857 protein-coding genes, 7 tRNA genes, 1 other RNA gene, 10 pseudogenes and 1 riboswitch (2 of these 876 only partly in view) are annotated in these 918,352 nt (G+C 68.4%); of the genes and pseudogenes, 526 read left to right on the plus strand and 349 right to left on the minus strand.

What is annotated here, in order from left to right:
* Positions 1–140 carry the 5' end (the start) of a 13E12 repeat family protein gene (locus G6N37_RS00785; RefSeq protein ID WP_163684397.1) on the minus strand. The gene continues 1,240 nt to the left of window position 1, outside the view, so the window shows 140 of its 1,380 coding nt (coding positions 1–140); its start codon is at positions 138–140; the stop codon falls past the left edge of the window.
* 154 nt (positions 141–294) lie between these two features.
* On the opposite strand from G6N37_RS00785, the gene G6N37_RS00790 reads away from it, so the two are divergent.
* From G6N37_RS00790 to G6N37_RS00810, 5 genes are all read left to right on the plus strand, one after another.
* Complete coding sequence (locus tag G6N37_RS00790; RefSeq protein ID WP_179961872.1) at positions 295–1,239, plus strand: DUF4129 domain-containing protein; 945 nt, start codon at positions 295–297, stop codon at positions 1,237–1,239.
* On the plus strand, positions 1,236–1,718 hold the full coding sequence (locus G6N37_RS00795) for a hypothetical protein (RefSeq protein WP_163674626.1): 483 nt from the start codon (positions 1,236–1,238) through the stop codon (positions 1,716–1,718). Before G6N37_RS00790 ends, G6N37_RS00795 begins: the two co-directional genes overlap by 4 nt.
* Positions 1,715–2,692, plus strand: coding sequence for an AAA family ATPase (locus G6N37_RS00800; protein ID WP_163674630.1), 978 nt, complete (start codon positions 1,715–1,717; stop codon positions 2,690–2,692). The genes G6N37_RS00795 and G6N37_RS00800 overlap by 4 nt, the downstream gene beginning before the upstream one ends.
* Positions 2,693–2,699: 7 nt before the next feature.
* Entirely contained in the window at positions 2,700–3,965 is a 1,266-nt protein-coding gene (locus G6N37_RS00805; RefSeq protein WP_163674633.1) for a DUF58 domain-containing protein, read from the plus strand.
* Positions 3,966–4,029: 64 nt separating this feature from the next.
* Positions 4,030–4,422, plus strand: a complete 393-nt coding sequence (locus G6N37_RS00810; protein ID WP_179961894.1) for a hypothetical protein — start codon at positions 4,030–4,032, stop codon at positions 4,420–4,422.
* Between the two features lie 2 nt (positions 4,423–4,424).
* Here the strand turns inward: G6N37_RS00810 and nuoN are convergent, their stop codons facing one another.
* The 27 genes from nuoN to G6N37_RS00945 form a co-directional block, all read right to left on the minus strand.
* Positions 4,425–6,014, minus strand: a complete 1,590-nt coding sequence (nuoN, locus tag G6N37_RS00815; protein WP_163674639.1) for an NADH-quinone oxidoreductase subunit NuoN — start codon at positions 6,012–6,014, stop codon at positions 4,425–4,427.
* Positions 6,011–7,615 carry an NADH-quinone oxidoreductase subunit M gene (locus G6N37_RS00820; protein ID WP_163674642.1) on the minus strand — a complete coding sequence of 535 codons (1,605 nt, stop codon included), beginning with the start codon at positions 7,613–7,615 and terminating at the stop codon, positions 6,011–6,013. Before G6N37_RS00820 ends, nuoN begins: the two co-directional genes overlap by 4 nt.
* 11 nt (positions 7,616–7,626) lie before the next feature.
* Positions 7,627–9,513 (minus strand): NADH-quinone oxidoreductase subunit L, encoded by a 1,887-nt coding sequence (gene nuoL / locus G6N37_RS00825; protein ID WP_163674644.1) that lies wholly within the window; start codon positions 9,511–9,513, stop codon positions 7,627–7,629.
* Positions 9,514–9,523: 10 nt separating this feature from the next.
* Positions 9,524–9,823, minus strand: a complete 300-nt coding sequence (gene nuoK / locus G6N37_RS00830; RefSeq protein WP_007168303.1) for an NADH-quinone oxidoreductase subunit NuoK — start codon at positions 9,821–9,823, stop codon at positions 9,524–9,526.
* On the minus strand, positions 9,820–10,611 hold the full coding sequence (locus tag G6N37_RS00835; RefSeq protein WP_163684399.1) for an NADH-quinone oxidoreductase subunit J: 792 nt from the start codon (positions 10,609–10,611) through the stop codon (positions 9,820–9,822). The genes nuoK and G6N37_RS00835 overlap by 4 nt, the downstream gene beginning before the upstream one ends.
* Positions 10,612–10,616: 5 nt before the next feature.
* Positions 10,617–11,162, minus strand: coding sequence for an NADH-quinone oxidoreductase subunit NuoI (gene nuoI / locus G6N37_RS00840; RefSeq protein WP_163674647.1), 546 nt, complete (start codon positions 11,160–11,162; stop codon positions 10,617–10,619).
* Positions 11,155–12,417 (minus strand): NADH-quinone oxidoreductase subunit NuoH, encoded by a 1,263-nt coding sequence (gene nuoH / locus G6N37_RS00845; RefSeq protein ID WP_163684401.1) that lies wholly within the window; start codon positions 12,415–12,417, stop codon positions 11,155–11,157. Before nuoH ends, nuoI begins: the two co-directional genes overlap by 8 nt.
* Positions 12,418–12,425: 8 nt before the next feature.
* On the minus strand, positions 12,426–14,852 hold the full coding sequence (locus G6N37_RS00850; protein WP_163674649.1) for an NADH-quinone oxidoreductase subunit G: 2,427 nt from the start codon (positions 14,850–14,852) through the stop codon (positions 12,426–12,428).
* Entirely contained in the window at positions 14,849–16,180 is a 1,332-nt protein-coding gene (gene nuoF, locus G6N37_RS00855) for an NADH-quinone oxidoreductase subunit NuoF (RefSeq protein WP_163674651.1), read from the minus strand. The genes G6N37_RS00850 and nuoF overlap by 4 nt, the downstream gene beginning before the upstream one ends.
* Positions 16,177–16,935, minus strand: coding sequence for an NADH-quinone oxidoreductase subunit NuoE (gene nuoE / locus G6N37_RS00860; RefSeq protein WP_163674653.1), 759 nt, complete (start codon positions 16,933–16,935; stop codon positions 16,177–16,179). Before nuoE ends, nuoF begins: the two co-directional genes overlap by 4 nt.
* Positions 16,932–18,269: an NADH dehydrogenase (quinone) subunit D gene (gene nuoD, locus G6N37_RS00865; protein ID WP_163674655.1), complete on the minus strand. Its 1,338-nt coding sequence runs from the start codon at positions 18,267–18,269 to the stop codon at positions 16,932–16,934. The genes nuoE and nuoD overlap by 4 nt, the downstream gene beginning before the upstream one ends.
* On the minus strand, positions 18,269–18,994 hold the full coding sequence (locus G6N37_RS00870; RefSeq protein WP_163674657.1) for an NADH-quinone oxidoreductase subunit C: 726 nt from the start codon (positions 18,992–18,994) through the stop codon (positions 18,269–18,271). The genes nuoD and G6N37_RS00870 overlap by 1 nt, the downstream gene beginning before the upstream one ends.
* A complete protein-coding gene (locus tag G6N37_RS00875) occupies positions 18,991–19,545 on the minus strand; it encodes a NuoB/complex I 20 kDa subunit family protein (RefSeq protein ID WP_083173408.1) in 555 nt (184 codons plus the stop codon). Before G6N37_RS00875 ends, G6N37_RS00870 begins: the two co-directional genes overlap by 4 nt.
* Positions 19,546–19,552: 7 nt before the next feature.
* Positions 19,553–19,930 carry an NADH-quinone oxidoreductase subunit A gene (locus G6N37_RS00880; protein ID WP_163674659.1) on the minus strand — a complete coding sequence of 126 codons (378 nt, stop codon included), beginning with the start codon at positions 19,928–19,930 and terminating at the stop codon, positions 19,553–19,555.
* Positions 19,931–20,202: 272 nt separating this feature from the next.
* Entirely contained in the window at positions 20,203–20,616 is a 414-nt protein-coding gene (locus G6N37_RS00885; protein ID WP_083173410.1) for an Rv3143 family two-component system response regulator, read from the minus strand.
* A 30-nt stretch (positions 20,617–20,646) separates the two neighbouring features.
* Positions 20,647–21,183 (minus strand): YceI family protein, encoded by a 537-nt coding sequence (locus G6N37_RS00890; protein ID WP_174813772.1) that lies wholly within the window; start codon positions 21,181–21,183, stop codon positions 20,647–20,649.
* Between the two features lie 33 nt (positions 21,184–21,216).
* Positions 21,217–21,618: a nuclear transport factor 2 family protein gene (locus tag G6N37_RS00895; RefSeq protein ID WP_163674663.1), complete on the minus strand. Its 402-nt coding sequence runs from the start codon at positions 21,616–21,618 to the stop codon at positions 21,217–21,219.
* Positions 21,619–21,628: 10 nt separating this feature from the next.
* Positions 21,629–21,985, minus strand: a complete 357-nt coding sequence (locus G6N37_RS00900) for a DUF6285 domain-containing protein (RefSeq protein ID WP_163674665.1) — start codon at positions 21,983–21,985, stop codon at positions 21,629–21,631.
* Positions 21,982–22,980, minus strand: coding sequence for a phosphotransferase family protein (locus G6N37_RS00905; protein ID WP_163674667.1), 999 nt, complete (start codon positions 22,978–22,980; stop codon positions 21,982–21,984). Before G6N37_RS00905 ends, G6N37_RS00900 begins: the two co-directional genes overlap by 4 nt.
* On the minus strand, positions 22,977–24,212 hold the full coding sequence (locus tag G6N37_RS00910) for an acyl-CoA dehydrogenase family protein (RefSeq protein ID WP_163674669.1): 1,236 nt from the start codon (positions 24,210–24,212) through the stop codon (positions 22,977–22,979). Before G6N37_RS00910 ends, G6N37_RS00905 begins: the two co-directional genes overlap by 4 nt.
* Before the next feature lie 22 nt (positions 24,213–24,234).
* Positions 24,235–24,849 carry a TetR/AcrR family transcriptional regulator gene (locus G6N37_RS00915; protein ID WP_163674671.1) on the minus strand — a complete coding sequence of 205 codons (615 nt, stop codon included), beginning with the start codon at positions 24,847–24,849 and terminating at the stop codon, positions 24,235–24,237.
* Positions 24,849–25,745: a hydroxymethylglutaryl-CoA lyase gene (locus G6N37_RS00920; RefSeq protein WP_163674673.1), complete on the minus strand. Its 897-nt coding sequence runs from the start codon at positions 25,743–25,745 to the stop codon at positions 24,849–24,851. The genes G6N37_RS00915 and G6N37_RS00920 overlap by 1 nt, the downstream gene beginning before the upstream one ends.
* Positions 25,742–26,947, minus strand: coding sequence for a CaiB/BaiF CoA transferase family protein (locus tag G6N37_RS00925; protein WP_163684403.1), 1,206 nt, complete (start codon positions 26,945–26,947; stop codon positions 25,742–25,744). The genes G6N37_RS00920 and G6N37_RS00925 overlap by 4 nt, the downstream gene beginning before the upstream one ends.
* Before the next feature lie 47 nt (positions 26,948–26,994).
* Positions 26,995–28,176 carry an alpha/beta hydrolase family protein gene (locus G6N37_RS00930; protein ID WP_163674675.1) on the minus strand — a complete coding sequence of 394 codons (1,182 nt, stop codon included), beginning with the start codon at positions 28,174–28,176 and terminating at the stop codon, positions 26,995–26,997.
* A gap of 2 nt (positions 28,177–28,178) precedes the next feature.
* Positions 28,179–29,270, minus strand: a complete 1,092-nt coding sequence (locus tag G6N37_RS00935; protein WP_163674677.1) for a homogentisate 1,2-dioxygenase — start codon at positions 29,268–29,270, stop codon at positions 28,179–28,181.
* 176 nt (positions 29,271–29,446) lie between these two features.
* Positions 29,447–30,418 carry an NADPH:quinone oxidoreductase family protein gene (locus G6N37_RS00940; protein ID WP_163674681.1) on the minus strand — a complete coding sequence of 324 codons (972 nt, stop codon included), beginning with the start codon at positions 30,416–30,418 and terminating at the stop codon, positions 29,447–29,449.
* Positions 30,419–30,440: 22 nt separating this feature from the next.
* A complete protein-coding gene (locus G6N37_RS00945) occupies positions 30,441–31,439 on the minus strand; it encodes an acrylyl-CoA reductase family protein (protein ID WP_163674684.1) in 999 nt (332 codons plus the stop codon).
* Positions 31,440–31,461: 22 nt separating this feature from the next.
* Between G6N37_RS00945 and G6N37_RS00950 the strand changes: the two genes are divergently transcribed.
* The gene (locus G6N37_RS00950; RefSeq protein WP_163674689.1) at positions 31,462–32,319 is read left to right on the plus strand and encodes an oxidoreductase; all 858 of its coding nucleotides are present in this window, start codon (positions 31,462–31,464) and stop codon (positions 32,317–32,319) included.
* On the opposite strand, the gene G6N37_RS00955 is transcribed toward G6N37_RS00950, so the two are convergent.
* From G6N37_RS00955 to hisN, 3 genes are all read right to left on the minus strand, one after another.
* Entirely contained in the window at positions 32,312–33,517 is a 1,206-nt protein-coding gene (locus G6N37_RS00955; RefSeq protein WP_163674693.1) for an acyl-CoA dehydrogenase family protein, read from the minus strand. The genes G6N37_RS00950 and G6N37_RS00955 overlap by 8 nt on opposite strands.
* Positions 33,518–33,552: 35 nt before the next feature.
* On the minus strand, positions 33,553–34,962 hold the full coding sequence (locus G6N37_RS00960; protein WP_163674696.1) for an acyl-CoA dehydrogenase family protein: 1,410 nt from the start codon (positions 34,960–34,962) through the stop codon (positions 33,553–33,555).
* A gap of 83 nt (positions 34,963–35,045) precedes the next feature.
* Entirely contained in the window at positions 35,046–35,825 is a 780-nt protein-coding gene (gene hisN, locus G6N37_RS00965) for a histidinol-phosphatase (protein ID WP_163674699.1), read from the minus strand.
* A 271-nt stretch (positions 35,826–36,096) separates the two neighbouring features.
* Here hisN and G6N37_RS00970 point away from each other — a divergent pair, with 271 nt between their 5' ends.
* On the plus strand, positions 36,097–36,858 hold the full coding sequence (locus G6N37_RS00970; protein WP_163674702.1) for a CAP domain-containing protein: 762 nt from the start codon (positions 36,097–36,099) through the stop codon (positions 36,856–36,858).
* A gap of 58 nt (positions 36,859–36,916) precedes the next feature.
* Complete coding sequence (locus G6N37_RS00975) at positions 36,917–37,246, plus strand: hypothetical protein (protein ID WP_163674705.1); 330 nt, start codon at positions 36,917–36,919, stop codon at positions 37,244–37,246.
* A 21-nt stretch (positions 37,247–37,267) separates the two neighbouring features.
* On the opposite strand, the gene G6N37_RS00980 is transcribed toward G6N37_RS00975, so the two are convergent.
* The 3 genes from G6N37_RS00980 to G6N37_RS00990 are packed head-to-tail and all read right to left on the minus strand — an operon-like array spanning position 37,268 to position 41,016.
* A complete protein-coding gene (locus G6N37_RS00980; protein WP_163674708.1) occupies positions 37,268–38,065 on the minus strand; it encodes a slipin family protein in 798 nt (265 codons plus the stop codon).
* Positions 38,062–38,688, minus strand: coding sequence for a hypothetical protein (locus G6N37_RS00985; RefSeq protein ID WP_163674710.1), 627 nt, complete (start codon positions 38,686–38,688; stop codon positions 38,062–38,064). The genes G6N37_RS00980 and G6N37_RS00985 overlap by 4 nt, the downstream gene beginning before the upstream one ends.
* Before the next feature lie 3 nt (positions 38,689–38,691).
* Positions 38,692–41,016: a nitric-oxide reductase large subunit gene (locus G6N37_RS00990; protein WP_163674715.1), complete on the minus strand. Its 2,325-nt coding sequence runs from the start codon at positions 41,014–41,016 to the stop codon at positions 38,692–38,694.
* Positions 41,017–41,335: 319 nt separating this feature from the next.
* Between G6N37_RS00990 and G6N37_RS00995 the strand changes: the two genes are divergently transcribed.
* Positions 41,336–41,752 (plus strand): group III truncated hemoglobin, encoded by a 417-nt coding sequence (locus G6N37_RS00995; RefSeq protein WP_163674718.1) that lies wholly within the window; start codon positions 41,336–41,338, stop codon positions 41,750–41,752.
* Here the strand turns inward: G6N37_RS00995 and G6N37_RS01000 are convergent, their stop codons facing one another.
* The gene (locus G6N37_RS01000; protein WP_163674723.1) at positions 41,753–43,120 is read right to left on the minus strand and encodes an FAD-dependent oxidoreductase; all 1,368 of its coding nucleotides are present in this window, start codon (positions 43,118–43,120) and stop codon (positions 41,753–41,755) included. It abuts the gene before it with no gap.
* Between the two features lie 162 nt (positions 43,121–43,282).
* Here G6N37_RS01000 and prfB point away from each other — a divergent pair, with 162 nt between their 5' ends.
* The 10 genes from prfB (at position 43,283) to G6N37_RS01050 (ending at position 50,840) form a co-directional block, all read left to right on the plus strand.
* A complete protein-coding gene (gene prfB, locus G6N37_RS01005) occupies positions 43,283–44,404 on the plus strand; it encodes a peptide chain release factor 2 (RefSeq protein ID WP_163674726.1) in 1,122 nt (373 codons plus the stop codon).
* Positions 44,394–45,389 (plus strand): mechanosensitive ion channel family protein, encoded by a 996-nt coding sequence (locus tag G6N37_RS01010; protein WP_163674729.1) that lies wholly within the window; start codon positions 44,394–44,396, stop codon positions 45,387–45,389. Before prfB ends, G6N37_RS01010 begins: the two co-directional genes overlap by 11 nt.
* Entirely contained in the window at positions 45,386–45,862 is a 477-nt protein-coding gene (locus G6N37_RS01015; RefSeq protein WP_163674732.1) for a hypothetical protein, read from the plus strand. Before G6N37_RS01010 ends, G6N37_RS01015 begins: the two co-directional genes overlap by 4 nt.
* 43 nt (positions 45,863–45,905) lie before the next feature.
* Positions 45,906–46,595 (plus strand): cell division ATP-binding protein FtsE, encoded by a 690-nt coding sequence (ftsE, locus tag G6N37_RS01020; protein WP_067920955.1) that lies wholly within the window; start codon positions 45,906–45,908, stop codon positions 46,593–46,595.
* The gene (gene ftsX, locus G6N37_RS01025) at positions 46,596–47,489 is read left to right on the plus strand and encodes a permease-like cell division protein FtsX (protein WP_163674734.1); all 894 of its coding nucleotides are present in this window, start codon (positions 46,596–46,598) and stop codon (positions 47,487–47,489) included.
* A 2-nt stretch (positions 47,490–47,491) separates the two neighbouring features.
* A complete protein-coding gene (smpB, locus tag G6N37_RS01030) occupies positions 47,492–48,001 on the plus strand; it encodes an SsrA-binding protein SmpB (protein ID WP_163674749.1) in 510 nt (169 codons plus the stop codon).
* 92 nt (positions 48,002–48,093) lie between these two features.
* Positions 48,094–48,843, plus strand: a complete 750-nt coding sequence (locus tag G6N37_RS01035) for an EamA family transporter (protein WP_174813895.1) — start codon at positions 48,094–48,096, stop codon at positions 48,841–48,843.
* Positions 48,844–48,885: 42 nt separating this feature from the next.
* Positions 48,886–49,731, plus strand: a complete 846-nt coding sequence (locus tag G6N37_RS01040; RefSeq protein ID WP_163674756.1) for a maleylpyruvate isomerase family mycothiol-dependent enzyme — start codon at positions 48,886–48,888, stop codon at positions 49,729–49,731.
* A 90-nt stretch (positions 49,732–49,821) separates the two neighbouring features.
* Positions 49,822–50,189: a transfer-messenger RNA gene (gene ssrA, locus G6N37_RS01045) on the plus strand.
* 357 nt (positions 50,190–50,546) lie between these two features.
* Positions 50,547–50,840: a hypothetical protein gene (locus tag G6N37_RS01050; protein WP_163674758.1), complete on the plus strand. Its 294-nt coding sequence runs from the start codon at positions 50,547–50,549 to the stop codon at positions 50,838–50,840.
* Between the two features lie 66 nt (positions 50,841–50,906).
* Here the strand turns inward: G6N37_RS01050 and G6N37_RS01055 are convergent, their stop codons facing one another.
* From G6N37_RS01055 to G6N37_RS01065, 3 genes are all read right to left on the minus strand, one after another.
* Positions 50,907–51,338 (minus strand): hypothetical protein, encoded by a 432-nt coding sequence (locus G6N37_RS01055; protein WP_163674761.1) that lies wholly within the window; start codon positions 51,336–51,338, stop codon positions 50,907–50,909.
* Between the two features lie 126 nt (positions 51,339–51,464).
* Positions 51,465–52,940 carry a glutamate--cysteine ligase family protein gene (locus G6N37_RS01060; RefSeq protein ID WP_163674766.1) on the minus strand — a complete coding sequence of 492 codons (1,476 nt, stop codon included), beginning with the start codon at positions 52,938–52,940 and terminating at the stop codon, positions 51,465–51,467.
* 139 nt (positions 52,941–53,079) lie between these two features.
* A complete protein-coding gene (locus G6N37_RS01065) occupies positions 53,080–53,829 on the minus strand; it encodes an N-acetylmuramoyl-L-alanine amidase (protein WP_232075223.1) in 750 nt (249 codons plus the stop codon).
* A 104-nt stretch (positions 53,830–53,933) separates the two neighbouring features.
* Here G6N37_RS01065 and G6N37_RS01070 point away from each other — a divergent pair, with 104 nt between their 5' ends.
* On the plus strand, positions 53,934–55,472 hold the full coding sequence (locus G6N37_RS01070) for a serine hydrolase domain-containing protein (protein WP_232075229.1): 1,539 nt from the start codon (positions 53,934–53,936) through the stop codon (positions 55,470–55,472).
* Here the strand turns inward: G6N37_RS01070 and G6N37_RS01075 are convergent.
* Positions 55,469–56,155 (minus strand): M15 family metallopeptidase, encoded by a 687-nt coding sequence (locus G6N37_RS01075; protein WP_163684408.1) that lies wholly within the window; start codon positions 56,153–56,155, stop codon positions 55,469–55,471. The genes G6N37_RS01070 and G6N37_RS01075 overlap by 4 nt on opposite strands.
* A 207-nt stretch (positions 56,156–56,362) precedes the next feature.
* On the opposite strand from G6N37_RS01075, the gene G6N37_RS01080 reads away from it, so the two are divergent.
* Positions 56,363–57,661 carry an MFS transporter gene (locus G6N37_RS01080; protein WP_163674769.1) on the plus strand — a complete coding sequence of 433 codons (1,299 nt, stop codon included), beginning with the start codon at positions 56,363–56,365 and terminating at the stop codon, positions 57,659–57,661.
* A gap of 51 nt (positions 57,662–57,712) precedes the next feature.
* Here G6N37_RS01080 and G6N37_RS01085 read toward each other — a convergent pair whose 3' ends face one another.
* On the minus strand, positions 57,713–58,582 hold the full coding sequence (locus tag G6N37_RS01085; RefSeq protein ID WP_232075230.1) for a universal stress protein: 870 nt from the start codon (positions 58,580–58,582) through the stop codon (positions 57,713–57,715).
* A gap of 252 nt (positions 58,583–58,834) precedes the next feature.
* On the opposite strand from G6N37_RS01085, the gene G6N37_RS01090 reads away from it, so the two are divergent.
* Positions 58,835–59,566 carry a class I SAM-dependent methyltransferase gene (locus tag G6N37_RS01090; protein WP_163674774.1) on the plus strand — a complete coding sequence of 244 codons (732 nt, stop codon included), beginning with the start codon at positions 58,835–58,837 and terminating at the stop codon, positions 59,564–59,566.
* A gap of 9 nt (positions 59,567–59,575) precedes the next feature.
* Here G6N37_RS01090 and G6N37_RS01095 read toward each other — a convergent pair whose 3' ends face one another.
* Positions 59,576–60,775, minus strand: a complete 1,200-nt coding sequence (locus G6N37_RS01095) for a glycosyltransferase (protein ID WP_163674777.1) — start codon at positions 60,773–60,775, stop codon at positions 59,576–59,578.
* A gap of 359 nt (positions 60,776–61,134) precedes the next feature.
* Here G6N37_RS01095 and G6N37_RS01100 point away from each other — a divergent pair, with 359 nt between their 5' ends.
* Complete coding sequence (locus G6N37_RS01100; protein ID WP_163674780.1) at positions 61,135–61,419, plus strand: hypothetical protein; 285 nt, start codon at positions 61,135–61,137, stop codon at positions 61,417–61,419.
* A gap of 28 nt (positions 61,420–61,447) precedes the next feature.
* Here the strand turns inward: G6N37_RS01100 and G6N37_RS01105 are convergent, their stop codons facing one another.
* Both G6N37_RS01105 and G6N37_RS01110 read right to left on the minus strand, forming a co-directional pair.
* Entirely contained in the window at positions 61,448–61,663 is a 216-nt protein-coding gene (locus G6N37_RS01105; RefSeq protein WP_163674783.1) for a hypothetical protein, read from the minus strand.
* Between the two features lie 123 nt (positions 61,664–61,786).
* A complete protein-coding gene (locus G6N37_RS01110; RefSeq protein ID WP_163674786.1) occupies positions 61,787–62,650 on the minus strand; it encodes a phytanoyl-CoA dioxygenase family protein in 864 nt (287 codons plus the stop codon).
* 134 nt (positions 62,651–62,784) lie between these two features.
* On the opposite strand from G6N37_RS01110, the gene G6N37_RS01115 reads away from it, so the two are divergent.
* The 5 genes from G6N37_RS01115 to G6N37_RS01135 are packed head-to-tail and all read left to right on the plus strand — an operon-like array spanning position 62,785 to position 65,231.
* On the plus strand, positions 62,785–63,171 hold the full coding sequence (locus G6N37_RS01115) for a DUF732 domain-containing protein (RefSeq protein WP_232075231.1): 387 nt from the start codon (positions 62,785–62,787) through the stop codon (positions 63,169–63,171).
* A gap of 30 nt (positions 63,172–63,201) precedes the next feature.
* Positions 63,202–63,621, plus strand: a complete 420-nt coding sequence (locus G6N37_RS01120) for a YkvA family protein (protein ID WP_163674788.1) — start codon at positions 63,202–63,204, stop codon at positions 63,619–63,621.
* Positions 63,622–63,651: 30 nt separating this feature from the next.
* Positions 63,652–63,921, plus strand: a complete 270-nt coding sequence (locus G6N37_RS01125; protein WP_163674791.1) for a hypothetical protein — start codon at positions 63,652–63,654, stop codon at positions 63,919–63,921.
* A gap of 57 nt (positions 63,922–63,978) precedes the next feature.
* Positions 63,979–64,392, plus strand: coding sequence for a DUF4267 domain-containing protein (locus tag G6N37_RS01130; RefSeq protein WP_163674795.1), 414 nt, complete (start codon positions 63,979–63,981; stop codon positions 64,390–64,392).
* Between the two features lie 5 nt (positions 64,393–64,397).
* A complete protein-coding gene (locus tag G6N37_RS01135) occupies positions 64,398–65,231 on the plus strand; it encodes an LLM class F420-dependent oxidoreductase (RefSeq protein WP_163674798.1) in 834 nt (277 codons plus the stop codon).
* Here G6N37_RS01135 and G6N37_RS01140 read toward each other — a convergent pair.
* Together G6N37_RS01140 and G6N37_RS01145 are read right to left on the minus strand one after the other, a co-directional pair.
* Positions 65,228–66,673 carry a protein adenylyltransferase SelO gene (locus tag G6N37_RS01140; RefSeq protein ID WP_174813896.1) on the minus strand — a complete coding sequence of 482 codons (1,446 nt, stop codon included), beginning with the start codon at positions 66,671–66,673 and terminating at the stop codon, positions 65,228–65,230. The genes G6N37_RS01135 and G6N37_RS01140 overlap by 4 nt on opposite strands.
* 53 nt (positions 66,674–66,726) lie before the next feature.
* A complete protein-coding gene (locus G6N37_RS01145; RefSeq protein WP_163674805.1) occupies positions 66,727–67,299 on the minus strand; it encodes a hemerythrin domain-containing protein in 573 nt (190 codons plus the stop codon).
* Positions 67,300–67,613: 314 nt separating this feature from the next.
* On the opposite strand from G6N37_RS01145, the gene G6N37_RS01150 reads away from it, so the two are divergent.
* The 3 genes from G6N37_RS01150 (at position 67,614) to G6N37_RS01160 (ending at position 70,368) form a co-directional block, all read left to right on the plus strand.
* Positions 67,614–68,576: a ferritin-like domain-containing protein gene (locus G6N37_RS01150; RefSeq protein WP_163674808.1), complete on the plus strand. Its 963-nt coding sequence runs from the start codon at positions 67,614–67,616 to the stop codon at positions 68,574–68,576.
* Between the two features lie 153 nt (positions 68,577–68,729).
* Positions 68,730–69,650, plus strand: a complete 921-nt coding sequence (locus tag G6N37_RS01155; protein ID WP_163674811.1) for an HpcH/HpaI aldolase/citrate lyase family protein — start codon at positions 68,730–68,732, stop codon at positions 69,648–69,650.
* A gap of 25 nt (positions 69,651–69,675) precedes the next feature.
* Complete coding sequence (locus tag G6N37_RS01160; protein ID WP_174813897.1) at positions 69,676–70,368, plus strand: mycothiol-dependent nitroreductase Rv2466c family protein; 693 nt, start codon at positions 69,676–69,678, stop codon at positions 70,366–70,368.
* Here the strand turns inward: G6N37_RS01160 and G6N37_RS01165 are convergent.
* Complete coding sequence (locus tag G6N37_RS01165; protein WP_163674817.1) at positions 70,365–71,639, minus strand: HNH endonuclease; 1,275 nt, start codon at positions 71,637–71,639, stop codon at positions 70,365–70,367. The two genes, G6N37_RS01160 and G6N37_RS01165, sit on opposite strands and share 4 nt — an antisense overlap.
* Before the next feature lie 48 nt (positions 71,640–71,687).
* On the opposite strand from G6N37_RS01165, the gene G6N37_RS01170 reads away from it, so the two are divergent.
* Genes G6N37_RS01170 through G6N37_RS01180 form a run of 3 tightly spaced genes read left to right on the plus strand, consistent with a single transcriptional unit; the run spans position 71,688 to position 73,553 of the window.
* A complete protein-coding gene (locus G6N37_RS01170) occupies positions 71,688–72,044 on the plus strand; it encodes a DUF488 domain-containing protein (protein ID WP_163674820.1) in 357 nt (118 codons plus the stop codon).
* 20 nt (positions 72,045–72,064) lie between these two features.
* Complete coding sequence (locus G6N37_RS01175) at positions 72,065–72,943, plus strand: LLM class F420-dependent oxidoreductase (RefSeq protein WP_163674822.1); 879 nt, start codon at positions 72,065–72,067, stop codon at positions 72,941–72,943.
* On the plus strand, positions 72,936–73,553 hold the full coding sequence (locus G6N37_RS01180) for a GNAT family N-acetyltransferase (RefSeq protein WP_163674825.1): 618 nt from the start codon (positions 72,936–72,938) through the stop codon (positions 73,551–73,553). The genes G6N37_RS01175 and G6N37_RS01180 overlap by 8 nt, the downstream gene beginning before the upstream one ends.
* A gap of 1 nt (position 73,554) precedes the next feature.
* Here G6N37_RS01180 and crcB (G6N37_RS01185) read toward each other — a convergent pair whose 3' ends face one another.
* Both crcB (G6N37_RS01185) and crcB (G6N37_RS01190) read right to left on the minus strand, forming a co-directional pair.
* A complete protein-coding gene (gene crcB / locus G6N37_RS01185; protein WP_163674828.1) occupies positions 73,555–73,938 on the minus strand; it encodes a fluoride efflux transporter CrcB in 384 nt (127 codons plus the stop codon).
* The gene (gene crcB, locus G6N37_RS01190) at positions 73,935–74,330 is read right to left on the minus strand and encodes a fluoride efflux transporter CrcB (protein WP_163674831.1); all 396 of its coding nucleotides are present in this window, start codon (positions 74,328–74,330) and stop codon (positions 73,935–73,937) included. The genes crcB (G6N37_RS01185) and crcB (G6N37_RS01190) overlap by 4 nt, the downstream gene beginning before the upstream one ends.
* A 138-nt stretch (positions 74,331–74,468) precedes the next feature.
* Between crcB (G6N37_RS01190) and pgm the strand changes: the two genes are divergently transcribed.
* The gene (pgm, locus tag G6N37_RS01195; RefSeq protein ID WP_163674833.1) at positions 74,469–76,106 is read left to right on the plus strand and encodes a phosphoglucomutase (alpha-D-glucose-1,6-bisphosphate-dependent); all 1,638 of its coding nucleotides are present in this window, start codon (positions 74,469–74,471) and stop codon (positions 76,104–76,106) included.
* On the opposite strand, the gene G6N37_RS01200 is transcribed toward pgm, so the two are convergent.
* Positions 76,096–76,293 (minus strand): hypothetical protein, encoded by a 198-nt coding sequence (locus G6N37_RS01200; protein ID WP_163674170.1) that lies wholly within the window; start codon positions 76,291–76,293, stop codon positions 76,096–76,098. The genes pgm and G6N37_RS01200 overlap by 11 nt on opposite strands.
* Here G6N37_RS01200 and G6N37_RS01205 point away from each other — a divergent pair.
* Together G6N37_RS01205 and G6N37_RS01210 are read left to right on the plus strand one after the other, a co-directional pair.
* Positions 76,199–77,368 carry an MFS transporter gene (locus G6N37_RS01205; RefSeq protein WP_163674836.1) on the plus strand — a complete coding sequence of 390 codons (1,170 nt, stop codon included), beginning with the start codon at positions 76,199–76,201 and terminating at the stop codon, positions 77,366–77,368. The genes G6N37_RS01200 and G6N37_RS01205 overlap by 95 nt on opposite strands.
* Positions 77,369–77,421: 53 nt before the next feature.
* Positions 77,422–77,497, plus strand: a tRNA-Ala gene (locus G6N37_RS01210).
* A 3-nt stretch (positions 77,498–77,500) separates the two neighbouring features.
* On the opposite strand, the gene G6N37_RS01215 is transcribed toward G6N37_RS01210, so the two are convergent.
* Complete coding sequence (locus G6N37_RS01215; protein ID WP_163674839.1) at positions 77,501–77,785, minus strand: hypothetical protein; 285 nt, start codon at positions 77,783–77,785, stop codon at positions 77,501–77,503.
* 277 nt (positions 77,786–78,062) lie between these two features.
* Between G6N37_RS01215 and G6N37_RS01220 the strand changes: the two genes are divergently transcribed.
* The 3 genes from G6N37_RS01220 (at position 78,063) to G6N37_RS01230 (ending at position 79,339) form a co-directional block, all read left to right on the plus strand.
* Positions 78,063–78,257 (plus strand): long chain fatty acid-CoA synthetase Faa4p, encoded by a 195-nt coding sequence (locus tag G6N37_RS01220; RefSeq protein WP_163684412.1) that lies wholly within the window; start codon positions 78,063–78,065, stop codon positions 78,255–78,257.
* An 84-nt stretch (positions 78,258–78,341) separates the two neighbouring features.
* Complete coding sequence (locus tag G6N37_RS01225; protein WP_163674841.1) at positions 78,342–78,587, plus strand: hypothetical protein; 246 nt, start codon at positions 78,342–78,344, stop codon at positions 78,585–78,587.
* Positions 78,588–78,598: 11 nt separating this feature from the next.
* A complete protein-coding gene (locus G6N37_RS01230) occupies positions 78,599–79,339 on the plus strand; it encodes an SDR family NAD(P)-dependent oxidoreductase (RefSeq protein WP_163674844.1) in 741 nt (246 codons plus the stop codon).
* Here the strand turns inward: G6N37_RS01230 and G6N37_RS01235 are convergent.
* From G6N37_RS01235 to G6N37_RS01265, 7 genes are all read right to left on the minus strand, one after another.
* Complete coding sequence (locus G6N37_RS01235; protein WP_163674847.1) at positions 79,336–82,176, minus strand: MMPL/RND family transporter; 2,841 nt, start codon at positions 82,174–82,176, stop codon at positions 79,336–79,338. The two genes, G6N37_RS01230 and G6N37_RS01235, sit on opposite strands and share 4 nt — an antisense overlap.
* Positions 82,173–82,571: an MmpS family transport accessory protein gene (locus tag G6N37_RS01240; RefSeq protein WP_163684414.1), complete on the minus strand. Its 399-nt coding sequence runs from the start codon at positions 82,569–82,571 to the stop codon at positions 82,173–82,175. The genes G6N37_RS01235 and G6N37_RS01240 overlap by 4 nt, the downstream gene beginning before the upstream one ends.
* A gap of 217 nt (positions 82,572–82,788) precedes the next feature.
* Positions 82,789–83,223, minus strand: a complete 435-nt coding sequence (locus tag G6N37_RS01245) for a hypothetical protein (RefSeq protein WP_163674850.1) — start codon at positions 83,221–83,223, stop codon at positions 82,789–82,791.
* 151 nt (positions 83,224–83,374) lie between these two features.
* Complete coding sequence (locus tag G6N37_RS01250; protein ID WP_163674853.1) at positions 83,375–84,865, minus strand: hypothetical protein; 1,491 nt, start codon at positions 84,863–84,865, stop codon at positions 83,375–83,377.
* Positions 84,866–85,112: 247 nt separating this feature from the next.
* Positions 85,113–85,718 carry a hypothetical protein gene (locus tag G6N37_RS01255; protein ID WP_163674856.1) on the minus strand — a complete coding sequence of 202 codons (606 nt, stop codon included), beginning with the start codon at positions 85,716–85,718 and terminating at the stop codon, positions 85,113–85,115.
* A gap of 43 nt (positions 85,719–85,761) precedes the next feature.
* Positions 85,762–88,197: a glycogen/starch/alpha-glucan phosphorylase gene (locus tag G6N37_RS01260; protein WP_163684416.1), complete on the minus strand. Its 2,436-nt coding sequence runs from the start codon at positions 88,195–88,197 to the stop codon at positions 85,762–85,764.
* Positions 88,198–88,531: 334 nt separating this feature from the next.
* A complete protein-coding gene (locus tag G6N37_RS01265) occupies positions 88,532–88,855 on the minus strand; it encodes a DMT family transporter (protein WP_163674858.1) in 324 nt (107 codons plus the stop codon).
* 66 nt (positions 88,856–88,921) lie between these two features.
* On the opposite strand from G6N37_RS01265, the gene G6N37_RS01270 reads away from it, so the two are divergent.
* Genes G6N37_RS01270 through G6N37_RS01285 form a run of 4 tightly spaced genes read left to right on the plus strand, consistent with a single transcriptional unit; the run spans position 88,922 to position 92,099 of the window.
* Complete coding sequence (locus G6N37_RS01270; protein ID WP_163674861.1) at positions 88,922–89,845, plus strand: alpha/beta hydrolase; 924 nt, start codon at positions 88,922–88,924, stop codon at positions 89,843–89,845.
* A complete protein-coding gene (locus G6N37_RS01275) occupies positions 89,842–90,270 on the plus strand; it encodes a DoxX family protein (RefSeq protein ID WP_163674863.1) in 429 nt (142 codons plus the stop codon). Before G6N37_RS01270 ends, G6N37_RS01275 begins: the two co-directional genes overlap by 4 nt.
* Positions 90,271–90,326: 56 nt before the next feature.
* Positions 90,327–91,127 carry an SDR family NAD(P)-dependent oxidoreductase gene (locus G6N37_RS01280; RefSeq protein ID WP_163674866.1) on the plus strand — a complete coding sequence of 267 codons (801 nt, stop codon included), beginning with the start codon at positions 90,327–90,329 and terminating at the stop codon, positions 91,125–91,127.
* Positions 91,128–92,099: a phosphotransferase family protein gene (locus tag G6N37_RS01285; RefSeq protein WP_163674869.1), complete on the plus strand. Its 972-nt coding sequence runs from the start codon at positions 91,128–91,130 to the stop codon at positions 92,097–92,099.
* Here the strand turns inward: G6N37_RS01285 and G6N37_RS01290 are convergent, their stop codons facing one another.
* Positions 92,100–92,357, minus strand: a complete 258-nt coding sequence (locus tag G6N37_RS01290; RefSeq protein WP_163674872.1) for a hypothetical protein — start codon at positions 92,355–92,357, stop codon at positions 92,100–92,102.
* Between the two features lie 214 nt (positions 92,358–92,571).
* Between G6N37_RS01290 and G6N37_RS01295 the strand changes: the two genes are divergently transcribed.
* Positions 92,572–93,228, plus strand: a complete 657-nt coding sequence (locus tag G6N37_RS01295) for an MspA family porin (protein WP_163684418.1) — start codon at positions 92,572–92,574, stop codon at positions 93,226–93,228.
* Here the strand turns inward: G6N37_RS01295 and G6N37_RS01300 are convergent.
* From G6N37_RS01300 to adhE, 5 genes are all read right to left on the minus strand, one after another.
* Positions 93,225–94,520, minus strand: a complete 1,296-nt coding sequence (locus G6N37_RS01300) for an acyl-CoA dehydrogenase family protein (protein ID WP_163674874.1) — start codon at positions 94,518–94,520, stop codon at positions 93,225–93,227. The genes G6N37_RS01295 and G6N37_RS01300 overlap by 4 nt on opposite strands.
* A gap of 12 nt (positions 94,521–94,532) precedes the next feature.
* Positions 94,533–95,684: a CaiB/BaiF CoA transferase family protein gene (locus G6N37_RS01305; RefSeq protein WP_163674876.1), complete on the minus strand. Its 1,152-nt coding sequence runs from the start codon at positions 95,682–95,684 to the stop codon at positions 94,533–94,535.
* Positions 95,681–96,457, minus strand: coding sequence for an enoyl-CoA hydratase/isomerase family protein (locus G6N37_RS01310; protein ID WP_163684422.1), 777 nt, complete (start codon positions 96,455–96,457; stop codon positions 95,681–95,683). The genes G6N37_RS01305 and G6N37_RS01310 overlap by 4 nt, the downstream gene beginning before the upstream one ends.
* A gap of 2 nt (positions 96,458–96,459) precedes the next feature.
* Positions 96,460–97,656 (minus strand): acetyl-CoA C-acetyltransferase, encoded by a 1,197-nt coding sequence (locus G6N37_RS01315; protein ID WP_232075232.1) that lies wholly within the window; start codon positions 97,654–97,656, stop codon positions 96,460–96,462.
* A gap of 329 nt (positions 97,657–97,985) precedes the next feature.
* Positions 97,986–100,640 (minus strand): bifunctional acetaldehyde-CoA/alcohol dehydrogenase, encoded by a 2,655-nt coding sequence (adhE, locus tag G6N37_RS01320; protein ID WP_163674880.1) that lies wholly within the window; start codon positions 100,638–100,640, stop codon positions 97,986–97,988.
* Positions 100,641–100,814: 174 nt separating this feature from the next.
* On the opposite strand from adhE, the gene G6N37_RS01325 reads away from it, so the two are divergent.
* Entirely contained in the window at positions 100,815–101,009 is a 195-nt protein-coding gene (locus G6N37_RS01325; RefSeq protein ID WP_083172667.1) for a ferredoxin, read from the plus strand.
* Here G6N37_RS01325 and G6N37_RS01330 read toward each other — a convergent pair.
* The gene (locus G6N37_RS01330) at positions 101,002–101,676 is read right to left on the minus strand and encodes a response regulator transcription factor (protein WP_174813775.1); all 675 of its coding nucleotides are present in this window, start codon (positions 101,674–101,676) and stop codon (positions 101,002–101,004) included. The two genes, G6N37_RS01325 and G6N37_RS01330, sit on opposite strands and share 8 nt — an antisense overlap.
* A 36-nt stretch (positions 101,677–101,712) precedes the next feature.
* Here G6N37_RS01330 and G6N37_RS01335 point away from each other — a divergent pair, with 36 nt between their 5' ends.
* The 4 genes from G6N37_RS01335 (at position 101,713) to G6N37_RS01350 (ending at position 107,224) form a co-directional block, all read left to right on the plus strand.
* A complete protein-coding gene (locus G6N37_RS01335) occupies positions 101,713–103,011 on the plus strand; it encodes a sensor histidine kinase (RefSeq protein ID WP_232075234.1) in 1,299 nt (432 codons plus the stop codon).
* A gap of 137 nt (positions 103,012–103,148) precedes the next feature.
* Positions 103,149–104,423 carry a cytochrome P450 gene (locus G6N37_RS01340; RefSeq protein WP_163674887.1) on the plus strand — a complete coding sequence of 425 codons (1,275 nt, stop codon included), beginning with the start codon at positions 103,149–103,151 and terminating at the stop codon, positions 104,421–104,423.
* 16 nt (positions 104,424–104,439) lie between these two features.
* On the plus strand, positions 104,440–105,546 hold the full coding sequence (locus G6N37_RS01345; RefSeq protein WP_163674890.1) for an NDMA-dependent alcohol dehydrogenase: 1,107 nt from the start codon (positions 104,440–104,442) through the stop codon (positions 105,544–105,546).
* Positions 105,547–105,700: 154 nt separating this feature from the next.
* Positions 105,701–107,224: an aldehyde dehydrogenase family protein gene (locus G6N37_RS01350; RefSeq protein WP_163684427.1), complete on the plus strand. Its 1,524-nt coding sequence runs from the start codon at positions 105,701–105,703 to the stop codon at positions 107,222–107,224.
* A 16-nt stretch (positions 107,225–107,240) separates the two neighbouring features.
* Here the strand turns inward: G6N37_RS01350 and G6N37_RS01355 are convergent, their stop codons facing one another.
* A complete protein-coding gene (locus tag G6N37_RS01355) occupies positions 107,241–108,071 on the minus strand; it encodes an oxidoreductase (protein WP_163674893.1) in 831 nt (276 codons plus the stop codon).
* A 316-nt stretch (positions 108,072–108,387) separates the two neighbouring features.
* Here G6N37_RS01355 and G6N37_RS01360 point away from each other — a divergent pair, with 316 nt between their 5' ends.
* Positions 108,388–108,852 (plus strand): cyclic nucleotide-binding domain-containing protein, encoded by a 465-nt coding sequence (locus G6N37_RS01360; RefSeq protein WP_163674898.1) that lies wholly within the window; start codon positions 108,388–108,390, stop codon positions 108,850–108,852.
* 25 nt (positions 108,853–108,877) lie between these two features.
* Here the strand turns inward: G6N37_RS01360 and G6N37_RS01365 are convergent, their stop codons facing one another.
* A complete protein-coding gene (locus G6N37_RS01365) occupies positions 108,878–109,543 on the minus strand; it encodes a nitroreductase family protein (protein ID WP_163674901.1) in 666 nt (221 codons plus the stop codon).
* A 7-nt stretch (positions 109,544–109,550) separates the two neighbouring features.
* The gene (locus G6N37_RS01370) at positions 109,551–111,080 is read right to left on the minus strand and encodes an Hsp70 family protein (RefSeq protein ID WP_163674904.1); all 1,530 of its coding nucleotides are present in this window, start codon (positions 111,078–111,080) and stop codon (positions 109,551–109,553) included.
* A gap of 185 nt (positions 111,081–111,265) precedes the next feature.
* Here G6N37_RS01370 and G6N37_RS01375 point away from each other — a divergent pair, with 185 nt between their 5' ends.
* The 13 genes from G6N37_RS01375 (at position 111,266) to G6N37_RS01435 (ending at position 123,061) form a co-directional block, all read left to right on the plus strand.
* Positions 111,266–111,661, plus strand: a complete 396-nt coding sequence (locus tag G6N37_RS01375) for a SpoIIAA family protein (protein WP_163674908.1) — start codon at positions 111,266–111,268, stop codon at positions 111,659–111,661.
* A 2-nt stretch (positions 111,662–111,663) separates the two neighbouring features.
* A complete protein-coding gene (locus G6N37_RS01380) occupies positions 111,664–112,155 on the plus strand; it encodes a CAP domain-containing protein (RefSeq protein WP_276066948.1) in 492 nt (163 codons plus the stop codon).
* Positions 112,152–112,514: a DUF732 domain-containing protein gene (locus G6N37_RS01385; protein WP_163674914.1), complete on the plus strand. Its 363-nt coding sequence runs from the start codon at positions 112,152–112,154 to the stop codon at positions 112,512–112,514. The genes G6N37_RS01380 and G6N37_RS01385 overlap by 4 nt, the downstream gene beginning before the upstream one ends.
* A 202-nt stretch (positions 112,515–112,716) precedes the next feature.
* Positions 112,717–113,481 (plus strand): MlaE family ABC transporter permease, encoded by a 765-nt coding sequence (locus G6N37_RS01390; protein ID WP_163674918.1) that lies wholly within the window; start codon positions 112,717–112,719, stop codon positions 113,479–113,481.
* On the plus strand, positions 113,478–114,335 hold the full coding sequence (locus G6N37_RS01395) for an ABC transporter permease (RefSeq protein ID WP_163674921.1): 858 nt from the start codon (positions 113,478–113,480) through the stop codon (positions 114,333–114,335). Before G6N37_RS01390 ends, G6N37_RS01395 begins: the two co-directional genes overlap by 4 nt.
* A 4-nt stretch (positions 114,336–114,339) precedes the next feature.
* Complete coding sequence (locus G6N37_RS01400) at positions 114,340–115,779, plus strand: MCE family protein (RefSeq protein ID WP_163674924.1); 1,440 nt, start codon at positions 114,340–114,342, stop codon at positions 115,777–115,779.
* A gap of 35 nt (positions 115,780–115,814) precedes the next feature.
* Positions 115,815–116,843, plus strand: coding sequence for an MCE family protein (locus tag G6N37_RS01405; protein WP_163674927.1), 1,029 nt, complete (start codon positions 115,815–115,817; stop codon positions 116,841–116,843).
* Positions 116,840–118,156 carry an MCE family protein gene (locus tag G6N37_RS01410; protein WP_163674930.1) on the plus strand — a complete coding sequence of 439 codons (1,317 nt, stop codon included), beginning with the start codon at positions 116,840–116,842 and terminating at the stop codon, positions 118,154–118,156. The genes G6N37_RS01405 and G6N37_RS01410 overlap by 4 nt, the downstream gene beginning before the upstream one ends.
* Positions 118,153–119,439: a virulence factor Mce family protein gene (locus G6N37_RS01415; protein WP_163674933.1), complete on the plus strand. Its 1,287-nt coding sequence runs from the start codon at positions 118,153–118,155 to the stop codon at positions 119,437–119,439. The genes G6N37_RS01410 and G6N37_RS01415 overlap by 4 nt, the downstream gene beginning before the upstream one ends.
* A gap of 47 nt (positions 119,440–119,486) precedes the next feature.
* A complete protein-coding gene (locus tag G6N37_RS01420; protein WP_163684429.1) occupies positions 119,487–120,572 on the plus strand; it encodes a virulence factor Mce family protein in 1,086 nt (361 codons plus the stop codon).
* Between the two features lies 1 nt (position 120,573).
* Entirely contained in the window at positions 120,574–122,013 is a 1,440-nt protein-coding gene (locus G6N37_RS01425) for an MCE family protein (protein ID WP_163674936.1), read from the plus strand.
* Positions 121,983–122,549, plus strand: coding sequence for a mammalian cell entry protein (locus tag G6N37_RS01430; protein ID WP_163674939.1), 567 nt, complete (start codon positions 121,983–121,985; stop codon positions 122,547–122,549). Before G6N37_RS01425 ends, G6N37_RS01430 begins: the two co-directional genes overlap by 31 nt.
* A 29-nt stretch (positions 122,550–122,578) precedes the next feature.
* Positions 122,579–123,061 carry a hypothetical protein gene (locus G6N37_RS01435; RefSeq protein WP_167527416.1) on the plus strand — a complete coding sequence of 161 codons (483 nt, stop codon included), beginning with the start codon at positions 122,579–122,581 and terminating at the stop codon, positions 123,059–123,061.
* 1 nt (position 123,062) lies between these two features.
* Here the strand turns inward: G6N37_RS01435 and G6N37_RS01440 are convergent, their stop codons facing one another.
* The gene (locus tag G6N37_RS01440) at positions 123,063–125,315 is read right to left on the minus strand and encodes a carbon starvation CstA family protein (RefSeq protein WP_163674945.1); all 2,253 of its coding nucleotides are present in this window, start codon (positions 125,313–125,315) and stop codon (positions 123,063–123,065) included.
* Between the two features lie 40 nt (positions 125,316–125,355).
* Positions 125,356–126,885: pseudogene (locus G6N37_RS01445) on the minus strand (ATP-dependent DNA ligase).
* A 122-nt stretch (positions 126,886–127,007) separates the two neighbouring features.
* Here G6N37_RS01445 and G6N37_RS01450 point away from each other — a divergent pair.
* Together G6N37_RS01450 and G6N37_RS01455 are read left to right on the plus strand one after the other, a co-directional pair.
* Positions 127,008–127,766 carry an SDR family NAD(P)-dependent oxidoreductase gene (locus G6N37_RS01450; RefSeq protein ID WP_163674948.1) on the plus strand — a complete coding sequence of 253 codons (759 nt, stop codon included), beginning with the start codon at positions 127,008–127,010 and terminating at the stop codon, positions 127,764–127,766.
* Between the two features lie 107 nt (positions 127,767–127,873).
* A complete protein-coding gene (locus G6N37_RS01455) occupies positions 127,874–130,036 on the plus strand; it encodes an acyl-CoA dehydrogenase (RefSeq protein ID WP_163674951.1) in 2,163 nt (720 codons plus the stop codon).
* A gap of 77 nt (positions 130,037–130,113) precedes the next feature.
* On the opposite strand, the gene G6N37_RS01460 is transcribed toward G6N37_RS01455, so the two are convergent.
* Entirely contained in the window at positions 130,114–130,449 is a 336-nt protein-coding gene (locus tag G6N37_RS01460; RefSeq protein ID WP_163674955.1) for a Zn-ribbon domain-containing OB-fold protein, read from the minus strand.
* A 48-nt stretch (positions 130,450–130,497) separates the two neighbouring features.
* Between G6N37_RS01460 and G6N37_RS01465 the strand changes: the two genes are divergently transcribed.
* From G6N37_RS01465 to G6N37_RS01475, 3 genes are all read left to right on the plus strand, one after another.
* Complete coding sequence (locus G6N37_RS01465) at positions 130,498–131,691, plus strand: thiolase family protein (RefSeq protein WP_163674957.1); 1,194 nt, start codon at positions 130,498–130,500, stop codon at positions 131,689–131,691.
* Positions 131,692–131,724: 33 nt separating this feature from the next.
* Positions 131,725–133,155, plus strand: coding sequence for a FadR/GntR family transcriptional regulator (locus tag G6N37_RS01470; RefSeq protein WP_174813776.1), 1,431 nt, complete (start codon positions 131,725–131,727; stop codon positions 133,153–133,155).
* 107 nt (positions 133,156–133,262) lie between these two features.
* Entirely contained in the window at positions 133,263–134,255 is a 993-nt protein-coding gene (locus G6N37_RS01475; RefSeq protein WP_163674961.1) for a sensor histidine kinase, read from the plus strand.
* 67 nt (positions 134,256–134,322) lie between these two features.
* On the opposite strand, the gene G6N37_RS26100 is transcribed toward G6N37_RS01475, so the two are convergent.
* Positions 134,323–134,499 (minus strand): hypothetical protein, encoded by a 177-nt coding sequence (locus tag G6N37_RS26100; protein ID WP_232075236.1) that lies wholly within the window; start codon positions 134,497–134,499, stop codon positions 134,323–134,325.
* 315 nt (positions 134,500–134,814) lie between these two features.
* Between G6N37_RS26100 and G6N37_RS01480 the strand changes: the two genes are divergently transcribed.
* On the plus strand, positions 134,815–135,342 hold the full coding sequence (locus G6N37_RS01480) for a 2-isopropylmalate synthase (RefSeq protein WP_232075238.1): 528 nt from the start codon (positions 134,815–134,817) through the stop codon (positions 135,340–135,342).
* A 10-nt stretch (positions 135,343–135,352) separates the two neighbouring features.
* Here the strand turns inward: G6N37_RS01480 and G6N37_RS01485 are convergent, their stop codons facing one another.
* The gene (locus G6N37_RS01485) at positions 135,353–136,831 is read right to left on the minus strand and encodes a cytochrome P450 (protein ID WP_163674964.1); all 1,479 of its coding nucleotides are present in this window, start codon (positions 136,829–136,831) and stop codon (positions 135,353–135,355) included.
* Positions 136,832–136,945: 114 nt separating this feature from the next.
* Here G6N37_RS01485 and G6N37_RS01490 point away from each other — a divergent pair, with 114 nt between their 5' ends.
* Positions 136,946–137,581 (plus strand): TetR/AcrR family transcriptional regulator, encoded by a 636-nt coding sequence (locus tag G6N37_RS01490; RefSeq protein ID WP_163674967.1) that lies wholly within the window; start codon positions 136,946–136,948, stop codon positions 137,579–137,581.
* Positions 137,582–137,613: 32 nt separating this feature from the next.
* Complete coding sequence (locus G6N37_RS01495; protein WP_163674970.1) at positions 137,614–138,537, plus strand: SDR family oxidoreductase; 924 nt, start codon at positions 137,614–137,616, stop codon at positions 138,535–138,537.
* On the opposite strand, the gene G6N37_RS01500 is transcribed toward G6N37_RS01495, so the two are convergent.
* Positions 138,472–139,515 carry a DNA polymerase IV gene (locus G6N37_RS01500; RefSeq protein WP_163674973.1) on the minus strand — a complete coding sequence of 348 codons (1,044 nt, stop codon included), beginning with the start codon at positions 139,513–139,515 and terminating at the stop codon, positions 138,472–138,474. The genes G6N37_RS01495 and G6N37_RS01500 overlap by 66 nt on opposite strands.
* 7 nt (positions 139,516–139,522) lie before the next feature.
* Positions 139,523–140,131, minus strand: coding sequence for a TetR/AcrR family transcriptional regulator (locus G6N37_RS01505; RefSeq protein ID WP_163674975.1), 609 nt, complete (start codon positions 140,129–140,131; stop codon positions 139,523–139,525).
* Positions 140,132–140,220: 89 nt separating this feature from the next.
* Between G6N37_RS01505 and G6N37_RS01510 the strand changes: the two genes are divergently transcribed.
* From G6N37_RS01510 to G6N37_RS01535, 6 genes are all read left to right on the plus strand, one after another.
* Entirely contained in the window at positions 140,221–140,778 is a 558-nt protein-coding gene (locus G6N37_RS01510) for an NAD(P)H-dependent oxidoreductase (protein WP_276066509.1), read from the plus strand.
* A gap of 505 nt (positions 140,779–141,283) precedes the next feature.
* Complete coding sequence (nrdH, locus tag G6N37_RS01515; RefSeq protein WP_163674978.1) at positions 141,284–141,523, plus strand: glutaredoxin-like protein NrdH; 240 nt, start codon at positions 141,284–141,286, stop codon at positions 141,521–141,523.
* 98 nt (positions 141,524–141,621) lie between these two features.
* Positions 141,622–142,065 carry a class Ib ribonucleoside-diphosphate reductase assembly flavoprotein NrdI gene (gene nrdI, locus G6N37_RS01520; protein WP_163684437.1) on the plus strand — a complete coding sequence of 148 codons (444 nt, stop codon included), beginning with the start codon at positions 141,622–141,624 and terminating at the stop codon, positions 142,063–142,065.
* Positions 142,035–144,200 (plus strand): class 1b ribonucleoside-diphosphate reductase subunit alpha, encoded by a 2,166-nt coding sequence (gene nrdE, locus G6N37_RS01525; RefSeq protein WP_163674981.1) that lies wholly within the window; start codon positions 142,035–142,037, stop codon positions 144,198–144,200. The genes nrdI and nrdE overlap by 31 nt, the downstream gene beginning before the upstream one ends.
* 143 nt (positions 144,201–144,343) lie before the next feature.
* Positions 144,344–145,078, plus strand: coding sequence for a TetR/AcrR family transcriptional regulator (locus tag G6N37_RS01530; RefSeq protein WP_163674984.1), 735 nt, complete (start codon positions 144,344–144,346; stop codon positions 145,076–145,078).
* 117 nt (positions 145,079–145,195) lie between these two features.
* The gene (locus G6N37_RS01535) at positions 145,196–146,728 is read left to right on the plus strand and encodes a flavin-containing monooxygenase (protein WP_163674987.1); all 1,533 of its coding nucleotides are present in this window, start codon (positions 145,196–145,198) and stop codon (positions 146,726–146,728) included.
* Here the strand turns inward: G6N37_RS01535 and G6N37_RS01540 are convergent.
* Entirely contained in the window at positions 146,690–147,634 is a 945-nt protein-coding gene (locus G6N37_RS01540; protein ID WP_308205488.1) for an SDR family NAD(P)-dependent oxidoreductase, read from the minus strand. The genes G6N37_RS01535 and G6N37_RS01540 overlap by 39 nt on opposite strands.
* A 57-nt stretch (positions 147,635–147,691) precedes the next feature.
* On the opposite strand from G6N37_RS01540, the gene G6N37_RS01545 reads away from it, so the two are divergent.
* Positions 147,692–148,267 carry a TetR/AcrR family transcriptional regulator gene (locus G6N37_RS01545; protein ID WP_163674993.1) on the plus strand — a complete coding sequence of 192 codons (576 nt, stop codon included), beginning with the start codon at positions 147,692–147,694 and terminating at the stop codon, positions 148,265–148,267.
* 6 nt (positions 148,268–148,273) lie between these two features.
* On the opposite strand, the gene G6N37_RS01550 is transcribed toward G6N37_RS01545, so the two are convergent.
* Positions 148,274–148,828 carry a TetR/AcrR family transcriptional regulator gene (locus G6N37_RS01550; RefSeq protein ID WP_163674996.1) on the minus strand — a complete coding sequence of 185 codons (555 nt, stop codon included), beginning with the start codon at positions 148,826–148,828 and terminating at the stop codon, positions 148,274–148,276.
* Positions 148,812–149,258: an SRPBCC family protein gene (locus tag G6N37_RS01555; RefSeq protein WP_163674999.1), complete on the minus strand. Its 447-nt coding sequence runs from the start codon at positions 149,256–149,258 to the stop codon at positions 148,812–148,814. Before G6N37_RS01555 ends, G6N37_RS01550 begins: the two co-directional genes overlap by 17 nt.
* 182 nt (positions 149,259–149,440) lie before the next feature.
* On the opposite strand from G6N37_RS01555, the gene nrdF reads away from it, so the two are divergent.
* Complete coding sequence (nrdF, locus tag G6N37_RS01560) at positions 149,441–150,415, plus strand: class 1b ribonucleoside-diphosphate reductase subunit beta (RefSeq protein WP_174813777.1); 975 nt, start codon at positions 149,441–149,443, stop codon at positions 150,413–150,415.
* Between the two features lie 70 nt (positions 150,416–150,485).
* Here the strand turns inward: nrdF and G6N37_RS01565 are convergent, their stop codons facing one another.
* Positions 150,486–151,055 carry a restriction endonuclease gene (locus G6N37_RS01565; protein WP_232075240.1) on the minus strand — a complete coding sequence of 190 codons (570 nt, stop codon included), beginning with the start codon at positions 151,053–151,055 and terminating at the stop codon, positions 150,486–150,488.
* Between the two features lie 155 nt (positions 151,056–151,210).
* Here G6N37_RS01565 and G6N37_RS01570 point away from each other — a divergent pair, with 155 nt between their 5' ends.
* Positions 151,211–151,648, plus strand: coding sequence for a DUF3349 domain-containing protein (locus tag G6N37_RS01570; RefSeq protein ID WP_174813778.1), 438 nt, complete (start codon positions 151,211–151,213; stop codon positions 151,646–151,648).
* Here G6N37_RS01570 and G6N37_RS01575 read toward each other — a convergent pair.
* Together G6N37_RS01575 and G6N37_RS01580 are read right to left on the minus strand one after the other, a co-directional pair.
* The gene (locus tag G6N37_RS01575) at positions 151,643–152,683 is read right to left on the minus strand and encodes an NAD(P)-dependent alcohol dehydrogenase (RefSeq protein ID WP_163675002.1); all 1,041 of its coding nucleotides are present in this window, start codon (positions 152,681–152,683) and stop codon (positions 151,643–151,645) included. The genes G6N37_RS01570 and G6N37_RS01575 overlap by 6 nt on opposite strands.
* 116 nt (positions 152,684–152,799) lie before the next feature.
* Positions 152,800–153,906, minus strand: a complete 1,107-nt coding sequence (locus G6N37_RS01580) for an iron-siderophore ABC transporter substrate-binding protein (RefSeq protein WP_163675005.1) — start codon at positions 153,904–153,906, stop codon at positions 152,800–152,802.
* A gap of 176 nt (positions 153,907–154,082) precedes the next feature.
* Between G6N37_RS01580 and ctaD the strand changes: the two genes are divergently transcribed.
* The 8 genes from ctaD (at position 154,083) to G6N37_RS01620 (ending at position 162,516) form a co-directional block, all read left to right on the plus strand.
* The gene (gene ctaD / locus G6N37_RS01585; RefSeq protein WP_163675009.1) at positions 154,083–155,828 is read left to right on the plus strand and encodes an aa3-type cytochrome oxidase subunit I; all 1,746 of its coding nucleotides are present in this window, start codon (positions 154,083–154,085) and stop codon (positions 155,826–155,828) included.
* A 24-nt stretch (positions 155,829–155,852) separates the two neighbouring features.
* A complete protein-coding gene (serB, locus tag G6N37_RS01590; RefSeq protein WP_163675013.1) occupies positions 155,853–157,091 on the plus strand; it encodes a phosphoserine phosphatase SerB in 1,239 nt (412 codons plus the stop codon).
* A gap of 57 nt (positions 157,092–157,148) precedes the next feature.
* The gene (locus G6N37_RS01595; protein ID WP_163675016.1) at positions 157,149–157,991 is read left to right on the plus strand and encodes an ABC transporter ATP-binding protein; all 843 of its coding nucleotides are present in this window, start codon (positions 157,149–157,151) and stop codon (positions 157,989–157,991) included.
* Positions 157,988–158,809 (plus strand): NUDIX hydrolase, encoded by an 822-nt coding sequence (locus tag G6N37_RS01600; RefSeq protein WP_163675019.1) that lies wholly within the window; start codon positions 157,988–157,990, stop codon positions 158,807–158,809. Before G6N37_RS01595 ends, G6N37_RS01600 begins: the two co-directional genes overlap by 4 nt.
* Positions 158,806–159,570: an enoyl-CoA hydratase gene (locus G6N37_RS01605; RefSeq protein ID WP_163675040.1), complete on the plus strand. Its 765-nt coding sequence runs from the start codon at positions 158,806–158,808 to the stop codon at positions 159,568–159,570. The genes G6N37_RS01600 and G6N37_RS01605 overlap by 4 nt, the downstream gene beginning before the upstream one ends.
* Positions 159,571–159,580: 10 nt before the next feature.
* Positions 159,581–160,555, plus strand: a complete 975-nt coding sequence (locus tag G6N37_RS01610; RefSeq protein WP_163675057.1) for a class I SAM-dependent methyltransferase — start codon at positions 159,581–159,583, stop codon at positions 160,553–160,555.
* Entirely contained in the window at positions 160,552–161,763 is a 1,212-nt protein-coding gene (locus tag G6N37_RS01615; protein ID WP_232075449.1) for a THUMP-like domain-containing protein, read from the plus strand. The genes G6N37_RS01610 and G6N37_RS01615 overlap by 4 nt, the downstream gene beginning before the upstream one ends.
* Before the next feature lie 69 nt (positions 161,764–161,832).
* Positions 161,833–162,516, plus strand: a complete 684-nt coding sequence (locus G6N37_RS01620) for an esterase (protein WP_163675060.1) — start codon at positions 161,833–161,835, stop codon at positions 162,514–162,516.
* A gap of 58 nt (positions 162,517–162,574) precedes the next feature.
* Here the strand turns inward: G6N37_RS01620 and G6N37_RS01625 are convergent, their stop codons facing one another.
* On the minus strand, positions 162,575–162,964 hold the full coding sequence (locus G6N37_RS01625; RefSeq protein WP_163675063.1) for a DUF6264 family protein: 390 nt from the start codon (positions 162,962–162,964) through the stop codon (positions 162,575–162,577).
* Between the two features lie 18 nt (positions 162,965–162,982).
* The gene (locus G6N37_RS01630; RefSeq protein WP_179961873.1) at positions 162,983–164,260 is read right to left on the minus strand and encodes an outer membrane protein assembly factor BamB family protein; all 1,278 of its coding nucleotides are present in this window, start codon (positions 164,258–164,260) and stop codon (positions 162,983–162,985) included.
* Positions 164,261–164,442: 182 nt separating this feature from the next.
* Between G6N37_RS01630 and G6N37_RS01635 the strand changes: the two genes are divergently transcribed.
* Complete coding sequence (locus tag G6N37_RS01635) at positions 164,443–165,180, plus strand: acyltransferase (RefSeq protein ID WP_163675067.1); 738 nt, start codon at positions 164,443–164,445, stop codon at positions 165,178–165,180.
* Between the two features lie 23 nt (positions 165,181–165,203).
* Here G6N37_RS01635 and G6N37_RS01640 read toward each other — a convergent pair whose 3' ends face one another.
* The 4 genes from G6N37_RS01640 to G6N37_RS01655 all read right to left on the minus strand — a co-directional run bounded on the left by G6N37_RS01640 (position 165,204) and on the right by G6N37_RS01655 (position 169,807).
* Positions 165,204–165,755, minus strand: a complete 552-nt coding sequence (locus G6N37_RS01640) for an anti-apoptotic protein (protein WP_163675070.1) — start codon at positions 165,753–165,755, stop codon at positions 165,204–165,206.
* Positions 165,756–165,887: 132 nt separating this feature from the next.
* Positions 165,888–167,216 (minus strand): cryptochrome/photolyase family protein, encoded by a 1,329-nt coding sequence (locus tag G6N37_RS01645; RefSeq protein WP_163675073.1) that lies wholly within the window; start codon positions 167,214–167,216, stop codon positions 165,888–165,890.
* 15 nt (positions 167,217–167,231) lie between these two features.
* Positions 167,232–167,711 carry a TspO/MBR family protein gene (locus G6N37_RS01650; protein ID WP_163675076.1) on the minus strand — a complete coding sequence of 160 codons (480 nt, stop codon included), beginning with the start codon at positions 167,709–167,711 and terminating at the stop codon, positions 167,232–167,234.
* The gene (locus tag G6N37_RS01655) at positions 167,708–169,807 is read right to left on the minus strand and encodes an MMPL family transporter (RefSeq protein WP_163675079.1); all 2,100 of its coding nucleotides are present in this window, start codon (positions 169,805–169,807) and stop codon (positions 167,708–167,710) included. The genes G6N37_RS01650 and G6N37_RS01655 overlap by 4 nt, the downstream gene beginning before the upstream one ends.
* A gap of 164 nt (positions 169,808–169,971) precedes the next feature.
* Between G6N37_RS01655 and fni the strand changes: the two genes are divergently transcribed.
* Together fni and G6N37_RS01665 are read left to right on the plus strand one after the other, a co-directional pair.
* The gene (gene fni, locus G6N37_RS01660; protein ID WP_163684446.1) at positions 169,972–170,997 is read left to right on the plus strand and encodes a type 2 isopentenyl-diphosphate Delta-isomerase; all 1,026 of its coding nucleotides are present in this window, start codon (positions 169,972–169,974) and stop codon (positions 170,995–170,997) included.
* Positions 170,998–171,008: 11 nt separating this feature from the next.
* Positions 171,009–172,259, plus strand: a complete 1,251-nt coding sequence (locus G6N37_RS01665) for a glycosyltransferase (protein ID WP_163675082.1) — start codon at positions 171,009–171,011, stop codon at positions 172,257–172,259.
* Here G6N37_RS01665 and G6N37_RS01670 read toward each other — a convergent pair.
* The 12 genes from G6N37_RS01670 to G6N37_RS01725 form a co-directional block, all read right to left on the minus strand.
* Positions 172,256–172,840, minus strand: coding sequence for a MarR family winged helix-turn-helix transcriptional regulator (locus G6N37_RS01670; RefSeq protein ID WP_163675085.1), 585 nt, complete (start codon positions 172,838–172,840; stop codon positions 172,256–172,258). The two genes, G6N37_RS01665 and G6N37_RS01670, sit on opposite strands and share 4 nt — an antisense overlap.
* Before the next feature lie 266 nt (positions 172,841–173,106).
* Complete coding sequence (locus G6N37_RS01675; protein WP_163675087.1) at positions 173,107–173,535, minus strand: hypothetical protein; 429 nt, start codon at positions 173,533–173,535, stop codon at positions 173,107–173,109.
* 183 nt (positions 173,536–173,718) lie between these two features.
* Positions 173,719–174,012 (minus strand): LapA family protein, encoded by a 294-nt coding sequence (locus G6N37_RS01680; protein ID WP_163675090.1) that lies wholly within the window; start codon positions 174,010–174,012, stop codon positions 173,719–173,721.
* A gap of 272 nt (positions 174,013–174,284) precedes the next feature.
* Positions 174,285–174,710 carry a DUF2784 domain-containing protein gene (locus G6N37_RS01685; protein ID WP_167527356.1) on the minus strand — a complete coding sequence of 142 codons (426 nt, stop codon included), beginning with the start codon at positions 174,708–174,710 and terminating at the stop codon, positions 174,285–174,287.
* Positions 174,711–174,720: 10 nt separating this feature from the next.
* A complete protein-coding gene (locus G6N37_RS01690) occupies positions 174,721–175,731 on the minus strand; it encodes a DUF5914 domain-containing protein (RefSeq protein ID WP_163675092.1) in 1,011 nt (336 codons plus the stop codon).
* A complete protein-coding gene (locus tag G6N37_RS01695) occupies positions 175,728–177,275 on the minus strand; it encodes an NAD(P)/FAD-dependent oxidoreductase (RefSeq protein ID WP_163675094.1) in 1,548 nt (515 codons plus the stop codon). Before G6N37_RS01695 ends, G6N37_RS01690 begins: the two co-directional genes overlap by 4 nt.
* The gene (locus G6N37_RS01700; protein ID WP_163675096.1) at positions 177,272–177,997 is read right to left on the minus strand and encodes a class I SAM-dependent methyltransferase; all 726 of its coding nucleotides are present in this window, start codon (positions 177,995–177,997) and stop codon (positions 177,272–177,274) included. Before G6N37_RS01700 ends, G6N37_RS01695 begins: the two co-directional genes overlap by 4 nt.
* Positions 177,984–178,295 carry a lycopene cyclase domain-containing protein gene (locus G6N37_RS01705; RefSeq protein ID WP_163675099.1) on the minus strand — a complete coding sequence of 104 codons (312 nt, stop codon included), beginning with the start codon at positions 178,293–178,295 and terminating at the stop codon, positions 177,984–177,986. The genes G6N37_RS01700 and G6N37_RS01705 overlap by 14 nt, the downstream gene beginning before the upstream one ends.
* Complete coding sequence (locus tag G6N37_RS01710; RefSeq protein ID WP_163675102.1) at positions 178,292–178,615, minus strand: lycopene cyclase domain-containing protein; 324 nt, start codon at positions 178,613–178,615, stop codon at positions 178,292–178,294. Before G6N37_RS01710 ends, G6N37_RS01705 begins: the two co-directional genes overlap by 4 nt.
* Positions 178,612–179,568 (minus strand): phytoene/squalene synthase family protein, encoded by a 957-nt coding sequence (locus tag G6N37_RS01715; RefSeq protein WP_163675105.1) that lies wholly within the window; start codon positions 179,566–179,568, stop codon positions 178,612–178,614. Before G6N37_RS01715 ends, G6N37_RS01710 begins: the two co-directional genes overlap by 4 nt.
* Positions 179,565–181,097 carry a phytoene desaturase family protein gene (crtI, locus tag G6N37_RS01720; protein WP_163675108.1) on the minus strand — a complete coding sequence of 511 codons (1,533 nt, stop codon included), beginning with the start codon at positions 181,095–181,097 and terminating at the stop codon, positions 179,565–179,567. Before crtI ends, G6N37_RS01715 begins: the two co-directional genes overlap by 4 nt.
* 27 nt (positions 181,098–181,124) lie before the next feature.
* Positions 181,125–182,246, minus strand: coding sequence for a polyprenyl synthetase family protein (locus G6N37_RS01725; protein WP_163684450.1), 1,122 nt, complete (start codon positions 182,244–182,246; stop codon positions 181,125–181,127).
* 342 nt (positions 182,247–182,588) lie between these two features.
* Here G6N37_RS01725 and G6N37_RS01730 point away from each other — a divergent pair, with 342 nt between their 5' ends.
* The 3 genes from G6N37_RS01730 to G6N37_RS01740 all read left to right on the plus strand — a co-directional run bounded on the left by G6N37_RS01730 (position 182,589) and on the right by G6N37_RS01740 (position 184,732).
* Positions 182,589–183,083, plus strand: a complete 495-nt coding sequence (locus G6N37_RS01730) for a MarR family winged helix-turn-helix transcriptional regulator (RefSeq protein WP_163675113.1) — start codon at positions 182,589–182,591, stop codon at positions 183,081–183,083.
* 143 nt (positions 183,084–183,226) lie between these two features.
* Positions 183,227–183,952: an Rv1815 family serine proteinase gene (locus tag G6N37_RS01735; protein ID WP_163675115.1), complete on the plus strand. Its 726-nt coding sequence runs from the start codon at positions 183,227–183,229 to the stop codon at positions 183,950–183,952.
* A 117-nt stretch (positions 183,953–184,069) separates the two neighbouring features.
* Entirely contained in the window at positions 184,070–184,732 is a 663-nt protein-coding gene (locus G6N37_RS01740) for a phosphodiesterase (protein ID WP_232075241.1), read from the plus strand.
* Positions 184,733–184,756: 24 nt separating this feature from the next.
* On the opposite strand, the gene G6N37_RS01745 is transcribed toward G6N37_RS01740, so the two are convergent.
* From G6N37_RS01745 to G6N37_RS01765, 5 genes are all read right to left on the minus strand, one after another.
* Positions 184,757–185,743 carry an alpha/beta hydrolase gene (locus G6N37_RS01745; protein WP_163675118.1) on the minus strand — a complete coding sequence of 329 codons (987 nt, stop codon included), beginning with the start codon at positions 185,741–185,743 and terminating at the stop codon, positions 184,757–184,759.
* Positions 185,744–185,811: 68 nt separating this feature from the next.
* Positions 185,812–187,167, minus strand: coding sequence for a TIGR01777 family oxidoreductase (locus G6N37_RS01750; protein ID WP_163675121.1), 1,356 nt, complete (start codon positions 187,165–187,167; stop codon positions 185,812–185,814).
* 8 nt (positions 187,168–187,175) lie between these two features.
* Positions 187,176–188,420: a glycosyltransferase family 4 protein gene (locus G6N37_RS01755; protein WP_163675124.1), complete on the minus strand. Its 1,245-nt coding sequence runs from the start codon at positions 188,418–188,420 to the stop codon at positions 187,176–187,178.
* Between the two features lie 94 nt (positions 188,421–188,514).
* The gene (locus G6N37_RS01760; protein WP_163684454.1) at positions 188,515–190,065 is read right to left on the minus strand and encodes a 1,4-alpha-glucan branching protein domain-containing protein; all 1,551 of its coding nucleotides are present in this window, start codon (positions 190,063–190,065) and stop codon (positions 188,515–188,517) included.
* A gap of 26 nt (positions 190,066–190,091) precedes the next feature.
* Positions 190,092–190,901 (minus strand): class I SAM-dependent methyltransferase, encoded by an 810-nt coding sequence (locus tag G6N37_RS01765; RefSeq protein ID WP_163675127.1) that lies wholly within the window; start codon positions 190,899–190,901, stop codon positions 190,092–190,094.
* A gap of 227 nt (positions 190,902–191,128) precedes the next feature.
* Here G6N37_RS01765 and G6N37_RS01770 point away from each other — a divergent pair, with 227 nt between their 5' ends.
* Together G6N37_RS01770 and G6N37_RS01775 are read left to right on the plus strand one after the other, a co-directional pair.
* Positions 191,129–191,920 (plus strand): electron transfer flavoprotein subunit beta/FixA family protein, encoded by a 792-nt coding sequence (locus G6N37_RS01770; protein WP_163675129.1) that lies wholly within the window; start codon positions 191,129–191,131, stop codon positions 191,918–191,920.
* 39 nt (positions 191,921–191,959) lie between these two features.
* Entirely contained in the window at positions 191,960–192,916 is a 957-nt protein-coding gene (locus G6N37_RS01775; RefSeq protein WP_163675132.1) for an electron transfer flavoprotein subunit alpha/FixB family protein, read from the plus strand.
* Positions 192,917–192,986: 70 nt separating this feature from the next.
* Here the strand turns inward: G6N37_RS01775 and G6N37_RS01780 are convergent, their stop codons facing one another.
* On the minus strand, positions 192,987–193,382 hold the full coding sequence (locus tag G6N37_RS01780) for an SRPBCC family protein (RefSeq protein ID WP_232075242.1): 396 nt from the start codon (positions 193,380–193,382) through the stop codon (positions 192,987–192,989).
* 134 nt (positions 193,383–193,516) lie between these two features.
* Here G6N37_RS01780 and G6N37_RS01785 point away from each other — a divergent pair, with 134 nt between their 5' ends.
* From G6N37_RS01785 to mnmA, 4 genes are all read left to right on the plus strand, one after another.
* The gene (locus G6N37_RS01785; RefSeq protein WP_163675136.1) at positions 193,517–194,377 is read left to right on the plus strand and encodes a GNAT family N-acetyltransferase; all 861 of its coding nucleotides are present in this window, start codon (positions 193,517–193,519) and stop codon (positions 194,375–194,377) included.
* Positions 194,374–195,216: a lysophospholipid acyltransferase family protein gene (locus tag G6N37_RS01790; RefSeq protein WP_163675138.1), complete on the plus strand. Its 843-nt coding sequence runs from the start codon at positions 194,374–194,376 to the stop codon at positions 195,214–195,216. The genes G6N37_RS01785 and G6N37_RS01790 overlap by 4 nt, the downstream gene beginning before the upstream one ends.
* Before the next feature lie 152 nt (positions 195,217–195,368).
* Positions 195,369–196,547 carry a cysteine desulfurase family protein gene (locus tag G6N37_RS01795; RefSeq protein WP_163675141.1) on the plus strand — a complete coding sequence of 393 codons (1,179 nt, stop codon included), beginning with the start codon at positions 195,369–195,371 and terminating at the stop codon, positions 196,545–196,547.
* Positions 196,548–197,624, plus strand: coding sequence for a tRNA 2-thiouridine(34) synthase MnmA (gene mnmA, locus G6N37_RS01800; RefSeq protein ID WP_163675144.1), 1,077 nt, complete (start codon positions 196,548–196,550; stop codon positions 197,622–197,624).
* Here mnmA and G6N37_RS01805 read toward each other — a convergent pair.
* Complete coding sequence (locus tag G6N37_RS01805) at positions 197,621–198,256, minus strand: sensor domain-containing protein (RefSeq protein ID WP_174813779.1); 636 nt, start codon at positions 198,254–198,256, stop codon at positions 197,621–197,623. The two genes, mnmA and G6N37_RS01805, sit on opposite strands and share 4 nt — an antisense overlap.
* A 105-nt stretch (positions 198,257–198,361) precedes the next feature.
* Here G6N37_RS01805 and G6N37_RS01810 point away from each other — a divergent pair, with 105 nt between their 5' ends.
* The 6 genes from G6N37_RS01810 to G6N37_RS01835 all read left to right on the plus strand — a co-directional run bounded on the left by G6N37_RS01810 (position 198,362) and on the right by G6N37_RS01835 (position 206,692).
* Positions 198,362–199,387, plus strand: a complete 1,026-nt coding sequence (locus G6N37_RS01810; RefSeq protein ID WP_163675147.1) for a uroporphyrinogen decarboxylase/cobalamine-independent methonine synthase family protein — start codon at positions 198,362–198,364, stop codon at positions 199,385–199,387.
* Between the two features lie 45 nt (positions 199,388–199,432).
* Positions 199,433–200,371, plus strand: coding sequence for a hypothetical protein (locus tag G6N37_RS01815; protein ID WP_232075243.1), 939 nt, complete (start codon positions 199,433–199,435; stop codon positions 200,369–200,371).
* A gap of 70 nt (positions 200,372–200,441) precedes the next feature.
* Positions 200,442–202,523, plus strand: coding sequence for an NAD-dependent DNA ligase LigA (ligA, locus tag G6N37_RS01820; protein ID WP_163675150.1), 2,082 nt, complete (start codon positions 200,442–200,444; stop codon positions 202,521–202,523).
* Between the two features lie 49 nt (positions 202,524–202,572).
* On the plus strand, positions 202,573–203,181 hold the full coding sequence (locus G6N37_RS01825; RefSeq protein WP_163675153.1) for a TetR/AcrR family transcriptional regulator: 609 nt from the start codon (positions 202,573–202,575) through the stop codon (positions 203,179–203,181).
* Between the two features lie 185 nt (positions 203,182–203,366).
* Entirely contained in the window at positions 203,367–203,798 is a 432-nt protein-coding gene (locus G6N37_RS01830) for an MmpS family transport accessory protein (RefSeq protein WP_372514717.1), read from the plus strand.
* Positions 203,795–206,692: an MMPL/RND family transporter gene (locus G6N37_RS01835; protein WP_163675156.1), complete on the plus strand. Its 2,898-nt coding sequence runs from the start codon at positions 203,795–203,797 to the stop codon at positions 206,690–206,692. The genes G6N37_RS01830 and G6N37_RS01835 overlap by 4 nt, the downstream gene beginning before the upstream one ends.
* On the opposite strand, the gene G6N37_RS01840 is transcribed toward G6N37_RS01835, so the two are convergent.
* Positions 206,693–207,349, minus strand: coding sequence for an ACT domain-containing protein (locus G6N37_RS01840; protein WP_163675159.1), 657 nt, complete (start codon positions 207,347–207,349; stop codon positions 206,693–206,695).
* Positions 207,350–207,466: 117 nt separating this feature from the next.
* Here G6N37_RS01840 and gatC point away from each other — a divergent pair, with 117 nt between their 5' ends.
* From gatC to gatB, 5 genes are all read left to right on the plus strand, one after another.
* The gene (gene gatC, locus G6N37_RS01845) at positions 207,467–207,766 is read left to right on the plus strand and encodes an Asp-tRNA(Asn)/Glu-tRNA(Gln) amidotransferase subunit GatC (protein WP_163675162.1); all 300 of its coding nucleotides are present in this window, start codon (positions 207,467–207,469) and stop codon (positions 207,764–207,766) included.
* Positions 207,763–209,244, plus strand: a complete 1,482-nt coding sequence (gatA, locus tag G6N37_RS01850) for an Asp-tRNA(Asn)/Glu-tRNA(Gln) amidotransferase subunit GatA (RefSeq protein WP_163675165.1) — start codon at positions 207,763–207,765, stop codon at positions 209,242–209,244. Before gatC ends, gatA begins: the two co-directional genes overlap by 4 nt.
* Before the next feature lie 45 nt (positions 209,245–209,289).
* Entirely contained in the window at positions 209,290–210,321 is a 1,032-nt protein-coding gene (locus G6N37_RS01855; protein WP_163675168.1) for an ATP-dependent 6-phosphofructokinase, read from the plus strand.
* 497 nt (positions 210,322–210,818) lie between these two features.
* Entirely contained in the window at positions 210,819–211,685 is an 867-nt protein-coding gene (locus tag G6N37_RS01860) for a MinD/ParA family ATP-binding protein (RefSeq protein WP_232075244.1), read from the plus strand.
* 34 nt (positions 211,686–211,719) lie between these two features.
* The gene (gene gatB / locus G6N37_RS01865; protein ID WP_163675175.1) at positions 211,720–213,231 is read left to right on the plus strand and encodes an Asp-tRNA(Asn)/Glu-tRNA(Gln) amidotransferase subunit GatB; all 1,512 of its coding nucleotides are present in this window, start codon (positions 211,720–211,722) and stop codon (positions 213,229–213,231) included.
* A 16-nt stretch (positions 213,232–213,247) separates the two neighbouring features.
* On the opposite strand, the gene G6N37_RS01870 is transcribed toward gatB, so the two are convergent.
* Entirely contained in the window at positions 213,248–214,369 is a 1,122-nt protein-coding gene (locus tag G6N37_RS01870; protein WP_163675178.1) for a PQQ-dependent sugar dehydrogenase, read from the minus strand.
* A 260-nt stretch (positions 214,370–214,629) separates the two neighbouring features.
* Between G6N37_RS01870 and G6N37_RS01875 the strand changes: the two genes are divergently transcribed.
* Positions 214,630–215,490 (plus strand): DoxX family protein, encoded by an 861-nt coding sequence (locus G6N37_RS01875; RefSeq protein ID WP_163675180.1) that lies wholly within the window; start codon positions 214,630–214,632, stop codon positions 215,488–215,490.
* A 3-nt stretch (positions 215,491–215,493) separates the two neighbouring features.
* Here G6N37_RS01875 and G6N37_RS01880 read toward each other — a convergent pair whose 3' ends face one another.
* Complete coding sequence (locus tag G6N37_RS01880) at positions 215,494–215,850, minus strand: PH domain-containing protein (RefSeq protein WP_179961896.1); 357 nt, start codon at positions 215,848–215,850, stop codon at positions 215,494–215,496.
* Between the two features lie 379 nt (positions 215,851–216,229).
* On the opposite strand from G6N37_RS01880, the gene G6N37_RS01885 reads away from it, so the two are divergent.
* Genes G6N37_RS01885 through ilvC form a run of 3 tightly spaced genes read left to right on the plus strand, consistent with a single transcriptional unit; the run spans position 216,230 to position 219,586 of the window.
* Complete coding sequence (locus G6N37_RS01885; protein ID WP_232075451.1) at positions 216,230–218,032, plus strand: acetolactate synthase large subunit; 1,803 nt, start codon at positions 216,230–216,232, stop codon at positions 218,030–218,032.
* Positions 218,032–218,532 (plus strand): acetolactate synthase small subunit, encoded by a 501-nt coding sequence (gene ilvN / locus G6N37_RS01890; protein ID WP_083174060.1) that lies wholly within the window; start codon positions 218,032–218,034, stop codon positions 218,530–218,532. Before G6N37_RS01885 ends, ilvN begins: the two co-directional genes overlap by 1 nt.
* A 52-nt stretch (positions 218,533–218,584) precedes the next feature.
* On the plus strand, positions 218,585–219,586 hold the full coding sequence (gene ilvC, locus G6N37_RS01895) for a ketol-acid reductoisomerase (protein ID WP_163684465.1): 1,002 nt from the start codon (positions 218,585–218,587) through the stop codon (positions 219,584–219,586).
* A gap of 16 nt (positions 219,587–219,602) precedes the next feature.
* Here ilvC and wrbA read toward each other — a convergent pair whose 3' ends face one another.
* Entirely contained in the window at positions 219,603–220,202 is a 600-nt protein-coding gene (wrbA, locus tag G6N37_RS01900; protein WP_163675186.1) for an NAD(P)H:quinone oxidoreductase, read from the minus strand.
* A gap of 109 nt (positions 220,203–220,311) precedes the next feature.
* Here wrbA and serA point away from each other — a divergent pair, with 109 nt between their 5' ends.
* The 3 genes and pseudogenes from serA to G6N37_RS01910 all read left to right on the plus strand — a co-directional run bounded on the left by serA (position 220,312) and on the right by G6N37_RS01910 (position 223,006).
* On the plus strand, positions 220,312–221,898 hold the full coding sequence (gene serA / locus G6N37_RS01905) for a phosphoglycerate dehydrogenase (RefSeq protein ID WP_163675189.1): 1,587 nt from the start codon (positions 220,312–220,314) through the stop codon (positions 221,896–221,898).
* A pseudogene (locus tag G6N37_RS26580) lies at positions 221,895–221,966 on the plus strand (hypothetical protein); the annotation flags it as partial. The gene serA and the pseudogene G6N37_RS26580, both read left to right, overlap by 4 nt.
* Positions 221,967–221,995: 29 nt before the next feature.
* Positions 221,996–223,006: a 3-isopropylmalate dehydrogenase gene (locus tag G6N37_RS01910; protein WP_163675192.1), complete on the plus strand. Its 1,011-nt coding sequence runs from the start codon at positions 221,996–221,998 to the stop codon at positions 223,004–223,006.
* On the opposite strand, the gene G6N37_RS01915 is transcribed toward G6N37_RS01910, so the two are convergent.
* On the minus strand, positions 222,906–224,210 hold the full coding sequence (locus tag G6N37_RS01915; RefSeq protein ID WP_163675196.1) for an MFS transporter: 1,305 nt from the start codon (positions 224,208–224,210) through the stop codon (positions 222,906–222,908). The genes G6N37_RS01910 and G6N37_RS01915 overlap by 101 nt on opposite strands.
* A 150-nt stretch (positions 224,211–224,360) precedes the next feature.
* Between G6N37_RS01915 and G6N37_RS01920 the strand changes: the two genes are divergently transcribed.
* The 4 genes from G6N37_RS01920 (at position 224,361) to G6N37_RS01935 (ending at position 226,989) form a co-directional block, all read left to right on the plus strand.
* Positions 224,361–225,158, plus strand: coding sequence for a fumarylacetoacetate hydrolase family protein (locus tag G6N37_RS01920; RefSeq protein ID WP_163675198.1), 798 nt, complete (start codon positions 224,361–224,363; stop codon positions 225,156–225,158).
* Positions 225,155–226,624 carry a glutamate--tRNA ligase gene (gene gltX / locus G6N37_RS01925; RefSeq protein WP_163675201.1) on the plus strand — a complete coding sequence of 490 codons (1,470 nt, stop codon included), beginning with the start codon at positions 225,155–225,157 and terminating at the stop codon, positions 226,622–226,624. The genes G6N37_RS01920 and gltX overlap by 4 nt, the downstream gene beginning before the upstream one ends.
* A gap of 147 nt (positions 226,625–226,771) precedes the next feature.
* Positions 226,772–226,843 (plus strand) — tRNA-Gln (locus G6N37_RS01930).
* A 73-nt stretch (positions 226,844–226,916) separates the two neighbouring features.
* A tRNA-Glu gene (locus G6N37_RS01935) sits at positions 226,917–226,989 on the plus strand.
* Positions 226,990–226,997: 8 nt separating this feature from the next.
* Here the strand turns inward: G6N37_RS01935 and G6N37_RS01940 are convergent.
* Positions 226,998–227,510, minus strand: coding sequence for a pyridoxamine 5'-phosphate oxidase family protein (locus G6N37_RS01940; RefSeq protein WP_163675204.1), 513 nt, complete (start codon positions 227,508–227,510; stop codon positions 226,998–227,000).
* Between the two features lie 70 nt (positions 227,511–227,580).
* Positions 227,581–228,282: an IclR family transcriptional regulator gene (locus G6N37_RS01945; protein ID WP_163675207.1), complete on the minus strand. Its 702-nt coding sequence runs from the start codon at positions 228,280–228,282 to the stop codon at positions 227,581–227,583.
* Positions 228,283–228,369: 87 nt separating this feature from the next.
* On the opposite strand from G6N37_RS01945, the gene leuC reads away from it, so the two are divergent.
* The 3 genes from leuC (at position 228,370) to G6N37_RS01960 (ending at position 231,278) form a co-directional block, all read left to right on the plus strand.
* Positions 228,370–229,800 (plus strand): 3-isopropylmalate dehydratase large subunit, encoded by a 1,431-nt coding sequence (gene leuC / locus G6N37_RS01950; protein ID WP_163684467.1) that lies wholly within the window; start codon positions 228,370–228,372, stop codon positions 229,798–229,800.
* Between the two features lie 24 nt (positions 229,801–229,824).
* The gene (leuD, locus tag G6N37_RS01955; RefSeq protein ID WP_068059593.1) at positions 229,825–230,421 is read left to right on the plus strand and encodes a 3-isopropylmalate dehydratase small subunit; all 597 of its coding nucleotides are present in this window, start codon (positions 229,825–229,827) and stop codon (positions 230,419–230,421) included.
* Positions 230,422–230,633: 212 nt separating this feature from the next.
* Positions 230,634–231,278 carry an HU family DNA-binding protein gene (locus G6N37_RS01960; protein ID WP_163675209.1) on the plus strand — a complete coding sequence of 215 codons (645 nt, stop codon included), beginning with the start codon at positions 230,634–230,636 and terminating at the stop codon, positions 231,276–231,278.
* A gap of 70 nt (positions 231,279–231,348) precedes the next feature.
* Here the strand turns inward: G6N37_RS01960 and mutT1 are convergent, their stop codons facing one another.
* The 3 genes from mutT1 to cofC all read right to left on the minus strand — a co-directional run bounded on the left by mutT1 (position 231,349) and on the right by cofC (position 235,310).
* The gene (gene mutT1 / locus G6N37_RS01965) at positions 231,349–232,290 is read right to left on the minus strand and encodes an 8-oxo-(d)GTP phosphatase MutT1 (protein ID WP_163675212.1); all 942 of its coding nucleotides are present in this window, start codon (positions 232,288–232,290) and stop codon (positions 231,349–231,351) included.
* 86 nt (positions 232,291–232,376) lie between these two features.
* The gene (locus G6N37_RS01970) at positions 232,377–234,566 is read right to left on the minus strand and encodes an RNA degradosome polyphosphate kinase (RefSeq protein WP_163675215.1); all 2,190 of its coding nucleotides are present in this window, start codon (positions 234,564–234,566) and stop codon (positions 232,377–232,379) included.
* 90 nt (positions 234,567–234,656) lie between these two features.
* Entirely contained in the window at positions 234,657–235,310 is a 654-nt protein-coding gene (cofC, locus tag G6N37_RS01975; protein WP_163675218.1) for a 2-phospho-L-lactate guanylyltransferase, read from the minus strand.
* Between the two features lie 114 nt (positions 235,311–235,424).
* Between cofC and G6N37_RS01980 the strand changes: the two genes are divergently transcribed.
* Both G6N37_RS01980 and G6N37_RS01985 read left to right on the plus strand, forming a co-directional pair.
* The gene (locus tag G6N37_RS01980) at positions 235,425–236,444 is read left to right on the plus strand and encodes an NAD(P)H-dependent glycerol-3-phosphate dehydrogenase (RefSeq protein ID WP_163675219.1); all 1,020 of its coding nucleotides are present in this window, start codon (positions 235,425–235,427) and stop codon (positions 236,442–236,444) included.
* Positions 236,445–236,523: 79 nt separating this feature from the next.
* Entirely contained in the window at positions 236,524–237,636 is a 1,113-nt protein-coding gene (locus tag G6N37_RS01985) for a D-alanine--D-alanine ligase family protein (RefSeq protein ID WP_163675223.1), read from the plus strand.
* On the opposite strand, the gene G6N37_RS01990 is transcribed toward G6N37_RS01985, so the two are convergent.
* Positions 237,633–238,151, minus strand: a complete 519-nt coding sequence (locus tag G6N37_RS01990; protein ID WP_163684469.1) for a DUF3515 domain-containing protein — start codon at positions 238,149–238,151, stop codon at positions 237,633–237,635. The two genes, G6N37_RS01985 and G6N37_RS01990, sit on opposite strands and share 4 nt — an antisense overlap.
* Before the next feature lie 198 nt (positions 238,152–238,349).
* Between G6N37_RS01990 and G6N37_RS01995 the strand changes: the two genes are divergently transcribed.
* The 5 genes from G6N37_RS01995 to G6N37_RS02015 all read left to right on the plus strand — a co-directional run bounded on the left by G6N37_RS01995 (position 238,350) and on the right by G6N37_RS02015 (position 243,158).
* Positions 238,350–239,312 (plus strand): thiamine-phosphate kinase, encoded by a 963-nt coding sequence (locus tag G6N37_RS01995; RefSeq protein WP_163675227.1) that lies wholly within the window; start codon positions 238,350–238,352, stop codon positions 239,310–239,312.
* Between the two features lie 27 nt (positions 239,313–239,339).
* Positions 239,340–240,023, plus strand: a complete 684-nt coding sequence (locus G6N37_RS02000; RefSeq protein ID WP_163675229.1) for a uracil-DNA glycosylase — start codon at positions 239,340–239,342, stop codon at positions 240,021–240,023.
* 5 nt (positions 240,024–240,028) lie between these two features.
* The gene (locus tag G6N37_RS02005) at positions 240,029–240,955 is read left to right on the plus strand and encodes an NADP-dependent oxidoreductase (protein WP_163675231.1); all 927 of its coding nucleotides are present in this window, start codon (positions 240,029–240,031) and stop codon (positions 240,953–240,955) included.
* A 109-nt stretch (positions 240,956–241,064) separates the two neighbouring features.
* On the plus strand, positions 241,065–242,423 hold the full coding sequence (locus G6N37_RS02010; protein ID WP_163675233.1) for an HNH endonuclease signature motif containing protein: 1,359 nt from the start codon (positions 241,065–241,067) through the stop codon (positions 242,421–242,423).
* An 84-nt stretch (positions 242,424–242,507) separates the two neighbouring features.
* The gene (locus tag G6N37_RS02015) at positions 242,508–243,158 is read left to right on the plus strand and encodes a nitroreductase (RefSeq protein WP_163675235.1); all 651 of its coding nucleotides are present in this window, start codon (positions 242,508–242,510) and stop codon (positions 243,156–243,158) included.
* A gap of 2 nt (positions 243,159–243,160) precedes the next feature.
* On the opposite strand, the gene G6N37_RS02020 is transcribed toward G6N37_RS02015, so the two are convergent.
* The 3 genes from G6N37_RS02020 to G6N37_RS02030 form a co-directional block, all read right to left on the minus strand.
* Positions 243,161–243,991, minus strand: coding sequence for an oxidoreductase (locus G6N37_RS02020; protein WP_163675247.1), 831 nt, complete (start codon positions 243,989–243,991; stop codon positions 243,161–243,163).
* Position 243,992: 1 nt separating this feature from the next.
* Positions 243,993–245,237 carry a hypothetical protein gene (locus G6N37_RS02025; protein WP_163675250.1) on the minus strand — a complete coding sequence of 415 codons (1,245 nt, stop codon included), beginning with the start codon at positions 245,235–245,237 and terminating at the stop codon, positions 243,993–243,995.
* A 92-nt stretch (positions 245,238–245,329) separates the two neighbouring features.
* A complete protein-coding gene (locus G6N37_RS02030) occupies positions 245,330–245,773 on the minus strand; it encodes a nuclear transport factor 2 family protein (RefSeq protein WP_163675253.1) in 444 nt (147 codons plus the stop codon).
* Between the two features lie 91 nt (positions 245,774–245,864).
* Here G6N37_RS02030 and G6N37_RS02035 point away from each other — a divergent pair, with 91 nt between their 5' ends.
* Positions 245,865–246,755 (plus strand): SDR family NAD(P)-dependent oxidoreductase, encoded by an 891-nt coding sequence (locus tag G6N37_RS02035; protein ID WP_163675256.1) that lies wholly within the window; start codon positions 245,865–245,867, stop codon positions 246,753–246,755.
* A gap of 2 nt (positions 246,756–246,757) precedes the next feature.
* On the plus strand, positions 246,758–247,579 hold the full coding sequence (locus tag G6N37_RS02040; protein WP_163675259.1) for a mycofactocin-coupled SDR family oxidoreductase: 822 nt from the start codon (positions 246,758–246,760) through the stop codon (positions 247,577–247,579).
* An 18-nt stretch (positions 247,580–247,597) separates the two neighbouring features.
* Here G6N37_RS02040 and rpmB read toward each other — a convergent pair whose 3' ends face one another.
* Positions 247,598–247,792: a 50S ribosomal protein L28 gene (rpmB, locus tag G6N37_RS02045; RefSeq protein ID WP_112710603.1), complete on the minus strand. Its 195-nt coding sequence runs from the start codon at positions 247,790–247,792 to the stop codon at positions 247,598–247,600.
* A gap of 270 nt (positions 247,793–248,062) precedes the next feature.
* Between rpmB and G6N37_RS02050 the strand changes: the two genes are divergently transcribed.
* The 3 genes from G6N37_RS02050 to G6N37_RS02060 are packed head-to-tail and all read left to right on the plus strand — an operon-like array spanning position 248,063 to position 252,686.
* Positions 248,063–249,754 (plus strand): DAK2 domain-containing protein, encoded by a 1,692-nt coding sequence (locus tag G6N37_RS02050; protein WP_163684472.1) that lies wholly within the window; start codon positions 248,063–248,065, stop codon positions 249,752–249,754.
* A 2-nt stretch (positions 249,755–249,756) separates the two neighbouring features.
* Entirely contained in the window at positions 249,757–251,976 is a 2,220-nt protein-coding gene (gene recG / locus G6N37_RS02055; RefSeq protein WP_163675262.1) for an ATP-dependent DNA helicase RecG, read from the plus strand.
* Positions 251,973–252,686 (plus strand): HNH endonuclease family protein, encoded by a 714-nt coding sequence (locus G6N37_RS02060; RefSeq protein ID WP_163675265.1) that lies wholly within the window; start codon positions 251,973–251,975, stop codon positions 252,684–252,686. Before recG ends, G6N37_RS02060 begins: the two co-directional genes overlap by 4 nt.
* Position 252,687: 1 nt before the next feature.
* On the opposite strand, the gene G6N37_RS02065 is transcribed toward G6N37_RS02060, so the two are convergent.
* Positions 252,688–253,533, minus strand: a complete 846-nt coding sequence (locus G6N37_RS02065; protein WP_163684474.1) for an aldo/keto reductase — start codon at positions 253,531–253,533, stop codon at positions 252,688–252,690.
* 6 nt (positions 253,534–253,539) lie between these two features.
* Positions 253,540–253,760 (minus strand): annotated as a pseudogene (locus tag G6N37_RS26585) (hypothetical protein); the annotation flags it as partial.
* 172 nt (positions 253,761–253,932) lie between these two features.
* Here G6N37_RS26585 and G6N37_RS02070 point away from each other — a divergent pair.
* From G6N37_RS02070 to coaD, 5 genes are all read left to right on the plus strand, one after another.
* Complete coding sequence (locus G6N37_RS02070; RefSeq protein WP_163675268.1) at positions 253,933–255,048, plus strand: alpha/beta hydrolase; 1,116 nt, start codon at positions 253,933–253,935, stop codon at positions 255,046–255,048.
* A gap of 76 nt (positions 255,049–255,124) precedes the next feature.
* Positions 255,125–255,889 (plus strand): DsbA family protein, encoded by a 765-nt coding sequence (locus tag G6N37_RS02075; RefSeq protein WP_163675271.1) that lies wholly within the window; start codon positions 255,125–255,127, stop codon positions 255,887–255,889.
* Positions 255,886–256,521: a vitamin K epoxide reductase family protein gene (locus G6N37_RS02080; RefSeq protein WP_372514718.1), complete on the plus strand. Its 636-nt coding sequence runs from the start codon at positions 255,886–255,888 to the stop codon at positions 256,519–256,521. Before G6N37_RS02075 ends, G6N37_RS02080 begins: the two co-directional genes overlap by 4 nt.
* 10 nt (positions 256,522–256,531) lie before the next feature.
* Positions 256,532–257,086: a 16S rRNA (guanine(966)-N(2))-methyltransferase RsmD gene (rsmD, locus tag G6N37_RS02085; protein ID WP_163675274.1), complete on the plus strand. Its 555-nt coding sequence runs from the start codon at positions 256,532–256,534 to the stop codon at positions 257,084–257,086.
* Positions 257,087–257,110: 24 nt separating this feature from the next.
* Complete coding sequence (gene coaD, locus G6N37_RS02090; protein ID WP_083174026.1) at positions 257,111–257,593, plus strand: pantetheine-phosphate adenylyltransferase; 483 nt, start codon at positions 257,111–257,113, stop codon at positions 257,591–257,593.
* A 51-nt stretch (positions 257,594–257,644) separates the two neighbouring features.
* On the opposite strand, the gene G6N37_RS02095 is transcribed toward coaD, so the two are convergent.
* A complete protein-coding gene (locus G6N37_RS02095; protein WP_174813781.1) occupies positions 257,645–258,847 on the minus strand; it encodes a permease in 1,203 nt (400 codons plus the stop codon).
* Between the two features lie 212 nt (positions 258,848–259,059).
* Here G6N37_RS02095 and sepIVA point away from each other — a divergent pair, with 212 nt between their 5' ends.
* From sepIVA to G6N37_RS02130, 7 genes are all read left to right on the plus strand, one after another.
* Complete coding sequence (gene sepIVA, locus G6N37_RS02100) at positions 259,060–259,797, plus strand: cell division protein SepIVA (RefSeq protein WP_163684480.1); 738 nt, start codon at positions 259,060–259,062, stop codon at positions 259,795–259,797.
* 59 nt (positions 259,798–259,856) lie between these two features.
* A complete protein-coding gene (locus G6N37_RS02105) occupies positions 259,857–260,441 on the plus strand; it encodes a YceD family protein (RefSeq protein WP_179961874.1) in 585 nt (194 codons plus the stop codon).
* On the plus strand, positions 260,438–261,151 hold the full coding sequence (gene rnc / locus G6N37_RS02110; RefSeq protein WP_163675277.1) for a ribonuclease III: 714 nt from the start codon (positions 260,438–260,440) through the stop codon (positions 261,149–261,151). The genes G6N37_RS02105 and rnc overlap by 4 nt, the downstream gene beginning before the upstream one ends.
* 55 nt (positions 261,152–261,206) lie before the next feature.
* Positions 261,207–262,076 carry a DNA-formamidopyrimidine glycosylase gene (mutM, locus tag G6N37_RS02115; RefSeq protein WP_163675280.1) on the plus strand — a complete coding sequence of 290 codons (870 nt, stop codon included), beginning with the start codon at positions 261,207–261,209 and terminating at the stop codon, positions 262,074–262,076.
* A 208-nt stretch (positions 262,077–262,284) separates the two neighbouring features.
* A complete protein-coding gene (locus G6N37_RS02120) occupies positions 262,285–262,521 on the plus strand; it encodes a FeoA family protein (RefSeq protein ID WP_163684484.1) in 237 nt (78 codons plus the stop codon).
* Positions 262,518–264,431: a ferrous iron transporter B gene (feoB, locus tag G6N37_RS02125; RefSeq protein WP_163675282.1), complete on the plus strand. Its 1,914-nt coding sequence runs from the start codon at positions 262,518–262,520 to the stop codon at positions 264,429–264,431. The genes G6N37_RS02120 and feoB overlap by 4 nt, the downstream gene beginning before the upstream one ends.
* Positions 264,428–264,991, plus strand: coding sequence for a NifU family protein (locus tag G6N37_RS02130; protein ID WP_163675285.1), 564 nt, complete (start codon positions 264,428–264,430; stop codon positions 264,989–264,991). Before feoB ends, G6N37_RS02130 begins: the two co-directional genes overlap by 4 nt.
* An 8-nt stretch (positions 264,992–264,999) precedes the next feature.
* On the opposite strand, the gene G6N37_RS26105 is transcribed toward G6N37_RS02130, so the two are convergent.
* Positions 265,000–265,284: a hypothetical protein gene (locus tag G6N37_RS26105; RefSeq protein ID WP_232075247.1), complete on the minus strand. Its 285-nt coding sequence runs from the start codon at positions 265,282–265,284 to the stop codon at positions 265,000–265,002.
* Between the two features lie 54 nt (positions 265,285–265,338).
* Between G6N37_RS26105 and G6N37_RS02140 the strand changes: the two genes are divergently transcribed.
* From G6N37_RS02140 to G6N37_RS02170, 7 genes are all read left to right on the plus strand, one after another.
* Positions 265,339–265,752 carry an OsmC family protein gene (locus G6N37_RS02140; protein WP_163675288.1) on the plus strand — a complete coding sequence of 138 codons (414 nt, stop codon included), beginning with the start codon at positions 265,339–265,341 and terminating at the stop codon, positions 265,750–265,752.
* Complete coding sequence (locus G6N37_RS02145; RefSeq protein ID WP_163675291.1) at positions 265,739–266,032, plus strand: acylphosphatase; 294 nt, start codon at positions 265,739–265,741, stop codon at positions 266,030–266,032. Before G6N37_RS02140 ends, G6N37_RS02145 begins: the two co-directional genes overlap by 14 nt.
* Positions 266,033–266,245: 213 nt before the next feature.
* A complete protein-coding gene (smc, locus tag G6N37_RS02150; protein WP_163675294.1) occupies positions 266,246–269,854 on the plus strand; it encodes a chromosome segregation protein SMC in 3,609 nt (1,202 codons plus the stop codon).
* Positions 269,855–269,956: 102 nt separating this feature from the next.
* Positions 269,957–271,261, plus strand: coding sequence for a signal recognition particle-docking protein FtsY (gene ftsY / locus G6N37_RS02155; protein ID WP_163675297.1), 1,305 nt, complete (start codon positions 269,957–269,959; stop codon positions 271,259–271,261).
* Between the two features lie 187 nt (positions 271,262–271,448).
* Entirely contained in the window at positions 271,449–272,840 is a 1,392-nt protein-coding gene (locus tag G6N37_RS02160; RefSeq protein ID WP_163684487.1) for an ammonium transporter, read from the plus strand.
* The gene (locus tag G6N37_RS02165; RefSeq protein ID WP_067748184.1) at positions 272,837–273,175 is read left to right on the plus strand and encodes a P-II family nitrogen regulator; all 339 of its coding nucleotides are present in this window, start codon (positions 272,837–272,839) and stop codon (positions 273,173–273,175) included. The genes G6N37_RS02160 and G6N37_RS02165 overlap by 4 nt, the downstream gene beginning before the upstream one ends.
* A gap of 45 nt (positions 273,176–273,220) precedes the next feature.
* Positions 273,221–275,686, plus strand: a complete 2,466-nt coding sequence (locus tag G6N37_RS02170) for a [protein-PII] uridylyltransferase (protein WP_163675300.1) — start codon at positions 273,221–273,223, stop codon at positions 275,684–275,686.
* Positions 275,687–275,692: 6 nt separating this feature from the next.
* On the opposite strand, the gene G6N37_RS02175 is transcribed toward G6N37_RS02170, so the two are convergent.
* Together G6N37_RS02175 and G6N37_RS02180 are read right to left on the minus strand one after the other, a co-directional pair.
* Positions 275,693–277,426 (minus strand): DEAD/DEAH box helicase, encoded by a 1,734-nt coding sequence (locus tag G6N37_RS02175; RefSeq protein WP_163675303.1) that lies wholly within the window; start codon positions 277,424–277,426, stop codon positions 275,693–275,695.
* Positions 277,427–277,529: 103 nt separating this feature from the next.
* The gene (locus tag G6N37_RS02180) at positions 277,530–278,324 is read right to left on the minus strand and encodes an alpha/beta hydrolase (protein ID WP_163675307.1); all 795 of its coding nucleotides are present in this window, start codon (positions 278,322–278,324) and stop codon (positions 277,530–277,532) included.
* Positions 278,325–278,584: 260 nt separating this feature from the next.
* On the opposite strand from G6N37_RS02180, the gene ffh reads away from it, so the two are divergent.
* The 4 genes from ffh to G6N37_RS02200 all read left to right on the plus strand — a co-directional run bounded on the left by ffh (position 278,585) and on the right by G6N37_RS02200 (position 283,821).
* Positions 278,585–280,150 (plus strand): signal recognition particle protein, encoded by a 1,566-nt coding sequence (ffh, locus tag G6N37_RS02185; protein ID WP_163675309.1) that lies wholly within the window; start codon positions 278,585–278,587, stop codon positions 280,148–280,150.
* A gap of 98 nt (positions 280,151–280,248) precedes the next feature.
* Positions 280,249–281,322 (plus strand): metal-dependent hydrolase family protein, encoded by a 1,074-nt coding sequence (locus G6N37_RS02190; protein WP_163684489.1) that lies wholly within the window; start codon positions 280,249–280,251, stop codon positions 281,320–281,322.
* A gap of 35 nt (positions 281,323–281,357) precedes the next feature.
* Entirely contained in the window at positions 281,358–283,211 is a 1,854-nt protein-coding gene (locus G6N37_RS02195) for an N-acyl-D-amino-acid deacylase family protein (RefSeq protein WP_163684491.1), read from the plus strand.
* A 1-nt stretch (position 283,212) separates the two neighbouring features.
* Positions 283,213–283,821, plus strand: a complete 609-nt coding sequence (locus tag G6N37_RS02200) for a TetR/AcrR family transcriptional regulator (RefSeq protein WP_163675312.1) — start codon at positions 283,213–283,215, stop codon at positions 283,819–283,821.
* Here G6N37_RS02200 and G6N37_RS02205 read toward each other — a convergent pair whose 3' ends face one another.
* The gene (locus G6N37_RS02205; RefSeq protein ID WP_163675315.1) at positions 283,822–284,697 is read right to left on the minus strand and encodes a D-alanyl-D-alanine carboxypeptidase family protein; all 876 of its coding nucleotides are present in this window, start codon (positions 284,695–284,697) and stop codon (positions 283,822–283,824) included.
* Between the two features lie 58 nt (positions 284,698–284,755).
* Between G6N37_RS02205 and G6N37_RS02210 the strand changes: the two genes are divergently transcribed.
* From G6N37_RS02210 to trmD, 5 genes are all read left to right on the plus strand, one after another.
* Positions 284,756–285,175 carry a nuclear transport factor 2 family protein gene (locus G6N37_RS02210; RefSeq protein WP_163675318.1) on the plus strand — a complete coding sequence of 140 codons (420 nt, stop codon included), beginning with the start codon at positions 284,756–284,758 and terminating at the stop codon, positions 285,173–285,175.
* A 293-nt stretch (positions 285,176–285,468) separates the two neighbouring features.
* Positions 285,469–285,999, plus strand: a complete 531-nt coding sequence (gene rpsP / locus G6N37_RS02215) for a 30S ribosomal protein S16 (RefSeq protein ID WP_163675321.1) — start codon at positions 285,469–285,471, stop codon at positions 285,997–285,999.
* A 5-nt stretch (positions 286,000–286,004) separates the two neighbouring features.
* Positions 286,005–286,247, plus strand: a complete 243-nt coding sequence (locus G6N37_RS02220) for an RNA-binding protein (protein WP_036354608.1) — start codon at positions 286,005–286,007, stop codon at positions 286,245–286,247.
* A 17-nt stretch (positions 286,248–286,264) separates the two neighbouring features.
* Positions 286,265–286,786, plus strand: a complete 522-nt coding sequence (rimM, locus tag G6N37_RS02225) for a ribosome maturation factor RimM (protein ID WP_163675324.1) — start codon at positions 286,265–286,267, stop codon at positions 286,784–286,786.
* Positions 286,783–287,481 carry a tRNA (guanosine(37)-N1)-methyltransferase TrmD gene (gene trmD, locus G6N37_RS02230; RefSeq protein WP_163675327.1) on the plus strand — a complete coding sequence of 233 codons (699 nt, stop codon included), beginning with the start codon at positions 286,783–286,785 and terminating at the stop codon, positions 287,479–287,481. Before rimM ends, trmD begins: the two co-directional genes overlap by 4 nt.
* Here the strand turns inward: trmD and G6N37_RS02235 are convergent.
* Positions 287,478–288,446, minus strand: coding sequence for a serine hydrolase (locus tag G6N37_RS02235; RefSeq protein ID WP_163675330.1), 969 nt, complete (start codon positions 288,444–288,446; stop codon positions 287,478–287,480). The genes trmD and G6N37_RS02235 overlap by 4 nt on opposite strands.
* Positions 288,447–288,791: 345 nt before the next feature.
* Here G6N37_RS02235 and rplS point away from each other — a divergent pair, with 345 nt between their 5' ends.
* From rplS to G6N37_RS02255, 4 genes are all read left to right on the plus strand, one after another.
* Positions 288,792–289,133 carry a 50S ribosomal protein L19 gene (gene rplS / locus G6N37_RS02240; protein WP_007775353.1) on the plus strand — a complete coding sequence of 114 codons (342 nt, stop codon included), beginning with the start codon at positions 288,792–288,794 and terminating at the stop codon, positions 289,131–289,133.
* A gap of 69 nt (positions 289,134–289,202) precedes the next feature.
* Complete coding sequence (gene lepB, locus G6N37_RS02245; RefSeq protein WP_163675333.1) at positions 289,203–290,093, plus strand: signal peptidase I; 891 nt, start codon at positions 289,203–289,205, stop codon at positions 290,091–290,093.
* A gap of 2 nt (positions 290,094–290,095) precedes the next feature.
* Entirely contained in the window at positions 290,096–290,890 is a 795-nt protein-coding gene (locus G6N37_RS02250; protein WP_232075249.1) for a ribonuclease HII, read from the plus strand.
* A 4-nt stretch (positions 290,891–290,894) separates the two neighbouring features.
* Positions 290,895–291,200 (plus strand): DUF2469 domain-containing protein, encoded by a 306-nt coding sequence (locus G6N37_RS02255; protein ID WP_007171389.1) that lies wholly within the window; start codon positions 290,895–290,897, stop codon positions 291,198–291,200.
* A 6-nt stretch (positions 291,201–291,206) separates the two neighbouring features.
* Here G6N37_RS02255 and G6N37_RS02260 read toward each other — a convergent pair whose 3' ends face one another.
* Entirely contained in the window at positions 291,207–291,974 is a 768-nt protein-coding gene (locus G6N37_RS02260; protein ID WP_163675336.1) for an ANTAR domain-containing protein, read from the minus strand.
* 268 nt (positions 291,975–292,242) lie between these two features.
* Between G6N37_RS02260 and G6N37_RS02265 the strand changes: the two genes are divergently transcribed.
* The 4 genes from G6N37_RS02265 to G6N37_RS02280 all read left to right on the plus strand — a co-directional run bounded on the left by G6N37_RS02265 (position 292,243) and on the right by G6N37_RS02280 (position 296,136).
* A complete protein-coding gene (locus G6N37_RS02265; protein ID WP_163675339.1) occupies positions 292,243–293,223 on the plus strand; it encodes an SDR family oxidoreductase in 981 nt (326 codons plus the stop codon).
* A 91-nt stretch (positions 293,224–293,314) separates the two neighbouring features.
* Positions 293,315–294,133, plus strand: coding sequence for a formate dehydrogenase accessory sulfurtransferase FdhD (gene fdhD / locus G6N37_RS02270; protein WP_163675342.1), 819 nt, complete (start codon positions 293,315–293,317; stop codon positions 294,131–294,133).
* 114 nt (positions 294,134–294,247) lie between these two features.
* On the plus strand, positions 294,248–294,625 hold the full coding sequence (locus tag G6N37_RS02275; RefSeq protein ID WP_163675345.1) for a YraN family protein: 378 nt from the start codon (positions 294,248–294,250) through the stop codon (positions 294,623–294,625).
* Positions 294,625–296,136 carry a YifB family Mg chelatase-like AAA ATPase gene (locus tag G6N37_RS02280; RefSeq protein WP_163675348.1) on the plus strand — a complete coding sequence of 504 codons (1,512 nt, stop codon included), beginning with the start codon at positions 294,625–294,627 and terminating at the stop codon, positions 296,134–296,136. Before G6N37_RS02275 ends, G6N37_RS02280 begins: the two co-directional genes overlap by 1 nt.
* A 14-nt stretch (positions 296,137–296,150) precedes the next feature.
* Here G6N37_RS02280 and G6N37_RS02285 read toward each other — a convergent pair whose 3' ends face one another.
* Entirely contained in the window at positions 296,151–296,426 is a 276-nt protein-coding gene (locus G6N37_RS02285; RefSeq protein ID WP_163675351.1) for a DUF4190 domain-containing protein, read from the minus strand.
* A 125-nt stretch (positions 296,427–296,551) separates the two neighbouring features.
* On the opposite strand from G6N37_RS02285, the gene dprA reads away from it, so the two are divergent.
* Genes dprA through G6N37_RS02305 form a run of 4 tightly spaced genes read left to right on the plus strand, consistent with a single transcriptional unit; the run spans position 296,552 to position 300,735 of the window.
* Positions 296,552–297,706 (plus strand): DNA-processing protein DprA, encoded by a 1,155-nt coding sequence (dprA, locus tag G6N37_RS02290; RefSeq protein ID WP_163684493.1) that lies wholly within the window; start codon positions 296,552–296,554, stop codon positions 297,704–297,706.
* A gap of 32 nt (positions 297,707–297,738) precedes the next feature.
* Positions 297,739–298,590 carry a siderophore-interacting protein gene (locus G6N37_RS02295; protein ID WP_163675354.1) on the plus strand — a complete coding sequence of 284 codons (852 nt, stop codon included), beginning with the start codon at positions 297,739–297,741 and terminating at the stop codon, positions 298,588–298,590.
* 42 nt (positions 298,591–298,632) lie between these two features.
* Positions 298,633–299,796 carry a lactate 2-monooxygenase gene (locus tag G6N37_RS02300; protein ID WP_163675357.1) on the plus strand — a complete coding sequence of 388 codons (1,164 nt, stop codon included), beginning with the start codon at positions 298,633–298,635 and terminating at the stop codon, positions 299,794–299,796.
* 33 nt (positions 299,797–299,829) lie between these two features.
* Positions 299,830–300,735, plus strand: coding sequence for a tyrosine recombinase XerC (locus G6N37_RS02305; RefSeq protein WP_163675360.1), 906 nt, complete (start codon positions 299,830–299,832; stop codon positions 300,733–300,735).
* A 55-nt stretch (positions 300,736–300,790) separates the two neighbouring features.
* Here G6N37_RS02305 and G6N37_RS02310 read toward each other — a convergent pair.
* Positions 300,791–301,237, minus strand: a pseudogene (locus tag G6N37_RS02310) (M23 family metallopeptidase); the annotation flags it as partial.
* Positions 301,238–301,526: 289 nt separating this feature from the next.
* On the opposite strand from G6N37_RS02310, the gene rpsB reads away from it, so the two are divergent.
* Genes rpsB through G6N37_RS02325 form a run of 3 tightly spaced genes read left to right on the plus strand, consistent with a single transcriptional unit; the run spans position 301,527 to position 304,620 of the window.
* Positions 301,527–302,372 carry a 30S ribosomal protein S2 gene (gene rpsB / locus G6N37_RS02315; RefSeq protein WP_163675365.1) on the plus strand — a complete coding sequence of 282 codons (846 nt, stop codon included), beginning with the start codon at positions 301,527–301,529 and terminating at the stop codon, positions 302,370–302,372.
* Between the two features lies 1 nt (position 302,373).
* Positions 302,374–303,189 carry a translation elongation factor Ts gene (gene tsf, locus G6N37_RS02320; protein ID WP_163675367.1) on the plus strand — a complete coding sequence of 272 codons (816 nt, stop codon included), beginning with the start codon at positions 302,374–302,376 and terminating at the stop codon, positions 303,187–303,189.
* Between the two features lie 33 nt (positions 303,190–303,222).
* Entirely contained in the window at positions 303,223–304,620 is a 1,398-nt protein-coding gene (locus tag G6N37_RS02325) for an amidase (RefSeq protein ID WP_163675370.1), read from the plus strand.
* Positions 304,621–304,625: 5 nt separating this feature from the next.
* Here G6N37_RS02325 and G6N37_RS02330 read toward each other — a convergent pair whose 3' ends face one another.
* Positions 304,626–305,045, minus strand: a complete 420-nt coding sequence (locus tag G6N37_RS02330) for a MarR family winged helix-turn-helix transcriptional regulator (RefSeq protein ID WP_163684498.1) — start codon at positions 305,043–305,045, stop codon at positions 304,626–304,628.
* Positions 305,046–305,158: 113 nt separating this feature from the next.
* On the opposite strand from G6N37_RS02330, the gene G6N37_RS02335 reads away from it, so the two are divergent.
* From G6N37_RS02335 to G6N37_RS02345, 3 genes are all read left to right on the plus strand, one after another.
* Positions 305,159–305,572 (plus strand): ChaB family protein, encoded by a 414-nt coding sequence (locus G6N37_RS02335; protein WP_163675372.1) that lies wholly within the window; start codon positions 305,159–305,161, stop codon positions 305,570–305,572.
* Between the two features lie 286 nt (positions 305,573–305,858).
* Entirely contained in the window at positions 305,859–306,422 is a 564-nt protein-coding gene (locus G6N37_RS02340; protein ID WP_163675374.1) for an MPT63 family protein, read from the plus strand.
* A gap of 103 nt (positions 306,423–306,525) precedes the next feature.
* Positions 306,526–307,461, plus strand: a complete 936-nt coding sequence (locus tag G6N37_RS02345; protein ID WP_163675378.1) for a lysophospholipid acyltransferase family protein — start codon at positions 306,526–306,528, stop codon at positions 307,459–307,461.
* Between the two features lie 62 nt (positions 307,462–307,523).
* Here the strand turns inward: G6N37_RS02345 and G6N37_RS02350 are convergent, their stop codons facing one another.
* Positions 307,524–308,267 carry a winged helix family transcriptional regulator gene (locus tag G6N37_RS02350; protein WP_163675381.1) on the minus strand — a complete coding sequence of 248 codons (744 nt, stop codon included), beginning with the start codon at positions 308,265–308,267 and terminating at the stop codon, positions 307,524–307,526.
* A gap of 230 nt (positions 308,268–308,497) precedes the next feature.
* Positions 308,498–308,734 carry a microaggregate-binding protein 1 gene (gene mbp1 / locus G6N37_RS02355; RefSeq protein ID WP_046186783.1) on the minus strand — a complete coding sequence of 79 codons (237 nt, stop codon included), beginning with the start codon at positions 308,732–308,734 and terminating at the stop codon, positions 308,498–308,500.
* A 341-nt stretch (positions 308,735–309,075) separates the two neighbouring features.
* On the opposite strand from mbp1, the gene pyrH reads away from it, so the two are divergent.
* From pyrH to G6N37_RS02385, 6 genes are all read left to right on the plus strand, one after another.
* Positions 309,076–309,882: a UMP kinase gene (pyrH, locus tag G6N37_RS02360; RefSeq protein WP_163675384.1), complete on the plus strand. Its 807-nt coding sequence runs from the start codon at positions 309,076–309,078 to the stop codon at positions 309,880–309,882.
* Positions 309,883–309,949: 67 nt separating this feature from the next.
* On the plus strand, positions 309,950–310,507 hold the full coding sequence (gene frr, locus G6N37_RS02365; RefSeq protein ID WP_163675387.1) for a ribosome recycling factor: 558 nt from the start codon (positions 309,950–309,952) through the stop codon (positions 310,505–310,507).
* 92 nt (positions 310,508–310,599) lie between these two features.
* Positions 310,600–311,463: a phosphatidate cytidylyltransferase gene (locus G6N37_RS02370; RefSeq protein ID WP_163684499.1), complete on the plus strand. Its 864-nt coding sequence runs from the start codon at positions 310,600–310,602 to the stop codon at positions 311,461–311,463.
* A 22-nt stretch (positions 311,464–311,485) separates the two neighbouring features.
* Positions 311,486–312,580, plus strand: a complete 1,095-nt coding sequence (gene rlmN / locus G6N37_RS02375) for a 23S rRNA (adenine(2503)-C(2))-methyltransferase RlmN (RefSeq protein ID WP_163675390.1) — start codon at positions 311,486–311,488, stop codon at positions 312,578–312,580.
* 179 nt (positions 312,581–312,759) lie between these two features.
* Positions 312,760–313,269: a protein disulfide oxidoreductase gene (locus tag G6N37_RS02380; RefSeq protein ID WP_163675393.1), complete on the plus strand. Its 510-nt coding sequence runs from the start codon at positions 312,760–312,762 to the stop codon at positions 313,267–313,269.
* Positions 313,270–313,273: 4 nt separating this feature from the next.
* Positions 313,274–314,143 (plus strand): cytochrome c biogenesis CcdA family protein, encoded by an 870-nt coding sequence (locus tag G6N37_RS02385; protein ID WP_163675396.1) that lies wholly within the window; start codon positions 313,274–313,276, stop codon positions 314,141–314,143.
* An 18-nt stretch (positions 314,144–314,161) separates the two neighbouring features.
* Here G6N37_RS02385 and G6N37_RS02390 read toward each other — a convergent pair whose 3' ends face one another.
* On the minus strand, positions 314,162–314,416 hold the full coding sequence (locus G6N37_RS02390) for a DUF2631 domain-containing protein (protein WP_179961875.1): 255 nt from the start codon (positions 314,414–314,416) through the stop codon (positions 314,162–314,164).
* Between the two features lie 96 nt (positions 314,417–314,512).
* On the opposite strand from G6N37_RS02390, the gene dxr reads away from it, so the two are divergent.
* The 10 genes from dxr to G6N37_RS02440 all read left to right on the plus strand — a co-directional run bounded on the left by dxr (position 314,513) and on the right by G6N37_RS02440 (position 325,697).
* Positions 314,513–315,709, plus strand: coding sequence for a 1-deoxy-D-xylulose-5-phosphate reductoisomerase (gene dxr, locus G6N37_RS02395; RefSeq protein ID WP_163675401.1), 1,197 nt, complete (start codon positions 314,513–314,515; stop codon positions 315,707–315,709).
* Positions 315,710–315,728: 19 nt separating this feature from the next.
* The gene (locus tag G6N37_RS02400; RefSeq protein ID WP_163675404.1) at positions 315,729–316,943 is read left to right on the plus strand and encodes a M50 family metallopeptidase; all 1,215 of its coding nucleotides are present in this window, start codon (positions 315,729–315,731) and stop codon (positions 316,941–316,943) included.
* A gap of 22 nt (positions 316,944–316,965) precedes the next feature.
* Positions 316,966–318,132: a flavodoxin-dependent (E)-4-hydroxy-3-methylbut-2-enyl-diphosphate synthase gene (gene ispG / locus G6N37_RS02405; protein ID WP_163675406.1), complete on the plus strand. Its 1,167-nt coding sequence runs from the start codon at positions 316,966–316,968 to the stop codon at positions 318,130–318,132.
* 56 nt (positions 318,133–318,188) lie between these two features.
* On the plus strand, positions 318,189–319,043 hold the full coding sequence (locus tag G6N37_RS02410; protein ID WP_163675409.1) for a GNAT family N-acetyltransferase: 855 nt from the start codon (positions 318,189–318,191) through the stop codon (positions 319,041–319,043).
* 94 nt (positions 319,044–319,137) lie between these two features.
* Positions 319,138–320,964, plus strand: coding sequence for a penicillin-binding transpeptidase domain-containing protein (locus G6N37_RS02415; protein WP_163675412.1), 1,827 nt, complete (start codon positions 319,138–319,140; stop codon positions 320,962–320,964).
* Between the two features lie 137 nt (positions 320,965–321,101).
* Positions 321,102–321,686: a DUF1707 SHOCT-like domain-containing protein gene (locus tag G6N37_RS02420; protein ID WP_163675415.1), complete on the plus strand. Its 585-nt coding sequence runs from the start codon at positions 321,102–321,104 to the stop codon at positions 321,684–321,686.
* A 50-nt stretch (positions 321,687–321,736) separates the two neighbouring features.
* Positions 321,737–322,594: a type I methionyl aminopeptidase gene (map, locus tag G6N37_RS02425; protein WP_163675417.1), complete on the plus strand. Its 858-nt coding sequence runs from the start codon at positions 321,737–321,739 to the stop codon at positions 322,592–322,594.
* A gap of 14 nt (positions 322,595–322,608) precedes the next feature.
* The gene (locus tag G6N37_RS02430) at positions 322,609–324,120 is read left to right on the plus strand and encodes a cobyric acid synthase (protein WP_163675420.1); all 1,512 of its coding nucleotides are present in this window, start codon (positions 322,609–322,611) and stop codon (positions 324,118–324,120) included.
* A gap of 130 nt (positions 324,121–324,250) precedes the next feature.
* Positions 324,251–324,802: an alpha/beta hydrolase gene (locus G6N37_RS02435; protein ID WP_163684501.1), complete on the plus strand. Its 552-nt coding sequence runs from the start codon at positions 324,251–324,253 to the stop codon at positions 324,800–324,802.
* A gap of 139 nt (positions 324,803–324,941) precedes the next feature.
* On the plus strand, positions 324,942–325,697 hold the full coding sequence (locus G6N37_RS02440) for a gamma-glutamyl-gamma-aminobutyrate hydrolase family protein (protein WP_232075455.1): 756 nt from the start codon (positions 324,942–324,944) through the stop codon (positions 325,695–325,697).
* On the opposite strand, the gene G6N37_RS02445 is transcribed toward G6N37_RS02440, so the two are convergent.
* The 24 genes and pseudogenes from G6N37_RS02445 to nicT form a co-directional block, all read right to left on the minus strand.
* A complete protein-coding gene (locus G6N37_RS02445; protein ID WP_163675423.1) occupies positions 325,694–326,599 on the minus strand; it encodes a PPE family protein in 906 nt (301 codons plus the stop codon). The genes G6N37_RS02440 and G6N37_RS02445 overlap by 4 nt on opposite strands.
* A gap of 141 nt (positions 326,600–326,740) precedes the next feature.
* A complete protein-coding gene (locus tag G6N37_RS02450; protein ID WP_163675426.1) occupies positions 326,741–327,187 on the minus strand; it encodes a hypothetical protein in 447 nt (148 codons plus the stop codon).
* A 59-nt stretch (positions 327,188–327,246) separates the two neighbouring features.
* Positions 327,247–328,017, minus strand: coding sequence for a PPE family protein (locus G6N37_RS02455; RefSeq protein WP_163675429.1), 771 nt, complete (start codon positions 328,015–328,017; stop codon positions 327,247–327,249).
* 227 nt (positions 328,018–328,244) lie between these two features.
* Positions 328,245–328,634, minus strand: coding sequence for a hypothetical protein (locus G6N37_RS02460; RefSeq protein WP_163675432.1), 390 nt, complete (start codon positions 328,632–328,634; stop codon positions 328,245–328,247).
* Positions 328,635–328,822: 188 nt separating this feature from the next.
* Entirely contained in the window at positions 328,823–329,965 is a 1,143-nt protein-coding gene (locus tag G6N37_RS02465) for an alkaline phosphatase family protein (RefSeq protein WP_163675435.1), read from the minus strand.
* A gap of 20 nt (positions 329,966–329,985) precedes the next feature.
* Complete coding sequence (locus G6N37_RS02470) at positions 329,986–330,729, minus strand: DUF6390 family protein (protein WP_264067238.1); 744 nt, start codon at positions 330,727–330,729, stop codon at positions 329,986–329,988.
* The gene (hypD, locus tag G6N37_RS02475; RefSeq protein ID WP_163675437.1) at positions 330,726–331,856 is read right to left on the minus strand and encodes a hydrogenase formation protein HypD; all 1,131 of its coding nucleotides are present in this window, start codon (positions 331,854–331,856) and stop codon (positions 330,726–330,728) included. Before hypD ends, G6N37_RS02470 begins: the two co-directional genes overlap by 4 nt.
* Positions 331,857–331,871: 15 nt before the next feature.
* Entirely contained in the window at positions 331,872–332,144 is a 273-nt protein-coding gene (locus G6N37_RS02480) for a HypC/HybG/HupF family hydrogenase formation chaperone (RefSeq protein WP_163675440.1), read from the minus strand.
* A 71-nt stretch (positions 332,145–332,215) separates the two neighbouring features.
* Positions 332,216–333,328, minus strand: coding sequence for a hydrogenase expression/formation protein HypE (gene hypE / locus G6N37_RS02485; RefSeq protein WP_163675443.1), 1,113 nt, complete (start codon positions 333,326–333,328; stop codon positions 332,216–332,218).
* Positions 333,329–333,375: 47 nt separating this feature from the next.
* Positions 333,376–334,050 (minus strand): D-sedoheptulose-7-phosphate isomerase, encoded by a 675-nt coding sequence (locus G6N37_RS02490; protein WP_163675446.1) that lies wholly within the window; start codon positions 334,048–334,050, stop codon positions 333,376–333,378.
* Positions 334,047–334,763 (minus strand): HypC/HybG/HupF family hydrogenase formation chaperone, encoded by a 717-nt coding sequence (locus G6N37_RS02495; RefSeq protein WP_163675448.1) that lies wholly within the window; start codon positions 334,761–334,763, stop codon positions 334,047–334,049. Before G6N37_RS02495 ends, G6N37_RS02490 begins: the two co-directional genes overlap by 4 nt.
* A gap of 3 nt (positions 334,764–334,766) precedes the next feature.
* Positions 334,767–337,133 (minus strand): carbamoyltransferase HypF, encoded by a 2,367-nt coding sequence (gene hypF / locus G6N37_RS02500; RefSeq protein WP_163675451.1) that lies wholly within the window; start codon positions 337,131–337,133, stop codon positions 334,767–334,769.
* Position 337,134: 1 nt separating this feature from the next.
* On the minus strand, positions 337,135–337,401 hold the full coding sequence (locus G6N37_RS02505) for a HypC/HybG/HupF family hydrogenase formation chaperone (protein ID WP_163675454.1): 267 nt from the start codon (positions 337,399–337,401) through the stop codon (positions 337,135–337,137).
* Between the two features lies 1 nt (position 337,402).
* Complete coding sequence (locus G6N37_RS02510; RefSeq protein WP_163675457.1) at positions 337,403–337,900, minus strand: hydrogenase maturation protease; 498 nt, start codon at positions 337,898–337,900, stop codon at positions 337,403–337,405.
* A gap of 18 nt (positions 337,901–337,918) precedes the next feature.
* A complete protein-coding gene (locus G6N37_RS26590; protein WP_372514721.1) occupies positions 337,919–338,038 on the minus strand; it encodes a DUF6893 family small protein in 120 nt (39 codons plus the stop codon).
* A 14-nt stretch (positions 338,039–338,052) separates the two neighbouring features.
* Entirely contained in the window at positions 338,053–339,378 is a 1,326-nt protein-coding gene (locus tag G6N37_RS02515) for a hypothetical protein (protein WP_163675462.1), read from the minus strand.
* Positions 339,375–340,025 carry a DUF6084 family protein gene (locus G6N37_RS02520; RefSeq protein ID WP_163675466.1) on the minus strand — a complete coding sequence of 217 codons (651 nt, stop codon included), beginning with the start codon at positions 340,023–340,025 and terminating at the stop codon, positions 339,375–339,377. Before G6N37_RS02520 ends, G6N37_RS02515 begins: the two co-directional genes overlap by 4 nt.
* Positions 340,022–340,648, minus strand: a complete 627-nt coding sequence (locus G6N37_RS02525; protein ID WP_163675470.1) for a DUF5947 family protein — start codon at positions 340,646–340,648, stop codon at positions 340,022–340,024. The genes G6N37_RS02520 and G6N37_RS02525 overlap by 4 nt, the downstream gene beginning before the upstream one ends.
* Positions 340,645–341,541 carry a NifU family protein gene (locus tag G6N37_RS02530; protein ID WP_163675472.1) on the minus strand — a complete coding sequence of 299 codons (897 nt, stop codon included), beginning with the start codon at positions 341,539–341,541 and terminating at the stop codon, positions 340,645–340,647. Before G6N37_RS02530 ends, G6N37_RS02525 begins: the two co-directional genes overlap by 4 nt.
* A 4-nt stretch (positions 341,542–341,545) precedes the next feature.
* Positions 341,546–343,356 (minus strand): annotated as a pseudogene (locus G6N37_RS02535) (nickel-dependent hydrogenase large subunit).
* Positions 343,357–343,436: 80 nt separating this feature from the next.
* Positions 343,437–344,492 carry an NADH-quinone oxidoreductase subunit B family protein gene (locus G6N37_RS02540; RefSeq protein ID WP_163675475.1) on the minus strand — a complete coding sequence of 352 codons (1,056 nt, stop codon included), beginning with the start codon at positions 344,490–344,492 and terminating at the stop codon, positions 343,437–343,439.
* 230 nt (positions 344,493–344,722) lie between these two features.
* Positions 344,723–345,493, minus strand: coding sequence for a hydrogenase nickel incorporation protein HypB (hypB, locus tag G6N37_RS02545; protein ID WP_163675478.1), 771 nt, complete (start codon positions 345,491–345,493; stop codon positions 344,723–344,725).
* 28 nt (positions 345,494–345,521) lie between these two features.
* Positions 345,522–345,857 carry a hydrogenase maturation nickel metallochaperone HypA gene (locus G6N37_RS02550; protein WP_163675481.1) on the minus strand — a complete coding sequence of 112 codons (336 nt, stop codon included), beginning with the start codon at positions 345,855–345,857 and terminating at the stop codon, positions 345,522–345,524.
* An 86-nt stretch (positions 345,858–345,943) separates the two neighbouring features.
* Positions 345,944–347,059, minus strand: a complete 1,116-nt coding sequence (nicT, locus tag G6N37_RS02555; protein WP_163675484.1) for a Nickel transporter NicT — start codon at positions 347,057–347,059, stop codon at positions 345,944–345,946.
* A 167-nt stretch (positions 347,060–347,226) separates the two neighbouring features.
* Here nicT and G6N37_RS02560 point away from each other — a divergent pair, with 167 nt between their 5' ends.
* Positions 347,227–347,715: a Fur family transcriptional regulator gene (locus tag G6N37_RS02560; RefSeq protein WP_163675487.1), complete on the plus strand. Its 489-nt coding sequence runs from the start codon at positions 347,227–347,229 to the stop codon at positions 347,713–347,715.
* A 2-nt stretch (positions 347,716–347,717) separates the two neighbouring features.
* On the opposite strand, the gene mtr is transcribed toward G6N37_RS02560, so the two are convergent.
* Both mtr and G6N37_RS02570 read right to left on the minus strand, forming a co-directional pair.
* On the minus strand, positions 347,718–349,097 hold the full coding sequence (gene mtr, locus G6N37_RS02565; protein WP_163675490.1) for a mycothione reductase: 1,380 nt from the start codon (positions 349,095–349,097) through the stop codon (positions 347,718–347,720).
* A gap of 4 nt (positions 349,098–349,101) precedes the next feature.
* On the minus strand, positions 349,102–350,118 hold the full coding sequence (locus G6N37_RS02570) for an alpha/beta hydrolase (RefSeq protein ID WP_163675493.1): 1,017 nt from the start codon (positions 350,116–350,118) through the stop codon (positions 349,102–349,104).
* A 111-nt stretch (positions 350,119–350,229) separates the two neighbouring features.
* On the opposite strand from G6N37_RS02570, the gene mqo reads away from it, so the two are divergent.
* The 8 genes from mqo (at position 350,230) to G6N37_RS02610 (ending at position 360,808) form a co-directional block, all read left to right on the plus strand.
* Complete coding sequence (gene mqo / locus G6N37_RS02575) at positions 350,230–351,732, plus strand: malate dehydrogenase (quinone) (RefSeq protein ID WP_163675496.1); 1,503 nt, start codon at positions 350,230–350,232, stop codon at positions 351,730–351,732.
* On the plus strand, positions 351,729–352,199 hold the full coding sequence (locus G6N37_RS02580; protein WP_163675499.1) for a GNAT family N-acetyltransferase: 471 nt from the start codon (positions 351,729–351,731) through the stop codon (positions 352,197–352,199). The genes mqo and G6N37_RS02580 overlap by 4 nt, the downstream gene beginning before the upstream one ends.
* Entirely contained in the window at positions 352,196–354,061 is a 1,866-nt protein-coding gene (locus tag G6N37_RS02585; RefSeq protein WP_163675502.1) for a VWA domain-containing protein, read from the plus strand. The genes G6N37_RS02580 and G6N37_RS02585 overlap by 4 nt, the downstream gene beginning before the upstream one ends.
* 15 nt (positions 354,062–354,076) lie before the next feature.
* On the plus strand, positions 354,077–354,691 hold the full coding sequence (cobO, locus tag G6N37_RS02590) for a cob(I)yrinic acid a,c-diamide adenosyltransferase (protein ID WP_163675505.1): 615 nt from the start codon (positions 354,077–354,079) through the stop codon (positions 354,689–354,691).
* Positions 354,688–356,067, plus strand: coding sequence for a cobyrinate a,c-diamide synthase (locus G6N37_RS02595; protein ID WP_163675508.1), 1,380 nt, complete (start codon positions 354,688–354,690; stop codon positions 356,065–356,067). Before cobO ends, G6N37_RS02595 begins: the two co-directional genes overlap by 4 nt.
* 13 nt (positions 356,068–356,080) lie before the next feature.
* Positions 356,081–357,286 carry a uroporphyrinogen-III C-methyltransferase gene (cobA, locus tag G6N37_RS02600; RefSeq protein WP_163675511.1) on the plus strand — a complete coding sequence of 402 codons (1,206 nt, stop codon included), beginning with the start codon at positions 356,081–356,083 and terminating at the stop codon, positions 357,284–357,286.
* 33 nt (positions 357,287–357,319) lie between these two features.
* Positions 357,320–358,912 (plus strand): MFS transporter, encoded by a 1,593-nt coding sequence (locus G6N37_RS02605; protein ID WP_163675514.1) that lies wholly within the window; start codon positions 357,320–357,322, stop codon positions 358,910–358,912.
* A gap of 138 nt (positions 358,913–359,050) precedes the next feature.
* Positions 359,051–360,808: a proline--tRNA ligase gene (locus G6N37_RS02610; RefSeq protein ID WP_163675517.1), complete on the plus strand. Its 1,758-nt coding sequence runs from the start codon at positions 359,051–359,053 to the stop codon at positions 360,806–360,808.
* A gap of 19 nt (positions 360,809–360,827) precedes the next feature.
* On the opposite strand, the gene G6N37_RS02615 is transcribed toward G6N37_RS02610, so the two are convergent.
* Together G6N37_RS02615 and G6N37_RS02620 are read right to left on the minus strand one after the other, a co-directional pair.
* The gene (locus tag G6N37_RS02615) at positions 360,828–361,274 is read right to left on the minus strand and encodes a ferritin-like domain-containing protein (RefSeq protein WP_163675520.1); all 447 of its coding nucleotides are present in this window, start codon (positions 361,272–361,274) and stop codon (positions 360,828–360,830) included.
* The gene (locus tag G6N37_RS02620) at positions 361,271–361,807 is read right to left on the minus strand and encodes a hypothetical protein (RefSeq protein ID WP_163675523.1); all 537 of its coding nucleotides are present in this window, start codon (positions 361,805–361,807) and stop codon (positions 361,271–361,273) included. Before G6N37_RS02620 ends, G6N37_RS02615 begins: the two co-directional genes overlap by 4 nt.
* A 204-nt stretch (positions 361,808–362,011) precedes the next feature.
* On the opposite strand from G6N37_RS02620, the gene rimP reads away from it, so the two are divergent.
* From rimP to G6N37_RS02650, 6 genes are all read left to right on the plus strand, one after another.
* Positions 362,012–362,539 (plus strand): ribosome maturation factor RimP, encoded by a 528-nt coding sequence (gene rimP / locus G6N37_RS02625; protein WP_163675525.1) that lies wholly within the window; start codon positions 362,012–362,014, stop codon positions 362,537–362,539.
* Entirely contained in the window at positions 362,536–363,591 is a 1,056-nt protein-coding gene (gene nusA / locus G6N37_RS02630) for a transcription termination factor NusA (protein ID WP_163675528.1), read from the plus strand. Before rimP ends, nusA begins: the two co-directional genes overlap by 4 nt.
* Positions 363,592–363,789: 198 nt before the next feature.
* A complete protein-coding gene (locus G6N37_RS02635) occupies positions 363,790–364,038 on the plus strand; it encodes a YlxR family protein (RefSeq protein WP_308205489.1) in 249 nt (82 codons plus the stop codon).
* A 64-nt stretch (positions 364,039–364,102) separates the two neighbouring features.
* A complete protein-coding gene (gene infB / locus G6N37_RS02640) occupies positions 364,103–366,877 on the plus strand; it encodes a translation initiation factor IF-2 (protein WP_163675534.1) in 2,775 nt (924 codons plus the stop codon).
* Positions 366,877–367,335 carry a 30S ribosome-binding factor RbfA gene (gene rbfA / locus G6N37_RS02645; protein WP_163675537.1) on the plus strand — a complete coding sequence of 153 codons (459 nt, stop codon included), beginning with the start codon at positions 366,877–366,879 and terminating at the stop codon, positions 367,333–367,335. Before infB ends, rbfA begins: the two co-directional genes overlap by 1 nt.
* Positions 367,310–368,311, plus strand: coding sequence for a DHH family phosphoesterase (locus tag G6N37_RS02650; protein WP_163675540.1), 1,002 nt, complete (start codon positions 367,310–367,312; stop codon positions 368,309–368,311). Before rbfA ends, G6N37_RS02650 begins: the two co-directional genes overlap by 26 nt.
* Here the strand turns inward: G6N37_RS02650 and G6N37_RS02655 are convergent.
* Positions 368,308–368,889 (minus strand): hypothetical protein, encoded by a 582-nt coding sequence (locus G6N37_RS02655; RefSeq protein WP_163675542.1) that lies wholly within the window; start codon positions 368,887–368,889, stop codon positions 368,308–368,310. The two genes, G6N37_RS02650 and G6N37_RS02655, sit on opposite strands and share 4 nt — an antisense overlap.
* Positions 368,890–368,924: 35 nt before the next feature.
* On the minus strand, positions 368,925–369,674 hold the full coding sequence (locus G6N37_RS02660) for an enoyl-CoA hydratase (RefSeq protein ID WP_163675544.1): 750 nt from the start codon (positions 369,672–369,674) through the stop codon (positions 368,925–368,927).
* A 43-nt stretch (positions 369,675–369,717) separates the two neighbouring features.
* Here G6N37_RS02660 and G6N37_RS02665 point away from each other — a divergent pair, with 43 nt between their 5' ends.
* Entirely contained in the window at positions 369,718–369,987 is a 270-nt protein-coding gene (locus G6N37_RS02665; protein ID WP_163675547.1) for a DUF2277 domain-containing protein, read from the plus strand.
* Entirely contained in the window at positions 369,984–370,580 is a 597-nt protein-coding gene (locus G6N37_RS02670; protein WP_163675552.1) for a DUF1802 family protein, read from the plus strand. Before G6N37_RS02665 ends, G6N37_RS02670 begins: the two co-directional genes overlap by 4 nt.
* Here the strand turns inward: G6N37_RS02670 and G6N37_RS02675 are convergent.
* Both G6N37_RS02675 and G6N37_RS02680 read right to left on the minus strand, forming a co-directional pair.
* Positions 370,539–372,269 carry a CocE/NonD family hydrolase gene (locus tag G6N37_RS02675; protein ID WP_163675555.1) on the minus strand — a complete coding sequence of 577 codons (1,731 nt, stop codon included), beginning with the start codon at positions 372,267–372,269 and terminating at the stop codon, positions 370,539–370,541. The genes G6N37_RS02670 and G6N37_RS02675 overlap by 42 nt on opposite strands.
* Before the next feature lie 27 nt (positions 372,270–372,296).
* Positions 372,297–372,881 (minus strand): DUF3558 domain-containing protein, encoded by a 585-nt coding sequence (locus G6N37_RS02680; protein ID WP_163675559.1) that lies wholly within the window; start codon positions 372,879–372,881, stop codon positions 372,297–372,299.
* A gap of 199 nt (positions 372,882–373,080) precedes the next feature.
* Here G6N37_RS02680 and G6N37_RS02685 point away from each other — a divergent pair, with 199 nt between their 5' ends.
* From G6N37_RS02685 to G6N37_RS02705, 5 genes are all read left to right on the plus strand, one after another.
* Positions 373,081–374,007, plus strand: a complete 927-nt coding sequence (locus G6N37_RS02685) for a metallophosphoesterase family protein (RefSeq protein WP_276067001.1) — start codon at positions 373,081–373,083, stop codon at positions 374,005–374,007.
* Entirely contained in the window at positions 374,004–374,684 is a 681-nt protein-coding gene (gene pptT, locus G6N37_RS02690) for a 4'-phosphopantetheinyl transferase PptT (RefSeq protein WP_163675565.1), read from the plus strand. The genes G6N37_RS02685 and pptT overlap by 4 nt, the downstream gene beginning before the upstream one ends.
* Positions 374,681–375,592, plus strand: a complete 912-nt coding sequence (gene truB / locus G6N37_RS02695; RefSeq protein ID WP_163675568.1) for a tRNA pseudouridine(55) synthase TruB — start codon at positions 374,681–374,683, stop codon at positions 375,590–375,592. Before pptT ends, truB begins: the two co-directional genes overlap by 4 nt.
* A 61-nt stretch (positions 375,593–375,653) precedes the next feature.
* Entirely contained in the window at positions 375,654–376,844 is a 1,191-nt protein-coding gene (locus tag G6N37_RS02700; RefSeq protein ID WP_163684506.1) for a lipid-transfer protein, read from the plus strand.
* Between the two features lie 4 nt (positions 376,845–376,848).
* On the plus strand, positions 376,849–378,105 hold the full coding sequence (locus tag G6N37_RS02705) for an acyl-CoA dehydrogenase family protein (protein ID WP_163675571.1): 1,257 nt from the start codon (positions 376,849–376,851) through the stop codon (positions 378,103–378,105).
* On the opposite strand, the gene mntR is transcribed toward G6N37_RS02705, so the two are convergent.
* Complete coding sequence (gene mntR, locus G6N37_RS02710; protein WP_163675574.1) at positions 378,102–378,812, minus strand: manganese-binding transcriptional regulator MntR; 711 nt, start codon at positions 378,810–378,812, stop codon at positions 378,102–378,104. The two genes, G6N37_RS02705 and mntR, sit on opposite strands and share 4 nt — an antisense overlap.
* 101 nt (positions 378,813–378,913) lie before the next feature.
* Between mntR and G6N37_RS02715 the strand changes: the two genes are divergently transcribed.
* Positions 378,914–379,891, plus strand: coding sequence for a bifunctional riboflavin kinase/FAD synthetase (locus G6N37_RS02715; RefSeq protein ID WP_163675577.1), 978 nt, complete (start codon positions 378,914–378,916; stop codon positions 379,889–379,891).
* Positions 379,892–379,900: 9 nt separating this feature from the next.
* Here G6N37_RS02715 and G6N37_RS02720 read toward each other — a convergent pair whose 3' ends face one another.
* Both G6N37_RS02720 and G6N37_RS02725 read right to left on the minus strand, forming a co-directional pair.
* A complete protein-coding gene (locus G6N37_RS02720; RefSeq protein WP_163675580.1) occupies positions 379,901–380,386 on the minus strand; it encodes an SRPBCC family protein in 486 nt (161 codons plus the stop codon).
* Positions 380,387–380,389: 3 nt separating this feature from the next.
* Positions 380,390–380,746 (minus strand): ArsR/SmtB family transcription factor, encoded by a 357-nt coding sequence (locus G6N37_RS02725; protein WP_163675583.1) that lies wholly within the window; start codon positions 380,744–380,746, stop codon positions 380,390–380,392.
* A 172-nt stretch (positions 380,747–380,918) separates the two neighbouring features.
* Here G6N37_RS02725 and rpsO point away from each other — a divergent pair, with 172 nt between their 5' ends.
* The 4 genes from rpsO (at position 380,919) to G6N37_RS02745 (ending at position 386,201) form a co-directional block, all read left to right on the plus strand.
* On the plus strand, positions 380,919–381,188 hold the full coding sequence (rpsO, locus tag G6N37_RS02730; protein ID WP_067199669.1) for a 30S ribosomal protein S15: 270 nt from the start codon (positions 380,919–380,921) through the stop codon (positions 381,186–381,188).
* A gap of 346 nt (positions 381,189–381,534) precedes the next feature.
* Entirely contained in the window at positions 381,535–383,817 is a 2,283-nt protein-coding gene (locus G6N37_RS02735; protein ID WP_163675586.1) for a polyribonucleotide nucleotidyltransferase, read from the plus strand.
* A complete protein-coding gene (locus G6N37_RS02740; protein ID WP_232075252.1) occupies positions 383,804–385,171 on the plus strand; it encodes a M16 family metallopeptidase in 1,368 nt (455 codons plus the stop codon). The genes G6N37_RS02735 and G6N37_RS02740 overlap by 14 nt, the downstream gene beginning before the upstream one ends.
* A gap of 4 nt (positions 385,172–385,175) precedes the next feature.
* Positions 385,176–386,201 carry a nitronate monooxygenase gene (locus G6N37_RS02745; RefSeq protein ID WP_163675589.1) on the plus strand — a complete coding sequence of 342 codons (1,026 nt, stop codon included), beginning with the start codon at positions 385,176–385,178 and terminating at the stop codon, positions 386,199–386,201.
* Here the strand turns inward: G6N37_RS02745 and ald are convergent.
* Positions 386,198–387,313, minus strand: a complete 1,116-nt coding sequence (gene ald, locus G6N37_RS02750; protein ID WP_163675592.1) for an alanine dehydrogenase — start codon at positions 387,311–387,313, stop codon at positions 386,198–386,200. The two genes, G6N37_RS02745 and ald, sit on opposite strands and share 4 nt — an antisense overlap.
* Positions 387,314–387,413: 100 nt before the next feature.
* On the opposite strand from ald, the gene G6N37_RS02755 reads away from it, so the two are divergent.
* Positions 387,414–387,875: an SRPBCC family protein gene (locus G6N37_RS02755; protein WP_163675594.1), complete on the plus strand. Its 462-nt coding sequence runs from the start codon at positions 387,414–387,416 to the stop codon at positions 387,873–387,875.
* A 9-nt stretch (positions 387,876–387,884) separates the two neighbouring features.
* Positions 387,885–389,345 (plus strand): flavin-containing monooxygenase, encoded by a 1,461-nt coding sequence (locus tag G6N37_RS02760; RefSeq protein ID WP_163675596.1) that lies wholly within the window; start codon positions 387,885–387,887, stop codon positions 389,343–389,345.
* On the opposite strand, the gene G6N37_RS02765 is transcribed toward G6N37_RS02760, so the two are convergent.
* Together G6N37_RS02765 and G6N37_RS02770 are read right to left on the minus strand one after the other, a co-directional pair.
* Entirely contained in the window at positions 389,293–389,781 is a 489-nt protein-coding gene (locus tag G6N37_RS02765; RefSeq protein ID WP_163684510.1) for a GNAT family N-acetyltransferase, read from the minus strand. The genes G6N37_RS02760 and G6N37_RS02765 overlap by 53 nt on opposite strands.
* 68 nt (positions 389,782–389,849) lie before the next feature.
* Positions 389,850–390,428: a TetR/AcrR family transcriptional regulator gene (locus tag G6N37_RS02770; protein WP_372514745.1), complete on the minus strand. Its 579-nt coding sequence runs from the start codon at positions 390,426–390,428 to the stop codon at positions 389,850–389,852.
* A gap of 168 nt (positions 390,429–390,596) precedes the next feature.
* On the opposite strand from G6N37_RS02770, the gene G6N37_RS02775 reads away from it, so the two are divergent.
* Together G6N37_RS02775 and G6N37_RS02780 are read left to right on the plus strand one after the other, a co-directional pair.
* On the plus strand, positions 390,597–391,577 hold the full coding sequence (locus G6N37_RS02775; RefSeq protein WP_163675602.1) for a Rieske 2Fe-2S domain-containing protein: 981 nt from the start codon (positions 390,597–390,599) through the stop codon (positions 391,575–391,577).
* 6 nt (positions 391,578–391,583) lie between these two features.
* Complete coding sequence (locus G6N37_RS02780; RefSeq protein ID WP_163675605.1) at positions 391,584–392,663, plus strand: NAD(P)H-dependent amine dehydrogenase family protein; 1,080 nt, start codon at positions 391,584–391,586, stop codon at positions 392,661–392,663.
* Between the two features lies 1 nt (position 392,664).
* Here G6N37_RS02780 and G6N37_RS02785 read toward each other — a convergent pair whose 3' ends face one another.
* Entirely contained in the window at positions 392,665–394,011 is a 1,347-nt protein-coding gene (locus tag G6N37_RS02785) for an HNH endonuclease signature motif containing protein (RefSeq protein ID WP_163675608.1), read from the minus strand.
* 103 nt (positions 394,012–394,114) lie between these two features.
* Between G6N37_RS02785 and dapB the strand changes: the two genes are divergently transcribed.
* From dapB to G6N37_RS02800, 3 genes are read left to right on the plus strand one after another with little or no spacing between them, the layout of a single operon-like run.
* Complete coding sequence (dapB, locus tag G6N37_RS02790; protein WP_163675611.1) at positions 394,115–394,852, plus strand: 4-hydroxy-tetrahydrodipicolinate reductase; 738 nt, start codon at positions 394,115–394,117, stop codon at positions 394,850–394,852.
* Between the two features lie 7 nt (positions 394,853–394,859).
* On the plus strand, positions 394,860–395,315 hold the full coding sequence (locus G6N37_RS02795; protein ID WP_163675614.1) for a hypothetical protein: 456 nt from the start codon (positions 394,860–394,862) through the stop codon (positions 395,313–395,315).
* A complete protein-coding gene (locus G6N37_RS02800) occupies positions 395,312–395,767 on the plus strand; it encodes a flavodoxin family protein (protein WP_163675617.1) in 456 nt (151 codons plus the stop codon). Before G6N37_RS02795 ends, G6N37_RS02800 begins: the two co-directional genes overlap by 4 nt.
* Here the strand turns inward: G6N37_RS02800 and G6N37_RS02805 are convergent.
* The gene (locus tag G6N37_RS02805) at positions 395,764–396,597 is read right to left on the minus strand and encodes a thioesterase family protein (RefSeq protein WP_174813783.1); all 834 of its coding nucleotides are present in this window, start codon (positions 396,595–396,597) and stop codon (positions 395,764–395,766) included. The two genes, G6N37_RS02800 and G6N37_RS02805, sit on opposite strands and share 4 nt — an antisense overlap.
* A gap of 39 nt (positions 396,598–396,636) precedes the next feature.
* Here G6N37_RS02805 and G6N37_RS02810 point away from each other — a divergent pair, with 39 nt between their 5' ends.
* Together G6N37_RS02810 and G6N37_RS02815 are read left to right on the plus strand one after the other, a co-directional pair.
* Positions 396,637–398,172: a class I adenylate-forming enzyme family protein gene (locus tag G6N37_RS02810; RefSeq protein ID WP_174813784.1), complete on the plus strand. Its 1,536-nt coding sequence runs from the start codon at positions 396,637–396,639 to the stop codon at positions 398,170–398,172.
* Positions 398,169–401,408, plus strand: a complete 3,240-nt coding sequence (locus tag G6N37_RS02815; RefSeq protein ID WP_163675622.1) for an acetyl-CoA carboxylase family protein — start codon at positions 398,169–398,171, stop codon at positions 401,406–401,408. The genes G6N37_RS02810 and G6N37_RS02815 overlap by 4 nt, the downstream gene beginning before the upstream one ends.
* 11 nt (positions 401,409–401,419) lie before the next feature.
* Here G6N37_RS02815 and G6N37_RS02820 read toward each other — a convergent pair whose 3' ends face one another.
* Positions 401,420–401,767, minus strand: a complete 348-nt coding sequence (locus G6N37_RS02820; RefSeq protein WP_163675624.1) for a PE-PGRS family protein — start codon at positions 401,765–401,767, stop codon at positions 401,420–401,422.
* A gap of 90 nt (positions 401,768–401,857) precedes the next feature.
* Here G6N37_RS02820 and G6N37_RS02825 point away from each other — a divergent pair, with 90 nt between their 5' ends.
* Genes G6N37_RS02825 through G6N37_RS02835 form a run of 3 tightly spaced genes read left to right on the plus strand, consistent with a single transcriptional unit; the run spans position 401,858 to position 404,918 of the window.
* On the plus strand, positions 401,858–402,634 hold the full coding sequence (locus tag G6N37_RS02825; RefSeq protein WP_163675626.1) for an SDR family oxidoreductase: 777 nt from the start codon (positions 401,858–401,860) through the stop codon (positions 402,632–402,634).
* A 2-nt stretch (positions 402,635–402,636) separates the two neighbouring features.
* Complete coding sequence (locus G6N37_RS02830) at positions 402,637–403,830, plus strand: acyl-CoA dehydrogenase family protein (protein ID WP_163675629.1); 1,194 nt, start codon at positions 402,637–402,639, stop codon at positions 403,828–403,830.
* A complete protein-coding gene (locus tag G6N37_RS02835) occupies positions 403,827–404,918 on the plus strand; it encodes an acyl-CoA dehydrogenase family protein (protein ID WP_163675634.1) in 1,092 nt (363 codons plus the stop codon). The genes G6N37_RS02830 and G6N37_RS02835 overlap by 4 nt, the downstream gene beginning before the upstream one ends.
* Before the next feature lie 63 nt (positions 404,919–404,981).
* Here G6N37_RS02835 and G6N37_RS02840 read toward each other — a convergent pair whose 3' ends face one another.
* The gene (locus tag G6N37_RS02840) at positions 404,982–405,731 is read right to left on the minus strand and encodes a dienelactone hydrolase family protein (protein ID WP_163675637.1); all 750 of its coding nucleotides are present in this window, start codon (positions 405,729–405,731) and stop codon (positions 404,982–404,984) included.
* Between the two features lie 224 nt (positions 405,732–405,955).
* Here G6N37_RS02840 and G6N37_RS02850 point away from each other — a divergent pair, with 224 nt between their 5' ends.
* The 9 genes from G6N37_RS02850 to G6N37_RS02890 all read left to right on the plus strand — a co-directional run bounded on the left by G6N37_RS02850 (position 405,956) and on the right by G6N37_RS02890 (position 415,155).
* Entirely contained in the window at positions 405,956–406,756 is an 801-nt protein-coding gene (locus tag G6N37_RS02850; protein ID WP_163684514.1) for a thymidylate synthase, read from the plus strand.
* On the plus strand, positions 406,753–407,250 hold the full coding sequence (locus G6N37_RS02855) for a dihydrofolate reductase (protein ID WP_163675639.1): 498 nt from the start codon (positions 406,753–406,755) through the stop codon (positions 407,248–407,250). The genes G6N37_RS02850 and G6N37_RS02855 overlap by 4 nt, the downstream gene beginning before the upstream one ends.
* An 85-nt stretch (positions 407,251–407,335) precedes the next feature.
* On the plus strand, positions 407,336–408,037 hold the full coding sequence (locus G6N37_RS02860) for a DivIVA domain-containing protein (protein WP_163675641.1): 702 nt from the start codon (positions 407,336–407,338) through the stop codon (positions 408,035–408,037).
* Between the two features lie 18 nt (positions 408,038–408,055).
* Entirely contained in the window at positions 408,056–409,300 is a 1,245-nt protein-coding gene (locus G6N37_RS02865; protein WP_174813903.1) for a winged helix-turn-helix domain-containing protein, read from the plus strand.
* A complete protein-coding gene (locus G6N37_RS02870) occupies positions 409,300–410,673 on the plus strand; it encodes a class I SAM-dependent DNA methyltransferase (RefSeq protein WP_163675643.1) in 1,374 nt (457 codons plus the stop codon). The genes G6N37_RS02865 and G6N37_RS02870 overlap by 1 nt, the downstream gene beginning before the upstream one ends.
* Positions 410,670–411,731 carry a restriction endonuclease subunit S gene (locus G6N37_RS02875; RefSeq protein ID WP_163675645.1) on the plus strand — a complete coding sequence of 354 codons (1,062 nt, stop codon included), beginning with the start codon at positions 410,670–410,672 and terminating at the stop codon, positions 411,729–411,731. The genes G6N37_RS02870 and G6N37_RS02875 overlap by 4 nt, the downstream gene beginning before the upstream one ends.
* A 10-nt stretch (positions 411,732–411,741) precedes the next feature.
* A complete protein-coding gene (gene thyX / locus G6N37_RS02880) occupies positions 411,742–412,494 on the plus strand; it encodes an FAD-dependent thymidylate synthase (protein ID WP_163675647.1) in 753 nt (250 codons plus the stop codon).
* 62 nt (positions 412,495–412,556) lie between these two features.
* Positions 412,557–413,459 (plus strand): 4-hydroxy-tetrahydrodipicolinate synthase, encoded by a 903-nt coding sequence (gene dapA, locus G6N37_RS02885; RefSeq protein WP_163675648.1) that lies wholly within the window; start codon positions 412,557–412,559, stop codon positions 413,457–413,459.
* A gap of 19 nt (positions 413,460–413,478) precedes the next feature.
* Complete coding sequence (locus G6N37_RS02890) at positions 413,479–415,155, plus strand: ribonuclease J (RefSeq protein WP_163675650.1); 1,677 nt, start codon at positions 413,479–413,481, stop codon at positions 415,153–415,155.
* Between the two features lie 7 nt (positions 415,156–415,162).
* On the opposite strand, the gene G6N37_RS02895 is transcribed toward G6N37_RS02890, so the two are convergent.
* From G6N37_RS02895 to G6N37_RS02905, 3 genes are read right to left on the minus strand one after another with little or no spacing between them, the layout of a single operon-like run.
* Complete coding sequence (locus G6N37_RS02895; RefSeq protein WP_163675654.1) at positions 415,163–416,035, minus strand: SAM-dependent methyltransferase; 873 nt, start codon at positions 416,033–416,035, stop codon at positions 415,163–415,165.
* A gap of 6 nt (positions 416,036–416,041) precedes the next feature.
* On the minus strand, positions 416,042–416,863 hold the full coding sequence (locus G6N37_RS02900) for a mycofactocin-coupled SDR family oxidoreductase (RefSeq protein ID WP_163684519.1): 822 nt from the start codon (positions 416,861–416,863) through the stop codon (positions 416,042–416,044).
* Positions 416,860–417,174 (minus strand): putative quinol monooxygenase, encoded by a 315-nt coding sequence (locus tag G6N37_RS02905; RefSeq protein ID WP_083173903.1) that lies wholly within the window; start codon positions 417,172–417,174, stop codon positions 416,860–416,862. Before G6N37_RS02905 ends, G6N37_RS02900 begins: the two co-directional genes overlap by 4 nt.
* Positions 417,175–417,353: 179 nt before the next feature.
* On the opposite strand from G6N37_RS02905, the gene G6N37_RS02910 reads away from it, so the two are divergent.
* Complete coding sequence (locus G6N37_RS02910; protein WP_163675658.1) at positions 417,354–419,873, plus strand: FtsK/SpoIIIE family DNA translocase; 2,520 nt, start codon at positions 417,354–417,356, stop codon at positions 419,871–419,873.
* Positions 419,874–419,881: 8 nt separating this feature from the next.
* Here the strand turns inward: G6N37_RS02910 and G6N37_RS02915 are convergent, their stop codons facing one another.
* On the minus strand, positions 419,882–420,409 hold the full coding sequence (locus G6N37_RS02915) for an amino-acid N-acetyltransferase (protein ID WP_163675661.1): 528 nt from the start codon (positions 420,407–420,409) through the stop codon (positions 419,882–419,884).
* A gap of 68 nt (positions 420,410–420,477) precedes the next feature.
* Here G6N37_RS02915 and pgsA (G6N37_RS02920) point away from each other — a divergent pair, with 68 nt between their 5' ends.
* The 4 genes from pgsA (G6N37_RS02920) (at position 420,478) to pspM (ending at position 423,276) form a co-directional block, all read left to right on the plus strand.
* Positions 420,478–421,047 (plus strand): CDP-diacylglycerol--glycerol-3-phosphate 3-phosphatidyltransferase, encoded by a 570-nt coding sequence (gene pgsA, locus G6N37_RS02920; protein ID WP_163675664.1) that lies wholly within the window; start codon positions 420,478–420,480, stop codon positions 421,045–421,047.
* Between the two features lie 116 nt (positions 421,048–421,163).
* A complete protein-coding gene (gene clgR / locus G6N37_RS02925; protein ID WP_163675667.1) occupies positions 421,164–421,502 on the plus strand; it encodes a transcriptional regulator ClgR in 339 nt (112 codons plus the stop codon).
* Positions 421,503–421,629: 127 nt separating this feature from the next.
* A complete protein-coding gene (gene pspA, locus G6N37_RS02930) occupies positions 421,630–422,457 on the plus strand; it encodes a phage shock protein PspA (RefSeq protein ID WP_163675670.1) in 828 nt (275 codons plus the stop codon).
* 9 nt (positions 422,458–422,466) lie between these two features.
* Entirely contained in the window at positions 422,467–423,276 is an 810-nt protein-coding gene (gene pspM / locus G6N37_RS02935) for a phage shock envelope stress response protein PspM (RefSeq protein ID WP_163675673.1), read from the plus strand.
* Positions 423,277–423,280: 4 nt separating this feature from the next.
* Here pspM and G6N37_RS02940 read toward each other — a convergent pair whose 3' ends face one another.
* The gene (locus G6N37_RS02940; RefSeq protein ID WP_083173714.1) at positions 423,281–423,712 is read right to left on the minus strand and encodes a limonene-1,2-epoxide hydrolase family protein; all 432 of its coding nucleotides are present in this window, start codon (positions 423,710–423,712) and stop codon (positions 423,281–423,283) included.
* 53 nt (positions 423,713–423,765) lie between these two features.
* Between G6N37_RS02940 and G6N37_RS02945 the strand changes: the two genes are divergently transcribed.
* The 7 genes from G6N37_RS02945 (at position 423,766) to G6N37_RS02975 (ending at position 429,440) form a co-directional block, all read left to right on the plus strand.
* Positions 423,766–424,932, plus strand: coding sequence for a glycosyltransferase (locus G6N37_RS02945; RefSeq protein ID WP_163675676.1), 1,167 nt, complete (start codon positions 423,766–423,768; stop codon positions 424,930–424,932).
* A 32-nt stretch (positions 424,933–424,964) separates the two neighbouring features.
* Positions 424,965–425,228: a hypothetical protein gene (locus G6N37_RS02950; RefSeq protein WP_163675679.1), complete on the plus strand. Its 264-nt coding sequence runs from the start codon at positions 424,965–424,967 to the stop codon at positions 425,226–425,228.
* Positions 425,229–425,271: 43 nt separating this feature from the next.
* Positions 425,272–425,466: a DUF3046 domain-containing protein gene (locus G6N37_RS02955; protein ID WP_163675680.1), complete on the plus strand. Its 195-nt coding sequence runs from the start codon at positions 425,272–425,274 to the stop codon at positions 425,464–425,466.
* Between the two features lie 205 nt (positions 425,467–425,671).
* Positions 425,672–426,724: a recombinase RecA gene (recA, locus tag G6N37_RS02960; protein ID WP_163675684.1), complete on the plus strand. Its 1,053-nt coding sequence runs from the start codon at positions 425,672–425,674 to the stop codon at positions 426,722–426,724.
* Positions 426,690–427,211 (plus strand): recombination regulator RecX, encoded by a 522-nt coding sequence (gene recX / locus G6N37_RS02965; protein WP_163675687.1) that lies wholly within the window; start codon positions 426,690–426,692, stop codon positions 427,209–427,211. The genes recA and recX overlap by 35 nt, the downstream gene beginning before the upstream one ends.
* A 61-nt stretch (positions 427,212–427,272) precedes the next feature.
* Positions 427,273–428,814, plus strand: coding sequence for a tRNA (N6-isopentenyl adenosine(37)-C2)-methylthiotransferase MiaB (miaB, locus tag G6N37_RS02970; RefSeq protein ID WP_163684521.1), 1,542 nt, complete (start codon positions 427,273–427,275; stop codon positions 428,812–428,814).
* The gene (locus G6N37_RS02975) at positions 428,802–429,440 is read left to right on the plus strand and encodes an Rv2732c family membrane protein (RefSeq protein WP_372514725.1); all 639 of its coding nucleotides are present in this window, start codon (positions 428,802–428,804) and stop codon (positions 429,438–429,440) included. Before miaB ends, G6N37_RS02975 begins: the two co-directional genes overlap by 13 nt.
* Here G6N37_RS02975 and G6N37_RS02980 read toward each other — a convergent pair.
* Positions 429,437–430,798: a DUF349 domain-containing protein gene (locus G6N37_RS02980; RefSeq protein ID WP_163675689.1), complete on the minus strand. Its 1,362-nt coding sequence runs from the start codon at positions 430,796–430,798 to the stop codon at positions 429,437–429,439. The genes G6N37_RS02975 and G6N37_RS02980 overlap by 4 nt on opposite strands.
* 399 nt (positions 430,799–431,197) lie before the next feature.
* Here G6N37_RS02980 and G6N37_RS02985 point away from each other — a divergent pair, with 399 nt between their 5' ends.
* From G6N37_RS02985 to G6N37_RS03015, 7 genes are all read left to right on the plus strand, one after another.
* A complete protein-coding gene (locus tag G6N37_RS02985; RefSeq protein ID WP_163675692.1) occupies positions 431,198–432,166 on the plus strand; it encodes a DMT family transporter in 969 nt (322 codons plus the stop codon).
* A gap of 35 nt (positions 432,167–432,201) precedes the next feature.
* The gene (locus G6N37_RS02990; RefSeq protein WP_163675695.1) at positions 432,202–432,891 is read left to right on the plus strand and encodes a class III extradiol ring-cleavage dioxygenase family protein; all 690 of its coding nucleotides are present in this window, start codon (positions 432,202–432,204) and stop codon (positions 432,889–432,891) included.
* A 7-nt stretch (positions 432,892–432,898) separates the two neighbouring features.
* Entirely contained in the window at positions 432,899–433,822 is a 924-nt protein-coding gene (gene miaA / locus G6N37_RS02995; protein ID WP_163684523.1) for a tRNA (adenosine(37)-N6)-dimethylallyltransferase MiaA, read from the plus strand.
* Positions 433,823–433,826: 4 nt separating this feature from the next.
* Positions 433,827–434,699, plus strand: coding sequence for a diaminopimelate epimerase (dapF, locus tag G6N37_RS03000; RefSeq protein ID WP_163675697.1), 873 nt, complete (start codon positions 433,827–433,829; stop codon positions 434,697–434,699).
* A gap of 46 nt (positions 434,700–434,745) precedes the next feature.
* Positions 434,746–436,167, plus strand: a complete 1,422-nt coding sequence (gene hflX / locus G6N37_RS03005) for a GTPase HflX (protein ID WP_163675699.1) — start codon at positions 434,746–434,748, stop codon at positions 436,165–436,167.
* A gap of 93 nt (positions 436,168–436,260) precedes the next feature.
* Positions 436,261–437,421, plus strand: a complete 1,161-nt coding sequence (locus tag G6N37_RS03010; protein ID WP_163675702.1) for an acyl-CoA dehydrogenase family protein — start codon at positions 436,261–436,263, stop codon at positions 437,419–437,421.
* A 574-nt stretch (positions 437,422–437,995) separates the two neighbouring features.
* The gene (locus tag G6N37_RS03015) at positions 437,996–440,245 is read left to right on the plus strand and encodes an LGFP repeat-containing protein (RefSeq protein ID WP_443677492.1); all 2,250 of its coding nucleotides are present in this window, start codon (positions 437,996–437,998) and stop codon (positions 440,243–440,245) included.
* A 24-nt stretch (positions 440,246–440,269) separates the two neighbouring features.
* Here G6N37_RS03015 and lexA read toward each other — a convergent pair whose 3' ends face one another.
* On the minus strand, positions 440,270–440,968 hold the full coding sequence (gene lexA, locus G6N37_RS03020) for a transcriptional repressor LexA (protein ID WP_163675708.1): 699 nt from the start codon (positions 440,966–440,968) through the stop codon (positions 440,270–440,272).
* A 290-nt stretch (positions 440,969–441,258) separates the two neighbouring features.
* Here lexA and G6N37_RS03025 point away from each other — a divergent pair, with 290 nt between their 5' ends.
* The 3 genes from G6N37_RS03025 (at position 441,259) to G6N37_RS03035 (ending at position 442,851) form a co-directional block, all read left to right on the plus strand.
* Entirely contained in the window at positions 441,259–441,753 is a 495-nt protein-coding gene (locus G6N37_RS03025; RefSeq protein ID WP_163675711.1) for a LysM peptidoglycan-binding domain-containing protein, read from the plus strand.
* A 109-nt stretch (positions 441,754–441,862) separates the two neighbouring features.
* Positions 441,863–442,327 carry a transcriptional regulator NrdR gene (gene nrdR, locus G6N37_RS03030; protein WP_046184812.1) on the plus strand — a complete coding sequence of 155 codons (465 nt, stop codon included), beginning with the start codon at positions 441,863–441,865 and terminating at the stop codon, positions 442,325–442,327.
* 38 nt (positions 442,328–442,365) lie between these two features.
* The gene (locus G6N37_RS03035) at positions 442,366–442,851 is read left to right on the plus strand and encodes a peroxynitrite isomerase (RefSeq protein WP_163675713.1); all 486 of its coding nucleotides are present in this window, start codon (positions 442,366–442,368) and stop codon (positions 442,849–442,851) included.
* Positions 442,852–442,879: 28 nt separating this feature from the next.
* Here G6N37_RS03035 and G6N37_RS03040 read toward each other — a convergent pair whose 3' ends face one another.
* The 3 genes from G6N37_RS03040 to G6N37_RS03050 are packed head-to-tail and all read right to left on the minus strand — an operon-like array spanning position 442,880 to position 445,658.
* Positions 442,880–443,566, minus strand: a complete 687-nt coding sequence (locus G6N37_RS03040) for a PhzF family phenazine biosynthesis protein (protein WP_163675718.1) — start codon at positions 443,564–443,566, stop codon at positions 442,880–442,882.
* 46 nt (positions 443,567–443,612) lie between these two features.
* Positions 443,613–444,644 (minus strand): alpha/beta fold hydrolase, encoded by a 1,032-nt coding sequence (locus G6N37_RS03045; RefSeq protein ID WP_163675721.1) that lies wholly within the window; start codon positions 444,642–444,644, stop codon positions 443,613–443,615.
* Positions 444,645–444,689: 45 nt separating this feature from the next.
* Complete coding sequence (locus tag G6N37_RS03050) at positions 444,690–445,658, minus strand: proteasome assembly chaperone family protein (protein WP_163675724.1); 969 nt, start codon at positions 445,656–445,658, stop codon at positions 444,690–444,692.
* 199 nt (positions 445,659–445,857) lie between these two features.
* Here G6N37_RS03050 and G6N37_RS03055 point away from each other — a divergent pair, with 199 nt between their 5' ends.
* On the plus strand, positions 445,858–446,697 hold the full coding sequence (locus G6N37_RS03055; RefSeq protein WP_163675727.1) for a trypsin-like serine peptidase: 840 nt from the start codon (positions 445,858–445,860) through the stop codon (positions 446,695–446,697).
* On the opposite strand, the gene sthA is transcribed toward G6N37_RS03055, so the two are convergent.
* A complete protein-coding gene (sthA, locus tag G6N37_RS03060; RefSeq protein WP_163675730.1) occupies positions 446,694–448,109 on the minus strand; it encodes a Si-specific NAD(P)(+) transhydrogenase in 1,416 nt (471 codons plus the stop codon). The genes G6N37_RS03055 and sthA overlap by 4 nt on opposite strands.
* Before the next feature lie 110 nt (positions 448,110–448,219).
* Here sthA and G6N37_RS03065 point away from each other — a divergent pair, with 110 nt between their 5' ends.
* Positions 448,220–449,278 (plus strand): DUF4192 domain-containing protein, encoded by a 1,059-nt coding sequence (locus G6N37_RS03065; protein ID WP_163675733.1) that lies wholly within the window; start codon positions 448,220–448,222, stop codon positions 449,276–449,278.
* A 15-nt stretch (positions 449,279–449,293) separates the two neighbouring features.
* Here the strand turns inward: G6N37_RS03065 and G6N37_RS03070 are convergent, their stop codons facing one another.
* The 3 genes from G6N37_RS03070 to G6N37_RS03080 form a co-directional block, all read right to left on the minus strand.
* A complete protein-coding gene (locus tag G6N37_RS03070) occupies positions 449,294–449,983 on the minus strand; it encodes a metal-dependent transcriptional regulator (RefSeq protein WP_083173738.1) in 690 nt (229 codons plus the stop codon).
* Between the two features lie 128 nt (positions 449,984–450,111).
* The gene (gene sigB, locus G6N37_RS03075; protein ID WP_007171571.1) at positions 450,112–451,101 is read right to left on the minus strand and encodes a sigma-70 family RNA polymerase sigma factor SigB; all 990 of its coding nucleotides are present in this window, start codon (positions 451,099–451,101) and stop codon (positions 450,112–450,114) included.
* 135 nt (positions 451,102–451,236) lie between these two features.
* Positions 451,237–451,638, minus strand: coding sequence for a DUF3099 domain-containing protein (locus G6N37_RS03080; RefSeq protein WP_163675736.1), 402 nt, complete (start codon positions 451,636–451,638; stop codon positions 451,237–451,239).
* Positions 451,639–451,701: 63 nt separating this feature from the next.
* Between G6N37_RS03080 and G6N37_RS03085 the strand changes: the two genes are divergently transcribed.
* Positions 451,702–451,941 (plus strand): DUF3039 domain-containing protein, encoded by a 240-nt coding sequence (locus G6N37_RS03085; protein ID WP_163675739.1) that lies wholly within the window; start codon positions 451,702–451,704, stop codon positions 451,939–451,941.
* 19 nt (positions 451,942–451,960) lie between these two features.
* Here G6N37_RS03085 and G6N37_RS03090 read toward each other — a convergent pair whose 3' ends face one another.
* Entirely contained in the window at positions 451,961–452,932 is a 972-nt protein-coding gene (locus G6N37_RS03090) for a YihY/virulence factor BrkB family protein (protein ID WP_163675754.1), read from the minus strand.
* Between the two features lie 64 nt (positions 452,933–452,996).
* Positions 452,997–453,182, minus strand: a complete 186-nt coding sequence (locus G6N37_RS03095; RefSeq protein ID WP_083173743.1) for a DUF7455 domain-containing protein — start codon at positions 453,180–453,182, stop codon at positions 452,997–452,999.
* A gap of 136 nt (positions 453,183–453,318) precedes the next feature.
* Between G6N37_RS03095 and G6N37_RS03100 the strand changes: the two genes are divergently transcribed.
* Positions 453,319–453,684: a DUF952 domain-containing protein gene (locus G6N37_RS03100; protein ID WP_163675757.1), complete on the plus strand. Its 366-nt coding sequence runs from the start codon at positions 453,319–453,321 to the stop codon at positions 453,682–453,684.
* Here G6N37_RS03100 and G6N37_RS03105 read toward each other — a convergent pair.
* From G6N37_RS03105 to ppgK, 3 genes are all read right to left on the minus strand, one after another.
* Positions 453,633–454,046 (minus strand): RidA family protein, encoded by a 414-nt coding sequence (locus G6N37_RS03105; RefSeq protein WP_163675760.1) that lies wholly within the window; start codon positions 454,044–454,046, stop codon positions 453,633–453,635. The genes G6N37_RS03100 and G6N37_RS03105 overlap by 52 nt on opposite strands.
* 102 nt (positions 454,047–454,148) lie before the next feature.
* Positions 454,149–455,657, minus strand: coding sequence for an RNA polymerase sigma factor (locus tag G6N37_RS03110; RefSeq protein ID WP_163675765.1), 1,509 nt, complete (start codon positions 455,655–455,657; stop codon positions 454,149–454,151).
* Between the two features lie 175 nt (positions 455,658–455,832).
* Entirely contained in the window at positions 455,833–456,642 is an 810-nt protein-coding gene (ppgK, locus tag G6N37_RS03115; protein WP_163675768.1) for a polyphosphate--glucose phosphotransferase, read from the minus strand.
* 103 nt (positions 456,643–456,745) lie between these two features.
* Between ppgK and G6N37_RS03120 the strand changes: the two genes are divergently transcribed.
* Positions 456,746–457,615 (plus strand): inositol monophosphatase family protein, encoded by an 870-nt coding sequence (locus G6N37_RS03120; RefSeq protein ID WP_163675771.1) that lies wholly within the window; start codon positions 456,746–456,748, stop codon positions 457,613–457,615.
* Positions 457,616–457,622: 7 nt separating this feature from the next.
* On the opposite strand, the gene cei is transcribed toward G6N37_RS03120, so the two are convergent.
* On the minus strand, positions 457,623–458,273 hold the full coding sequence (gene cei / locus G6N37_RS03125; RefSeq protein WP_163675774.1) for an envelope integrity protein Cei: 651 nt from the start codon (positions 458,271–458,273) through the stop codon (positions 457,623–457,625).
* Positions 458,274–458,454: 181 nt separating this feature from the next.
* Here cei and G6N37_RS03130 point away from each other — a divergent pair, with 181 nt between their 5' ends.
* On the plus strand, positions 458,455–458,757 hold the full coding sequence (locus tag G6N37_RS03130; RefSeq protein WP_007171590.1) for a DUF4193 domain-containing protein: 303 nt from the start codon (positions 458,455–458,457) through the stop codon (positions 458,755–458,757).
* 13 nt (positions 458,758–458,770) lie between these two features.
* On the opposite strand, the gene G6N37_RS03135 is transcribed toward G6N37_RS03130, so the two are convergent.
* A complete protein-coding gene (locus G6N37_RS03135) occupies positions 458,771–459,256 on the minus strand; it encodes a DUF3093 domain-containing protein (protein WP_163675776.1) in 486 nt (161 codons plus the stop codon).
* A 25-nt stretch (positions 459,257–459,281) separates the two neighbouring features.
* On the opposite strand from G6N37_RS03135, the gene dut reads away from it, so the two are divergent.
* A complete protein-coding gene (dut, locus tag G6N37_RS03140) occupies positions 459,282–459,746 on the plus strand; it encodes a dUTP diphosphatase (protein ID WP_163675779.1) in 465 nt (154 codons plus the stop codon).
* Positions 459,746–460,486 (plus strand): DUF3710 domain-containing protein, encoded by a 741-nt coding sequence (locus tag G6N37_RS03145; RefSeq protein WP_174813786.1) that lies wholly within the window; start codon positions 459,746–459,748, stop codon positions 460,484–460,486. The genes dut and G6N37_RS03145 overlap by 1 nt, the downstream gene beginning before the upstream one ends.
* A 4-nt stretch (positions 460,487–460,490) precedes the next feature.
* On the opposite strand, the gene G6N37_RS03150 is transcribed toward G6N37_RS03145, so the two are convergent.
* On the minus strand, positions 460,491–461,189 hold the full coding sequence (locus tag G6N37_RS03150; protein WP_163675785.1) for an alpha/beta fold hydrolase: 699 nt from the start codon (positions 461,187–461,189) through the stop codon (positions 460,491–460,493).
* A gap of 137 nt (positions 461,190–461,326) precedes the next feature.
* On the opposite strand from G6N37_RS03150, the gene G6N37_RS03155 reads away from it, so the two are divergent.
* On the plus strand, positions 461,327–461,695 hold the full coding sequence (locus G6N37_RS03155; RefSeq protein WP_163675788.1) for an OB-fold nucleic acid binding domain-containing protein: 369 nt from the start codon (positions 461,327–461,329) through the stop codon (positions 461,693–461,695).
* Positions 461,696–461,784: 89 nt separating this feature from the next.
* A complete protein-coding gene (locus G6N37_RS03160; protein WP_232075459.1) occupies positions 461,785–462,411 on the plus strand; it encodes a DUF3159 domain-containing protein in 627 nt (208 codons plus the stop codon).
* On the opposite strand, the gene G6N37_RS03165 is transcribed toward G6N37_RS03160, so the two are convergent.
* Both G6N37_RS03165 and G6N37_RS03170 read right to left on the minus strand, forming a co-directional pair.
* Positions 462,408–463,085, minus strand: coding sequence for a potassium channel family protein (locus G6N37_RS03165; protein ID WP_163675793.1), 678 nt, complete (start codon positions 463,083–463,085; stop codon positions 462,408–462,410). The two genes, G6N37_RS03160 and G6N37_RS03165, sit on opposite strands and share 4 nt — an antisense overlap.
* 12 nt (positions 463,086–463,097) lie before the next feature.
* Entirely contained in the window at positions 463,098–463,763 is a 666-nt protein-coding gene (locus G6N37_RS03170; RefSeq protein WP_163675795.1) for a potassium channel family protein, read from the minus strand.
* Between the two features lie 134 nt (positions 463,764–463,897).
* On the opposite strand from G6N37_RS03170, the gene G6N37_RS03175 reads away from it, so the two are divergent.
* The 4 genes from G6N37_RS03175 to dxs all read left to right on the plus strand — a co-directional run bounded on the left by G6N37_RS03175 (position 463,898) and on the right by dxs (position 470,739).
* The gene (locus G6N37_RS03175; RefSeq protein WP_163675798.1) at positions 463,898–465,892 is read left to right on the plus strand and encodes an APC family permease; all 1,995 of its coding nucleotides are present in this window, start codon (positions 463,898–463,900) and stop codon (positions 465,890–465,892) included.
* A 32-nt stretch (positions 465,893–465,924) separates the two neighbouring features.
* Positions 465,925–467,115 carry a class I SAM-dependent RNA methyltransferase gene (locus G6N37_RS03180; RefSeq protein WP_163684525.1) on the plus strand — a complete coding sequence of 397 codons (1,191 nt, stop codon included), beginning with the start codon at positions 465,925–465,927 and terminating at the stop codon, positions 467,113–467,115.
* A 192-nt stretch (positions 467,116–467,307) separates the two neighbouring features.
* Positions 467,308–468,771, plus strand: coding sequence for a cation:proton antiporter domain-containing protein (locus G6N37_RS03185; RefSeq protein WP_163675800.1), 1,464 nt, complete (start codon positions 467,308–467,310; stop codon positions 468,769–468,771).
* Positions 468,772–468,825: 54 nt separating this feature from the next.
* On the plus strand, positions 468,826–470,739 hold the full coding sequence (dxs, locus tag G6N37_RS03190; protein ID WP_163675803.1) for a 1-deoxy-D-xylulose-5-phosphate synthase: 1,914 nt from the start codon (positions 468,826–468,828) through the stop codon (positions 470,737–470,739).
* Here dxs and G6N37_RS03195 read toward each other — a convergent pair.
* The 3 genes from G6N37_RS03195 to G6N37_RS03205 all read right to left on the minus strand — a co-directional run bounded on the left by G6N37_RS03195 (position 470,736) and on the right by G6N37_RS03205 (position 473,678).
* Entirely contained in the window at positions 470,736–472,043 is a 1,308-nt protein-coding gene (locus G6N37_RS03195) for an HRDC domain-containing protein (RefSeq protein ID WP_163675806.1), read from the minus strand. The two genes, dxs and G6N37_RS03195, sit on opposite strands and share 4 nt — an antisense overlap.
* A gap of 1 nt (position 472,044) precedes the next feature.
* Positions 472,045–472,680 (minus strand): DUF3000 domain-containing protein, encoded by a 636-nt coding sequence (locus G6N37_RS03200; protein WP_163675809.1) that lies wholly within the window; start codon positions 472,678–472,680, stop codon positions 472,045–472,047.
* 176 nt (positions 472,681–472,856) lie between these two features.
* Positions 472,857–473,678, minus strand: a complete 822-nt coding sequence (locus G6N37_RS03205) for an enoyl-CoA hydratase/isomerase family protein (protein WP_232075257.1) — start codon at positions 473,676–473,678, stop codon at positions 472,857–472,859.
* Positions 473,679–473,725: 47 nt separating this feature from the next.
* Here G6N37_RS03205 and hemE point away from each other — a divergent pair, with 47 nt between their 5' ends.
* Genes hemE through G6N37_RS03225 form a run of 4 tightly spaced genes read left to right on the plus strand, consistent with a single transcriptional unit; the run spans position 473,726 to position 477,574 of the window.
* Positions 473,726–474,775 (plus strand): uroporphyrinogen decarboxylase, encoded by a 1,050-nt coding sequence (hemE, locus tag G6N37_RS03210; RefSeq protein ID WP_163675817.1) that lies wholly within the window; start codon positions 473,726–473,728, stop codon positions 474,773–474,775.
* Positions 474,772–476,127: a protoporphyrinogen oxidase gene (locus G6N37_RS03215; protein ID WP_163675820.1), complete on the plus strand. Its 1,356-nt coding sequence runs from the start codon at positions 474,772–474,774 to the stop codon at positions 476,125–476,127. The genes hemE and G6N37_RS03215 overlap by 4 nt, the downstream gene beginning before the upstream one ends.
* A gap of 5 nt (positions 476,128–476,132) precedes the next feature.
* Entirely contained in the window at positions 476,133–476,828 is a 696-nt protein-coding gene (gene hemQ, locus G6N37_RS03220; RefSeq protein ID WP_163675823.1) for a hydrogen peroxide-dependent heme synthase, read from the plus strand.
* Complete coding sequence (locus G6N37_RS03225) at positions 476,825–477,574, plus strand: class I SAM-dependent methyltransferase (protein WP_163675826.1); 750 nt, start codon at positions 476,825–476,827, stop codon at positions 477,572–477,574. Before hemQ ends, G6N37_RS03225 begins: the two co-directional genes overlap by 4 nt.
* A 61-nt stretch (positions 477,575–477,635) precedes the next feature.
* On the opposite strand, the gene msrB is transcribed toward G6N37_RS03225, so the two are convergent.
* From msrB to G6N37_RS03245, 4 genes are read right to left on the minus strand one after another with little or no spacing between them, the layout of a single operon-like run.
* Positions 477,636–478,046: a peptide-methionine (R)-S-oxide reductase MsrB gene (msrB, locus tag G6N37_RS03230; RefSeq protein ID WP_083173763.1), complete on the minus strand. Its 411-nt coding sequence runs from the start codon at positions 478,044–478,046 to the stop codon at positions 477,636–477,638.
* Positions 478,043–479,353: an arabinofuranan 3-O-arabinosyltransferase gene (aftC, locus tag G6N37_RS03235; protein WP_163675829.1), complete on the minus strand. Its 1,311-nt coding sequence runs from the start codon at positions 479,351–479,353 to the stop codon at positions 478,043–478,045. The genes msrB and aftC overlap by 4 nt, the downstream gene beginning before the upstream one ends.
* A gap of 19 nt (positions 479,354–479,372) precedes the next feature.
* Positions 479,373–480,932 carry an alpha/beta hydrolase gene (locus G6N37_RS03240; RefSeq protein ID WP_163675832.1) on the minus strand — a complete coding sequence of 520 codons (1,560 nt, stop codon included), beginning with the start codon at positions 480,930–480,932 and terminating at the stop codon, positions 479,373–479,375.
* A gap of 14 nt (positions 480,933–480,946) precedes the next feature.
* Positions 480,947–481,708, minus strand: coding sequence for a pyrimidine reductase family protein (locus tag G6N37_RS03245; protein WP_163675835.1), 762 nt, complete (start codon positions 481,706–481,708; stop codon positions 480,947–480,949).
* Between G6N37_RS03245 and zapE the strand changes: the two genes are divergently transcribed.
* Positions 481,707–482,804 (plus strand): cell division protein ZapE, encoded by a 1,098-nt coding sequence (gene zapE, locus G6N37_RS03250; RefSeq protein ID WP_163675838.1) that lies wholly within the window; start codon positions 481,707–481,709, stop codon positions 482,802–482,804. The genes G6N37_RS03245 and zapE overlap by 2 nt on opposite strands.
* Here zapE and G6N37_RS03255 read toward each other — a convergent pair.
* The 3 genes from G6N37_RS03255 to G6N37_RS03265 all read right to left on the minus strand — a co-directional run bounded on the left by G6N37_RS03255 (position 482,782) and on the right by G6N37_RS03265 (position 484,648).
* Complete coding sequence (locus tag G6N37_RS03255) at positions 482,782–483,294, minus strand: GNAT family N-acetyltransferase (RefSeq protein ID WP_163675841.1); 513 nt, start codon at positions 483,292–483,294, stop codon at positions 482,782–482,784. The two genes, zapE and G6N37_RS03255, sit on opposite strands and share 23 nt — an antisense overlap.
* Complete coding sequence (locus tag G6N37_RS03260; protein ID WP_163684526.1) at positions 483,282–483,806, minus strand: hypothetical protein; 525 nt, start codon at positions 483,804–483,806, stop codon at positions 483,282–483,284. The genes G6N37_RS03255 and G6N37_RS03260 overlap by 13 nt, the downstream gene beginning before the upstream one ends.
* Positions 483,807–483,901: 95 nt before the next feature.
* Entirely contained in the window at positions 483,902–484,648 is a 747-nt protein-coding gene (locus G6N37_RS03265; protein ID WP_163675844.1) for a Clp protease N-terminal domain-containing protein, read from the minus strand.
* A gap of 146 nt (positions 484,649–484,794) precedes the next feature.
* Between G6N37_RS03265 and G6N37_RS03270 the strand changes: the two genes are divergently transcribed.
* The 4 genes from G6N37_RS03270 (at position 484,795) to G6N37_RS03285 (ending at position 487,554) form a co-directional block, all read left to right on the plus strand.
* On the plus strand, positions 484,795–485,091 hold the full coding sequence (locus G6N37_RS03270) for a DUF732 domain-containing protein (protein ID WP_232075259.1): 297 nt from the start codon (positions 484,795–484,797) through the stop codon (positions 485,089–485,091).
* Between the two features lie 59 nt (positions 485,092–485,150).
* Positions 485,151–485,468, plus strand: coding sequence for a DUF732 domain-containing protein (locus tag G6N37_RS03275; RefSeq protein ID WP_163675850.1), 318 nt, complete (start codon positions 485,151–485,153; stop codon positions 485,466–485,468).
* 142 nt (positions 485,469–485,610) lie between these two features.
* A complete protein-coding gene (locus G6N37_RS03280) occupies positions 485,611–487,125 on the plus strand; it encodes an alanine/glycine:cation symporter family protein (protein ID WP_232075261.1) in 1,515 nt (504 codons plus the stop codon).
* A gap of 84 nt (positions 487,126–487,209) precedes the next feature.
* Positions 487,210–487,554: a DUF732 domain-containing protein gene (locus G6N37_RS03285; protein ID WP_163675853.1), complete on the plus strand. Its 345-nt coding sequence runs from the start codon at positions 487,210–487,212 to the stop codon at positions 487,552–487,554.
* Between the two features lie 31 nt (positions 487,555–487,585).
* Here G6N37_RS03285 and G6N37_RS03290 read toward each other — a convergent pair whose 3' ends face one another.
* Complete coding sequence (locus G6N37_RS03290) at positions 487,586–488,506, minus strand: cation diffusion facilitator family transporter (RefSeq protein WP_163675855.1); 921 nt, start codon at positions 488,504–488,506, stop codon at positions 487,586–487,588.
* A 363-nt stretch (positions 488,507–488,869) separates the two neighbouring features.
* Here G6N37_RS03290 and G6N37_RS03295 point away from each other — a divergent pair, with 363 nt between their 5' ends.
* Positions 488,870–489,205, plus strand: a complete 336-nt coding sequence (locus tag G6N37_RS03295; RefSeq protein WP_163675858.1) for a DUF732 domain-containing protein — start codon at positions 488,870–488,872, stop codon at positions 489,203–489,205.
* A 7-nt stretch (positions 489,206–489,212) separates the two neighbouring features.
* Here G6N37_RS03295 and G6N37_RS03300 read toward each other — a convergent pair whose 3' ends face one another.
* Entirely contained in the window at positions 489,213–489,425 is a 213-nt protein-coding gene (locus tag G6N37_RS03300; RefSeq protein ID WP_163675862.1) for a hypothetical protein, read from the minus strand.
* A gap of 398 nt (positions 489,426–489,823) precedes the next feature.
* Between G6N37_RS03300 and G6N37_RS26750 the strand changes: the two genes are divergently transcribed.
* The 8 genes from G6N37_RS26750 (at position 489,824) to G6N37_RS03340 (ending at position 493,738) form a co-directional block, all read left to right on the plus strand.
* Positions 489,824–490,390 carry a DUF732 domain-containing protein gene (locus tag G6N37_RS26750; RefSeq protein WP_426627463.1) on the plus strand — a complete coding sequence of 189 codons (567 nt, stop codon included), beginning with the start codon at positions 489,824–489,826 and terminating at the stop codon, positions 490,388–490,390.
* 96 nt (positions 490,391–490,486) lie between these two features.
* The gene (locus tag G6N37_RS03310) at positions 490,487–491,233 is read left to right on the plus strand and encodes a hypothetical protein (RefSeq protein ID WP_163675865.1); all 747 of its coding nucleotides are present in this window, start codon (positions 490,487–490,489) and stop codon (positions 491,231–491,233) included.
* A 29-nt stretch (positions 491,234–491,262) separates the two neighbouring features.
* On the plus strand, positions 491,263–491,493 hold the full coding sequence (locus G6N37_RS03315; RefSeq protein ID WP_083175928.1) for a hypothetical protein: 231 nt from the start codon (positions 491,263–491,265) through the stop codon (positions 491,491–491,493).
* Positions 491,494–491,615: 122 nt separating this feature from the next.
* Complete coding sequence (locus tag G6N37_RS03320) at positions 491,616–491,972, plus strand: hypothetical protein (RefSeq protein ID WP_163675867.1); 357 nt, start codon at positions 491,616–491,618, stop codon at positions 491,970–491,972.
* 133 nt (positions 491,973–492,105) lie between these two features.
* Positions 492,106–492,297, plus strand: coding sequence for a hypothetical protein (locus G6N37_RS03325; RefSeq protein ID WP_163674174.1), 192 nt, complete (start codon positions 492,106–492,108; stop codon positions 492,295–492,297).
* Between the two features lie 75 nt (positions 492,298–492,372).
* Positions 492,373–492,873, plus strand: a complete 501-nt coding sequence (locus G6N37_RS03330) for an Rv2253 family sensor-like surface protein (RefSeq protein WP_163675870.1) — start codon at positions 492,373–492,375, stop codon at positions 492,871–492,873.
* A gap of 68 nt (positions 492,874–492,941) precedes the next feature.
* Entirely contained in the window at positions 492,942–493,232 is a 291-nt protein-coding gene (locus tag G6N37_RS03335) for a hypothetical protein (protein WP_163675875.1), read from the plus strand.
* Between the two features lie 173 nt (positions 493,233–493,405).
* Positions 493,406–493,738: a hypothetical protein gene (locus G6N37_RS03340; RefSeq protein WP_163675878.1), complete on the plus strand. Its 333-nt coding sequence runs from the start codon at positions 493,406–493,408 to the stop codon at positions 493,736–493,738.
* Between the two features lie 238 nt (positions 493,739–493,976).
* Here G6N37_RS03340 and G6N37_RS03345 read toward each other — a convergent pair whose 3' ends face one another.
* The 4 genes from G6N37_RS03345 to G6N37_RS03360 all read right to left on the minus strand — a co-directional run bounded on the left by G6N37_RS03345 (position 493,977) and on the right by G6N37_RS03360 (position 494,456).
* Positions 493,977–494,168, minus strand: a complete 192-nt coding sequence (locus G6N37_RS03345) for a hypothetical protein (RefSeq protein WP_163675881.1) — start codon at positions 494,166–494,168, stop codon at positions 493,977–493,979.
* A 25-nt stretch (positions 494,169–494,193) separates the two neighbouring features.
* A tRNA-Val gene (locus G6N37_RS03350) sits at positions 494,194–494,268 on the minus strand.
* Between the two features lie 13 nt (positions 494,269–494,281).
* Positions 494,282–494,355: transfer RNA gene (locus G6N37_RS03355), tRNA-Cys, on the minus strand.
* A 28-nt stretch (positions 494,356–494,383) separates the two neighbouring features.
* A tRNA-Gly gene (locus G6N37_RS03360) sits at positions 494,384–494,456 on the minus strand.
* Positions 494,457–494,638: 182 nt separating this feature from the next.
* Between G6N37_RS03360 and G6N37_RS03365 the strand changes: the two genes are divergently transcribed.
* The 3 genes from G6N37_RS03365 (at position 494,639) to G6N37_RS03375 (ending at position 496,428) form a co-directional block, all read left to right on the plus strand.
* Positions 494,639–494,710 (plus strand) — tRNA-Val (locus tag G6N37_RS03365).
* Between the two features lie 211 nt (positions 494,711–494,921).
* A complete protein-coding gene (locus G6N37_RS03370; RefSeq protein WP_163675884.1) occupies positions 494,922–495,629 on the plus strand; it encodes a GAF and ANTAR domain-containing protein in 708 nt (235 codons plus the stop codon).
* Between the two features lie 40 nt (positions 495,630–495,669).
* The gene (locus G6N37_RS03375; protein WP_163675887.1) at positions 495,670–496,428 is read left to right on the plus strand and encodes a GAF and ANTAR domain-containing protein; all 759 of its coding nucleotides are present in this window, start codon (positions 495,670–495,672) and stop codon (positions 496,426–496,428) included.
* Between the two features lie 5 nt (positions 496,429–496,433).
* Here the strand turns inward: G6N37_RS03375 and G6N37_RS03380 are convergent, their stop codons facing one another.
* A complete protein-coding gene (locus G6N37_RS03380) occupies positions 496,434–497,237 on the minus strand; it encodes a GAF and ANTAR domain-containing protein (RefSeq protein WP_163675890.1) in 804 nt (267 codons plus the stop codon).
* Positions 497,238–497,283: 46 nt separating this feature from the next.
* A complete protein-coding gene (locus G6N37_RS03385) occupies positions 497,284–498,918 on the minus strand; it encodes a fatty acyl-AMP ligase (protein WP_163675894.1) in 1,635 nt (544 codons plus the stop codon).
* A gap of 887 nt (positions 498,919–499,805) precedes the next feature.
* On the opposite strand from G6N37_RS03385, the gene G6N37_RS03390 reads away from it, so the two are divergent.
* Entirely contained in the window at positions 499,806–501,065 is a 1,260-nt protein-coding gene (locus G6N37_RS03390; RefSeq protein ID WP_163684532.1) for a fatty acid desaturase family protein, read from the plus strand.
* Between the two features lie 438 nt (positions 501,066–501,503).
* Positions 501,504–502,628: a glycosyltransferase gene (locus tag G6N37_RS03395; protein ID WP_232075461.1), complete on the plus strand. Its 1,125-nt coding sequence runs from the start codon at positions 501,504–501,506 to the stop codon at positions 502,626–502,628.
* A gap of 17 nt (positions 502,629–502,645) precedes the next feature.
* Here the strand turns inward: G6N37_RS03395 and G6N37_RS03400 are convergent, their stop codons facing one another.
* From G6N37_RS03400 to G6N37_RS03410, 3 genes are all read right to left on the minus strand, one after another.
* Positions 502,646–503,137 carry a DUF5994 family protein gene (locus tag G6N37_RS03400; protein WP_163675903.1) on the minus strand — a complete coding sequence of 164 codons (492 nt, stop codon included), beginning with the start codon at positions 503,135–503,137 and terminating at the stop codon, positions 502,646–502,648.
* A gap of 217 nt (positions 503,138–503,354) precedes the next feature.
* Positions 503,355–503,822, minus strand: a complete 468-nt coding sequence (locus G6N37_RS03405) for a DUF5994 family protein (protein ID WP_163675905.1) — start codon at positions 503,820–503,822, stop codon at positions 503,355–503,357.
* A gap of 161 nt (positions 503,823–503,983) precedes the next feature.
* Positions 503,984–504,787 (minus strand): transglutaminase-like domain-containing protein, encoded by an 804-nt coding sequence (locus G6N37_RS03410; protein WP_174813787.1) that lies wholly within the window; start codon positions 504,785–504,787, stop codon positions 503,984–503,986.
* Positions 504,788–505,387: 600 nt separating this feature from the next.
* Between G6N37_RS03410 and G6N37_RS03415 the strand changes: the two genes are divergently transcribed.
* From G6N37_RS03415 to G6N37_RS03440, 6 genes are all read left to right on the plus strand, one after another.
* Positions 505,388–505,831, plus strand: a complete 444-nt coding sequence (locus G6N37_RS03415) for a DUF5994 family protein (protein ID WP_276066523.1) — start codon at positions 505,388–505,390, stop codon at positions 505,829–505,831.
* Positions 505,832–506,042: 211 nt separating this feature from the next.
* Positions 506,043–507,551: a wax ester/triacylglycerol synthase domain-containing protein gene (locus tag G6N37_RS03420; protein WP_163675910.1), complete on the plus strand. Its 1,509-nt coding sequence runs from the start codon at positions 506,043–506,045 to the stop codon at positions 507,549–507,551.
* 318 nt (positions 507,552–507,869) lie between these two features.
* Positions 507,870–509,063 carry a GAF domain-containing sensor histidine kinase gene (locus tag G6N37_RS03425; protein ID WP_163675912.1) on the plus strand — a complete coding sequence of 398 codons (1,194 nt, stop codon included), beginning with the start codon at positions 507,870–507,872 and terminating at the stop codon, positions 509,061–509,063.
* 116 nt (positions 509,064–509,179) lie between these two features.
* Positions 509,180–512,449, plus strand: coding sequence for a serine/threonine-protein kinase (locus G6N37_RS03430; RefSeq protein WP_163675915.1), 3,270 nt, complete (start codon positions 509,180–509,182; stop codon positions 512,447–512,449).
* A gap of 25 nt (positions 512,450–512,474) precedes the next feature.
* The gene (locus G6N37_RS03435; protein WP_163675918.1) at positions 512,475–512,768 is read left to right on the plus strand and encodes a hypothetical protein; all 294 of its coding nucleotides are present in this window, start codon (positions 512,475–512,477) and stop codon (positions 512,766–512,768) included.
* A gap of 50 nt (positions 512,769–512,818) precedes the next feature.
* Positions 512,819–513,658, plus strand: a complete 840-nt coding sequence (locus tag G6N37_RS03440) for an enoyl-CoA hydratase/isomerase family protein (RefSeq protein WP_163675921.1) — start codon at positions 512,819–512,821, stop codon at positions 513,656–513,658.
* Here G6N37_RS03440 and G6N37_RS03445 read toward each other — a convergent pair.
* Positions 513,653–514,429 (minus strand): MBL fold metallo-hydrolase, encoded by a 777-nt coding sequence (locus G6N37_RS03445; RefSeq protein ID WP_163675924.1) that lies wholly within the window; start codon positions 514,427–514,429, stop codon positions 513,653–513,655. The genes G6N37_RS03440 and G6N37_RS03445 overlap by 6 nt on opposite strands.
* Before the next feature lie 162 nt (positions 514,430–514,591).
* Between G6N37_RS03445 and G6N37_RS03450 the strand changes: the two genes are divergently transcribed.
* From G6N37_RS03450 to G6N37_RS03480, 7 genes are all read left to right on the plus strand, one after another.
* Complete coding sequence (locus G6N37_RS03450) at positions 514,592–515,779, plus strand: lipid-transfer protein (protein ID WP_163675927.1); 1,188 nt, start codon at positions 514,592–514,594, stop codon at positions 515,777–515,779.
* Between the two features lie 2 nt (positions 515,780–515,781).
* On the plus strand, positions 515,782–516,240 hold the full coding sequence (locus G6N37_RS03455; protein WP_163684538.1) for a MaoC family dehydratase N-terminal domain-containing protein: 459 nt from the start codon (positions 515,782–515,784) through the stop codon (positions 516,238–516,240).
* A complete protein-coding gene (locus G6N37_RS03460) occupies positions 516,237–516,647 on the plus strand; it encodes a MaoC/PaaZ C-terminal domain-containing protein (RefSeq protein ID WP_163675931.1) in 411 nt (136 codons plus the stop codon). The genes G6N37_RS03455 and G6N37_RS03460 overlap by 4 nt, the downstream gene beginning before the upstream one ends.
* Positions 516,648–516,666: 19 nt before the next feature.
* Entirely contained in the window at positions 516,667–517,494 is an 828-nt protein-coding gene (locus G6N37_RS03465) for an SDR family NAD(P)-dependent oxidoreductase (protein ID WP_163675934.1), read from the plus strand.
* A gap of 8 nt (positions 517,495–517,502) precedes the next feature.
* Complete coding sequence (locus G6N37_RS03470; protein ID WP_197745723.1) at positions 517,503–518,651, plus strand: acyl-CoA dehydrogenase family protein; 1,149 nt, start codon at positions 517,503–517,505, stop codon at positions 518,649–518,651.
* A gap of 25 nt (positions 518,652–518,676) precedes the next feature.
* Entirely contained in the window at positions 518,677–520,218 is a 1,542-nt protein-coding gene (locus tag G6N37_RS03475) for an acyl-CoA synthetase (protein ID WP_163675939.1), read from the plus strand.
* Positions 520,219–520,286: 68 nt separating this feature from the next.
* Positions 520,287–521,411, plus strand: coding sequence for a TetR/AcrR family transcriptional regulator (locus tag G6N37_RS03480; protein ID WP_163675942.1), 1,125 nt, complete (start codon positions 520,287–520,289; stop codon positions 521,409–521,411).
* A gap of 7 nt (positions 521,412–521,418) precedes the next feature.
* Here the strand turns inward: G6N37_RS03480 and G6N37_RS03485 are convergent, their stop codons facing one another.
* Together G6N37_RS03485 and G6N37_RS03490 are read right to left on the minus strand one after the other, a co-directional pair.
* Positions 521,419–522,984 carry a long-chain-fatty-acid--CoA ligase gene (locus G6N37_RS03485; RefSeq protein ID WP_163675946.1) on the minus strand — a complete coding sequence of 522 codons (1,566 nt, stop codon included), beginning with the start codon at positions 522,982–522,984 and terminating at the stop codon, positions 521,419–521,421.
* A gap of 34 nt (positions 522,985–523,018) precedes the next feature.
* A complete protein-coding gene (locus G6N37_RS03490; protein ID WP_276066527.1) occupies positions 523,019–523,606 on the minus strand; it encodes a hypothetical protein in 588 nt (195 codons plus the stop codon).
* 180 nt (positions 523,607–523,786) lie between these two features.
* Between G6N37_RS03490 and G6N37_RS03495 the strand changes: the two genes are divergently transcribed.
* The 3 genes from G6N37_RS03495 (at position 523,787) to G6N37_RS03505 (ending at position 526,418) form a co-directional block, all read left to right on the plus strand.
* Positions 523,787–524,617, plus strand: coding sequence for an SDR family NAD(P)-dependent oxidoreductase (locus G6N37_RS03495; RefSeq protein ID WP_163675949.1), 831 nt, complete (start codon positions 523,787–523,789; stop codon positions 524,615–524,617).
* A gap of 17 nt (positions 524,618–524,634) precedes the next feature.
* On the plus strand, positions 524,635–525,567 hold the full coding sequence (locus G6N37_RS03500; RefSeq protein ID WP_163675952.1) for a catalase family peroxidase: 933 nt from the start codon (positions 524,635–524,637) through the stop codon (positions 525,565–525,567).
* A 65-nt stretch (positions 525,568–525,632) separates the two neighbouring features.
* Entirely contained in the window at positions 525,633–526,418 is a 786-nt protein-coding gene (locus G6N37_RS03505; RefSeq protein WP_163675955.1) for a sulfite exporter TauE/SafE family protein, read from the plus strand.
* Positions 526,419–526,443: 25 nt separating this feature from the next.
* On the opposite strand, the pseudogene G6N37_RS03510 reads toward G6N37_RS03505, so the two are convergent.
* Positions 526,444–527,533: pseudogene (locus tag G6N37_RS03510) on the minus strand (glutamate--cysteine ligase).
* A 38-nt stretch (positions 527,534–527,571) separates the two neighbouring features.
* The gene (locus G6N37_RS03515; protein ID WP_163684544.1) at positions 527,572–527,967 is read right to left on the minus strand and encodes an anti-sigma factor antagonist; all 396 of its coding nucleotides are present in this window, start codon (positions 527,965–527,967) and stop codon (positions 527,572–527,574) included.
* Between the two features lie 199 nt (positions 527,968–528,166).
* On the opposite strand from G6N37_RS03515, the gene G6N37_RS03520 reads away from it, so the two are divergent.
* Positions 528,167–528,787: a TetR/AcrR family transcriptional regulator gene (locus G6N37_RS03520; protein WP_163675958.1), complete on the plus strand. Its 621-nt coding sequence runs from the start codon at positions 528,167–528,169 to the stop codon at positions 528,785–528,787.
* Positions 528,788–528,797: 10 nt separating this feature from the next.
* Here G6N37_RS03520 and G6N37_RS03525 read toward each other — a convergent pair whose 3' ends face one another.
* Positions 528,798–529,463: a DedA family protein gene (locus G6N37_RS03525; protein WP_163675962.1), complete on the minus strand. Its 666-nt coding sequence runs from the start codon at positions 529,461–529,463 to the stop codon at positions 528,798–528,800.
* 36 nt (positions 529,464–529,499) lie between these two features.
* Positions 529,500–530,318: an SGNH/GDSL hydrolase family protein gene (locus G6N37_RS03530; RefSeq protein WP_163675965.1), complete on the minus strand. Its 819-nt coding sequence runs from the start codon at positions 530,316–530,318 to the stop codon at positions 529,500–529,502.
* A 63-nt stretch (positions 530,319–530,381) separates the two neighbouring features.
* Here G6N37_RS03530 and G6N37_RS03535 point away from each other — a divergent pair, with 63 nt between their 5' ends.
* Together G6N37_RS03535 and G6N37_RS03540 are read left to right on the plus strand one after the other, a co-directional pair.
* On the plus strand, positions 530,382–532,010 hold the full coding sequence (locus G6N37_RS03535) for an acyl-CoA synthetase (RefSeq protein ID WP_163675970.1): 1,629 nt from the start codon (positions 530,382–530,384) through the stop codon (positions 532,008–532,010).
* Positions 532,011–532,199: 189 nt separating this feature from the next.
* Complete coding sequence (locus tag G6N37_RS03540; RefSeq protein ID WP_163675972.1) at positions 532,200–533,003, plus strand: IclR family transcriptional regulator; 804 nt, start codon at positions 532,200–532,202, stop codon at positions 533,001–533,003.
* On the opposite strand, the gene G6N37_RS03545 is transcribed toward G6N37_RS03540, so the two are convergent.
* Positions 532,991–533,809: a polysaccharide deacetylase family protein gene (locus tag G6N37_RS03545; protein WP_163684559.1), complete on the minus strand. Its 819-nt coding sequence runs from the start codon at positions 533,807–533,809 to the stop codon at positions 532,991–532,993. The genes G6N37_RS03540 and G6N37_RS03545 overlap by 13 nt on opposite strands.
* A 279-nt stretch (positions 533,810–534,088) precedes the next feature.
* On the opposite strand from G6N37_RS03545, the gene G6N37_RS03550 reads away from it, so the two are divergent.
* Positions 534,089–534,406, plus strand: a complete 318-nt coding sequence (locus G6N37_RS03550; protein ID WP_163675975.1) for a YiaA/YiaB family inner membrane protein — start codon at positions 534,089–534,091, stop codon at positions 534,404–534,406.
* A 121-nt stretch (positions 534,407–534,527) separates the two neighbouring features.
* Positions 534,528–535,844 carry an acyltransferase family protein gene (locus G6N37_RS03555; RefSeq protein WP_163675978.1) on the plus strand — a complete coding sequence of 439 codons (1,317 nt, stop codon included), beginning with the start codon at positions 534,528–534,530 and terminating at the stop codon, positions 535,842–535,844.
* A gap of 48 nt (positions 535,845–535,892) precedes the next feature.
* Here the strand turns inward: G6N37_RS03555 and G6N37_RS03560 are convergent, their stop codons facing one another.
* The 7 genes from G6N37_RS03560 to G6N37_RS03590 form a co-directional block, all read right to left on the minus strand.
* Positions 535,893–536,555 carry a response regulator gene (locus tag G6N37_RS03560; RefSeq protein ID WP_163675980.1) on the minus strand — a complete coding sequence of 221 codons (663 nt, stop codon included), beginning with the start codon at positions 536,553–536,555 and terminating at the stop codon, positions 535,893–535,895.
* The gene (gene macS / locus G6N37_RS03565) at positions 536,545–537,705 is read right to left on the minus strand and encodes a MacS family sensor histidine kinase (RefSeq protein ID WP_163675985.1); all 1,161 of its coding nucleotides are present in this window, start codon (positions 537,703–537,705) and stop codon (positions 536,545–536,547) included. The genes G6N37_RS03560 and macS overlap by 11 nt, the downstream gene beginning before the upstream one ends.
* A gap of 70 nt (positions 537,706–537,775) precedes the next feature.
* Positions 537,776–538,498: a class II aldolase/adducin family protein gene (locus tag G6N37_RS03570; protein ID WP_163675988.1), complete on the minus strand. Its 723-nt coding sequence runs from the start codon at positions 538,496–538,498 to the stop codon at positions 537,776–537,778.
* Entirely contained in the window at positions 538,495–539,289 is a 795-nt protein-coding gene (gene hcaB / locus G6N37_RS03575) for a 3-(cis-5,6-dihydroxycyclohexa-1,3-dien-1-yl)propanoate dehydrogenase (RefSeq protein ID WP_163675991.1), read from the minus strand. Before hcaB ends, G6N37_RS03570 begins: the two co-directional genes overlap by 4 nt.
* Positions 539,273–539,515, minus strand: a complete 243-nt coding sequence (locus tag G6N37_RS03580) for a dihydrodiol dehydrogenase (protein WP_163675994.1) — start codon at positions 539,513–539,515, stop codon at positions 539,273–539,275. Before G6N37_RS03580 ends, hcaB begins: the two co-directional genes overlap by 17 nt.
* On the minus strand, positions 539,512–540,051 hold the full coding sequence (locus G6N37_RS03585; protein ID WP_163675997.1) for a 3-phenylpropionate/cinnamic acid dioxygenase subunit beta: 540 nt from the start codon (positions 540,049–540,051) through the stop codon (positions 539,512–539,514). The genes G6N37_RS03580 and G6N37_RS03585 overlap by 4 nt, the downstream gene beginning before the upstream one ends.
* Entirely contained in the window at positions 540,048–541,340 is a 1,293-nt protein-coding gene (locus tag G6N37_RS03590; protein ID WP_163684561.1) for an aromatic ring-hydroxylating dioxygenase subunit alpha, read from the minus strand. The genes G6N37_RS03585 and G6N37_RS03590 overlap by 4 nt, the downstream gene beginning before the upstream one ends.
* Before the next feature lie 377 nt (positions 541,341–541,717).
* Between G6N37_RS03590 and G6N37_RS03595 the strand changes: the two genes are divergently transcribed.
* From G6N37_RS03595 to G6N37_RS03615, 5 genes are read left to right on the plus strand one after another with little or no spacing between them, the layout of a single operon-like run.
* Complete coding sequence (locus G6N37_RS03595) at positions 541,718–542,686, plus strand: Rieske 2Fe-2S domain-containing protein (RefSeq protein ID WP_163676000.1); 969 nt, start codon at positions 541,718–541,720, stop codon at positions 542,684–542,686.
* Positions 542,683–543,168, plus strand: coding sequence for a hemerythrin domain-containing protein (locus G6N37_RS03600; protein WP_163676003.1), 486 nt, complete (start codon positions 542,683–542,685; stop codon positions 543,166–543,168). Before G6N37_RS03595 ends, G6N37_RS03600 begins: the two co-directional genes overlap by 4 nt.
* Before the next feature lie 51 nt (positions 543,169–543,219).
* On the plus strand, positions 543,220–543,975 hold the full coding sequence (gene pcaH, locus G6N37_RS03605; RefSeq protein WP_163676006.1) for a protocatechuate 3,4-dioxygenase subunit beta: 756 nt from the start codon (positions 543,220–543,222) through the stop codon (positions 543,973–543,975).
* Entirely contained in the window at positions 543,968–544,531 is a 564-nt protein-coding gene (pcaG, locus tag G6N37_RS03610) for a protocatechuate 3,4-dioxygenase subunit alpha (RefSeq protein WP_163676008.1), read from the plus strand. Before pcaH ends, pcaG begins: the two co-directional genes overlap by 8 nt.
* Positions 544,528–545,754, plus strand: a complete 1,227-nt coding sequence (locus G6N37_RS03615; protein ID WP_163676011.1) for a lyase family protein — start codon at positions 544,528–544,530, stop codon at positions 545,752–545,754. Before pcaG ends, G6N37_RS03615 begins: the two co-directional genes overlap by 4 nt.
* On the opposite strand, the gene G6N37_RS03620 is transcribed toward G6N37_RS03615, so the two are convergent.
* Positions 545,745–546,392 (minus strand): TetR/AcrR family transcriptional regulator, encoded by a 648-nt coding sequence (locus G6N37_RS03620; protein ID WP_163676016.1) that lies wholly within the window; start codon positions 546,390–546,392, stop codon positions 545,745–545,747. The two genes, G6N37_RS03615 and G6N37_RS03620, sit on opposite strands and share 10 nt — an antisense overlap.
* Before the next feature lie 256 nt (positions 546,393–546,648).
* Here G6N37_RS03620 and G6N37_RS03625 point away from each other — a divergent pair, with 256 nt between their 5' ends.
* On the plus strand, positions 546,649–546,930 hold the full coding sequence (locus G6N37_RS03625) for a DUF1876 domain-containing protein (protein ID WP_163676018.1): 282 nt from the start codon (positions 546,649–546,651) through the stop codon (positions 546,928–546,930).
* Between the two features lie 28 nt (positions 546,931–546,958).
* Positions 546,959–547,762: a ribosome hibernation promotion factor gene (locus tag G6N37_RS03630; protein WP_163676020.1), complete on the plus strand. Its 804-nt coding sequence runs from the start codon at positions 546,959–546,961 to the stop codon at positions 547,760–547,762.
* Positions 547,763–547,848: 86 nt separating this feature from the next.
* Here the strand turns inward: G6N37_RS03630 and G6N37_RS03635 are convergent, their stop codons facing one another.
* Both G6N37_RS03635 and G6N37_RS03640 read right to left on the minus strand, forming a co-directional pair.
* On the minus strand, positions 547,849–549,168 hold the full coding sequence (locus G6N37_RS03635; RefSeq protein WP_163676023.1) for a phosphoribosyltransferase: 1,320 nt from the start codon (positions 549,166–549,168) through the stop codon (positions 547,849–547,851).
* 10 nt (positions 549,169–549,178) lie between these two features.
* A complete protein-coding gene (locus tag G6N37_RS03640) occupies positions 549,179–550,303 on the minus strand; it encodes an Rv2629 family ribosome hibernation factor (RefSeq protein WP_163676026.1) in 1,125 nt (374 codons plus the stop codon).
* A gap of 213 nt (positions 550,304–550,516) precedes the next feature.
* Between G6N37_RS03640 and G6N37_RS03645 the strand changes: the two genes are divergently transcribed.
* The gene (locus G6N37_RS03645; RefSeq protein ID WP_163676029.1) at positions 550,517–551,545 is read left to right on the plus strand and encodes a YncE family protein; all 1,029 of its coding nucleotides are present in this window, start codon (positions 550,517–550,519) and stop codon (positions 551,543–551,545) included.
* Positions 551,546–551,602: 57 nt separating this feature from the next.
* Here the strand turns inward: G6N37_RS03645 and G6N37_RS03650 are convergent, their stop codons facing one another.
* Both G6N37_RS03650 and G6N37_RS03655 read right to left on the minus strand, forming a co-directional pair.
* Positions 551,603–553,441, minus strand: coding sequence for an AMP-dependent synthetase/ligase (locus G6N37_RS03650; protein WP_163676033.1), 1,839 nt, complete (start codon positions 553,439–553,441; stop codon positions 551,603–551,605).
* A 152-nt stretch (positions 553,442–553,593) separates the two neighbouring features.
* Positions 553,594–553,857: a hypothetical protein gene (locus G6N37_RS03655; RefSeq protein ID WP_083173250.1), complete on the minus strand. Its 264-nt coding sequence runs from the start codon at positions 553,855–553,857 to the stop codon at positions 553,594–553,596.
* Positions 553,858–554,186: 329 nt separating this feature from the next.
* On the opposite strand from G6N37_RS03655, the gene G6N37_RS03660 reads away from it, so the two are divergent.
* The 4 genes from G6N37_RS03660 (at position 554,187) to G6N37_RS03675 (ending at position 559,788) form a co-directional block, all read left to right on the plus strand.
* Positions 554,187–555,167 (plus strand): GNAT family N-acetyltransferase, encoded by a 981-nt coding sequence (locus G6N37_RS03660; RefSeq protein ID WP_167527358.1) that lies wholly within the window; start codon positions 554,187–554,189, stop codon positions 555,165–555,167.
* 124 nt (positions 555,168–555,291) lie between these two features.
* Positions 555,292–556,545, plus strand: a complete 1,254-nt coding sequence (locus tag G6N37_RS03665; protein ID WP_232075262.1) for an alpha/beta hydrolase family protein — start codon at positions 555,292–555,294, stop codon at positions 556,543–556,545.
* 15 nt (positions 556,546–556,560) lie between these two features.
* Positions 556,561–557,958, plus strand: coding sequence for a wax ester/triacylglycerol synthase family O-acyltransferase (locus G6N37_RS03670; protein ID WP_163676039.1), 1,398 nt, complete (start codon positions 556,561–556,563; stop codon positions 557,956–557,958).
* A 108-nt stretch (positions 557,959–558,066) separates the two neighbouring features.
* Positions 558,067–559,788, plus strand: coding sequence for an HAD hydrolase family protein (locus G6N37_RS03675; RefSeq protein ID WP_232075263.1), 1,722 nt, complete (start codon positions 558,067–558,069; stop codon positions 559,786–559,788).
* Positions 559,789–559,815: 27 nt separating this feature from the next.
* Here G6N37_RS03675 and G6N37_RS03680 read toward each other — a convergent pair whose 3' ends face one another.
* Entirely contained in the window at positions 559,816–560,031 is a 216-nt protein-coding gene (locus tag G6N37_RS03680) for a hypothetical protein (protein WP_174813904.1), read from the minus strand.
* 196 nt (positions 560,032–560,227) lie between these two features.
* Positions 560,228–560,659 (minus strand): Hsp20/alpha crystallin family protein, encoded by a 432-nt coding sequence (locus G6N37_RS03685; RefSeq protein ID WP_163676047.1) that lies wholly within the window; start codon positions 560,657–560,659, stop codon positions 560,228–560,230.
* A 311-nt stretch (positions 560,660–560,970) separates the two neighbouring features.
* On the opposite strand from G6N37_RS03685, the gene G6N37_RS03690 reads away from it, so the two are divergent.
* Positions 560,971–562,131 (plus strand): site-2 protease family protein, encoded by a 1,161-nt coding sequence (locus G6N37_RS03690; RefSeq protein ID WP_163676061.1) that lies wholly within the window; start codon positions 560,971–560,973, stop codon positions 562,129–562,131.
* A gap of 16 nt (positions 562,132–562,147) precedes the next feature.
* On the opposite strand, the gene G6N37_RS03695 is transcribed toward G6N37_RS03690, so the two are convergent.
* Positions 562,148–562,969 carry a class I SAM-dependent methyltransferase gene (locus G6N37_RS03695; protein WP_163676064.1) on the minus strand — a complete coding sequence of 274 codons (822 nt, stop codon included), beginning with the start codon at positions 562,967–562,969 and terminating at the stop codon, positions 562,148–562,150.
* Between the two features lie 94 nt (positions 562,970–563,063).
* Here G6N37_RS03695 and fdxA point away from each other — a divergent pair, with 94 nt between their 5' ends.
* Genes fdxA through G6N37_RS03720 form a run of 5 tightly spaced genes read left to right on the plus strand, consistent with a single transcriptional unit; the run spans position 563,064 to position 565,851 of the window.
* Positions 563,064–563,420, plus strand: coding sequence for a ferredoxin (gene fdxA / locus G6N37_RS03700; protein ID WP_163676067.1), 357 nt, complete (start codon positions 563,064–563,066; stop codon positions 563,418–563,420).
* A 7-nt stretch (positions 563,421–563,427) separates the two neighbouring features.
* On the plus strand, positions 563,428–564,108 hold the full coding sequence (locus G6N37_RS03705; RefSeq protein ID WP_163676070.1) for a helix-turn-helix transcriptional regulator: 681 nt from the start codon (positions 563,428–563,430) through the stop codon (positions 564,106–564,108).
* Positions 564,105–564,530 (plus strand): hypothetical protein, encoded by a 426-nt coding sequence (locus G6N37_RS03710; protein WP_163676073.1) that lies wholly within the window; start codon positions 564,105–564,107, stop codon positions 564,528–564,530. The genes G6N37_RS03705 and G6N37_RS03710 overlap by 4 nt, the downstream gene beginning before the upstream one ends.
* 31 nt (positions 564,531–564,561) lie before the next feature.
* Positions 564,562–564,906, plus strand: a complete 345-nt coding sequence (locus G6N37_RS03715; protein ID WP_163676076.1) for a cupin domain-containing protein — start codon at positions 564,562–564,564, stop codon at positions 564,904–564,906.
* 3 nt (positions 564,907–564,909) lie between these two features.
* Positions 564,910–565,851: an NAD(P)H-dependent flavin oxidoreductase gene (locus tag G6N37_RS03720; protein ID WP_163676080.1), complete on the plus strand. Its 942-nt coding sequence runs from the start codon at positions 564,910–564,912 to the stop codon at positions 565,849–565,851.
* 127 nt (positions 565,852–565,978) lie between these two features.
* Here G6N37_RS03720 and G6N37_RS03725 read toward each other — a convergent pair whose 3' ends face one another.
* The gene (locus tag G6N37_RS03725; RefSeq protein ID WP_163676083.1) at positions 565,979–566,479 is read right to left on the minus strand and encodes a DUF1990 family protein; all 501 of its coding nucleotides are present in this window, start codon (positions 566,477–566,479) and stop codon (positions 565,979–565,981) included.
* 57 nt (positions 566,480–566,536) lie between these two features.
* Between G6N37_RS03725 and G6N37_RS03730 the strand changes: the two genes are divergently transcribed.
* The 8 genes from G6N37_RS03730 to G6N37_RS03765 all read left to right on the plus strand — a co-directional run bounded on the left by G6N37_RS03730 (position 566,537) and on the right by G6N37_RS03765 (position 574,543).
* Complete coding sequence (locus tag G6N37_RS03730; RefSeq protein ID WP_163676087.1) at positions 566,537–567,421, plus strand: aldo/keto reductase; 885 nt, start codon at positions 566,537–566,539, stop codon at positions 567,419–567,421.
* A 26-nt stretch (positions 567,422–567,447) separates the two neighbouring features.
* Complete coding sequence (locus G6N37_RS03735; RefSeq protein ID WP_174813788.1) at positions 567,448–568,071, plus strand: PaaI family thioesterase; 624 nt, start codon at positions 567,448–567,450, stop codon at positions 568,069–568,071.
* A gap of 116 nt (positions 568,072–568,187) precedes the next feature.
* Positions 568,188–570,242, plus strand: a complete 2,055-nt coding sequence (thrS, locus tag G6N37_RS03740) for a threonine--tRNA ligase (RefSeq protein ID WP_163676091.1) — start codon at positions 568,188–568,190, stop codon at positions 570,240–570,242.
* Positions 570,235–570,810 (plus strand): HIT family protein, encoded by a 576-nt coding sequence (locus G6N37_RS03745; protein WP_163676094.1) that lies wholly within the window; start codon positions 570,235–570,237, stop codon positions 570,808–570,810. The genes thrS and G6N37_RS03745 overlap by 8 nt, the downstream gene beginning before the upstream one ends.
* Before the next feature lie 13 nt (positions 570,811–570,823).
* The gene (gene pgsA, locus G6N37_RS03750) at positions 570,824–571,456 is read left to right on the plus strand and encodes a phosphatidylinositol phosphate synthase (protein WP_163676097.1); all 633 of its coding nucleotides are present in this window, start codon (positions 570,824–570,826) and stop codon (positions 571,454–571,456) included.
* A gap of 8 nt (positions 571,457–571,464) precedes the next feature.
* Positions 571,465–572,394 carry a phosphatidylinositol mannoside acyltransferase gene (locus G6N37_RS03755; protein WP_163684567.1) on the plus strand — a complete coding sequence of 310 codons (930 nt, stop codon included), beginning with the start codon at positions 571,465–571,467 and terminating at the stop codon, positions 572,392–572,394.
* On the plus strand, positions 572,394–573,518 hold the full coding sequence (locus G6N37_RS03760; RefSeq protein WP_163676099.1) for a glycosyltransferase family 4 protein: 1,125 nt from the start codon (positions 572,394–572,396) through the stop codon (positions 573,516–573,518). Before G6N37_RS03755 ends, G6N37_RS03760 begins: the two co-directional genes overlap by 1 nt.
* A complete protein-coding gene (locus tag G6N37_RS03765; protein WP_163676102.1) occupies positions 573,518–574,543 on the plus strand; it encodes an NUDIX hydrolase in 1,026 nt (341 codons plus the stop codon). Before G6N37_RS03760 ends, G6N37_RS03765 begins: the two co-directional genes overlap by 1 nt.
* Here the strand turns inward: G6N37_RS03765 and G6N37_RS03770 are convergent.
* On the minus strand, positions 574,532–575,836 hold the full coding sequence (locus G6N37_RS03770) for a PE family protein (protein WP_163676105.1): 1,305 nt from the start codon (positions 575,834–575,836) through the stop codon (positions 574,532–574,534). The genes G6N37_RS03765 and G6N37_RS03770 overlap by 12 nt on opposite strands.
* Positions 575,837–575,851: 15 nt before the next feature.
* Positions 575,852–576,970 (minus strand): PPE family protein, encoded by a 1,119-nt coding sequence (locus G6N37_RS03775; protein WP_163676108.1) that lies wholly within the window; start codon positions 576,968–576,970, stop codon positions 575,852–575,854.
* 288 nt (positions 576,971–577,258) lie between these two features.
* On the opposite strand from G6N37_RS03775, the gene pdxS reads away from it, so the two are divergent.
* From pdxS to G6N37_RS03795, 4 genes are all read left to right on the plus strand, one after another.
* Entirely contained in the window at positions 577,259–578,107 is an 849-nt protein-coding gene (gene pdxS, locus G6N37_RS03780) for a pyridoxal 5'-phosphate synthase lyase subunit PdxS (RefSeq protein WP_231987378.1), read from the plus strand.
* Positions 578,108–578,121: 14 nt separating this feature from the next.
* Complete coding sequence (gene tesB, locus G6N37_RS03785) at positions 578,122–578,967, plus strand: acyl-CoA thioesterase II (protein WP_083173229.1); 846 nt, start codon at positions 578,122–578,124, stop codon at positions 578,965–578,967.
* A gap of 7 nt (positions 578,968–578,974) precedes the next feature.
* Positions 578,975–579,571 carry a pyridoxal 5'-phosphate synthase glutaminase subunit PdxT gene (gene pdxT / locus G6N37_RS03790; RefSeq protein WP_163676112.1) on the plus strand — a complete coding sequence of 199 codons (597 nt, stop codon included), beginning with the start codon at positions 578,975–578,977 and terminating at the stop codon, positions 579,569–579,571.
* A gap of 214 nt (positions 579,572–579,785) precedes the next feature.
* Positions 579,786–580,541, plus strand: coding sequence for a YebC/PmpR family DNA-binding transcriptional regulator (locus G6N37_RS03795; RefSeq protein ID WP_083173227.1), 756 nt, complete (start codon positions 579,786–579,788; stop codon positions 580,539–580,541).
* Positions 580,542–580,552: 11 nt separating this feature from the next.
* Here G6N37_RS03795 and G6N37_RS03800 read toward each other — a convergent pair whose 3' ends face one another.
* The 5 genes from G6N37_RS03800 to G6N37_RS03820 are packed head-to-tail and all read right to left on the minus strand — an operon-like array spanning position 580,553 to position 584,191.
* Positions 580,553–582,151, minus strand: coding sequence for a polyamine aminopropyltransferase (locus G6N37_RS03800; RefSeq protein WP_163676115.1), 1,599 nt, complete (start codon positions 582,149–582,151; stop codon positions 580,553–580,555).
* A complete protein-coding gene (locus G6N37_RS03805) occupies positions 582,148–582,603 on the minus strand; it encodes a DUF350 domain-containing protein (RefSeq protein WP_163676116.1) in 456 nt (151 codons plus the stop codon). Before G6N37_RS03805 ends, G6N37_RS03800 begins: the two co-directional genes overlap by 4 nt.
* Before the next feature lie 34 nt (positions 582,604–582,637).
* Positions 582,638–583,069 (minus strand): DUF4247 domain-containing protein, encoded by a 432-nt coding sequence (locus tag G6N37_RS03810; protein ID WP_163676120.1) that lies wholly within the window; start codon positions 583,067–583,069, stop codon positions 582,638–582,640.
* Positions 583,066–583,569 (minus strand): DUF2617 family protein, encoded by a 504-nt coding sequence (locus G6N37_RS03815; protein WP_163676123.1) that lies wholly within the window; start codon positions 583,567–583,569, stop codon positions 583,066–583,068. The genes G6N37_RS03810 and G6N37_RS03815 overlap by 4 nt, the downstream gene beginning before the upstream one ends.
* A gap of 10 nt (positions 583,570–583,579) precedes the next feature.
* A complete protein-coding gene (locus tag G6N37_RS03820) occupies positions 583,580–584,191 on the minus strand; it encodes a DUF4178 domain-containing protein (RefSeq protein WP_163676126.1) in 612 nt (203 codons plus the stop codon).
* 180 nt (positions 584,192–584,371) lie between these two features.
* Between G6N37_RS03820 and ruvC the strand changes: the two genes are divergently transcribed.
* The 6 genes from ruvC (at position 584,372) to G6N37_RS03850 (ending at position 588,840) form a co-directional block, all read left to right on the plus strand.
* Positions 584,372–584,926 (plus strand): crossover junction endodeoxyribonuclease RuvC, encoded by a 555-nt coding sequence (ruvC, locus tag G6N37_RS03825; protein WP_163676129.1) that lies wholly within the window; start codon positions 584,372–584,374, stop codon positions 584,924–584,926.
* The gene (gene ruvA, locus G6N37_RS03830; RefSeq protein ID WP_163676132.1) at positions 584,923–585,522 is read left to right on the plus strand and encodes a Holliday junction branch migration protein RuvA; all 600 of its coding nucleotides are present in this window, start codon (positions 584,923–584,925) and stop codon (positions 585,520–585,522) included. The genes ruvC and ruvA overlap by 4 nt, the downstream gene beginning before the upstream one ends.
* Positions 585,519–586,577, plus strand: a complete 1,059-nt coding sequence (gene ruvB / locus G6N37_RS03835) for a Holliday junction branch migration DNA helicase RuvB (protein ID WP_163676135.1) — start codon at positions 585,519–585,521, stop codon at positions 586,575–586,577. The genes ruvA and ruvB overlap by 4 nt, the downstream gene beginning before the upstream one ends.
* A gap of 245 nt (positions 586,578–586,822) precedes the next feature.
* Positions 586,823–587,494, plus strand: a complete 672-nt coding sequence (locus tag G6N37_RS03840) for a hypothetical protein (RefSeq protein WP_163676137.1) — start codon at positions 586,823–586,825, stop codon at positions 587,492–587,494.
* A gap of 156 nt (positions 587,495–587,650) precedes the next feature.
* Entirely contained in the window at positions 587,651–588,034 is a 384-nt protein-coding gene (locus G6N37_RS03845; RefSeq protein ID WP_163676140.1) for a DUF1304 domain-containing protein, read from the plus strand.
* Positions 588,035–588,165: 131 nt separating this feature from the next.
* On the plus strand, positions 588,166–588,840 hold the full coding sequence (locus G6N37_RS03850; RefSeq protein ID WP_163676143.1) for a hypothetical protein: 675 nt from the start codon (positions 588,166–588,168) through the stop codon (positions 588,838–588,840).
* A gap of 64 nt (positions 588,841–588,904) precedes the next feature.
* On the opposite strand, the gene car is transcribed toward G6N37_RS03850, so the two are convergent.
* The gene (gene car / locus G6N37_RS03855) at positions 588,905–592,450 is read right to left on the minus strand and encodes a carboxylic acid reductase (protein ID WP_163676147.1); all 3,546 of its coding nucleotides are present in this window, start codon (positions 592,448–592,450) and stop codon (positions 588,905–588,907) included.
* A 146-nt stretch (positions 592,451–592,596) separates the two neighbouring features.
* Positions 592,597–593,937, minus strand: a complete 1,341-nt coding sequence (gene gabT, locus G6N37_RS03860; protein WP_163676150.1) for a 4-aminobutyrate--2-oxoglutarate transaminase — start codon at positions 593,935–593,937, stop codon at positions 592,597–592,599.
* A 196-nt stretch (positions 593,938–594,133) separates the two neighbouring features.
* On the opposite strand from gabT, the gene yajC reads away from it, so the two are divergent.
* The 6 genes from yajC to G6N37_RS03890 all read left to right on the plus strand — a co-directional run bounded on the left by yajC (position 594,134) and on the right by G6N37_RS03890 (position 602,297).
* Positions 594,134–594,475, plus strand: a complete 342-nt coding sequence (yajC, locus tag G6N37_RS03865) for a preprotein translocase subunit YajC (RefSeq protein ID WP_163676154.1) — start codon at positions 594,134–594,136, stop codon at positions 594,473–594,475.
* Between the two features lie 112 nt (positions 594,476–594,587).
* Positions 594,588–596,390, plus strand: coding sequence for a protein translocase subunit SecD (gene secD, locus G6N37_RS03870; protein ID WP_163676157.1), 1,803 nt, complete (start codon positions 594,588–594,590; stop codon positions 596,388–596,390).
* A 4-nt stretch (positions 596,391–596,394) separates the two neighbouring features.
* Entirely contained in the window at positions 596,395–597,669 is a 1,275-nt protein-coding gene (gene secF / locus G6N37_RS03875; protein ID WP_163676160.1) for a protein translocase subunit SecF, read from the plus strand.
* A gap of 5 nt (positions 597,670–597,674) precedes the next feature.
* Positions 597,675–599,324 carry an ABC transporter substrate-binding protein gene (locus G6N37_RS03880; RefSeq protein ID WP_163676164.1) on the plus strand — a complete coding sequence of 550 codons (1,650 nt, stop codon included), beginning with the start codon at positions 597,675–597,677 and terminating at the stop codon, positions 599,322–599,324.
* Positions 599,306–599,863, plus strand: coding sequence for an adenine phosphoribosyltransferase (locus tag G6N37_RS03885; RefSeq protein WP_163676167.1), 558 nt, complete (start codon positions 599,306–599,308; stop codon positions 599,861–599,863). Before G6N37_RS03880 ends, G6N37_RS03885 begins: the two co-directional genes overlap by 19 nt.
* Before the next feature lie 43 nt (positions 599,864–599,906).
* Positions 599,907–602,297: a RelA/SpoT family protein gene (locus tag G6N37_RS03890; RefSeq protein ID WP_163684569.1), complete on the plus strand. Its 2,391-nt coding sequence runs from the start codon at positions 599,907–599,909 to the stop codon at positions 602,295–602,297.
* A 19-nt stretch (positions 602,298–602,316) separates the two neighbouring features.
* Here G6N37_RS03890 and G6N37_RS03895 read toward each other — a convergent pair whose 3' ends face one another.
* Both G6N37_RS03895 and G6N37_RS03900 read right to left on the minus strand, forming a co-directional pair.
* On the minus strand, positions 602,317–604,029 hold the full coding sequence (locus tag G6N37_RS03895; protein WP_174813905.1) for a protein kinase domain-containing protein: 1,713 nt from the start codon (positions 604,027–604,029) through the stop codon (positions 602,317–602,319).
* A gap of 134 nt (positions 604,030–604,163) precedes the next feature.
* Positions 604,164–605,063: a peptidylprolyl isomerase gene (locus G6N37_RS03900; protein WP_163676173.1), complete on the minus strand. Its 900-nt coding sequence runs from the start codon at positions 605,061–605,063 to the stop codon at positions 604,164–604,166.
* A 117-nt stretch (positions 605,064–605,180) separates the two neighbouring features.
* On the opposite strand from G6N37_RS03900, the gene G6N37_RS03905 reads away from it, so the two are divergent.
* Together G6N37_RS03905 and hisS are read left to right on the plus strand one after the other, a co-directional pair.
* Positions 605,181–605,843: an MBL fold metallo-hydrolase gene (locus G6N37_RS03905; protein WP_163676176.1), complete on the plus strand. Its 663-nt coding sequence runs from the start codon at positions 605,181–605,183 to the stop codon at positions 605,841–605,843.
* Entirely contained in the window at positions 605,840–607,111 is a 1,272-nt protein-coding gene (gene hisS / locus G6N37_RS03910) for a histidine--tRNA ligase (RefSeq protein WP_163676179.1), read from the plus strand. The genes G6N37_RS03905 and hisS overlap by 4 nt, the downstream gene beginning before the upstream one ends.
* A 119-nt stretch (positions 607,112–607,230) precedes the next feature.
* On the opposite strand, the gene G6N37_RS03915 is transcribed toward hisS, so the two are convergent.
* The 3 genes from G6N37_RS03915 to G6N37_RS03925 all read right to left on the minus strand — a co-directional run bounded on the left by G6N37_RS03915 (position 607,231) and on the right by G6N37_RS03925 (position 608,464).
* On the minus strand, positions 607,231–607,530 hold the full coding sequence (locus tag G6N37_RS03915) for a hypothetical protein (protein WP_163676182.1): 300 nt from the start codon (positions 607,528–607,530) through the stop codon (positions 607,231–607,233).
* Between the two features lie 98 nt (positions 607,531–607,628).
* Positions 607,629–607,856, minus strand: coding sequence for a hypothetical protein (locus G6N37_RS03920; RefSeq protein WP_055400916.1), 228 nt, complete (start codon positions 607,854–607,856; stop codon positions 607,629–607,631).
* 122 nt (positions 607,857–607,978) lie between these two features.
* Entirely contained in the window at positions 607,979–608,464 is a 486-nt protein-coding gene (locus G6N37_RS03925) for an SRPBCC family protein (protein ID WP_163676185.1), read from the minus strand.
* Positions 608,465–608,561: 97 nt separating this feature from the next.
* Here G6N37_RS03925 and G6N37_RS03930 point away from each other — a divergent pair, with 97 nt between their 5' ends.
* The gene (locus G6N37_RS03930; protein ID WP_163676187.1) at positions 608,562–609,593 is read left to right on the plus strand and encodes an Rv2578c family radical SAM protein; all 1,032 of its coding nucleotides are present in this window, start codon (positions 608,562–608,564) and stop codon (positions 609,591–609,593) included.
* 1 nt (position 609,594) lies between these two features.
* On the opposite strand, the gene G6N37_RS03935 is transcribed toward G6N37_RS03930, so the two are convergent.
* On the minus strand, positions 609,595–611,193 hold the full coding sequence (locus G6N37_RS03935; RefSeq protein WP_163676190.1) for a purple acid phosphatase family protein: 1,599 nt from the start codon (positions 611,191–611,193) through the stop codon (positions 609,595–609,597).
* 47 nt (positions 611,194–611,240) lie between these two features.
* Positions 611,241–612,086, minus strand: coding sequence for a patatin-like phospholipase family protein (locus G6N37_RS03940; RefSeq protein ID WP_163676193.1), 846 nt, complete (start codon positions 612,084–612,086; stop codon positions 611,241–611,243).
* 62 nt (positions 612,087–612,148) lie between these two features.
* On the opposite strand from G6N37_RS03940, the gene G6N37_RS03945 reads away from it, so the two are divergent.
* A complete protein-coding gene (locus G6N37_RS03945; protein WP_163676196.1) occupies positions 612,149–612,592 on the plus strand; it encodes a hypothetical protein in 444 nt (147 codons plus the stop codon).
* A gap of 51 nt (positions 612,593–612,643) precedes the next feature.
* Here G6N37_RS03945 and G6N37_RS03950 read toward each other — a convergent pair whose 3' ends face one another.
* The 4 genes from G6N37_RS03950 to G6N37_RS03965 form a co-directional block, all read right to left on the minus strand.
* On the minus strand, positions 612,644–614,257 hold the full coding sequence (locus tag G6N37_RS03950; protein WP_232075265.1) for an MFS transporter: 1,614 nt from the start codon (positions 614,255–614,257) through the stop codon (positions 612,644–612,646).
* A gap of 137 nt (positions 614,258–614,394) precedes the next feature.
* Positions 614,395–615,273, minus strand: a complete 879-nt coding sequence (gene ypfJ, locus G6N37_RS03955) for a KPN_02809 family neutral zinc metallopeptidase (protein WP_163676199.1) — start codon at positions 615,271–615,273, stop codon at positions 614,395–614,397.
* 9 nt (positions 615,274–615,282) lie between these two features.
* Entirely contained in the window at positions 615,283–615,786 is a 504-nt protein-coding gene (locus G6N37_RS03960) for an SRPBCC family protein (RefSeq protein WP_163676202.1), read from the minus strand.
* 9 nt (positions 615,787–615,795) lie between these two features.
* Positions 615,796–616,683 carry an oxidoreductase gene (locus G6N37_RS03965; RefSeq protein ID WP_179961897.1) on the minus strand — a complete coding sequence of 296 codons (888 nt, stop codon included), beginning with the start codon at positions 616,681–616,683 and terminating at the stop codon, positions 615,796–615,798.
* Positions 616,684–616,739: 56 nt separating this feature from the next.
* Here G6N37_RS03965 and aspS point away from each other — a divergent pair, with 56 nt between their 5' ends.
* The 3 genes from aspS to G6N37_RS03980 are packed head-to-tail and all read left to right on the plus strand — an operon-like array spanning position 616,740 to position 620,033.
* The gene (aspS, locus tag G6N37_RS03970; RefSeq protein WP_163676204.1) at positions 616,740–618,521 is read left to right on the plus strand and encodes an aspartate--tRNA ligase; all 1,782 of its coding nucleotides are present in this window, start codon (positions 616,740–616,742) and stop codon (positions 618,519–618,521) included.
* Entirely contained in the window at positions 618,518–618,961 is a 444-nt protein-coding gene (locus G6N37_RS03975; RefSeq protein ID WP_163676207.1) for a nitroreductase family deazaflavin-dependent oxidoreductase, read from the plus strand. Before aspS ends, G6N37_RS03975 begins: the two co-directional genes overlap by 4 nt.
* Before the next feature lie 4 nt (positions 618,962–618,965).
* Entirely contained in the window at positions 618,966–620,033 is a 1,068-nt protein-coding gene (locus G6N37_RS03980; protein WP_232075266.1) for an FUSC family protein, read from the plus strand.
* A gap of 9 nt (positions 620,034–620,042) precedes the next feature.
* Here G6N37_RS03980 and G6N37_RS03985 read toward each other — a convergent pair whose 3' ends face one another.
* Positions 620,043–620,432, minus strand: a complete 390-nt coding sequence (locus G6N37_RS03985; RefSeq protein WP_163676210.1) for an MmcQ/YjbR family DNA-binding protein — start codon at positions 620,430–620,432, stop codon at positions 620,043–620,045.
* Between the two features lie 89 nt (positions 620,433–620,521).
* On the opposite strand from G6N37_RS03985, the gene G6N37_RS03990 reads away from it, so the two are divergent.
* The 3 genes from G6N37_RS03990 to G6N37_RS04000 all read left to right on the plus strand — a co-directional run bounded on the left by G6N37_RS03990 (position 620,522) and on the right by G6N37_RS04000 (position 623,999).
* A complete protein-coding gene (locus G6N37_RS03990) occupies positions 620,522–621,463 on the plus strand; it encodes a transglutaminase family protein (protein ID WP_174813789.1) in 942 nt (313 codons plus the stop codon).
* A complete protein-coding gene (locus G6N37_RS03995) occupies positions 621,456–622,511 on the plus strand; it encodes a zinc-binding metallopeptidase family protein (RefSeq protein ID WP_163676215.1) in 1,056 nt (351 codons plus the stop codon). Before G6N37_RS03990 ends, G6N37_RS03995 begins: the two co-directional genes overlap by 8 nt.
* Positions 622,512–622,637: 126 nt before the next feature.
* Entirely contained in the window at positions 622,638–623,999 is a 1,362-nt protein-coding gene (locus tag G6N37_RS04000; protein ID WP_163676217.1) for an HNH endonuclease signature motif containing protein, read from the plus strand.
* Positions 624,000–624,034: 35 nt separating this feature from the next.
* Here G6N37_RS04000 and G6N37_RS04005 read toward each other — a convergent pair whose 3' ends face one another.
* From G6N37_RS04005 to G6N37_RS04015, 3 genes are all read right to left on the minus strand, one after another.
* Entirely contained in the window at positions 624,035–626,713 is a 2,679-nt protein-coding gene (locus tag G6N37_RS04005; protein ID WP_163676220.1) for a circularly permuted type 2 ATP-grasp protein, read from the minus strand.
* A complete protein-coding gene (locus tag G6N37_RS04010) occupies positions 626,713–630,024 on the minus strand; it encodes a transglutaminase family protein (protein ID WP_163676223.1) in 3,312 nt (1,103 codons plus the stop codon). Before G6N37_RS04010 ends, G6N37_RS04005 begins: the two co-directional genes overlap by 1 nt.
* Before the next feature lie 89 nt (positions 630,025–630,113).
* Positions 630,114–631,133, minus strand: a complete 1,020-nt coding sequence (locus G6N37_RS04015; RefSeq protein WP_163676226.1) for a DUF2189 domain-containing protein — start codon at positions 631,131–631,133, stop codon at positions 630,114–630,116.
* Between the two features lie 103 nt (positions 631,134–631,236).
* Here G6N37_RS04015 and G6N37_RS04020 point away from each other — a divergent pair, with 103 nt between their 5' ends.
* Positions 631,237–632,601 carry a replication-associated recombination protein A gene (locus G6N37_RS04020; protein WP_163676229.1) on the plus strand — a complete coding sequence of 455 codons (1,365 nt, stop codon included), beginning with the start codon at positions 631,237–631,239 and terminating at the stop codon, positions 632,599–632,601.
* Entirely contained in the window at positions 632,598–632,933 is a 336-nt protein-coding gene (locus G6N37_RS04025; protein ID WP_163676232.1) for a hypothetical protein, read from the plus strand. The genes G6N37_RS04020 and G6N37_RS04025 overlap by 4 nt, the downstream gene beginning before the upstream one ends.
* A gap of 17 nt (positions 632,934–632,950) precedes the next feature.
* Here the strand turns inward: G6N37_RS04025 and G6N37_RS04030 are convergent, their stop codons facing one another.
* Positions 632,951–633,574: a hypothetical protein gene (locus G6N37_RS04030; RefSeq protein ID WP_163676235.1), complete on the minus strand. Its 624-nt coding sequence runs from the start codon at positions 633,572–633,574 to the stop codon at positions 632,951–632,953.
* A gap of 176 nt (positions 633,575–633,750) precedes the next feature.
* On the opposite strand from G6N37_RS04030, the gene G6N37_RS04035 reads away from it, so the two are divergent.
* The 10 genes from G6N37_RS04035 to aroQ all read left to right on the plus strand — a co-directional run bounded on the left by G6N37_RS04035 (position 633,751) and on the right by aroQ (position 643,280).
* The gene (locus G6N37_RS04035; RefSeq protein ID WP_174813906.1) at positions 633,751–634,140 is read left to right on the plus strand and encodes a secondary thiamine-phosphate synthase enzyme YjbQ; all 390 of its coding nucleotides are present in this window, start codon (positions 633,751–633,753) and stop codon (positions 634,138–634,140) included.
* Between the two features lie 84 nt (positions 634,141–634,224).
* Complete coding sequence (gene alaS, locus G6N37_RS04040; protein ID WP_163676240.1) at positions 634,225–636,930, plus strand: alanine--tRNA ligase; 2,706 nt, start codon at positions 634,225–634,227, stop codon at positions 636,928–636,930.
* Positions 636,931–637,440, plus strand: a complete 510-nt coding sequence (gene ruvX, locus G6N37_RS04045) for a Holliday junction resolvase RuvX (protein WP_163676243.1) — start codon at positions 636,931–636,933, stop codon at positions 637,438–637,440.
* Positions 637,433–638,674, plus strand: coding sequence for an endolytic transglycosylase MltG (mltG, locus tag G6N37_RS04050; protein ID WP_163676246.1), 1,242 nt, complete (start codon positions 637,433–637,435; stop codon positions 638,672–638,674). Before ruvX ends, mltG begins: the two co-directional genes overlap by 8 nt.
* The gene (locus G6N37_RS04055) at positions 638,652–639,491 is read left to right on the plus strand and encodes a shikimate dehydrogenase (RefSeq protein WP_163676249.1); all 840 of its coding nucleotides are present in this window, start codon (positions 638,652–638,654) and stop codon (positions 639,489–639,491) included. Before mltG ends, G6N37_RS04055 begins: the two co-directional genes overlap by 23 nt.
* Positions 639,492–639,502: 11 nt before the next feature.
* Entirely contained in the window at positions 639,503–639,937 is a 435-nt protein-coding gene (locus G6N37_RS04060; protein ID WP_163676253.1) for a prepilin peptidase, read from the plus strand.
* Between the two features lie 55 nt (positions 639,938–639,992).
* On the plus strand, positions 639,993–641,207 hold the full coding sequence (aroC, locus tag G6N37_RS04065) for a chorismate synthase (RefSeq protein ID WP_163676256.1): 1,215 nt from the start codon (positions 639,993–639,995) through the stop codon (positions 641,205–641,207).
* Entirely contained in the window at positions 641,207–641,743 is a 537-nt protein-coding gene (locus tag G6N37_RS04070) for a shikimate kinase (RefSeq protein ID WP_163676259.1), read from the plus strand. Before aroC ends, G6N37_RS04070 begins: the two co-directional genes overlap by 1 nt.
* The gene (gene aroB, locus G6N37_RS04075; protein ID WP_163676262.1) at positions 641,740–642,837 is read left to right on the plus strand and encodes a 3-dehydroquinate synthase; all 1,098 of its coding nucleotides are present in this window, start codon (positions 641,740–641,742) and stop codon (positions 642,835–642,837) included. Before G6N37_RS04070 ends, aroB begins: the two co-directional genes overlap by 4 nt.
* Positions 642,838–642,851: 14 nt before the next feature.
* Positions 642,852–643,280: a type II 3-dehydroquinate dehydratase gene (gene aroQ / locus G6N37_RS04080; RefSeq protein ID WP_174813907.1), complete on the plus strand. Its 429-nt coding sequence runs from the start codon at positions 642,852–642,854 to the stop codon at positions 643,278–643,280.
* 3 nt (positions 643,281–643,283) lie between these two features.
* On the opposite strand, the gene G6N37_RS04085 is transcribed toward aroQ, so the two are convergent.
* Entirely contained in the window at positions 643,284–643,994 is a 711-nt protein-coding gene (locus G6N37_RS04085; RefSeq protein ID WP_167527359.1) for a B-4DMT family transporter, read from the minus strand.
* Positions 643,995–644,027: 33 nt separating this feature from the next.
* Between G6N37_RS04085 and G6N37_RS04090 the strand changes: the two genes are divergently transcribed.
* From G6N37_RS04090 to G6N37_RS04115, 6 genes are all read left to right on the plus strand, one after another.
* The gene (locus tag G6N37_RS04090) at positions 644,028–645,146 is read left to right on the plus strand and encodes a M24 family metallopeptidase (RefSeq protein ID WP_163676267.1); all 1,119 of its coding nucleotides are present in this window, start codon (positions 644,028–644,030) and stop codon (positions 645,144–645,146) included.
* A gap of 50 nt (positions 645,147–645,196) precedes the next feature.
* A complete protein-coding gene (locus tag G6N37_RS04095; protein ID WP_232075267.1) occupies positions 645,197–645,418 on the plus strand; it encodes a hypothetical protein in 222 nt (73 codons plus the stop codon).
* Between the two features lie 125 nt (positions 645,419–645,543).
* Positions 645,544–646,107, plus strand: a complete 564-nt coding sequence (gene efp / locus G6N37_RS04100) for an elongation factor P (protein WP_007171952.1) — start codon at positions 645,544–645,546, stop codon at positions 646,105–646,107.
* Positions 646,104–646,601, plus strand: a complete 498-nt coding sequence (gene nusB, locus G6N37_RS04105; RefSeq protein WP_163676270.1) for a transcription antitermination factor NusB — start codon at positions 646,104–646,106, stop codon at positions 646,599–646,601. The genes efp and nusB overlap by 4 nt, the downstream gene beginning before the upstream one ends.
* Positions 646,598–646,987, plus strand: a complete 390-nt coding sequence (locus G6N37_RS04110) for an antitermination protein NusB (protein WP_163676273.1) — start codon at positions 646,598–646,600, stop codon at positions 646,985–646,987. The genes nusB and G6N37_RS04110 overlap by 4 nt, the downstream gene beginning before the upstream one ends.
* Positions 646,988–647,064: 77 nt before the next feature.
* A complete protein-coding gene (locus G6N37_RS04115) occupies positions 647,065–649,917 on the plus strand; it encodes an aminotransferase class I/II-fold pyridoxal phosphate-dependent enzyme (RefSeq protein WP_163676276.1) in 2,853 nt (950 codons plus the stop codon).
* A 2-nt stretch (positions 649,918–649,919) separates the two neighbouring features.
* Here the strand turns inward: G6N37_RS04115 and G6N37_RS04120 are convergent, their stop codons facing one another.
* Together G6N37_RS04120 and G6N37_RS04125 are read right to left on the minus strand one after the other, a co-directional pair.
* Positions 649,920–650,186, minus strand: coding sequence for a hypothetical protein (locus tag G6N37_RS04120; RefSeq protein ID WP_163676279.1), 267 nt, complete (start codon positions 650,184–650,186; stop codon positions 649,920–649,922).
* A gap of 61 nt (positions 650,187–650,247) precedes the next feature.
* On the minus strand, positions 650,248–651,024 hold the full coding sequence (locus G6N37_RS04125; RefSeq protein WP_163676281.1) for a COG4705 family protein: 777 nt from the start codon (positions 651,022–651,024) through the stop codon (positions 650,248–650,250).
* 287 nt (positions 651,025–651,311) lie between these two features.
* On the opposite strand from G6N37_RS04125, the gene G6N37_RS04130 reads away from it, so the two are divergent.
* Positions 651,312–652,577, plus strand: a complete 1,266-nt coding sequence (locus G6N37_RS04130) for an MFS transporter (protein ID WP_163684582.1) — start codon at positions 651,312–651,314, stop codon at positions 652,575–652,577.
* A 122-nt stretch (positions 652,578–652,699) separates the two neighbouring features.
* Here G6N37_RS04130 and G6N37_RS04135 read toward each other — a convergent pair whose 3' ends face one another.
* The 3 genes from G6N37_RS04135 to G6N37_RS04145 are packed head-to-tail and all read right to left on the minus strand — an operon-like array spanning position 652,700 to position 654,843.
* Complete coding sequence (locus G6N37_RS04135; protein WP_163676284.1) at positions 652,700–653,239, minus strand: GNAT family N-acetyltransferase; 540 nt, start codon at positions 653,237–653,239, stop codon at positions 652,700–652,702.
* 4 nt (positions 653,240–653,243) lie between these two features.
* Complete coding sequence (locus tag G6N37_RS04140) at positions 653,244–654,449, minus strand: serine hydrolase domain-containing protein (protein ID WP_174813790.1); 1,206 nt, start codon at positions 654,447–654,449, stop codon at positions 653,244–653,246.
* Between the two features lie 43 nt (positions 654,450–654,492).
* Positions 654,493–654,843: an STAS domain-containing protein gene (locus tag G6N37_RS04145; protein ID WP_163676287.1), complete on the minus strand. Its 351-nt coding sequence runs from the start codon at positions 654,841–654,843 to the stop codon at positions 654,493–654,495.
* Between the two features lie 174 nt (positions 654,844–655,017).
* Between G6N37_RS04145 and G6N37_RS04150 the strand changes: the two genes are divergently transcribed.
* The 8 genes from G6N37_RS04150 (at position 655,018) to pyrF (ending at position 664,361) form a co-directional block, all read left to right on the plus strand.
* The gene (locus G6N37_RS04150; RefSeq protein WP_163676290.1) at positions 655,018–655,446 is read left to right on the plus strand and encodes a cellulose-binding domain-containing protein; all 429 of its coding nucleotides are present in this window, start codon (positions 655,018–655,020) and stop codon (positions 655,444–655,446) included.
* A 266-nt stretch (positions 655,447–655,712) separates the two neighbouring features.
* Positions 655,713–656,276 carry a bifunctional pyr operon transcriptional regulator/uracil phosphoribosyltransferase PyrR gene (pyrR, locus tag G6N37_RS04155; protein ID WP_163676293.1) on the plus strand — a complete coding sequence of 188 codons (564 nt, stop codon included), beginning with the start codon at positions 655,713–655,715 and terminating at the stop codon, positions 656,274–656,276.
* Positions 656,273–657,232 (plus strand): aspartate carbamoyltransferase catalytic subunit, encoded by a 960-nt coding sequence (locus G6N37_RS04160; RefSeq protein ID WP_163676296.1) that lies wholly within the window; start codon positions 656,273–656,275, stop codon positions 657,230–657,232. Before pyrR ends, G6N37_RS04160 begins: the two co-directional genes overlap by 4 nt.
* Complete coding sequence (locus tag G6N37_RS04165) at positions 657,229–658,533, plus strand: dihydroorotase (RefSeq protein ID WP_163676299.1); 1,305 nt, start codon at positions 657,229–657,231, stop codon at positions 658,531–658,533. Before G6N37_RS04160 ends, G6N37_RS04165 begins: the two co-directional genes overlap by 4 nt.
* A complete protein-coding gene (locus G6N37_RS04170) occupies positions 658,530–659,039 on the plus strand; it encodes a PH-like domain-containing protein (protein WP_163676302.1) in 510 nt (169 codons plus the stop codon). The genes G6N37_RS04165 and G6N37_RS04170 overlap by 4 nt, the downstream gene beginning before the upstream one ends.
* A complete protein-coding gene (gene carA / locus G6N37_RS04175) occupies positions 659,036–660,172 on the plus strand; it encodes a glutamine-hydrolyzing carbamoyl-phosphate synthase small subunit (RefSeq protein WP_163676317.1) in 1,137 nt (378 codons plus the stop codon). Before G6N37_RS04170 ends, carA begins: the two co-directional genes overlap by 4 nt.
* Positions 660,172–663,537, plus strand: a complete 3,366-nt coding sequence (gene carB, locus G6N37_RS04180) for a carbamoyl-phosphate synthase large subunit (RefSeq protein ID WP_163676333.1) — start codon at positions 660,172–660,174, stop codon at positions 663,535–663,537. The genes carA and carB overlap by 1 nt, the downstream gene beginning before the upstream one ends.
* Positions 663,534–664,361, plus strand: a complete 828-nt coding sequence (pyrF, locus tag G6N37_RS04185; RefSeq protein WP_163676336.1) for an orotidine-5'-phosphate decarboxylase — start codon at positions 663,534–663,536, stop codon at positions 664,359–664,361. Before carB ends, pyrF begins: the two co-directional genes overlap by 4 nt.
* 33 nt (positions 664,362–664,394) lie before the next feature.
* Here pyrF and G6N37_RS04190 read toward each other — a convergent pair whose 3' ends face one another.
* Entirely contained in the window at positions 664,395–664,817 is a 423-nt protein-coding gene (locus G6N37_RS04190; protein WP_163676339.1) for a TOBE domain-containing protein, read from the minus strand.
* Positions 664,818–665,284: 467 nt separating this feature from the next.
* On the opposite strand from G6N37_RS04190, the gene mihF reads away from it, so the two are divergent.
* From mihF to metK, 5 genes are all read left to right on the plus strand, one after another.
* On the plus strand, positions 665,285–665,599 hold the full coding sequence (gene mihF / locus G6N37_RS04195) for an integration host factor, actinobacterial type (RefSeq protein ID WP_046185993.1): 315 nt from the start codon (positions 665,285–665,287) through the stop codon (positions 665,597–665,599).
* Between the two features lie 48 nt (positions 665,600–665,647).
* Complete coding sequence (gene gmk, locus G6N37_RS04200; protein ID WP_163676342.1) at positions 665,648–666,307, plus strand: guanylate kinase; 660 nt, start codon at positions 665,648–665,650, stop codon at positions 666,305–666,307.
* Between the two features lie 55 nt (positions 666,308–666,362).
* Positions 666,363–666,689, plus strand: a complete 327-nt coding sequence (gene rpoZ, locus G6N37_RS04205; RefSeq protein WP_083173981.1) for a DNA-directed RNA polymerase subunit omega — start codon at positions 666,363–666,365, stop codon at positions 666,687–666,689.
* 14 nt (positions 666,690–666,703) lie between these two features.
* Entirely contained in the window at positions 666,704–667,951 is a 1,248-nt protein-coding gene (gene coaBC / locus G6N37_RS04210) for a bifunctional phosphopantothenoylcysteine decarboxylase/phosphopantothenate--cysteine ligase CoaBC (RefSeq protein ID WP_163676345.1), read from the plus strand.
* Positions 667,952–668,049: 98 nt separating this feature from the next.
* A complete protein-coding gene (gene metK / locus G6N37_RS04215; RefSeq protein ID WP_163676350.1) occupies positions 668,050–669,261 on the plus strand; it encodes a methionine adenosyltransferase in 1,212 nt (403 codons plus the stop codon).
* Here metK and G6N37_RS04220 read toward each other — a convergent pair.
* Genes G6N37_RS04220 through G6N37_RS04230 form a run of 3 tightly spaced genes read right to left on the minus strand, consistent with a single transcriptional unit; the run spans position 669,258 to position 672,712 of the window.
* Entirely contained in the window at positions 669,258–670,751 is a 1,494-nt protein-coding gene (locus G6N37_RS04220) for a flavin-containing monooxygenase (RefSeq protein ID WP_163676353.1), read from the minus strand. The two genes, metK and G6N37_RS04220, sit on opposite strands and share 4 nt — an antisense overlap.
* A 10-nt stretch (positions 670,752–670,761) precedes the next feature.
* Positions 670,762–671,727: an alpha/beta hydrolase gene (locus G6N37_RS04225; protein ID WP_163676356.1), complete on the minus strand. Its 966-nt coding sequence runs from the start codon at positions 671,725–671,727 to the stop codon at positions 670,762–670,764.
* 22 nt (positions 671,728–671,749) lie between these two features.
* On the minus strand, positions 671,750–672,712 hold the full coding sequence (locus G6N37_RS04230) for an alpha/beta hydrolase (protein WP_163676358.1): 963 nt from the start codon (positions 672,710–672,712) through the stop codon (positions 671,750–671,752).
* Between G6N37_RS04230 and G6N37_RS04235 the strand changes: the two genes are divergently transcribed.
* The 3 genes from G6N37_RS04235 to G6N37_RS04245 all read left to right on the plus strand — a co-directional run bounded on the left by G6N37_RS04235 (position 672,711) and on the right by G6N37_RS04245 (position 676,135).
* Positions 672,711–673,445 carry a lysoplasmalogenase gene (locus G6N37_RS04235; RefSeq protein WP_174813908.1) on the plus strand — a complete coding sequence of 245 codons (735 nt, stop codon included), beginning with the start codon at positions 672,711–672,713 and terminating at the stop codon, positions 673,443–673,445. The two genes, G6N37_RS04230 and G6N37_RS04235, sit on opposite strands and share 2 nt — an antisense overlap.
* A 117-nt stretch (positions 673,446–673,562) precedes the next feature.
* Positions 673,563–675,518: a primosomal protein N' gene (locus G6N37_RS04240; protein WP_163684589.1), complete on the plus strand. Its 1,956-nt coding sequence runs from the start codon at positions 673,563–673,565 to the stop codon at positions 675,516–675,518.
* A gap of 128 nt (positions 675,519–675,646) precedes the next feature.
* Positions 675,647–676,135, plus strand: a complete 489-nt coding sequence (locus G6N37_RS04245) for a MarR family winged helix-turn-helix transcriptional regulator (RefSeq protein WP_163676361.1) — start codon at positions 675,647–675,649, stop codon at positions 676,133–676,135.
* A 4-nt stretch (positions 676,136–676,139) separates the two neighbouring features.
* On the opposite strand, the gene G6N37_RS04250 is transcribed toward G6N37_RS04245, so the two are convergent.
* A complete protein-coding gene (locus G6N37_RS04250) occupies positions 676,140–676,952 on the minus strand; it encodes a class I SAM-dependent methyltransferase (RefSeq protein WP_163676364.1) in 813 nt (270 codons plus the stop codon).
* A gap of 170 nt (positions 676,953–677,122) precedes the next feature.
* Between G6N37_RS04250 and fmt the strand changes: the two genes are divergently transcribed.
* The 4 genes from fmt to ribD all read left to right on the plus strand — a co-directional run bounded on the left by fmt (position 677,123) and on the right by ribD (position 681,290).
* Positions 677,123–678,055, plus strand: coding sequence for a methionyl-tRNA formyltransferase (gene fmt / locus G6N37_RS04255; RefSeq protein WP_163676367.1), 933 nt, complete (start codon positions 677,123–677,125; stop codon positions 678,053–678,055).
* On the plus strand, positions 678,052–679,440 hold the full coding sequence (locus G6N37_RS04260; protein WP_163676370.1) for an RsmB/NOP family class I SAM-dependent RNA methyltransferase: 1,389 nt from the start codon (positions 678,052–678,054) through the stop codon (positions 679,438–679,440). Before fmt ends, G6N37_RS04260 begins: the two co-directional genes overlap by 4 nt.
* Before the next feature lie 141 nt (positions 679,441–679,581).
* A complete protein-coding gene (rpe, locus tag G6N37_RS04265; RefSeq protein WP_372514728.1) occupies positions 679,582–680,271 on the plus strand; it encodes a ribulose-phosphate 3-epimerase in 690 nt (229 codons plus the stop codon).
* Positions 680,268–681,290, plus strand: coding sequence for a bifunctional diaminohydroxyphosphoribosylaminopyrimidine deaminase/5-amino-6-(5-phosphoribosylamino)uracil reductase RibD (gene ribD / locus G6N37_RS04270; protein WP_163676373.1), 1,023 nt, complete (start codon positions 680,268–680,270; stop codon positions 681,288–681,290). Before rpe ends, ribD begins: the two co-directional genes overlap by 4 nt.
* 6 nt (positions 681,291–681,296) lie before the next feature.
* Here ribD and G6N37_RS04275 read toward each other — a convergent pair whose 3' ends face one another.
* Positions 681,297–682,856, minus strand: a complete 1,560-nt coding sequence (locus G6N37_RS04275; protein WP_163676376.1) for an MFS transporter — start codon at positions 682,854–682,856, stop codon at positions 681,297–681,299.
* Complete coding sequence (locus G6N37_RS04280) at positions 682,853–683,560, minus strand: LppX_LprAFG lipoprotein (RefSeq protein WP_163676389.1); 708 nt, start codon at positions 683,558–683,560, stop codon at positions 682,853–682,855. Before G6N37_RS04280 ends, G6N37_RS04275 begins: the two co-directional genes overlap by 4 nt.
* Positions 683,561–683,708: 148 nt before the next feature.
* On the opposite strand from G6N37_RS04280, the gene G6N37_RS04285 reads away from it, so the two are divergent.
* A complete protein-coding gene (locus tag G6N37_RS04285) occupies positions 683,709–684,329 on the plus strand; it encodes a riboflavin synthase (protein ID WP_163676391.1) in 621 nt (206 codons plus the stop codon).
* Between the two features lie 56 nt (positions 684,330–684,385).
* On the opposite strand, the gene G6N37_RS04290 is transcribed toward G6N37_RS04285, so the two are convergent.
* Both G6N37_RS04290 and G6N37_RS04295 read right to left on the minus strand, forming a co-directional pair.
* Complete coding sequence (locus G6N37_RS04290; protein ID WP_163676393.1) at positions 684,386–685,459, minus strand: putative sugar O-methyltransferase; 1,074 nt, start codon at positions 685,457–685,459, stop codon at positions 684,386–684,388.
* Positions 685,460–685,631: 172 nt separating this feature from the next.
* Positions 685,632–685,907 (minus strand): hypothetical protein, encoded by a 276-nt coding sequence (locus G6N37_RS04295; RefSeq protein ID WP_232075269.1) that lies wholly within the window; start codon positions 685,905–685,907, stop codon positions 685,632–685,634.
* A gap of 232 nt (positions 685,908–686,139) precedes the next feature.
* Between G6N37_RS04295 and G6N37_RS04300 the strand changes: the two genes are divergently transcribed.
* The 3 genes from G6N37_RS04300 to G6N37_RS04310 all read left to right on the plus strand — a co-directional run bounded on the left by G6N37_RS04300 (position 686,140) and on the right by G6N37_RS04310 (position 688,419).
* Positions 686,140–687,417 carry a bifunctional 3,4-dihydroxy-2-butanone-4-phosphate synthase/GTP cyclohydrolase II gene (locus G6N37_RS04300; RefSeq protein ID WP_163676395.1) on the plus strand — a complete coding sequence of 426 codons (1,278 nt, stop codon included), beginning with the start codon at positions 686,140–686,142 and terminating at the stop codon, positions 687,415–687,417.
* 61 nt (positions 687,418–687,478) lie between these two features.
* Positions 687,479–687,961, plus strand: coding sequence for a 6,7-dimethyl-8-ribityllumazine synthase (gene ribH / locus G6N37_RS04305; RefSeq protein WP_163676398.1), 483 nt, complete (start codon positions 687,479–687,481; stop codon positions 687,959–687,961).
* Positions 687,958–688,419, plus strand: coding sequence for a PH domain-containing protein (locus G6N37_RS04310; RefSeq protein WP_163676400.1), 462 nt, complete (start codon positions 687,958–687,960; stop codon positions 688,417–688,419). Before ribH ends, G6N37_RS04310 begins: the two co-directional genes overlap by 4 nt.
* Positions 688,420–688,464: 45 nt before the next feature.
* On the opposite strand, the gene G6N37_RS04315 is transcribed toward G6N37_RS04310, so the two are convergent.
* Positions 688,465–688,803 (minus strand): hemophore-related protein, encoded by a 339-nt coding sequence (locus tag G6N37_RS04315; protein ID WP_066945085.1) that lies wholly within the window; start codon positions 688,801–688,803, stop codon positions 688,465–688,467.
* A 261-nt stretch (positions 688,804–689,064) separates the two neighbouring features.
* Here G6N37_RS04315 and uvrC point away from each other — a divergent pair, with 261 nt between their 5' ends.
* The 7 genes from uvrC (at position 689,065) to G6N37_RS04350 (ending at position 698,133) form a co-directional block, all read left to right on the plus strand.
* Positions 689,065–691,020: an excinuclease ABC subunit UvrC gene (uvrC, locus tag G6N37_RS04320; protein WP_163676402.1), complete on the plus strand. Its 1,956-nt coding sequence runs from the start codon at positions 689,065–689,067 to the stop codon at positions 691,018–691,020.
* Positions 691,021–691,046: 26 nt separating this feature from the next.
* Positions 691,047–691,934 (plus strand): RNase adapter RapZ, encoded by an 888-nt coding sequence (rapZ, locus tag G6N37_RS04325; protein WP_174813791.1) that lies wholly within the window; start codon positions 691,047–691,049, stop codon positions 691,932–691,934.
* Positions 691,931–693,007: a uridine diphosphate-N-acetylglucosamine-binding protein YvcK gene (yvcK, locus tag G6N37_RS04330; protein WP_163676406.1), complete on the plus strand. Its 1,077-nt coding sequence runs from the start codon at positions 691,931–691,933 to the stop codon at positions 693,005–693,007. The genes rapZ and yvcK overlap by 4 nt, the downstream gene beginning before the upstream one ends.
* Positions 693,004–693,981, plus strand: a complete 978-nt coding sequence (gene whiA, locus G6N37_RS04335; RefSeq protein WP_102419857.1) for a DNA-binding protein WhiA — start codon at positions 693,004–693,006, stop codon at positions 693,979–693,981. Before yvcK ends, whiA begins: the two co-directional genes overlap by 4 nt.
* 53 nt (positions 693,982–694,034) lie before the next feature.
* Positions 694,035–695,423: a WS/DGAT/MGAT family O-acyltransferase gene (locus G6N37_RS04340; RefSeq protein WP_163676408.1), complete on the plus strand. Its 1,389-nt coding sequence runs from the start codon at positions 694,035–694,037 to the stop codon at positions 695,421–695,423.
* A gap of 241 nt (positions 695,424–695,664) precedes the next feature.
* Positions 695,665–696,849, plus strand: a complete 1,185-nt coding sequence (hsaA, locus tag G6N37_RS04345; RefSeq protein WP_163676410.1) for a 3-hydroxy-9,10-secoandrosta-1,3,5(10)-triene-9,17-dione monooxygenase oxygenase subunit — start codon at positions 695,665–695,667, stop codon at positions 696,847–696,849.
* 33 nt (positions 696,850–696,882) lie between these two features.
* A complete protein-coding gene (locus G6N37_RS04350; protein WP_163676412.1) occupies positions 696,883–698,133 on the plus strand; it encodes a cytochrome P450 in 1,251 nt (416 codons plus the stop codon).
* Positions 698,134–698,140: 7 nt separating this feature from the next.
* Here G6N37_RS04350 and G6N37_RS04355 read toward each other — a convergent pair whose 3' ends face one another.
* The 8 genes from G6N37_RS04355 to G6N37_RS04390 all read right to left on the minus strand — a co-directional run bounded on the left by G6N37_RS04355 (position 698,141) and on the right by G6N37_RS04390 (position 706,995).
* Positions 698,141–699,286, minus strand: coding sequence for a Rieske 2Fe-2S domain-containing protein (locus tag G6N37_RS04355; RefSeq protein ID WP_163676415.1), 1,146 nt, complete (start codon positions 699,284–699,286; stop codon positions 698,141–698,143).
* A gap of 151 nt (positions 699,287–699,437) precedes the next feature.
* Entirely contained in the window at positions 699,438–700,799 is a 1,362-nt protein-coding gene (locus G6N37_RS04360; RefSeq protein ID WP_163676418.1) for an HNH endonuclease signature motif containing protein, read from the minus strand.
* Positions 700,800–700,935: 136 nt separating this feature from the next.
* Positions 700,936–701,163 (minus strand): cytochrome P450, encoded by a 228-nt coding sequence (locus G6N37_RS04365; protein WP_163676420.1) that lies wholly within the window; start codon positions 701,161–701,163, stop codon positions 700,936–700,938.
* A complete protein-coding gene (locus G6N37_RS04370; protein WP_163676423.1) occupies positions 701,160–701,867 on the minus strand; it encodes a TetR/AcrR family transcriptional regulator in 708 nt (235 codons plus the stop codon). The genes G6N37_RS04365 and G6N37_RS04370 overlap by 4 nt, the downstream gene beginning before the upstream one ends.
* The gene (locus G6N37_RS04375) at positions 701,860–703,113 is read right to left on the minus strand and encodes a cytochrome P450 (protein ID WP_163676426.1); all 1,254 of its coding nucleotides are present in this window, start codon (positions 703,111–703,113) and stop codon (positions 701,860–701,862) included. The genes G6N37_RS04370 and G6N37_RS04375 overlap by 8 nt, the downstream gene beginning before the upstream one ends.
* Positions 703,114–703,351: 238 nt before the next feature.
* Positions 703,352–704,626 (minus strand): alpha/beta hydrolase, encoded by a 1,275-nt coding sequence (locus G6N37_RS04380; protein ID WP_163676429.1) that lies wholly within the window; start codon positions 704,624–704,626, stop codon positions 703,352–703,354.
* Positions 704,626–706,194 (minus strand): acyl-CoA ligase FadD12, encoded by a 1,569-nt coding sequence (fadD12, locus tag G6N37_RS04385; protein WP_232075465.1) that lies wholly within the window; start codon positions 706,192–706,194, stop codon positions 704,626–704,628. Before fadD12 ends, G6N37_RS04380 begins: the two co-directional genes overlap by 1 nt.
* A 60-nt stretch (positions 706,195–706,254) precedes the next feature.
* A complete protein-coding gene (locus G6N37_RS04390) occupies positions 706,255–706,995 on the minus strand; it encodes a lysophospholipid acyltransferase family protein (protein WP_232075467.1) in 741 nt (246 codons plus the stop codon).
* Between the two features lie 360 nt (positions 706,996–707,355).
* On the opposite strand from G6N37_RS04390, the gene G6N37_RS04395 reads away from it, so the two are divergent.
* The 9 genes from G6N37_RS04395 (at position 707,356) to G6N37_RS04435 (ending at position 718,205) form a co-directional block, all read left to right on the plus strand.
* On the plus strand, positions 707,356–707,724 hold the full coding sequence (locus G6N37_RS04395; protein WP_232075271.1) for a hypothetical protein: 369 nt from the start codon (positions 707,356–707,358) through the stop codon (positions 707,722–707,724).
* Between the two features lie 154 nt (positions 707,725–707,878).
* Positions 707,879–709,627, plus strand: a complete 1,749-nt coding sequence (locus G6N37_RS04400) for a DUF3556 domain-containing protein (protein ID WP_163676442.1) — start codon at positions 707,879–707,881, stop codon at positions 709,625–709,627.
* Positions 709,624–711,051, plus strand: coding sequence for a phytoene desaturase family protein (locus G6N37_RS04405; RefSeq protein ID WP_163676445.1), 1,428 nt, complete (start codon positions 709,624–709,626; stop codon positions 711,049–711,051). Before G6N37_RS04400 ends, G6N37_RS04405 begins: the two co-directional genes overlap by 4 nt.
* A gap of 116 nt (positions 711,052–711,167) precedes the next feature.
* Positions 711,168–712,187 carry a type I glyceraldehyde-3-phosphate dehydrogenase gene (gene gap, locus G6N37_RS04410; RefSeq protein WP_163676448.1) on the plus strand — a complete coding sequence of 340 codons (1,020 nt, stop codon included), beginning with the start codon at positions 711,168–711,170 and terminating at the stop codon, positions 712,185–712,187.
* Positions 712,188–712,199: 12 nt separating this feature from the next.
* Positions 712,200–713,450 (plus strand): phosphoglycerate kinase, encoded by a 1,251-nt coding sequence (locus tag G6N37_RS04415; protein WP_163676451.1) that lies wholly within the window; start codon positions 712,200–712,202, stop codon positions 713,448–713,450.
* Complete coding sequence (tpiA, locus tag G6N37_RS04420) at positions 713,447–714,232, plus strand: triose-phosphate isomerase (RefSeq protein WP_163676454.1); 786 nt, start codon at positions 713,447–713,449, stop codon at positions 714,230–714,232. The genes G6N37_RS04415 and tpiA overlap by 4 nt, the downstream gene beginning before the upstream one ends.
* A gap of 57 nt (positions 714,233–714,289) precedes the next feature.
* Positions 714,290–714,523: a preprotein translocase subunit SecG gene (gene secG, locus G6N37_RS04425; protein ID WP_163676457.1), complete on the plus strand. Its 234-nt coding sequence runs from the start codon at positions 714,290–714,292 to the stop codon at positions 714,521–714,523.
* Positions 714,524–714,568: 45 nt separating this feature from the next.
* Entirely contained in the window at positions 714,569–717,376 is a 2,808-nt protein-coding gene (gene ppc, locus G6N37_RS04430) for a phosphoenolpyruvate carboxylase (RefSeq protein ID WP_163676460.1), read from the plus strand.
* Positions 717,377–717,392: 16 nt separating this feature from the next.
* The gene (locus G6N37_RS04435) at positions 717,393–718,205 is read left to right on the plus strand and encodes a DUF1206 domain-containing protein (RefSeq protein WP_163676463.1); all 813 of its coding nucleotides are present in this window, start codon (positions 717,393–717,395) and stop codon (positions 718,203–718,205) included.
* A gap of 10 nt (positions 718,206–718,215) precedes the next feature.
* On the opposite strand, the gene G6N37_RS04440 is transcribed toward G6N37_RS04435, so the two are convergent.
* Genes G6N37_RS04440 through tkt form a run of 6 tightly spaced genes read right to left on the minus strand, consistent with a single transcriptional unit; the run spans position 718,216 to position 725,058 of the window.
* Positions 718,216–718,605, minus strand: coding sequence for an ATPase (locus G6N37_RS04440; RefSeq protein WP_163676467.1), 390 nt, complete (start codon positions 718,603–718,605; stop codon positions 718,216–718,218).
* Between the two features lie 27 nt (positions 718,606–718,632).
* On the minus strand, positions 718,633–719,388 hold the full coding sequence (pgl, locus tag G6N37_RS04445) for a 6-phosphogluconolactonase (protein ID WP_163676470.1): 756 nt from the start codon (positions 719,386–719,388) through the stop codon (positions 718,633–718,635).
* Positions 719,385–720,296, minus strand: coding sequence for a glucose-6-phosphate dehydrogenase assembly protein OpcA (gene opcA, locus G6N37_RS04450; protein WP_163676473.1), 912 nt, complete (start codon positions 720,294–720,296; stop codon positions 719,385–719,387). Before opcA ends, pgl begins: the two co-directional genes overlap by 4 nt.
* Positions 720,293–721,837, minus strand: coding sequence for a glucose-6-phosphate dehydrogenase (gene zwf / locus G6N37_RS04455; protein WP_083173789.1), 1,545 nt, complete (start codon positions 721,835–721,837; stop codon positions 720,293–720,295). Before zwf ends, opcA begins: the two co-directional genes overlap by 4 nt.
* Complete coding sequence (gene tal, locus G6N37_RS04460; protein ID WP_163676476.1) at positions 721,834–722,952, minus strand: transaldolase; 1,119 nt, start codon at positions 722,950–722,952, stop codon at positions 721,834–721,836. The genes zwf and tal overlap by 4 nt, the downstream gene beginning before the upstream one ends.
* A gap of 15 nt (positions 722,953–722,967) precedes the next feature.
* The gene (gene tkt, locus G6N37_RS04465) at positions 722,968–725,058 is read right to left on the minus strand and encodes a transketolase (RefSeq protein ID WP_163676479.1); all 2,091 of its coding nucleotides are present in this window, start codon (positions 725,056–725,058) and stop codon (positions 722,968–722,970) included.
* Positions 725,059–725,314: 256 nt separating this feature from the next.
* On the opposite strand from tkt, the gene G6N37_RS04470 reads away from it, so the two are divergent.
* Positions 725,315–726,241 (plus strand): heme o synthase, encoded by a 927-nt coding sequence (locus tag G6N37_RS04470; protein ID WP_163676482.1) that lies wholly within the window; start codon positions 725,315–725,317, stop codon positions 726,239–726,241.
* 27 nt (positions 726,242–726,268) lie between these two features.
* Here G6N37_RS04470 and G6N37_RS04475 read toward each other — a convergent pair whose 3' ends face one another.
* Positions 726,269–727,243 (minus strand): quinone oxidoreductase family protein, encoded by a 975-nt coding sequence (locus G6N37_RS04475; protein ID WP_163676485.1) that lies wholly within the window; start codon positions 727,241–727,243, stop codon positions 726,269–726,271.
* A gap of 19 nt (positions 727,244–727,262) precedes the next feature.
* Here G6N37_RS04475 and G6N37_RS04480 point away from each other — a divergent pair, with 19 nt between their 5' ends.
* Positions 727,263–727,925: a hypothetical protein gene (locus G6N37_RS04480; RefSeq protein ID WP_163676488.1), complete on the plus strand. Its 663-nt coding sequence runs from the start codon at positions 727,263–727,265 to the stop codon at positions 727,923–727,925.
* On the opposite strand, the gene G6N37_RS04485 is transcribed toward G6N37_RS04480, so the two are convergent.
* From G6N37_RS04485 to mptB, 4 genes are all read right to left on the minus strand, one after another.
* Positions 727,875–728,810 (minus strand): COX15/CtaA family protein, encoded by a 936-nt coding sequence (locus G6N37_RS04485; protein ID WP_174813909.1) that lies wholly within the window; start codon positions 728,808–728,810, stop codon positions 727,875–727,877. The genes G6N37_RS04480 and G6N37_RS04485 overlap by 51 nt on opposite strands.
* A gap of 139 nt (positions 728,811–728,949) precedes the next feature.
* On the minus strand, positions 728,950–729,729 hold the full coding sequence (locus G6N37_RS04490) for an ABC transporter permease (protein WP_163676493.1): 780 nt from the start codon (positions 729,727–729,729) through the stop codon (positions 728,950–728,952).
* Positions 729,726–730,661, minus strand: a complete 936-nt coding sequence (locus tag G6N37_RS04495) for an ABC transporter ATP-binding protein (RefSeq protein WP_163676495.1) — start codon at positions 730,659–730,661, stop codon at positions 729,726–729,728. Before G6N37_RS04495 ends, G6N37_RS04490 begins: the two co-directional genes overlap by 4 nt.
* Positions 730,658–732,370 carry a polyprenol phosphomannose-dependent alpha 1,6 mannosyltransferase MptB gene (mptB, locus tag G6N37_RS04500; protein ID WP_163676498.1) on the minus strand — a complete coding sequence of 571 codons (1,713 nt, stop codon included), beginning with the start codon at positions 732,368–732,370 and terminating at the stop codon, positions 730,658–730,660. The genes G6N37_RS04495 and mptB overlap by 4 nt, the downstream gene beginning before the upstream one ends.
* Before the next feature lie 129 nt (positions 732,371–732,499).
* On the opposite strand from mptB, the gene G6N37_RS04505 reads away from it, so the two are divergent.
* Positions 732,500–733,315 (plus strand): HugZ family pyridoxamine 5'-phosphate oxidase, encoded by an 816-nt coding sequence (locus G6N37_RS04505; RefSeq protein ID WP_163676501.1) that lies wholly within the window; start codon positions 732,500–732,502, stop codon positions 733,313–733,315.
* A gap of 82 nt (positions 733,316–733,397) precedes the next feature.
* On the opposite strand, the gene G6N37_RS04510 is transcribed toward G6N37_RS04505, so the two are convergent.
* Positions 733,398–733,688: a hypothetical protein gene (locus G6N37_RS04510; protein WP_163676503.1), complete on the minus strand. Its 291-nt coding sequence runs from the start codon at positions 733,686–733,688 to the stop codon at positions 733,398–733,400.
* Positions 733,689–733,956: 268 nt separating this feature from the next.
* Between G6N37_RS04510 and G6N37_RS04515 the strand changes: the two genes are divergently transcribed.
* From G6N37_RS04515 to G6N37_RS04545, 7 genes are read left to right on the plus strand one after another with little or no spacing between them, the layout of a single operon-like run.
* On the plus strand, positions 733,957–734,745 hold the full coding sequence (locus G6N37_RS04515) for a helix-turn-helix transcriptional regulator (protein ID WP_163676506.1): 789 nt from the start codon (positions 733,957–733,959) through the stop codon (positions 734,743–734,745).
* Positions 734,742–736,202, plus strand: coding sequence for a Fe-S cluster assembly protein SufB (sufB, locus tag G6N37_RS04520; RefSeq protein ID WP_163676510.1), 1,461 nt, complete (start codon positions 734,742–734,744; stop codon positions 736,200–736,202). The genes G6N37_RS04515 and sufB overlap by 4 nt, the downstream gene beginning before the upstream one ends.
* The gene (sufD, locus tag G6N37_RS04525; protein WP_163676513.1) at positions 736,199–737,353 is read left to right on the plus strand and encodes a Fe-S cluster assembly protein SufD; all 1,155 of its coding nucleotides are present in this window, start codon (positions 736,199–736,201) and stop codon (positions 737,351–737,353) included. The genes sufB and sufD overlap by 4 nt, the downstream gene beginning before the upstream one ends.
* Positions 737,350–738,186: a Fe-S cluster assembly ATPase SufC gene (gene sufC, locus G6N37_RS04530; protein WP_163676516.1), complete on the plus strand. Its 837-nt coding sequence runs from the start codon at positions 737,350–737,352 to the stop codon at positions 738,184–738,186. The genes sufD and sufC overlap by 4 nt, the downstream gene beginning before the upstream one ends.
* Before the next feature lie 2 nt (positions 738,187–738,188).
* On the plus strand, positions 738,189–739,436 hold the full coding sequence (locus G6N37_RS04535; RefSeq protein ID WP_163676519.1) for a cysteine desulfurase: 1,248 nt from the start codon (positions 738,189–738,191) through the stop codon (positions 739,434–739,436).
* Complete coding sequence (gene sufU / locus G6N37_RS04540; RefSeq protein WP_163676522.1) at positions 739,433–739,933, plus strand: Fe-S cluster assembly sulfur transfer protein SufU; 501 nt, start codon at positions 739,433–739,435, stop codon at positions 739,931–739,933. Before G6N37_RS04535 ends, sufU begins: the two co-directional genes overlap by 4 nt.
* Positions 739,908–740,255 (plus strand): metal-sulfur cluster assembly factor, encoded by a 348-nt coding sequence (locus tag G6N37_RS04545; RefSeq protein ID WP_163676525.1) that lies wholly within the window; start codon positions 739,908–739,910, stop codon positions 740,253–740,255. Before sufU ends, G6N37_RS04545 begins: the two co-directional genes overlap by 26 nt.
* 14 nt (positions 740,256–740,269) lie before the next feature.
* On the opposite strand, the gene G6N37_RS04550 is transcribed toward G6N37_RS04545, so the two are convergent.
* The 3 genes from G6N37_RS04550 to G6N37_RS04560 all read right to left on the minus strand — a co-directional run bounded on the left by G6N37_RS04550 (position 740,270) and on the right by G6N37_RS04560 (position 743,811).
* Entirely contained in the window at positions 740,270–741,004 is a 735-nt protein-coding gene (locus tag G6N37_RS04550; RefSeq protein ID WP_163676528.1) for a DUF5666 domain-containing protein, read from the minus strand.
* Positions 741,005–741,106: 102 nt separating this feature from the next.
* The gene (locus tag G6N37_RS04555; RefSeq protein WP_174813792.1) at positions 741,107–741,898 is read right to left on the minus strand and encodes a DUF5666 domain-containing protein; all 792 of its coding nucleotides are present in this window, start codon (positions 741,896–741,898) and stop codon (positions 741,107–741,109) included.
* Between the two features lie 86 nt (positions 741,899–741,984).
* A complete protein-coding gene (locus tag G6N37_RS04560; RefSeq protein ID WP_163676531.1) occupies positions 741,985–743,811 on the minus strand; it encodes an acyl-CoA dehydrogenase in 1,827 nt (608 codons plus the stop codon).
* Between the two features lie 203 nt (positions 743,812–744,014).
* Here G6N37_RS04560 and trxA point away from each other — a divergent pair, with 203 nt between their 5' ends.
* The 4 genes and pseudogenes from trxA to G6N37_RS04580 all read left to right on the plus strand — a co-directional run bounded on the left by trxA (position 744,015) and on the right by G6N37_RS04580 (position 747,181).
* Complete coding sequence (trxA, locus tag G6N37_RS04565; RefSeq protein WP_066958286.1) at positions 744,015–744,368, plus strand: thioredoxin; 354 nt, start codon at positions 744,015–744,017, stop codon at positions 744,366–744,368.
* Between the two features lie 27 nt (positions 744,369–744,395).
* Positions 744,396–745,233: pseudogene (locus G6N37_RS04570) on the plus strand (enoyl-CoA hydratase).
* 17 nt (positions 745,234–745,250) lie between these two features.
* Positions 745,251–746,879, plus strand: a complete 1,629-nt coding sequence (locus G6N37_RS04575) for an ABC-F family ATP-binding cassette domain-containing protein (protein ID WP_163676536.1) — start codon at positions 745,251–745,253, stop codon at positions 746,877–746,879.
* A 92-nt stretch (positions 746,880–746,971) separates the two neighbouring features.
* A complete protein-coding gene (locus G6N37_RS04580; RefSeq protein ID WP_163684596.1) occupies positions 746,972–747,181 on the plus strand; it encodes a helix-turn-helix domain-containing protein in 210 nt (69 codons plus the stop codon).
* Here G6N37_RS04580 and G6N37_RS04585 read toward each other — a convergent pair.
* The gene (locus G6N37_RS04585) at positions 747,178–747,783 is read right to left on the minus strand and encodes a TetR/AcrR family transcriptional regulator (RefSeq protein WP_163676539.1); all 606 of its coding nucleotides are present in this window, start codon (positions 747,781–747,783) and stop codon (positions 747,178–747,180) included. The two genes, G6N37_RS04580 and G6N37_RS04585, sit on opposite strands and share 4 nt — an antisense overlap.
* Before the next feature lie 11 nt (positions 747,784–747,794).
* Complete coding sequence (locus G6N37_RS04590; protein ID WP_163676541.1) at positions 747,795–750,614, minus strand: aconitate hydratase; 2,820 nt, start codon at positions 750,612–750,614, stop codon at positions 747,795–747,797.
* A 191-nt stretch (positions 750,615–750,805) separates the two neighbouring features.
* Between G6N37_RS04590 and G6N37_RS04595 the strand changes: the two genes are divergently transcribed.
* The 6 genes from G6N37_RS04595 to G6N37_RS04620 all read left to right on the plus strand — a co-directional run bounded on the left by G6N37_RS04595 (position 750,806) and on the right by G6N37_RS04620 (position 756,999).
* Complete coding sequence (locus tag G6N37_RS04595) at positions 750,806–751,348, plus strand: Rv1476 family membrane protein (RefSeq protein WP_163676544.1); 543 nt, start codon at positions 750,806–750,808, stop codon at positions 751,346–751,348.
* A 241-nt stretch (positions 751,349–751,589) separates the two neighbouring features.
* Positions 751,590–753,026 (plus strand): NlpC/P60 family peptidoglycan endopeptidase RipA, encoded by a 1,437-nt coding sequence (gene ripA / locus G6N37_RS04600; protein WP_163676547.1) that lies wholly within the window; start codon positions 751,590–751,592, stop codon positions 753,024–753,026.
* A gap of 25 nt (positions 753,027–753,051) precedes the next feature.
* On the plus strand, positions 753,052–753,786 hold the full coding sequence (gene ripB, locus G6N37_RS04605; RefSeq protein WP_163684598.1) for an NlpC/P60 family peptidoglycan endopeptidase RipB: 735 nt from the start codon (positions 753,052–753,054) through the stop codon (positions 753,784–753,786).
* Positions 753,787–753,896: 110 nt separating this feature from the next.
* Positions 753,897–755,030: a chaperone MoxR1 gene (gene moxR1, locus G6N37_RS04610; RefSeq protein ID WP_163676550.1), complete on the plus strand. Its 1,134-nt coding sequence runs from the start codon at positions 753,897–753,899 to the stop codon at positions 755,028–755,030.
* 53 nt (positions 755,031–755,083) lie between these two features.
* Complete coding sequence (locus tag G6N37_RS04615) at positions 755,084–755,995, plus strand: DUF58 domain-containing protein (RefSeq protein WP_163676553.1); 912 nt, start codon at positions 755,084–755,086, stop codon at positions 755,993–755,995.
* The gene (locus G6N37_RS04620; protein ID WP_163676555.1) at positions 755,992–756,999 is read left to right on the plus strand and encodes a VWA domain-containing protein; all 1,008 of its coding nucleotides are present in this window, start codon (positions 755,992–755,994) and stop codon (positions 756,997–756,999) included. Before G6N37_RS04615 ends, G6N37_RS04620 begins: the two co-directional genes overlap by 4 nt.
* An 87-nt stretch (positions 757,000–757,086) precedes the next feature.
* On the opposite strand, the gene G6N37_RS04625 is transcribed toward G6N37_RS04620, so the two are convergent.
* The gene (locus G6N37_RS04625; RefSeq protein ID WP_163676558.1) at positions 757,087–757,926 is read right to left on the minus strand and encodes a type IV toxin-antitoxin system AbiEi family antitoxin; all 840 of its coding nucleotides are present in this window, start codon (positions 757,924–757,926) and stop codon (positions 757,087–757,089) included.
* Positions 757,927–758,061: 135 nt separating this feature from the next.
* Between G6N37_RS04625 and fabG1 the strand changes: the two genes are divergently transcribed.
* Genes fabG1 through G6N37_RS04640 form a run of 3 tightly spaced genes read left to right on the plus strand, consistent with a single transcriptional unit; the run spans position 758,062 to position 760,703 of the window.
* The gene (fabG1, locus tag G6N37_RS04630) at positions 758,062–758,829 is read left to right on the plus strand and encodes a 3-oxoacyl-ACP reductase FabG1 (protein ID WP_163676561.1); all 768 of its coding nucleotides are present in this window, start codon (positions 758,062–758,064) and stop codon (positions 758,827–758,829) included.
* A gap of 26 nt (positions 758,830–758,855) precedes the next feature.
* Positions 758,856–759,665: an NADH-dependent enoyl-ACP reductase InhA gene (inhA, locus tag G6N37_RS04635; protein WP_163676564.1), complete on the plus strand. Its 810-nt coding sequence runs from the start codon at positions 758,856–758,858 to the stop codon at positions 759,663–759,665.
* Between the two features lie 6 nt (positions 759,666–759,671).
* Positions 759,672–760,703, plus strand: coding sequence for a ferrochelatase (locus G6N37_RS04640; RefSeq protein ID WP_163676567.1), 1,032 nt, complete (start codon positions 759,672–759,674; stop codon positions 760,701–760,703).
* On the opposite strand, the gene G6N37_RS04645 is transcribed toward G6N37_RS04640, so the two are convergent.
* A complete protein-coding gene (locus G6N37_RS04645; RefSeq protein ID WP_163684600.1) occupies positions 760,690–761,382 on the minus strand; it encodes a rhamnosyl O-methyltransferase in 693 nt (230 codons plus the stop codon). The genes G6N37_RS04640 and G6N37_RS04645 overlap by 14 nt on opposite strands.
* A 139-nt stretch (positions 761,383–761,521) precedes the next feature.
* Here G6N37_RS04645 and G6N37_RS26115 point away from each other — a divergent pair.
* A pseudogene (locus G6N37_RS26115) lies at positions 761,522–761,832 on the plus strand (IS21 family transposase); the annotation flags it as partial.
* A gap of 172 nt (positions 761,833–762,004) precedes the next feature.
* Here G6N37_RS26115 and G6N37_RS04650 read toward each other — a convergent pair.
* Positions 762,005–762,931, minus strand: a complete 927-nt coding sequence (locus G6N37_RS04650; RefSeq protein WP_163676570.1) for a hypothetical protein — start codon at positions 762,929–762,931, stop codon at positions 762,005–762,007.
* Positions 762,932–762,988: 57 nt separating this feature from the next.
* Between G6N37_RS04650 and G6N37_RS04655 the strand changes: the two genes are divergently transcribed.
* The 3 genes from G6N37_RS04655 to G6N37_RS04665 are packed head-to-tail and all read left to right on the plus strand — an operon-like array spanning position 762,989 to position 764,977.
* The gene (locus G6N37_RS04655; RefSeq protein WP_163676574.1) at positions 762,989–763,426 is read left to right on the plus strand and encodes an NfeD family protein; all 438 of its coding nucleotides are present in this window, start codon (positions 762,989–762,991) and stop codon (positions 763,424–763,426) included.
* Positions 763,427–763,462: 36 nt separating this feature from the next.
* Positions 763,463–764,611, plus strand: coding sequence for an SPFH domain-containing protein (locus tag G6N37_RS04660; protein ID WP_163676577.1), 1,149 nt, complete (start codon positions 763,463–763,465; stop codon positions 764,609–764,611).
* A 9-nt stretch (positions 764,612–764,620) separates the two neighbouring features.
* Positions 764,621–764,977: a DoxX family protein gene (locus tag G6N37_RS04665; protein ID WP_163676579.1), complete on the plus strand. Its 357-nt coding sequence runs from the start codon at positions 764,621–764,623 to the stop codon at positions 764,975–764,977.
* On the opposite strand, the gene G6N37_RS04670 is transcribed toward G6N37_RS04665, so the two are convergent.
* The 3 genes from G6N37_RS04670 to G6N37_RS04680 form a co-directional block, all read right to left on the minus strand.
* Positions 764,974–765,390 (minus strand): nitroreductase family deazaflavin-dependent oxidoreductase, encoded by a 417-nt coding sequence (locus G6N37_RS04670; protein WP_163676582.1) that lies wholly within the window; start codon positions 765,388–765,390, stop codon positions 764,974–764,976. The two genes, G6N37_RS04665 and G6N37_RS04670, sit on opposite strands and share 4 nt — an antisense overlap.
* Before the next feature lie 56 nt (positions 765,391–765,446).
* A complete protein-coding gene (locus G6N37_RS04675) occupies positions 765,447–765,719 on the minus strand; it encodes a hypothetical protein (protein WP_163676585.1) in 273 nt (90 codons plus the stop codon).
* Between the two features lie 102 nt (positions 765,720–765,821).
* Positions 765,822–766,172: a hypothetical protein gene (locus G6N37_RS04680; protein WP_163676588.1), complete on the minus strand. Its 351-nt coding sequence runs from the start codon at positions 766,170–766,172 to the stop codon at positions 765,822–765,824.
* A gap of 78 nt (positions 766,173–766,250) precedes the next feature.
* Between G6N37_RS04680 and G6N37_RS04685 the strand changes: the two genes are divergently transcribed.
* The gene (locus G6N37_RS04685; RefSeq protein WP_163676590.1) at positions 766,251–766,970 is read left to right on the plus strand and encodes a response regulator transcription factor; all 720 of its coding nucleotides are present in this window, start codon (positions 766,251–766,253) and stop codon (positions 766,968–766,970) included.
* Positions 766,970–768,486 (plus strand): annotated as a pseudogene (locus tag G6N37_RS04690) (HAMP domain-containing sensor histidine kinase). Before G6N37_RS04685 ends, G6N37_RS04690 begins: the two are co-directional and overlap by 1 nt.
* Before the next feature lie 434 nt (positions 768,487–768,920).
* Here G6N37_RS04690 and G6N37_RS04695 read toward each other — a convergent pair.
* Both G6N37_RS04695 and G6N37_RS04700 read right to left on the minus strand, forming a co-directional pair.
* The gene (locus G6N37_RS04695) at positions 768,921–769,712 is read right to left on the minus strand and encodes a S1 family peptidase (protein ID WP_232075273.1); all 792 of its coding nucleotides are present in this window, start codon (positions 769,710–769,712) and stop codon (positions 768,921–768,923) included.
* Between the two features lie 150 nt (positions 769,713–769,862).
* Positions 769,863–770,630, minus strand: a complete 768-nt coding sequence (locus G6N37_RS04700) for a TVP38/TMEM64 family protein (RefSeq protein ID WP_163676593.1) — start codon at positions 770,628–770,630, stop codon at positions 769,863–769,865.
* A 166-nt stretch (positions 770,631–770,796) separates the two neighbouring features.
* Here G6N37_RS04700 and mutA point away from each other — a divergent pair, with 166 nt between their 5' ends.
* From mutA to G6N37_RS04740, 8 genes are all read left to right on the plus strand, one after another.
* The gene (gene mutA, locus G6N37_RS04705) at positions 770,797–772,674 is read left to right on the plus strand and encodes a methylmalonyl-CoA mutase small subunit (protein ID WP_163676596.1); all 1,878 of its coding nucleotides are present in this window, start codon (positions 770,797–770,799) and stop codon (positions 772,672–772,674) included.
* Positions 772,675–772,679: 5 nt separating this feature from the next.
* Positions 772,680–774,932, plus strand: coding sequence for a methylmalonyl-CoA mutase (gene scpA / locus G6N37_RS04710; protein WP_163676599.1), 2,253 nt, complete (start codon positions 772,680–772,682; stop codon positions 774,930–774,932).
* Positions 774,933–775,922 carry a methylmalonyl Co-A mutase-associated GTPase MeaB gene (gene meaB, locus G6N37_RS04715; protein ID WP_163676603.1) on the plus strand — a complete coding sequence of 330 codons (990 nt, stop codon included), beginning with the start codon at positions 774,933–774,935 and terminating at the stop codon, positions 775,920–775,922.
* A 62-nt stretch (positions 775,923–775,984) separates the two neighbouring features.
* Positions 775,985–777,271 carry an esterase/beta-lactamase LipL gene (gene lipL / locus G6N37_RS04720; protein WP_163676610.1) on the plus strand — a complete coding sequence of 429 codons (1,287 nt, stop codon included), beginning with the start codon at positions 775,985–775,987 and terminating at the stop codon, positions 777,269–777,271.
* 221 nt (positions 777,272–777,492) lie between these two features.
* Positions 777,493–779,232, plus strand: a complete 1,740-nt coding sequence (locus tag G6N37_RS04725; protein WP_163676613.1) for a glycosyltransferase family 2 protein — start codon at positions 777,493–777,495, stop codon at positions 779,230–779,232.
* Between the two features lie 117 nt (positions 779,233–779,349).
* Positions 779,350–780,297, plus strand: coding sequence for an ATP-binding cassette domain-containing protein (locus tag G6N37_RS04730; RefSeq protein ID WP_163676616.1), 948 nt, complete (start codon positions 779,350–779,352; stop codon positions 780,295–780,297).
* Positions 780,294–781,034, plus strand: a complete 741-nt coding sequence (locus G6N37_RS04735; RefSeq protein ID WP_163676619.1) for an ABC transporter permease — start codon at positions 780,294–780,296, stop codon at positions 781,032–781,034. Before G6N37_RS04730 ends, G6N37_RS04735 begins: the two co-directional genes overlap by 4 nt.
* A 3-nt stretch (positions 781,035–781,037) precedes the next feature.
* On the plus strand, positions 781,038–781,826 hold the full coding sequence (locus G6N37_RS04740; RefSeq protein ID WP_163676622.1) for an ABC transporter permease: 789 nt from the start codon (positions 781,038–781,040) through the stop codon (positions 781,824–781,826).
* Here G6N37_RS04740 and G6N37_RS04745 read toward each other — a convergent pair.
* From G6N37_RS04745 to G6N37_RS04755, 3 genes are all read right to left on the minus strand, one after another.
* On the minus strand, positions 781,823–782,650 hold the full coding sequence (locus G6N37_RS04745; RefSeq protein ID WP_163684602.1) for a glycosyltransferase family 2 protein: 828 nt from the start codon (positions 782,648–782,650) through the stop codon (positions 781,823–781,825). The two genes, G6N37_RS04740 and G6N37_RS04745, sit on opposite strands and share 4 nt — an antisense overlap.
* A 97-nt stretch (positions 782,651–782,747) precedes the next feature.
* On the minus strand, positions 782,748–783,479 hold the full coding sequence (locus tag G6N37_RS04750) for an FkbM family methyltransferase (protein ID WP_232075280.1): 732 nt from the start codon (positions 783,477–783,479) through the stop codon (positions 782,748–782,750).
* Positions 783,480–783,845: 366 nt separating this feature from the next.
* Entirely contained in the window at positions 783,846–784,490 is a 645-nt protein-coding gene (locus G6N37_RS04755) for a class I SAM-dependent methyltransferase (RefSeq protein ID WP_163676625.1), read from the minus strand.
* Between the two features lie 383 nt (positions 784,491–784,873).
* On the opposite strand from G6N37_RS04755, the gene G6N37_RS04760 reads away from it, so the two are divergent.
* The 8 genes from G6N37_RS04760 to rffA all read left to right on the plus strand — a co-directional run bounded on the left by G6N37_RS04760 (position 784,874) and on the right by rffA (position 795,605).
* Complete coding sequence (locus G6N37_RS04760; RefSeq protein WP_163676628.1) at positions 784,874–786,388, plus strand: glycosyltransferase family 87 protein; 1,515 nt, start codon at positions 784,874–784,876, stop codon at positions 786,386–786,388.
* A 313-nt stretch (positions 786,389–786,701) separates the two neighbouring features.
* On the plus strand, positions 786,702–788,573 hold the full coding sequence (locus tag G6N37_RS04765) for a hypothetical protein (RefSeq protein WP_163676631.1): 1,872 nt from the start codon (positions 786,702–786,704) through the stop codon (positions 788,571–788,573).
* A 483-nt stretch (positions 788,574–789,056) separates the two neighbouring features.
* The gene (locus G6N37_RS04770; RefSeq protein WP_163676634.1) at positions 789,057–790,430 is read left to right on the plus strand and encodes a hypothetical protein; all 1,374 of its coding nucleotides are present in this window, start codon (positions 789,057–789,059) and stop codon (positions 790,428–790,430) included.
* Positions 790,430–790,927 carry a hypothetical protein gene (locus tag G6N37_RS04775; RefSeq protein WP_163676638.1) on the plus strand — a complete coding sequence of 166 codons (498 nt, stop codon included), beginning with the start codon at positions 790,430–790,432 and terminating at the stop codon, positions 790,925–790,927. The genes G6N37_RS04770 and G6N37_RS04775 overlap by 1 nt, the downstream gene beginning before the upstream one ends.
* A 289-nt stretch (positions 790,928–791,216) precedes the next feature.
* Positions 791,217–792,149 (plus strand): glycosyltransferase family 2 protein, encoded by a 933-nt coding sequence (locus G6N37_RS04780; RefSeq protein ID WP_197745724.1) that lies wholly within the window; start codon positions 791,217–791,219, stop codon positions 792,147–792,149.
* 153 nt (positions 792,150–792,302) lie between these two features.
* Positions 792,303–793,136, plus strand: a complete 834-nt coding sequence (locus tag G6N37_RS04785; protein WP_163676644.1) for an acyltransferase — start codon at positions 792,303–792,305, stop codon at positions 793,134–793,136.
* A gap of 883 nt (positions 793,137–794,019) precedes the next feature.
* Positions 794,020–794,439, plus strand: a complete 420-nt coding sequence (locus tag G6N37_RS04790) for a GtrA family protein (protein WP_163676646.1) — start codon at positions 794,020–794,022, stop codon at positions 794,437–794,439.
* Positions 794,439–795,605: a dTDP-4-amino-4,6-dideoxygalactose transaminase gene (rffA, locus tag G6N37_RS04795; RefSeq protein WP_174813794.1), complete on the plus strand. Its 1,167-nt coding sequence runs from the start codon at positions 794,439–794,441 to the stop codon at positions 795,603–795,605. Before G6N37_RS04790 ends, rffA begins: the two co-directional genes overlap by 1 nt.
* A 26-nt stretch (positions 795,606–795,631) precedes the next feature.
* Here the strand turns inward: rffA and G6N37_RS04800 are convergent, their stop codons facing one another.
* The gene (locus G6N37_RS04800; protein WP_232075282.1) at positions 795,632–796,126 is read right to left on the minus strand and encodes a GtrA family protein; all 495 of its coding nucleotides are present in this window, start codon (positions 796,124–796,126) and stop codon (positions 795,632–795,634) included.
* Positions 796,127–796,744: 618 nt separating this feature from the next.
* Between G6N37_RS04800 and G6N37_RS04805 the strand changes: the two genes are divergently transcribed.
* From G6N37_RS04805 to G6N37_RS04825, 5 genes are read left to right on the plus strand one after another with little or no spacing between them, the layout of a single operon-like run.
* Positions 796,745–797,962 carry a nucleotide sugar dehydrogenase gene (locus tag G6N37_RS04805; protein WP_163676661.1) on the plus strand — a complete coding sequence of 406 codons (1,218 nt, stop codon included), beginning with the start codon at positions 796,745–796,747 and terminating at the stop codon, positions 797,960–797,962.
* Complete coding sequence (locus G6N37_RS04810) at positions 797,959–798,978, plus strand: NAD-dependent epimerase/dehydratase family protein (protein ID WP_163676663.1); 1,020 nt, start codon at positions 797,959–797,961, stop codon at positions 798,976–798,978. Before G6N37_RS04805 ends, G6N37_RS04810 begins: the two co-directional genes overlap by 4 nt.
* The gene (locus G6N37_RS04815) at positions 798,978–799,664 is read left to right on the plus strand and encodes a class I SAM-dependent methyltransferase (protein WP_197745725.1); all 687 of its coding nucleotides are present in this window, start codon (positions 798,978–798,980) and stop codon (positions 799,662–799,664) included. Before G6N37_RS04810 ends, G6N37_RS04815 begins: the two co-directional genes overlap by 1 nt.
* Positions 799,661–800,395 (plus strand): glycosyltransferase, encoded by a 735-nt coding sequence (locus tag G6N37_RS04820; protein WP_163676665.1) that lies wholly within the window; start codon positions 799,661–799,663, stop codon positions 800,393–800,395. The genes G6N37_RS04815 and G6N37_RS04820 overlap by 4 nt, the downstream gene beginning before the upstream one ends.
* A 55-nt stretch (positions 800,396–800,450) precedes the next feature.
* On the plus strand, positions 800,451–802,013 hold the full coding sequence (locus tag G6N37_RS04825) for an ArnT family glycosyltransferase (RefSeq protein ID WP_163676668.1): 1,563 nt from the start codon (positions 800,451–800,453) through the stop codon (positions 802,011–802,013).
* 160 nt (positions 802,014–802,173) lie between these two features.
* On the opposite strand, the gene G6N37_RS04830 is transcribed toward G6N37_RS04825, so the two are convergent.
* On the minus strand, positions 802,174–802,923 hold the full coding sequence (locus G6N37_RS04830) for a class I SAM-dependent methyltransferase (protein WP_163676671.1): 750 nt from the start codon (positions 802,921–802,923) through the stop codon (positions 802,174–802,176).
* Entirely contained in the window at positions 802,920–803,555 is a 636-nt protein-coding gene (locus G6N37_RS04835) for a class I SAM-dependent methyltransferase (protein ID WP_163676674.1), read from the minus strand. The genes G6N37_RS04830 and G6N37_RS04835 overlap by 4 nt, the downstream gene beginning before the upstream one ends.
* On the opposite strand from G6N37_RS04835, the gene G6N37_RS04840 reads away from it, so the two are divergent.
* On the plus strand, positions 803,554–803,853 hold the full coding sequence (locus tag G6N37_RS04840; RefSeq protein WP_163676677.1) for a hypothetical protein: 300 nt from the start codon (positions 803,554–803,556) through the stop codon (positions 803,851–803,853). The two genes, G6N37_RS04835 and G6N37_RS04840, sit on opposite strands and share 2 nt — an antisense overlap.
* Positions 803,853–804,677: a glycosyltransferase family 2 protein gene (locus tag G6N37_RS04845; RefSeq protein WP_163676680.1), complete on the plus strand. Its 825-nt coding sequence runs from the start codon at positions 803,853–803,855 to the stop codon at positions 804,675–804,677. Before G6N37_RS04840 ends, G6N37_RS04845 begins: the two co-directional genes overlap by 1 nt.
* 78 nt (positions 804,678–804,755) lie before the next feature.
* On the opposite strand, the gene G6N37_RS04850 is transcribed toward G6N37_RS04845, so the two are convergent.
* Complete coding sequence (locus G6N37_RS04850; RefSeq protein WP_163676683.1) at positions 804,756–805,673, minus strand: NAD-dependent epimerase/dehydratase family protein; 918 nt, start codon at positions 805,671–805,673, stop codon at positions 804,756–804,758.
* A gap of 3 nt (positions 805,674–805,676) precedes the next feature.
* Complete coding sequence (locus G6N37_RS04855; protein ID WP_232075285.1) at positions 805,677–806,678, minus strand: glycosyltransferase; 1,002 nt, start codon at positions 806,676–806,678, stop codon at positions 805,677–805,679.
* 216 nt (positions 806,679–806,894) lie between these two features.
* On the opposite strand from G6N37_RS04855, the gene G6N37_RS04860 reads away from it, so the two are divergent.
* The 7 genes and pseudogenes from G6N37_RS04860 to G6N37_RS04890 form a co-directional block, all read left to right on the plus strand.
* On the plus strand, positions 806,895–808,211 hold the full coding sequence (locus tag G6N37_RS04860; RefSeq protein WP_163676686.1) for a UDP-glucose dehydrogenase family protein: 1,317 nt from the start codon (positions 806,895–806,897) through the stop codon (positions 808,209–808,211).
* Positions 808,212–808,224: 13 nt separating this feature from the next.
* Positions 808,225–809,169 (plus strand): UDP-glucuronic acid decarboxylase family protein, encoded by a 945-nt coding sequence (locus tag G6N37_RS04865; RefSeq protein WP_197745726.1) that lies wholly within the window; start codon positions 808,225–808,227, stop codon positions 809,167–809,169.
* Between the two features lie 72 nt (positions 809,170–809,241).
* A complete protein-coding gene (locus G6N37_RS04870; protein WP_232075286.1) occupies positions 809,242–810,189 on the plus strand; it encodes a methyltransferase type 11 in 948 nt (315 codons plus the stop codon).
* A 377-nt stretch (positions 810,190–810,566) separates the two neighbouring features.
* Positions 810,567–811,148, plus strand: a complete 582-nt coding sequence (locus G6N37_RS04875) for a class I SAM-dependent methyltransferase (protein WP_232075471.1) — start codon at positions 810,567–810,569, stop codon at positions 811,146–811,148.
* Between the two features lie 269 nt (positions 811,149–811,417).
* On the plus strand, positions 811,418–812,173 hold the full coding sequence (locus G6N37_RS04880) for a class I SAM-dependent methyltransferase (protein ID WP_163676693.1): 756 nt from the start codon (positions 811,418–811,420) through the stop codon (positions 812,171–812,173).
* Between the two features lie 223 nt (positions 812,174–812,396).
* Positions 812,397–813,500 (plus strand): glycosyltransferase family 4 protein, encoded by a 1,104-nt coding sequence (locus G6N37_RS04885; RefSeq protein ID WP_163676696.1) that lies wholly within the window; start codon positions 812,397–812,399, stop codon positions 813,498–813,500.
* A gap of 126 nt (positions 813,501–813,626) precedes the next feature.
* A pseudogene (locus G6N37_RS04890) lies at positions 813,627–814,598 on the plus strand (hypothetical protein); the annotation flags it as partial.
* A 192-nt stretch (positions 814,599–814,790) separates the two neighbouring features.
* Here the strand turns inward: G6N37_RS04890 and G6N37_RS04895 are convergent.
* On the minus strand, positions 814,791–815,795 hold the full coding sequence (locus G6N37_RS04895) for a class I SAM-dependent methyltransferase (protein WP_163676702.1): 1,005 nt from the start codon (positions 815,793–815,795) through the stop codon (positions 814,791–814,793).
* A 472-nt stretch (positions 815,796–816,267) separates the two neighbouring features.
* Between G6N37_RS04895 and G6N37_RS04900 the strand changes: the two genes are divergently transcribed.
* Positions 816,268–817,008, plus strand: coding sequence for a class I SAM-dependent methyltransferase (locus G6N37_RS04900; protein ID WP_232075288.1), 741 nt, complete (start codon positions 816,268–816,270; stop codon positions 817,006–817,008).
* Positions 817,009–817,456: 448 nt separating this feature from the next.
* Entirely contained in the window at positions 817,457–818,218 is a 762-nt protein-coding gene (locus G6N37_RS04905; RefSeq protein WP_163676705.1) for a glycosyltransferase family protein, read from the plus strand.
* A 493-nt stretch (positions 818,219–818,711) separates the two neighbouring features.
* On the opposite strand, the gene G6N37_RS04910 is transcribed toward G6N37_RS04905, so the two are convergent.
* Positions 818,712–819,674 (minus strand): GDP-L-fucose synthase family protein, encoded by a 963-nt coding sequence (locus tag G6N37_RS04910; protein ID WP_163676708.1) that lies wholly within the window; start codon positions 819,672–819,674, stop codon positions 818,712–818,714.
* A 7-nt stretch (positions 819,675–819,681) separates the two neighbouring features.
* Complete coding sequence (gene gmd / locus G6N37_RS04915) at positions 819,682–820,704, minus strand: GDP-mannose 4,6-dehydratase (protein WP_163676711.1); 1,023 nt, start codon at positions 820,702–820,704, stop codon at positions 819,682–819,684.
* Positions 820,705–821,114: 410 nt separating this feature from the next.
* Between gmd and G6N37_RS04920 the strand changes: the two genes are divergently transcribed.
* A complete protein-coding gene (locus tag G6N37_RS04920; protein ID WP_163676715.1) occupies positions 821,115–822,149 on the plus strand; it encodes a sulfotransferase family protein in 1,035 nt (344 codons plus the stop codon).
* A gap of 73 nt (positions 822,150–822,222) precedes the next feature.
* Here G6N37_RS04920 and G6N37_RS04925 read toward each other — a convergent pair whose 3' ends face one another.
* A complete protein-coding gene (locus G6N37_RS04925) occupies positions 822,223–823,506 on the minus strand; it encodes a glycosyltransferase (protein WP_163676719.1) in 1,284 nt (427 codons plus the stop codon).
* Positions 823,507–823,834: 328 nt separating this feature from the next.
* On the opposite strand from G6N37_RS04925, the gene G6N37_RS04930 reads away from it, so the two are divergent.
* Complete coding sequence (locus tag G6N37_RS04930; protein ID WP_163676722.1) at positions 823,835–824,542, plus strand: class I SAM-dependent methyltransferase; 708 nt, start codon at positions 823,835–823,837, stop codon at positions 824,540–824,542.
* Between the two features lie 60 nt (positions 824,543–824,602).
* Positions 824,603–825,610, plus strand: coding sequence for a Gfo/Idh/MocA family protein (locus tag G6N37_RS04935; RefSeq protein ID WP_163684619.1), 1,008 nt, complete (start codon positions 824,603–824,605; stop codon positions 825,608–825,610).
* A 46-nt stretch (positions 825,611–825,656) separates the two neighbouring features.
* Here the strand turns inward: G6N37_RS04935 and G6N37_RS04940 are convergent, their stop codons facing one another.
* Positions 825,657–827,297: a GMC oxidoreductase gene (locus G6N37_RS04940; protein WP_232075290.1), complete on the minus strand. Its 1,641-nt coding sequence runs from the start codon at positions 827,295–827,297 to the stop codon at positions 825,657–825,659.
* Between the two features lie 250 nt (positions 827,298–827,547).
* Between G6N37_RS04940 and G6N37_RS04945 the strand changes: the two genes are divergently transcribed.
* Positions 827,548–828,624, plus strand: coding sequence for an acyltransferase family protein (locus tag G6N37_RS04945; RefSeq protein ID WP_167527361.1), 1,077 nt, complete (start codon positions 827,548–827,550; stop codon positions 828,622–828,624).
* A 159-nt stretch (positions 828,625–828,783) separates the two neighbouring features.
* Here G6N37_RS04945 and G6N37_RS04950 read toward each other — a convergent pair whose 3' ends face one another.
* The 9 genes from G6N37_RS04950 to G6N37_RS04990 all read right to left on the minus strand — a co-directional run bounded on the left by G6N37_RS04950 (position 828,784) and on the right by G6N37_RS04990 (position 842,896).
* Positions 828,784–829,686, minus strand: coding sequence for a class I SAM-dependent methyltransferase (locus tag G6N37_RS04950; RefSeq protein WP_163676725.1), 903 nt, complete (start codon positions 829,684–829,686; stop codon positions 828,784–828,786).
* A gap of 160 nt (positions 829,687–829,846) precedes the next feature.
* Positions 829,847–831,115: a glycosyltransferase gene (locus G6N37_RS04955; RefSeq protein WP_163676729.1), complete on the minus strand. Its 1,269-nt coding sequence runs from the start codon at positions 831,113–831,115 to the stop codon at positions 829,847–829,849.
* 165 nt (positions 831,116–831,280) lie between these two features.
* On the minus strand, positions 831,281–832,114 hold the full coding sequence (locus G6N37_RS04960) for a TylF/MycF/NovP-related O-methyltransferase (protein WP_163676732.1): 834 nt from the start codon (positions 832,112–832,114) through the stop codon (positions 831,281–831,283).
* A gap of 351 nt (positions 832,115–832,465) precedes the next feature.
* On the minus strand, positions 832,466–833,569 hold the full coding sequence (locus G6N37_RS04965) for an NAD-dependent epimerase/dehydratase family protein (protein WP_163684625.1): 1,104 nt from the start codon (positions 833,567–833,569) through the stop codon (positions 832,466–832,468).
* 167 nt (positions 833,570–833,736) lie between these two features.
* Positions 833,737–834,960 (minus strand): methyltransferase domain-containing protein, encoded by a 1,224-nt coding sequence (locus tag G6N37_RS04970; protein WP_197745727.1) that lies wholly within the window; start codon positions 834,958–834,960, stop codon positions 833,737–833,739.
* Between the two features lie 187 nt (positions 834,961–835,147).
* Positions 835,148–836,422: a glycosyltransferase gene (locus G6N37_RS04975; RefSeq protein ID WP_163676735.1), complete on the minus strand. Its 1,275-nt coding sequence runs from the start codon at positions 836,420–836,422 to the stop codon at positions 835,148–835,150.
* 97 nt (positions 836,423–836,519) lie between these two features.
* Entirely contained in the window at positions 836,520–839,432 is a 2,913-nt protein-coding gene (locus G6N37_RS04980) for an MMPL/RND family transporter (RefSeq protein WP_163676738.1), read from the minus strand.
* A gap of 156 nt (positions 839,433–839,588) precedes the next feature.
* Positions 839,589–842,480 carry an MMPL/RND family transporter gene (locus G6N37_RS04985; RefSeq protein ID WP_163676740.1) on the minus strand — a complete coding sequence of 964 codons (2,892 nt, stop codon included), beginning with the start codon at positions 842,478–842,480 and terminating at the stop codon, positions 839,589–839,591.
* Entirely contained in the window at positions 842,477–842,896 is a 420-nt protein-coding gene (locus tag G6N37_RS04990) for an MmpS family protein (protein WP_163684629.1), read from the minus strand. The genes G6N37_RS04985 and G6N37_RS04990 overlap by 4 nt, the downstream gene beginning before the upstream one ends.
* Before the next feature lie 974 nt (positions 842,897–843,870).
* Here G6N37_RS04990 and G6N37_RS04995 point away from each other — a divergent pair.
* From G6N37_RS04995 to G6N37_RS05040, 10 genes are all read left to right on the plus strand, one after another.
* Positions 843,871–844,101, plus strand: coding sequence for an MbtH family protein (locus tag G6N37_RS04995; RefSeq protein ID WP_047323580.1), 231 nt, complete (start codon positions 843,871–843,873; stop codon positions 844,099–844,101).
* 40 nt (positions 844,102–844,141) lie between these two features.
* Entirely contained in the window at positions 844,142–854,386 is a 10,245-nt protein-coding gene (locus tag G6N37_RS05000; protein WP_163676742.1) for an amino acid adenylation domain-containing protein, read from the plus strand.
* On the plus strand, positions 854,383–862,029 hold the full coding sequence (locus tag G6N37_RS05005; RefSeq protein WP_163676744.1) for a non-ribosomal peptide synthetase: 7,647 nt from the start codon (positions 854,383–854,385) through the stop codon (positions 862,027–862,029). The genes G6N37_RS05000 and G6N37_RS05005 overlap by 4 nt, the downstream gene beginning before the upstream one ends.
* A 408-nt stretch (positions 862,030–862,437) precedes the next feature.
* Entirely contained in the window at positions 862,438–887,112 is a 24,675-nt protein-coding gene (locus G6N37_RS05010) for a non-ribosomal peptide synthetase (RefSeq protein WP_163676746.1), read from the plus strand.
* A 130-nt stretch (positions 887,113–887,242) separates the two neighbouring features.
* Complete coding sequence (locus G6N37_RS05015) at positions 887,243–887,824, plus strand: carboxymuconolactone decarboxylase family protein (protein WP_163676748.1); 582 nt, start codon at positions 887,243–887,245, stop codon at positions 887,822–887,824.
* A 32-nt stretch (positions 887,825–887,856) separates the two neighbouring features.
* Positions 887,857–888,978 (plus strand): NAD(P)H-dependent flavin oxidoreductase, encoded by a 1,122-nt coding sequence (locus G6N37_RS05020; RefSeq protein ID WP_163676750.1) that lies wholly within the window; start codon positions 887,857–887,859, stop codon positions 888,976–888,978.
* 209 nt (positions 888,979–889,187) lie between these two features.
* Positions 889,188–889,357, plus strand: a riboswitch (M-box (ykoK) riboswitch).
* Between the two features lie 291 nt (positions 889,358–889,648).
* The gene (locus G6N37_RS05025; RefSeq protein WP_163676752.1) at positions 889,649–889,888 is read left to right on the plus strand and encodes an Rv1535 family protein; all 240 of its coding nucleotides are present in this window, start codon (positions 889,649–889,651) and stop codon (positions 889,886–889,888) included.
* Positions 889,889–890,207: 319 nt separating this feature from the next.
* Positions 890,208–893,333, plus strand: coding sequence for an isoleucine--tRNA ligase (gene ileS, locus G6N37_RS05030; RefSeq protein WP_163676754.1), 3,126 nt, complete (start codon positions 890,208–890,210; stop codon positions 893,331–893,333).
* 126 nt (positions 893,334–893,459) lie between these two features.
* Positions 893,460–894,200 carry a hypothetical protein gene (locus G6N37_RS05035; protein WP_163676756.1) on the plus strand — a complete coding sequence of 247 codons (741 nt, stop codon included), beginning with the start codon at positions 893,460–893,462 and terminating at the stop codon, positions 894,198–894,200.
* Positions 894,201–894,311: 111 nt separating this feature from the next.
* Positions 894,312–895,730 (plus strand): DNA polymerase IV, encoded by a 1,419-nt coding sequence (locus tag G6N37_RS05040; RefSeq protein WP_443677496.1) that lies wholly within the window; start codon positions 894,312–894,314, stop codon positions 895,728–895,730.
* On the opposite strand, the gene G6N37_RS05045 is transcribed toward G6N37_RS05040, so the two are convergent.
* Entirely contained in the window at positions 895,695–896,621 is a 927-nt protein-coding gene (locus tag G6N37_RS05045; protein WP_163676758.1) for an asparaginase, read from the minus strand. The genes G6N37_RS05040 and G6N37_RS05045 overlap by 36 nt on opposite strands.
* 70 nt (positions 896,622–896,691) lie before the next feature.
* On the opposite strand from G6N37_RS05045, the gene lspA reads away from it, so the two are divergent.
* Both lspA and G6N37_RS05055 read left to right on the plus strand, forming a co-directional pair.
* Positions 896,692–897,276: a signal peptidase II gene (gene lspA, locus G6N37_RS05050; RefSeq protein WP_163676760.1), complete on the plus strand. Its 585-nt coding sequence runs from the start codon at positions 896,692–896,694 to the stop codon at positions 897,274–897,276.
* Positions 897,273–898,199, plus strand: a complete 927-nt coding sequence (locus G6N37_RS05055; RefSeq protein ID WP_163676763.1) for an RluA family pseudouridine synthase — start codon at positions 897,273–897,275, stop codon at positions 898,197–898,199. The genes lspA and G6N37_RS05055 overlap by 4 nt, the downstream gene beginning before the upstream one ends.
* Here G6N37_RS05055 and G6N37_RS05060 read toward each other — a convergent pair whose 3' ends face one another.
* Positions 898,200–898,958 (minus strand): class I SAM-dependent methyltransferase, encoded by a 759-nt coding sequence (locus G6N37_RS05060; protein WP_163676765.1) that lies wholly within the window; start codon positions 898,956–898,958, stop codon positions 898,200–898,202. It abuts the gene before it with no gap.
* Between the two features lie 123 nt (positions 898,959–899,081).
* Positions 899,082–899,486, minus strand: a complete 405-nt coding sequence (locus G6N37_RS05065; protein WP_163676769.1) for a group I truncated hemoglobin — start codon at positions 899,484–899,486, stop codon at positions 899,082–899,084.
* A gap of 285 nt (positions 899,487–899,771) precedes the next feature.
* On the opposite strand from G6N37_RS05065, the gene G6N37_RS05070 reads away from it, so the two are divergent.
* From G6N37_RS05070 to dnaE, 4 genes are all read left to right on the plus strand, one after another.
* A complete protein-coding gene (locus G6N37_RS05070) occupies positions 899,772–900,812 on the plus strand; it encodes an SDR family NAD(P)-dependent oxidoreductase (protein ID WP_163676771.1) in 1,041 nt (346 codons plus the stop codon).
* 4 nt (positions 900,813–900,816) lie between these two features.
* Positions 900,817–901,620, plus strand: coding sequence for an SDR family NAD(P)-dependent oxidoreductase (locus tag G6N37_RS05075; RefSeq protein ID WP_163676774.1), 804 nt, complete (start codon positions 900,817–900,819; stop codon positions 901,618–901,620).
* Positions 901,621–901,819: 199 nt separating this feature from the next.
* The gene (locus G6N37_RS05080) at positions 901,820–902,251 is read left to right on the plus strand and encodes a type II toxin-antitoxin system Rv0910 family toxin (protein WP_163676776.1); all 432 of its coding nucleotides are present in this window, start codon (positions 901,820–901,822) and stop codon (positions 902,249–902,251) included.
* Between the two features lie 77 nt (positions 902,252–902,328).
* Entirely contained in the window at positions 902,329–905,862 is a 3,534-nt protein-coding gene (gene dnaE, locus G6N37_RS05085; RefSeq protein WP_163676780.1) for a DNA polymerase III subunit alpha, read from the plus strand.
* A 71-nt stretch (positions 905,863–905,933) separates the two neighbouring features.
* On the opposite strand, the gene G6N37_RS05090 is transcribed toward dnaE, so the two are convergent.
* On the minus strand, positions 905,934–906,875 hold the full coding sequence (locus tag G6N37_RS05090) for an MBL fold metallo-hydrolase (RefSeq protein WP_163676783.1): 942 nt from the start codon (positions 906,873–906,875) through the stop codon (positions 905,934–905,936).
* Positions 906,872–907,318 carry a PPOX class F420-dependent oxidoreductase gene (locus G6N37_RS05095; RefSeq protein WP_163676787.1) on the minus strand — a complete coding sequence of 149 codons (447 nt, stop codon included), beginning with the start codon at positions 907,316–907,318 and terminating at the stop codon, positions 906,872–906,874. The genes G6N37_RS05090 and G6N37_RS05095 overlap by 4 nt, the downstream gene beginning before the upstream one ends.
* A gap of 54 nt (positions 907,319–907,372) precedes the next feature.
* Here G6N37_RS05095 and G6N37_RS05100 point away from each other — a divergent pair, with 54 nt between their 5' ends.
* From G6N37_RS05100 to G6N37_RS05120, 5 genes are all read left to right on the plus strand, one after another.
* Positions 907,373–907,762 (plus strand): helix-turn-helix domain-containing protein, encoded by a 390-nt coding sequence (locus tag G6N37_RS05100; protein ID WP_163676790.1) that lies wholly within the window; start codon positions 907,373–907,375, stop codon positions 907,760–907,762.
* Between the two features lie 13 nt (positions 907,763–907,775).
* Positions 907,776–908,255: a VOC family protein gene (locus G6N37_RS05105; protein WP_163676802.1), complete on the plus strand. Its 480-nt coding sequence runs from the start codon at positions 907,776–907,778 to the stop codon at positions 908,253–908,255.
* 40 nt (positions 908,256–908,295) lie between these two features.
* Positions 908,296–910,122 (plus strand): fatty acid--CoA ligase FadD11, encoded by a 1,827-nt coding sequence (gene fadD11, locus G6N37_RS05110; RefSeq protein ID WP_163676805.1) that lies wholly within the window; start codon positions 908,296–908,298, stop codon positions 910,120–910,122.
* Positions 910,119–912,011 (plus strand): lysophospholipid acyltransferase, encoded by a 1,893-nt coding sequence (locus G6N37_RS05115; protein WP_163676808.1) that lies wholly within the window; start codon positions 910,119–910,121, stop codon positions 912,009–912,011. Before fadD11 ends, G6N37_RS05115 begins: the two co-directional genes overlap by 4 nt.
* Before the next feature lie 145 nt (positions 912,012–912,156).
* Positions 912,157–912,882 carry a hypothetical protein gene (locus tag G6N37_RS05120; protein WP_163676811.1) on the plus strand — a complete coding sequence of 242 codons (726 nt, stop codon included), beginning with the start codon at positions 912,157–912,159 and terminating at the stop codon, positions 912,880–912,882.
* Positions 912,883–913,144: 262 nt separating this feature from the next.
* Here the strand turns inward: G6N37_RS05120 and G6N37_RS05125 are convergent, their stop codons facing one another.
* Positions 913,145–913,789: a hypothetical protein gene (locus G6N37_RS05125; protein ID WP_163676813.1), complete on the minus strand. Its 645-nt coding sequence runs from the start codon at positions 913,787–913,789 to the stop codon at positions 913,145–913,147.
* Positions 913,790–914,035: 246 nt separating this feature from the next.
* Positions 914,036–916,819 (minus strand): helix-turn-helix transcriptional regulator, encoded by a 2,784-nt coding sequence (locus G6N37_RS05130; RefSeq protein WP_163676818.1) that lies wholly within the window; start codon positions 916,817–916,819, stop codon positions 914,036–914,038.
* A gap of 1,325 nt (positions 916,820–918,144) precedes the next feature.
* Between G6N37_RS05130 and G6N37_RS05135 the strand changes: the two genes are divergently transcribed.
* A protein-coding gene (locus G6N37_RS05135; RefSeq protein ID WP_163676821.1) for a hypothetical protein crosses the window boundary here: on the plus strand, positions 918,145–918,352 show its 5' portion. The gene runs 359 nt beyond the window's last position; 208 of the gene's 567 nt are visible here — the first part of the coding sequence; its start codon is at positions 918,145–918,147; its stop codon lies beyond the right edge, outside the window.

Raw genomic sequence — 918,352 nt, forward strand, 5'->3', positions numbered from 1 at the left:
TGGTATTCCAGCCGTTCGGCGACCTCGACCCGGAAGTCGTTGCCGACCACATCCGACGAGGTCTCCCGCAGCACGTCGTGGGCGGCGTCGATCGCGTCAAGAGCAGCGCCGACCCGCCCTCGTGCCTGTTCGGCGCTCATCCGGGAAACCACGCCCCCACGCTATCGAACAAATGTGCGAAACGGAGGCCGAGAACGCGGTTTGTGGATGAACCGCCAACTGTGGATAACGCGCGGCTTGACGTGCCAGGATGAGGCAAGCCAGTGCCGCAACAACCGGTCGAGTGGTATGCCAATGCCCGGTATGGACAAGCCGACGGGGCGGGTCGTCGCCCTGATCGCGCTGCTGCTCGTCGTCTCCGCCGCCCTGCGTGGTTACCTGCCGGCCCCCCACCAGCGGGCACACGGCGAGCAGGGCAGCAGCCAGGCGGCGCTGATCATCGTGGTGGCGGCCCTGGGCATCACTCTGGCGCTGGTGGCGATCGCGGTCGTCGCCCGGCTGCGGGACCCGCGCGCGGCGGCGCCGCAGGCCGGCCAGCTGTCCGAGATGCTCGGCAACGGGAAGGGCCGGCCGAGCTGGCGGGTGGTGCTGATCGGGGCGGCGGTCATCATGGCGTGGCTGCTGCTCGTGTTGTTGGTGTCGCATCTGTTGTCGACCCACGGTGTCGGTCAGGCGCCGCCCCCGCCCGCGACCGGCGCCGCGTCGCCGCAGAATGTGAACGCCCCCGCGCCGCAGCGGCCCCACCGGCAGACCGGGGACATGTTCGGCATCCTGCTCGCCGCCAGCGTTCCGACACTGTTGATCATCGTCACCGGGACGCTCGTCATGTCCCGGCGCCGGCGGCGCGGGGCGGCGGCCACCGTCGCCGATGATCCCGCCGAAACCGCTGTCGCGCCAACGCGTTCGGAATCATTGGCACGGGCGGCCGAACGGGGGCTGGCCGAGATGACCGACCCCAGCCGGGAACCCCGCGAGGCGATCATCGCCTGCTACGCGGCCATGGAACGCGAGCTCGCCAACGTGCCCGGCGCCGTCCCGCAGGACTTCGACACCCCGACCGAGGTTCTGGCCCGGGCGGTCGAACACCATGCGCTGCACGCCGACAACGCCGTGCAATTGGTGAACCTGTTCGCCGAGGCGCGGTTCAGCCCGCACGTGATGAACGAGGGCCACCGCGACGTGGCGGTGCGCGTTCTGCAGTTGGTCCTCGACGAACTGGGCTCACGGAGTGCCGCATGAGAAAAACGCTGGCCCTTGGCATCTGCCTTATCGCCGGGATCGAGCTGCTCGCGCTGCTGCAGCCCGATCGCCGGTTCGTGTTGGCCGCCTCGGGCGGTGCCCTCGGCCTCGTCCTGCTCACCCTCCGCCGTGTGCTCGGGCGTGGCGCCCAACCGGAGACCGACGCGGATTCCGACGACCTGGGGGATTCGTTGCGGCGCTGGCTGTCCACCACCGCGACGACGATCCGGTGGTCGGAATCCACCCGGGTCGACTGGGACCGCCACCTGCGCCCGATGCTCGCGCGCCGATACGAGATGGCGACGGGCCAGCGACGATCCAAAGACCCCGTGGCGTATCAGGCGAGCGGTCAGATGCTCTTCGGGACCGATCTGTGGGAATGGGTTAATCCGAACAATGTCGCGCGCACCGGTGACCGGCGGCCCGGTCCCGGCCGTGCGGCGCTGGAAGAGATCCTGCGAAAGTTGGAACAGGTATGACGCTGCCGGCGGCAACAACCACAGCGCGCTGCGAGGCGGTGCTCGACGAGATCGAGCGCGTGGTGGTGGGCAAGCGCTCCGCGCTCACCCTCATCCTCATCGCGGTGCTCGCGCGCGGCCACGTCCTGATCGAGGACCTGCCCGGCCTCGGCAAGACGCTCATCGCCAGGTCGTTCGCCGCCGCGCTGGGGCTGCAGTTCACCCGCGTGCAGTTCACCCCGGACCTGCTGCCCGCGGACCTGCTCGGCTCGACGATCTACGACATGCAATCGGGTCGTTTCGCCTTCCGGCCCGGACCCATCTTCACCAACCTGCTGCTCGCCGACGAGATCAACCGCACGCCGCCCAAGACCCAGGCGGCGCTGCTCGAGGCGATGGCCGAGGGCCAGGTGAGCATCGACGGCGAAACCCACCAGCTGCCAAATCCTTTCATCGTCCTGGCGACCGACAACCCGATCGAGTACGAGGGCACCTACCCGCTGCCGGAGGCCCAGCTCGACCGGTTCGCGATCCGCCTGGAGCTGCGCTACCTCTCGGAGCGCGACGAGACCGCGATGCTGCGCCGGCGCCTCGACCGCGGCTCGGTCGAGCCGACCGTCAACCAAGTCGTGGATGCGCACGACCTGCTCGCGATGCGCGAATCCGTCGAGCAGGTCACCGTGCACGAAGACGTTTTGCACTACGTGGTGTCGCTGGCCAACGCGACGCGGCACCATCCGCAGGTGGCCGTGGGCGCCAGCCCGCGGGCCGAACTCGACCTGGTTCAACTCGCCCGCGCGCGTGCGCTGCTGCTGGGCCGCGACTATGTGATCCCCGAGGACGTCAAGGCGCTCGCCGTCCCGGCGGTCGCGCACCGGATCACCCTGCGACCCGAGATGTGGGTGCGCAAGATTCAGGGTGCCGACGTCGTCGGGGAGCTGCTGCGCCGCCTACCGGTGCCCCGAACCGGCGAGGGGCACGGGGGCAGCGGATGAGTGCGGCGTGACCGGGCGAAAGGTCGAGTTCCGTTGGCGCGCATCGCACTTGACACGCGCCGTCGCGACCTGCGCGGGGTTGGCGCTGGCGGCCGCCGTCATCGGTGCACGGTGGCAGTTGATCGCCTTCGCGGCGCCGCTGCTCGGCGTGCTGTGCTCGATCAGCTGGCAACGACCCGTGCCGACAATCCGCATACACGGCGATCCCGATTCGCAGCGGTGCTTCGAGAACGACCGCTCGCGGTTGCGCGTCTGGGCGACGGAAGAGGGTGAGGCGACGGGATTTTCGACCGTCGAGGTCACGGTTCCGCCCGTCGAGGGGATGCAGCTCGAGACGCTGGACGGGGATTCCCGCCACGCCAAGACGATTGCGGCTACCGCGCAACGGTGGGGCCGGTACTTCATCCGGGCCCGGGTCGACGCGGTCGCGCGCGGTGGGCTGCTGTCGGGGACGGCCACGGTGGACGGCGCCGAGGTCATCGTGTTCCCCCTGACCCCCCCGCAGTCGACGCCCATCCCGCAGACCGAACTCCTCGACCGCCTGGGCGCCCACCTCACGCGGCATATCGGCCCGGGTGTCGAATACGCCGACATTCGCGCCTATGTGCCGGGAGACCAACTGCGGGCGGTGAATTGGCCGGTGAGCGCGCGCCGCCGCCAGTTGCACGTCACGCAGCGCCTCACCGACCGCGCCGCCGACGTGGTGGTGCTGATCGACACATACCGGCAGCCCGCGGGCCCGGCGACCGTGGCCACCGAGCGCGTCGTCCGCGGCGCGGCCCAAGTCGTGCAGACCGCGCTGCGGCACGGAGACCGCGCCGGGATCGTCGCCCTGGGCGGCAACCACCCGCGCTGGCTGGGCGCCGACATCGGGCAGCGCCAGTTCTATCGGGTGCTCGACACCGTGCTCGGCGCCGGCGATCGGTTCGAAGGCACGACGGGAACGCTCGCGCCGCGGGCGGCGATGCCCGCCGGCGCGATCGTCATCGCGTTCTCCACGCTGCTCGACACCGAGTTCGCGCTCGCGTTGATCGATCTGCGCAGGCGCGGCCACGTCGTCATCGCCGTCGACGTCCTCGACCGCTCGCCGTTCGAGGACCAGCAGGATCCCCTGGTGGACCGGATGTGGTCGCTGCAGCGTTCCGCCATGTATCGCGACATGGCGACCGTCGGCGTCGACATCGTTTCGTGGCAGGGGGACAGCGGACTGGAGCAGTCCATGGGTGTGCTGCCGGATCGCCGCCGGCGGGTGCGGGGGCGGCTGCGTGGCTAGCGGCAACACCGCGGGAGTGCCGAGGCTGTGGGCTCCGGCGTCGTCGGTGGCATTCGGTCTGCTGATGGTGGGTTTGGCCGCCGACGGCTCGCACGGACTGGCGGTGGCGGCCTGGGTGGCGGCTCTGATCGCGGTGGTCGGGGGAACGGTATTCCGGCCTGGGGCAACGCTTGCCGTGTTGCTGTCGGTGGTCACCATCGCGCTGTCCGACCCGCCGCTGGTGTTCGTGGCCCTGTCCGGGCTGTGCGCCGCCGCGTACCTGGTCTGCCGTCACGCGGTCGGCGCGCCGGTCGGTGCGGTGATGGGGAGTGTTCCGACAGCCGTTGGCGCCGTGGGCTTTACGTTCGCGGGGTGGGTGGCGGCGTCGTTCCCGCTGCAGCTGCCGTGGTTGCCGTTGGCCGCGCCGCTGGCGGCGCTGGCCGTCTACGTGCTGGCCGTGCGCCCGTTTCTGGGCTGAACTCAGTGCAGCAGCTGGGCGGCGTGGTCGGCCAGGTCGAGCAGCGGCTGCGGGAAGATGCCCAACACCACGGTGATCACGGCGCACACCGCGATCGCGGCCTTGCTCAGAATGCCCGGCGCGACCACGTGGGGGGTGTCGTCGGTCGCCTCGGTGAAGAACATCGACACGATCACCCGCACGTAGAAGTACGCGGCGATTCCACTGGCGACCACACCGACGATCACCAGGGGCGCGGCACCGCCCTGGGCGGCGGCCTTGAACACGGCGAGCTTGCTGACGAAACCACTGGTCAGCGGGATACCGGCGAAGGCCAGCAGGAACATCGAAAACATCACGCCCACAATGGGTGAGCGCTGCCCGAGCCCGGCCCAGTGGGACAGGGTGGCGTCCTCGACGCCGTCGGCATCGCGGATCAGGCCCACGATGGCGAACGCGCCCACGGTGCTGAAGCTGTAGGCCAGCAGGTAGAACAGCGTGGACGAGAGGCCCGCCTGGTTGTCGGCGATGACGCCGGTGAGGATGAACCCGACGTGGGCGACCGACGAGTAGGCCAGCATGCGCTTGACGTCGGTCTGGTTGACCGCGGTGATGGTGCCCACCGCCATGGTGAGAATCGAGATGGTCCACAGTACGGGCCGCCACTGATCGTGCAGGGGCGGCAGCGCGACGTAGACCACCCGCAGCAGCGCGCCGAAGGCGGCGACCTTGGTGGCGGCCGCCATGAACCCGGTGATGGGGGTCGGCGCACCTTGGTAGACGTCCGGAATCCACGAATGGAACGGAACCGCACCCACTTTGAACAGCAGGCCGACCGACAGCAGCGCGACGCCCACCAGGGCCATCGAGGTGTCCCCGTGCGCCGCCAGCGCGTCGCGGATGCCCGTCAGCAGCAGCGTGCCGGTCGCGCCGTACAGCAGCGCCACGCCGTACAGGAAGAACGCCGACGAGAACGCGCCCAGCAGGAAGTACTTCATCGCCGCTTCCTGCGACAGCAGGCGCCGGTGCCGGGCCAGGCCGCACATCAGGTACAGCGGCAGCGAAAGAACCTCGAGCGCAACGAACATCGTCAGCAGGTCGTTGGAGGCGGGGAAGACCATCATGCCGCCGACCGAGAGCATCGCCAGGGGGAACAGCTCCGTCTGCGCGGCCCCGGCCCGCTCGGCGTCACGCTCGGCATCGCTGCCGGGGACCGCCGAAGCCTGCGGCGTGAAGGAATCCAGGCCGGCGGATCCGGCCGCTGCCACCCCGGCGGCGACCTTGGTCTCCGCCTTGGTCTGCGTGCGTTCGGCCATGAAGATCACGGCCAGCACCGCCACCAGCAGCACGGTGCCCTGCAGGTACAGGGTCGGCCGGTCGATGGCCATCGCGCCCAGCACGGTCGCGCGGCCGGCGGCCGGAAGCGACCGGCTCACCGCGATCACCGCGACGAATGCCGCGATGAGGCCGGCGAGAGCGATCGTCACCTGGGCGCCGTAGCGAACCCGCCTGGGCAGGAACGCCTCCGCGAGGACGCCCACCACGGCGACGCCGAACACGATGAGCGTCGGGCACAGCAGAAAGTACTCGATGCTGGGGGTGGGGAGGGTCATTGGCGCGGTCCTTCGGCTGTCCGGGGTACGCGGTTGACTGCCGGCACGCTCGGCGCGGGATCGTGCTGACCGATGGTGGTCATGGTGTTCTCGACGGCGGGGTTGATGATGTCGAGCACCGGCTTCGGGTAGACGCCGAGAACGAGCAACAGCGCGATCAACGGTGCGACGACCAGCAATTCGCGGGCCCGCAGGTCACCGATCTTCTCGTTGCCGGTGGCCACCGGACCGGTCATCATCCGCTGGTAGAGCCACAGCATGTAGATGGCCGACAGCACCAGTGCGGTGACACCGAACGCGGCGGCCAGCCAGTATCGGTTGAAAGTGCCCAGCAGGACCAGGAATTCGCTGATGAACGGCGCCAGGCCGGGCAGCGACAGGGTGGCCATGGCCGAGACTAGGAAGGTCCCCGCCAGGATGGGCGCCACCTTCTGCACCCCGCCGTAGTCGGCGATCGCCCGGCTGCCGTGCCGGGATATCAGGAATCCCGCGATCAGGAACACCGCGGCCGTGGACAGGCCGTGGTTGAGCATGTACAGCGTCGACCCGCTCTGCCCCTGGCTGGTCATCACGAAGATGCCCAGGATGATGAAACCGAAGTGCGAGATGGACGTGTAGGCGATCAGGCGCATGATGTCGGTCTGCCCGATGGCCACGACCGCGCCGTAGATGACGCCGATGACGGCCAGCACGACGATCAGCGGGCGGAAATACGTTGAGGCGCCCGGGAACAGCTGCAGGCAGTAGCGCAGCATGCCGAAGGTGCCGACCTTGTCCATCACCGCCATCATCAGCACCGCGGTCGCCGGGGTGGCCTCCACCGCGGCGTCGGGCAGCCAACGGTGGAACGGCCACAGCGGCGCTTTGATGGCGAAAGCGAACATGAAGCCCAGGAACAGCGCCTTGAACACCGCGGAGTCGGCGCCGTAGCGGCCGGAGGCGACACCGGCCACGATCTCGCGGAAGTCGAAGGTGCCCGAACCGTGCTCGGCGGTCACCACGTACAGCCCGATCACCGCGGCCAGCATGATCAGCCCGCCGAACAGGTTGTACAGCAAGAACTTCACCGCCGCGCGGGACCTGCCCGCGCCACCGCCGAAGCCGCCGATCAGGAAGTACATCGGGATGAGCATGGCCTCGAAGAACACGTAGAACAGCAAGACGTCGAGGGCGACCACGGAGATCAGTACCATCGACTCGATGGCCAGCGTCAGGGCGATGTAGGCGTGCACGCCGCGGGGGTTGCGTTCGCCGCTTCGTGACGGCCGGTCCTCGCCATCCCCGTCGTTCCAGCCGGCAACCTGCAGCACCGGGATGAGCACCGCGGTCAGCAGCACCAGCACCACGGCGATGCCGTCCACGCCCAGGGAGTAGGTGGCGCCAAACGCCGGTATCCAGGAACGGCTTTCGACGAATTGATAAGTGCTGCCGCCGGTCTTGAAGCCGAGGGTGACGACGATCGCGACCGCCAGCGTCACGACCCCGAAGACCAGGCCGGTCCACTTGGCGACCCGGCGCAGCCCCGGCGGCAGCAGGATGACGAGCACCGAGCCGGCCAGCGGCACCAGCCACAGGACGCTCAGCCAGGGAACCGTATTCATGCCACCCGCGTTCACCACTGTTTCACCGCCAGGATCAGCGCGACCACCAGGACCGCGCCCGTCAACATCGACAATGCGTAGTTGCGGGCGAAGCCGGTTTGCAGCCCCCGCAGGCGATTCGAGGTCCGGCCCACCAGCGCGGCCAGCGCGTTGACCGAGCCGTCCACCCCCGCGTTGTCCACGTCGACAAGCGCTTGGGTCAGTTCGGCACCGGGACGCATGAACACCTCTTCGTTGAAGGCGTCGCCGTAGAAGTCCATGCGGGCGGCGGCCGTGACCGGCGACACCGAAAGCGGGGCCACCCTGGGGATCTCCGCGGTGGCGTACAACCGGTAGGCCACCGCGATCCCGATGGCGACGACGCCCAGCGCCAGGGCGGTGGTCACCCACGCGGGGAACGCGTGGGTCACCTCCTCGTGCTTCCCGACGACCGGCTCGAGCCAGCTCTGCAGGGTGCCCCGCCATGCCAGCAGCCCGCCGGACAACACCGAGCCCAAGGCGAGCAGGATCATCGGCCACGTCATCAGGCCGGGCGCCTCGTGGGGATGGGTGCCCGGCGCCCAACGCTTTTGACCGAAGAAGGTCATCAGCATCACGCGCGTCATGTAGAACGCGGTGACGCCCGCGCCCAGCAGCGCGGCTCCGCCCAGCACGTAGCCGCGGATGTCACCCGCGCCCAGGGCGGCCTCGATGATGGCGTCCTTGGAGAAGAAGCCCGCGAACGGCGGCACGCCGATGATCGCCAGGTATCCGAGGCCGAAGGTGGCGAAGGTGATCGGCAGCGCGGCGCGCAGGCCGCCGTAGCGGCGCATGTCCTGTTCCTCGTGCATCGCGTGGATCACCGCCCCGGAGCCGAGGAACAATCCGGCCTTGAAGAAGCCGTGGGTGAGCAGATGCATGATCGCGAACGCGTAGCCGGCCGGGCCGAGGCCGGCGGCCAGCACCATGTAGCCGATCTGGCTCATCGTCGACGCGGCCAGCGCGCGCTTGATGTCGTCCTTGGCGCAGCCGATGAACGCCCCGAGCAGCAGCGTGACGGCGCCGACGACGACCACGGCGGTTTGCGCGTCCGGCGCCAGGTTGTAGAGCGGGTTGGACCGCACGATCAGGTACACGCCGGCGGTCACCATGGTGGCGGCGTGGATCAGGGCGGACACCGGGGTGGGGCCCTCCATGGCGTCACCCAGCCAGGCCTGCAGCGGGACCTGAGCGGACTTGGCGCAGGCGCCCAACAGCAGCAGCAGCCCCATGGCCGTCAGCGCGCCGCGGCCGGCGCCGGGTGCGCCGGCGAACACTCCCGCGTAGGACAGCGTGCCGAAGGTGCTGAACATCAAGAACATTCCCAGGGCGAGCCCCGCGTCCCCGACGCGGTTCATCACGAACGCCTTCTTCGCCGCCGTGGCCGCCGTCGGCTTGTGATACCAGAATCCGATCAGCAGGTAGGACGCCAGGCCGACGCCTTCCCAGCCGACGTAGAGCACCACGTAGTTGTCGGCGACCACCAGGAGCAGCATCGAGGCCAAAAACAGGTTGAGGTAGCCGAAAAACCGCCGGCGGTCCGGGTCTTCGGCCATGTAGGCGACCGAATAGATGTGGATGAGGGACCCGACCCCGGAGATCAGCAGCACGAAACACACGGAGAGCTGGTCGATCTGCAGGCCGAGGTCCACCTGCAGCTGGCCCACCGGGATCCAGGTGAACAACCTCTGGTGGATGACGCGGTCTTCCGCGCCGCGGCCGAGCAGCTCGTTCAGCAGGCTCAGGCCCACGCCGAACGCCGCGAGCGCGGTGGCGCAACCCAGCCAGTGCCCCCACGGATCGGTGCGTCGCCCGCCGAACAGCAGGATCGCGGCGCCCGCCAGCGGCAGCGCCACCAGCAGCCAGGTGTAGTGAGTCATGTTGGCGTCGTCAGCCTTTGAGTAGGTTCGCGTCGTCCACCGACGCCGATTTGCGAGCACGGAAAATCGTCATGATGATCGCCAGGCCGACGACGACCTCGCACGCGGCCACCACCATCGTGAAGAACGCGATCATCTGTCCGTCCAGGTGCCCGTGCATCCGCGCGAACGTGACGAATGCCAGGTTGACCGCGTTCAACATCAGCTCGACGCACATGAACATCACGATGGCGTTGCGCCGCAGCAGCACGCCCGAGGCCCCGATGGTGAACAGCAGGGCCGAAAGATACAGGTAATTGGCCGGATTCACGACGCACCGCCTTGTGACAGACTCGGGCTCGCCTGACGCGAGGGGGTCTGTTCGCCGTCGGCGCCGCGGCTGCGCAGCATCGGCGACACCGACAGCTCCGAGTACGACCCGTCCGGCAGCAGCGCGGCCACGTCGACCGCGTTGTGGCGCGCGTACACGCCGGGGCTGGGCATCGGGGTCGGGTGCCCCCCGGGCCGGAATCGCTCCTGGGAAAGCTCCCGTTGCGTCTTGCGGCGCTCGAAACGCTCGCGGTGCGCCAGCACCATCGCCCCGATGGCCGCGGTGATGAGCAGCGCGCTGGTGAGTTCGAACGCCCACACGTACCGGGAGAAGATCAGCGCCGCAAGCCCTTCCACGTTGCCGTTGGCGTTGGCGGTGGTCAGTCCCGCGAAGCCCCCGGTCGCGCCGGCGCCGATGGCGGCGATCAGCAGCACGCCGAACCCGACCCCGGCCAGCGCCGCGGCGACGCGCTGTCCGTGCAGCGTCTCCTTCAGCGACTCCGCGGAGTCCACGCCGATCAGCATCAGCACGAACAGGAACAGCATCATCACCGCGCCGGTGTAGACCACGACTTGGACGACGCCCAGGAACAGCGCGTCCTGGATCATGTAGAACACCGCGAGGATGATCATCGTCATCGCCAGGAACATCGCCGAGTACACCGCGTTGACCGCCAGTACCACCCCGATCGCGCCGATCAGCGCCAGCGCGCCCAGCACCCAGAACGTCACCGCTTCGCCGGTGGAGGTGCGGACGATGGTGTCGGAAGCCAGCAGTTGGGCCGTAATCGCAGTCACCGGGAGTCTCCGGTTTTTTGGATCTCGCGCAGGCCGTCGGCCGTGACGTTGCCCTGGTAGTAGTCCTTGTCGGTGGCGCCGGGCGCCCGGGGGTGCGGCGGCGCGGTCATGTCGGGGAGCAGGGGGGCCAGCAGCCGGTCCTTCTCGTAGATCAGGTCGGCGCGGTTGTCGTCGGCCAACTCGTAGTCGTTGGTCATCGTCAGAGCCCGGGTCGGGCACGCCTCGATGCACAACCCGCAGCCGATGCAGCGCAGATAGTTGATCTGATAGACCCGGCCGTAGCGTTCGCCGGGCGAGTACCGCAGCTCTTCGGTGTTGTCCGCGCCCTCGACGTAGATCGCGTCGGCCGGGCAGGCCCAGGCGCACAGCTCGCAGCCGATGCACTTCTCCAGGCCGTCCGGGTAGCGGTTGAGCTGGTGGCGGCCGTGGTAGCGCGGCGCGACGGGGCCGGGCTTCTCCGGATATTCCTCGGTGACGTGCTTTTTGAACATCGATCCGAACGTGACGCCGAATCCGGCCACGGCGTCCAGGAACTTAGCCACGTGCTTTCTCCTTGCTCGCGGCCGCCAGGGACTTCATCGGCAGCGGCGGTGTCGGGAATACCGGTGCGGGCGTCTGTCCGGCCGGGAGTTGTTTGGCCTGGCGGCGGAGCTGGCGCTCCAGCGCGCGAATCCCGGGTGTGGCGAACGGTTTTCGCAGCAACAGCACCAGCGCCGTGGCGAACACGATGCTGCTGGCCACCAGCAACGGGGTCCAATGCGCATACCCCTGGTTCTGCAGCGTGCGGATCACCGCCGCGATCAACACCCAGACCAGCGAGGCCGGGATCAGCAGCTTCCAGCCCAGCCCCATGAACTGGTCGTAGCGCAGCCGGGGCAGCGAGGCCCGCAGCCAGAAGTAGATGAACAGGAAGGTCCACATCTTGGCGGTGAACCAGAGCACCGGCCACCACCCGGTGTTGGCCCCCGCCCACATGTTGATCGGCCAGGGCGCATGCCAGCCGCCGAAGAACAACGCGGTGGCCAGTGACGACACCGTCATCATGTTGACGTACTCGGCCAGCATGAACATCGCGAACTTCAGCGACGAGTACTCGGTGTGGAATCCCGCGACCAGCTCGCCCTCGGCCTCGGGCAAATCGAATGGCGCACGGTTGGTTTCGCCGACCATGGAGATCAGGTAGATCACGAACGACGGCAGCAGCAGGAACACGTACCAGACCCGGTCCTGCGCGGCGACGATCTGCGACGTCGACATGGAGCCGGCATAGAGGAACACCGCCGCGAACGACAGCCCCATCGCCACCTCGTAGGAGATGACCTGGGCGGTGGAGCGGACGCCGCCCAGCAGCGGGTAGGTGGATCCCGACGCCCAGCCGCCCAGCACGATGCCGTACACGCCGATCGCCGACAGGCCGAGGATGAACAGCACCGCGACCGGGAGGTCGGTGAGCTGCAGCGGCGTGCGGTGGCCGAACACCGACACCACCGGGCCGAACGGGATGAAGGCGAAGGCGGTGAACGCGGGGATGGTGGAGATGACCGGCGCCGCGAAGTAGACGAACTTGTCGACGCCCCCCGGGGTGATGGTTTCCTTGAGCGCCAACTTGATTCCGTCGGCCAGGCTCTGCAGCGCGCCCCACGGGCCCGCGCGGTTGGGCCCGGGCCGCAGCTGCATCCACCCGAGAATCTTGCGTTCGAGCAGGATCGCGACCAACACGTTGAGCATGAGGAACACGAAGATGGCCAGCGCCTTGCCCAGCACCAGCCACCAGGGGTCGTGTCCGAAGGCGGTCAGGGAGTTCGTCATGAGCCCACTCCGATTTTCACTGTGCTGCCCAGCGTCACGCCCAATTTCCGGTGCACGGCCGAGCCCGGCGAGTTCAGCGGGAGCCACACCACCCGGTCGGGCATGTCGGTGATGACCAGCGGGAGGCTGATCGAGCCGCGCGGCGTGCTGACGGTGACCGCGTCTCCGTCGGCGGCGCCGATCTCGGCAGCCGTGTCGGCCGAGAGCCGCACCACGGGTTGGCGCGCCGTCCCGGCCAGGTGCGGCTCGCCGTCCTGCATGCGGCCGTTGTCCAGCAGCATCCGCCAGCCGGTCAACACCGCTTGTCCTTTTTCAGGCCCTGGCCGGGCCTGGGCCGGCTCCGGGGCCGCGACGGCCGGGCCGGCGGCCCAGCCGCCCTCCCAGGTGCCCAGCCCGGACAGTTCCGCGCGGGCCGCTTCGGCGGTCGAGAGCCCGAGGTAGACGCCCATCTCGTCGGCCAGCGCGTCGAGCACCTGATGGTCGGACTGGCCGGCCTGCTGGGTGGTGCCGTGCAGTGCCGGGCCGAACGGGCGGTAGCGGCCCTCCCAGTTGATGAAGGCCCCGGCCTTCTGCGCCGTCGGCGCGACCGGGAACACCACGTCGGCGCGCTCGGTCACGGCGCTGTGTCGCAGTTCCAGGCTGACCACGAAGCCCGCCGCGTCCAGCGCGGCCAGCACCGCTTCCGGGTCGGCGAAGTCGTCGGGTTCGACGCCGCCGACCAGCAGCGCGCCCAGCGTCCCGTCGGCCGCGGCGGCCAGGATGCCGTCCGCGTCACGCCCGGCGGCGGAAGGCAATTCGGAGACGTGCCACGCCGCGGCGATCTGCGCGCGGGCGGTCTCGTCGCCGAGTGGGCGGCCACCCGGCAGCAGGGCGGGCAGCGCGCCGGCCTCCAGCGCGCCCCGCTCGCCGGCCCGCCGCGGCACCCATGCCAGCCGCGCCCCGGTGGCGTCGGCGAGCCGGGCGGCGGCGGACAGTCCGCCGGGCACCGTGGCCAGGCGTTCCCCGACCAGGATCACCGCGCCCGCGGTGGACAGCAGGTCGCCCACCTCGCCGGTGGCCAGCCCGTCCAGCGCCGCCGCCTCGGCCCCGGGAGCGGTCTTGATCAGTCGTCCGGACATCTTCACCAGCGCCCGGGTGGCGAACGGCGCCACCGCGTACACCGGTAGCCGGTGCTTGCGGGCGGCCTTGCGCAGCCGCAGGAACACGATGGGCGACTCGTCCTCCGGCTCGAAGCCGACCAGCAGCACCACCGGCGCCGATTCCAGATCCGCATAGCTGACGTCGCGCCGTCCGGCGATGCGCGACGCCAGGAAGTCGGCCTCCTCGGCCGAGCTTGGGCGGGCGCGGAAGTCGATGTCGTTGCTGTCCAACACGATTCGGGTGAACTTGGAATACGCGTAGGCGTCCTCCAAGGTGGCCCGGCCGCCGACCAGGACGCCGGTGCGCCCGCGGGCCGCATCGAGGCCACGGATCGCCGTCGCCATCGCGTGCGACCACGACGCGGGCACCAACGATCCGTCCGCGTCGCGGATCAGGGGGGTGGTGATCAGGTCGGGCTGCGTCGCATAGCTGAACGCCCACCGGCCCTTGTCGCAGTTCCACTCCTCGTTGACCTCGGGGTCGTCGCCGGCCAGCCGCCGCAGCACCTTGCCGCGGCGGTGGTCGGTTCGCTGTGCGCACCCGGACGCGCAGTGTTCGCAGACGCTGGGGCTGGACACCAGGTCGAAGGGGCGGGCCCGGAAACGGTAGGCGGTTCCGGTCAGCGCGCCCACCGGGCAGATCTGCACCGTGTTGCCCGAGAAGTACGAGTCGAACGGCTCATTGGCGTAGATGCCGACCTGCTGCAGGGCACCGCGCTCCTGCATGTCGATGAAGGGGTCGCCGGCGATCTGCTCGGAGAACCGCGTGCAGCGCGCGCACAGGATGCAGCGCTCACGGTCCAGCAGCACCTGGGCGGAGATGTTGATCGGCTTGGCGAACGTGCGTTTGACGTCGGTGAAGCGAGAATCGGTGCGGCCGTTGGACATCGCCTGGTTCTGCAGCGGGCACTCGCCGCCCTTGTCGCACATCGGGCAGTCCAGCGGATGGTTGATCAGCAGCAGCTCCATCACGCCGTGCTGGGCCTTGTCGGCGGCCTCCGACGTGAGCTGCGTGCGCACGACCATGTCGTCGGTGGCGACGGTGGTGCACGACGCCATCGGTTTGCGTTGCCCCTCGACCTCGACCAGGCACTGCCGGCACGCGCCGACCGGCTCGAGCAGCGGGTGGTCGCAGAACCGGGGGATCTGAATGCCCATCAACTCGGCCGCGCGGATCACCAATGTGCCCTTGGGCACGCTGATTTCGTTGTCGTCGATGGTCAGCGTCACCATGTCAGGCGGACGCACCTCGTCGCCGGTGTTCGTCTTGGCGGCCTGAGTCATGAGCCCTTCCCGTTCGGCGTCAGCATGGAGTCTCGGGGGTCGAACGGGCATCCACCGCCTTCGACGTGAGCCACGTATTCGTCACGGAAGTGCTCGATCGACGACATCACCGGGCTGGCGGCGCCGTCGCCCAACGCGCAGAACGCCTTTCCCAAGATCGAATCCGAGATGTCCAGCAGCTTGTCGATGTCCTCGGGAGTGCCCTTGCCGGTTTCCAGCCGCTCGTAGATCTTGTCCAGCCAGAAGGTCCCCTCCCGGCATGGCGTGCACTTGCCGCACGACTCGTGCTTGTAGAAGTAGGTCCAACGCTGCACCGCGCGCACCACGCAGGTGGTCTCGTCGAAGATCTCCAGCGCCTTGGTGCCCAGCATCGAGCCGACCCCGCCCACACCCTCGTAGTCCAACGGCACGTCGAGGTGCTCGTCGGTGAGCAGCGGGGTGGACGACCCGCCGGGCGTCCAGAATTTGAGCCGGTGCCCGGCCCGCATCCCGCCGGCGTAGGCGAGCAACTCGCGCAGCGTGATACCCAGCGGGGCCTCGTACTGGCCGGGTTTGGCGACGTGCCCCGACAGCGAATACAGCGTGAAGCCAGGGGATTTCTCGCTGCCCATCGACCGGAACCATTCGACCCCGTTGAGGATGATGGACGGCACGCTGGCAATCGTCTCGACGTTGTTGATCACCGTCGGGCAGCCGTAGAGCCCCGCCACCGCGGGGAACGGCGGCCGCAGCCGTGGCTGGCCGCGCCGGCCTTCCAGCGAATCGAGCAGCGCCGTTTCCTCGCCGCAGATATACGCGCCGGCACCGGCGTGCACCACCAGCTCCAGGTCGAAGCCCGAGCCGTTGATGTCGCGGCCCAGGTATCCGGCGGCGTAGGCCTCGGCCACCGCGTTCTGCAGGCGGCGCAGCACGGGCAGCACTTCCCCGCGCACGTAGATGAACGCGTGGCTGGCCCGGATCGCGTAGGCGGCGATGATGACGCCCTCGACGAGGACGTGCGGCGTCGCCAGCATCAGCGGAATGTCTTTGCACGTACCGGGTTCCGACTCGTCGGCGTTGACCACCAGGTAGTGCGGCTTGGCGGCCGCGCCGGTGTCGCCCTGCGGGATGAACGACCACTTCGTCCCGGTCGAGAAGCCGGCGCCGCCGCGCCCGCGCAGCCCGGAGTCCTTGACGGTGGCGATCACGTCGTCGGGCGCCATGGCCAGCGCCTTCTTCATCGCCTCGTAGCCGTCGTGACGCCGGTAGGTCTCCAGGGTCCACGACTGCGGGTCGTCCCAGAACCGGCTGATGACCGGGGTCAGGGGCGTGGCCTGTGAGTTCGTCATGACTGGCCCGCCGGGGGAGTGGGGGCGGCCATGCCGAGTTCCTTGGCCACCTTCAGTCCGGCCAGGGTGGCCTCGCCCGCGCCGCCCTGGCCTTCGTCGGCGCGCGGGTCGGGCAGGCCGGCCAGGATGCGCGACGTCTCGCGGAAGGCGCACAGCGGGGCGCCGCGGGTGGGCGGTTTGGGCTCTCCGGAGCGCAGGGAGTCGACGAGTTCGCGCGCCGACTCCGGCGTCTGGTTGTCGTAGAACTCCCAGTTGACCATCACCACCGGCGCGTAATCGCAGGCGGCGTTGCATTCGATGTGTTGCAGGGTGACCGAGCCGTCGGGGGTGGTCTCGTCGTTGCCGATACCCAAATGCTCTTTCAGGGCGTCGAATACGGCGTCGCCGCCCATGACCGCGCACAGCGTGTTGGTGCAGACGCCGACGAGGTAGTCCCCGGTGGGTCCGCGACGGTACATCGTGTAGAAGCTCGCCACCGCCGACACCTCGGCGCCGGTCAGCCCCAGCTGCTCGCCGCAGAACTCCAAACCGGCCGGGGTCAGGTAGGAGTCCTCGGCCTGGACCAGGTGCAGCAGCGGCAGCAGCGCGGAGCGCTTGTTGGGGTAGCGGCCGATGATCTCCTTGGCGTCGACCTCGAGCCGCGCCCGGACTTCCGGTGAATACGTTTGCGGCGCACCCTCGGTGACGAACGCGTTGGGTTCCTCCGGCGGGGGTCCGAGCCGGATGAACACCGGCTGTCCTTGCGGGCCGGTCACCGGTCCACCCCGCCCATCACCGGGTCGATGCTGGCGACCGCGGTGATCAGGTCGGCCACCATGCCGCCCTCGCACATCGCGGCGACCGACTGCAGGTTGGTGAACGACGGGTCGCGGTAGTGCACCCGGTAGGGCCGGGTGCCGCCGTCGCTCACCATGTGCACGCCCAGCTCCCCGCGCGGCGACTCCACGGCGGTGTAGACCTGGCCCGCTGGAACCCTGATGCCTTCGGTGACCAGCTTGAAGTGGTGGATCAACGCCTCCATCGAGCCGCCCATGATCTTGGCGATGTGCTCCGGTGAGTTGCCCATGCCGTCCGGGCCCACCTTCAGGTCGGCCGGCCAGGCGATCTTGCGGTCGGAGATCATGGTCGGGCCCGGCTTCAACTTGTCCAGACACTGCTCGACGATCTTGATCGACTCCCACATCTCGTTGACGCGAATCATGTAGCGCCCGTAAGCATCACACGTGTCGGCGGTCATCACGTCGAATTCGTAGTTTTCATATCCGCAGTACGGTTCGCTCTTGCGCAGATCGTGGGGCAACCCGGTGGCGCGCAGGATGGGCCCGGTGATGCCCAGCGCCATGCAGCCGGTCAGGTCGAGGTAGCCGATGTCCTGGGTGCGGGCCTTCCAGATGGCGTTCTCGTTGAGCAGATCGCCCATCTCGCGCAGCACCTGGCGCAGCGGCTTGAGGGCTTCGGCGATGTCGGTCTCGGCACCCGGCGGCAGGTCCTGCGCGACGCCCCCGGGCCGGATGTAGGCGCTGTTCATCCGCAAACCCGAGATCTTCTCGAACAGGGTCAGGACGATCTCGCGGCCGCGGAAACCGACGAACATCGGCGTCATGGCACCCAGCTCCATGCCGCCGGTGGCGAGTGCGACCAGATGCGAGGAGATCCGGTTGAGCTCCATCATCATCACCCGGATGACGTTGACCCGCTCCGGGATCTGGTCGGTGATGCCGAGCAGTTTCTCCACGCCCAGGCAGTACGCGGTCTCGTTGAAAAACGGTGACAGGTAATCCATTCGGGTCACGAAGGTGACGCCCTGGGTCCAGTACCGATATTCGAGGTTCTTCTCGATCCCGGTGTGCAGGTAGCCGATTCCGCAGCGGACCTCGGTGACCGTTTCCCCTTCGATCTCCAGGATCAGGCGCAGCACCCCGTGGGTGGACGGGTGCTGGGGACCCATGTTGACGACGATCCGCTCGCCGGGATCCGCCTTGCGGGCGGCGTCGACGATCTGTTCCCAGTCCTGGCCACCGGCGACCAACACGGTCTCCGGGCTTTCGGCGCCGCCTCCACCGTTGGTCGAGTCAGTGATTGTGCTCATCAGTTGTACGCTCTCCGCTCGTCGGGCGGGGGTATCTGGGCTCCCTTGTACTCCACCGGGATGCCGCCGAGGGGATAGTCCTTGCGTTGCGGGTGGCCATGCCAGTCGTCGGGCATCTCGATGCGCGTCAGCGACGGGTGTCCGTCGAAGATGATGCCGAAGAAGTCGTATGTTTCGCGCTCGTGCCAGTCGCTGGTCGGATAGACCCCGTACAGGGACGGGATGTGCGGATCCTCGTCGGGCACAGCCACTTCCAGGCGGACGCGGCGATTGTGCGTGATCGACTGCAACGGGTACACCGCGTGTAGTTCGCGGCCCGTCTCGTGCGGGTAGTGCACCCCGCTGACACCCAGGCACATCTCGAACCGCAGCTGCGGCTCGTCGCGCAGGCGCTGGGCGAGGGCCACCAGCTTGTCGCGGCGGACGTGCAGCGTCAGCTCGTCGCGGTACACCACGACTTTCTCTACCGCTTCTTCGAATTCGACACCGCTGCCGCTCAACGCCTCGGCGAGCCGGTCCACCACGTCGTCGAAGTAGCCGCCGTAGGGCCGCGGGCTGCTGCCCGGGAGGGTGATCTGCCGCACCAGCCGTCCGTAGCCGGTGGTGTCGCCGGAATCGGAGATGCCGAACATGCCGCGGCGCACCCCGATCACCTCGCCGTCGGCGCGGGGCGGCCCGCCGCCTTCGGTCGCCGCTTCCTGAGGGTCGTGATCCGGCGAGCTCATCGCAGCAGCCCGCGCATCTCGATCGTGGGCCGGGCCGACAGCGCCGCCTGCTCGGCCTCGGCGATCGCTTCTTCGCGGTTGACGCCCAGCGGCATCTGTTGAATCTTCTCGTGCAGCTTGAGGATTGCGTGCAGCAGCATCTCCGGGCGCGGCGGGCAGCCGGGCAGGTAGATGTCCACCGGGACGATGTGGTCCACGCCCTGCACGATCGCGTAGTTGTTGAACATCCCGCCGGACGACGCGCACACGCCCATGGCCAGCACCCACTTCGGCTCGCCCATCTGGTCGTAGATCTGGCGCAGCACCGGTGCCATCTTCTGGCTCACCCGCCCGGCCACGATCATCAGGTCCGCCTGCCGCGGCGTCGCCGAGAACCGCTCCATGCCGAACCGCGCGATGTCGAATCTCGGCCCGGCCGTTGCCATCATCTCGATGGCGCAGCAGGCCAACCCGAACGTCGCCGGCCACAGGGAGTTCTTGCGGACATAGCCGGCCACCTTCTCGACCGTCGACAGCAGAATCCCACCGGGCAGCTGTTCTTCGAGACCCACGTCTACCTCAATCCCACGTCAGGCCGCCGCGGCGCCACACATAGGCGTACGCCACGAAAACCGTGAGCATGAACACCACCATCTCGACCAACGCGAACGTTCCCAGCGCGTCATAACTGACCGCCCAGGGATACAAGAACACGATTTCGATGTCGAAGACGATAAACAGCATTGCGGTCAGGTAATACTTCACCGGGAACCGCTGGCCGGGCGTCGCGTGCGGGCCACTCACCGACGTTGCGGTGGGCTCGATGCCGCACTCGTAGGGGGCCATCTTCGACTTGTTGTAGCGCGACGGGCCGGCCAGGCTCGCGATCACCACCGATCCGACGGCGAAGGCCGCGGCGATCGCTCCGAGTACCAGGATGGGTATGTAGACGTTCAACTCGCTCCAAGATCTCCTCGTACGGGCCGCCGGTGCGGCGGCCGGGCGGGGGGCCGGGCTGCTGTGACGCACCCGGGCCGCGGGCAATCACAGTGACCTCCACAACATAGCGTCGTGAAGGCGGGTGTGTTTTGTCGGGGTGGGGGTATTCGTTTCGTTTTTGTGTCGCCGCAACCGGGCGGCCCGTCGCATCGGGCGGCCCGCTCGGGATCAACGCGCAATCCGCGCCCGCCGGTAACCCGGTGGGCGCGGTATCGACGCAGGTGAAAGCGCTAGCGGGTGGGGGTGCGGAGCAGTCCGAGCACCGTGCGGCCCAGCACGATGGGATCGATGGGATGCGGCACGGCGGCCTCGGCCCGCGACCAGTTCGCCAGCCAGGCATCGTCCGGGCGTCCGGTGAGCACCACGATCGGCGGGCAGGTCGCGAGTTCGTCCTTGAGTTGTTTGGCGATTCCCATGCCGCCGGTGGGCGTGGCCTCCCCGTCCAGGATGGCCAAGTCGATGCCGCCCTCGTCCATCTGCCGCACCACCATCGGGGCGGTCGCCACCTCGAGGTAGGTCAGCTCGGGCAGGTCCGGGTGCAGATGCTTGCCCAGTGCCCGGATCACTTGTTCGCGGGTTCTGGCGTTATCGCTGTAGACCAGGATCCGCAGGGCGACGCTGGATTCGGGGCTGGAGTCCGACACGGTGCAGATGCTACTGGTGTCGCACCGGCTTTACTGGGCAGCCCGCGCGAAGACGGCTTCGGCCGCCGCGGTGGCCGTCGATCCGATCATGCCGAGGCGGTTCCAGCCCAGGTCGAACTGGGTGCGGTCGATCTTGGCCTCCGCCGCGATCCGGATCGACCCGTCGTCGAGCTCGGTGATCGTGGCGGGCAGGGGCAGCGGCGCGGTGATGCCTTTGATGGTGCAGGCGGCCCGCAGCTCGGCGGCCTTGCCTTTGGTCGGCTGCACGCCGGTGACGACGACGCTGATCTCGCCGAAGCGCTCGACGTCGAAGAAGTCTGCCGAGCGCAGGTGCTTGTCGCGGCGGCCGATCCCGGTGTCCAGGGACGCGGCGCGGATGTCGAGGCGGCCGAAAACCGCGCCCTTGCCCGTCAGTTGGCCGTCGCCGCTGAACTCGGTGAACCGGCCCTTGACGCGCAGCAGGCCCCACATGTTGGCGATCTTGAAGGTGATCGCCGAGCGGTCCGGGACGAGGTTCCACACCCCGGCCAGGTCGGGATCGTTCAGCAGTGTTTCCAGAGTCGTCATCGTCACCCCCATCTCTCGTGGCGAATCTAACGGCTAGCCCATCAGTGGCGCGATCTCGGCCGGGTCGAAGTACTCGTCGATCCGGTCGAGCCGGCCGCCGGGGCCCACCCTGATCACGATGCAGACGCGCATCGAGATCGATTGGCCCGCATGGCCGGTGGCGTGCAGGACGTGCTGCTGGACGAAGCCGCCCTCGAAGAATTGCCGGTCCAGGATTTCGTAGTGGCGTTCGGTGGTCGCGCCGACGAACCAGTCGATGACCCGCAGCGCGCGGGCCTTGCCGTCCGGCTTGGAGGGGTCGCGCCGCGCGCCGGCCCGCCAAACCGCGATGTCGTCGCTCCACATCCGCTCAACCGCGGCGACGTCGCCCTTTTCGATCGCGGTGAACAGGCGGTCGGCCGCGTCGGCGACGATTTCCGTACTCGCAGCGGGCATGATGTCGCTCCTATTCGCTGTCGTCGTTGTCGGCGCTGTCGTATCCGGGGTGGGCGGCCGCCACCCGGCGCCGCACCAGGGTGCGCAGGCAGGCGGTGACCTCCCGGGCCCGTCCGTCCAGCTCGCCCGCCCGGATCGCGGCGGCCAGCTCTTCCTCGTCGGCGAAGCCCAGGTCGGCCAGCGCGGCGCGGGACTCGGCCTCGCTCTCGTCGAGCAGTTCGCGCTCGACGATGCGCAAGGCGTTGGCGGCCACCCTCGCGTGGAAGTTGACCTGCCCGCTGGTCGCCGCCCGCACGTCGGTCTCCAGGAATTCGGCCACCGCGGCCACCAACTCGGCCGCGAGCGGACGGCCGTACGGCCCGATCATTCCGGGACCTCTTCGAGCAGGTCGAGCAGGTCCCACTCGGTCTCGCACACGCGGCGACCGATCGCGGCCAGCTCCACCGAGCGGAACTGACCGCTCAAGTGCCGCTCCGCCTGGTAGCGGCAGATGACGCCCCAGCGCAGCGTGGCCAGCACCAGCCACCAGTGAAACGCCACCCGGTCGACGCTGGTCCCGCCGGCCTGTTCGTAGGCGCGAAGGAAGCTCTCGATGCTGCCGAGGCCGCCGGCGCCGAGGCTGGCGGGCGCGCCGAAGCGCCAGGCCCGGATGCAGAACCAGGCGAGGTCGTCGTACGGGTCGCCGCGGTGCACCAGCTCCCAGTCGAGGACGGCGGCCAGCCGCGAGCCGTCGACGATGAGGTTGCCCATCCGGTAGTCGCCGTGCACCAGGACGTCCGCCGACGGCTTGGCCTTTCGAGGCCGGTTGAGCTCGAGCCAGCGAAACGCCCATTCGAAGGTGGCCGTGGTGTCACCCATGGCGTCGAGCCGTTCGCGCCACTGCATGAGCGGGTCCTCATCCGCCAGGCCGGGGATGCGCGGGTCGGCGCGGTGGATGGCCGCCAGGGCCTGCGCGCATTGCCGCAGCAGTCCCGCCCGGGCCGCTTGCCCACCCGCGGCGTCGAGCTGACGCTGGATGCGCCTGACGATGGTCTCGCCCGCGATCTCTTCGCAGATCAGAAACGGATTGCCCAGCGCGGCAGGCGAATCGTCGGCGACGAGGACGTGGGGGACCGGGGCGCCGGCGGCCGCCGCCGCGGCCTGCGCGCGCGCCTCCAGCTCCATGCCGGCGTGCATGTCGTCGGGCGCGCCGGTGCGCAGGATCAGTGCCTGGCGCCGGTCGCCGGTGACGGCGTCGAACGCCCAGGTGGAGCGGCTCGCGCCGCCGGTCAGGGCGCGCAGGTTCTCCACCGTGACATCGGCGCCCAGCACCGGCGCCAGTTTCGCGGCGAGTCGAGAGGCCAGCTCCTCGGTCGTCGTCACTTGCCAAACTTAAACAGCCGCTGCGCCACCCGGCGAATCTGGATCTCCTCGGCTCCCTCGGTGATCCGGTAGCGGCGGTGGTGCCGATAGATGTGCTCGAACGGTTCGTGCCGGCTGTAGCCCAGGCCGCCGAAGATCTGCATGGCCCGGTCGGCGGCGTCGCAGACGAGGCGGTTGGCCCGATAGTTGGCCATCGACACCTTGTCCGAGACCTCCATGTGGTGGTCCCGGTCGAGGTGCCAGGCGGCGTAGGCCACCAGCAGTCGCACCATCTGGGCTTCGGTCTGCAATTCGGCCAGCGGCCATTGCACGGCCTGGTTGACCGACAGCGGTTTGCCGAAGACGGACCGTTGGCCGGCGTATTCGGCGGCGCGGTCGATGCAGTACTGGGCCGCGCCCAGGCTGCTGGCCGCCTGCCGAATCCTGTTCTCGTGCAGGAACGTCTGCGCGACCTCCAGGCCGCGGTCCACCTCGCCGAGCACCGCGTCGGCGGGCACCCGGACGTCGGTCAACCGTACTTCGCCGTGGTCGGTCGGCATGTTGAACGTCCACCAGTAGTAGGGGATTTCGAAGCCGGGCGCATCGGTCGGTACCAGAAACGCCGTGATGCCCCGCGGCTGGCCCGGCTCACCGGACGTGCGGGCGAAGACCAGGTCGTGGGTCGCGCGGTGGACCCCGGTGTTGAACCGCTTGGACCCGTTGATCACCCAGCCGTCGCCGTCGGCTTGCCCGCGGGTCTCCAGCCAGGTGGCGTCCGAGCCGTGCTGCGGCTCGGTCAGGCCGAACGCCATGGACCGCTCGCCGGTGATCAGCGCTTCGGACCACAGCCGTCGCTGCTCCTCGGTGCCGAAGCGCTCCATCATGATCACCTGGGGGAAGTTCCCGACGATCGAGGACTCGTTCTGCAGGTCGTTGTGCAGGCCAAGACCCTTGTGCGCGAGGTGCTCCCGGATGACCGCCATGTCGACGTTGGTGCCGTCCCGGCCGCCCAGCGCGGCCGGTAGCCCGTACCGCAGCCAGCCCGCCTTGTCGGCGCGCCTGCGCATCTCGGCCAGCAGGTCCTCCCACTCGCGGGTGGGGATGCCGTCGTTGTCCCAGTCGGTGCGGGCGTGTTCGCGGCGCTTGTCGAAATACTGGATGTGTTCGCGCTCCAGGGGTTTGATCTCGGACTCGATGAACTCGTCCATCTCCGCGAGCAGGCCCGGAAGGTGTTCGGGCAGTGTGAAATCCACTGGTGTCTCCTTTGGGAAAGGCTCAAGCGCCGTAGAGGGTTTTCTTCCAGATCGTCGACAGGGTGGCGATGGCGTCGGCGTCGCTGATCTTGATGCCCAGGTTGGAGGGGCCGACGAATACGGTGGTGAAGTTCTCGAACAGCAGGGCGATGGCCGCCGCGGTGTGTTGCGGGTCCAGCTCGGTTCCGTAGCCCTGCTCCTGGGCGCGGCGGACCGAGGCGGCGACGATGTCCATGCCGAAGCGGCGGAATTCGTTCTGCACGGCCGCGAAGCGACGCTGGGTGGCGGCCAGCTGGGCCACCGCGATCATGATGCCGATGTTCTGCTTGAACATGTTCCAGTACCCGGTGACCACCGAGGTGAAAAAGGCGTCGTCGTCCGGTGATTCCGGTAGCTCGAGGCTCAGCCCGGACGGCGTCACGACATCGTGCAGGAACGATTCGGCCAGGGCGGCGAGCAGGTCCTCCTTGTCGGCGAAATACCGGTAGAACACCGCGGGCGACTTGCCCGCCGCCGAGGTGATGTCGGCCAGCGTGGTGCCGTGAAAACCACGCTCCGCGAAAAGCTTTCGTGCGGCCTGCTCGATGGCCTGCCTGGTCTGGCGGCCCTTGGCGGTCAGCGCATCCTGGGCGGGCATCAGCTGCACATCCGGTCGCCGGCGCGCAGCAGCGCGCTCGGCAGGTCATGGCCGACAACGGACTTCGCCACGCCGGCCGCGGCGATGGCGGCCTGCAGGTCGACGTCGACCTCGATGCCGCTGTCGCGCAGCAGGTACACCAAGTCCTCGGTGGCGATGTTGCCGGTGGCCCCGGGTGCGAACGGGCAGCCGCCCAGGCCGCCGACCGAGGCGTCCAGCCGGGTCACCCCGGAGCTGACCGCGGCGTAGGCGCTGGCCAGCCCGCAGCCGCGGGTGTTGTGAAAATGACCGCCAAGCGGCAGGTCGCCGATCACCGGAAGCAGTTGTGCGATCAGGGAACTCACCCGCCCCGGGGTGGTGGTGCCGATCGTGTCGGCGATCGACAGGCGGTCGGCGCCGCGGTCGCGGGCGGCCGCGGCGATGTCGAGCACCCGCTGGGGCGGGGTGGGGCCTTCGAACGGTGAGTCCCACGCGGTGGCGATCACCACCTCGACGGTGACGCCGCCGTCGTGCGCGATGGCGACGATCTCGTCGATCGCCTCGGTGGCCTCGGCGCTGGTCCGCCCGACGTTGGCCATGCTGAACGCGTCGTCGGCGGCCACCACGTACTCGATCGAGCGCAGCCCCGCCGCGACGGCCCGCCTGGCGCCGTTCGGGCTGGCCACCAGGGCGGAGAACTCGATGTCGGGGTAGTCGCGCAGGTGCGCGGCGAGCTCGGCGGCGTCGGCCATCGACGGCACCTTCGACGGCGAGACGAAGGCGGTGGCCTCCACCTCGCGGACCCCGGTCGCGGCGATCGCGGCCAGCAGTTCGAGCTTGGCCGCCAACGGGATCGGCGTCTCGATCTGCAGGCCGTCGCGCAGCGCGACCTCGCGGATGGTCACGTGCCGGCTCATATCACCACCTCCGCCCGCAGCTCCTCGAGCTCCTGGGCGGTCTTGCCCAGCAGCCCGATGTAGACGTCGTCGTTGTGCTGGCCGGGCCGGGCGGGCCCGGCGGTGCGGACCCGCCCAGGGGACTCCGAGAGCACCGGGACGACGCCCGGGCCCAGGACGTTGCGCTGCACCCGCTCGTCGTAGTGCTCGACGAGCATGCCGCGGGTCCGCAGCTGCGGGTCGTTGACCACCTCCGCGACGGTGTTGATCGGACCGGCGATCACCCCCGCGGCGCTGAGGGTTTCGATGATCTCACCGGGCTCACGTTCCGCGGCCCACGCGCCGATGATCTCGTCGAGTGCGTCCTGGTTGCGGCCGCGCGCGACGTGCGTGGCGAACCGGTCGTCGACGGCCAGCTCCGGGCTGCCCATCGCCTTGCAGAGCCGGGCGAAGACGGTGTCCTGGTTGGCGGCGATCACCACCCACGAGCCGTCGGCGCTGCGGTAGATGTTGGACGGCGCGATGCCGTCGAGCCGGGTGCCCGACGGTCCGCGCACCACGCCGCCGACGTCGTAGTCGGGGATGGTCGATTCCTGGACGGCCAAACAGGATTCGGTCAGCGCAACGTCGACCACCTGGCCGCGCCCGGTGACGCCGCGGCGGTACAGCGCCGCCAGCGCGCCCTGGGCGCCGAACATCCCGGCCAGACTGTCGCCGAGGGAGAGCGCGAGCCGGGGCGGCGGGCCGCCGGGGAACCCGTTGAGGTACCGCAGCCCGCTGGCCGCCTCGGCCACCGAGGCATAGCCGGCCTTGCGGGCGTCGGGCCCGGTCTGCCCGTAACCGGACACCCGGACCAGGATGATGCCCGGGTTGCGGGCGCTGAGCACGTCGTAGCCCAGGTCCCATTTCTCCAGCGTCCCCGGGCGGAAGTTCTCCACGATGATGTCGGACTTCTCGACGAGGTCGCAGAACAGTTCACGGCCGCGGGGGAGGCGCAGGTCCAGGGTGATCGCTCTCTTGTTGCGCGCGTGCACGGTCCAGAAGACGTGCTCACCGTCGAGCTCGGCCTGACCCCAGGTGCGCAACGGGTCGGGGGCACCGGGCGGTTCCACCTTGATGACGTCGGCGCCCATGTCGCCCAGCAACCGGCCGGCGAAGGGGCCCGCGATCAACGTGCCGAGCTCGAGCACCCGGATGCCGTCCAGCGGGCCGGCCGGTGCCATGCGCCGCTCCTCCTCATCGCTGCGCTCTGCATCGTCGCTGGCGGTCGTCATTGCCTGCCCGCGAAGTCGTGGCGGACCAGCCAGTCGGTGACGATGTCGACGGCCGCGCGCAGCTTGTCGCGCTGGTCGGCCCCCGCGTAATAGTGGGTGGCGCCGGGGATTTCGTGCATCTCCTTGTCGTGATACCCGATCGCGTCGAAGAGCCGTCGGGTGTGGCTGGGCGTGCAGGCGTCGTCGGCCAGGTTACCGATCACCAGCGCCGGGATCGCGATGTCGGCGCCGCAGGCCACCCCGTCGCCCCGGGCGTCGTCGTAACTCCATTGCGAGAGCCAGCCCCGCAGCGTGGAGAAGCGGGCCAGCCCGACGGGGCTCATGTTCACCACTTGAGGATCCCCCAGGTAGCAGGTTCCCGGGGTGCGTTCGTTGGGATCGACGGTCGGGTCCAGCCAGCGCGGGTCGGCCATGGTGCCGTGCACCACGAAGCAGAACTCCTCGTCCGGACGTCCGGCGGCCCTCAGTTCGGCCAACTTCTCCTTGACCCACGCGGTGATGCGGCGGTTGCGTTCGACCTGCGCCCCGCGATACCGGGCCAGGAATTCCTGGCTGTAGGGCGGCTGGTTCGGGTTGTCCGGGTTGTACAGGTCCAGCTCGGGATCGCGCTTGGTGGGGTCGGATTCGTCGAGGATCGACGCGTCGAGCCATTCGGTCAGCGTGCCGTGCCGGCTGATGTGCGCCGCCAGCAGCATGATGCCGTCGGCGGGGATCAGGTCCAGGGCGGTCAGGTCCGGGCCGTCGCCCGACGGGCTCGACGTGATGGTGGGGTGTTGGGCCTGCTGCTGGTAGAACACCGACAGCGAGCCGCCGCCACTCCACCCCGCCAGCACCACCTTCTGATAGCCCAGCCGCTTCTTGGCGTCTTTGATGCACTCGCCGAGGTCCTCGACGACCTTCTCCATCAGCAGCGCCGAGTCGGTGCCGCGGAACCGGCTGTTGCAGTAGATGACGTGGTGGCCGGCCCGGGCCAGCGCATTGATCATCGGCAGGTAGGCGCCGCCGCCGATGGGGTGCATGAACACCAGCACGGTGTCAGACGGCTTGTCCTTCGGCTTGAGCAGGTAGCTCTCCAGCACGGTGATCTCGGCCAGGCCGCCGTAGACGTCGCGGACGCCGGAATTGTTCTGGAAGGCAACGAGATAGGGGAATCGCTCGTATTCGTGGCGGGTCGTCATGGTCAGTGTTGTCCTAGGTCGTGCGCCAGCACCTCGGCCGAGGGAGTCAGGCGCCTGCGGGTGTCGACGGCGATCACTTGCCAATCGACGCGGGAGTAGTCGTCGAACTTGCGGCGCGCCCGTTCCCGCGCCTTCTCCGGTGCGCCGTGGTGAACGCCTTGCGGCGCATGGGAAATCAGGCCGGGCGGCATCGGGATGCCGTAGAGCGAGCCGCCGTGGAAGAAGGCGATCTCGTCATAGTCGACGTTGCGGTGATACCACGGCGTGCGCTCGGTCCCCGGAACCCCTTCGGCCGGCTTCGGCAGAAAATTCATCACGTAGACGCCGGTGGCCTGCATGAACAGGTGCACCGTCGGCGGTAGGTGCACGCTGTCGGAGGTCACCACGTTGTAGTCCGCGATGTTGAAGGTGAACGCGAAGTTGTCACCGCGCCAGCCCTCGACGTCGAGCGGATTGTGTTGGTAGAACAGCGTTGTCGGGCCGCCCTCGTGGATCAGCCGGACCTCGTACTCGTCCCGTCCGTCGTCGTCGATGGGTGCCGGGTCGGGGATGATGGCCTGCGACGGGTCGAACGGGAAGTGCCGGCCGAGCGGCCCGGGCGGGGGCACCCGGAATTCGTCGGTCGCCTCGACCATGAGCAGCGTCGTCTCGCCATCCGGCACCTGGCGCCAGGTGCACGCCTTGGGCAGGTAGACCCAGTCGCCTTCGGAGTAGCGCAGCGGGCCGAACTCGGTTTCGAGCAGACCGGCGCCCCGGTGGACGAAGCACAGCAGGTCGCCGTCGACATGGCGTACGTAGAACGGCATCGGCTCGTGGCGGCGGCTCAACAGGATTCGGCAGTCGGCGTTGCTGAACATCAGCAGGGGACCGCCGTCGGCGCCGGTGGCGTCGCTGGGCTTGAGCTCGCCGGCCAGCACGTCGACGGGGCGCAGCGGGCCGACCGACCGGTAGGCGGTGGGGTCGTGGCGGCGGTAGAGGTTCGCGGTGCGGCCGGTGAATCCGCCCCGGCCCAGCTCGTCGTCCTTGAGGCCGTCGAGATCGGCGTGCAGGCGTCGTGGCGTCCTGCCTTTTCGCATGTGGACGAAGGATTCCATCGGTGGACCCCCAATTCGGGCGACTAGAAAACTGAAAGTGACATTACTTTTCGTTTCGGGCGCGCACAAGGGTGGGTGGATCCGCTGACCGTGCACGGCTGCCGCGATCCGATATCGCCCGCGCCGGCAGATCCTGCGAAGGCCACCCGACCAGGCGCGGCGGATTCGGCCGGGCGTCAATCGCGGACGCGCACCACGACCTTCCCTTTGGCGGTGCGGTTCTCCAGGGACGCCACCGCGGCGGCGGCCTCGTCCAGGGGATAGACCTCCGGGGTGGGTGCGGCCAGCCGGCCCGAGCTGAGCAGCTTCTCGAGCCCGGCCCACTGCTCGGCCAGCGCGTTCGGGTGCGTCGCGGTCCACGCCCCCCAGCCCACGCCCACCACGTCAATGTTGTTGAGCAGCAACCGGTTCACCTTCACCGTCGGGATGTCTCCGCCGGTGAAGCCGACGACCAGCAGCCGTCCCCCGGGGGCGAGGGAGCGTAGCGAATCGGTGAACCGGTCACCGCCGACCGGGTCGAGCACGACGTCGACGCCGCGCCCGCCGGTCAGCTCCTTGACCGCGTCCTTGAACCCGTCGGCCAGCACCACGTCGGTGGCTCCTGCGGCCGTCGCGACGTCCGCCTTCTCTTCGGTGCTGACCACGGCGATGGTGCGCGACGCCCCGAGCAGCGGCGCCAGCCGCAGCGTCGACGTCCCGATGCCGCCGGCGGCGCCCTGCACCAGCACCGTCTCGCCCCGGGCCAGCCGGCCGCGCACCGTCAGGGCGAAGTACACCGTCAGGTCGTTGAACAGCAGTCCGGCGCCCGCCTCGAAACTCACGTTGTCGGGCAGCTTGAACACCCGGTCGGGCTGCAGGATGGCGACCTCGGCCATGCCGCCGCTGAGCATGGTCAGTCCGACGACCCGGTCGCCGGCCCGCACGTGTGCGTCGCCCGGCGCCGACCGCACCACGCCGGCGATCTCGGCCCCCAGCACGAACGGCGGCTCGGGGCGGTACTGATAGAGGCCCCGGGTCAGCAGGGCGTCGGGGAAGGCGGCACCGGCGGCGTGCACCTCGACGACCACGCCGTCACCCGACGGTTCGTCGACCTCCGCCACCTCGATCGCGTCCGGACCGTCCAGCCGGGTCACCCGTGCAGCTCGCATGGTCGGACAGCCTACTGCCGGCTCAAAATCCGTCGGCGACCCGCACCACCGCCCGCCCGGTGAACTTGCCGGCGCGCACCTGGTCCAGCACGTCGACCACGTCCTTGACGTCGACCTCGCTGATGAGTGCGTCCAGATGACGCGGACGCAACGAATCACCCAGCAGCGCCCACAGTTTGCGGCGCCGGTCGATCGGCATCTGCACCGAGTCCATCCCCAACAGCGCGATGCCGCGCAAGATGAACGGCATCACCGTGGTGTGCAACGCGGGACCACCCGTCAGGCCGCTACAGGCCACCGCCCCGCCGTAGTCGACGGCACTGAGCACGTCGGCCAGCGTCGCGCCGCCCACGCAATCCACCGCGGCCGACCAGCGCGCCTTGGCCAGCGGCCGCGGTTTGGCGTCGGGGTCCTCCGGCAGCCGGCCGATAACCTCAGCGGCGCCAAGCTCTTTCAGCAGCCCGGCCGCCGACTCCTTGCCGGTCGAGGCGACCACCCGATAACCCGCGGCGGCCAGCAGGTCGACGCTGACGGAGCCCACGCCGCCGGAGGCGCCGGTGACGACCACCGACCCGGCGCCGGGCCCCACGCCCCAGTCGATCAGCGCCTGCACGCTCATCGCCGCGGTGAAGCCGGCGGTCCCGATCGCGGCGCCCTCGCGCGGGCTCAACGCGCCGAGCGCGACGACCTGGTCGGCCGGCAGCCGCGCGTATTCGGCATAGCCGCCGTGGTGGCCGGTGCCGATCTGATACCCGTGGGCCACCACCTTGTCGCCGACGGCGAAGTCCGGCGACCCGGACTCGACGACCTCGCCGGTCAGGTCGATACCCGGCACCACCGGGTAGCTGCGCACCACCCCGCCGCGCGGGGTCAGCGCCAACGCATCCTTGTAGTTGACGCTCGAATAGAGCACCCGGATCGTCACCTCACCGGGCGGCAGGTCCGAGTCGCTCAATGTCTCGACCGAGGCGGTTATCCGGTCACCATCTTCGCGAGCGACGAGCGCCTGAAACGTGTCCATTCCTCGACGCTAACCTCACCGTATGGATTCCTTTCCACTCGGTCGCTTTTCGGTCTCCCGGGTGGGCTTCGGCGCGATGCAGTTGCCGGGTCCCAATGTCTTCGGCCCGCCGCGGGACCGCGATGAGGCGCTGGCCGTGCTGCGTCGGGCCGTCGAACTCGGCGTCGACCACATCGACACCGCCCAGTTCTACGGTCCCGACGTCGCCAACGAGCTCATCCGCGAGGCGCTGCATCCCTATCCGGAGAACCTCGCGCTGGTGAGCAAGGTCGGCGGTCGGCGCGATGACACCGGCGGCTGGCTACCGGTCGACGCGCCGGCCGACCTGCGCCGCGACATCGAGACCAACCTGCGCACCCTCGGCGTCGACCAACTGGCCGCGGTCAACCTGCGCGTCTTCGAAAGCGGAAGGCCGGACCAGCTCTTCGACGACCAGCTGTCGGTCATGATCGAAGCCCGCGACGATGGGCTGATCGGCGGCATCGGGCTGAGCAACGTCAGCCGCGAACACCTGCTGCACGCGCTGGAACGCACCGAGATCGCCTGTGTGCAAAACGCGTTCAACCTCATCGACCGGACGTCGCAGCCCGTTCTCGACGAGTGCACGGCGCGGGGTATCGCGTTCGTCCCGTTCTTCCCGCTGGGGGCCGCCTTCGTGCAGCCGAACCCCCTGCTCACCCACGAACTGGTGGTCGACGTCGCCGATCGCCTCGGGCGGACGCCCGCGCAGGTCGCGCTGGCGTGGACGCTGAGCGTGGCGCCCAACGTGCTGCTGATCCCAGGCACCTCGTCGGTGCGCCACCTGGAGGAGAACCTCGACGTCGCGTCCATCGAGCTGGACGACGACGCCCGCGAGCAGCTGGACGCGGTCGCTATTTGAGCTCGGCCGACGACAGGCCGAGCAAGCGGCGGGCGACCACGAGCTGCTGAATCTGCTGGGTGCCCTCGAAGATGTCCAGGATCTTGGAGTCGCGCGCCCACTTCTCCAGCATCGATTGCTCGGAATAGCCGGTGGTGCCGGCCAATTCGACGGACTTGAGCGTCACGTCGCTGGCCATGCGGCCGGCCTTGGCCTTGCTCATCGAGGCCTCTTTGGAGTTGGGGATCTTGTTGTCGGCCTGCCACGCGGCGCGCAGCGCGAGCAGGTAGGCCGCCTCCCAGTCGGCCTCCATGCGAAGGAACTCCGCGGCCGGGGCGCTCTGGGCGTGCGACGGTTTGTCGTAGGAGATCTCGACGCCGGCCTCGGTGAGGATCTTGCGAATTTCCTCCAGGGCGGCGCGGCCGACCCCGATGGCCATGGCGGCCACGATGGGCCGGGTGTTGTCGAAGGTCTCCATCACGCCGGAAAAGCCCTTGCCGACTTCGATTTCCGGGTTGCCCAGCAGGTTTTCCTTGGGGATGCGGACGTTGTCGAACCGGATCGCCGCGGTGTCGGAGCCCTTGATGCCGAGCTTGTGCTCGAGCCGCTCGACGGTGACGCCGGGGTGCTCGCGCGGAACGATGAACGACTTGATCGCCGCGCGGCCCTGCGACTTGTCCAGCGTGGCCCACACCACGATGTGGGTGGCCCGCGAGCCGGCGGTGACGAAGATCTTCTCGCCGTTGATCACGTACTCGTCGCCGTCCAGCTTGGCGGTGGTCGACACCGCCGCAGAATCGGAGCCGAAGCCCGGCTCGGTGATGGCCATCGCCGCCCACACCTTGCCCAGGCGCTCCAGCTGTTCCGGGGTAGCGACGGCGGAGATGGCCGCGTTGCCCAAGCCCTGATAGGGGACCGAGAGCATCATCGCGACGTCGCCCCAGCAGGCCTCCAAAGTCTGCAGCAGCGCAGCCATGTTGGCGCCGTTGTGGTTTTGGTCCCTGTCCTGGTTCTCGTCGCCCAGGTTGTCGGCCCCGGCGAATTCGATCGATTCCGATGCCCCCGCGAACAGGTTGTACAGCGTGTCGAGTTCGACCGGGTACGCGTGTTCCTTGAGGTCGTACTTGCGGGCGATCGGCCGCATCAGCTCGGCGGCGCCCTGATGGGTCTTGACGACGACCGCTTGCAGCTTGCGGGGCAGTTCCAGATTGATTGCCATGGTTGGTCTTTCGGTAGTCCGGATCGGGTGACGGCCTAGATGACGACGACGCCCTCGGCCACGCCGATGGCCCGCAGGTCGCGATACCACCGCTCGACCGGGTGTTCCTTGGTGAAGCCGTGGCCGCCGAGCAGCTGCACGCCGTCCAGGCCGATCTGCATGCCCTTGTCGGCGCCGAGCCGCTTGGCCAACGCCGCCTCGCGGACGAAGGGGAGGCCCTGCTCGGCGCGGGCCGCGCCGCGCCAGGTGATCAACCGCAGCCCGTCCAGCTCGATGGCGATGTTGGCGCACATGAACGCGACGGCCTGACGATGCGCGATCGGCTCGCCGAAGGCTTCGCGCTCCTTGACGTAGGGGACGACGTAGTCGAGCACCGCATGCGAGGTGCCCACCGCCAGCGCCGCCCAGCCCAGCCGGGCCAGCGCGATGGCCTCGGAGTAGTCGTCATCGGTCGCCTCGTCCTCACCGAGCCGCGCGCTCAGCGGGACCGAGACCCCGGAGAGCTCCACGTGGCCCAGCGCCGCCGCGCGTAGGCCCATGCTCGGATCCGCCTTGACGGTAAGGCCTTTCGTCGACGACTCGACGATGAACAGGGCGGGCTTGCCGTCCAGCTGCGCGCCGACGACGAACAGCTCGGCATCGGCCGCCGCCGGCACCAACGACTTCACGCCCTCGAGGCGGTAGCCGCTCGGGGTGCGCACCGCGGTGGTCGTCAGGCGGGTGGGGTCGAACAGCGGCTGCGGCTCGGAGATCGCGACGCAGGCTTGCGGCACGTTCTCGCCGGCGAACTCGTGCAAATAGGTGGCCTGCTGGTCCGCGCTGCCCCAGTGGGTCAGCGCGGCGGCCACACCCCCGGGGGCCAGGATCGGCAGGGCGAGACCCATGTCGCCGTAGGCCAGCGCCTCGGCCGCCAGCACGTTGGTCACGCTGGAGCGGTGCGCGGCGATGCCGTCGAAATCCTCGGGGATGTTGATCGCCGTGATGCCCAACTCCGCGGCCCTGGCGATCAGGTCGGGCGGGTAGGCCGCCGCCTCGTCGGCGTCGTGAGCCGCGGGCCGCAGCACCTCCTCGGCGAATTCGGTGAGGGTCTCGACAATCATCTTCTGGTCGTCGTCGGGCGTCAGGTCGAAGTAGTCCTTGCCGCTCGACTTGAGCCGGGTCGGTCCGCTGCGCAGGTTCTGCAGCCGCTTGAACTGACGGGAGGCGGCAGCCGACGTGGAGAAGATGGTCTTGGTGCCGTATTGCAGGCCGCGGTTGACCGGATCGCGCAGGTGGTAGCGGTCCAGGAACTCCTGGCCCATGAGCGGGGTGAGCAGCGCGATGGCGATGTCGATGCCGGTGCGCTTGTGCGGTTGCAGGCCGATTCCGCTCTGCCGATCTTTCCTCTTGCGGCGGGAGCGGGCGGCTTCTGAAGTCTTCGGTGAACCGGAACGAGTGTCGGTCATGTCGGCAGCCTCTGTCGTGGGGGCGATGCGGATAAGCCTATCTTACTCCGGAGTAAGATAACAGAGAACACTTGTTAACTAATTCACAGCGCCAGCGAGCGGAGCACGACTTCGTGCAGCGGCCCGTTGGTCGCCACGGCGCTGCCGCGGTGCGGTCCGGCGCCGCCGTCCAGGCCGGTCAGGTTCCCGCCGGCCTCGCGCACCAGGATGTCGAGCGCAGCGAGATCCCATACCGACACCTCGGGTTCGGCGGCGATGTCGACGGCCCCTTCCGCCAGCAGGCAATAGGAGAGGAAGTCGCCGAACGCGCGCACCCGCCACACTGCGTCGGTCAGCGCGATGAAGCGCTCGCGCAGTCCGCGCTGCGCCCAGCCGGACAGGCTGGAGAACGAGAGGCTGGCCGAATCCAGTTGCGCCACAGAAGAAACCGACAGCCGGCGCGCCGGTGCGTCGTCGACCGTGACGAAGGCGCCCTCGCCGCGCGCGGCCCACCAGCGACGCTGCAGTGCGGGCGCGCTGACGACGCCGACCGTGGGCACACCGTCTTCGAGCAGTGCGATCAGACTGGCCCACACGGGCACGCCGCGCACGAAGTTCTTGGTGCCGTCGATAGGGTCGATGATCCACTGGCGTCCGGTGAACGTGGTGGTTCCGCCGAACTCCTCGCCGACGATGCTGTCGTGCGGACGCTCGCGTCCCAGCGTCTCCCGTAGCTCCGTCTCCACCGCGCGATCGGCGTCGGTGACCGGGGTCAGGTCGGGTTTGGTGTCAACGCGCAGGTCGAGCGCGCCGAACCGGGCGGAGGTCAGCGCGTCCGCGCGGTCGGCCAGCCTCAGCGCCAGCGTCAGATCGTCCCGACTCATGACGCAGTCCTACCATGGCTTGCCCGGAACCTGAATCGAGTCGTACAAGTGTGCCCGATTCGCTTCGGATCAACGGTATGGCCGTAATTCGGGGAACGGATGCCAAGCGAACGCGCGTGCGCTGGTAACGGCACCGCAAAGCAGAAAGATTGGGGAAAACCCTTATTTCCGCGTCGCCCGCAACGCCATAGCATCACATCGCAGCAGGGCTGACATTGACGGCGACGCGTCACCAGTGCCGCAGGAACCTCGCCAGCCGCGGAGGGATCACATGACCAAGTCTTCGTCGACCACGACAACCGGGGCGGTTCAGAGGATGCGGCGTGCGGGCTGCGGGCTGGCGGCCTGCGTCCTCGGATTCGCTTCGGCCACAGTGGCGATGCCGATCGCGCACGCCGACCCCTTGGACAACATCCGGGGCAAGGTCAACGCGATGCGGGCCCAATCCGGCTGCCCCCCGTTGGCGTATTCGGGCCCGCTGGAGGCCGCAGCACAAGCCTGGGTGAGAGGCGGGCCGCCTCCTGGCGCCAACGTTGCCGGTTACTCGGGCAAGGTGAATGGTTATGAGTCCCAGGATGATCCCACCGACGCGGCCACGAACACCGCACTGAACGCCGTTTCGAATTACGTCAACAAATGCGGCTATACCGATTTCGGCGTGGGCATGGTTCGGCTGGAAAGCAAACAGCAGAGCGCCGTCGCCATTTTGGTTGGTCAGCCCCCACCACCCGCGCCGGCCGGGCCCCGGCCTGGACCCAACAACGGCCCCGTCCTCGAGCCTGACAACCCCACACCACCGCGGCCGACTCCACCGGCGCAAGCGCCACCTCAGCAGCAGCCGACGGTCACCGTGACCGGTGATGTCGACGTGTACAACATCCCAGACGGCGACCACGGCAAGAACCTCGGAATCTTGCGCAAGGGCAGCCAGGTTCAGGTCTTGGACCGCAAGAACGGCTTTGCCCATGTCAAAGGCAGTGCGGTACCCACCGGCGTCGGCTACGCCTGGGGCGACTTCATCCCGAACGCATGATGTCCTCGTTCGCGTAGTGCCATTCGTCGGGGGTATGGTCACTCGCTAACCTGGATGCGTGTGGGAATTCGGAGTGCTCATCCTGCTGGTGGCGGTCTTGGCGGTCGCCCTTGCCCAGCGGTTCCTCCCGCGTGGCCCCCGCGGCGAGCTGCTGAACGGCACGCTGCTGGTGACCGGGGTGAGCCCACGGCCGGACGCCACCGGTGAACAGTTCGTCACCATCGCCGGCGTGATCAACGGGCCCACCGTCAGCGAGCACGCCGTGTACCAGCGCATGGCGGTCGATGTCGAGCACTGGCCGACGATGGGCCAGTTGTTTCCGGTGGTGTATTCGCCGAAGAATCCGGACAACTGGAGGTTGGCCCCGCCCGAGCCGCCCCCGGTGTAGCGCGAATTGCTTGGCCCGTCTTCATCGCCGATTGGTGAAGTTATCGACGACGCCCTGTAGTACCTCCGGATGCCGCAGGAACGGTGTGATGATGTCCACCGGCAACGGGAAGACGACGGTCGAATTCTGGTCCGCCCCCAATTCCAACAGCGTCTGCAGATAACGCAATTGCAGCGAGGCGGGGCTCTTGGAAAGGGTCTCGGCCGCTTGGCGCAGCTCCTCGGAGGCCTGCAGTTCCCCGCGGGCGTTGATGACCTTCGCCCGGCGTTCGCGTTCGGCCTCGGCTTCGCGGGCCATCGCCCGCTGCATCGACTCGGGGATCTCGACGTCTTTGATCTCCACGACGCGCACCTGCACGCCCCACGGTTCGGTCTGCTTTTCGATGATGGTGCGCAGATCGCTGTTGAGGTCCTCGCGGTGGGCCAGCAGCGTGTCCAGGTCGGCCCGGCCCAGCAGCGAACGCAGCGTCGTCTGGGCGATCTGCGAGGTGGCCACCGCGTAATTCTCCACCGCCAGAATCGCTTTCAGCGGCTCCATCACCTGGAACATCACCACGGCGTTGACCCTGGCCGGCACGTTGTCGCGGGTGATCACCTCCTGCGGTGGAATCGTCAGCGTCACCAACCGCTGGTCGACGCGGATCATCTTGTCCAGGAAGGGGATCAGCACACGAAGCCCGGGACCGTACAGCGGGCGCACATGCCCCATTCGGAAGACGACTCCGCGTTCGTACTCGCGCAGCACGGCCAGCGACCATGTCGCGAGCACGGCAAGCCCCACGATCCCGGCGATGACGACGACGACCACGACGGCAGTCACGTTGGGTTGCCCTCCTTGCTCTCCCAGCTACCCCACCGAGTGGAATACCTGTCTATCGCCGCGGCCGCCCGGTCCTCGAGCGCGGTGCGGTGGGGAAGGTGTTCGGGCGCGTTGGACGGGGTGTTCCACAGGTGGCGGACCAGCGGCAGGCCCAGCAGCGCGACGACTCCGACGGTTCCCGTCAAGACCAGCACGTCAGCGCCCGAGTGGTTGGCGGCCAACGTCGCCAGCGGCAGCACGATTCCGAACCCCGCCACGCAACAGGCGATCCCGCGGTGGAATCGCCCCGCGTCCGAATGCGGCCACGGGTCCACCTCGCGGCTGATCTCCCGGCCGTGGTCGGATGTCGTGCAGCTGGCCTTGATGGGACAACTGTTGCACACGACCGGTAGGGCGCGGTAGCGCATGACCCGGTGCCGCGGATCGAACGAAGTGGGCCACAGCCAGTGATCGCGCGGACACACCCAGGCGTCGTGATCCGGCCGGTAGGTGAATTGCCCCGTGCGCCAACGCGCGGCGCGCGCCGACGCCCGTCGGGCCATCGAGTCGAAACTCCAGCCGATGGCGAGCAGGGCAAGGGAGTACCCGGCGATCAGCCATACGGTGGCGGCCGGTTGGGTCACCGGTCAGTCCTTCGCCGACACCGTGGCACCGGTCTCCGGCTCGGTGGGGACCTCGACGTACAGCGGGTGGTCGGGCAACTCCTGAACCGTTGTACCCGTGCGGAAATGCCGCAACGCGGTCCAGGCGATCCAAACGAACGGCAGCACGCCGCCGACGATCAGGATGACGTCACCGGGGAGCCGGAGCCATTCCAGCACGGCGTTGCCGGGCCTGGTGATGTAGCCCAGCGAGCGCGCCTCGAAATAGCCGTCGTTGACCGAGTGGTAGAGCTGGAGCACGCCCAGCGGCAAGAGCGTGACGAACACCATCCACGCGAGACCGATGTTCATGCACCAGAACGAGGTTCGCGCCAACTTCTCCGGCCATTTGTCCGCCGGGATCACGTAGCGGAAGGCGAACATGGCCAAGCCGACGGCGAGCATGCCGTAGACCCCCATCATCGCGCCGTGCGCGTGATTGGCGGTCAGCGCGGTGCCGATCTGGTAGTAGGACACGATCGGCAGGTTGATCAGGAAGCCAAAGATCCCGGCCCCCAAGAAGTTCCAGAAGCCGACCGCGACCAGGAACATGACCGCCCACCGGTGCGGGAAGGGGTTGGTGTCGCCGGACTGTTGCCGCGAACCCAGCTGCAGGAACGCCCACGCCTCGACGGTGAGGAAGGTCAACGGAATGACCTCGGCCGCCGAGAAGAAGGCGCCCAGCGCCATGTGTTCCACCGGGGTGCCCGAGAAGTACAGGTGGTGCATCGTCCCGATGACACCGCCGGCGGAGTACAGGATGACGTCGAGGAAGATCACGCCGAGCGCGATCCGCTCGCGCACCACGCCCAGCAATACGAACATGTAGGCCACCATCACGGTGGTGAACAGCTCGAGGAAGTCCTCGACCCACAGGTGCACCACCCAGAACCGCCAGAATTCGGCGACGGTGTAATGCGTGCCGCTGCTGGCCAACAGCCCGACGGTGTAGAACGCCGGGATCGCCAGTCCGGAGAAGAAGAACAACCACGGCATGTTCATCTTCGACTCGCCCCTGAGCCGGGCCCGCATGCCCCGGAAGATGATCGCGATCCAGACGAACATGCCGATGATCAGCAGCACCTGAAACAGCCGCGGCAGGTCGAGATACTCCCACTGCTGGGACAGCAGCCCCTGCGGGATCACGCCGTAGATGGAGAGCGCCTCGCAGATCAGCGAGCCGAACACCACCACCGCGACCGCGCCCAGCAACACGTAGGCCAGCAAGCCCTGACGGCGCGGCTCGCGGCGGGCGATGAACGGCACCAGGAAGATGCCACCGGCCAGGAAGGCCGCCGCGGTCCAGAACAGCGAAAGTTGCACATGCCAGGTGCGGGCCAGGTTGTAGGGCAGGACCCGGGCCAGGTCCAGACCGAAGAAGTTCGACAAGTCGGCCCGGTAATGCTCGGCCGCCGCTCCCAGCAGCGTCTGCGCCAGGAACAACACTGACACGATCGCGAAGAACCAGATCGTGGCCCGCTGCGCCGGCGTCAGGCTCACCTCGCCCGGTTGGCGGAACGACAGCGTGGACGACTCGGCGCCGTGCCAGCCGACCTTCTGGCTCCACCGCCCGTAGACCGCGAACATGATGCCGATGCCACCGAGCAACGCGATCAATGACAGCGCCGACCACACGATCACCGGAGCGGTCGGGCCGTTGTCGACCCGCGGCTCGGCCGGCCAGTTGTTCGTGTAGCTGTACTTGTGGCCGGGGCGTTCGGCCGCACCGGCCCAGGCCGTCCACGCGAAGAATGCGGTGAGGTCGTGGATCTGCGCCTTGTCGGTGATCATCCGGGGCAGCAGCCCATATTTGGTCGAGTTTTCGCCGAAGTAGGCGGCGTAGTGACTCTGGATGTGGTCGAACGCCGCGGCTTGGCGGTCGGTGAACACCAACGTCTTGGTGCCGGGGTTGTACCGGTTGGTGCGGAACTCGGTGACCACTCGCTCACGCGGATCGGCCACCCCCTGCGCCCTCAGCTGATCGGCGTCATCCTGGGTGGCCATCCGCAGGTATTCGGCGGTGTAGTCCGGTCCCAGGTATGCGCCGTGCCCCAGCACCGAGCCGTATTCCATGAGGCCCCGGGCCTGGTAGAGCTCCTGCCCCCGGGTGATGTCGTCGCCGGTGAAAAGCAGCTGGCCGGATTCGTTGACCACCTTGTCCGGCATCGGCATCGATGCCGAGTAGGTGCGGTAGGCCAGGATGCCCATGACCAGGAAGCCGAAGATCATGACCAGGGCGACGCCCTGGATCCAGCCTTTGCCCACCAGGGGCTGCGAGGAAGTCGGTTGAGCGGACTGTTGAGCGGCCATATGCGAGTCTCCGGTCTCCGATGATGGGTGGTCGTGCCCGCTGTCCATCTGCGCAAACAGCTTGTATTCCGTTGTCGTCGGGTGCGAACGGCAACCTCCGCCGTCGCGCATCCCTCGGGGCCAATGGCATCTGTTTCGGGACCAATGCCCCTGGGAGAGAGTCGTTTCCCCGCCATAGCGTCATGGCTCAGCCAGATGAAAATTCCCTGCCTACAGCTCAGCAGAGGAGACCGCGATGAGCAATAGCAACCTATGACCGCGGGAATGCGAGGGCAGTGCCGGCGCGCTGTGGAATTGGTGACGAACCCGGGACGTGACCATGGCTGAAGCGAGCGCCGATCTGGTCGACCGTGCCGACGTGGAGGCGCTCCTGCGCCGCTTCTACGGGCGGGCGCTGGCCGACGAGGTGCTGGCCGAGCCGTTCTCCGAGCTGCGGGCCGTCGGTTTGGACTCACACATTCCGACGATGTGCGACTTCTGGGAGACGGTGCTCTTTCGCGCGGGACGCTACCGCGGTAGCGCGCTGCAGGCGCACCGCGACATCCACCGCCGGACACCACTGTCCAACCGGCACTTTCTGCGCTGGCTCACCATCTGGCACGACACCGTCGACGAAATGTATTGCGGGGCAGCGGCTGACCGGGCAAAGATTCAGGCCGCCAGGATCGCGTGGGCCATGCACCGCCGGCTGACCGGACTCGATGCGCCCGAACTGCTCGCCACCGTCGCCTCGTGATCAGCCGTGGCTGATCCGCAGCAGCTCGTCCAGGTTGGGCAGCTTGACGCGGGGGCGCCCGTGCGGCTCGCCGGCGGCACGCTCGTGACGGTCGATGATCTCCCAGTGCGCGGAGGTGACCAGCTTCGGCTGGCGTGAGGCGAGCCAGTCGGCCAGCTTGTCGGCGTGGTCGTCGGCAAACTCGGCCAGGCCGCCGCCTTTGGCGCTGTCCAGATCTGCCAGCAGGGTGTCGACGGTCTCCTGCGAGTCCTTCTTATTGGTACCGATGACACCGGTCGGTCCGCGCTTGATCCAACCGACGACGTATTCGTTGCGGCTGCCCTCGACCCGGCCGGCGGTGTTGGGGATCGTGGCGGACTTGTCGTCGAACGGCAGGCCCGGGGTGGGCACCCCCCGGTAGCCGACCGACCGCACCACCAGCTGAACGGGCAGCTCCTCGCGCTCGCCGGTGTCCTTGGCGGATACCCGCCCGTTCTCGTCGGTGACCAGCTGGTTGCGGCCCAGCACGATCCGCTCCACCCTGCCCTCGCCCTTGATCTCGATCGGCGAAGTCATGAACCGGAAGACGATCCGGCGATGGCCGGGCCGCGGCGCCCGCGCCGCGTAATCGCGCAACACCTTGATGTTCAGCTTCGTCGTCTTGTCCGCCGCGGCCTCATCCTCATCGGTGATGCCCTCCAGCTGCGCCGGGTCGACGATCACGTCGACCCCCTCGAGGTCTCCCAGCTCACGCAGCTCGAGGGTGGTGAACGCGGTCTGCAGGGGCCCGCGCCGGCCGAGGATCACCACCTCCTCGACGCCGCATGGTCGCAGCGAGTCGAGCGCGTGATCGGCGATGTCGGTGACCCCCAGCATGTCGGGATCGGTGACCAGGATGCGCGCCACGTCGAGTGCCACGTTGCCGTTGCCGACGACCACGGCGCGGGCACCCGAGAGGTCGGGCGTGGCCTGCTCGAAATTGGGGTGCGCGTTGTACCAGCCGACGAAGTCGACGGCGGCGACGCTGCCCGGCAGGTCCTCCCCGGGGATGTTGAGCGCGCGGTCGGACTGTGCCCCGACGGCGTAGACGACGGCGTCGTAGCGCTCGGCCAGCTCGCTGGACTGCACGTGCTCACCGACGACCACGTTGCCGAAGAAGCGGAAGCGCGGGTCCTCGGCGGTCTTCTCGAACTGCTTGCTGATCGACTTGATCTTCGGGTGGTCGGGCGCGACGCCGGAGCGCACCAGCCCCCACGGCGTGGGCAGCATCTCCAGCATGTCGACCGCGACATCGATGTCCTCGGCCGCGTCGGCCGCCTTGAGCAGCGACGACGCGGCGAAGAACCCCGACGGTCCGGAGCCGACGATTGCAACGTGGTATGGGCGCATACTCGACCTTCTATTCGTGCCCGGTCAGCGCGCGGGGGCAGTCGGCGCGCTGCGCGGGGCGCACATGATCGTGACTCGATGCTAAACGCATGACCGCTGGTCGTGGCCCGAGCACTCGCCGGGAGCCGGGGCGTCCGGCGGGTCCCGGTAACGTGGTCGGCTGTGGAACCCGACCGTCAAGCCGACATCGCCGCCCTTGACTCCACCCTGACCACGGTGGAGCGGGTGCTGGATGTGGACGGTCTGCGCAGCCGCATCGAGAAGCTCGAGCAGGAGGCGTCCGATCCCCAGTTGTGGGACGACCAGACCCGCGCGCAGCGGGTGACCAGCGAGCTGTCGCACGCTCAGGGGGAGTTGCGCCGGATCGAGGACTTGCGCAGGCGCCTCGACGACCTGCCGGTGCTCTACGAACTGGCGGCCGAAGAGGCCGAAGGCGAGGCCAGCAAAGTCGAAGCGTTCGCCGAGGCGGATGCCGAGCTGAAGGCGCTGCGCGCCGATATCGAAGCCACCGAGGTGCGCACCCTGCTCTCCGGTGAGTACGACGAACGCGAGGCCCTGGTCACCATCCGGTCCGGCGCCGGCGGGGTGGACGCCGCCGACTGGGCCGAGATGCTGATGCGGATGTACATGCGGTGGGCCGAACAGCACAAGTACCCGGTCGAAGTGTTCGACACCTCCTATGCCGAGGAGGCGGGCATCAAGAGCGCGACGTTCGCGGTGCACGCCCCGTTCGCCTACGGCACGTTGTCCGTGGAGCAGGGCACCCATCGATTGGTGAGAATCAGCCCGTTTGACAACCAAAGTCGGCGCCAGACATCGTTCGCCGAAGTCGAGGTCCTTCCGGTGGTGGATACCACCGATCACATCGACATCCCGGAAGGCGATGTGCGCGTTGATGTTTACCGCTCCAGCGGTCCCGGCGGCCAATCGGTGAACACCACCGACTCGGCGGTTCGTTTAACCCACATCCCAACGGGTATCGTCGTGACTTGCCAGAACGAAAAATCGCAACTGCAGAACAAGATTTCGGCAATGCGGGTGCTTCAGGCAAAATTGTTGGAGCGCAAGCGTTCCGAAGAACGCGCCGAGCTGGACGCGTTGAAAGGCGAAGGCGGCAGTTCGTGGGGCAATCAGATGCGCTCCTACGTTCTGCACCCGTATCAGATGGTCAAGGACCTGCGGACCGAGTACGAGGTCGGCAACCCGGCGGCCGTCCTGGATGGAGACATCGACGGGTTCCTGGAAGCGGGAATCCGGTGGCGCAATCGAAAAGATGACGACTAACACAACTTTTTCCGCCTCGATCGCCTTGGCAAAGGCGCTGGGCTGGCACGACTTTTGGCGCGGTGACGTCGGGCAATGGATCATCACCCGCGGTCTGCGGATCGTGATGGTGTTGATCGTGGCGGTGCTCGCGGCCCGGTTCGTCAACTGGGTGGCCCAGCAGGTGACCCGTCAGCTCAACTTGGGCTTCGCCGAAAGCGACGCGCTGGTGCGCTCGGAAGCGTCCAAGCACCGCCAGGCCATGGCGTCGGTGATCTCCTGGGTGTCGGTGGTCCTCATCGCCATCTGGGTGATCATGCAGATCGCCGACGTGCTGCAGTTTTCGGTCGGGGGACTGGTCGCGCCGGCGACCGTGGTCGGTGCCGCGCTGGGTTTCGGCGCGCAGCAGCTGGTCAGGGACCTGCTGTCCGGGTTCTTCATCCTGGCGGAGCGCCAGTACGGCTTCGGAGATCTGGTCACCCTCACCGTCGTTTCAGCGACGGAGGCCAGCGGCACCGTCGAGAACGTGACGTTGCGGGTGACCCGGCTGCGCTCGCCCGACGGCGAGGTCTTGACCATTCCCAACGGGCAGATCGTGAAGGTCGTGAACCTGTCCAAGGACTGGGCGCGCGCGGTGGTGGACATTCCGGTGTCCACGAACGCCGACCTGAACCGGGTCAACGAGGTCTTGCACCAGGAGTGCGACCGCGCCATGGACAACCCGGTGTTGGGCGAATTGCTGTTGGACGCCCCCACGGTGATGGGCGTGGAGAGCATCGAAGTCGACACCGTCACCCTGCGGCTGGTGGCCCGGACCCTGCCCGGCAAGCAGTTCGAGGCCGGCCGGCAACTGCGTGTCCTGGTCATTCGGGCGCTGGCGCGCGTCGGCATCATGACCGCCGCGGACGCGACGGTGGGCCTGGTGGACGACCCGTCGGTCCCGGCCGCCCAGGCCGCCGAGCAGCGAATCGACGATGACGTGCAAGGTGCGGTGCAGAAGCGTTGAAGTTCACCCTGAGCATCTTCGAGAAGCGCAGCGAGGACTCCGATGCGAATCGTCGCTGGCCGCATTACATGTTCGGCGGGCGAGCCCGCACGTCGACCATTGTGTTGATCATCGCCTTCTTCGCCGTGTGGTGGGTCTACGACACCTACCGCCCGGAACCGGCCAAGCCACCGGCGCAGCAGGTGGTGCCGCCGGGTTTCGTTCCCGACCCGAACTACACCTGGGTGCCCCGCAGCCGCGTGCAGCAGCCGCCGGCCACCCCCACCTACACGCCGACCCCGACGAGCACGCCGCCGCCACCGCCACCACCACCGGTGACGACGACCACCACCCCGCCGGTGCAGCTGCCGCAGCTGCCTTGCCTGCTGCCGCCGCCGTTCTGCCCGCCAAGTACGAGCCCGACCGCACCGCCGCCCCAGCTACCGCAGCCGGGGCCCGGTCCGGCGCCCAGTTCACCGCCGCCAGCCAGTTGACTTGGCTTGCCAGCGAAATGCACGGCTACACTGGCGTGCCGTGATGATCACCCTGGACCATGTCAGCAAGAAGTACAAAGCGTCGGCCCGTCCGGCGTTGGAGGACGTCAACGTCAAAATCGACAAGGGTGAATTCGTCTTCCTGATCGGCCCGTCGGGCTCGGGCAAGTCGACGTTCATGCGGCTGCTGCTCGGTGAGGAGAACCCGACGTCCGGCGACATCCGGGTGTCGAAGTTCCATGTCAACAAGTTGCGCGGCCGCCACATACCGAAGCTGCGTCAGGTGATCGGCACCGTCTTCCAGGACTTCCGCCTGCTGCAGCAAAAGACGGTGTACGAGAACGTCGCCTTCGCGCTGGAAGTGATCGGCAAACGGACCGACGCGATCAATCGGGTGGTGCCCGAGGTGCTGGAAACCGTCGGCCTGTCGGGCAAAGCGAACCGGTTGCCCAACGAGTTGTCCGGTGGTGAGCAGCAACGCGTGGCGATCGCGCGCGCGTACGTCAACCGGCCCCTGGTTCTGCTGGCCGACGAGCCGACTGGCAATCTCGACCCCGACACCAGTAAGGACATCATGGATTTGTTGGAGCGGATCAACCGCACCGGGACGACGGTGGTGATGGCGACGCACGACCACCACATCGTCGACTCGATGCGTCAGCGCGTCGTGGAGTTGTCTCTGGGCCGGCTGGTTCGCGACGAGCAGCGCGGCATCTACGGGATGGACCGCTAAGTGCGCTTTGGCTTCCTGTTCAACGAGGTCCTGACCGGTCTTCGCCGCAACGTCACGATGACGGCCGCGATGATCCTCACCACGGCCATCTCCATCGGCCTGTTCGGTGGCGGCCTGCTCGTGGTCCGGCTGGCGGACAACTCGCGGGAGATCTATCTCGACCGCGTCGAGACGCAGGTGTTCCTCACCGATGACATCTCCGCCAACGACGCGACATGCGCGTCCGGTCCATGTAAAGCGCTGCGGGACAAGATCGATGCGCGACAGGACGTCAAATCGGTGCGCTTCGTCAACCGGCAGGACGCCTACAACGACGCGATCAAGAAGTTCCCGGAGTTCAAGGACGTCGCCGGCAAGGAATCATTTCCCGCGTCGTTCATCGTCAAGTTGAACAACCCCGAACAGCACGCGGAGTTCGATGCCGCGATGCAGGGGCAGCCCGGGGTGCGCAGCATCCTCAACGAAAAGGATTTGATCGACCGGCTGTTCGCGGTTCTGGACGGTTTGCGCGACGCCGCGTTCGCCGTCGCCCTGGTGCAGGCCGTGGGGGCGATCTTGCTGATTGCCAACATGGTCCAAGTCGCGGCGTACACGCGGCGCACCGAAATCGGGATCATGCGTTCGGTCGGCGCCAGCCGCTGGTATACCCAGTTGCCCTTCCTGGTGGAGGCGATGCTGGCCGCGTCCATCGGTGTGGCCATCGCGATCGCCGGCCTGGTTCTGGTGCGGGCCTGGTTCCTCGACAACGCGCTCAGCCAGTTCTACCAAGCCCATTTGATCGCGAAGGTCGACTATGCCGACATCCTCTACATCTCGCCGTGGTTGTTCCTGCTCGGCGTGTCGATGGCAGGCCTGACCGCGTACGCGACGTTGCGCCTCTACATCCGGCGGTAGCTATGGCCAAGGATCCCGGCCGGGCCAAGGGGGCGGGCGGCAAGCGTGGCAGCAAACAGATTGTGGCCACCAATCGCAAAGCGCGGCACAACTATTCGATACTCGAAGAGTTCGAGGCCGGAGTGGCTTTACAAGGGACTGAAGTGAAAAGCCTGCGCCAGGGCCACGCATCGCTGGCCGACGCGTTCGCAACCGTCGACGACGGCGAAGTGTGGTTGCGTAACTTGTACATTCCGGAATACCAGCACGGTAGCTGGACCAACCATGAGCCCCGTCGCAATCGAAAGTTGTTGTTACATAGGCAACAAATCGACCGTCTGGTCGGAAAGATACGAGATGGTAACCTCGCCCTCGTGCCGATGTCTCTGTATTTCTCCGAAGGAAAGGTCAAGGTCGAGCTCGCGTTGGCGCGCGGCAAGCGAGCGCACGACAAACGTCAGGACATGGCCCGCCGCGATGCCCAGCGCGAAGTGGTCCGTGAGTTGGGTCGCCGAGCCAAGGGCATGAACTGATCGGGGCCGCTTACGCCCAGCTGTCCGCCGTTACGTACGGCGTCAGCGATTTCGTGGGCGGTGTAGCCGCTCGACGGGTGGCCGCGCTGCGCGTGATGCTGGTGGTCTACCCGATCGAGACGTTTCTGCTGGGCGCATTGGCCGTGGCCGTGGGCGGGCCGATTTCGCGCGGCGCCATCTTCTGGGGCTGCCTCTATGGCGTCGGCATGGCGGTCGGCATGTGGGCGTTCTTCGCGGCGCTGGGTGCCGGGCCGATCTCCGTCGTCTCACCGTTGGCGGCCGTCCTCAACGCCGCCGTGCCGGTGGCGGTCGGGGTGGCGCTGGGGGAGCGGCCGGGGCCAGGGGCGTCGGTGGGGGTGGTGCTGGCCCTCGTCGCGGTCATGCTGGTGAGCCGGGAGGCCACCGCCCAGGGCGTCACGCCGTATCGATTCACCCCGAAGGTGGCGTGGCTCACGCTCCTGGCCGGCTCGGCGATGGGGCTGAACCTGGTGTTTCTCCACCAGGCGCCGCACGCATGCAAACTGTGGCCGCTGGTGTTCGCCCGGCTCTCGGCCACGGTGGTGATCTTCGTGATGGCGGCGGCCAGCGACAACCTGCGCGCTCCGCGCGGAAAGCCGATGAAGCTGGCCTGGGCGGTGGCATTCTTGGACATCTGCGCCAACGTCACCATGCTGCTGGCGCTGCACACCTGGTTGCTTTCGCTGGCGAGCATCCTGATCTCGCTCTACCCGGCGGCAACGGTCGTGCTGGCGATGGTCGTCTTGCGCGAGCGACTGACGCGCTGGCAGGGGTTCGGCATGGTGATGGCCATGGGGTCCGTGGCCATGATCGCCGCAAGCTGACGGCCGCGCCCGTGCGGTAGCCGACCGGCCTACTATCCGAGAATGGCCGATCGCCCCGTCACAAAGCTCGACAAGTCCGATGTGCTCGCTGGTCTGTTCGCGGTGTGGGACGACATCACCGTGCTGCTGGGCGGGCTGGCCGAAGCGGATTGGCGGGCGGCCAGCCCGCTGCCGGGCTGGGACGTCAAGGCGCTGGTAGCGCACATGATCGGCACCGAATCCTTCCTCGCCGGTGTGTCCGCGCCCCAGCCCGACATCGACGTCTCGACGCTCGAGCACGTCCGCAACGACATCGGCGTGATGAACGAGTGCTGGGTGCGTCACCTCAGCGGGGAACCCGGTGAAGACGTGCTCAACCGGTTCAGGGACATCACCGATCAGCGGCGCAAGGCGCTGGCGGCCATGCCCGCCGAAGAGTGGGACGCCGTGACGCTGACGCCCGTCGGTCCGGAAAGCTACGGGCGGTTCATGCGGGTCCGGGTGTTCGACTGCTGGATGCACGAGCAGGACATTCGCGACGCGCTAGGGCGGCCGGCGTCGGATGACCAGCTTGTCGGGCCCGCTTCGGAACTGTCTCTCGACGAGATCACCGGGACGATGGGCTACGTGGTGGGCAAACGGGGCAAAGCGCCCGAGGGGTCGCGTGTCCTGTTCGAGCTGACCGGACCGCTTTCCCGTGACATCCGCGTCAGCGTCGATGGCCGGGCCCGGGTGGTCGACGACTTCGGTGGCCAGGAGCCGACCGTGACGATCCGGCTGGACGGGCTGCAGTTCACCCGGCTTGCCGGCGGGCGGCCGATGTGCCCCGGCCGGCCCCGGCACGTTGACCTCGGCGGCGACAAGGACGTGGCCGCCCGGGTCGTCGAGCACCTCAATTTCGTGATCTGATCGCAGCGGCGGTCCGGAAGATAAGTCCGTTGCCGCGCGTTGATAGCGGCGTACCATGGATTGTCCTGCCGAAAATCGGCGGGGATGCGAGGGGCTGAACGGTTTCGACTTCGCGCATCGAATCAAGGGAAGCGTGCCGGTGCAGGCAAGAGACCACCGTAAGCGTCGTTGCAACCAGATAAGCGCCGATTCACATCAGCGCGACTACGCTCTCGCTGCCTAAGCGACAGCTAGTCCGTCAGACCGGGAACTCCCTCGACCCGGAGCCTGGCGTCAGCTAGAGGGATCCACCGATGAGTTCGGTCGCGGGACTCATCGGGACACCAACAGCGACTGGGATCGTCATCCTGGCTGGTTCGCGTGACCGGGAGATCCGAGCAGAGGCATAGCGAACTGCGCACGGAGAAGCCTTGAGGGAATGCCGTAGGACCCGGGTTCGATTCCCGGCAGCTCCACCAAGAATTGCTGGTCAGGGCCAACAGGCTCTGGCCGGTTTTCTTTTCGTCGAGATGTGCTGACTATCTTCATGCTGAGCCCGACGGCCGTTCCGCTACGAAAAGTGGAGCGACGGGGGCCCTGTATCAAGGAGTGCTCATGATCTATCGCCTTGCCATCGGGGTGCTCGCCGCTTTGGCGGTGGCAATCATCGTCCCTGCCGAGGGCCATGCCGATCCGCCGACCAAGTGTTTGACCAACACCCCCAAAGGCAAGCAGGTCTATGTGCCCTGCGATCTGCTCAACGCCGGCGCCAATTTCCCGCCGGGGCAGCGTTGTCCTCCACCGCTCGAGCAGTACCCGAAAGACGTGGCGGACTGGTGTGGCGAAGGCCCGGGCCTTGCGACTCCCACACCGGCGAGTCCTACGACCCCGACAAGTCCCGCGAGCCCGACGAGTCCTGTGAAGACGACGCCCACGACACCGACGACTCCCACGACATCCACGACTCCCACGACACCGACGACTCTCACGACTCCCACGACACCGACGACTGCCGTGAGCCCGACGACTCCGACGAGTCCGCCGCCGACCAGTCCGACGAGTCCTGCGAGCCCGGACAATGGATCGTGAGCGTTGACGCCGTCAAGATCCGAAGGCGAAACCGCGGGTGACGGGGCCATGAGTCCCGGCCGGCTTTTCCCGTCGGCCCGGGCCAGTTGTCGACGATGGCGGAGTGTTCAGAACGGCATCGGCTGGTTGTAGATGGTCCCGGTCTGGTTCTGGACGGGGTCGGTGCAGGTGATGGTGACGTTCCAGAGCGTGCCCGTCGGGAGCTCGGGCGCGAAGTTCAACTGTTGCTGGCCCCCTTGGTTCAGCTGAAATGTCTGGTTGAGCGGGGCCATTGGCGTGCCGACGCCCTGGAGTACGTCCATGGTCCCAAAAGTCGGGGTGGCGTTGAAAATGCAGGAGCCGTACGTGCCGGGGCTCCCGTTGCCGCTGGTGTCTGTGACAGTGACCTGCAGACTCGGAAGGTTGTTCAGCGTTGCCGGTTGGAACTGGACACCGGCGGTGTCGGCCCGGGCGGTTCCCGCACCGAAGCACAAGACGGCGGACACGGCCACGCCCAGCGCCGAGAGGACCTGGTTTTTCGTCGGGCTGCAGGGGTTCACGTTGTGCGTCCTTTCGTGGTCGCGGTGCCCCCCGGCAGTTGTCGCCCACAGAGTAATCACGGGCGACGACCTTGCCCGCGCACGCCACGCCGCACGGGCGAGAGCTTTTCCCGCATTGCGCGGGTGTCATGGCACTGGCCATTCGTGTACTGGGGCACCGCTGCGCGCGTGCTCCGCATACCGCCGGGTCATCTCGCGCAGCGCACCGATGCGTTGCAGCCCGTGCTCCTCGAGGTAGCGCACCGTCTGGGTCTGCCAGACAGCGCCGGTGCGGCCGCATCGAGCACGCGCTTCGATAACTCCCAGGTACCGGTCTCGGTCGCTTGCGTCCACACCCCACGCGTCGAGCCCCGCCGCAGCGGCCGGCAGCAGGACGTCACGGATGAGCTGATCGGCGGGGCGGTCGGCGCCGTGCCAGGACAGCCGCGCCGCCAGCCCGTCTCGTGCCGCGCGGTGCAGGTTCTGCTCGGCCGCCGCGAAGGACGTCTGAGTCCACGGGGGTGGGTCGCTGTCGGCCAGCGCGCGGACCAGGCCGTAGTAGAACGCGGCGTTGGCGACCATGTCGACGGGAGTTGGCCCGCTTGGCAACACCCGGTTTTCAATGCGCAGCTGCGGACGCCCCGCCTGGACGTCATAGACCGGACGGTTCCAGCGCCACACCGTTCCGTTGTGTAGCCGCAGCTCACGCAGGGCCGGAGCGCGTCCGGCCCCCAGGGCGGCGCCGGGATCCTCGGCTTCCAGCGTCGGAAACAGCGGCCGATACAGCCGCACGAGGTCGTCGAAGAGCTCGACGGGCCCGCTGACCCACCGGTCACCGAGCCGGACCCGCGCCGGCGCAGCGGCGCGGACCTCCCCGCGGCGGCGGGTGTCGAGCAGCTGCTCCAACAGGGTGATGCGGGTTTCTTGCCATACCTGGCGGCCCAGCAGGTACGGCGAATTCGCGGCCACCGCGACCTGAGCCCCGGCGATCATCTGCGCGGCGTTGTAGTACGCGGCGAACCGGTCTGGCGGCACCCGCAGGTGCAGCTGCAGGCTCGTCGTGGCCGCGTCGGGAGCAACCGAGTCGGTTTTGAACTCCACCGGCTCACATCCATCAATCACGCGCACCAGGAACGGCCTGCGGCGGGCGGCCCTCATGCGGCCGGACAGCAGCGCGTAGCGCGGATTGTGGGAGATCCGCTCGACGGTCAACTCATCGGCGCTCAGGGTGGGCAGCATGCCGACGGCGACCAGTCGCACACCGAGCCGCTCGATCCGTGCCCGGCACGCATCGAGCACTTCGGCGAGCTCGCGCTCGCTGTCACGCAGTACCCCGCCGTGCAGCAGGCGTGGAGCGAGGTTCAGCTCGACGTTGAACTGGCCGAGCTCGTGTTGCATGTCCGCTCGGCCCAGCCGGGCAAGGACGGCGTCATTGATCAGCCGTGGCCGGCCTAACGGATCTACGAGATCGAGCTCGACCTCCATACCGATGGTGTCCTCATGACCGTCGAACCAGCCGCCGTCGACCATGCGCTGCATCGCGACAACGCACAGCTCGAGCCTGCGGCGCACCTCGTCGTCATGGCCGACAACCAGGGCGGAAGGGTCGATGCGGTCACCCACGGCGCACCTCCCGCGGCATAGCTGGACGTGGACCCGCGTAGCGGAGGCCCACTTGGGAATCTAGGCGCATGAGATGGGTCGAGCGACCCTTCGGCGCCGGGACACGGCGCCTCCCTCAAGCCGCTGCCCGGGCGGGTTCTCAGTTGCCTGCCTCGATTGCCGCGACGCGGGCGGCCGCGTCGGATCCGCAGAAGCGCTGGAGGTCCACCCCGCCCGCGGCCAGCAAGTCGTCGATGCGGCGTTTCAGGTCGCCCGAGGACAGGTGCGCATACAGGTTGGCACCAGGACAAGAGGTCGACGCGAGGTCCCGATGGCCCGCCAGTGTGGCGGTCGCGACCCGAAAGTTCTGGGCGGCCCACGCAAACGCCCGCGCGGCCCCCTGAAGCTGGGCCTCCGACACGGCCTCCTGGTCGAAGTCGCCCTCGCAGAGGACCAGGAAATGACCCGTCGTGTCGTAGTCGGTCGCGGTGTCGCCCGCGATTTCGGTGCTCCGGAGTTCGTAGATGTTGCCATTGCGGTCGACGCCGACGTGATAGGCGATGTCGACCCACCCGTGCTGATCCTGGTGGTACCGCTGATCCTGCCGGAGGCGGCCCGGGGCATATCGGTTGTCACCGAGGACGACAGCCTCGTGGTGGAGCGTCATCCGGGTGATGGTGTGGCGCTTCCCGCCAGAGCGGGCCGGCCGCGCGCCCCACGCATCTCGACATAGCAACAACGCCGAAGCGGTTGCCGTCAGGCCGACGCTCGTCGTCGACGTCGCGGCAGGAGACGTCGAGCAACCGCCGATCATGGACGCCACGCCCATGCCGCCGGCCACCCCCAACAGCCGGCGGCGACTGACAACGGCCGGCGGTTCATGGGTCCGGCCGGGCGCGGGCTCGCACACCGTCCTCACGATACGGGCGTGATCGGGCAGCGAGGGATGCGTTTCGTTGTCTTGACGCCGCCCAGATCCGAACACAAAATCGCAGTCAACGAGATGAGCTTCAGATGAATCGACCGGCCGCCACAGGTTTCCGCGATGCCGTGCGAACCGCGCTCGCCGCCGGGACTGCCTTCCTTGCAATGACCGCGGCTTGCTCGCGTGGCGACACCGGACCACCGGCGTCGGGCGCAAGCACGCAGGCTCCCAGACCGGACGTCGCGACAGTCGTCACACCGCCCGACCCGGCTCCCGCCTTCGATTTCGCGCCCGTCTCCAAGCTGATCAACCAAGCGATTGCGGCAAACAAGCTGCCCGGCGCCGTGGTTGAGGTCGGTCACGGCGGCAAGGCTGTCTTCCACCGGGCCTACGGCTCCCGCAAGCTTGCGGGCGAACCCGGGCTGGACGGGTCGCCCACGCCCGCGGAGCCGATGACCGAGGACACGCTGTTCGATTTGGCGTCGTTGACGAAGAGCCTCGCGACGGCGACTGCCGTCATGCAGCTCTACGAGCAAGGAAAGGTCGGATTCGACGATCCCGTGCAGCGGTACTTGCCCGACTTCAACACCACGAACGATCCGCACCGCGCGCAGGTGTCCGTTCGCATGCTCCTCACCCACACGTCCGGTGAAACGGGCGACGTCAATCTGGGGGACCCGTGGGGACTGGACAAAGCCGACAAAGGGGAGGGCATTCATCGCGCCCTCACCACGCCGCTGGAGTCGACGCCCGGTGGTGGTTTCCGCTACTCCGACATCAACTTCATCCTGCTCGGCGCGCTGGTCGAAAAGCTCACCGGTGAGGAGTTGGACGTCTACGTTCGGCGGCGCGTGTTCGAGCCGCTCGGCATGGCCGACACCCGCTACCTTCCCCCCGCCAAAGCGTGTGGTCCGCACTCGACGATCGGAGCCGCGGTCGCCTGGGCTCCCGCGCAGCAAGACGGGCCGGCGGACGCCTGCCCCGCGGGTACATGGAGCACCGGTCTCTTGCCGCGCATCGCGCCGACGGCGCGTGACGAAGAGGGCAGGGCCGATCCGGGCAAGAATCCCGATCTTGATCACCTGCTCCGGGGCACCGTGCAGGACACGACGGCGCGGCGCATGGGTGGGGTGGCCGGGCATGCCGGCGTGTTCTCGACGGCCCACGATGTCGGCATCTTCGCGCAGGCACTGCTTGACCGGCTCGCGGGCAGACCGAGCGAATTCCCTTTGGCACAACCAACTCTCGAGTTGATGACGACTCCGCAGCAGCCCGGACATACGCCCGGCCAACTCCAGGCGGCCAACGATGCCACCCGCGCGGCCGTCGCGAAGAGACCGAACAAAGCCGATCCGCTGCTCGCGCCGCGCTATCCGGCGATCGCCGGTCAGAACCTGCGCGGCTTCGGCTGGGATATCGACACGGGCCAGTCCACGGCGCGCGGCGCGGTCTTCCCGATCGGTAGCTTCGGGCACACCGGCTTCACCGGAACCTCGGTGTGGATGGACCCCCGCTCCGATACCTACATCGTCGTGCTCGCGAACTCGATCCACACGCGCGGCAGTCCACCGATGTCGGATCTGCGTGGCGAGGTCGCGACGGCGACCGCACAGGCCCTGGGCCTCTAGGGCCGCTCGAAGTGCTGGTAGTCGAGGGGAGCCGTCCACTCGCCACCCCAGCGCCAGCCACGATCCGTGAACACGCGCACCGCCGGGTCGCCGACGTGTAAGAGCCCCGGGTCGGTGCGGTTGCGGTCCAGGTAGGCCGCCGCGTTCTCCGGTTCGAAATAGCCGCTGGCGTAGAGACACGGGTTGACACGCGGGTTGAGATCGATCGCCCGGCCGTAAGCGTGCGGAGACCAGTCGTTGGTTCCCGGGATGTGCCGGCAGTTGAACGCCGAAGTGTTGTTGTCCTCCATGGATAACTCGTCATCGGCGCCCGGGTAGTGGTCGACCGTGCCGATCTTCTCGACGGGATAGCGCAGTCGGTAAAGCTGCTCGAAGATGGCGATGACCTCCGGCGCCAGGTCTTCATGCACGATCAGTGCACCGCGATGCGTCTGGCCGTCGAAACCGATGTGGTCGACGTCGACCCGTCGCAGCCGCTCCGCCTCGACCGGGCACCCCGGCCGCCAGCTCTCGCCGAGTTCGGCCGCGGTGACGGGCGACACGGTGCCACCGGTGGGTGCCGGCGGCACACTGGCCGACGAGGCGGCGGTCGGCGCTGACGCTGTGGCGGACCGCGCCGGTGTCGCCGCAGGAGGTGGCTGCGCAGCGGTGCACTGCACCAGCACCAGACATGCTGCGAGCATTCCCGTCACCGCGGTACCCCGCCGCTCGACGGGCGTCAACGGGGATGAGTCCTCACCGCTTGCTTCTTCCATCCGCGCAAGGCCGCCGCGATAAGCGGTTCGGCCCGACAGCCCGGTGCCACGCTACCCGGGTTCGTGCGATGCCTGTTCTGATCAGGCGGATTGTGATCCTTTTGCGCAAGTGGCCCCGCCGCATACCTTCCCGGGGTGACATCGAATGTGGGCAGACTCCCGACCCAGGTACCTAGAGCCATACCCACGACGCTCAAGCAGGCGCTCTTCGTCGCAGTGACAGCGGGACTCGGCTACGGCTTCGACTCGTACGCGGTGAACATCTACGGTTTGGTGCTGCCGGACATCAAGAAGACGTTGCACATCACCGACGCTGAGGCCGGGTACATCGGTTCGATCTTCTTGCTGGGCTACACAATCGGCACCATCGGCTTCGGATACGCTGCCGACCGGTGGGGGCGCAAAACCACGCTCGGAGCGTCGATCCTGCTCTACGGCATCACCACTTCGTTGGCCGGGCTCACGGCGAATGTGGCCGCCTTCACCGGGCTTCGCTTCCTCACCGGTGTGGGCGGTGCCGGCGAACTCGCCGTCGGTGCGCCCTACACCGCCGAAGTCTGGCCGGCGAAGACGCGCGCCCTCGGAGTCGGCGGGGTAATCTTCTCCTTCTTCTCGCTCGGCTATGTCCTCGCGGCGGCCGTCGCGCTGGCCCTGGTCCCGCGCTTCGGTTGGCAATCCGCGTTCGTCGTGGCGATCGTCCCGGCCGTCGTCCTATTCCTCGTCAGGCGGGGTATCGCCGAGTCGCACCGGTACACCGATGTGCAGACCAGGGTCGACAACGGGGCTACCAAGCCACGACTTTGGCAACTTCCCGGCGTGCGTAGGCGACTCATCTCCGGCTGGCTCATCTACACCGCCAACGCGGTTGGCTACTGGGGCGTGACCGTCTTCCTGACGACGTACATCGTCAAGAGGTTCCACGCCTCCTCGATCGACGCGATCCGCTACGCGCTGGTGTTCTTCCTGCTGCAGGTCGTCTTCGTCTACATGGGAACCGCGCTCGCCGATTGGGTGGGCAGGCGCCCCTCGGCGATCCTCGCCGGAGTGATCGAGTTGATCTCAACGATCCTGGCCGCCACCTCCCACTCGTTGGACAGATATCTGATCTTCGGTGCGATCGCCATCGCCACGCTCGGTTGGCTTTGGGGCGTCGGTGACACCTACGTTTCAGAGCTCTTCCCAACCGTGTTGCGCGGCACCGGTTTCGGCATCGCCGTTGGCGGCGGCCGCGTCGCCTCCATCGCGGCCCCGGCCGTGGTCGGTTGGGGCATCACGCATTACGGGCTCGAGACGCCGTATCTGGCGCTCGCCGGCCTGTGGGCGCTGACGCTGGTCGGCTACTCGATTGGACCGGAGACCAAAGGGAAGGAACTCGAAGACCTGGCTGACGAGGCCCTCACAGAAGACCTCGTGCCGGTCCGGCCGAAGAAATGAGCGGCTGCCGATGCGCGGGATCGCCTGCGGCACATGCGACCACGGCCGACGTCAGGACGGACGCGCCACGATCACCGGGGCCTTGGCCCTGGCGACCACCGCCGCCCCGACCGATCCCAGCAACCTGCCCCTGAACCGGCTGCAGCCGTGGCTGCCGACCACGATCAATTGCGCCCGTTCGGACGCCTTGATCAGCCAACGTGCCGGATCACCGATTTCGATCCTGCGATCGATCCCCACCTCGGGATAGCGTTCGTGCCAACCGGCCAGCCGTTCAGCCAGCGTCTCCTCCTCCTCGGATAGCTGAGCGTCCCATTTCGAGTCTTGGTACAACGTCCTGGAGCCGGAGGCTCGGGGATCAGCCCAGGCGTGCAGAGCCATCAGGCCGACACCGCGCCGGGAGGCTTCTTCGAATGCGATAGCGGTCGCCGCTTCCGACGCTGGCGAGCCGTCGATGCCCACCAGCACCGGCGCCGGCTCGTCGTCGCCGATCGTGGGTTTGTCGTGGACTACGGCGACCGGGCACTGCGCGTGGTAAACCAATGCCGAACTGACCGAGCCCAGGAAGCCGCCGGCCATCACCCCGCCATGCCCCCGGTAGCCGACCACGACCATCTCCACCCCGCTGGAGAGGCCGACGAGCGTCGGGACGGTGGCCGAACGCAACACCTTGCTGTCGATCCGCACCGGGTCCCGCTCACCCGTGTGCTCCTCGGCGACCTTGATCGCCGAGGAGACGAAATCGCGTGCCCGCTGGTCCTGCCGCTGCCGCAGGTCGGCCAGCGCGGCGGCCTCGAACCACTCCGGTAACAGGGCGTCGACGACGTGGACCAGAGCCAGCGGCGCATTCCGCAGCGCCGCGTCGCGGGCTGCCCACCGGACCGCACCCAGTGCCGCTGCCGAGCCATCAACCGCTACCAAGATCGCGCCACGTGGTGGTTGCCACATCTGAAGTTCTTCCTGATCGGTGATGTACCCACCGGCAGGATCACCCGGGGCGGCCGTGACTGTCAGGGCCGAAACGATGCAAACCGAAGGACCAATGGCACCGCGTGCGGCGCATGCCGCACGCTGGCCGACTCGACGCCACGAAGGATTGATAGCCTTCGACACACGGCGCCAGACGTCGGCACTACCGACCTCCCTGGAGGAGTCCATGCGCAGGAGCGCGTCATGACCGATGTCGGCTGGACCCTGTACGCCGAGCAGATGGATGCCGTCGAGGGCTGGTTCTTCGAGGCCGATGTCGCGCTTTTCAGCAAGCTGCTCGCTTGCCAGACCGCCGAGCGCATCACCGGCGACATGCTGGAGATCGGCACATATCAGGGCAAGTCGGCCATCCTGATGGGTTACGGCCTCCGCGACGATGAAGACCTGGTGATCTGCGATTTGTTCGACGCCGTGGTGGATCACGCCGACATTTCGCCGACCCCACGGCAGCAGTACTCGGGCCTGGACCAGCAGCAGTTCCTGGCCAACTGGGATCGTTTCCATACTCGCCGGCCCACACTGGAGGTCTGCGAATCATCGGCGCTCGATCTCGGCGATCGGGTACTCCGTTTCGCCCACATCGACGGGTGTCACAGCTATCAATGCGTCGCGCAAGACATCAACCTCGCCGTGACGCACACGGGCGAACGAGGCGTGATCGTGATGGACGATTATCGGGGCGTCGAGACCCCGGGCGTGGCAGCGGCCGTCTGGCAGGCTGTCGGCAACGGCTTCTTGTTCCCCTTTGCGGCGACGTACATGAAGCTCTACGCCTGCACGTCGGCCGCCGATCAGAGTTACTGGCTGGAGCGGGTCCGGGATTGTGCTGACATCTGTGCCTTCCCCGACTTCGGGTTGCCGTCATATCGCAGCGTCTCGGCCGCGCAGATTCAGCATTCGACTGCCGCGCACTGACTGCCCGGATCATTCCGCGATCCGCGGCGTTTGCCCTTCAGTCGAGCGGCGGAGACGAACTTCCTCCTCCAAGAGGTCGGCGGCCGTGGCGGCGCTTTCCGCGGGTGTGGCCATCTGGGCGGCGACCTCACGGGTACGAGCCACGCACTGCGGCGTGAGGATGGACCGCAGATCCGCGATCAGCGAATCCGGGGTGGCCTCGACGAAGCGCCGTCCAATGCCGACTCCCAGGTGGTTGACCGCGGCTGCCCACAGCGGCTGATCGACCGAGACGGCAAGCGCCAACGTGGGGACTCCCGCGCGTATGCCGGCGAACGTGGTGCCCGGGCCCCCATGGTGGACGACCGCGCGGCAGGCGGGGAAAACGGTCGCGTGGTTCACCGAGCTCACCAGCTTCACGTGCTCGAAATGCGGGAGGTCGGCGAGGTCACTGACTCCGCTGCAAACCAACGCCCGTTCGCCCAGCTGGGCGCAGGCTGTGGTCATCGTGATGATGTCGACGGAAGATGCGACTCGCGCGCTGCTGCCGAAACCGAAATAGATTGGCGGTGGTCCCGCGGCGAGCCACGACGAGACCTCGTCGTCGTCCTCGGTCGGCAACTCCAGCGTCAGCCCCCCGACGAATGGTCGCCGGACTCCGTGTTCCGCCCATTCGGCTGCCAGTCCCGGAAAGAAGAAGTCGTCGTAGGCCTGGATCTCCAGCGGCTGCGGCGCGGAAGCGCCCTTTTCTGCTGCCAGCCCCAGCGCCCGGCGTAGCTCGTTCTCGGCGTCTTTGGTTACGGGCGAAAGCGTTTCGCTCGGAGCGATGGGATAGATGTGAATCGCGGCCTGTGGAATGTCATAGTATTCCGCAACATTGGCGGCCAGCCCTTGCTCGCTTGCGTCTGTCAACAGCAGGTCGGCCCCGTCGGCCAGCCCCGTGAGCGCCCTACCCAGCTCCGGCCACGTTTGCGTGATGTCCCGGAAGATTTCCCACGCCATGGCGGCGGGGTTCGGCGTCGCGCCGTATTTGCGAGCGATTTCTGCGTTTTGCCGCACCTGGTCCGGGCCGTGGGAGACCGCGTTCAGGCCCGCCGACTCGATGAAGCCCACGTAGTTGGGCGGGACCGCCATCAACACGTCGTGACCCCTGCGCTGCAGTTCCCGACCGATGGCGGCGCACGGCTCGATATCCCCCCGGGTACCCAGGGTCGCCAGCACGAATCTCATCGTCGCACCCCCACTCGCGGTGACGTGCGGGTCAGCCTGGCCCCCGAGATGCGCCGAAGACCAAGGGCGGCAATGCCGTAACGGCTGCGGGGGTGAGGCTGGTGACCCGCACCGCGCGCGCCGGCAAGAAGGACATCAATGGTCACGGAGCCGGTTATAGACCCTTCCAGCTGAGGTTGCACGTTGACTCCTCTCGGGCTCTCGACCCGGCCAACACAATAAGGACCTAACATTGGTGAGCAGGGGCCATAGCTTGTCAACCCCAGGTCAACGAGGCGTCGAATCGAGGAGAAGTGTCCGTGCAACAGTCGCTTACACCCCTGTCCGTCACGAGAAGGCTGCTTCTTGTCCTGTCGTTCGTGATCGCGTTCGTCGCGTCGGCTTTGCTGCCGGCCACGCTCGCCGCCGCCCACGCTGACCCGATCGGCTTCCCGCCCGACTGGCCCAACTACGAAATGCAAACCGAACAGACCATGTGCAACGCCATGGCACAGGGCTGGTCACGCGCCCAGATAGTCGGCGCGATGCAACAGGCGAACAATCAGGCCATCACCGGGTTGACCCCGGTTCAGGCTGCCAAACGTGCCAACATGTGGGTCGACCTGGGCCGGATCAAGTATTGCCCCGGCGCCATCGCCAGCTGATCCGCGTCGCCGCCCCTCGCTCGCGCCGCTAGCACAGCGCGGCAGAAAACCATCCGCCGGCCACGAGGGCGATGACCAGTGCGGCGGTCGTGTGGCCCGTCGATGCGGCGACGACAACGCCGGTGACCGCCGCGGCGAAGGCCATGACCACGATCACGGCCAGCAGTATCCGATGCGAATGGATCGCGCCGCTGGTACGCGGGGCGACAACGACGTGCTTGCTTGAGCCGTGGGTTGCGGCCATGAAGGCTCCTGCCAGTTGTGACCTGGGATACACCCTCAGCATAAGTGTGCCGTGAGTCACACACCACCCGACCCGCGCGGCGCAGCGAGGCTGGCGGGTGTTAGCGGGAGAAGGAACGCGAAGCTATGAGTCCTGCACGGTGTCCAGCAGCCGCAGCGGATGCAGGCCGTCGACCGCGCCGACGAACGGCGGGTGGATGCTGTAGCCCAGCATCCGGCGAATGTCATCGGAGACGGCACGCGCGATGTCGCGCGATATCGACAATGTGAAAGCCTCCATCGGCCGCAGCCACGGCTGGCAGTACTGGGCGGTGACGGCGAGACGGTCGCGGTCGGTGTTGTTGGCGCCGCCGCCATGCCAGAGGGTGCCCACGAAGAAGACACACGAGCCGGCGGGCATCACGACGGGCAGGGCCGTGTCGTCGGGGCCGGGCCGGCGCTTGCCCCAACGGTGGCTGCCGGGGTAGAGGACGGTGGCGCCGTTGTCGCCGGTGAAGTCGTCGATGGCCCAGATCGTGGCCGCCGCCAACGGATCTCGTGGACGCGGAACCGGATAGAACCCGTCGTCGTGGTGGGCCAGCTGCGCCGACTCGCCGGGCTGAATGTTGATGGCCTGCAACGCCGAAAGCAGGTAGTTGGGCATCAGCAGCCGATCGAGCACCGCAAGCACCCGGGGATGGTCGACGATCCCGTCGCAGACGCGTGTCCGGCTCAGCAGGCTGTAGATGCGCTGGGTACGCCGGCCCTCGAAGGAGTTGCGTCCCGTGTGCGCCAGCCAGGGGCGCACCACCTCACGGATCTGCCGGCATTGCTCGGCGGTGAGCAGGTTCTCCCAGATGACGTACCCGTCGCGGTCGAGGGCCGCCATGTCGGCATCGACGACGGCGCTGTCGACCGAGCTGCCACCGCTGGGTGTCCGCTTGTACCGCTGCGCCAGATCGCCCCTGAGGTCTTCCAGCGTCGTGACGGAGTCGTCGTCGATGTTCATTGACACTTGCCCTTCGTCCCGCACCCACAGTAAGCCGACTTCGCGCTAACTCACACCGAATCACGGCGTACCCGGGCCGACGGGACAACGCCCGCTTTCTGTACAAGGATGAAGCGGTGCGGATGCTTCTCGTAGTGGTGAGCTTCGCGGCTGTCATCGACGCTGCCGCACCGGCACAGGCCGATCCGGCTGGCAACAACGGGCCGGGCGATGCGAGTTTCCTGGCGGCGCTCGATCAGGCGGGGGTGCCCGTCAAAAGCGGACCCGTCGCCATCGGGGTCGCGAAAAAGGCCTGCCAGCTGATGGACCAGGGCCACTCGCAGGCCGACGTCATCCAAAGCATGTCGGCCAGCAATCCGGGATTTTCCGTGGACGATGCAACCAAATTCACGGTCAGCGCGGTGGCCGCCTATTGTCCCCAGCACCTCGGGGAACCGACCGCCGAGCCGCCGCCAGGTCCCACCCTGCCGCCGACGGGCATGTGGCCCATGTTTCCGTGGCCGACGCCGGGCGCCGCGTAGGGTGCGAGATTCGTCCAGGAAGATCGAACGATGCGGTCTGACTGGTGGACGATCGCGATAGGCGTCCTGAGTGCTTTCGCGGTGATCTGGCTGATTCTCGCGGTCGCCTTCTGGCTGATGCGGCCCAAGGCCACCATGCAGGACCTGGTGCGTCTCCTGCCCGATGTGCTCCGGCTGCTGAAACGCCTCGCCGCCGACCCCGAACTGCCGCGGCGGATCCGGATTGCATTGCTCGCGTTGATCGCCTTCGTCGTGTCACCCATCGACCTGATACCCGACGCCATCCCGGTCATCGGATTCGCCGACGACGTGATCATCGTTGGGCTGGCGCTGCGCTGGGTCAGCCGCACAGCGGGGCCCGGCGCGCTCGCCGAGCACTGGCCCGGCACACCCGACGGCCTCGCCATTCTGTGCAAGCTGTGCGGGCTGCCCGATCCCGCGCTGGAATGACCTTGCGCCACCTTTGCGTCGGCGACGGCCATGTGCGAATCTGCGGTGGTGGATCTACTGCGCCGCACCCTGCGATACCGGGTCCGGGTCGGCGCGATGATCGAACTGGCACTGTGGCTGGCGATTCCCTATCTGTGCATCGGATTCGTGTGGACCGTGTTTCACGGTGACGACACTCGACGAATCCAGGAGCGGGTGGAAGCGGTGCTGCCCGCGGGCGCCGACGCGGTGGCCTTCGGGCTGACCACCGCATTGTGGCCGGCATCCATACAAATCGCCCACGCGTGCCCACTGCCATGACCGGCTCTTGGGGTGAACCGGTGCGCGAGGGCGCCCTTTGCTCTTAGGCTGCCGAGCATGTCAATCGACCGAGCCGCGCTCTTGGCGGGCAGCATCCGACTCAGTTCCGGCGTCTGGTTCCTCGTCGACCCCCTGAGCGCGAACAGGTTCTGGGGGGATCCGGGCGAGCCGCCGCCGACGGCGCGACTGTTGTTGCGGTCCATGGGTTATCGCGACGCGCTGATCGGTGCGATGCTCGCCGCGGCGGCACTGCGCGGCAAGAACACCCGCGGCTGGTTCCTGGCGTCCGGCGGCGCCGACGCCGCCGACCTGCTCGGCGGCCTCAGCGTCCACGACCAGCTGAAGCCCTCGCAGCGGATCGTCGGCCTGGGCGGCGCCGTCATCGGCATCGGCGTCGGGCTCTGGGGCGCGGCGCGCCGAACAACCACCCGGGGAGCCGGTCGCGGCGACGAGCTCAATGGGGTTGACTGAGCACCATGGGCTTAGGCGTGCTGACATTCGTAACCGATGAGGGCATCGGTCCGGTGGAGCTGGGGCGGGCGCTCGAGCAGCGCGGGTTCGAGTCGCTGTTTCTCGCTGAGCACACCCACATTCCGGCCGGCGACGTCACCCCCTATCCGGCGGGTGGTCCGATCCCGCCGAAGTATTACCGCACCCTGGATCCGTTTGTGGCGCTGACAGCGGCGGCGGTCGTCACCGAACGGCTCGTTCTGGGCACCGGGATCGCCCTGGTTCCCCAGCGCGATCCAATCCACACGGCCAAAGAGGTGGCGTCACTGGACCTGTTGTCGCAGGGACGGTTTCGGTTCGGGGTGGGCGTGGGCTGGCTGCGCGAAGAGATCGCCAACCATGGCGTCGATCCGGGGGTGCGCGGGCGAGTGGTGGACGAGCGGATCGACGCGATGATCGAGATCTGGACGCACGAAACCGCCGGATTTCACGGCGAATTCGTGAACTTCGACCCCATCTACAGTTGGCCCAAGCCGGTGCAGAAGCCCTATCCACCGCTATATTTCGGCGGCGGGCCTGCGGGCTTCAAACGCATCGCCCGGCTGCGCGCCGGTTGGTTGTCGATGACACCGTCGGCGGAGGTGCTGGCGCCTCAGCTGGAGCAACTGCGCGGCGTCGCGGGGCGGGACGTACCGGTGATCAGTTTCCACGGCGGAGCCCCGACGGCCGACGAACTCGAGGGCTACCTCGCGCTCGGGGTGGAGCACCTGCTGGTGGAGTTGCCCACCGAGCCTCGCGACGAGACCCTGCGCCGTCTCGATGAACTGCGGTCCCAGGCCGCGAAGCTAACGCAAGGCTAAGTGCCGCAGAACGTTTGGTATTTGCCGAAGTCCTCCGGGGCCGGGCTCGCGTACCGGTCCAGGCCCGGCCGCGCGTCAAAGGGCGCGCTCACCGCGGCGAGGAGCTGTCGCAGCGGACCCAGATCACCCTCCGTCGCGGCCGCCAGGGCCTCCTCGACCAGGTGGTTGCGCGGAATGTAGAGCGGGTTGGCCCGGTCCATGACGTCGGCGTCGGGGCGTAGGGCTTGCCAGCGCGACAGCCACGCGTCGAACCCGGCGAGGTTGACGAACAAACCGCGGGCGGGTTCGGCATCGCCGCGCGCGGCCCGGCCGAGGTGGCGAAAGAACGAGGTGTAGTCGACGTGGCTGTCCCTCAGCAGGGCGAGCAACTCGTCGGCCAGCGCCGTGCATTCTCGCGCTTCGACGTCGGCGGGCAAGCCGAGTTTGGCGCGCATTCCGGACTGCCACACGGCGTCGTACTCGCGCTGGAAGACGCCGAACGATTCCTCTACGAGCGCGACGGCCTCCTCGACATCGTCGGAGAGCAGCGGAAGCAGCGTCTCCGCGAACCGGGCGAGATTCCAGCCCGCGACGAGGGGCTGGTTCCCGTAGGCGTAGCGACCCCAGAAGTCGATCGAACTGAAGACCGTCTCGGGGTCGTAAGCCTCCATGAAGGCGCACGGCCCGTAGTCGATCGTCTCGCCGGAAATCGTCATGTTGTCGGTGTTCATCACCCCGTGGACGAACCCGATCAGCATCCACCGCGCGATGAGCGCCGCCTGCACGGCGACCACGCCTTCGAACAACGCGAGGTAGGGGCGTTCGGCCTCGGCGGCGCTGGGGTGGTGGCGGGCGATGGCGTGGTCGGCCAGGCGTCGCAGCAGGTCGGCGTCGCCGGTCGAGGCGGCGAACTGGAAGCTGCCCACCCGCAGGTGGCTGCTGGCCACGCGGGCCAGCACCGCTCCGGGCAGTTCCGCCTCTCGCAGCACCGGACGCCCGGTGCCCACGACGGCCAACGACCGCGTCGTCGGCACCCCCAGCGCGTGCATCGCCTCGCTGACGATGTACTCGCGCAACATGGGGCCCACCGCCGCCAGCCCGTCGCCGCCGCGCGCGAACGGTGTGGGCCCGGAGCCCTTCAGGTGGATGTCGCGCAGCCGCCCGTCACCGTCGACGAGCTCGCCGAGCAGCAGCGCGCGCCCATCGCCCAGCCGGGGAACGAAGCCGCCAAATTGATGCCCGGCGTAGGCCTGGGCCACCGGAACGGCGGCGCTGGGGACCAAGTCGCCCACCAGGAAGCGCAGACCGTCGGTAGTTCGCAGCCAGTCGGCGTCCAGCCCCAACTCGGGGGCAAGCCGCTCGTTGAGGGCGAGTAGCCGGGGCTCGGCCGGGGACTCTGCCTGCCAGCGGACGGCCATCTCCGGCAACTCACGGAAGAACCGGTCCTGCAGGGCGACGGTCATATCCGGGGCGACACTCACCTCGTCGAGCCTACGGAAAAGTCCGCCTCGCCGGCCTAGCCGACGCCGATGGCTTGCTTGATCACGTCGCGGGCGCGGTCGAGCATCGACGCGAACGGTCCCAGGGCGAAGTTCAGTTTGGCCGATTCCACGCCCGGGTGCGGGCGGGTCGGCGCGATGGCCTCGGCCGCGCGCACGGCGGCGCCCATCCGCTTGAGGTCGTCCTGGCCGACTTCCCGCTGCAGCACGGGAAACTCGTCTTCCTCCTCGTGCCGGGCGTGCTCCAGCACGGCGTCGCGCAGCTTGGTGAGCTCGTCGATGAACTGCTGCGAGGCGATGTCGAGACCCTCGATCTGCGACAGCAGCACCTTGGCCTCGTGCTCTTCTGCGAGCCGGGCGTCGACGATGGCGTCCCCGTCATCGGTCTCGCGACGCACCCGCGGGTGCACCACCATTTCCTCGGCCGTCTCGTGGACGGCCAGCAATTGGCGCAGCTCGACGAACGGCTTCTCCCGCGCTTGCGGGTCGGAAGCGTGCAGGACCTCGTCGAACATGTCCTCGATGAGGTTGTGCTGGGCTTTCAGGAACGCGACGACCTCGTCGGGCGATTGGACAATCATGTCGGCCATCGCCGATACCTCCAGTGTTCGGGAAAGTTGATAATTCGCACTATGGGCTGAGCGCGGTTTGGTCGGGGCATACCCGCTGTACCAGCCCCTAAACGACGGCGCGGGTCGCCGCCACGACGGACGGAGTCGGCCCGGTCCGAAGACTTTGGCGGACAACAGTTTCCGTGCTGTTCAACGGGCGGAAGGGCCACACCGCAAAGCGATCTGGATCACACGGCCGAACCCGATGTTATCTGTCGGCCATCGAATGGGTAGCCGACCGGAAGGCGCTCTCGTGCCGATCCAAACAATCAACGCAGGAGGCGAGTTCTTCAATGACTTCATCGGACAAGACGACGGTATTGGCGCAGCTGCGCGCGTTGCACCAGCTGACCAACACCGAGATCCAGGTCGCCGAGACCCGTATCGCACAGGCGCGCACCGAGGCCGTCGAGCGCGAGCTGACGCAGAACGCGTCGAACGCGCGTGAGCGGTCCGAGGCCATCGAGAAGGCGATCCGCGAGCTCGGCGGCGTCCCCGACATCCTCGGCCCCTTCCTGGGCCGTGCCGCCGCGGCCGTCAAGGCGCTGACCGAACAGGCTCAACCGTTCGACGAGGCGCTGCTGGGCGACCTCGCCCTGGAGGACCAGCTCCTGGACCGTGCCCGCTACCTCAAGGCACTGGCCGTGGCGGCCGAACTTCCCGACATCGAGAGCCTGGCGACGCGGCTGATCACCGCGCACTCGGCGACCGTCGACTGGCTGACCACGGTGCTCGCCGAGGATGCGCTCGGGGGCCCGGCCGCGCTGCGTCGCACGCCACTGCAGGCGGCCGCCGGTACCGCGGTGAAACTGGTGAACCTGCCGGTTGAGTGGTCGGTCCGAGGGGTCGACAGGGCCGCGGACGCGCTGCGCTCCGCGCGCCCGACGTTCAACGAATTGGTGAGCCGGAGCGCGCACGCGGGCGACGTGGCGACGCGGGCGCTCGCCGCTTCGCGAAACGCCGCTCTGGAGGCGGCCGAAAAGGTCACCCGCAACGAGGGGGCGCGGCAGACCGCCGACGCCCTGCACGCGGCACGCGCCGCCGTGGGGGTCCTCGACGCCGACGAGCTGCCGATCGCCAATTACGACGAGCTCAACGTCACCGAGGCCGTGGCCGAGGTGAAGGACCTCGCCAACCCGAGCGACGTCCGGGCGATCATCGCCTACGAGGAGGCCAACAAGAACCGCCAGCGGGTCGTGTCGGCCGCCCAGACGCGCGTCGCCGCCATCGCGCAGGAGGTCGTCGGCATCAACTAACAGCGGATTCACGAGCGAGGCCGCCCGGGCGAGGTTTCCGTTCTCGGCCGGGCGGCCGAGCCGATTGTTCGTCAGGGGACACGCCCAACCGGTCGTTTGGGCATTTCGCTACGGTTAAGGCACCAGCCCGCCATCGACAACCATGTGAGACGAATGTACGACCAGGTCAACAGCAGCGCGACGGATCCCGACGACATCGGGTATCGCATCGATCCCGTCTTGGCCCGGAGCTGGCTATTGGTCAACGGCGCCCACGGCGACCGATTCCAGGCCGCGGTGCACTCCCGCGCCGACATCGTCGTGCTCGACATCGAAGATGCCGTGGCCCCCAAAGACAAGCACACCGCCCGGGACAACGTGGTGAGTTGGCTGGGCTCCGGCAACACCGACTGGGTCCGCATCAACGGCTTTGGCACCCCGTGGTGGGCGGACGACCTCGCCGCCCTGGCGGGAACACCGGTCGGCGGGGTGATGCTAGCGATGGTCGAATCGGTGGACCATGTCACCGAGACCGCCCAACGGCTGCCCAACGTGCCGATCGTGGCGCTGGTGGAAACGGCCCGCGGCCTGGAGCGCATCACCGAAATCGCCGCGGCGAAGGGCACGTTCCGGCTGGCGTTCGGCATCGGCGACTTCCGCCGCGACACCGGTTTCGGAGACGACCCGAGCACGCTGGCCTACGCCCGGTCGCGCTTCACGATCGCCGCGAAGGCGGCCAGCCTGCCCAGCGCGATCGACGGGCCGACGATCGGTTCGAACGCCCTGAAACTGATCGAGGCGACGGCCGTCTCCGTGGAATTCGGGATGACGGGCAAGATCTGCCTGGCGCCGGACCAGTGCGCCGTGGTGAACGAGGGCCTCTCGCCATCGCAGGACGAAATATCTTGGGCGAAGGAATTTTTCGCCGAGTTCGAGCGCGACGGGGGAGAGATTCGCAACGGTTCGGACCTGCCGCGCATCGCCCGGGCCACCAAGATCCTCGAGCTGGCCCGCGCGTACGGCATCGAATCGTCGGACTTCGACGACGAAGAACGGGACCATTCGCCCGCGCCGTCGGACACCTATCACTACTGAGCGACAGAACGGGTCCACCATGGGCATGGCAGTGGAGTTTCATTTCGACCCGATGTGCCCGTTCGCCTATCAGACCTCGTTGTGGATTCGCGACGTTCGCGAGCAGCTCGGCATCACCGTCGACTGGCGGTTCTTCAGCCTCGAAGAGATCAACCGGTCGGAGGGCCAGAAGCACCCGTGGGAACGGGAGTGGTCCTATGGCTGGTCGTTGATGCGGATCGGGGCGCTCCTGCGCCGAACGGACATGTCGCTTCTGGACCGGTGGTACGCCGCCGTCGGGCGCGAACTGCACACGCTGGGCGGCAAACCCCACGACCCCGCCGTCGCCCGGCGCTTGCTGAGCGACATCGGCGTCGAGGCGTCGGTCTTCGACGCGGCCCTGGGCGACCCGACCACCCACGACGAGATACTCCGCGACCATCAGCGGGTCGTCGATGCCGGCGGCTACGGGGTGCCGACCCTGTTTCTGTTGGGGCAGTGCCTGTTTGGGCCCGTCCTCGTGGACCCGCCGACCGGCCCCGAGGCCCTGACGCTGTGGAACGTCGTCACCGGCATGGCCGAATTGCCCCACGTGTACGAGCTGCAGCGGCCCAAATCCCCGGCCGATGTCGAGCTCATCGGCCGAAGCCTGCGTCCCTACCTGGACGGGCGCGATTGGGTCAGCATCAATCGCGGTGAAGTCATCGACGTCGAGCGCCTCACCGGTCAGGGAACCTAGGCCGCGTGTCGCGCGATCCAGACCCCGACCCGGGACTCCAGCTCGCTGACCGTGATCGCCGGCGCGCGCGGTGGTGCCATCGAGCGGTAGCTCTTGCCCGTGGGTGTTGTGAATAGCGCTGTATGGGTGTGGTTTTCGTCGACGGCCGTGGTTACCCGCCAGCCCGCGTTCTCCTTGACGTAGTTGCAGCTCTCGCACAGCCCCAAGCCGTTGTCCGCGGTGGTCGCGCCACCGGCGGCCCACGGTCGCGCGTGGTCGCGGTGCCGGACCGGTGCGTCGCAGTAGGGAGTGCGGCAGCGCTGATCGCGGAGCCCGATGAATGCGGCCAGGCCGCGTGGGAAGATGCGTGACCGCGACTCCGTGGCCACCAGCGCCCCCGACCGGGGGTGGGTATAAAGCCTGCGCAGGGTCGCGCGTGAACGTCGGTCGGTGACCGCGCCGCTGACCATCGCGCGCGCGACCGCGGCGGGGATGGGACCATAGCCGCCGACGTCGGCCGGCGCGTCGCCACCGCCCAGCAGCGTCTCGTCGGACAGCACCAGGTTGACCGCGACCGGAGTGGGTACCGTGGCGCTGCGACCGCTGACCCTTTCGACCAGGGTGTCGGCCATCACCTGCCCGCGTGAGCGACCGTCTCCGCGGGTGTCCGCTTCACGGCGCAACGCCGCATACACCGAAACACCTTGCGCCACCGGCAATAACGCGGTGAGGTAAGTCATGGTGTCGGGTGCCGGCCGAATGGTCACCGTGCGGTCATTCTCGGCCTTGGCCGCCCGCTCTACGACGGCATGCGGATCCAGTCGGTAGGCGATCGCTCTGGCGGCGGCCGCGATTCGCGCGTCGCCAACGCCGTTCAGGCCGGCCCGCTCTGCGCACAGCTCCGCGTCCAGCGCGCGTCGGTCCTCGACGTCCAGGCAGGCGCTCTCACGCACGATCAGCGTCGCCCGCCACTCCGACAGCACCCCGCACGTCAGTGCCGCCAGCGTGTGCGGCATCTCGTGTACCAACGCCTTCGCGAAGCCCAGGTGCCGCCCGCCCCGGGCGGGTGCGTCGCGCCGGGCCAGGGCGACCTCGTTGGCTACGCCCCGTCCCCGCCGCGCGACGGGCACCCCGGCGGCGGCTTCTTTGGCTCGGCGCGAAGCGTCCAGTGCGGCAGCGGCGCGAGCCTGCCCGGCCGCGGCCGCGGATTTGGCCGTCTCCAGCTCGGCGATGCGCTCGATCAGCGCCGATTCATCGGCATCCGGGCCGATCTCGGCCAACTCTTCGAACATGTATTCGATGATAACGGCGGCCACCGACAGGGGCCTACGCTGGCGGCTGTGAGCGCCAAGAGCCGGATCCGGGTGGCGCGGGTGTACGACGACGTCACCCCGGACGAGGGCCGGCGTGTGCTGGTGGACCGCGTCTGGCCGCGGGGAATCCGCAAGGACGACCCGCGGGTGGGCACCTGGTGCAAGGAGGTCGCACCGTCGAAGGAACTTCGGGAGTGGTATCAGCACCGGTCCGAGCGGTTCGACGAATTCGCCAGGCGCTATGAGGCCGAGCTGCGCCACAGCGCGGCCCTGGACGAGTTGCGCGAACTGGCGGGGCGCGGTGTCGTCACCCTGGTCACCGCGACTCGCGACCTGGACATCAGCCAGGCGGCCGTCCTCGCGGAGCTGCTGAAAAGCCGCTGAACGCGTGAGACGATCGTGCGATGCGGCTGGGATTGCATGCGCTGGGCATCGGTGCCGGCGCCGATCGTGCGGTGATCGACGCCGTCGCGTCAACCGCTGACGAGTCCGGCTTCGCCACGCTGTGGGTGGGCGAACATGTGGTGATGGTCGACCGGCCCGCTTCGCGCTATCCCTACTCCGACGACGGTGTCATTGCCGTTGCAGCACAAGCTGATTGGCTTGATCCGCTGATCGCCTTGAGCTTCGCCGCCGCCGCATCATCGCGGATCGGGCTGGCGACGGGCGTGCTCCTGCTGCCCGAACACAATCCGGTGGTGGTGGCCAAGCAGGCCGCCAGCCTGGACCGCCTCAGCGGTGGACGGCTGACCCTGGGGGTGGGCATCGGGTGGTCCAGGGAGGAATTCGCCGCGCTGTCAGTGCCCTTCGCCCGTCGCGGTGCGCGCACCGCCGAATACGCGCACGCGATGCGCACGTTGTGGCGTGACGACGTCGCCTCGTTCGACGGCGACTTCGTCCGCTTCGACTCGATTCGGGTCAATCCCAAGCCGGTGCGCGATCGTCGTATCCCCATCGTGCTTGGGGGCAATAGTGATTCGGCGCTGCGCCGGGTGGCGGCGTGGGGCGACGGCTGGTACGGGTTCAACCTCGACGGCGCCGAGGCCGTGCGCGACCGCGTCACCACGCTGGAGCGGCTATGCGCCGACTCGGGGCGTGATCGCGCGCAGTTGCGGCTGTCGGCCGCGCTGCGCGAGCCGGGCGTCGCCGACGTCGGCGCCCTCACGGAGCTGGGCCTCGACGAATTGGTTCTCGTCGAGGCGCCCCCTGCCGAACCCGGGGCGGCGGCAGACTGGGTCTCGGCGCTGGCCGAGCGGTGGATGGCGGCTGCGCACAGTGGGTGAGGCCCAGCCCATACTGCCGCGGGAGTTGACCGACATCCCCGAGGACGTCCGCGCTGTCCCGCCGCCGCCCATACCCGCGCTGCCCGAGCCGTACGGGCTGCGTCTCGCCGACCCGGACGCCGACGCGGACATGATCGCCGAGTGGATGAGGCGCCCGCACTTGGTGGAAGCGTGGGAGTCCGCCTGGCCGGTGGGGCGCTGGCGCCGGTACCTGAGGGCGCAACTCGAAGGCGGCTTCTCGAGGCCATTCATCGCAACGCTCTATGGAACAAACCGCGCGTACATCGAATTATACAGGGCGGCAAAGGATTCCATCGCGCACCGCTATGACTACCATCCCCACGACCTTGGTCTGCACGTCGCGGTCGCCGATCTGGACTACATCAAGCGGGGACACGTTAGTTACCTGCTGCCGTATCTGGTTGGCAGCATCCTGGGCCTCGATCCGCTGTGTCGGCGCATCATGTTCGATCCCGACCACCGCAACGTCTTGGCGCGCACGTTCTGCGAGCGCGGCGGCTGCGCCTTCCTCGGCGAGCACGACATGTCGAACCGGCGGATGGCGTTGTATGCGCTGCCCCGCACGCCCGACGACATTCCCCGCGGTTGACTCAGAGCCGCTCGGCGAACCGCTGCGCGAGGAACGCCGCCGCTTCACCCAGTGCGACGCTGACGACGATGTTGGCGAACGCCGCGCGCACCTGTCGCTCCTCGCCGAGCCGCTGAGTTTCCAGCATCCAGGTGGAGAACGTGGTGTAGGCGCCGACGAACGCGGTGCCGGCCAAGAGGGCCGCCTCCTTGCTCAGCACCAGGCCCCCCAGGAAGCCCAGCAGCGCGGCGCCGCTGACGTTCACGACCAACGTGCCGAGCGGAAACGACCGGGCGGCCCGGCGGGCCACCGCGCGGTCGACCACGAAGCGCAGCACCGACCCGAGGCCGCCGAGGATCCCGACGCCGCCCCAGACAAGGGCCGTGGTGACGATGGAAGCCGTCATCCGCGCACCCTGACCCGGCGGACCATCTTGGTGGACAGGTGCACCGCCAGCAGGCCGACCACAATGCTGACGACGGTGTAGCTCGTAGCCATGACCCAATGGCCATGCTCGATCATCTTCAGCGTCTCGACCTGCATCGTCGAGAAGGTGGTCAATCCACCACACAATCCGGTGCCCAGCAGAGGGCGCCGGTAACTCGACAGCGGCAGGCGCTCCAACAGCCGGGTGGTGAAATAACCCACCAGGAAAGCGCCGACGACGTTGACGATGAACGTCGGCCAGGGCCAGTGATGCGGGTCGCGCACAATAGCGGTGTCCAGCGCCGCGCGGCTCAGTGCTCCGAGCGCCCCGCCCACAAAGATCGCCCCCAGCTCCCGATAGTCGTGTGCCACGCGTGATCCCTTCGGTGTGCGCCCGGTCGCTAGCAGCCTAGGGGGAGACTGACCAGTGGGTGAACCGGGGAAGTAGCTGAGAAGTCGGGAACGTACCTGGGGGGTCGGAACGGTTGTCTCCGGGCAGAATTGATAACCATGGCCCACCCTCGCGCCGGTCAGCCGGCACAGCCTCAAGACCTTGTCGACCTGCCGCACCTGGTGACGGCCTACTACTCGGTTCAGCCCGATCCCGACGACGTCGCCCAGCAGGTGGTGTTCGGCACGTCGGGCCATCGCGGGTCGGCGCTGAGCGGGGCGTTCAACGAGGCCCACATCCTGGCCATCACCCAGGCCATCGTCGAATACCGCGCGGCCCAGGGCACCACCGGGCCGTTGTTCATCGGCCGTGACACGCACGGCCTTTCCGAGCCGGCGTGGGTGTCGGCGCTGGAGGTGCTGGCCGCCAATAATGTGGAGGTCGTCGTCGACTCCCGCGACCGCTACACCCCGACACCGGCGGTCAGCCACGCCATCCTCGGCTACAACCGCGGCCGTACCGAGGCGCCGGCCGACGGGATCGTGGTCACGCCGTCGCACAACCCGCCACCCGACGGCGGCTTCAAGTACAACCCGCCCAACGGTGGGCCGGCGGACACCGACGCGACCAATGCAATCGCCAAGCGCGCCAACGAGATTCTGCGCGACGGCACCGGCGTGAAGCGGGTGCCGCTGGCCCGGGCGCTGCAGACCGTCCAGCGCCACGACTACCTGACCAACTACGTCGACGACCTGCCCAACGTGGTCGACATCGACGCGATCCGCGCGGCCGGGGTGCGCATCGGCGCCGACCCGCTGGGCGGCGCGAGCGTGGACTACTGGGGCGAGATCGCCCAGCGGCACCGTCTCGACCTGACCGTGGTCAACCCGCTGGTCGACGCGACCTGGCGGTTCATGACGCTCGACCACGACGGCAAGATCCGGATGGACTGCAGCTCGCCCGATGCGATGGCTGGGCTCATTTCGCTGATCGCCACCTGCGACCGCTACCAGATCGCCACCGGCAACGACGCGGACTCCGATCGCCACGGCATCGTGACGCCAGACGGGGGCCTGCTCAACCCCAACCACTATCTGGCGGTGGCCATCGACTACCTCTACACGCACCGGCCGTCCTGGCCGGACGGCATCGCCGTCGGCAAGACCGCGGTGAGTTCGTCGATCATCGACCGCGTGGTCGCCGGCCTCGGCCGCAAGCTCGTCGAGGTGCCGGTCGGGTTCAAGTGGTTCGTCGACGGCCTGATCGGCGGCACCATCGGCTTCGGCGGCGAGGAGTCGGCGGGGGCGTCGTTCCTGCGGCGCGACGGCTCGGTGTGGACGACGGACAAGGACGGCATCATCCTGGCGCTGCTGGCCTCGGAGATCCTGGCCGTCACGGGTTTGAGCCCATCCCAGCGTTACCGGGAGCTGACCGCCGAATACGGCACGCCGTTCTACGCTCGCGTCGACGCGCCCGCCGACCGCGAGCAAAAGGCCCGGCTGGCCAAGCTGTCGGCCGAGCAGGTCACGGCCACGGAGCTGGCCGGCGAGCCGATCACCGCGAAACTCACCGCCGCGCCCGGCAACGGCGCGGCGCTGGGCGGATTGAAGGTGACGACGGCGAACGCATGGTTTGCCGCGCGCCCCTCGGGCACCGAGGACGTGTACAAAATCTACGCTGAGTCCTTCAATGGCCCAGAGCATTTGGCGGAGGTGCAGGAAGCCGCCCGCGAGGTGGTTAATAAAGTCATTGGGTGACCCTTTCCCTCAGGCTTACCCGTTCGGGAGAACGTGGTTCCCGTTCCCCGCGGCTGCCGCGCGAAGTCTGGATCTTGAGCTGGGCGAATGTCATGGTCGCGCTTGGGTACGGCGTCATTTCACCGGCGATGCCCGCTTTTGCCCATACGTTCGGGGTCAGCATCAAGGCGGTGACTTTCTTGGTCACCGTCTTTTCGTTGAGCCGGCTGTGTTTCGCTCCGGTCAGTGGTGTGCTGGTGCAGCGGTTGGGGGAGCGGCGGATTTACATCGGTGGTTTGCTGATCGTCGCGTTGTCCACGATCGCATGTGCTTATTCGCAGGCGTACTGGCAATTGCTGACATTCCGCGCCATCAGCGGCATCGGTTCGACGATGTTCTACGTCTCGGCGTTGGGGCTGATGATCCATATCAGCCCGCCCGACGCCCGCGGCCGGATCGCGGGGGTGTTCACGACCTCGTTCATGGTCGGCGCGGTGGGCGGGCCGGCGATCGGCGGCCTGACAGCGGGATGGGGGCTGACCGCGCCGTTCATCGTGTACGGCATCGCAATGCTGGGCGTGGCGGTGGCGCTGTTCTACGGCCTGCGGCATTCGGAGCTGGCCGCGCCCCCGACCCCGACCCGATCAACGGTGACGATGCGCCAAGCGCTGCGTGTCCGCGCGTACTGGGCGGTGCTGCTGTCCAATTTCGCGACCGGCTGGGCAGCGTTCGGCCTACGCGTCGCGCTGGTGCCGCTGTTCCTGTCCGACGTCATGGGCGACAGCGTCGGCGTCATCGGGGTCGCCCTTGCGGCGTTCGCGGCCGGTAACGCCCTGGCGGTCATCCCCAGCGGCTACCTGTCCGACCGGATGGGGCGACGCACGTTGTTGATCATCGGCCTGGCGACGTCCGGCGTGGCGACCGCCGCGTTGGGAGTCGTGTCGTCGTTGCCGGCGTTCATGGTCGCGGCGGCCGTATCCGGTGCGACGACGGGCATCTTCATGTCACCGATGCAGGCCGCGGTGGCGGACATCCTCGGCAGCGAGGCGCGCGCGGGTCTTCCGGTGGCGGCGGTGCAGATGCTGTCGGACCTGGGTGCCATCGTCGGCTCCATGACGGTCGGTTGGGTCGCGGAGAAGCTGAGCTTCGGGTGGGGATTCACCATCAGCGGCATCGTCTTGCTGATCGCCGCGGTCGGTTGGGTGCCCGCCGCGGAGACTCGGACACTGATCCATCCGGAGCACGGTTTGGCCGAGGCCCCGGCGGACGGTGAGGCAGCCTGAGCAGCAACTTTGAAGGACGGTTGCCGGTGGTGTAGCTTCGATGGGCACGACTTGGGGCTATGGCGCAGCTGGTAGCGCACCACACTGGCAGTGTGGGGGTCAGGGGTTCGAGTCCCCTTAGCTCCACCAGTTTCATCCCGCCTTTCTCCATGCCGTGCAGCCGTGGATGATGAACTTCGCCACCGCGGGGGCCGTGACCGTTGCCGCGACGGTATTCCCGCTGTCGGAAACGATCAATTTCCCGTCGCTCGTCCACGTGGTGTAGGTGCAGCAGGCCGCGGAATAGTCGCCGGGTTCGGCATGGGCGACGTAGGTGCCGTAGGGGAGCTGGGCGGGCACCGCGTAGGAGCCAGGCCCGTAGCCACCGTCCGCATGCGCCGGAGGGCACGCAAGGCACCCGACGATCAGCGCTGACATCGAGCTCACCACCCGGCCAAGGCCAGTCGCATAGTTGTTCGCTCGATCGCATTGGGACTCAAACGTTAAGTCCAGGCAACGACTTGGTGGAGACTGTGCCTCAACCGTGAGCCGGCCTGGTTGCCGATTAGGTTTTCGCCCCGATGCGCATTAATCTTGCCCGCGGTTCGATCGCGACTCTCCGAAAGCAGCCATGCCCACTCAGCCCAGCCTGCTGCGCCGCCAATCGCTGCGCAGTTCCCGCGCGTCGCGGGTGGTTCCTCGTGTGAAGTGCCCGATGGTCGGCCAGTGCTTCGATATCGAAGTCACTCGCGACGCCGACGGGTTTATGATCCGGATTCCCGAGATCGGCAGAGTAGCCCGCACCATTCACCGGGGCGCGGTGGAGCTCGCGGCGCGCAAGTGCGTCGCCACCTGGACCGGCATCCCCATCGGCTATGTCGCCGTTCATGTCGTGAGCGAGATCGGTTAGCGGACCACCCGTCGGCGGCCGTATTGGCCAAGGTGTGTCTCGTGCGTGACCTCGCCGCGACGCTGAGGCGACACGCTCATCACCATGACGGTGGTTGCCGGAATCGTGGCCCTCGCACTGGCGACATGCGTCGGCTACTACTTCGGCCGGCGCGCGGGTTCGGTGACGCCGACCTGGAAGAGGCGAACCAGTCGGGTCGCCCTCGGGAGGATGGCGATCAGCCTGCTCGTGTTGCTGACCGCGCGCCGTGCGATGACCCTGTGGGGGCCGAGATGCGTTGCTCCCCTTGGGCTGCTGCGCGGTAGCGTTGCGCGGATGCGTTCCTACTGACGAGGACGGTTGTGTCAGCACTGCAGGGCAAGGTCGCGTTGGTGACCGGGGCGTCGTCGGGTCTCGGCGCTGAGACGGCTCGATTGTTCTCCCGCCAGGGCGCAACGGTTTTCGGCCTCGCCCGGGATACGGCCCGCCTGGCCGAGGTGTTCGCCGACGTGCCAAACGGTTCCTACGCATCGGTGGACGTTGCCTCTGCGCAGGCCTGCCGCGAGGCGGTCGAGCAGTGCGTGCGCGAGTTCGGCGGGCTGGACGTCTTGGTCAACGTCGCCGGACAACACCAGATGCGCCGGACGGAGTCGATGACCGACGAGGACTGGGCGCACGACCTCGCGGTCAACCTGAACGGGCCGTTCTTCCTGTGCCGGGCAGCGCTGCCGCACCTGCTGGAGCGCGGCGGCAACATCGTCAACGTCGGCTCCATCGCCGGCGTCGAGGGCCAGGCATACTCGGCCGGCTACTGCGCCGCCAAGCACGGCCTGGTCGGGCTGACCCGGGCTCTGGCGGTGGAATACACCGCGGATCGCTTGCGCGTCAACGCGGTATGCCCGGGCGGCATGCTCACCCCGCAGCTCGAACACTTCAGCGCGCCGGACAACCCCAACTACGACCTGATCATGCGCACGGCCTCGCCGCGCGGCATGATGCAGCCCCTTGACGTGGCGAACGTGATCGCCTTCCTCGCCAGCGATGCCGCGGCCGCCGTGCACGGCGCCGTCTATCGCGTCGACAACGGCAAGGGCGCCGGCTAGCTCGGGGCGGCCGCCTGCCGCAGCGGACGGGCGCGCACCAGAGTCGGCCACCAGAACCACGGTCCGAGGATCCGCAGGATGCACGGCACCACGAACGAACGCACGATCAACGTGTCGAGCAGCAGGCCGATGCACACCGTCGAACCCACCTGACCGATGGTCCGCAGATCGCTGGTGAGCATGGCCAGCATGGTGAAGGCGAAGACCAGACCGGCCGACGTCACCACACCGCCGGTGCTGCCCAGCGCCCGGATGAGACCGGTGTGGATACCGCCGTGCAGCTCCTCTTTGACGCGGTTGATCAGCAACAGGTTGTAGTCCGAACCCACCGCCACCAGGATGATGAACGTCAGCGGCAGGACCAGCCAGTGCAGGTGCAGGCCGACGAGGTGCTGCCAAACGAGGATGGACAGCCCGAACGCACCGGCGTAGGAGAACGCCACCGTCCCGGGAATCACCAAGGCCGCCACCAGACTTCGCGTGATGAACATCATGATCAAGAAGATCAGCACGAAGGCCGCGATCGCCGCGATCATCAGGTCGGACATCGCGTATTCCTTGATGTCCTTGTCGTTGGACCCCGAACCGCCGATGTAGATCCGTGCGCCGGCCAGCGAGGTCTCTTTCAGGATCGTCTTGATCGCGTCGGGGAACTGCTCGACGTGTTCCACGCCTTCGGGTCCCATGGCGTCGCCCTCGTGGGTGACGATGAAGCGGGCCGCCTTGCCGTCCGGCGACATCATCAGCTTCATGCCCGTCTTGACGTCGTCGTTGTCGAAACCTTCGTGCGGGATGTAGAAGAAGTCATCGCTGCGGGACTTGTCGAAGTCGTTCCCGACGTTGATCAGATCGTCGAACGTCTGCGCGGTCTGGGTGGTCTGCAGGTCGGCGGATCCGTAACTGTTGACCAACTTCGACTGCAGCGCCTCGGTGTCGTCGGCGGTGGCCTTGAGTTGGGCGATGATCTGCGGGAAGGCCTTGTCCACCTCCTCGAGAGACACCTTCGCGTCCGCGATGTCGTCGGCCAACTTGTCGATTTGATCGATCGTCTCGAACAGCGAACGAAACGTCCAGCAGATGGGGATGTCGAAACAGTGCCTCTCCCAATAGAAGTAGCTCTTGATCGGACGGAAGAAATCGTCGACGTTCGAGACCTCGTCTCTGATGTCGTCGGCGACCCGCTGCAGGTCCTCGACGGTGAGAACCGTCTGGTGCAGCTCATCGGACACCTTCTGAAAAAAGCCGATCTCTTTGCGCAGGACCTCGACCGAGTGCGCCTGGATGTCGGCCTGCGCGTCGGTGTTGGAGTTCTGCTCCTTGCTGAACGGGAGTTGTTGACCGTTGCCGCTGCCCTGCGTGGTGAACAGGTAGGGAATGCTGGCATGCTCGAGCGCGCGGCCCAATGGCCTGGTCATGCCCTGCACCATCGCCACACCGTGCAGGCGAATCAGGGCCTTGGCGACCCGGTCCAGCGAGATGAAGTCGGCCGAGTTACGCATGTCGTGATCGGTTTCGACCATGAGCATCTCGGAGAAGAGCTTGCTCTTGGGAAAGTGCCGGTCGGCCGCCTGGAAACCCAGGTTGGCGGGCGCACCGGCCGGCTGGTACTGCCGGTCGTCGTAGTTCTGCCGGTAGGTGGGAACGAAGATCGCCCCGAGCATGACCACGGCGGAACTGGCCACCAGGATCGGGACCGGCCACCGCACCACGCTCGCCCCGATGCGCCGATACAGGTAGCCCTTGGCGTTGGTCCTCGGGTCGAACATCCCGAACAGGCTGCCGACGGTCAACGCCGCCGGGCCCAGTGTCATCGCCGCGGCGATGGTGAACAACATGGTGATCGCTACAGCCGGCCCCATGGTGTGGAAATAATTCAGGCGCGCGAACGTCAAGCAGTAACACGCGCCGGCAATGGTCAGCCCGGAGCCGATGATGATGGGTGCGACACCCTTGTACGCGATGTAGAAGCTGTCCTCCCGGCTTTCGCCGGCCTGTCGGGCCTCGTGATAGCGGCCCATCAGGAAAATGCCGTAATCCGTTCCCGCGCCCAGAGTTAACGCGATCACGATGTTCACCGCGAACGACGAGAGTTCGATATACCCGAGGTGCCCGAGCGTCGAGACAACCCCCTTCGCGACGAGCATCTCGATGAGCACGCCGAGCAGGGGCACCAAAAGCGTGGAAGGGGCGCGGTAGACCAGCAGCAGCATCACGACGATGAGGATGATCGTGACGATCGTGACGTTGTTCAGGCTCGCGTTCGCAATCGCCAGCGTGTCCGAGGCCAGCGGAGCCGCGCCGCTGACATAGACCTTGAGCCCGGGCGGTGGGGGGTCCTTCTTGATGATGTCGCGGACGGCGTCCACCGACTGGTTGGCTTGGATCTGGCCGATGTCGCCGGCGAGACGCAACAGCACATAAGTGCACTTACCGTCCACGCTCTGGGCTCCGGCCGCGGTGAACGGCTTGCCCCACAGGTCCATCACGTACTGCACGTGCTGCGTATCGTGCTCGAGGCGGCGCATCAGATCGTCGTAATACCGGTGGTCGGCATCTCCCAACGGACGGTTCGCCTCGAACACCACCATGGTCAAGTTCGTCGAGTTCGATTCGTGGAACTTCTCGCCGATGTGCAGCAGAGCCCGCTGTGAGGGCGCGTAGTGCGGCACCATCGGTCCGGCGAGCTCCTCAGCGACCCGCTCGACCTGGGGCATAAACGTGTTCGTGGCGACCGCGAGAAGCCCCCAGAAGAAGATGATCGGGATCGCGAAAGCCCGCACCATCCGGGGGATGAACGGGCGTTTGGCCCGCGGTTCGTCTAGGCGATGCTCGGTCATGCCGACTTCACCCGGCACTCGACGTCGGCGTCCGGATGGTCGTCCGACTGCTCGTCGCGAACCACGCCGTCCACCAGCATCCGGCAACCCACCTGACCGCTACGAACGTGAACCGAAATGCTGCCGGACGCCACCGAGAGCGTCGTGGTCTCCGTGTGGGACCACGGCAGGGCCGTGAAATCGACCTGATGCGGATGACCGTCGATGTCGATATAGACGAGCTTCCCGCCCTTGCCGGCGGAGCCGAACACCTCATAGGTGATGCGTTTCAGATTGAACTGCTCGGGCGCCTGCGGACCATTGACGGTGATGACCGGCTCCGGCTCGGAGAACTGGTGCACCTTGTACATGCACAACAGGCCCACGCCGACCGCAACGACGGCGACCAGCGGCATCCAGCCTCGCTCCAAGGCAGTTCTGCCGACTGAACGACGGCTCACTCCATCACCTTTCGCGCCCCAGTCCTAAACCGTTCCCGCCTCATCTCCGCTCCACCTCAGGACGGCCCGCAGCCCGTCGTATATCAACAAGGTTGACATATGTCGGTAAAGAGATTACTGCAGCCGGGCCGCCGGCGCGATCCGGGTGTGCCGAACCTCGGTCGCGGCCCTTTCATGACGCGATGGGCGCGCTGTCCAGACGCCTCTTCAGCCGCGCGCTACTACGCAGCCGTAGGGCGAGGTTCGTCGATGTCAACATGGGTATCACCCCGAGGAACGTGCGCTCGGAGGGCGTTGCTCCATGCAAGTGGTAAAGACTGCCGAACACGTAGAAGCAGCCCAGCATGAACAAGGCGCCGGGGATGCACAGCGCCATGAAGGAGCCGCGGTCGGCGACGACTTGCCGGGCGTAATCCAGTTCGTCCGGGGACATCGGTTCGCGTTTCCGCAGCTTGCGCACGACCTCCTTGGCGCTGCCGATTTCCTCGCTTATCGGGCTGGTCGTCCGCCGCTCCAGCCGTCTGACGTATACGGCGGCAACGGCGGCAAGCGTCAACGCCAGCCCCAAGGCGACAACGGTCAGCAGTCCGAACAATCCCTCTGTCACAATCGCCCTCCCTCTGCGTCACCGCTTCCGGTTATTCACCTCATCGCGGATGTTCGCAACCCGTACACGCGATCGCCCCGATTGCCGCCATGGCGAGCAGGATGCCGGGGTTCCTGCCGGGGCTCACCCGGAAAACCTTACTTCCGGGCATTCAGAACCCGAAGTCGCCGCCGCCGGAGTCCGACCCGCCGCCGCCGAAATCCGACCCGCCGAAGTCGGATCCGCCGCCGGAATCCCAACCGCCGGAGTCCCAGCCGCCACCGAAGTCGACGTCGCCACCGCCGGAGTACGAGCCGCTGTCGCCTGCGAAGCTGGTGTCGCCGCCGGAGTCATAACCGCCGCCGAATCCGACATCGGCTTGCTGGCTGTCGTAGCCGGCGCTCTGGCCGCTGTCGGAGCTGTCAGAGCCGGCATCCGCATACGCCGAGTCCCGGCCGGCCTCAAAGCCGCGCTCGAACCCGCCGCCGCCCCAATGGTCGTCCAGCAGCGCATCCATCAGCAGGACGTCGGTGAGCGCCCAGCCCCAGCCCGGACCCCAGAACGCGAATGGGTAGTAGCCCGGGTAGAAGAACATCCCGTTGTAATAGCCACCCCCGTAGTAGTGCGGATAACCGGGCTGTGGGGTGGTGCTGTAGTTGTTGTTGTTGATCGTGACGTACTCACCGGTGTCGGGATTCTTCGTCCGCACCGAGGCCTGCTTGCGGTCGTCCTCGGGCACCGAGTCGACGGCGGCGACGTTGGGTGCGGGGCGACCGGGATAGAGCTTCTGGTTGGCCTTGGCCACCGTCGACTCCACCACCCTGAGGTGCGCCCGCGCGGCGCCGTAGTCGCCTGTCTCGTAGGCCTTTCTGGCGTCGTACAGGCTGGCGTTGGCCTTCGTCGACTCCGCGCTGACGTCCGTCTCAGTGTTGGTGAGCACCGCGTTGTCGAGGTCACCGATCTCCGATTCGGCGGTGATCAACTGCTGCTTGATCTGCTCGCGCGCCTCTGCGTCCTTGCGGCGCTTACGATTTCGGCCGACAGCGAACCAGATCAAGCTGACCACGCTCAACGCGACGGCGATAAAGACCAGCAAGGTCCACAGCCATGCCCAGCGGTCGGGGTTCTTGTGCACGACGGGGGAGGTGGTGGAAGCCGGCCCCCCAGAGGTCACGTCCACCTTGGTCAGTCTGGTGACGAATTCACTGGTCGCGCCTTGCGGGTCGTTTCGGTGGGCTTTGGCCGACTGGCTCATGAACGGATCGACGCTGTCCGCGATCTCCTTGGGCACGTTGTAGGCGCGCACGTGATAGCCCCTGGCGTCGATGACCAGAATGATCCCGCTGAATGCGGGATTGCGACCGAGGATGACGTTGTGAATGGCATCCGGCGTGGTCACGCCGGTCTGACCGCGGGCGACCGCCGCCACCCAGATGGGCGGCGTGGAACTCCACGTCCAACGGCTGCTCAGGATCTGGTCGTTGAGCCTGTCCGGATCCGGCAGCGGTGGATTCGCCGCCGGGTCGGCCAGCACGTGCGTCTGCGCGTTGAACTTGTCCACCAGCTGATCTGTGTAGGTGTCGGCCGAAGCGGACGGCGCGAGCAGCATTGCCAGCACCACGGTTAACGGGGCCAGCGCAAGCCGACGGAATCGTAGGGTCACTTTCCTCCTGCCAGGGGTCACTACGTCGATCCTTGCCGTGGACCGCGAAAACGTCCACTGTCGACCCCCGGTCCACCCGTCGTAGCCTGTGGCGATGTACGGCGCCCGACAGGTCAAGCGGTGCATGAGGGCGGCGTGAGCCCGCGGCGGCGCCCGTTTCGGGCCGATCTGCTGCAGGGCACGGTGGCGGCGGATGGTTGACCGCCGGCGGCGTGCCGGAGCTGCCCGGCTACCGCCAGGCCTGGCTTTATTCGATGTAGCCGCGGGGCAGCACCGAGAAGTCGACGCACGCCGCGGCCAGGACGTCGCCCAATTGTGGGTGAACCGGCGCGGTGAGGGTGAGCATCGCGCCCGCCGATGGCGCCTTCAGGGTGGCCACGTTGCGGTTGAACAGCAGCTGAATGGCTTCGGATTCGATGTCGCTCCAACCGGTGTGAACGGTCATCAGGGTGAGGACGCCGAGCGCCTCACCCGACGGCGACAACAAGCGATGGTGCCAAGCGTTGTCGGCCTTGTGTCCGCTGTGGGGTCGCACCACCGCCAGCACGGTGCCGCCACCGTCCTCCAGGCGCGCCGCCCCGTCGGCGGGGACGATCTTTCCCACGGGCGTGTTCTGCTTGGTGATGGTTGTCGTTCCCGCCACCGCGATCTTGAGTTCATCACCGCTGGCCGCCGACAGCGTGTACTCGCTCTTGCCCCCGTTCTTGAAGCCGAATAGCACTGCGGCACCGCCCTTTTGCTGGGCGCGCGCCAATTCGGTGCCGTCGGGGGTGGAGAGCTCGACCCGTAGCGCGTTGGACGTCGACCTCGTCAGGCGCGCGAGGACGACCGTTGCATCGCCGAGAATTGACATGCCGAGATCCTAGGCCCGCGCACGGCGATTATCAGCGGGTTTCTCACATCTTGACGGCCAGCGGCCACACGTTCCAGATGTCTTCGCAGTATTCGGCGATCGCCCGATCCGATGAGAATTTGCCGCTGCGAGCGGTGTTCAGGATCGACATCTTCGCCCACGACTCCCTGTCCTGCCACGCGGCGCTCACCCGCTCCTGGCAGTTCACGTAGGACGCGTAGTCGGCGCACACCAGGAAGGGGTCGTCATGGCGCAGGTTGTCCACGAGCGGCCGGAAGACCTCGGTATCGCCGCGCGAGAACGTGCCGCCGGCAATGAGATCGAGCACCGCGCGCAGCTCGTCGTTGCCGTCGATGTAATCGGCCGGCCGGTATCCGCCCGCCTTGACCGCCTCGACCTCCTGCTCCGTCAGGCCGAACAGGAAGAAGTTCTCCGGTCCCACCTCGTCGCGCATCTCCACGTTCGCACCGTCGAGCGTGCCGACGGTCAAAGCGCCGTTGATCATGAACTTCATGTTGCCGGTGCCCGACGCTTCCTTGCCCGCGGTGGAGATCTGCTCGGACAGGTCGGCGGCCGGATAGATCATGTGGGCGTTCTGCACGTTGAAGTTCGGCACGAACGCCACCTTGAGGAACCGGTTGACGTCCGGGTCGGCGTTGACGGTCTCCCCGACGGCGTTGATCAGCTTGATGATCCGCTTGGCCATGAAGTACCCGGGCGCGGCCTTGCCCCCGAAGATGAAGGCCCGCTGCGGAATCGACAGGCCCGGGTCCCGCTTGAGGCGGTGATACAGCGCAACGACGTGCAGCACGTTCAGATGCTGCCGCTTGTACTCGTGGATGCGCTTGACCTGGACGTCGAACATCCAGTCCGGGTTGAGGTCGACGCCGGCCACCGAGCCGATGTACTTGGCCAGACGCGCCTTGTTGGTGCGTTTGATGTCGCGCCATTCCCGCCTGAAGGCGGCGTCGTCGACGAATGGCTCCAGTCCGCGCAGGCGACCCAGATCGGTCAGCCAGCCGTCGCCGACGGTGCGGTCCAGCAATTCCCGCAACCCCGGATTGGCCAGCGCCAGGAAGCGGCGCGGCGTGACGCCATTGGTCTTGTTGCTGAACCGCTCGGGCCACATCTCGTAGAAGTCCTTGAGCACACTGCTTTTCAGTAGCTCCGAGTGCAGCGCGGCGACACCGTTGATGGCGTGGCTGCCGACGGTGGCCAGGTGCGCCATCCGGACGCTCTTGCCGCCGTTCTCGCCGATGAGCGACATCCGGCTGACCCGCTCCTCGTCACCCGGGAACCGGGCGCGCACCTCGTCGAGGAACCGGCGGTTGATCTCGTAGATGATCTCCAGGTGGCGCGGCAGCGCCTCGGCGAACATCTCCAGCGGCCAGGTCTCCAGCGCCTCCGGAAGCAGGGTGTGGTTGGTGTAGCCGAACGTCGCGACCGTGATCTCCCACGCCTCGTCCCAGGTGAGTTCGCGTTCGTCGACGAGCAGCCGCATGAGCTCGGCAACGCCGATCGACGGATGGGTGTCGTTGAGCTGCAACGCAAAACGCTGGGGGAGTTCCTGCACCGAGACGTCGGCAAGATCATCCAAGATGTGCAGCACATGCTGCAGCGAGCACGACACGAAGAAGTACTGCTGCAGCAGACGCAGCTGTTTGCCCGCCTCCGGCTCGTCGTTGGGATAGAGCACCTTGGTGACCGTCTCCGACATCACCTCGTCCTCGACCGCCCCGTAGTAATCGCCGGTGTTGAAGGCTTCCAACGCGAACGACTTGACCGCCCGCGCGCTCCACAACGTCAGCACGTTGCAGGTGTTGACGCCGTAACCCTGAATCGGCGTGTCGTAGGCGACCCCCTTGAGCACCCGTCCCGGCACCCACCGGACGTGGTCTTTTCCGGCGTCGTCCGTGTAGTGGGCGGCGTAACCGCCCCATTTGACCAAGTAGTTGACGTCGGGTTTGGCTATCTCCCAAGGGTTCCCGTGGTCCAGCCAGTTGTCGGTCTGCTCGACCTGCCAGCCGTCGTGAATCTCCTGATCGAAAATGCCGAACTCGTAGCGGATGCCGTAGCCGATCGCGGGCCGCTCCAGGGTGGCCAGCGAGTCCAGGTAGCACGCGGCGAGCCGCCCGAGACCGCCGTTGCCAAGGCCCGGCTCCTCCTCGCAGGCCAGGACGGTGTCCAGGTTCTGGCCCATCGCCGAAAGTGCTTCGCGGGCCGCCCGTTCCATGCCGAGGTTGAGCAGGTTGTTGCCCAGCTGCGGGCCCATCAGGAATTCCGCCGACAGGTAGCAGGTCACCTTGCGGCCGAGATCGAGCGAGGTCTGCGTCGAGACCACGCGCCGGTCCTGCATGCGGTCGCGCACGGCCAGTGCCAGCGCCCGGTAGTAGTGCTCGGGACGCCGGGCCGCCGCCGGGCGGCCGATCGAATAGCGCAGGTGGTCGTTGATTGCCCGCTGCAGCGCGGCCGCGCTCATCCCGGTGCGGGAGTGCTCAACCAGGTCGGCCCGCGCGGGGGTCGAGGGAGAGAGTCCGTCGGGAGGCGTCTGCTCGACATCGGTCATGGTGGGTACTACTCCCTCGAGGTTGCCGCAATCAACCTGTCCGCCCGGGGCGGCAGACCGTCAGTCTGGCAGCGATGTTTGCACACCAGGCGCGCAGTCGAAGGCTGTTACGTAAACACCAGCTCACGGGCCGGCGACGAAACGGCGTTGAGCGCAGTAGCCACCACTCCGGCGCAGGGGCTGACGGTGGCGGGACCGCCGCGCTCCTCAGTCTGCTGAGTACACCGCTAACGGCCGGCGCCTAACGTCAGTGCGCGCCGGACAGGTTCAGCGTCACCACGCCGGCGATGATCAACGCGACCCCGACGACCTTGGCGACCGAGACCGTCGAGCCGAGAAACAGCACCGCGATGAGCACGATGAGCGCGGTGCCGATTGCCGACCACAATGCGTAGGCGACGTCTGTTTGCATGCCGCGCGAGATCGACACCGCCAGGAGCGCAAAGGAGATGGCGTAACCCGTGAGGCAGATGACCGTCGGCCACAGTCGGGTGAAGCCTTCAGTGCTCTTGAGCAGGCTGGTCGCGATCACCTCCGCGAAGATGGCGCAGAAGAGAAACAGGTAGGTCAAGACGCCTCCTCGCGTGCGGACGTACATGTATGTGTGTACAGGACTGTCGTGGAAGGATCGCGCCGTATGACCTTTCCCGCCCAACCGCTGCGGTTCGACGTGGGCGACGTGATCGGGGAGCAAGCGTCGCTGGCGGCGACCTACTATCCCGCGCGCACCGACGCGCAGGCGCTGGGTCTGTTGGTCTGTCTGCCGGGCGGCACCTACAGCCGTGACTACTGGGATCTACGCATCCCCGGCCATCACGGGTATAGCTTCGCCGAATTCGCCACCGGGAACGGCTACGCCGTGGTGACCATAGATCCGCTCGGTACCGGTGAAAGCTCGCAGCCGGCACGCCATTTCGACTTCAGCGACATCGCCGCCACGCTCGCGCATGCGGTTTCCGCGTTGCCCGGCGCCACCGGAATCCAGGCACCCCCGGTGGCCATGGCCCATTCCCTCGGTGGCTACCTGGCCATCACGCAGCAGGCGCTGTTCTCCAGCTTCACCGCGCTGGCCCTGCTCGGGTGCACCAATCAACACGTGGCGCCGCTGAACCTGGATCCGGCATTCATCGCCCGCGCGGCAACCGCACAGGGGCGCGCCGAGCTCGCCCGGGAGATACTTTCCGCCCTTCAGCAGCCCTACTTCGAGGGACCGCGCGAGCATCTGCAGAGCTGGTTCCACCTCAGCGACGTTCCGGCAGGCGTCGTGGCGGCGGACCGTGTCGTCGCGACGTCGATGGTGCCGCGGGTGTTCGGCACCGCCATGATCCCCGGTGTCGTCGCCGAACACGCCGCACTGATCGACGTCCCCGTGTTGATCGGCTACGGCGCCCTCGATGTCTCACCTGACCCGCGTGGCGAGGCGGCCCTGTATCGCAGCTGCCCGGACATCACCACCCTCGTAGTGGCCGACAGCGCGCATTGCCACAACATGGCGTCGAGCCGCCACCGGCTATGGCGACGCCTGCTCGACTGGGCCGCGACCGTAACCTTCCGATCGTGACAAGGGACTTGGATCGGCGACTGGATCGCCACGTGCCGGCGGTGCTCAGTGTGTTCCGGCTCGTCTACGGTTTGCTCTTCGCCGCATACGGCTCGAGGAGCCTGTTCGATTGGCCCGTCCGGTCGCCGGTTCGCATCGAGTTCGGATCCTGGCCCGGCTGGTACGCCGGGTTCATCGAGGTCGTTGCGGGTCTGCTCATCGCCACGGGCCTGTTCACCCGCGCCGTCGCGTTCGTGGCCTCGGGGCAGATGGCGGTCGCCTACTTCTGGATCCACCAACCCCAAGGGCTCTGGCCGGTCGCCGATCCGCCGGCGGGCAACGGTGGGGCGTTGGCGATCCTGTTCTGCTTCGCGTTCTTCCTGCTGGTCTTCACCGGCGGTGGACGCTACTCGATCGACGCGCTGCGCGGACGGCCCTTCCGGTAGACCGGGGATAATGGCATTCTCTGATACGGAGAAGCCATTTCCGTAGGAGGTCAAGGATGAGCGCGGACCAACGGTGCGATGGGATGGTGGCCCTCGTCACCGGCAGCAGCCGTGGGCTGGGCAAGGCGATCGCCGCACGGCTCGCCGCGCGCGGCGCCACGGTCGCGCTGACCGCCCGCACGATGGACCCCGACCCCAAATACCAGGGCTCGCTGAGCGAGACCCTGGGGGAGATCGTGGCCGCCGGCGGGAAGGCCGTCGCGGTCCAAGCCGATCTGTCGCAATCCGAGGAACGGGAAAGGCTTTTCGCCGAGGTGGTCAGCGCCGTAGGCGCCCCCGACATCTTGGTCAACAACGCGGCGGTGACCTTTCTGCGTCCCCTGGACGGTTTTCCCGAACGGCGGGCCCGCCTGATGATGGAGATGCATGTCCTCGGCCCACTGCAGTTGAGCCAGTTGGCGATTCCGGCGATGCGGGAGCGCGGGCGGGGCTGGATCCTGAACCTGACCTCGTTGGGCGGTGACCTGCCACCGGGACCGCCGTTCTCCGAGTTCGACCGCACCGCGGGCTTCGGCTTCTACGGCACGGTCAAGGCCGCACTCAACCGGCTGACGAAAAGCCTTGCGGCAGAGCTGTACGACGACGGGATCGCCGTCAACGCCGCCGCGCCCAGCAATCCGGTGGCCACGCCGGGAGCAGGCACCCTCGACCTGGCCAAGACCGGCACCGAAGACATCGAACTGATCACCGAGACGGCCTTCCGGTTGTGCACCGGTGACCCGAAGACCCTCACCGGGCGCATCGCGCACACCCGGCCCTTCCTCGCCGAGGTCGGCTGGACCAAGCCCGCCGGCTGAATGGCCGAGCTGGATCCCGACGAGCTGCGGCGGCGCCTGGCGGTCGCCGGCGTTATCGGCGTCGCCCCACTGTCCGGGGGCGCCTCCAGCCTCACGTTCGAAGGCGCCCTGGACGGCCGGCCCGTGGTGATCAAGGTTGCCCCGCCCGGCGTCGAACCGGTCGCGCATCGCGACGTGCTGCGTCAGGCCCGCATCTTGAAAGCGCTTGCCGGGACGCGGGTTCCGGTGCCCGAGGTGTTGTGGGAGGACCCGGGCGCGCCGCCGCGTACGCCGCCCTTGTTCGTGATGTCACACGTCGACGGCGAGTGCGTGGAACCGCTTTTCGACCGCTGTGCCGGTTCCCCCGCTCTTCCCGAGCGGTACCGCAACGCATGCCGGGTCATGGCCGCGCTGCACAATCTGTCGCCGAGCGGGCTTGGCCTGGGCGGTGAACCGATTGTCGATGCGGTCGCCGAAGTCCGGCGGTGGTGTGAAACGCTGCGAACCGTCGACGCGGCGCTGGTGCCCGACTGGCCGGACGTGCGCGACGCGTTGTTGAGTTGCGCCCCAACGCCTGTGCGGCCGAGCGTGGTGCATGGTGATTTCCGGCTGGGCAACCTGATGGCCGTCGGCTCCCGCGTCAACGCGGTCATCGATTGGGAAATCTGGTCGGTGGGCGATCCGCGCATCGACGCGGGTTGGTTTTTGATCAACTGCGACCCGGACACCTACCGGCGCGTTCCGGGGGCGGGGGGCATGGTGCCGCCCGTGGCCGAGCTCGCCGACATCTATCAAGAAGAGCTGGGTCGCGAGGTCACCGATCTGTCCTGGTTCAGGGCGCTGGCGTGCTTCAAGTCGGCGGCGACGTGGGCGCTGATCGTCAAGCACAACCGGCGAAGGCGCTCGCCACGGACGGAATTGGAGGCCATGGCGGCGACGCTTCCGCGGTTGCTGGCTCGGGCGCGGTCGCACCTCGACCGGCGGCGCAAGTGATCAGGCGCAGTTGGCGTGGAGATTTTGGCACCACATTCCGACACCACCCCAGTCGCCTGACGAGCCGACTGAATCTTCGTAAGGGTTCGTCATTGTCGTCGGGTACTGGATCTGCCATTCGTCGATCGTCGGGATGTCGTCCACCTGGCCCGGGTCCGGAGACGCGAGCGCTGTTCCGGCCGCAAATCCGGTGCTGCCCGTCAAAGCCGCAAGGGCCGTCAATCCCACGATGAGTAGAGCAGCAAATCTGCGTTTCATCGTCGCAACCCTTCCGTCGCCTGCCTGAACCGCCGGCTAACAGGGTAATCCTACCTTCGGCGTCTACATCGCATAAGAGTCACAAACACACAACAACTTTGGTCGGCCGCCCAGCAAATTTCGCGACTCGCGACGGCGGGTGCGTACGTTGGCGTGCGTGAGGCCGGTAGCCGTGGTCGTTCGTCGCGCGCTGGTGGTCGCCGTTTGCCTCGTCATGTCCGTGGTCGCGGCGCCGGCGGCGACCGCCGACCCCGATGACGGTCCCGAGATCGAGCCTGCCGCTGCAGCTTTGGCACCGGCCGGGGGGGCGGTGCCCTCGAATCCCCCCGTCATCCTCAACACCCCCGACGGCTGGACCCTGGGGCTGGGTGCGAAGGACGAGGCGCAACTCCCGGTGGCACCGCTGACCACCTCCATCGCCTCGCGCGAGTACATGGCCAGCGGCATCTTCGTCGGCTCGCTGAAAGGACCGGAAGAGCCCCACGGAATCCTGGAGGTGGGTTACCAGATCGGCTGCGGGATCGATATGAGCACATCCAACGGCGTGATCATGGAGGGTGGTGCCGGCATCATTCCGGGCGTCAGCCCCACCTTCGACACCACCGGTACACTGCCGCCGCTGCTGCCGTTCGTTTCGACCCCGATGAACGGCGTGATGAGCATCGGAATGAAGCCCGGCCTCGTCATCACGGTGCCGGTGATCAAGAAACAATTCAAGGGCGCCAATCCGTGGGTGATGATCAGCAACTTCCACATCAAGATCGACGGGTGCGTCGGCCAGTCGTTCATCCGCTCCTATGCGGTGCTCACTCGAATGACCGACCTCTCCGACGTCGTGCTGTCGTATGTCGGGGTCACCAAATCGGTCTAGCCGCGGGGTATGCCGGCCAGCTTGTCGGCGAACTTCGCTTCGGCGGCCGCGCGCAACCGGATCAAGTGCTCGGAGGGGAACAGGTCGGGCGCGGGCTCGCGGTCTTTCAACAGCAAGCGGGCCAGCGTCACCTTGTGCACCTCGGTCGGACCGTCGGCCAGGCCCAGCACGAACGACTCCACCAGGTACTGCACGAACGGCATCTCGTGGGTGGTGCCCAGTGATCCGTGCAGTTGCAGCGCCCGCGACGAGACATCGTGTAGCACCTTCTGCATCATCGCCTTCACCGCCGAAATGTCCGCCCGCACCGCCTTGTAGTCGTTGAATTGGTCTATCTTCCAAGCGGTTTGCAGGGTCAGCAGCCGGAAGGCCTCGATCTGCATCCACGAGTCGGCGATCACCTCCTGTACGAGTTGCTTGTTGGACAGCACCTCGCCCTGCGTGTACCGCGACACGGCCCGCTCGCAGAGCATGTCGAAGATCCGGCGGACCAGGCCGACGGTGCGCATCGCGTGGTGAATCCGCCCGCCGCCCAATCGGGTTTGCGCGACGACGAAGGCCCCACCCCGCGGACCCAGCATGTGATCGGCCGGCACGCGCACATTCTCGTAGCGGACATAGCCCTCACGCCCGCCGCCCAGTGGCTGGTAACCGAGGCCGACGTCGCGGAGCACGTTGATGCCTGCAGTGTCGCCCGGAACGACGAACATCGAATACCGCTGATAGGGCGGCGCGTCGGGGTCGGTCATGGCCATCACGATGATGAACGACGCCATCGAGGCGAACGACGAGAACCACTTCTCCCCGTTGATGATCCAGTGGTCGCCGTCGGGGACGGCGGTGGTACGGAACACCTTCGGGTCGGCGCCGCCCTGCGGCTCGGTCATCGAAAAGCAGGACACGATCCGGTTGTCGAGCAGCGGCTCGAGGTAGCGGGCCTTGAGCTCCGGGGTGCCGTAGTGGGCCAGGATTTCGCTGTTGCCCGAATCGGGAGCCTGGGAGCCGAAGACGATCGGCGCGCACTCCGAGCGCCCCAGGATCTCGTTGAGCAGAGCCAATTTCACCTGACCGAAGCCCGGGCCGCCCAGGTGCGGACCGAGGTGGGTGGCCCACAGGCCGCGCTCCCTGACGACCTCCTGCAGCGGCGGGATCAGCGCCTGGCGCACCGGATCGTTGAGGTCGTGCGACTCCTTGACGATCAGGTCGATCGGTTCGCACTCTTCGCGCACGAAGTCCTCGACCCATTCGAGTTGTCGCGCCCACTCGGGGTCGGTGGAGAAGTCCCACGACATGCGCCGTCCTCTCTAGGTTGCTGACTGTGAGCCGCTTTGGGCTACCACGCCCGCGCACTCGAGCGCGGTGATGGCATCGGCGTCCAACCCCAGTTCGCGCAGCAGTGTGCGCGTGTGGTCGCCCGGAAGCGAGGGCGATGTGGGAACTGGCGGCCGGGTTCGGGAGAACCGGGGTGCCGGCGCGGGTTGGGTGACTCCGTCGACGTCGATGAACGTCTCCCGCGCGGCTAGGTGCGGGTGCCGTGGTGCCTCGGTCAGCGAAAGGACCGGCGTCGCACAGCATCCCGGGGTGTCGAGCAGCCGCTCCCACTGCTCGCGCGATTTCTCGGCGAAGCGGGCGGCCAGCGTGGCGCGGTGCGCGGCCCACGTTTCCGGCGCTTCGTCATCGTGGGGCACGTCGACGCCGAGGCGATCGCACAGCTCCGCGTAGAACTTCGGCTCCATCGCGCCGACGGCGAAATGGCCGCCGTCGGCCGTGGGGTAGACGCCGTAGAAGTGGGCGGCACCGTCGAGCAGATTGTCGTGGCGCCGGTCGCGCCAGGTGCCGGCGGGCACCATCCCGAAATACGGCGCCAACAGCGTGGCGACGCCGTCGACCATCGCGACATCGAGCACCTGACCGGTTCCGGATTCGCGGGCCTCGAGGATTGCGCTCAGCAGGCCGACGGCCAACAGCATGCCGCCGCCGCCGTAGTCCCCGACCAGATTCAGCGGCGGCACCGGGGATTCGGCGGTGCCGATACCGTGCAGGGCGCCCGCCAGGGCGATGTAGTTGATGTCGTGCCCGGCGTGGGCGGCCAAAGGCCCGTCCTGTCCATACCCGGTCATGCGGGCGTACACCAGGCGGGGATTGCGCTCGCACAACTCGTCCGGGCCGATGCCCAGGCGTTCGGCCACCCCGGGCCGGTACACGTCGACGAAGGCATCCGCGTCGGCGACCAGGCGGTGAACCAGGTCCCTGCCGCGGGGATCCTTCACGTCGGCGGCAAGCGACCGCTGGCTACGACGCACCGTGTAGTCGATGGGGAGCGGACCGCCCACACCCGGGAGACCATCGACGCGGATGACGTCGGCGCCCAAGTCGCCCAACAGCATTCCGCAGAACGGCGCGGGACCCAGGCCGCCCATCATGACGATGCGCACGCCACGCAGCGGTCCCGTCATGACGACCACTTCTTGCGGCGCTCGGCCGCCTCGTCCGTGGCGTGTGAGATCACCTGGTTGCGGTTCTCCAGCTCCAGAGCTGCCGACAGGCTCGCGGCGTCGGTGTTGACCTGCAGGGCACGCTTGGTCAGTCGTGCGCCAAGCGGGGAATGGCTCGCTATCAGCGCCGCCAACTCGACGGCCCTTTCGGCCAACCGCTCCGGCTCAACCACCTCACTGACCAGACCGCGCCGATCGGCTTCGGTGGCCGAAACGGTGCGACCGGTGAGCATCCAGTCGGCGGCCACGCTGGTGCCGACGATGCGCGGCAGGTGGTAGCTCATGCCCATCTCGGCGCCGGAGAGGCCGAGCAGGATGGCGGCATTGCCGAACGATGCTGTCTGCGAACAGATTCGGATGTCGGCCGCCAGGCACAGCGCGAGTCCGGCTCCGACACAGGGGCCGTTGACCGCGGCGACGACGGGTTGCGGCAATGCCCGGACGGCTTCCGCCAGGGCGGCCATCCTCTCCTGGAAGCGCATCCGGTCCAGCGCGGGTGCGGTGGCCTCCAGCATCGAAGGGCCGAAGTCCCGCACGTCGATACCCGCGCAAAAGCCGCGCCCGGCACCGGTCAGCACCACGGCACGCACTGAGCTGTCGTTAGCCAAATCGGCCAGCGTCTGGCCCAATTCGGTTTGCATCACCTCGTTGATGGCGTTGAGCTGCTTCGGGCGGTTCAGGCACAGCACGGCGACACCATCGCACGGCCGCTCGAGCTCCAGCGCGCTCGGCATGGTCACACTCGCTCGATAATGGTCGCCGTACCCATTCCGCCGCCGGTACACATCGTCACCAGACCCGTTGTCAGATCACGGCGTTTGAGCTCGTCCAGGAGAGTGCCGATGAGCATCGCCCCGGTGGCTCCGATGGGGTGGCCGAGGGCAATGGCACCGCCGTTGACGTTGACCACCTCGGGGTCGATGTCGAGATCGCGCATCGTCTTGAGCGGAACCGCGGCGAAGGCTTCGTTGATTTCCCAGAGGTCGATGTCTGCCACCGTCATCCCGGCTCGTTCCAGACACCGCTGCGCCGCCGGTCCGGGCGCGGTGAGCATGATGATCGGTTCGCTGCCGATCGCCGCGGTGGCGCGAACCTGTGCGCGCGGGGTGACGCCTTCGGCATGCATCCAGTTGGAGGATGCGACCAGCACCGCGGCGGCGCCGTCGACCACCCCGGACGAATTGCCCGCGTGGTGCACATGATCGATGTGGTCGATGCCGGGGTAGCGCTCGAGGCAGATCTCGTCGAACGTGCGTTGCTCACCGTCGGCGCGGGTGCCGCCCATCGCGGCGAAGGCAGGCTTGAGGCGTGCCAACGCCTCGGCGGTGGTGCCGGGGCGCGGATGTTCGTCGCGTCCGAACGGACCGTTGGGTGTCGGGACGTCGACCAGCGAACGCACGAACCTTCCCTCCTCGATCGCCGCCGCGGCGCGGCTCTGGCTTTGCGCGGCGTAGGCGTCGACCGTTTCCCGGCTGAACCCCTCCAACGTGGCGATCAGGTCGGCCGAAATACCTTGGGGGACTGTGGGGTAACGCGCCCGGAAGTCGGGATTGTCGCCGTCGATCGTCGGGATTCCCGCGGTGGCGTCCCACCGGGACATCGACTCGACTCCACCGGCGATCACCAGATCCGCGTTGCCGGCGGCGATCGATGACGCCGCGACCGTGACGGCTTGTTGGCCGGATCCGCAGAATCGGTTCAGCGTCATTCCCGGCACGGTCTCGGGCCAGCCCGCGACGAGAACCGACAGGCGCGCGATGTCGTCGCCGTGGTCACCGCTGAGGATGCCGTTGCCCGCGATCACGTCATCGACGTCGGCCGGGTCGAAGCCGGTCCGCTCGGCCAGCGCGGTGAGGCAACGGGCGAGCAAGGCCTGCGGATGGACGGCGTGCAGTCCGCCGTCGGGGCGGCCTCGGCCGCGTGGCGTGCGCACCGCATCGAGGATCCAGGCGTCGATGACGGACTCCCATCTGTCGGGGGGCAGGGACCTCGCAGATCATGAGTGATCGTAATTCGTCTCTCGGCTTCGGAGAACATCCTTCTCCTAATTGGCGAAGCTATTCTCGCGAAGTGCAAGAAATGGCGCCTTTGGTCACGTCCGCCACACGAGCCTCGGGGCGGAAGGAATCGACCGTTTGCCCGCCTTCGAGCGACAATGCCGGATAGCCGGCATCGCGCAGTCACGTTGTCGCTTGGAGGCGGGCAAAAGCGCAGTCCTCCGGCGGCATGACTGGTGTGGCCAATGTGAACCGAGGGCGAGCTTCAGCTTTGAGCCGGCTCCGATCGTTCGGGCGGCAGTGACTGCCCCAGAACGGCATCGCCGTAGAAGCCCACCCGAAGCAAAGCGGTGATCTCGCTGACCAATGGCATCCTCGGATTCGTGCGGTTGCTGAGGTCCTCGAACGCCGTCATCGCCAACGCGGGCAGCGCCGCCAGGAACTCCTTTTCGTCGACGCCGTACTCCCGCAGCGATCGCGGCATGTTCAGTCGGTTCAGCAGATCGTCAACCCCACCGAACAGCCGGGCTCGGCACTCGTCGGGCTCGTGACCACCGAAGATCAGCTGGCCGAGCTGCGCGTATTTGTCCGGCGCCACGTAGGCGGAATATCCCGGCGCGGGCATGAACTTGCTCGGCAGGCTGGCGTTGTAGCGCAGCACATGCGGCAGGAATATCCCGTTCGCCCGGCCATGTGAGATCCCGAATTTGGCGCCGACGGCATGGGCGAGCGCGTGGTTGGTCCCGACGAACGCATTCGAGAAGGCGAGCCCCGCCAGGGTTGCCGCATTGGACATGCTCGTTCGCGCGGATAGGTCGTCGGGATGTTCGTACGATCTCGGCAGCGCGTCGAAGATCAGTCGTGCCGCCTGGGCGCACAACGCATCCGTATAGGGCGAGGCGAAGATCGAGACCGCCGCCTCCAGGGCATGGGTCAGCGCGTCGATGCCCGTGTCAGCGGTCAGCTTTTGCGGCATCGAGGAGGTCAGGACCGGGTCGACGATCGCGAGATCTGGTACCAGGCTGTAGTCGACGAGCGTCTCCTTCTTGCCGCGTACCGTCAGCACCGCCGCCGGCGAGACTTCCGAACCGGTGCCCGATGTCGTTGGGACGGCGACTAATTGGACTCGGTGACGGTCGGTCGGATAGTCCGCCACGCGCTTGCGCGGGTCGAGAAACGGCATCGTCAATTCGTCGATGCTTTTCTCCGGGTGTTCGTAGAACAGCCTGATCGCCTTGCCGGCGTCGAGCACCGAGCCGCCGCCGATGGCTATCAACAGATCGGGCTGCACCCGCTGTAGCAGCTCGACGCCGCGGCGGATGGTCGTCTCGTCGGGCTCCGGCGTCACCTCGCTGAACACCTGCACGTGCTTGGTGCGCAACTTGCCCCGCAGCAGGTCGACCACGCCGCGCTCTTCGGTCAGGGCATCGGTGATCACCATGACGATTTCGCAGTCGAGCTCACGCAGGTTGTCGAGTGCACCCTCGTTGAAGTAGGTGTTGGCCGGGACGCGGAACCACTGCGGCGGCGTGCGGCGCCGCGAGACGGTCTTGATGTTCAGCAGCTGCCGGTAGTTGACGTTTTCTGTGGTGCTCGACCCACCCCACGTGCCGCAACCCAGCGAGAAGGTGGGGGTCAGGTCGTTGTAGACCCCGCCGAGAGCCCCGACCGCGGTGGGTGCGTTCACCAGGATGCGGCCGGTGCGGACCGCCAGACTGTATGCCTCGATGACGTCCTCGTCGTTGGCGTAGATCGCCGAGGTGTGGCCCAATCCTCCGTGCTCGGTGACCAGGACGGCGACGTCGATGGCGTGCCGGACACTGCGCGCCCGCACCACCCCGAGCACCGGCATCAGCTTCTCCTGCACCAGCGGGTGCGAGGCGAGTTCGTCCAGGCCGGCCGGCAGCGGGGCCAGCAGGACCTTCACCGTCGGTGACACGCTGAAGCCCGCTCGGGCGGCCAGCTCCGACGCCTTCTGCCCGACCGCCTCGTGCGAGATCTTGTCGCCGCAGCCAAACGCGAACTCTGCCAGAGCGTTTGCCTCATCCGGGGTGAGCAACCGGGCGCCCATCCGCTCGAACTCGGCGATCACCTCGTCATACACTTCGTCGTCGATGACGCAGGTCTGCTCGGCGGGGCAAATGACCGACGAATCAAAGGTTTTCGAGATCAGGATGTCGACGACGGCGCCCTTGAGGTCTGCGGTCTTGTGAAGGTAGATCGGTGCGTTGCCGGGACCGACGGACAGGCCGGGCTTTCCGGCCGAATTCGCCAGCGCGACGATCTTCGGTCCACCGGTCACCCAGATGAAATCGACTCCCGGGTGTTTGAACAGATAGTGCGTCACCTCGTGCGCGGCGTCGGGGATGACCTGCAGCGCCCCCGGTGGCATTCCGGCCGCTTCGGCCGCCGCGCGGATGATCTCCAGGCTGCGTTCGCAGCAGCGCACGGCATACGGTGACGGTCGGAAAAGAATCGCGTTGCGGGTCTTGGCGGCGACGATCGCCTTGAACAGCACTGTCGACGTCGGGTTGGTCACCGGGGTAATGGCCAGCACGACCCCGATCGGCTCGGCCAGGTAGGCGATGTTGTGCTCGACGTCCTCGTCGATGACCCCCACCGATTTCTTGCCACGCAGATAGTCGTGCAGAAACTCGGTGGCCACATAGTTCTTGACCACCTTGTCCTCGAACACGCCGAAACCCGTCTCCTCAATGGCGACGGCCGCCAGTTCCCCGGCGGCGCGTACCCCGGCGCGCACCATCGCCTCGACGATCGCATCGACCTGCTGCTGGTCAAGGTTGCGGAAGGCTCGGGCCGCCACGGCCGCCCTGTCGACGATCGCATCGACTTCGCGTCTGCGCTGCTCGGCGAGCGAGGGTGCTTCGGTGGAGGCGGACTCGGTTTGCGTTGTGGTCATGATCGCGTTCTCGGCTCAGGAAGGGACACTGGGGTCTCCAGAATGAGCAGATGCTACGCCGTACGCCTCGATGCGAAGTAGAGCTGAAAGGCCCTCGACGAGCTGGCCCGGGCAGGCCACATCTGGCGCGTGCGGACCCTCCGCGGTGCCCAGACGCGGCCGATACTGGCGCTCATGCACATCACCGTCGACTATGACCTGTGTGAGGGGCACGGGCAGTGCCTGCTGGCCGCTCCCGACGTCTTCGACATTCCCGACGGCGCCGAACAAGTCGTGGTGCTCGAGCCGGACCCGCCGGAAGCCGACCGCGAACGCCTGCTTCGGGCGGCCGCCATGTGCCCCGCGCAGGCGATCCGGATCCTCAACTGATCCGGCCGGTTTCGGCAACGTCGTCGAGCAGCCGGTAACGCCCGGCCAACGCGGCGGCGGCAGTGCGGTTGGTGACCCGAAGCTTGTGCAGCAGCGCGGCCACCATGCGTTTGGCCGTTCGCTCCGACACCAGCATCCGCTGGGCGATGTCGCCGGTCTCCATGCCGGTCGCGAGCAGGGTCCATAGTTGGAGGTCCTGGGCGCTGAGGTTGTCCAGCAGCTCCGACGGCGGCTTTCGCGTGTTGCTCAGCAACGCATCGAGCAGCGTGCCGTCGACGACGCGCAGGCCCTCCGCGATCGTCCATAGCGGCCCGGCCAGCGCCTCGGGCCGCGCGGTCTTGGGCAGGAAACCGTCCGCGCCGGCCCGCAAGGCCTCTTCGGCCAGCGCCAGGTCCTCGGTCCCCGACAGGGCCAGGATCCGGGTCTTCGCGTGGCGCGCCTTGATGTGGCGGATGGCGGCGACCCCGCCCAGCGGCGGCATCGACAGGTCGATGATGGCGACATCGGCGTCGCAGCGGGCCACCAGGTCGGCGGCCTCCTCCACATATGTGGTCTGGCCGCCGACGGTGAACAGTTCGCCCCACTCACGGCTGAGCAACAGGGCAAGGCCCTGGGCGAACAGCTCATGGTCGTCCACGATCACCACGACGTACGGCGAGCGGGTCATTGCCGCGATGCTAGCCCCAACTCTATGGTCAGCTGGGTGAGACCGCTCGATGAGTTCGAAACCACCGTGGACTTCGGCGGCGAGGACTACGGGCTGGCCCGCACCGTCGTGGCGGTACGGGTCGCCGTGGTCATCTCGATCGGCGTGCTGGTGGCAATCGGCCCGCAATGGGTCCGTCAGCACACGGTGGCCACCGTGGCGGTGTTGGGCGCCGCGCTCGTCTACGCGGCCATAGTGATGGCCTATCCACAGATGGAGGTCCGTCGCACTCGGTACGCATGGCTGGTGACCGGCTTCGACTCGGCGTTCACGCTGGCGATCATCGCGTTGAGCGGAGGCGTCTACAGCCCGGTGGTCGCGGTGTTGGCGCTGGCGGTCATCGCCTCGGCGGCGCGGCTGTCGTTCAGGGAAACCTTGCTGGTCGCGGTCCTTTTGGGCGCCGCGTACATCCCCGTGGCGCTGACGTCGTCGCCGAGGCTTCCGGTCACCGCGGCCCCGGCGCTACAGGCCGGCTGGTCGGCGGTGTACCTGATCTTCGTCGCGATCATCACCGCGGGGCTGTCCGCGCTCGCCGAGCGTGAACATCGCTCCCGGGTGCGCGCGCTGGTAGAGGCCGAGGCCGAACACGCCGCCGCCGATGAGGAACGTGACCTTCGGGCCCGCCTGCTGCGGTCCTACCAGTCGCAGCAGGATGGACTTCAGGTGCTGGTGCACGAGTTCCGCACTCCCGTCACGTCTTTGGAGGCGCTGACCGAGGCGCTGACTGCCGACCAGCCGATGTCGCCGGCCGACCGGGACACGAGTCTGCAGCTGGTGGCCCGCCACGTGCACCATCTGACCGACATGCTCGACGCCCTCTCCGACGTCGCGCTGAGCCGCCGTCCGACATTCTCGGCGGGCCGGGTGCGCCGCGTCGACGTGGCCGACCTCATCGTCGCCGCCGCCGATGCCGTCGGCCTGGCGGCGCCGCGGTTGCGGCTGAGCGTCGGGGCCGACGTCGGGGCCGTGGCCGTGAACGCCCAAGGGCTGCGCCGGCTGCTGACCAACCTGCTGGAGAACGCCTCCCGGCACGGCCGGCGTGAGCCGGTCGACGTCACCTGTTCGCGCGAACGCGACGAGTTGGTGTTCACCGTGGCCGACCGCGGGCCGGGTATCCCGGCCGAAAACCTCGGGGAGCTGACCGCCAAGTACGTCAGTGTCGGCGGCCAACGTGGCACCGCCGGCCTCGGCCTGTGGATCGTGCAGCAGATCGCCGAGGCGATGGGTGGCCGGGTCGACTTCGCCGCGCGCGACGGCGGCGGCCTGGTCGCCAGCTTCCGCGCACCCATCGCCTGATCGCCGGTTCCATGCGCTGGCCCGCGCAGGCCAGTGATTGGCACTCGCGTCTGTACCGCGCCGCCGCCACGCTGGCCAGCATGGTTTCAGAACCGCGGTGACGTGCACCACAGCACCGCGCGAGAAAGGGACTCCTGATGACCGCACCCACGACCGCCCCCACCCACAGGGACATCGACCTGAGCGCCCGCGCGTTCTGGGCGAAACCCCCCGAAGAGCGGGACGCCGCCTTCGCCGTCCTGCGCGCGGAGAACCCGGTGCCGTGGAGCCGCCCGGCGGAGTCGGATCTGTTGCCTCCCGAGCTCAACACCAGGGGGTTCTGGTCGCTGACCAAACAAGAGGACATCCGGATGGCCAGCCGCCACCCGGAGATCTTCTCCTCCGCGCAGGGCATCACGATGGAGGACTTCGCCCCCGAGGCGGTGGAGATCGCGCAGTCGTTCATCGCGATGGACGCCCCGCGGCACACCCAGCTGCGCGGCATCACGACGGAGGCCTTCAAGCCCAAGAACGTGCGCCGGCTCGAGAGCTGGATCCGCGGCCACGCCCACGACCTGGTCAGCGAGATGGCCCACCTCGGCGAGGGCGACTTCGTCCAGCTGGTGTCGGTGAAACTGCCCGGCCGGATCTTCGGCAGCTTCTTCGGGCTGCCCGACGGCGAACTGCGGGACAAGGCCGTCACCGCCGCCCAGCGGCTCGTGGGCTGGACCGACCCGAACATCCGCGGCGAGCAGAGCGAACTCGAACTGTTCATGGGCGCCGTGATGGACCTGCACGAGGTCGCAACGGTCCTGATCCCCGAGCGGCGGGCCAATCCCGGTGACGACCTGATGACCTGGATGGTGCAGGCCGAGTTCGACGGCAAGAAGATGACCGACGACGAGCTGAAGGCGTTCTTCGTGTTGATGGGCGTCGCGTCCAACGACACCACGCGGCACGCCTCGGCCCACGCCATCGCCGCCCTCTCGAAGTTCCCCGACCAGCGCGCACTGCTCGTCGAGGACGTCGAGGGCCGCGTCGGCACCGCCGTCGAGGAGGTTTTGCGCTGGGGATCGCCGCTGCTGCACATGCGTCGCACCGCCACCCAGGACATCACCGTGCGCGGCTCGGAGATCAAGGCCGGCGACAAGGTCGTGCTGTGGTACTACTCGGGCAACCGCGACGAGGACGTCTTCGACGATCCCCATTCGTTCAACATCTTGCGAAACCCGAACCCGCACATCGCCTTCGGTGGCGGCGGCCCGCACTTCTGCCTGGGCGCCGCGCTGGCCCGCACCATGCTCAAGGCGTTGCTGACCGAGGTCTACACACGCATTCCGGACATTTCGGCGCCGGAGCCCAACTACGCCCTGGCCAACTTCATCAACGGCGTCAACAGCCTGCCGGCCACCTGGACGCCCGAGAAGCGCTGACCCCAAGGAGTTCTCGATGAAAACCAAAGCAGCGGTGCTGTGGGGGTTGCACCAGAAGTGGGAAGTCGAAGAGGTCGACCTCGACGGTCCCAAGGAGAACGAGGTCCTGGTCAAAATGGCCGCCGCCGGGCTGTGCCACTCCGATGACCACCTGATCACCGGCGACATGCCGATGCAGCTACCGGTGGTCGGCGGGCACGAGGGCGCGGGCGTCGTCGTCGACGTCGGCCCGGGTGTCACCGAGGTCGCCCAAGGCGATTCGGTGGCGCTGAGTTTCATTCCGGCCTGCGGTCGCTGCGAACCGTGTTCGCGCGGCATGAGCAACCTGTGCGTGCTGGGCGCCGCCATCATCGCCGGGCCGCAACTCGACGGCACCTTCCGGTTCCATGCGAAAGGCCAAGCACTGGGCCAGATGTGCGTGCTGGGAACGTTCTCCGAATACACGGTGGTGCCACTGGCCTCGGTGATCAAGGTGGATCCGTCCACCGCGCTGGACACCGCCGCGCTGGTCGGGTGCGGTGTCACCACCGGCTACGGCAGCATGGTGCGCACCGGCGAAGCGCGTGACGGCGACACCGTGGTGGTCATGGGTGTGGGCGGGATCGGCATGAACGCGGTGCAGGGCGCACGGATCGCGGGCGCGCGCGTCATCGTCGCGCTCGATCCAGTGGAGTACAAACGGTGCCGTTCGCTCGAGTTCGGCGCCACGCACACCGCGGCGACGGTGGACGAGGCGCAGGCCCTGCTCACCGACCTGACGCGCGGTCAGATGGCCGACGTCTGCGTGGTCAGCACCGATTCGGCCGAGGGAAGCTATGTGGCGCAGGCGCTGAGCCTGGTCGGCAAGCGCGGCAGGGTGGTGATGACCGCGATCCCACACCCGACCGACACCAGCGTCGACCTGTCGCTGTTCGATTTGACCCTGTATGAAAAGCAGGTCCGCGGTTCGCTTTTCGGATCATCCAATCCCCGGCACGACATACCCCGGATGCTCGACCTCTACCGCGCCGGCCGGCTCCAGCTCGACGAACTCGTCACCCGCGAGTACACCCTCGAGGAGATCAACACGGGCTACGCCGACCTGCACGCCGGGGTCAACCTTCGCGGACTGATCCGGTTCTGAACGGCCGATTGATGAGTCTCATCACCATCGCCGTCATTATCGCGGCCCCCTTGGGCATCCCGGCCGGGGTCAGCGTCGCGCACCACGCCGCCGACCGATGGAAAAGCCTGGCGCGACGGCTTCGGCGAATCCGATGAACAAGAGCGAGGACGACATGACCGCCATTCCGCATTATTCGATGTACATCGACGGCCGTTGGCGCGACACGTCAAGCAGGTTGGAGGTACGCGATCCCGCGACCAACGAGATAGTGGCGACGGTTGCCGAAGGCGATGTCGCCATTGCCGACGAGGCCGTCGCCGCGGCGAAGGCAGCACATGCCTGCGGGATCTGGCGGTCGACGCCGCCCGCCGAACGCGCCCGCTTCCTGGACGCGATCGCCGACAACCTCGCCGCACGGTTCGACGAGTTGACCGTGCTGCAGGTTCGCGAAAACGGTGCCACCGCACGGTCCGCGGGCGCATTTCTCTTGGGCTACTCGATCGCGCACCTGAAATATTTCGCCTCGCTGGCTCGGTCATATGCGTTCGAGGAAGCCAGGCCCCTGATGGAAGCGCCCACCCTGGCCGCCGGCGTGCTTCGCCGCGAGCCGGTGGGGGTCTGCGCCGGCATCGTGCCGTGGAACTTCCCGTTGCTGCTCGCGGTGTGGAAGCTGGGGCCCGCGTTGGCGGCCGGCAACACAATAGTGCTCAAGCCCGACGATCAGACCCCACTGACGCTGCTCGAATTAGCCAGGGCCGCGGACGAAGTCGGGCTGCCGGCGGGGGTGCTGAACGTGGTCACCGGGCCCGGCCCGGTCGTCGGCGCCCGCCTCGCCGAACACCCCGATGTTCGCAAGGTGGCGTTCACCGGCTCGACCGAGGTCGGTAAGACCGTGATGCGCGCCGCCGCGGACAACGTCAAGAAGGTCACGCTCGAGTTGGGCGGCAAGGGCGCCAACATCGTCTGCGACGACGCCGACCTGGACCTGGCCGTCGACGGCACGTTGTTCGGGTTCCTGCTGATGTGCGGCCAGGCGTGCGAGTCCGGAACGCGGCTGTTGCTGCACTCCTCGATTCACGACGAGTTCCTGCGAAGGCTGGTCGCCCGCGCGTCCACGCTCGTCGTGGGCAATCCGATGGACCCGGCCACGGACGTCGGTCCGCTGATATCCGCCAAACAGAAGGCACGGGTGGAGAAGTACATCGCGCTCGGGCAAGAGGAGGGCTGCAAGATCGCGTTCCAGGGCACGGTGCCTGCCGAAGCCGGACTCGCCGACGGCCATTGGGTCGCGCCGACGATCCTGACCGGGGCCACCAACGACATGCGGGTGGCCCGGGAGGAGATCTTCGGGCCGGTGCTCGTCGTGATCAAGTGCGCCGACGACGCCGAGGCGGTCGCGATCGCCAACGACAGCGAGTACGGACTGTCCGCGGGTGTGTGGAGCGCAGACAACGAGCGGGCCTTGGCGATCGCCCGCGGGTTGGAGTCCGGCACGGTGTGGATCAACGACTGGCACATGGTCAACGCGATGTTCCCCTTCGGCGGGATGAAGCAAAGCGGCCTGGGCCGCGAACTCGGGCCCGGCGCGCTCGACGAGTACACCGAGCAGAAGTTCGTGCATATCGACCTGACCAACGACCGTGCCAAGCGGGTGTATGCCGTCGTGGTGTCGGCAGCGGCGGCGGGCACGACCTGACCCGGCCGGCGGGCGGTCACGGCCCGAAGTCAGTGCCGCTCGTCAGCCGCTCCCATTTCGCGATCTCGGTGGCGCGCGTGTCCGCGACGTAGCGGTAGAAGGCCAGGGCGTCGGGGCCGAGCAGCAGGAATCCCGGGGGGTCGCTGGACTCGGCCGCCGCGATGATCGCGGTGGCCGCCTTGGCGGGGTCGCCGGCCTGGTTGCCGTGCATGGTGTCGTTTTCCTTGCGTCGCTGCCCGGCGGTGGCCGCGTAGTCGTCGATGACGGTGGCCGACTGGACGAGCGAGCGCCCGGCGAAATCGGTGCGGAACGCACCGGGCTCGACGATGGTCACCGAGATGCCCAGCGGCGCGAGCTCACCGCGCAGCGCGCCGCTCATGCCTTCGATGGCGGCCTTGGCGGCCGCGTAGTAGCCGGAGCCCACCGGAGTTACCGTCGCGCCGATCGAGGAGATGTTGACGATCGCGCCGCTGCGGCGCGCCCGCATGCCGGGCAGGACCGCCTTGATCATCGCGACGGTGCCGAAGAAGTGCGTCTCGAACAGGGCGCGCACCTCGGCGTCGTCGCCCTCCTCGACCGCGGCGCGGTAACCGTAACCGGCGTTGTTCACCAGAACGTCGACGTGGCCGAACCGGTCGTGGGCCTGGCCCACGGCCGAGGCGACCTGTGCGGGGTCGGTGACGTCAAGGGCGGCCGCGAGCACACGCTCCGGTGCGCCTGCCGCCAGGTCGGCGACCTTCGCGACGTCGCGTGCGGTCACGACCGCGTGGTGGCCGGCCTCGATGACGGCTTCGGCAAGCGCGCGGCCGAGTCCGCTCGAGCAGCCGGTGATGAGCCAGGTGGACATGCGGGATGGCCCCTTCTCGCCGAGACGCAACCAGTACCGTGAAATGTGTTGTCAGACTACGGCACTGACTTGCGTCGGGTCACTTGTCGTGTCGCCGTCGATATCGCCGCCACCGCAGGCGTGCGAATCGCGCCAGTTGTGGGGGGTAGGACAACCGGCCCGGTCGCGATCACGCGGGGATCGTCGATATCGAGGTCGAACGCCGGCGTTGGCTTTCGGGAGGCAATTCTTCCCGTCGATCGCGGGACGCGGGCCTTCATCATCAACTATGGTCCGACTCAAGGAACTCATCAGGCACCGGTGAAGGAAGCAGGCAGTGCGGACGCTAGAAGGCGTTCTGGCCAGACACCCGTTCTTCGGCGGGATGGACCCGCGTTATTTGCAGTTGGCGGTCGGGTGTGCGGCAAACATGCGCTTCGCCGCGGGTGAGTTGATCTTCCGCGAGGGCCACCCCGCTAATCACTTCTACCTCATCCGCGCCGGCAGGATCGCGCTCGAAACCCCCGTTCTGGGCCGTGGCAGCCTGACGGTGCAGACACTCGGAGACGGAGACATCCTTGGCTGGTCGTGGCTGGTGCCGCCGTACAACTCGCGGTTCGACGCGCGCGCCGTTGAGGCGACGCGCGCCATCGGTTTCGACGGCAAGTGCCTGCGCGACAAGTGCGAACAGGACCACGAACTCGGGTACGAGCTGCAGAAGCGCGTGATCGCGGTGCTCGGAGAGCATCTCGATGCGACAAGGTTCCGGCTCCTGGACATCTATGCCGATGTCATCGAATAAGGACTGACGGGCCCGCGACAGGCCCTCAGCCCTCGAATGCCGGACCGTCGAAGCGGTCGTGCGTCACGAATTCCGCGACCGGGCGGCGGCGCAGCTTGGTCGGCTGGCGCACCGGCTTGCCAAGGGGCACAACGGCGGCGACCGCGTGCAGGTCGGGGATTCCCACCAGACGGCGGACCTGGTCCTCGGCGGCGATGGCCATGGTCGTGATGGTGCCGCCGTACCCCTCGCTGCGGGCGGCGAGCAGAACGTTCCAGATCAGCGGGTACACCGATGCGCCGCCGGCCAGGCCGACACGGTCCAAGTCCTGGTCGATCGAGGCGACGACAGTCAGGTCGACCGAAACCACCAGGACGACCGGCGCTTCGGCGATCGGCGCGACGAAGGTATCGGGGATCTCGGTCCGGTCGATGACGTCCTGTGGCACACCGCTGGGATGGACTGAATTCCAGGGGTTTTCACCCGCCTGCAGCTGGGCGAAGTAGCGGCGGGCGGCGGCCCTGCCCAGCTCGGCGAGCCGGCGGCGGGTGTCCGGGTCGCGCACCACCGTGATGTGCGCGCCCTGCCGGTTGCCGCCGCTCGGCGCGAACCGGGCGTTGTCGAAGATGCGTCCCAGCACCTCGTCGGGCAGCGGGTCGTCGGTGAATTCGCGCGCCGCGAAAGTCGTTCGCATGACGTCATAGAGCTCCATGGCCGCGTCATGCGCTCGCGGAGGCGTGGCGCTCCAGGCGAAAGGTGCGCTTGAATCCGGCCGGCTGCGTCGTCAGGGTCACTTCCACCGCGCCGCTGGGGGCGATGACGTAGCGCTCCTCGACGTCGGGCCCGTCGCGCCACCGGCCGACCGGCTGCCGCCCGAGGTCATCGCGATCGTGCAGGGCCGGGTCGAACGGGAAGAGGACCGGGTCGTAGGGCGTCACGTCGCCGTCGGGCCGGCCGTTGACCAGGCGGCTGCACTCCACGAACCGGAAGTGGCCGATGTTGTGCGCGGCCCGATAGGCGCGCTTCACCACCAGTGGGGTGTGCCCGTCGGCGGGCAGGCAGACGTCCTTGCACACGATCGGGTCGAAGACGACACCCGCACCGGCTTCCGCCTCGCGGAACACCCCGAAGTTACGCGAGAAGCGTTCGGAGAGAGCGAAATCGGACTCCTTGTCGAGAAAGACGGCCAGACCGATGGCGGTGGCCGCGAACGGGTGCGGCGAGCGTTTCACCCGCTTGTCGCCGAAGGTGGTGCGCAGCATCCGTGAAACCAAAGGGAAGCTGCCGGCGCCGCCCACCACGTAGATACCGGCGACCTCCGACCACGTCACGTCGCGGCCGCCGCCGGCCGGGTTGTGCAGGACGCGGTCGAGTAATTGCATCGTCTTGTCGACGAGCGGAGCGCACGCCGCATAGACGTCGTCGACCGGGCAGGAGAACGGGGGCCGGTCGCTGCCGTCGACCCCGGTGAGGTCCACCAGGAAGCGGCGCGTCTGCGGCCCGACCGCCTCCTTGCGGGCGGCGCACTCCTCCCGCAACAGGTCACGGGCGGCGGCATCCACGCCGGACAGGCGCGAGCGCGCCAGTACGAGCTCGACGATCGCCTCATCGAAGTCGTCACCGCCGAGGCGCTGGATGCCCTCGCTGACGACGACCTCGTTCGCGTGCCCGGTCATCTTGAGCAGCGAGGCGTCGAAGGTGCCCCCGCCCAGGTCGTAGATGAGGACGTACTCCCGTTTGGCGGTGATCGTGGACCGGTACCGGTGCGCGTATTCGAGGCTCGCGGCGGACGGCTCGTTGAGCAGCGCCGCGACCTGGAAACCCGCCGCGACGAACGCGTCGAGGGTCAGCAGGCGCTGGGCGCTCGAGGCGTTGGCCGGCACGCTGATCGCGGCCTCGATGGCTTCCCCCGCGGTGAGGCTGGCGTTGGAGCGGCGCAGCAGGTCGGTTTTCAGCTGGGCCAGAAAGCCGGTGAGCACGTCGGCCAGGCGATGGCTGCGGCCGGCCAGGCTCACCTCGGTCTGGGGCCCGGCCTCGTTGAGCAGACGTTTGAACGACCGCAGCACCGACCATCCCGGGTCGTGCCGGACCGCGGCGGCCTCGGCGCCGAACCGCAGCTCCCCGGCGGCGTTGGCCGCGACCATCGACGGCCACGCGTCGACCCCGTCAAAGGAGATGACCGGATAGTTGCCTCGGTCGACGGCCGCGACGACGGTGTGCGTGGTGCCAAAGTCGATGCCGACCCTCATCGCGCAATCTTAGGACCGCGCTGGGGCCTTGAAACAAGCTTTTTGCCCGGCGCGCCGCGGCCGGACAAGTCCCCGAGTTGACGGCCACCGGTCGCTTCTTCCGATGACTTTGGCCCCTAGGCCGCCGCGCTCGACGCGGCGACGATGACCGCATCGAAAAGATCGCGATTGTTTCAGGAGGCCCCGTGATCGAGATCCTCAACGGCTTTCCCGACGACGTGGCCGCGTTCGCCATTCATGGGCACGTGACCAAGGCCGATTACGACGCGGTGCTGATACCCGGCTTCGAAGACAAACTGACCCGCCACAAAAAAGTCCGGATATATTGCGAAATCGCTCCTGACTTAACCCTTCTCGACCCGACTGCGGTATGGGCCGACTCGAAATTCGGCGTCGACCACTATTTCGACTGGGACCGGTGCGCGATCGTCAGCGACGTGCAATGGGTGAAACATGTAGCGAAATTCACCGAACTTCTGGGCTTTCTCTGGCCTGGGAAGTACCGTACGTTTTCCGAGGCGGAGGCTGAACAAGCGCGCCAATGGGTTTCCGAACCCGGCGGTCGGCGCGGGGCCGCGTGAAATTGCGCGAGGCCATTCGTTGCTGCGCCGTTCTCCTCGGCGGCGCGGCACTCGCCTGCGCGCCACTGGCGAACGCGGACAACAAGCGGCTCAACGACGGAGTCGTCGCCAACGTCTACACCGTCCAGCACAACGCCGGATGTACCAACGACGTGCGGATCAATCCGCAGCTGCAACTGGCGGCGCAATGGCACACCGACGATGTGCTCGTCAACCGCGCGCTCGACGGCGACATCGGCTCGGACGGCTCGACTCCGCAGGACCGGGCGGTGGCCGCGGGCTACGGGGGCGGCGTCGCCGAGACCGTGGCGATCAACCCGGCGCTGGCGATCAGCGGGCTCGAGGTGATCAACCAGTGGTACGGCAACCCCGCCTACCTCGCGATCATGCGCAATTGTGCCTACACGCAGATGGGGGTGTGGTCCGAGAACAGCCTGGACCGCAGCGTGGTGGTCGCCGTGTACGGCGCACCCGGCGTTCGGGCGCCGAGATGAATCTTCGCCGGCTGACCGGTCCCGCTGCGGCGGCGGCGGTCCTGCTGTGCACCGGTCCGCCCCCCGCCCGGGCTGATGCGGTGGCCTACCTCGTCAACGTGACGGTGCGCCCGGGCTACAACTTTCCCAACGCCGACGCCGCCCTCACATACGGGGACGGCATTTGCGGCAAGGTGCGGGCGGGGGAGCGCTACGCGCAGATCATGAGGGAGGTCAAAGAGGACTTCGGCAACCCCGACGAGTACCAGGCCTCGTATCTGATCAGCCAGGCCGTCGGCGAATTGTGCCCCGCCCAGATCTGGCAGCTACGACAATCGGCGGCCGGATACGTTCCGCCCACTGGGCCCGTGCGGCAATGACAGCACCGGCCGAATATCTCAGCCATTTGTGTGGCCATGAATCATCTTCACTCCGACCGCATTTGGCGCCCGGGCGGCAAACATCGCGAATTCGTCCGCGCGGGTTGGACGCTTGTTGTACGGTTCCCCACAAGCGACCCCCTGTTGGCCGCACGGGCGTCGCGACGGCCATATTTTCTGGCCGGGGGAGGGATTTGCCGTGATGTCCTCAGAGTCCGTCACCAAACCCCTCCGGTCGGTCGGCGATTTCTTCGCCATGTCGCTCGACACATTCGTGGCGATATTCAAGCTGCCCTTTGCATGGCGCGAGCTTCTCCTGCAAACCTGGTTCGTGGCGCGGGTGTCGATCATTCCGACGCTCTTGCTGACGATCCCGTTCACCGTGCTCGTCGTTTTCACCATGAACATCCTGTTGGTCGAGTTCGGGGCGGCCGACTTCTCCGGCACGGGCGCCGCGACCGCCTCGGTCACCCAGATCGGGCCGGTCGTGACCGTTCTCGTCGTCGCCGGCACGGGGGCCACGGCGATGTGCGCCGACCTGGGAGCGCGTGCCATCCATGGCGAACTCGATGCGTTGCGGGTGATGGGCGTCGACCCGGTTCGCCGGCTGGCCGCACCCCGGGTGCTGGCCGCCACCGTCGTCGCGGTGTCCCTGGTGTCGCTGGTGACCCTGGTGGGCATGGCCGGTTCGTTCTTCTTCTCGGTCTTCGTCCAGCACGTCACCCCGGGCGCCTTCGCAGCGGGTCTGACGCTGCTCACCCACCTGCCCGACCTCATCCTCGGTCTGGTCAAGGGGGCGCTGTTCGGGATGGCGGCCGCTCTGATCGCTTGCTACAAGGGCATTTCCGTCGGCGGTGGCCCGCAAGGCGTCGGCAACGCCGTCAACGAAACCGTCGTGTACTCGTTCATCGCCCTGTTCGTGATCAACATCGTGGTGACAGCCGTCTACTACACGGGTCCACAATGACCGCCGACAGCGCGTTACACCGCCGATTCGCCTGGCTGCTGCACGCGGCCGACCGCGCCGCCGCCGGCTGGAATCGCGTTGGCGCGCAGGTGAAGTTCTACTCGATGGCGGTCACCGAGATGCGGACGGCCTTCTCTCGTTACGGGAAGGAGATCATCCGGCTCGTCGCCCAGATGAGCCTTGGCGCCGGCGCGCTCGCGGTGATCGGCGGCACGGTGGTGATCGTGGGTTTCCTGACCCTGTCGACCGGCGCGGTCATCGCGGTACAGGGCTATAACCAGCTGTCGGGCATCGGCGTTGAGGCGATGACGGGATTCATCTCCGCCTACGTCAACGTACGCATCATTTCACCGGCGGTCGCCGGAGTCGGCCTGGCCGCGACCATCGGCGCGGGCGCCACCGCGCAATTGGGCGCGATGCGGATCGCCGACGAGATCGATGCGCTCGAGGTGATGGCGGTGCGGTCCGTCGCCTACCTCGTCTCGACCCGGGTGGTCGCGGGAGTTGTCGTCGTCATCCCGCTGTATTGCGTGGCGGTGGTATGTGCGTTTCAGGCGGCCCGGTTCGGCACGACGGGCATCTATGGCCAGTCCACCGGGGTCTACGACCACTATTTCCGGACATTTCTCAATTCGACCGACTTGCTCTGGTCGTTCGTCACGGTGATCACCGCGGCGAGCGCCGTCATGCTTGTGCACACCTATTACGGCTACACCGCCTCGGGCGGCCCGGCCGGCGTCGGCCGGGCGGTCGGTCACTCGGTTCGTACGTCCCTCATCGTGTTGACGCTGATCGTGTTGGCGATCTCCCTTTCCGTTCACGGCCAGTCCGGCCACTTCAATCTCTCGGGGTAGGGATATGTCGGAATCGCGCTCGGAGGGCATGCATCCCGCGTGGTGGACACTGATTTTGGTCGTCGCCACCCTCGGCACCATCGTGCTGACGTCCGCCTTCTACTCCGGGTCGTTCAAGTCGTATGTGCCGGTGACGGTGATATCCGACCGGGCGGGCCTGGTGATGGACCGTGGCGGCAAGGTCAAGATGCGTGGGGTGCAGGTGGGCCGGGTCGCCGAGATCACCACCGGGAAGGAACAAGTCAGCCTCAGGCTGGACCTCTACCCGGACCAGGTCAAATACATCCCCGCGAACGTGCGCGCCCGCATCAGGGCCACGACGTTGTTCAGCGGCAAATATGTCGACCTCGTCTACCCGGGCCGGCCCGCCCCGAAGCGCCTGGCGGCCGGAGCGGTGATCAGGGTCGAGAACGTCGGCACCGAGGTCAACACCATGTTCGCCAACCTCGTCAAGGTGCTGGACGAGATCGACCCGGCCAAGCTTCAGGGCGTCCTGTCCGCGCTCGCCGAGGGTTTGCGCGGGCGCGGCGCAATCATGGGCCAGGGCATCACCGACGCGAACGAGGTACTGCGCGAGATCAATCCGCGCGCCGAAGCCGTCCGCGCGGACATGCGGGCGGTCAAGCGTGTCGGCGACACCTATGGTCCTGCGGCGCAGGACATACTGCGGGTGCTCGACGCGGCCAGCGTCACCAGCGGCACGGTCAACGATGACTCATCCGCCCTGGACTCGCTGCTCACCGGCGTCATCGGCCTCTCTCGGAGCGGTATCAACCTCGTTGGCCCCAACAAGGACAACATCATCAGGGCAGTGAATCTGCTCGAACCCACGACGAGCCTGCTGGCGAAATACAACCCCGCCCTGACGTGCATGTTGGTCGGCGCCAAGACCGCCCTCGATACCGGGTACCGGGACGCGATGGGTGGCGCCAACGGCTACTCGCTGATCATCGACAGCACGCCTTTGTTCGGTGCGGACCAATACCGGTACCCGCAGAACCTTCCGATCGTGGGCGCCAGGGGCGGGCCCGGCGGTAAGCCGGGCTGCGGATCGCTGCCGGATGTCGCCGCGAATTGGCCACTGCGTGAGTTGATTACGAACACCGGTTGGGGGACCGGCCTGGATATCCGGCCCAACCCCGGAATCGCCTTCCCCGGATACGCCGACTACCTGCCCGTCACCCGGGGGATTCCCGAACCGCCCAGCATCCGCTACCCGGGCGGCCCCGCGCCCGGCCCGATCCCGTACCCGGGGGCGCCGCCGTACGGCGCGCCGCAATACGCCCCGGACGGGACGCCGCTGTACCCGGGTCTGCCGCCGGCGCCACCGCCGGGCGCACCACCCGAACCCGGTTCCCCGCCACCGGGATCCGAGCCGGCCGTGATCCCGGCCCCCGCACAGCTGCAGCCCACCCCCACACCGCCACCCCCGCCCGCGCCGTGACGACCAGCCGACTCACGTAAACGAGGAGCACCGCTATGAAGGAGAACATGCTCGGCGCGATCTGGCGCCTGGCGATCTTCATGGTCGTGTGCACCCTGGGCCTGGTCGCGATGTTGGCGATCTTCGCGCAACTGCGGTTCGGCAACGAACTGCCGTACAGAGCGCGGTTCAGCAACGTGTCCGGCCTCGAGGCCGGCAACTTCGTCCGCATCGCGGGCGTCGAAGTCGGCAAGGTCGGCAAGATCTCGGTTCAGGACGACGGCACCGCGGTCGTCGACTTCAGCGCCGACAGCACCGTGGTGCTGACGGAGGGCAGCAAGGCGGTCATCCGTTACCAGAACCTCATCGGCGGCCGCTACCTTGCCCTACAGGAAGGTCCCGGTGGCACAAGGCAACTCAGGCCCGGCGATACGATTCCGCTGGCTCGGACGTCGCCGGCGCTGGACTTGGACGCGCTGATCGGCGGCTTCCGCCCGTTGTTCCGCGCGCTGGATCCCGATCAGGTCAACACGTTGTCCAGCGAGCTCATCAAAGCATTCCAGGGCGAGGGCGCAACGATCGGCTCCGTCCTGGCGCGCACCGCCGCGCTGACGAACACCCTGGCGGACCGGGACCAGCTCATCGGGCAGGTCATCATCAACCTCAACACCGTGCTGGGCTCGCTCGGAGACCAAAGCGCCCAGTTCGCAAAGACCGTCGACTCGTTGTCCCAGCTGCTGGCGACGCTCGCCGGCCGCAAGCAAGACATCAGCAACGGGATCGCCTATGCCAATGCCGCAGCCGCTTCGATCGCCGATCTCCTCGCGAAAGGCCGTGCGCCCCTGACGAAGATCCTCGGCGAGGGCGAGCGGGCGGGTGGCCTCATCCTGGCCGATCGAGACTACTTCGACGACTTCCTCAACACCCTGCCGGACGCCTACCAGATGTTGAACCGGCAGGGCCTGTACGGCGACTTCTTCAGTTTCTATCTGTGCGAGATGCTCTTCAAGCTGAATGGCAAAGGCGGGCAACCGGTTTACGTCAAGGTGATCGGCCAGCCCTCGGGGAGGTGCACACCGCGATGAAGTACTTCTCCGAACGCAATCCCCTCGTCGTCGGCGCGATCGGGGTCGTGGTCGTCGCCGGCGCGGTGGCCGCGTCGCTGACCTATAGCAAGCTGCCCTTCTTCAAGTCGGGCAGGGAATACTCGGCGTACTTCGCCGAAGCGGGCGGGCTGTTAACGGGTGCCGCGGTGCAGGTTTCGGGCGTCAAATCCGGCACGGTGGACAGCATCGCGTTGGACGGTGCGCGGGTGCTCGTCACGTTCGAGGTTGACAAGCACATCCGGCTCGGAGACCGCAGTGAGGCGTCGATCAAGACGAAGAGCCTGCTGGGCGCCAAGATCCTGGAGATCACCACCCGCGGCGACGGTAGGCTGTCCGGGCCGATCCCGCTCGAGCACACCCATGCGCCCTACCAGCTGCCCGACGCGCTCGGTGACCTCGGCGCCGCGATCAGCGGGATGGACACCAACCGGTTGTCCGAATCACTGGCGGTGCTGGCGGACACCTTCTCCGACACCCCCGCCGACCTGAAGATCGCGTTGGCCGGCGTCGCGCGGTTCTCGCAGACATTAAGTGACCGGGACACGCAGTTGCGAAATCTCTTGGCCAACGCCAACAAAGCGACCACCGTGTTGTCGCAGCGCAGTGACCAGATAGCCCGTCTGATCGCCGACAGCAACGCGCTGCTCGTGCAATTGCAGGGCCAGAGCCGCGCGCTGGACCAGATCTCCGGCAACATCGCGGCGGTGAGCCGGCAGATCAAGGGGTTCATCGCCGACAACCGGCAGACACTCAAGCCGGCGTTGGACAAGCTCAACGAGGTCTTGGCGATCGTCGACAACCGCAAAGAACGAGTGCGACAGGCGATCAAGAAGTTCGATGACTATGCGCTGTCGCTCGGCGAATCCATGTCCACGGGTCCATGGTTCAACTTCTACATCGCCAACCTGATCCCTGGTCAGTTCATCCAGCCCTTCGTCGACGCCGCATTCTCCGATCTCGGTCTGGACCCGAATGTGCTGCTGCCGTCACAACTCTCCGATCCGCAGGTCGGTCAGCCGGGAACACCGGCCTTGCCGGTACCGTTCCCGCGCACCGGTCAGGGCGGCGAGCCGAGGCTGAACCTCCCGGACGCGATCACCGGCAATCCGGGTGACCCGCGCTACCCCTACCGTGAGCCGCCCCCCGCGCCGCCGCCGGGTGGACCGCCGCCGGGGCCGCCGCCGCTCGCCCCGGGGCAGACGGCCCCACCCCCGGCGCCACCTTCGCCGTCGCCGGTATACGTGCCGGCGCCGGGTGAATCGCCGTCACCGCCGAAAGCCGGTGAAAGATGAACCGCCACAACGCCAGAATCGGCCTGGCCGCCGTGCTGGTGCTGAGCCTCCTTGCCGGCGCCGCGGTGCTCTGGCGCTCGTCGACGGCGAGCAGCAGGACCACGGTCGTCGCCTACTTCGCCAACAGCAACGGGATCTTCGTAGGCGACGAGGTGCGCATCCTGGGGGTGGCAGTCGGCCACATCAAAAAGATCGAGCCGCAACCCGAGCGCGTCAAGATCACCTTCTGGTATGAGGCCAAATACCAGGTGCCGGCCGATGCCAAGGCCGTGATCCTCTCGCCGTCGCTGGTTACCGCGCGGGCGATCCAGCTGACCCCCGCCTACACCGGTGGACCGCGGCTGCAAGACGGTGCCGTGATTCCGCAGGCGCGCACCGCGGTCCCGGTGGAGTGGGACGACCTGCGTCAGGACCTGGAAAAGCTCACCCAGATGCTGCAGCCGACCCGCAGCGGCCTCAGCCCGCTCGGATCGCTCCTGACGACCGCCGCGAACAACCTGCGCGGCCAGGGAGTGAGCATCCGCGACACCATCATCAAGCTCTCTCAAGCGGTTTCAGCGCTGGGCGACCACAGCAAGGACCTATTCAGCACCGTGAAGAACCTGTCGATCCTGGTTTCGGCGTTGCAAAGCAGCGGTGACCTGATGCGGCAGCTGAATCAGAATCTGGCCTCGGTCACCGGCCTGCTGACCAATGATCCCAACGAGGTCGCCAACGCGGTCACAGCACTTTCCGACGTCGTCGGCGACGTCCGAACCTTCGTGGCCGACAACCGCGAAGCGCTGGGCACCACGTCCGACAAGCTGGCTTCGGTGTCGACCGCGCTGAACAACAGCCTCGACGACATCAGGCAGGCGTTGCATGTCGCCCCCACCGAGCTACAGAACTTCATGAACATCTATCAGCCCGCGCAGGGCACCCTGAGCGGTGCGCCGGCATTCGCCAATTTCGCCAATCCGGTCGCCTTCCTGTGCGGGGCGATACAGGCGGCGTCGCGCCTGGGATGGGACCAGTCGGCGAAGCTGTGCGTTCAGTACCTGGCGCCGATCATCAAGAATCGCCAGTACAACTTCCCCCCGCTGGGTGAGAACCTGGTGGTCGGCGCCACGGCACGCCCGAATGAGGTGACCTACAGCGAGGACTGGATGCGGCCGGACTATGTTCCGCCGCAGCCGAATCCGATGGGAATTCCCGGCCTGCCGTCCGCCCCGGCCCGGGTGCACGCGACCAATCCCGCCGACGGCCTGCGCGGATTGATGCTGCCGACGGGGGACGGACCGTGACGGGCCGCCTGCGTCGCGCCGTGGTGGGGTTGGTCGCGGCGCTGACGATGGTCGCGCCGGCGGGCTGTGGTTGGCGCGGTCTGAACTCGGTCGCGCTGCCGGGAACCGCCGGACGCGGTCCCGGGGCGTTCACGATTCAGGCGCAACTGCCTGACGTGGGCACCCTGGAACAGAACTCGCGAGTGCAGGTCGGCGACGTTACGGTCGGCAACGTCACCAGGATCGAGCGGCAGGGCTGGCATGCGCTGCTGACCATCCGGCTCGACGGCGATGTCGACCTGCCGGCCAACGCGACCGCGACGATCGGACAAACCAGCCTGCTGGGTTCCCTGCATGTCGAGCTGGCGCCGCCCACCGACGTCCCACCCCGGGGCAGGTTGCAGGAGGGCTCGCTGATTTCCCTGTCGTCGGCCGGCAGTTACCCGTCGACGGAGCAGACCCTCGCCGCTATCTCGTTGTTGCTCAACGGCGGCGGGATCGGGCAGATCCAGGACATCACGCAGGCACTGAGCACCGCGCTGGCCGGCCGTGGCGATGACCTGCGCAGCCTGATCACTCAGCTCGACACCTTTACGGGCCACATCGCCGACCAGACCGGTGACATCATCGCCTCCGCCGAGAGCCTCAACAACCTGGTCGGTCAGTTCGCGGATCAGAAGCCGGTGATGGACAGGGCGCTGACGACCATCCCGGCCGCGCTTCGCACCTTGGCCGACGAGCGGCAGACCCTGGTGGAGGCGCTCGATCAGTTCGGCAAGTTCAGTGCGCTGGTTGCCGATTCGACACGCCAGACCAAGGACGCTCTGGTCAAAGAGCTCAACGACCTGGCGCCGGTGTTGGAATCGCTGGCCAACGCCGGCCCCGCGATGACCCGCGCGTTGAGCCTGCTCGCCACCTATCCGTTCCCGAAGGAGACCATCAGCAAGTGGGCCCGCGGGGACTACGCCAATCTGACCGCCATCATCGACCTCACGCTGAGCCGACTCGACGCGTCATTCCTCACGGGCACCCGGTTCGAGGGCAATTTGACGGAGTTGGAACTGCAGTGGGGCCGGACGATCGGCCAGATGCCGAGTCCGTACACGGCCGGCAATCCGCTTGTCGCGCCGTATCATTGGGATCAGGGGCATTGACATGCCGCCCTTGTCGAGACGAATCCTCGTCCAGCTGGCGATCTTTGTGGTCGTCGCGCTGGCCGGCGGCGCGGTGATGGTGTTCGGCTACATCCAGCTTCCGGCCATGTTCGGCATCGGCCGCTACCGCGTCACCGTCGAGCTGCCGCAGGCCGCCGGCCTGTACCCCAGCGGCAATGTCACTTATCGTGGCACCGAAGTCGGCCGGGTCGACAGCGTGCGCCTCACCAACACCGGCGTCGTGGCGGTGCTCTCCCTGAAGTCGGGGATCGACATCCCGTCGGATCTCGATGCGCAGGTGCACAGTCAGTCGGCGGTGGGAGAGCAGTACGTTGCCCTGCTGCCACGCAGGGCGTCTCCGCCGCTGCGGAACGGCGACGTGATCCGCCCGGATCGCGTGTCGGTGCCGCCCGACCTGGACACGATGTTGGATGCGGCGAACCGTGGTGTGGAGTCGGTCCCCCGTGAGGACCTCAAGACCGTCGTCGACGAGGCCTCCACGGCCGTCAGCGGGCTCGGTCCGGACATCTCCCGGCTCGTGGCGGGCGCCAGTTCGCTGTCCATCGATGCGCGAAAGAATCTCGGTGCGCTGCTCACCCTGATCGACGACTCCAAGCCGGTGCTCGATGCGCAGACCGACACACCGGACGCGGTACAGGCGTGGGCCGCGCACCTGGCCGATCTCACCCGCGGGGTGCAGAGAAACGACACCGCCGTCCGGCAGGTGCTCGAGCAAGGCGGGCCCGCCGTGGGGGAAGTGCGTCAGCTCTTGGATCGGGTGAACCCGACGCTGCCTGTCCTGCTCGCCAACCTGATCGGTGTCGGGCAGGTCGCGCTGACCTATCACGCCGGCATTGAGCAGCTGCTGGTCCTTCTTCCCCAGGCGGTGGCCACGATTCAGGCGATCAATGTCCCGAACAGGAACACCAAACAGGGCTACAAGGGCGCCTTCCTGAGTTTCAACCTGCGACTGAACCTGCCGCCACCGTGTCTGACCGGCTTTCTGCCGGCGCAGCAGCAGCGGGTTCCGTCGTGGGACGACTACCCGGACCGCCCCGCGGGCGACCTGTATTGCCGGGTGCCACAGGACTCCCCGCAGAACGTCCGGGGCGTTCGCAACACCCCGTGTGTGGGACGCCCGGGCAAACGCGCCCCGACGGTGCAGATGTGCGACAGCGACGAAACCTACATTCCGCTCAACGACGGTTACAACTGGAAAGGCGACCCGAACGCGACGCTTTCGGGCCAGCCCGTCCCGCAGCCGCGCCCACCGGCACCACCCGCGCCGCCCCCCGACCCCATACCGATTGCGGCCGCCGAGTACGACCCGGCCACCGGCACCTACGTCGGCCCCGACGGGCATGTCTACACGCAATCCGACCTGGCCACCCCCGGGGGAAAGGAGCGCACATGGCAGACGATGTTGCTACCGCCGAATTGACCGAGCTCCCTGCGGAAGTCGACGAGTCGAAACCGGAGGAGACGTCGCGCGGCGCCGCCCCGGTTCGGCTGACGCTGACCATCGGACTTGTCATCGTGGCCGCGCTGATCGGGCTGGTCGGGTGGGTCGGCCTGCGCGCGTACCGAGGGCACGAAGCGCAGGAGCAGCGCACGCTTTTCCTACAGGCCGGTCGCCAAGGTGCGCTCAACCTCACCACGGTTGACTTCCGCGAAGCCGACGCGGACGTGCAGCGCATTCTGGCCGGGGCGACCGGCCAACTCTACGACAACTTCTCCAAACGCTCGCAGCCGTTCATCGACGTGGTGTTGCGGACCAAGTCCAAGTCCGTTGGAACCGTGACGGAAGCGGGCATCGAATCCCAATCCGGAGACCGGGCGGAAGTCCTGGTGGCTGTCACGGTCCACACGTCGAACGCCGGTGCGGCAGAACAGGAGCCGCACGCCTGGCGAATGCGGCTTTCCGTACTGAAGGTGGGCGGGGTGGCGAAGGTGTCGAATGTGGAGTTCGTGCGATGAGAAATAGGCTGCGCCGCAACGCCGACCGCATCAACTGGTCGCGGGTGCTGGCATACGGTCTGATACCGGGGCTGGCGTTGTCGCTTGCGTCGGCGGCCGGCTTCCTGAAGTGGCAGGGCTCGTCGGTCACCGATGCCGATCGCGGTCGCATCGAGGCTACGCAGGCGGCGCGGGATGCCACGGCCGCCCTGCTGACCTACCGACCCGACACGGTCGAGCGCGACCTGGGCGCCGCTCGTGACCGGCTGACCGGGCGGTTCAAAGACGCCTACACGTCGCTGACCCGCGAAGTGGTGATCCCCGGCTCGAAGCAGAAGCACATCTCCGCGGTGGCGACCGTCCGGTCTGCGGCGTCGGTGTCGGCGGGACCCGACCACGGTGTCGTCCTGCTCTTCGTCAACCAGACCACGATCGTCGGGGCTGAGGCGCCCGCCTACACGGCATCCAGCGTCCGCGTCACACTGGACAAGGTCGGCGGTCGCTGGCTGATATCCGGGTTCGATCCGGTTTAGGTCAAGTTCTGTCGGCGGCAACCGTTCTGGCCGCATCCCACTGCCTCTGCACCGCGCGTTCGCTGGCGGTGGGGACAAGACCCGACGGCGCGAAAAACTTCGACGGTATCGGCTCATCCTCCGTCAGGGGCCGGCCGCCGCCGCGAATCACCTTGTAGGACACCGCGACTCCAGTGATCAACACGATGACGACGACCAGCGCGAACAGAACCGACAGGGTGCCCTGGATGAAGGTGTTCCTGATGACGTCGTCGAGCTGGTAGGCGTTCTTGGCCGAACCGAATGACGTCTTGCCGGCGTTTCTCGCCGCCAGGTATTGGAAGTGCTGCGTCCAGTAGCCGACGTTGGGATCGGCCGAGAAGATCTTCTGCCAGGACGCGGTCAGCGTGACCGTCAGGTCCCACAGCAGCGGAATCCCGGAAATCCACGCCCACTTCAGCAGGCCCTTCTTGATGACGATCACGGTGACGACGGTCAGCGCGATCGCCGCCAGCAGCTGGTTCGCGATGCCGAACAGCGGAAAGAGCGTGTTGATCCCACCCAGCGGATCGGTCACGCCCATCAGCAGGATGCTGCCCCAGGCGGCGGCCACCGCCAGGCTGCAGAGCCAGACGCCCGGCCGCCAACTCGGGTTGCGCAGCTTGGCCAGCGGACCACCGAGGTTGCCCAGCGCGTCGGACAGCATGAAACGTGCGACACGCGTACCCGCGTCGACGGCGGTCAGGATGAAGAGCGCCTCGAACATGATCGCGAAGTGATACCAGAACGCCTTGAGGCCCGCCCCGCCGAAGACCCGTTGCAACACCTCGGCCATGCCGAACGCCAGCGTGGGCGCTCCGCCGGTGCGCGACACGATGGACTTTTCGCCGACCCCGTGGGCGGCCTGGGTGAGCTGGTCGGCGGTCGCCGGCGTGCCGGACAGGCCGAGCCGGTTGACGTAGTCCGCGGCGGTGGCGGCGGTGCCGCCGGTCTGGGCCACCGGGGCGTTGAGGGTGAAGTACAGGTGTTGGTCGAGGATCGATGCGCTGATCAGCGCCATGACGGCGACGAAGGATTCTGTGAGCATGCCGCCGTAGCCGATCAGCCGCATCTGGCTTTCCTTCTCCAGCAGCTTGGGCGTCGTCCCCGACGAGATCAGCGCATGAAACCCGGACAGCGCGCCGCACGCGATCGTGATGAACAGGAACGGGAACAGCGAACCGGGGAACACCGGCCCGTCGCCGCTGGCCGCGAACCGCGAGATCGCCGGCGCCTGCATGAGCGGCCGGGCCAGGCAGATGCCGACCGCGAGCAGGGCGATGGCGCCCACCTTCATGAACGTGGAGAGGTAATCGCGCGGGGCCAGCAGCAACCACACCGGCAGCACCGATGCCACGAAACCGTAGCCGATGATCAGCCACGCCACCGTCGTCGGCGTGACGCTCAACCACATTGCGCCCCATGATGTTTCACTGACCCAATTGCCCGATGCCACGGCCAGCATCAGCAGCACGAACCCGATGAGCGACACCTCCGCCACCCGTCCGGGACGCAGGAACCGCAGATAGCAACCCATGAAAAGCGCGATGGGGATCGTCATGCCGATGGAGAACACTCCCCACGGGCTCTGGGCCAGGCCGCGCACCACGACCAGCGCCAGCACCGCGATGATGATCACCATGATGACGAACGCACCGACGAGGGCGGCCGCGCCGCCGGCGGGGCCGAGTTCGTCGCGGGCCATCTGACCCAGGGAACGTCCCCGCCGCCGGGTGGAGATCCACAAGACCAGGTAATCCTGCACCGCGCCGGCGAACACCGCGCCGAGGATGATCCAGATGCTGCAGGGCAGGTAGCCCATCTGGGCCGCCAGCACCGGGCCGACGAGGGGACCGGCCCCGGCGATGGCGGCGAAATGATGGCCGAACAGCACCCTGCGGTCGGTGGGCACATAGTCGGTGCCGTCCTCGAACACCTCCGCCGGGGTGGCGTGGTCGTCACGGGGGCGCACGATCTTCATCTCGATCAGCCGGGCATAAAACCGGAAGCCGATGACGTATGTGCAGATCGCCGCGACCACGAACCAGACCGCGTTCACCGTCTCGCCGCGCGCGAACGCGATGATCGCCCACGCGACGGCACCGATCAACGCGACGGCCGCGAATACGATCCTGTGCCGGGCGGTGATGGGGGAGCGGTCGACGATCGCGACGGGCGGCAGCTCGTCGTCGGTGTGGATGTAGCTGACGTCGTCGTCGCGTTCTTTGACTGCCACGGCCGAAAACCATACGCGCGGGAAACGAACTCCGCCCGTCTTAATACAGCGCCCGCACGGTGTCGATGGTGTCGGCCTCGGCCGGGCTCTTGTCGTCCCGGTAGCGCAGCACGCGGGCGAACCGCAGCGCCACGCCGCCGGGGTAGCGCGAGGACTTCTGGACGCCGTCCAGCGCCACCTCGACCACCTGCTCGGGCCGCAGCCGCACGACGTAACCCTCCGTCCCGCCGACGGCGAGTTCGCGAAACCGCGCGGTCTGCCAGTCCAGCATGGCGTCGGTCATGCCCTTGAAAGTCTTTCCCACCATGACGAATTCGCCGGTCGCCGCGTCGCGCGCCCCGAGGTGGATGTTGGAGAGCTTGCCGCTTCGGCGCCCCGATCCCCATTCCACCGCGAGCACCACCAGGTCGAGCGTGTGCACCGGCTTGACCTTCAGCCACCCCGCCCCGCGGCGGCCCGCCTGATATGGCGCCTCCGGCGCCTTGGCCAGCACGCCTTCGTGGCCGGCGGCCAGCGTCGCGTCGAGGAATCCGGCCGCCTCGGCCGCGTCCGAGGTGAGCAACCGATCGACCCGCTGCGCGGCCGGCACCAGCGCGTCCAGGGCGGCCAGCCGCTCGGCGGTCGGTGCGTCGAGCAGGTCGGCGCCGTCGCGGTGCAAGATGTCGAAGAAGAATACCGAAAGTGGTTGTGCGGCACGGGCCGCCGCGACGTCGACCGACCGGCCGAACCGCGACGCGGTGACCTGGAAGCGGTGCGGGCGGTTGTCGGGACGCAGGGCGATCGCCTCGCCGTCGGCGATGAGGTCGCGCACCGGCAGGGCCAGCGTCGCCTCCACCACCTCGGGCAGGCGGGCGGTGACGTCGTCAAGGCTTCGGGTTTAGACGGTGACCTCGTCACCGGCCCGGTGAATCTGCACCCGGGCGCCGTCCAGCTTGGCCTCGAAAATCGTTGCGCCGCCGTGGCGTTCCAGCGCGTCGGCCACCCCGGTCGCGGTCTGCGCCAGCATCGGGCCGACGGGCCGGCCCACCCGGAGGGCGAACGCGTCCAGCGCCCTGACCCCGCCGCCCAGGGCGGCGGCCGCCACGGCCGGCAGGTCCCCGCCCAGCATCGCGGCGCGCTGCACCGCGGCGACCGGGAGGTCGGCGGCCCTGGCCACCGCGTCGGCCATGATCCCGGCCAGCGCCCCCTGCCGCAGCTCACCGCCCAGCAACCGCAGCAGGAAGGTCTGCTCGGCGTCGGTCGCGGCGGCGAACAAGCCGGCGACCAACACGGCGCGCCGCGACTGCGACCCCTTGCCCGACACCGCCCCGATCTCCGAAAAGCGGGCGTCCACGCCGGCGACCGTCAGCGTCGGATGCGACGCGGGCGGCGGCCGCGACCGCAAAGACGCCCAGCCGACCCCGATCTGGCGTTGGGGTAGCTCACCCGAGAGCCAGGACACCACGATCGCGACACCGTCGGGGTCGGCCGCCGCGCGACGCAACAGGCCGGCGATGTGGTCGACCTTGCCCAGCCGTGACGAGGTGCCGCCCACGTCACGTGAGGTCGTCGCGACGTCGAGGAGGAGCACGAAATCAGCTTGGCATGGCTCTTGAACAAGGCGGGGTCAACCCTGAAGGACGGACACGCTAGCGTGCCTACGTAACGTTACAGTTTTCAGGGATTCTGACACGCCACTAAGGAGAGGTCCGGATGGAGATCAACGGGAAGAAGGCCGTCGTCATCGGCGGCGCGTCGGGGATGGGTCGTGCCTCCGCGGAGCTGCTGGCCGAACGCGGGGCGGACGTCGCGGTGCTCGACCGCGAGGGTTCCGACGGCAAGACCGTCGCCGAAGCGATCGGCGGCGCGTTCTATCCGGTGGACGTCACGGACTTCAAGGGTACCGAGGAGACGCTGCAGACCGCCGTGGACAAGCTGGGCGGCCTGCATGTCACGGTCACGACCGCCGGCGGCGGCATCGCCAAGCGGACGCTGACCAAGTCCGGTCCCCACGACCTCGAATCCTTCCAATCCGTGATCGACCTGAACCTGATCGCCACCTTCAACATCAGCCGGCTCGCCGCCGCCCACATGGCCAAGAACGAGCCCGAGGACGAAGAGCGTGGCGTCATCATCAACACCGCGTCGATCGCGGCCTTCGAAGGGCAGATCGGACAGGTCGCCTACACCGCGGCCAAGGCGGCGATCGCCGGCATGTGCCTGACCATGGCCCGCGACCTGGGCTCGATGGGCATCCGGGTGCTGGCCATCGCGCCGAGCCTCTTCCTGACCGGGATCACTTCGATGGTGCCCGACGAGATGGCGGCCGCCCTGACCAAGGACGCGGCCTTCCCGAAGCGGATGGGCCGGCCCATCGAATACGCCAAGCTGGTGGCGGCCATCGTGGACAACCCGATGCTCAACGGCCAATGCCTGCGCCTGGACGCCGGGCAGCGGTTCGCGCCGAAATAGCACCCCCACGGGCGGCCCTCCCCGCATTAAGTACACTCTTTAGGCAGCCGCCCCGCTTCCCCTCGAAGCGGGGCCGGCTACCCATCCGGTAGCGAGGAGGGCCCCTCATGGGTATCGCACTGACCGATGACCATCGCGAACTCGCCGAAGTCGCCCGCGGGTTCCTGACCTCGCAGAAGGCCCGCTGGGCGGCGCGGTCCCTGCTCGACGCCGCCGAGGAATCCCGGCCCCCGTTCTGGCAGAACCTGGTCGAGCTGGGCTGGCTCGGCCTGCACGTCGACGAGGAGCACGGCGGTTCAGGCTTCGGGCTGCCCGAACTCGTGGTGGTGGTCGAGGAGCTCGGCCGCGCCGTGGCGCCCGGGCCGTTCGTGCCGACCGTCATCGCGTCGGCGGCGATCGCCAAAGCCGGTACCCCCGAACAGAAGTCGCGACTGCTGCCCGGGTTGATCGACGGAACCGTCACCGCGGGCATCGGACTGGATGGACAGGTTCGACTCAAGGACGGGATCGCCGACGGTGACGCCGGGATCGTGCTGGGCGCCGGGCTGGCCGAGCTGCTGCTGGTCGCCGCGGGCGACGACGTGCTGCTACTGGAACGCGGTCGCGCCGGCGTATCGGTCGAGGTGCCGAACAACTTCGACCCCACGCGGCGCTCCGGACGGGTCCGCCTGGAAAACGTGAACGTCGGCGCCGGCGACGTCCTGGCCGGCGCGCGGGCATCGGTGCTGGCCCGCGCGCGGACCGTGCTCGCCGCCGAGGCGGTGGGCGGCGCAGCCGACTGCGTGGACGCCGCCGTGGACTATGCCAAAGTGCGCCAGCAATTCGGGCGCACGATCGCCACTTTCCAAGCGGTGAAGCATCATTGCGCGAACATGCTGGTGGCCGCGGAGTCCGGGGTCGCCGCGGTGTGGGACGCCTCGCGCGCGGCATCGGAGGACGAGGGCCAGTTTCAGCTGGCCGCCGCGGTGGCGGCGACCCTGGCGTTTCCGGCCTATGCGCGCAACGCCGAACTCAACATTCAGGTCCACGGCGGCATCGGCTTCACCTGGGAACACGACGCGCATCTGCACCTGCGCCGCGCGCTGGTGATACAGGCACTGTTCGGCGGTGACGCGCCGGCCCGGGACATCTTCGAGCGCACCGCCGCCGGCGCCACGCGGGAGAACAGCCTGGACCTGCCGCCCGAGGCCGAAGAACTGCGCACCCGAATCCACGCCGACGCCGCCGCGATCGCGCAACTGGACAAAGAGGCGCAACGCGACAAGCTGATCGAGACGGGCTACGTCATGCCGCACTGGCCCAAGCCCTGGGGCCGCGCCGCCGACGCGGTGGAGCAGTTGGTGATCGAGGAGGAGTTCCGCGCGGCCGGCATCAAACGGCCCGACTACTCGATCACCGGATGGGTGATCCTGACCCTGATCCAGCACGGAACCGATTGGCAGATCGAAAGATTCGTGGAGAAGGCGCTTCGTCAAGAAGAGATCTGGTGCCAGCTTTTCTCCGAACCCGAGGCCGGCTCCGACGCGGCGTCGGTCAAGACCCGCGCCACCCGGGTCGACGGCGGCTGGAAGATCAACGGGCAGAAGGTCTGGACCAGCGGGGCCCAGTACTGCGCGCGTGGCCTGGCCACCGTGCGCACCGACCCCGAAGCGCCCAAGCACGCCGGCATCACCACCGTGATCATCGACATGAAGGGCCCGGGCGTAGAGGTGCGGCCCTTGCGGCAGATCACCGGCGGCTCGGAATTCAACGAGGTGTTCTTCAACGACGTGTTCGTTCCCGACGAGGACGTCGTCGGGGCGCCCAACTCGGGGTGGACGGTCGCCCGCGCCACGCTGGGCAACGAGCGGGTCAGCATCGGCGGCAGCGGATCGTTCTACGAGGGCCTGGCGTCCACCCTGGTGCAGCTCGCCCGGCAGTCGGATCGCTTGGCCGGGGCGCCGATTCGGATCGGGTCCTTCCTCGCCGACGACCACGCGCTGCGGCTGCTGAACCTGCGCCGCGCCGCGCGCAGCGTCGAGGGAGCGGGCCCGGGTCCGGAAGGCAACATCACCAAGCTGAAGCTGGCCGAACACATGGTGGACGGCGCCGCGATCTGGGCGGCGCTGGTGGGCCCGGAGGTCGCGCTGATGGACGGGCCCGGCGCGGTGGTGGGCCGGCTGGCCATGGGGGCCCGCGGCATGGCGATCGCCGGCGGCACCTCGGAGGTCACCCGCAACCAGATCGCCGAGCGGATCCTCGGCATGCCGCGCGACCCGCTGATCAACTGATTCCCCGTGAGCGTGCGTGTTTGCTCAACGACACGCCGTGTAGCCGAGCAATCCGCGCACGCTCGGCACTTGGGGCGTCAGGCGGGTGCGAACAGCGGCGCCCCGCCACTGCCCTTCTCGGGCTGCAGCTCGACGGGCATGCCGCATTTGACCGAATCGGGTTCGCAGCCAACGATATTGGCGGCCACCCGCAGGCCTTCTTGTTCGGCGAGTTCGACGATGGCGATCACGTAGGGGACGGGGATCTCCGGGTTATACGGGTGGTGATTGACCGTGTAGGTGAACACCGTGGCGCGCCCGGAGACCGGCCGGGCGACCAGCGGGCCGCCGCAGGCGCGGCATCGGCCCGTCGCCGGATGCACCCAGCGCGCACAATCGTCGCAGTATTCGATGAGCAGCGGCTCGTCCGACACGACGAATACAGTACACTCAATTGATTCGACGCATGACGGGCGGTGTGCATGACGCATTTCGAGAAGGACGCGATCCTGTCCGGCATCGGCATCTCGCGGATCGGCCGTCGGACCGGCATCGCGGGCCTGGACCTGACCATGGAAGCGGTGCGGGCCGCCATCGACGACGCCGGGTTGGTCGCCGCCGACATCGACGGCATCGCGACGCTGGGCGACACCCCCGCCGCGGACGTCAACGCCCAACTGGGGATCGAGGCGGCGGATTGCGGATCCGGCTTCGGCACCGGCGGCTTGCTCAGCCCGGTCATGTCGGCGTGCCGCGCGGTCGCCGAGCGCCGCGCCCGCCATGTGGTGGTGTACCGGACCATCCAGATGCTCGGGGGCACGGTCCCGGTGAAGCCGCAGGACGACGCGCCGGCGCCGCCGCTCGCGCGGATGTTCGAGACGCCCGAGGGCGCCGAACGTCCGGCCGTCGGCGCCATGGACGACGTCAACGACCTGGTGGCGGCCAACGCCTACTCCGCCGCGAACTGGCTGGCGCTCAACTGCCGGCGCCACATGGAGCTGTACGGGACCACGAAGCAGCAGCTGGGCTGGGTCGCCCTCAACGGCAGGCGCAATGCCGCGTTGAATCCGCGCGCCGTGTACCGCGACCCGATGACGATGGCCGACTACCTGAGCGCGCGGCCGGTGTCCACCCCGTTCGGGCTGCTGGACTGCGATGTCCCGATCGACGGCTCGATCGCGGTGGTGGTCTCGCATGCGGAGTACGCGCGTGATTGCCCGCACCGCGCGGTGGCGGTGGAGGCGATCGGCGGGGCCGACGGCGCCGGGGGCTGGTTCCACCGTGTCGACTACCCGAAGATGGCGATGTCGGACGCGGCGGCGCAGATGTGGTCGCGCACCGACCTGAAGCCGTCCGACCTCAAGCTCGCCGAGCTCTACGACGGGTTCACCTATCTCACCCTCGCGTGGCTGGAAGCCCTGGGGATCTGCGGCGACGGCGAGGCCGGGCCGTTCGTCGAGGGCGGCGCGCGGATCGCCCGCGACGGCGCGCTTCCCCTGAACACCTACGGCGGCCAACTGTCGGCCGGGCGCATGCACGGCTACTGGGCGCTGCACGAGGGATGTCTGCAGTTGCGCGGGGAGGCGGAGGAGCGGCAGGTCTCGCAGCGCCCGGACGTCGGCGTCGTCTCCGTGGGGGGTGGGCCCGTGGCCGGCTGCATGTTGCTCACATGCTGAAAGCGCCTGCCCGGAAACATCGTTGGGGCTGACGTGAGCGCCGGCCTCGAGAACAAGCTGGCTGCCAAGGTCGCGAGGGATCTCGAGGCGGAGATCGTGCGCCGCGGCTGGGCCATCGGTGAATCGCTGGGTTCCGAACACGCCCTGCAGGAGCGCTTCGGGGTGAGCCGTTCGGTGCTGCGCGAAGCCGTCCGGCTCGTCGAACACCACCAGGTCGCCCGGATGCGCCGCGGTCCGGGCGGGGGGCTGATCATCTGCGAGCCCGACGCCGGCCCCGCGGCCCGCGCCGTCGTCATCTATCTCGAACACCTCGGTACGACCCTGGGCGACCTGCTCAATGCGCGCCTGGTGCTCGAGCCGTTGGCGGCGTCGCTGGCCGCCGAACGGATCGACGAAGCGGGCATCGCCCGGCTGCGGGCGGTGTTGTGGGGCGAGCAACAGTGGAGACCCGGGTTACCGACGCCGCGCGACGAATTCCACATCGCCCTGGCGGAACAATCCAAAAACCCCGTGCTGCAACTGTTTATCGACGTCCTGATGCGGCTCACCACCCGATACGCCCTGCAGTCGCGGACGGACACGGACACCGAGGCCATCGAGGCGCTCGACCGGATGCACATCGACCACTCCGAGATCGTCGCGGCCGTCACTTCCGGCGACTCCGCCCGGGCCAAGACGCTCAGCGAAAGACACATCGAGGCCGTGACCGCCTGGCTGCAGCACCATCACCCCGGCACCGCGAGCTGGCGACGCAAGCCGCGGCGGCTCACCACCGAGGTTCCCCGCGGCAAGCTGGCGGAGATGCTGGCCGCCACGATCGGTGACGACATCGCGGCCGCCGGCTGGCAGGTCGGTGCTGTCTTCGGCACCGAGGCGGCCCTGCTGGAGCGCTACCGGGTGAGCCGCGCCGTGTTCCGCGAAGCGGTACGGCTGCTCGAATACCACTCGATCGCGCACATGCGCCGCGGGCCCGGCGGGGGGCTCGTCATCGCCCGGCCCCAGGCGCAGGCCAGCATCGACACCATCGCCCTGTATTTGCAGTACCGCGACCCGAACCGCGAAGACTTGCGTTGCGTCCGGGAGGCGATCGAGATCGACAACGTCGCCAAGGTGGTCAAGCGGCGCGGCGAGTCGGAGGTGGCCGCTTTCCTGGCCGCCCACCGGTCCGAGGTCTCCGAAACGTCCGATGATCTGAGCGACGCCGCCGTGGAGGAGTTCCGGTTCCACGTCGGACTGGCGCAGCTGGCCGGCAACACGCTGCTCGACTTGTTCCTGCGCATCATCGTCGAGTTGTTCCGGCGGCATTGGTCGACCTCCGGTCAGGCGGCGCCCACCTGGGCGGACGTCCTTGCCGTCCACCACGCTCACCTGCGAATCGTGGACGCGATCGAGGTGGGCGACGACAGCCTGGCCCGCTATCGCGTACGGCGTCACTTGGACGCCGCCGCCTCTTGGTGGTTGTGACAAATACTGAGTCGCAGATGTGATCTGCAGCGCGGTATAGCGAAGGCCCGTCGGGGGTACTGGGGAGGGAGAAGCAAGACGGCCGGTCCAGCAGGGGGTTGGCGTTAGTGACCGAAAGCGAGAGTGCTGGAGTGACCGCGGGCACAGAGATCGGGAAGCTGGGCTTCGTCCACTCCGCACTCATCTACCAATCCCAGCAAGAGTATTTGGATTTCGTGGGCCGCTTCGTCAGCGAGGGCTTGGCGATGGGTGAGGCGGTACTCGTCGCGGTGCCGTCCGACAAAATGGCGTTGCTGCACGACGCGCTGAGCGCGGGCGGTGCGGCGTCGGACGATCTGCGCTTGGTGGACATCACGGAGGTCGCCCGCAACCCGAGCCGGCTGATGGCGATGGAGGGAGCGTTCGTCGACGAACACCCCGACCGGCGCGTGCGGATCGTCAGTCAACTCGCCTGGCCCGGGCGCACCGAAGAGGAACTGGTCGCCTGCGTGGAGCACGAGGCACTGGTGAACGGGGCCATGGACGGCTACCAGGTCACCGGGTTGTGCCTCTACGACGGGAGCCGGCTCGACGACGACGTCCTGGCGGACGCCCGCAGCACCCACCCCTTGTTGTGGAGCGGCGGCGCACTCCGACGCAGCGCCGACTACGCGCCGGATGCCGCCTTGCAGCGCTGCAACCGGCCGCTGCCCGCTAATCCGGGCGCCGTGACCTACGTGGTGAGGAAGTCGGCGGACTTGAGCCCCGCGCGGTCCTTCGCCGTCGACTACGCGGGCTGGATCGGGTTGTCCCAGGACGGGATCGAGGACTTGCAGCTGGTGGCCACCGAGCTGGCCAGCAACAGCCTGATGTACACCGAGGGCGCGTGCCAACTCGCCTTCTGGCGGGACGACGACTATCTGGTGTGCGAGGCGCGCGACACCGGATGCTTCGAGGATCCGCTGGTCGGCCGACTGGACCCGGGGCCGTGCGGCCCCGCCAGCCGGGGGCTATACCTGGTCAACGCCATCTCGGACCTGGTGCGCACCCACACCACCACCAGCGGCACGACAATTCAGGCGTATCTCCGGTTCGAGCCGTCGGCCGGCCCCACGGGCTGAACGCCGAGCAACCCCCGGGAACCGTCCCCCCACGCCGCGGTCCCGAGGGGTCGCTCGTCGCAATCAGCTAGATGCAGATACCAAGCGCGCTGACCACACAACCGCCGCCGGCGGCCCCGCCGCCGACGAGCCCGCCGCTCCCGGCTGCCGATGAAGCACATCCTGTCGGTACCACTAACACCGTGACCAGGCCCGCGGCCGCTGCGGCAGCTTTGAGGGTTTTCATGGTGCGCTTCGCCTTCATGATGAGCCTTCTTTCATCATCCTTCGAGGGGGTAATTGCACAGCCGTTGAAGAGCGGTGCTCCCGCCCCATACCCGCTGATGCACATGAGTAAACCAAAATTTTCGACTAATTTCGAGACGGGTTGGCGCGTTATGCCGTTGCGGCGAAAGTTGCACGTCAGGGCGTTAACCGGCTAGTGTCGTCCCTCGTGCGTCTTCTCGATCGAGCAGTAGTAGCCAGCACCCGCAGCGGGGTCTGACCCAGACCGACCCCCCGCTGTGGGTCGGAAAGCTACCTGCCGTCGGTCACCACTTCGACCGAAGAAGACCGGCACATGACTCTTCTTGAGACTCTTCCCACGACCCTTCCCGAGCGGCTCGATCCGCCCGACCACCCGGACAGCGAGTGCCCGGCCACGGTGTGGTTCGCGCAGAAGTTCGGCGCCCCACTGCCCCGCGGCCTGCGGGAGCAGGCCGGCGCGATGTCGCGGGCGCGTTTCGTCGCGACCTACGGTCCCGCGGCCGGCCCGATCCGCTTACGCAACTGGGAGTGCACCGATGACGATCGGCGGCTGGGGCCGCAGGCCCGCAACTTTCGGGCCATGATCGCCGTCGGCGAGCGCATCAGCACGTCAACCGCGGCCGCCGGCGGGCCGATCGCCGCGCTCAGCGCCATGCTGCACGATCGCGGGATCCCGCTGGAGATCCTGAAGTTTCATCAGCTGCGATCCGGGGGGGACACCGCCACGTTCGTCCGTGGAAGCAACGGGGCCCGCGAGGAGTGGGCGATGGGCTGGTCGGACGATCCGACGCAGTCGGCGCTGCGCGCGGTGATCGCCTGCGCCAACCGGCTTCTCGCCTGAGGCGCTGGCCCTACAGCGGGCGCAGCACGATCGGCATGCCGTCCATCGGTATCGGCATGCCGCCGTAGTCCAAGTGCGGCTGATAGCCCGGCCGGGCCAGCTCCAGCCGGTAGCGGCGCAGCAGCCGATGCACGACGGTCTTGACCTCGAGCTGCCCGAACACCATGCCGATGCACTTGTGCGCGCCGCCGCCGAACGGCGCGAAGGCGTATCGGTGCTTCTTGTGCTCGGAGCGCGGCTCGGCGAAGCGTTCGGGATCGAATTTGTCCGGGTCCGTCCACAATTCGGGCAGCCGGTGGTTCATGCCGGGCCAGATGGTGATGTTGGTCCCGGCCGGGATGTAGTGGCCGAGCAGCTCCGTGTCGCGAACGGCCTGCCGCATGTTGAACGGCAGCGGCGTCACCATGCGCAGCGACTCGTTCATGATCAATTCGAGCGTTTCCAGCTTCTCCAGCGCCTCGATGTCCAGCGGGCCGTCGCCGAGCCGGGCCGACTCCTCCCGCGCGCGCTCCTGCCACTCCGGGTTTGCCGCCATGTTGTAGACCATCGTGGTGGTCGTCGACGTCGACGTGTCGTGGGCGGCCATCATCAAGAAGATCATGTGGTTGACGATGTCTTCGTCGGTGAAGCTGTTGCCGTCGTCGTCCTCGGTGTGGCACAACACCGTGAGCATGTCGTTGCCGGTGGCGTTGCGGCGCTCCTTGACCCGGTCCGCGAAGTAGTCCTCGAGCAGCTTGCGGGCCCGCAGCCCGCGCCACCACTTGAACGGCGGAAGCGGCTGGCGAATGATCGCGCCGCCGGCGCGGGTCGTGATCGTGAACGCCTGGTTGACCTTGGTGACCAGGTCGTGGTCGGTGCCCGGCTCGTGTCCCATGAACACCAGGGAGGCGATGTCCAAGGTGAGTTCCTTCATCGCCGGGTGGAACAGGAACCGGGCGTCGTTCGTCGGCCAGTTGGCGACGATCTCGCTCGCGACCCGGTCGATGTGCTCGACGTAGCCCGTCAGCCGGGTGCGGGTGAATGCCTCCTGCATGATGCGCCGGTGGTACATGTGCTCGTCGAAGTCCAGCATCATCAGGCCGCGGTTGAAGAACGGCCCGATCACCGGGTGCCACCCCTTCTGCGAGAAGTCCTTGTTCTTGTTCGAGAACACGGCCTGGGTGGCATCCGGCCCCAGCGCGGTGACCGCCGGCATGATCGGCGAGTCGAGGTAGTGCAGGGGGCCGCGGGTGCGATAGAGATGCAGCGCGTAGTCCGGCCCGCCCCTGAACATCTCGATGATGTGGCCGAGGATCGGGAGCCCGGCATCGCCCACCACGGGTTTGAGCCCGCTTCCGGCGGGCGGTTCGGCTAAGACCTTGGTTTCCCAGTCGTGGGCGAGCAGGCGCCTTTCGACCGCACCCATCCCCGGGATCGTGTTCAGCGTCGGCGTGAACCGGCGCCGCGCCTGGTCCAGCAGGTACTGCGGGGTGCTGATCGTGGCGGTCATAGACGCTCCTTTGCGTGCCCTCCGAGGTGACAGCCGTCACTGTCCTATAACCTTCGGAAAAAACTTGACGGCTGTCAAGTTTGCTTTTCGGGCGGCGTGGTGCAAGGTCAGGGAATGAGCAGCCACCCCGCCACCCCCGAGCCCGGCGGGCAACGGCGCGGCGACAAACAGCGCCAGGCGATCCTGCAGGCGGTGCGGGAACTGCTGCAGGAGAAGCCATTCGCGGAGCTGTCGGTCAGCACCATCAGCTTGCGGGCCGGGGTGGCCCGGTCCGGCTTCTACTTCTACTTCGACTCCAAATACGCCGTACTGGCCCAGCTCATGGCCGAGGCCGCCCAGGAGCTCGAGGAGCTCACGCAGGATTTCGCACCGCGCCAGCCCGGCGAGTCGCCGGAGCAGTTCGCCAAACGCATGGTCGGCAGCGCGGCCGCCGTGTACGCGCACAACGATCCCGTGATGACCGCGTGCAACGAGGCCCGCAACACCGACGTCGAGATCCGCAATCTCATGGACCAACAATTCGAGGTGGTGCTGGGCCAGATCGTCTCCATCGTCGAGGCCGAGATGAAGGCCGGGACGGCCAGCCCGATCAGCGACGACCTGCCGACGCTGATCCGCACCCTCGCCGGCACCACCGCGCTGATGCTGACCGGCGACCCGATCCTGGCCGGCCGTGACAGCGATCGCGATCGCCGCGTTCGCGTGCTGGAGCGACTGTGGCTGCACGCGCTGTGGAGCGGGCGTCCCTAGGGCGAGGCGTTACCGCCGGTATCGTCACGGCAATGGGGCAGCAGGGATATTTCGCAGGCAAACGGTGTCTGGTCACCGGGGCGGCCAGCGGCATCGGCCGCGCCACCGCGTTGCGGTTGGCCGCCCAGGGCGCCGAGCTCTTTCTCACCGATCGCGACCGGGACGGCCTCGAGCTGACCGTGGCCGACGCCCGCGCGCTGGGGGCGCGGGTGTCCGAGCATCGGGCTCTCGACATCGCGAGCTATGAGCAGGTGGCGGGGTTCGCCGCCCACATCCATCGCAGCCATCCGAGCATGGACGTGGTGCTCAACATCGCCGGAGTGTCCGCCTGGGGGACCGTCGACCGGCTGACGCACGAGCAGTGGAGCAAGATGATCGCGATCAACCTGATGGGGCCGATCCACGTCATCGAAACGTTCGTCCCGGCGATGGTGGCGGCCCGCAACGGCGGGCACCTGGTCAATGTGTCGTCGGCGGCCGGGCTGGTCGCGCTCCCGTGGCACGCCGCCTACAGCGCCAGCAAGTACGGCTTGCGCGGCCTGTCGGAGGTGCTGCGCTTCGACCTGGCCCGGCACCACATCGGGGTCTCGGTCGTCGTGCCGGGCGCGGTGAACACCCCGCTGGTCCAGACGGTCGAAATCGCCGGCGTGGACCGCGAAGACCCCAAGGTCGCCCGCTGGGTGAACCGCTTCAGCGGTCACGCCGTCTCGCCGGAGAGGGCGGCCGACAAGATCCTGGCGGGGGTGGCCAAGAACCGCTACCTGATCTACACCTCGCCGGACATCCGGGCGCTGTACGCCTTCAAGCGGCTGGCCTGGTGGCCCTACAGCGTGGCGATGCGTCAGGTCAATGTGGTGTTCACCCGGGCGTTGCGGCCCGCGCCAGCGCCGCTAGTCTCCCATGACCAGTTCGAGACGCACCCCCAGCAGCCGGACCGGGCGGTCGAGTTCGAATAGGTCCAGGATGCGCAGCGCCGCGGCGACGATGGTGTCGCGATCTGTGGTGTGCGCTTCCAGCTTGCGGATCTTGGTGCGGGTGTAGAACGTCGCGGTCCGCACGGTGACCGCGACCCGGGTCACGATGCGGTCCGACGCGAGCACGTCGGCCAGCGCCTGCTCAGCCAATCGCGTGATGGCCGAATCCATTTCGGCGCGATCGGTGAGGTCGCGCGGGAAGGTGACGACGTGGCTCCGCGAGCGCGGGATCCACGGCTCGGCGCTGACGCCGGTGTCGCCACCGCCCTTGGCCAGCAGCAGCAGCCACAGCCCGGTGCGCGGGCCGAACGCCGACGTCAGCAGCTCCGCGTCGCTGTGCGCGAGCTCCCACACCGTCGTGATCCCAAGGGCAGCGAGCTTTTTCGCGGTCTTGGGTCCGACACCCCACAGCGCATCGACGGGACGGTCCGCCATCAGTGTCATCCAGTTCGCGTCGGTGAGCGCGAAGACGCCCGCCGGTTTGGCGAAGCCGGTCGCGACCTTCGCGCGCTGCTTGTTGTCGCTGATGCCGACCGAACAGGACAGCCCGGTTTCCGACGAGATGACCGCCCGGATCTCGTCGGCCACTTCGGTCGGGTCGGAGTCCGTCACCCCGACATATGCCTCGTCCCAGCCCCATACCTCGACCTGGTGTCCCAGGTCGCGCAGCAACGCCATCACTTCTTCGGAGGCCGCGTCGTAGGCGGCCGCGTCCGACGGCAGAAACGTCGCCTCGGGGCAGCGGCGCGCCGCCGCCCGCAACGGCATGCCGGCGCACACCCCGAATTCGCGGGCCTCGTAGGAGGCGCAGGTGACAACCTTGCGCGGTTCGGACGGATCGCCGTTTCCGCCGACGATCACCGGCAGCCCGGCCAACTCGGGATGGCGGCGCAACTCCACCGACGCCAGAAACTGATCGAGGTCGACGTGCAGTACCCAGCTCGGCGTCGGCGCGGCCATGTGGCCATCACCGCCCACAAAGCTTGCGCGCCAAGCTTTCCCATGCGTCACCCAGCGTCTGCACAGTGTGGCCGCCTTCGGCGAGTTGATGCTCGATGTAGTCCACGTCCAGCAGCGCCAGCAACGCATCGGTCTGCACATCGAGGTCGCCGGTGGATTGGGCCGTCCTCAGCAGGACCCGCACGTGGGTGCGTTGCACCATGGCAGGCGCATTGTGCCGGTTCTGCGGATCACGGTTGGCGGCCGACAGCAGTTCGTGGTGGGTGTGGACGAACCGGATGCGCTCGCGGCCGAAGGCGACCAGGCGATCCGTCGGGGGCGCGCCGGGGCCCAGGGGCGGCGGCCCGAACAGAAACGCTTGCTGGCTTGCTTGCTCGTCTTCGTCGAGCAACACCAGCATCAGGCCGGCTCTGCTGCCGAAGCGGCGGAACAGCGTGCCCTTGCCGACCCCGGCGGCAGCGGCGATGTCGTCCATGGTGATGGCCTCGGCGCCGCGCTCGGCGACCAGGTTTCGGGCAGCCTGGAGCAAGAGCGCGCGGTTGCGCGCCGCGTCGCCCCGCTCTTGACGAACCACCAGCGGAGCGCACACGGGCAACCCGCCCGGCCGTTCGCTCATGACTGCACTTTAACGCCGCCGGAATAAAGCGGACTATAGTCCGGTTGCGTCGTGGGAGGATGTAGTCCAACACCGAAGGGAACGGAATATTGGCAGAGATCAAGATCTTGGCGTTGGTGGGCAGTCTGCGCACGGCGTCGATCAACCGTCAGATCGCCGAATTGGCGGCGGCTGTCGCGCCTGAGGGTGTCAGCGTCACGATTTTCGAGGGGCTGAACGACGTGCCTTTCTACAACGAGGAGATCGACGAAGCCATGAACGGCGACGCCCCGCTGCTGGCCCCGGTGGCCGCCCTGCGCGCCGCGGCGGCGGACGCGGACGCCGCGCTCGTCGTCACGCCGGAATACAACGGCAGCATCCCGGCCGTCATCAAGAACGCGATCGACTGGTTGTCCCGCCCGTTCGGTGACGGCGCGCTCAAGGGCAAGCCGCTGGCGGTGATCGGCGGAGGCTTTGGGCGCTACGGCGGGGTGTGGGCACACGACGAGACCCGCAAGTCGTTCGGGATCGCCGGCGCCCGGGTGGTCGACTCCATCAAGTTGTCGGTCCCGTTCACCACCCTGGAGGGCAAGGCCCCGGCCGAGCACGCCGAGCTGACGGCGAACGTGCGCGACGTAGTCGGGAAGCTGGGCGCCGAAATCGGCTGATTGGCGGAAGTCGACAAGCCCGCGCCGGGCAACCAGCAAGGTTTCGACACCCGAATAGCAGAAGCCGCCAGCTCGCGCTGGCGGCTTTGCTGGTCGCGGACCCGGCCGCCGGAAAGGGTCGACGGCGGGGGGACTTGTCGGTGACCGGTGATACAACGATTCGCATGGACGGCTTCGTCGAAGAATGTGACCTGCGACACGCCGGGCGCGTGTCGTCCGAAGGGCTTACGACCAGCGAATTTCAGAAATGTTATTCCGAACATGTTGTATCTGGTCATCTTGTCGGCCACTAGGTGTAGTGTTTCGAGCACCGGCAGATCCCAGGTTCACCAGCCCGACCGGGGCCTGGTTCACCACCCGAAATCGGCTCGATGGGTCATTCGTCCCCGACGGCCGAACGACGGGAATGTGGGAGCTTGGCGGGCCGCTGGAACACAGCGAAGACGTAGTACCGAGTAGTTGCCAGTCCGTAACAAGTCCCACCTTCCGCAAAGGAGCGGCTTCCATGAGCATCACCGTGTACACCAAGCCGGCATGCGTGCAGTGCAGCGCCACGTTCAAAGCCCTGGACAAGCAGGGCATCGGCTACGAGAAGGTCGACATCACGCTGGACAACGAGGCGCGCGACTACGTGATGGCGCTGGGGTACCTGCAGGCGCCCGTGGTGGTGGCGGAGAACGAGCACTGGTCGGGGTTCCGGCCGGACCGCATCAAGGCGCTCGCGGAATCGGCGCTCAGCGCCTGAGTGGTTAGCGGCGGACGTTAGGTAAGAAGGAGGTTGCGGTGCAGTCGCGCAACCCAAGCTGGATTAGTGGCGACCCGCTTCGCCCGGCTCCGCCGCGCTTGCGATCGCCACTGGTGTATTTCTCCTCCGTGTCGGAGAACACCCACCGCTTCGTGCAGAAGCTGGGCGTTCCCGCCACGCGGATACCGCTGCACGGCCGCATCGAGGTCGACGAGCCGTACGTGCTGATCGTGCCCACGTACGGCGGTGGCCGGGCCACCCCGGACGTCAATGCCGGTGGCTACGTCCCCAAGCAGGTCATCGCATTCCTGAACGACGAGCACAACCGGTCGTTGATCCGCGGCGTCATCGCCGCGGGCAACAACAACTTCGGTGCCGAATTCGCCTACGCGGGCAACGTGATCTCCCGCAAATGCGGCGTTCCGTACCTTTATCGCTTCGAACTGATGGGAACCCCGGACGACGTGGAAGCCGTCCGCGCGGGCTTGGAAGATTTCTGGAAGGAACAGACGTGCCACCAACCGTCACTGCAGAGCCTGTAACGTCCGGCGCGCACGCGTTGCCCGGTGAGACGGACTATCACGCGCTGAACGCGATGCTGAACCTGTACGACGCCGACGGCAGGATTCAGTTCGACAAGGACGTGCTGGCGGCGCGCCAATACTTCCTGCAGCACGTCAACCAGAACACGGTCTTCTTCCACAACCAGGACGAGAAGCTCGACTACCTGATCCGCGAGAACTACTACGAGCGTGAGGTTCTCGACCAGTACTCGCGCAACTTCGTCAAGGAGCTGCTGGACCGCGCATACGCCAAGAAGTTCCGGTTCCCGACCTTCCTCGGCGCGTTCAAGTACTACACCTCCTACACGCTGAAGACGTTCGACGGTAAGCGTTACCTGGAGCGCTTCGAGGACCGCGTGGTCATGGTGGCGCTGACCCTGGCCGCCGGCGACACCGGACTGGCCGAGAAGCTCGTCGACGAGATCATCGACGGCCGCTTCCAGCCGGCCACCCCGACGTTCCTGAACTCGGGCAAAAAGCAGCGCGGCGAACCGGTGAGCTGCTTTTTGCTGCGCATCGAGGACAACATGGAGTCGATCGGGCGGTCGATCAATTCCGCCCTGCAGCTGTCCAAGCGCGGCGGGGGAGTTGCGTTGCTGCTGACCAACATTCGCGAGCACGGCGCGCCGATCAAGAACATCGAGAACCAGTCCTCGGGCGTCATCCCGATCATGAAGCTCCTGGAGGATTCGTTCTCCTACGCCAACCAGTTGGGCGCGCGCCAGGGCGCCGGCGCGGTGTACCTGCACGCGCATCACCCCGACATCTACCGCTTCCTGGACACCAAGCGCGAGAACGCCGACGAGAAGATCCGGATCAAGACGCTGAGCCTGGGCGTGGTGATTCCCGACATCACCTTCGAGCTGGCCAAGAAGAACGAGGACATGTACCTGTTCTCGCCGTACGACGTCGAGCGGGTCTACGGCCTGCCGTTCGCCGACATCTCGGTGACCGAGAAGTACTACGAGATGGTCGACGACGCGCGCATCCGCAAGACGAAGATCAAGGCGCGGGAGTTCTTCCAGACGCTGGCCGAGCTGCAGTTCGAGTCCGGCTATCCCTACATCATGTACGAGGACACGGTGAACCGGGCCAACCCGATCGAGGGCAAGATCACGCACTCGAACCTGTGCTCGGAGATCCTGCAGGTGTCCACGCCGTCGGAGTTCAACGACGACCTGTCGTATTCCAAGGTGGGCAAGGACATTTCGTGCAACCTCGGCTCGCTGAACATCGCCAAGGCCATGGACTCACCGGACTTCGCGCAGACGATCGAGGTGGCGATCCGCGCGCTGACCGCGGTGAGCGACCAGACCCACATCACGTCGGTGCCCTCAATCGAGCAGGGCAACAACGAATCCCACGCGATCGGCCTCGGGCAGATGAATCTGCACGGCTACCTCGCCCGGGAACGCATCTTCTACGGGTCCGAGGAAGGCATCGACTTCACCAACATCTACTTCTATACGGTGCTCTACCACGCGCTGCGGGCGTCGAACCGCATCGCCATCGAACGGGGCAGGGCGTTTGGCGGTTTCGAGCGGTCGAAGTACGCCTCGGGGGAGTTCTTCGACAAGTACATCGACCAGGTGTGGGAGCCGCAGACCGAGAAGGTGCGTCAGCTGTTCGCCGACGCGGACATCCGGATCCCCACCCAGGACGACTGGAAGCGACTGAAGGAATCGGTGCAGGAGTACGGCATCTACAACCAGAACCTGCAGGCCGTCCCGCCGACGGGGTCGATCTCCTACATCAACCACTCCACCAGTTCGATCCACCCGATCGCCAGCAAGGTCGAGATCCGCAAGGAAGGCAAGATCGGCCGCGTCTACTACCCGGCGCCCTACATGACCAACGACAACCTGGAGTACTTCCAGGACGCCTACGAGATCGGGTACGAAAAGGTCATCGACACCTACGCCGCGGCAACCCAGCACGTGGACCAGGGGCTGAGCCTGACGCTGTTCTTCAAGGACACCGCCACCACCCGCGACGTGAACAAGGCGCAGATCTACGCCTGGCGCAAGGGCATCAAGACGCTCTACTACATCCGGCTGCGGCAGATGGCATTGGAAGGAACAGAGGTCGAGGGCTGCGTGTCCTGCATGCTGTAGGCGGCGCGACATCTCGCCGAACGTGCGGCCACTGCGCATTCTGGCCCTGTTTTTCGCAGCCAGTGCACGCTGGGCGAAGCCGGGCCCGCTGCCGAGTAGCCAGTCTGCCCAGGTCAGCGGGTCTACGCGGTATGGTGCTTGATGTGGTGAGAATTCCGCGACCACCCCACCCCAGCGTGAAGCCGCCCGGGGCGAAGGTCGACGCGCGCAGCGAGCGTTGGCGCGAACACCGCAAGAAGGTGCGCGGCGAGATCGTGGATGCGGCGTTCCGCGCCATCGACCGACTGGGTCCCGAGCTGAGCGTGCGGGAGATCGCCGAGGAGGCCGGCACCGCCAAGCCCAAGATCTATCGGCATTTCCACGACAAGGCCGACCTGTTCCGGGCCATCGGGGAACGGCTGCGCGACATGCTGTGGGCGGCGATCTTCCCGTCGATCGACCTGAAAACCGACTCGGCCCGCGAGGTGATCCGTCGCGCCGTCGAGGAGTACGTGAACCTCGTCGACCAGCACCCCAACGTCCTGCGGGTCTTCATCCAGGGCCGCTCGGCGGCGAGCCCCCAGATTCTCAACGAGGGCCGTGGGATCACCCTGGCCGTGGCCGACATGTTCGACAACGAACTCCGCGAGATGGAGCTGGACCACGCGGCAATCGAACTGGCCGGGCACGCCGCGTTCGGCTCTGCCGCGTCGGCCACGGAGTGGTGGTTGGGCCCCGACGCGGACAGCCCGCGGCGCATGCCGCGCGAGCAATTCGTCGCCCACCTGACGACGATCATGATCGGGGTCATCGTCGGCACGGCTGAGGCGCTGGGCATCGTGTTGGACCCCGATCGGCCGGTGCACAGTGTGGTGCCCAGCAACCCGGCGGCGAGCTGAGGACTTTTGGCACGTTGACATCGTTACGGCGATCGTCGACACTCGTGCCATCCGATACCCTGGGTACTGGGTATTTGCGGGAGCCGACAGGAAGACCGATCTACCGTGACTGAAGCCATGACACACGTCGAGCCGACTCAGGCGGACGAGCCTGTGCACACCCGAGCCCTCATCATCGGTACCGGCTTCTCCGGCCTGGGAATGGCGATCAAGCTGCAGCAGCAGGGCGTGGACTTCGTCATCCTGGAGAAGTTCGACGACGTCGGCGGCACCTGGCGCGACAACAGCTACCCCGGCTGCGCCTGCGACATTCCGTCGCACCTGTACTCGTTCTCGTTCGAGCCCAAGCCCGACTGGAAAAACCCGTTCTCCTATCAGCCCGAGATCTGGGATTACCTCAAGGGAGTAACCGAGAAGTACGGGCTGCGGCGCTACATGGTGTTCAACTCGCTGGTGGATCGCGCTCACTGGGATGACGACGAGAATCGGTGGCACGTGTTCACCGCCGACGGCCGCGAGTACGTCGCCCAGTTTCTGATCTCCGGCGCGGGCGCGCTGCACATCCCGTCGTTTCCCGACATCGAGGGTCGCGACGAATTCGCCGGTCCCGCTTTCCATTCGGCGGAGTGGGACCACAGCGTCGATCTGACCGGCAAGCGGGTGGCGATCATCGGCACCGGCGCCAGCGCGATCCAGATCGTCCCGGAGATCGTCGGGCAGGTCGCCGAACTTCAGCTCTACCAACGCACCCCGCCGTGGGTGGTGCCGCGCTCCAACCCCGAGATTCCCGTGGCGCTGCGCCGGGCCATGGCGAACGTCCCGGGCCTGCGGGAGCTGGTGCGTCTCGCGCTCTATTGGGGACAAGAGGCGTTGGCCGTCGGCATGACCAAGCGGCCGAACGCGCTGAAGTTCATTGAGGCCTACTGCAAGTACAACATTCGCCGCTCGGTGAAGGACCGCGAGCTGCGCCGCAAGCTGACCCCGCACTACCGCATCGGGTGCAAGCGAATCCTGAACTCTTCCACGTATTACGGCGCGGTGGCGGACCCCAAGACCCAGTTGATCACCGAGGGCATCAGCCGAATCACGCGGGACGGGATCGTCACCGCCGACGGCCGCGAGCACAAGGTGGACGTGATCGTCTACGCCACCGGCTTCCACGTCACCGATTCCTACACCTACGTCCAGATCAAGGGGCGGCATGGGGAGGACCTGGTCGACCGCTGGAACCGCGAGGGCATCGGCGCTCATCGCGGCATAACCGTCGCCGACATGCCCAACCTGTTCTTCCTCCTGGGGCCGAACACCGGCCTGGGCCACAACTCGGTGGTGTTCATGATCGAGTCGCAGATTCGCTATGTCGCCAGTGCCATCAAGACCTGCGACAAGCTGGGCGCGCAGGCGCTGGCGCCCACGCGCGCCGCGCAGGACGCCTTCAACGACGAGTTGCAGCGCAGGCTGGGGCCGTCGGTGTGGAACAGCGGTGGCTGCGCCAGCTGGTATCTCGACGAGCACGGCAAGAACACCGTGCTGTGGGGCGGCTACACCTGGGAGTACTGGCGGGACACCCGCTCGGTCAAGCCGGAGGAGTACGAGTTCTTCGGCGCCGACTCACGTGCCGGCCGTCGCACGGCGGCCGTTGGGGGCTGAGCTTTTCGCGACCGAGCGAAGGTTCAGGCGCACGATGCGGTCCAGCACCCGGTCGGATACGACACGGCTGATCCGAAGCAAGATCGCAGCGTCGCGGCCGATGGTGTAGCGGGTTCGCGGACGGGACGCGGTCGCGGCCTTAACAATCACTTTGGCGGCGTGTTCGGCCGAGACGCCGTCCTCGCCGAACGACCGGGCTTGGGCCGTGACGGCTGCTGCGAGTGCGTCGTAGCGCGCGAGCTGGGCAGCGGTCATGTTGGCCATCAGTGCCTCCGCAGTCGCGATTCCCCGCTCGGCCATCTCGGTCTTGACCGCACCGGGTTCGACGACGACGACCTGGATCCCGAAATCGCTGACCTCTCGGCGCAGGGCGTCGCTGACCGCCTCGAGCGCGAACTTCGAGCCGGCATATGCGCCATAGGTCGGCAAGACCACCTTCCCGCCGACGGAACTTATGTTCACGACCGTGCCCGAGCTGAGCAGTAGGGCCGGCAAAAGCGCCTGAGTCATCGCGATGTGCCCGAACAGGTTGACCTCGAACTGCCTGCGCCACTGCTCAAGGGGCAGTGTCTCGACCGGGGCGTTGATCGCGATCCCGGCGTTGTTGATCAGCGCACGAAGAGGGCGATGCAGCGGATCATTCGCGACGCGGTCGGCGATCGCGGCCACGTCCGACTCGACGGTGATGTCGAGAATGTGCGGTTCGATGCGTTCGGCCCGCAGCGCGTCGGCGTCGGCGTCGCGGCGCACGCCGGCAAGCACGTGAAAACCGTTGCGGGCCAACTCCCTTGCGGTGGCGGCGCCCATGCCCGTAGAGGCGCCGGTCACGACGATCAGCTGGTTGCGGTGGATGGAATCCGGAGAAGTCATGACGGCCTCCAGGGCGACTTGAGTTGACGCTGTCATCTCAAACTAGCAGTTGAGTTGACGATGTCAACTGGAGCGCCGACATATGCTCGGCGGGTGACGACTCGTTCGGAGAGCGCGGCGGCCACTCGCCGTTCGCTGCTCGAGGCCGCGGAGGTCCTGCTCGACCTCGGCGGAGTCGAGGCCGTGACGCTGCGAGAGGTGGGCGCTCGCAGCGGCGTGTCGCGCTCGGCCGCGTACCGCCACTTCGCCGACAAGCAGTCGCTGCTCACCGTTCTCGCCGCGAACGCGCTCGGCGAATTGGGCGACGCTCTCGAGGTGTTGGCCGCCAGCGACGACCCGCCCGAGGTGTCATTGCGATCGGGTCTGCTTTCGCTGATCGCTCTCGGCCGCAGCCGGCCGCACCTGTATCGCCTGATGTTCACCCCGCCCCCGGGCGACCCCCCCGAGGCGGCGGTCCGGGCCGCCCAACGGACGCAGGACCTGTTTCTCGACATCGTGGGTCGCATCACCGGTCCCCGGCAGGCAAGGCGTTATGGGGCATTGCTTTTGACGACCGCCCACGGCATCACCGGTTTGGACCTGAGCGGCCACCTCGACCTGGACAAGTGGCACACCGACGCCGAGGAACTCGTGGACACGATCATCGCCCTGTTGCCAAAGGGGGAGTGAGGCGGATCAGGCTCCGCGCCTGAGGAGTTCGGTGAAGGCCTGCGCGGCCGCGTCGACGCCGTCCTCGTCGTCGGTGGCTACGAGGTCCAGCAGCAGGCCGCGGATGACGGCCAGCCCGAGCCGCGCCATGGCCGGATCGACCGGGCCGTCGGCGGGGTTCGCCAAGGCCCCGACCTCCGCGAGCCATCCGTCGACCGCGCCGGGAACCATACGGGCGAAAGGCTTTTCGCCCTGAACCGCGCGCGCGTAGCACTCGAAGAAGAGGCGTTCGGCTTGGCGCAGCTCGGGTCGGCGGACGTCGGCCCACATGGCGGCGAAGCCCTCGGCCGGTGTGCGGGGCAGGTCGGCCAGGACGCCCATCTGGCGGCGCTCCACCTCCTCGACGACCGCCAGCAACAGTTCCTCTCGAGACCCGAAGTGGTGCAACAGCATTCGGTGGCTGGTGCCCACGGCGGCGGCCACGTCGCGCAACGATCGGTCCCCGACGCCGCCGGCGGCGAACTCGGTGACGAGCGCGGCGAGGAGCTGCCTGCGCCGTTCGGAGTCAGGAGTGCGCGCCATCGGCGCGGCTGAGCTGCTCAGACCGGGCCTTGAGTCCTTGAGCCTCGAGTTTGAGGAATCGCTTGGTCTTGTTGAGCATCAGCCGGCCGACCAGGGCGCCGAGCACGCCGCCTTGATCCAGTTGCTGACGCACCAGGGTGCGCCCGCCCGGCTGTGCGATGACGTCGTGCCGGGCGCTCACGCGCACTCCGGGGGAGCGTTGCACCCACGTCCACGACGTGCCTGGATCGATCTCGGTGACCTTCCAGAGCAGCTTCGCCATGCCGGGCTGTTTGATCGCGAACCGCCTGCCCACTGCCAGCGCGGGCCCGTCCCGTCCGGTCAGCGAGGTCACCGACGCGGTCCACTCGGGCCAGCGCTCCACCTCGCTGAAGACATCCCACACCAGCTGCGGCGACGCATCGATCTCGACGCTGTCTTCGGTAATCATGTACCAAATGGTACGTGTTGTGCGCCGCGTTGAACAGGGTCGGCTGACGCGGATTGGGCCGGGGGTCGGGGTTCCGACACGGAAAACACAACGTGTTGTGTTGCCGCGGCTTGTCGTACCCCAGGGGTAGTGTTTGAGCTCTAGGCAACCGCAGGCAAAACGGCGTGTGAAGTGGGGTTCTGGTGACCGAGAACATGAAGCTGATTGACCGCGTTTCGGCGATCAACTGGAACCGGCTGCAGGACGAGAAGGACGCCGAGGTCTGGGACCGGCTGACCGGAAACTTCTGGCTGCCCGAGAAGGTGCCGGTGTCCAACGACCTGCCGTCGTGGGCAACGCTGACGCCCGGTGAGAAGCAGCTGACGATGCGGGTCTTCACCGGGCTGACGCTGCTGGACACGATCCAGGGCACCGTCGGCGCCGTCAGCCTGATCCCCGACGCGCTGACCCCGCACGAGGAAGCCGTCTACACCAACATCGCCTTCATGGAGTCGGTGCACGCGCGCAGTTACAGCAACATCTTCTCCACGCTGTGCTCGACCGCCGAGATCGACGACGCCTTCCGCTGGTCGGAGGAGAACCCCAACCTGCAGCGCAAGGCCGAGATCGTCATGCAGTACTACAAGGGCGACGAGCCGCTCAAGCGCAAGGTGGCCTCGACGCTGCTGGAGAGCTTCCTGTTCTACTCGGGCTTCTACCTGCCGATGTACTGGTCGAGCCGGGCCAAGCTGACCAACACCGCCGACATGATCCGGCTGATCATCCGCGACGAGGCCGTGCACGGGTACTACATCGGCTACAAGTACCAGCGCGGGCTGGCGCTGGTCGACGAGGCCAAGCGCGCCGAGCTCAAGGACTACACCTATGAGCTGCTGTTCGAGCTCTACGACAACGAGGTGGAGTACACCCAGGACCTCTACGACGAGGTCGGGCTGACCGAGGACGTCAAGAAGTTCCTGCGCTACAACGCCAACAAGGCGCTGATGAACCTCGGTTACGAGGCGCTGTTCCCGCGCGACGAGACCGACGTGAACCCGGCGATCCTGTCGGCGCTCTCGCCCAACGCCGACGAGAACCACGACTTCTTCTCCGGGTCGGGCAGTTCGTACGTGATCGGCAAGGCCGTCAACACCGAAGACGAGGACTGGGACTTCTAAAGCCGCAGGTTGATCGAGAATCGGGCCGGCCGCACCGTCGGGGGGGAGGGACTGGGGCCGGCCCGATCTTCTATTCAGACACCGGCTGGGCCGAATTTCTTCCCACGGGATTCTTGGCGCTTCCCGCGGGCGCGGGCACCCAACCCTGGAGGACTTTGCGGCCGATCAGTTGGCAGCCGTGGGTGTGCGCCAATTGCTTTGCGGCCCTGGTGAATTCCCGATTGCTCACGACGATGCTCCTGGTGCACCCGTGGTGGCGGGCGCCGGATACCACCTGCTGGACGGCGGCCACGCCGACGGATTTGCCGTAGCGCTTGCACTGGACCGCCACCGAGTGGCCGTCCTTTTCGGCGATCAGGTCGACGCCGTAGTCCCCGACCGGTGGGGTGAACGTGACGCGCCAACCGGCCCGGCGCAGCCGGGCGGCGACATAGCGTTCGAACTCGACCCCGTCCATGGCGTCGACGGCGCCCAACATGGCGCGTCCCGCGCGGGGCCAACGACCACGGGTTGCCCAGCCGGCCAGCACCTCGACCAGCAGCATCAGGTAGAACGCGGCAAACCCCATCCCGAGGCTGTGCCCGAAAACGCCGACGAGCAGCCCGCAGGCCAGTGGGATGACGACGAGCGCCTTGAGCACGCCTCGATGGTAGGGATCGGCGATGACAAATCGGGACTCTGACGGCAAACACCGCGCCCGGCCCGCACATGTTCGGGCAATGAACGGCGTATGAATTGTGGAGATCCGGCGACGGCTCGCTAGCGCGGCAGATGCCACTGCCCGAAACTGTTCTGGTGACGAAAACCGCATCCTCCGAAAAGGATCACCGCCACCATTTCTGCCGTTCAGTGATTCAGTGGCTGCAGGTTGGCTACCCGGACGGCGTTCCCGGCCCCGACCGCGTGCCGCTCATGGCCTTGCTGCGCAGCACACCGCTGACCGAAGACCAGATCCGCGACGTGGTGCGCCACATCACCGCCAAGGAGGGGTCTCCGGAGACGGTGGGTCACCCGATCGATCGCGACGAGATCGCCGAATTCATCTCCGACATGACGCAGTTCGACGCCGGCAAGGAGAACATCATCCGGGTGGCCGCCACGTTGGCCGCGGCCGGGTGGCCGTTGGCCGGCATCGACGTCAGCGAGGTTGTCCCCGACGACGAGCACGCGGAGGCCGCCGAAGTCATCGCCCGTGACCGCGCGCCAGAAGCGCCGTCAGAGGTCGCCTCATAGCTTCGAGATGTCGATGACGAAGCGGTAGCGGACGTCACTCGCCAGCACGCGCTCGTAGGCCTCGTTGATGTAATCCGGCTCGATCAGCTCGATTTCGGGCGTCACGTCGTGCTCGGCGCAGAAGTCCAGCATCTCCTGGGTTTCGGCGATGCCGCCGATGTTCGACCCGGAGAGGCTGCGCCGCGCCAGCGCGAGCGGGAACGCCCCCACCTCCATGGGGTGTTCGGGGATGCCCAGTTCGACGAGGGTGCCGTCGACATCGAGCAGGCTGAGGTAGTCGTTGAGGTTCAGGTTCGCGGACACGGTGTTGAGTATCAGGTCGAAGCTGTTGCGCAACTTCTTGAAGGTGGCGGGGTCGGCCGTCGCGTAGTAGTTACTGGCCCCCAGCCGCAGGCCGTCCTCCATCTTCTTCAGCGACTGCGAGAGCACGGTCACCTCGGCGCCCATCGCGGCGCCCAGCTTGACGCCCATGTGCCCCAGGCCGCCCAGCCCGATGATCGCCAGGCGGGTGCCCTGGCCGGCCTTCCAGTGCCGCAGCGGCGAGAACAGCGTGATGCCCGCGCACAGCAGCGGCGCCGCCTTGTCCAGCGGCAGGGAGTCGGGGATGCGCAAGACGAAGTTCTCGTCGACGACGATCGCCTGGCTGTAGCCGCCCTGCGTCGGCGTACCGTCCTTGTCGGTGGAGTTGTAGGTGAAGGTCGCGCCCTTCTTGCAGTAATTCTCGAGGCCGGCCGTGCAGGAGCTGCACTGGCCGCAGGAGTTCACCATGCAGCCCACCCCGACGTGGTCGCCCCGCTTGTACTTGGTGACTTCGGAGCCCACCTCGCGCACCACACCGGCGATCTCATGGCCCACGACGACGGGGTAATTGGGCACCCCCCATTCGCCCTTGGCCGTGTGGATGTCGGAGTGGCAGATGCCGGCGAACTTGATGTCGATCGCCACGTCGTGCGGGCCGGGTTCACGGCGCTCGATGGTGGTCTTGGTCAACGGTTCGGTTGCCGACGTGGCGGCATACGCCGAAACAGTGCTCATGAATATCCCTCTTCGATATGGTTGCGTCAGCAAAAGTTTAGCTAAGGTAATGTTCCCCGGCCAACGGTGGCCACCCGCTATCACCTTAGGACGGGGGGTGCCCGCCCGCCCGGCCGCTAATTGATCGGGGCGTTGACCAGGCGCAGGTCGTCGACGATGCCGCGGGCCGCGATCAGGCCCTCGCCGGTCTGCCACAGCTCGTCGTTGACGACGTACACGCGGTTGTCGTGGTTCGCCGACAGCTTGCGCCACGGGTTGCTGTCCAGCACGGTGGCGGCGCGCTGGGCGGCCGCCGGTGACGCGCACGACACGTAGACGACGTCGGCGTCGGCGGCGGAGAGGTCGGGGTTCTTGGCCAGGTCGTCGTCGGTGGCGCCGATCTCGATGTACGGCTTGTCGGTGAACCGCTGGGACGCCGGCCGGTCCACGCCGACGGCGCCGAGCACGCTGGCCGGGAAGTTGTTGGTGCCGTAAACCCGGATCGTGTTGGTGGTCAGCTGCACGATGGACGCCTGGAAATGGGAGGCGTCATGGCGGGCGCCGATGTCGCCGGCCCGCTGGGAAAAGCCGTTGAGCAGCGCGTCCGCCGCGGCGGTGCGCGCCGTCGCGGCCCCCACGCCGCGCAGGTTGTCCTCCCAGGCCGCGCCCGGCGCCGCGGTGAACACCGTCGGGGCGATCGCGGCCAGCTGCGGATACAACTTGGGCGTCAAGCCCTGCGATCCCAGGATGAGGTCGGGGTGGGTGGCCGCGATCCCGGCGAGGTCCGGGTTGCTGCGGGTCCCGACGCCGGGCACGCCGTGCACCGCGCTGCCCAGGTAGGCGGGCTGGCTCGACGACCCGTCCGGCAGCGCGGCGGCGACCACCCGCGATTGCAGTCCGAGCGCGCACAGGGTGTCGAGCTGGTCGCCGGAAAGCACCACGATGCGCTGCGGCTCGGTGGGCACCTGCACCACGTCCGGGCTGACACCGGCCGCGTTGTGGGCCTGCCGCGTCGTGGGCCCCGGATCGGCCGCCGCGGCGTCCCGCGCGCACGACTCGTCCGGGCGGCGGTCGTTGCCGAGGACGCCCGCGCCCGCGATCTGTGTGGTGGGGGTCACCAGGGCGGGGGTCGGCGCCTTGGAGCCGGGGTTGCCGGATCCGCAGCCGCTGCACGTGACGGCGATAGCCGCCGCCAGCGCGGCCGCCGCTTGCGGCGACGCGGGTCGGATCACGCCGAAAAGCACGCGTCAGACGCTAACACCCGCCGGCTCTGCGCCCGGCGCGCCGGAACGACGCGCCGCAGCGCCGAGCCAATTACGACAGTTTGTAGGACCAGCCCTGACGTAGCGGTGATCGACGGTTAAGATTCGTGTCAGCTCTGTTTTGGGCCCCTGTCCTATCCGGATGTTTGGAGAAGCTGTTGACAGCCGAAGCGCCCCCCTTGGGAGAACTCGAGGCCGTTCGTCCGTACCCGGACCGGACCGGCCCCAAAGGGAACCTCGTTTACAAACTGATCACGACCACCGATCACAAGATGATCGGCATCATGTACACGGTCACCTGCTTCGGCTTCTTCTTCATCGGCGGACTGATGGCGCTGTTGATGCGCACCGAGCTCGCGGCGCCGGGGCTGCAGTTCCTGTCGAACGAGCAGTACAACCAGCTGTTCACCATGCACGGCACGATCATGCTGCTGCTGTACGCGACGCCGGTCGTGTTCGGGTTCGCCAACCTGGTGCTGCCGCTGCAGATCGGCGCCCCTGACGTGGCGTTCCCGCGGCTGAACGCCTTCTCGTTCTGGCTCTTCCTCTTCGGCGGTCTGACGGCGGCGGCCGGGTTCATCGTCCCGGGCGGGGCCGCGGACTTCGGCTGGACGGCCTACACCCCGCTGTCCGACGCCGTCCACTCGCCCGGCGCCGGCGGCGACCTGTGGATCACCGGCCTGATCGTCGCGGGTCTGGGCACCATCCTGGGTGCGGTCAACATGATCACCACCGTGGTGTGCATGCGCGCGCCCGGCATGACGATGTTCCGGATGCCGATCTTCACCTGGAACATCCTGGTGACGTCGATCCTGATCCTGATCGCGTTCCCGATCCTGACCGCCGCGCTGTTCGGGCTGGCCGCGGATCGGCATTTGGGGGCCCACGTCTACGACGCGGCCAACGGCGGGGTCCTGCTGTGGCAGCACCTGTTCTGGTTCTTCGGCCATCCCGAGGTGTACATCATCGCGCTGCCGTTCTTCGGGATCGTCAGCGAGATCATCCCGGTGTTCTCCCGCAAGCCGATCTTCGGTTACACCACCCTGGTTTACGCGACGCTGTCGATCGCCGCGTTGTCGGTCGCGGTGTGGGCGCACCACATGTTCGCCACCGGAGCCGTTCTGCTGCCGTTCTTTTCGTTCATGACGTACTTGATCGCGGTGCCGACGGGGATCAAGTTCTTCAACTGGATCGGCACGATGTGGAAGGGACAGATCACCTTCGAGACCCCGATGCTGTTCTCGGTGGGCTTCCTGGTGACCTTCCTGCTGGGCGGTCTGACCGGGGTGATGCTGGCCAGCCCGCCGCTGGACTTCCACGTGACCGACACCTACTTCGTGGTCGCACACTTCCACTACGTCCTCTTCGGCACCATCGTGTTCGCCACCTATGCGGGCGTCTACTTCTGGTTCCCGAAGATGACCGGCCGGCTGCTCGACGAGCGGCTGGGCAAGCTGCACTTCTGGTTGACCTTCGTCGGCTTCCACACGACGTTCCTGGTGCAGCACTGGCTGGGTGACATGGGGATGCCGCGCCGCTACGCCGACTACCTGGCCAGCGACGGCTTCCAGGGGCTCAACGTCGTGTCCACGATCGGAGCCTTCATCCTGGGCGTGTCGATGTTCCCCTTCGTCTGGAACGTCTTCAAGAGCTGGCGCTACGGCGAGGTCGTTACCGTCGATGACCCGTGGGGCTACGGCAACTCGCTGGAGTGGGCGACCAGCTGCCCGCCGCCGCGGCACAACTTCACCGAGCTGCCCCGGATCCGTTCGGAGCGCCCGGCTTTCGAGCTGCACTACCCGCACATGGTGGAGCGGCTGCGCGCCGAGGCGCACGTGGGCCGGGCTCACGGGCCGGCGGACAAGGACGTCACCAGGCTGGACGACGTCAACGTGCGCAGCTGATCGTCCGATAGGCGGCTATCGCCAGTGAGCACACCACCAAAGGTGTCGGTGCTGATCACCGTCACCGGAGTGGACCAACCGGGCGTCACGTCGGCCCTCTTCGAGGCGCTCTCCCGGCACGGCGTCGAGCTGCTCAACGTCGAACAGGTGGTCATCCGGCACCGTCTGACGCTCGGTGTGCTGGTGTGCTGTCCCGCGGACGTCGCCGACGGTCCCGAGTTGCGCCGTGACGTCGAATCGGCCATCCACCGGGTGGGCCTCGACGTCAGCATCGAGCGCAGCGACGACGTGCCGATCATTCGGGATCCCTCGACCCACACCATCTTCGTGCTGGGCCGGCCCATCACCGCCGGCGCCTTCGGCGCGGTGGCGCGGGCGGTGGCCGGCCTCGGCGTCAACATCGACCTGATCCGCGGCGTCTCCGACTACCCGGTGACCGGCCTGGAGCTGCGGGTCTCGGTGCCGCCGGGATCGGACGCCGCGCTGCGGACCGCCCTGAACCAGGTGTCGGCCGAGGAGCGCGTCGATGTGGCGGTCGAGGACTACACCCTGGAACGGCGGGCCAAACGGCTGATCGTGTTCGACGTGGATTCGACGCTGGTGCAGGGCGAGGTGATCGAGATGCTGGCCGCCCGCGCGGGTGCCGAGGGCAAGGTCGCCGCCATCACCGAGGCCGCCATGCGGGGCGAGCTGGACTTCGCGCAGTCGCTCGAACAACGGGTGGCCACGCTGGCGGGTCTGCCCGCCACCGTGATCGACGAGGTCGCCGGGCAGTTGGAACTCATGCCCGGCGCCCGGACCACGCTGCGCACATTGCGGCGCTTGGGTTTTCACTGCGGTGTGGTGTCCGGCGGCTTCCGGGGCATCATCGAGCCGCTGGCCGAGGAGCTGATGCTGGACTACGTCGCCGCCAACGACCTGGAGATCGTCGACGGCAGACTCACCGGGCGGGTCCTTGGCCCGATCGTCGACCGCGCCGGCAAGGCCACGGCGCTGCGGGACTTCGCCGAACGGGCCGGGGTGCCGATGGCGCAGACCGTCGCCGTCGGCGACGGCGCCAATGACATCGACATGCTGGCCGCGGCCGGGCTCGGGGTGGCGTTCAACGCCAAACCCGCGTTGCGCGAGGTGGCCGACGCCTCGCTGAGTCACCCGTACCTGGACACCGTGCTGTTCCTGCTGGGGGTGACTCGCGGCGAGATCGAGGCCGCCGACGCGGTCGATGGCGAGGTGCGCCGGGTGGAAATCCCGCCCGACGCCTGACCAACCGAGCCCACACCCGGCAGGTATCCGGCCTTCCGGGTACGGCACGATGGTCGGGTGCCCGAAATCGGTACGGAGGCAGCCGACCCCGATCTGCTGATCGACTTTCGCGACGTCTCGCTGCTGCGGGACGGACATGTCCTGGTCGGTCCGTTGGACTGGGCGGTCGAACTCGACGAGCGGTGGGTCATCGTCGGCCCGAACGGGGCCGGCAAGACGTCGCTGCTGCGCATCGCCGCGGCGGCCGAGCACCCTTCGACGGGGGTGGCCTTTGTGCTCGGCGAGCGGCTGGGCCGGGTGGACGTGTCGGAGTTGCGCTCCCGGATCGGGCTCAGCTCGTCGGCCCTGGCGCAGCGGGTGCCCACCGACGAAGTGGTGCGCGACCTGGTCGTCTCGGCCGGCTACGCGGTGCTGGGCCGGTGGCGGGAGAGCTACGAGGAGATCGACTACCGCCGCGCCGTCGACATGCTGGAGAGCCTCGGAGCCGAGCACCTCGCGGACCGTCGCTACGGAACCCTGTCCGAAGGCGAGCGCAAGCGCGTGCTGATCGCCCGCGCGCTGATGACCGATCCGGAGCTGCTGCTGCTCGACGAGCCCGCCGCAGGCCTGGACCTGGGCGGGCGCGAGGAGCTGGTGGCGCGACTGGCCGACCTCGCTGCCGACCCGGACGCCCCCGCGCTGGTGCTGGTCACCCACCACGTCGAGGAGATTCCGCCCGGCTTCAGCCACTGCATGCTGCTGTCGGAGGGGCGGGTGGTCGCCGCGGGGTTGCTGACCGACGTGCTGACCGCCGAGAACCTGTCGGCCGCGTTCGGGCAGGCGATCGCCCTCGACGTCGTCGACGGGCGCTATTTCGCCCGCCGCGTCCGTAACCGAGCAGCCCACCGGAGGCAGCTATGACGTCAGCCACCGAACCGCCCCCGCTGGTCCCGCGCCCGGCGGCGACCGTGATGCTGGTCCGCGACGACCCCGGCGGCATCGCCGTCTTCCTCATGCGCCGGCACGCCAAGATGGAGTTCGCCGCGGGCACCATGGTGTTTCCCGGCGGCGGCGTCGACGACCGCGACCGCAACGCCGACATCGCGTGGGCCGGCCCGCCGCCACAGTGGTGGGCACAACGGTTCGGCATCGAACCCGACCTCGCCGAGGCGCTGGTGTGCGCGGCGGCCCGCGAGACGTTCGAGGAATCGGGGGTGCTGTTCGCGGGGCCGGCCGGCGATCCGGACGGTATTGTCGGCGACGCCTCGGTATACGCCGACGCCCGCCGCGCCCTCGCCGACGGGACGGTGTCGTTCGCCGATTTCCTGCGTCGCGAGAACCTGGAGCTGCGTTCCGACCTGCTCCGGCCCTGGGCCAACTGGGTCACCCCCGAAGCCGAGCGCACCCGCCGCTACGACACCTACTTCTTTGTGGGGGCGCTGCCGGCCGGGCAGCGGGCCGACGGCGAGAACACCGAATCCGACCACGCCGGCTGGACGACGCCCCAGGCCGCCATCGACGACTTCTCCGCCGGCCGCTGTTTCCTGCTGCCGCCGACGTGGACCCAGCTGGATTCGCTGGCCGGGCGGACCGTCGCGGACGTGCTGGCCGTCGAGCGCCAGATCGTGCCCGTGCAGCCGCACCTGGAGATCCAGGGCGACAACTGGGTGTTCGAGTTCTTCGACTCGGACCGCTACCACCAGGCGCGCGAAGCCGGCGGGATGGGGTGGCGGCATTGAGCGAGTTCGTCAGCACGGTGGTCAGCGACGGGTCGCGCGACGCGGGCCTGGCCATGCTGCTGCTGACGCGGCCGCCGACGAACGCGATGACCCGTCAGGTGTACCGGGAGATCGTCGCCGCGGCCGCCGAGCTGGGGCGCCGCGACGACGTGGCCGTAGTCATCCTGTTCGGTGGCCACGAGATCTTCTCGGCCGGCGACGACATGGCCGAGCTGCGGACGCTGACCGCGCCGGAGGCCGAGACGACGGCCCGGGCGCGGCAACAGGCCATCGACGCCGTGGCGGGCATCCCCAAGCCGACCGTGGCCGCGATCACCGGCTATGCGCTGGGCGCCGGGCTGACGCTGGCCCTGGCCGCCGATTGGCGCGTCAGCGGCGACAACGTGAAGTTCGGCGCGACCGAGATTCTGGCGGGTCTGGTCCCCGGCGGCGACGGGATGGCCCGCCTGACCCGCGCGGCCGGGGCGAGCCGGACCAAGGAACTGGTGTTCAGCGGCCGGTTCTTCGACGCCGAGGAGGCGCTGACGCTGGGCCTGATCGACGAGATGGTGGCCCCCGACGACGTGTACGACGCCGCCGCGGGGTGGGCACGCCGCTTCCTGGACGGCCCGCGGCACGCGCTGGCCGCCGCCAAGGCCGGCATCAACGACGTGTTCGAGCTGGGCCCGGCCGAGCGGGCCGAGGCCGAGCGGCGCCGCTACGTCGACGTGTTCGCCGCTGGTCAGACCGGCGACGAGGACTCGCAATCCGGCGCCCGTTAGGCTGCCCTGCATGACGACGAGTTCGACCGACGCCGTTCCCAACCCCCACGCCACTGCCGAGCAGGTGGAAGCGGCCCGGCATGACAGCAAGCTGGCCCAGGTGCTCTACCACGACTGGGAAGCCGAATCCTACGACGAGAAGTGGTCGATCTCTTACGACCAGCGCTGCGTGGACTACGCCCGGGACTGCTTCGACGCCATCGTGCCCGACGAGGTGCTGCGCGAGCTGCCCTACGATCGGGCCCTCGAATTGGGTTGCGGCACAGGGTTCTTCCTGCTCAACCTGATCCAGTCCGGGGTGGCCCGACGCGGGTCGGTCACCGACCTGTCACCGGGGATGGTCAAGGTCGCCACCCGCAACGGGCAGTCGCTGGGGCTGGACATCGATGGCCGGGTCGCCGACGCCGAGGGAATCCCGTACGAGGACAACACCTTCGACCTGGTGGTCGGGCACGCGGTGCTCCACCACATCCCCGACGTCGAGCTGGCGCTGCGAGAGGTCGTCCGGGTGCTGCGCCCCGGCGGCCGGTTCGTGTTCGCCGGCGAGCCGACCACCGTCGGCGACACCTACGCCCGCACGTTGTCCACCTGGACCTGGCGCCTGGCGACCAACGTCACCAAGTTGCCCGGCCTGGACGGCTGGCGGCGGCCGCAGGCCGAACTCGACGAATCCTCGCGCGCCGCCGCGTTGGAGGCCGTCGTCGACCTGCACACCTTCACGCCCGCCGACCTGGAACGGTTGGCCGGCAACGCTGGCGCGACCGAAGTGCAAACGGCCACAGTGGAATTCACCGCCGCGATGCTGGGCTGGCCGCTGCGCACGTTCGAATGCGCCGTGCCGCCCGGCCGCTTGGGTTGGGGCTGGGCGAAGTTCGCGTTCAACAGCTGGAAGACGCTGAGTTGGCTCGACGCCAACATCTTGCGCCACGTGGCGCCGAAGGGCTGGTTCTACAACGTGATGATCACCGGGGTCAAGCCCTCCTGAGCCGTGCTTCTTCTGGCCTCACGTTCGGCGTCGAGGACGTCCGCTATCTGCGGTCGCAAACGGGTGCCGTGGCCCTGGCCGCGGTCGCCGAACTCGAGCTGACCGACGCCAGCAAAGTCGCCGACATCGCCGCGGCGCGGGCCCGGTTCGGCGACCGGGCGGCGGTGTTGGTGGAGACGACACTGCTGCGCCGGCGCGCCGCCGAGAAATTGAGCGGGCTGGGCGCCGGAATCCCGGTGTCGAACTGGCTGTTCACCGACGAGGCACTACAGCAGGCCACCGCGGCCCCGGTGGCTGTGCACCGGGCCAAGCGACTGGCCGAGGCGGGAGTCGTCGTCCACGACGTGACCTGTTCGATCGGCACCGAGTTGGCCGCGCTGCGCGGCGCCGGCGTCCGCGCGGTGGGCAGCGACCTCGATGCGGTGCGGCTGGCCATGGCCCGGCACAACCTGGGGGAGGGGGCCGAGCTCTGCCGTGCCGACGCGCTGGCCCCGGTGACCCGCCACGCCGCGGTGTTCGTGGACCCGGCGAGACGCCTCGGTGGCCGGCGGCGGTTCCGCCTCGAGGACTACCGGCCGGCCCTGGGCGCGCTGATCAACACCTACCGAGACCGCGATCTCGTCGTAAAGTGTTCTCCCGGGATTGATTTCGACGAGTTACACCGACTCGGGTTCGATGGCGAGATCGAGGTGACGTCCTATCGCGGCTCGGTGCGTGAAGCGTGCCTGTGGCCGGCCGGGCTGGCGCGGCGCGGCGTCCGTCGGCGCGCCAGCGTCCTCGACCGCGGCGAGCAGATCACCGACGCCGACCCCGACGACTGCCCGGTGCGGCCGCCCGGGCGATGGATCGTCGACCCCGACGGCGCGGTGGTCCGCGCCGGGCTGGTGCGTCACTACGGCGCGCGGCACGGGCTGTGGCAACTCGACCCCGACATCGCCTACCTGTCGGGGGATGAGCTGCCGCCGGCGGTCCGGGGCTTCGAGGTGCTCGAGCAGCTGGCGTTCGACGAGCGACGGCTCCGCCAGGCGTTGTCTTCGCTGGACTGCGGGGCGCTGGAGGTCCTGGTGCGCGGGGTGCGGGTGGACCCCGACGCGCTGCGGCGCCGAATGCGGCTGCGCGGTGCCCGGCCCTTGTCGGTGGTCATCACCCGGATCGGGTCGCGGTCCCACGGACGGGCGACGGTCTTCGTTTGCCGGCCGTCGCGATAGCTCCCGGTAGGCTGGTGTGATCGCTCTTTCAGGCGCCAGCCCCGCCTATCCCGCAAGGACATTCCAAGAATGCGTTATCTGATAGCGGCCGTGGTGCTCGCATCGGCGGCCCTGTGGGGTTGGCCGGCGGCCGCCGCGCCACCGTCGTGTGCCGCCCTGGGCGGCACCATCGAGGACGGCCAGATGTGTCGCGTCCGCGCCACCGGCCCCACGTACACGATCAACATGGCGTTTCCCGCCGACTACCCCGACGAGCAAGCGCTGATCGACTACATCACGCAGAACCGCGACGGTTTCGTCAACGTCGCACAGAGTTCGGGGTCGCGCGACCAGCCCTACCAACTCGAGGCCACCACCGAGCAGCACGGCTCGGGTCAGCCGCCGCACAACACCCGCAGCGTGGTGCTCAAGTTTTTCCAGGACCTCGGTGGCGCACACCCTTCGATCTGGTACAAGGCGTTCAACTACAACCTCGGGACCAAGCAGCCCATCACCTTCGACAATCTGTTTGCGCCGGGCACCACGCCGTTGGATGCCATCTTCCCGATCGTGCAGCGCGACCTGGCGCGCCAAACCCCGTTGGGGGCGGCCATTCTGCCCTCGACCGGGCACGATCCGACGCACTACCAGAACTTCGCCATCACCGACGATCAGCTGATCTTCTACTTCGCGCCCGGCGAGATGTTGCCGGCGTTTGCCGGGCCGCTCCAGGCCGAGGTGCCCCGCAACGCCATCCCGCCGCTGGCCGTCTGAGTGGCGATCGCAAGCGCGGCGTAGCCGGGCCAAGCGGGTCGCCACGGTCGATCGAGGTCTAGACGGGCCCGGCGAGCGTCTCCATCGCCGCGCCGCCGGCCGCCAGCGCCACCTGCGCGGCGCATCCGAGCAGCGGAACGAAGAAGGCCGTCCGGTGCCGGGCGAGGCGGCGGACGGCGACCACCAGGGCGATGACGAAGACGACGGCGCCGCCGCCGATGCCCAGCACCATGGCGCGATTGATCCATGCCGGGTCGCCGCACTTCTGGGAGCCGCACGGGTCGGTTCCCATGACGAACAGGCTCAGCAGGCCTAACGTGACCGCGACCAGGAACGCCTGGACGGCGAGCAGCACCAAGGTCGCGGTACGGTCCACCGCCTGGTTGCGTCGGCTGTTCCTGCTGTACGCGGCTGTCGCGGCCTGTATCTCGGTGTCATCGGTGGCCATGGGCTCAGGATGGCCCGGTCAGGCCGGTGCGAAACCGTACACCTGGCCGTCGCTGGTCGCGGCCACCACCCGGCGATCGGCGCCGACCGAGACCCCCACGGGATAGCCGGTGGCCGCCGGAAGGGGGTAGCTGCCCAGCGTGTGACCGCTGCCCGGATCGAACACCAGCAGCGACATGCCCGGTGCGCCGTTGGCCGCCGGGGCGCTGATGGACGTGTAACCGACACCCGCACCGGCCAGGCTCGACGACGACAGCGGGATGACGTCGTCGCGGCGCCACGCCTGATCGGCGTGGTCGCCCGCGTCCTTGAAGGCCACCAACCGGGTGTCGGGACCGCCGCCCGATACGACGAGGCCTTCGGGGGTGACCGCGGGCGGCGTCTGAGCCAGGAATCCCAGCGGCGCCGACCACTTCACCTTGCCGTCGGCGGCATGCAGCGCCCACAGCCGCTGGTCGCGGCCGTTGACGTAGACGGTCGACCCGTCGGCGGACAGCACCGGGCTGGCGATGACACCGGCGCCGACGGCGTCGCTGGTCCACTCCCGGGACAACAGCGGCGTCTGCCCGGGGTGATACTTCAGTCCGACCAGTCCCGCGGCCGGCGCGCCGGGCTGCCAGACACCCAGCACCGCCATCTGGTTGGCCGCCGAGAAGGCCGGCGCCGCGGCCACCGGGCAGCCCTGGCGTGCCGGCGCGCAATCGTCCAAACCACGCGTCGCATCGGTGGGGTCGACGCCCTCCACCAGATCCATCGGGCTGCCGACCACCATGCCGCGGTGGGCCTCGAAGACCAGCACCTGGCCCAGGTGGGTCACCACGAGAAGCTGCCCGTGGCCGAGAAACCTTGGCGTGCTGGGCATTCCGATGACCGGCTGCCGCCACCGCGTCCACTGCGTCACCGGGAAGGACAGGAAGGCGCCGGGCTGGCCGACGTAGAGGTTGTCGAACCCGTCGAGCAGGGGGCCCGCGAAGCCGCCGCCCTGGAACAGTCGCACACACCAGCGCTGCCGGCCGTTGTCGTCGTTCTCCCATTCCATGAGCGAACATCCGGCCGGCGTCTGCGCGTTGAGGGCCAGATAACCGCGCGCACTCAGCGCCGGACCGGCCGCCAGGGTTCCTTTGACCGAGCGCGTCCACCGCAACGTCAGCTTGGTGGCCCCACCGGTGCCGGTGTAGCTGCTGTTGGCGGCGTCGGCGTATTGCGCGGGCCAGCCGGCCGCCGGTGACGCCTCCACCCACGAGTCGGTGTTGGCGCACCCGCTGAGCCCGGCCGCGATCCCGGCCGACAGCAACACCGATGACCACCGCCGAAGCCCGCGCGGGAGATGTCGGTCAAGCACCTCGATTCCCAGATCCTTCCCAGGGCGTTCGGCATGAGCGGCCAGTGAGTACAGGTGAGGGTAACCCGTCGCGACTCGGCCCTGGGGGATTGCCCGCGGTTCTCGGTTCACCAACCCGCGCGCTAGGCTCTCCGGCCATGACGAGCATGTGGGGCGCCCCGGTCCACCGCCGCTGGCGTGGATCGAACCTGCGGGACCCTCGCCAAGCCAAGTTCCTCACGCTGGCCTCGCTGAAGTGGGTGCTGCGCAACCGCGCCTACACGCCCTGGTACCTGGTGCGGTATTGGCGGCTACTGAAGTTCAAGCTCGCCAACCCGCACATCATCACCAGGGGGATGGTGTTCTTGGGCAAGGACGTCGAGATCCACGCGACGCCCGAGCTGGCGCAGCTGGAGATCGGCCGGTGGGTGCACATCGGCGACAAGAACACCATCCGTGCCCACGAAGGCTCGCTGCGGTTCGGTGACAAGGTCGTGCTGGGCCGCGACAACGTCATCAACGCCTACCTCGACATCGAGCTGGGCGATTCGGTCTTGATGGCCGACTGGTGTTACGTCTGCGACTTCGACCACCGCATGGACAACATCAACCTGCCGATCAAGGACCAGGGCATCGTCAAGTCGCCGGTGCGTATCGGGCCCGACACCTGGGTGGGGGTGAAGGTGACGGTGTTGCGCGGCACGGCCATCGGGCGCGGCTGCGTGCTGGGTTCGCACGCGGTGGTCCGCGGCGTGATCCCCGACTACTCGATCGCGGTCGGTGCGCCGGCCAAGGTGATCAAGAACCGCCAGCTCGCCTGGGAGAGCACTGCCGCCCAGCGGGAGGAACTGGCCGCCGCCCTGGCCGACATCGAACGCAAGAAGGCCGCCCGCTAGGTCGCCGACCCGCTAGTTCGCCGCTAGCTCGCCGGCTCGGGGTGGTCGTCGACCTTGAAATCGAAGTTGACGTCGCCGGCGTCGACGTTGGTGACCGTCACCGCGATGCCGTACTTGTCGGTGCCGTCTACGAGTTGGCACCGTAGCGTCGCGCCCTGGACGCCCTTCAAGTTGTCGGGGCAGGTCACCGAATCGGGTTTTCTGCCCACCTGCTGGGCCAGCTTGTTGCTGATGATGCTGGCGACCTGGTTCTTGTCGACCGTCTCCACCATGTCGAACTTGACGTCATTGCCGTTCACGCTCGTCACCGTCACGTTGACATTGAAGGTCTGGTTCTTGACCTTCATCTCGCAGTTGAGCTGCGCCCCCACCTTCGCGGGCAGGTCGTTCGGACAGTTCACCGAGTCGGGCTTGTTGCCGGCGGCGTCGGTCATCTTCGACGTGATCTGGCCGGCGACATCGCTCTTGCTGACGGTGTGCGACGAGCCGACGGAGCACGAGCAGGCGGTGACGCCGGCCAGCAACCCGGCGGCTGCACCGGAGGCCAGCAACGTCCGAACGATGAAGTGTGTCATGAGTGCCTCCCAGGGCGCGACGACTGTGAGTCGGCTGATGATTGCATGGCAATCGGCTTCGAGAGGGGCGATTGAGCAAACATTCACGCGGGCGACAATTCGTTGCTGAGCGCGGCGCTACCGGCCCGCGCGTCAGATGTTCTGGTAGCGGCGCAGCGCTTCGGCGCGCTCGGCGCCGTGATCGACGATCGGGGCGGGGTAGCCGGCCGGCCGTTCCCCCTTACGCAGGTGGGCGTCGTCGACCGAGCGCAACTCGGGCACCCACCGCCGGATGTAGTCGCCGGACGGGTCGAACTTCTCGCCCTGGGTGGTCGGGTTGAACACCCGAAAATACGGTGCGGCATCGGTACCGCAGCCCGCGCACCATTGCCACCCGTGCTGGTTGTTTGCCATGTCGCCGTCGACCAGCTGAGCCAGGAACCACTCGGCGCCCCACTGCCAGGGCAGGTGCAGGTCTTTGACCAAGAACGAGGCGACGATCATCCGCACCCGGTTGTGCATGAAGCCGGTCTCGCGTAATTGACGCATACCGGCGTCCACCATCGGGTAGCCGGTCTCGCCGGCTTTCCACGACTCGAAGCGGCGTTTCGCCTCGGCGCCGGTGTCGGTGCGGATGCCGTCGAACTGGCGGTTCCAGTTGCGCCAGGCGCTGGCCGGCCGGTGATGCAGCACGTCGGCGTAGAAGTCGCGAAAAGCCAACTCGCGCAGGAATGCCTGCGGGCCGGGGTGGCCCAGGTCGAGGTCGGCGACCATGCTGCGGGGATGGATGGTGCCGAACTTCAGATGCGCCGACATCCGGCTGGTGCCGTGCAGATCGGGCCGGTTACGTTCCACGTCGTAGCGGTGTAACCCATTGTCAACGAACGACTTCCACTGCTTGCGGGCCGCCGCCTCGCCGGCCGCGAGGTCGAGCGCGGCGCCGGGATCGGGGATCTCGGCCGGCTCGATCCGCAGCTGTGCCGGATCGAGCCAGCCGGCGGACCCGGCGCTCGATTTCGCCGGCGCCCGCCAGCCGGACTCACGCCACTGACGCAGAAACGGTGTGAACACCTGGTACGGGTAGCCGTCCTTCTTGGTGACCCGGCCCGGCGACACCAGGTACGGCGACCCCGTCGCCACCAGGGGGACGGAACCCAGTGCGGCGCGGACCCGTTCGTCGCGGCGCCTGCCGTACGGCGCGAAGTCTTCGGAGATGTGCACCGCCGACGCGCCGATGTCCGCGGCGATGCGTGGGATCACTTTGTCGGGTTGGCCGCGGGTCACCAGCAGCCGGCCCTCCAGGTCGGCACGCAGCCGTCGCAGCGAGTCACCCAGGAACTGGAGTCGTCGGGGGCCGGTGGAGGCCTCGAGCTGTGGGTCGAGCACGAAGCAGGCCAGCACCTCCCCGTCGTCGGCGGCGGCATTCAGCGCCGGATGGTCGCGCAACCGCAAGTCGCGACGAAACCATAAGAGCGTCGGCATGATCCGATGGTCTCCTCAGCGGTTGAGCCGCCACACATGGGTGGCCAGGGTGGTGGCGAAGGAACACCACAGCGGATACGCCGACAGGGCCAGTCCGGCCCGCGGGTCGGCTTCCGCGGCGCGACGCGCGAGGTCCGCGCTGCTCACCGTCAGCACGGCGGCACCGGCCGCCGAGACGCCGAGTTTGTGGAACCGGAAGAACAGCCAGCTCCACGCGGCGTTGAGAACCAGGTTCACCCCGAGCGCGGCGGCGTACCGGCGTGCCTTGTCGTGCTGTCCCGCCTCCCGGAAGCGGTCGATGGCCACCGCCGACGTGACTGCGATATCGCCGTAGAGCGAGGTCCACGCCACCGGGAACGCGGCGCTGGGGGGCTGGTACGGCGGCTTGCGCAGCCGCGCATACCAGGCGGGAGCGGCCTTGGCGTTGGCGACGCTCCCGGTCACGGCGGCGACGGCGACGGCGAGACTTGTTGCGGCAAGGGTTGATTTGTTCAAGGGATGCTCCGTTCTGGTCGGCTTTCTGCTTGTGCTGCAGCGGTATTGGCGGGGTTCGGTGTCGACGGCCACCAGATGCGGTCGCCGATGAGGGCGAACAGCGCGGGGATGACCAGTGTGCGGACCACGAACGTGTCCAGCAGGATGCCCAGGCCGACGATGATCCCCAGCTGGGTCAGCACGATCAACGGCAACACACCGAGCACGCAGAACACGGCGGCCAAAACGATTCCCGCGCTGGTGATGACGCCCCCGGTGGCCGACACCGCGGCGACCATGCCGGCGCGCGCGCCGCGCCGCGCGGACTCTTCGCGGGCGCGCGTGACCAGAAAGATGGTGTATTCCACGCCGAGCGCCGCCAAGAACAAGAAGGCGAACAGCGGGGTGCTGTTGTCCAGCGCCGGGAAGCCGAAGACGTGGCTGCTGGCCCAGCCGCCCATGCCGAGCGCGGCCAGCGCCCCCAGAATCGTCGTCGCCAGGAGTGTGGGAGGTGCGAGCGCGGACCGCAGCAGGACATAGAGGACGAGCAGGATGACCGCGAGAATCGCCGGAATCAGCACACGGCGGTCATGGGTGGCCGCGTCGCGCACGTCGAGCGCCTGCGCATCGGCGCCACCCACCAGCGCTGCGGGGCTGGCGGACTTCGTCCTATCACGCAGTGCGGCAATGGTATTGAATGCCCGGTCGGAGGACGGCGGCGCATCGATCACCACCGACCACCTCGTCAACCCGGTCGGCGAGCTGCCGGAATCGGTCGCCGATACCACCCCCGGCGTGGACCTGATGGCCTGCGGCACCCGCGAAAGGGTGGGGGCGACGACCAGCGTGGGGTTGGCCAGGCCGGCCGGGAAATGCGCGGCCACGATGTCGTAGCCGGACACCGAATCCGCGTGGACGCGGAACTGCTCGGTTTGCGACAGACCGATGCGCGTGCCGAGCAGCCCGGTGGCCAGTGCCGCCAGTCCGGCGATCGTGACCGTCGCGACCAGCGCCGGGCGCCGGTTCACCCAGACCCCGACGCGGTGCCAGGCGCCGGAATCGGTGCTCGCGGTGTCGTCGGGGTGGGGGATGAAGGGCCAGAACAATCGCCGGCCGCACAAAGCGAGCAGCGGTGGCAATATCACCAGGGCCGACACCGCGGCGACCACCAGTCCGCACGCCGCCAGCGCACCCAGGCTGCGGGTGCTGGGAGTCGAGGCGAACAGCAGGGTGAGCAACGCCAGCACCACGGTGGCGTTGCTGGCGACGATCGCCGGCCCGGCCATCCGCACCGCGCGGCGCAACGCGTCTCGATGCCCGCTGTGGCGCCGAAGCTCCTGCCGATAGCGGGAGATCAGCAGTAGCGCGTAGTTGGTGCCCGCGCCGAAGACCAGCACACTGGTGATTCCCGACGTGGCACCGTCGAAGCTGAGCCCGGTCAGCGACGCCACGGCGGTACCCACCGCCGCGGCGACCCGGTCGGCGAACCCGACCACCAGCAGCGGCACCAGCCAGAGCACCGGAGAGCGGTACGTCGCGATCAGCAGCAGCGCCACCACCGACGCGGTCACCGCGAGCAGGGTGACGTTGGCGTTGGTGAAGGCGCCTGCGATGTCCGCGCCGAACGCCGGGCCGCCGGTGACGTGGGCCTGCAGGTCCGCCGGTAGCCCGGTCGAGGCGGCCTTGCGCAGATTGGCGACCACGTCGGTGAGGGTGAGTCCCGACAGGTCGGCGCTGACGGGCACCACCCCGATCGCGGCCTTGCCGTCGGCCGACACCCGCGCCGGCGCGGCTCCGGCGGGGCCGCCCGGCGGTGCGGCGGCCTGCATGCGGCCGCGCGCCGCGTGGGCGGCGGCGACGCCGCCCGGGCCGAGCGGGGTGCCGTCTGCGCGGCTGACGACCATGATCAGGGGAACGCTGTCCCCGCCGGGGAATTGGCGGGCCATCGCGTCCACCCTCGCCGAATCCGAGCCGGTGGGCACCGACAGCGGCGCCTGTCCCGCCGCCGCGTTGGCGCCGATCACCGCCACGAAGCCGGCGCCCAACAGCAGGGCGCACAGGGCGAACAGCCACGACCGTCGTCCCGTCACGGCCGCGGCCACGCGATCCCACACCACGATAGAAGTCTTTCAGTATGTTAAACATTAATCAACTGAAATTACGCATCGTCACGCATAGGGCGCCGACGGTACGCAACTAGGAGCACTATGGACATTATGGAGCTGAGGGGCCGGGGGTTCGGCGCGCCGGGGTGCCAGCCGTGACGACTGACCGCGGGCCCATGTCCACCCGCAAGCGGCGGCACATCGACGTGTGCCTCGGCGAACAGGTCAACTATGAGCAACTCAGCACCGGGCTGGACCGCTACCAATTGCCCTACAACGCCCTGACCCAGACCAGCCTCAGCGACATCGACCTGTCCGCGAAGTTCTTCGGCGCCAACCTACGGGCGCCGATTCTGATCGGTGCGATGACCGGAGGTGCCGAGTTGTCGGGCACCATCAACCGGAATCTGGCCGCGGCCGCTCAACAACTCGGCATCGGCATGATGCTCGGCTCGCAGCGGATCATGCTCGACAGCGCGTTGGGGGAGCGCGCCGCGGCCAGCTTCACCGTTCGGGACGTGGCCCCGGATGTGTTGCTGTTCGGCAACATCGGCCTGGCCCAGCTGACCAAGGCCGCCGTGCCCGACCTGGCGAAGGCTCTCGACCGGGTGGGCGCCGATGCGCTTGCCGTGCACACCAATCCGTTACAGGAGGCGATGCAGCGCAACGGTGACACCGACTTCTCCGGCTCGTTGGGCAGGCTGCGAGATGTGGCCGACGCGATGGATTGCCCGGTGTTGCTCAAGGAGGTCGGCCACGGGATCGGCGGCGCGGCCGCCGCGGAACTGGTTGGGGCCGAAGGCGATTTGCCGGTGTCGGGAATAGACGTCGCGGGCGCCGGCGGCACCTCGTGGTCACGGGTCGAGCAGTTCGTGCGCTACGGCGAGCTGCGCTACCCGCACCTGGCTGATTGGGGCATCCCGACCGCGAAGGCGATCGTGGAGGTGCGCGAGGTGCTGCCGGACATTCCGTTGGTCGCCTCCGGTGGCATTCGCACCGGCATGGACGCCGCCAAGGCCATCGCGTTGGGGGCCGACGTCGTGGCAGTGGCTCGTCCCCTGCTGCCCGCCGCCATCGAATCCGCTGCGGCCGTGGTCGATTGGCTGCAGCCATTCATCGACGAGCTCCGGGTCTGCCTGCACGGATGCGGTACCGCAAGCCTTTCCGGATTGCGCGCCGTCGACCTCACGCCCCTCTCGTAGCTGCGTGCGTCATGGCGGTGATACTGGCCTACGGGTCGCCGGCCCTGGGCCACCTGTTGCCGGTCGGGGCGCTGCTGGCCGAGCTCGCCGGCCGCGGCCACGAGGTTCACGCGCGCACGATGGCGGGCGGGGTCGCGACGATGCGCGCGGCCGGCGTGCACGCCGAGCCGGTCGATCCCGCCATCGAGGCGATCGCCGGCGAGGATTGGCGCGCGCGAAGCGCGTTGGGAGTCTTGAAGTCGACGATCGACGTGCTCTGCCGGCGGGCGGTGCTCGAAGTCCACGATCTGCGCCGCGCGGTGGACGCGGTCCGGCCGGACGCGGTCATCGTGGACGCGAACTGCTGGGGCGCGATGTCGACGGCGGAGGCGGGCCCCGCTCCTTGGCTGGTGTTCTCGCCGTTCACCCCGTACCTGCGGTCCCGCGGGGTGCCGCCCTTCGGCCCGGGTCTGCGCCCGCTGCCGGGCATCATCGGCGACATCCGGGACGCCCAGGTGCGACCGATCGTCCGCCATCTCTTCGACCGGCCAATGCTGCCGCGGCTCAACGCTATTCGCGCCGAGCTGGGGGTGTCGCCGGTCGGTTCGGTGGACGACTTCATGCGGCGCGCGCCGCTGCTGCTGGCCGTCGGCGGGGAACCCTTCGAGTACCCGCACCCCGGCTGGGCGGGTTTGGTTCACCACATCGGCGCGTGCGTGTTCGAACCCGCGCAGGCGGCCGCGCCGGACTGGATCGATGACATCGAGCGGCCGGTGGTGCTGGTCAACACGTCCTCGATCAAGCAGCCCGACGCCGCTCTGGGGCGGACCGCGCTGCGGGCACTGGCCGACGAGCCCGTCCACGTCGTGGCGACGTTTCCGGCCGGCATACCGGCGGATCTGCCGCGACCACCCAACGCGACCATCTGCCGCTTCGTCCCCCACGCGGCCGTACTCGACCGGGCCAGCTGCGCCATCACGCACGGCGGAATGGGAACGACGCTGAAGGCCCTCGACCGCGGTGTACCCGTCTGCGTCGTGCCGTTCGCGCGCGACCAGGCCGAAGTGGCACGGCGGGTGGAGGTCGCTGGCTGTGGCACCCGCCTGGCCGCCAAGAACCTCACCCCGGCACGGCTGAGGGCGAAGGTGCGCGCGGCGATGACGATGGCGGACGGCGCGCGTCGGGTGGCTGCCGGCTTCGCCGCGACCGGAGGTGTGCAGCGCGGGGCGGACCTGGTCGAGCAGCGGGTGCTCGGCTCCGCCGCCCGGCGGCCGGTGCGCTAGGCCGGGTGATCGGCCGCCTTGCCCACCGCGCGGGCCCGGCCCTTCGCCGGCGCGCGTTTCGCGTTGGTCGCCGGCGGCTTGGCGGTCGCTCCGTCGAGTCGCGATTCAAAGGTCGACATCGCCTCCATCATCGCCAGGAAAACCCGGTGTGCGGCGGCCAGATCCCGGTCGGGCACGTCGGCCAGGGCAGCACGCAGTTCCGCACCGAGGGGAGTGAAGAACGAACGGGCCAACGCCATGCCCGATTCTTCGTAGCGGAGCAGCGTCTTGCGCCGGTCGTCGGGGTCGGGCTCGCGGCGCAGGTGGCCGGAGTCGATCATCCGGTCCACCAGGTAGGTGATCGCGGCGGGTGACACGTCCAGGCGCTGCCGCAACTGCGCGGGTGTCAACGGCGTTCCGGCCGTTTCGGCAACCATGATGTGCAGCAAGGCGTGCAGGTCCGTGCCGCCGACCTCGTTTTGACGCGCGAAGTGCCGGCCGATGCGGTCCGATTGCGCTGTGAGCGCGCGCATGTCGGCCGACATCAACTTCTCGAGTTCGGCTCGGTCCAGTCGCCGGTCAGCGGCGCCGCGCTTGGTCACTTACCTGAGTCCTTCTGCATGATTCGCCGACCAGCGTATCGGCGACCGCCGCGCGCCGGCCACGAACCCCGACAAGTGTCGCGCATTCGTATGCGATTGCCTCGCCGAGCGGTCCCGGCAATGTGCCGTGGGCGTTGCGCCAGGTGGCAACCGGCGTGACCGATCGAGTCAGCGCCGCCCTCGGCCGCGCCAGGCGACGTCGTCCAGCAGTGGGGGGACGAGCCGCGTGCCCAGGTATCCCGTGGCGCCGAACACGACACAATGCATCAATTCACTTCCTCCGCCGACTGTTCGTCGGGGGTGGCGGCATGGGCCGGATGCGCGGGTGTGCGCCGGCGTTCTTTCAGCTGCGCTTCGTAGACGTGACGGCGGCCGTCGGTGAGCCGGGTCCGCACCAGGCGCTCGATTTCCCGGAAGCATCGGTAGTACCCGTCGTCGTATTCGTCGACGACCTGGAAGGTCCACCGTCCCGGTAACACGTTGCGCCCGACCAGTTCGTCGCTGATGTGTTGGGCCAGTTCATCGTGTCCGAGCTCGCGCAGCTGGGTGACGGCGGTGTCGAGTTGCAGGTCGGCGTGCCCGGTCAGCTGGTGAAACGAGTACAGGTGTCCCCGGGCGCGCTCGACGGTCTCCAAGGCCTCGGTGACTCTGCCGACCGCCTCCGCGACGGCGTCGCTCGTGCCGTCTTGACTCATGGTTTCCTCCCCGACTGGTCGCGATGGCATTCCCGGTGGAATACAGGCCGAATCCCCGGACGCGTATCCGCACAAGTTAATTAACTTAACAGTTAAGTTGCTGCCTAGATGCTGGCACGGCCAATGCTGCTCACCCGTGAACTCTTGCGAATCAAGGGCTTTGCGCGTGCCGGGGCCCGCACATCAAAGCGGCCGGAGATCCTTCTTGGCTGCCCGACGTAGCTGGATCATCCGTGCGGCGCCGACCAGCACGGTCGTGGTCGCTCCGGCCACCGCGGCCAACAGGTAGCCCACGCCCACGGGCAGGTTCCAGTGGAAGCCCAAAAAGTGCGCGGTGATCGATTCGGTGTTTTGCGCGACGAAGATGAGCAGAACGATGAGGATCATTAGGCCGACGACTAGCGCCCACCACGCGGCCGCCAGTCGGGTGAACGATCGCGAGGACGGCTCGGGGGGAACGTGCGACTCAGTGCTCATGCTGGTGACTAGCCCCTCGCGCGGTGAGCCAAACGCGCTCAGCCCCGAAATGTTTTCGTGCCCTGCGGTTCAAACCACCGGGTCCGGGGTACTTGCCCTGCGATGACTGTGAAAGAGGTGCCGCAGCGTGTCTGGCGTGGCCGGCGCAACGTACTGCGGCTGCAGCGGGACCTGTGGCTTGCGCAGTTGGCCCTCTGGCCGACGTTGATCCTGGCGGTCGTTCTGCTTTCGGCGGCCGCTTGGGCCTTGTGGCAACGGAACTCTCGTCGCCGTCAAGCCGAAGCGGTGCCGCCCGGCACGGATTCGTCGGCGGCCGGCGAGCCCGGGTCGCGGCTGGGCCTGAGCGGCTGACGCCGAGCGAATAGGCCCCAGGAGATGGCGGCCGACACGAAAGCGAAGAGCTGTGCGACGCCGACGCGGCCCGACGGAACGAGAAGCCCCGCGACATAACGGTCGACGAATCCGGTGGTCGGTAGAGGATTCATGGCCGCGCGGCGGCGGGCCCACGATTCCAGTGCCGTCAACGGGCAGGGCAGCTCGAGCGTGATGACCGCCGCACCCCAGGCGACGGCGGCCCGGTGCAGCGCGATGGTACGTGGCCAGCGCAGCGCGATAAAGCCGCCAACCGGCACGTACGCCAGGTAGGCGAGGTGCACGCCAACCGTCAGGACGACGGCGGCGACATATCCCTTGCGCACGGCCGAGCCGTCACGCGAGGCCGGCACGCACGTGGTAACGGCGCTCGGCGTAGGCAAGATCGTCGCGCCATAGCCGGTTGGCCGCCAACCGCATGAGCGGGGTGATCAGTGGCGCGGCCCGGGACGCCCGCCTGAATCCCGGGCGGTCCGAATGCGCGATGGTGGCTTCCAGCACCGCGGTGCGCGGAAGCCCGTCGGGGCCCAAACCGATTGGCGTGGCATGGGTCTCGACGATACTACCGGTACCCTCGCCGTCCACGATGCGCATGACGATGGTCCGCGCCTCGGGGCAGCTGAATTCCGCGACGACGGGAACACCCAGGCGGCCCATCCGGAAGGTCACCGCTACCAAGAAGCGGTCGGCGTGTTCGGTTGGCGTGGTGAGCACTTCGAGCCGGGTGAACGAGTAGGGGTGGAACCACGCGCCGTGCCAGGGATCGAGCCGGTTGGCGATGATGTCGGCAGGCTCGCACACGCCCGCCATCCGGGCCACGGCGCCCACGGTGTCGCCGGCCGGCCGGGCCGGAATCACCGGCTCGTCCAAGGGCTGTTCCCCGCCCGCCTGGTCGAGCCGCACCCACACCAGGGTGCCGTCGTCGTGGCCGGGCAACGGGCTCCAGCCGAATTCGCGGGTATGGCCGTCCAGCGCCAGGCCGTGCCATCGGCAGATCAGCGTGCCGCCGTGCACGGCCCCGGTGGCCAGGTCGGCACCCAGGTGCGGGCAACTTCGGGGCCCCACGCAGAGCCGGCGGTGTTCGTCGCGCCAGGCGACGACCTCGACCCCGGCCACCCGCGTCCCGAACGGTCGCCCGGGACGCACGTCAGCGCTGCCGGCGAAGGCGAACCAGTTTCCGGTGGGTTTTTGCCGGGCCCGCTCCAGCGCGGCGTCGATGATGGCGGGTTGCGCCTCCCGGTAGGTCGGTCGCTGGTCGGCCCACGACGCGCGTGGGATCAGCTCTAGGGGCCAGTCTTTGGGCGGGGTGGCCGGCCACAGGTGTTGCAGCCGGTGGGGAATCTTCATCGTGGGGCACGTCCTTCGCGGGTGGCGAGCCATCGCAACAGGGGTGACCGGCCTCGGGTGGGTACGGTGACCAACGGGTGCCCGGCCAGTCCCCATCCTCCCAGCAAATGGTTCGCGGCGCACCAACCCGTGGTGGCGGCGCGCTCCATGAGTGCGACGGGCAGGTCGATGCGGACGGCGTCGCCGGCAAGCAGCAGCCCCGGCTGCGGCGTGACGACCGAAGGACGGTCCGCATAGGACCCGGGGGAAAACAGCGGGCAGTCGCTGCGGTGCAACAGTCGCTCGTAAACAACTTGCGCCGCAGCGGTTTCCGGATACACCTTGTGTAGTTGACGCAGCGCGGCCGCGCGCGACGGTGCGGCATCGAGGGCGTAGGAGTGCAACTCGACGACCGACCCGTGGTGCGCGCGGGACCAATGGGCGGCCTCGCGTTCATAGCGCTCCAGCACGCTGATGTTGTCCAGTGGCTCGTGGCCGGCCGTGCCCAAGAACGCCGCCCGCCCGGCGGCGACGGGCCGGTCGAGCCACAACCGATGAACGGCGAACGGCGGCGCGGTGCGCATCCGCGCGATCCGTGCGCGCCACTCGTCGGTGGCCAGGCCGGTCGACGCCCCGACGACGCGCTGCAGACCGGCCACGTCGGTCGCCAGCACCACGGCGTCGGCGTCCAGCTGTTCGCCCGAATCGGTCTGGACCCGGAACGGCTTCGTCGCGCCCGTGTCGACGCGCGTGGCGCCGGTGCCGAGCCGAAAGTGCACGTTCCGCGCCTCCAGGTAGGAGCGCAGCGGCTGCCAAAGGGCGCTGTCGTAGTTCGATGTGGGGACGTCGAAGATGAGGCCTTCGGACGACCCGAGGAAGTAGATGTGGAACATGGCGGCCAGCTCGGCCGCGGAAAGCTTGGCGGGGTCGGCGAAGAAACTGCGAGAGAACACCTCGAACGCGAGATGCCGTGCCGCCTCCGGGAACCGGATGTTCTTCAGGAAGGTCGCGGCGTCGAAGTGGTCGAGGCGCTCGTAGATGTCGGGCACCGACACCGCGGCCAGCGGGGCGGCCGCGCGGGCGTCGATCTCGAGGAAGTCGCGAAGCCGGAACGTCGGGCTGCGCGCGGCGAAGGCCACCGCGTTCCACGGCGGGGTGCGAGGCAGCCCCCTGAAGGTGTCGCGCCGGCCCGCCCCGTCGATGAGCGGATAGTCGTCGACGGCGGTGAGCATCCGCAGCTGTGGATCGATGCGTCCGAGCAGGGCCCGCAGGTTGTAGTACTGCCGGAAGAACGCGTGGAAGCCGCGATTCATCGCGAGTTCGACCCCGTCGTGGTGCTCGGTCCAGCCGCCCACCCGGCCACCGAGGTAGTGCTCGCGCTCGACCACATCGACGGCGACGCCGCGTTCGGCCAGCCCGGTGGCGGCCGTCAGCCCCGCGATGCCGCCGCCCACGACGACCACCCGGGGTCGTGATGGCAACGCGCTCGCATCCGGCAATCCGGTTGTGCCGGGCCGTGTTTCGCGTCGGCGGTCGGCGGGACGGGCGGTAGGGCGGGATGTCATGACGGCGCGTCCGCCAGGAACGTGTGCACGATGTTGGCCTCCCAGCCGGGCATCGTTTCGCTGTGCACCGCGGTGAAACCCGCATCGGCGAGGCGGGCCCGGAAGCGCGCCGCGCCGTCGAACTCCAGCACGCTGCGCCACAGGTAGCGGTACAGCGCCGTGTCGCGGGTGCGCCACCACCCGGCCGGAATGATGATTCCCCAACACACGGCGTGCCAGATCCAGGTGGCGGCGGGGGAGTCGCGCACCGAGTATTCGTGCACGGCCAGGGTGGCGCCGGGCCGCAGCAGCATCCGAAGCTTGCGCAGTTGGTCGTCGGGGTTCGCCAGGTTGCGGATCAGGTAGGCGGCCAGGATGCCGTCGAACGGTCCGGCGATGCCGTGCTCGGCCAGCTTCTCGACCGGGGTGTGCACGAAACGCACCGAGGGGGGCCAATTCTTGGCGGCGGCCTCGTCGAGCATGCCCCGCGACGCGTCGACGGCGACGATGTCGGCCTCGGGGGCCACGGCCAGCAGCGCGGCCGTCGAGGCGCCGGTGCCGCATCCGGCGTCGAGCAGCCGTAAGCCCTTGCCGCGGTGACGGATTCGCATGCGGCGGGCGGAGAGCAGCAGTTGCTCGTGGTAGCCGGGGCTGGCGCCCACCAGCCGGTCGTATGCCGTCGCTCCCGCGTCGAACGCGGCGGACAACTGGCCGGGGGTGGGACCGGCCTCACCGACGCGCACGTTGGCGTTCCCATCCCAGCAGTACCGCGGTGGCCAGCGCGAAGCCGAACAAGAAGTCCTCGACCGGGATGTCGAACGGGAAGCGCAGGCCGGTGATCTGGCGAGGGTCATAGCTGACGATGGGGGAGCTGAGCTTGGTCAGCCAGCCATCGACCGGGACCTGGAAGCCGAGAATGATCAGCATCGACAGCCAGTAGGCCGGCCGCCGGAAGAGCCCGGTACGCAGCACCGCCAATTCCAGTGCGCAGACGACCAATACGGCCGCCACGGCCGGAACCGTGTAACCCAGGCCGGTCATCGGCGGTTGACCCTGTCCAGGATGGTGCTGACGGCGTTGTAGGTCAGCAGCGCGCATATCGGGATGACCACGAAGAACAGCACTTCTTCGATCGGCACCCGGAACGGGATACTCAGGCCGGTGATGTAGGCGCTGTTGTAGGTCCAGACGCGGGCGGCGATGGCGATCTCATCCCAGAGCAGGAACACCACGGCCACGGGGAAGACCGCCTTGGCGAGCCGGCGCCATTGCCGATAGACGCCGGGACCGAACATCTCCAGGGGGGCGGTGATCGCCAGGCATGCCGCCAGGACCAACAGATATTGCCAGCGATCGGTCATGCGGCCCCCGAAGGATCCGAAACACCGGGCGTACTGTTGCGCGCCCGCCACGACCGTATCAGCCCGATGCCGGCGACCCGCAGGCGTCGAACCTTGCCGACGGTGGCCCGGTGGTTGAAGACCGCGAAGTCGCTGTCCTCGATGCGGTCCAGGATTTCCGAATACAACGCCGCCGCCGTCGCCACGCACGGTTGTGAGCGGGGACTGAGCATCGCGATGCCGGCGTCGGCGAACCGGTAAGTCTCCCGGGTGATCTCGTGCTGGGCGGCCAGCGCCGTTCGGACCCGCGGGTCGGTGCGGCGGTTCCGGTGACACCAGGTCAACAGCTCGCGATCCACTCCGTGGGCGGCGAGCTCGTCGGCCGGCAGGTAGACCCGCCCGCGCAGCAGGTCTTCGTCGACATCGCGCAGGAAGTTGGTGAGCTGAAACGCCCTGCCCAGCGCCGCGGCGTAGGGGGCGGCCTCCTCGACCGGAACCGCGGTTCCCAGCACCGGAAGAACCTGCAGCCCAATGGCTTCGGCCGATCCGCGCATGTAGAGGTTGAGTGCCTTGCGGTCGGGATAGTCGGTGACCGTGAGATCCATCCGCATCGACGCCAAGAAGTCGTCGAACAGCTCGGTGCCGATCCGGTACCGGCGCGCGGTGTGGGTGACCGCTGCGAGCACGGGATCGTCGAGATGATCTCCACCGGCGAAGAACTTGTCGGCGAGCTGCTGGAGCCGTTCGGCGCGAATATCGGTGCGCAGCTGCGGATCCAGATCATCGAGGATGTCGTCGGCGTAGCGCGCGAAACCGTAAAGCGCGTGCACCGCCGGCCGTTGGTCGGGTGCCAGTAGCCGCGTGGCCAAGAAAAAGGTGCGGCCGTGCGCGGCGTTGAGCTCGCGGCAGCGGCGGTATCCCTCGCGAAGCCGCGGATCGTCGATTCCGGCCGCGTCCAACTCGCTGCGGATCATGTCAGCCCGGCTCCCATGTCGTGATGTGTCGGCATCCGGTTGGCTCTTCCGGCGCCGGTGCCGGTGATGCGGTCGGCGGCGAGCCGGCCCGAGATCAGCGTGGTGGGGACCCCGACGCCGGGCACGGTCGACGACCCGGCGAGCACCGCGTTGTCGATGCCGCGCACCATGTTCGCCGGCCGGAACGGACCCGTCTGCGCAAAGGTGTGGGCCAGCGCGAAGGGGCTGCCCGCGGCCATGCCCTGACGCGCCCAGTCGGCCGGCGTGACGACATCCAAAACCGTTGCGTTGTCTGGCAACCCGGGCAACAGCCGGTTCGCCACGTCGTCGATGAGGTTGTCGACGTACCGGGGGCCGACAATGTCCCAGTCGATGTTCCCGCGATCCAGATTCGGCGCCGGGGCAAGCACGTACAGCAGGTCCCGCCCGTCCGGGGCGAGCGCCGGGTCGCTCGCCGTGGGGCGGGTGACCAGCAGCGACGGGTCCTGCATCAACCGTCCGTCGCGGATAATGTCGGTGAAGGTTCGATCCCAGGAATTACCGAACAGAATGGTGTGGTGCGCCGTGTCGGACGCGACGCCGCGACAGCCGAGATGAGCCACCACCGCCGACGGTGCCGGGCGCAGCCGCAGGGGCCGACGCGGCGTGCGGCCCAATAATGCGTAGGTCTGCGGCAATTCGGTGGTCAGCACCACCGCGTCGCAGGCGATGGGGTCCAGGCGATCCGTCCGCACGGCGCTGATCCGCCCGCCGGAGCGGTCGAGCCCGGTCACCGTGGCGCTGTAACGGAATTGGACCCCCGCCTCGGCGGCCGCCGAGGCGAGCGCATCGGGAAGCGCGCGAACGCCGCCTCGCGGAAAGAACACTCCCGCGATGGTGTCCATGTAGGCGATGACCGCGTACACGGCCAGGGCGTTGCGCGGCGCCACGCCGGCGTAGAGCGATTGAAACGTGAAGACGCGCTGCAAGCGAGGGTCGCTGATGTGGCGCTTGACCATGTGATCCCATTTGCGGAACCCGCCGATCGCGGCCAGTCGCGCCAGTTGCGGCGTGAGCAGCGACAGCGGGGAATCGAAATTGGCGGCGATGAACCCGTCGAATTCGATCCGGTACAACCGCGTCAACCACTCGCGTAATCGCCGGTAGCCCGCTGCCTGCCCGAAGCCAGCGAACTCTTCAATGGCGGTGGCCATGCGCTCGCGGTCGGTGTGCACGTCGAGCGCGCTGCCGTCGGCGAACGCCGCCCGGTAGGCCGGCTCGAGCGGCAGCAGCTCCAGCCGGCCCGACCGGCTGCGGCCCACCGCCGCGAAGGTCTCGTCGATGATGTCCGGCATCGTCAGCACGGTCGGCCCGGTGTCGATGCGATAGCCGTCGATGTCGAGCCGGCCGGCGCGTCCGCCCGGCCACGGCTCGCGCTCGACCACTGTCACGGTGCGCCCCCGGCCGGCCAGGTGCAGCGCGGCTGACAGCCCCGCCAGCCCGGCGCCGATCACGACCACGTGCTCGCTGCGTCCTTCGATGGTCCGCATATCAGCATGCTCCCAAACTCGTGGCACTCATTCGGCACGATCCGTACAAGCGGCCGCCATTTCGTCCAGCGCGGCGCGGACGTGGTCCTCGATCGCGGTGTCGCCGAGGTGTTCGCGCGCGGCCGCGACCCGGTCGCTGATCATCTCCTCGATCATGTCGACGGCCCCGGTCTCGAGGATCAACGCTTTCCAGCGTTCGAGGGCGCCGGCCTCCAGGGCGTGGCCGTTCATCAGTTCGGTCAGCTCGGCGCGGGTCGCCGAGTCGGCCAGCTGGTGCGCGGTCACCACGACGCTGGTTGCCTTGCGTTCCAACAGATCTCCGGCACACGGCTTCCCGGTGGTGGCCGGCGAGCCGAAGACACCGAGCACGTCGTCGCGAAGCTGGAACGCCTCTCCGACGGCGGCGCCGTACCGCCCGAGCTGTGTCAACGTCCGGTCGTCGCAGTCGGACATCGCCGCGCCGATTTCCAGCGGTCGCCGCACGGTGTAGTTGCCCGACTTGCGCCGCGCAACGTCCAGCACCGCCTCCAGCGAAGGCATGTGCCGGACATCGTTCGTCAGGTCCGCGAACTGACCGACCGCGAGCTCGGTCCGCATCGTGTCGTAGCGCGGCCACGCCTGCTGCAACCGCCTGGCTTCGATCCCGCTTTCGCGCAGCATCTGCTCGGACCAGATCAGGCACAGATCACCGAGCAGGATGGCGGCCGATTCGCCGAAGCGCCGCGACGAGCCGGAAAGCCCGCGCTCGCGGTGCCACTGGGCAAATTGCAGGTGCGCCGACGGTCGCCCGCGCCGTTCGGTCGAACTGTCCATGACGTCGTCCTGCAGCAGCGCAAACACATGCAGCAACTCGAAACTGGCGGCCGCCCGCAATGCCGCCTCGTCGGGGGCGGCACCGCAGAGCCACCCCAGGTACACGAACGTCGACCGTAGGCATTTGCCTCCGGAGACGAACGCCGCCAAGATGTCGCCCGCAGCATCGATGCGCGTGTCGCCCAGCTCGGCGCGGCGCGGCGCGACGAACCCGGCGAGGTGGGCGAGAACTCCGTGCCGCACGCGCGTGCGCCACTCGGTGAAGTTCGCTGTGCGGGTCCATTCCGCCGCGATTACCGGCGACTCGGTGGCTCGAGTCAACGACAAAGCACCCATCTCGGCCACGCGCTCCCTCCCGGACGGCTTGGCATTCCCAGGTTAGAACGGCTCAACCGCGCGTGGGCATGACCGCCGCTCGGACGCGCAAGACCGCGCCGATGGGCGGCAGACCCGCACCCGCCGAACCCGTCCTGAGGTTCCACTAACTTCAATAACTTAAACATTAATTTACTGAAATTCATCGCGCTTGGCCAGCCCTGTCGCATGGATCGGCGATCAACTGGCGCGGTCCGTCGTCTCCTCACGCCTGTGAGAACGACGCGGTCGCACACACGGTTCAATCAATTAACCATTAACCAACTGAATGATCGTCTGTTTTGGGGATATGCTCACACCGTTATGGACGCCGATCAACAGCACGGGCACCGAGATGCGCTGGAGTCGCTGATCTCGGCCGATCTGCGGGAGATCGCGGCCGAATCCGACCAGATCGGCCGGCAGTTCGCGGTGTCACATCAATTGCGGCCCAATGACTTCCGTGCATTGATGTACATCATGGTGGCAGAAACCGCGGGCCGTCCGATGACCTCGGGTGACCTCAGCCAGCGGATGGGGCTGTCCGGTTCGGCCATCACCTACCTGGTGGACCGATTGATCGATTCCGGCCACATTCGCCGTGATTCACATCCCGACGATCGTCGCAAGGTCATCCTGCGGCACGGCGAATCCGGCCTGGCCACCGCCCGGTCGTTCTTCAGCCCGCTGGCCGCCCACACCCATGTCGCCCTCGAGGAGCTGGCCGACGGCGACCTGGTCGCCGCCCATCGGGTGCTGGCCGCGCAGATCCGCGCGATGCAACGGTTTCAGGGCGAACTGGATGGCCCCGCACATTGATCGGCGATCCCGCCAGGCGCCACCGCGCTGACGCCCGACCCGCCGGGGGTCTGCCGGTTTGGCGACGTCGCCGCTGGGTACACCCGGTTCATCAGATTGTCCGACCAAATCCCTCGGACGGACGTGAGGGGTGGTGCGGCCCAATGGAAGCGGTCAGCTGCCGGCGCGGTCGGGTGGCGCTCGCATTCGCGATCACGGTGATGGTCGTCGGCTCCCCGAGCCCGGCAAAGGCCGGCCCCAGCGTCACGGTGTTTCCCGGCATGGAGATTCGTCAAGGCGCCACGGTGTGCATGGTCGGTCTGGTGGAGCCCCGGTTGCGGGTGGCTGTCACCACCGGACAGTGCGGCAACGGAGAGCCGGACGTCACCGACCATGACGGGAACCCGGTGGGAACGGTGGTGCTGGCCCGCCGCCAGGCCGCCGACGACGCGGCGGCGAATGGCGCGATGCAGCCCGTCGAATACGAAGTCATCGCGCTTGGCCCCGCCGTCACAGCCTCGGATGTGCTGCCGACGGGCCGGCAGCTGAGGTCGGCGCCCGGCCTGCGGGCCCAGCCCGGCCTGCCGGTGTGCCAGTTCCGCCGAGCGGGCGGCCAGCGCTGCGCCTCGATCGGCTCGGTCAGCAATGGCCGTTTCACCATGGCCGACGTGGCGCTGGACAGCCGCGACTTCGGTGGTCCCGTCTATGCGCTGACCGACGACAATGGGGCCGTGATCGTGGGGCTGTTCGAAGGCATCTGGGGGTCTGCACCCCAGATGGAGTCGTGGCAGGCGGTGATGCAGCAGGTCTACATCGACGGGCGTGCGCAGGAACAGCAGCAACAACCGCCCGGGGAAGCGCGCATGATCGGTCGGCGGTCGGCCGCGTGAACGCTCCGCCGCGCCAGCGCTGCGCGGCTGATGCAAGGGCCGGAGCGGAACGCGGAGACATCGGCGCGTTTCCCTCGTGAGGAAACGGGAACCCGCCGCCGGTGAGCGTTTCCGATCTTGTCGCGTTGCCACTTCCAGTGGGGCTCCGCCATCCGGGGCAAACGGTTGTTTCACCCGATCGGGGTGTTGGCCGAAGGCTTCATCGAACGCACCGCGCCGGTGGACGAGGGGCTGCCCATCCCGTCGTCCGAGCTTGTCGCGCGGGTGTCGAAGGCCAGCGGCACCCCGTGGGCCCTGCCCGACTTCGTCGGGCTCGCGTTCCGGGTTACGCCGCCGCAGGCAACGGGGCCATGGGACGTCCTGGTCGTCTCTTCGGGCTCGGGGGTGTTGTCCCGGGCGCTGGCGCTGCGGCCGGCCATTGCGTGGAGCGGTCAGACGCTGACCACATTGATGCCGCCGCACTATCAGGGGGCCAATTGGTGGCTGCGGGCCCGCATCGAGAGCGAGATCGACAGACCCGGCCTGTCGCTGGACAGCGTCCGCGCGCGGCTCGCGCACGACGCGATCGCCGTGTCGCTCGATCAAGCCTGCGGCAGAGGTGATTTCACCCCGCTGGGCCGGCTCACGCTGACCGGGGTCCGCGACCCCGAACGGGCACAGGACGTGTCGTTCGATCCCGTCGTCAACACGGCCCCCGGCGTCAGCCTGCACCCGCGGTGGCTCGCCGATCTACGCGCCCGCGCTTATCGGCGCAGCCGTCACGGTAGGGACGCGGACTAGAAGGTGCGGCCCTCCGCCCGCTCGTCACCCCAGCGTGGTGATGGTGCCGGCGGTCAACAGTTCGGTGTAATAGCCCCCGCCGGGATAGAACTCGGGTGTGGTCGTTCCCGCGAACATGTCGGCGATCCAGCCGCGTGTCAGACCCCAGACCGCCGCGACGTTGTCCGGTTTCGGACGGCCGCACACCAGGTTTTCGTACAGGGGTGACGACGGGCCGAGGGCGTCGCCGTGGGCGCCGGTCGTGATCTTCACGCCGTGAAACGGGCGGTCCGACAGGTACCGTTCGATCGCCTTGGTGCCGCGTTGGAAGAAGTTGCACAGCAGGTGTGGCGAGGCCGTCGCGTAGATGGGCAGGGTGGTGCCCGCCAGGCCCGCCAGCGCGTCGTCGGTGTTGGAACCGATGAACGACTTCACGCCGTCTTCGCTGACGAGGCCGCGCAGTTGGGTGAATGCGGCCGGGTGGGCGGTGTGTAGGCGCTCGGCGACGTATTCGACGGCTTCGGCACCTGCCGAATGCCCCACGAAGACCATCTTCTCGGGTAGCGGCGTCACTGGTCGGCCGACGTCGGCCGCCGCCATCGCGAAGGACTTCGCCAACGCGCCATCCGGATCGTCTTTGTGCGCAAAGACATCGGCGACGTTGTCGAGGAAGGCCCTGTTGTCGATGAGGTGCTCCACGGTGCATCCGAAGGCGCTGAGGGTGGGCAGCGTGGTGGCCACCACGAGGTAGCCGCCGGCGGCGACCTCGGCGGCGAAGGTGGACCACACCTTCTTGCCTTCGACGAAGCCGTGCTGTAACCAGACCAGTCCCAGCGGCGGGATGCTGGGCAAATACCAGGTGGTCGGCACCGCCTGGGTCGCGCTCGCGCACGCGACGTCGGTCGTGCTGTCCGCTTCGGTGGATTCGGCTCGGGCCTGGCGGGGGGCGAGCACGATCGCGGCCACCGCGACGATGCCCATCAGGACCGCGCTGCCCCGACGGGCACGCCCGACCAGCGCGCCTGAGATCATTAAGGGATTGAACCATTAAGTTAGTGAAACTGGGCCTCATCGAGCCCGAATGCCGGCCGCGGTGCAGGTCAGTGGGCGTGCCCGAGCAGGTGGCGCAGCGCCTGATCGAGGTCCGGTTGCCGGAACCGGTGCCCGACCGCGCTCAGCTTGTGCGGAAGGACCCGCTGGCTGGCGCACGCGAGTTCGCGTGCGCCCTCCTCGCCGAGCAGGACGCGGGGCCCCAGCGACGGCACCGGCAACACCGCGGGCCGGTGCATGACGCGCGCCAGCGTTGCGGTGTACTCGCTGTTGCGAACCGGTTGCGGGGCAACGGCATTGACCGGCCCCGAGAGCGCTTGGTCCCACAGCGCGCGGTGATAGACGTCGACCAGGTCGTCGATACCGATCCAGGACAGCCATTGCCGGCCGTCGCCCAGCCGGCCGCCCAGCCCGGCGCTGAACAGCGGGCGCATCAGCTTCAATGTGCCGCCCCGGGGGGATTGCACGATCCCGGTGCGCACCCGTACCACGCGCACCCCGGACTGCTCCGCGGGCGCGGTCGCCGCCTCCCAGTCGGCCACCACGTCCGCGAGGAAACCGTCGCCGCGGTCGCTGTCCTCGGTGAGGATGTCGTCGCCCCGGTCGGACCCGTAGTACCCGATCGCCGAAGCCGAGACGAGTACCGCCGGGCGCTGCGACATGCGGCCCAGCGCCTCGGCGAGCCGGCGGGTCGGGCCGATCCTGCTGTCCCGGATGGCGCGTCGATGCTTCTCGGTGAACCGGCCCGCGATCGAGGCGCCCGCCAGATGGATCACCGCATCCACCCCGTCGAACAGTCCCGGGGCGGGGTCGTCGGGATTCCACTCTCGCTCGTCGTCGCCGCGCGGGGAGCCGCGGACCAACCGGATGACGCGGTGGCCGCCGGTGCTCAGAAACGCCGCCAACGCCGAGCCCACCAGCCCCGACGCCCCGGTGACGGCGATTGTCGCCGGCGCCAGCCCGTTGTCGGCGGCCAGCCGGTGCGCGGCCAGATCGTCGGCCAGCTGACGGTGCCGATAGGTGAACATGGGGCGCAGCAACGACCCGGGCACCGGCGTGTCGACCCGGTCGATGACCCTGGTCCGCCCGCCGCCGACGTCTTCGAAATCGTGGGTGTGCCGCCAGCGCACCGCGATTCGGGCGGGCAGGGTGGCCAGCCCGTCACCGCCGATGGCGTCCACGAACCGCCGGGGCGGGTCGTACCCTCCCGCCTGGTGCACCGCGACCCAGCGCAGGCCGCCCGGCAGCGCGAGCGTCGCCCGCCCGTCCTTGAGCGAGGCGGCCTCGCTGACCAGCCGCATGGGCTGCCACGGTGGCGAGAGCCGGGCGAAGGCGCCCGGTCTGGCGTGCCAGGCAAACACTTCGTCGATCGGCGCGTCGACCACGCTCGAATATTCCAGCCCCATACTGCAGGTTAACGGTTCGGCAAGGCGTGCTCGACGATGGGCATTCGCGGGTGGGGCTGCCGCTCGCCGCGCTTGGCGGCCAGATACACCTGCGCCGTCTCGTCGGCGACGGTCTTCCAGTCGAAAGCCGAGGTGAGCCGCTCGCGGGCGGCGCGGGCGCGCCGCTGCGCGGCGCCCGGATCGTCGAGTACGCCCCGCACGGCCTCGGCCAGTCCGGCGACGTCGCGGGGCGCGCACGACACCCCGGTCTGTCCGTTGATCACGGCCTCGCCGAGGCCGCCGATGTTCGACGTCACGAGCGGCGTGCCCGCCGCGGCGGCCTCCAGCGCGACGATCCCGAACGGCTCGTAGTGGCTGGGCAGCACCGCGGCATCGGCCCGGTGCAACACCGCGAGCAGCTCGGCATGGTCCAGGTGCCCCACGAACCGGGTTGCCTTGAGCACCCGATGCTTTCGGGCCTGCGCGACGAGCCACTCTTGCTGGGTGCCCTCGCCGGCGATGGTCAGCGTGGTCCCCGGGTGGGTGCGCCTGATCCGCGGCAGGGCGGCGATGACGTCGTGCACGCCCTTCTCGTACTCCAGCCGCCCGAGGTAGAGCAGTTCAGCGGGACCGGTGCGCGGCCTGCGTTCGGAGAACGGCCAGCGCGCGGCGTCGATTCCGTTGCGGATGACCGTGATTTCGGCTAATCCGGGGCCGAACAGTTCGGTGATCTCGTCGGCCATCGACGCCGAACACGTGATCAGGGAATCGGATTCGCGTACCAACCACGACTCGACGGCGTGCACCTGGCGGCTGATCGCACCGGAGACCCAGCCGGAGTGCCGCCCGGCCTCGGTCGCGTGGATCGTGGAAACCATTGGCACGTCATAGAACTGGGCGAGCGTGATCGCGGGATGGGCCACGAGCCAGTCGTGCGCGTGCACGACGTCGGGACGCCACGACCGGTTGCTGCCGCGCTTCTTCAGCGAGAGCCCGGCGCGGATCATGGAATGGCCCATCGCCAGCGTCCACGCCATCATGTCGGCGCCGAAGGAGAATTCGTGCGGGTCTTGCGCGGCCGAGATCACCCGGACACCGTCGACGACCTCGTCGGACGACGGGTGCGTGCTCGGGTCGGTGCCCGAGGGGCGGCGGGACAGCACGACGACGTCGTGACCGGCCGCCGCCAGCGCGGTGGACAGGTGATGCACGTGCCGGCCGAGCCCGCCGATCACCACCGGCGGGTACTCCCACGACACCATCAGGATTCTCACGCCGCCAACCACCTGCCGCGCGAGGCTGCGCGGAATGCCGGCCGCAGCGGCGTGTCCGTGGACAAACACGCACGCTCGCGAAGGGGGCGGGTCATCATCGGGGGAGCCTGCGCGCGTCGAGCGCGCCGAACAGTCCGTCGGCGCGGTTCCATCCCTCGGCCAGCCGCCCGGCGGTGTCCCGCCGCCCGGACGCCAGCGCCCCGGCGATCTCGCGGGTGGCGTGGGCGTGCAGATGGGCGCGGTAGCGCGCGTAGTCGGCGGCCGAGTCCTTACTCACCATGAACGGCCAGTCGCTGGAGACCGTGAGCAGGGTCTCGCGCAGGATCTGGTCGGCGACGTGGTCGCGGGGCAGCGGCCCGTCCAGCGAGGCCCGCTGCGACAACGCCTTGTCGACGGTGCTCAGCGCCGTGTCGACCACTTCGGCGTTGAGCTGGACGAGATCGGCCACCTTGTCGCCGGCCCACACCTGCCAGTCCTTGCCCGAGCCCCAGGAACTGGGTGGCAGCGCCACTGCGTGCCCGACGAATCCGCCGGCGATGGCGTCGCTCAGCGTGCCGACCCGCACACCGGCGGCGGGCAGGGCGCGCAGCACCCGCTGCAGCCACGTCGGGCCCTCGTACCACCAGTGGCCGAACAGTTCGGTGTCGAAGGCGGCGATCACGTGGGCGGGCCGCCCGATCCGCTCGGATTCGCTGGTCAGCCGGTCGCGGACGACGTTGACGAAGTCGGCGACATGGATGTCGACCGCGTGGTCGGCGCGCTCGGGATCGTAGGGCGCCTTGGCCTCCGACGGCACGTTGCGGCCGGTCACCCGCGCGGGCTTCAGCCCGGTGAGGTGGTCATAGGTGTGGAAGTCGCGGTACGCGGCGTGGCCCGGGTAGCCCGATTTCGGTGACCAGACCCGGTAGCTGACCTGCAGGTCGCGACCGAACGCGACCACGTCGGTGTCGCCGACGGGACGGCCCAGCGCGGTGTCGCCGTGCAGGGACGGGCCGTCGACCATGAAGTGGGTGACACCCGCGGCGGCGTAGCCGTGCTCCATGCCGGGGGCGTAAGCGCATTCGGGTGCCCAGATGCCGCTCGGGCGGTGCGCCATCCGCTGCTGGGGGTCGGCCAGCCCCTCGCTCAGGGCGAAATCGCGGAGCCGCGGCGCGAGCAGCGGCTGGAACGGGTGGGCCAGCGGGCCGCCGAGCAATTCCACCGTGCCGGCGTCGATCAGGCGGCGCAACAGCGGGCTGCCGCCGTGCCGCCATTGCGTGGCGAACTCGTCCAGCGCCCGATCCGCCTCGGCGCATTCCCGAATCCCCAAGGCGCGCAAGGCTTCCGGTGTGCACGACGAAAAACTTGCCGACTTAGAGCGGGGCGCGGACCGCACGCTGGCGGCCTCGGCCGCCCGCAGGCGCCAGTTGGCCAGCCAGTGGTGCATGCCGTCGAGGCAGTACGGGTCGTCGAGCTGTGCGTTCACCACTGGAGTGACACCCAGGGTGACCAACCGGTGGCGGTCCTCGTCGGCCAGCGTGGTCAGCACCCGCATCAGCGGCAGGTAGGCCGCCGCCCAGGATTGGTAGAGCCACTCCTCGCCGACCGGCCACCGGCCGTGATGGGCCAGCCAGGGCAGGTGGGTGTGCAGGACCAGGGTGAACATGCCGGGGACCCGGTCGTGCGAATCGCTCACGGCGCTACCGCGATTGCGATCAGATCGAGGCTGTCGTCGATGTCACGACGGCCGCTGTCGACGATGTCGAAGTCGTCGGTGGTCACCGCGGCGACGTCGGCGGCCAGCTCGGGCGGCCAGGGCGCGCCGGCCATCGCGAGCTCGATCTGCGCGTCGATGATGGAGCCGCCGTGTCGGGCGTCCAGCTCCCGCAGTCGCGGACCGTGGAACAACCCGCTGACCGACACCTCGCGGAAGCCGGCGTCGACCAACAACTCGGTCAGCTCGGCGGCGTTGAGTTCGCGGGTGTGGAACGGATTGATCGGGGTGTCGCGGCCGGGGGAGAAGGTGATCCGGTTCGGTGTGGACACCATCAGCGACCCGCCGCGGCGGAGCACCCGCGCGCATTCGGCCACGAATTGTGCCTGATCCCACAGATGCTCGATGACTTGGAAGTTGACCACAATATCGACCGACGCGTCGGGCAGCGGCAGCTCGGCCAAGTTCGCCCGCATGACCTCCACCCGGGGGTAGCGGGCGCGCACGTGGGCCACGGCGGCCTCGTCGTAATCCACGGCCACGACACGACGGGCGACGCCGGCGATCAGGTCGGCGCCGTACCCCTCGCCGCAGCCGGCCTCGAGGACCTCGCGGCCCGCGCAGCGCCCGGCCAGTCGCTGGTAAACCACCTGGTGGCGGCGAAACCAGTAGTTCTCGACGTCCAGATCCGGGATGGTGCGCTCGCCCGTGAGCGTCAGCACGGGATCAGCCGCCGGCGGGGGATCGCCGAGGCCGTGCCGGGGTACGTCGGGGACGGTTGCGCTCATCGCATAGGCAGGCTAACGCGAAGTGTCGAATTCGCGAACCGGGAACGGGGCACCCCCGGTTGGCGACGGTAGACATGCCGCAAGAACGTGCAGTACGACCCGCTATGGTGTGAATGCAGGCTGCACAAAGTTACCCGGTAGTAACACGACTGTGCGCTGCGAAACGCGTACTGAAAGTCTCGTGGTCGACTGCTGCGAGACTCCTTCAAGGAGGACGAACCACACTCATGACGAACATCGTGGTCCTGATCAAGCAGGTCCCAGACACCTGGTCGGAACGCAAGCTGAACGACGGCGATTACACGCTGGACCGCGAGGCCGCCGACGCGGTACTGGACGAGATCAACGAGCGCGCCGTCGAAGAGGCCCTGCAGATCCGCGAGCGGGAGGGTGGCGACGGTTCGGTGACCGTGCTGACCGCGGGCCCCGAGCGAGCCACCGAGGCGATCCGCAAGGCGCTGTCGATGGGCGCCGACAAGGCCGTTCACCTCAAGGACGACGGCATGCGCGGTTCCTGCGTGGTGCAGACCGCCTGGGCCCTGGCGCGTGCGCTGGGCACCATCGAGGGCACCGAGCTCGTCATCGCCGGTAACGAGTCCACCGACGGCTCCGGCGGCGCCGTGCCGGCCATCATCGCCGAGTACCTGGGCCTTCCGCAGCTGACCCACCTGCGCAAGCTGTCGATCGAGGGCGGCAAGGTCACCGGCGAGCGCGAGACCGACGACGGCGTGTTCACGCTTGAGGCCTCGTTGCCCGCGGTCGTGAGTGTCACCGAGAAGATCAACGAGCCCCGCTTCCCGTCCTTCAAGGGCATCATGGCCGCGAAGAAGAAAGAGGTGACGGTCCTGACCCTCGCCGAGATCGGGGTCGAAAGCGACGAGGTCGGCCTCGAGAACGCCGGGTCGAAGGTGCTGTCGTCGACGCCGAAGCCGCCGAAGACCGCGGGTGAGAAGGTCACCGACGAGGGCGAGGGCGGCAACCAGATCTCCCAGTACCTGGTCGCCCAGAAGATCATCTAGACGAGCACCCATCCCACAGACGAGAAGAGCGAAGAAACCATGGCTGAAGTTTTGGTGCTCGTTGAGCACGCCGAAGGCGCACTGAAGAAGGTCACCTCCGAACTGATCACCGCCGCCCGTGCCCTGGGCGAGCCGGCCGCCGTCGTGGTCGGCAAGCCCGGAACGGCCGCGCCCCTGGTCGACGGGCTGAAGGAGGCGGGCGCCGCCAAGATTTACGTCGCCGAGTCCGACGACGCCGAGAACTACCTGATCACTCCCGTCGTCGACGTGCTGGCCTCGCTGGCCGAGTCGAACGCGCCCGCCGCCGTGCTGCTGTCGGCCAACGCCGACGGCAAAGAGGTCGCGGGCCGGCTCGCGGCCCGGATCGGATCCGGCCTGCTGGTCGACGTCGTCGGCGTCCAGGAAGGCAACAAGGCGGTGCACTCCATCTTCGGTGGCGCGTTCACCGTCGAGTCGCAGGCCAACGGCGACACCCCGGTCATCACCGTCCGCGGTGGCGCCATCGACGCCGAGCCGCAGGCCGGGGCCGGCGAGCAGGTCACCGTGGAGGTGCCCGCGCCCGCCGAGAACGCCACCAAGATCACCGCCCGCGAGCCGGCGGTCGCCGGCGACCGGCCGGAACTCACCGAGGCCACGATCGTGGTGTCCGGTGGCCGCGGCGTGGGCAGCGCCGAGAACTTCAGCGTGGTCGAGGCGCTGGCCGACTCGCTCGGCGCCGCCGTCGGTGCGTCGCGCGCAGCGGTCGACTCCGGCTACTACCCGGGGCAGTTCCAGGTCGGGCAGACCGGCAAGACGGTGTCGCCTCAGCTCTACATCGCGCTGGGCATCTCCGGGGCCATCCAGCACCGCGCCGGCATGCAGACCTCGAAGACCATCGTCGCGGTGAACAAGGACGAAGAGGCGCCCATCTTCGAGATCGCCGACTACGGCGTGGTGGGCGACCTGTTCAAGGTCGCTCCGCAGCTGACCGACGCCATCAAGGCGCGCAAGGGCTGAGTTCCCGGGCTTGAGCAGCCCCCGGCACCCCGGTGCCGGGGGCTCTTGCGTGTACTACTGGCCCAACGGCCTAGCCCGCCGCGGTCAGCATCGCGTCGATGCGCCGCAACGCGATCGCACACACCGGCACATAGGGCGCGGCCCACCACGGAACGCCCATGCCCGCTCGCGCGGTAGGCCCCACCGGGTCCACCCAGTGCCGCGTCGCCGGGATGCCCGCGACCTTCCAGGCCCAGAGACGGCCCGGCTCGAATTCGGTGACGACGAACGGGACCGTGACGAGCAGCGACGTCCGAACCGTGCCCGTCGCGTGCAAACCCAATTGGGTGTAAGGCTCGTCGAGCCAGGCCCCCCGGATCGTCGGACCCCATTTCGGCCAGGCGTCCAGATCGACCAACAACTCCCACACCGCCGACGGCGGCGCCGCGATCGCGCGGTCGGTGGTGAGCATCATGGGAGTCGGCATACCCGAAATGGCGCGCCTCTCCCGACACGCCGCGGATCCGGGCCCCTTGGCAACCACATTTCGTCACCTGACGTGCACGAACACGTCACAGCCACGATGCCGGCTCGCTCATCGACTACGCAAGTTTGGTGGACATGAGCATTGCTTCTGTCCTGATTCCCAGCGACAAGCCCGAAGGTGCGACGACGGCGTCGCCGGCCGGGCCGCACTACTCACTATTGCTGTCCACCGACGCCAGCATGATCGAGGCGGCGCAGCGGCTCCGGTACGACGTGTTTTCCAGCACGCCCGGCTTCGCACTGCCGACGAACAACCACGAACGACGTGACGTCGACAGGTTCGACGAGCACTGCGACCACCTCCTGGTCCGCGACGATGCCACCGGCGAACTGGTCGGTTGCTACCGCATGCTGGCGCCGGCGGGCGCCATCGCGGCAGGGGGCCTCTACACCGCGACGGAGTTCGACATCCGCGCTTTCGACCCGCTCAGGCCGTCGCTGGTGGAGATGGGACGCGCGGTGGTGCGCGAGGGCCACCGCAACGGCGGCGTCGTGTTGCTGATGTGGGCGGGCATCCTGGCCTACCTGGACCGCTACGGCTACGACTACGTGACCGGCTGCGTGTCGGTGCCGGTCTGCGGCGATTCCGACGACCCGGAGAATCGGGCCCCGGGCCGTCAGCTGCGCGGCGTCCGCGACTTCATCCTGAGCCGGCACGCCGCGCCGCCGGAGTACCGGGTGCGCCCGCACCGTCCGGTGATGGTGGACGGCAAGGGCCTCGACGACATACCGGCGCCCGCGCGCCCGTCGGTACCGGCGCTGATGCGGGGTTACCTGCGGCTGGGCGCCCAGGTGTGCGGCGAGCCCGCGCACGACCCCGACTTCGGGGTGGGTGACTTCTGCGTCCTGCTGGACAAGGGGCGCGCCGATACCCGATATCTGAAACGCCTCCGGTCCGTGTCGGCGGCCTCGCAGATGGCCGGCGGCGACCGATGAACGCCCCCGCGGGCCGGGCGCACCCCTGGCTGCCGCGCGCAACGTGTGACGCCGGTTGTGTGCGCATCGGCGACGCGGCATCGTCGCGGCCGCTGTTGGTGGTGCTGCGGGTAACGCTTCGCCTCATGCTGGCGCTGCTGCTGGCGCCGGGAGTGGCGCTGCTGGCGGTGCCCCTGCCCGGCCGGACGCGGGTGCAGCGCGTCTATTGCCGAATGGTGTTGCGCTGCTTTGGTATCCGAATCACGGTCACCGGCAGCCCGATTCGCAATCTGCGTGGGGTATTGGTGGTCAGCCCACACATGTCCTGGCTCGACGTCTTCGCCATCGGCTCGGTCTTGCCCGGGTCGTTCGTCGCCCGGGCCGATATGTTCACCGGGCCCGCCACCGGGATCGTGGCCCGCATCCTCAAGATCATCCCGATCGAGCGGTCCAGTCTGCGCCGGCTGCCCGCGGTGGTGGACATCGTCGCCCGCCGGCTGAGCGGCGGCCAGACGGTCGTGTGTTTCCCAGAGGGCACCACCTGGTGTGGTCGGGACGGCGGGGCGTTCTATCCCGCGATGTTCCAGGCCGCGATCGACGCCAGCCGGCCGGTGCAGCCGCTTCGGCTCACCTACCACCACGCCGACGGCAGCGTCTCGACCGTTCCGGCCTTCGTCGGTGACGAGACACTCGTGGAGTCCATCCGCCGGTTGCTGACCGTGCGACGGACGCTCGCGCGGGTGCACGTCGAATCTCTGCAGCTCCCGGGGACCGATCGGCGAGCGCTGGCGCGCCGCTGCCAGTCGGTGGTGGGCGTGCGAGCGGCCCGGCCCGCCGGTCACCTGCTGGTGGCCTCGTAGCCGATTAGCGGCGACCCGCCGCGCCCGGCTACGCCGCGCTTGCGATCGCCACTGGGCTGATGGTGGCGACCCGCCGCGCCCGGCTACGCCGCGCTTGCGATCGCCACTGGGCCAATTGGGCACTTGGACCTGCCGGTATCGTGGGTCGCGTCATGGTCTACCTCGATCACGCCGCTACCACGCCGATGCACCCCGCCGCCGTCGAGGCGATGGCGGCGGTGCTGGGCACCGTCGGCAACGCCTCCTCGCTGCACACCAGCGGCCGGACGGCCCGGCGGCGCCTCGAGGAATCCCGCGAGCTGATCGCCGACCGGCTGGGCGCCCGCCCGTCCGAGGTCGTCTTCACCGGGGGCGGCACCGAAAGCGACAACCTGGCCGTCAAGGGCATCTATTGGGCCCGCCGCGACGCCCAGCCGCGCCACCGGCGCATCGTCGCCAGCGAGGTGGAACACCACGCCGTCCTGGACTCGATCAATTGGCTCGTCGAACACGAAGGCGCCGAGGTGACCTGGTTGCCGACCGCGGCCGACGGCTCGGTGTCGGCGGCCGCGCTGCGCGAGGCGCTGCGTCGCCACGACGATGTCGCGCTGGTGTCGGTGATGTGGGCCAACAACGAGGTCGGCACCGTCATGCCGGCCGCCGAGCTCGCCGCCGTCGCGGCCGAATTCGCGGTCCCGATGCACAGCGACGCGGTGCAGGCCGTGGGGCAGCTGCCGGTGGACTTCACCGCCAGCGGGCTCTCGGCGATGAGCGTGGCCGCCCACAAGTTCGGGGGCCCTCCCGGTGTGGGCGCTTTGCTGGTGCGTCGCGACGTGACGTGTGTGCCGCTGGCACATGGCGGTGGACAAGAGCGTGACATCCGTTCCGGCACCGCCGACGTCGCCGGCGCGGTCGGGATGGCGGCCGCGGCCCGAATCGCGGTGGACGGGATCGAGGCGAACGGCGCGCGACTGCGGGCATTGCGGGACCGGCTGATCGAAGGGGTGCTGTCCGGCATCGAGGACGTCGCCCTCAACGGTGCCCGCGACGCGCTGCGGTTGCCCGGCAACGCGCACTTCACATTCCGCGGCTGCGAAGGCGATGCGTTGTTGATGTTGTTGGACGCCAACGGAATCGAATGTTCGACCGGGTCGGCGTGCACCGCGGGCGTCGCGCAACCGTCGCATGTGTTGCTCGCGATGGGCGCCGACCCGGCCAGCGCCCGCGGATCCCTGCGAATGTCCTTGGGGCACACCAGCGTCGACGAAGACGTGGACGCGGTACTGCAGGTGCTGCCCGCGGCGGTGGACCGCGCCCGCCGGGCCGCGCTGGCCGCTACGGGGGCTCCCTAAGTGAAGGTCCTCGCCGCGATGAGTGGTGGTGTCGACTCGTCGGTCGCCGCCGCCCGCATGGTCGACGCCGGGCACGACGTCGTGGGCGTGCACCTGGCGTTGTCGACCGCGCCCGGCACGCTGCGCACCGGCTCGCGGGGGTGCTGCTCGAAGGAAGACGCCTCGGACGCGAGCCGTGTCGCCGATGTGCTCGGCATACCGTTCTACGTCTGGGATTTCGCCGAGAGGTTCCAGGCGGACGTGATCGACGATTTCGTGTCGTCGTACGCGCGCGGCGAAACGCCCAACCCCTGCGTGCGCTGCAATCAGCGGATCAAGTTCTCGGCGCTGTCGGCGAAAGCCGTTGCGCTGGGCTTCGACACCGTGGCCACCGGCCACTACGCCAGGCTGTCCGGTGGGCGGCTGCGCCGCGCGGTCGATCATGACAAGGACCAGTCCTACGTGCTGGCCGTGCTGACCGCCGAGCAGTTGCGGCACGCCACGTTCCCGATCGGGGACACTCCCAAGGCGCGGATTCGTGCCGAAGCCGCCCGGCGCGGGCTCGCGGTCGCCGAGAAGCCGGACAGCCACGACATCTGTTTCATCCCGTCCGGGAATACCCGGGCCTTTCTGGGCGAGCGGATCGCGGTCCGCCGGGGCACCGTGGTCGGCGCCGACGGCGTGGTGCTCGCCGAGCACGACGGCGTGCACGGTTTCACCATCGGCCAACGCAAAGGTCTGGGCATCGCCGGTCCGGGGCCCGACGGCAGCCCGCGCTACGTGACGGCCATCGACGCCGATACCGGCACCGTTCGGGTGGGGAACGCGGCCGACCTCGAAGTGCGCGAGTTGCGCGGGCGCGAACCGGTGTTCACCGCGGGACGTCCGCCGTCCGGCCCCGTCGAGTGCGAGGTCCAGGTGCGCGCGCACGGTGAAACAGCGGGCGCGGTGGCCGAATTGGTCGGCGACGAACTGGTCGTGCGGCTGCGCGCCCCGATGCGCGGGGTCGCGCGCGGCCAGACGCTGGTGCTGTACCGGCCGGACCCGGACGGTGACGAGGTGCTCGGCAGCGCCACCATCGCCGGCACCGCACGCTAGGCCGGTACGTTCGCGACGATGTTCGTCATCACGATGTCGGACACCGATTGCGCGAAGCCGCAGAAGGTGACCTCCAGGATGGCCACCGACCGCTGGCGATAGTCGCGGCCGCAGCCGCCCGGCCGCAGATGCAGCGAGCCGGCGTCGGCCTTCCAGTCGCCGACGTATTGCTGGCCCCCCGAGCCGTTCGCGCAATCCCCGACCGCGCTGACCAGCGCCCCGAACGCCCGGCGTGCGGTGTCGGCATCCCGGTAGGCCGCGGCGCCCTCGGAGATGATCGCGCCATCGGGCGGATCTTGAAAGGTCGTCTTGTGGAACACTTCGACATCGGGCCCGAACGTCGCCGTCTCGGCGTAGATGAACCGGCATTCGCGCGGCGTGGTGTCGGCGAGCGCGTCGATGTCCACCGGGCTGGTGCCGTCCATGGAGGGGATGATCGTCAGGTGCTCGCCGGCGCCGGTGATCGCGCGCATCCGCGACTGGTCCAACAAGACCGTGTCGACGTTCACGCCCTGCACGGCCCGGCGCGGGGAACCGAATCCGGCCACCGCCGCACCCTCCACCACCCGGGTGCACGCCGCAGCCAGCACCACCACCGCACACAGCAGCAGCGGCCGCGCCAATCTCGCCATCCGCGACACTTTTCGCACCCTTCTTGCGTCGAACCTACCCGGACGGTGCCCTGGCAGGCACCCCTGGCCAACGGCGTGCAAGGTGACGTCGAATACGGTTGGCGGGTGAGTGTTTTCCCGCATTCCTTCGCGACGGCCAGCGGCACAGGGTCATGGCCGGGGATCAAGCCGCGGGAGGCCGCCGAGGTCGTCGTCGGGGAGCTGGCCGGCGGCTTGTCCCACATCGTCGAGCTGCCCGCCCGGGGAGTGGGCGCCGACATGCTCGGGCGGGCGGGCGCGCTGCTGATCGACGTGGCCATCGACATCGTCCCGCGGGGGTATCGGATCGCCGCTCGGCCCGGGGCGGTCACCCGACGCGCGGCCAGCCTCCTCGACGAGGACATGGACGCGTTGGAGGAGGCCTGGGAGGTGGCCGGGCTACGCGGTGGTGACCGCGTGGTCAAGGTGCAGGCTCCCGGACCGATCACGCTGTCCGCCGAGCTCGAGCTGGCCAACGGCCATCGGGCGATCACCGACTCCGGCGCCGTGCGCGATCTGGCGGCGTCGCTGGCCGAAGGCGTCGCCGACCACCGCGCGGCCCTGGCCCGCCGGCTCGAGACGCCGGTGGTGGTGCAGTTCGATGAGCCGTCACTGCCGAAGGCGTTGGGCGGGCGACTGACCGGTGTGACGGCGTTCAGCCCGGTGGCGCCGCTGGAGGAAGCGGTGGCCGTCGCCCTGCTCGACACCTGCGTCGCCACGGTGGGGGGCGAGGTGCTGCTACACAGCTGCGCGCCCGAGCTACCGTGGGACCTGTTGCAGGACAGCGCAATTAATGCCGTGTCGGTGGATGCGAGCACATTGGTCGCGGCGGACCTCGACGGCATCGGCGGGTTCGTCGAATCGGGCCGCACGATCATGCTCGGGGTGGTGCCCAGCAGCCCTCCGGAGCGGCGGCCGTCGGCGGAAGAGGTGGCGGCCGCACTGGTCGCGGTGACCGATCGCCTGGGCTTCGGTCGCTCGGGACTGCGCGACCGCGTCGGCGTCACCCCGGCGTGCGGTCTGGCCGGCGCGACGCCCGAATGGGCCCGCCTGGCGATCGGGCTGGCCCGCAAGGCGGCCGAGGCTTTCGCGGAGGACCCCGACGCCATTTAGTCCCCGAATCCGCGAAGCCGAATAACACCGGCAAACCGGGCCCGGATGAAATTACTGTCGAGGGTGATCGCCGCGGTTATCATCTCGACAATGCTCACGAGACAGATCGCTGATTCTTGCGCCCTGTGGACCGGCTTCGATGTATCGATCGTGGCCAGGAGCTACGCGCAGTTCACCGGCATCCTCGCCGGTTTCGCCTTTGTCGTCATCAATCTGGTGATCGATCGCGCCTACCGGCGTCGCACCGATGGTCGTCCCCTGGAGCCGCGCGAAGTCGAGCACGAGAACCAAGTGGGAATTGCACTGGTGTGTGCGTTTCTGGGCCTGTTCTTGACAACCCTGCGCTATGCCTTACTGGCCGGCGAAAACGGGTGCGCCCTGACCGAGGGGCGGGCCGCTTCCGCTGAAGTGCTCACCGCCGTCTCGTTCGCGGCTTCCATCTACATGCTGCTCAACGCCATCGTGCAGTTCTTCTCGGGCACGGCGGGTGTGCTCGCCCAGCACTGCGTCTTCATCCTCGGGGTGCTCGTTCCCCCGATTTCCGTGTTCCTCGTCGAAGACACGCTCACCCACCTGGCGCTCGCGCTGGGCGACCCGCAGAAACGCCAGCCGCTTCAGCCGCTGTGGGATTGGGCTGCCCGGCTCGCGATTCCACTACCGCTGGCATTGGGAATCGTCGGAGCCATCGCGTGGTTTCTCGGAATCAAAAGACGGCGTTCGGAATTGCCCGCGGGTCGGCTTGCGCGGCAATTCCGAACGGTCGTCCCGTACATTACCGTCGTCGTCGTCGCCGCGGTGATAGTGCGGTCCGTCGTGGAATTGCGCTACGCGAATACCGCCACCCATATCAGCCCGGCCGAAGCCTGGTTATGGGTAGCCATCCTGTCCGCCGCCTTGCTCATCCAGAGCGCGGCTCTGTCATTTCAAAAAGGCGTGGAAGTTCCTTTTGGTGGCTTTCCGGATAAGGCCGAACAATCGGCGTGAGGGACGCCGGACACGCGGCGGCTGGAGCGCGCATGGGGGCGGTGTCGGCGGCCTCGGATAGCCTGCGGGGGTGAGCTCAGCAGACGCTGATCCGGTGTCGCCCGCGGTGCGGCGGCAGTGGCAGGACCTGGCCGACGAAGTTCGTGAACACCAGTTCCGCTACTACATCAAGGACGCGCCGATCGTCTCCGACGCCGAATTCGACACCATGTTCAACGAGCTGCTCGCACTCGAGGATCGGTATCCGGAGTTGCGCGTCCCCGATTCCCCGACCCAGCTGGTCGGTGGCGCCGGCTTTGCCACCGACTTCACCGAGGCTGAACACCTCGAGCGGATGCTGAGCCTCGACGACGTCTTCGACCGCGACGAGCTGGTCGCCTGGAGCAACCGCGTCGAGGCCGAGGTCGGCGGCGATCCCCACTACCTGTGTGAACTCAAGATCGACGGGGTGGCGCTGTCGCTGGTGTACCGCGACGGCCGGCTGGAGCGCGCCGCCACCCGAGGCGATGGCCGGGTCGGCGAGGACGTCACGCTCAACGCGCGCACCATCGACGATGTGCCCGAGCGGCTCACTGCGAGTGCGGATTTGCCGATTCCCGCCGTGCTCGAGGTGCGTGGTGAGGTCTTCTTCATGCTCGCCGATTTCGAGGCGCTCAACGCCAGCCTGGTCGAGGACGGCAAGGCGCCCTTCGCCAATCCGCGTAACAGCGCGGCCGGTTCGCTGCGGCAGAAGAACCCGGCGGTCACCGCGCGGCGCAAGCTGCGGATGATCTGCCACGGCATCGGCCGCACCGACGGGTTCGCGCCCAAGACCCTGCACGAGGCCTACACGGCGCTCAAGGCCTGGGGGTTGCCGGTGGCCGAGCAGACGGCGCGCGTGCGGGGCCTTGCCGCGGTGGAGGACCGGATCGGGTACTGGGGTGAGCACCGCTACGAGATCGACCACGAAATCGACGGCGTGGTGGTCAAAGTCGACGACTTCACGCTGCAGCGCCGGCTGGGGACGACGTCGAGGGCGCCGCGGTGGGCGGTCGCCTACAAGTATCCGCCCCAGGAGGCGCAGACCAAGCTGCTCGACATCCGTGTCAACGTCGGGCGCACCGGGCGCGTCACGCCGTTCGCCTTCATGACGCCCGTGAGGGTGGCCGGATCGACCGTCGGGCTGGCCACCCTGCACAACGCCAGCGAGGTCAAGCGCAAGGGGGTGCTGATCGGCGACACGGTGATGATCCGCAAAGCCGGTGACGTCATCCCGGAGGTGCTCGGTCCCGTCGTCGACCTGAGGGACGGTTCCGAACGCGAATTCGTCATGCCCACAACGTGTCCCGAGTGCGGCACCCCGCTGGCACCCGCCAAGGAGGGCGACGCCGACATCCGGTGTCCCAACGCGCGGTCCTGCCCGGCGCAGCTGCGCGAGCGGGTCTTCCACGTCGCCGGTCGCGGGGCTTTCGACATCGAGGGGCTGGGTTATGAGGCGGCCATCGCGCTGCTGAAGGCCGGGGTGATCGCCGACGAGGGTGATCTGTTCACCCTCACCGAGGACGACCTGTTGCGTACCGACCTCTTCCGGACCAAGGCCGGCACGCTGTCCGCCAACGGCAGGCGGCTGCTCGACAACCTGGACAAGGCCAAGGCGGTGGCGCTGTGGCGCGTGCTGGTGGCGCTGTCGATCCGGCATGTCGGACCGACGGCGGCGCGCGCCCTGGCCACCGAATTCGGCAGCCTGGACGCGATCATGGCGGCCTCCACCGAGCGGCTGGCCGCGGTCGAGGGCGTCGGACCGACCATCGCCGCCGCGCTCACCGAGTGGTTCACGGTCGACTGGCACCGTGCGATCGTCGACAAGTGGCGGGCCGCCGGGGTGCGGCTGGCCGACGAACGCGACGCCAGCGTGCCCCGCACCCTCGAAGGGCTGACGGTTGTCGTCACCGGTTCGCTGACCGGTTTTTCGCGCGACGACGCCAAGGAGGCGATCATCGCCCGCGGCGGGAAGGCCGCGGGTTCGGTGTCGAAGAAGACCGACTACGTCGTCGCCGGTGACGCGCCGGGTTCCAAGTACGACAAGGCGATTGAACTCGGCGTGCCGGTCCTCGACGAGGATGGTTTCCGGAAGCTGTTGGCCGAGGGTCCGCCGGAAGCTCCGGCGGGCTAGGACGATAACGGCTTCAGCCGAAATTGGGCCGCACCGCCCGGGCGGCTCTATGGTGGGCGCTATGACCCAGACGGCGGACCGCTTCACGCAGGAATCCCCGTGGTCGCCCCGCGAGGCCGAGATACTGGCGGTCACGCTGCGGCTGCTGCAGGAACACGGATATGACCAGCTGACGATCGACGCGGTCGCCGCCGCCGCCCATGCGAGCAAGGCCACGGTGTATCGGCGCTGGCCTTCCAAGGCCGAATTGGTGTTGGCCGCCTTCATCGAAGGCGTCCGCCAGGTCGCGGTGGTGCCGAATACGGGCACGCTGCGCGGCGACCTCCTGAGGCTGGGGGAGATGATCTGCCAGGAGGGCGGCCGGCACGCGAGCACGATCCGCGCGGTGATGGTCGAGGTGTCGCGGCACTCAGCGCTCAACGACGCCTTACAGGAGCAATTCCTCACACAACGCAAGGCGTTGATTCAGCATGTGCTGCGGCAGGCCGTCGACCGCGGTGAGATCGGCGAGGACGCCATCACCGACGAGCTGTGGGATTTGTTGCCCGGGTATCTCATCTTCCGGTGCATCATCCCCGACCGTCCGCCCACCCGGCGCACCGTGCAGGCGCTCGTGGACGGGTTCCTGATCCCTGGGTTGACCAGAACCACCCGGTGACGGCGAGGCCGGCGATGGGCAAGCCAACTTTCGCCGAATGTGTACGCGCGCGTCTCTTGTACAGTACGGTCCCGTACCGTACTGTCATAGCTGTCGATCGCGCCTAGGCGGGTCGGCAGCGGCCCTCGCACCGAGGGTGTCGTATCGCCCGATGATCGAAAGGTGAACGGGTGAAGGGGATTTCGGTGGCCGCCTTGGTAAGGCGACGGTGGATGGTGCTGGTCGCGGTGCTGGTGATCGCGCTCGCCGGGTTCGCCATCTACCGCCTGCATGGAATCTTCGGCTCGCACGACAACACCTCGGCCAACAGCGGCCTGGCCAACGAAATCGTCCCGTTCAACCCCAAACGGGTGGTGCTCGAAGTCTTCGGCGCGCCCGGGGCCACCGCAACCATCAACTACCTTGATGTCAACGCCCAGCCGCAGCAAGTCAAGGACGCCGCGCTGCCGTGGTCGTTCACCATCACCACGACGGAGCCGGCCGTCCTCGGCAATGTCGTCGCGCAGGGCAACGGGGACACCCTCGGCTGCCGCATCACCGTCAACGGCGAAGTGAAAGACCAACGCACCGTTAACAAAGTCGACGCCTACACCTTCTGCCTGGACAAATCGGGATGAGCAACCACGAACCGCCGCGGGGCGGCGTCCCGCGCACCATCCGCAGGCTGGCATTGCCCATCCTGCTGTTCTGGGTGGCGCTGGCCGCGATCACCAACATCGCGGTGCCGCAGTTGGAAGAGGTTGGCAAGACGCACAATGTGGCGCTGAACTCGCCGGACGCACCGTCGCTCAAGGCAATCAAGCGCATCGGTGAGAAGTTCCACGAGTTCGACACCGACAGCTCGGCCATGATCGTGCTGGAAGGCGACAAGCCGCTCGGCGCGGACGCACACCGTTTCTATGACGAGATGGTTCGCAAGCTCGAGCAGGACAAGAAGCACGTCGAGCATGTCCAGGACTACTGGGGCGACACCCTGACCGCGGCGGGATCGCAGAGCAGTGACGGCAAGGCCGCTTATGTCCAGGTGAACCTCGCCGGCAATCAGGGTTCCGCGCTGGCCAACGAGGGCGTCGGCGCGATCCGCGACATTGTCGAGCGGCTGAAGCCGCCGCCCGGCGTCAAGGCCTATGTGACCGGCGCGGCGCCCCTGATCTCCGATCAGTTCGACGTCGGCAGCAAGGGGACCGCGAAGGTCACCACGATCACCATCGGGGTGATCGCCCTGATGCTGTTCTTCGTTTACCGGTCGGTGCTGACCACCCTGCTGGTGCTCGCCACGGTCCTGATCGAGATGTCGGCCGCACGAGGCCTGGTCGCGTTTCTCGGAAACGCCGGAGTCATCGGGTTGTCGACCTATGCGACGAACCTGTTGACGCTGTTGGTGATTGCCGCGGGCACCGACTACGCGATCTTCTTCGTAGGCCGCTACCAGGAAGCGCGCGGGACCGGTGAGGACCGCGAAAAAGCTTTCTACACCATGTATCACGGCACGACGCACATCGTCTTGGGGTCCGGGCTCACCGTGGCCGGCGCGGTCGCCTGCCTGAGCTTCACCCGCCTGCCGTACTTCCAGAGCCTGGGCATACCGGCCGCGTTGGGCATCCTGGTCGCCCTTTTCGCCGCGCTCACCCTGGGGCCGGCGATCCTCACCTTGGGCGGCAAGGCAGGCGTCTTCGACCCCAAGCGCGCGATCAGAACCCGCGGATGGCGGCGGATCGGGACCGCCATCGTCCGCTGGCCGGGCGCGGTTCTCGCGGCGGCCTGTGCGCTGGCCCTGGTCGGACTCATCGCCTTGCCCGGATACAAGACCAGCTACGACACCCGTCCCTACATGCCCGCGAGCGCGCCGGCCAATGTCGGGTACACCGCCGCCGAGAAGCATTTCTCGCGGGCCCGGCTGGAGCCCGAATTGCTGATGGTCGAGACCGACCACGACATGCGTAACCCGGAAAGCATGCTCATCCTGGACAAGGTGGCCAAGGCCGTGTTTCACGTCCCCGGCGTCGCGCAGGTGCAGACAATCACGCGCCCCCTGGGCACCCCGCTCGTCCACAGTTCGCTCGCCTTCGTGGTCAGCAATTCCAGCGCGGCGCAGCAGGAAAACCTGACGTACCAACGAGATCGGGCCGAAGACGCCCTCAAGCAGGCCAACGAACTGAACAAGACCATCAACATCCTGAGGCAGCAGTACGTGTTGCAGCAGCAGCTTGCCGGCACCACCCACGACGAGACTCAAAGCTTTCATGACACCCTCGGCACGATCCAGGATCTGCGCGACAAGATCGCGAACTTCGACGACTTCTTCCGCCCCGTCCGCAGCTACTTCTATTGGGAGAGGCACTGTTACGACATTCCCGTGTGCTTCGCGTTCAGATCACTCTTCGACGCGCTCGACGGCATCGACCAACTCACGGAGAAGTTCGAAAGCCTCACGGCTTCGCTGGATAAGCTCGACGCGCTGCAGCCGAAACTGGTGGCGCTGATACCGCCGCAGATCGACAGTCAGCAGACCAATCGGGATCTGACGCTGGCCAATTACGCCACGCTGTCCGGCATTTACGCGCAGACGGCGGCCGCGATCGACAACGCCACGGCTCTGGGGCGGGCCTTCGACGCCGCGAAGAACGACGATACGTTCTACCTGCCTCCCGAGGTTTTCAACAACCCCGACTTCAAGCGTGGGCTCAAACTGTTCCTCTCGCCCGACGGTAAGGCCGCCCGCATGATCGTCACCCACGAAGGCGATCCCGCGACGCCCGAGGGCATTTCGCACATCGATCCAATGGCCAAGGCTGCGCACGAGGCCCTGAAGGGCACGCCGATGGCGAGCGCGGGGGTCTATCTCGGTGGGACCGCCTCGACGTATAAGGACATCCAGGACGGCGCCAAGTACGACCTGATGATCGTGGCGTTTGCGGCCTTGAGTCTCATCCTGCTGATCATGATGATCATCACGCGCAGCCTGATCGCCGCGCTTGTCATCGTGGGCACCGTGGCCCTGTCGCTGGGCGCCTCGTTCGGGTTGTCAGTCCTGGTGTGGCAGTACCTCTTCGGCATCCAGTTGTATTGGGTCGTGCTCGCGCTTGCCGTGATCCTGCTGCTGGCGGTCGGATCCGACTACAACCTGCTGTTGATATCCCGGTTCAAGGAAGAAGTCCATGCCGGCGTGAACACCGGCATCATCCGGGCGATGGCGGGCTCCGGGTCGGTGGTCACCTCGGCCGGCATCGTCTTCGCCGTCACCATGTGTGCGTTCGTCTTCAGCGGTTTCCAGGTTCTCGGTCAGATCGGCACGACTATCGGCCTCGGCTTGCTGTTCGACACGCTGATCGTGCGTTCATTCATGACGCCTTCCGTCGCAAGGATTCTCGGTCGGTGGTTCTGGTGGCCGCAACGGGTTCGTCCCCGTCCGGCCAGCACCATGCTGCGGCCGTACGGGCCGCGACCCGCGGTGCGCCAGCTGCTGCTGTGGGAAGACGGCGACCCCGTGGTGGCCGCGAAAGCCCACTAGCTAGCGCAGCATCGTGGCCACGATCCCGGCCAGGTAACCCAGGCGGGCCACCTCCGACGGCCGGAATTCGGGGCCAGGGCGGCCCAGCACCACCGCCGTGTGCGGATCGCCCAGCGGGGCCGCGACCATCGTGGTGTCCATCTCGCGCCACGCCTGCGGCACCCAGTCGCCGGTGCTGTCCAGCGTCGCGGCGCGGTCGATGGGCAGCCAGGGGGCCGAATCCGCCGGCGTCTCCGGCGTGCCCGGGCTGGAGGCCAGGCGCTGCAGCTCGTCGCCCGAGCTGCGCAGCACGGTGCACCAGCTGACGCGCAGCACCCGGGGCGCCTCGTTGGCCAAGACCTGTAACCGGGACGCGTTGTCGACGGCCGCGGCGACGTGGTCGAGCAGCTCCAGCTCGCGATGCGCTTCCAGCAACCCGGTGTGCGGACGCACGCTGTCCACCCGCACACCCGAAAGCGCTTCCGCGGCGGTGATCAGCGTGTCCGGCATCGCCCCCGGCGGCAGCTCGATGACCAGGTCGTCGATCGCGTACCCCGAGCTGCGCTCCACCACGTCGAGGGACAAGATGTCGGCTCCCACCGAACCGAGCGCCACCGCCAGCGAGCCCAGGCTGCCGGGGCGGTCGACCAGCTCGATGCGCAACAGATACGACGGCACGGCCAACACTGTTACACAGCGACGCGTCGACGGCATTTCGGCTCGGGATGGCGGGTGACGCCCGCCGGGCCCGAGTGGCCGGAGGTCGCCCGGACAAGGGCGTTAGGCTTTCCTGTCGTGTCTCAAATCTCCCGCGACGAGGTGGCGCACCTGGCCCGGCTGTCGCGCCTGGCGCTGACCGACAGCGAGCTGGACAGCTTCGCTGGTCAGCTTGACGCCATCCTGACCCACGTCAGCCAGGTACAGGCCGTCGACGTCACCGGCGTCGAAGCGACCGGCAACCCACTGAAGGACGTGAACGTCACCCGCCCGGACCGGCCGGCCCCCTGCCTGACCCAGGCCGAGGCGCTGGCCGAGGCGCCCGAGGCCGCCGACGGCCGCTTCGCGGTGCCGCAGATCCTGGGGGACAGCGAGTGAACGAGATCATCCGGTCCGACGCCGCGACCTTGGCCGCCGGGATCGCCGCCAGGGAGCTGTCGTCGGTCGAGGTCACCCAGGCGTGCCTGGACCAGATCGCGGCGACCGACAACAGGTACCACGCCTTCCTGCACGTCGCCGCCGACGAGGCGCTCGCCGCGGCGGCCGTCGTCGACGAGGCGGTGGCCGCGGGGGAACGGCTGCCGTCGCCGCTGGCGGGGGTGCCGCTGGCGCTCAAGGACGTCTTCACCACCGTCGACATGCCCACCACCTGCGGCTCCAAGATCCTCGAGGGCTGGCGCTCCCCCTACGACGCCACCGTCACCGCGCGGTTGCGCGCCGCGGGCATCCCGATCCTCGGCAAGACCAACATGGACGAGTTCGCGATGGGTTCGTCGACGGAGAACTCGGCCTACGGCCCGACCCGCAACCCGTGGAACCTGGACCGCGTGCCCGGCGGCTCCGGGGGAGGCAGCGCGGCGGCGCTGGCCGCGTTCCAGGCGCCGCTGGCCATCGGATCCGACACCGGCGGCTCCATCCGGCAGCCGGCGGCGCTGACCGCGACGGTCGGTGTCAAACCGACCTACGGCACCGTGTCGCGCTACGGCCTGGTGGCGTGTGCGTCGTCGCTGGACCAGGGCGGCCCGTGTGCGCGGACCGTGCTGGACACCGCGCTGCTGCATGAGGTGATCGCCGGGCACGATCACCGCGACTCCACGTCCGTCGAAGCGGCAATCCCCGACGTCGTCGGCGCCGCCAAAGCCGGCGCGGCCGGCGACCTCAAGGGTGTGCGCGTCGGAGTTGTGAAGCAGCTGCGCGGCGACGGCTACCAGCCGGGCGTGCTTGCCTCGTTCGAGGCCGCCGTGAAGCGGCTGACCGAACTGGGCGCCGAGGTGAGCGAAGTCGACTGCCCGCACTTCGAATACGCGCTGGCCGCCTACTACCTGATCCTGCCGTCGGAGGTGTCGAGCAACCTGGCGCGCTTCGACGCGATGCGCTACGGGCTGCGCGTCGGTGACGACGGGACGCACAGCGCCGAGGAGGTGATGGCGCTGACCCGGGCCGCCGGTTTCGGGCCGGAAGTCAAGCGCCGCATCATGATCGGCACCTACGCGCTGTCGGCCGGTTACTACGACGCCTATTACAACCAGGCGCAGAAGGTGCGCACGCTGATCGCGCGCGACCTCGACAGGGCGTACGAGTCCGTCGACGTGGTCGTGTCGCCCGCGACTCCGACCACCGCCTTCGGCCTGGGCGAGAAGGTGGACGATCCGCTGGCGATGTACCTGTTCGACCTGTGCACGCTGCCGCTGAACCTCGCCGGCCACTGCGGCATGTCGGTGCCGTCGGGACTGTCACCGGATGACGGTCTCCCGGTGGGCCTGCAGATCATGGCGCCCGCGCTGGCCGATGACCGCCTGTACCGGGTGGGCGCCGCCTACGAGGCCGCGCGCGGACCGCTGCCGAGCGCGATCTAGCCGTCTGCGCGGCGCGGCGGGTCATCCGCAGGGCAAGATAAGGGCATGCGGATCGGAGTTCTCACCGGAGGCGGCGACTGCCCGGGGCTGAACGCCGTCATCCGGGCTGTGGTGCGCACCTGCGACGCCCGGTACGGCTCGTCGGTGGTCGGCTTCCAGGACGGGTGGCGCGGGTTACTGGAGAACCGGCGCATCCAACTGCACAACGACGACCGCAACGACCGGCTGTTGGCCAAGGGCGGCACGATGCTGGGCACCGCCCGGGTGCATCCCGACAAGTTGCGTGCCGGGCTGGACCAGATCAAGCAAACCCTGGACGACAACGGCATCGACGTGCTCATCCCGATCGGCGGGGAAGGAACCCTGACCGCCGCGCACTGGCTGTCGGAGGAGAACGTTCCCGTCGTCGGTGTGCCGAAGACCATCGACAACGACATCGATTGCACCGACGTCACTTTCGGTCACGACACCGCCTTGACCGTGGCCACCGACGCGATCGACCGGTTGCACAGCACCGCCGAATCGCACCAGCGGGTGATGCTCGTGGAAGTGATGGGCCGGCACGCGGGCTGGATCGCGCTGAACTCCGGGCTGGCCTCCGGCGCGCACATGACCCTCATTCCCGAGCAGCCCTTCGACGTCGAGGAGGTGTGCCGGCTGGTCAAACGGCGCTTCCAGCGCGGGGATTCGCATTTCATCTGCGTGGTCGCCGAGGGCGCTAAACCCATCCCGGGCTCGATCTCGTTGCGCGAGGGCGGAGTCGACGAATTCGGTCACGAGCGTTTCACCGGCGTGGCCGCCCAGTTGGCCGTCGAGGTGGAAAAGCGGATCAACAAGGAAGTGCGGGTGACCGTGCTGGGCCACGTCCAGCGGGGCGGGACCCCGACGGCCTACGACCGGGTGCTCGCCACCCGGTTCGGCGTCAACGCGGCCGACGCCGCGCACGCGGGGGAATACGGTCAGATGGTGTCGCTGCGCGGGCAGGACATCGGCCGGGTGGCGCTGGCCGACGCCGTGCGCCAGCTCAAGCTCGTGCCCGAAAGTCGCTACGACGACGCCGCCGCCTTCTTCGGTTAACCCCAGGTGGATCCGGCAAACGACGGGTGGCGCCCAGCTGGCCCCGACCCGGCTCCCGGCTGACCAAGGGCTGAATCTGCGCACCCCTTGACCAGCCGCGGACCGATTGGGGCAGATTCGTGGTTTCCCGACGGGTTCCCAGCGGTTATACGGGGGAGGTGAGCAACCGCGGTTCGATTCGCGGAGTCGTTCAGCAACCCGCGGCGTCGACGGGGCCACCGGGCCCGCCGGTCGGTCCCCCGCGTTCGCCCGGTCGGCGCGTCGACGCCGATCCGGCGCCCGCCACGGTGGCCCAGCCCCAGCGCTCGGATCCGGCCATCCGCCGGCCGCCGTTTCGGCCGCCCCCGCCCCCGCGTCCACCCGCGCCCGCCCCCGTGACGCGGGCCCCCTCCCGGCCGCGACCGTCGCCACTGCCGGGTGGGATGGCCCTGGACGGGCTTGACCAGCAGGGGGGCGAGGGTTCCTCCAGGTTCAACTGGCGTGACGTGGTCCACCGCGTGACCGGCGTCGATGTGGGCCCCGGCAAGGACGCGCGGTATCAGGAAGAACTGCGCAACCGCATCCGCGCGGCGCTGGGCGGCGCGTTCCCCGTCGGCGTCCTCAACCTCAAAGGCGGCGTCGGCAAGACCGCGGTGGTGGAGGCGCTGGGGTCGACGTTTGCCGCGGTGCGCCACGACCGGGTCATCGCCGTCGACATCGACGCCGGCGACCTCCCCGAGCGGCACGGCCGTCCTAACTCACTGGGCATGGCCGACCTGCTCTGCGGCAAGGCGATCACCAGTTATGCGGACGTCCGCGCGCACACCTACATGAACAATTTCGGTCTGGAAGTGCTCGGATTGCCGGATTACGCGCACACCGACTGGCGGCTCGAGCGTCACGACGTGGTCAAGGCGTTTTCGCTCTTGCGAAACCACTATTCCGTGGTGCTGGTGGACTGCGCCAAGGCGCTGAATTCGGGTGTGATGGAAGCGGTCCTGCCGGAGGTGCGGGCGCTGGTCGTGGTGACGAGCACCTCGATCGATGCGATACGAAAGACCGCTACCACGCTGGATTGGTTGGGCAACAACGGATATCAGGTGTTGGTGCGGTCGACGATACTTGCGATCAACCACGTCGAGCCGGCGAAGGTGGAGCTGCTGGCCGCCAAGGAACTCGAGCGATTGTCCGCGCGCGTGGCCGCGACGGTGGTGCTGCCGTTCGACCGGCACATACACGACGGCAAACAGATCGAGCTGGATCGACTGAGCAAGGAGAGCCGGCGCAGCTACCTTGAGATGGCGGCCGTGCTGGCCGAGATGTTCCCCGGCAGGGACGAGGAGCGCGCCCGGCTCCCGCGACCGCGCTCGCCGCACTGGCCCTGATACCGTCCCGACTCCGCCGTCTACGATCGACGGCATGAGTGTTGCTGCCAGCGCCGATCTCATGGACTACGACGAGGTCATCGCGCGCTTCGACCCGGTACTCGGCCTCGAGGTGCACGTCGAACTGTCGACTGTCACCAAGATGTTCTGCGGCTGCTCCACCGCCTTCGGCGCCGAACCCAACACCCAGGTATGCCCGGTATGCCTCGGCTTGCCCGGTTCGCTGCCGGTGCTGAACCGCACGGCGGTCGAGTCGGCCATCCGGATCGGGCTGGCGCTGAACTGCGAGATCGTGCCGTGGTGCCGGTTCGCCCGGAAGAACTACTTCTACCCCGACATGCCGAAGAACTATCAGATCTCCCAGTACGACGAGCCGATCGCCATCAACGGGTACCTGGACGCGCCGTTGGAAGACGGCACCACCTGGCGGGTCGAGATCGAGCGCGCGCACATGGAAGAAGACACCGGCAAGCTGACCCACCTGGGCAGCGAAACCGGCCGCATCCACGGCGCGACGACGTCGCTGCTCGACTACAACCGTGCCGGCGTGCCGCTGATCGAGATCGTCACCAAGCCGATCGTGGGTGCCGGCGCCCGCGCACCGCAGATCGCCCGCGCCTATGTCACGGCACTGCGAGACCTGTTGCGCGCCTTGGGCGTATCCGATGTGCGGATGGACCAGGGTTCGATGCGTTGCGATTCCAACGTGTCGCTGATGCCGACGGGAACGACCGAGTTCGGGACGCGCACCGAGACCAAGAACGTCAACTCGCTGAAAAGCGTCGAGGTCGCCGTGCGCTACGAAATGCAGCGGCAGGGAGCGGTCCTCGCGTCCGGCGGCCGAATTATCCAGGAGACCAGGCACTTTCACGAGGCGGGGTATACCAGCCCGGGCCGGGCCAAGGAGACCGCCCAGGACTACCGCTATTTCCCCGAGCCCGACCTGGAACCCGTCGCACCCAGCCGTGAACTGGTCGAGCAGCTGCGCCAGACCATCCCGGAGCTACCGTGGCTGAGCCGCAAGAGGATTCAGCAAGAGTGGGGCGTTTCCGACGAGGTGATGCGCGACCTGGTCAACGCGGGCGCGGTGGAACTGGTCATCGAAACCGTCAAGCACGGCGCGGCCAGCGAGTCGGCGCGCGCCTGGTGGGGCAACTTCTTGGTGCAGAAGGCCAACGAGGCCAACGTCGGACTGGACGAACTGGCCATCAACCCGGCCCAGGTGGCCGCGGTGATCGCGCTCGTCGACGAGGGCAAGCTCTCCAACAAGCTGGCCCGCCAGGTCGTGGAGGGGGTGCTGGCCGGCGAGGGCGAACCCGAGCAGGTGATGGCGTCCCGCGGCCTCGAGCTGGTGCGCGACGATTCGGTGACCCAGGCCGCGGTCGACGAAGCGCTGGCCGCCAATCCCGATGTGGCGGAAAAGATCCGGGGCGGCAAGGTGGCCGCGGCGGGCGCGATCGTCGGCGCGGTGATGAAGGCGACGCGCGGGCAGGCCGATGCCGCTCGTGTGCGCGAACTGGTGTTGGCGGCCTGCGGCCAGAGTTGACGAAGACCGGCTTCCGCTAGGTCTTGTCGTCGTTGTTGCGCGGGAAACCGCCGCCCTGCGGGAAGAGCGGGAACACCACGTCGTCCAGCTTCTCGGCGTCCCCGGCGGTCTTGTTGACGGTGGCGCCCCACACGTTTCCGTCCGGCGACATCCGCAGCGCCCACGCGTGGGCGTGGGTGTCCTTGCGGACCACGTCGGGTTCACCGGTGACCGCACCGGTGGCCGGCGCCAGCCGCACGGCCACCGTCAGTTTGGTGTTGATCAGGTTGACCAGGACGGTCCCGTCCATTGCGGCGCAGCCGGCGACGCCAGGCTTGTCCGGCCAGGTCCACACCGTGGACACCTCGGAGGTCTTGGTGATGCGCTGCAATCGATCCGCGGTCGGCGTGCGGTCGGCAACGTAGAGCGAGCCGTCCACGGGGTCGATGCACAGGCCGCCGCCCGAGCCGACGCCCGACAGCGCCGTCGTCGGCGGCGCCTGACCGATGGTGGTCGGCTGCTCGATGCGAAGGACCTTGCCCGCCAGCGATTTGGGGTCGGCGGCCGACGCGGGGTTGCCCGCGTCACCCGTCATCACCACCAGCGTGGTGGGGCTGGTGAAGATCAACGCGCCGGTGTTCCCGGTGGCGCCCTTGGGGATGCCGGTGAGGATGTCCTTGGGGATGTCGCCGTCGGCCACCCGGATCACCCGGTTGTCGGTCGGCGTGCTGATGTAGGCGTACATCAGCCGGTCCTGCGTGTAGGTCGGTGACAGGACGATGTCCATCAATCCGCCGTCTCCGGACGGGTCGACCGGGATGACCATCTTCACCTTCGGCTCGGCGCTGACCGAGATCTCCTTGACCGCGCCGGTGGTGCGCTCGGCGACGAGCGCGGTTTTGCTGTCCGGCCCCATGATCAGTCCGCTGGTGCTCTCGAGGCAGCCCTGCATCACACCCGGAGCCGGGCACGCCTTGGGGAATGGCGTGGGCGGCAGCGGGGGCGGCGGGGGAGGCGTCGAGCTGGGCTGCGGCTTGAGTTCCGGGTTGGTGGTGAAGGGCTGCGACTGGGCGTCGTTGAACCGCGCGCACCCGCTCGCGAGCAGCACCACCGCGCAAAGCGCGGCAAAGCCGCACCGAACCGAGCGCCGTAGTCGCATGACCGACAGGCTACGGATAGAGCGGCCGCCGCCGCCACACGCATGCGCCTGCCCGCCGAGCGCGGCACCATCGGAACACCTTTCGCGTCGGCGCTGGCCGCCTCCAGGGCCGGAATTCGGCCATTGAGGACTCCCGGAAGCCGCGAGCAGGGTAGTTTCGGGCCAATCTGGGCCCATTTGACGGGCAAACCACCGATTGCCTGGCGAAAAGCGCCGTTCAAATCCCAAATTCAGGGCGAAATGCCCTTACCCTGACACCCGTGACCAGTCAATCGAATGACGGACATTGGCAGCGCCCGGGCGAATCCCCGGAACCGACCCCGGGACGCCCCGCCACAGCGCGCGTGGTCGACCCCGAAGATGACTTGACGCCCGTCGGCTACCCCGGCGACTTCAACCCCTCCACCGGAACCACGACCGTCATCCCCTACATGGGCGACCACGCCGCAGGGGGCGGTGCCAGTGCGACCGGTTACCACGTGCTCGATCAGCAGGAGCCCCTGCCCTACGTGCAGCCGCAGCCCGCGCGGCACGCGGCCGCCGAGCCCGACGAGATCGACGCGGACGAACACCACGGCCGGCTGCACGAGGTCGGACGCCGCGGAACCCAGCATCTGGGTTTGCTGATTCTGCGCGTCGGCCTCGGAGTCGTGCTGGCCGCGCACGGACTGCAGAAGCTGTTCGGCTGGTGGGGCGGCTCCGGAGTCGGTGGGTTCAAGAACTCACTGTCCGACGTCGGCTACCAGCACGCCGACATCCTCGCCTACGTCAGCGCCGGCGGCGAGCTCGTCGCGGGTGTGCTGCTGGTGCTGGGACTGTTCACCCCGGTGGCCGCGGCCGGCGCGCTGGCGTTTCTGATCAACGGCATGCTGGCCACCATCACCGCCCGGCCGCATCCGCACACCTTCACGTACTTCCTGCCGGACGGGCACGAATACCAGATCACCCTGATCGTGCTGGCCGTCGCGGTCATCCTCTGTGGGCCCGGCCGCTACGGTCTCGACGCGCGGCGGGGCTGGGCCCATCGGCCCTTCATCGGGTCGTTCGTCGCGCTGCTGGTCGGCATCGCCGCGGGGATCGCGGTGTGGGTGCTGCTCAACGGCGTCAACCCGATCGCCTGACCCTCACTGATAGGGATTGGGGACGCGCCCGGAGCTCGCCTCGGTGAGCTGCGGCAGCGTCGCGAACGTCACAGCGGGCAAGCGCAACTCCGCGCCGCTCTTGAGGTGAGCGCGGGCCCAGGAACCCCGGTGGAAGCGCAGTCCGTCGATGTCATCCCATTCCACCGTGCGGCTGCCCAGCAGTGTCCGGACGGTCACCCCCCGATCGTCGGCGACGGTGCGTAACCGCACGATCAATGCCGACAACAGCACGGGGATCACCAGCAGTGGTGCCGACGGCGGCCACAGCATCACCGGTATCAGCAACCCCAGGGTGAAGAATCCGACGGCCAGGTGCGCGATCGGGGAGACCTTGATCACGACGGGTGTGTGGGAAGACGAACCGGTAGCCACCCGACCATCATTTCACCCGGCGCCGGGGGACCGGGCCCCTGTGCGAGACCGCGGGGGCGGATTTGACTGCTGAGCTGTGCGAAGGCTACCGTCGGACGTTATGGATACCGCCGGACAGCCCGGGATGCTCGTAGTAATTAGTCGGCGCGTTGGTGCCTGACTAGCCTCTTCGGCATTTGAAGCTATCCAGACCAACGCGCAACCCTCGTGCAGCAGATGAGCTGTCGGGGGTTTTTTGTTGCCCCAGCGAGACTCCCAGAGTGAATAAGGAACAAAGACAGTGAGCGCACCCACCAGGCAGCACGCCACACAGCCACAGCGTGCCGCCGACGTCGCCTCCGACGCGATCAAGCCGGCCGCGAAATCCTCGACCGCAAAGCCGAAACGCGTTGGGCCCGAGAAGCTTACCGGTGCCCAGTCGGTGATCCGGTCGCTGGAGGAGCTCGATGTCGAGGTCATCTTCGGTATCCCCGGCGGCGCCGTGTTGCCGGTTTACGACCCGCTGTTCGACTCGAAAAAGCTTCGCCACGTGCTGGTTCGGCACGAGCAGGGCGCCGGACATGCGGCCAGCGGCTACGCCCACGCCACCGGAAAGGTGGGCGTGTGCATGGCGACGTCGGGTCCCGGCGCCACCAATCTCGTCACACCGTTGGCCGACGCCCAGATGGACTCCGTGCCCGTCGTCGCCATCACCGGCCAGGTCGGTCGCACGCTGATCGGCACCGATGCCTTCCAGGAAGCCGACATCTCGGGCATCACCATGCCGATCACCAAGCACAACTTCCTGGTTCGCTCGGGCGACGAGATCCCGCAGGTGCTTGCCGAGGCCTTCCACATCGCCGCCTCGGGTCGTCCCGGTGCGGTGCTCGTCGATATCCCCAAGGACGTGTTGCAGGGGCAGTGCACGTTCCACTGGCCGCCGCGCATGGACCTGCCGGGCTACAAGCCCAACACCAAACCGCACAACCGGCAGATCCGCGAGGCCGCCAAGCTGATCGCGGACGCCCGCAAACCGGTGCTCTACGTCGGCGGCGGCGTCATCCGCGGCGAGGCGCACGAGCAGCTGCGGGAGCTGGCCGAGCTGACCGGGATCCCCGTCGTCACCACGCTGATGGCGCGCGGCGCGTTCCCCGACAGCCATCGGCAGCACCTGGGCATGCCCGGCATGCACGGCACGGTCGCCGCGGTGGCGGCACTGCAACGCAGCGACCTGTTGATCGCGCTGGGCACGCGCTTCGACGACCGGGTGACCGGGAAACTGGACACTTTCGCGCCGGAGGCCAAGGTCATTCACGCCGACATCGACCCGGCCGAGATCGGCAAGAACCGCCATGCCGACGTGCCGATCGTCGGCGACGTCAAGGCCGTCATCAGCGACCTGATCGCGATGCTGCGGCACTACGACATTCCGGGCAACGTCGACATGACCGAATGGTGGGCCTATCTGGACAGCGTTCAGTCCACCTATCCGCTGAGTTACGACCCGCAGAGCGACGGCAGCCTCGGCCCGGAATACGTCATCGAGAAGCTCGGCAAGATCGCCGGCCCGGACGCGGTGTACGTCGCCGGGGTGGGCCAGCACCAGATGTGGGCGGCGCAGTTCATCTCGTATGAGAAGCCGCGCACCTGGATCAACTCCGGCGGGCTGGGCACCATGGGGTTCGCCATCCCGGCGGCGATGGGGGCCAAGATGGCCCGCCCGGAGGCCGAGGTGTGGGCCATCGACGGCGACGGCTGCTTCCAGATGACCAACCAGGAGTTGGCCACCTGTGCCATCGAGGGCGTGCCGATCAAGGTGGCGCTGATCAACAACGGCAACCTGGGCATGGTGCGCCAGTGGCAGACGCTGTTCTACGAGGAGCGGTACTCGCAGACCGACCTGGCCACGCATTCGCATCGCATCCCGGACTTCGTGAAGCTGGCGGAGGCGCTGGGGTGTGTCGGAATGCGTTGCGAACGTGAGGAAGACGTCGAGGACGTGATCAACGCGGCCCGCGCGATCACCGACCGTCCGGTGGTGATCGACTTCATCGTCGGCGCCGACGCGCAGGTGTGGCCGATGGTGGCCGCCGGCACCAGCAACGACGAGATTCAGGCCGCCCGCGGGATTCGCCCGCTGTTCGACGACGAGATCGAAGGGCACGCCTGATGCACACGCACACTTTGTCGGTGCTGGTGGAGGACAAACCCGGTGTGCTCGCGCGCGTGGCGGCGTTGTTCTCCCGGCGCGGTTTCAACATCGAGTCGCTGGCGGTGGGCGCCACCGAGCAGAAAGACATGTCGCGCATGACCATCGTGGTCAGCGCCGAGGAAACCCCGCTCGAGCAGATCACCAAGCAGCTCAACAAGCTGATCAACGTCATCAAGATCGTCGAGCTGGACGACGGGGCCGCGGTGTCCCGAGAGTTGGCGCTGATCAAGGTGCGCGCCGACGCCGGTAGCCGCAGCCAGGTTATCGAAGCGGTGAACCTGTTCCGCGCCAAGGTGATTGACGTATCACCCGAGGCGCTGACGATCGAGGCGACCGGTGACCGCGGCAAGATCGAGGCGCTGCTGCGGGTGCTGGAACCGTTCGGCATCCGCGAGATCGTCCAGTCGGGAGTGGTGTCGTTGTCCCGCGGTCCGCGCGGCATCACCACGGCCAAGTAAGTTTTCAGCTGCAACACGAAGGAGATGAGAAGTGCCATCCGAGGCATTAGAGATGTTCTACGACGACGACGCAGACCTGTCGATCATCCAGGGCCGCAAGGTCGGCGTGATCGGCTACGGCAGCCAGGGCCACGCGCACTCGCTGAGCCTGCGCGACTCGGGCGTTCAGGTGCGGGTCGGTCTGAAGGAGGGTTCGAAGTCCCGGGCCAAGGTCTCCGAGCAGGGCCTGGAGGTCGACACCCCCGCCGAGGTGGCGAAGTGGGCCGACGTGATCATGTTGCTGGCGCCCGACACCGCGCAGGCGGACATCTTCAAGAACGACATCGAGCCCAACCTCAAGCCCGGTGACGCACTGTTCTTCGGGCACGGGCTCAACATCCACTTCGGACTGATCAAGCCGCCGGCCGACGTCACGGTCGCGATGGTCGCCCCGAAGGGCCCCGGCCACCTGGTGCGCCGCCAGTTCGTCGACGGCAAGGGCGTGCCCTGCCTGATCGCGGTGGACCAGGATCCGACCGGCAAGGGTGAGGCGCTGGCGCTGTCGTATGCCAAGGCCATCGGCGGCACCCGCGCCGGCGTCATCAAGACCACCTTCAAGGACGAGACCGAGACCGACCTGTTCGGTGAGCAGGCCGTGTTGTGCGGTGGCACAGAGGAATTGGTGAAGACAGGTTTCGACGTCATGGTCGAGGCGGGCTACCCGCCGGAGATGGCGTACTTCGAAGTGCTGCACGAGCTCAAGCTGATCGTCGACCTGATGTACGAGGGCGGCATCGCCCGGATGAACTACTCGGTGTCCGACACCGCGGAGTTCGGTGGTTATCTGTCGGGTCCGCGCGTCATCGACGCCGGCACCAAAGAGCGGATGCGGGAGATCCTGCGCGACATCCAGAACGGCGAATTCGTCAAGAGGCTGGTCGCCAACGTGGAGGGCGGCAACAAGGAGCTCGAGCAACTGCGCAAGGAGAACGCCGAGCACCCCATCGAGGTCACCGGCAAGAAGCTGCGCGACCTGATGAGCTGGGTCGACCGGCCGATCACCGAGACGGCGTAGCTCGCCGGCGGCCGGCTCAAGAACCCAGCCGGCCGGCCATCAGAACCACGCGCCGGGTCAGGTGATCCAGCGCGGTACCGGTCGCCTCGTCGAACTCGTGGATGTTGTCGTGCGTGGAGACCAGGCTCACCCCGTACGGATTGCCGTCGACGAACTTGCACGGGTCGGTGTATCCCGGCGGCACGATGATGCCGCCGAAATGCATCAGCGTGATGTAGAGCGACAGCAGCGTGGTCTCCTGGCCGCCGTGCAGGGTGTTGGACGACGTGAAGGCCGCGTAGACCTTGTCCGCGAGCTTGCCTTCGGCCCACAGCCCGCCCAGCGAGTCGAGGAAGTTGCGCAATTGCGCAGCGGGAGAGCCGAACCGAGTCGGTGAACCGAAGATCACCGCGTCGGCCCAGACGATGTCCTCGCCCGTCGCCGCCGGAAGGTCCTTGGTGGCTTCGTAATTCGCGGTCCAAGCCGGGTTTTGGGCGAACGATTCAGGGTCGCGGGTTTCGGCGACGTGCCGGAGGCGGACTTCGGCGCCCGCGGACTCGGCCGTGGTGGCGACGCGCTGCGCCATCGCGGTGCCATGACCGGTGGCCGAATAGTAGATGATCGCGAGTTTGGTCACGAGCGCATCGTAGGACCGCAACGAGCCCCGTCCCAACCATGCGTCGGCGCAGGTTAGGGCAGTGGTGAGCCCGTCAATGCCCGCAGAAGGCAGCCGATAGGCTGGCCGGGTGAATCTGCCTGTTGTATTGATCGCCGACAAACTCGCCCAATCGACCGTCGCCGCCCTGGGAGACCAGGTCGAAGTGCGCTGGGTCGACGGGCCGGACCGGGAGAAGCTGCTGGCCGCGGTGCCGGAAGCCGACGCGCTGCTGGTGCGCTCGGCCACCACGGTCGACGCCGAGGTGCTGGCAGCCGCCCCCAAGCTGAAGATCGTCGCCCGGGCCGGGGTGGGCCTGGACAACGTCGATGTGGACGCCGCGACCGAGCGCGGCGTCCTGGTGGTGAACGCGCCCACCTCTAACATCCACAGCGCCGCCGAGCACGCGTTGGCGCTGCTGCTGGCCGCCGCCCGGCAGATCCCGGCGGCCGACGCCTCGCTGCGCGAGCACACCTGGAAGCGCTCGTCGTTCAACGGCACCGAGATCTTCGGCAAGACGGTCGGCGTGGTGGGGCTGGGCCGGATCGGTCAGCTGGTCGCCCAACGGTTGACGGCCTTCGGCACCCATCTCGTCGCCTACGACCCGTATGTCTCGCCCGCCCGGGCCGCCCAGTTGGGCATCGAACTGCTGCCCCTCGACGACCTCCTCGTCCGCGCCGACTTCATCTCGGTGCACCTGCCCAAGACGCCCGAGACGGCGGGCCTGATCGGCAAGGAGGCGCTGGAGAAGACCAAGCCGGGCGTCATCATCGTCAACGCCGCCCGCGGCGGGCTGATCGACGAGGCCGCGCTGGCGGAGGCGGTGAGCAGCGGACACGTCCGCGCGGCGGGTATCGACGTCTTCGCCAAGGAGCCGTGCACCGATAGCCCCCTGTTCGAGCTGCCGCAGGTGGTGGTCACGCCGCATCTGGGTGCGTCCACCGCCGAGGCCCAGGACCGCGCGGGTACCGACGTGGCCGAAAGCGTGAAGCTCGCGCTCGCCGGGGAATTCGTCCCCGACGCCGTCAACGTCGGCGGCGGCGTGGTCAACGAAGAGGTGGCGCCCTGGCTGGACCTGGTGCGCAAGCTCGGGGTGCTGGCCGCCTCGTTGTCCGCCGGGCCGCCGGTGTCGGTGTCGGTGCAGGTGCGCGGCGAGCTGGCCTCCGAAGACGTTGAGGTGCTGAAGCTCTCGGCCCTGCGCGGCCTGTTCTCGGCGGTGGTCGAGGGCCCGGTCACCTTCGTCAACGCGCCGGCGCTGGCCGAAGAGCGCGGCGTCACCGCCGAGCTCACCACGGCCTCGGAGAGCCCGAACCACCGCAGCGTCGTCGACGTGCGCGCCGTCGCCTCCGACGGCAGCGCCGTGAACGTGGCCGGCACGCTGTCGGGTCCGCAGCTGGTGGAAAAGATCGTTCAGATCAACGGCCGCAACTTCGATCTGCGGGCCCGGGGCACCAACCTGGTGATCAACTACATCGATGCGCCCGGGGCGCTGGGCAAGATCGGCACCCTGCTCGGTTCGGCGGGCGTGAACATCCAGGCGGCTCAATTGTCCGAGGACGCCGAGGGTCCCGGTGCGACGATCCTGCTGCGCCTGGACCAGGACGTGCCGAGCGAGGTTCGGTCGGCGATCGGTGCAGCGGTGGGCGCCAACAAGCTTGAGGTGGTAGATCTCTCGTGAAGTGCGCCGGCGACGATGCAGTGGGGGTACCGCCCGCTTGCGGGGGACGAAGCGATGTGGGGGCGCCTCCCGCTTGCGGGGGAGAGGAGCGGCGCTCATGAAGTTGGCGGTTATCGGCGGCGACGGTATCGGGCCGGAAGTGACGGCCGAGGCGCTCAAAGTCCTTGACGCGGTGTTGCCCGGTGTCGAGAAGACCGATTACGACCTGGGCGCGCGGCGTTTTCACGCCAGCGGTGAGCTGCTGCCGGAATCGGTGCTGGCCGAGTTGCGCCAGCACGACGCCATTCTGCTCGGGGCGATCGGCGACCCGTCGGTGCCCAGCGGCGTGCTGGAGCGGGGCCTGTTGCTGCGCCTGCGTTTTGAGCTCGATCACCACGTCAACCTGCGACCGGGCCGGCTGTACCCCGGCGTGAGCAGCCCGCTCGCCGGAAACCCCCACATCGATTTCGTGGTGGTCCGCGAGGGGACCGAAGGCCCCTACACCGGCACCGGCGGCGCGATCCGCGCCGGGACGCCGCACGAGGTGGCCACCGAGGTGAGCCTGAACACAGCCTTCGGCGTGCGCCGCGTGGTGACCGACGCCTTCGAGCGCGCCCAGCGCCGGCGCAAGCACCTGACGCTGGTGCACAAGACCAACGTGCTGACCTTCGCCGGAAAGCTGTGGTCGCGGATCGTGGCCGAAGTCGGGGAGGACTACCCCGACGTCGAGGTCGCGTATCAACACATCGACGCCGCCACCATTTTCATGGTCACCGACCCCGGACGCTTCGACGTGATCGTCACCGACAACCTCTTCGGTGACATCATCACCGACTTGGCGGCGGCGGTATGTGGCGGAATTGGCTTGGCGGCCAGCGGAAATATCGACGCCACCCGCACCAACCCGTCGATGTTCGAGCCGGTGCACGGCAGCGCGCCGGACATCGCCGGTCAGGGCATCGCCGACCCGACCGCGGCGATCATGTCGGTGTCGTTGTTGCTCGCCCATCTCGGCGAGGACGCTGCCGCTAGGCGGGTGGATCGGGCTGTCGAGGCCTACCTGGCAACGCGTGGGAACGAACGGCCCGCCACCAACGAAGTCGGCGAACGGATTGCCGCCGGGCTGTAGTTTCTAAGCCGGGCGGGAGCAACCGCGCCGGCACCAGCGGAACCGCGACCGCCGGGAACAGTCCACACAACATCCACGCGTTCGGGTATTTCGCGGCGGTGATCAAGGCACCGAACAGCGGGGGCGCGGCGGCCGCCAGCACCCGCTGGGTGGTGTTCTGGATGCCCAGGGCGCGTCCGCTCCAGAACGGCCCGGCGAATTCGGTGATCGCGGTGGCCTCCAAACCGTTGTCGAGCATGGCGATCACCGAGATGGTGACCATCAGCGGCGCTTGATAAATCGAATTCAGAAAGTCGGCCCACGCCAACAGGAAGAGGGTGACGGTGGCGGCGCCCGCGATGATGCGGACCGGTCGCATTCGCGAGCCGACGCGGTCGGACCAGCGGCCCACGACGACCCGGCCAATCGCGCCGAGCACCTGCGAAAGGGTGACCAGGCTGCCGGCGGCCGCCACCGACCAGTGCAGATTCCTGATCAGCCACACCAGCATGAACGTGACGGTCACCGTCTGCGGAACCATCATCAGCCCCGCCACCGTGTGAATTCGCCAGAGCACCAACGACCCTCGGTACGGGCTGGCGAGTTCGGTGTCGGCGGCCTTCTCCCGCGGCTTGCGGGGCGGGTCGACGATGCCGACCGCGCTCGCCACCGCTCCGAACGCGCACGCCAAGGCCGCGAACTTCAGCCCCGCACCCGGCCCGTGCTCGGCCAGCTCGGGGATCACCAGCGCTCCCAAGGCGATTCCGAGGGGCTGCGCGGTTTGTCGGACACCCATGGCCACTCCGCGTTGCTGCGGCGGAAACCACGCCGACACCAGCCGACCGCTGGCGGTGTTGCAACTGGCCGCGGCCATGCCCCCGAGAAACAAATAGACGGCCATCAGCACCATCGAATGCGCCGTCGCCGCCGCGTACGCCGCCACCGCGGTGAGCGCCAAACCCGCTGCCATCACCACCCGCTCGCCCACCCGGTCCAGCACGTAACCCCACAAGACCAGCGTGACCACCATGCCCCAGCTCGGCATCGACGACAACAGACCAGCTTCGTCGAGCGGGATGCCACGCGCCGTTTGTAGCGAGGGAATGAGGAACGCGACGCCGTTGATGAACAGGAACGAACTCGCCGTGGCCACCAGCGATATGCCCATGATGGACCAGCGGGCGCCCGCACCCAGCGTGCGCGCGGCGGCCGGCCCCGTTCGCATCCCCCATGCTTGCACAGGCGGGTAGAACCGCTGGTAATACTCGTGCGGCCGCGCCCGGCTACGCCGCGCTCGCGACCGTCACGGGGGTTTTGGTGACGGCCCGCCGCGCCCGGCTACGCCGCGCTCGCGACCGTCACTAGGCTCAATGAAATGCGCCTTGGTCGAATCGCCAGCCCGGACGGTGTCGCCTTCGTCAGCATCGAGGGCGAACTCGCCGATCCCGCCGCGATGGTCGCCCGCGAGATCGCCGAGCATCCCTTCGGCACGCCGAACTTCACGGGCCGTTCCTGGCCGCTGGCCGATGTGCGGCTGCTGGCTCCGATGCTGGCCAGCAAGGTGGTGTGCATCGGCAAGAACTACGCCGATCACATCGCGGAGATGACCGAGCTCACCGGCCCCGCGGCCCCGGACCCCATCATCTTCCTCAAACCCAACACCGCCATCGTCGGCCCGAATGTGCCGATCAGATTGCCTGCCAACGCATCACCCGTGCATTTCGAGGGCGAGCTGGCCGCGGTCGTCGGCCGGCCCTGCAAGGACGTCTCGGCCGCCCAGGCCGCCGACAGCATCCTCGGCTACACCATCGGAAACGACGTGTCGGCCCGCGATCAACAGAAGTCCGACGGCCAATGGACGCGGGCCAAAGGGCACGACACCTTCTGCCCGGTGGGGCCGTGGATCGTCACCGACGTCGATCCGGCGGACCTCGAGATACGAACCGAGGTCAACGGCGAAGTCAAGCAACACAGCCGTACCTCGCTGATGATCCACGACGTCGGTGCCATCGTCGAATGGATCTCGGCAGTGATGACCCTGTTGCCCGGCGACCTCATCCTCACCGGAACGCCGGCGGGCGTCGGCCCGATCGAGGACGGCGACACCGTGTCCATCACCATCGAAGGGATCGGAACGCTCACCAATCCCGTGGTCCGTAAGGGAAAGTCGTGACAGCCGAAACGAAAGTCCGGGTCCGGTTCTGCCCGTCGCCCACGGGCACCCCGCACGTCGGCATGGTCCGCACCGCGTTGTTCAACTGGGCCTACGCCCGGCACACCGGTGGCACCTTCGTCTTTCGCATCGAGGACACCGACGCCGAACGCGACAGCGAGGAAAGCTATCTGGCGCTGCTCGACGCGCTGCGCTGGTTGGGCCTCGACTGGGACGAGGGGCCCGAGGTCGGCGGACCCTACGGCCCCTACCGGCAGTCGCAGCGCAAGGAGATCTACCGCGACGTGGTCGCCAAACTGCTCGAAGCGGGCGAGGCCTACTACGCCTTCTCGACCCCGGAAGAGGTTGAGGCGCGCCACATCGCGGCGGGCCGCAACCCCAAACTGGGATACGACAACTTCGACCGGCACCTGACCGACGCCCAGCGCGCCGCATTCCTCGCGGAGGGCCGCAAGCCGGTGGTGCGGCTGCGGATGCCCGACGAAGACCTCGCTTGGAACGACCTGGTGCGCGGAACCACCACCTTCGCCGCGGGCTCGGTGCCGGACTTCGCGTTGACCCGCGCCAACGGAGACCCGTTGTACACCTTGGTCAACCCGTGCGACGACGCGCTGATGAGAATCACCCACGTGTTGCGCGGCGAGGATCTGCTGCCGTCGACTCCGCGCCAGCTCGCGCTGTACCAGTCGCTGATCCGGGTCGGCGTCGCCGAGCGGGTCCCGGAGTTCGCCCACCTGCCAACGGTATTGGGGGAGGGCACCAAGAAGCTCTCCAAGCGCGACCCGCAGTCCAACCTGTTCGCCCACCGCGACCGTGGCTTCATCCCCGAGGGGTTGCTCAATTACCTTGCGCTGCTGGGCTGGGCCATCGCCGACGACCATGACCTGTTCAGTCTCGACGAGATGGTGGCCGCCTTCGATGTGGTCGACGTGAACTCCAACCCGGCTCGGTTCGATCAGAAGAAGGCCGACGCGCTCAACGCCGAGCACATCCGAATGCTCGAACCGGCGGATTTCGCGGGCCGGCTGCGCGACTACCTCGACGTCCACGGACATCGGCTCGGAACCGATGACGCCGCGTTCGCCGTCGCGGCCGACTTGGTCCAGACCCGCATCGTCGTGCTCGCCGACGCGTGGGACCTGCTGAAGTTCCTCAACGACGACGAATACGCGATCGATCCGAAGGCCGCCGCCAAGGAGCTCGGCGCGGACGCGGCCGCGGTGCTCGATGCCGCGCTGGCCGCGCTGGACGGCGTGACCGGCTGGACCACCGCCGATATCGAGTCCGCCCTCAAGGCCGCGCTCATCGACAACCTGGGGCTCAAACCGCGCAAGGCCTTCGGTCCGATCAGGGTTGCCGCCACGGGAACGACGGTCAGCCCGCCGTTGTTCGAATCGCTGGAGCTGCTGGGCCGTGACCGCAGCTTGCTGCGGCTACGGGCCGCACGAGAAACGGTCGCCGGCTAGACCGTGACCTCGCGTGCGGATTGTGCGCGCAGTCTTTGGTAGTCTGCACTGCGGCTCACAAAGGCCGACAACGGCTGGCGGCGGCGGTGCTCCGGGTGGCGCGATGCGGCTCAGAATGACCGTTGACCAGCGGTTTTAGGCAGCCGATGGGGTATGGTGTAATTGGCAACACAGCTGATTCTGGTTCAGCCATTCTAGGTTCGAGTCCTGGTACCCCAGCAAAATCTCGCCACCTCAAGCGATTAGGTGGGCTTTCAGAGTGTGAGCTATGCTGACACCTCGGATCGTGTCTGGCCCCGTCGTCTAGCGGCCTAGGACGCCGCCCTCTCACGGCGGTAGCGTGGGTTCGAATCCCATCGGGGCTACAAAACCACTATTGACCGGTTCCCAACGCGGCCGGTGCCGTGGACCCACCCACCGGCATGGCCGGCAAGCCGAGTTTGCGATGGTCCCACGAGCGCGCCCGCCGGGCGACGATGCGCACACAGACGCGCTTGTTCATCATCTGCTCGACGAAGGGCTTCATCTCATCGCTGTAGGGACCGGTGTAGCGCTCGAACACGCTGACCCCGACCCGGTGCGAGACGTCGGGATCGTCGACGATCTCCGCGACGCCTTCGAACGACACTCCGCGCAACGTGTCGTAGGTGTCGCCGTCCTCGATCAGGAAGCTCACCCGCGGATCACGTTTGAGGTTGACGGCCTTCTGCGACTTGGCCTTCGTTTCCAGCCAGATTTCACCGTCCACGACGGCGTACCACATCGCGGTCAGATGCGGCTGCCCGTCGGGGCCGATGGTGGCCAGCGTCCCGGTGCGGCTCTTGGCGACGAAGTCGACGATCTCGTCGGGGGACATGACGATGCTCGCGCGCTGATTGGTTCCCATGGCGGTCAGTCTGTCAGGCCATGCCGGAAACGGTGTGCGCTGGTCGCCGCGAGCTATTCGCGCGCGACGTTCAGAGCCGACGGGTGAGAGCCTCGGCCGCGGAAATCAGGTCCGCGGCCCAGCGCACTCCAGGGCGCCGGCCGATCCGGTCGACGGGGCCGGACACCGAGATGGCGGCGACGACGGCTCCGCGGCCGTCGCGCACGGGAACCGACACGCTCGCCACCCCGGGCTCGCGTTCGGCGACGCTTTGTGCCCAGCCGCGGCGCCGTACTTCGGCCAGGGTGCGCTCGTTGAACTTCGCCGTCGGCAGCACAGCTTTTTGTGTCGCAGCGTCGCTGTGGGCCAGCAGCACTTTGGCGCCCGAACCCGCCGTCATCGGCAGTCGAGCCCCGACCGGGACCGTATCGCGAAGGCCCGCAGCGGGTTCCAGGGCGGCCACGCAGACCCGCGTGGTGCCCTCGCGGCGGTAGAGCTGCACGCTCTCGCCGGTGGTCTCGCGCAACAGGGGCAGCACCCCCGCGCTGGCGGCCAGCAGCGGGTCGTTGACATGGGCGGCGAGCTCGGTGACGGCCGGACCGAGTAGCCAGCGCCCCTCGTCGTCGCGGGCCAGCAGGCGATGGACTTCGAGGGCGGCGGCCAGCCGGTACGCGGTCGCCCTGGGCAATCCGGTTCGCTCGCACAGTTCGGCCAATCCGCAGGGGGATTGGGCGATCGTCTGCAGGACACCCATGGCTTTGTCGAGGACGCCGATGCCGCTATGCTGTCTCACAAGGAGATACTAGCGTCTCGCATTCTGAGATCACAGCCATGGTCGATCGGCGAGCCGCGCACGACGCGAATCGAGGCGAGTTTTCAGATGGGATCCGGCAAGCCGCGCACCCTGGCCGAAAAGGTGTGGGACGACCACGTTGTGGATCGCGGGGCGGATGACCCCGAGCAAGGTGGGGCGCCCGACCTGATCTACATCGATCTGCATCTGGTGCACGAGGTCACCAGCCCGCAGGCCTTCGACGGACTGCGCCTCGCCGGCCGGCCGGTGCGACGGCCCGATCTGACGCTGGCCACCGAAGACCACAACGTGCCCACCGTCGACATCGACAAGCCGATCGCCGACCCGGTGTCGCGCACCCAGGTCGAGACGCTGCGCCGGAACTGCGCCGAATTCGGTGTCCGCCTTTATCCGATGGGCGATATCGAGCAGGGAATCGTGCATGTCGTGGGGCCGCAGTTGGGCCTCACCCAGCCGGGAATGACGATCGTCTGTGGTGACAGTCACACGTCGACGCACGGCGCGTTCGGGGCGCTGGCGATGGGCATCGGCACCTCCGAGGTGGAGCACGTGCTGGCCACCCAGACGTTGCCGCTGCGGCCGTTCAAGACGATGGCAGTCAACGTCGACGGGGAACTGCCCGCGGGCGTGACGGCCAAGGACATCATTCTCGCGTTGATCGCCAAGATCGGCACCGGCGGAGGGCAGGGGCACGTCATCGAATACCGCGGCAGCGCCATCGAATCGCTATCGATGGAAGGCCGCATGACGATCTGCAACATGAGCATCGAGGCCGGTGCCCGGGCGGGCATGGTGGCCCCGGACGCCACCACCTATGAATTCCTGCGCGACAAGCCGCACGCGCCGCAGGGGGCGCAATGGGACGCGGCGATGCGCTATTGGCAGCGGCTGCACACCGACCCCGGCGCCGCCTTCGACACCGAGGTCCACCTCGACGCGACGTCGTTGAGCCCGTTCGTGACGTGGGGAACGAATCCCGCGCAGGGCGTGCCGCTGGCCGGGGCCGTGCCCGACCCGGAGCTGATGAGCGGCGACGCCGAGCGGCAGGCCGCCGAGAAAGCGTTGGCTTACATGGACCTTCGGCCAGGGACTCCGATGCGCGATATCGCGGTCGACACCGTTTTCGTGGGCTCTTGTACCAACGGTCGTATCGAAGACCTGCGGGTGGTCGCCGACGTGCTGCGCGGCCGCAAGCTGGCCCCCGGCCTGCGGATGCTCGTGGTGCCCGGGTCCATGCGGGTGCGTGCGCAGGCCGAAGCCGAAGGGCTGGGCGAGGTTTTCACCGCGGCGGGCGCCGAATGGCGACAGGCGGGCTGCTCGATGTGCCTGGGCATGAATCCGGACCAGCTGGCGCCGGGGGAACGGTGCGCGGCGACGTCCAACCGCAACTTCGAAGGGCGCCAGGGGAAAGGCGGGCGCACGCACTTGGTGTCTCCGGCCGTCGCCGCCGCGACCGCAGTTCGCGGCACATTGTCCGCCCCGGCCGATTTGAACTGACGTAATCGAGAAGAACGGATGACGATGGAAGCATTTCACACGCACACCGGTATCGGCGTGCCGTTGCGGCGGTCCAATGTTGACACGGACCAGATCATTCCGGCGGTGTATTTGAAGCGGGTCACCCGAACCGGTTTCGAGGACGGGTTGTTCGCCAGCTGGCGCTCGGATCCCTCATTCATCCTCAACCTCAGTCCCTTTGACCGGGGGTCGGTTCTGGTCGCCGGGCCCGATTTCGGCACCGGCTCGTCGCGCGAGCACGCCGTGTGGGCACTCATGGACTACGGGTTCCGGGTGGTCATCTCGTCTCGATTCGGTGACATCTTCCGGGGCAACGCCGGCAAGGCGGGGCTCCTGGCGGCCGAAGTCTCCCAAGACGGTGTGGAACTGCTTTGGAAGCTCATCGAGCAGAGTCCGGGACTGGAAATCACTGCCAATCTTCAAGATCGAAATATCACCGCGGGAACGACGGTGTTGCCGTTCAAGATTGACGACCACACGGCCTGGCGCCTCCTCGAAGGACTCGACGATATAGCCCTTACGCTGCGGAAACTCGACAAAATCGAATCGTACGAGGCCGCCTATCCGCAGTGGAAACCGCGCACTCTGCCCGCCTCCTGAACGGTCGGGAAGGCCGGAATTTCTTCTCGCTCACCTAACTAAACCGGGCCCATTTCCAGGCACCGCCACCGGTCAAGGGCGGCAACCGGATTGCGAAACCGCCGAATGTCCGACCCTGAAATTGCGCGTGGCTCTTGGAAATTTGCTGGGTGAGGGTTTACCGTGTCCACTAGTCGGTTCAAATCGAGGACCACTAGCGTCGGAGGGATTGGATGAATAAGGCAGAGCTCATTGATGTGCTCACACAGAAATTGAACACCGACCGTCGGCAGGCGACCGCCGCCGTCGAGAACGTCGTCGACACCATTGTGCGTGCGGTGCACAAGGGCGACAGCGTCACCATCACCGGGTTCGGTGTGTTCGAGCAACGGCGCCGCGCGGCTCGGGTGGCCCGCAACCCGCGTACCGGCGAGACGGTGAAGGTGAAGCCGACCTCCGTCCCGGCGTTCCGTCCTGGTGCTCAATTCAAAGCGGTTGTGTCTGGCGCACAGCGTCTCCCGTCGGAAGGACCTGCAGTGAAGCGTGGTGTAGTGGCAACCGGCGCGGCCAAGAAGACCGCCGCCAAGAAGGCTCCCGCCAAGAAGGCCGCGGCGAAGAAGGCGCCCGCCAAGAAGGCGGCTCCGGCCAAGAAGGCGGCGACCAAGGCTCCGGCGAAGAAGGCCGTGACCAAGAAGGCTCCCGCCAAGAAGGTCGCGACCAAGGCTCCGGCGAAGAAGGCCGTGACCAAGAAGGCTCCCGCCAAGAAGGTCGCGGCGAAGAAGGCCGCTACCAAGGCCCCCGCCAAGAAGGCCGCGGCAAAGAGGCCGGCCAGCAAGGCTCCCGCCAAGAAGGCCACCGCACGTCGCGGTCGCCGTTAACGGCAGCAGTCGCGCTCTCGACGCGAATACCCTTCGGGTGGCAGCGATGCACCCGAAGGGTATTCGCGTGTTATGCCCGCACGTTGGCGGCCAGCGGGCCACCGATGTGGTCGGCCGCCACCAGTCGGCCCGCCGACAGTGACAGCACCCAGGCGCTGCCCTTGTGGTTGCGCGACTTGTCGGGACGCACCCCGTCGCGTTCGCACCACCAGGCGATGAGGTCCGGGATCACCTTCCCCTGGGTGCAAATGACCGGTGTCCCTTGCTGCTCGGCGATGGCCAGCATCCGGTGCCGGGCGCGTTTCGGGCTCTTGGCGTAGGCCTCCTCGGTGAGGGCCGGCTCATTGTGCACGGCCACGCCCAACTCCGCGGCGAGCGGTTCCACCGTCTGGTGGCAGCGCAGCCGGTCGGCCGCATACACGTCGGTGGCGCCGAAGGCCAGCAGCTGCGGAACCAGCGCCTCGGCTTGCGCACGGCCCCGCTTGTCCAGCGGCCGCTGGGTGTCGTCGCCTTTGAACCGCGATTTCCGGCCTGCGGTGCCGTGCCGGACCACCAGCACGGTATGCGTGTCAGCAGGATGTTTCATGAAGTGGCGCAACATTTTTCGGTCATGCGAATAGGTGAGCCGCTTCAGCGCGTCCGGCACCGGCAGCCACACCAATTCGTCGACCTCGTTGCCGGGGGTGAAGTCCCCGCCCGTGCTGCGCGCCGCCCAGTAGTAGACCTTCTTGACGCCCGCCTCGATCGGGTAGCTCACCATGTCGAGCCGCCTGCCCAGGAGGGCGTGGTGACCCGTCTCCTCGCACACTTCCCGCACCGCGGCGACGGGCACCGTTTCGCCCGGGTCCACTTTCCCCTTCGGCAGTGACCAGTCGTCATAGCGGGGACGGTGGATCACCGCTATCTCGAGGCCGGGGTTGGACGAATCGGTCGGCCGCCACAAGACCGCCCCGGCGGCATACACGATGCGGCTTCCCGGACGCCGAGCGGTGGACGAGCTCTTGGTCGGCAAGTCAACTCCTGCAGGTCAATTCGGTCTGGCCGCGTGCACAGTTGCGGTGCGGCCGGAAAGACAACCGTAAATCACCACGCAGGGGGCTACGGATTGCGGTGTCGCTCCATCAACGACACTTGGTGATCGCGCACGGAGTGGCCGTCCTGCGGCGAGGCGATCCACTGCCCGTCGGATCCCAGTTCCCAGCATCGGGTGGACGGATCCAGCGCGGACTCGAACAAGTCGTCCAGGTATGAGGTCAGCCTCGGATCCTTCACCTGAACCAGCGCCTCGACGCGCCGGTCGAGGTTGCGGTGCATCATGTCCGCGCTGCCGATCCAGAATTCGTTGATGCGATTGAAATGCATGATGCGGGAATGTTCCAGGAAGCGGCCGAGGATGGAACGGACCGTGATGTTCTCCGAGAACCCTTCCGCGCCGGGACGCAACGCACAGATCCCGCGCACCACCACCTCCACCCGCACATCCGCCCGCGACGCGCGATAGAGCGCGTCGATCACCTGCTCGTCGACGAGGGCGTTCATCTTGAGGCGGATCCGGCCGCCGCCGTGTTCGCGGTGGGCGGCGATCTCGCGCTCGACGCGTTCGATGATGCCGGTGCGAATTCCGTGCGGGGCGACCAGCAGGTTGCGGTAGGAGACCTTGCGCGAGTAGCCGGTCAGCGAATTGAACAGGTCCGTCAGGTCCGCCCCGATTTCGGGGGAGGCCGTCAGCAGGCCGACGTCTTCGTAGAGCCGTGCCGTCTTCCCGTTGTAGTTGCCGGTCCCGATGTGGCAGTAGCGCCGGATCGCCGAACCCTCGCGCCGGACCACCAGGCAGGTCTTGCAGTGCGTCTTGAGTCCGACGTACCCGTAGACGACGTGCACGCCCGCCTGCTCCAGCTCGCGCGCCCAGCGGATGTTGGCCTGCTCGTCGAAGCGCGCCTTGATCTCCACGAGCGCCACCACCTGCTTGCCGGCCTCGGCGGCGTTGATGAGCGCCCGAACGATGGGCGAATCACCGGAGGTGCGGTACAGCGTCTGCTTGATCGCCAGCACGTTCGGGTCGGCGGCGGCCTGCTCGATGAATCGCTGCACGCTGGTGGAGAACGACTCGTACGGATGATGCAGCAGCACATCGCCTTCGCGCAGCGTTGCGAAGATGCTCCTGGGCGTCTCACGGTCGACGAACGCGGGACTGGTGGCCGGGACGAACGCCGGGTCTTTGAGCGCCGGCCGGTCGATGCTGTAGATCTGCCACAACGACGACAGATCGAGCAGGCCGGCCACCTCGATGACGTCGCCCGGGTTCACGTCGAGCTCGCGCAGCAGCAATTCCAACATGCTCTCGGTCATGTCGTTGGCGACCTCGAGCCGCACCGGGGACCCGAACCGCCTGCGCGCCAGCTCTCGTTCCAGTGCTTGCAACAGGTCTTCGTCGCGGTCCTCTTCGACCTCGTAGTCCGCGTTGCGGGTAATGCGGAACGCGTGATGCTGAACGATCTCCATGCCCGGGAACAGCACCGGCAGGAACGCGGCGATCAGCTCTTCCATTGGCAGGTAGCGAATTATGGCCGGTCCGTCGGCATCATCGGTATGGCCGCGGCCGCTCAGTTCGACGAAGCGATCCACGTTATTGGGGACCTTCACCCGCGCGAAGTGCTGGCCGCCGTCCTCGGGCTGGCGCACCATGACCGCCAGGTTCAGGCTCAACCCACTGACGAAGGGGAAGGGGTGAGCGGGATCGACGGCGAGTGGGGTCAGGACCGGAAAGACCTGTTCGTGGAAATAGGTCGACAGTTCGTCGCGCTCACCCTGATCCAAATCGGCCCACGTGACTATATGTATGCCTTCCTCGGCGAGCGCCGGTCGCACCGAGTCGAGGAAGACCCGCGCGTGGCGGGTCGCGATCCGTTGCGTCTGCTCGCCGATGAGGGCCAGTTGCTCGCGCGGCGTCAGGCCGTCGGCGGAGCGCACCGATAGCCCCATCTCGTCGCGACGCTTGAGGCCGGCGACCCGCACCATGTAGAACTCGTCGAGGTTGGAGGCGAAGATTGCCAGAAACTTGGCCCGCTCCAACAGGGGTAACGAGTTGTCGGCGGCCAGCGCCAGCACGCGGGCGTTGAAGTCCAGCCAGCTCAGTTCCCGGTTGAGGTAGCGGTCCTCCGGCAGGTCGGTGAGTGCGGACGGCGTCGCGGCGGGCGGCGCAGTCACGGCGGACTCGCCGTGCCACAAGTTCTCGTCGGGGCGCGCCTCAGCTTCGATTTCAGTCACCCTGCGATCATTGCTCATCACGCGCCGATGCTGCTAGCGCTCGACGGACATCCATTCGCCGTTGGGGTGACGTTCACCCCGACGACAGCTACGCCGTGTCGCGGGTTGAGGTCACTGTTGGGCGAGGGCCCGGGCGGTTGCCGTGCCCACCCCCAGCCGGCGGGCGGCGGCGAGGTCGTCGGGAGTGTCGACGTCACAGCGCAGGCCCGGCCACGCGCCGGTCAGTTCGATCGCCCCCGAACGTCGGTGGCGCGCCGACGAATCGGCTCCGAATTGCGGATCCAGCGGGGCGCCGAAGGCGAAGAGGGCGGCGGTTCCCGTCGCCAGCCGGTCGGCGACGAAGCTGCGCCGGTGCTGCCTCGCCGCGACGATCGCCTCGGCCAGCTCCTGCGTCTGCAGCGCGGGCAAATCCCCTTGCAGCACCACAACATTCGGGAAAGACTCGGCGACCGCCCGCTCCGCCGTGGCGATGGCGTTGTTGAGCGGGTCACCGTGCCCGTCGGGCGTCGGGTCGGACAGCACGTCCGCCCCCAACTGGGTTGCCGCAGCGGCCGCGGCCTCGTCGGGCGTGATCACCGTGATCGAGCCGAGGGAACCAACGCGTCCCGCGGCGGTCAGCGTGTCGATCAACATGGCCAGCACCACGCTCTCCCGGGTGCGCGCCGAGAACACCGGGGCCAGCCTGGTCTTCGCCGCCGCCAACCGTTTCACGGCGATGATCAGGGCGATGTCTTTTCCCGTGCCGTCGGCGCGTGTGCCGCTCATGACATCTCATCCTGCCAGCGACCGGTGAACCACCGACGCGCTAGCTCGCGCGACGCCCGCTGATCTAGGGTGTAGCGGCTGCAACACGCTGGAGACGACAGATGGGGGTGGTCGATGGCCGGTTCGAAGGGTGCCGTCGCCGTCATGGGTGCCGGGGCGTGGGGCACCGCACTGGCCAAGGTGCTCGTCGAGGCCGGCGGAGCGGAGGCGGACGTCACGCTGTGGGCCCGCCGATCTGACGTCGCCGACCGGATCAATGCCACCCGGTCCAACCCGGACTACCTGCCCGGCGCGGTGCTGCCAGCGGGCATCCGCGCGACCACCGACGCGGCGGAGGCGCTCGGCGAAGCCTCGACGGTGCTGTTGGCCGTGCCCGCACAGACGATGCGCGCCAACCTCGAGGGGTGGGCGCCGTTGATGCGCGACGACGCCACCCTGGTCAGCCTGGCCAAGGGCATCGAGCTGGGCACCCTGATGCGGATGAGCCAGGTCATCGTTTCCGTGACCGGTGTCGACCCGGCTCAGGTCGCGGTGGTCTCGGGCCCCAACCTGGCCAGCGAGATCGCCGAATGCCAGCCCGCCGCCACCGTCGTCGCGTGCAGCGACTCCGGCCGCGCCGTCGCCCTCCAACGCATGCTGAACACCGGGTATTTCCGCCCCTACACCAATAGCGATGTCGTCGGCACCGAGATCGGCGGGGCGTGCAAGAACGTCATCGCGCTCGCGTGCGGCATGGCGGCCGGCGTCGGGCTCGGCGAAAACACCGCGGCGGCAATCATCACCCGCGGTCTGGCGGAGATTATGCGGCTGGGCATTGCGCTGGGCGCCAAGGGCGCCACCCTGGCGGGGCTGGCCGGCGTGGGTGACCTGGTTGCGACGTGCACCTCGCCGTATTCGCGCAATCGGTCGTTCGGCGAGCGCCTGGGTCGCGGCGGGACGATGGAATCGGCGATGCAGGCCCGGGACGGTCACGTCGTCGAGGGTGTGACGTCGTGCGAGTCGGTGCTGGCGCTCGCTTCCAGTTACGACGTCGAGATGCCGCTCACCGACGCCGTGCACCGCGTCTGTCACAAGGGACTCTTGGTGGACGAGGCGATGGCGCTGCTGCTGGGCCGCAGGACGAAGCCCGAGTGAGTCCCCGCGGCCGGCAAAACCCCAGCTCGCGGCCCGCCGCCCGACCCGGACGCCGCGCAACCGGTAGCCTCTTTAGGTTGTGAGTGCCAGCGGAAGCCGCGTGCGCGTCGCCGTCGTCTTCGGCGGGCGCAGCAACGAGCACGCCATCTCGTGTGTGTCCGCCGGCAGCATCCTGCGCAACCTCGACCCCCAGCGGTTCGAGGTCGTCGCGATCGGCATCACCCCGGAGGGGTCATGGGTGCTGACCGACGGTGACCCGGCCGCGCTCGCCATCAGCAATCGGCAGCTGCCCGAGGTGACCGCGCAGTCGGGCACCGAGCTGGCCCTGCCGGCGGATCCGCGCCGCGGCGGCCAACTGGTCTCCCTGTCGCCCGGGGCCGGTGAGGTGCTGGGTTCGGTCGACGTGGTGTTCCCGGTGCTGCACGGTCCGTACGGAGAAGACGGCACGATCCAGGGTCTGCTCGAGCTGGCCGGGGTGCCCTACGTCGGGGCCGGCGTGCTGGCGAGCGCGGCGGGCATGGACAAGGAATTCACCAAGAAGCTGTTCGTCGCCGAAGGGTTGCCGGTCGGCGCGTACGCGGTGCTGCGCCCGTCGCGGTCGGCCCTGGAACCCGACGAGTGCGAGCGGCTGGGTCTGCCGGTGTTCGTCAAGCCCGCCCGGGGTGGATCATCGATCGGCGTCACCCGGGTGTCGAGCTGGGAGGACTTGCCCGCGGCCGTCGCCGTTGCGCGCCGGCACGACCCGAAGGTGATCGTCGAGGCGGCGATCACCGGCCGCGAGGTCGAGTGCGGGGTGCTCGAGATGCCCGACGGGACAATCGAAGCCAGCACGTTGGGTGAGATCCGGGTGGCCGGCGTGCGGGGGCGCGAGGACTCGTTCTACGACTTCGCCACGAAATATCTGGACGACGCAGCGGAATTGGACGTGCCGGCCAAGGTGGACGACGACGTCGCCGACGCCATCCGGCAGTTGGCGATCCGGGCGTTCAAGGCCGTTGACTGCCAGGGCCTGGCCCGGGTCGACTTCTTCCTCACCGACGACGGGCCGGTGCTGAACGAAATCAACACGATGCCCGGGTTCACCACGATCTCGATGTACCCGAGGATGTGGGCGGCCAGCGGTGTGGACTATCCCACCCTGCTGGCGACCATGGTCGAAACGGCGTTGGCGCGCGGGGTCGGCTTGCGCTAACCGGCGGGGCCCGGGTTGATGGGCACCGCCGCGATGGTGCGGTCGATCACGTCGGAGAGTTGCTGGATCGGCGTGGGGCCCGACCCTGACGGCAGGGTGAGCGCCACGTATACCGGCCGGTCGACCGTGTACCAGGTGGATCTGCCCGCGTCGCCGGCGGATTGCTGATCGGGGCGCACGGCGAACCACTGCACCCGGTCGACGATCTGAATCGGAGAGCCCACGACGAACTCCGCCGGGCGGTCGAGCCCGCACCGCAGCACCACGGGCTCGCTGTCCGCCCCGGCCCGCCAGGCGGTGGCGCCCTGGGGCGCCGGTTGCGCGACGGGCACGCGTTGAAAGTCGCCGAGCCGCTGCGGCAGCGCCCCGGCCAGCGCCCGGCATACGGGGCTGTCGGCCTGTGGTGCCGGGGCGGCGGGTACGGCCACGGGCTGCGGCGGCGCCTCGCGGTTCACCGCGATCACCAGGATCACCCCGATCGCCACGACCGCCACCGCGACCGCGGCGATGATCATCGCGGGGGGCGGCCCCGGGTCACCGCCGGGGCCGGTATCGGGGTCGGTCGTCACCGCCCGCGCACCTCCTATCTCCGGCACGACATCGCGGGCCTTTACACTGGCGCGGGCCGCTCGCGCGGGCAGTAGTCCAACTTACCGCAGGTCGGCAGCCGGATAGAGGCCCGCACAGGGCGAGGACGCGCCGGAGGAGGTGGCGTGGGCGACGACACATCACATCCCACCCTGCAGCAGCTGGGCGAGTTCGCCGTCATCGATCGCCTCGTGCGCGGCCGCCGCCAGCCGGCCGCGGTGGCGGTCGGCCCGGGGGACGACGCGGCCGTGGTGCATGCCGCGGACCGGCGGGTTGCGGTGTCGACCGACATGCTCGTGCAGGATCGGCATTTCCGGCTGGACTGGTCGACGCCGTACGACGTCGGCCGCAAGGCCATCGCCCAGAACGCCGCGGACATCGAGGCGATGGGCGGGCGGCCCACGGCCTTCGTGGTGGCGTTCGGCGCGCCCGGTGACACGCGTGCGGCCGACGTAGACGCGCTTGTCGGCGGAATGTGGGACGAGGCGCAGCGCATCGGCGCGGGCATCGCCGGCGGCGATCTCGTCAGTTGCCCGCAGTGGGTGGTCTCCGTCACCGTGCTCGGCGACCTCGACGGCCGCGCCCCGGTCTTGCGGTCCGGGGCGACGGCGGGATCGGTGATCGCGGTCGCCGGTGGCCTGGGCCGCTCGGCCGCGGGGCTGGCGTTGTTCGGCAAGGGGATCGAGGGCTTCGACGCGTTGCGCCGCCGGCATCTGGTCCCGCAACCGCCCTACGGGCAGGGCGTGGCGGCGGCGGCCGGGGGAGCGCAGGCGATGATCGACGTGTCCGACGGTCTCGTCGCCGACCTCCGGCACGTCGCCGAGGCGTCCGCTGTGGCGATGGATCTGTCGACCGCGGCACTCGCCGCGGACCACGCCGCTGTGGCCGCCGCGGCCGCCGCCGTGGGCGCCGACCCTTGGGCCTGGGTGCTGGGCGGCGGGGAAGACCACGCCCTGGTGGCCTGCTTCGGCGGACCCGCCCCCGCCGGGTGGCGCATCATCGGCCGCGTTCTCGACGGCGAGCCCAAAGTGCTTGTGGACGGGCAAGAGTGGGCGGGTTACGCGGGCTGGCAATCCTATGAGGGCTAGGGTGATCGATGCCATGGAGGGAGCCCGATGACGGCGCGGCCGTTGACTGAACTCGTCGAGCGGGGCTGGGCGGCGGCGCTGGAGCCGGTGGCCGATCGGGTCGCCGACATGGGCCAGTTCCTGCGGGCCGAGATCGCGGCCGGCCGCAGGTACCTGCCGGCGGGACCCAACGTGTTGCGGGCGTTCACGTTTCCGTTCGACGACGTCCGGGTGCTGATCGTCGGGCAAGACCCGTACCCGACGCCGGGACACGCCGTGGGGCTGAGCTTTTCGGTGGCACCCGACGTGCGTCCCCTGCCCCGCAGCCTGGCCAACATCTTCGACGAATACGCCGCCGACCTAGGCCATCCGCAGCCCTCGTGCGGCGACCTGACGCCGTGGGCCGAGCGCGGGGTGATGCTGCTGAACAGGGTGCTGACCGTGCGCCCGAGTAATCCGGCGTCGCACCGGGGCAAGGGCTGGGAGGCGGTGACCGAGTGCGCGATCCGTGCGCTGGCTGCGCGCTCGCAGCCGATGGTGGCGATCCTATGGGGACGCGACGCGTCCACGCTGAAACCCATTCTGGCCGAGGGCAATTGCGTGGCAATCGAGTCGCCGCACCCGTCGCCGCTGTCGGCGTCTCGGGGATTCTTCGGGTCGCGCCCGTTCAGCCGCGCCAACGAACTGTTGACGGGCATGGGCGCCGACCCGATCGATTGGCGGCTGCCGTGAGCGGCATGACGGCGTTACGGGCGCACCGCCGGGGCGGCCCGGAACAACTCGTCGTCGAGCGGGCGCCCGTGCCCGCCCCGGCGGCGGGCGAAGTTCTGGTGGCCGTGTACGCCGCCGCCATCACATTCGACGAGCTGACGTGGGAGGAGACCTGGAGCCGGGACGGTGTCAGCCGGACGCCGGTGATTCCGTCGCACGAGGTCTCGGGCGTCGTCCAGGAGACCGCCCCCGGCGTGGCCGATTTCGCGCCCGGCGACGAGGTGTGCGGGCTGATTCCCTTCGACCGCGACGGCGCGGCGGCCGAATTCGTCTGCGTTCCCGCGTCAGACCTGGCCCCCAAGCCGTCGACGGTGTCGCACGCCGTCGCCGCCGCCCTGCCGCTGGCGGGCCTGACCGCGTGGCAGGCCCTGGTCGACCATGCCGGAGTGCAACCGGGGGAGTCCGTGTTGGTGCACGGGGGCGCGGGCGGCGTGGGCGCCTTGACGGTTCAGCTGGCCGCGATGCTGGGCGGGCGGGTCACCGCGACCGTGCGCAGCGACGTCGGTGACCTGGTTCGCGGACACGGGGCCGCCCGGGTGATCGATGTCCGCACCGAGGCATTCGACGACGCGGTCTACGACGTCGTGATCGACACCGTCGGCGGCGAGACGCTGGACCGGTCGTTTCCGGCGCTCCGCCGCGGCGGGCGACTGGTCACCCTGTCGGCCCCACCGCCGGCCGGCTGGGCCGACGAATACGGCGTGACAGCAACGTTTTTCATCGTCACACCGAACCGGGAACAGCTGGCCGAGCTCGCCGCGCTGGTCGATCGCGGACGGTTGCGCGTCGAGATCGCCGGGACGTTTCCGCTCGAGAAAGGCCGCGAGGCGTTCGAAAGCCGTGGCCTGCCGGGCCGTCGCCCCGGCAAGACGGTCATCGTGGTTCGGGATTAGGGCGGCGCTGTTTGCAGCCTTGCGGTTGCTCTGTAATCCCTTGTGTCACTTTCGCTTCAACCGTCACAACGCGAGCTTTTTTGTCGGTGGGTGTCCCTAGGTTTGAGGCATGGGAGCCAATAGTCGTGAGGAGATCGTCGACGTTTTCGACACGTTCGACCACGACGTGGACCGCCTGTGCGCGTTGTCCTTTGACGCGTTCACCACCCCCGAGCGGCTGCGCGCCCTCGAGCGCCTGGAACGCGCTTACCGCCGGCTGCGCACCCCGCAGCACGCGTTGATCAACCAGCTGTCTGAGCAGGCGAGCCCCGAAGAGTTGGGCGGATCGCTGCGGGTGGGGCTGGCCGACCGGTTGCACATCACCAAGGGCGAGGCCGCCCGGCGCATCGCCGAAGCCGCCGACCTAGGCGAGCGCCGGGGGTTGACCGGCCAGCCGTTAGCGCCCCAATTGAGCGCCTCCGCGGCCGGCCAACGCCAAGGGCTCATCGGTGATGGGCACATCAAGGTGATCCGTACCTTCTTTGCCCGTCTGCCCGTCGAGGTCGACGCGGTGACCCGCGAGTCCGCCGAAGCCGACCTGGCCGCCAAAGCCACCGGGCATCGGCCCGACGAATTGGCCAGATACGCCCAGCGGGTCATGGATTGGCTGCACCCCGACGGGGATTTCAGCGACGCCGAACGGGCCCGCAAGCGTGGGATCACCCTGGGCGCTCAGGAATTCGACGGCATGTCGCGCCTCGGCGGCCTGGTCACCCCGGAGTTGCGGGCCGCGATCGAGGCGATGCTGGCCAAACTAGCCGCGCCCGGCGCGTGCAACCCCGACGACGAAACCCCGGTGGTCGACGCGACACCTGATGAGGAAGCGGTGCGCCGCGACACCCGCAGCCCAGCTCAACGCAATCACGACGCATTCCTGGCCGGACTTCGCGGTTTGCTTGCCTCCGGCGACCTGGGCCAGCACAACGGACTGCCCGTGTCGATCGTGGTCACCACCACGTTGCAGGACTTGGAATCCGCCGCCGGTAAGGCCCTAACGGCTGGCGGCACGCTGGTGCCCATGTCGGATGTGATCCGTTGGGCGGGCCACGCGCATCACTACCTGGCGATCTTCGACAAGGGCAGATCGCTGGCGCTGCACCACACCAAACGGTTCGCTTCCCCAGGGCAGCGAATCATGTTGTACGCCAAGGACCGTGGCTGCACTCGGCCGGGATGTGATGCGCCGGCCTACCACAGTCAAGTCCACCACGTGCGCGGCTGGAACACCACCCGCCGCACCGACATCGACGACCTCACGTTGGCCTGCGGCCCCGACAACCGGCTCGCAGAGAAAGGCTGGACCACGCGGACCAACGCCCACGGCGAAACCGAATGGATCCCACCACCACACCTCGACCACGGCAGACCTCGGACCAATAGCTACCACCATCCCGAAAGATTCCTCCGCGATGGTGACGAACCCGGTTGACGCTAGGACTCGCTCCGATGAAGGCGACCCGCTTCGCACGGCTCCGCGGCGCTCGCGATTTCAGGCCTTGAGAACATTGAGCCTATGTATGACCTCGAAGACACCATCCGGCAGCGGCATTCGACGCGGCTGTTCCTGCCCGACCCGGTACCGCGCCACCTCGTGGAGGAGTCGCTGGAGCTGGCCGTCCGCGCGCCGTCGAACTCCAACGTGCAGCCGTGGCACATGGTGTTCGTCTCGGGTCCGGCACGGGACCGGTTGGTCGCCGCGATGCTGGAAAAGGCTCGCGCGGAACCGCCCAACGTCCCGCAGCTCCCCGCCGCGTTCGCTCACTTCCGGAGCGACACCGGCGCGCAGGTGTACGGCTCGATGGGCATCGCCCGCCACGACACCGAGGCCCGTCGCATCGCCGTGCTGCGCAACTGGGAGTTCTTCCGCGCACCGCTGGGCGGCATCGTGTGCATGCACAGCGACCTCGGTTACGCCGACAGCATCGGTGTCGGCATGTTCCTGCAGACGCTGCTGCTGGCCTTGACCGCGCGTGGATTGGGCACCTGCGTGCAGGTGGCGATAGCCGGCTATCCCGACGTCGTTCGCGAGCAGCTGAACATCCCGCCGGAGCTGAACATCTTGTGCGGCCTGGCGATCGGTTACTCCGATCCCGCTTTCCCCGCCAACAACCTCCGCATCGGGCGCGACGGCGTGGACCGGCACGCCGTCTTCCTCGACGAGTGACGTCAGGCGCTCTCGAAATTGACGTCCTTGGTCACCGATTTCCATTCTTCGATCGACGACGACAGCCCGGCGATCTTGTCCCGCATCGCCTTCAGCACGTCGCGGCCCAGCAGCAGCCGAAGCGGTGGCTCGTCGAGCGTGGTCACCATCAGCACCGCCTCGGCAACCTTCTTCGGATCACCGGGAAGATGCTCGGCGAACTGCTTGATCAGGTCCTTGCGCGCCGCCACGTCGACGTACTCGGCGATCGGCGTGCCCGATTCCTTCATCGACCGCGTCGCCCAGTCGGTGCGGAAGGCGCCCGGCTCGATGGCGGTCACCTTGATGCCGAACGGTCGCACCTCGGTGGCGAGCGCCTCGGTGATCGCCTCCAGCGCGAATTTCGTCGACGAGTAATACGCGTTGGGCGGGTTGGCGACCAGACCGGTCATCGACGACATGTTGATGATGTGCCCGGAGCCGCGGGCCCGCATGGCCGGCAGCACCGCCTTGATCATGTTGACCGACCCGAAGTAGTTGACCTCGAACAGCTTCCGGACCTCCGCATCCTCGCCCTCCTCCACGGCGGACAGGTAGCCGTGACCGGCGTTGTTGACCAGGACGTCGATGCCGCCGAACGCCGCATCGGCCGCCGACACCGCCGCCGCGATCTGGTCGGCGTCGGTCACGTCGAGCGCGACGGGCACGGCCCGGTCGCCGAACTCGTCGGCGAAGTCGCGCACCGCGTCGGCCCGGCGGGCGGTCACCACGACACCGTGGCCCGCTTCCAATGCGGCGCGCGCGATTTCGCGGCCGAAGCCGGTGGAGCATCCGGTGATCAGCCAGCGCGCCATCTCAGGCCGGCCCTTCCGGAAGGCGCCGCAGATACGCGGTGCGCCGGTCGGCGAGCTGGGCGGCCCGGGCCTGCGGGGTCACCCGCGGCAGGTGCGGCACCTCGGCATCCAGCCGGTCCAGCTTGACGACCCGACCCCGCGCCCCGAGGTCTTCGCGGGGACCCGCCTCGCCGAATTCCGCCATCCGCAGCGTCAGGATGCCCTCGCGCAGCCCGTCGGAGTCGATCCAGTTGGCCACGCCGGGGTCGGTCGGCGCGATCACGTAGGTATAGCCGCCGTCCTCGTTGGCCACCGATTGCGCCTTGTTGAGGCTGCCGGTGCGGTCGAGGATGTCCAGCGTGGTGCCCCAAATGTTGCTCAGCGGCACCGTGAAGTATTCGGCGCCACCGTCGTTGAGGTCCACCACGAACGCCTCGTCGGGGGCGAGATCGAAGCGCCCCATCACGTAGACCTGGTTGCGCATCGCGCCGGCCTTGTCGGCCGACCAGGCCAGGTCGAAATGGTTGGCCGGCATCTTGTACACGCCGTGGCTGAGCTTGCCGGTGAAGTTGGCGAAGTACTCCATCATCGCCGCCGTGGCCTCGGCCTGCTGGTCGAGGGTGCGCGCCGGTGTTGCCGGCGGCCCGCCGAGCCGTTGCACCTCAAGGTGATTGGGGTCGTCGCGGCCCCAGTCCAGCAGCACGTCGCGGATGTAGAACTCGTGCGCAGCCGGGGAGGTCTGCACGTGGTTGGGCCGCCCCCCGGCGGGGTCGGCGTCCACGGTGATGGTGAAGCCGCCGTCGGAGCCGACCTGCATGGTGCGGCCGTTGAGCACGTCCACGGTGCCCATGTGGGCATCCCACAAGGTGAAGTAGTTTTCCGTCATCCGGTGCTCACCCACCCGGCCGTGGATCTCGTAGCGCTCGTCGCCGGAGATCGGGATCACCCGGTACACGCTGTCGGGATTGTCGATGCCCCAACGTGATCCGGGGATGCGCCGGCCGTCGACGGGATGCGCCAGCCGGGTGATGCAGCTGACCTTGGGCCGCAGCTTGTCCTGGTTGGACGACCACACCGCCGCCGAGAACATCACCTCGGCGAACGCGTCGTCGAACCGCTCCCGCATCGCCTCGGACGCCTTGGCCCGGCCCAGCCAGGTCTCGGCCACCGTCCGATAGGCGGCCTTGACGGTCGGGTGCTCGATCAGCTCGAGGGCGGCCAGTTCCTGTTCGTGCTGGGATTTCGTCGCGACCGGGTCGTCAGGCATCCGTTGCTCCTCCGATACATCGTCAAAACGCTTGGCGTACAACGCAATCGCTCACCGACCTGCTCGGGTGCCACGCCATGGGCCGCGCACCCTCAGAACTTCAAATGCTGGCTGACGTCGCCGACCTGGTCGACGAACATGGTGCGGCTGTCGAACCGCCAGACGCCGTCCACCCGATGAAACGTGTCCTTGTAGTGACCGGTCACGATCACCTGCAGCGGGAGGTCGGGGGTGGCCTGCGTGACGCAGTAGTAGGACGTGCTGCGGGCGGTCCCTGCGGCCTCGTCGATGTGCAGCTGCACGTTGGTGGTGTTGTGCTTGGTCTTCGGGGTCCCGTCGGAGTAGATGCGCGTGGCCATCTCATACATCTCGCGTACCCGGGCGGCCCCGGCGAACACCGTCTCCGGCGGTCCGTCCTCCACTCCGCAGATGCGGCCGTGTTCGAAGAGCCGGGCCACGCCGTCCAGGTCGCCGCCATCGAGAAGCTCGGCGTAGGTGTAGATCAGATTGGTGATTTCTCGCGCGCTGTCATCCATGTGGAACCACCCGTGAAAACCTCCGCTTCCGCGAACAATGGTGGCAGAGCCGGTCCAATTTACATAGAACCGGCCATTACTCTTGATCGCCGTGACCCTACCTTGGACCCCGGACCGGCTCGGCAACCTGACCGGCAAACGAATCGTCGTCACCGGAGCGACCAACGGCGTCGGGCTGGGCACCGCCCGCGCCCTGGCCAAAGCCGGCGCGCACGTGATCCTGGCGGTGCGCAACACCGAGCTGGGGGAGCAACGCGCGGCCGAGATGGGCGGTTCGACCACGGTGGCCAGGGTCGACCTCGCCGACCAGTCGTCGGTGCGCGCCTTCGCGGCGTCGATCGACGACGACGTCGACATCCTCATCAACAACGCCGGCGCACTGACCGAGCGCCGGACCGAGACGGTCGACGGATTCGAGAAGACGCTGGGAACCAACCTGCTGGGACCGTTCGCGCTGACCAACCTGCTGCTGCCCAAGGTGCGTAGCCAGATCATCAACGTCGGCTCCGACGCGCACCGGTCGGCGACGCTGCGCCTGGACGACCTGCACCTGCGCCGGCACAAGTGGACGCGGCTGGGCGCGTACGCGCAGTCGAAGCTCGCGGTGATGCTGTGGGGCCTGGAGCTGGACCGCAGGCTGCGCGAGGCCGGATCGCCGGTCGTCACCCAGCTCACCCATCCGGGCTGGGTGGCCTCGAACCTGTCGCAGCTCGGCGACTCGCCGCTGATGTCGCTGGCCCATAAGGCGGTCAAGTTGGTCGCCGACCGGCTGGCCAACGACATCGACGAGGGCGCGGCGCCCACGCTGTACTGCATCAGCGAACCGTTGCCGCCGGGCAGCTACGTCGGGGTCAGCGGTAGGTTCGGCCTGCGCGGCGGCCCGGTGCTGATCGGCCGCTCGCCGGTCGCCTGCGATTACGGCGCGGCCGCGCGACTGGTGGCCTTCGCCGAACAAGAGACCGGCACGAAGCTGGAGGTGTAGCCATGGGTGAACTCGACAACAAGGTCGCCGTCATCACCGGTGCGGCGCGCGGCCAGGGCCGCAGCCACGCGGTGGCCTTCGCCGAACAGGGCGCCGACATCATCGCGGTGGACATCTGCACCGATATCGACGCGATTCCCTACCCGCTGGGCACCAAATCGGATCTCGACGAGACCGCGCGGCTGGTCGAAGCCGCGGGCCGCAGGGTGGCGCCCGTCGTCGCCGACGTCCGCGACCTACCGCAACTGGAGGCCGCGGTGCAAAGCGGGATCGACGCACTTGGCGAGGTGGACATCGTCGTCGCCAACGCCGGGGTGGTGGCGATCGGTGACCCCGAAGCCCATTCGGAACCGGTGTTCAACACGATCGTCGACACCAACCTCAAGGGGGTGTGGCACACGTTGTTGGCGACGGTGCCCTCGATCATCCGCAAGGGCCAGGGCGGGTCGGTCGTGCTGGTCAGCTCGTCGCAGGGGCTGACCGGCCGGGGCGGCGACGGCAGTGCGGCGATGTTCGCCTACGCCGCGTCCAAGCACGGGGTGGTGGGGTTGATGCGGTCGGCGGCCAATGCCTACGCGCCGCACAAGATTCGGGTCAACTCCGTGCATCCGAGCGGCGTCATGACACCGATGATCCTCAACGACTTCGTCGTCAACCGGATGCTGGAGAACCCGAACCCTGCCGTGTCACAGATGCTGCTGCCCGACGTGCCGCTGGTCGAGGCGCAAGACGTGACCGAAGCGGTGCTGTGGCTGGTCGGTCCCCGCGCCCGCTACGTGACGGGCGTGTCGATACCCGTCGACGCCGGGCACATCGTGATGTAGCCCGTGATGGAGCCGGGACTAGCCCCGGGCGACCTTGCCGGCCTTGATGCAGGACGTGCAGGCGTTGACGCGTTGCTTGTTGCCACCCGGGCGGGTGACGACGTGCACGGTCTGGACGTTGGGATCCCACCGGCGGCTGGTGCGGCGGTGGGAGTGCGACACCGACTTGCCGAAGCCGGGGCCCTTCCCGCAGATGTCGCACACAGCGGCCATGGTTCAAGCTCCTCAAATCTCGGGGGTCCGGCTCGGCGGTCTGACACGTGGCCGGGACAGCCCGGGTCGGCCCGGGCCCAACCAGGATACCGACTGTCGTGGCAACCACCAAAACGCTCAGGCGCCGCTGTCGTCGCACCTGGCTAGGCTCAATGGGCCGGGTCGCCGGCTGGCGGGTGGTGGTCACGGGCAGCCGCCGCCCGGGTCGCCGAGCTACGCTGGCGCCCACCGGGGGCTGGGTACTGGGAGGCACCGAGGAGGTGGGTAACACTGGGACCGTCGGAGCGTCCGCTGGACGCGGTCACCTTGCGGGACTGGGCGCACACCGCCGTCAGTGACCTCATCACCCACATCGACGAGATCAACCGGCTCAACGTCTTCCCGGTTGCCGATTCCGATACCGGCGCCAACATGCTGTTCACCATGCGCTCGGCGCTGGCCGAGGCCAACGTCGGCGTCAATTCCGAGGGCGGGTCGGCGTGCGTTGCCAAGGCCGCCGCGGCGCTGTCGGCCGGCGCCCTGAACGGCGCGCGCGGCAATTCCGGCGTGATCCTGTCCCAGATCCTGCGCGGCATCGCCGACGTCACCGCCGCCGCGGCGGCCGAGTCCGGCGGTGAGCTGCCCCACATCGACGCCGCCACCCTCGGGGCGTCGTTGCGGCGGGGCGTGGACCTGGTCATCACGTCGATGGGCGGGCGCGAGATCCGCGGGACGATCGTCTCGGTGCTGCGGGCCGCGGCCGACGCCGTCGGTGAGTGCGCCCAGGCCGGGGAAGGGCTCGCCTCGGCGATCGTCGCCGCGGGCGAAGCCGCGGTGGTGGCCCTGGAGAAGACGCCCGAGCAGCTCGACGTGCTCGGCGACGCCGGTGCCGTGGACGCCGGCGGGCGGGGCCTGCTGGTCCTGCTGGACGCCCTGCGCACCACGGTCACCGGCCAGGCACCCGCCCGCACGGTGTACGAGCTGTCGCCGCGGGCGCTGCAACCGCAAAGCGCCGCCGAACGGCCCGCGCCGCAGTTCGAGGTGATGTACCGGCTGGATGGCTGCGATCCGGCCGCGGCGGACGCGCTGCGCGACCGGCTCGGGGAGCTGGGCGATTCCGTGGGGATCGCGGCCGCGCGGTCGTCGGCGCAGCGCACCTACTCGGTACACGTGCACACCGATGACGCCGGCGCCGCGGTCGAGGCGGGGCTGGCGGCCGGGCGGCCGAGCCGCATCGTGATTTCGGTGTTGAGCTCAGGCGCCACCGGGCTGCCGGCCGGCGGCTGGACCCGGGAACGCGCGGTGCTGGCCGTGGTCGACGGCGACGGCGCCGCCGAGCTGTTCGGCGGGGAAGGCGCCTGCGTGCTGCGGCGCGATTCGGCCCCCGGCGACCCGGTCACCAACATCAGCGCCCATCAGCTGATGCGGGCGGTCCTCGACACCGGTGCCGCGCAGGTCATGGTGCTGCCCAACGGCTACGTGCCGGCAGAGGAGCTGGTGGCCGGGTGCACCGCGGCCATCGGCTGGGGCATCGACGTCGTCCCGATTCCGACGGGATCGATGGTGCAGGGGCTGGCCGCGCTGGCCGTGCACGAAAACGGCCGGCAGGCGGTGGACGACGGCTACACCATGGCCCGGGCCGCCGGCGCGGCCAGGCACGGGTCGGTGCGCATCGCGACCGAGAGCGCGTTGACCTGGGCGGGCCGCTGCCAGCCGGGCGACGGGCTGGGTATCGCGGGGGACGAGGTGCTGATCGTGGCTCCCGACGCGATCGCGGCGGCGACCGGTCTGCTCGATCTGTTGCTGGCCTCCGGTGGCGACCTGGTGACGGTGCTGGTGGGCGCGGGCGCCGAAACGGACGAGGCGGCCGCGGCCTTGGGCGACACGCTGGCAGAACACATGCACGATCACCACCCCGGAACGGAGCTGGTCACGTACCGCACCGGCCATCGCGGTGACGCGCTGTTGATCGGGGTCGAATAGCGGTGGCGTCCCTGCGCGACCGGCTGGACTTCGTGGTGGGCGCCAAGGCCGCCGATCAGCTCGACGAGGAGTTGGGCATCCGTACCGTCGACGATCTGCTGCGTCACTATCCGCGCAGCTACACCGAGGGCGCGACCCGCTGGGACTCCGACGACCAGCGTCCGCCGGCCGGCGAGCACATCACGATCGTCGACACCATCACCGAAACCAAGACCTGGCCGATGAAGAAGACCCCGAAGAAGGTGTGCCACCGCATCACCCTCGGCGCCGGGCGCAACAAGGTGACCGCGACCTTCTTCAACGCGAACTACCTGAAGAACGGCCTGACCGAGGGCACCAAGGTGATGCTTTCCGGCGAGGTCGGGTTTTTCAAGAACGTCATGCAGCTGACGCATCCGGCCTTTCTCATCCTCGACTCCCCGGATGGCAAGAATCGCGGCACGAGCTCACTGAAGAACATCGCCATCGCCTCGCAGGCCACCACCGGCGAGCTGCAGATGTCGGCGTTCGAGCGGGCCTTCTTTCCGATCTATCCGGCGACGACGAAGCTGCAAAGCTGGGACATCTTCCGGTGCGTGCGCCAGGTGCTCGACGTCCTGGACCCGGTGGATGATCCGTTACCCGCCGACCTGCGCGGCCGCTACGGCCTGGTCTCCGAGGATCGGGCGTTGCGCGACATCCATCTCGCCGAGGACGAGTCGGCGCGGATGCGGGCCCGGGAACGCCTGACCTTCGATGAAGCCATCGGGTTGCAGTGGGCGCTGGTGGCCCGGCGGCACAGCGAGCTGTCGGAATCGGGGCCGCCGGCGCCGCCACGCCCCGACGGCCTTGCCGCGGAACTGTTGGGGCGGTTGCCGTTCGAGCTGACCGCGGGACAACGCGAAGTGCTCGACGTGTTCGCGCAGGAGCTGGCGGCCACCCGGCCGATGAACCGCCTGCTGCAGGGCGAGGTCGGGTCGGGCAAGACCATCGTCGCGGTGCTGGCGATGCTCCAGCTGGTGGACGCCGGTTACCAGTGTGCGCTGCTGGCCCCCACGGAAGTGCTTGCCGCCCAACACATGCGGTCGATCAACGATGTGCTAGGCCCGTTGGCGATGGCGGGCCAGCTCGGCGGGGCGGATAACGCCACCCGGGTCGCGCTGCTCACCGGGTCGATGACGGCGACGCAGAAGAAGCAGGTCCGTGACGAGGTGGCAACCGGTCAGGCCGGGATCGTCGTCGGCACCCATGCGCTGTTGCAGGGCGCGGTGGAATTCCACAACCTCGGCATGGTGGTCGTCGACGAGCAACACCGGTTCGGCGTCGAACAGCGAGACCAGTTGCGGGCCAAGGCCCGTCCCGGTGTCACACCGCACCTGTTGGTGATGACGGCGACGCCCATTCCGCGCACGGTCGCGCTGACCGTCTACGGCGACCTGGAAACCTCTACGCTGCGCGAACTTCCGCGCGGGCGCCAGCCGATCACCAGCAACGTCATTTTCGTCAAGGAGAAGCCGGCGTGGCTCGAGCGTGCCTGGCGGCGCATCGTCGAAGAGGTTGCGGCCGGCCGCCAGGCCTACGTGGTGGCACCCCGGATCGACGAGACCGACGATCCCGAGAAGCAGGAGCAGAACGTGAGGCCGTCGGAAACCGCCGAGGGTCTGTACGCCCGGCTGCGTTCGGGGGAGCTCGCGAACGTGCGCGTGGGACTGATGCACGGGCGGTTGTCGGCCGACGAGAAGGACGCTGCGATGGCGGCGTTTCGGGCCGGTGAGGTCGATGTGCTGGTGTGCACCACCGTGATCGAGGTGGGTGTGGATGTCCCCAATGCCACCTTGATGCTGGTGATGGACGCCGACCGCTTCGGTATCAGCCAACTGCATCAGCTGCGGGGCCGCATCGGCCGCGGGCAGCATCCCAGCCTGTGCCTGCTGGCGAGCTGGGTGTCACCGGAATCGCCGGCGGGCAAGCGGCTTTCCGCCGTGGCCGCGACCTTGGACGGGTTCGCGCTCGCCGACCTGGACCTCAAGGAGCGCCGGGAGGGCGACGTGTTGGGTCGCAACCAGTCCGGTCGCGCCATCAACCTGCGCCTGCTCTCGTTGGCCGATCACCGCGACGTCATCGAGGCCGCCCGCGACTTCTGCGTCCGCGCCTACGGGGAGGACCCGGCGAGCCCCGAATTGGCCTTGCTCGCAGCGCCTTTCGTCACCACCGACCGGATCGAATACCTGGACAAGTCGTGAATCGTAAGGTGCTGCTGTGGTTGTGCGCGGTCGCGGCACTCGCACTGCTGGTGGCCTACCAGACGGTCGGATCCTCGGCGGCCAGGCACGCCGCCGAATACGCGGCGCGCGCCGACGTTCCGACGGTGCAGCCGGGCACCGACGTGCTCGCGGGTATCGCGGTGCTGCCGCTGCGGGCCCACCGTTATGACTACCGCCGGGCCGCGTTCGGCGACGCGTGGACCGACGACAACGATGCCCCGCTGGGGCACAACGGCTGCGACACCCGCGACGACATCCTCAACCGCGACCTCGTCGACAAGACGCATGTGTCGACCAAACGGTGTCCCGACGCGGTGGCCACCGGCACCCTGCACGATCCGTACACCAACAAGACCATCGACTTCCAGCGCGGCGCCAAGGTCGGCGAGGCGGTGCAGATCGACCACATCGTCCCGCTCGCCTACGCCTGGGACATGGGCGCCTACGCGTGGCCGGCAGACGAGCGCCTGCGGTTCGCCAACGATCCGGCCAACCTGCTGGCCGTCGACGGGCAGGCCAATCAGGACAAGGGCGACGCGGCCCCCGCGCAATGGATGCCGCCGAACGCCGCGTTCGCCTGCCAATACGCGATGCAGTTCATCGCCGTGCTGCGCGGCTATGCGCTGCCGGTGGACCAGCCGTCGACCGGGATATTGCGTCAGGCGGCCGCCACCTGCCCGGCGGCCTAGCTCAGACGCCCTCGAAGGTGTTGGGGTCCGGGCGCAGCCGGGTGCCGTCGTTGAGCCCGTTGATCGCGTCCATGTGCTCGGCGGCCAACTCGAAGTCGAACACGTCGAGGTTCCCGGCGATGTGCTCGGGCCTGGCCGACCGGAAGACGACCGCGTTGCCCAGCTGCAGGTTCCACCGCAGCAGCACCTGGGCGGGCGTCTTGCCGTATTCGCCGGCGACCGAACTCACCGTCGGGTTGTCCATCAGCTTGCCCAACGCCAGCGGCGTGTAGGCCTGGGTGACGACGTTGTGCTCCGCGTCGACCTTGCGGATCTCGGCCTGGTTGAGCAGCGGGTGCAGCTCGACCTGATTGACCGCAGGGGTGACGAAGGTGAGGTCGATGATGTCGGTGACATGCACTTCGGTGAAGTTGGAGACACCGATCGAACGGGCCAGCCCGTTGCCGCGGCACTGGATCAGCCCCCCGAAGGAATTCACATATTCACCGCGGGACGGCACCGGCCAGTGAATCAGGTACAGGTCGATGTAATCGAGGCCCAGCCGCTCCAGGCTCTCTTTGCAGGCCTCCTCGGATCGCAGGAAACCGTGGTCGGCGGCGGCCAGTTTGGTGGTGACGAACAGTTCGGCGCGGGGGATCCCGGAGGCCGCGATCGCGCGTCCGACGGCCGCTTCGTTGCCGTAGGCGGAGGCGGTGTCGATCAGCCGGCAGCCCATCTCCAGCGCCGCCGAGACCGCGCGTTCGGTCTCGTCCTCCGATAAATCCGCGACGCCAAGGCCAAGCACCGGCATCGTGTTTTCGTCATTAAGAGCTATCGAGGGCACGGCAGCGCCCGACTCGCCAGCCAATGTCATTCACCTGCCTGTGAAATTGAAGGTTCGTGGACCGAGCCCGGTGCCGTCATCGAGCGAGGAGATCGACGCCATTGCATCGACGCCATTGCATCGGCGCTGAGTTCGAGGCGATGGGTTCGAAATGAACACGTCGAAACTGCTCGCAATCCATTAGGCGGTTCGGCTTGGGGATCACGATATTACCGAGCTGGAAAATACCACCTCATCAACACCGGGGCGGCTGCGGTGATATCCGGCCGTGGTCTGCATTCCACGAATTCGCCACCACGTAGAGTTGGTCACACGGCAGACCGGACCCCGTAGCCGCCTTGCCGGTGACCGGCGCGGAGCGCGGCACGAGCCGCACCCCCCGGGCCGCCCGGGGCCGAAAGACGTTCATTCGAGGGAGTGCCCATGACCAAGAGCGTGCCCGCGCCGGACCTACACCTCGGACCGAAGCATCCGCCCATGCGGCTGGCCAGTCGCATGCAGGGCGCGGTCTCCACGATCGGCGTCAAGCTCATTCCGTGGATCCCGACACCCGCCAAGCGAGCGCTGTTCGGGGGCCGCTCGGTGACCATCGACGGCAACACCTTGGATCCCACGCTTCAGTTGATGCTCTCCGGTCTGCGCGCCGTCGGCATCGACGGCCTGGTCGTCGACGACGACCCGGTCGCGTCCCGCGCTCAGATGCGCCAGCTGTCGCTCGAACTTCCCGGCCCGCAGATCCACGTCGACGTCGAGGACCTGTCGCTGCCCGGACCGGCGGGCGAGATCCCCGCGCGGCACTACCGTCCCGTCAACGGCGCGTCGGCGCCGCTGCTGGTCTTCTACCACGGCGGCGGATGGTCGATCGGCGACCTGGACTCCTACGACGCGCTCTGCCGGTTGACGTGCCGCGACGCCGGCGTCCACGTGTTGTCGATCGACTACCGGCTGGCGCCCGAGCACCCGGCGCCGGCCGCGGTCGAGGACGCCTACGCCGCCTTCCGGTGGGCGTACGACCACGCCGAGGAACTCGGGGCCGCGCCCGGTCGGGTCGCCGTGGGCGGCGACAGCGCGGGCGGCAACCTGGCCGCCGTCGTCTGCCAGCTGGCCCGCGACGAGGGCGCCCCCGCGCCCGCGCTGCAGTGGCTGATCTACCCGCGGACCGACTTCACCACCCAGACCCGCTCACTGAGCCTGTTCGCCCGCGGGTTCCTGCTGACCAAGCGCGACATCGATTGGTTCGAGTCGCAATACCTGAGGCGTTCGAGCGTCGACCGGGCCGATCCCCGGATATCGCCGCTGCTGGCCGAGTCGCTGGCGGGGCTCGCGCCCGCGCTGATCGCGGTCGCCGGTTTCGATCCGTTGCGCGACGAAGGCGAGAGCTACGCGGCGGCCCTGCAGGCCGCCGGGACCCCCGTCGATCTGCGGTGCATGGGGTCGCTGACGCACGGCTTCGCGAATCTGTTCAAGCTCGGCGGCGGCAGCGCCGCCGCGACCACCGAGTTGATTTCGGCTTTGCGTGCCCACCTGAGCCGGGTCTGACCTGATGCGCGGTTGGCGCCGGTAACCTAGAGGCGCCTACGAACGACACCCCGAGTACCGAAGGATCACGCAGACTGTGGCCGACAAACCCAAACGCCCTCCGCGCTTCGACTTGAAGGCGACCGACGGTAAATCGGGCCGACTCGTTCAGATCGGCGGGACCGCCGTCGTCGTCATCTTCCTGGTCGCGCTGGTCTCCTACATCGTGGTCACGCACCACAAGAAGACCGCCGCCATCGGCGCGGGGGACACGGTGCGCGTGACGTCGAGCAAGCTGGTCACCCAGCCCGGGACCACCAACCCCAAGGCCGTGGTCACGTTCTACGAAGACTTCCTGTGCCCGGCCTGCGGCAACTTCGAGCGCACGTTCGGCCCGACGGTGTCCAGGCTCATCGACGTCGGCGCCATCGCGGCCGACTACTCCATGGTGTCGATCCTCGACAACTCCAGGAACCAGAACTACTCGTCGCGGGCGGGCGCGGCGGCCCTCTGCGTGGCCGACGAGTCCATCGACGCGTTCCGCCGGTTTCACACCGCGCTGTTCACCACCGACCTTCAGCCCAGCGAGCGCGGCAGCAGCTTCCCGGACAACGCGCGGTTGATCGAGCTCGCCCGGGAGGCCGGCGTGGTGGGCAAGGTGCCCGACTGCATCAACAGCGGCAAGTACGTTTCCAAGGTCACCGCCGAGGCGGCGGCCGCGAAGATCAACGCCACGCCGACCATCAAGATCAACGGCGACGATTACGACCCGTCCACGCCCGACGCGCTGGTCGCCAAGATCAAGAGCATCGTGGGCGATGTGCCGGGCATCGACGGGGCCGTCAGCCCTCCGGCCACGTGATCACCCCGGCGTCAGCCCAAACCGAAGACCTGACACCGCAATCGCGTCCCGAAGCGCGCGTGCCGGCGCCCAGCGCGTGGTGGGTGCTGATCGCCGGTGTGATCGGCCTGGTCGCCTCCGCGACGCTGACGGTGGAGAAGATCGACCTGCTGCTCAACCCGGCGTACGTGCCGTCGTGCAACTTCAACCCGATCCTGTCGTGCGGCTCGGTGATGGTCACGCCGCAGGCGTCGGTGCTGGGATTCCCCAATCCGCTGCTCGGCCTGGGGGCGTTCACCGTGGTGGTCGTGACCGGGCTGTTGGCGGTGACCAAAGTGGCGTTGCCGCAATGGTATTGGATCGGGTTGACGGTCGGGCTGGTGATCGGGGCCGTGTTCGTGCACTGGCTGATCTACGAAAGCCTGTACAGCATCGGCGCGTTGTGCCCGTACTGCATGGTGGTCTGGGCGGCCACCATCACCTTGCTGGTGGTCGCCGCGTCGATCGCGTGCCGCCCGGCGCTGCAGCGCCGGGGACGCGGTGTGGCATGGATGTTGTACCAATGGCGGTGGTCCATCGTCGCGCTGTGGTTCACCGCGGTGTTTCTGCTGATCATGGCGCGGTTCTGGGACTATTGGTCGACGCTGCTGTAAGTGTTGCCACGTGACCCGAATCATCGGCGGGGTGGCCGGCGGCCGGCGCATCGCCGTCCCGCAACGGGGGACCAGACCGACGACCGATCGGGTGCGTGAGTCGCTCTTCAACATCCTGACCGCGCGGCACGAACTGAGCGGCGCCGCCGTGCTGGACCTCTACGCCGGTTCGGGCGCACTGGGATTGGAGGCGCTGTCCCGCGGGGCGGCTTCGGCGCTGTTCGTGGAATCGGATCAGCGCAGCGCGTCGGTCATCGCACGCAATATCGACGCCCTGGGTTTGACCGGTGCGACCGTGCGCCGCGGCGCGGTCGCGACTGTCCTGGCGGCCGGGCCCGCGAGCACGGTCGACGTCGTCCTGGCCGACCCGCCCTACGACGTCGAGAACGCCGAGGTGGAGGCGGTGCTGACGGCTCTGGTCAGCCACGGTTGGGTGGACGCCGGAACCGTGGCGGTGGTGGAGCGCGCGGCGACCGGTGCGCCGCTGGCCTGGCCGGCCGGCTGGTCCGTGTGGCCGCCACGCGTGTACGGCGACACCCGACTGGAGATGGCCGAACGACGCTGAGGCGGACGTGTAGCGTCTTTCGACATGAGTGGCGCGGTATGCCCCGGGTCGTTTGATCCAGTGACGTTGGGCCACATCGACGTCTTCGAACGGGCGTCGGCCCAGTTCGACGAGGTGGTGGTGGCGATCCTGACCAACCCCGCCAAGAAGGGCATGTTCGACCTCGACGAGCGGATCGCGATGATCACCGAGTCGACGACGCATCTGCCCAACCTGCGCGTCGAGGCCGGGCAGGGTCTGGTGGTGGACTTCGTCAGGTCGCAGGGCATGACCGCGATCGTGAAGGGCCTGCGCACCGGCACCGACTTCGAATACGAGCTGCAGATGGCCCAGATGAACAAGCACATCGCCGGTGTCGACACGTTTTTCGTCGCGACGACACCGCGGTATTCGTTCGTGTCGTCGTCCTTGGCCAAGGAGGTCGCGACGTTCGGCGGCGACGTCTCGCAGCTACTGCCCGAACCGGTGAATCGCCGCCTGCGCGAGAAGCTCGCCGGCCGCTCGTAAAGCGCCGCGCGGCAACGGATGCCAGCTGCCCTCCACCGACAAGAAGCGTCGCTAGTGGCACGCGTGGTCGTGCCCGCCGTCGGGTGAGCCGCCCATCATCCGTGCCATCGGAATTCCACCCGTTGTGACGAATCGGGCGACCAGAATGGCCGTCACGGCAAGGGAGGCGATATTGAGCCAGGTCGTGTAGTTCCACGAGACCGCCGCTTCCATGACCGTGGCGTTGCGCTCCCTGGGAATGAGATGCGTTGCGCCGAAGATCAATTCGACCAGATAGCCCGCGGCGACCATCGCCGCGTAGAAGGTGCCCAACAGCGTCAGCATCATCTTGGTGCCGTAGTACTTGCGATAGATATTCAGGATCGGCAGGATCAGCAGGTCGGCGTAGATGAACGCGATGACCCCGCCGAAACTGATGCCCCCGTTCCACAGCACCGCCGCCAGCGGCACGTTGCCGATCGAGCAGACGAAGGACACGATCGCCACGATCGGTCCCACGAGTGGGCCCCATATCGTCGACCAGGCCGGGTGGTCGGCCAAAAAGAAGGACTGCCAGAACTTTTCGGGCACCCAGGCCGCGATGGCCCCCGCGATCAACAACCCCAGCACGAGGTCACGCAGGATCGCCAACCACTCCATCACGAACACATGGGCGACGGAGGTGAAGCCCTCCCCGGAGAAGAGCCGACGAGCGAACGAGCCCTGCTTCTTGATGGACATGTCCATGGCGGCATGGCCTTCCATCGACCCGGCGATCCCGCGGTCGGCCTGTTCCCGGGCGGCATCGATGAGCCGCGAGCGCACGAACAACCGGAACAAGACGGCGAGCACGACGATCATCAGCGGGCCGCCGACGAACTCCGCGGCGGTGAACTGCCAACCCATCAGCAGGGCCAGAATGATGCCCAGTTCGACCACCAGGTTGGTGGAACCGATCTCGAACGCCATGGCGGCGGTGAAGCTGGCGCCCTTGCGGAACAGCGACCGGGCCAGCGCCACCGCGGCGTAGGAGCACGACGAGGATGCCGCGCCGAGGCCGGCGGCCAGCGCCAAGGTGCGCGGCCGGTCGTCGCCCAACAGCGCCACGATGGTCGAGCGTCGCACCACCGCCTGCACCACCGCCGACAGGGCGAACCCCACAATCAGCGCCCAGAGGATTTCCCACGTCATGGATCCCGCCACTGTCAAGGCGTGTCCGACCGCTGCTAGCACGAGCGCTCCGATCCTCCCCGTTTGGTGGGCCCGGAGTCCCAAAAATATACCCCGCTGGGGTATACGTCAACCGGGCTGAGGCGTTCTGGCCAGGGCAGAGAGCCGGCGCGATCCCTAGAATGGCCGCGACAGGGGCAACCGGGTCCCGGTCCGGTCGAATGTCCGACACACCGGCCTCGCCACCACTGTCACAAGCGCAACACCAGGCACACTGGTAACAACAAGTTTTTTGCAGATGCCAGGAGGAAATGGCCGTGTACCGAGTCTTTGAAGCGCTCGACGAACTGAGCGCGATCGTTGAAGAAGCGCGCGGCGTTCCCATGACGGCTGGCTGCGTCGTGCCGCGCGGTGACGTGCTGGAGCTGATTGACGACATCAAGGATGCGATCCCGGGCGAGCTCGACGACGCCCAGGATGTGCTCGACGCGCGGGACTCGATGCTGCAGGACGCCAAGTCGCACGCCGACTCGATGGTCTCCTCGGCGACCACCGAGTCCGAGTCGATGCTCAACCACGCCCGCGCCGAGGCCGACCGGCTCTTGTCCGACGCAAAAGCGCAGGCCGACCGCATGGTCAGCGAGGCGCGCCAGCACAGCGAGCGGATGGTGGGCGAGGCCCGTGAGGAGGCGATGCGCATCGCCACGGCGGCGAAGCGGGAGTACGAGGCCAGCGTCAACCGCGCCCAGGCCGAGGCCGACCGGCTGCTCGAGAACGGCAACATCTCCTACGAGAAGGCCGTGCAAGAAGGCATCAAGGAACAGCAGCGTCTGGTGTCGCAGAACAGCGTGGTGGAAGCGGCGAACGCCGAGGCCACGCGTCTGATCGACTCGGCGCATGCCGAGGCCGACCGGCTGCGCGGTGAATGCGACATCTACGTCGACAACAAGCTCGCCGAGTTCGAGGAGTTCCTCAACGGCACGTTGCGCTCGGTCGGCCGCGGCCGCCACCAGCTCCGGACGGCGGCCGGCACGCACGACTACGCGGTGCGTTAGCGCGTCAGCCGGGCGGCCGCGCCCTGGAATTGTGCGGTTCGCGCCGTAGGATTTCTCCTATGACGCGGCAGCACAGCACTACCTCGCAGCGCCGTCTTAGCTCCCCGTTGACGGTTGACATCAGCCGGCTCGGGCGTCGCCCCGGGGCGATGGTGACCCTGCGGAAGACCGTGCCCAGCCCCACGCGCATCGGGCTGGACATGATCGCGATCGAGGCGGGCGCCCCGTTGGAGCTCGACCTGCAGGTCCAGTCGGTCTCCGAGGGTGTGCTGGTGACGGGGACGGTCGACGCGCCCAGCGTGGGCGAGTGCGCCCGCTGCCTGACCCCCGTCCACGGTCGGGTTCAGGTCCAGTTGACCGAACTGTTCGCCTACCCCGACAGCACCACCGAGGCGACCACCGAGGAGGACGAGGTCGGTCACATCGTCGACGACACCTTCGACCTCGAGCAGTCGATCGTCGACGCCGTGGGACTCGAGCTGCCGTTCTCGCCCGTCTGCACGCCCGATTGCCCGGGCCTGTGCCCCGAATGCGGCGTGCCCCTCGCCGCCGAGCCCGGCCACCACCACGACCGCATCGACCCGCGGTGGGCGAAACTGGCCGGCATGTTTCCCGAGCCCGACGCGCCGCGGGGTGAGCGGTGACGTCCCGGCAGGACCTGCTCGACGCGCTCGGGGTCGAGCTGCCCGAAGAAGTGCTCACGCTGGCGCTGACGCACCGCAGCTACGCCTACGAGCACGGCGGGCTGCCCACCAATGAGCGGCTGGAATTCCTCGGCGACGCCGTGCTGGGCCTGACCGTCACCGACGAGCTCTACCACCGGCACCCCGACCGGTCGGAAGGCGACCTCGCCAAGCTGCGGGCCAGCGTCGTCAACACCCAAGCGCTGGCCGACGTCGCGCGCAAGCTGTCCGCCGACGGCCTGGGCGCGCACCTGTTTCTCGGGCGCGGGGAAGCCAACACCGGCGGCGCCGACAAGTCGAGCATCCTGGCCGACGGGATGGAATCGCTGCTGGGCGCCATTTACCTGCAGCACGGGATCGACACGGCCCGCGAGGTGATCCTGCGGCTGTTCGGCGCGCTGCTCGACGCCGCGCCGACGCTCGGGGCCGGGCTGGACTGGAAGACCAGCCTGCAGGAGCTGACCGCGGCGCGCGGCATGGGCGCGCCGTCCTACGTCGTCACCTCCACCGGTCCGGACCACGACAAGGAGTTCACCGCCGTCGTCGTCGTGATGGACACCGAATACGGCTCCGGTGTCGGCCGCTCCAAGAAGGAGGCCGAGCAGAAGGCCGCGGCGGCGACGTGGAAGACGCTGGAATCGCGCGATACGGCGGGGAAAACGTCCGTCTAGATCTATGGTGATGACCCGCCGCGCCCGGCTTCGCCGCGCTTGCGATCATCACTAGATGCCCGAGCTACCCGAAGTCGAGGTGGTGCGCCGCGGCTTGCAGGCCCGCGTCGTGGGCAGGACGATCAAGGCCGTCCGGGTGCACCACCCGCGCGCGGTGCGCCGGCACGACGCCGGGCCCGCCGACCTCACCGCCCGGCTGCTCGACGCCCGGATCACCGGCACCGACCGGCGCGGCAAGTACCTGTGGCTGCTGCTCGACACCGAGCCCGCGCCGTCTGAATCGGACACGGCCCTGGTGGTCCACCTCGGTATGAGCGGGCAGATGCTGCTCGGACAGGTGCCGCGCGCCGACCACGTGCGCATCTCCGCGCTGCTCGACGACGGGACGGTGTTGAGCTTCGCCGATCAGCGCACCTTCGGCGGGTGGATGCTCGCCGATCTGGTGAGCGTGGACGGGAGCGTGGTGCCCGCGCCCGTCGCACACCTCGCGCGCGACCCGCTGGACCCGCTCTTCGACCGCGATGGCGTCGTTAATGTGTTGCGGCACAAGCATTCCGAGATCAAGCGGCAGCTCCTCGACCAAACCGTGGTGTCGGGCATCGGCAACATCTACGCCGACGAGGCGCTCTGGCGGGCCAAGGTCAACGGCGCCCGGATCGCCGCGACGCTGAGCCGCCCGCGGCTGGGCGCCGTCCTGGACGCCGCGGCCGAGGTGATGCGCGACGCGCTGGCGCAGGGCGGGACGTCGTTCGACTCGCTGTACATCAACGTCAACGGAGAATCCGGTTACTTCGACCGGTCGCTGGACGCCTACGGCCGCGACGGGCAGAGCTGCCGGCGCTGCGGCGCGGTGATGCGCCGGGAGAAGTTCATGAACCGGTCGTCGGTCTACTGCCCGAAGTGTCAGCCGAGGCCGCGGCTTTGACTGTGCTCGTGGGGTTTTGAGTGTGCGGCGACGGCGGCGACACGCCGAGCGGCATCGCCCAGGACGCACACTCGGAGGCGCTTGCGGAACCGATTCCGAAGAAGGTGAGGTTACCCTCACCTTTCATCGTTATCCTGGGTGGCATGGTGAACCTGTGGCGTCGGGGCGGCTAGTGCGGAACTCAGTTCGTGCACCGGGTCCGACGACCGTGCTGGCTCAGCTCGCGCCGGGCCAGCGGGCGACGATCGTGGGCGTGACTCCGGCGGCATCACCCGTGGTCGCGGGCCGTCTGCGGCAGCTGGGGTTCCGGCCGGCGTCCCACGTCGAGGTGATCCGGCGCGCCCCGATGGGCGACCCGACCATCTACCGGGTTCAAGACACCGAACTGTGCCTGCGGCGGCGCGAGGCGCAACTGATCGAAGTCGACCCGGGCAGCCCCGCATGACGTCCTGCCACGAGGAGGGCGGCGCCGCGGTCGCAGTCGCGGGCGCGGCACGCGTCGCTCTGGTGGGCAGCCCCAACGCGGGCAAGACGTCCGTGTTCAACCACCTGACCGGACTGCGCGCCAAGACCGGCAACTATCCGGGCGTCACCGTCGGCCGCAGCGTCGGCATCACGAAGGTGGACGGCCTCGAGATCGCCGTCGAAGACCTGCCGGGCACCTACAGCCTGGAGCCCATCAGCCCGGACGAACAGGTCGTGTCCGATCTGCTGGTCGGCAACATGGCCGAGACCACCCCGCCCGATGCGATCGTCCTGGTGGCCGACGCCACCACACTGCACCGTTCGGTCACGCTCGTGGCGCAGGTGCTGAGGCTCGACGTTCCGTGCCTGTTGGCGCTGACCATGACCGACGAGTTGACCGCGCGCGGGGGCGGCATCTCCGTCGACGCCCTGGCGACGGCGCTGGGCATTCCGGTGATCCCGGTGATCGCGCACCGGGGGGCCGGGATCGACACCCTGCGCGCCCAACTGGTGTCCTTCGACCGGTGGTCACGACCCCCGATCCTGCCCCCGGGTCAGGACGACGCGATCGACGCCTGGGGCAAGTCCGTGCTGGATGCGGCCGGATACGTTGCGCCGCGCCCGGATCGGCGCACGCGAGGAATCGACGCGATCGTCCTGCATCCGTTGTGGGGAACCGTCATCTTCTTCGCGGTGATGTTCTGCTTCTTTCAGGTCGTGTTCACCGTCGCCGCGCCCCTGCAGGACCGGGTGAGTCAGGGGCTGGGCTGGCTGGGCGCACTGGTCAGCGACCACGTAGGCAACTACGTGGTGCGCGGCCTGCTCGGCCAGGGCCTCATCGGGGGCGTGGGCACGGTGCTTCAGTTCATCCCGCAGATCGTGTTGCTGTTCCTCTTGATCGCGTTGTTGGAGAACGTCGGCTACATGGCGCGGGCCGCGTTCTTGATGGACCGGGTGATGGCCGCGACGGGGTTGGAGGGTCGCGCCTTCGTCGCGATGCTCTCGTCGTTTGCGTGCGCGATCCCGGGAATCATGGCCACCCGGACGCTGCCGTCATCGCGCGACCGGATCGCCACCATCATCACGGCGCCGCTGATGACCTGCTCGGCACGGCTTCCGGTGTTCACCCTGCTGGTGGGGCTGCTGGTTTCGCCGCAGACCCAGTGGTGGGGCCTGAGCGCACAGGGCGTCGCGATGTTCCTGCTGTATCTGTGCGGCGGCACCTCGGCGCTGATCGCCGCGTCGCTGTTCAAGTCGACGATCCTGCGCAGCGACCTGCTGCCGTTCACGATGGAGCTTCCGCCGTACCGCTTCCCGTCGGTCAGAAACGTGCTCATCACGATGTGGGATTCGGCCAAAGTGTTCTTGCGCAAGGCCGGAACCATCATCTTGGGCACGTCGGTGGTGCTGTGGGTGCTGCTGAATCTGCCCGCACGCCAAGCGGAAACCGCGCACATGTCGGCGACCGAGACGACCGCCTACGTGATGGACCACAGTTACGCCGCCGATGTCGGCAAGGCGATCGGGCCGGTGTTCAAGCCGCTGGGGTTCGATTGGCACATCAACGTCGCCCTGCTCGGTTCCTTCTCGGCGCGTGAGGTTTTCGTGTCGACCCTGGGCCAGGTGTCGGCGGCGACGAACCCCGAGGACCCGCATGAGGCTCTCGTCGGCATGACGGACGAGGACGGCCACCAGGTGTTCACCTCGCCGACCGTCATCGCGCTGATGGCGTACTTCATCTTCGCGCTGCAATGCATGTCCACCGTCGCGGTGATGCGCCGCGAGACGAATTCCTGGCGGTGGCCCGCCTTCGCCTGGTGCTACATGTTCGTCCTGGCATGGACGATGGCGTTCGCCGCCCGGTCGATCGCGATCGGCGTGGGCGCATGATCCCGATCCACGCCACGGCCACGTCCGATCCCGCACAGCTGCGCTGGGTGGTCCCGCCCGACCGGCTGCCGGCGCGCGGCCGCGTCCGGCAGGCCCCGGGCAGGCTGGGCGCAATGCTGGGCAGCGGGACGATCGCCGAGATTACGGTCGGCGCCGACGACATTCTGATCACGCTCGGCGCGGGCAGCGGCTGGCGTGAGCTGGGGGACGACGTTCGCGAGGCACTCGGTGAGGCGCTGGTCGACCCGCAAGGCTGGTCGGTCGAGGAATCATCCGGCCCGGATTTGGAAAGCGTTGCGGCGGAACTGCTTGCGGGCCCCGTCGGGGCACTTGCCGCTTCGCACGGCGGGTCGATCGAGCTCGTCTCGGTGACCGGCCACACCGTGACCGTGCGAATGGCCGGCGCGTGCGACGGATGTCCGGCGGCGACGTCCACACTACGGGACGTATTCGAGCGCGAACTGCGGCGGCGGTTCGACGAGCGAGTCGTGGTGGCCTGCGAAAGCGGTTCGACCGCAATCTCGTTGGGTAAGAAGCTGCTGTCGTTGATCGTCCGCTGAGGGAGCGTTCACTCGAAGATGTCCCGGCGGGCAGCACCGGCGGGTAAGGCGGGGTCGACAAACCACTCGCGGGAAACAGCAGTCCGAGCCGAGAATCGCCGCGAGTCGCTGCGCCGCTTCCTCGACGTCCGCTCGCCCGAAACGCACGCGTCCCGGTGGATCCGGGTAGCACAGCGGACACCCAAAATGTCGGCGCTCGAATGCAATTCGTCCAGGCGGAAACCACCTTCGTCGTTCTGAATCCGCCCGTCGGTCGCGGTGACGACGACGTGGAATGCGACCACGGTGGTCATGAAACGCAGTATGCCCGCGGCACCGGGCGCGCACCGCCCGGTAAAAAGTAGGGCATGACCGAACTATGGGTGCAGCGCACCGGATCGCGCCGCTACACCGGGCATAGCTCGCGCGGTGCGCAGGTACTCGTCGGCTCGGAGGACGTCGAGGGCGTGTTCACCCCCGGCGAGCTGCTGAAGATCGCGCTCGCCGCGTGCAGCGGGATGTCCAGCGACCAGCCGCTCGCGCGCCGGCTCGGCGACGACTACCAGGCGGTGGTGAGGGTCTCCGGCGACGCCGACCGCGAACGCGAGGTCTATCCACTGCTGGAAGAGACGCTCGAGCTCGACCTTTCCGGGCTGTCGCCGGAGGAGAAGGAGCGCCTGCTGACCGTCGTCGACCGGGCGATCGACCTGGTCTGCACCGTCGGGCGCACGCTGAAAGCCGGCACACAGGTCGAGTTCAAGGTGACCGATGTCGGATCCTGACATCCGGCTCACCGCCTGGGTGCACGGCCAGGTCCAGGGCGTCGGCTTCCGCTGGTGGACGCGCTGCCGGGCGCTCGAGCTGGGCCTTACCGGCTATGCGGCCAACCAGGCCGACGGCCGCGTGCTGGTGGTCGCCCAGGGGCCGCGCGAAGCGGGTGAGAAGCTGCTGGCGCTGCTCAAAGGCGGCGAGTCGTGGCCGTCGAGGCCGGGCCGCGTCGACAAGGTCGTCGCGGACTGGTCGCAGCCGCAGGAACGGTTCGAGGGTTTCGTCGAGCGCTGATCACATCAGCCACAGGGGCACCGCCGTGGGCGGCTGCGGTCGGATCGCAAACGTGATAGCGCCGGCGCTATCACGTTTCGTACTCACGTATTGCAGCTCTCCGAGTGACGGATGTGGCTTGTGTGGCCGCTGCGCCGACCGCCCGGTTTTCCGGCCGCCGACACTCCTGTGAGGAGGCGGGACGAGCCGAGCTGACCGGTAGTCTGGCTGGCCGTGTACCTCAAGAGTCTGACGCTGAAGGGCTTCAAGTCCTTCGCATCGCCGACGACTCTGCGTTTCGAGCCCGGGATCACCGCGGTCGTCGGGCCCAACGGCTCCGGGAAATCCAACGTCGTCGACGCCCTGGCCTGGGTCATGGGGGAGCAGGGAGCGAAGACCCTGCGCGGCGGCAAGATGGAAGACGTCATCTTCGCCGGCACCTCGTCGCGGGCCCCCCTGGGCCGCGCCGAAGTCACCGTCACCATCGACAACTCCGACAACGCGCTGCCCATCGAATACTCCGAGGTGTCGATCACCCGGCGCATGTTCAGGGACGGCGCCAGCGAATACGAAATCAACGGCGCCAGTTGCCGTTTGATGGACGTGCAAGAGCTGCTGAGCGACTCCGGGATCGGCCGGGAGATGCACGTCATCGTGGGGCAGGGCAAGCTCGACGAGATCTTGCAGTCGCGCCCCGAAGATCGTCGCGCCTTCATCGAAGAGGCCGCCGGTGTGCTCAAGCACCGCAAGCGCAAGGAAAAGGCCCTGCGCAAACTCGATGCGATGTCGGCGAACCTGGCCCGCCTCACCGACCTGACCACCGAGCTGCGCCGCCAGCTCAAACCGCTGGGCCGCCAGGCCGAGGTGGCCCGCCGGGCCCAGACCATCCAGGCCGACCTGCGCGACGCCCGGTTGCGCCTGGCCGCCGACGACCTGGTCAATCGGCAAACCGAGCGCGACGCCATCTTCGAGGCCGAGGCCGCCATCCGCCGCGATCACGACGAGGCCGCCGCCCGCCTGGCCGTGGCGTCCGAGGAGCTCACCGCGCACGAGGCGGCGGTCGCCGAACTCTCGCAGCGGGCCGAGTCGGTGCAGCACACCTGGTTCGGGCTGTCCGCGCTGGCCGAACGGGTGGCCGCGACGGTCCGCATCGCCAGCGAACGCGCGCATCATCTCGACGTGGAACCGCCGCCACCGAGCGACACCGACCCCGACGCGCTGGAGGCCGAGGCCGAGCGGGTCGCGGTGGCCGAGCGGCAATTGCTGGGCGAACTGGCCGAAGCCCGCACCCGCCTCGACGCCGCCCGCGGCGAATTGGCCGAACGCGAGCGCGAGGCCGCCGAGGCCGATCGCGCCCACCTGGCCGCCGTGCGGGCCGAAGCGGATCGGCGTGAAGGCCTGGCGCGGCTGGCCGGTCAGGTCGAGACCATGCGGGCGCGCGTCGAATCGATCGACGACAGCGTCGCGCGGCTGTCCGAACGCATCGAGCAGGCCGCCGCCCGCGCGCAGCAGTCCAAGGCGGAATTCGAGACCGTGCAGGGCCGCGTCGGTGAGCTCGACCAGGGTGAGGTGGGCCTGGACGAGCATCACGAGCGGACCGTGGCCGCGCTGCGGCTGGCCGACGAACGCGTCGCCGAACTGCAGGCCGCCGAACGCGACGCCGAACGGCGGGTGGCCTCGTTGCGGGCCCGCATCGACGCGCTGTCCGTCGGGCTGGAGCGCAAGGACGGCGCGGCCTGGCTTACCGAAAACCATGCGGGTGCAGGACTTTTCGGGCCGATCGCCAAGCTGGTCAAGGTCCGCTCCGGTTACGAGGCGGCGCTGGCCGCGGTGCTGGGCTCGGCGGCCGACGCGCTGGCCGCCGAGAGCTTCGGCGCGGCCCGGTCCGCGGTTGCCGCGCTCAAGCAGGCCGACGGCGGGCGGGCGGCGCTGGTGCTGGGCGACTGGCCCGCGGATCACCCCGCCTCGCGCGATGCCCTGCCCGGCACCGCGCTGTGGGCGCTGGACCTGATCGACGCGCCCGCGCGGTTGCGCGGCGCGATCACGGCGATGCTCGCGGGCGTCGCGGTGGTCGACGACCTGGACCAGGCGCTCGAGCTGGTGTCGGCCCGCCCTCAGTTGCGCGTGGTCACGCTCGACGGCGACCTGGTGGGCGCCGGCTGGGTGAGCGGGGGCTCCGACCGCAAGCTGTCGACGCTCGAGGTGACCTCGGAAATCGACAAGGCGGGCAGCGAGCTGGCCGCCGCGGAATCGCAGGTCGCCCAGCTGACCGCGGCGCTGTCCGGCGCGCTGACCGAGCAGGCCGCCCGCCAGGACTCCGCCGAGCAGGCGTTGGCCGCGCTCAACGAATCCGACACCGCGATCTCGGCGATGTACGAGCAGCTGGGCCGGCTCGGGCAGGAAGCCCGCACGACCGAAGACGAGTGGAGCAGGTTGCTGCGGCAGCGCGAGGAGCTCGAAGCGGGCCGCACGCAGACGGTCGAGGAAGTCACCGAGCTGGAAAACCGGCTGCGCAACGCGCAAGAGACGCAGCACGTGCATGCCGAACAGCCCGACCACGCGGAGGTGCGCCAGCGGATCGCCGCCGCGGCCGAAGGCGCCCGCAGCGCCGAGGTGGAGGCCCGGCTGGCGGTGCGGACCGCCGAGGAGCGGGCCAACGCGGTGCGTGGGCGCGCCGATTCCCTGCGGCGCGCCGCGGCCGCGGAACGCGAGGCGCGGCTGCGGGCCCAGCAGGCCCGCGAGGCCCGGCTGCGCGCGGCTGCCGTCGCCGCGGCGGTGGCCGACTCGGGGCGGCTGCTGGCCCGGCGGCTGGACGGCGTGGTCGGGGCGGCGTCCACGATTCGCGACGCGTTGGCCGCCGAACGCCAGCAGCGTGCGACGGCGATGGCGGCGGTGCGCGACGAGGTGAACGCGTTGAGCGCCCGAGTGGCCACCCTGACCGACTCGCTGCACCGCGACGAGGTGGCCAACGCGCAGGCGGCAATGCGGATCGAGCAGCTCGAGCAGATGGTGCTCGAGCAGTTCGGCATGGCACCGGCCGACCTGATCGCCGAGTACGGGCCCGACGTGGCCCTGCCGCCCACCGAGCTCGAGATGGCCGAATTCGAGCAGGCCCGCGAACGCGGTGAGCAAGTCGTCGCGCCCGCACCGATGCCGTATGACCGGGCCACCCAGGAGCGCCGGGCCAAACGCGCCGAGCGGGAGCTGGCCGAGCTGGGCCGGGTCAACCCGCTGGCGCTCGAGGAGTTCGCCGCGCTGGAGGAGCGCTACAACTTCCTGTCCACCCAGCTCGAGGACGTCAAAGCGGCGCGCAAGGACCTGCTCGACGTCGTCGCCGACGTCGACGCCCGGATCTTGCAGGTGTTCAGCGACGCCTTCGTCGACGTGGAACGCGAATTCCGGGAAGTCTTCACCGTGCTGTTCCCGGGCGGCGAGGGCCGGCTGCGGCTCACCGACCCCGACGACATGCTGACCACCGGCATCGAGGTGGAGGCGCGTCCGCCGGGCAAGAAGATCACCCGGCTGTCGCTGCTGTCCGGTGGCGAGAAGGCGCTGACCGCGGTGGCGATGCTGGTCGCCATCTTCCGCGCCCGCCCGTCGCCGTTCTACATCATGGACGAGGTGGAGGCCGCGCTCGACGACACCAACCTGCGCCGGCTGATCAGCCTCTTCGAACTGCTGCGGGCGCGGTCGCAGCTGATCATCATCACGCACCAGAAGCCGACGATGGAGGTCGCCGACGCGCTGTACGGCGTGACCATGCAGGGCGACGGCATCACCGCGGTGATCTCTCAGCGGATGCGGGGGCAGCAGGTGGAGCAGTTGGTGTCCAGCTCGTCCTAGCGGCGATCGCGAGCGCGGCGTAGCCGGGCGTGGCGGGTCGCCGCCATCTTCCTAGCGCTTGCCGCCGACCCCGCGCGATCCGGCCCCTGAAACAATGTCAGCGTGTCACAAGGTCTTTGGATCGCCGTCGCGGTCATCGCCGTCCTGCTTCTCGTCGCCGCGCTGGTCGCAGGCCTGGTGCGCTACCGTCGCCGACGGATCAGCTTCACGACCAAACCGGAGCCCGGCGCGATCGACCGGTCGGGCGGCTATACCGCGTCGTCGGGCATCGCCTTCAGCCAGACGGCGACCGCCGATCGGCTCGACACCGCGGGGCTGCCCGGGGTGGGCGACGACGCCACCATTCCGCGCGACGCGCCCCGGCGCACCATCTCCGAGGTCGAGCTGCCCGAACCGGAGGCACCGGAGAGTATCGCCCCGCCGCCGGTAGCGCCGGCACCGCCCGAGACCCCCGAGCCGCCGGCGGCCCCCGAGATCGAGGCGATCGCGCCGCCCGAAGGCCGGCTGGAGCGACTGCGCGGCCGGCTGGCTAGGTCGCAGAATGCGCTGGGACGCAGCGTGCTGGGCCTGATCGGCGGCGGCGACCTCGACGAAGACGCCTGGCAGGACGTGGAGGACACGCTGCTGGTCGCCGACCTGGGCCCGGTGGTCACCGAGTCGGTGATGTCGCAGCTGCGCGCCCGGCTGGCCGGCAGCGCCGTGCGCACCGAGGCCGACGCGAAGGCCGTTCTGCGTGACGTGCTGATCCGGGAGCTGCACCCCGACATGGACCGCTCGATCCGCGCCCTGCCGCACGCCGACCACCCGTCGGTGCTGCTGGTCGTCGGCGTCAACGGCACCGGAAAGACGACCACGGTCGGAAAGTTGGCCCGGGTGCTGGTGGCCGACGGGCGTCGCGTGGTGCTCGGCGCCGCCGACACGTTCCGGGCGGCCGCCGCCGACCAGCTGCAGACCTGGGCGTCCCGGGTCGGCGCGGAGGTGGTGCGCGGGGCCGAAGGCGCGGACCCCGCGTCGGTGGCGTTCGACGCCGTCGACAAGGGCATCGCCTCGGGTGCCGACGTGGTGCTGATCGACACCGCCGGCCGGCTGCACACCAAGGTCGGGCTGATGGACGAGCTCGACAAGGTCAAGCGCGTGGTGACACGGCGCGCCGCGGTCGACGAGGTGCTGCTGGTGCTCGACGCGACGATCGGGCAGAACGGGCTGGCCCAGGCGCGGGTGTTCGCCGAGGTCGTCGACATCACCGGCGCCGTGCTGACCAAGCTGGACGGTACGGCCAAGGGCGGCATCGTATTCCGCGTCCAACAGGAACTCGGGGTGCCCGTGAAGCTGGTCGGGCTGGGGGAAGGTCCCGACGATCTGGCACCCTTCGAGCCGGCCGCCTTCGTCGACGCCCTGCTCGGCTGAAACCGCTTACACGGCGAGCGGGACGTTAATCCCGCCGAAACACGGCGGCCCCACTGCCGAAACAACGATTGCGCAAGGTTCTGGATCAGGTCACAGGCGTCGCCTGACGGCCATTCATGTCCTGACCGGAGGTGAGCGAGTGGCATTCCCGCAATTGGGCCAACCCGATACCGGCGATACCGCCTGGATGTTGGCGAGTTCCGCGCTAGTGCTGTTGATGACGCCGGGTCTTGCGTTCTTCTACGGCGGCATGGTGCGCACCAGAAGCGTGCTCAACATGATCATGATGAGCATCAGCGCGATGGGTGTGGTCACCGTGCTCTGGGTGCTCTACGGCTACTCGATGTCGTTCGGTGACGACCGGGGCGGCGTCGTGGGCAATCCGACCGATTACTGGGGCCTGGCGAAGCTGATCGGCGGCAACGCCGTCAAGGCGGATCCCAGCAAGGGGGTCACGCAGGTCGACATCCCGCTGGCCGGCACCATGCCCGCCACGGTGTTCGTGGCCTTCCAGCTGATGTTCGCGATCATCACCGTCGCCCTGATCTCGGGTGCGGTGGCCGACCGGCTCAAGTTCACCGCCTGGCTGGTGTTCGCCGGGCTGTGGGCGACGTTGGTCTACTTTCCGGTCGCGCACTGGGTCTTCGCCGCCGACGGCTTCGCGTCCGAGCACGGTGGCTGGATCAACAACAAGCTGCACGCCATCGACTTCGCCGGTGGGACGGCGGTCCACATCAACTCCGGTGTGGCGGGCCTGGCCCTCGCGATCGTCCTGGGCAAGCGCCGCGGCTGGCCCACGACGCTGTTCCGCCCGCACAACCTGCCGTTCGTGATGCTCGGCGCCGGTCTGCTGTGGTTCGGCTGGTTCGGGTTCAACGCCGGTTCGGCGACCAGCTCTAACGGCTCGGCCGGGTCGACGTTCATGACCACCACCATCGCGACGGCCACGGCCATGCTGGGCTGGTTGCTCACCGAGCGCATCCGCGACGGCAAGCCGACGACGCTGGGGGCGGCGTCGGGCATCGTCGCCGGGCTGGTCGCGATCACGCCGTCCTGCTCGTCGGTCAACGTGCTGGGCGCGTTGGTGGTCGGCGCGGTGGCCGGGGTGGTGTGCGCGCTGGCGGTCGGGCTGAAGTTCAAGTTCGGCTACGACGACTCACTCGACGTGGTCGGGGTGCACATGATCGGTGGTCTGACGGGCACCCTGCTGGTGGGCCTGCTCGCCGCGCCCGAATCCCCGGCGATCAACGGCGTCGTCGGCGTGTCGAAGGGGTTGTTCTACGGCGGCGGTTGGTCCCAGCTCGAACGGCAGGCGGTCGGCGCCTTCGCGGTACTGTTCTACTCCGGCATCGTCACGCTGATCCTGGCTTTGATCCTGAAGTACACGATCGGGCTGCGGGTCGGCGCCGAGGAAGAATCCAACGGCATCGACGAGTCGGAGCACGCGGAGAGCGGTTACGATTTCGGGACGATCGGCGGGCAAGGGTCCGTGCTGCCGGCGGCGCGGATTCCCGTGGATGACCGCAACGGGCTCGAGGAGGACCGAGTGGGCGACAAGGTGGAGGCAGAGCAGGCATGAAGCTAGTCACCGCAATCGTGAAGCCGTTCACCCTCGATGACGTCAAGACCAGCCTCGAGGAAGCGGGGGTCCTGGGAATGACGGTCAGCGAAATCCAAGGGTACGGGCGGCAGAAGGGCCACACCGAGGTTTACCGGGGTGCCGAGTACTCGGTGGATTTCGTGCCGAAGGTGCGAATCGAGGTCGTCATCGACGATTCCCTCGTCGACAAGGTCGTGGACAGCATCGTCCGGGCGGCGCGCACCGGCAAGATCGGTGACGGCAAGGTCTGGGTCACCCCCGTGGAAACCATTGTGCGAGTGCGCACGGGTGAACGCGGAACCGATGCCCTCTGACCGTAACCGCACATTGCTGAACCGGGCCGGACGGGCCGGGAGGGTATGACAGACCCACCCGGCCCGTCCGGGTCATCTGGAGCGGGCGATCAAAGCGCCGGCGGGGCAAGCGATCTGGCTGCCACGCGGCGCCAGCTGCTGTCCGAGGGGCGTGAGCTGGGCGCGGCGGAGCTGCGGAAAGCCTGGCTGGAGCTCCATGAATCCTGGCTGGTCGCCAAGGCCGGCGAAATCGGCGTCACCGACGGCAGCGGTTTCGCGATCGTCGGTGTGGGCGGTTTGGGCCGCCGCGAGCTGCTGCCGTATTCCGATCTCGACCTGATGCTGTTGCACGACAACAAGTCGAACGAGGTGTTGCAGCGGGTCGCCGACGGGCTGTGGTATCCGTTGTGGGACGCCAACGTTCGGCTCGACCACAGCGTGCGGACGGTGTCCGGGGCCCTGGGCGTCGCCAACAGCGACATGGTGGCCGCGCTGGGCATGCTGGACGCGCGGCACATCGCCGGGGACGAGCGCCTGTCGGCCGAACTCATCGACGGCGCGCGGCGCCAGTGGCGCAGCGCGATTCGATCCCGCATGGACGAGCTCGTCGCGATGACATACGAACGCTGGCAACGGTGTTGGCGCATCGCGCAGCGGGCCGAGCCGGACCTGAAGTCGGGGCGCGGCGGCCTGCGCGACGTCCAACTGCTCGACGCGCTGGGCGTCGCGCAGCTCATCGACCGCCACGGCATGGGACATCCGGACGCGCCGGGCGGCTCGCTGGACGCCGCGTATCTCACGCTGCTCGACGTGCGCACCGAACTGCACCGGGTGTCCAAACGCGGGCTCGATCAATTGCTGGCGCAGTTCGCCGACGAGGTGAGCGCCGCGTTGGGCGTAGGGGACCGGTTTGCGTTGTCCCGCATGCTCTCCAGCGTCAGCCGCACCATCGCCTACCACGCCGAAACCGGGCTGCGAACGGCGCAGAACGCGTTGCCCCGGCGCGGCCTCACCGCCCTGGTGCGGCGCCCGAAGCGCCGCCCCTTGGACGAGGGCGTGGTGGAGTACGACGGCGAGGTGGTGCTTGCCCGCGACGCCCAACCCCAAACCGATGCCGGATTGGTGTTGCGCGTGGCGGCTGCGTCGGCGAACAGCGGCCTGCCCATCAGCGCGGGCACGCTCATGCGGCTGGCCGACAACGTCCCCGACCTGCCCTCGCCCTGGCCACGGGAGGCGCTGGACGACCTGTTGGTGGTGCTCCTGGCCGGGCCCACGACGGTCAACACGATCGAGTCGCTGGACCGCACCGGGCTGTGGGGCCGCCTCTTCCCGGAATGGGACGCGGTCCGTGACCTGCCCCCGCGCGACGTCTCGCACAAGTGGACCGTCGACCGGCACATCGTCGAAACCGCAGTGAACGCAGCCCCGCTCACCACCCGCGTGGCGCGCTCGGACCTGCTCGCGCTCGGCGCGCTGCTGCACGACATCGGCAAGGGTCGCGGCACGGACCACTGTGTGCTGGGCGCCGAATTGACCATCCCGATCGCCAACCGGCTCGGGCTGTCGGCGCAGGACACCGACACGCTCGCGGGCATGGTCCGCCACCACCTGCTCCTGCCGATCACGGCCACCCGAAGCGACCTCAACGACCCGAAGACCATCGAGTCGGTGGCCGCCGCACTGCGCGGTGATCCCCAGCTGCTCGAGCTCCTGCACGCGCTGGCGGAGGCCGACTCGAAGGCCACCGGGCCCGGGGTGTGGAGCGACTGGAAGGCGTCCTTGATCGAGGATCTGGTCCGCCGCTGCCGGCTGGTGATGGCCGGTGAGCCGCTTCCGGAAGCGGAACCGGTTGCGCCACATTATCTTTCGCTGGCAGCCGACCGCGGGGTGCATGTGGAGATCAACCCCGGCGACCGGGAGCGGTTGACCGCGGTGATGCTGGCGCCGAACCAGCGCGGGTTGGTGTCGAAAGCCGCCGCGGTGCTGGCGCTGAACTCGCTGCGCATCCACTCGGCGTTGGCCAACATTCACGAGGACGTCGCGATCGTCGAGTTCGTCGTGTCGCCGGTGTTCGGTTCGCCGCCCGAATCAGGCCTGCTGCGTCAGCAATTCAACGGCGCGCTGGCCGGCCACCTCGATGTCCTCGGCACCCTCGAGCGGCGCGACAGCGACGCCATCAGCGCCGCGAGCGCGCGGGCCGGCGAGATTCAGGCCGGGGTGCCCGTCACCCGGTCCACGGCGCCGCCGCGGATCCTGTGGCTGGACACGGTGACCGTCGGCCAGTTGATCTTCGAAGTCCGCGCCATGGACCGCCTGGGTCTGCTCGCGCTGCTGACCAATGCGCTCGAGCGTGCGGGCGCCGACATCGTCTGGGCCAAGGTCAACACCTTCGGCTCGACGGCGGCCGACGTGTTCTGCGTGACGGTGCCGGCACACGCCGAGCAGGACGCGCGGGCCGCGATCGAGCAGAACCTGCTGGCCGTGTTGGGTGGCCCCGCGGTCGAAGTGCTCGAGGAGCCCGTCGGCGACTAGCGGTTTTCAGGAGTGCTCGACATTGAGCTGCCGCAACGCCTCGATGCGGGCCTGGATCTGCTCGCGGGTCGCGGCGGCGATCGGCGGCCCCCCGCAACGACGGCGAAGTTCGCTGTGAATCCAGCCGTGGGGCTTGCCGGTGCGGTGATGGGTGGCCGACACGAGGGTGTTGAGCTCACGGCGCAGCTCGCGCAGCTGGCCGTGCATCGACCGCGGCGCCGACGCCGCGGGCGGCGCCCCCTGCGCGGCCCGTCGCTGCAGCTGTTCGTCCTGGCGGCGGTGCAGCAGCGCCCGCATCTGTTCGGCATCGAGCAGTCCCGGGATGCCGAGGTAGTCGGCCTCCTCGTCGCTTCCGGCGGGGGCCGCGGTGCCGAAGGACGACCCGTCGAAGATGACTTGATCCAGCTCGGCGTCGGCGCCCAAAGAGGTGAAGCCGTTGTCGATCTCGGTCTTCTCGGTCTGCGTTCTGACGGCGGGATCACCGTCGAGGGGATCGTCGGCCGGGCGGTGCGGCTCGCCCAGCACGTGGTTGCGCTGGGCCTCCAGCTCGCTCGCGAGCTGCAGCAGGTTGGGCACCGACGGCAGGAAGATGCTCGCGGTCTCGCCCGGCCTGCGTGACCGGACGAACCGGCCGATGGCCTGGGCGAAGAACAGGGGAGTCGAGGCGCTGGTGGCGTAGATGCCGACCGAGAGCCGGGGCACGTCGACGCCTTCGGACACCATGCGCACCGCCACCAGCCACCGGCTGGTGCCGGCGGCGAATTCGCTGATGCGCGCGGACGATCCGGGATCGTCGGACAGCACCACCGTCGGCGCCTCCGAGGTCAGCGTCGTCAGCAGGGTGGCGTAGGCGCGGGCCGCCGTGCGGTCGGAGGCGATGATCATGCCGCCCGCGTCGGGCACGTGCGCGCGCTTCTGCCGCAGCCGCTGGTCGGCGGCCGCGATCACCGCGGGCATCCATTCACCGGCGGGGTCGAGCGCCGTCCGCCAGGCCCGGGCCGTCTGCTCGGCGGTCAGCGGCTCGCCCAGCCGCGCGGCATGCTCCTCGCCGGCGCTGTCGCGCCAGCGCGCCTCCCCGGAGTACGCCAGGAAGACCACCGGCCGGACCACCCCGTCGGCGAGGGCCTCGGCATAGCCGTAGATGTGGTCGGCCCGCGAACGCCGCACCCCGTCGCGGCCGGCCTCGTACTCCACGAACGGGATGGGGCTGTCGTCGCTGCGGAACGGCGTGCCCGTCAGGGCGAGCCGGCGGGTGGCGTCGCTGAAGGCCTCGCGGATGGCCTCCCCCCAGGTCTTGGCGTCACCGCCGTGGTGGATCTCGTCGAAGACCACCAGCGTCCTGCGCTGCTCGGTGCGCACCCGGTGCAGCGTCGGGTGCGCCGCGACCTGCGCGTAGGTGACCATCACGCCGTGGTACTCGCCCGAGGTGTGGGCGCTGCTGTTCGAGAACCTCGGGTCCAGGGCGATCCCGTGGCGCGCCGCGGCCTGCGCCCACTGCACCTTGAGGTGCTCGGTGGGCACCACGACCGTGATCTGCTCGACGGCGCGCTGGCTGAGCAGTTCGGCCGCCACCCGCAACGCGAACGTCGTCTTCCCGGACCCCGGGGTGGCCACGGCCAGGAAATCGCGCGGCTGGGCGGCCAGGTACTTCACCAACGCCCGGCGCTGCCAGCCGCGCAGCGCCCGGCCACCGTCGTCGCCCACGGAGGACTCCGTGCGAGCGACCGGTTGCACGGACATTTCCCCCCGTAGTTGCAGTTTTCGATGCGAACAGCCCGGATAAGTGGCGGACGTGAAATGTAGCACGCCAACGCTTTTCGGCGCAGTAGCGACTCGAGTGCGGCTAGCGCGCCGGGCTCGTCAGGTCGCGGGCCGCAAGCCACAGGTGGATGCGTTGCGCGACGTCAGCCCATCCCGGCTCGAGCATCATGTTGTGGCCCATCGAGAAGAATTCCGGTTCGGTCCGGTAGGCCCGCGCGGTTGCGCGCACATCGCCGGCGCTGACGAAGCCGTCGTGCTCGGCGCCCAGGACCAAGATCGGCGTCCTCACCCGCCGGGTCCTGACGCGGCGGACCATCGGGTCGGTCATGGCGGCGCGCATGCTCTCGGCCCCGGCGCGCTGCATGCAGGATTCGACGACGGCCTCGGGCGTGTCGGCGCAGAAGAGGTACTCGCGGGTCAGCGCCGGGGTGGCGAGGAATTTCAGCAGCGTGCGGTCGGTCCAGGCTTCCATCGTCATCGACGGTCGGCGGCGCCAGACGCGCACCGCCAATCTGAGCACGCCCTGAGGCGGCACGGAGCCCACCAGCACCGCCGCCGGGGCGCGGTGTTCTTCGAGGTAGCGCTGGATCACGAAACCGCCCAACGAGTGGCCGATGAGGACGGGGCTGCCACCCAGGTCGCCTGCCACCGAACGCACGTCGTCGATGTAGTCGGCGATCGAAACCTTGTGCAACGGTTTCGCGGTCGGGCTGCCGCCGTGTCCGCGCAGACTCACGGCGACGGCGCGGTAACCCGCGTCGGCGAAGAAGTCCAGGAAATGCTCCCAGCACCACGCGCCGTGCCAGCCGCCGTGCACGAAGAGCAGCGGCACGGGATGATCCGGGCTGCAGGATCCCTTGTCGATCACCTCGAGCATGAGGACCATTCAATAGCGCGCTCGTCTGCGCCGAGACTGAAATCACGCACACGCTTATCGGCGTCGTGTGTGTAGTTGCAGTGTCGCAGTCGATGGGCGGCGCCGAGCCGCCGCGCTTGCAGTACCACTGGGTCTGATGAGCGGTACCTGCTGCGCCCGGCGCCGAGCCGCCGCGCTTGCAGTACCACTGGGTCTGATGAGTGGTACCTGCTGCGCCCGGCGCCGAGCCGCCGCGCTTGCAGTACCACTAGGCTGGCGGGGTGTTTGAATCGCTGTCCGACCGGTTGACCGGTGCCCTTCAGGGACTACGCGGCAAGGGTCGACTGACCGACGCCGACATCGAGGCCACCACCCGCGAGATCCGCCTGGCGCTGCTCGAAGCCGATGTGTCGCTGCCCGTGGTGCGGGCGTTCGTCACCCGGATCAAAGACCGCGCCAAGGGCGCCGAGGTCTCGGGTGCCCTCAACCCGGCGCAGCAGGTCGTCAAGATCGTCAACGAAGAACTGATCGGCATCCTGGGTGGGGAGACCCGTCAGCTGGCGTTCGCCAAGACGCCGCCGACCGTGGTGATGCTCGCCGGTCTGCAGGGTTCCGGTAAGACGTCGCTGGCCGGCAAGCTGGCCGCGTGGCTGCGCGGGCAGGGGCACACCCCGCTGCTGGTGGCGTGCGACCTGCAGCGCCCGGCGGCGGTGAACCAGCTGCAAGTCGTCGGTGAACGCGCCGGGGTACCGGTGTTCGCGCCCCACCCCGGCGAGTCCCCCGAGTCGGGGCCGGGCGACCCGGTCGCGGTCGCGGCGGCGGGCCTCGCCGAGGCCCGGGCCAAGCATTTCGACGTCGTCATCGTCGACACCGCCGGCCGGTTGGGCATCGACGACGAGCTGATGGCACAGGCCGCGGCCATCCGCGACGCCGTCAATCCCGACGAGGTCCTGTTCGTCCTGGACGCGATGATCGGGCAGGACGCCGTCACCACCGCCGAGGCGTTCCGCGAGGGCGTCGGCTTCACCGGTGTGGTCCTGACCAAGCTCGACGGCGACGCCCGCGGCGGCGCCGCGCTCTCGGTCCGCGAGGTGACCGGTGTGCCAATCCTTTTCGCCTCCACCGGCGAGAAGCTCGAGGACTTCGACGTCTTCCACCCCGACCGGATGGCCAGCCGCATCCTGGGCATGGGCGACGTGCTGAGCCTGATCGAGCAGGCCGAGCAGGTCTTCGACGCCCAGCAGGCCGAGGCCGCCGCCGCGAAGATCGGCACCGGCGAGCTGACGCTCGAGGACTTCCTCGAGCAGATGCTCGCCATCCGCAAGATGGGTCCGATCGGCAACCTGCTGGGCATGCTGCCGGGGGCCGGGCAGATGAAAGATGCGCTGGCCCAGGTCGATGACAAGCAGCTCGACCGCCTGCAGGCCATCATCCGCGGCATGACGCCCGAAGAGCGGGCCGACCCCAAGATCATCAACGCGTCGCGGCGGCTGCGCATCGCCAACGGCTCGGGTGTGACCGTGTCCGAGGTGAACCAGCTGGTCGACCGCTTCTTCGAGGCCCGCAAGATGATGTCGTCGATGCTCGGCGGCATGGGCATCCCGGGCATGGGCCGCAAGTCCGCGACCCGAAAGGCCAAGGGGGCCAAGGGCAAAAAGGGCAAGAAGGGTGGACGGGGTCCGACGCCGCCCAAGGTTCGCAACCCGCTCGGCGCCGGGATGCCGGGCATGCCGGGCATGCCGGCCGGCTTCCCCGACCTCTCGCACATGCCCGAGGGCCTCAACGAGCTGCCGCCCGGGCTGGCGGACTTTGACCTGTCCAAACTCAAGTTCCCGGGCAAGCCGTGACGATCGCGAGCGCGGCGGTGGGGGCACCTCCCGCTTGCGGGGGACCGGGCGAAGCGGGTCGTCACCATCGGACAGGGCGAAAGTAACCCGCCGTGCGCATGCACGTGCGAGGTGTCGGGCTGCCCGACGAGGCCCCCACCGAGCTGTGGATCGTCGACGGCCGCATCAGCACGGAGCCCGTCGCCGGGGCCGACACCGTCTTCGACGGCGGCTGGCTCATCCCCGGCATGGTCGATGCGCACTGCCACGTCGGCCTCGGCCACCACGGCGAGGTCCCGCTCGACGAGGCGATCGCACAGGCCGAGACCGAACGCGACGCCGGGGCGCTGCTGCTGCGCGACTGCGGTTCACCCACCGACACCCGGAGCCTCGACGACCACGACGACCTGCCCCGCATCATCCGCGCCGGACGGCATCTGGCCCGCCCCAAGCGCTACATCCCGGGCTTCGCCGTCGAGCTCGACGACGAATCCGGGCTGCCGGCCGCGGTGGCCGAGCAGGCCAAGCGCGGGGACGGCTGGGTCAAGCTGGTCGGCGACTGGATCGACCGCAAGGCCGGCGATCTGGCACCGCTGTGGTCCGACGACGTCCTCAAGGCCGCCATCGACGCCGCGCATGCGCACGGCGCCCGCGTCACCGCCCACGTCTTCGGCGAGGACGCCCTGCCCGGGCTGATCAACGCCGGCATCGACTGCATCGAACACGGCACCGGGCTCACCGACGACACCATCGCGCTGATGGTCGACCGTGGGACCGCGTTGGTGCCCACGCTGATCAACGTCGAGAACTTTCCGGGCATCGCCGACGCCGCGTCGAAGTATCCGACCTACGCCGCCCACATGCGCGACCTGTACGCCCGCTGCTATCCGCGGGTGGCGGCCGCGCGCGAGGCCGGCGTGCGGGTGTACGCCGGCAGCGATGCCGGCAGCACGGTCGCGCACGGCCGGATCGCCGACGAGGTCGAGGCGCTCAAGCGCATCGGGATGAGCCCGACCGAGGCGTTGGGCGCGGCGTGCTGGGACGCCCGCCGCTGGCTGGGCCGGCCCGGTCTCGATCACGGCGCGTCCGCCGACCTGCTCTGCTACGCGGAGGACCCGCGGTCCGGCCCAGGCGTGCTACGGGGACCTGACCTGGTGATATTGCGCGGGAAGGCGTTCAGCTCGCCGGCGTAGCCCCGGTCAACGGGTGGACACGCCGAAGCAGAAAGATTGCGAGTGCTTGCTATCTATGTTACGGTCCGTGTCACCGCGACGACCTGGAGGCAAAAGTGGCTTACGACGTGATCATCCGCGACGGGCTGTGGTTCGACGGCACCGGTGGCGCACCGCAGACCCGCACGCTGGGCATCCGCGACGGGGTGGTGGCCACGGTGTCCGACCGGCCGCTGGACGAGACGGGTTGCCCCGAGGTGATCGACGCGGCCGGCAAGTGGATCGTGCCCGGCTTCATCGACGTGCACACCCACTACGACGCCGAGGTGCTGCTGGACCCGGGCCTGCGGGAGTCGGTGCGTCACGGCGTCACCACGGTGTTGCTGGGGAACTGCTCGCTGTCGACGGTCTACGCCTCCTCCGAGGACGCCGCCGACCTCTTCAGCCGGGTCGAGGCCGTGCCGCGCGAATACGTCTACGGCGCCCTGAACGCCAGCAAGACGTGGTCCACCCCGGCGGAATACATCAAGGCGATCGACGCCCTGCCGCTCGGCCCGAATGTCGGCTCGCTGCTTGGTCATTCGGACCTGCGGGCCGCGGTGCTGGGGCTCGACCGGGCCACCGACGCCGCCGTCTCGCCCACCGACGCCGAGCTGGTGAAAATGGCGGACCTGCTCGACGACGCGCTGGAAGCCGGGATGCTCGGCATGTCCGGGATGGACGCGGCCATCGACAAGCTCGACGGTGAGCGCTTCCGGTCGCGGGCGCTGCCGTCCACCTTCGCGAGCTGGCGCGAACGGCGCAAGCTGATCAAGGTGCTGCGCAAGCGCGGCCGCCTGCTGCAGAGCGCCCCGAACGTGGCCAAGCCGTCGACCGGGATGCTGTTCTTCCTGGCCAGCAGCCGGATCCTGAACCGGGGCAAGGGCGTTCGCATGAGCATGCTGGTATCGGCCGACGCCAAGTCGATGCCGTTGTCGGTGTACGTGTTCGGCCCCGGGACTCGCCTGCTGAACAAGCTGCTGGGCGCCAGCGTGCGATTCCAGCATCTCCCCGTGCCGTTCGAGTTGTACTCCGACGGGATCGACCTCCCGGTGTTCGAGGAGTTCGGCGCCGGGACGGCCGCCCTGCACCTGCGGGACCAGTTGGAGCGCAACGAGTTACTGGCCGACAAGGAATACCGCCGCAAGTTCCGGCGCGAATTCGACCGCATCAAGCTCGGGCCGTCATTGTGGCACCGCGACTTCCACGACGCCGTCATCGTCGAATGCCCCGACAAGTCGTTGGTAGGCAAGAGCTTTGGCGCGATCGCCGACGAGCGCAAGCTGCACCCGCTCGACGCGTTCCTCGACGTGCTCATCGAGAACGGTGAGCGCAACGTCCGGTGGACGACCGTCGTCGCCAACCATCGCCCCAAGCTGCTCGACGCGCTCGCCAAGGAAGGCAGCGTGCACATGGGTTTCTCGGATGCCGGTGCGCACCTGCGCAACATGGCCTTCTACAACTTTCCGGTGAAGCTGCTCAAGCGGGTCCGGGATGCCCACCGGGCCGGTGCACCGTTCATGTCGACCGAGCAGGCGGTGCATCGGCTGACCGGCGAACTGGGGGAGTGGTTCGGCATCGACGCCGGCACCCTGCGCCAGGGGGACCGCGCGGACTTCGTGGTGATCGACCCGGCCGGGCTCAACGACGCGGTCGAGGGCTATTACGAGGACGAGGTGCCGTTCTACGGCGGCCTGCGGCGCATGGTGAACCGCAACGACGACGCCGTCGTCGCGACGGGCGTGGGCGGCGCGGTCGTGTTCCGCGCGGGCCAGTTCCGCGACGGCTACGGCCGGACCGTGAAGTCCGGGCGCTACCTGCGCGCGGGCCAGCGCCACCGGGGCAAGAGTGCCCTGAAAATCGGGGCCTGACGTGGCGAGAACCCAGCAGCAGCGCCGCGAAGAGACCGTGGGCCGGCTGCTCGACGCCTGCATCGCCACCATCATCGAGGTCGGGTACGCCCGCGCGTCGGCCGCCGTGATCACCAAGCGCGCGGGGGTCTCCGTGGGTGCCCTGTTCCGGCACTTCGAAACGATGGGCGACTTCATGGCGGCCACGGCGTCCGAGGTGTTGCGTCGTCAGCTCGAGACGTTCACCAAGCGGGTCGCCGAAATACCGCCCGATCGGCCGGCGCTCGAGGCCGCCCTGGCGATCCTGCGCGACCTCACCGCCGCCCCGAGCAACGCCGTGCTGTACGAACTGCTGGTCGCCGCGCGCACGGACGAAAAGCTCAGGGCCACTTTGCAACACGAGCTTCGCCAGTACTCCACGAAGATTCACGACGCCGCCCGGGCGCTGCCCGGCGCCGAAAGCTTTCCCGAGGAGACGTTCCCGGTGCTGGTGGCGTTGCTGACCAACGTCTTCGACGGGGCCGCGGTGGTGGAGGGGGTGCTGCCGCAGCCCCAGATCGCCGAGCAGCGGATTCCGATGCTGATGACGCTGCTGTACGGGGCGGTCCCGGACGCCGGCCGATCGGAATAGCTAGAGCGAGCCGATGCTGGACTGCGGGTTGAGCGCGAATCCCCAGTCGAACAACGTGGCCGCCTGGTCCCAATAGCTCGGCCCGCCGGCCTTCACCAGTCCGTACATCATGGCGATGACCAGCCGCCGGCCACCCCGGGCGGCCGCGCCGACGAATGTCTTGCGGGCGGCGTCGGTGAACCCCGTCTTGCCGCCGATCGCGCCGGGATAGCGCTGCAACAGCTCGTCCTGGTTGGTGATCGGGTGGTCGCCGTTATCGCCGGGGAACATCGCCGACGGCTCGGCGGTGATCTGGGCGAACACCGGGTTGGCCATCGCGGCGCGGAAGATGACGGCGAGGTCGTGGGCCGTCGAGGATCCGGATCCGCCGGGCCCGTCCAGCCCGGACGGCGTGGCGGCATGGGTGCTCGTCGCGCCGAGCGAGGCGGCCTTGGCGTTCATCTTCGCGACCGTCGCCTCGGGGCCGCCCAGCAGGTGCGCCAGCGTGTTGGCGGCGTCGTTGCCCGAGACCAGCAGCAGGCCGTCCAGCAGTTGGCGAGCGGTGTAGAGATGGCCCGGTTTGACGCCGACGCAGTTGCACTCCACCTGCGTGTCGGCGGTATCGGCGACCACGGTGGAGTCCAGGCTGACCTGGTCGAGGGTCACCAACGCCAGCAGCACCTTGATGGTGCTCGCGGGCGGGTGGGCCACATTCTGGTCGCGGCCGGCGAGCACCTGACCGCTGTCGAGGTCGGCCACGATCCAGGTCTGAGCGGGGCCGTCCGGGATCGGCACCGAGCCGACCGGCTGCATGCTGTCGGCCAGGGAAGTGGGGGCGGTGACACCACACGCCCCGACCGCGAGCAGGGCCGCGGCTGCGGCCATGACCTTGCGCATGGGCCGAAAGTCTAACTTCCGGGCCTGTCCGACGCCGATTTTCAGTACTGTCCGATGCATGTTGAGCCTGGCCGAGATTTCCGACCGCTTAGAGATCCAGCAGCTTCTGGTGGACTATTCCACCGCCATTGACCAGCGCCGATTCGACGACCTGGACAGGGTTTTCACAGGAGACGCGTACATCGACTACACCGCGCTCGGGGGCATCGAGGGCCACTACCCGGAGGTCAAGAAGTGGCTGTCGGAGGTGCTGCCGAACTTCCCGGTGTACGCGCACATGCTGGGCAACTTCTCGGTGCGCATCGACGGGGACCAGGCCTCGTCGCGGGTGATCTGCTTCAACCCGATGGTGCTCGGCGGCGACAAGGATCAGGTGCTGTTCTGCGGGCTCTGGTACGACGACGAGTTCGTCCGCACCCCCGAGGGCTGGCGGATGACCCGCCGGGTCGAGTCCAAGGTCTTCCAGAAGGTCATGTAGGCCGCGATAAGCGGCCGCCTCTCCCGAGATTGCCGTCATGGCTGTGCCTTGCGCCCCGAACACGACCACGACGGCAATCTGGGCGACGACCGGCGACCCGCGGCGCCCGGCTTCGCCGCGCTTGGGATCGCCGCGATTTCTGGCGGGGCGGCCTGTTCTGGCACAATGGGCGGCTGTCCGCCGAGCGATCACGCATCGCTTCGTGGTCAGACACGCGAGGCAAAACCGGATCCGGGCATCCCGCCCGCATCGCTGAATTGCAGCGTGACACACACAGGAGAATTCGCTTAACCATGGCTGTGAAGATCAAGCTCACCCGGCTTGGCAAGATCCGCAATCCCCAGTACCGCATCGCCGTCGCCGACGCGCGGACGCGGCGCGACGGTCGCTCCATCGAGGTCATCGGGCGCTACCACCCGAAGGAAGACCCGAGCCTGATCGAGATCAACTCCGAGCGCGCCCAGTACTGGCTGTCCGTGGGTGCCCAGCCCACCGAGCCCGTCCTCAAGCTGCTGAAGATCACCGGTGACTGGCAGAAGTTCAAGGGTCTGCCCGGCGCCGAAGGGCGCTTGAAGGTCGCGCCGCCCAAGCCCAGCAAGCTCGAGCTGTTCAACGCCGCGCTGGCCGAGGCCGAGGGCGGTCCCACCACCGAGGCGGCGAAGCCGAAGAAGAAGTCGCCGGCGAAGAAGGCCGCGAAGGCGGCCGAGCCGAAGGCCGCCGAGCCGGAGGCCGCCGAGACCCCTGCGGAGACCGCCGCTGAGGCCGCGCCCGCCGAGGCGGCTGCCGAGGCCGGCGAGCAGGCCACGCCGAGCGCCGAGAGCTGACCGACGTGAGCACGGTCGTCGTTGACGCGGTGGAGCACCTGGTCCGTGGGATTGTCGACAATCCCGACGATGTCCGGGTGGACCTGGTGACCAGCCGCCGCGGCCGAACTGTCGAGGTCCACGTCCACCCCGACGACTTGGGCAAGGTGATCGGCCGCGGCGGACGCACCGCGACCGCCCTGCGCACGCTGGTTGCCGGCATCGGTGGCCGCGGCATCCGCGTCGACGTGGTGGACACCGACCAGTAGCCGCTGATGGAACTCCGTTGGAGTTGACCGTCGGGCGCGTCGCGAAAGCGCACGGAATCGGCGGCGAGGTCGTCGTCGAAATCCGCACCGACGACCCCGGCGCCCGGTTTGCGCCGGGTAACACCTTGCGCGGCAAGGTATCCCGCGGCGGTGGGGAACGCGACTTCGTCGTCGAGAGCGCGCGCGAACACGGTGGGCGCATGCTGGTGCGATTGGCGGGGGTGGCCGACCGTGACGCCGCCGACGCGCTGCGCGGCACCGTGTTCGTCGTCGATTCCGAGGATCTGCCCCCGATCGACGAGCCGGACACCTACTACGACCACCAGCTCGAAGGGCTGCACGTCCGGACGACGGCCGGCCAGGACGTCGGCGTCGTCGCCGAGGTGCTGCACACCGCCGGCGGCGAATTGCTCGCCGTGCGCCGAGGCGACGGCGGCGAGGTGCTGGTGCCGTTCGTCGGCGCGATCGTCACGTCGGTGTCGCTCGACGACGCCGCGGTGGAGATCGATCCCCCCGAGGGCCTGCTGGACCTGGCATGAGGATCGACGTCGTCACCATCTTCCCGGCCTTCCTGGACCCGCTGCGCCAATCGTTGCCGGGCAAGGCGATTCAATCGGGCGTGGTCGACCTGCGGGTGCACGACCTGCGCCGGTGGACGCACGACGTGCATCGCTCGGTCGACGACGCGCCCTATGGTGGTGGCCCCGGGATGGTGATGAAGGCCCCGGTGTGGGGCGAAGCGTTGGACGAAATCTGTTCGGAGCGAACACTTTTAGTTGTCCCCACGCCCGCCGGTAAGTTGTTCACCCAGGCCGATGCCCAGCGCTGGAGCACCGAGGAGCACCTGGTGTTCGCGTGCGGCCGCTACGAGGGGATCGACCAGCGGGTCATCGACGACGCCGCCCGGCGGATGCGCGTCGAGGAAGTCTCGATCGGCGACTATGTCCTGCCGGGCGGGGAGTCGGCGGCGGTGGTGATGATCGAAGCCGTGGTGCGCCTGCTCGAGGGAGTGCTCGGCAATCCGGCGTCGCACCGGCAGGATTCGCACTCGCCGGCCCTGGACCGGCTGCTGGAGGGACCCAGCTACACCCGGCCACCGAGCTGGCGCGGGTTCGACGTTCCCGAGGTGCTGTTATCCGGCGACCACGCGCGCGTCGCGGCCTGGCGCCGGGAGGTTTCGCTGCAGCGCACCCGCGACCGCCGCCCGGAACTGCTGGACCCGCAACCGGATTAGAGCCCGCGCCGCAGCGGGTCGATGCGGCCCTCGGGAAATATCGTCTTGACCGCCCGGGTGATGGTGTCGCGGGCGGTGGCGTCGTCGGAGGGCTGCAGGGACTGCACCACCATGATGTAGCGGCGGTCCGCGCCGATCACACCGGTCGACAGGTGCATCCAATCGCTGCCGATGCAGCACATCCAGCCCTGCTTGACCGCCACCGGTTCGGCATACAGCCCGTCGGGGATGCCGAAGCGCTGCGGGTAACCGTCGAGCCCGGTGGGGGTGGACTGGGACAGGTCGTCGACGATGACCCTCGCCTTGTCGGCCGGCAGCCCTCCCGACCCGTCGAGCAGCATCTCGTAATAGCGGATCAGGTCGGTCATCGAGCTCATGGTGTTCCACCAGCGTCCGTCGCTGGGCGGCGTGGTCGACGTGAGCCCGTACCGCGCCGCGACCGCGGTGATGATCGCGTTCTCGCCGCCCTGGCCCCAGAACCTCTCCGCGGCGCCGTCGTCGGATGACTGCAACATGATGTCCAACGCCTGGCGGTCGGCCGCGCTCAGCGCCGCCTTGCCCTCGGATTCGTGGAGCAGCAGGTCGTCGGCGATGAACAGCTTGGCCACCGAGGCGGTGCCGATGACCTGGCTGTTGCCGGTGGAGACCAGCTGGTGGGTTTTGCGATCGAGAATCGCCACCGACAGGGCGGCTCCGACGGCCGCGGCCTCGTCGGTCGCCTGCTGCACCCGCGCCTGCAGGCCCACGGGGCCCGCGCCGGCCGGTTGCGGCTCGGCCTGCGTGGGCTTGACCGCCTCGAGCATCAGCTCCGCCAACTGGGGGGTCGGCTGGCGCAGACCGCGGTCCGGCGTGACATACACGGGCAGGTTGTAGGCCTTGGCCTGGACCTTCGCCTCGCACCCGGCAGCCACCACCAACGCCACCGCCGCGGTGGCGGTGAGCAAAAACAGCGGCCGGACGCGCATTCCTCTCCTACGGTGTGACAATCTGCTCGAGCGGGGCCCGGATTGCGCCATCCGCCCCGGCCGTGCCGCCGAGGTGCGGAGAGCGCGTTCCAACCCAGCTCATATGTACCATTCACCAGCCATTTCGGCGCGCTGCAAACCGCCTCCGATCCTGTGATTTTCGTGGCAAGCGTCCCGTCTGGCACAATTGACCAGTTGTCTCCAGCGGTAGCAGGCCGGCCGGGCCGCTTCTCGCCTGCTGCGAGATACGCGCAAGTTGCCCAAAACCATCGGCTTGGCGACCGCCTCACACCCCAGGTGAGGGCTGTTGCCGCAGGCCGCGACTGCAAGGAAGTGTCTTCTGCGATGAACCGCCTGGACTTCGTCGACCAAGCGTCGCTGCGCGACGACATCCCGGTTTTCGGCCCGGGCGACACCATCAACGTGCACGTCAAGGTCATCGAGGGCGCCAAGGAGCGCATCCAGGTGTTCAAGGGCGTGGTGATCCGCCGCCAGGGCGGAGGAATCCGCGAGACCTTCACCGTGCGCAAGGAGAGCTACGGCGTCGGCGTCGAGCGGACCTTCCCGGTGCATTCGCCGAACATCGACCACATCGAGGTGGTGACCCGTGGCGATGTCCGCCGCGCCAAGCTCTACTACCTGCGCGAGCTCCGCGGCAAGAAGGCCAAGATCAAGGAAAAGCGCTGAGCCGGGACGGCCGGGCGACAGTTCCGGTCGGTTTACAGCGCCACAATCTGGCCTGGCTACTCTGATCTCGTGACCGATCCCACGGACTCACCTGAGCCCCAGTCCGCCCAGTCAGAGCCGAAGGTCTCCACCCGCATCCCGGACACGCCCGAAGGCGAATCGCCGACCGCGGCCGCGCCGGTCCCCGAACCGGAAAACGCGCCCGAGGCAGGCGCGCCGGAACGCACCAAACGATCCGCGCTGCGGGAATTCGCGCTGCTGGCCGTGATCGCGGTGGGCCTCTACTACGTCATGTTGACGTTCGTGGCCCGGCCCTACCTGATCCCGTCGGAGTCGATGGAGCCGACGCTGCACGGATGCGCCGGCTGCGTCGGTGACCGGATCATGGTCGACAAGGTGAGCTATCGCTTCGGCGCACCGCGGCCCGGTGACGTCATCGTGTTCAAGGGACCGCCCTCCTGGAACCTCGGTTACAAGTCGATCCGGTCCAACAACACCGTGCTGCACTGGGTGCAGGACGCGTTGTCCTTCATCGGCTTCGTGCCCCCCGACGAGAACGACCTGGTCAAGCGCGTCATCGCCGTCGGTGGGCAGACGGTGCAGTGCCGGGCCGACACCGGTTTGACGGTCGACGGCAAGCCGCTCAAGGAGCCTTACCTGGACCCGGCCACCATGATGGCCGACCCGTCGGTGTACCCGTGCCTGGGCAGCGAGTTCGGGCCGGTCACCGTCCCGCAGGGGCGGCTGTGGGTGATGGGCGACAATCGGACCCACTCCGCGGATTCCCGTGCCCACTGCACCAGCGTCCCGGCCGAGGCGCTCAAAGGGGTGCTGTGCACGGGTGATCCGGCGTCGGGAACGGTCCCGGTGTCCAATGTGATCGGCAAAGCGAGGTTCATCGTGTGGCCGCCGGGGCGGTGGGGCGGCGTGTCCTCGGTGAACCCACAACAGCATCCGTAGCCATGGCCACGACGTGGCCGCCGCGGACGGTGATCCGCAAATCGTCGGGGTTGCGCACCCTGGAATCCGCGCTGTACCGCAGCGGTCTGGGGCCGGTCGCCGGCGTCGACGAAGTCGGCCGCGGCGCCTGCGCGGGCCCGCTGGTGGTGGCGGCCTGCGTGCTCGGGCCGGGACGGCTGGAAAGCCTTGCCGCACTTGATGATTCGAAGAAGCTGACCGAGGGCGCCCGGGAGAAGTTGTTCCCGCTGATCCGTCGTTACGCGCTGGCCTACCACGTGGTGTTCATCCCGCCGGCCGAGGTGGACCGGCGCGGCGTGCACGTCGCCAACATCGAAGGCATGCGCCGCGCCGTGGCGGGCCTGTCGCTGCGGCCGGGCTATGTGCTCAGCGACGGGTTCCGGGTGCCGGGGCTGCCGGTGCCGTCGCTGCCGGTCATCGGCGGGGACGCGGTGGCGGCGTGCATCGCCGCGGCCAGCGTGCTGGCGAAGGTCAGCCGGGACCGGCTGATGGTCGCCATGGACGCCGATCACCCCGGGTACGGTTTCGCCGAGCACAAGGGCTACAGCACGCCGGCGCACAGCGCCGCGCTCACCCAGCTCGGTCCCTGCCCCGAACACCGGCATTCGTTCATCAACGTGCGGCGCGTGGCCATCGGGTCAGGAGCGTCCGGCGGCCGCGTGGTGGCCGAATGCAGACCGGACCCGCCGGCCGCCCGCGGCGGATATGGTGAGGAAAGATGGAGCCAGGATTCCCCGAGCGGAACGCCGGGGAAGTGTTTCTCCGAGAAGGACGTCTGAACAGATGAGTGCCGAGGATCTCGAAAAGTACGAAACCGAGATGGAGCTCTCGCTGTACCGCGAATACAAGGACATCGTCGGCCAGTTCAGCTACGTGGTGGAAACCGAGCGGCGCTTCTACCTGGCCAACAGCGTGGAGATGGTGCCGCGCAACGCCGACGGAGAGGTGTACTTCGAGCTGCGACTGTCCGACGCCTGGGTGTGGGACATGTACCGGCCGGCGCGCTTCGTCAAGCAGGTGCGGGTCGTGACGTTCAAGGACGTCAACATCGAAGAGGTCGAGAAGCCCGAGTTGCGGCTGCCCGAGTAGCCGTGGCTAGCCCTCCGCCGGAGGCGCCTTCTCCTCCGGGGCCGGCAGTGCGCCGCGTCTCTCGATGACCTCCCGCGCCACGTCGGCCAGCTTGATGTTCAGTGATTGGGAGTGGCGCCGCAGCAGGTCGAAAGCCTGCTCCTCGGTCATCTCGTGCAGCAGCATCAACATGCCGACCGCCTTGCCGATCTCGCGGTTGCTCAACAGCCCCCGTCGCAGGCTGCTGGCGTCCTCGCCTTTGGCGACCGCGTTGATGGCCACGCTGGCGAACGCCGCCAGCAGCGCCGCGCTCCCGGCCGCCTCGGCGTCGAACACGTTGGCGGTGTCGCTGAACAGGTTGAGCGCGGCGCCTTTGCGCTTGTCGACCAGCAGCCGAAAGCCCATCGCCCCGCGCACCGGGGTTTCGGCCAGCAGGATCTTCGACAGCTTGGGCCACAGCGACGGCGTGGTGAGGTCCGGCTCGATCTGCGGCGTTTCCTCCTCGATCGCGTCGATGCAGGGTCCGTCACCGGAACGCCGTTCCAGCTCGTCGATCTGCTGCGCCAAGCGGTCGCTCGCGCCCACGGTGACGTAGCGGTCGCCGTCGCGCAGCAACAGGCTGGCGTGGTCGCAGCCGGGGACGACCAGGGTGGCGGCGATGCAGATGGCGGCATACATCTGGCCGGCGTCCGACCCCTGATAGATGATCTCGGCCAGCGCGGCGAATACGGTCCCCGGGTCGGCTTTCTCCCCGCCGGGCGTCGGACCGCCACCGGCCGTCGATTCGTCCCCCATGCTGTGCCTCATTTCCTGCGCAGTCGCAGTCTGACCCGCGTTCGATCGCCGTCGATTATCGGTCCTCCGTGCGAGCCTCACACGCTGTTCGGTGCGATTGCGACGAAATGTACGCCCTCGGCCGGCGCCGCTGGCCGGGAAGGCATCCGCCGACAATACGGGTCCGCGCGCGTCCAGCGGCGACGACTGCCGGTGCCCCGCGGTGGCCCAAGCGGTGATGTTTCCCACCCGTGGTTTCGGCGAGCCCCTGGCGGGCTAGAGCCTTGGGATGGGAATTACCGTCGCGGTGACCGGGCCGACCGGCGAGATCGGGATATCGGCCGTGACGGCGCTCGAGCGCGAACCCGCCGTGGACGCCATCATCGGGATGGCGCGACGGCCGTTCGACCCTTCGACGCGCGGCTGGCTGAAGACCACCTACCAGCAGGGCGACATCCTGGACCGCGAGGCCGTCGACGCCTTGGTGGCGCAGGCGGACGTGGTGATCCACCTGGCCTTCATCATCATGGGTTCACGCGAGGAGAGCGCCCGCATCAACCTGCAGGGCACCCGCAACGTGTTCGAGGCAACCGTCGCCAGCGAGCGGACGCGGCGCCTCGTGTACACCTCGTCGGTCGCGGCGTACGGCTATCACGCCGACAACCCCGCCCCGCTGACCGAGGACGTTCCGGCGCGAGGGTCCGAGGAGCACTACTACTCGGCGCAGAAGGCCGCGTGTGAGGCGCTGCTCGGCGAGATCACGAAGGACTCGCCGCTCGAGGTGTTCGTGTTGCGGCCGTGCATCGTCGCGGGGCCCAACGCCACCGTCCTGGCCAACGCGATGCCGTGGAATCAGCTGCCCGGCCCGATGCGCGCGGTGGTCAAGGCGGTGCCGATATTGAAGCCGGTCGTTCCGGATCCGGGCATCCCGCTGCAGCTGGTGCACCACGACGACGTCGCGAGCGCAATCGCACTGGCCGCCACCACCCCGGCGCCGCCCGGGGCGTACAACATCGCCGGGGACGGCGTGGTGACGGTGGGGGATGTGGCCAGGGCCCTGGGCGGCCGCCCCGTGCGGGTGCCCGCCGTGGCCGCCGCGGCCGCGTCGGCGGCGCTATCGCGGGTGCCGCTGGTCCCGTCCATGCTGGAATGGCTGCACACCGCGCGCACGTCGATGGTCATGGACACCACCAAAGCGCGCACCCAACTGGGCTGGCGGCCGGTGCACTCCTCGGCGGAAACCCTGGCGGCGCTGGCTTCGGCGGTGTGACGGCCCGGGCGGCCGACCGGCGACCGAGGTAGTTTGGCTGAGTGAGGTCCCCGCGTCGCGCCGCGATCCCGGCTGACGGTGAATTCGCCTAGTGCGGCGCGTAACTGCACGGCGGCAGGTGAAGCATCTCACGGCCGGGAAAGCGATCAGCCGGCCGGAGACGCTGGTCGTCGAGGAGCCACTGGAAATCCGGGTGAACGGCGCGGCGGTCACCGTGACGATGCGCACGCCGGGAGCGGATTTCGAACTCGCGCAAGGCTTTCTGTTGACCGAGGGGGTCATCACCGGCCGCGACGACGTGCTCGCCATCCGGTACTGCGGCGGTGCCGTCGAGGGTACGAATACGTATAACGTCCTCGACGTGACGTTGGCCGCGGGCGTGACGGTGCCCACCCTCGACGTCACCCGAAATTTTTACACCACCTCGTCGTGCGGGGTCTGCGGCAAGGCGTCGCTGGACGCGGTGCGACTGCGGGGCCGCTTCTCGCCGGGCGCGGACCCCGCCACCGTCGCGGCTGCCACGCTCGAGGCGATGCCCACCCAACTTCGTTCCGCGCAGAAGGTTTTCGACAGCACGGGCGGGCTGCACGCCGCGGCGCTGTTCGGCGCCGACGGCACCATGCTGGCCGTGCGGGAGGACGTCGGCAGGCACAACGCGGTCGACAAGGTCATCGGCTGGGCGCTGGAACGTCGGCGGGTGCCGCTGGCGGGCTCGGTGTTGCTGGTCAGTGGGCGGGCCTCCTTCGAGTTGACGCAGAAGGCGGTGCTGGCCGGGATTCCGGTGCTGGCCGCCGTGTCCGCTCCGTCATCGCTGGCCGTCTCGTTGGCCGAGGAGTCCGGGATCACCCTGGTGGCGTTCCTGCGGGAGGACTCGATGAACATCTACACGCGAGCGGACCGCATCGGCTAGTCCTTTCACGCCGGTTGTGCATGAATCCGGCACTCGGGATAACCGGTCGCCGCACACGGGTCACACGCGCCGCCGCGGCCGGCCGTGTCGGGGCCATTTCGCACATTGGCTCCCATGACGACCGAAACGACAATGACCCGGGTCCAGCTCGGGGCGATGGGCGAGGCACTCGCCGTGGACCACCTTACGAGGATGGGATTGCGCATCCTGCACCGCAATTGGCGCTGCCGCTACGGCGAACTCGACGTCGTCGCCTGCGACGAGGCGAGCCGGACGGTGGTGTTCGTCGAGGTGAAAACCCGTACCGGCGACGGGTACGGCGGGCTGCCGTACGCGGTCACCGAGCGCAAGGTGCGCCGGCTGCGCCGGCTGGCCGGGCTGTGGCTGGCCGCGCAGGACAACCGATGGGCGGGGCTTCGCATCGACGTGATTCAGGTGCGGATCGGGCGCAAGCGCACCCCGGAAATCACCCATCTGCAAGGGATCGGCTGATGGCGCTGGGTCGCGCGTTCTCGGTCGCCGTGCGCGGGGTGGACGGACAGATCGTGGAGATCGAGGCCGACATCACCTCCGGACTGCCGGGCGTGCATCTGGTGGGTCTGCCCGACGCCGCCCTGCAGGAGTCCCGCGACCGGGTCAGGGCGGCGGTCGCCAATTGCGGCAACAGCTGGCCGATGGCCCGGCTCACCCTCGCGCTCTCCCCGGCGACGCTGCCGAAAATGGGCTCCGTCTACGACATCGCCCTGGCCGCGGCGGTCCTGTCGGCGCAACGAAAGAACCCGTGGGAGCGCCTGGAAAAGACGGTGCTGCTGGGCGAGCTGTCGCTGGACGGCCGGGTTCGCCCGGTGCGCGGCGTGCTGCCGGCGGTGCTGGCCGCCAAACGCGACGGCTGGCCGGCAGTCGTGGTTCCGGTGGACAACCTGGCCGAGGCGAGCCTGGTCGACGGCATCGACGTCTGGGGCGTGCGCACGCTGGGGCAGTTGCAGAAGTGGCTGAGCGGGTCGGTCGCCTTGGCGGACAGGATCACCACGACCGCCGTCGCGCCGGAGCCCTCGGTGGATCTCGCCGATGTGGTCGGGCAGACGCAGGCCCGCTTCGCGGTGGAGGTGGCCGCCGCCGGGGCGCACCACCTGATGCTCACCGGCCCACCGGGTGTGGGCAAAACCATGCTCGCCCAACGGCTTCCGGGGCTGTTGCCGCCGCTGTCGGAGAGCGAGTCGCTGGAGGTCACCGCGATCCATTCGGTGGCCGGCCTGCTGTCGGGCGACACGCCGTTGGTCACGATGCCGCCCTTCGTGGCGCCTCATCACAGCTCCAGCGTGGCGGCGCTCGTCGGCGGCGGTTCGGGCATGGCGCGCCCGGGCGCGGTCAGCCGCGCCCACCGTGGCGTGCTCTTCCTCGACGAATGTGCCGAGATCAGCGTCCGCGCGCTGGAGGCGTTGCGAACTCCCTTGGAGGACGGGGAGATTCGTCTCGCGCGCCGCGACGGGGTGGCCTGTTACCCGGCCCGGTTCCAGCTGGTGTTGGCGGCCAACCCGTGCCCGTGCGCGCCCGCCGATCCGCAGGACTGCATCTGCGCGGCGGCGGTTAAGCGCAGATACCTGGGCAAGTTGTCCGGGCCGCTGCTCGACCGGGTGGACCTGCGGGTGCAGATGCACGCGGTGCGCGCCGGCGCGTTCGCGGGCGGCCAAGCCGAGTCGACGGCACAGGTTCGCCAGCGGGTGGCGCGCGCCCGCGCGGCGGCGGCCGAGCGGTGGTCGCCGCACGGGTTCCGCACCAACGCCGAAGTCAGCGGGGCCCTGCTGCGCCGGAAGTTCCGTCCGGGCAACGTGGCGATGACTCCGCTACAGAAGGCGCTGGACCGGGGGTTGCTCAGCATCCGCGGCCTGGACCGCACCCTGCGGGTCGCGTGGAGCCTCACCGACCTGGCCGGCGGACTAGCGCCAGGGCCCGAGGAGGTCGCGGCCGCGCTCAGCTTCCGGCAGCCGGGGGCGCAGCGGTGAGCGCCGGCCCCGAGTCACCAGTACGCCGTCGTCAGCCAGTCGTTGTGCCCGCCCCGGACCACGATCGCCGCGGTCACCAGGATGGCGAACGCCCGGGCGAACTGCGCCATCGCGCGGCCGCCCTCGCCGCGGTTTTCCATGTCGCGCAACGCGACGGACGCCAGGACACCGCTCAGGATCGGAATGGGCAACCCGCACCAGCTGACCAGGCTCAGGGCGAACGCGGTGATCGCCCAGGGGTTTACGGGGCGTGCGGGGGCGGCGAGCTGGGTCGGCAGGCAGATCATCATTGTTCGCTCCGTTCGTTGCCGGCTGCGCGATGGCGAATGGGGGTCGACGACAACACATTCGTGTACGGGGCTAAACGGATCCTTGACGAATTCTTGGCAGCCGGGGCGCGGCCGTGCTGACCGCGGTGGACGACCCCGTGCTGCGGGCCTGGGCGTATCTGTCCCGGGTGGCCGAGCCGCCCTGCGCCGAGCTCGCCGCCCTCCTGCGGTGTGTCGGCCCGGTGGAGGCGGCCGACCGGATCCGGCGCGGACTCGTCGGCGACGGCCTGGCGCGCCACACCCAGGCAAGGCGCGAAATCGACTGTGCGGCAGCCGACCTCGAGTTCCTCGCCAGCCGCGGCGGGCGCCTGATCACGCCGGACGACGACGAGTGGCCGCTGCTGGCCTTCGCCGCGTTCGGAGACGCCTCGGCCAAGGCCCGCGGTGGGGCGCCCATGGTGTTGTGGGCGCAGGGCCCGGCCCGGCTCGATGAGGTGGCGCACCGCGCGGCCGCGGTGGTGGGGACTCGCGCCGCGACGGCATATGGCGAACAGGTGGCCGACGACCTGGCGTCCGGGCTGGCGCACCGCGAGGTCGCCGTCGTCTCCGGTGGCGCCTACGGCATCGACGGCGCGGCACACCGGGCGGCGCTGAACGCCGACGGGATCACCGTCGCCGTCCTCGCCGGCGGGCTCGACGTTCCCTACCCGAGCGGCCACGCGGCGCTGCTGCATCGCATCGGCCGGCATGGGCTGCTCTTCACCGAATACCCGCCCGGTGTCCGGCCGGCCCGCCACCGGTTCCTGACCCGCAATCGCCTGGTGGCCGCCGTGTCCGGGGCCGCGGTCGTGGTGGAAGCGGGGCTGCGTAGCGGCGCGGCCAACACCGCCGCCTGGGCGCGGGCGCTCGGCCGCGTGGTGGCCGCGGTGCCCGGGCCGGTGACCTCGTCGGCGTCGGTCGGCTGCCACGCCCTGCTGCGCGACGGCGCCGAGCTGGTGACCCGGGCCGACCACGTCGTCGAGCTCATCGGCCGCATCGGGGAGCTGGCGGCCGACGAACCGCGTCCGGTTACGGCGCTCGACGGGCTCGGCGACGCCGAGCGCCTGGTGTACGAGGCGCTGCCGGGCCGCGGCGCCGCCACCGTCGAGCAGCTCGCGGTCTCGTCGGGGCTGGCGCCCGAGCGGGTGCTGGGACCGCTGGCCATCCTCGAGCTGGCCGGGTTGGTGCAGCGCCAGGACGGCAGGTGGCGACTCGTCCGCGCCGCCGGCGGCCAAGCCGCATCGGCGACGCGGCTCGTATAGTCGACGGGGGTCGGGTCTGGACGGGAGGACAAGTGGCGGGTCGACCTCTGCAACGCTTCGAGGTTGTCGATACCAAAGAACTCACACCGCACATGGTCGCGGTGGTGCTGGGGAGCAAAGACTTCGAGGCCTTTGTGCCCAGCAAGTTCACCGACTCCTACGTCAAGTTGGTGTTCGTGGCCGACGACGTGGACGTCGCGGACTTGCCCCAGCCGTTGACGCTGGACAGCTTCGCCCAGCTGCCCCCGGAGAAGCGGCCGTCGGTCCGGACCATGACGGTCCGGCACGTCGACGTCGCGGCGCGCGAGATCACGCTGAACATCGTGGTGCACGGCGAGCACGGGATCGCGGGCCAGTGGGCCGCCGCCGCCCGGCCCGGCCAGCGGATCTTCCTGATGGGTCCCGGCGGGGCCTACACCCCCGACCCGGCCGCCGATTGGCATCTGCTCGCCGGCGACGAATCGGCGCTCCCGGCCATCGCCGCAGCCCTGGAAGCGTTGCCCCCCAATGCCGTCGGCAAGGCCTTCATCGAGGTGGCGGGCCAGGAAGACGAGATCCCGCTGACCGCGCCGGAAGGCGTCGAGGTGCACTGGGTCTATCGCGGTGGCCGGGCCGACCTGGTTCCCGAGGACCGTGCCGGCGACCACGCCCCGCTGATCGAGGCGGTCACCACCACGCCGTGGCTGCCCGGCCAGGTGCACGTCTTCATCCACGGCGAGGCGCAAACCGTCATGCACAACCTGCGGCCCTACATCCGCAAGGAGCGCGGCGTGGACGCCACGTGGGCGTCGTCCATCTCGGGTTACTGGCGGCGCGGCCGCACCGAAGAGACGTTCCGGCAATGGAAGAAGGAACTGGCCGAGGCGGAGGCCGGACCCCCGTAGCGGGTTCGTCGGCCCGGCCGCCGGCTGGCATCCTCTACTCCCATGGCGCATTTCGGGGATTACCAGAACGAGATCTACTTCAAGGGCCTGGGCGGGGTCGCGCCCGCGCTGCCGATGGCCTTCGCGGAGCTGGAGGCCCGCGCCGAGCGGGCGATGTCGCCGTCGGTGTGGTCCTACGTCACCGGCGGTGCCGGCGATGAGCGCACCCAACGGGCCAACCGCGAGGCGTTCGACCGCTGGGGCTTGATGCCCCGCATGTTCGTCGGCGCCGCCGAGCGTGACCTGTCGGTAGAGATGTTCGGCCTGACGCTGCCGTCGCCGGTGTTCATGGCCCCGATCGGCGTCATCGGCATCTGCGCCCAGGACGGCCACGGCGACCTGGCCACCGCGCGCGCCGCGGCGGCCACCGGTGTCCCGATGGTCGTTTCCACCCTGACCACCGACCCTCTGGAAGACGTCGCCGCCCAGTTCGGCGGCACCCCCGGCTTTTTCCAGCTGTACACGCCGAAGAATCGCGAGCTCGCCGCCAGCCTGGTGCAACGGGCCGAGGCCGCCGGCTACCGGGGCATCATCGTCACTCTGGACACCTGGATTCCCGGGTGGCGTCCGCGCGACCTGTCCACGGCGAACTTTCCGCAGTTGCGGGGGCTGTGCCTGAGCAACTACACCAGCGACCCGGTCTTTCGCGCCGGCCTGCAGCGCCCGCCCGAGGAGGACCCGCAAGCCACTGTGCTGCAGTGGATCACGACGTTCGGCAATCCGCTGACGTGGGACGATCTTGCATGGCTGCGATCGCTGACCAAGCTGCCGCTCATCATCAAGGGCATCTGCCATCCCGACGACGCCCGGCGCGCCAAGGACGGCGGCGTCGACGGCATCTACTGCTCCAACCACGGCGGCCGGCAGGCCAACGGCGGCCTGCCCGCCCTCGATTGCCTGCCGGGCGTGGTCGAGGCGGCCGACGGCCTGCCGGTCCTGTTCGACTCGGGGGTTCGCAGCGGCGCCGACATCATCAAGGCGCTCGCGCTGGGCGCCAGCGCGGTGGGCATCGGCCGCCCATACGCCTACGGCCTGGCCCTCGGCGGGGTCGACGGCATCGTGCACGTGCTGCGGATGATCCTCGCCGAGGCCGACCTCATCATGGCCGTCGACGGGTATCCCCAGCTCAAAGATCTCACCCCGGACACACTTCGGCGCGTCGACTGACACCGGGCCGCCGGCGTCTGCGAGCGTGGGAGAGTGCCGGACAGCGAACCGATCCTCGAGGAGTTCGACGCGTACCTGTCGCTGCAATGCGGCCGGTCGGCGCACACCCGCCGGGCCTACCTCGGCGACCTGCGCTCGCTGGTGGCCTTCCTCGATGACCGCGGCGCCGGACTGGACGGGCTGAGCCTGCCGCTGTTGCGCTCCTGGTTGGCCGCCGCGGCCACGGCCGGCGTGGCCCGCACGACGCTGGCCCGTCGCACCTCGGCGGTCAAGGCGTTCACCGCGTGGGCCGCGCGGCGCGGCCTGCTGGCCGGAGACCCGGCGGCCCGGCTGCAGGTGCCCAAGGCGCACCGCACCCTGCCCGCCGTGCTGCGCCAAGACCAGGCGCTCGACGCGATGGCCGCCGCGAAATCCGGTGCCCAACAAGGGGATCCGATGGCATTGCGGGACCGGCTGATCGTCGAGATGTTGTATGCCACCGGGATCCGGGTGAGCGAGTTGTGCGGCCTGGACGTCGACGACGTCGACACCGGCCACCGGCTGGTCCGGGTGCTGGGCAAGGGCAACAAGCAGCGCACCGTGCCGTTCGGAATCCCGGCCGCCGACGCGCTGCGCGCCTGGCTGGACGAGGGACGGCCCGCGCTGGTCACCGCGGAGTCGGGGCCGGCCCTGCTGCTGGGCGCGCGAGGCCGGCGGCTCGACGTGCGCCAGGCCCGCACCGTGGTGCACCAAACGGTCGCCGCCGTGGACGGCGCGCCCGACATGGGGCCGCACGGGCTGCGGCACAGCGCGGCCACGCACCTGCTGGAAGGCGGGGCCGACCTGCGGGTGGTGCAGGAGCTGCTCGGCCATTCCAGTCTGGCGACCACCCAGCTCTACACCCATGTCGCCGTCTCCCGGCTGCGCGCCGTGCACGACCAGGCCCACCCGCGCGCCTGACCAGCGCGTCCCGGCACCACTGGCCACTGGCCCTGTGGCTGGCGCGCCCTCAGGGGTTCAGCGGCTTGAGCCGGATCGGGGTCGACTTCACCAGGCCCAGCGGGTCGACGTAGTGGGCGCCGGACGCCGGACCCCACATCGCGCCCCAGTGCAGGCAGGCCGCGGCCCGGCAGCCGGCATGCCCGGGCTCCAACGAGCCGATCACCGTCCCCGCCGTCACCGGCTGACCGACCCGCACCGCGGCCCGGACCGGCTCGTAGCTGGTGCGCAACCCGCCGGGGTGGGCCAGCGACACCACCGGCCGCCCGGCCAGCTGCCCGGCGAACACCACGGTGGCGGCGCCGGCGGCGTACACCCGCTGACCGGGGGCGCCCGGCAGGTCCACGCCCCGATGCCCGGGGTTCCAGTCCGGTGCCGGGGCGTCGAATCCGCGGGCGACGGCCGGCGGCGGCCGCAGCGGCCAATCCAGGCGAACGTCGTCCGCGACCGCGGGCACCGCGCTGACCAGGCCCAGCATCAGCATCAGCGCCATCCACCGCACCGGATCAGTTCAGCGCCGCGCCGACGCCGGCGCCAACCAGGCGGACCGGTCCTGTGGAAAAACCACCTGCTGACTCGGTGTAAACTGCTGGTCGCAGCTCGTTAGCGGGCTGACTTCGCGCGCCTGCAACCAACCGATTGCCGTGCGGTCCCGGCTCGGGGATTCCGAGACGGGTGCGGCATTCCGCAGGCGCCAGGGCCCGGCCTCACCCGATGCCGAGCGACAACCGACAACAAAAGGACTGACGGCAATGGCTGTCGTAACCATGAAGCAGCTGCTGGACAGCGGCACCCACTTCGGGCATCAGACCCGTCGCTGGAATCCCAAGATGAAGCGGTTCATCTTCACCGACCGCAACGGCATCTACATCATCGACCTGCAGCAGACGCTGACCTTCATCGATAAGGCATACGAGTTCGTCAAGGAGACCGTCGCCCACGGCGGTTCGGTGCTGTTCGTCGGCACCAAGAAGCAGGCGCAGGAATCGGTCGCCGCGGAGGCGACCCGCGTCGGCATGCCGTATGTGAACCAGCGTTGGCTGGGCGGCATGCTGACCAACTTCTCCACCGTGCACAAGCGGTTGCAGCGCCTCAAGGAGCTCGAGGCGATGGAGCAGACCGGCGGCTTCGAGGGCCGCACCAAGAAAGAAATCCTGATGCTGACCCGGGAGAAGAACAAGCTCGAGCGCAGCCTGGGCGGTATCCGCGACATGGCCAAGGTGCCGTCGGCGATCTGGGTCGTCGACACCAACAAGGAGCACATCGCCGTCGGCGAGGCCCGCAAGCTCGGCATCCCGGTCATCGCGATCCTGGACACCAACTGCGACCCCGACGAGGTCGACTACCCGATCCCCGGCAACGACGACGCGATCCGCTCGGCCGCGCTGCTGACCAAGGTGATCGCCTCAGCGGTCGCCGAGGGCCTGCAGGCGCGCGCCGGAGTCGGCCGCGGCGACGGCAAGCCCGAGGTGGAGGCCGCCGAGCCGCTGCCCGAATGGGAGCAGGAACTGCTGGCCTCCGCCGCCGCGACCGCTCCATCTTCTGGCCCCACCGACGCCGCTGCGGGCGCTACCGAATCAACCCCCACGGAAGGCTGATATGGCCAACTTCACCGCCGCCGACGTCAAGAAGCTTCGGGAGCTCACCGGCGCCGGCATGCTCGACTGCAAGAACGCGCTGACCGAAAGCGACGGCGACTTCGACAAGGCCGTCGAGGCGCTCCGCATCAAGGGCGCCAAGGACGTCGGCAAGCGCGCCGAGCGCGCCACGGCCGAGGGCCTGGTCGCGGCCAAGGGCGGCGCGCTGATCGAGCTGAACTCCGAGACCGACTTCGTCGCCAAGAACGCCGAGTTCCAGGCCCTGGCCGACCAGATCGTCGACGCCGCGCTGAGCGCCAAGGCCACCGACGTCGACGCCCTCAAAGCGGCCAGAGCCGGCGACAAGACGGTCGAGCAGGCCATCGCCGACCTGTCGGCCAAGATCGGCGAGAAGCTCGAGCTGCGCCGCGTGGCGTTCTTCGACGGCACGGTCGAGGCGTACCTGCACAAGCGTGCGGCGGACCTGCCACCGGCCGTCGGTGTGCTGGTGGAGTACAGCGGCTCCGACTCGGACGCGGCGCATTCCGTCGCCCTGCAGATCGCCGCGCTCAAGGCGCGCTACCTGTCCCGCGACGACGTCCCCGAAGACGTCGTGGCCAGCGAGCGCCGCATCGCCGAGGAAACGGCCAAGGCCGAGGGCAAGCCGGAGCAGGCACTGCCCAAGATCGTCGAAGGCCGGCTGAACGGATTCTTCAAGGACTCGGTGCTGCTCGAGCAGCCGTCGGTGTCCGACAGCAAGAAGACGGTCAAGGCCCTGCTCGACAAGGCCGGCGTGTCGGTGACCCGCTTCGTGCGCTTCGAAGTGGGCCAGGCCTAAGCCCCCCCGCGGGGGACGGGTTAGCGTCGGTACATGCGACACGTGCATGCGTTCGGCGACGACGCCCTCGGTGACCTGGACGCGGTCGGCCTCGCCCACGCGATCCAAGCCGGCTGGGTAAGCAGGGCGGAGGTCATCGAGGCCGCCATCGCGCGCACGGAGGCCGTCGACCCGGTCCTCAACGGCCTGGCGTATGCGGCCTTCCAACAGGCGCGGACCGCCGCGCCGGCGAACGGCTTCTTCGACGGCGTGCCGACGTTCCTCAAGGACAATGTCGATATCGCCGGCCAGCCCACCATGCACGGCACCGATGCGTGGACGCCATGGAATGCCACCTCCGACGGCGAATTCACCCGGCTGTTCCTGGCCACCGGGCTCGCCCCCGTGGGCAAGACGCAGTTGTCGGAATTCGGTTTCAGCGCGTCAGCCGAACACCCCCGGCTCGGGCCGGTCCGCAACCCGTGGAACACCGACTTCAGCGCCGGCGCATCCTCATCGGGCTCGGGTGCCTTCGTCGCCGCCGGTGTGGTGCCGATCGCCCATGCCAACGACGGCGGCGGCTCCATCCGCATCCCTGCCGCCTGTAACGGGCTCGTCGGGCTGAAGCCCTCGCGCGGGCGGCTTCCGCTGGACGCCCACCTGCGCCGGATGCCGGTGGGCATCGTCGCCAACGGTGTGGTGACCCGTTCGGTGCGTGACACCGCGGCGTTCTACCGGGAGGCCGAACGCATTTGGCGCAACCCGAAACTGGCGCCGGTCGGGGACGTGGCCGGGCCGGGCCGACAGCGGCTGCGGGTCGCCGTGCTGACCCGGTCGGTGCAACGCGACTGCAGCCCCCAGGTGCGCGAGCTCGTGCTGAAGTCGGCCGGCCTTCTCGAGGAACTCGGGCACCGCGTCGAATACCTCGACGAGCCCCCGGTGCCGGCCAGCTTCGTCGACGATTTCGTCCTGTACTGGGGATTTCTGGCGCTGGCCCAGGTGCGCAGCGGGCGGCACATGTTCGGCAAGACGTTCGACCGCGCCCGGTTGGACAGCCTGACGCTCGGTCTCGAGCGGAATACGGCCCGCAACATTCACCGGCTGCCTCTGGCGATCGTGCGCCTGCGCCGTATCCGCAGGCGTACCGCGCAATTCTTCGGCACCTACGACGTCGTGCTGACCCCGACGCTCGCCGACGAGACGCCCCGCATCGGCTATCTGGCACCCACCGACTACCACCAGGTCATCGAGCGACTGATCGACTGGGTCTCGTTCACCCCGCTGCAGAACGTCACCGGCGAGCCGGCGATCTCACTCCCGTTGGCGCAGTCCGATGAAGGCATGCCGGTGGGCATGATGTTCTCGGCCGACCTCGGTCAGGAGGCGCTTCTGCTCGAGCTGGCCTACGAGCTCGAAGAGGCCCGGCCGTGGGCCCGGATCCAAGCCTCGTAGGCGGGTCAATCGGATCCGAGCCTGTCGAGCATCCGCTTGAACTCGCGCTGCTGAGTTTCGGTCAGCTTCGCCAGGATGCGCGCGTCGGCGGTCCGCACCGCGCCCTCCGCGCGCTTCAGCAGGGCTCGGCCCTGGCCCGTCAGCGTGGCGGGTAGCGCGCGACCGCTGGACACCGACGCCGGACGCGCCACGGCGCCAATGTCTTCCAGCTTGCGCAACACCGTGTTCATGGCCTGCGGTGTGACGCCCGCCTGCCGGGACAGCTCGGCGCTCGACGTTCCGGGAAACATGGAAAGCATACGCAGGCAGACGAATTCGGGCAGTGTCAGGCCGAGCGGGCCCAACACGGCGGACACCTCCGGTCGCAGCAGGCTCGCCACCCGGTAGAGCAGGTAACCCAGAGGTGCGTCTTCGGCCTGAACCATGTCAACCATATTGACATATTTCGGCGGTTTGGATGGGACTTCGATGTGATTGCGGCCCGGCCGACGGGGTAACCGACCAGCGGTGAGACTTCACGGCGTATCAGGAGGTTTCCATGCCGAAGACGACGAAAGGCGGCAAGCCGAAGAAGGGCGAATTGCCGAGCACTCTGCGGCGTTCCAACGCCAAGGCGCAACGCACATTCGCGAAAACGCATGACGCGGCCGCCGACGAATACGGCAGCGAGGAGCGCGCCCACCGGGTGGCGTATTCCGCCCTCAAGCACAGTTTCGAAAAGGTCGGCGACCACTGGGAGCCCAAGGAACAGAAGGGCCCGTCCGACGAACGCGCCGAGAGCGGCGGCCCCCGCGCCTCCGGCCCGACCGCCGAGGGCGTGGACGCCAACGCCAGCAAGAAACACTTGCTCGACCTGGCCCGCCGCCTCGACGTCCGGGGCCGCTCGACGATGAGCAAGCCGGAGTTGGTCGACGCGATCGTGAAGCACAATCGGCGGGTGCGCGGCCGCTGAGGGGCGCGGGCCGTCGCCCGCCAATGTGATCCAAAACATCGGCCCCGCGGCGGTTAGAGCCCCAGCCGCCGGGCATCCCGAGATACGACGTGAATAGCGATACAGCTGTTAAGAATTGATGCGAAAGATGCTGTCCAGCAAAAAAATCCGTTTGGGCAGCTAAGCGGGACTTATTTCGCCATGTAGGCGCGCGAACATGTTTAAGGCGTATGACAAACGGCTATGGGCGGTTTATGTGCGTATTGCCCTTCTGGGGGGCGATTGTTCGACACGAAAGGAATGAACAATGAAGGTCACCAAGACGGCCGTGAAGACAGCCGCCGCTGCCGGGGGGATAGCGGTCGCGAGCCTTTTCGCCGCGACGCCGGCTTCGGCCGCGCCGCCGCCCAACATTCAGGGCTTCGGCACCAGCGAGCAGCTCGTCGACGGGCCGCTGATCACCAACTACACGGTGAGTAACCTGCAGCCGAGCAACGTCACGATTCCCGGCTACACGCCCAAGGGAACGCTCTACCAGGCGGACATCACCGCCCGGTCGGACGGCGGGGTCGTGACTCCGATGGTCAACGACTTCATCGCCCGCGGGCCTAACGGCCAGAACTACCGGGTGATCGACAAGGTTGGGGTTCCCAACGGTCTCAACCCGGCGCCGATCCCGCAGGGCAGCGAGTCGACCGGAACGCTGTACTTCGACGTGACCGGCGCGCCGCCCAACGGCGTCGTCTACAACGAGGGAATGCAGGACATTCTGATCTGGACGTCGAACGTGCAGGGTAGCTCGGCGCCCGGCGCGCCGAACGCCAGCCCGGCGCCGGGCGCACCGCCCAGCGCGGCCCCGGCCCACACGTAGTCCGGCTTGCGGAAACACCTCCCCGCGTCGCGCGCGACGCGGGGAGTTCCGCATTTGTGGCCGGGGTTGCATCGTGGGGGCCTGAATCGGGTACCCGCAACCCATGAGTAACCCGGATCACAGGCCAGCCGAAGTACGTCAGCAAGCGCAGCTCCACGCCGAGCGAGCGCGCGCCACGATGGCGGAACGGCGCAGCGATCAGGGCGGCGGATTGAGCGGATGGGTCGCCGAGCGCGCCGGCAAGTGGGACCTCAGCGGGCAGGACGAAACCACGCTGCAGCGGCAGAAATATCTGTGGAATGTGCTGGTGGACTACTGGTTTCGCATGGAAATCGATGGCTGGGAGAACGTGCCGGAACCACCGGCGTTGCTGGTGGGGATCCACTCGGGGGCCCCGTTCGTCTGGGACGCCTGGACCGTGGGCCTGCAATGGTGGCGGCGCTTCGGCCAGGAACGCCCGCTGCACGGCACCGCCCACGACGCGTTGATGGCGATCCCGTTGATCGGTCGGTACTTCCGGTCGATGGGTGTGCTTCCGGCCGCCCCGGACGCGATCGCCACCGCCCTGGCCGAGGGCCGTGACGTTGCGCTGTGGCCCGGCGGGGAAGTGGACTCGCTGCGCCCGTGGGCCGAGCGCGACCAAGCCAACCTGGCGGGCCGAAAGGGGTTCGTGAAGATGGCGATTCGGGCGGGAGTTCCCGTCGTGCCGATCGCGACGGTCGGTGGTGCGGACGCGATGCCCGTGCTGATCCGCGGGGACAAGCTGTCGAAAGCCCTGCAGCTGGACCGGCTGTTGCGCCTCAAGGTGTTCCCGTTGGCGATCTCACTGCCGTGGGGCATCGCGCCGGCGGCGCTGCCGCAGCTGCCACTCCCGGCCAAGATCAGGACCAGGTTCATGCCCGCGGTCGAGCTCGAGCACGATCCCGCACGCGCGGAGGACGACGCCTACGTGGACCGCAAGTACCGCGAGATCCAGGACGCCATCCAGGAAGGAATGGACGCGCTCGCGCGCAAGCGCGCTTTCCCGCTGTTCGGCTGAGTCTCCCGAAGCCACTGTACGGCAACGACATTCGGGGACATTCGGGATCGATGACAGCCGCGCTAACGCGCGACCGAGTCCGGCGCGGCTGTTGTCGTCGTCCACATCGATGTCAGCGTCGAGTCGCTGACGATCCATTCCGGATGCGGTGGGGTCGCCGCCATGTAGCCCACGCCCCGGACCGTGTTGATCATCGACTGGTGGCGAGGTCCCAGCTTGGCGCGCAACCGTCGGATATGGACGTCGACCGAACGGACCCGGCCGTTGCTGTCGTAGCCCCAAGCCTCGTGCATCAGGCGGGTCCGCGCAAAGGGCCGGCCGGCATGCTGCACAAGGAAACTCAGCAGTTTGAACTCGGTCAGCGTCAGCCCCAGGTCCTTGCCCTCCAGCGACCCGGAGAAGCTGGTCGGGTGCAGGAGCAGCGCGCCGAATCGCAAACTGCCGTTGATCGCGCTGCGTCGCTGCGCGATCGCGCGCCGCAGCCGCTCCTGCAGCTCGTCGCCGTTGGTGCCGGGCGGCATGACGTCGTCGACATTCCAGTCGTCGACGGTTGGCCCGTCGTCGGGCCGCGCGACCAGGGCCACCACCGCGGTGGCGGGGGTCGCGGTGGTCAGGCGCCGGCAGGCCTCCTGGGCCGCCGCCAGGTCGCCACGGGCATCGACGATCGCGACGTCGCCGCAATGGTCGGGCCCGTGGGCCGAACCGGTCAGGGGAGCGCGCCCCTTGATGCGCGCGAACGACGTCAGGGCCGGCAGAGCCCGGTCGAAGTCCTCCGCGTCGGTGAGCAGTAGAACGTCCAACGACATCTCCCGAAAACTCTCGGTGGATCCATTTGCCCTCCCCCCGGCTCGAAGGCACCTCATGGGAGATGTCTGCCAGCGCAGCGATGATTACCCGCTCGCCGCGAAATTAAGCACACTGCTTTGGCGCGATCCGCGCCGCGATCCGGCCCGGCTAACCGGGCGCGACCGACTTGACCTGGAAAAGTCGATGGGCCCGGTCCGTTTTCACGGACCGGACCCATCCTCCCAGCAAGCTACTGATTGGCCTTCTGGCGCTCCTCAGCGGCCTTGGCGCCGCCGCGCGCCGCCTCGGCCTCGGCTTCCTTCTTGGCCGCGTCGCGCTGTGCTTCCGCCTTGTCCTGCTGGGCCTGGCCCTCGCGGGTGAGGTCGTCACGACCGGCCACCGCGCCGACGGCCTCCTTGGCCTTGCCCTTGACGTCCTCGACGACGCCCTTGACTGCTTCAGCAGGTCCCGAGTTGTTGTCCGCCATGGAATTAGTTCCTCTCGTTGGCGTACGTTGAGCGATCCGTGCTCACTGCCGATCGCCGAGGCGACCGGCGCGGCGAGGCTGGCCCGTGTTTTCTCAAGGCCGTGAATTCCCCCGCGATGGTGCGGATTCCCCGTGTCGGCCATGGCTCAAACATCCGGACGCTGGCGCAGCAGGCGCCGCCGTCAGGCCTTAGTGGCCCCCGGCCGCGAAAGGCCGCCCTCGGCGCGAACTCTGCGCATAACGCACCCCGGCGATGCCGCGTTGTGCTGCGATGGGGCAGGATGTGAAATGCCGTTCCGGATGGGGTCAGCCCGGGATGGCACTCTCATGCGAGGAGCCTGATGACGGAGTCCAGGGAGCCCCAAGCCGCCGGCGCGGCGGCTCCACAGCCGGAGCCGACGACACCGGAGAATGGATCAGCTGCCGGGCAGCCGCGAACGCGGCCCAAGTACTCCAGGGTGTTGCTCAAGCTCGGCGGCGAGATGTTCGGCGGCGGCCAGGTCGGCCTGGACCCCGATGTCGTGGCGCGGGTGGCACGCCAGATAGCCGAGGTGGTCCGCGACGGCGTCCAGGTCGCCGTCGTGATCGGTGGCGGCAACTTCTTCCGCGGCGCGCAGCTGCAGCAGCGCGGCATGGAACGCACCCGTTCGGACTACATGGGCATGCTCGGCACGGTCATGAACAGCCTGGCGCTGCAGGACTTCCTGGAAAAGGAGGGCATCGTCACCCGCGTGCAGACCGCGATCACCATGGGTCAGGTCGCCGAGCCGTACCTGCCGCTGCGCGCCGTCCGCCACCTGGAGAAGGGGCGGGTGGTGATTTTCGGGGCCGGCATGGGACTGCCCTACTTCTCCACCGACACCACGGCCGCGCAGCGGGCGCTGGAGATCGGTGCCGAGGTCGTCTTGATGGCCAAGGCGGTCGACGGGGTGTTCTCCGCGGACCCCCGCCATGACCCGCAAGCCGAGCTCATCGCCGCGATCAGCCATCGTGAGGTCATCGACAGGGGCCTGCGAGTGGCCGACGCCACCGCGTTCAGCCTCTGCATGGACAATGGCATGCCGATCCTGGTGTTCAACCTGCTGACCAATGGCAATATCGCCCGCGCGGTCGCCGGTGAGAAAATCGGGACACTGGTCACCACCTGAGGGGAAGAGCGAACGATGATTCGCGCTGGCGACGATGCAGAGCGTAGCGATGAGAAGGAGCGGCGCAATGATTGACGAGGCTCTCTTCGACGCGGAAGAGAAAATGGAGAAGGCCGTGGCGGTGGCCCGTGACGACCTGTCAAGCATCCGGACCGGGCGCGCCAACCCGGGCATGTTCTCCCGGGTCGTCATCGACTACTACGGCGCCACCACCCCCATCACTCAGCTGGCCAGCATCAACGTGCCCGAGGCGCGGCTCGTGGTGATCAAGCCCTACGAGTCCAGTCAGCTCGGCGCGATCGAAACGGCGATCCGCAACTCCGATCTGGGCGTCAACCCGACCAACGACGGCACCCTCATCCGGGTGGCGGTGCCGCAGCTGACCGAGGAGCGGCGCCGGGAGCTGGTCAAACAGGCCAAGGGCAAGGGGGAAGACGCCAAGGTGTCGGTGCGCAACATCCGGCGCAAGGCGATGGAAGAGTTGCACCGGATTCGCAAGGACGGCGAGGCCGGCGAGGACGAGGTCGGTCGGGCGGAAAAAGACCTGGACAAGACCACGCACCAGTACATCACCCAGATCGAAGACCTGGTCAAGCACAAAGAAGGCGAGCTGCTGGAGGTCTAGCGACCGCCCAGCAGTTGAGTTCACCCAGGTCCGTGGCAACCACCGGCGCAGCCAGCCCGCCCGACGAGCCGCGGCGTGAGGGCAAGAACACCATGCAGCAGCCGGCCAAGAAGACGTCCCGCGCGGGACGCGATCTGCGCGCCGCCATCGCGGTGGGCGCGGGCATCGGCGGCGTGCTGATCGTGACGCTCATTTTCGCGCCGCGCTTCTGGGTTCCCATCGTCGCGCTCGCCATCTTCGTCGCCACCCTCGAGGTGGCGCGGCGGCTGGGCGAGGCCGGGTACGTCATCCCGCTCATCCCGCTGCTGATCGGCGGCCAGGTCACCCTCTGGCTGACGTGGCCCTATCATGCCGCCGGCGCCCTGGCCGGGTTCGGTGCCACCGTGGTGGTCTGCAACGTGTGGCGGCTGTTCATGCAGGACAACAGCAAGCGGCCCGAGCCGTTCGCCGGTTCGCCGTCGGCGAATTATCTGCGTGACGCCTCGGCCACCGTGTTCCTGGCCGCGTGGGTGCCGCTGTTCGCCTCCTTCGGCGCCATGCTGGTCTACCCGAAGGACGGCGCGGGCCGGGTCTTCTGCCTGATGGTCACCGTCGTCGCCTCCGACGTGGGCGGCTACGCCGTGGGCGTGCTGCTGGGCAAGCACCCGATGGTTCCCGCAATCAGCCCGAAGAAGTCCTGGGAGGGTCTCGCCGGTTCGCTCTTCTTCGGCATCACCGCGGCGATTCTGACGGCGACGTTCCTGGCCGGCAAGCCGCCCTGGATCGGAGCGCTGCTGGGCGTCGTCCTGGTGCTGACCTGCACGCTCGGCGATCTCGTCGAGTCCCAGATCAAGCGCGACCTCGGCATCAAAGACATGGGCCGCTTGCTGCCCGGCCACGGCGGTCTGATGGACCGGCTCGACGGCGTGCTCCCGTCGGCGGTCGCCGCGTGGACGGTGCTGACGCTCGTACCCTGACAGGGCCGATACTGGACTGGTCATGGTCCAACAACTGGTTTTCACCGAACCCCGCCCCAGCAGGCCGCCGCGGCACCTGGCCGACCTGGACGCGGAAGGCCGCGCGTCGGCGGTCGCCGAGCTGGGCCTGCCGGCGTTCCGCGCCAAGCAGCTGGCGCATCAGTACTACGGCCGCCTGATCGCCGACCCCCGCGAGATGACCGACCTGCCGGCGGCGGTGCGGGACCGGGTCGCCGAGGCGATGTTCCCGCGCCTGCTGACCTCGGCCGCCGAGGTCACCTGCGATGCCGGGCAGACCCGAAAGACGTTGTGGCGCGGCACCGATGGGACGACCTTCGAGTCGGTGCTGATGCGCTATCCGCAGCGCAACACCGTGTGCATCTCGTCGCAGGCCGGCTGCGGCATGGCCTGCCCGTTCTGTGCGACCGGGCAGGGGGGACTGACCCGCAACCTGTCGACCGCGGAGATCCTGGAGCAGGTCCGTTCCGCCGCCGTCGCCCTGCGCGACGACTTCGGCGATCGGCTCTCCAACATCGTCTTCATGGGCATGGGGGAGCCGCTGGCCAACTACGCCAGGGTGCTGGCCGCGGTCCGTCGCATCACCGAAGCGCCGCCGCACGGCTTCGGCATCTCGGCCCGCTCGGTCACGGTCTCGACGGTCGGCCTGGCCCCGGCCATCCGCAAACTGGCCGACGAGCGGCTCGGCGTGACGCTGGCGCTGTCGTTGCACGCGCCCGACGACGAACTGCGTGACACGCTCGTGCCGGTCAACAACCGGTGGAAGATCACCGAGGCGCTGGACGCCGCCCGCTACTACGCCGACGTCACCGGCCGCCGGGTGTCGGTGGAGTACGCGTTGATCCGCGACGTCAACGACCAGCCGTGGCGGGCCGACCTGCTGGGTAGACGCCTGCATCGGGCGCTGGGCCCGCTGGTGCACGTCAACCTGATCCCGCTCAACCCGACGCCGGGCAGCGAGTGGGACGCCAGCCCCAAGCCGGTGGAGCGGGAGTTCGTCCGGCGGGTGCGGGCACAGGGGGTGTCGTGCACGGTCCGGGACACGCGCGGGCGCGAGATCAGCGCCGCCTGCGGACAGCTGGCCGCCGAGGGCGGGTAGCTGGAGCGCAGGCGCATCAACGACCGCCTGCGGACAGCTGGCCGCCGAGGGCGGGTAGCTGGAGCGCAGGCGCATCAACGACCGCCTGCGGACAGCTGGCCGCCGAGGGCGGGTAGGGATGAACCGGGCGAGCTCCTGCCCCGTCGAGTAAGGCAGGACTCCAGCAAACGAGGTGCGCCATGAGGATTCACCGTTCAACCCTGAGCAATGCGTTTGCCGCGGTGCTGATCGCGGTCATGTGGACTGTCGGCGTGGGCAACGCGTCGCGCGCCGTGGCCGCCGACGACCGTCTGCAATTCACGGCGACGACCCTCAGTGGTGCGCCGTTCAACGGGGCCAGCCTGCAGGGCAAGCCCGCGGTGCTGTGGTTCTGGACGCCGTGGTGCCCGTTCTGCAACGCCGAGGCCCCAGGCGTCAGCCAGGTGGCGGCCGCCAATCCCGGCGTGACTTTCGTCGGCGTCGCGGCCCATTCGGACGTGGCTGCGATGCAGAATTTCGTCGCCAAGTACAACCTGAATTTCACCAATCTCAACGACACCGACGGGGCGCTCTGGGCCCGGTACAACGTCCCCTGGCAGCCCGCTTACGTGTTCTACCGGGCGGACGGCAGCTCGACCTTCGTGAACAACCCGACCTCGGCGATGTCGCAGCAGGAGCTGTCCGACCGGGTAGCCGCACTGAGGTCCTGACCTCGTGGATCAGGGCCTCGTCGGCCTGGCCTTCGCCGCCGGGTTGGTGGCGGCCCTGAACCCCTGTGGCTTCGCCATGCTGCCCGTCTACCTGCTGCTGGTGGTGCGAGGTCAGCGCCCCGGCGAGCGAGCGGGAGTGTCGCCGGGCTTGACCGCCGCCGGGCGGGCGCTGGCAGCCACCGCCGGGATGGCGCTCGGCTTCCTCACGGTGTTCGGCTTGTTCGGCGCGCTGACGGTATCGGCGGCCGCGACCGTACAGCGGTACCTGCCGTACGCCACGGTGATCGTCGGCGTCGTGCTCGTGGCGCTCGGCGGGTGGCTGATGTCGGGCCGCCGGCTGTCGGCGCTCACCCCTCGGCCGCTGGGCCCGCGGCGGGCACCCACCGTGCGGCTCGGCTCCATGTACGGGTATGGCGTCAGCTACGCGATCGCCTCCCTGTCGTGCACGATCGGGCCGTTTCTGGCGGTCACCGCGGCCGGCCTCCGGGGCGGATCGATCGTGAAGGCGGTGTCGATCTACCTCGCCTACATCGGGGGCCTGACCCTGATCGTCGGCGTACTCGCCGTTGCCGCCGCTACCGCGAGCTCGGCGATGGTGGACCGGCTGCGGCGCATCCTGCCGTTCGTTGACCGGATCAGTGGCGCGCTGCTGTTGCTGGTCGGTCTCTACGTGGCCTACTACGGTTGCTACGAGCTGCGCCTATTGGGCCCGAACGCCCAACCGCAGGATGCGGTGATCACCGCGGCCGGACGCGTGCAGGGGACGCTGGCCGGCTGGGTGCATCAGCACGGGATGTGGCCTTGGCTGGCGGCCCTGTTCGCCTTGGCCGTCGTCGCGCTCGGCGGCGCCTGGTACCGGCGGGCGCAACGCTAGGGCATCGGGGTGTGGCGGCTACCTGATCCAGCCGCGGCGGCGGCCCCACAGGTCGCGGACCAGGGCGACGAGCGCCAGGGTGGCGAACCCGATCAGGAACCAGTTCTCGATATGGCCGACGTGGTTGCCGCGCAGCATCGCCAGCAGGAACACGATGATGACCAGACCGGTGATGTGCCACGTGCGGTGGTTGATCCTGCTCCAACCCCACGCCGCCGACGGCACCTCGACGGTGTCGACGCCGGTGAACTGTTCCACCTCGGTACTGGCCACGGTGAATCCCTTTCGTCGCTTCTGCAGCGATTCTGGCATACCCGCGGCGTGGTCCCGCAGCCGTCGCGGACTCTTCGAGCGGGGCACAATGAGTGAGTGACAACCGCGACACCCGACGGCCGCCTGCGCGTGCTGGTGCTGGGCAGCACCGGGTCGATCGGCACCCAGGCGCTGGAGGTGATCGCGGCCCATCCGGACCGCTTCGAGGTGGTCGGCCTGGCCGCGGGGGGCGCGAACCTGGACACCCTGCTGCGCCAGCGCGCCGAGACGGGGGTCACCAACGTCGCCGTCGCCGACGAACGCGCGGCGCAGATCGCCGAGGCCCCGTACCGCGGCCCCGACGCGGTCACCCGCCTGGTCGAAGACACCCAGGCCGACGTCGTCCTCAACGCGCTGGTGGGCGCGCTGGGCCTGCGGCCGACGCTGGCGGCGCTGGAATCGGGGGCCAGGCTGGCGCTGGCCAACAAGGAGTCGCTGATCGCCGGTGGCCCGCTGGTGTTGCGGGCGGCGCGGCCGGGTCAGATCGTGCCCGTCGACTCCGAGCACTCCGCGCTGGCCCAATGCCTGCGCGGCGGCACCCCCGAGGAGGTCGCCAAGCTGGTGCTCACCGCCTCCGGCGGGCCGTTCCGCGGCTGGACCGCCGCCCAGCTCGAGGGGGTCACCCCCGAACAGGCGGGGGCCCACCCGACCTGGTCGATGGGCCCGATGAACACGCTGAACTCGGCCTCGCTGGTCAACAAGGGGCTCGAACTCATCGAAACGCACCTGCTGTTCGGCATCCCGTACGACCGCATCGAGGTCGTCGTGCACCCGCAGTCGATTGTTCACTCGATGGTCACGTTCGTCGACGGGTCGACCATCGCCCAGGCCAGCCCGCCGGACATGAGGCTGCCCATCTCGCTGGCCCTGGGCTGGCCCCGCCGGGTCCCCGGGGTGGCCGCGTCGTGCGACTTCAGCACCGCCTCTAGCTGGGAATTCGAACCGCTGGACAGCGAGGTATTCCCCGCCGTGGACCTGGCGCGGCATGCCGGCCAGACCGGCGGCTGCATGACCGCCGTGTACAACGCGGCCAACGAGGAGGCGGCGGCGGCGTTCCTCGAGGGCCGGGTGGGATTCCCCGTCATCGTCGAAACCATCGCCGAGGTGCTGCACGCCGCCGACCAGTGGGCGGTTTCACCCGCTAACGTGGATGAGGTACTAGACGCGCAGCGCTGGGCGCGGGAGCGGGCGCGACGCGCTGTCGCACACGCACGGCCCACCGAGGCGTCCGTCAACGCCTCCGGAATGGTGTGAGAAAGGTCCTGCAGCGGAGATGATGTTCGTTATCGGCATTGTGCTGTTCGCCGTTGCCATCCTGATCTCGGTGGCCCTGCACGAGTGTGGCCACATGTGGGTCGCCCGTGCCACCGGCATGAAGGTCCGCCGCTATTTCGTCGGGTTCGGGCCCACCCTGTGGTCGACGCGGCGTGGCGAGACCGAGTACGGCCTCAAGGCCGTGCCCCTGGGCGGCTTCTGCGACATCGCCGGGATGACCTCGGTCGAGGAGCTGGCCCCCGACGAGACCGACCGGGCGATGTTCAAGCAAGCCGTCTGGAAGCGCGTCGCGGTGCTGTTCGCCGGCCCCGGCATGAACTTCGTGATTTGCCTGGTCCTGATCTACGGCATCGCGCTGGTCTGGGGGCTGCCGAACCTGCACCCCGACACCCGGGCCGTCGTCGGCGAAACCGCTTGCGTCGCACCGGAAGTGAGTCCCGGTAAGGTCGCCGACTGCGCCGGACCGGGTCCGGCGGCCCTGGCCGGGATCCGTCCCGGCGACGTCGTGGTCAAGGTCGGTGACACCAAGGTCTCCAGCTTCGACGACATGGCGGCCGCGGTCCGCAAACTGCACGGCAGCGTCCCCGTCGTGGTCGAGCGCAACGGCACACCGATCACCACCTACGTGGACGTGACGCCCACCCAGCGCTACGTCACCAAGGCAGAGGGCGCCAAGCCCGAACCCGCCACGGTAGGCGCCATGGGCGTCGGCGCGCAGAAGCTTCAGCCCACGCACTACAACGCGCTCACCGCGGTTCCCGCCACCGTCGCCTTCGCGGCCGACCTGACCAAGGAGGTGGGCAAGGCGCTGGTCACGATCCCCACCAAGGTGGGTGCCCTGGTGCACGCCATCGGCGGTGGGCAGCGCGACCCGCAGACACCGATGAGCGTCGTGGGAGCCAGCATCATCGGCGGCGAGACCGTCGATCACGGGCTGTGGATGGCGTTCTGGTTCTTCCTGGCCCAGCTGAACCTGATCCTGGGCGCGATCAACCTGGTGCCGCTGCTGCCCTTCGACGGCGGGCACATCGCCGTTGCGCTGTTCGAGAAGGTCCGCAACATGATCCGGTCGGCCCGCGGCATGGTCGCGGCCGCGCCGGTGAACTACCTCAAGCTGATGCCCGCCACGTACGTGGTGCTGGTGTTCGTGGTCGGGTACATGCTGCTGACCGTCACCGCGGATCTGGTGAATCCCATCACCCTCTTCCAGTAATCGACCAAAGGAAACCAAGACTGTGACCATTGGCCTGGGCATGCCGGACGCGCCGGCGCCCACGCTCGCCCCCCGGCGCAAGACGCGCCAACTCATGGTCCGCGACGTCGGGGTGGGCAGCGACTATCCGATTTCCGTGCAGTCGATGTGCACCACCAAGACCCACGACGTCAACACCACACTGCAGCAGATCGCGGAACTGACCGCCGCCGGATGCGACATCGTGCGGGTGGCCTGCCCGCGGCAGGAGGACGCCGACGCGCTGGCCGAGATCGCCCGGCACAGCCAGATCCCGGTGATCGCCGACATCCACTTCCAGCCGAAGTACATCTTCGCCGCCATCGACGCGGGGTGCGCCGCGGTGCGGGTGAACCCCGGCAACATCAAGGAGTTCGACGGCCGGGTGGGCGAGGTGGCCAAGGCCGCCGCCGCGGCCGGCATCCCGATCCGCATCGGCGTCAACGCGGGCTCGCTGGACAAGCGCTTCCTGGAGAAGTACGGCAAGGCCACCGCCGAGGCGCTGGTCGAGTCCGCGCTGTGGGAGGCCTCGCTGTTCGAGGACCACGGCTTCGGCAACATCAAGATCAGCGTCAAGCACAACGATCCCGTGGTGATGGTCGCCGCCTACGAGCAGCTGGCCGCCCAATGCGACTATCCGCTGCACCTGGGCGTCACCGAGGCCGGTCCGGCGTTCCAGGGCACCATCAAGTCCGCGGTGGCCTTCGGCGCGCTGCTGTCGCGGGGGATCGGCGACACCATCCGGGTGTCGCTGTCCGCGCCGCCGGTCGAAGAGGTCAAGGTCGGCAACCAGATTCTGGAGTCGCTGAACCTGCGGCCGCGCGGACTGGAGATCGTGTCCTGCCCGTCCTGCGGTCGCGCGCAGGTCGACGTCTACACCCTGGCCAACGAGGTCACCGCCGGGCTGGAGGGCCTCGACGTGCCGCTGCGGGTGGCGGTGATGGGGTGCGTGGTGAACGGCCCGGGCGAGGCGCGCGAGGCCGACCTGGGCGTCGCGTCGGGAAACGGCAAGGGGCAGATCTTCGTTCGCGGTGAAGTGATCAAGACCGTGCCGGAAGCCCAGATCGTCGAGACGTTGATCGAGGAGGCCATGCGGCTCGCCTCCGAGATGGGTGTCGATCACGGTCCTGACACAACATCAAGCGGTTCGCCGATCGTGACCGTAAGCTGATGGGGGCCGGTTTCCGGCTGCCGGTCCGTTAGTTCGCAGCACAGAGAGTTCGCCAGATGTCGGCTCCGCCCCTCTTCCGCCTTGTCGGCGAGCGACGGGTGTCTGTGGTGCGCGACGCCGCCGCAGTGTGGCGGGTGTTCGAGGAGGACCCGGTCGGGTCGTGCATGGTCGCGGCCCGGGTCGCGGACCACGGCATCGACCCGAACTCCATCGGCGGCGAGCTGTGGACGTTGCGCGGTGCGGAGGAGTCGCTGTGCTTCGCCGGCGCCAACCTGATCCCGCTGCGCGGCGCGCCGGCCGACATGGACGCCTTCGCGGACGAGGCGATGAGCGGGACGCGCCGGTGCTCGTCGCTGGTCGGCAGGGCCGACCTGGTGATGCGGATGTGGGAGCGGCTGGAGTCCGCGTGGGGCCCGGCCCGCGACGTGCGCGACCACCAGCCGCTGCTGGCGCTGTCGCGCCACCCCGACTGCGACATCGACGCCGGGGTGCGCCAGGTCCGGCCGGACGAGCTGGACGCCTATCTGGTGGCGGCCGTGGACATGTTCATCGGCGAGGTGGGCGTCGACCCCCGCATCGGCGACGGCGGCCGCGGGTACCGGCGGCGCGTCGCAAGCCTGATCGCGGCCGGCCGTGCCTGGGCCCGCTTCGAGCATGGCCAGGTCGTCTTCAAGGCCGAGGTGGGCTCGCAGTCGCCGGGTGTCGGCCAGATCCAGGGGGTTTGGGTGCACCCGGAGTGGCGGGGCCTGGGCATCGGCACCGCCGGCACCGCGACCGTGGCCGCCGTGATCGTCGGCAGCGGGCGCACCGCCAGCCTCTACGTGAACAGCTTCAACACCGTGGCCCGCGCCGCGTATGCCCGCGTCGGCTTCGCCGAGGTGGGCACTTTCGCGACGGTCTTGCTCGACTAGCCGTCTCCCGCGGTCGCGCGCCACGCGCCCGTAACGCTTCGGTCTCGGTGTGTCTGCGCCGATGCCGCCGCCACCGTTCATAACATCTGTAACGATGGCAACAAAAAGCACACTGGTATCAGCAGCATCGGGGATGTCCGGTGTGCTGCTCGTCGCGGCCGTGGCCCTGTCCGGCTGCACCCCGCGGCCCGAGGGCCCCGGCCCGGCGGCGGAGAGATTCTTCGGCGCGCTGGCGGTCGGCGACACCGCCACGGCCGCCCAACTCAGCGACAACCCCAACGAGGCCCGCGAAGCGCTCAACGCGGCGTGGGCGGGGCTGCAGGCGAGCCACCTCGACACGCAGATCCTCAACGCCAAATACGCCGAGGACACCGGCACGGTCGGCTATCGCTTCACCTGGCACCTGCCCAAGAACCGGACCTGGACCTACGACGGCCAGCTGAAAATGGCGCGCGACGAGGGGCGCTGGGAGGTCCGCTGGACCACCACCGACCTGCACCCCAAACTGGGCGAGCATCAGACGTTCGCACTGCGGGCCGACGCGCCGCGGCGCGCCTCGGTGAACGAGCTCGGCGGCAGCGACGTGCTGGTTCCCGGCTACCTGTACCACTACACGCTGGATGCCACCCAGGCCGGATCCGGGGCCGCACTGATCGGGACGGCACACGCGATCGTCGACGTCCTGCACCCCTTCAACGGGGCGCTGAACGACCCGCAGTTGCTCGCCGAGCAGGCCAGCTCGGCGACGAAGCAGCTGGATCTGGTGACGCTGCACCCCGACGACAACGACAAGGTCTTCCCGGCGATCGGCCGGCTGCCCGGCGTCGTGGTCACCCCGCAGCCCGAGATGCTGCCGACCGACCCGCATTTCGCGCCGGCCGTCATATCCGAGGTGAAGAAGGCCGTGGCCGACCAACTCGACGGCGAGGCCGGCTGGCGGGTGGTCAGCGTCAACCAGAACGGTGTCGAGGTCGAAGTCCTGCACGAGGTGCCGGGGTCGCCGGCGCCGTCGGTCTCGATCACGCTCGACCGGGTGGTGCAGAACGCCGCCCAGCGCGCGGTGGACACCCGCGGCGGCAAAGCCATGATGGTCGTGATCAAGCCGTCGACCGGGGAGATCCTGGCGATCGCCCAGAACGGCGGCGCCGACGCGGACGGCCTGGTGGCCACCACCGGGCTGTTCCCGCCGGGGTCGACGTTCAAGATGGTGACCGCGGGCGCCGCCGTCGACCGCGACATGGCCACCCCGAACACCATGCTGGGCTGCCCGGGCCATCTCGACATCGGGCACCGCACCATCCCCAACTACGGCGGCTTCGACCTGGGCGTGGTGCCGATGTCGCGGGCGTTCGCCAGTTCCTGCAACACCACGTTCGCCGAGCTCAGCAGCAGGCTGCCGCCCCGGGGCCTGACGCAGGCGGCCACCCGGTACGGGATCGGCCTGGACTATCAGGTGGACGGCATCACCACGGTGACCGGGTCGGTGCCGCCGACGGTGGACCTCGCCGAGCGCACCGAGGACGGCTTCGGCCAGGGCAAGGTGCTGGCGAGCCCGTTCGGCATGGCCCTGGTGGCGGCGACCGTCGCCGCCGGTAAGACGCCGACACCGCAGCTCATCGCCGGCCGGCCCACGGCGGTTCAGGGCGACACCACCCCGATCAGCCCGAAGATGGTGGACGCCCTGCGGCCCATGATGCGGCTGGTGGTGACCAACGGGACCGCCAAGGAGATCGCCGGCTGCGGCGCCGTCTACGGGAAGACGGGCGAGGCCGAGTTCCCGGGCGGATCGCATTCCTGGTTCGCCGGGTACCGCGGCGACCTGGCGTTCGCCTCGCTGATCGTCGGGGGCGGCAGCTCGGAGTACGCGGTCCGGATGACCAAGGTGATGTTCGAATCCCTGCCGCCGGACTTCCTGGCCTGACGCCCGGGCGCCCGGGCGAGCGTGCACGGAATGCCGCCCGCAACGGCGTGTCGGCGTGCCGACACGCACGCTCGCGAGGCTCCCGGCAGCGGTAAGTTGCGAGGGTGGGCCGAGGGTTTTCAGCGTCAGGAAGGGCCATGACTGAGACCGGTGGAGAGATGGTGGCGTTGCGGGTCTCGGACGCCGACCGCAACGGCACGATGCGGCGACTGCACAACGCCGTCGCGCTCGGGCTGATCGATATCGACGAGTTCGAGCAGCGTTCGTCGCAGGTGTCCTACGCCCGGACCCGCGGCGAGCTGGACGGGCTGGTCGGCGACCTGCCCGGTCCGGGCGCCATCGTCACGTCCGCGGCCGACCGGGTCGAGCTGCGCGGCTGGGCCGGCTCCCTGAAACGCCATGGGGAGTGGACGGTGCCCACCCGCCTGGCGTTGGTGCGCCGGCTCGGCTCGATCGAACTCGACCTGACCAGGGCGCGCTTCGCGGGCCCGGTGGTGGTCATCGAACTCGACATGCGGTTCGGCTCGGTGGAGATCCGGTTGCCCGAGGGCGCCAGCGCGTCGATCGACGACGTGGAGGTCTACGTCGGCAGCGCCAGCGACCGCCGCAAGGACGCGCCGGGCGAAGGGCGGCCACACGTCGTGCTGACGGGGCGGGTGGTGTGCGGCTCGGTGACCATCCGGGGGCCACGGCGCTCGTTGATCCGCGGCCGCTTCGGCTGATCGGGGCTCGGGGGCGAGCCCGCGCCGCGCGGCGTCGCTAAGCTGGCCCCATGCCCGCTCGCACCGCGCTTTCTCCTGGAGAGTTGTCCCCGACACTGCCGGTGCCCAGCCGCATCCCCCGCCCGGAATACGCCTGGAAGCCCACCGTCCGCGAAGGCAGCGAGCCGTGGGTGCAGACGCCGGAAGTGATCGAGAAGATGCGGGTCGCCGGCCGCATCGCGGCCGGCGCGCTGCAGGAGGCGGGCAAAGCGGTCGCGCCCGGGGTGACGACCGACGAACTGGACCGGATCGCCCACGAGTACATGATCGACCACGGCGCCTACCCGTCCACCCTGGGCTACAAGGGCTTCCCGAAGTCGTGCTGCACGTCGCTCAACGAGGTCATCTGCCACGGGATCCCCGATTCGACGGTGGTCGAGGACGGCGACATCGTCAACATCGACGTCACGGCCTACATCGACGGCGTGCACGGCGACACCAACGCGACGTTCCTGGCCGGCGACGTCGCGGAGGAGCACCGGCTGTTGGTGGAGCGGACCCGCGAGGCGACGATGCGCGCGATCAACGCCGTCAAGCCGGGGCGGGCGCTGTCGGTCGTGGGCCGCGTCATCGAGGCCTACGCGAATCGGTTCGGGTACAACGTGGTTCGTGACTTCACCGGCCACGGCATCGGCACGACGTTTCACAACGGCCTGGTCGTGCTGCACTACGACCAGCCCTCGGTGACGACGATCATGCAGCCGGGGATGACGTTCACCATCGAACCGATGATCAACCTCGGCGGCCTGGACTACGAGATCTGGGACGACGGCTGGACGGTGGTCACCAAGGACCGCAAGTGGACCGCGCAGTTCGAGCACACCCTGCTGGTGACCGACACCGGCGTCGAAATCCTCACCTCGATCTAAGCAGCCGTGAACCCTTGAGCGGGGCGCTGCTGGTCGCCGGCACCAGCTCCGATGCCGGGAAGTCGGTGGTGGCCGCGGGCTTGTGCCGGCTGCTGGCGCGCCGCGGGGTTCGGGTGGCGCCGTTCAAGGCGCAGAACATGTCCAACAACTCCGTGGTCACCGTCGAGGGCGGGGAGATCGGCCGGGCCCAGGCGGTGCAGGCGCGGGCGGCGGGCTTGGAGCCCAGCGTGCGGTTCAACCCGATCCTGCTCAAACCGGGCAGCGACCGGACGTCGCAGCTGGTGATCCGGGGCCAGGTCGCCGATTCGGTCACCGCGGCAAGCTATGTGCGCCACCGCGATCGGCTCGCGGGGATCGTCGCGGACGAATTGTCTCGCCTGCGTGAGGAATTCGACGCGGTCATCTGCGAGGGTGCCGGCTCTCCGGCCGAAATCAACCTGCGTTCCACGGATTTGGCCAACATGGGCCTGGCGAGGGCGGCGAATCTGCCGGTGGTCCTGGTCGGTGACATCGACCGCGGTGGGCTGCTCGCGCATCTGTTCGGGACGGTCGCGGTGCTCGAGCCCGACGACCAGGCGCTGATCGCCGGCTTCGTCGTCAACAAGTTCCGGGGGGACCCCGCGCTGCTGGAACCCGGACTGCGGCAGCTGCACGCGATGACCGGCCGTCCGACCTACGGGGTGCTGCCCTACGCCGACGAACTCTGGCTGGACGCCGAGGACTCGCTGTCGGTGGTCGCGCACCGGGTCGTGGGCACCCCGGCCCCGCCGCGCGGGCGCGAGTGGCTGCGGGTGGCCGCGATCCGGCTGCCGCGGATCTCCAACTCCACCGACGTCGAGGCGCTGGCCTGCGAACCGGGCGTCATGGTGCGCTGGAGCACCGACCCGGCAGACCTGGCCGAGACCGACCTGATCGTGATCCCCGGGAGCAAATCCACCGTCGCCGACCTGGCCTGGCTGCGCGATCAGGGCCTGGCCGGGGCGATCACCGCGCACGCCGCGGCCGGCAAGCCGGTGCTGGGTATCTGCGGGGGCTTTCAGATGCTGTGCCGGCGCATCGACGACACCGTGGAATCCGGGGCCGGCGAGGTCGCCGGCATGGGGCTGTTGGACGCCGACATCGCGTTCGGTGAGTCCAAGGTTCTGCGCCGGTGGCCGCCGCCGCTGGCCGGATACGAGATTCACCACGGGCGGGTGTCGCGGTGCGCCGAGGACAGCTGGTTCGCCGCGGAGGGCGGGCGCGATTGTCAGCCGCACGGCTTGGTGCGCGGCGCGGTGTTCGGCACGCACTGGCACGGCCTGCTCGACAACGACGACTTCCGCCGTGCGTGGCTGGCCCGTGTCGCGGCGGCGGCCGGCCGCGGCGGGTTCGTCGTGGCCGACACCGACGTCGCCGCGCGACGCGATGCGCAGCTCGACAAGATCGCCGAGCTGCTCGATTCCCACCTCGACGTCGACGCCGTCCTCGGCCTGCTCGACGGTCCGCCGCCACACCGGCCGCACATCGCAAGCCGATTGCGGCCCTGAGGCTTTCGCCGAGCCGACGCGCCGTAAAGGGAGAATTGGCGGCCACGCAAAGCCCGTCGAGCGCGCACGGAAGTTGAAGAAATCGTCGCGCGGGCGCGCCGATCCGCTGTAGCGTGCGTAGGTGCCCTCCATGATGACCACGCTCGACGGGTTCCCCGTCCCGGTGGCCGTGGCCGGCCCGGAGCAGGGCGTCGTGGTCGTCATCCTGGGCGACGAGCAACGCCTTCCCGCCGCGTACGACGCGGTGTGCGAGCGGCTGCACACCGCCTCGCTGCGCACGGTCGTCATCGGTATCGACCCGCGCCTGACCCCCAAATCGGTGGTCGGCATCCTCGACGCCTTGGCGATCGGGTGGGCCGTGGTGGTGGGCGACCGCGCCGGCGGCGACCTGGCCTGGGAGCTGGCGGCCACGAAGCTGGGCCGGTTCGTCGGCCTGGTGGTGATCGACCGCGGGCATCCGCGGGCGGCCGATCGCGACGGCGTGGTTCGCGACGGGCATTGCCCGCCGGTGGAGATCGGCACCACGGTGCTGTACAGCTCCCCGGCCGCGCGTGCGGTGGCCCGCGCCAGCCAGCAGTATGTCTACGCCGAATACCGCGTCGTGCACCTGGGCAGGCGCACGGTGCAGGAGTCGACGGCACAGCTGGCCGCCGAGATCGTGTTGCGCACCAGTACCTGGTGATTCGCGGGCTCGGTCACCGAACCCCCACGCGTACAAGCGGTTTGCCGAAAGGTTCCGCGCGTCGTCCGCCGTCGTCGGCGCTGATCGCCCCGGGCCGGTAACGTGTCGGGCGGGTCGCGGGGATTGATGGCGGTCATCGATCGGGAAGGGATGCGCGGTGGTGAACGCCTCTGGGCGCCCGGTGGTGGGCCTGACCTGTTACCTGGAGCGGGTGCAGACCGGGATTTGGGACATGCCCGCAGGTTATCTCCCGGCCGATTACTTCCAGGGTGTCCTCCTGGCCGGCGGGGCCGCGGTGTTACTGCCACCCCAACCGGCGGAACCCGAGACCGTGGGCTCGGTCCTCGACAGCTTGCACGCGCTGGTCATCACCGGTGGCTACGACCTGGACCCGGCCGCGTATGGCCAGCAGCCGCATCCGACCACCGACCAGCCGCGCGCCGCCCGTGACGCCTGGGAGTTCGCGTTGTTGCGCGGTGCGCTGGACCGGGGCCTGCCGGTGCTGGGCATCTGTCGCGGCGCGCAGGTGCTCAACGTGGCGCTCGGCGGCACCCTGCACCAGCACCTGCCCGACGTCCTCGGGCACGACGGGCATCGGGCGGGTGACGGCGTGTTCACCAGGTTGCCGGTGCGCACCGCCGAGGGCAGCCGGCTCGCCAGTTTGGTGGGGGAGTCCACCGACGCGGCGTGTTACCACCATCAGGCGATCGACAAAGTCGGTGCGGGCCTGGTGGTCAGCGGGTGGGACCCCGACGGCGTGGTCGAGGCGCTGGAGTTGCCGGGGGACCGGTTTGTGCTTGCGGTGCAATGGCATCCGGAACAGTCTCTGGACGACGTGCGCCTCTTCGCTGGCGTCGTGGACGCCGCGCGCTCGTACGGGCTGACCCGGCGCTAGGCGACCGTTCCGCGGCAGACGTCCATCGGCGTCGCGGCCGCCGCCCAGCTGGGTGGCACCGACAGCGCCCCGACCGGGGTTGCGTGGCCGGCCCGCGCGGTGATCGGCGCGCCGCGGACACCGCCCCGGTTGGGCAGCAGGCACCGCAGCGCCGCCGCCTTGTTGAGCGAATTCAGGTGGGCGATCGCCACGCCCGCCGGCGCGGTGAGCGAGGCGAGCTGCGACAGCGGACAGGTCGACGACGCGAGAGAGACGTCGAACGCGGCCAGCGGCGACCTGGACAGCGCGCGCAGGGCGGCGGGGGCGGCCGAGATCAGCTGGCGTCCGGCGGACACGACGTCCGGTGCCGACTTCAGCGCCCACCTCTGTGCGGGAGGGCCGGTGACCGCGCCCGGGCCGGGCGGCGAGGTGAACGGCGTGATGACCGCGGCATCCGCCGAGGCCTCGGCGTAGGCGTACATGGCCGCGGCGTCCCGGGCCCACATGCGCTCGTAGTCGGCCTCGGTGTCGGCGATCGCCGGGCCGGTCAGTCCCAGTGGGTCCGCCAGGACGAGCGACCTGCGCAGCGTGCGGTTGGCGCCGATCACCGCCGGCGGCACCGTCGCCGCCAGCGCCGTTTCCTGGGCCCGCGCCGCCGCCGCGGCCTGGGTGGCCGCCTGCTCGGCCCGGATCGCGGTGGCGCTGAGCCAATCGATGTAGGGCGCCGCGCCCGCGTGCGCGGCCGGCGGGCCCTCCCATGTGGGCGTCAGCTTCGCGGTCACCGCCCGGTAGTCGGCGACCGCGGTGTGCAGCCGGGTGGCCAGGCGGGCCCACGCCGTCGCGGCTTCGTCCATCGGCCCCGGGCCGGGGCCGGCATGCATTCGCCCGGAAATGACCTCCGGCGGTAGCGTCGTGAAATTCATTGTTGTCTCTGCCTGGTATGGGCCCGGTAGGAGCCGTGGTGAGAACGTGGACTCTTCCGTTGGGACGTAGGCCGGGGGGTTACAGGCCTACTCGCAACCGCGGCAGTGCAACGACGGCGGCCGCCGCGGGCGACCGAGCCCTCAGCAGCGGGCGACACAGAGCCGCGTCAGCACATCCCGGTCGGGTGGCACCGCCCCCGGAGTGCGGGACGGTGCGCGGGGCGACCGAAATGTCATGGCCGCAAACGAATCCGGTAATGCCGACCCCGGCGATGGGGGCGACGAGCGGGCCCACGTCGGCGGCCGGTCCCGCGTCATCCATCCAGCCTTGGTGGTGGTCTTGTGATGCGTCGGCGCGTAACCGGACGAGAACCCCGGGGAGACGGTGGCGTTGCGCGCATGCGCGGGCGCCGCATTCACCCCGGCGGGTTTCTGGTGCTGCGCCGCCGGCTGCGGCGGCCCGACACCGCCGACCGCGGTCCCGCACGACGCCCAGCCGGCCGTGACCGCGCAGAACAGGCCGAGCGCCGCGGCGATCGCGATGGCCGGCCGCCATCGCCAAACCCTCTGGGTGCCTCCGACTCTCACAGTGGCCCGAACGTACAGCGCGAGGCTTGGACGGCGCGGCGAGCTAGCTGTGAGAACGATCAAAGTCCGCTGTGCGTCAGCGGGGCACCGCCGCCGCGGCGCGCCGGGGCGACTCCAGCCGCCGGCCACCAGGCCTGCGGTACCGATAATCCCCCGACCGAGACGCCGCGCCCGACATGCGCCAGCACCGCGGCGCGGCGACCCCTGCCGGCCGTCGCGGCCGCGCCGCCGACGGACGGCGACGACAGCCCGTTCAGCGCTGCGGGCAGCATCGAAACGAGTTCGGCGCCGGCCGCTATCACCTCATCATCATCATCGGCGGCGGGCGGGGAGGTGAATGGTGTCAGGGTCGAGGCCTGCGCCGCGGCGGCGGCATAGGCGTACATGGCGGCGGCGTCCTGCGCCCACATCTGGTCGTAGTGGCCCTCGGCGGCCGCGATGGCCGGGGTGTGGTGGCCCAGGCGATTCCGCGCGACCATCGACGTGCGCAACGACCGGTTGGCGGCGATGGTCTCCGGGGGCACCGTCGCGGCCAACGCCCACTCGTACGCGTCGGCGGCTGCGCCGGCGCGGGCGGCGGTCTGCTCGGCCAGCGCGGCGGTGGCGTGCAGCCACCGGACATACGGTGCGGTCGAGTCGCCCAGCTGCACTGCGGCGGGGCCGCGCAACCCGTCCAGCAACCCCGCGAGAATGAGGTAGTTGGTCGCGGCGTCGCGAAGGTGGTCGGCCAGCCGCTGCCACGTCGCGGCGGCGGTCAGCAACGGCCCGGCGCCGGGGCCCGAATACATTCGTGCGGTATTGACCTCCGGGGGGAGCGTGCCGAAATCCACCGCTAGCTGCCTCCGATCGGCGGCTGGGCGGGTGGTCGCGGATCCGGCGAGTGGGGCCGGGTCGACTGCAAACATGACGTCCTTGGTGTGGGGGCGACCGACATTCGTCATCGGCGCTGCGGTGTTGCGCGCATGCCGACGCGCTCGGACGCTGCGGCTAACGCGTTTGCTTCTCGCCGGCGCGCCGCGCCGGGCGAGACATGACTACGGGTGGGTCCGAACGCCGGTCAGCGGCGGGACACGCAAAGTGTGGTCAAAAGGTCTCGATCTGCGAGCACGGTCGAGGGCGCGCACGAACGGCGCGCATCGACCGGCCGGTATGCGCCGGTCGCCGGGGCGAGTGACGATAGCGTCCACGACCACCGCGGTGCGGACAGCGCAAAAGTCGTCGGCCGGTCGCGCTTCAATCCCGCGCTCCTGAACGCCTTGTCATCATTGAGGGTGGAGCCCATGTCGTCATGGCTCTGCGGCGCCGGGGCCTTCGTCGATTGCAGGGGCCCGGTGCCGGGTGCCGCCGCCACGGTCGACACCACCTGCTGCGGTGGGCCGGGCACCGAACCCACTTGCGACGCCCAGAATCCGAAGGCGGCGGCGAAAAGCGACAGCGCGGCAAGCACGGCCAGAGCCGACTGACGTCGTGGCCGTCGTGAAGGTCTGCCCGCACCCCGGAAACTCACAGTGCTGCCACGGTAGCAGCGGCGGCGCGGTGGTGGCCCGGCGAGGCGCCTTCGAGAATGCTTAGAGATCGCGCAATTTCGGCTGTGAGCGTCCGTGCGGAAGGAGACGGTAGGCGGCGCACCGGCGACTAGTCGGCTGCGGCAGGGGATTTGAAAGCGATGAGCGGGATGGCCATTTCGGCGGGTGTCGCCGCGCCGTGAAAGCCTATGAGCCGGGCCGTTTCCGGCGGCTCGTGCCCGGTCGCCAGGACGGCGGCGTCGCCGGTGCACACGACGACGACATCGCCGATTCGCGCCAGGTGCTCCGGCTTGACCGGCCCGAACATCCCGCTGGCCACCGCCTGCTCCCGGCTGTAGACGTCGGCGCTGCCGGTGAGTACCTCACTCCAGGCCGCCTGCACGTCGGCCGCGGCGCCCGGTTCGGTGTGCAGGTAGCGCACCCGCGGCTCGCCGGCGACCACCCGGATCCCCGCGGCCAGCCGCGGGTCGGTGTCGAGGTCGACCCGCGCGTCCGGCGGCACGTTGAAACCGCCGTGGTCGGCCGTCACCAGCAGCGCCGCCCCCGTGGGCAGCGTCTCGACCAGCCCGGTCAGCAGCGTGTCGACCTTGGCGGCGGCCTCGTGCCACTGGGAGGATCCGACGCCGAACGCGTGCGCCGCGGTGTCCAGGGCGGCGGTGTAGCCGTAGACCAGACCCGGCCCCGCCTTCAGCTCCTCGGCCACTTTCCGCGCGTTGTCGTCGGCCGGTTGAACGGGGCGGAACTCGGCGCCGCGATACGCCGCGTCGGTCAGCCCGCTGCCCATGAACGCCGCCGGCAGCACGGCGCGGGCGCTGACGCCGGCCTTGTTTAGTCGCCCGAACCAGGTGGGTAACGGCTGCCACTCCGCGTGCGGGGGGTCGTCACGCCACAGGATGTGGTTGAGCACCCGGTCGGTGCCGGGGACGTTGAGCGTGAAGCCCAGGATCCCGTGCTCCCCGGGCCGCGCCCCGGTGCCCAGCGACACCAGGCTGGTCGGGGTGGTCGACGGGAACGTGCAGGCCAGCTCCGTGAGGCGCCCGGTCTGCCCGGCGAGCACCGCGGCGAGCAGCGGGGCGCTGCCCGCCAGCTCCGGAAGCAGGTGCCAGCCCAGCCCATCCACCAGCACGAGCGCCACGCGGTCGAACTGGTCGGCCCCGCCGATCCAGTCGGCCAGGCCCAGCTTGTCGACGGCGCCCGGCGCGCCGAGCAGCGCGGCGACGGCGGGCAGCACGTCGCAGAGGGAGCCGGGCACCGGGCCAGTCTGGCACGAAATTAGACACGCGCCAGTCGGCGGCTCGTCACGCGCAGCTGACGGTCGGTGCCGTCGGCGAGTGCGCGAACCTGCCGCGGCGACAGCCGGCCGCACAGCCGCCCCCAGTGCAGCGCGACCTCGTCACCGGCGGCCACCTCGGGCACCGCGCTGTACCCGTCGGTCCAGACGTCGAACACGCCGGCCGACGGTTCGGACAGCGCCAGCGTCTCGCCGTCGAGCACCAGCCTTCGGCGCAGCACCTCGATCCGGTCGCGGTCGCGGGACACCACGGTCCCCCAGGTGATGCGGCAGTTGTCCAGCACGGTCAGTGGATGTTCGTCCATCCCCCTGCCCAAAAACCGCGTCCACGGGTACACGCCGAACACGTGGAAGCAGTGGTTGGCGGCGGCCTCGGGGGCGAGGTCCGGCGTCAGGTGTGACCAGTAGCGGCCCGCCTGCGGGCCGATGATCGCCAGCAACGCCTCCAAGAAGTCCCGCGGGTCCAGGTCGGCTCCGACTCCGCCGCCCAGCCAATACGACTCGACGAGCCGATAATCCAGCGGATCCGCGATCCCGGTCAGCGCCGACAGCACCCGCAGGTAGGGCCACGCCCCGGAGAACGTCGTCGCGGCCCTGCGCACCTCGTCAACCGAACCGTCGCGCAAGGTGGCTCCCAGCGGCGGGCCGCAATAGCCCAGCGCGTTGGGCGCGTAGGCATAGCGCGCGAACATCTCCACGCCGCTTTCCGAGCTTCCACCGGTCAAGCGTGCTCCACCAGCTTGACCGCGTCCCGGTGCAGGCGGCCGAAGTTGTAGTAGGCCGCGCACGCCCCCTCGGGGGACACCATGCACGTGCCGATCGGGGTCTCCGGGGTGCACGCGGTGCCGAAAACCTTGCATTCCCAGGGTTTGAGCACGCCCTTGAGCACCTCGCCGCACTGACACGCCTTGGGGTCGGCGACCCGCACGCCCGGCATCGCGAACCGCAGCTCGGCGTCGAACTCCGCGAAGTCGTCGTGCAGCCGCAGCGCGCTCTGGGAGATGAAACCCAGCCCGCGCCACTCGAAATGGGGGCGCAGCGCGAAGACCTTGCCCATCAACGCCAAAGCGGCCGGGTTGCCGCCCTCGGGCACCACGCGCTTGTACTGGTTCTCCACCTCGCAGCGGCCCTCGCGGATCTGCGTCAGCAGCATGGCGACCGCGGCCAGGATATCCAGGGGCTCAAAACCGGCCACCACCAACGGCTTTCGGTAGACCTCTGGCACGAACCGGTAGGGGCGGTTGCCGACCACGGTCGAGACGTGCCCGGGGCCGATGAATCCCGACAGCCGCAGGTCCGGCGACTCCAGGATGGCCTTGATGGGCGGGACGATCATCACGTGGTTGCAGAACACGCTGAAGTTGGTCAGGCCCAGATCGCGCGCCCGCACCAGCGTCACGGCGGTCGACGGCGCGGTGGTCTCGAAACCGATGGCGAAGAACACCACGTGCTTGCCGGGATTGTCGAGCGCGATTTTCAGGGCGTCCAGCGGGGAGTAGACGAACCGGACGTCGGCACCGCGCGCCTTGGCGTCCAGCAGGCTGCCGGCCGACCCGGGCACCCGCATCATGTCGCCGAAGCAGGTGAAGATGACGTCGGGTTGGCCGGCGAGCCACATCGCGTCGTCGATGCGGCCCATCGGGATCACGCAGACCGGGCACCCGGGCCCGTGTACCAGTTCGACGTTGTCGGGCAGCAGGTGCTCGATGCCGTGCCGGTAGATCGTGTGGGTGTGCCCGCCGCACACCTCCATGAACTTGAACTGATCGCCGTCGGTGCCGGCCAAACGCCCGATGGCGCCCAGCAGCTTGCGCGCGGCGGCCGGGTCACGGAACTCGTCAACGAATTTCATGACGGTCCTTCCTGCTCAGACGATCGACGAGGAGTCGAAGGCTTGGATCTCGGTGTCGTAGGCGTCGCCGAGTTTCTTGACGGCGGCCAGGGTGAGCAGCGCCTCGGTCTCGTCGATCTTGGCCATCGCGAACCCGACGTGCACCAGGACCCACTCGTCGGGTTCGGGCATCTCGTCCTCGAGCAGGCGGACACTGATGGTGCGCTGCACGCCGCTGACGTCGACCTTCGCCAAATAGTTGGCGGGATCGGTGATTTCAACGATCCGGCCCGGAATCCCCAGACACATGTGCGGCCTCCCTTCCTTCCTGGTGGCGATCCGCCGCGCCCGGCTTACGCCGCGCTTGCGATCGCCACTTCCTAACAGATTCGTGGCAGCGGGTCGCCGACGAGCATGTCGACGATCCGCGTTCCGCCGAATCCCGTGCGCAACACCACGCTTTCGGCCGGTTCGGTGACGATCTCCCCGACCTCGGCCGCATCGGCACCCAGCGGGTGAGACCGCAGTGCCTCGAGCCCGGCCGCCGCCTCCTCGGGCGCGACGACGGCGACGAACTTGCCCTCGTTGGCGACGTAGAGCGGGTCGATGCCGAGCAGCTCGCAGGCGCCGTTCACCATGGGCGCCACCGGAAGCCGCTCCTCCTCGAGCAGCACCCCCAGGCCGCAGGCCTGGGCCAGTTCGTTGCACACGGTGCCCACCCCGCCCCTGGTCGCGTCACGCATCCAGCGGGTGGACGGCGCGGCCGCCAGCAACAGTTCCACCAGCGGGGACAGGCACGCGGCGTCGGAGTGGATGTCGGCCTCGATGGCCAGGTCGCCCCGCGCCAGCATCACCGCCATGCCGTGATCGCCCATCGACCCCGACAACAGCAGCTTGTCGCCGGGCCGCACCGACGCCGCGGACAGCGCACGCCCCACGGGGATGACACCCACCCCGGCGGTGGTGACGAACACCCCGTCGGCGGCGCCCCTGGGCACCACTTTGGTGTCGCCGGTGACGATCCGCACGCCCGCCGCGGCGGCCGCCGCCGCCATGTCGGCGACGATCTCCTTCAATTCGCTGATGGGGAAACCCTCTTCGAGCACGAACGCCGCCGAGATCCACGACGGCACCGCACCGGCCATCGCGAGGTCGTTACAGGTGCCGTGCACGGCGAGCGCGCCGATGGAGCCCCCGGGAAAGCGCCTGGGCTGCACCACGAACGAGTCGGTGGACATCGCCAGGCGCTCGCCACCGGGCAGCGTCAGGACCGCGCTGTCACCGAGCGACTCCAGCATCGGGTTGCGGAACGCCTCCATGAACACGGCGTCCACCAGTGCCGCCGAGGCCTTGCCGCCCGCGCCGTGCGCCAGCGTCACATGGTCGTCCAGTAACCGGGGGCGGCGCCTGCGGAACGATTCGATCCGCTCGATCACCTCGCCCTCGGCGAACCGCGGCCCCGACGAAAGGTATTCACCCGCAGCCGTGCTCACTGCGCCGCTCCTCCTCATCGCTCGCTCTGCATCGTCGCCGGCGCGGTTCATGCCGCCCCCAAACCCTGCTCGCCGCCGAGGCGTTGATGCACGTTCAGCCACAGCTGATAGCCCAGCAGCGCCTGCGATTCCTGTATCCGGTGCACGCTTTGCGAGCGAACGACGAAGCAGGCGTCCACATTCGGGTTGTTCGCGAACGCGCCGCCGTCGTAGCCGGCGAATCCGATGGTGTACAGGCCGCGTTGACGCGCCTCGGCCAGCGCGGCGAGCAGGTTGGGCGAGCCGCCACTGGTCGACATGGCGATCGCGATGTCACCGGCGCAGGCGCGGGCGATCAACTGCCGGGCGAACACCAACTCGAATCCGACGTCGTTGCCCAACGCGGTCAGGATGGCCTGGTCGGTGGTCAACGGCCACGCGGGCAACGGCTTGCCGACCGGCGGCCGGGCGAACAGCCTTGCCAGGGTGGTGGAATCCGTGCAGCTGCCGCCGTTGCCGAAGGTGAACATGCGTCCGCCCGCCGCGAAGCGGCGCGCCAGCTCGGCGGCGGCCTGACCGAGCAACGCGGCGTTGGCTTCCAGCGTGGAGCGCCGCAGCGCCAGACTCTCGGCCGCCTTCGCCTGCGCCGACGCGGCCAGGTCGGCCAGCAGCGAGCCGGCATCGTCTTCCTGCGCGTCGATGAACGGGTACAGGAAGTTGGTGGGTTCGTCCGGGGTACTCATCGCCCCTCCTCGTCTTCCAGTCTGCCGATCGCCATCCCCGCGTGCACCAGCATCAGGTCCCCGGCGGCGACCGGGTCGATCAGTGTGGTCACCACATTCTCGACGCCCCGCGCGGTGCGGACCGTGGCGTGGCCGTCGGCCGACGCCGTCACCGCCTCGCCCGGGCGGCCCTCGTCGCTGCAGGTGACGCAAACCGACTCGGGGGCCTCGGGTTTCAGCAGCCCGGGGTGCTCGAAACACACGTGGGTCAGCTCCCACAGCAGGTGGTAGAACAGCACGAAGCCGCCCGTGGCGGGCACGCGCGGGTCGGGGTCGTCGAGCCACAGCACGTGATCGGCCATGCCCGGCGCGGGGCGTTCGCCGCTGCCGATCCAGATCGTGGTGGCGCCCCATGCGGGGGCGCGGCGCATCACCGAGCGGACCTGTGCGTCGTCCGCACCGGAGACCGCGACCACGACGTCACCGGGGCGCACGGACACGCGGACCAGGTCCACCAGGTCGGGTCCGGTCAGCGCCACCGCGGGCAGAGCCCGTTTGCCCATGATCACCGGGTGGATGAACTCGACGGCGATGTGCTGGGCGTGCGGTTCCCACGACGGCGCGATCGACCACATGGTGGCGCCCGCGGCGAAGCGCCTGGCGAGTGTGAACGCGGTTCCGGCCAGGTCCGAGGCCAGTTCGGCGCCCAGGCCGCGATCGATGGCCGTGGTCACTTCTCAGTCCCCCTTCAGCGCGGTCAGCATGGAAATCGCGGCCTGCCCCAGGGCGAGCCCGCCGTCGTTCGGCGGAACGGTGCGGTGGGTCAGCACCTCGAATCCCGCCGCCCGCAACCGCTGACGACACGCGTTCAGCAACAACACATTCTGGAACACCCCGCCGGTCAGCCCCACCAGCGGGACGGCGCCGGCCACCTGACCGACCACCTCGGCGACGGCATCCGCGACGGCCCCGTGGAACGCGGCCGCCAGCACCGCGGGCCGCGTGCCGGCGTAGAGCGCCGACACCAGCGTCTGCACCATGGGGGCCGGATCGATCACCCCGCCGGCGCGCACCATGAGCGGCAGCGACGGCCCGGCTTCGTCCGCCGCCGACTCCGCCAGCGCCTCCAGCTCGATGGCGGCCTGGCCTTCGTAGTCGATGCGGTGCCGCACCCCGAGCAACGAGGCGACCGCGTCGAAGAGTCGGCCCATGCTCGAACACGGCACGCAGCCGGTTCCGGTCTCCAATTGGGAACGGGTGACGCGTAATTCGTCCGGGGTGGCCGCGGCGACGGGGGCCAGGTCGGTGGTCCAGTCGATGCCGGCCGACCACAACTGGGACAGCGCCATCCGCCACGGGTTGCGGACCGCCGCGTCACCGCCGGGCAGCGGCACCGGCAACAGGTGGCCGGCCCGCACGAATCGGTGGCTGTCGTGGCCGAGCCGGAGAATCTCACCGCCCCAGATGGTCTGGTCGCATCCGTACCCGGTGCCGTCGAAGGAGACTCCGACGACCGGTTCGCCGAGGCGTCCGTGCTCGGCCAGCAGCGACACCACGTGCGCGTGGTGGTGCTGGATGAGGTCGAGCGCCCGCCCGCCCGCGTGGCGCTCCGCCCAGGTCCGGGTGTGATACGCGGGATGCAGGTCGGCGGCCCACCGGGCCGGCGTGCCGCGAATCTCGCTGAGCTGGCTCACCGCCCGCTCGAACGCGCGCAGCGTCTCCCAGGTACCCATGTCGCCGACGTGCCCGGACAGGTAGGCGCGCGCGCCGTCGGTGAGGCAGAAGGTGTTCTTCAATTCGCCGCCGACGGCCAGCACCGCCGGGCCGGTGACATTCAACTCGACCGGCAGCGGCGCGTAGCCACGTGACCGGCGGATCGGCAGTTCGGCGCCGCGCCCGGCGTCTTTCACGATGCGCACCACCGAGTCGTCGCACGGGACGTGGATCGGGCGGTCGTGGTCGAGGACCGCGTCGCACAGCGCCGGGAGTCGTTGCGCCGCATCGTCATCGGTGAAGCAGATGGGCTCGTCGGATCGGTTGGCGCTGGTGAGCACCAGCGCGGCGGGGGGCGTCTCGGCGGTGCCGGGCACGGGCGCCAGCAGCAGGTGGTGGATGGGGGAGTACGGCAGCATCAGGCCGAGCAGTGGGCTGCGGGGTGCGACGGCGTCGGCGACGGGGGCGCTGTCGGCGCTCGGCAGCCGGCGCAGCAGCACGATCGGGCGGGCGGGACCCAGCAGCGCCGCGGCCTCGGTATCGTCGACGTAGGCGTAGCGGCGCGCAACCTCGAGGTCGCGGACCAACACGGCAAAAGGCTTGGCGCCACGGGCCTTTCGCGTGCGCAGCGCGGTGACGGCGGCGCCGTCGCTGACGGAGCAGGCCAGGTGGTAGCCGCCGACGCCCTTGACGGCGACCACCGCACCCGCGGCCAGCGCGCGCTGGGTGGCCGACAGCGCGGCGTCCGCGCCGTCGACCCGGCCGGCCGCCGAGCGAAACCACAGGGTGGGCCCGCAATCGGGGCAGGCGATCGGCTGCGCGTGGAACCGGCGATCCGCCGGGTCGTGGTATTCGGCGGCGCAGCGCGCGCACATGGCGAAGGCCGACATGGTGGTGGCCGGGCGGTCATAGGGCAACTCGCGGATGATGGTGAATCGCGGCCCGCAATTGGTGCAGGTGACGAACGGGTGCCGGTAGCGCCTGTCGCGCGGGTCGAAGAGCTCGGCGACGCAGTCGTCGCAGACCGCGATGTCGGGCGGGATCGGAGTCGTGGCGCCGGGGACGGCGCGGCTGTCCACGATCCGGAACTCGGGTTCGTGGCCGGCGTCGGCGGCGATCTCGTGGACCGTGACGTCGGCGATCCGGGCCAGCGGCGGCGCGTCGGCGCGCAGGCGAATGCCGAATTCGGCCAGGCGCGCGGGTTCGCCCTGCACCTCGAGGAAGACGGCGCCGGAGTCGTTGCCGACGAAGCCGGACAGCCCGAGCTCGGTCGCGACGCGGTGCACGAAGGGCCGGAAGCCAACCCCCTGCACGACACCGGTCACGGTGATGCGCTGCCGAACCCGGGTATGAGCGGGGTCATGCCGCAGCAGCAGGGGCGGCCGGGTCATCTCAGCCGCCCTCCGGGAAGTCGAAGGGATCCGTGCGGCCCCTGCCCATCAGCTCCAGCCCGGCCATCGCCTGCTCGGCGCCCGCGCGGTCCGTCTTTTCGACGGCGAAGCCCATGTGGATGATGATCCAGTCGCCGGGATTGAACGTCTCGTCCGGCAGCATCCCGACGTTGACCCTGCGCTGTTCGCCCGTGACGTCGACCAGGGCCAGCTGCCCCTCGAAGCCGTCCAGCATCCGGATCACTTGACCGGGGATCCCCAGACACATGTCAGGACTCCCCTCGGGTGGTTGCGACCGGGTGCGGCTGCAACGCCGCGACGATCTCCTCGACGGCCCGCGCGGCGCGGGGAACCGCCTTGGCCACGGGCTCGGTGAGGCCGATGCCCTCCTCGACGCTGCCCGCCTCGCAACCCACGACGACCGTGTACGGCGGCGTGCCGCCCAGCGCCCGCAGGCTGGCGAACACCGCCGCCGGATCCATGCTGTGACCATCGAAACCCGCTGCGGCCGAATCGGATTCATGGTCGGCCTGGAAGACGTGCAACGTGCCTGGATTGCCGCGGCTGGGGACCGCGTCGATGAGTACCAGCGTGTCCCATTCCTCGAGCAGGTCGTAGGCCAGGTGCATGCCGCGGATACCGTAGTCGGTGACGCGGACGCTCGGGTCGTCCTGCGGGATCTCGGCGTTGCGGATCACTTCCGATCCGAACCCGTCGTCGCCCAGGAAGATGTTGCCGATGCCCGCAACCAGGATGCGCGCCGTCATCTCCGCCGTCCGAGCAAGTTACATCCGCCTCAGCTTGAGGTAGCGGCGGGCGTCGGGTATCGATACCACCCCCAGCGCCAATCCGATCGCGAGCACCAACGCGATGATAGCCAGGAATATCCAACCGAGGATTTCCATCTCGAACACTCCTTTCACGAGTTTGCGGGGCTGCGGTGAGCTTCCAGGGGTTCGATTTCGTCGGGGGAGAAGTACAGGTAACGGCCGTACCAGTCGTGCAGGTCGGCGGCCGGGTCGTCCTCGACGACGACCGCCACGTGCTTGTTGCCCTCGACGTCGGAGTGCACGGAGGTGACGCGGGCGGTCTTGCCGGCCACGAAGATATCTTGCGCATCGGCGTTGCGTCGCGGCCGCAACCGGACCCGGCTATCGCGCGACACCCGAATCCCGTTCACCAGCACCGCATCGATCTCCGGGCGAACCGCGTTGTCGGCCAACGGATCCCACCAGTCGACCCCCTCGGGGATCTCCGGGACCAGACCCGAGATCGCGTGGGGATCGCGCAGCACGCCGTGTAGCCGCGCCATCGCCTCGGGCGACATGGCGTCGCACTGGTCGATGATCCGCGCCGCGCGCGGGTCGGTGGCGCGGGCCTGCGCCTTCTCCTCGTCCGTCATGGTCATCACGCGCAGGGTGAGGATCTCGTCGATCTCCGTGCAGTCGTACAGGGCGGTGTCGCTCTGTTCGGCGACCTCGGGGTGGTCGTAGAGGATGATCGGCGAGATCAGCAGCAGGTTCCGGGCGCCGGGTGGGCCGGCCAGCACGGGGAAACAGCGGTGCTGACCGCACCGGGACACCGCGTCGGCCGCCGCCGGGGGCGGCTCGAGCAGCGAGACGAACCGCCCTTCGGCGATTTCGGCGATGAGGTGCGTTCCGATCATGGACCGCGCGATCGAGTCGTCCTTGTCGAGCGCGCCGTCCCCGACGTTGCTGACCCGCACCGACACCCGGCACAGGTCGCCGTCCGCCTCGCTGGCGACCGTCAGCACGCCACGCACCTCCCGTCGTTGGCGCACCAGGCGACCGCCATCGAGGAGTTCGATGTCGGTGCCCCCATCCGCCGTCACCGACAGTGTCCACGGCCGGCCGTCCAACGCGACAGGGCCGAAGGACCTTTCGCATTCGACCGCCTCGTCCCAGGTGAGCCAGGACCCGCCCGCGGTCGTCAGCTGGTCGACGGGCCGGTATTCGCCGGGGGCGACTTCGCGCTCGGCACGGCGGTGCTGCAACTGCAGGAACCGGACCACCAGGCTCAGCTGCCGGGCGCCGTCGACCAGGAACTGCGCCGACAGGGTGGCGTCCTCGCCCAGGCCGGCTGCGGCGGCCCCGGGCGGTCCCAGAACGCCGAATTGCCACCGCGATTGGTTCTTGCTCGACGTGCCGCGGTACGGATAGAGCAGGTAGCCCTCGTAGAGCACCGCGTCGGCGACGGCGCGGGCCCGGTCGCGATCGTCGGTCACAGCGCCCTCTCCCGCTCCGTGTCCAGCAGCGAGGTGATCGCGTGGTCGAGGTCGAGCAGACCGTGCGCCGACTTGTATGCGGCCAGCGCGGCGATGGTTTCGTGGCTCAACCGCAGCCACCCGGCGTTCGGGTAGTGCTGGGCGATCAGCTGCCGCCAGACCGCGACGGGCATGTCGTAGCGGTCTTCGCAGTCCCACGGGACCTGCTGGACGGAAAACCCACGGTCGGATTTGACGAAAATCGTTCCGCTGAACAGGAATTGGAGGGGCATGGCGCCCTCGCGCAGCGCGTGCAGGTATTTGGCGGCGGCGACCTCGAAGTCGTAGGTGCAATCCAGCGGCAGCGCCACGGTCGTGTTGCCGGTGAACCCCTGCACCATCGCGGTGCAGTGCTGCCAGAGGAAGGTGCGCTGGGTGCTCGCCCAGCGCTCGCGCGGCCCGAACAGGTCGGTCAACCCGGCGGCCTCGTCGTCGGAGTAGGACCGCCGCAACGGCTCGATGCGGACCTGGCAGCGCAGGGCGATCGCGTGCACCGGGTCCACCACCTGCGATCCGCCGGTGGCCACGGCGACGCGCGCGGTCAGCACCGGGGTCACGGTGTACGGTTCGGGCGCCACGTCGAGGACCGAGAAGTCGATGTCCATCATGGCGACGTCTTCACTGCGCGGGCGTCGAGCTGGGAGAAGAAGCCGTCGATGAACTCGCGCGCCTCCTGCCCGCCGTCGAACCCGCGCCAGAGCAGGCGGAGCCGCCCGACGAATTCGTAGCAGGCGTCGATGGGGACGAGGTAGCTCTGCGGCGGACCCGATTCGGGGACCCGGACCAGGAGTGCCTCGACGTCGTCGGCCAGCAGGCCCACCCGCGCGTCGGCGCCCCTGAGCGCGTCCCAAACGTCCAGCGCCAGCTCGGATTCGCAGGCCCCGGCCGGTCCGGGGTAGAAGGCGACGGTGCGCCCGAGCGCGGAGTTGGTGAAGAAGAAGGCGACGCCCACCGGGATCTGTAGCGCCTCCCAGGAGCGCCGGTCCAGCGCGAAGTCGGGGAAGGACAGATATCGGTCGGGCACCGCGCGGTAGCGGAGCTCGGCCCGGGCGTCGGTGAACAGCAGATAGCAGGCGCGGCACACGCACATCAGCTGCCGGTCGGCCACATTGACCACGTGCTGGTGTTCGTCGGCGATCGATTCCGCGCACATCTCGCACCGCTCGCCGGCCGGTTCGGGGGCCGGCCGGTTGCTGCGGATCCGGGTGAGCACCTCGTACGGGGTCGTCATGCCGGGGCGCCCATCGTCTCGGGCCGCAACGCCACCGACAGCACGCCGTCGCGCGCCAACAGCGGCAGGGGATCCAGGTGCGCCGCCGCGTTCACCCCGGCGCCGGCGTGCACCGCGTCGAACAGTGATCCGCAGCGGGGGCATTCGAGTAGCGAGTCCCGCAGCGCCGCACCGGCGAGCGTGTCGTCACAGACGGGGCAGTGGTCCCGGTAGGCGAAGGTTCGGTCGCCGACGCGGCAGGCCAGCAGCGCCGTTCCGTCGACCTGATAGCCCGCGACCTCGCCGGGCGACAGCTCGGCCAGCCCGGGAATTCCATACCAGGTGCCGGGGCCGTTCGAATGCAGGTGTGTCAGCAGGGATTCGGCCGGGATGACGCCCGCGGTGGCGGGGTCGGCGGGCACCACCTCGATCGACGAGACCTCGGGCGCCGCCGCGCGGACCGCGTCCTGCACCGCCAGTTCCAGCGTCACCGCCGACGACGGACAGCTCTTGCAACTGCCGGTGAACGCCAACCGCACCGTGTCGCCGTCGACGCCGATCAGGTCGACATCCCCGCCGTGCGAGCCCAGGTAGGGCCGCACCCGGTCGAGCGCGTCGGACACCCGGCGGTGCAGGTCGTGCGGGTGCAGGCCGTGGACAAGGAGCAGGCTGGCCACCAGGTCGTCGGTGGCCAGCCGCTCGGCCAGGCCGGGGCCTGGTCCGTCCTGAACCAACAGCATGATCCGCTCCAGCCCGGCCCCGTAGAGCCCGACCACCTCGCGGACCAACTCCCTCGCGCGTTCCTGCGCGGCCGCGCCGCCCGCCGCGCAGGAATCCAGCAGGATCTGGATCCGATCGCCCGCCGTGCGCCAACGCGCCGCACTGTCGTCAAGGATTTGCGGGCGATCCACCATCTCCTTACTCCCCGACGGGTGACTGTGTTGGTGTGTGCAGTCTGTCGAGGGTCTTGCCCTTGCCCAGGTACATGTGCACGCCGCAGGGCAGGCACGGGTCGAAGCTGCGCACCGTGCGCATGACGTCGATGCCCTTGAAGTTCTCGCGGCTGTTCTCCTCGAAGATGGGTTGCCCCTGCACCGCGTCCTCGTAGGGGCCCGGCGTCCCGTAGCTGTCGCGCGGGTTGGCGTTCCACGGCGTGGGCGGGTACGGGTGGTAGTTGGCGATCTTGCCGTCCCGGATCACCAGGTGGTGGCTGAGCACGCCGCGGACCGCCTCGGTGAAGCCGCAGCCGATCGCCTCGTCGGGCACCTCGAAGCGCTCCCAGGTCCTGGTGCGGCCGGCACGGATCTCGGCCAGCGCCTTCTCCGCGAAGTGCAGCGCACACGCCGCCGCGTAGGCCTGGAAGTAGGTGCGCGCCCGGTCCCGTTCGATCGTGTTGCTGCCGTACTTGGGCACCTTCCACTCGAACTCGACCGGACCCTTGAGCGCGGTCTTGGGCAGGTTGATCTTGACGCTGTTGCCGGTCGCCTTGACGTAGCCGATGTCGACCAGGCCGGCCAGCGCGGTCGACCACAACCGGGCCAGCGGGCCGCCGCCGGTGTCCAGCGCCAGGTGGTCCTTGCCGTCGAACCAGCGCGGCGACATCACCCAGCTGTACTTGCCGCCGTCCATGTCGCGCTTCTGCGGGTGCGGGTTGGTGTGCTGGTTCCAGGGGTGGCGCCGGTCCACCTGGTTGCCGAGGGGATCGGTCTTGACGAACATCTCCTGGTCGGTCCAGTCGTCGTAATACGAACTGCCCAAGAGGATCCGGATGCCGAGGTTGATGTCCACCAGCGAGTGGGTAACCAGTTCGCCGTCGACCACCACGCCCGGGGTCACGAACATCGCGTTGCCCCAGCGCTCCATGTCCTTGTACTGGAAGTTGCACACCTCGGGGTCCTGGAAGGAGCCCCAGCAGCCGAGCAGCGTGCGGCGCAGCCCGACCTTTTCGTATCCGGGCAGCGCCTCATAGAAGAAGTCGAACAGGTCGTCGTGCATGGGCACGACCTTCTTCATGAACTCCACGTAGCGCATCAGCCGGCTCATGTAATCGGTCATCAACTGGATGGTCGCGACGGTGCCGACCCCGCCCGGGTACAGCGTGGACGGGTGCACGTGGCGACCCTCCATGAGGCAGAACATCTCTCGCGTCCAGCGGCTGACCACCAGCGCCTCCCGGTAGAACTCGCCGGTGAACGGGTTCAGCGAGCGCATGATGTCGGCGATCGTCCGGTAACCGTGCGCGGCGGCCTGCGGCGCGGCCGCGGCGCGGCCGTCTTCTCGGCGAGCGACAGCACGCTCGGGTTGGTCTCGGAGACCATCTTCTCGCAGAAGTCCACACCGACCAGGTTCTCCTGGAAGATGTTGTGGTCGAACATGTATTCCGCGGCCTCGCCGAGGTTGACGATCCACTCGCCCAGGTGCGGCGGCTGGACCCCGTACGCCATGTTCTGCGCGTAGCACGAACACGTGGCGTGGTTGTCGCCGCAGATGCCGCAGATGCGGCTGGTGATGAAGTGGGCGTCGCGAGGGTCCTTGCCCTTCATGAAGATCGAGTAGCCGCGGAAGATCGACGAGGTGCTGTGGCACTCGACGACTTCGCGGTTCTCGAAGTCGATCTTGGTGTAGATGCCCAGGCTGCCCACGATCCTGGTGATCGGGTCCCAGGCCATGTCGACCAGTTGGCCGGGTTCCCGGTTGGCGTGGGTGGGCTCCGGAATGATGGTTGTCATCGCGCTACTTCTTCCCGCTGTGGGCTGTTCGGCCTGAGAGCTCAGGTGATGGGGACGACGCGCACCGACCTGGTAGTCGCCTACCAGGTGCGGCGCGCCCCGGTGGTGAGTTGGTTACCGCTGTGGCGCCACCGCGGTTCCTTGTCGACGGTGCGCGCCGTGATACCCCTCAAATTGCGAATCACGGTGCCGTACAGGCCCGATGCGGCGCTGGAGAACTTGCCCCCCGGCGGTTCGTCCATGAACGGCATGAACTTGTCGGGGAAGCCCGGCATCGTGCATCCGATGCAGATCCCGCCCACGTTGGGGCAGCCGCCGACACCGTTGATCCATCCCCGCTTGGGCACGTTGCATTTGACCACTGGGCCCCAACAGCCAAGCTTGACAATGCATTTCGGTGATCCGTATTCGGTGGCGAAGTCGCCCTGCTCGTAGTAGCCCGCCCGGTCACAGCCTTCGTGGACGGTCGCGCCGAACAACCACGTGGGACGCAGCGCGTCGTCGAGGGGAATCATCGGCGCCTGGCCGGTCGCCATGTAGAGCAGATAGGTCAGCGTCTCCGACAGGTTGTCGGGATGGATCGGGCAGCCGGGCACACACACGATCGGGATGCCGGCCTTGCTCTTCCAGTCCCAGCCGAGGTAGTCGGGTACCCCCATCGCCCCCGTCGGGTTGCCGGCCATGGCGTGGATGCCGCCGTAGGTGGCGCAGGTCCCGACCGCGACGATCGCGGTGGCCTTGGGCGACAGCCGGTCGAGCCACTCGCTGGTGGTCATCGGCTGGCCGGTGGCCGGGTCGTTGCCGAACCCGCACCAGTAGCCCTCGTCCTTGATCTTCTCGTTGGGGATGGATCCTTCGACGACGAGCACGAAGGGTTCCAGCTCTCCGCGATCGGCTTTGAAGAACCAGGACAGGAAGTCGTCCGCCCCCCCGTTGGGTCCGCACTCGAAATCGATGAGCGGCCAGTGCACGGCGACCTTCGGCAGCCCCGGCAGAGCGCCCAAGGCGATCTCCTCGACGCTGGGTTGGGTGGCGGCAGTCAACGCCACCGAATCGCCGTCGCAACTGAGCCCAGCATTGATCCATAGAACATGAATCAATGTTTCTTCCGCTTTGACTGCTGCTTCTGTTGGCATGCCGCAGCTTTCCGGGACCGCGCTGGGGTCCCTGCGCCGCCGGAGTCGACCGTCGGCCCACTTGCGCAGCGCTAATTTCCGGGTCTACTCCTCACCACCGGGCGTGTCAACGGTTCCGCAGTACCAACTGGTTAGACAACCGTTGCATCGCCCTGCCGTGCCGCCGCACGCGCACCCGGCGGCGCACGAAACGTTCCGACTTCCTGCAAAATCCTTGCAAGACGGACCGGTTACGCCGGCGCCTCGGCGGCGAAGCGTCGCAGCCAGCCGAACCACGCGGCCATCCCGGCGCCGGTGCGCGCACTGAGCGGCAGGATCGTGGCCGCCGCATTGACCTGGCGCACGTGGGCGATGTAGGTGTCGACGTCGACGTCGAGGTACGGAACCAAGTCAATCTTGTTGATCAGCACCACATCCACCGACCGGAACATGACCGGGTACTTCAGCGGCTTGTCCTCGCCCTCGGTCACGGAGTAGACCATGGCCTTGGCGTGCTCGCCGACGTCGAACTCCGCCGGGCACACCAAGTTGCCGACGTTCTCGATGATGACCAGGTCCAGGGCGGACAGGTCGAGCCCCGGCAGCGCTCGGTTCACCATCGGCGCATCGAGATGGCACTCGCCGCCAAAACCGTTGCTGGTATTGAGCAGTGACACCTGGGCCCCGCGACCGCTGAGCTTGGCCGCGTCCAGATCGGTGGCGATGTCACCCTCGATCACCCCGATGGCGATCTCGCCGGCGAGCTCGTCGAGGGTGGCCTGCAGGATGGTCGTCTTGCCCGAACCCGGTGAGCTCATCAGGTTGACGGTGCGCACCCCGTTGCTCTCGAACGCCGCCCGGTTGGCGTCGGCGAGCAGGTCGTTCTCGGCGAAGATCGCCTCCAGCACGTCGACGCGCTGCCTGCCGGTCTGGTACTGGCCGTGGTCGCCGTGCCGATGATCGGGATCGTCGTGCTCGTGGGTGTGCACGGTCCCGTCGTCATGCCGATGAAATCTACCCATGGTCAAATCCGTTCGGAGCAGGCGCTTTTCACGAGACGTCCAGCGACGTCACCAAGAATTCGTTGCCGCGCAACACCTCGACGTCCGAGCTGTCGCATTCCGGGCACCAGATCGACCAGGCCGACGTGATCTCCGATCGCCGGCCGCACGCGCGGCAGCTCACCTCGGCGGCGACGCACTCCAGTTCCAGCTCGGCCTCCGGCATGTTCTCGGCGTCCCGCACGAGCGTCCAGCAGAACGACAGCGATTCGGGCACCACCTGGCGCAGCGCCCCGATCCGCACGCGCACCACGTCGACGTGCCGGCCATCGGCATGCGTCTTGGCCACACCGGCGATCGCCTCGCACAGCGACAGCTCATGCACCGCCGATCACCGGCGTCCGCCCCAGGCTCATGAGCACTGTTCTACACCCGAACGCCCCGAACGCGCAGCACTGTTCGGGTACCCGCTCAGGAGGAAGTCCACTTCTGTTCGAGGCGGCCGTAGCGCCAGACGAGCAGGGCCACCGCCCAGGTGATGACGAAGGCGCCCACCACGAAATAGCCGACGGCGCCCAGGTCCAGCCCGCCGATCCAGCTCCAGAACGCGCCCCGCCAGCCGAACTGTTCGGCGAACAGGGTGAGGAGTTCGACGCTGCCGATCAGCAGCGCGACGGCCACCGATAACGCGGTGACGGTGATGTTGTAGTAGATCTTGCGCACCGGGTTGGAAAACGCCCAGCCGTAGGCGAAGTTCATGAACGAGCCGTCGACGGTGTCCAGCAGGCACATGCCGGCGGTGAACAGCACCGGCAGACACAGGATCGCGTACCACGGCAGCCCGGCGGCCGCGCTGGTGCCGGCCAGCACCAGCAGGGCGATTTCGGTGGCGGTATCGAAGCCGAGCCCGAACAGTAGCCCGACGGGGTAGGAATGCCACGACTTGGTGATCGATTTGGTGAAGCGGCCGAGGAATCGGTTCAGCACGCCCCGGTTGTCCAACTGCCGCTCCAGTTCGGCTCCGTCGGTTTCGTGGTCGTAGTCGCCGCGGCGCAGCCGGGAGAACACCCGCAGGATGCCCACCAGCACGACGACGTTGAGGAGGGCGATCGCGTAGAGGAACACGCCGGAGACACCGGTGCCGATCAGCCCCGTGTAGTGATGCAGCGTCGAGGAGTCGTCGCGGACTCCTCCGACGATCGTCTTGACCCCGCACGCCAGCAGGACCGCCAGCCCGAAGACCACCGTGGAATGACCCAGCGAGAAGAAGAATCCGACGGCCAGCGGGCGTTGCCCGTCGTTCATCAGCTTGCGGGTGGTGTTGTCGATGGCGGCGATGTGATCGGCGTCGAACGCGTGCCGCATCCCCAGCGTGTAGGCCGTCAGTCCGACGCCGACGCCAAATGCCTTGCCGCCGAGGCTGAATTGCGCCGGGGCCACCAAGGCCGTCAGGGTGAACCAGCCGATCACGTGCAGGGCGACGATGACCGCCGACATCGCTGCGAGTCGCCACCACTCCGCCGGCGTGAAGGCGCCGCGAAGCTTGGACGTCCATGACGGGCGCCAGCAGGGCTCAGTACCGGTCACCGGGGTCCTTCCAGCCTCGGGCGGGGAACCACCGGCACGACTGTATGTGCCGGTACGCGCCACGGTCAACCAGATGCAAGTGGATTGCAGGAGTCGCCGGCACCCGTCCGGCGGCGAATCCGGCCGAAAAACTGGCGCGCCCAGCCGGCGGGCGCGACACTGATCGGGTGACGCCCAAGCCGTCGGCACTGGACCCGTCCGTCACCGCCCGGATCGGCGACCTCCTGCGCGACCGTGGGCTGCGGCGGATGTGGTCGCGGATCCAGGTGCTGGCCGTGCTCGAGCCGGTGCACGGGCACCTGCCGGTGGCCGAGATCCACAAGCGGGTGCGGGCGTGCCTGCCGCACGGTGCCCACCCGCCCGATGTGGCAACCATCTATCGCACGGTGACCACGCTGGTCGGGCAGGGGGTGTTGCACCCGCTGACCCTCGAGGGCGGTGTCACCACCTACGGGATGGCCACCGCGCCGCACCACCATGCCGTGTGCACCGAATGCGGCTCGATCATCGAGGTGCCGGCCGGGCAGCTCAGTTCGGCGCTCGAACACGCGATGGCGGGCAGCTCCTTCGCGCTGTCGGAGGCCGCGGGTCTGACGTTGCACGGCCTGTGTCCGCAATGCCAAGGCAAGCGCCCGCCGAAACGCTCAGGGCGCTGACCTCACTGCAGATCCAGTAGCGCGTTCTCCACCACCTCGGGCAGGGCCGGATGAATCCAGTACTGGCCGCGGGCCATCTCCGGGGCGGTCAGCCCGAAGCTCATCGCCTGGATCAGCGGCTGGATGATCGACGACGCCTGGGGGCCCATGATGTGGGCGCCCAGCAGGCGGCCGGTCTTCCGCTCGGCGATCAGCTTGACGATCCCGGTGGTGTCCTCCATCGCCCAACCGTAGGCGACGTCACCGTAGTCGTGTATCGCGACCGATATGTCGAATCCCTTTGCGAAGGCCTGGTTTTCCGTCAGGCCGACGGACGCCAGCTGGGGCTCGGTGAACACCGCCGAGGGCACGTAGCGGTGATCGGTCATCACCATCGACCCGGTGTCGTCCCAGTCGCAGTGCAGGTTGTGTTTCACCACGCGGGCCTCGTGGTTGGCGACGTGCTTGAGCTGGTAGGGCGAGGAGACGTCACCGAGGGCGAAAACCCCACGCGCCGAGGTCCGTTGGTATTCGTCGACCAGCACCCGGCCGTTCTCGAGATCGACACCGGCCTGTTCGGCGTCCAGCAGGTCGGCGTTGGACACGCGCCCGGTGGCGACCAGCAGCAGGTCGGCGTTCAGCGTGGACCCGTCGTCGAGCTGCAGGGAGACGCCGGAGCCGTTGTCGGTGCCGGCCACGACGTTGCGGTGGGTGCGCAATTCCCATTTGGCCGCGGCGAGGCGGGTGAAGCGTTTGCAGATGGTGTCGTCGCAGTGCCGCAGCATGGTGGCGCCCCGGATCACCAACGTCACCCGCACGCCCAGAGCCGAGAAGACATGCGCGAATTCGGCTGCCACGAAACCACTTCCAACGATAACCAGGTGCTCGGGCAGCTCGGGAATGCGCATGATCGTGTCGCTGGTGTGGTAGCCGACCCCGCAGTCGGTGATCGCGGGCGGGATCACCGGGCGCGACCCCGCCGCGATCACCACCTGGTCGGCGGTGAATTCGTCACCGGCATCGGTGCGCAACAGGTAGCGGCCGTCGGGCTGAACCGGTCCGAACCGGGTGTGCCGGCTGTACAGGTCGATGTTGGGGGAGGCGCGGCGGTAGTCTTCGCCGCTCATCGAGATCGGATCGATTCGGCCGAAGATGCGCGAGACGATGTCGTCCCAACGCACCCGGTCGATGTGCGCGTCGACCCCGTAGCGCGCCGCGTGGCGGATCGTGGTGGCGACCTCGGCGGCGTAGACGAACATCTTGGTCGGGATGCACCCGACGTTCAGGCAGGTGCCGCCGAACGTGCCCTGCTCGCACAGCGCCGCCCGCTTGCCGAGCAAGCGATCGTCGAGAAGGGTGTTGCCCGAACCGGTTCCGATGATCGCGATGTCGTACGTCTCCACCGCGTCATCCCTTCCTGGAAGATGACTCGGTGCGATCGGAGCGCAGGTAGTCGTCCAGCCAGCGATCCAGCTGACGATAGGCGGCCTGTCGCGGCTCCGGCAGTGACAGGAATACATCGTGTTTGGCGTCGCGGATCGGAACGATGGTGCTGCGATTGCCGATGCAGCCGGCCCGCCTCGCGATCTGGGTGACGTCGAGAACCGCGTCGCCGCGTTGCATGGACGCCGCGTCGCTGGTCTCTCGGACGGTGTGATCCGAGCGCAGGATCAGGTTGGGCACCCCGACGTCGAGGCCGCGGTGCAACCGGGCGTGGCCGCGGCGGATGGCGTTGAGCCAGCCGAGCGTGATGGGGAAGCCGCCCACCGGTTTCCACTGCAGGTCGTAGTCGAACTCGCCGTGGTAGTCGCGGTGCAGGGTGGTCCCGTAACCGCCCTCGGTGGGCGCGCGGACAACCCCCTTGGACCGCACCCGGGACAGCCCGGCGATCAGCGCCGAGGTCACCGGAAGGCGCAGGACCGCCGGACCGTGCAGGTCCAGGAACGGGCTGTTGAGCACCAACCCTCCGACGCCCCCGTGGGCCGCGCGATCCCGCCGGCGGAGCCGGTCCAGCCATAACGACACGATGAGCCCGCCGGAGGAATGGCCGTACACCAGAACCCTGGCGGGCCGGTCGTGCTCGAGGATGGCCGCCAGGGCGTGCTCGAGTTCGGCGTCGTAGTCGTCGAGGCTGGTGATGAAGTGCGGTGTCTGACCGTCGCGGCGCGACCGGCCGCATTTCTGTAGGTCCAGCGCGTAGAAGACGAAGCCGCGATCGGCGAAGTGATCGGCCAGCGCCGTGTTGAAGAAGTAGTCGGTGTAGCCGTGCACCGCCAGCACGGCGTGGCCCACGCCGGACGGCCCGGCGGGCTCGCCCCGCCGGATCAGCGTCGCGACGATCTCCCCCTCGCCCACCGGGTCGGGCCCGAGGGGGATGGTGCGCTGCCAATAACCGGGCAGGACGTCGGGCTCCCAGCCAGTCACGAGGCCAGCTTAGAGGTTTTGCTGGCCATCGGGAGGCGCACGCCGTTCGCGCCCGGTTTGCCTCGGGATAGCCTGGGGACCTGCCCAGTCGAGGGAAGGACCAAGGAGCAGGTGTCATCGCTAGCCCGAACCGCACGGACGGACGTCGTGCTGGTGGGCGCGGGCATCATGAGCGCCACGCTGGGTGCGTTGCTGCGGCGGCTGCAGCCGGACTGGTCCATGACCGTCGTCGAGCGGCTGGACGCCGTCGCCGCGGAAAGCAGCAGTCCCTGGAACAACGCCGGCACCGGGCACTCCGCGCTGTGCGAGCTCAACTACACGCCGCAACGGCCCGACGGCTCGATCGACATCACCAAAGCGGTCCGCATCAACGAGCAGTTCCAGGTGACCCGGCAATTCTGGGCCTACGCCGCCGAGCACGGGATCCTGACCGATACCGGCTTCCTCAACGCGCTGCCGCACGTGAGTTTCGTGCGCGGCGCCCAGCGCGTCGATTTCCTGCGCCGCCGGCAGCGGGCCCTGGCCGGTAACCCGCTGTTCGCCGGCACCGAATTCATCGACGACGCGCACGAGTTCGCCCGCCGGCTGCCGTTCATGGCCGCCAAGCGCGACTTCTCCGAACCGACCGCGCTGAACTGGGCCCCCCACGGCACCGACGTCGACTTCGGTGCGCTGGCCCGCCAGCTCATCGGCTTCTGCGTGCGGGGCGGCGCGACCGCGCTGTTCGGCCACGAGGTCCGCGATCTGACCCGGCGATCGGACGGGGGCTGGACGCTGCTGGTCCGCAATCGCCGCACCGGCGAAAAGCACCGGGTGAACGCCAAATTCGTCTTCGTCGGGGCGGGCGGCGACGCGCTGCCGTTGCTGCAGAAGTCCGGCATCAAAGAGGTCAGGGGCTTCGCCGGATTCCCCATCGGCGGCCGGTTCCTGCGCACCGACACCCCGGCGCTCACCGCCGCGCACCGGGCAAAGGTGTACGGGGTCCCGGCGCCGGGCGCCCCGCCGCTGGGCGCGCTGCACCTGGACCTCCGGTTCGTCAACGGCAAGCCGTGGCTGGTGTTCGGGCCGTTCGCCGGCTGGTCACCGAAGTTCCTCAAATACGGCCGCCTCAGCGACCTGCCCCGCTCGGTCAAGCCGGACAACGCGTTGTCCATGCTCGGGGTCGGCCTCACGCAGCTGCGGCTGGTCAATTACCTGATCGGCCAGCTGCGCCTGTCCGAGCCGGATCGGATCCACGCGTTGCGCGAATTCGCGCCCAGCGCGGTGGATTCCGACTGGGAGCTGACCGTGGCCGGGCAGCGCGTGCAGGTGATCCGGCGGGACAGGCGCAAGGGGGGCGTGCTGGACTTCAGCACCACCGTGCTGGCATCCGCCGACGGCAGCATCGCCGGGCTGCTGGGCGGCTCCCCGGGGGCCTCGACGGCGGTGCCGGCCATGCTCGAGGTGCTTGCGCGGTGCTTCGGCGACCGTTACCGCTCCTGGCTGCCCGCGCTCAAGGAGATGGTGCCGTCCCTGGGGGTGGAGCTGTCCCGTGAGCCGGCGTTGTACGACGAGGTGTGGTCCTGGGGCACCGAGGCGCTGGGGTTGCAATCCGATTCGGGGGTTCGGTCATGAGTGAAGCGTTGCGTCGGTCCTGGGCCAAAGACCTTGACGCCCAGACACTTTACGAGCTGCTCAAGTTGCGGGTGGAGGTGTTCGTGGTGGAGCAGGCCTGCCCGTACCCGGAGCTCGACGGGCGCGACCTGCTCGCCGAAACGCGGCACTTCTGGCTCGAGACGCCCGAGGGCGAGGTGATCTGCACGTTGCGGTTGATGGAGGAACACGCCGGCGGCCGCAAGACGTTCCGGCTCGGCCGGTTGTGCACCAAACGCAGCGCGCGCGGGCAGGGTCACACCACCCGGCTGCTGCGCGCCGCCCTGGCCGAGGTGGGCGACTACCCGTGCCGGATCGACGCGCAGACCTATCTGGCCGACATGTACGCCCAGCACGGGTTCGTCCGCGCCGGTGAGGATTTCGTCGACGACGGCATTCCGCACGTGCCGATGCTGCGCCCCGGCTCCGGCCTGACGGAGCTGCCGTGAGGCCGTACCCGTTCAGCGCGATCGTCGGGCACGACCAGCTGCGGCTCGCCCTGCTGTTGTGCGCCGTGCGCCCGGAGATCGGCGGGGCGCTCATCCGGGGCGAAAAGGGCACGGCCAAGTCGACGGCCGTGCGCGGTCTGGCGGCGTTGCTGTCCGCCGCCAACGGCAGCGAGGGGACCGGCCTCGTCGAAATGCCGCTCGGCGCAACCGAAGACCGGGTGATCGGCTCGCTGGACCTGCAGCGGGTGCTGCGCGACGGCGAGCACGCGTTCTCGCCGGGGCTGTTGGCCCGCGCCCACGGCGGCGTGCTCTACGTCGACGAGGTCAACCTGCTGCACGACCACCTGGTGGACGTGCTGCTCGACGCCGCGGCGATGGGCCGGGTGCACATCGAGCGCGACGGCATCTCGCATTCGCACGAGGCCCGGTTCGTGCTGATCGGCACCATGAATCCGGAAGAAGGCGAACTGCGCCCGCAACTGCTGGACCGGTTCGGCCTGACCGTCGACGTGCACGCGTCGCGCGATGTCGACGTGCGGGTGGAGGTGGTCCGCCGGCGGATGGCCTACGAGGCCGACCCGGACGCGTTCGCCGAGCGCTACGCCGGCGCCGAGGCCGAGCTGGCCCGGCGGATCGCCGACGCGCGGACACTCGTCGGCCAGGTGGTGTTGCCGGACAACGAGTTGCGGCGCATCGCCGCGGTGTGCGCGGCGTTCGACGTCGACGGGATGCGGGCCGATCTGGTGGTGGCCCGCACCGCCGCCGCGCACGCCGCCTGGCGGGGGGCCACGTCCGTCGAGGAGCAGGACGTCCGGGTGGCCGCCGGGCTGGCGTTGCCGCACCGCCGCCGCCGCGACCCGTTCGACGACCCGGGCATCGACCCCGGCCAGCTGGACGAGGCGCTGGCGCAATCCGGTGACGGTGACCCCGACCCCGACCCCGACCACGAGCCCGAGCCCGAGCCCGAGCCGCCGGGCGGCGGACAGCCCGCCGATGCGCCAGCGCCGCAACCGGATTCACAATCGGTGAAGCCGCGCTCGCCATCTTCGTCGAAACCGAGCGCGCCGCCGGCGAAGACCTTCCGCGCCAAGGCGCTGACGGTGCCCGGGGTCGGCGCGGGCGCACCCGGGCGGCGGTCGCGGGCCCGCAACGCCACCGGCAGCGTGATCGCGGCCGCCGGCGGCGACGACACCGGTTCCGGCGCGCACGGGCTGCACCTGTTCGCCACCCTGCTGTCGGCCGCGGAGCGCGCCGGGGCCGGCCCGTTGCGGCCCGCGCCGGACGACGTCCGCCGGGCGATCCGCGAGGGACGCGAGGGCAACCTGGTCATCTTCGTCGTGGACGCGTCGGGCTCGATGGCGGCGCGCGACCGGATGGCCGCGGTGAGCGGCGCGACGCTGTCGCTGCTGCGCGACGCCTACCAGCGCCGCGACAAGGTCGCCGTGATCACGTTCCGCCAGCGCGAGGCGCGGCTGCTGCTGCCGCCGACGTCGTCGGCGCACATCGCGGTCCGGCGGCTGGCGGGATTCGACACCGGCGGAAAGACTCCGCTCGCCGAGGGCCTGCTCGCCGCGCGTGAACTGATCGTCCGGGAGAGGGCGCGCGACCGGGCGCGGCGCCCCCTGCTGGTGGTGCTCACCGACGGCCGGGCCACCGCGGGACCGGATCCGTTGGGCCGCAGCCGGGCCGCGGCCGCCCGGTTGGTGGCCGAGGGCGCCGCCGCCGTGGTCGTGGATTGCGAAACATCCTACGTGCGACTCGGTTTGGCCGAGCAGCTGGCCCGCCAGCTCGGCGCCCCGGCCGTGCGTCTGGAGCAGTTGCACGCGGATTCTCTGACGCGCGCCGTGCGCAACGCGGCCTGAGGAAGGTAACCGCTCATGCCACAAGGCCGACCGCTGCGGGTCCCCGACGACGGGCTGAGCACCAGGGCGCGGCGCAACACCCCGGTGCTGGCGGTACACACCGGCGCCGGCAAGGGGAAGTCGACGGCGGCGTTCGGCATGGCGTTGCGGGCCTGGAACGCCGGGCTTTCCGTCGCGGTGTTCCAGTTCGTCAAGAGCGCCAAATGGAAGGTGGGTGAGGAGACCGCCTTCGCCCAACTCGGCCGAGTCCACGACGAGCACAACGTCGGCGGGCACGTCGAATGGCACAAGATGGGCGCGGGCTGGTCCTGGTCGCGCAAGGCGGGCAGCGAGCTCGATCACGCGGCGGCCGCGGCCGACGGGTGGGCGGAGATCGCGCGCCGGCTGGCCGGACAGCGCCACGACTTCTATGTGCTGGACGAGTTCACCTACCCGCTGAAGTGGGGATGGGTGGACGTCGAGGAGGTGGTGGACGTCCTGCTGGCCCGGCCCGGCCACCAGCATGTGGTGATCACCGGGCGCGACGCCCCGCAGGGGTTGATCGAGGCCGCCGATCTCGTCACCGAGATGACCAAGGTCAAGCACCCGATGGACGCGGGCCGCAAGGGGCAGAAGGGCATCGAGTGGTGAGTGTTCCCGCGGTCGTCGTCGCCGCGCCGGCCTCCGGCAGCGGAAAGACCACCGTTGCAACGGGTTTGATCGGCGCCCTGCGGCGCGCGGGCCACGTGGTGGCACCGTTCAAGGTCGGCCCCGACTTCATCGACCCGGGCTACCACGGCCTGGCGGCCGGGCGTCCCGGCCGCAACCTCGACCCGGTGCTGGTCGGCGAGAATCTCGTCGGCCCGCTCTACGCGCACGGCGCCGGTGGGGCGGACATCGCCGTGATCGAAGGGGTGATGGGCCTCTTCGACGGGAGAATCGGGGCGGCCGCGGCCGCCCCCGCCGAAGGTTCCACCGCCCACGTCGCGGCCCTGTTGGGTGCCCCGGTGCTCCTGGTCGTCGACGCGCGCGGCCAAAGCCACAGCATTGCCGCGCTGCTGCACGGCTTTTCGACGTTCGACCCCGCGACGCGGGTCCGCGGGGTGATCCTCAACCGGGTCGGCTCGCCCCGGCACGAACACGTGCTGCGGCAGGCCTGCGAGCAGGCGGGCGTCGCGGTGCTGGGCGCGATTCCGCGTGCCGCCGAATTGGAGCTCCCGACAAGGTATTTGGGCCTGGTCACCGCGGTGGAATACGGGCGGCGGGCGCGGCTCGCGGTCGAGGCGATGACCGATCTGGTCGCGCGTCACGTCGACCTGGCGGCCGTGGCGGCGATCGCCGCGAGCCGGGCCGGCCCGGCCTGGGACCCGGCGGCGGCGGCGGGGGAGAAGCCGGGCGGGCGGGCCACCGTGGCGATGGCGGCCGGTAAGGCGTTCACCTTCGCCTACGCCGAGCACGCCGAGCTGCTGCGCGCCGCGGGGGCCGACGTGGTCGAATTCGACCCGCTGGCAGACCCGTTGCCCGACGGCACGGACGCGGTGCTGCTGCCCGGCGGCTTTCCGGAACAGTTCACCGCGGAGCTCTCGGCCAACGACGCGGTGCGCCGGCAGATCAACGCGCTGGCCGCCGCCGGCGCGCCGATACACGCCGAATGCGCCGGCCTCATCTACCTGGCCACCGAACTCGACGGCTATCCGATGTGCGGGGTGCTGGCCGGGTCGGCACGGTTCACCCCGCACCTGACGCTGGCCTATCGCGACGCCGTCGCGGTGGCCGATTCGCCGCTGTATTCCGCCGGGCAGCGCGCGGTGGGGCATGAGTTCCACCGGACCGCAGTCGCTTTCAGCGACAGCTACCAGCCCGCGTGGGTGTACCGGGGCGCGGACGCCGATCCCGTGCCGGATGGCGTCGTGCACGCCGGCGTGCACGCCTCCTATCTGCACACCCACCCGGCCGCGGCGCCGGCCGCGGTGGCGCGGTTCGTCGCGCACGCCGCCGCGGGGCGTCGGCGCCACCATGCCCGTTGACTAGGCTTGCCCGGTGACCGAGAACGCCTACCTCGCCGGGCTGCGGCTGGCCGGCAAGAAGGTCGTCGTGGTCGGCGGCGGCACCGTTGCCCAGCGCCGGCTGCCCCTGCTCATCGCCAGCGGCGCGGACGTCCACGTCATCTCCCGCAGCGCCACCAGGTCGGTCGAGGCGATGACCGGAATCACCTTGTCCCTGCGGGAGTACCGCGACGGTGACCTCGACGGGGCGTGGTACGCGATCGCGGCCACCGACGACCCACAGGTGAACGCCGCGGTGGTCGCCGAGGCCGAACGCCGCCACCTGTTCTGCGTGCGCGCCGACATCGCCGTGGAGGGGACGGCGGTGACACCGGCGTCCTTCAGCTATGCGGGGTTGTCGGTGGGGGTGCTGGCCGGCGGTGAGCACCGCCGCTCCGCGGCGATTCGCTCGGCCATCCGGGAGGCGTTGCAGACCGGGCTCATCACCCCGGACAGCGCCGCCAGCGCCGACGTGGTGCGCGGCGGGGTGGCGCTCGTCGGCGGCGGCCCCGGCGACCCCGAACTGATCACGGTGCGCGGGCGCCGGCTACTGGCCCACGCCGACGTGGTGGTCGCCGACCGGCTCGCGCCGCCGGAGCTGCTGGCCGAGCTGCCGCCGCACGTGGAGGTCATCGACGCCGCGAAGATCCCCTACGGGCGGGCCATGGCGCAGGACGCGATCAACGACGTCATGATCGACCGCGCCCGGTCCGGCAAGTTCGTCGTCCGCCTCAAGGGCGGGGACCCGTTCGTCTTCGCCCGCGGCTACGAGGAGGTGCTCGCGTGCGTCGACGCCGGGATCCCGGTCACCGTGGTACCGGGTGTGACGAGCGCCATAGGGGTGCCCGCCCTGGCCGGCGTTCCGGTCACGCACCGGGCCGTCAACCACGAATTCGTCGTGGTCAGCGGCCACTTGGCGCCCGATCACCCCGAATCGTTAGTGAATTGGAATGCGCTGGCCGCGTTGTCCGGCACCATTGTTTTGCTGATGGCCGTTGAACGCATCGAACTCTTTGCCGATGCGCTGATACGAGGCGGCCGACCTGCGGATACGCCGGTGCTGGTGGTGCAGCACGGCACGACCGCTGCGCAGCAGACTTTGCGGGCCACCCTCGCCGACACGCCGGAAAAGATCCGCGCCGAGGGCATCCGACCTCCCGCGATCATCGTGATCGGGCCGGTGGCGGCTTTCGGGCTTTAAACGGTTCTTAAGATTACTGTAAGGTAACCCTTTATGACGGCTCTCAACGACAGTGAGCGCGCGGTGCGGAACTTCACGTCCGCGCGCCCCGATCGTCCGGCCCCGGTGCGCGCCACGCGCCCGGCGGAGACCGCCTCCACCCGCATCAGCAAGTACTACCCGGCATGGCTGCCTTCGCGCCGCTTCATCGCGGCCGTGATCGCCATCGGCGGCATGCAGTTGCTGGCGACGATGGACAGCACCGTCGCCATCGTCGCGTTGCCCAGGATCCAGAACGAGCTGAGCCTGTCCGACGCCGGCCGCAGCTGGGTGATCACCGCGTACGTCCTCACCTTCGGCGGGCTGATGCTGCTGGGTGGCCGGCTCGGCGACACGATCGGGCGCAAGCGCACCTTCATCGTCGGCGTCGCGCTGTTCACCATCTCCTCGGTGCTGTGCGCGGTCGCGTGGGACGAGGTGACCATGGTCATCGCCCGGCTGTCGCAGGGCGTCGGGTCCGCCATCGCCTCGCCGACGGGCCTGGCGCTGGTCGCCACCACGTTCCCCAAGGGGCCCGCGCGTAACTTCGCGACGGCGGTGTTCGCCGCGATGACCGCCATCGGTTCCGTGATGGGCCTCGTGGTCGGCGGAGCGCTGACCGAGGTGTCCTGGCGGCTGGCGTTCCTGGTGAACGTGCCGATCGGGCTGGTGATGATCTACCTGGCCCGCACCGCGCTGCGCGAGACCAACAGGGAGCGGATGAAGCTCGATGCGACCGGCGCCATGCTGGCCACGCTGGCCTGCACCGCCGCCGTCTTCGCCTTCTCGATGGGGCCGGAGAAGGGCTGGGTGTCGATCACCACGATCGGCTCGGGTGCGGTGGCGATGGCCGCCGCGCTGGCGTTCATCATCGTGGAGCGCACCGCCGAAAACCCCGTCGTCCCCTTTGATCTGTTCCGCGACCGCAACCGGCTGGTCACCTTCGCCGCGATCTTCCTGGCCGGCGGGCTGATGTTCAGCCTGACGGTCTGCATCGGCCTGTACGTGCAGGACATCCTGGGCTACAGCGCGCTGCGCGCGGGCGTCGGCTTCATCCCGTTCGTCATCGCGATGGGAATCGGCCTGGGCGTCTCCTCGCAACTGGTGTCGCGGTTTTCGCCCCGGGTGCTGACCATCGGCGGCGGAATCCTGCTGTTCTGGGCGATGCTCTACGGCTGGGGTTTCATGCACCGCGGCGTGCCCTATTTCCCCAACCTGGTGCTGCCCATCATCGTTGGCGGAATCGGCATCGGCATCTGCGTCGTCCCGCTGACGCTGTCGGCGATCGCCGGGGTCGGTTTCGATCAGATCGGTCCGGTGTCGGCGATCGCGTTGATGCTGCAGAGCCTCGGCGGCCCGCTGGTGCTGGCTGTCATCCAGGCCGTCATCACCTCGCGCACGCTGTACATGGGCGGCACCACCGGCCCGGTGAAGAACATGAACGACCTGCAGTTGCACGCGCTCGACCAGGGCTACACCTACGGCCTGCTCTGGGTGGCCGGGGTGGCCGTCATCGTCGGTGCTGCGGCGCTGTTGATCGGTTACACGCCGGCGCAGGTGGCCCACGCGCAAGAGGTCAAGGAAGCGATCGACGCCGGCGAGCTGTAGCTCAAGGGGCCGCCGACGGCGGCCAACTCCGATGTCCTTGCGCCGGATTCGGTAGCGCCCGCGATATCACATCGGTGGGGCCCCGCATGGGTCCACGGCCGCTACGCGCCCGTCCCCGACCAGTTAGGCTGGCCCGCTGTGATCACCCGGATGTCCGAGCTGTTCTTGCGCACGTTGCGCGACGACCCCGCCGACGCCGAAGTGCCCAGCCACAAGCTGCTGATCCGGGCCGGCTACATCCGGCCCGTGGCGCCCGGGCTGTACAGCTGGCTGCCGCTGGGCCTGCGGGTGCTGCGCAAGATCGAAGCCGTCGTCCGCGAGGAGATGAACGCGATCGGCGGGCAGGAGATCCTGTTCCCGGCGTTGCTGCCACGCGCGCCGTACGAGACGACGAACCGGTGGACCGAATACGGCGAGGGCGTGTTCCGGCTCAAGGACCGCCGCGGCAACGACTACCTGCTGGGGCCGACCCACGAAGAGCTGTTCACGCTGACCGTCAAAGGTGAATACAGCTCCTACAAGGACTTTCCGGTGTTGCTCTACCAGATCCAGAACAAATACCGTGACGAGGCGCGGCCGCGGGCGGGGATCCTGCGGGTGCGCGAGTTCCTGATGAAGGACTCCTACTCCTTCGACATCGACGAGGCCGGACTCAAGGCCGCCTACCACGCGCATCGCGAGGCCTACCAGCGCATCTTCAACCGGCTGCGGGTGCGCTACGTGATCGTGTCCGCGGTGTCGGGAGCGATGGGCGGCAGCGCGTCGGAGGAGTTCCTGGCCGAGAGCGCGGTCGGTGAGGACACCTTCGTGCGCTGCCTGGAGTCCGGGTATGCGGCCAACGTCGAGGCCGTCATCACCGCCAAGCCGGAGCCGCCGCCCGCTGACGTCGTGGCAGGGCTGCCCGAGGCGGTGGTCCACGACACCGGTGACACCCCGACCATCGCCACCCTGGTGGACTGGGCCAACACCGCGGACCTCGGTCGCACCGTCACCGCGGCGGACACGCTGAAGAACGTGTTGCTCAAGGTGCGCCAGCCCGGCGGGGAGTGGGAGCTGCTGGCCATCGGGCTGCCCGGCGACCGCGAGGTCGACGACAAGAGGCTGGGCGCTGCGCTGGAGCCGGCCGACTACGCGTTGCTCGACGATGCCGACTTCGCCGGGTACCCGTTCCTGGTGAAGGGCTACATCGGTCCGAAGGCGCTGCGGGACAACGGCGTTCGATACCTCGTCGACCCGCGGGTGGTGGACGGGACCAGCTGGATCACCGGGGCGGATGAACCCGGCCGGCACGTCGTCGGCCTGGTGGCCGGCCGGGACTTCACCGCCGACGGCACCATCGAGGCCGCCGAGGTGCGCGACGGCGATCCGTCTCCGGACGGCGCCGGGCCGCTGGTGTCGGCGCGGGGTATCGAGGTCGCGCACATCTTCCAGCTCGGCCGCAAGTACACCGACGCGTTCACCGCCGACGTGCTGGGCGAAGACGGCAAGCCGGTGCGGCTGACCATGGGCTCCTACGGCCTCGGGGTGTCGCGGATGGTGGCGGTGATCGCCGAGCAGCACCACGACGAGCTGGGCCTGCGCTGGCCGTCGGCGATCGCGCCGTTCGACGTCCACCTGGTGATCGCCAACAAGGACGCGGACGCCCGCACCGGGGCGACCGCGCTGGCCGCCGACCTGGACCGGCTGGGGGTCGACGTGCTGCTCGACGACCGGCAGGCGTCGCCGGGGGTCAAGTTCAAGGACGCCGAGCTGCTCGGCGTGCCCTGGATTCTGGTGGTGGGGCGCGGCTGGGGCAACGGCGTGGTCGAGCTGCGGGACCGCTTCAGCGGCGAGACGCGCGAGCTGGCCACCGGGCCGGCGCTGGCCACCGACGTCGCGGCCGCACTGACCGGCTAGCCGCAAAAGCCTTGCGCCGCTAGTCGTTCCCGCCCGGGAAACTCGTGGTGATGGGCCAGGCGCCCAGCACGCGGTTCCACCGGGCGGCCATCACGGCGCTTTGGGTCAGGGCCGTCGCGGCGAACGCGCGGTCGTCGGCAGTCTCGGCGTGCTCGATCACCACGCGCCAGGCCGACGCGCCGTCGTTTTCCATCCGCGCCGCCAGCCGCGCCGCGTCCGCCGCGCTGCCCACCAGAATGGGCAGCTGGTAGCCGGCGGCGGCGACCGGCGCGTTGACCTTGCGGGCCGTCAGCATCGCGATCACGTCGTCGCGGCGCTGCCGGTGCTCGCCCAGGGCCTCCACCACCAGGCCGTTCACGCTGGGCGGCGACAGCGCCGAGACCATGCCGTAGCCGTAGATCGTCGAGTGCTCGATGGCCAGCGCGTCGCACAGGGCCGCGTTGTCGGCGTCCTTGCCGGAGCTCATATCGACGGGCCCCCGGGCACCAGCGCGACCGTGTAGGAGGCGGTGCAGGACGCGATGATCGAGGCGAGCAACCCCGCCCGGTAGCCCGATTCGCCCGCCACCAGGCGGCTGGCGCTGTCCGCCGAGGCGCGCAGCGCGTTGATCACGTCGGACACCGGCGGCGGGGGAGGCGGCGGCCCGGCCGGTTGGGCCGGGCTCGGGCCGGCAGTCGTCGTCTCGCTCGTCGACGACGTGGTGATCTTGCCCGCGGCCCGCGAGATCTCCGTGGACAGGGCGCGCGCGTGCGCGGCGCGCTGGCTGGCGACCACCGCCAGCGCGGCGGCCACCTGCGGTGGATTGCCGACGGCCGCCGCGGCGGCACCGGCCAGCGCGCTGTCCTTGCGGGCCTGGTCCAACGGACCCAGCAGCTCTTCGACGGCCGGGGGCTTGGGCGGGGACTCGCCGCAGGCGGAGGTGAGGACCCCGAACGCAGCCAGAGCCGCGCCGCCGGCGAGCACACCCCGCCGGTTGACGACGGGATCGGCGCTAGACACAAACACATCCTGCCATCGGTGCGAAGGTGGGCACGAAGCCAGGACGCGATCCCGCCGTCAGACGCGATTCCTGGCGTATCGTTGATAGCTGGCTCTCGCGGGACGGCAGCCTTCGCGTTCCGCCGGGACACTGGAGCCGCCCTCGGGCCAACGGGGCGGCGACGCCCTCCAGCTGACCGGACAACTCAAGATGAGGAGCTCGCCGTGACCACCGGGCTACCTTCGCAGACGCAGGTGATCGAGCTACTCGGTGATGAGTTCGCGCGCGCGGGATACGAGATCGAAGACGTGGTCATCGACGCCCGGACGCGCCCGCCGCGGATCACGGTGATCGCCGACGGTGACACGGCACTCGACCTCGACACCATCGCGACCCTGTCGCGCTCGGCGTCGGCTTTGCTGGACGGCCTCGACGACGTCGCAGACCGCTACGTGCTCGAGGTGAGCTCGCCGGGGGTGGACCGCCCGCTGGCCAGTCAAAAGCATTTCCGCCGCGCCCGCGGCCGCAAGGTCGACGTCGTCCTCTCGGATGGTTCTCGGCTGACCGGCCGGGTCGGCGAGACGCGCGGCGACGCCGTCGCGCTGGTGGTCCGCGAGGGCCGCGACTATCGACTGCGCGAAATCCCGCTCGCCGATATCGCCAAAGCCGTTGTTCAGGTGGAGTTTTCGCCCCCAGCGCAAGCGGAGTTGGACCTGGCGGGCCAGGCCGACAGGACGGAGGCCGAAGCATGAACATCGACATGGCCGCGCTGCACGCCATCGAGGTGGATCGGGGCATCTCGGTCAGCGAGCTGCTCGAGACGATCAAATCGGCGCTGCTCACCGCCTACCGGCACACCGAGGGCCACCAGAACGACGCGCGAATCGAGATCGACCGCAAGACCGGCGCCGTTCGCGTCGTCGCCCGCGAGACGGACGACGACGGCAACGTGATCAGCGAATGGGACGACACGCCAGAGGGTTTCGGCCGCATCGCCGCCACCACCGCCCGCCAGGTCATGCTGCAGCGGTTCCGCGACGCGGAAAACGAGCGCACCTACGGTGAGTTCTCCACCCGCGAGGGCGAGATCGTCGCGGGCGTCATCCAGCGGGACAGCCGCGCCAATGCCCGCGGCCTGGTCGTGGTCCGGATGGGGACCGAGACCAAAGCGTCGGAGGGCGTGATCCCGGCGGCCGAACAGGTCCCCGGCGAAAGCTACGAGCACGGCAACCGGGTGCGCTGCTACGTGATCGGGGTGACCCGCGGCGCGCGGGAGCCGCTGATCACGCTGTCCCGGACGCATCCCAACCTGGTGCGCAAGTTGTTCTCCCTGGAGGTCCCCGAGATCGCCGACGGCTCGGTCGAAATCGTTGCGGTGGCGCGGGAGGCCGGCCATCGCTCCAAGATCGCGGTGAAATCCAACGTCCCCGGCCTGAACGCGAAAGGGGCCTGCATCGGCCCGATGGGCCAGCGGGTCCGCAACGTGATGAGCGAGCTGTCCGGCGAGAAGATCGACATCATCGACTATGACGAGGACCCGTCCCGGTTCGTCGCCAACGCGTTGTCGCCGGCCAAGGTGGTCTCCGTGTCGATCATCGACCAGAACGCCCGCGCGGCCCGCGTGGTGGTGCCCGATTTCCAGCTGTCGCTGGCCATCGGCAAGGAGGGCCAGAACGCGCGGCTGGCCGCCCGGCTCACCGGGTGGCGCATCGACATCCGGGGCGACACACCGGGCGGATCCGATGCGCATTCGGCGGGCCACCCCGAACACGGGGCCACCCACGGCATGGCGCACGATCGCTGACGTGGCAAACCCGGCCGGGTGGCCGGCAGCGGCCCGCGCCCGCGGGCGGTTCTGACCATCGGATAAGTGACGCTAGACTGAGCCGTGATCCAGCGTGAGCCTTCGGTCTCGGCGCATAGACGTGTAGACGGACCAGTCCGCACGTGCGTCGGGTGCCGGAAGCGAGAGCTGGCCGTCGAACTGCTTCGCGTAGTGGCTGTGTCGGACGGGAACGGCGAACATGCCGTGATCGTCGACACCAGGACCAGCCTGCCGGGGCGGGGTGCGTGGGTGCATCCCGAACCGCAATGCGTGCAACAGGCGATTCGGCGGCGGGCTTTCACCAGAGCGCTGCGCATCGACCGTCCACCGGACACAACCGCGCTGGTCGAGCACGTGGAAGCGCTCGACTCGCCCGGCAACAGAAGAGGCAGCAAAGAACATGAGCACACCGTGAAGTCCCGATGACCATGCGTCATAGCTAAACCCGAGGCGCGGCCCCACGACTGTCGCCTCTTAGACAGGAGATGTAGTGGCAGGTAAGGCCCGCGTACACGAGTTGGCTAAGGAACTCGGTGTCACCAGCAAGGAAGTTCTCGCCCGGCTTAATGAACAGGGCGAATTCGTAAAGTCCGCATCCTCGACGGTGGAGGCGCCGGTCGCCCGCCGGCTGCGCGAATCCTTCGGGGGCGGCAAGCCGGCTCCGCAAAAGGCTGCGCCCAAGGCGGCCGCGAAGGCCCCCGCCAAGGGGCCGGACAAATCGCTCGATCAGGCCCTGGACATGGCCATCGGCAACGGCGAGGCGGCCGGCGCGCCCGCCGGCGGTACGACCACCGCCCAAGCCGCCCCGGCCGCGCCCGCGGAAGCGCCCGCGCGTCCCGGCCCGGCGCCCGGCCGCCCCGCACCCGGTCAGCCGCAGCCGCCGGCTCCCGCTCAGCCGACCGGCCAGCCGCAGGCCCAGCCCGGACCCCAGCCCGGCATGACGCCGGGTCCCCGGCCCGGCCCGGCGCCGAAGCCCGGCGTCCGCACCCCGCGCGTCGGCAACAACCCGTTCTCCTCCGCGCAGCCCGTCGACCGGCCGATCCCGCGCCCGATGGCGCCGCGGCCCGGTGCGCCGCGGCCCGGCGGCGCGCGGCCCGGGGCGTCACCCGGCAACATGCCGCCGCGTCCCGGCGGTGCCGCCGGTCAGGGCCGCCCGGCCCGGCCCGGCGCCCCACGTCCCGGCGGTGGCCGGCCAGGCGGGCCCGGCGGCCGCGACGGCGGCGGCGGCAATTACCGCGGCGGTGGCGGCGGAGTCGGCGCCCCGCCCGGCGGTGGCGGTCCGGGAGGTTTCCGGGGCCGGCCCGGTGGCGGCGGTGGCGGCGGCGGCCGTCCCGGTCAGCGCGGCGGCGCCGCCGGCGCGTTCGGCCGTCCCGGCGGTGCGCCCCGGCGCGGCCGCAAGTCGAAGCGGGCGAAACGCGCCGAGTACGAGAACATGCAGGCGCCCGTCGTCGGCGGCGTGCGGTTGCCGCACGGCAACGGCGAGACGATCCGGCTCGCCCGGGGCGCGTCGCTGAGCGACTTCGCCGACAAGATCAACGCCAACCCGGCCTCGCTGGTGCAGGCGCTGTTCAACCTCGGCGAGATGGTCACGGCCACCCAGTCGGTCGGGGACGAGACGCTCGAGCTGCTGGGCAGCGAGATGAACTACGTCGTCCAGGTCGTCAGCCCGGAGGACGAGGACCGCGAGCTGCTGGAATCCTTCGACCTGACCTATGGCGAGGACGAGGGCACCGAGGAAGACCTGCAGACGCGGCCGCCGGTGGTGACCGTGATGGGTCACGTCGACCACGGTAAAACCCGGCTGCTGGACACCATCCGGAATGCCAGCGTGCGCGAGGCCGAGGCCGGTGGCATCACCCAGCACATCGGTGCCTACCAGGTGGGCGTCGACTTCGAGGGCAGCGAGCGGCTGATCACGTTCATCGACACCCCGGGCCACGAGGCGTTCACCGCCATGCGTGCCCGCGGCGCGAAGGCCACCGACATCGCGATCCTGGTGGTCGCGGCCGACGACGGCGTGATGCCGCAGACGGTGGAGGCGATCAACCACGCGCAGGCGGCCGACGTGCCGATCGTGGTGGCCGTCAACAAGATCGACAAGGAGGGCGCCGACCCGGCCAAGATCCGGGCCCAGCTCACCGAATACGGTTTGGTCGCGGAGGATTTCGGCGGGGACACGATGTTCGTCGACATCTCGGCGAAGGAAGGCACCAACATCGAGGCGCTCGAAGAGGCGGTGCTGCTGACCGCGGACGCCGCCCTGGACCTGCGGGCCAACCCCGACATGGAGGCCCAGGGTGTGGCGATCGAGGCGCACCTGGACCGCGGCCGCGGCCCGGTCGCCACGGTGCTGGTGCAGCGCGGCACCCTGCGGGTCGGCGACTCCGTCGTCGCCGGCGACGCCTACGGCCGGGTCCGCCGGATGGTCGACGAGCACGGCGACGACGTCGAGGAGGCGCTGCCGTCGCGGCCGGTGCAGGTCATCGGCTTCACGTCGGTCCCGGGCGCGGGCGACAACTTCCTGGTCGTCGACGAGGACCGCATCGCCCGCCAGATCGCCGACCGGCGCAGCGCCCGTAAGCGCAACGCGCTGGCGGCACGGTCGCGCAAGCGGATCAGCCTGGAGGACCTGGACTCGGCGCTGAAGGAAACCAGCCAGCTGAACCTGATCCTCAAGGGCGACAACGCCGGTACCGTCGAGGCGCTCGAGGAGGCCCTGATGGGCATCCAGGTCGACGACGAGGTGATGTTGCGCGTGATCGACCGCGGCGTCGGTGGCATCACCGAGACCAACGTCAACCTGGCCTCGGCGTCGGACGCCATCATCATCGGCTTCAACGTGCGCGCCGAAGGGAAGGCGACGGAGCTGGCCAACCGCGAGGGTGTCGAGATCCGCTACTACTCGGTGATCTACCAGGCGATCGACGACATCGAGAAGGCCCTGCGCGGCATGCTCAAGCCGATCTACGAGGAGAACCAGCTGGGACGGGCCGAGATCCGCGCGATCTTCCGGTCCTCCAAGGTGGGCATCATCGCCGGCTGCATGATCAGCTCGGGGGTGGTACGCCGCAACGCCAAGGCCCGGCTGTTGCGGGACAACATCGTGGTCGTCGACAACCTCTCGATCACCTCGCTGCGCCGCGAGAAGGACGACGTGACCGAGGTCCGCGAGGGCTTCGAGTGCGGTATGACGCTGGGCTACTCCGACATCAAGGAAGGCGACATCATCGAGTCCTACGAGCTCGTCGAGAAGGAGCGCGCCTGATGGCCGACCCGGCCCGGGCGCGCCGACTGGCCAAACGCATCAACACGATCGTCGCCTCGGCGATCGAGTTCGAGATCAAGGATCCGGGCCTGGACGGGGTGACCATCGTCGACACGAAGGTCACCGCTGACCTCCACGATGCGACGGTGTTCTACACCGTGCTGGGCCCCACCCTCGACGACGAGCCGGACTACGCCGCGGCCGCGTCGGCGCTGGAACGGGCCAAGGGCGCGCTGCGCACCATGGTCGGGGCCGGCACCGGCGTGCGCTTCACGCCCACCCTGACATTCACCCGCGACACCACGTTGGACACCGTGGCGCGGATGGACGAGTTGCTGGCGCGGGCCCGCGCCGCCGACGCCGACCTGGAGCGGGTCCGCTCCGGTGCCAAGCCGGCCGGTGAAGCCGATCCATATCGTGTGAGGGACACCGATGACGGCGATCGACCCGAAGACTGAGGTAGCGGCCGCCGGGGCGCGCGTCGACGTCTGGGGCGCGGTCGAGCTGTTGTCCAACGCCGAGACGGTCGCGGTGCTGGCCCATGTCCACCCCGACGCCGACACCATCGGCGCGGGCCTGGCGCTGGGCTTGGTGCTGGACAGGTGCGGCAAGCGCGTCGAGGTCGGCTTCGCCGAGCCGGCGACGCTGCCGGAGTCGCTGTCGTCGCTGCCCGGGTGCTGGCTGCTGGCGAGTGCGGATGCGATGCGGCGCGACGTCGATTTGGTTGTCACCGTTGATGTTCCGAGCATCAAGCGGCTGGGCGCGTTGAGCGAGCTGGCGCGGCGCGGCCGGGAGTTGCTGGTGATCGACCACCACGCCTCCAACGAGGAGTTCGGGACCGCCAACTTCGTTGACGTGTCGGCGGATTCGACCACGATGATGATCGCCGACATCCTCGACGCGTGGGACAAGCCCATCGATCCCGACGTCGCGCACTGCATCTACGCCGGGCTGACGACCGACACCGGATCGTTCCGCTGGGCCACCGCCCGCGCCCTTCGGCTGGCGGCCCGGCTGGTCGACACCGGCGTCGACAACGCCGCGATCAGCCGAACGCTGATGGACAGCCACCCCTTCACCTGGTTGCCGCTGCTGTCCCGCGTGCTGGGCTCGGCGCAGTTGCTGCCCGACGCGGTGGGCGGCCGTGGGCTGGTGTATGCCGTTGTCGGACACCAAGATTGGGTGACTTCGCGCCCCGAGGAAGTCGAAAGCATCGTCGACGTCGTGCGCACCACGCAGCAGGCCGAGGTGGCCGCGGTGTTCAAGGAGGTCGACCCGCAGCAGTGGTCGGTGTCCATGCGCGCCAAGGCCCACGTGGACCTGGCGGCGGTCGCGTCCGGATTCGGCGGCGGCGGCCACCGGCTGGCGGCCGGCTATTCGACGAGCGGCCCGATCGACGACGTCGTCGCGTCGCTGCGCACGGCCCTGGGCTAGAACGCCCAGCTGCCCGAGCGTTGCAGCACGAACCCGTGGTCCCCGCTGGTGGTGTCCAGGCAGGCGACCAGGTTGTCGGGGCCGACGGCGCACGTGACGTTCAGGTAGGTCAACTTCTGCCCCGCGCCCAGCAACTTGCCGCCCGGCGGCAGGACGGCCGGGTTGCCGCCGCATCCGCCGTAGGACATGCGGCTCAACTGGTAGCCGGGTCCCTTGAACTCGGCCGAACCCACCAGGCAATCGCCAGGATGCGGGCGTCCGCCCAGAACGGGGACGTCGTCGATGCCGGGCATGTCGCCCTTGCACTTGATGTCCTGTGACGGCTGCGGCGCCGGCGCCGGCCCGCCGTAGAAGTCGCACGCCAGCGAGTAGGGCGTGGAGAAGCTGATCCGGGGCGGCGTGCCCGGCCCGGTCCCGGTCACGTAGCCATCGGCCGGGATCGGTGCGAAACCGTCCAGGTTCGGAAACCCCGGCGGCGGCAGGGCCGCCGCGTGCGGTGCGGGTCCCGCGACCGCGGCCACCGCGAGCGTCACGGCGCCCGCGAGCACCCTCACGAGGACATCGATGACAGCGCGCATCAGCTGATCGTATTGGTTGCCCTCAGTTCACGCGCCTAGCGGACCTGAGCCCGCCCGCGTTGCAGCACCGCCTCGCGGTTGGCGGCGATGTCGTCGCCGCTGGTCCGGAACTGGCGGGCGGCCGCCGCTTCGAGCCACAGCCCCGCACCGGTCTGCGCATCGTCGATGCGGTGGTAGGAGGCCAGCAGCGCGCGCACGGCGTCCTGGTTGTTCCCGACGATCGACGCCGCCACTCCGCGGGCGGCGCTCAGCAGCTGGTCGTGCGGCACCACCTCGGTCACCAGCCCGGCGCGCAGCGCGTCGGCGGCGGACAGGTAGTCCCCGGTCATGCTCATCCGCCGGGCCAGGCCGACGCCCACCTTCTGCGGCAGCCGCACGCTCAGCCCCCACGTCGGCAGCAGGCCCACCCGGGCGTGGGTGTCGGCGAAGCGGGCGTTCTCCGAGGCGATCAGGATGTCGCAGTACAGCGCCACCTCCAGCCCCCCCGTCACCGCGGCGCCGTTGATCGCACCGATGACCGGCTTGCTCAGCGATGGCCAGCGCGGGGAGATGTCCGGCAGCGCCGAGGAACCGCCCAACTCCTTGAGATCCAGGCCCGCGCAGAACACCGGGTCGGTGCCGGTGACGATGATGACGTCCACGTCGTCGTCGGTTTCCGCATCGGCGAGCGCCCCGAAGAACCGGTCCCGCAGCGCCGCGGACAGCGCGTTGCGGGACTGGGGCCGGTTGAGGGTCAGGGTGCGCACCCGCTCGTCGGTGTCGATCAGCAGGATGTCGTCGCTCATGAGATCACCGTAAAGGGTCGCCGGCCGCGCCTATCGTTGAGGCATGTGCCGGAACATCACCGAGTTGCGCGGGCTTCAGCCGGCGGCCACCCCCGACGAGATCGCGGCGGCGGCGCGCCAATATGTGCGCAAGGTCAGCGGGATCACCCGACCCTCGGCGGCGAACGCCGAGGCCTTCGAGGAGGCGGTGGCCGACGTCACCGAGGCGACGACGCGGTTGCTCGCGGCGCTGCCCGCACGGCGGCAGCCGCCCAAGACCGTCCCGCCCCTGCGCCGGCCCGAGGTGGCCGCCCGGCTGGCCGGGGCGCAATGACGCTCACCACGACGATGCCCGCGCTCAAGGAGTGGAGCGCGGCCGTGCACGCCCTGCTGGACGGCCGCCAGCGGGTGCTGCTGCGCAAGGGCGGCATCGGGGAGAAGCGGTTCGTGGGGGTACCGCCCGCTTGCGGGGGACTGGCCGCCGGCGAGTTCCTGTTGTTCCCGACGGTCGCGCACAGCCACGCCGAGCGCGTCCGGCCCGAGCATCGCGATCTGCTGGAAGCGGCCGCCGCCGACAGCACCGACGATCGCTTGGTGCTCCGGGCGGTCGCGAAAATCGTTGCGGCGGTAGAGGTTGACCGGCCCGACGGCCTTGCGGCGATCGAGGATCTGCACATCTGGACCGCCGAGTCGGTGCGCGCCGACCGGCTCGACTTCCGCCCCAAGCGCAAACTGGCCGTGCTGGTGGTGTCGGTGCACCCGCTGGCCGAGCCGGTGGAGATCGCCCGGACCCCCGACCACGGCGGGTGCAAGAGCTGGGTGGAGCTCGCGGTGCACGCACCGTTGGGGCCGCCGGTGTGTGACCCCGTTCATGACGCGGCCGCGCTAGCCGAGGTCGCCGCTCGCGTCCGCCGCGCCGTTGCCTGACAGGTCACGCGGGCCGACGGGCAGCAGCAACCGGGAGCGCCCGTAGCGCACGGTGTGGGTGACCGGCTTGGATTGCCGGCCGGTCAAGATCGGCTCGTCGGTGCCCAGGTTGCGCGCGTAGCGGGGAAACCAGCTGCCGGCGATCAGCACGCGGATGCGCGAGCCGGCGCGAAAGCGATGGGCGATGCCGTCGAGTTCGACCCGGACGGGCTTCCTCGCGTTCCCGGCGACGGCCCCGAGCCGCCGGTAGCCGTCGCAGACGTTCGTCGACCGGCCCTTGGCGTCGACCTCGCTCACCCGCACGAACAGGTCGGCATGCGGGTTGTCCGCGCCGTGCGCCAGCTCGACGACGGGGCTGCCGTAGACGCACACGTCATGGGTGAGGGTCAGGCTGGTGAAGGCCAGCACGTCGTCGCGCGACGCGAGCCGGCTGTCGTCGCGATAGCCGCCGTTCGGCGACAGCAGCGGGCCGCCGGTGGTGGGCGTCGGGTCGGCGGGGTCGTAGCGGAAGGTCGCCGGCGCCAACCGCGTCAGGTCCGTCGGCGCGGTCTCGCCCAGGTGGCCGCCGGGCCGCAGATACAGCGCGCGCTCGGTGGTGGCGGGCGGCCAGTCGGCCACGTTGCGCCAGCCCTGCCCCTTGTCGGAGCCGGTGACGTAGACGTGGACCCGGCTGGGCCGGTCCGGGCCGGGCGCGCCACCGAGGTGGCTGCCCAGCCAATCCAGCGACTCCCGCACGCACGTGCTCAGCCCGGTGGTGAGCAGCTGGGTATGGGTCCAGGGACCCATGGTGAGCGCGACGTCGACGCCCCGCCGGCGCAGATGCCCGTACTGCTGCAACGTCTGCCTGACGAAGATGTCCTGCCAACCGCCGATCAGCAGGACGGGCACGTCGACGCGTTCCAGGGCGTCGCCGCAGCGCAGCCTGTCCCAGAACGGATCGGTGGGATCGGAGTGCTCGACCCACGACTCGAACCACGGCGCGCCGGCGCCGAGCAGCTCCCTGACCGTGTCGGCGACGGGCAGCCCGAGCGCCGCCCGTGCCACCCTGTTCCGGTTCTGCAGCTGGCGCAGCGCGGACCGGGCGCGCACCGGATCCTCCTGGTGGGCGACCATGTCGCTCCAGCCCAGGAAGTCGTTGATCGCGAACGAGCCGGTGCCCCACACCGAGGCGTTGAAATCGTGCGGACCCACGGTGATGACGGCGGCGGCGAGCTCCGGCGGCGGATCGGTCAGCAGCGCCCACTGGGTGAACCCGAGGTAGGACAGGCCGACGGTGGCGAAGCGGCCGGTGAACCAGGGCTGCTCGCGCAGCCAGGCGACCGTGTCGGCGCCGTCGGCGGCCTCGTTGGCCATCGGCTCGAAATCCCCGCCGGAGCCGAACGTGCCGCGGACGCTCTGCAGCACGACGTGGTAGCCGCGCGCCGCGTACAGCGCACCGAACACCAGCGAGAACGGGAAGGCGCGCCCGTACGGTCCCCGGACCAGCAGGGTGCCGGCCGCCGCCGCGGTGGCCGGTGCGTAGTGATCGGCCACCAGCTCGACGCCGTCGCGCATCGGCACCCGGACGCGTTCCACGGCGTAATCGGCGGTCGCCGCGGGCAGGCCCAGCAACCGGCCGACGGCCCTGCCGCCGAGGTGTCGCAGCGTGTGCAGCGGGGGCTGGTCGGCGCGCGTCGAGGTGATACTCACGGTGCCCAGGTTAAGGCCGGGCCGCCGTCAGAATTTGTAATAGGGCGTGAGGTCGTTCGCGCGCTGCAGGTTGGTGGACATGCAGTCGACCTCGGGGTTGGAGTAGACGGTCGAGTAGTAGAGCGCCTGCTGCAGCACGCCGTAGCTGGTCTTGAACGCGACCATGCAGGAGTAATACCAGTAGCTGTTGTGATACGTCGGCTTGAGCACCCAGTACTGCGCGGCGCGGTGGCCCGCGATCGTGGTCTCGACGGCGTCGGGCGGCAGCGACGCCTCGTAGGTGCGCCAGATGATGGGCTCGACGGCCAGCTGGTAGTTACCCGCGTCGAAGTGGCAGCGCAGGCCGTCTTCGTGCTCGGGCGGCGTGAAGGCCAGCCCGAGCCGCTGCACCGCGTCGAACGGGATGTCCTCGCAGGCGTCGAACGGCCGCGGGTCGGTGGTCGCCACGATCGGGCTCTTCATGGTGGTTTCCAGCGGCGCCGCGGTCGAGCGCAGCTCGACGCGCCCGCCGCCCGCCGGCCCCGGCGCGGCGCCCTGCCAGCCCGCCGTGCCTGCTATGGCCGCTGCGACGAGGGCGCCGACCGCCCCGATCAGACGCACCTTGGCGAACACGACACCCCCTGACGGCTCGGCGCTCCTTGCCCGGGAGTGTACAAGTCGCGTCGCCGAGACCACAGGGAAACAAGAACACGTTCCAATGCCGCGGGCAAGGGGCCCGCCGCGACCGGCCGACGGCCACGGGTCATTAGTCTGGTTAATCGTGGCTGGTCAAAATGCGGGGCACGAATCGACCAACGGGGGGCAACCGACGCTGTGGGCCGTGTCCGACCTGCACACCGGACACCTGGGCAACAAGCCGGTCACCGAATCGCTGCACCCGTCCTCGCCCGACGATTGGCTGATCGTCGCCGGCGACGTCGCCGAGCGCACCGACGAGATCCGGTGGGCCCTGGACCTGCTGCGCCGGCGGTTCGCCAAGGTGATCTGGGTGCCCGGCAACCACGAGCTGTGGACCACGACGCGCGACCCCGTGCAGATCTTCGGCAAGGCCCGCTACGACTACCTGGTCAACATGTGCGACGAGATGGGCGTCGTCACGCCGGAGCATCCCTTCCCGGTGTGGACCGAGCGCGGCGGCCCGGCGACGATCGTGCCGATGTTTCTGCTGTACGACTACAGCTTCTTGCCCGAGGGGGCGACGAGCAAAGCCGAGGGCCTGACCATCGCGCGGGAGCGCAACGTGGTGGCCACCGACGAGTTCCTGCTGTCGTCGGAGCCGTACCCCACCCGGGAGGCCTGGTGCCGGGAGCGGCTCGCCACCACGCGGGCGCGTCTCGAGAAGCTCGACTGGATGACACCGACCGTCCTGGTGAACCATTTCCCCCTGGTCCGCGAGCCCTGCGACGCGCTGTTCTACCCGGAGTTCTCGCTGTGGTGCGGAACCACCAAGACCGCCGACTGGCACACCCGCTACAACGCCGTGTGTTCGGTCTACGGTCACCTGCACATCCCGCGCACCACCTGGTACGACGACGTGCGCTTCGAGGAGGTGTCGGTGGGTTACCCGCGGGAGTGGCGCCGCCGCAAGCCGCACAGCTGGCTGCGCCAGGTGTTGCCCGATCCGCAATACGCGCCCGGCTACCTCAACGACTTCGGCGGTCACTTCGAGATCACTCCCGAGATGCGGCAGCAGGCCGCCCAGTTCCGGGAACGGTTGCGGCAGCGGCAATCACGATGACCGAGGAGATGCTGGTTTCCTCGGTGCTGCCGGCATCCGACGGTCTGGCGTACTCCGAGGTGTATGCCGATCCGCCCGACCTTGCCCCGCTGCCCGAAGAGGAGCCGCTGATCGCCAGGTCGGTGGCCAAGCGGCGCAACGAATTCATCACCGTCCGGCACTGCGCGCGCGTCGCGCTGGGCGAGCTCGGCCTGCCGCCGGTGCCGATCCTCAAGGGCGAGAAGGGCGAACCGTGCTGGCCCGACGGTGTGGTGGGCAGCCTCACCCACTGCACCGGCTACCGCGGTGCGGTGGTGGGACGCGCCGAAGCCGTGCGCTCGGTGGGCATCGACGCCGAACCGCACGACGTGCTGCCCGACGGCGTGCTGAACGCGATCAGTCTGCCCGAGGAGCGACACGAACTCGAGACGTTGCCCGAAGGCCTGCACTGGGACCGAATCCTGTTCTGCGCCAAGGAGGCGACGTACAAGGCCTGGTTTCCGTTGACCAAGCGCTGGTTGGGTTTCGAGGACGCCCACATCGTGTTCGACCTCGACCCGCCCGACGGGGGCACCACCGGGGTGTTCGTGTCCAAGATCCTGATCGACGGCCAGGCCCTCGACGGCCCACCGCTGACCGCGCTGAGGGGCCGCTGGTCGGTGGAGCGGGGGCTGGTGCTGACCGCGATCGTGCTATGAGCTCGAGCCGCGGCGGCCCGAAGCCCGGTCCAGGTTTGGTCGTCGTCGACAAGCCCGCCGGGATGACCAGTCACGACGTGGTGGCGCGCTGCCGCCGCATCTTCGGCACCCGCAGGGTGGGCCACGCGGGGACGCTGGACCCGATGGCCACCGGCGTGCTGGTGATCGGGGTCGACCGCGCCACCAAGATCCTCGGCCTGTTGACGGCGGCCTCGAAGTCCTATGCCGCCACGATCCGGCTCGGCCAGACCACCTCCACCGAGGACGCCGAAGGTCAAGTGCTGCACAGCGTCTCGGCCACCCACCTGACGCGTGAGGCGATCGCCGCCGCGGTCGCCGGCCTGCGCGGCGACATCGAGCAGGTGCCGTCGGCGGTCAGCGCGATCAAGGTCGACGGGCGGCGCGCCTACCGGCTGGTGCGCGAGGGCCAGGCCGTCGAGCTGCAGGCCCGGCCGGTACGCGTCGACCGGTTCGAGGTGCTCGACGTCCGGTCCGACGGCCGGTTCCTCGACGTGGACGTGGAGGTCGACTGCTCGTCGGGCACCTACATCCGCGCGCTGGCCCGCGACGTCGGGGCCGCACTCGGCGTCGGCGGGCATCTGACGGCGCTGCGGCGCACCCGCGTCGGTCGCTTCTCGCTGGAGCAGGCCCGCTCCCTCGACGACCTGGCCGAGCGGCCCGGCCTGTCGCTGACCCTGGACGAGGCGTGCCTGCTGACCTTTCCCAGCCGCGACCTGACCGCCGCGGAGGCCGAGGCGACGGCCAACGGGCGCCCGCTTTCGCCGGCCGGCATCGACGGCGTCTACGCCGGCCGCGACCCCGACGGCCGGGTGATCGCGCTGCTGCGCGACGAGGGCCCGCGCACCAAGTCGGTGGTCGTCATCCGCCCGGCGACGCTGGAGGAATAGGCTGTGACGCGGATCTCCTCAAGCCTGTCGAAGTAAGGGGCGCGCTATGTCCACCCACGCTATGTCCAACAAGGTGTATGTCGTCGGCGTCGGCATGACGAAATTCGAGAAGCCGGGCCGCCGCGAGGGCTGGGACTACCCGGACATGGCACGGGAGTCGGGGACCAACGCGCTGGCCGACGCGGGCGTGGACTACCGCGAGGTGCAGCAGGGCTACGTCGGCTACGTCGCCGGCGATTCGACGTCGGGGCAGCGGGCGCTCTACGAGCTCGGCATGACCGGCATCCCGATCGTCAACGTCAACAACAACTGCTCGACCGGTTCGACCGCGCTTTTCCTGGCGGCCCAGGCCATCCGCGGCGGGATCGTCGACTGCGCGATCGCGCTCGGCTTCGAGAAGATGCAACCCGGAGCGCTGAGCGGGGGAGCCCAGGACCGCGAATCGCCGATGGGCAAACACGTCAAGGCGATGGCCGAGATCGACGAGTTCGCGATGCCCGTCGCGCCGTGGATGTTCGGCGCCGCCGGCCGCGAGCACATGCGTCAATACGGCACCACCGCAGAGCATTTCGCCAAGATCGGCTACAAGAATCACAAGCACTCGGTCAACAACCCGTTCGCGCAGTTCCAGGAGTCCTACACTCTCGACGACATCCTGGCCGCGCGCATGATTTCCGACCCGCTGACCAAGTTGCAGTGTTCGCCCACGTCCGACGGTTCCGGAGCGGCGATCCTGGCCTCGGAGAGCTTCGTCGACAGCCACGGGTTGGCCGGCCAGGCGGTGGAGATCGTCGGCCAGGCCATGACCACCGACTTCGCGTCGACCTTCGACGGCAGCGCCAAGAACCTGATCGGGTATGACATGAACGTCCAAGCCGCCCAACAGGTTTACGACCAGTGCGGGTTGGGTCCCGAGGACTTCCAGGTCATCGAGTTGCACGACTGCTTCTCGGCCAACGAGCTGCTGCTGTACGAGGCGCTGGGTCTGTGCGGCCCGGGCGAGGCGCCCAAGCTGATCGACAACGGCGACACCACCTACGGCGGCCGCTGGGTGGTCAACCCGTCCGGCGGGCTGATCTCCAAGGGCCACCCGCTGGGCGCCACCGGGCTGGCGCAGTGCGCCGAGCTGACCTGGCAGCTGCGCGGCTCCGCCGACCGGCGGCAGGTCGAAAACGTCAGCGCCGCACTGCAACACAACATCGGGCTGGGCGGCGCGGCCGTCGTCACCGCCTATCAGCGCGCCGAACGCTGAGCCGATGATCGAGTGGTCCGACGCGGACCTGATGGTCCGGGACGCGGTCCGTCAGTTCATCGACAAAGAGATTCGTCCGCACCTCGACGAATTGGAAACCGGTGCGATGTCGCCGTACCCGATCGCGCGCAAGCTCTTCAGCCAGTTCGGTCTCGACGCGATGGCCGCCGAATCGGTCAAGTCGATGCTGGAGCGCGAGCGCGCCAAGCAAGCGGGCGAGGCGCGTGACGAAGAGCCGTCCGGCACAGGCGGTTCCGGCGGGATGGCCGGCCAGGCGTCGATGGTCGCCATGCTGGTCTCCGAGCTCGCCGGCGTGAGCATCGGGTTGTTGAGCACCGTCTCGGTCAGCCTCGGCCTGGGTGCGACGACCATCATGAGCCGCGGCACGCTGGCCCAGAAGGAACGCTGGCTGCCCGGGCTGATGACGCTGGAGAAGATCGCGGCGTGGGCCATCACCGAGCCCGACTCCGGCTCGGACGCCTTCGGCGGCATGAAGACCACCGTCAAACGGGACGGTGACGACTACCTCCTCAACGGGCAGAAGACTTTCATCACCAACGGGCCCTACGCCGATGTGCTGGTGGTCTACGCCAAGCTGGACGACGGCTCATCGGTGGACGCGCAGGACAAGCGCAACCGGCCGGTGCTGGTTTTCGTGCTCGACTCCGGTATGCCGGGCCTGACGCAGGGCAAGCCGTTCAAGAAGATGGGCATGATGTCGTCGCCGACGGGCGAATTGTTCTTCGACAACGTGCGGCTGGGCCGCGACCGGCTGCTGGGGGAGAGCGAGCAGCACGCCGGCGGGGACGGTCGCGACAGCGCGCGCGACAATTTCGCCGCCGAGCGGATCGGGATCGCGATGATGGCGCTGGGCATCATCAACGAATGTCACCGGCTCTGCGTGGATTACGCGAAGACGCGCACGCTGTGGGGCAAGAACATCGGGCAGTTCCAGCTGATCCAGCTCAAGCTGGCCAAGATGGAGATCGCCCGGATGAACGTGCAGAACATGGTGTTTCACACGATCGAGCGCCAGCAGGCGGGCAAACCGCTGACGCTGGCCGAGGCCTCGGCGATCAAGCTGTACTCGTCGGAGGTGGCCACCGACGTCGCGATGGAGGCCGTCCAGCTGTTCGGGGGCAACGGCTACATGGCCGAGTACCGGGTGGAGCAGCTCGCCCGCGACGCGAAGTCGTTGATGATCTACGCGGGCAGCAACGAGGTCCAGGTCACCCACATCGCCAAGGGGCTGTTGGGCTAAGCGGACGCAGTCACCCAGATCGCCCGGGCGGCCGGGCTGCCCAGGTCGACCGTCGTCTCCGCGCCGTCGCCGGATTCGATCGCCACCGAGATCATGCCGGCGAACTCCCGACGGGTCAGCACCCGCAGCCGCGAGTCGAGATTGATGCCGACGTCGGCGAAGTAGCGCAGCATCTGCGGGTCGGCGTCGGAGATACGGGCCACGGTTCCGGTGTCTCCGTCGCCGCACGCCCACAGCTGGCGGGCCGGCGGGGTGGGCACCTGCCCGTCCGAAGCCGGGATCGGGTCGCCGTGCGGGTCGCGTTGGGGGAACCCCAGCTTGGCGTCGATGCGGGCCACCAGTCGATCCGATACCGCGTGCTCGAGCACCTCGGCCTCGTCGTGCACCTCGTCCCAGCCGTAGCCGAGCTCGTTGACCAGGAAGGTCTCCAGGAGCCGATGCCTGCGCACCATGGCCAGCGCCGCCCGCCGGCCCGCCTCGGTCAGGGACACGGCCCCGTATTTCTCGTGGTCGACCAGGCCCTGCTCGGCGAGTTTGCGGATCGACTCCGAGGCCGTGCTCGCCGACACCCCGATCTTCTCGGCCAGCATCTTGGTGCTGACCTTTTGCGGGGCGTCCTTGGGGGACCACTCCTGGGCGTTCCAGATGACCTTGAGGTAGTCCTGGCCGACCGCGGTGAGACCGCCACGCTCTTCGTCAGCCCTCACAACGACAAAGTTTAGGCAACCCAGGCCTGATCGTGTGCTCCACGCCACCCTCGCGGCGGCGGATCTCCCGGTGGACGACGGGGAGCCGTAGGCTTGCGGTCGTGCAGCGGTGGCGCGGCCAAGACGAGATCCCCACGGATTGGGGCAGGTGTGTGCTCACCATCGGCGTGTTCGACGGTGTGCACCGGGGCCATGCCGAACTGATCGCGCATGCGGTCAAGGCCGGGCGGGCGCGCAACGTGCCGACCGTGCTGATGACCTTCGACCCGCACCCGATGGAAGTGGTCTACCCCGGCAGCCATCCGGCGCAGCTGACGACGCTGACGCGGCGCGCCGAGCTGGTCGAGGAGATGGGCATCGACGTCTTCCTGGTCATGCCTTTCACCAGCGATTTCATGAAGCTGACCCCGGAGCGCTACGTCCACGAGCTGCTGGTGGAGCACCTGCACGTGGTGGAGGTCGTGGTGGGCGAGAACTTCACCTTCGGCAAGAAGGCGGCCGGCAACGTCGAGACCCTGCGGCGCGCCGGTGAGCGCTTCGGGTTCGCGGTCGAGTCGATGTCGCTGCTGTCCGAACACCACAGCAACGAGACGGTGACGTTCTCCTCCACCTACATCCGATCCTGCGTCGACGCCGGCGACGTGGTGACCGCCATGGAGGCCCTGGGCCGTCCGCACCGCGTCGAGGGCGTCGTCGTCCGGGGCGAGGGGCGGGGCATGGAGCTGGGATTCCCCACCGCCAACGTGGCGCCGCCGATGTATTCGGCGATCCCGGCCGACGGCGTGTACGCCGCCTGGTTCACCCTGCTCGGCCACGGGCCGGTGACCGGGACCGTCGTCCCGGGCGAGCGCTACCAGGCCGCGGTGTCCGTCGGCACCAACCCGACCTTCTCCGGACGCACCCGGACCGTCGAGGCCTTCGTCCTGGACACGACCGCCGATCTCTACGGCCAGTACGTGGCCTTGGACTTCGTCGCGCGCATCCGCGGACAGCGCAAGTTCGACTCGGTGCGGGACCTGGTCGAGGCGATGGGCAACGACACCGACCGGGCCCGCACGATGCTCTCGGCGCAGGGCTGAAGCCGCGGTTCAGGACGCGACCAGGTCGTCGATCTGGTTGATCGCCGAAGAGGCGCCCTCCACCACGCCCATGTCCAGTACCTGCTGCAGCGCCTCGGCGGAGGAGAAGGTGCTCACGTAGGTCGCCCGGGTGCCGCCGCCGTGCTCGGCGAAGGTGTACACGTTCACCGAGACCGGCAGGTCGGGGTTGGGGTTGAAGTCCAGGTCGGCGAAGCCGTCGAGGAACGTAAAGCTCGTCGGTTCGTCGACGGCCGTGATCTCCCAGTAGCCGGCGTACTTTTCGCCGTCCGGGCCGGTCATGAAGTACGTCGTGCGGCTTCCGGGCGTGAGGCTGTGGTCGACGACGGTCGCCGGATGCGACGGCGGCCCCCACACCCTCTCCAGTTGACGCGGGTCGGCGTAGACCTGCCAGATCCGCTGCACCGGCGCGGCGAAGTCGGCGGTGATGGTCAGCGTCAGGTTCTCGGGATCGTGCTGGACGTCGGTGACGGGCATGGTTCAGTCCTCCGTTGAGTTGGTCGAATCGGTCGAGTCGGATGCGATGAGCTCGTCGACGCGTGCGATGCGGCCGCGCCAGAGGAGTTCCAGCTCGGCCAGCATGGAAGCGACCGACCGCACGGCCGTCACGTCCCCGCTGGCCAACTGCTCGCGACCGCTGCGCCGTTTGGTTATCAGGCCGGCCTTCTCGAGCACGGCGACGTGCTTCTGCACCGCCGCAAAGCTCATGTCGTACTTGCACGCGAGCGTGGACACCGAGTGTTCCCCGGCCAGCGTCCGGCGCATGATGTCGCGCCGGGTTCGGTCGGCGAGGGCGTGGAACAGGGCGTCCACCCGGTCCTCTTGGGCTACGGTCACCCGACAAACATACAACCAAATGGTTGTATGTTGTCAAGGGGTGGGCGCTGGCCTGCGATTTCGGCCGACGTCACCGCCGCTGATAGACTCGCCACCCGATACGGCGTGCGCTGCAGTCCGCGGCGGCCACGGCTGAGAAATTTTTCGCGGCACCGATTGATGGAGATGTTTCGTGGCGCTGACCGCCGAGCAGAAGAAAGAAATCCTGGGCACCTACGGCCTGCATGACTCCGACACGGGCTCCCCGGAGGCGCAGGTCGCGCTGCTGACCAAGCGGATCGCCGACCTGACCGAGCACCTGAAGGTGCACAAGCACGATCACCACTCCCGGCGGGGACTGCTCCTGCTGGTCGGCCGGCGCCGCAGGCTGCTCAAGTACGTCGCCCAGATCGACGTGGAGCGGTACCGCTCGCTGGTCGAGCGCCTGGGCCTGCGCCGCTGACCCGGGCGGGAAACCGCCGAGTGCTCCAGCCCTACTGGTGGGCCAGGTCCGCCCGTGTAGAGTGAGAGCGTTCTGGGCCGGTTCGGCCCGAGCAAACGGTGCGGTCGCGCAGATCCGCGTGCGCCGTTCCAGCGTGTCACTGTGCACGTCACCAGGGAGCAGCCCGGTCTGTATCGGGCGGTCTTCGGTAGTGGCTGCCGGGCTCTCCGGATCCGGGGCAGGTCGGCCGCTTCGATCGATGGCCGTAGCCGCATTCAGACTCTTTCCTCTCCTTAGGAAGCTCCCCGGTCACTGGCCCGTGACGACGCGAAAAAGCTGAATACCCAGAGAGGCCGTACGGACACCTATGTCTGTCGCTGAAATTGAAGAAGGCGTGTTCGAGGCAACCGCCACCATCGACAACGGGAGCTTTGGCACCCGCACCATCCGCTTCGAGACCGGCCGGTTGGCCCAGCAGGCCGCCGGCGCCGTCGTCGCCTACCTCGACGACGAGAACATGCTGTTGTCGGCGACCACCGCCAGCAAGAGCCCCAAGGAGCACTTCGACTTCTTCCCGCTGACCATCGACGTCGAGGAGCGGATGTACGCCGCGGGCCGCATCCCCGGTTCGTTCTTCCGCCGTGAGGGCCGGCCCTCCACCGACGCCATCCTGACCTGCCGGCTGATCGACCGCCCGCTGCGGCCGTCGTTCGTCAGTGGGCTGCGCAACGAAATTCAGGTCGTCGTGACGATCCTGAGCCTGGACCCCAACGACCTGTACGACGTGCTGGCGATCAACGCCGCGTCGGCGTCCACCCAGATCTCCGGGCTGCCGTTCTCCGGCCCCGTCGGGGGCGTGCGGGTCGCGCTGATCGACGGCACCTGGGTCGCGTTCCCCACGGTCGAGCAGCTCGAGCGCGCCGTGTTCGACATGGTCGTGGCCGGCCGGATCGTCGGCGAACATGACGGCAAGGCTGACGTCGCCATCATGATGGTCGAGGCCGAGGCCACCGAAAACGTCATCGAGCTGGTCGAGGGCGGCGCCCAGGCGCCGACGGAAAGCGTCGTCGCCGAGGGCCTGGAGGCGGCCAAGCCGTTCATCGCCGCGCTGTGCACCGCCCAGCAGGAGCTGGCCGACGCGGCCGCCAAGCCCACCGGCGACTACCCCGTCTTCCCCGAGTACGGCGAGGACGTCTACTACTCGGTGGCCTCGGTGGCCACCGACGAGCTGTCCAAGGCGCTGACCATCGGCGGCAAGGCCGAGCGCGACCAGCGCACCGACGAGCTCAAGGCCGAGGTGGCCCAGCGGCTCGCCGAGACCTACGAGGGCCGGGAGAAGGAGGTCAGCGCCGCGTTCCGCTCGCTGACCAAGAAGCTGGTCCGCCAGCGCATCCTCACCGACCACTTCCGCATCGACGGCCGGGGCATCACCGACATCCGCGCGCTGAGCGCCGAGGTGGCCGTGGTGCCGCGGGCGCACGGCAGCGCGCTGTTCGAGCGCGGCGAAACCCAGATCCTGGGCGTGACGACGCTGGACATGGTCAAGATGGCCCAGCAGATCGACTCGCTGGGACCGGAAACCTCCAAGCGCTACATGCACCACTACAACTTCCCGCCGTTCTCCACCGGCGAGACCGGGCGCGTCGGCTCGCCCAAGCGGCGCGAGATCGGGCACGGCGCCCTCGCCGAGCGGGCCCTGATCCCGGTGCTGCCCAGCGTCGAGGAGTTCCCCTACGCCATCCGCCAGGTGTCCGAGGCGCTGGGCTCCAACGGCTCGACCTCGATGGGGTCGGTCTGCGCGTCCACGCTGGCGCTGCTCAACGCCGGCGTGCCGCTCAAGGCGCCGGTCGCCGGCATCGCGATGGGGCTGGTGTCCGACGACGTCGAGGCCGACGGCAAGACCGAGCGGCGCTTCGTCACGCTGACCGACATCCTGGGCGCCGAGGACGCGTTCGGCGACATGGACTTCAAGTGCGCCGGCACCAAGGACTTCGTCACCGCGCTGCAGCTGGACACCAAGCTCGACGGAATCCCGTCACAGGTGCTGGCGGGTGCGCTGGCGCAGGCCAAGGACGCGCGCCTGACCATCCTCGAGGTGATGGCCGAGGCCATCGACGCACCCGACGAGATGAGCCCCTACGCGCCGCGGGTGACCACCATCAAGGTCCCGGTGGACAAGATCGGCGAGGTGATCGGCCCCAAGGGCAAGGTCATCAACGCCATCACCGAGGAGACCGGCGCGCAGATCTCCATCGAGGACGACGGCACCGTGTTCGTGGGCGCCACCGACGGTCCCTCCGCGCAGGCCGCGATCGACCGGATCAACGCGATCGCCAACCCGCAGCTGCCGACCGTGGGCGAGCGCTTCCTCGGAACCGTGGTCAAGACCACCGATTTCGGCGCCTTCGTGTCGCTGCTGCCGGGACGCGACGGCCTGGTCCACATCTCCAAGCTCGGCAAGGGCAAGCGCATCGCGAAGGTCGAGGACGTCGTGAACGTCGGCGACAAACTGCGGGTCGAGATCGCCGACATCGACAAGCGCGGCAAGATCTCCCTCGTCCTGGTCGAGGAAGACGGCCCCGCCCCAGCCGACGCCCCGGCCGAGGCCGGGGCTCCTCAGGAGGCCGCGCCAGCCGATGCCGCGAGCTGACCAGGGAAGGCCAGCGGCTGACGCTGCGTTGCGGCGGGGCAAGCACACTGCCACGGCGGAATCGGACCGCCAATCCGCGCTGCGGCGCAGCACGCTTCCGGGCGGCCTGCGGGTCGTCACCGAGTACCTGCCGTCGGTGCGTTCGGCGTCCGTCGGGGTCTGGGTCGGCGTCGGATCGCGCGACGAGGGTGCCACCGTGGCCGGCGCGGCGCACTTCCTCGAGCATCTGCTGTTCAAGTCGACGCCCACCCGCAGCGCCGTGGACATCGCGCAGGCGATGGACGCCGTCGGCGGGGAGCTGAACGCCTTCACCGCCAAGGAGCACACCTGCTACTACGCGCACGTCCTGGACAGCGACCTGGAGCTGGCCGTCGACCTGGTGGCCGACGTCGTGCTCAACGGTCGCTGCGCCACCGAGGACGTCGAGCTGGAACGCGACGTGGTGCTCGAAGAGATCGCGATGCGGGACGACGATCCCGAGGACGCCCTCGGGGACATGTTCCTGGGCGCGATGTTCGGTGACCACCCGGTGGGACGGCCGGTGATCGGCACCGCCCAGTCGGTGTCATCGATGACCCGGACCCAGCTGCACTCGTTTCACGTGCGGCGCTACACGCCGGAACGCATGGTGGTCGCGGTGGCCGGCAACGTCGACCACGGCGAGGTCGTCGCGCTGGTGCGCGAGCACTTCGGGCCGCACCTGGTCCGCGGGCGGCGGCCCATCGCCCCGCGCAAGGGAGCCGGGCGGGTCACGGGACGGCCCGGCTTGACGCTGGGCAATCGGGACGCCGAGCAGACCCACGTCTCCCTGGGCGTGCGCACCCCCGGGCGTAGCTGGCGGCACCGCTGGGCGCTGTCGGTGTTGCACAGCGCGCTGGGCGGCGGCCTGAGTTCCCGGCTGTTCCAAGAGGTTCGCGAACTGCGCGGGCTGGCCTACTCGGTCTACTCGACGGTGGACATCTTTGCCGACAGCGGCGCGCTGTCCGTCTACGCCGCCTGTCAGCCCGAGCGGTTCGCCGAGGTGATGCAGGTGACCAACGAGGTCCTCGAGTCGGTGGCTCGCGACGGCATCACCGAGGCGGAGTGCCGCATCGCCAAGGGGTCGTTGCGCGGCGGCCTGGTCCTCGGCCTGGAGGACTCCAGCTCCCGGATGAGTCGTCTGGGCCGCAACGAGCTGAACTACGGCGAACACCGCAGCATCGAGCAGACGCTGCGGAAGATCGACCAAGTGACTGTCGATGAGGTCAACGCGGTTGCCCGCCGGCTGCTGACCCAGCCCTACGGCGCCGCCGTCCTGGGGCCGTATGCCTCCAAACGGTCACTGCCCCAACAACTTCGGGCGATGGTAAATTAGCTCCGTGGTACTGGGCTTTTGGGACATCATGGTGCCCATCGTGGGTGCGCCGATGGCCGGCGGACCGGGCACGCCCGAACTGGCCGCGGCGGTGTCCAACGCGGGTGGGCTCGGCTTCGTCCCGGGCGGGCACCGAAGCGCGGAGCGGTTCGCCGAGGACATCGCCGCCGCGCGCGCGGCCACCAACGGCCCGCTGGGTGTCAACCTGTTCGTCCCCCAGCCCAGCGTGGCCGACTGGATGGCGCTGGACTACTACGCCGAGGAACTCGAAGAGATCGCCGACTACTACCAGGTCGAGGTCGGCCACCCGCAATATGGCGACGACGACGACTGGGAGCGCAAGCTCGAAGTGGTGGCCGACGTGCGGCCCGAGCTGGTCTCGTTCACCTTCGGCGTCCCGCCGCCCGACGTCATCCGGCGGCTGGGGGCACTGGGCCTGCTGGTGATGGTCACGGTGACGTCGGCGTACGAGGCCGGCGTGGCCGTCGCGGCCGGCGCGGACAGCCTGATCGTCCAGGGCCCGGAGGCGGGCGGGCACCGGGGCACCTTCGCGCCCGACATGGAGCCCGGCAGCGAGTCGCTGCACCACCTGATCGATCGGATCCGCCATGCGCATGACGTCCCGGTCGTCGCGGCCGGCGGACTGGGCAACGCGCGCGACGTCGCCGCCGTGCTGCACCGGGGCGCGGTGGCCGCGCAGGTCGGCACCGCGCTGCTGCTCAGCGACGAAGCCGGCACCAGCACCGCGCACCGCACCGCCCTGAAGAACCCGGTCTTCGGCACCACCGTCGTCACCCGCGCCTTCTCGGGTCGCTACGCGCGCGGCCTGGAGAACAACTTCACCCGCCTGCTCGACAACGTGGCACCGTTGGGCTACCCCGAGGTCAACCAGATGACCTCCCCGATCCGGGAGGCGGCAGCCGCCATGGAGGACCCGAACGGGATACCGCTGTGGGCCGGAACGTCGTTCAAGGAGGCCCAACCCGGGCCGGTGGCCGACATCATCGCCAGTCTGGTCGAGGCCGACTAGGCCAGCAGGCTCGCCGGATCCGTGAACGGCAGACCCAGGTCGGCGGCCACCCGTTCGGACAGCAGCCCGCCGTCGTGCGTCGAAAGACCCTTCGCCAGAGCGGGATCCGCTCGGCACGCGGACTGCCAGCCGCGGTCGGCCAGTTCGAGGACGTACGGCATGGTCGCGTTGGTCAGCGCCACGGTCGAGGTCTTGGGCACCGCGCTGGGCATGTTCGCCACGCAGTAGAACTGCTTGTCGTGCACGGTGAACGTGGGATTGTCGTGCGTGGTCGGCCTGGAATCCGCGAAGCAGCCGCCCTGGTCGATGGAGATGTCCACCAGCACGGCGCCCGGTTTCATCTGCGCGACAAGAGCATTCGAAACCAGTTCGGGCGCCTTGGCGCCCGGCAACAGCACCGCCCCGATCAGCAGGTCCGCGCGCGTCACGGTGCCCTCCAGCTCGTACGCCGACGAGTAACGCGTGCGGACCTGTCCGCCGAACTCCGCGTCGAGCAGACGCAGCTTGTTGATGTTGACGTCGAGAACCGTCACGCTCGCCCCCATGCCGTTGGCGACCCGGGCGGCGTTGTAGCCGGCCGTGCCGGCGCCGATCACCACGACGTCGGCGGGTTTGACGCCCGGGACCCCGCCCATCAGCACTCCGCGCCCGCCGTGGGTGCGCATCAGGTGGTAGGCGCCCACCTGCGCCGAGAGCCGGCCGGCGACCTCGCTCATCGGAGCCAACAACGGGAGGGTGCCGTCTGCGCGCTGCACGGTCTCGTACGCGATCGACGTTGTGCCGGAAGCCAATAGCGCCTCGGTGCAGGCACGCGAGGCGGCCAGGTGCAGATAGGTGAAGAGCACCTGACTGGATCGGAGGAGGCCGTATTCGGCCGGAATCGGCTCCTTCACCTTGAGCAGCAGGTCGGCCTCGGCCCACACCTGTTCGGCGGAGTCGGCCAACTGGGCTCCCGCCGCCTTGAACTCCTCGTCGGGAATGGACGATCCCTCACCGGCCCCGGCCTGCACCAGCACGTCATGGCCGCAGCGGGTCAGTTCGGTGACTCCGGCGGGCGTGATGGCCACCCTGAACTCGTTGACCTTGGTCTCGGTCGGTACGCCGACTCGCATGGTTGCCCCTCGCTGTGGGAAGTTCGCACTCAAGTGTGGAGAAAGTTCCGATGGGCCGCAATCGAGGTGAAACCGCGCGCGTGCTGGCTATGATCGGCCGATGACTGCCCCTTGTGTGACGGCGACCGTGCAGGTCGATGCCCGCCCCGACCTGGTGTATCGGCTCATCACCGACCTGCCCACGCTGGCCTCGCTGGCCGAGGAGGCGGTGGCGATGGAGTGGCGCAAAGGCGATGCCCCGCGTCCGGGGGCCGTGTTCACCGGTCACAACGCAAGCAGCAAGCGGCGCTGGCGCACCACGTGCACGGTCACCGATGCGGAACCGGGTCGCGTCTTCGCGTTCGACGTGCGGCACACCGTCGTCCCGATCGCGCGCTGGCAATACGACATCGAGGCCGCCGACGGCGGTTGCCGGGTCACCGAAAGCACCTGGGACCGCAGGCCCGGCTGGTTCCGCAAGATTGCCGGCAGGGCCACCGGCGTTCCGGATCGCGCGGCCGCCAACGCCGAGCACATCCGGCTGACCTTGCAGCGCCTCAAGCAGCGCGCCGAGTCCGCGTAGTCGGCGACCATGCGACGCGACCCCACCGTAGCCGTCGTCGGAGCGGGAATGTCGGGATTGTGCGTCGCGATTGCCTTGCTGCGCAACGGGATAACCGATGTCACTCTCTACGAGAAGGCCGACGAGGTCGGCGGGACCTGGCGGGAAAACACCTACCCCGGCCTGGTCTGCGACATCCCGTCGCGGGTCTACCAGTACACGTTCGCCCGAAACCCCAACTGGTCGCACCTCTTCTCGCCCGGTGGCGAGATCCAGGACTATTTCCGCGGCGTCGCCGACCGCTTCGGGCTGCGCGACCGCATCCGGTTCGGCACCGAGATCGCCCATGCGGAATTCGAGGGCGGCCGCTGGCGGCTGCGCACGCAGGCCGGAGCGGAATCGACCGTCGACTTCCTGATCTGCGCCACCGGCGTGCTCCATCACCCGCGCCTGCCGTCGATCCCCGGCCTGAATGACTTCGGCGGAAACGCTTTTCACTCGGCGCGCTGGGACCATTCCGTCGAACTGCGGGGCCGGCGGATCGCGATCATCGGCAATGGGTCGACGGGAGTGCAGCTCGTGTGCGGCCTGACGGGTGTGGCGGGCCGGGTGATGCTCTTCCAGCGCACCCCGCAGTGGGTGTTGCGGCTGCCAAACCCCCGATACAGCAGGCTCACCAACATCACCCACAACAGATTCCGCTGGCTCGACCGGTTGGCCTACCGCTGCTACAGCTCCGGCTACGACCTGTTCGCCGCCGGGCTGACCAAGCCGGGCCTGCGCCGAAAGATCATGGGAGCGCTGTGCCGCGCCAGCCTGCGCGAGGTCCGCGACCCCGAGTTGCGCCGGGCGCTGACGCCCGACTACACGCCGATGTGCAAACGGCTGGTGATGTCCAACGGCTTCTACCGCGCCGTCCAGCGCGACGACGTCGACCTGGTGACCGCCGCCATCGACCACGTGGAGCGCCGCGGCATCGTGACCGATGACGGCGTCCTGCACGAGGCGGACGTCATCGTCCTCGCCACCGGGTTCGACAGCCACGCGTTCTTCCGGCCGATGCAGCTCATTGGCCGCGACGGCATCGCGGCCGACGACGTCTGGCGCGACGGCCCGCAGGCCTACCAGACCGTGGCGCTGCCGGGCTTCCCGAACTTCTTCATGATGCTGGGGCCGCACAGCCCGGTCGGCAACCTCGCGCTGACGACCGTCGCCGAATCGCAGGCCGACCACATCCTGGGGTGGATTCAACGTTGGCGCCGTGGGGAATTCGACACGGTGGAGCCCACCTGGCCCGCGACCGATGACTTCAACGCGAAGCTGCGCGCCGCGATGCCGAACACGGTGTGGACCACCGGTTGTCACAGCTGGTACCTGAACAAAGACGGGGTGCCCGAGGTGTGGCCCTTCACGCCGGCCGAACATCGCGCCATGCTGGCTAACCCCGATCTCGGACAGTACGACTTGCGCCGGCGCGTCGCCGCCGGTTGAGTCGATAGCCCAGATGGGCGACCTTGACGCCGGGCAGCGGCTCCCAGTCCAGGGTGCGGCCGTCGACGTGAAAGTCGTTCCGCTCGTAGAAGGTCCGCGCTTGGGCGTTGCGTTCCGCGCACCACAAGACGACGTCACCCGGCGGGCTTTCGCTCAGAGCCGTGGCGAGCAGGCGGCCCCCGACCCCGTGGTGTTGGTATTCGGCCGCGATGTACAGCGAGTCGAGCTCGACCTGCTCGGGGTTGGCGGGATCCGGGCCGAAGATGGTCATTCCGATTGTGCGGGAACCGGATTCCGCCATCCACATGCTCCAGTCGCGACGCTGCAGGATTCGCGGGTACGCCAGGATGGCCCAGCGCCGCGGCGACCCGAGGACGTCGAGCGTGGCGTCGGGCAGTATGCCCGCCCAGGACCGCCGCCAGACCGGATAGTGCATCTCGGCGACCCGGGCGAAATCGTTCGGCCCGGCTCGGCGGATCGCGACGTCACCCAAAACGTCACCGGTCAGCACGGGCGGGATTGCTCCAGGTACGCGGCCAGCGCGTTGGTCAGGCCCTGCCGCGCCAGATCCAGGTCGGCGTAGGAGCCGAGCTGGCGTTCGGACACCAGCCCGCGCATCGCGCCGGGGATCAAGGCGGCCACCTCGCGCACCCGATCGGGGTCGACGTCCAGACCGGCGAAGGCGTTCTGGCAGGTCTCCAGCCAGCTCTTGCCCCAGGAGAACAGCTCGGCGGCGGTGCGCGGGAACAGACGCTCGAGCTCGGCGGGGTTGCGGGGGAGCGCCGCCCGCAGGTTCTCGATCGCGCGGGAGTCCGGCGACGCCAACCCGTCGTAGAGGGTGTCGATGATGGCGCCGACCCGCTCGCGCAGGGGCGCGTCCGGCGAGATCGGCGCCGACAGCGTCGAGAACGTCGCCGCGCGCCGCTCGGCGGTGCGGTGCAACACGGCCGCCCAGAACCCGTCGGTGTCGCCGAACTGGTATTGCACGGCTCCCCAGGTGGCGCCGATTTCCTTGGCGATGCGATTGGCCGACACCGAACCCGGGTCGCCGGACGCCAGCGACTTGAGCGCGGCTTCGAGCATGTTCTCGCGCGTGGCGTTGCCACGCCGGTTGGGGCGCCGGCTCCCGGTTCCGGGCGCGCTAACCTGCCGCGTCATCGGACGAGCCTATCGCGCCCGCAGTTTCATAGAGGGTACTTTGATTTGGTGTGGGATCCCCGCCTATGATCTGTTCTCAAGGAGGGATCCCGCATGGCCAAGCCGCCGCTGTCGATGAAACCCACGGGCTGGTTCCAGGTCGCCTGGTCCGACGAGATCGCGATGGGCGACGTGCACACGATGAGGTACTTCGACCAGGAGATGGTGGCGTGGCGGGCCGAGTCCGGGGAACTCACCGTGATGGACGCCTACTGCGAACACCTCGGCGCACATCTGGGTTTTGGCGGGCAGGTCGTCGGTGAGGTGCTGCAGTGCCCGTTCCACGGGTGGCAGTGGAACGGGGAGGGCCGCAACGTCCGCATTCCCTACCAGGATCGCCCCAACCGCGGCCGGCGCATCCGCACCTACCCCGTGGTGGAACGCAACGAGTCGGTCTACATCTGGCACGACGTCAAGCGCCGCGAGCCCTACTTCGACGCGCCGGACGTCTTCGGCGCGTTCGGCGACGGCAGCAGCTCGGACGACTATTACCCGCAGCAGCGGTTGTACCGGCGGGCCTTGGAGCTGCATCCGCAATACGTGCTCGAAAACGGCGTCGACTTCGCGCATTTCAAGTTCGTGCACAAGACGCCCATCGTGCCGGTGTTCACCCGCCACGACTTCGCCGAGCCGGTGTCGTTCGTCGACTTCACCATCACGTTCGAGGGTGACGACGGGCAGAAGATCGAGGACGTCAACAGCGGCGTCGAGGCGATCAACGGCGGGCTGGGCATCGCGGTGACCAAGAGCTGGGGGATGATCGACAACCGCACCATCTCCGCGGTCACCCCGGTCGACGAGTTCACCTCCGACGTCCGGTTCATGGTCTACATCGGCCGGTCCCCGGGCAAAGACCCGGCGCGCGCCGAGCGCAAGGCGGCCGAGTTCGGCCGCGAGGTGATCCGCCAGTTCGAGCAGGACATCGAGATCTGGCAACACCAGCGCTACTCCGACCTGCCGGCGCTGGCCACCGACGAGTACGAGGGCTTCACCGCAATCCGCAACTGGGCCAAACAGTTCTATCAGGAAGGCTGAAGCCGAATGAACGCACCCATCCGCGTCTTCCAGGTCGCCACCGGAAACGTCGGCTCGGAGATGATCAAGCGGATCGCCACCCGGCCCGATCTCGAACTCGTTGGCGTGCACTGCTATTCGCCGGAGAAGATCGGCAAGGACGCGGGGGAGCTCGCCGGCGGGGCACCCAACGGGGTGAAGGCCACCGGCACCGTCGAGGAAATCATCGCCGCCAGGCCGGACGTGCTCACCTTCCACGGCGTGTTCCCCGACGAGGACCTCTACGTCAAGGTGCTCGAGGCGGGCATCAACGTCGTCACCACCGCCGACTGGATCACCGGCTGGCACCGCGACAAGAACCATCCGCACCCGTCGGGCAAGCCGGTGAGCCGGCTGCTGGCCGAGGCCTGCGACAAAGGCGGCGCGACGTTCTACGGGACCGGGATGAACCCGGGCCTGAACCAGATACTGGGCGTGGTGTGTTCGGCCGACGTCGCCGACATCGAGAACGTCACCACCATCGAGTCCGTCGACGTCTCGTGCCACCACTCCAAGGACACCTGGATCGAGGTGGGCTACGGCCAGCCGGTCGATGACCCGCAGATCCCGGCCAAGCTGGAGAAGTACACCCGCGTCTTCGCCGACAGCGTGCTGATGATGGCCGATTGCTTCGACCTGACGCTCGACGAGGTGAAGTTCAGCTACGAGCTGGGCGCCTGCACCAAGGACGTGGACCTGGGCTGGTACACCCTGCCCAAGGGCTCGCTGGGCGGCAACTACATCAAGTACCAGGGCATGGTGGACGGGGTTCCCCGCGTCGAGACGCACCTGGAGTGGCAGATGACCCCGCACACCGATCCGAGCTGGAACATCAAGGGCTGCTACATCACCCAAATCAAGGGCGACCCGTGCATCTACAACAAGCACATGATCTTCCCCAAGCCCGGCGTGGACCTGTCCAATCCGGACAACTTCGCCTCCATCGGCATGACCGTCACCGGCATGCCCGCGCTGGCCGCGATCAAATCGGTGGTGGCGGCGCCGCCGGGCCTCATCACCAGCGCCGACCTGCCGCTGCGCGGGTTCGCCGGGCGCTTCAAGGCCTAGGTCAAGGATCCGCACGGCGTTCCGGGTGGTGGTAGTCGTTGGTGCCCGGGCCGCGACCTGAGCGCGGCGGCGGGATCCATTCGGTGCGACCGTTCGGGAGTTTTCTTGTCCACCAGCCCTTTTCGATCAGCTTGTGGTGCGGCGTGCAGGCGAAGGTGAGTCTGTCGGCGTCGGTGAGGCCGCCGGCGGCCCACTCGTCGACATGGTGGACCTCGCACCAATAGCCCGGCGCGTCGCAGCCGGGATGCGTGCAGCCGCGGTCCTTCGCGTAGAGGACGACGCGCTGGTCCGGGCCGGCGATTCGCCGCGACCGGCCCAGATAGATCGGGCGGCCCGAGTGTTCATCGAAGACCGCCAGATAGTGGTAGGCGTGGCGGGCCATCCGGATCACGTCGCGCATCGGCAGCACCGTTCCGCCGCCCGTGACCGCCCGCCCCGTGGCCGCCGTCAGCTCCTGCAGCGTGGTGGACACGATGACGGTGACCGGCAATCCGTTGTGCGAGCCCAGTTTCGGGTCGCCCAGCCGGGCGCGGACCGCCGCGTTGAGCGCATCATGCTGGCGCTGCGCATGGCTGCGCGAGTCACCGCTCGCGGCCTCGTCGCTGGGTTCGCCTTCGACGCAGGGCGTTTCATCATCCGGATTGCACATGCCGGGGGCCGCGAACCGCGCGAGCCAGGCGTCGAGATCGGCCCGCAGCTCCGGCGAGGCGACCAGCTTTCCGACGCTCATCCCGTCGAGGCGCTGCCCCGTCCAGGCGAAGCCGCGCTGCCGCGCGCGGTCGGCGTCGGAGAATTTCCCGTCCGGGTTGATCCGCAGCGCACACTGGTGCGCGACCTTTTCCAGCTGGTCGGGACGCAACCCGACCGCCTGCTGGGCCAGGAATTCTTCGGCGGCCCCCACCGTTTCGACGGGCACGGCGTCCGGGAGGCCGCGCACGAACGCCTGGATCACCCGCAGGTGCCCTGCGTCGAGGGCCCCGTCCCGCCACGCCCGCGCGGTGGCGGGCAACTCCGGTGGCAGCTCCTGACCGGTCAGGGTCACGCGCGGCGAAAGCTGCCTGGCCTCCCGAACCCGCCGGCACGCGTCGGCATAGCTGATCCGCAACCAGTCGCCGATCACCTTGTGGACCGGACCGCCGATATCGGCGGGATCCTCCCGCGCCAGCCCCGCGATCACGTCGTGGCTCGTCGCGACCTGACGCCGGCGCGAGGTCTCCAGGTGCTCCAGCACCCGCAGCCGGATCACCGGGCTCAGCGCGCCGAAGTTCAGCCCGCGCACGGCCGCGTCGGCCGCGTCCAACGCGTCCAGCGCGGCGGCCACGTCGGGCGGAACCTCGATCGAACCCATGTTCGAACGCTATCCGTCAAGGGCGGCACCGGCCACCCGAAATGCGACGGCTGTGGATAAACACCCAACTGTGGATGAATCGGCCCGGTCTAGGGTGAAGCCCATGCGGGTAGGCGTCTTGGGAGCCAAGGGCAAGGTCGGTTCGGCGATGGTGGCGGGCGTGCAGGCCGCCGAGGACCTGACCCTGTCGGCGGAGGTGGACGCCGGCGATTCACTCAGCCTGTTCACCGATTCGGACACCGAGGTGGTCATCGACTTCACCCACCCCGACGTGGTGATGGGCAATCTGGAGTTCCTGATCGGCAACGGGATTCACGCCGTCGTCGGCACCACCGGCTTCACCGCCGGACGCCTGGAGCAGGTGCAGGCCTGGCTGGCGAAAAGCCCCACCACGTCGGTGCTGATCGCACCGAACTTCGCGATCGGCGCGGTGCTGTCGATGCATTTCGCCAAGCAGGCGGCGCGCTTCTTCGACTCGGTGGAGGTGATCGAGCTGCACCATCCGCACAAGGCCGACGCCCCGTCCGGAACGGCCGCGCGCACCGCCAAGCTGATCGCCGAAGCGCGAAAAGGACTGCCGCCCAATCCCGATGCCACCAGCACCAGCCTTCCCGGCGCCCGCGGTGCCGACGTGGACGGCATCCCCGTGCACTCGGTGCGGCTGGCCGGGCTGGTCGCCCACCAGGAGATCCTGTTCGGCACCGAGGGGGAGACGCTCACCATCCGCCACGACAGCCTGGACCGCACGTCGTTCGTGCCGGGCGTGTTGTTGGCGGTGCGGCGCGTCAAGGAAAGGCCCGGCCTCACCGTGGGGCTCGAGCCCCTGCTCGACCTGCGGTGAACCTGCAATGAACGCCGCCCTGCGCACCCAGATGCTCATCGCGTTTCTCTGCGTCGCGATGCTGGCCTACTTCGTGCTGCTGGGGCGGATGGCCGTCGCGATGATCGCCTCGGGCCGGGCGGCCGCCGTGGGGCTCGGGCTGGCGGTGTTGGTCATGCCCTTCATCGGGCTGTGGGCGATGGTGGCGACGCTGAGGTCCGGGTTCGCCCACCAGAGGCTGGCCCACCTGATCGCGGCGGACGGAATGGAGCTCGACACCAGCGCTCTGCCGCGGCGCGCGTCGGGCCGCATCGAGCGCGCCGCCGCCGACGCGCTGTTCGCCTCGGTGCGCACCGAAGTCGAAGACCACCCCGACGACTGGCGCCGCTGGTACCGCCTGGCCCGCGCCTACGACTACGCGGGGGACCGTCGCCGGGCGCGGGAAGCCATGAAGACGGCGCTCGAATTGCAGGGCCGCCGATGAGCAAGACGCTGCTGATCGTCCACCACACACCGTCGCCGCATTGCCAGGAAATGTTCGAGGCGGTCGTGGCCGGTGCGACCGACCCCGAGATCGAGGGCGTCGAGGTCCTTCGGCGACCGGCGCTGACCGTGTCGCCGGTCGAGATGCTGTCGGCCGACGGCTACGTGTTGGGCAGCCCCGCGAACCTGGGCTACATGAGCGGCGCGCTCAAGCACGCGTTCGACTGCGCCTACTACCAGCTGCTGGACTCGACGCGCGGGCGCCCGTTCGGGCTGTACCTGCACGGCAACGAGGGCACCGAGGGTGCCGAGCGTGGCGTCATGTCGATCACCACCGGGCTGGGCTGGACGAAAGCCACAGAGACAGTGGTGGTTTCGGGCCAGCCGGACAAGGGCGACCTGCAGGCCTGCTGGGAACTCGGCGCGACGGTGGCCGCCCAGCTGATGGCCTAGCCATGAGTCGGCTGGAACGCCTCGGCCGGTTGGGCCAGCGCCAGCGCCGAGCTGGTGCCGATCGGCCCGTGCCGGTCGAACAGGGTGGCGGCGCCGGTGGCCACCCCGGCAGTGGCGTAATGGCTTTGCGCCGCCAGCCCCACGTACTCGCCGTCGGGCAGGCGGCTGGCGGTGACCGTGTAGTCGGCGTTGATGTAGCGCAGTCCGCCCGTGCCCCAATGGGTCAGCGAACTCGTGATGTCACCGACGAAGGCCAGCCGGGTGAACGGCGTCAGCGGATGGCCCTGCACCATCGGGCGAAAGACCCTCGTCCAGGCGAACTTCTGCGAGTGGGACTGTTCCCACTCGCCGGCCGCGATGCCCGGGCTGCCCGCTTCGGTGGCGCCGTACCCCCAGATGAGGAACGGCATGTCGGACGGGAAGCCCTCGGAATCGGCCGGAAGCGGCGGCATGGCCAGGGGCGCGGACCACACCGCCCCGTCGGGATGCGCCCCCCGGCGCAGGAACAGCGCGCTGGCCCGCGCGACGGTGTTGCCGTTCTGCACCAGTGCGGCGTCGACCAGTTTGATCCGCCGGCCCTCCCGCTGCACCGACGTCCGAATCCGGACCGGCTCGAGCAGCGCCGGCCGCAGCAGGTCGACCGTGAATCGGGCCGGCTGGAAGTCCGGCTCGATGCCGGATTGCTCTATGCCCCAAGCCAACAGGCCGCCGACGTTCTGGCCGCCCATCGCGGCGCCCCACGGCCCCCGCGTCAGCACGCCCGGAACGTACGAGTCACCGTCGACAGTGAAGAACGCCTCGGGCATGATGGCGGCATCGTCGATCGTCACCGTCATCACGATAGGACACGCCGATAGTAAGGACCGGGCATGCCTCCAGTGATCGAAATTCCGCGCGCACACAACCCGTTCCCCACCACAGGCGTGACCCGTGACGCCGACGGCATCCCGCACTACGACGAACTTCCGGCCACCCTGCTGGACATGCTCGCCGAACAGGTCGAGCAGCGCCCGGGCAGCGAGGCGCTGGTCGAACTCGGTGCCGGTCGGCTGACCTACCGGCAGCTGTGGGACCGCGCGGCGCGCGTCTCCGGCGGCCTGCGGGCCGCCGGGCTGCGACCCGGTGACCGCGTCGCGGTGCGTTACCCCGCCGGCATCGACTGGGTGCTGGCGTTCTGGGGCACGGTGATGGCCGGCGGCGTTGCGGTGGCGGTCAATACGCGCTCGGCGCAACCAGAGGTCGACTTCGTCCTCTCCGACTCCGGGGTGACCGTGGACCTGGCGGCCGGCGCGCCGCTGCCCGACGGACCGCCGTACGTCACAGAGCGACTCGAGCGCACCGACGTGGCCGCGCTGTTCTACACCTCGGGCACCACCGGCCACCCCAAGGGGGTCCCGACCACCCACGAGGCCTTCCTGACCAACACCGAGAACGCGATTCGCTGTCTCGACCAGCCGCGCGACCTGGGCGACGCCATGCGCACGCTCATCTCGGTGCCGCTGTTCCACGTGACCGGGTGCAACACGCAGCTTCTGGTCGCCGCCCGGTTGGGCGGGGCCTCGGTGATCATGCCCGCCCTCAACCTGGACGCGTTGATCGCCACGCTGAGCGCCGAGCGCATCTCCGTCATGGTTACCGTTCCGGCGGGCTACGCATTGATGTTGCGGCACAACGCCTTCCCCGACGCCGACGTGTCCGGTGTCCGCTGGGTGGGCTACGGCGGGGCCCCGATCGCCCCGTCGTTGGTGCGGGCGGTGCAGAGCGCCTTCCCCCAGGCCACGGTGTTCAACGGCTACGGCATGACCGAGACGGCCTCGCTGATGACCGTGCTGCCCAGCCGCGACGCCGTCGAGCACGCCGACTCGGTCGGGTACGCGGTCCCGTCCGTCGACCTCGGGCTGGTCTCGTTCGGCGGCGATGAACCGGGAGTCGGTGAGCTGGTGGTGCGCGGCGCCAACGTGACCGCCCGGTACTGGAACCGCCCGGAGGCGACCGCGGCCACCATCGTGGACGGCTGGCTGCACACCGGTGACGTGGTCCGGGTCGACGAAGCGGGCCGGGTGCACATCGTCGACCGGCTCAAGGACATCATCAACCGCGGCGGTGAGAACGTGTCCAGCGTCGAGGTGGAATCCGTGCTGCTGGCGGCGCCCCACGTCGCGGACGCGTGCGTGCTGGCGGTTCCCGACGACGTCATGGGGGAGAAGGTTGGTGCGGTGTTGTTCGGCGGCGCCGACGAGATCGACGTGCCGGCGGTGCTCGACCACTGCCGCGAGCAGCTCGCCGACTTCAAGGTGCCGCAGTACGTCACGGTGGTCGATAAGGCGCTGCCGCGCAACGCCGGCGGCAAGCTGCTGAAGGGCAAACTCCGTGAGCAGGTGCGGTGGGGGGAGCCGCTGCGATGAGCGCGACCGTGCTGGTCGCCAACCGCGGCGAGATCGCGCTCCGAATCATCCGCACGACAACAGAATTGGGGATGCGAACGGTCGCGGTCTACGCCGAGGACGATGCCGAGAGCCCCCACGTGCACGCCGCCGACGAGGCGATCGGCCTCGCGGGTGCCGGGCCGCGGGCCTACCTGGACCAGCCCGCGATGCTGGCCGCGGCCAAGAGCTCCGGCGCGGAGCTGATCCACCCGGGTTACGGATTCCTCAGTGAGAACGCCGAATTCGCCCGCGCCTGCGCCGGTGCCGGGTATACGTTCGTGGGGCCGGACGCCGACGCGCTCGAGCTGGTGGGCAACAAGTCCGCCGCCCGCCGCGCCGCCGTCGCCGCCGGGGTGCCGGTGTTGCCCGCGACCGACGGGCCGAGCAGCGTCGCCGACATCGAGGCGTTCTTCGCCGCCCACGGCGGCGCCGTCATCATCAAGGCACTCGCCGGCGGGGGCGGGCGGGGAATGCGCGCGGTGCGCGGCGCCGGGGAGATCGGCGACGCCTACCGACGGTGCGCCGCGGAGGCGCAATCGGGCTTCGGCGACCCCGCCCTGTACGCCGAGGCGCTGCTCGACGGCGCGCGGCACATCGAGGTCCAGGTCGTCGCCGCCCCGGCCGGGCACCAGACCCGCGCACTCGCGCTCGGCGACCGCGACTGCAGCATCCAGCGGCGCTACCAGAAGCTCGTCGAAATCGCGCCCGCCCAGGGGCTTTCCGACGGTCTGCGGCGCGACCTGCACCAGGCGGCGGCCCGGCTGTGCGCGCGGGTCGGCATGCGCGGGCTGGCCACGGTCGAATTCCTGGTCACCGGTGAGGATTTCGTGTTCCTGGAAGTCAACCCGCGAATACAGGTGGAGCACACGGTCACCGAGGAGACGACCGGGTTCGATCTGGTGGCCATCCAGCTGGCGATCGCCGGGGGCGCCTCCTACTACCAGCTCGGGCTGCCGGCCGGAATCGCCTCCGACGGCAACGAAGTCATCGGTGAGCCCGCCGCGCATCGCGGCATCGCGATCGAGGTCCGGGTCAACATGGAGACTTTCGGCCCGGACCTGTCCGTCGTGCCCGCCGCCGGCGCGCTCACCGCGTTCTCGCCGCCGAGCGGGCCGGGGATCCGCGTCGACACGTACGGCCGGGCCGGGCTGGTCGTCAACCCGCAATACGACTCGCTGCTGGCGAAGCTCGTCGCCCACGTGCACGCGTCGTCGCCGCACGCGGCGGTACGCAAGGTGCGCACGGCCCTCGCCGAGTTCGGCATCGAGGGCGTCCGCACCAACGTCGAATTCCTGCGCGAGCTGCTGCGTGACCCCGCCGTGGAATCCGGTTGCGTGAGCACGGGTTTCCTCGACGCGAAGCTGCCCGAGCTGGCGGCGGCGGTGTCGTCGCACCAGCACGACGTCCGCGCCGCACCGGTCGAGCTCTACCCCGGCGAGGACGTGCTGCGGGCGCAGTTGGCCGGCACCGTGGTCGAGGTGGTGCCCGAGGGCGCCGAATACCCGGCGGGCTGCCAGCTCGTCGTCCTCGAGGCGATGAAGATGCAGCATGTGCTCGTCGCACCGGATGCGCTGCGGACCGTTCGCGGTCTGGTGGCCCCCGGGCAGGTCGTCGGAACCGGCGACCCGTTGCTGGTCTTCACCCGCACGGGCACCGCCGCCGGTGGCGACTCAGCCACGGCCGCAACGGATCTCGACCGTCCGCGCGCCGACCTCGACGAGGTGCGCAGACGGCGCCTGTTCACCCTGGACGAGGGGCGCGAGGCCGCCGTGGCCAAGCGGCACAGCCAAGGTCGCCGCACCGCGCGGGAGAACATCGCCGATCTGATCGATCCCGGTAGCTTCGTCGAATACGGCGCGCTGGCGATCGCCGCACAGCGCAGCCGGCGCTCGGAAGAAGACCTGATCGCCAACACACCGGCGGACGGCCTGGTGGCCGGCCTGGCCACGATCGGAGCGGATCGCTTCGGGCGGGCCGCGGCCGAGGCGGTCGTGGTGTCCTACGACTACACCGTCCTGGCCGGCACGCAGGGCATGCGCAACCATGCCAAGACCGACCGCGCGTTCGACCTCGCCGCCCGACGGCGGCTGCCGGTGGTGCTGTTCGCGGAGGGCGGCGGTGGCAGGCCGGGCGACACCGACGTCGGCGGCGCCGCGGGGCTGGACGTGCCGACCTTCCGGATGCTGGCCGCGCTGAGCGGCCGGGTGCCGTTGATATCGATCGTTTCCGGCAGGTGCTTCGCCGGCAACGCCGCGCTGGCCGGGGTGTGCGACGTGATCATCGCGACGCCCGACGCCAACATCGGGATGGGCGGGCCGGCCATGATCGAGGGCGGCGGGCTCGGGGTGTACCCGCCGGAGGCGATCGGGCCGATCGGCGTGCAGCGGCGCAACGGCGTCGTCAGCCTGGTGGCCCGCGACGAGGCGCACGCGGTCTCGCTGGCCAAGCGTTATCTGTCGTATTTTCAGGGCGCCCTGGACGACTGGGCGGCGCCGGATCCGCGGCTGGCCCGGCATGTGGTGCCGCAGAACCGGTTACGCGCGTATGACGTCCACCGGGCGATCGCGGCGATCGTCGACACCGGGTCGGTGCTGGAGCTGCGGCCGGACTACGGCGTCGGCATCGTCACCGCGCTGGTCCGCGTCGAGGGGGCGGCGTACGGGCTGATCGCCAACAGCACCCACCACCTCGGCGGCGCCATCGACGCCGAGGCCGCAGACAAGGCCGGCGACTTCCTCGCCCTGTGCGAGTCGTTTCGGCTGCCGGTGATCTCGCTGTGCGACACCCCCGGCTTCATGGTCGGGCCCGACGCGGAGAAGGAAGCGGCGGTGCGGCGGTTCGGGCGGATGTTCGTCCTGGGCGCGCGGCTGACCGTCCCGCTCGGAATGATCATCCTGCGCAAGGGATACGGGCTCGGCGCGATGGCGATGGCCGGCGGTTCCTTCCGCGCCCCGCAGTTCACCATCGCCTGGCCCACCGGCGAGATCGGCGGGATGGGGCTCGAAGGCGCGGTGCGCCTCGGGTTCAGCAAGGAGCTGGCGGCCGAGGGCGACCCCGTCAAGCGCCAGGAGCTGTTCGACAAGCTGGTGGCGGCGGCCTACGAGCACGGCAAGGCGCTGCGGTCGGCCACCACGTTCGAGCTTGACGACGTCATCGACCCCGCGGACTCCCGGGCCTGGATCGCCAGGCTCCGGGAGCCACGCAGATCGAACTGATCAGGGACCGATCAGGCGTGGCCGGAACCGCAGCCGACGCCGGGCAGGCAGCCCTGGCCGCCCGGCACGCCGCCGGGACCGGCGAACTGTCCGCCGGAGCCGCAGCCGACGCCCGGGACGCAGCCCTGGCCGCCGGGACCGCCGCCGGGGCCGTTGAACTGGCCGCCCGAACCGCAGTTGCCGTTGGCGTCACAACCACCGCCGCCCGGGTCGTCCTTGAACACCACGTGCGTGGGCGCCGCGGACGGGGCGGGCGCGGGACCAACAGAATCGGTGATGGCGATCGGCGCAACCACGATTGCCGCGGCCGCAGCCCCGCCCATCACCAGTCTTTTCGTGAGGGTTAATTTCGAGGACATGCGTTTCGCATACCACGCACGGACAGGTGTAAACATCCATCTAGCGAAACGGGACACCGCTGGCTATCGCGCGACGGAAGGCGCATCACGATGACCTCACTGGATCTGACCGGCCGAACCGCGATCGTCACCGGCGCCTCGCGCGGGATCGGGCTCGCGATCGCCCAGCAGCTGGCGGGCGCCGGGGCCAACGTGGTGCTCACCGCGCGCAAGCAGGAGGCCGCCGACGAGGCCGCCGCCCAGGTCGACGGCAACGCCCTCGGCGTCGGCGCGCACGCGGTCGACGAGGACGCCGCCCGGCGGTGCGTGGACCTCACGCTGGAGCGTTTCGGCAGCGCCGACATCCTGATCAACAACGCGGGCACCAACCCCGCCTACGGTCCGCTGATCGACCAGGACCACGCCCGATTCACCAAGATCTTCGACGTCAACTTGTGGGCCCCGCTGCTGTGGACCTCGCTCGTCGTCAAGGCGTGGATGGGCGAACACGGCGGCGCGATCGTCAACACCGCCTCCATCGGCGGCCTGCACCAGTCACCGGCCATGGGGATGTACAACGCCACCAAGGCCGCGCTGATCCACGTCACCAAGCAGCTGGCGCTCGAGCTCTCGCCCCGCGTCCGCGTCAACGCCATCGCCCCCGGCGTGGTGCGCACCCGGCTGGCCGAGGCGCTGTGGAAGGACCACGAGGATCCGCTCGCGGCCTCGATCGCGCTCGGTCGCATCGGGGAGCCCGCCGACGTGGCCGGCGCCGTGGCCTTCCTGGTTTCCGACGCCGCGAGCTGGATCACCGGCGAGACGATGGTCATCGACGGCGGCCTGCTGCTCGGTGCCGCCCAGGGCTTCCAGACTCGACCGCAGGGCTAGCCGTGAGCTCCGACGATCTGGCGGCCGGCCTCGAGGCGCGGGTGCAGGCGCTGCTGGACGACCACGACCCCGCCACCACCGAGCCGCGGGAATTCCTCGGCGCCCAGTACGACGCGGGCCTGGCCTGGGTGTACCTGCCGCAGGGCTTCGGCGGGCTGGGCCTGCCGCGCAAGGCCCAGGAACTCGTCGACGCAAAGCTGGCCGCCGCGGGGGCGCCCGTGGGCGGCACCGCCAAGAATTTCATCGGAATGGGGATGGCGGCCCCCACCATCGCGGCCTTCGGGACCGACGAACAGAAGCGAAAGTTCTTGCGCCCCTTGTTCACCGGTGAGCAGGTCTATTGCCAGTTGTTCAGCGAGCCCGGCGCGGGCTCCGACCTGGCCGGGCTGGCCACCCGCGCGGTGCGCGACGGCGACGACTGGATCGTCAACGGGCAGAAGGTGTGGACCTCGATGGCCCAGCACGCGCAGATGGCCATCCTGGTCGCCCGCACCGACCCGACGGTGCCCAAACACTTTGGCCTGACGTACTTCCTGTGCGACATGACGCAGCCGGGCGTCGACGTGCGCCCCCTGCGTCAGATCACCGGCGAGGCCGAATTCAACGAGGTGTTCCTCACCGACGTGCGGGTGCCCGACGCGAACCGGCTCGGCCCGGTCGGCGGCGGCTGGCGGGTCGCGACCACCACGCTCAACAACGAGCGCGTCGCCATCGGCACCCGCGCCGGAACTCCGCGCGAGGGCGGAATCATCGGCAAGGTCACCAAGGCGTGGCGGGACGAGCCGCGGCTGCGCGACCCGGCGATGCACGACGAGCTGATGAAACTGTGGGTCGACGCCGAGGTCCTTCGGCTGGCCGGTGAGCGGCTGCGCCAGCAGGCCCAGGCCGGTCAGCCCGGCCCGGAAGGCGCGGGCATGAAAGTGGCCTTCGCCCGCCTCGCGCAAGCCATCTCGGGGTTCGACATCGAGCTGCACGCCGAGTCGGGGCTGCGCTACGACGACTGGACCATGCGCCGGACCGAAGTCGTCGATCTGATCGGACGCGAGCCCGGCTATCGCTACCTACGCGCCCGCGGCAATTCCATCGAGGGTGGCACCTCGGAGATCCTGCGCAACACCATCTCCGAGCGGATCCTGGGCCTGCCGGGTGAGCATCGCGTCGACAAAGACGTCGCGTGGAAGGACCTGAACCGGTGAGCGACCTGCTCTACTCCGACACCGAGGAGGCGCTGCGGGACAGCGTCCGGCATCTGTTCGCCGACCGCTGCCCGCCCGAATCGGTGGCACACGCCTATGACCCCGAACCACGGGACTTTTCGGGCGTTTGGCGGACCCTGGCCGGCGAGCTGGGAGTGGCCGGGCTGCTGGTTCCCGAATCCCTCGGCGGAGCGGGCGCAAGCGCGCGCGAGGCCGCGGTCGTCATGGAGGAGATCGGCCGGGCCGTCGCGCCGGTGCCGTTCCTGTCCAGCGCGGTGCTTGCCACGGTCGCGCTACTGCGTGCCGGCGACACCGAGACCGTGTCCGCGCTGGCCCGCGGCGAACTGACCGCCGCGTTGGCGGTGGCGCTGCCGACCGCGCCCGGCGATCCGGTCGCGGCGGTGACCCGCGGCGCCGACGGGCTGAGCGGATCGGTCACCAGCGTCGCCGGTGCCGCCGAGGCCGACGTGCTGGTGGTGCCGGTCGCCGGCCCGGACGGACTCGAGCTGCACACCGTGCCGCGCACCGCGGCCGGTGTGGAGGTGTCGCCGCTGCTGGCGCTGGACATGACGAGACCCCTTGCCGACGTCAGGTTTTCGGGTGCGGAATCGGCATACGTCGGGCCGGCGGACGGACCGGTCGGCGAGGCGCTGCGCACCGGGGCCGCCCTGCTCGCCTCCGAGCAACTCGGCGTCGCCCAGTGGTGTTTCGAGACCACGCTCGATTACGCCAAGCAGCGCAAGCAATTCGGCCGCGCGATCGGCTCCTACCAGGCGATCAAACACCGGCTGGCCGACCTGTGGTTCGAGGTCGGCGCCGCGACGGCGGCCGCCCGCTACGCCGCCGACACCTGCGCCCGCGACGACGTGGACTCGACCGTCGCGGCGGCCCTGGCCCAGGCGTATTGCAGCGGCACCGCCGTGCACGCGGCCGAGGAGTGCGTACAGCTGCACGGCGGCATCGGCATGACGTGGGAGTATCCCGCGCACCTGTACCTCAAGCGGGCCAAGAGCGACCAGTTGATCTTCGGCACCGCCTACCGTCACCGCGCCCGGCTGGCCGAACTGGTGGACCTGCCGCCGAATTAGGTGCGCATTGCTTCTCAGCTCCGCGGTCGGCCCGTTGCGGCGAGACCGCTGCCGCAGAGCGGGTTAGCGCGGTAACGCGGAAGCGAAGACCTCGCTCATGGCCTGCCAGTGCCGTTCGGCCGCTGCCGGATCGTACGGCGCATTGTCCGGAACCGCGAACCCGTGGCCCGCCGGATACCACTCGATGGTGTGGCGCACGCCGGCCGCCGTCAGCGCCTTTTCGAGCTGCTCGGCGTGGTCGCGCGTGAAGGACGCGTCGTCCTTGGCGCCACCCACGTACACCGTGGCGCTCATCCGGTCGGCGAGCAGGTGTGGGCTGTCCGCGGTGTCGGTCACCAGGCCGCCGCCGTGGAACGACGCCGCGGCGGCGACGCGCTCGGGCACCCGGCCGGCGACGATCAGCGACGTGCGCCCGCCCATGCAGTAGCCGCACACGCCGAAACGATCCCCGCAGACCTCGGGGCGGGCCGCCAGGTAGTCGAAGAACGCGGCGGCGTCGCTGGCCATCTTGTCCGGCGTGACGCTGCCGATCATGCCGAACAGCCGCTTGCGTTCCCGCTCGTCACCGAACACGGTGGCCATGTCGAACGGCGCCCAATCGCCGCTGCGGTAGTACACGTCGGGAAGCAGCACGGTGTAGCCGTATCCGGCCAACTTGGCCGCCATGTTCTCGAACGTGTCGCGCACCCCGCCGGCGTCGGGGTACATGACCACGCCGGGCCACGGGACCTGGGCTTGCGGACCGTCGGGGGTGAACAAGTGGACGGTGCAGGTTCCGTCTGCGGTGGTGATGGTGTCGATGATGTTCGGCATGGCACCCGTTCTACTCTGTGCGCCCAGAGCGGGATTTATTGGCGTCGACCCGCCGCGCCCGGCTTCGCCGCGCTTGCGATCGCCGCTGAATATTTTGGGCGTCGACCCGCCGCGCCCGGCTTCGCCGCGCTTGCGATCGCCGCTGAATATTTTGGGCGGCGACCCGCCGCGCCCGGCTTCGCCGCGCTTGCGATCGCCGCTAAGCTGGCCGCGTGCCGATCGCAGTGCCGATTTCGACGCCCTACGAGGACCTGCTGCGCCTGGTGCTCGAGCGGGGCACGGCCAAATCCGACCGCACCGGCACCGGCACCCGCAGTCTGTTCGGCCAGCAGTTGCGCTACGACCTGTCGGCCGGCTTCCCGCTGATCACCACCAAGAAGGTGCATCTGAAGTCGGTCGTCTACGAGTTGCTGTGGTTCTTGCGCGGCGACTCCAACGTCGCCTGGCTGCACGAGCACGGTGTCACCATCTGGGACGAATGGGCAAGTGACACAGGCGATCTCGGACCGATCTACGGTGTGCAGTGGCGATCCTGGCCGACGCCGACGGGCGAACACGTCGACCAGATCAGTGCGGCGCTGGACTTGCTGCGCACCGACCCGAACTCCCGGCGCATCATCGTTTCGGCGTGGAACGTCGGGGAGATCCCGCAGATGGCGCTGCCGCCGTGCCACGCGTTCTTCCAGTTCTACGTGGCCGACGGGCGGCTGAGCTGCCAGCTGTATCAGCGCAGCGCCGACCTGTTCCTCGGGGTGCCGTTCAACATCGCCAGCTACGCGCTGCTCACCCACATGATGGCCGCCCAGGCCGGTCTGGCGGTCGGTGAGTTCGTCTGGACGGGCGGCGACTGCCACATCTACGACAACCACGTCGAGCAGGTGCGCACCCAGCTCAGCCGCGAGCCACGGCCCTACCCGGAACTGGCACTGGCGCAGCGGGATTCGATCTTCGACTACACCTACGACGACATCGTGGTGAAGAATTACGACCCGCACCCGGCGATCAAAGCCCCCGTCGCTGTATGACCGACCTCGGTCTGGTCTGGGCTCAGTCGACGTCCGGCATCATCGGCCGTGGTGGTGACATCCCGTGGCGAGTGCCCGAGGACCTGGCCCGCTTCAAGGAGCTGACCATCGGCCACACCGTGGTCATGGGCCGGCGCACGTGGGAGTCGCTGCCGGCGAAGGTCCGGCCGCTACCCGGCCGCAGGAATGTCGTACTCTCGCGTCGGAGCGACTTCGCGGCCGACGGGGCGCAGGTCGTCGAGTCGCTCGACGCGGCCCTTGCCGGTTCCGGGGACGAGCCCGAGACCTGGGTGATCGGCGGCGAGCAGGTCTACCTGCTCGCGCTGCCGCGCGCCACCCGGTGCGAGGTCACCGAGGTCGAAGTCGACCTGCGGCGCGACGACGACGACGCGCTGGCGCCGGTGCTCGACGACAGTTGGCTGGGCGAGACGGGGGAGTGGCAGGTCAGCCGCACGGGGCTGCGGTACCGGCTGCACAGCTACCGTCGGGCGTAGTCCTCGGTCTCCGCGCCCGTGACATACTCGGACGCGGGGTCGGTCTCACCAGGTCACCACGCGTTGCCAGAAGGGGGAAATGGCAGTGACAACCGAACCCACGAAGACGTTCAACCGCATGTTCAGGGGCTACGACCCGTCCGCGGTCGATGCCCACATCGAGATGCTGACCACCAAGCAGCGGTTGCTGCTCGACGACGTCGAGAGCCTGCGGAACCGGCTGAAGGAGGCGGGCGACCAGACGGCCGCGCTGCGCAAGGAGGTCGCCGTCCTCACCGACACCTCGCCCTCACCCCACGCGATGCAGCGCCGGATGGCGCAGATGCTCAACCGCGCGGTCGACGAGGTCGCCGAGATGCAGGCGGAGGCGCGCAGCGAGGCGGACGCGCTGATCGCGGCCGCCCAGGCGGAGGTGGAGGCCGCGCAGCGAAAGCACGAAGAGGAGTTGGCGGAGATGGCCGCCCAACGACAAGCCATGGAAACCGATTACGAGGAAACCAAGAAACAGCTCGAGGCCGAACTGGCCGGCATGCGAGCCGAAACCGAAGCGGCGATCGACAAGGCGTGGCGGGACGCCCAGCGGGAGGCCGATCACTATCGTGAGCAGGCCCGGCGCGCGGCGGACGAGGCGATCCAGCAGCGGATCAGTGTCCTCGAGCAGCTGATGGGCGTGTACCGCGACCTGGAAGCCGTCCCGGCCGCCCTCGAAGCGGCCTACCAGGAACAGAAGAACTCGCCGGAGCCGAGCGTCGTGGTGCCGCTGGAGGGGAAAGTCAGCGCGGGCTAGCCGCGTCGCCGCCGAGCGCTGTCGTACCCGGGCGGTATTCTCGGCGCCGTGTCGATCCGGATCCCCAGGCTGTCGGCCGCGCAAGCCCGGCGGATCGCCGTTGCGGCCCAAGGCTTTAGCGAGCCGCGGCCGGCCGGTTCGATCACCCGCGCCCACCTGAAGCGGCTGATCTCGAGAATCCAAGTGCTGCAACTCGATTCGGTGTCGGTCGCGGTGCGCGCCCACTACGCGCCGGTGTTCAGCCGGCTCGGCCCGTACGACCGCGACGTGCTGGACCGTGCGGCCTGGGGCCCGCGTTCGTCGCGGCTGCTGGCCGAGTACTGGGCGCACGAGGCGGCGCTGATGGCCGTCGACGACTGGCCGCTGCTGCGCTGGCGGATGCGCCAGTACCGGCACGGTCGCTGGGGCACCCACATCGTCAAGGCCAACCCCCGGCTCGCCGAGGGCATCGTCGCCGCCGTCGCCGAGCTGGGCCCCAGCACCGCCGGGCAGATCGAAGCGCACCTGGCCGCCGAACCGCGCAGGAAAAGGGGCACCTGGTGGAACCGCAGCGACACCAAGTGGGTCGCCGAGGCGCTGTTCGCGGCCGGCGTGCTCACCACGGCCACCCGGGTGGGCTTTGCCCGCCACTACGACCTGGTGGAGCGGGTGCTCCCGGCGAGCGTGCTGGCCCGCGAGGTCGACGATGCCGAGGCCGTCCGGGAACTCGCGCTGCGCGCCGCCACCGCGCTGGGGGTGGCGACCGAGGCCGACATCCGCGACTACTTCCGGCTCTCGGCCCAACAGGTCAAGCCGGCCGTGGCCGACCTGGTGGCGGCGGGCGAGATCGAGCGGGTCGAGGTGGACGGCTGGCCCGCGCCGGCCTATCTGCGCACCGGCAGGCCGGTGCCGCGCTCCGACCGCGGCACCGCGTTGCTGTGCCCGTTCGACCCGCTGATCTTCTTTCGCCCCCGGGTGGAGCGGCTGTTCGGGTTTCATTACCGCATCGAGATCTACACCCCGGCCGCCAAGCGTCAATACGGCTACTACGTGTGGCCGCTGCTGATGGACGGGCAACTGGTCGCGCGGGTCGACCTCAAGGCGGACCGGGACGGCGACACGCTGCGCGTCTTGGGCGCGTTCGGCGAGGCTGACACCCCGCGGCCGCGGGTGGTCGCCGCGCTGGCCGGTGAGCTGCAGTCCATGGCGTCGTGGCTGGGCCTGGGCGGCTACAGCGTCGCGACCCGGGGCGACCTCGCGGCCGACCTGCGGGCGGTCGGCTGATGCGGGCCACGGACAAAGACCTCGAAGACACGCTCTGGAAGGCGGCCAACAAGCTGCGCGGCTCCCTGTCGGCCAGCCAGTACAAGGACGTGATCCTCGGGCTGGTGTTCCTCAAGCACGCCTGCGACTCGCAATGGAAGTCGTTGACGCACAACGCGGAATCGCCCGACATCGGCCGCCTCGTCGACGACGCGATGCAGGCGATGTCGCTGCCACGGCTGTGTGAAAACCTCGACCGGCGCAGGCTCGGTGAGTTGCTGCGCCTCCTCGACACCGCGCGGATCGGCGAACGGGGCCGCGCCCGGGACCTGCTGGGCGAGGTGTACGAGTACTTCCTGGGCAACTTCGCGCGCGCGGAGGGCCGTCGCGGCGGCGAGTTCTTCACCCCGCCCAGCGTGGTCCGGGTGATCGTCGAGGTGCTGGAACCCGCCGGCGGGCGAGTCTATGACCCGTGCTGCGGCTCGGGCGGGATGTTCGTGCAAACCGAACGGTTCATCGCCGAACACGACGGCGATCCCGCGAACGTCACGATCTTCGGACAGGAAAGCGTCGAGCAGACCTGGCGGCTGGCGAAGATGAACCTCGCCGTGCACGGCATCGACGACAGCGGCCTGGGCGCGCGCTGGGGCGACACGTTCCTCGAAGACCGGCACGCCGGCGTGCAGATGGATTACGTGATGGCCAACCCGCCCTTCAACGTCAAGGACTGGGCCCGCGACGAACACGACCCGCGCTGGCGTTTCGGCGTACCGCCCGCCGGCAACGCCAACTACGCATGGATTCAGCACATCCTGTCCAAACTGGCCCCGGGCGGAAAGGCCGGCGTGGTCATGGCCAACGGATCGATGTCGTCGAATGCGCTCGGGGAAGGCGACATCCGCGCGCGTATCGTCGACGCCGACCTGGTGTCGTGCATGGTCGCCCTGCCCGCGCAGCTGTTCCGTAGCACATCGATTCCGGTGTGCCTGTGGTTCTTCGACACGGACAAGGGCGAGCGGTCCGGGCAGGTGCTGTTCATCGACGCCCGCGGGCTCGGCCACCTGGTGAACCGCGCCGAGCGCGCGCTGACGCACGAGGAAGTCGTCCGCATCGGCGACACCTATCACGCGTGGCGGAGATCACCATCAGCCATCGCGAAAGGCCTTGCTTATCAGGATATTCCGGGTTTCTGCGGATCGGTGTCGCTCGGCGACGTCGCCGCGGCCGGCTATACGCTTACGCCCGGCCGTTACGTCGGGGCGCCCGCCGCCGAGGACGACGGCGAGCCGGTCGAGGAGAAGATCGCCCGGCTCAGCGGCGACCTGCTGGCGGCGCTCGACGAATCCGCCCGGCTGGAAGGCGTTGTGCGCCAACACCTGGAGCGCCTGCGGTGACGACCACGCTGGGCGACCACCTGATCTTCGGCACCGGGAGCAGCGCGCCGCCCGGGGTGCCGGGCGCAGGGTTCCGCGTCTACGGCGCCAACGGGGCCATCGGTTACGCCGCCGAACACAACGCGGCGGGTCCGCTGATCGTCCTCGGGCGCGTCGGGTCCCAGTGCGGCAGCCTGCGGTATTGCGCCTCCGACGTCTGGGTCACCGAGAACGCATTGGTGTGCCGGGCCAAAGATCCTGGCGAGACGCGGTACTGGTACTACGCGCTGCACACCTGCCGGCTGGCCGATCACCGCTCCGGATCGGGACAGCCGCTGCTCAGCCAGCGGATCCTGCGTGCCGTCGCGGTGCGCAGCGTGGGCGCGCCGCAGCGCCCGGCGATCGCCGGGCTGCTCGGCGCCCTCGACGACAAGATCTCCGCCAACGCGCGGGTGATCGAGACGGCCGAGAACCTGATGGTGGCCGTCGCGGGCTCGGTGCGCGACCGCGTGCCGCTGTCCAGCCTGGCGGGCCGGTCGACGGCATCGGTCAACGTGGCCGAATTCGACGACGTGGTCGCGCACTTCAGCCTGCCGGCGTTCGACGACGGGGCGAACCCGCGCGTCGTGCCCGCCGAGTCGATCAGGAGCGCCAAGCTTCTCCTGACGGAGCCGTGCGTGTTGTTCGCGAAGCTCAACCCCCGCATCCCGCGGATCTGGAACGTGGTGAGCCTGCCGCCGGAAATGGCCTTGGCCAGCAGCGAGTTCGTCGTCCTGACGCCGAGGCGCGTCGACGCGTCGGCCCTGTGGGCGGCCGTGCGGCAGCCAGATGTCTCCGATCGGCTGCAGCGTCGGGTCGCCGGGACGTCCGGGAGCCATCAGCGGATCCCGCCGCGCGACCTGATGGAGGTTGCGGTCCCGGACGTCCGGCGCCTGACCGCGGCGGCCCGGCAAACGATCACCGGCCTGGGGGCGCTGTGCCACGCCCGCCGCACCGAAAGCGTGCGGTTGTCCGCCTTCCGCGACGCGCTGCTGCCGCCGCTGATATCGGGTGAGCTGTCGCTACGGTCCCCACGTTAAGGTGAGCGCCGTGGCCGAGACCGCGCCGCTACGCGTGCAACTGATCGCCAAGACCGAGTTCCTGGCCCCGCCGGACGTCCCGTGGACCACCGACGCCGGCGGTGGCGCGGCGCTGGTCGAGTTCGCCGGCCGCGCCTGCTACCAGAGCTGGTCCAAACCCAATCCCAAGACCGCGACCAACGCCGGCTACATCAAGCACATCATCGACGTGGGGCATTTTTCCGTCCTCGAACACGCCAACGTGTCGTTTTACATCACCGGCATCTCCCGATCGCTCACGCACGAGCTGATCCGGCACCGGCATTTCTCGTACTCGCAGCTGTCGCAGCGCTACGTGCCCGAGGGCGACTCGCGGGTCGTCCTGCCACCGGGCATGGAGGACGACCCCGAACTCCGGCGCATCCTCACCGAGGCCGCCGATGCCAGCCGGGCGACCTACGCCGAGCTGCTGGCCAAGCTCGAGGCCAAATTCGCCGACCAGCCCAATGCGGTGTTGCGCCGCAAGCAGGCGCGTCAGGCCGCCCGCGCCGTGCTGCCGAACGCGACCGAGACCCGCATCGTGGTGACGGGCAACTACCGGGCCTGGCGGCACTTCATCGCCATGCGCGCCAGCGAGCACGCCGACGTCGAGATCCGGCGGCTGGCCATCGAGTGCCTGCGCCAGCTTGCCGGCGCCGCGCCCGCGGTGTTCGCCGACTTCGAGATCTCGACGCTGGCCGACGGGACCGAGGTGGCCACCAGCCCGCTGGCGACCGAGGCCTGAGTTCCCCGGCCGGCACCGCGCCGTTGCTAAAGACCTTGCCGCCGCCAGGTAACCTGAAGACCGTGAGCACCGTCGGATTCGACGCCCCGGCACGGTTGGGAACCGTACTGACCGCGATGGTGACACCGTTTGCTCCCGACGGCTCGCTCGACACCACCGTGGCGGCACAACTGGCGAACCACCTGGTAGACGCCGGGTGTGACGGCCTGGTGGTCTCCGGAACCACGGGCGAATCGCCCACCACCACCGACGACGAGAAGCGCGAGCTGCTGCGCGTCGTGCTGGAGGCGGTGGGTGACCGCGCCCGGGTCATCGCCGGGGCGGGCACCTACGACACCGCGCACAGCATCCGGCTGGCCCGGGCCTGCGCGGCCGAGGGTGCGCATGGACTGCTGGTGGTCACCCCGTACTACTCGAAGCCGCCGCAGAGCGGGCTGATCGCGCACTTCACCGCCGTCGCCGACGCCACCGAGTTGCCGGTGCTGCTCTACGACATCCCGCCGCGCTCGGTGATCCCCATCGAGACCGAGACCATCCGCGCGCTGGCCGCCCACCCGAACATCGTGGGAATCAAGGACGCCAAAGCCGACCTGCACAGCGGCGGCCAGATCATCGCCGAGACCGGGCTGGCCTACTACTCCGGTGACGACGCGCTGAACCTGCCGTGGCTGGCCATGGGCGCCACCGGCTTCATCAGCGTGATCTCTCATCTGGCCGCCGGTCAGCTGCGAGAAATGTTGTCCGCCTTCGCTTCCGGCGACATCGCCACCGCGCGGAAGATCAATGTCACCGTGGCGCCGTTGTGCGACGCGATGAGCCGGTTGGGCGGCGTGACGATGTCCAAGGCGGGTCTGCGCCTGCAGGGCATCGAGGTTGGCGATCCCCGGTTGCCGCAGATGCCGGCGACGCCCGAGCAGATCGATGCGCTGGCCGCCGATATGCGCGCGGCGTCGGTGCTCCGGTGAGCCAAAGGGTGGCCCGTAAGTGGATGTAGACCTCGCCCCGCCCGGTCCTTTGACCACTGGCGGGTTGCGGGTCACCGCGCTGGGCGGCATCAGCGAAATCGGCCGCAACATGACGGTTTTCGAGCATCTCGGCCGGCTGCTGATCATCGACTGCGGGGTGATGTTCCCCACCCACGACGAGCCCGGGGTGGACCTGATCCTGCCCGACCTGCGCCATATCTCCGACCGGCTCGACGACATCGAGGCGCTGGTGCTGACCCATGCGCACGAGGACCACATCGGCGGCATCCCGTTCCTGCTCAAGCTGCGGCCCGACATTCCGGTCGTCGGGTCGAAGTTCACCCTGGCGCTGGTCGCCGCCAAATGCCGCGAGCACCGGCTCAAGCCGGTGTTCGTCGAGGTCGGCGAGCGACAGCGGAGTACGCACGGCGTCTTCGAGTGCGAATACTTCGCCGTCAACCACTCCATCCCCGACGCGCTGGCGATCGCCGTGCACACCGGCGCGGGAACCGTGCTGCACACCGGCGACATCAAGCTCGACCAGCTTCCCCTCGACGGCCGGCCCACCGATCTGCCCGGCATGTCGCGCCTGGGTGACGCCGGGGTTGACCTGTTCCTGTGCGACTCCACCAACTCCGAGATCCCGGGTGTGGGGCCGTCGGAGAGCGAAGTGGGGCCGACGCTGCACCGGCTGATCCGGGGCGCCGAGGGCCGCGTCATCGTGGCGTGCTTCGCCTCCAACGTCGACCGCGTGCAGCAGATCATCGACGCGGCGGTGGCTTTGGGCCGGCGGGTGTCGTTCGTCGGGCGGTCGATGGTGCGCAACATGGGCATCGCCCGCGAACTCGGATTTCTGCGGGTGGCCGACTCCGACGTGATCGACATCGGCGCCGCCGAGATGATGCCGCCCGAGCGGGTGGTGCTGATCACCACCGGCACCCAGGGCGAACCCATGTCGGCGTTGTCGCGGATGTCGCGCGGCGAGCATCGCAGCATCACCCTCACCGCGGGGGACCTGATCGTGCTGGCGTCGTCGCTGATCCCCGGCAACGAGGAGGCGGTCTACGGGGTGATCGATGAGCTCGCCAGGATCGGGGCCCGCGTCGTCACCAACGCCCAAGCGCGCGTGCATGTTTCGGGTCACGCGTATGCCGGCGAGCTGTTGTTCCTCTACAACGGCGTGCGGCCGCGCAACGTCATGCCGGTGCACGGCACCTGGCGGATGCTGCGCGCCAACGCCAAGCTGGCGGCCAGCACCGGGGTGCCGGAGGAGTCGATCCTGTTGGCCGAGAACGGCGTCAGCGTCGACCTGGTCGCCGGCACGGCGTCGATCGCCGGGGCGGTACCGGTCGGCAAGATGTTCGTCGACGGCCTGATCAACGGCGACGTCGGCGACATCACGCTGGGGGAACGGCTCATTCTGTCGTCGGGTTTCGTCGCGGTGACCGTGGTCGTCCAGCGCGGCACCGGGCGTCCGGTGACCGCGCCGCACCTGTATTCGCGCGGGTTCTCCGAAGATCCCAAGGCGCTGGAACCCGCCGGGCGCCGCGTCGAGGAGGAGCTGGAATTGCTGGCCGCCGAGAGCATCACCGACCCCGGCCGCATCGCCCAGGCCGTGCGCCGCACCGTCGGCAAGTGGGTGGGCGAGACGTACCGCCGGCAACCGATGATCGTGCCGACGGTCATCGAGGTCTGAACCGGCGCTACAACTTCTCCGCGTAGGCCGACCATTCCAGTTGCGAGGCGGTGAGTTTGCGGCCGGTGGGCTCGACGTAGCGCTGGAGGAGTTCGTCGGGACCGGCCTGCTCCAGCAGCCGCCAACCGTATTCGCCGATGAACGCGCCGACCTCGTCGGGCTGTAGCCCGAAATGCCACAGCTGCCGCCGCTGGCGGACGCTGCGATAGAGCGTGCGGGTGCCGTAGCGATTCGTGCCGTCGATGAAATCCCGCCGGACGTAGGTGAAAACCAAACGGCTGCCCGGCGCGGCCGCGCGCAGCCCCTCCAACGTTCGGCGGACGGTGGCTTCCGTCAGGTATTGGGTGACGCCCTCGCAGATGAAGAACGTCCGGTAGTCGGTGTGATATCCGTGCTCGGCCAGGGCGGTGAGCAGGTCGTCGCGCTCGAGGTCCAACGCCACCTGCCGCACCGACATCGGTGGCCCGCCCAGCACCCGCCGGACCGTCTGCACCTTCCTGGCGACGTTGACCGGCAGGTCGACCTCGAAGACGGGGACGCGGACCTGCCGCGTCAACAGGTAGGCGCGGGTGTCCAACCCGGCGCCCAGGATGACCACCGCGTCGATGCCGTCGAGCGCCTCGGTGAGCTTGTCGCCGATGAACCGCTTGCGGCAGGCCAGGTTCGCCCACAAACCGCGGCCCGTCCACTCCGATCCGCGGATCATCAGGCGGCGCACCGGCGCCACGCGGGTCGCCGCGACGAGCCAGCGCAGCGGCGCAGGCAGGAACAGTTCGGCGAGGTCGTCGTCCACCAGCCGCCGGCCCGCCGGCTCGTTGTGTTCGACGGCCGCCAATACCATCGGTCCGAAGGCGGTCTGCGCGGCGGGATTTCGTGCCATGCGCGGCTACTTGTTCAGGAAACCGGCATCGACGGGCAACGTCACGCCGGTGATGTAGCGGGCCTGGTCGGACACCAGCCACGCCACCGCGTTGGCGACGTCTTCGACCTGCAGCACCTCCACCGGCATGGCGTTGCCCATGGCTCCCGGGGTGTCGGTCGCGGCGGCCATCTTGGCCAGCCACTCCCGGGTGAACTCGTTGTTGATCATCGGGGTTTCGACTCCGGACGGGTGGATCGAGTTGACCCGAATATACTGCGTCGCAAGCAGGTTGGCGTATACCCGCATCAAGCCCACCACGCCGTGCTTGGCGGCGGCATAGCCGACGGAACCCGCGTCCGGGCTGCCGACGCCGGCCAGGCCGGCGCTCGAGCTGATCAGCACGATCGAGCCCCCGGTGCCCTGCTTGACCATGGTCGGGATGGCGGCCTTGATGGTGTTGTAGACGCCGGTGAGGTTGACGTCGATGACGTCGCGCCAGCCGTCGTCACCGGACTGCATCGGAGCGATGCCGGCGTTGGCCACGACGATGTCGAGCCGGCCGAACTCGTCCAGGCCCCGCTGCAGCGCGGCCGACAGCGACGCCCGCTCGCGCACGTCGCCACGGGCGGCCACGATCCGAGCGCCGGTGTCCTCGACCAGCTTGACGGTCTCCGCCAGGTCGTCCTCGGTGGCCAGGGGGTAGGGGACACTGGCGATCTGATCGCACAGGTCGACGGCGATGATGTTCGCGCCGTCGCCGGCGAGCCGCACCGCGTGTGCGCGTCCCTGCCCGCGCGCCGCGCCGGTGATGAACGCGACCTTGCCTTCGAGTGGCCGGGTCATCAGGACCGGAGCTGACCCTTGTCCGGGTCGCCCGCGACAACCGGCTGCAGCATCTTGATGTCCGGCGCCCCGGCCAGGTGCTCGCCGGCCGCGCCGAACATCTTGCCGATGGCCGGCGCGGTGCTGTGGGCCTTGAGCGCCTCTTCGTCGGCCCACTGCTCGACGAAGACGAAGGTCTCGCCCGATTGGTGCAGCGAGTACAACTGGCAGCCCGGTTCGTTGTGCACTTCCTCCACCGCCTGCGTGAGGATGTCACGAACGGTGTCGACCGACTCGGGTTTGACGGTCATGGTGGCGACGACGACGACGGGCATGCTGGGGCCTCCTGGGGGCATACGGGGTGGGTGACGCGCATGACTTCTGTTATCCAGATCACCGCTTGTCTACCCTACTCACGCGACATCCCCGCCAAGCCGCCAGATGGCTCACAACCCAAACCGTTACCAGTGTGGCGGGTGGTGTAGATGATGTCGATGCGACTACCCTTGCCGTCATGGCTAACAAGACCGCCGCCCGCTCCAAAGCCAGAACGAGCAGGTCAAAGGCCCCTTCGCGGAGCGGGTCGGGGCGCGCGCGGCCGGCGGCACCCCGCAAGCGGCCGGGCAGGCCCGCCAGGCGGCGCAACCATTCGCTGCTGGTGGCCGCCGGGCTGACCGGCGGCCGCGCCCTGCGCGCCACCTGGCTGATGGCCGCGCGCAGCACCGGCGGCGCGGCCCGGTCGATCGGGCGGGCCCGAGACATCGACCCGGGACACCGCCGCGACGGGATCGCGCTGATGCTCCTCGGCCTGTCCGTCGTGGTCGCGGCGAGCTCCTGGTTCAACGCCGCCCGCCCGGTCGGCGCGTGGGTCGACACGTTGTTGCGCACCTTCATCGGGGCGGGCGTCCTGGCGCTGCCCGTCGTCACGGCCGCGGTGGCGGTCGCGCTGATGCGCACCCAGCCCAACCCCGACGCGCGGCCCAGGCTGATCCTGGGCGCCACCCTGATCGCCCTGTCCGCGCTCGGCCTGCGCCACCTGTGGTCCGGCTCGCCCGAAGACCCCGAAGCGCGGCGGCGCGCGGCGGGATTCATCGGGTTCGCCATCGGCGGCCCGCTGTCGGACGGGCTGACGGCCTGGATCGCCGCGCCGTTGTTGTTCATCGGCTTCATGTTCGGCCTGCTGCTGCTGACCGGGACCACCATCCGCGAGGTGCCCGACGCGGTGCGCAACATGTTCGGCGCCCGGCTGCTCGGCGATGACGACGATTACGACTACGACGACTACGGCGACTACGGCGATCACGACGATGCGGATTCCCTTGCCGCCGAAGACTTCTCCGACGGCTACTACGACCAGGGCCCGCCGGTCCCCGACAACGGGCCGCAGGCCTGGTCGGCGGCGGACCCGGCCCCGGCCCCGGCCCCGGCCCTGCGGGACAACGAGGACGACATTCCCACCACGCCGGAGCCCGCCATCGGGAAGGGCCGCCGTCGTGACAAGAAGAAGACCGAGGTGCTGGACCGGGTCGTCGAGGGGCCCTACACCCTGCCGTCGATGAGCCTGCTGGTGGCGGGCGACCCGCCCAAGAAGCGCAGCGCCGCCAACAACGTCATGGCCGAGGCCATCGGCGAGGTGCTCACCCAGTTCAAGGTCGACGCCGCCGTCACCGGCTGCACCCGGGGTCCGACCGTCACCCGCTACGAGGTCGAGCTGGGCCCCGGCGTGAAGGTGGAGAAGATCACCGCGCTGCAGAAGAACATCGCCTACGCGGTGGCCACCGAGAGCGTGCGCATGCTGGCGCCGATCCCCGGCAAGTCCGCCGTGGGCATCGAGGTGCCCAACACCGACCGGGAAATGGTGCGGCTGGCCGACGTGCTGACCGCGCCGTCCACCCGCCGCGACCACCACCCGCTGGTGATCGGGCTGGGCAAGGACATCGAGGGCGACTTCATCTCGGCCAACCTGGCCAAGATGCCGCACCTGCTGGTCGCGGGCTCGACCGGGTCCGGCAAGTCCAGCTTCGTCAACTCCATGCTGGTGTCGTTGCTGACCCGGGCCACCCCGGAGGAGGTCAGGATGATCCTGATCGACCCGAAGATGGTGGAGCTGACGCCGTACGAGGGCATCCCGCACCTGATCACCCCGATCATCACCCAGCCCAAGAAGGCCGCCGCCGCGCTGGCCTGGCTGGTCGAGGAGATGGAGCAGCGCTACCAGGACATGCAGGCCTCCCGGGTGCGCCACATCGACGACTTCAACGAGAAGGTGCTGTCGGGGGCCATCACCGCGCCGCTGGGCAGCCAGCGCGAATACCGGCCCTACCCGTACATCGTGGCGATCGTCGACGAGCTGGCCGACCTGATGATGACCGCCCCCCGCGACGTCGAGGACGCGATCGTGCGGATCACGCAGAAGGCCCGCGCGGCGGGGATCCACCTGGTGCTGGCCACCCAGCGCCCGTCGGTGGACGTGGTCACCGGGCTCATCAAGACCAACGTGCCGTCCCGGCTGGCGTTCGCCACGTCGTCGCTCACCGACAGCCGGGTGATCCTGGACCAGGCCGGCGCGGAGAAGCTGATCGGCATGGGCGACGGCCTGTTCCTGCCGATGGGCGCGAGCAAGCCGCTGCGCCTGCAGGGCGCCTACATCACCGACGAGGAGATCCACGCCGTCGTCAACGCCTGCAAGGACCAGGCCGAGCCCGAGTACACCGAGGGCGTCACCGCGGCCAAGCCCACCGGTGAACGCACCGACGTCGACCCGGACATCGGTGACGACATGGACGTGTTCTTGCAGGCCGTCGAGCTGGTGGTGTCCAGCCAGTTCGGCTCCACCTCGATGCTGCAGCGCAAGCTGCGCGTCGGCTTCGCCAAGGCCGGCCGGCTGATGGACCTGATGGAGACCCGCGGCATCGTCGGGCCCAGCGAGGGATCCAAGGCGCGCGAGGTGCTGGTCAAGCCCGACGAGCTGGCCGGAACGCTGGCGTTGATCCGCGGCGGCAGCGACGCCGACGGCGGCGACCCCGAGGACTAGCGGACCCGCTACAGCACCAGCAGCATCCGGGAGTTGCCCAGGATGTTGGGCTTGACGTAGCTCAGGTCCAGGAACTCGGCGACGCCGATGTCGTAGGAGCGGCACATCTCCTCGAACACCTCGGCGGTCACCGGCGTGCCCTCGATCTCTGTGAACCCGTGCTTGCCGAAGAACTCGGTCTCGAACGTCAGCACGAACAGGCGCTTGAGCTGCAGCTCGCGCGCGACCTCCAGCAGCCGGTCGACGATCGCGTGCCCGATGCCGTGGCCGGTCGTCGCCGGGTCGACCGCGACCGTGCGGATCTCACCCAGGTCGGACCACATCACGTGCAGCGCACCGCAGCCGACAACCTCGCCGCCACGCTCGGCCACCCAGAATTCCTGGACGGCCTCGTAGAGCGTCACCAGGTTCTTCTCCAGCAGGATCTTGCCTGCGTAGGTGTCGACGAGTCGCTTGATGGCGGGGACATCGGAGGTTCGCGCGCGCCGCACCACAGTGTCCTGCGAACTTTCGGTCACGGCTAACAGTATCGGCATCGGGCACGGGTGCGCTGGTCAACAGTTATTCTGTTGCGGTGTCGGGGCAGCCGCAAGCGGGTCCACCGATGGGACCGCCAGGCCGCGTCCACATCGCAAACCTCGCCAACACACTGACGCTGCTGCGGCTGGTCTTGGTCCCGGTCTTCCTGCTCGCGCTGTTCGCCAAGGACGGCCACGAGATCGCCTTCCGGATCGTGGCTTTCGTCATCTTCACGCTCGCGGTCATCACCGATCGGCTGGACGGCCTGCTCGCCCGCAACTATGGAATGGCAACCGAATTCGGCGCTTTCGTCGATCCGATCGCCGACAAGACGCTGGTCGGGTCGGCGTTGATCGGGCTGTCGATGCTCGGCGACCTGCCCTGGTGGGTCACGGTGGTGATCATGGCCCGGGAGGTCGGGGTGACCGTGCTGCGGCTGGCCGTGATTCGCCGCGGGGTCATCCCGGCCAGTTGGGGCGGCAAGCTCAAGACCGTGGTGCAGGCCGTGGCGATCGGCTTGTTCATCCTGCCGCTGTCCGGGCCCTTCCGGGTGACGGCCGCCGTGGTGATGGGAGTGGCCATCGTCCTGACGATCGTCACCGGCATCGATTACGTGGTGTCGACCGTCAGGGAAGTGCGCCGGACGGCGGACTGATTCTCGGGCCGCCGAACGGGAACCAACACCCCGCCGCTCGCGTTTCACCTAATGAGCGCCTGCCGGACGGGGCCGATTTCGCTCCGGGCGGGCTGACTGGACGAAGGAGGGCAGAAATGCCGCCATTGGTGCGCGAGGTCATCGGCGACGTGCTGCGGGAGGCCCGGATGACGCAGGGCCGGACGCTGCGCGAGGTTTCCGATTCGGCGCGGGTGAGCCTCGGTTATCTGTCCGAGGTCGAGCGCGGGCGCAAGGAACCCTCCAGCGAACTGCTCAACGCGATCTGCGAGGCGTTGGAGATGCCGCTGTCGTCGGTGCTGACTGACGCCGGCGAGCGGATGGCCGGGGTGGAACGGGCCGCACGCGAGGCGCCCGCCGACGGATTGCGCGGTCCCAGCATCGACGCCGACACCAAGGTCGTCATCCCGCCGGTGGCGTCGCTGGCGATCGCCTGAACGCCGCCCGGCGCAAGGATCCAGCGCCAGGGGTAGGGCGATCGGCGCCGACCCACTAAATTGAGCGACAAGCGACGGCCCATCCGGGGGCCATCCGGCCCACAAGAAGCGAAGGTGGAGCTCACTCATGGCCAATCCGTTCGTCAAAGCGTGGAAGTACCTCATGGCGCTGTTCAACGCGAAGATCGACGAGCACGCCGACCCCAAGGTGCAGATCCAGCAGGCCATCGAGGAAGCGCAACGCACGCATCAGGCGCTGACCCAGCAGGCCGCGCAGGTGATCGGCAACCAGCGCCAGCTGGAGATGCGGCTCAACCGCCAACTCGCCGACATCGAGAAGCTGCAGGTCAACGTGCGTCAGGCGTTGACGCTGGCCGACCAGGCCACCGCCGCCGGTGACGCCGCCAAGGCCACCGAATACAACAACGCCGCGGAGGCGTTCGCCGCCCAGTTGGTGACCGCCGAGCAGGGCGTCGAGGACCTCAAGACGCTGCACGATCAGGCGCTGAGCGCGGCCGCGCAGGCCAAGAAGGCGGTCGAGCAGAACGCGATGGTGCTGCAGCAGAAGATCGCCGAACGCACCAAGCTGCTCAGCCAGCTCGAGCAGGCGAAGATGCAGGAACAGGTCAGCGCCTCGCTGCGCTCGATGAGCGAGATCGCCGCGCCGGGCAACGTGCCCAGCCTCGACGAGGTGCGCGACAAGATCGAACGCCGCTACGCCAACGCGATCGGCTCCGCCGAGCTCGCGCAGGGATCGGTGCAGGGCCGCATGCTCGAGGTCGAACAGGCCGGGGTGCAGATGGCCGGCCATTCCCGGCTGGAGCAGATCCGCGCGTCGATGCGCGGCGAAGCGTTGCCGACCGGCGGGACGCCCGCCGCCGGGGCCACTCCGGCGACGCCCGCGCCCGCCGAGACCACCGGCGGCGCCGCCACCGAGAAGCCCTTTGGCCAGTAACCCGGTGCCGTGACGGTGAGCGAGACGCAGCGCGGGCTCTGGCGCACGCTGCTGGGGCGCGGGCTGGCCACCGCCGCCGACCTTTCCGACCTGGTGGCCCGAAAGCTCAGCGCCGCCGCGGATCCCCGTGCGCGACAGCTGCGGCGGCGTCGCCGCGCCCTGCGGTGGGGCCTGATATTCGCCGTTGGCTGCGTGTTCTGGGCGGTGGTGACGATGCTGCTGGCGGCCTGGGGGTGGTTCGCGCTGTTGCTGGAGATCACCGGCGCGGTCTCCGTCGTCATGGCCATCCCGGCGACGCTGCTGTTGCTGCGCTACCGGTGGCTGCGTTCCGAGCCGCTGCCCACACCCCGCCCGACCAGCGTGCGCCGGCTGCCGCCACCCGGCTCGGCGGCGCGGCCCGCCATGTACGCGCTCGGCGCCTCCGAACGCGGGTTCCTCTCGCTGCTGAACGTCATCGAGCGGGGCTCGATGTTGCCGACCGCCGAGATCCGCGACCTGACCGCGGCGGCCAACAAATCCTCGGCGGCCATGGCGGCCACCGCCGCGGAGGTGGTGTCGATGGAGCGGGCGGCGCAGTCCAGCGAATCGTCGCGGGCCTACTTGGTGCCCACCATCAACGCGTTCACCGCGCAGCTGAGCGCCGGCGTCCGCCAGTACAACGAGATGGTCACCGCCGCAGCGCAATTGGTGTCCTCGGCCCACGGCGACCAGTTGGCCGCCTCGCAGCGCTACCGCGCCGAGCTGGCCGGGGCCACCGACCGGCTGGTCGGCTGGGCGCAGGCGTTCGACGAGCTCGGCGGCCTGCGCGGGGCCAGCTAGCGGGCTAGAACGTCGCCTTCAGCGAGGGCAGCACCACCGCGGCCAGGCCGCGAAGGGTGGCCTTGAACATGTCGAAGAAGTCAAAGTAGTCGCGCCACAACGTGATTCGTCCGTCGTGGACTTCGAACACGCCGCACACCCAGAACTGGAGCCGCACGGGGCCGAAGATCAGGGCGTCGGTGCGCTCGGTGAGCACCGCCCCGCCGTCGGCGGCGATGCGATGGATCTTCACCTCGAAGGCGGCGCGGCCGTCCATCTGGCGAAACAGCTTCATCGCCCTGGCCCGGCCGTGGATCGTCGGCAGCCCGACGTTCTCGTAGACGAGGTTGTCGTCCAATGCGGCGTCGGCGGCGTCGTAATCCGCGTCCTGCAGGGCGTTCAGGAAGCCCTCGACCGTGCGGGTGTTCGCAACGGCGGTTCCGGTCGGCTCGGTCATGACCGCCAGCGTAGGCGAGCGTCGCGGTCACGCGCTGTGGCAGGGTAAGCCCGATGCGTGTCGCCGTGGTCGCCGGGCCGGATCCCGGTCACTCGTTCCCCGCGATCGCGCTGTGCCAACGTTTCGCCGCAGCCGGCGACGAGCCCACGCTGTTCACCGGCGCCGAATGGGTGGACACCGCCCGCGCCGCCGGCATCGCCGCCGCGCCGCTGGACGGGCTGGCGGCCACCGACGACGACGTGGACGCCGGGGCCCGAATCCACCGGCGCGCGGCGCGGATGGCCGTGCTCAACGTGCCCGCGCTGCGCGACCTGGCGCCCGACCTGGTGGTGTCCGACGTCATCACCGCCGGCGGCGGCATGGCCGCGGAGCTGTTGGGCATCCCGTGGATCGAACTCGACCCGCATCCGCTCTACCTGCCGTCGAAGGGATTGCCGCCGATCGGCAGCGGGCTGGCCCCGGGCACCGGCATCCGCGGCCGGCTCCGCGACGCCACGATGCGCGCGCTCACCGCGCGGTCCTGGCGCGCGGGCCTGCGCCAGCGCGCCGCGGTGCGGGTCGGGATCGGGCTGCCGGCCCGCGACCCCGGGCCGCTGCGCCGCCTGATCGCCACCTTGCCGGCCCTCGAGGTGCCGCGGCCGGACTGGCCGGCGGAGGCCGTGTTGGTGGGCCCGCTGCACTTCGAACCGACCGACCGGGTGCTCGAAATCCCGGCGGGTTCCGGGCCGGTGCTGGTGGTCGCGCCGTCGACCGCGTCGACCGGGACCGAGGGGCTGGCCGAGCTTGCGCTGGCCCGGCTGCGGCCGGGGGAGACGCTGCCGGCCGGATCGCGGCTGGTGGTCTCGCGGCTCGGGGGCGTGGATCTGCAGGTGCCGCCGTGGGCGGTGGTCGGGCTGGGCAGCCAGGCCGAGTTGTTGAGGCACGCCGACCTGGTGATCTGCGGCGGCGGCCACGGCATGGTGGCCAAGACGCTGCTGGCGGGGGTGCCGCTCGTGGCGGTGCCCGGGGGCGGGGATCAGTGGGAGATGGCCAATCGGGTGGTCCGGCAGGGCAGCGGGCGGCTGATCCGGCCCCTGACCGCCGAAGCGCTGGTGGCCGCGGTGAACGAGGTCCTGTCGTCGCCCCGTTACCGGCAGGCCGCCCGGGCCGCCGCCGCCAGCATCGCCGGCGTGGCCGATCCGGTCCGGGTGTGCCACGAAGCGCTCGCCCTTACGGAATGATTGGCCGGGTCCGCGAAAGGAGGGCAACGGCGATGAGGACGATCGCGGCCGGCGGGCTGCTTCTCGCCCTGATGGTCAGCGCGGGCGTCGCCCACGCCGACAGCGGAGACGAGCAGCAGGCCTGCCAGTTGATGGACGATCCGGCGGCCGCTGAGCAGGGACTCGCACCGGTCGAATACGCCTTCATGCAATTGCGCGCCAGGATGTCGGCGGAGCGGGCGCGGACCATCATGTCCGTGGCGGTGCAGGACTACTGCCCCAACCACCTGGCGGACCTGCCGGCGAGCTGGCGGTGACGCGGCCGGTGTCCGATCGTGGGCCGGTGGGTATCTTGCTGGCGTGCGGCTAACGGAATTCAACGAGCGCGTCGTGCTGCGATTCGGTGCGGCATACGGCTCTTCGGTGCTGGCGGACCACGTGCTGACCGTGTTCGGCGGCCGCACCGCCGCCCAGGCGATCGAGGACGGGATCGAGCCCCGCGACGTGTGGCGGGCCCTGTGCGTCGACTTCGACGTGCCGCGCGACCAGTGGTGACGCCCGCCGATTATTCGTAGGGCGCCGGTTCGGCGGCAGATGGTGCCACTCGCGGGGGTGGGTTCGGCGTGTCCGCTTGAATCGAACAGGTGTTCGGCTACTGTGGGAAACGTTCGGTGAGTCAATTTGTCGGTGGCCTTCTCTAGTGTCACGGCCAACCGACCGACACCGGTCACCGAACACACCGAACCATAGGAGAGGCACCATGGCGCAAGCCCCCGACCGCGAGAAGGCTCTCGAACTGGCGATGGCCCAGATCGAAAAGAGCTACGGCAAAGGCTCGGTGATGCGTCTCGGCGACGAGATGCGTCAGCCGATCTCGGTCATCCCGACCGGATCCATCGCACTGGACGTGGCCCTGGGCATCGGCGGCCTGCCCCGTGGCCGGGTCGTGGAGATCTACGGCCCGGAATCCTCGGGTAAGACCACCGTCGCCCTGCATGCGGTGGCCAACGCCCAGGCCGCCGGTGGCGTCGCGGCGTTCATCGACGCCGAGCACGCCCTGGACCCCGATTACGCCAAAAAGCTCGGCGTGGACACCGATTCCCTGCTGGTCAGCCAGCCCGACACGGGGGAGCAGGCCCTCGAGATCGCCGACATGCTGATCCGCTCCGGCGCGCTGGACATCCTGGTCATCGACTCGGTGGCGGCGCTGGTGCCGCGCGCGGAGCTCGAGGGCGAGATGGGCGACAGCCACGTCGGGTTGCAGGCCCGGCTGATGAGCCAGGCGCTGCGGAAAATGACCGGCGCGCTGAACAATTCGGGCACCACCGCGATCTTCATCAACCAGTTGCGCGAGAAGATCGGGGTGATGTTCGGCAGTCCGGAAACCACCACGGGTGGAAAGGCTTTGAAGTTCTACGCGTCGGTGCGCATGGACGTGCGCCGGATCGAGACGCTCAAGGACGGCGCCAACGCGGTCGGTAACCGCACCCGCGTCAAGGTCGTCAAGAACAAGGTGGCGCCGCCGTTCAAGCAGGCCGAATTCGACATCCTCTACGGCAGGGGGATCAGCCGGGAAGGCTCGCTGATCGATATGGGTGTGGAGCAGGGCTTCATCCGCAAGTCCGGTTCCTGGTTCACCTACGAAGGCGAGCAGCTCGGTCAGGGCAAGGAGAATGCCCGCACCTTCCTGATGGAAAACGACGACGTGGCCAACGAGATCGAGAAGAAGATCAAGGAGAAGCTTGGCATTGGCGCGGTCGTGACCGATGGCTTGTCCGATGACAGCGTCCTGCCCGCCCCCGTCGATTTCTGAGCCCTCCCGCGAGGAGCAGGCGCGGACGCTGTGCCTGCGCCTGCTCACCGCGAGAGCACGCACCCGGGCCGAGCTGCACGGCCAGCTGGCCAAACGCGGATACCCCGAGGACGTCAGCGCATCCGTGCTCGACCGGCTCGCCGCCGTCGGCCTGATCGACGATGCCTACTTCGCCGAACAGTGGGTGGCGGTCCGCCGGGCAAAGGCGGGGAAGAGCAAGCGGGCCCTGGCCGCTGAACTGCACACCAAAGGCGTCGACAGGGACGTGATCGCCGCTGCGCTGTCGGGGATCGACGCCGGCGCCGAACGGGACCGGGCCGAGGAGCTGGTGCGGGCCAAGCTGCGCCGGGAGACACTGGCCGGCGATGACGCGCGAGTGACCCGCCGGCTGGTCGGAATGCTGGCGCGTCGTGGCTACAGCCAGAACCTGGCGTGCGAGGTCGTGCTCGCCGAACTGGCCGCCGAACGGGAGCGCCGCCGGGTCTAGCCCGGTGACGTGCGGTTTCTCGCCCGCCGACCGGTCGCCGTACCATGGCCCCGTGACTTCGATGGTGGTGCGGGACGCTGCGGGCGTGGCCGGCGGCGCGGGGCCTGCGCGCACCTACCAGGTCCGCACCTACGGCTGCCAGATGAACGTCCACGACTCCGAGCGGTTGGCGGGTCTGCTGGAGGCGGCGGGCTACCGGCGGGCGGCGGCGGACGCCGACGCCGACGTGGTCGTGTTCAACACCTGCGCCGTCCGCGAGAACGCCGACAACAAGCTGTACGGCAACCTCAGCCACCTGGCCCCGCGTAAACGCGGCAACCCCGAGATGCAGATCGCGGTCGGGGGTTGCCTGGCCCAAAAGGACCGCGACGCGTTGCTGCGCAAGGCGCCTTGGGTCGACGTCGTCTTCGGCACGCACAACCTCGGATCGCTGCCCACGCTGCTCGAACGGGCCCGGCACAACAAGGCCGCCCAGGTCGAGATCGCCGAGTCGCTGCAGCAATTCCCGTCGTCGCTGCCGAGCGCGCGCGAATCCGCTTACGCTGCTTGGGTTTCCGTCTCGGTCGGGTGCAACAACAGCTGCACCTTCTGCATCGTCCCCTCGTTGCGGGGCAAGGAGGTCGACCGGAGCCCGGTCGACATCCTGGCCGAGGTGCGCGCGCTGGTGGCCGACGGCGTGCTCGAGGTGACGCTGCTGGGCCAGAACGTCAACGCCTACGGCGTCTCCTTCGCCGACCCGGCGCTGCCCCGGGATCGCGGCGCCTTCGCGCGGCTGCTGCGGGCCTGCGGGGACATCGACGGGCTGGAACGGGTGAGATTCACCTCCCCGCATCCCGCCGAATTCACCGACGACGTCATCGATGCCATGGCACAGACGCCGAATGTCTGCCCGGCCCTGCACATGCCGCTGCAGTCGGGCTCCGACCGGGTGCTGCGGGCGATGCGGCGCTCGTATCGCGCCGAGCGCTACCTCGGCATCATCGACCGCGTCCGCGCGGCCATGCCCCACGCCGCCATCACCACCGACCTGATCGTCGGGTTCCCCGGTGAGACCGAGGACGACTTCGCGGCCACCCTGGAGGTGGTGCGGCAGGCCCGGTTCGCCGCCGCGTTCACCTTCCAGTACTCCAAGCGGCCCGGCACCCCGGCCGCCGAACTGGACGGGCAGCTCCCGAAAGCCGTTGTGCAGGAACGCTATGAGCGGCTGGTCGAGCTGCAGGAGCAGATCTCGCTGGAGGGCAACCGCGCGCTGGTTGGTCAGACCGTGGAACTGCTGGTCGCCGCCGGTGAGGGACGCAAGGACACCCACACCGCCCGGATGACGGGCCGCGCCCGCGACGGCCGCCTGGTGCACTTCAGCGCCGACGACCGGGTACGACCCGGCGACGTGGTCAGCGCGGTGATCACCCAGGCCGCGCCGCACCACCTCATCGCCGACGCCGGCATCCTCAGCCATCGCCGCACCCGCGCGGGAGACGCCCACGCCGCCGGGCAGCGCCCGGGCGGCATCGGTCTCGGCATGCCCGCCGTCGGACCGCCCACCGGCCCCACAGAACCCACAGAACCCACAGAACCCACAGAACCCCTTGGATGTGCGCGATGAACGAAGAACACCCCGACTTCCACGCCCTGCGGACCGAAATCGAGGCCGCCGAGCGCCGCGTGGCGCGCGGATTCGACCCGGGCCCACGCGGTTTCGTCGTGGCGATCCTGGTCTTCGTGCTGCTGGGATCGTTCATCCTGCCGCACACCGGTGCGGTGCGGGGCTGGGACGTGCTGTTCAGCAGCCACGGCGCCGGCGCGGCCGCGGTGGCGTTGCCGTCGCGGGTCTTCGCCTGGCTGGCGCTGGTGTTCGGCGTCGGGTTCTCCATGCTGGCGTTGGTGACGCGGCGCTGGGCGCTGGCCTGGATCGCGCTGGCGGGCTCGGCGCTCGCCGGGGCGGCGGGGCTGCTGGCCATCTGGTCGCGCCAGACGGTGGCCGCGGGGCATCCGGGCCCCGGGGTGGGGCTGATCGCCGCGTGGATCGTCGTCCTCGTGCTGACCTATCAGTGGGCCCGGGTGGTGTGGTCGCGCACCATCGTGCAACTCGCGGCCGAGGAGCAGCGGCGCCGCGTCGCGGCGCACCAGCAGTCGAAAACGCTGCTCGACAGCCTGGACGACACCGGGCCGGGCGCCCCGAACCGGAACGGCGGGTCGACGGACCGAGCGCCCCGGGAGCCCGGAGCCTAGGGCTTGCGGGTCAGCGCCTCGGCGGCCGCCTGCGCCCACTGCCGCCACTGCTCGGCGTTGGCCCTGGCTTCTTCGGCCTCCTTGGTGCGGCCCGCCGCCGCGGCCTTCTGGGCCTGCTGCTCGTATTGCTCGGCGCGAGTGCGGAACTGCTCGGCGCGGGCCTGCGCCTGCGGGTCCGACCAATCGGCGTCGCCGGCGTCGCGCACCTTCTTCTCGACCGCGCGCATCCGACGCTCCAATTCGGCCGACCGCTCCCGCGGCACCTTTCCGATCGCGTCCCATCTCTCGGCGATCGAGCGCAGCGCCGCCCTGGCCGCGTCGTGATTGCCGGTGTCGATCTTCTCGGCTTCGGCCAGCAGCGCCTCCTTGGCGGTGGCGTTGGCGCGCAACTCGGCATCCTTCTCCGCCGTGGCCGCGTTGCGAGCCGTGAAGAAGACGTCCTGGGCGGCCTTGAACCGCCGCCACAACGCGTCGTCGACATCCCGGGCCGCGCGGCCTGCCGCCTTCCACTCCGTGAGCAGTTTGCGGAACTCCGCGCTGGTGGCGGTCCAGTCCGTCGAGCCGGACAACTCCTCGGCCCGTTCGCAGAGTCGTTCCTTGGCCTGCCGAATGCCCAGGCGTTCGCGGTCCAGTTCGGCGAAATGCGATCCCCGCCGCCGGTTGAACGCCTCCCGCGCCGCCGAATAGCGCTTCCACAGCGCGTCATCGACCTTCCGGTCCAGGCCGCTGATGGTCTTCCACTCGTCGAGGATGGCCCGCAGCCGGTCACCGGCCGCCTTCCACTGCGTGGAGTTGGCGCCCAACTCCTCGGCCTCGGCGGCCAGCGCCTCCTTGCGCGCCGTCTGGGTGGCGCGATGCTCGTCGCGGCGGGATCGCTCCTCGGCGACGGTGGCCTCGACCTGGTCGATGAGGCTGGTCAGCCGGCGGGCCAGCGCGTCGATGTCGCCCAGTACGGCCGCCGTCGGCAGTGTCTCGGCGAGCTCGGACGCGTGGGCCTTGATCTTGCGGGCGTCACCGGTTCCCGCCGCGAGCCGCTCCTCCATGAGCGTGATCTCGGTGCTCAGGTCGTCGAAGCGGCGGCCGAAGTGGGTGAAAGCCGCTTCTCGGTCACCGGCCTGCCAGGAGCCGACGATGCGCTCGCCGTCGGCGGTGATCAGCCACACCGTGCCGTCGTCGTCGACGCGCCCGAACCGATGCGGATCGCTGGCCGGCGGCGCCGGCACGGGGTGGGTGAGGGGCCGTGGGCCCGGGCTCGGCGGCCGGGGACCGGGACGCGGTCCCGGGCGTGGCACCGGGCGCGAAACCGGTTGGGGCACCGGCCCCGCCGGGGTTCCGCCGTTCGCTTCGTCAGCCGTCATCGCTCGTCACCTACCCTTCGCGCGGTCGCTGCTCCGCGCACCTGCCGCGCGTAGCGGCACCGTGTGCTGCGCCGGTGGGCGGCCCTCGCGGCCCTCCCAACAGCTGCTCAACAGTATTCAAGCAGCTTGGCGGCCCATGCGCCGCCACCCTGACCTTCTTGCTCGGGATGCAGCGGCGCGGACGCATGGCGGCGGCCCGCGCACCGGCTTAACCGGATCGCAGCCTCACCCACAGGCCATACATAGGTTAATGACGTATCAACAGAGGGTGAATCGGTGAACGGACAGCGGCGTGGCCGACGTCATACAGTTGTTGCTGAACTGATCGCAAATATTGCGTGTATTTGCCCGTGCCCCAGGGAAAGCTGGTCGGGGCAATCGTGAGGTGAGGGGTCGCTCATGTCGAAGGTTGATGTCGCGGCGTTGATCGCAGTGTGCGCGGCGTTGGCATCCGCGGTCGGCGATGTGATCCGTCAGCGCTCCGCGCAGGAGATCACGGACAAGCAGGTCGGCCATCTCGAGCTGTTCCGCATGTCGCTGCGGGACACCCGGTGGTGGTTGGGCGGCCTGGCGGCGATCGTCAACTACAGCCTGCAGGCCGGGGCCCTGGCCTGGGGCTCGGTCGTGCTGGTGACCGCCCTGCAGGTGACGGCGTTGCTGTTCGCCCTGCCGATCTATGCCCGGCTGACCAAGCGCCGGGTGACCCGCTGGGAGTGGGCGTGGGCGGTGACCCTCGCCGGCGCCCTGGCCGTGGTGATCATCGTCGGCGACCCGGCCGCCGGCAATCAGCGCGCATCGGTCGGCACCTGGGCCGTAGTCGCCGCGGTGATGGTGCCGCTGCTGGTGGCGTGTGTGGTGGCCGCGCGAATCCGGTCGGGCAGCCCGATCGCGGCCGCGCTGCTCGCGGTGGTGGCGGGTTCGGCCTTGGCCCTGTTCGCCGTGCTCACGAAGGGCATCGTCGAGGTGGGCGAGGACGGCCCGTTGGCCGTCCTGAGCGCGCCCGAGTTCGTTCCCTGGCTGCTGCTGGCGCTGACCGGGATGATCTTCCAGCAGTCGGCGTTCCGTGCCGGAGCGCTGACGGCGTCCATGCCGACGATGACCGTGGCGAAGCCCGTGGTCGCCGGTGTGCTCGGCATCTTCGTGCTCGGCGAAACGCTGGGCGCGACCGGACCCAAGGCCCTCGTGCTGATCGCGGCGGTGGCGGTGGTGATCGTGGCGACGATCGCGCTGGCTCGCGGCGAGGCCGCCACCATGGTCGCGCAGGTCGGGCGAGACGCCGGGGACATCACGCCGGGCGCGTCGTCGTCCGAAGACGACGACGCCGGCCCTTGTAGCGATCCCATCCTGGCTGCGCCGGCCGAGGCCTGAGGCGCGCCGCCCCGGCGAAACGTTAGTTTGGTGGCGTGCTCAGCGGCATCGCGATCGTTCCGTCGGCTCCGCTGCTGGTGCCCGAGCTCGCCGGAGCGGCCGCCGCGGAGGTGACCGACCTGGCCGCCGCGGTGCTGGCGGCGGCCGTCTTGTTGCCCTCGCGCTGGACCGTCATCGGGACCGCCGGGCGCGACGACGCGTTCGGCCCCGGCGCGGCCGGCAGTTTCGCGGGCTTCGGCGCGGACGTACGGGTCGGGCTTTCCCCGCGGGCCGACGTCGGGGCGCCGGCCGACCTGCCCGTGTGCGCGTTGCTGGCCGCGTGGGTCCGGGGCGAAGTCCGGCCGGACGCCACCGCGCAGGCGCGGGTCTACGCCGCCGACCACGACGCCGAGACGGCGCTGGCCCGCGGCAGGCGCTTGCGCGCCGAGATCGACCGGTCCCCCGAGCCGATCGGGGTCCTGGTCGTGGCCGACGGCGCGAACACCCTGACACCGGCCGCCCCCGGCGGATACGACCCGGGCAACGCCGACGCGCAGCTGGCCCTCGACGACGCGCTGGCCACCGGTGACGTCTCGGCCCTGACGCGGCTGTCGCCGCAGATCCTGGGCCGGGTCGCCTTTCAGGTGCTGGCCGGCCTGGCCGAACCCGGCCCGCGATCGGCCAAGGAGCTATACCGCGGTGCCCCCTACGGCGTGGGCTACTTCGCCGGTGCCTGGCAGCTCTGAGGTGGCCGTGCGACCGCTGGCGATCATCGGCCCCACCGGAACCGGCAAGTCGCAGCTGGCGCTCGACGTCGCCGAACGGGTCGAGGGCGGCGCCGAGATCGTCAACGCCGACGCGATGCAGCTCTATCGGGGAATGGACATCGGCACCGCCAAACTGCCCGTCGACCAACGCCGCGGCATCCCGCATCACCAGCTCGACGTCCTGGACGTCACCGAGACCGCAACGGTCGCCCGCTACCAGGCCGCCGCCGCCGTGGACGTCGAGGCCATCGCCGCCCGCGGCGCCGTGCCCGTCATCGTGGGCGGCTCCATGCTCTACATCCAGTCCCTGCTCGACGACTGGTCGTTCCCCGCCACCGATCCCGCCGTGCGGGCACGCTGGGAACAGCGGCTGGCCGAGGTGGGGGTCGGCGGCCTGCACGCCGAGTTGGCCCGTCGCGACCCCGCCGCGGCCGCGGCCATCCTGCCCACCGACGCGCGGCGCACCGTCCGGGCGCTCGAGGTGGTCGAGCTGACCGGGCAGCCGTTCGCCGCGTCCGCACCCCGCATCGGCGCGCCGAGGTGGGACACCGCCATCGTCGGCTTGGATTGTGAGACAACGCTTCTCGACGAACGGCTGGCCCGCCGCACCGACGCGATGTTCGACCACGGCCTGGTCGACGAGGTGAGTGCACTGCTCGACAAGGGCCTGCGCGACGGTGTCACCGCGTCGCGCGCCCTGGGCTACGCGCAGGTGATCGAGGCGCTGGACGCCGGGGGCGGCGCCGATCGGCTGCGCGACGCGCGGGAACAGACGTACGTGGGCACCCGACGCTATGTGCGCCGCCAGCGGTCGTGGTTCCGCCGCGACCACCGGGTCCGCTGGCTGGACGCGGGCGACGCCGCCCGGCTCGTCGACGAAGCCCTGCGGGCCTGGCGCCACGTATCCTGAGCGGGTGCAATTCGCCAAGGGCCACGGCACCGAGAACGACTTCGTGCTGCTCCCGGACGCGCAGGCCACGCTCGACCTCACCGCGGCCCGGGTGGCGGCGCTGTGTGACCGGCGGCGCGGGCTGGGCGCCGACGGGGTGCTGCGCGTGACCACCGCCGGTGCCGCCCTGTCGGCCGGCGTGCTCGACCGGCTGCCGGACGGCGTGGCATCGGCCGACTGGTACATGGACTACCGCAACGCCGACGGCTCGCTCGCCCAGATGTGCGGCAACGGCGTCCGGGTGTTCGCGCACTACCTGCGGGCCAGCGGGTTGGAGGCCCGCGACGAATTCGTGGTCGGGTCGCTCGCCGGCCCCCGGCCGGTCACCGTGCACCGCGCCGATGCGGTCCGCGCCGACATCAGCGTCGAGATGGGCAAGGCCAACACGCTCGGCCCGGGTAGCGCGCTCGTCGGCGGCCGTCGGTTCACCGGCCTGGCGGTCGACGTGGGCAACCCCCACCTGGCGTGCGTGGATCCGGACCTGACCGCCGAGGAGCTGGCGACGCTGGACGTGGCGGCGCCGGTCGCATTCGACCACGCCCAGTTCCCGGACGGCGTCAACGTCGAAGTCCTGACGGCACCGGCCGACGGCGCGGTGCGGATGCGGGTGCACGAGCGGGGCGTGGGCGAAACGCGCTCATGCGGCACCGGCACGGTCGCGGCCACCGTGGCCGCCCTGGCCGCCGCCGGCGCGGCCACCGGCACCCTGACGGTGCGGGTCCCCGGCGGCGACGTCGTCGTCACCATCACCGACGCCACCAGCTACCTGCGGGGTCCCTCGGTACTGGTGGCGCACGGCGAGGTCAGCGAGGAATGGTGGAACGCGCAGGAGCGTTAATTCAAGTGCACGACGCCGATCCGCCGTGCATCATCGTGTATTGCCTATGACACAACCTGAATTCGAACATCACGCTCCCGCGGAGCCAAGCACCGGCGAACTCGCCCTGGAGGAACGGTCTGCGCTGCGCCGCGTCGCCGGTCTGTCCACCGAGCTCACCGACGTCTCCGAGGTCGAGTACCGCCAGCTCCGGCTGGAACGCGTCGTGCTGGTCGGCGTGTGGACCGACGGCACCGCCGCCGACAGCGAGGCCAGCATGGCCGAGCTGGCCGCCCTCGCGGAGACCGCCGGCTCCCAGGTGCTCGAAGGGCTCATCCAGCGCCGCGACAAGCCCGACCCGTCCACCTACATCGGCTCGGGCAAGGCGCAGGAGCTCCGCGAGGTGGTGCTGGCGACCGGCGCCGACACGGTGATCTGCGACGGTGAACTGTCCCCGGCGCAGCTGACCGCGCTGGAGAAGGCGGTGAAGGTCAAGGTCATCGACCGCACCGCGCTGATCCTCGACATCTTCGCCCAGCACGCCACCAGCCGGGAGGGCAAGGCGCAGGTATCGCTGGCCCAGATGGAGTACATGCTGCCGCGGCTGCGCGGCTGGGGTGAGTCGATGTCCCGGCAGGCCGGTGGCCGCGCCGGCGGCAGCGGGGGAGGCGTGGGCCTGCGCGGTCCGGGTGAAACCAAGATCGAGACCGACCGCCGCCGCATCCGCGAACGCATGGCCAAGCTGCGCCGCGAGATCAAGGACATGAAGCAGGTCCGCGACACCCAGCGCAGCCGCCGCCTACAGAGCGACATGCCGTCGGTCGCCATCGTCGGCTACACCAATGCCGGCAAGTCGAGCCTGCTCAACGCGCTGACCGGGGCGGGGGTCCTGGTGCAGGACGCGCTGTTCGCCACGCTGGAGCCCACCACCCGCCGCGCCGAGTTCCTTGACGGTCGCCCTTTGGTGCTCACCGACACCGTCGGATTCGTCCGCCACCTGCCCACCCAGCTGGTCGAGGCGTTCCGCTCCACGCTCGAGGAGGTCGTCGACGCCGACCTGTTGCTGCATGTGGTCGACGGCTCCGACGCCAACCCGGTGGCCCAGATCAATGCGGTGCGCGAAGTGATCTCCGAGGTCATCGCCGACCATCACGGCGACCCGCCCCCCGAGCTGCTGGTGGTGAACAAGGTCGACGCCGCCAGCGGCCTCACCCTGGCCAAGCTTCGGCACGCGCTGCCCGGCGCGGTGTTCGTCTCGGCACGCACGGGCGAGGGCATCGACGCGCTTCGGCGCCGGATGGGGGAGCTCGCCGTTCCCACCGACACGGCCGTGGACGTGGTGATTCCGTACCACCGCGGCGACCTGGTGGCCCGGCTGCACGCCGACGGGCGCGTGCAGCAGCAGGAGCACCACCCCGACGGCACCCGGATCAAGGCCCGGGTCCCGGTGGCGCTGGCCGGGCGCCTGCAAGAGTTCGCCGCCCGCTGATCTCCGCGGCGCCCCTACCCCGCCGTCTGCCGACCAACCGTCTGGTTGGTATATGTTGGGCGACAGAGTTCCCAGTCGCCGGAGGTCATCCACATGGGCAGTGCCGTCAAGTACCAGCGCACGCTTTTCGAGCCGGAGCACGAGCTGTTCCGCGAGTCCTACCGGGCCTTCCTCGATCGTCATGTCGCGCCCCACCACGACGAGTGGGAGAAGGCCAAGATCGTCGACCGGGGCGTGTGGCTCGAAGCCGGCAAGCAGGGCTTCCTCGGCATGGCGGTGCCCGAGGAATACGGCGGCGGCGGCAACCCCGACTTCCGGTACAACACGATCATCACCGAGGAGACCACCGCCGGTCGCTACAGCGGCATCGGCTTCGGCCTGCACAACGACATCGTGGCGCCGTACCTGCTGGCCCTGGCGACCGAGGAGCAGAAGCAGCGCTGGCTGCCGAAGTTCTGCACCGGCGAGCTCATCACCGCGATCGCGATGACCGAACCCGGAACCGGCAGCGACCTGCAGGGCATCAAGACCCGCGCGGTCAAGCAGGGTGACCACTACGTGCTCAACGGCGCAAAGACGTTCATCACCAACGGAATCAACGCCGACTTGGTGATCGTGGTCGCGCAGACCGATCCCGACAAAGGGGCGCAGGGCTTTTCATTGATCGTCGTCGAACGCGGCATGGAGGGCTTCGAACGCGGCCGCCACTTGGACAAGATCGGGCTGGACGCACAGGACACCGCCGAGTTGTCGTTCACCGACGTCAAGGTGCCCGCCGAAAACCTGCTGGGGCAGGAGGGCATGGGGTTCATCTACCTGATGCAGAACCTGCCGCAGGAACGGATCTCGATCGCCATCATGGCGGCCGCGGCGATGGAGCACGTGCTCGAGCAGACGCTGCAATACACCAAGGAGCGCAAGGCATTTAACAAGCCGATCGGCAGCTTCCAGAACAGCCGCTTCGTGCTTGCCGAGCTGGCGACCGAGGCCACCGTGGTGCGCATGATGGTCGACGAGTTCATCCGGCTGCACCTGGACAAGAAGCTGACCGCCGAACAAGCGGCGATGGCCAAGTGGTACTCCACCGAAAAGCAGGTACACCTGATCGACCGGTGCCTGCAGCTGCACGGCGGTTACGGCTACATGCGCGAATACCCCGTTGCCCGTGCCTATCTGGACGCGCGGGTGCAGACCATCTACGGCGGCACCACCGAGATCATGAAAGAGATCATCGGCCGCAGCCTGGGGGTCTAGCCCTAACACCGTTGGTCGGCAACGCCATCGGCCGGCCAATTCGCAACGGTTACGGCAAACCGGATCGGTGCCCGCGACGCGGCCCGTTTTCCCGGGTAGATCGTGGCAAAGTTAATGGCCTCACGTACCGTCGGCACATGTGTTTCGGGTACGTCGCCCGGGTAATGACAGACCGTCGAGCCGAAAAGCACGACGCCGCGGGGCACCTGGTGAAGTTCGGTGCCGCCCGCGGGCGCCCGATCGTCACGCAGGACGGCGGCCGTTCCTTATTGCACACGCGGTGGTCGGCCGCGGATTACGGCGCGATTTCCCGATCATCGGGCGAGCGACGGCGGGGTTGGCCGCGATTTGAGCGTGGCTCGGCATCATTTCGACATCGGCGTGGTATCCGTTTTTGTAATATTCGTGATCTGACTTCGCATTTTTCGTTGGCTGGAGCAAAGTTATGCGAGCCCGGCAAAAATGCGGTTCGGAACGGGGTTGTTTCCCCGCGGTCGTACCGCGGCTCGCTCGCCGGCTGTGCAGGCGCGGGCGTAGCCGCTGATAGGGGAATAGCCGTCGGCTGGGAGGCTTGGTGAACGGGCAGAGAGGTCACATGCGCAGGCTGGTCGGGAGCGCGCTGGTCAGCTTGACCGCCGCAGCAATTGCCGCCGCCTTGCTGGCGCCCCCCGCGGCGGCGTCGCCCATCGGCGACGCCGAGGCGGCCATGATGGCGGCGTGGGAGAAGGCCGGCGGTGACGGTTCGCCTCTGGGCGCCCGCAAGGGCGACGTGTACCCGGCCGGCGACGGTTTCGCGCTCGACTTCGACGGCGGCAAGATGTTCTTCACCCCGGCGACCGGTGCCAAATTCGTCTACGGGCCCATCCTGGACAAATACGAGATGCTGGGCGGCCCCGCCGGCAGCGATCTGGGGTTCCCGGCCATCAACGAAGTGCCCGGCCTGGCCGGACCCGACAGCCGGGTGGCCACCTTCTCGGCGAGCGACAAGCCGGTGATCTTCTGGACGCCCGACCACGGGGCGTTCGTCGTGCGCGGCGCGATCAACGCCGCCTGGGACAAGCTCGGCAGTTCGGGCGGCGTGCTCGGGGTCCCGGTCGGCGACGAAACGTACAACGGCGAGGTCTCCGCCCAGAAGTTCAGCGGCGGTCAGGTCTCGTGGAACAGGCAGACGAAGCAGTTCACCACCGAGCCCCCGGCTTTGGCCGACCAACTGAAGGGCCTGCAGGTCGCGATCGACCCCACCGCGGCCATCAACATGGCGTGGCGAGCGGCCGGCGGCCCCAATGGGCCGTTGGGGGTCAAGAAGGGCGCGCAATATCCGATCGGCGGCGACGGGATCGCCCAGGACTTCGCCAACGGAAAGGTGTACTTCAGCCCGGCCACCGGCGCCAACGCCGTCGAAAGCAACATCCTGGCCAAGTACGAGTCGCTGGGCGGACCCGCCGGCAGCGACCTGGGTTTCCCCACCGCCACCGAGTCCGACGGCGGCATCCCGTCCAGCCGCGTCGTCACCTTCTCCGGCGCCGACAAGCCGGTGATCTTCTGGACTTCGGAGCACGGCGCGTTCGTGGTGCGCGGGGCCATGAAGGCGGCGTGGGACAAGCTCCGCGGGCCGGCCGGCAAGCTGGGCGCTCCCGTCGGCGACCAGGCCGTCGACGGCGACGTCGTCTCCCAGCAGTTCGCCGGCGGCAAGATCTCCTGGAACCGGGCGAAGAACACGTTCAGCACGGAGCCGGCCAACCTCGCGCCGCTGCTCTCCGGCCTGCAGGTGTCGGGCCAGAACCAGCCGAGCAATTCGGCGACGCCCGCCCATCCCAAGAAGTTCACGTGGCAGTCGTGGTGGCTGCTGGCCGTCATTCCGGTGGTCGTGCTGATCGTCCTGGCGGGGCTGCTGGCCTTCGGATGGCGTCGGCGTCGTGCCGCGCAGGAGGGTGCCGGCTACGAGCCGCACCCCGACCTCGCCGGCGGCTACGACGCCGTGGGCGACCAGCATTGGGGGCACGAGGACGTCACCACCGAACAGTTCGGCCACCAGCCGGGAGCCCCCGAAGCCGAGGCCGCCGGGCGGGTCAGCTGGCGGCGCGGCGGCGCGGACGAGGGTCCATTCGCGGGCGAGCAGGAGGACCCCGACGCGGTGGACACCGACTCCTTCTCCGTCGTCACGCCTGCGGACCTGTCGGAGGCCGGCTACCCCGAAACCGAAGCCGAATACGGCGAAGCCGAATACGGCGAAGCCGAATACGCCGAACCTGAACGCGGCGAAGCCGAATACGGCGAGTCCGAATACGCCGATGCGAATTACGCCGACGCCGACTATGCCGGCGCCGAGTACGCCGGCGATGAGCATGAGCCCGCCTACCGCGACACCGACCACGCCGACGACGAATACCTGGAGGCCGAGGAAGTCGCGGTGCCGCACGCGCCCGCGGACGCCGGATTCGACGGCGGTGCAGCCGATGCCGCCCCACCCGAGGCCGAGTACCCGGACGTCGCGGTACCGCACGTCCCCGCGGACATTGCCGAGGCCGAGGCCGCCGCTCCGGAGGCCGTCGCGCCGGCGGTCGTCGCATCCGAGCAGCGCGGCGGGCGGCACGCGGCCGCGGACGACGAAGACAGCGCGGGGGCCGGCCCGGCCGGGCGCCCGACCATCCACCTGCCGCTCGACGATCCCTACCAGGCGCCCGACGGATACCCGATCAAGGCGAGCGCCCGCTTCGGGCTGTACTACACGCCGGGCAGCGAGCTCTATCACGACACGCTCGCCGAAATCTGGCTGTCCAGTGAGGAAGTGGCGCAGGCCAACGGCTTCGTCAAGGCGGACTGAGCCGGGCGGAACCGCGCGACGGGGCTAGACCTTGCGGATCACCGTGACGACCTTGCCGAGCACGGTCGCGTCATTGCCGGGAATGGGGTCGAACGCGGGGTTGTGCGGCATCAGCCACACCTGACCGCCCGCCCGCTTGAACGTCTTCACGGTGGCTTCCCCGTCGATCATGGCCGCGACGATGTCGCCGTTGTCGGCGACGTTCTGCTGTCGCACCACCACCCAGTCGCCGTCGCAGATCGCCGCCTCGACCATGGAGTCGCCGACGACTTTGAGCAGGAACAGCGTGCCCTCGCCGACCAGCTCGCGCGGCAGCGGGAAAACGTCCTCGACGGCTTCCTCGGCGAGGATGGGGCCGCCGGCCGCGATGCGCCCCAGGACCGGGACGAATATCGGCTCCGGCAGGGCGTCCGACCCGGCGACATCGGTGGCCGGCGCCGCCGCGCCGTCATCGGCGCCGCGGACGTCGACCGCCCGTGGGCGGTTCGGGTCGCGACGCAGGTATCCCTTGCGTTCCAGCGTGCGCAGTTGATGAGCCACCGACGATGTCGACGTCAGGCCCACCGCGTCGCCGATCTCCCGGATGCTCGGCGGGTAGCCACGGCTGGTGACCGACGCGCGAATGACGTTCAAGATGGTGCGTTGCCGTTCGGTCAGTGATGAATCGACGGCGTGCAGTCGACCGCCCGCGCCGGCCGATGAGGTGTCGTTGCTGTCGCTCATGGCACTGAATGTAGCCCCACAGCGCCCAAGAATCAAACATGTGTTCGACTAGCGTGTCGCGGTGGCGGACGGGGGATGGAATCGCCCATCGACATCGTTAATCACAAAGGTGTAACTCTTCGGTGGATCGGGTATTTCAGCCGCATGTCAGCTCTGGCGGCCACGGACTTGTCGGTGGCGTGGTCTAGCGTTCGACTCGTGCGACACGCTTCGCTCACATGTTCGGATATCGAACACACGAGCGATACAGTCGAACAGCTGAGCGAATTTAGTTGACCGGAGGAACGCAGATGACAACCATCCACACGCTGGCGCCGCGCGCCGGCAGCCCCCGGCGTCCGGTCAACGGACCGGTCCAGGGCCTTGGCTACGGCCGGGACGTGCTGGCCCGCTCGCGCCGCCCCGTCCCCTCACGACCGGCCGGCGCGCCCATGCGCTACCACCGCACCGGCGTCGCGATGTCGGCCGCGCCCCACCGCAAGCGCCCCGTCACGGTGGCCACCACCGTCTGGCTGGCGCTGGCCGCCGGTGCGATCACCCTGTGGCTGGGCCTCGTCGGCAACGTCGGTCAGGTGCTCAACGGCGACTCCGGGAGTTCGGCCGCGCACGTGCCCGACCGGCTGGCCGTCGTGCGGGTCGAGGCGGGGGAGTCGCTGCAGGACGTCGCGCACCGGGTGGCGCCCGACGCGCCGGCCCGCCAGGTGGCCGACCGGATCCGCGAGCTCAACGACATGAACTCGCCGAGTGTGCTCGCCGGTCAGACCCTGATCGCCCCGGTCGGCTGACGACCGCCGTGCCGGACCGCTTACCGGCCGCGTATGCGCGGGCGGGTAACCGCACGGGTACGCTCGAAGTGCTGCGGTACCTGGTAGTCGGCACAGCGAAGGAGCGGTCATGCATTGCCCGTTCTGCCGTCATCCCGATTCCCGGGTGATCGACTCGAGGGAAACCGATGAGGGGCAGGCCATCCGGCGCCGCCGATCGTGCCCCGAGTGCGGACGGCGTTTCACCACCGTGGAGACCGCGGTGCTGGCCGTGGTCAAACGCAGCGGAGTCACCGAACCCTTCAGCAGGGAAAAGGTCATCAGCGGTGTCCGCCGGGCCTGCCAGGGCCGACAGGTGGACGACGATGCGCTGAACCTGCTCGCCCAACAGGTCGAGGACACCGTGCGCGCCGCGGGGTCCCCGGAGGTCGCGAGCCACGAGGTCGGCCTGGCCATCCTCGGTCCGCTGCGCGACCTCGACGAGGTGGCCTACCTGCGGTTCGCGTCGGTGTATCGCTCGTTCGAGTCCGCGGACGATTTCGAGCGCGAGATTCAGGCGTTGCGCGAACACCGCCAGGTCACCACCCCGAGCTGACGGCCCGGCCCACACCGTTCGGGCCTAGGCTCGTTTTCATGCCTATCGACTTGCATCCCGATCTCGCGGCCCTGGCACCACTCCTCGGGACCTGGGCCGGCCGGGGGTCGGGCGAGTACCCGACGATCCAGCCCTTCGACTATCTGGAAGAAGTGGTCTTCTCCCACGTCGGCAAGCCGTTTCTGGCGTACGCGCAAAAGACCAAGGCGCCGGCCGACGGCAAGCCGTTGCACGCAGAGACCGGGTACCTGCGCGTGCCGCAGCCCGGTCACGTCGAACTGGTCCTGGCCCATCCGAGCGGCATCACCGAGATCGAGGTGGGCACGTACTCGGTCACCGGCGCCCTGATCGAAATCGAGCTGTCCACAACCGAGGTCGGGCTGACCCCGACCGCCAAAGAGGTGACCGCGCTGGGCCGTTCATTCCGCATCGACGGCGACGAGCTCTCGTATTCGGTGCGGATGGGTGCGGTCGGGCAGCCGGTGCAGCACCACCTCGCCGCGGTGCTGCACCGGCAGGGCTGAGCCCGCGCGGGGGCGGCCGGCCCCGGGGTCAGTTCAGATGCCGCACACCGTCATTGACGACGCGCCCCGCCACCCCCACCCAGCCCTCCGCGTTCCAGGTGGTCTCGATGATCGATCCCTTGCCCTGGGTGACGTGGAGGTCGCGGCTGAGGTAGTCGGTGATGCGCATCGCGGCCGAGCCGGTCGCCTCGTCTTCCCGCACTCCGAGATTGGCGGCGAACATGCGGGTGCGCAGCGATCCGGCGGCCTGGTCGGTCCAGGCCCACAGGTAGTGCGCCGTGTCGTCGGGAAAGTCTCCCGGGTCGGCGGCGAGAAGCTCGTCGGCCGAAGCGAATTCGTGGAGGCCGACCTCGGGCGCCCACTCCGAGCGCGCGCTGATGCCGGTGCGCTCGGCGGCGTAGCTCACCTGCACGAGCCCGGCCGACACCTGCAGCGTGTTGATGGGCGTCCCGTTCTCCCGCAGCCACCACGCCGCGCCGACGGTGGGGTGTCCGGCGAACGCGATCTGGATCAGTGGGGTGTAGATGCTGGCGTGCGCCGTGGTTGACCCGGGGGCGGGAACGTCGACGAAAACCGTTTCGCTGTAGCCCAATTGCGTGGCCAGCCGTTGCCGGTCGGCGGGTCCGACCTGGCGGGCATCCACGACGCCGAGCGGATTGCCGAAATTCCCGTCCGGATCGGTGAACACCCGCAACACGGTGACGTCGATATCCATGGCCCGACTGTACGGCCCCGGCCGCGCCGGCACCGACCAAGGTGGTTCAGGTCGCGCTGCGTTCGTCGGAATCCATGGCGTTCAGCACGGCGACGCGGGTGGGGGCCGGCCCGGTGACGGCCTTCTCGCCGCCGCCGGTGCGCAACAACGCGCGCAGGGCGGCCTGATCGTATTCGGCGGGCGCGGTGCTGTCGATGAAGCGCTCGACCACGTCGATGAAGCGGGCCGGGTCGTCGTGGAAGGGGAAGTGGCCGGAGCCTTCGAAAATCTCCAGGCGGGAGCCGGGCATGGCGGCGTGGGCCATCCGCGCATGCCCTACCGGGACGACCGAGTCCTTGGCGCCCCAGACGATCTGCACGGGGATGGCCTCGGTCAAATAGCAGCGGTCCAGCATGGTGACGATCTGCCCGCGCCAGTCCACCACCGCCCGCAACGTGCGGCTGAAGGCGGCCGAGGCCGTCGGCTCCGGCAGGTCGTCGAGGATGCGCAGCATGTTGGGCAGGTCGCGGCCCAACCCCGTGCTGCCCAGCATCGTGCCCAGCACCCGCCCGAAGATCTGGACGGCCGGCAGCACCAGGGGCAGTCGCAGCAACGCGAGGGCCTCACTGCCCATCGGCAACGAGGCCCACCGCAACACGAAGTTCACGTCCTTGGTGACGCCCCCGGCGCCGACCAGGATCAGCCGCTCCACCAAATGCGGGAACTGGTAAGCGAATTGCATGGCGACCCCGCCGCCCAGCGAGTGCCCCACGATGGTCACCCGCTCGATGTCGAGGACGCTGAGCAGGTCGCGCATCCCGTTGGCGTAGGCGGCGACCGAGTAGTCGGCGCGCGGTTTGTCCGATCGTCCGTGGCCCAGCAGGTCGGGGGCGATGACGGTGAACCGCTGGGCGAGCTTGGCCTGCACGGTATTCCACGTCGTCGAGTTGTCACCGATGCCGTGTACCAGCAGGATCGCCGGCCCGTCACCGGCGATGCGGTAGGCCCGCTGGTAGCCATGAATGGTGCGGAACTCCAGCCGCGGGGCGGCGACCTCACGCACCGGGCGGAGAGTGCTCTTGCGCTTCCGCTCGCTCATGTCGCCAACCTTGGTCTCGGGCCGCGATGAGGCCGGGTGGAAAGGTCAGACCTGGTCGTCGTCGTCCCGCTTTTTCTCCGCCTGCTGGGCGAGGAATCGCTCGAACTCTGCGCCAAGCTCGTCGCCGCTAGGCAGGTCCTCGTCCCGAGTTAGTAACGACCTGTTCTCCTGAGCGTCGATGAAGGCATCGTACTGGCGCTCGAGCGCGGTCACCACTTGAGCAACCTCCGCGCTCGCCTCGACCTGCTCGTCGATCTTGGCCCGGATCACCGCCGCCGCTTCGGTCAACGCCGTCAGCGGCAACTCGAGCGACGCGATCTTGGCCACCTGCTCGAGCAGGGCCTCGGCGGCGGCCGGGTAGTCGGTCTGCGTCAGGTAGTGGGGGACATGCACGGTGTAGCCGACGACCTCGTGACCGTGCTGGGCCATCCGGTACTCCAGCAGATTGGACGCGCTGGCCGGGACCTGGATCTCGGAGATCCAGGGCGTGAACTCGGCGATCAGCTCGGCGTTGTTGGAGTGCGCCGTCATCGTGATGGGCCGCGTGTGCGGGACCGCCATCGGGACGGTGCCCAGGCCGATGGTCTGCCGCACGCCCAGACGCTCGGCCAGCAGGCGCACCGCGGTGATGAAGCGCTCCCACTTCAAATCCGGCTCCATGCCGGCGAGCAACAGAAACGGGGTTCCGATGGTGTCGCGCAACGCGTACAAGCTCAGTTCCGGCTCGTCATAGTTGGTGAAGTGATCGGTCTTGAACGTCATCAGCGGCCGCCGCGACCGGTAGTCCAGCAATTCGTCGATGGCGAAGGACGCGACCAGCTCGGTGTCCAGAGCCGCCTTCAGATGCGAAGAGGCCAGCCGGATCGCGTGACCGGCGTCGGAGAAACCCTCCAACGCGTGCACCAGCACCGGGCCTCGGCCATCCGACGTCGACAGCTGCGGCGCCGGCAGCTCGAGTTCGTACATGCCGGCCTGTCCCGGTTGGTAGTCCGGCTCCTGCGGGTCGTGTGCCATCGCCGATCGCCTCCTCTCGGGGGTTTCTCCAGGGTGCCCTACCAGTGTCCCCCGAATCAGTGGGCATCAATATCAAACAGCAATGTGAAGTTCGCGTTTAATCCAGGAGAGAACACGTCGGGGGTGGGCCAGTGCGAGTTGCCGGCAGGTCGGGCGAGGCGCGACGCGTTGAAGTCGGCCCGCCGCGCGGGTGTCAGGCATGATGAACGCGATGCGCGTACCGACCGTGATGCTGTGCCTGGTGGTCGCCGTGGCGACGTCAGTGACGTCATGCAAGCGGCCGCCGGGCGATCGTGCGGTGGCCCCGCCGGCGCCCCCGCCGCGGAGCAGCGCGCCCGTGCAACGGCTCGGTCAGCCCCAGCAAAAGGCGGTGGCGGGGCCGGTGGACCCCGACAAGCGCGTGGGCGCCATCTTCATCGACGGCGGGCCGCTGCACGTGTGCACGGGCTCGGTGGTGCATTCGACGGGCGGCAACCTCATGATGACCGCGGCGCACTGCCTGGCCGGGGCGTCCAAGATCACCTTCGTGCCCGGCTTCGCCGGCGACGCGCCGCCCGGCCCCGCCGACGTGTGGAAGGCCGACGCCGTCTACCTCGACCCCCGCTGGACCGCCAGCAAGGATCCCAACGCGGACTATGCGATCGCACGGCTGAGCAACGACGCCGGCGGTTCGGTCGAGTCGCGCGCCGGCCTGGCGCTGACCCTGGGCACCACCCCGCCGCCCGGCAGCCACGTCACCGTGATGGGGTATCCGGCCGGCGTCGGCGGCACACCCATCGGGTGTCAGGCCAGCACGTCGCTGACCGAGGCCGGGTTCCCGTCGTTCCCGTGCGAGGGGCTGGTGGACGGCACCAGCGGCGCGCCCTGGGTCAGCGGTACCACGCTCACCGGGGTGATCGGCGGTTTCGAGCGCGGTGGGTGCGCCGCGAACGTGTCGTATTCGGCCCCGTTCGACGCGCAGACGGCGCAGCTGCTGGCCCGCGCGGACGCCGGCGGTCCCGGCGACCCGATTCCGGGCGAACTCGACGACAGCTGTTAGCGGCGGAACTGGTTGAGCGCGCGCACCTTGTTCATCACGTCGAGCGCCGCCACCTTGTAGGCCTCGGAAAAAGTGGGGTAGTTGAACACCGCGTCCACCAGGTATTCGACCGTGCCGCCGCAGCCCATGACGGCCTGCCCGATGTGCACCATCTCGGTGGCGCTGGTGCCGAAGATGTGCACGCCCAGCAGCTTGAGATCCTCGGTGGACACCAGCAGCTTGAGCATCCCGTAGGAGTCGCCGGCGATCTGGCCGCGGGCCAGTTCCCGGTACCTGGCCACCCCCACCTCGTAGGGGATGGCGTTCTTGGTCAGCTCGACCTCGGTGGCCCCCACATAGGAGACCTCGGGAATGGAGTAGATGCCGATCGGCTGTAGCTCGGTGATGCCGTCGGTCGGCTCCCCGAACGCGTGGTAGGCCGCCAGCCGGCCCTGTTCCATCGAGGTGGCGGCCAGCGCGGGGAAGCCGATCACGTCGCCGACGGCGTAGATGTGCGGCACCTTGGTCTGGAAGAAGTCGTCGACGAAGATGCGACCGCGGTTGTCGGCCTCGAGCTCGGCGTTGTGCAGGTCCAGGTGGTCGGTCTGGCCCTGCCGCCCGGCGGAATACATCACCGTCTCCGCGGGAATTTGCTTGCCGCTGGCCAAGGTGGTGACGGTCCCCGCCGAGCCGACGTCGACCGCGGTCACCTCCTCGCCGAACCGGAACGTCACCGCCAGGTCGCGCAGATGGAATTTCAGCGCCTCGACGACCTCGGGGTCGCAGAAGTCGAGCATGTCGCTCCGCTTCTCAACGACGGTGACCTTCGTGCCCAGCGCGGCGAACATCGAGGCGTACTCGATGCCGATCACCCCCGCGCCGACCACCACCATCGACGCGGGCAGCGATTTGAGGTCGAGGATCCCGTCGGAGTCGAGCACCCGCTCCTCGTCGAACTCGACGCCGGACGGCCGCGCCGGCCGGGTGCCGGTCGCGATGACGATGTATTTGCCGCTGACGGTTAGCTTTTCGCGACGGGAGGGGTCTTCGACCTCGATGGTGTGCGGGTCGACGAACCGCCCGTGGCCCAGCAACAGGTCGATGCGGTTGCGCATCAGCTGGTTGCGCACCACGTCGACTTCCTTGCCGATCACGTGCTGGGTGCGCGCCAGCAGGTCGGCCGGGGTGATCTTCTCTTTGACGCGGTAGCTGGCGCCGTACAGTTCGCGCTGGCTCATCCCGGTCAGGTAAAGGACGGCCTCGCGCAACGTCTTTGACGGGATGGTGCCGGTCTGGACGCACACGCCGCCGAGCATCTGGCCACGTTCGACGATCGCCACGGACTTGCCGAGCTTGGCTGAGGCGATGGCTGCCTTCTGCCCGCCGGGGCCCGAACCGATGACCACCATGTCGTACTCTTGCGCCGAACTCATGGGCTAACAGTAGAGCAGCGGAACTCACAGTGCTGGGTTCATGCACAAGCGCGGGATTCGGCCCGTTCTGCGAGCGCCGGCTGACGGCGGGGACCGTCAGCGTGGTGCCCATGACGACGCATCGACCTGACTTCACACTGAACCGACCCGGCGCGCTGATCGCCGCGCTGCCGGCCGTTCTCGGCTTTGTTCCCGAAAATTCATTGGTATTGGTGTCTTTGGATGGCGGTGACCTCGGGGCGGTGATGCGGGTCGACCTCTCCGAGGAGCTCGCCGCCCGGGTCGGCCACCTCGCTGATGTCGCCGCCGCGGCCCGGCCCGACGCCGCCATCGCGGTGATCGTCGACGCGGACGGTGCGCACTGTCCCGGGTGCAACGACGAATACCGGCAGCTGTGTGACGCGCTGGCAAAGTCATTGTCGCGACACGACATCGAGCTGTGGGCCGCGCACGTGGTCGACCGCGTCGCGCTCGGCGGGCGCTGGCATTGTGTGGACGGCTGCGGTTCGAGCGGCCCGGTCGACGATCCCTCGGCGTCGCCGCTGGCGGCCGCGGCGGTGCTCGACGGCCGGCGGCTCTACGCCCGGCGCGCCGACCTGCAGGCCGTCATCGCGGTCGAGGACATCGCGCGGAGCGCCGGGCTGACCGCGGTGATCGACCGGCAGGCGACCAGGCGCCGGGCGGCCCACCGCGCGAACCCGGGCCGGTGCGCACGCAGCGACGTCAGGCACGCCCTGGCGGCGGCCATGCGGGTGGCCGCGGGCGAGGCGCTGTCGGAGACCCAGCTGGCGAAGCTGGCCTGCGCCCTGACCGACGCGCAGGTGCGCGACATCTTCTATGCCCTGGCGGTCGGCGAGAACGCCGGGGCGGCGGAGTCGTTGTGGGCGTTGCTGGCGCGCACCCTGCCCGCGCCCTGGCGGGCCGAGGCGCTGGCGCTGCTGGCGTTCAGCGCCTACGCCCGCGGCGACGGTCCGCTGGCCGGGGTATCGCTGGAGGCCGCGTTGCGCTGCGAGCCCGAGCACCGGATGGCGGGCATGCTGGACACGGCGTTGCAGTCGGGGCTGCGGCCCGAGGACATCCGGGAACTGGCGCTCACCGGCTACCGACTGGCCAAAGAGCTCGGTGTGCGGATACCGCCGCGACGGGCGTTCGGCCGCCGGGCATGTTGACCCGGCGCCGAGCGGTCAGACCTTCTCGACCTTGACGGCGTGCGCCATCTCGTGCGGCAGGGTGACGTTCTCGTGGCCCGGGATGACGATGGTGACCCCGGCCGGGCCGGTCTCGACCGTCACCCGGGCGTTGGGGACGACGCCGGCGTCCTTCAGGCGGGTGATCAGGTCGATGTCGCCCTGGACGTGCTCGGTCAGCTGGCGGACGACCACGGCCACCGGCGAGCCGGGCGGCAACTCGGTCAGCCGGACGAGGTTCGCGTCCTCGGCGCCGGATTCGGGGTCCACGCCCAGGTCCAGCAGCCCCGGGATCGGGTTGCCGAAGGGGGAGGTGGTCGGGTGGTTGAGCACCTTCACCAGCCGCCGCTCCACGTCCTCGCTCATCACGTGCTCCCACCGGCATGCCTCGGCGTGCACTTCCTCCCAGGGCACCCCGATGACGTCGACGAGCAGTCGTTCGGCAAGGCGATGCTTGCGCATCACGGCGATGGCCAGCGCCCGGCCCTTGTCGGTGAGCTCGAGGTGGCGGTCACCGGCGACGTGGAGCAGCCCGTCGCGCTCCATGCGGGACACGGTTTGGCTGACAGTCGGCCCGCTCTGGTCGAGGCGTTCGGCGATGCGCGCACGCAGCGGCGTGACGCCCTCTTCTTCGAGGTCGTAGATGGTCCGCAAGTACATCTCGGTGGTGTCAACCAGGTCGTTCATTCAGCACCTTCCATCGACGCCGAGTCTACTTGGCCAGCTGCGCGAATGGGTGCAACGCTTCCCCGACAAGCAGTATGCCCGCCGCGTCCGCGGCGGGCATACCGTCTTGCTACTAGTTTTTGGAAGCCTCAGCTTGCGTACGACCGTAGCCGGTCGGCGCGCTCGCCGTGGCGGAGTTTGGACATTACGTCCCGTTCGATTTGCCGGACCCGCTCACGCGAGAGGCCGAACAGCTTGCCGATCTGGTCCAGGGTGCGTGGCTGGCCGTCGTCCAGGCCGAAGCGCAGCCGGATCACCTGGTGCTCGCGCTCGTCGAGAGTGGCCAGCACGCTGCGGATGTCGGTGTGCAGCAGCTCGGCGATCACCGCGTTCTCGGCGGACATGGCCTCGGCATCCTCGATGAAATCGCCCAGCGGGGCTTCCTCTTCGGAGCCGACCGGCATGTCCAGGCTCACCGGGTCGCGGCTGTGCTCGAGCAGGTCGTTGATCTTCTCGACCGGGATGCCGGATTCGGCCGCCAGCTCCTCGTCGGTGGCCTCGCGCCCGAGGTTCTGGTGCATCTCCCGCTTGATCCGCGCCAGCTTGTTGACCTGCTCCACCAGGTGCACGGGCAGGCGGATGGTGCGGCTCTGGTCGGCCATGCCGCGGGTGATGGCCTGACGGATCCACCAGGTGGCATACGTGGAGAACTTGAAACCCTTTGTGTAGTCGAACTTCTCCATCGCGCGGATCAGCCCCAGGTTGCCCTCCTGGATCAGGTCCAGCAACGGCATCCCGCGACCCGTGTAGCGCTTGGCCAGCGACACCACCAGGCGAAGGTTCGCTTCCAGCAGGTGACGGCGCGCGGCCTGGCCGTCGCGCACCACGGCCTCGAGGTCGCGTCGGCGGTTCTCGCCGAGGCGCTTACGCGTTTCCAGCAGGTGCTCGGCGTAGAGCCCGGCCTCGATGCGCTTGGCCAGTTCAACTTCGCCCGCCGCGTTCAGCAGTGCCGTCTTACCGATGCCATTGAGATACACGCGCACGAGGTCCGCGGCGGGGCTTTGAGCATCCAGATCGCCATCAAATCTGCTCGTGCTGGCGTTCGCCATAGCGACCTCCCGTTCGGCTTGTACTGTCATTGAGTTCAACGACAGATCAGCCCTGAGAGTTCCCAGCCCCCGGCCATCTCACACGTCTTGACGTGCACAGATGTGCCGTCGACCTGAGAATGTCCTAAGAACTGTGACCCATTCCCGCCTTGGCGCTCGCGTCGGCTATGGAATGATGTCGCCGCCCGGGCCCGGGGGCCATCCCGGTTGCGGGTGAGGCGGCGCCTCGAGCGCCGGGCGCTCGGCCGTCGGGAACAACGGGGTGCGGCGGCGGGCGTCGTCGAACCGCCGGGGTTCGTCGGAACGGCGCGGCGGCCGGTCGTTGGCGATCAGCACGGCCATCCACGGCAGCGGGATCGATACGGCCACGATCGCCAGCGAGATCAGCCCGTTGTGCCACGTGCCGTACGCGATCGCGGCCAGGATGAGCGCCGGGATGCGGAACGCCATCAGTGTCAGGTATTTCCGCACGCGTGCGCGGTGCTGCTCCTCATAGGAGGGCTCGGCGGCGGTGATGAGGACTGGCCTGCCGTCGTCGTCGAATCCCAGCTGGGAATCGCGCTTCATTTCTCCACTGTCCCATACGGGACGGATTCCGGCAGGAGCGAGTCACGGGGCACAATGTGAGGCATGCAGACCCAGACGATCGAGCGCACCGAGACCGACGAACGCGTCGACGACGGGACCGGCAGCGATACGCCGAAGTACTTCCACTACGTCAAGAAGGACAAGATCGCCGAGAGCGCGGTCATGGGCAGCCACGTGGTGGCGTTGTGCGGGGAGGTCTTTCCCGTGACCAAGGCGGCCAAGCCCGGCTCGCCGGTCTGCCCGGACTGCAAGCGGATCTTCGACCGCATGAAGAAGGACTAGGCCGGCCGGGGGCCGGCCGTCACAGCGTCGCGTTGTCCGCGGGTGCCGGTTCCGGCGAGGGGCCAGCCGGGCGCTTCAACACGGGCACGCGGGCTTCCAGCCACTTGCGCAGGCGGTGGGCGTGCGTCTTGGGTGCCGGGAACTCCTCTTGGACCGCAGCGTTGAGTTCGGCGCCCAGCATGACCGCGAAGCCACCGAAGAAGGCGAACAACAGAAACGCGATCGGTGTGGCCAGCGCGCCGTAGGTGTAGCCGGTGCTGGTGATCCAGCGCAGGTAGATCCGCAGCCCCAGCGTGGCGATCAGGAAGACCGCCGTGGCCAGCGCGGCCCCGAAGATCAGCCGGTGCGTCGGCAGCGGTTCGGGCAGCGACACCCGGTACAGAATGACCACCCCGACCAGCAGTCCGAGGATCAGCGCGGGGTAATAGCCGTACTGCAGCACGTTGGCCAGGCCGTCCGGGATGTGCTCGCTCAACTTGCGCGGACCGACCACCAGCACCGGTGCGATCCCGACCACGAACACCAGCATCACCACGTAGAGGAACAGGGCGAAGAGCCGCTGCCGCACGGGATGCCGCAGGGGGGTCTGGTCGTGCGCCTCCACCACGGCATCGACGTAGGCCGAGATCGCCGACGATCCCGCCCACATCGAGATGAGGAAGCCGACCGACACCACCTCGCCGCGGGCATTGGCGGTGACGTCCCGGATGGTCGGCTCGATGATCTCGTTGACGACGCTGGGGGAGAAGAAGCTGCGGATCGCGGAGATGATGCTCTTCTCGATCGCCGTCAACGTGTCCGGGCCGAACAGCGGCGCCACGTAGGCCAGGCTGCCCAGCATCCCCAGCAGCAGCGGCGGTAGCGACAGCGCCGACCAGAAACCCGCCTGCGCCGACTCGGAAAAGATGGAATCATCCCAGCTTTTCGAGAGGGTCCTCAGAGTGAGTCGCCGGATGTGATGGCGAGACGGCTTTGCGACTTGATCGCTCATACCCGTCCAGCATTACCGAAGACTGCCCCGCGCGCCCACATTGCCGGCGGGTGAGTTCGGCGGACTAGCTTGCGCTGACCTCCAGGACGGCGGCAAGCTCGGTCAGCTTCGCCTCGTGCTCATTGGCGTGATGCTGGCAGAAGAGAAGCTCAGCTCCTGAAGGCAGCGTGGCACGGACTCGAGCGGCGGCACCGCAGCGGTCGCAGCGGTCCGCACGGGTTAGCTCGGGACTGGTCAGAGTTGCATTCATGGCTTCTCCGTTCTTGCTTTTATTCACTCTCTCAGACGTATGGGGTTTTTGCGTTGTTCCCCGATCGTTATCGGGTGTGTCGTTTCTCACGACCTGTAAATGTTTCGTTTCGTCGTGCTCTCTACAGTGATCACCCATGGCTTTCGCTCCTGACCTGCTGGTACATCTGTGCGGGCTCGACGAGTGGTCTCGTGCCCGCACCCGCGGCGAGATTCGCCCCGGCGCGTCCGGCGGCGGGCGGTTCATCCATCTGTCGACGCCCGGGCAGGTTCACCTGCCGGCCAACCGGCTCTATCGCGGCCGCGGTGACTTGGTCCTGCTGCACATCGACCCGGCCCGATTGGACTCCGAGGTGCGTTGGGAACCGGGAGTGGCAACGGATCCCGAGTCGATGCTGTTCCCGCACCTGTACGGCCCGCTGCCCACCGACGCTGTGATTCGGGTCACCGATTACCGCCCGGGGCCGGACGGCACGTTCTCGCCGGCGGGGGACTCCGCGTAGGCGTCGGCTTCGATCTCCACCAGGAACTCGGGTCCGATCAACGCGGACACCTCCACCATGGTCGCCGCGGGGCGGATGGGGCCGAAGACCTGCGCGTGCACCGCGGCGACCTCGCGCCAGCGGGAGATGTCGGTGACGAAAATCCGGGTGCGGACCACGTCGGTGAGCGCCGCACCCGCCTGGTGGAGCGCAATCTCGATGCGGTGCAAGGCATCCCGGGTCTGGGCCGCGATATCACCGGCCGGCCCGGCGCCGGTCGTTCCGGCCACCCACACGTGCGGGCCAACCCGGACCGCGCGCGAATAGCCGACGGCCGTTTCGAACTCGGAGTCGGAGGAGACCACCCTGCGGCTGACTGACATGCGCTCACCGTACGACGGCGCCGCCGCCGGCGCGACGGATTTTTGGTGGAGAATGAAAGTCATTGGGCGCCAACAAGTCCGGTGAGGACCGTCGGCTGGTTACTAGTCGAGGTAGTCGCGCAGGACCTGGGAACGGCTGGGGTGGCGCAACTTTGACATCGTCTTGGATTCGATCTGCCGGATGCGCTCGCGGGTGACGCCGTAGACCTGGCCGATCTCGTCGAGGGTGCGGGGCTGGCCGTCGGTGAGGCCGAAGCGCAGCCGTACCACGCCCGCCTCGCGCTCGGAGAGGGTCTCCAGCACCGACTGCAACTGGTCCTGCAGCAGGGTGAACGACACCGCGTCGACGGCCACCACGGCCTCGCTGTCCTCGATGAAGTCACCCAGCTGGCTGTCGCCCTCGTCGCCGATGGTCTGGTCCAGCGAGATCGGCTCGCGCGCGTATTGCTGGATCTCCAGCACCTTTTCGGGCGTGATGTCCATTTCCTTGGCCAGCTCTTCGGGCGTGGGCTCGCGGCCCAGGTCCTGCAGCAGCTCGCGCTGGATGCGGCCCAGCTTGTTGATCACCTCGACCATGTGCACCGGGATGCGGATGGTGCGGGCCTGGTCGGCCATCGCGCGGGTGATGGCCTGACGGATCCACCACGTCGCGTAGGTGGAGAACTTGTAGCCCTTGGTGTAGTCGAACTTCTCGACCGCGCGGATCAGGCCCAGGTTTCCTTCCTGGATGAGGTCGAGGAAGGCCATGCCGCGACCGGTGTACCGCTTGGCCAGCGACACCACGAGGCGCAGGTTGGCTTCCAACAGATGATTTTTCGCGCGATCGCCGTCACGGCAGATCCACATCATGTCGCGGCGCTGGGCGGCGGGCAGTTTGTCGCCGCGCTCGGCCATCTCGGCCATCAGCTGCGTCGCGTACAGGCCGGCCTCGATCCGCTTGGCCAGCTCGACCTCTTCCTCGGCGTTGAGCAGCGCCACCTTGCCGATCTGCTTGAGGTAGGCGCGAACCGAGTCCGCCGAGGCGGTGAGCTCGGCGTCCTTACGCGCCTGGCGCAGCGCCTCGGACTCGTCCTCGTCCCAGACGAAATCGCCCGAGGCCTTGTCCTTTTCGGAGGGCTCGGCGATCTCCTCGTCCTCGTCCGCGGGAGCCGCGCCGGCCGCGGCGGCCGGGACGGCCGCCTCTTCCTCGCTGTCGTCGGAGTCGGCCGGCTCGACGTCGGCGTCCTCGCCGTCGGCCGCGACATCCTCTTCCAGGTCGTCGAGGCTCAGGTCGGCGGCGTCGATCTCGAGGTCTTCGCCGGGCTCGGCGTCGAGCTCCGCGTCATCGAGGTCTTCGACGACCTCGAGGTCTACCTCGGGGTCCGCCGGTCCGGCCTTGGCCGCCTTGGTCCCGCGGCCCGGCGCGGCCTTGGCGGCGCGGGCCTTCTTCGGCTCGGCAACGGCGTCGCCCTCGGGCTTGGGGGTCCGCGCCGGCGCCTTGGCGGCGCGCTTCGCGGGGGCTGACCCATTAGCGGCCTTGGCCGCCGGGCGCTTGGCGGGGGAGGACGGAGACTTGGTGGCGGTCCGTTTCACCGGCGCATCGGTTGCCGGGCTGGCCTTGGTCGGTGCCACTTACACCCCTTCGTTTGGGCTCACCTTCGGTGGGTATTGGGCATGGTTAACCGAAAGTGTCTGCTATGTCGATGTCGGCGTTGGATCAGCGTGGGTATGTGCACGCTATCGTTCGGGCGGTCGCCGTTGACCATTGTAACGACAGTGAGCGGTCGAACGGCTCTGCCGGGGAAAATCAGTGCGTCACGTCGGAGGTCGAGGCCATCGCCGCGCCGACTATTCCGGCGGTGTTGAGCAGGGCCGCAGCCACCACGGGGGTGCGGTTCTCGAGCAGCGGCAGCCACTTGTCGGCCTTGCGGCTGATGCCGCCCCCGGCGATGAACAGGTCCGGCCACACCGCGTTCTCGATGGCCACCAGCACCCGGGTGACCTGCGTGGCCCACTTCTCGTAGCTCCAGTTGTTCTTCTCTTTGACCGACGACGCCGCCCGCTGTTCGGCTTCCTTGCCGCCGACCTCGAGATGGCCGAACTCGGTGTTGGGTATCAGCGTGCCGTTGTGAATGACCGCCGAGCCGATTCCGGTGCCGAACGTCAGCAACACGACCAGGCCGGACTGGTTTTTGCCCGCCCCGTAGTGCTCCTCGGCCAGCCCGGCGGCGTCGGCGTCGTTGAGCACCGTGACGTCCTGCCCGCCCAGCTCGGCGCTGATGATGTCCCGCGCGTTGGTGCCGATCCACGACTTGTCGACGTTGGCCGCCGTCTGCACGACGCCGTGCGTGACGACACCGGGGTAGGTCACCCCGAGCGGACCGGTCCAGCCGAACGCGTTGACCACCTCGGCGATGGTCTTGGCCACGGCCGCCGGCGTCGCCGGCTGCGGGGTCAGCAGCTTGACCCGCTCACCGATCAACTGCCCGGTGTCCATGTCGACGATGCCGCCCTTGATGCCGCTGCCGCCGACGTCGATGCCGAATCCCCGACGCTGTGGTGTGCCGACGGCGGCGCCGGTGCCGGGCGTATCCGTGGTCGAGTCGGTGCTGGTCATCGAAGCTCCTGAGCGTGACTTGGGCTGTGCGCCCACCTTAGCCCGGCGCCCGTGCGGCGACGGCGTATCTGCGGGGCCGTGGCGCCTGTGATGCGATAGACCGGTGACCCGAGCAGATGACGAGCCCGCCCGGCTGCGCGCGGTGGCCGAGACGCTGGCCACGGAAGCCGCCGCCTTCGTGCGGCGTCGCCGGGTGGAGGTGTTCGGCGAAGCCGCGGCGGGTGACGGCAACGGCGCGGTGCGGTCCAAGACCACCCCCACCGATCCGGTGACCGTCGTCGACACGGAGACGGAACGCCTGCTGCGGGACCGGCTGGCCCAATTACGGCCCGGGGACCCGATTCTCGGCGAGGAGGGCGGCGGGCCGGCCGATCCGGCGGGCACGCCGGCGGGCGCCGTCACCTGGGTGCTCGATCCCATCGACGGCACGGTGAACTTCGTCTACGGCATTCCGGCCTACGCGGTCTCGGTCGGTGCGCAAGTGGACGGCGTATCGGTGGCCGGCGCGGTCGCCGACGTCGTGGGTGACCGGGTGTACTCGGCGGCGACCGGCATGGGCGCGCACGTCATCGACGGGGACGGGGTAAGACCGTTGCGGTGCGCCACCGTGGACGACCTGTCGATGGCGTTGCTGGGCACCGGCTTCGGTTACTCACGGCAGCGCCGGGCGACGCAGGCGGCGTTGTTGGCGCGGCTGCTGCCCGTGGTCCGCGACGTTCGTCGTATCGGTTCGGCTGCGCTGGATTTGTGCATGGTCGCGGCGGGCCGGCTCGACGCGTATTACGAGCACGGCCTGCAGCCGTGGGATTGCGCCGCCGGTGCGCTGATCGCGGCCGAGGCGGGGGCGCGGGTGTCCTTGCCGCCGTTCGACATCGACGGCGCCGGGCTGGTGCTGGCCGCCGCGCCGGGAATTGCCGACGAGTTGCTGGCCGCCCTCGACGAGATCGACGGCCTGGACCCGATTCTCGATTGAGCCGGCGTCAGCAGCTGGCCGCGTGGATCTTCGTCAGCAGGGCGGGGTCCGCCGGCTCGGTGGCGCCCGGGCGCAGCGTGGCCAGCACCGCATCGATGTCGTCGTTGTGGGCCAGGGCCGTGAAGTCGGTGCCCAGCGCGAGGTCGACGGAGGCGTCGGCGCGGTTGTCGTTGAACAGCTCCATGCACGGCGCCACCAGCCACACCGCGGCCGCGGTGGCCTGGCCGGCCGTGCCGAAACGGATCTGCCCCTGACAGGTGAGCCGAGCGCCGGCATACAGGGGGTCGTTGGCGGCGGTCGGCTGGGCGAACCCGAGGTCTTTCATCGCGCCGGCGACGTCGCCGGCTTGTCCGCCGCGACCGCTGGCGTTGAGCACGCGAACCTTGGTGTCGGCGAGCTTGGCGGGCGTGACGTCGATCATCGCGCTTCGCGACACCTGTTCGCCGAGCTGAGCCGGTGCCGATCCGGCCGCTTGCGGCGGCGGGTTGCAGACCGCGACCTCGTGCACCTTCGCCGGCCGGGTCAACGCGATGGTCCACACCACCGCGGTCGCCACGATGAGGAAAATCACCACGACGATGGCGGGCTTGGGATTGCGGCGCCGGAAGGGCCGACCGTGCTTGTCGAACGCGGTACCCTCGGTGATTTGCGCGACCACACGTGCACTCTAAACGCACTGTTCAAAGGCGAACGCAAGGCCCACAATGATGGTGTGACGTAAATCACACATTAACGGGCCGCGATACGGGCACGAATCATTTGGTGGATGCGTTCGACGCTGGTACAAAGCGATGCTTGAGATTACGAGGGCATGAGGCAATAGGGCAGGGGAAATAGGTATGCCTACCGACTATGACGCTCCACGGCGCACCGAGACCGACGACGTCTCGGAAGACTCGCTGGAGGAGCTCAAAGCGCGACGCAACGAGGCGGCTTCGGCCGTTGTCGACGTCGATGAATCTGAAACCGCTGAATCATTTGAGTTGCCTGGCGCCGACCTGTCCGGGGAAGAGCTGTCCGTTCGCGTCATTCCGAAGCAGGCTGACGAGTTCACCTGCTCCAGTTGCTTTCTGGTGCAACACCGCAGCCGGCTGGCCAGCGAGAAGAACGGCCTGATGATCTGTACCGACTGCGCGGCTTGACCGTTTTCCGGGGTCAGCTCCGCAGGGCCGACAGCACCCGCTCCGGATGGCGGCAACTCACCAGCCAGTACGGCGTCGGATCGTCCGGGTCGTCGAGCACGACCAGGATCATCGGCCCCACCCATGCCCGATGCAGCACGAATGCCGCCGGGTCGAGCTGGCGGCCCAGGGCCGCGGACTTCGCCGACCGGGCCACCTCGGCGGACCGGGCGACGACGGTGACCGGCAGGTGGGCCTCGCCGGCCCACAGCTCCACCCCGCCGGGGACGTTCGGATCGGCGATCACGCGGATCTCGACGCGGCCGAGCCACAACAGCGCGCCGGCCGCCACCGCGAACAGCGTCGCGTATGGCAGCCAGGAAGGCCCGGGGGCGACACCCATGTTGACTTCGAACGCGATGAGCCCCGCCAGGCCGAAGCCCAGCGGCCACCACCACCATGGCACCCACAGTCGTTCGCGATATCGCACACTGTGCGGCGCGACGCGCGTACCGGACACGCAGTCAAGGGTAATCTGTGGCCCCGTGTCGACCAGTCTGGCCATCGTCCGCCTTGATCCCGAGCTTCCACTGCCCACGCGTGCCCACCGGGGCGACGCCGGGGTGGATCTCTACAGCGCGGAAGACCTCAAGCTGGAGCCCGGACGACGCGCCCTGGTCCGCACGGGTGTGGCCGTCGCGATTCCGTTCGGGATGGTCGGCCTGGTTCACCCGCGTTCGGGATTGGCGTCGCGCGTGGGGCTTTCGATCGTCAACAGTCCGGGCACCATCGACGCGGGTTATCGCGGCGAGATCAAGGTCGCGCTGATCAATCTCGACCCGGCCGAGCCCATCGTGGTGCATCGTGGTGACCGCATCGCCCAGCTGCTCGTGCAGCGGGTCGAGCTGGTCGAGCTGGTCGAGGTGTCGTCGTTCGACGAGGCGGGCCTGGCCGAAACATCCCGTGGCGACGGTGGCCACGGTTCCTCCGGCGGACATGCGAGTTTGTGATGGCTATTGGCAGACGTAAAGGTGACAGCGAACAGGCCGCGGACGACGTCGTCGCGGGCCCGCCCGGTGACGAGGCGCTCGATGAGATCGACGAGCTCGAGGGGCCGTTCGACATCGACGATTTCGACGACCCGTCGGTCGCGGAGCTGGCCCGCCTGGACCTGGGCTCGGTGCTCATTCCCATGCCGGAGGCGGGGCAATTGCAGGTCGAGCTGACCGAGACGGGGGTTCCGAGCGCCGTGTGGGTGGTCACCCCCAACGGCCGGTTCACCATCGCCGCCTACGCGGCGCCGAAGACGGGCGGCCTGTGGCGTGAAGTCGCCGGCGAGCTCGCCGACTCGCTGCGCAAGGACTCGGCCAAGGTCAGCATCAAGGACGGCCCGTGGGGCCGTGAAGTGGTCGGCTCGGCCTCCGGTGCGGTGCGCTTCATCGGGGTCGACGGGTACCGCTGGATGATTCGCTGCGTCATCAACGGCCCCCACGAGACGATGGAAGCCCTCGAACAGGAGGCGCGAGCCGCGTTGGCGGACACCGTGGTTCGCCGCGGTGACACCCCGCTTCCGGTGCGCACGCCGTTGACCGTGCAGCTGCCCGAGCCGATGGCGCAGCAATTGCGGGAAGCCGCGGCCGCCCAGCAGGCGCAGCAAGCCGAGGCGCCGCAAGGACCCGGCGAGCCGGCGGCGCGCCGCAGCGTCGAGGGCTCGGCCATGCAGCAGCTGCGCACCACCACCGGCGGCTAGCCGACTACACCTCGGCGAGCGCGGCCAGGCACGCCGCGCCCAGCGCGGCGGGGTCCGAGCCGATCTGGTCGAGCGTCACCGTCCGCAGCGCCGCTCGCGGCGCGGCGTCGACCCATTCGACGGCGACCTGCACGGGATGGACGGGGTCGTCGACGGCCGCCGCCACGCCCAGCGGGGCGGACAGCCGGGCCAGCTCCGCGTGGTTCGGCGCCACGTAGGCGGCGGCCTCGTCCATGGCGTCGGGCAATTGTGGCCACTGGGCGCGCCACGACCGGGCCAGCTCGTCGGCCAGCCAGGGCGGGCTGGACGCCCGCATCTGGCTTGTCGTCGCCGCCAGCCCGTCAGCACGCAGCTGTGCCGCCGTATGCCGCGCGGCGAGGGCGGCGGGCGCCGCTTCCGGCGCCCCGGCCCACGCCGGCAGCGCGGCCAGTACGGCGACCGCCTTGTCCGCGTGGGCCAGCGCCCAGGCGACCGCCACCGCCGCCCCGATCGACACGCCGCCGACGGCGATCGGGCCCGTGCGCGCGGCGGCATCCAGCGCGGACACGTACCCGTCGATCAACTTGTCCGGGCGGGGCGGCGGTGCCACCAGCACGGCGCCGACCTCGCGCAACGGACTCGAAAACGCCCGGCGGACGTAGTCGTCGTCGGACCCGGTCCCGGGCAACAAGACGGTGGTGACACCCCGCAGATCGACAGTCACCCCCAGATCGTGCCCCGGCGTTCGAGCGCCTCCGACACCGGTGTTTGAGTCGGTTGGCGCGCGGGAACCAACAGGTCTACGGTGTCCGTTGGCATAAGTGGAAGCGCCGAGGCTTATCAGCATTGTCAGGAGTGGCCATGGGGGCCCAAGGATATCTGCGCCGGCTCAGCCGCCGTTTGACGGAGGCGCCGGAGCAACGCGACTCCGAAGAGTTGTCCGACGAGGTAGCGCTCACCGGCGCGCAACGGGCAATCGATTGCGAGCGTGGCCAAGAGGTCACGATGGTCGGCACGCTGCGCAGCGTGGAATGTAACGGCAAGGCCTGTGCGGGCGGTGTCCGCGCCGAGCTGTTCGACGGCAGCGACACCGTCACCCTGGTCTGGCTGGGCCAGCGCCGGATACCCGGCATCGACTCGGGCCGCAAACTGAGGGTGCGGGGCCGGCTGGGCACGCTGGAGAACGGCAGCAAGGCCATCTACAACCCGCACTACGAAATTCAGCGGTGACGCGACCCGGCGATTCGGGGTCGGCTCCGGGACCCCATGAGTCGGGCTCGCCCGACCGCACGAACACCACCCGCGTCACGCCGGAGCGACTGCTGGGCCAGGTGGGCGGGGTCAGCGGCGTCATCTATTCGTCGCTGCCCGTTGTGATCTTCGTCATTGCCTCTTCGGTGTCGGGCTTGTTCGTGGCGATCGCGTCCGCGCTGGCCGTCGCCGCGCTCGTCCTGCTGTGGCGGCTGATTCGGCGGGAATCGCCGCAGCCGGCGTTCTCCGGGTTCTTCGGCGTCGCCATCTGTGCACTCGTCGCCTACATCGTGGGGGAGTCCAAGGGCTACTTCTTGATGGGCATCTGGATGTCGCTGTTGTGGGCGGTGGTCGTCGCGGTGTCGGTGGTCATCCGGCGGCCTCTGGTCGGCTACGTGTGGGGCTGGGCCAGCGGGCGCGGTCGCGGCTGGCGCGACGTACCCCGGGCCGTCTACGCGTTCGACATCGCCTCGATCTGCTGGGTGCTGGTCTTCGCCGCCCGGTTCGTCGTCCAGGGCCTGCTCTACGACGCCAACCGGACCGGTTGGCTGGCGGTGGCGCGGATCGCGATGGGGTGGCCGCTGACCGTGGCCGCCGCGCTGGTTACGTACGCGGCCATCAAGTCGGTGCAGCGTGCCATGCCGGCGGCCGGCGACACCGGCGTCCAGTTCGAGGCCGGTCCCGTCCGCGACTAGTTGTCCAGCACCGGGCCGTCCGGCAGCAGGAGCTTGCCCAGGTCCTCTTCCGCCTCGGCGACCGCGACGAAGAGCAGCTCGTCGCCGCCTTCCAGCGGCTCGTCCGCCTCGGGCACGATCACCCGGGGGCCGCGCAGGATGGTGACCAGCGCGGCGTCGCGGGGCAGTTGCAGTCGGCGCACCGGCTTGCCGCCCCATGGGGTGTCGTCGGGCAGGGTGATCTCGACGAGGTTGGCCTGCCCCCGGCGGAACTCCATGAGCCGCACCAGATCACCGACTGCGACGGCCTCCTCGATGAGCGAGGCCAGCATGCGCGGCGTGGACACCGCCACGTCCACGCCCCAGGCGTCGGTGAACAGCCATTCGTTGCGGGGGTCGTTCACCCGGGCCACCACCCGGGGCACCGCGAATTCGGTCTTGGCCAGCAGGCTGAGCACGACGTTGGCCTTGTCGTCGCCGGTTGCGGCCACCACCACGTCGAACTCGTGCAGGTGCACCGATTCCAGCAGGCTCAGCTCGCAGGCATCACCGAGCCGCCAATGGGCGGCGGGGATGGCGTCGACGTCGACGTGGTCGGGGTTGCGCTCGATGAGCGTGACGTCGTGGCCGTTGCCGACGAGTTCGCGACTGACGGAGCGGCCGACCGCGCCGGCCCCGGCGACAGCTACCTTCATGTTCGCCGCTCCTTAAGAGTCTTCGCTGGGTGGCATCGCCGCGATGGCCACGGCTTCGGCGGCGCGGCCGGAGATCGCGGCGACGTAGACCTGATCGCCGGCCTGGATGACCGTTTTCGGTTCCGGCAGGACGCCGGCGCCGAACCGGATCAGGAACGCGACGCGCGCGCCGGTGGCCTGCTCGAGATCGGTGACCCGGTGCCCGATCCACTCCTCGTGCAGGACGACCTCGGCGACGGCCACCGTGCCGGTCGGGTCCCGCCATTTGGCGGTCTCGGTGTCCCGCAGCAGGGCGTTGAGCAGGCGGTCGGTGGTCCAGGGCACGGTGGCGATCGTGGGGATGCCGAGGCGTTCGTAGACCTCCGCGCGCTTGGCGTCGTAAATCCGGGCGACGACGCGCTTGACGCCGAACGTCTCCCGCGCCAGCCGCGCCGAGATGATGTTCGAGTTATCCCCGGATGACACGGCGGCAAACGCGTCCGCCTCCTCGATGCCGGCCCGTAGCAATACGTCGCGGTCGAACCCCTGGCCCAGCACCCGCTCGCCGGCGTACTCGGGGCTGAGCCGGTTGAAGGCGGTGCTGTCGCGGTCGATGACGGCGACGTCGTGGCCGATCCGCGACAGCCCGTCGGCCACCGAGGAACCGACGCGGCCGCAGCCCATCACCACTACTCGCACTGAGGTTCCTCTCGGCTGCGTCCTGTGTCCTGCGTCCCAATCGGCAAGCCACGTCGGCCAGCCGATTTCGCGTCGGCAAACATTCTCGCCTACGAAGCTACCGCCAAACCCATGTGGGCTTACTCTTGGCTCTCGTGTCCAAACTTTCAACCGCAACGCGTCGGTTGCTAATTGGCCGGCCGTTTCGCAGCGACCGGCTCAGTCACACCCTGCTGCCCAAGCGGATCGCCTTGCCGGTGTTCGCCTCCGACGCGTTGTCCTCGGTGGCGTACGCACCCGAGGAAGTCTTCTTGATGCTCTCGGTGGCCGGCGTGACCGCGTACGCGTTGACGCCCTGGATCGGCCTGGCGGTGGCCGCGGTGATGCTGGTCGTGGTGGCCAGCTACCGGCAGAACGTGCACGCCTACCCCTCGGGCGGGGGCGACTACGAGGTGGTCACCACCAACCTGGGCGATACCGCCGGCCTGGTGGTCGCCAGCGCGCTGATGGTCGATTACGTTCTCACCGTGGCCGTTTCGACGGCGTCGGCGATGGCGAACATCGGCTCGGCGATTCCGCTCGTGGCCGAGCACAAGGTGTGGTTCTGCGTGGCCTCGATCCTGCTGGTGATGGCGTTGAACCTGCGCGGTATCCGCGAGTCGGGTGTGGCCTTCGCCATTCCGACCTACGCGTTCATCGTCGGCGTCTTCGTCATGATCGGCTGGGGCCTGTTCCGGATCTTCGTGCTGGGCAATCCGCTGCGGGCGGAGTCCGCAGGCTTCCAGATGCACGCCGAGCACGGTCAGGTCGTCGGCTTCGCGCTGGCGTTCCTGGTGGCGCGATCGTTCTCCTCGGGTTGCGCGGCCCTGACCGGTGTCGAGGCGATCAGCAACGGGGTCCCGGCGTTCGAGAAGCCCAAGTCGCGCAACGCCGCGACGACGCTGCTGATGCTGGGCGGGATCGCGGTCACGCTGCTGATGGGCATCATCGTGTTGGCCCAGCAGATCCGGGTTCAGCTGGTCGAGGACCCGGCCAGGCAGCTGACCGGCGCCCCGCCGGGCTACTACCAGAAGACCTTGGTCACCCAACTGGCGCAGACGGTCTTCGGCAGCTTTCACGTCGGCTTCCTGCTCATCGCCACGGTGACCGCGCTCATCCTGGTGCTGGCGGCCAACACCGCGTTCAACGGTTTCCCGGTGCTCGGCTCGGTGCTGGCCCAGCACAGCTACCTGCCGCGCCAGCTGCACACCCGCGGGGACCGGTTGGCGTTCTCCAACGGAATCCTGTTCCTGTCGGGAGCGGCGCTGTTGGCCATCATCGCGTTCCGCGCCGAGGTCACCGCGCTGATCCAGCTGTACATCGTCGGCGTGTTCATCTCGTTCACGCTGAGCCAGATCGGCATGGTGCGGCACTGGACGCGGTTGCTGCGCACCGAGACCGATCCGCGGGCGCGGCGCAAGATGATGCGTTCGCGGGTCGTCAACACGGTCGGATTGCTTTCCACCGGTGCGGTTTTGTTGGTCGTCCTGGTGACCAAGTTCGCTGCCGGCGCGTGGATCGCGCTTTTCGCCATGGGTTTGCTGTTCGGCATCATGAAGATGATTCACCGGCATTACGGCACCGTGAGCCGGGAGCTCGAGCAGCAGGCCGCCGCCCAGCACGACGTGGTGTTGCCCAGCCGCAATCACGCGCTGGTGTTGGTGTCCAAGCTGCATCTGCCGACGCTGCGCGCGCTGGCGTACGCGCGCGCGACCCGTCCGGATGTGCTCGAGGCGCTCACCGTCAGCGTCGACGACGGGGAGACCCGCGAGCTGGTGCACCAATGGGAAGAGAGCGACATCAGTGTGCCGCTCAAGGTCATCGCCTCGCCCTACCGCGAAATCACCCGGCCCATACTCGAGTACGTCAAGCGGGTCAGCAAAGAGTCGCCGCGCACCGTGGTCACCGTGTTCATTCCCGAGTACGTGGTGGGCCATTGGTGGGAGCAGGCGCTGCACAACCAGAGCGCGCTGCGGCTCAAGGGCCGGCTGTTGTTCATGCCCAACGTGATGGTGACGTCTGTTCCGTGGCAACTGAATTCGTCGGAACGGCTCCAGGCGCTACAGCCGCACGCCGCCCCGGGCGACGCTCGTCGGGGAATCTTCGATTGACCCGCGAAGCACCACGCCGCGAGCCCAACGCGGTGCTGCCCCCACGCGATGAGCTGACCCTGGTCACCGGCGCCCCGGCCAACGGCGGTAGCTGCGTGGCGCACCACGAGGGACGCGTGGTGTTCGTCCGCTACGCGCTGCCGGGCGAGCGGGTGCGGGTCCGGGTGACCGCCGACCGCGGATCTTATTGGCACGCAGAGGCTGTCGAGGTGCTCGAGCCGTCGGCCGACCGCATCGAGTCGCTGTGTCCCATCGCCGGGGTGGACGGGGCCGGGTGTTGCGACTTGGCGTTCGCCGCGCCGGAGGCGGCCCGCGCGCTCAAGGCGCAGGTGGTGGCCAACCAGCTGGAGCGACTGGGCGGGTACCGCTGGAACGACGCGGCCGAACCCCTAAACGACTGCGGGCCGACGGGCTGGCGCACCCGCGTCCGGCTCGACGTCGGGGCGGACGGCCGGCCCGGCTTTCACCGGTATCACAGCGACGAGCTGATGACCGACCTGCGCTGCGCGCAGTTGCCGGCCGGCATGCTCGACGGGCTCGCCGGCTCCAAGTGGCCGCCGACCGCCCAGGTGCATGTCGTCGTGGACGACGACGGTGCACGCCACGTGGTGCGCACGCTGCGACAGGGCAGACGGACGGCGACCAAGGTGGTGGAGGGCCGCTACGAGGCGGTGCAGCGGGTGAACGGGCGGAGCTGGCAGATCCCGGTCACGGCGTTCTGGCAGGCGCACCGCGGCGCGGCCACGGTGTACAGCCGGCTGGTCGCCGACTGGGCGCAGGCCGGTGCGGGCATGACCGCCTGGGACCTCTACGGCGGCGCGGGCGTCTTCGCCGCCGCCCTGGGCGCCGCGGTCGGGGAGTCCGGTCGGGTGTTGACCGTCGACACCTCGCGCGCGGCCACGCGGGCCGCCCGCGTCGCGCTCGATGACCTGCCACAGGTGCAGGTCGTCACCGACTCGGTGCGGCGGGTGCTCGGCGCGCAACGGGCGAGCGCCGACGTGGCGGTCCTGGATCCGCCGCGGGCAGGCGCCGGACGCGAAGTCATCGATCTACTGGCCGGCGCAGGAGTCGGCCGGATAGTCCACATCGGTTGCGAGGCAGCGTCTTTCGCCCGCGACATCGGCCTCTACCTCGGCCATGGCTATGCCGTCGAGAAGATCAGGGTGTTCGACGCCTTCCCGCTCACCCACCACAGCGAATGCGTCGCGCTGCTGACCCGCTAGGTGGCGCTCCTGGCGCGAAAGACGCAGCGGTGCTCGCAACGCGTTTACGGGTGTGGTGCCCCGAGACCGGCTAGACTCCGTCGCGGTGTGCCGGGAAGTCTGGTCGGCGATGTCCTCGATGTCCCTGTCGACCAACCGAAAGGCACGAGTGCCCACCGCCAAAGAGCCGTCCGGTCTGCGGGTGCCGCGATCGTGAACGAAGGTCTTCGGTTCGCGCTCATCATTCTGTTCTCCAGTGCGGTCGGTCTGGTCGCGGTGCTGGCGAACCGCCTGACCGAGCGGGTCAAAATTCCCGTGCCCCTGCTCGTGCTCGTCGGAACGGCGGCGGTGGTGCACTCCGTGCCCGCGGTGCAGCCACCGTCCGAGCGGATCGTGGAACAGGTCATCACCGTCGCGCTGGTGCTGGTGCTGTTCGACGGCGGCATGCACATCGGTCCTGCACGCTTCCGCAGGGCGGTTGCTCCCATCCTGTCGGTCGGCGTCCTCGGCACCGCCCTCACCGCCGCCGGCGCCGCGCTGATGCTGCACTACGCGTGCGGAGTCAGCTGGTTCCCCGCGGTGCTCGTCGCGACCGCCATAGCTCCCACCGATCCGGCCGTCGTGTTCTCCGTACTGGGCAAGCGCGAGATCAGGGGGCGCAGCAGCACCATCCTGGAGGGCGAGTCCGGCGCCAACGATCCGGTGGGCATCTCGTTGATGACCAGCCTGATCGCCGCCGGTGGCCTCAGCGCAGCCGGATTCGCCAGCGTCGGAACTCAATTCGTTTTCCAGATGGCGATCGGCCTGGCCGTCGGGGTGATCGGCGGTCGCGCCCTGCTCGTCTTCATGCGCCGCGTGGCGCTGCCGAGCGAAGGCCTCTACCCGCTACGGACGCTGGCATCGAGCCTGATGCTCTACGGCATCGCCACGCTTGCGCACGGGTCGGGATTTCTGGCGGTGTTCGTCGCCGGCATCGTGATCGGAGACGCTCGCGCGCCCTACAAACCGGAGATCAAGCGATTCCACGCCGCCCTGGCCGGCCTGGCCGAAATCGTCGCCTTTGCCGTGCTGGGCCTGACCGTCGACCTCAACGTGCTCACCCACCCCGACGTGTGGATTCCCGGGCTCGCTCTCGGAGTGGCCCTGACGGCGCTGATTCGCCCGCTGGCGGTGGGCGCCTGCCTGGTCGGCGTGCACCTCAAGCGGAACGAACGCGTCTTCATAATGTTCGCCGGCCTCAAAGGGGCGGTGCCCATCCTGCTCGGCGAGTTGCTGCGCGCCGCGCACGTCCCCAACGCCGAACGCCTGTACGGCATCGTGGTCGTCGTCGTGATCTTCTCGGTGCTGGTGCAGGGCAGCTCGGTGCCGGGCGTCGCAAAACTGTTGCACCTGCCCATGCGCATGGTGGAGACCCAGCCATGGGAGATCGGTGTGCGGCTCGCCGACGAACCGGAGGGGGTTCACCGCGTCAGCGTCGCCCGCGGCTCGGCCGCCGAGGGGTGCACGGTGGAGGGGCTCAGTGATCGTGTCGGCGACATCTGGGTGAGCATCGTGGTCCGCACCACCGGCCTGGTGCCGGTGCGGGGCGACACCGAACTTCAGGCCGGCGACGAGGTCGTCGTGCTGGCGGATCCCGAGCTGCACGACACCCTGGTCGAGCTTTTCGGGCCCCCGTAGGCCGGCGACCTCCGGCTCCCTGCTGTTGCGGCGCTCGCTGCGTAGACTGTCGGGATGCTGGAACAGATCCGCGGGCCCGCTGATCTGCAACACCTGTCGGGGCAGCAGCTGCGTGAACTCGCCGCCGAGATTCGCGAGTTCCTGATCCACAAGGTCGCTGCCACCGGTGGACACCTCGGGCCCAACCTCGGGGTGGTCGAACTGACGCTGGCGCTGCATCGGGTGTTCGACTCGCCGCACGACCCGATCATCTTCGACACCGGTCATCAGGCGTACGTCCACAAGATGCTGACCGGGCGCGCGCAGGATTTCGAGAGCCTGCGCAAGAAGGGCGGGCTGTCCGGCTATCCGTCGCGGGCGGAGAGCGAACACGACTGGGTGGAGTCCAGCCACGCCAGCGCGGCGCTGTCCTACGCCGACGGTCTGGCCAAGGCGTTCGAGCTGACCGGTCACCGCAATCGGCACGTGGTCGCCGTGGTCGGGGACGGCGCGCTCACCGGCGGGATGTGCTGGGAGGCGCTGAACAACATCGCCGCCTCCAACCGGCCGGTGATCATCGTGGTCAACGACAACGGCCGCAGCTACGCGCCGACGATCGGCGGCGTCGCCGACCATCTGGCCACCCTGCGGCTGCAGCCGGCCTACGAGCACGCCCTGGAGAAGGGCCGCGACGCCGTGCGCTCGCTGCCGCTCCTCGGCGAGCTCGCCTACCGGTTCATGCACAGCGTCAAGGCCGGCATCAAGGACTCCCTGTCCCCGCAGCTGCTGTTCACCGATCTCGGGCTGAAGTACGTGGGTCCGGTCGACGGCCACGACGAACGCGCGGTGGAGATGGCGCTGCGGCACGCGCGGGGTTTCGGCCGGCCGGTGATCGTGCACGTCGTCACCCGCAAGGGCATGGGTTTCGGCCCGGCGGAGGACGACGAGGCCGAGCAGATGCATTCGTGCGGCGTCATCGACCCGGTCACCGGGCAGGCCACCAAGGTGGCCGGCCCCGGTTGGACCGCCACGTTCTCCGATGCGCTCATCGGCTACGCCAGGAAACGCCGCGACATCGTGGCCATCACCGCGGCGATGCCCGGCCCGACCGGGCTGAGCGCGTTCGGCCAGCAGTTCCCGGACCGCCTGTTCGACGTCGGCATCGCCGAACAGCACGCGCTGACGTCGGCGGCGGGCCTGGCGATGGGCGGCATGCACCCGGTGGTGGCCATCTACTCGACCTTCCTCAACCGGGCCTTCGACCAGATCATGATGGACGTGGCACTGCACAAGCTGCCCGTCACCATGGTGCTCGACCGGGCCGGAGTGACCGGCTCGGACGGCGCGAGCCACAACGGCATGTGGGACATGTCGATGCTGGGCATTGTGCCCGGCATGCGGGTGGCCGCGCCCCGCGACGCCACCCGGTTGCGCGAGGAACTCGGTGAGGCGCTGGACGTCAACGATGGTCCGACCGCGCTGCGGTTCCCCAAAGGTGATGTCGGCGAAGACATTCCGGCCCTGGAGCGGCGCTCTGGTGTCGACGTGCTCGCCGTTCCGGCCGCCGGGCTGAACCACGACGTGCTGCTGGTGGGTGTCGGCGCGTTCGTTCCGATGGCGCTGGAGGTCGCCAAGCGGCTGCACAACCAGGGGATCGGTGTGACGGTGATCGACCCCCGTTGGGTGCTGCCGGTGTCCGAGGGGGTCATCGAGCTCGCCGCGCAGCACAAACTGGTCGTCACGTGCGAGGACAACGGGGTCAGCGGTGGCGTCGGGTCGGCGGTGTCCGCGGCCCTGCGCGCCGCGGAGATCGACGTGCCGTGCCGAGACGTGGGCCTGCCGCAGCGGTTCTACGAACACGCCTCGCGGGGTGAGCTGCTGGCCGACCTGGGGCTGACGGATCAGGACGTGGCCCGCCGCGTCACCGGCTGGGTCGCGGCGCTGGGCAGCGCCGTCACCGAAGCGGAGATCCGCGAGCACCTCGACTAGTCGGCGCCGCCGTCGTCGGGCGGTTGTAACGCGCGGGCCAGCGGGGGATCCACCAATTCCCGCTGCCACGGCCGCGCCTGCCCGGCGCGCAGGAACTCTTCGACCGCCTCGAGGGGGTCGGGCGCGGGCTCCCAGTCCCAGCACAGCCGCCGCACCAGGTCGGGTGAGACCAGGTTCTCGGTGGGGACGTTGACCCGCTCCGACACCTGCGACAGGGCCGCGCGCGCCGCCTCCAGCCGTGCGGCGGCCTCCGGTTTACGCCGGCTCCACCGCGCCGCCGGCGGCGGTCCGTTCGGCTGTTCGGCGTCCGCGGGCGGATTCTTGGTCTGCCGTGCCGCTTCGAGTGCTGCCAGCCACGTGGCGGCGCTGCGACGTTGGTTGCGCCCCCCGAACACCGGTAACGCGGTGAGGTCCTCGATGGTCTTCGGGTCGGCGATGGCGGCCTCGATGATGGCCGAGTCCGGCAGGATGCGCCGCGGCGCGATGTCGCGCCGCTGGGCGATCCGGTCGCGGGTCAGCCACAGCTCGCGGACCGCGGCCAGGCCGCGCCGGTCGCGGACCCGATGGATCCCCGACGTGCGCCGCCACCGGTCCCGCGGCGCCGCCGCGCCGGGCTCCCGGGAACCCACGCCCAGCAGGTAGTCGAATTCCTCTGCCGCCCAACCGCTCTTGCCCTGCTGGCCCAGGACCTCGGCGATCGCCCCGCGCAGATCGATCAGCAGCTCCACGTCCAGGGCCGCGTAATTGAGCCAGTCCTCGGGCAGGGGGCGTTTGGACCAATCCGCCGCCCCGTGACCCTTGGCCAATCCGGCACCCAGCAGCCGCTCCACCATGGTCGCCAGGTTCACCCGCTCGAACCCGGCCAGCCGCCCGGCGAGCTCGGTGTCGTAGAGCGCCGGTGGCCGCAAGCCGACCTCCGCCAGGCAGGGCAGGTCCTGGTCGGCCGAATGCAGGATCCATTCGTCCTCGCTCAGCACCTCGGCGACGGGCCGCAGCGCCTCCAGCGGATCGGCGCCGTGGCTGACCGGGTCGATGAGCACGGTCCCGGCGCCGGCCCGCCGGATCTGAATCAGGTAGGCGCGGTTGGAGTACCGGAAACCCGACGCCCGCTCGGCGTCCACCGCGAACGGCCCGCTCCCACGGTCCAGGAGCTCCGCCGCCGCCTCGATCTGGCGGACGGTCACCGACAGGTCCGGAATCCCTTCGGCGGGACGCAGCAGCGGCGTGGGTTGGGGCTCGGCGCTGTCGGGCTCGGTGCTGCCGGGCCCGGTGCTGCCGGGCCCGTCGGCCTCCGGTTCGCACATGTCAGGCGCGGGACCTCGAGCTCAGGTCGGTGACGCCCGTCGGCGGCAGGCCCGCCGCGTGTTCCAGCACCTCGCAGAAGGCCTCGACATGGACGCCGACCTGGGGCGTGGTCGCCGTCCACGAGGCCCGCAGCTCCAACTGGTGGGCGCGCGGCGGCCCGGAGATGTCGCCGTAGCGCACCGACGTGGTGGCGGTGACGGTGCCGCCCAGGGCGGTGACCTGCTCCATCCGGGATTCCAGCGCGTCGACCAGCCAGCTCCACGCCACCTCCGGCAGCAGGGGGTCGACGGCCTCGCTGGGGTCCAGATCGGCCTGGATGTAGGCGACCAGGCGGATGGTGCCGTCCCAGGCGTCGGCGCCTTCCGGGTCGTACAGCAGGATCAGGCGGCCGAAGGCGTCGCCCTCGGATCGTTCGGGGACGATTTCGCGGTCGGGATGTTTGACCTCGGCCCCCAGCGCGTAGCTGAAGGGCGCCAGGCGTTGCGGGGGGCGGATGGGGCCCAGCTCGATCTCCGGCCGCACGGTGACGCCGTTCATCGCCGCGACCGCCTCGCGGAAGGGCTCCGGTTCAGCTGAGGTCACTTGGCGCCGCTCCTGTTCATCCCGGCCACTTTGCGGCGGCGCGGCGTACGTCATCAGGGCCGCTCCTCGGCGTCGTAGCCATCCCCGGCAAGCGGGGCGTGCCCCCACTGCATCGTCGCGGTGCGGGTCACAGGGTCCGACGGTAGACCCATCGGCCGACACGCGGAATCAGGCGCGCCGACCGCTATCAAGCCGTTACCAGACCGCATAGGACAGCGTATCGCGCCTGCTCAGGGGGTCGATCCGCCGGCGAACCGGGCCGGCCGCTTCTCGCGATGCGCGGCGAGCCCTTCCCGCACGTCGGGGCCGCTGAAGCTGAGGAATTCCAGGCCGAGCGACGTCTCGAAGGTGGGCGCGAACATGCGGTACCAGGAGTTGAGGCTGTGCTTGGTCCAGCGGATGGCGTTCTGCGCGCCGAGCGCCAGATCCTCGGCGATCCGCGTCGCCGTGGACAGCACGTCGTCGTCGTCGACGCAGGTCGACACCAGGCCGATGCGCTCGGCTTCCTCGCCCAGCAGCGTCTCGCAGGTGAGCAGGTAGTACTTGGCCTTGGCCATGCCGACCAGCAGCGGCCAGCAGATGGCGGCGTGGTCGCCGGCGGCCACGCCCAGCTTGGTGTGCCCGTCGATGAGTTTCGCGGTGCGCCCCGCCACGGAGATGTCGGCGAGCAGGGCCACCACCAGCCCGGCCCCGACGGCGGGGCCCCGGATCGCCGAGACGACGGGCTTGTCGAAGTTGACCAGGTTGAGCACCAGGTCGCGGGCCTCCCGCATGATGCGCATCCGGCCCTCGTAGTCGCCGATGGTCTCGGCGATCAGGTCGAAGCTGCCGCCGGAGGAGAACGCCTTGCCCTCACCGCGGACCAGCACCACGCGCACGTCGGGGTCGCGGGCGATCGCCGGCCAGATGTCGGCGAGGTCGCGGTGCATCTGCGGGCCGACCGAGTTGAGGCCGGGGGCGTCGAGAACCAGCGTCAGGATGCCGTTGTCGCCCACTTCGCAGCGCAGGCTGGGGAACTGGTCGTAGCTGACCGGTGGGTGGCTGACTGGCACGGTCGTCGATACTACGCAGCGGGGCCGTCGTGGCAGCATTGAGGACAATGAGTACTCGCCGCGACCTCCCCGAGTCGCCGTATCTGGCCGCCGTCACCGGTGGGAAGCCCGGCCGGATCCCGGTGTGGTTCATGCGGCAGGCGGGCCGTTCGCTGCCCGAATACCGGGCGCTGCGGGCCCAGACAGACATGCTGTCGGCCTGCTTCGACGCCGAGCTGGTCTGCGAGATCACCCTGCAGCCGGTGCGCCGGCACGACGTCGACGCGGCGATCTTGTTCTCCGACATCGTGGTGCCGCTGCTGGGCGCCGGCGTCGACCTGGACATCGTCGCGGGCGTCGGGCCGGTGATCGCGTCGCCCGTGCGCACTGCCGCCGACGTCGACGCGATGAAACCGCTTGACCGGCAACGGATTCAGCCGGTATCCGACGCGGTGACGCTGCTGGTGGCCGCGCTCGGTGACGTCCCGCTGATCGGGTTCGCGGGCGCGCCGTTCACGCTGGCGTCGTATCTCATCGAGGGCGGCCCGAGCCGCCACCACGCCCGCACCAAGGCGATGATGCTCGCCGAACCGGACAGCTGGCACGCGCTGCTGGAGAAGCTGACCGACATCACGGTGGGCTTTTTGCGGGCGCAGCTGGAGGCGGGGGTGGACGCCATTCAGGTGTTCGATTCGTGGGCGGGCGCGCTGTCGCTCGCCGACTACCGCACCTACGTGCAACCGCACAGCGCCAGGGTGTTCGGCGCGCTGGCCGAGCACGGCGTGCCGATGACGCACTTCGGGGTCGGCACCGCCGAACTGCTGGGCGCCATGTCGGCCGTCGGCGCGACGGTGGTGGGCGTGGACTGGCGAACGTCGCTCACCGACGCGGCCGCCCGGGTCGCGGCGGGCACGGCGCTGCAGGGCAACCTCGATCCGGTGGTGGTGCTGGCCGGCTGGCCGGTGGTGGAGCGCGCGGCGCGGGCCGTGGTCGAGGACGGCCGCCGCGCCGTCGACGCGGGCGCGGCCGGTCACGTCTTCAACCTCGGCCACGGCGTGCTGCCGGAGACCGACCCCGGTGTGCTGACCGATCTGGTGTCACTGGTCCACTCCCTATGACGTCCCCCTCGTATTGCGTTGTCGGCGGCGGGATTTCGGGTCTGACGGCGGCCTACCGGCTGCGCGCGGCGGTGGGCGACGGCGCGGCCATCACGCTGTTCGAACCGGGCGACCGGCTGGGCGGCATCTTGCGCACCGAGCGGGTCGGCGGGCAAACGATGGACCTCGGCGCCGAGGCGTTCATCCTGCGCCGGCCCGAGATGCCCGCGTTGTTGGCCGAGCTGGGCCTGTCGGGGCGTCAGCTGGTGTCCACCGGCGCCCGGCCGTTGATCTACAGCCGGCAGAAGTTGCATCCGCTGCCCACCGCAACGGTGGTCGGGATTCCGTCGTCGGCCGCCTCGGTGGCCGGACTGGTCGACGAGGCGACGGTCGCACGCATCGAGGCCGAGCCGGGCCGCCCGTTCAGCTGGCGAGCGGGCAGCGATCCCGCGACCGCCGACCTGGTGGCCGAGCGGTTCGGCGAGCAGGTGGTGGCCCGGTCGGTGGATCCGCTGCTGAGCGGGGTGTACGCGGGTTCGGCGGCCACCATCGGGCTGCGCGCGGCCGCCCCCGGGGTCGCGGCGGCCTTGGACCGCGGGGCCACCAGCCTCACGGATGCCGTCCGCCGCGCGCTGCCGCCGGCGACCGGCGCGCCAGTGTTCGGGGCGCTCGACGGGGGCTACCAGGTGCTGCTCGACGCGCTCGTGGAACGTGCCCGGCCGCACCGGGTCCGGGCTGCGGTGCAACGGCTCGAGCCCGCCGGACCGGGGTGGTCGCTGCTGGATTCCACCGGTGCCCGCTGGCACGCCGATGCGGTGATCCTGGCCATCCCGGCCCCGCGGCTGGCGCGCCTGGTCGCCGATGTCGCCCCCTCGAGCGCCGCCGCCGCCGGCCGGATCGCCAGCGCGTCGTCGGTGGTGGTGGCGCTGGCGGTGCCGGGCGACACCCCGTTTCCGCAGTGCTCGGGCGTGCTGGTGGCGACCGGGGAAACGCTGCGGGGCAAGGCGATTACGCTCTCGTCGCGCAAGTGGGGCGCCCGCGGGGACACGCAGCTGCTGCGGCTGTCGTTCGGCCGGTGTGGTGACGGCGTGGCCGAAACGGCGTCGGACGACGAGCTGCTCGGATGGGCGTTGAGCGACCTGGTTGACGTGTTCGGGCTGGCCGTCGAGCCGGTCGATGCCCGCGTGCAGCGCTGGATCGAGGCCATGCCGCAGTACGGCCCCGGGCACGCGGAGCTGGTCGCCGAGATACGCGCGGGTCTGCCGCCGACGCTCGCCGTGGCCGGCAGCTACCTCGACGGCATCGGCGTGCCCGCGTGCGTCGGGGCGGCCGGCCGCGCGGTCGAGGCCCTCGACACCGAAGTGGCACGATAGGTTCCATGGCCAAGCTCGACTACGACTCGCTCAATTCCACGATCCGCTATCTGATGTTCTCGGTGTTCAGCGTCGAGCCCGGTGAGCTCGGTGACCAGCGCGACGACGTCATCGACGAAGCGTCCACGTTCTTCAAGCTGCAGGAGGAGCGCGGCGTCGTGGTGCGCGGCCTCTACGACGTGGCGGGGCTGCGGGCCGACGCCGACTTCATGATCTGGACTCACGCCGAACGGGTCGAGGCGCTGCAGGCCACCTACGCCGACTTCCGGCGCACCACCGCGCTGGGGCGGGCCAGCGCGCCGGTGTGGAGCAGCGTGGCGCTGCACCGGCCGGCGGAGTTCAACAAGAGCCACATCCCGGCCTTCCTGGCCGGCGAGGAGCCCGGCAACTACATCTGCGTGTATCCGTTCGTGCGGTCCTACGAGTGGTATCTGCTGCCCGACGAGGAGCGGCGCCGCATGCTCGCCGAGCACGGCATGGCGGCGCGCGAATACAAGGACGTCCGCGCCAACACGGTGCCGGCCTTCGCGCTCGGCGACTACGAGTGGATCCTGGCCTTCGAGGCCCCCGAACTGCACCGCATCGTCGACCTGATGCGCGAGCTGCGCGCCACCGACGCCCGCAGGCACACCCGTGAGGAGACGCCGTTCTTCACCGGCCCGCGCGTGCCGGTCGAGCAGTTGGTGAACTCGCTGCCATGAGCCATCCCGACGTCACCGACCCGGCCCGTTTCGAGGAGATGTACCGCGACGACCGGACGTCGCACGGGTTGCCCGCCGCCACGCCGTGGGACGTCGGCGGCCCCCAGCCGGTGGTGCAGCGGCTGGTCGCCATGGGCGCCGTCAGGGGCGAGGTGCTCGACCCGGGCACCGGGCCGGGCCACCACGCGATCTACTACGCGTCCAAGGGCTTCCGGGCCACCGGCATCGACGGGTCCGCGGCTGCGCTTCAGCGGGCCCGCGAAAACGCGCGCAAGGCCGGGGTTTCGGTCGACTTCGAATTGGCCGACGCCACCAAGCTCGACGGCCTGGACGGCCGGTTCGACACCGTCGTCGACTGCGCCTTCTACCACACCTTCAGCACCGATCCCGAGCTGCAGCGGTCCTATGTGCAGGCGCTGCGCCGGGCCACCAAGCCGGGGGCGCGGCTGTACATGTTCGAGTTCGGCGAACACGACGTCAACGGCTTCAAAATGATGCGGTCGTTGTCCGAGAAGGACTTTCGTGACGTGCTGCCGCACGGCGGCAGGGAGATCACCTATCTGGGGCCGACGACGTACCTGGTGAACATCAGCGTCGAGCAGATCGACATGATGGCCGCGCGCAATCCCGACATGGCCGATCAGGTGCAGGAGCTGCTGAAGCGGTTCCGGGCGATGGAGCCGTGGCTGGAGGACGGCCGGGTGCACGCCCCGTTCTGGGAAGTGCACGCCACCCGCGTGGACTGAGTCGGCGCATCATCCAACCCGGTGACGGGTGGGGCTACTTGGGCGCAGAGGCGTGGCGGGACTACGCCCCCGCCGGCACCAGGCGCAGCGAGATCGAGTTGATGCAGTAACGCTGATCGGTCGGGGTGGGGTAGCCCTCGCCGGTGAACACGTGGCCCAGGTGGCTGTGGCAGTTCGCGCACAGCACCTCGGTGCGCGTCGTGCCCATCGAGTGGTCGGGCCGCAGGATCACCGCGTCGGAGTTCGCCGGGTCGAAGAATGACGGCCATCCGCAGTGCGACTCGAACTTCTCCGTACTGCGGAACAGTTCGGCGCCGCAGGCCCGGCACTGGTAGACGCCTTCGGTTTTGGTGTCCGTGTATTCACCGGTGAAGGGCCGCTCGGTGCCGGCGCGGCGCAGCACCTCGAACTCCTGCGGGTTCAGCTTTCGGCGCCACTCGTCGTCGGACAGTTGCACCTTCGGACTCGTCATGCATCCACGCTAGCGCGATCCGACTTAGGCGTCAGCCACGCAGGATCGATGCCGCCGTCGAGCCGGTCCTCGGCCTTGGCGTCCAGGTAGCGGAAGTAGAGCACGGTGAACGCCACGATCAACAGCAGCGACCAGCCGTAGGTGATCTTCAGATAGTGCAGCGCGCGGCCGTATCTCATCCATCGGTAAATCAGCCAGTCGTCCAGCGTCATGAAACCGTAGATGCCCAGCCACGCCGGCCAGTTGCGGATCAGCGAGTTGGGCAGCACGACCGTCATCAGGAACGGGAAGAGCATCATCGAGTAGTAGCCCTGGGCCAGCGACAGCACCAGCCACGACCACAGCAGCAGCACGCCCGACGAACCGGTGAACCAGAACAGCGGGTCGCGGGTGCGGTAATAGCGGTACAGCAGCCACATGGCGCCGATGGCCAGCAGCGTGAACAGGATTCGCAGGAAGACGATCAGCCAGGTGGGTAGGCCGAAGTAGACGCCGTTGCCCTCGATCGAGCTGTTGAAGTAGTCCCGCGTGCCCAGGATGTAGGGCACCGTCTTGGTGACGAAGTCCATGGGATCGCTGACCAGAGGCCACGCGGCCAGGTTGACGACGACGGGCACCACCACGGCCGGGACCAGGGCGCGCCACTGGCGGTTCAGCAGGGGCAGCAGTAGCAGCGGCCCGAGGAGCGGTTTGAGGGTGAGCGTCAGGCCGATCGCCAGCCCGGCCCACCACTGGCGGCTGGCCCGGCCATCCAGCAGCCAGCGCAGGTACAGCACCTCGGCCAGCAGCACGCAGCCGTTGATGTTGGTGAAGACCAGCGTGCTGGTCACGCTTTCCGTGCAGAACATCGCCAGCAGCAGGGCGGGCGCGGCCACCGACGAGAGCGTGAACTTGAACAACCGCAGCAGCAGGTACCAGGCGATCAGGATGGCGACGGTGTTGATCAGGATGAACAGATACCGCGACGGCGTAAAGGACAGGTAGCCGAACGGCGCCATCAGCAGTGTGCCGCCGGGCGGATACAGGTAGTGCGGGTCGACGTAGTCGAAGTGCTCGTTGTAGATGTCCCAGCCGTGCCGGAAGTTGAGGACCGCGCGGTACACCGGCTTGAAGTCGTCGGTGATGTTGCCGTTGAGGGTGAGGATGATGCTGCGGTGCAGGACCGAGAAGATGGCGATCGGCCACAGCGCCGACCGCAGTATCGTCGCGGTGCTCGGCGGGCCGTTGCGGGGGCGGAAGGCGGCCGGCACCCAGTCGCGCGGGCCGGTTCGGGTCGAGTCAGCTGCCGTCACCAGCGCACCGTACACCGGACGCCCACCCCGAATGTCAGGCGGGACAGTACGTGTCGGTGCCGGGGAGTTTGCCGCTGTTGACGTAGCCGATCAGCGGGGAGACCGCGCAGTTCGAGTAGATGCTGGCGCCGTGGCCGATGCCCTGCCACATCACCCGCTTGCTGGCCGCGTTGGCGTTGATGACGGTGGCCGCCGTCGCGGCGACCCCCTCGGTGCCGACGATCGGGTCGTTCTGCACGCCCAGCAGCAGGACGTCGACCTTCAGCGACTTCGGCGGCGCCGGCGGCGAACCGGTGGGCCAGTGCACGCATTTGACCAAGCTGAGCGCTGCGACGGTGCCGAACTGGGGGTACAGCTTGCCCCACGCCACGACCAGTTCGCGCACCCGGTCCGGGGTGGGGCGGTTGACGGCGTCGCTGCAGGAGTTGACGAATTGGCCGTCGGAGTCCTCGGTGGCGTCGGCGTGGTTGATCAGGCTGGTCAGTTGGTTGGTGTCCCCGGAGCGGGCGGCGGCCAGCGCGTTGGCCAGGCTGGTGGTGGCGTTGACGCGCCCGCCGGAGGGGAAGCCCAGCGCGACGGTGATGGCGCTGGCCAGCTGGGCCACCGACGCGCCGGCGGGCCCCTTGCCGGCGCGGGCGTCGGCCAGCAGCCCGCTGACGGCGCCCTTCGGGTCGGGGCCCAGCGCACAGTTCACCGCGAGGCACTGGGCGGCGAACGCGTCGAGCGCGGCCTGCTGGCCCTTGACCTGTTGTTCGGCGGCGGCTTCGGCGTTGACCCCCAACGCAATTGGCGAGTCGAGGATCAGCCGGGCGACCTTGTCGGGGCGCGCCGCTGCGTAGGCCAGCGCCACCTGCGCGCCGTTGCCGATTCCGACCAGCGCGACCGCGGGTACGTCCCACAGCGTCCGCAAGCGCTCGATGTCCGAGGCGGCGTGGGCGTTGTCGTAGGCGGACGCGCCGGGCGCGATGGCGTCGGTGCAGTTGGTGGTGGCGGTGTTCGCGACGTCGGACAGGTTGGCGACGGGGTCGTCGCCGGTTTGGAACTGCGCCTGGTCGCGCATGATCTGGCGGTCGGAGCTGTCCCGGCAGTCGATCGGGTTGGACATGCCCATGCCGCGACGGTCGACGGCGACGATCGGTCGGGTCTGCAGCACGTCGGCGCCGCCGCGCGACAGCCAGACCGGCAACTGCACCGAGGACGGCAGATCGGACCCGGTGGTCAAGACCAGCGGGCCCGCGTCGCGCGGGGTCTGGTTCGAGCGGGCGCGGACCACCCCGACGCTGACGGTGCCGGTCCCACCGCCGTTCGGGTCCAGGTCCGCGTCGTAGTTCGCGCAATCCAGCTGGACGCCGGCGGCGGGCGGGATCGCGGCGTCACCGAAAACCTTCGACGTGCAGTCGTGCCACGGCAGGTCGTTCTTGGGGGCCGCGATCGGTGGCGGGCCGGCGGCCGGTGGCTTGGCCGTCGTCGCCCCTTGGGGCCGGGCACCGGAATCGGTGGCGAAGCGCGGGTCGGCGGCCAGCCCCGGGACGCAGCCGGCGACCACGGTGGTCACCGCAACCAAGACCGTGGCGAGCGTGATCTGCCGACTCATGTCGACCACAGTAGCTAGGCCTTGACGTAACGGGTGTAGAGGTAACCGGCGCCGTCGGTCAAGACGTGGGCACAGCGCATCCGGGTGAGCAGCTGGCTGGGGCCCGTGGCGATGCGTCGGGCGAGGCCGCCGACGATGTAGGGCGCGATGGTCAGGCAGAGCTCGTCGAGCATGTCGCGCCGGATCAACGAATCGAGCAGCATCGGCCCGCCCTCGGTCAAGATGCGGTGCATTCCGCGATCGCCGAGGGTTGCCAGCATGGCGGCCTCGTCGACCGCGCCGGGGTCGTCGCCGGAGCAGTCGATGACCTCACACAGGTCGGCGAGCAGCCGGCGCGCCGGGGCCGCCGCCGCGGCACAGGTGAGCACCAGCGGCGGCACCTCGGTCCGGGTGAACACGGCCATGTCGCGGTCCAGGCGACCCGACCTGGTGACGATCGCCAATTGCGGCACCTCGCTTTGCCCGCGGGCCTGCCGCCGCTGCCGCTGGGCCGCGCTCAGCTGGGCGCCGGAATAGCCCTCGACCCGCACGGTGCCCGCGCCGACCACGATGACGTCGGCGAGCTCGCGCAGCAGGTTGAAGACGAACCGGTCGCCGGGGCCGCCCATGGTCCCGCTGCTGCCGCCGGAAGTGGCCCCGCCGTCCACGCTGGCGATGAAGTTGGCGCGCACCCAGGTCCCGTCGCGTTCGGGATAGTCGTAGAGCCCGGGGACTTCTCCGTCGGTGAGTTCGCGTACCGATCCGAGCAGCGACAGCGGCGTCTCGGGAAGACCCATGGGGTTGATTGCAGCACGCCGCTACAGTTCTGGCATGCACGGGTCCCCTTCCCGCCGGGTGGCGCGCCTGGTGGACCGGCATCCGACCGTGTCGCCGGAGCGGCTGATCGCTCAATTGAGGCCGCCCCCAACGTTCGCCGACGTGAGCTTCGCGACTTATCAACCCGATCCGGCCGAGCCGACCCAGTCGGCCGCCGTGGCGGCGTGCCAGGACTTCTGCCGAGAGGCCGTGCAGCGCCGCGCGGGCCGGCGAAAGCTGTTGGGCCGACGGGCGGTGTTGCCCGGGGTCGGGTTGTACCTGGACGGGGGGTTCGGGGTGGGCAAGACGCACCTGCTGGCGTCGGCCTACTACGCGCTGCCCGGCGAGGGACCGGAGCCGCCAAGTCCCAAGGCGTTCGCGACATTTGGGGAGCTGACCCAGCTGGCCGGGGTGTTCGGTTTCGCCGAATGCGTCGACCTGCTGGCCGGTTACACGGCGGTGTGCATCGACGAGTTCGAGCTCGATGACCCCGGCAACACCACCCTGATCTCGCGGCTGCTCTCGTCGCTGGTCGAGCGGGGGGTGTCGGTGGCCGCCACTTCCAACACGCTGCCCGAGCAGCTCGGCGAGGGCCGGTTCGCCGCGCAGGACTTCCTGCGCGAGATCAACACGCTGGCAAGCATTTTCACCACCGTGCGGATCGAAGGGCCCGACTACCGGCACCGTGGGCTGCCGCCGGCGCCCCAGCCGCTGTCGGACGAAGAGGTGGCCGCGCGCGCGGCGCGGGCCGACGGGGCGACGCTGGACGATTTCGACGCGTTGTGCGCGCACCTGGCCACCATGCACCCGTCGCGGTACCTGACCCTGATCGAGGGGGTGACTGCGGTGTTCTTGACCGGCGTGCACCGCATCGACGACCAGAACGTGGCGCTGCGCCTGGTGGCGCTGACCGACCGGCTGTATGACGCCGGCATCCCGGTGGTCGCGGCGGGCGACAAGCTGGACACCATCTTCAGCCCGGAGATGCTCGCCGGGGGCTACCGAAAGAAGTACCTGCGGGCCATGTCTCGGCTCGTGGCGCTGACCGCCGGGATCAGCGAAGGGTGCGGGTCATGATGAAGTCGTTCTCGTGGCTGGCGCCCACCCGAAAGATTCTGGTGCCGCTGATCGCGAAGCCGCTCCTGGTATAGAAGCGTTGCGCGCGTCGATTGGCCTGGTTGACCCCCAGCCATACGCGGCCCGCGCCCCATTCGCCGGCGGTGGCCAGCGCGAGGTCCATCAGCGCGGTCGCGACCCCGGTGCCGTGGTGCTCGTGCGCAACGTAGATCTTGGAGAGCTCGACGTCGTCGTCGCTGCCGCGAATCAGCATGGCGTAACCGATGATTCGGTCGTCGTGCGTCGCGGTGAGGACGGTGCGCTGCGGGTCGGCGAGGTACTCGGCGAAGCGGTCGGCCGACAGGTTGGCGCCGACGAACGCCGCGATGTTCTCGGGCGCCATCGAGGCCGGGCACGCCAACGGGAATGTGCGCGCGGCGATATCGGCAAGCTGTCGGACGTCAACGGAGTCCGTCGTGGCGACGCGTACGGTGCGGGTCAGAGGTTCCACTGCGCGAGGTGGTAGCCCGTCTTCCTGTCCAGCAGCACCACGGTGGAGACGGGATCGCGGTAGGCGTCCCAATACACTTCGCCGCGCACGACCGCACCGTTGGGGGCGTTGGTCAGCACGTTGTCCAGCGCGTCGGGTGCGTCGGTGGCCCGCGGCTTGTAGGCGTCGGCGAACGGGGTCACGCCGTCGAAGCTGAACGCGGTCGCCATGACGAACGGATTGGGCACCCGGACCGCGTGGACGACCACGTCGGCGCGCTCAACCGTGCTGCCCGGGAAGCCCTTATAGGTGCCTTCGCGGGTGTAGCCGAACCCGGGGGGCGGATCGCAGGGAGACACGCCGGCCACGGTCACGTCGGCGACGTAGGTGCCGGTGTCCACCCGCAGGGTGTCACCGATGTGGCCGATGGGGGCGTCACCGGCCCAGGCGCGGGGAACGGGAAGCACCGCGACGGCGGTGACGCTCGCCGCGGCGACGAGAAACGCGGACACGACGATCAACCAGCGGTGCATCTTCGCCACGTCTTCGCCTCCTAGGCGCCCGGGGAAGGGGACCATCGAATGATCGCACACGCGGTCATGCGGCCGGGAGGGGTCGATGACACCGGTCACCCGTCCGCGCGGACGCCCGCGCCGCCCCCGAGCGATTCCAGCGCCTTGATCAAATCGGCCTCGACGCGGCCCTTGTCCACGCCGCATCGGCGCAGCGGTCCTTCCTCGGGCGAGGAGTCCTGAAGCTCGAGCAGCGCCAGCAGCATGTGTTCGGTCCCGATGTAGTTGTGGCCCAGCCGAAGTGCTTCCCGGAAGGTCAGCTCGAGGGCTTTGCGTGCCGGGCCGCTGAACGGGATCAGGTCGGGGGTCTCGGCGCCGGCCGGGGGCAGGTTGACGGCGGCGCGCAGGGCGTCGGTGTCGACGTTTTGCAGGCGCAGCAGCACGGTGGCCAGGGCGGCCGGATCGCTGAGCACGCCGAGCAGCAGGTGATCGGGCGTGATCTCGTCGTTGGCCGCCTCGTGCGCGGCGTTCTGGGCCGCCACCACCGCACCCCGCGCTCGCGGGGTGAAGCGGCTGAAGCCCTGCTCGGGATCCAGGACGGCGGCCTCGGCGCGTGGCACGAACCGCTTCTGGGCCGCCTGTTTGGTGACGCCCATGCTCTTGCCGATGTCGGTCCACGACGCGCCGGAGCGGCGTGCCTGGTCCACGAAGTGCCCGATCAGGTGGTCCGCCACCTCACCCAGATGCTCGGCGGCCAGCACGGCGTCGGCCAGTTGGTCCAGCGCGTCGGTGTGCACCGATTTGATGGCGTTGATCAGCTCGTCGAGGCGGACGGGGTGGGCGATGCGGGTCGGGTCAGCCATGGCGTCAACGGTAGGTTGACACCATGATGGTGTCAACCGCGGGTTGACGATTGTTAAAAATTGTTTCGCCAGCCGCGCACACGGCGCGGGTCTGGGACGATTTCGAATTTATGAAGCTTGTTCTGACGATTTGCAGTGTTGCGGCCGTGATCGGCTTGGCCGTGCCCGCGCACGCCGACGACACCGACGACGCATTCCTCGCGTCGCTGAATTCGGCCGGCTTCACCTATAACGACCCGGAGCAGGTCATCCAGGCCGCCCACTACGTGTGCTCGGCGGCCAGCGGTGGCACGGCGATGCCGGACATCGCGAAGGCGATGACCTCCAAGGCGGCCGCGTTGACCGAGGAGAAAGCGGAAAAGTTCACCGCGATCGCGGCCAGCGCGTACTGCCCCGACGTGATCTCGTCGTCCACCCCGACGACCACCACCGCCAGCTCCTGATCGGCCGATTCGCTCCACGAGATGCGCGTCGACCGCAGCTCTGGAACGATCGGTGATCCGTGAGGCTTTTTCTCATCCTGCTGAGCCTTGCCGCCGTAATCGGCCTGGCTGGTCCCGCTCGCGCCGACGGCAGCGACGACGCCTTCCTCGCCACGGTTCACGCGGCCGGCCTGACCTATTCGGACCCGGATCAGGCGATTACGTCGGGCCGGTCGGTGTGCAAGTTGGTGAGCGAGGGCGCGAAGCTGTCGGACATCGTCCGGATGATCCAGATGCTCAATCGTGGGCTTCAGGGGGACGACGCCACGCGCTTCGCGGCGATCGCCGCCAATTCGTATTGCCCTCAAGCGCTTTCGGCCTCCGACGCAGCCTCCTAGCCGTCGGCGGCGGCGGGGGCCGCTTTGACATGTGATCGGCTTTTTACATATCCGCCTTCTAACGGCGGGTGAACGAAACGTGTAATCAACAATTCGCCCATACCATTTCGGCGACGGACAGCGGCCGCAGTCGAAAGGAAGCATGGGTTTGGACTTCCTTCAGCAGCAGTTGGTCGAACCCCTTAGCAACATCCTGAATACGCACGTCCTGATCTATTTGCTGATCGGTGGCGGTGTCTATTTCACGGTGCGCACCCGTTTCATTCAGATCCGCTACTTCGGGCGCATGGTTCGCCAGCTCCGCAAAGCGCACCATTACGACGGCGGGATCTCCTCCTTCCAGGCGTTCTGCGTGGGTCTCGCGTCGCGCGTGGGTACCGGAAACATCGCCGGCGTCGCAATCGCGCTGACCGTGGGCGGGCCCGGTGCCGTCTTCTGGATGTGGGTGGTGGCGGCGGTCGGCATGGCCACCGCGGTGATCGAGGCCACCCTGGCCCAGATCTTCAAGGTCCGCTCGGACGACGGCGCCTTCCGCGGCGGCCCCGCGTTCTACATCCAACGCGGGTTGCGGTCACGCGCCGGCGGCGTCGTCTTCGCCATGCTGTTGGTGATCACCTTCTCCACCGCCTTCAACATGGTGGAGACCAATGCGATCAGCGGGGTGTTGCAGTCGTCGCACGGCATCGGGGTGGGTTGGACGACAGTCGTTTTGGCGGGGCTGGCGGCGCCCGTGCTCTTCGGTGGGGTGCGGCGGGTCGCCCAATTCGCCGGGTCGGTCCTTCCGGTGGTGGCGCTGGTCTACACCCTGCTCGCGCTGGGAATCGTGGCCGTCAACATCACCGAGCTGCCGACGGTGATCAGGGAGATCGTCGGCGGGGCGTTCGGAGTCCGCCAAATGGCAGGCGGTTTCGCGGGCGGTGCGCTCGCCGCGATGTTCACCGGCGTCAAGCGAGGCCTATTCGCGTGCGAGGCCGGGATGGGCAGCTCGCCCAACATCGCGGGCGCCGCGACGGTGAAACATCCGGTGGAGCAGGGCCTCATCCAGTCGCTCGCCGTGTTCGTCGACACCATGGTGATCTGCACCGCGACGGCGTTCATCGTGCTGCTGTCGGGTCCGGAAACCTACAACCCGGCGCGCCTGGGAGCGGTTGCCGGGGCGAGCCTCACCGAGTCCGCGGTCGCCGCCGATCTCGGGTCATGGACCACGGTTCTGATGACCGCGGTGGTGTTCGTCTTCGCGTTCGCGTCGGTGCTGAGCAATTACGTGGTCGCCGAGGCCAATCTGTTCTACCTGGGTGGCCGGCGCCTGGCGGCCAATGTGCTGAAGGTGGTCACGCTGCTGTCCATCGTGTTCGGGGCATTGGCGAAGCTGACGCTGGTGTGGGCGCTCGCCGACCTGACGATGGCGGTGATGGCGATCGCGAACCTGCTCACCATCTGCTTGCTGGGGAAGTGGGCGTTCGCTGCGCTGACGGATTACCACCGGCAGTGCGCGCAAGGCAGAGCGCCGGTTTTCATCGCCAGCGAGGCCGGCCTGCCCGGACTGCTTGACGGCGACATCTGGGAACCGGTGGAGCATCGGCAGGTCGGAGCGTTGCCCGAGTCGTTGACGATGCGCCGCCCGGCGCTGCGACCGTCCCGGGCGCCGGCGGCGTAGCCGGTTCGCGGGCGGTGAGAGTTCACCGGCCGTTTGCCCGGCGAGGTGCGATTCGCCGACGGGTCTGCGACAATCGCTTGCGTTATGCGATTCCTAGTGGCTTTGGCGAGCGCCGCCGCCCTGATCGGTCTGGCCGCCCCCGCGTCTGCCGACATCGATAACGATCAGGACTTCCTCAAAGACCTGCGAGACGCCGGCATCACTTATCAGGATGGCGGCAACGCGATCACCATCGGCAAGTCGGTGTGTGACCTGCTCGACGACGGGCAGTCGTCCGCGGAGATCGTGACGCAACTTCGCAACCAGAACCCGGCGTTCCAGGGTGCCAGCGCGGCCAAGTTCACGTACCTGGCCGCGTCGCACTACTGCCCGAAGTACATAACCGGCGAGGACCGCGGCCCGAAACCGGAAGGTGCGCAGGGCAACTGACGGCTCAGGCTGACGCCTGGACCGCGTTCGCTCAGGCGGCTCGTGCCGTCCAGGTGAAGTTGTGCATCTCGGGGATCCGCGGCGCCAGCGCGGCGGCGACCAGGCGACCGATTCCATCCGCCGCCGCCAGGGGAGTGTCGGGATCGAGGAAGCCCTCCACCTCGACCCGCAACGTACGGCCGGTCCATCGCGCCCGGGCGTGCGCGTGGGTGACGCCGGGCACGGTGGCGGCGACGGCCTCGGCGGTCGCGATGATTTCGGGGTCGACGCCGTCGAGTAGGCGGTGAGCGATGTCGGCGGTCACCTCCCAGCCGACGTGGCAGATGAATCCGGTGACGACGATCCCGGCGACCGCGTCGGCCCACCCCCAGCCGAGCGCCACGCCGATCAGGCCGAGCATCGCCCCCGCCGACGACAGGGCGTCCAGCCAGGAATGCTTGGCGTCGGCCACCATCGTCGCAGAGCGAATCCGCCTGCCTACCACCAGTTTGTAGCGGGCCACGAGCTGGTTGCCCGCGATTCCCACGATCGCCGCGGCGATACCCCAGCCCACATACCCGGTGCCGCCGTGCTGGAGCAACTTGGTGACGCTTTCGAAGGCGGCGACGGCGGCACTGCCCCAAATGACTACTGCCACACCGATTCCGGCGAGGTCCTCGGCGCGTTCGTAGCCGTACGGATAGCGCTCGCTGGGGAGTTTGCGCGACGCCCGAAACCCGACGAACACCAGGGCGCTGGTGGAGACGTCAGACAGGTTGTGCAACGCGTCGCCGAGCAACGCCACCGAGCCGGACAGCAGCGCGATGGCCAACTCGACGAGCCCCGTCAGGGCCAGTCCAATGGCGCTGACGGCGACGGCCCGGTTGGCCTCGCGGCGCTCGGCCGCATCGTCGGTGACGGTGTCGAGAGGAAAACTTGCCGCTGGGTCACGGACGCCGTTCACGATGTGCATATCGCAAGCATGCCCCATCGATCGCCGGTGCCCAACCTGGTCACCGACGCGTGCAAGCGATGGCGGGCACTGACGCGGTCCGTGCGCAGCGGCATCGCCGGCTACCGTTCCCGGCCCCGCGCGACGCGGCGTTTCGTCGTTCCAACGCATCTGCTGCTGCGCGCGAATAATGCCGCCGGGCATAACTGGCGTTCTCGTCAATTACTGGCCGGGTTCTGCGTCTCGCCGCGATTTATTTCGATTTGCCAGCGCCGGAGCGAGGCGTGTGCAAAAGTACCTATTGATCGAAGCGCAGGCGCGTGAGTTCATCGGCCAGCTTCGCGATCAGGACATATCGAAACGCGGACCCATCGAGGAGCCACTATGAAGAAACCGGCACAACTAATCGGCCCACTGGCGGCCGTTTTGGCAAGCATGAGCGTCGTCGTCGCCCCGATCGCGACCGCCGACGCGACGGACGACGTTTTCCTTCAGGCGCTCGGGCAACAGGGAATCACCCTCACCAACCTGTCGAACCAGACCATCGTCAACGCCGGACATGGAGTTTGCCAGGACTGGGCCAATGGTGCGACTTTGGCGCAGACCCTTTCCGACGTACAAGGTGCACTCGGGTTAAGTGACCACAATTCGGGTTACTTCATCGGTGCGGCGACGCAGTCTTACTGCCCGCAGTACGTCAGCAAAGCCACGCAAAGCTGACGCACGGTCACTCTTCCTGATCAGGGCGCGGCTTCGGGTCGCGCGACGGGCGAACGCGCCTCGGTAGCAGCATCAGCATCACCGGGAACCGCAGCAGCGCGTCGCGGTGGGAGACTTCGAGGAACACCGTTTCTATCTCGATGTTCCTTATCGGTTGTCTCTCCATCATCAGACGCGTGCGCAGGTAGCGCGGGGTCCTCAGCCACTCGACCAAATTCATGCCCGCGACTCTACCCTTTCGGCGAAAGTCATTGCGCGGCAAATTAACCTGCAGAACTCCGTGGATTTGCGCCGTCCACCCAAGGCCGGCCGGGGGCGATTACCTTCGCTTGTCGGTACCCCGCTGTACGGCTGATTAGCAGCAATTCTTCAGGTTTGAAACAGGGCCCGACGACTAAAATTGACAGGGTGAACGCGCAGGCCGAAGGCTAGCGTCGACCGCGTCGGTGGGTCCTCCGCGATGAGAAAGCCCGCAGCGATATTCGTGGCCGTTGGGGCGGTGATGCTCAGCGGGGCTACCGCTCACGCCGACTCGCCGTCGCCGGGTCCGACGCCCCCTCCGGGTACACCCAAATGCCTGACCTTCGATGGCCCACAGTTGAACTGGCTGCCGTGCGGATGGACGACGGATGGCCGGCGCTGGACCCCTCCGCCGCCCCCACCGCCCGGGCCGTGATTGTCACCGGTGATCAAATCACGCATTCGTCGCCCGTGACGCCGATTATTCAACTTTCGATAAGTTGCATTTTCCCTGGTTTTCCTATTCTTCGTATCCTGCCGCATTGGAGCCGTATCCTGCGGGTGTCGTCAACGGCACGAAGAAAGGAAGCGGATCAAATGTCCTCATCTCGCTGGCTGGCGCGACTGGCCGTCCCCGTCGTGGCTGGCGCCGCCCTCATCGCCAGCACGGCGATCGCGACCGCCGATGCCGCCGATGACGCCTACCTCGCTCAACTGCGCGCTCAGGGCTTCGATTGGCCGCCGGGCCACGAAGCCGCCCTGACCGGCATGGGGCGCCTCATCTGTGACGATCTGGGGTGGGGCTGGACGTACGACCAAATTGCCCAGAACATCCACGCCGACCTCGACCCGAGGAACGTGACGTTCGGGGACGTCCATTCCATGGTGACGCTGGCGCATTCGACTTATTGCCCGCTGCAGCGGTGCTGGACCGACCACTGCTGACGCCTGAATTCTTAGGATTATTTCTGAGACACGGCCATTGTTTTCGGTGTAGCGTCCCGATCAATTTCACAGGGGACGTGGCAGAAAGACCGAGCGATGAAAGCAGCAATTGCGGCCGCGACGGCAGCCGTCGTTGCGCTGGGCCTGCCGGGTGCCGCGCCCGCCCGTGCCGAGACGACTGCCACCGTCAAAGCCCAGACCACCCAGCGCATGAACGGCCCCAACACGAAGGCGGGCCACGACGGCGTTTACAGCGCCGGCCAGCTGTTGACGCTCGTGTGCCACAGCACGGGCGAGCCGGTCAAAGGCTTCTTCAGCTATCAGATTGCCGACGGCGGCTGGGACAGCCTGTGGTACAAGACATCTGACGGGCACTACGTCGCCGATGTCGACATCGACACGCGCACCCTCGACGCGCTCGGCCCCGACTGCGGTGGGGGTGGGGGAGCGGCACCGGCGGCAGCGGCCGGTGAGGACAAGGCGGCTCACGCGATGGCGTGGGCGCGCGGTCAGATGGCCGCCGATCCCGACAGCACGGTCCAATGCGAGGCGTTCGTCGAGCAGGCCTACAACCACGCGTTCCGATACCCGTCGGCGATGGACGCGTTCAACGATTTCAACCGCAAGGGACTCATCCACACCAACGCCGACAACATTCCCGAGGGGGCACTCGTCTTTACGAGCAATCCCGGATTCGATCACGGCACCGGACACGTCATGCTCAGCGAGGGCAATGGCCAGTACCTCACCGCCAACTACTTCACGCCGCCGCACATCCGGGAAATACGGCCAAGCCCCAACGATTCGCAAAACATCTTTCTCGGTTGGGCGTACGCGCCGTAGCTGGGCCGCTCTGTGGTACTTACGACCACATGAACAATCCTTCACCGGGCCCGGGTTGGTGGCTGGCGTCCGACGGCAACTGGTATCCGCAGCAGTGGGAATACACGTGGGATTACCGCGAGGGGGACACCGCCATGGACGAGATGAAGCTGAGGGCCGACGAGCTGGGCCGGCAGGGGTGGGAGATGGTCGGTCTCGATGCCGACCACCGCGGAGCCTTTTCCGTCGCGTGCTTCTTCAAGCGGCCGATCGCGCCGTAACCCGTCCGAGAGGCCAGCGCCGCCTTTACTGAGGCGCCGGCGGCACAAGTGGGTAAACAACGCAATGACGCGCCGGGACGCGTCTGTTGTGCGATCAGTCACTAGTCGAAAGGCGGCATCGGATGGCTCGTCAAGACGGAGGCCGGTGGGACGTCGGCATCAAAGACAACGCGGTTTATCTGGCGCGCGTCTCGGAGGACAACGAGCGATTATTCGACGATTCGTTGGCGTCCGAGGAGGCCCGCGAGCTGGCCGAGCTCTTGACCAAGTTCGCCGACAAGCTCGATAAGTCCGGCGAGTCGAGGGACGAGGACGACGACGAGGACGAGGACGACGAGGACGACGACGAGGACGACGAGGACGACGACGAGGACGACGAGGACGACGAGGACGACGAGGACGACGAGGACGACGAGGACGACGAGGACGACGAGGACGACGACGAGGACGACGAGGACTCCAAGAAGTCGTCGGATTAGATTTCGATCGAGCTGTTGATCTCGCCGCTCTGCGGCTGGCGCAGCCCGCTCGTGGAGTCAGGATCTGGTGGAGACCTGATGGAAGCCAATACCGTTGGCTCCATCAGGTTGCAGTGCTGCTGATGGGTGGAGCGTGCCCCTTAAACGTGTTGACGAGTTGAAGCCCGGGGACAAGATCCGCATGAAGATCGGGCATGCCACCGTCGTAGCGACCGAACCCCTCGACGACGACCGCACCATGCTCACCTTTTACTACGGGACCAAAGCGCCCGCCGACAACGCCCTCACCGTGGATGTCCTGGGCGACGACGAGTGGGGTTGGTAAGGCCAGTCGGGCAGACGCTTGCCTGTGAAGGGCCGGCGCATGACTATTGACGGGTACGGCCTCAGAGGAGAAATGATGACGTCGGACCGCTTGAAAAGATTTGTCGGTCTGTGCGCTTCGCCGCTCCCGATCGCCCTGGCGTTTTCCCCGACGGCCTTCGCCGACAATCCGTCCTGGAACGGGCAGTACGCGATCACGTTCATGGTTGGTCCGAAGGCCGGGACCAGCATGGCGGTCGGCAATCCCGAGGTGCAGCACACCGAGACCTACGGTTTCCGCTCGAGCTGTACGAACGGAAAGTGCGTCGCCACCATCATTAGCGGCCCCCCGCCAACCAACCCGACGGTTCCGCAGCCGATCCAGTTCACGTGGGACGGGAAGTCCTGGACCCAGGTCAACGATTTTCAATGGGACTGCATGATGCCCGACACCTCGATCGAATGGAATCCGGCCCGGGCCACTGTGCGCTACACGCCCCAACCCGACGGGTCGCTCGACGGGATCATGCACACCGACATCTTGAGCGGCGCGTGCCAGGGCACCATCGATATGGACATGAAGGCTGAGCGTGTGTGAATTCACCCCGACGCCGCATCTGCTCAGTTTCGTTTGCTGATTACTCTGCGTCATAGCTGGGTATCCATGTGACCGTGCGTTTCTTCTCCGTTGCTGCCGCGGTCGGCATAGCCGTCGGCGTGCTGGTGGCCGCACCGGCTCGCGCAGACTTGAGCGGTTACGGAAATTGCGTGGGAAGCATTACGGAAGTTCCACTGTGGGAACACGACTATCAGAACCAGCAGCTCATCGGGATTATCGAGCAGGACCTCAACTCCGGTGTTTCTCCGGCCGCTGAAGCGCAAAAGGTATCGCATATGGGTTTCGACCCCCGCTTGGCCAACCGGATCGTGGAGTGCGTGATTCAGGAGCGCCCGTAAAGCCCTGGCGAAACGGTCGCTGAGCTCCTCTCATGAGGGTGTGGCCAACCCTCCACGCGCGGCCCCAGCGAGGAATGACTGTCCCCGTAAGTCGTTGCCCAGGAATGGGAACCGAGCGGGTAGGCCCAACTGTCAGCTGCGAGGGCCGCTCGTCGCGATGGGATCATAAGCGGATGACCACTCACACCTGCATGGGTTGCGGGCTCGAGACCCGTTACTCCTATGGGCGCGCCTGCATGGGGTGCGGCCTGAGAACCCACTACTCGTATGGTCATCGGCCGGACTGGTATCCGCAGGCGGCGGTAGCTTTCGCGACGCCGGCAAGAATCGTGGGCCTATGCGAAAGGCATCCGACGGCCGCGATGGCGTTGATGGTGCCGGCCACGCTCGTCGCCTTGGCGGCGATCGCCGCGTACCCGTTCGTGTTCGTGCCATTGTTGGCTCTGCTCAGCGTGGCTTTGGTGGCGTCCGTCCGCTACGAGGAAGCCCGCACCCCCACGAAGTAGCTCGCTTGGACGCAGGGGGCCGGGCGAATTTCAGCCCACGTCTACTCCAGCAGCTCAAGCAACTGAGCGGTCGCACCGTCATTACTGACAGCGGTTGTCCACTAAGTCTTTTCGAGTGATGAGCATCATCCTGGCAAAACACGGCTGCGACGGCCGGCGATGTGCGATGAGCGGTGTCGAAAGCTGCCCGGCATCGGCAATGCTTGTCCCCGGGGTGGCGCACCTGGCGTGGAGAAATCTATTGCTGGCTTGCGTGGCGCTTGCCGAACCATGCTCGGTAGGCGAGGTAACCCATCAATACGGCGAGGCCTCCGGTACCGATGAGGCCCAGCGCCGTGCCGTGAGTGCACAGATTCAGCACGAACAGCGCCAGGCATAGCACAGCCATCGCCGTGTAGAAGGCCCGGCCGTACCGGGGGTTCGTCTTCACGAGTGCCTCTGATCAGCAAAAACTCTGGTGCGCGATACTGGGATTGAACCAGTGACCTCTTCCGTGTCAGGGAAGCGCTCTCCCGCTGAGCTAATCGCGCCTGGGTCAAAAGCTGGAGGTGGAGACGGGAATCGAACCCGTGTGCACGGCTTTGCAGGCCGTTGCCTCACCACTCGGCCACTCCACCGCTGGGATTGATGCCACTTGCACCTTCGAGCGGATGACGGGATTCGAACCCGCGACCCTCACCTTGGCAAGGTGATGCGCTACCAACTGCGCTACATCCGCGCGCCCTGGGCGAGATCGTCGCCCGGTGCGAAGCACGACGATAGTCGACGTGAGCGGGCACATACAAATTTCTTGGTACGGGCCGCGTCCAGGTTATCGCGCCGTAACGGCGACCCGCAGGCGGCCGGTACTGTCGAGACCGAGCTCGTGCTAGTCTTCGACGTCGTTCGCCTCTCGGCGCCGGTCCCGTGGCTCAGTGGGAGAGCGTCCGCTTCACACGCGGAAGGTCGCTGGTTCGATCCCAGCCGGGACCACTTCCCGACGGTGCAGGCATGGGTCAATCACCGCTTTGTTGGCTGCCGAACCGGTGCGCGCGATCACGGCCGCTCTGCGCCATGAGAGGGGAACCGTCCTGCGGTAGCAGCGGTACGCTCGTCAAAGCCCTCGAACTAGTAAAGGTGGAGGGATGCTCATGCCGAAACCACCGGGCGCTTCAGCGGCTGCCCGACCCTTGTTCGGTTAAATGTGGCGATCCACGAGCAGTTGCTCGCTGCCGTCGACGGCCGGCGCGGGATAGAAGCCGCCGACTCTCTGTGCCACGCTTGCGTGGTCTTCCTCGAGGTTGACGCAGCGGCGATTTCGATCGTCTTCGACGGCGCTAGCAGCGGCACACTGGGATCCAGCAGCCCGGCCGCGCGCATCTACGACGAATTGCAGTTCACGCTCGGCGAGGGACCGTGCCTTGACTCTGTCGCGCGGCGGATTCCGATTCTGGTCGTCGACCTCGCCGATCCCGGCGAGGCTCGGTGGACCGCCTACGGGCCCGCCATGCTGGCCCACGGCATCAGGAGCGTTTATGCGATACCGGTCGTCGTGGCCGGCGAATTCGTCGGCGCCCTCGACCTGTTCCGTGCGCAGCCCGGACCGCTGCCGGACGAGGATGTGGTCGGCGCGGTCGCCGCCGCGGAGCTTGCTGGCATCCCGCTCCTGGACCTCATGAACGCCGACCTGCAGGCAGCCGTTGCCGACCCCACCAGCAATGCCTGGGCCGAACTCACCATGCTGAGCCGCTCGGAGGTCAGCCAGGCCACCGGGATGCTGGTCGCGCAGCTGGGGGTTGAGCCTGCCGAGGCCCTTGTCCGGCTGCGCGCTCACGCATACGCGACCGGCCGCAGCGCCACCGACGTCGCCCGCGACATCCTCGAGCGGCGGCTGAAGCTCGAGGCCGACTGATGCCGGCTCGCATAGGCAGGGACAGTCCGAAGGAGGCGCTGTGACTGAGACTCCCCGTGAAACCCGCGTGCTGGACGCCGTCGTCTCGCTCGTCGACAGCCTGCTCGACGATTTCGATGTCGTCGACCTGCTGACCGACCTCACCGAGCGATGTGCTGAGCTGCTCGACATCGAGGCCGCGGGATTTCTGCTCGCCGACCCGCTGCAGCAGCTCCGGTTGCTGGCCGCCACCTCGGAGCAGGCGCGCGAACTCGAACTCTTCCAGCTGCAAGCCGACGAAGGCCCATGCGTGGACTGCTACGCCACGGGTCGACCGGTTTCGGTCGCCGACGTCCAACGCGTCGCAGGGCGGTGGCCGCGGTTCGTCCCCGCCGCGATCGGGGCGGGCTTCGCCTCCGTGCACGCCGTTCCGATGCGCGCTGCCGGCATGGTGTTCGGCGCGCTGGGTTTGTTCGGCACTCGCCCGGGCGAGCTCAGTGAGGCCGACCTGCTCGTCGGCCAGACCCTCACTCACATCGCATGCGTGGCGATCCTGGTGGAGCACCCGCCCACACCCGCCACCGTGATGCCGCAACTGCGCTCCGCACTGACCAGTCGCGTCATCATCGAGCAGGCCAAAGGCTTCCTCCGTGAAACCCTGGGTGTGTCCGTGGAGGAGGCGTTCCGGCTGTTGCGCACGTACGCGCGGGCCAAACGTCAACACTTGACCGACGTCGCCCGCAGACTGATGACCGATCGGGATTCCCGCCCGCTGCTGCTCGCGGAGTTGACCGAACTCGCGACAGCGCCACCGCGATAACCGGTTCAGCGATGCCGCGCGCGGGCGCGCCGCACGGCCTCGTCGACCAGCCGTTCGGCGACGACGTTCAGCTTGACGTTCTCGGTCTGGCTGATCTGGGCGAGCCGGCCGAAGGCCTCCTCAGCGGTGCCGCCCGACCTGCTACGGATGATGCCGATCGCCTGATCTATGACTGCGCGGCTGTCCAGCGCGCGCTGCAATCGCGTCGTCCGTTCCTGGGCGTTGGCCAGCAACTGCGCGTTGTGCACCGATACCGCGGCGGGCCTGGCGAACTGGGATCCCAACCGCACCGCGTGCTCGCCGAAGGCGTCGCGGTTTTTGGCATAGGCATTGATCGCCCCGATCACCTGGTCACCGACGATCAACGGGAGCGCCAGCGCGGAATGCACGTGCATCCGGGCCACCCTTCCACCGAAGTGCGGCCAACGGCTGTCACTTCCCAGCGATCCGCTCACCGCGGGCCGCCGGGATTGCATGCACGTTATGCATGGCCCCTCGTGCATTTCGTCGTACTGAATGGTGTCAATCTCGTGGACAAGCGCCGCCGTCGCGGCCCAGGTCTGGACGCTGGAAATGCCGTATCGCGGATCGATCAACGCGACGCCCACACCGTCTGCGCGGGGAATCGCCTGGGCGGCGAATTCCGCCACATCGCCCAGAATGTCGATCACTCCTTGAGCGCCGGCCACGATCCCGGACACTCCGCGGAGCCCGGCATACAACTCGGCCTCGTCCGCTTCCCGTTGGGTGGGGGAGGGCTCGGATTGCGCGGGCGCTCTGCGACCGGGCTGGGCGTCGAAGTCGGTCACTATCCCCTCCTCCGACACAAACCTACTCTTCGCGGCGTCCCGGGAGTCAGCCGACGAGCGTCAGCGTATGGACGCGTCGAAGCTTCCCCGACGGGGTCTTCGGGATCATTCCCGGCTCGAGCACGACCACATTGCGGGGCCGGACATCGACCTCGGCGACCACCTCGTGCGCCACCTGATGCTCGATCCGGCGCACCTCGGCCGGGTCCTGCCAGCTATTGGACTCCACCGCGACAGCGAACGTCTCCCGCGACCGTCCGGCATCCAGGCGCACCGCCACGGCACAGCCGGGCCGGACCCCCGGGACGCGCCCGGCGGCACGTTCGATGTCGGTGGGGTAGACGTTGCGCCCAGCCATGATGATCACGTCCTTGACGCGGCCGCAGACGACGAGGTGTCCGGTCTCGGTGAGGTAGCCCAAATCGCCTGTGTCATACCAACCCTGGTCGTCTAGGGCCCCGACGAAACCGCCCATCGTCACGTACCCGGCCGTCACCGGTTCGCCGCGCACCTGAATGACGCCGACGCCCCGCGCGGACAGGATGTTGCCGTCGTCGTCGATGATGCGCGCCTCCAGCCCCTTGAGCGGACGGCCAAGCGTTGTCAGCCGCCGGGTTTGGCCCTTGGCCGCCGGAACGGCTCGGTGGAGCAGGGCGAGCAGGTCCGCGTCGACCTCGTCGATCATCAGGCCCGCGCCGCACTCGGAGAACGACACAGCCACTGTCGTCTCGGCCATACCGTACGCGGGCAGGATCGCCTCCGGACGCAACCCGAACGGTTTGCCCGCTTCGCAAAAGTCTTCGACGTCGGCCGGTTCGACTTGTTCGGCCCCCGACAGCGCCCACCGCAGGCTGGACAGGTCGAACTGGCCAGGCTCGGCCAGCGTACGAAGGCGTTTGGCGAACAGCTTGTAGGCGAAATTCGGCGCGGCGGTCATGGTGCCCCTGTACTTGTCGATGAGCTTCGCCCACAGCAAGGTGTCGCGCAGGAAGTCCATTGGAGTGACCTTCACTAGCTCGGCACCGAAATACATTGGCACGGTTAAGAAGCCGGTCATACCCATGTCGTGGAACAGTGGCAGCCAGCTCACGATCACGTCGGTATCGATGTCGACTTCTGCGCCGATGAACATTGCCTCGGCGTTTGAAACGACATTGCGGTGCGAAACCTGAACGGCCTTGGGCGATCCGGTGGAACCAGACGTCAACTGCAGCAGCGCAACGTCGTCTTCGTCGGTCCGGACCGGATCGATCGGCCGGCTGCCGAGCAGTTGCTCGATTGTCAGCACTCGGGTACCCAGCTCGGCCAGAAGCGGCCCGGCGGCCATGAATGGGTCCGAGATGACGACCGTTTTGGCGCCGATCATCGTGATGACGGCGGCGGTTTCCTCGGCCCAGCGTCCAAGATCGGTGCGTGGCGTGGGCTGGTGGAGCATGGTGAGGCTGGCGCCGCGCATCCAGATTCCCTGCCCGGCAGGCGCGATCTCGGCTGGAGCACCCGCCAGCACCGGGACGGCGTCACCGCGGTCGACACCCGCGGTCGCCAGGCCACCCGCGATCCGACGGGCGCGCTCATGCACCTCGCCCCAGGTGTGTCGGACGGGACAATTCGGCTCCCCGGTGACCAGGCCCTTCGAACTGGACCGGGCGGTGTCATACATGGTTTCCGTGAACTTACTCAAGGCCATTCCTTTGGCTCCGGCGCGGCGGCGCCGCGGTTGGCGTCCGGCCGTGCGCCGGGGTGTTCGACTGCGGACCCGCGCCCGGATGAAGCCATGCGTCGATGTTGCGGCGCCGAACTTTCATCGAAATTGGGAGTGCGCCAGCATGTCTGATGCTGGCGCGATAGGAGTGCCGTCCGCCGGGAAATGAGGTGGACGATGAGCGCAGCGGCAGAGCGTGCCCTCTTCACGCACGCCACAAATGTTTCGTCGCTCCGATTGAAGCGCGGTCTCGAGCATTCGGACACACTGACGGTACATACGTGCGGGCAATCAGCCGGCGGGGCGCGCCGATGTTGCCGACGGGGGGCAGCGACCAAGCCTGACCACCGGACTCCGTCAGGGGCAGTCCGAAAGACCAACCCTTTGACCGCCGAATTAACCGGGTGTCCGGTCACGTTACGGCGGGGATCTCTTCGATCGCCGCAGGACGTTTCCGGTGGCTGCGCAATCAACCGTGACAAACCATACCGCAGGGTCCTCGGAAAATTGCTGAATGCGGTAGCCGTCCCGGGCTGCCACACGGTGGGCGCTGGAGGCGTAGCGTTGTGGGTACTGAGTTCATCAGTCTGTCGGAAAGCACGTTGGCAGTAAGCCGCGGAAACTTGGTGAGCGTCTGCTCGAGGCGCGCATCGCGGTGTCCACCCGTTACGTTCCCGGACAGCACCGGATATCGCTCATTCGCCCCCAATACGGAGGACTACCAGAAGAACCGGTAATCAGCTGCGTCGGCAATCCGCGTTCCCGAGCTTTGGTGGCGCGCCGCAGCGGTTGCACCGGTTCCGCGTTCTTCGTCGCCCATGAGCGCTGAGAACCCGACATACAAGCTCGACGAAAGAGAGCAAACGATGGCGATTACCGACATTGCGGCCTTCGCTCACCTGACCGACGCCGACATCGAGAACCTGGCCATCGAGCTGGACGCCATCCGACAGGACATCGAAGACTCTCTCGGCGAGCGCGACGCCCGCTACATCCGCCGCACCATCGCCGCGCAACGCGCCGTGGAGGTAGCCGGCCGGCTCATGCTGACCGCAAGTGCGAAACGCTCTGCGTGGTGGGCGGGAACGGTGACCCTGGGTCTGGCCAAGATCATCGAGAACATGGAGATCGGCCACAACGTCATGCACGGCCAGTGGAACTGGATGAACGATCCCGAGATCCACTCCTCGACATGGGAGTGGGACATGAGTGCGGCATCAAAGCACTGGATTTCCTCCCACAACTTTCAGCACCACAAGTACACCAACATCCTCGGCATGGACGACGACGTCGGCTACTTCATCCTGCGAGTCACGCGCGACCAGCCATGGCAGCGCTTCAACGTCGGCAACCTGCTGTTCAATGCCATCCTCGCGCTTGGGTTCGAGTGGGGAATCGGCTTGCAGACCGTCGATTTCGAGAAGCTCGTGAAGGCTGGACCGGAGCGTGCCCTCACCCTTCAGCAGGCACGTGAGTTCTCAGCCAAGGCCGGAAGGCAGGTGGTCAAGGACTACATCGCGTTCCCGGCGCTGACCTCGTTGTCGCCCGCGGCGACCTACAAATCGACGCTGAAGGCCAACGCGGTGGCCAACGTGATCCGCAACATCTGGGCCAATGCGGTGATCTTCTGCGGGCATTTCCCCGATGGCGCAGATAAATTCACGAAGACCGACATGACCGGCGAGACCCGGGGCCAGTGGTATCTGCGCCAGATGCTGGGTAGCGCCAACTTCGAGGCCGGGCCCGCGCTGCGGTTCATGAGCGGCAACCTGTGCCACCAGATCGAGCACCACCTTTACCCCGATCTGCCCAGTAACCGCCTGCACGAGGTCTCGATCCGGGTCAGGCAAATCTGCGACAAGTACGACCTGCCCTACACCACCGGTTCATTCTTGATGCAGTACGGCAAGGCGTGGCGCACCATCGCCAAACTGTCGTTGCCGGACCGCCACTTGCGCGACACCGCCGACGACGCCCCGGAGACCCGCAGCGAGCGGATGTTCACCGACTTGGAGCCGGGTTTCGGCGGCATTGATCTAAAGACAGGGCGCCGTCGCGGGCTCAAGACAGCGATCGCGGCGATCGCAACCAGCGTCGCGAAGCCCGCGCGAGGTGGACTTCGGTGAAGTCTCGCGCGAACGAAGGAAGTTGTGCCTCAGCGCTTTTCGTTGCGAAGTAGCGCATCGGTGGCCGCCGCGGTGCGGCGGTCCGCCTTGACGTGCTTGTCGGCGCGTTTCTCCTTCAATGACTTTCCGGATTTCTTGCTCATGGTTCGTCGAGGAGACTTATCGGACATCGCTGGCCCCTTCGTCATGGGGGCCTGGTCGGTCCCGATTCTGCGACTGTACTCCACGGCGGGGATCTCCGGGCTTCGCTGGGCCCTTTGCGGGTGTATCCTCAAAGGAGTTGGAAATCCAGGCAGTCCGGGCTGAGTCAGTCATATGCCGCTGATCGCACCGAGCAACCGCTCATGCCGGGCACGCAGGTGGCCACATGTAGTTGGGATTGCCTTGAGCGCCTTGGTCGACTTTCCATGTTTGGCGGATTCCCCTGGTCGACAGGGGATTTCCGCTGCCACGAGTTTCGGCATTCTGGGTACGTATCCACCGACGGCGTCCGGACTGGCTACGTTCAGCGCCGCGCTGGCAAGCGGGTTGAGCACCAATGGCGCCGAGGTCAGCGTCGTTCGAGTGTCCGACGGGCCGCCGGCCTCGAGCGCCCGCATCATCGGAGAGCTGGTCAACGGCTCAGCGGCATCCATCGCAGCGTGCGCCGAGTTGCTGAACCAGAGCGACGTCGCCGTGATCCAGCATGAGTACGGCATCTACGGAGGCGTCGACGGCGCCGAAGTCGTGGGCATCATCGACAGACTGCGTGTCCCATTGATCTTGGTCGCTCACGCCGTCCCCAAAGACCCTACGCCACACCAGCGTTCGCTTCTCGAGCTGCTCGCCGCCCGGGCGGACCAGGTGGTTGTGATGTCCGAGGCCGCCAGCCGACGGCTGCGCCGGGGCTTCGACATCGCCCGCCACAAGATCGCCACCATCCCATACGGCGCGACCGTCCCGACGAAGCCATCCTGCATGCGCAGCGGTCGACCCGTCGTGTTGACCCCGGGCCTGCTCGGCCCAGGCGACGGCATCGAGCGGGTGATCGAGGCAATGGCGTCGCTTGATGACCTGCCCGGCCGGCCGCGGTACGTGGTTGCGGGCAGAACGGACCCGAATGTGCTGGCCGCCGACGGCGAGGCGTACCGGAATGCCCGGATAGATCAGGCGCTGCGCAGCGGTGTCGCGGATTCGGTGTGCTTTGACACGGATTGCCGGAACGTTCCGATGCTCACCGAACTCTTCCAGTCCGCGGCGGTCGTGGTGTTGCCCTACGACTCGACCGATCAGGTCACCTCCAGTGCTCTGGTCGACGCCGTCGCGAGCGGCCGACCGGTCGTGGCCACCGCGTTCCCGCACGCCGTCGAGCTGCTCGCCAGTGGCGCCGGCATCGTCGTCGCGCATGACGATCCGGATGCGCTGGCTGGTGCCCTGCGCCGGGTGCTGACCGAGCCGCGCCTCGCCGGCGCGATGGCGGCCGAGGCCAGGAGATTAGCGCCCGAGATGGCCTGGCCAAACGTCGCCCGTGCGTATCTGCGGCTCGCGCATCGGGTCCTCGCGCAGCGACGGGCGCGGGCATGAGCAAGGGTGATACCCGGTCAGCCCCAGGACGTTTCGTGCGGATCCAACGGTGCCGATTGCTCCGGACTCCCAAGCTCTGAGGCGCATCTGCGCACGAGTTGGCGCAGGTCGCCCGCATTCATCGGTTCTGCTGAAGTGTGAACCTCAGACATGAGGCGGCAGGCGTCCTCCGTAGAGCTCGAAGGCGCCAGCACGAACAGCACCGCGTCGCGAGAATGCGTACCCATCAGATAGATCGTGTCGCTGAAGATCAGCCGGTAGGGATTGAGTGAAACCATCTCATCGTGGCGTCTAATCCGTGTAGGCGCGGGCAACCACACACTCGGGTCGTAAACGACCCGGCGCACTGTGCCGATCCATAAACCGAATACGGCAAGTAAGTCCGGTAGCTCTGAGCTCAGGTCCAAGCTCTTCGGCCACCAGGCGCCGTCCACGGCGGCGCTTGTATCGTCGCGTCCACACAGCGCTAACCGGGTCATGTTTGACGGGGCAGCGGAAGGATGCGCCACGCGACGCTCCGATCTACCAATTTTGGCTATCACGGGATGGCTACCGAAGGGGCGGCACCGGACAAACCCGGCGTGACGACGTACGACATCGGGGGCGGCGATGCAACAACCGAGGTCCTCAATCGGCGAGCGGCCGTGTCCGCTGCGGCACATGAAGGCCAAATCGACTGAGCCTTGTTGATTCCCAGTGATTTGCGCGACGAGCCCCTGCACGGGTCTATACCGGGGCCTCCATTTCTTCCGGGCTGATCATGAGGCCCTCGACGGTCGAGCCATTGTTCGGGCTGGCCGCGGCCATCATGATGGTGTGCGCCTGGTCCGGGTCGGCGTGCGGGGAGACCACCAACAGGACGATTTTGTTGCGATTGAGGCCGAGGACTTCGATGGTGTCGACCGGCTGGCGGTGGTATCCGTCGAGTCGCACCATGCGTCCCCCGGCCGCGAACTTGGCGGGCGGCTTTGCCCATTCGTTGACGTTGTAGATCACGCGGCCAATCGGCCCGAGTCGAACCGACAGCACTGCCAGCAGATCCGGTAGCTCCGTCGTCAGGTCGTCACCGTGCGGCCACCATGCGCCATCGACATACCCGCTTTGGGGCGCCTTGGGCTTTAGCCTCAGGCGCGGTGTGTGTGCCGGTGGGGTTTGCCGTCGCCCGGCATCCGTGTGGTCTTGTTTCAGCGTCATCGCGACGCTCCCGTCTTGACCGCGAGACCGGCCAAATCATTCGAATCGGCGACGAGATGGCTTGAATAGTCAGGTACGAAGTATCGCCGATGGTTCCCACACTACTCGGGTGGTCCAGAACCGAACCGCGGCGCGCTGGTCGCGACCAGCGGTCGGGCGTCTCAACGGATGGAAACGAGGTGGTCGATCGAATCCCGCGGTAGGTCGCCGTCGACGACGGCGGTCACCACCAGCTGGTTCAGCGTGATCGCGCCTCCGTGATTATCGAGAAACGCGGTGTCTGAGGCGTCCCGCCCTGTGGCTATCCGCACCAGGGTTTGCCGCGGAGCCAGCAGCGTCGCATCGACCACCCGCCATTGCCCCTCGACAAAAGCCTCGGCCACGGCGTGAAAGTCCATCGGATGCACCCCGGGCGCGTACACCGATACCAGGCGGGCCGGGACGTTGACCGCACGCAGCAGCGCCACCACCAGGTGCGCGTAGTCGCGGCACACACCTTCGCCGGAGAGCAGGGTTTCCACCGCCCCGTCGATCGGATCGCTTGAGCCGGGCACATAGTTCAGCCTGGTGCCCACCCACGAGCTCACATTCTCCAGCAGCGTCGCCGAATCGCCGTAGGTGCCGAATTCGGTTGCGGCGAAACCATAGAACTTATCGGCCTCGGCGTAGCGACTGGGTCGCAGATACATCGACAGGTCGTATTCGGTCACCGGAGCCGGATCGGTTTGACCCACGATCGTCGCCGCGTAGTCGACTCTCAGGGTGCCCACCTCCGCGTCGAACTTGTGGATACGGTTGCCGTGCACACCGCTGACGTCCAACGGCTGGACGGGCCGTCCATTCAAGACGAAACGCAGCGATTCGGAGACCTCAGTGCGTGGATGCGGGGCGACTGCGATCTGAAACTCCAGCGTTGTGGGTGCGGTGATTTCGACTTCGAGCTCGGCGCCCACTTCGCGTCTCATAGCGCGATGATGCGCCAGTCGCCCCGCATCCGCCAGCCGTGCGGCGGCGCGGGGCAGGAATGGCGTGCACCCTGCACACCCGTCCGCCCCCCGGGGATCATCCTTGTGCGTGACACCGGCCGACAAGTGGCCACGTTTCAATCTTCTCTCTTTGCCGTATATGGCTTACCCTGGGTGTCGGCGACCGATGTGAGCAGGTTGCACTCGAAGTCTGTTGCTAGATGGCCGTTGGTGCGCAACTGTGGTGTTGAGCAGCCAGCACCAGACCGGCCGCCGTCGAATCTTCACTGTGTGTACCAACGCAGCAGGGCTCCTCTACAGCGCACGTATTTCGGCGCGGACCGTGGGTCTCGACGGCCCGTCGCCGGCTCGTCGCAACCGCAGGGGGTCAGCCGTTCCATGGCTTTGACCCTGCCCAGATCGGAGTAGGCTGCAACGCATCGGCGGTATTCCGTTTGTGATCGTTGTGGGTCATGTCGCCGCCGATTCGAATTTGGCCGGTCTCGCGGTCAAGACGGGAGCGTCGCGGTGACGCTAGGGCAAGCCCGCAACAGCTCGAGGTGGGCCACGACACGGGGCATCCCCGCGCCGCGGTTTCGGTTGAAACCCACCGCGCATGGCAGCGGGTATGTGGATGGTGCATGGTGGCCACGCAGTGATGACCTGCTGACACAACTGCCTGATCTGATCGCCGACCTGTCGATGCGTCTGGGCGCGATCAGTTGTGTGAAGTACAACAACACCGAATGGAGGGCAACGCCCGCCGAACTGGTGAGCGGGGGACGGGTGGTCCGACTTGACGGAGACCGCGGCCATCCGCCAAGTACGGTGGAAGTCCTTGACTGCCAAGGCGATAAGCTTGCGTTGCTGGTTGTCCCATTTCACCTCGGCCCCGATCAGGCGCACGGGATCGTGACGGCAGCCGCCGCGCCTGGCGACGTGTCGAGCGTCGATACCCTGCTCATGATCAGCGCGAAAGACCGCGAAAACCGCACGAAGAGGACCGCCGCGCGCGCCCGCTGGGAATTAGCAACGCGGCTATGACGATTGCCGACCGAGGGCCATCAGCGACTTCGGTATCGGACTCGAGAGTCGGCCCAACGAATTGAAGAAGTAACTGGCACAACCGAAGTGAACAGATCGTCACCGACGACGACGGCGCCGCCGGTGCTCATGATGCTGTCCGCATCACTGTTGGCACGCGTTGATAGAGGTTGTGAATCAAGAGGTTTCGTTGCACGAAAGGGGGGCGCCGATGGTTATGCGATTGTCGGGGACCGATGCGCTGTCGCTGCACACCCAAAGTTCGGAGATGCCCGCGCACACGGTCACGCTGGTGATCATCGATGCGTCCGATCAGCTGAGCCACCAGCGGCTACACCGACTGGTGGCCGCGTCGCTGCCGCAACTGGCGCGGTTTCGGAGCCGTCTGGTGACCAAGCCGCTGGGCGTGGGGCAGCCCGTGTGGGCCGAGATTGACGACTACGACCCCTCTCCGCAAATCCACTGTGCAACGCTTCGCGCTCCCGGCGGGCGGCGGGAGTTCGCCGATCTCATCGCGGACTTGAGCGCCGGGCGACAGGATGGCCTCAGCCGGCTGTGGGAAGCGTGGAGTATCAATGGCCTGGCGGGCGGCCGGTGGGCGTTGGCCGTGAAGATGTCGCCTGCCCTGAACGACGGGGCCGCTGGAGTAGCGTCCGTGTGGCCGCGGCTGCTGACCACCGGACCGCACGCCGACCCGGCCGACAATCTGCCGGCCGAGCCGGGCTTCGGCTCGGCGCCCTCCGTAGGCGAACTCGTTACCGACGTGATGACGGAGATCATCGAAAACCATGTCGCCGGAATGTGGCTGGTCGCCGAGACGGTATCTGGTGTGCTGCAGGCCGTGAGTGGTCGGCTGCGCCGCATGCGCGCAGGGGCCCCGACGGAACCGCTGGCATCGTCGATGAGCGGGCCGGTGCCGCACACGGTCTTCAACGCGCCGCTGACCAGGCGACGTGCAGTGGCCTTGGCCTCGATCCCGCTGGCAGACGTGAAGGCGGTCAGCAACGCGTTCGGGGGCAGCATCACCAATGTTGTTCTAGCCGCCTGCACACTGTCATTGCGCGCATGGCTGCAACGGCACGACGAGGTGCCCGACGACCCCCTGCTGATGCGGATGCCGTTCGAGCTACCAGCCACGGATCCCCCTAGGGTCGGCAGGGCGTTGACTATGGGGCGGCTTCGCATCCCGGTACACCTCGCCGACCCGGTGCAGGTCCTCGCCAACCTCCATACCGCCACCGAAAGACTGAACACGATCCGTAGTGGTAGTAACGAAAACTGTTCTCCCACGGTCGATTTAGCGGCGATGGCTGCGCTTACCCCGCCGGCCGTAGCGCGCATGGGAATGCGGCTCTACACCCGATCAGGCCTGCGGCGCCAGCTCAAGCCGATCTGTCATGGCAGCGTCTCCCACATTGCCGGTGATCCGGTGCAGGCATACTGCGCCGGCGCCAAGGTCGTCGGCATGTACAGCGTGGCACCACTGGCCGAAGACAGTGGGTTGAGCATCGCGCTGACCGCCCGTGGTGACGGGCTGGATGTGAGCGTGTGTGCGTGCCCCGACAATGTGCCCGCGATCGATGACATCGCTACCGGGATCATGCGGTCCGTCGATGTTCTGGTGGCGGCCGCACAGGAATCTCCTCGCGGGCAAGGCCGTTCCGTCGTCACCGAGATGACGTCACACCCCGCGAATCGTTCACGCGGCCAACCCTATTGACAGGCTCACGTAAGTCCCCGCGCTGTCGGTTCGGCCGGGATTTTCCGATCATTACCCGGAAGTCATCGGCGATCACAACGGGTCCATAACGGGTTAGGCAAGTCTCCACATGGCGAGTCGTATCTTTCACCGACCTATGCATGTAGTGTTGAAGTATCGGTGCCAAACAGGCACGAGAGTATGGCCTCCGATGGTCGGGGATGCGCTGGTATAAGCCGTAACTGTTCTGCTGAGGCGCCAGGGCTGATGGCGTTGATCAGCACGCCGCAACGACTAGCCACCGCTTATCGGTAACGCACCGTGTGGCGGAAGGCCGCTATGGTAGTTCACAACGACAACGGCATCTTTTTGGACCCGGTGCGCGCGTCGGCCCGGCGAGCCAGCGCCAGCCGCGAAATTTTCGCCGCTCTCTTGTCCGACGCCGATCTTCATTTGCAGCCACTGCAGCTGATTGTCGAACGTGCCGCAGAGCTGGCCGATGCCGAGCAGGTGATCGTGCTCGTCCCGGTTGACCCCGATCAACCCCGCAGTGACGTGGACCAGCTGGTGGTGTCGGCAGCAGTGGGCGTGCACGCCAAGGAACTTCTCGGACAAGAGGTTCCGGTCAGTGGTTCCATCGTCGGTGAGGTGTTTCGGTCTGGTGAGGCCCTGATCAGCGATACGTTTCGCCATCCAATGCGGGCGTTCGCCGACATCGGTGAGCGACCCGCATTCGTGATGTTGCTGAGGTCCGGGCAGCAGGCACTGGGCGTGATGGTGGTGGCCCGTAACGCCGCTGCGCCACCTTTCGGCGACGAGTATTTTGACCTGGCCCGCGACTTCGCCGATCACGCCGCGATCGCCCTGACGCTAGCCACCGCGCGACGACACGCCAGTGAACAGACCGTGCTGGCTGATCGGGACCGCATCGCCCACGATCTGCATGACCATGTCATCCAGCGCGTCTTCGCCATTGGCATGGACTTGCAAGGTGTCACCGCACGCCTGCGTTCACCACAGCTGGCGGCGCGGGTGGCCCAATCCGTGGACGGATTGGACGCCGTCATCGACGACATCCGCCGCTCCATCTTCAAACTGCAACGTCCCCCGGCCGGGCGGCGCAGTTTCGCCCGGCGCATCCAGGACGCTGTCGAGCACCTCAGCGGGGACCACCGCGAGGTCACCACGCTGAGCATGGCTGGGCCCATGGCCACCGTGAGCGATGAACTCGCCGCCCACGCCGAAGTCGTTGTCGTCGAAGTGCTCAGCAACGCGGTGTGGCAATCAGGGGCCGAAAACATCACCGTCGAAGTCAGTGTCACCGACGAACTATTCATCGAGATCACTGGTGATGTAGGCGGAATCCCGTCGGACGACCAGCGCCGAATTGGCCTGGCGAGTATTGCCCAATGCGCCGAAGACCTCGGCGGCCAGTGCATGATCGCGAGCCCACCAGACCGCGCCATCCACGTCTGCTGGCGCATACCGCTGCAGGACTCGTCCGTCCATACGACAGCGGTGGCCCCGATATAGACAGCCTCCGCTGCCTGTAATGCGGAAATTACTGCCATCGCCCCAGGTCATTCCGCGCTATGGTGACACGACCGGTGGGTTGGCACCCTCTTTACTCGCGAGGACAGTGACCGTCGATGGCCGACGTGGATGCAGAGGCGATCCAGCAGGATCTGATCGCCGGGGTCGCCGCGGAACTCGACTTCGCCGGCGTCGAGCAGATCGGGCGCGGCGGATTTGGCGTGGTCTACCGTTGCGCCCAGCCCGAGCTGGACCGCATGGTGGCGGTCAAAGTCCTGACCAACGACCTCGACCCGGAAAATCTCGACAGATTCCTGCGTGAACAGCGCGCGATGGGCCGGCTCTCCGGGCACCCGCACATCGTCACCGTCCTGCAGGTCGGCACCACCCGCGGCGGCCGGCCGTTCATCGTGATGCCGTACCACGGCAAGGGGTCGCTATGGGGCCTGGTCAGCGCTCACGGGCCCCTGGACTGGCGCGAGGCGCTGAGCATCGGGGTGAAGCTCGCCGGCGCGCTGGAAGCGGCGCATCGGGCCGGCATCCTGCACCGCGACGTGAAGCCGGGCAACGTCCTGCTGACCGACTACGGGGAACCGCAGCTGACCGACTTCGGCCTGGCCCGCATCGCCGGCGGGTTCGAGACCCGCTCGGGCGTGGTCATCGGCTCACCCGCGTTCATCGCGCCCGAACTGCTCGAAGGCGCCACTCCGACAACCGGATCCGATGTCTACTCGTTGGGCGCGACGTTGTTCTGCGCGCTGACCGGCCACCCGCCGATGGGCCGGTCGATCCCCGAAACGCTGCGTGATCGGGGCGTGCCCGACGACGTCGTCGCGGTCATCGAGACCGCCATGATCCGCGATCCGTCGCGCCGGCCGGGGACGGCTCTCGAATTCGGTGAGCAGCTGCGTGAGGTCCAGCGCCGCCACCGCATCCCCACCGACGACATGGTGGTGCCGGTCGAGCTGAGGCGCGCAGGCTCGCCACGTGCGGGGGCCTCGGATCATCGGCGCGACGCCACGCCGACGCCGCCGGCGCCGGCGACGAAATACCGTCCTCCCGCCTCGGTTCAATCGCTGGTCCCGCGCGATCGGTTGACGGCGTTGCTGCGCGCGGCCGGGCGCAGGCGGCTGATCCTGCTGTACGCGCCGTCGGGGTACGGCAAGACCACCCTGGTCGCCCAATGGCGCGCCGAACTGACGGACTACGGCGTCACGGTGGCCTGGCTGACCGTCGACGACGACGACAACAACGTGGTGTGGTTCCTCGCCCACCTGCTCGCCGCGATCCGGCGCGTGCGTCCCACCCTGGCCGAACCGCTGGAGCAGCTACTCGAACAGCGCGGCGACGAGGCGACCCGTTACGTGTTGACCTCGCTGATCGACGCGATCGACGAGACCGGCGAACCCGTCACACTGGTCATCGACGACTGGCAGCGGGTATCGGACGCCCACAGCATCGACGCCCTGCGGTATCTGATCGACCACGGTTGCGATCACCTGCAGATCATCGTGACCAGCTGGTCGCGGGCCGGACTGCCGTTGAGCAAGTTACGAGTTCGCGATGAACTGGTCGAGATCGATTGTGAAAAGCTGCGATTCGATACCGACGAGGCGCGGTCACTGCTCAACGAGGCGGTCGGGCTGCAGTTGGCGGGCAGCGACGTGGCGGCCCTCACCGCATCGACGGACGGGTGGGTCGCCGGCCTGCAGATGGCGAAACTCTCCCTGCGCGGCGGTGGCGATGCCGGCGCTTTGGTGAGTCGGATGTCGGGAGAAAGCGAAGCGGTCGGCGAGTTCCTCGCCGAGAACGTCCTCGACATCCTCGACCCCCAACTGGTGGACTTCATGATGGCGACCTCGATCACCGAACGCATCTGCGGTGAGCTGGCATCGGTGTTGGCCGGCGTCGCCGGCGGACACGCCATGCTCGAAGACGTCGAGCGCCGCGGCCTGTTCCTGCGCCACATCGACCATGAGCCCCAATGGTTTCGTTACCACCAGATGTTCGCCGGATTCCTGCGCCGCCGGCTCGAACGCGACAACCCCGGCCGCCTCAACGACCTGCACCGCACGGCGTCGGCATGGTTCGCCGAGCGCGGCCACATCAGCGAGGCCGTCGACCATGCGCTGGCCGCGGGGGAGACCGGCCGGGCGGTGGACCTCGTCGAGGACATCCAGACCAGAGCGTTGATCAACCAGTCGCGCATGACCACCTTCCTCGGCCTCGTCGAGAAGCTGCCGCCGCAGCTGGTGACCTCGAGGCCGCTGCTGCAACTCCCCGTGGCGTGGGCGAACATCCTGCTGCACCGCAGCCGGGCCACCGAGGCGGCGCTCGATCGCTTCACCGCCGCCCTGGCCACGGCCGACCTGCCCGAGGCGAGGCGGGCCGAGCTGACACTGGAAGCAAACGTGGTGCGCGCGGTGGCCGAGATCTATGCCGACCGGACCGACGGGCTCGAGGGCCTGCTGGCCGAGGTGATGTCGAGGGCGCACGAACTGCGCCCGGTGCTGCCCCAGGCCGCCGCCATCGCCCTGGCGTTCGCGGCGATTCAGCGCTTCGACTTCCCTGCCGCGCAGCGCCTCTTGGAGTGGGTCGAGCCCTTCAACGAGCAGGTCGGCGCGGTCGGTGCGGTCTACGCCCGCAGCTGGTCCGGCATCGCCGCCCGCCAGCAGCTCGACATCCCGCTCGCGTTGCGCCGTTTCCGGGAGGCGTTCGAGACCGGCACTGCGGTGGGGCCCCACTCCTACGCGGCCCGGATCGCCGGCGCCGTGCTCGGTGAAATGCTCTATGAGACCGGCGAATTGGACGAGGCGGCGGAGCTACTGGAGGAGAGCTATCACCTCGGCCCCGAAGGGGGCGGAGTCGACTACCTGGTGGCGCGCTATGTCGTCGGCGCCAAAACCAAAGCCGCGCAGGGCGATCGCGAGGCCGCCGCCGGCCGTCTGGACGCGGGCATGGCGGTGGCCGAGAAGCTGCGGTTACCGCGCCTGGCCGCCGCCATCACCCACGAGCGGGTCAGGCAGGGGCTGCCGATCGACCCCGCCGAGGCCGCCCGGCTGCGTGCCGGGGGCGGCATTCCGCGCGCCGGCGACGGCATCGCCACCCTCACCGCCGAACTCGACGCCGCCTCCGGCATCCGACTGCTCGCCCGGAGCCACGCCGGCGACGACCGGGACGAGGCGTGCCGCCGCGCGGCCGCCCTGCTGGCCGGAATCGACCCGGCCGCCCGGCCGCTGGCCGCCTTGCAAGCCCGCCTGTTGCTCGTCGAAACCGTCGGCGCCGCGGGGCGCGGCGCCGATGCGCAGGACGACATCGCGGCGGTGCGCACCCTGTGCACGCAGCATGGATTGCCGCGGCTGCTCATCGACGCGGGCCTCGGTTGACGGCAGAACACGAAAGGACGGTGGAATGGCAGGCAACCAGGAAGGCATCGGTATCCTGAAACTCGAATGCCCGCAAGGCCATCCGGTGGGCCGGATCGTCAAGGACGCCCCGCATCAGGCGGTTCAATACGATCCCGGCGCGATGGTGGGGCCCCGCCGGTTCTGGCCGGATGAAGATGACCAGCCGCAGTTCAGCGCGCAGTGCAGGCACTGCGACAAGCCGGTGGGCGACACCACGGCCACGCTGCAGGTGAAACTGGCCGAGGTGATCGCGGACGCGTCGGTGACGACCGGGACGGCCACGCTGGCATATCGGTAGGTCGCCGCTACGGTAAGAGCGACAGTAGCGACCGACCCGAGAGGAATCCCGTGGCCCAGGTTCCCCCCACCCAGCAGGACACCCCCCGCCCGCCGGAGGGGGACTGGCTCGGCACGCCATACCTCACCTTCGAGCGCCACGGGTCGATCGCGGTGTGCACCATCGACCGTCCCGAAGCGCGTAACGCCCTGACTCCCGCGATGTACTTCGGGATCCGTTACGCCGTCGGACGTGTCGCCGAGGACCCGGACCTGGCCGGGCTCCTCATCACCGGGACCGGGGACGTTTTCGCGCCCGGAGGTGACATGGGCGGCGGGGGAGCCACGGACAACTGGATCACCTTCGGCGGCGCGCTCGGCATGGACGTCACGCCGTTCGACACGGTGCGCACGTCGGCCAAACCCGTCGTCTCCGCGGTCAACGGCCTGTGCCAGGGCGGCGGATTCCAGATCGCGCTGTGCAGCGACCTGTCGGTGGTCAGCGACCGCGCCACCTTCCGGGTGCCCGAGCTGTTCCGCGGCTACGCCGACACCTACTACAGCCAGATGCTCGCCCGGGTCATCGGGCCGGTGCGTACCCGCGACCTGATGTTCACCGGACGGGTGCTGACCGCCGCCGAGGCCCTGGACTGGGGGCTGGTCACCCGCGTCGTGCCGCACGAGGGCCTGCTCGACACCGCGAAAGAGCTACTCGCCCAGTGTTGTCGGACCGCACCGCGGGCCCGCGGGATCATCAAGTCCAGCATCGACAGCTACCTGGGCCTCTACGACCGCATCGGCATGACCAGCAGCCTGAGCGACGCCGAGGCCCGTGAGGGCTTCCGCGCGTTCAAGGAGCGCCGCTCGCCCGACTGGGTGCACCCCGACCTGCGCGTCGAGGGGCGGCTATAAGTCGATCCACTCCCCGTGGGGCGCGACCCGCAACCGCTCGGCGATGCCGGCCTGGTCGAAGGCCGCGGCGAACTCGTCGGCGCCTTCGCTGAAGTGGGCCCAGCCGTCGACGTGCGCGGGTATGACGACGCGGGCGCCCAGAATCTCGGCCGCGGCGGCCGCGCGCGCCGCGGTCAGGGTCAGCGGCCGGCCGCGCTCCTTGGTGGGCACCCGGGCCGCCCCCGCGAACAGCACCGCGACGTCGATGTCGCCCACCCGATCGGCCACGTCCTTGACCACCGCCATCGAGGCGTTGTCGCCGCTGAGATACACCGTGGGCAGCCCGGATCCGGACAGCACGAAGCCGGTCACCTCGCAGTTGACGTGGCCGCCGTCGTCGCGCTGGCCGTCGGCGGGGCCATGCGTCGCCGGAACGGCTTGCACGGCAAGCGATTCGGACAGCTCATAGGTCTGCCACGGCGCCAGGCCCACCGCCGGCGGGCCGAGCCGCCCGGCGGCGCCGGGGTGGGTGAGCACCAGCGGTGCGGCCAGGGCCATCCGCCGGCCCTCGTCGTCCAGGTTGTCGGGATGCTGGTCGTGGCTGATCAGCACCGCGTCCACCCGGCCGAGCGCCTCGGGGCTGACGGCGGGACCGGTCAGCTTCGTCAGGTAGGCATGCACCCCGGGCGGGTCGAACGTCGGGTCCATCACGATCCGGTGCCCCGCGATGTCGACCACCGTGGTCGGACCGCCCAGCACGCTGATCGCGCAGTCACGCCGTTGTGCGTCCACTGTCGACCTCCCCATTTCGCGCACCGCAGCGTCTAGCCGTCAGCCGCCAAGAATTCTAGGGGCCGGCGCGTCCACCCGCCCCGTCGCGCAAATCCATCTTGCTTCTGCCCGCGTCTCCTGCTAGACATAAGTGAATATTTCCTAGTCTCTAGCGGAGGAATCATGACTCATCGTGTGCTGGTGGCCGGTGTCGGGATGATTCCCTTCACCACCCCGAGTCGATCCGAGACATACCAGGTTATGGCGCAAAATGCGGCACATGCAGCGCTCGCGGACGCGGGCGTCGAGTACGCGTCGATTCAGCAGGCCTATGTCGGCTATGTGTATGGAGACTCGACATCAGGGCAGTCGGCCTTGTACGGCTTGGGGCAGACCGGCATCCCGGTCGTCAACGTCAACAACAACTGCTCGACCGGTTCGACCGCGCTGTGGTTGGCGCGCCAGGCCATCGAGAACGGTGCGGCCGACTGCGTCCTGGCGCTGGGGTTCGAGCAGATGCAGCGCGGCGCGCTGGGATCGATGTGGACCGACCGGCCCAGTCCGTTCACCCGCTTCGACGACGCCACCCGGGCCGCGCAGGGGTGGGACGATGCCGCGCCGATGGCCGCCCAGTATTTCGGTGGTGCCGGCCGCCAGTACGCCGACAAGTACGGCACCGACCCCGCGACGTTCGCCCGGATCTCGGTCAAGGCGCGCCGGCACGCGAAGAACAATCCCTACGCGGTGTTTCGGGACGAGGTCACCGTCGAGGAGGTGCTGGCATCGCCGCACATCTACGGGCCGCTCACCAGGCTGCAGTGCTGCCCACCGACCTGCGGCGCCGCCGCCGCGGTCCTGGTCAGCTCGGAGTTCGCCCGCAAGCGCGGGTTGTCGCCGCAGGTCGCCATCAAAGCTCAGGCGATGACGACGGACTTTCCCTCCACCTTCGAAGGCGCCGACATGATCAAGGTCGTGGGCTACGACATGGCCAAGGCCGCCGCGGATCAGGTCTACGAAGCCTCTGGTGTGGCGCCGGAAGACATCCGGGTCGTGGAACTGCACGACTGTTTCACCGCCAACGAATTGCTCACGTACGAAGGCCTGGGACTGACTCCAGAGGGCACCGCGGAGAAATTCATCCTCGACGGCGACAACACCTACGGCGGACGCGTGGTGACCAACCCGTCGGGCGGACTGCTCTCCAAGGGACATCCCCTCGGGGCGACGGGCCTTGCGCAGTGCGCCGAATTGGTGTGGCAGCTACGCGGCCAGGCGGGGGCACGGCAGGTCGACGATGTCAGCGTGGCGCTGCAACACAACATCGGACTGGGCGGGGCGGCCGTGGTCACCCTCTACGAGAAGGTCGCGTGACCGTGGCGCTCGACAAGGCCGTCATCGGAACCACCCTGCCGGCCACCACGCTGACCGTCGAACGAGCGCGGCTGCGCTTCTTCGCCAAGGCGATCGGCGAGACCGACCCGGTCTACACCGATGTCGACGCCGCCAAAGCGGCCGGCCACCCGGATATTCCGGCGCCCCCCACCTTCCTGTTCTCGGTCGAACTGGAGAGCCCGGACCCGTTCGCGTTCCTCGCATCACTGGGCGTCGACCTGAGGATGGTTCTGCACGGCGAGCAGTCCTTCACCTACCACGCGATCGCCTACCCCGGTGACGAACTCGTCGCCACGCCGCGCATCACCGACGTCTACGCCAAAAAGGGCGGCGCGCTCGAATTCGTGGTCAAGGAGACCGCGATCACCCGCGCCGACGGGACGGCGGTCGCCGAACTGCAATCGGTCATCGTCATCCAGAACCTCGGGGTCACACCATGACACTCGCCGAAACCGTAACCGTCGGCACCGAACTGCCACCGCTGAAGGTGGCGCCGATCTCACGGCTGACGCTGGCGTTGTTCGCCGGCGCTTCGGGTGACCACAACCCGATGCACGTCGACCTCGACGCCGCCAAGTCGGTCGGCCTGCCGGACGTGTTCGCTCACGGAATGCTGTCCATGGCCTACCTGGGCCGGCTGCTGACGAACTGGGTTCCCCAGCAGCGGATCCGCGCCTACCGGGTCCGTTTCGTGGCGATCACCCCGGTGCACGGCGAACCGACCTGCACCGGCCGGGTCACGCACATGGACGACGTCGACGGCGAACGGCGCGCCACCGTCGAACTGGCCGTGCGGCTCCCCGACGGCACCACCACCCTCACCGGCGACGCCGTTGTCGCCCTATAACCGAAAGGCGCTGTCGAACATGGGAACTCTGGACAACAAGGTCGCGATCGTGTCCGGTTCGGGCCGCGGCATCGGGCGCGAAATCGCCGTCAAGCTGGCCTCCGAAGGGGCCCACGTCGTGGTGAACGACCTCGACGCCGACCCCGCCGCGGAGACCCTCGCCGCCATCGAGGCGGTCGGCGGCAAGGCCGTCACCTGCATCGGCAGTGTCACCGACGCCGGCTTCGCAGAGCGGTTCGTGCAAACGGCCGTCGACACCTTCGGCGGCCTGGACATCATCGTCAACAACGCCGGTTACACCTGGGATTCGGTGATCCAGAAGATGACCGACGAACAGTGGGACGCGATTTTGGACGTCCACCTCAAGGCCCCCTTTCACATCCTGCGCGCCGCGCAGCCTGTCATCAGCGGACTGGTCAAGCAGGCCAAGGCGTCGGGCGAGCCGGTGCCGTGCCGCAAGGTGGTGAACATCTCCTCGCTGGCCGGCGTGGGCGGCAACGCCGGCCAGGCCAACTACGCTTCGGCCAAGGCCGGCATCCTCGGCCTCACCAAGGCCCTCGCCAAGGAGTGGGGCCGCTACAACGTCACCGTCAACGCGGTGGCGTTCGGATTCATCAAGACTCGGCTCACCGAGGTGTCAGCGGGTGGCGGCAAGATCACCGTGCAAGGCAAGGAGATTCAGGTCGGGGTCAACCCGGATCTGCTCGCCGCGATGGAACAGTTGATCCCACTGGGACGGGCCGGCACCCCGGCCGAAGCCGCGGGCGCGGTCTACCTGCTGTGCTCGCCCGAATCGGACTACGTCAGCGCGCAGACCCTGGTCTGCGGCGGCGGCGTCAACATCTAGGAGAAAATGTGGGCGCGGTACACCGATCGCCATGGGTCGACGACGAGGTCGCCGACCTCAAACACATGGCGATCAAGTTTTTCGAGGCCGAGGCCGTTCCGAACCGGGAACGCTGGGAGCGGCAAAAGTGCGTCGACCGTGAGTTCTGGTTGGCCGCGGGTCGATTGGGGCTGTTGTGCGCATCGATTCCGGAAGAGTACGGCGGGGGCGGCGGAACGCTGGCCCACGATTTCGCCATCCTCGAGGCGCAGGCCGAATGCGGCGACAGCGGATTCGGCAACCAGGTGCACAGCGGCCTGGTGGCGCATTACCTGCTCGCCTACGGCACGGAGGAACAGAAACGGCGGTGGCTGCCCAAGATGGCGACCGGCGAATACATCGGCGCGATCGCGATGTCGGAGCCCGGGGGCGGCTCGGACCTCAAAGCCCTGCGCACCACCGCGATCCGAGACGGTGACCACTACCGGCTGAACGGATCCAAGACGTTCATCTCCAACGGCGCCAGCGCGGACCTGATCGTGCTCGTGGTCAAGACCGACCCCTCGGCCGGCGCCAAGGGCGTCTCCCTGCTCGTCCTGGAAACCGCCGGCGCGCGGGGCTTCCGAGTCGGGCGCGTGCTGGACAAACTGGGCATGAAAGCTCAGGACACGGCGGAGCTGTTCTTCGACGACGTGCGGGTCCCCGCCGGCAACCTGCTGGGCGAGGAAGGCGCCGGCTACGGCTACGCGATGAAGCAGCTCGCCCACGAGCGCTTGATCATCGCCATCATCGGCGTGTCGACGCTGGAAACCGCCGTCGCCGAAACCGTCGCCTACACCAAGCAGCGTCACGCCTATGGGGCGCCACTGTTTTCCATGCAGCACATCAGGTTCGAACTCGCGGACTGCGCGACCATCGCAAGAGTGGCGCGAACCTTCGTCGACGACTGCATCGTCAAGCACCTGCGCGGCGAACTCGACGCCGCGACGGCGTCGATGGCCAAGGCGTGGGTTACCGACATGCAATGTGCGGTCATCGACCGGTGCTTGCAGCTGTTCGGCGGATACGGCTACATGCTGGAGTACCCGATCACCCGGATGTACGCCGACTCGCGCGTCCAGAAGATCTATGCCGGCACGAACGAAGTCATGAAGGAACTGGTCGCGCGTTCGCTGTGACCGCGGTCCCCGCACGGAGAAGAAAATGTATGTGACACAGTCGCTTCACCGCATGCTCCAGCAGTGTCCGGACATGCCGCTGACGGTTTTCGCCGATCGCCAACGTACGGTGCGCCAGTCTGCCGATCGCATCGCGCGGCTGGCTGGCGCTCTGCGGGCGCGGGGCGTGCGCCGCGGCGAGCGGGTGGCCTTCTTGGGCCTGAACTCCGACCGCTATCACGAGTACATGTACGCGGTGCCATGGGCTGACGCGGCCGTGAACCCGGTCAACGTCCGCTGGAGCCCGGCCGAAATCGCCTACTCGCTACGGGATTCGGAAACCGCCGTGCTGCTCGTCGACGATGCGTTCGCCGCCACCGTCCCGCAGGTGGAGGCCGCGGGCGCCGAGCTGTCGACGATCGTCTACTGCGGCGAGGGCCCCTGCCCGCCGGGGATGCTCGACTACGAAACGCTCATCGACAGCGCGCGGCCGATCCCCGACCCACGACGCGGTGGGGACGAGCTTTACGGCATCTTCTACACCGGCGGTACGACCGGGCATCCCAAGGGAGTGATGCTCAGCCACAACAACGTGATGACCTCCGCGCTGGGCTGCCTGGCCACCGGCCGGTTCCTCACCGACCACGGCCGAATCCTGCACGCCGCGCCCCTGTTTCATCTGGCGGCGATCGGCATGTGGATCGCCGGCAACGTCGCAGGATCAACCCACGTGATGGTGCCGTCGTTCACCCCCGGCGGCGTGGCCGAAGCGATCGGCAACCATCACGTCACCGACGTGTTGCTGGTACCGACGATGATCCAGATGCTGATCGACCATTCGGACTCCGCCGGGTTCGACCTCACCTCGCTGCGCCACCTCATCTACGGGGCCTCACCGATCTCCGAAGCGCTTGTCGACCGTGCCCAAAAGGCGTTTCCGAATACCGGTTTGGCGCAGGCGTACGGGATGACCGAGCTGGCCCCGGCGGCCACCTTCCTCTCGGCGGCCGACCATGACAACCCGGCACTGCAGCGATCCGCCGGCCGGGCCCTCCCTCATGTCGAAGTGCGGGTGGTGGACCCGAACGGCGACGAGGTGCCGGCGGGTGAGATCGGGGAAGTCATCGTGCGCGGCGACAACGTCATGCTCGGCTACTGGAACCGGCCCGCCGAGACGGCCGCCACGGTTCGCGACGGCTGGATGCACACTGGTGACGTGGCGCGCATGGACGAGCAGGGCTACTTGTTCATCATCGACCGTCTCAAAGACATGATCATCACGGGCGGCGAGAACGTCTACTCGGCCGAGGTCGAGAACGCCCTGGCCGGCCACCCCACGGTCGCCGCCTCGGCGGTCATCGGCGTGCCCGACGATCAATGGGGCGAACGGGTCCACGCCGTCATCGTGTCGCGTCCGGGGAGCAATCCGACCGAGGAATCGATACGGGAGCACTGCCGGGAACTCATCGCCGGGTATAAGGTGCCGCGCAGCATGGAATTCGTCACCGAGCTACCCGTTTCCGGCGCGGGTAAGGTCCTCAAACGTGAGCTGCGCGAACGCTATCGGGGCCCCGTGGACAGTCGATAATGGGTAGTGAGCGGCGATCCCTGTCGAGTCCACCCGCCAGGGGGACGCGGCCCGGGAACCGGCGCCAGTTGATCATCGATGCGGCGGCCACCCTGTTCTCCGACAAGGGATACGGCAATGTCTCGATGAGCGATGTCGCCGACGCCGTGGCGGTCGGCGCGTCGGCGCTGTACCGGCACTTCCCGAGCAAACAGGCCCTATTGGCGACGGTGATCGAGGATGCCCTCGGCACTTTGGACCAGGCATTGAAGGGGGCCGACGCCTCCGCCGACCTGGCCGCCGTCCTGGCCCGACTGGTGCTGGATCACCGCACCGTGGGCGTGCTGTGGCGGCGTGAAGGCCGTCACCTCAGGGAGCAGGACCGGAAACGACTGCAGCGGGTCGCCCGACAGATCGGCGATCGACTCGCTCAACATATTCGATACCGGCGACCGGACCTGGGGTCCGCGCAGGCAGACCTGCTGGCATGGTGCGCGCTCGGCATCGCGAATAGCATTTCATTCCATCGCCTTTCGATGCCCGAGCCGGGCTTTTCGGCGCTCTTGGCCGGGTTGATCGCGGTACCGCTCGGTGCCGGCGCCGAGCTTTGTGGGGACGCGGGCGGCGGTGAGTCGGGCGGCGCGCTGGTCGCCCGCTCACGACGGGAGGCGATCCTGTCCGCGGGTGCCGCGCTGTTCGCCCAGCGGGGGTTCACGGGGGTCAGCGTCGACGACATCGGCACCGCTGTGGGCATCGCCGGACCCAGCGTCTACAACCACTTCGCCGCCAAGACCGACATCCTGGTAGCGGCCATGTTCCGCGGCAACGAACTGCTCTGGGCGAACTTCAATCGCGCCGTCGCCGACGCCCCCGACGTCGCCGGAGCCCTGCGCCGCGTGGTGCTCAGCTATCAGACCTTTGCGTTCGCCAATCCGGACATCGTCGAATTGCTCATTACCGAGGCGGCGCAACTCCCGGAGTCCGACAGTCACAGTGTCCGGAGCGCGCAGCGCGCCTATATCGACGAATGGGTCCACCTGGCGCGACAACTGAATCCCAGCTGGACGGTTACCGAGGCGCGGATCCGCGTGCAGGCGGCCCAGATGATGATCAACGACGTGGTGGTGATGCCGCGGTTGCGGAGACTTCCGGGAGTCCGGGCCGTCTTGGCCGACATCGCGGTGGCGTTGCTGGCTGCGCCATCGACGGAGTGAGGAACGCTCACACCGCCCGCGTCCGGTCGCGCCAATACGGTTCGCGCAGCTGCGTTTTGAGGATTTTTCCGCTCGCATTGCGGGGCAGCGACTCCACGAAGTCGACGCTCCGCGGGCACTTGTAACCGGCCAGGTGCCGACGACAGAATTCGATGACGTCGCTCGCGTCGACGTCGGCCTCGCCCGTGGTCGCCACGATCGCCTTGACCGATTCCCCCCAGAAGTCGTCGGGCACCCCGATCACGGCGGCGTCGGCCACGGCGGGATGCTCGATGAGCACGCTTTCCACCTCGGGCCCGTACACGTTTTCGCCGCCGGTGATGATCATGTCCTTCAGTCGGTCCTCGATGTAGACGTAGCCGTCGGCGTCGAGGCGCCCGATGTCGCCCGTGCGCACCCAGTCGTCGTCGGTGATCGTCTCGGCCGTCGCGTCGGGCCGGTTCAGGTAGCCGCTCATGTTCTGGTTGCTGCGCACCCAGATCTCGCCGGGCTCCCCGGCGGGCACCTCGGCGCCCGTCTCGGGATCGACCACGCGAATCTCGGTGCCCAGCACCGCCTTTCCGGCGGCCAGCTGCAGGTGCGGGCGGCCGGAATCGCGGTGGTCGGCGTCGCTGAGCGCGGTGACCGCACCGCACAGTTCGGTCTGCCCGTACACCTGGACGAAACGCGTGTCGGGCCAGGTGGACAGCGCGCGATGCAGCAGCGGCAGCGGCATGGGCGCCGCCCCGTACACGATGTAGCGCAGGCCCGCCACGGTGGCGTGGGCCGCTTCGCCGCCGTCGAGGAACCGGGCGATCACCGGCGGGACGAAGAAGGCGTGGGTCGCGCCGGCCCGCACCGCGCCGATGAGGGCGGCCGCGTCGGGTTCACGGGTCATGATCGTGGGCACCCCGGCCCGAATGCCGAAGAGCGCGTACCCGATTCCGCCGACGTGAAAGAGCGGCATGGCCACCAGGTTCGCGTCCCCGTCGCCGAACGGGAACGCCGGCGCCAGGTTCGCGGCGTGATTGACCAGCGCGCGCTGGCTCAGCAGCACGCCCTTCGGTCGCCCGGTGGTGCCGGAGCTGTAGATCACCAGCGCCGTCTCGCTCTCGTCGACCCCGGGGTCGCCCTCGGTGGGCGCCGCCGCGGCGAGCAGGGATTCGTACTCGTCGCCCACCACGACGATGCGTTCCACGCCCGGCGCGCGTTCGGCGGCCGCCTCCGCCGCTGCCTGCAGCTCGGCGCCGACGAAGAGCAGCCGCGCCCCACTGTCGTCGAGCACGTGCACGAGTTCGTCGCCGATGACGCGCCAGTTGACGACCGTCGTCACGGCCCCGATGGACGCGGCGGCGAAAAGCACCTCGAGGCAGGCGGGGTGGTTCTTGTCCAGGAATGCCACCGACTGCCCGCGCTGCACACCGGCGGCGCGCAGCGCGCCGGCCGCGCGGCGGATTCGTGCGGCCCAGTCAGCCCAGGACCACTGGCGTTCGCCGTAGCGAATCGCGACGGCGTCGGGCCGCTGTCGGGCGTGCCGGTCGACGAATCCGGCGAGCGTCTCCGTCGTGTGCGCCGTGGTATCGGCTGGTGGCATGGATCCCTCCGAGTTCGCTTTGCTCCATTGTGGATCAGAGCATGGACTCGATCATCATGCCGCCATCGCTGACCGCCTGCGGGGTCGCGTTGTTGTCCTGGCGGTAGTCGATGAAGACCGACTGCTGGTTCGAGGGGTTCAACAGTTCGGTGAAGGTGCCTATCACGGGCATCGCTCCCTCGGGCGCCAGCACGTCGGCCGTGTAGTCGATGGAGGCCTCCTGCTGGAATTTCGGACCGGGCAGCGTTCTCGTGTGCGCCTCGCTCAGGTCACGCACGTTGCCCAGGACGCCCGCCGCGGTGCCGGCCAATTGGTCCTTGTCCGCCTGCAGCGCGGCGACGGCATCCGCCGCGCCGGCGGGCTTGACGGTGACCCGCAGCTGCGCGCTGAGGTCGGCGTTGCTGAGCGCCACCCAGTTCGGACCGCGGTGGCCGAGCGTCCAGCCGGGCGCCGGCACGATCGAGACGCTCTGGGCGATGTCGACCGGCTGGGCCGATGTCAGCCGCACCGGCACCCGGGCCGTGCCGATCGGGACGAGGACCGCCGTGACGGCGGCGGCCGCGACCACCGCGACGGGGGCGACCCGCCGTGGGCGTGTCGGCTTGGGTGTGGTCGAAATCATTCGTCAGCTCCTGGTCCGGGGGAGGGGGACGATGCGCCCGCTGGTTCTCACAATGTCCCCGCGAACGGACGGTGTCCAAGACCGGGCCGCTATTTGCCGATAGCTCTCCCTTATCGAGTCGACCTTCCGCGGTGCCCGACGAGCGGGTTTGCCCTCGCGCGAGTGGCGCCGTGTGTCAACATGGCTGCGGCCCGACAGACCTTCCAGCAGAGGGGACCAAGCGTGGTGAACCCTGACCGTGCCCGCTCGCGCACCTTCGTCGTGACGGGCGCCGCATCCGGGATCGGCCTGGCGACCGCGAAACGCCTGCTGGCCGAGGGGGCCGCGGTCGTCGGCGCCGACCTGGCCGCCCCGCCCGACCTCGGGCCGCGGTTCGAGTTCGTCACCGCCGACGTCACCGACGAAGCCGCGATCGCCGGCGTGTTGGCCGCGGTGCCCGGACGACTCGACGGGGTGCTGCACGCCGCCGGGGTCGCCGGGGGAGGCCCGGTCCACCTGCTCGACCGGGCCGAATGGGATCGGGTGATCGGGATCAACCTCACCGGCACGTTCCTGGTCGCCAAGGCGGCGCTCGCGCGGATGATCGAGCAACCCCGCGTCGACGGCGAACGGGGCTCCCTGGTGACCGTCGCCAGTGTCGAGGGCCTGGAGGGCACGGCGGGCGGCAGCTCGTACAACGCGGCCAAGGGCGGCGTCGTGTTGCTCACCAAGAACATCGCGCTCGACTACGGGCCCAGCGGCATCCGGGCCAACGCCATCTGTCCCGGGTTCATCGAAACGCCGATGGCCCAGGGCGTCTTCGGCCTCCCCGGCATGGAGGGGCCGCTGCAATCGATCACCGAGGAGCACGCTCTGCAACGGCTGGGCCAGCCGGAGGAGGTCGCGGCCATGGCGGCGTTCCTGCTGTCGTCCGACGCCTCGTTCGTCAGCGGCCAGGCCATCGCCGTCGACGGTGGCTACACCGCGGGCCGCGATCACGGTGTCGTCAAACTCTTCGGCTTTCCCTCCTAGCGCCTTAAGATTCGCGAATGGTCACTCCCGATGAGGCGATCGAGGCGATTCGCGGCGCGGGCGGTGCACAGCCGGGTTGCCGCGCCCTGCACGCCAAAGGCGCGCTCTACCGCGGCACGTTCACGGCGACACCCGATGCGGTGATGCTCACGCGCGCAAAGCATTTCGATGGCTCGACGGTCCCGGCGCTGATCCGCTTCTCCAACGGCGCCGGCAATCCGGGTCAGCGCGACAACGTGCCGGGCATCCGCGGAATGGCGGTGAAGTTCACCCTGCCCGACGGTTCCACCACCGACGTGTCGACGCAGACCGCGCGCCTGTTCGTCTCGAGCACGCCGGACGGCTTCGTCGACCTGCTCAAGGCGATGCGGCCGGGCCTGACCACGCCGTTGCGCATGGCCAAGTACTTCCTCACCCACCCCCGGCTGCTCGGCGCGCTGCCGGTGCTGCGCGACGCGAACAAGATCCCGGTGAGCTACGCCACGATCGAGTACCACGGCTTGCACGCGTTCCGCTGGGTCGCCGCCGACGGCAGCGCCAGATTCGTTCGCTACCACCTGGTTCCGGCCGCCGCACAGAACTACCTGTCGGTGTCGGCCGCCCAGAACGAGGGGCCGGATTTCCTCACCGACGAACTCAACGCCCGCCTGGACAGCGGCCCGGTGCGGTTCGAATACCGGGTGCAGATCGGCGGGCCCGCCGACTCGACGGTCGATCCGTCGGCGCCCTGGCAGAGCACGCAGATCGCGACCGTCGGCACCATCGAGATCACCGGCCTGGAGACCGAGCGCGAGCACGGCGGCGACATCGTCGTGTTCGACCCGATGCGGGTGACCGACGGCATCGAGCCCTCCGACGATCCTGTCCTGCGCTTCCGGACGCTGGCGTATTCGGCGTCGGTCAAGCTCCGCACCGACGTCGACCGTGGGGCCGAAGCGCCGCCCGCCTGACCGACAAACCGCACCCGGCACTTGCCCGCAAGACGAAACCGGCGGCAAGCTAAGGTTTTTCTTCAGTGTCGCCTTCCCACATGCTCCTGATCTGCTTGGCCGGGTTCGGCGCCGGCGCCATCAACGCGCTCGTCGGGTCCGGCACCCTGATCACCTTTCCCACGCTGGTCGCCCTGGGCTTCCCGCCCGTCACCGCCACCATGTCGAACGCGACCGGTCTGGTCGCCGGCAGCGTGTCGGGCACCTGGGGCTACCGCGCCGAACTGCGCGGGCAGTGGAACCGCCTGCGCTGGCAGCTGCCCGCCTCGCTGGCGGGTGCGGTGCTGGGCGCCTTCCTGCTGCTGCACCTGCCGGAGAAGGTCTTCGCCGAGGTGGTGCCGGTGCTGCTGGTGCTGGCGCTGGTGCTGGTGGTCGTCGGGCCGCGGATCCAGGCGTGGACGAGCCGGCGCGCGGAGGTGGCCGGCCGGTCACCCGAGCACATCACCCCTGCCCGCATGGCCGTCCTGGTGCTCGGCACCTTCGCCGTCGGCGTCTACGGCGGTTATTTCACCGCCGCTCAGGGCATCCTGCTGGTCGGCCTGATGGGCGCGCTGCTGCCGGAGTCGGTGCAGCGGATGAACGCGGCCAAGAACCTGCTGACGCTGGTGGTGAATGTGGTTGCGGCCGTGGCCTATACGTTGGTGGCCTTCGACCGCATCAGCTGGCCCGCCGCCGGGCTGATCGCGGCGGGCTCGCTGGCGGGCGGACTGGTCGGGGCCCGCTACGGGCGCCGCTTGTCGGGCAACGCGCTGCGCGCGACCATCGTGGTGGTGGGCCTGATCGGGCTGTATCGCCTGGTCGCCGTGGCGTGACCAGAAGTGCTGTGCCGCAACGGGTTCAGCTCAGCGTCGCGGCGGCCGCCGCTTCGATGACGTCCATCACCTCGCCGCGCTCGCGCCACGCCCGCAGCTGGCGTATCGCCCCGTTACCCTGCGCGGCGACCCGGTCGAGTTCGCTCGTGACGCGGTCATATTCGCCGAGCGATTCCAGCGCCGGCCGCACGCGCTGCACGAGCGCGCCCAGCTGTTCACGCGCGGGCACCGCGCCGCGGCCGTGGACCAGGTCGAGCGCGCGCCCGGCCAGCCCGTCGTGGCCGGCCTTCCAGTACGCCGCGCGCAGGGCCCGCCGGCGGAAGCCGCCCGGGCTCGTCCGCGGGCGCTTCGAGCGCCGTCATCACCGCCGCCCTGACCAGGGTGGCGAGCAGCACCGTCTCCTCGACGGTCGCCGGCACGTCGGCCACCCGCACCTCGATCGTCGGGAAGTTCTCCGACGGGCGCACGTCCCAGTAGACCATCTTGTGGTCCAGGATCACTTCGCTGTCGATCAGCATTTGCACCGTGCGGTCATAGTCGTCGGGCGACGGGAAGAACGGTGGCGGCCCGGCGACCGGCCAGCGCCGCCACAGGACGCTGCGCCAGCTCGCAAAGCCGCTGTCGGCGCTGCGGTACACCGCCGAATTCGCCGACAGCGCAAGCAATGACGGCAACCACGGTCGTAGCCAGTTGCTGACCCCGACGGCGGCCGCGCGGTCCGGAACCTGTACGTGCACATGGCATCCGCAGATCCCTTGCTCGTGCGCGACCATCCCGTACTCGGCGCCGATCCGCCGGTAGCGGGGGGTGTCGGTGACCGGAAACTCGTGCGGCGTGGCGGGCGGAAGCCCGGTCGCGAGCAGCCGAAGCCCCGCCCCCTCGGCCGCCTGCGCCGCCGCGCGCCGCAGCCGGGACAGTTCTTCGCCCAGTTCCGAGCTGGTCGCCACGACGCTGGACGTGGTTTCCACCTGGCAGCTGCTCAGTTCCAGCTGCAGCTCGACGCCGCGGCGCGCGGCCTCGGCGGCCACATCGGCGTTCCGCGGAGCCGGTTCACCGGTTCGCGGGTCGACGAGGAGGAATTCCTCCTCCGCGCCGAAGGTGGGAGGGTCGCTCATCCGGCCGGGGAGGGCCGATCAGTGCCTGGGCCGCCCCGTTACCAACGGGCCGGGGAGGCCAGTGCGGAATCGGCGGTCGGGTAGATGGGCAGCAGCGCGGACAGGCCGCACGCGTCGACGATGCGGGCGACGATCGGCTCGCGGCTCACCAGGCGCAGCTCGACGCCGCGATCCTTGCAGCGCTTCGCCTCGTCGGCCAGCACCGCGAAGGCGCAGCAGCCCATGAACTCGAGTCCGGTGACGTCGACCACGAGCGGGCCGGGCGTGATGACGATGCCGGCTACCTCGCTGACCAGCTGGCGCCAGGTGTGCTCGTTGCACGCGTCGATCTCCCCGCCCGCGTAGATCAGCACCGCCGGGCCGCTGCGGTCGGCCGTGGCGCGCAGCGTGCTGTTCGGATCGCCCAGCTCGTAGACCAGCTTGGTGCTGAGCATCAGGTGGGTGGTTGTCATCGGTTCTGCAATGGCCGAACTCAACATCGTGGACTCCTAATCGACCGGCGTCTACGACGCTGCGATGGATGCCCGTCCTGCCGTTTGAAGACAGACTCTTCGCGGAATGCGAATCTCATTTGTATAACAAGACAGGTCAGTCTGTCTACATAACTGACTTAAGAGTATGTTGTGGGTTGCTATGACAACCTCCGATGTCGGAAGGCCCGCCGCGTCGGCGCGTGAACGCATCCTGACCGCGGCATATGACCTGTTCAGTAGGCGTGGCATCCGCGCGGTCGGCACCGAAGAGGTGATCGACCGGGCCGGGGTTGCCAGGGCCACCCTGTACCGGCATTTCGCCACCAAGAACGACCTGGTGTTGGCCGTGCTGCAGCGGCGCGAAGAACTGTGGACGCACGGCCTGATCGAGGAGCAGTCGCGGCAGCGCGGCGAGACGCCCGAGGAGCAGTTGCTCGCGATCTTCGACGTCATGCACGACTGGATCCAGCTGCGCGACGGCTACGAAGGCTGCTCGTTCATCAACGTGCTCCTCGAGCTCGGGCACGATTCCCCCGCGGGCCGGGCCTGTATCACCCACATCGACCACGTCCGCGACATCGTGCGCCACCGGGCCGTCGCGGCGGGGCTCACCGACGTCGAGGACTTCGCCTCGTCCTGGCACATCCTGATGAAGGGCGCCATCGTGCTGGCGGCCGTGGGCGACTTGGACGCGGCGTTGCGTGCCCGCAGGATGGCCGTCACCCTCATCGAAGAGCACCGGCCGGTCGCACCCGAGGACATCGGCGAGGCGGCCAGTTAGGGCGCGCGTTTCACGCGGCGTCGGCGGCGGTGCTGCCCGCCTTGCGGTAATGCTCGGCCTCCAGCTCGGCGATGGCCCGCGAGGTGCGCTCACGCAGGGCAAAGGCGGCGATCAGACCGCAGACGACGGCGATGACGAGCGCGATCCAGGAGAACCGCTCCATCCAGCGCTCCGCGGCCATCCCGGCGAAGTACACCAGTGCGGTGGTGCCGCCGGCCCAGCAGATGGCCCCCGAGACGTTGGCCGCCAAAAAGCGCGGGTAATGCATCTTCAACGCTCCGGCCAGCGGCCCGGCGAATATCCGCAGCAGCGCGATGAAGCGGCCGAAGAACACGGCGCGAACGCCCCAGCGGTTGAACAACTTCTCGGCCAACGCGACGTGTCCGGGACCGAAATGTTTGGGGAATCGCCGGCCGAGCCGGTCGAAGAGCGGCATGCCGAACCGGCGCCCGATCGCGTAGCCGATCGAGTCGCCGATCACGGCGCCGATCACCGCCGCGACGCCGACACCGACGGGGTTGACCGGTAAGTCGTCGTGCGACGACATCAGGGCGGCGCTGACCAGGATGATTTCGCCCGGAAGGGGAATGCCCAGGCTCTCCAGCCCCACCACACCGCCGACCACCAGGTAGACCGCGAGCGGCGGGATCGCGTGCAGCAAAGCTTCCACATCCATGCGTCCAGGATGCCTGACCGTCCGGGGATGCGTGCCCTAAACCCTGCGGTTCGCGTCGGCCGGTCTGCTCGGCGCGCTGAGGCGTTCCAGCTGCGGCCGTTTGGGTTCCCGCCCATCGGCCGACGACATGCCGCGCAGCCGTCGCCAGATCCACGGGAAGAAACTGTCCTGCGTCCAGCGCAGCTGTTCGTAAGCGCCGCCGCTGAGTGACCGCCGCCTGGCTTCGGGGCTGGCGTGGGCCCAATCATGGTTGCTGCCAGGCAGATTCAGGGCCTCGGCGGCCGCGGCGGCGAACAGCATGTGCCCTTTGGCCGACGCGTGCACACGGTCGATGGCCCAGGTGTCCAACTCGCGCATCGACGGCGCGTTGTACAGGTCGACCAGCCTGAAGCCGTGGTGATCGGCGGCCGCTCGGATCGCATCGTTGATGCGGGCAAGGCGCCCGGACACGAGGCGGCCGAGCGGGAGGAACTGCGCGACGTTGGGGAACGTCGTCGTCACCACCGTCGCCCCCGATCCGGCCAGCGCGGCGTGGACCTCGTCGAGGTCGACCAGGGCGCGGCCGAAGGAGCGACCCGGCTGGATCACGTCGTTCATCCCGACGCACACGGTGATCAGGTCTGGCCGCATGGCCAGCGCCTGCGGGACCTGCTCGCGCAGCACGTCGGCCACCAGCTTGCCGCGGATCGCCAGGTTGGCGTAGTGCAAACCGGGATGGAGCGAGTCGAGCAGCGCCGCGAGCCGGTCGGCGAAGCCCAGGAGGCCGACGACGTCGTCACCGTCCCACAGGCCCTCGGTCTGGCTGTCCCCGATGGCGACGTATCGGCTGTATCCGGTCCCAATAGCCCCGTACACGAAGCCGAGACTAATAGGTGCGGGCTGTAGCGTGGCGCTGGCTCGACGGGAGGAGCGGCGGCAATGCGATTCAACCTCGCCCAGGTGTTCGGTGCGGTCGCGGAGGCCAACCCCGACCGGGACTGCATCGTGTTCGGCGATCGCCGCCTGACCTTCGCGCAGACCGACGAACGCGCCCGCCGATTCGCCCGTGCCCTGCACGAATGGGGGCTGGGCGTGCGGCGCGAGCGGGCGGAGTTGGCGCCGTACGAATCTGGCCAAAGCCATCTCGGCGTATATCTGGCCAACTGCAACGAGTATCTCGAGGCCATGCTCGGCGCGTACAAGGCGCGCGTCGCGCCCTTCAACGTCAACTACCGCTACGTCGCCGACGAGCTGACGTACCTGCTGGGCAACGCCCGCGCCGAGGCCGTCATGTACCACGCGCGCTTCGCGCCGACGCTGGGCGAGGCGCTGCGGACCATGGGAGCCGACGTGCGCTTGATCCACGTCGACGACGGGTCCGGGCACGACCCGCTGCCGGGGGCGGTGCGCTACGAGGAACTTCTCGCGTCGGTGTCCGACGAGCCACTCGATCTCACGCCCTCGCCCGACGACCTCTATCTGCTCTACACCGGCGGCACCACCGGGATGCCCAAGGCCGTGCTGTGGCGGCAGCACGACATTTATCTGAATGCCATGGGCGGCCGCAATTTCGGCACCGGTGAGGAAGTGACCAGCCTGGAGGAGATCGTGGAGCGATCGCGGCCCGAGAGCCCGGGTTCGATGACGGTGGCCCCGCTGATGCACGGGGCGGCGCAGTGGGCCGCGTTCATCAACCTGTGCGCGGGGCGCCCCTTCGTGATGCCGGGGACGACCACGCACTTCGATCCGGCCGAGGCCTGGGCGCTGGCCAGCCGGGAGCGGGTGGTCTCGATGTCGATGGTCGGCGACGCGTTCGGGCGGCCGCTGCTGGAGGAGCTCGAGACCGGGAATTACGACCTGTCCGGGCTGCTGATCCTGATCACCGGCGGGGCGGCGCTGAGCGCCCCGCTCAAAAAGCGCTTCCTCGAACTGCTGCCCCAGCTGACGATCCTCGACGCGGGGGGCGCGTCGGAATCGGGCTCGCAGATGGGTCAGGTCTCTTCCCGCGGGCAGGACGCCTCGGGCCGGTTCGCCCCCAACCCGGGCGCGGTCGTGGTCAGCGAGGACTTGACCCGGATCCTGTCGCCCGGCGACGACGAAATCGGTTGGCTGGCACAGCAACGCCTGATACCGCTGGGATATCTGGGTGATCCCGAGAAGACCGCGCGCACGTTCCCGGTGATCGAGGGGGTGAGGCACTCGGTGCCCGGGGATCGGGCACGCTGGCACGCCGATGGCCAAATCGAACTGCTGGGCCGCGATTCGGTCACCATCAACTCCGGCGGGGAGAAGATTTTCGCCGAGGAGGTCGAGGCCGCGATACTCCGGCATCCCGCCGTCTACGACGTCGTCGTGACGAGCCGGCCGAGTGTCCGTTGGGGCAACGAGGTGGTCGCCATCGTGCAGTTGGCGGACGGCGAGGCCGCGGACCCCGACGCCATCGTCGCCGAGGCCGCCCGCCACATCGCGCGCTACAAGCTGCCCAAGGCCATCGTCTTCCGCGACCGGCTGCAGCGCTCGCCGTCCGGCAAGGCCGACTACCGGTGGGCGAAAGACCAAGTGGTGTAGCCCGAAGCGCCGAGATTGCCGGGGTGGTCGCCCCGAGCCGCGGATGCGCAGCCGTGGGGGCAATCTCGGCGAGCGGGTGAGCGTCCCGTGGTGTCTTGCCCCAACGGTCGCTCCAGCCGGACGGCGGGCACGTGAGGCGCCACCCTCGGGCGCGGTGACTGATGTGGCTTCTGCGACTACCGTGATCACATGCCAACGAAGCGTGAGCGGGCCACGGCGGAGGACGCCGCCGATTCGCTTGCGCCGCAGTATCCGATCGAGTCGGTCGACAACGCCCTCAAGCTGCTGCTGCTGTTGGGCGAACAACCCCAGATCCGGTTGAGCGAGGCCACCCGCTACCTGGGCGTGGCGTCGTCCACCGCGCATCGGTTGCTGGCGATGCTGGCCTACCGCGGCTTCGTGCGGCAAGACCCGGTGTCGAAGGCCTACCTGCCCGGCCCGTCGCTGACCGGTGTGGCGTCGGCGATCTTCAGCCGCATCGACATCCAGCGAACGGCCACGCCGATCATGCGCAGCCTCGCCGAACGGCTGCGCGAGACCGTACACGTGGGGATGCTCGACGGCGCCGGTGTCCGCTTCGTCGCCGCCGTGGAAGGCCCCGCCGCGGTTCGGGTGGCGTCCCGGCTGGGCCGCGCCATGCCGGCGCATTGCACCTCGACGGGCAAGGTGATGCTGGCGCAGCTGCCCGAGCCGGAGCTGCGTCAGCTGCTGCCGGACGAGCGGCTGGAACGCATCACGTCGTCCTCGATCGGCAGCCGGACGGAGTTGGCGGCCGAACTCGCCGCCATCCGCGAGCGCGGGTACGCGATCAACCGCGAAGAGAGCGAGGAGGGCGTCGCCTCGGTTGCGGTGCCCATACCGACGCGGGCGCCGGGCCTGCGGCTCGCGCTGAACGCCGCCGCTCCGTTGAACCGGCTGGACGCCTCCCGCTACGCCGCAGTGGCGGCGGCACTTGTCAAGGCGGCCAAGGAGATTGGTGATCAGCTGGGCTGAGGCGCCTTGCCGTTGCCCTGTCCGGCCCCCGGCCGCAGGAAAACGTCGTCGAGCGTCACGGTGCGCAGCCGGCGCGACCGAATGATGTCGACGAGCCGGGGGTAGACGTGCGTCACCGGTGGGTGGTTGAGGTGGCCGATCACGATGTTCTGCGGGATGAACGACTGGTACGCCATCCTGACGATCTGGTCCTCGGAAACCAGGGCGGAATCCCGCAAGTCGCCGGACCACAACGTGGTCACCCGGTAGCCCAGATCGGCGGCCACTGCCGCGACCGCGGCGTTGTGATGGCCATACGGTGGCCGCAGGTAGGGAGCGGCATCCACGCCATACGTATTCCGCAGAAACGCGTGCGTGCGCGAGATCTCCTCGGCCACTTGGCTCTTCGATAGCCTGGTCAAGTCGGGATGCGTCCAGGTGTGGTTGCCCAGCTGTATCTGGCCGGCTTCGACCAGCGGTCGGAGCAAGGCGGCATTGTCGGTCCACGAGTGATAGCCCCCGGTGACGAAATAGGTGAGCCGCACCCCGGTGTCCTTGGCGAACTGGGTGTAGAGCCGCACCACATCGGTGTTGGCGCCGTCGTCGACCGTCCACGCCAGGAGATCGCCACCACCCGGAAGTTTGTTCAGCACACCGCCGTCGGGCAGTGCGACCCGCGATCGCGGGTCCGGGGGTGACAACGGCAGGACGGGAGCGCGCGGGAACGGGGCGGATCCACCACCGTCGCCGCGCGCCGCCGCGTCGGGCCCGCCGGTGGCGGCGGCCATCGTCGCGGCCAGCGCGACCAGGAAACGGCGCCGGTCCAGGTCGGCCACGTGGGTACTCCTCGGTGGTCGGCGCCAATCGGGGCGCCGCAAAACTGGTTCGGGTCTGCTGGCTGGACAGACTAGGTGCGCAGCTATCCCGATCCCGGCAGGTCCGGCGAGTGTTCGCCCGCCGATACGAACTTGTGACGCAACCTCAGCCGGCCGGCAACCGCCCCACGCCGTGCGGCCAGGCGGCCCGGTTGGCCGCGGCGTGCGTGCCCGCGTGATTGAGTAGTCCTACGGATCCCCGGAGCGGCGCGCTGCCGCAGGCTGTTTGGCATGACCGTCCCCAATGGCATGTCCAAGACCACCGCCGCATTTTTCGTTCAAGCCGCCGTCGCGTTCGCGATCAGCTTCATGACCGCGCTGGGCGGGATCTACTTCCTTCCGCTGGACGGGTGGCAGCGATCCTTCCTCGGCATCAGTTTCCTGTTCTTGGTGTCGAGCGCGTTCACCCTGGCCAAGGTGATTCGCGACCAGCAGGAAGCGACCACCGTGCGGGTGCGGCTTGACGAAGCACGCATCGAGAAACTGCTGGCCGACTATGACCCGCTCAATGCCGCCACCGCGAAACTGAGTAGTACCACTCAGGCGTGACGCGTAGATCTGCGCGGGTGCAGGCCCCGCGCGATTGGCGATGCTTGCCTTGGCAGCCAGCCGCGCTTCGGGCATCGCCGCCAATCCCGTTCTTCACCAATAGATCCCGAGAGGACATTCCATGGCAGCTGTTACGAGATTCCCCGACGTCGCCGAGGTGGCGGCGGCCACTCCGGCCGACCGTGATCGCGTCCTGGACGTCATCCGCATCACGTCGCTGATCGGTGTGGTGCTCGGCCACACCGTGATGGCCATCAGCATCATCCGCGACCACGTCTTGATCTGGGATAACCTGCTGACCACCTCGGTGGTGTTTCAGGCAGCGACCTGGCTGCTGCAGATCATGCCGCTGTTCTTCTTCGCCGGCGCCGCGGCCTGCCTGTCGTCGTGGTCTGCCGGCACCAACTGGGGTGACTGGCTGATGAAGCGCTGCACCAGACTGTTCCGGCCGGTGTTCTACTACCTGGCGTTTTGGGCGGTGGCGCTGACGGTGCTGTATCGGGCTGTGCCGCAACACATCTACGAGCCAGTGGCCGGTGTCAGCACGCAGCTGCTGTGGTTCTTGGGCGCCTACGTGCTGGTGCTGGCCGCCATGCCGGTGCTGTCCCGCATCACCACCGCGGGGCGTCTCGCCGCGGCTGTGGCCGGCGTCTACGGGGCTATCGCGGCGATCGACGCCATCCGGCTGCACTGGCCGGCGATGATGCCCCTGGGCTACCTCAACCTGGGCGTCTGGCTCATCCCCGCCATGTTCGGCGTCGCCTACCGCCGCAGGCTGCTCACCGGGCGGGCCGCGCTGGTCACCGCGGCGGCCTTCTTCGCCGTCGACGTCGCGCTGGTGCACTGGGGTCCGTACCAGATCAGCATGGTCGGCACCGGGGATCACCAGCTGTCCAACACCAGCCCACCCTCATTGCTGTTGGCCGGGCACGCAATCATCTTGAGCGCGTTGGCGATCGCCGCCGCACCGGCGATCGCACGCTGGGCCCGGCGGCCACGGGTGTGGTGGTGGACGGCTATCGGTAACTCCGGAGCCATGACCCTGTACCTGTGGCACATGCCCGTGCTGCTGGGTGTGCATCTGCTCTTCGACTGCCTCGGCGCCCCGCGTTACCCCGGCGCGCGGGATTTCCTCGCCGTCAGCCTCGTGCAGCTGCTCGTCGTGGTCGTCGCCGTGGCGGTGCTTTTCGTCGCACTGCGCCCGCTGGAGAACAACCCGTTGTCCGGCTGGGACGGCGCCCCGACAGTGACGGGGCGCGGGCGGGGAGCGGCCATCGGTGCCCTGCTGTGCGTCGCGGGCGTGGCGATTCTCGCCGCCATCAGGTGGGGACTCAAAGACGACGGCCTGGCGTGCATGGCCGTGATGGTGACCGCATTGGTCGGCGCCCGCGTGGTGGCGGCGTCACCGGCGAAGCGCCTCACGGCGGCGCGCAGTTAGGGCGGGGATTCCATGGCCCGCGGCGCAGTCAGGCGGCTGCTCTGCGGGTCATGGTTCGTCATCGAGGCCGTGCTCGATGGCATACCGCGCCAACTCCACCCGGTTGGCGACCTGGAGTTTGCGAAAGGTTGCCTGCACGTGATTTTCGACGGTGCGGTGGCTCAGCGACAGCTTCTGGGCGATCTGCTTGGCGGACAAGCCTTTTGCCACATGGCGCAGCACCTCTGTTTCGCGTTCGGTGAGGCGGGGCCGAGCGGGACCGTCGTCCTTGCTCTGCGCCATGCGCCGGTATTCACCCAACACCAGCCCGGCCAGACTCGGGGTGAACACGGCGCGGCCGTCGGCGGTCGCCGTCACGGCTTGCGCCAGTTCCGATCTGGATGCGCTCTTGACCAGGTACCCGATCGCGCCGGCCTTGACGGCTTCCAACACGTCGTCTCGCTCGTCGGAGGCCGAGAGCACCAGCACCCGGGACGAGGGGGAGACCGCGAGCACCCCCGCGGTCGCCTGTGCGCCGTCGCCGTCGGGCAGCTGCATATCCATCACCACCACGTCGGGCTTGACCACGGCCGCCCGCCGGCGCGCGGCGGCAACGCTGTCGGCGGTGGCGACCACGGTGAACCCGTCGTCGGCCAGGTCGCGCGCGACCGCGTCACGCCAGATGGGATGGTCGTCGACGACCATCACCGTCGTGGCGGTCTCATCCGCCATGGCGAGCCTTTCCGCGTGGCACGCACAACTCCCACTCGGCGCCTTCTCCGGGTTCGCTGCGCAGGTGGGCGCTGCCGCCCAGCGACGCCAGCCGCCCCACGATCGATTGAGAGATGCCCAGGCGCCCCTGGCTCGCCGCTTCCTGGAGCCGGCCGGCGGCGATTCCCACACCGTCGTCGCGGATGCTGACCACAACGGAATCGCCGAGGTCTTCGACCAGCACGAACGCGCGTGCATCGGGGCCGGCGTGGGCGTCCACGTTGTCGAGGGCGTTGCCCACCGCCGCGTCGAGCTCGGCGCCCACCCGGCGGCCCAAGGGCACAGGTGTTGCGGGCAGGCTCAGCGACACTCGGTCGGATTCCCGGCAGCGCAACAGTGTGCGCAGGTCGATGGTCGCGCCGTCGGTGTCGTGGTCGGCGTCGGTGCTGGCCAGCCAGCGCCGCAGCGCGCGTTCCTGCTCGCTGGCCAGGTCAGCCAGTTCGGCTGTGGCGCCGCCGATTTCGTGGCCCTTCTTGGCCACCAGCGCCAGCACCTGGATGGCTCCGTCATGGACCTGGCGGGACAGGCGTTCCCGTTCTTGCGCCGCGGCCGTCAATCGCGCCGCTTGCTGGAGCTCGTCGTGGGCGCGCCGCGCGGTTTGGGCGGCCATCCCGATCGCCATGCCGATCGCCAGCTCGATGATGACGGTGGCGTTATGCCCCAGGTTGAGGGCGAGATAGTTCTTGACCGCGAAATTGGTGGCCATCACCACCAGGCCCGTGGACATGCCGCCGGCCGGGCCGAACTGGATCGCCGCCGAGATCGTGGGGTTGCTGGCCCACAGCGTTGTCGGCCAGGTCTGATTTTCGGCCGCCCATTGTGGGGTGGTGACGATGGTGTTCGACGACATGAGCAGCACGACGATCACGATCTCGGCCAGCACCCATGCTGGTTTGCGACCGAACCCGCGCAGGTAAGCCACCGCGCACGCCGCGCTCCAGCCGATGAGCACCGCGAACAGCACCCAGCCCAGCGCGGGCCGCCGCAGGTCCGGGTTGATGGCTATTTGGAACCCGGTGGCGTAGACGCAGCTCAGCAGCCGGAACACCTGCGCTGCACGCCATAACGGCGTGGTGGGATCAAGGCTGTTTTTCGCCATCGTGGTCAGCATAAATGTGGTGCCTCATGGCGGTCGGGAAGATCGGCGGGGCAAGCATCGACGAAGTGCGTGCGACGCGCGCTCAGTCGGCCGGCAGCCGCGCCACTTCGTGGCGCCAGGCGGCCTCGGCGGTGAACGACGGCCCCAGGTCGGGCAGGTCGTCCCAGTCGGTGTCGTCGATGTCCCGTAGGGTGCCGCCGGCGCCTTTCACCCGCAACGACATTCGGGCCAGGGCGTCGAGGCTGATCGCCTGCAGCACCGCCTGCTGCACGGTGGCGCCCGCGCTGGTGATCCCGTGCCCGCGGCAGATCACCACCGGCCGTCCGCGCATGGCCGCCACCATCTCCTTACCCAGCGCCGGGGTGCGAATGAGCACGGCCCGCTCGTAGACGGGCACGCCCCCCCGGGCGAGCCATGCGCCGGGAATGTCGTAGGCGCCGTAGATGGGCCGGATCGCGATGCCGGCCAGGTCGGCGGCGACGACGGCGGGCGGGTGCAGGTGCGCGACGGCCCGATGCCGCGGATTGGCCAGCAGGGTCTCGACGTGGATGGGCAGTTCGTTCGGCACGCGGTACCCGTCGAGTTCGCCGCCGGCGCCCGCGCGGCCGTCGAGGGTGAGGAGCCGGATGTCGCCGGGGCGGGTGAAGGCGACCCCGGTGTCGGTGTCGCTGCGGCAGCGGACGAGCAGGTGCTCGTCGTCGACCCGCAGACTCAGGTGACCGAGGATGCCGTCGACCAGGCCGCGGGCCGCGGCCACCCGGCAGCCTTGCGCCACCAGCGCGCGTTGCTCGTCGAGCGATGTCATCGCGGAGCGCCCAGCCCGAATCCCCCGTCGGGACGGACGGTTTCGCCGGTGATGCCGCGGGCCCGGTCGGAGGCCAGGAACACGAAACTCCAGGCGTGGTCTTCCGCGGTGAGCGCGACGTTCAGCGGCGTGCGCGCGGCCACCTCCTGCGCCCGGCCGGGGGTGTCGTCCAGGCGGACGCCCCCGAGCCCCAGGCTGGCAAGCCCGCGCAGGTCGGTGCCCAACGTGCCGCCCGGCGCCACCCCGTTGACCCGGATCTGCGGCGCCAGCTCGTGGGCCAGGGCGGCCACCAGGCCGCGGACGGCGAATTTCGACGACACGTACAGCGCGCCGCCACGTCCGGGATAGAACGACGACGCGGACTCGGTCAGGATGATCGAGGGTGCCGTCCCGGCGCGCAGCCCGGGCAGCGCCGCCTTGACGGACTGCAGGTGACTCAGCACGTTGGTGCGAAACATCTCGTCGAAAGCGCCGGGAAGGTCACTGGCGTCGATGTCGCCGATGCCCCGGTAGAAGTCGAAGATTCCGACGCAGTTGACCAGCGTGTCCAGCCCGCCGTGGGCATCGATCGCGGCGCCGACCGCTCGTTCATTGGCTTCGCGGGTGGTCGCGTCGCCCGCCACGACGGGAACATCGGGCAACTGCCGGCGCAGGGTCTCGCACTTCTCCTGATCCCGTTCCAGCGCAGCGACTTTCGCGCCTTCGGCGCGAAACACGTCCACCACGGCCCGGCCGATTCCCGAGCCGGCGCCGACGACCAGCGCGCGCTTGCCCTCAAGCCAGCCGGTCATCGCCCTCCTCGGTTTCATCGGGGAGCAGCGGCGCGTGCGAATTGCCGACCATGGTCGCCAGCGTGCGGGCGTTCTGCCACGTCAGTGCCTCCAACTCCAGCGCGTCCAGGCTGATCGACCGCCCGGTTTTGGGTGCGCTGATCAGCAGTCGCGACCCGTTGCGCGTGTCCACCCGCCGCACCTGGACTTCGGCGAATTCGTTTGCCACCACGATTGGTTCGTTCACAGGAACACCGCCAGATTTTGCATCCGCAAGACGGACTCGTCGACAAAGATCCTGCGGCGAGCCAGCTTCCATCGATCGTCACACCAGCGCAGCAGGTCCTCGCGGCCGCAGGACACCAGCGCGCTCTCGTTGACGTCGCCGCGGCTGCGGAAGAGCAGCTCGGCCGATTCAACCAACAGGTGCGCGTCGTCGTCGCAGGCGAAAGTGCGCACGTTGGTGATGAAGTGGCGCAGCCGCGACGGCGGGTCCTCGGTCCATGCGTGCTCGGTGGCGAAGCGAGCGACCCGCTGGCTCAACGAGTACTTGTCCTCGTCGAAGTGGGCCATTCCCGGGCCCCTCGCGGGCGACGCGTCGAACCCGGCCCCCCGGGCGGTGGTGACCCGGACCGGCATGACGTAGCGGATGTCCTCGGTCAGCGTGTCCAGCCACGCTTCGTAGTGCTGGGCGTCCAGCAGGTACGCCTCGTCGACCAGGAACCGGTGCGCTTGCAGATGGCGATCGTCGTTGAACGGCAGTGATCCCGGGCCTTTTCTCATGAGAGGTAGTCCGCCCACAGGTTCAGCAGCGCGCGCTGGTTGTGCTCGTTGTAACCGACCTGCGCGCGGCCCGGCCCGTGGAACGCCTCGGCGGTCAGCGGCTCGACGACCGGGCTGCCGTCGGAGCGCAGGCCCATCCGGCTGTTCAGCAGCAGCCGCCGGGCCATGGAACCGCCGGCGGTGGTGGTCAGCGACACCCAGTTCTCCACGTCGTCTTGCTCGAACATGCCGGTCGAACCGAAGCACATCAGATACGCCTTGTACGAATCCTGTTTGTACTGCGGAGGGGCCTCGGAGTCCACCGCGAACCACGAGCACACCTCGGTTTCGTTCTCGCTGATCGGCTGCCACAGCCGGATCGAGATGAACGGCAGGGTTGCCGTTTCCCGATCGTCCCGATCGGACTGGACCTTGGGCCAGTTGTGCACGAAGCTCAGGTTCGGAAAGCAGGTGGCGGCCGAAATCATGAAACCGTCCTCGCCGACCATGCGCTGCTGTCGGGGCGTCCACACGTCTTTGATCCGGCCGATCATCTCGTCGGGGTAGCCGACGTAGCGCATCCGCTCGTCGAAACCGCCCGGCGGAAGTTTGTAGGTGGTACCGCCACCCCGGTGCGCCCAATAGGTGGCGCCGTCCTTGCGCTTCTGCGCTTTCGGCTCGCGAAACAGGCCGATGTCCACGATCGACGCATGGGTGTGCGGCGTGTGGTACATGTCGCCGGCGAAGTTTTCGGCGCCGATCTTCCAGTTGGCCTTGATGCGCCAGCGCTGCGGCCCCCGCACTTCCACGCCGCCGGTGCTCTGCTTGGTGTAGAAGTCCAGATAGAACTTGAAGTCGCCGAGGAAGTCTTCCAGCGGTTCGGCACCGGCGTCCATGCTGATGAACAGCAGACCGTTGTAGCTCGCGAACTTCGGTGCGGGCAGCAGGCTTTGGGCGTCCTTGGCGAACCCGTCGTCGCCGCCGTAGGCCTCCCGGTGGAAGGGCAGACCGGTGAGCCGGCCGTCGTTGCGGTAGGTCCAGCCGTGGTACGGGCAGCGGAAGTTGGAGGCGTTTCCCATCTCCGCGCGACACACCTGCATGCCGCGGTGCAGGCACATATTGAACATCGCGCGGATCTCGCCGCCCGCGTTGCTGATGATGAAGGAGTCGTCGAGAACGCGGCGCACCACGTAGTCACCGTCCTGGGGAATCTCGGACCGGTGACCCACGAACGTCCACGCCCGGCCGAACAGCCGCTCCTTCTCCAGCGCGAACAGCTCCCGGTCGTTGTAGATGTGGGCGGGGATCATGCCCTCGCGGACGTTGGCGACGGTCCGGTCCAGCCGGCCGTCGCAGGCCTCGCGATGGACTGTCACGGTGCCCCCTCCCGCGGTCGACTGTCTGTTGTGCAGAGATACCTTCCGCTTAGAAGAATCCCGCATCCACCCTCCATCGGTCAATCGGCCGTTCGCGCCCGACGCACCGGGCCCGGGGCCGCGGCCAGATTTTCACCAGAAGGCTTTGTGGAAACTCACAGGTTGCTGGCAGCCACGCGGCGAGGAGGCCGGGCTACGGTGGTCACGTCAGCTCCGCTGCGCATGTGAGGGCGCGGAAATTCCAGGCGTAAAACGCTCGATTTTGCGTGCGTTGTCATACTCTGGCAACGCAGCTGAGGAAGGACTGGTCAATGGCTGCTCGGTCACCGGATGGTCGATTGCAAAAGCTCGGATCGCGCGTGGTGTCCGCTCTCGGGCGTCAGGAGTGGCTGGATCGGCCGAGCTACCGGTTCGAACATCTGTTGAGCTTCGCGTTCAACGGCCTGGGCGGTGCGCGCAACACCGTCACCAACGCCCTGCACGGTGGGTGGCTCGGCCACCCGGTTCACCCCCCGCTGGCGTCGCTGACGAGCGGCGCGCTGGGTACCACCGTCGCGCTCGACGTCCTCAGCCTGCTGCCGGGCCGGCCCGCCACCGAGGTGCGCGACGCGTCGAAGTTCGCGGCCCGCGCCCTCGGGGTGGGGATCCTGGCCAGCATCGGGTCGGCCGTCACCGGCGTCACCGATTGGCAGCACACCCATGAATCCGACCGCCGGGTCGGCGCCGTCCACGGCCTGGTGAACCTGGCCGCCACGGCCCTCTACGCGCAGTCGTGGTGGGACCGCCGCCGGGGCCGCCACGGCCGCGGGATCGTCCTCACCGCACTGGGTTACGGCATCACCGTCGCGGGCAGCTACCTCGGCGGCGCGCTGGTGTTCGAGTCCGGCATCGGCATCGACCAGTCGGGCGCGCGGCTGCGCACCACCCAATGGACGCCCGTGCTGCCCGCGAGCTCGCTGAACGGCAAGCCGGTGCGGGTCGAGGTCGACGGGGTGGGCCTGGTGGTGTGCCAGACCAATCCCGGGGAGGTCGCGGCGTTCGGGGAGTTGTGCCCACACCTGGCGGCTCCCATGGCCGACGGCTGGGTCGACCGGGGCCGGCTCGTATGCCCTTGGCACGGTTCATGGTTCGCGGCCGAGTCGGGTGACGTGCTGCGCGGCCCGGCGGCGGCCCCGCTGCCCTGCTACCAGGCGAGATTGGTCAACGGAATGGTCGAGGTTCGAGGCGAGCCCGAGCCCGCGCTCGGCGCGACGGCGATCGGAGAAGGGGGAGGCAAGTGAACGCCTACGACGTGCTGAAAGAACATCACATCGTGATCAAGGGGCTGGGCCGCAAGGTCAGCGAGGCGCCGGTGAACAGCGAAGAGCGGCATGCCCTTTTCGACGACATGCTGATCGAACTCGACATCCACTTCCGCATCGAGGACGACCTCTACTACCCGGCCCTCAAGGACGCCACCAAGCTGATCGCGGTCGCCCACGCGGAGCACCGCCAGGTGATCGACCAGCTCTCCGTGCTGCTCAAGACCCCGCAGAGCGCGCCGGGTTACGAGGACGAATGGAACTCCTTCAAGACGGTGCTGGAGGCCCACGCCGACGAAGAGGAGCGCGACCTGATTCCGGCTCCCCCCGAGGTGAAGATCACCGAGGCGGAGCTCGAGGAGCTCGGCAACAAGATGGCCGCGAAAATGGAGCAATACCGCGGGTCGGCCCTGTACAAGATGCGCACCAAGGGGCGGGCGGCACTGGTGCGCTCCCTGTAAGCGCGCCGACCTGCCGGGTCCGCCCGGCCGGCGAGAGTAGCGTCACGGCTCATGAGCCCCGACCGTGTCGCGTCTCAGGGTGACATCACGGCCGAGATCGCCGCCATCGCAGCCCGATACCGGGGGCGCGAAGCCCGGCCCCGGCTGGACTACCCGCCCTACCGCGCCACCATCCTGCGCCATCCCGAACACGCGCTGGTGCCGGTCGATCCCGAGGAGGTCGAACGCTGGGCGCCGTGCTTCGGCCACCACGAGGTCGACCCGCTCGACGCCGACCTGACGGCCGGCCATCCGGGCCAGCCGCTGGGGGAACGTGTCATCGTCGCCGGCCGGGTGGTCGACGGATCGGGCAGGCCCGTGGCCGGCCAGCTCCTCGAGGTCTGGCAAGCCAACGCCGGCGGCCGCTACCGCCACCAGCGCGACCAGCACCCCGCCCCGCTCGACCCCAACTTCACCGGCGCGGGCCGGTGCCTGACCGGGCCGGACGGCTCGTACCGGTTCGTGACCATCAAGCCCGGCCCGTATCCGTGGCGCAATCACCACAACGCGTGGCGCCCTGCGCACATCCACTTCTCCGTCTTCGGGGCGGCTTTCCCCGAGCGCCTGGTCACTCAGATGTACTTCCCGGGCGACCCGTTGTTCGATTTGGACCCGATCTTTCAGTCGGTCCTGGACCCCGCCGCGCGCCGACGGCTGATCGCCCGCTACGACCACGACCTCACCGAGCCGCAGTACGCGACCGGGTATCGGTGGGACATCGTGCTGTCCGGTGCCGCCCGAACTCCGCTCGAGGACGACGATGACTGAATGTATGTGCACCCCAGGGCAAACGGTCGGGCCATTCCTCGACCTCGGGTTGCCGTATCCAGGGGACAGCGCGCTGGCCGGCGATGACGATCCGCGCGCCGTGCGCCTGCACGGCACGGTCTACGACGGCGCCGGCGAAGGCGTACCGGACGGCCTGGTCGAGCTGTGGCAACCCGACGGCGCCGGCCGCGTCCCGCGGCAGGCCGGTTCGCTGCGCCGAGATGCCACAACGTTCACGGGGTGGGGGCGGTGTGCGACCGACGCCGCGGGTCATTACGGCTTCACCACCGTGGCGCCCGGTGCGGCGAGCGCCGGGCGGCCGCCGTTCTTCGCCCTCACCGTGTTCGCGCGGGGCCTGCTGGACCGGCTGTTCACCCGCGCCTACCTGCCCGGCGGCGACACGGGCGCCGACCCGCTGCTGGCGAGCCTGGACGCCGAGCGCCGCGCCACCCTGCTGTGCGTCACCCAAAGCGATTGCCGGGATTATCGTTTCGACATCCACCTGCAGGGTCCGCGCGAGACCGTGTTCCTGGCGTACCGGGGCGGTGGGCGATGACCAACCTGTTGTGGCCCGGAGACCATCGGGCCCGAGACCACATGACGGATCGGGCCCTGCTGGAATCGATGGTCGCGGTGGAGTCCGCCTGGCTGGATGCCCTCGTCGCCGGGGGCCTGGCCCCACCCGAGTGCGCCGGGGCGGACCTGCCAATGCTGTTGACCGCCAACGACTGCGAAGCCCTGGCGGCCGCCGCCGAGGACGGCGGCAACCCGGTCATCGGCCTCGTCGGCCTGCTGCGGCAGCGGGCCGCGCCGGCTGTTGCGCCGTGGATCCATCGCGGTCTCACCAGCCAGGACGTCCTGGACACCGGCCTGATGCTGGGCGTGCGGGAGGTCGTGGGGGAGCTGACCGCACAGCTTCGGGGCCAGGCATCGACGCTGAGCGAGCTCGCCACCCTGCACCGGGTGACGCCGATGGTGGCGCGCACCCTGACCCAGCACGCGGCGCCCACCACGTTCGGGGCGAAGGTGGCCGGCTGGCTGAACGGCGTCGTCGATGCCTTCGAGGGGTTGGCTGCGGTGGTCTGCCCCATCCAGATCGGGGGGGCCGCCGGGACATTGGCCGCCAGCACGGAGTTGGCGGCGCTGCTCACCGGCGGCGCCGACCCCGCCGCGACCGCGGCTAGCCTAACGTACAGCACTGCAACGTCTTTGGGCTTGGCGCCCCGATCGCCCTGGCACACGGCGCGGATGCCGGTCACCGCGGCCGCCGACGCGTTTGTCGGCTGCACCGACTCCTGGGGCCGGATCGCCTCCGACGTCCTCACCCTGGGCCGCCCGGAGATCGGCGAACTGAGCGAACCGGGCGGCGAGCATCGCGGGGGTTCGTCGTCGATGCCACACAAACGAAACCCGGTGTTGTCCATCCTCATTCGCCGGGCCGCCCTGTCCGCGCCGCAGCTGGCGGCGACCCTGCACACGGCCGCGGCGCTGGCCAATGACGAGCGGCCCGACGGGGCCTGGCACGCCGAATGGGACACGTTGCGCACGCTGGCACGGCGCGCCGTCGTCGCCGGATCCCAATGCGGCGAGCTGCTCGCGGGCTTGGCGGTGCACGCCGAGCGAATGTCGGTGAACCTCGACGCGGCGGACGTTCTGGGCGAACAGGAAGCGATCGCCGAGCTGGCGGGGCAGCCACCGTCGCCGACCTACCTCGGTGCGGTCGACCGACTGATCGACGCGAGCGTGGATCGCGCCCGGCGGGCGCTCGCTCAGCGCTGATAAATGCTGGCCAGCCAGATGTGCAGCAACGTGTCGATCGCCCGGTCCTCCGGCATCGCCTCGTCGTCGGCGGTGAACGTCGCGGCCATCACCCGCTCGCTGAGCATGTTGAGCGCGACCGACAGCTGCTCCGCAGGGATGGTGTCGGGGGCGGCGCCGCGGCCGCGTTCGGCCTTGATGGCCGCCGTGGTCAGCGAGATCCACCGCTGCATGAGCGTGGACCACAACTGCCGCACCTCGGGGTTGGTCGCCTTCGCCGAGGCGCCGGCCACGGCGACCGCCGGATGAGAGCCCGACACCTCGAAGAACGCCTCGATGCGCGCCCGCCACAGCTCCGCGGGGTCGCCGGACGAGATGCCCCCGAGCGTCCTGAGAGCCGCATGCGCCTTGCCGTTCATCTGGTCGAGCAGCGACAGCAACACCGCGTTCTTGGATCGGAAATAGAAGTAGAAGGTGGGACGCGAAATCCCGGCGCCCTTTGCTAGGTCGTCCACGGAAAAGTCGGCGAGCGGCCGCTCCTGCAGCAGGCGCTCGGCCGTGGCGAGAATCGCCTGTTCGCGGTCGTCGCCCGAATGAGGCGACGACCGACGGCCCCGCGAGGCATGCAGGTACTTGGTCTGTGTCGGGAGGTCGGACACGCCCGCTACTGTTGGGCACGCCGATATACGCGACCGAAACTGTTGATTAAGCCCAGCAATAATGTCGATTAAGTCGGCGCATTCTTCGTAGCCATCCGCACGTTTGCTGCCCGTTCTTCAGCGGTGCGCCCGGCCCCGAGGTGCGGCCGACGAACGACCTCGCGATTCGGGACTTCCGCCCCTACTCCGGCCCATGTGCGAAATGGTCGCATCAAGAGCGCCGGCGAAACGACCGGCAACACGAGGAGATCTGGCGATGACGAAGAGCGACGACGGCACCAAACAATGCCACGTCGACGTGCTGGTCGAAGAGCGCGACGAGAAGACCCGGGCGAAGGCGCGACTGTCCTGGGCGGGCAAGACCCTCGTGGGCGTTGGCCTGGCGCGACTCGACCCGGCCGACCCGCCCGTCGCCACGATCGGCGACGAGCTGGCGATCGCCCGCGCGCTGTCGGACCTGGCGAACCAGCTGTTCGCTGCGACCTCCACCGATATCCAAGCCAGTACGCACGAACCCATTACGGGTCTGCATCACTGAGCGACGGCGACGAAATACGAAAGTGACCATGAGACAACGCCCCGATTTACCGGCCGCCCTCGATGTCCAGATAACGACACACGGTCAATTGCCCGGCGCCGAGGATTACGCACGGACGAAGATCGGTGAGCTCGGACACCTCACCCACGAGCCGGTGCTGCACGCCCACGTCAGGTTGAGCGAGCACGGCGACCCGGCGGTGGCTCGCCGGGTGGTCGCACAGGCCAGCCTCGACGTCAACGGCCGCCCGGTGCGTGCGCAGGTCGAAGGCGTCACCGCGCGGGAGGCGATCGACCGACTCGAGGCGCGACTGCGTCGCCAACTGGAGCGCGCCGCCGAACACTGGGAAGCCAAACGAGGCGGCGTGCCCCGCCGCGGTCCGCATGAATGGCGGCACGAAACCGAGCCGACGCACCGGCCGAAGTACTTCCCGCGGCCGGAAAGCGAACGCCGAATCATGCGGCACAAGTCGTACAGCCTGCCGACCTGCACGGTGGAGCAGGCCGCGCAGGAGATGGAACAGCTCGACTACGACTTCCACCTCTTCACCGAGCAGGGCACGCGGCAGGACAGCGTGCTCTATCGCGAAGGTCCGGCCGGATACCGCCTGGCGCAAGTCAATCCGGCTGGCACGGACGAGCTGGCGCCGTCCGGGTTGCGCCTGACGATCAGTGCCCAGCCGGCACCGCGGCTGGACGTCGAGCAGGCCATCGAGCGGATCGGCTTGCTCGGGCTGCCATTCCTGTTCTTCGTAGACACCGCCCGTGACCGTGGCAGCGTGCTCTATCACCGCTACGACGGACACTACGGGCTGATCGCACCGGCAAGCTGAACACCGATAGGCCAACTGAATCCGCGGCGGTCCCGGCATCCCCCCGTCCGGGACCGCCGCCCCAATCTTCGCGCGTGTGAACGGATTCAGCGCTCGAGGTGCGCGAGGTGGTCGATGAACCACTCGCGCGCGAGCACAGCCACTTGCGCGAGGGTGCCCGTTTCCTCGAAGAGGTGGGTGGCGCCCGGCACCACGGCGACCTCACACTCGACCGGGATCGCCGCCTGGGCCTGCCGGTTGAGCGCCAGCACCATCTCGTCGCGGCCGCCCACGATCAACAATGTCGGGGCGTGCACGTAGCGCAGTGCGTCGCCGGCCAGATCGGGCCGGCCGCCGCGCGAGACGACCGCCGCGACCTTGACCCCGGGATGGGCGGCCGCGGCCAGCGCCGCGCCCGCTCCGGTGCTGGCACCGAAGTAACCGACCGGCAGCGCGGCGGTGTCGGGCTGGCCGGCCAGCCAGCCCGTCACGTCGACCAGGCGACCGGCGAGCAGCGCGATGTCGAATACGTTGGCGCGGTTGCGTTCTTCCTCGGGGGTGAGGAGGTCGAAGAGCACCGTGGCGAAGCCGGCGTTGTTGAGCACCTCGGCGACGAAGCGATTGCGCGGACTGTGCCTGCTGCTGCCGCTGCCGTGTGCGAATACCACGACGCCCTTCGGGTGCTCGGGAATGGTCAGGTGCCCGGCCACCGAAACAGAGCCGGCCGGCACCCAGATTTCCTCGTCGCGCAGCGGGGGATCGTCGGTGTCGGCGGCGGGAACTCCGAAATCGTTTCGGGCGCTCTCGAGCAAGGCAACCACCTCGTCATCCGAGGTCTGAGCGAAGTGGCGGTATCCCTGGCCGACGGCGAGATACGGCGCCGGCGTTTCCAGGCAGACCACCTCGTCGGCGTATTGCGCGAACTGCTGGGCGGTCTCGGCTGCCGCGATGGGAACGGCCAACACCACCCTGCTGGCCCCCTCGGCGCGCGCTACCTGGCAGGCGGCCTTCGCGGTGGCGCCGGTCGCGATACCGTCGTCGACGATCAGCGCGATCCGGCCGAGCAGCGGAATCGGTTGGCGGGCACCGCGGAAGCGCTCCGACCGCCGTCGCAGCTCGGCCAGCTCCTGGGCCTCGACCGCAGCCATCTCCTGGTGGGTCAGCCGCGCCTCGCGAACCACGGTGTCGCTGTACACCCGCACCCCGCCATCTCCGACGGCGCCGAAGGCGAGTTCGCGGTGGTAAGGCACTCCCAGCTTGCGGACCATCAGCACATCGAGGGGCGCCCGCAGCGCCTTGGCGACCTCGAAGGCCACCGGAACTCCGCCGCGCGGCAGGCCGAGCACGACCACATCTTGGCCGCGCAAATGCCCTACACGCGAAGCCAATTGGCGTCCCGCGTCGGTGCGGTCGATGAATCGCCTCATGGTGAGCTCCCTAGGATCGGCGACCGGCGAGCCTGTCGGTCGCGACATACCGCAGCAACGCGCCGGCCCCGGCCTCGGGCGCGATCCGGTTGTCGGCCCGCACCAAGGAGGCGCCGACCGCGATCGCGCAGAACGGCAACGCCTCGTCGGCCCGGGTCACCCGTTCCACCGGTTCGCCCAGCTCGGACAGGGCATCGGCATCGGGAGCGATCGTGGTCAGCTCCTTTCCGGTAACCACGGTGGCGTCGCCCAGGTCGCCGACGATCAGCGTGTCGACGTTCCCGTCGCGCAGCGCCGCACACACGGCGGCCAGGCCGCCGGCTGCCAGCCCGGAACCGCGGCCCTGCTCCGCTTCGAATCGCTCGACGGCACTGGTTATTTCGGCGCTTCGACGGCGTTCGAACTCCGCGGCGGTCAGTTCGCCGATCTCGTTCGGGTCGATACCGGTCTTGCGGGCGGCGGCGTGCAGCTGCGCGACCCGTGCGGCCACCCGCTCCGGAAGCTCGGCCGTCACATCCGCGAGCGAACGCACCTGCCCGCACAGGAACACCACCTCGGGGTTCGCCTCGTCCACCAGCCGGGTGAGCTCGTCTGCGACCGCGCGGCAGTTCATCCGGATCGCCTCCTCGGTGGTGTGCTGGAGGTCGCCATACCCGTTCCAACCGGCCGAGACCGGCTTATGCACGGGGTAGCCGCCGCCGTCCACGGTCTTCGCGGTGACGGCGCCCCCCTGATGGAGGCTGATGTCCGCCCCGGCGTGATCGACCGCGGCGAACACGTACGTCGGGTGCTGCACCTGCATGCCGATCAACGGCACGACATACGGGTAATCCGAAAGGCGCACCGCCGTGGCCGGCGGTGGGGCGACCAGGTGCTCGTTGACCAGCACTTGATCGCTCGTCGCGATCACGGCGCGGCCCCGCCGACCGACGGCGGGCCGATGGTGCAGCACGGCCTGCTCGAGCGTGCCCAGGAGCTTCGCGCCGGCGCCCATATCCTCGAGTTGCCTGCGGATGTCGCCCCATTTCACTTCGAGCTGCTCGGCGGCGTCCAAAGTGTCGTGTGAGTCGTCGAAGTACACCGAGGCGAAGGGGCCTTGCGCCTTCGCCAGCCCCTTGAGGCGATCTGAGTGCATGCCGTCCCTCCACTGGTTGCGTCGTCGTTTGCCGTTCGCCCAACCGTATGAATCGCGACGGTGACGCGACGAGAGTCGTTGGCCCTCGGCTGCGGGTCTAAGGTCCCGGCCTCGCGGGGGCGGGGGGTCGACGGCCCCGTCCCGGACCGAAGCGGTCGTTTAGAGGACTTTCTTCCCTACTTCGTCGCCGCCGGCATGCCAACGATGGGACGGGTGGAACGACGAACCGGGGGATCCGTCATCGCACGGGTGACACTCGACGACCGGCTGCACGACCTCACTGCCAACCCGGGCAATTCGGTTGCCTACGCGGCGCTGAGTGACTCGGTCGCGTTCATCGGGAGCCATCACGAGGTCCTGTGCGTGATCCCGGCCGGCGGGCATCCGAGGGCTCTGACCATCGGCGCCGACGGAAGCCGGCTGTACACCGTCAACCACGGCGACTCGGTCTCGGTGATCGACATATCCGACCACCGCGTTGGGGTCATTCCCGGCGCGTGCTGCGTCCAGCAGGTCGACACCCCGGACGGGGCACTGATCTACGCAGCGGGCAATGCCACGAATCGTGGGCGAGTGTGGGTGCTCGGTGAGGGGACCGCCGCCGGCGTCGCCGTGGCCGGGTTCGACGGCCGCTCCGTCACCGGCTTCGCGGCAGACTCGCAACGCCGACGCTTGTACGTGGGGCTGTGCCGGCGCAGCGATTACCACCACCAGTACGACGCCGGTTCGCTCGCCGTCATCGACACCGCAACAGATGTGGTGATCCGTACCGTCGGCCTGATCGGCGCGCCCGACACCATCACCGTCGGCGGATCGATGGTGTACGCGACCCATTACGACCATTCCTGCGTCTCGGCGATCGACCTGTCGTCCTTTGACGTCACGTTAATCCGCTTGGGCGACAGTCCGATTGAGGCGCAAATCACGCCAGACGGCTTACAGGCGTATGTGATAAGCAGCGGTTCGTTGTCGGTGATCGACACCGTCGCCGGCGAAGCGGAGCGAATCCCGGTCGGGGACCTGCCGCGCTGCGTGCGGATCAGTCCGAGCGGCAAATACGCCTACGTGAGCCACTTCGGGGCAGGCAGTGTGTCGATCGTCGACACCATCGCCCAATGCGTGACCGACACCATCGACGTCGACGGTCATCCCGAAGCGCTGGCGGTGAGCGCCGACGGCGACCGGCTCTACGTCGGCGACTACTGGTCGGGAACCGTCACCGTCCTGTCGGTCCAGCCTTAGCTTTTCACCGCCGGGGTCCGGCGAATGAAGCTGCGGCGGAACGAAAGACGCTTCCTCTCACCCGTACAGGGCGTCGAGACTGTCGGCGAATTTTTCGATCACCACTTTGCGGCGCAGCTTCATGCTGGGCGTCAGATCGCCCGACTCGATGCTGAATTCGCGGTCGGCGATGGTGAACTTCTTGATCTGTTCCCAGCGGTTCAGTTCGTCGTTCAGGGCGTCGATGTATCCGGCGATCAGCTCGTGTGTCTTGACGTCACGCGCGATCTCGGCGAACGACTTGCCCGCCAGACCGTTCTTGTCGGCCCAGTCGGTGATCGCCTCGGTGTCGAGGCTGACCAGGGCGACACAGTAGGGCTTGCCCTCCCCATAGACGACGATCTCGCTCACGTACGGGCAACGGCCCTTGAACCGCGCGTCGATCGCTGAGGGCGCCACGTATTTGCCTTGCGAGGTCTTGAACATGTCCTTCTTGCGGTCGGTGATCCGCAGGAACCCGTCGGGGTCGATTTGTCCGATGTCGCCCGTGTGGAACCACCCGTCCCCGTCGAGTGCCTCGGCGGTGGCGTCCGGCAGGTCGTGGTAGGCGGTCATCAGACCCGGCCCCCTGAGCAGGATCTCGCCGTCGTCGGCGATCTTCACATCGGTGGCGGGGAACGGCCGGCCGACCGTCCCGAACCGGTACGCGTGGGGGCGGTTGATGAACGACGCGGCGGCCGTCTCGGTCAGCCCGTAGCCCTCGAGCACGATGATGCCGACCGCGTCGAACCATTGCGCGACGTCGCGGTCGAGGGCCGCGGCCGCGGAGACGAAGAACCGCAGGCGTCCGCCGAACCGCTCCCGGATCGTGGTGAACACCAGGCGGTCGGCGACCTTGTAGGACAGTGACGACACCAACGAGGGCTTCTTGCCGGCCTGCCGGGCCTGCGACACCTTCAAACCGACCCCGATTGCCCAATCGAAGATCATTTTTTTGACCCGGCCCTGCTCGGCGACCATGTCCTGGATGCGCGCGTGCGCCTTCTCGAAGATGCGCGGTGCCGCTCCCATGATGGTCGGCCGCAGCGCCGCGAGGTTGTCGATGATCCTCTCCACGCGGCCGTCGATGGCGGTGGGGAAGCCGATCTGCAGGGGCAACGCGAGCATCACCTTGCCGAACGCGTGCGCCAGCGGCAGCCAGAGGAAGTTCAGGTCGTCGGGGCCGAGGATGCCCAGCGAATCGATGGCCGCCGCGGTGTAGGTCCACGCCCCGTGCGTCAACCGCACACCTTTGGGACGCCCGGTGGTCCCCGAGGTGTAGATGAGGCTGGCCAGCTGGTCGGGGCCGACGGCGGCGATGCGCTCGTTGACGGCGTCGGGCGAGTCCGCGAGCAGTTGCTTGCCCAGCAGGTCCAGATCGGCAAGGGAGATCACCCAGTCGCCGTCGCCGTTGCCGTCGATCATGACGACCTTGCTCACATCGGGCAGTTCGGCCCTGTGCTCGAGCAGCTTGTCCAGCTGAGTCTGGTTTTCGGCGACCACCACCCGGCTGCCCGAGTTGGCGACGATGTAGGCGACGTCGGTCGCGTTGGTCGTCGGGTACACCGTGGTGGTCGCGGCGCCCGCGCACATGATCGCGAAATCGACGAGCACCCACTCGTAACGCGTCGCGGACGCGAGCGCGACCCGATCCTCATGCGCGATCCCCAGCGAGATCAGGCCCGCGGCGAGGTTGTTGACGCGTTCGCCGACTTGCTGCCAGGTCACGCTCGCCCAGGTGTGGTCTTGTGGGTAGCGAAACGCCTCCGCCTGCGGGGTGGCGGCGACCCGGTTGACGAACATCTGCGCGACCGAGGGCGCGCGGTTCTCGATCTTGCGGAAATCGGGCCTCTCCATCGAGGCGAGTGATGCTTTCATGATTCGAATCCATTGCTGCCGAACGGATACCGATGCCGTAGTGCACCGGTATAACGTTCGATCCTGCGGAGCGCGGTGACCCGGCGATAGAGACGAAAGTCACGTCAAGATCGACAAACGTCCCGGCGCCTTGCCTGCCGGCTCGCCGGCCGTCAGTCGGCCAGGGCTATCTCGATGGACAAACACTCGCCGAGGGCGTGCGCCGCGGGCCAGTCCCCGCCTCGGACGGCGCGTTCGAGGTCGTCAACCAACGGGCTGTGGGCACCGAGCTCGGCCAGCCAAGCGGATACGGTGGCGGGAATCTGATTGGCGGGCACGCGGGCGACATGTCCCTCGTGTAGGCGATCGGTCAGCTGATAGATCGCGGCCGTGGGCTTACGCTGAGGCCAATGCTGCCGCCACTTCGCTGTATTCATGTTCCCTCCCCATTAGCCTTAACGATCCATCCGACCATTCCCGAAGGTCCGGCCGTAGAGGCCAAGAGCACGATTACCGAAAGGCTTTGGTCACTTCCGACCTGCCGAAGTCCCAGTCCGGCAGGGTCTTTTGTCACTGCGGTCACCTACTTACTTCTCCGGCGATGCCGGTGCCGGTCGCGTACCGTACATCGGGGAGGGTGCATCGTCACGTTACTCGTTTCAATGCCCCCGGATTCCGAAACCGGCGAGATGACCGCATTAGCAATGGATTCGCAATCGGGGCGTGACTCGGGTCGGTGTCTGAGAGTGACGGGTGGGCCGGTGTGATGTCTGTCAGTGCGGAGGAGCTCGCGGCGGTGCCCGTGTTCGCCGACATCCCGGCCGACGACCTCGCGGGGTTGGCCGCCCTGCTCGAGCCCCTGCACGCCGCCGCCGGCGAGGTGCTGATGCGGCAGGGGGAACCAGCGCAGTCATTCGCGATCATCGCGTCCGGTTCGGTCATGGTCGGGCACGTCGGCCCGAAGGGACAGGTCACCACCACCGAGCTGTCGTGCGCGACGATCGTCGGCGAGATCGCGTTGCTGCGCCATGCGACCAGAAACGCGACCGTGACCGCGCGGAGTGAGGTGTCGGGCTACACCGGATACAGCGCCGCCTTCGACGCCATGCTGGCCATGCCGGCCATCGCCGACCGGATGCTGCGTACCGCGCGGCAGCGGCTGGCCGCCTACATCGTCCCCATCCCGGTATCGACGAAAGACGGTGCCGTGCTGTCGCTGCGTCCCGTCCTGCCGGGCGACGCTGAGCGGTTCAAGAGCAGTGGTTCCTTCTCCCGGGAGACGCTGTACCGGCGGTACCAGGGCGGCACTCCGACCGATGCCCGGCTGACCTACCTGTTCGAGGTCGACTATGTCGACCACTTCGTCTGGGTCGTCACCGACGGCGTGGCGGGGCCGGTCGTCGCGGATGCCCGATTCATCCGGGATCAAGACGATCCCGCCTCGGCGGAGGTTGCGCTCACCGTGGCGGACGGCTACCAGGGCCGCGGGATCGGCACGATGCTGCTCTGTGCGCTGGCGGTCGCGGCGCGCGTCGACGGCATCAAGCGGTTCCACGCCCGCGTGCTGGCAGACAACCCGCCCGCGCGCGCGTTGGGCGACAAGGTGGACGCGTGCTGGGCGCACGAGGAACCGGGCGTGGTGACCACCACGGGGGTGATCCCACGCTTTCGTGATCTGCCCCTCCGTCGCGGCATGTATCAGCAGATCCGGCAGGTGGCCCGCCAGGTGATCCATGCACTCGACTAGGGCGGCGCACCGAACTGCCAGCGCCTGGGGCCACGCCCCCGGCTTGCCGGCCAAGGACTTTCGCGGGCGCGGCCGGGCCGTTAGGCCCTAACACGCGGATTTGCCCGCCTGCTAGCTTGCCACCATGGCGGTACCGACCCACGACGGCGATTCCCGGCGCCACGCCCCTTTGCCATTGAGCTCGCCGGGGGGCGTCGGCCTGGGCGGCGCCGTCAAACCGTTCACCAGCACCGGTCGATACCTCGCCGAGTCGTGGCGCGACTATCTCAGCCAGGCGCCTGACGAGCTTCCGATCGCGCGACCCACCCTCGCCCTGGCGGCGCAGGCGTTCCGCGACGAAGTCGTCCTGATGGGCCTCAAGGCGCGACGACCGGTCAGCCGGCCCGAGGAGTTCGAGCGCATCACGAGCGAGGTGGTCGCGGGGCTCGAGTTCTACGGCGATCGCGGTTGGCTCGACCACCCGAAGAGATTTTTCGGTGCCCCGCCGCCGCTCACGGACGTCACGATCCGAGGGGTCAAGAAGGGCAGGCGTTCCTTCTACCGCATGGTCTTCGAGAGCGGATACCTGCCGCGGCCGGGTGAACCGGGCGGGGACCGGTGGATGAGCTACAGCGCGAACAACCGCGAGTACGCCCTGTTGCTCCGCCACCCCCAACCACGGCCCTGGCTGGTGTGCGTGCACGGAACCGAAATGGGCAGAGCCGCTTTGGATCTCGCCCTGTTCCGGGCCTGGCGGTTACACGAGGATCTCGGCTTGAACGTCGTGATGCCCGTGCTCCCGATGCATGGTCCCAGGGCCAGGAATCTCCCCAGGGGCGCGGTGTTTCCGGGGGAGGACGTCCTCGACGACGTGCACGCGACGGGGCAGGCGGTGTGGGACATCCGCCGGTTGTTGTCCTGGATACGCCGGCAAGAGCCGGAATCGCTGATCGGGTTGAACGGCCTGTCGCTGGGCGGCTACATCACCGCCCTGGTCGCCAGCCTCGAACCCGGGCTGACCTGCGCGATCCTCGGTGTCCCGGTGGCCGACCTGGTCGGCCTGCTGAGTCGGCACTCCGGGCTTGGCCCCGACGATCCCCGCCGTCAGACGATCGAACTCGCCGAGCCGATCGGACGGATGACGTCGCCCCTGTCGCTCGCGCCGCTCGTGCCCATGCCGGGCCGCTTCATCTACGCCGGACTCGCCGATCAGGTGGTGCATCCACGGGAACAGGTGGTCCGGCTCTGGGAACACTGGGGCAAACCCGAAATCGTTTGGTACCGCGGCGGTCACACCGGCTTCTTCCGCGCGCGACCGGTACAGCGGTTCGTCGAGGCGGCGTTGCAGCAGTCGGGCCTGTTGAACGGGGCCGTAGACCAGCGCGACCTCCCCGCTTAGTCGGAGGTTCGAAAGATGCATCCGCTGGATCCGCTGGACGCGGCGATGATGACCGCGGAGTGGGTGTCCAACCCGATGCACGTCGGCGCCGTGCTGGTCCTGTCGCCGCCTGACGACGCCGGGCCCGACTACGTCGACGAACTGCATCGGACGACGCTGGCCGGGAGCGATTCGATCGATCCCCGGCTGAGCAAGTATCCGCACCGCGGTGTGGACACCGGCGGGATGTGGGTCTGGCGACACATGGATCCCGTTGATGTGAGCCGGCATTGCCAGCGCCGCACGGTTTCCGGGGACGGCTTCTGGCCGCTGATTTCCGAGCTGGATGCGCTGGGTCTGGATCGGTCGCGTCCGATGTGGATGTCGTATCTGATCGATGGCCTCGACGGGGGCCGCTTCGCTTTCTATATCAAGGTGCACCACACCGTGGTCGACGGTGTGGCCGGTTTCCGGATGATCACCGATGCGCTGAGCGACGACCCGGAACTTCGGTCGATGCCGCCGTTCTACGCCGACTGCCGTCACGAGACGCCCGGGTCGCCGGCGACGGGCGGGCTGGTGACTCGGTTGCTGTCGCCGCTGCGGTCGGTGACCGGCGCGGCCGCATCGAGTGCGGGGTTGATCGGGCGGGTGGCCACCGGGGAAATCGCGACGGTGCTGGACGCCCTGGTCGGCCACACCACCGCCCTGCCCCTGGGAGCGCCCTACACCCGGTTCAACGACCGCCTGGGCCCCGAGCGCGCGGTGGCCGCGGGCAGCTGGGCAAGCGATCGCATCCAAGCCGTCCGGCGGGCGGCCGGCGTGACCGTCAACGATGTGCTCACGGCAATGGCAGCCGGTGTTGTGCGGCGCTGGTTGCGCGACCGCGGGGAACTGCCCAAGCGGCCGCTGGTGGCCGCGTGCCCCATCACGGTGCGAGACCCCGATCACGACGCCCCAAACGATCAGCACGCCAACAAGTTCGGGCTGTGGATGTGCCCATTGGGCACCGACCTGGACGACCCACTGGCCCGGCTCGGCGTGATCCATCGCTCAATGTCGGAGGGAAAGCACTGGGTGGCCAAACGGGGCGCGGCGGCGTCACTGTTGACGAACGCCGGGAGCATCGCCGCGACGGCGATCGGCCCGCTGCTGCCGTTCACGCCGAAAATCCGGACCGGGTACAACCTGCCGATCTCGCACGTGCGCGGCCCGGGGGCCGAGATGTATTGGAACGGTGCGCGTATCGAGGAGATGTACCCGGTGTCCACGGTCTACGACGGCCACGGACTCAACATCACCACATGCTCCTACGCCGACCGGGTCGGATTCGGCTACGCCGCGGGCCGCGACGTGGTTCCCGATATCGAGTCGCTGATACCGCTGACCGAGCAGTGTCTGACCGAACTCGAGGACGCCCTGGGCGCCGGCTGACACGCGGCACCGTGATACGGCGAGGCCGCTCGTCAATGCCCATGGGGACGAACGGCCCTAGAGCGTCGCCGCCGCGGACCATACATTGAGCATCGGACATATCTGGGGATGTCCCGCACACGCATTCCGGCCTCAGTTCCGCGAGTACAGGTGGGTAGGGCTGTGACGTTTTTCAAGGTGGTCGCAGCCGACTTCGACGGCACCCTGACGTCGAGCGGCAAACTGGACCCAGAGGTCCTGCGGGCGATCGACCAGGCACGAAGCGACGGCCTGACGATCGTGGTGGCCACCGGTCGCATCGGGGCCGAGTTGCACGCCGAGTTCCCCCAGTTGGCCGAGCACGTCGACGCGCTGATACTCGAGAACGGCGCGGTGCTGTGGTTCGACGGACAGACAGAGGCGCTGGCGCCGCCGGTGGGTCCGGACCTTGATGAAGCGCTCGCCAAGCGGGCAATCCCGTACCGGCGGGGCGAGGTGTTGGTGGCTGTCGACGGTAAACACCAGGCGGCCGTCGCCGAGGTGATCGGTGAGCTGGGAATGGACTACCAGCAGATACGAAATCGGGCCGCGCTGATGGTGCTGCCGGCAGGCATCACCAAGGGAACCGGGTTGACCGCATTCTTGGAGAAGGTCAATCTGTCCCCACACAACACCGTGGCCGTGGGCGACGCCGAGAACGATTTGTCATTACTGGCGGTGGCCGAGGTGGGTGCGGCCGTGTCAGACGCGGTCCGATCGCTTCGGCGATCGGCCGATGTGGTCTTGGACGAGCCGGGTGGAGCCGGCGTGGTTGGACTACTGGCCGGACCGTATCTTTCTGGGGCAGAACGTCTTTGCCCGCCGCGGCACTGGCTGGAGATCGGAGCGTTCGAGGACGGAAGCCCAACCAGGTTGCCGGGCAGCCAGGCACGCATCCTGGTCGGCGGGCCGGCCGCGTCCGGAAAGAGCTACCTCGTCGGTCTGATGGCGGAGCGATGGATCTCGGCCGGCTATTGCGTTCTCGTCATCGACCCCGAAGGCGACCATCTGCAGCTGCAGCAACTCGGCCACGTGCAGGTCGCCGACGGCGGCCTCCACCCGCCGGAACCGGCCGAGCTTGTCAACGCGCTGCGTCCGAACGCCGGCATGGTGGTGGATCTGTCGGGACTGGCCGAACCGACCAAGACCGACTACGTGCATCGGCTGCGGTCGACCGCTGAGGCGCACCGCGAACAGTACGGGTTCCCGCACTGGGTGATCTACGACGAGGCCCATCTGCTGGGCTACGCGGAAGAAGCTCATTGGGCACGCCGCGGCGGTTATGTGTTGTGCTCATTCGCCCCCGCAGCATTGCCCGCCCACGAGGCCGACAGCAGTGACGTCGTGCTGGCGCTCACGTCCTCCGACACGGCGACAGACCTCGCCTCGCGGCGCCGCGCCACCATACGATTCGGCTCGGGACCGCCTCGCGAGTTCACCATCGGGGAACGCCATACCAGGCACGTGCGGCACCGCCACAAATACGCCGATATTCACCTGCCGGCGGAGCGGCGGTTCTACTTCCACGCCACCGGGCTGCCCACCGCTGCGGCCGCGACGATGCATGACTTCTCGGTCGCGTTGCGTCATCTCGACCAACAAGCGCTCGAATACCATCTCGAACGCGGCGACTTCTCCCGTTGGCTGGAAGGCACCATCGCGGATAAAGAGCTCGCGGCGCGGGTGGCCGCCTGGGAGGACGACCTAAAGGCCCGTCGCGCCGCCGATCTGGAACGCATCCGCCGGCAACTCGTGGAAGCTGTCGAGAAACGCTATCTTCCGTCCGAAGAAGGCCAGGAAGAACGCCGCTGAGTCAACATTCCGCGTCGAGCGGAGCGGTCAGCCTCGCGCCAGCCGGGATGCGCGGCCCACGTGGGCCATGATGCGTTCCAACACGGTATTGGTCAGATCGCCGTCGTCGGCGACGCGAGACAGGCCGCGGCGCCGCAGGAACGTGTCCAGGCGTCGATCGGGGGACCAGTCGGCATAAATCGGGCCGAGATACCGCGACTGCAGGAATTCCGAAGCCAGGGCGTCCACGTCAGAGTCGGTCAACAACGTCGTCGGGCCACCACCCATAGCCGTGATGCTCCTTCGTTCAGCCGCAAATCGCAACAGCAAAATTACGTCAGACGACGCCATTATTGCGTTACGCCCGGATTGCGGATAGGGCCCAAAGTCATTACCGGTCTTTTGTCCGCAGTCGGCACGCGGGCCCGGGCGCCGATGCCCGGGCCCGCGCTCGCGCCGGCTATTCGGCGGCGACTTTTACGTGCTTCTCCTCGGGCGCGGGTTCCGAAACCGGAACGGAGACAGTCAGAATGCCTTTGTCGTACGTGGCCTTGATGTCGTCTTCGTTCGCGTTGGACGGCAGCGTCACGGTGCGGACAAATGAACCGTAGGTGAATTCCGATCGACCGTCGAATTCCTTTTTCTCGCTGCGCTCGGCCTTGATGGTGAGCTGGCCGTCGCGGACGGTGATATCGACGTCCTTGGCCGGGTCGATGCCGGGGATCTCGGCGCGCACCTCGTAACGGCCGTCAACCGTCTCGTCCTCCAACCGCATGAGCCGGGTGTCGAACATCGGACGGATTCCGGCGAACGCCGGGAACGCCGAGAGGAATTCCGAGAACTCGGGGAACAGCATGTGCGGCTTCTGCGTCGCGGGCAGTGCGGTGGTCATGGTCGTCTCCTGGGATGTTTCTTGCCTTTAGCGGACGTCTTCGATCCGACCACGCGGGTCCGCGCAGGGGTAGGGGCGGAAGTCCTTATCCCGTTCGGGGTGAGGGCATTTGGGCGTACGCACGATCTGTAGGGCCCGACTCCGGGCGGGAAGCCAGTCGTCTCGCGGGTGCGAATTCGCCCGTGTCCAAAGCAGGCCGATCGGCGGCCCGCCGGGGGTCCAACGACCCTAGTGGCGGCCGCGGCGTCGCCCTACCTTCGGACAAGAGGCGGCCGTCCAACCGCCTCGCCTCGACGACTTTGGAGGTTCAGGTGCGCGATGCGATCCCATTGGGGCGGATCGCCGGCTTTCCGGTGAACGTCCACTGGAGCGTGCTGGTCATTCTGTGGTTGTTCACCTGGAGCCTGGCGAGCACGCTGCCGGGCACCGTCAGGGGATATTCGCCCGTCGCCTACTGGGCTGCCGGGGCGTGTGGCGCGCTGGTGCTGTTGGCCTCGCTGGTGGCGCACGAACTCGCGCATGCCGTCGTCGCCCGCCGCGCCGGGGTGGCCGTGGGAAGCGTGACGCTCTGGCTGTTCGGCGGTGTGACGACCCTGGGCGGCGAGGCGAAGACGCCCCGGGCGGCCTTCCGGATCGCGATTGCCGGCCCGGCGACCAGCCTGGCGCTGGCGGCCCTCTTCGGTGGCCTCGTCGCCGCGCTGCAGACGCTGGGCGCCGCCCCCATCGTGGTCGGCGTCGCCTCCTGGTTGGCCGGCATCAACCTGCTGCTTGGCCTGTTCAATCTGTTGCCGGGCGCACCATTGGACGGCGGCAGGGTGCTGCGGGCGTTCCTGTGGCGTCGCCACGGCGACAGCGTGCGCGCCAGCATCGGAGCCGCGCACGCGGGACGGGTGGTCGCGTTCATCCTGATCGGGTTGGGGCTGGCCGAGTTCTTGGTGGGCGGCTTGGTCGGCGGCGTCTGGTTGGCCTTCATCGGCTGGTTCATTTTCGCGGCGAGCCGCGAGGAGGAGACGCGGATATCGACTCAGCAGATGTTTGCCGGGGTGCGCGTGGCCGACGCGATGACGGCTCGGCCGCATACCGCTCCCGGATGGATCACCGTCGACGACTTCGTCCAGCGCTATGTGCTCGGTGATCGCCACTCGGCGTATCCGGTCGTGGACCAGAGCGGGTCGGTTTCGGGGCTGATCACGTTGCGGCAGTTGCGTGACGTCGCGCCCGGGCGGCGTGCCACCACCACCGTCGGCGAGATCGCGCAACCGCTGCACGAGGTGCCGTCCGGCACGCCGCAGGAGCCCCTGACCGCCCTGCTGGAGCGGATGGCGCCCGCCGGTCCGCGCAGTCGTGCCCTGGTGTTCGAGGGCGGCCAGGTGGTCGGCATCGTGACCCCCACCGATGTGGCGAGGCTCATCGAAGTGTACCGGCTCGCCCACCCAGACGACGCGAAACCGGCCTCGGCCCAGCCCATCTAGCGCGCGTCAGTCGAAGTCAGGGTTTGTGGGCGACGATGGCGACGGCGGCCAGCTGCTTGCGGTGCCGGCGGAACGTGCGGCGCATCGTGAGGACCCGCTTGCGGGCATCCCGGTGGATGAGCACATTCCGGGCGAAGCGCAGCGCCCCGAGCAGCCCCTCGTCGGCCACCAGTCGGCGCGGCTGCAGCGGGGCCATCGGGGCCGTCGCGACGTGGTCGACCACCAGCCCGTGGCCGGCCAGCAGCTCCGACCATTCCGCGATCGTCAACGGTCGCGCGTTGACCTTGATCGCGCGGGCCAGCGATTGCCGGATGTCGGTGCTGACCTCCTCCGAGACCGTGTCCGGTGTCAGGGCCAATTCGTGGATCGCGTACCGGCCCCGGGGCCGCAGCAATCGCGACGCCTCGGCGACGATGGCGTGCTTGGCCGCGTCGCCCTGCATGGTCAGCATCGCCTCCCCGATGACGACGTCGGCGCCGGCGTCCGGTAGTCCGGTGGCCGCCGCGTCGGCGACCCGGACGTCGCCGTTCTCGACGCCGAGTTCGGTGAGCACGCCGCGAACCACGTCGGCCGCGTCGGGATCCCCCTCGGCGCCGACATACGACCGTGGCCGGCGGGCCACGATTTCGGTGGCGGTGCGGCCCAGGCCCGGAGCCAGCTCGACCACGTCGGCGTCCGCCACCTCGGCGCGGGTCAGCAGTGCGCGGGTGAGCTCGACGCCCCCGGGGCGAAGTACGCGCTTGCCGAGGCGCGCCAACAGCCAATGGCCCGCCACCGCGTCGTCGGCGCGACTCGCCGCAGGCAGGGGAGGCCGCACCGCGGCCCGTGGCTTGATCATCAAATTGCCTCCGCCGCGGGGTTTTTCAGGAGCTGCCTCACGGGTTCTCCCAACCCTCTCGTTTTTACAAGCGATATTGTGTAAACTCTACCGCATGACCTACGTGATCGGGAAGCCATGCATCGACGTGATGGACCGCGCTTGTGTGGACGAGTGTCCCGTCGACTGCATCTACGAGGGCGGCCGGGCGCTCTACATCCATCCGGACGAATGCGTGGATTGCGGCGCGTGCGAGCCGGTGTGCCCGGTCGACGCCATCTACTACGAAGACGACCTGCCCGGGGAACTCAGGCCGTACCTGGCCGACAATGAGGCGTTCTTCGCCGAAACGCTGCCGGGCCGCGACGTTCCCCTGGGATCTCCGGGTGGGGCGGCCAAGATTGGTCCGCTCGGTGTAGACACGCCTTTGGTGGCCGCTCAGCCGAGGGCCGACCAAGCGGAAGGAGCGTGAGGGTCCCGTGAAGTCGCCGCCCTCGTCGATCGGGGAATCCGCCGGCCGCCGCCGCGAGGTGCTGCGGGTGTTGCGGAGGTCGCCCGATCCCATGAGCATCGCCGCGATCGCCGGCGTGCTGGGTGTGCACCCGAACACCGTGCGGTTCCACCTCGACAGCCTGGTCGCCGACGGCCAGGTGGAGCACGTCGAACCGGGCCGCAAGGGGCCGGGCCGCCCGCCGCTGATGTTCTGCGCGGTCCGCCAGATGGACCGCGGCGGCACGCGGCACTATCGCCTGCTCGCCGAGATCCTGGCCACCGCGTTCGCCGGAGAGCGCGATGCCGGCGCCAAGGCCCTCGCCGCGGGCCGGGCGTGGGGGAAAAAGCTGGAATCCAGCCTGGAGCCGGTGCCCACCGAGCCCGCCGGAGCCGACGACGCCATCGATCACCTGGTCAACATGCTCGACGAGCTCGGCTTCGCGCCCGAACGCCGCGCGGCCGAGGGGGAGCAGCAGGTCGGGCTGCGGCATTGCCCGTTCCTGGAATTGGCCGAAAACCGGACGGCGGTCGTCTGCCCGGTGCATCTCGGGCTCATGCAAGGCGCCATGGAGGCCTGGGGAGCGCCGGTGTCGGTCGAGCGGCTCGACGCGTTCGTCGAACCCGACCTGTGTGTCGCGCACCTGGCGCCGCAGAAAGCGGCCACATGAGCACCGGGCCGGCGATCGCCGTCGCGATCACCTTCGTGTGGCTCGGCATGGTGCTGGCGATCTCGTTCCTGGAAGCCCCGCTGAAGTTCCGCGCGCCCAACGTGACGCTGCAGATCGGGCTCGGCATCGGGCGGCTGGTGTTTCGCGCCCTCAACACCGTCGAGGTCTGTTTCGCCCTTGTCGTCCTGGCGATCGTGGTCGCCGGCCCGATGAAGGTGGGTGCCGCGGTGGCGATCTTCGTCGCGGTCGGTGCGCTGGCCCTGCAGTTGATCGCGGTGCGCCCGCGATTGGCGCGCCGGTCCGACAGCGTGCTCGCCGGGTCGGACGGACCCCGCTCCCGGGCCCATTACGTCTACGTGGCCTTCGAGGTGGTCAAGGTCGTCGCGCTCGTCGTGGCGGGGATACTGCTACTGACGGCCTGATCGCGTCCGCTCAACCGCAAAGGACAAAGCTATGGAATCGATCTCGTTGACCGACCTCGCGTCCGAAAAACTCGCCGAGGCAAAGGAAACGCACAGTGGGCGGGCGGCCCACACCATCCACGGCGGCCACACCCACGAACTTCGGCAGACGGTGCTGGCTTTGCTTGCCGGCCACGAACTCGCCGAACACGACAGCCCCGGGGAGGCGACGCTGCAGGTGCTGCAGGGCCACGTCCGCCTGACCACCGGCGGTGACTCCTGGGTCGGCAAAACCGGCGACTATGTCGCGATTCCGGCCGAACGGCACGCCCTGCAGGCGGTCGAGGATTCGGTGGTCATGCTGACCGTGCTCAAGACCATCCCCTCGGCTCACTAGCCGATGCTTTCCACGCCCTGGTCAAGGGCATTCGGGCTGCGGGTGCCGATCGTCAACGCCCCGATGGGCGGGGTGGCCGGCGGCCGGCTGGCCGCGGCGGTCACCGCCGCCGGCGGTCTGGGCATGGTCGGCATGGGCAGCGTCGCGACGAGGGAACTGCTCCGAACCCAGCTGCAGCAGGTGCGGGGAACGTTCGGCATCGGCCTGGTCGACTGGGTGATGCGCACCGAGGCGGGGCTGCTCGAGGACGCCCTGAGCGCACGGCCGGCGCTGCTGTCGGTCAGTTTCGGCACCGACTGGTCGTGGGTCGCCAAGGCGCGCGACGCGGGGATCCCCACCGCCACGCAGGTATACGACGGCGTCGGGGCGCGCCAGGCGGCCGACGCCGGCGTCGACATTCTGGTGGCCCGGGGTGCGGAGGGCGGCGGGCACGGGGAGACGAAGCTCGCGACGCTGCCCCTGCTCGACACCGTGCTGGACGCCGTCTCGGTGCCGGTGCTCGCCGGTGGCGGCATCGCGTCGGCGCGCAGCCTGGCCGCCGTGCTGGCCGCCGGCGCGAGCGGGGCGTGGGTGGGCACCCGCCTGGCGGCGTGTCCGGAGGCGCTCTCCGGCGACGGCAGCCGCCGCGCGCTGATCGCGGCCCGGGCCACCGACACCGCGGTCACGCGGGCCTTCGACGTGGCCCAGGCCCGGCCGTGGCCCGCGCGATTCCCGTCGCGCGTGCTGACCAACGACTTCGTCGAGCGTTGGACGGGCAACGAGGACGCGCTCAACCCGCGGGCCTGCGACGAACTCGCGGCATCGATCGCCGCCGACGATCGCCGCATCGCCCCCGTGGACGCCGGTCAGGGCGTCGGGATGATTCGCGACGACGCCTCGGTGGCCGAAGTGATCGACGAGATGTGTTCGGGCGCAGAGCGATTGCTGGCCGGCTGGGGTTCGTAGCGCCCGGGCCGGCCGTCGCCCCGGGTCAGCACGACGCAACGTAGCCGTACTGGTCGGCGCCATCGCCCTCGCGCGGCTGGCGCAGGGCGTGCACGGCGGCGCGGTCGGGCGCCGATGACCGCTCGGCTCAGACCCCGCGCAGATAGCGTCTGGCGATGACGCGCTGGGCCACCGACACCACCGGCCTGACCGCCTTGCTCCACCAGGTCGCCGGCCGCGAGAACGCCGTCACCTCCGCGAACACCGCGGAGGTGACGGGGTCGCGCCGGACGACGAAGCGTTCCTCACCCGACTCCGGATGCCCCGGCAGGGTGCCGTAGGCGAATCCGCGCATGTCGGGCTCGTCGACGACGTACACCACCCGGCAGGGCGCGGGCAGAAAACCCATGCGCACCACCACCACCGTGTCGACCTCCGCCACCTCGGAGCTGGCGTGCACCCCCAGCCCGGCCCCGCGCTGCATGCCCCAGCGCATGACGGCGTCGGCGGCCCGCTCGAAGCGCTGCCGGCCCGTGCCGATCTGGGTCTCGGTGTGCAGGTGGCCGTAACCCGCGGGCAGCGCGCCGGACGCGGTCGCCCCCACCTCGGTGTAGGTCAACGGGAGTTCCTCGAGCGCTGCCAAGTCCACCCGATCAGCTTGCCACGCGGGGATGCGCGGCGGCATTTCCGGCGTACGGTCGTAAAAGTGACCGCACAAAACTCGAAAACCGTTGCAGAAGCGTCCGGAACGTTCACCCTCGGCGGCGACCTGACCGTCAACCGGCTCGGCTTCGGCGCCATGCGCCTCACCGGCAAGGGCGTGTGGGGCCCGCCCGCCGACCGCGACGAGGCCGTCCGGGTGTTGCGGCGCGCCGTCGAGCTCGGCGTGAACTTCATCGACACCGCCGACTCCTACGGCCCCTACATCGCCGAGGACATCATTCGCGAGGCGCTGCACCCGTACGACGGGCTGGTCATCGCGACCAAGGCGGGGCTGCTGCGCACCGGGCCGGACGTCTGGATCCCGCTGGGCAACCCGAGCTATCTGCGCCAGGAATGCGAGATGAGCCTGCGCCGCCTCGGCGTCGACGCCATCGACCTGTTCCAGCTGCACCGCATCGACCGCGACTTCCCGCTGGCCGACCAGGTGGGCGAGCTGCTGGCGCTGAAAAACGAGGGCAAGATCCGCCACATCGGCTTGTCCGAGGTCAACGTCGACCAGCTCACCGAGGCCCAGCGGATCACCGAGATCGTGTCGGTGCAGAACATGTACAACCTGTCCGCTCGGGGCGCCGAACCGCTGCTGGACGCCGCCACCGAGCAGGGCATCGGCTTCATCCCGTGGTTCCCGCTGGCCGCCGGCCCGCTGGCCGCCGCCGACGGCCCCCTGCAGCGCATCGCCGGCGAGCACCGCGCGACCCCGTCGCAACTGGCGCTGGCCTGGTTGCTGAAACGGTCGCCGGTGATGCTGCCGATTCCGGGCACGTCGAAGGTGGCGCATTTGGAGGAGAACGTCGCCGCCGCCGGGATCACGCTCTCCGACGACGAGTTCGAAACCCTCTCGGCCGCCGGGGCTCAGCAGACGGTCTGACCGCCCCGGGCCGATACGGTGTCCGGGTGACCAGCGAACAGGCCGGGCATCCCGGCGGCGGGTTCAACCCGCCGGAGCCGACGACCAAGGGCGGCCCCGACTACGGCAGGTTCATCGACGCCGTGCGGACCCTGCAGGACCACGCCCGCGCCGTCGACGCGCCCGACGCGGTGATCACCGAGGCCGCCGACCTACTGGACAAGGTGTCGGCGCTGCTCAGCCCGTTCGACGCCGACGAGTGGCACTCCCCGTCGGGGCGCCGGATGGACCTGCCGATGCGCGGCAACATCCTGACCGTGCCCATGTCGGCCCGCAAGGGTGAGGACGGCCGGATCCACGGGTCGGCCCGATTCGCCCGGTTCCATCTCGGCCGCAACGGCGCGGTGCACGGCGGATGCCTGGGCATGCTGTTCGACACCGTGCTCGGGTTGACGGCAGTCCTTCTCACCGGGAGCCGGCGCCAGCGCACCGCATACCTGAAGATCGACTACCGCCACATCGTGCCGATCGAGAAGGAATTGCAGTTCGATGCCGGCATCGACCGGGTCGACGGGCGCAAGATCTTCGTGTCCGGCCGGTTGACCGACGGCGACACGCTGCTGACCGAGGCCGACGCCCTGTTCGTGCGGCTCAAGCCCGGCCAGCCCTGAATCGCGGCCGGCCGGTAATGGCTTGGGCCCCCGCCTGCGCGCCCCGATAGCATGGCAACGACTATTCACGGATCGTTAGTCACCCCCCGCACAACTGAGCCTTGGAGACCAACGCGATGAGCGCCCCCGCAGACCGATCGCCGCAGCGCCCGATCCGGGTTCCTGCCGGCACCAGCGCCGCCGCCGCGGTCGGCGAGGCCGGGTTGCCGCGGCGGGGCGCGCCGGACGCGATCGTGGTGGTCCGTGACGCCGACGGCAAGCTGCGCGACCTGAGCTGGGTGCCCGGGGCCGACGTCGAGGTCGTCCCCGTGGCGGCCAACACCGACGAGGGCCGCAGCGTCATCCGGCATTCGGCCGCGCACGTGTTGGCCCAGGCCGTCCAGGGCTTGTTCCCGAACGCCAAGTTGGGGATCGGGCCGCCCATCGCCGATGGCTTCTATTACGACTTCGACGTGCCGGAGCCGTTCACGCCCGAGGATCTGGCGGCGCTGGAGAAGCGGATGCGCCAGATCGTCAAGGAGGGGCAGCTGTTCGAGCGCCGCGTCTACGAGTCCAAGGACCAGGCGCGCTCGGAGTTGGCCAACGAGCCCTACAAGCTGGAACTCGTCGACGACAAGTCCGGTGACCCCGACATCATGGAGGTCGGCGGCGACGAGCTCACCGCCTACGACAACCTCAATCCCCGCAGCCGGGAACGGGTTTGGGGCGACCTGTGCCGCGGCCCGCACATCCCGACCACCAAGCACATCCCGGCGTTCAAGCTGACCCGGAGCTCCGCCGCCTATTGGCGCGGCGACCAGAAGAACGCCAGCCTGCAACGCATCTACGGCACCGCGTGGGAATCGCAGGAGGCGCTGGACCGCCACCTCGAGCTGGTCGCGGAAGCCCAGCGCCGCGACCACCGCAAGCTGGGCACCGAGCTGGACCTGTTCAGCTTCCCCGACGAAATCGGTTCCGGGCTGGCGGTTTTCCACCCCAAGGGTGGTGTGGTGCGCCGGGAGCTGGAGGAGTACTCGCGGCGCAAGCACATCGAGGCCGGGTACGAGTTCGTCAACACCCCGCACATCACCAAGGCGCAGCTGTTCCACACCTCGGGCCACCTGGACTGGTACGCCGACGGGATGTTCCCGCCCATGCACCTCGACGCCGAGCTGGCCGACGACGGAACGGTGCGCAAGCCCGGGCAGGACTACTACCTCAAGCCGATGAACTGCCCGATGCACACGCTGATCTTCCGGTCCCGGGGGCGGTCCTACCGTGAACTGCCGTTGCGGCTCTTCGAGTTCGGCACCGTCTACCGCTACGAGAAGTCCGGCGTGGTGCACGGGCTGACCCGGGCGCGCGGGTTCACCATGGACGACTCGCACATCTTCTGCACCCGCGAACAGCTGCACGGCGAACTGGCGTCGCTGCTGCGCTTCGTGCTCGAGCTGCTCGGCGACTACGGCCTGGAGGACTTCTATCTCGAGCTGTCCACCAAGGACCCGGAGAAGTTCGTCGGTACCGACGAGATGTGGGAGCAGGCCACCAACTCCCTGGCCGAGGTGGCGGCCGAATCGGGCCTCGAACTGGTTCCCGACCCCGGCGGCGCGGCGTTCTACGGCCCGAAGATTTCTGTGCAGGCCCGCGACGCGCTGGGCCGCAGTTGGCAGATGTCGACCATCCAGGTCGACTTCAACTTCCCGGAACGCTTCGAGCTCGAATACACCGCCCCGGACGGAAGCCGCCAGCGGCCCGTGATGATCCACCGCGCGCTGTTCGGGTCGATCGAGCGGTTCTTCGGCATCCTGACCGAGCACTATGCGGGGGCCTTCCCGGCGTGGCTGGCGCCCGTGCAGGTGGTCGGCATCCCCGTCGCCGACGAACACGTGCCCTACCTGGAAAGCATTGCCGCGCAACTGAAGTCGCACGGCGTTCGGGTGGAGGTGGACAGCAGCGACGATCGGATGGCCAAGAAGATCGTGCACCACACCAACCAGCGCGTCCCGTTCATGTTGCTCGCCGGTGACCGCGACGTCGAGGCCGATGCGGTGAGCTTCCGCTTCGGCGACCGCACGCAGATCAACGGGGTACCCCGCGACAGCGCCGTCGAGGCCATCGCGGCATGGATCGCCGACCGCGAGAACGCCGCCCCCACAGCCGAACTCGTGAAGGTACCCGGCGGTGAGTGAACCCGAGGACCGCGCCGAGGACACCATCCTGGACACGGGTGTCGGCCAGAGCGACCACCTGCAACGGCTGTGGACGCCGTACCGGATGACGTATCTGGCCGAGGCGCCGATGAAGCGCGACCCCAACGCCTCGGGCAAGACCGAGGAGCCCTTCACCGACATCCCGCAACTGTCCGACGAGGAAGGCCTGGTGGTCGCCCGCGGCGAACTGGTCTACGCCGTCCTCAACCTCTACCCGTACAACCCGGGGCACCTGATGGTGGTCCCCTACCGGCGGGTGTCCGAGCTCGAGGACCTCACCGTCGACGAGAGCGCGGAGCTGATGGGCTTCATACAGAAGGCGATTCGCGTCATCAAGAACGTGTCGCGGCCGCACGGCTTCAACGTCGGCCTCAATCTGGGCACGTCGGCGGGCGGGTCACTGGCCGAACACCTGCACGTGCACGTCGTGCCGCGCTGGGGCGGTGACGCGAACTTCATCACCATCATCGGCGGGTCGAAGGTGATCCCGCAGCTGCTGCGCGAAACCCGCCAGCTGCTGGCCACCGAGTGGGCAAAGCAGCCATGAGGCTTGAGCGCTCATGAGTAAGGTGCCGTTCCTGTCGCGGGCGGCGTTCGCGCGGCTCACCACTCCCACCGCCAGGGCGTGCCTGCGGATGGGACTGACCCCGGACGCCGTCACCGTCCTGGGCACCACCGGATCCGTGGCGGGGGCGCTCACGCTCTTCCCGATGGGCAAGTTGTTCGCCGGTGGCTGCGTGGTGTGGTTCTTCGTGCTGTTCGACATGCTCGACGGCGCCATGGCCCGGGAGCGCGGGGGCGGCACCCGTTTCGGCGCCGTGCTGGACGCCACGTGCGACCGGGTCAGCGACGGCGCGGTGTTCGGCGGACTGCTGTGGTGGGCCGCCTTCGGCCTGCACGACAAGCTGCTGGCCGTGGCGACGTTGATCTGCCTCGTCACGTCGCAGGTCATCTCCTACATCAAGGCACGGGCCGAAGCCAGCGGCCTGCGCGGCGACGGCGGCATCATCGAACGACCCGAAAGGCTCATCATCGTGCTGGTAGGTGCCGGCGTGTCGGACTTCCCCTTTGTTGCCTGGCCGCCGGCCCTGCCGGTGGCGATGTGGCTGCTGGCCGCGGCCAGCGTGGTCACCTGCGTGCAGCGGTTGCGCACCGTGCGGACCTCGCCCGGCGCGACGGAGCGCATGCCGTGATCCCGGGCATGGGTTTGATCGCCACCCCCCGCCGCCTGGCATCCGGCACCGCGAGCGACTGGGGGTACGCGGCCGGCTGGATGGCCGTGCGGGCGATGCCGGAGTTCGCGGCGCGCACCGTGTTCGGGGCGGGGGCCCGCTATGCGGCCCGCGGCGGCGGCCCGGACCAGCTGCGCAAGAACCTGGCCCGCGTCATCGGCGTGCCGCCCGCCGAGGTGCCCGACGCCCTGATGCGGGCCTCGCTGGCGTCCTATGCGCGTTATTGGCGGGAGGCGTTCCGCCTGCCCACGATGGACCTCCGCAAGCTGGCGAGCCAGCTCCACGAGTCGGTCGATGGGCAAGACAATCTGGCTGCGGCGCTGGCCGCGGGCCGCGGCGCGGTATGCGCGTTGCCGCACAGCGGCAATTGGGATATGGCCGGGGTGTGGCTCGCGCAGACACACGGCACCTTCACCACGGTTGCCGAGCGGCTCAACCCGGAGTCGCTGTACCGGCGCTTCATCGCCTTCCGCGAACGCCTCGGGTTCGAGGTGCTGCCGCTGTCCGGGGGCGAACGGCCCCCGTTCGAGGTGCTGTGCGAGCGGCTGCGGGCCAACCGCGTGGTGTGCCTGATGGCCGAGCGCGACCTGACCCGCACCGGGGTCCAGGTCGACTTCTTCGGCGAACCGACCCGGATGCCGGCGGGCCCGGCGAAGCTCGCGATCGAGACCGGGGCGGCGCTGCTGCCGTCGCATTGCTGGTTCGAGGGCGACCGCTCGAGGGTCTGGATGCAGCCGCCGCTGGATTGCAGCAGCGGCGACGTCGGTGCCATCACCCAGGCGCTGGCCGATCAGTTCGCAAAGAACATCGCCGCGCACCCCGAGGACTGGCACATGCTGCAACCGCAGTGGCTGACCGACCTGTCCGAGGCCAAGCAGGCGCGACTCAGGGAGACCTGATGCGAATCGGGATGGTCTGCCCATACTCGTTCGACGTGCCGGGCGGGGTGCAGTCGCACGTCCTGCAGCTGGCCGAGGTGATGCGCCGGCGCGGGCACGAGGTGAGCGTGCTGGCGCCGGCTTCGCCGCACGCGGTGTTGCCCGACTACGTCGTGTCCGCGGGCAAGGCCGTCCCCATTCCCTACAACGGCTCGGTGGCCCGGCTGCGGTTCGGTCCGGCGACCCACCGCAAGGTCAAAAAGTGGCTTGCCGAAGGCGATTTCGACGTCCTGCACCTGCACGAGCCCAACGCGCCGAGCCTGTCGATGCTGGCCCTCAACATCGCCGAGGGACCCATCGTCGCGACGTTTCACACCTCGACCACCAAGTCGCTGACGCTGACGGTCTTTCAGGGCATCCTGCGGCCGATGCACGAGAAGATCGTCGGCCGGATCGCGGTCTCCGACCTGGCCCGCCGCTGGCAGATGGAGGCGTTGGGCACCGACGCGGTCGAGATCCCCAACGGGGTCGACGTCGACTCGTTCGCCTCGGCCCCGCGGCTGGAGGGCTACCCGCGGCCGGGCAAGACGGTGCTGTTCCTCGGGCGCTATGACGAGCCCCGCAAGGGCATGTCCGTCCTGCTCGACGCGCTGCCCGGCGTGGTCCAGCGCTTCCCGGACATCCAGCTGCTGATCGTCGGCCGCGGCGACGAAGACGAATTACGCAGCCAGGAAGGCGAATTGGTGAAGCACATTCGTTTCCTGGGTCAGGTCGACGACGCCGGGAAGGCGTCGGCCCTGCGCAGCGCCGACGTGTACTGCGCACCCAACCTCGGGGGCGAGAGCTTCGGCATCGTGCTGGTCGAGGCCATGGCCGCCGGCACCGCGGTGGTGGCCAGCGACCTGGACGCCTTTCGGCGCGTGCTGTGTGACGGCGAAGTCGGGTGCCTGGTGCCCGTCGGCGACGGCATAGCGCTCGCGGATGCCCTGGTTTCGGTGCTAGAAAGCGATGTGCTGCGCGAACGTTATGTGGCGGCCGGTTCGGCCGCGGTCCAGCAATACGACTGGTCGGTGGTGGCCAGCCAGATCATGCGGGTCTACGAGACGGTCGCCGCGTCCGGCGCCAAGGTCGAGGTGGCCGGCTGATGACGTGGTTGGTCGTCGCCATCGCGGTGCTCGTCGGGCTGTTGGCGGTCATGGGCGCCTGGGCCTACCAGACGGCCAACCGGCTGGACCGGCTGCACGTGCGCTACGACCTGTCGTGGCAGGCGCTCGACGGAGCGCTGGCGCGGCGGGCCGTGGTCGCGCGGGCGGTCGCCATCGACGCGTACGGCGGCGCGTCGGAGGGCAGGCGGCTGGCCGCGCTGGCCGACGTCGCCGAGGCCGCGCCGCGGCAGGCGCGCGAGTCCTGCGAGAACGAGCTTTCGGCTGCGCTGGCCCTCGTCGATCCGGCGTCGCTGCCGGCGGGACTGATCGCCGAGCTGGCCGACGCCGAGGCCCGGGTGGTGCTGGCCCGCCGCTTCCACAACGACGCGGTCCGGGACACCCTCGCACTGCGCGAGCGATTCCTGGTGCGGACCCTTCGTCTCGGCGGAACCGCCGCGCTGCCCAGCTATTTCGAGATCGTCGAGCGCCCGCACGCGCTGGCGCACGGCGATCACGGGGTGCTCAGCCACCGCACGTCGGCCCGCGTGGTGCTGCTCGACGAGACGGGTGCGGTGCTGCTGCTGCGCGGTTCTGACCCGGCGATCGGCCGCGCCGACGCGCCGAAGTGGTGGATCACCGTCGGCGGCGAGGTCGGCAAGGGGGAGCGGCTGGCCGAGGCCGCCGCCCGGGAATTGGCCGAGGAGACCGGGCTACGGGTCGCGCCCGGCGAGATGGTCGGCCCCGTCTGGCGGCGCGACGAGGTGTTCGAGTTCAACGGCGCCCTGATCGACAGCGAGGAGTTCTATTTCGTCCACCGCACCCGCCGGTTCGAGCCGTCGGGCGTCGGCCGGACCGACCTGGAACGCAGCTACATCCACGGCCACCGCTGGTGTGATGCCGCCGACATCGTCCGGCTGACGGCGGCCGGTGAGACGGTGTACCCGATGCAGCTGTCCGAACTGCTCACCGACGCGGCCGCGCTGGCGGGCGGCCGGGCGCCGGGCCCGCTGCAATCAATTCGCTGACTCCGCAATCCACAGCCCGCTCACCGAGACATGGAGGTCTAATGGCGGGCTCAGTCCCGCGGCCAGGGATTCCGGGATCGCCTGCGCCGCAACCGGGCCCAGGCCGCCGGCAGCGGTGACCGAGAGGGACTGGAACGGCCCGGGAAGACCGGTGGCGTAGCCGAAGTCGATGAACGGCCGAACGAAGGGCTGGAGCAGGTCGGCCAGCGGGTTGCCCAGGATGGGAATCATGCGCAGCGGGTCCAGCAGCGGCAGGTTCTGGGGAATCAGGTAGTAGGTGGTCATGCCGATGTGCGTCTGGATGGCGGTGGCAAGCTGCGCGGCGGTGAGGGTCGGATATGCGGAGTGCAGGTAGGGAAAGCCCAGCAGGGCGTTGAGGTCCGCCGGGATGTTGAAGATGCTCCGCGGGAAGTAGGCGATGGGGTCGTATTGGAGTGTGTAGATGGCGGTCTGGTAGAGCGTGTCCACCGGAGTCACAACGTGAAACGCGCCGAAGCCGGGGATGAAGTGCGTCAGGATGCCGGTGCCCGGAACGTTCGGGTCGGAGAGCATCACGAACGACAGCAGGTCCGAACTCGGCCGGATGGCGGCGGGTAAGGCGTCCAGGTAACGCATTTCGAGTGTGGCGATCGTGGCGCTCTGCGAATAGCCCAGTACGACAACGTGATTGCCCGCGCCGGTTTCGCTCAGGATGGCGCTGTTGAGTATCGATACGCCCTGCCGGACCGACTGACCGAAGGTTTCGCTGGTGAGGCCGGTGACGGGCCAGAAGTCCTCGGGCGTAGTCAAACCCACCGGCGTATAGCCGGGGTAATGGGGGGCGATGTAGGTGCTGTAGACGGAAGTCACGTAGGACGGGGTGGGTTGCGGGTTTCCGGTGCCGCCCATGATCAACGCCACGTTGGTCGACGACGACGTCGTCGGAGTGCTTTGCACTTGGCTTGCCAGGCTCAAGCTTCCGGTCACCGTCTGCTGCGAGGGCAGGGCCGGCGCCAGTTGCGTGGCGGCCGCGTTGGAGGCCTCCGCCTGGGCATACGAATCGCTGCTGCCGATCAACGTTTGCACGAACTGCTGATGAAACGCTTCCGCCCGCGCGCCGATCTCCTGATAGCGCTGGCCGATCGCCGCGAACAGCGCCGCGGTGCGGACGGATACCGCATCCGCGGCCGGGGGGAACACCATAGTCGTCGGGGTGGCCGCCGCGCCGTCCGCGGCGGCTATCGCCGAACCGATCCCCTGCAAATCAGTGGCGGCCGCTGCCAGCGTCTCCGGGGCTGTGATCACGAACGACATCGCATCGCCGCCTGACTAGCCCACCACCGGGCGCGCCAGCACACCGGAGCGCGGTGCCTCGATTGCCGGATTCACACCGGCCACCCCGCGCCCGGGTGTGGTCACCGCCGGCTTGAACGGCACTCTCGGCACGCTGGGCGTCACTTGACTCACACCAGTGGTCGGCACGCCGGCAACCGGAGCGGTCGATGTAGGCGCCTGCACCTCGGTGGCCCAGCTCGGCGGAACCGACAGCGCCCCAATCGAACCCGCCCTACCCGCATCCGCCAACACCGCGGGAGCACCCAGCTGCGACGGGGCCTGCGCCCCCAGCGCGGAACCGGCGGAGGCCAAGGCCGAACCCATGGACGGCATGCCGGCGACAGCACCGCTCATTAACGGATTGGCGCCACCCATGAATTGGCCCAGGACCTGACTGACGAGCATGCTCATGGGTTGCATGGCGAACTCGCCGCCCATCGAGAGCATCTCCAGCGGCGACAGCCCCGAAGTCGGCGACGGGGAGAGCCCGAACGACTGAAACAGCGACGAGAGCAGCTGGGCGTCCGACATCGCCGATTGCGTCTCGGTTGTCACCGACGCCGCGGCCTGCGGCGCGGGGCCGAGGCCGTCGGGCGGTTCAGCGAACGACGTCAACTGCGCCCCCACTGCCAGCGTGCTGGCGTCGTAGGCGGTCATCGCGGCGGCGTCCTGTGCCCACATCTCGGAGTAGTGCGCCTCGGTGGCCATGATTGCCGGGGTGTTCTGGCCGAAGAAGTTCGTCGAGATCAACGCCATCAGCTGCGCGCGGTTGGCGGCGATCACGGGCGGCGGCACCGTCATCGCGAACGCCGCCTCGTAGGCCGCCGCCGCCACCATCGCCTGGGTCGACACCTGCTCGGCGTCCATCGCGGTCGCCGCCAACCAGGTGACGAACGGGCTGGCCGCGGCCGCCATCGCGACGGCCGAGGGACCCAGCCACGGCCCGCTCGTCAACGCTGCGATCACCGTCGCATACGAGGACGCCGCCCATCCCAATTCGGCGGACAACCCCGCCCAGGCGGCGGCCGCGGCCAGCATGGACCCCGCGCCCGGACCGGCATACATCAGACCGGAGTTGATCTCGGGCGGCAGCAGCCCAAAATCCGGCACCATCCCGACCCTCCTCAGCCAGGTCGGCGGCCGCCGTTCCCGCAACCAGGTGGCCACGCGACGGGTCGCGTCCGCATCCAGACGATGTGAGCAAACTAACGCTGACGTGTCTAGCAAGGGGCCGATTTCGGGGCCTAGGGCCGATCGGCCCTTTGTGACTCCGCCGTTGGAAAATCCGTGTCCCGCCCCCCACTAGACTGGGGCGACAACGGTTGAAGGAGATCAGCAGTGGATACCGCCGCGTCAGGCCACGGCAGCGGACGAACCGGAACCGCGCGCGTCAAGCGCGGCATGGCCGAGATGCTCAAGGGCGGCGTCATCATGGACGTCGTCACCCCCGAGCAGGCCCGCATCGCCGAGGGCGCCGGCGCCGTCGCGGTGATGGCGCTGGAACGGGTGCCCGCCGACATCCGCGCCCAGGGTGGGGTGTCGCGGATGAGCGACCCCGACATGATCGAGGGCATCATCGCCGCGGTCACCATCCCGGTGATGGCCAAGGCGCGCATCGGGCATTTCGTCGAGGCGCAGATCCTGCAGAGCCTCGGCGTGGACTACGTCGACGAGTCCGAGGTCCTGACCCCCGCCGACTACACCCACCACATCGACAAGTGGAAGTTCACCGTGCCGTTCGTGTGCGGGGCGACCAACCTCGGCGAGGCCCTGCGGCGCATCAGCGAGGGCGCGGCGATGATCCGGTCCAAGGGTGAGGCCGGCACCGGGGACGTCTCCAACGCGACCACGCACATGCGGGCGATCGGCGGCGAGATTCGGCGGCTGACCTCGATGTCGGAGGACGAATTATACGTTGCCGCAAAGGAATTGCGCGCGCCATACGACCTCGTCGTCGAGGTGGCCCGGGCCGGCAAGCTGCCGGTCACCCTGTTCACCGCGGGCGGCATCGCCACCCCCGCCGACGCGGCCATGATGATGCAACTGGGCGCCGAGGGCGTCTTCGTCGGCTCGGGAATCTTCAAGTCGGGGGACCCCGCGCAGCGCGCCGCCGCCATCGTCAAGGCCACCACGTTCTACGACGACCCCGACGTGCTGGCCAAGGTGTCGCGCGGGCTGGGCGAGCCGATGGTGGGCATCAACGTCGAGCAGATCGCGCAGCCCCATCGGCTGGCCGAACGCGGCTGGTAAGCCGAGGGCTGTTGGTGGCAATCGAAGAGATCCTTGATCTCGAGCAACTCGAGGTCAACATCTATCGCGGTCGGGTGTTCAGCCCGGAGTCGGGATATTTCCAGCGCACGTTCGGCGGCCACGTCGCCGGCCAGTCGCTCGTCTCGGCGGTGCGCACGGTCGACCCGCGCTACCAGGTGCACTCGCTGCACGGCTACTTCCTGCGGCCCGGGGACGCCAACGAGCCCACCGTGTTCATCGTCGAGCGCACCCGCGACGGCGGCTCGTTTGCCACCCGGCGGGTCAACGCCATCCAGCACGGGGAAATCATCTTCAGCATGGGGGCGTCCTTCCAGACCGACCAGGAGGGCATCCACCACCAGGACGTCATGCCGGCCGCGCCGCCGCCCGACGGGCTGCCCGGCCTCGACTCGATCAAGGTGTTCGACGACGCCGGATTCAAGCAGTTCGAGGAGTGGGACGTCTGCATCGTGCCGCGCGAACAGCTTCGGCTGTCGCCCGGCAAGGCCTCCCAGCAGCAGGTGTGGTTTCGCCATCGCGACCCGCTGCCGGACGATCCGGTGCTGCACATCTGTGCGCTGGCCTACATGAGCGACCTCACGCTGCTGGGATCGGCGCAGGTCAACCACCTCGACGTGCGCCAGCATCTACAGGTGGCGTCGCTGGACCACGCGATGTGGTTCATGCGGGCGTTCCGGGCCGACGAGTGGCTGCTCTACGACCAGTCGTCGCCGTCGGCCAGCGGCGGCCGCTCCCTGTGCCAGGGCAAGATCTTCACCCAGACCGGCGAGATGGTGGCGGCGGTCATGCAGGAGGGGCTGACCCGCTTCGAGCGCGGATTCCAGCCCTCCAAACAGTGAGAGCGCAGTGAGCGCGCCGCGCATCGGCGTGCTGGCGCTGCAGGGCGACACCCGTGAACACCTGGCCGCGCTGCGCGAAGCCGGGGCCGAATCGATGCCGGTGCGGCGCCGCGGCGAGCTCGAGAACGTCGACGGGCTGGTGATTCCCGGTGGGGAGTCCACGACCATGAGCCACCTGCTGCTCGACCTCGACCTGCTGGAGCCGTTGCGTGGGCTGCTCGCCGACGGGCTGCCCGCCTACGGCGCGTGCGCGGGCATGATCCTGCTGGCCAGCGAGATCCTCGACGCCGGCGCGGGCGGCCGGGAGGCGCTGCCCCTGCGTGCGATCGATATGACCGTGCGCCGCAACGCATTCGGGCGACAGGTCGATTCGTTCGAGGGTGACATACCGTTCGCCGGCCTGGACGGTCCGGTGCGCGCGGTGTTCATCCGCGCCCCGTGGGTCGAGCGCGCCGGTGACGGCGTGCAGGTGCTGGCCGAAGCCTCGGGGCACACGGTCGCGGTGCGGCAGGGCACGAAGCTGGCGACGGCGTTTCACCCCGAGATGACCGGAGACCGGCGCGTCCACCGGCTCTTCGTCGACCTCGTCAACGGCGTCGCCTGACCCACCCGTCACACCGGCACCAACTCTGAGGTTGCGGCGTGATCACGCGAAGTGATAGCGCAGGCGATATCACGTTCGCGACGGCGCATATGCCCGCGTTCGTGTGGCGGCTGGGGCGGCTGGGCCGCAAGGGGAGTGGACGCGGGGGCGGCGCCGACCGTGCACGTAGACTCGTCTGGCGAACTTTCGGAGACAGAAGAGGTAAGACACACCGATGAGCGGCCATTCCAAGTGGGCCACCACCAAGCACCAGAAGGCCGTCAAGGACGCGCGCCGAGGCAAGGAGTTCGCCCGGCTGATCAAGAACATCGAAGTCGCCGCGCGTACCGGCGGCGGCGACCCGGCGGGCAACCCGACGCTCTACGACGCCATCCAGAAGGCGAAGAAGACCTCGGTGCCCAATGACAACATCGAGCGCGCGCGCAAGCGCGGCGCGGGCGAGGAAGCCGGCGGCGCCGACTACCAGACGATCATGTACGAGGGCTACGGGCCCAACGGCGTGGCCGTGCTGATCGAATGCCTGACCGACAACCGCAACCGCGCGGCCGGCGAGGTCCGGGTGGCTGTGACCCGCAACGGCGGCACCATGGCCGATCCGGGCTCGGTGTCCTACCTATTCACCCGCAAGGGCGTGGTCACCCTGGAAAAGAACGGCCTGTCCGAGGACGACGTCCTGGCCGCGGTGCTGGACGCCGGCGCCGAGGACGTCAACGACCTGGGTGACAGCTTCGAAGTCATCTCGGAGCCAACGGATCTGGTCGCGGTGCGGACGGCTTTGCAGGATGCCGGCATCGACTACGAGTCCGCCGAGGCCAGCTTCCAGCCGTCGGTCAGCGTGCCGGTGGACGTTGACGGCGCACGGAAAGTATTCAAGCTCGTCGACGCCCTGGAGGACAGCGACGACGTGCAAAACGTGTGGACCAACGTCGATTTGTCCGACGAAGTGCTGGCAGCTCTCGACGAGGACTGACGCCACCAGAACTAGTCGTAGCCGTGCCGCATGTCGTCGACGATGCGCGGATTGTCCAGCGTCGAGGGCTCGAGCGGGCGGGGGCGGGTGTCGTCGGGAAACACCGTGGCGGCGTCGAGGACGTGCTGATTGAGGAAGCGCAGCGGGGGCGCGCTGGGCGGCACGGTGGGCGTGGGCGCGCTGGCCCCGCGGCGCGCCAGCGCGAAACCCCAGTCACCGAACGTCGGCACGTACACGTGGTACGGCGTCACCGCGTAGCCGGCCGCGCGGATTGACGACGCGGTGCGCCAGAACGCCGTCTGCGTCGAGAACGGGCTGCCCGACTGGACCACCATGAGGCCGTCGGCGGCCAGCGCGTGCCCGACCAGCGCGTAGAACTCGGTCGAATACAGCCGGCCCAGGACCGGGGTGTCGGGGTCGGGAAGGTCGACGATCACCGCGTCGAAGCCGCCGGCCGGGACGACGTCCGGGTGCGGCGAGCGCAACCAGCGCATCGCGTCGTCGATCACCACCTTGACCCGCGGGCTGTCCAGCGAACCGCCGTTGGCCCTGCGCATGGTGGTGCGCGCCAACTGAATCACCGCGGGGTCGAGTTCCACCTGCACGATCTGGGCAATGCCCGGCTGACGCAGCAGTTCGCGGGCCACCAGCCCGTCGCCGCCCCCGAGGACGAGGACCGATCGGGCGCCGGCCCCGAGCGCGGGGTAGACCAGGCTTTCGGTGTAGCGGTACTCGTCGCGGGTGGAAAACTGCAGGCCGCCGTCGAGGTACAGGCGCATGTCGTTACCGCGCTGGGTTACCACTATTTCCTGGTAGGCCGAGTGCTGGTAGGCGATGATCGGGTCGGCGTAGAGCCGCTGCCTGCTCGTTGTCTCGATGTCGGCCGACCGCGCCAGCAGCGTGGCCAGCAGCGCGAGTGCCGCGGCGAGCGCGCACAGCGCCGTCAGGAGTTGTCGGGTGGACACGATCCGGCGGAGCACGAAGACCGCCACGACGGCCGCGGCCAGGAGATTGACGATGCCGGTGGCCGCCGCGCCGCGGATCATGCCCAGCTGCGGCAGCAGCAGGAACGGCCAGACCAGGCCGCCCAGCAGCGCGCCGAGGTAGTCGGCGGCGTTGAGGTTGGCCAGGGTCCGGCCGGTGTCGGCCGCGTGATCCGCATCGGGGGCCATGCGCCCGCGCTGCAGCATGGTCATCAGCAGCGGCACCTCGGCGCCGACCAGCCCCCCGATCAGGGCGGTGCTGACCGCCAGCATCCACATCGACTCGTCGTCGATGAACGCGAACACCGTGTACAGCGCCGCCGCCGACAAGCCGCCGACGACGCTCAGCAACACCTCCACCGCGACGAAGGCGATCGCCGCGTGCGCCAGCAGCGGCTTGACCACGAGGGCGCCCACGCCGAGCGCGGCGATGTAGCCCGCGACGATCAGCGACGTGGCGACGATGCCGCCGCCGTTGAGGCTGGCCGCCAGCGTCAGCAGCGCGAGTTCGTAGACGATGCCCGACGCCGCGCACGCGGCGACCGCGGCCAGCAGCACGGCCCGCCAGCGCGCCGAAGGCTCCGCGGGCGGGTTCACCTCTGACGCCGGCAGCTCAACGGAGGTCATGACACCGCGGCGGCCGTGACCCCTCCAACGGCGAGCAAGATCAGCGCCACGGCGAACGATCCCGGATGCAGCTCGGGCTCGTCGATGTGCTCGTGAAAACTGCCCGGTATCAGCAGATGCATTGCAAGCAGGGCTATTCCGAGCAGGATCACGCCCATCAGCCCATATACGGCCACGCCGACGAGCCCCTGGCCCAGCTGGCTATAGCTGTTCGCGATGGCGGAGATGATGACGACGGTCAGGGCGATGTACATGGCACCGGCGACGACGACGGCGTTGGGGCGGCGGTCGATGAATACCAGCCGGCGCAGATTGCCCGGGGTCAATACGTCGACCGCGTAGAACCCGACGAGAAGTACTCCCATGCCGACACAGAAGTACAGGATCGTCGCGACTGCGCCTTTCATGACGGGATTGAGATCGACGGTGCCGATCTCGACGGCGAGGTACATGGTTGTCTCCTTTGCGGTTTCTATCGGCTAGACGTCACTTGGTTCCGCCGGGGCCACCCGGGCTGCCTCCGGCGCCGCCCGAGGGGGAGCCGGGGGTGAAGCCGGGACCGAGGAAGATGAAGGCGCCGTGGCTGTACCCGGCGTTCAGGCTTTCCAGGCGGATGCTGCACGGGCGATTGCCGTCGGGGCCGACGATCACGATGTTGTTGCTGTAGCGCAGGTACTCGTTGTCGCCGTTGGCGGCGCGGGCCTGGGGGGCCTGGTACTCGGCGAGCGTGTCGGCCACGTCGTCGGGTGGACCGCTGCATTCGTAGCGCGTGCCGTTCGCGTCGTGGGAGTACGCGTGATAGTGGCCGGCGATGTAGGAGCCGATGTTCTTCTGCAGCAAGATGATTCCGGGAACGAGGCACGCGACGGCGGCCACGGCCAGCGCGCCGGCGATCACGAACAGGCGGTTGCGGCTCACGGCTGCCACCGGCTCGTCGTGTGGACCACCATGCCGCCATTGCCGGCCGGGTACAGGTGCCAGGTCTGCCAGCGCCAGCCGGCGCCGTCGGGTTCGGCGGCCAACGCGGTCAGCGCGGCGTCGTCACCGGGGAAAGAGCCGCCGAGCCAACCCTTTTCCCGCGCGCACCGGTCTCGAAGGTCACGCGCGACGCGGCGGAAGGTCGCCTCGTCGTGCCGATCGATGCGGGATTCCAGCGAATAGCCGCGCGCGGTCGTGCGCTCCGGCAGGTCGACGCCGTGGCCGCGTGCCGTGCACGAGACCTCCTCGGAGAACCGGCCCGCGGCGTGTTCGACCGTCACGACGTGCGACGCGCCGAGGACCCCGAGCAACAGCGCTCCGCCGTCGGGGTGGTGCAGAACGCAGGTCGCCAGCGGGGGCGGTGTGGGCGCGTTGAGCGCGAGTCCGAGGTTTTGCCCGGAAACGTCCGAGGGCGCTACGGCGAGCTGATGAAGCGGCACCGACGCGCTCCTAGGAGGACGAGGGCGGGGGCGCCGGATACACGGTCAGTTCGCCGGTCAGCACGGGCTTGCCGGTCGAAATCTCCCACGGCATGCCCGGCGCCCAACGCTCGAACGAGAGCAGCGCCGACTCGTCGGCGTTGGCGCAGTCGACGAACTCCATCTCGCCGCCCGCCGGCAGGCCCGTGGTGCCCTCGGTGGTGAACGAGGCGCGACCACGTTCGGACTCGTGGAACGTCACCCCGTCGACGACGTACTGGTCACCCGGCTGCAGCTGAACGTCCTTGCGGCTGACCCACATCGCCAGCTCGAGGCGCCCGTCGTCCTCCTCGACACTGAACCAGATCGGCTGGTCACCGCCTTCGAGCAGGTGCTCCCACCACACGAACGGGCCTTCGTGGTACGTCACCGATCCGCGGACCACGTAGTCGACGCCGGCGTAGCTGACGATGGCGCCGGGCCCGAGCTGGCGGGGGCCGAACTCCGGCATCGCGTTGAAGGAGAGGGGATCCTGGCGTCCGCGCGGCGGGCCCGGCTGCTTGGGGCGCCGCAAAGCGATGACGAGCACGACGATGGATGCGATGAACAGCACGATCGCGACAACGACCAGCAGTGATCCCACGCGAACCCTTCCGTTGCCACCTTGCTTGAGCGAACGTCGGCTAAAGCTAACAGCTTTTCGGTGGATTCGGCGCTGTAACCTCCCGACACGAATTGGGCGGCGCCGCCGCGTGTCCTGCGCGGAGCCGTCGGTCGCGGCCGCTAGGGTATCGAACAGCTGTTCTACAGGTGGGAGCGGGCAATGCGGGTGATGGGCGTCGACCCCGGGCTGACCCGATGCGGACTGTCGGTCGTGGAAACCGGGCGCGGGCGCAGCGTGGTCGCGCTGGACGTCGACGTGGTGCGGACCCCGTCGGATGCGCCGCTGGCCAGGAGGTTGCTGGCCATCAGCGACGCCGTCGAGCATTGGCTGGCCACCCATCAGCCGGACGTCGTGGCGATCGAGCGGGTGTTCTCCCAGCTGAACGTGTCGACCGTGATGGGCACCGCGCAGGCCGGCGGAGTCGTCGCGCTGGCGGCGGCCAAGCGCGGCATCGACGTGCACTTCCACACGCCCAGCGAGGTCAAGGCCGCCGTCACCGGCAACGGCGCCGCGGACAAGGCCCAGGTCACCGCGATGGTCGCCAAAATCCTTGCGCTGCAAGCCAAGCCGACGCCGGCCGACGCCGCCGACGCGCTGGCGTTGGCGATCTGTCATTGCTGGAGGGCGCCGATGATGGCCCGGATGGCGGCGGCCGAGGCGCTGGCCGCGCGGCAACGCCAGGCGTATCTGGCCAAGCTGAAGGCCGCCCGGTGATCGCCTCGGTGCGCGGCGAGGTGCTCGAGGTGGCGCTCGATCACGCGGTGATCGAGGCGGCCGGCGTCGGCTACCGGGTGAACGCGACACCGTCGACGTTGGCGACGCTGCGCGCGGGGACCGAGGCCCGGCTGATCACCGCGATGGTGGTCCGCGAGGACTCGATGACGCTCTACGGGTTTCCCGACTCCGACACCCGCGACCTGTTCCTGACGCTGCTGACGGTGTCGGGCGTCGGGCCGCGCCTGGCGATGGCGACGTTGGCGGTGCACGACGCCGCCGCGTTGCGGCAGGTGCTGCACGACGGCGACGTCACCGCGCTGACCCGGGTGCCCGGCATCGGCAAGCGCGGCGCCGAACGGATGGTGCTCGAGCTGCGCGACAAGGTCGGAGCCGGCGCGGCGGGCGCACCGGCCGGCGCGCCGGTGGTGAACGGGCACGCCGTGCGGGGACCGGTGGTGGAGGCCCTGGTCGGCCTGGGCTTCGCGGTCAAGCAGGCCGAAGAGGCCACCGACAAGGTGCTGGCCGGCGAGCCGGACGCAACGACGTCGGGCGCCCTGCGCGCGGCCCTGTCGATGCTGGGTAAGGCACGATGACCGGCGCCGGCGACGACGACTTCGCCGACCGCGAGCTGTCCCCGGCCCTGTCCGTCGGGGAGGGCGACATCGACGTCAGCCTGCGGCCGCGCTCGCTGGGGGAATTCATCGGCCAGCCGCGGGTGCGCGAACAGCTCCAGCTGGTGATCGAGGGGGCCAAGAACCGCGGCGGCACACCGGATCACATCCTGCTGTCGGGTCCGCCCGGGCTGGGCAAGACGTCGCTGGCCATGATCATCGCCGCCGAGCTCGGGTCGTCGTTGCGGGTCACGTCCGGTCCGGCCCTGGAACGCGCCGGGGACCTGGCCGCCATGCTGTCCAACCTGGTCGAGCACGACGTGTTGTTCATCGACGAGATTCACCGCATCGCCCGGCCCGCGGAGGAGATGCTGTACCTGGCCATGGAGGACTTCCGGGTCGACGTGGTGGTCGGCAAGGGTCCCGGCGCGACGTCGATACCGCTGGAGGTGGCGCCCTTCACCCTGGTCGGCGCGACCACGCGGTCCGGCGCGCTGACCGGCCCGCTGCGCGACCGGTTCGGCTTCACCGCGCACATGGACTTCTACGAGCCCGCCGAGCTGGAGCTCGTGCTGGCCCGCTCCGCCGGCATTCTGGGTATCGAGCTGGGCGCGGAGGCGGCCGAAGAGATCGCCCGGCGCTCGCGCGGCACGCCGCGCATCGCCAACCGGCTGCTGCGAAGGGTCCGCGACTTCGCGGAGGTCCGCGCCGACGGGGTGATCACCCGCGACGTGGCCAAGTCGGCGCTGGCGGTCTACGACGTCGACGAACTCGGTCTGGACCGGCTGGACCGGGCGGTGCTGTCGGCGCTGACCCGCAGCTTCGGCGGCGGGCCGGTCGGGGTCTCGACGCTGGCCGTCGCCGTCGGTGAGGAGGCCGCCACCGTCGAGGAGGTGTGCGAGCCGTTCCTGGTCCGCGCCGGGATGGTCGCGCGGACGCCGCGCGGGCGGGTGGCCACCGCGCAGGCGTGGACGCACCTGGGCATGAGCCCCCCGGCGGGGGTCACGGGGCTTGGGCAGGCCGGCCTCTTCGACTAGCCCTCAGCCGGTCGCGACCATTATCAAATCGTGACCTGCCGGGTGAGCAAGTGCCCAAAGGTGCGTCGGCCCCCGGCGCCGGGCCGCTCAAGGCGCCGCCACCAGGGATAACCGAGCGCGGGCCGCGTCGGCCGTGCCCACAGTCCGGTCGCACAGCAAACACCTAGGTGGTCGGCGGCCGGTTATGCGTGGGGCCCGCCGGGTAACCAGGGTCACAGCAGCAATACCTGGTGAAGGAGATTCTCATGAGGACCACGCGCCACGACTACGAACGCCCTCGCGCGCTGTACATGCCACGCACCCGCGGCGCGCTGACCGGGCTACTACTGATTCTTTTGGGGGCCTGGGGCGCATTGGTGCCGTTCTTCGGGCCCAACATCGACTGGGCCTACATGGCCGATCCGGCATGGACGTGGACCACGGCCAAGGGTTGGCTGGAGGTGCTCCCCGGCGCCGCCGCGGCACTGGGCGGCCTGCTGGTGCTTCTCTCCGGTAACCGCGCCAACGCGGTGTTCGGTGGCTGGCTGGCGGTCGTTGCCGGCGCCTGGTTTGTCGTCGGCCGCGCCTTCGCGCCGACACTTGGTATCGGCGACGTCGGCCAACCGATGGCCGCGACGGACTTCAAACGCGCCCTGCTCGAGGTCACGTACTTCACCGGACTCGGCGCGTTGATCGTCTTCCTGGGCGGGGCCGCGGTGGGGCGCCTGGCGGTTCGGCACGCGCGAGACGTCGTGGTGAGGGATCCGGCGGTGGCGGCCGACGCCGTGCCGGCGGGCGAACCGGCCATGTACGACGAGACGCGGGGCGTGCCCGCGGCCCGTACGGACCGGGTGGAAGCCGAGCCCCGCGGGCGCGGCTTGTTCGGCCGTCGCGCCGGCGGCGGCCTGTTCCACCGGCGCCACCACGCCGGTGTGTAGTTGACCAGTCACGCGGCAGGCGCCGGCAGCCTTGGCTGCCGGCGCCTTTTCGCGTTTGGGACGGTCCGGGCAGGCGCAGGTCGGTAAAGTCCACCGGCACACCGAGACACGCGGAGGCCTTGTCGCGCCGCAGGCCTCGACGACGGAGGAGAAGCGATGCTCACAGCCGGGCTGATATTCGCCGCATTGGCGGCGTTACTGCATGTGTACATCTTCGTAATGGAATCGTTGACCTGGACCTCGCCGCGCACCCGGGCCACGTTCGGCACCACGGCGGAGGAGGCCGAGACCACCAAGCTGCTGGCCTTCAACCAAGGCTTCTACAACCTGTTCCTGGCGGTGGTCGGCGGCGTGGGGATCGTTGCGATTGCCTTGCGGCACAACGCCGTTGGCGCGGCACTGATTCTGGCCGGCGTCGGGTCCATGGCCGCGGCCGCGGTGGTGCTGCTGTTGTCGGCGCCGGAGAAGGCGCGGGCCGCGGTGACCCAGGGCGCCTTTCCGGTCATTGCGATCGTGCTGCTGCTCCTCGGGCTTCGGTAGTAACACCGGCCTCACCAGCCCCAATGGCCACGGCCCGGGGTGGTTTTCGGCCGCCGGATGGGTTACGAGTGGAAACCGCCGGGTACCCATGGCGGGCCGGAAACAGGCCCGGTATTCAACGAGGGGATGTCATGAAATACGCAGAAGACGGCCGAACCCGCGGGCTGAGCATGCCGCGTTCGCGTGGCGCGGTCAGCGGATTGCTCCTGGTCATTCTGGGGGCGTGGGGGGCGTTAATACCGTTTGTCGGACCGCGCTTCGATTTCGCCTACACACCCGATCGGGAGTGGGCGTGGAGTTCGGCTCGGGGGTGGCTCGAGGTTCTGCCGGGGGCGGCGACCGTGCTGGGCGGTCTCTTGTTGATCGTCGCCGGGAACCGCGTGGCGGCGATGCTGGGCGGCTGGCTGGCCGTCCTGGCCGGCGCCTGGTTCGTCGTCGGCGGTCAGTTCGCGCCGCTGCTGGGCATCGGCTCCGCCGGTGATCCCGTCGCCGCCACCGAGCGCAAGCGTGCGGTGCTCGAGGTCACCTATTTCTCCGGGCTGGGTGCGCTGATCATCTTCGTCGGCGGTGTGGCGCTGGCGCGGACGGCCGTGCGCCTGGCGCGCGACGTGCAGCCCGCCGCGCCGGGGGCGCCGGGCGCCGAACCGTACCGGGAGTCGGTGTACGAGCCGGCCGAGGTGTCCTCGGGCGCGCTGACCAAGCCGCGTACGGCTTCCGACCCGGAGCCCAAGCGGGGGTGGCGTCGCCAGCGCCCGGCGTCGGGCGCCAACGCCGCGTACCTGCGCTGGCCGCACCCCCAGCAGTAACACGCTCTGACCCAACGGCAATCGCCCAGTCCCCGCGAGGGAGTGGGCGATTGCCGTGTGGCGCTTACAGCAGTCCGAGCAGCTGCAGGTCGGTGACGTACTTGACGATGACCGGCGCCGAGACATGCGGAATGTCTTTGTCCGGGCCGATCTTCGCGTCCTGCACGGCGGCGCGGAAGCGGTCGGTCGGTGCCATCGACCCGTTGATCGGCTTCTCTGGCTCCTGGTAGTTGTGCAGCAGGGGCAGCAGCGAGTACTGGCGTTGCCGCTCGGGCAGGGTCCGCATCGCCTGTTCGAACCGCCGCAGCCAGTCGCCGTAGTCGGCGACGCGCTGGATCCCGTAGCCGGCGTCGACCAGCCAGTCGACGTACTCGTCGAGACCGATGCCGTCGTCGTACGGGTTCATCACGTGGTACGTCTGGAAGCCGTCCCGGCTTGCGACGTGGTCGAGCAGCTGCGTGCCCAGCATGGAGATCGCCGCGGCGACGAACTCGACCGGCAGCCCGTCGTAGTGCGCACGCTGACGGCTGCCCTCGGCGTCCAGCTCGTAGAACGAACCGGGAGCGACACCGGTGGCGACCAGGCTCAGCATCAGCCGGGTGAACATGTCCGGCAGGTTGAGCTGCCCCGCATAGCTGGTGTCGGCCAAGATCATGTCGCAGCGGAACACCGCGACGGGCAGGCCGCAGAGGTCGTGCGCCTCGCGCAGCAACACCTCGCCGGCCCACTTGCTGTTGCCGTAGCCGTTGGCGTAGTTGTCGTTGATCGCCCGGGTCGCGCTGATCTGCCGGATGTCGGCGTCCTCGACGAACTCGCCCGGCTTGATCTGGTCGCCGACGCCGATCGTCGACACGTAGGCGTACGGCTTCAGCTTGGTGGTCAACGCGATCCGGATCAGTTCGGCGGTGCCCAGCGCGTTGGGGCCGAACAGCTCGCTGTACGGCAGCACGTGGTTGACCAGGGCGGCCGGGTCGACGATCAGGTCGACCGTGTCGGCCAGCCGCCGCCAGGTCTGCGGGTCCAGGCCGAGGTTGGCCTCGCCCTTGTCGCCGGCGATGACCTCGAGGTGGTCGGCGGCCAGTTCCCGGTAGTGCGCCACCAACTTCGGGTCGCCGTGGGGAGTGCCGACGCCGAAGGTCTTGTCCAGCCGGGCCCGCGCCTCGTCGTCTGACTTGGCCCGCACCAGGGCGATCACCTTGCCGTCCACCATGTCCATGCGCTCGAGCCATTCCAGCGCCAGATAGCGGCCCAGGAAGCCGGTCGCACCGGTCAGCAGCACCGTCCGGACCTCGGTGGTGGGCCGGGGCAGGCTGGGTGCGGCGGCCAGCGTCTCGGCTTCGAGGAACTTGTCCAGGGTGAGGTCGCCGGCGCGCACCGTGGTGGCGTCGCGACCGTGCACCGCACCATGAACCGAGGCGAAGGTCGGCCGCTTGGTGCCCTGGCGCTCGCCTTCGATGTAGTTGGCGATGGCCTGCAGGTCGCTGGCCGGGCTGACGATCACGCCGACCGGGACGTCGATGTCGAAGATCTCGCGCAGCAGGTTGCCAAAGGTCAACGCCGACAACGAGTCTCCGCCGAGATCGGTGAAGTGCGCGTCGGGGGTCAACTCGGCGCTCGCCGTGCCCAGCATGGCCGCGGCGGCCCGGCTCACGGTCTGCAGCACGGGCGCGCTCGCGCCGTTGCGGCGCAATTCGGCCAACTCGTTGGCCTGTCCCTCGGCCAGCTCGGCGTAGAGCTGTTCGAGCCGCTCGCCATAGTGCTGCTTCAGCTTCGGCCACGCCAGCTTGCGGATGCCGGTCAGCAGACCGTTCTCCAGGCTGAACGGTGTGGTCTCGATGATGAAGTCGCGCGGCACCTCGTAGGACTGCAGGCCCGCCTGACGCGCGACGTTCTGCAGCGAGTCGGCGATCTTGCCCTTGAGCGTGTCGGCGTCCCAGCGCGCCAGGGCCTCGTGGGTGGGCACCACGACGGCCAGCAGGTATGGCTGCGAGCTGTTGCCGTAGACGTAGATCTGGCGGACCAGCGGGCTGTTGCCGAATTCGGCCTCCAGCCTGGCCAGGGTCACGAACTCGCCCTGCGCCAACTTCAGCACGTTGTTGCGGCGGTCGACGTACACCAACTTGTCGGGTGCGACCTCGGCGAACACATCGCCGGTCCGGTAGTAGCGGTCCTCGTCGAACACGTTGGCGGTGGTCTCGGCGCGCTTGTAGTAGCCGGGAAACATGTTCTCGGTCCGCAGCAACAGCTCGCCGCGCGGATACGGCCGGTCCGTGCTGAAGTAGCCCAGGTCCGGCACATCGACGAGCTTGTAGTCGATCACCGGCGGGCGCTGGATTTCGCCGTCGAACAGCACCATCCCGGCCTCGGTCGAGCCGTAGCCGTCCAACAGGTGCATCTCGAGCAGGGACTCGACCCAGGCGCGCAACTCGGGGGAGGTGGGGGCCGAGCCCGTCATCGCGAAGATGAACCGCCCGCCCAGCAGGTACTGCCGCTGCTCGGCGAGCACCTGCGCCTCAACGGTTGCGCGGTCGGCACCCTCGGTCAGCCGCCGCTCGACCTGGCGCTGGAATTCGCCGAACAGGGTCTCCCAGATGCGCGGCACGAAGTTCAGCTCGGTGGGCCGCACCAGCTCGAGGTCTTCCAGCAGCGTCGAGAGGTCGCTCTTGGCCGCGAAGTAGGCGGTGCCGCCGTTGCCCAGCGTGCCGTACAGGATGCCGCGGCCCATGACGTGGCTCATCGGCATGAAGTTGAGGGTGATCGACGCGGGGCTTTCCCCGAACCAGTTCCTGCTGCCCCGGCGCCAGATCTTGGCGACATTGCTCTGGGGGTACATCGCACCCTTGGGCGCGCCGGTGCTGCCGGAGGTGTAGATCAGCAGGGCCAGCGGGTCGGAGTCCTCGCTGGCCGGCAGCGGCCTGTCCGGCAACGCCTTGCCGCGCTCGAGCACCTCGGCCAGCGTCTCCACCGCGACGCCGGCGTCTGCCAGCCGCGTGCGCGCGGTTTCCAGCGCCTCGCGCTCGTCGTCAACCTCGGGGTGGTAGTCGAACGCCACCAGCTTGGCGGGTCGGTGGCCGCTCAGGATCAGCTCCACGGCTTCGGGCAGCTGGTTCGCGCTGGCCGCGATCACGGTGGGCTCGGTCTCGGTGACGATCGGCCGCAGGGAGGTCAGCGACGCGCTGGTCTGCAACGGAACCGACACCGCGCTGATCGTGGCCAGCGCCATGTCGATCGTCGCGTAGTCGACGCTGTTGAAGCCGAGCACACAGACCCGGTCACCGGCGTGCACCTCGCCGTCGGCCCAGGCGCGGCCGAGCGCCGCGACCCGCTCGCCCAGCTGGCGATAGGTGATGGTTTCGAAGCGGGGGAGCAGCTCGAGCCGGGTGCGCCCGGTCGCCGCATCCTCGACGAACTCGACCACCCGATGCGCCAGCGCGGCGCGGTCGGCGTAGCCCTCGAGCACGGTGCGGATGACCTGCGGGAGTCGCACCCCGGGCTTCTCGACGGCGGCCTCGACCGCCGGGTCGGGGCGCGCGGCGGCGAACTGCGGGTCGGTGGCGGTCAGTTCCTCGATACGGCGCTCGAGCCGCTCGTCGCGATCAATGGTCGACATAAACAGTTCCTCGCAATGAAAGATGGTGAGTCATTTCGCGCCAATGCGCTGACGGATAGAACGTTAGCTAAAGTAACGGTATTCCACCATGGCCGCGCCACGGCCGGTGTTGTGAGATTGCCCACGCAGACCGTCGACGCCCCGGGCTAGAGGTCGCCGAGCAGCCCGCCCAACACGTCCAGCCCCTCGCTCAGCAGCTCGTCGCTGATGGTCAGCGGGGGCAGCAGCCGGATGATGTTGCCGAACATGCCGCACGTCAGCACGACGACTCCGGCGGCGTGGGCCGCGGTGGACAGCTTCTGAGTCAGTTCCGCGTCGGGCTCGGCGGTTCCCGACTTCACCAATTCGATGGCGATCATGGCGCCCCGGCCACGCACATCGCCGATCCGGTCATCGCCGGCCTGCAGGCGCAACAGCGGCTCGGTGATCAGCCGTTCCAACCGCTGGGCTCGCTCGATCAGTCCGTCACTTTCGATCGTGGTGATGGTGGCCAGCGCTGCCGCACAAGCGACCGGGTTACCGCCGAATGTGCCGCCCAGGCCGCCGACATGCGAGGCGTCCATGATCTCCGCGCGGCCGGTCACCGCCGAAAGCGGCAGCCCGTCGGCGATGCCCTTGGCCGTGCAGATCAGGTCGGGCTCGATGCCCTCGTGCTCGCAGGCGAACATCGCGCCGGTGCGGGCGAACCCGGTCTGCACCTCATCGGCGATGAACACCACGTCGTTCTTCCGGCACCAGTCGAGCAGGGCGGGCAGGAATCCCTCGGCCGGCACGATGAATCCGCCCTCGCCCGCGATCGGCTCGATGATGACGGCGGCCAGGCTGTCGGCGCCGACCTGGCTCTCGATGACGTCGATCGCGCGGGCGGCGGCCTTCTCCCCGTCGGCGGCCAGCTCCTTGTCCAGCAGGCCGTCCCGGTACGGGTAGGACACCGGGGCCCGGTAGACCTCCGGCGCGAACGGGCCGAAGCCGCTCTTGTACGGCTTGGATTTGGCGGTCAGCGCCATCGCCAGGTTGGTGCGACCGTGGTAGGCGTGGTTGAACGCCACGACGGCGGGCTTGCGGGTGTATGACCGGGCGACTTTGACGGCGTTCTCGACCGCTTCGGCGCCGGAGTTGAACAACACCGAACGCTTCTCGCCGGTGCCCGGCGTGATCCGGTTGAGCTCCTCGGCGACGGCGATGTACTGCTCGTACGGCACGACCATGAAGCAGGTGTGGGTGAACTCGGCGACCTGCGCTCGCACCGCCTCCACCACCCGGGGCGAGGAGTTGCCGACGGTGGTCACCGCGATGCCGGACGCCAGGTCGATGAGCCGGTTGCCGTCGACGTCCTCGATGATGCCGCCGGAGGCGCGGGCCACGAACACCGGCAACGAAACGTTCACCCCGTGCGACACCGCCGCGGCGCGGCGTTTGGTCAGTTCCAGCGAAGCGGGACCGGGGATTTCGGTGACCAGTCGGCGAGTCTGCTCGAGGCCGGCCACGATTCTCTCCTCACCGCGCCGCGGCTGTCACGTCGCCACCCAAGCCTATCCGCCCCGGCGTCCGCGGGCCTCCCGCGCACCGCGGGGCTCGGGAGCGACCTGCAGCAATGGCACACTGGCCGGTACGAGGTGCGCGGCCCGCGGGTCGTCCCGGCGCTAACGCCCTTCGACGCCACTACGAAAGACAGGCCCGTTCATGGAGAGTTTGATCCTGTTCCTGCCCTTCCTGCTCATCATGGGCGGGTTCATGTACTTCGCGTCGCGGCGCCAGAAGCGCGCGATGCAGGCCACCATCGACCTGCACGAGTCGCTGCGGGCCGGCGACCGCGTGCACACCACCTCCGGCCTTCAGGCCACGGTCGTCGCGATCACGGACGACACCGTCGACCTCGAGATCGCGCCGGGCGTGGTGACCACCTGGATGAAGCTGGCCATCCGCGACCGGGTCCTGCCCGAGGACGACGAAGACCTGGCCGACGGCGACGACTCGGACGACGTGGCCGAATTCGACGAGGGCCGGCTGCCCAAGGATTCCTGACGGGAAATCCCAGCCCGGACGCCACGGCGGCGGACCGCTTGCGCAACGGGCGCGCGCACGACACTAGGCTCTGTCCGGGGTAAGAACCGATATTCGAGGAGATTGAAGGAACGTGGCATCGTCTTCGGCGCCGGTGCACCCTGCCCGCTATCTGTCGGTCTTCTTGCTGCTGCTCGTCGGCGTCTACCTGCTGGTGTTCCTGACCGGGGACAAGCACGCCGCCCCCAAGCTCGGCATCGACCTGCAGGGCGGCACCCGCGTCACGCTGACGGCGCGCACCCCGGACGGGTCGCGCCCCAGCCGCGACGCGCTGGCCCAGGCGCAGCAGATCATCAGCGCGCGGGTCAACGGGCTGGGCGTCTCCGGTTCCGAGGTCGTGGTCGACGGCGACAACCTGGTCATCACCGTCCCCGGCAACGACGGCAACGAGGCCCGCAACCTGGGCCAGACCGCCCGGCTGTACATCCGCCCGGTGCTCAACTCGATGCCGGCGCAGGCGGTCCAGCCCAAGCCCGCCCCGCCGGCTCAGGCGCCGCCCCCGGGCCCGGCGCCCTCCGGTCAGCCGGCGCCCGGTCAGGCGCCGCCCCCGGGCCAGGCGCCCCCGCCGGCCGGCCAGCCCGCGCCGGCCCAGCCCGCGCCGCCGGGCGGTCGACCGCCGGCCCAGCCGCGGCCGTATCCGCAGGACCCGCCGCCGCCACCGCCGAGCCCCGCGCCGCCCCCGGCGCCCGCGGGCAACGCGCCGCCGGCCGACGTGCCCCCGGCCGAGCAGCCGGCACCGGCCGACCCGCGCAAGGAACTCGCCGAGCGCATCGCCGACGAGAAGAAGTGGCGGCAGAGCACCCGTCAGGGCGTGCAGTTCCTGGCGTTGCAGTTCCAGGCCACCCGCTGCGACAAAGAAGACATCCTGGCCGGCAACGACGACCCGAAGCTGCCGCTGGTGACGTGTTCGACCGACCACAAGGTGGCCTACCTGCTGGCGCCCTCGATCATCAGCGGCGACCAGATCCAGGACGCCACCTCGGGCATGAACCAGCGCGGCATCGGTTACGTCGTCGACGTGCAGTTCAAGCCGGCGGCGGCGAACACCTGGGCGGACTTCACCGCCGCCCACATCGGCACCCAGACCGCCTTCACGCTGGACTCCCAGGTGGTCAGCGCCCCGATGATCCAGGAGGCCATCCCCGGCGGCCGGACCCAGATCACCGGCGGTGACCCGCCGTTCACCGCCGCGACCGCCAAGCAGCTGGCCAACGTCCTGAAATACGGCTCGTTGCCGCTGTCATTCGAATCCTCGGAGGCCCAAACCGTCTCGGCCACACTGGGATTGACCTCGCTGCGGGCGGGGCTGATCGCCGGTGCGATCGGTTTGGTGTTGGTGTTGCTGTACTCGCTGCTGTATTACCGGGTGTTGGGCCTGCTCACCGCGCTGTCGCTAACGGCTTCCGGCGCAATGATCTTCGCGATATTGGTGATCCTGGGCCGGCAGATCAACTACACCCTGGACCTCGCGGGCATCGCGGGTCTGATCATCGGCATCGGCACCACCGCGGACTCGTTCGTGGTGTTCTTCGAGCGCATCAAAGACGAGATCCGAGAAGGCCGATCGTTTCGATCGGCGGTGCCCCGCGGCTGGGTGCGGGCCCGCAAGACGATCGTGTCGGGCAATGCCGTCACCTTCCTGGCCGCCGCGGTGCTGTACGCGCTGGCGATCGGCCAGGTGCGGGGATTCGCCTTCACGCTGGGCCTCACCACGATCCTCGACGTCGTGGTGGTGTTCCTGGTGACCTGGCCGCTGGTCTACCTGGCGTCCAAGTCGCCGACGTTGGCCAAACCCGCCTACAACGGCCTGGGCGCGGTACAGCAGGTCGCCCGCGAGCGCCGGGCGTCCGCGCAAGTCAAGACGGGACGGGGATAGCGCGATGGCCTCCAAAGGCAAGGCCCAAACCGACGCGGCCGAGATCACCGAAGCCGGCGCGGTGGAGCCGGCTGCTGAGACCGGCGCCGCGCAGCCGCACCACAGCTTCCTCGCGCGCCTCTACACCGGCACCGGCGCGTTCGAGGTGATCGGCCGGCGTCGCCTCTGGTACGGGATCAGCGGGGCGATCGTCGCGGTCGCCCTGGTCAGCATCGTCTTGCGGGGCTTCACCTTCGGGATCGATTTCAACGGCGGCACCACGGTGTCGATGCCCACCGCCGGCTCGTCGGGCACCGTCACGACGGCCACCGTGTCCGACGTCTTCCGGAAGGCGATCGGCCGCGACCCGGAGTCGGTGGTGATCGTCGGCAACGGCGCCTCGGCCACGGTGCAGATCCGCTCGGAAACGCTGTCCAACGACCAGACATCCAAGCTGCGCAACGCCCTGTTCGATGCCTTCCAGCCCAAGGGCGCGGACGGCAAGCCCAGCAAGCAGGCGATCAGCGACGCGGCGGTGTCGGAGACCTGGGGTGACCAGATCACCGACAAGGCGCTGATCGCGCTGGTGGTGTTCTTGGCGTTGGTCAGCCTGTACATCACCGTGCGGTACGAGCGGTACATGGCCGTCTCCGCGCTGACGACCATGGTGTTCGACCTGACGGTGACCGCGGGGGTGTACTCGCTGGTCGGTTTCGAGGTCACCCCGGCCACCGTCATCGGCCTGCTGACGATCCTCGGTTTCTCCCTGTACGACACCGTCATCGTGTTCGACAAGGTCGAGGAGAACACCCACGGCTTCCAGCACACCACCCGGCGCACCTTCGCCGAACAGGCCAACCTGGCGATCAACCAGACGTTCATGCGCTCCATCAACACCAGCCTGATCGGGGTGTTGCCGGTGCTGGCGCTGATGGTCGTGGCGGTGTGGCTGCTGGGGGTCGGCACGTTGAAGGACCTGGCGCTGGTGCAGCTGGTCGGCATCTTGGTGGGCACCTACTCGTCGATCTTCTTCGCCACGCCGCTGCTGGTCACACTGCGCGAGCGCACCGAGCTGGTGCGCACGCACACCCGCCGCGTCACCCGCCGGCGCAAGGGTGGGGCCGAGCCGGCCGAGGAGGCCAAGCCCACCGAGGACGGACCGGCGTCGCCGGAGACCGCCGCGTCGGCGTCGGCGACCCCCGACAAGCCCGCACCCAACAAGCCGGCGCCGGGTGCCCGCCCGGTGCGGCCGACCGGGTCCCGGCGTCCGAGCGGCAAGCGAAACGCCGGCCGGCGGTAGTCGCCATGGCCGCCAGGTACCGCCTCGCTGGGGGCGCTATCGGTTTGGCCGCAATGCTCGTGGCGGCCGTCACGCTGACCGCATGCTCCGGCAGCGCCGCCTCCCAGGTCGACTACGTGGTGGACGGCCCGCTGGTCACCTACAACACCAACACCGTCGTCGGCGCGGCGTCGGCCGGGGCGCAGGCGTTCGCCCGCACGCTCGCCGGCTTCAGCTATCACGGCCCGGACGGGCAGAGCGTCGCCGACCGGGACTTCGGCACCGTCGCGGTGGTGAGCGGTTCACCGCTGGTGCTCGACTACCAGATCGCCGACAACGCCGTCTACTCCGACGGCAAGCCGGTGACCTGCGACGACCTGGTGCTGACCTGGGCGGCCCAGTCCGGCCGGTATCCCGACTTCAACGCCGCCACCCAGGCCGGTTACCTCGACATCGCCAACGTCGAATGCCTGCCGGGGCAGAAGAAGGCCCGGGTGTCGTTCATCCCGGATCGCGGCGTCGTCGACTACAACCAGCTGTTCACCGCCACGTCGCTGATGCCGTCGCACGTCATCGCCGACCAGCTCCACGTCGACGTGACCGCCGCCCTGCTCAGCAGCAACACCCAACTCGTGCAGCAGATCGCCCGGCTGTGGAACACCATCTGGGACCTCAAGCCCGGGCTGGACCTGAAGAACTTCCCGTCGTCGGGGCCGTACAAGATCGAACGCATCCTGGACGGCGGCGCGGTGGTGCTCGTCGCCAATGACCGATGGTGGGGCCCCAGGGCCGTCACCAAGCGGATCACCGTCTGGCCGCAGGGTCCCGACATCCAGGACCGGGTCAACAACCGCAGCGTCGACGTGGTCGACGTCGCGGCGGGCTCGTCGGGAACGCTGACGACACCGGACAACTACGTCCGAGCCGACTCGCCGTCGGCCGGCATCGAGCAGCTGATCTTCGCGCCGCAGGGGCCGCTCTCGCAGCCCAAGGCCCGGCGCGCGCTGGCGCTGTGCACCCCGCGCGACACGCTCGCGCGCGACGCCGGGGTGCCGATCGCCAATTCCCGCCTGAACCCGGCCGCCGACGACCCCGCGACCGCCGGAGACGGTGCCGCCGAGGCCGCCCAGTTCGCCAGGGCGGACCCGGGCGCCGCCCGCGACGCGCTCGGCGGTGCGCCGATGACGGTGCGCATCGGCTACCACGGGCCCAACGCGCGGCTGGCGGTCAACGTCGGGGTCATCGCCAAATCCTGTGCCGCGGCCGGTATCACCGTCGCCAACGTCGCCCTGGACACCTCGGGGCCCCAGGCGCTCAGGGACGGGAAGATCGACGTGCTCCTGGCCAGCACCGGCGGGGCCGCCGGCAGCGGGTCGACGGGCTCGTCGGCGATGGATGCCTACGATCTGCACAGCGGCAACGGCAACAACCTGTCCGGCTACACGAACCCGCAGGTCGACGGCGCGATCGGGGCGCTGGCGGTTTCGGCCGACCCCGCCGAGCGCGTCCGGCTGCTGGGCGACGCGGCGCCGATACTGTGGGGCGACATGCCCACGTTGCCCCTCTACCGCCAGCAACGCACCCTGTTGATGTCGAAGAAGATGTACGCCGTGAGCAAGAACCCCACTCGCTGGGGCGCAGGCTGGAACATGGACCGATGGGCGCTGGTTCAGTGACCGGTGTGGGCGGGAGCGCGTCGGTCGCCAATGTCATCGCCTCGCTGCTGCGTGAGGTGTCCGACTTTCCCAAGCCCGGGGTCCAGTTCAAGGACCTCACGCCCGTGTTCGCCGACCCGCGAGGGTTGATGGCAGTCACCGACGCCCTGGCCGAGATCGCCTCGGGCGCCGACCTGGTGGCCGGGATCGACTCCCGTGGCTTCCTGGCCGCGGCGGCCGTCGCCGACCGGCTGCGCACCGGGGTGCTGGCCATTCGCAAGGGCGGCAAGCTGCCGCCGCCGGTGCACGCCGAGCACTACGACCTGGAGTACGGCAGTGCCACGCTGGAAATCCCCGCCGACGGCATCGACCTGCGTGGACGACACGTGGTGATCATCGACGACGTGCTGGCCACCGGGGGCACCCTCGCCGCGGCGGCCCGGCTGCTGGAACGCAGCGGCGCCCGGGTGATCGCGGCTGCGGTGATCCTCGAGCTGACCGCGCTCGGGGGCCGTCAAGCGGTCGCGGACTTGCCGGTGCACAGCCTCAGTCGCGTCTAGCGGCGCCCACCGCGCGATATCCTCGAGGTCGGAGGTGACCAACGTGGCGGACGAGAAGAGCGCGGCGCAGGCGCTTGACGCGCCCACCGACGCCGGCGACGCCCTGCTGGTCGGGGAGCCGGTCACGGCGCAGGCCGAGCCGCCGGAGCCGCCGACGGAGGCGCTGAAGGTCCCCAGCAGCGCGTCTCGCCGGGTCCGGGCCCGGCTGGCCCGGCGGATGACCGCCCAGCGCACCACGCTCAACCCGGTGCTGGAACCGCTCGTGGCGGTGCACCGGGAGTTCTACCCGAAGGCGAACCTGTCGTTGCTACAGCGCGCCTACGAGGTTGCCGACCAGCGGCACGCCACGCAGTTGCGCCATTCCGGCGATCCCTACATCACCCACCCCCTGGCGGTCGCGAACATCCTGGCCGAATTGGGCATGGACACCACCACTTTGGTGGCCGCGCTGTTGCACGACACCATCGAGGACACCGGTTACACGCTCGAGGCGTTGAGCGAGGAGTTCGGTGAGGAGGTGGGCCACCTCGTCGACGGCGTGACCAAGCTGGACCGGGTGGTGCTGGGCACCGCCGCCGAGGGCGAGACGATCCGCAAGATGATCACCGCGATGGCCCGCGACCCCCGGGTGTTGGTGATCAAGGTCGCCGACCGGCTGCACAACATGCGCACCATGCGCTTCCTGCCGCCGGAAAAGCAGGCCCGCAAGGCCCGCGAGACGCTGGAAGTCATTGCGCCCCTGGCGCATCGGCTGGGCATGGCCAGCGTCAAGTGGGAGCTGGAAGACCTGTCCTTCGCGATCCTGCACCCCAAGAAGTACGAGGAGATCGTCCGGCTTGTCGCCGGCCGCGCGCCGTCGAGGGACACCTACCTGGCCAAGGTCCGCGCCGAGATCATCAACACGCTGAACGCGTCGAAGATCAAGGCGACGGTGGAGGGCCGCCCCAAGCACTACTGGTCGATCTATCAGAAGATGATCGTCAAGGGCCGCGACTTCGACGACATCCACGACCTGGTCGGCATCCGCATCCTGTGCGACGAGATCCGGGACTGCTATGCGGCTGTCGGCGTGGTGCATTCGCTGTGGCAGCCGATGGCGGGGCGGTTCAAGGACTACATCGCCCAGCCCAGATACGGTGTCTACCAGTCGCTGCACACCACCGTCGTCGGGCCGGAGGGCAAGCCGCTGGAAATCCAGATCCGCACCCGCGACATGCACCGGACCGCCGAATACGGCATCGCCGCACACTGGCGCTACAAGGAAGCCAAGGGCCGCAACGGCGTTCCGCATCCGCACGCCGCCGCCGAGATCGACGACATGGCCTGGATGCGTCAGCTGCTCGACTGGCAGCGGGAGGCCGCCGACCCCGGCGAGTTCCTGGAGTCGTTGCGTTACGACCTTGCGGTGCAAGAGATCTTCGTGTTCACCCCCAAGGGCGATGTCATCACCCTGCCGACCGGGTCGACGCCGGTGGACTTCGCCTACGCGGTGCACACCGAGGTCGGCCACCGGTGCATCGGCGCCAGGGTCAACGGGCGGCTGGTGGCGCTGGAGCGCAAGCTGGAAAACGGCGAAGTCGTCGAGGTTTTCACGTCGAAGGCGCCCAACGCCGGCCCGTCACGCGACTGGCAGCAGTTCGTGGTGTCGCCGCGCGCCAAGGCGAAGATCCGGCAGTGGTTCGCCAAGGAGCGCCGCGAGGAGGCGCTGGAGACCGGCAAGGAGGCGATGGCCCGCGAGGTGCGCCGCGGCGGGCTTCCCTTGCAGCGCTTGGTCAACGGCGAGTCCATGGCCGCGGTGGCCCGCGAACTGCACTACGCGGACGTGTCCGCGCTCTACACCGCGATCGGTGAGGGCCACGTCTCGGCGCGCCACGTCGTGCAGCGGCTGCTGGCCGAGCTCGGCGGAATCGACCAGGCCGAAGAGGATCTCGCCGAGCGGTCCACGCCGACGACCATGCTGCGGCGCCCGCGCAGCAGCGACGACGTCGGGGTCTCGGTCCCCGGGGCCCCGGGCGTGCTCTCCAAGCTGGCCAAGTGCTGCACGCCGGTGCCCGGCGACGCGATCATGGGGTTCGTCACCCGCGGCGGGGGCGTGAGCGTGCACCGCACCGACTGCACCAACGCCGCGTCGCTGCAGCAGCAGTCCGAGCGCATCATCGAGGTGCACTGGGCGCCGTCGCCGTCGTCGGTGTTCCTGGTGGCCATCCAGGTCGAGGCGCTCGACCGCCACCGGCTGCTCTCCGACGTCACGCGGGTGCTCGCCGACGAGAAGGTCAACATCCTGTCGGCGTCGGTCACCACGTCCAATGACCGGGTGGCGATCAGCCGGTTCACCTTCGAGATGGGCGACCCCAAGCACCTCGGGCATCTGCTCAACGTGGTGCGCAACGTCGAAGGCGTTTTCGACGTCTACCGCGTGACGTCGGCCGCATGACGACCCTGACGGGCACGGTCTAGCCGACGCGGACCGAGGTGACGGTGACCGGGTTGGTGGGCGCGCCGCTCTGACGATTGCCGGCGATGCCCGCCTGGGCGATCTTGTCGAGAACCGCCAGGCCCGCCTCGTTGATGGTGCCGAACACCGTGCTCTGGGGCGCCAATTCCGAATCCCGGAAAATCAGGGAGAACTGGCTGCCGTTGGTGTTGGGTCCGTCGGTGGCCATGATCACGGTGCCGCGGGGGTACATCACGGTCGCCCGGAGGGCGGGGTCGCCGGCCGGGTACTGGTTGGTGGGGTATTCGTCGGCGAACTGATAGCCGGGGCCACCGGAGCCGTCGGATTCCGGACCGCCGCACAGCAGCGACCCCCCATCGGTGGAGTCGATCAGCCGCGCGCACTGGGTGTTGTCGAAGAACTGCTGCTTCGCCAGGCTGACGAAGCTGTTGACCGTGCACGGCGATTCGGAGTTGGTGAGCTGAACACCGATGTCACCGAAGTTGGTGGAGATGGTGGCCGGGATCTGCGGGGGATCGGTCGACACCCGGCCCGACCGGGGCGGGCTGACCGGCTTGACGACGGTGTCGGGCGCGCTCGGATATTCGCAGTCGGCGCCCAGATCGGCCGGCGGCGCGAACGCCGGCAGCGGCGGGACCGTCGCCATCGCCTGGGCCGTCGGCCCCGGATTCGACCCCAGCCTGCCGGGCACCCGGGCGCGCGTCGGGGTGCTCGACGCCGCGCTGTTGGTGGTGCCGTCGTTCTGGGTGACCAGCGCGATGACCAACGCCACCACCGCGGCCAGCGCCAGGGCCGACGCGCCGACGATGCCCAGCAGCAGGCGCCGGGAGTGCGTGGGCGGGTGATACGGCGGCCGCGGATCGGGACTGGCGTTCGTCGAGGGGAAGTCCTGCGTGGGTGGCGGGGCGGTCGGTGGCGGCGGTGGGGGGCCCGGCGCCGCGGCTGCCGCCGGGACGGCCACCGCCGCCCGGGCGGCCTCGGCGAGCTCCATCGCCGACTGGTAGCGGTGGTCGGGGTCCTTGGCCATGCCACGGGCGACCACCGCATCGAGGGCCGGGGGCACCCCCGCTGACGTCGTCGACGGTCGCGGCGGCGGGGTGTTGAGGTGCGCGTTGAGTTGTTCCTCGAGGCTGTCGCCGGCATAGGGCCGCTTGCCGGTGAGGCACTCGTGCAGCACGCAGGCCAACGAATACACGTCGGCGCGGTGATCCGTTGCGCCCCTGAACCGCTCGGGCGCCATGTAGGCGACGGTGCCCATCGTGTGCCCGGTCTGGGTGAGCGAGGTGTCGGCCATGGTGCGGGCGATGCCGAAGTCGATCAGGTAGACGAAGTCGCGCGCGTCGGTGACCAAGATGTTCTTCGGCTTGATGTCGCGGTGGATCAGGCCCACCTGGTGCGCGCTGTCCAACGCCGCGGCAACCTGTTCGATCACCGCGACCGCACGCTCGGGGGACAGCCGCCCGCCGTTCTCCTCGATGTACTGCAACAGGTCGCGGCCCTCGATGAGCCGCATGTCGACGTAGAGCCGGCCGTCGATCTCGCCGTAACTGTGGATGGGCACCACGTGCGGATCGTTGAGGCTCGCCGCGATGCGCGCCTCCCGGCGGAATCGTTGCTGAAACACCTGATCCTGCGCCAAGTTCGGCGGCAGCACCTTCAGGGCGACGACCCGATCGGTGGCCGCGTCGTAGGCCCGGTAGACCTCGCCCATGCCGCCGCGCCCCAGAACGTCCAGCAATTGGTAATGCCCGAAAGAGTCTGACCCCACGCCACGACCTTAAGCGGTGGACCGCCCGCAGGTCGCGCGATTCCCACCAAACGGCGGCTGCGTTGCGCTGCTTGGCTTTAGTCGAGCAACAGCGACGTGATGGTGACCTCGGAGGCCGGGGCGCCATCCTCGCCGCCGCCCGCCACGCCGGCTTTGGCGATCTTGTCCAGCGTGGCCAGCCCGTCGGGCTGAATGGTGCCGAAGACGGTGTACTGCGGCGGCAGCTGGGAGTCCTTGTACACCATGAAGAACTGGCTGCCGTTGGTGCCGGGACCCGCGTTCGCCATCGCCAGGGTGCCGCGCGGGTAGAGGACGGGCTGCTGCGCCTTCGGGTCGTTCGGCGGGTACTGGTCGGTCGGGTACTCGTTGGCGAATTGGTAGCCCGGACCGCCGGTGCCGTCACCCTTGGGGTCACCGCATTGCAGCACGCCCAGGTCCTGCGATGTGGTCAGCCGGTGGCACTTGGTGTTGTCGAAGTACTTCTGGCCGATCAGGCTCGCGAAACTGTTTACCGTGCAGGGGGATTCGTTGTTGGCCAGCATGAGCCCGATGCGGCCCTGGTTGGTCACCATGCTGGCACTCACCTGGGCCGGGTCGGTCGGCACCTTGCCGGTGCGCGGCGGCTTGACCTGCTTGGCCGCCGGTTCCGGTGACGCCGGGTACTGGCAGTTGGCGCCAAGGTCGGCCGACGGCTTGAACGCCGGCAACGGCGGAACGGGCGGCGTCGGGCCGGCGGGCGCGGTGGTCTCCGGCGAGCTGCTGGGGGCCGAGGAGGTGGAGCTCGCGGCGCTGTTGCTCTTGTGCTCGTGCTTGGTGTTGATCACGGCGAGCACCACCGCGACGACCACGGCCACGGCCACGATCGAGCCGGCGGCGATCACCACGATCCGGCGCATCTTGGCTTGCTTCGCGCGGCGCTCCAGCTGCCGTTCGAGCTTGCGCTTGGCGTTGGCACGTCGTTGTTCATTGCTCGGCACGGCCGTATGCCTCCATGGTCGGTAAGTCGGGGGCCCGCAAAAGGCGTCGGTGGCCAGCTCAGGCTAATGTGGGCGCCGCGACCGGTGTCAAGTGGGGCCCGTGGGAAACTGGGAACCGTGTTGATCACCGGATTTCCCGCCGGCATGTTGCAGTGCAACTGCTATGTGCTGGCCGAGCGGCCTGGGACGGACGCCGTCATCGTGGATCCGGGGCAGCGCGTGATGGGCCCGTTGCGGCGCATTCTCGACGAGAACCGGCTGACCCCGGCCGCGGTGTTGCTCACCCACGGCCACATCGACCACATGTGGTCCGCCCAGAAGGTGTCCGACACCTACGGCTGCCCGACCTTCATCCACCCCGAGGACCGGTTCATGCTGAAAGACCCGATCTACGGCCTGGGCCCGCGGGTGGCCCAGCTGGTGACCGGTGCCTTCTTCCGCGAGCCCAAGCAGGTCGTCGAGCTGGACCGCGACGGCGACAAGATCGATCTGGGCAGCGTGACCGTCAACGTCGATCACACCCCCGGGCACACGCGCGGGTCGGTGGTCTTCCGGGTTGCCGGAGACAAAGAGGTGGTGTTCACCGGCGACACCCTGTTCGAGCGCTCGGTGGGCCGCACCGACCTGCACGGCGGCAGCGGCCGCGACCTGCTGACCTCGATCGTGAACAAACTGCTGGTGCTCGACGACGAGACGGTGGTCCTGCCCGGGCACGGCAACGCCACCACCATCGGCGCCGAGCGGCGTTTCAATCCGTTCATCGAAGGCCTGAGCCCGTGACGCAGTTCTCGGCGTTCTCCGCGCCCAAAGGGGTGCCGGACTACGTCCCGCCGGACTCCGCGCAGTTCGTGGCCGTGCGGGACGGATTGCTCGGCGCGGCGCGCCGGGCCGGCTACGGCGACATCGAGTTGCCCATCTTCGAAGACACCGGCCTGTTCGCCCGCGGCGTCGGCGAATCGACCGACGTGGTGTCCAAGGAGATGTACACGTTCGCCGACCGCGGCGACCGCTCGGTCACCTTGCGCCCCGAGGGCACCGCCGGGGTGGTGCGCGCGGTGATCGAGCACGGCCTGGACCGCGGCGCGTTGCCGGTCAAACTCTGTTATGCGGGGCCGTTTTTCCGCTACGAGCGTCCCCAGGCCGGCCGTTACCGACAGCTTCAGCAGGTCGGCGTGGAGGCGATCGGTGTCGACGATCCGGCGCTGGACGCCGAGGTGATCGCCGTCGCCGACGCCGGCTTCCGCTCCCTGGGGCTGGACGGCTTCCGCCTGGAGATCACCTCACTGGGCGACGACAGCTGCCGCCCCCAGTATCGGGAGTTGTTGCAGGACTTCCTCTTCGGGCTCGACCTCGACGACGAGACGCGCAGGCGCGCCGAGATCAACCCGTTGCGGGTCCTCGACGACAAGCGACCTGAGGTGCGGGCGATGACGGCCGGCGCGCCGGTGTTGCTCGACCACCTGTCCGACGTCGCCAAGCAGCACTTCGACACCGTGCTGGCCCACCTGGACGCGCTCGGCGTGCCCTACGTCATCAACCCGCGCATGGTGCGCGGGCTGGACTACTACACCAAGACCACCTTCGAGTTCGTGCACGACGGTCTGGGCGCCCAATCCGGGATCGGCGGCGGCGGGCGCTACGACGGCCTGATGCACGAACTCGGTGGACAGGACCTGTCGGGCATCGGGTTCGGGCTCGGCGTGGACCGCACCCTGCTGGCGCTGCGGGCCGAGGGCAAGAGCGTGGGGGAGACCACCCGCTGCGACGTGTTCGGGGTGCCGCTGAGCGACCAGGCCAAGCTGAAACTGGCGGTGCTGGCCGCCCAGTTGCGCGCCTCGGGTGTCCGCGTCGACATGGCCTACGGCGACCGCGGCCTCAAGGGCGCGATGCGCGCGGCCGACCGTTCCGGTGCTCGCATCGCGCTGGTCCTCGGCGACCGGGACATCCAGTCCGGCACCGTCGGGGTCAAGGACCTCACGACGGGCGACCAGGTGCCCGTGGCCATGGATTCCGTTGTCGGCGAGGTGCTTTCGTCGCTGGACCGCTGACCGGCCGTCAGTCATCCGCCCAGGTCGTGTGCTCCTCGGCGCCAAGAAAAAGTGCTGCCGCACAGGGTATTCCGGATAAGCGGCGCGCGCTTTACGGCGATCTCGGCGAGGTGGTTGCGCTATTGCGGCGTGTTGGCCAGAAAGCACCGCACCTGGGTGGCGGCATCGCTCGGCTTGACTCCCATGTCCACCAATCTCTGGACTATTTGCGCAGAGGGCACGCCGCTGCTGAAATCCGTCGCTATCACGTGAACGCTGGGAAACCAGTCTTCTGCGACTACCCCCGGCGGCGGGGGCTTCGCATCGCCGCCCAGGCACCGAGCGTAACCGTTGACGCCGGTGTCGGCGTGCGCCGGCGACACCGCCATCAGCCCGGCGGTGGCCACGCCGACCGCCGCGGCGACACAGATGAACCGCATGCCCGCGTGTACCCCGCATGTGCGCTTTCTAACCGAGGACAAATCTCGGCTCGCCGCCGCGAACGCCCCGGATCCCGACGGTGCGTCGCGGACGCGGGTCAGCTTTTCTTGCTGGGAATGATGATGACGACTATCAACGTGAGAATCGAGAAGAACAGCCCGAGAATTCCCCAGCCCAGCGGATTGCGGCCCTTCATCATTGCGATAAGCGCGCAGACAATTGCAGCGATGACGCTGCCGATCGCGACGAAGATCCCTTTGATGCCGCGGAGGATAAAGCCCGCCGCGACCGGGTCCGAACTCGCCAGAATCACCGAGTGCAACATGTCAGGTCCTTTCATGAGGGGCTTTGGGGTGATACCCGCACGAATGCGCGATAAAACCGCTGCCGAATATCGGCGCTTATCCCCAAACCCGGCTTTCGGGCAGAATCACTGCGTCGGCCGGCTTATCCGCGGGGATAGCCCCGGCGTACGGTGCGGTCGAGAATTCCCAGGGTGGCGCGCAATGCCGCCTCGGACAGGATCGGGAAAATTCCGGCCTCCCGCCACCTCGGGTCGATTTTCGACCAGTCGTAGAACGAGGTGACCACGGTCGCCGAGCCGTCTTCGGTCGGCTGCAGCTGATAGCCGTAGACATGACCTATCGGCGGCTGGATTTGGCCGAGAACCGTCCACGCGATCAGGCGATCCTGTTCGAATTCCTTGATGTCGACGGTGACGTCGTATTTACCGAATTGCGGAAAGTCGTTCAACGCTTCGCGGTCCATGTGTACGACGAACCGGTCACCGACGCGGCGCACCGGATCGCCGTCCGCGTCCTGGAGCATTCCCGACGAGTCGATCGCGACGTGGCCTTGCGGGTCGCACAGCACGGCGAAGATGTCCGGCGCCGCCGCCGCGATGGTGCGCTGAACCTCGATGCGTTCGGTCATGAGTACTCGCCGCCGGTGTAGATGGGACACGATCGTCGCTTACTCTGCGCTCCTGCGGGGTGCTTGACAACCAATCGAACTATTGTTCGAATGGGTCATGCGCTGGGCGGGCCAGGCCGTCGCGGTCAACGGCGACCCCGTCGAGGACGGGGCGCTGCCGGGGCTGCAGCGGATCGGCTTGATCCGGAGCGTGCGCGCCCCGCAGTTCGAGGGGATCACCTTTCACGAGGTGCTGTGCAAGTCCGCGCTGAACAAGGTGCCGGACGCTTCGGCGCTGCCCTTCCGATTCACCGTCAACGGCTACCGCGGCTGCTCGCACGCGTGCCGCTATTGCTTCGCCCGGCCGACGCATGAATATCTGGACCTCGACTGCGGCAACGACTTCGACAGCCAGGTCATCGTCAAGACGAACGTCGTCGAGGTGCTGCGCCGCGAATTGCGCCGGCCGTCGTGGCGGCGCGAGACCGTCGCGCTGGGCACCAACACCGACCCCTACCAGCGGGCGGAGGGCCGCTACGCGCTGATGCCGGGCATCATCTCCGCCCTGGCCGAATCCGGCACGCCGCTGTCGATACTGACCAAGGGCACGCTGCTGCGGCGCGACCTGCCGTTGATCGCCGATGCGGCGCAACGGGTTCCGCTGTCGGTCGCGGTGTCGCTGGCGGTCGGCGACGCGGCCCTGCACCGAGACGTCGAGCCCGGAACCCCCACACCGCAGGCGCGGCTGGCCCTGATCGCCGCGATCCGCGCGGCCGGCCTGGACTGCCACGTGATGGTGGCGCCGGTGCTGCCCCACCTGACCGACTCCGCCGAGCAGCTCGATGGGCTGCTCGGCCAGATCGCGACGGCCGGCGCCACCGGCGTCACGGTCTTCGGCCTGCACCTGCGGGGCTCGACCCGGGGCTGGTTCATGTCCTGGCTGGCCCGCTCGCATCCCGAGCTGGTGGGACGCTACCGCGAGCTGTACCGGCGCGGGGCGTACCTGCCGCCCGGTTACCGCGAGATGCTGCGCGAGCGGGCCGCGCCGCTGATCGCGAAATACCGGCTGGGCGGCGATCAGCGCTCGTTCCGGCAGCCCGCCCCGCCGGCCCGGCCGGAGCCGGAACCCCTTCAGGCGACGCTGTTTTGAGCTAGGCCTGGTTATCCCGGCGCGGCTTGGTCAAAGTGAACCGGTCCACCACGGTCACTTCGCCGAACGGCCCGCTCAGCGCGTAGTGGGTGGCCTCGATCGAGGTGTTGCCGCCCGGCGGGCCCGGGTCCACGTCGAACGCCGCGAAGCCATAAGGATGGTCCCGGTCGCGGAAGGCGGACCACGGCGCGTCCTCCACGACGTAGATCGGCGCCTTGCGCCCGAGGCCGGGGTCGAACGCGCCGACCCCGGTCAGCACGCGGCAGCGCGGCTCGGGGAAGAAGAACGCGTTGGTGGGCGCGGACGTGCCACCGCCGCCGATGACCACGTGCACCGTTCCCTTGGTGGGGTCGATGACATCGGTGCGGGTGTCCACGGGTATCGGCGTTCGGATGTCGGTCTGCTGCGTGCCGCGCAACGGGTGCGACCGCTCGTAATGGTGTTCGTGGCCGCATACCACGAGGTCGACCTGGTACTGGTCGAACAAAGGCAGCCATTCCTCGCGGATGCCCAGGTCGGCACCGTTGGCGGGCTGGTCGGCGGTGGAGATCGCCGTCTGGTGCATGCACACGACGACCCAGTCGATGTCGGGGTCCCGCCGGGCGGCGGCGAGTTCGGCTGCCAGCCAACGCTTTTGCTCTCCGCCCGAATAGCCGTGCACGTAGAAATTGCCGCCGTCCTGAAACGCCACGTCGTCGTTGTTCAGGCTGATCACCCGCACCGAGCCGGCGGTGAACGAGTACCACAGCCCGCGGGTCTCGGGGCTCGATCCCGAGTCGGGCACCGAAAAGTACGTTTGATAGGCGCCGTAACCGATGGGGCCGTTGCCCGATTCGTTCTCGTGGTTGCCGGCCGCCGGCATCCAGGGCCGGTAGCGGGCCGATCGCGTGTTGTTCTCGAACCAGGCCGACCAGGTGCGGATCCGGTCTTGGGCGAGGTTGGCGTAGCACAGATCGCCGTTGACCAGGTTGAACAGGGGCGCCATGCGTTCGATCGCGAGGGTGGTGTCGGCGGACGCGGGCGACCCGATGTTGTCCGTGCCGTAGGTGCCGTCGGGCATCCGCTCCAGTGTCGGTGTCGACTGATCGCCGAAACTGGTGAAGCGAAACGGTTTTCGCCCGGCCGGCGCGGTGCGGATGGTGCCCATTTCCGGCTCCGCGCCGTCGTGCACGGCGGCGTACACGTAGTCGGTGTCCGGGGCCAGGTTCGTCAGGCGGGCGTGGTTCACGCGGACTTCGGTGTGGGACTTGGCGTCGCGATAGGTGCGGGTTTCGGCGGCCACCGTGCGTCCGAGACCCGACGTCGGAGTGCCGAGCATGACGCGCGGGTTGCGGACCGCGTCGACGGTGTGCCACGACACCACCGCCTCGGTGCCGGCGTGCCGGCCGAATTGCAGGTGCAGCCCGGTCACCGGCGGCGCGCCGTCACGGCTGGGCTGATACCAGAGCGCGGGTGCGCTGGGGCGGGACCAGAGCAGGGCGGCCCCGCCCCCGACGCCTGCCCCGAGGGCGGCCGAGACCGCGCTGGTCGTCAACAGCCTGCGGCGGCTGATGCCGGGCGCCCGATCGTCGCCGCGGGGTTCGGGGGGATCGTCGACCACCCCTGCTTCATACCCGAGCGCGGTGAACGTCCGCGGAACGGCGCCCGCTAGTGCAGGTGCGGCTCGAGCAGTCCGGCCTGGCCGGTCGACGGCCGCCGGGCGGCCAGCCACTCGCGGGTGGCCGCGTGCGATCGCTCGATAAGCGTTGCGCCGTGCGAGAAGTCGGCGCCGGAGGTGGCCACGGGGCACAACGGCCGGATGACGCGCAGGTCGACGGCTCGCTCGAAGCGCTCGACGTCGACGGCCAGCCGATGGTTCACGGCCAGGGTCATGGCGTGCAACGCCATGTTCACCGCCGTCTTCGGCGCCGCGGGCAGGGCGCACGAGTACCCGGTGGGCAGCACCCAGACCCGGTCGGCGCCCAACGCGACGGCGTGCGACACGGGAGTGTTGTTCACGACTCCGCCGTCCATCAGGTCACGCCCGTTGATCCGCACGGGCGGGAAGACGCCCGGGATGGCGGCGCTGGCGGCGATCGCGTCGACGGCGTTGCCCGACGACAGCAGGACGTCGCCGCCGGAGATCACGTCGGTGGCCACCACGTGCAGCGGGATCGGCGCGTCCTCGAGCCTGGTGAACTGCAATTTCTCGGACAGCAGCCGGCGCAACCCGGTGTTGGGGACCAGGTGCGGCCGGCGGCCCAGCATGCCCATCGCGCCGGCGATCGGGTGGGCGGGGAAGATGGCTCTCCGCGACAGCGACGTCCACAGGTCGGCCAGTCCGCGGATCCCGGGACCGTCGGGCCGTGAGGCGATCCACCCGCCGTTGACGGCGCCGACGGACGTCCCGACGATCAGGTCGGGGCGTTCCCCCTCGTCGGCCAGCGCCAGCAGCATCCCGACGTGGATCGCGCCGAGGCTGGCCCCGCCGGACAACACGAAGGCCGTGGGCACAGATGCATACTAGGGACCTTTCCCGCGCGTAGTGCCGTAACGAATTGGGTAGCGTTTTCGATATGACGAACGTGCGAATAGTGACCACGGGGGTCGCGGCGGCGACGTTTGCGGCCGCCGCAGCGGTGGCCCTCACACCCGCGACCTCATCGGCGGACCCGGCCGGCCACCAGGTGACCTACACCATCACCACCACCGGCAACCTCACCGGCAACGTGCGCTACATGAACACCGATCCGCCCAGCCAGGCGGCGTTCAACGCCAACTCGTCGCAGTACCTGAACAGCGTGCAGACGGCCTTCACCGCGGGTCAGCCGCTGGTGTACAACGCGACCCTGGCCGACCCGAATCAGTGGGCGTTCGTGAACGCGAGCGGCGGGTGCCACTGGCCGGACTGCGATTCCTCGAACACGCCGCAGATCCAGTGCCAGATCGCCGTCGACGGCCAGGTCGTGGTGACGCAGAGCGCCACCACCGGGGTCACCTGCTCGACGCGACCCTGGTGAGTCGCTGACCGCCGGCTTCGCCGATAGCGAACACCACGCCGCCTTCGCGGTTCAGTGGTGCACCCGCAACGCGAGGTAGTACTCGTGCCGCCGCGTGCTGTCGAGGGTGTAGCCCACCGCCTTCGTCACGCCGTCGTGGTCGGACTCCAGCCAGCGTTCGGTGTGCTGGCGTTCGAATTCGGTCCACGACGGCACGGTGAACCTCTCCAGGACGGTGTCGGGGTGTTCCAGGCTGTGGTACAGGCCCCAGCTATGGCCTCCCGTGCGCAACCGCGAGCGCCGCACCGCGCTCATCGCGGCGACGAACTCTTCGAGGTTCGCGGTCGCCACTCGATAGCGCACGGTCACCAGTACCGGCCCGTCGTTGGGGCAGGGTTCGAACATGACCATCGGCGTCGGCCAGGCCCGCGAGATGTCGCGGCTCAGCTTCCCGGTTTCCGGCCGCAACCCGAGCGGGACGACGCTGAGGGCGGCGGCGCCCAGCAACACCGCCGACAGCGTCAACGCCACGCCGAGCCCCTCGCGCGTGGCGATGACGCCCCAGAGATACGAGCCGACCGCCTGAGATCCGGTGAAGACCAGCAGGTACATCGCCAGCCCGCGGGCGCGGACCCAGCGCGGCAGGTGCAGCTGCGCGGCGGCGTTCAACGTGGTCAGCGTGATCAGCCAGGTCATCCCCGACAACACCAGGAAGGGCGCCGCCGCGGCGAACGGCAGCCAGACCGCCGCGAGCGCGGCAACGCCGTACCCGGCCGCGCAGCCGGCCAGCAGCGTGTTGGGCGGCACCTTCTGGCGCAGCGTCCCGGGAACCGCCACGGCGAGCAGGGCGCCCACGCCGATGGCGCCCAGCGCCACACCGTAGCCACCCGCTCCCAGGTGCCAGGTGTCGGCGGCGGTGACCGGTAAGAGCGCCAACAGGGCCGAGGCGGGGAAGACGAAAAGGGCTGCGCGCAAAAGTATCCTGCGAAAGATCGGACCGTTGACCGCGTAGGCCAGTCCGGTGAGGATGGCCTGGCCCAGGTGTTCCCGTTCGATGGGCGCGATCTGTTTGGGCGGGCGCCACGCGGCCAAGGCGACGATGATGCCGACGAACGAGATCGCGTTGATCGCGAAGACCGCTGCGGGGCCGGTCCACGCCAGGACGACGCCGCCGATGGCGGGGCCCACCACCCGGGCGACGTTCACCGAGACGCTGGCCAATGTGGCGGCGGCCGTTATCTGCTCGCGCGGGACGACCTCGGGTTGAATCGCCTGCCAGGCGGGGGCGGTCAGCGCGGAGGCGACGCCGATGGCCAAGGTGAACAGCAGCAGCGCCGTGGGGGTGAGGTGTCCGAAGTAGGTCAGCCCCGCCAACGCCAGCGCCACCAACACCGCATAGGACTGCAGGAACATCAGCAACCGGCGCTGATTGAACACGTCGGCGAGCGCGCCGGCGAACAGTGCCAACAGCAGCGTCGGCCCCAGGCTCGCCGTCTGGACCAGTGCCACGATGGTGGCGCTGCTGTGACCCTCGACCAGGAACCATTGCGCCGCCACGCTTTGCATCCAGGTGCCGACGTTGGAGACGAACTGCGCGATGAACAGCGCACGAAAAACGCGATTGCGCAACGGCGCCCAGGCCGACACCGCCGCGGCGTCGGTGCGCTCGTGTGTCATATCCGACATGCGGGCAGCGCCTTTCGCGTCGTGCGGCGGGGTAGAAGTCTAGGACACCCACGACGCGCTCGCGACCGAGCGGCACCACCCCGGGCCCCGGGGACTGGCCACCACGATGAGGGCCGGGCTGGAGCCGCTCGAGCCCGCTAGCCCAGGCTGGGGGCGTCGAAGGTGTCGCACTGCTTCGGGTCGCCGGTCTGGTAGCCGACGGTGAACCAGTGCTGCCGTTGCTCCGAGGAGCCGTGGGTCCACGACTCCGGGTTGACCCGCCCGGTCGCTTCCTTCTGAATGCGGTCATCGCCCACCGACGCCGCCGCCGACAGGGCGTCCTGAATGTCCTGGTCGCTCAAGGGCTGTAGGTAGGGCACGCCGGTGCTCTCCTGCTTGACGGTCGACGCGTAGTGCGCCCAGATGCCCGCGTAGCAGTCCGCCTGCAACTCCGTGCGCACGCCGTTGCCGCCGGCGCCCTTCGCGCCCTGCTGGGAGCGGCCCAGGACGCCCTGCAACTGCTGCACGTGGTGGCCGTATTCGTGGGCGACCACGTACTCCTGGGCGAACGGCCCACCGCTGGAACCGAACTTGTCGACCAGCTCCTGGAAGAAATCGGTGTCGAAGTACGCGGTCTGGTCCACCGGGCAGTAGAACGGCCCCACCGCGGTGGTGGCCGGTCCGCAGCCGGTGTCGACCGACCCGGTGAACAGCCGCACGTGCGGCCGGGTGTACTTCGGCATCAGCTGGTGCCAGACCGCGTCCACGGAGTTGCCCGTGGCGACCACGCGGCACTGCACGTACTTGTTCGCGTCGGCGCCGGTCTTGCACTGGCTCAGGTCGAACCCGGGCGCCGAGTAGCCCCCGGTGTTCGTCTGCGACTGGTCCAGCACGCGGCCCGGGTCGACACCCAACAGCAACGCGCCGATCAGGATGAGCAGCCCGAGGCCGCCGCCCCCGAGCGCCATCCCCATCCCGCCCCCGCCCGACGAGGACGCGGTGCTGGTGTCGATCTGCATACCCTCGTTGAAGGCCATGGCACGCTCCTAATGTTGCTGGGTCGCGGAGTAGCGGTCGTCGGTGTAGCTGCGCAGGTTGCGCAGGAAGCGGCGCAGCCCCAGATTCAGCAGCGGCCCCACCAGATACATCGCCAGCCGGGCGGGGCCCGCGGGCTTCTGCGCCATCGTCCACGTCAGCCGGCAACCGCCCGGAATGACCTCGACCCGGTAGTCTTCGGCGAAGGCGGCGACGGCCTGCGTCGAGCATTCGTTGAACCGAAAAGCCATGTGGCTGAACGGCTCCCAGGCCAGAAACTCCTCGTTGCCCACCATGCCGCCGCGCATCTCGACGACGCGGGTGGTGCCCACGCCGCGCGGCTCGGGGCTGGTCCAGGTGACCTTGGTGATCACGCTCGCCCAGCGCGGCCACGCCTGGGCGTCGGCGAGCACCTCGAACAGCTGCTCGGGCGTGATCGCGAGGTCGACGCTGTTGCGGAACACGAAAGGCGCGTTGTCGATGAAGCTCACGTCCACGCGCTCGCAGGGGAACATGGCTCGAATCTATCCTGGCCCGTCGCTGGCCGCGGCCAGTAACGGCACCACGACGTCGCTGATCGGCGTCGCCAGGTTGTGGGCGCGGGCCTTGCGGACGATCACCCCGTTGCGGATGTCCCATTCCATCCGCCTGCGGTTCTCCCGGTCGGCCAGGATCGACGTCCCCATGTCCTCGGGAGCACGGCGGAACAGCTCGCCCAACTCGTCGACGATGCCGTCGGGCAGCCGGGCGCCCTCGGCCCGCGCCACCGCCAGGCATTCGGCGACGTAGCGGCGCGACAGTTCGGCGACGTCGTCACGGCGGTACATCCCGGATCGCCGGCCGGCCAGCGCCATGAACCCGGCCAGCGCATTGGTGAGCAGCTTGCGCCACGCCGCGGTGATGAAGTCGGGATCACAGTCCACCCGGCACCCGGCGCCGCGCAGCAGCTCGGCGACCGCCTGCGCCGAAGGCCCGCTGGGCAGCACCAGTGCGGCCTCGGTGCGCAGCCGGACCCAGCCCTCGGGCCGGGCCTCGGCGGAGTACCAGACGATCCCGGGGACCACGGGCGACGACGGGCAATGCGGCTGCACCTGCTCGACCTGCTCCACGCCGTTCTGCAGCACGACGACGATCGTGTGCACGTCACACAGGCGGGCCAGCCATCCGGCGGCGGCGTCGTTCTGGGTGGCCTTGACCGCCAGCACCACGACGTCGACGGGTCCGGTGACCTCGCTGGGATCGGTGTGCATCGGGCCGGGAACCACGATCGGATCGGCGCCGTCGGGCCGCAATTCGATGCTGTCTCGGGGCGTGTGGCCGCACAACAGCACCGAATGCCCGGCCTTGTGCAGCAGCGCGGCGACCGTCGTGCCGACGGCGCCGGGGCCGACTAGTGCGATGGTGGTGGCGATAGGACCGAAAGTACCTGCTCTAGACTGGTCACTCGTCCAAAGCCTGCTGAAAGGGAGTGTTTGTGCTGCGCAGCCACGCCGCCGGTTCGCTGAGAAGTAGCGACGCCGGGCAGCAGGTGACGCTGGCGGGCTGGGTGGCTCGCCGCCGCGACCACGGCGGCGTCATCTTCATCGACCTGCGCGACGCCTCCGGCATCGCGCAGGTGGTGTTCCGCAACGCTGACGTCCTGGCCCAGGCGCACCGGCTGCGCGCCGAGTTCTGCGTCGCGGTCACCGGTGTGGTGGAGATCCGCCCGGAGGGCAACGCCAACCCGGAGATCGCCACCGGCGACATCGAGGTCAACGTCGCGTCGCTGACCGTGCTCGGCGAGAGCGCGCCGCTGCCGTTCCAGCTCGACGAGCCCGCCGGCGAGGAGCTGCGGCTGAAGTACCGCTACCTGGACCTGCGCCGCGACGGCCCGGCCGCGGCAATGCGCCTGCGCTCCAAGGTGAATGCCGCGGCGCGCTCGGTGCTGGCCCGGCACGACTTCGTCGAGGTCGAGACGCCGACGATCACCCGCTCCACACCGGAAGGCGCCCGCGACTTTCTGGTGCCCTCACGGTTGCATCCCGGATCGTTCTACGCGCTGCCCCAGAGCCCGCAGCTGTTCAAGCAGCTGCTGATGGTGGCCGGGATGGAGCGCTACTACCAGATCGCCCGCTGCTATCGCGACGAGGACTTCCGCGCCGACCGCCAGCCCGAGTTCACCCAGCTCGACATGGAGATGAGCTTCGTCGACGCCGAGGACATCATCGCCATCTCCGAGGAGATCCTGACCGCCTTGTGGGCGCTGATCGGATACCAGGTCCCGACGCCCATCCCGCGGATCACCTACGCCGACGCGATGCGCAGGTTTGGCTCGGACAAGCCGGACATGCGGTTCTCACTCGAGCTCGTCGAGTGCACAGAGTTCTTCAAAGACACCACCTTTCGCGTGTTCCAGGCGCCCTACGTGGGCGCGGTCGTGATGCCCGGCGGGGCGTCGCAGCCGCGGCGCACGCTGGACGGCTGGCAGGAGTGGGCCAAACAGCGCGGGCACCGCGGGCTGGCCTACGTGCTGGTCGGTGACGACGGCACACTGAGCGGTCCGGTGGCCAAGAACCTCAGCGACGCGGAACGGGACGGGCTGGCCACCCATGTCGGGGCGAAGCCGGGGGACTGCATCTTCTTCTCGGCCGGCCCGCCGAGGTCGTCGCGGGCCCTGCTGGGGGCCGCGCGGAACGAGATCGCCGACCGGCTGGGCCTGATCGATCCGGAGGCGTGGGCGTTCGTCTGGGTGGTGGACCCGCCGCTGTTCGAGCCCGCCGACGAGGCGACCGCCGCCGGTGACGTGGCCGTCGGCTCCGGGGCATGGACCGCGGTGCATCACGCGTTCACCTCGCCCAAGCCGGAGTACGAGGGTGTGGTCGACACCGACCCCGGCGCCGTGCTCGCCGACGCCTACGACATCGTCTGCAACGGCAACGAGATCGGCGGCGGCTCGATCCGTATCCACCGCCGCGACATCCAGGAGCGCGTGTTCGCCGTCATGGGCCTGGACAAAGCCGAGGCCGAGGAAAAGTTCGGATTCCTGTTGGAGGCGTTCACCTTTGGCGCACCGCCCCACGGCGGAATCGCCTTCGGCTGGGACCGGATCAACGCGCTGCTGTCCCGGGTGGACTCGATCCGCGAGGTGATCGCGTTCCCCAAGACCGGCGGCGGCGTCGACCCGCTCACCGACGCGCCCGCGCCGATCACCGCTCAGCAGCGCAAGGAGTCCGGAATAGACGCCAAGCCGGAGGAAGTTGACCGGGCATGACCCAAATGCCTGACACCGAGACCATCAACGCGTTCAACAAGAGCATCATCGACGAGTTCCACGCCAACGGCGGCAAGGTGGGCGGCCAGTTCGAGAACGCCGACCTGCTGTTGCTCACCACCACCGGCGCCAAGTCCGGCCAGCCCCGAGTCTCGCCGCTGGCCTACTTCCGCATCGACGGCAAGCTCATCATCATCGGCTCGTTCGCCGGCGCACCGGTCAGTCCGGCGTGGGTGCACAATCTGCGGGCCAACCCGGCGGCCCGGGTCGAGATCGGCACCCCGCAGGGAGTGCAAGAGTTCGCCGTGACGGCGCACGAGTTGCCGTCCGACGAGCGCGACGCGCTCTTCGACAAGATCACCGCCGCCGCACCCGGGTTCGCCGAATACCAGTCGAAGACCAGCCGGGTCATCCCGTTGTTCGAATTGCAGCGCACCTAGGCCCGTGGCGACATCGCGGCTGACGCTGGCTCCCGCGGTTTTCGCCGCGTCCCGCGCCGGACTCAGACGCCTGCGCGGGACCTGGTTCAACCTCGTGCAGACCTCGGTGGCCGCGGGCGTGTCGTGGTACCTCGCGCACGACGTGCTGCACCACCCGCAGCCGTTCTTCGCGCCGATCGCCGCCGCGGTGTCCCTGTCGATCAGCAACGTGTTACGCGCGCAGCGCGCCATTCAGATGATGATCGGCGTGACCCTGGGCATCGGGATGGGCACCCTGGTTCAGGGTGTGCTCGGGCCCGGCGCGGTATCCATCGGCGTCGCCGCGCTGATCGCCCTGTGCGCCGCGGTGTTCATCGGGCACGGCCTGATCGGGCAGGGCATGATGTTCGCCAACCAGACCGTCGTGTCGGCGATCCTGGTGTTGGCGCTCTTCCACAGCGGCGTCGGTTGGGAACGCATCAACGACGCCCTCATCGGGGGCGGGGTGGCCATCGTGTTCGCGGTATTGCTCTTCCCGGCCGACCCGTTGCAGGTGCTGCGCAGCGCGCGGGTCGGCGTGCTGGGCGTCCTGCACGGCGTCCTGACGGGCACCGCGGACGTCGCCGCCGGACGGCGTGTGCCCGCGCAAGACTGGCAGCTGGCGATGGCCGACCGCGTGCACCAGCAACTGGGCGGGCTCATCGAGGCCCGCACCACCGCCCGCCAGGTGGTGCGCGTCGCGCCCCGGCGCTGGAGAGTGCGTGAGGTCGTCCGCGCCGCGGATCACCAGGCCATCCACGTGGTCCAGCTGGCCGGCTCGGTGCTGCAACTGGCCCGCGTCGTCGTCCCCGCGGCGGACGGCTGCCTCGACCGGTTGCCCACGCCCGTGCCCGCCGTCCTGGTCGAGCTCGCGGCGGCGACGGCCCTGGCCGACTCGGACCCCGCCGGGGCCACCGCATATACCGCGGCGGCGCGCCGCGGCGCCTCAGAACTGCAGGCCGACGCCCGCGACCGGACCGAGGTGGTGCTGGCCGGCGCCGTCGCGGCCTGCGTCGACGACCTGCAGCGAGTGATCGACCTCCGGCATGCGTGAGGCGGTGGTTCAGCGGGAGTCGGCCAGGAATTCCTGGACCAACTTCTTCGGGGCCTGCGTCAGCCAAGCCTCGGTGACCAGGTCCTCGAGGTCGCGGACCGAGATCTTGGCCAGCTGGACCAGCACCACCGGGTAGTCGTCGAAATGCGGTGTCGTGAAGTACACGCCCGGCTCGTCGGCGATCAACCCGAACTTGACCCCCTCGTCCGAGACCCGCACGCCCAGGATGTCGCCCCCGGGCGGTTCCAAGCCCTCGCGGGTGAGCGCCTCGCGTTCCGACGGGCGCAACGGCCGCTCCCAGGCCAGCAACTTCTTGCCGACCCGCCAGTCATGCGGCGACGGCTCCGAGGTGAGTGCCAGCTCACGGACGATGCGGGCGACGTCGTACCACGTGGCCACATCTCGATTGTGCTCCCGGTTTGGCGCGCGTGCCGCCGTATCGGCAAACGGTTTCGCGCCGCGGACGGCGCGGGAAGGCCCGGTGTGATGTGATCAGCCTTGTGTCTGAAGCCGACGCCGGGGCCGCCCGCCGCCATCGGGTGACCCACCGCACCGAGTATCGGTACTCCGACGTCGTGACCAGCTCCTACGGCCGCGGCTTTCTCACGCCGCGCGACTTGCTGCGCCAGCGCTGCGTGGAGCACCGGCTGACCATCGAACCGGCCCCGGCCGACGTTTCCACCAGCGGCGACGTCTACGGCAACATCAGCTCGTACTTCCACGTCACCGAGCCGCACCACACCCTGACCGTCACCAGCGACTCGATCGTGGACGTGTATCCGCCGGCCCCCGGGCTCTTTACCGCCGGGCCGGCGGTGCAGCCGTGGGAGGCCGCCCGTCCGACGGGAGGCGGGGGAGCGCTCGCCGCCGAATTCACCCTGGACCTGAATCCCCCCGAGATCACCGACGAGGTCCGCGAGTATGCGGCGCCCAGTTTCGCCCCGCAACGCCCGCTGGTCGATGTGCTGCGTGACCTCGCGTCGCGGATCTTCACCGACTTCACCTACCGATCGGGCTCGACGACGATTTCCACCGGGGTAAATGAGGTTCTGGCGGCCCGGGAAGGGGTATGTCAGGACTTTGCACGGCTGGCAATCGCCTGCCTGCGCGCCAACGGTTTGGCGGCCAGCTACGTGTCCGGCTACCTGGCCACCGACCCGCCACCGGGGAAGGATCGAATGATCGGTATAGACGCCACCCACGCTTGGGCGGCGGTGTGGACACCGCAGCAGCCAGGCCAATTCGAGTGGCTGGGTTTGGATCCCACGAACGACCAACTGGTCGACGAGCGCTACATCATCGTGGGACGCGGCCGCGACTACGCGGACGTGCCGCCGCTGCGGGGCATCATCTACACGAACTCGGAACACAGCGTGATCGACGTCGCCGTCGACGTGGTGCCCTTCGAGGGGGACGCGCTCCATGCGTGACTTCAACTGCCCCAACTGCGGCCAGCGCCTGACGTTCGAGAACTCCACCTGCCTGAACTGTGGCAGCGCGCTCGGGTTTTCGCTCGACCAGATGGCCCTGTTGGTGATCGTCGAGGGCAACGCCGGCGAGCACGCCGGGTTCGTGGACGCTTCCGAGTATCAGCTGTGCGCCAATCTGCGACTGGCCGAATGCAATTGGCTGGTGCCGGTCAACAATCCCCGGCTGCTGTGCGCGTCCTGCGCGCTGACCACCGTGCGGCCCAACGACGCCGACTCCGCCGGCCTGGCCGAGTTCGCCCGGGCCGAGGCGGCCAAGCGGCGGCTGATCGCCGAGCTGCACGAGCTCAAGCTGCCGATCATCGGGCGCGACGAAGACCCCGAGCAGGGATTGGCCTTCCACCTGCTGTCCAGCGCGCAGGAGAAGGTGCTGACGGGCCACGACAACGGGGTCATCACGCTGGACCTGGCCGAGGGCGACGACGTGCACCGCGAGCAGTTGCGGGTGGAGATGGAGGAACCGTACCGCACCCTGCTCGGGCACTTCCGGCACGAGATCGGGCACTACTACTTCTACCGGCTGATCGCCCCGTCCAGCGATTACCTCGCGCGCTTCAACGAGCTGTTCGGCGACCCCGACGCCGACTACCAGGAGGCGCTCGATCGGCATTACAGCGAGGGGCCGCCCGAGGACTGGCAGGAAGACTTCGTGTCTTCGTATGCCACCATGCATCCCGCCGAGGACTGGGCCGAGACGTTCGCGCACTACCTGCACATCCGCGACACCCTGGACACCTCGGCGTGGTGCGGCTTCGTCTCGGCGTCGGCGACCTTCGACCGTCCTGCGTTGGGCCCCAGCGCTTTTCAGACGATCATCGACACGTGGCTGCCGCTGTCGTGGTCGCTGAACATGGTGAACCGGTCGATGGGCCACGACGACCTGTACCCGTTCGTGCTGCCCGTCGCGGTGCTGGAGAAGATGAAATTCATCCACACCGTCATCGACGAGGTGACGTCGGAATCGCGGGGGCCCGTCACCGTCGCGAGCTAGTCGGCGATCGCGATCGCGGCACAGCCGGGCGAAGCGGGCCGAATCTTTTGTATTCCCTTGTTTCACTTGGGTTTCACTAGTCACAACGCGGTCAGTTTTGTCGGTGGGTGTTTCTAGAGTTTGGGTATGGGCGCGAGTAGTCGTGAGGAGATCGTGGAGGTCTTCGACGCGTTCGATGATGACGTGGACCGGTTGTGCGGGTTGTCTTTTGACGTGCTGACCACCCCGGAGCGGTTGCGCGCCCTGGAGCGCCTGGAATGCGTGGCCCGTAAGCTGCGCACCCCGCAGCACGCGTTGATCAACCAGCTGAGCGCGCAGGCCAGCCCCGAGGAGTTGGGCGGCGCGCTGCGGGTGGGGCTGGCCGACCGGTTGCGCATCACCAAAGCCGAGGCCGCCCGGCGCATCGAGGAAGCCCAGGATCTCGGGGAGCGTCGGGCGTTGACCGGGGCACCGTTGGCCCCACAGCTCAGCGCGACCGCGGCCGGGCAACGCGCCGGGCTCATCGGTGACGGGCACGTCAAGGTGATCCGCAACTTTTTGGCCCAGCTGCCCGCCGAGGTCGACGCGTGCACCCGGCAGGCCGCCGAGGCCGACCTGGCCGGCAAGGCCGCCGGATACCGACCCGACGAATTGGCCAAATACGCCCAGCGGGTGATGGATTGGCTGCACCCCGACGGGGAATTCAGCGACGCCGAGCGGGCCCGCAAGCGCGCCATCACGCTGGGCGCGCAGGAGTTCGACGGCATGTCCCGCATCAGTGGCCTGGTGACCCCGGAATTGCGGGCCGCCATCGAGGCCATGCTGGCCAAGCTCGCCGCGCCGGGGGCGTGCAACCCCGACGACCAGACACCGGTGGTCGATGCGACACCGGATGAGGACGCGGTCCGGCGCGACACCCGCAGCCAGGCTCAGCGCAACCACGACGCCTTCCTGGCCGGACTGCGCGGCCTGCTGGCCTCCGGGGAACTGGGCTCGCACAACGGGCTGCCCGTGTCGATCGTGGTCACCACCACCTTGACCGATCTCGAAGCGGCCGCCGGCAAGGCGTTGACCGCCGGCGGCACGCTGGTGCCCATGTCGGATGTGATCCGCTGGGCCGGCCACGCCCACCACTACCTGGCCATCTTCGACAAGGGCCGGTCGCTGGCGCTGTGGCACACCAAACGACTGGCCTCCCCCGCACAACGAATCATGCTCTACGCCAAGGATCGCGGCTGCACCAAGCCGGGCTGCGATGCGCCGGCCTACCACAGCCAGGTCCACCACATCCAAGGCTGGACAACCACCCGGCGCACCGACATCGACGACCTCACCCTGGCCTGCGGCCCCGACAACCGCCTCGCCGACAAAGGCTGGACCACCCGCACCAACGCCCGCGGCGAAACCGAATGGCTCCCCCCAGCCCACCTCGACCGCGGCCAACCCCGGACCAACAGCTTCCACCACCCCGAAAGATTCCTCCGCAACGAAGACGACGAACCCGATTGACGCAGCGCGCGTCTGCGCCGCGCTCGCGATCACCACTAGGCCGGCATCACCCGGCGCACGTCGGGGCCCCACAACGGCTGCATGCCACCGGGCAGCGCCAGCTGCGTGGTGGTGATGACCTCGGCCAGCTCGCGCAACCCGGCGTCTACCGCACCGAGCAGGTCGGCCAGCTCCGCGCGCAGCCCGTCGGCGCTGACGACTTCCAGCTCGGCGGGATGCGAGCGGCGCAGCAGGGTGCCGATCTCTTCCACCAGCCGCTCCGGACGCGACGACCCCGACGCCCCCGGCAGATCCTTGAGGTTGGTCCGCAGCCGCTCGACCTGATACAGCAACGACCGCGGGTTCTGCGCGTCGAACAGCATCAGCTCGGCCACGGCCGCGACGCTGACCTTGCCCACGGTGCGGCGTCGGTAGATGACCGAGGACTCGCACGCCACCAGCGTCGCCTCGATGATCGTCTGCTCGGCGGCGGGCCCGCGGACGGCGGTCAGCGTGGCCCGCAGCAGCGCGGTCAGCCAGAGGCCCCGTTCGATGCGCTTGCCGATGTCCATCATCGTCCAGCCCACGTCGCGCACCATCGACTCGCCGGCCACCCCCGCCAGGGTCAGCATCCCGGACAGCGTCTGCACCTGAGCCGACGCGAGCAGCGCGTCGGCCTCGGCCAGGGAATCCGGCGGCTCCCGCCGCTGGGCCAGCGCGCGTTCCACCCCGGCCAGCACCATCCAGGTGTCGTTGGACATCTGGTCGCGCACCGCCCGGGCGGCCAGCGCCAAACCCTCCACCGACTGCAGCAGGGATCCCGGCCGGTCCGGGTCCACGGTCAGTGACCACAGCGTGGAGGGGGCCACGGCGATCATCTCGGCCCCGTCGCCGGCCCCGTCGTCGGCCCTGTCGTCGGTCCCGGTGTCGGCTCCGGTGATCCGGGCCAGCGCCGCCATCAGCACGGGCACGCATTCGCTTTCCTCGGTGTGCTGCTGATGCCGGTAGACGTGGAACCTGTCCCGGGCGACGAGCAGCAACCGCGCCATGCTCTCTGCGCGTTCGCCGTAGCGGCCGATCCAGAAGAGGTCCGACAGCACACGCGGCGAGCTGACGCCCCAGGTGCCCGCGGCCGTCTTCGCCGGCGGCACGGGCGACGGCAGGCTTACCGCCTCGGCTCGCGCGCGCTCCGTCGGGCGCACCCAAACATCCTTGGCGGCAACGGTTTGCAGCGTGTACGCGGCGGGGCCGGGCGCCAGCACGTAGCCGACGCCGCCGATCATCGGGGCGTATCCGCCGCGCTGGGCGACATTGAACAACCGGATGCCGACGCCGGCCGACGACAACACCCCGGCATGATCGGTGGGCGCCGACGAGAACTGCGGCAGCTCCTGACCGATCCACTGCCACGGCATCTTCTCGACCCGGGCGGCCAATTGCGCCAACTGATACGACGAAAGAGTCGGCCCGACATGGGTTTTCCCACCGATGGTGGACTTCACCAGCAGCGAAGACAGATTCGCCAGCAAGTGCGACCGTTCGGCGGCGATGCCGCCCCAGTAGACCGGCGCCGTTTGCAGCAGCGGCGCCTCGGAGAGCAGGCGCTCGGACAGCTTGGGTAAAAACCGAAGCAGCCCAGGGTTTTCCAGAATGCCACTGCCCAGTGTGTTGACGACGGTCACCGTCCCGCGGTGGCACGCCTCGACCAGGCCGGCCACGCCGAGCCGGGAGTCGGCGCGCAGGTCGAGGGGGTCGGTGTAGTCGGCGTCGACCCGGCGAAGGACGACGTCGACCCGTTTCAAGGTGCCCAGCGAGCGCATCCACAGCTTGCCGTCGCGCACCACCAGATCCGCGCTCTCCACCAGCGGGAACCCCAGTAGCGTGGCCAGATACGCCTGGTCGAAGGCGGTTTCGGAGAAGATACCCGGGCTGAGAACCACCACGACCGGGTCCTGAGCGTCGTCGGGTGCGGCATCGATCAGCGCCAGCCGCAACGCCTGCGCGAACGGCGTCGTCGGGCGCGGCACGATCCGTTCGTAGAGATCGGGAATCGAGTGCGCGACGACGCGCCGGTCGGCGAGCGCGTAGCCGGCACCCGACGGCGCCTGCGTCCAGTCGGCGTTGACCCGGAAGGTGCCGTCCGGCAACCGGCTGACGTCGCAGGCGTGCAGGAACAGCTGGTGATGCCCGGGCACTTCGATGCCGTTGGCTGCGCGCACGTAGCCGGGATGGGCGAACAGCAGCTCCGGCGGCAGCACGCCCTCGGTGAGCAGGCTGCGCGGGCCGTACAGGTCGGCGAGCACGGCGTCGAGCAGCCGGGACCGCTGCACCAGGCCCGCCTCGAGCGCCTCCCACTCCGCGGCCGAGAGCACGAGCGGCAGCGTGTCCAGGATCCACGGCCGCGGCTCCAGGCCATGGCCGGGATCGACGTCGGTGTAGGTGATGCCGTCGCTGTCGATCAGGCCGCGCACCACCGAGCGGAGCCGGTCGAGCCCCGCCCGGCCGCGCTCGGCGATGGTGTCGGCCAGCTCCGCCCAGGCCGGCCGCACGTTGCCGTCCCGGTCGACGAATTCGTCGTAGCCGGCGGACGGGCCGTGCCGAAGGTCGAAGAGCGCCTCCTGGGCGCGCGCGGCCCGGTACCCGGCCAGCAGCCGGTCGGCGTCGTAGCCGTCCTCGTGGCGCCCACCAGCGGCCGGGGCTACGCCGGCGCCGAATGTCCTGTCGGCAAACACCATTACCGCTGAACGGTACGCACGCGGCGCAGGTCAAGGATGCCCGGCGCGCCGACGTCGGTGAAGATACGCGCCTGTTTCTCCCGGATGCCCGACAGGTCGAGCTTGCCGGGGGTGAAGCCGGTCGCCTCGAAGCGGCGGGCGCGGCGCGCCTCGGCTTCGACGGCGTTGACGGGCGGCTCGTCGTAGGCCCGCCCACCGGGATGCGCGACGTGATAGGTGCAGCCGCCGCGCGACGTGCCCGTCGTCAGGTCGACCAGTTCGAACTGCAGCGGCACGTCGGTGCTGATCGTCGGGTGCAGCGCGCTCGGCGGCTGCCAGGCCTTGAAGCGCACCCCGCCCACGTGGATGTCGGGGTTGTCGGTGGCCAGCAGCGGCACCGGGTAGCCGTTGACGGTCACCACGTAGCGGTGGCGGTCGGCGCCGATGACGCGGACCTGGATGCGCTCGACCGACGAGTCGACGTACCGGGCGGTGCCGGTCGCGGTCGCCTCCTCGCCGAGGGTGTTCCACGGCTCGATGGCTCCCCGCAGTTCGATCTCGACGCCGTCGAACACCGCGGTGCCGATGCGCGGGAAGCGGAACTCGGTGAACGGATCCAGCCAGCTGGTCTCGAACGCGATGCCGTGCGCGCGCAGGTCGGCCGCCACGTCGGCGATGTCATGAATCAGGAAGTGCGGCAACAGGTATCGGCCGTGCAGGTTCGCGCCGTGGCGGATCAGCGGGGCGCGCAGCGGCTCGTCCCAGAACCACGCGACCAGCGAGCGCACCAGCAGCGACTGCACCATCGCCATGCGCAGGTGCGGGGGCATCTCGAACCCGCGCAGCTCCAGCAGGCCGAGCCGGCCGCGGGCGCTGTCGGGGCTGTAGAGCTTGTCGATGCAGAACTCCGCGCGGTGGGTGTTGCCGGTGATGTCGGTCAGCAGGTGGCGCAGCGCGCGGTCGATCACCCACGGCTTGGCGGCCCCGCCCGCGGAGAGCCGCGCGATTTCGGCGAACGCGATCTCGAGTTCGTACAGCGCCTCGGCGCGGCCCTCGTCGACTCGGGGGGCCTGCGAGGTGGTGCCGACGAACCGCCCGGCGAACAAATACGAGAGCGACGGATGCCGCTGCCAGTACGTCAGCAGCGAGACCAGCAGGTCGGGGCGCCGCAGCAGCGGCGAGTCGGCGGGCGTGACGCCGCCGAGCGTGATGTGGTTGCCACCCCCGGTGCCGCCGTGGGTGCCGTCCACGTCGAAGGACTCGGTCGACAGCCGGGCCAATCGGGCCTGCTCGTAGAGGGTTTCGAGTTGCTGACTCTGTTCGACGAAGCCGGCGGTGGGCGCGACGTTGACCTCGATGACGCCGGGGTCCGGGGTGATCGTCGTCGAGCGCAGCCGGGGGTCCGGCGGGGGCTCGTAGCCCTCGATCACGACCGGGCAGCCGGCCTTGGCGGCGGCGGCCTCGACGCGGGCGATGAGGTCGACGAAGTGTTCCAGCGCCTCGGTGGGCGGGATGAAGACGTAGAGCAGCCCGTCGCGAACCTCGGCGACCATCGCGGTGGGCGGGGCGGTGTCGGAGTCTTCCACCACCGCGGTGCCCGACTCCGCCGGCAGCGGGCCGCCGACGGTCTGCGGGTCGGCCTCGAACGACGGCCGCGGCGGTCGCCAGCTGATGGAATCCAGCGGCAGCCGCAGGCCCGCCGGAGAGTCGCCGGGCAGCAACACGATTCGGCCGCGGCGCAGCCGCCAGTCGGCGCTGGCCCAGCCCGCACCGTCGTCGCGGCGGTGCAGCGGCAAAACGAAAGCGGCTGGGGCCGTGACGGGTTCGTCGAGGCGGGCCAGCAGGGCGGCGCGGGCGGCGGGAGCGTCCTGGCCGAGGTCGTCGGCCGGGTCCACGGGGTCGCCCTCGGGCTGCCGCACCTTGGTCATCAGCCGGTGCAGCGGGTCCTCGTAGGCGGCCCGCACCTGCGAGAGCGGCAGTCCCAGCCCGTCGGCGACGCCGGCGAGCAGCCGGTTGGCCGCGCCGACGTCGACCGGGTCCGGCCGGTCGCCCCACGGATCGGCCAGCAGCGCGTCGTCGGTCCACAGCGGTCGCCCGTCGGTGCGCCAGTACAGCGCGATCTGCCAGCGCGGCAACGGTTCTCCCGGATACCAGCGGCCCTGCCCGCGCTGCACCAACCCGTGGGGCGCCCACACCGCCTTCAGGCGGGCGGCCAGGTCGGAGGCGCGCCGCCGCTTGTGCGGGCCGTCGGCCGCCGTGGTCCACTCTTCGGCGACCTGATCGTCCACCGAGACGAACGTGGGCTCACCCCCGATGGTCAACCGCACGTCGGCGGCCGCCAGCCGCTCGTCGACGCGGTGGCCGACCTCGCAGATCGTCTGCCACGCGGCGTCGATGTAGGGCAGGGTGACGCGGGGGTCCTCGTGGACGCGGGTGACGGTGTTGGAGAACTCCAGCACCGATTCGCACGGTTCGGTGCCGCCGCTGATGGGTGCCGCGGACGCCGGCTGTGGGGTCGCCGCCAACGGGATGTGGCCCTCGCCGGCGAACAATCCCGATGTCGGGTCCAGCCCGATCCATCCGGCGCCGGGGATGTACACCTCGGTCCAGGCGTGCAGGTCGGTGAAGTCGGCGGCGGGGCCCGACGGCCCGTCGAGCGCCTCCACGTCGGAAGCCAGCTGTACCAGATAGCCGGACACGAAGCGGGCCGCCAGCCCCAGCTGGCGCAGGATCGACACCAACAACCACGCCGAGTCGCGGCACGAGCCGACCCCGGTGCGCAGCGTGTGATCGGGTGTCTGGACGCCGGGTTCCATCCGCACGCTGTAGGCGACGTCGGCGTTGACGGCGCGGTTGAGCGCGACCAGCACGTCGATGGTGCGCGTGCCGGCCGGCACCGAGAAGTTGCGCACCCAGGCCCGCGAGAGCTCGCCGGGACCGGACCCGTCGCCGTCCTCGTCGACGGGCCGCAGGTATGGCTCCAGGTCGTCGGAGAGCTCCTTGGGGTACGTCAACCCGGTCTCCGGCCACGTCTCGGCCCAGTCCTCGATGAAGAAGTCGAACGGGTTGATCACCTTGAGGTCGGCGATCAGCCCGACCGTGATGGTCAGTCGCCGCGTGGGATTCGGAAACACCAGGCGCGCAAGGAAATTCCCGACGGCGTCCTGTTGCCAGTTGATGAAGTGCTCTTCGGGCTCGACGCGCAGCGAGTAGGCGTCCAGCGGTGTGCGGCAATGGGGCGCCGGCCGCAGCCGAACGACATGCGGATACACCCGGACCGGCCGGTCGAAGGTGTAGCTGGTGCGGTGCTCCAGCGCGACTTTGATGCTCATATCAAGCTGATCTCATCACAGGCGGCACAAGGCCGCAGTGCACCGCAGCCGCGGCTAACAGCGCCGTAACTTCGAACGCGGGCTCGCGGTCAGACCGGCTGCGGCCCGGGCGGCGGACCCGGTTGGTACCCCGGCGGCGGCACGGGAACGACCTGGCCGCCGCTCAGCCTGCGGTAGGCGTAGATGATCAGCAGGGCCACGAGCGGGACCGCCACCAGCAAGCCGACACCGCACAACAGGAACCCGACGAGGACGGACGCGAACGCGATCAGCCACACCAGCAGCGCGTTGACGAAATTCGACCCGGCGAGCGAGAAGCTGGAGGTGAAGCCCTTGATCGCCGACTCCGAGCGATCGATCACGAACGCGGCGGTGAACTGGGTGAAGATGCCCAACACCAGACCCGGCACGAAGCACAACGCCGACGCGATCGAGGTGAGTACCTCGACGATCAGCACGGCCAGGAACACCATGCCGAGGTTGCGTGGCCGGAAGAACGACCCGATGGTCACCGCGCGCCCGTCGGCGAGGTCGAGGCAGCCGGACAGGAACGCCGATTGCGCGAATGCGCTCACCGCGTAGGCGATCAGGTAACCGAGGGCCAGCAGCCCGTACCCGGGGCCGGTGAGGTTCGTGGTGAAGGTGAAGTCGTAGTCGTCCGAGCTCGTGCTCGTCGCACCGATGTTCTGGCTGAGCGTGATCAGCGCGGTGGCCACTCCGATCAGCAGCCCGTACACCAGGGTGGGGACGATCAACGCCACGGCGTTCCTGGTGAAGGTGTTCCACGCCCAGTTGAACCCGTCGAGGACGATGATCGGGGGCTTGGGTGGCGCCCCGTAGCCGGGGGGTGGGCCATAGCCGGTCGGCGGAGGCGCGCCGTAGCCGGGCGGCGGGCCGTAGCCGGGGGGCGGTGCGCCGTAGCCGGGTGGCGGTGCGCCGTAACCGGGGGGCGTGCCACCGTAATTGGGCGGCGTGCCACCGTAATTGGGCGGCGGGGCGCCGTAATTGGGCGGTGGGGCGCCGGGTGGCGGGGGATAGCCCGGGGGGTTGTTCTGCTCGCTGCCGTGCGGGTCGGCCGGGGTGCCTGGATACTCGGGAGGCTGGCTCATGTCGGTCCTAGCTGTTGACTCAACCTGTGGGCACGCGCACACGGGAACTTAGCAAAGATGTGGCATAGATGCGTCCGAGGCGCCCGGATTGATTTCGCGTGGTATGCCTGAAGCCGTGTCCGACGGTCTTTTTGACCTGCCCGGCGCAACGCCGGCGGGCGACCACGGCCTGGACGTGTCGGCCGGTGCGCCGCTGGCGGTGCGCATGCGTCCGGCCTCGCTGGACGAGGTGGTGGGGCAGGAGCACCTGCTGGCGCCCGGATCGCCGCTGCGCCGCCTGGTCGAGGGATCGGGGGTGGCGTCGGCCATCCTCTACGGCCCGCCGGGCAGCGGCAAGACCACCCTGGCCGCCCTCATCTCCCAGGCGACCGGGCGCCGGTTCGAGGCGCTGTCGGCGCTGTCGGCCGGTGTCAAGGACGTGCGCGCCGTCATCGAGAAGGCGCGGTCGACGCTGCTTCGCGGCGAACAGACGGTGTTGTTCATCGACGAGGTGCACCGGTTCTCCAAGACCCAGCAGGACGCGTTGCTGTCCGCCGTGGAGAACCGGGTGGTGCTGTTGGTGGCGGCGACCACCGAGAACCCGTCGTTCTCGGTGGTGGCGCCCCTGCTGTCCCGGTCGCTGATCCTGCAATTGCGCCCGCTGAGCGCCGACGACATCCGCACCGTGGTGCAGCGGGCGATCGACGATCCCCGCGGGCTGGGCGGCCGGGTCGCGGTGACGCCCGACGCGGTCGACCTGCTGGTGCGATTGGCCGCCGGCGATGCCCGGCGGGCGCTGACGGCGCTGGAGGTGGCGTCTGAAACGGCCCAGGCAGCGTCCGAGTCCGTCAGCGTCGAGACCATCGAGCAGTCGCTGGACAAGGCCGCGGTGCGCTACGACCGCGACGGCGACCAGCACTACGACGTCATCAGCGCCTTCATCAAGTCGGTGCGCGGCTCGGACGTCGACGCGGCGCTGCACTACCTGGCCCGCATGCTCGTGGCCGGGGAGGACCCGCGGTTCCTGGCGCGCCGGCTGATGATCCTGGCCAGCGAGGATATCGGCATGGCCGACCCGAGCGCACTGCAGATCGCGGTGGCCGCCGCCCACACCGTGCAGCTGATCGGCATGCCCGAGGCGCAGTTGACGCTGGCGCACGCCACCATCCATCTGGCCACCGCGCCCAAGTCCAACTCCGTCACCACCGCGCTGGCCGCGGCGATGGACGACATCAAGGCCGGCAAGGCCGGCCTGGTGCCGCCGCATCTGCGCGACGGGCACTACTCCGGCGCGGCGGCGCTGGGACACGCGCAGGGCTACCGGTACTCGCACAACGATCCCGACGGCGTCGTCGCCCAGCAATATCCGCCGGACGAGCTGTTGGGCGTGGACTACTACCGGCCCACCGGCCGCGGCGGTGAGCGGGAGATGGCCGGGCGGCTGGACCGGTTGCGGGCGATCATCCGCAGGAAGCGAGGACGGTCATGAAGACTTTCACCGACGAGGAGATGGGCCGGCTGCTGGCCGGCACCAAGCCCTACAGCGTCGTCATCCTCAAACGGGGGCCCAGCTACGGCGACGAGGCGACGCCCGCGACCGTCTGGGAGCACGGGCGGCGCAACTTCGGGCTGCGCGACGACGGCGTCCTGGCCGTGGTGTTGCCGGTCGCCGACGGCTCCGACGTGTGCGGGATCGGGGTGTTCGCGGCCACGGTCGACGACACCGCCGCGATCATGGCCGACGACCCCGGTGTGGCGAGCGGCGTTTTCACCTTCGAGGTGCACCCCTGCCGCGGCTTCCCCGGCGACGCCTTGCCCTGAGCCGCCCTACGCGGCTCTCAGACCAGCTCGGGCACCCGCAGGTGGGCGATCGCCAACTCGAATTCGGCCACGTCGACCACCTCGGCGCCGAGTTCGCGGACGCGCCTGCTGCGCAACTCGGTCGCCCGGTCGCGGTTGCGGGCCATGGCGTCCATCGAGTCGAACGTCGAGCACGACACCGCCCGCCGGCACGCCGGATGGTCGACCAGCAGGCTGGCGCTGCAGAACCCGTCGAGCTCCTCCATCTCCGGCAGCACCGAGGACCGGTAGAAGTCCAGTGATCGGCTGAGCTGATCGGGCACCACCTTGAGCCAGGTGGCCCGCACGCAGGCCCCCTGGCGGGAGCGATGGTCGCGGTGCAGCAAAGCGATGTCCCATTCCTCGACCCGGGCGCTGCCGTCGAACATCAACGCGGCCTGATCGCGGATCGGGGCGACCCGTTCGGCGCTGGCGCGCATCGCGTCGATGCTGTCCCACGAGCTGGTGGCGATGCAGGTTCCGGACTGCCGGTCGACCAACAGTGACAGTCCGACGCACCCGTCGATGCCCTCGAGGGCCGGCATGACGACGTCGCGCACGTGCGCGATCCCGATGTCGACGGATAAGGGTTGCGCCTGGATGGTGGTAGAGCGTGCGTACACGGCCGGCCTCCTCTGTAGGGGCTTGTATCGAAGGGGCCCCGGTGGCGGCCACCCGGGCCTACCAGTTACCTTCCTCCTGCCCGTGACGCGCCGCAATGCCCTGATGTGGCCGCGCTCACAAACGATTGGCTGGTCACAGTGGGGGCGCCGTAGGCTGGTCGGCGATGCATACCGATGTGCTGGACGTGGACACGACACGGCGCCGCATCGTCGACCTGACCGAGGCGGTGCGGGGCTTCTGCTGGTCGCGCGGCGACGGCCTGTGCAACGTGTTCGTCCCGCACGCGACGGCCGGCGTGGCCATCATCGAGACCGGGGCCGGCTCCGACGAGGACCTGCTCGACACGCTGGAACGACTGCTCCCGCGCGACGACCGCTACCGGCACTCGCACGGCTCGCCGGGCCACGGCGCCGACCACGTGATGCCGGCGCTGGTCGCGCCGTCGGTGACGGTGCCGGTCTCCGGCGGGGAGCCGCTGCTGGGGACCTGGCAAAGCATCGTGCTGGTCGACCTGAACCGCGACAACCCGCAGCGGTCGGTGCGGCTGAGCTTCCTGGAGGGTTAGCGGCCCGGTAGCCCCCCACTCCAGGCGAATAGGCTGGAATAGACGTCCACGCAACGAGCAAACAGGGAAGAAGCGGACTCAACAGTGCAGACACACGAGATCAGGAAACGGTTTCTTGATCATTTCGTGACGGCGGGCCACACCGAGGTGCCGAGCGCATCGGTGATTCTCGACGACCCCAACCTGCTGTTCGTCAACGCGGGCATGGTCCAGTTCGTGCCGTACTTCCTGGGGGCCCGCACCCCGCCGTACCCGACGGCCACCAGCATCCAGAAGTGCATCCGCACACCCGACATCGACGAGGTGGGCATCACCACCCGGCACAACACCTTCTTCCAGATGGCCGGCAACTTCTCGTTCGGCGACTACTTCAAGCGCCGCGCCATCGAGCTGGCGTGGACCCTGCTCACCAAGGGCGTGTCCGACGGCGGCTACGGCCTGGACCCCGAAAGAATCTGGACGACGGTCTATTTCGACGACGACGAGGCCGTGCAGCTGTGGCAGGAGATCGCCGGCCTGCCGGCCGAGCGGATCCAGCGGCGCGGCATGGAGGACAACTACTGGTCCATGGGGATCCCCGGGCCCTGTGGCCCGTCGTCGGAGATCTACTACGACCGCGGGGAAGAGTTCGGGGTGGGCGGCGGCCCGGTGGCCAACGAAGACCGCTACATCGAGATCTGGAACCTCGTGTTCATGCAGAACGAACGCGGCGAGGGCACCGGCAAGACCGACTTCGAAATCCTGGGGCCGTTGCCCCGCAAGAACATCGACACCGGCATGGGCGTCGAGCGGGTCGCGTTCATCCTGCAGGGCGTGCACAACGTCTACGAGACCGACCTGCTGCGGCCGGTCATCGATGTGGTGGCCGCCCGCGCGCCGCGCGGATACGACGTCGGCAACCACTCCGACGATGTGCGCTACCGGGTCATCGCCGACCACAGCCGCACCGCGGCGATCCTGATCGGCGACGGCGTCACGCCGGGCAACGACGGGCGCGGATACGTGCTGCGCCGGCTGCTGCGCCGGGTGATCCGCTCGGCCAAGCTGCTCGACATCGAGGGCCCCATCGTCGGCGAGCTGATGGCCACCGTGCGGGACGCGATGGGGCCGTCGTATCCCGAACTGGTCGCCGATTTCGACCGGATCAGGCGCATCGCCGTGGCCGAGGAGACCGCCTTCAACCGCACGCTGGTGGCCGGCTCCAAGCTGTTCGACGAGGTGGCCGGCACCACCAAAGCCGCTCGGGCCAAGGTGATCTCGGGAGCGGACGCCTTCACACTGCACGACACCTACGGCTTCCCGATCGAGCTGACCCTGGAGATGGCCTCCGAGGCCGGCCTGCAGGTCGACGAGATCGGCTTCCGTGAACTGATGGCCGAGCAGCGTCGCCGGGCCAAGGCCGACGCCGCCGCCCGCAAGCACGCGCACGCCGACCTGAGCGCCTACCGGGAGCTGGTCGACGCCGGCCCCACCGAATTCACCGGGTTCGACGAATTGTCCTCCGAGGCAAGGATTCTGGGCATCTTCGTCGACGGCAAACGGGTTCCGGTGGTGACCCACGGCTCGCAAACGGAAGCGGCCGGGGCGCACCAGGTCGAGCTGGTGCTCGACCGCACGCCGCTCTACGCCGAGTCGGGCGGGCAGATCGCCGACGAGGGCACCATCAGCGGGACGGGAGCCTCGGAGTGCGCCCGCGCGGCGGTCACCGACGTGCAGAAGATCGCCAAAACCCTGTGGGTGCACCGGGTCAACGTCGAGTCCGGGGAGTTCGTGGAGGGCGACACCGTCGTCGCGGCGGTCGACCCGGAATGGCGTCGCGGGGCCACCCAGGGTCACTCGGGCACCCACATGGTGCATGCCGCGCTGCGACAAGTGCTGGGCCCCAACGCCGTTCAGGCGGGGTCGCTGAACCGCCCCGGCTACCTGCGGTTCGACTTCAACTGGCAGGGGCCGCTGTCCGAGGACCAACGCACCCAGGTCGAGGAAGTGACCAACCAGGCCGTGCAGGCCGACTTCGCGGTGCACACGTTCACCGAGCAGCTGGAGAAGGCCAAGGCGATGGGCGCGATGGCCATGTTCGGCGAGGCCTACCCGGACGAGGTCCGCGTGGTGGAGATCGGCGGGCCGTTCTCGCTGGAGCTCTGCGGTGGGACCCACGTGCACAACTCGGCGCAGATCGGACCGGTGACCATCCTGGGCGAATCATCGGTCGGGTCCGGAGTCCGCCGGGTGGAGGCCTACGTCGGGCTGGATTCGTTTCGCCACCTGGCCAAGGAACGCGCCCTGATGGCGGGGCTGGCGTCGTCGCTGAAGGTGCCCTCCGACGAGGTGCCGGCCCGGGTGGCCGGCCTGGTGGAGCGGCTCAAGGCCGCCGAGAAGGAGCTCGAACGCGCCCGGCTGGCCGGCGCGCGCGCCGCCGCGACCAACGCCGCGGCCGGCGCGGAGCGGATCGGTAACGTCCGTGTGGTGGCGCAACGGATGTCGGCGGGGATGACGGCCGGCGACCTGCGTTCCCTGGTGGGCGACATCCGCGGCAAGCTCGGCAGCGATCCCGCGGTGGTGGCGCTGATCGCGGAGGGGGAGGGCGGCAGCGTGCCGTACGCGGTCGCCGCGAACCCCGCCGCCCAGGACCTCGGAATCCGCGCCAACGACCTGATCAAGCAGCTGGCCGCGACCGTCGATGGCCGCGGCGGGGGAAAGCCGGACCTGGCGCAGGGTTCGGGGAAGGACCCGACCCGCATCGACGCGGCGCTCGACGCGATCCGCTCCGAGATAGCGCGGGTCGGTTGAGTGGTCCCCGCACAGCATCGCTTGCCCGACCGGCCGGGCGACCCTGACCAGGATCCCGGACGCGGACGACGGATCGGCATCGACGTCGGCAGCGTGCGCATCGGCGTCGCCTGCAGCGACCCCGACGGCATCCTGGCCACGCCCGTGGAAACCGTGCGCCGCGACCGCTCGGGCAAACACGTGCGGCGGCTGGCCGAGCTGGCCGCGGAGCTCGGGGCGGTCGAGGTGGTCGTCGGGCTGCCGCGGACACTGGCCGACCGCACCGGCCCGTCGGCGATCGACGCGATGGAGCTGGCCGAGACGCTCGCCCAGCGGATCGCCCCCACACCCGTGCGGCTGGCCGACGAGCGCCTGACCACCGTCAGCGCGCAGCGGTCGCTGCGCGCGGCCGGTGTGCGCGCCAGAGAGCAGCGGGCGGTGATCGACCAGGCGGCCGCGGTGGCCATCCTGCAGAGCTGGCTCGACCAACGGCGCGCCACCCTGGCGGCGGGGGAGCCCGCCGATGGTTGACAGCGCACGCCGCCAACGGGCCGAGCCCGAGGAGGTCGGTCCGTCGCGAAAGCGCAGCCGCGTCGCCCGGAACCGGGCCGAGCGGGGGCGTCGCCGCCGGCGGTTCGCCGGCAAGATCGTGCTCGCGGTCGTCGCCGTCGTCGTGCTGGTGGGCGTTTTCGTCGGCGCCAAGTTCTGGCACACGGTGTTCGGATCCGGCGACGACTACACCGGAAACGGCGAGCGCGACGTCGTGATTCAGATCAAGGACGGCGACTCGACCACCAATGTCGGGGAGACGCTGCAGCACGAGCAGGTGATCAAGACCGTCCGGGCATTCGTCAACGCCGCGCACGGCAACAGCAAGATCTCCTCGATCCAGCCCGGCTTCTACCGGATGCGCACCCAAATCCCGGCGGCCAACGCCGTCGCACGGCTGGCCGACCCGGACAACCGGGTGGGCCGGCTGGTGATCCCGGAGGGCCGTCAGCTCGACGACACCACCGACATGAAGACCAACAAGGTGACCCCGGGCATCTTGACGCTGATCTCCCGCTCGACGTGCGTGACCCTGGACGGCAACCAGCGCTGCGTCGCGGTGGAGGAGCTGCGGGCGGCCGCGACCAACAGCACCCCGGCCGCGCTGGCGGTGCCGCCGTGGGCCGTCGAGCCGTTCACCGAGCTCGGTAAGGACCATCGGCGGATCGAGGGCCTGATCGCGCCGGGCACCTTCAACGTCGACCCGTCGGCCTCGGCCGAGACCATCCTGTCCAGCCTGATCAGCGCCGGCGCCGTCGAGTACATGAAGTCCGGTTTGGTGGACACCGCCCAGGCCATGGGCCTGTCGCCCTACGACATCCTGGTGGTGGCGTCGCTGGTGGAGCAGGAGTCCAAATCGCAGGACTTCGCGAAGGTCGCCCAGGTCATCTACAACCGCCTGCACGCCCACCACACGCTGGAATTCGATTCGACGGTCAACTATCCGCTGGACCGCCGCGAGGTGGCCACCACCGACGCCGACCGGGCCCAGAAGACGCCGTGGAACACCTACGTGTCGCAGGGCCTGCCGGCGACGGCGATCTGTTCGCCCGGCGTCGACGCGCTGCACGCCGCCGAGCATCCCGAGCCCGGTGACTGGTTGTACTTCGTCACCATCGACGCCCAGGGCACGACGCTGTTCACCAAGGATTATCAGCAGCACCTGGCCAATATCGAGCTGGCTAAGCGCAACGGTGTCCTCGACTCGGCCCGTTAGGGCGCCCGGCCCGGGCGCCGGGCGAAAAGCGGCGGTGCTCGGCAAGCCGATCGCCCACTCGAAGTCCCCGCAACTGCACCTGGCCGCCTACCGGGCGCTGGGCCTGCACGACTGGAGCTACGAGCGCATCGAGTGCGACGCCGAGCGGCTGCCCGCGGTCGTCGGCGGGTTCGGCCCCGAGTGGGTCGGTGTGTCGGTGACGATGCCCGGCAAGTTCGCCGCGCTGCGGTTCGCCGACGAGCGCACCGAACGGGCGGAGCGCGTCGGGTCGGCCAACACCCTGGTCCGCACGCCCGCGGGCTGGCGGGCCGACAACACCGACATCGACGGCGTCGCGGGGGCGCTGGCGTCACAAGGGGAAGTGGCCGGGCCGGCGCTGGTCTGTGGATCGGGTGGCACCGCGCCGGCGGCCGTCCTGGGGCTGGCCCAACTGGGTGTCAGCGCCATCACCGTCGTCGCGCGCAACCCCGCCAAGGCCGCCCGGCTGGTGGAACTCGGCGGGGGGATCGGGGTGCCGACGCGGTTCGTGGGTCTGGACAGCGACGGGCTGGCCGGCGCGGTGGCCGCCGCGGAGGTGCTGGTCAGCACCATCCCCGCGGACGTCGCGGCGCGGTACGCGGACACCTTCGCGCCGATCCCGGTGCTGCTCGACGCCGTCTACGACCCGTGGCCCACGCCGCTGGCCGCCGCGGTGGCCGCCGCCGGCGGCCGCGTGATCAGCGGGCTGCAGATGCTGCTGCATCAGGCGTTTACCCAAGTCGAGCTATTCACAGGGCTCCCGGCGCCGCGCGAGGCCATGGCCGCAGCCCTGGGCTAACGTCCCGCGGCATGCGGGTGACGGCGGGGATCGTGGTGCTGGTCTGGCTGGCGGTGTTGAGCGGCTACGACGTCCGTGAGCGCCGATTGCCGAACCTGTTGACGCTGCCCGGCGCCGCGGTGATCCTGCTGGCGGCGGCCGGGGCCGGGCGCGGCTGGCCCGCGCTCGCCGGGGCGGCCGCGCTGACCGCGACCTATCTGGCGGTCCACCTGGCGGCCCCGGCGGGGATGGGCGCCGGGGACGTCAAGCTCGCGATCGGCCTCGGGGCGCTGGCCGGCTGTTTCGGCGCCGGGGTGTGGTCCCTGGCGGCGCTGGCCGCGCCGCTGCTGACCGTGACGTGGGCCCTGACGGGCCGGCTCGTCGGCGGCGCGGGTGCCGCGCCGGTGCCGCACGGCCCGTCGATGTGCGTGGCCACCGCCGCCGCGATCGGGCTGGTTCTCGTCTGACCGGCGGCGGCGCGCGGATTTAAGCCCGCCCGGGCACACATGGGAAGATGATCGGGTGTTGCGCTGGATCACCGCCGGGGAGTCGCATGGCCGTGCGTTGGTGGCCATGCTCGATGGCATGGTCGCCGGCGTGGAGGTCAACTCGACCGACATCGCCGACCAATTGGCCCGCCGCCGGCTCGGTTACGGCCGCGGCGCGCGGATGAAGTTCGAGCGCGACGCGGTCACCGTGCTGTCCGGGGTGCGCCACGGCGTCACCCTGGGCGGCCCCATCGCGATCGAGATCGGCAACACCGAGTGGCCCAAATGGGAGACCGTGATGGCCGCCGACCCGGTCGACCCGGCGCGAGCCGCCGACCTGGAAAACTCAGCGCGGAACGAACCGCTCACCAGGCCGCGGCCCGGCCACGCCGATTACGCCGGCATGCTCAAGTACGGCTTCGACGACGCCCGGCCGGTGCTGGAGCGGGCCAGCGCCCGCGAGACCGCCGCCCGCGTCGCGGCGGGCACGGTCGCGCGCTCCTTCCTGCGCCAGGCGCTCGGTGTCGACGTGCTCTCCCACGTCATCGCGATCGGCCCGTCGGCGCCCTACGACGGCCCGCCCCCGCGCCCGGAAGACCTGTCCGCGATCGACGACAGCCCGGTGCGCGCCTTCGACAAGGCCGCCGAAGAGGCGATGATCGCCGAGATCGAGGCGGCCAAGAAGGACGGCGACACCCTCGGCGGCGTGGTCGAGGTGGTGGCCGTGGGCCTGCCGGTCGGGCTGGGCTCGTTCACCAGTGGCGACAACCGGCTCGACAGCCAGCTCGCCGGCGCGGTCATGGGTATCCAGGCCATCAAGGGCGTGGAGATCGGTGATGGCTTCGAGACGGCGCGCCGCCGCGGCAGCCGCGCCCACGACGAGATGTATCCCGGCCCCGACGGCGTCGTCCGCTCGACCAACCGCGCCGGCGGGCTCGAGGGCGGCATGACCAACGGCCAGCCGCTGCGGGTGCGCGCCGCGATGAAACCCATCTCCACCGTGCCGCGGGCGCTGGCCACCGTCGACATGGCGACCGGCGACGAGGCCGTCGCCATCCACCAGCGCTCGGACGTGTGCGCCGTGCCCGCCGCCGGCGTCGTCGTCGAGGCCATGGTGGCGCTGGTGCTCGCCCGCGCGGCGCTGGAGAAGTTCGGCGGCGACTCGCTCACCGAGACCCGACGCAACATCGAGGCGTATCAGCGCGCGGTCGCCGACCGGGAGTCGCCGGCCGCGCGGGGTACCGCGTGATGGCGCCCAGGGCGGTGCTCGTCGGGCTGCCGGGCTCGGGCAAGTCCACCATCGGGCGGCGCCTGGCCAAGGCGCTCGGCGTCGAATTCCTCGACACCGACGCGGCCATCGAGCAGCGGACCGGGCGCGCCATCGCCGACATCTTCGCCACCGACGGCGAGCAGGAGTTCCGCCGGATCGAGGAGGACGTGGTCCGCGCCGCGCTGGCCGATCACGACGGCGTGGTGTCGCTCGGTGGCGGGGCGGTCACCAGCCCGGGGGTCTGCGAGGCGCTCGCCGGCCAGACCGTCATCTACCTCGAGATCAGCGCCGGCGAAGGGGTGCGGCGCACCGGAGGCGGCGCCGTGCGCCCGCTGCTGGCCGGCCCCGACCGCGCCGAGAAGTTCAAAGCGCTGATGGCCAAACGGGTCCCGCTGTACCGGCGCGTGTCGACCATCCGCGTCGACACCAACCGACGCAATCCCGGGGCCGTGGTGCGCTACATCGTGTCCAGGCTCCAGACACCCGAGAACGCTCACGCGGAGGCCGCGCCATGACGAGCGCCGAGCCGGTCACCGTGCAGGTGGCCGTCGACCCGCCGTACCCGGTGATCATCGGCACCGACTTGGGCGACCAGCTCGTCGAACTCCTCTGCGACCGGCACCGGGTGGCCGTCGTGCACCAACCCGTGCTGGCACACACGGCCGAAGCGATCCGAAGCCGCCTGGCGGACAAGGGCGTTGACGCGCACCGCATCGAAATCCCGGACGCCGAAGCCGGGAAGGACCTGCCGGTGGTCGGCTTCCTGTGGGAGGTGTTCGGCCGCATCGGGATTGACCGCAAAGACGCGTTGGTCAGCCTCGGCGGCGGCGCCGCCACCGACGTCGCCGGGTTCGCGGCGGCCACCTGGCTGCGCGGCGTCGACATCGTCCACATTCCCACCACGCTGCTCGGCATGGTCGACGCGGCCGTCGGCGGCAAGACGGGCATCAACACCGACGCGGGCAAGAACCTGGTGGGCGCGTTCCACCAACCGCTGGCGGTGCTGGTCGACCTGGCGACGCTGGAGACGTTGCCGCACAACGAACTCGTCGCCGGAATGGCCGAGGTGGTCAAGGCCGGCTTCATCGCCGACCCGGTGATCCTCGATCTCATCGAGGCTGACCCGCAGGCCGCCGTCGACCCCGCCGGTGCGGTGCTGCCCGAGCTGATCCGGCGCTCGATCGCCGTCAAGGCGCGGGTGGTCGCCGCCGACGAGAAGGAGTCGGAGCTGCGCGAAATCCTGAACTACGGACACACCTTGGCGCACGCCATCGAGCGCAGGGAACGCTACGAGTGGCGCCACGGCGCCGCGGTGTCGGTGGGCCTGGTGTTCGCCGCGGAGCTGGCCCGCCTTGCCGGCCGGCTCGACGACGCGACCGCGCGCCGGCATCGCACCGTCCTGTCGGCGCTCGGCCTGCCGGTGAGCTACGACGCCGAGGCGTTGCCGCAGCTGCTGGAATACATGGCCCAGGACAAGAAATCGCGCGCCGGTGTGCTGAGGTTCGTGGTCCTCGACGGGCTGGCCAAGCCGGGGCGGCTGGCCGGGCCCGACCCGTCGCTGCTGGCGGCGGCCTACGCGGGACTGTCCGACGAGGAGGACGCCTCGTGACCGTCAACGGGACCGTGCACGTCATCAACGGCCCCAACCTCGGCCGGCTGGGCCGCCGCGAGCCCGAGGTGTACGGGGACACCACGCACGAGGAACTGGCCGCGCTGATCGAGCGGGAGGCCGCCGCGCTCGGGCTGAAAGCCGTTGTGCGCCAAAGCGATAACGAATCCCAGCTGCTGGACTGGATTCATTCGGCCGCCGATGCGGGCGAGCCGGTGATCCTCAACGCCGGCGGTCTCACCCACACCTCGGTGGCGCTGCGTGACGCGTGCGCCGAATTGCGCGCGCCCCTGATCGAGGTGCACATCTCCAATGTGCATGCGCGCGAGGAGTTTCGGCGCCACTCGTACCTGAGCCCGGTCGCGACCGGCGTGATCGTCGGGCTGGGGATCCAGGGTTACCTGCTGGCCCTGCGTTATCTGGCGGAAGCCGCCAAGGGCTAAGCCTTACCCGGCTTCGGGCTTGGTGTGCTCGTCGCCGGGCTTGCGGATCACCTCGGTTTTGGGGTCGTCCTCGGTCTTGGCGATCGTTTCGGTGGGGGCGTCACGCTCGGCCGTTTCAGTGGGCGCCTCGCGCTCGGCCGTGGCGACCGCCGCGGTCCGCTCCTCGTGCTGCGCTCCGGCCGCGGGGATCTCCCCGGTCGGCGCATCGTCACCGCGCACCGCCGAGAACACGTCGGTGTCACTGTCCCGCCCCTGCTTGTCGCCAAGGCCGTGGCGCTTCTCCGGCTCCTTCTCGTACTGCCGGTCAACCCGCCAACGGCCGATGGTGACGCCGATGATCCCGGGCAGGAACACGCAGAGCGCGGTGAACGCCGCGAACGTGGTCAGCTCGTTGATCAGCCCGCCCGTGTAGAGGCCCTTGTACACCAGCGCGATGAGCCAGGAGACGGCGCCGGACAGGACACCGGCCAGCAGCCCGGCCAGCAGCCAGGTCATCGCCAGGTCGCGACGCCGGTCGGGGTCCCGGTTCGCGTTGGCGTCGGCCCGGCCGTCGAATACCCCCCATACGGCCACGCCGATGATGAACAACAGGAGCAGTGCCACGCTGAAAAGCCCGGCCTGCGTCTGCCACGCGTTGATCAACGCGCCTTGGAACAACCGAACCACTACCATCGCCGCGGCGTAGACCAATCCGCGCAGCATCCAGGACCTCATGGGCAATCAGCGTAGCGAGTACCGTCAAGGGTCGTGACACATTCTCAGCGTCGGGACAATCTGAAAGCGCAAATCGGGGCCGCTGGACTGGACGCGATGCTGGTCAGCGACCTGAACAACGTCCGCTACCTGTCCGGCTTCACCGGATCGAACGGCGCGTTGCTGGTTTTCGCCGACGATCGCGGTCCGGTGCTGGCCACCGACGGCCGGTATCGCACCCAGGCCGCCGAGCAGGCGCCGGGACTCGAGATCGCCATTGAGCGCGCTCTGGGGCGCTACCTCGTCGGCCGGGCCGCCGAGGACGGTGTGGCGAGGCTGGGCTTCGAAAGCAACGTGGTGACCGTCGACGCGTTCGACGCCCTGACCAGCGAGCTCGGTGAACGCAAGGCGGCCACCGAGCTGGTGCGGGCCGCCGGCACCGTCGAGGGGCTGCGTGAGGTCAAGGACGACGGCGAGGTGGCGCTGCTGCGGCTGGCCTGCGAGACGGCCGACGCCGCGCTCGCGGAGCTGGTGGAGCGCGGCGGCCTGCGGCCCGGGCGAACCGAGCGCGAGGTGAGCCGCGAGCTGGAGGCCCTGATGCTCGACCACGGCGCCGACGCCATCTCCTTCGAGACCATCGTGGCCGCCGGCCCCAACTCGGCGATCCCGCATCACCGCCCCACCGACGCGGCCCTGGCGACGGGCGACTTCGTCAAGATCGACTTCGGCGCGCTGGTGGCCGGCTATCACTCCGACATGACCCGCACCTTCGTGCTCGGCAAGGCCGCCGACTGGCAACTCGAGATCTACCAGCTGGTCGCCGACGCGCAGCGGGCCGGCCGCGAGGCGCTCCGCCCGGGCGCAAGCCTGCGCGATGTCGACGGCGCCGCGCGCCGGCTGATCGTCGAGGCGGGCTACGGCGAGCACTTCGGCCACGGGCTGGGGCACGGCGTGGGGTTACAGATCCACGAGGCGCCGGGAATCGGGGCCACGTCCACCGGCACGCTGCTGGCGGGCTCCGTCGTGACCGTCGAACCGGGCGTCTACCTGCCGGGTCGCGGCGGCGTGCGCATCGAGGACACCCTGGTCGTGCCCGGCGAGACGGCGGCGACCGGCGGGCGGGCACCGGAACTGCTGACCAGGTTTCCCAAGGAGCTGGCCGTTCTCAGCTAGGCAAACCGCGCCATGTGGCGGACCGGGGCCCCGGGGTAAAGTCTGGTGGCGTGAGCGGGGTGGAGCCAATCGAACGTGGTCTGGCGCGCCTGCGGGATTTTCGGTGGGACGTACACGCCCAGCCCTTGCGGGAGATGCGGCTGGAGATCGACATCGTGTATTTCGCGGTCCCCGTGCCGTTCACCGGCGGGAGAAAACTGAACGTTCCCCTGCTGACGATGATCAAGCCGCTGCGGCCTTCGCCGGACGAGCCGACCGAGGCCGGCCCCTAACCCGTACGGCGGGGTTCCATGGGCCACCCGACGCGCCGGGCCCGGCCGCGACGCGCCTTAGACTGACGAACACATCGCAGACAGCTCGCGAACGACTGTCCCATTCCTAGGAGATACACCGAACCGTGGCAAGCACCGCCGATTTCAAGAACGGACTGGTGCTGGTGATCGACGGCCAACTCTGGCAGATCGTCGAATTCCAGCATGTCAAACCCGGCAAGGGTCCGGCCTTCGTGCGCACCAAGCTGAAAAACGTGCTGTCCGGCAAGGTCGTCGACAAGACCTACAACGCGGGGGTGAAGGTGGAAACGGCGACCGTCGACCGGCGCGACACCACGTACCTGTACCGCGACGGCTCGGACTTCGTGTTCATGGACAGCCAGGACTACGAGCAGCACCCGCTGCCGGAGTCGCTGGTCGGCGACGCCGCCCGGTTCCTGCTGGAGGGCCTGCCGGTGCAGGTGGCGTTCCACAACGGGGCGCCGCTGTACATCGAACTGCCGGTGTCGGTCGAGATGGAGGTCACCCACACCGAGCCCGGCCTGCAGGGCGACCGGTCCAGCGCCGGCACCAAACCCGCCACCGTCGAGACGGGGGCGGAGATCCAGGTGCCGCTGTTCATCAACACCGGCGACAAGCTGAAGGTGGACACGCGCGACGGCAGCTACCTGGGGCGCGTCAACGCGTGAGCAGGCCCGTCAGGGGACGCCATCAGGCCCGCAAGCGCGCCGTTGACCTGCTGTTCGAGGCCGAGGCCCGCGGGCTGGGCGCGGCCGAGGTCGTCGACGTGCGCGCCGCGCTGGCCGAAACCAACGCCGACGTGGCGCCGCTGCAGCCGTACACGGTCGCGGCCGCCCGCGGCGTCGGCGAGCACGCCGCCCACATCGACGACCTGATCAGCTCGCACCTGCAGGGCTGGACGCTGGACCGGCTGCCCGCCGTCGATCGGGCCATCCTGCGGGTCGCCGTGTGGGAGTTGCTCTACGCCGACGACGTCCCGGAGCCGGTCGCCGTGGACGAGGCCGTGCAACTGGCCAAGGAGCTGTCCACCGACGAGTCGCCGGCCTTCGTCAACGGCGTGCTGGGTCAGGTGATGGTGGTGACGCCGCAGATCCGGGCGGCCGCCGCTGCGGTCCGTGCGGGCGCCGCCGCCGCGGCGGAGAACGAGGAACCCCGGGCGTGACCCGGCTGGAGCTGCGCGTCGTCGTCGCGGGGTTGCTGGCCGCGACGGTGGTGCTGGGCGCCGTGGTGTGCGCCGCCTTCGGGTGGACGATCGTCGCGTCGGCGCTGTCCATCTACGCGCTCGCTGTGGGCGCCTGGCTGTATCACTGCGTCGAACGCCTGATCGTCGCCCGCCGCATCAGCACCGTTCGCTCGGCCGCCAGGCCGCTGCAGCCGCTGCTGCCGGTGATGGCCGCGATCATGGGTTTGACGCAGTCGGTGGTCAGGTCGCTGACCGACGTCACCGAGCTACCGGCCCGGCGCTGGGACCTTCCGGTGCTGCGCTGGGTGGACGGGACGCGCGCCAATCGGCGCGTGGTGGACGCCGACGACGAGCTGGACGGCTGATCGGGCTCACGCGAAACGATCACGTGGGCGGCGCGGCGGGGTGAGAATACAAGTCGCTCAGAAGAACAGGTGACGTCATGACTCGATACACCACCCAGCCGCGACGACTCTGCGTCTCCGCGCTGGCGGCGGTGGCCAACCCGTCCTATGCCCGCGTCGATACCTGGAACCTGCTCGACGACGCGTGCCGCCACCTCGCCGAGGTCGACCTGGCCGGGCTCGACAAGACCCACGACGTGGCCCGGGTGAAACGCCTGATGGACCGCATCGCCGCCTACGAGCGGTACTGGCTGTACCCCGGCGCGGCGAACCTGGCGAGCTTCCGCGCGCACCTGGAGAGCCTGTCCACGGTGCGGCTCACCGAAGAGGTGTCCATGGCCGTGCGGCTGCTGAGCGAATACGGCGACCGCGCAGGCCTTTTCGACACCTCCGCGCCGCTGGCCGACCAGGAGCTGGTGGCCCAGGCCAAGCAGCAGCAGTTCTACACCGTCCTGCTCGCCGACGACGCGCCGGCGTCGGCCCCCGAGAACCTGGCGGAATGCCTGCGGGACCTGCACAACCCGTCGGACGACGTGCAGTTCGAGATCCTGGTGGTTCCCAGCGTCGAGGACGCCATCACCGCGGTCGCGCTGAACGGGGAGATCCAGGCCGCGATCATCCGCGACGACCTGCCGCTGCGCTCCCGGGACCGGCTGCCGCTGATGAACACGCTGCTCGGGCCCAACGAGGACGCGGGTGACGTCATCCCCGACCGCGCCAACGACTGGGTGGAGTGCGGCGAGTGGATCCGCGAGCTGCGGCCCCACATCGACCTGTACCTGCTCACCGACGAGTCGATCGCGGCGGGCGACGACACCGAGCCCGATGTCTACGACCGGACGTTCTATCGGCTCAACGACGTCACCGATCTGCACAGCACCGTCCTCGCCGGGCTCCGGAACCGGTATGCCACACCGTTTTTCGATGCGCTGCGCGCATACGCGGCGGCACCGGTCGGCCAATTCCACGCGCTGCCGGTCGCGCGTGGTGCCAGCATCTTCAACTCGAAGTCGTTGCAGGACATGGGCGAGTTCTACGGCCGCAACATCTTCATGGCCGAGACCTCGACCACGTCCGGCGGCCTCGACTCGCTGCTCGACCCGCACGGCAACATCAAGAAGGCGATGGACAAGGCCGCGCACACGTGGAACTCCGACCACACCTATTTCGTCACCAACGGGACCTCCACCGCCAACAAGATCGTCGTGCAGTCCCTGACCCGGCCGGGCGACATCGTGCTGATCGACCGCAACTGCCACAAGTCGCACCACTACGGGCTGGTGCTTGCCGGTGCGTACCCGCTGTACCTGGACGCGTATCCGTTGCCGCAGTTCGCGATCTACGGGGCGGTGTCGCTGCGCACGATCAAGCAGACACTGCTGGACCTCGAAGCCGCCGGCCAGCTGGACCGGGTGCGCATGCTGCTGCTGACCAACTGCACCTTCGACGGCGTGGTGTACAACCCGTTTCAGGTCATGCAGGAGGTGCTGGCGATCAAGCCCGACATCTGCTTCCTGTGGGACGAGGCGTGGTACGCCTTCGCCACCGCCGTGCCGTGGGCCCGGCAGCGCACGGCGATGGTGGCGGCCGAGCGCCTCGAGCAGATGCTCGCATCGCCGGAATACGCGGCCCAGTACCGGAAATGGGCAGCCGAGATGGAGGGGGTCGACCGGTCGGATTGGGTCGACCGGTCGTTGTTGCCCGACCCTGCCCGCGCCCGGGTTCGCGTCTACGCCACACATTCGACGCACAAGTCGCTGTCGGCGCTTCGCCAGGCGTCGATGATCCACGTCCGCGACCAGGACTTCAACGCCCTGGCGCGCGACGCGTTCGGTGAGGCCTTCCTGACCCACACCTCGACCTCACCGAACCAGCAGCTGCTGGCGTCGCTGGACTTGGCCCGCCGGCAGGTCGACATCGAGGGCTTTCAGCTGGTCCGGCAGACCTACGACATGGCGCTGGTGTTTCGCCATCGCGTGCGGCGAGACCGGTTGATCAGCAAGTGGTTCCGCATCCTCGACGAGTCCGACCTGGTGCCCGAGGAGTTCCGGGCGTCGTCGGTGAGTTCCTACCGCGAGGTCCGGCAGGGCGCGCTGGCCGAGTGGAACGAGGCGTGGCGGTCCGACCAGTTCGTGCTGGACGCGACGCGGGTGACGCTGTTCGTCGGCAAGACGGGAATGAACGGGTACGACTTCCGCGAGAAGATCCTGATGGAGCGGTTCGGCATCCAGATCAACAAGACGTCGATCAACAGCGTGCTGCTGATCTTCACCATCGGCGTCACCTGGTCGAGCGTGCATTATCTGCTCGACGTATTGCGCAGGGTGGCAATCGATTTCGACCGCACCGAGAGCGCGGCCAGCGTCGCCGACCGGGCGTTGCACCAGCGTCACGTCGAGGAGATCACCCAGGACCTGCCGCACCTGCCCGACTTCAGCGAGTTCGACGTCGCCTTCCAGCCCGTCGACGGGTGCATGTTCGGCGACATGCGGTCGGCCTTCTACGCCGGATACGAGGAGTCCGACCGCGAGCACGTCCTGATCGGCATGGCGGGGCGGCGGTTGGCGGAGGGCAAGACGCTGGTGTCCACCACGTTCGTGGTGCCCTACCCGCCGGGCTTCCCGGTGCTGGTCCCCGGGCAGGTGGTCTCCAAGGAGATCATCTACTTCCTGGCCCAGCTCGACGTCAAAGAGATCCACGGCTACAACCCCGACCTGGGGCTCTCGGTGTTCACCGAGGCGGCGCTGGCGCGCATGGAGGCGCAGCGCAGCGCGGCGACCGCCGCGGTCGGTTCGGCGTTCCCGGCCTTCGAGCTGCCGCCGGACGCCTCCGGACTCAACGGCGCGCTCAACGGCGACGCGGCCGCCCAGGCGGTCAGCGAAGACGCCTGAGCCTAGGCGCCGGGCGGGGTCGAGCCTTGCGGCGCGCGCTGCGGCCCGCCGAGTTCGCCAAGCCGGAGCCCCCGGGTGATCTCGTCTTTGCGGGCCGCGCTGCCGGCCGGGGCCGTCTCCGGACAGCCGCAGCTCAGGGTGTTGAACGGGCTGGGATCGGCGCTGGCCGGCGCCGCCCCCACCAGCCCGAAGCCCAGGACGATCGCGAGGTAGGCCAGCATTCGTGTGGTCGCGCGGTTGCGGCGCGCAAGGCGTGCAGTACCAGACATGACGACGCCAGCCTAGGTGGGATCGCTGGGAACCGGCTGAGAACCGCGCTGATCTCGGTCGTCACGCCGCTTCGTGGTCCGCGCCGGGGTGGCGCCCCGCGCGCTGCGGCAGGACGACGAGCAGCGCCACGATGATCGCGGCGATCACCGCCGAGGCCAACGGGCGGCTCAGGGCCAGCCCGCCGTCGGCGACCGGCTTGTCGATGAAGTCACCCACCGTCGCACCCAATGGCCGGGTCAAGATGAACGCGACCCAGAACAACGCCACGCGCGATACCGCGGTCCAGTAGTAGAGCGCCACGACCACGGCCAGGCCGGCCGCGAACACCAACGCCCCACGCTCATAACCGAAGTCGCGAGTGTCGGCCAGCCAATCGCCGAGCGCGGTGCCCAGGGTCTGCGAGAAAGTGATTGTCGCCCAATAGAACGCCTCCACTTTCGGCGTCGAGACGGTGGTGACCGATACGGTGCCCTGCGACCAACGCCACAGGCCCAGGGTGGCCAGCAGGCAGGCCAGCAGCAGCAGGGAACCGCCGGTGTAACCGATGCCGAGCGATCGGTCGGCGAAGTCGGCCAACACCGTGCCGAACGTCGTCGAGGCCACGATCGTCGCCCAGTACAGCGGCGCGTGAAAGCGCTTGGCGAAGATCTGCGCGGCGACCAGCACCACCAGCGCGACGCCGAAGAGCGCAACCCCGGCGGCGTAGCCCCAGTTCAGGGTCATCGTGACGGTGTCGCCGCCCGTCTCGCCCAAGGTGGTGGCCAGGACCTTGATGATCCAGAAGCCCAGGGTGACCGCCGGCACCTTGGTCAACGCGTGTCGCGAAACGTCACTCATCCCCGGTCGACTCCCCGTGTCGTTGTCCATGCATTCCGAGAGTAGCCGCGCTGAGAGAACGCTGAGTCAACCCTTAAGAGGACGCTGTGTTCAGGCTGTGAATCGCGGTTGGGCACCGGTCTTTCCGCTGGCAATGGAAACCTAAGTGGCGGACAGTATTTCACGTTTCATTCCATGTCGGCCCAGGTGTCAGTTCTGCACGGCGGATATGAATTACCTTAGTATTCAATAAGTTACGGTGGTTTGGATGCCCAGTGCGCGACGAAAGCCGTGTCACCATGGGGTGCATGTTCCTCGAGGCCAGGGGCGCCGGCCAACTCGGCGCGGGCGGGCGCTGGTCGGTCATGGTCGTCTCGCTGGGGGTGACGGCAACCTCGTTCCTGTTCATCAATGGCGTCGCATTCCTGATCCCCTCGCTGCAGGCGCGCCGCGGCATACCGTTGACCGAAGCCGGCCTGGTGTCGTCCATGCCGAGCTGGGGCATGGTGGTCACGCTGGTGCTGTGGGGCTGGGTGTTGGACCGGGTCGGTGAGCGGCTCGTGCTGACGGCCGGTTCGGCGCTCACGGCGGCAGCGGCCTATGCCGCGGCGTCGGCCCATTCGATGCTGGCCGTCGGCGTCTTCTTGTTCCTCGGTGGGATGGCGGCGGCCAGCTGTAACACCGCCGGCGGGCGGCTGGTGTCCGCATGGTTCCCGTCACAGCAACGGGGCCTGGCGATGGGCATCCGCCAGACCGCACAGCCGCTGGGCATCGCCCTGGGCGCGTTGGTGATACCGGAGCTGGCCGAACGCGGCCCCCGGTCGGGGCTGATGTTCCTCGCGCTCATGTGCACCATGGCAGCGGTCGCCAGCGCGCTGGGGATCGTCGATCCGCCGCGGAAATCACGCAAGGTAGCCAGCGACGCAGAACTTGCCAGTCCGTATCGCGGGTCGTTCGTCCTGTGGCGGATTCACGCGGTGGGCGCCCTGCTGATGATGCCGCAGACCGTGACCGTCACGTTCATGCTCGTGTGGTTGATCGATCGCCATGGCTGGTCGGTTGCGGCCGCCGGCGGCCTCGTGACCATGTGTCAACTGCTGGGCGCGGCGGGCCGCATCGCGGTCGGACGCTGGTCGGATCGCACCGGCTCGCGGATGCGACCCGTCCGCGCCATCGCCGTCGCCGCCACGCTGACCCTGTTCCTGCTCGCCCTCGCCGACGGCATCGGTTCGGGCTACGACGTGTTGCTCATGGCCGCCATCTCGGTGATCGCCGTGCTCGACAACGGGCTCGAGGCCACCGCCATCACCGAGTTCGCCGGCCCCTTCTGGAGCGGGCGCGCTTTGGGCCTGCAGAACACCACGCAGCGGTTGATGGCGGCCGCCGGGCCCCCGCTCTTCGGTGCACTGATCGTGGCCGCCGAATACCCGGCGGCCTGGGCGCTTTGCGCGTTGTTCCCGTTGGCGGCCGTGCCGCTGGTGCCCGCCGGGTCGTGCGGGCGCGACGCGGAAACAGGGGAGAGCGTTGTGCCACAACGATCCCGGCGGGATCGTGAGGTGATCGAGGCTCGATGATCGCGCGTTGTGCGTCGGACCGCGCCGGGTAGCCGGCGATCGCGGGTGCGCTGACGGCTTTCAGTGTGCGTGCACGGCGCCGACACGCCGGTGACTCCCGCCCTGGCCGCACACTCAAGTGCTCAGCGCAGGATACGGGCGTACAGCAGGCTGTCTTGCGGCTCGAGGCCCAGGTTGGGGTAGACGGCGTGGCGGGCCAGGCGGCCCTCCAACACGAAACCGGCGCGCTCGAGCAGCCGCGCCGACCGCTCGTTGTCGACATTGCACGTGGCCCACACCCGGTACACCGCCCGGTCGCTGTCGAGCGCGGTCAACAGCATGTCGAGCACCTCGGACATCAGGCCCTTGCCCCACCACCGTCGGCCCAGGCAGTAACCGATCTCGACCGAGTGCGGCACCGGGCGCCGGCAGCTGGCCAGGCCGACCACGTCCCCGCTGTGCCGTAACTCGATCACCCAGGTCCGCTCGTCGGCGGTGGCGTTGAGCTTTTCGGTGATCACCCGCCGGGTCGCCGCCACGTCGGGATGCGGCGCCCACATCAGATACCGGGTGACCTCGGGATCGCGGGCGACCCGCTGAAACAGTGCGCCGGCGTCGTCGAGGACGGGCCTTCGCAGCACCAGCCGGGGCCCGGTGATGCGGTCGGGTGGGTAGTCGGCCACGGCGCTAGAGGCCGAGCGCCTGATAGGTGCGGCGGACGAACTTCGGTTGCACCGATTGGAGTTTCGCCAGCGAGGTGTTGCCCGCGACGGCCGCGGCAACGTCGGCGGACATATCGGGCAGGTTCTGGACCAGATAGAGCAGAACCAGATCGGCGGCCGGGTCGGCCTGCCACCACGTCCCGTAGGCGCCGGGCCAGCTGAAGGTCCCGACCCCACCCGGCCCGAACAGCGGTGTGCTCCGTGCGGGATCGGTCACCACCGACAGGTTCAGCCCGAAGCCGCGGCCCACCCAATACGGCGCCCCCAGGAAGTTGTGGCGCTTCTGTTCGTCGGTCAGCCGGTCGGTCCGCATCAGCCGGGCGGACTCGGCCGACAGCACCCGCACGCCGTCGATCGTTCCCTCGCCGAGCAGCATGCGCACGAACCGCAGGTAATCGTCGGCGGTCGACCACAGGCCGCCGCCCGCGTTGGGGAACGACGGCGGCTTGATGTGCGGCGGCCCCATCACGTCGTGGTGCAGTCCGCCCTGCTCGTCGAGCCGGTACATGGTGGCGGCGCGGCGGCGCGCCTCGGGGGAGACGAAGAACCCGGTATCCGGCATGCCCACCGGGCCCAGCACCCGTTCCTCGAGAACCTGGTGGAACGGCTTGCCCTCGATGCGCGCCGCGATGACGCCCAGCAGGTCGATGGAATGGCTGTAGGTGAGCCGGTCGCCCGGCTGATGCACCAGCGGCAGCCGGGCCAGTTCGGCCAGCCAGGCGTCGGGACCCTGGTTGAACGGCAGCCGCATGTAGGCCTTGGCGATCGGCCCGGACACCGAGAAGCTGTAGGCCAGGCCGCTGGTGTGGGTGAGCAGGTCCTCGATCAGGATGGCGCGCCGCGCCGGATGCGTGCGGTCCAGCGGGCCGTGCGGCTCGTCGAGCACCCGCACGTCGGCCAGCTCCGGCGCCCAGCGCACGACCGGGTCCTTCAGCGTCAGCTTGCCCTCGTCGACCAGGCTCATCACCGCCGCGACGGTGACCGGCTTGGTCATCGATGCGATCCGGAACAGGGTGTCGCGTTGCATCGGCAGGCCCGCGTCCACGTCGCGATGGCCGATTTCGTTGACCTGCAGCACTTCTCCGCGCTGCCAGACCATTGTCACCGCGCCGGCGAGCATGCCGGCGTCACACACTTCGCGGATGGAGGCCGCGTTGGCGTCGAGATTCACCCGAATCACGTTAGCGTCGGGCCCGGGGCGCGCGGACGTCACACTAGGGCTGTCGCCCTTCCAGCGCGTCGTCCACGGTGGGATAGAGCTCGATGAACTCGTCGAGGCCCACGATGCGCAGCGTCCGGCTGGTGGCCGAGCCCTGGGCCGCCACCCGCAGCGAGGTCGGGCTGTCCTGGGTCAGGCGCTGCACCTCGACCAGCACGGTGATGCCCGCGGAGGACAGGAAGTTCACCCCGGTGAGGTCGATGACGAGCACCGCGGGCGTGCCGGAGAGGGCGACGTCGATCTGCGTCGCGAGCGAGGGCGCGGTGATGATGTCCACCGCACCGCTGACCTCGAGGATCACCGCCTCACCGGCATCGCGGCGGTTGACCCAGAACTCCTCGCTCATGACGATCCGAACCGTACTGCCTGCCCGCGACGACCGACCAACCGGTCCGTGACGCGCCGGCCGCGGTGGGCCGCCACGGCAAGATTTCATGACGGTTTCGGTTGAGCAAAGGTACTGCAGCGTACCCGCGGTGCGCGGCCCGACACCGCCTGTTTGGCTTTAGTGTTGGCTGCTATGTCCGGACCGAACAATCGCGTGAAGCGCTGGCGCACAGCGCTTCACGCAACGGTGTCGGCATTGCTGGTCGCCATCCCCGGACTCGCCGCCACTCCCGCGGCTCGCGCGGCCGCGGCCACGGCGACGTTGTCGGTGGAACACGCGTGGCAGACCGGCTTCATCGCGAACTTCACCGTCACCAACTTGAGCGCGGTGCCGCTGACCGACTGGCGGCTCGACTTCGACATGCCGGCCGGACAATCCGTCCTGCACACGTGGAACAGCACCGTCACCCAGTCGGGCACCCACTACGTGCTCACCCCCGCGAATTGGAATCGCAGCATTGCACCCGGTGGTTCAGCCACAGGTGGCGTGAGAGGCGTGGTGATCGGTTCCTTCTCGCCACCGTCGAATTGCGTGCTCAACGGGCAGTATCCCTGCACCTAGCGGCGGCCGCGCACCGACGCCCAGTTCCGCGCGGTACCGCGGCACGCTGTCGTCCTCCGCAAGCGGGAGGGTGCCCGCGGTGAGGCGGGGGCCACGCGGCCCCACTTGCGGTGCGACGGCTGGGGCGGGTGTGGCGGCCCGGGTGCTCGACCGCGACGCCGGTCGTGCCTCGCGCCGCGCGCTTTCGAACAAGTGCTACGCTGCCGGGCAGTCGACATCCTTTAACGATCCGTCCGGCGAGGCGGAGAAGGAGGTCAAGGTTTCGCATGGGTGCAGCGGGTGACACCGGCACCGGCCGCGAGTTGATGTCGGCGGCCGACGTGAGTCGCACCATTTCCCGTATCGCGCATCAGATCATCGAGAAGACCGCGCTGGACGCCCCCGACGCGCCGCGCGTGGTGCTGCTGGGCATCCCGACACGCGGCGTGATCCTGGCCACGCGACTGGCCACCAACATCGCGGAATACAGCGGGGTGGAGGTCGGCCACGGCGCCCTCGACATCACCCTGTACCGCGACGACCTGATGCAGAAGCCGCCGCGGCCGCTGGAGGTCACCTCGATCCCGGCCGGCGGCATCGACGACGCGCTGGTGATCCTCATCGACGACGTGCTGTACTCCGGGCGCTCCGTGCGCTCGGCGCTGGACGCGCTGCGCGACGTCGGCCGTCCACGGGTGGTGCAGCTGGCCGTGCTGGTCGACCGGGGTCACCGCGAACTGCCGCTGCGCGCCGATTACGTCGGCAAGAACGTCCCCACCTCCCGCAGCGAGAGCGTGCACGTGCTGCTCAGCGAGCAGGACGGGCGCGACGGGGTGGTGATCTCGCGATGACGCGCCACCTGCTGGCCGCCGGCGACCTCAGCCGCGACGAGGCCACCGCCATCCTCGACGACGCGGACCGGTTCGCCGAAGCGCTGGTGGGCCGCGAGGTCAAGAAGCTGCCGACCCTGCGCGGCCGCACGGTGATCACCATGTTCTACGAGAACTCCACCCGTACCCGGGTGTCCTTCGAGGTGGCGGGCAAGTGGATGAGCGCCGACGTGATCAACGTCAGCGCGGCCGGATCGTCGGTGGGCAAGGGCGAGTCGCTGCGCGACACCGCCCTGACGCTGCGGGCGGCCGGCGCCGACGCGCTGATCATCCGCCATCCGGCGTCCGGTGCGGCCCACCTGCTCGCCGACTGGACGTGCGCCGACGACGACTCCGGCCCCTCGGTGATCAACGCCGGGGACGGCACACACGAGCACCCGACGCAGGCGCTGCTGGACGCGCTGACCATCCGTCAGCGCCTCGGCGGCATCGAGGGCCGGCGCATCGTGATCGTCGGCGACATCCTGCACAGCCGGGTCGCCCGCTCCAACGTCATGCTGCTGAACACCCTGGGCGCCGAGGTGGTGCTGGTCGCGCCGCCGACGCTGTTGCCGGCCGGGGTCGAAGGCTGGCCGGTCACCGTCTCGGGCGACTTCGACGCCGAGCTGCCGGCCGCCGACGCGGTGCTGATGCTGCGGGTGCAGGCCGAGCGGATGAACGGCGGCTTCTTCCCGTCGGTGCGCGAATACTCCTCCCGCTACGGGCTTTCCGATCGCCGCCAGGCGATGCTGCCCGGACATGCCGTGGTGCTGCACCCCGGTCCGATGCTGCGCGGCATGGAGATCGCGTCGTCGGTGGCCGACTCGTCGCAATCGGCCGTGCTGCAACAGGTTTCCAACGGTGTACACGTGCGGATGGCGGTGCTGTTCCACGTGCTGGTGGGCGCCGAGTCGGCCGGTAACGAGGGGGCGGCATGAGCGTGCTGATCCGTGGGGTCCGGTTGTACGGCGAGGGCGACCGGGTCGACGTGCTGGTCGGCAGTCCCGGCTTCGAAGGCCAGATCGCCGCGATCGGGCCGAAGCTGGAAATCCCCGACACCGCCGACGTCATCGACGCGACGGGCCACGTGCTGCTGCCCGGGTTCGTCGACCTGCACACCCACCTGCGCGAGCCGGGCCGCGAATACGCCGAGGACATCGAAACAGGCTCGGCCGCAGCGGCGTTGGGCGGCTACACCGCCGTGTTCGCGATGGCCAACACCAATCCGGTCGCCGACAGCCCGGTGGTCACCGATCACGTCTGGCACCGCGGTCAGCAGGTCGGCCTGGTCGACGTGCACCCCGTCGGCGCCGTGACGGTCGGGCTGGCCGGCACCGAACTCACCGAGATGGGCATGATGGCGGCCGGGGCCGCGCAGGTCCGGATGTTCTCCGACGACGGCGTCTGCGTGCACGACCCGCTGGTGATGCGCCGCGCCCTCGAGTACGCCACCGGGCTGGGGGTGCTCATCGCCCAGCACGCCGAGGAACCCAGGCTGACCGTCGGCGCCGTCGCCCACGAGGGGCCGGCGGCCGCCCGGCTGGGACTCTCGGGATGGCCGCGGGCCGCCGAGGAATCGATCGTCGCCCGCGACGCGCTGCTGGCGCGCGACGCCGGTGCCCGCGTCCACATCTGCCACGCGTCCACCGCGGGCACCGTCGATCTCCTGAAATGGGCTAAGGGGCAAGGCATCTCGATCACCGCCGAGGTCACCCCGCATCACCTGTTGCTCGACGACAGCAGACTGGCCAGCTACGACGGGCGCAATCGCGTCAACCCGCCGCTGCGGGAAACCGCCGACGCGGTCGCGTTGCGCCAGGCCCTGGCCGACGGCGTCATCGACTGTGTGGCCACCGACCACGCCCCGCACGCCGAGCACGAGAAGTGCGTGGAGTTCGCCGCGGCGCGCCCCGGCATGCTGGGCTTGCAGACCGCACTGTCGGTCGTGGTGCAGACCATGGTGGCGCCCGGGCTGTTGAGCTGGCGCGACGTCGCCCGGGTGATGAGTGAAAAGCCCGCGGCCATCGTCGGCCTGCCCGATCACGGCCGCCCGCTGGAGGTGGGCGAGCCGGCGAACCTGACGGTGGTGGACCCCGACGCCACCTGGACCGTCGCCGGGTCCGATCTGGCCAGCCGGTCGGCCAACACGCCATTCGAGTCGATGGCCCTGCCCGCCACCGTGACGGCGACCCTGCTGCGCGGGAAGGTCACGGCTCGGGACGGGAAGTGCCCGGCATGAATTCAGGCACGCTGGTGGGATCGCTGATCTTCGCGGCCGTGCTGGTGGTGGTGATCGCGGTGGTGATCCAGCTGATGATGCGGAGCTGGCGGCGTCGCTCGGAGCGGCAGGCGGAGCTGATCGGCGACCTGCCCGACCTGCCCGACCAGGTGGGCGCGGTGCTGATCACCACCCGCGGTCACTATTGCGGTTCCATGATCGCGCCGGGATGGAACGAGCGGATCACCTCCGGCGATCTGGGTTTTCGCAGCAAGGCGGTGCTGACCCGCTACGCCGAGGGGATCATGGTGGAACGTCAACGGGCCCAACCGATTTGGATTCCGCAAGACTTGATCACCGGTATCCGTATGGAGCGCAGCATGGGAGGCAGGGCCGTGGCCCGGATCGGGATTCTGGCGATTCGCTGGCGGATGCCATCGGGAGTCGAGATCGATACCGGGTTTCGGGCGAATCACCGCGACGAATACACCGAGTGGCTGGAGTCCCAGCAGGAGGGAGCCGCGTGAACGACAAAGCACTGCTCGTACTCGAGGACGGGCGTGTCTTCACCGGCACGGCGTTCGGCAAGGTCGGCCAAACCCTCGGTGAGGCCGTGTTTTCCACCGGCATGTCCGGCTACCAGGAGACGCTGACCGATCCCAGCTATCACCGGCAGATCGTGGTGGCCACCGCGCCGCAGATCGGCAACACCGGTTGGAACGCCGAGGACGCCGAAAGCCGCGGCGACAAGATCTGGGTCGCCGGCTACGCGGTGCGCGACCCGTCGCCGCGCGCGTCCAACTGGCGCGCCACCGGCACCCTGGAGGACGAGCTGGTGCGCCAGCACATCGTCGGGATCGCCGGCATCGACACCCGGGCGGTGGTGCGCCACCTGCGCACCCGCGGCTCGATGAAGGCGGGGGTGTTTTCCGGTGCGGCGCTCGCCGACCCGGCCGAACTGGTGGAGCGGGTGCGGGGGCAGCAGTCGATGCTGGGGGCCGACCTGGCCGGCGAGGTCAGCACCCCGGAGCGCTACATCGTCGAACCGGAAGGGCAGCACCGGTTCACGGTGGTCGCGCTGGACCTGGGTATCAAGACCAACACCCCGCGCAACTTCGCCCGCCGCGGCGTCCGCAGCCACGTGCTGCCCTCGTCGACGAGCTTCGGCCAGATCGCCGACATCTCACCCGACGGCGTGTTCTTGTCCAACGGCCCCGGTGACCCCGCCACCGCCGACCACGTCGTCGCCCTCACCCGCGAGGTGCTGGGCGCGGGCATCCCATTGTTCGGCATCTGCTTCGGCAACCAGATCCTGGGCCGGGCGCTGGGCCTGTCCACCTACAAGATGGTCTTCGGCCACCGCGGCATCAACATCCCGGTCATCGATCACGCCACCGGGCGGGTGGCGGTGACCGCGCAGAACCACGGCTTCGCACTGGAAGGCGAGGCGGGCCAGTCCTTCGACACGCCGTTCGGTCCGGCCGTCGTCAGCCACACCTGCGCCAACGACGGGGTGGTCGAGGGCGTCAAACTCGCCGACGGGCGGGCGTTCTCGGTGCAATACCACCCGGAGGCCGCCGCCGGCCCACACGACGCGGAATACCTTTTCGACCAATTCGTCGAGCTGATGGCCGCCCAACAGAGCGAAAGGGGGCGCTAGTGCCGCGGCGCAGTGACCTCAAGCACGTGCTGGTGATCGGGTCGGGGCCGATCGTCATCGGCCAGGCGGCCGAGTTCGACTACTCGGGCACCCAGGCGTGCCGGGTGCTGCGGGCGGAGGGGCTGCAGGTCAGCCTGATCAACTCCAACCCGGCGACGATCATGACCGACCCGGAGTACGCCGACCACACCTACGTCGAGCCCATCACCGCGGCGTTCGTCGAGCGGGTGATCGCCCAGCAGGCCGAGCGCGGCAACAAGATCGACGCGCTGCTGGCCACGCTGGGCGGGCAGACCGCGCTCAACACCGCGGTCGCGCTCTACGAGAACGGGGCGCTGGAGCGCTATGGCGTCGAGCTCATCGGCGCCGACATCGACGCCATCCAGCGCGGCGAGGACCGGCAGATGTTCAAGGACATCGTCACCAAGGTTGGTGGTGAATCCGCCCGCAGCCGAGTGTGTTTCACCATGGACGAGGTCCGCGAGACGGTCGATGAACTCGGGCTGCCCGTCGTGGTGCGGCCCAGCTTCACCATGGGCGGGCTCGGCTCGGGCATGGCGTACTCCGCCGAGGAGGTCGACCGGATGGCCGGCGCGGGGCTGGCCGCCTCGCCCAGCGCCAACGTGCTGATCGAGGAATCGATTTACGGCTGGAAGGAATTCGAGCTCGAGCTGATGCGCGACGGCCACGACAACGTGGTGGTGGTCTGCTCGATCGAGAACGTCGACCCGATGGGCGTGCACACCGGCGACTCGGTCACCGTCGCGCCCGCCATGACGCTCACCGACCGCGAATACCAGCGGATGCGCGACCTGGGCATCGCGATCCTGCGCGAGGTCGGGGTGGACACCGGCGGCTGCAACATCCAGTTCGCGGTCAACCCGCGCGACGGCCGGCTGGTCGTCATCGAGATGAATCCGCGGGTGTCGCGGTCCAGCGCGCTGGCCTCCAAGGCCACCGGTTTCCCGATCGCCAAGATAGCCGCCAAGCTGGCCATCGGGTACACCCTCGACGAGATCGTCAACGACATCACCAAGGAGACGCCGGCCTGCTTCGAACCCACCCTCGACTACGTCGTCGTGAAGGCGCCGCGGTTCGCCTTCGAGAAGTTCCCCGGGGCGGACCCCACCCTGACCACCACGATGAAGTCCGTCGGCGAGGCGATGTCGTTGGGCCGCAACTTCATCGAGGCGCTCGGCAAGGTGATGCGGTCGCTGGAGACCACCCGCGCGGGTTTCTGGACCAAGCCGGACCCGGACGGGGACGTCCACGAGGTGCTCGACCGGCTGCGCACCCCGACCGAGGGTCGGCTCTACGACATCGAGCTGGCGCTGCGGCTCGGCGCGTCGGTCGAGCAGGTCGCCGAGGCCAGCGGTGTCGACCCGTGGTTCCTCGCCCAGATCGGCGAGCTGGGCAAGCTGCGCACCGAACTGGTGGACGCCCCGGTCCTCGACACCGACCTGCTGCGGCGGGCCAAGCACAGCGGGCTGTCGGACCGCCAAATCGCCGCGCTGCGGCCGGAATTGGCGGGGGAGAACGGGGTGCGCTCGCTGCGCTCGCGGTTGGGCATCCACCCGGTGTACAAGACGGTGGACACCTGCGCGGCGGAATTCGAGGCCAGGACGCCCTACCACTACAGCAGCTACGAGCTCGACCCTGCCGCCGAGACCGAGGTGGCCCCGCAGGCCGAGCGGCCCAAGGTGCTGATCCTGGGGTCGGGACCAAACCGGATCGGCCAGGGCATCGAATTCGATTACAGCTGCGTGCACGCGGCAACCACGTTGAGCCAGGCCGGCTTTGAGACCGTGATGGTCAACTGCAACCCGGAGACGGTGTCCACCGACTACGACACCGCCGACCGGCTGTACTTCGAGCCGCTCACCTTCGAGGACGTCCTGGAGGTGTTCCGCGCCGAAAGCCGGTCCGCCGGCGACGGCCCGGGCGTCGTCGGAGTCATCGTGCAGCTGGGCGGCCAGACCCCGCTCGGCCTGGCCCAGCGCCTGGCCGACGCCGGGGTCCCCATCGTGGGCACCCCGCCGGAGGCGATCGATTTGGCCGAGGACCGCGGCGCCTTCGGTGACCTGCTGGCCGGCGCCGGCTTGCCCGCGCCGAAATACGGCATGGCGACGACTTTCGCGCAGGCCCGCCGGATCGCCGACGAGATCGGTTACCCCGTGCTGGTGCGGCCGTCGTACGTGCTGGGCGGCCGCGGCATGGAGATCGTCTACGACGACGAGACGCTCGAGGGCTACATCACCCGCGCCACCGAGCTGTCGCCCGAGCACCCGGTGCTGGTCGACCGCTTCCTCGAGGACGCGGTGGAGATCGACGTCGACGCGCTGTGCGACGGCAGCGAGGTCTACATCGGCGGCATCATGGAGCACATCGAGGAGGCGGGCATCCACTCCGGCGACTCGGCGTGCGCGCTGCCGCCGGTCACGTTGGGCCGCAGCGACATCGAGAAGGTGCGCCGCGCGACGGAGGCCATCGCGCACGGCATCGGGGTGATCGGCCTGCTCAACGTGCAATACGCGCTGAAGGACGACGTGCTCTACGTCCTGGAGGCCAACCCGCGCGCCAGCCGCACCGTCCCGTTCGTCTCCAAGGCCACCGCGATCCCGCTCGCCAAGGCGTGCGCCCGGATCATGTTGGGCGCCACCATTCCCCAGCTGCGCGCCGAGGGCATGCTGGCGGCGTCCGGGGACGGCGCCCACGCGGGCCCGAACGCTCCGATCGCGGTCAAGGAGGCCGTGCTGCCGTTCCACCGCTTCCGCCGCGCCGACGGGGCCGCCATCGATTCACTGCTCGGCCCGGAGATGAAATCGACCGGCGAGGTGATGGGCATCGACCGCGACTTCGGCAGCGCCTTCGCCAAGAGCCAGACCGCCGCCTACGGGTCGCTGCCCGCCGAGGGCACCATCTTCGTCTCGGTCGCCAACCGGGACAAGCGGTCGCTGGTGTTCCCCGTCAAGCGCCTGGCCGACCTGGGCTTCCGCGTCCTGGCCACGGAGGGCACCGCGGAGATGTTGCGCCGCAACGGGATTCCCTGCGACGAGGTGCGCAAACACTTCGAGCCGCCGCAGCCGGGCCGCCCGGCGGTGTCCGCCGTCGACGCGATCAAGGCCGGCGAGGTCGACATGGTGATCAACACCCCCTACGGCAACTCCGGCCCACGCATCGACGGTTACGAGATCCGTTCGGCCGCGGTCTCGGTCAACATCCCGTGCGTCACGACCGTGCAGGGCGCGTCCGCCGCCATCCAGGGCATCGAGGCGGGCATCCGCGGCGACATCGGCGTCCGGTCCCTGCAAGAACTGCACAGCCTGATGGGCCAGGGCGCCGCGCCCGGGGAAGGCCCCCGGTGACGGGGTTCGGTCTCCGGCTCGCCGAGGCCAAGGCGCAGCGCGGCCCGCTGTGCGTGGGCATCGACCCGCACCCCGAGCTGCTGCGCGCCTGGGATCTGCCGGCCACCGCCGACGGGCTGGCCGCGTTCTGCGACATCTGCGTCGAGGCCTTCGCCGGTTTCGCCGTCGTCAAGCCGCAGGTGGCGTTCTTCGAGGCCTACGGCGCCGCCGGGTTCGCGGTGCTCGAACGCACCATCGCGGCCCTGCGATCGGCCGGCGTGCTGGTGCTGGCCGACGCCAAGCGCGGAGACATCGGCACCACCATGGCGGCCTACGCCACCGCCTGGGCGGGTGACTCGCCGCTGGCCGCCGACGCCGTGACGGCCTCGCCCTACCTGGGGTTCGGCTCGCTGCGGCCGCTGCTCGAGGCCGCCGCGGCCCACGATCGGGGCGTGTTCGTGCTGGCCGCCACGTCCAACCCCGAGGGCGCGACCGTCCAGCGGGCCGCCTTCGACGGGCGCACGGTGGCCCAGCTGGTGGTCGACCAGGCCGCGGTGGTGAACAAGTCCGCCGCGCCGTCCGGCCCCGGCTACGTCGGCGTGGTGGTGGGTGCGACCGTCCTGCAGGCGCCCGACCTCAGCGCGCTGGGCGGACCCGTGCTGGTGCCGGGCCTGGGCGTGCAGGGCGGGCGGCCAGAGGCCCTCGCGGGGCTGGGCGGGGCGGATCCCGGGCAGCTGTTGCCCGCGGTGGCCCGCGAGGTGCTGCGCGCGGGACCCGGCGTGACCGAACTGCGGGCGGCCGGCGAGCGGATGCTGGACGCCGTCGCCTACCTGAGAGCCCCCTAGCGCCCTCCGGGCGTGCGCGGCGGCCCCGGGGCGTCAGTCCGACGTGACGGCCGTGCTGGGCCGGGCGGTCTCCACGATCACGGTGGTGGCTTTGACGACCGCCACGGCGACGCTGCCGGGCCGCAACTGCAGCTCCTCGGCGGCTTCGGTACTCATCAGGGAGACCACGGCGAACGGGCCGCACTGCATCTCCACCTGGGTCATCACCGTGTCGCTGGTGACCTTGGTGACCAGCCCGACGAAGCGGTTGCGGGCCGAGCTGCCGATGCTGAGCGGGTCCGGCGGCGGGGCGGGGGCGTTGGTCCGGGAAAACCGGGCCAGGTCCTCGCTGGCGATGACCTTGCGGCCGGCGGCGTCGTGACCGACCGCCAACGATCCCTGGTTGATCCAACGCCGGACGGTGTCGTCGCTGACTCCGAGCAGCTCAGCGGCCTGACGGATCCGCAGGTTGGACACCGTTCGATGGTAACCCGGCGAGTGTTAGCCGGACGTCGTACAGCAATCCGCGCCCGATCGCGGCCACGCCCGAGCGGCGCGGCGCGACACGCGCGACACGCGACGGAAAATGCGTGACGCCCGGCACGAGGCGTTTTGGCCGTCCTCCGCCGGCGTTCGTCGCCGCTCCCGCGGCGGCCCGATGCCGGCCCGAAGCTACAAAACCGCAGCTCAGAGCGCCGAAATGCCGACCCGCTGCCGCGGTCGGACCCTCGGCAGGCCGCCGGGCCCGGCCGCCGCCGGCGACCCCCGGCGGGCCGCTTTTTCGGGCCACCCGGCGGGCTCATGCTGGGAGTTTGTCCCCTTAACCAGGGGGTCGGGTTAGATTTCGTCAGGAGGCCTGAGTACGGTCGTCTCCGCTGGCTGAAGTACCCGGCAGAGACAAAAAAGAGATCGATTGACAGTGATTGATCAGATACGGAGGAATCGTGGCCCTTCCCCAGTTGACCGACGAGCAGCGCGCGGCCGCGTTGGAGAAGGCGGCTGCCGCACGTCGAGCGCGAGCAGAGCTCAAGGACCGGCTCAAGCGCGGCGGCACCAACCTCACCCAGGTGCTCAAGGACGCCGAGACCAACGAAGTCCTGGGCAAGATGAAGGTTTCCGCGCTGCTTGAGGCGTTGCCCAAGGTGGGCAAGGTCAAAGCGCAGGAAATCATGACCGAGCTGGAGATCGCCCCCACCCGCCGCCTGCGCGGCCTCGGCGATCGCCAGCGCAAGGCCCTGCTGGAAAAGTTCGGCTCCTAACCGGCCTCGGCCGACCCGCCCTGTGGGCGCACCGGCCCGGGAGCGCCTGTGAGCGCCGGCGGGGGACCGGACGTCGAGCACGGCACGCGTCCCGCACCACCAGGTAAGGGGCGCGTGGTCGTGCTGTCCGGTCCCTCCGCGGTCGGCAAGTCGACCGTGGTCCGCTGCCTGCGCGAGCGGGTTCCCGACCTGCATTTTTCCGTCTCGGCCACGACGCGATCGCCGCGGCCGGGCGAGGTCGACGGCGTCGACTACCACTTCGTCAGCCCCGCCCGCTTCCAGCAGCTCATCGACGACGGCGCGCTGCTGGAATGGGCCGAGATCCACGGTGGACTGCACCGCTCGGGCACGCTGGCCGAGCCGGTCCGGACCGCCGCCGCCGCCGGCATCCCGGTCCTCATCGAGGTCGACCTCGCCGGCGCCAGGGCGGTCAAGAAGGCGATGCCCGAGGCCGTCACCGTGTTCCTGGCGCCCCCCAGTTGGCAGGACCTCGAGGCCAGACTCGTCGGCCGCGGCACCGAAACGCCGGAGGCGATGCGCCGTCGCCTCGAGACCGCCCGCGTCGAGATGGCGGCCCAGGACGACTTCGACGAGGTCGTGGTCAACAGTCAATTGGAGTCCGCGTGCGCGGAATTGGTATCCTTGCTGGTGAATTCTGCGCCGGCTCCGCATGACCCGCCGGGCCAGACCACATCCGATCGAGATTGAGCTTCGAATCGCCGGCGGTACCAGCCGCTCTGATCCGCCAAGGAGATTGACCTAAGTGACTATTCCGCAGTCCGACGCGGCGTTGGCCGCCGTTCCCGACCGCTTCGACCCGTCGGCCGGGGGCCAGCGCGTCTACGACACACCGCTGGGCATCACCAACCCGCCCATCGACGAACTGCTGGACCGCGTGTCGAGCAAGTACGCGCTGGTGATCTACGCGGCCAAACGGGCCCGCCAGATCAACGACTACTACAACCAGCTCGGCGAGGGCATCCTCGAATACGTCGGGCCGCTGGTCGAGCCGGGCCTTCAGGAGAAGCCGCTGTCGATCGCGCTGCGCGAAATTCACGCCGACCTGCTCGAGCACACCGAGGGCGAGTAAACAGGGCAGCGCCGGTGGACCGTAAACGGATCGTCGTCGGCGTCTCCGGTGGCATCGCCGCCTACAAGGCGTGCACGGTCGTGCGCCAGCTCTCCGAGGCCGGTCATCTGGTCCGGGTCATCCCCACCGAATCCGCGCTGCGGTTCGTCGGGGCCGCCACGTTCGAGGCGCTGTCCGGCCAGCCGGTGCACACCGGGGTTTTCGAGAACGTCCCCGACGTGCCGCACGTCCAGCTCGGCCAGAAGGCCGACCTGGTCGTGGTCGCGCCGGCCACCGCGGACCTGCTGGCCCGCGCGGTGCACGGCCGCGCCGACGACCTGCTGACCGCGACCCTGCTCACGGCACGGTGTCCCGTGCTGTTCGCGCCGGCGATGCACACCGAGATGTGGTTGCACCCGGCCACCGTCGACAACGTGGCGACCCTGCGGCGCCGCGGGGCGGTCGTGCTCGAACCGGCGTCCGGCCGGCTCACCGGTACCGACAGCGGGTCGGGTCGGCTGCCCGAGGCCGAGGAGATCACCACCCTGGCCGAGCTGCTGCTGGAACGCCACGACGCGCTTCCCTACGACCTCGCGGGATGCAAGGTCCTGGTGACCGCCGGCGGCACCCGCGAACCGATCGACCCGGTGCGCTTCATCGGCAACCGCAGCTCGGGCAAGCAGGGCTACGCGGTGGCCCGCGTCGCCGCCCAGCGCGGCGCCGAAGTCACGCTGATCGCCGGGCACACCGCCGGACTGATCGACCCCGCCGGCGTCGAGGTGGTCCACGTCAGCTCCGCCGAGCAGCTCGGCGACGCGGTGGCCAAGCACGCCCCCGCGGCCGACGTGCTGGTGATGGCGGCGGCCGTCGCCGACTTCCGGCCCGCGCAGGTTTCCGCCGCCAAGATCAAAAAGGGCCCAAACGATCAAGACGCGCCGCCACTGATCGAGCTGGTGCGCAATGACGACGTGCTGGCCGGCGCGGTGCGGGCGCGCGCCCACGGCGAGCTGCCCAACATGCGGGCCATCGTCGGGTTCGCCGCGGAAACGGGTGACGCCAACGGCGATGTGCTCTTCCACGCCCGGGCCAAGCTGCGCCGCAAGGGGTGCGACCTGCTGGTGGTCAACGCGGTCGGCGACGGCCGGGCGTTCGAGGTGGACAGCAACGACGGGTGGCTGCTGGCGTCCGACGGCACCGAGTCCGCGCTGCAGCACGGTTCCAAGACGCTGATGGCCAGTCGTATCGTGGATGCGATCGCCGCGTTCCTGCACGGCGGCGGGTAGTACGGTTTCGGTTTTCCTGCGGCGCCAGGCCAGGTGCTGGCCGGCCCGATGCCTGCCGATATAATTCGGTTAACTAATTAGTTGGAAGGGTTGAGATTGTGAGCGAAAATGGTCGCCTGTTTACCAGTGAGTCGGTGACTGAGGGACATCCCGACAAGATCTGTGACGCGATCAGCGACTCGGTCCTCGATGCCCTGCTGGCCCAGGATCCCCGCTCACGTGTCGCGGTCGAGACGCTGGTCACGACGGGCCAGGTGCACGTCGTCGGCGAGGTGACGACGACGGCCAAGGAGGCGTTCGCCGACATCACCAACACCGTCCGCGCCCGCATCCTCGACATCGGCTACGACTCGTCGGACAAGGGCTTCGACGGCGCGTCGTGCGGGGTGAACATCGGCATCGGCGCCCAGTCGCCCGACATCGCCCAGGGCGTGGACACCGCCCACGAGACCCGCGTCGAGGGCGCGGCGGACCCGCTGGACTCCCAGGGCGCCGGCGACCAGGGCCTGATGTTCGGCTACGCGATCAACGACACCCCCGAGCTGATGCCGCTGCCCATCGCGCTGGCACACCGCCTGTCCCGGCGGCTGACCGAGGTGCGCAAGAACGGCGTGCTGCCGTATCTGCGCCCCGACGGCAAGACGCAGGTCACCATCGAATACGAAGACAACGTGCCGGTCCGGCTGGACACCGTGGTGATCTCGACCCAGCACGCGGCCCACATCGACCTGGAGAACACCCTGACCCCGGACATCCGGGAAAAGGTGCTCAACACCGTGCTCGACGACCTCGCGCACGGCACGCTGGACACCTCGTCCACGCGACTGCTGATCAACCCGACCGGCAAGTTCGTCGTCGGCGGCCCGATGGGCGACGCGGGCCTGACCGGCCGCAAGATCATCGTCGACACGTACGGCGGCTGGGCCCGCCACGGCGGCGGCGCCTTCTCCGGCAAGGATCCGTCCAAGGTCGACCGGTCGGCCGCCTACGCGATGCGCTGGGTGGCCAAGAACATCGTCGCCGCCGGGCTGGCGGAGCGGGTCGAGGTGCAGGTGGCCTACGCGATCGGCAAGGCCGCCCCGGTGGGATTGTTCGTGGAGACGTTCGGCACCGCCACGGTCGACCCGGTCAAGATCGAGAAGATCGTTCCCGAGGTGTTCGACCTGCGGCCCGGCGCGATCATCCGCGACCTGGACCTGCTGCGCCCGATCTACGCGCAGACCGCCGCGTACGGCCACTTCGGCCGCACCGACATCGAGCTCCCGTGGGAGCAGCTCAACAAGGTCGACGAGCTCAAGCGCGCCGTCTAGCGCGCACCGGCGGTGAATCGGTAGTCGTCGAGGTCGAACCGCCGGCTGCGCCAGTAGGCCTCCACCGTGGTGGTGGGGCGCAGCGGCACGTCGCCGTTCTTGTCGAAGTAGTAGCTGTTGGCGAGCCGGCAGCTGTCCTGCCAGAAGATCTGCCGGTGCCGGCGGCGCATCATCTCGGCGAAGTACCGGTCGTTGGCCTCCTCGGTGACCTCCACGCGCGTCGCCCCGTCGCGCTGGGCGCGTTTCAGGCACCGCACGATGTGGTGGGTCTGCGTCTCGATGAGCGCGAAATACGACGAGCCGACGTAGCCGTACGGTCCGAACACGGTGAACAGGTTGGGAAAGCCGGGAACGCTGACGCCCTCGTAGGCCTGCAGCCGGTGCTCGTCCCAGAACCGGCTCAACGATTTGCCGCCGCTTCCGGTGACCGCGAACGTCGGGATGTCGTCGGGGTCCATCACCTTGAAGCCGGTCGCCAGGATCAGCACGTCGATCTCATGGCTTTCGCCGTCGGTGGTGGCCACCGACGTGGGGGTGATCTTGTCGATCGGCTCGGTGACCAGCCGCACGTTGTCGCGGTTGAACGTGGCCAGGTACTCGTTGTGAAATCCGGGCCGTTTGCAGCCGACCGCGTAGCGCGGGGTGAGCCGGTCGCGCACCGCCGGGTCGTGCACCTGCTTGCGCAGATAGGCCAGCCCCGCCGACTCCATCCGTTTGGCCAGCGGCACGACCGTGAAGTAGTGCGCGGAGATCGGGAAGGTGACTTCGACGAAGGCCTGACTGAGGAGCCGCTGCACGACCTTGCCGCCGGGGACCCGCATGGCCCACCGGGCCGGCGCGGGCAACGCGACGTCCAGCTTGGGGAAGCACCAGATCGGGGTGCGCTGAAACACGGTGAGCTGCTTGACGATCGGGGCTATTTCGGGGATGACTTGGACGGCTGAGGCGCCGGTGCCGATGATCGCGACGCGCTTGCCGGTCAGGTCCTGGTCGTGGTCCCAGCGCGCGGTGTGCATCGTGACGCCGCCGAAGGTGTCCACGCCGTCGATGTCGGGCAGGTTCGGGACGGTGAGGACGCCGCAGGCGCTGATCAGGAACCGGGCGGTGACCGTGCCCCCGGGATCGGTCTGCACCCGCCACAGGCCGTGCTCGTCGTCGAACTCGGCCGATTGCACCTTGGTGTTCAACCGGATTCGCGATCGCAGGCCGTACTTGTCGACGCAGTGTTCGGCGTACGCCTTGAGCTCGCGCCCCCGCGCGTACGTGCGCGACCAGTCCGGGCTCTGCTCGAAGGAGAACTGGTAGGAGAACGACGGGATGTCCACGGCGATACCGGGATAGGTGTTCCAGTGCCAGGTCCCGCCCACCCCGTCGCCCGCCTCGACGACGAGATAATCGGGCAGTCCGGCGTCGTCGAGCTTGATGGCGGCGCCGATCCCGGAGAAGCCGGCGCCCACGATCAGCGTGTGATAGTCGGGAGTGCTGCTCATCGGGGCCCGCCTACGGGTGCAGCGCCTTCTTCAGCGCGGCCAGCCCGCGGTCGGTGGCATCGCCGGCCGCGGGGATGACCAACGCGAAGCTGGCGTAGCCGTGCACCAGGTTGGGCTCGTTGCTCAGCTCCGCGGGCACGCCGGCGGCATCCAGCAGTTCGGCGTAGCGGGCGCCGTCGTCGCGCAGCGGGTCGTGCTCGGCGGTCGCGATGTAGGCGGGGGGCAACCCGGACAGGTCCGCCGCGTTCGCCGGGGCGAGCGTGACGGGCAGCGACGCGGGGTCGCTGATGTCGATGTCGGGCAGGTACCAGGACAGGAAGGCGTCGATCACGTCGCGGTCCAGGATGGGCGCGTTGGCGTTCTCGGTGTGCGAGGGCAGCGACAGATCGGCGGTGACCACCGGATACCACAGCAGCTGGAAGCTGAGGGCCGGCCCGTCGTTCTGGGTGGCCAGGTGCGCCATCACGGCGGCCAGGTTGCCGCCGGCCGAGTCGCCCGCGACGGCGATGCGGCCGGGGTCGCCGCCCAGCTCGTCGGCGTGCGCGGCGACCCACTGCAACGCCGCCCAGGCGTCGTGGACCGCGGCCGGGAACGGATGCTCGGGGGCCAGTCGGTAGTCGACGGACACCACGATCGCCTCGGCGCCGACGGCGTGGGCGCGGGCGAGGGGGTCGTGGGTGTCCACGCCGCCGAGACAGAACCCGCCGCCGTGGTAGAAGACGACGACGGGCAGCGCATCCTCGGGTTCCAGGGGCGGCCAGTAGATGCGCACCGGAAGGTCGGCGATCTCCCCGTGACCGATCGTGCGGTCCTCGATCCGCAGGTCCGGCAGCATTTCGGGCGGCACCTGGAGCAGCCGCAGCCGCTTGCGCGCGACCTCCACGCCGTCGGCCGCGCTGAAGGTCATCGGAAAGGCGTCGAGCAGCGCCTTGAACGTCGGATCGATGCCCGGTCGGGCGAATGAGGGCTCCGTCATGAATTCACCGTACGCTCCGGGTTCACCCGCGCAGTCCGCTTCTCAGGGCCGCCAGCCCGCGTTCCATCGCGGCCGTGGCCGCGGGCACCACACCGCCGTAACCGAGGTAGCCGTGCACCAGCGTCTCGGCGTTGTGCACCTCGACGGCCACTCCGGCCGCGGCCAGCCGCTCGCCGTAGCGGATGCCGTCGTCGCGCAGCGGGTCATAGCCCGCGACGGCGATGTAGGCGGGCGGCAGGTTGGACACGTCCGGGGCCCGTCCCGGCGCCATTGCCGGTGGCGGGGCGGACAAGTCGACTTCGCCGGCGTACCAACGGGAGAACTCGGCGACGGCCTTGACGTCGAGGATCGGCGCGCCGGCGTTCTCGGTGAAGGACGGCAGCGAGGCGTCCCACATCGTCGAGGGGTACCACAGCAGCTGGAACGCGATGGCCGGTGCGCCGCCGTCCCGGGCCCGCTGTGCCGTCACGGCGCTGATGGTTCCGCCGGCCGAATCCCCGGCCACCGCCAACCGATTCGGATCACCGCCCAGCGCGGGAGCATGCTCCGCGGCCCAAAGCGTTGCGGCCCAAGCGTCTTCGACGGCGGCGGGGTAGGGGTGCTCCGGCGCCAACCGGTAGTCGACGGACACCACGATCGCGTCGGCGCCGACCGCGTGCTGGCGAGCCGTGCCGTCGTAGCTGTCGAGGTCGCCCACGACAAACCCGCCGCCGTGAAAATACAGCACGACGGGCGAGGCTATGCGCTCGGAATGGCTTGGCGGCCAATAGATCCGGACGCCAATCGATCCCGCCGGGCCGGGGATGTCCCGGTCCTCGACCCGCAGCTCGGGATGCAGTGGCCGGCGGGGCAGGTCACGGAACCGCTGGCGCGCCGCGTCAACACCGTCGTCGGTGGATAGCCGGAAGGGAACCGCATCCAGTACCTTCTGCAGGATGGGGTCGATCGCGGGCTTTTCGTCGGCTGTGTTGTCCAAGCTGGGCATGGACGTACCGTACGCACCTCGCCTGGTGGCCGGCGGCTGGGTGGTGGCCGGCTGGGCGGCCCTCGGCTATGGCATCTATCTGACGGTGCTGGCGCTGGGTTCGCCGCCGGGGACCGAGCTGACCGGGCACTGGGTGCTGCAGCCGCTGTTCAAGGCGTCGATGGCGCTGTTGCTGACCGCCGCGGCGGTGGGCCACGCCATCGTCCGCGAGCGGCGGTGGCTGATGCCGGCGCTGCTGCTGTCGGCCGTGGGCGACTGGGCGCTGGCGATCCCGTGGTGGACGCAGTCTTTCGTCGTGGGCCTGGCCGCATTCCTGGTGGCGCACTTGTGTTTCCTGGGCGCACTGGTGCCGTTGGCGGCCAGGCGCCCGTCGAAGTTGCGCATCGCCGCCGTGGTCGCGATGTGCGTGGCCACCGCCGCTCTGCTGGCCTGGTTCTGGCCGCACCTGAACAAGCTGGCGCTTCCGGTGACGGCCTACATCGTCGTGCTGACCGCGATGGTGTGCGCCGCGCTGGTGGCGCGGCTGCCGACCATCTGGACGGCGGTGGGCGCGGTGTGTTTCGCGGCGTCCGATTCCCTGATCGCCATCGGCCGCTTCATCCTGGGCAACGAGGCGCTGGCCGTGCCGATCTGGTGGTCGTACGCCGCGGCGCTCATCCTGATGACGGCGGGGTTCTTCTTCGGCCGTGCGGCACCGGCCGACGCCGGCGCCGCAGGGCCGGACGAAACCTGACCGTTCGGGTTCGGACGGTAATTCATTGAGCAACAGCATATTTCGCGGCCCGAGGACGCCGTGACGAGCAGCGCTCACACTGCCGTTCAGGTCGAACCCATCGCCAGGGTGCTGCCCATGCTCTCGGTGCCGCACCTGGACCGCGAGTTCGACTACCTGGTGTCGGCCGAGCAGTCCGACGACGCTCAGCCGGGGGTGCGGGTACGCGTGCGGTTTCACGGCCGGCTGGTCGACGCGTTCGTGCTGGAGCGCCGCAACGACACCGACCACCCCGGCAAGCTCGGCTGGCTGGACCGCGTCGTGTCGGCCGAGCCGGTGCTGACCCCCGAGATCCGCCGGTTGGTCGACGCGGTGGCGGCGCGCTACGCCGGCACCCGGCCGGACGTGCTGCGCCTGGCGGTGCCGGCCCGGCATGCCCGGGTGGAGCGGGAACCGGCGACGGCGCACCGGCTGCCGGTGCCCGCGCCCGTGGACCCGGCGGCCTGGGCGTCCTACGGCCGGGGCGCCCAGTTCCTCGACGCCCTGGCCGAGTCTCGGGCCGCCCGGGCCGTGTGGCAGGCGCTGCCGGGGGAGTCGTGGGCGGACCGATTCGCCGAGGCGGCCGCGCAGACCATCCGCGCCGGGCGCGCGGTGCTGGCGATAGTGCCCGACCAGCGCGACCTGGACACGCTGTGGCGGGCGGCGACCGCGCGCATCGACGAGAGCGGCGCGGTGGCGCTCTCGGCCGGGCTGGGGCCGGCCGCCCGCTACCGGCGGTGGCTGGCCGCGCTGCGCGGTCAGGCCCGGCTGGTGATCGGCACTCGCAGTGCGGTTTTCGCGCCGCTGAGCGACCTGGGTCTCGTCATGGTGTGGGCCGACGCCGACGACAGCCTGTCGGAGCCGCGGGCGCCGTACCCGCACGCTCGCGAGGTAGCGATGCTGCGCGCGCACCAGGCGCGGTGCGCGGCGCTGATCGGGGGCTATGCACGCACCGCCGAAGCGCAGGCGTTGGTGCGCAGCGGATGGGCGCACGACATCGTCGCCGCCCGGGCGGTGGTGCGCGCCCGGACGCCGCGGGTGGTCGCGCTCGACGACACGGGCTACGCCGACGAACGCGACCCCGCCGCGCGCACCGCGCGCATCCCGTCCATCGCGCTGCGCGCCGCCCGCTCGTCGCTGCAGGCCGGGGCGCCGGTGCTGGTGCAGGTGCCGCGGCGCGGGTATGTCCCGTCGCTGGCCTGCGCGCGCTGCCGCGCCATCGCGAGGTGCCGGCACTGCACGGGTCCCTTGTCGCTGGCCGAGTCGCCGCGGGAGGGCGGCCCCGCGCTGGTCTGCCGGTGGTGCGGGCGAATCGACCCGAACCGGCGCTGCGCGCGCTGCGGGTCGGACGCGGTGCGCGCCGTGGTCGTCGGGGCGCGGCGCACCGCCGAGGAACTCGGGCGCGCTTTTCCCGGTACCGCCGTGATCACCTCGTCCGGGGACGGCGTCGTGCCGGAGGTCGCCGCCGCGCCGGCGCTGGTGGTGGCCACTCCGGGGGCGGAGCCCGCCGCGTCGGGCGGCTACGGGGCGGCGCTGCTGCTGGACACCTGGGCGCTGTTGGGCCGGCAGGACCTGCGCGCCGCCGAGGACGCGCTGTGGCGCTGGATGACCGCCGCGGCGTTGGTGCGCGCCCGCGGCGACGGCGGGGTGGTGCTGGCGGTGGCCGAATCATCCATTCCCACAGTTCAATCGCTGATCCGCTGGGATCCGGTGGGTCACGCCGACGCCGATCTGGCGGCCCGGGCCGAACTGGGCCTGCCCCCGAGCGTGCACATGGCGGCCCTGGACGGCGCGGCCGAGGCGGTGGCGGCGCTGCTCGAGGAGGCCGGGTTGCCGGAGGGGGCCGACGTGCTGGGGCCGGTGGATTTGCCGGCCGGCGTGCGCCGCCCGCCGGGGACGCCGGCCGGTGTGCCGGTGACCAGAATGCTGGTGCGGGCCCGCCGCGAGCAGGGTCTGGCGCTGGCCGCGGCGCTGCGGCGCGGCGTGAGCGTGCTGTCCGCCCGCCAATCCCACGAGCCGGTCCGCGTGCAGATCGATCCACTGCACATCGGGTGACCTCGCTAAGTGCTGCCCGAGCGGATAGTATGCGTCGGAAATAGTTCCTGACTACTTCAGTGGAAGGTTGTTACACTTCCTGTTCTTTAGCCGCCGATAGGCCGGGAATGATCCGGAGAAGGGCCGACATGGCAGCGGACAACGCGACGACGGCGGACGAGTCGCTGGATGTGATCACCGACGCGTTGCTGACGGCCTCCCGCCTGCTGGTCGCCATCTCGGCGCGCTCCATCGGTCAAGTGGACGAGACGATCACCATTCCGCAGTTCCGGACGCTGGTGATCCTGTCCAACCGGGGCCCGGTCAACCTGGCCACGCTGGCCGGCCTGCTTGGCGTGCAACCATCGGCCACCGGCCGGATGGTCGACCGGCTGGTCGCGGCCGGGCTGATCGACCGGCTGCCGCACCCGACCTCCCGGCGCGAGCTGTTGGCCGCGCTGACCAAGCGGGGGCGGGAGGTGGTTCGCCAGGTCACCTCCTACCGGCGCGCCGAAATCGCGACGATTGTGGAGAAGATGCCGCCGCCCGAGCGCCACGGGCTGGTGCGGGCACTGACCGCGTTCACCGCCGCCGGCGGCGAGCCGGACGTGCACCTGGACGCCGACATCGATCTCTAGCCGGTCAGCGCTTCTCGGCGGTGACCAGCAGGTACTCCCAGTTCATCGCCCCGTCGGCGAGGTATTGCCCAGCGAGTTCGACGAGTTGGGCGTCCAGCTCGGCGGCCAGCACGCGGTTGTGGCCGATGTTCGCGTAAGCCTCGATCGTCGGGCCGTAGTGGTTCTTGAAGTACGCGTGCACCGCTTCGGCGCTGTCGAACCGGTTCACTTCGAGCATTCCCCGCACCGCGCTCACCCGGCCGATCCGCTCGCCGAGCAGCGCGGTGACATAGCCCTTGCGTCCCCACAGCGCGGCCGGCGGCACCGCCTGCGACAGGCTGGGCCGGTACGGCCGGATGGTGGCGAGCATCCGGCCGAAGAACCCGTCCGGGGTCCAGCTGATCAGGCCGATCGTCCCGCCCGGCCGGCAGACCCGGACCAGTTCGTCGGCGGCCCGCTGCTGGTCCGGCGCGAACTGCACGCCGATCGCGGAGATGACGACGTCGAACTCGCCGTCGCCGAAGGGCAGCGCATGCGCATTGGCTTCCCGGTAGTCGATCTTCAGGCCCTGTGCCGCTGCCCGGACCCGCGAGCGCTGCAGCAGCTCGGGGGTCAGGTCGCTGGAAACGACCGTGGCGCCCGTCGCGGCGGCCGGCAGCGAGATGTTGCCCGAGCCGGCCGCGACGTCGAGCACCCGCACTCCCGGACCCAGGCCGGTGGCCTTGACCAGGACCGGGCCCAGCGGGGCCATCACTTCCTCGGCCATCAGGGCGTAGTCGCCGAGCGCCCACACCGCGCGGTGGGGAGCGGCGTCGCTGATCGTGGTGTCGAGAGTCATCGGACCTCCTTGAGGGGTCAGGAAAGGGCTGCCCAGTCGACCTCGTTGTCACCAGCACGGCAGTGCGGTCACCGCACAGGTCAATGATTACTAGCAATAGTATGCATTAGAAATAATAAACGTGCGCAACTTACGGTCGGACGGCGTGCTCGTCTTCCTAGACTGGGCCGGTGCGTCTTGTCTTCGCCGGCACCCCCGAACCCGCGCTGCCCGCGCTGCGTCGTCTCATCGACTCGCCCCGGCACGAGGTGATCGCCGTGCTGACGCGGCCCGACGCCGCCGTCGGTCGGCACGGCAGGCCGCAGCCCTCGCCGGTGGCCCGTGAGGCGCTCGACCGTGGCATCCCGCTGCTGCGGCCGGCCCGGCCGAACGCGCCAGAGTTCGTCGCCGAACTCTCGGAGCTGGCGCCGGACTGCTGCGCGGTCGTGGCCTACGGCGCGCTGCTGCGCGACGGCCTGCTCGCGGTTCCCCCGCACGGGTGGATCAACCTGCACTTCTCGCTGCTGCCGGCCTGGCGCGGAGCGGCGCCGGTCCAGGCGGCCATCGCGGCCGGGGACGCCATCACCGGGGCGACCACGTTCCGGATCGAGCCCAGCCTGGACTCCGGCCCCATCTACGGCGTCGTCACCGAGACGATCCGGCCAACCGACACCGCCGGCGAGTTGCTGGAGCGCCTGGCCGTTTCGGGTGCGGCCCTGCTGTCGACCACGCTGGACGGCATCGCCGACCAGACGCTGTCGCCCCGGCCGCAACCCGTCGAGGGCGTCAGCGTCGCGCCGAAGATCACCGTCGAGCAAGCCCGGGTGCGCTGGGACCTGCCGGCGCTGGTCGTGGAGCGGCGGATCCGCGCGGTCACGCCCAATCCGGGCGCCTGGACGATGATCGGCGAGCTGCGGATCAAGCTCGGCCCGGTGCGCATCGCCCCGGACGCCCCGGAGCCGTTGGCGCCCGGCGCACTTCACGTCGGCCGCAAGGACGTGTGGATCGGGACGGGTTCGCAAGCCGTGCGCCTGGGCCAAATACAGCCCCCCGGAAAGAAACTCATGAATGCCGTCGACTGGGCGCGGGGCGCGCGACTCGACTCCCCGGCGCGCGCGACATGAGCCCGCCCCGACCGCCGGACCGCGGGCGCGGCAGGCGGCGCCGGCCGCTCGACCCCGCGCGGGCCGCCGCGTTCGGCGTGCTGCGGGCGGTCAGCGAGCGTGACGCGTACGCGAACCTGGCCCTGCCCGCCCTGCTGCGCGAACGCGGGATCAGCGGCCGCGACGCCGCGTTCGCCACCGAGCTGACCTACGGCGCCTGCCGGACCCGGGGCCTGCTCGACGCCGTCATCGGCGCGGCCGCAGGCCGCCCGACGGACACCATCGACCCGGTGCTGCTCGACCTGCTGCGGCTGGGCGCCTACCAGTTGCTGCGCACGCGGGTGGACACGTACGCCGCGGTGTCCACCACGGTAGAGCAGGCGGGGATCGAATTCGATTCGGCTCGAGCGGGTTTCGTCAACGGCGTGCTGCGCGCCATCGCCGCCCGGGACGAGAAGTCCTGGGTCGAGGAGCTGGCCCCCGACCAGTCGCGGGATCCGGTCGGATATGCCGCCTTCGTACACGCGCACCCGCGCTGGATCGCGCAGGCCTTCGCCGACGCGCTGGGAGCGGACGCCGGTGAACTCGACGCGGTGCTGGCCAGCGACGACGAACGGCCGCAGGTGCATCTGGCGGCGCGCCCCGGCGTGCTGACCGCCGCGGAGCTGGCCGAGGCCGTGGGCGGCACGGTCGGCAGGTATTCGCCCTATGCGGTGTACCTGCCGGGCGGCGACCCTGGGCGGCTGGCGCCGGTGCGCGACGGCGCCGCGCTGGTCCAGGACGAGGGCAGCCAGCTGGTGGCCCGCGCGCTGACGCTGGCCCCGGTCGACGGCGACGCCGGCCGGTGGCTGGACCTGTGCGCCGGACCGGGTGGCAAGACCGCGCTGCTGGCCGCGCTCGGCGCGGGATCCGGGGCCCGCGTCACGGCGGTGGAGCCGGCGCCCCGCCGCGCCGACCTGGTGGCCGAGAACACCAGGGGCCTACCGGTCGAGGTGTTGCGGGTCGACGGGCGGCAGACCGGACTCGAGCCGACCTTCGACCGGGTGCTGGTCGACGCGCCGTGCACCGGTCTGGGCGCGTTGCGGCGCCGGCCGGAGGCGCGCTGGCGGCGCCAGCCGGCCGACGTGCCGGTGCTCGCCAGCCTGCAGCGCGAGCTGCTGGGCGCCGCGATCGCGTTGACCAGGCCCGGCGGTGTGGTGCTCTACGCGACCTGTTCGCCCCACCTCGCCGAGACCGTCGGGGTGGTCGCCGACGCGCTGCGCCGGCACCCGGTGTGCGAGTTGGACACCCGGCCGTTGTTCGAGCCCGTCACCGGGCTGGGGGACGGGCCGCATGTTCAGCTGTGGCCGCACCGGCACGGCACCGACGCCATGTTCGCCGCCGCGCTGCGCCGCGAAGCGGGGTAGCGCGAGGCGACTGATGGACGGGCCGCCGCCGCGCTGCGCCGCGAAGCGGGGTAGCGCGAAGGCGACTGATGGACGGGCCGCCGCCGCGCTGCGCCGCTTGCCGGCGTGAAGCCTGCGGAGCGGCTCAGTAGTCTGGCGCACATGCCTGGCAACACCGGTAGGCCGCTGATCGCGCCGTCCATCTTGTCCGCTGACTTCGCGCGGCTGGCCGACGAGGCGGCCGCGGTGCGCGGCGCCGACTGGTTGCACGTCGACGTGATGGACAACCACTTCGTGCCCAACCTGACCATCGGCCTGCCGGTGGTCGAGAGCCTGCTGGCCGCCACCACGATCCCGATGGACTGCCATCTGATGATCGAGGACCCCGACCGTTGGGCACCGCCGTACGCCGAGGCGGGCGCCTACAACGTCACCTTTCACGCCGAGGCCACCGACAACCCGGTCGCGGTGGCCCGCGACATCCGCGCCGCGGGCGCCAAGGCGGGGATCAGCGTCAAGCCCGGGACCCCGCTGGAGCCGTACCTGGAAATCCTGCCGCAGTTCGACACCCTGCTCATCATGTCGGTCGAACCCGGCTTCGGCGGCCAGAGCTTCATCCCCGAGGTGCTGAGCAAGGTCCGCACCGCGCGCAAGCTGATCGACGCCGGGGAGCTGACGATCCTGGTGGAGATCGACGGCGGCATCAACGACGACACCATCGAGCAGGCCGCCGAGGCCGGCGTCGACTGCTTCGTCGCCGGCTCGGCCGTCTATGGCGCCCAGGACCCGGAGGCCGCCGTGGCGGCGCTGCGCAGGCAGGCCGCCGCCGCGTCACCGCACCTGCGCCGATGAATCGGCCCGTCGACGGACTCGACGCGGCCATGCGCCTGGCGATCGAGCAGTCCAACCCGGTCAAGGGCACCACATATCCGAATCCGCCCGTGGGCGCGGTCATCCTGGACGCCGACGGCGCGGTCGTCGGCGTCGGGGGCACCGAACCGGCCGGTGGGGATCACGCCGAGGTGTTGGCGTTGCGGCGGGCCGGCGAGCTGGCGGTCGGCGGGACCGCGGTGGTCACGCTGGAGCCGTGCAACCACTACGGCAAGACCCCGCCGTGCGTGAACGCCCTGCTGGCCGCGAAGGTGGGGGCGGTCGTCTACGGCGTCGCCGACCCGAACCCGGCCGCCGCCGGCGGCGCCGCGCGGCTGACCGAGGCGGGCGTGCGGGTGACGTCCGGGGTGCTCGCCGACGCGGTGGCCGGCGGGCCGTTGCGGGAGTGGCTGCACAAGCAGCGGACCGGGCTGCCGCACGTCACCTGGAAATACGCCAGCAGCGTCGACGGCCGCAGCGCGGCCGCCGATGGCACCAGCCAATGGATTTCCAGCGAGGCCTCGCGGCTGGACCTGCATCGGCGGCGCCGTGCCGCCGACGCGATCGTGGTGGGCACCGGCACCGTGCTGGCCGACGATCCGGCGCTGACCGCCCGGTTGCCCGACGGCTCGCTGGCCGACCGGCAACCGCTGCGCGTCGTGGTGGGGATGCGCGAAATACCGCCGGAGGCAAAGGTTCTCAACGACGATTCGCGGACCATGGTGATCCGCACGCACGACCCGGTGGAGGTGATCAAGGCGCTGTCGGACCGCACCGACGTCCTGTTGGAGGGCGGTCCCACCCTCGCCGGCGCCTTCCTGCGGGCGGGGGCGGTCAATCGGATCCTGGCCTACGTCGCGCCGATGCTGCTGGGTGGTCCGGTCTCCGCGGTCGACGACGTCGGGGTATCCACCATCGCGCGGGCGTTGCGCTGGAACTTCGACGGTATCGACCGGGTCGGGCCGGATCTGCTGCTCAGCCTGGTGCCGCGCGGCGAGTAGGAGCGCCTAGCGCTGCTCCCCGAGGGCGACGGTCTGCGGCTCGGGAATTTCCGGTTCGTCGGCGTGTTCCTGGCGGCCGCCGATCAGCAGGCCCAGCAGCGCTCCCACGATGCAGATGACCACGGTGGCACTGAAGATGTCGCCGTACATCATGGCGAACGCCTTGAGGTACATCGTCCCCTGGGCGGCGATCCGCTCCAGCAGGGAGGCGTTGGGGGGTATCGCCGCCGTCAGCCCGGCCACGATCTGGTTGAACCGGTACAGCCCCCACGCGCTGAGCGCGGCCACACCGATGAGCATGCCGGTCATGCGGGCCACCACCACCGCCGCGGAGGCGATGCCGTGCTGCGCCGCGGGAACCACCCGAAGGGCGGCGGAGGTCAGCGGCCCGATCACCAGGCCGAGGCCCACACCGGCCACCAGAAGGTCGGCGTGCAGCACGGGGACGCTGAAAACGCCGAAAAGGTCGTGCTTCTGGCTCAGCACGTCTTGGCGCCAGTAGTGGATCAGCCAGTAGCCGTAGGCGGCGATCAGCAGCCCGACGAAGGTCATCACCCGGTCGCCCACGCGGGTGGCGATCCAGCCGCCCAGCACCGCCCCGATCGGCAGCGCGATCAGGAACCACAGCAGCAGCCCGGCGGCCTGGGTCTGGTCCATCTGCAGCACGCCCTGGCCGAACAGCTCCACGTCCACCAGGGTGACCATCAGCGCCGCACCCGCGGTCAGCGATGCGCCCAGCGCGGCCAGGAACGGGCGGAAGTGCACCCCCGCCGGCTCGATCAGCCGGGTGCGCGAGAACCGTTCCCACAGCATGAACAGCACCGCGACCACGACCGCGCCGATGACCAGCGGCAGCCCGTAGCTCGGCAGGATCTGTTTGCCGTCGGGCTGGGGGTTGTACAGACCGATGACGGCCAGGCCCAGGGCGACCGCGAGCAGCACCCCACCGACGAGGTCGACCCGTTCGGGCTCGTCCACGCGCTCGTGCGACGGCAGGCTGAACTGGATCATCACCATCGCGATCAAGGTCAGTGGGACGTTGATCCAGAACACGTAGCGCCAGTCGTGGAACAGGTACACGATGAAGATCCCGTACAGCGGGCCCAGCACGCTGCCCAGCTCCTGCGCGGCCCCGATGCCGCCCAGCACGCCGGCGCGGTTGCGCTGAGCCCACAGGTCGGCGCCCAGGGCGAGCGTGACCGGCAGCAGCGCGCCGCTCGCCACACCCTGGATGGTGCGGCCGCCGATCAGCAGGTGGAAGTCGCCCCAGTGCCCGGCCAGCGCCGTCACCACCGAACCCACCATGAACAGGGTCAGGCTGACCTGCAGCACCAGCTTGCGGCCGAACCGGTCGGAGGCCCGCCCCAGCAACGGCATGGCGGCGATGTAGCCCAGCAGGTACATCGTGATGATCCAGGTGATGCGCTGCAGCTGGTTGATCGGGATGTGAACGTCGCTCATGATGTCGCGCATGATCGTCACGACGACATAGGCGTCCAGGGCACCCAGCAAGACCGCGAGGCTGCCGGCGCTGATCGCGACGCGGCGCCCGGTCTGCGAACTCATGAACTCACCGGGGGCTTGGTGACCTGAACCTGCTCGCCCCAGTTCGACAGGGTGACCTGGATCGAATTGCCCGAACTCTTCTGCATGTTGGCCTGGACCAGCTGGTGGTCACCGGTCTCCTGGATCCACACCGTGCTCGGCACCGGCTGCGTCGCGTTGAACTGCGGCATGATCTTGTTCACCGCATCCGCCGACACGTTGCCGCTGACGCGGATGGTGTTCTGACCGTTGATGGTCTCGCGGCCCTCGGCCTTGGCGTTGGTGAAGTTCGCCAGCGCGTTGGCCAGCCCGGTGTCGGGGTTGAGCAGCACGGACACGTCGTAGATGTCGGACGCCTTGCCGAAGTCGCTCCACTTGTTCGGCGTCAGCGTGGCGTACAGGGTGCCGTCGACCACCACGAAGTTGGCGTCGATGTCGGAGCCCCCGAGGGTGATGGTGGCGTTGCCCGACGCGGCGGTGGCCGGCGCCGTGGTGAGGTCACCCGTCAGCGTTTTGATGGGGAGCCCCTGGATCTTGCCCTGAATGCTCAGCACCAGGTGCACGCTCTTCACATTCTTGGTGGCGTCGGCCGACTGCTTGACCAAGGTCGTGCCGTCGGGTAGCGGGGCGCCGCTCTGCTTTGAGCCCGACGAGCAGCCGGCGATCAAGGCGGTGGCGAGGGTCAGGGATGCGAGGACGGCCGATAGACGGCGGCGGGTCTGCATACCTTGCATCGTAGAGGGTGCCCGTGACCGGCTTGGGAGACGCGGGGGCGCACTGACGGCCCTGCGCCACCCCTTCGGCCTGCTCACCAGCGCGGCCGCGGCTTTCGTGCGGCCGATTAACTTTCGTGCGGCCGATTAACCTGATGACATGTTCACCGGAATTGTCGAGGAACTCGGAGAGGTGACCGGCCGCGACGTGCTCGCCGACGCCGCGCGGCTGACCATCCGCGGACCGGTCGTGACCTCCGACGCGGGGCACGGCGATTCGATCGCCGTCAACGGGGTCTGCCTCACCGTCGCCGAGCTGCTGCCCGACGGCCAGTTCACCGCCGACGTGATGGCCGAGACGCTCAACCGGTCCAACCTGGGCGCCCTGCAGGTCGGCAGCCCGGTCAACCTCGAGCGCGCCGCGGCGGTCAACAGCCGGCTCGGCGGCCACATCGTGCAGGGGCACGTGGACGGGACCGGCCAGGTGGTGGCCCGGACCCCGTCCGAACACTGGGAAGTGGTGCGGATCGAGATCCCCCCGGCGGTGGCCCGCTACGTCGTCGAGAAGGGGTCGATCACCGTCGACGGGATTTCGCTGACGGTCTCCGGGCTCGGCGGCGGACCGGGCGACTGGTTCGAGGTATCGCTCATCCCCACCACCCGCGAGCTGACCACCCTGGGCCGCGCTCCGGTCGGGACGCAGGTGAACCTCGAAGTCGACGTAATCGCCAAATACGTTGAGCGGCTGATGACGCATAACCCGAGTGAACCCGGCCGCTAGGGCCGGCTGTCGCGGCGAACTCGACTCTTTACGCTCTTGGTGGCGTTGGGGGCGGGCTAGGCGTCCCTAGTCTCGGTGGCGCGAAAGAGGTAATACCACGCGGGGGAAACTCCATATTTTTGGACCTCTGGGTCCCGGTACTTCGGCTCGGCATGACAGAGGTGGTAACCATACTGTGCGAGTAGCGGATTGATATCGGTACCGTCGTCCAACAGTACGGCGTATCGCCCCTCATCGTCAGCGTTAGGAACGATGAAAAGGTATTCGATCTTGAGTTCGGCGCACCGGGAGGCCCAGTAAGCGACGGCCTCAACCGCGCATTCAGAGAAGCTGTGGATGTTGACCGCTAGTTCGATCGTTCCGGGAACGAGATCCTGTTGGTCGTCCAACGCGACGACACGTGTACGTTCCGCGCCTTTTCTCGACAGGTAATACGAGGAGATGAACGTCGACTCGGGGATGGCGTCGATGCAGAAATAGGTATCGATGTTGCTAAACGCCGTTACAGCGCGGTAGGCGAGCCTGCCGTATCCCGCGCCGATATCGAGCACTTTCAACCCCGGCCGGCGCGAGATCTGCAGTGTACGTTGCAGAAACAGCAGCTCACAGACCGAGTCGAGGAGGTCGCGGCTGACGAGCCTCTGATTCCCGTGTTGGTCTGTGTCGGATGTCGGAAACGTAAATACGCCGAAGTCGCCGTCCTCGGTGAGGATGTCTAGAAGACTGAGCGTGTCAATGGTTTTCAAATACGAGTGTGTCAGCGCATGTTTCTCGGGCGTGTTGTTGGCCTGGAACTGCCAGACGTAGCAATTGTCGCCTCGGAAATAGAGCAGATCCTCCGGCGTGACATAACCGGGAGCCCAAACGGCCGGTGTGCCGCTGTTGAGGCCGGCATAGCGCTGGCGTAGCGCTTGGAGCTCGGGATTTGTCGCACGGAGGGTGGCGTAATCAACGGAAGCAACGCCTTGACCCGAGTGCCCTCGCCAGTCGAGAAGCCATGGACGCTTACCGTCCTTGATGCGCTCCAAGTCCTCACTTGACAGGGCCGTCAGCATCTCCTGTGTCGCGCGGGCGAACTGCGACACCGCCACATCGTCGGGAGTGTCCTGCGGCCAGCCGGAAAACGCCATGCCGCTCCCTCATGTCCGTCCGGTTTTTGTTGCTCTTGAGCGTTCCCACGATAATGCTCAGGGAACCGAACTTCACCGCGTGGCGTGTAGGGATGAAAGGCGTCGATAAAGACGTTCAGCGGCTGCTCACCGCGCTAGGCCGCGTTCGGGGAAGCGCCCCATGCCGGTTCGGTCAGCAGGGCTCGCCCGGCGGCGTCCAGTACGGCTCGCCGGACGGCGTGTAGCACGGCGGTGGTGCGTCGGGCGGCGGGACCGTCATCGCACCGGCCGGAAGGACCCAGTTCCCCCAGCGCTGCGGATCTGTGCATCCCCCGACGCTCACATGCCGGCCGCCGACGTCGGCGCACGCATCGGCCGTCGCCCGTTGCGGGGAGGCGATACCCGCTGCCAATCCGGCCGCGAACATCAAGGTCACGGCCGGTACCGCCAGTCTCACTGCGATTCTCATGCTGCTCAGCGTAGATTGCTGGCGCACGATCAGGAGCCGTTTCGCCGCGCCGATCCGCTGGTGCGGCCCATCGCGGGGCACGATCCGGAAAGCGGCGGGACCCGGCGGCGTCTCGCGGGCGCCGGTGGGTCCCTCGCGAAAGACGCGCAATAACGTGGCCCCGGCGGTGGTTCATACTTAATGCAAGACTTGGGCTCTTCCTGCGGACCCCTGAGACAGCAAGGTAGCGACGATGACGAGGTTGGACTCCGTCGAGAGGGCGGTTGCCGACGTTGCGGCCGGTAAGGCCGTGGTCGTCATCGACGACGAGGACCGCGAGAACGAAGGCGACCTGATCTTCGCCGCCGAAAAGGCGACGCCGGAGCTGGTGGCGTTCATGGTGCGCTACACCTCGGGGTACCTGTGCGTCCCGCTGGACGGCGCGATCTGCGACCGGCTGGGCCTGCTGCCCATGTACGCGGTGAACCAGGACAAGCACGGCACGGCCTACACCGTCACCGTCGACGCAAGAAACGGTGTGGGGACGGGGATCTCGGCCTCCGATCGCGCCACCACCATGCGCCTGCTGGCCGATCCCGCCAGCGTCGCCAACGATTTCACCCGCCCCGGCCATGTGGTTCCGTTGCGCGCCAAGGACGGCGGCGTGTTGCGCCGCCCCGGCCACACCGAGGCCGCCGTCGACCTGGCCCGGATGGCCGGATTGCAGCCCGCGGGCGCGATCTGCGAGATCGTCAGCCAAAAGGACGAGGGCTCGATGGCGCAGACCGACGAGTTGCGGGTCTTCGCCGACGAGCACGACCTCGCGCTGATCACCATCGCCGATCTGATCGAGTGGCGGCGCAAGCACGAGAAGCACATCGAGCGGATCGCCGAGGCCCGCATACCGACCCGGCACGGCGAGTTCCGCGCCATCGGCTACGCGAGCATCTATGAGGACGTCGAACACGTGGCGCTGGTGCGCGGTGAGATCGCGGGGCCGAATGCCGACGGCGACGACGTGCTGGTCCGCGTGCACTCCGAGTGCCTGACCGGTGACGTCTTCGGTTCCCGCCGCTGCGATTGCGGGCCCCAACTCGACGCGGCGATGGCGATGGTCGCGCGAGAGGGGCGCGGCATCGTGCTCTACATGCGCGGCCACGAGGGCCGCGGCATCGGTCTGATGCACAAACTGCAGGCCTACCAGCTGCAGGATGCCGGCGAGGACACCGTCGACGCCAATCTCAAACTCGGATTGCCCGCCGACGCACGGGATTACGGAATCGGGGCGCAGATCCTGGTCGATCTCGGGGTCCGCTCGATGCGGCTGCTGACCAACAATCCGGCCAAGCGGGTCGGGCTGGATGGCTACGGCCTGCACATCATCGAGCGGGTGCCGCTGCCGGTGCGCGCCAACGCGGAGAACATCCGCTACCTGATGACCAAGCGTGACAAGATGGGCCACGACCTGGCGGGCTTGGACGATTTCCACGAATCCGTCCATCTGCCAGGCGAATTCGGTGGTGCTTTGTGAGCTGTGCCGGCCACGACGCAGAACACGATGCAGGACGAAGCGATGAGAAGGAGTGGCGCCGATGAGCCCTGCGGCGGGAGTGCCGGATTTTCCCCCGTTGGACGCATCCGGTCTGCGCCTGGCCATCGTCGCGAGCACCTGGCACACCGAAATCTGCGACGCGCTCCTGGCCGGTGCGCGCAAGGTGGCGTCCGAGTCGGGTATCGACGACCCGACGGTGGTCCGGGTGATCGGCGCGATCGAGATCCCGGTGGTGGCGCAGGAACTGACCCGCAACCACGACGCCGTGGTCGCCCTGGGTGTGGTAATCCGCGGCCAGACACCGCATTTCGACTATGTGTGCGATGCCGTGACGCAGGGACTGACCCGGGTCTCGCTGGACTCTTCCACCCCGGTGGCCAACGGGGTGCTGACCACCGACACCGAGGAGCAGGCCCTGGACCGCGCTGGCCTGCCGGAATCGGCCGAGGACAAGGGCGCCCAGGCGACCGGCGCGGCACTGCAGACCGCGCTGACACTGCGTGACCTGCGCGCCCGGTCGTGACCGACCGCGAGGAATGGGACGTCGAGTTGCGTCCCCACCGCACGCCGATATTCGTCTACGGCGCGGCATTCACCATCGTCGCGGTGCACGTCGCGATCGGCTTTCTGCTCAAGGTCGGCTCCACCGGGGTGGTTTTCCACACCAGCGACCAAGTGGCGATGGCGCTGCTCGGTGTGGTCCTGGCGGGCGTGATCCTGCTGTTCGCCCGGCCGCGGCTTCGAGTCGGGGCGGCCGGAATGTCGGTGCGTAACCTGTTGGGCGACAAGCTTATCGAATGGCCAGACGTCGCCGGGATCTCGTTCCCGGCGGGCAATCGCTGGGCGCGCCTCGACCTGCCCGACGACGAGTACATCCCCGTGATGGCCATTCAGGCCGTCGACAAGGAGCGCGCGGTCAACGCGATGGACACCGTGCGGTCGCTGCTCGCGCGGTATCGGCCCGACCTGCGTACCCACTGAGAGGGCTATCCGTGCCCGGCACGGATAGCCCTTCAGGTGGACGGGTCAGAAGTTCTTACAGTCGGTCATCATCTGCTGGAAGATCGGCAAAGCCTGCTGCGCGCCCTGGTTGTGCTCGATGGCGTGCAGCAGGTTCACGCGCTGATCCGGCGACGAGGCCAGGTACTGCTGCAGGAACTGCTGGTTCGGTGGCGACTGGTCGAGGTACTGAGCGGCCATCGGGTTTTCCGCGTGCACGGCCCGCATGGCCTGGTCGTAACTGCAGGTCGTGTTGATCATCGGGCCGTAGTCGGGGGCAGCTGATGCGACCCCAGCGGCGGCGGTCGACGCCAATGCCAGACCGCCGACCCCGATCGCGAGCCTGGTCAACGAGCGCTTGAACATCTGTGGACTCCCTCCATTGATTACCACCCACTGTAACGTCCAGCTACACCCCTGGTAACCAGAACGGCGTTCGCTCAAACCGGCCGCCCCCGCCGCGCGGGACCAAAACCCCAGCTCGTCGGCCCTATTCCGGGGATCGATGAGCCCCTCGGCGGCCCACTCCGGCGTCGAATCCGCGTTCGCCGTTGGCGGCGCCGGGCCCGATCCAACCACCGCATCCCGACAAACCGCCGGCTCGTCAGCGGCTATTAGCCTGAATGGGTGCCAGATCCCGCCACCTACCGCCCCCCGTCCGGGTCCATCCCGGTCGAGCCGGGCGTCTATCGATTCCGGGATGCGCACGGGCGGGTCATCTACGTCGGCAAGGCCAAGAGCCTGCGCAGCCGGCTGACGTCGTACTTCGCCGACGTCGCCGGCCTGCACCCGCGAACCCGACAGATGGTGACCACCGCCGCCAAGGTGGAGTGGACGGTGGTCAACACCGAAGTCGAGGCGTTGCAGCTCGAATACAACTGGATCAAGGAGTTCGATCCGCGCTTCAACGTCCGCTACCGCGACGACAAGTCCTACCCGGTGCTGGCCGTCACCCTCAACGAAGAGTTTCCCCGGCTGATGGTCTACCGCGGCCCGCGCCGCAAGGGCGTCCGCTATTTCGGGCCCTACTCCCACGCGTGGGCGATCCGGGAGACGCTGGACCTGCTCACCCGGGTGTTCCCGGCCCGTACCTGTTCGGCCGGTGTGTTCAAGCGGCACAAGCAGATCGACCGCCCGTGCCTGCTCGGCTACATCGACAAGTGCTCGGCGCCGTGCGTCGGGCGGGTCAGCGCCGAGCAGCACCGCCAGATCGTCGACGACTTCTGCGACTTCTTGTCCGGCAAGACCGACCGGTTCGCCCGCGAGCTGGAACAGCGGATGCACGCCGCCTCCGACGAACTCGACTTCGAGCGGGCGGCCCGCCTTCGTGACGACCTGGGCGCCCTCAAGCGCGCCATGGAAAAGCAGGCCGTGGTGCTCGGCGACGGCACCGACGCCGACGTGGTCGCCTTCGCCGACGACGAGCTGGAGGCGGCGGTCCAGGTGTTCCACGTCCGCGGCGGCCGGGTGCGCGGCCAGCGCGGCTGGATCGTCGAAAAGTCGGCCGAGGCCGGTGATTCCGGCGAGGAGCAGTTGGTCGAGCAGTTCCTGACGCAGTTCTACGGCGAGCAGGCCGAACTGGGTGGCCAGGACAACCAAGGGGCCGACGAAGCGGCCAACCCGGTGCCGCGCGAGGTGCTGGTGCCCTGCCTGCCGTCGAACTCCGGGGAATTGACCAGCTGGCTGTCCGGCCTGCGCGGTTCGCGGGTCGCGCTGCGGGTCCCGCGCCGCGGCGACAAGCGGGCGCTGGCCGAGACCGTGCAACGCAACGCCAAAGAGGCGCTGCAGCAGCACAAGCTGAAGCGCGCCGGCGACTTCAACGCGAGATCGGCTGCCCTGCAGAACATTCAGGATGCCCTCGGGCTGGCCGATGCGCCGCTGCGCATCGAATGCGTCGACATCAGCCACGTCCAGGGCACCGACGTGGTGGGTTCGTTGGTGGTGTTCGAGGATGGCCTGCCGCGCAAGTCGGACTACCGCCACTTCGGGATCCGCGAAGCCGCGGGGCAGGGACGCTCCGACGACGTCGCCTCGATCGCCGAGGTGACCCGCCGCCGGTTCGCGCGGCACCTGAGCGAGCAGAACGACCCGAATATGCTTTCGCCCGAAGGGAAATCCCGCCGGTTCGCCTATCCGCCCAATCTCTACGTCGTCGACGGTGGCGCGCCGCAGGTCAATGCGGCCAGCGCCGTGCTGGAAGACCTGGGCGTCACCGACGTCGCGGTGATCGGCCTGGCCAAGCGGCTGGAAGAGATATGGGTGCCGTCCGAGCCGGATCCGGTCATCATGCCGCGCAACAGCGAGGGCCTCTATCTGCTGCAGAGGATTCGTGACGAGGCGCACCGGTTCGCCATCACCTACCATCGCAGCAAGCGATCCAAGCGAATGACCGCCTCGGCGCTGGATTCGGTGCCAGGATTGGGGGAACATCGCCGCAAGGCGCTGGTAACCCATTTCGGATCGATAGCCCGCCTCAAGGAGGCCACCGTCGACCAGATCACGGCCGTTCCCGGTATCGGGGTGGCCACCGCCACCGCCGTCCTGGAGGCGTTGCGGCCCGAGCAGCCCGCGGAAGCCGAATGACGGGTGAGTTGGCGGAGGGCCGCCCGATGGATTCCCGTCCAGACGGGGGGGCCGGCATCGACGTCGTGCTGGTGACCGGATTGTCCGGCGCCGGGCGGGGTACCGCCGCCAAGGTGCTCGAGGACCTCGGCTGGTATGTGGCCGACAACCTGCCGCCCCAGCTGATCACCCGCATGGTCGATTTCGGGCTGGCCGCCGGTTCGCGGATCACGCAGCTGGCGGTGGTGATGGACGTGCGGTCGCGCGGCTTCACCGGTGACCTCGACGAGGTGCGCAACGAGCTGGCCACCCGCAGCATCAGGCCGCGCGTCGTGTTCATGGAAGCATCCGACGACATGCTGGTGCGCCGCTACGAACAGAACCGCCGCAGCCACCCCCTGCAGGGCGACCAGACCCTGGCCGAGGGCATCGCCGCCGAGCGCCGGATGCTGGCCCCGGTGCGCGCCACGGCCGACCTGATCATCGACACGTCGACGCTGTCGGTGCGCGGCCTGCGGGAGAGCATCGAGCGCGCGTTCGGCGGCGACACCGGCACGTCGATCAGCGTCACGGTCGAATCGTTCGGCTTCAAGTACGGCCTGCCGATGGACGCCGACATGGTGATGGACGTCCGGTTCCTGCCCAACCCGCACTGGGTGGACGAGCTGCGTCCGCTCACCGGGCAGGACCCGGCGGTCAGCGAGTACGTGTTGAGCCAGCCCGGCGCCGCGGATTTCCTGGACGCCTACCATCGGTTGCTGTCTTTGGTCGTCGACGGTTACCGCCGGGAGGGCAAGCGCTACATGACGGTCGCCATCGGCTGCACCGGCGGCAAGCATCGCAGCGTCGCGATCGCCGAGGCGCTGATGGGGCTGCTCAAGGGCAATCCCCAATTGTCGGTGCGGGCGCTGCACCGGGATCTGGGTCGCGAATGAGCGCGCCGACGAATCAGGGCATCGTCGCGCTCGGCGGGGGACACGGCCTGTACGCGACGTTGTCCGCGGCACGCCGGCTGACGCCTCATGTCACCGCCGTGGTGACCGTCGCCGACGACGGCGGTTCCTCTGGGCGGCTGCGCAGCGAACTCGATGTGGTGCCGCCGGGCGATCTGCGAATGGCGTTGGCGGCCTTGGCGTCCGACAGCCCGCACGGACGGTTGTGGGCGACCATCCTGCAGCACCGGTTCGGCGGCAACGGCGCGTTGGCCGGGCACCCGATCGGCAACCTGATGCTCGCCGGGCTGTCGGAGGTGCTGGCCGACCCGGTGGCCGCGCTGGACGAGCTCGGCCGCATCCTCGGCGTGAAGGGCAGGGTGTTGCCGATGTGCCCGATCGCGCTGCAGATCGAGGCCGACGTGTCCGGCCTGGAGACCGATCCGCGGATGTTCCGGCTGATCCGCGGCCAGGTGGCGGTCGCCACCACACCGGGCAAGGTGCGGCGGGTGCGGCTGCTGCCGTCCGACCCCCCGGCGACCCGGCAGGCCGTCGACGCCATCATGGCCGCCGACCTGGTGGTGCTGGGCCCCGGCTCGTGGTTCACCAGCGTGATCCCGCACGTGCTGGTGCCGGGGCTCGCGGCGGCGCTGCGGGCCACCACCGCCCGTCGCGCGCTGGTGCTCAATCTGGTGGCCGAGCCGGGGGAAACGGCGGGCTTCTCCGTCGAGCGGCATCTGCACGTGTTGGCCCAGCACGCACCGGGTTTCACCGTGCACGACATCATCATCGACGCCGAGCGCGTGCCCGGCGAGCGCGAGCGGGAGCACCTGCGCCGCACCGCGACGCTGCTTTCGGCCGAGGTCCACTTCGCCGACGTGGCCCGACCTGGTACACCTTTACATGACCCAGGCAAGCTCGCGGCGGCCCTGGACGGGGTCCGGGCGGCCCGCAAGGGTCCGGGAGCGTCCCCGGTCACGGCCGCCGCGGATATCCGGGTCGACGGTGCAAGCCCACAGCCCGGTGGCAATGGACCGGCCGGCAGCGGACCAAGGGGTGACGACGCGTGGCGATGACGACCGAAGTCAAGGACGAGCTCAGCCGCCTGGTCGTGAAGTCGGTCAGTGCGCGTCGCGCGGAAGTGACGTCTCTGCTGCGGTTCGCCGGCGGGTTGCACATCGTCGGCGGTCGCGTGGTCGTGGAGGCCGAGGTGGACCTGGGCAACGTCGCGCGGCGGCTGCGCAAGGACATCTTCGAGCTCTACGGCTACAACGCCGTCGTGCATGTGTTGTCCGCCAGCGGGATTCGCAAGACCACCCGGTACGTGTTGCGGGTGGCCAACGACGGCGAGGCGCTGGCCCGCCAGACTGGGCTGCTCGACAACCGCGGACGCCCGGTGCGCGGTCTGCCCGCCCAGGTGGTCGGCGGCAGCATCGCGGACGCCGAAGCCGCCTGGCGCGGAGCCTTCCTTGCGCACGGGTCGCTGACCGAGCCGGGACGGTCGTCGGCGTTGGAGGTCAGCTGCCCCGGACCCGAGGCGGCGCTGGCCTTGGTCGGCGCCGCGCGCCGGCTCGGGGTCAGCGCGAAGGCCCGCGAGGTCCGCGGCGCCGACCGGGTGGTGGTGCGTGACGGCGAGGCGATCGGCGCGCTGCTGACCCGGATGGGCGCCCAGGACACCCGGCTCATCTGGGAGGAGCGCCGGATGCGCCGCGAGGTCCGGGCGACGGCCAACCGGCTGGCCAACTTCGACGACGCCAACCTGCGCCGCTCGGCGCGGGCCGCCGTCGCGGCGGCCGCCCGGGTGGAACGCGCGCTGGAGATCCTCGGCGACACCGTCCCCGACCACCTGGCCTCGGCCGGCAAGCTGCGCGTCGAGCACCGGCAGGCCTCGCTGGAGGAGCTGGGCCGGCTCGCCGACCCGCCGATGACGAAAGACGCTGTCGCGGGACGCATTCGGCGGCTGCTGTCGATGGCCGATCGCAAGGCGAAAATCGAGGGCATCCCGGACACCGAATCGGCGGTGACACCGGATCTACTGGAAGACGCGTAACCGGTCGCGTCATTTGCTGGTCGCAACGGGTGGGTGGGGGATACGGTCGGGTGATGAAACGGCTTTCGAGCGTTGACGCGGCGTTCTGGTCGGCCGAAACCGCGGGCTGGCACATGCATGTGGGCGCACTGGCGATTTGCGACCCGAACGATTCGCCCGAGTACAGCTTCGAGCGGCTCCGCGAACTCATCATCGAGCGCCTGCCCGAGCTGCCGCAGCTGCGGTGGCGGGTCACCGGTGCGCCGCTCGGCCTGGACCGGCCGTGGTTCGTCGAAGACGAGGAATTGGACATCGACTTCCACATCCGGCACATCGCCGTCCCGTCGCCCGGCGGCCGCCGCGAACTCGAGGAGCTGGTGGGCCGGCTCATGTCCTACAAGCTGGACCGTGCCCGGCCGTTGTGGGAGATGTGGGTCATCGAGGGCGTCGAGGGCGGCCGGGTCGCCTCGCTGACCAAGATGCACCACGCCATCGTCGACGGCGTCTCCGGTGCCGGCCTGGGTGAAATCCTGCTGGACGTCACGCCGGAACCGCGCCCGCCGCAACAGGAAACGGTCGGATCACTGGTGGGCTCGCGGATTCCGGGCATCGAACGGCGGGCTGTGGGCGCGCTCATCAATGTCGGCGTCAAGACGCCCTTCCGCATCGCGCGGCTCGTGGAGCAGACCGTGCGCCAGCAGATCGCCGCGCTGGGTGTGAGCGACCGGCCCCCGCGGTACTTCGAAGCGCCCAAGACCCGGTTCAACGCGTCCGTGTCCCCGCATCGGCGGATCACCGGCTGCCGCGTCGAGCTGGCCCGGGCCAAGGCGGTCAAGGACGCTTACGGCGTCAAGCTCAACGACGTCGTGCTGGCGCTGGTCTCCGGCGCCGCGCGCGAATACCTGCAGAAGCGAGGCGAGCTGCCCGCCAAACCGCTCATCGCCCAGATCCCCGTCTCCACCCGCACCGACGACGACAAGGACGACGTCGGCAACAAGGTGAGTTCGATGACCGTGTCGCTGGCCACCGACATCGACGATCCGGCCGAGCGGCTGCGGGCCATCCACGAAAGCACCCAGACCGCCAAGCTGATGGCCAAGGCATTGTCGGCACACCAGATCATGGGCCTGACCGAGACCACGCCGCCGGGGTTGCTGCAGCTGGCCGCGCGGGCCTACACGGCCAGTGGGCTGTCGCGAAACCTGGCTCCCATCAACCTGGTTGTCTCCAATGTGCCGGGTCCGCCGTTCCCGTTGTACATGGCCGGCGCCAAACTGGATTCGCTGGTTCCGCTCGGGCCGCCCGTCATGGACGTCGCCCTGAACATCACCTGCTTCTCCTACACCGACTATCTGGACTTCGGCTTCGTGACGACGCCCGAGGTGGCCAACGACATCGACGACATGGCCGACCGCATCGAGCCGGCGCTCACCGAGCTCGAGAAGGCGGCCGCGGGGGAGTGAGCGGCTCGACCGTCGCGTAGCCGGGACGATCGGCGGCGGCCGCCGGCTCGGCATTTGCGGGGCAACTCGCGCGAACAGCTATGGGACTTTATGCCCTAGCTGCGCCTCGACGTGTGGCCATAATTAGAACAAGTTACAGGTCAGCCTTTATGGCCGCTGTACAGCGAAAACAACGAAATACTTGACCGATGTTGCAACGTACTCTAGTGAGGTGCTCGGTGCGCACGTCAGGAGGTAAGCAGTGACGTCCCTTCGACACGTTGATGCCCAGTCCGTGTTGGCCGCCATCGACGATCTTCTGCCCAAGCTGCGGCAGCGGGCAGAGGAGACCGAGGACCTGCGGCGGCTGCCGGACGCCACCGTGAGCGAACTGCAAGAAATCGGCTTCTTCCGGATGCTGCAGCCGGGGCAGTGGGGCGGGATGCAGTGCGACCCGACGGTGTTCTTCGAGGCCGTCCGGCGCCTGGCCAGTGCGTGCGGGTCCACCGGGTGGGTGGCATCGATCCTCGGCGTGCACAACTGGCACGCGGCGCAGTTCGACCAGCGGGCCCAACAAGACGTGTGGGGCGAGGACGCCAACGTGCGTATCTCCTCGTCCTACGCCCCGATGGGCGCCGGTCAGGTTGTCGACGATGGTTATCTGGTCAACGGCTCGTGGAATTGGTCGTCGGGTTGCGACCACGCCACGTGGACCTTCGTCGGTGGCCCGGTGATCAAGGACGGTCAGCCGGTCGACTTCGGCAGCTTCTTGATCCCGAGAGGTGATTACCGCATCGACGACGTCTGGCATGTCGTCGGCCTGAAGGGCACCGGCAGCAACACCCTGGTCGTCAAGGACGTCTTCGTGCCCCGGCACCGATTCCTGTCCTACCAGTCGATGAACGAGGGCACCGCCCCCGGGCTGGTGGCCAACACCGATCCCGTCTACAAAATGCCTTGGGGCACTATGCATCCCACCACGATCACCGCCCCCATCGTCGGCATGGCCTACGGCGCCTACGAATCCCACGTCGAGCATCAAGGCAAGCGGGTGCGCGCGGCGTTCGCCGGCGAGAAGTCCAAAGACGACCCCTTCGCCAAGGTGCGTATCGCCGAGGCGGCCAGCGATATCGACGCCGCGTGGCGACAGCTGATGGGCAACGTCGGCGACGAGTACTCGTGTCTGGTGGCGGGCCGCGAGGTCCCGTTCGAGCTGCGGACCCGGGCCCGTCGCGACCAGGTGCGCGCCACCGCTCGCGCGGTTGCCTCGATCGACCGGTTGTTCGACGCTTCGGGCGCCACCGCGCTGGCCAATAGCGCTCCGATTCAACGATTCTGGCGCGACGCGCACGCCGGCCGTGTGCACGCCGCCAACGATCCCGAGCGGGCCTACTTGATTTTCGGCAACCACGAATTCGGGCTGCCACCCGCCGACACGATGGTCTAATTCACCGAGGTCTGACTCGCAGAGGAGCCACCGATGACCTGCCCTCACCTTCCGCCCGGCTTCGACCCCACCGACCCGGACATCTACGCCGAGCGCCTTCCCGTCGGGGAGCTCGCCGAACTTCGCCGCAACGCACCCATTTGGTGGTGTGACCAGCCGATCGGCAAGGGTGGCTTCAACGACGGCGGCTTCTGGGTGGTGACGAAACACAAGGACGTGAGGGAGGTTTCGCTGCGCAACGACGTCTTCTCCAGCTGGCTCAACGGCGCGATTCCGCGCTTCGCCGACGACATGAAGCGGGAAGACATCGACCTGCAGCGGTTCGTTCTGCTCAACATGGACCCGCCGCAGCACACGCGGCTGCGCAGGATCATCTCCCGCGGTTTCACGCCGCGCGCGATCGGGCGGCTCCGCGACCAGCTCAACGAGCGGGCGCAGGCCATCGCCAAGGCGGCCGCCGCCCAGGCTTCCGGCGATTTCGTGGAGCAGGTCGCGTGCGAACTGCCGCTGCAGGCCATCGCCGGGCTGCTCGGCGTGCCGCAGGAGGACCGCGGCAAGCTGTTCCGGTGGTCCAACGAGATGACCGGCGCCGAGGATCCTGAGTACGCGGATGTCGATCCCAAGGAGTCATCGGCGGAGGTGCTGGCCTACGCGATGAAGATGGCCGAGGTGAAGACCGAAAACCCCGGCGACGACATCGTTTCCACGCTGCTCCAGGCGGACATCGACGGCGAGAAGCTCTCCGACGACGAGTTCGGGTTTTTCGTGATGATGCTGGCGGTCGCCGGCAACGAGACCACCCGCAATTCGATCACCCAGGGCATGATGGCGTTCGCCCACTTTCCCGATCAGTGGGAGCTGTACAAGAAGGAGCGTCCGGAGACCGCGGCGGACGAGATCGTCCGGTGGGCCACCCCGGTTACCGCATTCCAGCGCACCGCCAAGCAGGACACCGAGCTGTCGGGCGTGACGATCAAGAAGGGCCAGCGGGTGTTGATGTTCTACCGCTCGGCCAACTTCGACGAGGACGTCTTCGCCGACCCGTTCGCATTCGACATCTTGCGTAACCCCAACCCGCACGTCGGATTTGGCGGCACCGGCGAGCACTACTGCATCGGAGCCAACCTGGCCAAGCTGACGATCAACCTCATGTTCAATGCCATCGCGGACCACATGCCCGACCTCACGCCCATCGCGAAACCGGAACGAATCCGGTCGGGGTGGCTCAACGGCATCAAGCACTGGCAGGTCGACTACACCGGCAAGTGTCCGGTCGCGCACTGACGCCCCGCTATTGGGGCTGCTCAACCTTGGGCCGCAGATTCTCGTCCACCTCGGCGTGCCAGTGCTTGTTCGCGGCCGTGGTGTCGACCTCGTACTCGAAGCGGTCGGTCATCTGCGGTGTGACGTCGGCGGCGTCCGCATAGAACTGCTGATACCAGCGGCGCAGCTGATAGACCGGGCCGTCCTCTTCCACCAGCAACGGGTTTTCGATCCGGGTCTTGTGCTTCCAGATTTCGACGTCCTGCAAGAAGCCCATGCTGACGCCCTCGGTGAACGCTTCGGACAGTTTCTCGGTGGCGGCCTCGTCCATGCCCTCGGGCTTCCGCACGATGATGCCCCACTGCAGCATGAAGGAGTTCTGCGTGACGGGGTAGTGGCAGTTGACGAGGATCGATTCCACTTTGTAGCCGCCGTAGCTGTTGTGCAGCCAGTTGATCATGAACGACGGGCCGAAGTAGGAGGCCTCGGAGTCCAGTGTTTGTTCGCCGGTGTAGTGCGAACCGCCGAGCAGCACATCGGGCCGGCCGACGGTGCGCAGGTATTGCGAGGCGATATGCCCCTCGAAGACGTTCTTGAAGTACGTCGGGAAGCCGTAGTGGATGTAGAAGAAGTGCGCCATGTCGACGATGTTGTCGACGATCTCGCGGCAGTTCGAACCCTCGATGAGCTGACTGCGCCACCGCCAGTCCGTCCACGCGTCGCTGGCGGCCTCGGGAATGTCGGGGATCTGCAATTCCGGTGATGGCGGGTTGCCCTCGTGGTCGTGCCAGACGAATAGCAGACCGTTGTGCACCTCGGTAGGCCACGACCGGGTGCGCGCCATTCGGGGTGTGCGCTTGGCATACGGCACCTCTTTGCACCTGCCGTCGCCGCCCCAACGCCAGTCGTGGAACGGGCACGCGACGGTGTCGCCCTTGACCACGCCCTGCGACAAGTCTCCGCCCATGTGCCGGCAGTACGCGTCGAGCACTCGCAGATTGTGGTCGGTGTCGGCGAAGACGACGAGCTTGGTGCCGAAGATGTTGACCGGGTGGGGCTTGCCGTCGAGGAAGTCCTGGGCCACGCCCAGGCAGTGCCAGCCGCGAGCGAACCGGGTCGGCAACGTTCCAACGTCGATCTCCCGGACGCCGACCCCAGCGGTATCGATACTCACTTCGCGCCTCCAGTCGCTTACCGCACCGAACTAGAACACGTTATAGTTTCCGCTCGTCGTCCCGAGAAGAATGCAGGCAAAAGCCACTACATATGTGACTTATTGCCCTAGTAGGACGGGGCGTGCTGGATCTCGGCTAGCGGGCGTTGTGTCAATCGGGTTCGTCGTCGTCGTTGCGGAGGAATCTTTCGGGGTGGTGGTAGTTGTTGGTTCTGGGTTGGCCGCGGTCGAGGTGGGGTGGGGGGAGCCATTCGGTGTGGCCGCGGGCGTTGGTGCGGGTGGTCCAGCCTTTTTCGGCGAGGCGGTTGTCGGGGCCGCAGGCCAGGGTGAGGTCGTCGATGTCGGTGCGCCGGGTGGTTGTCCAGCCGCGAACGTGGTGGACCTGGCTGTGGTAGGCCGGCGCATCGCAGCCCGGTTTGGTGCAGCCGCGATCCTTGGCATACAACATGATTCGTTGTGCGGGGGAGGCCAGCCGTTTGGTGTGCCACAGCGCCAGCGACTTGCCCTTGTCGAAGATGGCCAGGTAGTGGTGGGCGTGGCCGGCCCAGCGGATCACATCCGACATGGGCACCAGCGTGCCGCCGGCGGTCAACGCCTTACCGGCGGCCGCTTCGAGATCGGTCAGCGTGGTGGTGACCACGATCGACACCGGCAGCCCGTTGTGCGAGCCCAGTTCCCCGGAGGCCAGCAGGCCGCGCAGTCCGGCCAGGAAGGCGTCGTGGTTGCGTTGGGCTTGAGATCGGGTGTCGCGCCGGACCGCGTCCTCATCCGGTGTCGCATCGACCACCGGTGTCTGGTCGTCGGGGTTGCACGCCCCGGGCGCGGCGAGCTTGGCCAGCATGGCCTCGATGGCGGCCCGCAACTCCGGGGTCACCAGGCCGCTGATGCGGGACATGCCGTCGAACTCCTGCGTGCCCAGCGTGATGGCGCGTTTGCGGGCTCGCTCGGCGTCGCTGAAGTCCCCGTCGGGGTGTAGCCAATCCATCACCCGCTGGGCGTATTTGGCCAATTCGTCGGGGCGGTATCCGGCGGCCTTGCCGGCCAGGTCGGCCTCGGCGGCCTGCCGGGTGCACGCGTCGATCTCGGCGGGCAGCTGGGCCAAAAAGCTGCGGATCACCTTGACGTGCCCGTCGCCGATGAGCCCGGCGCGTTGCCCGGCCGCGGTCGCGCTGAGCTGTGGGACCAACGGTGCCCCGGTCAACGCCCGACGCTCCCCGAGATCCTGGGCTTCCTCGATGCGCCGGGCGGCCTCGGCTTTGGTGATGCGCAACCGGTCGGCCAGCCCCACCCGCAGCGCCCCGCCCAACTCCTCGGGGCTGGCCTGCGCGCTCAGCTGGTTGATCAACGCGTGCTGCGGGGTGCGCAGCCTACGGGCCACGCATTCCAGGCGCTCCAGGGCGCGCAACCGCTCCGGGGTGGTCAGCACGTCAAAAGACAACCCGCACAACCGGTCCACGTCATCATCGAACGCGTCGAAGACCTCCACGATCTCCTCACGACTGCTCGCACCCATGCCCTAAACTCTAGGAACACCCACCGACAAAAACGGCCATTGTGTGACCACAGAAGCGAAAGTGACACAAGGGAATACAAAGATCGGACTCCCCGCGACTGCTCCGGTGAAAGCCGTTGGGCGCTGGCCAACCCAGTCAGCTGACGCGCATCGGCAACGACTCCAGGCCCCGTAAAGAAACAATGCATCGGAGCCGCAGACTTTCCCGGGGCGCAGTGAGCTCCAGATTGTCAAACCGCTGCAGTAACTCGGTGAGCGCGATGCGGCCCTCCAATCTCGCGAGATGATGCCCAAGGCAGTAGTGCGCGCCGGACGCAAAGGCCAAGTGCTTATTCGGCCCCACGTCCTTCGTCGTCGTCTTCATTTTGGAGGCGATTTTCGAGGACCACGTTGCGTCAGCGAGGCACGTGTTTCTGCTTCGACGGGCCAGTCCCGTGATGCGTGTCGTTCGTGGATTGGCAGCGACGACATCCTCGGATAGAGGATCACTGGGCCGAGCCAACGCGCAACAAAGCGGCGGAGTGCGATTCCGTCGCGGTGCGGCTGTCCGGGATCGGTCAGGAGGGACTGCACGGTGCGCAAGGTCATTTCCGCAAGCTCCCGGAGCGCGGTGGTGTCGAAGCCGTGAAGCGTCCAATCCACATCGAGGCGGTGGAACGCCGACAAGCAAAATGCGATCGCGGTGTCGGAGGTTAGCGAGATGGCATCTTCGTCCTCCGGTCGCCGCGTCAGCAGGCTTTCCAGTTGTGGATCGCCGACGAGATTCTCGATTCCGAACGACACGCATTCGACGACGGCAATGACCGGGTCATTCTGTCCGCTGGTGCGTTGTAGAGCCTGGTCGATGAAACCGTCGACCGCACGCATCGCGCTGGCAATGAGCAGAGCGTCAGCATTGGGGAAGTAGCGGTACACCGTTTGGCGAGTTACACCGAGTTTTCGGGCGACGTCGGCCAGGCGGATCGCCGGTCCGTGTTCGGCGACCACTTCGTCCACCGCATCCAGAATGCGGGCGATTGCCTCCTCGTCCGAGGCGGGCGTCGAGCCCGCCCAGCCGCGACTACGCATCCGCTGCCACAAGCATTTCGGCCTCGAACTCGATCTCGAGAGTTGTTGGGCCGGTCATACCGAGCAGAGACTTCCACGGCGTCGGACCGACGCGACGAGGTGCCGTGAGGCGTCGGGTGAGGACTGTGAGTGCTTCCGCCAACTCCCGGCGTGCGAGGTTGGCCCCTAGGCAGTAGTGCGCGCCACCACCGAAAGTCAGAATCGGGGGCAGGTCGTTGCGCGCGATGTCGAACCGGTCCGCATCGTGATAAATCGCCGGATCACGATTGGCCGCAAAGGTATTCACAACTACGAACGTCCCTACCGGGAACATGAAACCGCCGAATTCGGCATCCTCAGTGGCGGCGCGCGGCGCGATACACACCGCCGGTGAGTGGCGCATGCTCTCCTCGACCGCCTGCATCGCAAGCTCGGGTTGATTGCCCAGCTTCGCCCACTGGTCCGGATGCTCGCAGAGCACCTGCACCGACGCGGCCAATTGGTGTCGCGTCGTATCCGTTCCTGCCATCAAGAAGCCGGCGACCAGCATGCGGAGTTCGTCGAGACTCAGCCGATCACCGTCGCTCTCGGCGCGAATGAGCTCGGAAAGCAGGTCATCGGTCAGACTGTTCCGGCGGGCGGCGACCATGTCGTCGACGTACGCATCCAGCTCGCCCCACGCCCGCATGATCGCGCCTTCATCGAAGGTGGCATCGGGCTGAAAATTGAAGGCCTTGAAGATTTCGTCGGTCCACTCTGAGAACAGACGCCAGTCCTCGCGAGGCGCACCGATCAGCGCGCACATGATCGGGGTGGGGTAAGGCCGCGCGATGTCGGTGACAACGTCGCACCGTCCGGCGTCTGCTACCCGATCGATCAGGCCATTCACCACCTCGTGGATCGTGTCTTGAAGACCTGCTGTCGCGCGGGGAGTGAACGCCCTCGACACCAGTTTGCGTAAGCGCGTATGCGGCGGGCCATCGAGGCCTAACAGGCTGCTCATCATTTTGTCGTACAACGGACCAGAGGTGATGGCCTGCGCTGCCAGCGTGATGCCGGGTGGCATGCGAAACCTATTGTCGCGGAGCATGTCCCGGGCCATGTCATAGGACAGGATTTCCGGGCCGAGGGGCCCGATGGCGATCGGTGCGCGCGCTTGCGCCTCTCGGACATCCTCGAGGATGTCGTGCGGGGTGGCGGTGAGGCCATAACTGACGGTGGGGAGGCCAGCTTCGAAGACACTGGGAGCGGCGTTTTTCAGATTCATTGATGTCTCAACTTCCGTTGGCGACAGCAGATCGCGGTATGGACAACTATGCATACAGTGTATGACCACTAATAGGGACCGTCAATACAAGACCGCACAAATCCGAGGAAAGCGGCTAGGTGACCTGCAATGGTCATACAACTTGGTATTCAACGTCCGTATTCTCGGCGCAGGTGATGACGCAGCGCGACAGACGCCGGCTGGTGCGGGTGCGCCTTGAGGAGATGAAAATCAGGCTCTAATCGTCGTCCTGAGAATACGTCGCGTACACCCAGGTCAGGAACCGTGCGACGGCTTCCGCCGATCGATGCGCCCGCGGGGAGCTGAAGATGTCGAAAGCGTGTTGCGCGCTGGGCAATTCGGCGTAGGCGACCGGGGACTTGGACACCGCCCGCAGTTCCTCGGTGAACTCCTGGGCTTCGCCGACCGGGATGAGGGAATCGTCGCGCCCGTGCAGGACAAAGAACGGCGGCGCGTCGGCGTGCAGCCGCCGGATCGGCGAGGCGTCGAGGTAGACGTGGCGGTGCGTGTCGAATCCCCGCTTCACCACGAACTTTTCGAGCAGCGAGATGAATTCGGGCCGGCCCTCGCCCTCGGTGGAGAACCAGTCGTAGCGGCCGTAGATCGGGACGGCGGCCGCCACCGACGTGTCGGCGTCTTCGAAGCCGGGCTGGAATTGCGGGTCGTTGGGCGTCAGCGCCGCCAGCGCGCACAGGTGCCCGCCCGCCGAACCGCCGGTGACAGCGACGAAGTCGGGATCACCGCCGTAGTCGGCGATGTTCTCCTTGACCCAGGCCAGCGCCCTCTTGACGTCGACGATGTGGTCGGGCCAGGTGTGGCGCGGCGACACGCGATAGCCGATCGACACGCACACCCAGCCGCGGGCGGCCAGGTGGCTCATCAGCGGGTAGGCCTGGGGCCGGCGCATCCCGATCATCCAGGCGCCGCCGGGCACCTGCAGCAGCACCGGGGCCTTGGCGTCGCGCGGCAGGTCGCGGCGGCGCCAGATGTCGGCGAGGTTGGCGCGGCCGTTCGGGCCGTAGGACACCACGTTCGTCTTCTCGACGAAGCGCCGGCGCGCCACGGTGTTGCCCAGCGGCAGGCTGCGCCGCCCGCTGCGCGTGGGCTTGGCGTGGGGAAGATGGCTCAGCGCCTCGGCGTAGTCGTCGCCGAGCTGCTCGCGCAGGCCGGCCTCCAGCACCGGGCCCGGCGTGGTGACGCCGCGGTAGCGGATCACTCCGAGGATCGCCCACGACGCGGCCGTCATCGCCAGCGCAGCCTTGCCACGGCGTCCCGCGAAGTGGCCGCGCCGCGCACGGCGCACCGCGTCCAGCAGGGAGACGGAGAAATAGATGCCGGGCACCTCCGACGTCGGCCAGCCGAACCAGAAGACCAGCACGGTGCTGTAGCCCTTGCGGGCCAGCGGCCGTAATCCGTTGGCGGCGTTGGCCAGTTCCAGCGCGGCGCGCGCCAGCGGGCGGGGGCGTACCAGGCGGCGGGGTAACCGGCGCATCAGCCGGTGACCCGCGATTGCAGTTCGTTGCGCTGGATCTTGCCGGTGCTGCCGCGGGGGAGTTCGTCCAGCACGGTGATTTCGCGCGGCACTTTGTAGTTGGCCAGGTTTTCCCGGACATGTTGTTTGAGGGCCTCGGGCGTGGCCTGGGAGCCCGGGGTCAACACCACGAATGCCGCCAGGCGCTGGCCGTACTGCTCATCGTCGACGCCGATCACCGCGGCTTCGGCCACGTCGGGGTGTACCGCCAACGTCTTCTCCACCTCGATCGGGTAGACGTTCTCGCCGCCGGAGACGATCATCTCGTCGTCGCGGCCCACCACGAACAACCGGCCGGCCTCGTCCAGGTAGCCGACGTCGCCCGACGACATGAACCCGGCGTGGAAATCCTTCGTGGTGCCCGAGGTGTAACCCTCGAACTGGGTGTCGTTGCGGACGTAGATGGTGCCGACCTCGCCGGTGGGCAGCTCGTTGAATTCGGAGTCCAGGATGCGGATTTCGGTCCCGCCCGCCGGCCGGCCGGCGGTGTCGGGCGCGGCGCGCAGGTCGGCCGGGGTGGCGGTGGCGATCATGCCGGCCTCGGTGGCGTTGTAGTTGTTGTAGATCACGTCGCCGAACTCGTCCATGAACGCGATGACGACGTCGGGGCGCATGCGGGAGCCGGATGCCGCCGCAAAGCGCAATGACTTGCAGCTGTACCGCTTTCGCACCTCGGGCGGCAGTTCCATGATGCGGTCGAACATCACCGGCACCACCGCCAGCCCCGTCGCCTGGTTCCGGTCGATGAGGTCGAGCGTGGCCTCGGGGTCGAACTTGCGCCGGGTGACCACCGTGCAGGCCATCGACGCGGCGAAGATCAACTGCGAGAAGCCCCAGGCGTGGAACATCGGGGCCACGATCACGACCGTCTCCTCGGCCCGCCACGGCGTGCGGTCCAGGATGGCCTTGAGCGTGCCGATGCCCGCGTTGCCGCCGGTTTGGTTGGCCCCCTTGGGGGTTCCGGTCGTACCGGAGGTCAGCAGGATCATCCGGCCCTTGCGGCCGGGGCGCTCGGGCCGTTGACCGGTGTGCTCGCCGATGAGCCCCTCGACGGTCAGCTCGTGCCGCCCGTCGGTCCAGGCCACGATGCGGGTGGCGTCCGGCTGGTCGGCCAGCGCGCGGTCCACCGTCTCGGTGAACTCCTCGTCGTAGATGACGGCGTCGACCCCTTCGCGGTTGACCACCTCGGCGAGCGCCGGTCCGGCGAACGACGTGTTGAGCAGCACGACGTCCGAGCCGATCCGGTTGGTGGCCACCACCGCCTCGACGAAGCCGCGGTGGTTGCGGCACATGATCCCGACGACGCGCGGTGTCCCCGTCCGGCCCGGCAGGTCCTGCAGCGCCGCGGCGAGCGCGTTGATCCGCTCGTCGAGCTGGCGCCAGGTCAGCGTCCCGAGTTCGTCGACGAGGCCGGGCCGGTCCGGGCAGCGTTGCGCCGCACTGGCGAACCCGACGGTCATGCCCATGCCCTCGCGGCGCATGGCCGCGGCGATCTTGAGGTAGCGGTCGGGCCGCATCGGCGCGATCATGCCGGCGCGCCTCAGGGTGGAGATGACGCCGAGGGCTTCGGTGAAAGGAGAGGCCACGGCTCAGCCCAGGATCGGGAAACGTCGCTTGGCGGCCAGGTCCTTGAGCGCCTGCTGCATCACCGACCGCACGTGCTCGTCGACCTCGTCGACGTCCGGATCGTCGCCGAATTGGCCGGCGATGTCGATCGGTTCGAGCACCTGCGTGACGATCTTGGTGGGCAGCGGAAGGTTGGGCGGGATCACCGCACTGAAGCCGAAGGGGAAGCCGAACGACAGCGGCAGGATGGCGCTGCGCAGCAAGCGCTTCACCCCGAGCCGCTCGGCCAGCCAGGTCCCGCGTGACAGGTAGAGCTGCGTCTCCTGACCGCCGATGGACACCGCGGGCACGATCGGGACGCCCGCCTCGATCGCGGTCCTGACGTATCCCTTGCGGCCGTTGAAGTCGATGACGTTCTCCGCGAGCGTGGGCCGGTACGCGTCGTAGTCACCGCCGGGGAAGACGATCACGACCCCGCCGGACCGCAGGGCTTGCGCCGCGTTCTCCCGGTTGGCCCGGATGTATCCGGTCCGCCGGAAGAAGTCCCCGGTGGGGCCGGTCATGAGAATGTCGTGGCTCAGCGTGTAGACCGGCCGGTCGTAGCCGAACTTCTCGTAGAAGTGGACGCTGAAGATGGGGACGTCCATCGGGAACATGCCGCCGGAGTGGTTGCCGACGACCAGCGCCCCACCGGGCGGAAACGAACCCAGGCCGTGCACCTCCGACCGGAAGTAGGCCTTCAGCGCCGGGCGCATCACGCCCATCAGGCGCTGGGTCAAGACGGGGTCGAACTTGCCGATGTCGCCGGCATCGGGGTGATCGTTGTCGGTCACGTTCCTCCCTTGACGCTCCCGCGAGGCCGCTTGAGGTATGAGGGGCCGCGTCGAATTCCTCGATGGTAGCGACCGGGGCGCGGCCGCCGTCATGGTGTTTATCTCTTTACCCGTCTGCGGATATGGTGCCCGCCGGGTGCGGGCGCTATTGTTACGACGCCCTACGTGAAATCTCGAGAAGCGGGGAGACCGATGGACGTTGCCGGTTTGTCCCACGAGCGCAGCACCCGCCCGGGCGTCGCGCGCGCTACGAGCTCTCGTGACCGACGCACCCTCCGGCCGCACACCGGCGTGGGCCGCCCTGAACCTCCCCGCCCCATTCAGGCCGCCGCGCCGTCCACCGGCCGGCTCGCGGCTGACGTTGATCCGGCCGCTCCGGATGCGGCCGACCATCGCCAGGCCGACTACTTCCTTCGGGTGCTCTCGCAGAACCGCAGGCTCACCGCACAGCGGATCGACGACTACCAGAGGGCGATCGCCGCCGCGCAGGCCAACGGCGACGTCGATACCGTCTCCAGCCTTCGGCGCATCGCCCGGATCGAGGAACAGGACCGGGACAACCTGGACCGCATGCTCGAGAAGCTGCGCAGCCGGTTCGGCCGCCGCACCCCCGGCCCGTCACCCGCCCACGCCCCGCGGCCGCGTTCCGCGGTCCGGTAGCCGCGACCGGCAGTAATTCGCCTGCTGCGCAGCGGTTTTCGTCGCTCGAGTGACCCCGAAAGGTGACGTGCCGCGGAATCGGCCACGCCAGCATCGCGGTGCCGATACATTTGACGGGCCAACTGGTTTCTTCCGACATCGAATGAGGCCGCCCATGGGATTCATGGCACCGGAACTTCCGGACGTCGATCGCAAGACCTGGCCGACCTTGCCCCGGGCAACCCGCCTGCAAGTCGTGACCCGGCATTGGGCCGAACACGGCTTCGGAACCCCGTATGCGGTGTATCTGCTGTATCTGATCAAGATCGCCCTGTACGTGGCCGTGCCCGCGGCGATCATCTCGCTGACCCCCGGCCTCGGTGGCCTGGGCCGCATCGCCGACTGGTGGACCCAACCGATCGTGTACCAGAAGGTCGTCGTCTTCACCCTGCTGTTCGAGGTAACGGGCCTGGGCTGCGGATCGGGACCGTTGACCGGGCGGTTCATGCCGCCGATCGGAGGCATCCTTTACTGGTTGCGGCCCAACACTATTCGCTTGCCCGCCTGGCCCGGGAAGGTTCCGTTCACCAGCGGTGACACCCGCACCGTCTTCGACGTCGCCCTGTACGCGATCGTGTTGGCCGGCGGGGTGTGGGCGCTGTTGTCGCCCGGCCACGGCGGGCCGGTCACGGCCGCCGGCGACGTCGGCCTGATCGACCCGGTTCGGGTCATCCCGACGATCGTCGCGCTGGCGTTGTTGGGCCTGCGTGACAAGACCATCTTCCTGGCCGCCCGCGGCGAACACTATTGGCTGAAGCTGATCGTGTTCTTCTTCCCGTTCACCGATCAGGTGGCGGCGTTCAAGATCATCATGCTGTTGCTGTGGTGGGGCGCGGCGACGTCCAAGCTCAATCATCACTTCCCGTACGTGGTGTCGGTGATGACGAGCAACAACGCGCTGTTGCGACCCAAGCTGTTCAACCGGGTCAAGCACATGCTCTACCTGGACCACGTCAACGACCTTCGTCCGTCCTGGTTGCCAAAGGTGATGGCCCACGTCGGCGGCACCACGGCGGAATTCGTGATTCCGACGGTTCTGGTCTTCTTCGCCGGCGATCACCCGTGGCGGTGGTTCCTCATCGCGTTCATGGTGGTCTTCCACCTCAACATCATTTCCAACCTCCCGATGGGAGTTCCGTTGGAATGGAACGTCTTCTTCATCTTCTCGCTGTTCTACCTGTTCGGGCACTACGGCTCGATCCGGGCCACCGACCTTCGCTCCCCGCTGCTGCTGGCCCTCGTGATCCTCGCGGCGGCGGTCGTGATCGCGGGAAACATGTTCCCCGAGAAGATTTCGTTCCTTCCCGCGATGCGGTACTACGCCGGCAACTGGGCCTCGAGCGTGTGGTGTTTCCGTGCCGGCGCCGAGGAAAAGGTCGATGCCGACATCGTCAAGAGCTCCGCGCTCGTCGTCAATCAGCTGGCCAGGCTCTATGATCCGGAAACCGCCGAGATCATGGCGGACAAGACGGCCGCATTCCGCGCCATGCACGCGCACGGCCGCGCCCTCAACGCCCTGCTGCCCCGCGCGATCGACGACGAAGCCAACTACAAGATCCGTGAGGGCGAAATCGTCGCCGGGCCCCTGGTCGGGTGGAACTTCGGCGAAGGCCACCTGCACAACGAGCAGCTACTCGAAGCGGTGCAGCGGCGTTGCCACTTCGAGGACGGCGATCTTCGCGTCATCGTTCTCGAAGGGCAACCGATCCACATTCAACAGCAGCGGTACCGCATCCTCGACGCCAAGACCGGCCTGATCGAAGAAGGCTATGTCGACGTCAAGGACATGCTGACCCGTCAGCCGTGGCCGGAGCCGGGCGACGAGTTCCCCGTCCACGTCACGACGCAACGCCGTGCGCCATGACCAGGGCTGTGGTGGTCGGCGCCGGGCCCAACGGCCTGGCCGCGGCGATCCACCTGGCCCGCAACGGAGTCGACGTCCAGGTGCTCGAGGCGAGCGACACCGTCGGCGGGGGAGCCCGCTCGGGCGAACTGACGATGCCCGGGGTCATCCACGACCACTGCTCGGCGTTTCACCCGCTGGGTGTCGGTTCGCCGTTGTGGAAGCAGATCGACCTGCAGCGCTACGGGCTGCAGTGGAAGTGGCCGGAGGTCGACTGCGCACACCCGCTCGACGACGGCACCGCCGGCGTGCTCTACCAGTCGATCGATGAGACGGTGGCCGGCATGGGGCCCGACGGCGGCCGGTGGCGGCGGGCGATAGGGGACCTGGCGGCGGGATTCGACGAGCTGGCCGAGGATCTGCTGGGCCCGGTGCTGGGCGTCCCGCGTCACCCGATTCGCCTGGCCGGCTTCGGGCCGCGTGCGCTGTTGCCGGCCACCACCATGGCCCGCTGGTTTCGCACCGAGCAGGCCCGCGCGTTGTTCGGCGGGTCCGCCGCGCACATCTACACCCGGCTGGACCGGCCGCTCACCGCGTCCCTGGGGCTGATGATCCTGGCCAGCGGTCACCGCTACGGCTGGCCCGTCGCACAAGGGGGCTCCGGGTCGATCAGCCGGGCGCTGGCCGCCGCCCTCGCCGAGCACGGCGGCGCCGTGACCACCGGGGTGCGGGTCGCCAGCCGCAAAGACATCCCGGACGCCGACATCGTCATGCTCGACCTCAGCCCGGCCGCGGCGCTCGCCCTCTACGGCGACGCCATGCCGGGCCGGATCAGGCGGTCGTATCGGCGCTATCGGGAGGGGTCGTCGGCGTTCAAGGTCGACTTCGCCATCGAGGGCGACATCCCCTGGACCAACCCTGACTGCGGCCGGGCCGGCACCGTGCACCTCGGCGGCACGTTCGCCGAGGTCGCGGACACCGAACGTCAACGCGCACAGGGCAAGATGGCCGACCGGCCCTTCGTGCTGCTCGGGCAGCAGTACCTGTGCGACCCGTCGCGCTCGGCCGGCGGCATCAACCCGATCTGGGCGTACGCGCACGTGCCGTTCGGCTACGACGGCGACGCGACCGCTGCCGTCGTCGCCCAGATCGAGCGGTTCGCGCCGGGGTTCTCCGGGCGCGTCCTCGCGACGGTCAGCAAGGGGCCCGCCGAACTGCAGGCCTACAACGCCAACTTCATCGGCGGCGACATCATCGGCGGTGCCAACGACGGGCTGCAGGTGATCTTCCGTCCCCGCATCGCCGTCGATCCCTATGCCGTCGGCGTGCCGGGCGTCTACCTGTGTTCGCAGTCCACGCCGCCGGGGGCCGGCATCCACGGGCTGTGCGGTTACCACGCGGCCGAGTCGGCGCTGAAGTGGCTGAAGAAGACGCGCCGCGACTGACGTCACACTGGGCGCGGGAACCGGGGCGGCAACCGCGCATGCTGCTCATCTAGGCTGACCACGAGCGCGTATTCAGCGGACTCAGTGAAGACATCGCCAAGACAGGGAGAGATCAAGTGACGGTCCGAGTAGGCATCAACGGCTTCGGTCGAATCGGACGCAACTTCTACCGGGCCCTGTTGGCCCAGCAGGAGCAGGGCACCGCCGACATCGAGGTGGTGGCGGTCAACGACATCACCGACAACCACACACTTGCGCATCTGCTCAAATTCGACTCGATCCTGGGCCGGCTGCCCTTCGACGTCAGCCTGGAAGGCCAGGACACCATCGTGGTGGGCCCGCACAAGATCAAGGCGCTCGAGGTCAGGGAGGGCCCGGCAGCGTTGCCGTGGGGCGACCTGGGCGTCGACGTGGTCGTGGAGTCCACCGGGCTGTTCACCAACGCGGCCAAGGCCAAGGGCCACCTGGACGCCGGCGCCAAGAAGGTGATCATCTCGGCGCCCGCCACCGACGAGGACATCACCATCGTCCTGGGCGTCAACGACGACAAGTACGACGGCAGCCAGAACATCATCTCCAACGCGTCGTGCACCACGAACTGCCTGGCGCCGGTGACCAAGGTGCTGCAGGACGAGTTCGGCATCGTCAAGGGCCTGATGACCACCATCCACGCCTACACCCAGGACCAGAACCTGCAGGACGGGCCGCACAAGGACCTGCGCCGCGCGCGGGCGGCGGCGCTGAACATCGTGCCCACCTCGACCGGCGCGGCCAAGGCCATCGGCCTGGTGATGCCCGAGCTGAAGGGCAAGCTGGACGGGTACGCGCTGCGGGTGCCGATTCCCACCGGCTCGGTGACCGACCTGACCGTCGAGCTGGCCAAGCCCGCCGGCGCCGACGAGATCAACGCGGTATTCAAGGCCGCCGCCGAGGGTCGGCTGAAGGGCATCCTGAAGTACTACGACGCCCCGATCGTGTCCAGCGACATCGTCACCGATCCGCACAGCTCGATCTTCGACTCCGGCCTGACCAAGGTGATCGACAACCAGGCCAAGGTCGTGTCGTGGTACGACAACGAATGGGGCTACTCCAACCGCCTCATCGACCTCGTCGCGCTGGTCGGCAAGTCACTGTAAGTTCAAGCAGTCGTGACGATTCCCACTCTGAAAGACCTGCTGGCCCAAGGGGTTTCGGGCCGGGGCGTGCTGGTGCGCTCCGACCTGAACGTCCCGCTCGACGACGAAGGCGCGATCACCGACCCGGGCCGGATCACCGCGTCGGTGCCGACGTTGCGGGCGCTGGTCGACGCCGGCGCCAAGGTGGTGGTCACCGCGCACCTCGGCCGGCCGAAGAACGGACCCGACCCGAAGTTGTCGCTGGCGCCGGTCGCCGCGGCGCTCGGCGAGCACCTCGGCCGGCACGTGCAGCTGGCCGGCTCCGATCGTTCCCGAGTCGTGGGCGGCGATGCCCTGGCCCGTGCCGAGGGGCTGACGGACGGCGACGTCCTGCTGCTGGAGAACATCCGCTTCGATCCGCGCGAAACCAGCAAGGACGACGGCGAGCGGCTCGCCCTGGCCCGTGAACTCGCCGAATTGGTCTCGCCCGGAGGGGCTTTCGTCTCCGATGGGTTCGGGGTGGTGCACCGCAAGCAGGCCTCGGTGTACGACGTGGCCACGCTGCTGCCGCACTACGCCGGCACGCTGGTGGCCGACGAGATCCGCGTGCTCGAGCAGCTGACCAGCTCCACCGAGCGCCCCTACGCGGTGGTGCTCGGCGGGTCGAAGGTCTCCGACAAGCTCGGCGTCATCGAATCGCTGGCGACCAAGGCCGACAGCATCGTGATCGGTGGCGGCATGTGCTTCACCTTCCTTGCGGCGCAAGGGTTTCCGGTGGGCAAGTCGCTGCTGGAAGAAGAGATGGTCGACACCTGTCGCCGGCTGCTGGACACCTATGTCGACGTGCTGCGGCTTCCGGTGGACATCGTGGTGGCCGAGAAGTTCGCCGCCGACTCGCCGCCGCAGACGGTCGCGGCCGACGCCATCCCGGACGCCCTGATCGGGCTGGACATCGGCCCGGGATCGGTCAAACGCTTTGCGGCCCTGCTGTCCAACGCCGAGACCATCTTCTGGAACGGCCCGATGGGCGTGTTCGAGTTCCCGGAGTTCGCCGCGGGCACCAGGGGCGTCGCCGAGGCCATCGCGGCGGCGACCGGCAAGGGCGCGTTCAGTGTGGTGGGCGGCGGCGACTCCGCGGCCGCGGTGCGCGCCCTGGGCATCCCGGAGGGCGACTTCTCGCACATTTCCACCGGCGGCGGCGCGTCGCTGGAATACCTCGAGGGCAAGACGCTGCCGGGCATCGAGGTGCTCGGGGAGCCGCAACCAGGTGGAGGAGACGCGTGAGCCGTAAGCCGCTGATCGCCGGCAACTGGAAGATGAACCTCAATCACTTCGAGGCGATCGCGCTGGTCCAGAAGATCGCGTTCGCGCTGCCGGACAAGTACTACGACAAGGTCGACGTCACGGTCTTGCCGCCGTTCACCGACCTGCGCAGCGTGCAGACCCTGGTCGACGGCGACAAGCTGCGGCTGACCTACGGCGGCCAGGACCTGTCGCCGCACGACTCGGGCGCCTACACCGGTGACACCAGCGGCACGTTCCTGGCCAAGCTGGGGTGCAGCTTCGTCGTGGTCGGGCACTCCGAGCGGCGCACCTACCACCACGAGGACGACGCCCTGGTCGCCGCCAAGGCCGCCGCGGCCCTCAAGCACGAGCTGACCCCGATCGTGTGCATCGGCGAGCACCTCGAGGTTCGCGAGGCCGGCAATCACGTCGAGCACAACGTGGAGCAGCTGCGCGGGTCGCTGGCCGGCCTGTCCGCCGAGCAGATCGGCACCGTCGTCGTCGCCTACGAGCCGGTCTGGGCCATCGGCACCGGACGCGTCGCCAGCGCCGCCGACGCGCAGGAGGTGTGCGCCGCGATCCGCGCGGAGCTCGCCTCGCTGGCGTCGCCGCAGGTCGCCGACGCCGTGCGGGTGCTCTACGGCGGCTCGGTCAACGCCAAGAACATCGGCGAACTCATCGCCCGCGACGACATCGACGGGGCACTGGTCGGTGGGGCGTCCCTGGACGGTGAGCAGTTCGCGACGCTGGCGGCGATCGCGGCCGGCGGGCCACTTCCCTAGGGCCTCCCGTGGGGTGATGTCCCGGCACCCGGGCGCCAACCGGTAGGCTTTTGCGTCATGGAGTTGGCCCTGCAGATCACCCTGGTGGTCACCAGCGTGCTGGTGGTGTTGCTGGTGCTGCTGCACCGCGCCAAGGGTGGCGGCCTGTCGACGCTGTTCGGCGGCGGTGTGCAGTCCAGCCTGTCCGGCTCGACGGTGGTGGAGAAGAACCTGGACCGGTTGACGCTGTTCATCACCGGCATCTGGCTGGTGTCCATCATCGGGATCGCCCTGCTGATCAAGTACCGGTGACCTGTCGGCGGGCGGACCACGTGATCCGCACCGATACTGGGACGCATGGTTGACGTTTCCGACATCGCGCTGGAGCCGATCGGCGCCGTGCAACGGACGCTGGTCGGTCGCGAGGCCACCGAGCCCATGCGCGCCGACATCCGGCTGCTGGGCGCCATCCTCGGCGACACCGTGCGCGAACAGAACGGCGACGAGGTTTTCGACCTCGTGGAACGCGCCCGGGTGGAGTCGTTTCGGGTGCGCCGCTCGGAGATCGACCGGGCCGAACTGGCGCGGATGTTCGACGGCATCGACATTCACCGAGCGATTCCGGTCATCCGCGCGTTCAGCCATTTCGCGCTGCTGGCCAACGTGGCCGAGGACATCCACCGGGAGCGCCGCCGTGCCATCCACGTCGCCGCCGGCGAGCCGCCGCAGGCCAGCAGCCTAGCCGCCACCTACGCGAAACTCGATGGCGCCGAACTCGATTCGGCCACGGTGGCCGAAGCGCTGCGGGGGGCCCTGATCTCCCCGGTGATCACCGCCCACCCCACCGAAACCAGGCGGCGCACCGTCTTCGTCACCCAGCACCGGATCACCCAGCTGATGCGGTTGCACGCGGAGGGGCACACCGAAACCGACGACGGGCGCAACATCGAGCGCGAGTTGCGCCGCCAGGTCCTCACCCTGTGGCAGACCGCGCTGATCCGGTTGTCCCGGCTGCAGATCACCGACGAGATCGAGGTGGGGCTGCGCTACTACGCCGCCGCGTTCTTCCAGGTCATGCCGCAGGTCAACGCCGAGGTCCGGGAAGCGTTGCGGACGCGGTGGCCCGACACCGATCTGCTCGCCGCGCCGATCCTGCGGCCCGGTTCCTGGATCGGCGGCGACCGCGACGGCAATCCGAACGTGACGGGCGATGTCGTGCGCCAGGCCACCGGCAGCGCCGCGTTCACCGCGCTGTCGCATTACCTGGAAGAACTCACCGCCCTCGAGCAGGACCTGTCGATGTCGGCCCGCCTCGTGCCGGTCACGCCCGGGCTGGCCGAACTGGCCGAGGGCTGCGGCGAGCAGGCCCGCGCCGACGAGCCCTATCGCCGGGCGGTGCGGGTGATCCGCGCCCGGCTCACGGCGACGGGCGCCCAGATCCTGGACCGCCGGCCCCAGCACGAGCTGGACCTCGGGCTGGCACCGTATTCCGCCCCGGCCGAATTGGAATCCGACCTCGACACGATCGACGAGTCCCTGCGCGCGCACGGCAGCGCGCTGCTGGCCGACGACCGCCTGGCCCTGCTGCGAGAAGGCGTGAGCGTCTTCGGGTTTCACCTCAGCGGTCTGGACATGCGGCAGAACTCCGACGTCCACGAAGAGGTGGTGGGGGAGCTGTTGGCGTGGGCCGGGGTGCACCCCGACTACGGCTCGCTGCCCGAGGACGACCGGGTCGCGCTGCTGGCGGGCGAACTGGGCACCCGGCGTCCACTCGTCGGCGACCGCGGGCAACTTTCGGAGCTGGCCCGCAAGGAGCTCGAGGTCGTCAGCGCCGCGGCGCACGCCGTCGGCCGCTACGGCCCGGCCGCCGTCCCGAACTACGTCATCTCCATGTGCCGCTCGGTGTCCGACGTCCTGGAGGTGGCGATCCTGCTCAAGGAGTGCGGGCTGCTGGATGCTTCCGGGCCCGAACCCTACTGTCCGGTCGCCATCTCGCCGCTGTTCGAGACGATCGACGATCTGCACCACGGCGCGGCGATCCTGGACGCGATGCTCGAGCTGCCCGTGTACCGGACGGTCGTCGACGCGCAGGGCGGGCGTCAGGAGGTGATGCTCGGCTACTCCGACTCGAACAAGGACGGCGGCTACCTGGCCTCCAGCTGGGCGGTCTATCGCGCCGAGCTGGCCCTGGTGGAGGTGGCGCGCAAGAACGGAATTCGGTTGCGGCTCTTCCACGGTCGCGGCGGCACCGTCGGGCGCGGCGGTGGACCGAGCTATCAGGCCATCCTGGCGCAACCGCCGGGCGCGGTGAACGGCTCGCTGCGCCTCACCGAGCAGGGCGAGGTGATCGCCGCCAAGTACGCCGAACCGCAGGCCGCCCGGCGCAACCTGGAAAGCTTGGTGGCGGCCACGCTGGAGTCGACGCTGCTCGACGTCGAGGGCCTGGGCGACGCGGCGGAGCCGGCCTACGCCGTGCTCGACGAGGTGGCCACCCTGGCGCAGCGCGCCTACGCCGAATTGGTGCACGACACACCGGGTTTCGTCGACTACTTCATGGCCTCCACGCCGGTCAGCGAGATCGGTTCGCTGAACATCGGCAGCCGCCCGACCTCACGCAAACCCACGTCGTCGATCTCGGACCTGCGCGCCATCCCCTGGGTGCTGGCGTGGAGCCAGTCGCGGGTCATGCTGCCGGGCTGGTACGGCACCGGGTCGGCGTTCGAGCAGTGGATCGCGGCGGGACCCGAAAGCGAAGACGAGCGGGTGGAGACCCTGCACGAGCTCTACCAGCGGTGGCCGTTCTTCCGCAGCGTGCTGTCCAACATGGCGCAGGTGCTGGCCAAGAGCGACCTCGGCCTGGCGGCCCGCTACGCCGGGCTGGTCGCGGACGAGGAGCTGCGGGACCGGGTGTTCGACAAGATCGTCGACGAGCACCGGCGAACCATCGCGATGCACAAGCTCATCACCGGTCACGACGACCTGCTCGCCGACAACCCCGCGCTGGCGCGCTCGGTGTTCAACCGGTTCCCCTACCTGGAGCCGCTGAACCATTTGCAGGTGGAGTTGCTGCGCCGCTACCGCTCCGGCGACGACGACGAACTGGTGCAGCGCGGCATCCTGCTGACCATGAACGGATTGGCGAGCGCGTTACGTAACAGCGGCTGACGGGCATTCGTAAGCCATGGCGGACAACGCGACCCCTGTCACCGCGGTCCGGGTGGCCCAGAACGGCGTCTTCGAGCGGCTCGCCCGCGTCGGGTTCGTCGTGAACGGCGTACTGCACCTGATCGTCGGCTATCTGGCCATCCGGGTCGCGTGCGGCGACGGCGGCACCGCGGACCAAACCGGCGCACTGGCGGCGCTGGCGGCCAAGCCGGGCGGCACGCTCGCGCTGTGGATCGCCACCGCCGCCCTACTGGCGATGGGCCTGTGGCGGCTCGTCGAAACCGCGCTCGGGCGATCATGCGACCGTGACTCGGAGGGCCCGTCGTCGGACGCCGCTTCGCGGGCGAAGGCGTTCGGATTGGCGGCGGTCTACCTGGCGTTCGCGTACTCCGCGTTCGGATTCGCCCGGGGCGCGGGGAGGCTTGCGGATCAACAGAATTCGGGCATCAGCGCGCGCCTGATGGGGTCGACGGGCGGCACCATCGCGCTCATCGGGGGCGGACTGATCATCGTCGCGGTCGGTTGCTACCACATCCACAAGGGCGCCAGCCGCAACTTCGTCGACGACCTGCAGGGCAAGTCGGGTGACCTGGTGCGACGGCTCGGCGTGGCCGGGTACATCGGCAAAGGGGTGGTGATCACCCTGACGGGCGCGCTGGTGATCGTCGCCGCGTGTCGCTCAGAACCGAAGAAGGCCTCCGGCCTCGACGGTGCGCTGAAGACGCTCGGGGCTCAGCACTACGGGGCCGCGCTGTTGATCGCCGCCGGAGTGGGGATCATCACCTACGGGCTGTACAGCTTCGTGATGGCCCGGTCGACGAAGATGTAGCCCGCACGTCTCAGCGGTTCCGCAGCCTGTCCAGCGCACCGCGCACGGCGTTCTCGGTCATCGACAGCGGCGTCATCATCGTCTCGCCCATTTTCATCATGCCGTCGATCCGCCCGACGATCGCCTCCACCGGCTCGACCAGGACGATCAGTCGCCTCGCCAGGTCGTCCAGCCGCGACAGGGTGCCGTCCAGATGGTCCAGGCCGCTTTCCATGCGCTCGACCGTGGCGTTCAAGTTGGAAAGGGAGGTGTTGAGCTCGTTCATGGTCCTGCTCAGGCCGTCGAGGACGTCTTCGACCTGCTCCACCGTCTTGTCGGCATTCAGCGCGGCCTGGGTGAGAGTCTTGAGCCGGTTCCGCTCTTGCCCGCCACGCACGGTTCTGTCTGCCATGACCGTCATTATCACCCGGAACAATCCGGGCGGGGGCTAGCTTCGCTGACCCGGCCGGGAAGGGAGGTTGGCCGCGGCCTCCTCGTCCAGCAGCCACAGCGTGGTTTCCTGCCCGATCGCCCCGGCGGCGGGCACCGAGACCGGCGGGGCGCCGCCGATCGCCGCGGCCACCGCGTCGGCCTTCGAGGCGCCGGACACCATCAGCCAGACCTCGCGCGAGTGTTGAACGGCGGGCAGGGTCAAGGTGATTCGTTGGGGAGGCGGCTTGGGGGAGTCCTCGACGGGCACGACCATGCGGCTGGTTTCCAGCACGGCGGGGGTGTCCGGGAACAGGGAGTTGATGTGGCCCTCCGGGCCCATGCCCAACAGGTGCACGTCGAAATGCGGAACCCGTTGGCCGGGGGAAGCGTTGGCCGCCAGCAGCTGTTCGTAGGCCAGCGCCGCGGCCGCGAGGTCCGTTCCGAATTCGCCGTCGCTGGCCGGCATCGTGTGCACATGGCTGGACGGGATGTCGATCCGGTCCAGTAACGCGGCGCGCGCCTGCTTGTCGTTGCGTTCGTCGTCGTCCTCGGGGACGTAGCGCTCGTCACCCCAGAACAGGTGCACCTTGGGCCAGGCGATCTCGCGGCCCACCAGGGACTCGAGCAACCCGACGCCGTTGCCGCCGCCGGTCAGCACGACGAGCGCTCGGTCCCGCGCCGCCACGGCCTCGCGGATGGTGTCGGCCAGTCGGTTGGCCGCGGCCTCGACCAGCGCCTGACTCTCGGGGAAAACTTCGATGATGGTGCTCACACGTACTGCACTTTCTCAATACCTTCTAGCGCCGTCTGGTAAATCTCGTCGGGGTCAAGCCGCCGCAGGTCCTCGGCGAGGCACTCGCCGGTTTCCCTGCGCGCCAAGGGGAGCAAGGCCTCGGGCTTGGCGGTGCGGCTCAGTGTCGCCGTCCTGCCCTCTTGGGGCCGGCTCAACACGATGGTCTCGCTCTCGCGCACCAGTTCCACCTTGAGCTCGCCGACCGCCCGGCGCACCGGGCCGTCGATGCGGCTGGCCAGCCAGCCCGCGAGGATGTCAAGCGCCGGTTCGGTTTTCAGGCCGGACACCAGGGCCGATTGGATGGGCTCGTGCGGCGCAAGGTCGACCGCAGAGGTGAGCAGCGCCCGCCAGTAGGTGATGCGCGCCCACGCCAGGTCGGTGTCGCCGGCGGTGTATCCGGACCGTCGGCTCTTGATCGCCGACAGCGGGTCGGTTCCGTTGGTGGCGTCGGTGATGCGTCGGATCGCCAACTTGCCCAACGGGTCTTGGGCCGGAACAGCCGGGGCGACGTCGGGCCACCACGCCACCACGGGGATGTCGGGAAGCAGGAACGGGGTCACGACGCTGGCGGCGTGCCCGGCGAGCGGCCCGGACAGGTTCAGGATCACCACCTCGGTCGCTCCGGTGTCTCCACCGGCGCGCAGCTGCGCGTCCAGGCGCGGCTCGTCGGCATACGGGTCCCCCCGCATCGTGACGATGATTCGGCTGGGGTGCTCGTGGCTGGCGTTGTTGGCCGCCTCCAGCGACTTCTCGAGGATGGCGTCGCTGTCCGGCGCGATGATCAGCGTCAGCACCCGGCCCATCGTCACGGCGCCGACCTTCTCGCGGAGTTCGTCGAGCTTCTTGTTGACCGCGGTGGTGGTGGTGTCCGGCATGTCGATAATCACGGGCGCCGCCATTCGCGACCGGTCCGGCGCAGCATCTCGAACGCGGACTCCGGGCCCCAGGTGCCGGCCTCATACGGCTCGGGCTTGCCGTCGGCCGCCCAGTTGTCGAGGACGGGATCCAATATCTGCCAAGCCAATTCGACCTCTTCGTTGACCGGAAACAGCGACGGTTCGCCCAGCAGCACGTCGAGGATCAGCTGTTCGTAGGCCTCCGGCGACTCTTCGGCGAACGCCGAGCCGTAGGAGAAGTCCATGTTGACGTCGCGGACCTCCATCGCGGTGCCGGGCACCTTGGAACCGAATCGCAGCGTGATGCCCTCGTCGGGCTGCACCCGGATGACCATGGCGTTGGTACCCAGCTCGTCGGTCATGGTGGCGTCGAACGGCAGATGCGGGGCGCGCTTGAACACCAGCGCGATCTCGGTCACCCTGCGGCCCAGGCGTTTCCCCGTGCGCAGGTAGAACGGCACGCCGGCCCAGCGGCGGGTGTCGACCTCCAGCGTGATCGCGGCGAACGTCTCGGTGGTGGAGTCCTTGGCGAACCCTTCCTCGTCGAGCAGCCCCACCACCTTCTCGCCGCCCTGCCAGCCGCCGGCGTATTGGCCGCGGCTGGTGGTCTCGTCGAGCGGCTGGGCCAGCTGCGTCGCCGAGAGCACCTTGATCTTCTCGGTCTGCAAGGCCGCCGGGTTGAAGCTGACCGGCTCTTCCATCGCGGTCAGCGCGAGCAGCTGCATCAGGTGGTTCTGGATGACGTCGCGCGCGGCGCCGATGCCGTCGTAATAGCCGGCGCGCCCGCCCAATCCGATGTCCTCGGCCATGGTGATCTGCACGTGGTCGACGTAGTGCGCGTTCCAGATCGGGTCGAACAACTGATTGGCGAACCGCAACGCCAGGATGTTGCGGACCGTCTCCTTGCCCAGGTAGTGGTCGATGCGGAACACCGCCTCCTCGGGGAAGACCGCGTTGACCGCATGATTGAGGGCCTGCGCGCTTTCCAGGTCGTGCCCGAACGGCTTCTCGATCACCACCCGGCTCCACCGATCGCCCTGCGGGCGGGCCAGCCCGGACCTGTGCAGCTGATCGCACACCACCGGGAAGGACTTCGGCGGGATGGCCAGGTAGAAGGCGTGGTTGCCGCCGGTGCCGCGCTCGGCGTCCAGCTTGTCCAGGGTTTCGGCCAGCCGGCCGAACGACTCGTCGTCGTCGAAAGACCCCGGCACGAAACGGAATCCCTCGGCCAGCCGCTCCCAGTTCTCCTCCCGGAACGGCGTGCGGCAGTGATCCTTGACGGCCTGGTAGACCACCTTGCGGAAGTCCTGGGTTTCCCAGTCCCGGCGGGCGAAACCCACCAGCGAGAAGCTCGGCGGCAGCAGCCCGCGGTTGGCCAGGTCGTAGATGGCCGGCATCACCTTCTTGCGCGCGAGGTCGCCGGTGACGCCGAAGATCACCATGCCGCAGGGGCCGGCGATCCTCGGCAGCCGCTTGTCGCGCTTGTCCCGTAGCGGGTTATGCCATTGTGCAGCGGTTCGAGCCGGACTCATTTCGAGGCGGAACCCAGCTGCTTCTGCGTCTCCTCCAGCAGCTCGGTCCACGACTCCACGAATTTCTCCACGCCCTCGTCCTCCAGCACCACGAACACGTCGGGCAGGTCGATCCCGACGCCGGCCAGCTTGTCGAACACCTCCTGGGCGGCGGACGCGGTGCCGGTGACGGTGTCACCCTTGATCTCGCCGTGGTCGGCGACGGCGTCAATCGTCTTCTCGGGCATGGTGTTCACCGTGTTGGGGGCGACCAGCTCGGTGACATAGAGGGTGTCGGAGTAGTCGGGGTTCTTGACCCCGGTCGACGCCCACAGCGGTCGCTGCACCCGGGCCCCGGCGCCCTTGAGCGCCTCGTAGCGGTCGCCACCCTCGAACACCTCCTGGTAGGCGGCGTAGGCGAGGCGGGCGTTGGCGACGCCGGCCTGGCCCCGCAACGCGAGCGCCTCCTCGGACCCGATCTTCTCCAGTCGCTTGTCCACCTCGGTGTCCACCCGGGACACGAAAAACGATGCGACGGAATGGATCTTCGACAGGTCGTGACCCGCCTCGCGGGCCTTCTCCAGGCCGGCCAGGTAGGCGTCCATCACCTGACGGTGCCGCTCCACCGAGAAGATCAGCGTGACGTTGACCGAAATCCCTTCCGCCAGAACGGCGGTGATGGCCGGGATGCCGGCCTTGGTGGCCGGGATCTTGATGAACAGGTTCGGCCGGTCGACGATCTTCCACAGCTCGACGGCCTGCGCGGTGGTCTTGTCGGTCTCGGCTGCCAGGCGGGGGTCCACCTCGATGGAGACCCGCCCGTCGACGCCGTCGGAGGCTTCCCACTGCGGCCGCAGCACGTCACACGCGTTGCGGACGTCGTCGGTGGTGACGGTGCGGATCGTGGCGTCGACGTCGGCGCCACGCTCGGCGAGTTCGGCGATCTGGTCGTTGTAGGTATCGCTGTCGGCGAGCGCCTTCTGGAAGATCGACGGGTTGGTGGTCACGCCGACAACGCTTTTCGTGTCGATCAGCTCCTGCAGGTTGCCCGACTGCAGCCGCTGGCGCGACAAGTCGTCCAGCCAAACCGATACCCCCGCGGCGGACAGCGCCGCGAGGTTAGGGTTCTGAGTCATGTGAATCACCCTTTCTCAGTTGTCCACGACCTGTTCCGCGGCGGCCGCGACGGCTTCTGCGGTGAAACCGAACTCACGGAACAACGTTTTGTAGTCGGCGGATTCGCCGTAGTGCTCGATCGACACGATCCTGCCGGTGTCGCCGACGAGCTTGTGCCAGGACTGCGCGACGCCGGCCTCGACGGCCACCCGGGCCGACACCGGCGGCGGCAGCACGCTGTCGCGGTAGTCCTCGGGCTGCGACTCGAACCATTCCACGCACGGCATGGACACCACCCGCGCGACAATGTCCTTGTCGGCCAACAACTTCTGGGCCTCGACCGCGAGCTGAACCTCCGAGCCGGTGGCGATCAGCACGACGTCGGGGTCCTCGACGCCTTCGTCGCCCAGGATGTAGCCGCCCCGGGCCACCCCGTCGGCGTCGGTGCCGTCCAGCACCGGCACACCCTGGCGCGTCAGGATCAGCCCGACCGGGCCGCTGCCGTTGCCGCGGGCCAGAATCGTGCGCCAGGCGTAGGCGGTCTCGTTGGCGTCGGCCGGGCGCACCACCGACAGCTTCGGGATGGCGCGCAGCGCCGCGAGGTGCTCGATCGGCTGGTGGGTCGGCCCGTCCTCGCCGAGGCCGATCGAATCGTGCGTCCACACGTAGATCGTGTCGATGTCCATCAGCGCGGCCAGTCGCACCGCCGGGCGCATGTAGTCGGAGAACTGCAGGAAGGTGCCGCCGTAGGCCCGGGTCGGGCCGTGCAGCACGATGCCGGACAGGATCGCCCCCATCGCGTGCTCGCGCACACCGAAATGCAGCGTGCGGCCATACCAGTGGGCGGTGTAGTCCTTCGTCGAAATCGACGGTGGCCCAAACGAATCCACGCCCTTCATGGTGGTGTTGTTGCTGCCCGCCAAGTCGGCCGAGCCGCCCCACAACTCCGGCAGTTTCGGGCCCAGCGCGGAGAGCACCTCACCGGACGCGGCGCGGGTGGCCAGCGCCTTGGATCCCGGCTCCCAGTACGGGATGTCGGCGTCCCAGCCGTCGGGCAATTCCTCGGCGGTCAACCGGTCCAGCAGCGCCTTGCGGTCGGGTGCGCGCTGCACCCACGCGTCGAAATCGGCCTGCCACTTCTCGTGCGCTTCCTTGCCCCGGTCCACCAGCTTGCGGGTGTGGGCGATGACCTCGTCGCGCACCTCGAACGTCTTGCCGGGGTCGAAGCCCAGGATCTCCTTGACGGCCGCGACTTCCTCGTCGCCCAGCGCGGCGCCGTGCGCCTTGCCGGTGTTCATCAACTTGGGCGCCGGAAAGCCGATGATGGTGCGCAACTCGATGAACGACGGCCGGTCGGTGACGGCCTTGGCGTTAGCGATGGCCTCCTCGATGCCGACCACGTTCTCGCCGCCTTCGACCCGCTGGACGTGCCAGCCGTAGGCCTCGTAGCGCGCGGCGGTGTCCTCACACAGCGCGATGTTGGTGTCGTCCTCGATCGAGATCTGGTTGTGGTCGTAGAAGACGATCAGGTTGCCCAGCTGCTGCACGGCCGCCAGCGAGGAGGCCTCCGAGGTGACGCCCTCCTCGATGTCGCCGTCGGAGGCGATCACGTAGATGAAGTGATCGAACGGGCTGGTGCCCGGAGCGGCGTCGGGATCGAACAGGCCGCGCTCGTAACGCGCCGCCATCGCCATGCCCACCGCCGAGGCCAGGCCCTGGCCGAGCGGACCGGTGGTGATCTCAACGCCCTTGGTGTGCCGGAACTCCGGGTGCCCGGGGGTCTTGGATCCCCACGTGCGCAGCGACTCGATGTCGGACAGCTCGAGACCGAACCCGCCCAGGTAGAGCTGGATGTACAGCGTCAGGCTGCTGTGCCCGCACGACAACACGAACCGGTCGCGGCCCAGCCAGAACGTGTCGCTGGGATCGTGGCGCATCGCGCGCTGGAACAGCGTGTAGGCCAAGGGAGCCAGACTCATCGCCGTTCCGGGATGTCCGTTGCCGACCTTCTGGACCGCGTCGGCGGCCAGCACCCGGACGGTGTCGACGGCGGCGGAGTCGAGCTCGGACCAGTCGTCGGGGAGGTGCGGTTGGGTCAGCGTAGAGATCTCTTCGAGTGTGGTCACAGACTCAGTCCTCAGGGTCATCGAGCTGATCAATCCCACCCTAGTGCGGGATGGCCGGCTCTTGCAGTGCAGGTTTCGGGTACCCGCCGCCGGCTGCTGTGAAAATTACGCGGTGGCCGCCGACCCGTAACATTCAGTTCGGAAATCTGGGAGAAATCTGGGCGAATGGACCCTGCGGGGGGGCCATGACCGCCCCGCGGTCTACCATCGTGCGTAGTAGATGCTGCGCGTCGCTGCGACCCCAAGGAGTTATTGCGTGAGCGTTCGCGGGCGCGTCGCCCCGAGCCAACTACCGAGCCGAGTCCACGGCACGGTGCTGGCGTATCTGGCGCTCACCAAGCCCCGGGTCATCGAACTGTTGCTGGTGACCGCGATACCCGCCATGCTGCTCGCCCATCGCGGGTCGGTGAATCCGCTGCTGATTCTCAACACGCTGGTCGGCGGGATGCTGGCCGCCGGGGGAGCCAACACGCTCAACTGCGTGGCCGACGCCGACATCGACAAGGTGATGAAGCGCACGGCACGCCGGCCGCTGGCCCGCGCGGCGGTGCCGACACGCAACGCCTTGGCGCTGGGCCTGGTGCTCACGGTGGGCTCGTTCTTCTGGCTGTGGTGGACGACCAACCTGCTGTCGGGTCTGCTGGCGCTCGCCACCATCGCGTTCTACGTGTTCGTCTACACGCTGCTGCTCAAGCGCCGCACGTCGCAGAACGTCGTGTGGGGCGGCGCGGCCGGCTGCATGCCGGTGATGATCGGCTGGTCGGCCGTCACCGGCACCATCGGGTGGCCGGCGCTGGTGATGTTCGCGGTCATCTTCTTCTGGACGCCGCCGCACACCTGGGCGCTGGCGATGCGCTACAAGGACGACTACAAAGCGGCCGGCGTCCCGATGCTGCCCGCCGTGGCCACCGAACGTGAGGTCACCAAGCAGATCGTGATCTACACCTGGCTGACGGTGGCGGCGACGCTGGCGCTGGCGCTGGCCACCGGCTGGCTGTACGCGGCGGTCGCCCTGGTCGCCGGGGTGTGGTTCCTGGCGATGGCCCATCAGCTCTACGCCGGGGTGCGCGCCGGCGAGCCGGTCAAGCCGCTGCGGTTGTTCCTGCAGTCGAACAACTATCTCGCCGTGGTGTTCTGCGCGTTGGCCGTCGACTCGGTGATCGCGCTCCCACACCTGCTCTGACGCCCGGGCGGCCGACGTGGTCGCGGCTCAGGGCAGCAGCACGATCGAGCCGGCCGTCTTGCGGCCCTGCAGGTCCTGATGGGCGCGCGCGGCTTCGGCGAGCGGGTAGCGGCCGCCGACTTCGACGGTGATGGCCCCGCCCGCGATCGCGTCGAACAATTCCTCTGCCCGCCAGAAGAATTCCTGGCCGGTGCGGATGAAGTGAGCCAGCGACGGCCGGGTCAGGAACACCGAGCCGGCGGCGTTGAGGCGCTGCGGATCGAACGGCGGAACCGGTCCGCTGGCCGCGCCGAACAGCGCCAGCGTGCCGCGCACGGCCAGGCTGGCCAGGCTGGCGTCGAAGGTGGTGGCACCGACGCCGTCGTACACGGCCTCGACGCCGGCACCGTCGGTGAGCCCGCGGATCTGCCGGCCGAATTCCTCCGCGTCGTCCGGGTAGGAGAGCACCTCGTCGGCGCCGGCCCGCCTGGACAGCCGGGCCTTCTCCGGCGTGGAGACCGTGGTGATGACCCGCGCGCCGAGCAGGTGGGCCCACTGCGTCAGGATCAGCCCCACCCCGCCGGCTCCGGCGTGCACCAGGACCGTGTCACCGGCCTGCACCGGATACACCGACTTCAGCAGGTAGTGCGCGGTGAGGCCCTTCAGCAGCACCGACGCGGCCACGTCGGAGCTCACGCCGTCCGGCACGTGTGCCGTCAAAAACGCTGGGGCAGCGGCGTATTCGGCGTAACCGCCGGACGCCGCCGCGCTGACCACCCGGTCGCCGACGGTGAAACCGTCGACGTCGTCACCGGTCGCGGCGACGGTGCCGCACAGCTCCGAGCCGAGGATGAACGGCAGCTCGCGCGGGTACTGCCCCGAGCGGAAGTAGGTGTCGATGTAGTTGACGCCGATCGCCTCGGCCTTGATCAGCACCTCGCCGGGACCGGGCGCCGGTTTTGGCGCGTCGACGTAGCGCAGCACCTCGGGGCCGCCGGTTTCGCTGACTTCGATTGCGTGCATGTGCTTATCATGCCCGGGCATGAAACTCGCCCGCCCGGACATCTTCCATCCCCGCATCGTGCTGGCGGGGCCCGGCGACGATGCGGCCGGCGATCCCGACGACGCCGGGCTGGTCCCGGCGCTGCGCGCCCGCGGACTGCACGCCCGCTGGCGGTCCCGGGACGATCCCGAGACCCTGCGCGCCGACCTGGTGATCCTGCGCGCCACCGCCGACGGCCCGAACGGGCGCGACGGGTTCCTCACCTGGATCCGGCGGGTGCGTCACCTGCTCAATCCGCCCGACGCGGTCGCCTGGAACCTCGATGAGCGGTATCTGCGCGACCTCGAGAACGACGGGGTGCCGACGCGGCCGGGCGGGACGGCGGGCGCGGCGCTGATCTTCCTGGGCGGCAAGCAGTCACACGCCTGGCCGACCGACCCGGAGTTCGAATCGTGGGACCTGGGTTACGCGGCGCTCGCGGCCGCCGCCGACCGCGCCGGCATCACCGCGCGCGAATTGCTGTATGCGCGCGCCGACGTCAGCGGGGACCGGCTGGTGGGGCTTGACCTCGTCGCGCCCTCGCTGGGCTGGGCCCACCTCGACGTCGCCACCCGTCAGCGCGCGCAGCGCGAGTTCGCGCTGGCCGTGGAGTCAGCCTGCGAGCGGCTCGGCCTCGGCCCGCTCTCGCATCGAGGCCCATAGCGCGGCCGTGGCCGCGGTGCAGGCCGCGGCTCCGGCCACGTGCAGGGCGACCAGCGCGGCGGGGACCCCGGTGAAGTACTGGGCGGTGCCGACGGCGGCCTGCGCGCACACCAGGGCGAGCAGCACGATCAGCCGCCGCAGGATGGGCCGGCCGGCGCGCACCGCCAGCAGCCCGAAGCCGAGGCCGACCAGCAGGGCGAGGTAGGCGACGAGCAGCGAGGAGTGCGCGTGCACCAGGGTGTCCACCGCGACCTGGAGCCGAGGCACCGTGCGGGTGGGACTGCGGTCACCCGCGTGCGGGCCGGCGGCGGTCACCAGCGTGCCGGTGACCAGCACCGCGGCCAGATCCAGGCCGATCAGCGCCGTCAGGGCGCGCAGCGGCCTGGCGACGCGCCGGTGCGAAACCCCGTCGTCGGGCTCGCCGATCTTGAGGTAGAGCAGCACGGACAGCCACACCATCGTCATCGAGGTGAGCAGGTGGATGGCCACCGTCCACCACAGCAGCCCGGTGCGCACGGTGATGCCGCCGATGACCGCCTGCACCACCGTGGACACCGGCATGAGCCACGCGTAGATCAGCACTTCCCTGCGGCGCCGCGCACGGGTCACGGCCAGCACGGCCAGCGCCGCGGCCACGACCACCGCGAAGGTGATCATCCGGTTACCGAACTCGACGGCCTGGTGGATGCGCGGGACCTCGGCGTGCGCGACCGGCGTAAAGCTGCCCGGAAAGCACTGCGGCCAGGTGGGACAACCCAGGCCGGACGCGGTGACGCGCACTATCGCCCCGGTGACCGCGATGCCGCCCTGGGTCAGGATGACCGCCGCGGCGATGATCCGCTGGACGCGCACGCTCGGATTGGGGAGCAGGTCCACCAACCGCATCAGCGTTCGTCCCACGGGCATGGCCCGATGGTAGGCCAACGAAAACTACGTCCTGTAGTAAGCCCTGGCGTCGTCGAGATTGCCGTGACGGCTGCTCTGGCGGCGCCGACCACGACCATGGCGGCAATCTCGCCGCGCGTCAGGTGAACCGGAACCAGCGTCGCGCGGCCAGGGCCGCCAGCGCCCCCCACACCACCAGGACGACGATCCCGAACCAATCCACCGACAGGGCCATCGCCCGCGACAGCGCCTCGGTGAGCGCGCCCGACGGGGTGAGCCGGGCCGCCCACTTGACCCCGGTCGGGATCATCCCGCTTTCCACGGTCAGCGCGCCGAGCCCGGCGAAGACGAACCACAGCAGGTTGGCGACCGCGAGCACGATCTCGGCCCGCAGCGTGCCGCCGAGCAGCAGCCCGAGCGCCGCGAAACCTGCGGTGCCCAGCGCGATGACCGCCGCGCCCAACGCCAGCGCCGCCGGGCCGGGCCGCCAGCCCAGCGCAAACCCGATGGCCCCCAACAGGATCGCCTGTAGGAACACCACGGTGACGACGGCCAGCGACTTGCCCGCGATGATGCCCCAGACGGGTAGCGGAGTCGCGCCCAGCCGCTTGAGCGCGCCGTAGCGCCGGTCGAAGGCGACGGCGATGGCCTGCCCGGTGAACGCGGTCGAAATCACCGCGAGGGCCATGATGGCCGGCACGAAGGTGGCGGCCCGGTTGTGGCCGAACGAGCCGAACGGCAACAGGGTGAGCCCGACCAGCAGCGTGATCGGGATGAACATGGTCAGCAGCAGCTGCTCGCCGTTGCGCAGCAGCAGCTTGAGCTCCAGGCCGAACTGGGCGGCCAGCATCCGCGGCACGGCGGCCGGCCTGGGGTCGGGGGTGAAGGTGCCCGCGGGGAAGACGTCCGATTCGGTCACTGCCGCAACTTCCTGCCGGTGAGGTCGAGGAACACGTCCTCGAGGCTGCGCTGCTCGACGCGCATGTCGGTGGCCAGCACGTCGATGCGCGCGCACCACGCCGTGACGGTGGCCAGCACCTGCGGGTCGACCGGCCCCTCCACCAGGTACTCGCCCGGCGTCACCTCGCTGGCCCGGTAGTCCTCCGGCAGGGCGGCGGTCAGCAGGGACAGGTCGAGCCGCGGCGGCGCGGTGAACCGCAGCTCGTCCTTGGCACCGGTGCGCATCAACTCGGCCGGTGTGCCGGCGGCCACCGTCGCGCCGTGGTCGATGATGACCAGCCGGTCGGCGAGCTCCTCGGCCTCCTTGAGTTGGTGGGTGGTCAGCAGCACCGTCACGCCGTCGCGGCGCAGGGCGTCGATCAGTTCCCAGACCAGCAGCCGGGCGTGCGCGTCCATGCCGGCGGTCGGCTCGTCGAGGAAGACCAGCTCGGGCCGCCCGACCAGCGCGCAGGCCAGCGCGAGCCGCTGCTGCTGCCCGCCGGACAGCCGCCGGTAGGTGGTGCGGGCGGCGTCGGTGAGGCCCAGCGTGTCCAGCAGCCACGTCGGGTCCAGCGGGTCGGCGGCGTAGGAGGCGACCAGGTTGAGCATTTCGCCGGCGCGGGCGCTGGGGTAGCCGCCGCCGCCCTGCAGCATGACCCCGATGCGGGTGCGCAGGCGGGCGTTGTCGGCGATCGGGTCCAGCCCGAGCACCTCGATGGTGCCGGCGTCGGGGCGCACGAAGCCCTCGCACATTTCGACCGTCGTGGTCTTGCCGGCGCCGTTGGGGCCCAGCAGGGCGAGCACTTCGGCGGCGTGCACCTCGAGGTCGAGATCGGCGACGGCCGTGGTGGATCCGTAGTGCTTGCTCACCCCGCGCAGTCGCACGACTGTTTCAGGAACGTCCGAGCTCACGTGGAATCAGCGTAGGCGTCGGGCACCGCCTCCGAACTGGGGGTGGCCCGGGGGACCTCGGCGGTGCCCGGCGCCGGCGCCGTCTCGACGGGCTGCGGAGGCGTTTCGGCGCCCTCGCCCGGGGGCCGCCGCCACGGCAACCGGGTGTAGGTCACGGCGATGAGCACCGCGACGATGACGGTGCTGGCCAGGGTGGCGTCCACGATCTGGAAGAGCGCGAAGCGGTCGCCGTTGGCCGTCGGGCCGAAGATGCCCACGACGAGGGTCATGACGATGACCGCGGTCCGGAACCCGCTGCGGGTCGCCCAGGCGGCCAGCGGGATGATCGCCCACAGCAGGTACCAGGGCTGCACGACGGGAAACAACAGCACGGTGACGCCCAGCGCCACGCCCAGGCCGCCGATCGGGTGCAAGCGGCCGCGGAAGACCGCCACCAGCAACCAGGCCACCATCACCATGATGATCAGCACGCCGATGGCGCGGGTGAGCCCCAACACCGCGGTGGTGTGGTCCCCGAGCCCCAGCAGGATCCCCACCTGCCCGGTGCCCAGGGCCAGCAGGGTCGGCGGCGACATCCAGCTGCGGACGACGTTGGCCGTGCCCAGGGTGTAGATCCAGCCGAACCCGAGTCCACTGGCCCGGCCGACGACCGCCATCACCGCCAGCGACAGCGCCGTCATCGCGCCGCCCGCCAGCAGCAGCGCCCGCAGGTTGCCCCCGCAGCGATAGGCCAGCGCCATCGTGACGAACCCGAGCGCCAGCAGCGACGGCAGCTTCACCTGCGACGACAGGATGATCAGGACGGCGCCGGCCAGCAGCATGCCCAGCGGTTCCCACTGCGGGCCGGGCCGCCAGGAAGCCGGGAACAACCGCGGTGCGTCGATGCCGCGCAGCGCGAACTCGGCGCCGGCCAGCATCAGCCCGAGCATCAGCGCCTCGTTGTGGACCCCGGCCACCAGATGCATGATCAGCAGCGGATTGGCCGCGCCCAGCCACAGCGCGCTCACCTCGGCGACGCCGCAGCGCCGGGCCAGCCGCGGTGTCGCCCACACGATCAACCCCACGCCGATCAGTTCGACCAGCCGGTGACACAGCACGGCGGCCACGATGTTCTCCCCGGTGATCGCGGAGATGCCCCGCCCGATCCACAGGAACAGCGGGCCGTAGGGCGCCGGCGTCTCGCGCCACAGGGTGGGGACCGAGAGCGTGAAGACGTGGGACAGGCCGAGTCCCGACGCCGGGCCCACCCGGTACGGGTCGAGCCCTTCCAGGGAGATCTGGCTCTGGGCCAGGTAGGAGTAGACGTCCTTGCTGTACATCGGCGGCGCGATCAACAGCGGCAGGGTCCACAGCAGCAGGGTGCGGTCCAGGTCGCCGCGGGACATCCGCCTGCTGCCCAACGCGAACCGGCCGAGCATCAGCCAGGCCAGCGCCATCATGACCGCGCCCGTCGTCGTCATCGTCAACGAGACCGTCTGGATCCGCGAGGGCAGGTTGAGCAGCCGTACCCCGAACGTGGGGTCCTGCACGACGGGCCGGGCCCCGGCGCCCAGCGCGCCGATGGCCATCAGGACGGTGCCGGTGGCCCCGAACAGGCGGGTGCGCTGCAGCGCGGTGAGCTCGGTGTCGTTCAGCGGCGTGCCCACCGCCTGCTCGTCGCCGTGCAAGCTGGCGATCGACGAGCTCAGCGCGTGGTGGCGGGCTGCCATCAGTGCAGCCTAACCGCCGGGTACTCCCGACCCGTCGGCTCGCCGTCGCGATGACGTCCGCGGTCGGCTACCCCGACGGTCATCCCGGCCGCCGTTGCCCAGGCCTTCTTCGCGCGTAGCCTCGCGTTCGTGGCGATCAGCGACCATGGCGACCCCGGGGACGCACCGTCTGCGCCCCCGCCCCTGTGCCCACCGGCGAACGACGCGCGCCCGTCCGCCGCGGAGCAGGCCCGCACCATCGCCGCCGCCACCAACGCCGCCACGTTGGCGACCTTGACCGCCGACGGCGACCCGTGGGCGTCGTTAGTGGCCTATGGACTGCTGGATGGGATGCCGGTGCTGTGCGTCTCGAGCCTGGCCGAGCACGGCCGCAACCTCGCGCGCGACCCGAGGGCCAGCCTGTCGATCGTGGCGGCGAGCGGCGACACCGACCCGCTGGCCGGCAGCCGAATCACCCTGGCCGGGGTGGTCGCGAAGCCCACGGCGTCCGAACGCGACGAGGCGCGGGCGGCATACCTGGACGCGGTCCCCGCCGCCCGGCACTACCTGGACTTCAGCGACTTCAGCCTGTGGGTGCTACGAGTTCAGCGGGTGCGGTGGGTCGGCGGATACGGCCGGATGGACTCGGCCACCGGCGACCAGTACGCCACCGCTTCGCCGGATCCGGTTGCGCCGGCGGCCGCCCGGGCCCTCGCGCATCTCAACGCCGACCACGCGGACGCCCTGGCGGCCATGGCCCGGACCTTCGGCGGCTACCCCGACACCGACACGGCAATCTGTACCGGCGTCGACCGCTACGGCCTGGACCTGCGCGTGCATACCCCCCGCGGAGTGGCCTACACCCGGGTCGGGTTCCCGGCACGGCTGGAATCCGCGGACCAATTGCGTTCGGCCACAGCGGACTTGGCCCGCGCCGCGGAACCGGCTCGCGGAACCGGCTGTTGACGGACTCGGCGGCTCACACGCAAGCGCATGATCCGCACCGTCGTCGACGACGAGCCGCCAACAGCCGGGGCCGCGTCAGGGGCTACTTCTCGTCGCCGTCAGCCTTGCTCAGCGCCCGGTCCGCGGTCGAGACCAGCTTGCGGTTGAACTGATACTGGGCGGCGACGAGCTTGTCGGCCAGTTCGATGGCGGCGTCGACGATCTTGGTGCGTAGGGGTTGCACCGCCTCCGGGATCGCGTCGTCAAGGGTCTTGTGGAAGGCGCGGAGCGCTTCGGCCGCAGCGTGCTGTCCGGCTTTTGCCGATTCACGCACCTCGTCGAGCAGGTCGGTCGAACGCGATGCGACGGACTTCGATTCGGTCGTCTGAGACATGTCATTTCCTTCTTCGGGGTGATTTCAATACCGCCGCCGACGCTATTCGGCGCGGCGGGCCGGCCACTATGGGCGAAGGTCCCATCGTGGCTGCCAATGGTCTTCGCCGTCGGCAACGGCGAAGAGGCGGCTACTGCGGAGGGACGTGCCGCCACGAGGATTCACGTCGTGGCGCCGCGTGGTAACGCACGGCGGCCGGTCCGGTAGCCTCGCGTTCGCGTCGTCACCGGCCCCGGTGTGACCAGCGCGACGGCCGCTCAGGGCACCCTTGGTGGACCGATCCCCGGAATTGCGTCACACTGGTGTTGTGAAAATCCGAACCGGCCTCGATGACGCTGACGCGCGCGCGGCGGCCGCGGCGGTGCCGGATCGCCACACCCGCCGCGCCATCGTGCGCTTGCTGCTGGAGTCCGGATCGATCACCGCCGGCGAGATCGGCGACCGGCTCGGGCTGGCGGCCGCCGGCGTGCGGCGCCATCTCGACGCCCTGGTCGAGGCGGGCGACGCCGAGTCGGTGCCCGCAGCGTCGTGGCAGCAGGTGGGGCGTGGCCGCCCCGCCAAGCGTTTCCGGCTGACGGCGGCGGGCCGCGCCAAGCTCGAACACGCCTATGACGACCTGGCGGCGGCGGCCATGCGGCAGCTGCGCGAGATCGGCGGGGAGGACGCCGTCCAGACATTCGCCCGGCGCCGCATCGACGCGATCCTCGCCGGCGTCCCGGCCGCCGACAGCGACGAGGACGCCGCGGTCGAGGCGGCCGCCGAGCGCGTCGCCGACGCGCTGACCCAGGCCGGTTACGTCGCCACCACGGCACGCGTCGGCGGGCCGATCCACGGCGTGCAGATCTGTCAGCACCACTGCCCGGTGTCGCACGTCGCCGAGGAGTTCCCGGAGCTGTGTGAAGCCGAGCAGCAGGCCATGGCCGAGGTGCTCGGGACCCACGTGCAGCGGTTGGCGACCATCGTCAACGGGAATTGCGCCTGCACCACCCACGTGCCTCTGACCCCGGCGCCCAGCCCGCGTCGCGACACCACGAGCATCGAAGGAGCGTCGTTATGACCCTCACCCCCGAGGCCCAGCAGGCCTTCCAAACAGGAGCGGCCGGCCCGTTGACTCAGGAGCAGGCCATCGCCTCCCTGGGCCGCTACGGCTACGGCTGGTCCGACTCCGACGTCGCGGGCGCCAGCGCGCAGCGCGGGCTTTCCGAGGCGGTGGTCCGCGACATCTCGGCGAAGAAGAACGAGCCCGAGTGGATGCTGGAGACACGGCTCAAGGCGCTGCGCATCTTCGACAAGAAGCCCATGCCGAACTGGGGCTCGGACCTGAGCGGTATCCACTTCGACAACATCAAGTACTTCGTGCGCTCCAGCGAAAAGCAGGCCGCAACCTGGGACGATCTCCCCGCGGACATCAAGAACACCTACGACAAGCTGGGCATCCCGGAGGCCGAGAAGCAGCGGCTGGTCTCCGGTGTCGCCGCGCAGTACGAGTCGGAAGTCGTCTACCACTCCATCCGAGAGGACCTGGAGAAGCAGGGCGTCATCTTCCTGGACACCGACACGGCGCTGCGCGAACACCCCGAGATCTTCCAGCAGTACTTCGGCACCGTGATCCCGGCCGGCGACAACAAGTTCTCCGCCCTGAACACCGCGGTGTGGAGCGGCGGATCGTTCATCTACGTCCCGCCCGGCGTGCACGTCGACATCCCGCTGCAGGCCTACTTCCGGATCAACACCGAGAACATGGGCCAGTTCGAGCGGACCCTGATCATCGTCGACGAAAACGCTTACGTGCATTACGTGGAGGGCTGCACGGCGCCCATCTACACGTCGGACTCGCTGCACTCGGCGGTGGTGGAGATCATCGTCAAGCCGGGTGGCCGTTGCCGTTACACCACGATTCAGAACTGGTCGAACAACGTCTACAACCTGGTCACCAAGCGGGCCCGCGCGGAGGCCGGGGCCACCATGGAGTGGGTCGACGGCAACATCGGGTCCAAGGTGACCATGAAATACCCGGCGGTGTGGATGACCGGGGAGCACGCCAAGGGCGAGGTCTTGTCGGTCGCCTTCGCCGGGGAGGGGCAGCACCAAGACGCCGGCGCCAAGATGTTGCACCTGGCGCCGAACACGTCGAGCAACATCGTCTCGAAGTCGGTGGCCCGCGGCGGTGGCCGCACCTCCTACCGCGGCCTGGTGCAGGTGAACAAGGGCGCGCACGGCTCCCGGTCCAGCGTGAAATGCGATGCGCTGCTGGTCGATACGATCAGCCGCAGCGACACCTACCCCTACGTCGACATCCGCGAGGACGACGTCACGATGGGCCACGAGGCCACGGTGTCCAAGGTGAGCGACAACCAGCTGTTCTACCTGATGAGCCGCGGGCTGACCGAGGACGAGGCGATGGCGATGGTGGTGCGCGGCTTCGTCGAGCCGATCGCCAAGGAACTGCCCATGGAGTACGCCCTGGAGCTCAACCGGCTCATCGAGTTGCAGATGGAGGGCGCGGTCGGATGACGGCTGCACTCAACAAGGGCGAGTTGTTCGCGTCCTTCGACGTCGACGCTTTCGAGGTGCCCAGCGGGCGCGACGAGATCTGGCGGTTCACCCCGCTGCGGCGGCTGCGCGGGCTGCACGACGGCTCGGCGCAGGCCACCGGTAAGGCGCAGATCAGCGTCACCGAACAGCCCGGCGTGCGGGTCGAGAGCGTGCGCCGCGGCGACGAGCGGCTCGGCCGCGCCGGTGTTCCTACCGACCGTGTTGCGGCGCAAGCGTTTTCGTCGTTCAATTCCGCGACGCTGGTGAGCGTCGGGCGGGACACCCAGATCGCCGAGCCGATCAACATCACCGTGACGGGCCCCGGGGCGGGCGCGGTGGCCTACGGGCACCTGCAGATCAGCGTCGCCGAACTCGGCGAGGCGGTCGTGGTGATCGACCATCGGGGCAGCGGAACCTACGCCGACAACGTCGAATTCATCGTCGACGATGCCGCCCGGCTCACCGTTGTGTGGATCGCGGACTGGGCCGACGACATGGTGCACGTCAACGCGCAGCACGCCAGGCTGGGCAAGGACGCGGTGCTGCGGCACGTCGCCGTCACCCTGGGCGGCGAGGTGGTGCGGATGTCGGCCCATGTGCGCTACGCCGCCCCGGGCGGAGACGCCGAGCTGCTCGGGTTGTACTTCGCCGACGACGGGCAGCACCTGGAGGCGCGGCTGCTGGTCGACCACGCGCAGCCCCACTGCAAGTCCAACGTGCTGTACAAGGGTGCGCTGCAAGGAGACCCGGCATCGCAACGACCCGACGCGCACACCGTCTGGATCGGTGACGTGCTGATCCGCGCCGAGGCCACCGACACCGACACCTTCGAGGTGAACCGCAACCTGGTACTCACCGACGGGGCGCGCGCCGACTCGGTGCCCAACCTGGAGATCGAGACCGGCGAGATCGTCGGCGCCGGACACGCCAGTGCCACCGGGCGTTTCGACGACGAGCAATTGTTTTACCTGCGCGCCCGCGGCATCCCCGAGGACCAGGCGCGCCGGCTGGTGGTGCGCGGCTTCTTCGGCGAGATCATCGCCAAGATCGCCGTGCCGGACATCCGGGAACGCCTGACCGCAGCCATCGAACACGAACTGGAAATCACGGAGAAGACAGCAGCCTCATGACGACCCTGGAAATCAAAGACCTGCACGTCAGCGTCGAAGACCACAACGCCCCCGAGGGCAACCGCGAGATTCCCATCCTCAACGGCGTCAACCTGACCGTCAATTCCGGTGAGACGCATGCGGTGATGGGGCCCAACGGCTCGGGCAAGTCCACGCTGTCCTACGCCATCGCCGGTCACCCGAAGTATGAGGTGACGTCCGGGTCGATCACGCTGGACGGCCAGAACGTGCTGGACATGAGCGTCGACGAACGTGCCCGCGCCGGGTTGTTCCTGGCCATGCAGTACCCCGTCGAGGTGCCGGGGGTGTCGATGTCGAACTTCCTGCGCAGCGCCGCGACCGCCGTCCGCGGCGAACCGCCGAAACTGCGCCACTGGGTCAAGGAGGTGAAGGCCGCCATGGCCGACCTCGACATCGACCCGGCGTTCGCCGAACGCAGTGTCAACGAAGGGTTTTCCGGTGGCGAGAAGAAGCGCCACGAGATTCTTCAGCTGGGGCTGCTGAGGCCCAAGATCGCCATTCTCGACGAGACCGACTCCGGCCTGGACGTGGACGCGCTGCGCGTGGTCAGCGAGGGCGTGAATCGCTACGCCGAGGCGGAGCACGGCGGCATTCTGCTCATCACCCACTACACCCGGATCCTGCGCTACATCCGGCCGCAATTCGTGCACGTGTTCGTCGGGGGCCGCATCGTCGAGTCCGGCGGTCCGGAGCTGGCCGACGAACTCGAGGAGAACGGCTACGTGCGCTTCACGCAGAGCGATGGCGACGACCCGCAGCGCCCGGCTTCGCCGCGCTCGCGATCGCCGCGAGCGGCGGCCGCAGGGGCGTAAGCATGACCGCGACAGCACTGGACGTCGACGCGATCCGCGCTGATTTTCCCATCCTGAAGCGCACCATGCGTGGCGGAAAGCAGTTGGCGTACCTCGATTCCGGCGCGACGTCGCAGCGCCCGCTGCAGGTGCTCGACGCCGAACGTGAGTTCCTGATCACCTCCAACGGCGCGGTGCATCGTGGCGCGCACCAGTTGATGGAGGAGGCGACGGACGCCTACGAGCAGGGCCGCGCGGACGTCGCGGCGTTCGTCGGCGCCGGCGCCGACGAGCTGGTCTTCACCCGCAACGCCACCGAGGCCCTCAATCTGGCGTCATACGTCCTGGGCGACAACCGCTTCGACGGTGCCGTGGGGGAGGGTGACGTCATCGTCACCACCGAGCTCGAGCACCACGCCAACATCGTCCCCTGGCAGGAGCTGGCCCGTCGCAGCGGCGCCACGCTGCGCTGGTACGGCGTGACCGACGACGGGCGGATCGACCTGGACTCGCTGGAGCTCGATGAGCGCGTGAAAGTCGTGGCCTTCAGCCATCATTCGAATGTCACCGGCGCGATCGCGCCGGTGACCGAGCTGGTCGACCGTGCCAGGGCGGTGGGCGCCCTGACGGTGCTGGACGCCTGCCAGTCGGTGCCACACGAGCCGGTCGACCTGCACGCGCTCGGCGTCGACTTCGCGGCCTTCTCCGGTCATAAGATGTTGGCCCCCAATGGGGTCGGCGCGCTCTACGCCCGGCGCGAGGTGCTCTCGGAGCTGCCGCCCTTCCTCACCGGCGGGTCGATGATCGAGACGGTGACCATGGAGGCGTCTACCTACGCCCCGGCGCCGCAACGGTTCGAGGCGGGCACCCCGATGACCTCCCAGGTGGTCGGGTTGGGTTCGGCCGCAAGGTATCTCAACGCCATCGGCATGGACGCGGTCCGGGCGCACGAGCGCGACCTGGTCGCCGCGACCCTCGAGGGACTTGCGGGCATCGAGGGCGTGCGAATCATCGGGCCGACCACCATGGAGAACCGGGGTTCGCCCGTCTCGTTCGTCGTCGACGGCGTGCACGCGCACGACGTCGGGCAGGTGCTCGACGACGACGGCGTCGCGGTCCGCGTGGGGCATCACTGCGCGATGCCGCTGCACCGGCGGTTCGGCGTGGCGGCGACGGCCCGGGCGTCGTTCGCGGTGTACAACACCCCCGACGAGGTCGAGCGTCTGGTTGCCGGCGTGCGGCGCGCGCTGGAATTCTTTGGGAGAGAATGACAGTGCGCATGGAGCAGATGTATCAGGACGTGATCCTCGATCACTACAAGCATCCGCAGCACCGCGGCCTGCGCGAGCCGTTCGGTGCGCAGGTCCACCACGTCAACCCGGTCTGCGGCGACGAGGTGACCCTGCGGGTCGCGCTGTCGGACGACGGGGAGCGCGTCGCGGACGTCTCCTATGACGGCCAGGGCTGCTCGATCAGCCAGGCGGCGACGTCGGTGCTCACCCAGCAGGTGATCGGTCAGGCGGTGCCCGATGCGCTCGAGACCATCACCGCCTTCACCGACATGGTGTCCTCCCGCGGCACCATCGAGGGCGACGAGGAAATTCTCGGCGACGGGATCGCATTCGCCGGGGTGGCCAAATATCCGGCCCGGGTGAAATGCGCGCTGCTGGGCTGGATGGCGTTCAAGGACGCATTGGCCCAGGCTTGCGCGGACAGGGACGCGGACTTCGAGGAGGACAAGGATGAGCGAGACCGCCGCATTGGGTGACGAATTTCTTGCCGACCTCGAGGAGGCGATGCGCGACGTCGTCGACCCCGAACTGGGCATCAACGTCGTCGATCTCGGACTGGTCTACGGCCTCAACGTCGAAGAGGGCGACGAGGGAACCGTCGCCCTCATCGACATGACGTTGACCTCGGCGGCCTGCCCGCTGACCGACGTCATCGAGGACCAGTCCCGCAGCGCGCTCGTCAGCAGCGGGCTGGTCGACGACCTGCGGATCAACTGGGTCTGGAACCCGCCGTGGGGTCCCGACAAGATCACCGAGGACGGGCGTGAACAATTGCGGGCGCTCGGTTTCACCGTCTGAACCCCGTACCGCCGCTAGAGGTGGAAGGGCAGGTGCGGCAGGTGCAGGTGGTGGTGCGGGTGCCCCATCGGGGGGCACGCTTGCAGGCTGATGGTCGTCGCCTGCAGCGCCCCGCCGTCGTTCGTCCCCTGAGCCCCCATGCACGTGCCGTTCGTGATCGCCTGGGTGTTGCTGATCGTCTGCTTCTTGTAGGACGTCGCGTCGGTGACGGTCACCGTGGTGGGGCCGCCGGGCCCAATCCCGTTGACGGCGATCGTGTTTCCCGACACCGATGCGACCGTGCCGTAGAAGCCGGCGGGCGGCGGGCATTTGCCGTCGACGGCCGTGGTGATCATGACGGTCTGCGCGGTAACGCCGGCGGCGGGTGAACTCTGCGGGGTGGCTCGCACGTTGACACAGCTACCCGGGGTGACATCGGGGAGGTTGGCCGGGGCAACCTGGAAGACGGGTGTCGCGGGGGCGAAGTCGACGGTCGCCGAACCGCCGCGTGTTCTGAGCTGAATCTTGTCGCCGGCCACTGACTGGACCATGCCCTCGACGTAGTCCTTGCCCACGGGTGGGGGCGCCGGGGGCGGCGCCGCGCTCGGCGGCGCCGCGCTGGGCGGGGCCGCGGCGGCGGCCGTCGGTTTGGCGGTATTGCCGGTGGTCGTGTCGCTCGACCGGCACATGGCGACGCCCAGCAGGATCACCGCGATGACGGCGACGAGCGCGAGCCGCGCCAACCGCGGGTTCACCGACGTGGCAGGCATCGACACACCTCCGGTCGTGGGCTGGCCATCGCCAGCGAATACCCAGGCGGACGCGGATATCACCGCCGCGCCCGCCCGGTGTGACGGTAATCTCAGGCGGCCTCAGCCGTGGGCGTGCGGTGGCTTGGCCGGGCCGCCGCATTTGCCGTCGTTGGCCGGCCGGACGTTGATGCTGGTCGCCTGCAGCGCGCCACTGCTGTCCTTGGTTCCGCGCGCGGTCAGGCATTTGCCCTGCGCGATCGCGTCCGTGGTGGCGGACGACTGCTTCAGGTATTTGGTCTTGTCGTCGACCGTCACGGCCGTCTGGGTGGTGTTGCCGCTCGGGTCGGTGCCCGTGACATTGATGGTGTTACCGGTAACCGAAGCCACCGAGCCCCCGACCGGGGCGGGCCGTGCCGGCGGCGGCGTCGGCGCCCCGGACGGGGCCGGGCTGGGTGAACCACCGGGTGCAGCCGCCTTGGGCTTGGGGCAGGTGCCGTTGACCGACGGGCTGACCTTCACCGACGCCGCGGTGACGGGCTGCCCGGCCTGCCCTCCCCTGGCGGGCCGCACAGTGACGCAGTTGCCCGCGGTGACGTCGGTGAGTGCGGCCGGGGTGACCTCGGTGACCTTGGTCGTCGCCGTGAAGTTCACGGCGGCGGTGGCGTTGTCCTCCTGGGTCACCTGAACGGAATTGCCCGCCACCGAGGCGATCAGGCCGCTGACCCGGGCTTCTCCGTTGGCCGGTGCCGGCGATGTCGTGGTCGAGGTCACCACCGAGGTGGACGTCGAGGTCGACGTCGTCGGGCTCGCTTTGTTGGACGAGCCGCACGCGGCGACCGACAGCGCGGTGGCGCCGGTGACCGCGAGGATCGCCACCCGGGTGAGCCGGGGCGTTGGACAGCTGGCAGGCATCGACGCTTCTCCAATCGTGATGGGACCCAACGCAATGGGTACTACCCGTTGAAGCTGTGCCTAACCTGTGTGCAACACCGGAGCGGTCAGAACGCCTGTTCGGAAACGCGCATGACCTCGTCGTCGATGGACTCGATGACTTTGCGCAGCGAGGCCAGTTTCGGCAGCATGTTCTTGGCGAAGAACGCCGCGGTCGCCACCTTGCCCCGATAGAACGTCGCGTCGTTGCCGGCGGCGTCGGCCAGGGCGGCGTGGGCGACCCCCGCCTGCACCAGCAGCCGCCAGCCGATGAGCAGATCGCCCACCGCGAGCAGGTACCGCACCGATCCGAGCCCGACTTTGTAGATTTCGCTCGGGTGTTGCGCCGCGGACATCAGGTATCCGGTCAATGCGCCCGTCATCGCCGTGACCTCGTCGAGCGCGGTCTGCAGCAGCAGGGCCTGCGGCTTGAGGGCCTCGTCGCAGGCGTCGATGGTCGCGTTGATCTGAGCCGTGACGAACTGCAGGGCCTCGCCGCGGTCGCGAACGATCTTGCGGAAGAAGAAGTCCAGCGCCTGGATGGCGGTGGTGCCCTCGTAGAGCGAATCGATCTTGGAATCACGGATGTACTGCTCGAGGGGGTAGTCCTGCAGGAAGCCCGAACCGCCGAGCGTCTGCAGCGACTCGGTCAGGACTTCGTAGGCCCGCTCCGAGCTCACGCCCTTCACGATCGGCAACAGCAGGTCGTCCACGCGGTGCGCCATCTGGTGATCGGCACCAGAAACATGTTGTGCCACAGCGTCTTCCTGGTGGGCGGCGGCATACATGTACAGCGCCCGCAAGCCCTCGGCGTAGGCCTTCTGCGTCATCAGGCTACGACGCACGTCGGGGTGGTGGATGATGGTGACCCGCGGCGCCGTCTTGTCGGCCATCTGCGTGAGATCCGCACCCTGCACCCGCTCTTTGGCGAACGCCAACGCGTTCAGGTAGCCCGTGGACAGGGTCCCGGCGGCCTTCACGCCGATCGTCATGCGCGCGTGCTCGATCACGGTGAACATCTGCGCGATCCCGTTGTGCACGTCGCCGACCAAGTAGCCGACGGCGGGCAGATCCGTTGCGCCGAAGGTCAATTCGCAGGTCGGCGAGGACTTGATCCCCATCTTGTGTTCCAGGCCCGTGGTGAAAACGCCGTTGCGGGCCCCGAGTTCGAACGTGTCCGGGTCGAAGAGGTATTCGGGCACGTAGAACAGGCTCAGTCCCTTGGTTCCGGGTCCGGCACCCTCCGGTCGGGCCAGCACCAGGTGGAAGATGTTCTCGGCGGTGTCGCCCACGTCTCCACCGGAGATGAAACGCTTCACGCCCTCGATATGCCAGGTGCCGTCGGGTTGTGCGACGGCCTTGGCGCGGCCCGCCCCGACGTCGGAGCCCGCGTCGGGTTCGGTGAGCACCATCGTCGCCGCCCAGCCGCGTTCCACGCCCTCGGCCGCCCAGCGGCGTTGCTCTTCGTTGCCCTCGACGTACAGCGCCTGGGCCATCAAGGGCCCGAGGCAGAAGAAGTTCGCGGACGGGTTGGCGCAGATGATCATTTCGTTGACCCCCCACGCCAGCGGCGGCGGAGCGGCCATGCCGCCGATCTCTTCGTCGAGCATCAGCCGCCACCAGCCGGCCTCTTTGATCGCCTCCACCGTTTTGGCCAGCTCGGGCGCCACGCTGATGGTGTGGGTGGCCGGGTCGAACACCGGCGGGTTGCGGTCGGCGAAGGCGAACGTTTCGGCGACGGGGCCTTCGGCCAGGCGGGCGGCCTCGGCCACGATCGTCCGGACCGTCTCCTCGTCGAGGTCGGCGTAGGGTCCGGTGCCCAGGACAGCGCCGACGTCGAGGACCTCGAACAGGTTGAACTCGATATCGCGGACGTTTGCGATGTAGTGGCCCAACGCGATTCCCTCACTGGTCCTTCGGGGCGGCGGATTGTCCGCATCAGTGTGTCCGACGTGGGAAAACGTACGCAACCGTAACCTACGGCGGGCCGCGGGCAGGTTACGCGCCGGTGTCGTCGCCCCGAACCGGGCGCGCGGGCTTTGTTGCGCCGGCTTTGCCGCCCGGGAACATCGCGTCGGGTTGGGGCGTTGTAGCAAATGTGACAACACTCGATCTCACCGCCGAGAAGTTCAACGAAACCATCGAGGGCAACGACATCGTGCTCGTCGATTTCTGGGCGTCCTGGTGCGGGCCGTGCCGCCAGTTCGGGCCCACTTTCCAGGCGTCGGCGGAGAAGCACCCCGACATCGTGCACGCCAAGGTCGACACCGAGGCCGAGCAGCAGCTGGCCGCGGCCGCCCAGATCCGGTCCATCCCCACGCTGATGGCCTTCAAGAAGGGCAAACTGCTGTTCAACCAGGCCGGGGCGTTGCCGCCGGCCGCGCTGGAAGACCTGGTGCAGCAGATCAAGGCGTTCGACGTCGACGCGGCCCAGGCCGGCCAAGCCGAATAACTCCCACACCGCGGCGCACGCGGGGCGGTGCTCGGCTACGCGCTAGGTTGCTTGGGTGAGTCTGGTACTGGTGGAGCACCCGCGGCCCGGCGTCGCGCTGATAACCCTCAATCGGCCCGAGCGGATGAACTCCATGGCGTTCGACGTCATGGTGCCGCTCAAAGAGGCCCTGGAGAAGGTCAGGTACGACAATTCGGTCCGCGTGGTCGTGCTGACCGGGGCGGGCCGGGGGTTCTCCTCGGGCGCCGACCACAAGTCCGCGGGTTCGGTGCCCCACGTCGAGGGCCTGACCCGCCCGAGCTACGCGCTGCGGTCCATGGAGGTACTCGACGAGGTCATCCTGGGGCTGCGGCGCCTGCATCAGCCGGTGATCGCCGCGGTCAACGGCCCGGCCATCGGCGGCGGGCTCTGCCTGGCGCTGGCCGCCGACATCCGGGTCGCCGCCACCGGCGCGTATTTCCGTGCGGCCGGCATCAACAACGGCCTGACCGCCAGCGAGCTGGGGCTCAGTTACCTGTTGCCCAGGGCGATCGGGTCGTCGCGGGCGTTTGAAATCATGCTGACCGGCCGCGACGTGACCGCCGAGGAGGCCGAGCGAATCGGGCTGGTGTCGTGCCAGGTGCCCGACGAGCAGCTGCTGGACACCTGCTACGCCCTCGCGGCGCGCATGGCGGCGTTTTCGCGGCCGGGAATCGAGTTGACCAAGCGCACACTGTGGAGTGGGCTGGACGCCGGTAGCCTGGAGGCGCACATGCAAGCCGAAGGCTTGGGTCAGCTGTTCGTTCGTCTGCTCACCGCCAACTTCGAAGAAGCGGTTGCCGCGCGCGCCGAGCGACGCCCTCCGGTGTTCACCGACGACAAATAGACGACAAGGGAGCGAATGTGATCACGGCCACGGACCTCGAGGTCCGCGCTGGTGCGCGCATTCTGCTCTCACCGGACGGCCCGGACCTGCGGGTGCAGCCGGGTGACCGCATCGGGCTGGTCGGGCGCAACGGCGCGGGGAAGACCACCACCCTGCGCATCCTGGCGGGGGAGACCGAACCGTATGCGGGCTCCGTCGCCCGCGCCGGTGAGATCGGCTACCTGCCACAGGATCCCAAAGAGGGCGACCTCGAGGTGCTGGCCCGCGACCGCGTCCTGTCCGCGCGCGGGCTCGACGTGCTGCTCACCGACCTGGAAAAGCAGCAGGCTTTGATGGCCGAGGTCGCCGACGACGACGCCCGGGACCGCGCCATCCGCCGCTACGGGCAGCTTGAGGAGCGTTTCGTCGCGTTGGGCGGCTACGGCGCCGAGAGCGAAGCCAGCCGCATCTGCGCGAGCCTGGGCCTGCCGGACCGGGTGCTGACGCAGAAGCTGCGCACGCTGTCCGGCGGGCAGCGCCGGCGGGTGGAGCTGGCGCGCATCCTGTTCGCGGCCTCCGACACCGGTGCCGGCTCGTCAACCACCCTGCTGCTCGACGAGCCCACCAACCACCTCGACGCGGATTCGGTTGGCTGGCTGCGGGATTTCCTGCGGGCCCACACCGGCGGACTGGTGATCATCAGCCACAACGTCGAGCTGCTCGCCGACGTCGTGAACCGGGTGTGGTTCCTGGACGCCGTGCGCGGCGAGGTCGACGTCTACAACATGGGCTGGCAGAAGTACCTGGACGCCCGGGCCACCGACGAACAGCGCCGCCGCCGCGAGCGCGCCAACGCCGAGCGCAAGGCCGCCGCGTTGCGCACCCAAGCCGCCAAGCTGGGCGCCAAGGCCACCAAAGCCGTTGCGGCCCAAAATATGTTGCGTCGTGCCGACCGGATGATGGCCGCGCTCGACGAGGAGCGGGTCGCCGACAAGGTGGCCCGCATCAAGTTCCCCACCCCCGCCCCGTGCGGGCGCACCCCGCTGGTCGCCAAGGGACTCAGCAAGTCTTACGGCTCGCTGGAGGTGTTCAGCGGCGTCGACCTGGCCATCGACCGCGGGTCGCGGGTGGTGGTGCTGGGACTGAACGGCGCAGGCAAGACCACGCTGCTGCGGCTGCTGGCCGGCACCGAGAAGCCCGACACCGGCGGGCTGGAGCCCGGACACGGTTTGCGCATGGGCTATTTCGCGCAGGAACACGACACGCTCGACAACGACGCGAGCGTGTGGGAGAACATCCGGCACGCCGCACCCGACACGGGTGAGCAGGACCTGCGCGGCCTGCTGGGCGCGTTCATGTTCAGCGGGCCGCAACTCGACCAACCGGCGGGCACGCTGTCGGGCGGAGAGAAGACCCGGCTCGCGCTGGCCGGCTTGGTGGCGTCCACGGCGAACGTCCTGCTGCTCGACGAACCGACCAACAACCTCGATCCGGCCTCGCGAGAACAGGTGCTCGACGCGCTGCGCAGCTACCAGGGCGCGGTAGTGCTGGTGACCCACGATCCCGGGGCGGCCGAGGCCCTCGACCCGCAGCGCGTGGTGTTGCTTCCCGACGGCACCGAGGACTTCTGGTCCGACGAATACCGGGATCTCATCGAGCTCGCCTGACTTCGGCGAAATCCGCCCGCGGACGGCGGCGGCTTTCTACTCTGGTTGCTTGCGATCGTGTTCGGGCGCGGAGGGCATCCATGAAAAGGACACTGCAAAGGTCGAGGAAGACCCGCGAGCAGATGTTGTTCGAGCTGCGCAACGCCTATGAGGGCGGCGCCAGCATCCGCACGCTGGCGGCCCGCACCGGACGGTCGTACGGATCGGTCCACAGCATGCTGCTCCAGGCGGGCACCACGATGCGTGGGCGGGGCGGACCCAACCACACCTCCCAGACCGCGCGAGCTGGGGCCACCCGCTAGCGGGCGGTCCCCCCAGCGCGCGGCCCGGTGTCCCCGGAGTCGTTGCGGCGCACCGATTTCTCCACGAGGTCGAGCACGGCGGACAACCGTCGGGGATCCTCGCCCGAGGCCAGCCGGGCCACCAGGCCGTCGAGCACCAACTCCAGGTAGCACTGCAGCACGTCGCCGGGCACGTCGTCGCGCACCCGCTGTGCCTCCTTCTGCCGGCGCAACCGGTCGGTGGTCGCCGCCGCCAGTTCCGCGGACCGCTCGGCCCAACCGCGGCTGAACTCGGGGTCGTTGCGCAGCTTGCGCGCGATCTCGAGCCGGGTGGCCAGCCAGTCGAACTGCTCGGGTGCGGCGAGCATGTCGCGCATCACCTGGATGAGGCCCTCGCGCGACGCCACGTCGGCCATCCGCTCGGCGTCTTCGTGCGCGAGCGCGAAGAACAGCGCGTCCTTGTCGCGGAAGTGGTGAAAGATGGCACCGCGCGACATGCCGATCGCTTGTTCCAGCCGCCGCACCGTGGCCTTGTCGTAGCCGTATTCGGCGAAGCAGCCGCGGGCACCATCGAGGATCTGGCGGCGGCGCGCCGCCAGATGGCCCTCGCTGACCTTGGGCACCGGACGCCGGATCAGTCAGCTTTGAGCATGTTGCGCAGCACGTACTGCAGGATGCCGCCGTTGCGGTAGTAGTCGGCCTCGCCCGGGGTGTCGATGCGTACCACCGCGTCGAACTCGATCGGATCCCCGCCGTCCTTGACGGCCTTCACCCGCACCGTCTTGGGCGTCTTGCCGTCGTTGAGCGCCTCGATGCCGGTGATGTCGAACACCTCGGTGCCGTCCAGCCCCAATGCCTTGGCGGACTTGCCTTCGGGGAACTGCAGCGGGATGACGCCCATGCCGATCAGGTTGGAGCGGTGGATGCGCTCGAACGACTCGGCGATCACCGCCCGGACGCCAAGCAGCAGCGTGCCCTTGGCCGCCCAGTCGCGTGAGGATCCGGACCCGTATTCCTTGCCGCCCAGCACCACCAGCGGAATGTTCTGCGCCGCATAGTTTTGCGCGGCGTCGTAGATGAACGCCTGCGGAGCGCCGTCCTGGGTGAAGTCGCGGGTGTAGCCGCCGGAGACGTCGTCGAGCAACTGGTTGCGCAGCCGGATGTTGGCGAACGTGCCGCGGATCATCACCTCGTGGTTGCCGCGCCGCGAGCCGAAGGAGTTGTAGTCCTTGCGGTCCACGCCGTGCTCGTCGAGGTACTGTGCCGCCGGGGTGCCCGGCTTGATCGCGCCGGCGGGGGAGATGTGGTCGGTGGTCACCGAGTCGCCCAGCAACGCCAGCACCCGGGCGCCGGTGATGTCGCTCACCGGCTCGGGCTCGGCCGACATCCCCTCGAAGTACGGGGGCTTGCGCACGTACGTCGAGTCCTGGTCCCACTCGAAGGTGTCACCGCTCGGGGTGGGCAGGTTGCGCCACCGCTCGTCGCCCTTGAACACGTCGGCGTAGTTCTTGGTGAACATCTCCTGGCTGATCGCCGAGGCGATGGTGTCCGAGACGTCCTTCTGCGACGGCCAGATGTCCTTCAAATAAACGTCTTTGCCGTCCTTGTCGGTGCCCAGCGGCTGGTTTTCGAAGTCGAAGTCCATGGTCCCCGCCAACGCGTAGGCCACCACCAGCGGGGGTGACGCCAGGTAGTTCATCTTCACGTCGGGGTTGATCCGGCCCTCGAAGTTGCGGTTACCGGACAGCACGGCGGCCACCGACAGGTCGTTGTCGTTGATCGCCTTGGAGATCTCCTCGGGCAGCGGGCCGGAGTTGCCGATGCACGTGGTGCAGCCGTAGCCGACGAGGTAGAAGCCGAGCTTCTCGAGATACGGCCACAGGCCGGCCTTTTCGTAGTAGTCGTGGACCACTTGGGAGCCGGGCGCCATCGTGGTCTTCACCCAGGGTTTGGCGGCCAGGCCCTTCTCGACGGCGTTGCGGGCCAGCAGCGCGGCACCCAGCATCACCTCGGGGTTGGACGTGTTGGTGCACGACGTGACCGCGGCGATCACCACCGCACCGTGGTCGAGCTCGAACTCGCCGCGGTCGTCGGAACGCACCCGCACCGGGTTGCTCACCCGGCCCTTGGCATGTGCGGCAGCCGATTCGAACTTCGGGGCGTCGTCGGCGTGACCGTTGTCCAGCGCCCCGGGGTCGCTGGCCGGGAAGGACTCGTCGACGGCCTCGTCGAGCTTGGAGTACTCCCTCTTGTCGGGGTCGTCGCCGACGTAGTCGCCGATCTGTGCGCGGAAGGTGGACTTGGCGTCCGACAACGCGATCCGGTCCTGCGGGCGCTTCGGCCCGGCGATCGACGGCACCACGTCGGACAGGTTGAGTTCGAGGTACTCGGAGAAGGCGGGCTCGTGGGAGGGGTCGTGCCACATGCCCTGTTCCTTGGCGTAGGCCTCGACCAGGGCCAGCTGCTCTTCGTCGCGGCCGGTGAACCGCAGGTAGGAGATGGTCTCCTCGTCGATCGGGAAAATCGCTGCGGTGGAACCGAATTCGGGGCTCATGTTGCCCAGGGTGGCGCGGTTGGCCAGCGGCACCTCGGCCACGCCCTCGCCGTAGAACTCGACGAACTTGCCGACCACGCCGTGCTTGCGCAGCATCTCGGTGACGGTCAGCACGACGTCGGTCGCGGTGACGCCCGGCTGGATCTCACCGGTCAGCTTGAACCCGACGACCCGCGGGATCAGCATCGACACCGGCTGGCCGAGCATCGCGGCCTCGGCCTCGATGCCGCCGACGCCCCAGCCCAGCACGCCCAGGCCGTTGACCATGGTGGTGTGCGAGTCGGTGCCCACGCAGGTGTCGGGGTAGGCGACTCCGTCGCGTTCCATCACCACGCTGGCGAGGTATTCGATGTTGACCTGGTGCACGATGCCGGTGCCCGGCGGCACCACCTTGAAGTCGCGGAAAGCGCCCTGGCCCCAGCGCAAGAACTGGTAGCGCTCCCCGTTGCGCTGGTACTCGATCTCGACGTTGCGCTCGAAGGCGTCGGCGGTGCCGAACAGGTCGGCGATCACCGAGTGGTCGATCACCAGGTCGGCCGGCGCCAGCGGGTTGACCTTTTCCGCCTTGCCGCCGAGCTCGCCGATGGCCTCGCGCATGGTGGCCAGGTCGACGATGCACGGCACCCCGGTGAAGTCCTGCATCACGACCCGGGCGGGCGTGTACTGGATCTCAATGCTGGGCTCCGCCTTGGGATCCCAGTTCGCGATGGCCTCGATGTGGTCCTTGGTGATGTTGCTGCCGTCCTCGTTGCGCAGCAGGTTCTCGGCCAGGACCTTGAGGCTGTAGGGGAGTTTCTCGGTGTTGGGAACGGCGTCGAGACGGTAGATCTGATAGCTCTTGTCGCCGACCTTCAGGGTGTCGCGTGCTCCGAACGAGTTCACAGAATCTTCTTTAGTCACTTCAACTCCCGAGGATTAAGTTCTCCCGCCGACGGGCCGTGTCGGGCGGTGCGGTGCTACTTTAACAGTACGCTTGTCCTGCATTACGGCGGGGCGTCCGTAGTCCCAGTCTTGTCGCGTACGTCGACGGTTTAAACCCCCGATACCGAAGTCGCGTACGGTGCCTGTAGCGCTACGGCAGGAGGGACATCATGACCTTGCACCCGGTCCAACCCGTCTACATCCCACAAGACGTCGACATGACCGCGGTCAAGGCTCAGGTCGCGGCCACGGGCGTCAGCGCGCCGGCGGCGGACATGCCGGGCCTGCTGCACATCGTCGATGAGGCGCACGCCAAGGGCATCAACCTCAAGATCGTGCTGCTCGATCACAACCCCCCGAACGACACCCCGCTGCGCGACATCTCCACGGTGGTCGGCGCCGACTACCACGGCGCCACCGTCCTGACGCTGAGCCCGAACTACGTCGGGAGCTACAGCACCCAGTTCCCCCGCGTCACGCTGGAGGCGGGAGAGGACATCGCCAAGACGGGCAATCCGGTGGTCTCGGCGCAGCACTTCCTCAACGAGCTCGACTCCCCGGAATTTCCCTGGACGGGCCTGACCATCTTCTTGTTGCTCGCCGTGCTGGCGGCCGCCGTCGGGACCCGGTTCCTGCAGCTGCGTAGCAGGCGTCTAGCAACTCCCGCGGATTCGGCGGGAGCGCAGGAAGTGACGCCCACCAACACGGCCTAGCCATACGCATCCGGTCCGCTCGGGCCCTTGACGGCGGGCCCCGGCGCGGGTTCACGGCAAACACGGTAGGTCACCGTTCGGTCACATTAAACGCACGTAGAGAGTGCGATTTCGGTGGAGCGTTTGCACGCCCAAAAGTGTGACGTACGGTGCAAATGATGCTGGTGTTGTCTTTGGCGCCCTTGGTGACCTTCGTGGGCGGCGCCGCCCGTCGCGTTGAGCCGTAGGAGACCTGAGTCGAATGAGACGCACACGCCGGGGCTCCGCAGCGCAGCCGGTCGCGAGGCTGGTTCGGCCGCTCGTGCCGTCGGTCGTGAGCGTGGCCCTGCTGCTTTGTACGCCGGGGCTCGGCCACGCCGATCCCGCGGCCGACAGCTTGGCCGGGTTGATCGCCAACGTCGCCAAGGCCAACCAACGCCTGGAAAACCTGAGCGCCGAAATCCAGACCGAACAGGAAAGCGTCAACAAGGCCCTGGTCGACGTAGAGACCTCCCGTGACGACGCCGCCGCGGCCCAGCACGACCTGGAGGTGAGCCAGCAGGCGGTGAAGGACGCCAATGCCGCGATCGCCACGGCGCAACAGCGCTTCGACACGTTCGCGGCGGCCACCTATATGAACGGCCCCTCGAGCAGTTACCTGACCGCCAGCAGCCCCGACGACATCATCGCCACCGAGGCCGCCGCCAAGACGCTGTCCGCGAGCTCGCAGACGGTGATGGCCAAGCTGCAGCGTGCGCGCACCGAACAGGTGAACCGGGAATCGGCGGCGCGGCTGGCCAAGCAGAAGGCCGACAAGGCCGCGGCCGACGCCAAGGGCAGCCAGGACGCCGCGGTGGCGGCGCTGACCGACTCCAAGCGCAAGTTCGACGAACAACGCCAACAGGTCACCCGCCTGGCCGCCGAACGCGACGAGGCACAGGCGAAACTCGAAGCGGCCAAACGGCAATGGTCTCTCGACCAAGGCGGGCCCACCGCCCCCGCGTCGGGCGACCGATGGGAGACCGGCTCGCCGGGCGCGCCGGCGCCGCAGACCGGGGCCCGCCGGTGGGACGGCGCCTGGGACCCCACCCTGCCGATGATCCCCAGCGCCAACGTCCCGGGTGACCCGATCGCGGTCATCAACCAGGTGCTGGGCATCTCGGCGACCTCCACGCAGGTCACCGCCGGCCTGGGGCGCAACTTCCTGCAGCAGCTCGGCATCCTCAAGCCCGACGACACCGGCATCACCAACGCATCCCCGGGCGCGACGGCCGGGCGGATCCCGCGGGTCTACGGGCGGCAGGCCAGCGAATACGTGATCCGGCGCGGGCTGTCGCAGATCGGCGTGCCCTACTCCTGGGGCGGCGGCAACGCGGCCGGCCCGAGCAAGGGCATCGACTCCGGGGCCGGCATCACCGGCTTCGACTGTTCGGGTCTGGTCCTGTACTCGTTCGCCGGGGTGGGCATCAAGCTGCCGCACTACTCGGGCTCGCAGTACAACCTCGGCCGCAAGATCCCGTCCTCGCAGATGCGCCGCGGCGACGTCATCTTCTACGGTCCGGGCGGCAGCCAGCACGTCACGATCTACCTCGGCAACGGCCAAATGCTCGAGGCCCCCGACATCGGTCTGAAGGTCCGCGTTGCGCCCGTGCGCACCAGCGGCATGACGCCCTACGTGGTCCGCTACATCGAGTGGTGAACGAATGAGAAGCGAACGGAAAGCCATGCACCGCAAGCGGATTCGTCTGGTCAACTTCGCCTGGATCGCCACCGTGGTGGCCGGGCTGATGCTGTCGGTGGCCGGTCCGGCCCCCGTGGCCGCGGCCGACCCCGGCCCGTGGGACCCGACCCTGCCCGCGACGATCAGCGCCGGCGCCCCCGGCGACCCGCTCGCGGTCGCCAACGCCTCGTTGCAGGCCACCGCGCAGGCCACCCAGACCACGTTCGACCTCGGCCGGCGGTTCCTGGGCGGGCTCGGCATCAACATCGGCGGCAACGACGCGCCCACCGCGGCCACCCCCACCAACCCCGGCGGCAAGATCCCGCGCGTCTACGGCCGGCAGGCGATCGAGTACGTGATCAAGCGGATGGGATCGCAGATGGGCGTTCCGTACTCCTGGGGCGGCGGCTCGCTGGACGGTCCGAGCAAGGGCGTCGGCGACGGCGCCAACATCACCGGCTTCGACTGCTCGGGCCTGATGCGCTACGGCTTCGCCGGGGTCGGCGTGCTGATCCCGCGGTTCTCCGGCGACCAGTACAACGCCGGCCGGCACATCCCGCCGGACCAGGCCAGGCGCGGCGACCTCATCTTCTACGGCCCGAACGGCGGCCAGCACGTCACCATGTATCTGGGCAACGGCCAGATGCTGGAGGCGTCCAGCCTGGCCGGCAAGGTGACCGTCAGCCCGGTGCGCAAGCCCGGCATGACGCCGTTCCTGACTAGGATCATCGAGTACTGATCGCGGGCCAGCCTGCCGCGGCGTCGACGGAAACCGGCAGGCCTGGAATAGTTGGTCCAGGGCACGTCGCTGCCCGGCAGTCGTGTCCGTCTGAGCGTGGAGGGTTCTTGATGACATCAGCAGGTGGGCCGCCCCCGGGCGCCAGCGGTTACTCGGGCCCGGGTGGGCAGTCCGGCCCGCCGGCCCAAGAAGCGCCGTCCGGCGGCGGCAACGGCCTGGCCGCCGAGGTCCACACCCTGGAGCGGGCAATCTTCGAGGTCAAGCGGATCATCGTCGGGCAGGACCAGCTCGTCGAGCGCATGCTGGTCGGCCTGCTCTCCAAGGGGCACGTGCTGCTCGAGGGTGTCCCCGGCGTGGCCAAGACGCTGGCCGTCGAGACCTTCGCCAAGGTCGTGGGCGGCACGTTCGCCCGCATCCAGTTCACGCCCGACCTGGTACCCACCGACATCATCGGTACCCGCATCTACCGGCAGGGCAAGGAGGAGTTCGACACCGAACTCGGCCCGGTGGTGGTGAACTTCCTGCTCGCCGACGAGATCAACCGCGCGCCGGCCAAGGTGCAGTCGGCGCTGCTGGAGGTCATGCAGGAACGGCACGTGTCGATCGGCGGCAAGACCTTCGATTTGCCCAACCCGTTCCTGGTGATGGCGACGCAGAACCCGATCGAGCACGAGGGCGTGTACCCGCTGCCCGAGGCCCAGCGCGACCGCTTCCTGTTCAAGATCAACGTCGGCTACCCGTCGCCCGAAGAGGAGCGCGAGATCATCTACCGGATGGGCGTGAAGCCGCCGCAGCCCAAGCAGATCCTGAACACCGGCGACCTGCTGCGGCTGCAGGACATCGCGGCCAACGGCTTCGTCCACCACGCGCTGGTCGACTACGTGGTACGCGTCGTCATGGCCACCCGTTATCCCGAGCAACTCGGGATGAACGACGTCAAGACGTGGATCTCGTTTGGCGCGTCCCCGCGTGCCTCGCTGGGCATCATCGCGGCGTCCCGCTCGCTGGCGCTGGTGCGCGGCCGCGATTACGTGATCCCGCAAGACGTCGTCGACGTCATTCCCGACGTGCTGCGGCACCGGTTGGTGCTCACCTACGACGCGCTCGCCGACGAAATCTCGCCGGAGATCGTCATCAACCGAATCCTGCAGACGGTCGCCCTGCCCCAGGTCAATGCCGTTCCGCAGCAAGGGCAGTCGGTGCCCCCGGTGATGCAGGCCGCCGGCGCGGCTAGCGGTCGGTGACCGACGCTGGATCCGCCGCGGGCGGGCCCACGGCTACCTCACATCCGCCATCGATGCAGCGCGGGCAGATCGTCGACCCGAAGCTGGCGGCGGCGCTGCGGCAGCTCGAGCTGACGGTCAAGCGCAAGCTCGACGGCGTCCTGCACGGCGACCACCTCGGCCTGATCCCGGGACCGGGTTCGGAGCCGGGGGAGTCGCGTGAGTACCAGCCCGGCGATGACGTCCGGCGGATGGACTGGGCCGTCACCGCGCGCACCATGCACCCGCACGTCCGGCAGATGATCGCCGACCGCGAGCTGGAAACCTGGCTGGTGGTCGACATGTCCGCCAGCCTGGACTTCGGCACCGTCGGGTGCGAGAAGCGGGACCTGGCGGTGGCGGCCGCGGCCGCGATCACGTTCCTCAACAGCGGCGGCGGCAACCGGCTGGGCGCGCTGATCGCCAACGGGGAGACGATGACGCGGGTCCCGGCGCGTTCCGGGCGCCAGCACGAGCAGACGCTGCTGCGCACCATCGCCACCACACCCAGGGCGCGGGTCGGGGTCCGCGGCGACCTGGCGACGGCCATCGACGCGTTGCGCCGGCCGGAACGCCGGCGCGGCATGGCGGTGATCATCAGCGACTTCCTGGGTCCGATCAACTGGATGCGCCCGCTGCGCGCGATCGCGGCCCGCCACGAGGTGCTCGCCATCGAGGTGCTCGACCCCCGCGACGTCGAACTGCCCGACATCGGCGACGTCGTGCTGCAGGACGCCGAGTCCGGGGTCACCCGCGAATTCACCATCGATGCCCAGCTGCGCGACGATTTCGCCAAGGCCGCCGCGGCGCACCGCGCCGAGGTGGCCCGCACCATCCGCAGCTGCGGGGCGCCGGTCCTGACGTTGCGCACCGATCGGGACTGGATCGCCGACATCGTCCGTTTCGTCGAGTCCCGCCGGCGCGGTGCATTGGCGGGGCGGCAGTGACATTGCCGCTCCTCGGCTCGATGTCGTTGTCGGGCTTCGAACATTCGTGGTTCTTCCTGTTCCTGCTCGTCGTGTTCGGGGTGGCCGCGCTCTACATCGTCATGCAGCTGGCGCGGCAGCGGCGCATGCTGCGGTTCGCCAACATGGAGCTGCTGGAGAGCGTCGCGCCCGAGCGTCCCGCCCGGTGGCGGCACGTGCCGGCGATCCTGCTGGTGGCCTCGCTGGTGCTGTTCACCATCGCGATGGCCGGCCCGACGCACGACGTCCGAATTCCACGCAACCGCGCGGTGGTGATGCTGGTGATCGACGTGTCGCAGTCGATGCGGGCCACCGACGTGCAGCCGAACCGGATGGCGGCCGCCCAGGAGGCGGCCAAGGCGTTCGCCGACGAGCTGACCCCCGGCATCAACCTCGGGCTGATCGAGTACGCGGGCACCGCGACGGTGCTGGTGCAGCCGACGACCAACCGGGACGCGACCAAGAACGCCCTGGACAAGCTGCAGTTCGCCGACCGCACGGCCACCGGGGAGGGCATCTTCACCGCGCTGCAGGCCATCGCCACGGTCGGCGCCGTGATCGGCGGCGGCGACACGCCGCCGCCGGCACGCATCGTGTTGTTCTCCGACGGCAAGGAGACGATGCCGACCAATCCCGACAATCCGAAGGGCGCCTTCACCGCCGCGCGCACCGCCAAGGATCAGGGCGTGCCGATCTCGACGATCTCGTTCGGCACCCCGTACGGCTTCGTCGAGATCAACGACCAGCGCCAGCCGGTGCCCGTCGACGACTCGACGATGAAGAAGGTCGCCGAGCTCTCGGGTGGGAGCTGGTACAACGCCGCGAGCCTGGCCGAGCTGAAGTCCGTCTACGCGACGCTGCAGCAGCAGATCGGCTACGAGACGATCAAAGGCGATGCCAGCGTGGGCTGGGTGCGGTTGGGGGCGCTGGTGCTGGCGCTTGCGGCCTTGGCGGCGCTGCTCATCAACCGCCGCCTCCCGACCTAGCCCTGCTTGGCCCGCCTGCCCGTTTGACCCGCTCGCGCGCCGCATGTAACGCCAGGGCGGGAATTCGGCCGATTTGTCGCCCTGGCGTTACATGCGGCGCGCTCGCGCCTGGGCAACCCGGCGGATGATGTCGTCGGGATGGTCTTCTGCGATGACCCGGACCACGATCCACCCGTAACGTTCAAGCATCTCGAGTCGGCGGATGTCCTTCACATACTGATAGCGACTGGTTCGATGTTGGTCGCCGTCGTACTCGACGGCGACCATTATGTCCTCCCAGCCGATGTCCAAATAAGCCTCGGCCCAGCCCCATTCGTTGCGCACGGCGATCTGGGTCTGCGGCCGGGGAAAGCCGGCCTGCAGCAATAAGAGGCGTAGCCACGTTTCCTTTGGTGACTGGGCCCCACCGTCAATCAGCTCCAGAGCCGCCTTCGCCGCCTTCATGCCATGCCGGCCGCGGTAGCGGTCGACGAGCAACTCGACGTCAGCCGTCTTCACGTCGATTGCCCGGGCAAGGGCATCGATGGCGGCGACCGCCGTTTCCCTGGGGTGGCGTCTCGCCAGGTCGAGTGCCGTGCGAGCCGGTGTCGTGACCCGCATGCCGTCGACGATGGTGATCTCGTCGGACTCGATGCGTTCCTCCCAGACGCGCACTCCTTCGATTTCGCGGCGGTTGGTGTCCATGATCTCGGCCGGCCGCGCCGGATCGATCCACCGAGCACCATGCAGCGCGGAGGCGGAGAAGCCGGCGAGGATGCCGCGTCGGCGTGATCGCAGCCAGGACGCTTTGGCGCGCAGCACAGCCGTCAGCTCGGTATCTCTTGGCACGTATACGTCACGATGCAGCGCAACGTAACGAGTTCGCAGCTCGTGGCGGGTCACCAGCTGCGCGGCCCGGGCTTCGCTGCCCACGAACGGGTACGTCATGACGAAAGTCTGCGAAGCCCGACCGACATGCCGGTTGTCACCACATGGCGGAATTCCGCGCGATACGTCGCCATGGCGTTACGTGCGTGGCCAGCCGGTTACGGGGCGAGCAACCTGAGGCGATAGGTTGACGGGGTGACTGACACGGCCACCGAGAACACCACCGAAAGTGCCGCCGCCGGCGGCAAACCCGCCTTCGTATCGCGCTCCGTCCTGGTGACGGGCGGAAACCGGGGGATCGGTCTGGCGATCGCGCAGCGGCTGGCCGCCGACGGCCACAAGGTCGCCGTCACGCACCGCGGATCCGGGGCGCCCGAGGGGCTGTTCGGCGTTGTGTGCGACGTCACCGACAACGCCGCCGTCGACCGCGCGTTCACAGAGGTCGAGGAGCACCAGGGTCCGGTGGAGGTACTGGTGTCCAACGCCGGCATCTCCAAGGACGCCTTCCTCATCCGGATGACCGAGGAGCGCTTCGAGGAGGTCATCAACGCCGACCTCACCGGGGCATTCCGGGTGGCCCAGCGGGCGTCGCGCAGCATGCAGCGCAAGCGGTTCGGCCGGATCATTTTCATCGGGTCCGTGTCCGGCATGTGGGGGATCGGCAACCAGGCGAACTACGCGGCCGCCAAGGCCGGCCTGATCGGCATGGCGCGATCGATCTCCCGCGAGCTGTCCAAGGCCGGGGTGACCGCCAACGTGGTCGCCCCCGGCTACATCGACACCGAGATGACCCGCGCGCTCGACGAGCGGATCCAGGCCGGTGCGCTGGAATTCATCCCCGCCAAGCGGGTCGGCACCGCCGAGGACGTCGCGGGGGCGGTCAGCTTCCTGGCCTCCGAGGATGCGAAATACATCGCCGGCGCGGTCATCCCGGTCGACGGCGGCATGGGCATGGGCCACTGATTTCACTTACGACATTAAGGACGGACATGGCAGGACTGCTCGACGGCAAACGGATTCTGGTCTCGGGGATCATCACCGACTCTTCGATCGCGTTTCACATCGCCAAGGTGGCCCAGGAAGCGGGCGCCCAGCTCGTGCTGACGGGCTTCGACCGGCTGCGGCTGATCCAGCGCATCGCCGACCGGCTGCCGGAGAAGGCCCCGCTGGTCGAGCTTGACGTGCAGAACGAGGAGCACCTGAACACGCTGGCCGAGCGGGTCTCCGCCGAGATCGGCGAGGGCAACAAGCTGGACGGCGTCGTGCACTCGATCGGCTTCATGCCGCAGACCGGGATGGGCATCAACCCGTTCTTCGACGCACCGTATGAGGACGTCTCCAAGGGCATCCACATCTCCGCGTATTCGTATGCCTCGCTGGCCAAGGCGCTGCTGCCGATCATGAACCCCGGCGGGTCCATCGTCGGCATGGACTTCGACCCCAGCCGGGCCATGCCGGCCTACAACTGGATGACGGTGGCCAAGAGCGCGCTGGAATCGGTCAACCGGTTCGTCGCCCGCGAAGCGGGCAAGTTCGGGGTGCGCTCGAATCTCGTTGCCGCGGGACCTATCCGGACGCTGGCGATGTCGGCGATCGTCGGCGGCGCGCTCGGCGAGGAGGCCGGCGCCCAGATGCAACTGCTGGAGGAGGGCTGGGACCAGCGCGCGCCGATCGGCTGGAACATGAAGGACCCCACGCCGGTCGCCAAGACCGTGTGCGCCGTGCTCTCGGACTGGCTGCCGGCCACCACCGGCACCATCATCTTCGCCGATGGTGGCGCCAGCACCCAATTACTCTAGGCTCCAATGGAATTCGACGCCGTACTGCTGCTGTCCTTCGGTGGGCCGGAAGGGCCCGAGCAGGTGCGGCCGTTCCTGGAAAACGTCACCCGCGGGCGCAACGTGCCGCCCGAACGCCTGGACGACGTCGCCCAGCACTACCTGCATTTCGGCGGGGTGTCACCCATCAACGGGATCAACCGAGCCCTGATCACCGAGCTTCAGGCTGAGTTGAACCTGCCCGTGTACTTCGGCAACCGCAACTGGGAACCCTACGTCGAAGACACCGTCAAACAGATGCGCGACAACGGTGTTCGTCGCGCCGCCGTGTTCGCCACGTCGGCGTGGAGCGGATACTCCAGCTGCACGCAGTACACCGAAGACATCGCCCGGGCGCGCCGGGCGGCCGGGCCGGACGCGCCCCAGCTGGTCAAGCTGCGGCCGTACTTCGACCACCCGCTCTTCGTCGAGATGTTCGCCGGCGCCGTCGCGGCCGCGGCGCAAAGCGTGCCCGCCGGCGCGCGGCTGGTGTTCACCGCGCATTCGGTCCCGGTGGCCGCCGATCAGCGCCTCGGCCCGAGGTTGTACAGCCGCCAAGTCGCTTATGCCACAAGGCTGGTCGCGGCCGCGGCGGGATACGCGGATTACGATCTGGCCTGGCAATCGCGTTCGGGTCCGCCGCAGGTGCCGTGGTTGGAGCCAAGTGTCGAGGACCATCTCACGGCGCTGGCCGCCTCGGGCACCGAGGCCGTCATCGTCTGCCCGGTCGGGTTCGTCGCCGACCACATCGAGGTGGTGTGGGATCTCGACGAGGAGTTGCGATCCCAAGCCGAGGCGTCGGGGCTGGCGTTCGCCCGGGCCGCGACGCCCAACGCCGACCGCCGATTCGCCCGGCTGGCCGCCGATCTCATCGACGAACTGCGCACCGGCCGTAACCCAGCCCGGGTGGACGGCCCCGACCCGGTGCCCGGTTGCCTCGCGAGCGTCGACGGCGAGCCGTGCCGTCCGCCGCACTGCGCTGCGACGCAAGAACGCAGCGGCGGCATCACTTGCGGATGAGGTATCCGTTGGGCGCCAGGGTCCACCCAAACTTGTTCTCACGCACACAGTCGTGGTCGTAATCGTTTGGGAACTCCTGCTCGTACGCTTCGATGGCCTCGTACGGGCCCGGGCCGAATCCGGGCATGATCGGATGCCCGTTCACGCAGGAATCCTCGACCAGAAGATAGTCGCCGGCGGACAGTAGCGGCCGCAGCAGTTTCATCTCGGCCAGTACATGATCCTTGGTGTGGTCGCTATCCAGGATTGCGAAGACCTTGCCCGGAAACTCGGCTTCTAGCTGCCGAATACGCTCCGCGATGGCGGCCGCCGTTGACGACGATTCAACGAATTCGATCTCGGGGTAGCAGCGAGCTGCGGGATCAAGAGCGCTGGAGGAAACGTCCACCGAGAAGACTTTGAACGGTCGGTCAGTCAGACGCAGAATACTGGCGTAAAACACAGCCGAGCCGCCGTAACGCGTACCGAATTCAACCACCAGCGATGGCTTGAGGTCGAACAGGATCTCCTGGTAGTTCCACAGGTCGGTGACCGACTTCCAGCAGTTGATGCCCAGCCACGTGGTCTGCTGCCACACCAGGTTACCGAAATACCACTTCAGGTATTCTTCGGCTGCCCCACCGGATGGTCGGCCGAGCCGCGTCACGAGGAAGCTGACCTTTTCCCGCCATGTCGTCATGTCTTTGCTTATCACGAGAATCCTCGCGATGTTGTCGTTGTCTTTACTTATCGCGAGAGCGGCGCTACCGGCCATTCGGGGAAGCGGGTGAGGACGACTGTCGTTCGTCTTGATCGAATCTTTTGGCTTGATCGCAAACGCCCGGCACCAACGGCATTCGCGGGCCGACACCAAGTCATCATTTTCACCCCATTACCCGCCGGAGAAGATCGCATTTCACATGAGAACCCAGGCCTGGTGCCGGCGCACGTCAAGCTCGCCGGCGCGGCCCGTAAGGCGTTGATTGCGGCGTTCATAGCTGATAACGCAACCCATCACCTGCGCTCTGCGCGACGGATGCTCAAGCTGCGCGACGAACATGGCTGCGCCCGCCTGCACCCAGCCCTGCCGGCGACGGGGCCGTTGGGGCGTGGGCCTGAACAGTTCGGCAGCGATGCTCCCGTCGCCTGACCGGCGATAGTAAAACCTTTAATCTTCCAACATCTCCCACGCGCCGGGAGTCATTACCAATCCGGTCTGCGACCCAGCACTGCGGACGTCGAAAGTGTCTGGAATGCTCGGCGCCTGGACGCCGCGAAAGCGAGCGCGGCGTAGCCGGGCGAAGCGGGTCGCCTAGTCAAGACTAGTCTCCCCACGCCGAGCGCAGGATCGCGGTGACGGCGGCCATCCGCGCCGAACGCACGACGGCGGTCAGCGGCCGCAACGCGTCGCTGGCGATGCGCGTCTCGGAAGAGGATTGCGTTCCGAACGGCTCCGGGCCGGCGACGGCGGGCGCGGCGAAACGCTCCGGCGAGTCCGGTGACCGGCTGAGCCCGGCGCTGACCGCGATGATCGCGTCGACGTGCGCGGCGTTCTCCAGCACCCGCAGCGCCCGGGTCGGCGCATGGTCGGGAACGCGGTGCTGCCGTGTGGATTCCAGTAGCTGCTCGACGAGTCCCCGCGGATCGTCGATGTCGGCCGCCGCCGATCCCAGCCCGATGGCCCCGAGCGCGTCCGCCGCCGACCGCACGGCCGAGCGCAGGGTGTATTCGGCATCGCCGAGCTCGTGGTGGTCGAGCACCGGCGCTCCCGGCAGCGAGTACACCGTCCAGGACAGCGCGCAGGCCTCGGGGAAGTCCGCCGGCTCGTCGTCGTAGGAAAACTCGGGCACCAGCCCCACGGCGGCGGCGGGATCGTAGGGGTTGGCGATGATGATCGCCTCGCCCGCGGCCAGGGCGTCACGCTCGAACTGCGTCCCCGGGGTGAGCCCGCGCACATCGCCGGGCACCGGCAAAAGCACGTTGATCGTCCCGCGCAACGGGTCGGGCCCGCCCGGTGCGGGCGTCGACCGGCCAACCGCGGCGCGCAGCGTCTGCAGCAGCGTCACCGTCCCGGCGTCGTGCACGTCGGGCCACGGCAGCCCGGTGTGCCCGGCGGCGACCGCATCATACGCGGTGACCGATTGCTTTGGCGCCCATACCGATAACGCGTCCAGGACGTCGTCGGGCGCGGCCTTGCCCGCGAGCCAGGCGTTGGCCCACAGGGACAGCGAGACACTGGGACACCACACGATTCCGCAGTGTAGTTGTTTTGCCCGGCAAAGGCGGATCACGCGTATTCTGGCCGCATGCACGCCCCGGTGCTTTGGCTAATATTCGCGCTGGTGCTTGCCGGTGCCGAGGCGCTCACCGGCCATATGTTTTTGGTGATGCTCGGCGGCGGGGCGCTGGCCGCGGCGATCACCAGCTGGCTGACGGACTGGCCCGGCTGGGCGGACGGGACGGTGTTCCTGATCGTCTCGATCCTGCTGCTGGCGCTCGTGCGCCCCGCGCTGCGGCGGCAGCTGATGCCCGCGCACGTGCCGCAGCTGGGCATCGAGGCGCTCGAGGGCAAGAACGCGCTGGTGCTCGAGCGGATCTCGCGCGACAAGGGCCAGGTAAAGCTGGACGGCGAGGTGTGGACGGCGCGTCCGCTCAACGAAGGGGATATCTACGAACCGGGGGAGTCGGTGACCGTCTTACAGATCGACGGCGCCACGGCGGTGGTCTTCAAGAGCGGCCCATAACGGCCGCGAGAAGCGCTGTGAGAGAGAGGAACTCGGGTGCAAGGTGCTGTAGCTGGTTTGGTGTTGTTGGCTGTCCTGGTGATATTCGCCATTGTGGTGGTGGCCAAGTCGGTCGCCCTGATACCGCAGGCGGAGGCCGCGGTGATCGAGCGGCTGGGTCGATACAGCCGCACGGTCAGCGGTCAACTGACGCTGCTGGTGCCGTTCATCGACCGGGTCCGCGCCCGGGTGGACCTGCGCGAGCGGGTGGTGTCGTTCCCGCCGCAGCCGGTGATCACCGAGGACAACCTGACCCTCAACATCGACACGGTGGTCTACTTCCAGGTCACCGTCCCGCAGGCGGCGGTCTACGAGATCAGCAACTACATCGTCGGCGTGGAGCAGCTCACCACCACCACGCTGCGCAACGTGGTGGGCGGCATGACGCTGGAGCAGACGCTGACCTCCCGCGACATGATCAACGGCCAGTTGCGCGGGGTGCTCGACGAGGCGACTAACCGGTGGGGCCTGCGGGTCGCCCGGGTCGAGTTGCGCAGCATCGACCCGCCGCCGTCCATCCAGGCCTCGATGGAAAAGCAGATGAAGGCCGACCGGGAGAAGCGGGCGATGATCTTGACCGCCGAAGGGAATCGGCAGGCCGCGATCACCCAGGCCGAGGGCGCCAAGCAGGCGCAGATCCTGGCCGCGGAGGGAGCCAAGCAGGCCGCGATCCTGGCCGCCGAGGCCGACCGGCAGTCCCGCATGCTGCGCGCCCAGGGTGAGCGCGCCGCGGCCTACCTGCGGGCGCAGGGGCAGGCGAAGGCCATCGAGAAGACGTTCGCGGCGATCAAGGCCGGCCGTCCGACGCCGGAGATGCTCGCCTACCAGTACCTGCAGACGCTGCCGGAGATGGCGCGCGGCGACGCGAACAAGGTGTGGGTGGTGCCGAGCGACTTCAATGCGGCGCTGCAGGGGTTCACCAGAATGCTGGGAACCCCGGGTCAGGACGGGGTGTTCCGGTTTGAGCCCTCGCCGGTCGATGACGCACCCCAACACGCCGCCGAGTCCGACGACGCCGACATCGCCGACTGGTTCTCCACCGAGACCGATCCCGCGATCGCCCAGGCGGTGGCCAAGGCCGAGGCGAGCGCCCGCCAGCCGGTGGATGGCACGCTGCCGGGGACGCCGCCGCAATTGGCCCAATAGGATTGCCGCATGAGCCTTTTCACTTCGCCGAAGACCTATGTGGCGCTCGGCGCCTTCCACGCCGTGGACGCGGTGCTATGCGGTGTCCAGATCGCCCCGATCAAGAAGGTCCTCGACGACGTGGGTCTGCCGGAGAACGTTCGGCCCGTGCTGCCGGTGGTGAAGGCCGCCGCCGCCGTGGGCCTGTTGTCGGTCACCCGCTTCCCGGCCCTGGCGCGGGTGACGACGGCGATGCTGACGGTCTATTTCGTCCTGGCGCTCGGCGTGCACATCCGGGTGCGTGACAAGGTCGTCAACGCGCTTCCGGCGGCGATGTTTCTGGCCACGTTCGCCGTGATGACGGCGAAGGGGCCCGACCGCGGCTAGTCCAGGCGCAGCTCGACCATGGGTAGCGGGGTCTCGGTCTCGGTGATCGGAACGCCGAGGGTGTCCTCGAGCACCGGCCTCATCTGATCCCACGCTGCGCGATGACGGCCCACGTAGGCGGCCAGCGCGCGGTCCGCCTCGCCCTGGGTCAGTACGCGCGCGGTGGCGCGCCGGGGCGCGTGGCTGCCGGCGAAGACCCGCACGCGCGGGTCGGCCTCGATGTTGCGGAACCACTGCGCCTTTCGGCCGAAGCCGGACGCGACGACGTAGGTGTCCGCCGAGGGATGACCGACGACCTCGAGCACCACGTAGCGCGGTGTGCCGGACTTGCGGCCGGTGTGCTCGAGCATCAGCAGCCGGGACCCGAACACCGCGCCCGCGCGGGCCTGGTAGATCCAGATCGGCGCACGCATGAGTCGCCGCGACCTGAGCAGCCGTCCGCCGAGCCCGGGCAAAAAAGACGCGCCCGTCACGCGTGCGGCGCGGGCGGCAATGGCGGCGCGGGCGACACACCCGCGCCGGACGTCGGTGTTGGCGGTGCCGTATAAATGCACCCGCCCCCGCCCACCGACTGCGACGAGAGCGGTGGCGGGTAGGGCGGCGGCGGAAGCTGGACCCGGACCGTCCAGACCAGCCCGGTGATTGCGAAGGCGGCGAGCGCGCCGAGCACCAGGCCGATCAGCCCGGCGACGGTGGCGACGCCGGCCGGGAAGCGGCGGGTTCCGATGTTGTCCGAGGTCATGCGGCTCTCCACGGTCGTCGGATGTGGGTAATCGAGACGCTACTGGCGCGACGGCGGCCGCCGCCACGATTTGACGGATCGCGGCGGCGGCAGGCCGGTCGACTAATGCGGAGGCGCGGGCGACGGCGGCGGGCCGGGCGGCGGTGCCGGCGGGCCGGGCGGCGGCTCGAACCCGAAAACTCCCGGGCCGCCCATCGGCGGAGGGGGCGGTCCGTGATGGAACCCCATCATCGGCGGGGGCGGCGGCCCCGGCGGGAGCGGCGGCCCGGGCGGACCCACGCTCACGATCCAGGCGAAGGCGATCGCCGCGATGGTGCCGCCCGCGCCGATCAGCGCGCCGGCCAATCCGGCGCCGACCACCACCCCGGTGGAGTGGCGGCGGGGCTCGCGTGGTTGATAGGTGGCCGGCGGCGGCGCGGGTGGATCGGTGTCGATGTCGTCGTTCGTGGTCATGTCGCCGAACGTAGGAGCCGGAGCTGAAGCGGAGCTGAAGAAGCGGGCTTCAGGTTGGCTTCAAGAACCGGCGCGACAATGGGAGGCATGACGGACTGCCCGCGGGCCACCGCCGACCGCTTCAGCGTCGGCGCGCCCCGGGTTCTGGTGGTCGAAGACTCCGAGACGATCCGCGAAATGGTCAGCGAGGCGCTCACCGACGTCGGCTATCACACCGTCGGCCGCCGCGACGGCGACGGTCTGGAGGAGGTACTGGACGGGCTGCGGCCGGACCTTGTGCTGCTCGACGTCATGCTGCCGGGTCGCGACGGCTTCGACCTCATCGACGTGGTCCGCGACTGGGGCGACGTGGGAATCGTCCTGATCACGGCGCGCGACGGCCTGCCGGATCGGCTGCGGGGTCTGGACGGCGGCGCCGACGACTACGTGATCAAACCGTTCGAGCTGGCCGAACTCGTGTCGCGTGTCGGCGCGGTGTTGCGCCGGCGCGGACGGCTGCCGCACGTCGTCCAGGTGGGCGACCTGATGCTCGACGCCGACGCCGGCGTGGCCGCGCGCGGCGGTCGTCGCCTCGATCTGACCGCGACCGAGCTCCGGCTGCTGATCTTCCTCGTCGAGCAGCGCGGCCGCATCGTCAGCGCCGGCCAGATTCTGAACGCGGTGTGGGGGTACGACGCCTACGACCCGAACCTGGTCCAGGTGCATGTCAGTGGCCTGCGGCGCAAGCTCGAGGCCCACGGGCCGCGCATACTGCACACCGTGCGCGGCATCGGCTACCGGCTGCAGCCCCAGCGGTGATGACGGCCGGATCGACTCGAACCCCCTCCCTGCAGCGCCGGGTGACGCTGGTGGTGGTGGCCCTGCTCGCCATGCTGCTCGTGGTGCTCGGTGTCACCGTCGATGTCAGCCTGGGCGTTCTCACCCGCAGAAATCTGCACGATCGGCTGCTCGCCGCGGCGTCGCGCGCCGAGGCGCTGGCCGCCACGCACACCTCGCCCGATCTGCTGGCCGCCGAGCTCAACGGCGGCGGCGTGCGCGCGCTGCTGGTCACGGCCGACGGCGCAACGTACGGCGATCGCGGCATCAGTCCCGACACCGTCGCCGGACCGATGGCCCCGCCACCCTTTCCACCCCCGCCGCCCTTTCCACCCCCGCCGCCGTGGGCGCCGCCCCGCCGATGGCGCCCGGCCCGAATTTCCCGCCCCCCGGGGTGCCGCCCTGGCCCCCGCCCCCACCCCCTCCGGACGCCACCGCGACGGCCATGGTGCGTCCGCTGCCCGATGGCGCCCGGGTCATCCTGGTCGCCGACACCACGCAAACCACGCAGGTGACCCACCAGCTGCGGATGCTGATGATCGGGGCGGGCGTCTTGACCCTGCTGGCCGCCGCGGTGTTGTTGGTCGCGGTCAGCCGGGTGGCGTTGCGCCCGCTGGACCGGCTGACCGCGCTCGCCAACGACACCAGGACGGGGGATCGCGGCCGGCGCCTGCGCCCGGACCGCGCCGATACCGAATTAGGCAGGGCGGCAACCGCTTTCGACGGGATGCTGGACGCGTTGGAGAGTTCCGAACGCCGGGCGCGGCGGGCCGCCGACGCCGCCCAGCGCGCCGAGACGGCAACCCGGCGCTTCCTGGTCGATGCCGCCCACGAGCTGCGCACCCCGATCGCGGGGATTCAGGTCGCCGCCGAGCAGCTCGCCAACAGCGCCTCCCAGCACGAGGCCGGCGACGCCGCCGACGGGCAGTATCGCCGGGCCAGCCTGTTGCTGTCCGACGCGCGCCGCGCCGGGCGGCTGGTCAACGACATGCTCGACCTGAGCCGCATCGACGCCGGGCTGCCGTTGGACACCCACGACGTCGACCTCGCCGCGATCGCCGACGCCGAAGCCGACCGGGCCGCGATGCTGGCGCCGCAACTCACCGTCAGTCGCACGGGCGCGGCCAAGGCGACTGTCAACGCCGACCCGACCCGGCTCGCGCAGATCCTGTCCAATCTGCTCGACAACGCCCGCCGCCACACCCCGCCCCGAGGTGCCATCACGGTCGACGTCCACCTGCGCGACGACGCCGCCGAGGTGACGGTCACCGACACCGGCCCGGGCATTCCCGAGGACGAGCGGGAGCGCGTCTTCGAACGCCTGGTGCGCCTGGACGCGGGGCGGGCCCGCGATCACGGCGGTGCCGGGCTGGGCCTGCCGATCGCCCGGGCCCTGGCGCGTGCCCACGGCGGTGAGCTGGTGTGTCTGCCCCATGATGGCGGCGCCGAATTCCTGCTCACCCTGCCGGTTTCGGCGGCGGTTAGCCGCAACCGGTGAGCGGTGACCGCCCCGGGAGGCGGCCACCGCTCCGTACGGCTGGCCCAGGTCAGAATCCCGGCGGCGGTGGGCGCAACGGGTCGCCAGGCCCCGGGGGCGGCGGGCCACCCGGCCCACCCGGCCCACCCGGTCCAAGGGGTCCACCCGGTCCGGGTGGCCCGCCGAACGGTCCCCCCGGCGGGTGCGGCGGCCCCGGCTGGCCCGGGGGCGGTGGTGGCGGCGGATCCGCGCTCGCCACCGCGACACCGAAGCCGGTCGCGGCCGCCCCAAGGGCGCCGGCGAGCAACGAACCAGCGATGAGTTGTTTGATCTTCACTCGGCCCATCTCTCCTCTCTGTCGGCGGCGCACCACCGCGGGGAGGCCCCGCGGATCGCCGCGATCCGCGACAGTAGGAACTCAGCCTGAAGTCAGCCTGAAGAAGCGGGCCGACACGTCATCCGGACGCGGTCGCCGCGGTCACCGCGGTCAGACCCCACTTCGCCAGCCAGGGCTGGACGAGCTCGGCGATCGAGAACTTCGCGGGGACAGCACATCCGGGCTTGGGGGTGGAGGGGTCACCCCCGCGGATAAGGATGCCGACGGCGCGGACGGTGCCGTCGCCTTGGTCGAGGTAGACCGGGCCGCCGGAGTCGCCGCACTGGCCGGGGGCCTGGAACACCACCTTGCTGTCGGTGATTTCCGTGATCGGTCCGCACGTGGCCTTGCCGGTACCCATGCCGAACTTGCAGAGTTCCTGGCCGGGCTCCAGGCCCGTCGCGACGCCGGAGACCGGCAAGGCGGCCCCGATCGCCGGATTCTGGGGCACGTTGTCCCCGTTGAGCACGATGAGGCCGATGTCGTGCTGTTCGTCGTGGACGCCCTCGCTGACGGTCTGGCTGAACGTGCCCAGCGTCGCGTAGGGCAGGGTCCCGCCCAAGTTCATCGTCACGTTGCTGGCCTCGCCGGGGCGGTTGCAGTGGCCGGCGGTGAGAACGCCGGGCTGACCGGTGCTGGTGCGCACCAAAAAACCGGCGGTGCAGCCCATCCCGCCCGACCCGTCGGCGTACTGGACGTAAATGCCCGTACCGGGGCCGACGGCACTCGAGGCGGGGAGATCGATCGGCGACAACAGCGGCGGTGGGCCGGGGTCGTGGGCGGGGCCGGTGCCCTTGGGCAGGATATAGACGGCCGCGAAGAAGGCGGCGACGCAACACAGCGACGCGATCACCAACAACGCGGAATGCATCCTGGAACGTTGTGGCGGCGAGTACGAGACGTGGGGTCCGGCCAACACCCCCCCTTTGGCTGCGCGATGCCGGTAAGTGCTGCGAGCCCCAGCTTGCCAGCTTTCGGGCCGCCAATCGTGGGGTTTCGTCAGATCTTTCCGGCGAACCGATCAGCTGACGGTGGCCGGCTCCGGGGAAGGTTCGTCGCCGAGGGAACTGTGCGCGCGGCGATGGTGCCGGCGGTAGTGACGGATCTCGATGACCAGGCCCGTCAAGCCCAGCGTCGCGGTGCACAGCGACACCAGATACAGCAGCGAGCTCGGGTGCCCGGCGAGCGCGTCGCCGAGGATCACGACGGCCGCGGTGCCGGGAAGCAGGCCGCCCAGGGTGGCCAGCGTGTAGGGCAGCAGGCGGACCGTCGAGGCGCCGGCGGCGTAATTGATCGCCGAGAACGGCACGGCGGGAATCAGCCGCAACGACAAGATGGCCAGCCAGCCCCGTTGCCGCAACCGCGCGTCCACCGTGTCGATCGATCGGTGGCGAACCAGGCGGTTCAGCCGCCAGCCGGCGGCGCGCACCAGCAGCAACGCGATCACCGCGCTCGCGGTGCTGGCGATCACCGCGATCGCCACACCCATCAGCGGGCCGAACAGCAGCCCGGCGGCCAGGGTGAACGCGGTGCGGGGAACCGGCACCACGGTGACCACGACGTGCGCGGCCAGGAACGCCAACGGGAACCAGGGGCCGACCGACTCCGCCCAGTCGCGCATCTGCACGGGTGTGGGCAGGGGCAGCCACGACGCGGCCATGATCAGCAGTGTGATACCGACCACTGTGGCGATCGCCCGGGGCCGCGACAGTTGACGCGCGGCCGCACCCAGCGCGCCGGCGAGGTCGCGCAGGGTCCGGTTGATTCTGCAGGTGGCGGAAGCCGTCACGCCTGTAAAGGTTACGGGCCGCAGATGAATAACTCGTATCCCGAGGCTGGCGTTTCATCGCCGTGGGGCCGATCGTCGTGCCGCGCGGTTTTTTGCCGACAGGCCCGATCAATTAGCCTCATTAGTAAGTCGCAGGCCCCATTTGCTGGCAAAAAGGGAGCAATCGGTGTCCATTGATGTACCCGAGCTCGCCGAACTAGAACAGGTTCGCGGGCGTTGGCGCAGTGCGGTCGCCGGCGTGCTGTCGAAGAGCACCCGGAAGGACCCCGAGGAGCTCGGGGACCAGCCCGAGCGGCTGCTGGAAACCCCGACCTATGACGGCATCGCCATCCGGGCGCTGTACACGGCGCTGGACGAGCTGCCCGAACCGCCACTGCCGGGTGAGTGGCCCTATGTGCGGGGCGCCGACGCGCTGCGCGATGTGCGGACGGGCTGGAGGGTGGCCGAGGCGTTCCCGGCCGACCGCGTCGCCGGGGTGACCGCCAACGACGTCAACTCCGCGGTGCTCGAGGCGCTTGGCAACGGGGCCAGCGCGCTGGTGCTGCGCGTGGGGGAGTCCGGCGTGACGGTCGACCAGCTCGAGCACGCCCTGGAGGGTGTGCACCTGAGCATGGTGCCGGTGATGGTCGACGCGGGCGCGGACTACTCCGCCGCCGCCGACGTCATGTTGGCGATGGCGACCCGGGTGGAGGCCGACCGGCGCGAGCTGCTTTCGATCGACCTGGGCGGCGACCCGCTCACCGCGGCGCTGAGCGACCGTCCCGCGCCCTCGCTCGACGAGGTCGTTGCGGTCGCGCAGCGCGCGGCCGATGAGCGCGGCGTGCGGGCGATCACCGTCGACGGCCCGGCCTTTCACAACCTCGGCGCCAGCGCGACGTGGGAGCTGGCCGGCACCGTCGCCGCCGGGGTGGCCTATCTGCGGCGGCTCACCGAGTCGGGCATGTCGGTCGGCGACGCGCTACGGCAGATCAGTTTCCGGCTGGCCGCCGACGACGACCAATTCGGGACGCTGGCCAAGATGCGGGCCGTGCGTCACCTGTGGGCACGGGTCGCCGAGGTCGTCGGCGACCCGGACGGCGGTGCCCTCACCGTGCACGCGGAAACGTCGCTGCCGATGATGACCCAGCGCGACCCGTGGGTGAACATGCTGCGTTGCACTCTCGCCGCCTTCGGCGCCGGCGTCGGCGGCGCCGACACCGTGCTGGTGTTGCCCTTCGACGTGGCGATCCCGGGCGGCTTCCCCGGCACCGCGAGAAGCTTCGCGCGCCGGATCGCCCGCAACACCCAGCTGCTGCTGCTCGAGGAGTCACACGTAGGCCGGGTGTTGGATCCGGCCGGCGGGTCGTGGTTCGTCGAGGACCTCACCGCGCGGCTCGCGGAGCGGGCCTGGGAGCACTTCCAGGCCATCGAGGCGCGCGGCGGGTTCGTCGAGGCGCACGGCTACCTCGCCGACCAGATCGCCGAAGTCGCCGCCCGGCGCGCCGACGACATCGCGCACCGTCGCACCGCCGTCACCGGTGTCAACGAATTCCCCAACCTCACCGAACCCGTGCTGCCGCAACAGGACTCATCGGCTTCCCCCCTGGCCGCCGGCAACCTGCGGCGCTATGCCGCCGCGTTCGAGGCGCTGCGCGATCGCTCCGATGCCTTCCTGGCCCGCACCGGGGCACGCCCGCAGGCGCTGTTGCTCCCGTTGGGCCCGCTGGCCGAGCACAACATCCGGGCCACCTTCGCCGCCAACCTGTTGGCGTCGGGCGGCATCGAAGCCGTCAACCCGGGAACGGTCGACGCCGCCGCCGTCGCCGAGGCAGTCGCCGAAGCCGGGTCGCCGGCCGTCGCGGTCATCTGCGGCACCGACAAGCGCTACCAGGACGAGGCCGCGGCGATCGTCGAGGCGGCCCGAGCCGCCGGTGTGTCGCGGGTCTGCCTGGCCGGGCCGGAAAAGGCCGTGGGCGATGCCGAGCACCGGCCCGACGAATTTCTGACCGCCAAAATCGATGCGGTCGAAGCCCTTTCGAACCTGCTCACTCGACTGGGAGCGTAATCGCGATGACCACAACCGCACCCGTGATCGGTAACTTCGCCGACGTCCCGCTGGGCGGCGACCGGCCGGTGTCGCCACCCAGCCAAGCCGCCGTCGAAAAGCACGTCGCCGCCGCGGCGGCCGCGCACTGGTACACGCCGGATCAGCTCGAGTGGCAGACCCCGGAAGACATCACCGTCAAGCCCGTGTACATCGGCGCCGACCGGGCCGCCGCGGTGGCCGACGGTTACCCGCTGAACACCTTCCCCGGCGAGCCGCCCTTCCTGCGCGGCCCGTACCCCACCATGTACGTCAACCAGCCGTGGACCATCCGGCAGTACGCGGGGTTCTCCACCGCGGCGGAGTCGAACGCGTTCTATCGCCGCAACCTCGCGGCCGGCCAGAAGGGCCTGTCGGTGGCCTTCGACCTGGCCACCCACCGCGGCTACGACTCCGACCATCCCCGCGTCCAGGGCGACGTCGGAATGGCCGGCGTGGCAATCGATTCCATTCTGGACATGCGGCAGCTGTTCGACGGAATCGACCTGTCCACCGTAAGCGTGTCGATGACCATGAACGGCGCCGTGCTGCCGATCCTGGCGCTCTACGTGGTGGCCGCCGAGGAGCAGGGCGTGCCGCCGGAGAAGCTGGCGGGCACCATCCAGAACGACATCCTCAAAGAGTTCATGGTGCGCAACACCTACATCTATCCGCCCAAGCCGTCGATGCGCATCATCTCCGACATCTTCGGCTACACCAGCGCGAAGATGCCGAAGTTCAACTCCATCTCGATCTCCGGCTATCACATTCAAGAGGCCGGTGCCACAGCGGATTTGGAGCTGGCGTACACGCTGGCCGACGGGGTCGACTACATCAAGGCGGGCCTGGACGCCGACCTGGACATCGACAAGTTCGCGCCGCGGCTGTCGTTCTTCTGGGGGATCGGGATGAACTTCTTCATGGAGGTCGCCAAGCTGCGGGCCGGCCGGCTGCTGTGGAGCGAGCTGGTCGCCCAGTTCAACCCGAAGAACACGAAATCGCTTTCGCTGCGCACGCATTCGCAGACCTCCGGTTGGTCGCTGACCGCGCAGGACGCCTTCAACAACGTCGCGCGCACCTGCATCGAGGCGATGGCCGCGACCCAGGGGCACACCCAGTCGCTGCACACCAACGCCCTCGACGAGGCGCTGGCGCTGCCCACCGACTTCTCCGCGCGCATCGCGCGCAACACCCAGCTGCTGCTGCAGCAGGAGTCGGGCACCACGCGGCCCATCGATCCCTGGGGCGGCTCGTATTACGTGGAGTGGCTGACCCATCAGCTCGCGCAGCGGGCCCGCGCTCACATCGCCGAGGTCGCCGAGCACGGCGGCATGGCGCAGGCCATCAGCGAGGGCATCCCCAAGCTGCGCATCGAGGAGGCGGCCGCGCGCACCCAGGCCCGCATCGACTCGGGGATCCAGCCGGTGATCGGCGTCAACAAGTACCAGGTCGAAGAGGACCAAGAGGTCGAGGTGCTCAAGGTCGAGAACAGCCGGGTGCGCGCCGAACAGCTGGCCAAGCTGAAGGAGCTGCGGGCCGGCCGCGACCAGCCGGCGGTCGAGGCCGCCCTGGCCGAGCTGTCCCGGGCCGCCGCGGCGCACGGCCGCGCCGGGGAGGACGGGCTGGGTAATAATCTGCTGGCGCTGGCGATCAACGCCGCCCGGGCCAAGGCGACGGTCGGGGAGATCTCCGACGCGCTGGAAAAGGTATACGGCCGGCACCAGGCGGAGATCCGCACCATCGCCGGCGTCTACCGCGACGAAGCCGGAAAGGCCCCGAACATCGCAACCGCCACGGAACTAGTCGAGAAGTTCGCCGAGGCCGACGGCCGCCGGCCCAGGATTCTGGTGGCCAAGATGGGCCAGGACGGTCACGACCGCGGACAGAAGGTGATCGCGACGGCGTTCGCCGACCTCGGGTTCGACGTCGACGTCGGCTCGCTGTTCTCCACGCCCGAGGAGGTGGCCCGGCAGGCCGCCGACAACGACGTGCACGTGGTGGGCGTTTCGTCGCTGGCCGCCGGCCACCTGACGCTGGTGCCGGCGTTGCGGGAAGCGCTCGCCGAGGTGGGACGGCCCGACATCATGATCGTGGTCGGCGGGGTGATCCCGCCCGGTGACTTCGACGAGCTCTACGAAGCCGGGGCCGCCGCCATCTTCCCACCCGGGACGGTGATCGCCGACGCCGCGATCGGCTTGCTGCACAAGCTCGCCGAGCAGCTGGGTTACACAATCGACTAGATGGCCGGCCGCAAGAGCGACTCCGTCGACGCGCTGGCCGCCGCCCTTCGCGGTGGCGACCGCGCGGCGCTGGCTCGGGCCATCACCCTGCTGGAGTCCACCCGCGCCGACCATCACGAGAAGGCGCAGCGGCTGCTGCTCGAGCTGACGTCGGACTCGGGCAACGCGCATCGCGTCGGCATCACCGGGACCCCCGGGGTGGGGAAGTCCACCACCATCGAGGCGCTCGGCATGCATCTGATCGAGGCGGGCCACCGGGTCGCGGTGTTGGCCGTCGACCCGTCGTCGACGCGCAGCGGTGGATCGATTCTCGGCGACAAGACCCGGATGGCCCGCCTCGCGGTGCACCCCGACGCGTACATCCGCCCGTCGCCGACGTCGGGCACCCTGGGCGGCGTGGCAAAGGCCACCCGCGAGACGGTGGTGTTGTTGGAGGCCGCCGGTTTCGACGTGATCATCATCGAGACCGTCGGCGTCGGTCAGTCCGAGGTGACGGTCGCCAACATGGTCGACACGTTCGTCCTGCTGACCCTGGCGCGCAGCGGCGATCAGCTGCAGGGCATCAAAAAGGGTGTTCTGGAGCTCGCCGACATCGTGGTGGTGAACAAAGCCGACGGCGAGCACCTCGCGGATGCGCGGGTGGCCGCCCGCGAACTGTCCTCGGCGATCAGATTGATTCATCCGCGTGAAACACTCTGGCGGCCTCCGGTTCTCACGATGAGCGCGATCGAGGGGACCGGCCTGAAGAACTTGTGGGAGACCATCGAACGCCATCGTCAGGTGCTGACCGAGGCCGGCGAGTTCGAGGCACGCCGGCGCGCCCAGCTGGTCGACTGGACGTGGCAGATGGTGCGCGACACCGTCTTGGACCGGGTGCTGTCGAACCCGAGCGTCCGCAAGATGCGCGCCGACGTCGAACGCCGGGTCAAGGCCGGGGAGCTGACCCCCGCGCTGGCCGCCGAGCAAATATTGACGGCTGCGTCAGAATAACGGATAGATAAACAATCCGATTTCGCTCCGGGAAGGTGTGAAATCCAAGTAAATTCAAAAATGTGACGGTGGAAACCCGAGTCGATCGCCGCGCGGTCCCTGTCCACGATGACCCTGACGCAGGTCACCGTGTGTCCGGTGCGGCGGACTCACACTTCGGATGCGTCGTTCGCAGCTTCTCGACCATGTTCCCCGCCCGCCGGTTCGGCGGCGGCGCGCTCGCGGTCTATCTCGACGGCCAGCCCGTCGTCGACGTCTGGACCGGGTGGTCCGACCGCGGCGGCCACCGGCCGTGGTCGGCCGACAGCGCGCCGATGGTGTTCTCGGCGACCAAAGGAATGGCCGCCACCGTCATCCACCGGCTCGCCGACCGGGGGCTGATCGACTACGACGCCCCCGTTGCCGAATATTGGCCGGAGTTCGGGGCCAACGGCAAGGCGAACCTCACGGTGCGGGACATGATGAGGCATGCCGCCGGCCTGTCGGGCCTGCGCGGCGCCCGCAGCGAAGACCTGCTGGACCACGTCGTGATGGAAGAGCGGCTGGCCGCGGCGGCGCCGGGGCGGCTGCTGGGCAAGCCGGCGTATCACGCGCTGACCTTCGGCTGGCTGATGTCCGGCCTCGCTCGGGCGGTGACCGGTAAAGGCATGCGCGTGCTGATCCGCGAGGAGCTCGCCGAGCCGCTGGGCACTGACGGGCTGTACCTGGGGCGCCCGCCGGCCGGCGCGCCGACACGGGTCGCCGAGATCATCGCGCCGCAGAACCTCGTCCGGAACCCGCTGCTGAGCTGCGTGACGCGCAAGGTGGCCAACGAGCTGTCCGGGGGATTCCGGTCGATGTACTTCCCGGGCATGGTCGCCGCCGTGCAGGGTGAAATCCCCTTGCTGGATGCGGAGATTCCGGCGGCCAACGGGGTGGCGACGGCCCGCGGCCTGGCCCGGATGTACGGGGCCATCGCCAACGGCGGCGAGGTCGACGGTATCCGGTTCCTGTCCAGGGAGATGGTCGCCGGCCTGACGGGGCGGCGGAGCCTGCGGCCGGACCGGAACTTGTTCGTGCCGTTGGCATTCCACCTGGGCTACCACAGCTTGCCGATCGGCAACGTGATGCCCGGCTTCGGCCATGTCGGGCTCGGTGGGTCGCTCGGCTGGACGGACCCGGCGAGCGGGCTGGCGTTCTCGCTGGTGCACAACAGGCTGCTGACGCCGTTCGTGATGACCGACCACGCGGCGTTCGTCGGCCTGTATGCGCTGATTCGCAAGGCCGCCGAGAAGGCGCGTAGTCGCGGCTTCGAGCCGGTGACCGAATACGGCGCGCCGTTCTTCGAGCCGGGAGCCGTCGCGGGCTAAGTGTATGGGGCAGCGCATGACTGCCCTCGAGTTTCAGAGGTTCCACGGCCAAGGGTCTGGTGCACCGCACCGCAGAACGGCCTGCGTGTGGTCGACGTGCCGCCCCGATGGGTCGAAGGTGACCCGAAGTTTCGAACAACCCGGAATAATGGCCGGTGCCCTGACGCCGGACGTGCTCACGACCGAAAGGTTCGATCAGCGATGAAATTTGTCTCCGCGCCATGACGGAAGCGCTCGGGATCGCGATGGTCAAGAACGAGGCCGATGTCATCGAGGCATTCGTCCGACACAACCTGAGCTTCATGGATGCGGTGGCCATAGTCGACAACGACTCGGTGGACGACACCCGGCAAATCCTCGTACGGCTGCAACGAGAGGGATTACCAATAATCCTGTTCGACGATCCGATAGTGGGTCATTTCCAGGCAGAAATTGTGACCGCGGTGTACCGCAGGGTGGTGCCGAAATTCAGACCGCGCTTTGTGTTCCTATTGGATGCCGACGAATTCATCGTCGCAGCGTCGCGGGAGGCGCTGTATGCCCAGTTGCGCGCGATGCGCCCCGGTACGCAGGCCCAATATCGTTGGCGCACCTACATTCCCGCGCCCACGGGTCCGGAAGGCGACGCCTCGGATCCCCTACGAAGCATCACTCACCGGAGGGCGGAGGAGCGCGCCTGGTGGAAACCGATCATTGTCACCAAGCCCAAGATCGATATGAAATTGCGGATCAAGCAAGGCAACCATGGCGCCACGTATCGCGGTCGGTCGCTCCGCAAGGTCAAGTTGAGGGATGTCACGATAGCCCACTTCCCGGTCCGAAGCGTCGACCAATTCACCAGCAAGATCTTGGTCGGCTGGATCGCCAATCTGGAGCGGAATCGATATCGGCTCGATTTCGCACACGGGATTCACTGGAAGGTTGTGTACGAGCGCATTATTCGCGGACCCGCGTTTTCAGCGGAGGATTTGACTCGCGAGGCGCTCAAATACGCGGACTTCTCCGGAACAGAATTAACGTGGCCAGCCGACGTCATTCGCGACCCCGTCGCGCCGGGTTACCAGGGATTGACCGCGCAATCGGCCATCATCTCCACTCCACTGCAAAAAGTAGTGAGGTCGATCGACAGGATATTCAACCCGGAGGCCGACGTCTCCGGGTTGACGTCCGACATCAAATCGTTGGACACCTCTCGCGGGAGGATTGGGGCGTGGCGGCGCTTGAAGCGGCCGTTCACGACGGGCCGAGGATCGCAAGCAGCGTTGTATGTGGATTTGCCGCCTTTTCGCTATCTCGCAGAGCGCTATTGCCCCGCATCTGTACTGGCGATCGGCCCGGGGTCGGGGGCGTACCTGAAGTATTTCGCTTCTCATGGTGCCAAGCGGATAAGGGGCGTCGACGGCTGTGAGCGGGGACCAACCGACCTGGGAGCCGACGAATACGTTCGGGCCGACCTGGCGGAACCGGTCGACCTGGCGGAAACCTTCGATCTGGTGATGTGCGTGCAGCCACCACGGCATTTACCCGCGGAGTCGGAGACCGCTTTCGTCAGGAACGTCGCGCGGCATGCGGGTGAGCGCATCGTCCTTTGCGGCGCTGCGGGCCGGCCCACAGCGGGCCATTCCAGCGAGAGGCCGATGTCACACTGGCTCGATTTGTTCGTGCCGGCCGGATGGCACCCTTCCCTATTCGATTCGCTGGCGGTTCAATCGCTTTCGACCTTTCCATGGTTTCGTAGCAGCCTCGTGGTGCTCACGCGCGACAGTGCGGACGCCGGGATGGCGCGCGAACGCCTGATGGAGCTCGAGCAGCAACCACCGAAGCGGAAGAAGCAACGGCCGGCTGTGATCGCCCACTCGTTCACCGAGGAGGAGGCTAAATTGTTGGCTCACCGTGATTCTCGGGCCGTGGCCGCCGCCAACGTGTGGTTGCGCGCTCTAATCTCGCGCATGTGGAAATGACGTGACCGTCTGTTGCTCACCGCGGGTCGCGGGACCTGCCCGCCCGGCGTCGGCGGATACGGTCTCGGACTACCCATACTGTCAACGCGCAGTCAGTCACCATGAAATACTTTGCGGGTGAGCCCACTGGCGATTGAGGTTGTTGGCCTCACGAAGACATTTGGGGGGAACACGTCCGCACTGAACGGCGTGAGCTTCTCTGTTCCGGCGGGGACGGTGTGCGGACTGCTCGGCCACAATGGCGCCGGAAAGACCACCACCGTCAACATCCTGTCCACGTTGATCCGACCCACGTCGGGTCGCGCCTTCGTCAGCGGATACGACGTCGTTCGTCAGGCCGGGCAGGTGCGTGCCAGCATCGGGATGGCCGGGCAGTTCACCGGGATGGACCCCCTGCTCACGGGGCGGGAGAACCTGGTGTTGTTCGGCAGGCTGCGCGGCCTGGGCCGTCAGCAGGCGAAGGCTCGTGCCGACGAGCTTCTCGAACAGTTCGACCTCGTCGGGGCCGCCGATCGGCGGGTGTCCACCTATTCCGGTGGCATGCGGCGGCGCGTCGATCTCGCCAGCGCCCTCGTGGTGCTGCCGCGAGTGCTTTTCCTCGATGAGCCGACCACCGGGCTGGACCCACGTAGCCGCCGCGCCATGTGGTCGCTGGTGAGTTCGTTGGCATTGCGGGGCGTCACCGTGCTTCTGACCACGCAGTACCTGGAAGAGGCTGACGTGCTGAGCGACTCGATCGTGGTCATCGACCACGGGCGGGTGATCGCCAGCGGGACGGCCGAGGACCTCAAGCGCAGGGTGGGCGCCAGCTACTGTCAGGTGACACCTGCCAACCCGGCCGACCTGCCGCAGGTCGCGGCGGCGCTGGGCGGGCTCGAGGGGATCGATATCGACGCCGACATGAACTCCGTGTCGGTGCGCGCCCCCGACGGGGTGGCCACACTGGGTGAGGTGTTTCGACGGGTCGACGCAATCGGCATTGAACTCATCGACATCTCGCTGCGCAAACCTTCGCTCGACGAGGCTTTCATGCACCTCACCGAGCGGACTGTCGCCCGACCATGAGCGCTTTAGGGGCCCTCACCGAACGAGCGCTGCTCGCCGCTGCGCGAGACGGCGGCCTGATGTTCGAGATTTTCTCGCCCGTCGGATATCTGGCCGGCTTTTCCCTCGCGCTGCACGGCCTGGTCGACACCGGACACATCAGCTATTCCCAGTACCTGGTCCCCGCGGTCGCCATCCAGGCGGTGGTCTTGGTCGCTATGCTCACCGCGGACCGCGCGGCACGCGACCACCTGCATGGGCTGGGGGAGCGGTTGAAGACGTTGCCGATGGCTGCGGCAGTTCCCGTGAGTGCCCGAATAGTGGCGACCTTGGTCCGAGCCGCGCTCGCCCTGGCGGTGGCCATCGCTGCCGGCTATGCGTTCGGATTCCGGATGACCGGCGGACCGGCCTACGCGTTGGCCTTCGTCGCCATCGCGTTGCTGCTGGGCCTTGCCGTGGCGCTGGGCGCCGACGCGCTGGGTTCGAGTACCAGCAGTCCCCAGGGGACCAGCCACGTACTGTTCGTCCCCCAGCTGTTGCTGTTCATGCTGTCCACCGGGATCGCCCCCGAGAGCACCTTTCCCGAGTGGTTGCGCCCGTACGTACGCAACCAGCCGCTGTCACTGGTCGCCGAAACACTGCGCGGCTTGGGCTCCGGCCACGTCGCGCTCGGAAATTTGGCGGCCAGCCTGGCCTGGTGCGGGGGCATGGTGCTGGTGTTCGGCACCATCACGCTGCGGCTGCAGAGGCGGGCCTAATCGATGCCTCGGCACCGACTACAGGGTTCGCTGCTGACCGAAAGCTGGGTGCAAGCCAGCCGACTCCTCACCGAGTGGCGGCGTGAGCGTGCGGTGCTGGTGGGCTCCCTGGTCGTCCCGGTCTGCCTTCTACTCGTCTATGTCGTGGTGCTGGACGAGCGGGTGCACAAGCTCACCGGCGTCCAGAGCGTTTACGCCCTGGTCCCGGTGTGCTCGATGCTGTCCGGGGTGTTCGGCGCACTCAGCACTTCGCTCGGCATTGGGATGGAGCGCGATTCCGGACTGCTGAGCCGGATGTGGGTGATGCCGGTACACCGGGCAAGCGCGCTCACCGGGCGATTGACAGCCGAGGCGGTGCGCGCTCTGGGCGGAACGGTCTTGATCACCGCCCTCGGAGTCGTGATGGGGCTGCGCTTCACGCACGGCTGGGCCACGGTGCTGGTGTATGTCCTCATTCCCTCGATCACGGTGGTCGGGTTCACGACGCTGGTCATGGCGATCGCCATTCGTACCAGCGGTGTATCCCTCATGACGTGGTTGGCGGCCGGGACCGTCGCGCTGGCGTTCCTCAACCCGGGTACCACGCCGATCATGCTTTACCCTGAGTGGCTTCGGCCGTTCGTTCGCGTGCAACCGATGTCGCCGCCCATTGAGGCAATGTGGGGGCTGGCCCACGGTGGCCCACTATTACGGCCTCTAGCGTTGACTCTTTTATGGGCGCTCGTGTTGTTTGCGGTTTTCATCCCGGTCGCCGTCCGCAGCTACCGGAGCGCTGCCGAGTCGAGCGCCTAGCAGTCGGCCGTGCGATCGGCACCACGAGGGCCAGACCCGACCGCACGGGCGCCGAATAGCCTTGATCCGGCTTCGCGCACCTGAGACGCTCGGATACGAAACGACCGAACGTACCCCAGGAAGAGCGCGCGGCGACCCTCTTTCGTGCTCCAGCGCATCAGGTTGAAGATCCAAAGGTAGACCGGTAGCCGCTTCAGAAACTCTTTATCCTTATTCATGCTGACCCCGCTCATGTCGTTGTACCGGGCGACGACGATGTCCATGTACCGGGCGACGAGTGCGGGGTTGGAGAAGCAGCGGATATTGAAATCCCAGTCGGCGCAGACGGGGTAGCGCAGGTTGTAGGGACCGATGCCGGCGAAGAGCTCACGGCGGTAGAAGATCGACTGATGGCAGATGTTGGTGTCGTACAGCAGGCGGTCGAGATCGAAGGCACCGGCGTGGCGAACAGAGGTTGAGCGCAGCAGCACATCGCCGTATACGAGATCGCTAGGCTCGTGGTCGGCGATGAATGCGGCCACGCGCTTCAGCGTTTCTGCCTCGTACACGGTGTCGTCGGCGCCCAGGAACAGCAACCATGTTCCGTTAGCCATGCTGACGCCACGGTTCATGGCGTCGTAAGTGCCTTGGTCGGGGGCCGAATGAATGAGCATCTGTGGCGACGAATCCGAGGCGAAGCTTTTCGCGATTTCGAGGGTTTCGTCCGTCGAGCCCCCGTCGACCAGGACTAACTCGAAATCGCTGCAGGTCTGTTGAACCACGCTCTCGAGGCAAGCGGGCAGGGTCGCAGCGACATTCAGCGTCGGCACGATGATCGAAAACATTGGTGAGGTCACGGGGACTCACAATCTTCTGCGTGAACGCTCGGTCCTGGTGCTTCGCCGGCGTCTGAACTGGTACAACGCCGGCCACATCTCCGCGTCAATCGTCCTCCCGGAAGAAGATGCCGTCCGCCTGCAACATTCGACCATTGCGGGTATCGGTGACACAAGGCTGCAATCCCGTCAGCGCGAAGCCCAAAGAACAGGCGAGGTCGAGTGCTTCACGCATCAGCATGCCGCCTTCGTATAATGGTGCGAACGACAGCTCGAGCTGCATGCCGACACAACGGTCATTCAGCGTCGATTTGCTACCCGCAAGCACCTGTTTCTCAAATCCTTGAACGTCGATTTTGAGGAACGCGACATCGCTCGGCTGGAGGATTTCTTTTGCGACGGAATCAAGTCGGTGTATCGAGACCTCTTCGGTCCCTACATAGTTTGCCCAGGGAAAGGCATCCTGATGCGCCTTCAGCATCGGCAGGACTGAGCTGCTTTCGCCCGCGTTTGCCGCGACGTTTATCGAAATCTTGCCATCAACATCACCCAGTGCATACTGCCGGCACTCCCATAACGGATCTGTTGATGCTTTCCGCGCTAACTGGGAAAATGGTTCCAAAAGGGGTTCGAATGAGACGATACGACCCTTGAAGGCCGCCCTGCGCAGTGCAGTAGCATATTGCCCTGAGTTAGCGCCGACATCTAGTACGGCATTTACCTGATGCGACTCGAGCTGTGTCATGAAATTGCGTTCCCAGTCCAGGTCAGCAGAGTAGGTTGACACCTCGAAGCCTGCACGGTGCGCGATCGAACGAACACGGTGCGAAAAATCCACCGCGCAACGCTAACATGCGAAAGCCCGGGCCGCCCTGGAAACGGGATTGTGAAGGCATACCTTGTCATGCGGCTAGGCGCCCTGACCCCAGTGGCTTTGGCCCCGTGTATCCACCGCTGGCGAGCATATCGACGACTACGTTGACGGTGTGGTCGATGCCGATGGTTATGTGAGTTGAAGCAGCTGGCTAGCGTGGCGTCCCGGTGTGCCGGTTGACCACGCGTGGGAGCCGTCGGCTTTTCGTCGTGCACGGCGTCGAATGAGGGCGGGACGAGAGGTATGAATGCGGCCCGAAGGAGCGGCAGTGTTACTTTCCACGGCCTCAATTTGCGTATGGACCCCTACGTCACGTGGTGAAGGGCTGTCCTACTTCTCGGCCTGCGCGTAGATGGATTCAAAATCCCTTTCTTGCATGTCAAGTAGTGGGTCGAACTCGCGTAAATGAACGTTCGCAAACCCAGCGGATTTCAAGATGAAAACAAGATTTTCCTCGTCGAACATGTACTTATGCACGCCGCCCATGTATGCCATGTAATTGACATAGTCAATTCGTGTCGTACGGTTGTAGGCGGGCAGGTAACCAAAATAGGGTGGCGAGGTCAAGGTCTCGCCATTTACGTAGGCTTCCAGATAGATCCTCGCATTTGGGACGCAGATCAAGAACCTTCCGCCTGGCGAGAGGACGCGTCTGCATTCTTTTAGAAACTTTTCAATCTCTGAATAAGATAAGTGCTCGAAAAAGTGGGACGAATACACTTTTTTCACACTATTATCGGGAAACGGAATACCTTTTCTGAGATCCCAGAAAAGGTCGCAGCGGGGCATGACATCTATGGTGACCCACTCACCAGCCCCTTTCTTGTCTCCGGCTCCTACCTCGATCGAGATTTCGTCTCTTTCCCTCAGCAGCCGCCGAACTTTCCGCTTCGATGCCCAATACTTCGGCATGAGCACGACGGCCGAAATGAGCGGTTGAACCTTGCTGGTCAACTCTTGAAGCGTCGAAGTCATCCCGCCTTCCCAAGGCTGTGTGTGGGCCGTTGGAACCCGTCGCGCGTGGTGCTTCGCAGCTGAGGCGGTGCGGCCACCCGACGTTGATGGAGTTGGGCGTCGGGCAGTTGATTGTCAGCGCAGGAAGGATTCTGCCCGCGCGGAGCCGGCTCCTCCCACGTTCCACTGTGATCGTATGGGACAACGACTATATCGAATTGCCTCGAATGCAACCAGAGAACAGTAGTGGCCGAAGCGCGGGTCAACATTGGCCACATCACCACAGCAGACAGCGACTGGCATTCAATCAATCTGGGCTAGCGAAAGCCGGCCCGGTACTCTCCGGCATACAGGCGCATAGGCCCGTGCTTCCGCTAAGTTTCGGCAGAACATTGGAGAGTGCGATGAACAGACCCACGCAGGCGTCGCGCGGTGTGGTTAGCCCAATCCGCGAGCGTCTCCTAGCGGTCACCCGCCAGTCTGAGCGCACCGTTATGTTAGGCACCGTCCTGGTCGCGTCAACGGTTTCGGCAGCGACGGGCTACCTTCTGGCCCAGTGCTTTTCGGTGGATGTGCTCTCTTCCCTGGTGGCCCTTCCCGAGGACTGCTGGGGCGATTGGGGCACGAATATCGGTCGCCACTGCTTCAGCGACTACGGGATGGTCGTAGGTGCCGCGTCGCGGGCCAATCCCTGGGAGCGTTATCCGCTTCTTCCGCCGAACCCGGGGGCGCTGATCCCGTACCCGGCGGCTGGAATGATGCCGCACCTCTTGTTCGGGCTCCCCGCAAGGTGGCTGGGCGCACCAATGCTTGGGCTGCTCGCGTATCTGCTCGCGCTGACGATCGCGGTTCTTTCTCCGGCGGTCTGGGCGGCCCGCGGAGCATGTGGCCTGGAGCGCGCGGTGGTCTTCGTGGCGTTGGGCGCCGCAGCCATCCCGGCGTGGTTCGTGATCGATCGGGGCAACTCGGCGGGATTCGCAGTACCGATCGCATTGGTCTTCTTGGTGGCGCTGCGCCGACGGCGCTGGCGCCTCGTTGCGATTATGGTGATCTTGGCTGCGGTGGTGAAACCGCAGTTTGCTTTGCTGGCAGTGGTTTTATTCGCGGCTCGGCAGTGGCGCTTGGGCGGCCTCGCCCTCGGGGGGATCGTGGTCTCCAATCTCGCTGCGTTTCTACTGTGGCCGCGGGACTTTCCGGCGACCATCGGCCAGTGGATTCACAACCTTCTCCACGCGGACAGCAGCTTCTCCATGCTCACCGATCTCCGGAACGTTTCCTTCGGGCACTCACTCCTTCTCGTTCCGGACACCGTCAAGCTCTACCAGGCGGGCGGAAAGATACCGGACGGCTTCCTCGCTGGTCCACGATCCCTGATCGGGTATGCCATTTTGGTCGCCGTTCTCCTCTCGGTGTTGGCAATGGGCCGGCGCATCCCGCCTGTCATGGTGGGCATTCTGTTGCTTGCCACCGCCACGCTTTTCCCGCCGATGGTCATCTCCTACTACCTGGTATTCGTTTTGCCGGTCGCTGCGCTCGTCGTCCGAGACCCCGACGGCCCGGCCGGTGCTGGACTGTTCGACCGGCTCGCCACCCAGGCTTCGCGCCGTCGCGCCGTCGGCATGTGCGTGAGTGTGGCCACGGCGCTCAGCATCGCGCAGATCGCTGTACCCGGCCCGATTAGCCACCCTGACATCAACGGGCAGCCGACGAGCCATGGGGTCGTCGGTACCACGGTATTTCTGACTGGGCTTCTCTGGCTTATCGCGTGCGCGGTCATCATCGCCTCGTATCTGCGAAGGCCGGACCGCTCGCGAGGCGAAGGCCAATTGCTAGCTCGGGAGGGTCATCCGGATGGTGCTGCGACCTACTTGAGTACATCTGAGCCCGTGATGGAATCACCAACACAACGGCCGATCTAGTCCGAAAGAATTTGTGCGACAATACTGTTCAGTTCGGAGCCCTGCCCGTGCGGTCCAAACCGAGAGTCATGTTTACTCTCCAGCGCCCATGGCGTTCGTCGCCCGTGGTTTGCGATTTGCGGGGCTGGCCTCGAGCCGGCTTTAGGGCAGCCGATTATGTGACGGTTGGCGGGTGCGTAACCGTCTTATATAGTTTGCGCCGCAACGACGAAGCGGAGCTGGGGCGCCGATCTTGAGAGTTCTCAATGATGCGAGTGGGCTGTTGCGGGCGCGCGGCGTTCGGCTCGGCTTGGGTGTGCTGGCATTCGTAGCGGTGACGGTGGTGGCGTACCCGATCGCTCGTTACCGGATCTTCACGGGATTCCGCGATTACGACGACGAAGGCGCTATGTTGATGTCGCTCAAGTCGTTCGTGAATCACGGCTGGGTCTATGACGTCTTCAGCGGCTTCGGCCCTTTCTATTACGAGTTTTGGGGCGGAGTCTTTTCCGTTTTCGGGATGTCGGTTGATCATGACGGCGGCCGCGCGGTGACCATGGTCGTTTGGGTGCTCTCGAGCCTGTTGATGGGGTTGTCCGTCTGGTGGATGAGCGGCAGCCTTGTTCTGGGCTTGGCGAGCCAGCTGGCTGTATTCGAGGCGCTTAACAGCCTCCGAGCAGAGCCGATGCATCCGGGCGGGATCATCGTCTTGTTGGTCTCGGCGATCGTGGTGTTCTCGTGTTTGGTGCGTGATCGCCGCTCACCGTTTCCGATGGCTCTGCTGGGTGGGGCCGTGGCGGCCCTGGTTCTGGTCAAGATCAATGTGGGCGTTTTCGCTTTTGCCGCGGTGGTTTTGGTGTGCATGGTCAGCTATCCGGTTCTTGCCAGGCGTCGCTGGCTGCGGTTGGTGATTGAGGTCGGGTTCGTGGCGCTGCCGCTGGTGCTGATGAGCTCGCAGATGGGTGAAGCCTGGGTTCGCCAGTACGCACTGCATGTCTTTGCGGCCGCGCTGGCCGTTGTGATTGCCTTGAGGGCCCGCGGCGTTGGGCGGCGCGACTCCAAAGAACTTTGGTGGCTTGGCGGTGGCTTGCTGGTGGTTGGGGTGACCGTGCTTTCGGTGATCCTGGCCGCGGGAACCAGCCCCGCCGGACTAACCGAGGGAATCATCAAGCACCCGCTGGGTTTTCTTAGCCTTCGCCCAGTGCCGCTCTTTCTGCCCCGCTGGACCTATCTCCTTGACCTGTTGGCCGTGGTGGGCGCGCTTGGCTATGGGTACGTCGCCGGTAACCGAGAGGCTGGCCCGGGGCGGGTCTGGAGGTGGCTCGTCGCAGGGTTGAGCATTGTTATCGGCCTGTTCATGGCATTCTCGGGGATTTTTTCGCTTGTGATCGGCCCGCTGGTGATCGGTTCGGTGACGCCATCGACTCGGCTGGGGCTGGTTTGCTTGGCCTGGGTGGCGTTGATCCAGCCGCCGAGCAAGTCAGACGAGAAACCCGAGAAGACGCTGTTCGCTCGTCTTTTGCTGCCGCCGTTGGCGGTTTTGCAGGCGTTGCATGCCTTCCCGGTCGCGGGCAGCCAAGTGTGGTGGTCGGTGATGCTGTTGATCCCGGTTGGGGCACTATGCATCGCAAACGGGGTGCGCTGGGTCGGCGACAGTCTCGGTGAGCGGAGCGTACGGCGTAGCCCCCTCGCGGTCGGTGCGATCGCGGTGATGGTGGCAGTGCTTGTGTTGGTCGGTGTCCAGTTTGTGCAGGGGCTCGGTCAAGCTCGGGCCGTCTACAACGGCTTGGTTTCGCTCGGGCTGCCGGGCGCCCAAGAGGTCCGCGTCAGCGCTAAAGAAGCGGCGGATTACCAGGCGGCCGTCGCCGCGATCGAGAAGAACTGCAAATCGTTTGTGATGCTGCCGGTGATGAACAGCTTTTACCTCTGGACGCAGCAGCACCCGCCGACCGACTTCAAGGCGACCGTGACCGCTCCGACGGCGCTGTTGGACGTTGCCCTTCAGCAGAGGGTGATCGACGCTACCCGCTCGATCGAGGGTCTTTGCCTGCTCGAAAACGCCCCACTCATCCAGGAGATTCGGTGGGGTGCTGGCGGAATGCCGCCCGGTCCGCTGGTTGGCTACCTACACGATGGCTTCACACCCATCGCCAACTTCGGCGACTACCAGCTCCTCAAACGCAAAAGCAGTAGCAGTCCATCATGAGCACCACGCCTCAGTGATACCGACACCGGGAATCCCCATCGCGAACAGAACAGACACAGGACCCACACGTCGACACATCGAAAGACGTGACAGCGCCCGCCGGGCTTACCGAAGAGAAACAACGCCGCACTGGTTCCACGACCTTATGGCGAGCCGTTGTGCGCCTTCAGACGTAAATTGCCCTGATGCCGCGCGCTCTATGGCCTGAACAGCGCCAGACCGGCCATCCTGTCGACCGCGCCTACCTGGGTTCTGCTTCAGGAGCCTCTCGCCCGTGGTTTGCGATTTGCGGGGCTGGCCTCGAGCCGGCTTTAGGGCAGCCGATTATGTGACGGTTGGCGGGTGCGTAACCGTCTTATATAGTTTGCGCCGCAACGACGAAGCGGAGCTGGGGCGCCGATCTTGAGAGTTCTCAATGATGCGAGTGGGCTGTTGCGGGCGCGCGGCGTTCGGCTCGGCTTGGGTGTGCTGGCATTCGTAGCGGTGACGGTGGTGGCGTACCCGATCGCTCGTTACCGGATCTTCACGGGGTTTTACGATTACGACGACGAAGGCTATATGTTGGCCGATCTCAAGTCGTTCGTGAATCACGGCTGGGTCTATGACGTCTTCAGCGGCTATGGCCCTTTCTATTACGAGTTTTGGGGCGGAGTCTTTTCCGTTTTCGGGATGTCGGTTGATCATGACGGCGGCCGCGCGGTGACCATGGTCGTTTGGGTGCTCTCGAGCCTGTTGATGGGGTTGTCCGTCTGGTGGATGAGCGGCAGCCTTGTTCTGGGCTTGGCGAGCCAGCTGGCTGTATTCGAGGCGCTTAACAGCCTCCGAGCAGAGCCGATGCATCCGGGCGGGATCATCGTCTTGTTGGTCTCGGCGATCGTGGTGTTCTCGTGTTTGGTGCGTGATCGCCGCTCACCGTTTCCGATGGCTCTGCTGGGTGGGGCCGTGGCGGCCCTGGTTCTGGTCAAGATCAATGTGGGCGTTTTCGCTTTTGCCGCGGTGGTTTTGGTGTGCATGGTCAGCTATCCGGTTCTTGCCAGGCGTCGCTGGCTGCGGTTGGTGATTGAGGTCGGGTTCGTGGCGCTGCCGCTGGTGCTGATGAGCTCGCAGATGGGTGAAGCCTGGGTTCGCCAGTACGCACTGCATGTCTTTGCGGCCGCGCTGGCCGTTGTGATTGCCTTGAGGGCCCGCGGCGTTGGGCGGCGCGACTCCAAAGAACTTTGGTGGCTTGGCGGTGGCTTGCTGGTGGTTGGGGTGACCGTGCTTTCGGTGATCCTGGCCGCGGGAACCAGCCCCGCCGGACTAATGGAGATGATCAAGCTTCCACTGCGTTTTGCCAGTGTCTTCTCGATCCCGCTCTTTCTGCCCCGCTGGACCTATCTCCTTGACCTGTTGGCCGTGGTGGGCGCGCTTGGCTATGGGTACGTCGCCGGTAACCGAGAGGCTGGCCCGGGGCGGGTCTGGAGGTGGCTCGTCGCAGGGTTGAGCATTGTTATCGGCCTGTTCATGGCATTCTCGGGGATTTTTTCGCTTGTGATCGGCCCGCTGGTGATCGGTTCGGTGACGCCATCGACTCGGCTGGGGCTGGTTTGCTTGGCCTGGGTGGCGTTGATCCAGCCGCCGAGCAAGTCAGACGAGAAACCCGAGAAGACGCTGTTCGCTCGTCTTTTGCTGCCGCCGTTGGCGGTTTTGCAGGCGTTGCATGCCTTCCCGGTCGCGGGCAGCCAAGTGTGGTGGTCGGTGATGCTGTTGATCCCGGTTGGGGCACTATGCATCGCAAACGGGTGCGCTGGGTCGGCGACAGTCTCGGTGAGCGGAGCGTACGGCGTAGCCCCCTCGCGGTCGGTGCGATCGCGGTGATGGTGGCAGTGCTTGTGTTGGTCGGTGTCCAGTTTGTGCAGGGGCTCGGTCAAGCTCGGGCCGTCTACAACGGCTTGGTTTCGCTCGGGCTGCCGGGCGCCCAAGAGGTCCGCGTCAGCGCTAAAGAAGCGGCGGATTACCAGGCGGCCGTCGCCGCGATCGAGAAGAACTGCAAATCGTTTGTGATGCTGCCGGTGATGAACAGCTTTTACCTCTGGACGCAGCAGCACCCGCCGACCGACTTCAAGGCGACCGTGACGACTCCGACGGCGCTGTTGGACGTTGCCCTTCAGCAGAGGGTGATCGACGCTACCCGCTCGATCGAGGGTCTTTGCCTGCTCGAAAACGCCCCACTCGCCCAGCGATGGAGTCGGTGGGGTGCTGGCGGAATGCCGCCCGGTCCGCTGGTTGGCTACCTACACGATGGCTTCACACCCATCGCCAACTTCGGCGACTACCAGCTCCTCAAACGCAAAAGCAGTAGCAGTCCATCATGAGCACCACGCCTCAGTGATACCGACACCGGGAATCCCCATCGCGAACAGAACAGACACAGGACCCACACGTCGACACATCGAAAGACGTGACAGCGCCCGCCAGGCTTACCGAAGAGAAATCTAACCGCCGATACTGGCACAAGAGCCGGGCGGAGCAGTCTGGCGAGTATGTTAGTGCTCGCACTTCTGAGCTGGACGTATCTCTAGTAGGAGGTCACAGCGGCCGCAATGTTGTGATCGGAGGGCTACAGAGAAGCGCAATGTTGTGATCGGAGGCGCTGTGCCGAGTGTGAGTGTTGTGATCCCTGTCTATCGAGCAGCACTGACATTGCCTGAGTTGTATGACCAATTGAGTCATACCATGCAGCAAATCGCTCCGACGTTCGAACTCATCTTCGTCGAGGACTGCAGTGGCGACATGTCATGGCGCATCATTACTGAACTCGCCGCGGCAGACCAGCGCGTACGGGGCATTCGCATGAGCCGCAACTACGGCCAGCAAAATGCCTTGCTGTGCGGCATCCGTGCCGCGCGCCACGACGTGATTGTTACGATGGATGACGATCTACAGCATCCGGTGAGCGAGATTGAGCAACTTCTTGCGGCGCTTGGACCCGATGTCGACGTGGTTTATGGCGCACCCCAGAATGAGCAGCATGGGTTCCTCCGCGACGTCGCGTCGCGCCTGACAAAGTTGGCGTTGGCCAGCGCCATGGGTGCTGAGGTGGCGCGGAATGTGAGTGCCTTCCGTGCGTTCCGTACCCGCTTACGGGAAGGTTTTCAGGAATATCGCAGTCCGACAGTCTCCATCGACGTATTGCTTTCCTGGACCACATCGCGATTCACGGTCATTAAGGTGCGGCACGCGCCGCGTACGGTTGGCGTCAGCGGCTATTCGGTTCCCCGCCTCGTTCGGCACGCGATTAACCTAATGACTGGGTTCAGTACGTTACCGCTGCAAATCTCGAGCTTTATCGGGTTCGCTCTGGTCTTGTTCGGCATTTCTATTTTTGCCTATGTTGGCGCCAATTACCTGATCAATGGCAGCGCCGTACCAGGCTTTGCATTCCTGGCCTCAATCATCGCGATCTTCTCTGGGGCGCAGCTTTTTGCACTTGGGATCATCGGCGAGTACCTCGCTCGTATGCATTTCCGCACCATGGACCGGCCGACCTATCTGGTGAGCGAGACTGTGGCATGCGATGATGCCGCCGGCGGCTGACGACACGTGCTGGACGGAGGCGTTGACTTCCAAGCGGCATCATCAACGCTTTTAGTCCGGATATCCTGGGTCTGGGGATCCTGCCGGGGCGATTTGTGAAGGCGGCGCGCGCAGCGGGTGGCTGTGCCCAGGACACGTGCCAGAATGAACGGCATGGCTAACCAGATTCGGGGCACGATTCACGCAGATGAGCTCGTCGTCGGAGACGGTATCGTAGTCGAACCTGGCGTCGTAATCACCGGAAACGGAGGGCCGGCAAAAAGGGTAGTGCTGGGCGATCACTGCTTTATAGGCCACGAGGTACGCATCCTGGCTCCCGAGTTCCGCCTCGGCGACTATAGCAAGCTCAATATGCACACCTTCGGTCACGGCGAGCATGCGCTGCAGATCGGCCGCAACTGCTGGATTGGCGGGAATTGCGTACTTGACTGCATGGGCGGGCTCGATATCGACGACAATGTCGGCATAGGCGCGCATAGCCAGCTTTGGACGCACATCCAGTTCGGCGATATCGTAGAGGGCTCGCGTTTCTACTCGCGTAAGTACATGCACGTGAGCCGGGACGCCTGGTTCGTTGGACACTGCGTCGTTTCCCCGGTCAGCGTGGGTGAACGCAGCATGGCGATGGTGGGATCGGTCGTGACGCGCGACATGGAGCCAAATCATATCTACGCGGGTGTGCCTGCAAAAGACGTCACAGACAAGCTCGGCCCTCAGTTCGAATCCCGGACAGTCGACCAGAAAGCGGCGAAGTTACAGGAACTGCTCGACTCTTTCTTCGTGCAACATCCGGAGTACCGAGACGCGCTTCGAATTGCCCGTTCGTCTGAAGATCGAAAACCGGGAATGACAAACTTCGATGTCTCTTCTCGCGTCTATACGCGGACTCGCTCGGAGGCTGAGGTCGCCTTCCTTAAATCGCACGTTCCGCTGGTCAAGTTTGTCCCAGAGGATGAGCCACAGTTCATCATCCGGGATCAGCCCTGAAACGTAAGTCAGAGAACGGTTCGAAGTGCTGAATCGATCGCGATAAACGTCCTCAAGGCTGGATCACATGTCGGCGACGGTGGGAGACTAGCCGTCGCCGAATGTCGGGCTTGCCGTAAAACCGGTGGTCGAACCAGAAGGTTTCATTGCGGCAAGGAATGACGCTGCGGACATGCAGAGCGCTGTCCCTATATGTGCCAACGCAGGCGGTCCTTGCCAAACCTACGACGGTTGCTCTGATGCCCCTCCCGCAATCTACGGCCACTCGTTCCGCTGGTGCGACAAGTGCCCGGCCCCGGAGCCGCATAGATCGATACCACTGCCTATTCTCGATTTCGGCGGCGGGTGAGCCATGCCTGCCTTGCGATCACGAATACCCGCAATCGCGGCGACGTCGGTACCAATCGTGATTTGATTTGGTCGATCACTTCGAATGCCGAGATCCAGAGACCCTCGTGCCAGCATCGATGCGTGTCTATACCTAGCAAGCGCGGAAGGGGTGTATCACCTGATGCCCGCCACCACTGTAATCTTCGAGCATGTACCTGACGCTCATGGTGATTCGCCAGGTTACCGCCCTTACGGGCAACGGCGCCTGGGCGGCAGTCCCCGTCTGTCCGTTCCTTTGCACGAATCCCGTTGTCGAAGCATCTTATTAAGGCTGCGTCCGCGACTTGGGCAAGTCTTCTGGGCATGTCCACCAAGGCGCTCCAGGTCACGGTTCGGCGCGTTTGGTCGGCTCCATCGCGGGTGCGGGGGAGGGAACGTTCGTACTCAGCCCAGCGTGAACGGTCTTGGCCCACCTGGAAACGGGGCTTGTTGTTCGGTCGATCCGCCTGCAGAGCAACCTCATGGGCGGATGGGTCCAAGTGATGCGATTTGAATGATGCACATCATCCGCGCACAATTCATACGCTACGTTCTCGTCGGCCTCGGACTGAACGCCTCTCTGTACGCGCTCTACCTCTTGTTGACGTGGCGGATCATGGGTAGCGAGGCCGCTATGACGATCACCTATAGCCTCGGCACCCTGCTCAGCTTCGTAATCAACCGCAGTCTCACATTTCGTCACCGCGGAAAACAGCTTGCCGCGCTGCGACGGTTTCTGTTGTGCTACGCCCTCCTCTATCTTATTAACTTCTGCACTCTGTGGCTGATTGCTGGCCAAATGGGTTTCCCTCACCAGATCGTTCAGGGCTGCGTGGTCGTAGTGCTGCCGCTGCTAGCTTTCATAATGCAGAAATATTGGGTTTTCGCTGCCAGCGTCGGCAGCGCGGGACGGATCAGGGCAAGGACCATGTGATGGCCATCCGTATCCCATTCAACAAACCTTGCGTCGTTGGGTCGGAGTTGAGTTATGTCGGACAGGCAGTCACCGGCGGGCACGCCAGCGGCGACGGCCCGTTCACCAAGCGCGCGCAGGCCATGCTGGAAACTTGCTTTGGTGCGAATCGGGTGTTGCTGACCACATCCTGCACCGCCGCCCTCGAACTGGCCGCTCTTCTTTGCGATTTGCAGCCGGGCGACGAGGTGATCATCCCTTCGTACACATTCGTTTCCACAGCGAACGCGTTCGTGCTCCGGGGCGCCAAGCCGGTGTTTGTAGATATCAGGTCGGATACCCTCAACATCGACGAGCGACTCATCGAGCAGGCGATCACACCGCGTACGCGGGCCATATTCCCCGTCCACTACGCCGGCGTTGCCTGCGAAATGGACGTGATCATGGACATTGCCGAGCGCCATGGTCTGTTGGTTGTGGAAGATGCGGCGCAAGGTGTGGGCGCCCGCTTTAAGGATCGCTGGCTGGGCACAATCGGTCATCTTGGCTGCTACAGTTTCCATGAGACAAAAAATATTTCTTGTGGCGAGGGCGGCGCGCTGGTCATCAACGATCCAGCCATGGAAGAACGTGCCGAAATTCTGCGCGACAAAGGTACAAACCGTAGCCAGTACATGCGCGGCCAGGTTGACAAATACACCTGGGTGGACGTGGGTTCGTCTTACCTCCCCTCCGATATGCTCGCCGCATTCCTGGTGGGCCAGATCGAGAATATGGAAAAGATAACGAGGCGGCGTGGCGAGATATTCGACCGCTATGCATCCATTTTGGCCCCACTAGTCGAGCGCGGCCTGATTCGAATCCCTGTGGTGCCCCCGGAATGTGCCACAAATTACCATATGTTTTATGTGCTCACTGCGGACGTCGGGGAGCGTACGGCGCTCATCGATTATCTGGCTGCGGCCGGCGTCCTCGCCGTATTCCACTACGTGCCGCTGCATTCGTCGCCATTCGCACGAATGCTAGGCGTATCGCAGATCGATTTGCCGAAGACGGACGAGTTGAGTTCAAGATTGCTGAGGCTGCCGATGTATTTCGACCTCACCGACGACGAGGTGGAGGAGGTAGCCGGTATTGTGCTGGAATTCTATCAACGGGCGTACCCTCCCCGGTGCTACGGCGCGTGACATCTAGCGCACTTGGCTCGACCGGATCAAATAGGGACTTCGCCGACGACCTCGGCGGCGTGCTCGGAAGTATCGCCTGCGAGCTTGAAGAGGCACCGGTCCAGAATGAGGAAGCGGCCGACCCAGACGATGCCCAATCCCAGCATCTGGGCGGCGAACACTGCTGCACCTCGCACGAGGTCTGTCCGATCGGCCATCGCGTTCTCGATGAGATGGGTGAACAGAGTGGCCAGCGTGACGCCCAGCATCACGGCCACCCAGAATACGAGCATTTGGCTACGCAGGTTCGCTCGTGATGTGACCCGCCAAACGAAGTGCTTATTGGCAAAGAAGTTGGGGACCGTGATGATGGCGGCCTGCAGCAGTGACGCGGTGGTGTAGTTGTGCAGCCACAGGCCCAAGATCTGGATGAGAATCTGGCCGAGGGGGACGAAGACCGCCGACACGGCGGCGTAGCGCAGCTTCTTACGGGTTTCCTCCGTGCGGGCGAACGCGACGAGACTCAATCGCGGGAAGGCCACGTTCGGCCAAGATACTCTTAGCGGGCCGCTCTAGGCCCGAATTGACGGATTCTAAAGCCCGCCCGCCGATGAATTTTTCGGGAACGAGTGGTGACCGGGATAGCCGGGTGCAGACACCTGATGAAGACTGCAAATTCCTGTGAAGCCGTTGATACTTGCCGCCCCCTGGCTTCCTGCAAGAGCAATCGTTAATCGTTCGTCTGACACTCACTGCTCGCCACGGTCTGCCAGTTGATCGTCGTCGCAGTCCTGCTCAGGCGACAGCGCCGCACCACCGCCCCGCTCCGATGACATCACTCATGTCGATGCTGGATGGCGACACCATGAGCACGTCAATCTGCGAAAACGGGATACACGAAGCTGGATATCAGCTATATGCTGTCGGCATCCACGCGGAGGCCGAAAAATCGGGGGTCGAGGCGTTTTGGTATCGCATACATTGGCGGCTCTTCCATTGGAAGCCCATTCGCCAAGTGCAGCTGCAATGTATCGAACACATGCGACTTTCGCGCCGGCGTCGAAGCGGTACCAAACCGAACGATCTCGACGACGCTCACCGCGCGCCGAGCCCGCACAGAGAGTCGCGCCGAACCCCTAGGGGGAGTAGAGAGGGAACTCGTGGGATCGTCAGCTGAATCGGCAGAATTCGAGTTCGACGTCTGCGTCGTCGGCGGCTGTGGGCACGTCGGCCTGCCGCTGGCCATCGTGATGGCTCACCGCGATCTGCGAGTCGCTATCGACGACATCGATACCGGTGCCGTCGAAATGGTCCGCTCGGGACGCATGCCCTTCGTGGAAGAGAAGGCCGAGCCCATGCTCGCTGAGGTCATTAACCGGAACCTGATCGCCGACAACGACCCGACGCTCATCTCGAGGTCGCGGATGGTCGTCGTCATCATCGGCACGCCGGTCGATGAGCACCTGAACCCCACCTTCCACAAGATCCATCGCTTCTTTGAAAGCCTGATGCCGTATTTCGTCGACGGTCAGTGCATCATTCTTCGGAGTACGGTCTACCCGGGCACGACCGAGAGGCTCGATGCTCTCGTGCGGGCGGCGGGGCGTTCCGTCCATGTAGCTTTTTGCCCCGAAAGAATCGCCCAGGGGCGCGCCATGCGTGAACTCGTCGAGTTACCACAAATCGTGGCGGGCTGCGACGACGAGGCAACAAGAGTCGCCACCGATCTCTTCAGCCGGATCGCCCCGTCGATCGTTACGATGCGGCCGATCGAAGCCGAGCTGACGAAGATCTTCGCCAACGTCTGGCGTTACATCCAGTTCGCGACCGCCAATCAGTTCTTCATGATCGCAACGGATTTCGGGATGGACTTCTACCGTATTTATGACGCGCTCACACGCGACTATCCCAGGATGGCCGGATTGCCGAAGAGTGGGTTTGCTGCCGGGCCGTGTCTGTTCAAGGACACCATGCAGCTCGCGGCCGCGACCGAGTCGCGATTCTCGCTTGGGCACGCGGCGATGCTGATCAACGAGGGCCTTCCGAACTTCGTCGTCGAACACATGAAATCGCGATACCCTCTTCAGGACTTGACGGTTGGCATCCTGGGCATGGCATTCAAGGGCGACAGCGATGACACTCGGGAGTCACTGTCGTACAAACTGCGGAAGATCCTGGAGTACGAGGCGGCTGCCGTCATTTGCACTGACCCGTTCGTCGAGGACCCTCGCCTTATCCCGCTAGACGCGGCCGTCGAGCAGTCCGACATCCTTGTGCTCGGGGCACCGCACAGCGACTACCGGGCGCTGGTGATCCCGGATGACAAGCCGGTCGTCGATATTTGGAACTTCTTCGGAAAGGGAGCGCAGCTCACGTGAAGATACTCGTCACGGGCTCGGCCGGTTTTATCGCCGGCTACCTCGTCGAGGAACTACTCACCAACGGTTACGAAGTAACCGGCATCGACAATGACTCCAAGTACGGGCCAGTCGAGCGAGCGTATGACACACACCCGAATTACACTGCCGTCAAGGGCGACGCCAAAGACGTTGCGCTGCTCAAAGAGTTACTCGCAGGCTGCGATCATCTCGTCGCCGGTGCGGCGATCATCGGCGGCATTTCGTTATTCCATGAGCTGGCCTACGATCTGCTGGCGGAGAACGAGCGGATCACCGCGGCGACCTTCGACGCGGCGATTTGGGCGCACCGCAACGCGAGTTTGCGCAAGATCACCGTTGTCTCGTCGTCGATGGTCTACGAGAGCACGTCGACCTATCCCACGCCCGAGGGGGAGCAGCGCCGCTGCCCATCACCGGAGTCGACCTATGGTTTTCAGAAGCTCGCGACAGAGTACTTCGCCCAAGGCGCGTGGGAGCAGTACGAGCTGCCCCACACCATCGTGCGACCGTTCAACTGCATTGGCGTGGGCGAAAAGCGCGCCCTGTGTGATCGCGAGATCATGTCAGGCAACGTCCGGCTGGCCATGAGCCACGTCGTCCCCGACCTCGTTCAGAAGGTTCTCAAAGGACAGGATCCGCTGCACATTCTCGGTGACGGCAACCAGGTCCGGCACTACACGTACGGCGGCGACCTCGCCCGTGGCATACGTCTGGCCATCGAGTCCGACGCTGCGCGTAACGAGGATTTCAACCTCTCGACCGCGACGTCCACGACCGTGCACGAACTCGCCGAGGCGATCTGGCGCAAAATCAAAGGTGACGTCCCACTGCGGCTCGTCAGCGACGATCCATTTCCCTATGACGTACAGCGGCGGGTGCCCGATGTCCAAAAGGCCATGGATTTGCTCGGTTTCAAGGCCACGACGTCACTCGATGAGGCGCTCGACGAAATAATCCCGTGGATCGAGAACCAGATCGAATTGGGCGGCATCTGATGTCCGAAGGGCACGGCGAGCTGAACTCCGAGTTGGATCGGCTGTACGCGGCCCGGTTTCACGACGACGAACGTGAGTCCAAGGCTCGCCTCTGGCGCGTCATCTGCGACGAGTTTTTCTCACGCTATGTGTCCGGCGATGCCTGCGTCGTCGACCTCGGCGCCGGCTACTGCGATTTCGTTAACAACATCTCGGCCCGTCGCCGGATCGCTGTCGACCTCAACCCTGACGCCAAGCGGTTTGCCGCGCCCGGCGTTGAGGTACACCAACTTCCGCTCGAACGACTCGCTGAGGCGGTCGACCACGGGACGGTCGATCTCGCGTTCGCCAGCAACGTCTTTGAGCATCTTCGTGGTCCCGACGCGTTGCTCAAAGTGCTCGCCAACGTTCGCACGGTGCTCCGACCCGGTGGGCGGATCATGATCATGCAACCAAACGTGCGGCTGGTGGGTGGCGCGTTCTGGGACTTCTTCGACCACACGCTGCCGCTGAGCGAGCGCGGAATGACCGAGGCGCTCGAGGTCGCCGGATTCAGGGTCCTCGAGTGCCGCGCGAGGTTCCTTCCGTATACGACCAAGAGTCGCCTGCCGCAGTGGGCCTTCCTCGTTCGGCTGTACCTGCGCTTCCGGCCGGCCCAGTTCCTGTTGGGCAAACAAATGCTCGTGGTCGCAGAGCGGTCCCCATGACCGACGAGATCGACTTCATCGTTCCCGTCTACAACGAAGGCTCCAACATCGCCAACGCGCTGGCCGAGCTCTACTCGACGGTGACGCGCCCAAAACGGGTTCTTATCGTCTACGACTTCGATGAAGACGACACGGTACCTGTGGTCCGTGAGCTCGCACCTCGCTACCCCGGCGTCGAGCTGGTGCGCAACGCCCTCGGCAAGGGTGTGATCAATGCGATTCGCGCGGGCGTCGAGGCGGCGCGTTCTGATGTCGTGGTCGTCTCGATGGCGGATTTGTCGGACGACCTCAGAGTTGTTGACGACATGGTCCGGATGATTCGCGACGAGGGATACGACATCGTGTGCGCCTCGCGCTATATGCGGGGGGGACGGCAGATCGGCGGCCCGATCCTGAAAAGAACGCTCTCGCGGCTCGGTGGCGTATCGCTTTACTGGCTAGCAGGCCTGCCGACGCACGACGCGACAAACGCGTTTCGCGCATACCGCCTGTCCGTGCTTCGCCAGATTCCGATCGAAAGCTCAGGCGGGTTTGAGTACACACTTGAGGTCACGGCCAAGGCGCACGTCGCGGGCCACCGCATCACCGAAGTACCGTCGACGTGGCGTGACCGAACTGCAGGCCAGTCGCGGTTCCGCCTCAACAAATGGCTGCCACACTACATCAGATGGTGGTTCTATTCCCTCACCCGGGGCCGTGTAGGCGCGGGAAGTCAATTATTGGAACGTTGAAACGGGTGAACCCGTAGCTAAATCCAGCAAAACGAAACGGCGGCATTGAAAGGGTATGGGTTTCGTGTCGACAAACGATGCTCTCGCCGACAAGCCCGGGGAAACTCGCCGGGGCAATGGTCGACGTGCCTGGAATCGTCGGCCGGCCCTTCGGATTCGTTCTTCCCTGGCATGGCCGATCGGGTTGATTGTGGTCGGGACGCTGATCCGCGTACCACAATTGATGCATCGACTGACCGACGCGTACGGGTTCCGCGAAACGCAGATAGCATATGTGGCATTGGAGTATGCCCGCCACGGGATAAACCTGTCTCGTACGCCCCTGCCAGTCTTTGGGCCGAACAGTGATGTGCCATTTGAGTTTCCGTTGACTCAAGCCGCAGCGGCCTTGCTGATTCGTGTGGGTGCGGGGGCGGATTCGGCAATGCGTATCATCGGCTTGGCAGGATTTCAAGCAGCAGCAATTCTGTTGTTTGCTCTTGTTCTCCGCTGGCACGGCCGGTTGGCCGCCACTGTGACATTGGCGTTGTTCGAGTTCTTGCCATTCGGGTTAGCGTGGGGTGCGGCCGCGCTCATCGACTTCCCGTCGGTCGCGTTCTCGCTCGGCATGGTGATCGGCCTCGACGTCTGGTTCCGTACCGGTTCACGTATCGGCCTCCTGTTGGGCGCGATGAGCGCGTGGTTGGCCTTCCTGGTGAAGACCACTACCCCGGTAGCATGGTGTGTGCTCGTCCTAATCTCTGCCGCAATGGCGTACCTGTCAGCACGATCATGGAACCGCATCATCACCGGGGTCCTGGCAGGTCCCATACTTGGTGTGGCAGCAGGACTTTGGTGGACTCGTTACACCGATGACGTAAAGAATCGCAACCCGTTGACCCAGTGGCTGGTTAGCTCGCATTTGCGCTCCTGGTATTTCGGGACGCTCGACCAGCGACTCGACCCGCACTCCTACGGAGTGATCCTCGCGCGAGTTGGTTGGGAAGTCGCGGGACCAGTTTGCCTAGGTTTAGTTCTCGCCGTGTTAGGAATCATTCTGGCCCCAACAAGAGTGGAGCGTGTCCGGCGCGCCGGTTGGCTCGCCACCGCAGCGTTCGCGCCTCTGGTGTTTTTCAACCTCTACTACGTACACAGCTACTATCTGATCGCCATTTTCCCAGCCATTGTTGCTGCAGTTGGGATAGGACTTGTCGCGGTCGCCCAACGCATACCCGCGAACACTTCTGTCGCTGCCGCGGCGGGAACCGCGCTCATTGTTGTCGGCTCTGACGTACCGATCTATATCGGCTTCCCCGGAGCGGTGCTCGACATCGGACAGTGGATCATCGCACCGAAACCTGATCCGGCCGCGGAACGCATACGGGCCGCTACGCGCCCCGATGATCTCATCGTGCTAGTAGGTTGCGACTGGGACCCGACGACACTGTACTACGCCGACCGACGTGGGCTGATGTTGCGCGACAACCTATTGCCTGATGTTTGGAAACACGAGAACATCAACGATTATCACTACTTGTTCAGCTGCAAACCTAATCTGGGCGTCAGCAGATATCTACCTGCTGACCACCCGATGATCCCAACATCAACACCGGGTCTCTGGCGAATTACTACCCCATAGGAGTTCCTATCGGTTCCGTGCGATGTTAGGCAGGTGCGCCTGGCCGGCATTCGCCCCAAGTGTTGGCGGCTCAAGGGGGGTCCGGACTAACGGCCCCGAACTTTACAACGGTGCTCCGGCCTACCGAAGTGCCGTATATCGCTGGTGCTGGCCTGGTTGCCTAAACTGATCGGCGCTGCTGGCCCGGTGCTAGCTTGAGGAGTGTATTCCAATACGGCAGAACGACAGCCTGATACCGAGGCTCGGGAATAATTCTCGACAGCAATCGAAGCGGTGCGCGAACGGCCTTGTGTCGCATTGGCATCAAAAACCGAAGGCGCTTAACCGCGGCATCGTCGGGAAGGCAAGCTCTGCCTCGCCCTTCTCCGTTTCCAGACCTGATGCCCGCGAAGTAGAGGTCAAAGTTGGTGGGCAGATACCAGAATCGGTAAGCCGTGAACATCGCCCCGAGGGGTAACGTCTCCTCGAAGTCTTCCTCATTGAGGTTCCGGTAATAATCCATGCCGACAGCCTGGGTACCGGGTGACAGAGCCTTGTCGGTCCGCGTCGTCCCATGCTCGGGTCGACCGCGAGACGCGCAGCTGAAAGCGACCAGCCCGCCCGGACGGGTCATGCGCACCATGTTGGAGAAGGTCTCGCGCCAGTGTGGGTCATGCTCGAAGCACTCACCTGAGATGGCCATGTCGTAGCTGCCGTCGCGATGGTCCAGCTCATGGCCGGACATCACCAAATCGACACCAGGCCCGGGAACGAGGTCTATTCCCACGTAACGGTCCGCCGCAGCGAATACCGTTCGCACGCTCCCGTTTACGTCGTATGACCCGACTTCCAGCACGCTCCCGCCCTCGACGAGAGCCTTATTCGCGTCGACGACGGCCTTGAAGAATCCGATCTGTTCAGGGTGGCTCACGCGGCCTGATTCTGCGCCACGATCACCTCGCCGTCACCCACCCCGCTCGACACCGGATAGTGGCGGACGACGGCCCGTTGGCCGTAGACCTCGCTGACCATTTCGAGATAGCGCTCTGGCGGGCCAATGAAGTCTCCTTCATCGAGCCGGGATTGGAGGCGCCCAATCAAGTTCCATCGGCTCCGCGTCGGGACGGCCTCGCACATCACCATGACACCTTTTCCGGGGGCAAGAACGCGGTGGCTCTCATGCAAGAGGCTCCGCGCAGAAGCGTCGTCGAGGTGGTGGAGCACTCCGAAGATCAGCACTGCATCAAAAGAGCCGTCCGCAAACGGCAGGGATTGCCCATCCGCGACCTCGAAACGGTAGCCACTCTTCGTGGCGCGGGCGCGTGAAATGTAGCGGGCGTTCGGATCTACCCCGACGTAGCATTCTGGGCGGAAGGAGCGCGCCATTGTTCCAGTCCCGCAGCCGATGTCGAGGATCGATGCCGCCTCGGCGATTCCCTCCCTGCGCAGGACCTCCTTTTCACCCCGGTGCCCCGCAGAGAGGATGAAGCGGAGGAAATCCCAAATACGGGGCTCATCTGCAAGAGCATGGACCCCGCGGCGAACCAAGCGAAGGGTGGTCATGCGCTGGGAGCCTAGCATCAGGGCCAACGAGGGGCGTTTCCTTTTATTCTTTCCTCCGAACGCCGGGAAGGTGGATCCTTTTGGCTGTGCAGCGGACGCCGTCACACGCTCTCGACCGCGCCGGGCGCGGCTCGAACTGGTCAATCTTTCGGTGTTGGGCTTTAATTTTGCCGTGCTCCCGCTGCTGGTGGATGTCACCGCGACCGTGATTTACAGCTGGCTGTCCCATCGGGAAGTGTCGATTCGCCGTAACGCCGCTGAACTCCGCGTGCCCGCGCATCGGCAAGACGTGCCGTGATGCCACGAGTGTCGGTCGTGGTGCCGGCGTACAACAGCGTCGCGTTCATTGACGATACGATGCGATCGATTTTGGCGCAGACGTGTGGCGACTTCGAGCTCGTGGTTTCCGACCACAGCTCCACCGATGGCACATGGGAAGCGCTGCAGTGCTACGCGGCCGACCCCCGGGTGCGCTTGAGCCGGCTGGCTCGCGGGGGCGGGGCACCAGCGAACTGGAACGCCGTCACCGACCTGGCCACCGGCGACTTCATCAAGCTGGTCTGTGGCGATGATGTGCTGTACCCGGACAGCCTGGCGACGCAGGTGGCTGCATTGACAGCACATCCGTCGGCGGTAATGGCGGCGAGCGCCAGAGACATCGTCGACTCCAGGGGGACACTGGTGCTGCGCGGGCGTGGACTGGGGGGGATGCGCGGTGAGGTCACCGGCACCGAGGCCATCCGGCGCACTGTGCTCGCCGGCACGAACATCTTCGGCGAGCCGGCGTCGGTGTTGTTCAGGCGCGCCGCCCTGATCGACGTGGGCGGCTGGGACGGCCGCTTCCCGTACCTCATTGATCTGGCGACCTACTGCGCGGTGCTGCTCCGCGGCAATCTCGTCGCGGTGCCCCGCCCGCTCGCCGCGTTCCGGGTCAGCCGGTCTCAATGGAGTGTGCAGCTAGTACGTGCCCAGGCTGTTCAAACCATTGGTCTTTATCGCGAGCTGGCCGCCACGCACCGGGGACTACTCGGTCGAGGCCACCTGCTTGTCGGGAGCATGCGCGCACGAGTCAACGCCCTCGGTCGACGCGGGGTGTACCTCTGGCTCGGGCGGCATCAATGACTCGTCCACGGCGGCCAACACCCAGCACAACGCCGGGTAGATACGCAGAGAAAGCGATCTCGCGGAGTCGGCTCGGATCTAGTACGACATTGCTTTTTGCCGCAGGACATCGTCGTACACGCGCTTGACTGTCACGGGAAAGGGCGTGATTGCCAGGCCCTGAACCTCGTGGGGGAAGTGTGTGCTAAGCCGCAGATCCCGAACCTGATACTTCGACGAGGGGCTGCTCCCGAGTGCGATGCGAACCGTGCGGTGGGCAACCTGTTGGACGGTCCGCACTACGGTGCAGACCGACACGGGTCGTTGAGACGAAATATTGCGTAGCACCGGCGCCGACGGCTGCTTGTGAACCGCATTCTCGACCAGAGCGCGCACCATCGCGGCGGCATCATCGACATATAAGTAGTCGCGGAGTGTCTCCATCGGCACGAATATGTTCAATGATTGTCGCGTGACTGCGGCTCGGCACAGCTGACTGACGAGACCCTGTTGTTTCGAGAGGTTTTGTCCGGGTCCGGCGAGGTTCGAGAACCGCCCGATGACTATTGGAACGCAGCCTTCGAGCGTCGTCCGCAATATCTCCTCCTGAGCGAGTTTCATCTGGCCGTAGGGACTCAGCGGCCGCGGCGGCGTCGACTCGCTGAACGGTGGATGAATCGACCCGGCATAGATGCCGCCGGCGGAGGACGAGAAGAATAACGCACCACGGCCGGCCGGCCTCGCATCTCGCATCCTGCTGGCTAGGTGAGACAGAAGGCGTGTCTCCGCGGTCAGTTGGTCTGGCGTGGAACCGACCACGCCAGCGCCGGCGGCCCACACAAGCGACCAATCGTCATTTCCGGCCGCTCGGATGAATCGGTCGAGGTCGGAGTCAAGCACACCGACCGCCGTAACGTGGTTCTCCCATGGCACGGGAAATTCCACGAATTTCGGGCCCATCGCCCGCGACACGGCGCCGCCGAGCAGGCCGCCGCGACCCACGATCCAGGTAAGCACCGGTCAGTCCGCCGGGGTGTCGAATACGTCACCGGGGTCGCGCACAATGACGTACACCGGTTTTCCCATCGCCATGCTGGCGGAAGCGGCGATGTATTCGGCGATGATGCCCAGCGCGAACAAGATCGCTCCGCCGACGACAAGTGTCGCAACGAACACCGATGTCCACCCTTGCACGCTAACGTTCCCGACCGCTCGCTCGACGGCGCTATAGAGCGCCACGCCGAAACCGAGAAGAGCAAAGATTATCCCCATCATGGACACGAAGCGCAGCGGCCGGGTGCCCGACGAGATGACGAGTCGCCAGAAATGCGAGACCAGGCGCCGCACGTTGTACGCGCTCGCAGGCCGTCCCTCTTGGCGCATCAACACTGGACACGTCGAGGGGTTGGTGACGACCCAAGAGAGAGCGACGTCCAGATACACCCCCGCGCCGGCGTAGGCCGCGACACTTCGTCCGGCCTCGCCGAGGATCAGCCGATAACTGTTGAAGGCTTTACTGCCTTCGGAAGACACGAGGATGTGCACGAACAACCACTTCGTTAGCCAAGACGCGGCGTTGCGCAAGACACCGTGGGGTGGTCGGTTCGTCGGTGACGCGTACACGAGTTGTGTGCGAGCCCGATATGCCGTATCGAGCAGGTTTCCGATGTATGCCGGATCGTGCTGCCCGTCCTCGTCCATCGTTACGATCCAGTCGCCGCCTGACGACGTCATGCCCGCGAGTGTCGCGGGATGCTGTCCGAAGTTGCGCGACAGCCATATTGGGCGGATCCATTCGCCGCGCGCGGCCAGCTCACGCACGACTTCTTCACTGCCGCGGACGCCACGGTCCCACACAAGGAGCACTTCGTCGACGCGGAACTCACGACCCTCCGGGGTGTGCTGGGACGAACGCAGTTGCTCAAGCTCCTTCACCACGTCAGGCAAGGTCCCGGCTCCGCTATAGACCGGGATAACAACGCTGACCGAGTCCACACGGGTCAAATGACGATCGCCAGTCACGTGTTTCCTCCCGAATGTACGGGTCCCGTGAGCTGACTGTACCTAGGGATTGCCGAGTAACCGATGCCAATTGTGATTTTGTAAGAGGACACGGCGAGCCGATCGGCCCGGCGATGTCCGTCGACTGGCTCTAGCAAAGGCTACGTGGAAGTCGCACGCGGACCTCGCGTTTGCGGGAATATGAGGAGGCGCAGATAGGGGAATGAGGGGGTCGTTTTGAAAATCTCGGTCATCGGGTGCGGCTACGTCGGACTCGTCACGGGCGCCTGCCTGGCGGACAGCGGCAATGACGTCGTTTGCGTCGATATCGATCAGTCCAAGATCGATGAGCTTCTTGCCGGGGGGGTCCCGATCTATGAGCCAGGCCTGGCCGAGTTGCTCGAACGGAACCGGGAGAACGGGAGCATCGACTTCACGACCGACCGGCAGCGCGGGATCGAGCATGGAGACGTAATTTTTATCGCCGTCGCGACGCCAATGAGCGACAGCGGTGAGGCCGATCTTTCCTACGTCTACTCTGCGGCCGACGATATCGGTTCGTACATGGATCGCTACAAGGTCGTCGTCGACAAGTCGACCGTCCCCGTCGGCACTGCCGACGAGGTTCGTGGGATCATCCGTAAGAAGGCGAAGCATGATTTCGACGTTGTGTCCAATCCCGAATTTTTGAAGGAGGGCACGGCGATCACTGACTTCATGAAGCCTGACCGCGTGATCATCGGCGGCGACTCCAAGCGCGCTCTCGACATCATGCAAGAGCTCTACGAGCCCTTCCTGCGCACCTTCCATCCGTTGATTGCCATGGACATCAGGAGCGCCGAGATGGCGAAATACGCGGCCAACTGCTTTCTGGCGACCAAGATCTCATTCATCAACGAGATTTCAAACCTTTGCGAGAAGGCGGGCGCCGATATCTCGGCGGTTCGGGAGGCCATCGGGGCGGACAACCGCATTGGGTATGAATTCCTGTTTCCCGGCGTAGGTTACGGTGGCTCCTGCTTGCCGAAAGACGTTCAGGCCCTGATACATACGGCGGCCAGCCTGGGATCTGACACGCGTCTGCTGCGCGCGGTCGACCAGGTCAACAGCGAACAGAAGGCCGCCCTCGTGACCAAGATTGCCACCCATTTCGGGGGAGGAACGCCAGCGAAGAGTCTGCAAGGCCTGCGAATTGGGCTTTGGGGGCTAAGTTTCAAGCCTCAGACCGACGACATCCGCGAGGCGGCATCCCTGGTTATCGCCAGAATGTTGTTGGAGCTCGGGGCGACTGTGCGGGCCTATGATCCCGAAGCAACTGTGCGAGCGAAAAGTGTGCTCGGGGATTCGATCGAGTATGCAGGAAGCATGTACGAGGCCGTCGAGGACGCCGACGCGCTGGTCCTGGTCACGGAATGGAAACAGTTTCAGCGACCGTCGTGGCAGCGTGTCAAGTCGGCCATGCGAGGCTACGTCGTGTTCGATGGCCGAAACATCTATGATCCTAAGCGCCTGCGGGCCGAGGGCTTCGAGTACTACGGCATGGGTCGGAATTGAGGAGAACAAGCACGTGAGAGCCCTCGTCACGGGCGCCGCAGGTTTTCTTGGGTCCCATCTCTGCGACCGTCTCCGTCGCGACGGCATCGAGGTTCTCGGGTTCGACAACTTATATACGGGCAGACTTGAGAACATCACGCAGCTCGAGGGGGACCCGGGCTTCAGCTTCCTCGAGCACGACATCACGCGGCCGCTAGACGGGGCGATAGATGGCCCGCTTGATTTCATCTTCAACATGGCCTGCCCTGCGTCGCCGCGCGCCTACCAGCGTGATCCCCTTTTTACGCTCGAGACTAACTACGTGGGAATGAGAAACCTTCTCGAACTTGCACGCGAGCAGAGAGCGACAATCCTGCAGGCTTCCACCAGCGAGGTCTACGGGGATCCCACAGTCCACCCTCAGGTTGAGAGCTACTGGGGCAACGTCAACTGCTTCGGCGTGCGGAGCTGCTATGAGGAGGGTAAACGCGTCGCGGAGACGCTGATGCTCGAGTACGCGCGCCGCTACGACATCCAGATAAAGATCGTCCGCATCTTCAATACCTACGGTCCGAGGATGGACCCGGAGGACGGCCGAATCATCTCCTCATTCATCGTCCAGGCGTTGCGCGGAGAGCCGATCACCGTCTTCGGGGACGGCAGTCAGACCCGTTCTTTCTGTTACGTCGACGATCTCGTCGACGGGCTGGTACGTATGGCCATGAGTGAGCCGTCGTTCACGGGACCCGTCAACCTCGGCAGTCCGGCCGAAGTGACGGTCAGTGAGACTGCACGCACCATCAGGGAGATGACCGGATCGGCTTCGCCTACCGTCCTTCACGATCTGCCTCAGGACGATCCGAAGAAGCGCAAGCCGGATGTCAGTCTCGCCGAGTCCAGGCTCGGCTGGCGTCCCAGGGTGCCTTTTGAAGAGGGGGCGGCGCGGACGATCGAATACTTCAGGGACACCATCGGATGAATCGCAGCGCTTGGCGACTGGGATCATCCACATTCCGCGGACGGTCCTGAGAGTCGCGGCAAGGATAGAACCGTGACAACGACCATCCCAGTAATCTTCATCATCTTCAACCGGCCTGATACCACCAGCCAGGCCTTCGAGATGATCAGGGCGGCGAAGCCGCGCCAGCTCATGATAGTCGCCGATGGCCCGCGCGCGAATAAGCCTGGGGAGAATGAAAAGTGCGCAGCGACGCGCGCAGTGATCGATCGAGTCGACTGGGACTGCGAAGTTCACCGCAATATGTCAGAGACAAATATGGGCTGCCGCCTGCGCGTCTCCTCAGGCATAACTTGGGCCTTCGAGCTTGTCGATAGGGCAATAATCCTCGAGGACGACTGCGTGCCCTCCGCTTCGTTCTTCCCGTACTGCGCCGAGCTCCTCAATTATTACGAGACCGACGAGCGGATCATGATGGTCTCCGGGGACAACCATCTGTTCGGGCGCGCCGGAACGGCGGATAGCTATTACTTCTCGAGATATCCCCACGTATGGGGCTGGGCCACCTGGCGACGAGCCTGGGCAAAATACGATCTCAACATGACAAACTGGCCGGAGATCAGGAATAGGAAGCTCTTCGACCAGTACCTCCCCAGGATGAGCGAGCGCTACCGCTGGGAATCCGTCTTCCAAAGCGTTTATGACGGAAAGATTGATACTTGGGACTACCAATGGGGCTACACCATCTGGGCGAACTCGGGCCTCAGCATCGCTCCCGCCCGGAATCTAGTGCGCAACATCGGATTCCACGCTGAGGCGACCCACACCAAGGCCGACAGTATCTACTCGTCGCTCGACGCCGACGAGCTGGACCTGCCCCTTACCCACCCTGCGACAGTCCTCGCGAGCGCCGACAAAGACGAGCTCGAGTCAAGGCTTCGGGCTGCTCAGTCAAATAACCTGTCGCACCGCATAAATGACGCCGCTTCTGCGCTCAAACTGCTCGCCAGGAGGGCGACGGCACATGGCCAGAACCGCTAGGCGGCGCGTCACGAGCCGCCGCGACGAAGGCCGCCGAAGTGATAGCGGGTGGAAACCTCTCGCAACATCTCAGCAGGGCGCTTGATCAGCGCCCTGGGTGTGCCGTACGTTCAGGTTGTCCTCCTTCCATACTCTTATGGCGCAGGATAATCAGGAGGGTTTACATTATGATGTGCCGTATCTGCAGTTCCAGCACGAGACTGGCATTCACCCATAAGTTGCTCTCAAAATACGATTGCGCGTTTTACTTTTGCGATAATTGCGGCGGCCTGCAGACCGAAAGTCCATACTGGCTCGACGAAGCCTACGCCAGCCCTGTGGCATCGGCGGACACAGGCCTAGTGTGGCGGAATCTGTATCTTGCACGGTTGACGTCGATGGTTCTCTTCTTTTTGTTTGATCGCCACGGCCGGTTCCTCGATGCGGCTGGGGGTTATGGCATCTTCACGCGCTTGATGCGGGACATCGGCTTTGATTATTACTGGACAGACATGTACTGCCCCAACCTGACGGCGCGGGGCTTCGAAGCCGAGACGGGCCCAGGCGCCCCTTACACGGCAGTGACCGCTTTCGAAGTGATGGAGCATCTGCCCGATCCGGTCGGTTTCGTGGCCGAGCTGCTTGAAAGCACAGGCACCGACACGATCATCTTTACGACCGAGCTTTTCACCGGCGAACCTCCGGCGCCGGAAGCATGGTGGTACTACGGGTTCTCCACCGGACAGCACATAACTTTCTATCAGCGGTCGACCTTGGAGCTTATCGGGAAGCGCTTCGGCATGAGGTTCTACAGTTCCGGCATGTTGCACATCTGGACGCGAGCGAAACTCAATCCGCTGGCTTTGCGCGTACTGACCTCGCCCACCGTTGCTAGCCTGCTCGGCGGGTTGCCACGGCTAGCGCTCGGGTCGCGGACCATGGCGGACCACGAAATGCTGATACGAACCGACAAAGAATAGTGCGCCTGACACTGTCGTCACACTGATGCCGGTTCGCCGGAGCGGGAAGAGGGGAGTGGTCTGAGAAACCTAACTGCGGCGTTTCGGTTTGACTCCAGTTACCGGCACGAGGCCCGCTTGGTCGTATCATGTAATCCCATTTGGGACCCTCTGAAGCCTCTTGCGAAGGGCGAAACGCCGTTGACGAGCCAGTGGATTGGTTTTGACGCACACCGCGGGACGGCTGCCCATGCGGACGCCCTGTGCGTCGCCGTGAATGATCGGTGGATATGAAGGATTTTCAGCTGACGTTGCGAGACGGACGGAAGATCGTCATCTCGTTCAACCTGCGGGCAATTAATGAACGGCGCAGGGTCCAAAAATTCATTCGAACCTTGGCCGGCAAATCTACGACAGAAATTTTCAGCGATATCTACGCAAAGCAAATATGGGGTGGATCCGGTCCAGGATCTCGCAACTCCTTCGTTGTCGAGCCATACATAAATAGCATCTCTCAGTTTGCCGCAGCCTTGCCGGAGCGGCTCGATGCCGTTGACCTCGGCTGCGGAGATTTCGCGATTGGCTCGAGGTTGCGACCGCTCTTCAACCGTTATATAGCTGGAGACATCGTGCCAGATGTAATCTCTCGAAACCGAGCTCGATTCGGCAATCTCGACGTGGACTTCCGAGTGGTCGACATTACAGCCGATGATCTTCCACCCGGAGATATCGCCTTCGTTCGTCAGGTTTTACAGCATCTTTCGAATGACGAAATCGCGCGAGCGGTGAACCGGCTTCGGGCAACGTATCCAAGACTTGTCTTGACAGAACATCTGCCGCTAGCCGCGGATTTCGTTCCAAATATTGATATTCCAACCGGACCGAACAATCGACTCGGTGTCAATAGCGGAGTCGACATCACAAAGCCGCCATTTGAGATTCCCGTGCTCAGTGCGACAGTGTTATGTGAGGTAGTTATTGAAGAAAATATCGATGGACCCGGGTCACCTGCCAGCCGTATTCGAACAACTCTGTATGAATTTTGATATCGTCTTAATGGCGGGTGGCTCAGCGCAGACTCCAGGGCCGATATTTGAGCTATACGGGGACGCTAGGAGATTGCTCAATTAGCACTCGTCGGCGTGGGCGGGGCGGTTCGTTGGGAATGGAGTCATGACAGCAGTGGCGCGCGTAGCTGGATGGGAGCCGCCAGAGCCTTACCCTGGGCAATATTCGCATCGAACTGGACTTGGATAGCTGGGCGCACCCATGAAAGTTGCATTCGATGACCAGGTTTTCACCATCCAGCGGTATGGTGGTGCTTCGCGGTATTTTGTCGAGCTGGCGACTCGCCTACCGGAACATGGCGTATCGGAAGTGTCCGTCGTCGCCCCATTACACATCAATAAGTACCTGGCGGTTGACTCTGCACGACGTTTTACGCGCGGTAGGTGCGTGAACATGCCGCCATACACATTGGCGGGCATTCCGGTTCTGCCCACCGCCAACCGGCTCGCCGCGCCGCTGGCATGGCGGGGGATAAATCCGGATATCGTGCACGAGACCTACTTTGCCATCAAGCCTCTTGGGAAAGCGCGGCGCCGGATCGTGACGGTCCACGACATGATCCACGAGCTGTTTGCCGCTGAGTTTGCTGACGCAGCCCGCGTCACTGCTGCCAAACGCGCAGCTGTCGACCGTGCCGACCACATAATCTGCGTCTCCGAAAACACGCGGCAGGACCTCCTGCGTCTTTACGGCGTCGAGCCGGAGCGAACGAGCGTTGTTCATTTGGGCTATTCCCTGACCGCACAGAGAAGCGACCCGAAAGCGGATAGCGGCAAAGGCAGGCCCTCGCTCCTGTACGTAGGAAGTCGCAAGGGCTACAAGAACTTCGGTACGTTGCTTGAAGCCTATGGCAGGTCTCCGACATTGCGGGAGTTCGAGTTGATAGCCTTCGGCGGAGGCCCGTTCCTGCCCGACGAATACGAAGCGATCAACCGGCTAGGTATCGCTGACCGGGTGCGGTTCGCCTCCGGCTCCGATCGAGAGCTTGCGGCACGCTACCAAGCCGCGACCGCGTTTATCTTTCCGTCGAAGTACGAGGGTTTCGGGCTTCCCCCGCTGGAAGCTATGAGCCACGGCTGCCCAGTTGTGTGCAGCCATGCGGGGTCAATTCCAGAAGTAGTCGGGGACGCCGGTGTCTACTTCGATCCGAACAATGCCGAAGAGCTACGCATGGCGGTGGAACTTGTGGCAACGACAAAGGAATTGCAGGCGGATCTGCGTGCGCGTGGATACCAGCGGATCACCGCATTCTCATGGGACCAGTGCGCGGCTGCCACCGCACGAATCTATCGCAACATCATATGACCACGGTCAATCGCGCTTACGGAGAAGATCTGTGAGCGTCCCCGAGCCCAGAGCTTCGAGCACTACGACATGGCGGAGTAAGGAGAATGAACAAGTGAGAGTTCACATTCCGCTGACCCTGCGCAGAGTCGCCGCAAGGATAGGACTATGACGACCACCGTCCCGATCATCTTCATCATTTTCAACCGGCCGGACACCACTAGGCAGGTCTTCGAGGCAATCAGGGCGGCCAGGCCGAGCAAGCTCCTGGTCGTCGCCGACGGTCCGCGCTCGAATAGGCCTGGCGAAGCTGAGAAGTGCGCAGCTGCGCGCGCGATCATCGAGGGGGTCGACTGGGACTGTGAGGTGCAGACGAATTACTCGGAGGCCAACCTCGGCTGCCGGCTCCGCGTCTCGTCCGGCATAACTTGGGCCTTCGAGCTTGTCGACAAGGCGATAATCCTTGAGGACGACTGCGTGCCCGCCCCCTCGTTCTTCCAATACTGCGCTGAACTTCTCGACCACTATGAAGACGATGAGCGCATCATGATGGTCTCTGGAGGAAATCATCTGTTCGGACAAGCCACGGTTGCAGACAGTTATTACTTCTCGAGATATGTGCATATCTGGGGCTGGGCAACCTGGCGGCGAGCGTGGACGAAAAATGACGTCAATATGACCTACTGGCCCGAGATCAGGGATAGAAAGCTTTTCGACCAGTACTTTCGGAAGAGGAGCGAGCGCTTCTACTGGGACTCCGTTTTCCAAGCGGCTTATGAAGGCAAGCTCAATACTTGGGACTTCCAATGGGTTTACAGCATATGGGCGAATTCGGGCCTTTGCGTTGCTCCCGCTAGGAATTTGGTACAGAACATCGGGTTTGGCCACGCTGAGGCGACCAACATGGTGAAAGACGTTGTCTACTCTTCGCTAGGGGCCGAGGAGCTCGACCTGCCTGTTACTCACCCGGCGACAGTCCTGGCGAGCGTCGACAAAGACGAGCTCGAAGCGAGGCTCCGGTTTGCTCATGAGCAGGTCTTACCGTACCCCTTGAATAGGTACGTCACCTCTGCGGTCCGCAAACTTGCACGTCTGCGTAGAACCTCGACGGAACTGTAGTCTCAGCTGTTACGAAGGCGGAAACCCTTGTCATGGAAGGGATCGCGGGCCCCATCGGTAGCGTTAACGATGTCTGCGACAGTGCCTGGGCGGGTTGTTCGAGACCGCCGCCAGGGCGAAACATGTTGCGCACCATCGACGCCGACGACGTGCGAGTCCAACCGAGAGCGAAAGTCGATTCACTTGGCGCCTTTATTTAGCATGCTGTTTGCGTTCATCCCCAGCTGACTTGGCTCGCAAGACAAATCCGGTTTGGTCACCACGGCCCTGCAGATTAAGCCGCTCCGCTTGCTTTCGCCAATGCTTAATCTGCTTGTGCCGGAAGATCTCACGGATTTTGGGGTCGGTCAATGCAACATCACGCCGGTAGGCTTCGCTACCGAAAAATTGCAGTTCATTCGAATCATCGAACGTCCTGTCGACTCTTAACCCGACCCTATCCGCTGCCAGCGCCATTCCCTGCCGTGAAGGTATCGCGATATGCCGAGGCGCATCGATCTGCACCCAGTTCTGCCTGTAGATGGTCCACGCTTCGGATGAGGTCGTCGGCACGCGCACCAAGCAGATGCCGCCGGAAGCGAGCTTCTCGTATGCTGCTCCAAGCGTCGCGACCAGGTCGGGGACGTGTTCCAGCGAATGATTGAACATGATTAGATCAAATTCACCTGGCACGTCGCCTAGATTTCGCTTCATTAGCGGCACGCCTCGGGGCGTCTGGCCGTCGGCTGCCAGGAACGGATCAGCACCGCACAAGTTGTTGAATCCGGCTTTGGACAATCGGTCTAACAGCGCGCCGCTACCACAGCCGACGTCGAGGATTCGCGCGTCGCGGTCAACGCCTAGCTGACCGAGCATTCTGACGACGCCTCCTAGGGCAGCACGGGCGCCTGACGAGAGGGCTACAAGAAGGGCACCAACTACCCAGCCGCCAGTATGCAACTCAAAGCGGTCTCGCTGTGAATTCAGCCATTGTAGTACTCTGGGCTGAGCTGAAATAGTGTAAGAGTAGTAATCCGGGGGATAATGGCGCGCGAGTTCTTCACCCTCGGGCATATTCACGATCTGTAACGTATCGCAGGCAGCGCAGCCATAATAGTAAAACAGCTCTCCTGTTCCAAACATCATCTCGCGCACCGCGATAGTTTGGTGGGGGCCAGAAGATCCGCATAGTCGGCACTCTTCGGTAATCTCGCCCATTTTGCCCTCCTCGACGAAGAATTCGACGCCACGAAAAAGTGCACGATGTGTACGGACGCATGCCCCGAAGTCTGATGAAAGCTTGGTTGACGATCCGTGGTGGATTTTAGGCGACGGCACAACAGTTTCGGCGCCGGGGTGGGATCTACGGGGCGCTTGTGGAACTGGGACAGGACGACCGAACCCCGCCCAGATCTTCAGCGAATTGCCAACCTCACGGTCCCCATGTTGCGATGACCACTGGAAACCACCCCGACGGTGGGTAACTCTTCACTCGACTCAGCCAACTGCTGAACAGGCCGAGCGGAAGTGAAATCGACTCCCACCGAGTTGAATGAGGCGCGGCTTGCCCTGGCCGATGCCGCACGGGCGACCTCATGCGCCATCCAGCGCTGCTGGTGAGCGCGCAACGGCCAACTTATCGGCGCGAATCCCTCGCGCCAGACCAGCGGAGGGGGTTAGCGTGGCGCGGGTGAACCGTTTCCCCATGCTCCGATCCGGCATCTGGCGTCGGCATCCGTCGCTGCTGTGGCACTATCCCACCACCTATGTGCGGCACCTGCGTACGGTGACATCGGCCGCCGCCATACGCGCCGAGTATGAGAAGGCCGCCGCCGACGGACAGTTCGCCGAGCATTGGTTCGATGTCAACATCATCCCGTGGTGTGCGGCGCTAACTCGGGTGTTCGCCCGCACTGATCCCCTCGATGTATTGGAGGTGGGGTCGTGGGAGGGCCGGTCCACCCTATTCCTCGCCACCTACTTCCCGCACGCCCGGCTGACTGCCGTTGACACCTGGGAAGGCAGCCACGAGTCGATCTCGGCCACCACCGATGTGCAGGGGCTTGAGGCGCGGTTCGACCACAACCTATCTGCGTGCGCTGCGCGGGTGACGAAGCGGAAAGGGATGTCCTCGACCGTGCTGCCCCAGCTCCTGGCCGAGGGGCGGCGTTACGACCTGATCTATGTGGACGGCTCGCACTACGCCCCCGATGTGCTGGTCGACGCCGTCCTCGCTTGGCGGCTCCTGAACCAGGGTGGGGTGATGATCTTCGATGACTTCCTGTGGCGTTTCTACTCCCGTAAACACGCCAACCCCGACTGGGGGATCAGCCACTTTCTGAAATTCCATGCCCGGGAATACCGAGTGCTCGGGGCCTACTATCAGCTGATCCTGCAGAAAACCGTAGCGCACACAGATCAGGTCGCCTAAAAAACGACGAAACGCGGCCCCTGACCAAACGGTCAAGGGACACTTCGTCTAGCGGTGTAACTAGAACTTGTCCAGGGTGCAGGCACCCACCGGCAATGATCGGGGCCAGACCGCGACCAGCCGGCCAATTGGACGGAGGCCAAAGCCCGCAGTTGCCGAATCTGCCACGGTGACAAAAGTTGTTCCCGCCGATATGGAGCATCAGCCGTTGCAGCCGGCCGGTCCTTCCGGTGGCAGCCGACCACCTGCAGCGCCTGCAACCAGTATGGTTGCCCGGTTCGGCCATAGCCAGGCCGGAGATCCGCCCCGCCCCGTCGGGGCGGCAATCACGATGGTTCTGCACATAGGCACTGCCTGGATCTGAAGCCATCGAAGTGCTTACGCGTACCGGCGTCGTGCCGTCTCGGACCGGGCTCACGGTGGCCTATCGCCGGTGTACGGTTAGCTCGTGTCTTTGCTGATTACAGTGCCGGTGTTCGGAGGACATGAGTACACCCACGCTCTTGTAGGGGACTTAGTGCGCGAGGGTGCCGACTATCTGATTGTGGACAATATGGGCGACTACCCCAGAATCGGAGACGAACGGGTCAGCACGCCCGGCGAGAACCTGGGATGGGCTGGTGGCAGTCAGCTTGGATTCCGAATTGCGTTCTCGGAGGGCTACTCCCACGCAATGACACTCAATAACGACACCCGCATCTCGAAGGGATTTGTGGCCGCCTTGCTGGACCCGCGCTTACCCGGCGACGCGGGAATCGTTGGGCCGATGACCGACCTGGGGTTGCCCTGGGCGGTAGCCGATCAGCAGCCAGACGCCGCGAACTACGTTCCCCGGCCACGATATCGGGCGGTGCCTGCTGTGGAGGGAACGGCGCTCATGCTGTCGCGTAATTGCTGGCAGGCGACCGGCGGCATGGACCTAGAAAACTTCAAGCGTTACGGGTGGGGTATCGACCTCGATCTGGCGTTACGTGCCCGCAAGGCTGGATTCGGTGTGTACACAACCGAGATGGCCTATATCAACCACTTTGGACGCAAGACCGCCAACATGCACTTCGGCCGTTGGAGGTACGACGTTGGGGGACGCCTGGCGATGGTGCAGGGGCTGCGGAGAATCCATGGCTGGCGCGCGACTCTTGCGATATTAGGGAGAATGTCGATAGTCCTCCATCGCGAGTGGCCCCAGCAATTCCCCCTTGACCCCGCCTAAAGCTACCCATATACGATTTTGGAACGATGCGCGCGTGGTAGCGGCTTGGGATCGTTTGCGGGGCAACCGAATTCTCACGGGGAGTGAGAGTCCACGGGGTGGGCTTTAGTGTGCATAGCTCTACTTTCGACGGCGTTGGGAAACAGCACGCCTGCGCTTCCCCCGGCAGCCACGAAAGTGGTTGGGGTCCAGTAGGTCAACACCACCTTGATAGTCGACTACAAGTCGACCAGCGAGGGCATCATCTAAAGAATCGTCCACACCTCCGGCCCAAGGGAGTAATGGTGGGCGGACCATCGCAGCTATATCCAATCGCGCGTGGTTGCCGCAAGGGTGGCGGTGAAGAGGGGCAGGCCCCACGGTACCGCCCGCAATTTTCATCGTCTATTTGCTCGGCAGAAGTGTTGTGGCGCAGGGCAACGCGCGTACTCGTCCTGCATTGTGGAGCCCGGCTGATTATCTGGCGATCGGCTGTCCCGGTGTCGAGCGGGTGTCATTTTCGTGCGGTACTGGTGTTTGCGCGGTACCATGCCACAGTTGCTTCAATGCCGTCTCGCAGGGCGATTGCTGGCCGCCATCCTGCCCTCCGTAACACCGAAATGTCCAGCAGTTTGCGCGGCGTGCCGTCTGGTTGGGTTGGATCCCAGCGTGTTTCGCCGGTATAACCGACCGCTGCGGCGACCATGTCGGCGATTTCGGAGATGCTGTGATCGACGCCTGTCCCCACGTTGACGGGATTAGGACCGTCGAAGTGTTGCAGAAGGTGCAGGCACGCGCTTGCGAGATCATCGACATGTAGTAGCTCACGACGCGGGGTTCCGGTGCCCCAGTTGGTCACCACTTGGACGCCGCTGGCTTTGGCCTCTTCGTATCTGCGGATGAGCGCCGGCAGCAGATGTGAGCCGGATGGGGAGAAGTTGTCACCGGGTCCGTACAGGTTGGTCGGCATCGCGGAGATCCACGCGAGGCCATGCTGACGCCTGACCGCCTGGACTTGCAGAATGCCCGTAATTTTCGCGATCGCGTACGCCTCGTTGGTCGGCTCCAGGGCGCCGGTCAGCAGCGCGGTCTCTTTGATCGGCTGCGGGGCGTATTTGGGGTAGATGCACGAGGAGCCGAGAAACAGCAGCTGCGGCACAAGCGCGGCTAGGGCGGCATCGAACAAGTTGACCTGAATCCGGAGATTTTCGGACAGGAAATCGACCGGATGCGTGCTGTTGGCCATAATGCCGCCGACCCGAGCCGCGGCGTCGATGATGATATGAGGCCTCGATTCTAAAACGAAGTCAAATGTCGCCGCCCGATCCGTCAGGTCGAGTTCACCGTGGGACCGCACAAGGAGGTTGGTGAATCCCTCGGCCTGAAACTTGCGTAGCAGGGCGGACCCGACGAGTCCACGGTGCCCGGCGATATAAACCGGAAGTGTGCGGTCGAGGGTGCCGAACCATCTGCTCATGCCTACGTCAGCTCCAACTGGGCAGGATAGGCTTGTCAATCCACGGCTTGCCATCGCACGCCAATGCGGCGATGTCCGCGTCGACCATGATCCGCGCCAGTTCGGTAGTGTGGACAGCAGCCTTCCATCCGAGCGACTGGGCCGCCTTGGTCGCGTCGCCCACCAGGGAATCCACTTCGGTGGGTCGTAGGTAGCGGTCGTCGAATTTCACATGCTTCTGCCAATCCAGCCCTGCATGTTCGAATGCGGTTCGGGCGAATTCGCGCACGCTGTAGCCGAGCCCCGTCGCCAGCACGAAGTCCCCAGGGTCGGAAGCCTGCAGCATCCGCCACATCCCTTCGACATACTCGGGCGCATAGCCCCAGTCCCGGACAGCGTCGAGGTTGCCCAAGTAGACGTCCGACTGTATGCCGGCTTTGATGCGCGCTACCGCTCGCGTAATCTTCCTGGTCACGAATGTTTCTCCGCGCCTGGGCGACTCGTGATTGAACAAGATACCGTTGACCGCGAACAAGCCGTACGCTTCTCGGTAGTTCCGCGTCGCCCAGTACGAGTAGAGCTTTGCGGCGCCATAGGGGGATCGCGGGGCGAACGGCGTTTGCTCGTTTTGCGGTGGTGGTGACGCGCCGAACATTTCCGAAGACGACGCCTGATAGAAGCGGCAATCCACCCGCGAAAGGCGAACGGCCTCCAATAGTCGAATCGATCCCATACCTGTCGTGTCGCCGGTATGAACGGGTTCGTCAAAGCTGACGCGGACGTGCGACTGCGCCGCGAGGTTATAGATTTCGTCGGGGTCGATGGTGCTGAGCAAGGTAGCCAGACGCGTACCGTCGCTGAGGTCGCCGTAATGCAAGAATAGCCGCGCGTCCGGCTGGTGTGGATCGACGTAGAGGTGATCCAGTCGCGAGGTGTTGAACGTCGACGTTCGACGGATGAGCCCGTGGACCTCGTACCCCTTACGCAGCAGCAGTTCGGCGAGATACGAGCCGTCCTGTCCCGTGATTCCCGTTATCAGTGCTCGCTTCACTGGATTCCCGCTTCTGTCGGTGCATGCTCGTTGCAACTTCTCCGGCATCCCATCTTGTGGCCGTCTCATCCTCGCTGTGCTGCAGCCGCGGGTTGTCGCATTCACCATCCGCGCACGTGAGGCGCCGACGCATCTCCGCCGAAATCATATGACGGCGACCACATCCAATCTCGCATAATCTCCGTGAAGGCGGCGCTCGAAGCTGCCTATTCAGCACTCCGGAGCAGCTGTTTCCACGATTTGCGGTTCTCGGCAGCGTCACCGTCTGGGCGACCCTGACGGTGTCCGCCCCAACGAGGATGTCATCGCCATCCAACTGCACGAATCCGCGTCAAAGCGCGCGTAGTCACACCGTGCTGAGTTACCATCGCGACCTACCGTGCACAAGAACTGAAAGGCCTCAATTCGCTATGAGATTCGACCGGCGGGGAAGGCCTATCGAAAGCGTTGTCGATTCCCACCACAAGGGTGTCAACCATGCCGCTGTTGATGGGACTGGGACCCGCCCAGTGATTCTGTTTGTCTTGGGGACACAACGGTCCGGAACCTCAGCAATCACACGCGTTCTCTCGTTGTGCGGTGGCACGCTGCCTCCCGGGATGCTGGGCGCCGACGCCGGCAATCCTCGAGGCAACTGGGAGCCGCGCAAAGTCATCGCAATCAACGAATCGATCCTGCACCGTCACGGCAGCGCCTGGTTCGACCCGTCGCTGCGCTTACAGGAAGACGGCGCCTTCAGCGCGGAGGAGAAGGCCGCCTGCATCGCCGACATCGCGGCGTATCTCAAGAGACTGCCGACCGCACCCCTCCTGGTTGTCAAAGATCCCAGAATAACGACGCTGTCGGATTTGTGGTTTGAAGCGTCGCGTCTGGCCGGATTTGACAGTGCGGCCGTGATCGCGGTCCGCCACCCGGAAGAGGTCATCTCATCGGTTGCGGTTTCGTGGGGAATCGCGCCAGAGCTGTCGAGTGCGTTATGGCTGAAATACAACCTCCTGGCCGAGCGGCACACGCGTGGTATGCCACGCGTGTTCGTTGGGTACACCAACCTCCTCGAGGACTGGCGCAGGGAGATTAAGCGGATTTCCATGGCGTTGCCAATCGATCTCAGTAACCTCGACGAGCACGCCATCGACGAGTTTCTCACGCCCGATCTCCGGCGTCAGAGAAATCGCGGGCCGGTGGCAAGCCGTTTCGGTACAGATTGGATCTCAGCAGTTTACGATGCGCAGTGCGTCGCAGCGCGAGACGAGTGTCCCGACGAGGGGACGCTCGATCGCATTTTCGAGTCCTATCGTTCGAGCGAGCACGATTTCCGGTCTGCGTTCGAGGGTTACCGTAAACTCTCCGGCGGTGTGCGGTCGCGAATTTTTCGGCCGGCGGTCGTGAAACCGATGATCGAGCTGGTGGCGATGGCTCACCGGCGAAGAGGCACGTGGGCTTAGGCAATCTCGTCGTCGGCCTTGGCCCGCACCATCTTTCGTTGTGCGATTCCTACGGGTGGCCGGAAGTCACCGATCAGTCCACACGCCTCGATCTGGCGAATTTCTCGACGAGATCGGCGGTGATGGAAATGCTTTCGGCGGGTTTCGTCATCCGGGCGGCAAGCTCGCGGGCGCGGACGGCGTAATCCGGCGCGAGAATTTCGCGCAGGTCCGTGATCAGCGTTTCGCGCGTGGTAGTCGAAAACCGCCGAGACGCCCCGACCTTCAATCTTTTGAACTGGGCCCCCCAGATCGGCTGGTCGGGCATCGTCCAAAGAATCAGCGTGGGGACTCCGGCGCGGAGGCTTGCCGCTGTAGTGCCCGCGCCTCCGTGATGAACCACCGCGCGGCAAGCGGGAAAGGTCGCAGCGTAGTTAACTGCGCCGACCACCTTGACGTGGTCGTAATGGGGGACATCGCTGAAGTCGGTCCAGCCCGAGCAAATCAATGCCCGTTCCCCCAACTCTGCGCAGGCCGCGCCGATCATCTTGACGGTGGCGGCCGGGGATTCGACCGCGAAACTGCCAAAGCCGAAGCAAATCGGCGGCGTTCCGGCGGCGATCCACGACGCGACCTCGTCATCGGCGTCCGTCGTCAGCTCCATCGTGAGCGGGCCGACGAACGGTCGACGGCCATTCCATTTCGCCCATTCGGCCGCCAACCCCGGGAAACACACCTCGTCATAGGCCTGGATTTCCAGAGACCCGCGTCTGGCGATCTGTCGCCACGACGTACCTCTCGCCTGCGGAAGGCCCAATTGGCGGCGCTGCGCATCGTCGAGCTTCTTCGTCAGAAGATGCCAAGACAGCAACCCCATCGCCGTCATCCCGAACTTAACCAGCGGTGCCGGCAGGGTCCCAATGAGCTGTCCGTTGGGCCGAATCGGGAAGAAGTGCAGCGTGGCGAACGGGATGTCGTAGTACTCCGCGACGTTGAAAGCCGCCTGCTCGAAATTGAGGCCGGTGAGTAGCAGGTCGGCCCCGTCTGCCAGCGACACCAACGTCGTGTTCATATGCGCCCACATGTCGGCGACTGGGTCCCATAGCCCGTGCCATGCGGTGCGCAATTCGTCGATTTTCCAAAAATTATGGAAGAGCAGGGTCCAGAACTCGCGGTTGGCATCGAGCCCCTCCTGGAGCCCGTCCACCGTGTCGATCCCGTAGGCCACGGTCGTGAGGCCGGTCGACGCGACGAACTCAACCAGGTTGGCTGGAACGGCAATGCGTACATCGTGTCCCCTGCGCGCCAGCTCGCGACCGATAGCGACCGAGGGCTCGATGTCGCCGCGAGTTCCAAAGCTCGCCAAGGCAAACTTCATAGGGGTTCCCCACCTTTTTCACTTCCGTGTGCTCGAAGTCTGCGCCATCATGACATCCAGGGCGTCGCGGGCGCAGCTTATTGACCAGTGTGGGTGACTCTTCGCGACGACAGGTCCGTGGAAGTGCCCCAGTCAAGCAAGTGCCGATCGCGAGGCGATGTCCAGAACCAGCCGTTTGGAGCTTGTAGCTGTGCTCATTGGGATACTTTACTGATATGAATCCGCCCGATAGGGAGAAGGTTACGCGCGACGGGGCGCAGATGAGACCGTGTTCCTGTGTGCAGGCTTGCCTTACGTTGAATACACGCCTCAGGGGGAGGGGCCTCTTATGAACCGGATCAAGGCCGTGCAGCAGGCGCTCGATGGACGGTCGACCCCGGTCTACCTCGAGATAGGCGTCTCGCGTGGGTCGGCGTTTCGTCGCATCGCCGCTCAGGAGAAGATCGCCGTCGACCCCGCGTTCAAACTCTCGGCGCGTACGCGTCGGCGTGCCGACGCAAAGGCGATCGCCACCCACTACTTCGAGACAACCAGCGACGCCTTCTTCGCGAACGAGGCATCCTTCCTCAAGCAACGCCGCGTCGACGTCGCCCTGATCGACGGCCTACATACGTATGGGCAGGTGGTGCAGGACGTTGAAAACACCCTGCGGTACCTGTGCGACGACGGCGTCATCTTCCTGCACGATTGCAACCCGACGCGAGCATCGGTCGCCTGTCCTGCGGACTCGTACGCCGATTTTCGCAGGCAGAATCGGTGGTGGGAGACCGACTGGAGTGGTGACGTCTGGAAGGCGATCGTTTATCTGCGAAGCACACGGCAGGATCTGCGGATCGCCGTGCTGGACTGTGACTGGGGTGTGGGGATCGTGCGGAGGGGAGCTCCCGAATCACGATTGTCCTACTCGCCGGCACAGATCGAGGCTCTCACCTACGCGGACCTCGACGCGGACCGTGAGCGGTTGCTGAATCTCAAGCCACCCGCATATCTCGGCGAATTTCTGTCCTCGGAGCGCCGGATCTCGTCCAATTCCTGACTCGGTGGCACGCTCCGGCCGAAGCGGTGGCCCTCCTCGGCTGCCCGAGCCGGTGCTACCATCTGGTCCGTGTCTCGTGAGGCCACAGTGCGGATCGGCATCCTCGGAGCTGCCCGGATCGCACCGTTAGCGCTCATCAACCCGGCCCGGGAGAACACCGAAGTTGAAGTCGCCGCTGTAGCGGCCCGGGACGCGGCGCGTGCCCAGGCCTTTGCGGACAAACATGGCATCGCCAGGGTGTACGGCAGCTACGAGGCGCTGGTCGCCGATCCAGAAGTCGACGCCATCTACAACCCGTTGCCAAACGGCTTACACGGCAGGTGGACCCGAGCAGCGCTCGCCGCCGGAAAGCACGTGCTGTGCGAAAAGCCGTTCACTGCCAATGCCGCCGAGGCCCGCGAGATCGCCGAACTGGCCGCGATGTCGGACCGGGTGGTGATGGAGGCATTTCATTACCGCTACCACCCCTTATGTCTGCGCGTCGAAGAGATCATCGCGTCAGGGGAGTTGGGCAGACTAGAGCGGGTGGAAGCGGCAGTGTGCTTCCCCCTCCCGAAGTTCACAGACATCCGCTACGACTACTCGCTTGCCGGTGGCGCGACGATGGATGCCGGATGCTACGCCGTCGACATGGTTCGTACCTTTGGGGGTTCGACGCCCGAGGTCGTATCGGCACAGGCCAAACTGCGTGACTCCCAAGTGGATCGGGCCATGACCGCCCGGCTGCGGTTCGCAGGCGGCCACACGGGACTCGTCCGCTGCTCGATGTGGTCGTCCGCTCTCTTGCGGTTGAGCGCCAAGGTGATTGGCGATCGCGGTGAGCTGCGTGTGCTCAATCCGGTGATGCCGCAGTCTTTCCACCGGCTCTCGGTGCGGTCGGCCGACGGGAAACGAGCCGAGCGCTTTCCGCGCCGGCCGTCGTACTCCTACCAACTCGATGCTTTCGCCGCCGCCGTGCTACGGGGGGAGCCGGTGAAGACGACGCCGGAGGCCGCGGTGGACAATATGACCGTCATCGACGCGATCTATCGCGCCGCCGGACTTCCGCTTCGGCAGCCGGCCCCGTAACCTCGCGAAGTCACCGAATTGGAGCCTTAGGGTGGCTCCGTGGTCATCAGGTGGCGAAGTGCGCCTGGTCAACGTGCGCCGCCACTCGCAGGGCGTTGGCGGCGATCGTCAAGCTTGGATTCAAGCCGGCGCTGGAAGGGAAGAACGAGCTATCCACGACGTATAGGTTTTCGACTTCGTGCGCCCTGTTGTGCCGGTCCAGCACGCTGGATGCGGGATCGTCACCAAAGCGGCATGTGCCGCAGACGTGGGCCACGGCTTTGTTGTCTTCGGCGCCCCGCAGCGTGATTTTGCGGAACGGCTCTAGCACTTCTTTCAACTGTCTCAAAAACACTGCGCGGCGGTCGATCTCATTGGGGTGAAGGCGATACTGGAGGCGCAGGCGCTGGCGACCGTCCACATCCGGCCGATCGGATTGCAAGACGCGGTTGTCCAGGTAGGGCAAGTCTTCCATGATGGCCGCAAGCACCAGTCCACCGTTGAAGAACCGCTCATAACCCCGGCGCACCACTGGATTCATCAGGCGCAATGCCCTCGCCCGCCACCCGGGAGTGCTGGTCATGATTTCCAGGGGTGGCATCGAGCCGAATGACTGCACGGTGCCGTATTTTTGGCCCTCCCAGAAATAGAAATCGTTCAGCCCGATCTCTTTGTTGGCGCCCATCATCCTGACGTCGGGCTGCGGCCAGATTTCGACCATGTCAACAAGATGACGCATCAGGTTGCGGCCCACCAAATCTGAGCCGTTGGCCAAGCCGCGCGGCCAATCTGCCGAACGGGAATTGAGCAACAGCACGGGCGTCACCAGCGCGCCGGCGGCCAGCACCACCACCTCGGCCTTCAACGCCAAGGTCCCGGACGGACTCTCGCAAATCACTTGAGTGACTTTGGTGCGGTCTGCTTCCAGGCGCACGACCCGACATTCGGGCAACAGGTGGGCTCCGTGGTCGGTGACGGCCGGCAGCACGCAATTGCGGCCGGCGTCGTTCTTGCACGACTGGCTGCAGAGGTAGCTCTGGCAGGTGGAACATTCTTCGGTGTAATCACAGGCCATCGGCAGGTGATAGGGATGCAAACCGCGACCCGCCAGATAGTCGACCAGAGGCTGGTTCTCTGCCGAAAACGGCGGTGCGGCAGGCAGACCCGCGTCGGCGGCCTCCGGGCGCAGTGGGTCGGGCTCGCCACGAACCCCGAGCAGCTTTTCGGCCGCGGCATACCAGGGCCGCATCTCGTCGTAGGTGACCGGCCAGGCCTCCGGCACGGTGGAATCGCCCGGGTTGCGGAAATGCTGGCGGGGAGCGAAGTCCCGAGCGAAAAATCGCTCGCAGACCATGCCATAGAGGGATGACGACCCCCCCGTCCCGCTGCCCAAAAAGGGCACAAATCGCCGCGGCGACCGGGCGCTGATATCTTCGACCTCGTCCGTTGAGCGGCCGGACCGGGTCAAGGCGGCGTAGTACGTCTCCGCAGAACGGCAGGCCACGCGCTCGGCGACTTCGGGCATCGAAGCTCGAATCGTCCCTGGTGCCCCCGGCAGGGTCGAGCGTCCCTTTTCGACGAACAGCACCCTTCGCCCCGAGCGGGCTAATGAGTAGCCCAGGGTCCCGCCGCCCATGCCGGTACCGACGACGATGACGTCCCACACGCCGCGTTCCGCCTCCCGTGCGGTCAGCTCCCCGTCGGCCAAATCGACTTCCTCAGCGGATGATTGCCTGAACTGTTGCCCGGTCTGGGCGAATCACGACAGTATCATCTGGCAGGAGCGCACACGCTGAAGTTTCCCGTCGACTGATTCGTGACCGGCTGGCGAGGACCGAGGCGAGCGCCCCCGGACGATGGCCGCAGGGTTACATCCAGACCTGTTTTGCAAACCTCCATGCGACGTCCGCGGGACTGCGCAACACTGGACGGGCAATCGGGGATGAGGTTGGAGTCGCATGAAACTGAGCCAAGTGTTCGATCCGCGCATGAATGCCCTCAATGTGTGGCGACTTGTGATGGCCAGTGCCGTCGTACTACAGCACTCCTGGCCGCTGACCGGCCACACGGCTCCTGGTTTACACGGCCTCTATGACGTAGCAGTCGACGGCTTCTTCGTCCTCTCGGGGTTTCTCATCACGGCGAGTTGGCACCGCAACCCGCGCCCTCGCGAGTACTTCGCCGCGCGCGCCCTGCGTATCTTTCCGGGATTGTGGGTCTGCCTGATTGTCGTCGCCTTCGTCATCGCCCCGATCGGAGTGGCCATTCAGGGCGGGTCGCCGAAGAAATTACTAATGTCGGCTGCGCCAATCGAATACGTGCTGAACAACGCGGTACTGAACGTGTACCACGGCAGTATCGCAGGGACGCCGAACGGAGTCCCCTGGCCCCATGTGTGGGATGGGACGCTCTGGACGCTGATATTCGAGCTGTTCTGCTACATCGGAGTCGCCGGTGCCGGCGTTGTAGGGCTGCTAGGGCGCCGTTGGGCCGTTCCTCTCGCGTTCGTACTGGCGGTGTCATTGGCCGCGGTGGTGTCCTACCCGGGCTTCGCGGTGCAAACCATCCCGCAGATGATTGGACGCTTCGCGGTAATGTTCCTGGCCGGAATGCTCATACACCAGTTCCGCGAGGTGTTGCCCGCTCGATGGTCGCTCGTAATTGTCTGCTTGGTTATCGCCATTGGTTCCGCCTTGCTCAGCACCAACTATCGGGTGATCGGGGCCATTCCGTTGGCGTACGGGGTTATCGTTTCAGGCGCACTGATCCATAATCCGCGCCTCAGGCTACGGACCGATCTTTCGTATGGCATCTACATCTACGGGTGGCCGGTGCAGCAGTTCCTGGTCATGTGCGGGCTCAGCTTTTTGAATCCGTTCGTGTTCTTCGCCGTTGCCGGTGCCGCGACCCTGCCTCTCGCCGCATTGAGCTGGTTTGGGGTCGAGAAGCGGGCGATGGCGTTGAAGTCCCGGTTCACCCGGAAACGCCATGGTTTGCCCGCAGCCACCGTTCAGCAGGAGGCAACCTCCGGGTAGGCGTGGGCCCGCTGTAAGCGGTCCGGCCGGCCGCATTTTGGCCGGGCGATTGAACGCTCTGGGTTCCTGCGCGCGCGGCGACGTTCGGGGCGTCAGCCGCCCATGGTCAGATGAATCGCCAGGTCAGGGGCGGCGGGGTAAATCGCCGGCCATCGCCGTCTAGCCCAACTGATGTTGATGCGTTTGTTCCCGCGAGCGACCGTTATTCGACGGATCTGAAATCGCAGCCGGGACGGGTGGCTTGCTGACCCAATCCGCGATCTCGTCGACGAATGCATGCTTCTTCTGCAGGAGGATTTGGTACTGGGCGTGCAGAACCTTGTATTCGCCCGCGTGGTATTTCAGAAATTGATTGATCGCCCATGCGGTATTCGCCCGGGCTCGAGGATAGGCCGGCCACATAACGTCATCGAATATTATGACCCCGCCTTGTTTGAGCAAACGCCAGGAATTAAGGCAGTCGACGATTGCATCATCGGAGAAGTGGGATCCATCCACATAGATGACGTCGAATTCTTGTTTCTCGGCCAGCAATTGCGGCAACATATTCAGCGACGATCCCTTGCGCTTCGTTACGCGCGTTGCACCCGAGGAAACGTTGCTGTCAAACCTGGCTTCCAGGTCCCGCAAGTCCGGGGTCGCGTTGTAATGCCATTCGTCACTACCTGCCCAGGTATCGACCGCGGTTAACGTGCCGCGCGAGAAGTACGTCAGGAAGAACAGGCTTGAGCGCCCTTCCCACGACCCTATCTCGAGGATGCGTACCGGGTCTGCGCGATCGAAAACCTTCGGAAAGGTGACACACCACGGCACGATGTTCATATCGAACCAGCGCTCTTGAAATTGCCCTTGCGCTGCTTTTTCCTCAAATTCCGCGGTGACCGCAGCAATGTGCTTGGCGGTCCGCGACGGAACTCCCCGCTTGACTAGGCGATAGCGCACAGCGTCGGTGATATAGTGCCGAGCCACGGAAGGACGCATCGCCCCAAGCCAACAAAAAAATAGGATGGTGAGGGTTCTGGGCGTCCACCGAACTTTCGGTTTGCTCGTCAGGCTGGTCATGGTGTCCTTGGTCGTGTCTGCAAAGGTCGGTGCGATCTTGTCTCGCGGCTCGAATTGTCGGTCTCAACAGTACCGTTCGGCGAGATCGTTGGTCGGCGTCGTTGGATCCTAACAGGCCGCTATCCGGCAGCGCGGCGGTTTGGGTCTCCACCGCAAACAGTCAGGCACGATGCCTCGAACGGGCGTAGTCCTCTACTAGGTCAGCAGCCTTCGCGACGGAGTCGGCGGGTGTGGTCATCCGGCCGGCGAGTTCGCGGGCGCGGGTCGCGTATTCGGGGTCAAGGATTCGGCGCAGGTCAGCGACGAGGGATTCGCGCGTTGTATTCGAAAAGCGCCGGGACGTTCCCACCTTCAGCCGTTTGACCCGGGCTCCCCAGAGCATCTGATTGACGTCCATCGACAGGATCAGGGTGGGAACCCCGGCCCGCATGCTCGCGGCCGTGGTGCCCGAGCCGCCGTGATGGACCACGGCTCGGCAGGCGGGAAAGACCGCGGCGTAGTTAACGGCGCCGACCACCTTGACGTGGTCACCATGCGGGACGTCACTGAAGTCACTCCAACCCGCGCAGATCAACGCACGCTCGCCCAGCTCCGCGCAGGCGGAGCTGATCATCTCGATCGCGTCGGCGGGGGATTCCACCGGCATGCTGCCGAACCCGAAGCAAATGGGAGGGGTGCCCGCGGCGATCCAGGATGCGACTTCCCCGTCGGCCTCGGTGGTCATTGCCATTGTCAGGGCACCAACAAACGGACGTTGGCCGTCCCATTTGGCCCATTCCGCGGCCAGCCCAGGAAAGCACGCCTCGTCGTAGGCCTGAATTTCCAGCGCTCCGCTTCGGGCAAACCGCCGCGCCGCGGGGCTGTTCGCTTTCGGTAACCCGAGTTCACGGCGCTGGGCACGCTCGACTTTCCTGTTCAGGAGCCAGCCCAGCCAGTCGAAGGCCGTCATTGCCAGCCGCGAAAGCGGCGCCGGCAGGATGGGTAACAGCTGGCTGTTCGCGCGTACCGGGACGTGATGCAGCGTGGCTAACGGGATGTTCAGGTATTCCGCGACGTTGACCGCGGCCTCCTGGTAGCTGAGGCCGACGAACAGCAGGTCGGCTCCGTCCGCCACCGATGTCAGCGTCTTGCTCATCTGGGTCCAGGACTCGTCGCTCAGCTCCCACATTTCGTGCCAGAGCTTCCGAAGGTCTCTGATCTTCCAGAAGGCCCCGAAGAAAGACGTCCAGAAGTTGCGATACACGTCCACCCACGTTCGCGTGTCCAGGCCGTAGGCGACTGCCGAAACGCCTGCCGCCTCGACAAAACCGACCGAGTCGGGTGGCACAGCCATCCGGACGTCGTGCCCTCTGCGCGCCAGTTCACGGGCGACCACCAAGGACGGCTCGATGTCGCCTCGGGTCCCGTAACTCGCCAGCACAAATCTCATCGCTAACCCCAACCAACCAAGTCCTACAGTCCCGCCCGTACCGACCACCACTGGCAGCGACGCCTCGCGCAAGTAGATGAATCCCGTTCAGATACCTGCTTCAGCGGACGCGGATTCTTCGGTGTAGATAGAAGCGGGGCGCCTATGACGGGCCCCGCTCCTGCACTACTTTCGCCAGAACACACCACATTGATCGATCGTGACGATCTCCGAGGAGATCCCGTGCTTGCCACGGTAGTCCGCGACGGCTTGGCGACAGCCGGCAAGGTTGTAGTCGTCGATGATGCAGAAACCGCCTGGTGACAATCGCGGGTACAAGGCGTCGAGCGCTTGAATCGTCGATTCGTACAGATCGCCGTCGAGCCTCAGCACGGCGATCTGGTCGATCGGCGCACCCTGCAACGTGTCCTTGAACCAGCCCGGAAGGAAGCGGACCTGATCATCCAGCAGGTTGTAGCGTTCGAAATTTCTTCTGACTTCAGCTTCCGACACCGCGAGGACGGGCGCAGCGTGATGCAGGCCGAGCGAGAAGCGCGGAAGCTTGTCCGCTTCGTAGTTCGCGGTGTCCGGCGGCGGCACACCTTCGAATGAATCGGCCAGCCAGACGCGCCGGGTCTTGTCCCCGTAGGCCGCTAGAACGGCTCGCATGAGAATCGACGCGCCGCCCCGCCATACACCGCATTCGACGAGATCACCCGGGACGCCCTCGGTCAACACAGTCTCAACGCAATGCTGCAGACTCGTGAGTCGCTTCATTCCGATCATGGTCTCGGCGTCGGCCGGCCAATCCATGCCCAAGTCGCGTGCGTGCTGATCGAATGGGCGCTTGCGCACCAGCATCCAGCTGCGGTTCTTGAGGAACGGAAGCCACGTCAACCACCCCACGCTGGCGCGCATCCGCAGCGGCCACCCCACGGGCACGAGTTGGTCCATGCCATACCTGGTGAGGTCGCGCCGGATCTGATCCAGGTAGAGAGATCGGACGTCGCTATCGGTCACGGTCAAAACCGCCCCCTGTCTCGCATGCCAGTAAGTATCCGGTGGTGAGCCTAGACGCCCACCGACGGCCTCAATGCCGTTTAGAGTTTTCCAGCTCGGGTTTGCCACAGTTCGGTCAGTCGTCCCGGCGGCCCCGGCCGTTAGCGGACTTTTCCTCAGCGGCGCCCCGCTTGCTGGTACCCCCGATCCGGGCCGGGCGCGTGCATAGATTAGCGCAGACCTTGCTTGCGCCCGGCCAACGGACCTGTCGCGGAGCCCGCTGACCGACCCGGGGAACCGCAAGCTTGGGAGCCGTCGGGTAGCGCGGACAGCCTGCCTCCTCGGTCAAGTTGGGGGGCCGTGAAAGGGGCGTTAACGTCGGGACGAGACGTCCGACGCGGCGGAATCGCCTGCCGCGGAACGCACTTCGGGCTGTTCGCCAATCCATTCGACCAGGGCGCGCAGGCCGTCGTCGAGCGCCCACTTGGGCCGCCAATCGAGTTCGTTGCTCGCCGGCTCGATGCTGCAGCTTGCCGCACGTATGTCGCCGTCGCGGAATTTCGGCACGACGATCGGCTCGGGGGCATCGAAGATCGCGGCGATCTTGCGCGCCAGTTCATGGATGGTTATGCCACTGCCCGAGCCGATGTCGACGCAGCGCGATTCAGCCGCAGGTCTTTGCACTGCCGCGAACAGCGCGTCGACGACATCGTCGATGTAGACCAGGTCGCGCACGATCCGGCCGTCTTCGTACACTTCAGACGGCCGCTTCTCGCGGGACAACCGCGCGAAGAACGGGACCACTCCCGTATACGGATTGTTCAGCGATTGGCCCGGCCCGTAGGCGTTTTGGAGCCGCAACACGCTCAATTTCGTGTCGTGCGCGGCGGTCCAGGCGGCCAACAGGTGTTCTTGGGCGAGCTTGGTGGCGCCGTAAATGTTGGTCGGCCGAGGTTCGGTTTCACCCGCACGGTTCGGAATGGGCACCGCGGCTTCGCCCGTGGGTCCCACGGGGTCCCAGGCGCCGGCGAGAAGCTGCGCGTGGCTTCGGGGTCGCGGATAGAAAATGTGGGTGCCGGATCGCCACGCACCCTCGCCGTAGACGGCCCTCGACGACGCCAACACGAGCTGATCGGGCACCAGCTCGAAGCGGCTCAACGCGTCAAGGAGCTGCGTCGTGCCCACGACGTTCACCGAGCCGTGGCGGGTCGCCTGGGACAGCGACTGCGCGGTTCCCGTCTCGGCCGCCAAATGGACGATTTGGGAGGGGCGGAACAATCTCAGCACTGCATCAAAGTCTGGTGCATGGGTGACGTCACCGGTGAAAAGCCGCACGGACGGCGCCAGCTTCAGGGTTGGACGGTCACCGTGCACCTGAGGAAGCAGGACATCCATTACGGCGACGTCGTAACCGGCCTCGACGAGACGGCGCGAAAGCAGGGTACCGATGAACCCTGCCCCGCCAGTGATGAGCACGGACGCTGACAAGGGCCGGAGCCTCCTGTTCGAGTGCAGAGGAAATTGGGTGAGCGGAACGCGTTGCCGGAGTGGAAACCGGGTCGATCATATCGGTGAGTTCGGCAGCGTCAGCCCGAGTGAGGGATAAAGCCCGGCGATCGTGCGCTGACACCGACCGCCGGCCATCACACCAGATGGACCTTCGGCGAATACAGGATCCACCGTCCACCGTTCTCATGGAACCGACGCTCCTTCGCCATGATCTCCTCGGCGTGGTTCCAGGCGAACAGCAAAGCGTAGTCAGGGTAGGGATCGGAGAACGACTCGGGCGGGCAGACCGGAATTCTGGTGCCCGGTGTGACGCGACCTTGCTTCTCGGGGGTCGAATCACAGACGATGGGGAGCAACTCGGGGCCGATACCGCAATAGTTCATCACGGTGGCGCTTCTCGACGTGGCCCCATATCCGACAACACGGCGGCCGGCGGCACGTAAGTCCCGGAGGAGCGTGACGAGGTCCGTCCGGATGCCCTCGACCGCGGCGGCGAACTCGGCGAACGTCGCTTCCTCGGCAAGGCCCTCGGCTTCCTCGCGCGCCAAGAATTCCGCCACGGATGCGGAAGGCTTCGAGGTGCCAGGTCGTGCCGCCGTATAGCGGATGGAACCCCCGTGTAACGGAAGGTGTTCGACATCGATCAGCTCGAAGCCGAAACGAGCCGCCATCGCCTGCACCGACCGAACCGAGAACAGATAGATGTGCTCGTCGTAGATTTGGTCGAAGTAGACGCACCTGACGATGTCGCCGAGATAGCGATCCTCGAACACGAACAGCCCGTCCGGTGCGAGCAAGATGTCGACCCCGAGGAAGATCGACTCGAGGTAGGAGATGTGGCTGATCGCGTTCGCCGAGTAGATCAGTTGTGCGGGCCCGTACTCGTCGCGGATCTTGGTCGCCGTCGATGCGTTGAAAAAGTCCTTCCATACATTGACGCCGTTGGTCTGCGCCACGTCTGCAGCGACCGCGGCCGGATCCACTCCGAGATGTCGCATCCCGGCCTCGCTGAGCGTCTTCAGCATGACGCCGTCGTTGCTGCCGATTTCGACGACGAACCCATCGCGACCGCCCGGGCAGGTCTGCATGATCCGCCGTGCCACGTCCTGGCCATGTTTGCGGATCAGTGAGGAACCGGACGCGCGGTAAGGATATTCCGCGTGAAACATCTGGTGCGGGGGAAACTCGTCAAGCTGCTGCACCATGGTGCACGACCCGCAGAGTCCAATCGCAAGCCGAAAAAACGGCACCTTGGTCGCCTTCTCGGGCCTCACGAAGGCGTTCGAGACGGGCTGCGGACCGAGGTCAAGCACTTCACGGACGACGCCTTTGCACAGGCGGCAACTTTGCTCGGTCAAACCCGGCCCCTAACGCGCATGTCAATATCAGCAGTGACGACCGCGGCCCCGAATCGCCGTCGTCAGTACCTTCTCAGTTTGCCCAACATTAGGTCGCCACTGTACCGATGATGACATCTGATGCGCGATCTGCGCGAGCTGGTCAAGGTATCCTCCGCGCGATGGAGCGCAGCACCGCCCGCACACGTCACTCAACACGTCTGCGCCGCGCTGCTTCGATGAGCAACTCGGCCGCACTGGCGACGCTTTCGGCGGGCTTGGTCATGCGCGTGGCGAGCTCCCGCGCCCGAGCGGCGCATTCGGGGGAGAGCGTCCGACGGAGGTCTGTGACCAGCGAGCGTTGGGTGGTGGCCGAGAAACGCCGGGCGGTGCCGACGTTGAGTCGTTTGACCTGATTTCCCCAATATGGCTGATCGGCGGAACTCCACAGGATCAACGTAGGTGCGCCGGCGCGCAGGCTTGCGGCAGTGGTGCCCGAGCCGCCGTGGTGCACCACCGCCCGGCAGGCGGGAAAGACTGCGGCATAATTCACGACACCCACCACTTTGACGTGGTCATAGCCCGGTACGTCGCTGAAGTCGTTCCCGCCGAAACAAATCAACGCCCGCTCACCCAACTCTGCACACGCGGCGCTGATCATTGCGACCGTGTCGGCCGGGGACTCCACGGGTATGCTCCCGAAGCCGAAGCAGACTGGCGGTGGTCCTGCCGCGATCCACGCTGCGACCTCCTGGTCGGCATCGGTGCTCAACTCCATCGCGAGCGCACCCACGAAGGGCCGCCGCGGACCCCACTTCGCCCATTCGGCCGCCAATCCGGGGAAGCACGCCTGGTCGTAGGCCTGGATTTCCAGCGACCCACGCTCGGCGACCCGTCGCGATGAACGAACCTTCGCCTCGGGGAGACCGAGCTCACGGCGCTGCGCATTCTCCACACTTTTCGTCGAGCGCCAAAACAGCCACTCGGTCGCCGTCATCATGGAGCGAACCGCGGCCGGCGGCGCGCTGGGAACAAGCTCACCGTTGGCCCGCATCGGAAAGTGATGCAACGCGGCTAACGGGATGTCGTAATGCTCCGCAACGTTGGCGGCGGGCTGCTCGAAATTGATGCCGGTGGACAATAGATCAGCCCCTTCCGCCAGTGATAGCAAGGTCGCACCAACCTCGCCCCAGTGCCGGATGATCGGCTCCCACACCCTACGCACCACACGGATCGGTCCGCGGATCGTCCAAACGCTGCGGAAGAAATCCCTCCACATGTTTCGCAAGAACTCTTCGTCCAAAAAGTTCTGCAGTTTTGGTCCGTAGGCGACCGCCGCGAGCCCGGCCGACTCGACGAAGCCGACAAGGTCGGGCGGAACGGCCAAACGGACGTCGTGCCCTCTGCGCACCAATTCGCGGCCAACTGCGGCTGACGGCTCGACGTCGCCGCGAGTCCCATAGCATGCCAGGGCGAACTTCATGACGAACCCTCGACCGCGGTCGCCATTCGCCTAGCGCCACGAACATCGGCGAGTATCTCCAGGAGGTCGTCCATCAACAGCGTTGGCGGCAACTGCCCTATCGAGCGGGCCGGGGGATTTCGGCTGTTGGTGCGTCGTCCTCATACCCGTGGTGCAGCAGCAACGACCGCACCAGGGGACGCGGTCCTTCCGCCCGAAGCATTTGACTGGCGGGGCGGGGGCGAACGATCTGCGGCCACCAGAACCAACGTCCGAGCAGGGCCGCGATGGAAGGTGTCATGAACGAGCGCACGATCAAGGTGTCGAATAACAGGCCCAGGCCGATCGTCGTACCGACCTGACCGATGATCCGCAAATCGCTGGCCACCATTGAGGCCATCGTGAATGCGAACACCAAACCGGCGTTCGTCACGACCTTACCGGTACCGCCCATCGCGCGAATGATGCCGGTGTTGATGCCGTCCGCTATTTCCTCTTTCATTCGGGACACCAGCAGCAGGTTGTAGTCCGACCCCACCGCCAACAAGACGATCACCGACATCGGCAGCACCATCCAGTACAAATTGATGCCCATAATGTACTGCCAGATCAGTACTGACAACCCGAACGAAGAACCGAGCGAAAGCGCCACCGTGCCGACAATGACCAGCGAGGCCACGAAACCTCGGGTGATGATCAGCATGATGATGAAAATCAGGCAGAGCGCACCGACTCCCGCGATAAACAAATCGTACGTGGAGCCGTCGCGGAAGTCCTTGAATGTCGACGCGGTGCCGGCAATAAAGATCTTGGACGGCTCGAGCGGCGTCGTCTTGAGGGCCTCTTCCGCCGCCGTCCGTATCTTGTCGATACGCACGAGACCCTCGGGCGAGGCGGGATCACCCTTGTGCGAGATGATGAATCGAGCCGCTTTCCCGTCCGGGGACAAGAACTGACTCATCGCCTTTTTGAAGTCGTCGTTCTGGAAAATGTCCGGCGGCAGATAGAAGGAATCGTCGTCCTTGGCGGCGTCGAACGTCGCCCCCATCGCCGTGGCGTTCTCTTTCTCGTTGTCCATCTGGCCGAGCGTTCCGTTCATGGTGCTGTAGCTCGTCAGCAGCATGTTGCGCGCGTCCTCCGCGATCGCGATCGACGGCGGGAAAATCTCGAGCAGTTGCGGCAACAGCGTGTCCATCTTGTTCAGGTCGACGATGAGTTCATCGAATTTATCGCTCAGTGTGTCGATGCCGTCGAATGTCTCGAAGATATTTCTCAACGACCAGCATATGGGGATATCGTAGCAGTGCCGTTCCCAGTAAAAATAGCTTCGAATCGGTCGGTAGAAGTCTTCGAAATCGGACAAGTGGTCCCTGATTTCCGATATAACCTCGCGCATCTCTTTGGTCTTGTTGATCGAGTCGTGCGTCAGGGCGGTAATCTGCTTCTGCAATTCGTACATGCGTTTCATCGACGCGATCTGGAACGACAGCACGTCCGCCTGCTTGAGCATATCTACCGTGCGGTCTTTCATGTATTTCTGATCTTGCTGCATGACGGCATACTGCATTTGCATCAGGAAGGGTATCGAGGTGTGCTGGATCGGTGTCCCCTCGGGGCGGGTTATGCCCTGCACCCGAGAGATACCCTGAATCTTGAATATCGCCTTCGCCAGCCTATGCAAGACGAGAAAATCCGCGGGATTGCGCATATCGTGATCCGATTCGATCATCACGATTTCGGGCATCATTCGTGATTGCGAGAAATGACGATCGGCGGCCGCGTATCCGACATTCGCGGGAATGTCACTGGGCATATAGAACCGGTTGTTGTAGCTCGTCTGGTAGCCGGGCAGCGTCACCAGACCCACCAGCGCGACCGCCACCGTCGCAGCGAGGATCGGCAGGGGCCAACGCACGATGGCCGTCCCGATCCGCCGCCATCGACCGAACGCGAGAATCCGCGTGGGGTCGAACAGCCCAAAGCCACTTCCGATCGTGAGAACCGCAGGCACCAGGGTCAGCGCGATCACGACCGCCACGAGCATGCCCACGGCGCACGGCACTCCCATGGTCTGGAAAATGGGCATCCGGGTAAAGCCCAGGCACAACATCGCCCCGGCGATCGTCAACCCCGAACCCAACACCACCGGAGCGACCCCGCGGTAGGTGGTATAAAAGGCGGTTTCCCGATCTTCGCCGGCTTGACGCGCCTCTTGATATCGACCGAAGAAGAAAATCGCGTAGTCGGTTCCAGCCGCCATCGCGAGGGCCACCAGTAGGTTGACGGCGAAAGTCGAGAGCGCCACGAGACTATGATCGCCGAGAAAGGCAACGATTCCCCGGGCCGCAAATACCTCGATGCCCACGGTGACCAACAACAGAATGACGGTGAAGATTGATCGATAAACGAAAAGCAGCACCACAAAGATGATCAGCGCGCCCACCGCGGTCATCTTCAGAATGGATCTGTCACCGGCCTGCTGCATATCCGACAACAACGCCGAAGGGCCGGTGACATAGACCTTGACTCCCGGAGGCGGCGGCGTCCGTGCGATGATATTGCGGACCGAGGCAATGGAGTCCTGGCCCAGGGTCGTGCCCTGGTTGCCGGCGAGATTCACTTGCACATAAACGGCCTTGCCGTCGTCGCTTTGCGCACCCGCCGCCGTCAGTCGATCTCCCCAAAGGTCCTGCACATGCTCGACGTGCTTCGAGTCGGCTTTAAGCGCGCGGACCAATTGGTCATAGTAGGTATGGGCGTCGTCCCCGAGGCGCTGCTGCCCCTCCAGCACGACCATCGCGATACTGTCCGAATCCGACTCTTTGAAGTCCCTGCCCATGCGCTGCATGGCCTGCACGGCCGGTGCATCCTGCGGGGCCAGTGGCACGGAATGCTCTCGGCCGACCGTCTCCAGCCACGGAACAGCCAAAGTCACCAACAGGGTCAGTGCCACCCAGGCCAGGACGATGAGCACCGAAAGCTTGCGGATGCTCCGGGCGACGAAGGGGCCTCGAGGGTGTTCGGTGCTCATACGGCCCTCAACAGCCAGGCGGCGGCATTCAGCGGGATCATCTCAGCGCCGACCACACCGCCCACTTCGCCGCAGCGGCGAATGCCGTCCCTGATGTCCTGTGTCACGATGTTCCCCACGGTCGCGGTCCCTGTCCTGAAAGTGGAAGCCCGCCAGTTACAACGGCTGCTTGAGCAACAGCGAGCGCACCAACGGGCGGGGTCCCAACGGCCGAAGTAATGAGCTGGCGGGTCGCGGACGCACCCGTTGCGGCCACCAGAACCAGCGTCCCAGCAACGCGGCGGTCGACGGCGTCATGAATGCGCGCACGACCAACGTGTCGAACAGCAGACCCAAACCGATCGTCGTCCCCGTCTGAGCGACGCTGCGCAGGTCGCTGACCCCCATGGAAGCCATGGTGAAGGCGAACACCAGACCCGCATTCGTCACGACCTTGCCGGTACCGGCCATCGCCCGGATGATGCCGGTGTTGATACCGGCGGCCAATTCCTCTTTCATCCGGGAGACCAGCAGCAAGTTGTAGTCCGATCCCACCGCCAAGAGGACGATCACGGACGTGGACAGCACCGTCCAGTGCAGCTGTAGGCCAAGAAGATTCTGCCAGACGAGCACGGACAGCCCGTAGGACGCGCCCATTGACAGCAACACGGTGCCTACGATCACCAGCGCGGCAATAAAACTTCGCGTCATGATCAGCATGATGATGAAAATGAGGCATATTGCCGCGACTCCCGCGATCAAGAGGTCCCATTTGGAGCCGTCCACGATGTCTTTCGTGATGGCCGCGGTGCCGGTGAGGTAGATCTTGGCATCCTCCAACGGGGTTCCTTTGAGCGCCTCCTCGGCGGCCGTCTTGATGGGCTCCACGCGGGAAAGGCCTTCGGGCGTCGCGGGATCGCCCTTTTGCGAAATGAGCATACGGACGGCTTTTCCGTCCGGCGACATAAAGATTTTCTCGACCCGTTTGAACGCCTCCGAGCCGTTGATGATCCCCGGCGGCAGGTAGAAAGAATCCTCGTTTCTGGACGCGTCGAACGCCTGTCCCATCGCGGCCGAATTATTGCCCTGCGATTCCATCTGGCCCATCACGCCGGCCATGGTGCTGTGCATCGTGAGCATCATCGTCCGCATACTCTGCATGGATTCGATCATGGGTGGCAGCAGAACGACCATTTGCGGCAGCAGCACGTCGAGTTGATCCAGGTCCGCCACCAGCTCGCGCAGCTTATCGCTGACCTCGTCAACGCCGTCGAGTCCATCGAATATGCTTCTCAGTGACCAGCAAACCGGGATATCGAAGCAGTGCCTTTCCCAGTAGAAGTAACTGCGCAGCGGCCTGAAGAAATCTTCGAAATCAGAAATCTTGTCACGCAATTCTTCCGTGATCGCCTGCATCTCATGCGTTTTGCCGACCATGTCATGGGTGGTGGCGACAAGTTCCTTCATCAGGCCGTACATGTGCTGCATGATGGCGATCATCTTCCCGAGCTCTTCGGCCTGCTTGAGCATGTCGTCCATGCGGTCCTTCTGGAACGCCATGTTAATTTGCTGGCTCGCCTGCGACATGCTCACGATCCACGGGATTGTCGTGTGCTGCAGCGGGATCCCCTCGGGCCGAGTTACGGACTGCACGGTGGAGATGCCTGGAACCGCCAGGACGCCCTTGGCTACTTTGTTCAAGACGATCATGTCGGCCGAATTGCGCAGATCATGATCGCTCTCCAGCAGCAGAATTTCGGGCATCATCGATCGGGATTGGGGAAAGTGCCGTTGCAGGGCCGCATTTCCCACGCTTGCGGGGATATCACTGGGGATGAATTTCTGATCGTCATAGCTGGGGTTGTAATTGGGGAGGGTCAACAGACCGATCAGCGCGATCGCCATGGTCGTGATCAGAATCGGGGCGGGCCACCGAACGATGGCTGTGCCGATCCGCCGCCAGCGATGAGTCGTAATCCTCCGCTTCGGCTCGAACACGCCAAAACGGCCCGCAACCACAAGAAGTGCCGGCGCAAGCGTGAGCGCAACCAGAACCGCAATGATGATGCCCACGGCACACGGGATGCCCAGCGGCTGGAAGTAGGGCAGCCGGGTGAAGTTGAGGCAGAAAACCGCCCCGGCGATCGTCAACCCGGAAGCCAGCACAACCTTGGCGACCCCGCCGAATGTCGTATAGAAAGCCGTCTCCCGGTCCTCGCCGGCCTGACGCGCCTCCTGATATCGCCCGACGAAGAAAATGCCGTAGTCAGTTCCCGTCGCGATGACCGCGGCGACGAGCAAGTTCACGGCGAAGGTGGTAAGGCCGACCAACTGGAGATGGCCGAGGAACGCCACTATTCCTCGTGCCACCTGCAACTGGAGCCCGACCATCAGCAACAACAGAATCACGGTCAAAATCGACCGGTAGACCAGGAGCAACGTAATGAAGATCACCGCCAGGCTCGTGACGGTGACCAGCATGACGGTCTTTTGACCGGCGATGTTCATGTCCGCAACAGTCGGCGCGGGGCCGGTGACATATACCTTCATCCCGTTTGGCGGGGGTGTCCGCGCCACCAGCTGTCGAACCGCCGCTACCGATTCGTCCCCCGCGGCACCGCCTTGGTGCCCGGCAAGTTGTACCTGCACATACACGGCCTTTGCGTCGGCGCTCTCAGCGGCTTTCGACGTGACCGGATCGCCCCAGAAATCCTGGACGGTCTGCACATGTTTCGTATCGGCTCGCAACTCGCGGATTAGATGATCGTAGTACTTGTGCGCGTCGTCGCCCAGGGGTTGCTGACTCTCCAAGACGATCATCGCCAAAGCGCCGGAATTGGTTTCCTTGAAGTCCCCGCCCAGGTGCTCCATCGCCTTAAACGACGGCGCGGCAACGGGACTCAGTGAGACCGCGTTCTCCGCCTCGACCTGCTCCAGCGGGGGGACGCCGATAGCCACGATGACGGCGATGCCCAACCATCCCAGGATGATGGGTATCGCGAGTCGGTGGACCATCCGCGCTACGAACGGCCTTGTCTGGCGGCCATTTTCCATCTGCACTTCGCTCATGTGGCCGTCAGCATGCAGTAGGTGAAGGCGTTCAATTCGTGCGAAACCCTCTCGGCTTTGACGACACCGTCAACCACGATGCGGCAGCCGAGCATGTCGCCATTGCCTTGTGCCACAACGTTTCCCAAGATCGACGGCAGCGTTGTCGAAATGTCGAAGGACCACGGCACGGGCTGCCCGTTAACGTGCACCGGGTTGCCGTCGACATCGAAATAGCTGATGTCGGCGGTCGTCCCCGGCGGGCCGAAGATCTCGTACCTGATGTGCTTCGGGTTGAAAGGTTTGGTGTCTTTGATCCGGGTATCGGCATACGACTCGCGCTTCTCGGAGCCGAAGATGCCGTGCAACCGCGCGACGGTCATTCCTCCGACGGCGACCACGGCCGCTATGAGCAGCGGTATCCACAGCCGCTTCAGTGCGGCGATAATTCCCGTTCCGCGGGGATGGGCCCGTTGCTGCCGCCCAACCGGCCCCTGAGGTCCGGTAGGAGATTGGCGACCCATGCCCAAAAAGCCCCGTCGGCGACCAGGCAGCTGGCCACCGTCGCGGCCCTCCCTCGCGCCGCCGGGCCGGGCCCGCAAGTCGGGTTCGGTCACCGCACCCCCTTCTGCCCGTTTGCACGTCTCTTGTTATTCCGCCGGCCCGGCCAACCCGTTACACGTCGGACGCGATACGCCGGGTGTGGGCACTTCGAATGCGGTGTACGTCGCAGACTAGTCGTGCTTCGGCACCTCATACGAGCCCCGCCCCCGGGGAGCGCGACCAGGTCTCCATGAGTAAACCACGCCAATCGTCTCCGTATCAGCCCTTCTCCGACGAGATACGGGATCGTAATGCATACCGCATGCGTAACGGCACTTTATTGAATCGCCCGCCCGGATGGTTCACCCGGTTGTCACCGGGCGGTCCACTCGGTCCGGAATGGCATCCTCCCACCCGAGGTCGGCCCGGCGGCCGAGGCTTGCTGAGTGATCAACAGCCCCGGCCAGCTAACGACGATCACCGCCCGTAGTCAATGGGTTTGCGATGGCATTTCAATGGTGGCGCGATGATGCCAAGCTCCGCCGCCGCCCCCCTCGGCCGTCCGTCGCCTCGCGGCGATTTTCGCGGCGGCTCCAGGGCCGGTATCCTATGTAGCGACAACCACCCAAAATTTCATCGTCCTTGAAGGTCGACCGCGCCCAATCGCGAACCGCACCGGTGAGCCATTGCTACCGGTCACAGCCGCCAACGGCGGCGGCTGCGCAGCCTCGAACCAGCCCAATCTTTAGGCGGCGTTAAGAGCCTGACAGGTCACACCCGAAACTTTGCCCAAACCACGGACGCACGCTGGTGCCTCCAGTAGGGTTTGGGACGGTTCCACTCGTGTCAACTAGCAGCTTGGAGAACTGTGAGCATCAACCCATTCGACGACGACAACGGCAGCTTTTTCGTCTTGGTGAACGACGAGGAGCAACACAGCCTGTGGCCGGCCTTCGCCGATGTTCCAGCGGGCTGGCGAGTGGTCTACGGCGAAACCGACCGCGCTGCGTGCTTGGAGTACATCGAACAGAATTGGCCTGACATTCGGCCAAAGAGTCTGCGCGACAAGCTCGCAACGGGCCGGGGTTTTGACCAGTAAAGAGTCGGGGTATGGGGCGGGTGGAGGTTTGGGGGAGTCGATGGGAGATGGTGCGCACCCGCTTCCGCTGACGCGCGGGCAGCTTGACATCTGGCTTTCGCAGGAAACGGGCTACGTCGGTACGGAGTGGCAGCTCGGGCTTTTGATCAGGATCGAGGGTCCGGTTGACCGCGATGCCCTCGGGCGGGCCCTCACCCAGACCGTCGCGGAGGCCGAGGCCGGCCGGGTGTCGTTCTTCGAGGTCGACGGCCAGGTGGTGCAGAAGCCGATCGACTACCCGGACGTCGAGCTCGCCTTCCACGACCTGACGTCCCTGCCCGACCCCGTGCAGGAAGCCCGCGCGATGGCGTCGTCGATCCAGCGGACGCCCATGGACTTGAACGGGCAGCTGTTCCAATTCGTGTTATTCCAAACGGGGGTTGACGAGTTTTATTTGTTCGGTTGCTGCCACCACATAGCAATCGACGGATTGGGTATGGCGCTGGTGGCCCGTCGCGTTGCCACAATTTATTCGGCCATGATGGCCGGAAAGCCCATTCCCGATGCGTATTTCGGCTCGGCGCAGGATTTGGTCGACCTGGAGTCAGGATACGAGGCGTCCTCCGACTACCAGGAAGACAAGGCGTACTGGAGCAACAACCTCCCACCGGAGACCGCATGGGTTGACCGGCCGGCCGACCGCGCGAGCGGCAAAGACCACTACTCGCCGTCCGCGTCCGTCCAGTTGGACCCGTCCGTCACCACCCGGATCAAGGAGCTGTCCAAGAGACTGGGTATCCGCCGGTTCTCCGTCACCACCGCGGCGTGCGCGCTGCTGGTGCGCGCCTGGTCCGGGACCGGCTCCGAGGTGGCGCTCGACTTCCCGGTGAGCCGGCGTGTGCGGCAGGAGTCGAAGACGATTCCCGGGATGTTCGCCGGGGTGGTGCCGCTGGTGCTGAACACCTCGCCCACGGCCACGGTTGCCGACTTCTGCAAACACGTCGACATAAAAATCAGGGAGCTGCTGCACCATCAGCGGTTCCCCGTGCACACCCTGGAGAGCGACGGCCTGAGGCAGGCGGCGAGCCGGGTCGGCATCAACTTCCTCCCGATGCGGCTCACCCTGGACCTCGCCGGTTCTCCGGCGACGGCGACATACACCAACCACGGGCCCGTGGGCCACTTCAGCCTGTTCTTCCTCGGCGCCGGCGACCAACTCTTCCTGAGCACCGCGGGACCGGGGCAGCCGTTCGCGGACTTCGGCGTGGCCGATCTGGCTGCCCGCATGCAGCAGGTGCTCGAAGAGATGACCGCCGACCCCGAGCGGTGGCTGTCCTCGATCGACCTGCTGGCCGCCGGCGAGCCGGCGCAGATCGACGAATGGAGCAACCGGGCGGCGTTGACCGAGCCGGTGCCCGCCCCGGTGTCGATCCCGGTGGCGTTCGCCGAACACGTGCAGCGCTCGCCCGACGGACTCGCGGTGACCTGCTCCGCCAAGTCGCTGACGTACGCCGAACTCGACGAGGCCTCCAACCGGCTGGCCCACCTGCTGGCGGATCACGGCGTCGGCCCGGGTGGATGCGTCGCGGTCATGTTCCCCCGCTGCTCCGACGCGATCGTGGCCATGCTGGCGGTGCTCAAGACCGGGGCGGCCTACGTGCCCATCGACCCCGCGCACTCCGCGGCCCGCATGGAGTTCGTGCTCTCCGACGCGGCGCCGAGCGCGGTCATCACCACGGCCGACCTGCGTTCGCGGCTGGACGGGCACGACCTGCTCGTCGTCGACGTCCACGACCCGGACGTCGACGCCCAGCCCAGCACGCCGCTCCCCGCGCCGGCCGCGGAGAACATCGCCTACATCATCTACACCTCCGGAACCACCGGAACCCCCAAAGGCGTTGCGATTCCTCATCTCAACGTCACGTGGCTGATCGAATCGCTCGACGCCGGCCTGCCCAAGGGGCAGGTGTGGACGCAATGCCACTCCTCGGCCTTCGACTTCTCGGTTTGGGAGATCTTCGGCGCCCTGCTGCGCGGCAGGCGCCTGCTGGTGGTGCCCGAGTCGGTGGCGAGCTCCCCGGAAGACCTGCACGACCTGCTGGTCGCGGAGAAGGTCAGCGTGCTCACCCAGACCCCGTCCTCGGTCGCGATGTTGCCCGCCGAGGGTCTCGAGTCCACCGCGCTGGTCGTGGCCGGCGAAGCCTGCCCGACCGACGTGGTGGATCGGTGGGCGGCGCCCGGCCGCGTGATGCTCGACGCGTACGGCCCGACGGAGACCACGGTGTGCGCGTCCATCAGCAAGCCGCTGACCCCGGGGTCGGCCGTGGTGCCGATCGGGTCACCGATAGCCGGCGCGGCGATGTTCGTGCTCGACAAGTGGTTGCAGCCGGTGCCCGCAGGCGTGGTCGGTGAGCTGTATCTGGCCGGCCGCGGCGTCGGGATCGGATACGTGCGCCGCGCCGGCCTGACGGCCTCCAGGTTCGTCGCCAACCCCTTCGGCGGTCCGGGCGCGCGGATGTACCGCACCGGCGACCTGGTCTGCTGGGGCGAAGACGGTCAGCTGCAATACTTCGGCCGCTCCGACGAGCAGGTGAAGATCCGCGGCTACCGCATCGAACTCGGTGAAATCCAATCGGTGCTCAAGGGCCTCGACGGGGTGGACCAGGCCGCCGTCGTCGCCCGCGAGGACCGGCCCGGCGACAAGCGCCTGGTCGGCTACATCACCGGCACGGCCGACCCGGCAGCGATCCGCGCCGCGCTGGCCGACCGCCTGCCGCCGTACATGGTGCCGGCTGCGGTGGTGGTGCTGGAGGCCCTGCCGCTGACCGGCAACGGCAAGCTCGACAAGCGCGCCCTGCCGGCGCCCGAATACGCCACCGCCGAATACCGCGCCCCGGCCGACCCCGTCGAGGAGGTCCTGGCCGACATCTATGCCCAGGTGCTAGGGCTGGAGCGGGTCGGAGTCGACGCTTCGTTCTTCGACCTCGGCGGCGACAGCATTCTGTCCATGCAGGTGGTGGCCCGGGCCCGCGCGGCCGGCATCCTGTTCCGGCCCCGCGATGTGTTCGTCGAGCAGTCGGTGTCCCGGCTGGCCCGGGTGGCCGAGGTGGCCGTCGACGGCGCGGGCGGTGCGGCCGACGACGGCGTCGGGCCGGTGGTCGCCACCCCGATCATGCGGTGGCTGCACACCATCGAGGGCCCGATCGAGCAGTTCAACCAGACCATGGTGGTGCAGGCGCCGGCGGGCGCGACCGAGGCCGACGTGGTGGCGGTGCTGCAGGCGCTGCTGGATCGCCATGCCGCGCTGCGGCTGCGCGCCGACGACGACGGCGCGGGCGGCTGGTCCCTGCAGGTACCCGAGGTCGATGCGGTGGACGCGCGCGGCTGCGTGCACGCCGTCGAGACGTTGTCCGACGAGGCGTTGGCGGAGGCGCGGTCGCGGTTGAACCCGGCCGCCGGGCTGATGGTCAGCGCGGCGTGGGCGGAGCCCACAGCTCAGCTGGCGTTGATCATCCACCACCTGGCCGTCGACGGGGTGTCGTGGCGAATCCTGTTGGAAGACTTCAACATTGCCTGGGCCCAGCATCACAACGGGCAGCCCATCTCCTTGATGGCGCCCGGCACGTCGTTCGCCCGGTGGTCGTCGCTGCTCGAGGAATACGCCCACCGGTCCGACGTGGTGGCCCAGGCCGACGAGTGGCGGCAGGTGGCGGCCACCCCGGCCGCGTTGCCGGCGGTGCAACCCGACGCCGACACCTATGTGAATGCCGGTCAGCTGTCGGCCTCGCTGGACGTCGAGACGACTCGGTTGCTGCTCGGTGAGGTGCCCGCCGCGTTCCACGCGGGCGTCGGCGACATCTTGCTGATCGCCTTCGGGCTGGCGTTCGCGGAATTCCTCGGCACCGGTGCGGCGCCGATCGCCATCGACGTCGAAGGGCACGGGCGGCAGGAAGAACTGGCTCCCCGGGTCGACCTGTCGCGCACCGTGGGCTGGTTCACCACCAAGTACCCGGTCGCACTCAATGGCGGCCGGCTGAACTGGTCGCAGGTGGTGGCCGGCGAGGCCGCGCTGGGGCCGGTGATCAAGGCCGCCAAGGAACAGCTGCGCGCCCTGCCCGACGGCCTGACCTACGGGCTGCTGCGCTACCTCAACGCCGACGTGGACCTCGACGGGCCGGACCCGGTGATCGGGTTCAACTACCTGGGGCGGCTCGGCGCGGGCGCCGACCTCTCCGACGACCTGTGGCGGGTCAGCCCCGACAGCCTGGCCGTGGCGGCCGTGGCCACCGCGGTGCCCATGCCGCTGGCCCACACGGTGGAGCTCAACGCCGGCACCATGGACACCGAGGCCGGCCCGCACCTGCAGGCCAACTGGAGTTGGGCGCCTTCGGCGCTCGACGAGGAGCGCGTTAACCGGTTGAGCCGGTTGTGGTTTGAGGCGCTGGCCGGGATCTGCGCCCACGTCCGGGCCGGCGGCGGCGGGTTGACCCCGTCGGACATCGCTCCCGCCCACCTCAGCCAGCAGCAACTCGACGCCCTCTGCCGGCAGGGCGGTGTCGCCGACGTGCTGCCGCTGACCCCGGTGCAGCAGGGGCTGCTGTTCCACACCGCCTTCGCGCAGGACACCGACGACCTGTACGCGGTCCAGCTGGGCATCACGATCAGCGGTGCCCTCGACGCGGCGCGGCTGCGCGAGGCGGTCCACACCGCCGTCAAGCGGCACCCCAACCTGGTCGCCCGGTTCACCGAGGACTTCGGCGAGCCCGTGCAGGTCATCCCGGCCGATCCCCAGATGGTGTGGCGGTATGTCGACCTCGACGACGGCAACGTCGACGAGCAGGTCGAGCGGCTGTGCGCCGACGAGCGCGCCGCGGTGTGCGACCTGGCCGATCAGCCGTCGTTCCGGGCCGCTCTGTTCCGCACGGCGCCCGACCGGCACCGGTTCGTGCTGACCATCCACCACATCGTGGTGGACGGCTGGTCGCTGCCCGTCCTGCTGCAGGAGGTCTTCGCCAGCTACTACGGGGAGCGGCTACCGGCCGCCCCGTCGTACCGCAGCTTCGTCACCTGGCTGACCCGTCAGGACCGCGCCGACGCGCAGGAGGCCTGGGCCCAGGCGCTGGCCGGTTTCGAGACCCCCACCCTGGTGGGTCCGCCCGGACAGATCGGCCGTCGGGGCGTTGCCGCCTTCCACGTGCCCGCCGAGACCACCAAGGCGCTGGGCGAGCTGGCCCGTTCGTGCCGCACCACCATCAGCACCGTGCTGCAGGGCGCGTGGACGCAGCTGCTGACCTGGATGACCGGCCAGCATGACGTGGCCTTCGGCACCGCGGTCTCCGGGCGGCCCACCGAATTGGCCGGCGCGGACGCGATGGTCGGCCTGCTGATCAACACCGTGCCGGTGCGGGCGCGGACCGGCGCGACCACCACCGTCGCCGACCTGCTTGAGCAACTGCAACGCCTGCACAACGACACCGTCGACTACGAGCACCTCGCGCTGCCCGAGATCCACCGCGTCTCCGGTCACGACCAGCTGTTCGACACCCTCTTCCTTTATGAAAACTACCCGATCGACGCGGGCGCGCTGCTGGGCGTCCACGAGTTGGCCGTCACCGACTTCAGCAGCCGGGAATACAACCACTACCCGCTGTCCGTGGTGGCCTCGCCGGGTCACGAACTGAGCCTTCGCGTCGAATTCGACACCGAGGTGTTCAACCCCGCCGCCATCGACACGCTGATCGAGCGGTTGCAGCAGGTGATGGTGGCCATGACCGCCGATCCCTCGCGGCGCCTGTCCTCGATCGACCTGCTCGACGCCGCCGAGCACCACCGGCTCGACGACTGGGGCAACCGGGCGGTGCTGGCCGAGCCGGCGCCCAAGCTCCTGTCCATTTCGGAGCTGTTCGCCGCGCAGGCGTCCCGCGCGCCGGAGGCCGTGGCCATCACCGACGGCGACCGGTCGTGGACCTACGGCGAGGTCGAGGAATCCGCCAACCGGTTGGCGCACCTGCTGGTGAGCCGCGGCGCCGGGCCGGGGGAGCGGGTCGCGGTGCTGTTCCCGCGCACCGCCGAGGCCGTCGTGGCGATCCTGGCGGTGCTCAAGACCGGGGCGGCCTACCTGCCGGTCGACCCGACGGTGCCCGCGGCGCGCATGGAGTTCGTGCTCGGCGACGCCGCCCCGATCGCCGCGGTCACCACCGCGGACGTGCGGTCGCGGCTGGACGGGTCGAACGTGGACATCATCGACTTCGACGACCCCGCCGTCGCGAGCCAGCCGACCGACGGGCTGCCCGCGCAGTCGCCGGAGGACATCGCCTACATCATCTATACGTCCGGGACCACCGGCACCCCCAAGGGTGTGGCGGTGCCGCACCGCAACGTCATCCAGCTGCTGGAGTCCCTGGACGCCCAGTTGGCGCTGGGGCAGGTGTGGACGCAGTGCCACTCGCTGGCCTTCGACTTCTCGGTCTGGGAGATCTTCGGGTCGCTGTTGTACGGCGGCCGGCTGGTGATCGTGCCCGACGCGGTGGTCCGCTCGCCGGAAGAGCTGCACGCCATGCTGGTCCGCGAACAGGTCAGCGTGCTGAGCCAGACCCCGTCGGCGTTCTACGCGCTGCAGACCGCGGATTCCCTGGCGCCCGAGCTGGGGCAGCAGCTGAAGCTGCAGACGGTGGTGTTCGGTGGCGAGGCGCTCGAGCCGCGCAAGCTGGGCAAGTGGATGCACCACCACCCCGGGCTGCCGCGACTGATCAATATGTACGGCATCACCGAAACCACGGTGCACGCCTCGTTCCGGGAGATCGTCGACGGCGACGTCGACAGCAATGCCAGCCCCATCGGCGTGCCGCTGGCGCATCTGGGCTTCTTCGTGCTGGACGGCTGGCTGCGGCCGGTGCCCGAGGGCGTCGTCGGTGAGTTGTATGTGGCCGGCCGAGGGCTCGCGTACGGATACGTGGGCCGGTCGGGGCTGTGCGCGACGCGGTTCGTGGCGTGCCCGTTCGGCGCGCCCGGCGCGCGCATGTATCGCACCGGGGACCTGGTGCGCTGGGGTGCCGACGGCCAGCTGCAGTACATGGGACGGGCCGACGAGCAGGTCAAGATCCGCGGTTACCGCATCGAGCTCGGCGAGGTGCATGCGGCCCTGGTCGCGCTGGACGGGGTCAACGAGGCGGCGGTGATCGCCCGCGAGGATCGTCCGGGCGACAAGCGGCTGGTGGGCTACGTGACGGGCACCGCCGACCCGGCCGAGATCCGCAACCGGCTCGGCGAGCGGCTGCCGACCTACATGGTGCCCACCGCCGTGGTGGTGCTCGAGGCGCTGCCGCTGACGGTCAACGGCAAACTCGACACCCGCGCGCTGCCCGCACCGGAATACTCCGATGCCGGCCACTACCGCGCCCCGAGCACGGCCATCGAGGAGATCCTGGCCGGCATCTATGCCCAGGTGTTGGGGGTCGAGCGCGTCGGCGTCGACGATTCGTTCTTCGACCTCGGCGGGGACAGCATCCTGTCGATGCAGGTCGTCGCCCGCGCCCGGGCGGCCGGTGTGGTCTGCCGGCCGCGCGACATCTTCGTCGAGCAGACGGTGGCCCGGCTGGCCCGGGTGGCCGGACTGGCCACCGACGACGACGTGGTCGACGAGGGCATCGGCCCGGTCGTCGCGACCCCGATCATGCGCTGGCTGCAAAGCGTCGACGGTCCGATCGAGCAGTTCAACCAGACCATGGTGGTGCAGGCCCCGGCCGGGGTGAGCGAGGCCGACGTGGTGCTGGTGCTGCAGGCTTTGCTGGACCGGCACGCCATGCTGCGCCTGCACGTCGACGACGATGGCGCGGGGGACTGGTCGCTGCGGGTACCCGAGGCCGGCGCGGTAAATGCCGCGGGGTGCGTGCACACCGTCGAGGCGCTGTCCGACGCGGCGCTGGCAACGGCGCGCTCGCAGCTGAACCCGGCCAGCGGCGCCATGCTGAGGGCGGTGTGGGCGCCCTCCACGGGCCAGCTGGCGTTGGTCATTCATCACCTGGCCGTCGACGGGGTGTCGTGGCGAATCCTGTTGGAAGACTTGAACATTGCCTGGGCCCAGCACCACAGCGGGCAGCCGGTGGCGTTGCCGGTGGGCGGCATGTCGTTCGCCCGGTGGTCGTCGCTGTTGGCAGAGCACGCGCGCCGGCCAGAGGTCGTCGAGACGGCCGAGGCGTGGCGCCAGATCGCGTCGACGCCGGCGCCGCTGCCGGCGGTGGCGCCCGACATCGACACCTACGTCAGCGCGGGACAGCTGTCGGTGTCGCTCGACGCCGACACCACTCGGTTGTTGCTGGGCGAGGTGCCCGCGGCGTTCCACGCCGGGGTGCAGGACATCCTGTTGATCGCGTTCGGGTTGGCGTGGGCGCAGTTCGTGGGCACCGGCGCGCCGATCGGTATCGACGTCGAGGGCCACGGCCGCCACGAGGAACTGGGCCCGAACGTGGACCTGTCCCGCACGGTGGGGTGGTTCACCACCAAGTACCCGGTCGCACTGAAGGTCGGCGGGCTGTCCTGGGGACAGGTCGTCGCCGGTGAGGCGGAGCTGGGGGCGCTGGTCAAGGACGCCAAGGAGCAGCTGCGCGCCCTGCCGGACGCGCTGAGCTACGGGCTGCTGCGCTACCTGAATCCCGACGTCGACATGGAGGGCACGGACCCGGTGATCGGGTTCAACTACCTCGGCCGGCTGGGCGGGGCCGCCGAGCTCTCCAGCGACTTCTGGCGACTCGACCAGGACAGCCTGGCGTCGGCCGGCGCCGCGACGGCGGTGCCCATGCCGTTGCCGCACACGGTCGAGCTCAACGCCGGCACCCTGGACACCGCCGCCGGCCCGCTGCTGCAGGCCAACTGGACCTGGGCGCGCTCGGCGCTCGACGAGGTCCAGGTCGGCCGCCTGAGCGAGTTGTGGTTCGACGCCCTGAGCGGCATCTGCAGCCACGTCCGCAGCGGTGGTGGCGGTCTGACCCCGTCGGACCTCGCCCCCGCCCGGCTCACCCAGCGCGACATCGACGAGCTGTGCCAGCGCTACCCGGTCGCCGACGTGTTGCCGTTGACCCCGCTGCAGCAGGGCCTGCTGTTCCACACCGGCGCCGCGCACGGCAGCGACGACCTCTACGCGGTGCAGCTCGACATCAGCGTCAGCGGTGCCCTCGACCCGCACCGGTTGAGCGACGCGGTGCGCACCGCGATCAAGCGGCATCCCAACGTGGTGGCCCACTTCATCGAGGACTTCGGCGAGCCCGTGCAGGTGCTCTCGGCCGACCCCGCGCTGGCGTGGCGGTACGTCGAACTCGACGCCGAAGACTTCGAGCCCGAAGAGCAGATCCAGCAGCTGTGCGCCGCCGAGCGGGCCGCGGTGTGCGACCTGGCGGAGCGCCCGCCGTTCCGGGCCGCGCTGATCCGCACCGCAGACAACCGGCACCGCTTCGTGCTGACCAACCACCACATCGTGCTCGATGGCTGGTCGAAGCCGATTCTGCTGCAGGAGATCTTCGCCGCCTACTACGGCGTGCCGCTCCCCGCCCCGGTGCCCTACCGCAAGTTCGTCGACTGGCTGGCCGCGCAGGACCGCGGCGCCGCCCAGGCCGCGTGGCGGCGGGTACTGGCCGGCTTCGACACCCCCACGCTGGTCGGGCCGCCCGGCCGGATGAGCCTCGGGCCGCGGGCCGTCTCCTCGTTCCAGATGTCCGCGGAGACCACGCGGGCGCTCGGCGAGCTCGCCCGGTCGTGCCACACCACCGTCAGCACCGTGCTGCAGGGCGCCTGGGCGCAGCTGCTGATGTGGCTGACCGGCCAGCACGATGTGACCTTCGGCACAGCGGTGTCGGGGCGACCGACCGATCTGGCCGGCGCGGACCAGATGGTGGGGCTGCTGATCAACACGGTGCCGGTGCGGGCGACGATCGGCGCCGAAACCACCATCGCCGACCTGCTCAACCAGCTACAAAGCGCCTACAACGACACGCTGGAACACCAGCATTTGGCACTGAACGAAATCCATCGTGTAACGGGACACGACCAATTATTCGACACCATGTTCGTGTACGAGAACTACCCGATCGACACCGACGCGTTGTCGGGCGTCGACGAGCTGGCGATTGATGGTTTTACCAACCGGGAATTCAACCACTACCCGCTCTCGGTGCAAGCCGTTCCGGGTCACGAACTAAGTCTTCGCGTCGAATTCGATACAGAAGTCTTCGACACGGGCAGAATCGAGAGGTTGGTCGAACGGTTCCGGCGCGTGCTGGAGGCCATGACCGCAGATCTGGAGGAGCAGGCATGACCGTCGGCGCGGGGCGGCGATTGTTGTCGATCGACTTGCTGGATGGCGGCGAGCACGACCGCCTGGACGAGTGGGGTAACCGGGCGGTACTGACCGCACCGGTGACGGGGGCTGCGTCGATCCCGGCATTGTTCGCAAAACAGGTCGCGCGTGTCCCCGAGGCGCCGGCGCTGACGTTCGAGGGCCGCTCGCTGACCTATCAGGAACTCGACGAGGCCGCGAACCGGCTCGCGCACCTGCTGGCCGATCACGGCGCGCGCCCGGGTGCGTGCGTGGCGCTGCTGCAGTCGCGGTCGGCCGAGGCGATCGTGTCGATCCTGGCGGTGCTCAAGACCGGGGCGGCCTACCTCCCGATCGACCCGGCCGTCCCGGCCGCGCGGATGGAGTTCATGCTCGGCGACGCGGCCCCCGTCGCCGCGGTCACCACGGCCGAGCTGCGGCCGCGGCTGGACGGGTTCGACTTGCTGGTCGTCGAGGTCGACGACCAGGCGGTGGCCGAACAGCCCGCCTCGGGGCTGCCGGGCCCGGCGCCCGAGGACATCGCCTACATGATCTACACCTCGGGCACGACCGGAACGCCCAAGGGCGTCGCGGTCACCCACCAGAACGTCACCCAGCTGCTGAAGAAGCTGCCCGCCGACCTGCCGGTGGCCGGTGTCTGGTCGCAGTGGCATTCGCTGGTGTTCGACGTGTCCGTGTGGGAGATCTGGGGTCCGCTGTTGCACGGCGGGCGCCTGGTCGTGGTGCCCGAGTCGGTCGCCGGCTCCCCGGACGACCTGCACGCGCTGCTGGTCGCCGAGAAGGTCACCGTGTTGTGCCAGACCCCGTCGGCGGTGGGGATGCTGTCCCCGGACGGCCTGGACTCGACGGCGCTGATCGTGGCGGGCGAGGCCTGCCCGGCCGAGGTGGTGGACCGCTGGGCCCCGGGGCGCGTGATGATCAACGCCTACGGCCCGACCGAGGGCACGGTGTACGCATCGATGAGCGCGCCGCTGACCGCCGAATCGGGGGCGCCGACGATCGGCGCGCCCGTGCCGGGGGCGGCGCTGTTCGTGCTGGACAAGTGGCTGCGCCCCGCGCCGGAGGGCGTCGTAGGCGAGCTGTACATCGCCGGTCGCGGCGTGGCCTCCGGGTATGTCCGCCGGGCGGGTCTGACGGCGTCGCGCTTCATCGCGTGCCCGTTCGGGGCGCCGGGGACTCGGATGTACCGGACCGGTGACCTGGTGCGCTGGGGCGTCGACGGCCAGCTGCAATACCTGGGACGTGCCGACGAGCAGGTCAAGATCCGCGGCTACCGCATCGAGCTCGGCGAAATCCAGACGGCGCTCGCGGGGCTGGACGGCGTCGAGCAGGCGGCGGTGATCGCCCGCGAGGACCGCCCCGGCGACAAGCGGCTGGTCGGCTACATCACCGGCACCGCCGACCCGGCCGAGATCCGCAACCAACTCGGCGAGCGGCTGCCCAGCTACATGGTGCCCGCCGCGGTCGTGGTGCTGGACGCGCTGCCGCTGACCGTCAACGGCAAGCTCGACAAGCGGGCCCTGCCCGCCCCCGAGTACCAGAAGACGACCGGTGAATACCGCGCTCCGACCACGGTCGTCGAAGAAACCCTGGCCGCCATCTACGCCCAGGTCCTGGGGCTGGAGCGGGTGGGCGTCGACGACTCGTTCTTCGACCTCGGCGGCGACAGCATCCTGTCGATGCAGGTGGTGGCCCGCGCCCGCGCCGCCGGCGTGGTGTGCCGACCGCGCGACGTCTTCGTCGAGCAGACCGTGGCCCGGCTGGCCCGGGTCGCCGGCGTGGCCTCCGACGACGACGTGGTCGACGAGGGCATCGGACCGGTGGTCGCCACCCCGATCATGCGCTGGCTCCAGCAGGTCGACGGCCCCACCGACCAGTTCAACCAGACCATGGTCGTACAGGCCCCCGCCGGCGTCACCCGCGACGACGTCCAGGTGGTGCTGCAGTCGCTGCTGGACCGGCACGCCACCCTGCGCATGCGCGTCGACGACGACGGCGCCGGCGGCTGGTCGCTGCACGTCCCCGAGGTGGGCGCGGTCGAGGCGGACACGTGCATGCACACCGTGGACGCGCTGTCCGACGCGACGCTGGTGGCGGCGCGCTCGCAGCTCAACCCCGCGGCGGGGATCATGCTGCGCGCCGTGTGGGCCGAATCGACGGCCCAGTTGGCGCTGATGATCCACCACCTCGCCGTCGACGGCGTGTCGTGGCGAATCCTGTTGGAAGACTTGAACATCGCCTGGGCCCAGCACCACAGCGGCCAGCCGGTCGCGTTGCCCACGGGCGGGACGTCGTTCGCCCGGTGGTCGGCCATGCTCGAGGAGCACGCCCAGCGCCCCGAGGTCGTCGCCCAGGCCGAGGCGTGGCGGCAGGTCGCGGCGACTCCGGCGTTGTTGCCCGCGGTGCGCCCCGAGGTCGACACCTACGAGACGGCCAAGCAGCTGTCGGTATCGCTGGACGTCGACACCACCCGGATGCTGCTGGGCGAGGTGCCCGCGGCGTTCCACGCCGGGGTGCAGGACATCCTGCTGATCGCGTTCGGGTTGGCCTGGGCGCGTTTCGTGGGCACCGGCGCGCCGATCGGCATCGACGTCGAGGGCCACGGCCGCCACGAGGAGCTGGGCCCGCACGTCGACCTGTCCCGCACCGTGGGCTGGTTCACCACCAAGTACCCGGTTGCGCTGACCGTCGGCGAGCTGGACTGGACTCAGGTGATGGCCGGCGACCCCGCGCTCGGCCTGCTGGTCAAGAAGGCCAAGGAACAGCTGCGCGCGCTCCCCAACCCGCTGACCTACGGATTGCTGCGGTACGTGAACAGCGAGGTCGACCTGGACGGGTCGGACCCGGTGATCGGGTTCAACTACCTGGGCCGGCTGGGCGCGGCGGCCGATCTGCCCGGCGAGATGTGGCGGATCAGCCAGGACAGCCTGTCGTTCACCGGCGCCGCCAGCGCGGCGCTGCCCATGCCGTTGATGCACACCGTCGACCTCAACGCCGGAACCATGGACACCGAGGCCGGCCCGAACCTGCAGGCCAACTGGACGTGGGCGCCCTCGGCGCTGGACCACGAGCAGGTCAGCCGGCTGAGCCAGTTGTGGTTCGAGGCCCTCGCAGGGATCTGCGCCCACGTGCGCAGCGGCGGTGGCGGGCTGACCCCGTCGGACGTCGCCCCCGCCCGCCTCAACCAGCAGCAGCTCGACGACCTCTGCCAGCAGTACGCCGTCGCCGACGTCTTGCCGTTGACCCCGCTGCAGCAGGGGCTGCTCTTCCACGCCAGCTTCGCGCACGACCCCGGCGACGACGTGTACGCGGTGCAGCTCGGGATCACCGTGACCGGTGACCTCGACGCGCACCGGTTGCGCGAGGCCGTCCACACCGTCGTCAACCGGCATCCCAACCTGGCGGCCCGGTTCTGCCCCCAGTTCGGCGAGCCCGTGCAGGTCATTCCGGCCGACCCGGTAATGGCGTGGCGTTACGTCCAGCTCGGGGCCGAAGACCTGGACCCGGAGGAGAAGATCGAACAGCTCTGCGCCGCCGAGCGCGGGGCGGTCAGCGACCTCGCCAACCGGCCCGCCTTCCGGGCCGCATTGATCCGCACCGCCGATAACCGGCACCGGTTCGTGCTGACCAACCACCACATCGTGATGGATGGCTGGTCACTGCCGATCATGCTGCGGGAGATCCTGACCAGCTACTACGGGGAGCGGTTGCCCGCGCCCGCGTCTTACCGCAGCTACCTGACCTGGCTCGCGGCACAGGACCGCACGGCCGCCCGTGCCGCGTGGGCCGAGGTGATGGCCGGGTTCGACACCCCCACCCTGGTCGGTCCGCCGGTCCGGCTGGGCCTCGGGCGGCGCGGCGTCGAGTCGTATCGGCTGCCCGCGGAGACGACGCGGGCGCTGGGCGAGCTGGCCCGCTCCTGCCACACCACGATCAACACCGTGCTGCAGGCGGCCTGGGCCCAGCTGCTGATGCGGCTGACCGGCCAGCACGACGTGGCCTTCGGCACCGCGGTCTCTGGTCGTCCGGCCGATCTGCTGGGCGCCGAGTCGATGGTGGGCTTGTTGATCAACACGGTGCCGGTGCGTGCGCACGTCAGCGCGGGCACCACGGTGTCCGAGCTGCTGCAACAGCTGCAGCGCGCCCACAACGACACGATCGAGCACGAGCACCTGGCGCTGAGCGAGATTCACCGCGTCACCGGCCACGACCAGCTGTTCGACACGCTGTTCCTGTACGAGAACTACCCGATCGACACCAGCGTGCCGCTGGGCTTCCACGAGCTGGCGATCACCGACGTCACCAACCGCGAATACAACCACTACCCGCTCTCGGTGATGGCGCTTCCGGGTCGTGAACTCGGCCTGCGCGTCGAGTTCGACACCAGTGTGTTCGACACCGCCGGGATCGAGTCGCTGATCGAACGGTTCCAGCGGGTGTTGGGGGCCATGACCGCCGACTCGAGCCAGCGGCTCTCGGCGATGAATGTGCTGGACGGCGACGAGCGCGCCCGCCTCGACGAGTGGGGCAACCGGGCGGTGTTGACCGCGCCGGTGCGGGCGACGGCGTCGATCCCGGCGTTGTTCGCCAAGCAGGTGGCCCGCGTTCCCGAGGCGGTGGCGCTGACGTTCGAGGGCCGCTCGATGACCTATCGCGAGCTCGACGAGGCGGCCAACCGGTTGGCCCACCTGCTCGCCGAGCATGGCGCGCGCCCGGGCGAAAGCGTCGCCCTGCTGTTCTCCCGGTCGGCCGAGGCGATCGTGTCGATCCTGGCCGTGCTCAAGACCGGGGCGGCCTACCTGCCGATCGACCCGGCGGTCCCGGCGGCGCGGATCGAGTTCGTGCTCGGCGACGCCGCGCCGGTCGCCGCGGTCACGACCGCCGACTTGCGGTCGCGGCTGGCGGGTTCCGACCTGCTGGTCATCGACGTCGACGACCCGTCGGTGGGCGCCCAGCCCGCCACGCCGTTGCCGGCGCCGTCGCCCCAGGACGTCGCGTACTTGATCTACACGTCCGGCACCACGGGTGTCCCGAAGGGCGTGGCGGTGACCCACCACAACGCCACCCAGCTGCTGGAGAAACTGCACGCCGACCTGCCGGACCCGGGCGTCTGGGCGCAGTGGCACTCCCTGGTCTTCGACGTCTCGGTCCACGAGATCTTCGGCGCGCTGTTGCACGGCGGGCGGCTGGTTGTGGTGCCCGAGTCCGTCGCCGGCTCCCCGAAGGACCTGCACGCCTTGCTGGTCGCGGAGAACGTGACGGTGCTCAGCCAGACCCCGTCGGCGGTGGGGATGCTCTCCCCGGAGGGGCTGGAATCGACCGCCCTGGTGGTGGCCGGTGAGGCCTGCCCGCCGGAGGTGGTGGACCGCTGGGCCCCGGGCCGCGTGATGATCAACGCCTACGGCCCCACCGAAGGCACGGTGTACGCGGCCATGAGCGCGCCGCTGAACGCGGACACGGGAGCCCCGATCGGCGCCCCGGTGCCGGGGGCCGCGCTGTTCGTGCTGGACAAGTGGCTGCGCCCGGCCCCGCAGGGCGTCGTCGGTGAGCTGTACATCGCCGGCCGCGGTGTGGCCGCCGGCTATGCGCGACGCGCGGGCCTGACGGCCTCACGGTTTGTGGCGTGCCCGTTCGGGGCGCCCGGACAACGGATGTATCGCACCGGCGACCTGGTGCGCTGGGGCGCCGACGGGCAGCTGCAGTACCTGGGCCGCGTCGACGAACAGGTCAAGATCCGCGGCTACCGCATCGAGCTCGGCGAAATCCAGGCCGCCCTGGCCGGTTTGGACGGGGTGGAGCAGGCGGCGGTGATAGCCCGCGAGGACCGGCCGGGCGACAAGCGGCTGGTGGGCTACATCACCGGCACCGCCGATCCGGCCGAGATCCGGGCCCAGTTGGGCGAGCGGCTGCCGGGCTACATGGTGCCCGTCGCGATCGTGGTGCTGGACGCGCTGCCGCTGACGGTCAACGGCAAGCTCGACAAGCGGGCCCTGCCCGCCCCCGAGTACCAGAAGACCGGCGGGGAATACCGGGCCCCGGCCACCCCGCTGGAAGAGACTCTGGCCGACATCTTCGCTGAAGTCCTTGGGCTGCAGCGGGTTTCGGTCGAGGACTCCTTCTTCGACCTCGGCGGCGACTCGCTCTCCGCGATGCGGGTGATCGCCGAGATCAACACGGCCCTCGACGCCAACCTCTCGGTGCGCACCCTGTTCGAGGCGCCATCGGTGCGACGCCTCGGCCAACGGGCGGAGCGCGATGCCAGCGGTGCGGACGAAGACGAGGGTGGCGCGGCCAGCTTCGCCTCGGTGCACGGCCGCGACGCGACCCAGGTGTACGCGAGTGATCTGACGTTGGACAAGTTCATCGATGCGGCGACGCTGAGCGCCGCGCCGTCGTTGCCGGGCCCGAGTTCGGAGGTGCGGACGGTCCTGTTGACCGGGGCGACGGGCTTTTTGGGGCGTTATCTGGTGCTGCAGTGGCTCGAGCAGCTCGAGCTGGTCGAGGGCAAATTGATCTGCCTGGTGCGGGCCGGTTCGGACGAGGAGGCGCGGCAGCGGCTGGAGAAGACCTTCGACAGCGGTGACCCGAAGCTGTTGCGGTACTTCCAGGAGCTGGCCGCCGATCACCTCGAGGTGGTGGCCGGCGACAAGGGCGCGGCGAACCTGGGCCTGGACGAGCAGACGTGGCAGCGGTTGGCCGACACCGTCGATCTGATCGTGGATTCGGCGGCTCTGGTCAACGGCGTGCTGCCCTACAGCGAGCTGTTCGGTCCCAACGTCGCCGGCACCGCCGAACTCATCCGAGTGGCGCTGACGACCAAGCTGAAGCCGTACGCCTATGTGTCGACCTCCGACGTGGGCCGCCAGATCGACCCCGCGGTGTTCACCGAGGACGCCGACATCCGGGTCATCAGCCCCATCCGCAAGATCGACGGCAGCTACGCCAACGGCTACGGCAACAGCAAGTGGGCCGGCGAGGTGCTGCTGCGGGAAGCCCACGACCTGTGCGGGCTGCCGGTCTCGGTGTTCCGATCCGACATGATCCTGTCCGACACCAGCTACGCCGGCCAGTTCAACCTGTCGGACATGTTCACCCGGATGGTGCTGAGCCTGGTCGCGACCGGCGTCGCGCCGCGCTCGTTCTATCAGCTGGATGCCGAGGGTAATCGGCAACGTGCGCACTTCGACGCGCTGCCGGTGGAGTTCGTGGCCGAGGCGATCACCACGCTGGGCACCCAGGTGGTGGAGGGGTTCGAGACGTATCACGTGATGAACCCCCACGACGACGGCATCGGCATCGACGAGTACGTCGACTGGCTGATCGAGGCCGGTTACCCGATCGAGCGGGTCGACGACTTCGGCGAGTGGCTGCAACGGTTCGAGGCCGCGCTGCGCGAGTTGCCGGAGCACCAGCGCAAGCACTCGGTACTGCAGATGCTGCAGGTCCCGGGCTACAACCAGCTGCAAGCGCCAGAGCCGGCCAGCGGGTCGTTCGCCCCGACCGACCGGTTCCGCGCGGCGGTGCAGGAAGCCAAGATCGGCGCCGACAACGACATCCCGCACGTCTCGCCGCCGGTGATCGTCAAGTACGTCACCGACCTGCAGCTGCTGGGCCTGCTCTAACACGCACGCGGATTCGGGGCGGTCTCGAGGGACCGTCCCGAATCGCGTAGTCGGTTTCACTGCCCAAAACATTCTTCGCGTATCTTTTGCGATCGGTTACAGGAGTCACTGACAGGTTGCTGGGACTTTTTCAAAACATCTAGCGCAACCATCCCGCCGTCGATTAACCTTTCGGACTGTTGCACTTATGTTGACTAAGTTGACGGAGATACTGTGCGCGTCGGCCCGTTCGATGACGACATCGGCAGCTCTGCCTTACTAGCGGCGACGAGTGGCAACAGCGGCGAGGATCCGCCACGGACCGCGCCGGGTGTATCTAGCGGAACCGAACAGGCATTGCGGAGGAGTTCGGTCGAGCGGCCGTCAACCGGGGGTTTTCAAGGGTGAGCCCTATGGTTGGGAAGTTGGATGGAGCTTGGTGACCGAGCACTTCCGCTTACTCGCGGACAACTAGACATCTGGCTGGCCCACGAGACGGGCCACTCCGGCACGGAATGGCAGATCGGACTCTTTGTCACGATCGACGGCAGGGTTCAACGTGATGCCCTGAAGTGGGCGATCCGCCAGGCCATCGAAGAAGCCGAACCCACCCGGGCCTCTTTCGTCGAGGCGGATGGCCAGGTCTTCCAACGGGCGGTCGACTATCCGGACGTCGAACTGGCCTTCCATGACCTGACCGCATCGCGCGACGCCGTCGACGAAGCCAGGCGGATGGCGCTGTCGATCCAGCGGACGCCCATGCCGCTCTCTGGCCCGCTGTTCCGATTCGCCCTCTTCCAGACCCGTGCCGACGAATTCCACCTGTTCGCCTGCTGCCACCACATCGTCATCGACGGAACCGGTGTCGCGCTCGTCGGGCACCGCATCGCCTCCATCTACTCGGCCATCGTCTCCGCCGCCCCCATCCCGCCGGCCGTCTTCGGCTCACTGCGGGATCTGGTCGACTGCGAGGCGAAGTACGAAGTGTCCGGCGACTACCGCAACGACGAGGCCTACTGGGCTCAGCACCTCCCCGCGGACGACGCCGGCTCACATCGCGCGCTGCCCACAGGGGAACGGGACCCATGGCCGTCCGCGCCGGTCGCGTTGGACTCGGGCATCCTGCGCCGGGTCAACAAAATGTCTGAGGTGTGGGGCGTGTCCCAAACGTCGGTCATCACCGCCGCATGCGCGCTGTTGGTGCGCGGCTGGGGCGGACACGGCCAAGAGGTGGTCCTCGACTTCCCGGTCAACAGGCGCGTGCTTCCCGAGTCGAAAACCCTCCCCGGCATGGTGGCCGGCGTGGTGCCGCTGGTGTTGCGCGTCGCGCCACAGCTCAGCGTCACCGAGTTCTGCCGGCACGTCGACGCCAGCATTAGGGAAGCCGTTGAGCACCAACGGTTTCCGGTGCAAGCCCTGGAGCGCAAAGCCCGTGGGCCGGCGGGGCCGGCCGAGCGGGTCAGCGTCAATTTCATCCCGTCGGCATTCACCCTGCCGTTCGGGGGTGTCACCGCCTCCGCGTCGTACACCAATTCCGGCCAGGCGAGTGGCTTCGGTTTGATCTTTTCCACCGACGGTGACCGGCTTTTCCTCAGCACGGCGGGCGCGTGGGGGCCGTTCTCCCGCCTCGACGCCGAACAGCTGGCGGAAAGCCTGCAGCGCGTGTTGGTGGCGTTGACGGCGGACGCGACGCGGCGGTTGCTGACCATCGATGTGCTCGACGACGCCGAGCATGATCGGCTGGCCGCCCTGGGCAATCGGGACGTGTTGGGCCGGTCCGTGGTTTTCGGGGCGTCGATTCCGGAGTTGTTTGCGGTTCAGGCGGGTCGCGTGCCCGGAGCCGTGGCGGTGTCGTGCGGGGAGCGGTCGTGGTCGTATCGAGAGGTCGATGAGGCGTCGAATCGGTTGGCGCGCCGGCTTATTGAGACGGGTGTGCGCCGGGGGGCCTGCGTGGGACTGGTGGTGGAGCGCTCGGGGGAGGCCGTGATCGCGGTCCTGGGGGTGCTCAAGGCGGGGGCCGCGTACGTGCCGATCGATCCCGGGTCGCCGGTGGGGCGGGTGGAGTTCATGCTCGCCGACGCCGCGCCGGCGGCGGTGGTCGTGTCAGCCGGGTTGCGGTCGCTGTTGGGTGGGTTTTCCGGGTCGGTGATCGACCTTGACGATCCGGCGATCGAGGAGCAGTCGGGTGCCGCGGTGGTGGGGCCGGGCGCCGATGACGTGGCGCACGTGATCTATACGTCGGGTACGACGGGGGTCCCCAAGGGCGTTGCGGTGACTCATCGCAATGTCACGCAATTGTTCGAGGCGTTGGCCGGTGATGGGTTGCTGGCTACGGGACACGTGTGGTCGCAGTGTCATTCGTTGGCTTTCGACTTTTCGGTGTGGGAGATCTGGGGCGCGCTGTTGCATGGGGGGCACCTGGTGGTGGTGCCCGATGCGGTGGTCCGGTGCGCGGACGACCTGCAGGCGTTGGTGATTGGCGAGCGGGTGTCCGTGTTGACGCAGACGCCGTCCGCGGCGGGGGCGCTGTCGCCGCAGGGGGTGGGTGCGGCGTTGGTGGTGGGAGCCGAAGCGTGCCCGGCGGCGGTGGTGGACCGATGGGCGCCGGGGCGAGTCATGGTCAATGTGTATGGGCCCACGGAGACCACGATGTGGGCGGCCAAGAGCGCACCGCTGGTGGCGGGCTCGGGGGCGCCGGCGATCGGGTCCCCGGTGGCCGGCGCGGCGTTTTTCGTGCTGGACGGGTGGTTACGCCCGGTGCCGGCCGGCGCCCTCGGCGAGCTGTACGTGGCCGGGGCCGGGGTGGGTGTGGGCTATGTGGGCCGGGCGGGGCTGACCGGGTCGCGGTTTGTGGCGTGCCCGTTCGGTGCGCCCGGGCAACGGATGTATCGCACCGGGGATTTGGTGTGGTGGGGCCCCGATGGGCAGCTGCGGTATGTGGGTCGGACCGACGAGCAGGTCAAAGTACGCGGGTACCGCATCGAGTTGGGGGAAATCCACACGGCGCTAACAGCTTTGGAGGGGGTCGAACAGGCGGCGGTGATCGCCCGTGAGGACCGCCCCGGCGACAGGCGGCTGGTCGCCTACCTCACCGGCAGCGCTGACCCGGCCGCGGTACGCGCCGCACTGGCCGAGCGCCTCCCGGACTACATGATTCCGGCCGCGATCGTCCCGTTGGCGTCCCTGCCCCTTACCCTCAACGGCAAGCTCGACACCCACGCCCTGCCGCCGCCCGACTACCTCGGGCACGGCTACCGCGCCCCGGCCACGCTCACCGAAGAGCTCCTCGCCGGGATCTACGCCAAGGTTCTGGGCCTTGGCAGGGTCGGGGCCGACGACTCCTTCTTCGATCTGGGCGGGGATTCGCTGTCGGCCATGCGTCTGGTCGCCGCGGTCAATTCCAGCCTGGATGGCAACCTTTCGGTGCGGGCCTTGTTCGAGACGCCGACGATTCGCCTGCTGGCGCCCCGCCTGCATCAGGGGGAGGGCCGGTTACCTCGGGTGCAGGCCGGTGTGCGCCCCGCGGTGGTGCCGTTGTCGTTCGCCCAGTCGCGGTTGTGGTTCCTCGATCAATTGCACGGGTCGTCGCCGGTGCACAACATGGCGGTGGCGTTGCGCTTGCGCGGACGCCTGGATGCCGGCGTGCTCGGGATGGCGCTGGCCGACGTGGTGGCGCGGCATGAGAGCCTGCGCACCGTCTTCACCGCGCCCGACGGCATCCCGCGGCAAGTGGTCGTCCCCGTGGGGCAATTCGACTTCGGTTGGCAAGTCGTGGACGCCAGTGGGTGGCCGGCCGGCCGGCTGGCCGAGGCCGTCGAGGCCGCGGCGCGGTATTCGTTCGATTTGGCGGTCGAGATTCCGTTGCGGGCGACGCTCTTTCGGGTGGGCGAGCGTGAGCATGTGTTGGTGGCGGTGGCTCATCATATTGCTGCCGATGGGTGGTCGATCACGCCGTTGGTGCGTGATCTGGGGGTGGCGTATGCCAGCCGGTGTGCCGGTGAGGCGCCGGGGTGGGCTGAATTGCCGGTCCAGTACGTCGATTACACGCTGTGGCAACGCGCCCAGTTCGGCGACCTCGATGACCCGCATAGTGCGATCACCGCGCAGCTGACGTACTGGCTGGATGCGTTGGCGGGGATGCCGGAGCGCCTGGAATTGCCTACCGATCGCGCTTATCCGGTGGTGGCCGATTACCAAGGTGCGCGGGTGGCGGTGGAGTGGCCCGCGGAGTTGCAACAACGAGTGAGTGAGGTGGCCGGTGAGCACAATGCGACCAGTTTCATGGTGGTGCAGGCCGCGCTGGCGGTCCTATTGGCCAAGCTGGGTGCGACCTCGGATGTGGCGGTGGGTTTTCCGATCGCCGGGCGTCGTGATCCCGCGCTTGATGAGTTGGTCGGATTCTTCGTCAACACGTTGGTCTTGCGCACCGATTTGGGTGGAAATCCGACCGTGGCTGAGGTCTTCGCCCAGGTCCGCCAGCGCAGCCTGGCCGCATACGAACACCAAGACCTGCCCTTCGAAGTCCTCGTCGAACGGCTGCACCCGGCCCGCAGCCTCACCCACCACCCCCTGATCCAGGTCGTCCTCGCCTGGCAGAACTTGCCCTGGCAGCACAGCGGCCCCGCCGCCGGGCTGGCTTTGGGAGACGTGCAGGCCACCCCGGTGCCGTTGGATACCCAAGTCGCCCGGATGGATTTGGTGTTCTCGCTTGCCGAGCGCTGGACGGAGGATGGTCGGCCGGCGGGGATCGGTGGGGCGGTGGAGTTTCGCACTGATGTGTTCAACAGCGCCCGGGTGGAGGGGTTGGTCGAGCAGTTGCGTCGGGTGCTGGTGGCGATGACGTGTGATCCGGCGCGGTTGTTGTCGTCGATTGAGGTGCTCGATGACGGCGAGCGTGCCCGTCTTGGGGTGGTCGGTAATCGGGCGGTGTTGGGTGGGCCGGTGCCGGTGGGGGTGTCGATTCCGGAGTTGTTCGCCGCGCAGGTGGTGCGTGGTCCCGAGGCGGTGGCGATCAGTTTTGGGGAGCGTTCGTGGACGTATCGGGAGGTCGATGAGTCGTCGAATCGGTTGGCGCGCCTGCTCGTTGAGTACGGTGCCGGTCCGGGGGAGTGTGTGGCGCTGGTGGCCGAGCGCTGCGCGGAGGCGGTCGTGGCGATCCTGGCGGTGCTCAAGACCGGGGCGGCCTACCTGCCCATCGATCCGGGCCTGCCCACCGCGCGAATCGAATTCATGCTCACCGACGCCATACCGGTCGCCGCGATCGTCACCCCCGAACTGCGGTCGCGGCTCGACGGAACCGACCTGGCCGTCATCGATATCGGCGACCCCGCCGTCCAGACTCGAACCAGCGACGCGCTGCCCGCGCCGTCACCGGACGACATCGCCTACATCATCTACACCTCCGGCACCACCGGCGCGCCCAAGGGGGTGGCCGTAGCGCACCGCAACGCCACCCAATTGCTCGAGTCCGTCAATGGCGAGCTGGCGCTCGGGCGGGTCTGGTCGCAATGCCACTCGTTGGCGTTCGACTTCTCGGTGTGGGAGATCTTCGGGTCGCTGCTGCGCGGTGCCCGGCTGGTGATCGTGCCCGACGCCGTCGTGCGCTCACCAGAAGACCTGCACGCCATGCTGATTCGCGAACAGGTCAGCGTGCTGAGCCAGACGCCCTCGGCGTTCTATGCGCTCGCGCCCGAGCTGGGCCGGCAGTTGAAGCTGCGGACCGTGGTGTTCGGCGGCGAGGCGCTGGAACCGCAGCGGCTGGGTAAGTGGTTGCGCAACCGGCCGGGGCTGCCGCGGCTGATCAACATGTATGGCATCACCGAGACCACGGTGCACGCCTCGTTCCGCAGGATCGTCGACGGCGACGTCGACGGCGACGCCAGCCCCATCGGTGTGCCGTTGGCGCACCTGGGTTTCTTCGTGCTGGATGCGTGGCTTAATCCGGTGCCGGTGGGTGTGGTGGGTGAGTTGTATGTGGCCGGGCGTGGGGTGGCGTGTGGGTATGTGGGCCGGTCGGGGTTGACGGGGTCGCGGTTTGTGGCGTGTCCGTTTGGTGGGGTCGGGTCGCGCATGTATCGCACGGGGGATTTGGTGCGTTGGGGTGCCGATGGGCAGTTGCGGTATGTGGGGCGCGCTGATGAGCAGGTCAAGGTGCGGGGGTATCGCATCGAGTTGGGTGAGATCCGTGCGGCGCTTGGCGGTGTGCGGGGGGTGGGGCAGGCGGTGGTGGTGGTGCGTGAGGACCGCCCGGGTGACAAGCGTTTGATCGCCTATGTCACCGGGGCCGCGGACCCGGCCGCCGTTCGTGCGCAGTTGGCCGATCGGTTGCCGCCCTATATGGTCCCGGCCGCGGTCGTCGCGCTCGAGGAACTGCCGTTGACCCTCAACGGCAAACTCGACACCCGCGCCCTGCCCCCACCCGACTACCAAGAAGGTGGCGAATACCGGCCCCCGGCCACTCCAGTCGAGGAGATCCTCTCCGACATCTACGCCCGGGTGCTGGGCCTGGAGCGCGTCGGGGTCGAGGAGTCGTTCTTCGACCTCGGCGGGGACTCGTTGTCGGCCATGCGTTTGGTGGCTGCGATCACTACCGGCTTGGACGCCCACCTCGAAGTGCGAACCCTGTTCGAGGCGCCCACCATTCGCCAGCTGGCGCCGCGGCTCAGGGCGGGTGGGGGCCGGCCCGCCCGGGTGGTGCCCGGGGTGCGGCCGGCGGTGGTGCCGTTGTCGTTCGCTCAGAACCGGTTGTGGTTCACCGATCAGTTGCAGGGGCCGTCACCGGTTTACAACATGGCCGCGGCGATGCAGCTCGACGGGCGCCTGGATGTCGAGGCGCTCGGGGCGGCGCTCGGCGATGTGGTGGCCCGCCACGAGAGCCTGCGCACGGTGTTCGCCGCACCGGAGGGAACACCGAGGCAGGTGGTCGTCCCCGCCGAGCGTGCCGACTTCGGATGGCGGGTGGTGGACGCCAGCGCGTGGTCGGCGAGCCGTCTCGACGCGGCCGTCGAGGCCGCGGCGCACCACACATTCGATCTGGCCACCGAAGTCCCCTTGCGTGCAAAGCTTTTCAGAGTCGGGCCGGACCGACACGTACTGGTGGCCGCCGTCCACCACATCGCCGCCGATGGGTCCTCGCTGGCCCCGCTGGTGCGTGACCTCGGGATGGCGTATGCCAGCCGGTGTTCGGGTGAAGCGCCGGCGTGGGCGCCGCTGCCGGTGCAGTACGTCGATTACACGCTGTGGCAGCGGGCCAGCCTGGGTGAACTCGACGATCCGGACAGCCCCGTCGGCTGCCAGCTGCGCTACTGGCAACAGGCCTTGGCCGAGATGCCCGGGCATCTTCGGCTACCGACCGACAGGCCCTACCCTCCGGTGGCCGACTATCGCGGGTCGAGCGTGGCCGTGGAGTGGCCGGCTGAGTTGCAGCAACGGGTGCGCGAGACTGCTCGCCAGCACAATGCGACGAGCTTCATGGTGATCCAGGCCGCCCTGGCGGTGCTGCTGGCCAAAGTCAGCGCGACCGCGGATGTCGCGGTGGGCTTTCCGATCTCCGGCCGGCGCGATCCGGCGCTCGACGACCTGGTGGGCCTCTTCGTCAACACGTTGGTGCTCCGAGTCGATCTGACCGGAAACCCCACTCTCGCAGAGGTATTGGCACAGGTGCGGCGGCGCAGCCTCGCGGCCTACGAGCACCAGGACGTGCCCTTCGAAGTCCTGGTGGAGCGGCTCAACCCCACGCGCAGCCTCACCCACCATCCGCTGGTGCAGGTCATGTTGACCTGGCAGAACAACAGCCCCGCCGGACCGAGCCTGGGCGACCTGCACGTGACGTCGCTGCCCCTGAACATGCGGACGGCCCGCATGGATCTGGTGTTCTCGCTGGCCGAACGCTGGACCGACGACGGGCAGCCCGCCGGCATCGGTGGGGCGGTGGAGTTCCGCACCGACGTGTTCGACGCCGGCACCGTCGAGACGCTGATCGAGCGGCTGCAGCGGGTGTTGGCTTCGCTGACGACCGATACGGCCCGGCCCCTGTCTGCCGTTGACGTGCTCGACGAGCCCGAGCATGCCCGCCTGCGCGCCCTCGGCAACCAGGACGAACTCGGTCGGCCCGCGCAGGCGCCGGTGTCGATTCCGGTGTTGTTTGCCGAGCAGGTGGCGCGTTCGCGTGGGGCGGTGGCGGTTACCTGTGGGGGTTGGTCGTTGTCGTATGGGGAGTTGGATGAGGCGTCGAGTCGGTTGGCGCAGTGGTTGATCGGTGTGGGTGCGGGGCCGGGTAGCGCTGTGGCGGTGGTGTTTGGGCGCTCGGTTGAGGCGATTGTGGCGATTGTGGGGGTGCTCAAGTCGGGGGCGGCGTATTTGCCGATCGATGCGGGGTTGCCGGCGGGGCGGGTGGAGTTCATGCTGGCCGACACCGGCCCGGTCGCGGTGGTGAGTACCGGCGCGCTGGTCGAGAGGCTGGCCGGGTATGGCCTGCCGGTGTTGGATGTGGCCGATCCGGTGCTGCAGCGTCAGCCGGTCACCGCGCCCCCGCCCCCGGGACCTGATGACGTGGCGCATGTGATCTACACGTCGGGGACCACGGGGACGCCCAAGGCGGTGGCGGTCAGTCACGCGAATGTGACGCGGTTGTTCGACGCGGCGGTGGTGGGGGTGGCGTTGACGGGCGCGCAGGTGTGGAGCCAGTTCCATTCGTATGCGTTTGATTTCTCGGTGTGGGAGATCTGGGGTGCGTTGTTGCATGGGGGGCGGTTGGTGGTGGTGCCCGAGGCGGTGGCCCGCTCGCCCAAGGACTTCCATGCGCTGTTGGTCGCCGAGCGGGTGACGGTGTTGAGTCAGACCCCGGCGGCGGTGCGGATGCTCTCCCCGCAGGGGTTGGAGGGTGTGGCGTTGGTGGTCGGGGCCGAGCCGGTGCCCGCGGAGGTGGTGGACCGCTGGGCGCCGGGGCGGGTGATGGTCAATGTGTACGGGCCGACCGAGACCACGATCTTGGCCACCGCCAGTGCGCCGTTGGTGGCGGGCTCGGGGGCGCCGCCGATCGGGTCGGCGGTGCCCGGGGCGGGGTTGTTCGTGCTGGACGGGTGGTTGCGGCCGGTGCCGGCCGGGGTGGTCGGGGAGTTGTATGTGGCCGGTCGCGGGGTCGGGTTGGGCTATGTGGGCCGGGCGGGGTTGAGCGCGTCGCGGTTTGTGGCGTGCCCGTTCGGGGCGCCCGGGCAGCGGATGTATCGCACCGGGGATTTGGTGTGCTGGGGCCCCGACGGGCAGCTGCGGTATGTGGGGCGCGCCGATGAGCAGGTCAAGATCCGCGGCTATCGCATCGAGGTCGGCGAGATCCGCTCGGCGCTGGCCGCCCTCGACGGTGTCGAGGATGCGGTGGTGATCGTGCGCGAGGACCGCCCCGGCGACAGGCGGCTGGTCGGCTACCTCACCGGCACCGCCGACCCCGCGCAGGTGCGCGCCGCGCTGGCCGAACGCCTACCCGGCTACATGATCCCGGCCGCCCTGGTCACCCTCGACGACCTGCCCACCACCCTCAACGGCAAACTCGACACCCGCGCCCTGCCCCCACCCGAATACACCCACACCGGCTACCACGCCCCAACCAGCGCGGTCGAAGAAATCGTCGCCGGCATCTACGCACAAGTCTTGGGCCTCAAACGCGTCGGAGTGGACGACTCGTTCTTCGACCTCGGCGGCGACTCACTCTCGGCCATGCGAGTGATCGCGGCCATCAATAGCGGCTTCGCTACCGCCCTTTCGGTGCGCGCTCTGTTCGAGGCGCCCACGGTGGCGCAGCTGGCACCCCGCATCGGCGGCGGCGGAGGCGGCCTCGCGCCGCTGGTGGCCGGCGAACGACCCGCAACGGTGCCGCTGTCCTTCGCCCAGAGCCGGTTGTGGTTCCTCGACCAATTGCACGGCCCCTCACCGATCTACAACATGGCCGCAGCCCTGCGGCTGGTCGGGACGCTGGACGCCGACGCATTGCGTGCCGCGCTGGACGACGTGGTGACCCGCCACGAGAGCTTGCGCACGATCTTTGTCGCGCCCGAGGGAACACCCCAACAGGTCGTGCTGCCGCCCACCCAGACCCGCCTCAGATGGGACGTGGTGAACACCGACGGATGGTCGGCGAGCCGACTAGAGGCGGCCGTGGAGGCCGCGGCGCGGTATTCGTTCGATTTGGCGGTTGAGATTCCGTTGCGGGCGACGCTCTTTCGGGTGGGCGAGCGTGAGCATGTGTTGGTGGCGGTGGCTCATCATATTGCTGCCGATGGGTGGTCGATCACGCCGTTGGTGCGTGATCTGGGGGTGGCGTATGCCAGCCGGTGTGCCGGTGAGGCGCCGGGGTGGGCTGAATTGCCGGTCCAGTACGTCGATTACACGCTGTGGCAACGCGCCCAGTTCGGCGACCTCGATGACCCGCATAGTGCGATCGCCGCGCAGCTGGCGTATTGGCAGGATGTGCTGGCGGGGATGCCGGAGCGCCTGGAATTGCCGACGGACCGGCCGTATCCGGCGGTGGCCGATTACCGAGGTGCGCGGGTGGCGGTGGAGTGGCCCGCGGAGTTGCAACAACGAGTGAGTGAGGTTGCCGCTGGGCATAATGCGACCAGTTTCATGGTGGTGCAGGCCGCGCTGGCGGTTCTATTGGCCAAGCTGGGTGCGACTTCGGATGTGGCGGTGGGCTTTCCGATCGCCGGGCGCCGCGACCCCGCGCTCGACGACTTGGTCGGATTCTTCGTCAACACCCTGGTGCTGCGCACCGATGTGTCGGGGAACCCCACGGTCGCCGAGGTGTTGGCTCAGGTGCAACAGCGCAGCCTGGCCGCCTACGAACATCAGGACGTGCCCTTCGAAGCCCTCGTGGAGCGGCTGCACCCGGCCCGCAGCCTCAGCCACCACCCCCTGATCCAGGTCGTCCTCGCCTGGCAAAACGTCGACTTCGCCGACCTGACCCTCGGCGATCTGCAGGTCACCCCGTTGTCTACCGACACCCGAAGCGCCCGGATGGATTTGGTGTTCTCGCTTGCCGAGCGCTGGACGGAGGATGGTCGGCCGGCGGGGATCGGTGGGGCGGTGGAGTTTCGCACCGATGTGTTCAACAGCGCCCGGGTGGAGGGGTTGGTCGAGCAGTTGCGTCGGGTGCTGGTGGCGATGACGTGTGATCCGGCGCGGTTGTTGTCGTCGATTGAGGTGCTCGATGACGGCGAGCGTGCCCGTCTTGGGGTGGTCGGTAATCGGGCGGTGTTGGGTGGGCCGGTGCCGGTGGGGGTGTCGATTCCGGAGTTGTTCGCCGCGCAGGTGGTGCGTGGTCCCGAGGCGGTGGCGATCAGTTTTGGGGAGCGTTCGTGGACGTATCGGGAGGTCGATGAGTCGTCGAATCGGTTGGCGCGCCTGCTCGTTGAGTACGGTGCCGGTCCGGGGGAGTGTGTGGCGCTGGTGGCCGAGCGCTGCGCGGAGGCGGTCGTGGCGATCCTGGCGGTGCTCAAGACCGGGGCGGCCTACCTGCCCATCGATCCGGGCCTGCCCACCGCGCGAATCGAATTCATGCTCGCCGACGCCATACCGGTCGCCGCGATCGTCACCCCCGAACTGCGGTCGCGGCTCGACGGCACCGACCTGGCCGTCATCGACTTCGACGACCCCGAAATCGCAACCCAATCCCGCAGCGCGCCACCGGTCCCCGACCCCGAGAACATCGCCTACATCATCTACACCTCCGGCACGACCGGAGTTCCCAAAGGCGTGGCCGTCACCCATCACAACGTCACCCAACTGCTCGAATCGGTGGACGGTGAGCTCGAACTCGGATACGTCTGGTCGCAGTGCCACTCGTTGGCGTTCGACTTCTCGGTGTGGGAGATCTTCGGGTCGCTGCTGCGCGGTGCCCGGCTGGTGATCGTGCCCGACGCCGTCGTGCGCTCACCAGAAGACCTGCACGCCATGCTGATTCGCGAACAGGTCAGCGTGCTCAGCCACACCCCGTCCGCGGTGGCGGCGTTGTCGCCCCAGGGTCTGGAGTCGGCGGCGACGCTGGTGATGGGCGGCGAACCCTGTCCGCCCGAGGTGGTCGACCGATGGGCGACCGGACGCGTGATGGTCAACCAATACGGTCCGACCGAGACCACGATGTACGCGGCGATGACCACACCGCTGACCGCGGGAACCGGGGCGCCCCCGATCGGATCCCCGGTGCCCGGAGCGGCGTTGGTCGTGTTGGATGCGTGGCTTAATCCGGTGCCGGTGGGTGTGGTGGGTGAGTTGTATGTGGCCGGGCGTGGGGTGGCGTGTGGGTATGTGGGCCGGTCGGGGTTGACGGGGTCGCGGTTTGTGGCGTGTCCGTTTGGTGGGGTCGGGTCGCGCATGTATCGCACGGGGGATTTGGTGCGTTGGGGTGCCGATGGGCAGTTGCGGTATGTGGGGCGCGCTGATGAGCAGGTCAAGGTGCGGGGGTATCGCATCGAGTTGGGCGAGATCCGTGCGGCGCTTGGCGGTGTGCGGGGGGTGGGGCAGGCGGTGGTGGTGGTGCGTGAGGACCGCCCGGGTGACAAGCGTTTGATCGCCTATGTCACCGGGGCCGCGGACCCGGCCGCCGTTCGTGCGCAGTTGGCCGATCGGTTGCCGCCCTACATGGTCCCGGCCGCGGTCGTCGCGCTCGAGGAACTGCCGTTGACCCTCAACGGCAAACTCGACACCCGCGCCCTGCCCCCACCCGACTACCAAAGCGCCGAACAGTATCGCGCTCCCGGCGACGCCGTCGAACAGATCCTGGCCGGCATTTACGCCCAGGTGCTCGGCGTCGAGCGCGTCGGCGCCGACGACTCCTTCTTCGACCTCGGCGGAGACAGCATCCTGTCGATGCAGGTGGTCGCCCGGGCCAGGGCGGCGGGTGTCCTGTTCCGCCCGCGCGACGTCTTCGTCGAGCAGACGGTGGCCCGGCTGGCCCGGGTGGCCGGCGTGGCCACCGAGGACGACGTGGTCGACGAGGGCATCGGCCCCGTCACCGCGACGCCGATCATGCGCTGGCTGCAGCAGGTCGACGGGCCGGTCGACGAGTTCAACCAGACCATGGTGGTGCGGGCGCCGGACGGGGTCACCCGCGACGACGTGGTGGTGCTGCTGCAGGCCTTGATCGACAGGCACCCGATGCTGCGGCTGCGTGTCGACGACGACGGTGCCGGCGGCTGGTCGCTGCAGGCGCCCGACCCCGGCACGGTCGACGCCCGCGGGTGCGTGCACACCGTCGACGCGTTGTCCGAAGCGGCGCTGGTGGCGGCGCGGTCGCGGTTGAACCCCGCCGCGGGGGTGATGCTGCGGGCGGTCTGGGCGGAGTCCACCGGCCGACTGGCGTTGATCGTCCACCACCTCGCCGTCGACGGGGTGTCATGGCGAATCCTGTTGGAAGATCTCAATATCGCATGGGCTCAGCAGCGCAGTGGCCAGCCCGTGGCGCTGCCCCCAGGCGGGACGTCGTTCGCCCGGTGGTCGGCGCTGCTGGCGGAGCACGCCCGCCGGCCGGCGGTCGTCGAGAAGGCGGAGGTCTGGCGGCGGGTGGCGGCGACGCCCGCCGCGTTGCCCGCGGTGCGCCCGTGTGCCGACACGTACGAGTCGGCCGAACACCTGTCGGTGTCACTGGATGCCGAAACCACTCGCATGTTGCTGGGGGCAGTGCCGGCGGCGTTTCACGCCGGTGTCCAGGACATTTTGGTGGTCGCCCTCGGGTTGGCGATCAACGAATTCCTGGGCACCGGCGCGCCGCTCTGCATCGACGTCGAGGGCCACGGTCGCGACGAACACGTGGGCCCGCACGTCGACCTGTCGCGCACCGTCGGGTGGTTCACCGCCAAATACCCGGTCGCCCTGAGCCTCGGCAGGCCGCGCTGGCCGAAGGTCGAGGCGGGCGCGGCCGAGCTGGGTGCGCTCGTCAAGGACGCCAAGGAACAGTTGCGCGCCGTCCCGGACGGGCTGACGTACGGGCTCCTGCGGTACCTGAATCCGGAAGTGGGCCTGGGCGATTCGGACCCGGCGATCGGGTTCAACTACCTGGGCCGGCTCGGCGGGGCGGGCGAGCTGCCGGACGAGCTGTGGCGGCTCGATCAGGACGGCCTGGCGTTGACCGGCGCGATGTCCGCGCTGCCGATCCCGCTGGGGCACCCGCTGGAACTGAACGCCGGCGCGATGGACACGACGAATGGCCCCCGCCTGCACGCCAATTGGACGTGGGCGCCGTCGGCGCTGCGGCGCGACCAAGTCGGCCGGCTCAGCCGATTGTGGTGTGAGGCCCTGGCCGGCATCTGCGCGCATGTGCGCAACGGCGGGGGCGGCCTGACCCCGTCGGACATCGCCCCCGCCCGGCTGAGCCAGCGCCAGATCGACGACCTCTGCCGACAGCACGCGATCGCCGACATATTGCCGCTGACGCCGCTGCAGCGAGGACTGCTCTTCCACACCAGCACCGGCGTGGACACCGGGGACGACGTGTACGCGGTGCAGCTCGACATCACCGTCTGCGGCCCCCTCGACCCGCAGCGCCTGGGCGAGTCGGTTCGCGCCGTGCTCACCCGGCATCCCAACCTGATGGCCCGGTTCTGCGACGAGTTCGACGAGCCGGTGCAGATCATCCCGGCCGACCCGGCCATGACGTGGCGCTACCTCCAGCTCGACGCCGATGACCCCGACCCGGACGAGCAGATCGAGCGGCTGTGCGCCGCCGAACGGTCCGCGGTGTGCGACGTGGCCGCCCGCCCGGCGTTCCGGGCCGCGCTGGTGCGCACCGCGAACCAGCGGCACCGCTTCGTGCTGACCGTCCACCACATCGTGATGGATGGCTGGTCGCTCCCGATCGTGCTGCAGGAGATCTTCGCCGGTTATTACCGAGAGCGACTGCCGCCGGCGGCGCCGTATCGCAACTACCTCACCTGGCTGGCGGACCGCGACGGGGCGGCCGCGCAAGCGGCCTGGCGCCAGGTGCTCGACGGCTTCGACAGCCCGACGTTGGTGCGCCCGGGCGGCCGGGCGGGGCGGCGGGGCGTCGCCACCTTCGCAGTGCCCGCGGACACCACGCGGGCCCTCGGCGGGCTGGCCCGTTCGTCGCACACCACGGTCAGCACCGTCCTGCAGGCGGCCTGGGGGCAGCTACTGACGTGGCTGACCGGCCAGGACGACGTGGTCTTCGGGGCCGTCGTGTCCGGCCGTCCGGCCGAGCTGAGCGGCGCCGAATCGATGGTGGGCCTGCTGATCAACACGGTTCCGGTGCGGGCCACCATCACCCGGACCACCACCGCCACCGGACTGCTCGACCAGCTGCGCCGGGCCCACAACCAGACCCTCGAGCACGAGCACCTGGCGCTGCCCGAAATCCACCGCGCCACCGGCCACGACCAGTTGTTCGACACGTTGTTCGTGTACGAGAACTACCCGATCGACACCGCCGCGTTGGCGGGCGCCCACGAAGTCAGCGTCACCGCCTTCAGCAGCCGCGAGTTCAACCACTATCCGCTCTCGGTGCAGGCCGTGCCGGGCGACGAGCTGGGCCTGCGGGTCGAATTCGACACCGACGTATTCGACGAGGCCGGCATCCAGGCGCTGATCGACCGGTTCCGCCGGGTGCTCGTGGGCATGGCCGCCGACCCCGCCCGCCCCCTGTCGACAATCGACGCCCTCGACGAGTCGGAACACGCCCACCTGGTCGCGTGGGGGAACCGGGCGGTACTGACCGAGCCGGTGACCGGGAAGTCGATTCCGGAGGCGTTCGCCACCCAGGTGGCCCGCACGCCGGAGGCGGTCGCGGTGACCTTCGAAGGCCGCTCCATGACGTATCGGGAGCTGGACGAGGCCGCGAACCGCTTGGCTTACCTGCTGGCTGCCCGCGGCGCCGGGCCCGGAGACTTTGTGGCACTGCTGTTTTCGCGGTCGGCCGAGGCGATCGTCGCGATCCTGGCCGTGCTCAAGGCCGGGGCGGCCTACCTGCCGATCGACCCCGGCCTGCCGGCGACGCGGATCGGGTTCATGATCGCCGACGCCACCCCGGTCGTGGCCGTCACCACGGCGGGCCTGAGCCCGCGTCTGCACGATTGCGACGTGCCGGTCATCGATGTCAACGATCCGGCGGTGCACACCCACCCCGCCACCGCGTTGACCGCGCCGGGCCCCGAGGACATCGCGTACCTGATCTACACGTCCGGCACCACGGGCGTCCCCAAGGGCGTCGCGGTCACCCACCACAACGTGACGCAGCTGATGACGTCGCTGCATGCACCCCTGCCCGCGGCGGGCTTCTGGTCGCAGTGCCACTCGCTGGCCTTCGACGTCTCGGTCCAGGAAATCTTCGGCGCGCTGCTGGGCGGTGGCCGACTGGTCGTGGTGCCCGAGCCGGTGGTACACGCACCAGAAGACCTGCGCGCCTTGCTGATTCGGGAACGGGTCAGCGTCCTGAGCCAAACCCCGTCCGAGGCGGGCGCGCTGTCGCCGGAGGGCCTGGACGCGGTGGCGTTGGTGATCGGCGGCGAGCCGTGCCCGCCCGAGCTGGTCGATCGGTGGGCGCCGGGCCGGGTGATGGTCAACGCCTACGGACCGACCGAGACCACCGTGGACGCGGCGATCAGCGCGCCGCTGACCGAGGGAGCCGGAGCACCGATCGGGCCACCGGTATCCGGTGCCGCGTTCGTGGTGCTGGACAGGTGGTTACGGCCGGTGCCGGCCGGGGTGGTCGGGGAGTTGTATGTGGCCGGTCGCGGTGTCGCGTGCGGGTACCTGGGCAGGTCCGGCTTGACGGCGTCGCGGTTCGTGGCGTGCCCGTTCGGTGTGGCCGGGACGCGCATGTACCGCACCGGGGACCTGGTGCGCTGGAACGCCGACGGGCAGCTGCGGTATGTCCGGCGCGCCGACGATCAGGTCAAGATCCGCGGTCATCGCATCGAACTGGGCGAAGTACATGCGGCGCTCACCAGCTTCGATGGCGTGGAGCAGGCGGCGGTGATCGCCCGCGAGGGCCGGTTGGTCGGCTACGTGACGGGGGCCGTCGACCCCGCAGCGATACGCGCCGCGCTCGCCGAGCGGTTGCCGGCCTACATGGTGCCCGCCGCGGTGCTCGAATTGGACGCGATCCCGTTGACGCTCAACGGCAAACTCGACAAGCGGGCCCTGCCGGCGCCGGAATACCACGACACCGAGTCCTACCGCGCCCCGGCGACCCCGGTCGAGGGGATCTTGGCCGAGATCTACGCTCGCGTGCTGGGATTGACCCGGGTGGGGGTCGAGGAATCCTTCTTCGACCTGGGGGGCGATTCACTGGCGGCCATGCGCCTGGTCGCCGCCGTCAACGCGGGCCTGGACGCGCACCTGTCGGTGCGCGCGGTGTTCGAGGCGCCCACCATTCGCGGGCTGGCGCCGCTGCTGGGTTCGGGCGGCGGTGGACCGACGCGCGTGGTGGCCGGCGCGCGGCCCGCGGTGCTGCCGTTGTCCTTCGCGCAGTCCCGGCTGTGGTTCATCGACCAGCTGCACGGGCCGTCGCCGGTCTACAACATGGCCGCGGCGCTGCGCCTGCGCGGGGACCTGGACACCGACGCGTTGGGCGCCGCGCTGGCCGATGTGGCGGCGCGCCACGAAAGCCTGCGCACCGTGTTCGTCGCGGCCGAGGGGACTCCCCGGCAGGTCGTGGTGCCGCCGGAGCGCGCCGAGATCGACGTGGTCGACGCGACCGGATGGTCACCGGCCCGGTTGAGCGAGGCCGTCGAGGCCGTGGCCGCGCATCCCTTTGACCTGGCCACCGAGATCCCCTTGCGGGCAAGGCTTTTCAGGGTCGCCCAGGGCGATCATGTGCTGGTGGCCGTGGTGCACCACATCGCCGCCGACGGCTGGTCGCTCACCCCGCTGGTGCGCGATCTCGGCGTGGCCTACGCCGGCCGGTGCGCGGGCCGGGCGCCGGGATGGGCGCCGCTGCCGGTGCAATACGCCGACTACACCCTGTGGCAGCGGGCCCAGCTCGGCGATCTCGACGATCCGGACAGCCCGATCGCCGGCCAGCTGCGCTACTGGCAGGACGCGCTGGCCGGGATGCCCGAGCGTCTGGACTTGCCCACGGACCGGCCCTACCCCGCGGTCGCCGACTACCGCGGGGCCAGTGTGGGCGTCGAGTGGCCGGCCCAGCTCCAGGACCGGGTGCGCGAGGTGGCGCGGGCGCACAATGCCACCAGTTTCATGGTGATCCAGGCCGCCCTGGCCGTGCTGCTCGCCAAACTCGCCGCGAGTTCGGATGTGGCCGTGGGCTTTCCGATCGCCGGGCGCAGCGACCCCGCCCTCGACGAGGTGGTCGGGTTCTTCGTCAACACCCTGGTGCTGCGGGTGGACCTGGCCGGGAATCCCACCGTCGCCGAGCTTCTGGCCCAGGTGCGGCGGCGCAGCCTGGCCGCCTACGAGCACCAGGACGTGCCGTTCGAGGTGCTCGTGGAGCGGCTCAACCCCACCCGCAGCCTGGGGCACCACCCACTCGTTCAGGTGATGCTGGCCTGGCAGAACAACGAGCCGGCCGACCTCGCTCTGGGCGATCTGCAGGTGACCCCGCTGCCGGTCGACACCCGCACGGCGCGCACGGATCTGTTGTTCTCGCTGGCCGAACGCTGGACCGGTGACGGCCGGCCCGCCGGGATCGGCGGGGCCGTCGAGTTCCGCACCGACGTGTTCGACACCGCCACCGTCGCAACGCTCGTCGCGCGCCTTGAGCGAGTGGTGGCCGCCATGACCACCGACCCCGCCCGCCGATTGTCGACGATCGACGTGCTCGACGAGGCCGAACACGCCCGCCTCGAGGTGATCGGCAACCACGCCGCGCTGAACCGGCCCGCCCCCCCGGCGAGGTCGATTCCCGACGCGTTCGCCGCCCGGGTGCACCGCGCGCCGGAGGCGGTGGCCGTCAGCTGCGGAGGCCGCTGCCTGACGTACCGCGAGGTCGACGACTCCGCGGATCGCCTGGCGCGCCGGCTCGTCGAGCGCGGCGCGGGCCCGGGGGAACGCGTCGCGCTGCTGATGCCCCGTTCGGCGGAGGCCGTCGTGGCGATCCTGGCGGTGCTCAAAACCGGGGCGGCCTACGTGCCGATCGATCCGGGGCTGCCGGCCGCGCGGATCGGCTTCGTGCTCACCGACGCCGCCCCGGCCGCCGTGCTCACCGTCGACGGCCTGCGGCCGCGGCTCGGCGGGTGCGGTGTGCCCGTCATCGGCGTCGACGATCCCGACCTGGACAGCCGCCCCGGCACGGCGCTTCCGGCCCCGTCACCCGAGGACATCGCCTACGTCATCTACACGTCCGGCACGACCGGTACGCCCAAGGGCGTCTCCGTCACCCACCGCAACGTCATCGAGCTGCTGGAGTCGCTGGACGCCGAGATGGAGCTGGGCCAGGTGTGGACGCTGTGCCACTCCCTGGCGTTCGACTACTCGGTGTGGGAGATGTTCGGCGCGCTGCTGCGCGGGGGCCGTCTGGTGGTGGTGCCCGAGGCGGTGGTCCGCTCCCCAGAAGATCTGCACGCCTTGCTGGTTCGTGAACGGGTCGACGTCCTGAGTCAGACGCCGTCGGCCTTCTACGGGCTGCAGACCGCCGACGCGCTCGCGCCCGACGTCGCCCAGCGACTCAAGCTGCGGACGCTGGTGTTCGGTGGTGAAGCGCTCGAACCCCGGCGGCTGGGTACATGGCTGCACAGCCACCCGGGACGTCCACGCATCATCAACATGTACGGCACCACCGAGACCACGGTGCACGCGTCGTTCCGCGAGATCGTCGACGGCGATGCCGACGGCGCCGCCAGCCCCATCGGAATTCCCTTGGCGCACCTCGCTTTCTTCGTGCTGGACAACTGGTTGCGGCCGGTGCCGGCCGGCGTGGTGGGCGAGCTGTACGTCGCCGGCGGCGGGTTGGCGTGCGGGTATCTGGGCCGGCCGGGCCTGACGGCGTCGCGGTTCGTGCCATGCCCATCGGGAGCGCCCGGACAACGTATGTACCGCACCGGGGATCTGGTGTGCTGGAGCGTCGACGGGCTGCGCTACGTCGGCCGCGCCGACGAGCAGGTCAAGATCCGCGGCTATCGCGTCGAGCCCGGCGAGATCCGCACGGCCCTCACCGATTTGGCCGGGGTGCGGCAGGCCGCGGTGATCGTCCGCGAGGACCGCCCCGGCGACAGGCGGCTGGTGGGCTACGTGACCGGCGACGCCCAGCCGGCCGCGCTCCGCGCCGCGCTCGCCGAGCGGCTGCCCGCCTACATGGTGCCGGCCGCGATCGTCGCCCTGGACGCAATCCCGTTGACCGCCAACGGCAAACTCGATACGCGCGCCCTGCCGGCGCCCGACTACCGCGACGCCGGCCGGTACCGCGCCCCCACGACCCCCACCGAAGAGATCCTGGCCGGCATCTACGCCCAGGTCCTGGGCGTCGACCGGGTCGGCGTCGACGACTCGTTCTTCGACCTGGGCGGCGATTCGCTCGCGGCCATGCGGCTGATCGCGGCCGTCAACACCGGCCTGAACGTCCACCTGGGCGTGCGGTCGCTGTTCGAGGCGCCCACGATTCACCGGTTGGCGCCGCGGCTCGGCAGCGACGGGGCGGGGCGCACACCGTTGGTGGCGATCGAGCGGCCCGCGGTGATCCCGTTGTCTTTCGCCCAATCCCGGTTATGGTTCCTCGACCAGTTGCAGGGGCCGTCGGCGGTGTACAACATGGCGGCGGCGCTGCGGCTGGACGGGCGCCTGGACGCCGACGCGTTCGCTGCCGCGCTGGGGGACGTGGTGGCCCGCCACGAAAGCCTGCGCACGGTCTTCATCGCGGCGGAGGGGACCCCGCAACAGGTCGTGGTGGCGCCCGAGCAGGCCGACGTCCGGTGTGACGTGGTCGACGCCACCGCCTGGCAGCCGGAGCGGCTGGCGGAGGCCGTCGAGTCGGTGGCGCATTACGCGTTCGACCTGGGCAACGAGATCCCCTTGCGCGCATGGCTTTTCCACACGGCGCGCGACGAGCACGTGTTGGTGGCGGTGCTGCACCATATCGCCGCCGACGGGTTGTCGCTGACCCCGCTGGTGCGTGACCTCGGCGTGGCCTACGCCGGCCGGTGCGCGGGCGAGGCCCCGGCGTGGGCGCCGTTGGCGGTGCAGTACGCCGATTACGCGCTCTGGCAGCGCGCGCATTTCGGCGACCCGGACGACCCGGACAGCCCCATCGCCGGGCAGCTTCGATTCTGGGAACACACCCTGGCCGGGATGCCCGACCGACTGGTGTTGCCCACCGATCGGCCCTACCCGCTGGTGGCCGATCACCGCGGGGCGACCGTCGGCGTGCGGTGGTCGGCCGAGCTGCAGCAGCGGGTGCGCGAGCTGGCGCGCGCGCACGACGCGACCAGTTTCATGGTCGTCCAGGCCGCCCTGGCGGTGCTGCTGTCGACGCTGAGCGGAAGCAGCGAGGTCGCCGTCGGCTTCCCGATCGCCGGCCGCCGCGACCCGTTGCTCGACGACGTGGTCGGCTTCTTCGTCAACACCCTGGTGCTGCGGACGGATCTGGGCGGCGACCCGACGGTCGCCCAGGTGCTGCGGCAGGTCCGCGGGCGCAGCCTGGCCGCCTACGAACACCAGGACGTCCCCTTCGAGCTGCTGGTGGAGCGGCTCCGCCCGGCCCGCAGCCTGAGCCATCACCCGCTGGTGCAGGTGATGTTGGCCTGGCAGAACAACGATCCCGGCGACGTGATCCTGGGTGATCTGCACGTCACCCCGCTGCCGGTGGACAGCCACACCGCCCGCATGGACCTGACCTTCTCGCTGGCCGAACACTGGGGCGAGGCCGGTGAACCCGCCGGGATCGGCGGGCAGGTCGAGTTCCGCACCGACGTGTTCGACGCCGGCACCATCGAAACGCTGATCAAACGCCTGCACCAGGTGCTGGTGGCCATCACCGCCGACGCAGGCCGGGCGTTGTCGTCGATCGACGTGCTCGACGACGACGAGCGCGCCCGCCTCGACGAGTGGGGTAACCGCGCGGTGTCCAGCCGGCCGGTGACCTGGCCGTCGATCCTCGAGGTGTTCGACGCGCAGGTGGACCGCGCCCCCGAAGCCGTGGCCGTCAGCTGCGGCGACCGCTCGATCACCTACCGGGAACTCAACCGCGCCGCGAACCGGTTGGCGCACTTGCTGATCGGCCACGGGGCCGGCCCGGGCGAATGTGTGGGCCTGCTCGTGGACCGCTCGGCGGAGGCGGTCGTGTCGATACTGGCGGTGCTCAAGGCCGGGGCGGCCTACCTGCCGATCGACCCGGGGCTGCCCGCGGCGCGGATCGCGTTCATCCTGACCGACGCCGCGCCCATCGCGGCGCTGACGACCGCCGACCACCGATCGCGGCTGGACGGCTTCGAGGGCGCGGTCGTCGACGTCGACGATCCCGCCCTCGACGCCCGGTCCGGCGGTCCGCCCCCGGCGATGCCGACGGCCGACGACATCGCCTACATCATCTACACGTCCGGCACCACCGGGACGCCCAAAGGCGTTGCGGTCAGCCATCGCAACGTCACGCAGCTGTTCGCCCCCCTCGACGCGCCCCTGCCGGCGGGGGGAGTGTGGTCGCAGAGCCATTCGCTGGTCTTCGACGTGTCGGTGTGGGAGATCTTCGGTGCGCTGCTGCACGGCGGGCGGGTGCTGGTGGTGCCCGACGCGACGGCCCGCTCCCCGAAAGACCTGCACGACCTGCTGAGCGCCGAAGACGTCAGCGTGCTCACCCAGACGCCGTCCGAGGCCGGGCTGCTCGCGGTGGAGGGCTTGGACTCGGCCGCCCTGGTGGTGGCCGGTGAGGCCTGCCCGCAGGAGGTGGTGGACCGGTGGGCGCCCGGGCGGACCATGCTCAACGTCTACGGTCCGACCGAGACCACGATGTGCGTCGCGATCAGCGCGCCGCTGGTGCCCGAGTCGGGAACACCGCCGATCGGTGCGCCGGTGCCGGGGGCGGCGCTGTTCGTGCTCGACGGGTGGCTGCGGCCGGTGGCCGCCGGGGTCATCGGGGAGCTGTATGTGGCCGGAGCGGGCCTGACGTATGGGTACGTGCGCCGGGCCGGCCTGACCGCGTCGCGGTTTGTGGCGTGCCCCTTCGGGGCGCCCGGACAGCGGATGTATCGCACCGGGGATGTGGTGTGTTGGGGCCCGGACGGGCAGCTGCGGTATCTGGGCCGCGCCGACGAACAGGTGAAGATCCGCGGGCACCGCGTCGAACTCGGCGAGGTCCGCGCCGCCCTGGCCGCACTGGACGGGGTGGAGCAGGCGGCGGTGATCGCGCGCGAGGACCGCCCCGGCGACAGGCGGCTGGTGGGGTACGTCACGGGCACCGCCGACCCGGCCGCCCTGCGCGTGGCCCTGGGCGATCGGTTGCCCTCCTATATGGTCCCGGTGGCGGTGGTGACGGTGGACGCGTTGCCGTTGACGGTCAACGGCAAACTCGACACCCGGGCGTTGCCGGCACCGGAGTACAACGACGGTGACCGCTACCGCCCGCCGGCCACACCGGTCGAGCAGACCCTGGCGGACATCTACGCCCAGGTGCTGGGGGTGGAGCGGGTTGGCGTCGAGGAGTCGTTCTTCGACCTCGGCGGCGACTCGCTGTCGGCGATGCGGCTGGTCGCCGCGATCCACACCACCCTGGGCATCCATCTGCCGGTGCGCGCCGTGTTCGACGCGCCGTCCGTGCGGAACTTGAGTCAGCAATTGGATTGGCACACCGGCGATTTCGAGGGCGCGCGCGGGACCGGTCCCAGCTTCGCCGCGGTGCACGGCCGCGACGCCACCGAGGTGTACGCCAGTGATCTGACGTTGGACAAGTTCATCGATGCCGCGACGCTGAGCGCCGCGCCGTCGTTGCCGGGCCCGAGTTCGGAGGTGCGGACGGTCCTGTTGACCGGGGCGACGGGCTTTTTGGGGCGTTATCTGGTGTTGCAGTGGCTCGAGCAGCTGGAGCTGGTCGAGGGCAGGCTGATCTGCCTGGTGCGGGCGGGCTCTGATGAGGAGGCGCGCCAGCGGCTGGAGAAGACCTTCGACAGCGGTGACCCGAAGTTGTTGCGGTACTTCCAGGAGCTGGCCGCCGATCACCTCGAGGTGGTGGCCGGCGACAAGGGCGCGGCGAACCTGGGCCTGGACGAGCGGACGTGGCAGCGGTTGGCCGACACCGTCGATCTGATCGTGGATTCGGCGGCTCTGGTCAACGGCGTGCTGCCCTACAGCGAGCTGTTCGGTCCGAACGTGGCCGGCACCGCCGAACTCATCCGGGTGGCGCTGACCGCCAAACTCAAGCCCTATTCGTACGTCTCGACCGCGAACGTCGGGGACGGGGTCGACCCGGAGGCCTTCACCGAGGACGCCGACATCCGGGTCGTCAGCCCGATCCGCATCGTCGACGGCGGCTACGCCAACGGCTACGGCAACAGCAAGTGGGCCGGCGAGGTGCTGCTGCGGGAGGCCCACGACCTGTGCGGGCTGCCGGTCTCGGTGTTCCGCTGCGACATGATCCTGTCCGACACCGGCTACACGGGGCAGCTGAACCTGTCGGACATGTTCACCCGGATGGTGCTGAGCCTGGTCGCGACCGGCGTCGCGCCGCGCTCGTTCTATCAGCTGGATGCCGAGGGCAACCGGCAACGGGCGCACTTCGACGCGCTGCCGGTGGAGTTCGTGGCCGAGGCGATCACCACGCTCGGTGCCGAGGTGGTGGAGGGGTTCGAGACGTATCACGTGATGAACCCCCACGACGACGGCATCGGCATCGACGAGTACGTCGACTGGCTGATCGAGGCCGGTTACCCGATCGAGCGGGTCGACGACTTCGGGGAGTGGCTGCAACGGTTCGAGGCCGCGCTGCGCGATCTGCCGGAGCGCCAGCGGCAACACTCGGTGCTGCCGCTGTTGCAGTTGCCGAGCACCCAGCAGGTCGAACCCGGTGAGCCGGGCCGCGGTTCGCTCGCGTCGACCGACCGGTTCCGTGCGGCGGTGCGGGAGGCCAAGATCGGCCCCGACAGCGACGATCCGGACATCCCGCACGTCTCGCCGCCGGTGATCGTCAAGTACGTCACCGACCTCCAACTGCTCGGACTGCTGTAAACCTCAGAGCCGCAACGGATTTCACGCGGATCGATCGAAATACCGAGCATTCGGGCCACGTCGCAGCACAGCCTGACTAACATGGCCGGTGATCGTGACGGTGTCCCGCAAGCACACGAAAGCGCTCACCATGACAACAGCCCGCGTGCCGAAATTGCCGCTCGAGGAAGCCACCGCGGCCGCCGACGAGGCGGCGGTGCCCAACTACATGGCCGAACTGAGCATCTTCCAGGTGCTGCTCAACCACCCTTCGCTGGCGCGCGCCATCAACGACCTGCTCGCCACCATGCTCTGGCATGGTGCACTCGACGCGCGGTTGCGTGAGTTGGTGATCATGCGGATCGGCTGGCTCACCGCGTGCGACTACGAGTGGACGCAACACTGGCGGGTGGCGTCGAGGCTGGGCGTGTCGCCCGACGACCTGCTCGGCGTGCGCGACTGGCAGGCGCACCGCGGGTTCGGCCCGACCGAGCGGGCCGTGCTGGCCGCCACTGACGACGTGGTGCGCGACGGCGCGGTGAGCGACGCCAGCTGGGCGGCCTGCGAACGTGAATTGAACTGCGACACAACGGTTCTCATCGAGCTGGTCACCGCCATCGGCGCCTGGCGGATGGTCGCGTCCATCCTGCACAGCCTCCGGGTTCCGCTCGAAGAGGGCGTGTCCAGCTGGCCGCCCGACGGCCGGTCGCCGTCGGAAGCCGTCGTCGATTGACATATCAATCGGTGGCTCTTTAGCGTCGGGCAATGCGTACCAGAGTCGCCGACATGCTCGGTGTCGAGTTCCCCATCTGCGCGTTCAGCCACTGCCGCGACGTGGTGGCCGCGGTGACCAACGCGGGCGGGTTCGGCATTCTCGGCGCCGTCGCCCACAGCCCCCAACGGCTGGAAAGCGAACTCACCTGGATCGAGGAGCAGACGGGCGGCAAGCCCTACGGCGTCGACCTGCTGTTGCCGCCCAAGTACGTCGGCGCGGACGAAGGCGGCATCGACGCCACCCAGGTCCGGGCGCGGCTGCCCGAGGAGCACCGCGCGTTCGTCGACGACATCCTCGCCCGCTACGGGATCACCGCGCCGGCCCAGGAGCGTCCCTCCGCCGGCGGCCTCAACATCTCGCCCAAGGGCTACGAACCGCTGCTCGAGGTGGCCTTCGCCCACAACATCCGGCTGATCGCCAGCGCGCTCGGGCCGCCCCCGGCGGACCTCGTCGAACGCGCCCACGGCCGCGGCGTGCTGGTGGCCGCGCTGGCCGGCACCACGCGCCACGCGCAACGCCACGCGGCCGCCGGCGTCGACCTGATCGTCGCGCAGGGCACCGAGGCCGGGGGACACACCGGCGAGGTCGCCACGATGGTCCTGGTTCCCGAGGTGGTCGACGCGGTCGCTCCCGTCCCGGTGCTGGCCGCGGGCGGCATCGCCCGCGGCCGCCAGATCGCGGCGGCCCTGGCCCTGGGCGCCGAAGGCGTGTGGTGCGGTTCGGTCTGGCTGACCACCGAAGAAGCCGAGACACCGCCGGTGGTCAAGGACAAGTTCCTGGCCGCCACCTCCTCGGACACGGTGCGGTCGCGGTCGATGACGGGCAAGCCGGCGCGGATGCTGCGCACGGCCTGGACCGACGAATGGGAGCGGCCGGAGAAGCCCGACCCACTCGGTATGCCGTTGCAAACCGCCCTGGTCACCGAGCCGCAGGTGCGCATCAACCAGGCGGCCGCGCACCCGGGGGCCAAGGCCCGCGAGCTGGCCACCTACTTCGTCGGCCAGGTGGTGGGCTCGCTCGACCGGGTTCGCCCCGCGCGCGCGGTGGTGCTCGACATGGTGGAGGAATTCATCGACACCATCGGGCGGCTCGACGGCCTCGTCGAGAAGTAACGGGTGTTCTCCCGCGGGGGCCGAACGGCCCGCAGCGGTTCGGCAAACACGAGATGAACAGTCCACGCCAGCCGCGCGTGGTCATACGCCCAGCTCATGGCCCATACCTGGGTGGATCCTGTGTGCCCGCCCCGGGAAACCGTAAAGATTCAGGAACATCGCCTCGAGGAGTTTGACCCCGTCGGACCCGTCGTGCATTATCGGTCGGGTATGCACCTCGTTAGGTGAGGCGTCTACACGAATACAGGCCACTGACCCCGAACGTCGAAAGACGCCCCGGGTCAGGACAGCTCCTCCCGGCTTAAGGGTTGAGCCCAGGTGGCTTCCGGAATACCGGACACGTCGTGTGGTGCCGAAGCTCTGACGAGAGGGGTGCGGATCTCCGACGGTCGTCGGTTTTTCTGCTCCTCATGCTGCGCGCAGATCGCGTGCGGGACCCCGCACGTGTCGTGACCGCGAGGAGGTGAGGGACACATGAGTTCCAGCGACAGTCCGGATCGAAGTCCGAGCTCCGTCTCGTCCCGATCCCGTCTCCGGCACGACGTTCTCAGCTGAGTCGTTGCAACGCCACGTGGCTTATCGGCCAGGCGTTCTCCGGATCGGAACCGCGACGGGACTTCGACACGTCAGTCCAGTTAGTCCCGGTAGGAACCCCGCGTAGGAGATCATCATGACCACAGCTCTGTACGACGAAGTGGTGACCGTAGCGCCCGCCCGCACGTTGAGGGTGGTGCGCGACGTCGAGACCACCGCGGCCCCGGTGGCCAAGAAGGCCGCCCGCCCGGCCGGCAAGCAGCCCGTCTTCGCCGGCGACCCGCTGGTGGAGGGCGCCACCCGCTTGCTGAGCATTCCGCTGCGCCACCTGTACGCCGCGCTGCTGCGGGTTGGTGTGCTCGAAGTTCTGGCCTGATCCGATGGGCAGCGACCAACCACGGCTCCAAGGGGCTACCCGGCCGCAGGTGTGACCTGAGGCCAGGTAGCCCCTTGGAGTGCTTCGCCTGAGTAGAATCGAGCCACTGGCGTTGATCCGGCATCACCGGGGAGCCTTCGGAAGAACAGCCGGCTTCTTTCTCTGGCCAGCTCAGTAGAACCGAACGGGTGGGCCCGTCACAGCCTCCAAGGAGCGGTCACGCGACAGCGTGGCAAGCGGGGTGGTACCGCGGCGCTCGCGCAGGCAGCGCGTCGTCGTCCCCGGCCTGACCATAGGCACGCAGGAGACGACGCGCACCGTGACCGAAAACGCTGACGCCAGGGCTTATCCCAAACTGGCGAGCGGAGCACCCGATTTTCCGGCCCTCGAACTCGAGGTCCTCGACTACTGGGCCCGTGACGACACCTTCCGGGCCAGCATCGCCCGCCGCGACGGCGCCGAAGAATACGTCTTCTACGACGGACCGCCGTTCGCCAACGGGCTGCCGCACTACGGGCACCTGCTGACCGGCTACGTGAAGGACATCGTCCCGCGGTACCGCACCATGCGCGGCTACAAGGTCGAGCGCCGTTTCGGCTGGGACACCCACGGGCTGCCCGCCGAACTCGAGGTCGAGCGGCAGCTCGGCATCACCGACAAGTCGCAGATCGACGACATGGGCATCGCCGCGTTCAACGAGGCCTGCCGCGAATCGGTGCTGCGCTACACCGACGAGTGGCAGGCGTATGTCACGCGCCAGGCCCGCTGGGTCGACTTCGACAACGACTACAAGACGCTCGACCTGTCCTACATGGAGTCGGTGATCTGGGCGTTCAAGCAGCTCTGGGACAAGGGTCTGGCCTACGAGGGCTACCGCGTCCTGCCGTACTGCTGGCGCGACGAAACCCCGCTGTCCAACCACGAATTGCGGATGGACGACGACGTCTACCAGAGCCGCCAAGACCCCGCGCTGACGGTGGGATTCAAGGTGGTCGGGGGCGCGCTGGACGGCGCGCACCTGCTGGTGTGGACGACGACGCCGTGGACCCTGCCGTCGAACCTGGCCGTCGCGGTCAACCCGGAGGTCACCTACGTCGAGGTCCGGGCCGGCGAGCACCGTTTCGTGCTGGCCGAGGCCCGGTTGGCCGCCTACGCCCGCGAGTTGGGTGACGAACCCGAAGTGCTGGGCACCTACCGCGGGGCCGATCTTCTGGGCACGCGCTACCTGCCGCCCTTCCCGTATTTCATGGACAGCCCCAAGGCTTTTCAGGTGCTGCCGGGGGAGTTCGTCACGACCGAGGACGGCACCGGCATCGTGCACATGGCGCCGGCCTACGGCGAGGACGACATGGCCACCACCGACAAGGTGGGCATCGTGCCGGTCACCCCGGTCGATTCCAAGGGGCGTTTCGACGCGACGGTGCCGGATTACCAGGGGCAGCACGTCTTCGACGCCAACCCGCACATCATCCGCGACCTGAAGAACGGCGGCGGCCCGGCTGCGGCCAACGGTGCGGTGCTGCTGCGCCACGAGACCTACGAGCACCCCTACCCGCACTGCTGGAGGTGCCGCAATCCGCTGATCTACCGGGCGGTGTCGTCGTGGTTCGTCGCGGTCACCGCCTTCCGCGACCGCATGGTGGAGCTCAACCAGCAGATCACCTGGTACCCCGAACACGTCAAGGACGGCCAGTTCGGCAAGTGGCTGCAGGGCGCGCGTGACTGGTCGATCTCGCGAAACCGCTACTGGGGCAGCCCGATTCCGGTGTGGAAGTCCGACGACCCGGCCTACCCGCGCATCGACGTCTACGGCAGCCTCGACGAGCTGGAGCGCGACTTCGGGGTGCGGCCGACCAACCTGCACCGGCCCTACATCGACGAACTCACCCGCCCCAATCCCGACGACCCGACCGGCCGCAGCACCATGCGGCGCATCCCCGACGTGCTCGACGTGTGGTTCGACTCGGGCTCCATGCCGTACGCGCAGGTGCACTACCCGTTCGAGAATGGTGAGTGGTTCGACACCCACTATCCCGGCGACTTCATCGTCGAGTACATCGGCCAGACCCGCGGCTGGTTCTACACCCTGCACGTGCTGGCCACCGCGCTGTTCGACCGCCCGGCCTTCAAAACCTGTGTCGCACACGGGATTGTGCTGGGCTCGGACGGGCAAAAGATGAGCAAATCGCTGCGCAACTACCCCGACGTCTCGGAGGTCTTCGACCGCGACGGCTCCGACGCCATGCGGTGGTTCTTGATGGCGTCGCCGATCCTGCGGGGCGGCAACCTGATCGTCACCGAGCAGGGCATCCGCGAGGGCGTGCGCCAGGTCCTGCTGCCGTTGTGGAACGCCTACAGCTTCCTGGCCCTCTACGCGCCCAAAGTCGGCTCCTGGCGCACCGATTCGCGGCAGGTGCTGGACCGCTACATCCTGGCCAAGCTCGCCGAGCTGCGCGACAACCTCACCCGCGAGATGGACACCTGCGACATCTCGCGCGCCTGCGAGCACCTGCGCCAGTTCACCGAGGCATTGACGAATTGGTATGTGCGACGGTCGCGTTCGCGGTTCTGGGAGGAGGACCCCGACGCCATCGACACCCTGCACACCGTGCTCGAGGTCACCTCGCGGCTGGCCGCGCCGCTGCTGCCGTCGGCCACCGAGATCATCTGGCGCGGTCTCACCGGCGGGCGGTCGGTGCACCTGGCCGACTGGCCGGAAGAAGGTGTGGTGCCCGCGGACCCCGGCCTGGTCGCCGCGATGGATCAGGTCCGCGAGGTGTGCTCGGCGGCGTCGTCCCTGCGCAAGGCCAAGAAGCTGCGGGTGCGCCTGCCGCTACCGAAACTGACCGTGGCGGTCGATGATCCGCGGCGGCTGGCGCCGTTCGCCGACCTGATCGCCGACGAGCTCAACGTCAAGAGCGTCGAGCTGACCGACGCCATCGACACCTACGGGCGGTTCGAGCTCACCGTCAACGCCCGCGTCGCCGGGCCGCGGCTGGGCAAGGACGTGCAGGCCGCCATCAAGGCGGTGAAGGCGGGGGAGGGCGTCGTCAACCCCGACGGCACCCTGACGGCGGGTCCCGCGGTGCTGCAGCCCGAGGAATACACCTCGCGGCTGGTCGCCGCCGACCCCGAGTTCACCGCCGCCCTGCCCGACGGGGCCGGGCTGGTGGTGCTGGACGGCACCGTCACCCCGGAGCTGGAGGCCGAGGGCTGGGCCAAGGACCGCATCCGCGAACTGCAGGAGCTGCGGAAGTCGAGCGGGCTGGACGTGTCCGACCGGATCTCCGTCGTGATGTCGGTGCCCGCCGAGCGGGCGGACTGGGCGCGCACCCACCGCGAGCTGATCGCGGGTGAGATCCTGGCCACCAGCTTCGAATTGGGCGAACCGGCCGACGGCGCCGACATCGGTGACGGCGTGCGGGTGAGCATCGCCAAGGCCTAGCGGCGCAGAACCCGGTCGTGGGTTTTCGAAAAATGTTCCGAAAAAGTGTCCGAGGTATCCGGGCTGGCTGCTCGTAGCTGTGACGGCGGCCCACCGGGGGTCGCGACCACAGTTAAGGAACATGTCATGAGCGCCATCGAAGACTTCCGGTCGACGACCTTCGCCGCCGTCCCGTACGAGGATCTGACCGTCGCCGAGGCGTGGGCGTCGAGCCCGCTGGGCGACCCCACGATCGAGGACGATTCCCTCGTCCAACCCGTCGAGTCTGAGGATTCTCCGGCCACGACCGTGATCGCGAAGCCGCGCTCGAGGGGGACGAACGCCCTGCTCGCCGGGGCCGTGGTCGCGGCGCTCGGAGCGGTCGCCGGGCTCGGCCTGCTGCTCGTCGACGGGCCGGGCTCCAAGGAGCACAAGCCCGCCGTCGTGGTGCCGAATTCCAGCGTCGGCTCGGTGACGCCCCAGGCCCCCAGCGCGGTTGCGCCGCCACCCCTTTCGCCGGCCCCGCCGTCGGCGGCCGCCCCTGCTGACGCGGCGCAGGTCTCGCCGGCACCCGTCAGCGGTGGGCATGCGCCCGTGGTGATCGCGCCGGCACCGGCACCGGCCCCGGCGCCCGCGGCCCCGGCTAATCCGGACGTCCCGCCGCCCCCTCCCAATGTGACCGTCAACGTCCCGCCGGTGATAGTGCCCGTGCCCGTTCCGGTACCGGTGCCGCCCCAGCACGGTGGCAGTCAGCAGGGCGGCGGCCAGCCCGCGCCGAGCGGTGGCAGCGGCCACGGGCCCATCCAGTGTTTCGCCTGCCACCCGCCGGTCCAGCAACAGCCGATCCACCCGCAGCCGATCCACCCCCAGCCGCTGCAGCATCCCTAACCGCTAGTGCGCGACCGCAGGGCGCGGTGGGCATGGACCCAGAACGGCATGCCCGCCGCGGTGCCGTCGGCGTCCATACAGAAGGACGCTAGACCAATAGCATTTTCAGTTGTGGAGTCCCGTTGGGTGCTGCACCTGGACATGGATGCGTTCTTCGCCTCGGTCGAACAACTCACCCGGCCGACCCTGCGGGGGCGGCCGGTGCTGGTCGGCGGCCTGGGCGGGCGGGGCGTGGTCGCCGGCGCCAGCTACGAGGCCCGCGTGTACGGGGCCCGCTCGGCCATGCCGATGCACCAGGCCCGCCGCCTGATCGGGGTGACCGCGGTGGTGCTGCCGCCGCGGGGCGTGGTGTACGGCGTGGCCAGCCGGCGGGTCTTCGACACCGTGCGCGCCGTGGTGCCGGTCGTCGAGCAGCTGTCGTTCGACGAGGGCTTCGGCGAACCGCCCCACCTCGCGGGCGCGTCCGCCGAGGACGTCGAGGCGTTCTGCGAGGATCTGCGGCGACGGGTGCGCGACGAGACGGGCCTGATCGCCTCGGTCGGAGCCGGCTCGGGAAAGCAGATCGCCAAGATCGCATCGGGTCTGGCGAAGCCGGACGGCGTGCGGGTGGTCCGGCGGGCCGAAGAGCGGTCGCTGCTGGGCGGGTTGCCGGTGCGGCGGCTGTGGGGCATCGGGCCGGTCGCCGAGGAGAAGCTGAATCGGCTCGGCATCGAGACGATCGGCGAGCTGGCCGCGCTGACCGACGCCGAGGCCGCCAACATCCTGGGCGCGACGATCGGGCCGGCTCTGCACCGCCTGGCGCTCGGCATCGACGACCGGCCCGTCGCCGAGCGGGCCGAAGCCAAACAGATCAGCTCCGAGTCCACCTTCGCCGTCGACCTGACCAGCCTGGAGCAGCTGCGTGAGGCGATCGACCCGATCGCGGAGCACGCGCACCAACGTCTGCTGCGCGACGGCCGGGGCGCCCGCACCGTCACCGTGAAACTGAAGAAATCGGACATGAGCACGCTGACCCGTTCGGCCACCTTGCCGTATGCGACGACCGAGCCCGGCGCGCTGGTCGCCGTGGCCCGCCGGCTGCTGCTGGACCCTCGCGAGATCGGGCCGATACGCCTGCTGGGCGTGGGGTTCTCGGGGCTGAGCGACGTGCGCCAGGAGTCGTTGTTCCCGGACCTCGACCTGGCGGGGGAGACGGAGGACCACCCCCTGGAAACTGTGGCGACGGCGGCCGAGGCCATGTTCTCGCCGGGGCCCGAGGCGGTCCCGGGGTGGCGGGTGGGGGACGACGTCACGCATCCCGAGCTCGGGCACGGCTGGGTGCAGGGCGCCGGCCACGGCGTCGTCACTGTGCGGTTCGAGACCCGCAGCTCGGGCCCCGGCCCGGCCCGCACGTTCCCCGGCGGCACCGCCGAGCTCACCAAAGCCAACCCGGTGGATTCGCTGGACTGGCCGGATTACCTGGGCGCGCTGCAGGCCCTGGACGCGAATGCGCCGTCAGCCCCAGCGGGCGATGACGTCGCCGACCGGTAGCTGTGCGGCCAGCGCGGCCATCAGCAGCACCCGGGCCTGCGGCGGCCGCAGCCGGGGCACCATCACCGCGCCGGCGGCCGCCATCTCGTGCCCCGGCCCGTAGCTCGCACCGACGCGGCCGCCCGGGACACGGGTGGACACCGCGACGGCGACCCCGGCCCGGCAATGCCGGGCCACCGCGTCGACCACCGGGTCGCCCGCGTTGCCCGAACCCAGCGCCTCGAGCACCAGGCCCCGCGCCCCGGCGGCCACACACGCGTCCATGGCCACCCCGTCGCTGCCCAGGTACGCGGCGACGATGTCGACCCGTGGCGCCTGCGCCGCGCTGAGATCGCCGAGCTGGGGCCGGGTCTTGGGGCCGGCCAGGGTGATGCCGCCGTTGACCGTGGCGATCAGCTCACCGGCGAAGCCGCTCAGGTCGTGGGTCGCCACCTTGCTCAGGCCCAGCGGCTGCAGCACCCGGCCGGCGAAACACACGAGCACACCCAGGCTACGGGCGGCCGGGCTGCCCGCCACGGCAAGGGCGGCGCGCAGGTTGGCCGGGCCGTCGGCGTCAGGGGCGTCGGCGCTGCGCATGGCTCCGGTGAGCACCACCGGGACGTCACCGTCGTAGGTGAGCTCGAGCCACAGCGCGCTCTCCTCCATGGTGTCGGTGCCGTGGGTGACCACCACGCCGTCGGCGCCGTTGTCGATCGCCGCCCGGACCGCGCCGCGTATCCGGTCCCAATCGGCCGGCACCAGTTGCGAGCTGTCCAACGCGAGCACGTCGACGACGTCGACGTCGAGACCCGCCGCCAGGTCGGCCGCGCCGTAGGAGGGCCGGTGCACGCCGTCGGCGTCGGTGCCGGTCGATATCGTGCCTCCGGTGGCGATGACGGTGAGCCGACCCATGGTGAGATCATCGCGCACGCCAACCGCGAACATCGGCCGGCCCGCGTGCGCATTGGGGGATGATGTGAGAGTGCCCGAGGAACCCACAGGATCCAGTGAGCCCGTGACCTCGACCGAGAAGGCCGAGGACGCCGCGGCCACCCACCCGGCGCGGCCGCCGAGGCGGCTGCGCCTGCTGCTATCGGTCGCGGCGATCGTCTTGGCCCTGGACATCGTCACCAAGGTGCTCGCCGTCAAACTGCTGCCACCCGGTCAGCCGGTGCCGATCATCGGCGACACGGTGACCTGGACGTTGGTGCGCAATTCCGGTGCCGCGTTCTCGATGGCCACCGGTTACACCTGGGTGCTCACGCTGATCGCGACGGGCGTGGTGGTCGGGATCTTCTGGATGGGACGCAGGCTGGTGTCACCCTGGTGGGCGGTCGGGCTGGGGATGATCCTCGGCGGCGCCACGGGCAACCTGGTCGACCGCTTCTTCCGGGCGCCCGGTCCGCTGCGCGGCCATGTCGTGGACTTCTTGTCGGTCGGCTGGTGGCCGGTGTTCAACGTCGCCGACCCGTCCGTGGTCGGCGGGGCCATCCTGCTGGTGGTGCTCTCGGTCTTCGGCTACGACTTCGACACCGTGGGCCGGCGGAGTAAGGCCGACCAGAGTTGACCGACCGTTCCATGCCGGTCCCGGAGGGGCTGGCGGGCATGCGCGTGGACGCGGGGCTGGCCCGGCTGCTGGGACTGTCCCGCAGCGCCGCGGCGGCCCTGGCCGAGGGCGGCGGTGTCGAATTGGACGGCGTGCAGGCCGGCAAGTCCGATCGGCTGACCGGCGGGGCGTGGCTGCAGGTGCGCCTGCCCGATGCCCCACCGCCGGTGGAGAACACGCCCGTCGACATCGAGGGCATGACGATCCTGTACTCCGACGACGACATCGTCGCGGTCGACAAGCCGGCGGCGGTGGCCGCGCACGCATCGGTGGGCTGGACGGGGCCGACCGTGCTCGGCGGGCTGGCCGCCGCGGGCTACCGGATCACCACGTCGGGGGTGCCCGAGCGGCAGGGCATCGTGCACCGCCTCGACGTGGGCACCTCCGGGGTGATGGTGGTGGCGCTGTCCGAGCGTGCCTACACGGTGCTGAAGCGCGCGTTCAAACAGCGCACGGTCGACAAGCGCTACCACGCGCTGGTGCAGGGGCATCCGGACCCGTCGAGCGGGACGATCGACGCGCCGATCGGACGGCACCGCGGCGGCGAGTGGAAATTCGCGGTCACGACGAACGGCCGGCACAGCCTCACCCACTACGACACCATCGAAGCCTTCACCGCCGCCAGCCTGCTCGACGTGCACCTGGAAACCGGTCGCACGCACCAGATTCGGGTGCACTTCTCCGCGCTACACCATCCGTGCTGCGGTGACCTCGTCTATGGGGCGGATCCGAAACTCGCGAAAAGGCTTGGGCTGGAACGGCAATGGCTGCATGCCCGCTCGCTGTCGTTCGCCCATCCGGCGGACGGCAGGCGGATGGAGATCGTCAGCCCCTACCCGGCCGATCTGCAGCACGCGCTGGACGTGCTGCGCGACGAGGGCTGATCACCCGGGCTTGCGCGCCTCGACGAGCAGCCGCACGGAGTGCGCGACGAACGGCCCGTCTGCCTCGATGCGCTCGTGCAGTTCGCGTAGCCGCTCGCGGTAGGCGTCGACGGTGAAGTCCGGCACCGTCCAAATCACCTTGCGCAGGAAGTAGATAACGGCCCCGACGTCGAAGAATTCGGCCCGCATCCGCTCCATGCGGATGTCCACGACGTCCATACCGGCGGCCCGGGCCTGGGCGTTCTGGACGTCGGGGTGCAGCTCCGCCCATTTCTCCGGCTGCGGCCCGATGAAGTATTCGACCAGCTCGGCCATCGTGGCGGGCCCGATCTGCTGGGCGAAGTAGGTGCCGCCGGGCCGCAGCACCCGGGCGATCTCCGGCCATCGCACCGCGATGGGGTGGCGGCTGGTCACCAGGTCGAACGCCGCGTCGGCGAACGGCAGCCGCGGCTCGTCAGCCGTCACCACGACCACCACGCCGCGGGGGTGTAGGCGTTGGGTTGCCAGGGCCGCGTTGGGCGGCCAGGACTCCGTCGCGGCCATCGTGGGCGGGAACCTTTCGGCGCCCGCGAGGACCTCGCCGCCGCCCGTGTCAATGTCGCACGCGGCCGACGCGCTCGCCAGCCGGCGGCTCATCTGCCGCTGGTAACCCCACGACGGGCGTTCCTCGGTGGCGCGCCCGTCCAGCCAGGAGAAATCCCACCCGTCGACGGGGGCCGCGTCGGCCTCCGCCACCAGGTCGTCGAACGTGTGGCCCATGCCGAGCATGCTAGGCACCGCTCACGGTGCGCGGCGCGCGTTGGGCACGACGCGCCGAGATTGCCGCCATGGTCGCGGCGGCGGGCGCGGCCGCAGCCGCCACGGCAATCTCGGCGAACGCGGCTAGACCTTCGCGGTGTCGCCCGTCGCGATCTCGGGGGCCAGCGGCGCGATCGCGCCGATGATCTCGGTGACCGTACCGGAGGGGACCCCGGCGGCGGCCAGCGCGTCGGACAGGTGCCGAGCCACCAGGTTGAAGTGGTGCATCGTGATGCCGCGGCCCTGATGCACCTGCTTCATCGGTGCGCCGGTGTAGGGCTCGGGGCCGCCGAGGGCGGCGGCGAAGAACTCCACCTGCTTGCCTTTGAGGCGGTTCATGTTGGTGCCGGTGAAAAAGCCTGCGAGTTGGTCGTCGGCAAGCACACGAACGTAGAAGTCCTCGACCACGACTTCGATCGCCTCGTGTCCGCCGATCCGGTCGTAGATGGCGACCGGCTGGGGTTTGCGGAAGCGTGCCAGCATTTTCATAAGTTCGATTGGAACATTTCGGCGTTGCCCGTCAGTTAGTTCGCGGTCGCGCGCGGATGTCTTTGCGTAACAAGCGGATTATCCCGTTTTGACGGTTGCGCTCGGCCGCGTGTGAGGCGCGCGGGCCGCTTTACATGCGCGAAATCTGCATCGACGCGAGGGGCTGATGCCATAGGTTGGCTTAATGACTCACGTCACATCATTCACGCAGCCCCACCAAGCGGTCGTGGTCAGCGGGCGGGCCAGTTGCGGTCGGGGGGCCGACATCATCAGGAGCGCAAACCGATGAACCTTGGTGACTTAACGAGCTTGGTCGAGAAGCCGCTCGCGAGCTTGGTAGAGAAGCCGATCGCCGCGGTGTCCCACATCGTCAACACCCCCAACTCCGCGGGGCGCTACCGGCCGTTCTATCTGAGGAATCTGCTGGACGCCGTGCAGGGCCGCACGCTGGACGAGGCCGTCGGGGGCAAGACCGTCCTGATCACCGGGGGGTCGTCGGGCATCGGCGAGGCCGCCGCGAAGAAGATCGCCGAAGCGGGGGGCACGGTCGTGCTCGTCGCGCGGACCCGGGAAAACCTGGAGAAAGTGGCCGACGAGGTCCGCGGTGACGGCGGCGCCGCCCACGTCTATCCGTGCGACCTGTCGGACATGGACGCGATCGCCGCGATGGCCGATCGGGTGCTGAGCGATCTCGGGGGCGTCGACATCCTGATCAACAACGCGGGGCGGTCGATCCGGCGATCACTGGAGCTGTCCTACGACCGGATCCACGACTATCAGCGCACCATGCAGCTGAACTACCTGGGCGCGGTCCAGCTCATCCTCAAATTCATCCCCGGCATGCGGGAGCGCGGCTTCGGGCACATCATCAACGTCTCCTCGGTCGGCGTGCAGACCCGCGCGCCGCGCTTCGGCGCCTACATCGCCAGCAAGGCCGCGCTGGACAGCCTGTGCGATTCGCTGCAGGCCGAGACCGTCAACGACGGCGTGAAGTTCACCACCGTGCACATGGCCCTGGTGCGCACCCCGATGATCAGCCCGACCACGCTCTACGACAAGTTCCCGGCGCTGACGCCGGACCAGGCGGCCGGGGTGATCGCCGACGCCATCGTGCACCGGCCGCGGCGGGCCAGCTCGCCGTTCGGGCAATTCGCCGCCGTCGCCGACGCCGTGAACCCGGCGGTGATGGACCGGGTGCGCAACCGCGCGTTCACAATGTTCGGCGACTCCCACGCCGCCAAAGGCGACGAATCGCCAAGCGATTCACCGCAATTCGATAAACGCAGCGAGACGTTCGTGCGGGCGACCCGCGGGATACATTGGTGACATCATGAGCCTTCCGAAACCCGATCTTGAGACCACCGTCGTCATCACCGGCGCCTCGTCCGGCATCGGCTCCGAACTGGCGCGCGGGCTGGCCCGCCGCGGCTTCCCGCTGCTGCTGGTCGCGCGGCGCCGGGAACGCCTCGACGATCTCGCCAACGAGGTGGGCCGGGAGTACTCGGTGGCGGTCGAGGTGCTGCCGCTGGACCTCGGCGATCCCAAGGGCCGCGCGAAGTTGGCGGACCGGTTGCGCGCCGAGCCGATCGCCGGCCTGTGCAACAGCGCGGGTTTCGGCACCAGCGGCGTCTTCCACGAGCTGCCGGTAGAGCGCGAGAGCGAGGAGGTCACCCTCAACGCGCTGGCGTTGATGGAACTCACCCACGCGGCCCTGCCCGGCATGGTCGAGCGCGGCGCCGGCGCGGTGATGAACATCGCGTCGATCGCCGGGTTTCAGCCGGTGCCCTACATGGCGGTCTATTCGGCGACCAAGGCGTTCGTGCAGACGTTCTCCGAGGCCGTGCACGAGGAGCTGCACGGCACCGGGGTATCGGTGACGTGTCTGTGCCCCGGCCCGGTGCCGACCGAGTGGGCCGAGATCGCCAACGCCGAGCGGTACAGCATTCCCCTCGCGCAGGTCTCGCCGCGCGACGTCGCCGAGGCGGCGATCGGCGGGATGCTGGCCGGCAGCCGCTCCGTGGTGCCCGGCGTCGTGCCCAAGGTCGTCAGCACCGCCGGCAGATTCGCACCGCGCAGCCTGCTGCTGCCCGGGATCCGGATCGGTAACCGCTTCCGCGGGGGACCCAACCGCTGACCGACGCCGGTTTTCGGCCACTCGCGTCACTCGCGCCCCTGCGCCGGACGACCGACGATCTGCCCACCTCATGGCGACAAATCGTCCACCGGGTGGACGGTGTCTTGGATTGTCGCTATGAGGCGGGCACAACGCCGCATCCCCCGGAGTGGGGACGGGAGTGGCGGATGTGACGAAGCGGCCGCGCTAGGCTCCGCTCATGGCCGCTGTTGACCTGACCGCCGATATGCCGATGAGCCCGCAAGAGATGTGGGATCACGTCGCCGACCTGTCGGACCTGGGTGATTGGCTGGTGATGCACGAGGGGTGGCGCAGCGAGCTGCCCGAGGAGCTCGGCGAGGGCGTCCAGGTGGTGGGCGTGGCCCGGGCCAAGGGTTTCCGCAACCGGGTGACGTGGACGGTGACGACGTGGGATCCGCCGCACGAGGTGGCGCTCTCCGGATCCGGCAAGGGCGGCGCCAAGTACGCCGTCACGCTCACCGTGCGGGCCGCCCAAGCGGGATCGACGCTGGGCCTGCGCCTTGAGCTGGGCGGGCGGGCGTTGTTCGGGCCGGTCGGGTCGGCGGCCGCGCGGGCCGTCAAAGGGGACGTGCAGAAGTCGTTGAAGAACTTCGTCGAGTTGTACGGATAGCCGGGTCCAAGAAACGCCAGACACACGCGGCGACACGCCCAACTCGTGTCGGTTCGCAGTCATACACTGGCTCCTCTATGAACCAGTCCTCCTTCGTGCACCTGCATAACCACACCGAGTACTCGATGCTGGACGGGGCCGCGAAGATCACCCCGATGCTCGCCGAGGTGGAGCGGCTGGGGATGCCCGCGGTCGGCATGACCGACCACGGAAACATGTTCGGCGCCAGCGAGTTCTACAACGCGGCGACGAAGGCGGGGATCAAGCCGATCATCGGGGTCGAGGCCTACATCGCGCCGGGCTCGCGCTTCGACACCCGGCGCATCCAGTGGGGTGACCCCGGCCAGAAGTCCGACGACGTCTCGGGCAGCGGTTCCTACACCCACCTGACAATGGTGGCCGAGAACGCCGCCGGCCTGCGCAACCTGTTCAAGCTCTCCTCGCTGGCCTCGTTCGAGGGCCAGCTGGGCAAGTGGTCGCGGATGGACGCCGAGCTCATCGCCGAGCACGCCGAGGGCATCATCGCCACCACCGGGTGCCCGTCGGGGGAGGTGCAGACCCGCCTGCGGCTGGGGCACGACCGCGAGGCGCTGGAGTCGGCCGCGAAGTGGCGCGAGATCTTCGGCGCCGACAACTACTTTCTCGAGCTGATGGACCACGGGCTGTCCATCGAGCAGCGCGTCCGCGAGGGATTGCTCGAGATCGGCCGCAAACTCGGCATCCCGCCGCTGGCCACCAACGACTGCCATTACGTCACCCGCGACGCCGCCCACAACCACGAGGCGCTGTTGTGCGTGCAGACCGGCAAGACGCTGTCGGATCCCAACCGGTTCAAGTTCGACGGCGACGGCTACTACCTGAAGTCTGCCGCCGAGATGCGCCAGATCTGGGACGGCGAGGTGCCCGGCGCATGCGACTCGACGCTGCTGATCGCCGAGCGGGTGCAGCCCTATGACGACGTGTGGGCACCGCGCGACCGGATGCCGGTCTTCCCCGTGCCCGAGGGACACGACCAGGCCTCCTGGCTGCACCACGAGGTGATGGCGGGACTGCGGCGGCGTTTCGGATCCGGCGTCGGCCAGGACTACATCGACCGGGCCGAGTACGAGATCAAGGTCATCTGCGACAAGGGCTTCCCGTCGTACTTCCTCATCGTCGCCGACCTGATCAACTACGCGCGGTCGGTCGACATCCGGGTGGGGCCGGGTCGTGGCTCGGCGGCCGGCTCGCTGGTGGCCTACGCGCTGGGCATCACCAACATCGACCCGATCCCGCACGGCCTGCTGTTCGAGCGGTTCCTCAACCCCGAGCGTCCGTCGGCGCCGGACATCGACATCGACTTCGACGACCGTCGTCGCGGTGAGATGGTGCGCTACGCCGCCGACAAGTGGGGCCAGGACCGCGTCGCCCAGGTCATCACCTTCGGTACCATCAAAACGAAAGCGGCGCTGAAGGATTCGGCGCGGATCCACTACGGTCAGCCGGGCTTCGCCATCGCCGACCGGATCACCAAGGCGCTGCCGCCGCCGATCATGGCCAAGGACATCCCGCTCTCGGGCATCACCGATCCGGCGCACGAGCGGTACAAGGAGGCCGCCGAGGTGCGCAGCCTGATCGAAACCGACCCCGACGTCCGCACCATCTACCAGACCGCGCGCGGCCTGGAGGGTCTGATCCGCAACGCGGGCGTGCACGCGTGCGCGGTGATCATGAGCAGCGAGCCGCTCACCGAGGCCATCCCGCTGTGGAAGCGGCCGCAGGACGGCGCGATCATCACCGGCTGGGACTACCCGTCGTGTGAGGCCATCGGCCTGCTGAAGATGGATTTCCTGGGCCTGCGCAACCTGACGATCATCGGCGACGCGCTGGAAAACATCAAGGCGAACAGGGGAATTGACCTCGACCTGGAATCGGTCCCGCTCGACGACAAGCCCACCTACGAGCTGTTGGGCCGCGGCGACACGCTGGGGGTGTTCCAGCTCGACGGCGGGCCGATGCGCGACCTGCTGCGCCGCATGCAGCCCACCGAGTTCAACGACATCGTCGCCGTGCTGGCGCTGTACCGTCCGGGTCCGATGGGCATGAACGCCCACAACGACTACGCCGACCGCAAGAACGGGCGCCAGGCGATCAAGCCGATCCACCCCGAGCTCGAGGAGCCGCTGCGCGAGATCCTGTCGGAGACTTACGGTCTGATCGTCTACCAAGAGCAGATCATGACCATCGCCCAGAAGGTCGCCTCCTACACGATGGGTAAGGCCGACGCGCTGCGCAAGGCGATGGGCAAGAAGAAGCTCGAGGTGCTCGAGGCCGAGTACAAGGGCTTCTACGAGGGCATGACGGCCAACGGCTTCTCCGAGCGCGCGGTGAAAGCGTTGTGGGACACCATCCTTCCGTTCGCCGGGTATGCGTTCAACAAGTCGCACGCCGCCGGCTACGGCCTGGTCTCCTACTGGACCGCCTACCTGAAGGCCAACTACCCGGCCGAATACATGGCGGGCCTGTTGACCTCGGTGGGCGACGACAAGGACAAGGCCGCGGTCTACCTGGCCGACTGCCGCAAGCTGGGCATCACCGTGCTGCCGCCGGACGTCAACGAGTCCCTGGTGAACTTCGCCTCGGTCGGCCAGGACATCCGGTTCGGGCTGGGCGCGGTGCGCAACGTCGGCGCCAACGTGGTCGGTTCGTTGATCAAGACCCGCAACGAGAAGGGGAAGTTCACCGACTTCTCGGACTACCTGAACAAGATCGACGTCTCGGCCTGCAACAAGAAGGTCACCGAGTCGCTGATCAAGGCGGGCGCGTTCGACTCGCTCAGCCATGCCCGCAAGGGCCTCTTCCTGGTGCACACCGACGCCGTCGATTCGGTGCTGGGCACCAAAAAGGCCGAAGCCATGGGGCAATTCGACCTGTTCGGCGGCGATGACGGATGCACCGAGTCGGTGTTCACCATCAAGGTGCCCGAAGACGAGTGGGAGGACAAACACAAGCTGGCCCTGGAGCGGGAGATGCTCGGCCTGTACGTGTCGGGGCATCCGCTCAACGGCGTGGCGCATCTGCTGGCCGGCCAGGTGGACACCCAGATCCCCGCCATCCTGGACGGCGATGTCCCCAACGAAGCCCAGGTGCGGGTGGGCGGGATCCTGGCGTCGGTCAACCGCCGCGTCAACAAGAACGGAATGCCCTGGGCCTCAGCCCAACTCGAAGACCTGACCGGCGGCATCGAGGTGATGTTCTTCCCGCACGCCTATTCCACCTACGGCGCCGACATCGCCGACGACGCGGTGGTGCTGATCAACGCCAAGGTCGCCATCCGCGACGACCGGATCAGCCTGATCGCCAACGACCTTGTGGTGCCGGACTTCTCCAACGCCCAGCCGAACCGGCCGATCGCGGTCAGCCTGCCCACCCGGCAGTGCACCATCGACAAGGTCAGCGCGCTCAAGCAGGTGCTGGCGCGCCACCCCGGCACCTCCCAGGTGCATCTGCGGCTCATCAGCGGGGACCGGATCACCACGTTGGAGCTGGACGCCTCGCTGCGGGTGACGCCCTCGCCCGCGCTGATGGGCGACCTCAAGGAGCTGCTCGGCCCGGGGTGCCTGGGCAGCTAGCGTCATGCCGAACGTGAAGCTAGCCGCACACTGGCGTCCGAGTGTGAAGCTAGCTTCACACTCGCGGCGCGCTAGGCGGTCAATCCCAGCGCGGCCTGGTGGTCGTGGGTGGGGATGATCGTCACCGCATGCCGCGCCAGGTGCAGCCGCTGCAGTGTCCGGAAGGCTTCGTCGCGATCCTCGTCCACCAGAACGCCCGGATAGCCCGACTTCTGGCGGACCTTCTCGATCTGCAACGCATGCCATGCCGCGTCGCCGGCGATCAGGATCCACCCGCGGCCGGTGTGGGCGAGCACGCCCACGCTGCCCGGAGTGTGCCCGGGCAGGTCGACCAGGAGCACGGACTGGTCTCCGAACAGATCGCGGCTTCGGGTGAAGGTCAGCACCGGCGGACCGTCCAACTCGTAGTCGACGACGGGCCGTCCGCGCAGCGAATCGCGGACACCGCCGACCGGCGCCACGGGCCCGGACCCGATCCAGTTCCGCTCGATGCGGTGCAGGTGAACCGGGAGGTCCGGCAGGTCCAGCAGACCCGATACGTGGTCCCAGTGCGCGTGAGTCGGCAAGGCGAAATCCAATGGCGGCGCTTCGGACAGCCGGGTCAGGGCCGTGATCGTGGGCACGGTGTCCGCGGGCGGACGGACCGCAACGCGCAGCACCGAGGGTAGTTGAGAGATCACCCGGCGCTCGACGTCGCGGCACACGGCCGGATCGACGATGAATGTGGCGTCCGCATGGCTGACGATGAACGAGGTCATCGAGTTCCCGACGCGCGCCGGCGCGAACGTGCCCTCGACGATCGCCGCGGTCGGCACCGAGCGCGGCACCTGGGGTAATGCGGTCACCGTGACGGTGCGCCGCGACTCGGGCAGTCCCGCGTCGGCGATGCTGCGCAGGAACCGCTGGTCGGGTCGCTTCGGACGCACCGCGCCCCAGACCAATCCGGTTGCAGCGGAGCAGCATTGGCGCAGGGTGGGGGAGCGGACGGGATCGGATGCCGTTGCGCGCGTCATGGCACGTCCACCCGGACCATGAGGCTGTCGGCCCAGACGCCGCGCTCGCGCGCGCGGCTCAGCTTCTCGTGCACGCCGAGGTCTTGGTGGACGTTGGTGACGCCCGGAACCTTGATCAGCGGCATGATGTTCCACTGCCAGCCGTACCGTTCGCGCAGGACGCGGTTGGCCCGCTCGGCGTCGACGCCCGAAAGGATGGTGGCCCGGCCTGCCACCGTCATGGCGCCCGGCCGGACCCGGCCCCGATAGTCGCAGGCGGTGAGTTCAACGTCGTTGCGCGCGGTCAGGCGCCTGGTCTTGGGCCCCACTTTGGTGCGGAACACCAAGGCGTCGCCGTCCAGCCCGAACCAGATCGGGGTGTCGACGGCGGTGCCGTCGCGGCGGAACGATCGCAGCAGCGCGTAGCGCGCCGCGGCCAGGCTGTCGAGGGAATGTGTGTGCATGGCCCCAGTCAACGACCTAGAGTTGGCTCTAAGTCAAGCGCTGGAGGAGGCCCGATGGCCGCACGGCTGACGATCGGCGAGGTGGCCCGCCAAGCCGGGGTGGCGGCGACCACGCTGCGGTACTACGAGCAGATCGGGTTGGTGCCGCCGCCGGGGCGGCTGGGCGGGCAGCGCCGCTACGACGATTCGGTGCTGGCCCGGCTCGAGGTGATCCGGCTCTGCAAATCGGCCGGCTTCGCGCTGGAGGAGATCCAGCTGCTGTTCGCCGATGATGCGCCGGGGCGGCCGGCCAGCCGCGCGCTGGCCGAGGCCAAGCTCGCCGAAATCGACGCGCAAATGGAGTCGCTGGCCCGGGCGCGCGCCGTCATCGAGTGGGGCATGCGCTGCACGTGCCCGTCAATTGACTCGTGTACGTGCGGGATTCATACCGCGTTGCCCGCCTGAGCAAAGGAGCGCCATGACCCGGCCGCAACCCATCGCCGTGCAGAACTTCTCCCATGTTTGCATCGGCGTCTCCGACATCGAGGCGTCCCTGGCCTTCTACACCGCGGTGCTGGGCATGGACGTCGTCTTCGACGTCGAACTCGACGGTGCCGGGCTGGACTCGGTCACCGGCGGGGCGGCGCAGCGCGGCCGGATGGTCGGCGGGCTGATCGGCGCCGTCATGGTCGAGCTGCTGTCGCTGGGCGCGGTGCCCGAGTGCCCCAGCGGCCCGCACCTGGGTTACACCAACGTCTCGTTCCGGGTCGACGACCTCGACGCGACCTTCGACGCGGTCCGGCGCGAACACCCCGACGTCCGGGCCCAACCGCCCGTCGATATCGGCGGCGTGCGGATGTTCTTCATCTACGACCCCGACGGCACGCCGATCGAACTGCTCGAGCTGCCCTCGGGCATAACGAGCACGGTGCAGCTCTGGCGCCAAGATCCCGCGTGATGTGTTCCGCGCCACAACCCACGCACGTACGCTCACACATATGACCACAGCCGAGCGCCCGGCCACCCTATGTGAGGCGTTCCAGCGCACCGCGTCGATCGATCCGGATGCCGTCGCCCTCCGGACCCCCGGCAACAAGCAGACGATGACGTGGAGTGAGCTTGCGGCGCAGGTGCGAAAGGTCACCGCAGGTCTGGCGGGCCTGGGCGTCGGACGCGGCGACACGGTGTCGCTGATGATGGCCAACCGCATCGAGTTCTACCCCTTCGAGATCGCCGCCCAACACCTCGGCGCCACTTCGTTTTCGGTGTACAACACGCTGCCCGCCGAGCAGCTGACCTACCTGTTCGACAACGCCGGCACCAAGGTCGCGATCTGCGAGGAGCAGTACGTGGACCGCATCCGCGCCAGCGGTGCACCCATCGAACACATCGTCTGCATCGACGGTTCACCGCCCGGCACCATGTCGGTCGACGACGTGTATGCCGCCGCGCGGGCCGATTTCGACTTCGAGGCGACCTGGCGGGCGGTGCGGCCCGACGACGTCGTCACGCTCATCTACACCTCGGGAACCACCGGAAATCCCAAGGGTGTCGAGATGACCCACGCCCATCTGCTGTTCGAGGCGTATGCCCTCGATGCAGTCCTCCCCTCCCGGTTCGGTGACCGGGTCACGTCGTACCTGCCGACGGCGCACATCGCCGACCGGGTGATGGGTCTGTACGGCCTGGAAGTGTTCGGTGCCCAGGTCACCGTGGTCTCCGATGTCCGCGCCATCGCCGCCGCGCTGCCCGACGTGCGGCCCACGGTCTGGGGCGGTGTGCCGCGGGTGTGGGAAAAGCTCAAGGCCGGAATCGAATTCGCCGTCAGCACCGAACCGGACGAGGGCAAGCGTCAGGCGTTGCAGTGGGCGATGTCGGTGGCCGCCAAGCGCGCCGCCGCCCTCCTGGCCGGCGAGCCGATGTCCGACGAGTTGGCCGCCGAATGGGCCGGGGCCGACGAGTTGGTGCTGTCAAAGCTGCGCGAGCGGCTCGGCTTCGGCGAACTGCGGTGGGCGGTATCGGGCGCGGCCCCCATCCCGAGGGAGACGCTGGCGTTCTTCCTCGGCATCGGCATCCCGATCGCCGAAGTGTGGGGGATGTCGGAACTGAGCTGCGTCGCCAGCGTCAGCCATCCCCGCGACGCGCGCCTGGGTACCGTCGGCAAGCTGCTTCCCGGGATGGAGGGCAGGGTCGCCGACGACGGCGAATTCCTGGTGCGTGGCCCGCTGGTGATGAAGGGCTACCGCAAGGAACCCGCCAAGACCGCCGAGGCGATCGACGCCGACGGCTGGCTGCACACCGGCGACATCATCGACGTCGACGACGAGGGCTACCTGAGAATCGTCGACCGCAAGAAGGAGCTGATCATCAACGCCGCCGGAAAGAACATGTCGCCGGCCAACATCGAGAACACTGTGCTGGCCGCGTGCCCGATGATCGGCGTGATGATCACGATCGGCGACGGGCGGCCGTACAACGCCGCGCTGATGGTCTTCGACGCCGAATCGGTCGGGCCGTACGCGGCCCAGCTGGGGCTCGCCGACACGTCGCCCGCCGCCCTGGCGACCCATCCGGAGGTCATCGCCCGGGTCTCCGCGGGTGTGGCCGAGGGCAACGCCAAACTGTCGCGGGTGGAACAGATCAAGCGCTTCCGGATATTGCCGTCGCTCTGGGAGCCCGGGGGAGACGAGATCACGTTGACCATGAAACTCAAGCGCAAGCCGATCATGACGAAGTACGCGAGCGAGGTCGAGGAGCTCTACGCGCCCGAGTTGCACCCGGACGTGCACGAGCCTTCCGCGGCCGCGACGGTGCAGCCCGCATGAGCGGGGGACCGGGCGCGACCGCCCGCGAGCTAGGCCGGCTTGGGATGCGAAAACTGCTGCAGCGCACCGGTATTGTCGAGGAATCGACGACACCGCTGGCTACCGATACGGCGGAGGTGGTCCAGCTGCTCGCCGCCCCGTGGTACGACGAGCGGCTGAGCGCGCTGGCCGACGAGCTCGGGCGGGACTTGTCCAGCGTGCGCGCCGAGGCCGCGTCCTACTTGCGGGAGATGGCGCCCTCGCTGGACGAGCGGGCCGTCAGGGCCTGGAGCGGCTTCAGTCGCTGGCTGATGCGGGCCTACGACGTGCTGGTCGACGAGGACCAGATCGCGCAGCTGCGCAAACTGGATCGCAAAGCGACGCTGGCGTTTGCCTTTTCGCATCGCTCATATCTGGACGGCCTGCTGCTGCCGGAGGTGATTCAGGCCAACCGGCTCTCGCCGGCGCTCACCTTCGGCGGCGCCAATTTGAACTTCTTCCCGATGGGGACGTGGGCCAAACGCACGGGCACGATCTTCATCCGGCGCCAGACCAAAGACATCCCCGTATACCGGTTCGTGTTGCGCGCGTACGCCGCCCAGCTGGTGCAGAACCACGCCAACCTCACCTGGTCCATCGAAGGGGGCCGCACCCGAACCGGCAAGCTACGGCCCCCGGTGTACGGGATCCTGCGCTACATCAGCGACGCGGTCGACGAAATCGACGGCCCCGAGGTGTATTTGGTGCCCACGTCGATCGTGTACGACCAGCTGCACGAGGTGGAGGCGATGACCACCGAGGCCTACGGTGCGACGAAGCGACCCGAGGACTTCCGCTTCCTGATCCGGCTGGCGCGACAGCAGGGCGAGCGGCTCGGCCGCGCCTACCTGGACTTCGGCGAGCCGCTCCCGCTGCGCAAGCGCCTCGAGGAGCTGCGCGCCGAGGAGACCGGAACCGGCACCGAGATCGAACGCATCGCGCTGGATGTCGAGCACCGGATCAACCGCGCCACCCCGGTCACCCCCACCGCGGTGGTGAGCCTCGCGCTGCTGGGTGCCGACCGCTCGTTGTCCATCAGCGAGGTGCTGGCCACCGTGCGGCCGCTGGCGAGCTACATCGCGGCCCGAAACTGGTGCGTGGCCGGTGCCGCCGACCTGACGAACCGCTCGACCATCCGCTGGACGCTGCATCAGCTCGTCGCCTCGGGCGTGGTCAGCGTCTACGACGCCGGCACCGAACCGGTCTGGGGCATCGGCGCAGACCAGCACTTGGTCGCCGCGTTCTACCGCAACACCGCCATCCACATCGTGGTCGACCGCGCCATCGCCGAGACGGCGCTGCTGGCGGCCACGGAAGACGCCGAAAACTCCGTCGACGGCTTGGTGTTGCCGGCGACCGTGCGCGACGAGGCCTTGAGCCTGCGCGAGTTGCTGAAGTTCGAGTTCTTGTTCTCGGCGCGCGCGCAGTTCGAGAAGGACCTCGCCGACGAGGTCCGCCTGATCGGGCACGTGGAGGACACCAGCAAGGCGGCCAGCGCGGCCGACGTCCGCGGCCTGCTGGAGAAGGCCGACCTGCTGCTGGCGCACCTGGTGCTTCGGCCGTTCCTGGACGCCTACCACATCGTCGCCGACCGGTTGGCCGCCTACGACGACGAATCATTCGACCAGGACGCGTTTCTCGCCGAATGCCTCGAGGTCGGCAAGCAGTGGGAGCTGCAGCGCAGGATGGCCAGCGCCGAGTCCAGGTCGATGGAGTTGTTCAAGACGGCGCTGCGGCTGGCCCGGCACCGCGAACTGGTGGACGGCTTCGAAGACCTGGATGTCGCGCGGCGGCGTCGCGAGTTCGCCGACGAGATCGCGACGGCCGTACGGCGCGTCAACACCATCGCGAGCCTGGCCGGTGCGCGGTGATCGGCCATTGCGCTGTGGCAGGCAGACTATCCGCGCGCGTGGCGGCGCCGAAACTGTAGTGAAAACCCTGATGCGGCGAAGCGTCCTTGCGCAATAGCGTCGGATCTCACAACGCTGCGACCGTTCGCCCGAGAGGCGTCCGCACGTGCTGACAGGTGTGCGCATCGCTGCCGAGCGCGAAAGGATCAAGCGCGCGGTCGGAACAGCGCGAAGGCGCATTCGTCAGCCGCAAAAAGGAATACCAAGCATGATGTCATCCACTTCGAAGCTGGCCGCTGCTCTGTCGATCGTCACAGCCGTCGCCGCAATCGCTCTCGGACTGCTTGCGCCGGTGCCGGCGGACGACGGGTGCCCCGACGACGTTGTCCCGCGTCTCGCACGACCCGGCGACGGGGCGTGCGCATCCAATCAGGTTGCGGCAGTGATCGCGCAGGCGAAGACCAATGCCGGTAGCCGGCGCGAACCGAACGGAGGCACCCCGGGGGCCTACAACCTGATCGCGACGTCTATACCACAGGCGCCCACGACGTCGCTGACGCCGAATGATCGCGGATATGTGCGCGTGCAAACGAAGTCGGGATCAACCGGCTGCTCCATCAATACCGAACTGGTTGCTTGCCAGACCTCTGCGGACAACTGGCCAATCGGCCCCAGTGGGAGGCACTTCCACACTGCCAGCATCAACGCCAACGGTGACTTCAATTGGGTCGAAGCTGATCTCGGTGCGCTCGAGGGCCGCGTCACACTCGACTTCCGGACCTACACCGCCCAGGGCTGGACGATTGTCGCAGACTCAGAGGCCACCAAGTTCACCAATGACCGCAGCGGGCACGGCATGTCCGTCAGCGATGAAAGCGTGACACCGTTCTGAGTGAGTCCGCGGTTCGCATTCTCCGAAAGTGTAAGGGCATCCCTGACCAGGCTAATTCGGCTGCCATCAACCTGGCACGAAAGATCGCACCGCAAGTACCGCAGTAGAAACTGTTGCGTCCGGCCGGGCGATCAGAAATCGCGCATGCTCGACCATCCCATTGCTGCGCTGATGCGGCACCGGCGCCGTTGCCGACGCACGCGATCGACCTCTGGCCCTGGTCAGACCCATGACGCCGGCGGACTGCGGGAGCGCCGTCAATTCAGGGCATTTGGTAGGCGCACCTGCCGGGCTTGTGCTCGGTGAGGGGGACGGGTTTGCCGTCCACCTGGATCGCACAGTCATGGGTACCGTGGTGGTCGGTGTAGTTCAACGCAAGGAGTTTGCTCCCGGTCACGTGCACCGTCTGCGACCACGGCGTGGAAACCCATGTGGTCGTGCTGGCCGGATACACCGGGGTCCCTGGGTCGGGGATGACTGAGAACACATCACCACCGCCGAGGACCTGATAGGTGACGGTGTGCTCGCCCGGCCCCGGCGAGTTGGTCTGCGGCTGCAGCCCGCCGGTGGCTCCGACGCCGGCATTGGCGTTTTCCTGCCACGTTTCTTGCCGCCGCTGCGGGGTGACGCACACTGCGTCGCCGTCGTATCCTTCCCGCCACACCAGGCCCGAGACGCACGTCTTTGGCCCGTAGGCGCCGCCGCCGGCATAGCCCTGGCCTTGCGCAGCGGCGGCGTTCTCGTTCTGCACTTCCTGGGCGACATTCGGTGGCACGCAGACGTTGTCGCCGGGCCGCGTCAGGCGCGGAACTTCACCGGCGATGTCGCCGGGAATGCATCCGCCGTTAGCCGAGGCGGTAGGTAACGCGGTCAGTCCGCCGGCGATGGTGAGGGCAGCCGCACACATCGGCAACACGCGTGAAAGCCACGTGCCGCCAGCGAGTCTCGGTGCGGACGCTGGCTCCGACGTAGCGTGACTAGACATGGCAAGGTCTCCTCTCGCATCCTCCAGTGCTGTTCACACGCTATGGCCGGTATGGCCACCGCCGAAATAGGGTGTTTCCCTACAAATACGAGATAGTGGCTTGCTGCGTGTGCATCGGAGGCTATCTCTAGGGGTAACTCCAATGCGCGGCAGCGGGTTCGGCGCACTTCAGGCCGGCGTTTGGCTCACATGCCGGGCCAGCTCGGCGCGGGACCGGATGTTGAGCTTGCGATACATCCGGGCCAGGTTGGCCTCCACCGTTTTTGGGCTGATGAACAGCGTGCTGGCAATGGCCCGGTTAGTCATCCCTTTGGCGACGAGTTCCGCTATGCGCCGTTCGGAAAGAGTCAGCCCATCGCCGGTCTGCAGCCGCAGGACGTTGGCGCACGCGAGGGCGGCGCGAGCCCGATTCGCCCACAGGGGCATACCCAGCTCTTCGAACGCATGCAGCGCGCCACGCAGGGTCGTGGCACTGACGTCCTTCATACGACGCCGACGTTGTAACTCACCGAGGAGAAGCTGGGTGCGGGCTTTCTCAAATGGCATTGCGAGGTCGTCATGGTACGTCAGTGCGCACTGCGCGAAGGCAATTGCAGCGTCTACATCGCCACGCGCCGAACACAGCAGGCTGCGGCAACGCGCGCCGACGGCCAAGGTCCATTTCCTGTCGAGGCGGCTACCATTGCGTTCCATCGCGTCCACCAATGGCGTCGCGTCGTCGAGGTGACCGACGGCGGTCAGCGCCTCGACGGCGTCGGGAACGAAAGCGGCCAAGATGATTTCGGTCTGCTCGGGCTTTGCCACCAGCCGGCGACACAAGCATTGCAGTGCACTTAGTGCGGCGCCATGATCACCCAACGACACCTCCAGGAAGCCGAGTGCGTTGATCGCCCAGTCGCCCAGCTGCTGTGAACCACACCGGACGCTGGCCGCCAATCCTTCGCTGATGTCACTGCGGGACTGGTGCTCTCGTCCTAGGTACGCACCGACCAGCCCCCTGATGATCAAGGCCATGGCGCGGGCGAAATCGCCGCCAAGCTGTGCGGCCCGTTCCACCATTTCTCCCGCGATCAGCTGGGCAGCGGTGATGTTTCCCAGCCATGTCTCGATCAGGGCAGCGTGGAACGCAAGGATGATCGCATCACTCTCTTCTCCGCGCTTGATACAGCCGCGTCGTATATCGACCATCCGGCGGCGACCCTCATCGAGCTGACCCGTCCACGCCAGGATCAGGGCCTGCTGCACGCGGGGACCAAACGCTAGCGGGACGTGGACCGCGGGATCGTCGCACTCCAGCGCGCGTCGCAGACCAATCTCGTCCACGCCGTCACCGCGCAGAAACGACAGCATGATGCGCATACCCAACGCCGCGCTGACGAGTTCGGGTTGCTCGAGACATGCCGCGGTGTTCACGGCGGTCTCGGCGATTCGCATGCCCTGATCGAGTTGACCGAGGTGCGCATACGAAAAGGCCAGAGTCAGCTGGACACGTGCGCGCAGCGCAAGGCTGGTCACGGCCTCATCGAGCGCCCGCTGAAGCAGGGACGCCGCTTCGGGAAAACTCTCGTGGTAAAGACCAACCATCGCCATCAGATGCAGCGCCTCGCAGCGGGCATTGCCGGGCGCCAGGGGGCCGATCGCGTCTTCGAGAAGCGTTTTAGCGCAAGCTAGCTCGCCGGCATCAAAGTGATGTTGGGCAGAGCGGACTCGGCGCCGCGGATCGCCACCGTCGAGACTGATCGCCAGATCGAGAAGCTCCGCGGCGGCGGCCGGCGCTCCACGGATGCGAGCAAGCTCGGCAGCGGCGTCCAGTGAACGCAGCGTCTGCACGTCGACGGTCGTTGCTCCCAGCGCCAAGTGGCGTGCGTGCATCTCAGGTTCGTCCTCGAGCTGGGCCAGGCGCCGGTGCATCGCACGACGTTGCGCCGGCGCTGCCGCGGACAACACACCATGGGCCAGCAGCGGCAGACTGAACTGTATACGGGGCCCGTGGATGACGATGACGCCTTCGGTTTCCGCCTCCTCGAGCAGCTCCAGGACAGCGTCTGCGTCGGCCCCCGTGGCATCGGCGATCAAGCTGACGGTCGGTGCACAGGCACAGGCCGCCGCGAGCAGAACCTCCCGTACCGCGGGGCCGAGGCGATTGATCCTGCGGCCGAGCTCTGCGCTTAGGCTTTTCGGCAGCGCAGCTACTCCGCCCGCCGAGTCGTCATCGACATGCCGCGCCAATTCCAATGCGTGGAAAGGGTTCCCGCGAGAAAGTTCATGTATTCGTTCCATCGTCGGGCGCGCGAAGGAGTGCTGCAGTCGCTGCAGGAACAACTCGTGCAATCCCGACAAGCTCATCGGTTGGATGGTGATGCGCCGCACCGCATCCGGACGGGACAATCTGAGCCACGACGCCGAACCGGGCGCCTTCCTGTCGGCAGGCTCCGTGGCCAGCACACTCACTCGCGACGATAACCTCCGGGCAGCGAAACCCAGCACCTGCCTGCTTGGGGCGTCAAGCCACTGGAGGTCGTCGATCGCGACCAGAACAGGCGCCTCCTCGCTGAGTCGTTCGACAAGCGCGAGAAACGCTGCCGCCAGCATGCGCCAGTGGGCGACCTCGTCGCCTACGAACGCGTGCGATAGCACACCCGTCAGTACGCGCTGCTGCGGATCCGGTAAATCAGGTCCTGGGCGCTCGACACCGCCGAGAAGGTCGGCGAGCCCGGCGTAGGAGAGCCCCGATTCCGCGGCCGCCGTTTGCGCTGCCAGCACCAGGAAGCCGCGCTCGCGGGCCTCAGCCAAAGCATTCAGCAAGAAGGTCGTCCTACCGATGCCCGCTTCCCCGTCGACGACCAGCAACGTGGGGCGCTGTGTTGCGGCGGTGAGGAACTCGTCGACCGCCTTGGCGTCGGACGGCCCGCTTGGGACACAGGTCACCGGCGCCACGATTAGGGGAGCCATCCGAAAGTAGTAGGGTGGGTCCCTCGACGGCGGCAATACGTGCCGTGGAATGGATCGACCGTGGTCGGTCTTCGCGGCAATGTGTTCCCCCTGGTGTCTGCGCACCAAGGGTGCGAGTAGTTCGAGCCCTCGGCGTTTTACCTATGCTCACCGACCGTAAAAAGTAGGGGAGTCCCGTTGCATCAGGGAAACCCCTACAGTTTCGCGGTTCCAAACCTCATGGTCGCTGGGCCCTTGCGCTCGAGGTTCGAAAGGGCGGCTTCTGCTGTCGCATCGATATGCGTCCATCCGACTCTTGTCTCACCGGTGACTGTCCGAGGGAAGTTCCGCGTTGTCGCGATCACGAGCCCGGCGGGCTCGTTACCACCGCACTCGGCGGCACTCCAATCTTGCTGCCTTGGGTAGACATTGGACTCGACTCGGCGATGAAATGCCACAACGCTCTTTCGCCTTCCGTACTGCTTGATATAGGGAAGCTCCCTATTTCTCCCCCGGCCTGCCGGCGATAACGTCGAGCAGTCGGAAATAGCTGGAGGCTAGAGGAGATCGTCCCTTGATGCCCGTTCACGCAGCACCGCAGGCAACACCCGCAGCGGAGGTCAACCGCGCCCCAGGTGCGGTTTGTCGCTGGGGCGCACGTCGCGCACTGACTCGAGGAGCCACCATGGTAAGAACCGTCAACCCGTCATGTTTGGCGACATTGATGGTGGCCGTGCTGACCGCGTGTGCAACCGTTTTCGGCGGGGCTCCCTCGCGGGCAGATCCGAATCTTCCCTACGGGCCCAACACATGCGTGCCGGGCCTGGTATGGCGGGAGGCGCGGGTCGGCGATGCTGTCTGTGTCCGCCCGGAAGACCGCACGCGCACAGCGCAAGAGAATGCCACGGCCGCTGACCGGCGCGATCCCAACGGCGCGTACGGGCCCCAAAGTTGTAAGCAGGGATCGGTGTGGCGGCAGGCCTTCGATGGTGACACCGTCTGCGTCACGCCGGACACACGGCGAGAAAACCTCGACTGGAATGCGTACCGTTGCGGCACCGTTGTTGGCGCACAACAGCATGCGGATTACTGTCCCCCGTACCCGCCGCCGCCCAACGACCTCAGGTAGTTCCGTGCTTTCCTCGCATTACGGCGATATATCCACTTACCAACCACGAGATTGGCTGGCACATCACGCCGCGCGAATTGGTGGCAGCCGACGATGCGATGAGCCGGCTCGCCGAAACTGTAGTAAAACACCTGATTCGTCACCCACCTCCGCCCAGATAGCGTCATTCGTACCCACTCAAGGGTGATCCACTCCTCCTGCCGAACAGGGACCAATCATGAGGCCACATAAACTCGTTGCCGCAGCGGGGACGTTCGCTGCGGCCCTGCTGACGTCCACCCCAGGAATGCCGCAAGCCTTTGCCTCCGAGTCGGGGGACCTGTGGAACATGATCAATGACGCGCATGTCGCGGCGGGCTGCCACAAGTACGACAACGCGGCTCCACTTGCTGCAGTGGCGTTGCACCTCGCGCAGGCGATGGTGG

This window comes from Mycobacterium seoulense (assembly GCF_010731595.1).
GTDB classification, from domain to species: Bacteria; Actinomycetota; Actinomycetes; order Mycobacteriales; family Mycobacteriaceae; genus Mycobacterium; species Mycobacterium seoulense.

What these genes read in the sequence shown, in the direction of transcription:
- rpsP (WP_163675321.1), top strand. Translation starts at nt 285,469, where the DNA reads ATGGCTGTGAAGATCAAGCTCACCCGGCTTGGCAAGATCCGCAATCCC.
- G6N37_RS02165 (WP_067748184.1), top strand. Translation starts at nt 272,837, where the DNA reads ATGAAGCTAGTCACCGCAATCGTGAAGCCGTTCACCCTCGATGACGTC.
- G6N37_RS02130 (WP_163675285.1), top strand. Translation starts at nt 264,428, where the DNA reads ATGATCCCGATCCACGCCACGGCCACGTCCGATCCCGCACAGCTGCGC.
- G6N37_RS04370 (WP_163676423.1), bottom strand. Translation starts at nt 701,867, where the DNA reads ATGCGTAGTCGCGGCTGGGCGGGCTCGACGCCCGCCTCGGACGAGGAG.
- G6N37_RS04670 (WP_163676582.1), bottom strand. Translation starts at nt 765,390, where the DNA reads ATGCGTGCGCCGATCTGGATCTACCAGGCCCGCGCGGGCGCGGTGTTC.
- G6N37_RS01255 (WP_163674856.1), bottom strand. Translation starts at nt 85,718, where the DNA reads ATGTCAATTCTCGGCGATGCAACGGTCGTCCTCGCGCGCCTGACGAGG.
- G6N37_RS02780 (WP_163675605.1), top strand. Translation starts at nt 391,584, where the DNA reads ATGAACGCACCCATCCGCGTCTTCCAGGTCGCCACCGGAAACGTCGGC.
- G6N37_RS04120 (WP_163676279.1), bottom strand. Translation starts at nt 650,186, where the DNA reads ATGTCTGGTACTGCACGCCTTGCGCGCCGCAACCGCGCGACCACACGA.
- thrS (WP_163676091.1), top strand. Translation starts at nt 568,188, where the DNA reads ATGAGCGCCCCCGCAGACCGATCGCCGCAGCGCCCGATCCGGGTTCCT.
- G6N37_RS03630 (WP_163676020.1), top strand. Translation starts at nt 546,959, where the DNA reads ATGAGACAACGCCCCGATTTACCGGCCGCCCTCGATGTCCAGATAACG.
- G6N37_RS04275 (WP_163676376.1), bottom strand. Translation starts at nt 682,856, where the DNA reads ATGAGTTCGCAGACCGGGCGCCGCGTCGCGATCAGCGCCGGCAGCCTC.
- G6N37_RS00920 (WP_163674673.1), bottom strand. Translation starts at nt 25,745, where the DNA reads ATGAGCCGGCACGTGACCATCCGCGAGGTCGCGCTGCGCGACGGCCTG.
- G6N37_RS03695 (WP_163676064.1), bottom strand. Translation starts at nt 562,969, where the DNA reads ATGATCAAGCCACGGGCCGCGGTGCGGCCTCCCCTGCCTGCGGCGAGT.
- G6N37_RS01430 (WP_163674939.1), top strand. Translation starts at nt 121,983, where the DNA reads ATGGCAGACGATGTTGCTACCGCCGAATTGACCGAGCTCCCTGCGGAA.
- G6N37_RS03410 (WP_174813787.1), bottom strand. Translation starts at nt 504,787, where the DNA reads ATGAGACGCGAAGTGGGCGCCGAGCTCGAAGTCGAAATCACCGCACCC.
- G6N37_RS02480 (WP_163675440.1), bottom strand. Translation starts at nt 332,144, where the DNA reads ATGTGTCTGGGGATTCCGGGCCGGATCGTTGAAATCACCGATCCCGCC.
- ppc (WP_163676460.1), top strand. Translation starts at nt 714,569, where the DNA reads ATGGTTGACGTTTCCGACATCGCGCTGGAGCCGATCGGCGCCGTGCAA.
- G6N37_RS01805 (WP_174813779.1), bottom strand. Translation starts at nt 198,256, where the DNA reads ATGGCGAGATTGGCGCGGCCGCTGCTGCTGTGTGCGGTGGTGGTGCTG.
- G6N37_RS01825 (WP_163675153.1), top strand. Translation starts at nt 202,573, where the DNA reads ATGGTGGGCGCTATGACCCAGACGGCGGACCGCTTCACGCAGGAATCC.
- hypD (WP_163675437.1), bottom strand. Translation starts at nt 331,856, where the DNA reads ATGAAATTCGTTGACGAGTTCCGTGACCCGGCCGCCGCGCGCAAGCTG.
- G6N37_RS04545 (WP_163676525.1), top strand. Translation starts at nt 739,908, where the DNA reads ATGAGCGAGACCGCCGCATTGGGTGACGAATTTCTTGCCGACCTCGAG.
- G6N37_RS03760 (WP_163676099.1), top strand. Translation starts at nt 572,394, where the DNA reads ATGCGAATCGGGATGGTCTGCCCATACTCGTTCGACGTGCCGGGCGGG.
- G6N37_RS02520 (WP_163675466.1), bottom strand. Translation starts at nt 340,025, where the DNA reads ATGATGGACATCGACTTCTCGGTCCTCGACGTGGCGCCCGAACCGTAC.
- G6N37_RS03245 (WP_163675835.1), bottom strand. Translation starts at nt 481,708, where the DNA reads ATGGGTCTTCCCGAGACGCCGCTGTCGCTGCTCGGATCGGTACGCGAA.
- G6N37_RS03095 (WP_083173743.1), bottom strand. Translation starts at nt 453,182, where the DNA reads ATGAATGCAACTCTGACCAGTCCCGAGCTAACCCGTGCGGACCGCTGC.
- G6N37_RS03195 (WP_163675806.1), bottom strand. Translation starts at nt 472,043, where the DNA reads ATGTGCGAACCGGAGGCCGACGGGCCCGGCAGCACCGGGCCCGGCAGC.
- G6N37_RS02755 (WP_163675594.1), top strand. Translation starts at nt 387,414, where the DNA reads ATGACTGCCCCTTGTGTGACGGCGACCGTGCAGGTCGATGCCCGCCCC.
- G6N37_RS01495 (WP_163674970.1), top strand. Translation starts at nt 137,614, where the DNA reads ATGGGGCAGCAGGGATATTTCGCAGGCAAACGGTGTCTGGTCACCGGG.
- G6N37_RS03650 (WP_163676033.1), bottom strand. Translation starts at nt 553,441, where the DNA reads ATGAAAGCATCACTCGCCTCGATGGAGAGGCCCGATTTCCGCAAGATC.
- G6N37_RS01215 (WP_163674839.1), bottom strand. Translation starts at nt 77,785, where the DNA reads ATGTCAGCGCTGATCGTCGGGTGCCTTGCGTGCCCTCCGGCGCATGCG.
- G6N37_RS03880 (WP_163676164.1), top strand. Translation starts at nt 597,675, where the DNA reads ATGGCCGCCAGGTACCGCCTCGCTGGGGGCGCTATCGGTTTGGCCGCA.
- G6N37_RS01365 (WP_163674901.1), bottom strand. Translation starts at nt 109,543, where the DNA reads ATGGAGCTCTATGACGTCATGCGAACGACTTTCGCGGCGCGCGAATTC.
- aroB (WP_163676262.1), top strand. Translation starts at nt 641,740, where the DNA reads ATGACGAGCGCCGAGCCGGTCACCGTGCAGGTGGCCGTCGACCCGCCG.
- hisN (WP_163674699.1), bottom strand. Translation starts at nt 35,825, where the DNA reads ATGAGTCGGGACGATCTGACGCTGGCGCTGAGGCTGGCCGACCGCGCG.
- G6N37_RS03425 (WP_163675912.1), top strand. Translation starts at nt 507,870, where the DNA reads ATGGTAGTTCACAACGACAACGGCATCTTTTTGGACCCGGTGCGCGCG.
- G6N37_RS01040 (WP_163674756.1), top strand. Translation starts at nt 48,886, where the DNA reads ATGGCCGATCGCCCCGTCACAAAGCTCGACAAGTCCGATGTGCTCGCT.
- nuoN (WP_163674639.1), bottom strand. Translation starts at nt 6,014, where the DNA reads ATGACCCTCCCCACCCCCAGCATCGAGTACTTTCTGCTGTGCCCGACG.
- G6N37_RS02795 (WP_163675614.1), top strand. Translation starts at nt 394,860, where the DNA reads ATGAACGCCGCCCTGCGCACCCAGATGCTCATCGCGTTTCTCTGCGTC.
- G6N37_RS03340 (WP_163675878.1), top strand. Translation starts at nt 493,406, where the DNA reads ATGACCACTCACACCTGCATGGGTTGCGGGCTCGAGACCCGTTACTCC.
- dnaE (WP_163676780.1), top strand. Translation starts at nt 902,329, where the DNA reads ATGAACCAGTCCTCCTTCGTGCACCTGCATAACCACACCGAGTACTCG.
- G6N37_RS00970 (WP_163674702.1), top strand. Translation starts at nt 36,097, where the DNA reads ATGACCAAGTCTTCGTCGACCACGACAACCGGGGCGGTTCAGAGGATG.
- truB (WP_163675568.1), top strand. Translation starts at nt 374,681, where the DNA reads ATGAGCTCGAGCCGCGGCGGCCCGAAGCCCGGTCCAGGTTTGGTCGTC.
- G6N37_RS02735 (WP_163675586.1), top strand. Translation starts at nt 381,535, where the DNA reads ATGTCTGTCGCTGAAATTGAAGAAGGCGTGTTCGAGGCAACCGCCACC.
- car (WP_163676147.1), bottom strand. Translation starts at nt 592,450, where the DNA reads ATGTCGACCATTGATCGCGACGAGCGGCTCGAGCGCCGTATCGAGGAA.
- G6N37_RS04260 (WP_163676370.1), top strand. Translation starts at nt 678,052, where the DNA reads ATGAGCCCGCCCCGACCGCCGGACCGCGGGCGCGGCAGGCGGCGCCGG.
- G6N37_RS01725 (WP_163684450.1), bottom strand. Translation starts at nt 182,246, where the DNA reads ATGGGTGCTTTGTCGTTGACTCGAGCCACCGAGTCGCCGGTAATCGCG.
- smpB (WP_163674749.1), top strand. Translation starts at nt 47,492, where the DNA reads ATGGCCAAGGATCCCGGCCGGGCCAAGGGGGCGGGCGGCAAGCGTGGC.
- G6N37_RS04485 (WP_174813909.1), bottom strand. Translation starts at nt 728,810, where the DNA reads ATGCGGTTGGTGGACCTGCTCCCCAATCCGAGCGTGCGCGTCCAGCGG.
- G6N37_RS00950 (WP_163674689.1), top strand. Translation starts at nt 31,462, where the DNA reads ATGGATTCCTTTCCACTCGGTCGCTTTTCGGTCTCCCGGGTGGGCTTC.
- ald (WP_163675592.1), bottom strand. Translation starts at nt 387,313, where the DNA reads ATGCGAGTCGGCGTACCGACCGAGACCAAGGTCAACGAGTTCAGGGTG.
- hflX (WP_163675699.1), top strand. Translation starts at nt 434,746, where the DNA reads ATGACACAACCTGAATTCGAACATCACGCTCCCGCGGAGCCAAGCACC.
- G6N37_RS01405 (WP_163674927.1), top strand. Translation starts at nt 115,815, where the DNA reads ATGAAGGAGAACATGCTCGGCGCGATCTGGCGCCTGGCGATCTTCATG.
- G6N37_RS01540 (WP_308205488.1), bottom strand. Translation starts at nt 147,634, where the DNA reads ATGACAGCGTCAACTCAAGTCGCCCTGGAGGCCGTCATGACTTCTCCG.
- adhE (WP_163674880.1), bottom strand. Translation starts at nt 100,640, where the DNA reads ATGACCACAACGCAAACCGAGTCCGCCTCCACCGAAGCACCCTCGCTC.
- G6N37_RS04285 (WP_163676391.1), top strand. Translation starts at nt 683,709, where the DNA reads ATGTTCACCGGAATTGTCGAGGAACTCGGAGAGGTGACCGGCCGCGAC.
- G6N37_RS02020 (WP_163675247.1), bottom strand. Translation starts at nt 243,991, where the DNA reads ATGGCGCGCTGGCTGATCACCGGATGCTCCACCGGCTTCGGCCGCGAA.
- G6N37_RS01625 (WP_163675063.1), bottom strand. Translation starts at nt 162,964, where the DNA reads ATGGCCACCGATGACACCGAGATACAGGCCGCGACAGCCGCGTACAGC.
- G6N37_RS02275 (WP_163675345.1), top strand. Translation starts at nt 294,248, where the DNA reads ATGACGACCGAAACGACAATGACCCGGGTCCAGCTCGGGGCGATGGGC.
- G6N37_RS02660 (WP_163675544.1), bottom strand. Translation starts at nt 369,674, where the DNA reads ATGAGCGACGACATCCTGCTGATCGACACCGACGAGCGGGTGCGCACC.
- G6N37_RS01745 (WP_163675118.1), bottom strand. Translation starts at nt 185,743, where the DNA reads ATGATCTCAGGCGCGCTGGTCGGGCGTGCCCGTCGGGGCAGCGCGGTC.
- G6N37_RS04230 (WP_163676358.1), bottom strand. Translation starts at nt 672,712, where the DNA reads ATGCCCAGCTTGGACAACACAGCCGACGAAAAGCCCGCGATCGACCCC.
- G6N37_RS03050 (WP_163675724.1), bottom strand. Translation starts at nt 445,658, where the DNA reads ATGGCACACGACCCGCAGGAGCCGGACTACCAACCGGGACAGGCCGGC.
- G6N37_RS02605 (WP_163675514.1), top strand. Translation starts at nt 357,320, where the DNA reads ATGACGGCTCTCAACGACAGTGAGCGCGCGGTGCGGAACTTCACGTCC.
- G6N37_RS03295 (WP_163675858.1), top strand. Translation starts at nt 488,870, where the DNA reads ATGAAGAAACCGGCACAACTAATCGGCCCACTGGCGGCCGTTTTGGCA.
- G6N37_RS01730 (WP_163675113.1), top strand. Translation starts at nt 182,589, where the DNA reads ATGGACGCCGATCAACAGCACGGGCACCGAGATGCGCTGGAGTCGCTG.
- G6N37_RS04920 (WP_163676715.1), top strand. Translation starts at nt 821,115, where the DNA reads ATGAGATTCGACCGGCGGGGAAGGCCTATCGAAAGCGTTGTCGATTCC.
- G6N37_RS03390 (WP_163684532.1), top strand. Translation starts at nt 499,806, where the DNA reads ATGGCGATTACCGACATTGCGGCCTTCGCTCACCTGACCGACGCCGAC.
- G6N37_RS02015 (WP_163675235.1), top strand. Translation starts at nt 242,508, where the DNA reads ATGTATGACCTCGAAGACACCATCCGGCAGCGGCATTCGACGCGGCTG.
- G6N37_RS02740 (WP_232075252.1), top strand. Translation starts at nt 383,804, where the DNA reads ATGCCGCGAGCTGACCAGGGAAGGCCAGCGGCTGACGCTGCGTTGCGG.
- yvcK (WP_163676406.1), top strand. Translation starts at nt 691,931, where the DNA reads ATGAGCGCGCCGACGAATCAGGGCATCGTCGCGCTCGGCGGGGGACAC.
- G6N37_RS04825 (WP_163676668.1), top strand. Translation starts at nt 800,451, where the DNA reads ATGGGTTTCGTGTCGACAAACGATGCTCTCGCCGACAAGCCCGGGGAA.
- G6N37_RS03300 (WP_163675862.1), bottom strand. Translation starts at nt 489,425, where the DNA reads ATGAATTTGGTCGAGTGGCTGAGGACCCCGCGCTACCTGCGCACGCGT.
- G6N37_RS01980 (WP_163675219.1), top strand. Translation starts at nt 235,425, where the DNA reads ATGGCCGGTTCGAAGGGTGCCGTCGCCGTCATGGGTGCCGGGGCGTGG.
- G6N37_RS04405 (WP_163676445.1), top strand. Translation starts at nt 709,624, where the DNA reads ATGACCAGGGCTGTGGTGGTCGGCGCCGGGCCCAACGGCCTGGCCGCG.
- G6N37_RS03805 (WP_163676116.1), bottom strand. Translation starts at nt 582,603, where the DNA reads ATGTACCTCGCCGTCGAGATCGGCACCGTCGATCTCAATCCCGTCATG.
- G6N37_RS03080 (WP_163675736.1), bottom strand. Translation starts at nt 451,638, where the DNA reads ATGAAGCGCGATTCCCAGCTGGGATTCGACGACGACGGCAGGCCAGTC.
- inhA (WP_163676564.1), top strand. Translation starts at nt 758,856, where the DNA reads ATGGCAGGACTGCTCGACGGCAAACGGATTCTGGTCTCGGGGATCATC.
- G6N37_RS02705 (WP_163675571.1), top strand. Translation starts at nt 376,849, where the DNA reads ATGATCGAGTGGTCCGACGCGGACCTGATGGTCCGGGACGCGGTCCGT.
- G6N37_RS04510 (WP_163676503.1), bottom strand. Translation starts at nt 733,688, where the DNA reads ATGTCTCAGACGACCGAATCGAAGTCCGTCGCATCGCGTTCGACCGAC.
- G6N37_RS02665 (WP_163675547.1), top strand. Translation starts at nt 369,718, where the DNA reads ATGTGCCGGAACATCACCGAGTTGCGCGGGCTTCAGCCGGCGGCCACC.
- G6N37_RS03085 (WP_163675739.1), top strand. Translation starts at nt 451,702, where the DNA reads ATGCAGACCCAGACGATCGAGCGCACCGAGACCGACGAACGCGTCGAC.
- G6N37_RS00790 (WP_179961872.1), top strand. Translation starts at nt 295, where the DNA reads ATGCCCGGTATGGACAAGCCGACGGGGCGGGTCGTCGCCCTGATCGCG.
- G6N37_RS02915 (WP_163675661.1), bottom strand. Translation starts at nt 420,409, where the DNA reads ATGCCGATACTGTTAGCCGTGACCGAAAGTTCGCAGGACACTGTGGTG.
- G6N37_RS04225 (WP_163676356.1), bottom strand. Translation starts at nt 671,727, where the DNA reads ATGACGGAGCCCTCATTCGCCCGACCGGGCATCGATCCGACGTTCAAG.
- G6N37_RS03310 (WP_163675865.1), top strand. Translation starts at nt 490,487, where the DNA reads ATGAAAGCAGCAATTGCGGCCGCGACGGCAGCCGTCGTTGCGCTGGGC.
- dxs (WP_163675803.1), top strand. Translation starts at nt 468,826, where the DNA reads ATGCTGGAACAGATCCGCGGGCCCGCTGATCTGCAACACCTGTCGGGG.
- G6N37_RS04015 (WP_163676226.1), bottom strand. Translation starts at nt 631,133, where the DNA reads ATGAGCCAGCCTCCCGAGTATCCAGGCACCCCGGCCGACCCGCACGGC.
- G6N37_RS01785 (WP_163675136.1), top strand. Translation starts at nt 193,517, where the DNA reads ATGAGCATTGCTTCTGTCCTGATTCCCAGCGACAAGCCCGAAGGTGCG.
- G6N37_RS03960 (WP_163676202.1), bottom strand. Translation starts at nt 615,786, where the DNA reads ATGTTCCCCTGCGAGCGCGTGGACGTGAGCTTCATCGACAACGCGCCT.
- G6N37_RS05095 (WP_163676787.1), bottom strand. Translation starts at nt 907,318, where the DNA reads ATGCACACACATTCCCTCGACAGCCTGGCCGCGGCGCGCTACGCGCTG.
- G6N37_RS03655 (WP_083173250.1), bottom strand. Translation starts at nt 553,857, where the DNA reads ATGAATACAGCGAAGTGGCGGCAGCATTGGCCTCAGCGTAAGCCCACG.
- G6N37_RS02490 (WP_163675446.1), bottom strand. Translation starts at nt 334,050, where the DNA reads ATGAGTACCCCGGACGAACCCACCAACTTCCTGTACCCGTTCATCGAC.
- mltG (WP_163676246.1), top strand. Translation starts at nt 637,433, where the DNA reads ATGGTTGACAGCGCACGCCGCCAACGGGCCGAGCCCGAGGAGGTCGGT.
- G6N37_RS02525 (WP_163675470.1), bottom strand. Translation starts at nt 340,648, where the DNA reads ATGACGACCCCGTACGAGGTGCTCACCCGGATCCGCAGCAACCGGCCG.
- G6N37_RS00990 (WP_163674715.1), bottom strand. Translation starts at nt 41,016, where the DNA reads ATGGCCGCTCAACAGTCCGCTCAACCGACTTCCTCGCAGCCCCTGGTG.
- G6N37_RS04675 (WP_163676585.1), bottom strand. Translation starts at nt 765,719, where the DNA reads ATGACCTCGGACAACATCGGAACCCGCCGCTTCCCGGCCGGCGTCGCC.
- ripA (WP_163676547.1), top strand. Translation starts at nt 751,590, where the DNA reads ATGAGACGCACACGCCGGGGCTCCGCAGCGCAGCCGGTCGCGAGGCTG.
- G6N37_RS04160 (WP_163676296.1), top strand. Translation starts at nt 656,273, where the DNA reads ATGACGCGCCACCTGCTGGCCGCCGGCGACCTCAGCCGCGACGAGGCC.
- G6N37_RS26590 (WP_372514721.1), bottom strand. Translation starts at nt 338,038, where the DNA reads ATGGAAATCCTCGGTTGGATATTCCTGGCTATCATCGCGTTGGTGCTC.
- G6N37_RS01220 (WP_163684412.1), top strand. Translation starts at nt 78,063, where the DNA reads ATGGTCGGCCAGTGCTTCGATATCGAAGTCACTCGCGACGCCGACGGG.
- G6N37_RS04250 (WP_163676364.1), bottom strand. Translation starts at nt 676,952, where the DNA reads ATGACTCTCGACACCACGATCAGCGACGCCGCTCCCCACCGCGCGGTG.
- G6N37_RS03215 (WP_163675820.1), top strand. Translation starts at nt 474,772, where the DNA reads ATGACGTCCCCCTCGTATTGCGTTGTCGGCGGCGGGATTTCGGGTCTG.
- G6N37_RS04680 (WP_163676588.1), bottom strand. Translation starts at nt 766,172, where the DNA reads ATGACCACGAACGACGACATCGACACCGATCCACCCGCGCCGCCGCCG.
- G6N37_RS01000 (WP_163674723.1), bottom strand. Translation starts at nt 43,120, where the DNA reads ATGCGCCCATACCACGTTGCAATCGTCGGCTCCGGACCGTCGGGGTTC.
- G6N37_RS04165 (WP_163676299.1), top strand. Translation starts at nt 657,229, where the DNA reads ATGAGCGTGCTGATCCGTGGGGTCCGGTTGTACGGCGAGGGCGACCGG.
- G6N37_RS04910 (WP_163676708.1), bottom strand. Translation starts at nt 819,674, where the DNA reads ATGAGCAGATGGTTCGGCACCCTCGACCGCACACTTCCGGTTTATATC.
- rffA (WP_174813794.1), top strand. Translation starts at nt 794,439, where the DNA reads ATGGCCATCCGTATCCCATTCAACAAACCTTGCGTCGTTGGGTCGGAG.
- G6N37_RS01205 (WP_163674836.1), top strand. Translation starts at nt 76,199, where the DNA reads ATGGTCGCGCTTGGGTACGGCGTCATTTCACCGGCGATGCCCGCTTTT.
- G6N37_RS04755 (WP_163676625.1), bottom strand. Translation starts at nt 784,490, where the DNA reads ATGACTTCGACGCTTCAAGAGTTGACCAGCAAGGTTCAACCGCTCATT.
- pptT (WP_163675565.1), top strand. Translation starts at nt 374,004, where the DNA reads ATGACCGAGGAGATGCTGGTTTCCTCGGTGCTGCCGGCATCCGACGGT.
- cobO (WP_163675505.1), top strand. Translation starts at nt 354,077, where the DNA reads ATGCCACAAGGCCGACCGCTGCGGGTCCCCGACGACGGGCTGAGCACC.
- G6N37_RS02260 (WP_163675336.1), bottom strand. Translation starts at nt 291,974, where the DNA reads ATGGGGGACGAATCGACGGCCGGTGGCGGTCCGACGCCCGGCGGGGAG.
- G6N37_RS03670 (WP_163676039.1), top strand. Translation starts at nt 556,561, where the DNA reads ATGCATCCGCTGGATCCGCTGGACGCGGCGATGATGACCGCGGAGTGG.
- G6N37_RS01705 (WP_163675099.1), bottom strand. Translation starts at nt 178,295, where the DNA reads ATGACCGGCCTGGGTTACACGGTTCCGGCCGTGGCGGCCGTATTGGTC.
- G6N37_RS02300 (WP_163675357.1), top strand. Translation starts at nt 298,633, where the DNA reads ATGGCGCATTTCGGGGATTACCAGAACGAGATCTACTTCAAGGGCCTG.
- G6N37_RS01620 (WP_163675060.1), top strand. Translation starts at nt 161,833, where the DNA reads ATGCGTTATCTGATAGCGGCCGTGGTGCTCGCATCGGCGGCCCTGTGG.
- G6N37_RS00870 (WP_163674657.1), bottom strand. Translation starts at nt 18,994, where the DNA reads ATGAGCTCGCCGGATCACGACCCTCAGGAAGCGGCGACCGAAGGCGGC.
- G6N37_RS03495 (WP_163675949.1), top strand. Translation starts at nt 523,787, where the DNA reads ATGGCTGCGGCCCGACAGACCTTCCAGCAGAGGGGACCAAGCGTGGTG.
- G6N37_RS01500 (WP_163674973.1), bottom strand. Translation starts at nt 139,515, where the DNA reads ATGGCCGCGCCGACGCCGAGCTGGGTACTGCACGTCGACCTCGATCAG.
- G6N37_RS02815 (WP_163675622.1), top strand. Translation starts at nt 398,169, where the DNA reads ATGAGCGCGACCGTGCTGGTCGCCAACCGCGGCGAGATCGCGCTCCGA.
- G6N37_RS03615 (WP_163676011.1), top strand. Translation starts at nt 544,528, where the DNA reads ATGACCAACCTGTTGTGGCCCGGAGACCATCGGGCCCGAGACCACATG.
- G6N37_RS02235 (WP_163675330.1), bottom strand. Translation starts at nt 288,446, where the DNA reads ATGCGCGTCCGGCCGCTGTTTTTGCTCACCGCCACCGCGGCGGTGGCG.
- scpA (WP_163676599.1), top strand. Translation starts at nt 772,680, where the DNA reads ATGACCACAACCGCACCCGTGATCGGTAACTTCGCCGACGTCCCGCTG.
- nrdR (WP_046184812.1), top strand. Translation starts at nt 441,863, where the DNA reads ATGCATTGCCCGTTCTGCCGTCATCCCGATTCCCGGGTGATCGACTCG.
- G6N37_RS03145 (WP_174813786.1), top strand. Translation starts at nt 459,746, where the DNA reads ATGGCTATTGGCAGACGTAAAGGTGACAGCGAACAGGCCGCGGACGAC.
- G6N37_RS04060 (WP_163676253.1), top strand. Translation starts at nt 639,503, where the DNA reads ATGCGGGTGACGGCGGGGATCGTGGTGCTGGTCTGGCTGGCGGTGTTG.
- G6N37_RS02940 (WP_083173714.1), bottom strand. Translation starts at nt 423,712, where the DNA reads ATGACCGAGCCGACCGGAACCGCCGTTGCGAACACCCGCACGGTCGAG.
- G6N37_RS04115 (WP_163676276.1), top strand. Translation starts at nt 647,065, where the DNA reads ATGACTCGATACACCACCCAGCCGCGACGACTCTGCGTCTCCGCGCTG.
- G6N37_RS02345 (WP_163675378.1), top strand. Translation starts at nt 306,526, where the DNA reads ATGAGTAACCCGGATCACAGGCCAGCCGAAGTACGTCAGCAAGCGCAG.
- meaB (WP_163676603.1), top strand. Translation starts at nt 774,933, where the DNA reads ATGGCCGGCCGCAAGAGCGACTCCGTCGACGCGCTGGCCGCCGCCCTT.
- G6N37_RS05010 (WP_163676746.1), top strand. Translation starts at nt 862,438, where the DNA reads ATGGAGCTTGGTGACCGAGCACTTCCGCTTACTCGCGGACAACTAGAC.
- G6N37_RS03950 (WP_232075265.1), bottom strand. Translation starts at nt 614,257, where the DNA reads ATGTCGGATATGACACACGAGCGCACCGACGCCGCGGCGGTGTCGGCC.
- G6N37_RS02415 (WP_163675412.1), top strand. Translation starts at nt 319,138, where the DNA reads ATGGCAACAAAAAGCACACTGGTATCAGCAGCATCGGGGATGTCCGGT.
- G6N37_RS02255 (WP_007171389.1), top strand. Translation starts at nt 290,895, where the DNA reads ATGAGTGCCGAGGATCTCGAAAAGTACGAAACCGAGATGGAGCTCTCG.
- G6N37_RS01235 (WP_163674847.1), bottom strand. Translation starts at nt 82,176, where the DNA reads ATGACCGAGCATCGCCTAGACGAACCGCGGGCCAAACGCCCGTTCATC.
- ppgK (WP_163675768.1), bottom strand. Translation starts at nt 456,642, where the DNA reads ATGACCAGCACCGACTCGACCACGGATACGCCCGGCACCGGCGCCGCC.
- G6N37_RS03070 (WP_083173738.1), bottom strand. Translation starts at nt 449,983, where the DNA reads ATGAACGACCTGGTTGACACCACCGAGATGTACTTGCGGACCATCTAC.
- G6N37_RS04535 (WP_163676519.1), top strand. Translation starts at nt 738,189, where the DNA reads ATGACCGCGACAGCACTGGACGTCGACGCGATCCGCGCTGATTTTCCC.
- G6N37_RS03715 (WP_163676076.1), top strand. Translation starts at nt 564,562, where the DNA reads ATGGAATCGATCTCGTTGACCGACCTCGCGTCCGAAAAACTCGCCGAG.
- G6N37_RS02975 (WP_372514725.1), top strand. Translation starts at nt 428,802, where the DNA reads ATGTGCGCGATGAACGAAGAACACCCCGACTTCCACGCCCTGCGGACC.
- feoB (WP_163675282.1), top strand. Translation starts at nt 262,518, where the DNA reads ATGACGTCCTGCCACGAGGAGGGCGGCGCCGCGGTCGCAGTCGCGGGC.
- G6N37_RS01455 (WP_163674951.1), top strand. Translation starts at nt 127,874, where the DNA reads ATGGGTATCGCACTGACCGATGACCATCGCGAACTCGCCGAAGTCGCC.
- G6N37_RS03430 (WP_163675915.1), top strand. Translation starts at nt 509,180, where the DNA reads ATGGCCGACGTGGATGCAGAGGCGATCCAGCAGGATCTGATCGCCGGG.
- G6N37_RS01635 (WP_163675067.1), top strand. Translation starts at nt 164,443, where the DNA reads ATGACGAGCATGTGGGGCGCCCCGGTCCACCGCCGCTGGCGTGGATCG.
- G6N37_RS01105 (WP_163674783.1), bottom strand. Translation starts at nt 61,663, where the DNA reads ATGGCCGCAACCCACGGCTCAAGCAAGCACGTCGTTGTCGCCCCGCGT.
- G6N37_RS00940 (WP_163674681.1), bottom strand. Translation starts at nt 30,418, where the DNA reads ATGCGAGCTGCACGGGTGACCCGGCTGGACGGTCCGGACGCGATCGAG.
- G6N37_RS01790 (WP_163675138.1), top strand. Translation starts at nt 194,374, where the DNA reads ATGAACGCCCCCGCGGGCCGGGCGCACCCCTGGCTGCCGCGCGCAACG.
- G6N37_RS02655 (WP_163675542.1), bottom strand. Translation starts at nt 368,889, where the DNA reads ATGCGCGCTGTCATCGATGTCCTCGTGAGGGTGCTCGCGGGCGCCGTG.
- G6N37_RS02400 (WP_163675404.1), top strand. Translation starts at nt 315,729, where the DNA reads ATGATGTTCGTTATCGGCATTGTGCTGTTCGCCGTTGCCATCCTGATC.
- G6N37_RS02325 (WP_163675370.1), top strand. Translation starts at nt 303,223, where the DNA reads ATGCGACACGTGCATGCGTTCGGCGACGACGCCCTCGGTGACCTGGAC.
- G6N37_RS02700 (WP_163684506.1), top strand. Translation starts at nt 375,654, where the DNA reads ATGTCCAACAAGGTGTATGTCGTCGGCGTCGGCATGACGAAATTCGAG.
- G6N37_RS01490 (WP_163674967.1), top strand. Translation starts at nt 136,946, where the DNA reads ATGAGCAGCCACCCCGCCACCCCCGAGCCCGGCGGGCAACGGCGCGGC.
- G6N37_RS02785 (WP_163675608.1), bottom strand. Translation starts at nt 394,011, where the DNA reads ATGGGTTCGATCGAGGTTCCGCCCGACGTGGCCGCCGCGCTGGACGCG.
- pgsA (WP_163676097.1), top strand. Translation starts at nt 570,824, where the DNA reads ATGAGTAAGGTGCCGTTCCTGTCGCGGGCGGCGTTCGCGCGGCTCACC.
- G6N37_RS04290 (WP_163676393.1), bottom strand. Translation starts at nt 685,459, where the DNA reads ATGGCGTTTTCCGGCTGGCCGCAGGACACTCCCGACGATGTGGCGGTG.
- G6N37_RS03795 (WP_083173227.1), top strand. Translation starts at nt 579,786, where the DNA reads ATGAGCGGCCATTCCAAGTGGGCCACCACCAAGCACCAGAAGGCCGTC.
- G6N37_RS01735 (WP_163675115.1), top strand. Translation starts at nt 183,227, where the DNA reads ATGGAAGCGGTCAGCTGCCGGCGCGGTCGGGTGGCGCTCGCATTCGCG.
- G6N37_RS02580 (WP_163675499.1), top strand. Translation starts at nt 351,729, where the DNA reads ATGAGTGAAGCGTTGCGTCGGTCCTGGGCCAAAGACCTTGACGCCCAG.
- miaB (WP_163684521.1), top strand. Translation starts at nt 427,273, where the DNA reads ATGGTGGTGCGGGACGCTGCGGGCGTGGCCGGCGGCGCGGGGCCTGCG.
- G6N37_RS04475 (WP_163676485.1), bottom strand. Translation starts at nt 727,243, where the DNA reads ATGCACGCAATCGAAGTCAGCGAAACCGGCGGCCCCGAGGTGCTGCGC.
- hypB (WP_163675478.1), bottom strand. Translation starts at nt 345,493, where the DNA reads ATGGGTAGATTTCATCGGCATGACGACGGGACCGTGCACACCCACGAG.
- G6N37_RS03155 (WP_163675788.1), top strand. Translation starts at nt 461,327, where the DNA reads ATGGGGGCCCAAGGATATCTGCGCCGGCTCAGCCGCCGTTTGACGGAG.
- G6N37_RS02855 (WP_163675639.1), top strand. Translation starts at nt 406,753, where the DNA reads ATGACCGACCTCGGTCTGGTCTGGGCTCAGTCGACGTCCGGCATCATC.
- G6N37_RS01835 (WP_163675156.1), top strand. Translation starts at nt 203,795, where the DNA reads ATGAGCAACCACGAACCGCCGCGGGGCGGCGTCCCGCGCACCATCCGC.
- G6N37_RS02615 (WP_163675520.1), bottom strand. Translation starts at nt 361,274, where the DNA reads ATGAGCTCCGGCAAGGACGCCGACAACGCGGCCCTGTGCGACGCGCTG.
- G6N37_RS02160 (WP_163684487.1), top strand. Translation starts at nt 271,449, where the DNA reads ATGTTGGCGAGTTCCGCGCTAGTGCTGTTGATGACGCCGGGTCTTGCG.
- yajC (WP_163676154.1), top strand. Translation starts at nt 594,134, where the DNA reads ATGGAGAGTTTGATCCTGTTCCTGCCCTTCCTGCTCATCATGGGCGGG.
- rplS (WP_007775353.1), top strand. Translation starts at nt 288,792, where the DNA reads ATGAACCGCCTGGACTTCGTCGACCAAGCGTCGCTGCGCGACGACATC.
- G6N37_RS00930 (WP_163674675.1), bottom strand. Translation starts at nt 28,176, where the DNA reads ATGACGACCCGCCACGAATACGAGCGATTCCCCTATCTCGTTGCCTTC.
- G6N37_RS01285 (WP_163674869.1), top strand. Translation starts at nt 91,128, where the DNA reads ATGGCCGAGCTGGATCCCGACGAGCTGCGGCGGCGCCTGGCGGTCGCC.
- G6N37_RS04550 (WP_163676528.1), bottom strand. Translation starts at nt 741,004, where the DNA reads ATGCCTGCCACGTCGGTGAACCCGCGGTTGGCGCGGCTCGCGCTCGTC.
- G6N37_RS03525 (WP_163675962.1), bottom strand. Translation starts at nt 529,463, where the DNA reads ATGGATGTGGAAGCTTTGCTGCACGCGATCCCGCCGCTCGCGGTCTAC.
- ilvC (WP_163684465.1), top strand. Translation starts at nt 218,585, where the DNA reads ATGTTCTACGACGACGACGCAGACCTGTCGATCATCCAGGGCCGCAAG.
- G6N37_RS04615 (WP_163676553.1), top strand. Translation starts at nt 755,084, where the DNA reads ATGCAGCGCGGGCAGATCGTCGACCCGAAGCTGGCGGCGGCGCTGCGG.
- secF (WP_163676160.1), top strand. Translation starts at nt 596,395, where the DNA reads ATGGCCTCCAAAGGCAAGGCCCAAACCGACGCGGCCGAGATCACCGAA.
- G6N37_RS03555 (WP_163675978.1), top strand. Translation starts at nt 534,528, where the DNA reads ATGGCAGCTGTTACGAGATTCCCCGACGTCGCCGAGGTGGCGGCGGCC.
- G6N37_RS02945 (WP_163675676.1), top strand. Translation starts at nt 423,766, where the DNA reads ATGCGTGTCGCCGTGGTCGCCGGGCCGGATCCCGGTCACTCGTTCCCC.
- G6N37_RS05105 (WP_163676802.1), top strand. Translation starts at nt 907,776, where the DNA reads ATGACCCGGCCGCAACCCATCGCCGTGCAGAACTTCTCCCATGTTTGC.
- G6N37_RS02250 (WP_232075249.1), top strand. Translation starts at nt 290,096, where the DNA reads ATGGCCACGACGTGGCCGCCGCGGACGGTGATCCGCAAATCGTCGGGG.
- G6N37_RS01415 (WP_163674933.1), top strand. Translation starts at nt 118,153, where the DNA reads ATGAACCGCCACAACGCCAGAATCGGCCTGGCCGCCGTGCTGGTGCTG.
- G6N37_RS03515 (WP_163684544.1), bottom strand. Translation starts at nt 527,967, where the DNA reads ATGCTCAGCACCAAGCTGGTCTACGAGCTGGGCGATCCGAACAGCACG.
- G6N37_RS03225 (WP_163675826.1), top strand. Translation starts at nt 476,825, where the DNA reads ATGAGCCATCCCGACGTCACCGACCCGGCCCGTTTCGAGGAGATGTAC.
- mptB (WP_163676498.1), bottom strand. Translation starts at nt 732,370, where the DNA reads ATGGCAGCCCGCCACCACGCGCTGAGCTCGTCGATCGCCAGCTTGCAC.
- G6N37_RS04300 (WP_163676395.1), top strand. Translation starts at nt 686,140, where the DNA reads ATGACGAGGTTGGACTCCGTCGAGAGGGCGGTTGCCGACGTTGCGGCC.
- G6N37_RS02370 (WP_163684499.1), top strand. Translation starts at nt 310,600, where the DNA reads ATGCAGCAGCCGGCCAAGAAGACGTCCCGCGCGGGACGCGATCTGCGC.
- G6N37_RS01600 (WP_163675019.1), top strand. Translation starts at nt 157,988, where the DNA reads ATGACGTCAGCCACCGAACCGCCCCCGCTGGTCCCGCGCCCGGCGGCG.
- G6N37_RS01350 (WP_163684427.1), top strand. Translation starts at nt 105,701, where the DNA reads ATGACCGCCATTCCGCATTATTCGATGTACATCGACGGCCGTTGGCGC.
- G6N37_RS04875 (WP_232075471.1), top strand. Translation starts at nt 810,567, where the DNA reads ATGGTTCTCTTCTTTTTGTTTGATCGCCACGGCCGGTTCCTCGATGCG.
- G6N37_RS04380 (WP_163676429.1), bottom strand. Translation starts at nt 704,626, where the DNA reads ATGCGCCGGTTACCCCGCCGCCTGGTACGCCCCCGCCCGCTGGCGCGC.
- pcaG (WP_163676008.1), top strand. Translation starts at nt 543,968, where the DNA reads ATGACTGAATGTATGTGCACCCCAGGGCAAACGGTCGGGCCATTCCTC.
- fadD12 (WP_232075465.1), bottom strand. Translation starts at nt 706,194, where the DNA reads ATGATCGCGCCGATGCGGCCCGACCGCTACCTCAAGATCGCCGCGGCC.
- G6N37_RS01870 (WP_163675178.1), bottom strand. Translation starts at nt 214,369, where the DNA reads ATGCGACTACGGCGCTCGGTTCGGTGCGGCTTTGCCGCGCTTTGCGCG.
- G6N37_RS03065 (WP_163675733.1), top strand. Translation starts at nt 448,220, where the DNA reads ATGACGACGCATCGACCTGACTTCACACTGAACCGACCCGGCGCGCTG.
- G6N37_RS03025 (WP_163675711.1), top strand. Translation starts at nt 441,259, where the DNA reads ATGACAACCATCCACACGCTGGCGCCGCGCGCCGGCAGCCCCCGGCGT.
- G6N37_RS04840 (WP_163676677.1), top strand. Translation starts at nt 803,554, where the DNA reads ATGCGCTGGGAGCCTAGCATCAGGGCCAACGAGGGGCGTTTCCTTTTA.
- G6N37_RS01780 (WP_232075242.1), bottom strand. Translation starts at nt 193,382, where the DNA reads ATGCCGACTCCCATGATGCTCACCACCGACCGCGCGATCGCGGCGCCG.
- hemQ (WP_163675823.1), top strand. Translation starts at nt 476,133, where the DNA reads ATGGCCAAGCTCGACTACGACTCGCTCAATTCCACGATCCGCTATCTG.
- G6N37_RS01680 (WP_163675090.1), bottom strand. Translation starts at nt 174,012, where the DNA reads ATGAGCACTGAGTCGCACGTTCCCCCCGAGCCGTCCTCGCGATCGTTC.
- G6N37_RS03130 (WP_007171590.1), top strand. Translation starts at nt 458,455, where the DNA reads ATGCCTACCGACTATGACGCTCCACGGCGCACCGAGACCGACGACGTC.
- G6N37_RS01340 (WP_163674887.1), top strand. Translation starts at nt 103,149, where the DNA reads ATGACCGCACCCACGACCGCCCCCACCCACAGGGACATCGACCTGAGC.
- G6N37_RS05005 (WP_163676744.1), top strand. Translation starts at nt 854,383, where the DNA reads ATGACCGTCGGCGCGGGGCGGCGATTGTTGTCGATCGACTTGCTGGAT.
- nuoF (WP_163674651.1), bottom strand. Translation starts at nt 16,180, where the DNA reads ATGACGAACTCACAGGCCACGCCCCTGACCCCGGTCATCAGCCGGTTC.
- G6N37_RS01640 (WP_163675070.1), bottom strand. Translation starts at nt 165,755, where the DNA reads ATGACACACTTCATCGTTCGGACGTTGCTGGCCTCCGGTGCAGCCGCC.
- G6N37_RS01555 (WP_163674999.1), bottom strand. Translation starts at nt 149,258, where the DNA reads ATGATTACCGAAGACAGCGTCGAGATCGATGCGTCGCCGCAGCTGGTG.
- G6N37_RS02410 (WP_163675409.1), top strand. Translation starts at nt 318,189, where the DNA reads ATGTCGGCTCCGCCCCTCTTCCGCCTTGTCGGCGAGCGACGGGTGTCT.
- G6N37_RS04655 (WP_163676574.1), top strand. Translation starts at nt 762,989, where the DNA reads ATGCACGCCCCGGTGCTTTGGCTAATATTCGCGCTGGTGCTTGCCGGT.
- G6N37_RS04240 (WP_163684589.1), top strand. Translation starts at nt 673,563, where the DNA reads ATGCTCTCGGTGCCGCACCTGGACCGCGAGTTCGACTACCTGGTGTCG.
- G6N37_RS04085 (WP_167527359.1), bottom strand. Translation starts at nt 643,994, where the DNA reads ATGAGGTCCTGGATGCTGCGCGGATTGGTCTACGCCGCGGCGATGGTA.
- pyrH (WP_163675384.1), top strand. Translation starts at nt 309,076, where the DNA reads ATGACGGAGTCCAGGGAGCCCCAAGCCGCCGGCGCGGCGGCTCCACAG.
- G6N37_RS04150 (WP_163676290.1), top strand. Translation starts at nt 655,018, where the DNA reads ATGTCCGGACCGAACAATCGCGTGAAGCGCTGGCGCACAGCGCTTCAC.
- G6N37_RS02770 (WP_372514745.1), bottom strand. Translation starts at nt 390,428, where the DNA reads ATGCTCGAAGCCGCGCTCAAGTCGCTGGCGTCCGGCGACCCGGGTTCG.
- G6N37_RS01550 (WP_163674996.1), bottom strand. Translation starts at nt 148,828, where the DNA reads ATGGCGCGCACTCCTGACTCCGAACGGCGCAGGCAGCTCCTCGCCGCG.
- mbp1 (WP_046186783.1), bottom strand. Translation starts at nt 308,734, where the DNA reads ATGGCGGACAACAACTCGGGACCTGCTGAAGCAGTCAAGGGCGTCGTC.
- G6N37_RS04235 (WP_174813908.1), top strand. Translation starts at nt 672,711, where the DNA reads ATGGACGTACCGTACGCACCTCGCCTGGTGGCCGGCGGCTGGGTGGTG.
- G6N37_RS00925 (WP_163684403.1), bottom strand. Translation starts at nt 26,947, where the DNA reads ATGGCACCGGCCGGCCCGCTGGACGGCATCCGGGTGCTCGAGCTCGGC.
- G6N37_RS03535 (WP_163675970.1), top strand. Translation starts at nt 530,382, where the DNA reads ATGCGATTCAACCTCGCCCAGGTGTTCGGTGCGGTCGCGGAGGCCAAC.
- G6N37_RS01505 (WP_163674975.1), bottom strand. Translation starts at nt 140,131, where the DNA reads ATGAGCGAACGGCCGGGCGGGTTGCCCGTGTGCGCTCCGCTGGTGGTT.
- G6N37_RS04010 (WP_163676223.1), bottom strand. Translation starts at nt 630,024, where the DNA reads ATGAGCATCAAAGTCGCGCTGGAGCACCGCACCAGCTACACCTTCGAC.
- G6N37_RS01775 (WP_163675132.1), top strand. Translation starts at nt 191,960, where the DNA reads ATGGCTGAAGTTTTGGTGCTCGTTGAGCACGCCGAAGGCGCACTGAAG.
- G6N37_RS04980 (WP_163676738.1), bottom strand. Translation starts at nt 839,432, where the DNA reads ATGAGCACCGAACACCCTCGAGGCCCCTTCGTCGCCCGGAGCATCCGC.
- G6N37_RS01535 (WP_163674987.1), top strand. Translation starts at nt 145,196, where the DNA reads ATGACACACGTCGAGCCGACTCAGGCGGACGAGCCTGTGCACACCCGA.
- G6N37_RS04895 (WP_163676702.1), bottom strand. Translation starts at nt 815,795, where the DNA reads ATGGGCGAGATTACCGAAGAGTGCCGACTATGCGGATCTTCTGGCCCC.
- rlmN (WP_163675390.1), top strand. Translation starts at nt 311,486, where the DNA reads ATGGTCCAACAACTGGTTTTCACCGAACCCCGCCCCAGCAGGCCGCCG.
- secG (WP_163676457.1), top strand. Translation starts at nt 714,290, where the DNA reads ATGGAGTTGGCCCTGCAGATCACCCTGGTGGTCACCAGCGTGCTGGTG.
- G6N37_RS04130 (WP_163684582.1), top strand. Translation starts at nt 651,312, where the DNA reads ATGTTCCTCGAGGCCAGGGGCGCCGGCCAACTCGGCGCGGGCGGGCGC.
- frr (WP_163675387.1), top strand. Translation starts at nt 309,950, where the DNA reads ATGATTGACGAGGCTCTCTTCGACGCGGAAGAGAAAATGGAGAAGGCC.
- G6N37_RS01130 (WP_163674795.1), top strand. Translation starts at nt 63,979, where the DNA reads ATGTCAATCGACCGAGCCGCGCTCTTGGCGGGCAGCATCCGACTCAGT.
- ruvC (WP_163676129.1), top strand. Translation starts at nt 584,372, where the DNA reads ATGCGGGTGATGGGCGTCGACCCCGGGCTGACCCGATGCGGACTGTCG.
- G6N37_RS04685 (WP_163676590.1), top strand. Translation starts at nt 766,251, where the DNA reads ATGGGAGGCATGACGGACTGCCCGCGGGCCACCGCCGACCGCTTCAGC.
- trmD (WP_163675327.1), top strand. Translation starts at nt 286,783, where the DNA reads ATGAGGATCGACGTCGTCACCATCTTCCCGGCCTTCCTGGACCCGCTG.
- G6N37_RS02435 (WP_163684501.1), top strand. Translation starts at nt 324,251, where the DNA reads ATGATGACCACGCTCGACGGGTTCCCCGTCCCGGTGGCCGTGGCCGGC.
- G6N37_RS03550 (WP_163675975.1), top strand. Translation starts at nt 534,089, where the DNA reads ATGACCGTCCCCAATGGCATGTCCAAGACCACCGCCGCATTTTTCGTT.
- G6N37_RS04555 (WP_174813792.1), bottom strand. Translation starts at nt 741,898, where the DNA reads ATGCCTGCCAGCTGTCCAACGCCCCGGCTCACCCGGGTGGCGATCCTC.
- G6N37_RS03320 (WP_163675867.1), top strand. Translation starts at nt 491,616, where the DNA reads ATGGCTCGTCAAGACGGAGGCCGGTGGGACGTCGGCATCAAAGACAAC.
- G6N37_RS01920 (WP_163675198.1), top strand. Translation starts at nt 224,361, where the DNA reads ATGCGCCTTGGTCGAATCGCCAGCCCGGACGGTGTCGCCTTCGTCAGC.
- G6N37_RS03685 (WP_163676047.1), bottom strand. Translation starts at nt 560,659, where the DNA reads ATGACCACCGCACTGCCCGCGACGCAGAAGCCGCACATGCTGTTCCCC.
- G6N37_RS03475 (WP_163675939.1), top strand. Translation starts at nt 518,677, where the DNA reads ATGTATGTGACACAGTCGCTTCACCGCATGCTCCAGCAGTGTCCGGAC.
- G6N37_RS03850 (WP_163676143.1), top strand. Translation starts at nt 588,166, where the DNA reads ATGAAATACGCAGAAGACGGCCGAACCCGCGGGCTGAGCATGCCGCGT.
- G6N37_RS01915 (WP_163675196.1), bottom strand. Translation starts at nt 224,210, where the DNA reads ATGCGAACGGGGCCGGCCGCCGCGCGCACGCTGGGTGCGGGCGCCCGC.
- G6N37_RS00935 (WP_163674677.1), bottom strand. Translation starts at nt 29,270, where the DNA reads ATGGAATCCTTCGTCCACATGCGAAAAGGCAGGACGCCACGACGCCTG.
- G6N37_RS01150 (WP_163674808.1), top strand. Translation starts at nt 67,614, where the DNA reads ATGACTTCATCGGACAAGACGACGGTATTGGCGCAGCTGCGCGCGTTG.
- G6N37_RS04295 (WP_232075269.1), bottom strand. Translation starts at nt 685,907, where the DNA reads ATGAGAATCGCAGTGAGACTGGCGGTACCGGCCGTGACCTTGATGTTC.
- macS (WP_163675985.1), bottom strand. Translation starts at nt 537,705, where the DNA reads ATGCTGACCACGATGGCGAAAAACAGCCTTGATCCCACCACGCCGTTA.
- G6N37_RS00820 (WP_163674642.1), bottom strand. Translation starts at nt 7,615, where the DNA reads ATGAATACGGTTCCCTGGCTGAGCGTCCTGTGGCTGGTGCCGCTGGCC.
- G6N37_RS01465 (WP_163674957.1), top strand. Translation starts at nt 130,498, where the DNA reads ATGACGCATTTCGAGAAGGACGCGATCCTGTCCGGCATCGGCATCTCG.
- fni (WP_163684446.1), top strand. Translation starts at nt 169,972, where the DNA reads ATGTCCACCCGCAAGCGGCGGCACATCGACGTGTGCCTCGGCGAACAG.
- G6N37_RS03500 (WP_163675952.1), top strand. Translation starts at nt 524,635, where the DNA reads ATGGTCACTCCCGATGAGGCGATCGAGGCGATTCGCGGCGCGGGCGGT.
- G6N37_RS01175 (WP_163674822.1), top strand. Translation starts at nt 72,065, where the DNA reads ATGCGGCTGGGATTGCATGCGCTGGGCATCGGTGCCGGCGCCGATCGT.
- G6N37_RS03540 (WP_163675972.1), top strand. Translation starts at nt 532,200, where the DNA reads ATGCCAACGAAGCGTGAGCGGGCCACGGCGGAGGACGCCGCCGATTCG.
- ripB (WP_163684598.1), top strand. Translation starts at nt 753,052, where the DNA reads ATGCACCGCAAGCGGATTCGTCTGGTCAACTTCGCCTGGATCGCCACC.
- G6N37_RS02445 (WP_163675423.1), bottom strand. Translation starts at nt 326,599, where the DNA reads ATGAATTTCACGACGCTACCGCCGGAGGTCATTTCCGGGCGAATGCAT.
- G6N37_RS03595 (WP_163676000.1), top strand. Translation starts at nt 541,718, where the DNA reads ATGGCTGCTCGGTCACCGGATGGTCGATTGCAAAAGCTCGGATCGCGC.
- G6N37_RS02840 (WP_163675637.1), bottom strand. Translation starts at nt 405,731, where the DNA reads ATGCCGAACATCATCGACACCATCACCACCGCAGACGGAACCTGCACC.
- G6N37_RS02650 (WP_163675540.1), top strand. Translation starts at nt 367,310, where the DNA reads ATGACGGCGATCGACCCGAAGACTGAGGTAGCGGCCGCCGGGGCGCGC.
- rbfA (WP_163675537.1), top strand. Translation starts at nt 366,877, where the DNA reads ATGGCCGACCCGGCCCGGGCGCGCCGACTGGCCAAACGCATCAACACG.
- G6N37_RS01450 (WP_163674948.1), top strand. Translation starts at nt 127,008, where the DNA reads ATGGAGATCAACGGGAAGAAGGCCGTCGTCATCGGCGGCGCGTCGGGG.
- G6N37_RS02350 (WP_163675381.1), bottom strand. Translation starts at nt 308,267, where the DNA reads ATGTCGTTGGACGTTCTACTGCTCACCGACGCGGAGGACTTCGACCGG.
- G6N37_RS05000 (WP_163676742.1), top strand. Translation starts at nt 844,142, where the DNA reads ATGGGAGATGGTGCGCACCCGCTTCCGCTGACGCGCGGGCAGCTTGAC.
- G6N37_RS01770 (WP_163675129.1), top strand. Translation starts at nt 191,129, where the DNA reads ATGACGAACATCGTGGTCCTGATCAAGCAGGTCCCAGACACCTGGTCG.
- G6N37_RS01815 (WP_232075243.1), top strand. Translation starts at nt 199,433, where the DNA reads ATGAAATTACTGTCGAGGGTGATCGCCGCGGTTATCATCTCGACAATG.
- G6N37_RS02950 (WP_163675679.1), top strand. Translation starts at nt 424,965, where the DNA reads ATGAGGACGATCGCGGCCGGCGGGCTGCTTCTCGCCCTGATGGTCAGC.
- G6N37_RS26105 (WP_232075247.1), bottom strand. Translation starts at nt 265,284, where the DNA reads ATGACCACCGTGGTCGCATTCCACGTCGTCGTCACCGCGACCGACGGG.
- G6N37_RS03055 (WP_163675727.1), top strand. Translation starts at nt 445,858, where the DNA reads ATGATGAACGCGATGCGCGTACCGACCGTGATGCTGTGCCTGGTGGTC.
- G6N37_RS01855 (WP_163675168.1), top strand. Translation starts at nt 209,290, where the DNA reads ATGCGGATCGGAGTTCTCACCGGAGGCGGCGACTGCCCGGGGCTGAAC.
- G6N37_RS03945 (WP_163676196.1), top strand. Translation starts at nt 612,149, where the DNA reads ATGACGAACGTGCGAATAGTGACCACGGGGGTCGCGGCGGCGACGTTT.
- G6N37_RS05125 (WP_163676813.1), bottom strand. Translation starts at nt 913,789, where the DNA reads ATGTGTGCGGCTGCCCTCACCATCGCCGGCGGACTGACCGCGTTACCT.
- G6N37_RS05080 (WP_163676776.1), top strand. Translation starts at nt 901,820, where the DNA reads ATGGCCGCTGTTGACCTGACCGCCGATATGCCGATGAGCCCGCAAGAG.
- G6N37_RS02420 (WP_163675415.1), top strand. Translation starts at nt 321,102, where the DNA reads ATGACTGAGACCGGTGGAGAGATGGTGGCGTTGCGGGTCTCGGACGCC.
- G6N37_RS05025 (WP_163676752.1), top strand. Translation starts at nt 889,649, where the DNA reads ATGACCACAGCTCTGTACGACGAAGTGGTGACCGTAGCGCCCGCCCGC.
- G6N37_RS02030 (WP_163675253.1), bottom strand. Translation starts at nt 245,773, where the DNA reads ATGGATGACAGCGCGCGAGAAATCACCAATCTGATCTACACCTACGCC.
- G6N37_RS03885 (WP_163676167.1), top strand. Translation starts at nt 599,306, where the DNA reads ATGGGCGCTGGTTCAGTGACCGGTGTGGGCGGGAGCGCGTCGGTCGCC.
- G6N37_RS03290 (WP_163675855.1), bottom strand. Translation starts at nt 488,506, where the DNA reads ATGCACATCGTGAACGGCGTCCGTGACCCAGCGGCAAGTTTTCCTCTC.
- G6N37_RS01270 (WP_163674861.1), top strand. Translation starts at nt 88,922, where the DNA reads ATGACCTTTCCCGCCCAACCGCTGCGGTTCGACGTGGGCGACGTGATC.
- G6N37_RS02280 (WP_163675348.1), top strand. Translation starts at nt 294,625, where the DNA reads ATGGCGCTGGGTCGCGCGTTCTCGGTCGCCGTGCGCGGGGTGGACGGA.
- G6N37_RS02980 (WP_163675689.1), bottom strand. Translation starts at nt 430,798, where the DNA reads ATGACGGCTGACGAAGCGAACGGCGGAACCCCGGCGGGGCCGGTGCCC.
- G6N37_RS04020 (WP_163676229.1), top strand. Translation starts at nt 631,237, where the DNA reads ATGCCTGAAGCCGTGTCCGACGGTCTTTTTGACCTGCCCGGCGCAACG.
- G6N37_RS01010 (WP_163674729.1), top strand. Translation starts at nt 44,394, where the DNA reads ATGACGACTAACACAACTTTTTCCGCCTCGATCGCCTTGGCAAAGGCG.
- G6N37_RS01325 (WP_083172667.1), top strand. Translation starts at nt 100,815, where the DNA reads ATGCACATCACCGTCGACTATGACCTGTGTGAGGGGCACGGGCAGTGC.
- G6N37_RS03720 (WP_163676080.1), top strand. Translation starts at nt 564,910, where the DNA reads ATGCTTTCCACGCCCTGGTCAAGGGCATTCGGGCTGCGGGTGCCGATC.
- G6N37_RS01225 (WP_163674841.1), top strand. Translation starts at nt 78,342, where the DNA reads ATGACGGTGGTTGCCGGAATCGTGGCCCTCGCACTGGCGACATGCGTC.
- G6N37_RS02190 (WP_163684489.1), top strand. Translation starts at nt 280,249, where the DNA reads ATGCACGTGCGAGGTGTCGGGCTGCCCGACGAGGCCCCCACCGAGCTG.
- G6N37_RS04820 (WP_163676665.1), top strand. Translation starts at nt 799,661, where the DNA reads ATGACCGACGAGATCGACTTCATCGTTCCCGTCTACAACGAAGGCTCC.
- G6N37_RS03460 (WP_163675931.1), top strand. Translation starts at nt 516,237, where the DNA reads ATGACACTCGCCGAAACCGTAACCGTCGGCACCGAACTGCCACCGCTG.
- G6N37_RS04945 (WP_167527361.1), top strand. Translation starts at nt 827,548, where the DNA reads ATGAAACTGAGCCAAGTGTTCGATCCGCGCATGAATGCCCTCAATGTG.
- sufB (WP_163676510.1), top strand. Translation starts at nt 734,742, where the DNA reads ATGACCCTCACCCCCGAGGCCCAGCAGGCCTTCCAAACAGGAGCGGCC.
- pgsA (WP_163675664.1), top strand. Translation starts at nt 420,478, where the DNA reads ATGGGACCGCCAGGCCGCGTCCACATCGCAAACCTCGCCAACACACTG.
- G6N37_RS03800 (WP_163676115.1), bottom strand. Translation starts at nt 582,151, where the DNA reads ATGACCTCCGTTGAGCTGCCGGCGTCAGAGGTGAACCCGCCCGCGGAG.
- G6N37_RS03915 (WP_163676182.1), bottom strand. Translation starts at nt 607,530, where the DNA reads ATGCGGTTCATCTGTGTCGCCGCGGCGGTCGGCGTGGCCACCGCCGGG.
- G6N37_RS02025 (WP_163675250.1), bottom strand. Translation starts at nt 245,237, where the DNA reads ATGCCTGACGACCCGGTCGCGACGAAATCCCAGCACGAACAGGAACTG.
- G6N37_RS05065 (WP_163676769.1), bottom strand. Translation starts at nt 899,486, where the DNA reads ATGAAAATGCTGGCACGCTTCCGCAAACCCCAGCCGGTCGCCATCTAC.
- nrdH (WP_163674978.1), top strand. Translation starts at nt 141,284, where the DNA reads ATGAGCATCACCGTGTACACCAAGCCGGCATGCGTGCAGTGCAGCGCC.
- G6N37_RS03675 (WP_232075263.1), top strand. Translation starts at nt 558,067, where the DNA reads ATGTCCCGCACACGCATTCCGGCCTCAGTTCCGCGAGTACAGGTGGGT.
- G6N37_RS03775 (WP_163676108.1), bottom strand. Translation starts at nt 576,970, where the DNA reads ATGGTGCCGGATTTTGGGCTGCTGCCGCCCGAGATCAACTCCGGTCTG.
- msrB (WP_083173763.1), bottom strand. Translation starts at nt 478,046, where the DNA reads ATGACGAGTCCGAAGGTGCAACTGTCCGACGACGAGTGGCGCCGAAAG.
- G6N37_RS02530 (WP_163675472.1), bottom strand. Translation starts at nt 341,541, where the DNA reads ATGGTGGATCGCCCGCAAATCCTTGACGACAGTGCGGCGCGTTGGCGC.
- G6N37_RS04665 (WP_163676579.1), top strand. Translation starts at nt 764,621, where the DNA reads ATGAGCCTTTTCACTTCGCCGAAGACCTATGTGGCGCTCGGCGCCTTC.
- G6N37_RS02145 (WP_163675291.1), top strand. Translation starts at nt 265,739, where the DNA reads ATGTCGGATCCTGACATCCGGCTCACCGCCTGGGTGCACGGCCAGGTC.
- G6N37_RS04315 (WP_066945085.1), bottom strand. Translation starts at nt 688,803, where the DNA reads ATGTTCAAGCGCTCGTTGACCAGGCTCGCGATCGGGGTCGGCGGTCTG.
- rpe (WP_372514728.1), top strand. Translation starts at nt 679,582, where the DNA reads ATGCCTGGCAACACCGGTAGGCCGCTGATCGCGCCGTCCATCTTGTCC.
- G6N37_RS04145 (WP_163676287.1), bottom strand. Translation starts at nt 654,843, where the DNA reads ATGAGCGAGGAGTTCTGGGTCAACCGCCGCGATGCCGGTGAGGCGGTG.
- G6N37_RS03490 (WP_276066527.1), bottom strand. Translation starts at nt 523,606, where the DNA reads ATGATTTCGACCACACCCAAGCCGACACGCCCACGGCGGGTCGCCCCC.
- G6N37_RS03930 (WP_163676187.1), top strand. Translation starts at nt 608,562, where the DNA reads ATGCGCTGGGCGGGCCAGGCCGTCGCGGTCAACGGCGACCCCGTCGAG.
- G6N37_RS03100 (WP_163675757.1), top strand. Translation starts at nt 453,319, where the DNA reads ATGGCTTTCGCTCCTGACCTGCTGGTACATCTGTGCGGGCTCGACGAG.
- G6N37_RS02005 (WP_163675231.1), top strand. Translation starts at nt 240,029, where the DNA reads ATGACGGCGTTACGGGCGCACCGCCGGGGCGGCCCGGAACAACTCGTC.
- G6N37_RS03895 (WP_174813905.1), bottom strand. Translation starts at nt 604,029, where the DNA reads ATGGGCGAGGTCTACCGGGCCTACGACGCGGCCACCGATCGGGTCGTC.
- G6N37_RS01960 (WP_163675209.1), top strand. Translation starts at nt 230,634, where the DNA reads ATGAATAAGGCAGAGCTCATTGATGTGCTCACACAGAAATTGAACACC.
- G6N37_RS02825 (WP_163675626.1), top strand. Translation starts at nt 401,858, where the DNA reads ATGACCTCACTGGATCTGACCGGCCGAACCGCGATCGTCACCGGCGCC.
- G6N37_RS04930 (WP_163676722.1), top strand. Translation starts at nt 823,835, where the DNA reads ATGAACCGGATCAAGGCCGTGCAGCAGGCGCTCGATGGACGGTCGACC.
- rpmB (WP_112710603.1), bottom strand. Translation starts at nt 247,792, where the DNA reads ATGGCCGCTGTGTGCGACATCTGCGGGAAGGGCCCCGGCTTCGGCAAG.
- G6N37_RS01690 (WP_163675092.1), bottom strand. Translation starts at nt 175,731, where the DNA reads ATGAAGATTCCCCACCGGCTGCAACACCTGTGGCCGGCCACCCCGCCC.
- G6N37_RS03200 (WP_163675809.1), bottom strand. Translation starts at nt 472,680, where the DNA reads ATGACGTACGCCGCGCCGCCGCAAAGTGGCCGGGATGAACAGGAGCGG.
- G6N37_RS01155 (WP_163674811.1), top strand. Translation starts at nt 68,730, where the DNA reads ATGTACGACCAGGTCAACAGCAGCGCGACGGATCCCGACGACATCGGG.
- G6N37_RS01310 (WP_163684422.1), bottom strand. Translation starts at nt 96,457, where the DNA reads ATGCCGAGCGCGCTGGAGCTCGAGCGGCCGTGCGATGGTGTCGCCGTG.
- G6N37_RS01710 (WP_163675102.1), bottom strand. Translation starts at nt 178,615, where the DNA reads ATGACCGATCGCTGGCAATATCTGTTGGTCCTGGCGGCATGCCTGGCG.
- G6N37_RS05070 (WP_163676771.1), top strand. Translation starts at nt 899,772, where the DNA reads ATGAACCTTGGTGACTTAACGAGCTTGGTCGAGAAGCCGCTCGCGAGC.
- G6N37_RS04220 (WP_163676353.1), bottom strand. Translation starts at nt 670,751, where the DNA reads ATGAGCAGCACTCCCGACTATCACACGCTGATCGTGGGCGCCGGCTTC.
- whiA (WP_102419857.1), top strand. Translation starts at nt 693,004, where the DNA reads ATGACGACCGAAGTCAAGGACGAGCTCAGCCGCCTGGTCGTGAAGTCG.
- dapB (WP_163675611.1), top strand. Translation starts at nt 394,115, where the DNA reads ATGCGGGTAGGCGTCTTGGGAGCCAAGGGCAAGGTCGGTTCGGCGATG.
- G6N37_RS05060 (WP_163676765.1), bottom strand. Translation starts at nt 898,958, where the DNA reads ATGGGCCACACGTTCGACGACCTGGTGGCGGAGGCCGACGCGGCCCCC.
- G6N37_RS01070 (WP_232075229.1), top strand. Translation starts at nt 53,934, where the DNA reads ATGAATCGACCGGCCGCCACAGGTTTCCGCGATGCCGTGCGAACCGCG.
- G6N37_RS04440 (WP_163676467.1), bottom strand. Translation starts at nt 718,605, where the DNA reads ATGACGGTCATGGCAGACAGAACCGTGCGTGGCGGGCAAGAGCGGAAC.
- hemE (WP_163675817.1), top strand. Translation starts at nt 473,726, where the DNA reads ATGAGTACTCGCCGCGACCTCCCCGAGTCGCCGTATCTGGCCGCCGTC.
- G6N37_RS01140 (WP_174813896.1), bottom strand. Translation starts at nt 66,673, where the DNA reads ATGACCGTCGCCCTGCAGGACCGGTTCTTCCGTGAGTTGCCGGAGATG.
- G6N37_RS26750 (WP_426627463.1), top strand. Translation starts at nt 489,824, where the DNA reads ATGGACGACGGATGGCCGGCGCTGGACCCCTCCGCCGCCCCCACCGCC.
- ribD (WP_163676373.1), top strand. Translation starts at nt 680,268, where the DNA reads ATGAATCGGCCCGTCGACGGACTCGACGCGGCCATGCGCCTGGCGATC.
- zapE (WP_163675838.1), top strand. Translation starts at nt 481,707, where the DNA reads ATGGGGTTGATTGCAGCACGCCGCTACAGTTCTGGCATGCACGGGTCC.
- G6N37_RS03590 (WP_163684561.1), bottom strand. Translation starts at nt 541,340, where the DNA reads ATGATCCCCGCCCACATCTACAACGACCGGGAGCTGTTCGCGCTGGAG.
- G6N37_RS00945 (WP_163674684.1), bottom strand. Translation starts at nt 31,439, where the DNA reads ATGGACACGTTTCAGGCGCTCGTCGCTCGCGAAGATGGTGACCGGATA.
- G6N37_RS01695 (WP_163675094.1), bottom strand. Translation starts at nt 177,275, where the DNA reads ATGACATCCCGCCCTACCGCCCGTCCCGCCGACCGCCGACGCGAAACA.
- G6N37_RS03925 (WP_163676185.1), bottom strand. Translation starts at nt 608,464, where the DNA reads ATGACCGAACGCATCGAGGTTCAGCGCACCATCGCGGCGGCGGCGCCG.
- tal (WP_163676476.1), bottom strand. Translation starts at nt 722,952, where the DNA reads ATGACTCAGAACCCTAACCTCGCGGCGCTGTCCGCCGCGGGGGTATCG.
- fdxA (WP_163676067.1), top strand. Translation starts at nt 563,064, where the DNA reads ATGACCTACGTGATCGGGAAGCCATGCATCGACGTGATGGACCGCGCT.
- G6N37_RS04775 (WP_163676638.1), top strand. Translation starts at nt 790,430, where the DNA reads ATGGTGGCAGTGCTTGTGTTGGTCGGTGTCCAGTTTGTGCAGGGGCTC.
- G6N37_RS01990 (WP_163684469.1), bottom strand. Translation starts at nt 238,151, where the DNA reads ATGATCATCGCCGCGGTCGCGGTGGCGGTCGTGGCGATCGGGGTGATC.
- G6N37_RS05045 (WP_163676758.1), bottom strand. Translation starts at nt 896,621, where the DNA reads ATGGGTCGGCTCACCGTCATCGCCACCGGAGGCACGATATCGACCGGC.
- cofC (WP_163675218.1), bottom strand. Translation starts at nt 235,310, where the DNA reads ATGAGCGGCACACGCGCCGACGGCACGGGAAAAGACATCGCCCTGATC.
- G6N37_RS01715 (WP_163675105.1), bottom strand. Translation starts at nt 179,568, where the DNA reads ATGATCCGCAGCGAGTTGGACGCGGCCGGAATCGACGATCCGCGGCTT.
- G6N37_RS05100 (WP_163676790.1), top strand. Translation starts at nt 907,373, where the DNA reads ATGGCCGCACGGCTGACGATCGGCGAGGTGGCCCGCCAAGCCGGGGTG.
- G6N37_RS02285 (WP_163675351.1), bottom strand. Translation starts at nt 296,426, where the DNA reads ATGATGATCTGCCTGCCGACCCAGCTCGCCGCCCCCGCACGCCCCGTA.
- G6N37_RS05090 (WP_163676783.1), bottom strand. Translation starts at nt 906,875, where the DNA reads ATGACGCGCGCAACGGCATCCGATCCCGTCCGCTCCCCCACCCTGCGC.
- pspA (WP_163675670.1), top strand. Translation starts at nt 421,630, where the DNA reads ATGGCCAATCCGTTCGTCAAAGCGTGGAAGTACCTCATGGCGCTGTTC.
- G6N37_RS03560 (WP_163675980.1), bottom strand. Translation starts at nt 536,555, where the DNA reads ATGGCGGATGAGACCGCCACGACGGTGATGGTCGTCGACGACCATCCC.
- G6N37_RS03585 (WP_163675997.1), bottom strand. Translation starts at nt 540,051, where the DNA reads ATGAGAAAAGGCCCGGGATCACTGCCGTTCAACGACGATCGCCATCTG.
- G6N37_RS02210 (WP_163675318.1), top strand. Translation starts at nt 284,756, where the DNA reads ATGTTGAGCCTGGCCGAGATTTCCGACCGCTTAGAGATCCAGCAGCTT.
- G6N37_RS03330 (WP_163675870.1), top strand. Translation starts at nt 492,373, where the DNA reads ATGACGTCGGACCGCTTGAAAAGATTTGTCGGTCTGTGCGCTTCGCCG.
- mutM (WP_163675280.1), top strand. Translation starts at nt 261,207, where the DNA reads ATGCCCGAGCTACCCGAAGTCGAGGTGGTGCGCCGCGGCTTGCAGGCC.
- G6N37_RS03520 (WP_163675958.1), top strand. Translation starts at nt 528,167, where the DNA reads ATGACAACCTCCGATGTCGGAAGGCCCGCCGCGTCGGCGCGTGAACGC.
- G6N37_RS02820 (WP_163675624.1), bottom strand. Translation starts at nt 401,767, where the DNA reads ATGTCCTCGAAATTAACCCTCACGAAAAGACTGGTGATGGGCGGGGCT.
- G6N37_RS00810 (WP_179961894.1), top strand. Translation starts at nt 4,030, where the DNA reads ATGGTGGGTTTGGCCGCCGACGGCTCGCACGGACTGGCGGTGGCGGCC.
- G6N37_RS01135 (WP_163674798.1), top strand. Translation starts at nt 64,398, where the DNA reads ATGGGCTTAGGCGTGCTGACATTCGTAACCGATGAGGGCATCGGTCCG.
- G6N37_RS03265 (WP_163675844.1), bottom strand. Translation starts at nt 484,648, where the DNA reads ATGGCTGACCCGACCCGCATCGCCCACCCCGTCCGCCTCGACGAGCTG.
- G6N37_RS01260 (WP_163684416.1), bottom strand. Translation starts at nt 88,197, where the DNA reads ATGAGCGCGGCCGCGCTGCAGCGGGCAATCAACGACCACCTGCGCTAT.
- G6N37_RS26100 (WP_232075236.1), bottom strand. Translation starts at nt 134,499, where the DNA reads ATGAAGGCGAAGCGCACCATGAAAACCCTCAAAGCTGCCGCAGCGGCC.
- G6N37_RS04745 (WP_163684602.1), bottom strand. Translation starts at nt 782,650, where the DNA reads ATGTTTTCGATCATCGTGCCGACGCTGAATGTCGCTGCGACCCTGCCC.
- G6N37_RS02810 (WP_174813784.1), top strand. Translation starts at nt 396,637, where the DNA reads ATGCCTCCAGTGATCGAAATTCCGCGCGCACACAACCCGTTCCCCACC.
- G6N37_RS02765 (WP_163684510.1), bottom strand. Translation starts at nt 389,781, where the DNA reads ATGCACTATCCGGTCTGGCGGCGGTCCTGGGCGGGCATACTGCCCGAC.
- zwf (WP_083173789.1), bottom strand. Translation starts at nt 721,837, where the DNA reads ATGAGTCCGGCTCGAACCGCTGCACAATGGCATAACCCGCTACGGGAC.
- G6N37_RS00890 (WP_174813772.1), bottom strand. Translation starts at nt 21,183, where the DNA reads ATGACGACTCTGGAAACACTGCTGAACGATCCCGACCTGGCCGGGGTG.
- fadD11 (WP_163676805.1), top strand. Translation starts at nt 908,296, where the DNA reads ATGACCACAGCCGAGCGCCCGGCCACCCTATGTGAGGCGTTCCAGCGC.
- G6N37_RS02720 (WP_163675580.1), bottom strand. Translation starts at nt 380,386, where the DNA reads ATGCCCGTCACCGACGTCCAGCACGATCCCGAGAACCTGACGCTGACC.
- ftsE (WP_067920955.1), top strand. Translation starts at nt 45,906, where the DNA reads ATGATCACCCTGGACCATGTCAGCAAGAAGTACAAAGCGTCGGCCCGT.
- G6N37_RS01485 (WP_163674964.1), bottom strand. Translation starts at nt 136,831, where the DNA reads ATGACCGCCACGATCAGCACCCCGCAGTACCTGCTGGACCAGGCGCGG.
- G6N37_RS03920 (WP_055400916.1), bottom strand. Translation starts at nt 607,856, where the DNA reads ATGTTGCACTCGGTGATTCTGGCGAGTTCGGACCCGGTCGCGGCGGGC.
- G6N37_RS04025 (WP_163676232.1), top strand. Translation starts at nt 632,598, where the DNA reads ATGAAGACTTTCACCGACGAGGAGATGGGCCGGCTGCTGGCCGGCACC.
- G6N37_RS01425 (WP_163674936.1), top strand. Translation starts at nt 120,574, where the DNA reads ATGCCGCCCTTGTCGAGACGAATCCTCGTCCAGCTGGCGATCTTTGTG.
- G6N37_RS01675 (WP_163675087.1), bottom strand. Translation starts at nt 173,535, where the DNA reads ATGAGTCAAGACGGCACGAGCGACGCCGTCGCGGAGGCGGTCGGCAGA.
- G6N37_RS03240 (WP_163675832.1), bottom strand. Translation starts at nt 480,932, where the DNA reads ATGAGTCGGCAGATCACGCTCGCCACGGTCTTGGTTGCGGTGACCACC.
- ruvB (WP_163676135.1), top strand. Translation starts at nt 585,519, where the DNA reads ATGACCGGCGCCGGCGACGACGACTTCGCCGACCGCGAGCTGTCCCCG.
- G6N37_RS04925 (WP_163676719.1), bottom strand. Translation starts at nt 823,506, where the DNA reads ATGAAGTTTGCCTTGGCGAGCTTTGGAACTCGCGGCGACATCGAGCCC.
- rpsB (WP_163675365.1), top strand. Translation starts at nt 301,527, where the DNA reads ATGGCTGTCGTAACCATGAAGCAGCTGCTGGACAGCGGCACCCACTTC.
- sufU (WP_163676522.1), top strand. Translation starts at nt 739,433, where the DNA reads ATGACAGTGCGCATGGAGCAGATGTATCAGGACGTGATCCTCGATCAC.
- G6N37_RS05075 (WP_163676774.1), top strand. Translation starts at nt 900,817, where the DNA reads ATGAGCCTTCCGAAACCCGATCTTGAGACCACCGTCGTCATCACCGGC.
- G6N37_RS01295 (WP_163684418.1), top strand. Translation starts at nt 92,572, where the DNA reads ATGTCCGTGGTCGCGGCGCCGGCGGCGACCGCCGACCCCGATGACGGT.
- rapZ (WP_174813791.1), top strand. Translation starts at nt 691,047, where the DNA reads ATGGATTCCCGTCCAGACGGGGGGGCCGGCATCGACGTCGTGCTGGTG.
- G6N37_RS00960 (WP_163674696.1), bottom strand. Translation starts at nt 34,962, where the DNA reads ATGACCGACACTCGTTCCGGTTCACCGAAGACTTCAGAAGCCGCCCGC.
- pyrR (WP_163676293.1), top strand. Translation starts at nt 655,713, where the DNA reads ATGGGTGCAGCGGGTGACACCGGCACCGGCCGCGAGTTGATGTCGGCG.
- G6N37_RS03165 (WP_163675793.1), bottom strand. Translation starts at nt 463,085, where the DNA reads ATGAAGGTAGCTGTCGCCGGGGCCGGCGCGGTCGGCCGCTCCGTCAGT.
- G6N37_RS01940 (WP_163675204.1), bottom strand. Translation starts at nt 227,510, where the DNA reads ATGGGAACCAATCAGCGCGCGAGCATCGTCATGTCCCCCGACGAGATC.
- G6N37_RS04595 (WP_163676544.1), top strand. Translation starts at nt 750,806, where the DNA reads ATGACCTTGCACCCGGTCCAACCCGTCTACATCCCACAAGACGTCGAC.
- recX (WP_163675687.1), top strand. Translation starts at nt 426,690, where the DNA reads ATGACAGCGTCCTGCCCGCCCCCGTCGATTTCTGAGCCCTCCCGCGAG.
- G6N37_RS00800 (WP_163674630.1), top strand. Translation starts at nt 1,715, where the DNA reads ATGACGCTGCCGGCGGCAACAACCACAGCGCGCTGCGAGGCGGTGCTC.
- G6N37_RS02180 (WP_163675307.1), bottom strand. Translation starts at nt 278,324, where the DNA reads ATGCTCGAGGTGATCGACAAGGGATCCTGCAGCCCGGATCATCCCGTG.
- G6N37_RS01290 (WP_163674872.1), bottom strand. Translation starts at nt 92,357, where the DNA reads ATGAAACGCAGATTTGCTGCTCTACTCATCGTGGGATTGACGGCCCTT.
- G6N37_RS01300 (WP_163674874.1), bottom strand. Translation starts at nt 94,520, where the DNA reads ATGTCGTGGGACTTCTCCACCGACCCCGAGTGGGCGCGACAACTCGAA.
- G6N37_RS03995 (WP_163676215.1), top strand. Translation starts at nt 621,456, where the DNA reads ATGCGTGACTTCAACTGCCCCAACTGCGGCCAGCGCCTGACGTTCGAG.
- recA (WP_163675684.1), top strand. Translation starts at nt 425,672, where the DNA reads ATGGCGCAAGCCCCCGACCGCGAGAAGGCTCTCGAACTGGCGATGGCC.
- G6N37_RS04725 (WP_163676613.1), top strand. Translation starts at nt 777,493, where the DNA reads ATGACGGAAGCGCTCGGGATCGCGATGGTCAAGAACGAGGCCGATGTC.
- nuoL (WP_163674644.1), bottom strand. Translation starts at nt 9,513, where the DNA reads ATGACTCACTACACCTGGCTGCTGGTGGCGCTGCCGCTGGCGGGCGCC.
- G6N37_RS04400 (WP_163676442.1), top strand. Translation starts at nt 707,879, where the DNA reads ATGGGATTCATGGCACCGGAACTTCCGGACGTCGATCGCAAGACCTGG.
- G6N37_RS03315 (WP_083175928.1), top strand. Translation starts at nt 491,263, where the DNA reads ATGAACAATCCTTCACCGGGCCCGGGTTGGTGGCTGGCGTCCGACGGC.
- G6N37_RS03570 (WP_163675988.1), bottom strand. Translation starts at nt 538,498, where the DNA reads ATGACATCGCTCGACGAGCAACGCGCGCTGGTGGCGCAAGGCTGCCGG.
- G6N37_RS00915 (WP_163674671.1), bottom strand. Translation starts at nt 24,849, where the DNA reads ATGCCCGCCCAGGATGCGCTGACCGCCAAGGGCCGCCAGACCAGGCAG.
- G6N37_RS03435 (WP_163675918.1), top strand. Translation starts at nt 512,475, where the DNA reads ATGGCAGGCAACCAGGAAGGCATCGGTATCCTGAAACTCGAATGCCCG.
- G6N37_RS03845 (WP_163676140.1), top strand. Translation starts at nt 587,651, where the DNA reads ATGCTCACAGCCGGGCTGATATTCGCCGCATTGGCGGCGTTACTGCAT.
- G6N37_RS01330 (WP_174813775.1), bottom strand. Translation starts at nt 101,676, where the DNA reads ATGACCCGCTCGCCGTACGTCGTGGTGATCGTGGACGACCATGAGCTG.
- G6N37_RS02895 (WP_163675654.1), bottom strand. Translation starts at nt 416,035, where the DNA reads ATGGCACGAAATCCCGCCGCGCAGACCGCCTTCGGACCGATGGTATTG.
- ribH (WP_163676398.1), top strand. Translation starts at nt 687,479, where the DNA reads ATGAGCCCTGCGGCGGGAGTGCCGGATTTTCCCCCGTTGGACGCATCC.
- G6N37_RS02870 (WP_163675643.1), top strand. Translation starts at nt 409,300, where the DNA reads ATGCGGGCCACGGACAAAGACCTCGAAGACACGCTCTGGAAGGCGGCC.
- G6N37_RS03710 (WP_163676073.1), top strand. Translation starts at nt 564,105, where the DNA reads ATGAGCACCGGGCCGGCGATCGCCGTCGCGATCACCTTCGTGTGGCTC.
- G6N37_RS04350 (WP_163676412.1), top strand. Translation starts at nt 696,883, where the DNA reads ATGACCTGCCCTCACCTTCCGCCCGGCTTCGACCCCACCGACCCGGAC.
- lexA (WP_163675708.1), bottom strand. Translation starts at nt 440,968, where the DNA reads ATGAGCGACAGCAACGACACCTCATCGGCCGGCGCGGGCGGTCGACTG.
- G6N37_RS04000 (WP_163676217.1), top strand. Translation starts at nt 622,638, where the DNA reads ATGGGCGCGAGTAGTCGTGAGGAGATCGTGGAGGTCTTCGACGCGTTC.
- G6N37_RS02760 (WP_163675596.1), top strand. Translation starts at nt 387,885, where the DNA reads ATGCGACGCGACCCCACCGTAGCCGTCGTCGGAGCGGGAATGTCGGGA.
- G6N37_RS04790 (WP_163676646.1), top strand. Translation starts at nt 794,020, where the DNA reads ATGATGCACATCATCCGCGCACAATTCATACGCTACGTTCTCGTCGGC.
- G6N37_RS02510 (WP_163675457.1), bottom strand. Translation starts at nt 337,900, where the DNA reads ATGACGGCGCGCATCCTGGTTGCGGGCATCGGCAACATCTTCCTGGGC.
- G6N37_RS04695 (WP_232075273.1), bottom strand. Translation starts at nt 769,712, where the DNA reads ATGCATTCCGCGTTGTTGGTGATCGCGTCGCTGTGTTGCGTCGCCGCC.
- G6N37_RS05035 (WP_163676756.1), top strand. Translation starts at nt 893,460, where the DNA reads ATGAGCGCCATCGAAGACTTCCGGTCGACGACCTTCGCCGCCGTCCCG.
- G6N37_RS02985 (WP_163675692.1), top strand. Translation starts at nt 431,198, where the DNA reads ATGTCGAAGGTTGATGTCGCGGCGTTGATCGCAGTGTGCGCGGCGTTG.
- G6N37_RS02175 (WP_163675303.1), bottom strand. Translation starts at nt 277,426, where the DNA reads ATGTCCGTGCAACCGGTCGCTCGCACGGAGTCCTCCGTGGGCGACGAC.
- G6N37_RS03625 (WP_163676018.1), top strand. Translation starts at nt 546,649, where the DNA reads ATGACGAAGAGCGACGACGGCACCAAACAATGCCACGTCGACGTGCTG.
- G6N37_RS01305 (WP_163674876.1), bottom strand. Translation starts at nt 95,684, where the DNA reads ATGACGGGACCGCTGCGTGGCGTGCGCATCGTCATGATGGGCGGCCTG.
- G6N37_RS02010 (WP_163675233.1), top strand. Translation starts at nt 241,065, where the DNA reads ATGGGAGCCAATAGTCGTGAGGAGATCGTCGACGTTTTCGACACGTTC.
- sufC (WP_163676516.1), top strand. Translation starts at nt 737,350, where the DNA reads ATGACGACCCTGGAAATCAAAGACCTGCACGTCAGCGTCGAAGACCAC.
- G6N37_RS02670 (WP_163675552.1), top strand. Translation starts at nt 369,984, where the DNA reads ATGACGCTCACCACGACGATGCCCGCGCTCAAGGAGTGGAGCGCGGCC.
- G6N37_RS03640 (WP_163676026.1), bottom strand. Translation starts at nt 550,303, where the DNA reads ATGCACTCAGATCGCCTCAAGGGGCTGGCGAAGGCGCAAGGCCCCTTC.
- G6N37_RS04340 (WP_163676408.1), top strand. Translation starts at nt 694,035, where the DNA reads ATGAAACGGCTTTCGAGCGTTGACGCGGCGTTCTGGTCGGCCGAAACC.
- G6N37_RS03450 (WP_163675927.1), top strand. Translation starts at nt 514,592, where the DNA reads ATGACTCATCGTGTGCTGGTGGCCGGTGTCGGGATGATTCCCTTCACC.
- G6N37_RS01240 (WP_163684414.1), bottom strand. Translation starts at nt 82,571, where the DNA reads ATGCCGCTGGTCGCCGTCGTTGCGGTCGGCGTGGGCCTGTTGTGCATG.
- G6N37_RS03090 (WP_163675754.1), bottom strand. Translation starts at nt 452,932, where the DNA reads ATGAGCGATCAAGTCGCAAAGCCGTCTCGCCATCACATCCGGCGACTC.
- G6N37_RS03105 (WP_163675760.1), bottom strand. Translation starts at nt 454,046, where the DNA reads ATGTCAGTCAGCCGCAGGGTGGTCTCCTCCGACTCCGAGTTCGAAACG.
- G6N37_RS04280 (WP_163676389.1), bottom strand. Translation starts at nt 683,560, where the DNA reads ATGCAGACCCGCCGCCGTCTATCGGCCGTCCTCGCATCCCTGACCCTC.
- G6N37_RS03975 (WP_163676207.1), top strand. Translation starts at nt 618,518, where the DNA reads ATGACCCAAATGCCTGACACCGAGACCATCAACGCGTTCAACAAGAGC.
- G6N37_RS01410 (WP_163674930.1), top strand. Translation starts at nt 116,840, where the DNA reads ATGAAGTACTTCTCCGAACGCAATCCCCTCGTCGTCGGCGCGATCGGG.
- G6N37_RS01390 (WP_163674918.1), top strand. Translation starts at nt 112,717, where the DNA reads ATGTCCTCAGAGTCCGTCACCAAACCCCTCCGGTCGGTCGGCGATTTC.
- G6N37_RS04360 (WP_163676418.1), bottom strand. Translation starts at nt 700,799, where the DNA reads ATGGGTGCGAGCAGTCGTGAGGAGATCGTGGAGGTCTTCGACGCGTTC.
- G6N37_RS01400 (WP_163674924.1), top strand. Translation starts at nt 114,340, where the DNA reads ATGTCGGAATCGCGCTCGGAGGGCATGCATCCCGCGTGGTGGACACTG.
- G6N37_RS04435 (WP_163676463.1), top strand. Translation starts at nt 717,393, where the DNA reads ATGGCGGACAACGCGACCCCTGTCACCGCGGTCCGGGTGGCCCAGAAC.
- G6N37_RS01090 (WP_163674774.1), top strand. Translation starts at nt 58,835, where the DNA reads ATGACCGATGTCGGCTGGACCCTGTACGCCGAGCAGATGGATGCCGTC.
- G6N37_RS04735 (WP_163676619.1), top strand. Translation starts at nt 780,294, where the DNA reads ATGAGCGCTTTAGGGGCCCTCACCGAACGAGCGCTGCTCGCCGCTGCG.
- G6N37_RS02040 (WP_163675259.1), top strand. Translation starts at nt 246,758, where the DNA reads ATGGGTGAACTCGACAACAAGGTCGCCGTCATCACCGGTGCGGCGCGC.
- G6N37_RS02540 (WP_163675475.1), bottom strand. Translation starts at nt 344,492, where the DNA reads ATGCCAACAGAAGCAGCAGTCAAAGCGGAAGAAACATTGATTCATGTT.
- G6N37_RS04975 (WP_163676735.1), bottom strand. Translation starts at nt 836,422, where the DNA reads ATGAAGTTCGCCCTGGCATGCTATGGGACTCGCGGCGACGTCGAGCCG.
- G6N37_RS03840 (WP_163676137.1), top strand. Translation starts at nt 586,823, where the DNA reads ATGAGGACCACGCGCCACGACTACGAACGCCCTCGCGCGCTGTACATG.
- G6N37_RS04885 (WP_163676696.1), top strand. Translation starts at nt 812,397, where the DNA reads ATGAAAGTTGCATTCGATGACCAGGTTTTCACCATCCAGCGGTATGGT.
- G6N37_RS04785 (WP_163676644.1), top strand. Translation starts at nt 792,303, where the DNA reads ATGGCTAACCAGATTCGGGGCACGATTCACGCAGATGAGCTCGTCGTC.
- G6N37_RS02910 (WP_163675658.1), top strand. Translation starts at nt 417,354, where the DNA reads ATGGCTAACAAGACCGCCGCCCGCTCCAAAGCCAGAACGAGCAGGTCA.
- G6N37_RS00900 (WP_163674665.1), bottom strand. Translation starts at nt 21,985, where the DNA reads ATGATCGGGCCGTACGGCCGTCCGCTCGCGGCCGAGTTGGTGGCCGCG.
- G6N37_RS01345 (WP_163674890.1), top strand. Translation starts at nt 104,440, where the DNA reads ATGAAAACCAAAGCAGCGGTGCTGTGGGGGTTGCACCAGAAGTGGGAA.
- nusA (WP_163675528.1), top strand. Translation starts at nt 362,536, where the DNA reads ATGAACATCGACATGGCCGCGCTGCACGCCATCGAGGTGGATCGGGGC.
- hcaB (WP_163675991.1), bottom strand. Translation starts at nt 539,289, where the DNA reads ATGACCGGCTGGCTTGAGGGCAAGCGCGCGCTGGTCGTCGGCGCCGGC.
- G6N37_RS03765 (WP_163676102.1), top strand. Translation starts at nt 573,518, where the DNA reads ATGACGTGGTTGGTCGTCGCCATCGCGGTGCTCGTCGGGCTGTTGGCG.
- G6N37_RS01645 (WP_163675073.1), bottom strand. Translation starts at nt 167,216, where the DNA reads ATGCCGACGCTCTTATGGTTTCGTCGCGACTTGCGGTTGCGCGACCAT.
- G6N37_RS02380 (WP_163675393.1), top strand. Translation starts at nt 312,760, where the DNA reads ATGAGGATTCACCGTTCAACCCTGAGCAATGCGTTTGCCGCGGTGCTG.
- G6N37_RS03665 (WP_232075262.1), top strand. Translation starts at nt 555,292, where the DNA reads ATGGCGGTACCGACCCACGACGGCGATTCCCGGCGCCACGCCCCTTTG.
- G6N37_RS03405 (WP_163675905.1), bottom strand. Translation starts at nt 503,822, where the DNA reads ATGACGCTGAAACAAGACCACACGGATGCCGGGCGACGGCAAACCCCA.
- G6N37_RS03285 (WP_163675853.1), top strand. Translation starts at nt 487,210, where the DNA reads ATGCGATTCCTAGTGGCTTTGGCGAGCGCCGCCGCCCTGATCGGTCTG.
- G6N37_RS01750 (WP_163675121.1), bottom strand. Translation starts at nt 187,167, where the DNA reads ATGGGGCTGGAATATTCGAGCGTGGTCGACGCGCCGATCGACGAAGTG.
- G6N37_RS01610 (WP_163675057.1), top strand. Translation starts at nt 159,581, where the DNA reads ATGACGACGAGTTCGACCGACGCCGTTCCCAACCCCCACGCCACTGCC.
- G6N37_RS03770 (WP_163676105.1), bottom strand. Translation starts at nt 575,836, where the DNA reads ATGTCGTTCGTGATCACAGCCCCGGAGACGCTGGCAGCGGCCGCCACT.
- G6N37_RS04480 (WP_163676488.1), top strand. Translation starts at nt 727,263, where the DNA reads ATGAAACTCGCCCGCCCGGACATCTTCCATCCCCGCATCGTGCTGGCG.
- gatB (WP_163675175.1), top strand. Translation starts at nt 211,720, where the DNA reads ATGAGTGTTGCTGCCAGCGCCGATCTCATGGACTACGACGAGGTCATC.
- G6N37_RS04390 (WP_232075467.1), bottom strand. Translation starts at nt 706,995, where the DNA reads ATGGGCGTGATGCGCCCGGCGCTGAAGGCCTACTTCCGGTCGGAGGTG.
- G6N37_RS03010 (WP_163675702.1), top strand. Translation starts at nt 436,261, where the DNA reads ATGGGCAGTGCCGTCAAGTACCAGCGCACGCTTTTCGAGCCGGAGCAC.
- G6N37_RS04645 (WP_163684600.1), bottom strand. Translation starts at nt 761,382, where the DNA reads ATGACGACATGGCGGGAAAAGGTCAGCTTCCTCGTGACGCGGCTCGGC.
- G6N37_RS01165 (WP_163674817.1), bottom strand. Translation starts at nt 71,639, where the DNA reads ATGTTCGAAGAGTTGGCCGAGATCGGCCCGGATGCCGATGAATCGGCG.
- G6N37_RS02330 (WP_163684498.1), bottom strand. Translation starts at nt 305,045, where the DNA reads ATGGTTCAGGCCGAAGACGCACCTCTGGGTTACCTGCTCTACCGGGTG.
- G6N37_RS02070 (WP_163675268.1), top strand. Translation starts at nt 253,933, where the DNA reads ATGACCAAGAGCGTGCCCGCGCCGGACCTACACCTCGGACCGAAGCAT.
- ilvN (WP_083174060.1), top strand. Translation starts at nt 218,032, where the DNA reads ATGCACACGCACACTTTGTCGGTGCTGGTGGAGGACAAACCCGGTGTG.
- hypF (WP_163675451.1), bottom strand. Translation starts at nt 337,133, where the DNA reads ATGACCCGGCCGCCCCTGCTGCTGCGGCATGACCCCGCTCATACCCGG.
- G6N37_RS00995 (WP_163674718.1), top strand. Translation starts at nt 41,336, where the DNA reads ATGGCTGAAGCGAGCGCCGATCTGGTCGACCGTGCCGACGTGGAGGCG.
- G6N37_RS04125 (WP_163676281.1), bottom strand. Translation starts at nt 651,024, where the DNA reads ATGAGTGACGTTTCGCGACACGCGTTGACCAAGGTGCCGGCGGTCACC.
- G6N37_RS01110 (WP_163674786.1), bottom strand. Translation starts at nt 62,650, where the DNA reads ATGAACATCGACGACGACTCCGTCACGACGCTGGAAGACCTCAGGGGC.
- G6N37_RS04880 (WP_163676693.1), top strand. Translation starts at nt 811,418, where the DNA reads ATGAAGGATTTTCAGCTGACGTTGCGAGACGGACGGAAGATCGTCATC.
- G6N37_RS01395 (WP_163674921.1), top strand. Translation starts at nt 113,478, where the DNA reads ATGACCGCCGACAGCGCGTTACACCGCCGATTCGCCTGGCTGCTGCAC.
- G6N37_RS01075 (WP_163684408.1), bottom strand. Translation starts at nt 56,155, where the DNA reads ATGCTCGCAGCATGTCTGGTGCTGGTGCAGTGCACCGCTGCGCAGCCA.
- G6N37_RS00955 (WP_163674693.1), bottom strand. Translation starts at nt 33,517, where the DNA reads ATGGCAATCAATCTGGAACTGCCCCGCAAGCTGCAAGCGGTCGTCGTC.
- ypfJ (WP_163676199.1), bottom strand. Translation starts at nt 615,273, where the DNA reads ATGGCCTTCAACGAGGGTATGCAGATCGACACCAGCACCGCGTCCTCG.
- G6N37_RS03485 (WP_163675946.1), bottom strand. Translation starts at nt 522,984, where the DNA reads ATGCCACCAGCCGATACCACGGCGCACACGACGGAGACGCTCGCCGGA.
- coaD (WP_083174026.1), top strand. Translation starts at nt 257,111, where the DNA reads ATGAGTGGCGCGGTATGCCCCGGGTCGTTTGATCCAGTGACGTTGGGC.
- leuC (WP_163684467.1), top strand. Translation starts at nt 228,370, where the DNA reads ATGGGATCCGGCAAGCCGCGCACCCTGGCCGAAAAGGTGTGGGACGAC.
- G6N37_RS01120 (WP_163674788.1), top strand. Translation starts at nt 63,202, where the DNA reads ATGCGGTCTGACTGGTGGACGATCGCGATAGGCGTCCTGAGTGCTTTC.
- G6N37_RS03465 (WP_163675934.1), top strand. Translation starts at nt 516,667, where the DNA reads ATGGGAACTCTGGACAACAAGGTCGCGATCGTGTCCGGTTCGGGCCGC.
- sigB (WP_007171571.1), bottom strand. Translation starts at nt 451,101, where the DNA reads ATGACAGTACAAGCCGAACGGGAGGTCGCTATGGCGAACGCCAGCACG.
- G6N37_RS00850 (WP_163674649.1), bottom strand. Translation starts at nt 14,852, where the DNA reads ATGACTCAGGCCGCCAAGACGAACACCGGCGACGAGGTGCGTCCGCCT.
- sufD (WP_163676513.1), top strand. Translation starts at nt 736,199, where the DNA reads ATGACGGCTGCACTCAACAAGGGCGAGTTGTTCGCGTCCTTCGACGTC.
- tsf (WP_163675367.1), top strand. Translation starts at nt 302,374, where the DNA reads ATGGCCAACTTCACCGCCGCCGACGTCAAGAAGCTTCGGGAGCTCACC.
- G6N37_RS04375 (WP_163676426.1), bottom strand. Translation starts at nt 703,113, where the DNA reads ATGAATCTGAAAAACGCCGCTCCCAGTGTCTTCGAAGCTGGCCTCCCC.
- pgm (WP_163674833.1), top strand. Translation starts at nt 74,469, where the DNA reads ATGGCCCACCCTCGCGCCGGTCAGCCGGCACAGCCTCAAGACCTTGTC.
- nuoD (WP_163674655.1), bottom strand. Translation starts at nt 18,269, where the DNA reads ATGAGCACAATCACTGACTCGACCAACGGTGGAGGCGGCGCCGAAAGC.
- G6N37_RS03755 (WP_163684567.1), top strand. Translation starts at nt 571,465, where the DNA reads ATGGGTTTGATCGCCACCCCCCGCCGCCTGGCATCCGGCACCGCGAGC.
- moxR1 (WP_163676550.1), top strand. Translation starts at nt 753,897, where the DNA reads ATGACATCAGCAGGTGGGCCGCCCCCGGGCGCCAGCGGTTACTCGGGC.
- G6N37_RS01385 (WP_163674914.1), top strand. Translation starts at nt 112,152, where the DNA reads ATGAATCTTCGCCGGCTGACCGGTCCCGCTGCGGCGGCGGCGGTCCTG.
- G6N37_RS02335 (WP_163675372.1), top strand. Translation starts at nt 305,159, where the DNA reads ATGCCGAAGACGACGAAAGGCGGCAAGCCGAAGAAGGGCGAATTGCCG.
- G6N37_RS00895 (WP_163674663.1), bottom strand. Translation starts at nt 21,618, where the DNA reads ATGCCCGCTGCGAGTACGGAAATCGTCGCCGACGCGGCCGACCGCCTG.
- G6N37_RS01280 (WP_163674866.1), top strand. Translation starts at nt 90,327, where the DNA reads ATGAGCGCGGACCAACGGTGCGATGGGATGGTGGCCCTCGTCACCGGC.
- G6N37_RS02105 (WP_179961874.1), top strand. Translation starts at nt 259,857, where the DNA reads ATGACGCGGCAGCACAGCACTACCTCGCAGCGCCGTCTTAGCTCCCCG.
- sthA (WP_163675730.1), bottom strand. Translation starts at nt 448,109, where the DNA reads ATGAGTTCGGCGCAAGAGTACGACATGGTGGTCATCGGTTCGGGCCCC.
- G6N37_RS04070 (WP_163676259.1), top strand. Translation starts at nt 641,207, where the DNA reads ATGGCGCCCAGGGCGGTGCTCGTCGGGCTGCCGGGCTCGGGCAAGTCC.
- G6N37_RS03660 (WP_167527358.1), top strand. Translation starts at nt 554,187, where the DNA reads ATGTCTGTCAGTGCGGAGGAGCTCGCGGCGGTGCCCGTGTTCGCCGAC.
- G6N37_RS03045 (WP_163675721.1), bottom strand. Translation starts at nt 444,644, where the DNA reads ATGAGCGAGCGGAAGCGCAAGAGCACTCTCCGCCCGGTGCGTGAGGTC.
- G6N37_RS01765 (WP_163675127.1), bottom strand. Translation starts at nt 190,901, where the DNA reads ATGAGCGCAACCGTCCCCGACGTACCCCGGCACGGCCTCGGCGATCCC.
- G6N37_RS01480 (WP_232075238.1), top strand. Translation starts at nt 134,815, where the DNA reads ATGACTCTTCTTGAGACTCTTCCCACGACCCTTCCCGAGCGGCTCGAT.
- G6N37_RS04760 (WP_163676628.1), top strand. Translation starts at nt 784,874, where the DNA reads ATGAACAGACCCACGCAGGCGTCGCGCGGTGTGGTTAGCCCAATCCGC.
- G6N37_RS01370 (WP_163674904.1), bottom strand. Translation starts at nt 111,080, where the DNA reads ATGAGGGTCGGCATCGACTTTGGCACCACGCACACCGTCGTCGCGGCC.
- G6N37_RS02170 (WP_163675300.1), top strand. Translation starts at nt 273,221, where the DNA reads ATGACAGACCCACCCGGCCCGTCCGGGTCATCTGGAGCGGGCGATCAA.
- G6N37_RS01125 (WP_163674791.1), top strand. Translation starts at nt 63,652, where the DNA reads ATGTGCGAATCTGCGGTGGTGGATCTACTGCGCCGCACCCTGCGATAC.
- G6N37_RS04625 (WP_163676558.1), bottom strand. Translation starts at nt 757,926, where the DNA reads ATGACGTACCCGTTCGTGGGCAGCGAAGCCCGGGCCGCGCAGCTGGTG.
- G6N37_RS02140 (WP_163675288.1), top strand. Translation starts at nt 265,339, where the DNA reads ATGACCGAACTATGGGTGCAGCGCACCGGATCGCGCCGCTACACCGGG.
- crtI (WP_163675108.1), bottom strand. Translation starts at nt 181,097, where the DNA reads ATGCGGACCATCGAAGGACGCAGCGAGCACGTGGTCGTGATCGGCGCC.
- G6N37_RS04845 (WP_163676680.1), top strand. Translation starts at nt 803,853, where the DNA reads ATGCCACGAGTGTCGGTCGTGGTGCCGGCGTACAACAGCGTCGCGTTC.
- G6N37_RS05020 (WP_163676750.1), top strand. Translation starts at nt 887,857, where the DNA reads ATGCGTACCAGAGTCGCCGACATGCTCGGTGTCGAGTTCCCCATCTGC.
- G6N37_RS02505 (WP_163675454.1), bottom strand. Translation starts at nt 337,401, where the DNA reads ATGTGTCTGGGGATCCCCGGTCAAGTGATCCGGATGCTGGACGGCTTC.
- G6N37_RS01910 (WP_163675192.1), top strand. Translation starts at nt 221,996, where the DNA reads ATGAAGTTGGCGGTTATCGGCGGCGACGGTATCGGGCCGGAAGTGACG.
- G6N37_RS02340 (WP_163675374.1), top strand. Translation starts at nt 305,859, where the DNA reads ATGAAGGTCACCAAGACGGCCGTGAAGACAGCCGCCGCTGCCGGGGGG.
- G6N37_RS04365 (WP_163676420.1), bottom strand. Translation starts at nt 701,163, where the DNA reads ATGAAGACGACGACGAAGGACGTGGGGCCGAATAAGCACTTGGCCTTT.
- G6N37_RS04955 (WP_163676729.1), bottom strand. Translation starts at nt 831,115, where the DNA reads ATGAGATTTGTGCTGGCGAGTTACGGGACCCGAGGCGACATCGAGCCG.
- G6N37_RS02265 (WP_163675339.1), top strand. Translation starts at nt 292,243, where the DNA reads ATGGGAATTACCGTCGCGGTGACCGGGCCGACCGGCGAGATCGGGATA.
- G6N37_RS01665 (WP_163675082.1), top strand. Translation starts at nt 171,009, where the DNA reads ATGGCGGTGATACTGGCCTACGGGTCGCCGGCCCTGGGCCACCTGTTG.
- pcaH (WP_163676006.1), top strand. Translation starts at nt 543,220, where the DNA reads ATGAGCCCCGACCGTGTCGCGTCTCAGGGTGACATCACGGCCGAGATC.
- pdxS (WP_231987378.1), top strand. Translation starts at nt 577,259, where the DNA reads ATGGCCGAGATGCTCAAGGGCGGCGTCATCATGGACGTCGTCACCCCC.
- G6N37_RS04950 (WP_163676725.1), bottom strand. Translation starts at nt 829,686, where the DNA reads ATGACCAGCCTGACGAGCAAACCGAAAGTTCGGTGGACGCCCAGAACC.
- G6N37_RS03635 (WP_163676023.1), bottom strand. Translation starts at nt 549,168, where the DNA reads ATGAGGCGATTCATCGACCGCACCGACGCGGGACGCCAATTGGCTTCG.
- G6N37_RS05115 (WP_163676808.1), top strand. Translation starts at nt 910,119, where the DNA reads ATGAGCGGGGGACCGGGCGCGACCGCCCGCGAGCTAGGCCGGCTTGGG.
- G6N37_RS01355 (WP_163674893.1), bottom strand. Translation starts at nt 108,071, where the DNA reads ATGTCCACCTGGCTCATCACCGGCTGCTCGAGCGGACTCGGCCGCGCG.
- G6N37_RS01095 (WP_163674777.1), bottom strand. Translation starts at nt 60,775, where the DNA reads ATGAGATTCGTGCTGGCGACCCTGGGTACCCGGGGGGATATCGAGCCG.
- G6N37_RS01160 (WP_174813897.1), top strand. Translation starts at nt 69,676, where the DNA reads ATGGCAGTGGAGTTTCATTTCGACCCGATGTGCCCGTTCGCCTATCAG.
- G6N37_RS03040 (WP_163675718.1), bottom strand. Translation starts at nt 443,566, where the DNA reads ATGGATATCGACGTCACCGTGTTGCGGGTGTTCACCGATCCGGACGGG.
- G6N37_RS01575 (WP_163675002.1), bottom strand. Translation starts at nt 152,683, where the DNA reads ATGAGCACTGTTTCGGCGTATGCCGCCACGTCGGCAACCGAACCGTTG.
- G6N37_RS05015 (WP_163676748.1), top strand. Translation starts at nt 887,243, where the DNA reads ATGACAACAGCCCGCGTGCCGAAATTGCCGCTCGAGGAAGCCACCGCG.
- G6N37_RS03260 (WP_163684526.1), bottom strand. Translation starts at nt 483,806, where the DNA reads ATGCACCGCTGGTTGATCGTCGTGTCCGCGTTTCTCGTCGCCGCGGCG.
- G6N37_RS04170 (WP_163676302.1), top strand. Translation starts at nt 658,530, where the DNA reads ATGAATTCAGGCACGCTGGTGGGATCGCTGATCTTCGCGGCCGTGCTG.
- G6N37_RS05130 (WP_163676818.1), bottom strand. Translation starts at nt 916,819, where the DNA reads ATGGCTCCCCTAATCGTGGCGCCGGTGACCTGTGTCCCAAGCGGGCCG.
- G6N37_RS04815 (WP_197745725.1), top strand. Translation starts at nt 798,978, where the DNA reads ATGTCCGAAGGGCACGGCGAGCTGAACTCCGAGTTGGATCGGCTGTAC.
- G6N37_RS02800 (WP_163675617.1), top strand. Translation starts at nt 395,312, where the DNA reads ATGAGCAAGACGCTGCTGATCGTCCACCACACACCGTCGCCGCATTGC.
- G6N37_RS03280 (WP_232075261.1), top strand. Translation starts at nt 485,611, where the DNA reads ATGGGTTTGGACTTCCTTCAGCAGCAGTTGGTCGAACCCCTTAGCAAC.
- G6N37_RS02775 (WP_163675602.1), top strand. Translation starts at nt 390,597, where the DNA reads ATGGCCAAGCCGCCGCTGTCGATGAAACCCACGGGCTGGTTCCAGGTC.
- G6N37_RS03035 (WP_163675713.1), top strand. Translation starts at nt 442,366, where the DNA reads ATGCCTATCGACTTGCATCCCGATCTCGCGGCCCTGGCACCACTCCTC.
- G6N37_RS01795 (WP_163675141.1), top strand. Translation starts at nt 195,369, where the DNA reads ATGGTCTACCTCGATCACGCCGCTACCACGCCGATGCACCCCGCCGCC.
- G6N37_RS01145 (WP_163674805.1), bottom strand. Translation starts at nt 67,299, where the DNA reads ATGGCCGACATGATTGTCCAATCGCCCGACGAGGTCGTCGCGTTCCTG.
- G6N37_RS04640 (WP_163676567.1), top strand. Translation starts at nt 759,672, where the DNA reads ATGGAATTCGACGCCGTACTGCTGCTGTCCTTCGGTGGGCCGGAAGGG.
- G6N37_RS04835 (WP_163676674.1), bottom strand. Translation starts at nt 803,555, where the DNA reads ATGACCACCCTTCGCTTGGTTCGCCGCGGGGTCCATGCTCTTGCAGAT.
- G6N37_RS02905 (WP_083173903.1), bottom strand. Translation starts at nt 417,174, where the DNA reads ATGCCCGTCGTCGTCGTCGCCACCATGACCGTCAAACCCGAGTCGGTC.
- map (WP_163675417.1), top strand. Translation starts at nt 321,737, where the DNA reads ATGCCCGCTCGCACCGCGCTTTCTCCTGGAGAGTTGTCCCCGACACTG.
- G6N37_RS04985 (WP_163676740.1), bottom strand. Translation starts at nt 842,480, where the DNA reads ATGAGCGAAGTGCAGATGGAAAATGGCCGCCAGACAAGGCCGTTCGTA.
- leuD (WP_068059593.1), top strand. Translation starts at nt 229,825, where the DNA reads ATGGAAGCATTTCACACGCACACCGGTATCGGCGTGCCGTTGCGGCGG.
- G6N37_RS01760 (WP_163684454.1), bottom strand. Translation starts at nt 190,065, where the DNA reads ATGTTCACCCTGGTCCTGCACACCCACCTGCCCTGGCTGGCCCATCAC.
- G6N37_RS04740 (WP_163676622.1), top strand. Translation starts at nt 781,038, where the DNA reads ATGCCTCGGCACCGACTACAGGGTTCGCTGCTGACCGAAAGCTGGGTG.
- crcB (WP_163674828.1), bottom strand. Translation starts at nt 73,938, where the DNA reads ATGACGGCTTCCATCGTCACCACGGCCCTTGTCTGGGGCGGCGTCGGG.
- G6N37_RS03420 (WP_163675910.1), top strand. Translation starts at nt 506,043, where the DNA reads ATGGTTATGCGATTGTCGGGGACCGATGCGCTGTCGCTGCACACCCAA.
- clgR (WP_163675667.1), top strand. Translation starts at nt 421,164, where the DNA reads ATGCCGCCATTGGTGCGCGAGGTCATCGGCGACGTGCTGCGGGAGGCC.
- G6N37_RS04005 (WP_163676220.1), bottom strand. Translation starts at nt 626,713, where the DNA reads ATGGTGTTTGCCGACAGGACATTCGGCGCCGGCGTAGCCCCGGCCGCT.
- G6N37_RS02205 (WP_163675315.1), bottom strand. Translation starts at nt 284,697, where the DNA reads ATGCGCAAGGTCATGGCCGCAGCCGCGGCCCTGCTCGCGGTCGGGGCG.
- G6N37_RS02000 (WP_163675229.1), top strand. Translation starts at nt 239,340, where the DNA reads ATGACGGCGCGGCCGTTGACTGAACTCGTCGAGCGGGGCTGGGCGGCG.
- G6N37_RS01420 (WP_163684429.1), top strand. Translation starts at nt 119,487, where the DNA reads ATGGTCGCGCCGGCGGGCTGTGGTTGGCGCGGTCTGAACTCGGTCGCG.
- G6N37_RS04245 (WP_163676361.1), top strand. Translation starts at nt 675,647, where the DNA reads ATGGCAGCGGACAACGCGACGACGGCGGACGAGTCGCTGGATGTGATC.
- G6N37_RS00795 (WP_163674626.1), top strand. Translation starts at nt 1,236, where the DNA reads ATGAGAAAAACGCTGGCCCTTGGCATCTGCCTTATCGCCGGGATCGAG.